Source organism: Arcobacter venerupis (genome assembly GCF_013201665.1).
Lineage (GTDB): Bacteria > Campylobacterota > Campylobacteria > Campylobacterales > Arcobacteraceae > Aliarcobacter > Aliarcobacter venerupis.
Genome location: NZ_CP053840.1, coordinates 115,343 through 1,038,088 on the forward strand (window position 1 = coordinate 115,343; position 922,746 = coordinate 1,038,088).

A 922,746-nucleotide genomic window follows, 5' to 3' on the forward strand; every position below is an offset into this window, starting at 1 on the left:
TTTAAATGCACCAGATGTTGCATCTTCTATTTCTAAACCATTTTGCATTGCTTGCTCAACAGGTTTTGTAATTAAGCCATTTACTTTGATTTTATAAACTCTTTCTAAATCAGAGTGCATTAATGCATCAACAATTTCTACGCTATCAGATAAAAGTAATAAACCTTCACTAGCATAGTCAAGTCGCCCAACACTTAAAAAGTGTTTATATTTATGATCAAGTGAATCATAGATAGTTTTTCTTCCTTGAGGATCTTTTTTAGAAACAATTTCACCTTTTGGTTTGTTATATACAATAACAGTAGATATTTTATTCTTATCTTCTCGTATTTTTTTTCTACCAATTTCAACTTCATCACTATTTGAAACTTTAGTAGCAAGATTTACAACAACTTTACCATTAACTTTTACTTTACCCTCTTCTATTAGCTTATCAGCTTCTCTTCTTGAATAGTTACTATTGTGAGATAAAAATTTATTTAATCTAACTAATTCCTCTTGAGTTTCTTCTATTTTCTTTTTCATTTTATACCAGCTTCAATTAAATCATGAATATGTAATACACCAACTAATTTATCATTCTCATCAGTTACAATTAATAGCTGTATTTTATAACCTTCTATTATTTGCAGTGCATCACTTGCTAAAAGCTCTTTATTTTTTAATATTTTTGGATTTTTTGTAGCAATATCTTCTACTTTACAATCCATTGAAAAATTACCATTCATTAAAGCTCGTCTTAAATCTCCATCACTTAATAGTGCAATTACTTTTTTATTTGCATCTTCAATAATTACACTTCCAAGTCTTCCTTCACTCATTATAAGAATTGCATCTTTTAGTTTAGTTTCACGTGAAACTACAGGAAGATTCTCTTTTCTCAATAAATCATCAACTTTTACAAAAAGTTTCTTACCTAAACTTCCACCTGGATGAAAAGATGCAAAATCTTCTTTTTTAAAATCTCTTTTTTTCATTAAACAAACTGCTAAAGCATCACCCATTGCCATAGTTAAAGTGGTAGAAGACATTGGTGCAGCATCAAGTGGACAGCCTTCTTTTTCAACATTGATATTTATAAAAATATCCGCATATTTTGCAAGTGTTGATTCTGGATTTCTAGCCATTGCAATTAAAGGGATATTTAATCTTTTTAGGTGAGGAAGAATTTGAACCAATTCATCACTTTCTCCACTATATGATATTCCTAAAACAATATCTTCCTTACCAACCATTCCTAAATCACCATGCATGGCTTCAGTTGGATGAAGAAAAAAAGAACTTGTTCCTGTACTAGCAAGCGTTGCCGCTATTTTTGTTCCAACAAGTCCTGATTTTCCAACACCAGTAATAATGAGTTTACCTTTTGAATTCATGATTAAATCAATAGCTTTTTCAATATCAAAAGAGACTCTTTGAGCAGCTTTTTCAAGCTCATTTGCCTCTGTTAATAAAACATCTTTTACTATTTGTATAAAATCCATATATATATTCCTTATTGAACGAAGATTGTTGGTACTATCATTGGGTATTTTTTATATTTTCTTGTACAATGTTTTCTTACAACTTTTCTTAATTCATCCTCTAAAATTCTATTATTTTGTAAAATTCCAGGTTTAATATTTTCTAAGAATGTTGTTAATAAATCTTCAATTTCTTTTGAGAAGAATTTATCTTGTTTATCTGATACTAAACCAAATGATGTAACTCTTGGCTTTTGTGCTAATGTTCTATCATTTTCATTTATTTGTGCAACAATCATAACAACACCTTCGTTTGCCATTGTTTGTCTATCTAAAATTATATCATCAGAAATTTTGAAATTTAATTGATTATCAATGTAAACTTTTCCTGTTTTAACAGTTTTTACTTTTTTAAGATATTTTGGTGTAACTTCAATTTGTTCACCATCACTCATGATGTAAACATTTCTTTCTAATACACCACAATCAATACCTGTTTGACCATGTTTTAATGCATGATTATATTCACCGTGAACTGGTAAAAAGAATTTAGGTTTTACAAGTCTTAACATTAATTTTTGCTCTTCTTGTGCAGCATGTCCTGAAACGTGAATATCTGGGTAATCTTGATAAGCTACTTTTGCACCAGCTTTTAATAAATGATTTATAATTTCAGAAACACTTCCTTCATTACCAGGAATTGCTTTTGCAGAAAGAATAATTTGATCTTCAGGTTTTATTTTGATATGTCTATGTTCATGAATTGCCATTCTATAAAGAGCTGACATTGATTCACCTTGAGAACCAGTTGTTACAATTAAAACTTCTTTATCATTATATTTATTTACTTCATGCGCTTCAATAAATTGATCTTTTGGAAATTTAATATAACCAAGACTCATTGCAAGTTCTAAGTTTTTCTCCATTGATCTTCCAATAACACATATTTTTCTGTTATGAAAAAGTGCTTTTTCAATAGCTTGAGCAACTCTGTGAATATTAGATGAGAAAGTAGACATGATAACTCTACCTTTTGCATTTTGAAATATTCTATCAAAAGTTGGTCCAACTGTTTTCTCAGTTCTTGTAAATCCTGGTGAATGTGAATTTGTAGAATCCGATGTTAAAACTAAAACCCCCTCTTCTCCATAATGTGCAATTCTATGTAAATCTGTTGGGAATCCATCAATTGGAGTATGGTCAATTTTAAAGTCACCTGTGTGAATCATTGTTCCAGCAGCTGTTTTAACAGCAATACATGATGAATCAATAATTGAGTGAGTTACGTGCATCCACTCAACTTCAAATTCATTTCCAATTTTTATAGGTGTTCTTTTTTGAATAGCTCTAAATAAAGATCTATGTTCTCTCATTTTATGTTCATCAAATTTTGAACCAATCATCTCTAAAGGTAATGAAGTTCCATAAACAGGAAATTGCATCTCTTTAAATAAATATGGCATTGCACCAATATGATCTTCATGTCCATGAGTAATAATAACACCAACAATTTTATCTTTGATTTCTCTAATATAAGTAAAGTCTGGAATTAAAATATCAACACCATGCATATTTTCATCAGGGAAACTCATACCAACATCAACAATTATTGCTTCATTTTCAGTTTCAATAACCATCATGTTTCCACCGATTTCACCTAATCCTCCAAGTGGAGTAATTTTAAGTTTTGCAGTAGTATTTAGGTTTAGTTTATAGTGAGGATTTAATCTATCTCTATGTATTTTTTCATTTACTAAATATGCTTTTTTAAGATCTGTAATCCATCCATCACCTTTAATTTGTTGGTTGATTTGATTCTCTCTTGGAACCTTTGGTTTTGGTTTTCTTTTTTTGAAAGGTGGTTTTTTAGTTTCTGTATTTTCTACAGTTTCTGTATTTTGTGAATTGTTTTCAACAATAATTGGTGAAGTTACAACAACTTTTTCTTCGTTTTTAATTTCTTCCATTTTTTACCCTTGTATGCATTTGGCTATACAAAGATGAACTTACTTCATGAGGTCTAACATTATCATCGACATTTAATTCTTCATACATTCTAGATATAGAATTTTTATCCAATACAGATGTAAGATTTTTAGAAAGTTTTTTTCTCGGCTGTACAAAACAGGCCTTTAAAAACTTATTAAAATCTTTATCTAGGAATTTATTCATATCCTTTTTAATGTAAAGAATTGAAGATATAACTTTTGGAGGTGGATCAAAAGATTCAGGAGGAACATCGAAAAGTATCCTTGCATCAATTGACATTAAATCAGTAATTATTCCTAAAGAAGAAAATTCTTTGTTATTTACCTTTGCAGTAAACTTCTCAGCAACCTCTTTTTGAACCATTACTATAATATTTTCACAAGCTCTATCTTCAAATGCTCTTAATATAATGTTTGTTGCAATATAGTACGGTAAGTTTGCAATTAAGTCATATTTACCGTCATGTAGGGTTTTCTGCTTATCCCAAGCCTCTAAAACATCTGTGTGGATCAGTTTTAGTCTACCCTCTTCTATTTCTATTGCAAATTTAGACTTTAAAATACCAATTAAATCAGTATCAACTTCATAAGCAGTCATATCTTTGTACTTGACTAAATTTTTGGTCAAATCACCTAATCCAGGCCCAATTTCCACCACATAGTTATTGTTGTTGGGCATCGATTGGATGATCTTATCCAAAATTGTCGTATCTTTTAAAAAGTTTTGTCCGTATTGTTTTTTTGCTTTTACTTTTTCCATAATTGCAAGGAGTATATCTGCTTTTAACTTACAATTAGATAAGATAATATTTAGTTATTAAGAAGGATTATATTTGAGTAGTTTTGCAAAAAGAATAATACCATGTTTGGATGTTGATAATGGACGAGTTGTAAAAGGTGTAAACTTCGTTGGATTAAGAGATGCTGGTGATCCTGTTGAAGTAGCAAAAAGATACAACGCAGAAGGAGCTGATGAGCTTACTTTTCTAGATATTACAGCTAGCCATGAAAATAGAGGAACGATAGTTGATATTGTAAAAAAAGTTGCTCAAGAAGTTTTTATTCCTTTAACAGTTGGTGGAGGTATACGAAAACTTGAAGATATATACTCTTTACTTAATGTTGGTTGTGACAAAGTTTCTATTAACTCTTCAGCGGTTACAAATCCAAATTTAATAAATGAAAGCTCAAATAGATTTGGTTCTCAATGTATTGTTGTAGCCATTGATGTAAAAAGAGTTTCAGATGGTTCTTATCATGTTTTTGTAAAAGGTGGACGAGAAGACACTGGCCTTGATGCATTAGCTTGGGCAAAAGAGGTTTATGATAGAGGTGCAGGAGAAATACTTTTGACTTCTATGGATACAGATGGTGCAAAAACTGGATTTGAATTAAATATAACAGGACAAATCTCAAAACTTGTAGATATTCCAGTAATTGCAAGTGGTGGTGCTGGAACTATGGAACATATAAAAGAAGCTTTTGAATGTGGAGCAAGTGCAGCACTTGCTGCTTCAATATTTCACTTTAAAGAAATAGATATTATGGATTTAAAAAGATATTTAAGAGCAAATAATATTCCAGTAAGAATATAAAAAAGAAGGATAAAGAATGAAAAAAATATTAGTTGGAATGACTTTATGTTTATTACCTGTTTTGTCATTTTCTTATGAATTAAATTTTAATAAGGGTTTTTCAAAAGTTGTAAATCCTGATTTACTAACAACAAGTATTGATGTTAGTGTAGAGAAAAAAAATGAAAATGCAGTTAATACTGAAATTGAAAAGTTTAATGATTTTATAAAAAAAACTACTAATGTAACTTTGAAAAATGGTAGTTTTACATTAAGTCCAAAATACAAATATTATGATAATAAACAAGAGTTTATTGGGTATGTTGGAAATCTAAGATATTCAGCTGAATCAAAAAATGCAAAAGAGTTAAATGGTTTTATGGATAAATTAATTTCAATAAAAGACAGCATAAAGTCAGACGATGTAAAATTAAATATTTCAAATGTTGCATGGAATATAAGTGATGATTTACAAAATAAAAGTATTGATGATTTAAGATTAGATGCAATTCATTGGATAGAAGCTTATTCGAAATCTTTATCAACTTCAATATCTAAAAATTGTGAAGTTACAAAAATAAATATTTCTGAAACAAACACAGGAAATATTGTTTATGCTAGAAGTGAAATGTTATATTCAACTATGTCAAAAAAAGTTGCTGATGTGTCACCTATGAATAGTGAACAAAATATCACAATAAGCCCAAATTTTGTATTGGAATGTAAATGATTATTTGTGCTGGAAGAAACGAAACATTTCCTTTCGCCCATCCAATTGGTGTGGGCTTAATTGAAAGTGCAATAAACCTTACAAGAATGTGTCTATTTGATAAACCTGAATATCTACTTTTTGTTGGAAGTGCTGGGTCTTATGGTAACCATAAAGTTTTTGATATTGTTGAATCAAAAAGAGCTTCAAATATCGAACTTGGATTTTTAACACAAAGTGCATATACGCCACTTGATAATGTTTTAGAATCAGAAAATAAATTTGCAAGAAATGACACAATTGTAAACTCATCAAACTATATATCAACAAATGAAAAATTATGTAAAGAGTTTAATGAATATGGTGTTGGAATTGAAAATATGGAATTTTTTTCAATTCTAAGTGTTGCAAAAGAGTTTGAAATTCCAGTTGCTGGAATATTCGTAATAACAAATTATACAAATGAAAATGCCCATGAAGATTTTATAAAAAATCACAAAGAGGCAATGGATAAATTAACAAAATATTTAATTGAAAAAAATATAATAAAATAAATAAAATACTGGATAAATTATAATGGCAAAAGAAGGACTACCATCTATATATGATTACACATTAGATGAATTAAAAGAAAAATTAAAACCATCATTTAGAGCAAAACAAGTATATAACTGGCTTTACAAGAAGTATGCAAACTCTTATGATGATATGAAAAATATACCAAATGAATTAAAAGAAGATTTAAAAGCAAACTATCCTATTGATGTTATGGAAATTGTTAAAAAAGAGCAAAGTATTGATGGAAGCATAAAATATCTTTTTAAATTAAGAGATAACCACACAGTTGAAGCTGTTTTACTTTTAATGAAAGAGAAGAAAAAAGATGAAGATGGGAATATTGTAAGAAGTGAAAAATTTACTGTTTGTATCTCATCTCAAGTTGGTTGTAAAGTTGGATGTAGTTTTTGTTTAACTGCAAAAGGTGGCTTTGTGCGGAACCTTACAGTTGGAGAGTATATAGCTCAAATTGTAAATATTAAAAGAGATAATGATATAGCTGAAAATAAAGCTTTAAATATTGTTTATATGGGAATGGGTGAACCCCTTGATAATTTTGATAACTTTGTAAAAGCTGTTTCTATTTTCTCAGAACTTGATGGACTTGCAATTTCAAGAAGAAGACAAACAGTTTCAACTTCTGGAATTGCATCAAAAATTGAAAAATTAGGAAAAATTGATTTAGGAATACAATTAGCTATCTCTTTACATGCTGTTGATGATGAGTTAAGAAGTGAATTAATTCCTATGAATAAAGCGTATAATATCGCTTCAATTATTGATGCTGTTAAAAAGTTTCCAATAGATACTAGAAAAAAAGTTATGTTTGAATATCTAGTAATAAAAAATAAAAATGATTCTGTAGAAGCTGCAAAAAAACTAATCAAACTTCTAAATGGAATACAAGCAAAAGTGAATCTTATTTTCTTTAATCCATATCCAGGAACAACATATCAGCGACCTGAAGTTGAAGATATGCTAAAATTCAAAGATTATTTAAATGAGCGTGGGTTAATTTGTACAATTAGAGAATCAAAAGGTATTGATATATCAGCTGCTTGTGGGCAGTTAAAGGAGAAAGAAGCAAATGGGAATTCTTGAGATATCACTATTGGTTTTTATAGCAACAGTAGCAATAGTAACAGGCGTAGGATTTTATATACAAAATAAAAAAGAAGAGGAGAAATAATTTAATGGCAATAACAAGATTTGCACCAAGTCCAACTGGTTACCTTCATATTGGAGGTTTACGAACATCTTTATATAGTTATTTGTGGGCAAGAAAAACAGGTGGTGTATTTAGATTAAGAGTTGAAGATACAGACACAGCTAGAAATAATGAAGATGCAATGGAAGCTATTATTAATGCTTTTGATTGGGTTGGGTTAAATTATGATGGAGAAGTATTTTATCAATCAAGAAGAACAGATATTTATAAAATATATATTGATAAATTACTTGAAAGTGGTAAAGCATATAAATGTTACATGAGTAAAGATGAACTTGATGCTTTAAGAACAGCACAAGAAGCGGCAAAACAAAGTCCAAGATATGATGGAACTTGGAGACCAGAAGATGGTAAGGTATTGCCAGCAATTCCTGAAGGAGTTGAACCAGTTATTAGAATTAAAGCACCAACAAGAGGAACAATAGAGTTTGATGATGGTGTAAAAGGTTATATGAAATTTGATGCTAACCAAGTTGATGATTATGTAATTGCTAGATCTAATGGAATGCCAACTTATAACTTTGTTGTTGCTATTGATGATGCATTAATGGAAATGACTGATGTAATAAGAGGCGATGATCATTTATCAAATACACCAAAACAAATTGTAATTTATAATGCTTTAGGATTTAAAGTTCCTAAATTCTATCATGTTGCAATGATTAATAATCCATCTGGTAAAAAACTATCTAAAAGAGATGGTGCTATGGATGTTATGGATTATAAAAGATTAGGTTATTTACCAGAAGCATTGTTGAACTTTTTAGTAAGATTAGGTTGGTCACATGGGGATCAAGAAATATTTTCTATGGAAGAGATGTTAGAATTATTTGATCCAAATAACTTAAATAAATCAGCCTCTTCATTTAATGGTGAAAAACTTTTATGGTTAAATTCAGAGTACATAAAAGCAGTTTCAAATGATAGATTAATAGAAGAGTTAAAATTCTTTGATTTAGATTTAACACATCATGCTAAAAAGACAGAACTATTAGATTTATCAAAACAGAGAGCTCAAACTCTAGTTGAATTAAAAAAATCTGTTACAGATATTTTGGATATTCCAACTTCTTATGAAGAGAGTGGAGTTAAAAAATTTGTAAAAGAAGATACAAAAGATTTCTTAGAAAAATATCTTGAATTATTAGAAAAAAATAAAGATGAGTTATATAATGTTGAAAATGTAGAAGCAATTACTAAACCATTTATTGAACAAAATGGATTGAAATTTCCACAATTATTTCAACCAATAAGAATAGCATTAACTGGTGGAACTCAAGCACCATCTGTTTATGACATCATCGCAATATTAGGTTTTAGTGAGGTTTCTGCAAGGTTAAAAGAAGCTCTTAAAAGAAATTTTCAAAATACTTGATTATTTAAAAATAATCTGGCATAATAGCCACACATTTACAAAGGACAGAATAGATGAATATTTACGTAGGAAATTTATCATACAGAACAAATGATAAAGATTTAGAAGAGCTTTTCACAAAGTTTGGTGCAGTAAAAAGTGCAAAAGTTATAATGGATAGAGAAACAGGAAAATCAAAAGGTTTTGGTTTTATTGAAATGGAAGATTCATCAGCTGGTACTAAAGCAATCGAAGCTTTAAATGGTAATGAAAGCGAAGGTAGAACTTTAAGAGTTAATGAAGCTAAACCTAGAGAAGAAAGACCAAGAAGACAATTCTAATTTAAGAAAAGTAGTGGTTTTTTAGAAAAACACTACTTCCTTTTTATACAACTTAAAACAATCAGAAATGATATTTCTTTTATGATATAATTTTTCAAGGATTATTATGAAAATATTATTATTAGAAGATGATTTAATACTTAGTGAAATTATAGAAGAACATTTAATTTCACAAAACCACGAGATAACAACTGTTTTTACAGGTTTTGACGCACAAGATTTGCTTTACAGCAAAAAATTTGATTTATTACTTTTAGATGTAAATGTTCCTTTATTAAATGGCTTTGAACTATTAAAAGATTTAAGACTCAAAGAGATTCTTACACCAGCCATATTTTTAACCTCTCTAAATCAAGTAGATGATATAGAAAAAGGTTTTAAATCTGGTTGTGATGACTACATAAAAAAACCCTTCGAATTAAAAGAATTAGATATAAGAATAAACAATATTAAAAGATTATTTAATATTGAAAATGATAATTTAATACAAATCTCAAAAGATATATATTTAGACAAAAAAAATCTTTTAATTAAAAAAGAACAAAATCAAATACACATAGCTAAAAAAGAGAGCGAAGTTTTAGAATATTTGATAAATAATAGCACTAAAACTGTAAGTATTGAAGAGCTTAGTTTAAATGTTTGGGCTTATGAAGATGCTCCTATTTCTTCAACAATTAGAACTTATATAAAGAATCTTAGAAAAATTCTAGGAGATGAATATATAATAAATTTAAGAGGAGTAGGTTATAGATTTAACAAGAAGTGAAAAAATTACTTTTTTAAGATTTTTATTCTTATATTTGGGTGCTTCGTTTATTTTGATGGTATTTATCGCTATTCTTTATTATCAAAATGAAAAAATACTATATTTTGATTTAACTAAATCAAATATGCAAAATGAGGTCTCTAAAATTTCCTCAGAAATTATACTTTCACATATGAAAGGAAGTGAATTTAATAAGAAAAAACTCTTGGAAAAAGAAGATTATAAAGTATCTTTTTATGATAAAAACAAAAATAAGATATATGGAAATCTTGATGAAAAAATAGATTTTACAAAAAAGATTATTGATGCAAAAAATAGTTTTATCTTAATTGATGATTCAGTTTTAGGTCACTTAGATATCTATTATATTGCTTTAAAAGAGAATATGTATTTTAAAAAGATTGAAGAGTTGAAATTAAATATAATTGCAGTATTTTTTGCCATTTATTTAATTATTGCAATTATTGGATTTTATTTGGCGAAGCTTTTTTTAAAACCAATAAAAGAAGAACGAGAAAAACTAAATAATTTCATAAAAGATACAACACACGAATTAAATACCCCAATTAGTGCTATTTTAATGTCAACAGAAAATAAAAATCTAACTGAAAAACAAATTGAAAGAATAAAAATTAGTGCTAAAAGAGTCTCTGAAATCTACAATGATTTAACTTATCTATTTTTAGAAGATAAAGACACAATAAAAAAAATTCAAGAGTTTAATTTAAAAGATTTGATAAATGAACAATTAGAATATTTAGAGTTATTGTCATCAAAAAAACGAATTACTTTAAATAAAAATATAGAAGATACTATATATAAAATAAATAAAGATGATTTTATTAGAATATTTAACAATCTAATTTCAAATGCAATAAAATATAATAAAATGGGTGGAACTATTGAAGTAACACTTCAAAATAATATATTAATAATATCTGATACAGGTATTGGGATAGAAAAAGAAAAATTGGAAGATATTTATAGTAGATATTACAGAGCAACACAAGAACAAGGTGGTTTTGGTATAGGTTTAAATATTGTAAATAAAATTTGTAAAATTTATAATATAAAAATCAATGTTGAATCTCAAATAAATAAAGGCACAATCTTTACTCTTTACTTTAAGTAATCTGCACACAAACTCCACACAAAACAAATAAAATACGACTAATTTAATACATTAGGAGTATATATATGAAAATTTTAATCAAAATAGTTTTAGGGTTTTTCCTTACATTTGGATTTCTACATGCTGAATTATTGGAGCAAAATGGACAAAAAGATGGATATGATGTAAGACTTAGTTCAACAAATGCTTTAATTGTTGGAAATAATGAGTTATACGTTGAGTTATTAAAAGATTCAAAAAGAGTAGATACAGTTAAAGTAAAAGTAAAATTCTTTATGCCAGAAATGCCAGGAATGCCATATATGGAATCAGAAGATAATGGAGTTTTAACTAATGGAAAATTTAAAATGAATATAAACCTTCCAATGAGTGGAACATGGCAATATCAATTGAAATTTAAAACTGATGATGGTGTCGTTCACACAGTAAAAGGTAGTGTAAACTTATAATGTTAAAAAGAATATTACTAAGCTCATCACTTACTATTTCACTTTTAAGTGCTACAACAATAGATGAATTGGTAAAAAATAGTTTTGAAAAAAATTATGATTTGAAGAGTTTAGATAAATCAATAAAAATTGCAGAGCATCTAATATCTTTATCAAAAAATTGGCAAAATCCAATATTATCATTTGGCGCAAATGATTTATGGATAAATGATTTATCTTCAAGGGATAAAGAGGCAATGCAAGCCTCTTTTATAGGAATTTCACAGGTTGTACCAACAGCATCTAAACTTGACATAAAAGAATCTATTGCAAGAAATGATAAAAATATTAAGATAGAAGATTTGGAAGATAAAAAGCTTGAATTAGAGTCAAAGATATATGAATATGCCTATGATATTTTAATATCAGAAGAAAAATATAAACTTTTAGATTCTTATGAACAGAATGTTAAAAAGTTAGAAAGTTTATATACTTCTTTATATAAATACCAAAAAGCTACCCAAAACGAGATATTAAATTCACAAATATCATCTTTAAATATCAATTTAGAAAAACAAAAACTAAAAAATTTGATTGATAATTTTTATTTGAAATTAGAACAAATTACATATTTAAAAATTGATCATATAGATGAAAAAATAGATATAAAAAAAATTGATTTATTATTAGATAATCCCGAGCATCCAAAATTCAAAATTTTAGAAGAGAGTGCAAAAAAATCAAATGAAATTGCTAAATTTGAAAGTGCAAAAAAGATACCTGATGTTCAAGTTAGTCTTGCATATTTTCAAAGAGATGATAAATTCAATGATTATGTAAATGTGGCTGTTAGTATTCCTCTTCCTATTTATAATACAGAGAATACAGCAAAATTGCAAGCAAAAGTAAATGTAAATGAAACAAATGATAAGTTGGAACAATTAAAACATAACTTTTTACTTCAAACACAAATGCTAAAAAATAGTTTGAATAATTCATATGAAAATTATAAATTAATTCAACAAGAGATTATTCCATTAAAACAAAAAATTCAAAAAAATATAGAAAATTACAATAGTTTTGATTTAATAAAACCTCAAGAGAGTATTTCAAATCTAAATGAGTTAATCTCTTATGAAACTAAAGCTTTAGATGAATTACAAAAATATTATGAGAATTACTCACAACTTCTATATTTTACAAATAAAGGTATAAAATGATTAAAAATCTAGTTATATTCACCCTACTTTTAAGTGCAGGTTTACAAGCACAAATAATAGACGCAAAGCAATTATTTAATAAAACAACAACTAAGGTAAAAAAAGAAGAGATTTCAATTAATAAGAGCTTCTACGGGCTTACAAAGATAGATGAATCTTCTTTAACTGACATTGTAAGTAGATTTGATGGATTTATTACAAAATTAAATGCTAATAACAAATATATGACAATAAAAAAAGGTGAACCTTTATACTCTATTTATTCACAAGATATTTTATCTATTCAAAATGAGCTAGAAATAGCAAAAGGTTTAAATGCTAACATATATAAAAGTACCTTATCAAAATTAGATAATTTAGATATTTCAAAAGCTGAGCAACAAAGAATAAAAGATGGAAAAGTAAACTCAAATGGTATAACTGTAAGTTCACCAATAAATGGCTTATTAATAGAAAAAAGTATAAATCAAACAAGTGCTGTAAATAAAGGTAAATTACTTTTACAGTTGGCTTCTTTGGAAAAAATTTGGTTCATAGCTTCTGTTTATCAAAGTGATTTAGAGTATGTAAAAAAACAAAAGGATGCTGTTATAAGTATTGATGGAATAGATGAAAAAATTAGTTCAAAAGTTGATTTTATTTATCCTATTTTTGATGAAAAAACTAAAACAGTTGATGTTAGATTTGTTTTAGATAATAAAGATTTAAAACTAATTCCTAGTATGTTTGGGAAAGCTGATATTAGTGTGAATAAAGATGTTATGTTAACTCTGCCAAAAACAGCAGTACTTAAAAAAGCAAATGATTTTTACGTGTTTAAACCTTTAGAAAATGGAGAGTTTGAACCAAAGAAAATAAAGGCTAAAAGAATATCTTCAAATAAATATGAGATATTAAGCGGTTTAGAAGAAGATGATGAAGTAATTAATAATGCTTTATTTTTATTAGATTCAGATGCAGTTACAAATTCATTGTATCAATCTGACGATGAGGATTGGTAATAGTTATGGTAGAAAGTATAATTGCATATAGTATAAGAAATAAATTCTTAGTACTTTTTTTTGTAGGTATATTAACAATATCATCATTTTGGGCAGTTAAAAATACAAATCTAGATGCCTTACCTGATTTATCTCCGCCACAAGTTATCGTTCAAGTTGAATGGAATGGGCAAAGTCCAAAAACAATAGAAGAGCAAATCTCTTATCCCTTAATCTCAAATTTGATGAGTCTACCAAATATTCAAACAGTTCGCGCAATGAGTTCTTTTTCAAATGCAATGATATATATTATCTTCAAAGATGGAACTGATATTTATGATTCAAGAAGTAGAGTACTAGAGCAACTTTCAACTCTTCAAGGGACTTTCCCAACTGGTTCAACTGTTCAGTTAGGGCCAGATGCAACAGGTGTAGGTTGGGCTTATGAATATGCACTAAAATCAAAAACAAAAAGTTTAGAAGAGCTAAGAACTTTACAAGATTATTATTATAAATATGCACTTTTAGGAGTTGATGGAGTTAGTGAAATAGGTTCTATTGGTGGATATATAAAAAACTATGAAATAACTTTAAATCAAGATAAATTAGTTCAATATGACTTAGGTATAGATGATATAAAAAAGATTATTCAAGCAAATAATAATGATTTAGGTGGAGGAATAATTTTAGAAAAAGGTTATGAAAATATCATTACTGCTCGTGGTTACTTAAAATCTATAGATGATATTGAAAATATAACAATTAAAACATCAAACAATATTCCATTAAAAATAAAAGATATAGCAGATGTAAAAATAACATCAACCCCAAGAAGAGGAATGACTGATTTAAACGGTGATGGTGAAACAGTTGGTGGAATCGTAATAGTTCGTTATGGTGAGAATCCTTATTCTGTTATAAAAGCAGTAAAAGAGAAATTAAAAACATTAGAAATCCCTGATGTAGAAGTTATTGAAGTATATGATAGAAGTTCACTTATTGATAAAGCAATTGATACTTTAAAACATACTTTAATTGAGGAATCAATTATAGTAGCCATTATTTCAGGACTATTTTTATTTCATTTTAGATCAGCTTTGATAATAATCATAACTCTTCCAATAACAGTATTAATTAGCTTCTTATTGATGAAGCTTTTTGGAATAGGCTCAAATATTATGAGTTTAGGAGGAATTGCAATAGCAATTGGAGCAATGGTTGATGCAACAATTGTTATGGTTGAAAATGCCCACAAATATCTGCAAGGAAAAGAAAATATCTCAAATGAAGAGAGAACTGCAATTATAATTAAATCAGCAAAACAAGTTGGTCGGCCAATCTTTTTTGCTTTGATTTTAGTTGTTGTTTCATTTTTACCAATTTTTGCCCTAACAGGACAAGAAGGACGACTGTTTACTCCTCTTGCATTTACAAAATCTTTTGCGATGATGACAGGAGCCATATTATCAATAACTATAGTTCCTATTTTAATGATTTTTTTAATTCGTGGAAAAATTATGGCAGAAGATAAAAATATATTAAACAAGTTTTTTATTAATATATATTCACCTCTATTAAAAGCTGCTTTAAAATTTAGATATTTAATAGTAGCCATTTATTTAGCAACAATTGTTTTTGCATTTACTGTTTATGAAAAACAAAACTGGGAATTTATGCCAATGATGAATGAACAAACTTTTATGTATATGCCTGTAACTCCCTATGGAATAGGAGTTGATTTAGCAAAAGAGTTAGCACAAAAAACAAATATGGTTTTAAAATCATTCCCTGAAGTACAAACAGCTTTTGCAAAAGTTGGACGAGCTCAAACAGCAACAGATCCAGCACCACTTGCAATGATTGAAACAATAGTAACTTTCAAACCACAAGATGAGTGGAGAGAAGGAATGACATATAAAAAACTGATGGATGAAATGGACAAAAAACTTCAAGTTAATGGGCTAATTAATTCATGGACATATCCAATTAGAGGTCGTATTGACATGCTTTTAACTGGTATTAGAACACCTCTTGGAATAAAACTTTATGGAAATGACCATAAAGTTTTAGAAGAAACAGCTACAAAAATTGAAAAAGAGTTAAGAAAATATAAGGGAACTCTATCTGTATCATCTGACAAAATTAATTCAGGATATTACTTAAATATAGATATTAAAGAGGAGATGATTTCTAGATATGGAATAAATAAAAATGATATATTAGAAACTATCTCTTTAGGAGTTGGAGGAAGACAAATATCAACATTCTTTGATAAGTTAGAAAGATACCCAATAAGCCTAAGATTTGAAGCAAATCAAAGGGAAGATTTAACAACATTAGAAAATCTTCAAATAAAAACAAAATTAGGTTTCCAACCATTAAGACTATTTGCAGATTTAAAATATGAAGAGGGACCATCAGTTATAAAATCTGAAAAAGCATTAAATGTAAACTTTATCTATATAACACCAAATGATGGCGTTTCAACAAAACAATATAAAGATGAAGCAAAAGAATTGCTTAAAAATATCAACTTACCAGATGGTTACTATTTTGAGTGGGCAGGACAAAGTGAATACTTAGAATCTGCTATGAAAAAATTGCTTTATATTATTCCTTTGACTTTTATGATTATATTTATATTAATATATTTAGCATTAAAAAATATAGTTTATACATTGGTTATATTTTTTACCCTGCCCTTTGCATTAACTGGTGGAATATTCTATATAGATTATCTAAATTTTAATATTTCAATTGCAGTAATTGTTGGATTTCTAGCTTTATTAGGTGTTGCATCAGAGACATCAATTGTGATGCTTGTATATTTACATGAAGCAATGCTTGAATTAAAAGAAAAAGATGCGAATAGTTCAAAAGAAGAGATAGCAAAAGCAATTTATAAAGGTGCAGTTTTAAGGCTTAGACCAAAACTTATGACTTTATTTACAATTTTAGGAGGATTGATTCCCATTATGTATATTCATGGAGTTGGAAGTGAAGTAATGCAAAGAATTGCAGCACCTATGATTGGGGGAATGGCTACTTCAACTTTTTTAACTTTGATTATAATACCAGCAATATTTTATATGATAAAAATAAGAAATAATAGTTCTACACATTAATTAAACAAAAAATGTATAAAATTTGCCAATTAAAAAAAAGGAGAATTAAGAATGAGATCTATAGCGAAAATAGCAAGTGCTCTAATAATAAGTTTTGGTTTAGCAAATGCTAGTGAATATAAAATTGATAATGCACATACAAATGTTGGATTTATAGTTAAACATTTGATGATCACAAATGTAAAAGGTGAATTCAAAACATTTGATGCAAAAGTTGATTTTGATGAAGTAACAAAAACATTTAAAGTATTTAGTGCAAATGTTGATACAGCATCTGTTGATACAGGTATAGAGAAAAGAGATGCACATTTAAAAAGTGCAGATTTCTTTTTAAGTGATAAATTCCCTAAAATGACATTTGTAATGAAATCTTATAAAGCTGATGGAAATGAAGGTGAAATGAGTGGAGATTTAACAATAAGAGGAATAACAAAGCCTGTTGTGTTAAATGTTGAAGATTTGGCAACAATAAAAGATTTTGAAGGAAATAATAGAGTTGGATTTACTTTAAAAGGTAAAATTAATAGAATGGATTATGACTTAAAATGGAATAAAGCTTTAGAACTTGGTGGTGTAGCAGTTGCAGAAGAAGTGAAAATTTCTGTTGATGTTGAAGCGGTTGAAAAGTAATAACTTTTTTAAAATTATAAAATATTAATTAAATTTAAAATTAAGGATATAAAATGAATATGAAAACAAAATTAGCTGGGTTATTTTTAGGTGCATTACTTGCAACAACATCTGCATTTGCTGCTGATAGTTCAACTGCAACTGGTAAATGTGGTGGTGACATGAAAAAAGAAATGGTTGATAAAAAAGGTGCATCTTGTGGTACTGGAAAATGTGGCGCTAATATGAAAGCTGAAACTAAAAGCGGTTCTTGTGGAACAGGAAAATGTGGTGGCGATATGAAAAAAGACACTAAAGAAGAGTCTAAAAGTGGTTCTTGCGGAACAGGAAAATGTGGTTCTAAATAATTATTAAGAAGCCTTTTTTGGCTTCTTTTTTACAAGCTTTTATTACAAATCTTTTTTAATAAGCTATTTGTGTAAAAATATGCAAAAATCGCAGCACTATAAATCATAAATAAAATCCCAAACCATAAATAAATAAAATCAAGTTCAAAATATTTTACAATGAAATATGCAATTATTAGTTTTGCAAAAATTTGTCTATAAAGTCCAATGTATAAAAGCATTTTAGGTTCTTTAATCGCTTGAAGAGTTGATACACAAATGAATAAAACTACATAAGCATAAAATATCCAAATCTCAACGAGTAAATAACTTACTCCAAAATCAACAACAACTGGATTTGAATCAAATAAAGAAATTATGAATCTTCCTAAAATTGTAAGAGTTATTATTCCAATAGTTGAGATTATAAATCCATACTTTATTGAGACTTTTAAAGTTTCAATAACTCTATCATATTTTTTTGCTCCAAAGTTATTTGATACAAGGGTTAAAACAGCTGTATTTAGTCCAAGTGTAGGTAAAAGCATAAGTTGTTCTACTCTGTACCCTATTCCGTATCCTGCAACTGCTTGTACACCATAATGAGATACAAAATAAGTAAGAATTAGTGAACCAATAGACATTGTTAACATATTTAAGCTTGCTGGTAATCCTTGAGTAATAAAAAGTTTATAAACCCTAAGATTAGGCATAAAATATTCAAGCTTTTCAAAATGAACAAGTTTTGTTTGCAAAACTTTATAAAGCAGATAAAACATGTTAATAACTTGTATTAAAACAGTTGCAAGTGCAAGCCCTTTTATTCCAAGATTAAATCCATAAATAAATATAGGATTCAAAATTATATTTGCAAAAAAACCAAATATTAAACTATTTCTATAAGATTTTGTATCTCCAGTTGCTACTAATATTGAGTTTAAAGAGAAGTTAAACATAAAAAATATTGAACCAAATAAAATGGTATTTATATAATCAAGAGAGATTTGTAGATATTCATCTTTTGCACCTAAAAGCATAAAAAGATAAGGAGCTGCAAAATATCCAAGAATAGTTAAAACTATTCCAATTACTGGCACAAAAATAAGTCCTTTGTGGGCATAAATTGAAGCTAGTTTATATCTTTTTTTCCCAAGAGCATTTCCTAAAAGTGCTGTAATTGCTGAACTAAATCCATAACCAAAACCAATTATTAAGAAAAAAATCATAAAAGATAATGTTAATGCAGATATAGCTTGAGTTGAAATTAATCCTGCATAAAATGTATCAACAACATTGTACATTGTATTAAAAAACATTCCAACACTAGCAGGAATTGCTAGTTGTTTTATTAATGTTGGAATATTTTGAGTGGTGAGATTTTGTGAGTTTGTTTTCAAATTATGAAGAGCGAAAATTACTCTTCAATCCTAATCATTGCAGGTTTACATAAAACAACACCTGAATTTTCCAATTCATTTATAGCTTTTATAATATCTTTTTCAACAGAAGTATGAGTCGTAAGTAGTAAATTTGCACTTCCATTTTTTAATGGTTTTTGCATCATTGCTTCAATAGAAATAGAATTTTCACCTAAAATAGTTGCAATTCTTGCTAAAGTTCCTGATTTATCAGCAACTAAAAGTCTTAAATAATATTTTGTTTTGATATTATCTTTAGACATTAAAGTAATTTTCTCACCTGGTTGATTCTCAAAACCAAGCATTGGAGAACCTTTTCCTTTTCTTGCAATGTCAATTAAATTAGCTACAACAGCAGATGCTGTTGCATCACCACCCGCCCCTGCTCCATAAAACATAGTTTCACCAACTTTATCTCCAACAACAGAGATTCCATTCATAACACCATCTACTTTTGCAATCATTTTATTTTCAGGAATTAAAACAGGATGAACTCTTAATTCAACTTCATTTCCAACTTTTTTTGCAATTCCTAATAATTTAATTGAAAATTCAAACTCTTTAGCAAATGCAATATCTGCACTTGTAATGTTTTGAATTCCCTCAATTAAAATATCTTCAGGTTTTACATCAATTCCATAAGCGATAGATCCAAGAATTAAAAGTTTATGAGCAGCATCAAATCCACCAACATCAAAAGTTGGATCAGATTCTGCATAACCTAATTCTTGTGCTTCTTTTAATATTTCTAAATAATCAACACCATCATTTATCATTCGTGTTAGCATATAGTTACACGTTCCATTCATAATACCTTGAATAGATTTAATGTGATTAGCACTTAATCCATCTCTTAGAGCATTAATAATTGGAATTCCACCTGCAACTGCTGCTTCAAATTCAAAAGGAATGTCCCCAGCTAGTTCTTGAAGTTCATATCTGTGATATGCTAAAAGAGCTTTATTAGCAGTAACCACTGCTTTTCCTTTTAGTAAAGCTTTTCTTACAATCTCATTTGGCTTATCAATTCCACCCATTAACTCAACAACAACATCGATTGAATCATCATTTAAAACATCATCAATATCATCAGTTAATTTTATATCAACATTTCTAGTTTTATGTAAGTTTGAAACTACTCCAAGCACAGGTACAATCTCTTTTCCAGCTCGTGCGGTTATAATATTTTTATTATCTCTTAAAATATTTGCAACGCTAGCTCCAACTGTACCAACTCCAATAATTCCAACTCTTAACATAACTAATTCCTATTTTTCTAATGATTTTAAATATTTCTTTATATTTTTTGCAGCTTGTCTAATTCTTTTTTCATTCTCAATTAAAGCAATTCTTACATATTGGTCACCATAATGACCGAATCCAATACCAGGACTTACAGCCACATGAGCTTCTGTCAATAATTGTTTTGAGAATTCCATACTTCCTAAATGTGCTGCACATTCTGGAATTTTTGCCCAAATAAACATTGAAGCATTAGGTTTATTCATTTTCCACCCTGCTTCTGCGAATACTTCAAGCATTAAATCTCTTCTTTTTCTATATTTTTCAACATGTTCATCAACACAATCTTGTGGTCCATCAAGTGCTACAGTTGCAGCAATTTGAATTGGTGTGAACATTCCATAATCAAGCCAAGATTTAATTCTTTTTAAAGCTCCAATTAATCTTTCATTTCCAACGATACAACCAACTCTCCATCCTGCCATATTGTATGATTTACTTAAAGTAAAACACTCAACAGCAACATCTAAAGCACCCTCAGTTTGAAAAATTGAAGGAGTTTTATATCCATCAAATGTAATATCAGCATAAGCAATATCAGAGATAATATAAAATCTCTCTCTTTTTGCCATTGCCACTAATTTTGTATAAAATTCAGGCGTAACAGTTGCACAAGTAGGATTATGTGGAAAGTTAACAACAACAAACTTTACTTTTGGAATTGATTCATCAATTGTTTTTTGTAATCTTTTAAAGAAAAGATCTTCATCAACTTTAAATGCATCATCAAATCCTAATTCAAATTTATGAACAACAGCTCCATTTAACATAAATGCATATGAGTGAATTGGATAAGTTGGATCTGGAACTACAGCTACGTCACCCACATTTACAATTGCTTGAACTAAGTGAACATAACCTTCTTTTGAACCCATTGTTGCACAAACATGTAAGTTTGGATCTAAATAATCAACATCATATTTTCTTTTATACCAATTAGAAATTGCAAGTCTTAATTTATAAATACCTGCACTTGCACTATAACCATGATTTTTGGGTTTTCCAGCTGCTTCAATTAATTTATCAGTAATATGTTGTGGTGCTGGGCCATCAGGATTTCCCATAGAGAAATCAATCACATCTTCTCCCGCACGTCTAGCTTCCATTTTTATATTATTAACTTCTGCAAACACATAGTTTGGAAGTCTTTTCATTCTTTCAAATTCAAATTCTGGGAACATTTATTTACTCCTTAGTAATATTAATTCCTTGCTTGAGATTAGCAAGCGTATATAAATCATCAATTTTAATATATTTTGTATTATCAGGCACTTCGAGTTTTAAACTCTTTTGCAAACTATTTTCTTCATAAATACCAATTATATTTAATCCATTATCGTAAAAAACTACACTTGGGAACCAAGTGTTTCCACTATTAGATTTTATTGTGATAACAGAAGCATTTGCAACTTTTATCATATAAGGTTTTAGTGGTTTTCTTAAGGATAATTGATTGTTATTCTCTAGATTTTCTTCTTTATAAATTGAAGAATTAGTTGTATCTATTGAATAACTCCAATTATAGTCTCCCTCTCTTTTGATATCTACAATTCTACAATTAATTGATTGTAACTCTTGAGATAATCTGAGAGGGCTTATGGCGGCTGCAGTTTTTAGTTGAATAGACCATCTAAGATTATTATCAACAATAATTTCTTCTTTTGTGATAAAGTTTGGTTGACCTATTGCCTTTAAAATATCATTTAAATTTTTTAATGATTTTTTAGGATTACTATTAACATTAAATGTAACAGAAATATCTTGTGTTGATGAAAGATTTAATTTTAAAACGCCATTATTCATTAACTCTTGGATAATACGCGTGTAATCAATTTGATTATTTGTATAAAAATTACTTTCATTACTAAAAATATGATTAATTAGATTTTTGTGAGTATTGTAATCACTATTTCCTAATAAATCTTTTATTTTCATATCTAAGTTTGCACTTAACATTACACTTAATGCAATTATTAAAAGTATTTTTCTTATCACGGTATTATCTTTCTTTTATCTTTTTAGATTATAAATTAAAATCCCAGCAGCAACAGATACATTTAATGAGTCAAACTCATGTTCCATAGCAATTGAAACTTTTAAATCTAGTTTTTTAGCAACTTTAGGAGAGATACCTGTTCCTTCACTTCCTAAGAATAGGGCAACTTTATCAGTTTTTTCAATTTTTCCATATTTTTTTAAGTCTACACCATCTGTTGTTGCACCAATCAATGTGAAACCACAATCAATTAATTCACTTGCTAAATCAGCAGATCTTGGATGAACCATAAATGGTAAATCAAGTAATGCACCAGAACTTGTTCTTAAAATTCCAGAATCATTTACAGTTTTAATATCAGAAGCAATTAGTCCTTCTATTCCTAAAGAATAGGCAGTTCTAGCAATTGCTCCAATGTTTCCAACATCAGTAACACCATCAAGAACTAAAATAAAATTCATTTTTTTGAACTCTTTAATATCTGTATATTCAGAATGTGTTAGTTTTAAAAAGAAACCTTGGTGGTTTCCACCTTTTGCTAATGCTTGAGCTTTTTGATTATCCAATTTGTGGATTTTTTTGTCAAGTTTTGCAAATCTTGAGAAAAGTTTTTTATCAATCTCTTTTGAAAGAAAAACTTCTTCTATTAAGTGTGGGTGTTTGTCAAGTACATAAAGTACGATTTGTTTTCCATATATTATCATTCGGGGATTCTATCTAAAATTTGTTGATAAACCTCTTTTATTGATTGTCCAGTCATTTTTGCTATTAATTTAGCTTTTATTTTTGGTGCAATATCTAAAGATGTTATATCTTCTATATCAAGGTTAAAACCAACTGTCTCTTTTGGTTCAACAATCACAACCCATTCACCTCTAATATTCATATCTTTAAATTCGTTAAATAGATTTAAAGCTGAATTTTTAAAAGTTTTTTGGTGAAGTTTACTTATCTCTTTTGCTAAAAATATTGTTCTATTTGCATCTTTTATACTTAGTTCTTCAAGTAATTTTAAAAGTCTATGTGGTGATTCATAAAGAATTGCTAATTTATCATCATTTAAAACATCACTAAGTTTTGAAGCACGACTTGCACCTTTATGGTCTAAAAATCCATAAAATGAAAAAGTTGTGTGACTGAATCCACTCATTGCATATGCTGTTAAAATTGCATTTGCACCAGGCAAAACATCATAAGTGATATTGTTTTTTATGCAATAATCAACCAGTGTAGCACCAGGATCACTAACGCAAGGCATTCCTGCATCACTTACATAAACAACATTTTTAGTAAAAGTCTCTTTTGTTAAAGATTGTAAAATTTGATTTTCATTGTGTGAGTGAAAAGATTTATATTCTTTATTTGAAAAGTCTAGGTTATTTTTTTCACCTAAAAGATTTAGAAGTTTTTTTGTTACTCTTGTATCTTCACAAAAAATAAGTTCCGCATCCATTAGGACGCTTAAAGACCTTTTTGAAATATCTTCAAGATTTCCTATTGGAGTTGGAACTAAGCACAACATAATATTGTACTATTTAGCCATGTTATATTTAGCTTTGAATTTCTCAACTCTACCAGCAGCATCAACAAGTTTTTGCTCACCTGTAAAGAATGGGTGACAAGATGAACAAATGTCGATTCTTAAAGACTCAACATTTGATTTTGTTTCAAATGTGTTACCACAAGCACAAGAAATTGTACAAACTTTATAATCTGGATGAATATCTTTTTTCATGCCATAATCCTTAATGTAATTAATGTTTAGTAAAAGGTCAAGTCTATTGCTAGCCCTTTAAAAAACTCTTTAGGGACGGGATTATAACGAAAAATACTTAATAATATCTGAATTTAAGTTTTCTATTATATTGGATGTTTTATCTAAAAATTGTGACTTATTAAAAGTATTTTGTCTTTTTGCAAGTTTTGCCGTATTCGCAGATAATTTCTCTTCTAATTCTTGTTTTGAAAGTTTCCCATCTAAATACTCTAAAGTCTCAATAATTCCAATAGAAGCCATACAATTTGGCTCTCTTGTGTATTTTTTTTCTAAAAATATAACTTCATCAATAAGTCCTGAATTTACCATGATTTTTGTTCGTAAAGCAATTCTATTTTTTAATTCCTCTTTGTCCCAAAGAATTTCAAAAATTTTTAAATCTTTTGCAACAGCAATTTTAGGATTTTTTTCAAAATAAGAAGTAGGGCTAAGACCAGTTTCTTTGTAAATAGCATAAGCTTTTTCGATTCTGTATCTATCATTTTTTTCAATTTTTTGCATATATTCTTTATCTATTTCATACAGTAAATCATAAGCATCTTGTTGAGGAATATCAAGTTTGATTTTTGAATCAACGCCTTTTGACAATCCATCAATCAAAGCTTTTAAATAAAATCCAGTTCCACCAACGATGATTAAATTTTTCTCATTTTTGATTGCATAATCTTTAGCTTTTTTATAAAGCTCAATAAATTTAACAACATCAAACTCTTCATTTGGAAAAACTTCGTCTATTCCAAAATGAATTATATTTCCTCTCTCTTCTAGGCTTGGTTTTGCAGAAGCTATTTCTATCTCTTTATAAACACAAAGAGAATCAAGAGATAAGATTATAGAGTTAGTTTTATTTGCGATTTCTAAAGATAGGGCAGTTTTACCTGAAGCAGTTGAACCAATTATTGCGATTTCTTTCATGATTTTACTTTTGAATTTTTACAATCTTCTAATTTTTGATTTAATTCATTTATCTCTTTTTCTTTTTGAATAAGAGTTCTTAAAAGATCAGATACATCTTTTGAACCAGAATCTATAACATCATTTTGGGTTTTTGAAACACAAGCTGTAAAGCTAAAAGATAAAAGTAGGGCACTTATAAATAGGGTGATTTTAAACATTAATTTCTTTCATAATAAAATAAAATTGATTATAACTAGAAAAAGTTTAATTCTAATTTTTTTAATAATATCTTAGATACAATCCTTTTTATGAATAAGCTTATAAAAAAACTAAACGATTTTAACGAACTTGTTATGTTCAAACACTCTATTTTTTCCCTACCTTTTATTTTTATTGCGATGGTAGTTGCAGCAAATGGTTGGTTTGGATTTAAACTTTTTGTTTTGGGAATTCTCGCAGCTCTAACTGCAAGAAACTTTGCTATGGGATTTAATAGATTTATGGATAGAGATATAGATGCTTTGAATCCGCGAACTATAAATAGACCAAATGTTGATGGAAGAATAAGTGCTTCTTCTATGTTTATCTTTGTACTTTTAAATGCTTTGGGATTTATTTTAGTTGCATATTTCGTAAATGATTTAGCTTTATATTTATCAATTCCAATTTTAATAGTGATTGGTTCATACTCATATTTCAAAAGATTTTCTTATTTAGCCCATGTTATTTTAGGTATCTCTTTAGGACTTGCCCCAATTGCTGGTGTTGTAGCTGTTAGTGAAACTATTCCTTTTTGGGCAGTTTTATTAAGTATTGGAGTTATGTTTTGGGTTGCGGGCTTTGATTTACTTTACTCTTTACAAGATATTGAAGTTGATAAAAAATTAGGACTTCACTCAATTCCCTCAAAATTTGGTGTTGAAAAAACAATGAAAATTTCAAAGATTTTTCATGCTTTAACTGTAATTTTTTGGCTTTTATTTGTAATAGTTTCAGGAAGTTCATATTTTGCTTATCTTGCAGTTATCCTTAGTGCGATGATGTTATCTTATGAACATTATTTAGTAAATAAGGATTTCAAAAAAATAGATAAAGCCTTTTTTACAGTGAATGGTTACTTAGGAATTATGTTTTTTATTTTGATTGTATTAGATAATATTTTCTTTTAATTGAATTTTTAAGTAAGGCTGTGCTATTATTCCAGCCTTATTTTTAAGAATGTTAAATGCGTCTGTGGCTCAACTGGATAGAGCATCGGGTTTCGGCCCCGGCGGTTACAGGTTCGACTCCTGTCAGGCGTACCATAAAAAAGCCCGATTTAATGACTCTTTAGAGTTTTTAAATCGGGCTTTTTTTATTTATAAACAAAAAAAATCACATATGACAATTCTTCAGAATTTAAAAAAAAGTAATAAAATAAGAATAATAAATTTGTAAATTAAAGACAATAATTACAAAGCTTGTAACTAAATATAATAGAAAAATAATTATATTATAACTTTTTAAGTTAATTTTTAACCCTGCTTATGTTAGAATAACTTTGAAGTTAGAATATATCTACTTAAGGAAAAAAATGCCCTATTTTGTTTCATCGATAATTGCTATTGTTAGTGCAATGATCATTATGTTTACAAGATATGAAGCAGATGATAGTTCTATTACTGCTGAACTTGATAGAATGAAGTCAATGTTTTTAATGGTTGATGGATTTACAAATACATATGTTCAATCTGGTGGTGATTTGACAGATGTCAATTTCCAAAAATTATCGTGTTCCGGAATATTGTCAGGTAACATAAAAGATACTTTATCATCAACAAATTGTGATACAACAGTTACTGCTGATGGCGCTACTGACAATGTAACAGATAGTTTTAATGCTTCAAAATTAACTTTTCCATCTAATTCAGTTATTTGGCAGTTGATTCCTGTACCTAGCACAGATGGAAATTATGGCACATCTTCAGGAAGTGCATACAAACTTCTAGTTGATATGAGAAAAAATAGTTCTTTGATGAGTAAAGCTATTTTTGCAGAGAGTTTTTCTGGTAGAGAATTTTGCGAAAAAATGTTATTTGGTACTTTAGAGTTAAATCGTACCTCTTACGATCCAAATACAAAAAATTTTACTGGAGCAAGTACAAATAAAAGTGATGGGCTTTTTGTTTGTATTGTATTCAAGTAAATTGGTGCAACTAAAAGAAGTTGTAGTATAATACCGACCTCAAGGTCTAAAAAATTTAACTTAACAAAAAGGATAGAAGTATGCCACAGTTAATAGCAATGGTAATCGTAGTTGTTGGAGCAATGATTTATATGTTCCAAACATTTGGTGGAACAGGTGATAAAATTGAGGGAATAGCTCAAAAAACAAGTATTATTACTGAGATTAATAATATTAAAGATGGTGTAAAAATTGCAGCAAAATCAGGACAAATTGCAGCTACAGCAAAAGATGATAAAGTAAATAATTTAAAAGGATTAGCATCTTTATCTTACTTTGCAGAACAAATTAATGCACAATTAACTGATACAACAAATAATGCTGCAAATGCAAATATATATAATGCAATCTCATTTGGAGGAGGAGTTATTACAGGAGCAGATAATAATAGTGATATGCAGATTTCACTAGTTACTCCTGCAGTATCAGGTACTGTAAAAAGAACACCTGGAATTTTTGTTGACTTTTCTAAAGGTGGTTTAAAAACAAATGCTGCATTTTTAGAATCTCAAATTGCAAATGATTTATCGGCTGTAGCATTTATAGATAGAACATCAACAACTGCAACTGCAAAAGCTGGAGTTATTAATGATGCTGGTTCAGCAATTGAAAAAAGAACACCTGCTATTGGTAAAACAAAACAAGATGCAAATGGTAATACTGTAGCGGATGATCCAACAAGTGCAGAATTAGGTGATGGTAAATTCATTATTTACTTTAAAGATTTTGGTTCTGATGAAGTTGTACAATAATATTTAGGCATAAGCCTAAATATTATATTTTTTAAACTAAAAACTAAGTATTAAAAATCTAATAGTATTTACTTTTTATTTTAAGTTTCTTTTTTTGAAGGGTTTTTATTAATGTTTGGAAATATATGGCTATCGTCTGCTCTTATTGTTACAGCTATATTTTCAGCATCTGCTATGTACAAATCATATAGTGATATTCAAGAAGCAAAACAAATCCAAGAAAATTACGAAATAATCTCAGAAATCAAAACGCTTTTAGCCAAGCAATACAACAAAAATCCCCAAGATATTACAAGAGATGAAATAATCGCCAATTTACCAAAAAGTGAAAATTGGGAAAAAGTTTTATTACTTGATAGAAATAAAAATAGCACTTTAACAAATAAAGAGGTAGTTAATAGTGATGGTAATCTTGAAATAAGTCAAGATGAAAAGTTAAAACTTCTAGCCTTAAAAGCAAAATTAAAAAATATTACAGATGTTTCAACTTTTACCGCAGATACAACAACAAAAAAATATACTTTTCCAGTAGGAAAAATAGAACAAAATAGTGTCATAACAGATCCAGATATTGAAGATAGTTTAACAAGAGCTATTCATTCTTTATCTGAGAGCATATTGTATACAACAGGTTCAAATAAACAAGTTGTTCTAGATAATATAATAGAAGAGTTTACTCCTTATGATAAATTGTATTTTAATTTCTTAAAAAGTGGTGAAACTATTATTAGTGCAGATACTTTGAAAACTAGACAAAAAGCATATTTTAAAACAAAAATAAAAGAAAAACTTTATTTAAATGAAAGTGCTCTTGATACTAGACTATATAAAGAATTGAAAGATATATTATGAAAAAAATTCTGATTATATTTTTTATCTTTTTTTCTTTCTCTTTTTCTTTGGAGCTAAATTTAAACAATTTTGAAGACAGACAAGCAGCTCTTAGAGATGTAAAAACTCTTATCTTATATGAAGAATCAATAGCAAAAGCTTATGAAGAGTATATTTTAACAAATTATTCAATTCCCACATTAACTCAAATAACTTCTTTAATAGAAAATATTTCCCTTATAAATCCAATAAACTCAACTTTTACTTTAGATGGTACTTTAATGAAAATCTCTTATGGTTTAATTGATGAAATAAAAGCAGACAGTTCAATAAAAGCTTTATATGAAAGTAATACCTATAGAAAAAGAACATTTTTCAGAAATGATAAAATTAGCTTTATATTAGAAGATGAATTTGCAAAACATTTATATGATTTAATAAAACAAAGTGGAGAGATTATTAATTGTCCAACTAACTCAGGCACAATTACTAAAGTAAACTGTAAACAAAGTAACCATATTTATATAGGTGTAACTAATATAAAAAAAGATACTAGAGTAAATACATATGAGCCAGATGTTTATTTAATGGTTTATAGTATTGATAAGTTTAAAACAGGACCAATAGTAATTACTGCTGATAGTACAGAATATACTCAAAGTGAATTTGATTCTATACCAAAAGGTGCATTACTTTATGATGTAGTGGGAGTTAAATATGTAAAAACTATTGATGGAATTAAGGCTTTAAAATGATAAAAAATTTCTTTTATTCAATTTTATTATTTATACCATTATTTGCAGTTGATACTTTAACTGTAGATAATTTAACAGCTCAAAAACAAGATACATTGTATATTCAGAATATGATAGAAATAGAAGAGAATATTGCTAAAAATTTTGAAAAATATCTTTTGACAGAGTATTCAATCCCTACTATGGAGAAGTTAATAAGTGATGATTATTTAGGAAGTAATTTTTCAGTCATTAATAAAATGGGAGAGAACATAGATTTTAAAGATAGCTCTTTATTACAACTAAAATATGCAGTTACAAAAGATGCGTATAGAAAAAAAAGAGATTTAACAGTTGGAATTGATAATTATATAATTCAGCTTTATAATAGGGATTTGTACCGAAACTATACTTATGCTTATGATGATACAACGGATAATTCAAAATCATATATAGAATTTAAATTAAAATCAGCAGAAGCAAAAACGATATTTAAAATTTTAAATTCAGGATCAACTATAGCAAAAACCTGTATAGATTCTTTGAAAAATACATATTGTAATTATGATACAAATTCTATTAGATGGTATAACAGTGCATCTAACTGGATAGAATATGATAAAAAAAATTTTGAAGATGGGAATGTAACGGTAGTTAGTTCATCAGTAATAAATGATCCAAAACTAGATAATTTAAAAGTTGGTGTATATATATTTATACAAAATACTTCTAGATATGTGAAATTAATAGATAATAAAATTTTAAAGGTTGACTAAATTAAAACTCTAATATCAATACTAATATTTTTTAACTTTCTTTTGGCATCAAATGAAAATATATCATTAATGAATAATATAAAAGATGTAATTCAAAAAGAAGAATATATTGCACTTGCTTTAAATAAATATGTCTTACAAACAGGAACTATTCCTAAAAAAAATGATGATTCTTTAGATTGGGATAAACTAATGGTTGAAGATTATTTAGGAATAAATTTTAATAAAATAAATCCTTTTACATCAAAAGAAATAAAAGTAGTTTTTGATACAAATAATAATGCATATATAAAAGGTGCAATTGAACAAGAGAGCGATTACTCATCAAATGATAACTATTTATATAACTTTTATACAAATAAAGTATTTAGGGTAAATACAATAGCTCCAAAAAATATAACAAAAAGTGAATTAGCAAAAGGTTCTTTAGTTTTATATAATGACATCCAGAAACAAATAGCATCAGTGCTAAAAGACAATACTTATTCTGTACTTTTCCCTAGCCAAAATTGTACAAGTGGCAAATATTTTTATGAATTAAAAGATGAAAAATTAAACTATAAATATTGTAAAACAAATGGAACAGCTTTAACTGTTTTTCAAGAATCTCCAATTTATTTAGAAGATTGGGATGATTTGCAATATATTAGAGCAAATATTGGTTCTGCTGCTTTTGTTCAGAAAAATGGAGAATGGTTTGAATACTATTATCAAGGGAAACTAAATATTCCTTGGATTCCCGTAGGTGAGGGTGAAAAATTAGCAAGTCAACAAGAAGAAGAAAGTGAATATATAGAAAAAATTTCAAGTTACATTCCTAATGCAAAAGATTTATTTATAAGACAAAGTGGTGGTTGTATGCTTGCAAGTGGTGATATTTTTTGTTGGGGAAATAATGATTATAAAAAAGCTGGAGTTTCTTCTTATGGACAGTTAGATAATACTTTATCACCTACTTATGTTAATACTCCTGTAATGCTTAAAACACAAATAGATAATATTAAAATTGGCTCAACAATTCATGATTTAAATTCAAAAAAATGGTATAACAATCCATATAGAGTTAAGTTTGATAAAATGGCTATGAATAGAAGTAATGTTTGTGGAATTACAAAGATATTTGAGTATGTTGAAGGTAATACAACTTATAAATATGGTGGAGATTTATATTGTGATGGGAATATAACTTCTACATATTATGAAGACTTAAGTAGTTCAGCTGTTGAAAGTAATATTTTAAAAAGAAATAAATCAATTTATACTGGAAAATCTACACAGGTAAAAAATTCTAATGCCATATATTTAAAAGATATAGCTATGATAGAAGATGTAACTGCACTATTATCAGATAATGGGAAAATCTATGTTATAGGAAAAAATTATAAAGGTTCTTTAGGATTAGATAAAAGTGATAATTTTTACTCTGTAAATACACCCACCCCTATTGTTGCCAATTCTAATATAATTTTTCAAAAAATATTTGCTTTAAGAGATAGTAGAACTTTTGGAGCAATAGACTCAAATAATATTTTTTATATTTGGGGAGAAAGAGGAAGTAGTGTAATAACAAAACCTACAATAATTGCGAGTTCAAAACAATTTAATCCAGATGCAATATTTGTAAATACAAATGAATTTGTATTAAAAGATATAGATGGAACATATTATAAAACAAAAGGTAATACAGAGATTCAATCAATAGCATCTGATTTAAATGGAACAAATCCTATAAGTCTTTCTTATTACAAAGATAATAAAAATAATGAGTACCTACTTTATATTGATGAAAACTTAACTCTAAGAGGAACAACCTCCTTATTAACATGTAAAGAATCAGATGAAACTTCCTCTTGTGATAATAATTCAAATGAAACTTTTGATAGTTCAATAAATTATTTAAATACAGCAAATAATGTAGTAAGTGACAAATTAGCAAATTTTACAAATGTATCAATATTTAAACTTGATCATCAAATACAAGAAGTTGATGAAGATTTTGAAAATAAAGATTATATAGGTTGGAATAGAAATGTAAGTTCATATTATGGAAATACAAATACAGGTAATTTCCTAGGGGAATGGGGTGCTAATACTAGTGGAACTAATTATTTGTATAAAACTTTTGATTTTGGAGTTGAAAATAAAAACAAGAGTGTATCAATAACCTTAGATTTTTATCAAATTGGCACGTGGAAAACAAGTGGGAGTAAAGAATATTTTTATGTATACACTAATGGGGTAACAAAAAAAACATTTACTGCAAGTAGTACTGCCGGAACTTCAATTACTATCGGTTCTGAAAGTGCTAGGAAGAATAGTATAACAGCAAGTGATACCTTAGATTCAAATGGAAAAATAACTTTAGGATTCTCAAGTAATATAGATGGGTCAAATGGAGAATCTTGGGGTGTGGATAATATTGAAATTAAAAGTGGAACTATAGTATTAAACTATTCTGATTTTGAAGTAGCAAATTTAGGATGGAAAGATTATTTGGGTAATTCAATAAATAATGTGACTTCTATTATTGATAATGGGGATATAACACAAGTCCCAGCAACAACTTTTTTAGGAAGATTTCCTGTAACATATTCTTGTTCTGGGTCATATGGTGATCCATGTAAAGAATCAAAAGTTAAACCTTATATTGTAACAAAAGAATTTAGTTTTCCTGGATATGCTAATTATGAAGTTGAAATAGAGTTTGATTTTTATGAAATAGATACATGGGATGGAGAAAGATTTGAATTTTACGCAAATGATGAACTTTTAGCGGTAGACCATTTTGTAATGGATGGACAACAATTTTTGAAAGATAGTAATATCACAGGAATTAATTTACAAGATAATATACGACCTGAGACAGGATATGCATCAGATCAAACTTATAGATATAAAATCAGAACAAAATTAGACTCAAATGCAAAAGTTACATTGAAATTCCAAACAAATTTTGAATTTACAGATCCTAAATATGCAAATGATTGGTCTAAATTTGATGAAGGTGTTGATAATGAATCATGGGGAATAGATAATGTAAAAGTGAAATTAAAAGAGACATACAAAAAATTTGTTTGTGCAATGACTGGAATAGAAGATGCTTCTCAGATGTATTGCTGGGGGAATGTAGCTCGAAGTGTGCCTATTTTAAGTACATCTTTATATGATGTAGATAAAATATCAACTACAAATAAATTATTTATTACCCAAGATAGTGAAAAATCAGATCAAATGTCTTTTGATGAATATTTCAATGATGGGAAATTATTCTTAAAATATCCAACTTACATAGGGGGATTTGATTATCCCTTTTATTTTAGATAAGGAAAAAAATGCTCGTAAAGTTAAATATAAAATCTCTATTAGTTGTAACTCTTCTTCTTTCTGGTTGTAGCTCAAAAAGTTACCATGAGGAAATGATTACAAATACAAAAAACTCTCTTGATAAAAAAGAGTATAAAGGTATTCAAGAATCTTATTCAAGTTCTTTAGTGAATGAAAAAGAAGTAAAAAAAGAGTACATTAGTATTTTGGATGATAAATCATTAGGTGATATTTTAAAAGAGATGGAAATATTAGATGGCAATTTTTATTATTTAAAAAGTAGTGATGTTTTAATTCCTAAAAGTAGAATCAAAATACATAATATTGTTGAATTAAATCAATATTTAAATGCTGTGTTAGATAAAGAACTCTTTATTAAAAAAAGTGGTTCAATATATTTAGTTCAACTTTTAAGTACAAGTGAAACAAAAAAACAATCAATAGAGCATATTCCTTTTATTCTTGATGGTCAAATTTCGGTGGAAGAGTTAATAAAATTAATAACAGCAACTTCTGGATATGAAGTAAACATTGGAAGTTATATAGATAATAGAGATGATTTTCAAAATAGTATAATTAGTATTAGTTCAAAAAATTTGAAAGATGCATTAAACTCACTCTCTCATGCAAAAGATGTTTTTGTTGATGTTGATTATGATAAAGAAGTAATAAATATTTCTAGATATAAAGATATAGTAGTTGAATTAAATATTCCATTATTAGATATGAAATCATCAAGTCAAACTTCTAATCAAGAATCAACAGGTGAGAGTAAAGTTGAAAATAACTCTCAAATAGCACTATATGATGAGTTAGATAAAATGTTGAAAAATATTATATCAACAGATAAAATATCAACATATCACATAGATAAAGCAAGTGGATTAATATTCTTAAAATCAACAACTTCTGTTGAAAGTGCAGTTAGAACTATTGCAAAAGCTTATGAAGCATCATTTGCTAAAGAAGCTGTAATTGAGTTTGAAAGGGTTGAACTTCTTTTAAATAAAAATAGAGAGTATGGAATAGGAACAATATCAGATGATAGACAAACTAATGCAGGAACAGGCGTAGCAAAAAGTTTAGGGGAGAATGGTGCATTTAGTTTTACAAGTGATAATGCTTCAAGACTTCTTCAAGTAACAGCAACTGCAAATAATGCAATTGGAAAAATACTAAATTATAGTAAAAATGTTTTAGTTTTAAAAAATAATATACCAACTGTTCAATCAATAACAGAAAATACTGATTATGTAGAAAAAATCGAAACAACAGTTGATTCTGATACAAATACCAGAACATCTGATGTTACAGTTAATACTCTAAAAGAGGGAACTTCAATTACTGCAATGGCTAAAATATCTAGAGATAAAGTATTTTTAAATATTTCACCTACAATAAAGAAACTTATAGAGTTTGATCAAGTAAGTATCGATGGTACAACAATAAAGTTACCACAATATAATGATCAAAGTTACAATATTTCAAGGGAAGTTAGATTGGGAGAAACATCAATAGTTGGATCAATTATTGTACATGATGATACTAAAAATTATCAAGGTGTTTTACCAGTTGAAGGATTTGCAATAGGTGGAACTGATTCAAAATCTTATGTTAGAAGAGAAATTGTTTATATAGTTACTCTTAAAAATATTAAAGGCTTTTAATAATGAGTATGTTTGCTGATCCATATGAGCAGTTTTTATTAGATTATTTAGTTACAAAATTAGATAATGGTTCAAATACTAGAAGAGCCTTATTACTCTATAGTGAACAAATTACTAGAGAGACTAATTTCAAAAAAAGATTAATGGCTGCAATAAAAGATATGGAAATTGGAAAACATAAACTCGAAGCAATTTTACATAAACATAAATTTCTCAATAGCTTCCAATTTAGTTTGGTTGTAAATAGTACAAGTACAATTGATGGACTAAGATTAGTATTGTCTTTCAAAAAAGCAAATTCAAATTTATTATTAAAAATGATAAATCCAATTTTTGTTCCATTATCAATAGTTATTGGAACATTTTATGCTTTGATTTTGTATCTGGATATGTTACAAAAAGATTTAATTCAATTAAAAAAAATGAATCCAGATGTTGAACAATTTTTAGGAATACCAAAATATTTTACTTATGAAATTGCATATACTGGCCTTGGAATATCAATTTTTGTAACAGCTTTTATCTTTTTTGGATATGTTTATTGTGAAAAATATAAACCAGCTTGGTTATATAAAGTTTTTAAAACTCAAGCTTTTTCAGATGGAAGATTTATGTTTAGAATTTTAAATGGAATGTTGAGTGCTGGTATTTCTTTTCATAAAACTTCATTAATTTTATCAAAGGACTATTTTAAAGAGGGATTAAGACCATTTTTCTATGAATTAGCTGATATTATAAATAGAAATAAGAAGTTATTTATTGTTTTTGAAAAATATAATTTCCCAGCAATCATAACAGCTGATATAAAATTATCAGAATTAAGTAAAACAAGTTTTTCAGAAGTAACAAAATCTCTATATCAAACTTGTGACACTATGTATGAAAAGAATATTAATTATATGGTGTTACAATGGAAATTTATGTTTTGGATGGTTGCTATGCTAGTTACCGTTATAATTGGATCTGATATTATTAACTTAGTTATTAGTACATTTACTTTTAAAACATTATATAAGTAAGAAGATAAAATATGATTAAAAAAATTCTTGCTACATTTAAAAATGTTCCTAAATTCTCTTTTTTGAAACAACAGAATCAACAAAAGAATAAAAAACAAGTAATATCAAAAAACATAGATTACAAAGCTATTTTTGAAAAGCAAAAAAATAAGGTTTTAGAATTTTTAGGAAAAAGTGAAGATATTGATACACAATTAGGCATATTAATTGAAGATGTTATTAAAGAAAAGTTCCAGCTAAAAGGTGGATACGGCGATTTGATGGCTAATGAAGAGAAATATGAACAATTTGTAAAAACTTTAGGTTATGAATATTATGGAAGTTATAATGAATTATCAAAACATTATCAAGACACATCATTTCAATTAGATGAGAAAAAATTAGAACTATGTACAACAATGTATATAATCACTTTAGAAGATAAAAAGATTAAAAATAAAGTTCTTGGAATAAGAGATGTTGTAAATCTTGATTTTGATGTTTTAAGTAAATTTTATTTCACAAAAATTGTAGTATTAGGCGAGGGTGTTTTATCTTCAGTATTTGGTGAAGATAGGGAAATTATTTTTAATTCAAATAGTGACACAGAAAATGATGAAGAGATAAATAAATATTTTGACAAAATGATGGGACAAGCTATTTTACTTGGAGCATCAGATATACATATTCAAAAAACAAGTAGATATGCCTCTTTATGGTTTAGAATTGATGGTATCAAAGTTGATATGGGAACAATGCCAATTACAATAGCAAAAACAGTAAAAAGAAGATTGGTAACCATGGCTGACCAAGAGGATTCAGATTATGAATCAATCAATGGGGTTATAAATTATGAATATGGTAAAAAAAATATAAAATTTAGGCTGGGGCTTATTAACTCAAAATTAAACTTCTCTTTAGTTATGAGGATGATTGGTGGACGTGGAGTTGTTTCTCACAACTTAAGAGGATTAAATTACCCACAAGAAACAGTAGATATTTTATCAAACTTAACAAAATATGCGAATGGAATGATATTAATAACTGGGCAAGTTGGATCTGGAAAAACACACTTAATGTATGCACTTTTACAACAATTGGCAAAACAACAACAATATGTTATTACAATTGAAGATCCAGTTGAATATGTTGATGAATCATTCTTTCAAATTGACTTATCAGAGTTTGCAAGTGCAAGTGAAGAGTTTAAATATGGTTACCCAGAAGCTGTTGTTGATATTTTAAGACAAGATTCAAATATTATTCTAATTGGGGAAACAAGAGAACCACAAACTGCATCACAACTTGTAAACGCTTCTAACTTAGGTCAGTTAGTTTTCTCAACAATGCATACGAACTCAGCTCCTGCAACGGTATCTAGGATGACAAGTTCCCTTGGAATTAATGAAGGAGATATTATTGATAACTTAAGAGGAATAGTATCTCAAAGATTAGTTAGAAAATTATGTAAATTTTGTAAAGAAGAAGATGGGGATGGTGGATTTAAAAAAGTTGGTTGTGATGAGTGTAACCACACAGGATTTAAAGACAGGGTGCCAATTGCTGAGGTTGTAAGATTTAAAATAGGTCATGGTGGAGATTTTGAAAATCCTGCTGAATATATGACTGTAGAAAAAGCTTGTATGGCTCAATATCATGAAGGACTTATTACAAAAGATGATGCAATTGCAATCATTAGAGGGGAGGAAGTATGGTACGATTAGTAATTACAGATTTTGCTTCAAAAGATTTAAATGAAATATTTTATTTAAATGATGAGTTTGCATCTGAACAAAATATGTTTACATATAACTCTTTTAAAAAATATAGTGTATTTCTTTCCAAATATGAAACAAATGAAGAAATATACTCTTTAAATCTTTTATCAAAAAAACATTTGGGAAGAAATCAGTTTTTGATACATATTGCAGAAAATGAGTATGTGATTTTATTTAATCACAAAACTGTATATTCAGCAAAAATAAATCAAAATTTCATCACAGATGATATGATAAAATCTATATTAATTACAAAACATATAGCAATGCTTTCAAGTGGAGGAGCAATTGAAAATATTTATTATGTAATAAATTCAAAATATAAAAGTGCTGTTGAAAATATTTTAAGACAAAATACAAAAAATGAGAAAAATGAAGTAGTTGCCAAATCATTAGGTGAAATTAATGATTTAGTAAAACCACTTAATGAACTGGATACTTTTAAATCACATAGTATAAAAATGTTTTATTCAATTTTTATATTAGGTTTTGTTTTTTGGACAGTATTTTTTGGACTAGATTTATTAACTTCAAAACTATTTGAACAACAGTCTTTAGATAATTTAAATAATGAGATTCGAATTGAGGGGCAATTAGCAAAAAGACAGGAAATGTTATTAAAAAAGAGTGAAAAAGATTATGTAGATTTAACTCAATGTATTAGTAATAAAAATGAGGCTTTAAAATGATTAGTATAAGTAATAAAACCCTCTCAAGAATTACAAAAATTTGTATATTTGTTTTAATAACTTATTCAGTGGGATTTTTAATATATAAAACAATACTCTATTTCAAAATTTCTTTTGAGAAGGACAATTTAACTATTGTATTAGAAGAAAAAAAAGCACAAACTGATAATTTAAAAAAACAAGTTGAATTATCTAAAAAGAAAATTGAAATAGTAGAAAAAGAGTATATAAATAAAGAAGAACTTGAAACTAAAGTGAAAGATATTTTTTCAAGAATGTCAGTTTTTGATTATCAGTTAAAATATTTAGATTCAAAAAAAATGTGTGTTGATAGATATTTAATTGTAACACAAGTGACAGCTCAAAGTGAGAATGGACTACAAGCTGCATTAGGAATTTTGTCATATATTGGGAAAATCAAAAAACACGATCAAAATGAGACTATTTATTTTGTAGATTATATATCAACGCCAAAGGAGATTAAATAGTGTTTTTATTAAAGATAGCAGTTCTATTTTTTCTTTCTTTGAATATTTTTGCAAGTGATAATTATATTGATTCTTTAACTTTAACAAAAATAAAAAAACTTGTACAAAAAGAAGAAGAAATCGCTTTAGCTTATAAAAAATATATTTTTGAAAAAGGAACGAATAAAGATGATAATACTTTAATAACCGTAGAAAAATTGAGAAATTTAAATTATTTACCAAAGGGATTTTCTTTAACCGATCCTTTTGGTAGACAACTTACAATAATTGCTAATAACAAAATTAATGCTTTTACAACAACTGATGCAACTTTGAAATTAAATTTATATGACTATTATTATTCAAATTACTATAGAACTAATACTAAAGCACCATTAAGTATAAATAAGGGTGATATAGAAATAATACTATCTTCAGATGAAAAGTATAAAGTTGAACATAAAGATATGATTGCACTAAATAAAGCAGATGCTAAAAATAAGGTTTCAGGGCAAGGTGGATATTATTTAGATGAAAAAGGTGTGCTTCATTGGTATGATAAAGATGGAAAGTATAAATTTTCAATCACAAATGATTTATTAGTAGATCAAAGCGTAACTGTATTAAATGAAAATGGGACAATTACATCATCATTTTTAGATTTGGTTCAAGATAAAAATTTTATGTATGCAGGAGAAAAAATCTTAAGGGAAAATGATGACTCAGTAGATCAGTATTTAAATACAAATAAAAATTTAGTTGATTTAAATCCTACGAAAAGTGTTGGAAAAACAGTTATTCGATTTTCTAATTCAGGTGGAGCTTTGATTATAAATGGGAATATTTATACTTGGGGTAATAATTCAAAGAAATCTGTTTCTATAGGAAAAAATACTTATACAAATGAATCAGGGAATATAGGTTCAGGTAATCCAATTATAAATACAATGGTTAATACAAAAGCCATGATATATGACGACACAAAAACCATTCCATATACTAATAATTTTAATACTAAAAAGTTCTTTTCATCTCCGATTAGGCCAAATTTTATAGATTTATTTACTGAAGATTCTCATGGCACTTGTGGTATATCTTTAAAAAGTGAGCTTTATTGTGGAGGACAAGATATATTAGAAAATAATTATATCTCTTTTGATAATTATACAAAAGGTAGCCTCCTAAATATGGAATATCTATATAGAAGTACATTTTTTAATGGTATAACAAATAAGGCAAAAGCAATTATAGCTTTAGATAATACTTATTTAGTTCTTAGCCGAGGAAATACTGATACCGTTGATGGCTACAGACTTTATTATTGGGGGAAAGATAATAATCAAGGTTGGGCAGGAACTGGAAATAATACTGAAAGTAATGTATTTATACCAACAGTATATAGTGAAATTAGATTTAAAGATATTACATATACTTTATCTCCTTCTTATCGAAAGATTTTAGGATTAGATACTGAAGGAAATCTTTTTATTTGGGGATTAACAAGTGGTACTACATGTACTAATGGTGATATAAATTATTGTAGATCAACCAAAATAGGATCAGATGCAAATTTTACAACTATAGCGAGTGGAAGAGAAAATTTTTTAGCTACAGATAATAGTGGAAATTTTTACAAAATTTCCACTGCAGGAGTAATTAGTAAAGTTGAAGATATTATAAAAGGATATACTTCATATAACCAGACAGATGATGCAAGGATTTTATCTGTAGATTTTTCAAGAAAAGTTGGGGAATTATCTCAGAGTTCAGCTGGCACAGGTATTGTTTGGGTTAATAGTAAAAATCAATTAAAAGGAGATTATCAAATATCTTCTGGAAATGATGATTTGTTTGAAAATACTATTTTAAAAATACAATGGAAAGAGATTAAAGTTATAGGAGATGATAATGCAATGTGTGGGATTGATGTAAATGATCAAATGTATTGTTGGGGTAATATGGTAAATTCTTCTGGTACTGGATTAATATTACCTCTATTTAATGCAAATCTTCATGATGAGAGTAAAGATTATCTTTTGTTTGAGAAAACTAATTCTCTTACTACAATGACATCTGGGGATTGGGTTAATAATTCAAAATATTACATAAAATATCCTACATATATTGGTGGATTTAATTATGAATTTATATTTAAATAAAAGTTTAAAAGGGAAAAGATGAAGAGAATAAAATTAGTTACATTTCTATTTTTTATAGTACTAAATTTACATGCAGAAGAATCAGTTCAAACACAGATGCAAAATGTTGATAAGTTAGATGTTTTAGATAAACAATCAAAAGAGTTTTTTAATGCAATTACAGGACTTCAAAAAGATTATTTAGAAGAACAAGTAAGTGCCATAAAAAATAAAAAAGATACTACAGGTGTTAATCCAAGTAATCAGCAAGTCCAAACAATTATAAAAGAAGAACCAAAACTTTCCCAAGAAGATTATGAAAAATATGTATTTACTCATCAAAATGATATGGCAAGACTTACAACAGATTTTACAAGAACAAAAAAATTAAAAGATTTAAAAATTAAAAGTATGTATTCTTTTAATGGAAAAGATTATGTAGTCTTAAAACTTGAAGATGAAACGGCAACTGCTAAAAAAACTTTAAGTAATGAATTAAGTGCTAATATTGAAGGAAGATATATTGTTGGGGATTCAATTTTAGAACATAAAATAGTGAGTATTAATACAAGAACAAAAAGTGTAGAGCTATATAAAAAACTTGATGAAGAGTATGGATATACAATTTATTTAAGCAATTATGGTATTTCAGTAAGTGATTTAAAGAAAATCCCTAAAGTAGAAGAAAAAAAAGATACAGAAAATACTCCTAAAAAAGAGGAAATTAAAGCAATGATTAAAGATGAAACTTCAATCAAAAAAGCTTTCGCACAAGTTTCTACAAAAGAAGATACACAACTTCCTCTAGCAAAAAGTTCTAATAATGAGCATTCAAGTTGTTTATATACTGTGAAAAAAACCAATTTAAATGTTAGAAATTCTAATAATACTAATGCGAAAATATTAAGAGTTTTAAAACAAAATGATCAATTTACAATAAAACAAAAACAAGCAGATTGGGTACAACTTGACACAATTTATAAAAAGATTTCAGGTGATGTAATGTTAGTTGCAAATGAAAATAATTGGCTTCAAATTATTGATAATAATGTAAATGCTACTGATTCAAATTGTATGTAGGATATAAAATTGGATAATAAAACTGAAAATGTATCTGCAATTTTATTTGATATAGAAAAAATATCAAATGAGTTAAAGATTTTAATTGTTAAGTATAATAAATTTTTTAATATTGCCGAGATTTTTTCTAGTGAAAATGGTGGGAAAACTAGACTAAATCGACAACTTTTTAATGAAAATCACGAAGATATACAACCTTCAATTTTAGGAATAAGTTTATGTTTAGATGAATCATTAACTATCGTGAAAGAGCAACTAAAAGAAGTTCTAAAATTATGTGGAGAAGCAGAAAAATTAGAAGTTTCAAATTTAATTTTTGATGATGAAAATTTTATTAAAATGATAGAGCTAAATTTAAAAAATAGCTTATTATCCAAAGAATTAAAAAGTAAATATCTCAAAGACATAAATAATATTTTAAATTTAAAAAATAGACTTTTTAATTTAAAATATTATCTTGATATGTTTGATACAGATACTTTTGATAAATATATTAATAAGTTAGGTGTTGAAGATTTAATTAATAGTACAATTATTTTCCAAATTATTGACTCTTATGCTTTACAATATGAAGAGTTGAAAAAATTTGAGAAAGAAATTATTAATTTAAATCAAAAGAATGAAAAAATTACAAATTTAAATAATCTAAATTATATTTTAGAATTACACAAAAGAAGAACAGACAATTTTATTTATGCAGATGTTAGATATAAGATTTTCATAGATTATGAGGTTGAAACAACTTTGCCAAAACCTATATATTTAAATAAAGCGTATTTAGAAAATATTTTATCTTGTTTTATAGAACAATCTTGTCTTGATTTGATAAAAAAAGAGTTAAAAAAAGGAAAAATACAAAAACAAATTGAAGTGAATGTATTAGTTACAAAAGCAACTATTCAACTAATTGTGAAAAATAATGGATTTGAGATTAAAAATATAAATAGTATGTTTTTATCTGATGTGGATAATAAAACTATTTTAGAAGCGAAAAATTTAGCATACTTTTTAAATGGGAAATTGGATATTGTTACATTAGAAAATGAAGGAATGCAATACTCTTTAACAATAAAAATATAAACTGAACAAAACTTTTTGTTCAGTTTTAATATTTTACTTGTCTGTAAAATTTCCAATAATCTCTTTTGCTTTTTGTAAAGCAACATCACTTGAATCTTTATCAAAAGTTAAGGCAACGGCCATTCTTCTTCCCACATGACTTTGAGGTTTTCCAAATACTCTAATAATTGAATCTTTTGTAAATGATGAATCAAAAATATCAATTTGAGGATTAAAACTGTCTGCACTTGCTTTATATGCAGCACTAGCTCCTGCTCCATAAGTTATAAAATCAATTGGTAAACCTAAAACAGCTCTTACGTGAAGTGCAAACTCACTAGCACTTTGAGTAATCATAGTAACCATTCCAGTATCGTGTGGTCGAGGGCTTACTTCTGAGAAATAAACATCATCACCTTTTACAAATAGTTCAACTCCAAAAATTCCACGTCCACCTAAACCATCCGTGATTTTTTTAGCGATTTCTTGAGATTTAGCAATTGCAACTTCACTCATATTCATAGGTTGCCAAGAGAAGATATAATCACCATCTTTTTGGATATGGCCTATTGGTTCACAAAATACTGTCTCTTTACCATTTCTAACAGTTAACATAGTGATTTCATAATCAAAAGTGATAAACTCTTCAACAATTAATTCACTAGCATCACCTCTAGCTTCTTTTGCAATTTCCCAAGATTTTTCTAAATCAGAAACGCTCCTTGCAACACTTTGTCCATGTCCAGATGAGCTCATAACAGGTTTAATAACACAAGGGAAACCAATATTAGAAGCAGCTTTTTGTAAGGCTTCAAATGTTGTAACAAATTCAAATTTACTTGTTGGAAGTTTTAACTCAATAGCTGCAAATTCTCTAATATTTTTTCTATTCATAGTTTTATTAACAGCATCTGCATTTGGAATTATATGAAAGCCTTCTTTTTCAGCTTCAAAAAGTGCTTGAATATTAATAGCTTCAACTTCTGGAAGTATAAAAGTAGGTTTTTCTCTTCTTATTACATCAAGAATTTCATTTTTGTTTTTCATATTTATTGTATATGCTTTATTTGCCACAAGTTGGGCCGGTGCGTTATTATAACTATCAACTGCAATTGTTTCAATTCCTAATCTTTGAGCTTCTATTATCACTTCTTTACCAAGTTCTCCACTTCCAAGAAGCATAATTTTTATAGAGTCAGATTTTAACGGTGCGGGAAATTTCATTTTTGTCCTTAATTATTGATTTGTTGATAAAATCTATTATCATAGTCTTGAAGATTATTTAAGGAGATTATATCTTTTAATATTTTTAAATAATCTTGCGCGATTCCTGAATAGTTTAAAAGTGTTTGAGAAAGTTCTAATCCATCTAATTTTTCTTTTTTAAAAAAAGATCGTTTATCTCGGAAAGATTTGTATGCCAAGTTTCTATTTAAATTAAGCATATATGCTGAAACTGAATCTTTTAAAGTTTCAAAAACTCTTACAAAATGGGTGGCACCAATATCTCTTCTTCTTGGAAGTATTCCAATTTGAGAGTTGTAAGTCCAATGTCCAAAGATATTATTAGCTTCTTGAATAAATCTGCTTCTTCCCCAAGCACTTTCAACTGCTGCTTGTGCAAGAGCCATAGAAGGAGGAATCAAATCTATCTTTTTTTGATATTCTTGAAGAGTATAAATATTTTTAATTTTATATTTTTGTTTAATTTCTAGCAGCTTATAAAATGCAGATGAATCAAAGTCAATATTTAGGATATTTGAAGTCAAAATATCTTTTACTAATTCTTTTTCTTCTTTTATTTTTAAATTTTCATTTAAAATAAGACCATACAAATGTTCAAAGAAATACTCTTTTGCCTTGTTTATATCTTTTATCTCATAATACTCTTTAGGAAACCCTTTGCCTATTCCATATGTTTGTAATGAAGCAATTAGGCAAAGGTTTAGCATAATTTTCTTTGAGTTATTAATTAAAAAATTTAATAAATACATATATTAAATTGTTGTTACAAAAACTTTTTTAACAGCACCTTTGAAATAAATAGTGCCATTTTTTCTTGAAAGTGTTAATTGCTCACCACTTTTTGGATAAACAAAAGTACAATCTTCCACAAGTTTTAATTGATTTGCTCTTAAGAAACATGCAGCCATTCCAGTTCCACATGCAAGGGTTTCACCCTCAACACCTCTTTCATAGGTTCTAACTTTTATAATACCCTTTTCTATTTTTGCAAAATTAACATTTGCATTGTGTTCATATCTCATTTTTGCACATAAATCATGATTATAAAATTCTAAATCATCTACGATAGTTACTAAATGAGGAACACCTGTATCAACTAAATACCAAGTAAATCCATCTTGAGTAAACTCTTCTTTTAGAACTTTTGCTTGTGTTAATTGAGTTTCAACAATATCATTTTCAACGCATGATTTTATTAAACCAGCTCCTGTTAAAAACTGCATTTCATTTGATGTAACTAAATTATTTGTAAAAGCATAATGTGAAACAGCTCTTGTTGCATTTCCACACATAGCAGCATGGCTACCATCACTATTATAAAATAACCATTTGAAATCAGCTTGAGAAGATGGGATTATTACAACTAATCCATCTGCACCAATTCCTTCTGTTCTATTACATAATTTTATAGCATCACTTGAATAATCTTTTTCTAAAATAGTGTGAAAAATTACAAAGTCATTTCCACTTGCACTATATTTTGTATATGTCATATTATCTCTCCGATGATTCGTTCAACTTCGTTTTGAAGATGTTTTAAATTCTGTGAATTATCAATTACCATATCAGCTAATTTTCTTTTTTCTTCAATATCCATCTGATTTGATATTTTTAATTTTGCTTCATCTTCATCAATATTATCTCTTTTCATAAGTCTTTGGATTTGTATCTCTTTTGGAGTATAAATTACCAAAGATTTTGAAATTGGATAATGCATTTTCTCAAAAAATAATGGAATATCTACAAAATATGGTTTATTTTGTTCTTCAAATATTTTTGATTCTTTAATGATTTCATCTTTTATTAATGGGTGAAGTAGGGCTTCTAATTTTAGTTTATTCTCTTCATTTGAAAATATAATTTTCCCTAGTTCTTTTCTTAAAACTTTCCCATTTCCTACATATTGTTCTCCAAACATAGAAGCAATTTTATTAGAATTTATATCTAATAATTTATGTGCAATCAAGTCAGCATCAATTGTTAAAAAACCGTGAAGTTTAAAAAGGTTACAAACAGTACTTTTCCCTGTTGATATTCCACCAGTTAAGGCGATAGCGTTTTTAAATAAATCATTACTCATAGTAAATATTTTACAATAATAATGATTTATTTATATTTAATAGCAGTCAGGAAGTAGAGTTATCTTTTTGCAATACCAGTTAAGGCTCTGTGTTCCGCTGCTGGGAATACAAAAGAAGCTAATTGAATATCAGCTGAATAGTAATCTAATCCATCTAATAAATCAGCTCTTTGAAGATTTATATCTGCTGTTGGGTGATATCTTTTTGAAGCAATAATTGAAGTATTATGACCAAATTTAAATGGCATAGCAATCCAGAATTTTGTTCCAGCTAGTTTTAAATCAGCAAATAATTGATCTTCATCTCTTGAAAATGCTTTTGAAGCAAAAGCTATTAAACCATCATCTTTTAGAATTCTTTCAATATTTGCAAGTAGAAGTTCATTAATTTTTACGTCAGTTAAAATTATTACATCAATATTTTTTTCATTTTTTGATGTTAAAAGAGAAGTATCTCCAAACTCGATATTTGAAACTTTAGAATGTTTAGCGGCTTGATCTTTCATATCTGCATCAGCAGTTCCAATAATCAGAACGTTAGAAGCTTCTTTGTGTGTACACAATGGTAAATGTACCATCATTTCATTAAATGCGTTATTATCTTTCATTATATATAGTCCTTAATATTTATAAACATTTTGCTATAATACCCAAAAATTTTTAAAGTAATCGCAAGATTTGGAAAATAGAATAAAAAAAAGGTGAATAATGGCAACAGTTAGTTACAAAGATGCTGGGGTTGATATTGATACTGGAAATCAGTTTGTAGAAAATATCAAACCTTATGTAAAATCAACAATGATTCCTGGAGTTCTAGGTGGAATAGGTTCATTTGCTGGTGCATTTGAATTACCAAGTGGTTACAAAAAACCAGTAATTCTATCTGGAACAGATGGAGTTGGTACAAAACTAAAACTTGCAATTGATGCAAAAAAATTTGACACAGTTGGAATTGATTTAGTTGCTATGTGTTCAAACGATTTATTATGTAACTTTGGAGAACCATTATTTTTCCTAGATTATTATGCAACTGCAAAACTTGATGTTAATGAAGCTACACAAGTTGTTAAAGGTATTGCTGAGGGTTGTATTAGAAGCGAGTGCGCACTTGTTGGTGGTGAAACTGCTGAAATGCCAGGAATGTATAAAGAGGGTGATTTCGATTTAGCTGGTTTTTGTGTTGGAATTGCAGAAAAAGATGAGTTAAATAGAATTGACAAAATCAAAGCTGGCGATACATTAATTGCATTACCATCTTCTGGTGTTCATTCAAATGGTTTTTCATTAGTTAGAAAACTTTTACTTGAAAAATTAGGAATGTCTTTAGATGATGATTTCCAAGGAAAACCACTTAAAGATGTATTACTTGAACCAACAAGAATTTATGTAAAAGAGTTCAAGGCTAACAAAGATAAAATCAATGCATTAGCGCATATTACTGGTGGTGGAATTACTGAAAACTTACCAAGAGTTTTACCTGATAATTTAAAAGCAGTTGTAAAAAGAGCAGATGTAAGAGTTTTACCAATTTTTGAATTTATGGGACAACATGTAGAACTAGAAGAGATGTACAGAACATTTAATATGGGTGTTGGAATGGTTTTAGTTGTAAGTGCTGAAAATGTTGACGCTGTTTTATCTAACACTGATGGATATGTTATTGGACATATTGCTGAGGGTGCTAAATGTGTTGAATTTATCTAATTAGTTTTTAGATAAGATTAAAAAGGGTGAGTCTAAAAACTTACCCTTTTTTTATGCCTTTATAATAGTTTAAAATATCCACAACCTTTGAAGCATAACCCCATTCATTGTCATACCAAACCAAAAGTTTTATCAGATGATTATTTTTAACATCTGTATATCTATGGTCTATAATAGTTGTTTTATTCTCTTTTTTAAAATCACTTGAAACAAGTGGCTCGTAATTATTTAATACAATTGGGAATTTTTGATTCTTTTCATATTCCTCAAATATTCTAATAACTTCATCTTTTGAACACTCTTTTTTTGTCATTAAAGTTACATTTATAACTCCAACCGTATCTGTAGGAACTCTTAATGAACTTGATGAAATTAGCTCAGCATTGATTTTAGGTAATACATAAGAACAAGCACTTATTGTAGTTGTTTTATTGGGAATTATATTTTGAGTAGATGATCTTCCAAATTCAAAGTTATACTCAACATCTCTTGTTTGACTAGAAACAAAGTTACCATCAAGAACTCTTTGATGATTTAAAAGAGGATGAATAGTTACAATATCCCCACATAAAATTTCATAATTTTCATCAATAATTTTTAGTGCTGGAAGTAGTGCTGTTGCATTACATGAACTGGTTGATATGATTTTATGAATATTTGAATCAAGGTTTTGTTCATTCACACCTAAAATGATATTTATATCTGCCTTAGCACTTTGATGAGTTAGAAAAATAGCTTGAACAGGAAGGCTTTTTAGAAGATTAATATCTTCTTTTACTCCACTTGCATCAATTATAATATCTATATTTGATAAATCAATATCATTTAAATTTTTATGATTTAATATTTTGATTTTTGAGCAAGAATTTTCAATAAAATTATTCTCTATTATTTTGAATTTATCTGAAATATTTCCATATGTTGAATCATGGTTTATTGAATAAACTATGTTTTCAAGATATGGATTTATTTCATTAATTGCAACTATCTCAAAGTTTTTATTTTCAAGCATTATTTTTAAAATAGCTTTTCCAATACGACCTACACCATTTAACAGAACTTTTATTTTCATTATTTATAAGACCTAAACTAATTTTTAAGTGTTTATTGTAGCATAAAAGAAAAGTTTAATTAATTAGCTCTTTTTCATCAAATATAAAACTCTCCATTGAGATATTTGAATAAATCATCTCTTTGTTGAAAGATTTTCCTTTTTTATCTATAGCATTACCATAGGCAATAAATAGTGGTAAAAAATGCTCTGTTGATGGATGATTTTTATAAAAATTTATATTATTTTGAATATTTCTTAATTCATCATCTTTTGCATTTTCAATAATATCTATAATATCGTCATTAAATTTTGTTGCATAATCTTGTATATTTAAATGCATTCTGGCATCACCTAAATTATGAGTAATTCCACCACTACAGATAATCAAAGCTTCATCTTTAAATTGTTGAAGTACAACTCCTAAATTAATAAGCTGTTCTATATTATATGAAATAGGAATACTTAGCTGTAGTACTGGAATTGAGAGTTTTTCATACATTAATGCTAATACATTCCAAACTCCATGGTCGTAACTTTTTCTATTTTCATCTATTGAGATATTAATATTGCTTTTTTTCAATTTTTCAATTAACTCAAAAGTTAATTTTTCATCACTATTTATCTCATATCTTACTTTATATAACTCTTCTTCAAAACCATAAAAATCATACATTATCTTATTTGTATAGGGTGAAATAATCTTTAAATCTTTTGTCAAATAATGTGCTGAAAATATAATAATATATTTTGGCATTTCTAATTTTTCAGCTAATTCTTTTATATTTTTTTTAGATGCAATATCACTCAAAATTATATTTGGAGCGCCATGTGAAATAAATAGTGTTGGATTCATCTTTTAAATCTTAGCAAATTACTTAGATAAGATACCCTCAACTTCAATGTTTAATTTAACAGTTTCGTCAACTAAAACACCACCAGCTTCTAAAGCTTTGTTCCAATTAAGACCAAAATCTTTTCTGTTAATTTTACCAGATAATTCTAAAGCAACTCTAGTGTTTCCCCAAGGATCAATAGCAGTACCATTGTTTTCAAAATCAAGTTTAACATCTTTAGTAATACCTCTAATAGTTAACTTACCATAAGCAGTGTCACCCTCAATTTTTTCTAATTTGTAAGTTAAAGTAGGGTTGTTAACTTCGTCAAAGAAATCAGCAGATTTTAAATGAGTATCTCTTTTAGCATCTTCAGTATTGATTGAAGCAACACTAACATTACCTTCTAAACTTTTTAAAGTTTTAGTTTTTTCATCGTATTCAAATTTACCATTGAATTTGTCAAACTTACCAGTAACATTAGAGATCATTAAGTGTTTAACCTTAAACCCAACATTTGAGTGACTTGCGTCAACGTTATATGTACCTGCAAAAAGAGCACTTGAAGCTACCAAAGAAGCTAAACCTAATTTAAAAATTTTCATGTTATATCCTTATTTTTATTGTTTGTTTTATTAATTACTAATTAGTACTAAGAGAGCAAAAGAAAAACTTAATTCGCTCTGTACACCTTATCTAATAAATCGTATAAAGTATCAAGTTCATTATCACTTAAAACTTCCATTGATTTTGTTAAATTACTTGAATGAGTTGGAAATACTTCTTCAATAATATCTTTACCTTTTTGTGTAATTGATAAAATTGATGCTCTACTGTCATTTGGATCTTTTATTGAAGTAATCCATTCATCTCTTTTTAAATTTTTTACAACAACTGTAATATTTCCAGGTGTACTCATTGTTATTTTCGTAATTGAACCAATGTTTAAATCACCAAGATGATATAAAACTTCTAGTACTTTAAACTGATTAAACGTGAGATTATGTTTTGATAAATAATTTACTGTCAAATTTGTTATTTTTAAACTAGCCTTTTCTAATCTAACAACTGTTTTCATAGCTTTGTCTGTTCTTAAACCATAAGTTTTTAACGATTTTTTATTCATATACATACTCCTTTTGTGATTATAATACTAATTAGTATTAATGTCAAGATTTTTTACAATCTATTTTATATTGTCTTCATTTCGATGAATAAAAAATGAGAGTTACTTAAAGCTTTAACTTCTAGCTTACTAACATCTACTATTTCCATTGCATCGCCGTTATTTAAATTTATTCCATTTATTGAAGCTGTTCCTTCAATTTGCACAAAATAAATTTGTCTATTATTTTTAATATCAAAATCTATAGTTTTATTAGCTTCTAATTCACTAACATACATATTTATATCTTGATAAATTTTTATATCTGCATTTCCATCTTGGCTTGAAACTATATTTAATAATTTATTTTTTCTATCAGTTTCTTTAAAGTTTTTAGAGCCATAAAGTCTTGGAAGTCCTGATTTAGGTGGAATAATCCAAATTTGTAAAAGTCTTAAATCTTTTGTTTTATTCCAATTATGTTCACTATGAAATATTCCATCCCCCGCACTTAAATATTGAACTTCTCCTCTTTTTAAAGTCTCTGCATTTCCCATAGAATCTTTGTGTGTAATTTCACCATCAACCACATAAGAGATTATTTCCATATTTGCATGGGGATGTGTATCAAACCCTGAGTTTGGATGAACAATATCATCATTTAAAACTCTTAGCACTCCAAAATTTATATTATTTGAATTTCTATATTCTGCAAATGAGAAGTGAAAACGACTCTCTAACCAACCTAAATTTGATGTTCCCATATTTTCTTTTGGCAATTTTTTTAACATAAGTCATCCTTTTATTAAATTTGTAAATTGGACTAATATTTTTTCTAAGCTATCTTCTTTTACATGGTTTACATAAGTTGCTATAATTTCTCTTGGCATAACAATAGAACCTAATCTTGTAAATTGACTTCTTAAAGAATTTAATAAATCCTCTCCACCACTTCCAGAGTGAGTTGCTAACTGAATAGTTTTTAAAGTAAATAATGCTCTAAAATCATCACCAATTCTTGAAATCCATGCAATTGTATTTACTAATACAGGTGGAACACCATAATTGTATTCAGGTGATACAATAACATAAGCACTTGCTTTTTCCATCTCTTTTGCTAAATCTAATGCAACTAGAGGAATTCCATCATTTTGTTCTTTAAAAGTATCATACATTGGTAAGTTAAGTTCTACCAAGTTAATTATCTTTGAATCTATACTTTGTTTGTCTAAATCTGCTTTTATAGTATTTGCAAGTTTCATATTTTCATTTAGACTTGCTACAAATATTAATATCATTTTTATTCCTTAAATATTATATATATTTTTATTAGTAGGTATGACCTTAGCAAATTACTTAGATAAGATACCCTCAACTTCAATGTTTAATTTAACAGTTTCGTCAACTAAAACACCACCAGCTTCTAAAGCTTTGTTCCAATTAAGACCAAAATCTTTTCTGTTAATTTTACCAGATAATTCTAAAGCAACTCTAGTGTTTCCCCAAGGATCAATAGCAGTACCATTGTTTTCAAAATCAAGTTTAACATCTTTAGTAATACCTCTAATAGTTAACTTACCATAAGCAGTGTCACCCTCAATTTTTTCTAATTTGTAAGTTAAAGTAGGGTTGTTAACTTCGTCAAAGAAATCAGCAGATTTTAAATGAGTATCTCTTTTAGCATCTTCAGTATTGATTGAAGCAACACTAACATTACCTTCTAAACTTTTTAAAGTTTTAGTTTTTTCATCGTATTCAAATTTACCATTGAATTTGTCAAACTTACCAGTAACATTAGAGATCATTAAGTGTTTAACCTTAAACCCAACATTTGAGTGACTTGCGTCAACGTTATATGTACCTGCAAAAAGAGCACTTGAAGCTACCAAAGAAGCTAAACCTAATTTAAAAATTTTCATGTTATATCCTTATTTTTATTGTTTGTTTTATTAATTACTAATTAGTACTAAGAGAGCAAAAGAAAAACTTAATTCGCTCTGTACACCTTATCTAATCATTTAACTGATTAAATCCAAAATTATGTTTGAAAATAATTTATAATTAAAACTTTTTCTTAAAAAGAAAAAACTCATTTATATTTACTTTCACAAACTTATAGAGAAATTATATTACTAATTAGTAATAATGTCAAGGACTTTTAAAAAAATTTAGAATCAAAGTACTAAAAAACTAGAAATATAAAATTAAGATAAAAATATCAAATAAAAATTAATATTATTATGATTTGAAGATTGTTCTTTTACTTAACCGTTTAATAAACTATATTTGGATAAAATATTCCGTTTTGCTATAAAAGAATGAAAAAATAAGGATACTAAAATGCTATTGACGCCAGGTCCAACTCCAGTACCAGAATTTGTAAGAAAAGCTATGGCTGATGTTACAATTCATCATAGAACTGAAGAGTTTGAAGCAATTTTTAAAAATACTAGAGAATTATTAATAGAATTATACAATATGCCAGAAGTTGTAATGTTAGCTTCAAGTGGTACAGGTGCAATGGAAGCTTGTGTTACAAATTTAACACATAAAAAAGCACTTACAATTAATTCAGGAAAATTCGGTGAAAGATTCGGAAAGATTTGTGCTGCTTTTGGTATAGATTATACTGAAATTAAAAATGAATGGGATACTCCTGTTAGTGTGGAAGCTGTTGTAAATGCAGTAAAATCAGATTCATCTATTGATGCAATTTTTATTCAGATTTGCGAAAGTGCAGGAGGATTAAGACATCCTGTTGAACAAATTGCTGCTGAGGTTAAAAAAATCAACAAAGATATTATGATTATTGCAGATGGAATTACAGCTATTGGTGTTGAAAAAATTGATACTACAAATTTAGATGCGATTATTACAGGAAGCCAAAAAGCATTAATGTTACCACCAGGTCTTGCAATAATTGGGTTTTCAAATGAAGCAGTTTCAAAAATTGAGTTAAAACCAAAAGGTTACTATTTTAATTTAGCTACAGAAATTAAAAAACAAAGAACAAATACAACAGCATGGACAGCCGCAACTACGCTTATTATTGGTTTAGGTGCAATTTTAGAAAAAATAAAAGCTGATGGATTTGATAATTTATATAAACAAACAGCATTAAGAGCAAATGCAACAAGAGAAGCTTTAAAAGCTATTGGATTCGACATTTATCCAAAATCTCCTGCTGATGCAATGACAACAGTTTATACAGAGCAATCAAGTGCAATTAGAAAAATTCTAAAAAATAAATATAATGTTGATATTGCAGGTGGACAAGATCATTTAGCAGGTAAAATCTTTAGAATTAATCATATGGGATTAGTTGAAGATTATGAAGCTTCATGGGCTGTAAACGCTGTTGAATTAGCATTAGATGATTTAGGTATTAGAACATTTGATGGAACTGCAAATAGAGTTTTTGCATCAAATATGTTTAAAGGAAACTAAGAGTAATGATTTTTGAACACGAAATTCCAAAAGGAAGTCGATTATACTTTGGAGCATCAGCTAAAAGAAAAAGAGTATTAGAAAATCAAATTTGTGAGATTTTAGATAATGACGGATTTGAAGAGATATTAACTCCAAATTTTTCATATTCTCAACATCAAGCTATTGCAAATGAGAAAAAACTAATTAAATTTTCAGATGAGCAAAATGAACAAGTATCATTAAGAGCCGATTCAACTTTAGATGTGGTAAGAATTATTACAAAAAGATTAGGAAGAACAACAGCCCATAAAAAATGGTTTTATGTTCAACCTATTTTTACCTATCCGTCAAAAGAAGAGTATCAAATTGGATGTGAGTGGATAGATCATAATAATATTGCTGATATAATGAATTTAACGGCAAATATATTAAAAGCATTAAAGATTGAGCCAATTTTCCAGATTTCAAATATTAATATTCCAAAACTTGTTGCAAATGAATTAAATATTGATATTGATTTACTTAAAAATGGTGAGATTGCTACTTTATTTAAATTAAATTGTGAATGGTTGAATAAACTTATAAAAGTAAAAGACATAAAAAGTTTAGAAAATGTAATAAATATTGTTCCATCATCACTAAAAGAAGAATTAGAAAAACTTCTATGCAAAGCAAAAGAAGTAGACTATTCAAATATTATTATTGCACCACTTTATTATGGTTCATTAAGATATTATGATGGTATTTATTATAGAGTAATAAATGAGAATTTAACTTTATGCAAAGGTGGAATGTACTCAAGCGAGGGAATGAGTTCATTAGGTTTTGCATTATATACAGATAATTTATTAAAAATTTTAGAGGATTAAGAATGAGCGCAGATATAATAGTTGGTATTCAATGGGGAGACGAGGGAAAAGGTAAGATAGTTGATATGCTTGCTCAAAAATATGACATGGTTTGTAGAAGTCAAGGTGGACACAATGCTGGTCATACTATTTGGGTTGATGGTGTAAAATACGCACTTCACCTAGTTCCATCAGGAATTTTAAATCCAAAAGCTGTAAATGTTATTGGAAATGGTGTTGTTTTATCACCAGAGAATATTATTAAAGAAATGAGTCAATTCCAAAATTTAGAAGGAAGATTATTTATCTCTGATAAAGCACATTTAAATTTACCTTATCATGCCTTAATTGATCAAGCAAAAGAAAAATTAAGAGGTGCAAAAGCTATTGGTACAACTGGAAAAGGAATCGGCCCTGCATATTCTGATAAAATTAATAGAGTTGGACATAGAGTTGGTGAATTACTTAATACTGAAAAATTAACAAAATCAATTTTAGAATATTTTGAACAAAATAGAGCAATTTTTGATGTTTTAGAAATAGCAACTCCAAATGAAAAAGAGTTATTAGATGAATTAAATGGATATAAAGAAAAAATAGCTCCATTTATTACAAATACAACAAATATGGTTTGGAAAGCTCTTGATGAAAATAAAAAAGTATTACTTGAAGGTGCTCAAGGAACAATGCTTGATATTGACCATGGAACATATCCTTATGTAACTTCATCAAGTACTGTAAGTGCTGGATCTTGTGCTGGATTAGGTGTTAATCCAAAAGATGTTGGAATGGTTACAGGAATTGTTAAAGCATATTGTACAAGGGTTGGGAATGGACCTTTCCCATCTGAAGATCATGGTGACGAAGGTGAAACTATGGCTCAAGTTGGGAAAGAGTTTGGAACAACAACAGGAAGAAAAAGAAGATGTGGTTGGTTTGATGCTGTTGCAGTTAAATATGCATCAAGATTAAACGGTTGTGATCAATTAGCTTTAATGAAACTTGATGTTCTTGATGGATTTGCTAAAATAAAAATTTGTGTTGCTTATGAATTAGATGGACAAAAAATAGATTATGTGCCAACATGCTTAGATAATGTAAAACCTATTTATGAAGAAATTGATGGTTGGGAAAGTGTAGTGGGAATTAGAGATTATGACTCATTACCAATTAATGCAAAAAAATATATTGAAAAAATAGAAGAAGTTACTTCTGTTAGAGTTGGAATCGTTTCAACATCTCCTGAAAGAGATGACACAATTTTAAGGGGGTAAAAACACATGAGAATGAAATTACATCATACACCGTATGTCTCAAGAAGAATTACAAGAGATTTACTTAATTGTGAATTTGTTGAAGTTAGAAAAGAAAAACACAGTATTGAAGCAGAAGTTGAAAGAATATTGGATGAAGATTTAGAAAAAGAGTTTTCTTTAGATGAAAAAGTTCAAGAAATTTTAACAGCTCAAGAAGAAGAAATTGAGTATCTTAATGCAGATCGAAGACAACTTTTTTGGATGACAAAAAAAAGATTAGCTAATGATTTTGGAGTTATTTTAAATAATGAAGATAGATTTTCAGACATTGCTCACAAAATATTAGATTATTTATGGGAAGAAGATTTTATTCACTATACATGTTCAGATAACCAAATAAAAAATGTAATTTTTGCTTCTTTAGATGATTTCATAAAAGGTTTTGAAAAAGCTGATAGTGAAGTAATGGCAAAATTAAAAAATTATAAAAGAAAATTAATACCAGGAACTGATGATTATGATCTTGTTTATCACAGATTATATGAAGAGGAATTAACAAAAAGAGGATTGATATAAATGCAAAAAGTATGGATATATTTAGAAAATGGGACTTTTTTAGAAGCGAAATCTTTTGGTGCAACAGGAACATCTGTTGGAGAAATAGTTTTTAATACATCATTAACTGGATACCAAGAAATTATTTCAGATCCATCTTATGCTGGTCAATTTATTACTTTTACAATGCCTGAAATTGGTAATGTTGGTGTTAATGACAATGACATGGAAAGCAGAAAATGCCATTGTAAAGGTGTATTAGTTAGAAATTATCATAGTGAATATTCAAATTATAGAGCACAAAATGATTTAGATTCTTTATTAAAAGAACATGGTGTTTTAGGAATTTGTGATATTGATACAAGATATTTAACAAAAATGATTAGAGATGAAGGTGCTATGATGATGATAGCATCAACTGAAATTTCTTGCAAAGATGAATTGGCAAAACAATTAGCTGCAAGTCCAAGAATTGAAGATATTAATTATATTGAAATCGTATCAACTAAAGAGTCTTATGTTCATAAATCTGGAGCTTGGAATCACAGTATTAAGGCTTATAACAAAGCTGTTATGAGTGATAAAAAAGTAGTTGTTATAGATTTTGGAGTTAAAAGAAATATTTTAAATGAACTTGTTAACTCAGGTCTTGAAGTAGAAGTAGTACCTTCAACTTTTAAAGCAGATGATTTAATTGCAAGATTTGAAGCAAAAGAAATCGGTGGAGTTTTCCTATCAAATGGTCCAGGTGATCCACTAACATTAATTGCTGAAAAAGAGCAAGTTCAAAAATTAGTAAAAACTGATATTCCAATTTTTGCTATTTGTTTAGGACACCAAATGTTATCAATTGCCCATGGTTATGATACATATAAACTAAAATTTGGTCAACATGGTGGTAACCATCCTGTTGCAAATAACGGTGTTGTAGAAATTACTGCACAAAATCACAACTATAATGTTCCTGATAATATTATAGAAATTGCAGATGTAACACACTTAAATTTATTTGATAATACTATTGAGGGTGTTAAATATAAAAATAAAGAGATATTCTCAGTTCAACATCACCCAGAAGCAAGTCCAGGTCCACATGAGTCAAAATATATCTTTGCTGAATTTGCAAAAATAGTGAAATAATTCACTTCTTTTGCATAATCTCTGCATTGAAGTTTAGAATTTACTGGTCATGTACTTGGTGTACACTCCTTTTAAATTTTAAACTTTTCCTGAATATTCTACAAAATAAGCAAACTCTTTTAGTATTTTATAATAAAAAGACAACTTCTATTTTTGATGTTGTTATAAAATAAATTTCTCAATCAATTGATAAACTCCAGCACTAGCGATTCCCGCAGCAATTCCAGCAAGAACATCGTCACCCATTACTCCTAATCCACCTTTTACATCTCTATCTATCTTCCCAATAATTGAAGGTTTCCAAATATCAAAAAGTCTGAAAAATGCAAATGCTAAAATAGCCATAATAACCATGTTTTCACTATTGATTCCACAAATTGAAAGGGCTATCCACATCCCTGCTAATTCATCGATTACTATTTCTTTACCATCATGTATTCCCACTTCTTTTTCGTAAATGTCTATTTGTTTAATGGCAATTACAGTAATTAATAAAGCTAATAAAAATAGAGTTGATACATGAAGAAATTCTAGTAAAAACAAACCAATAAATAAAGAAACAAAAGAACCTACAGTTCCTGGAGCTTTTGGGCTTAAACCACTAAATCCAACTGTTAAAAAAAATTTTCTTAAATTCAAAATAGTTCCTTATTTTTTCTTTTCAATATCTAGTTTTTTTCTTTTTTCCCAAAGTGATTTTCTTGAAATTCCTAGTTTTTTAGATAACTCAGTATCAGGATATTTACTTTGATATGAAATAACCATCATTTTAACATAATCATTTATTGTCATAATATTTGTATTACCAATAAGTTGATTTTCATTATTAAACTCAATTTTTCTATATGGAAAGTCAATCTCTGGTTCTAATGTAGAAACAACGCAATTTTTATCTTCTATAAATTTAATTACATTCTCTTTTGCATTTTTTTTCAAAGTGTGGTATTCAGTTAGATAAATAATAGATTTACCTTGAATCGCAGTTACTTGTTTTTGCCATGAAGTTGAAGTTAAAGAGATAAAAGTGATTGGCAAATCCATTTTTCTTGAAAGTTCAAAAACTAATTTATCAGCACATTTTTGTGAGTTTGATTCTATTAAAGTTGGAAATGAAGGAGGTAATAATACATCTGTTGTATCAATATCAGCCATTGTAAATTCGAAATATTCTCTTAAAGTTTGTAGTTCTCTTTTTAGACTTCTACAATCTTTATAGTGATAGATTTTTCTGATTAATTCATCCATTATAAAGGGTTTCATAATATAATCTTTTGCACCATCTTTAATAGGATTTGTAACAGTTTCATCAGAAATATAAGAGACTAAAAGAAGTATAATTGAATTTTCAGAGTATTTTTTTATAATATTTTTACACAAAGCTGAGGGTAAAGATGTTGATAAAAGTATTGTGTCATAATCTTTTGTGAGATTATCAATATTTGGTGATTCGATATAATCACAACTGTGTCCATCATCTAGTAATCTTGACACAACTTTTTGTGCTAGATAAATCTCATTTTCAATAATTAATATATTCATTTTTGTTTCCAATTATAATATTTCAATGTAGCTATACTTTGAACAGCCACACCCTCTGCTCGACCAATAAATCCCATTTTTTCAGCAGTTGTTGCTTTTACATTTATAAACTGTTTTTCCATATTCAATAACGCAGCTAAAGAATTCTTTATTTCATGTTTAAATGGATTTATCTTTGGTTTTTGAGCAATTATTGTTGTATCTATATTTACAATTTCATAACCAACATTGTAAATAAATCTAACAATATGCTCTAATAAAAGTTTTGAGTCAATACCTTTATATTTTTCATCAGTATCAGGAAAAAATTCCCCAATATCTCCAGCTCCACAAGCTCCTAAAAGTGCATCAATTATAGAGTGAATCAAAACATCACCATCACTGTGAGCTTTAAATCCAAATTCATAAGGAAGTTTTACACCACCTAAAAACATCTCTTTATTATCCTCAAAGGCATGAATATCAAAGCCAGTTCCTGTAAAAAAGTTATTTGATGGTTCTTTTAAACAAGGAAGTTCATCAAGTTCATTTCCTAGAGTTAGTTTTTTGCTCTCATTACTTCCTTGAATATATTTGATTGTTCCATTTATTGCTTTAATAGCAGAACTTTCATCGGTAAATTCAATTTGAGTATCTAAGGCTTTTTTTAAAGTTTGTGTTAGGGAAAGTTGTGGAGTTTGAATTAGTTTTACACTATCTCTATTTATTGTATTTGTTTCATAAATAACTGTATCTGTAACATTTAGAACAGGAACAATACAATCTGCATTTTCTTTTTCATCTAAAAGATTTTTAATTACACTTTGGGGAATGCAAGCACGCGCAACATCACTTATCATTACAAATTTTGTTGTAACAAATTTTAAGCAGTTTAAAATAGATTTTTGTCTAGTTTCTCCACCTTTTACAAAAGTAAAATCATCGGTGAAGTTTTTCATATAATTTAGTTCATCTTCATGGGAAGCCACAATAATTTTATCAAATTGTGAAAAAGAAAATAGTCTTTTGGTAACATTTAGCCATAAAGGTTCATTTCCTATTCTAATCCATTGTTTTTTTGTTTTATGCTCAAACCGTGAAGAATTCCCAGCGCACAAAACTATGAGTGTAACATCTGACAACAAAAACCCCTTTGTGTAAAAAAGTTACAGATTATAGTATATACTTACTTATGCATAAGTTAAGAATTTTGAGTAAGTACTTGTTTTATAACATCTATAGAGTTTAAAAAATGCTCTGTATCGAAATCATATAAAGAGACTTTATCTAAAGCTTTTGCAACATTTTTATCACTGAGTGGATATCGAATATCACACAAAATTTTGATAATTTCTAAAATTTGAGCTTTAATTTTATATTCAACAGGACAAGACACAATGTCATCAGTAAATGCAATTGGAATAATTATATTAGGACTAATGTCCCATTGTTTAAATATATTTGCAGTAATTCTTGCACAACTGTAGCCAGTAAAATTTTTTTCACAATGTGTTATATCTTTTGTTTCTTCTAATTCAATCAAAAATTCTTCAGATTTTCTATTTTTTTGTATTACTTGGGAAATAATAAATTTACCTACTTCTTGTAAAAAAGCTGGCAAAAGTAATTCATTTTTTAAATTATAATCAATTTTTGAAACCCAAGTATTTACAATATTTGTAGCTAATGAACTAATAAATATAAAATCTTCATTTTTAACAGCATAAGCTAATAAATTACCATGAATCGTATTTTGTATAGCATAACCAATTGCGACAGTAAGTGTAAAATTTGTACCAAGAAGATTTATAGCTCTACTTAGAGTTTCAATTCTACTCTTAAATCCAAACATACTCGAATTAGCAACTTTTAAAATGGTTACTACCATTAATGGGTCTTTTTCAATAATCGGAATTAAATCTTTAATATTAGTATTATTTAAGTTTCTATATTTATCAAGTTCCATTACACTTGCAGGAAGAGGAGGTAAAGAATTTATCTCTTCTATTAAATCTTTTTTCATTATTTCCCTATGCCATTAATAGTTTATTTCTATTTCATCTTCATCATCAATAAGAATATTGAATTTTGTATCTTTTTGTTTAAAATTATTAAGAATTTTGTAAACATCATTTTCTAAAAAAAATTTATTATTTTCAAAAATTGATAAAAAATTGCTTTTATAAACAGATGTAAAAACTAATCTAATTATATATTTTTGTAAGACAATTTGATACTCTTCAAATCCTGCATCTAAAATAGTTAAATTTTCTTCAATGTTAAAAATAGTAGTTTCACACACTCCATGAAAAATCTCATTTGAAATAAAAGTCTCCAATGAAGTTTTCATCTCAGGTTCTAAAAGATTTTTTTCTATTTTATTTTTAATATTATCAAGTTCATTTTTTAATTTGATATTTTTATTTTTTAAGAACTCATCTACAATAAAATCAGCAGGAAATTGAATATTAGACAAAATTTTAAGATTTATTTCATTGTACTCATTTTTTAATATTTCTAAGCCATTTATTTGCACAAAAGTTGCATACAATTTTTTTGCTTTTTCAATATCAATTTGATTTTGTGAATATAAAAGACTAAGACTCAAATAAATTTTTGAATAAACAGATAAAAGATGAGAGGCAATTTTGTAATCATTTATATAGTTATAAATCTTTTTTAGAACATTTTCTAAATCAGTATTATATTTGACATGAATAGATTTATTTATACATAAATTAAAAATAGCTAATTTAAAATATTCGTGATAATCATTATGTATGGGATTATGTTGCACAAGAATTTGTGAAATAAGATGATATTTATATAAAGCAATATCATCAGTAAAATATAAAAGTTGGAAAATAATCTCAATATTTGTATTACTTAAACTCTCTTGGGAAAATATAAAATCGTCTATAATTAAATGATAATCAAGTTGTTTTTTGAAGTCTTGATCAATATGGTAATTTAATAAAAGAGAGTTTAAAAGGTCTTTTTGGAAAACTTTTAGGCTTTGTGCTACATCATCATTTGAATGGTAAATACTAAATTTTTTGTAAAAGAATCTTAAAATTCTTTGGAATTCTTCTTGCTCGAAATATGATTCTTCATCAAGATTAGCCTTTAAATTTTTTATTAATTTCAAAATTAAAATAGAAGAATTTTTTTTATATATTAAAAATTCTTGAGAATCTAAATTTTGTGTTTCATCTCCAAAACCACTTTCAGATGAAATAATATATCCCGCCTCATGTCGTTCAAGCATTAAAAAGTAGTTTTCAAAAGTTGTTTTTAAATCATCAATATCAAAAACAATATTATCAATATATGAGAAGTAATATAAATACTTTCCTTGAATATTATTTAATTTATTTAATTGAGTTTTATCAAGTAAAACGTTGAATTTTAAAAGATTTATTGATTCTGTCATTAATTCAATAAAATATTTAATACTTCTTTTTGCAATTTCATCAATTGAATTAAAATTGCATAATTGAGTTATCGTTCTTAATAAAATTATATAAGAGTCAAAAGATAAAGAAAAAAGCTCTTTATTAGTTAAAAATAACTGTTTTAATCTATTTTCATAAAATCTAAATAAATTAGAAACGCTATCAAAATTGTAATCATTATATGATTCTAATATTTTTTGATTTGTTCCAATAGATAAAATATGTAACATGATATTTATATCTTTAAAAAAATAGATTGAATCTTTTTTTGTAAGATTAAGTAGTTTTTTCTCAATATAAAGATTTATGTTCTCTTTAAGTGAAGAATTATTTAAAAATAAATCTTCTAAATCGCTAGGAATCGACTCTTTTTTTATAAATAATGATTCTATGTAATTTATAATATATAAAATATTTTTCTCAAAAGAACTTATTAATTGATTGTCATTTTCTAAGATGTTATATTTTTCAAGAATTAAATCTATTTGTTTTATACTATCTTTTTGTTCCAGCTCTTTTTGTGTATAAAAAGTAAAAGCTGGGGAGTCACTAGAATCTTTATTACTAATCATCATTGCTCCTAGCTATATATTTACATTTATTATATAGAAAAGAAACTTATACAAATAATAATTCCAAATTAAGTATAGTAATTATTGTTCTCTAAATATATTTAGCTATAATCGGGATACAATTCAAATATAATATACTATAGGATTTAAAATGAGAAATTGGTTAGACAATCATAAAAATGACAAAGTTAGAACTCAAATGTATTATGCAAAACAAGGAATTATTACGCCAGATATGGAATATGTGGCAAAAATAGAGAAACTTGAACCTGAGCTTGTAAGAGCTGAGATTGAAAGAGGAAGATTAATAATCCCTGCAAATGTTAACCATAAACATTTAGTTCCAATGTCAATTGGAATTGCATCTTCATGCAAAATAAATGCAAATATTGGTTCTTCAGCACTTGCTTCAAATGTTGAAGGTGAAATAGAAAAAGTGGATGTTTGTTTAAAATATGGTGCTGATACAATCATGGATTTAAGTACAGGTGGTGACTTAGATATGATTAGACGAGCGGTAATTGAGCACTCAACAGTGCCTATTGGAACAGTGCCTATTTATCAAATTTTACATGATGTAAAAGATAAAATTGAAGATTTATCTATTGATGTTATGTTAAAAGTTATTGAAAAACAAGCACAACAAGGTGTTTCTTATTTCACAATTCATGCTGGATTCTTACTTGAATTTATGCCTCATGTTGCAAAAAGAAAAATGGGAATTGTGTCACGTGGTGGTTCTTTAATGGCTGCTTGGATGATGCATTATCACAGAGAAAATCCATTTTATGAAGCATTTGATGAAATTTTAGATATTTGTGCAAAATACGATGTATCTTTATCTTTGGGAGATTCATTAAGACCTGGATGTTTAGCTGATGCATCTGATGAAGCACAATTAAGAGAGTTAAAAGTTCTTGGTGAATTAACTTTAAGAGCTTGGGAAAAAAATGTTCAAGTTATGATTGAGGGTCCTGGTCACGTTCCTTTAAATCAAATTGAAAGAAATATGAAATTAGAAAAAGAGTATTGTCATGAAGCACCGTTCTATATTTTAGGACCACTTACAACTGATATTGCTGCTGGTTATGATCATATTTCATCTGCAATTGGTGCAGCTGTTGGTGGATGGCATGGAGCTTCAATGCTTTGTTATGTAACTCCAAAAGAACACTTAGGTTTACCAAATGCTGAAGATGTTAGAAATGGAATTATTGCTTATAAAATTGCTGCTCACTCTGCTGACATTGCACGTGGAAGAAAAGGTGCAAGAGATATTGATGATGAAATGTCTGATGCAAGATATGGGTTTGACTGGAATAGACAGTTTGAATTGTGTTTAGACCCAGAAAGAGCAAAAGAGTATCACGATGAAACTTTACCTCAAGACGTATTTAAAGAAGCAGAATTCTGCTCAATGTGTGGACCAAAATTCTGCTCATATAAAATTACTCAAAAAATTGTAAAAGAACATGGTCAAGCAATGATTGATATTGCTGGATAATCTCTCTTTTTAATAGTAGATACAAAATTTGTATCTACTATTTTTGTAAATTTCTCATTTTTCTATCATATTTATTCTTTATTCTTTTTATTCTTTAGCTAAAATACTTTATACTATAATTAATTAAGATAATAATTATCCTATTTAAATTATAATGCAATCGTTAGTAAATATTAAAGGGAATTTTATATGGCAAATGTAGAAAATATTAAAAAAGAATTAGAAAATATTAAATATCCAGGTTTTGCAAAATCAATAGTAGAGTTTGGATTTGTAAAAGATATTCAAGTAAATGGAACAGACTGTTTAGTTGCACTTGATATTACATCAACAGCACCTGAAGTTGAAGCTCAATTAAGAAAAGAGATTACAGCTGCATTAAGTGCAATTGGAATGAATGCAACATTGAATTTTAATAAACCTCAAGAGCAAAAACAATCAAGCAATAGTGTAAGTGGTAAAAATATTGCACCACAAATTAAAAAAGTTGTAATGGTAAGTTCAGGAAAAGGTGGAGTTGGAAAATCAACAACAACAGTAAACTTAGCAGTTGCAGCTGCAATGCAAGGTAAAAGAGTTGGTATCCTTGATGCTGATATTTATGGACCAAATATTCCTCGTATGATGGGTTTACAAGGTAAAGAAGTAGAAATTGTTGGAGATAAAGCAAAACCTTTAAATGCTTATGGTGTTGATGTTATGTCAATGGGTATGTTAATGGAAGAAGGTCAAGCTCTTATTTGGAGAGGTGCTATGATTATGAAAGCAATCCAACAACTTTTAAGAGATATTTTATGGGAAGAGTTAGATATTTTATTTATTGATATGCCTCCAGGAACTGGTGATGCACAATTAACATTAGCTCAAAGTGTACCTGTAAGTGCTGGAATTAATGTAACAACTCCTCAACATGTTGCACTTGATGATTCAAGAAGATCTTTAGATATGTTCAAAAAACTTCATATTCCAGTTGCTGGAATTGTTGAAAATATGAGTGGATTTGTTTGCCCATCATGTAATGTAGAATCTGATATTTTTGGAATGGGAACTTGTGAAGAACTTGCAGTTCAATACAATACTCAAGTATTAGCAAATTTACCAATTGAACCAGCTATTAGAGAAGGTGGAGATAGTGGAAAACCTGTAGTTTATTTCAATCCTGAATCAGTTTCAGCAAAAAGATATATGATTGCAGCGGATAAATTAATTCAATTCTTAGCAAATATTGATGATGATATTAATAATTCAGCGATTCAACCAATTATGCCAGCAGGGGTTAGTGCTTGTTCAACTGAAGGTCAAAAAATAAAAGCTGAACATGAAGCAGCAGCTCAAAAAGCTAAAAGTGGTGAAAGTTGTGGAACTGGATGTGGTTGCCACTAAAAAGCATCAAATATAAAAAGAGTTTTTAAACTCTTTTTATAAACTTATTTATCTGTTCTTGAGTTTTTTTCTTCAATCCCTGAGATTCCAAATCTTCTAGCTAACTCTTGTTTTACTCTGTCAGGACTTATATTTTTCGATGCAAGTGCTACTAAGACATGGTATGTAATATCAGCTGCTTCATAGATGATTTCTTCTGTGTCATTATCTTTTATAGCAAAAGTAAATTCACCTGATTCTTCAACTATTTTTTTCAACATTGAATTTTGTTTACCTTGTAAAAGTTTAGCTGTGTATGATTTTGTTGGATCATCATTTTTTTTCTCTTGGATAGTGTGATATAAAGTATCAATTACTCCATAAGCAGAAGTTGTATCAATTTGAACATCACTTATTGTTTCATTTGTAGATAGATTCGTAAAGAAACAAGATTTTCTTCCTGTATGACAAGCAACACCTGCTTGATTTACTTTAAGAAGTAGCGTATCATTATCACAATCGATTAAAATTTCAACAATTTCTTGTAAGTGATTAGAACTTTCACCTTTTTTCCAAATTCTTTGTTTACTTCTGCTAAAGTAGTGAGCATAGTTAGTTTTGATTGTTAATTCTATAGCTTCTTTATTCATATATGCAAGCATTAAAACTTCATTTGTTTTGCAATCTTGAGTAATAACAGGGATTAAACCTTCCATTTTTTCCCAGTCAATCTTATTTAATATTTCCATCTCTTAGCCTTAAAATTTTTTTTGCAAATCTAGTTTAATTGCATCTATAGTTTTTTTTTCTTTATCAATACTTATACCAAAATTCATCTCTAAATCTTCTTTCATTTTCTCTTCTTCAATTTCTTTAATAGATTTTGGTTCTTTGTATGTATCTTTTTTATATATATCTTTTTCTCTAATTATTGTAATTTCAGGATTTAGATTAATTTTAATCTCTGGTTCTTTCTGTGGAATTTTCTTTATAATTTTTTTTGGTTTATCTTTTTTTGCAGAAATATCAGAATTATTTTCTATTATTTTAGGAGTTGTTTCTTTTGTTGTCGGATTATTTTCTTCACTTAGTTTTAATTCTTCTTTATTTTTATTATCTGTTGGTAAATAAAAAAATAAATAAAGCATAAATATAAAGATAAAAAATGTAAGTATTTTTTTCATTAAGTAAAAAATAGAGTAGATTCCTACTCTATTTAGATTATTTATTTATTATAGTATCTCTTGATTTATCTTTAGTATCAACCCAAATATTTGGAGTTGAACCACCAGGAGTTAAGAAAATTTTAGCATCTTTGTTTTCTCTTAATGCATCATTGAATCTACCTTGAATTTCAATTTGTTGCATTTGTAATAGGCTAGGAGTTAAAGATTCTGCGATAGTTTTATTAGCAACAGATTGTGCTTTTGCTTCGATAGTTACAGCATCTGCTCTACCTTGTGCTTCAATTCTTTTTGCTTCAGCTTCACCAGTTGCTTGTGCGGCTCTTTTTTCAGCTTCTTGTTTAGCTCTTAAAACTTCGTATCTTACTCTTTCTGATTCTTGATTTGCAATTTGAACTCTTTCAATTTGCTCTTTGATTTTTTCAGGAAGTACTATTTCTCTTAATTGAACAGATTCAACTGTAACTGAAGCTTCCGCTAATTCTGTAACTTGTGTTTTTATTAACATGTCAAGACTACTAGCAATCTCATTTCTTTTCATTGGAAGTTCTTCTGCATTAAATCCTCCAATAACATTTCTAACAACATTTCTAACAACAGGATTTACGATTTTATCTTCCCATGATAATCCCCATGTAGCTATTGTTGCTGGTGCCCCTGAAGCTGTAAGTCTATATTGAACTGTAAGTTCAATAGAAACAGGTAAACCTCTTGAATCAAGAACACTAATTGCTGGATTTATTTTAATACCTGCATCAAATCCGCTCATCTCTTCAACACTTCTATAGTTTAATAATCTAACTTTTGTATCAACTATTATAACTTTTTGGAAAACTGGAATATATAAATGGAAACCAGGATTTAAAGGAGTTTCATCATATTTACCAGTTGTTGCTTTAATACCAACTTGTCCAGATTCAATAATCACAAATGGTTTAAAAATGAAAAGTGCTGCAATAATTATAATTACCACATAAAGCATCCCAGCTTTTTTACCAAAGTTTTTAAAAAATTCAGGTGTTTCAAAAGGAGGTTGGAAATTTCCACCACCGTTATTATTTCCACCACCGTTGTTCTGTTGTCTGTTCTTAAAATAGTCGTTATCTATAGGCATAATTTTCCTTGTTTTAAATATTAAATTAGTTAATGTTACTTAACATTAGTTAACATATGTTAAATACTTAATATATTTTTCATTTTTACCAGCTGTTACATCAAAGTATGCTGATTGTATTTTTTCTGTAATTGGCCCACGAGAGCCATAATCTATAACTCTTCATTAAGATTTTTAATTTGATTCAGTCATTTTATAAAATCCTAATTATTAAATTATAAGTATTTATTTTATCTAAGATATTATTAAAGTAAACTCTTAAAGTTAATTATTAATTATTTAAGATAATTAAATGTAATATAAAAGAAAAAAACATAAGTGAATTGATATATGTACCCTCATAAAATAGCAAATTTAGCAATATCCATACTTCTAGCATTTTTCTTTACGGCTTGTTCTATGAATAACTTAATGACACCAAACAAGAAAAAAAGTTATGAGAAAAAAGAGATTAGCGCATCTTTAATAAATGAAGTAATTAATATTACACATTTAATTAAACAAAATAATTTAGCATTACTAAACAGTAGATATATAGATCCAAAATATGGTTTATATGAGGTTTCAAAGTTAGAAGGAAAAAATATCTTTGAACATAAAAATAGTATAACTGCAATAAAAAATGAGGTAGATTCATTTGAAGTAAAAAATGAAAAAGCAAATTTTAGTTGTAGTTCTCTTGATGATAGTTTGTATGGTTGGGATAAAGAAGGAATTTATTTAAATGCCAAAACAAGGCCTTTGATTACAACTATTATGGAAGAAGTAAATATCTTAAAGCCAAATAGTTATAAAGAAGAAGAGATAGAAAAAGTTGATTTTATTGAACAAACAAGTTATGAGGTAACCATTACTTATAACATGATTTTTTATTTAACACTGATTGATGATATGTGGTATATAACTTTAATTGACAATGCTACAACTAATTGTTTAGATTAATGCAACTAAGTTGCATCTAAGCAATTTTTGTTAAAATTCTGCCATGAATATAGAAATATCAAAAATAGCAAATTTACCCACTTCATATGGGGATTTTAAAATACAATCTTTTAAACAAAATGATAAAGAACATTTAGCCATATTTACATATACACTTCCTTCAATTCCAACCGTTAGAATTCATTCAGAGTGTCTAACTGGAGATGTTTTTAAAAGTTTAAAATGTGATTGTGGTGAACAGTTAGACTTTGCATTAAAGCAGATTCAAAAAGATGGTGGAATGGTTATTTACTTAAGACAAGAAGGACGAGGAATTGGACTTTTTAATAAGGTAAATGCATATTCTTTACAAGATTTAGGACATGATACAATAAAAGCAAATGAGCTTTTAGGCTTCAAACAAGATTATCGAGATTACAAAATAGTGGATGAAATTTTAAAACATTTTAATATAAAAAAAATAAAACTAATGACAAATAATCCTTTAAAATTAACATCATTAAAACATACTAAAATAGTAAAAAGAGTTCCGATTATTATAAATAGTTGTGAATATAATTATGAATATTTAGAAACAAAAAAAGAGAAAATGGGGCATTTACTATAATTAGCAATTATAGTTATGCAACATCTATTAAATTTGCTTTTTTCATTTCTTCTATTATTCCAAAAAGTTCCTCTGCTTGAACACCAATAATATTTGCAATGTCAATTAAGTCATTATTACCATCTGCATAAGCTAAAAAATCCATCATCTTTTTAACAACATCATTAGAAGCTTTTGTTGAAATAGTTGGATATAAACCTCTTTTCCCTAATTGAGGTTCACATAAAACATTTATTTTATAATATTGATTACATTCAATCAACTCTATTGCTTTTTTAATTTTATCATATCCACCATATAAGCCCTCTGGAGAGATAAAACTTAAATCATCTAATGAAGTATGATATTCTGGATACTCATGATATTTAGTTCTACATATTGTAGCTATTGGCAAATCTACTCCTGGAGAACAATATTGTCTTTCATCACTACCTCTATCTAAAAAACTATATTCAATATAGTCCGTATTTTGTAAAATATGTTTAGATACTTTATCAGCTAATGTATTCCCATATCTTGTTGGAATATAAGAATAGCTTTTATTATCACCAATAGTAGTAATATTAAAGCCCGCAATTATATATTTTTTCATAGCATCAAGATTTTTACTAATATACATAATTGAACCTATAGTTTCAGGAATAAATACTATTCTATATGAGTATTTCCTATTTGCGATTAATTTGATAAAATTAACTAATGCCGTTGTTACTACTGGGCCAGATAATTCATTGTTTGCCATTGATGGATGACATACATAAGTAGATAAAAAAATTTCTTTTTCGCTCTTTCCTTTTAATTTAATTTCTCCATAAGTTAAATTTCCATTTTTTAATTCGCTATTAATTCTAACTTTATACCTTCCTCTCTTTAGTTTCTTGAATTCATTAAAAGTTAAACAAAATCCCCATCTTTCTGTATAGTATGATGTGATATAAGGTATTGCAGAAGGTTCTTCCTCTATATAATATAAATGTTCTATAAGTTCCTCAAATTCAATATCTTTATCAATAGGTGTAGAATATCCAACAATATGTAAGTTATTAATCTTAAAATCACAAATTTTATTTCCATCTGGGTCAATAATATACCCATCATCACAATTCCACTCTTTTGGGATTGTCCAATCAAAACATTTTGTTCCACTAGGAACTTCAAGTATATTTAGTTCAGGGATTATATTTTTAATATAATGCAATGTTTCTCTTACTCCATTCCCAGATAAACTTCTGTTAATAGGGAACAAATCTACTGCCCAATTGTACATTTCTTGTCCAATATTCTTCATCTATTAACTCCTGTACTTTACTTCATAATATGGCAATATATCTCCACCAAAACTAAGTTTAAACCAACCTCTTTTAGGTGAATTAATACCTTCTAAATCTACTTCGTTAATGCCTTTTTTACTTAAATCATAAAAAGTTTCCCAAAGTACATTTGTTCCACTATGTCCATCTCTCTTTGCTGGATCATTCGCTCCAAAAATATAGTATGCTCTTTTCGTATCCCATGCAAAAAATACTATACTTCCAATCTCATTAAATTCATCATAACTAGCATAAATTTTCCCCATATTATTATCAAGTAGAGCTGATACTAGATTTTTCATAGTATTTAACATTTGATTTTCAACTTCAATATTTTGCCTATTCATTGTTTTTCTATAAAACTCTACAAGTAAAGAAATATCTGAAATAGTTTTTACTTGATACTCTTTTTTTATTGCATATCTAATTTGTTGTCTTCTTGATGTTGAAGCTTTTTTATAAATACTAATATCTTCAAGTTTGTTTGCTGTTCTAAAATCTGATATATCTAGATATGAAGTATATCTTATGTCAGGAGTATATTTAGGAAATTTAGTTCCAAAGTTTATCCATAAAATTCCTCGTATATCTACAATACTTGGATGTAAACGAAGTTCTATATTCTTGTAAATATTAGTAAGTTCTTTTAAGATAAATTCTTGTATTTTAAATTGTTCAGAAAATTGTTGAGAATGATTTTGTTTATTTGTTGGTTTGTTATACATAATTCCATTATAAATAATAAAATCATCTAAAACCAAAGAGTTTTCATTTTTATTTTCTATAGTAGCTACTGCTGCTCTAAGTTCATCTTTTTTATAACAATAAAAAAGTTTATATTTTACATCACATCCTTTTAAATATGTAGAAATAGAAAAAATTGTACCATTTGATGACTCATTAACAAATTTATCCCATTTATCATTTGCTACAGTTTCTAATAGGGTATATTCTGTTGTAGGATTTTTTATTTTATTTATCATTACTTTACCTTATTAATATGTATTATAATTTTAACTACAGTAGGTTTTATGGGGGTTTTATAATTTTGCATGATTCTAACTTAAACTATTGGAAATTTACATTAATTTAAATTATTTTTATGCAAAGTAAGAGAAGATTATAATTTTGTTGAAAATTTTGTAATACTTTTGAATGGATTAACTAAAAAAATAAAAAGGAGTAAAAGTGCTTAGACTTTTACTCCTTTTTTATCAATATAAGATAGAACTAATTGTGGTTAGCAATGGCATTTGCCATTTTTATCAAGTTTTCAGACCAATCTTTTGCTAATGGAGTCTCTTTTATAACTTTTATTTTTAACTCGTTTGCTATAGTTTTTGCGCTTTTATCTGAAAATTCACTTTGAGTGAAAATAGCTTTTACGTTTTGTTCTTTTGCTTCTTCAATAATTTTTTGAAGCATTTTAGGTTTTGGCTCTTTACCCTCAACTTCAATTGGTAATTGAACTAAACCATACTCTTTTGCAAAATATCCCCAAGATGGATGAAACACCATGAATTTAGAATCTTTTGGTAAATCACTTAAAATAGTTTTTATTTTTTTATCAGTTTGATTTATCTCTTCAATAAACTTGTCATAGTTAGTTTTGTAATAATCTTTGTTGATAGAATCAACTTCAACTAAAGCATCATAAATATTTTTTGCCATAATTTTTACATTATCAGGACTTGTCCAAGTATGTGGATCTTTTCCATGATGATGTTCATCTTCTTTTGGAAAACTTTCAATTGCTTCCACATCATTTGAAGCTAAATCTTTAAAGAAATGTTCTTCTCCCTCAAACTCTGTTGGTTGATGTTGCGTAAAAAAGATGTATTTTCCATCTTCTTTAACTTCAATTTTGAAAGTTGATATATCTTTTTTATCATCAAAATTTAGTTCATAAAAAGAGTTAGTTGTTTCAAGTGAATCATTATTATTTGCAGTTGAAGTTTTATCTTTTTCAAATATATCTTTTGCTGTTTTTGTATAAGATTCTATTAAATTAGCACTATTATTATCAGCTTTTATGATAAACATTTTCATTGTTGTTTCGGCATAATTTCCCTGTGTTTTTGAAAAGCTCCAGTTATATGTACCTTTTTTTAAATCAAAAACTCCAGCCCACTCAAAAGGAAGTTCTTCACTTTTATTTTGTTCTTCCTCATGATGATGGTTATGTTTTGCCATTTCAAGTAATTCTATGCCTTTTGTCATTTCGACAAATTTCATGTTTTTATTTTGAGTTGCAAATTTATCAAGCCATGTCTTTTCAAACTCTAAACCTATTGGGAAATAGATATTTGCATTTGAAATATCTTTCATTTGCGAGGGTTTTGGCTCATAAGTGTGTGGGTCACTTCCTGGTTTTACCATTGCGCTTACTTTAACTTTATCTCCACCAATTTTTTCTACAAATGTTTGTTGAGGTAAGATACTTACAACTACATTTGTTTGTGCATAAACAATATTTAACAGTAAAAATATTGCAATTATAAATTTCATTTTATAGTCCTTTTATTACTGCAACGAAGTTGCATTTTTGTTATATTAATAAAATAAAAGTTAAACGCAACTTAGTTGCGTTTAACTTTCTAAAAGATATAATAAAAAAAATTAACAAGGTTAAATATGAGCCAACAAATATTTTGGAATGGAAAATTCTCAAAAGCTGATTATTTTTATGGAACAAAACCAAATGAATTTTTAGCTTCAAAAATTGAGTTAATAAAAAATAAAAAAAAGCTTTTATGCTTAGGTGAAGGTGAAGGTAGGAATGCACTTTTTTTTGCAAAAAATGGTTTTGAAGTTAGTGCAATTGATGCTTCTGATGTAGGTTTAGCAAAACTTGATTTAAAAAGTAAAGAAGAGAATTTAGAGATAAAAACTTTTTGTATGGACTTAAATCATTGGAAAGCAGATGAAAATTACGATGTAATCGTAGCTTCATATTTACATATGTTTAAAGATGAAAGAAAAAATTTGTTTGAAAAGATTGAGAACTCTTTATACTCAAATGGTTACTTTATAGGTGAGTTTTTTTCAACAAAACAGTTAACATATAATAGCGGTGGTCCAAAAGATTTAGAGCTTTTATATACAATAGAGGATTTTGAAAATCATTTCTTATTTTGTAAAAAAGAGTTAAGTGAAGAGATTGTAACTTTAGATGAAGGAATTGGCCATCAAGGCGAAGCTTGTGTAATTAGAGTTGTTATTCAAAAGAATTAAAAATTTATTTAACAGCTTTTTAACTACTAATTAAGTACACTATCTAATAATAAATATCAAAAATAATTATAATAAATAAGACAGAGAAAAGAATGTTAGAAACAATAAAAAATTTAATTAAACAAAAAGTTTTGATAATAGATGGAGCTATGGGAACACAGCTTCAACTAGCAGATATAAAACAAGAAGAATGGCTATTTGAAGAACAAGATTTAGAGGGTTGTAATGAACTTTTAAATTTAACTGCACCACATGTTTTAGAAACTATTCATGATGATTATGCCAAATCAGGCGCTGATTTAATATGTACAAATACTTTTGGTTCAATGCCTTGGGTTTTAGATGAATATAAAATTGGACATATGTCATATGAATTATCACGACTTGGAGCGCAGCTAGTAAAAAAATCTTGTGAAAAATATAGTACACCTGAAAAACCAAGATTTGTCGTAGCTTCTATTGGCCCTGGAACAAAATTACCATCACTTGGACACATCAAATATGATGAAATGTACGAGGGTTATAAAATCATGGCAAATGGTTTGGTTGATGGTGGATGTGATATTTTTTTACTTGAAACTTGCCAAGACCCACTTCAAATAAAAGCTGCACTTCATGCCTTAAATGATGCAGCACCGCATATTCCAATTATGGTGTCAGTTACTATTGAACTTTCAGGAACTATGCTTATTGGAACTGATGCTATGACAATAGCTGCAATTTTAAGTCCATTTAATATTTTATCTTTAGGATTTAACTGTGGAACTGGACCTAAACAAGTTCATAAACATGTAAAAACTTTAAGTGAAGTTTGTAGATTCCCAATTTCAGTTCATGCAAATGCAGGTTTACCTCAAAACAGAGGTGGAAAAACTTATTATCCAATGCAACCAGATGAATTTACATCTTTACAAATGGAGTTTTTAAAAATAAACGGAGTTTCATTTTTAGGTGGTTGTTGTGGAACAACACCTGAACATATCGAAACTTTATCTAAAGCAACGCAAGGAATAATTCCTTTAAAATCTTGCGGATTTTTAAAAGCATCATTAGCTTCACTTTTTGGAACAGTTCCTCTAAAACAAGAGCCAGCACCTCTACTTATTGGTGAGCGTTCAAATGCAACTGGTTCAAAAGCTTTTAGAGAGTTATTAAAAGCTAATGATTATGAGGGAACGTTAAGTGTTGGACAACAACAAGTAAGGGCTGGTGCTCACGTAATTGATGTTTCTGTTGGATTTGCTGGACGTGATGAGAGAAAAGATATGGATGAGGTAACTGCACTTTATTCACAAAAAGTTGCCCTTCCTTTAATGCCAGATTCAACTCAAATTTATGCCCTTGAAGCTGCATTAAAACAAATAGGCGGACGTGCTATTATCAACTCTGTGAATTTAGAAGATGGTGAAGAGAAATTTGATGCGGTTTGTAAATTAGCTAAAAAATTTGGAGCTGCACTTGTTTGTTTGGTTATTGATGAAGTTGGAATGGCAAAAACAAAAGAAGATAAAATCAGAATAGGTGAGAGAATCTTTGATTTATGTGTAAATAGACATGGATTTGACCCTGCTGATTTAGTATTTGATATGCTTACATTTACTATAGGTTCTGGTGATGATGAGTATAGAACTGCTGGAATGGAAACAATGGAAGCAATTCGTGAGTTTCAGATTTTACATCCAGAAGTGGGAACTACATTAGGGCTTTCAAATATCTCTTTTGGACTTGATATAAAAGCTAGAATTTATCTGAACTCTATTTATTTAGACCATTGCGTAAGAGCTGGGTTAACATCTGCTATTGTAAATGTAAAACATATTTTACCCCTAAATAAAATAAGTGATGAAGATAGAGCTGCTTGTGATAATTTGATATTCAACAACCATGAAAATGGTGACCCTTTATTTGCTTTTATTGAACACTTCTCAAATGTAGAAGCTCAAGAAGAACAAACAGATGAAGAGTATCAAAATATGCCACCACTTGAAAAGGTGCAAAAACTATTACTTGATGGTGATAAAGATAGACTTCTTCCTTTAGTTGAGGAGTTAAGACATACAATAAAACCTGAAACAATAGTAAATGAGTGGCTAATTGATGGAATGAAAATCATCGGTGAATTATTTGGAAGTGGACAAATGCAGTTACCATTTGTTCTTCAAAGTGCTGAAACTATGAAAGCAACTGTTGATGCTTTAAACCCATATTTACCAAAAGAAGAAAAAGATAGTGAAACTACACTAATTTTAGGAACGGTAAGAGGTGATGTTCATGATGTTGGTAAAAATCTAGTAGATATTATTTTATCAAACAATGGATTCAAAGTTGTAAATGTAGGTATCAAAGCAGGTCTTGATACATTTATTGACAAATTGCAAGAGCATAATGCCCATGCAATTGGTATGAGTGGATTACTTGTTAAATCAACAGCTGTTATGAAAGAAAACTTAGAAGAGCTTCAAAGATTAGGAATCAAAGTTCCTGTACTTCTAGGAGGTGCTGCCTTAACTAAAAACTTTATTGATGAGTATTGCCGACCATTTTATGATGGACCAATTTTTTATTGTAGAGATGCTTTTGATGGTGTTGTTTCTATGCAAAGAATTGAAAAGGGTGATGAAAATAATACTGCCCTTGCTGCTGATTTAATAAAAATAGTTGATACAAGTAATAGAGTGGAAGAAGAAGCTGTTGTTATTCCTCCTTATGAAGAGATACCACTTCCTGAAAAAGGAACTTTTACTTTTCCTCCAATTTGGGATAGAGTTGCAAAAACTGGTGCAAAACTAGATAAAGAGTTAATTTTTAAATGGATAAATCATAGGGTTTTATTTAGACAAAGATGGGGATATAAAAGAGGAAAACAAGACTCAACAGCATTTTTAAAATATGAAGAAGAAGTAGTTGAACCAACATATCAAGCTTTAAAAGCTGAATTATTAGATAAAAATATTTTTGAACCTATTGCTATTTATGCTTATTATCCTTGTATTTCCCATGATAATAAACTTTATATTTTTGATAAAAAATATCTGTTTAATACCCTTGAAGAGTCAAAAAATGTACCACCTTTAAGTGAAGCTATAAAAGTATTGGAATTCCCAAGACAAAAAAGAAAACCTTTTAGATGTATTCCTGACTTTTTTGCAAATGATAGACTGGATGTTGTAGCCTTTACACTTGCAAGTGCTGGACTTAAAATCTCTGATTATGAAAGAAGTTTATACGACAAAGGTGAGTTTACAAAATACTATCAAGTTCATGGACTTGGAGTTGAACTTGCTGAAGCTTTAGCTGAGGTTTTACATAAACAAATTAGACTTGATTTAGATATCGTGCCAAAAGAGGGACACACTTTAAATGATGTTCAAATGAAACAATATGTAGGTTGCCGATATTCTCCAGGATATGCAGCTTGTCCAGATTTAGCAATGAACAGAGATATTTTTGATTTATTAAACCCTGAAGAGTTTGGAATAGAATTATCTGAAACTTTCCAAATGCACCCAGAACAAACAACATGCGCTATTGTGGTTACTCACAAAGAAGCAAACTACTATAATATTTAAAAGTAAGAGTTTTAAACTCTTACTTTCTTTTCTATACAACTTTATAGCTATAAAATGAGATAAAATTTATAATAATATGAGGAAGCAAAAACTAATATGTAGTTGTATATAATTCGCCAAAATTTACATATTATTAGGAATTACGATTTGACAAATAATGCTAAAGGTTTAGCTCTTACCTCTTTAGGTATTTTAATAATGAGTCTGGAGTCACTTTTTATTAAATTTACAACAATATCTCCATTTTTATTTTCGTTTTATATCGGGATTTTTATGTTTTCATCAACGATGTTTACATTTATTTTTAAAGATAAAGAACATATAAAAAAAGCTTTTAAAACTTCGCTACCATTTTTGATTATATGTTCAATTATGATGGGTAGTTCAAATATATTTTTTATTACGGCAATCAAAACTACAACAGTAGCAAATGTAGTAATTATATTTAGTACAGCTGCTCTTTTTTCTGCTTTATTTGCGTATTTGTTATATAAAGAAAAAGTGAGCAGAAATATATATTTTGCTTCGTTTTTTATGTTTGTAGGACTTTATATAATTTTTAGTGATAAGTTGGAAGTGGGAAGTATAAAAGGAAATATTTTTGCATTGCTATGTACTATTTTCTTTTCAATTTCATTTGTTTTTTTATCACGTTATAAAGATATGAATAGGGTGGTTTTAACTGCTTTTAGTGGTATTTCTTTAAGTGTTATTGCTTTTTTCTTTACTGATGATTTGCAGATTGACTCAAATACTTTACTTATTATTGTGATAATGGGATTATTAATAACACCAATTTCGCGAGTTTTAATAGGACATGGAGCAAAATATATAAGTGCTAGCGAAGTGAGTCTTTTAATGTTAATAGAGACTATAATGGCACCTATTTGGGTTTGGTTATTTTTAAATGAAATACCAAGTGCAAATACTTTTATTGGTGGAAGTTTGATTATTGGAACATTGATTGTAAATTCAGTATATACTTTAAAGAAAGGGGAATAATTCCCCCTAAAATTTTTTCTAAATTAGTTTTTAATCTCGCATTTTTTACACTTAGCATCAAAACTATGTTTTCCTGCTCCGATAAACATAATTGAAACTGCACCTAATAGGTAAATTAGTGCTAATTCAATAGTTAAACCACCTGTTTTTCCAATAGTGAAAATTTCACTACTATGAGCTAGATATATTGCAAAAACCATATTTAATGCAAAAAATAATGATGATATTCTAGTAAATAGACCTAAAATGATTAAAATAGGGAAAACGATTTCACTAATATAAACACCATAAGCGATGAATTCAGGAAGTCCTGCATCTGTAACTAAAAATTTTATTCCATCTATTCCATGTACTAATTTAGCAAAACCATGAAATAACATAAGTCCAGCAATTGAAAATCTTAAAATCAATTTTCCTATATCTTCATTTAAAACTGATTCTAATTTGTTTTCACAACAAGTCATAATAATTCCTTTTATTTTTTCGCATTTATATCTTTTTTATGTTAAGTAATTGTTTAGAATGATATTTTCGCAAGATTAAAAGAGCCAAAATAGAGCCAATTAAAGCCCAAAACATATCACTTTGAGTATCCCAAATATAACCTTGAGTTCCTAAAAAATCATTTGCTCCTTCACCTGAGGAAATAGCAACCCACCACTCTACAAGTTCATAAAATGCAGAAAATGCTAAACAAAAACAAACTATGAAGAAATTTCTCCAAGCTTCACCAGAAATGATATTTTTTCTTATGATAATCTCTCTTGCCACCATCGCTGGAACAAAACCTTGGGCAAAATGTCCCAACTTATCGTAGTTATTTCTGTCTAGATGAAAAAACTCTTTTATAAAATCAAAAAGTGGAACTTGTGCATAAGTATAGTGACCACCAACCATCAAAATAATACAATGAATTAAAATAAGTGAATAAACTAAAGGTGTGAGTCTGAATTTATTATAAGTAAAAACTAAAACAATCAAAGCAATGATTGCAGGTAAGACTTCTAAAAACCAAGTGAATAAATCTTTTGGATTAACAAGTGACCAAACAAAGACAGAGAAATAAATAAATAACCAAATTTTAATCATTGTAATCCTTTAGAAATGTTAATTATCCTATAATAAAGCTTCAAAATTATTATAAAGGCATCCCATGAATTATACATATTTTAATCCAACTGCAATAGAGTTTGGAACAGGCAAAATAAAATCAATTGTTAATTACATTGATAAAAAACTAAAAGTGTTAGTTGTTTATGGTGGTGGAAGTATTAAAAAAAATGGAGTTTATGATCAAGTAAAAATAGCACTTGATGGTTACACTTGGTTAGAGTTTAGTGGAATTGAACCAAATCCATCTTATGAAACTTTAAACAAAGCCGTAAAAATTATAAAAGATGAAAAGATTGATTTTGTTTTAGCTGTTGGTGGGGGTTCTGTTATTGATGGAAGCAAATATTTAGTTGCCGCTGCACTTTATGATGGTGATGGTTGGGATTTTTTAGATGGTTCAAAACAAGTTGAGAAAGCTCTTCCTTTAGGTGCTATTTTAACTCTTCCCGCAACAGGAAGTGAGTCAAATACAACTGCTGTAATTTCAAGGGTTTCAACAAATGAAAAAAGATATTTTGGCTCACCATTGGTTTATCCAAAATTTGCAGTTTTAGACCCAAGTGTTATGAGTACATTAGATGATAGACAACTAGCAAATGGTTTAGTTGATGCTTTTGTTCATACATGTGAGCAATTCTTAACATATCCAAATACTTCGCTTTTACATGATGGTTATGCGCTAACTATTTTAAAAGGTTTAAAAACACTTGCAGTTGATTGGAAAAATAGAAAAGAGCTAGTATGGCAAGAAAACTTAATGTTATTGGCAAATCAAGCTTTAAATGGCTTCATAGGTTCAGGAGTTTCACAAGATTGGGCAACTCATATGATTGGACATGAATTAACAGCATTTTATGGACTTGATCATGCAAGAAGTTTAGCAGTTGTTCAACCACAACTAATTAGAGTTATGATGGAAGAGAAAAAAGAGAAATTTGAGTTAATGGGAAGAGAAGTTTTTGGAGTTCTTCACAATAAAGAGATAGTTCTTGAAGCGTTAGAATATATGTATCAAAGTATTGGTGTTACTACAAATTTAAATGAATATGATATTGATGATAAAGTTGTAGAAAATATTACATCAGCACTTAAAAAACATGGAATGACAAATATTGGTGAAAATGGAACTGTAACTTTAGAAAAAGTTGCACAAATTTTAAATATGGCTATGAAATAGGTAAAACTATCTCAAATAAAGCACCTTTATGGATTGAATCCATAAAGGTAAACTCTACATTTTTAGCGCTTAGTGTTCCTTTTAAATGCTTTTCAACTAAAAGTTTACTCATATACAGACCAATTCCCGTACCTCTAAATTTATGTTTAGTTGTAAAATATGGTTCAAATATCTTATCAATAATATCATCTTTTATTCCACCACCACTATCTTTTATTTGAATAATTAAGTTTTCTTCTTTTCTATAAATATCAATAATGATGTATTTATCATTTCCAATTGTGTGCCTTAGTGCATCTTTTGCATTTACAAAAATATTCATTAAAACTTGAATTAGTTCATTTTCAAGGGATAATATAGTGATATTTTGAATATTCTTTATTAATTGAATTCTATTTTTTATAAAAGTACTTCCCATTAATTCCAAAGCTTTTTCAATAGCAATATTTATATCCGTATTTTTTAGATTTTTCTCTTTGCTAAAAAAACTTCTAAAATCATCAATAGTATTTGATAAATATAATGTTGATTTTTTTATATGATTAATTGCTTCATAAAATTCTTCATCACTTAAAGTACTAAACTCTTTTTTTATCTCCATTCCAGATGCGGCAACACTAATTGTTGATAAGGGTTGTCTCCATTGGTGAGCAATATTTTCAAGCATTTCTCCCATTGAAGCCATTCTTGATTGTTGTATTAAAATTCTGTTTTTTTCTTCATTCTTTTTTATTTCTTCTTTAATTCTTTTATTTAACTTTATATTTAATTTTTTTAATAAATAGTGTCTATAAAATAAAATACCAATAAAAATAATAATTGCTAAAATAGTTAATATGGTGTATAAATAATAATAGTTAAACTCTTTTTGATAATTAACTGAAATCCATTTATTTAAAATTTCTTGTTTTTCAGTTATGGAAATATCAGTAATAGCTTTATTAAATATATCGTTTAAAATTGGTTCATCATTTCTTGACCCAATTCCTAAATTCCAGACTTCATCAAGTTTTCCTGATATTTTTAATTGACCTGTATAATAATTTTGTATATTGTAGCCCACCGTTGGGAGAGTTCCTATAAAGCCAAAAACTTTACCTCTTTGAACAAGGTTTAACCCTTCTTGTACATTTTCAACATCTATAAAATCAATATTAGGATATTTAACTTTTAATATATCTCCAACAGCGTAGTTACTAACTATTGCCAGTTTTTTATCTTTTATTTGTGAAATATTATCAATAAAAGCAGCATTCATATTAGTGGCAATAACTAAAGGAGCACTAATATATGGTACTGAGAAGTTTAGATATTTTTCTCTTTGAGGTGTTGTTCTTACAAGTGAAAATATATCACAAACTTTTTTTTGTCCTAATTCTAAAGATTCAGTCCATGTTTTTGTAGGAATTAAAGTTATTGGAGTATTTATCTTTTGTTTTATTAATTCTATATAATCAGCTGCAATTCCAATATGTTTATTCTTTTCAATTTTTTCAAATGGCATCCAGTTTGGATCAACACACATTGTAATAACTTTCTTTTTTAAAAGATAATCTTTTTCACTTTTATTTAAGAGGAATTCACTATTTATATCTTTATTATAAATAAAATCTTTACTATGAATATCTTTTTTTAGTAAGCCCATTACTTTGTATGTATTTATAATTAGATTCATCTTTTCTTGGGTAATTGTTCCAATTTTACCATTCTTATCAAAAATAAGTTTTTTCATCTCATTCGCTTCAAAAGTTAAACTTTCTAAACTTTTATTTTGAGAATTATATTTATCATAAATTAGTTTTACAATTTCATCAATGTTATTAAAAGCATATTCAAAGCCTTTAATAGTTGCTTCATAAAAGTTATGTACAAGTTTTGGATTTTCTGTAGCAAATTCATTTGTTGTAAAAATAATATCTTCATAAAAATCGAATCCATAATCTTTAGGCTGAAACATATTATATTCATAACCTCTTTCTTGTAATAAAAGAGGTTCATTCGTTGAAAATGCAAGTATTAAATCAGTTTTTCTATTTATTAAGTCATTTATATCAAAAGAATTATTGATTATATTTATATCATTGAGAGATAAACCTTTACTAATAAGCATTGATTGTAAAGTAGCAAATTTTTTTTCTTCTTCCGTCATCATAATTGTTTTATTTTTTATATCTTGAAGATGATTAATCCCAAACTTTTTTAAAGTAAGTAATATTACAGGAGAAGATTGGAAAATAGAACCAAGTAAAATAATATCTTTATTTTGAGAAATATCAAGAAGTAAAGAACTTGAGTTTATTCCAAAATCAGCTTTTTTTTCTAAAACTTCTTTTGTAACATCTGTTGAATCAGTATATTTCTTTAGTTCAACATCTAGCCCATAATCTTTGTAAAAACCCTTTTCAAGTGCTGTATAAAATCCAGCAAACTCGAATTGGTCAAACCACATTAACTGAACTGATGTTTTTTGTAAATTTGAAGCATTTAAAAAAGAGAGTAAAAATGTGTTTAATATGAAAATAAATATTATTCTTTTCAAGATACTCCTTTTTTAAATAAATTAACTCAATATTATAACAAAGTAAGATAAAATACGTATTATCATATTTAGGAATATTCATGTCTAAGGAAAAAACCATTAAAAATAGAATATTAGAGTATATTTATACAACTTCTAAACAACCAATTTTATTAAAAGATTTATTAGTTGCTAATAGACAGTACAATGATGGGATGCAAGTTGACCCAGCAAAATTAGGATTTAGAATAAAACTTATTCATGCTTATAATGTTTATATTGCTTTTGTTTTACTCATCTTGATACCAATTTCTTTATTAACTCATAAAGAGATGGAGATATTAAATCCACATATTTCTATATTAGCTGCAATGTTTACAACAGCAGCTATTTTTATTGGTTTTAATTTTTTTAGGGATAAGATGAGAGATACAATGACAAGAGAATTAATAATCAGATCTTGGAAGTTACATTTTCCATTTTTTTCTTATGAAGAGTATTCTGAAAAAATAGATGAAATTTTTGAAAAAGCAATGAAAGAAGAGATTTCAAAAAGAGATTTAGAAAAATATATTTTAGATAATCTTTCGAAATAATAAGTAGTTTTAAAACTACTTATCATGCAAAGCAACTGCTTCTTTATTCCTTTGTTTTTTTAGTTCCATATCCACATATTTTTCAATCAAATCTTGTTTTTGTTTAAAGGCTAAAGTGATTTTCCGCTTAACTGGTCTGTTTTCATAAATAAAAAATCCAGCTTCATACATAGAAAGTCTAATTGGTGTTGCAATTGCATATGAACTCATAACACAATCATTTTTGCAAAGTCTGTAAATATCATCAAAATACTCTTTTGTCCAAAGCTCAAAATTCACATCACTTGAAAAAGCATCTTGATAGATTATGTCAAAACTATTTGGTTTTAGGTTTTTTATATAATCTCTTGCATTTCCAATAAAAACTTCTATTTTGATTTTTTCATCTTCATATTTGCAAGTTTGTGCAACTGCTTTTATAATATGTTTAATATTCTCAAACTCTTTTGGAAACTCAAAATTTTCAAGAGATTTTACTAAATTTCCATCAAGTTCTGGAGAATAAAAGTTGAGTTTCACATCAAGATTGTTTTGTAAAATATAATAAATAGTTGAAAAAGTGTTATATCCAATACCAAAACAAATATCCAAAATAAAAAGCTCTTTTTTGTTTTTGTGAAATGTGAAAGTTGGGATTATATGTTTGCTCAAAGCTTCGTTTATAGCTCCATCATCAGGATTGTGATAGTGTTGATTGTATTTTTGAGAAAATAGAGTATTTGAGCCATCTTTGGTGGCAACAATTGAGTTTATGTTATCTTGCAAGATTAGTTTTCATCTTATAGTCCATTATCCCAATGGTGCATTTTTTTTGCTGTGAAAATATAAGTATCATCAAAAAGTTCAATACAGTTTGGTGCTTGAAAACCTACACTTTCGAGTAAATCTAAAAGTTCATATCTATTGTCATTTGAGATTTTTTCTAGGATGATGATATTCCCAGAGTTTTCTATGGCTTTATACATAAGTTTTAAAATATTAGTTTTATCTTCACAATATGAAAAGATATTTCCTAAAACAATGTATTCATATTCCCTTGCAGTTGCTCTAAGTTTTGCGCTGTTTTCATCAACAAAAGGAATATATTTTATATTCCCTTCATTTTCTTTTCTTATCTCTTCTAAAGCAGAATCAACAAGACCTAAAGAGTTATCAATATGTAAAATAGCGATATTTGTATAATCTGCAAATAACTCTTTAAAAAGATTTAGTTTTTGTTCCACTTTGAATTAGTTTCCTAAAGAGTTTAGTTTTTCATCTGAAAGGTATAACTCTTCATTTGACATAACACCAATATCAGATTTTAAAATATCACGAGCTATTTCTTTTGCTTCTTCAAGTGAATGCATAGCACAAGTTCCACATTGGAAAATATTTAATTCTGGAATATCATCTTGTTTTTCAACAGCAAGTACATCTTCCATAGCAGCTCTCCACGCAGCTCCAACAGTTTTTTCATCTGGATTTCCAAGTAAACTCATATAAAAACCAGTTCTACAACCCATTGGTGAAACGTCAATGATTTCTACTGTTGGCGAATTTAGGTGATTTCTAATGAATCCTGCAAAAAGGTGTTCTAAAGTGTGGATACCTTTTTCACTCATCATTGATTGATTTGGTACGCAAAATCTTAAATCAAAAACAGTGATAATATCTCCCGATGGTGATTTCATAGTTTTTGCAACTCTTACAGCTGGTGCTGGCATAATAGTGTGGTCAACTTTAAAGCTATCTAATAATGGCATTGTAATTTCCTTTTTGTTTATAAAATTTGTTCAATTTTTTGTTTTTTAATAAGTGCAGATTGTATCAAAAGTTTATTAAATGGGTGGTAATAAAAAGTTTAGAAGAGTTAATGATGAATATTTTTAAGTTCTAGTTTGTATCCAATTCCTGAGTAGTTTTTTATAATATTTTTAAAAGTCTTTTTTCTTAAATCTCTTATTAGGGATTTTAGAGCAGCTTGGGTACATTCATTATTCCAAATATGATATTCAATTTCTTCGTAAGTGATTATTCTTCCTTGATTTTGAATAAGTAAGTTTATTAATAAACTCTCTTTTTTATTTAAGATATATGATTCATCATTTTTTATAATACTTTGAGTTTGAAAGTTGAAAAAGATTCCATTTGCAAGTTTGAAATTACTGTATATTCTTCTTTCTATAATTTCCATACATTTGTTTAAAGCCTCAATTAAAATAGTATCACCAAAAGGTTTTATGATATATTTTGTGATGTAAAGTTCAAGTAGTTCGGTTAGGTATTGATTATCTTTGTTATTTGATAAAACTATAAAGGCAGTTTTTATATCATCACATCTAATCTCAATTAAAAAATCAATAATTTCTCTATTTTTAAAATCACTATCAATTATGATTAAACAAGGGGATTGTTTGATGTATTGTTGTTTTGATTCAAGTATTGTTGAAGTACAAGTTACTTTATTTACAGTGTTACAAAGAAGAGAAAAAAGATTCTCAACTTTGTCTTGATTATCCATGATATAAAGTACAGATAAATCACTTAATTCCATTTAATGCCTTATAATAATTCTAAAATCTCATTTGTTGTGTGAACTTTTGCAAAAGCAAATTCAAGTCCCGCCATAAATGCAGCATGAGCCATAGGTGCCGGAATTTTGATACCGTTAAATTCCAAATCTTTTGTGGTACAAGCATCATGAGCAACAAAGCAGTTATAACCAAAATCACTAGCTGCTCTAGTTACTGAATCGACACACATAAATGACATAGCTCCTACAATAATAACATTTGTAATATTAGAATCATCTAGAATCTCTTTTAAGTTAGTGCCTTTAAATGAATTTACTTCATGTTTTAAAACTTGTGACTCATTTTCTTTTGGAGTTAATGTATTGTGAATTTTTGCACCTTGTGAGTTTGGAGCAAAAAATGGTGCATTTTCCATATCAAACTCATGTCTTACATGAACTATTTTCATGTTTTTTTCTCTAAATTTATTTAATAATTTCAAAGCATTTGCAGCTGCAAGTTCAGTTTCATATAGTTGCCACTTTGCACCCTCAAAGCTTCCAAAATAATCATTTTGTAAATCTATTAATATCAATGCTGTATTTTCCATAATATTTTCCTTTTTTGTTTATGTAAAAGTATATAAACTAATAGGAGGAAAAAAGAGGGATTAAAAATAAAATAAAGGAATATATCTAGAAAGGAATTTTGAATAACATTTTAACTATGATTAGTAATAAAATAATAGCAAAAGAGTTTTTAATGGAATTGGTTTATTTGTGGGTTGAGGATTATAAAAATATACATAAACAAGGGTTTGATTTTTCGCCTAGATTTAGGTGTGAATATGATGAAAAAACTAATGAACTTACTATTAATGAGAATAAAGATTATGTAAGTATTTTTCCTGATAATATAAATATTACTGCTATTGTTGGAGAGAATGGGAGTGGGAAGAGTAGCCTAATTGCTGAAATTATTAATAAAATAATATTTAATACAAAAATTGAATATCAAAGAAAAGCTCCTTTGATATGTTTTTTAAATGATAAAAAAGATGAAATTTATATTTATTCTCATTTGATTAATGAGATATCAAAAGTTAATAGTAAATTTAATTTTAAAATAACACACCTAAATAATGAGAACATAGCTAGTGAAGTGGATAAAGAGTACAAAAGTCCAGAATATGCACCTATGATGAAGATTTCAAAAAAGTTTAAAGACGAATATTATAGAAGTTTTTTTTATTTATATAATAATAGTTTAGAGAAAGACTCAAATTATCATCATATATATGAATATAATGAGGAATTGTTATTCTACTCAGAAATAAATAAATCAGCAGATATGATTAATATACAAAAAGAGAGTGATAAAACTCTTTCATATTTAATTACATTACTTTATAACCAAGATAGAATTCCTAAACAAATAAAAAATTTTTATCTTCCTACAAAATTATTTTTAGATAGAGAAATTTTAGGATTATATTTTAGAGGTAAATATGAAGAGGAAGAATTAAAATATCACACTCTTTTAAAAAATGATTATAATGAGAAAGATATTGTGAAGTTAGAAACAATGCTTTATTTAAGATATTTTATAAAATCATTTGATGTTCTTCATCAAGAATCTATGAAAGAAGAAATTGAAGAACTATTTGAAAATATAAACATTGTAGAATCATATAATGAAATTTGCACTATCTTGGAATCTATGGCAAATAAGTACATTAGAAATATTCAATATATAAAAGAACAGATAAGATATGACGACAATAAGCATAATGACTCCTCTGTAAAAGATTTGAATGAATTAGAAAAAATATTTCAATTAATAGTAGATATTGATAAATTTGTTTTATTAATAAAAGAAATGAATAATAATTCTGACCCTGATTATGAAATGAATATTGAATTATTAAATGAAGAAGAAGCTATAAAATTAAAAGAATTACCATCTTATTTAAAAGTTAATTTTGCTAATAAAAATGGAAGATTTTTTGATGAAATAAGTAGTGGTGAATATAATTTATTGAAATTGCTTTTATCAATAGAAAATATTATTCACCTAAGGAAAGAAAAAACAGATACTTTATATATTTTACTAGATGAGATTGAAAATACATTTCATCCTGATTGGCAAAAAAGAATTTTAAATTGGTTGATAGAATTCGTAAAGTATTTTAATATGCAAATTAATATTATTATATCTACGCACTCACCATTTATCCTCTCAGACATACCAAAAGAAAACATAATATTTCTAGAAAAAGGAAAACAAGTTTATCCTTTTGATGATGAAAAACAAACTTTTGGAGCAAATATACACACCTTACTTTCCCATGGTTTTTTTATGAAAGACGGACTTATGGGTGAGTTTGCGAAAGATAAAATAAATCAAGTTTATAATTTTATTGAACAAAAAGATACAAATTTTATAAAAACAAAAGAAGAAGCTCAAAATATAATTAATCTTATTGGCGAACCAATGCTTAGAAAAGAACTTCAATTTTTATATGATGAAAAATTTGAAGTTGATGATATAGATAAGCAAATAAGAGAGTATGAAGAAGCTATTGAAAAACTCAAATCAAAAAAGAAAAAAAATGATTAAAATAGATATTGATGAAACAATAATAAATAACTTTTATAACGGAGTAAAAGAATATATAGGAAAACATCTTTTTGTATTAAATATAGAAAAAGATTATTTTACTGATGAAAAAATAGAAGAAATTATAAAATGTAAAATTGATGATTTTCAAAAAATAATAGATGAAATAAATAGTTTAGGATTAAATCAAAATTTAATCAAAAAAGCTTTTGTAGGAGATGAAAAAAACAAATTTGGATATAAAAAATTTACAACAAAAGCGAAAACTCAATATAGAGCATACAATTTATCAGAAGCTTTAAATATTGATGTATGTCCTTATTGTAATAAAAATTATACTTATACAATTGTTAATAAAACTCATCAATACACAAGACCTGATTTTGACCATTTTTTAGCAAAAGAAAAATATCCTTATTTTGCAATGTCCTTTTATAATTTAATTCCCTCTTGCCAAGTTTGTAATAGAACATTAAAACTTAGAAAAGAGTTCTCTTTAACAACACATTTACATCCATATAAAGATGATTTTAATAGTATAAAAAAATTTACAACTACTAAACCTTTACTTCTGTGTAATAATGAAAAAGATTTTGAAATAAAATTTAAAGATAAATCAAAAGATACTACATTAGTGGAAAGGGCAAATAAAAATATAGAAGATTTTGCTTTAGTTTTACAATATAGTAAACATAAAGATATTGTTTTAGAATTAAAAGATAGATATGACTTATATAATGATGATTCTATAAAAAATATTTTAAAAGATACAAAAGTTTTTAAAGATAAAGGAGAGGAATATATAAAATCTCTAATAATGTGTTCGAGTACAAAAGACAAAAATATACACAAACGCCCACTATCAAAACTAATAAAAGACATAAGCGAAGAACTAGATTTGATATAAAGATTCAACCCTAAGAATCTTTCCTATTGAATCTTTTTCCTAAACATCCACGAGGCAAAAAACAAAGATACAAACCCTAACGCCAACATTGGAACTATTAGTGAAATAGCCATATCAAAACTTATATCTTTTAGGAATACACCTTTTAATAAAATCAAAAAATATTTTAAAGAGATAATATCTGTAAATGGGATTAACCATTGGGGCATATTTTCAACAGGTGTTGCAAATCCTGACATTAAAATATATGGAACCATAAGCACAAAAGCTCCTAGGATTCCTTGTTGTTGGGTTGATGAGATTGAAGAGATAAAAAGTCCAAGTCCAACTATTGAAAATAAAAAAGCTAATAATCCTAAAAAAAGTATGAGCATTGAGCCTACAAAGGGAACTTCAAAATATGTTATTGCCACTAGATATATGATAATAGCTTCAACTGCACTTATCAAAAGAGGGGGAATTGTTTTTCCAATTATTAAAAGAGTTGAAGAAAGAGGTGCAACCAAAAGTTGCTCAAAAGTTCCTAATTCTCTCTCCCTTGCAACTGATAAAGCTGTTAATAATAAAGCGATTAGCATTGATAAACTTCCCATTAGATTTGGAAGTATCCACCAAAAGTTATCTAGGTTTGGATTGTATAAATTTCGGTTTATTATTGTGTTTGCTATTGATTGATTGTTTACTACTTTTGAAATAGCTAATTGCACATAACTTTGGGCAATCTGGGCGCTATTTGATTTTCTTCCATCGCCTATGATTTGTATTGTTACATCTTCATCTTTTGCTATTTTTTGAGCGAAATTTTGAGGAATAGAGATAGCCAATAAAACTTTTTGAGTATCAATATACTCTTTTAGTTGTTCTTGGCTATCTAATCTATAGATATTTGTAAAAGAGTTGCTATAAGATAAATTTCTTATTATCTCTTGGCTTTTTACACTATTGTCCCTATCTAAAACTGCAATATCTATATTTTTTACTTCAAGGGTAACTGCAAAAGAAAAAAGAAAAAGTTGCATTAAGGGTGGAATTATAATAATAGTTCTAGATTTTTTATCACTCCAAATGGCTAAAAACTCTTTTTTCATCAAAGCTAATAATTGAAAAATCCAAACCATTAGTCCAACCTTTTTCTTGTGATTTTAAATATAATAGAAAAGATAACAATTCCCACCACTAACATGGCAATAACATTTGGAAGAATAACTTCATAAATATCACCACTTAGAAATATACATTGCAAAATCTCTATAAAATATCTAGCTGGAATAATGTGGGTTAAATATTGAAGCCATACTGGCATACTGCTGATTTGAAAAATAAAACCAGATAACAAAAAAGCAGGTAAAAATCCAACTAATAGTGCAGCTTGAGCTGCCACAAACTGATTTTTTGCAAGTGTTGAAATCAAAAGCCCAAGTCCTAGTGCGGGAATCAAATACAAAGCTGAGGTAAGAACAAGTAAAAAAACAGAACCCCTAAATGGTATCTCAAACCAAAATATAGCAATACAAACACAAATAAACATGGAAATCATAGCAAGTACAAAGTAGGGCAAAACTTTTCCTAAAAGTAGCTCAGTGATTGTGATTGGTGTGGACATGATGGCTTCCATCGTTCCTCTTTCCCATTCTCGGGCAACTACTAAAGCTGTTAACAGAGTACCAATTAGAGTTAGAATAATAGCAATTGAACCTGGTAATAAAAAATATGAGCTAAGAAGTGGAGCATTAAACCAATATCTAGTTTGAATATCCAAAGATGAACTTGTTGATTTTTCAGCAAATCCCTCTTGAATAAGCCAGTTACTCCAAACTCCATTTGTGTATTTTTGAACAAAACCTGCGATGTTTGGTTCACTTCCATCTGCTAGGACTTGAATTTTTGTATTTTGTGTCTCTAAATCTTTGGCAAATGTTGAGGGAATAACTATTATGGCACGAATAGTTCCTTCTTGAAGTTTATCTTCAAAATCCATTCGATTATTTCCTACTTGTACATCAAAACTATTTGACATTCTAAAGGCATTCAAAAAACTCATAGAGTATTTTGAAGATTGTTCCACTACCACACCAACAGGAATATTTTTTGAGTCAAGTGAAATTGCATATCCCATCAAAAAAAGTAAAATCAAAGGTAAAACTACAGCTATTAATATTGAGCTTGGATCTCTTATGATTTGGTAGCTCTCTTTTATAAATAAAGCTTTGAATCTTCTAAATTTCATCATCGTCACTTCTTTTTATAAGTTCGATAAATGCCTCTTGCATGGTTGCATTTGGTGAGACTTTTAGGATTAGTTCGTGGGGTGAATCAATTGCTATTGCTTTTCCTTTGTAAATCAAAGCTATTTGGTCACAATATTCTGCTTCTTGCATAAAGTGAGTGGTAACCATGATAGTCATTCCTTTTTGTACCATCGCGTAAATATGATTCCAAAACTCTCTTCTTGTGATTGGGTCAACTCCACTTGTGGGTTCATCCAAAAAAAGCACCGCAGGGTCGTGCATAACAGCACAAGCAAGCGCCAGTCGTTGTTTATATCCTAAAGGTAAATCTTTGGCTTGGACATTTTTAAATCTTTGTAAATCAAAAATATCTAACATATCAGTTATTTTTTGTTTCTTTTTTTCATGTTTTAGTCCATAAATACCCGCATAAAATTTTAGATTTTCAAAAACACTAATATCAGCATAAAGTGAAAACTTTTGAGACATATAACCAATTCTCCATCTAGCTTTTAAAGAGGAGTTCATAAAGTTATAACCCAAAACACTTGCTTCTCCACTTGAGGGTTTTAGTAAACCACAAAGCATTTTAAAAGTTGTAGATTTTCCAGCTCCATTTGGTCCTAGAAGTCCAAATATTTGTCCTTTTTTAATCTTAAAACTTATATCATCTGTTGCTGTAAAAGAGCCAAATTTTTTAGTAAGGTTTTTAACTTCAATAACATTTTCTTCTGTGGTCTCGATAAATTTTATTTGTTCTGCTAGTTTTGAAACACCATCAAAATTGGCTTTTAGAATATCCATAAAACCATCTTCAAAAGTAGGAATTGCTTTTTTATAAACACAATTTGAAGCTTTTATATCTTTTAGTTCTGGTAACTTTAGTGATTCATCACAAATAATTTTTATACTATTTCCTAAAATTAAAGCATCTTTTATGTACTCATATCCAAGGGCTAAGCTAAGAGTTTCTCTTTTGTCTTTTATCTCTCCAATTATGTCAAAAACTCTATCTTTCATACCATCTTTTAAAATATCTGGATTACCAAAAAAAAGAATATTTCCCTCATTTAAAAGCAAAACTTCATCACAAAGTTCTGCTTCATCAAGATAAGCTGTACTCCATAAAACCGTTACATTCTCTTTGGTAAGATTTTCAACCATACTCCAAAGCTCTTTTCTGGAAATTGGGTCAACTCCAACTCCTGGTTCATCAAGAAGTAGAAGTTTTGGTTTTTTAATCAAAGCACTAGCAAGTCCTAGTTTTTGTTTCATTCCACCAGAAAGATTTTTTGCTAAAAAATCTTTGAATTTAAAAAGGGAAGTAAAATGTAATAATTCATCTATTCTATTTTGAAGATTATCTAAAGGAATTGATTGTAAATCAGCAAACAATCTCAAGTTTTCTTCCACACTTAAATCTTCATATAAACCAAACTTTTGAGGCATATATCCTATTTGTTCTTGAATTGTTTGGATATTTGTTTGCAAATCTAAATCTAAAATCTCAATAACTTTTGCTTCATAGGTTAAAAGGCCACTAAGAATTCGCAAAAGTGTAGTTTTTCCTGCACCATCGGGCCCAACGATTCCTGTGATTTTATTTGGTTTTATTTCAAAAGATATGTTATTTAAGGCCTTTTGTTTATCAAAACTTTTTGAGAGATTTTTTATTGAAAGTATTGACATATTATTTAATTTCAGGGAAAGTGATGGTTACTGGCATTCCTTGTTTTAGATTATCATCAACATTTTTTACAATAATTCTAAATCGGTAAACCAAATCAGTTCGTAAATCTTCTGTTTGCACAGTTTTTGGTGTGAATTCTGCAAGTGGTGAAATGAAACTCACAACTCCTTCATAGGTTTTATTACTATCATTTGTAATAACTGCTTTCATTCCTGCTTTTACAAGACCTAGATATTTTTCACTTAAATAACTTCTTACCCAATAATCATCACTTTTTGCAATCTCAACTATAGTTTGAGAACTATTTATTATTGAACCTGGTTCATATACTTTTGTGATTATTGTTCCATCAACTGGTGAATATAAAACTGTATCATCATAATTTATTTGTAAGATATTTCTTTGGGCTTTTAGGGATTCAAGTGTTGCTTTTGCACTTGAAATATCCTCTTTTTCATAACCATTTTGAAGAAGTTCTAAAGAGCTTTTTGCATAATCATATTGTGCTTGTAAATCTAAAGCTAAGGCTTTTGCATCATCATAAGATTGTATTGATATTGATTTTGTTTTAGAAAGTTCTTCAGCTCTTTTGAAATCTTTGTTTGTTCTATCTAGATTTATTTTTACTTCAGCGAGTTTAGCTTTAGCTTTTTCTATCTCTTCAATTCTGTAACCTTTTTCAAGTTTTTGAATTTGAATCTCTTGAAGTTTTATTTGAGCATCCATTTGATTTAGGTTTTCTTTAAAAATAGAGTTTTCAATGGTGGCAATTATGTCACCTTTTTTTAATTTTTGACCCTCATCAAAATTTAAAGTATCAACTCTTCCTGAAACTCTAAAAGCTAAAGATAAAGCTCTAACATCAACATTTCCATAAAATTTTGTCTCTTTTTTCTCTTGAAAACAACCAGAAAAATAGATTAAACAAAGAGGTAAGAATAAGATGAGTTTTTTCATAAAGTTCCTTTATATAGGATTTAATGGACTTTAGTATATTACAATAAGAATAAATTTGGAATAAACATTTAAAGGAATGATTATTCATGTTTAACACTATTTTAGAAAAGAGTCATTTTTGAGCCATTTAAGTGGGTATAATTACGTATAATATATTTTAAATAATTTATGCAAATATAAATTATCTTAAATTTTGTAGGTATTAAATACTCTAAATTGTCTGAAATATTGGGTTAATCTGAGAAATAAAATTAACAAACAAAGCTTTCTGAAATAAAAAATATAATTAAAATTAATTAAATAATATTTTAATGAGAAAATAAATTGCAAATTCATATTAATATATTTATGGGACTTAAATAATGGAACAAGAAATAAAAATGCCAGAAAAAATGATTATCGTTACTGAAACAGATGCAAAAGGTATTATTAAATTTGCAAATGATGACTTTTGTAAAATTGCTGGTTACTCCTTAGATGAATTAATAGAACAACCTCACAGTAAAGTGAGACATCCAGATATGCCAAAAGCTGCTTTTGTAGATTTATGGCAAACTATACAAAAGGGTGAGATTTGGAAAGGTATTGTAAAAAATAAAACTAAAGAAAATGCTTATTATTGGGTAAATGCAACAGTATACTCATCTAAAACTTCATCAGGCGAATTGAGATATATCTCAGTTAGAGTAAAACCAACAACTCAAGAGATAGCTAATGCTATTAAACTTTATTCAACATTTAAGTAGGTATGTATATGTTCTTTAATAACTCAGATAAAAAAATAATAAATAGTTTAGATAATATTATTGACTACTTAAATAATAAAACAAATGCAATAGATAAAAATGATTTTAAATCATCAAGAAGTAACAAGGAAGTTAAAAAAAGATTAGACTTAATTATAGATATTTTAAATAAAAAAAACAATGATGAATTGCGAATTTATGGTGAAATAATGCTTGTTGCAGAAAAAATGATGAAGGGTGATTTTAGTGATAAAATTTTCCATACAGAAACGCCGAATATTAAATTAAATTATATAGCCACGGTTATTAATAATTTAAATTATACACTGAAAACAAGTATTAGCAATCTGCTAAAGATTTTGGATGAATATAGTAATTATAATTATTTACATAAGCTTGATAAAAAAAATGTTTTTGGTGACTTTAATCTTTTATTTGAAAGAATAAATAACCTGCAAGAGAACATAACCGTAATGCTAATAGAGAATAAATCAAATGGTTTAACCCTTGACCAAAGTTCAGATATATTACTTAAAAATGTAGATAAACTAAATAGAAGTTCAACTGAAGCAGCTTCAAGACTTGAAGAGACAGCTGCTGCTATTGAAGAGATAACTTCTAATATTAGAAATAATACAGAAACTATTGCAAAAATGGCAACTTATTCAACAGATGTAACAAAATCAGTTTTAAATGGTGAAAAACTTGCAAATCAAACTACAGTTGCAATGGATGAGATAAATGTACAAGTAAATTTGATTAATGAATCTATTTCAATTATTGACCAAATAGCATTTCAAACAAATATTTTATCTTTAAATGCAGCAGTTGAAGCAGCAACCGCAGGTGAAGCAGGACGTGGATTTGCAGTTGTTGCAGCAGAAGTAAGAAATCTTGCAAATAGAAGTGCAGAAGCTGCAAAAGAGATTAAGATAATAGTTGAAAATGCAACGGCAAAAGCGAATCAAGGTAAAGATATAGCTACTAATATGATAAGTGGTTATAAACAATTAAATGAAAATATCTCTGAAACAATTAATTTAATCCAAGATATAGAGATGTCAAGTAAAGAGCAATTATTAGGAATTGAGCAAATTAATGATGCTGTGAATAGTCTTGATGCACAAACACAAGAAAATGCAAATATTGCATCCCAAGCTCATAATGTTGCTGTTATAACGGATGAAATAGCAAAACTTGTAGTTTCTAATGCAAATGATAAAGAGTTCCATGGCAAAGATAGCGTAAAAGCAAAAGAATAAAAGTTATAGTTTTAATTATTCTTAATAAATTTAATTCATACCAAGATTTTTTCTAACCATAGCTTTAAAGGCTTTCATGTGTTCTCGTAACATATTTGGAATAATCTCTTCTTTACAAGCATGAACAATATTTGCAAGTTCTGGTTTTGAATAGATTGTAGTTCTATCTCTGGCTACTTGAATAAGATGATTCACATCATCATCTAAATTTATATCAACTCTATCACAAAGTGCATCATAAACATTAAAAAAAACTTCCCTATCATGTGAAGTCATTTGGCAACTATCATCTAACATTTTTAAAGCTAGTTTTGAAGCATAATCAATTTCAATTTCTTCAAAGTTGTGTGTTAATGCCCAATCATAAGCCTTTTTAAAAAAATCCATTTTTTCTCCTTAATCCATGTATGGAATATCTAAGTTCGCATCCCTATCATTTGCACTAAAATCAAAATCACTATTTGTTGGAAGTTTTGTTAAGTTTTTTTCTATAACTTTAACTTGTAGTTTGTGGTAATTATTTTCTTCTATATTCTTTTCAATTTGATTTTTGTAATAACTCAAAATTATAGGATGAAGTCTCTCTTTATCTTTTATCAAATCATTTAAAAAAGCATTTAATTGTGAGATATCAAACTCATCAATTTTGCTCAGTTTTCGCAAGAGATTTCGTACAAACTGTTTTTGATGATAACCCTCACTTAACTCTAAAAGTTTTGATGCTGCGAATATATCAGCTTCTTGGGCTGAATAGTTGTACAAATATCTAAAATGGTCACAAACTATTTCTATATATTTTGGATAATACTTTAAAACAAAAACTAACTCTTTTAAGTCTCCATCAATAAGTACTTGAAACAAAGTAGCCGTTCTTTTTTCTATTTTATCCCAGTGTGCGCCATGTTCTCTGAACTCGCCAAAAAAACGTTCGTAATTTTCTAATTTATATTTTTCATCCATGATTTTGTATATGCAATTTTTATACCTTTATAATTGTTATTTTTAATCTGCTTAGGGTGAACAATATGCTAAAATCTAACTATAATATAAATTAGTAATTGTTATTAAGGAGGAAAATAGTTTTATGGAAGATTCTGCTCTTGAACTAAAAAATTTAGATAATAATACTATTGAGCTTTTTTTAATAAATATTTGGAATAAACAAACATTAAGTAAAAATATCCAATCCTTAAAAAAATTAAATATTAAAAAAGACTCAAAACTAATCGTAAACTTTGAAAAACTAAAAGAGTGCGATAATGCTGGAATTATCTACTTTATCTCTTTTATCAAAACTTTCCCACAAGAGAATATAACACTAAAAAATCTAAACTCATATGAGGAGATTTATAGATTTTACGAAAAACATTATCAAACTAATAATCAAGATACAAAAATCAAAAAAAATCTAATAGAAAATATCGGCAGAAAAACCCATGAGTTATACCTTTCTAGTGTAGATTTTATAAGTTTTATGGGAAAAGTTTTTTATTATTTAATATATTCACTTTTTAATCCAAATAAAATACGATTTAAAGCGATGTTAAAATATATAGACAGTTCTGCTGTAAATGCTCTTTTGATTGTGGGAACAACCTCTTTTTTGGTGGGAGTTGTAATTGCTTATCAAGGAGCAGTTCAACTTGAAAAATTTGGAGCAAATATTTTTATAGTTGAGATGATTTCTATTACAATGTTTAGAGAAATTGCTCCTTTGGTAACTGCTATTGTAATTGCTGGACGAAGTGCTAGTTCTTACGCTGCTGAAATTGGAGCAATGAAAATAACTGATGAAATTGATGCCATGAGAACTATGGATTTTGAGCCAATACTTTTTTTGGTTTTACCTCGAATTTTTGCTTTATTAATTGCCTTGCCTTTATTGGTATTTTTTGCAGATATGATAGGAATACTAGGAGGAATGGTAGTTGCGTACACTAATTTGGATGTTACTTTTTTGGAATTTATAAATAGAATGGGACAAGAAGTTCCCTTGAAACATCTCTTAATTGGAGTTTTTAAATCTGTATTTTTTGGAATGGCAATTGCGATAATTGGATGTTATAGAGGATTTCAAGTACAAAATAACACTACAAGTATAGGAAAATATACCACAATTAGTGTGGTAAATGCTATCTTTGTGGTAATTGCTTTAAATGCGATTTTCTCAGTGATTCTTACTCAAATTGGAATATAATGGAAATAATAAAAGTAAATAATTTATCAACAATCTTTGGTGAAAATATAGTTCATAAAGATATTTCATTTTCTATAAATGAAAAAGAGATATTTGGAATCTTAGGTGGAAGTGGTTCAGGAAAAACTACATTAATCAAACAAATGGTTATGTTAGACCCAATTCAAAAGGGAAAAATTGAGATATTAGGAAAAGATATTTCAGCTTTAAATTTAAAAGAAGTTCAAAATATAAAACAGCAGTTTTCATATCTTTTTCAGTTTGGGGCTTTGTATTCTTTTTTAAATGTGATTGAGAATATAAGTGTTATGTTAAATGAATATACAGATTTACCAAAAGATTTAATAGAAAAAATGGCTTACACAAATCTTGAAATGGTTGGACTTCCAAAGAGTTGCGCTTTATTGTACCCATCACAAATAAGTGGAGGAATGAAAAAAAGAGTTGCCCTTGCACGAAGTCTTGCAATGCAACCAAAGATTCTATTTTTGGATGAACCAACAAGTGGATTGGATCCTGCTAGTACACAAAAAATAAATGAGTTGATAATTAATTTAAAAAATATGTTAAATATCACGATAATAATCATAACCCATGATTTAGAGACTATAAAAACTGTATTAGATAGATTTGTAATATTAAAACAAAAGATAATCTTTGATGGAAATATAAGCCAAGCTATGGATTCAAAAGATGAATTTATTGAAGATTTTTTAACAAATAAAGGTAAATAATGGATACTAAAATAAACTTTTTTAAAATAGGGCTATTTATAATTACAATAGTAGTTTTTCTTTTAGCAACTGTGTTTTGGTTGGGAAAATATGGCTTTGAAAAGAAAAAATTTGACGAATATACAATTTATTTTAAAGAGTCAATTTCTGGATTAAATCTTGGTTCTTCTATTAAGTACAAAGGTTTTGAAGTTGGAAATGTAAATGAAATAAAAATAAATCCAAATAACTCAGAAGAGATACAAATAAATATTGTAATTAATAAAGGAACTCCAATAAAAGAGGACAACATTGCAGTTTTAGGAAATCTGGGAATTACAGGGCTTAAATATATAGAGTTAAAAGGTGGAAGTAATGACTCGAAACTTTTAGAGGCAAATGCAGATGGAATAAAAGTCATCAAATCAAAAGTATCAGATTTAACCTCTTTGGTTGATTCAACAACAGATATAACAAATGAATTAACAATAGTTTTAGCTCAAACGAAAAAACTTTTTACTGATGAAAATATTAATTCAATTTCACAAATACTAAATCATACTCAAAATAGTATGGCGAATATGGAACAGTTTAGTACATATTTAATAAATAGTGAAAAGAAAATTGATGCTCTTTTAGAAAATATTTCAAGTCTTTCAAAAACTGGAAATAAATCTTTTGATAGCATAAGTAAATCTGCAAATACTTTCAAAGAGTTGTCAGCTGAACTTTTAGGGGAAGTTAAAAAAGGCTCATTTGACGTAAAAGAGTTATCACAAGAGAGTTTTGATAAGTTAAATACAGTTTTAGATGGATTAGAAACAACATTAGGACAAACACAAAGGTTGATTGATGATTTAAATCAAAGTCCAAGTGATATGATTTTTAAACAAAAAAATATAAAATATGGCCCAGGAGAGAGTAATGAAAAATAGTATAAGAATTTTTGTTTATTTAGCTGTAATGGTACTTTTATCTGCTTGTATACCAAAACAAGATAATTTAAATATAAATAGTTATGCCATAGATTTTAAATCAAATAAAAGCTCATTTGTTAATGGTTCAAAATCTATATATGTAGAAATTCCAAGTGTAAATAAAAGTTTCAATCAATACTCAATATTTTATACAACAAAACCTTACTTATTTGAAGAGTATGCTTTAAATAGATGGATAAATCTACCTTCTTATATGATTCATAATAATTTAGTTCAAGCAATACAAAATAGTAATGTTTTTGAAACAGTTTTAAATGAAAAATCAAAAATCAAATTTGATTATGAACTAAAAACAAATGTAGTAAATCTTTATCATAGTTTTGAAAGTGAAAAATCATACGCAATTATAAAAGTAAGATTTGATTTAATATCAAAGGATGAAGTAATAAAAACATTTAATTATGACAAAAAAATTTTATGCGAAACAAATAATGCTTATGGTTTTGTAATAGCTACAAATAAAGCTTTTGAAGAAGTTGTGAAAGATTTATCTTTACAACTTAAGCAAATAAAATAGTTTATAATCTTTTAGCAAAAACAGGTGCGATATTCATAACTAGAAATAGTCTTACAATGTGATGTACAGTAATATATGGGATATTTGCAGCAACTAAAATAGCTATTAAATTTATTTCAGCTTGTCCTCCTGGACTAAATGCTAGAAGTATTGAAATGACTGGAAAATCAAACATAAAATAAACAATAGAGATAAATATAGCACTAACAAAAGCAAGTATTATAAAATGCCCAAATGTTCCAACTAAAGTTTTTATTATGATTTTTAAAGTAACACCTCTGAATGTAAATCCAATAATTGTTCCAAAGATTACTTGTACAAATTTTATTAATTCATCGGGTGGTTTTGAGTGTACAAACCCCAAACTAAAAGCGATAATACTTAAAATCATAGGACCAATTAAATATGCAGCTGATATATGTAATTTTTTAGCTAAATAAGCTCCAATAATTCCAAGTATTGCTAAGAAAAAGAAATCAGGTAAATAAATATCTCTTAAAGGTGTAGTGATTAATTGGTTACCACTTATATCTATATGAAAAATATATTGAATAATAAAAGGTAAACTCAAAACTATAAATAAAAGTCTTGAAGATTGAACTAATGTAATCTTTGAAGTATCAGCTTTTAACTGTTCTCCTAATATTACCATTTCAATTACTCCGCCAGGTACTGAGCTGAAAAATGCAGTTCTTTTATCAAAATCTAAAACTTTATTATAATAATACATTCCAGCAAATGTAACTAAGATAGTGTAAGGAATGATTAATAAGATACTAAAAAAATATATATGAAGTTGTTCTAAAATTTGTGGAGTAAAGGCACTTCCAATTGTAAGACCTATTATAATTCGAGCAGGGGTTGAGAATATTTTTGGACTTTTTATCGGTATATTTTGAAATCTCATAGCTATTGATGAGGTAAATATTGCACCCAGTAACCAAGGTAAAGGAAGATGAAGATATATAAATAATACTGAACCCATTGCTCCTATTAAAATAGCTAATAACATTTGTATCAATATTTTTGGATTTAGCATAAGACTTTTTCCTATTTAAAATTAGTAGTAATTTAGATATTCAGATATTTGTTTAAAAGAGTTTTCATTTTTATCATAATATTCAATTGAACCATCATCCAAATTATAATACCAGCCGTGAATAGTAATATTATTTAACTCTATTTTTTCTTTTATTGCAGGATAAGTTAAAAGATTTTTCACTTGACAAATAACTGAATTCTTTTCAGTTGCTTTATATAAGTCACTTAGTGTTTGATAAAGATGTTTATTTTCTAAAGTTAAATTTTTTGCTTCTTGACCTAATTGAAGCCATTTTTTAATATTTATATAATGTTGAGTATCTGGAATATCTTCATATAAACTTTTACAAGCTCCACAATAAGAGTGACCACAAACAATTATATGGGAAACATTTAAAATTGAAACAGCATATTCAATAGCTGAAGCAGTTCCATGAAAATCACCATTTAAGCTAAATGGTGGAACAAAATTCCCAATATTTCGCAAAATAAATAGATCCCCTGGTTTACTACCAACCATAAAATCAATGGTGATTCTACTATCACAACAAGTAATAAATAGAATTTCTGGTTTTTGACCAGTAGCATTTAGTTCTGATAAATCATCTTTGAATTCATCAAATTGATATTTACGAAATAACTTGTTACCTCGGATTAAATTTTTTATTGCATTCATAAATATATAATAGTGCTAAATAATGTAAATAAAATCAAATAGTTATTATATTTCAATAAGAAATTTAGCTCCATCTTTTGTGTTTTTTGCAGAAATTGAACCATTCATTTTTTCTTCAATAATCAGCTTTGTCATATAAAGTCCAATTCCTGTACCATATTCATATTTTGTAGTGAAATATGGATCAAAAATCTTATCAATGATTTCATCATTTATTCCACCTGCGTTATCTTCTATGCAAAGAGTAGCTTTTTTATTTTTCTCTAAATAGATTTTTATTTGAGGATTTTGTATATTTTTCTCAATTAAAATATCTTTCGCATTTGAAATTATATTCATAACAGCTTGAGAGTATTCATTTTTATAACCATTAATTTCATAAAATTCATCAATATCAACAAGTAATTCTATATGGTAAAAATCAAGTGTTGATTTAACTATTTTTATTGCATTATCAACGGAATCTTTTATAAAAAATTTCTCTTTTTTAGAATTTGGATTAAAAAAGTTTCTAAAATCATCTATTGTTTTTGACATATATTCTAATAAATCATTTGCTTCTTCAACTCGATTTTGAAGATATTTTTTATTTAATTCTTTATAATCATAAGCAGATTCTATATCAAAAAATAAGCCCGATAATTGACTTAATGGTTGTCTCCATTGGTGCGCAATATTTCCAATCATTTCACCCATTGATGCCATTTTTGATTTCTGAATTAAGATTTTTTCTTGTTTTTCTTTATTTTCTTTTAGCAAAGTTCTTTCAGTTATATCTCTAATTGAAGCAAAAATAATAGTTTGTTTATTGGCTTCATAAATAATAATACTTAATTCTATGGTTTTAATATCATCATATTTTGTTTTTAATTTAACAGTATCGAAAAATGATTTTTCGGTTAGAATTTTTTTTGTATCAAGATTAATAAATAAATCAAAAAACTCTTTATCAATTAACTCTTTTTCGTCGTAAAAAGTTACTTTTGAAGCTGTTTTATTGTAACTTGTAATTCTTGTATAGTCATTATTATCAAGTTCTGAGATTATAAAAGCATCATTACTATGATTAAAAAGCATATGATACTTATCTTCATTTAAAATTACATTTTCTTTATATTCTTGAAAAATTGTTTCAATTCTTTTTGTGAATAATAAAGAAAAGATAAAAAAGATTGAGGTCATTATTGTAATAATAATAACTAATCTAATGATATTTTTATACATATTCTCTAAAGAGATACTTCTTTCTTTTTCAACAATATCATAAATATTTGTAAGATTTACTCCAATGGCAATAAAATATCTGTACTCTTTTAGATAAGTTCCATAAATAAGCTGTTGATTGTTGTTATAAAATAGATAATCATTCCCTTTATAATTTGTATTTATAAGAAGTTTCTTCATCGCTTCTACTTCTTCTTTTTTTGGATTTATTAATTTTTTAGTAACCAATTCACTTTTATTTATAATGTCATTTAAACTATTTATTTTATAAATAAAAATAAACTCTTCATTATTGAAATTTTGATTTTCAATTTTGATTTTAAGTTTAGAAGTAAGTTCACTATTTTGTTTTTCAAGAAAAGTTCCAGAACCAATAATTAAATTTAACTCTTTTAAGTGTTTTGAATAGGTAATTTTTTTAGCTGTTAAACTATTATTTGGAATATACCAGAAATAATCTATGAAATTTTGAGTATTAGTATTTGCATTAATCATCTCCTGAACAAATTTTTTGCTGTTCATATCTTCAAAGTTATAATAGTTTTGGTTTTCATCTAATTCATTTTCACTATTTAAAATAAGGTTTCCTTGTGTATCTAAAATAAAATAGTTTATATCATTTGCTTTTTGAGAAATTTGTTTTATTGCCGTTTTTATAAAATTTATTTGTTCTTGTTTATCAAGTTTTGTAGTTTTTTCATATATAGATTTTGCCAAATTATAAGCAAGAATTGATTGTGTTTTTATATTGTGTTTTTTATTATTTATAATAGATAATTCTTCAAAATCTATATCATTTTTTAGATTATCAACTGAACTTTTTATGTAGAATTTTTCTCTTTCAATTAGAGTATTTTTAAAGCTATTAATATGATTTTTAAAATTATCATATTCAGTTTTTATCAAGTTATAACCTGTAATTGTGGCTACAAATAAAATAATGATAGTTGAACTTAATAAAGTGGTTTTTTTAATACCATTTTCTTGGTTTAAATTATAATTTTTTTTCAAGATTTAACTTATAACCCATGTTTGAAATATTTTTTATGCAATTAAAAGGGATTTTTTTTCTTATAAATCCAATGCTAGTTCGAAGTGAATTTAAACTCATATATTCATCTTCCCAAATGTGTTGTTCTATCTCTTCATAAGATACTACTCTATCTTTATTTAGTGTAAGAAGTTTTAGAAACTGTAACTCTTTTTTTGTAAAATCAATTATTTTTTCTTTGTAATAAAAAAGCGATGTATTATTATCAAAATAAAAATCTTCTGCTAAAAATATTTTGAAATCTTTTTGTTTTTCCAAAGCTTCAACAGCTTTTGTAAGAGCAGGCATTAAGTTTCTGCTAGTTAGTGGTTTTATTATATACTTTTCAAGTTTTAGTTCGATGGCATCCATTAAATAATCTTTTTCACTAAAAGCTGTTGAAATTATGATTTTTGTTGTTTCATCTTTTTGGCGTATTTTTTTTGTTAAGCTTATACCATCTAATTTTGGCATTTTTATATCAGTTAAAATAATATCTGGATGATATTTTTTATATAGAGCATAACCTTCTTCACCATCTTTTGCTTCGTAAAGCTCATTAAACATTCGATTTAAAAAACGAGAATTTATAGTTCTTACACCCTCATCATCTTCAATATATAAAATGGTATATTTTTTGAAAATTTCCATCATAAATCCTTTTTAAGAAAAAGAGATTTAAATCTCTTTTTCTTTTTTCATTTTAGCAAAAAAACCAGTAATAACAGGCATTAACAATAAAAATACAGTAATAACTAAAATAGTTAAAGTAAGAGGTCTTTCCCATAAAAATGAGATTGAACCATCACTTAGTGTTAAAGCACGTCTAAGATTTTCTTCCATCATTCCACCTAAAATAAATCCTAAAATCATAGGAGCCATTGGGAAATCAATGATTCTTAAAAACAGTGCAACAACTGCAAAAATTGTCATCATATAAATATCAAAAACATTAAATGTAACTAAATAAACCCCAACAAGTGAGAAAAATATAATTAATGGCAATAACAACTGTTTAGGTAAAGATAAAACTTTCGCAATATATGGAATTAATGGTAAATTTAAAAATAAAAGAACTAAATTTCCAATATACATAGAAATAATTACAGACCAAAATAACGCAGGACTATCAACATACATTGTAGGACCTGGTTGAACTCCATAAGAGATTAATGCACCTAAAATAATAGCTGTTGTACCTGAGCCTGGAATACCTAATGTTAATAGAGGTACAAATGAACCAGAACAAGCTGCATTATTTGCACTTTCTGGTGCTGCCAATCCTTTAAGACTTCCTTTCCCGAATTTTAACTTATCTTTAGCATTTGCAATACTTCGCTCCATTCCATATGCTAAGAATGAAGCGATAGTTGCTCCTGCACCTGGAAGAACACCAATAAAGAAACCTAAAACTGAACCTCTTGCAATTGTTGGTACAATCTCTTTAACTTCTTCCTTTGTAAGTTTTAAACTTCCGATTTCTCTTTTTAAAGCCTCTTCTTCAGCTTTTGTAGTTTTATGATTTTCTAAAACATTCATTAATGCTTCTGATAATGCAAAGGCAGCCATCGCTAGTAATAAAAATGAAATACCATCAATTAAATCCATTCTTCCAAAAGTAAATCTTGCAATTCCTGAATCCGAATCTGTTCCAACAGTTGCTAGCATTAAACCAAAAATAGTCATAATTGCAGCTTTTAAAAACTTACCTTTTCCAGCAAATGCAGCAACGGCAGTTAAACCTAAAACCATTAAAGCAAAATAATCAGATGACTGAAAACTTAGACTCACACTTGCAAGTGCAGGTGCAGCAAAAAGTAAAAATATAGCTGCAATTGTTCCCCCACTAAATGAAGCATAAGCAGCAATTGCTAAAGCTTTCCCTGCTTCTCCATTTTTTGCCATTGGAAAACCATCAAAAGATGTTGCAACAGTTCCTGCAACTCCTGGTGCATTAATTAAAATTGATGAAGTAGAACCTCCAAAAATCGCACCATAATAAACACCTGCAATTAGAATTAATCCAGATGATGGATCCATTCCATATGTAATTGGAATCATTAAAGCAATGGCACTTATTGGTCCAAGCCCTGGAAGCATTCCAATAAATGTTCCTGCAAAACATCCTATAATTACCATTAAAATATTATACATAGAAAAAGCAGTTGCTGCTCCTAATAAAATACCATCCATCATGATTTAGCTCCTAAAAGAGAGTTTATTAACTCTCCTGAATCAATATAAACACCTAATGCATTATTTAATAATAAATAAAAACCTACCGATACACTAATAGAAATTATTAATATCTTTTTTATGTTTTTTTCTTTTAGAATTAAAAAACCTACAGTTAAAAATATAATTGTTGCAATTACAAATCCAAGTGGTTTCATAATAAATCCATAAAAAAGCATAAGAACAATAAAATAAAAAGTAGTTTTTAAATCTAATGATCGTATATATGTTAACGATAAAACTATTTTTTCTTTTTCAACAAATGAAATGATTAATAATATTATAGAAATTACAATTCCTGAAATTCCCACATAAAAAGGAAAAGTTTGGGCTGTCATAACTTCAAACTGAGCTCCTGGCATTTTTTTAATACCAAAAACGCTATAAAAATAAAAAGCTGAAAACGCTAAAAAGAATAATGAACCTATTGTATTTTTTGTCATAATTAATCCTTAAATAAATAGAGAAACTCTATTTATTCTATAGGAACCCCATTTCTTTCATTAAAGATGAAATCTCTTGTTCTTGCTTTTCTAAGAAAGTTCTAAAAGATTTTGTTGGTTTATATAAATTTGACCAACCATATCTACTTCTAACTTCTTCCCATTCTTTTGTTTTATACATTTCAGAAAATACTTTTGCAAAATCATTAATTTGTTCTTCACTTAAATTTGGAGCTCCAAAGAAACCTCTCCAGTTGGCAAAATATGTGTCAACACCTACCTCTTTAAAACTAGGAATTCCATCTATAGTTGCATCAGAAGTAGTTGCAATAATTTTTAATTCACCACTTTTATGTTTATCAATCACTTCTCCCAGTCCTGTTGATAGAATTTCAATTTCTCCTGTTAATAATCCAGCAAGTGCTTTTCCACCAGCATCATAAGGAACATATCTTACGCTAGATGGATTTCCACCAGCAGCTTTAAATATTTGTGCTGCAACAAGATGGTCCATACTTCCTCTTGAACTTCCTCCACCTATTTTTAATGCCGTTGGATTTTTGTCAAATGCAGCTTTTATATCAGCCCAAGAATTATATTTTGAATTTTTAGAAACAACTAATACTTGATAATCAGCAACTACAGCTGCAACTAAAGATAAATCTTTAAATGATTGAGGAAAAACACCTTGTAATGATCTAATTACTATTGGAGTTGAATTTATCATTAAAGTATTTTGTTGTCTTGATGCTGTTTCAATCATATAAGCAATAGCAGTTCCACCACCGCCACCTGACATATTTTCATAAGATACTTCTTTTATAAGATTAGACTTTTTTAAAGCTTCACCAATACCTCTTGCCGTTCCATCCCAACCACCACCAGCTCCGCCTGGAATTAGGAAATGGATTTTTTCAACTGAAGACGCAACAGAAGTTGTTGCCATTCCTGCAACTAGACAAGAAGCGAGCGCGATATTTTTACAGATTTTAGAAAATTGACTTTTCATTTATGATCCTTTGTTATTTACTATTGTAATGTTAAAAGAAAAAAATGTAAGAAAAATAAAATATAAAAAAGATTTTGAAAATAAAAATTCCCATTTCAAAAGGAAGCCAAAAAATGAAATGGGAAAGGGGGAAATTGATTGTATTTTTTATTACGTCATATATAAAAAACAGGAGATGTTTTAAATTGACATTGTAATAGTATGAGAAAAAAATGTAAGAAAAATAAAATCTTCTAAAAAGTTTTATTTTTCTTTACAAAAGAGATTACATTCTAATCTCTTCTCTTTTTTGTAAGAATACCCATCTTTCATCTATTCTTTTTTGCCATTCATCAATTAAATATTCATATTCAGGTTTAAATAGATGTTTAAATCTTGGTTGTGCACCTAAATAATCCCTAACAGGAACAATAGTTTTTGGTCTGTAAGTGATGTTTAACTCTCTTCCATCAATTATTTCATATAATGGGAAAACAAGTGAATCAACTGCTAAATCAGAAACTTCAATAGTTTGATTTGGAGCAAATTTCCACTCAGTTGTACATGCACTCATTGCATTTATAAATACAGGTCCATGTGTATCAAAACCTCTTTGGATTTTTTTAACCATATCTTTCCATTTATTTGGAGCAACTTGAGCAACATAAGGTGCACCATGAGCTGCCATAATAGAAACTATATCTTTTTTCTGTCTTTTTTCACCATAAGAGTGGCTTCCAGCAGGTGCTGTTGTTGTACTTGAACCAATTGGCGTAGATGAACTTCTTTGACCACCAGTGTTTGCATAAACTTCATTGTCTAAACAAACATACATAAAATCATGTCCTCGCTCAAAACATCCTGAAATCCATTGGAATCCAATATCATAAGTTGAACCATCTCCACCAAAAGTTACGAATTTTGGTTGAGGAGCATCAGCTGGAATTCTTCCTTTATTTCTTAATGCTTTGTTCATAGTTTCAACTCCTGCCATTGCAGTTGAAGAGTTTTCAAATCCGATATGAATCCATGAACAGTCCCATGAAGTATGAGGATAAATTGCTGTACAAACTTCTAAACATCCAGTTGAAGCTGATACTACTAAGTTATCATTTGTTGCATTTAAAACTTCTCTTACAATAATAGAGTGAGCACAACCTGGACATAAAAGGTGTGAACCTTCAAATCTTTCAGCAGCAGTTGAGAAAGTTTTTAAATTTTTAATCTCTTTTTGAGTATTGATAAGTGTACTCATTTTTGTACTCCTTGTGCTTCATAGAAACTAAGTTCTGGTCCTCTAACTCCTACAAATCTTTGGATTTTTCCAGCTAGTTTACCTTCTTTTGCCTCTTTATCTAAAGTTCTATAAATATCTTTTAATAAAGCTACAGTCATATCTCTTCCACCTAATCCATAAATTAAATTAGAGATTACAGGTCTTGCAGGTGTATTAATTAGTGCACCAGCAACTTCATTATATAAAGTTCCAACTGTTCCTCCAGGAGCACTTCTATCCATACATGCAACTGCTTTTACATTTTGTAAAGCCTCTGCAATTTCTTCAAGAGGGAAAGGTCTAAATACTCTTGGTGCTACTACAGCTGCATTTATTCCTTCAGCTTTTAATTGATTAATTGCAAGCATTGCTGTTTCAAAAGTTGAACCTAAACAAACAATTGCAATATCAGCATCTGCCTCACCATAAGTTTCAACAAGTTTATATTCTCTTCCTGTTAATTCTTTGAATTCTTTAAATGTTTCAAGAATAACTTTTTTTGAATTCATTAATGCTGCATGTTGTTTTGCTTTATGTTCGAAGTGCCAATCTTGTTCAGTTTGAACCCCATGAGTTACAGGTTTGTCAAAATTTAATAGGGCATTTACTTGTAAATATTCACCTACAAATTTAGATGCAACCTCGTCAGGAAGAGGAGTAACATTTTGAGCTGTATGTGAAGTCATAAATCCATCTTGATTAGAAATAACAGGAAGTCTAACATCTGGATGTTCAGAAATTTTAAACGACATTAAAGTCATATCATAGGCTTGTTGAGGAGAAAAAGCATCAAGTGAAATCCAACCAGAATCTCTTGTTAAGTATAAATCTGAGTGGTCACCATTTACATTTAGAGGTGCTGCTAATGCTCTATTTACTAAACATAAAACAACAGGTATTCTCATTCCAGATGCTTGATATAATACTTCAATCATAAGTGCAAGTCCTTGAGATGAAGTTGCAGTTGCAACTCTTCCTCCAGCAGCTCCAGCTCCAACACATCCAGACATAGCAGCGTGCTCTGATTCAACCATAATTACTTCACCATCAATGTATCCATTTGCATGAAACATTGCATAGTTTTCAACAGTAGCTGTTGAGGGTGTAATAGGATAAGCAGCAACAACATCAACATCAGCTTGTCTTAAAGCCTGAGAGTTTGCCATATTTCCATCCCAAACTTCTACTTTTTTTAGTTCCATTACTTTTTTATTCATTACTATTCACCTTTCTTTTTTTTCTCAGGCCATTGTGCAAGTGCATTTTCAACAGTTTCATACTCATTGAACATTAAAAGTGATTTTGGATTTGTAGGACAAACACTCACACATAATCCACATCCTTTACAGTGCTCGTAATCAACACCTTTCATCTCTTTATTTCTTGCGATGATTGATGTATCTGGACAGAATATCCAACAATTTTGACAGTCAATACAGGTTTCAGAATTCCAAACTGGTTTAATAACTCTCCAGTCTCCTACACTCATACTTTTTGAGCTAGTTTCTGAATACATTCTATCTTCAGGTTGAATATCTGCAATATTGTAATTTATATTTCCATTGAATGTAAAAAGAGCAGCACCAGGTACTAACTCATCCCATCCCATTTCACTAATTGTTTTACTCATTTTTTATCCTTTACTTAACTTCATCGTAAGCTCGTTGGATTGCAACCATGTTTGCATCAATAACGTTTGGTGGTAACTTTTTAAGTACACCTTTCATTTTTTCTTTAAAATAATCAAGTTCAAACATTCCACTAACTTTCATAAAGGCACCAAGCATTGGAGTATTTGGAATAGCTTTACCTATAGTATCCCTTGCTATTTGGAAACAGTCAAGAATAAATACTCTATCTTTTATATTTTCTAATTCAGGAACTAAAGAAATTAACTCTTCTTTACTTAGGTGAGTGGTAATAATATATTTAGTTGTATCTTTACTATTAGCAGTGATATTATCAGTAACAGCAAGACCTGGATCTAATATAAAAACAAAATCAGGCTGCATATATTTTTCATGATTTAAAATGGGTTCATCATCAATTCTGTTATAAGCAGTCATTGATGCACCTCTTTTCGCTGAACCATAAAATGCAAAAGCTTGAACTTGTTTCCCAGTTTCAGCAACAACAGAACCAAGACCTTTTGCACCAGTTACAGCACCTTGTCCAGCACGGCTATGCCATCTAATTTCTAACATAGAGGCTCTCCTTTATTGTTAATATTAAATTTGACTTAAAATTTTAAATTAGTCTTATCCATTATAAATAATTTTAGCTTAAATGAACTTTTATTCACTAAGTTAATTATAAAGTCTAATTATAAAACTATTTTAGCTATTTTAAGTACAATTAACACGGATTTATAGGCTTTTAATATAAGTTATTGCACTTAGTGCATCAGGTTTTACAATATTTGTATATTTTAGTAGTTCATCTTCTGTCCCATATCCACATAAAAGACCAATTGAATTTACATTTGCATCATTTGCAGCTATTAAATCTAATTTTGTATCTCCAATCATCCACACAGAATCTTTCTTTTCATCATAATTCATCTGTTCAAGTGTAATTAAAATTGGTTCTGGATGTGGTTTTGGATTTTGAACATTTTCTCTTCCTGTTACTATTTCAAAAAATTGTTCTATATTAAAATGCTCTAATAATGGCATCGTATACATTCTAGTTTTTGTAGTAACTACACTAACTCTTGCAAATAAAGAGGCTTGATATACTGCTTCATAAGCATTTTCTAAAAGTAAAGTTTGTTCTCTTGAAATTATTCTATATCTATTTTTATAAGCATCAACAAAATCCCATACTTTTGATTCATCAACTCCTAACTCTTTATACATAATATCAAGGGGATAACCAATTAATGATTTAATATTTTCATCATCACCTGTAAAATCAAAATTTAGTTCTTTAAATGAGTGTTTAAAAGTTGAAACTATTGCATCTGTTGAGTCGATTAAAGTTCCATCTAAATCAAAAAGTATTATCTTATTTTTATTCATATTTTATTATCCTTATTTTATTCTTCTATTTCCCAATCTTTTTGGTTATGCATAATACCTATAAAAGATGGTTCAATATTTTTTATATCTTTATTAATAACACTTATTGAATCAGGTATATACAAAAATAGATATGGTAAATCATCAGTGATTTTTTTAAAAATTTGTTTATATATTTTTCCTAATTCATCTCTATTTATTGTTTTGCTTCCCTGTTCAATTAATGAATCCACTTCTGGATTTTCATAAGATGTAAAATTAAATCCTCCAAGTTTACTACTTGAACTATGCCAAATCGGATAAGCATCAGGCATTAATGCTAATGCCCAACCCATAAGTACTGCTTCAAAATTTCTTGGATGAACAACTGTATTTAAAAAAGCTTGCCATTCCATAACTCTTATATTCATAATAATTCCAGCTTTTCTTAGTTGGTATTGTAATATTTGAGCAGCATTTATCCTTGTGTCATTTCCGGTATTTGTAATTATTTCAAAAGTAAAAGGATTATTTTCATCATATCCTGCTTCTTTTAAAAGTTTTTTTGCTTTTGGTATATTTTGTTGTATGGTTTTTACTTCATCATTAAAAGCGAATGAACCTGGTAAAAATGGTCCATTGCAAACTTTTCCATAACCAAAAAATAAAATATCAACTAACTCTTGTCTATTTATTGCTAATGATAAAGCTTGTCTAATTCGTATATCTTTAAATTTTTCATTTTTTAAATTAAAGCCCAAATAAGCATAAGTAAAACTAGGTTTTTGAATTATTGTATAGTTATTTTTAAATTCATCATCTATTTGCCTATCAACTTGAATAGGATCTAATCCACCAAGATCTAATTTCTTTTGTTTTAAATATAAAAAAGAAGTATTCGGATCAGGAAGAAATTTATATAAGATTTTATCAATTTTGGGTTTTCCCTCAAAATATTTATCATTTACAATTAGTTCAATATCTTGGCCTTGTTTAAACTCTTTTAATTTATAAGAACCTGTTCCTATTGGATTTTTATTAAATGAACTAGTCATTAAATCTTTTTCATCTTTTAAAATATGATAAGGAAGAATTCCAACCATCCAAGTCTCTAAGGCTTTGAAGTAGGGTTCTTTATAAATCACTTCAAGTGTATAGTTATCTATTGCTTTTACGCTTTGTACTTGCTCAAAATTTGATTTTATAGAGTTAAATACTTTTGGATTTATAATTTGTTCATAAGTAAAAATAACATCTTTAGTTGTAAGTTTTTCATTATCATGCCAAAGAACATCATCTCTTAACTTTATAATTAATTTAGTTGGTGTCTCAAAATTATAAGATTTGGCTAAATCAACGGTAGGATTTCCATTCTTGTCATATTTGAATAAACCATTAAACAACCAGTCGGATATTTCACTACTAGCACTATCATTTGATAAAATAGGATTTAATCTACTCGGACTTGAACTCATAGATAGATTTAAAGTACTTGCACTTAAACAAGTAATGATTAATAGGTAAAAGGTTAATAATTTCATAGGGTATTGTATAGTTTTTTTATAAAAAAGTGCATAAAAAAAGGAGCAACTTTTGTCGCTCCTTTTTGAGAACAGTAAGAAATATACTCTTCGAAAACTCCAATTATCTTTTTGAGAATTGAGAAGATTTTCTTGCTTTTTTCTTTCCGAATTTTTTTCTTTCAACAGATCTTGAATCTCTTGTTAATAAACCAAAAGGTTTTAAGATAGCTCTGAATTGCTCATCAAAAGCAACTAATGCTCTTGAAATTCCGTGTCTTGCAGCATCAGCTTGTGCAGAATATCCACCACCAAGAGTTTTTACTACAATGTTTACAGAAGTTTCTTGTTTAGCAACATTTAATGGTTGCATAACTCTTTTTTTAATTGATTCGTGACCACCTAACCAAGCATCTAAAGATTGACCATTAATTGTTAATTGACCATTACCATTTTCTAGCCATACTTTAGCTACAGCTGTTTTTCTTCTTCCAGTTGCATATACTTTTGCCATTACTCTTATCCTTTAATTTGCGCAGTATGAGGGTGTTCACTTCCTGCATATACTTTTAATTTTTTTAACATAGCTTTTCCAAGAGTAGTTTTTGGAAGCATACCTCTAGTAGCTAGTTTGTATAATTTTTCTGGATTTTTTTCAAACATTTCAGACATTTTGTGAGTTTTTGTACTACCAAAATAACCTGAGTGTGTAAAGTAATTTTTACTTTCTAATTTTTTACCAGAAAATTTTGCTTTTGATGCATTTATAATAACAACAAAATCTCCGCAGTCTACATTTGGTGTAAAACAAGGTTTGTTTTTCCCTCTTAAGATAGTAGCAACTTCTGTAATAATTCTTCCGAATACTTTATCAGTTGCATCAACTACTATCCAATCTCTTTCGATTTCGTTAGCATGTGCCATTTGAGTAAATTTCATTTATTTTCTCCGCTTTTTTAATGAGGTGGAATCATAGTGTAGTAATGCTTAAAATTTACTTAAATTAAGTATATATTAATATATTATTGAGAATTGAGAACCTTTTTTAAATTCTGAATGTATTTCAAGGGTAAAATTATGTAAAGACAATACTGATTGTACTATGAAAAGTCCCAACCCAAGGGAATTATTCCACCCATTATTTGAAATTCTATAAAATTTATGATTTATCTTTTCTAACTCTTTTTCTTCAATTCCTATCCCTTTGTCTATGATGCAAATAGAGTTTTGTGAAATTTTTACTATTACTTCATCTTCAGAATATTTTAATGAGTTCTCAATTAGGTTAGAAATGGCCATAGAAATAAGAGTTTCATCAACTCTTAGAGTGATATCTTCTCCTAAAATTGTAATTTCTCTATTTTTATATTTATCTTTTAAATCACTAACGCAAGTAACAATTAGTTTTTTCATAGAACAAGGAACTAAAAGTAGTTCTTGTTTTCCCTCTTCTAGTTTTAATGTCAATCTTAACTTATCAATTATTTGAGACATTTTATTTGCATTTGAGTGAATTTTATGTAGAAATTTTGTTTTCATTGCCTGTGGCATTTGAACATCATTTAAAATGGTTTCACTATAACCTGAAATAATTGCAATAGGATTTTTAAATTCATGTGAAATTGCAGAGATAATTTCATCTTTTTGTCTATTCGCTAGTTTTAGTTTTGCATTTTGTTTTGCTTTTTGTTTTTCTCTTTTTGAAAGCTTTAATGCAACTTTATTTAAAAGTTTTGTAATTTTGTAAAATTCATAGGTATATTTTGAATTCATGATTGATGATGATTTTTTTTGAGCCAATAGCGTTAAAAAATGAAGAATATCATCAGTTTCTTTTTTTATTCTAAGACTAATAAAATATGTTGCTAAAAAAGCAATGATTAAAAAGAATGTAATAAACATAAAAATTTCTAAAGTAAGACTCACAAAATTATCTGTAATAGCACTTACATAATCAGCCATTCTTATATAATAAATATGATTTGAAACTACAATTTTTTTTGCTATATACATGAGCTCTTTGTTAATAGTTTCAGATTTTCTTGTATCTGTTCCTATCTCTTTATTTTGAGCTTCAATTATCTCTTTTCTATGTAGATGATTTTTTATTGTTGAAAGTTCAGTTTTATCACTATCCGCAATTACAACACCTTGTTCATTTATAATAGTTATTCTAAGATTTAGTTTTTCATGTAGATTTTGAATAATATTTGTAATATCACTTAAGTCATTTTTATCTTTAAAAACAATAGACAAAGTTTCAATATTTTGTAATAGGTTTCTTTCAATTAAACTTAGATAGATATTTTTTGACCAAAAATAGGTGATTATTGTTAAAGTTACTAAAATAGCTAAAAATATAGAGGTATAAGTTCTTATAAAAAGTTGATGTATTCTTAGCAAAAAATGTAACCTTCACCTCTGATTGAACGGATATACTCTTTATTTCCCTTTGGGTCGATTTTTGCTTTTAGTCTTTTAATTGCAACATTTACTGTTTTTTCTTTTTTATCAAAAGAGTCTTGCCAAACGCTATTTAATAAATGTTCTCGTGTCATTAAAATATCTTTATTTTTAATAAATTCAAGTAATAAATCATGTTCAAGATGGGTTAAATCAATCTCTTTTTCTTCTATATAAAACTTTTTATTTGAAGCTTTATATACAATATCTTTTACTTTTAAAATATCAATATCTTTTGATGTTCTTTTTATTACAGCTTTGATTCTTGCGCATAATTCTTTCATGTTAAAAGGTTTTGTAATGTAATCATCTGCATGGCTATCAAAACCATCAATAATATCTTCATCTTTATCTTTGGCTGTTACATAAATAACTGGGTTTGAATAACCTTGTTGTTTTATTTCATTTATGAACGTTGTTCCTTCAATTCCAGGAAGATTTCTATCCATTAAAATTAAATCAATATGTTCTTCATTTAAGACATTTCTTACATTTTTGTCAACAGTTAGAAAACCAATAGTTTCATAACCCTCTTTTTGAAGAGTGTATTCTAAAAGTTCTAAAATATCTTCTTCATCTTCAACAATTAAAATTAGTTTATTATTCATCTTGATTTGACTCTTTTTGTGTTACAACTTTCTTATTTGGCCTATCGTCATCATATTCAATTACTGTATCTTTTGAAATTTTTATAATTCCAGGTGAGAATTTAATAGCAAGAATCCTAAATACAAAAAATACAAAAATTACAAATAATAAAAATGTAATATCAAAGTAATCTCGATTTTTATTTGTTGTTAGAATAATTACATCACGGATTAGGAAAATGATAAAAATATCAATAACATATCTTAATCTTAAAGTCTCTTTTTTAATGAAATCAGAAATCATTTTCACAACTTCCATGATAACAATAAACTCTAACATTAGGATGATAGCTTTATAAAAGTCAATGCCCACAATTAATACTATTATTAAAATTAACATTGCGGCAAGGACTTCAAAGTTTGTACTGAAGTAGTTTTTTATTTTATTTAAAGCTTTTTTCATTTGGTGAATTGTATCATAAATATTATGATTGTACCATATCTCCACCAACTTGAGCAAAGTGTAATAAGTTAGCAATAGACACAGCTCTATCAGCTATTTTTTCAAGTCTTCTTAAGGCACTTAATATGTCAAAATACTCTTTTGATAAATCTAAATTTTTTGAGATTAATTTTAAAATATTTTTTTCAATCATTAAATATAAATCATCAGTTTTACTCTCTTCAACCATAACTCTATGATATTTCTCTTCAATATGTTTTGCATTTGTTTCATCTAATATTGAAATTGATGTTTTTAATGATAAAAGAGCTGATTTTAACAATGGAATTGCATACTCCAAAATCATACTTGTATTTAAATCATCAGAATAAGATTTTTTAAACATTTTTGAAAAATCTTTTGTATTTGAACCTGTTCTTACTAACTCATTTGTAATTTTTAAATAAGAAACTAACTGTCTTAAATCTTTTGCTTCTGGCGAATATAAAGCTAAAGTGGTAACAATAATATTATCAATTTCATTTGATCTTACAAGAAGTTTCTTTTCAGTAATTTCCACATTTTTTAAATCATCAATCTTTTTGTCTTCTAATGCTCTTAAAGATAATTCTAACGAATCTATAACTTCAACACCAATCTTTGATATTTCATCTTTTACGCTTTGTAATTTTGCTTCATAAGGTTTTAACATTATCCAAATCTCCCTGTAATATAATCTTCTGTTTTTTTGTTGTTAGGATTAACAAAGATAGTCTCTGTTTCATCATATTCAATCAATTTTCCTAAATGGAAAAATGCTGTATAATCTGCAACTCGTGCTGCTTGTTGCATATTATGAGTTACGGTAATAATTGTATAGTCTTGTTTTAATTCAAGCATTAAAGCTTCAATCTTTTCTGTACTAATTGGATCAAGTGCACTTGTTGGCTCATCCATTAAAATAACTTCTGGTTTAATTGCGATGGTTCTTGCAATACATAGTCTTTGTTGCTGACCTCCTGAAAGTGAAGTTCCTGGTTGATTTAGTTTATCTTTTACTTCATTCCAAAGGCCAGATTTAATAAGCGAAGTTTCAACTAACTCATCACAATCTTTTCCTTTTCTCACAATTCCATGTTTTAAGGGTGCATAAGCCACGTTATCATAGATTGATTTTGGAAAAGGATTTGGTTGTTGAAATACCATCCCCACTCTTTTTCTAACACTAACTTCATCAACATCTCTATCATAAATATTTTTATTGTCAATTATTATCGAGCCATCAATTTTTACTATAGGAATTAAGTCATTCATTCTATTTATACATCTTAAAAAAGTAGATTTTCCACAACCAGAAGGTCCTATTAGTGCTGTGATTTTATTTTCATATAACTCTGCTGATATATCAAATAGTGCTTGATTTACTCCATAATATAGGTTTAGATTTTTTACATCAATTTTTGTTTTATTATTATTTTTTATCATTAGTATTTACCCTTATTACCATTTAACTTCAAATTTCTTTCTCAAATAAATAGCAACCGTATTTAGTGAGATTAATATTGTTAATAACACCATAATTCCAGCTGCTGTTTTTTCTATATAAGTACCTTCTGGCATTCCTGCCCAAGTAAATAATTGTGCTGGCATAACAGTTGCAGCTTGTGTAACCATTGTTGGTGCATCTGGAATAAAAGCTATCATTCCAATAATAATTAACGGAGCAGTTTCTCCCATCGCTTGTGCTAAACCAATAATAGAACCTGTTAATACTCCTGGAAATGCAAGTGGTAAAACATGGTCACGTGTTACTTGAATTTTATTTAACCCTAATCCATAACCAGCTTGTCTAATACTATCAGGAACAGCTCTTAAAGCTGCTCGTGAACTAACTATTATAATTGGCAATGTCATAAGTGCTAAAGTTAATCCACCTACAAGTGGAGAAGACCTTGGCATTCCAAAAAGATTAATAAAAATTGCAAGTCCTAAAAGACCAAATAAAATTGATGGAATTGCTGCTAGATTATTAATATTTATTTCAATAAATCTTGTAAATTTATTATCAGTTTCAAACTCTTCAAGATAAATTGCAGTCATTACGCCAATAGGAAAAGCAACTGCCATTGTAATTATCAAAGTAAGAACAGAACCTACCATTGCTGAATATAGACCTGCATATTCTGGAATTTTAGAATCGCCATTTGTAAAGAAAATAGTGTTGAATTTATTTTTGATTATACCTTGAGCGTATAATTCATCAACTAAAGTAGTCTCTTTATCTTTTAATTTATGATGGTGGTCTTTTAAATATTGATCAACTTGGTCATCTGCTAAAACCCACGTAGTTTGAGTTGTATCCATTAATTTTGGATTTTCTTTTATCATATTTGGGATATCTCTAAGCCATGCTCTTGATACAAGATTTCTATATTTTTTATCAATAGCAAATCTTGAATCTTCAATAGATTTTTCGTTATATGTAACCTCAAGTTGAATATATGCTGCTTTAAATGCTGGCAAACCTTTTCCTACAATATCAAAAAGAAAAAATGATAAAAATGCAATTGAAAATATTAATGAAGTTAAAGTAAACTTTTTAAATCTTCTTGCACTTGCATGTCTTTTTTTTAAGCTTGGATCGTAAAATGGATTATCTTGTTTGTTTTTCTTTTTTCTTTTAATCATAATGTATTCACTTTATATTTTTCTTTGAATTTTCTAATTAGTGATAGTGAAATCATATTTAGAATAAGTGTCACAATAAATAATACTAATCCTAATGCAAATGCTGAAAGAGTTTCAGGTGAATTAAACTCAAAATCTCCCACAAGTGAGTTAACAATGGTAACTGTAACTGTTGTCATATCTTCGAGTGGATTCCATGAAAGATTTGGTCGTAAACCTGCTGCCATTACAACAATCATTGTTTCCCCTAAAGCTTTTGAAAGTGCTAATAGTGAAGCTGAAATAATTCCTGGCATTGCAGATGGCAAAACAATATTTTTGATAGTTTCGCCATGTGTCATTCCCAATGCAAAAGCTGCTTTTCTTTGACTATCTGGAACTGCACGAATTACATCATCAGATAGTGATGAAATTACAGGAATAATCATAATTCCCATTACAATTCCTGAAGCAAGAGCAGAATTAAAGGTAGCTTCAATCCCAAAAAATTCAGCAATCCTTACAACAAATGGAGCAACTGTAATTGCTGCAAAAAAACCATAAACAACAGTTGGAATACCTGCTAGTACTTCAAGCATTGGCTTTAAATAATCTCTTAGATTTGCACTAGCATATTCACTCATGTAAATTGCACTTCCAAGACCAATTGGAATTGCAACTGTAAGTGCAATAAGTGTTATTATAAATGTTCCAGAAAAAATTGGTAATGCACCGAATTGACTGCCAATTACTCCTGGTGACCAGATAGTTCCTGAAATGAAATACCAAAAACTTCTTAATTTAAAAAATTCTATTGCTTCAAATAATATTGAAAATAGAATTCCAAATGTAGTTAAAATAGAAATTGCTGCTGCACAGATTAAAGCTATTTTAATTAATTTTTCATTTAATTCTCTTTGCTTTTTTCTTGAATCAAAAGTGTCCAATAATATTACCTTTATACTAAATATTATTGATATACTAAATAAAAATAGTTACACAATGGTTACAGTGGTTACAATATACTTGAAATAGGCTTTGCAGAACCCTTTGATGCTTTCTTTAAGACATTTAATGTTGAATCAAAATTATTTATATTTGATTTAGAATTTATCTCTATGATTGCAGATGAAACAGATAATAAGTTAAAACTTCTTTCAACATTAAATCTATCTTTTGCCATTATAAATCCATTTTCTTTATCTTTCTTCGAATATAAATTTTCCATTGAATTTTTAAATTCTATTTGAACATTATTTGTTAATTCAAAAACTTCTTCAAATTTATGGTCTCTTAATCCAACAAAAAAATCATCCCCGCCAATATGAGCAATAAAAGTATCTTTTGGATATCTTTTTTGTAAAAGCTCAGAGAAGACTAAAATAGCTCTATCTCCTAATCTAAAACCATAAATATCATTAAATGGTTTAAAATCATTAAAATCAAAATAGATAATATGTGTAATACTTTTTTGTATTTTTTTAAGAGTTTTTTCAATAAATTTCTCTATTTGATTATTCCCTGGCAATTTTGTAAGTGGATTTTGATTTGTGGCTATCTCAATATTTCTTTTATACGATAGAGTTAAAAGAGAGTTAAGATTGATAAAACCTCTATATTTGTTTGATTGGGTTATAAAAATTCCTAAAGAATCTTTTGAATTTAAGTTATACATTTCAAGTATTTTATCAATTCCCCAAGATATTTCAACTGATAATGCTGGTTTTAAATATTTTATTAAAGTTGATGAGAATGTTTTATTTTGTGCAAGTGATAATCCATATTGAGAATAAGAAATCTTTTTTATATCACTTTCATAAATAATTCCTAGAAAGTTATCATATTCATCAACAATTGGAACAAAATTATTTCTAGTTGATTCTTTAACATGAACAAATAACTCATATAAAGAGGTATTTACATTGAGTGCAACAATAGGTTCAATAAATTCTTCATCAATTGTGGTATTAGGACTATTCCTTTTATCTTCATTGATTAAAGTAACCATATTATTATAAATACTTTTTATTTCTTCAATCTCTATCGTTGGTTTTTGAACTAAAAATCCTTGAATAAAATCTGCACCTATATCTTTACATGTGTAAAACTCTTTCGCTGTTTCAACACCTTCTGCAATAACTTGCATTCCCATAATATGAGCCATTTCGATTATTGATGAACAAAAAAGTTTTTTCTTTGAATCTTGATCAATATTTGAAATAAAATATCTATCAAGTTTAATAATATGCGCTTCACTAAAATATAAAAGTTTTAAGCCTGAAACACCAATCCCAAAATCATCAATTGCAATTGTAAAACCTTCTTCTTTGTATCTTTGAATCATTGTAGATAGAGCATTTTGCTCAATAGATGTACCTTTTTCACTTAATTCAAAGCAGATATTGTTCTTATTTAGGTTATATTTTTTTAGGATTTTAGAGGTATTTCCCATTGAAAAGTTTTTATTATAAATTATTCTATTATCTAAATTATAAAATAATCGTAAATTATCAATTTCAATTTCAGAAAATCTTTGAATAGCTTTTTCTCTTAATTGCAAATCTAATTCATATAAATAATCATCATTGAAAGCCATGTTAAATAAATCATCAATTGCACTTAACCCAGGTATATTTTGAACATTTCTTATAAGTGCTTCAACTGCATAAATTTTACCCGTATGAGAGTAAATGATAGGTTGAAAAGCATAATCTAATTTTTCAATAATTTGATTCCAGTTTTGCATTGTTAACCTAAACTTAGTTTTATAATATCATTGCTAAGTTTTTATCTCTTTGTTCGCGTCAACAGATAAAAACTCAGCAATGATATTTTTTAAAAAAGAAGAGTTATCTTCTTTTTTAATTTGTTACTTTAGTTGCTCTAAAGTTAATTTTTCACTATTCATTACTTTTGCTCTTGCAGCATTTCTAACATCGCTTGGAAGAACAATAAGTCCTAATTCTGTTAAAACACCATTATTACCAATCATCTTTTCAGACATAAATAAGTTTGTGTATTCTTTTAAAGCAGGAACTTCTTTTGCATGTGCATTTTTAATATAAAAATACATAGATCTTGCAATTGGGTATTTAGCAGAAGAAATAGTATCAACTGTAGGAGTTACATTATCAATTGTTAATCCAACAACTTTGTCTTTGTTCTCTTCTAAGAAAGAGTAACCAAAGATCCCAATAGCAGCAGAATTTTTAGTTAATTTTTGAACAATTAAATTATCATTTTCACCAGATTCAATATAAACACCATCTGTTCTAATAACTGAATAAGCTTTATATTTTTTATTTGCAGTTTCATCAGCTTTGAATAAATCTGTATAAACTGGCATTTTTTCAAATACATGTTGTAATACTAACTCTTCAAAAGAGTCTCTCGTTCCTGATGATTTTGGTGGTCCATAAACAACGATTTCTCTTGAAGGTAAAGTTGCATCTATATCTGACCATTTTTTATAAGGATTTGCAATTAAAGATTTTCCATCTTTAGAAGGAACTTCTTCTGCAACTGCTAAAGCTAATTGAGCTTTTGTTACGTTAAATGTAGTAACTTTTGCATCTTGAGCAATTGCAATACCATCAAAACCAATAATAGCTTCAGTTATATCTGTTACACCATTTTCTTCACATAATTTGAATTCTTTATCTTTCATTCTTCTTGATGCATTCGAAATATCAGGTGTATTTAAATCAGCACCAGAACAAAATAGTTTCATTCCTCCACCAGTTCCAGTTGATTCAACAACAGGTGTTGGGAATTTTGTAGTTGCACCTAATTCTTCAGCAACTGAAGATGAAAAAGGATAAACTGTAGAAGAACCAACAATTTTAATTTGGTCCCTTGCACTTAAAGTAGTAGTTAACAATGCACTTGCGATTAATGCTATTGATGTTTTTTTGAAAGTCATTTTCTTCTCCACGTTTTATTTATGGCAGAAGTTTAATAACTATTGATTACATTTCGGTTACTTCTTTTTTGAATTTACTTTTAAATTCATCATAAGTTCTTACAAAAAGTTCTTCGCAATCATTTGGTTTGTAGATTACAGCTTTTGTCCAAACATCATTTTCTTGAATTTTACAAAAGTTTATAGTAGTGTAGGGTTTATTATTTTTGTAGTGTATATAAGTTTTATTTAGTTCTATCATAAAAAAACTAATGGATTATAATCCATTAGCTTCGATGAGTCTAGATTGATGATCAGCAATAAGAGGATCAATCACTTCATCAAACAGACCATCATTCATGATGTAATCAAGTCTATATAAAGTCAAGTTGATTCTATGATCACTGATTCTATTTTGTGGATAGTTATAAGTTCTAATTCTTCCACTTCTATCACCAGTACCAACTTGTTCTTTTCTTGTAGCACCTTCTGATTCCATTTTTTTGTGCATCTCTATATCATAAAGTTTTGCTTTTAAAACTTTCATAGCTCTATCTTTATTCTTATGTTGAGACTTCTGATCTTGATTTGTTACAACAATTCCAGATGGAATATGAGTGATTCTAACAGCCGAGTCTGTAGTATTTACAGATTGACCACCATTCCCACTGGCTCTCATAACATCAATTTTTAAATCATTTGGATTAATTTCTACTTCTACATCATCAACTTCAGGCATAACAGCAACTGTAATAGCTGATGTATGAACTCTTCCTTGAGATTCAGTTGCAGGAACTCTTTGTACTCTATGTGTACCACCCTCAAATTTTAATTTTGAGTAAACATGGTCACCTTTTATTAGAAATACAATCTCTTTGTACCCATGTGCTTCGCTTTCGCTAGAGCTCATGATTTCAACTTTCCAACCATTGTTTTCTGCATATCTTAAATAACCTCTAAAAAGATCACCTACAAAGATAGCAGCTTCATCACCACCTGTCCCAGCTCTTAACTCTAAATAGATATTTTTATCATCATTAGGGTCTTTCGGAATCATTAAAAATTTAATTTCATCTTCAAGTTTTGGTTTTCTTGTTTCTAATTCTTTGAGTTCTTCTTTTGCTAAATCTCCAAGTTCTGGATCATCAAGCATCATTTTGTTTTCATCAATGTCATCCATTAATTTAACATACTCACGAGCTTTAATAACAATAGGTTGCATATTTGACTGCTCTTTTGATAAATCAGTCATTCTTTTTATATCATTTGTAATATCTGGAGCCATTAATAAATTATTAATTTCTTCATATCTATTAATAAATGGTTGTAGTCTGCTTTTTAACATAAATTATATAGCGTTAACTTTTACTTGTAATCTACTAACTTTTCTAGCAGCAGTTTCTTTTTTAATAATACCTTTAGATACACAATGGTGTAAATATTTGTTAGCTGTTTTCATTGCGTCAACTGCTTTTTCTTTGTCTGCTGTTTCGATTGCAGATAATACATTTTTCGTTACATTCTTGATTCTAGTTTTATAAAATCTGTTTCTTTCTGTTTTAATTCTAGTTTGTCTAGCTCTTTTCTCAGAAGATTTGTGATTTGCCATTTTTTTTAACCTCTTTGTAAAAATTTTAAGGGTAGAATATTACCTAAAGTAACTTAAACAGAGTTTAATTTTAGGAAGATTTAATGAAACTATTCGGAACAGATGGCGTTAGAGGCAAAGCAGGTGATTTTTTAGATGCAATTACAGTACTAAAATTGGCAAAAGCTGCGGGTATATATTTTAGAAAACATTCAACTACTAAGAAAATTCTTGTAGGAAAAGACACAAGAAGAAGCGGTTATATGATTGAAAATGCACTTGTTAGTGGTTTAACAGCTGTTGGTTATGATGTAATTCAAATAGGACCAATGCCAACTCCTGCAATTGCATATTTAACAGAAAGTATGAGATGTGATGCTGGTATTATGATTAGTGCATCTCATAATCCTTTTGAAGATAATGGAATAAAGTTTTTTGATAATCATGGTAATAAATTAAATACAGATTGTGAAGAGGCAATAGAAGCAATTTTTAATGATAGTGAATTAATGCAAACTGAACAAGTAACTGGACGGAACATCGGTGCGTCAAAAAGAATTGATGATGTTATTGGAAGATATATTGTATCGATTAAAAGTTCATTTCCAAGAGATTTAAATTTAAGTGGTATGAGAATTGTCCTTGATTGTGCAAATGGAGCAGCTTATAAAGTTGGACCTACAATTTTGCAAGAATTAGGTGCAGATGTTATTGTTGTAAACAATAAACCAGATGGATTTAATATTAACGAAGATTGTGGGGCTATGCATCCTGAGCATATTGGTAAAATTGTAAGAGAATATAGAGCTGACATAGGCCTTGCTCTTGATGGTGATGCTGATAGATTAGTAATTATTGATGAAAAAGGTGAAGTAGTTGATGGAGATAACCTAATTGGTGCTTTATGTACTTTCTTAAAAGATGAGAAGCTTTTAAATACTAATGCTTGTGTAACAACAGTGATGTCAAATAAAGCTTTAGAAGATTATTTAGCTAAAAATGGGATTGAACTTTTTAGATCAGATGTTGGAGATAAACACGTTCTTGAAATAATGAAAGAAAAAAACATTAACTTTGGTGGTGAACAAAGTGGACATATTATTTTTTCTGATGTTGCAAAAACAGGTGATGGATTAGCTTCGGCACTTCAAGTATTAGCGCTAATTATAAAATCAGGTAAGAAAGCTAGTGAAGTATTAAATCCTTTTGAGTTATATCCTCAGATTTTACATAATATGAAAGTAGTTGAAAAAATTCCTTTAGATAAAATAAAAGGTTTAGAAGAGATTTTAAAACCAATTAGAGAAAAAGGAATGAGAGATTTGATTAGATATTCAGGAACTGAAAATAAAATTAGATTACTTCTTGAGGGAAAAAACAAAAAAGATGTTGATGATGCAATGGAAACTCTAAAATTATTTTTCAAAAAAGTATTATGAAAAGAGAGTTAAAGTTAAGCATAACTATTTTTGTAGTTGTATTTTTAATAGATCAAATTGTTAAATTCGGATTTGCAAATTTAGCTTGGGATGTAAATGGTCCTTATATGTCATTAAAACTGGCATATAATTATGGTGTTGCATTCTCAATGTTCGCATTTTTAGAGCATTATTTAAAATATATACAATTAGTTCTTGTTTTATTAGGAACATTATATTTATTTAAAAACCCAAATGTTTTTAAAGAGTATTATATTCCAACTGCTTTATTGTATGCAGGCGGTTTATCTAATATTTTAGATAGATTTACTTATGGTGGAGTTGTTGATTATTTTTATTGGCATCATTGGTTTGAATTTGCAATTTTTAATATAGCAGATGTTATGATAGATTTAGCCGTTGTAATAATTATTTTTAAACAAATTAAACAATCTCGTGAAGAAAAAAAGCAAAATGAGATTAAATCTTAGAGTTTTGTAGCTTAAAATAAATTTAGCTATAATCCAACAAATTTTAGAAAATGACAGGAAAATTGATATGGGTCAAACAATAACAGAAAAAATTTTTAGTGAGCATGTAGGTCATAAAGTATATGCAGGAGAGATTGTAAGAAGTCCAATTGATATGGTAATTGGAAATGATATTACAACTCCAATTTCTATCAAAGCATTTGAAGATGGTGGTTTTGAAAAATTAGTAAATCCTGAAGGTTTTGCTATTGTTCTTGACCACTTCATTCCTGCAAAAGATATAGCTTCTGCAAATCAAGCAAAAATCTCTAGAGATTTTGCAATGAAACATGATTTAAAATATTTCTTTGATGAAAAAGACATGGGAATTGAACATGCACTTTTACCTGAAAAAGGTTTAGTATTACCAGGTGATGTAATTATTGGTGCAGATTCACATACATGTACACATGGTGCACTTGGTGCATTTTCAACAGGTATGGGTTCAACTGATATTTCATTTGGAATGATTACTGGTGGGAATTGGTTTAAAGTTCCTGAGTCAATCAAAGTTATCTTTAAAGGTAAACCAGGTTCTTATGTAACAGGTAAAGATTTGATTTTAGAAATTATTAGAATCCTTGGTGTTGATGGAGCTTTATATAAAGCTTTAGAGTTCACTGGTGATACAATTCAATACTTATCAATGGATGATAGATTTTCATTATGTAATATGGCTATTGAAGCTGGTGCTAAAAATGGAATTGTTGCATACGATGATGTTACAAAAGAATTCTTAGATAAAACAGCAGAGTTAAATGGTGGATTAAGAGCAGAGCCAAAAATTCATTATTCTGATGAAAATGCAAAATATTGTCAAGTAATTGAAATTGATGTTGAAGCTTTAAATCCAGTAATTGCATATCCATTTTTACCATCAAATGGTCACTCAGTAAATCAAGCGGTTATTGATAATATTAGAGTTGATCAAGTATTTATTGGAAGCTGTACAAATGGAAGATTATCAGATTTTAAAGTTGCAGCTGAAATTTTAAAAGATAAAAAAGTTGCACGTCATGTAAGACTTATTGTAACACCAGGAACTCAAAAAATCTTAAGAGATGCGCAAAAAGCTGGATATATTGATATTTTAGTTGATGCAGGTGCAGTTGTATCAAATCCTACATGCGGAGCATGTTTAGGTGGATATATGGGAATTCTTGGTGATGGAGAAGTTTGTATTTCTACAACTAATAGAAACTTTGTTGGAAGAATGGGTTCAAGAAGCTCAAAAATTTATTTAGCAAATAGTGCAGTTGCAGCTGCATCTGCAATTTCTGGATATATAACAGATCCAAGAAGTTTATAAAATGATTACTCCTTTTGAAATTACATGTGTAATTTTAAGTGGAGGCAAAAGCTCACGAATGGAAGAAGATAAATCTCTTCTTCCCTTTGCTTCAAAAACTTTAATACAATATCAATATGAGAGATTAAAACCATACTTTAAAGATGTTTACATTTCATCAAAAGTTGATAAATTTGATTTTTTAGATAAAAAATATCTAATAATTGATGAAAATAAAGAAGTTTTTTCTCCAATATTAGCATTAGATACAATTTTCAAAATTTTTCAAAATCAAAAAATATTTATAATAACTGTTGACTCTCCTTTTGTCTCAATTGAAACAATATCTAAATTAATTTATGAATCAAAAGATTGTGATATTTGTATTGCCCAAACTGAGAAAACACATAATTTATGTGGAATATTTTCTTCGAATATAAGTATAAGTATTAAAACTATGATTTCAAACCATATACATAAAGTTTTTTATTTAATAAAAAATAATAAATTTAAAATTATACAATTTCATAATAATGGAGAGTTTACAAATATAAATAATAAAAATGACTATAAAGAAGCATTAAATAATATAATCTTACCTTATAATAGATAAATAAATAAATATTTTTATATAAGTCAGTTATTATATTTGTTTTGTTATTCTTAGTAATAATATAAATAAGATCAAGGAAACTAAAATGGTAAAGAATGAACTAGACAAAGCTTTAGAACTAGTTGATTGTGAAATAAAAAAAAGTGGAATTTCAAGAAGAGAAGCTTTCAAATTGGCAGGAATGGGCTCAGCTGCCTATTTATTTGGAGGTGGAAGTGAAGCAGAAGCTGCTACTGAAGTAAAAGCTAGTGATGCTGTTGGAAAAATTTTAATTATTGGAGGAGGATTAGCAGGTATTTCAACTGCTGCTAGATTAGCAAATACTTTATCTAATCCTGATATTACAATAGTTGAACCAAATCCAAAATCTGTGTGTTATCAACCAGGAACAACACTAGTAGCTTCTGGAATCTATACAAAAGCTGATATTGATTATGACACAAAAGATTTTTTACCAAAAGGTGTAACTCTTTTAAAAGATAGAGCGATTGATTTTAATCCTGATGCGAATAAAGTTGCTTTAGAATCAGGAGATACTTTAACTTATGATTTTTTGATTATTGCTGCAGGAATAACATTAGATTATGGAGCAATTAAAGGGTTAGAAGAAGTAGGTGATGCTTATACAGCAGGTGATGCTTCTAAAATATTAAAAGTTTTTAAAGATACAGGTGTAACCTCAGTTTATAATATTGATTCATCAGTTGCTATGTGGGAACAAATGCAAAAGTTTGTACAAAAAGCAAAAGATGGTCAAAAAGTAAATGGTGTATTCACTGACCCTAATACTGCAATCAAATGTGGAGGGGCTCCTAAAAAAGTTATGTATCTTACAAATGCTAGATTAAATGAAGCAAATGCAAGAGCAAATGCAGATTTATCATTTTATACAGATTCTGGAAAATTATTTGGCGTAAAAGAGTATGCAGATGCAATTGAAAAACAGTTTATTGCAAGAGATATGAAGTGGAATTTTAATCATAATTTAACTGGAGTTGATTTTACAAAAAAAATAGCAACATTTGATAAGCATTGGCAAGAAAAAGGTGAATATGATAAAGATTTAGAAGAATATGAAACAGTAACTAAGCATGCTAATATTGATGTTGCTTTTGATTTTTTACATATTACTCCTCCTCAAAAAGCTCCAAACGAAATAGCAAATTCTGCAGTTGGTTCTGCAAAGGGTTGGGTTCCTGTTAATAAAGAAACATTACAACATGTTAAATATAATAATATTTTCTCATTAGGTGATATTGCAGCTGTTCCTATGGGTAAAACAGGTGGTTCAGTTAGAAAACAGTATAAAGTGCTAGTTGATAACTTAATATCTATTATGGAAGGTAAAGAGCCTAGTTCGAAATATGAAGGATATACTGTTTGCCCATTAATTACTGATATTGGTAAAGTAATGTTAGCAGAATTTGATTGGACGGCAAAACCAACTCCATCATTTCCACTTGATCCAACTCAGGAGAGATACATTTGGTGGTTATTGAAAGTTTATTTACTAAAACCAATGACACAATATGGAATGTTAAGTGGCAAAGCATAAAGGTATATTTTGCTAAAAAAGTTATTGATTTTTTTTAATATTGAAATATTAATTTTTATATTTATAGGAACATCAAGTTTTGCATCAGAAATTGATAATATGTCAATTTCTGAAAAGAAAGTTTTAGAATTAGTTCAGGAAAATCAATTAAAACAAGTTGACTTTAATTATGTAAAAAAAGTTATAAAGCAGGGAAGTAGAACTACAGTAGATGCAATTTTAATTGATGTGAGACCTGAGATCAAATATCAAAAAGGAACAATTCCTACAAGCATAAATATTCCTGATACAAAGTTTGAAGAATATTTTCCTTTATTAAAAAATATTCCACTTGATAAAGAATTAATAGTTTATTGTGCAAGTTCTACTTGTACAAAAAATATAGTTATTGCTGAAAAACTAAAAGGAAAAGGTTTTACAAATATAAACGTTTATTTAGGTGGAGAATCTGAATGGAAGGATTTAAGTTATCTTGAAATTGATACCTCAGTAATAAAAATTTTTCAAGAAAAGAATAGTGCTTTAATTGTGGATGTAAGATTATATTCAAAATTTTTACAAGAAACAATACTTGGTGCAATTTCAATTCCAGATAATAATTTTAATAAATTAATAGGGAGATTTCCTATTAATAAAAATGAAAAAATTGTTCTTTTTTGTGAAGGACATAGTTGTGAAAAATCACATAATATTGCAAATAAATTAGTATCATTAGATTATAAAGAAGTAATGGTGTATTCAGCAGGGTTTGAAACTTGGAAAAATGAGTCTTTACCAACTACTAGGTTAAGTATTGAAACAAAAAAATAGTAAATAAAAAATTGAGTAAAAAAAAGGGTTAGAAGAAAATCTTCTAACCCTTTTTTAGTGTTTGCAAATTTATTTTAGTGCAGATTTAGCAGTTACTACTAAAGATGCAAATGCAGCAGAATCATTCATAGCCATATCAGCTAAGATTTTTCTATCAAATTCTAAACCAGATAATTTTAATCCGTTCATAAATCTTGAGTAGTTAATATCATTTAATCTACAAGCTGCATTGATTCTTATAATCCATAGTTTTCTAATATCTCTTTTTTTCTGTCTTCTATCTCTAAAAGCATAAACTAAAGATCTTTCTAATTGTTCTTTAGCTTTTCTAAAGTGTTTTCTTCTACCACTGAAGAAACCTCTAGCAGCTTTTAATACTTTCTTGTGTCTTCTTCTTCTTACAACACCAGTTTTAACTCTAGGCATATATATTTCCTTTCTTTACCATTATTTTTAAATAAGGTGTCAGCTATTGCTGAACTTTTCCATCATTTGATGGAGGGACAAAAATTACTTTTTTATAAAAGTAATTACGCTTTACACAACGCTATAAGAATTCTACCAGCATCAGTACTATGTACAGTTTTTGGTCCTCTTAAGTTTCTTTTTCTTTTTTGTGTCATTTTAGTTAAGATATGGCTTCTAAAAGCTGATCCTCTTTTAATTGACCCGTTTTTCTTCACTTTAAATCTTTTTAAAGCGCCACTAACTGTTTTCATTTTTGGCATTGAAGAATCCTCCTTATAAATTTGCAATTTCATTTAAACATGAAAAAGTTTTGGATTATACTTAAAATCAACTTATTTTAAGTTTAAAAAAATAGGATTTATATTCTGAATAAAAGAAAAGAAGAGAAAAACTCTTCTTTTAATTTGGAGTAAAATTTTTAGTTTTTTGGAAGAGCCATCATATTAACGTATCTTCCCTCAAGTTTAGGTTCTTTGTCCATTACCGCAATATCTTCAATCATTGGCCATATTTTATTTAAAACATCAACCCCAGATTGAGGATTAGCCATTTCTCTACCTTTTAAGAAAACTCTAAATTTAACATGATTTCCCTCTTCAATGAATTCTCTTGCATGTTTAACTTTATAGTTAATATCATTTTCAGCAATTTTAACAGATAATTTAATCTCTTTAACAACAATTACTTTTTGATTTTTTTTAGCTTCTTTTTTCTTTTTTTCTTGTTGGTATCTAAATTTACCATAATCCATGATTTTTGCAACAGGAGGTTTACCATCTGGAGCAATTAAAACTAAGTCTAAACCTAAGCTATCGGCAGTTTGAAGCGCTTCAGCTGTGCTAATTATCCCATAATTAGTACCATCATCACCTGTACATCTCACTTCTTTTACTGTAATCATTTCATTCATGATTACATCGTCTTTTCTTTTGTCTTTACTCAAATTTTGCTCCCGCTTATTATTTCATTTAGCATTGATATAAACTCATCTTTGCTCATATTTGATTGTTCTCTAGTTCTTCTATTTCTTAAAGCAACAGATTTATTAGCAACTTCTTCATCTCCAATAACAACTATCATTGGAACTCTTTGTTTCTCTGCCATTCTAATTCTTTTATTTAAACTTTCATTCATATCAAAGATTTTTGAATCCATGTCATTTTCTTGTAATTCTCTTTGTAATTCTTTTGCATATTCAACATGAGTATCAGCAATTGGTACAAAAATAACTTGAGTTGGTGCAATTGCAAATGGAAATTCACCTGCACAATGTTCTGTTAGAATTCCAATAAATCTTTCAAAAGAACCTAATATTGCTCTATGAATCATTACTGGTTGTTCTTTTTCCCCTTTTTCATTGATAAATTCTGCATTAAATCTAGAAGGTAAGTTCATATCAACTTGAACAGTTCCACATTGCCATTTTCTTCCAATTGCATCTAAGATTTTAATGTCGATTTTTGGACCATAAAATGCTCCTCCACCCTCATCAATACCATAAGAAATATTTTTCTCATTTAGTGCATCCATGATACCAGCAGTTGTTTTTTCCCAGAAAATATCATCACCAATTGCTTTTTCTGGTTTTGTAGATACTTCAATCTCATATTTGAAGTCAAACATTTTAAGTAATGAATCTACAAATTCAAGAACTTCAAATATTACTTGTTTTATTTGATCTTGTGTACAAAAAATATGTGAATCATCTTGAGTAAACTCTCTAACTCTAAATAATCCATGCATAGCTCCTGACATTTCATGTCTATGAACAACCCCATATTCGAAAAGTTTTTTTGGTAAATCTTTATATGAAACTAAATTATTTTTAAAGATTTGAATATGACCAACACAGTTCATTGGTTTAATACCATATTCTTGATCATCAATAGTAGTAAAATACATATTCTCTTTATAATTTGCATAGTGACCAGAGATTTTCCACATTTCTGCTTTTAAAATTTCTGGACCACGAACTGGTTCATAACCTCTAATTCTATGTGCTTTATATAAAAGATGTTCAAGTTTACTTCTTAATCTTGCTCCATTTGGTAACCACATTGGAAGTCCTGCTCCCACATCATCATTAAATGTGAAAAGTTCTAATTCCGTACCTAGTTTTCTGTGGTCTCTTTTTTTAGCTTCTTCAATCATTTTTGTATAATCAAATAATGCTTGTTTATCGAAAAATGCAATACCATAAATTCTAGTAATCATCTCATTCTTTTCATCACCACCAAGATAAGCACCAGCCACTCTTGTTAATTTGAAACTTCTAATCATTCTAGTATTTGGTAAGTGAGGACCTCTACATAAATCTTCAAAATCACCTTGTTTATAAATCGTTAGGGTATCATCTTTGATATTTTTAAGAACAGCTTGTTTTAATTCATCATTCTTGAATTTTTCGAAAAACTCTTCTTTTGTAGTTTCGTGTCGGGTAATCGGAAGTTTTCTATCTGCGATTTCTTTCATTTTCTTTTCAATAGTGGGTAAATCCTCATCTGAGATTTTACTTTCTACTTTAAAGTCATAGTAAAAACCTTCTTTTACAACAGGTCCAACGAAGAATTTTGCTTCAGGATAAAGTTCTTTGATAGCTTGAGCCATCATGTGAGCACAAGAGTGTCTTAAAATATCTAAAGATTCTTTTGAATCATCAGCTTTAATCTCTTCTCCTTGGATATTTAAAGCCAGAGCAGTTTGAAGGTCGTAGATTTGACCATCTTTTAATATACCAATAGGTTCCAATAAATTCCTTTTTTTCTTAATTATTTATTAAATTACGTTTATTTTACCTCAAACTGACTTAAACTTAATGAGATATAACTTAATTTAGTAAATTTTCGTTACAATTAAGCATGATTTTAAACGTATCAAAAATAAAAACAGAAAGTATATTGTTATTTTGTAAAGACTTAATTCTATCTTATAAAGATGGAATAGACTTAGACAAATATGTTATGGATAAAGAAGTTATTACTAAATTTAATAATATTGGGAATGATATGTTAAAGCAGATTTCTAATGTAACATTATCTCCAAACTACTATTTATTAAATAGAAAACATTATAAAATAAAAGCTATTTTAGATGGATATAATTTTATAAATACTGAAATATCAAAAAATTTAAAACAAAATGAAGAGTTTAACCCTTCGATGCTTTATTTCTCTCTTCTTGCTCTTTGGTTTAAAGAGTTAAATAAAGAATCAAAATCAAAAGAGTATATTTATTTTATTATTTATCCATATGCAAATGTTTATGATAATCTTTTAATAGAGATAAAAGATAAAGAGTTTAGAAAGTTGAATATTAAAATGATTGAACTTGCTGAAAAAGTTATATATAAATTTGATAAATACAATTTTAACTAGAAAGTATAAAAAAGGGAGTTAAACCCCTTTTTTATATTTTTAAAATCTATATCTCATATAAGCTCTAACATCTTGAGCTTCTTTAACTGGATTTTGTCCAGCACTTTGAGCTTCTGCCATTGTCATAGGAGTTCCATCTGCTCCAAAGAATGAGTTTGAACCAGTGTAGTCATATTGCATTAATACATAACTAACTCCAAAACTTAAAGCATCTGTTAATTTTTGAGTTCTATAAACTTCCCACGCTTGACCTCTAACTGCTATTTTACTTCCTGCGTAAGTATCTTCACCATAAGTCATAGATCTCCAGTATTTACTACCTTTGTTCCATTCAAATCCAATTTTTGCACTATCAGGTAAAATAGGACAAGGTGCATTTACTCCCAACCAAACAGATGTTCCTGTTTCAGACTCCAGTGAACCTAACATACCTTTTTCATTTGGATTAGTTTTACTTGCTGCAAATGAAGCAAAAGCTATAGTACTATCTAAATAATCTGAAATACCATTTCCAATTCCTTCAGTTTTAAATAAAATTGTTGCATAGTCAATGTCTCCAACATCTTTAAATGATGGAGTCATTGTTTGTAAAGTATATGCATTGTTCATATCAGGATTTTGTTGGTAATTTTTATATGCAGCATTAAAATTTTGTAAAGATTGTTTATCAAATCCAATTAAATTCCAAGCTCTTGCATAATTCATGTGAACTGAATATTGTCCATCATCATAAGGAACAACAATTAATCCTAATAAGTCAACATCAACATTTTTATCATCATCTGTTGAGTAAGCTGGGCTAAACATATCAAATCTTGGAGTTGCATTTGTTAGACCTCTACCTGCACAAATTTTAAACCAAGAACCAGTAAATCCTGTAACTGCTTCAGTATCAAATTTAAATGAGAATCCATCAAATTCAACATCAACTACATGTGAAAGCGGAGAGTTTTCTTTTTGATCATTTCTTATATTTATAGGTAAACCATCTGTTGATGGACGTCTACCAACTGATGCTGACCAAGGAACATCTGTACCTAGGAATGTATCATTTGAGTATAACCAATATGCTTCTTTTAATTTGATTGTATTATCTGTTGCATTTTCATTTGTAACCCAATCAAAGTTTGCATATCCAGGATTTGTATTTGATTGAGAGTGGTCAGCAGTATCTCCAAAAGCTTTGTTGTAAGATAATTTTCCATGAAATGATGAATTGTCATCAGCTTTATATCCCATACCTAACCATAATCTATTAGTCATTAAGGCATTGTTTTTTGCTTTTGAACCATCTGCAAGTTTATATTGTATATTATCAACTTGTGTTCTAAAATCAACATCCCATTTTAAATTATCATTCCCACTTTGGATTTTTGCTGCTGTTGCTGTTTTTGAAACTGTATCAAGTTTTTTTTCAATTTTTTCAATTCTTTTTTCATCAATAGTTGTTACCGCAGGTTGTTCAATTTTTTTTGTTTGTGTATCCTCTTGAGCTGCAACTTTTTTTTCTAAAGCATCAATTTGAGCTTTTAGAGCTTGAATTTGTTTTAACATTTCTGCATTAATATCACTAGCAAAAGATGTACTTGCAAATGCTGCTACGCATGATAGAGCAATTAGACTTTTTTTCATGTTTTTTTCCTTTTTTAAATTTTTATTATTCTTGTTTAAAATTATAAGCACACATTAAAAAGGGGTGCTTTTTATGTCACCCCTTTTTATAATTTAAACTTATATTATTAGCAAGAAGGAACGTTCCCTGAATCATTTGCAAACTCAATTGAAAATTCAATAATATTATCTTGCACAGATTTACTTAAATCACCAGCTTTTATATTTGGACAAATCTTGATTACTTCTGCTTCGAATTTGCCAGCTTCATTAATCTGTTTCCACTCTTCTTGTGAATGTTTAGCAGCAAATTTTGCACCAGTCATATCACAAGGTCCTTTTAGAAATTTTGTAAATAACTTCTGACCTTTTACTGCATCTGCTGATAATGAAGTTGATGCAACACCTAAAGCTAATGCTCCTGCCAAAATGATTTTTAATAATTTCATGTTATACTCCGATTGAAAAATTTATCTCATTATATCTAATGTATATAAAATAAATCTTAGAAAATATTATAAAAAGCGAACACAAATGAAACATTTTTTATTAAAACAAATAGTCGATTATTTGGCTACAAATGCCCAGAATATAAAGCTTTTAAAGAGAATAGACAATAATATTATTATAATTGAATTTAATAATAGAAATATAATCTATGTTGATATATCAAAAAGTAACAGTACAATTTACAAATGTAAGAAGGTTTTATCTTCAAAAAAAGATTTTAATGCACCATTTGATGTTGCTTTACAAAAGAGATTTTATAACTCTAAAATAGAAAATATTGAACTTTATAATGATGATAAAATAATAAATATAAAAGTCAATTCTTCATCTTCATATAAAAAATTAACAACTATTTTACAGTTGGAGTTTACAGGAAAACATACAAATATAATTATCTTAGATGAAAATAGAGTAATTATTGAAGCTCTAAGACATGTGGATGAATTTTCTTCAAGTAGAGTTGTAAAAGTTGGAATAAAACTTGATGAAATCCCAAAACAAACTTTTATCCCAAAAATTGATGAAGTAACAAATATTGAAGAGTATTTATATGAAATCTATGAAGAGAAAGAGAAACAAAGTTTAGAAAATGTAAAAAAACAAAAAAATTCTCAAATAGATAAAAAAGCAAAAAAACTAAAAAAAACTATTGAATCTTTGCCTAAAAAAGAGGAACTAGAAGTTGAATCAAATATGCTTTATGAAAAAGCAAATTTGATTCTTTCAAATTTACATAATATTAAACCTTATCAAAAAAGTTTAAAAGTTTTCAATTATGAAGGAGTTGAAGTTGATATTGATTTAGAAGAGAAATCAAGTGCTTCAAAATATTCAAATGATTTATTTAAAAAAGCAAAAAGAGCAAAACAAAAAGCTTCAAATATCTCATTAGAAAAAGATAATTTAGATGAAAAATTAGAATTTTTATTAAGACTAATGAATAATATAAATAATGCTGAATCTATTGAAGAGTGCGAATTTTTATCTCCAAAAAAAGAGAGAAATCAAATTAAAACAAAAAAAGCTCAACTTTGTGAAAGTTTTTATTTTGAAGGTTTTAAAATAATGTTAGGAACAAGTGAGAGAGAAAATATCTATTTATTAGAAAATTCAAAAGCTAGCGATTTTTGGTTTCATTTAAAAGATAGACCTTCCTCTCATGTAATTGTTCAAAATAGCAAAAAAACAATTCCAGATAATGTAATAGAGCAAGCAGCAATTTTATGCGCAAAATTTTCTGTAGATTTTGCAGGAACTTATGAAGTAGACTTTACCCAAAGAAGAAATGTAAAAATTCAATCAGGTGCAAATGTTTTATATAATCCATACACAACAATAGTTATAAAATTTTAAATTTCATTAAAAATGAGTCAATAATGAGTCATTTGAATAGTATAATTATAGAATCAATTGAAAAAGGAAAAAGAATGATAAAATTAAAATCATTAGGAATGAGTGTTGTAGCTGCAACTATATTATTTTCAGGTTGTGCAACATCAGAATTACAAACTAGTTCAAAAATGACACAAAGTGTATTTATAAATCCAGTTGCTAAAAATAAAAGATTAATTTTTGTTTCTAGTAAAAATACAAGTGGTCAAAATATAAATCTTGAAAACAGTATCTTAAGTGCATTACAAGCCAAAGGTTATACTGTAGTTGAAGATCCAGAACTAGCAACGTATGTTTTAATGATGAATGTATTATATTGTGATAAAAAACAAGAAAATAATACAGCAGGAGGTGCACTAGCAGCAGGTGCAGTTGGTGCAGGAGTTTCTGGATATAATAATGGTGGGGCTGGACAAATGGTAGGAGTTGGCTTAGGAGCTGCTTTAGTTGGTGGACTAATTGCAAAAGCAACAGAAGACACAATTTTCCAAATGCAAGTAGATATTTTAATTAGAGAAAAAGCTAATGGAAAAGTTTACACTTCAACAGCATCAGCAAATGGACAAGCAAGTGTAAGTGATTCAAGTAAAGCTGGCTTTATGAATGGATTTACAGGAAATATAAAAAATGCAAATGCTTCAGGGAAATTAAACTCTAATATGGGCAATGCAACAGCACAACAATATGAAACAGATTATATTGAACATAAAACAATGTTATTTGCGGAAGCTACAAAAATGAATTTAACATTAGCAGAAGCAACACCTATTTTAGAAAAACAAATTTCAGCTCAAATTGCTGGATTATTTTAAAAAAACTAAGAATAATGTATAAAAAATACATTATTCTTAATAATATTAATCTTCTTCTCTGCACTTTAATAATTACAAATCAATTTTGGATATAATATTGAACTTTTAAATTTAAGGTTCAATGAGATGTTAAACATAATAAATGAGAGTTCAACTCGTATAAAAACAGGTGTTGTATTATTTATAGCAATGCTGGTAATAGGTTATATCGATTCATATTTTATATTTTGGTTAGTTTTTGGAATCATGTTAATGATTTCTATATCTGAAGCAAAAAAACTTTTTGGTCTAAAAAGTGATAGTATTTATGTATACACTTCGCTTTTATGGATAGCAGCATATTTTTATCCAAAACCAGAGGATTTAGTATTTATTGTGGCTATTGCTTACGCTTCACAGTTGGCTTATAAAAAAACACTAAATGTACATATGTTTTTACCACTTTTATATCCAACGGCATCATTTTTATTTCTTTTATCGTTATATAGTGAATATGGTTCTATGACACTTTTATGGTTATTGGTAATTGTTGCGAGTACGGATATTGGTGCTTATTTTGTAGGAAAAAGCATTGGAAAAACAAAATTTTGTGAAACAAGTCCTAATAAGACTTTAGAAGGTGTTATTGGAGGAGTTATTTTTGCAGTAATTTTAGGAGCACTTTTCTCAATAAATGAAGTTGGATTTATCAATTCTTTAATAATTTCAGCAGTTGTATCAGTTGCTTCAATTTTTGGAGATTTATTTGAAAGTTACTTGAAAAGAGAAGCTGATGTTAAAGATAGTGGCTCAATTCTTCCAGGACATGGTGGAATTTTAGATAGAACTGATGGATATTTATTTGGGGCTATTTTCATGTTAGTGTTATTAAGGGTTGTAATTTGATACTTCTTGGAAGTACAGGCTCAATAGGTGTAAATACATTAAATATCGCACGTAAATTTAATCTCAAAGTTGAGGTTTTAGTAGCTGGAAGAAATATCGAGTTGTTAAACCAACAAATTAAAGAGTTTAAACCAAAAAAAGTTGTAATTGATAGAGAGCAAGATGTTTCTTTGGTAAATCATAACAATGTCTCTTTTGGAGAAACTGCTATTTTACAAGCAATAGAACAAAGCAAAACTTCTACTGTTGTAAATGCTTTAGTTGGATTTTTAGGTTTAAAACCAACTCTAAAAGCTATCGAGTGTGGAAAAAATATTGCTTTAGCTAATAAAGAATCTTTAGTTGTAGCTGGAAAATTTATAGACCAAACAAAACTAAAACCAATTGATAGTGAACATTTTGGACTTTGGTATTTACTCCAAAATAAAAAAATTGATTCAATGTTAATAACTGCAAGTGGTGGATCTTTTAGAGATTATCCACTTGAAAAGCTTCAAAATGTATCAATCAAAGAAGCTTTAGCTCATCCAAATTGGTCAATGGGAAATAAAATCACAATCGATAGTGCAACAATGACAAACAAAATGTTTGAATTAATGGAAGCGGCTTGGCTTTTCGATATACGAAAACTTGATGCAATTATCGAAACAAAATCACTTATTCATGCTTTTATAAATTTCACCGATGGAAGTACAACTGCACATATTGCAAATGCTTCTATGCAACTTCCAATTGCTTATGCAATACTTGGAGCTTGTGATGAACAAATTCTAAAACCAGTTGATTTAGTAGAAGTGGCAAATTTAGAGTTTAAAAAAATAGAAACTTCAAGATATCCAATTTGGGAAATTAAAGATGAGATATTAAATAATCTTGATTTAGGAGTTGTTTTAAATGCTGCAAATGAAGTTGCAGTTGCAAAATTCTTAAATTCAGAAATTGGTTTTTTAGATGTTTCAAAAATTACATTAAATGCAATAAATAAATTTAATAACGTAAAACCAACATCAATAGAAGAGATATTTGAAATAGATAAAGAAGTGAGAAATTACTGTGGGGCTTGATTTATTAATACCTTTTGGAATACTTTTGATTATGGTTATATATTTAATCTATTCAAGAAATAATTTTGAAAAAGATATAACAAAATTGTATGAAGAAAAATTTGATGAATGGAAAAAACATAGTACAATAGAGAAAGAGAAAACTTCTCACAAAGAGTTGGTTGGTTTGGTTTATAAAACTGACTACAAAATAAATATTGAGTTGCTTGATGCTACCGTAGAATCAGCACTTAAAAGAGGAAAGTTTGAAGTATCCAATATAAAGGATAACTAATGAAATACTTACTGTTAGTACTTGTTTTTTTGTCACTACTTGATGCAAGAATATACAGAGATAATACAAAACAGGTTGTTTTAGATGATGTTACAAAATTAATGTGGATTGATGATATATCTGTAATTAAGAATTTAATGGATCATTATGAAGCTGAAGAGTATTGTAACAATCTTAGTTTTTTAAATTTTTCAGATTGGCGATTGGCAGATATTGATGAATTTGAAACAATTGTATTTAAAAAGAATGTAAGAACAAATGTAAATTCTGCATTTAAATATAATGTTCCAGATGGATATTGGGCATCAACAGCTCATTGGAGAACCCTTTGGTACAATGCAGATTATATGCATTTTGTGAGTGGAACACCATACTATGATAATAGAAAAACAAAAAAATATGTACGGTGTGTTAGAAATTATTAAAAGGATTAAAAAGTGAGTAAGAGAGTTTTAATACTTCATGGTTTGGGTGGAAGTGATTTCCCCCATTGGCAAGCACAGTTAGCAAGTGATTTAATAAAAGAAAATTATGTTGTTTCTTTTCCTGCTTTTCCAAATCGTGAAAATCCAAAACTAGAAGAGTGGAAAGATTTCTTAAAAAAAGAGTTAAATCATTTTAAACCAGATATGGTAGTTTGTCACTCATTGGCAAATATTTTATGGTTTCATACATGTGATGAACTTGATATTAAGCTTGATAAATTGATGTTAGTTGCACCAGTTTCAAAAAATACAAATTTAGAAGTGATTAAAACTTTTTTCCCTTATCCAATTGCAAAAGATTTAAAAGCAAATGAGATAATAATGGCAGCTTCAACAAATGACCCATATATGAGTATTGAAGAAGCAATTGAACTTCAATCAAAACTAAATATTGGTATGAAAATCATGGAAAATGCAGGACATATAAATGCAGCTTCTGGTTTTGGAAAACTTGATTGTGCATTGGATTGGATAAAACGAGTTGATGAATGTGAAATTAATAAAGAGCATGAATGATTTTAAGTATTGAAAGCTCTTGTGATGATAGCTCAATAGCTATCACAGAAATAAAAACAAATAAACTAATCTACCATAAAAAAATATCTCAAGAACTTCAACATAGCGTTTATGGTGGAGTTGTTCCTGAACTTGCTGCTAGGCTTCATATAGAAGCTTTGCCTAAAATCCTAGAAGAGTGTAAAGAGTATTTCCCAAAATTAAAAGCGATCGCTGTTACAAATGCACCGGGTCTTTCAGTTACTCTAATGGAAGGCGTAACAATGGCAAAAGCACTAGCTATTTCATTAAAACTTCCATTAATTGCTGTTAATCATCTAAAAGGTCATATTTATTCACTATTTATAGAAAAAGATGAAATCTTACCTATGACTATTTTATTAGTTTCAGGGGGACATACACAAATCATAGAAGCAAATAGTTTAAATGATATGAAAGTAGTTGCAAGTACTATGGATGATAGTTTTGGAGAGAGTTTTGATAAGGTTTCTAAGATGTTAGGACTTGGATATCCTGGTGGGCCAGTAGTTCAAGAGTATGGATTAAAAGGAGATGAGAATAGATTTGATTTGCCAATTCCACTAAAACAAAGTCCAAAAATCGAGTTTTCATATTCTGGATTAAAAAATGCAGTTAGACTTGAAATTGAAAAACTTGAAAATCAAGAAGGTGGAATAACTTTGCAAGACAAATATCATATTTGTGCCTCTTTTCAGAAAACTTCTGTTTTACATATTATGCAAAAACTAAAAAAATTGTTTAAACAAAGTGTTCCAAAAAACTTCGCAATTGTTGGAGGGGCAAGTGCAAATATACATTTGCGTTCACAACTTGAAGAGTTATGCTCAAAACACAATACAAGTTTGTATTTAAGTGAACTGAAATATTGTTCTGATAATGCAGCAATGATTGGAAGAGTTGCAGTTGAACAATATAAACAAAATGATTTTATATTAATAAATGATATTGATGTACAATCAAGAATCAAGGATTTAATATGGGCTTAGCAGATAAATTAGCTTTCTCAATGGGCGCAAAATTGGATGGAGATAGTTTTGATACTACAAAAGAAGATAAAAAAAACTCAGCTAAATCTTCAAATGAAATAATTCCAAAAAATCAACATCAATTGGTTTTTACCTTTGAAAAAAGAAAAGGAAAACCAGTTACGCTTGTTGGAAGATTTAATATAAGTGAAGATGATAAAAAAGAAGTATTAAAACTTTTGAAGAAAAAATTAGCTTGTGGTGGAGCCATAAATGAAGAGTGGCTTGAACTTCAAGGGGATGTAAAAGAGAAAATAAAAACTATTTTAGAAAGTGATGGTTGGAAATTTAGAAAATAAATAAAGGATATATAATGCAGAAATTATTTGATGAGGTTAATTCTTTAGACAAAAGATGTTACGAGAAATTTTTATTAAGTGAAGATTTACTCATGGAACATGCTGCTTCAAGTATGGCTTTATATATCAGCGAAAATCACTCTTCTTATAAATCAATTTTAATAATATGTGGAAGTGGAAATAATGGCGCAGATGGAATTACACTAGCTAGACTTCTTCACACAAAATTTGATGTAAAACTCTATTTATTTTCAGATGCAAAATCAGAGATGGCAAAACTGCAATTACAAAGAGCTCATGCATTAGGTGTAAATGTAGTTGATGAACTCTCAAATGCTGATGTTATAGTTGATTGTATATTTGGAACTGGTTTGAATAAACCATTAAATCAAAACTGTGAAAATCTAATAAATACTCTAAACTCTTATGAATCTATAAAAATAGCTTGTGATATTCCAAGTGGAATAAATAGTCTTGGACAAGTTGAATCAGTAGCTTTGGAAGCTGATGTCACAATTACAATGGGTGCTTTAAAAACTTCACTTTTTACTGATGTTGCAAAAGATTATGTTGGGAAAATTGTTGTTGCAGACTTAGGAATTCAAAGAAATCTTTATGAATTAGACTCAAATAAATATCTTTTAGATGAAAGTGATATGAACTTACCTTTTAGAAATAAAAAGAATTCTCATAAGGGAAGTTTTGGACACTTAAATGTAGTTGCTGGTTGTAAAAAAGGTGCAGGAATAATTGCTGCAAAAGCTGCTTTTGGTTTTGGTGCTGGACTTGTGAGCGTGGTTTGCCATGAAAATTTAGATTTGCCTTATCATATTATGCAAACGCATTTTATTAGTGAAAATTGTACAGCAATTGCAATTGGAATGGGTTTAGGAAAATATGAAACGCAAGAGATAAGAAGATTACTAAATAAAGATGTAGCAAAAATAATAGATGCAGATTTATTTTATGATGAGCTAATTTGCGAAGTATTAAATCAAGAAGTAGTTTTAACTCCACATCCAAAAGAGTTTGTTTCACTTTTAAAACTTTGTGCAATTGCAGATATTGATGTTAGTGAATTACAAAATAATAGATTTTTATATGTGCAAATGTTTTCTAAAAAATATCCAAAAGTAGTGCTTTTGTTAAAAGGTGCTAATGTGATCATCTCTCAAAATGAGAAATTATTTGTAAATAGTTTTGGAAGTGCAGTTTTAAGTAAAGGTGGAAGTGGAGACGTTTTAAGTGGTCTAGTTGGCTCACTTTTAGCTCAAGGCTATAAAGCCCTTGATGCAGCTATAACTGCTAGCTTAGCCCATGCAATAGCTTCAAGAAATTATAAAAAAAATAACTACTCTTTAATTCCCTCTCATTTAGTAGAGGAGATTAGAAAATTATGAATATAGTTTTGATTCAAACAACTTGCTCAAATAAAGACGAAGCAAAAAAAATAGCAAAAGCTTTAGTTGAAGAAAAACTTGCAGCTTGCGTACAATTAAGTGAAATTGAATCTTTTTACTCTTGGAATAACGAGTTTTGTTGTGATAATGAAACACTTTTGAGTATAAAAACAACAAAAGAAAATTTTGAAAAAATCAAAAGCAAAATAAAAGAATTACATAGTTATGATTTGCCCGAAATTATTCAATTAGATATTACAAATGCAAGTAAAGAATATTTAAAATTTATAGGAGATAATACAATATGAGTGATATTTTAAAAATAGGTAATTATGAATTTAATAGCAGATTAATCGTTGGAAGTGGTAAATATAAAGATTTTCAAACTACAAAAGATGCAACAATTGCAAGTGGAAGTGAATTAATCACAGTTGCAATTAGAAGAGTTAATATTATGAATCCAAATGAAGAGAATTTATTAGATTACTTTAAAGACACAAATGTAAAACTTTTACCAAATAGTGCAGGGTGTTTTACAGCAGAAGAAGCAATTACAACTTTTAGACTAATGAGAGAAGCTACCGGAATAGATATTATTAAACTTGAAGTTATTGGAGATGCAGCTAAAACTTTATATCCAGATGTAATAGAGACAATTAAAGCTTGTGAAATTCTAAAAAAAGAGGGTTTTACAATTATGGCATACACAAATGATGATCCAATTATTGCAAAAAGATTAGAAGATGCAGGTGCTGATGCAATTATGCCTCTTGCTGCACCAATTGGTTCAGGACTTGGAATTCAAAATAGATACAATATTGCCTTTATAAAAGATGCAGTAAAAGTTCCAGTTATTGTTGATGCAGGTGTTGGATGTGCAAGTGATGCCACAATTGCAATGGAATTAGGTGCAGAAGCTGTTTTAACTAACACAGCGATAGCTTGTGCACAAAATCCAATACTAATGGCAGAAGCTATGAAGTATGCTGTAATTGCAGGAAGAATGGGTTATAAAGCAGGAAGAATTCCTAAAAAACCTTATGCAACTGCTAGTTCACCAATTGATGGATTAATTCAATTTTAAAATGTGACCTCCTAAAAAAGGAGGTTACTTCTACTTAAATAGATTACAAAAACTCCAATACTCATAGATAAAAAGATATTTTTTGTTTTAATCATTACTATAATTACAAATAAACTAGCAATTATGCCTACAGTTCCCTCTTTGATAATCGGTGGAATAATAAGAGCAATAAGTAGTGTTGCTGGAATTGATTCTAAAAGAGAATCTACATATTTAAACTTCTTTAGTTTTGTTGATAATAAAAGTCCAGAGATCCGTAGTAAATAAGTTCCAAGTGCTACGGAAAAAATAATTAACAGAATATTTGAATTATTCATTTCTTGCCTTTTTATTAATAATCAAAGAGAAGAAAGAACCCAAAATTGCAGATATTAAAATATATATACTATTGCCTAATAATTTTTCAAGTATTATCGCAATAATCGCTGTGACAAAAAAAGTTAAGAAATCATTTTTTGATTTATACATTGTTGTTAAAATAGCAATAAACATTGCATAAAAGGTAAAATCTAAACCATAGTTTTTTGGCTCAATTATTAGTTCAGCGAAAAAATATCCAATAGATGTTCCTAAAATCCATGATAAAAAAATACATAAACTACCACCTAAAAGAAAATAAACATTAATATCTTTTTCTTTCATACTTTTCATAGTAATTGCCCATGATTCATCAGTAACAAAATGCATGATTAAAAGTTTTTGTTTTATTGAACTATTTAAAAAGAGCTTATCTAAAGTTGTTCCTTTTAAAAAATATCTCATATTTACAAGGATTGCACTACCTATAATTGTGGTTAAACTCAAATTGCTTGAAAGCATATCTACAATTACAAACTGTGAAGAGCCTGCAAATATAAAAATATTCATTAACATTAATTGTAAGTAATCTATATTTTTTGTATTACAAATACTTCCTAATACAATACCATATGCAAATACACTCAAACTAATTGGTAAATTTGCTAAAAATCCGTTTTTCATATTATTTTTCATTTTTAAATTTTATAAAAAAATAAGAGTTGAGTATAGTACTAGGTTGCTAGAGAAAAAAGTTTTTGTATTCTCCTGGTGTTGTTCCTGTTAATTGTTTAAATTTTTTATTTAAATGACTTTGATCCGTGAATCCACATAAATATGCAATTTCACTTATGTTGGCATTTTTTCTCAAAAATTGTTTTGCCTTTTCAACTCTTCTTATCATCAAATATGTATGAGGAGAAACAAAGGTATGTTTTTTAAATAATCTAAGAAAATGGTATTTTGATATGTCAAATTCTTTTGCAAAGTCATCTAAAGTAAAGTTTTGACTGTAGTTGTCATTTATAAATTCTTTTGCATAGTTTACTAATTTGTAATGTGAGGGCAATACAATTTCATTTGAAACTTTTGTATTAATTTTTAAAACAGAACTTATTGCTTCGATTAGTTCACATTCCCAAGACAACTTTGAGAAGATAGAAGAGTCATATTTCATTAATGGGTATAGTTTTTGGTAAATGACTTCATTTGAAAATTGAAAATTTTTAAAAGAGAGTAGATTACTATTAAAATTCTCTTTTAATATATTATCCATTATATCGGTGGAAATATATAAGGAATGGTGTTTAAACCCTTCCTTTGATAATATGCCACAAGAGTGGATTTCCTCTGGATTTATAGTAATAATAGATGATTTGTCAAATTTATGGTTAAAGCCTCTTAAAAATGCACCCATATTACCTCTTTCTATTAAAGTAATAGTATATTCTTCATGAATGTGTTTTTCAAAAGAAAAATTGTTATAATCACCCTCATAAAGAAAAATTTCTTTTTCTTTATTTGGTTTTGTAAATTTTACATTATGTATTAAATTTGAAGTGTTACTCATAGGTAATATTATATCAATTATCGTATTTTATGTATTGTATGAGATTGCTAAAATAAAGAATTTTGAAAACTTTTGAGATTCTCACAAAAAAGCCTTGACAAATACTAAAAAACTTAATATAATTCCGTCCACTTTTTGTGAAACTTCAAAAATATTTTGTCGGGGCGTAGCGCAGTCTGGTTAGCGCACCTGGTTTGGGACCAGGGGGCCGGAGGTTCGAATCCTCTCGCCCCGACCACTTTATTTTTAACCTGTGGTAGGTATAGCTCAGTCGGTTAGAGCATCTGGTTGTGGTTCAGAGGGTCGTGGGTTCGAGCCCCATTACTTACCCCATTTTTTTATATTGTTGCTTCCATAGCTCAGCTGGATAGAGCAACGCCCTTCTAAGGCGTAGGCCGTACGTTCGAATCGTACTGGGAGTACCATTTTTTTTGGTTTAGATTACCAACTAGACATTTTTTCAAAAAAATTTATTGCGGATGTGGTGAAATTGGTAGACACGCCAGACTTAGGATCTGGTGCCTCACGGTGTGGAAGTTCGAGTCTTCTCATCCGCACCACTATTGAGCGGGAGTAGCTCAGTTGGCTAGAGCTTCTGCCTTCCAAGCAGACTGTCGCGAGTTCGAGTCTCGTCTCCCGCTCCATTTTAAAAGCCTTATATAAGAAGTTTACACTTTTTATATAAGGCTTTTTTTAGCTTTATTAATTAGTGCTTCCATAGCTCAGCTGGATAGAGCAACGCCCTTCTAAGGCGTAGGCCGTACGTTCGAATCGTACTGGGAGTACCACTTTTACTTATATTTTATAAAAATCTGATAACTCTATCATTCTATTCGTCGATTGAAGTTTATTTTCTAAATGTTCTGTATTTTCATTTGTTTCTGAACAATCATTATTTTCAAGTTCTTCTTTAAAAAAATTACTATAATTTCTTTGATTTAAAATATGTAAGTCACCTTCTGAGTATTTTAATAACAAATTATCTATTTCTATTGTTTTATCACCAGCAAAATATACTCTAATATTATTCATAAGTTTTAAAAATTCTTTTTTACCTAAATATGAAGTAATAAGAGTATCTACATTTTTACTTTTTAGCCAATCTATAACAGCTTGTCCATTTTTTTGTTCATTTTTTATAATCTCTATACCTTTATTGTTAATTAAAGCAAAATATTTAGCTTTTCCAAAAAGTGTAGAAATAGCACTATTTAATTTATTTGTTTTTACGGGTATTGCAATCATTTTATCTCCTTTGTTGCATTTAATATTGAGATTTTATATCCAAGATATATAACCACAGGCCAAAGACTTAACCATAATAATTCATTAATATATTCCATAATTTATACCTACTTTTAATAATTGTGAGAATCTTTTGATTCAATCTCTTCTTTTGTAATTTTTACTTTATCCATGCTATACCAAGCATAACTTATATAAGCTAATACAAATGGAACCATAAGTGAAACATAACTCATTGTCATTAACGTATAGAGGCTTCCTGAACTATTCATAATAGTTAAGCTACTTTGTAAATCACTTGTTGATGGATAATAAGAGGTATTATTTAATCCCACATTTAATAAAACAGCCATTACAGTAAGTACAATTCCAACTCCTCCTGTTTTTATACAACAAGTTTTTTTAAATGTAATAGTTACAAATACAGCAACTATAACCATTAAAACTCCAATTAAAAACATTCCTAAAACAATAGGCATATCAATAAAATTTTGAAGATATTTAAATCTTTCAATAATGATTAAACCACTTTTTTCAACAGCATATCCATCTTTAATAAGAATCCAGCCCATAAATCCTAAGAAAAATATTAAAAAGAAAATCATATTTATTTTGATTGAATTAACTGCTTTAATTCTTATTTTTTCATAATCAATATTATTTATAAAATATAAAGCACCACTAATTTTTGCCAAAAATACAAGAGCAAAACCTAAAAGATAATTATATGGATTAAGAAGTGCTTCTAATCCTCTCAGAGGATTTTGCCAATCTACAAAGTTGTTAGAATCAACTATAAATTCACTTCCACTAAAAAAGGTACTAATAGCAACTCCTAATAAAAATGTTCCAATATTTCCATTTATTTTTAAAAACATTTCAAATGTTTTTTGACCTAAAAAATTATTTGGTTTTGTTCTAAATTCATAACTTACAGCTTGGATAATAAAACAAAAAAGAATTGCTAACCAAACCCAATAAGCTCCCCCAAAACTTGTTGCATAGAATAAAGGAAAAGCAGCAAATAATCCACCACCAAATAGAACTAAAGTTGTAAACCCAAGTTCCCATTTTCTTCCAATACTATTTATTAACATTGTTTTTTCTGTTTCATTTTCACTTAATTTATCTATTAAAGTTTGTCCACCTTGAACAAACATAATAAATACAAAAAGACCACCAAGTAAAGATATTATAATCCACCAATATTGTTGAAGGCTTAAAAGTTCAAGTGATCCAAATCCCATTTAGTGCTCCTTACTTTCAGGCCCAAGACCTATTTGTTTTGTCATAATTTTTATTTCAGCAATTAGTAATACGGTAAAAAGTATTGCAAATACAAAAAAGCTAATCATTACATTGGTAGAAGCTATTTTTGTTGCTGCAATGCCTACTGGCATTAAATCTTGAATAGCCCAAGGCTGTCTTCCAACTTCTGCTACAATCCAACCAGCTTCACTTGCAATATATCCAAGAGGAATACTCCATAAGGCAGATTTTAGAATAATTGGATATTTCATAATATCTCTTTTTGTTAAAAAGAATAAGACAATTATAAAAAGTAAAGTAAACCACATTCCAAGAGCAACCATAATATGAAATGAATAAAAACTAATTGCAATTGGTGGAATTACATCTTCTTTGTTTTTAATGTGTCCGTAACCAAAATATTTCATATTTTCTTCAAGTAATACCTTTGATTCATTTTGTAATAGTTGATTATTGGAATCTTTTGCTTCTTTGTAATTTTCTAAAGAATTTATAGCAATTTTTCCTTTTTGCATTTTTTCTTCTGTACTAATTATTCCTTGTTCTTCATTCCCATAAACTAAATCTTTTATTCCCGGCACATAAGCATTAATATTGTGATAACTTAATAAAGATAAAGCATAAGGGATTGTGAACTCAAAAAGAAAAGCTTCTTCATTATTTGAAATTGTTTTTTTAGGATTTAATATTCCAAAGGCAACAATTCCTGCATCTTCTTTTCCCTCATATAAACCCTCAATCGCAGCTAGTTTCATAGGTTGTTTAAGTGCAACTTGATGTGCTGATTCATCTCCACTTAGGATTAGAAAAAATGAAGTTACAAGTCCAAAACTAGCTCCAATAATCATTGATTTTTTGGCAAATAGTATATCTCTGTCTTTCAATAAATACCAAGCACTAATACCAATTACAAATAATGAAGCTAAAACATAACCACTTCCAATAGTATGTAAAAACTTACTAATAGCAACTGGTGAGAATAAAACATCCCAAAAATTATTCATCTCATTTCTTACAGTATTTGGATTAAAAGTCATTCCTGTTGGGTATTGCATCCAACCATTTGCCACAAGTATCCATAAAGCTGATAGATTTGAACCAACTGCAACCAACCAAGTTGATAATAAATGAAAACCTTTACTTACTTTATTCCAGCCAAAAAACATAACAGCAAAAAAAGTACTTTCTAAAAAGAATGCAAAAATACCCTCAATTGCAAGTGGAGCTCCAAAAATATCCCCAACAAACCAAGAATAATTTGCCCAGTTTGTACCAAATTCAAACTCCATAATAAGACCAGTTGCTACTCCAATGGCAAAATTTATAGCAAATAAGCCCATCCAAAATTTTGTAGTTTTTTTCCAAAATTCATCATTTGTTTTTACATAAATAGTTTCCATAATAGCAACAATAAACCCAAGCCCAAGTGTTAATGGAACAAAAATCCAATGATACATGGCTGTTAGTGCAAATTGGGCACGGGACCAATCTACTAAATGCTCTTCCATTTTAAATTCCTTTTAATTTTCTTTGATTAGATTTTTATATACAAAATCAACTTTCTCTTCATATGTCTTATATTCAGATTTTAATGATTTATTGTCAATGAAAAGATTTATAAATATAAGTAAAACTAATAATTTTATAATGATAATTTTCCATAAAGTCTTACCTAGTCTCATATTCTTGAAACCATTAAGATAAAAATAATATACATTCTTAATTATTAACATATAATTTTTCCTTATTATAATTATAAAAGAAAGCATAACACTTTAGTAAATATAAGTCAATAAAAATCTAGGATTATTACAAAGAATGATAAAAAGTAAAGAGGAAAATTAAGGTAAAAAGATTTTATTTAAAAATAAAAAAAGCCCAGATAGAGAGAATCTATCTAGGCTTAGAAAAAGATTTGAAAGCTATTTAAATATCGATAAAAGGACACCAGCAGCAACCGCTGAACCAATTACTCCAGCCACATTAGGACCCATCGCATGCATTAATAAAATGTTCGATTTGTCATAAAGTTGACCTTCTTTACTTACAACCCTTGCTGCCATTGGCACAGCTGATACTCCTGCTGCTCCAATCAAAGGATTGATCTGATTATCTTTTGAACTAACTAAATTCATTAATTTAGCCATTATTACACCCATTGCAGTACCTGCACTAAATGCTAAAAGACCTATTGCCATAATCCCCATTGTCTCTGCAACTAAAAATTGCTCTGATGCTAGTTTTGAACCAACACCTAATCCTAAAAATATAGTTACTATATTGATTAATGCATTTTGCATTGTATCTGAAAGTCTATCAACAACTCCTGATTCTCTTGCAAAATTTCCAAGACATAACGCTCCAATAAGTGGTGCAGCATCTGGAAGTATTAAAATTGTTAATGTTAAAACAACTAAAGGAAATACTATTTTCTCTAATTTAGATACCTTTCTTGTTGCTGGCATCTTTATTTTTCTTTCTTTCATTGTTGTTAATACTCTCATAATTGGAGGTTGAATTAATGGTACTAATGCCATATATGAATATGCAGCAACAGCAATGGCTCCAAGTAATTCAGGTGCTAATTTAGAAGCAACAAATATAGACGTTGGTCCATCAGCTCCTCCAATAATTGAAATAGCTGCTGCTTGTTCTAGGGTAAAATTAATTCCTGGAACATATTGTGATAACAATACAGCACCAACAAGTGAACCAAATATACCAAATTGTGCAGCACCACCTAAAAGTGCAGTTTTTGGATTAGCTAATAATGGACCAAAATCTGTCATAGCTCCAACACCCATAAATATTAGTAATGGAAAAAATTGATTAGTAATACCCATACTATAAATAATTCCCAACATTCCGTCATGTCCTGCCATATTAGCAATTGGAATATTTGCTAATAATCCACCAAATCCAATTGGAAGTAATAATAATGGTTCAAACCCTTTTTTAATTGCTAAATAAAATAGTAAAAAACAGATTAAAATCATAATAACTCTTCCTGCACCTTGTGCAAATAGAGTCATATCTTTTCCATGAGAATCTTTTACACCAACTTGGGGTTGAAGCAATGCTTTAATCCCAGTTGTTGCGTAAAATGATTCTACTAATTCACCCATTGTTTTTGAATGGTATGGTTGTTTCTCTTGAGTACTTACTACATCTGTTCCTGCATTTGCAAAACTAGTTGTTGTAAAAAATGCGAATAAAAGAAATAAACCTACTAATATATTTTTTTTCATTAACTACTTTACAACATTAACCAATAATGGCTAATGTTTCTCCCTCATCAACAGCTTGTGTATTATTAACTAAAATTTTAGTAATAGTTCCAGCAACTGGTGCATTAATCTCTATTTCCATTTTCATAGCTTCTAAAATCATAATTTGTTGATCAGCTTCAACATAATCACCTTCTTTTACAAGAATCTTCCAAACTGCACCATTAACAGCAGCCAGAACAGGAGTTCCTCCACTTGTAGTAGCTGGAGTTGATACTGTATTATTTATTACATTAGTATTAGTAACAGGTGTTACTTGAATATCAGCATTACCCTCAGCAATTGTTACATTAAACTTTTGACCATCTACTACAACTGTATAGTTTCCACTTGCGTTATTCATCTTTTTCTCTCCTAGTTTACAATCTTTATTCTCTTCACAAACAGCATCAGTTTTTCTTACATTTAAAGGTGATTCACCTTTTAAGAAAGCAATTCCTTTTTCATCACAAGCAGCTGCGATAAAAATATTTTCTTCAGTTGTAGGAATACCTTCCATTTCTAATCTTTGTTTCCAAACAGAGATTTTTTTCTTTTCATCTCTATCTGCAATATCTAAAGGATTTTCACTAGTTGGTTGAAGTTTTAATTTAAGAGCTGCAAGTGCAATAATTTCAGGATCTGCAGGAACTGGAGTTTTACCAAAGTATCCTAATACCATTTTCCCATAACCAGGAGCTATTTGTTTCCAAGGTCCAAACATTACATTAGCATATGCTTGTTGCCAATAAAATTGAGAAACAGGAGTTACAGACGTACCATATCCACCACGTTCTACAACTTCTCTCATAGCTTTAATAACTTCAGGGAATTTATCTAAAGTTCCATTATCTCTCATCATTTGAGTATTAGCAGTTAATGCACCACCTGGCATAGGAGAAAAAGGAATTAAAGGAGAAACTTGAGTAGCTTCAGGGGGAATAAAGTAGTCTTTTAAACAATGATTTAATGTTTCTTGGTATTTTAGAATCTTTTCAATTTCTAAACCACCTAAATCATAGTTTTTACCTTTAACAGCATGAAGCATTGTAAGAATATCAGGTTGGCTAGTTCCACCAGAAACTGGCGAAGCAGCTAAATCAATCCCATCAGCACCAGCATCTAAAGCAGCTAAATAACAAGCAACTGAAACACCAGCAGTTTCATGGGTATGAAGTCTAATATGAGTATCAGTTCCAACTAGATTTCTAGCCATTTGAATTGTTTCATAGATTTTTTGAGGAGAAGAAGTTCCCGATGCATCTTTAAAACAGATTGAATCATAAGGAAGTCCACTATCAAGAATTTGTCTTAATGTTTTTTCATAGAAAGCAACATCATGAGCACCAAAGCAACCTGGAGGTAAATCCATTAAAGTGATTACTACTTCATGGTTCAAACCATATTTTTTAATACATTCAGCAGAATATTCAAGATTTTGAACATCATTTAAAGCATCAAAATTTCTGATTGTTGTTGTTCCATGTTTTGCGAACATTTTTGCATGTAAGTCGATTAGTTCTCTTGAACCCGTATCTAGCATAACTGTATTTATACCACGAGCCAAAGTTTGTAAGTTTGCATCTGGGCCAACGATTTGCCTAAATTTATCCATCATATCAAATGCATTTTCTTGAAGATAGAAGAATAAAGATTGGAATCTAGCTCCTCCACCAAACTCAAAGTGAGTTATTCCGGCTTCTTTTGCAGCAGCTACTGCTGGAAAGAAATCATTCATTAGAACTCTTCCACCAAAGACAGATTGAAATCCATCTCTAAAAGTTGTGTCCATGATATCTATATATTTTTTAGACATATATTTTAACCCTTTAGATTTTTATGATGTTGCACTGCTGCAACTATTGCGGCTATCTTTGCAGTTTCTACATTTGTATTATTCGCTTTTACTGGTGTTGTTACTACACTTACAATTTTTTCTTTTTGTGGAAAAAATCTTGTTAGTATTGCTCCTTGTGCTTTTAATACAAATATCATTATTGTTAGGAATGCAAATACTACACCCATCCCTAAAAACATGAATTTTATTGACTCTGCTACTAAGTTTATTTCCATAAGTAAACCCTTGTGTTTATTTAACGCTTGAATTTTAGGGAAATAATAAAAAAAGTTCTTCTTTTTAAGTGCTTAAAAAATTGTTTATTAATGCTAAATTTATAGTTTAAAAATGCTACAATCTAGTATGAAAAAAGAAACCTTACAAAAAAGAACAAAAATCGCAAACGATATTATGTACTATATATACACTCATATAGAGACAAATATTGATATTGAAGAACTAAGTATTGATTTAAATATAAGTAAATTTCATATGCATAGGATTTTTAAAGAGGCATTTGGGAAAAATATTTATGAAAGTATTAAATCAATAAGACTACAAAAAGCATCAAATTTACTTTTAACAAATAAATATTCAACAATTTCAAATATTGTTAATTTGTGTGGATATTCTTCTCAATCTTCTTTTATAAAAACATTTAAAGAACGTTTTGAAATGACTCCAAAAGATTGGAGAAATGGTGGATATAAAGAGTATTCAAATAAAATTTTACAACAATCACAAAGAGCTATGCAATCAAAAGCAAGTTTTAAAGATATGAAACCAACTATTGTAAAAATGCCAGCAATTGAGAGCTTTTATATTAGAAATAAAGGTTACAATGTAAATATTACAGAGACTTGGCAAAAACTCCAAACTTGGATTTTAACTAATAATATTACATCTTATAAAAGAATTGCACTTTTTCATGATAATCCAACAATTACACCTTTAAATGAGTGTCAATATATTGGGTGCATTGTAGTTGATGATAAAAAAAGTGTAAAAAGTGATAGACTACCAAATTTCAAAATTGCAGATGGAGTTTATGCAAAATTTGATTTAAAAGGAATAACGGGAGACGTTTTACCATTTATTCATTGGGTTTATCATGAATGGCTACCTCAAAGTGAATATGAAACTACAACAAAACCATCTTATGCAATTTACAATAAGATAGATTTTTTAGATGAGAGCAATGAATTTGATTTAAGCTTTTATGTCTCTATAAACTTTTGATTAATTAAAATTTACTATAATGGCAAAATTATAAATATAAAAGGTAAAAAATGATTTTATTTTCGCTAGCTATACTAGCTGGATTCGTAATTCTTGTTTGGAGTGCAGATAAGTTTGTTGATGGTGCCGCATCAACTGCAAAACATCTAGGAATGCCAAGTTTATTAATTGGTATTTTAATAGTAGGATTTGGAACAAGTGCTCCTGAAATGGTTGTTTCTGCAATTGCAGCAATGGAGGGAAATGCAGGTCTTGCACTTGGAAATGCGATAGGTTCAAATATTGTTAATATTGCACTTATTTTAGGAGTTACAGCTCTTATAGCCCCAATTACAGTAAATTCAAAAATAGTAAAAAAAGAAATACCTCTTTTACTTTTAATAGTTTTATTTTCAGGATATTTATTATCTGATAATATTTTAACATTGACAGAAGGTATTATTCTTTTATTTGGATTTTTTTCTCTTATTGGATGGTCAATTTTCACAGCTATAAAAGGTAAAGGTGATGCTTTAGAATCTGAAATAGATAAAGAATTAGTTGAACATGATATGAGTTTAAAAGCTGGAATTATTTGGCTAATAATAGGACTTCTTTTATTAATTGGAAGTTCAAGACTTCTCGTTTGGGGAGCTGTTGGAGTTGCAACAGAATTTGGAGTTAGTGATTTAATAATAGGACTTACAATAGTTGCTCTTGGAACTTCTTTACCTGAACTTGCAGCTTCTATAATAGCTGCAAGAAAAGGCGAACATGATATTGCAATTGGAAATGTTGTTGGTTCTAATATGTTTAATATTTTAGCAGTTATTGGAATTGCAATTGTAATTTCTCCTATGAATAATATTCCTTTAGAAGTATTACAAAGAGATTGGATAGTTATGTTGGTTTTAACTATAGCACTTTTAGTTATGTCTTATGGATTTAGAGCTAAAAATGGAGTAATTAATAGAGTTGATGGAACAATTCTTATTCTTTGTTATGTTGCATACAACACTTATCTTGGTATGAGCTTAACGGGTTCTATATAAAAGGAAGTTTAACTTCCTTTAACCATCTTTTTAAGAAATCTTTTCTTGGAAAGATTTTTGCTCCTAAATCAAATTTATACTGCATATATGGATGGCCTAAATTCCAAAAACTATAATTATTTTCTTGAAGATACTTTGCTAAAAGAACTAATTGAAGTTTCCCAAAATTATTGTATTTCTTATCTTTTAGACAAAAACCAGTAAGTGAAGTGTAAGTTGAAGAGATTTTATAACCGATTTCCCCTGCAATTAAAGTATTAGTACTTTTATCCCAAACTTCAAAACTTTTAACTTCAAAATCAATGCTAGGATGTTTATAATCTAAAAGCTCTTTTAGTAATTGATGATATTCACAACTCAACCAATTTGTTTCGTGGTGAGCTTGAATATTCTCTATTACTTCATCAAAATTTTTATTTATTGTAAAAATAAAATCATTTTTATTTAAAATCTTTTTTACTTTTTTACTAATATGCAAATCTTCAAAATCTAAAATTGCATATTCAAATTGCATTTCAGGAACTAAATAGAACTTCTCTTTTAGATAAACAGAAGTTGAGATAAAACCACAATATGCTTGATTTATATAAAAATCTTTTGATAAATCATCACTTATATAAAAGTTTGAATTCTCATTTGCATAAATGTAGTTGAAAAGAATATTTTTATCTTTTATATCTTCAAAAGTTAAATAATAAATTACACTTTTCTCTTTCATCTCTCCCCTTGATATTATCTATGGTTGTTATCATTTCTTTGATGCTTATTGTCATCATAGTAATTATTTCTATTATCTGGTTTCCTATCATTATTCTGTCTATTATCTGGTTTTCTATCATTATTTTGATAATTTGCTTTTTTATTGTGTTCATTATAATTATTATTTTGTTTAGGTGCATTTCTATAATTATTAGGTTTTTGATTATTTGGTCTATCATAATAATGACCATAAATTATTTCACCATCATTTCTATAGTTTCTTGATCTATTCCAATCATTTCTTTTATCAAATTTATATTTTCTATAATGAGGATGATGTGAGTCAAAATGACCTCTACGATGTAATCTATCGTAGTATGTATATCCATTATCAAATAAGAAGAAAATATTATTGTAAAAATACCCAGTTCTATCAAAATATCCATAATAATATCCAAAATCATCTGCATAAGCATTTCTATCATAATCAAAGTTTCTATATCTATTATCATATCTATGATCATCTGATCTAAAATTTAAACCAATCATTCCACCATTTCCAATTGGTGTTTGAATGCTAACTCCAATATCTGCAGCAAATAAACTTGAACCAAGTGTTAAAAGTGAAACCAAAATTAATTTTTTCATAAAAAATCCCTTATGTGTTTGTCGAATCTTATATTCGCAGTGTGAATAAATTGTGATTTATCATAAATTACATTTGATTTAATTATAATCAAGAATTAATTTTAAGGTATTTTTTGAATAATCTAATCACAAATAATCAATCAACAAATTTCTATAATCATATCACAAAACTTCTCTTAGAGTCTAAATCATTTATTTTTAATGTAGCATTTATAAATTTTAGTGGAGTTCAGCTTTTATTGGATGTTTTATCGAAGCTTGAAAACAAAAATATAAAAGGTAAAATTCTAACTTCTACATATTTGAATTTCACTCAAGTAAAAGCCTTAGAAAAGTTAAAAGAGTTTTCAAATATAGAACTAAAGATATATGATTCAAATGAGACAAATATAGGTTTTCACTCTAAATCTTATATTTTTGAATTTGCAGATTCTTATGAAATAATTGTAGGTTCTTCAAATATAACAGCCAGTGCTTTTAAAACAAATATCGAGTGGAATGTAAAATCAACTGTAAAAAAAGATGATATGTTTTTAAAAAATATTTTAGATGAGTTTAATCTTTTATGGAATGATTCTTATGTTGTAGATGAAAAGTTTTTAAAAGATTATGAATTTTATTTAAACTCAATAAAAGATGAAAAAAGAGATTTCTTTGCTTCAAGTAAAAAAATAAGAACAAATTTTATGCAAAAAACAGCTTTAGAAAAGCTACAAAATCTACGACAAAAAAACCAAAATAAAGCACTAATAATTGCAGCAACGGGAACTGGGAAAACTTATCTTAGTGCTTTTGATGTGAAAAACTTTAATGCAAAAAAAATGTTATTTTTGGTTCATAGGGAAAATATACTTTTAAGTGCAAAACAGAGTTTTGAAAATATTATTCCAAATAGAACCTATGGATTATTCACAGGAAATACAAAAGAGAAAGAGCAAGATTATCTATTCTCAACTATTCAAACTATGAGTCTGTATTTTGAAGAGTTTGAAAAAAATGAGTTTGATTATATCATAATTGATGAAGCTCACCATGCCACAAGTCCTAGCTATAAAAAAATTATAGAGTATTTTAAACCACAGTTTTTATTGGGATTAACAGCCACTTCAAACAGAATGGATGGAAATTCTATTTATGAAATATTTGATGAAAATATTGCTTGTGATATTAGATTAAATGAAGCACTTGAAAACAATCTTGTTGTTCCTTTTCACTATTTTGGAATAAGTGATATTCAATCAATTGATTATGAAAATGTAGATTTAACCAAAATAGATGAATTAGCGAAACTTCTAAAAGTGAATAAAAGAGTTGATTTCATAATAAAACAGATGAATTTCTACTCATATTTTGGATCAAAAAGAAAAGCCATAGGTTTTTGTGTTTCTAAAGAACATTGTTTTTATATGAGTGAAGAGTTCAATAAAAGAGGAATAAATTCCACATATCTTACAAGTGAAGATTCGGTTATAAAAAGAGAAGAAGTTATTAAAAAATTAGAGAGTGAAAATGACTCTTTAGAAGTAATTTTTACAGTTGATATTTTTAATGAAGGAATAGATATCCCCTCAATTAACACAGTTTTGTTTTTACGACCAACAAACTCTCCTATTGTATTTATACAGCAACTTGGAAGAGGTTTGAGAAAACATAAAAATAAAGAGTTTTTAACAGTTCTTGATTTTATTGGAAACCATAAAAAAGCATATTTAATTGCCCTTGCCCTTGCTGGAAATAAAGCTATTGATAAAGATAGTTTGAAACTCTCTTTGATGAATAATTTTGCAAATTTTCAAAATGCCTTTATCTGTATGGATGAGATTTCAAAACAGAGAATTTTAGAGCAAATCGAAAATCAGAACTTTAATAATCTTAAATATTTAAAAGAACAATATTTTGAGTTTAAAACTTTGACAAACAATAAGATACCAAAATTAACAGATTATCTAGCCTTTGATGATTTGATTAATCCTTTAAATTTCGTTGATGAAAGCAAATCTTATGTGGAGTTTTTATCAAAAGTAGAAGTTGGAAAAACAAAGGATATTTACACAAATTTTTGTTTAAATGAAGATTTTATAAAAGCAATTAGATTTATTGAAAATCAACTTCCAATAAAAAGAGTTTATGAATTTGTGATTTTAAAATATCTTTTATTTAATGATTTTTGTGATGAAAATATTGCTTTTAAAATCTTAGGTAAATATCTAGATAAAGTTTGCAAAAAAACTATAATTCATAGTTTTTCTTATCTAAATCAAGACTATTTTGATTCAGGACAAATAGGCAGATATTTAAAATGTGTAAATTTTGATGGAACAAAAGTTACAAAAACAAAAGAGTTCTCAAAGCTTTTAGAAAATAAAGAGTACAAAGATATTTTTGAAGATAGTCTAAATTATGGAATTTATACCTATGAAGAGGAGTTTAAAACCCTTGATTTTGGAATGCCATTTTTAAAACTATACTCAAAATATAATATGTTAAATATTGCTCAACTTTGTAACTTCCCAAAAATTCATAGTTCATTTAGAGGAAGTGGATTTCTAAAATATGAAGATGATTTTTTCTTATTTATCAATCTTGAAAAAGAGAAGTTTTCAAAATCTGCGAATTATTTTAATGCTTTTTTATCAAAAGAAGTTTTTACTTATCAAAGTAAACCATCTCAAAGTCAAGATAAAGGCGATGGAGAAAGATTGATAAAAAATCAAAAACATGGAGTAAAACTTCATATCTTTGTGAGAAAATTTGCCCAAGTGGATAAAAAGACTCAAAATTTTATATATTTAGGTTTGGCAAATAGTATTAAATATGAGGGAAATAAACCAATAAGTTTAGAGTTAAAGTTAGAAATACCACTTGATAATAAGTTGTTTGAGGAGTTTACAAAAATAGTCTAAAAATATATTATTTTTTATCTATTATTTAGGTTCACATATGCTAATATTCGCAAAATTGTTAGCTTATTATGAAGGCAAAATATTGAGAGAAGTAAAAAAAGGCGTAGTTGAAAAGGTTTTTGTGAAATTAAATAGTATTGATAAAGTTTTAGAAAGTAGAGTTGATATTATTTTATTAAGAATTATTAATATGCTTAAATATGTTTTTATATTAATAATGATTGTTTATTTAGCTATTTGTATTATGAGTTTATCACATAAAATAGTCTCTTTTACTCTTGATCAAGGTGCATTAGATTTCTCTTCAATAAAAACGATATTGACAGATGGATTATTTACTTTAATTGTAATTGCAATTGTTAAAACACTATTTATCAAAAGTGGTTTTGATTATGCTTTAACTTTCTTAGAAATAGCCTTTGTTGTGATTATTAGAAAACTTATTTTACTTGAAAGTATTCCAAGTGAAACAGATTTATTAATAGCATTAGGAATAACATCGTCAGTATTTTTTATATTAATTGTTTACATACATAATATGAAAAGAAGATGGATAAAAGAAGATCATAAATAGAGTTTACTTAATTAATAGGAATCTCTATTTTGAACTCTGCACCTTTATATTTTATATTATCGTAAGTGTAGAGTTGATTCGAAACTGTTAAATTTCCATTCATATGTTTTTTTATAATTTCAGTTGACATATAAAGTCCAATTCCTGTACCTTGGCTTTTATATTTTGTTGTGAAATAAGGTTCAAAAACTCTATCTAAAATATCCTCTTTTATTCCACCTGCATTATCTTTTATTTTTAAAACCAAATTATTATTGTCTTTATATAGATTAATAAAAATTATTTTTTGTTCACAGCTACTATCTTCAAATGCATCTAAAGCATTATTAATAATATTTATAAGAACTTGAATAAATTCATTAACAAGTCCTACTACAGTTAGTATTTCTGTGTTTCTTATAATAGTTATATTTCTATTTTTTAATTTTGAGTTAATTAAATATAGTACTTTATCAATTGGAATATTTACATCAAATGTTGAAGCTTCTTTTTCATTGGTAAAAAAGTTTCTAAAGTCATCAATTGTATCAGATAGATGTTGCGCAGAATTATTTATAATATCCATAGTTTCATAAAAATCGCTATCACTTAACTTATCAAAATCTTTTTTTACTTTAGCGCCTGTTGCTGCTGTAGAAATTACAGATAATGGTTGTCTCCATTGATGTGCAATATTTTCAATCATTTCTCCCATTGCAGCCATTTTTGATTGATGATTTAGAATTTTCTCTTTTTCAATTAACTCTTTTGTTTTCTTATCAACTAAATTTTCAAGATTTTTATTCATATCATTTAATTTTTTAGTTTTTTCTTCTATTTTTAAAGTAAGAGATTCATTTAGACTTTTAAGAGTGTAAGTTCTATGTAAAAAAGCCAAAATAATTATAAAAATCACAAATAATACCTGCCAAAATAAATCATAATTAAAATTTGTTTGGAATTGAACATTATTCCATTTTGTAATAATTGAGTTTAATTCATTAATTGAAATTGAAGAGATAGCTTTATTTAAAATAGATTCTAAAATAGGATAATCATCTCTTATCATAAATTTCAAACTAAAATTTAAACCAGTATTTCCACTAACTTTTAGATTACTAAAATTATATTTTGAGATATTATAAAAAAGAACAGGTTGAATATCAATATAAGCATAAGCCTTTCCTTTTGAAACTAAATCTAACCCTTCTTTTACACTATTTACAAGAATAAAATTCATATTAGGATAATTATTTTTCAAAATATTATGAGCAGTAAAATTATTCCCAATTGCTAATTTTTTATCTTTTATAAAAGAGATGTTTTCAATAAAATTTTCATCTTTTTTGGTGACAATAGATATTGGAAAATTTGCATACTCTTTTGTGAAAAGTGCATATTCATCTCTTTGAGGAGTTTCACCAGCACTATAAATTAAATCAGAATTTTTATTTTTAATGCTAGCTAGTTGTTGACTAAAAGTTTTGAAAAATTCATTTTGTGTTTCTACTCCAATTTTTTTAGAAATTAAATTCCAATATTCAGATGAAATCCCAAAGGGTTCATTACTCTTTGATTTAAAGGTAAAAGGTTCCCATGAATTGGAAATAGAAACTTTTATTTTTGTATTTTTAAGAAATTCTAGTTCTTTATCGGTTAAATTTATTTGTTGTTTGAAATTCTTATAATATTGTTCATTTTCATTTAAAATCCATTTTCTTTCAAGATTTAATAATTCACTTGTTGGGATTTTCAAAAATCCTTCATTAAAAATTTCTGCTTTTTCAGTTGTTGTAGTAATTGCGTGTGTTTTAAACTTAGTTATCAAGTTATCCATAGGTTTAATCAAATAAAACAAATTGTTTTGAACAGAAAAATATTCAATTGCTAATTTATCATCATAAATTAAGTCAATTTGTTTATTTCTAAGTGCTTCGATAGATTCTTTATAATCTTTGTAAATTGTAATAGTTGCATCTGGAAAATGTCTTAAAATAATTTCTTTATAATCTGAACCTATTAAACCAATATTTAGATTATCTTTCATTTCTAAAACTATATCGTTTTTTGAAAGAGTAAAAAATGTAGTTTTTGTTTCATAAAAGAAATTTGAAGAAATCATCCAATCTTCAAAAGGATTTGTTCCTAAAAAGAAGTCAACTTTTTCTTCTTTTACTAAATTAATTGCATTTCCCCATGTTTTAGCATCTACAAATTCAATATTATAATTATTGTATTTTGCCCACAATTTCCAAATATCAATAAAAAGTCCAGCTTCTTTTTCTTCTTGTTTATAGGAAAAAGGAGCATAATTTGAATCATATGATATTTTAAAATTAGTTTCTTTTGCGAAAATAGAACAACATAATAAAAAAATGATAAACAGATTTTTCATAATAGCCTAAATATGATGATTGATTTAATTTGCAGAACTTTGTAATATAATTAATTTACATTATAACAAACTATTATTAAATTAGTGTCAGAGATTTGAATAGTTAAAAATTAAGTCTGTAACCAACCCCTGAAATATTAATTATAGATTCTTTACCAATTTTTTTTCTAACTTTATTTAATAAATTTTTTAATGCAGAATCAGTAGCTTCAAAACAATCTTCCCAAACATTAGACTTTAATTCATCTGTTGAGACAATCCTATTACTATTTTTTATTAAAAAACTTAGTAAATCTAACTCTTTAGATGTTAAAAGCAACTCTTTTTGTGTATTTAAATCAATTAATGTTTTGTGAAGAACGTTGTATTGAATATTATTTTGAAATAAAATTAGATATCTTGAATTATCTAAAATTTCTTCAACAGATTTATGTAATGCATTATTTAGTGTTTTAAAATCTACAGGTTTAGTTAAATAATCTACAAGTTTTAGTTTTGTAGCTTCAAGAAGATATTTTGTATCTGTATATGCACTTAATAAGATTACAGGGATAGTCTTATCTTTTTTTCTTACTTCTTTAATATAATCTATTCCGTTAGTATTTGGAAGATTTATATCTGAAATGATTATATCAATTCTTTGATTTTCGAAAATTATATTTGCTTCTTCTGTGTTAGCTGCATCAAATACATTTTCACATAATAAAAGCAATACTTTTTTAATATTAATTCTAATGTTTTCTTCATCTTCAATGTACAAGAGATTTAAATTTTTTAATATATTGTTATGATTAATATTTTTTTGCATAATCTCTTCCAAATTTATATAAATAATCATGTATGTTATAATAAATAAACTTAAAAAAGTGAAAAATTGTCTTATTTGTAATTATAACGTAATTAAGGTAGTTATTTAATTAATGCTTAAGTAAAATACATGTAAAGTAATAGTAAAAATTATTTAGTCCTTTTAATTTATCCTGCATGGAGTCATAAAATGTATATTAGAAAATTATTAAAGTTTGCTTGTATTTCAATACTAGCGAGTAGTTCTTTACAAGCTTTTAGTTTGAGAGAGAGTGTTGAAAAGGTATTGGCTTCTAATCCAGAGATTATTGCAGAAAAAAATAATCAGGAAGCTTTTAAAAAGTATATTGATGAAAGAGAAGCAAACTATCTTCCTAGAATAGATATTGATGGGAGGCTTGAAAAGAGTAACTCTGATAAAAAATATGATCAACCAAATTCTAGTAATCTTCAAAGTGGTTCAGATCAAGAAGATGGGTATAATGTTGGTATAGCTTTAAATCAAATGTTATATGATGGTAATTTAACGCCAAGCCAAGTTGCAGAAGCAAAACATAATGATTTATCAAATAAATATAGATCAGAAAAGAATATTGAAAATGTAGTTTATGAAACTATAGTTGCATATAAAGATTTGGTTCAATATAATGAAATGTTAGATTTAACAAAAGAAATGATAAAAACAAATGAAGAAAATCTTCAAATAGCAAAAGAAAAAGAATCTATTAGTGGTGAAATTCTTGAAACTTATGAGGTTGATTCAAAATTAAGTTTTGTAAAAGAGAAATATTTAGAAGAAAATGATTTAAAAAGTTCAAAAGTTAGTACATTTAAAAGATTTGTTGGTAGTGAACCTTCAGGAAATGAGTGTAGACCAAAAATAAATTTGTCTAAAATTCCAGATAATTTACAACAAATCGTAGAATTAGCAGTTTTAAAAAATTATGAAATTCAACAACAAATTGAAGTAATAAAAGCTCAAAGAGAAAAAATTGCACAAGCTGATTCTAAATTTCTACCAAATTTAAATTTAGAATTAAAAGCGCTTACAGATAGCGATTTATCTTTAAATGAACTTGGTACAGAAAATCAAGTATATGGAAGAATAAATCTTGCATGGAATCTATATAATGGTGGTGGAGATTATGCTGTTTCTAAACAAGAAGAACTATTCTTAGCTGAACAGAAAAAAAGATTAGATGCAATTACCAATAAAATTGTTGAGTCAATAAAGGTAAATTATCAAAGATTTATGAAAAATAAAGAGAGAATCTCTATTCTTAAAGATTATGTTGTTGCAAATGAAAATATTGTTGAAGTTTATAAAAGTGAATTTGAATCAGGTACTAGAACATTTGTTGATATTTTAGATGCACAAACAGTTTTATATGAAGCTAAAAAGAGTTTAGTTTCAAGAGAATATGAATTGTATACAAATTATTATGATATGTTAAATACATTATCAATGTTAACAAGTACAGTTTTAGAATCTGAAGATGGCTGTTCTAGTGATAAAGCATTAAATACAATTGTTTCTGAACAAAAACAAGCATCAGATAAAACTGTATCATCAGATTTAAGAGCATTATTAGGTGATGATACAGCAGTGGCAAAAGAACAAAAGCCTGTAGTTAATTCTATTCCTAAAGATGAAGTAGTAAAAACAAAAGTAACAAGTGAGTATAGTTCATTTTTGGATGCTCCTGCAAGCTATTATACAATTAATATTACAACAACGGATAGTATAGATGCTGCTAAGAATTATATTAGCATGAATAGTCTGGATAAAAATAATTCTTATGTATATCCATTTGGCCCAGAAATGAAAAGTGCTAAGGTTATTTATGGTACATTTAAATCCGTAAAAGAGGCAAATGAAGCAATAAATAAACTGCCATCATCTGTTATTGCAAATAAACCATATATAGATAATATAAGTAAACATCAAAAACTATATGCTAAATATAACTAATATAGGATATGAGATAAAAGGTAAATATTGGAAAATAATTCTGATTTAATAGAAAATGAAACATTAACAGACTTAAAAGATAGAAGAAAAGTAGATGACTTATTAGGTTGTCTACTTTTTTTATCTAAGTATCATAATAGAGAGACTTCTGCTGAATCTCTGACTTTTGGATTACCAATTCATAAAACTTCAATGAATATAACAATGTTCCATCAAGCATCTACTCGTATAGGTTTAGTTACAAAAACTGTTAAGAGAGAAAAATTAAAAGATATAACAAAACTTGCTTTACCATCCGTTTTAATTTTAGATAAAAATAGAGCATGTGTTTTATTAACTTATGATTTAAAAGAGGGCATTGCAAATGTTATTATCCCTGGATTAATTTCTGGTGAAACACAAATGACTATACAAAAACTTGAAAGTGAATATACTGGTGAAGTAATAATTATAAAACCTGAATATAACTTCAATAATAGAATAGAGAAAGAAGTTGTTATTGATAACCCAAAAGAGTGGTTTTGGGGAACATTATTAAGAAATAAGGGAATTTATCAGCAGGTTATTGTTGTATCTTTATTTATAAACTTATTTATTTTGGCAACACCACTTTTTACAATGAATGTATATGATAGAGTTCTTCCAAATAATGCAATTGAAACATTATGGGCTTTATTTATTGGAATTTCAATTGTAATGTTTTTTGATTTATTATTAAAAATATTGAGATCTCATTTTTTAGGAACTGCGAGTAAAAGAGCAGACACGATAATGTCTAATAAAATATTTAATCATTTATTAAATATTAAACTTGATGCAAGACCTGCTTCAACAGGACAATTTGTAAGTAGATTACAATCTTTTGAAAGTGTAAGAGAATTTTTTACAGGGGCAACAATTGCCGCTGTTGTTGATTTACCTTTTGTAGTTATTTTCATAATTGTAATCTTTTTTATTGCAGGTCCATTAGCTTTTATTACAATAATAACAGTAATTATATCTCTATTAATTTCATGGTATATGCAAAGACCTCTTAAAGAAATTATTGCAAAGTCAATAAAAGAAGAACAAATAAAACAAACTACGCTTATTGAAACAGTTTCTGGCTTAGAAATAATTAAAAGTGTTAAAGCTCAAAATAGAATGAAAACGCATTGGGAAAATTCAATTAATAAAACTGTTCATTATGCTGATAAAGGTCATTTTTTATCTCAAACTATTACATATTTGACAGCATTTATTTCACAATTTTCTAATATTGCAATTGTTGCTGCTGGAGTTTATTTAGCTCAAGATGGACAAATCACAATGGGAGCTATCATTGCTGCCATGATTTTAAATGGTAGGGTAATAGCTCCTATTTCACAATTAGTTGGAATGATTATTAAATTTGATAGAACTATGTTATCTTTAAATAATCTTGATGAGGTTATGAAAATGCCAGTTGAAAAAGAGAATAAATCTTATATAAGTAGACCGAATTTAAAAGGTGATATTGAATTAAAAGATGTTCAATTTGCTTATAAAGATCAAAATCATCAAACATTAAAAGATATAAATTTACTTATAAAAGAAGGTGAAAAAGTTGCAATCCTCGGAAAAATAGGATCTGGAAAGTCTACTTTATTAAAGTTAATTATGAATTTATATGAGCCAACTTCTGGATCTGTATTAATCGATGGTTTGGATACAAGACAAATAGATCCAACAGATTTAAGACACTCTATTGGAAGTGTTCCTCAAGAGCCTTTTTTATTTATGGGAACAATAAAAGATAATCTTACAATTGGTGAACAATATGTATCTGATGAAGAGTTATTAAGAGTATCTAAAATTGCGGGATTAGATGATTTTTTAGGAAAACATGAAGCGGGATATGATTTATTAGTTGGAGAAAGAGGAGATGGTTTATCAGGAGGAGAGAGACAATCAGTTACTCTTGCAAGAGCACTAATTTCTGATCCAAATATAATAATGCTTGATGAACCAACAAATTCAATGGATAGACAAACAGAAAAATCATTTATTAACAGACTTCAAAATATTGTTTCAAATAAAACTTTGATAGTAGTAACGCATAAAACTTCTTTATTACAATTAGTAGATAGAATAATAATTGTAGAAAATGGTCAAATAATAGTAGATGGACCAAAAGATGAAGTTTTTACTACAAAAGTAGGTTAAATAATGTATAAAGAGAAAAAAATTAAAGAAAAAAAAGGTCTTATCGATTGGTTTAGAAGACTTTATGGATTAGAGGATGAAAAGCAAGAAGATTTAGAATTTATGTATAGTTTATATTCTAATTCAAATGAAAAACCAAGTAGAGTATCAAATATAATTTTTTTATTAATTACTGGTATCTTTTCTATTCTTGTATTATGGGCAGCATTTGCAGAAATTGATGAATTAGCAAGGGGAAATGGAAAGGTAATTCCAACAGATAAAATACAAACGGTTCAATCTTTGGATGGTGGAATAATTTCTGAAATATTCGTTAAAGAAGGTGATGTTGTAAAATTTGATGACCCTTTAATGAAAATTGATACAACAAGATTTCAAGCTACACTTGAAGAGAGTAAGCAAGAATATTTATCTTTATTAGCATTAAAAACAAGACTAGAAATTGAATCAACAATTGATATTAGTAAAGAGTTACCAGTTTTGAAATTTGATGAAAAAGTTATGAAAGATTTATCAAGATATGATATAAATGAGAATTTATTATTAGAAAATAGATTTAGAGAATTAAAATCTTCAGTTAATGTTCTTGAAAACCAATTAAGCCAAAAAATTCAAGAACTAAAAGAGATTGAAAGTACAATTAATAAATTGACAGATAGTTTAGGTTTTATAGAAGAACAAAGAAAAACTATTAGAAAACTTGTAGAAAGAGGAATAAAATCTAAATATGATTTATTAGATATTGAAAAAGAATATAATTTAACTAAAGGGGATTTGCAAACTGCAAAATTATCAATATCAAGATCAAATTTTGCAATTACAGAAGCAGAAAACAGAATAAAAGAAAAAATTGATACATTTAGAGCAGAAGCTTCTCGAGACCTACAAAAAACAGTAAGTCAAATAAATAGATTTGAAGCTAAATTAGTTGGAGATAGGGATAAAGTTGCCAAAACAACAATTACTTCACCAGTTGATGGAATTATTAAACAACTAAATTTTAATACCATCGGAGGTGTTGTTCAATCTGGTATTGATTTGATGGAAATAGTACCTTTAAGTGATGCTTTAGTTGTTGAAGCAAAAATTGATCCTAAAGATATTGCATTTATAAGTCCAACACAAAAAGCAATTATAAAAATCACAGCATATGATTTTGGAATTTATGGTGGATTAGAAGGTAAAATTGTTGAAATCTCAGCAGATACAATTGTTGATAAAGACTCTAAAGATGGAAAAAGTTATTATAGAGTTTTAGTTAAAACAAATAAAAATTATTTAGAGAGAAAAGGTAAAAAATTACCAATTATTCCAGGAATGATTGCAACTGTAGATATTGTTACAGGTAAAAAATCAATATTAGATTTTCTTCTAAAACCAATACTAAAAGTAAAACAAGACTCACTTCACGAAAGATAATCTAATTTGGTTATCTTTTTTATAAAAAATCTCAAATATAAAACTTTTTAGAGACTTTATTAATATAATATTGTATTAATAATAGAAATAATAATTAGTCAATAAAAATGGAGAGATAAAATGAAGTTAACAATTAAAACTGAAAATGGTCAAAGAGTTGTAGATTTAAAAAATGATTTACAATTTAAGGCCTTAAAAGGTGAAGAGTATGTCTTCTCAAATGGTTTCTCAAATTATGTTTTAAATTTTAAAGATAATCAAGAGTCAGTTGTTCTAACTTTTAATGTGAATGGTAAATCAATAAAAGTGGAACTAAATGGAATTGTTCCACTTCTTCAAGCTAATACATCGGATATGTCTAATCCAACAGCAATTATTATTAATAAAGATATAAATAATAAAGATGTTGATAATATTATTGATAACACTTCTTTTAATGGAGGAGAGATAATTAATCAATTAGAATCATTAATGTCTAACCCTATTGATCTAGGTAATAGTAAGGCTACTAATTTAACATTAATAACTGATTATCAAACATTATTAGAATCTCTTGGTGCAGCAGCTGCAGGTGGTGATGCCGGAGGAAATACAAGTAATGGTTCAACATTTAACTCTACATTTTCATTAACTGCTGGTGCATTAAATGGTATTGCAGATAGTGCTAGAGGAGAAAATTTAACAGAATCTATATCTACTACTCCTGTTGATTCAGGGAATACAATAGCTATAGCTAACACAACTCCAGTAACAGCAACAATTATAATTGGTGATGCAGGAAGTGTAAAAGAAGCAGATGGAGCAATATTAACATATTCAGTAAAACTATCAAACGCAGTTGGATCAGATGTAGAAGTAGATTTAACAACAGGTGGAACCGCTTCAAAAGGTGATGATTATACTAATACATTACAATACTCAACAAATGGTGGAACAACTTGGTTAGATGTACCAGCAACTGGAAAAGTAACACTGCCAGCAGATGGATCTTCTGTTCTTGTAAAAGTAACAGTAAAAGATGATGCAATAACTGAAAATGATGAAACAGTAACATTAACAGCAACAACAACAGATGCACAAATTACAACACAAACAGCAACAGGAACAGGAATAATCACAGATGATAGAGGAAATGATAATCCAGATGTAGATGAAGATGTAAAAGCAAATATTGAAGTAACTGATGCAGGAAGTGTAAAAGAAGCAGATGGAGCAATATTAACATATTCAGTAAAACTATCAAACGCAGTTGGATCAGATGTAGAAGTAGATTTAACAACAGGTGGAACCGCTTCAAAAGGTGATGATTATACTAATACATTACAATACTCAACAAATGGTGGAACAACTTGGTTAGATGTACCAGCAACTGGAAAAGTAACACTGCCAGCAGATGGATCTTCTGTTCTTGTAAAAGTAACAGTAAAAGATGATGCAATAACTGAAAATGATGAAACAGTAACATTAACAGCAACAACAACAGATGCACAAATTACAACACAAACAGCAACAGGAACAGGAATAATCACAGATGATAGAGGAAATGATAATCCAGATGTAGATGAAGATGTAAAAGCAAATATTGAAGTAACTGATGCAGGAAGTGTAAAAGAAGCAGATGGAGCAATATTAACATATTCAGTAAAACTATCAAACGCAGTTGGATCAGATGTAGAAGTAGATTTAACAACAGGTGGAACCGCTTCAAAAGGTGATGATTATACTAATACATTACAATACTCAACAAATGGTGGAACAACTTGGTTAGATGTACCAGCAACTGGAAAAGTAACACTGCCAGCAGATGGATCTTCTGTTCTTGTAAAAGTAACAGTAAAAGATGATGCAATAACTGAAAATGATGAAACAGTAACATTAACAGCAACAACAACAGATGCACAAATTACAACACAAACAGCAACAGGAACAGGAATAATCACAGATGATAGAGGAAATGATAATCCAGATGTAGATGAAGATGTAAAAGCAAATATTGAAGTAACTGATGCAGGAAGTGTAAAAGAAGCAGATGGAGCAATATTAACATATTCAGTAAAACTATCAAACGCAGTTGGATCAGATGTAGAAGTAGATTTAACAACAGGTGGAACCGCTTCAAAAGGTGATGATTATACTAATACATTACAATACTCAACAAATGGTGGAACAACTTGGTTAGATGTACCAGCAACTGGAAAAGTAACACTGCCAGCAGATGGATCTTCTGTTCTTGTAAAAGTAACAGTAAAAGATGATGCAATAACTGAAAATGATGAAACAGTAACATTAACAGCAACAACAACAGATGCACAAATTACAACACAAACAGCAACAGGAACAGGAATAATCACAGATGATAGAGGAAATGATAATCCAGATGTAGATGAAGATGTAAAAGCAAATATTGAAGTAACTGATGCAGGAAGTGTAAAAGAAGCAGATGGAGCAATATTAACATATTCAGTAAAACTATCAAACGCAGTTGGATCAGATGTAGAAGTAGATTTAACAACAGGTGGAACCGCTTCAAAAGGTGATGATTATACTAATACATTACAATACTCAACAAATGGTGGAACAACTTGGTTAGATGTACCAGCAACTGGAAAAGTAACACTGCCAGCAGATGGATCTTCTGTTCTTGTAAAAGTAACAGTAAAAGATGATGCAATAACTGAAAATGATGAAACAGTAACATTAACAGCAACAACAACAGATGCACAAATTACAACACAAACAGCAACAGGAACAGGAATAATCACAGATGATAGAGGAAATGATAATCCAGATGTAGATGAAGATGTAAAAGCAAATATTGAAGTAACTGATGCAGGAAGTGTAAAAGAAGCAGATGGAGCAATATTAACATATTCAGTAAAACTATCAAACGCAGTTGGATCAGATGTAGAAGTAGATTTAACAACAGGTGGAACCGCTTCAAAAGGTGATGATTATACTAATACATTACAATACTCAACAAATGGTGGAACAACTTGGTTAGATGTACCAGCAACTGGAAAAGTAACACTGCCAGCAGATGGATCTTCTGTTCTTGTAAAAGTAACAGTAAAAGATGATGCAATAACTGAAAATGATGAAACAGTAACATTAACAGCAACAACAACAGATGCACAAATTACAACACAAACAGCAACAGGAACAGGAATAATCACAGATGATAGAGGAAATGATAATCCAGATGTAGATGAAGATGTAAAAGCAAATATTGAAGTAACTGATGCAGGAAGTGTAAAAGAAGCAGATGGAGCAATATTAACATATTCAGTAAAACTATCAAACGCAGTTGGATCAGATGTAGAAGTAGATTTAACAACAGGTGGAACCGCTTCAAAAGGTGATGATTATACTAATACATTACAATACTCAACAAATGGTGGAACAACTTGGTTAGATGTACCAGCAACTGGAAAAGTAACACTGCCAGCAGATGGATCTTCTGTTCTTGTAAAAGTAACAGTAAAAGATGATGCAATAACTGAAAATGATGAAACAGTAACATTAACAGCAACAACAACAGATGCACAAATTACAACACAAACAGCAACAGGAACAGGAATAATCACAGATGATAGAGGAAATGATAATCCAGATGTAGATGAAGATGTAAAAGCAAATATTGAAGTAACTGATGCAGGAAGTGTAAAAGAAGCAGATGGAGCAATATTAACATATTCAGTAAAACTATCAAACGCAGTTGGATCAGATGTAGAAGTAGATTTAACAACAGGTGGAACCGCTTCAAAAGGTGATGATTATACTAATACATTACAATACTCAACAAATGGTGGAACAACTTGGTTAGATGTACCAGCAACTGGAAAAGTAACACTGCCAGCAGATGGATCTTCTGTTCTTGTAAAAGTAACAGTAAAAGATGATGCAATAACTGAAAATGATGAAACAGTAACATTAACAGCAACAACAACAGATGCACAAATTACAACACAAACAGCAACAGGAACAGGAATAATCACAGATGATAGAGGAAATGATAATCCAGATGTAGATGAAGATGTAAAAGCAAATATTGAAGTAACTGATGCAGGAAGTGTAAAAGAAGCAGATGGAGCAATATTAACATATTCAGTAAAACTATCAAACGCAGTTGGATCAGATGTAGAAGTAGATTTAACAACAGGTGGAACCGCTTCAAAAGGTGATGATTATACTAATACATTACAATACTCAACAAATGGTGGAACAACTTGGTTAGATGTACCAGCAACTGGAAAAGTAACACTGCCAGCAGATGGATCTTCTGTTCTTGTAAAAGTAACAGTAAAAGATGATGCAATAACTGAAAATGATGAAACAGTAACATTAACAGCAACAACAACAGATGCACAAATTACAACACAAACAGCAACAGGAACAGGAATAATCACAGATGATAGAGGAAATGATAATCCAGATGTAGATGAAGATGTAAAAGCAAATATTGAAGTAACTGATGCAGGAAGTGTAAAAGAAGCAGATGGAGCAATATTAACATATTCAGTAAAACTATCAAACGCAGTTGGATCAGATGTAGAAGTAGATTTAACAACAGGTGGAACCGCTTCAAAAGGTGATGATTATACTAATACATTACAATACTCAACAAATGGTGGAACAACTTGGTTAGATGTACCAGCAACTGGAAAAGTAACACTGCCAGCAGATGGATCTTCTGTTCTTGTAAAAGTAACAGTAAAAGATGATGCAATAACTGAAAATGATGAAACAGTAACATTAACAGCAACAACAACAGATGCACAAATTACAACACAAACAGCAACAGGAACAGGAATAATCACAGATGATAGAGGAAATGATAATCCAGATGTAGATGAAGATGTAAAAGCAAATATTGAAGTAACTGATGCAGGAAGTGTAAAAGAAGCAGATGGAGCAATATTAACATATTCAGTAAAACTATCAAACGCAGTTGGATCAGATGTAGAAGTAGATTTAACAACAGGTGGAACCGCTTCAAAAGGTGATGATTATACTAATACATTACAATACTCAACAAATGGTGGAACAACTTGGTTAGATGTACCAGCAACTGGAAAAGTAACACTGCCAGCAGATGGATCTTCTGTTCTTGTAAAAGTAACAGTAAAAGATGATGCAATAACTGAAAATGATGAAACAGTAACATTAACAGCAACAACAACAGATGCACAAATTACAACACAAACAGCAACAGGAACAGGAATAATCACAGATGATAGAGGAAATGATAATCCAGATGTAGATGAAGATGTAAAAGCAAATATTGAAGTAACTGATGCAGGAAGTGTAAAAGAAGCAGATGGAGCAATATTAACATATTCAGTAAAACTATCAAACGCAGTTGGATCAGATGTAGAAGTAGATTTAACAACAGGTGGAACCGCTTCAAAAGGTGATGATTATACTAATACATTACAATACTCAACAAATGGTGGAACAACTTGGTTAGATGTACCAGCAACTGGAAAAGTAACACTGCCAGCAGATGGATCTTCTGTTCTTGTAAAAGTAACAGTAAAAGATGATGCAATAACTGAAAATGATGAAACAGTAACATTAACAGCAACAACAACAGATGCACAAATTACAACACAAACAGCAACAGGAACAGGAATAATCACAGATGATAGAGGAAATGATAATCCAGATGTAGATGAAGATGTAAAAGCAAATATTGAAGTAACTGATGCAGGAAGTGTAAAAGAAGCAGATGGAGCAATATTAACATATTCAGTAAAACTATCAAACGCAGTTGGATCAGATGTAGAAGTAGATTTAACAACAGGTGGAACCGCTTCAAAAGGTGATGATTATACTAATACATTACAATACTCAACAAATGGTGGAACAACTTGGTTAGATGTACCAGCAACTGGAAAAGTAACACTGCCAGCAGATGGATCTTCTGTTCTTGTAAAAGTAACAGTAAAAGATGATGCAATAACTGAAAATGATGAAACAGTAACATTAACAGCAACAACAACAGATGCACAAATTACAACACAAACAGCAACAGGAACAGGAATAATCACAGATGATAGAGGAAATGATAATCCAGATGTAGATGAAGATGTAAAAGCAAATATTGAAGTAACTGATGCAGGAAGTGTAAAAGAAGCAGATGGAGCAATATTAACATATTCAGTAAAACTATCAAACGCAGTTGGATCAGATGTAGAAGTAGATTTAACAACAGGTGGAACCGCTTCAAAAGGTGATGATTATACTAATACATTACAATACTCAACAAATGGTGGAACAACTTGGTTAGATGTACCAGCAACTGGAAAAGTAACACTGCCAGCAGATGGATCTTCTGTTCTTGTAAAAGTAACAGTAAAAGATGATGCAATAACTGAAAATGATGAAACAGTAACATTAACAGCAACAACAACAGATGCACAAATTACAACACAAACAGCAACAGGAACAGGAATAATCACAGATGATAGAGGAAATGATAATCCAGATGTAGATGAAGATGTAAAAGCAAATATTGAAGTAACTGATGCAGGAAGTGTAAAAGAAGCAGATGGAGCAATATTAACATATTCAGTAAAACTATCAAACGCAGTTGGATCAGATGTAGAAGTAGATTTAACAACAGGTGGAACCGCTTCAAAAGGTGATGATTATACTAATACATTACAATACTCAACAAATGGTGGAACAACTTGGTTAGATGTACCAGCAACTGGAAAAGTAACACTGCCAGCAGATGGATCTTCTGTTCTTGTAAAAGTAACAGTAAAAGATGATGCAATAACTGAAAATGATGAAACAGTAACATTAACAGCAACAACAACAGATGCACAAATTACAACACAAACAGCAACAGGAACAGGAATAATCACAGATGATAGAGGAAATGATAATCCAGATGTAGATGAAGATGTAAAAGCAAATATTGAAGTAACTGATGCAGGAAGTGTAAAAGAAGCAGATGGAGCAATATTAACATATTCAGTAAAACTATCAAACGCAGTTGGATCAGATGTAGAAGTAGATTTAACAACAGGTGGAACCGCTTCAAAAGGTGATGATTATACTAATACATTACAATACTCAACAAATGGTGGAACAACTTGGTTAGATGTACCAGCAACTGGAAAAGTAACACTGCCAGCAGATGGATCTTCTGTTCTTGTAAAAGTAACAGTAAAAGATGATGCAATAACTGAAAATGATGAAACAGTAACATTAACAGCAACAACAACAGATGCACAAATTACAACACAAACAGCAACAGGAACAGGAATAATCACAGATGATAGAGGAAATGATAATCCAGATGTAGATGAAGATGTAAAAGCAAATATTGAAGTAACTGATGCAGGAAGTGTAAAAGAAGCAGATGGAGCAATATTAACATATTCAGTAAAACTATCAAACGCAGTTGGATCAGATGTAGAAGTAGATTTAACAACAGGTGGAACCGCTTCAAAAGGTGATGATTATACTAATACATTACAATACTCAACAAATGGTGGAACAACTTGGTTAGATGTACCAGCAACTGGAAAAGTAACACTGCCAGCAGATGGATCTTCTGTTCTTGTAAAAGTAACAGTAAAAGATGATGCAATAACTGAAAATGATGAAACAGTAACATTAACAGCAACAACAACAGATGCACAAATTACAACACAAACAGCAACAGGAACAGGAATAATCACAGATGATAGAGGAAATGATAATCCAGATGTAGATGAAGATGTAAAAGCAAATATTGAAGTAACTGATGCAGGAAGTGTAAAAGAAGCAGATGGAGCAATATTAACATATTCAGTAAAACTATCAAACGCAGTTGGATCAGATGTAGAAGTAGATTTAACAACAGGTGGAACCGCTTCAAAAGGTGATGATTATACTAATACATTACAATACTCAACAAATGGTGGAACAACTTGGTTAGATGTACCAGCAACTGGAAAAGTAACACTGCCAGCAGATGGATCTTCTGTTCTTGTAAAAGTAACAGTAAAAGATGATGCAATAACTGAAAATGATGAAACAGTAACATTAACAGCAACAACAACAGATGCACAAATTACAACACAAACAGCAACAGGAACAGGAATAATCACAGATGATAGAGGAAATGATAATCCAGATGTAGATGAAGATGTAAAAGCAAATATTGAAGTAACTGATGCAGGAAGTGTAAAAGAAGCAGATGGAGCAATATTAACATATTCAGTAAAACTATCAAACGCAGTTGGATCAGATGTAGAAGTAGATTTAACAACAGGTGGAACCGCTTCAAAAGGTGATGATTATACTAATACATTACAATACTCAACAAATGGTGGAACAACTTGGTTAGATGTACCAGCAACTGGAAAAGTAACACTGCCAGCAGATGGATCTTCTGTTCTTGTAAAAGTAACAGTAAAAGATGATGCAATAACTGAAAATGATGAAACAGTAACATTAACAGCAACAACAACAGATGCACAAATTACAACACAAACAGCAACAGGAACAGGAATAATCACAGATGATAGAGGAAATGATAATCCAGATGTAGATGAAGATGTAAAAGCAAATATTGAAGTAACTGATGCAGGAAGTGTAAAAGAAGCAGATGGAGCAATATTAACATATTCAGTAAAACTATCAAACGCAGTTGGATCAGATGTAGAAGTAGATTTAACAACAGGTGGAACCGCTTCAAAAGGTGATGATTATACTAATACATTACAATACTCAACAAATGGTGGAACAACTTGGTTAGATGTACCAGCAACTGGAAAAGTAACACTGCCAGCAGATGGATCTTCTGTTCTTGTAAAAGTAACAGTAAAAGATGATGCAATAACTGAAAATGATGAAACAGTAACATTAACAGCAACAACAACAGATGCACAAATTACAACACAAACAGCAACAGGAACAGGAATAATCACAGATGATAGAGGAAATGATAATCCAGATGTAGATGAAGATGTAAAAGCAAATATTGAAGTAACTGATGCAGGAAGTGTAAAAGAAGCAGATGGAGCAATATTAACATATTCAGTAAAACTATCAAACGCAGTTGGATCAGATGTAGAAGTAGATTTAACAACAGGTGGAACCGCTTCAAAAGGTGATGATTATACTAATACATTACAATACTCAACAAATGGTGGAACAACTTGGTTAGATGTACCAGCAACTGGAAAAGTAACACTGCCAGCAGATGGATCTTCTGTTCTTGTAAAAGTAACAGTAAAAGATGATGCAATAACTGAAAATGATGAAACAGTAACATTAACAGCAACAACAACAGATGCACAAATTACAACACAAACAGCAACAGGAACAGGAATAATCACAGATGATAGAGGAAATGATAATCCAGATGTAGATGAAGATGTAAAAGCAAATATTGAAGTAACTGATGCAGGAAGTGTAAAAGAAGCAGATGGAGCAATATTAACATATTCAGTAAAACTATCAAACGCAGTTGGATCAGATGTAGAAGTAGATTTAACAACAGGTGGAACCGCTTCAAAAGGTGATGATTATACTAATACATTACAATACTCAACAAATGGTGGAACAACTTGGTTAGATGTACCAGCAACTGGAAAAGTAACACTGCCAGCAGATGGATCTTCTGTTCTTGTAAAAGTAACAGTAAAAGATGATGCAATAACTGAAAATGATGAAACAGTAACATTAACAGCAACAACAACAGATGCACAAATTACAACACAAACAGCAACAGGAACAGGAATAATCACAGATGATAGAGGAAATGATAATCCAGATGTAGATGAAGATGTAAAAGCAAATATTGAAGTAACTGATGCAGGAAGTGTAAAAGAAGCAGATGGAGCAATATTAACATATTCAGTAAAACTATCAAACGCAGTTGGATCAGATGTAGAAGTAGATTTAACAACAGGTGGAACCGCTTCAAAAGGTGATGATTATACTAATACATTACAATACTCAACAAATGGTGGAACAACTTGGTTAGATGTACCAGCAACTGGAAAAGTAACACTGCCAGCAGATGGATCTTCTGTTCTTGTAAAAGTAACAGTAAAAGATGATGCAATAACTGAAAATGATGAAACAGTAACATTAACAGCAACAACAACAGATGCACAAATTACAACACAAACAGCAACAGGAACAGGAATAATCACAGATGATAGAGGAAATGATAATCCAGATGTAGATGAAGATGTAAAAGCAAATATTGAAGTAACTGATGCAGGAAGTGTAAAAGAAGCAGATGGAGCAATATTAACATATTCAGTAAAACTATCAAACGCAGTTGGATCAGATGTAGAAGTAGATTTAACAACAGGTGGAACCGCTTCAAAAGGTGATGATTATACTAATACATTACAATACTCAACAAATGGTGGAACAACTTGGTTAGATGTACCAGCAACTGGAAAAGTAACACTGCCAGCAGATGGATCTTCTGTTCTTGTAAAAGTAACAGTAAAAGATGATGCAATAACTGAAAATGATGAAACAGTAACATTAACAGCAACAACAACAGATGCACAAATTACAACACAAACAGCAACAGGAACAGGAATAATCACAGATGATAGAGGAAATGATAATCCAGATGTAGATGAAGATGTAAAAGCAAATATTGAAGTAACTGATGCAGGAAGTGTAAAAGAAGCAGATGGAGCAATATTAACATATTCAGTAAAACTATCAAACGCAGTTGGATCAGATGTAGAAGTAGATTTAACAACAGGTGGAACCGCTTCAAAAGGTGATGATTATACTAATACATTACAATACTCAACAAATGGTGGAACAACTTGGTTAGATGTACCAGCAACTGGAAAAGTAACACTGCCAGCAGATGGATCTTCTGTTCTTGTAAAAGTAACAGTAAAAGATGATGCAATAACTGAAAATGATGAAACAGTAACATTAACAGCAACAACAACAGATGCACAAATTACAACACAAACAGCAACAGGAACAGGAATAATCACAGATGATGACATAGCACCTGTAACAGTAACTGTATCAGAGGAAGGTTTGGCTAATGGAATTCCTGATAATAATGGTACACCAACAGATAGTACAAATGAAACAAGTGTTGAAGGAACTATTAACATTAGTAATTTAAATCTTTCTTCAAATAAAGAGTTTATGTTAAATATTCCATCAATTACTTTATCTTCACATGGAGAAGAGATAGTTTGGGAATTAAATGCTGATAAAAATGAATTAATTGGTAAAACAAGTGGTGAAGATGCAATAAAAGTTACGATTGATGAAACAGGAAAATATTCAGTTGAGTTATTAAAACCTATTGATCATCCAGTAAATAGTGTTGAAGATGTTGTAAGTTTTGACATTAATGTAACTGTAAAAGATGGTACATTCCAAACAGATACAAAATTTACAATTAATATTGAAGATGATATGCCAACTGTTGAAGATACAACTATTGTATGGACACAATCTACTACTATTCCAGATATATTTACTGGAAATGTAAGCTTTACAGGAAATGGTGGAACACATTCTTCTTATTCTTTTGCAGGTGGTTCAGTTTTAGTTACTGGAAAAGGATTTACAAGTAGTACGGATTTAGATTTAGTAGATGCATCATTGAGCCAAAGTTCAGGTGGTTTGGGCGTTGCTAGTTCTTCTTCTCCTTATCATAATGTTTCAAATGAAGTTGATTATAGAAAAACAGCTAATGGTGAAGGTGCATCTGAAGAGTTAATTATTAAATTAGAAGATGGAAAAATATCTTATGGTGCTAAAATAAATTTTGCATACATGTATGGTGGCGAATTAGAAGTTGGTATTGCAGAATTTTATAGAGATGGTGTTTTAGTTTCTACTCAAACATTTAGTTCAAATGCATCAAGTGGAAATTATGCTGCTAATTTTGAAGTATTAGATGGTGGCTTTGATACAATCATTATAAAAGCAACTGATAATGGAAACTCATTTAATGTAAAAGATAATAGTGATTTTGCAGTTACAGGTGTTGAATTCTTAGGAACAACAGCTCCTCAAGCTAGCTCTTACGGTGAAGGCACAATTTCATATGGATATGGTGCAGATGGAGCAGGAAGTTTAGGATTTACAAATGTTAAAGATAACCTTACTTTAACAGATGGAACTACTGTAACTGTTACAACAACAGCTACTTCAATAATCGCAAAAGATTCAAATGGAGAATTGGTTTTCCAAGTTCAATTAACTCCAAGTACAGGAAAATGGGAATTCTATCAATATAAAGATTTTTTAATTGGTGATGGAACAAAAGAAACATTAGATATTTCTTTTAAAGTTGTTGATGCTGATGGTGATGGAGTTGATGGTTCAATAACGATTGGTGTTAATAAATTACCAACATCTTCAGACGACTCAATAGAAATATTAGAAGATAATAATCACACATTAACATTAAATGACTTTGGAAATAATAGTAATGACTTCACAAAAGTTAAAATTGAAACATTACCAACAAATGGCATCTTATTATTAGCAGGTGTTGCAATTATTGCTGGTCAAGAAATTAGTAAAAGTGACATTGAATCTGGTAAATTAGTATTTAAACCTACAGAAAATTCAGATGCAGATAGTGGCTTTTCATTTAAAATAACTAATGGAACATTGTGGAGTGCATCATACAATACAGATATTAATATCGCAGCTGTTGCAGATAAACCAACAGCAAGTATTAGCGTTACAAAAATAACATCAAGTGATGATGGAAGTTCAGGTTCTTCTAATCAAACAAACACAGACTTTAATGATTTAGATTTATTAACTGCTTCAACACAAGGTTCAAGAAAATATGAGAATTTAGATCAAGATTTAGTATATAGTGGAACTAATGATATAGTTAAAGATTATCAAAATGCAAATGCTACAAATATAACAACTGATAAAGGTAATGATACATTAGAATTCCAAAGTGCAAATAATAAAAATATTAACACTGGTGCAGGTGATGATAAAGTTATTATTAATCAAGGTTCAAGTGGAAATAATGTTCAACTAGGTGAGGGTAATAATAGTCTTACAATTGGTGGAAGTTTAAATCAAGGTACAACTCAAGCTGGTGCTGGAAATGATACTTTGATTGTTAATCAAGGGGCAAGTGGAACACAAGTTAATTTAGGAGATGGAAATAATACAATTAGTATTAAAGAATCTTTAAATTCAAGTAATATCTCTACAGGAAATGGTAATGACACTTTAATCATTGGAAATAATTCTGATGGTAATACTATCTATACTGGTGGAGGAGCTGATAAAGTTCAAATTAATGGAAATGTACAAGATACTAAAATAGATTTATCTGATGGAAATGATAGCATTAAATTATCTTCACAAAGTAATGTAAACTTTAATATAAATACAGTGATTGATGGAGGAAAAGGAGATGATACTTTATACTTCTCAGGAAAAATGGAAGATTATAAAGTTGCAGTTGGTGTAGATACAGGAAACTCAGCATTGATTTCATGGGCCCAATTTGTTGAAATGAATAAAAATGCTGATGGATATGCAAATAAAGAGTTTACAATTTATGAAGTTGATGGAAATGGAACTTTACAAGGATCAAAATTCGTTGTAAAAAATATTGAAAATGTTGTTTTTGAATCTAGTGAAAATAGTGGAACAGTAACAACAAATGATTATAAAGTTGATATAAGTGCAGCACTAGCAGATTTAGATGGAAGTGAAACACTTACTGTAACTATAAATAATGTTCCAACAGGAGCAACACTTACAAGTACAGCTTATACATTAGTAGATAATGGAAATAACACTTGGAGTGTAACTATTCCAGCAGGAACAAAATCAATTAGTGATTCAATAACAATGAGTGTTCCAAAATCAAATACAGAGACTGTTAATTTAGAAATAACAGCAAGAGCTACAGAATCAAATGATAATACAAATGGCTTAAATTTTGCAGAAGCAACGGCTAATGATGGAGTTCCAGCAACTACAGATGATAAAATAACTACTAATGAAGATACATCAAAAGTACTAACTCTTTCAGATTTTGGTACATATAGCAATGGTAATGGAGATGCAATAAGTTCGATTAAAATAAACACATTGCCAACAAATGGTGTATTAATGTTTAATGGAGCAGCAATAAGCGCGGGTGTAGTTTTAAATGCTAGTGATATAAATAGTGGGAAATTAGTATTTATTCCAAACAATAACACAGATTTAGATAGCTCATTTACTTTCCAAGTTAGTGATTCAAAAGATTGGAGTATGACACATACAACTTCAATTGAAGTTATTGCAGTTGCAGATAAACCAACTGCAAATATAAATGTTGAAAGAAGTGTAACTATTGATACTTCAAATGTTACAGATACTTCAAAAGGTTATACAGTAACAGCATATAATACAAGTGGAAACCAAACAACAATTTCAACTGTAGATGGCACTAATCATAATGGATTTGGGGTTTCTGGGGCAAGTTCAGGGGATACAACAGAAATAGGTTATAACAATACAACTAAATCATCAGAAGTTCTAAAAGTAGCTTTTGAAAATGATGTTTCAAGTGTTGATGTAACTTTTGCATATAAAAATCCAAATGAAACAGCAGTTGTTAAATTCTATAAAGATGGAGTTTTAGTAGGTACTCAAATACTTACAGGAGGAACAGATACTGTAGATGGTCCTTTCACTTTAACAGCAGATAATGGTGCTGCCTTTGATGAAGTTAGCTTTTCAGCCCTAGGAAAAGATGATGATTATTTAATAAATAAAATAAGCTTTACAGAAGTAGAAACAAATAGCTCAGGTGCAATTGTTGGTGACATATATAATGTAGATATAAGTGCAGCCTTAGCAGATACAGATGGAAGTGAATCATTAACAGTAACAATTACAAATGTACCAACGGGAGCAACACTTTCAAGTGATAGTTATACATTAGTAGATAATGGAAATCACACTTGGAGTGTAACAATTCCAGCAGGAACATCATCTATTGCTGATTCAATAACAATGAGTGTTCCAACATCAAATACAGATGAAATTAATTTAGGAATAACAGCAAGAGCTACTGAAACAAATGATAATGCTGATGGATTAAATTATGCAGAGACAATTGATACAGATGCATTAGTGTATGGAATGAATGAAACAAATACTTTAGTATTTGGAGAAGTAACAACTAATTTATTGTTAACACTAGATGTATCAGGAAGTATGTCATTTAAAATAGATAATTCATATGAGACAAGATTAGATATTGCAAAAAAATCTCTTATTGATACAATCAAAGCATATCAAGCAAATGGAGAGACGCAAGTTAATTTAACTTTATTTAAAGTTGATTCAAAAAATGTTGGTTGGATGAGTGCTGATGAAGCTATTAAATATATTAATAGTTTACAAATTGACTCTAAAACTTATCAGCTTACTTCAAATGGTGTAAATATTAATTTAACTGATGGTACAGGATATAATGATGCATTAATTGAAACAATGAAGGTAGATTTTACTGGACATGATGCAACTCAAACAATAGCTTATTTTATCTCTGATGGTGAAGCAAATTCTGCAGTGGATAAAATTGATCAAGATAGTGATACAACTATAAAAAATTGGAAAAATTATGTAGATAATAATATTGATACTTTAAATGTTATTGGAATAAGTAAAGATATTAGTGCTAAATATTTAAAAATTATACAAGTTCAAGATGGTGATAATGTAATATTAGTACAAAAAGAAGAGACATTAGGTGATGTTTTATCAGGAACAGTGCATAGTTCAATTACTGGTGATGTATTGGATAATATAATAGGTGGAGATGGAAATACAAAAATAGATAGTATCGTTATTGATGGAAAAGAGTATACAAAAGACAATTTCCCAACAGATGGCGTTGCGCTTGATGGAGATGGAAAATTAACATTCAATTTTGATACAGGAAAATATGAATATAGTGTAAAATCTTCTGAATTTTCAGCTGATACAACAAAAACATTTGAAGTGAATGCAAGTGATGAAGATGGAGATAAAACTACATTTGACGTAAATCTAAAAATAGATATTTCTCCAAATGAATCAGCACATACTTTAAATATATCAGGTGAAGATATTGATTTAAGTGCAATTATTTCATCTAATACAAATACAGATGTTATTAATTTAGAGAATTCAAAAGTTGATAAAATTTCTGTAGATTTAAATGATGTTTTACTTCAAGAAGATCACCAACTAATTATAAAAGGTGATTTAGGTGATAAAGTTGACTTAGATACGCCAAGTGATTGGTCAAATATAGGTAAAGAACAACTAGATGGAGTAAATTATAATGTATATACAGGAACAGGGGCAAATTCTACAGTTAAATTATTAATTGACGATGATATTGATGTTACACCTGATATATAAACATAAATAGGAATTTTTCCTATTTATGTTTTTTAAATTTGTAATAAAATAGGATAAATTTTTTAGATGAGACAAACAAGAATAGATGAGTTTTTAGAGTTAGAATATCATAATAAAGAACTCGAAAAAAGAATAAAAGAAGAAGTTGCAAAAAATAGAGAAAAAGACAAGTTAATGTTTCAGCAATCAAAGTTGGCATCTTTGGGTGAAATGTTAGGAAATATATCCCATCAATGGAGGCAACCACTTATGGAAATTAACTCTTTGTTTTTACCAATTGAAGCTAAGATTACTCTTGGTGTTCCTTTAGAAGATAATGAAATTCTTCAAACAATAGATAAATTAAATCATATTACTAAATATATGTCGAATACTATTGATGATTTTAAAAATTTTTTTGCGACAGATAAAGAAAAAATAAAATTTAAACTATTAGAACAAATTAATTCAACAGTAAATATTATTAGTGGAGGGCTAAAAACTCATAATGTTAAACTTGATATTATAATTAAAAAAAATCCTGAAATAATTGCTTATAAAAATGATTATTCACAAGTTCTAATTAATATAATAAACAATGCAAAAGATGTTTTAGTTCAAAGAAAAATTGGAAATCCATATATAAAAATCTCAATATATGAAGAGAATAAAAATATTATTACCACAGTTGAAGATAATGCTGGTGGAGTAAAAGTTAATCCAATTGAAAAGATATTTGACCCTTTTTTTACTTATGAAAAAATGGGAGGTTCAGGAATTGGACTTTTTATGTCAAAGCTTATAATAGAAAAAAATATGAATGGCAAACTCTCAGTTGAAAATACATCAAATGGCGCTTTTTTTAAGATAATAATTCCTAAAATTTAGGAATTATTACTTCATATTGTATTTAAACAATTTTAGATATAATCACCGAAAATTAGAAAACTACACTTATTAATAGGATAATCATGTCAAAACAATTATTACAAAAACAAGCAGATACTATCAGATTTTTAGCAGCTGATATGGTGCAACAAGCAAATTCAGGACATCCAGGTGCTCCAATGGGATTAGCTGATATTGCAACAGTATTAAGTAAACACTTAAATGTAAATCCAGCAGATCAAAAATGGTTAAATAGAGATAGATTAGTTTTTTCAGGTGGTCATGCAACTGGATTAGTTTATTCTTTATTACATCTTTGGGGATTTGATGTATCTGTAAATGATATGAAAAACTTTAGACAAACTCACTCAAAAACTCCAGGACATCCAGAATATGGACATACTCATGGAATTGAAATTACAACTGGACCTTTAGGGCAAGGTATTGCAAATGCTGTTGGTTTTTCAATGGCTTCAAAATATGCTCAAAATGTACTTGGAAAAGAAGTTATTAATCATAAAGTTTATTGTTTATGTGGAGATGGAGATTTACAAGAAGGAATTTCTTATGAAGCAACATCAACTGCTGGACATTTAAAACTTGATAATCTTGTAATAATTTATGATTCAAATTCAATCACAATTGAGGGTGATACATCTTTATCATGGAGTGAAAATGTTAAAAAGAGATTCCAAGCTATTGATTTTGAAGTTATTGAAATAGATGGACACAATTTTGAACAAATTGACAAAGCTTTAACAGCTGCAAAAGAATCAACACTTCCTGTACTAATTATTGCAAAAACAGCAATCGCTAAAGGTGCGGTTACAATGGAGGGAAGCCATCATGCTCATGGTGCACCATTAGGTGATGATGAAATTGCTAAATCAAAAATAAAAGCAGGATTTAATCCAGAAGAAAAATTCTTTGTACCAGCTGATGTTAAAGGTGCATTTGATAAATTAATGATTGGTTCAACTGCTCAAAACGCATGGACTGAGTCTTTATCAGATGAAACAAAAGCAAAAATAGCTGAACTTCAGAATCCTGATTTCGATTCAATTATTTATCCAACTTTTGAAGCTGATTCAAGTGTTGCAACAAGAGATTCAAACCATAAAATTTTAAATGCAATTGCAGCTGCAATTCCAGGATTTTTAGGTGGAAGTGCAGATTTAGCTCCATCAAATAAAACTGAATTAAAAGCAATGGGTGATTTCCCAAATGGAAGAAATATCCACTTTGGTATTAAAGAACATGCAATGGCTGCAATGACTAATGCAATGAATTTATATGGTTTATTTAGAGTTTATTCTGCAACTTTCTTTGTATTTTCTGATTATTTAAAACCAGCAGCTAGAATCGCAGCTCTTGCTTCTATTCCTCAACATTTCATTTGGACACATGATTCAATTGGTGTTGGAGAAGATGGACCAACTCATCAACCAATTGAGCATTTATCACAATTTAGAGCATTACCAAATTTCTATACATTCAGACCAGCAGACGCAACTGAAAATGTAGATTCTTGGAAAGTTGCTTTAAAAATGAACGCTCCAACAGCATTTGTTTGTTCAAGACAAGGATTAAAAGTTTTAAAAGATGAAAAAGCATTTGGAACAGTTGCAAATGGTGGATATTTACTTAAAAAAAGAGAAAATGCAAATATTACAATTATGGCATCTGGTTCTGAATTAATGTTAGCACTTCAAACTGCTTGTGAATTAGAAAAAGATGGAATTATTGCAAATGTAGTTTCTGTTCCTTGTTTTGACTTATTTTTAGAGCAAGAAAAATCTTATATTGAGCAAGTTATTGATAAAAATACAAGAGTTTATGCAGTTGAAGCAGCTCGTGGTTTAGAGTATTATAGATTTGCAGATGTTGTATTTGGAATGGATACATTTGGAGCATCAGGTCCAGCAAATGACTTATTTGAAGAGTTTGGATTTACAATTCCAAAACTAAAAGCTAAGATAGTAGCTGATTTAAAAAACTAAGAGTTTTTAATAAATAGATAAGAAATCTTATCTATTTATTTTTCGCTTAAAATACTAACAACTTTAAAAGGTGAAGTCTTATTTAATTTCGCCAATTCATTAATTGACTTTGCCTTGTCAATTTTCAAATCTGCTTTCTCTAATTTTTCTTTTGCAATTTGTGAGCTTTCACTAAATATAACAAATGAATTCTCAAGTGGTGCATTTAACACAGAATTAATTAGTGTTGTTTTAGGATTTTCTCCTGTTTTTGAAGTTAATATAAAAGTAAGAGCTACAGCTGAAATTATTATTCCAGAATATAAAAATACCTTTTTAGAAAAGTAACTTTTCATTGCTTTCCAGTTGAAAAAGACATGAAAAAGTATTACTAAAACAAAAACTAAACCTAAATTCTCATGCATCTTTTTTGTGTAATTATCTAATAAATGAAAATACATTAAAACACCAGTTGTACCAATTACTAAAAACAAAAATGCCGTAAGAGATGTTGCAATATCTCTTTTCATAAATTTATTCATAAATTCCCTTTATTTGCGTAAAACTAATTATATACAATTAGTTTTAATGAAGTTTTAATATAATGATAAATATCAATAAATTGGAGAAGTTATGAAAATAGGATTTATAGGACTTGGAAATTTAGGACGAGCAATATGTACAAGATTATCATCATTAGATATTGAATTAAAAGTTTATAATAGAAATAAAGAAAAAATAAAAGATTTAGCATATGACAAAGTAAACTCACCAAAAGATTTATTAAAAGAGTGTGATGTTATTTTTTTATGTTTATTTGATTCAAATGCAGTTAGAGATATTTTAACTGGTGATAATGGACTATTATGTGAAGATTTAAAAGGTAAAACGATTATTGATTTAACAACAAATCATTATACAGACGTTTTAGAGTTTCATAAAATGGTAAATGATATAGGTGGAAACTATTTAGAAAATCCAGTTTTTGGAAGCGTTGCTCCTGCTTTAAAAGGACAATTAACAGTTGTTAGTTCAGGAAAAGTTGAAGTTTTTGAAAAAGTAAAACCAATTTTAGAAAAAATAGCACTTGAGATTTTCTTCTTAGAAAAACCATCAAGTGCTACAAAAATGAAACTTATAAATAATCTTTGTTTAGGTTCATTTATGGCTACTCTTGCAGAGTGTACAGCATTAGCTGAAAGTTGTGAAATTCCTAAATCAAAAGCCTTAGAGATTTTAGGAGTTGGTGGTGGACAATCACTTATATTAAAAGCAAAAACTCAAAAACTAATAGATGAAGATTTTTCTGCACATTTTTCAAATAATGCAATAAATAAAGATTTACATCTTTTACAAAATTTAGCATATGAATTAAAAAGACCACTTTATAGTGCAGCTGTTCCTAAAGAGTTATTTTCAAAAATGAAAATGATGGGAAAAGGTGAAGAAGATTTCTGCTCAATTTATCAACTATTTAAATAGTTGATAGATTAGACTCTAAAAATACTATACTTTCTATATAATAACAATATTGATAATCTATATTAATATTCTATTAACCTTTTTTTGCATATTATTCCATCTTTAAAACAATTAAAATTTTGTTTTTGGATTTATTACAAGGATTTATATGAAAAAAAAATTATATTTAGGAATTTCTTTACTTATTTGCAAAAATCTTGCTTTCGCAGATGATTTAAATGAAATTGTTGTCGAAGGTGCCCAAGAATCTTATTTTGAAGAATATTCTTCAACTAGTATGAAAGGTGAATTCAAAGACAAAGAGACACCTTATTCAGTATCAGTTACTAAAGGTACTTTAATAAATGATTTACAAGCTCAAAGAATAGAAGATACATACGATTACACTACAGGTGTAACTAAAGTTGGTAAAAATGCGGATGCTATACTTATTCGAGGATTTCAAACTGATTTAGAAAATATCAAAGTAAATGGAATGTCAGGACTAATTAGTAGAATGGGTTCACCATCAACTGCAAATGTAGAAAGAATTGAAGTTGTAAAAGGTCCAGCATCTGTATTATATGGAGCGATGGAACCAGGTGGTTTAGTAAACATGCAAACAAAACTTCCACAATCTGTACAAAGAACAACACTTGAAACATCACTTCAAACATACATGTCAAATAGTTCAAAATTTGGCGAAGATAATGGTATTACAACTACAATTGATACAACAGGACCAATAACAAAAGATTTAATGTATAGATTTATAATTGTTGGAGAAAAACTTAATTCATATAGAGAAAATGTAGATTTTGAAAATGTTTATATCTATCCTAGTTTATTATGGAACGTAAGTGATCAAACATCTTTATTAGTTGCCATGGAATATGGAAAAGAAAAAGGTAGTGCAGATGATGGACTGTTTGTAGCAAACCATGATATTTCAACAGCTGCACCAATTGATACAGTTTATCAAGAATCAGATGATTATGATAATGATGATGGAACAGCATTTGATGTAAAATTAGATCATTTTATCAGTGACAATCTTTCTTATAAATTTGATTGGAGAAGTGTTTTTCATACTGATGATAGAAAATTATATGAAAATAGAAAAGTAAATCAAGCAAGTGAAGTATCTTTAACAACATTAACAAGAAGAAATAGACACCAATATAATGAAAGAGATTGGCACAGCTTTGACACAAACTTAAGTATTGATACAGATATTGCAAATATGAAAAATAATATTGTTTTAGGATTAGCTGGAAACTATAGAAGAACAGATTATGACAGAATAACTTATGGAAGTAATGTAACACCAAATATAAATATATATAATCCAATTCATGGTGGAACAGCAACTAATATTGTTGATAATAGAAGAAAAACAGAATATTTTAGTGGTGGAACATATCTACAAGATAAAATAAGTCTAACAGATAAACTTACTTTAGTTGGTTCAACAAGAGTTGATAGAACAAAAATTGACTACACTTGTACAAGAGGAAATTGTGCAGAAGACAATACTAAATTCTCAACAGATTTTGTAGGTTCTGTAGGAACAATTTATAACATAAATGATGTAGTTTCAGTTTATACAAGTTTTGCACAAAGTTATAATCCAAGTACAGCTGAAAGAGTTGATGAATCAGGAAAAGGTTTAGATTCAGAAAAATCAGACCAATTTGAAGTTGGAACAAAACTAAATATATCAGAAGAATTAAATACGATATTATCAGCTTATAAAATAAATAAATACAATGTTTCTGAGCAAAATTCTTCAGGTTATTATGAATTAAAAGGTGAAGTAGAAACAAAAGGAATTGAAGCTGAAATTCAATGGCTACCAACTGCAAATTGGCAGTTTAAAACAGGTTATGCATATAATAAGTCAGAATATCTTGAGGGTGAAGATGTAGGCAATGAAGCAGCAAATAGCCCAGAATTAACAGGATATTTATTTACAAGATATAACATTCCCACAAAAATCTATAATGGAACAGTAGGTATTACAGGAGGAGTTGTATATAAAGATAGTGTATACACAAGTTCAACTTCAACTAAAAGAGTTGAATTACCTTCATATACAAGATATGACACAGGAATTCACTACACAATAAAAGATTTAGAAGTTTCTTTAAATGTAGAAAATCTTACTGATAAAAAATATTATGAATCTGGAACTGAAGATTATCGAATCTATTCAGGTGAACCTAGAAAAATTACATTAAATATCAAAAAAACTTTTTAGCCATATATCAAGGTAAAAACCTTGATATATATAATAAAATTAACTTGCATTTATTATCAGATTTAGCATATAATCATAAATTATATGAAAATAGTCTAAAGGATAAATCATGCCTCATCTACAGTTTGAAATAAATAAAAAAGTCTCAGATGAATCTAAAGAAGAGTTTGTAGAACTAATAAAAAAAACATTTAGTGAGATTATGGATACAGGAACTGATCACATTGCTATTAGTTTAAGAGAGTACGACAAATACTCTTTAACGATTGGACGAGCTGATGTAAATGATGATATTTGTTTAATGAATCTAGATATTAGGGAAGGGCGAACAATTGAAAAAAGAAGAGAGTTAGCTCTAAAATATATGGAGATTGTAAAAGAAACTTTTGGAATAAATAGTAAAAACCAATATATTACATTCACTGAACACAAAGGTGAAGATTTTCATCTAGTTGAAAAATATTTAGCATCTTGGGAAAGTGGGGAAGATCCACTTGCATAATTTAAATTTTAGAATTGCAACACTTGACGATATTCCTATTTTATGTGAACTTTTAATTCAACTTTTTTCCCAAGAAGTTGAATTTGTTCCAGATTATGAAAAACATGAAAAAGCTTTGGAAAAAATCATAAAAGATGGAAATATTGGCGATATTTTTGTAGCAATAAAAGAAAAAAAAGTAATTGCTATGGTAAATGTTTTATATACAATATCAACAGCTTTAGGTGAAAAGGTTGCAATTTTAGAAGATATGGTTGTTTTTGATTCATTTAGAAATCAAAATATTGGTTCACAACTAATCAAATTTACTATAAATTATTTAAAAGAAAATTCAGTTAAAAGAGTTACTTTATTAACTGATGGTGATAATTATAACGCTCATAAATTCTATGAAAAACAAGGTTTTAATAAATCTAGTATGGTTGCTTTTAGAAAATCTCTATAATTTTTATTCAATTTATTTTATTTTTAAAGAAAGGAAAATACCATGTTAAAAGGTATTATTATTTTATTGTTATTTCAATTCATTGGAGAATGTATAGCAAAATTTTTTGAACTTTTAGTTCCAGGTCCTGTAATTGGAATGATTTTATTATTACTATTTTTATTAATTAGAAAAGGAAGTTTTTTAAGTCTTGATAATGCTGTTGCTTTGCATTTAAGATATTTACCTTTGCTTTTTATACCAGCAGCTATGGGGATAATTACTCAAATTGATATTATTACAAAAGAGTTTTGGGCAATTACAATTGCTCTGTTTGTTGGAACTTTAGTAGCTTTAGTATTTGCAGCTAAGTTTATGGATTATCTAACTATTAAAGCAGAAAAAAAATGAATTCAGAAGCATTAATAAATTATATACATTCAACGCCACTTACTTGGTTGATTGCCACATTAGCAGCTTTTAAATTGGGAATAATTATTTATGAGAAATGTAATAAACACACTTTATTACAACCAATTATCATAGCTTATGTGATTCTTTTGAGTCTAATTATTTACACAAATACCTCTTTTGAAGAGTATTTTAAAAGTGTTCAAATTATTCATTTTTTTCTTGGCCCTGCAACTGTTGCTTTGGCTTTGCCACTTTATAAAAATTTGAAATATATTAAATCACTTTTTCTGCCAATAGTTTTGACACTTTTTATTGCTGGTGTTTTCTCAATTGTAATTGCAGTCTCATTACTATGGGTTTTTGGAGCTGATTTACCAACAATGTTATCAATGACAACAAAATCAATAACTGCACCAATTGCAATTATTACATCTGAACAAATAGGTGGAATTCCATCTTTAGCCGTTGGTTTTGTTCTTATAACTGGAATTATTGGTGCTTTATTTGGAACAATTGTTTTTAAACTAGTAAATATAAAACATGATACTTCAAAAGGTTTTGCTCTTGGATTAGTTTCTCACGGAATTGGAACAGCAAGAGCTATTGAAATAAGCGAAAAAGCAGCAGCATTTGGCGCACTTGCAATGGGACTTAGTGGAATATTTACAGCAATCTTTCTTCCTATGATAATCACTTTTTTTAAGTGATTATCAGAAATTGCATATTTTTTAGTTTAATATATCAATATATCTTGATATATTAAATTTATTTGGTTATACTTCAAAAAAAGAAAAGGAATTTTATGGATATATTTCTAAAATCCGCAAGTGCTTTAAATGATGAAACAAGAATAAAGATACTTAAATTTATAAATATTTATGGGAAATGTTGTGTTTGTGATTTGGAAAACTCTTTTGAAATGATTCAATCAAGACTTTCAAGACATCTAAAAATTCTAAAAGAAGCTGGATTTTTAAAACTTGAACGTGAGGGAAGATGGGCTTATTATAGTATTCGATTTCCATTGGATGAGTTTAGAACATCTTGTATAAAAGAGATTATGACTTTACAAATAGAGTTACCAAACTTGAAAAAAGCGTGTGAAACAAAGGAAAATGAGTGAAAGAGACACTTTTTGTATATGGAACTTTAATGCCAAATTGTCCAAATGGACATGTTTTAGAAAACATTGTTGGAAAATTTGTTCCAGCAACCGTAAAAGGCGTTCTAAAAGATGCAGGTTGGAGTGCAAGTATGGGTTATCCTGGAATCAAACTTGATGAAGATGGTGATACGGTTCATGGATTTTTGTTTTATTCAGATAATTTAATAAATCATTGGGATAATTTAGATGAGTTCGAGGGAGCTGAATTTCAAAGGGAAGAAGTAACCGTTGAGAGATTTGATGAACTTGAAGTTGATACATTTATTTATGTATTAAAAGCTGGAGTTGAAGAGTTTAAAGAGGATGTTCTATGATAGTTGCAAGCCTTATTTTTATAGTTACACTTATTTTTGTAATTTGGCAACCAAAAAATTTACAAATAGGAACAACTGCTGTAATTGGTTCAATTGTGGCTTTGGTTTTTGGAGTTGTAAGTTTTTCAGATGTTTTGATTGTAACAAATATAGTTTGGGATGCAACCTTAGCATTTATTGGAATTATCATTTTATCTATGGTTTTAGATGAGATTGGATTTTTTGAATGGGCTGCCTTGAAAATGGCAAAGTTTTCAAATGGAAGTGGAATTAAGATGTTTATCTATTCTATTTTGTTGGGGGCTTTTGTTTCAGCACTTTTTGCAAATGATGGAGCAGCTTTAATATTAACTCCAATCTTACTTGCAAAAATGAGAATTTTAAAATTAAATACAAAAACAATAGTTGCCTTTTTACTGGCAGGTGGATTTATAAGTGATAGTGCATCGTTACCTTTTGTATTTTCAAATCTTACAAATATTGTAACGGCTAACTATTTTAGTATTGGTTTTGTGGAGTATTTTTTAAATATGATTATTCCATTTATTGTAAGTGTTTTAGCTTCAATTGCAATTTTGTGGTTACTTTTACGAAAAGATATACCACAAACAGCCGATATTAGTTTATTAAAAGAGCCAAAAAGTGTAATAAAAAACATGAAACTATTTTATTTTTCTTGGGTTTTCTTAGGCTTATTATTATGTGCATATTTTATTGGTGATGCTTTTGATTTACCAATTTCTATTTTTGCTTTAGGTGGAGCGATTATATTTTTAATCATTGCAACACTTTCAAAAACAGTAAATGCAAAACAGATTATAAAAGAAGCACCTTGGCAAGTTGTTTGGTTTAGTATAGGACTTTATATTGTAGTTTATGGTTTGAAAAATGCTGGATTAACAGATTATTTAACAATAGTTTTACAAAATTTAGCCCAAAGAGGTGACACAATTGCAATCCTTGGAACAGGATTTATAGCAGCATTTTTAAGTGCAATTATGAATAATATGCCCACTGTTATGATTATGGATATCGCACTTCATGATATACCAAATCAAGCATTGGCTTATGCAAATATAATAGGATGTAATCTTGGGCCAAAAATGACACCATTTGGTAGCCTTGCTACGCTATTATGGCTTCATGTTTTAGCAAAAAAAGGTGTGAAAATATCATTTTGGCAATATAGCAAATTTGGACTTATTATCACGCCACCGGTACTTTTAATAGTACTTTTAGCAGTTTAAATTTTATTAGGAGAAAAAGATTGGAAACAAAAGTTTTATTTGTTTGTAGTGGTAATACTACAAGAAGTCAAATGGCTCAGGCATTATTAACAAAATATGGTAATGGAGATTTTGAAGTAGAAAGCGCAGGAACAAATCCTGGAGTTTTAAATCCAATGGCTGTTGAAGTAATCCGTGAGGATGAAGATATGGATATTTCATCTTACACAACAAATGCATTAATGGACTATTTTAAACAAGGAAGACATTATCATTATGTAATAACAGTTTGCGATGAAGCCGCAAAAGAGCCTTGTCCAATTTTCCCAAGTCTTGAGGGTTTAATTCATTGGAATATTACAAGTCCTGCTTGTGATGGAACAGAAGCAGAAAAAAAAGCGAAAGTTAGACAATCAAAAGAAGAGTTGAAAATTAATATTTTAACTTTTATTGAACTAGTTAAAGATGAACATATAAGAGATGGATTCCCTGAATCTTGGCATGTAAATAATTAAGGAAAGAAAATGAGTAATTCAACAAAAAAAGTTTTGATTTTATGTACTGGAAATTCTTGCAGAAGTATTATCGCTGAAGCACTTATAAATGCTAAATTAGAAGGAATCAATGCAGATTCTAGTGGTGTGAAAGCCAGTGGACGAGTAAATCCAAATGCAAAAAAACTTCTTGAAGACAAAGGGATTTGGAGAGAGGAATATCACTCAAAAACACTCGATACTGTTATAGAAAATGATTATGATTTAATAGTAACTGTTTGTGACCATGCAAATGAGACTTGCCCAATGTTTCCAAAACCAATACCAAAAATCCATGTTGGTTTTGAAGATCCAGATGGAAAAGGTTTTGAAGCATTTGAAGCTACTTATAGAGAGATAGAAGAGATTTTACTTCCAAAAGTTATTGAGGCTTTGAAATAGATGTTTGATTGGCTTTCCGACTTAAGTTCTTTATTTGTATTTGACATATTAGGACTTATAAAAGGGACTCACTTAGGTGATGCTTTACAATTTTTTATATTTGACACTATAAAAATATTTATACTTTTAATTACTATTATTTATATAGTTACATTATTGAGAAGTTATTTTCCAATAGAAAAAGCCAGAGATTATATAAGCGGAAAACACAAAATCGTAGGACACATCTTAGCAGCAATTTTTGGAGTGATAACTCCCTTTTGTTCTTGTAGTGCTATTCCACTTTTTTTAGGATTTTTACAAGCTAGAATTCCTTTAGGAGTTACCTTTTCATATCTAATTTCAGCGCCTCTTAGTGATGCTGTTGTTATTGCTATGTTATTCTCTTTATTTGGATGGAAAATTGCACTTTTATATGTGGGACTTGGTTTATTAATTGCAATTGTTGCAGGTCTTATAATTGGAGCTATGAACTTAGAAAAAGAGGTTTTAATTGAAGTAAAACCAACAACTGCTTGTTGTAATGGCTCAGATACTGATGAAACTTTATTTAATCAAAGATTAAAAGAGTCATGGGAATATACAGCTGATATTTTCAAAAAAATATATCTTTATGTGATTGTGGGAGTTGGAATTGGAGCATTTATTCATGGATATATTCCAGCTGATTTTATAAGTAATTATGCTGGAGGTTCTGTTTGGTATGCTCCAATAGTTGCAGTTGTTATGGGAATTCCAATGTATTCAAATGCAGCTGGAATTTTGCCCCTTGTAGAAGTTTTAACACAAAAAGGTATGTTACTTGGAACTGCTCTTAGTTTCATGATGGCAGTTGTAGCTCTTAGTCTTCCAGAAGCCATGATTTTAAAAAGAGTATTAAGTATAAAATTAATTTCAATTTTCTTTGGAATAGTTGGATTTTCTATACTTTTAACTGGTTATTTGTTTAATTATTTAATCGGATAAGATTTTGATAAAAGAATTTATAATATATTTTTTAGCAGCCTTTTTTGAAATACTAGGTTGTTATAGTTTTTGGAATTTCTTTAAACTCGAAAAGACTTATATTTGGCTTTTTATTGGAATGGTATCTTTGAGTATTTTTGCATATTTATTAACAAAAGTAAATCTTGAGTTTGCTGGTCGTGCTTATGCCATTTATGGTGGGATTTATATAGTTTCATCACTTCTATGGTTATACTTTATAGAGAAACAAAGTTTTAATAAATGGGATTTAATAGGTGCTGGCATTTGTATTTTAGGTGCAAGTATCATATTAATTGGAAATCAAAAATAGGAGAAAAAATGAAAATAGAAATTTTAGGAACAGGATGTTCAAAGTGTAAAACTTTGGAAGAAAATGCGAAACAAGCACTTGCAAAAATTGGTGGTTTTCATGAACTTAAAAAAGTTGAAGATGTAGTTGAAATTATGAATTACGGAGTTATGAGTACACCAGCTTTGGTTGTTGATGGAGTAGTAAAAAGTAGTGGGAAAGTTTTAAGTGCTGATGATATTGTAGAGTTTTTAAAATAGTTAATCAATGAGTTATTAATAACTCATTGACCCTGCATTTAAAAGTCCAATCGAAATTGATAAAAATGCCATTAAAATTCCAACAGGAATTATACCTTCCGAAATTTTTGTTTTAAAAGAATATTTCCCATTAAGTCTAGTTACAATAAATGCAAAAATTAATTGAATAATAATTGCTACAAATCCCCAAATCGCGAAATCTATATAAGATGTAGAGTTAACTAAAGCACTATACATAGGAATTGCAACTCCAATAATTGCCCCACCAAAACCAAGAGCGGCGGCTGTATTATTCTCTTCAAAAATTAGTTTATAATCATCATAAGGTGTTACCATTGCATATAAATAAAGAAAAACAATAACAAGACCAAGTGCAGTTAAGAAGAAGCTAATAAAGCCTATAAATAATTCAATTTCCATTTTAATCCTTTTTTTTCTTGATTCTAGCCAAAAGTTGCTATATGCTTTATTATGATAAAATATTTTATAAAATATAGGAGTATTTAATGTATATTTGTCCACTTTGTAATAACAATTCAACACCATTTTATAAAGATGAATTTTATAAATGCTCTTGTTGTGGTGGAATATTTAGGCCTATTGAAAAACTACTTGATAATGAAAAAGAGAAAGAGAGATATGAAAGTCATACTAATGATTCAGATGATTTAGGTTATCAAAACTTTGTATCTCCAATTACAAATTCTATTTTAAAAGAGTTTCCAAAAAATGATATTGGTTTAGATTTTGGTTGCGGAAAAGACTCTCCAATAGTAAAAATCTTAAGAAACAATGAATATAAAATATTTGAATATGATCCATACTTTTTTGATGATAAAAATGCTTTAGAGAAAAAATATGATTACATTGCTTGTTGTGAAGTGATTGAGCATTTTTATAATCCAAAAAAAGAGTTTGAATTACTAAAAAATCTTTTAAAAGAGGGTGGAGTTTTATATCTAATGACGGGAATTTATAAGGAAAATATAGACTTTTCGAAGTGGTGGTATAAAAATGACTTAACCCATGTTTTTATTTTCCAAGAGCAAACTTTTGAGTGGATAAAAAAAGAGTTTGAGTTTGAGAATATGCAAATAGAAAAAAATTTTATAAAGCTTTTTTAAAAAGAGAGAATTTTCTCTCTTTTAAATTTATCCAGGAATTACATCCTTAACGCTTTCTGGATGGTCAAGTGAATATTTGAATTTTTCCATATCAATTTGTTTATCCCAAGCACCAACAACAACTGAAGCAACAGCATTTCCACATAAGTTACCAACAGCTCTCATCTCACTCATAAATTTATCAACACCTAATAAAACAGCAACTGTAACAACTGGAATTACTCCACCAAGCGCTGATAGTGTTCCTGCAAGTACAATAAATCCTGAACCTGTAACTCCAACTGCACCTTTTGATGTAACCATTAAAATAACGATTATACTAAGTTGCTGACCAAGTGTTAATGGGATATTAAAGGCTTGCGATAAAAAGATAACTGAAAGTGACAAATAAATATTTGTACAATCAAGATTAAATGAATATCCAGTTGGAATAACTAAACCTGTTGTTCCTCTACTTACTCCTGCTGCTTCTAGTCTTCTCATAAGTGGAGCTAAAGCTGATTCACTTGAAGATGTTGCAAATACAATTAATACTTCTTTATATATAAATCTCATAAATTTGAAAACATTAATTTTAAAGATAGCTAAGATAAGACCAAGTACTATAAAAATAAATGCACAAACAGAAATGAACATAACGCCTAATAAACCAGCCATATTAACTAAAGAAACAAGACCAAATTTACCAATTAAAAATGCCATTGCACTAAAACTTGCAATTGGACTTAGCCACATTAAAACAGTTAAGATTTTGAAGAAAAAGTTTTGTGCAGTTTCAAGGGGAGCTAAGATTTTATCTTTATATGCTCCACCAAATGCAGAGATTAAAATAGCTAATGTTAACGCCATTACTAACACTTGAAGAGTTTGACCATTCAAGAATGGAGTAATAGGATCAGTAGGAATTGCTCCTTTTAAAATAGACCAAACAGAACCTAAATGTTGATCACCATGTGTGAACTTTTCAACACTTGCTGGGTCTAATGAATCAACAGAAAGATTCATTCCGCTTCCTGGCGCAAACCAATTTCCAAATAAAACACCAATTGCTAAAGCAAAAGTACTCACGATTTCAAAGTAAATAAATGCTTTAAACCCAATAGTTCCAACTTCTTTAAGACTTTCTAGTCCAACAATACCTGAAATAATTGTTAAAAATATAATAGGTCCAACTAACCATTTAAGTATTTGAATAAACCAATCAATCCCTGGTTTTGTCTCTACTGCTAGTTTTGGATTAACAACACCAAAAACTATACCTGCAATAATCGCAACAACAACCCAAAAAGCTAAACTTTTGATTGTATAGTTTGTCCAATTCTTTTTCTTTTCATTTAATATTTCTTCCAAGAAACATCCTTAAGTTTTTTTTACAGCAAAGACTATATCCAGAAGTTATGTCTAAGCTATGTAAGTTTATGCTTAGATTCTATTTGATGTTACAAAAAGAAATAAAACTTTTAATGTCCTCCCATAACTTTTTCTATTTCATCTGGTTTATCATGGATTCCAAATCTATCAATGATAGTTTTTGTTGCTTCATTTTGTCCAATTATTTCTACAGTTTTCCCCTCTTTTTTTAGTTTAATAACTGATTTATCTAAGGCATAAACAGCAGAAATATCCCAAAAGTGAGCTCTTCTTACATCAATAATAATATTTTTTATATCTTCTTTAAAATCTATTGTTTCATAAAATTTATCAGCACTATTAAAAAATACTTGCCCTACAAATTGATAGGTTTTAGAACATTTATCTTCACTATATTCAGTATTACAATACATAAAGTGTGAGATTTTATTTGCAAAAAATAGTGAAGCAAAAAGAACTCCTGTTATTACTCCAATGGCTAAATTATGAGTATAAACTGTAACTGCTACAGTTGATAGCATAACAATATTTGTAGATATTGGAAGAGTTTTTAGTTTTTTAATTGAAGACCAATCAAAAGTACTAATAGATACCATAATCATAACAGAAACCAATGCTGCCATTGGAATAATTGAGATAATATCAGATAAAAAAACAACCATAATCAAAAGGAAAAAACCAGCAATAAATGTTGATAATCTTCCTCGTCCACCTGATTTATAGTTGATAATTGATTGCCCAATCATGGCACATCCTGCCATTCCTCCAATACATCCAGTTGCAAAGTTTGCAATTCCTTGACCTCTTGCTTCCGTTTGTTTATTACTAATTGTGTCTGTAAAATCATCAATAATTGTAGCTGTCATAAATGATTCTAAAAGTCCCACGATTGCTAGTGCAAAAGAGTATGGAAAAATAATCTTTAAAGTTTCAAGATTAAATGGAATATCTGGAAGTAAAAATATTGGTAAAGTATCAGGAAGTGCTCCCATGTCTCCAATATTTCTTACATCCCAACCAACAAAATATACAAAGATTGTTAAAACAACAATAGTTACAAGTGGAGATGGAAGAATTTGTCCAATTTTTGGAATATAAGGAAACAGATAAATAATTCCAAGTCCAACAGCAGTTAGAGCATAAACATGCCAAGTTACATCTGTTAGTTCTGGAAGTTGAGCCATAAAAATAAGAATTGCCAAAGCATTTACAAATCCCACTACAACAGCTCGTGCCACAAAACTCATAAGTTTATGAATTCCAATATATGATAAACATATTTGAATAACACCTGTTAATAAAGTGGCAGCCAGTAAGTATTGAAGTCCATAATCTTTTACAAGAGTTACCATTACAAGTGCCATTGCGCCAGTTGCTGCACTTATCATTCCAGGTCGACCTCCAACAAAAGCAATTACAACTGCCATTGAAAATGAAGCATAAAGTCCAACTTTTGGATCAACTCCTGCAATAATTGAAAAAGCAATAGCTTCAGGAATTAGGGCAAGTGCCACAACTAAACCTGATAAAATATCTGCTCGAATATTAAAAAACCATTCGTTTTTTATGGTTTGATACATAAAAGTCCTTATTTATTTTTGATTGTTTATTTAAGTTAAGATTTTCATTTTATCAAAAAAAACTTATATGCTCTTGACAATAGGTAGAAAAATATATATACTTCAAAAAGTAAAGAGCTTAACTCTTTACTTTTAATAGAGGTTTTTAAATGAAAATAATAGAAGAGAAAAACTATTACAAAATGTCTGAACTTGTTGAAATTACAAATCTAAGTAATCACACAATCTCTTTTTATGATAAAAAAGGTTTGATTCCAAATAGTGTAAGCACTTCAATTAATATGAAATATTATCCAGAGATTACAGTTACTGTTTTAAATCTGATTGTATATTTCAAAGAGAATTTAAATTTTTCAATTGATTACATAAAAGAACTTTTTGATTATTATAATGTTGATTTTGAAAATAGAAGTGAGTTAATCCTTCAATCAATTGAGATGATTTCAAGTGAGATAAAAAATCCAATTTCAAAAGAGAAACTAATAAATAAAAATCTACAAGAAGCAATAAATATTGGTTTACTGGAAGATAAAGAGATATATTTTAAAACAGAAATAGAGATTTTAGAGATTTTTGATGAATTATTAAAATATGATATTTCACTAGAACTTGTGGAAGAGTATATTAATACAAGTAAAAAACTTGCCCTTCTTGAAAAAGAGTTATCACAAAAAGTTTTTGATAAAACAGGAACAATTCCTGAAATTTTAGTTTTAAATATTCTAAACTCACTCAAACCATATATTTTTAATAAACAAACAATTCTTGAACTAAAAAAGGATAAATAAATGAACAAGATAAACAATATTCTAGCAATAAAAATGGCATTTTTATTTGTAGTTTTTTGTAATGTAATCGTGGATGTTGCACATAAAGTGTTTTTGCAAAATATTGCATTTAAAGTATTTGATGGAAGTAATCAGGTTATTTGGATTTCTATTATAAATGCTTTGATTATTATTCCATTTTTGCTTTTATTTACTGTTAGTGGATATTTATCTGATAAATATAACAAAAAGAATATCTTGATTTATGGAGCTATATCATCATTTTGTTTATCCATTTTAATGGTGATTTCTTATATGAGTGAGAATTTTTATTTTGCAATGTTCTCTTTGGTTTTATTAGCTGTTCAAAGTGCAATTTATTCACCTGCAAAGTTTGGATTGATTATTGATATTTATGGTAAGAAAAATCTTTCAAATGGAAATGCAGTTTTACAAGCAACTTCAATTATCGCTATTTTATTTTCAATTGCAACTGCTTCTTATGTATTTGAAAACTACTATAATCTAAATAATTTAGCTTCACTTGCTACAAAAGAGGAACTTTTAAAAGCAATTTTACCTTTGACATATTATATTTTGCCAGTTGCATTTTTAGAAATGGTAATTTCATTTTTGTTTTTAAGAAGAATAAATACAACTTACACTAAAAATGAAACTCTAACTTTAGATAAAAATGAGTTATTTAAAGGGAAACTTCTATCTAAAAATATAGAAGTAATATTTGCAAATAATATCATCTCTTTATCAGTAATTGGATTGTCAGTATTTTGGGGAGTTTCACAAGCTTTGATGGCAGTATTTCCTTCTTATGTAAAAGAGTATTTAGGAATAACAGATGTCTTTATGATAAATGGAGTTATTGGAGCTTCTGGCATTGGAATTGCCATTGGTTCAATATTGTATTCAAAAATCTCAAAACACTATATAGAAATAGGAACAATTCCCCTTGCAGCTTTGGGAATGGCTTTGATGATTTATATATCAACAGTTGTTCAAACTCCATTTCTTTTAGGGATTAGTTTTTTAGTGTTTGGAATTTTTGGAGGATTGTTTGTTGTTCCTTTAAATGCTTTAATCCAATTTAATGCTAAAAAGAGAGTTTTAGGAACTATTCTTGCTGGAAATAACTGGTTTAATTCATTAGCTATGTTTTTGATGTTGGCATTAACTACAACAGTTTCATATTATGAGTTAGACCCATTAAATACGCTTTATTTGATTTTATTAATCACAGTTATCGGAACATTTTATACAATTTATAAACTACCGCAATCTTTGATTTTACTTTTCTTAAAAAGAATCGTTGGATTAAAATACAAACTTGAAGTAAATGGTGTAAAAAATATTCCAGCATCTGGTGGAGTTTTACTTTTAGGAAATCATATTTCATGGATAGATTGGGCTGTTGTTTTAATGGCAACTCCAAGGGAAGTGCGATTTGTAATGCATAAACCAATTTATGAAAAATGGTATTTAAATTGGCTTTTAAAAATTTTCAAAGCAATTCCAATTTCAAATGGTTCAAGTAAAAATACAATTCAAACAATTGCAAAAGAGTTGGATGCTGGAAATGTAGTTGTTGTTTTCCCTGAGGGTGCAATTACAAGAAATGGTCACTTAGGAGAGTTTAAAAAAGGTTTTGAAAAAATATTAGAACTAACAACTACAGATGTAATCGTTGTTCCTTTTTATATCAGAGGACTTTGGGAATCAATGTTTTCACGAGCAAGTAAAAAGTTCAAAAAATCAAATAAAACAAATAATGTAACAGTATCATTTTCAAGAATGATGAGAAAAGAAAAAGCAAATATCATAAGTGTAAAACAAGAGCTAATAAAACTATCTACAAAATCTTGGCAAGAGCATATAAGAGATTTAAAACCACTAAATGAAACTATCTTTGATAGATTAAAAGAGGTTGGTTCAAATATGATTTTTGCAGATTCAACTGGACTTGAATTAAGTGGAGAGAGATTTTTAACCGTTTCAATTATATTTAAAAACTTGTTAAAGGCTGAAATTAAAGGGCAAAATATAGGTTTATTACTTCCATCTACTGCTGCTGGAGCATTTATAAATTATGCGGTTTTAATGATGGGAAAAACTATAATAAATCTAAACTATACAAGTGAATTAAACTCTTTAAAAACAGCCGTTCAATCAGCTCAAATAAAAACAATAATCGCCTCAAAAAAGTTTATAGAAAAACTTGAAAACAAAGGAATAAATATAAAAGAAATCCTTGAAATGGTTGAGGTAATTTATGTGGAAGATTTAAAAGAGAAAATATCAAGACCAAAAGGAATAGTTACATATTTTAGTGTGAAATTAATTCCAAGTTTTATATTAAAAGCAATTCATTTAACTAAAACTTCAAAGAGTGATACAGTTTTAATTTTGTTCTCATCAGGAAGTGAGGGAACTCCAAAAGGTGTAGAATTAAGTGGAGATAATATTTTAGGAAATTCTCAACAAATAGCAAATATTATCAATGCAAATGATGATGATATTATGGTGGGTTCTTTACCATTATTTCATGCTTTTGGAATAGTTGTTACTACCTTTTTACCTTTGATTGAGGGAATAAAATGTGTTTGTCATCCAGACCCAACAGATGGTTTAGGAATTGGAAAGTTAGTTTCTCAATATAAAGCCACAATAATGACTGGAACTTCAACTTTCTTTAGACTTTATACGAAAAACTCAAAAGTACATCCTTTGATGTTTGAAAGTCTGCGACTTTGTGTGGCTGGTGCTGAGAAATTAAGAGAAGATGTAAGATACGATTTTAAAAAGAAATTTGGAAAAGATATTCTTGAAGGTTATGGAACAAGTGAAACTTCACCCGTTGCAGCTTGTAATTTGCCAGATGTTTTAGCTCCTGATGATTTTAGTGTTCAAGTTGGAAATAAAATAGGAACAGTTGGAATGGCAATTCCTGGAACTACAATAAAAATAGTTGACCCTTTGACTTTTGAAGAATTAGCTACAAATGAAGAGGGAATGATTCTAATTTGTGGTATTCAAGTGATGAAAGGTTATTTAAATGATGAGGTAAAAACTTCACAAGTGCTAAAAAAATTAAAAGGCAAAACCTATTATATTACGGGTGACAAAGGAAGATTGGATGAAGATGGTTTTTTAACTATTGTTGATAGATATTCAAGATTTGCAAAACTTGCTGGAGAAATGATAAGTTTAGGAGCTGTGGAAGAAAAAATCTCAAAAATAGTAGCTTTAGGTGAAGACTCTTTGGTTGATTTTATTGTAACTTCAATTGAAGATGAAAAAAAAGGTGAAAAAATAGTTCTTTTAATTTCAAATGTAAGTGAAGAGTTTGTATCAAATCTAAAAGAGAAAATGATAAGCAGTTTTGATAATAAACTAATGATTCCCTCAACTATAAAAATAGTAGAAGATATTCCAAAACTAGGAACTGGAAAAAAAGATTTTAAAGGAGCAAAAGAGTTAGCTTTATGCTAATTCTTTGTACATTTTTATTTTACAAGCATTTACAAAGATTAATTTAAAAAAATTAATCTTTTTCTTCATTGACACAAATCAAATCTAAAACTTCTTCTTGTTTTGAACAGAAATTGCCATTTTTTTCTATTAATATTAAATCCCTTGCATAACCATTTAATGTATGAAGTTTTGCACTTTCTATATCTAAGTTAAAATCATCAAAAATTCTAGCAATATATGCAAATAAACCTTTTTGATCTTTTGCTATGAGTTGCATAGAAGCTAAATATGAAGAGTGGTTGCAATCAATTTTTATACCATCTCTATTTATAATTGGAGTTTTTGTAATGGTTGTTTTACTCATATCAAAAGAGTCTTTTATTATCTCTTCTATAAAAAATAAATCTTCTGTATCAATCTTTTCTGAAAAAGATATATCAAAAGCTTTTTTATTGTCATAAAGTTTAAAAATATTCATAGAAGCAATATTTAAAAACTCCAATTTTCCTAGTAAATATCCTAAATTTAAAGGTGATTTTCTTATTATTCTTATTGTTAATTGTGAATCATTTATTATTTTATAAATATATGTATCTACATCTTTTGCTTTTATTGCAATATCCAAAATATCTTCAGCTTTTAATCTTAAGAAAATTTGATTAGAAGCTATGTACATGATTTTCTTTTGTAGTACAACTGGTAATTCTTTATATTTATCAAGTTTTTTAATTGCATTTTGTTTTGCAATTCTTCTTTTACTTTCATTTAAAAAATCTTCATTTTCAAAAGCAGGAAGTGACTGAAGATAAAGCTGTTTTAAAAGTGATTCTGTTGAGCTGTTAAAAATATTTTTACCAACAGCTGAAATATCGCTATATGTAATAGCATATAGAAGTTTTAATGCCTCTTTTGTTTTAATTAAACCAGTAAAATTTAAAATAGTTTTTTCAGAATATATATCTTCATGGGTTGCCATATAAGACATCATATTATGATACCTTACAAGTCTTGCTCCTAGTTTTATAAACTCTTCACTAAAATCAAATGATTTCATCATACTTTTAAATAATTTCTCTCCAAGTATATGATGATCATCTGTTCTTCCTTTCCCAATATCATGGAAAAAAGAGACTAATCTAACCAGTATTTTTTGTTCACTTGTTAATTCTTCAAATATTGATTTTATATATTCATTTTCAATATTTTGAGAAAATTTCAAAGTTTTTAAAGAGTGAATATCAACAGGATGTGTATGATAACCATCAAATTGAGGTTGATCAATGATTTTTTTTGTACTTGGAAGTACTGCTTGAAATAAACCTGCATTATAAATTAATTTCATCAAAGGATATAAATTTGGTTTACATAAAATTGTTTTAATATTTTTCTTTAACTCTTTTGTTTGTACATTTGGAAGTTTTACTTTACTTGCATAATAAATATAAGATCTATCAAATCTTTCAACATTTAAAGGAAGCTCAATTAGCTCTTTTAATAATGAATTTAAAGTTTGCTCTTTTCTATGGAATGAACAATATAAAGTATTATCTAAAATATAAAGATTTTTTTTGAATCTTAGTTTTTTTAGTTTTATTATATTTGTTGCATCAAAAAGAGTTTCTCTAGTAAACTTTTTAACCATAGTTGCCGTGAAATTATGAATAATATGTAAACAAGATAAAATCTTAGACATACATTGTCTATCTTTTGTATATCTTGGTTTATTTTTAAATCCAAGTTTTAAACTTAAATCAGGCAAAACATCAAGGGTTACTTGGTCTAGTTTTTTTCTTGCAATATTATGTAAAGCATTTCTTACTTGAAATATAAACTCTAAAGCTTGTCTATATTTTTTATATTCATCTTCTGTATATTGAATACCAATTAACTCTTTTGTATTTGTAGCACCATACAAAATATTTGCCATCCAATACATCATATTTGATTCTCTAATTCCACCATAACCATCTTTGATATTTGGCTCCATTGTTAGTGGATATTTTAAAAGTCTTTGTTTATGTTCTTCTAATTTGTCTAATATAAAACCTTTTTGATTTGTTTTTCTAATTTTACTTAAAACATTCTCATATCCATACCATAAGATTTTAGAACCGTAAATTAATCTTGATTCTAAAATAGAACTTTTTATAGTAATATCTTCTTTTACAGCTTCACTTACTTCTTTTAATTCATGAACTCTTGAACCTAATTTCAATCCACAATCCCAAGCTAAAGTTATAAACTCTTCCATAATTGCTTTTAAATTATAACCTTTGATATTTTCATATAAAATCATAATATCAATATCTGAATAGATACAAAGTTGTTCTCTTCCATAAGATCCAAGTGCAATTAAACTAATAGGAATTGATGTACTCATGGGTTGATGAGAAGCGAAATTTTTTCGTAAAATATACTTGTAAAGTAAAATTAAAAATTTATCAGTATGTTTTGTATGTTTTATAAAAAAATCTTTTCCACCTGTAGTTTCAACAGTGGTATCAATTGAGTCTAAATAATTTTTATAATAAGTTTTGAAAACTTTTGAAATTTGAAAATCAGTAGCGTTATTTGAGATTAACTCTTCAATTTGTATATTTAAATCAATCATAATAAATCTTTATAAATTTCCAATTTCTTTCGTAAAGTAATTCTATTTAATCCAAGATGTTTAGCAACTTGAACTTGGGATTTATATTTTTTTGTAGAAGCTTTTAGTAAAGGAACTTCAAAAATATATGATAAATCTTTATATGAGTTTTCTCCTCTTAAATTTTCACTTAGGTATTTTTCTAAGAACATTAAGATTTCATGTTCTCCAATTGTTTCAAAAAGATATGAGAAGTAGATGGATTTTCTTAGGCTATGGGTATTATTTGAAATGTTAACTATAAGTTTTGAAGAGGGAATTTTTGGTAAATCTAAAATAGAACTGGCTTCTTGCGAAAACTTGTTTACTAAAGCTTTGGTATCTTCTTCTCTTTTATTTAGGTTGGGTATTTCAAGATTAATCGAAAAAATATCTTTTAACTTTTGATTAAGATTTTCTGTATTTGAAATTGCTATTACTCTAATATTGTTATCGTCTAACCACTTTAGAAACAAATCAATATTAGTAATTTCATTTATTTTATCAATAATAATAGCTTCATTTTGTAAAAGAAGAATATCATCATTAATATCTTTTTGTAAAATTTTAGCTTCATAAATATCAGAATTAGGCAATATATATTTTGCTAGGGATTTTTTCCCCGTGCCAGCGTTACCTAAAATAAGTGCATTAACTTGAACAGCTTGTAAAAGTTTAGCTGAATTTAGTATTTCTTTTGAAATTCCATCTTCTGCAATAAAATCTTGCATAATATACCACCTCTTTTTTTAATCATTACCCTACCAGATTAAAAAATATTATACTGTATAAAAATAAAAATTTCCTATATTTCTGTATATTAAATAGACATTTAAATTAAATTTGTCGAAAATAATTTTTTTAATCTAAATTGTGTAATAATAAATACAAATTAATTAAAAGTAGAAAAATGAAAAAAAATAAATATATACTTTTCATAATGGCTTTATCCGTTTTAACTTTATTAATTTCAATATTTATGGGAATCTATTTTATCCTTGAAAAAGAGAATCAACTATTTGAAAAAAAATATAGCAATCTTTCAAATAATTTAAAAGAAAAAGTATATGCATTAATTAATACTAAACGAAATGCCACATTAGCTATGGCTATTACCCTTGCTGAAAATCCAAGAATAAAAGAGGCTTTATTAAATCGTGATAAATATGATTTAGTTGAGTTATCAGATAAATTAAAAGAATATACAGATTTTAAAAATGTTTGGTTTCATTTAGTAGATAAAGATGGAATCTCTATTTATAGAAGTTGGACTCAAGATAAGTTTGATAAAATTAAAAATATAAGAATGGATTTACAAATATTATATAAAAATCCTCATATTGAAAGCACAATTAGCATAGGTAAATATGATATTACTTTTAAATCAATAGTTCCTATTTATCACAATAAACAATTTTTAGGTATTTTAGAAATTATTACTCACTTTAATTCTATTACAAAATCTTTGGAAGATTCAGATAATTTAGAATCATTTATAGTTGTTCAAAAAGAATTTACAGATCAGTTAAAAGAAAATAATTTTTCAAAAGTTTTCTTGCAAAACTTATATGTTGCCAATATTTCTGCAGATAAAGAGACTTTGAAATATTTAGAGAAACAAGATTTAGAAACTATTTTTGATTCAAAAGAGTATTTAATAAAAGATGGAAATTTTATAATAAATGTTCCTATTTCTCAATCATCAAAAAAATTAGCAAATTTTTTAATTGTCAAAAAATTAAATACTATAGATATTTCAGAAATCGAACTATTTAAAATACATGCGTTTTGGTATTTGACTTTTTTTGTAGTACTTTTATGTACAACAATTTTTCTAATAGGATATTTCCTTTATTCAAAAAAATTAAAAGAGTTAAATATATTTTTAGAAAAAACTGTAAGTGATGAGATTTCAAAAAATGATGAGAAAAATTTAGCTTTATTTCAACAAAATAAAATGGCAGCAATGGGAGAAATGATAGGAAATATTGCCCATCAATGGAGACAACCTTTATCAGTTATTACAACTATAGCTTCATCCTTAAAATTAAAAAAAGAGTATGGAGTTTTAGATGATAAAGAAAATGAAGAATCATTGGTGCATATTATTGATACTGCAACTTATTTATCAAATACTATTGATGATTTTAGATATTATTTTTCTCCAAACAATGAAAAAAATTTATTTAACACAAAAGTATTTTCAACTAGATGTATAAATATGGTTAGTATAGATTCTTTTAATAAACATATTGAAATAATTAAAAATATAGAAGAACTGAGTGTTTATACCTTTGAAAATGAGTTATCACAAGTTGTTATAAATATTTTAAATAATGCAAAAGATGAATTGTGTAAAGTTGAAAATGAAAAAGAACGATTGATTTTTATTGACATGTATAAAGAAGACAAATCCTTAATTATCAAAATAAAAGATAGTGCAGGTGGAATAAAAGATGAAATAATAGATAGAATTTTTGAGCCATACTTCACAACAAAACATAAAAGTAAAGGCACGGGAATTGGTCTTTATATGTCTCAAGAGATAATTGTAAAACATATAAATGGTACTATTGAAGTTTCCAATGAGAAATATACTTATAATGATAAAGAGTTAAAAGGTGCATTATTTAAAATAACTGTTCCAATAGATTAATCACTTACAAAATAAAATCAATTAGATAATATTTTGTAAGTAGAATATTTATTGAATGTGTTTGTCTTTTTTTGTTGAATAAAAAATAAAAACTGTTAAAGAAATAAGTATTAATGCAATACCAGCAATTAAATAAAAGGCATTTATCATTTGGTCATAATCATTAATTGCAATTTTAAATACAACAATTAGGGCTTCTATTGAAAGAGCAATAATAATAGTTGTTAAGAATTTTGTTAGAATTTTTGTTTCTAATTTTGAATTCTTAGAATAGGATTTAAAAAATACTTCCTGTTCAAGTATAGTTTTTGCCAAGTCAAAAATTGCAATACTCAATGTTAAGGCAATAATAGGCTTGAATATCATCTCTAAAGACAAATCATGTATAGAAAATAGATACGCAATAAAATCATATAATGAAAATATTATAGTAATTAAAGCTAACACCATCATAGAAAAACCTGCAATTATATAAAATGCTTTTGTAATACTATGGAAAGGTTTATTTAGTTCTATTAGATTTAATTTTTGTAATAAAATATCAATTTGGAAATCTAAGAAAAATATTTCATCACCTTCTTTTATACTTACAGTTACACAATTACTACTTGTTGCACTACTAATATAAGGTGGTGAAAAAGCAATGTTAGATTCTTTAAAATGTAACTTTGATATTAAATGAGATCTATCTTTACCCATTGCATTTTCATCTATTTTATATTTATAAAAATTATTTGATGTTTGAATTTTGGTATCTTTATTTACTATATAAATCAGCTCTAAATAAGGAAATATTTTATACAGTTGTTTGAAATCTATTTTCTTATGATTTGATAAATCACCTGAATTCTTTAGACTCTCTTGCAAAAAGTATTCAATATCTTCTTGATGTTGTATATATGTTTCAAAAAACTCTTTCATTTTGAATCCTGTATATTTTTTATCATATTATATAAAAATAGTTAGAATAGTTTATAATATATCTGTATATATTTCATACAGTAAAAATACGATACTATTTTTTGATATTAAATTCTTTTTGCATATTTTCAGCTAATAATCTTAAATTTACGGAATCAATTTCACTATTTACATTTTTTGTAAGATTTACAATATTTGGATGAAATTTTTCAAGAAATTGCAACATTTTAGGATCTTTTTTTAAAGGATTATTAACTAATGCTCCAACATCAAGCATCTCAATAACTAAATCTTTTTTTCCCATAAATGCTGCATAATTAATAGGTCTAACTCCGTACTTATCGGGAAGATTTACTAAATCTTTATTATAATGGTGAAGTAGTTTAAAGTATTTAGTTGTGTTTTTCCAAATACAAGTATGAATTATACTTCTTCCTTGTTTATCTGTGATAAAACAATCTGCTCTCAGTTCTAAAAGAAGCCTAATTGTATATTCACACTTTTCACCAACAGCAACATGAAGAGCAGTTAATCCTTCATTGTTTTTTGCATTTACATCGACACCAGCATTTACAAGACTTTTTATCGTATTTAAATAAAGTTTTTTATCTTTGATTAAATTTTTGTTGTTATAGTCCATTAATTTAAAAATGATGTTATTACCATCTTTATCTCTTTGGTTCAAATTAATATTTTTTGTTCTTAATAATTTAAATAATTTAAAATTAAAATGAACAATAGAATCAAAAAATAATGGCTCACCTTTTGAATTTAATTTATTTATATCGACACTATAATTTCTTAAAATATTTTCCAAAACATTAGCGTATTCAGCATTTTCATTTAGTAATATTTCATATTCAAAGTCTAAAGGTTTTCTATTTTCTGAATATAAAATTATATCAATTAATATTTCAATGATTGTTTTTCCTGATGTATTTTCTAAATCGGGATTTGCACCTTTTTCTAAATATAATTTGATTAAATCACTATTTCTTATACCATTTAATACAAGAATTAATAAAACAGTATCTCCTTGATTATTTTGATGATTTAAATTTACTTTACAATCTTCTAGGAAACTATTTATTAAATCTCTATCTTCACTTCTTGTAACTAAGAAAAATGCATTTTCATTGTTATTATCAAGTGCATCAACATTTACACCTAAGTGAATTAACTCTTTTATCATTTCTAAGTGAGCTGATTTTAATTCAGTATTATCTTTTGGTGTATTTAAAAAGTAGTTAATTGATTCCATTAAAAGAGTTTTATTTTCTGCACTTCTACTATTAATATCACAACCTAAATCCACAGCTTTGTGTATAATACTAATATTATTTATACCTTTTGAAATGGCATAAAATAAGAAGTTTTTTCCATTTTTATCAAGAATTGTTGGGTTTGCACCTAATTCCATAAGTAATAGCGCTAAATCATTGTTTTTTAAAACAATTTCTTTATGAAGGATTGTATTTCCAGCTAAATTAATTTGATTAATATTAACTTCTTTTAATGAACCAATTTTTTTTATAATTTCTATATTTCCATTTGCAACAGCATCAAAGATTAGATTATTTCCATGAATATCACAGTTAGCTAAAGCCTTTGTTACTTGTAATAAATAAGTAACAATTCGATTATTTGCACTAATTACTGCATCTTGAAGTGCAGTTCTATTATGAATGTTTAAATGATTTATATCAATTTTATTATCAATTAATGTTTGTAATATTGCACTACTTTTTGAGTGAATTGCATAAAATATAGCAGTTTCTTTTTGTGAATTTTCTGCTTCAGCATTGATTCCATTTGATATAAGCCAAATTACAGATTGAAATAAATCTTTTTTACAACAATAATGAAGAATTAATTCGTCATTAAAATGAAGATCATTTAAATTTAAATCTAGCTCACGATAGATTTTATTCAATTTCTCATTGTTCATATTTGGATTTAATAATTCTTTTAAAAAATCTTCTTCTGTAGTTTTTGACTTATTTAAGAGCCTTTTGAACATTTTATTAACCAGTACTTTCATAATATAATTTATTTGTGATTATATAATAAAAATTTAAGTTCTCGCTTTAAGTATTTAAAGATACATAAAACACAAATTGATGTATATAAAATGAACAGTGTAATGTTTACAATGTGATATAAAATTTATATAATTTACTCAGATAAATTGACAATTGACAAAGGAGTCTTATGGAAAATTTTACTGACGTAAAATATATTTTAGATGGTTTTCTGTTTTTATTTGCAGGAATCCTTGTAATGTGGATGGCAGCTGGATTTGCTATGCTTGAATCTGGTTTAACAAGAACAAAAAATACAGCAACAGTTTTAACTAAAAATATTGCGTTGTTTTCAATCTCTTGCATTGTGTTCTATTTTGTAGGATACAACTTTATGTATGGTGAAGGAAATGCAATAATTGGAAGTGGAGCTATGTTATCTGGAAGAACAAGTGAAGCTTTAGGTTATCCTGTAATGGCTGACTTCTTTTTTCAAGTTGTGTTTGTTGCAACTGCTGCTTCTGTTATTTCAGGAACAATTGCAGAAAGAATGAAATTGTGGCCATTTCTAATTTTTACAGCTGTATTATCGGGTGTTATCTATCCAATCCAAGGACATTGGTCATGGGGAGGTTCAGAATTAGGTGGACTAATTACAGGATTCTCTGATTTTGCTGGTTCAACTGTTGTTCACTCTGTTGGTGGATGGGCTGCGTTGGCAGGTGTTTTAATATTAGGTGCAAGAAAAGGTAAATTTGGGAAAGATGGTCAAGTAAGACCAATTCCAGGGTCAAACCTTTCTATGGCAACACTTGGAACATTCATTTTATGGATGGGATGGTTTGGATTTAATGGTGGGAGTCAATTAGCTCTTGGTTCAAAAGAAGATATTGATGGAATCGCTTCTGTTATTGCAAGTACAAATATGGCTGCTTGTATAGGTGGTATTGTAGCAGCTATTTTAACTCAACTTATTTATAAAAAAGTTGATTTAACAATGGTTTTAAATGGTACATTAGCAGGGCTTGTTTCTTGTACAGCAGGACCAGATTTAGGAATTAATGTAGCTTTAATAGAAGGTGCAATTGGTGGAGCATTAGTTGTATTTGCTGTTCCTTTCTTTGATAAAATTAGAATTGATGACCCCGTTGGTGCTTTATCTGTTCACTTAGTTGCAGGTATTTGGGGAACATTAGCTGTTGGTATCTTTAATCCTGAAGTTACACTTATAACTCAAGTAAAAGGTATTGTTGTAGTTGGTGCATTTGTATTCATATCGTCTTTCATTGTATGGAAAATACTAGATTTAATAATGGGATTAAGAGTTGATGAGGAGACAGAAGTTAATGGTCTTGATATTCACGAAACAGGACTTGAAGCATATCCTGAATTTAAAAGAGCATAGTTAAGGACTAATAATGAAAAAGATAGAAGTAATAATAAAACCATTTAAACTTGAAGATGTTAAAGATGCTTTAGTAGAAGTAGGAATAACAGGTATGAGTGTATATGATGTAAAAGGTTATGGAAGACAACAAGGGCATAGTGAGCTGTATAGAGGGGCAGAATATGTAGTAGATTTTTTACCAAAAATCAAGATAGATATAGTGGTAAAAGATGAGATGGTAGAATCAGTAATAAATGCAATTGTAGGTTCAGCAAAAACTGGAAAAATCGGAGATGGAAAAATCTTTGTTTCATCTTTAGATGAAGTTGTAAGAATTAGAACTGAAGAAAGAGGTAGCGAAGCTGTCTAGTTTTATATCAAAGGGATATTTTTCCTTTGATTGTATAAATTTTATACAATAAATTTTTTATATATATTTTCTATACTGTTATAATATCCAAAAAAATAAAGGATATTTATGGGTATAGAATCTATTTCTTACATTATTAACACTTTGTATGCAATTTTTTCGATGACATTGATAATTTTTATGGTACCTGGCTTTGCAATGCTGGAAGCTGGGATTGTTAGAACAAAAAATGTTACATCGGTATTAACAATAAATACTCTTATTTACGCAGTTGCATCTTTATCATTTTTATTGTTTGGTTATTCTTTGGCTTTTGGAGAATTTGGAAGCGAAACTATGAGTAAATGGGCTGCATTTTTATTTCAAATGGCATTTGTTGGAAAAGTAGTAAATATTATGAGTGGTGGAGTTAGTGAAAGAGCTAAAATAATACCACTTACTTTATTTACAATATTAATGGCATCAATTCTTTATCCCTTAGTTGTTAATGTTACTTGGGGAATGAATTTTCTTAAAGGTACAATTTTAGAATTATCAATGTATGATTTAGCAGGTTCAACAGTTATTCATAGTACTGGTGGATGGGCTTTATTAGCAGCAATTTTGATCATTGGGGCAAGAAAGGGAAGATATACAAAAGAAGGTGGTGTGAGAGTATTCCCTGCTTCAAATATTCCCCTTGTAACTTTAGGTGCATTTTTATTATGGATAGGTTGGTTTGGATTTAATGGTGGAAGTGTAGGTTCAATTGCTAGTAAAGAAAATGCAGATTTAGTTGCACTAACAATTATGAATACAAACACAGCTGGATTAAGTGGTGCTATAATGGTTGCAATTATAATGCAAATCGTTTATAAAAAACTAGACTTAACAATGATTTTAAATGGTGCTTTAGGTGGATTAGTTGCAATCACGGCAGGACCAAATTTATATGATATTTATATGCCAATATTTATTGGTGCATTTGGTGGTTGTTTAGTTGTTTTTGGAGTATCATTTTTTGATAAAGTGAAAATTGATGATCCTGTTGGTGCATTATCTGTACACCTTTTAAATGGTATATGGGGAACAATAGCTGTTGGTATTTTTGCATCTAATGATAAAATTACATTATTAGGACAATTAAAAGGTATATTACTTATTGGTTTATTTGCTTTTATTAGTTCATTTATAGTTTTATATATAATAAATAAAATAATGCCATTAAGAGCTGGAAATGATGAAGAAATGCAAGGATTAGATGTTGAAGAGTGTGGTATTGAAGCTTACCCTGAATTCAAACGAGCATTCTAATATTAATTTAAAAAAATTTTGTTAAAATATAAGAACTAAAAAAAGGATTGATAGTGAAAAAAATTGAAGCTGTAATTAAACCATTTAAACTTGAAGATGTTAAAGATGCATTATCAGAAGCTGGAGTTACTGGTATGACGGTATCTGATGTAAAAGGTTATGGAAGACAACAAGGACATAGTGAGCTTTATAGAGGAGCTGAATATGTAGTTGATTTCTTACCAAAAATAAAATTAGAGTTAATTGTTGCTGATGAAAACGTTGATTCTATAATTTCTGTAATAATTGAATCTGCAAAAACTGGAAAAATTGGAGATGGAAAAATTTTTGTTTCACCAGTAGAAAAAATTGTAAGAATTAGAACTGGTGAGCAAGATGAGGAAGCTATCTAATGGAAGAGATTTCTACTTTTGAAATACATGAGCCTTTGGATATGCATCTCCATTTAAGAGATGGAGATATGCTAAGTCTTGTTGGTCCATTAACTTCTCAAACTTTTAGTGGTGCATTAATTATGCCAAACTTGGTGCCACCTATTACTACAAAAGAAGCTTTATTAGCCTATAAAGAAAGAATTAATGAAGCCTGCTATAAAGATAAATTCGAACCTCTTGTAACTTTGTTTTTTAAAAATGATTATACTTATGAATTTTTAAATGATATAAAAGATCAAATAATAGGAATTAAACTATATCCTGCTGGAGTTACAACAAACTCTGAAACAGGTGTTTCTTCAATGGATATTGAAGTTCTAAGACCAACTTTAGAATCAATGAGTAAATTAGGAATTCCTTTATGTATCCATGGTGAAACAAATGGTTTTGTGATGGATAGAGAAAAAGAATTTATGCCTATTTACGAATCTTTAGCTGTAGCTTTTCCAAAACTTAAAATTATTATGGAACATATAACAACAAAAGATGCTATAGAATTACTTGATAAATATGATAATTTGTACGCAACAGTTACAATGCACCATTTATTAATTACTCTTGATGATGTTGCAGGTGGTATGTTAAAGCCTCATTTATTTTGTAAGCCAATTGCAAAAAGACCTGAAGATAGAACAGCTTTATTAAGTGCTGCATTAAAAGCACATCCAAAATTGATGTTTGGAAGTGATTCCGCTCCACATCCAAAACATAAAAAAGAGTCTTGTGGTTGTGCTGCAGGTGTTTTCACATCACCAATTGCTTTACAAGTATTAACGCAACTTTTTGAAAAACATGGATGTTTAGATAACTTAAATAAATTTATTTCTTTAAATGCTCAAAAAATTTATAATTTAAATTTAGCAAAAAAAACAATTAAATTAATTAAGAAAGATTTTGTAGTACCAACAGCTTATGAATATAAAAATGAGAGTGTAATTCCTATGTATGCAGGAGAAATTATTTCTTGGAGTATTATGAGTATTAATTAAGAAAGATAATTTTATTTATCTTTCTGATCTAATAACTTTCTAATGTTTTCTGACATCTCTTTTGCTTTTACTTCTCTTTCTTCTCTCATTGCTCTTAAGTTGTCTAGAGTTTCTTGTTTTTCTCTATCTAAATTTGCTCTTATTTGAATAGCTTTTCTATTATTTGATATTCCAGAAATTGATGAAAATTTTTCTTTTTTATTTATATAAATTGTTGCAGATGAAGAAGTTGCATTTTTATTAAATACAATAACATCATCAACCTTTAAATTTATTATGTCTCTTGCTGTTAATTCAGTTTCTGCCATAATTGCTTCTATTCTCATTCTAGCACCAGATATAAGTGTTTTAATATCTCTTTTTCTACTAGATTTTCTGTTTTTACCTTCACTAAATATTTTTTCAACCACTTTATTTAATAAAGGTTCATAATAAGAAATAGGATAACAAATAGATAAAAATCCTGATTCTTCATCAATTGTAATTTCTAAAACTACAAGCAAAACTATCTCATGATCAGAAACAATTTGTATTGCATTTGCATTTGTATCTCTTGATTCAATCTTATAGTTAAGAATAGATATATCACTCCATGCTTTATATAGATTTTTTATAAACATTTTATAAAAATGTTCAAGAATCTCAACCTCTATTTCTGTTAATTCTCTATCAATATTATCACTTGTATTAACAGCTCCTGAACCTAAAAGTTCAGCAATAATTTTGTGTGAAATAGCAGGGTTACACTCAATTACAATTCTTCCATCAAGTGGTTTTATTGATAAAGTATTTAATGAAGTAATTTGAGGAATTGATAAAATAAATTCCCCATAAGTCATTTGTTCAATTGAATATAACTTAACATCAACAATTTTTCTAAGCATCGAAGATAAATCATTAATAAAATCTCTTAACATTTTATCATGCATGGCAGAAAAGGCTTTTAATTGCTCAGCAGAGATTCTATTTGGTTTTTTAAAGTCATAAATAGAATAATTCTTTTCTTTTGAAACAATCCTCTCAATAGGTGTTTCAATATCTTCACCTTGTTCTGCAATATCTAAAAGAGCATCAATTTCATCTTGACTTAAAAATTCAGCCATCCTAGCCTCTTACTTCAATTTCAACATCAATTGCGCCCATTTCTTTAATCATTTTTAATGTATCAATAATTTCAGTCATAGGTAATTTCATTACTTTCATAGCTCTTACTAAATCTGATATTGTAGGTGGTGCTTTTGTATTAATCATTGCATTATCAATATTTATAACTGGTTTATCAGCAATTTTAACATTATCTCCAATATCAACACCTGGATTTTGGGCAGGATCTTTCCATCCTTCATTACTCAATCCACTTTTATCAATTCTAATTGAGAAAGAATCTCTAGCTATTGTTACAGGATCAATTTGAATATCTCCACCTGTGATAACTGATTCTCTTGACATATCAATAATAACTTTCTTTTTAAATATTTGAGCATCAAGTTCAATATTTTGTACAACAGAAATAAATTTTACTACTGACATATTAGTAGGTTTCACTATTTCAACAGTTCTTGTATCAAGAGCAGTTGCTAATTTTCTCCCAAATTTATCATTTACTTTTGTTTCAATTAAATCAGCATCTCTAGCTGAGTTTTTATAAAGACTTAATTGAATTGATTTTTCATCTCTTAAATCATAATTAATTTCATTTTCAACAGTTGCACCATCATATATAAAACCTGTTGTTTTATTGTTTTCATTAGCAAGAATAGTTCCTTGTGCTAGGGCATATACATTTCCATCAACACCTTTTAATTGTGTAATTAAAAGTTCTCCATGATCAACAGATTTTGCATCACCAATTGTTGATACTTTAACTTTGATTTTGTCACCTTGTCTTGAAAAAGGTGGTAATTCTGCTGTTACCATAACTGCTGCAATATTTTTTGAATTAATTGAACCAGCAGGAATTTTTATATATGAATTCCTAAGAAGATTTTGTAAGGATTGCATTGTAAACTTTGATTTATCGCCCGTTCCTGCAAGTCCTACAATTAGTCCATAACCAATTAACTGATTTTCTCTAATTCCAATTACATTTGAAATATCTTTGATTGTTTGTGAGTACAAAGATGATAATAAAAATGTTACTAATAAAATATATCTCAATATCATCCTCCATTATTAATTGTTTATATTTTATCGAAAATTTAATAAAAAAAGGTATAATCAATGGTATTAAAATTATTTTATAGGGTTATAGATTGAAGATTTACATTTATGGTAATCAAAGTTTTAAAAAAGAAATTCACGAAACATTAGAACACTCAAATATAAAATTCAAACTTGACAATAATACTGTAATTGAAGAAATAAGTAGTATTACAAAGCTTAAACAGATTATAAAAGATAATCCTAAAGATATTTATTTAATTGATGATGAAAAAATTATTAAAAAAAATTCTTTAAATAAAAAAATTAAATTTTTTACTCCTAAAGATGGAATAGAAGAAGAGTTTTTACTTGATTGTGGAATTGCAGATTTATCAATAGATTCATTAAGTGAATTACCAAAATATATAATTAGAAAATATGAAGAATTAAAAGCACTGGAACCAGATATATTAGATTTAAATGAAAAAGATGACATCAAACAAAATGAGATAGAGTTGGATGATGAATTATCTATGCTATTAACAAAAGAGGAAGAAAATAATGATTCCGATTTTTCTGAAAACTTTGATGATATATTTAATATAGATAAAGATGTAAATCTTGATGATATAGAAGGTTTAGTTGGTAATAATGATGTAAGTATAAAAAATGATTCAAATGATATAATTAATTTTAATGATGATTTTGGATTAAATAATATATCATTTGATTATGATGACGATGACATATTGTACAAAGAAGAATCAGATGAACCTTTGGAAAATTCTGTATCAACTAAAGTTTCAGATATATTTGCAGACTTAGATTTTTTAGGTGAAGAAGTTACAGAAGAAGAGGAAGATATTACAGACTTAGAAAAAATAAATAATGATTTATTTGGTGGGTTTGATTTTCTAAATGAAGAAATTCAAGAAGGAAAGAAAAAAGAAGTTGAAGTTGAAGAATCAAGTGAATTGGAAGTATTAGAAGAAGATCCTTTTAGTAGTTTTGATTTTTTAGATGAAGAGATATTAGAAAATAAAAAAATTGATAAATCCTTGCAAGGAGATAAAATGAATGATGAGTTTTTCGAATTAGATTCTTTAAGTGAAAAAGATTTATTGGAAGCACTAAGTTATAAAGTTGAAGAAAATAGTTCTATAAGTGGTAATAAACCTGCCGTTTCAGAAAAAAGAGTCGAAACATTGGATATAAATAACTCTAATGTTACAGATCTATCAGCATTAATTTCTAAGTTATTAAATAATAAAACTTTAGAGATAACAATAAAAATAAAAGATTAATATGGATTTAATTGCTATTGCTGAAAATACAGTAAAGATTATATTAATACTTGGATTACCATCTTTAATTGTAAGTATGATTATTGGACTTATAATTTCTGTTTTTCAAGCAGTAACACAAATTAGTGATGCTTCTTTATCGTTTGTTCCTAAAATGGTTTTTGTTTCAGCTTTTATATTAATTTCTCTTCCATGGATTGGTGATCATATTGAGGCATATACAAAAGATTTGTGGGATATAATACTTATTTTTGGTAATAATAGTTGATTGAAAAATTATATAAATTAAAGAAAAATCAAACTGACCAGAAATTAATGCAAAAGGCTCAACTCTTGTCAAGAATTGAGCAAATTGATATTGAAATATTATTAACTCAAAATAGAATTGATACAGCAAGTGTTGAAAAACATGGAGCAATTTCAGATTTTATGATTTTAACAATACATAAAAATACTATGAAAATGCATATTCAAAAACTTAATAAAGAAAAAGTGCTTTTAAATATGGATGTTGAACTTTTGTTAAAAGATATAATTGAACTTCAAAAAGAAGCGGAACAATTTTCATATATTTTGGAAGAAGAAAAAAAAGAAGCTATAAAGAAAATTTTACTTGCAGAAGAAGAAGCTTCTAGTGAATATATTCAAAGTAAATATATCAGTAATAGAGATAAAAGGATTTAAATTGTTTAGATATTTATTATTAATTATTTGTTTTTGTACTTATTTATTTGCCGTAGAAGAGACAAGTAGTTCTTTAACAAAACAAAGAATAGAAGTAATGGAATTAAAAAAAGAATTAAATAATTTTTATAATGAAAAAGAAACTGAATATCAACAAAGAAAAAAAGAGCTTGAAGGTATTTTGGCTCAAATTGAAAAAGAAAAAAAAGATATACAAAAATTACATGATGATAATATAGAAACTTTAAAAGATATAAAAAATGAAGTTGTGACAAAAACATCAAAAATATACAATGGAATGAAACCAAAAAATGCGGCTGATATTTTTAATCAAATGATTGGCGAAGGTAAAATTGAAGATGTTTTTGATATAATACTTAAACTAAAAGAGAACAATGTTACTCAAATTATGAAATTTTTAAGTGTTTCTAATGCATCAATGATTACTGAAAAACTTGAAAATTATAATAAAAAAGATGAGAAAAAGGAATAATAATGGCAGATGATAACCAAGAATCAAAAAATTCAGGTGGTGGAAAGGGATTAATGATTGTTTTAATCGCCTTAGTAGTGGTTCTAATTGTAGCTGTTATTGGTGGTGGTTATTTTCTTTATTCTCAAGGTGCACTAGGTAATAGTAATGCTGCTGGGCAAGAAGAAATCAAAAAAGATGAATCATCAGAAAAACCAGATTCATATAAAGCAGATATTAACGATTTGGTCTTAAATTTGACAGATTCAAAAGGAAAAGAGAAATTAATGAAATTATCTTTTTCTGTTAAAAGTATAGAACCAACAATCGCAGCTATTACTGAACAATACAAAGCAGAAATTATTGATGTTGTAATTTCTCAAGTAAGTTCTAGAAGTTCTGAAGAACTTTTAACAGTTGGTGGTAAAAATCTATTAAAAGATGAATTACTACAAGATATTAATACTGTTATTAATGAAGCTACTAAATCAAATTCAGATATAGCAAAAGATAGCATTAAACAAATATTATTTACGACTTTTGTAATTAAATAGAAATGATAGTTGCAATTAAAAGAAACAAAAGCAAAAAACTAATAAAGATTTTATCTTTATTAGCACTTATTGCTATGTTTGCTGGTTATTATTTTTATATGAATATAACCTATGCTGAGCAGTTGCAAAAAGAGACAGAAGTAAAACAAGCAATAAAGCTTGAAGAAGAAAAAAAAGATAAAGAAAAAAAAGCAGTAGAAAAAGCTATTTTAACTGAAATAGAAAAAGCTATTGATTTAGTTGGACAAGAACATATTCGACATGTAAAAATAATTGAAGATAAAGTTATAATTATTTGTGAACCAGCAACAAATTTAGATGCTTTAATGGTAAGATATGGTGCAATGGCTCTTATAAAAAGAACTTTAAATGAGATAATAATAGCTATTGATGTTAATTTTATATTAAAAAGTAGATTAAATGCAAAATAGTTTTATATTAATTTTTATAGTGGTACTCTTTTCCGCATGTAGTGCCACATCAGAACCAGAATTAGCTTTTGAAAAACCAGAAATACAAATACCTAAAAAAAGCCCAGAACCAAGAAAAAATAAAGGTTCTTTATATTCTATGCAAGGTACTTCTTTATTCGCAGATAAAAAAGATTTACAAGTAGGAGATATTATTCAAATTGTAATTAGTGAAGATCTAACATCGAAAAGTAATAATAAAAGAGAATTAACAAGTACTAGAGATAATAGTCTAGGTGGTGGACTAGCAGGTGCAACAGGCACAAACACATTAAGTGGAGTAACATCAAACGTAGCGAATAAATTAAATGCAAATCTTGGTGTAAATTTTTCAACTAATAGCTCAACTTCTGATAAAGGAAAAGTTAATAGTCAATTAGATGAAACATTTGCTACAACAATCTCTGCAATAATAGAAGAAACTTATCAAAATGGTAACTATTATATAAAAGGTAAAAAAGAGATGCTAATTGAAGGGCAACGACAAGAAATAATTGTAAGTGGTGTAATAAGACCTTATGATATAAGTTCAGATAATTCAATTAATTCTTCACAAATAGCAGATTTAAAACTATTATATGATAAAAATGGAACGGAATCAGATATTTTAGAAACACCATGGGGATTAAAATTTATGAGAGCAATCTGGCCATTTTAATCTAATTTTAAGAAATGTAATGTAATAATTTGTAAAATTATACCTAAAGGAGTTAAAATGCTAAGTACATTGAGCGTATCTCAAAGCGGACTGAATGCTGCAAAAATTGCAGTTGAAAATGTATCAAATAACATAGCAAATGCAGATACTCCTGGGTATAAAAAAAGAGTTGTACAGCTTGAAGAATTATCACAAATGGATAATCAATTTACAGGTCGTGGTGTAAATGCAACTGGTGCATATAGAATTACATCTCAATATATGTATGATAAATTAATTTCTGAAAATACTAAATTAAGTTATTATGATAAATTATCCAATATGACAGGAAATATTCAGTCTATTTTCAAAGAAACAACTGATAGTGGTTTTTCAGCAGATTTAAATCGATACTATCAAGCTGTTGAAAATTTAAGAACAGATCCAACTTCTCAAGTTTATAAAACGACTTTACAAACTCAAGGTAATATTTTAGTTGAATCATTACAAAATCTTTATTCAAGTGTAGAACAACAACAAAAAGTTGAAAAAACTGAACTAAGTGCTAATGTTAATGATGTAAATAGTATCTTAAAAGAGATAGGTCTTTTAAATGAGAAAATGCAAAAATTCGATGGTGTTTCAAATGATATGCTTGATAAAAGAGATCAGTTAGAATTAGAATTATCAAATTATGTTGATATAAATGTAAATAGAACAGATGACAATTATGAGTTAACAATAGCTGGACAGCCAGCTGTTACAAATACAAATGTAAGAACACTAAATGTTAAAGAAGAAGAAACATTACAAAAAGATAAATATACTTTAGTTGATAGTAGTGTTTTACCTCCTGTTTCATATGACTCATTAAAATATAATGAAGATTTTACTGCAAAAACATTTGATGCAAATGATGTAGTTACTTATAAACTAAATAATGAATTTTCTGTTTCCGTTAAAATGGGTGAATCAATAACTATGGATTGGAATGGTGATGGTACTGAAACAACAGAAACTGTAGATAGTTCTAATTTAACTAGAGCATTAGTTCATAAAATAAATTCTGATCCAAATATGAAAGGTTCAATCACTGCATATAATGGAGATTATTCTGTTGATGCAAATGGAAATAAAATTACAAAAGATACACAAGATAATTATTTAAGAATTGAGTCAAATCTTGGTGGAAGCCAGAATCAATTTGATGGAAGAATAAGTATTGAGAATATAGACAATACTGATTCCACAATTGTAGATAAAAGAGAATCAATATACAGAGGCGATTCTAGTGTAGATCCTGAATCAAAAGTAACTATTACAATTAATGATAAAGAAGTACCAATTAAAAGTGGTATTTTAAAAGCACAAGTAGATAATTTATCATCAGATTCACCTAATAATAAATATCAAAGCTATCTAGATAAATTAGATTCTTTTGCGCAAACCTTATCTGATATTTCTAATGAATTTATTAAAACAAGTTCAGGCGATTATATTTATGGAGAAGCTGGAAGTGATGAATCACTAGGAACAATCAACTCAATGGGATTATTTAGTGGTTCGAGTGTTAAGACATTAAAGTTTAATGAAAAGATGGTTAATGATTTAGATCAAAATAAATTGGATTATTTAGCGACTATTCAATGGAAACAAAATTTATCTTTTGATGGAAAAGCTCAAGATGTAAATTCAACAACTAAATCATCTTTAAGCGAGTTTTTTAGAGACTTAAGAGTTAGTATATCAGCTGATAAAGAGAATATTGATTTCACAAAAACAACACAGGCAGGCATTAGTAATTCAATTAAGTCTTCATATGATCAGTTAACTAAAGTCGATAAAGATGAAGAGATGTTAAATTTGATTAAATTTCAAGCAGCATATACTGCAAATGCTAAGATGATTACAGTAATAGATGAAATGTTACAAACTTTACTTGGCTTAAAAAGATAAAGGATAAGTTATGGCAACTGGTGTATTAGGATTAGGTACAGGGCAAGCATCAACGTTAAATAGTGAATTAATTGATAAATTAAAAGCTGCAGAGAGAAAATCTACAGTTGAGCCAATAGAAACTAGAATAACAAGTATTACAACAGAGAAAGAAACATTTGCAAATATTGAATCAAAAGTAAAAGAACTTTTAGAAGCAATTAAACCTTTTGATTTATTTGTTTCAGGTGGTGTTACAGCTCTTGAACAAAAATCAGCAACTACTTCAGGTGATTCGGTTTCTTTTGATGCTGCTGATATTAAAGCATTAAGCAAAGGTACAACAAATGTTGATGTAACGCAATTAGCACAAAAAGATGTATATCAATCAAATAGTTTTAGTGCAAAGAATACTCAAATTAATCAAGGTAGCTTAGTAATTAATGGAGAAACATTTGACACTACTAATAAAACATATGAACAATTAGCAACTGAAATTACTTCAAAGTCTGGAATGAATGCAAGTGTTGAACAAGTTGGCTCTAATTCTTACCGATTAGTTATTAAAAGTGAAAACTCAGGTGTTGATAATAAATTAAATATTAGTGGTGCTGCAAGCCAATCATTAGGGTTTACTACAGATGGTTCTACGATAAATGCAACAAATCATATACTTGAAGCAAAAAATATGATTGCAAAAGTTGATGGAGTAGAATATAATGTTACAACTAACAGTATAACTGTTGATGGACTTAAACTGACAGCGAATAAAATTGGAGCTTCGAGTATTAATATTGTAGAAGATAATACACAAATTCAAACTCAAATGCAAAATTTTGTTACAAAATATAATGATTTAGTAGCAATGATAGATACCGAATCTTTCAATGCAGATTCTTCAATACAAGATAAATCTTCAATAAGAAATATAGTAAGTCAAATAAAAGATAAAATGTTTGGTTCATATGGAACATCACAAGATAAATCAGTATTTAACTATGGATTAGAATTTGATAAATCAGGTTCATTATCTTTGAATTCTACAAAATTTAGTGCTGCTGTTCAAAATGATTTATCAGGATTAAAAGATTTATTCTTAGGAGTAGCAGAAAATAAAGGTTTAGGAACAACATTAAAAGAAACTCTTGATAATATGAGTTTTTCAGGTGGAATTTTAAATTTATATTCTTCAGCAATGTCTAAAAGAGAAACTGATTTAACTGCTGAAAAAACAAAAGCACAAGATGCATTAGATAAAAAATACGAACAACTTGCTCTTCAGTTTAGCGCATATGGAACACTTATAACACAAATGGAATCATCATTTTCAGGTCTAAAAATGATGATTGATCAATCAAATTCTAGTAATTAATTTTTAGGAAGAGAATAGTTATTTTCTCTTCCTCCTTTAATTTTTAAGCTAATATGTAATATACTCATATATCAAATTGATTCTAATAGGAATGTAAAAATATGGGAATAGAAGTATATAATCAACAAAATGCAATTTCAGATGATCCTTATGTTTTAGTATTAAAACTTTATGAGGGAATTATAAAATATTTGTCATTTGTAAAGAATGCAATAAAAGAAAGGGAAATTGAGTTAAAATTTACATATATAAATAAGTCAATAGCAATTTTTGATGAATTAAGAAATGTATTAGATTTTGATGGTGGAGAAGTTGCATATTACTTAGATGGTTTATATTTATATCAAATCGAAACTCTATTTAGTGCTGGAATTGATGATAATATCAATGCAGTTAATCAAGTTATGAAAGTTACTCAAGGATTAATCGACGCATGGAAAGAAGAGACTGGTCTTTAAAAGCGCTAAATGAATTAACTTATGTTGATTCACTGGAACCTTCAGAAAAAGCTGAGGCTTTAGTACGATGGCATGAAAATTATTTAACTACTGACACTATAAAAGATTTTGATTTGGAATTAATAGATTTAAAAAGGCTTCAAGAGCTTTTTTTTAAAAATATTAATTTTCTTAAAATTCATAGAGAAGAGACAAGATTAGAACTTGTTAAAATGCAAAAAATGAAGAGATTTCTAAAAAATTAACTCTTTCAGCTCTACTTTTTCTCTAAAAATATAAGCTCTCATATTTTTAGGGATATTATTTATTCTATATTGTTCTTTATGCTTTTTATCAATAACTTCATTATAATTTGGTGCTATCCAAATATTATTTTTCTGAATAGATATATTTATTTTATGAGAAATTGTAATCTCTTTTTGTCTTAATATTTCATCTCTTTGAGCAGAACTTAAAAGAATACCTCTTTTTTTAAGTGATAAATCTATAGTTCTAATATTTAAATTATCATCTTTTTGATTTAAAAATATCTCTAATTCTTTTATTTTTTTGATTGGATTATTTTGGATATTTAAAGAATTTAAATCATTTTGCAAGTACTCAAAAGATTTTCTCACTCCTGAACTAAACTCTTGCAAAAACTTATTTGAAAAATTATGTCTAAAGTAGTTTCTTTTATATTTTTCATCAAAATTTGATTGGTCAACAAAATATTTATGATTATTGTTTTTTAAATAGTTTTCAAGTTCATCTTTTGTTATATTTAAAAGTGGTTTATAAATTTGATAGTTTTCTTTTTGCTCAAACTCATTAAATCCAATAAGTTCAACTAATCCTGCACCTTTTGATAATTGCATCATAAACCATTCTAATTTGTCGTTTAACTGATGAGCTATGATTAAGTTAGCATAAGAGTGTTTATCAATAATTGTTTCAAAAAAAGCGTATCTTATGTCTCTAGCTTTTTTTTCAAAATTTGAAGTATCAGGAAGATTTATTTCATGAATAAAAATCTCTTTTTTATACTGTTTTGCAAGTTCTTTTGCATAAGAGATTTCATCTTTGCTTTGTTCTCTTAAATTATAATTTACAATAGCTATATCAAAAGGGATATTTTGTTCAAGGAGTAAAAAAAATAGTGCAGTAGAATCAACACCTGCTGAAAATGCTAGCAGATTTTTTTGATTTTTAACTACACTAAAATCTAAGTTCATAACTATTTAATTACAGTTGCTAATAATTTATCTCCCGCAAGTTCTGTGATTTTTACAGTGTAAATTTGTCCAAATTTAATTTGTTCACCATCTGGTAATTCATTGTCATTAATATAAATCTCACCATCAATATCAGGAGCCCAAAGTGTTTTTCTTGCACTTAATAAATACTCATGTTCTTCACTTTCACCATCAACATAAACTTCAAAAGTTTTTCCAATTTCATTTTCTAGTGATTCTTGAGTGGTTTTTGCAATTATTTCACCAATAATATCAGCTCTTTCATCAATAACTTCTTGCTCTATTAAATCTTTTGAAAGGGCAGCTGTTGTTCCTTCTTCTGTTGAATATGAAAAAACATTTGCCCTATCAAATTTGAACTCTTCGATATATTTGCAAAGTGCTTCGTGGTCTTCAACAGTTTCTCCTGGATGTCCAGCAATAAATGTAGTTCTTACAAAAGAGTTAGGTTTACTTCTCATATGATTCATAAGTTCATTTAGTTTTTCAACACCTTTTCCTCTTTTCATTATTTTAAGCATTGAGGGAGTTATATGTTGTAGTGGCATATCAAAGTAGTTTACAAAAACTTGTGAATCTGCAATTTTATCAATCAAAGATAAAGTTGTAGTTGATGGATAAAGGTATAAAATTCTAGCTGTTTTGATTCCTTCAATTTTTTCAATCTCTTCAATTAAAAGTTCAAGTCCATTATTAATTCCTTGGTCTCTTAAAAAAGATGATGAGTCTTGAGATACAAATGAAAAGTCTACATAACCTTTTGCAACTAATGATTTGACCTCTTTTATAAGTGATTCTAGGGTTCTAGAGTGAAGTTTTCCTTTAAATGAAGGAATTGCACAGAATGAACAAGTTTGATTACATCCTTCGCTTAGTTTTACGTAAGCATGATATGAAGAACCTGTGATTACTCTTTCATTTTCATGACTAGCTAAAAATACTTCATTTGAAAATGCACTTCTTTTTTCATGTACAAGTAAATCTATTTTGTCATAATCTCCAACACCTGTGAAAACATCAATTTCTGGTAACTCTTTTTGAAGTTCACCTTGGTATCTTTCACTTAAACATCCAGCCATTACTAAAACTGACTCTTTTTTTCTTTCATCATGTAGGTTAAAAATTGTATTTAAACTCTCTTGTTTTGCACTATCTATAAATCCACATGTATTTACGATGATAACATCGGCATTTGCTGCATCATTTGTAATTGTATAATCTTTTAATTTACCTAACATAATCTCTGAATCTACAAGATTCTTAGTACAACCAAGGCTTACTAAATGTAGAGTTTTTTTAGGATTTTTTACTGAAAATTTCATATATTTATTCTTTTTATCTTAATTTTTTTGCAATTTTATCATAAACTCTTTTTAAAACAAAATGTTAAAGCCAAATATTATCAAGTAATCTAGTATTACCAAATTTGGCAACTACAAGAATAATTGTATTTTTAGGTTCAATATTTTCTAATTCATTAAACTCCCTATCAACGATGGCTACATATTCAACATCTAAAGTTTTCATGATTTCATAAATTTTATTTTTTACAGCTTGCACACTTCTTTCACCACTTGAAATAAGAGAACCTGCCATATATAAAGATTTTGAAATTAGTAAAGCATCTTTTCTTTGTGTAACATCTAAATAGATATTTCTTGAACTCAAAGCTAATCCATCATCTTCTCTTATTATTTCACAAGGAATGATATTTATTGGTATAAATAGATTTTTTACCATTTGCATAATTAAAGTTAATTGTTGAGCATCTTTTTTCCCAAAATAAGCATTTGTTGGTTGAGTTAAATTAAACAGTTTTAAAACTACTTGTAAAACTCCATCAAAATGTCCTGGTCTTGTTTTACCTTCTAAAACATAACTTTTATTTGGAGCTTTAATTAATACTTCTTCTTTTGTGTACATAGTTGAAATTTCAGGCATAAAAACATAATCAACTTTGCACATTTGACAGATTTTTTTATCAGCTTCGTCTTTTCTTGGATAAGCATCCAAATCTTCACCTGGCAAAAATTGAGTTGGATTTACAAATATTGAAACAATAACTATATCATTTTCATTTCTTGCTTGTTTGATAAGTGAAATATGGCCATTATGTAAAGCACCCATTGTTGGAACAAATCCAACAGTTCCAGAAATATTTTTTCTAACTTCTTGTAACTCTTCAATTGTTTTTAAAACTTGCAATTCTTTTCCTTGTTAAAATTATCTAATCTATTTTTCTTCGTAATTTGGATTTAGTTTTAATAAAACTAAATCTGCAATCATATTACCAATTAGTGTCAAAAAGGCACCAATTATCAAAATCCCCATGATTACTGGATAATCATGTGATAAAGCACTTTGATAAAACAATAATCCCATTCCATCTATTGAAAAAATTGTTTCAAGAATTACTGAACCACCAATAATTCCAGGAAGTGAAAGACCAAGAAGTGTAATAACTGGCGGATATAAATTTGGCAAAATATAATATCTTAAAATCTGTTTTTGGCTTAAACCTCTGGCCTTTGCAAAAAAGATGTAATCAGATTTTAAAATCTCAATAGTCAAAGATCTAATATATAAAATCAAACTTCCAATTCCACCAAAAACCATAATAAATATTGGTAAAACTAAATGCCAAGCATAATCTAAATAGTAAGAAAAACTTCCATCATTAGGAACTCCATGAAGTCCAGCAATTGGTAAAATCTCAAAATTAATAGCAAATACTAAAACCAATAAAAGTGCTAAATAAAATGAAGGCATTGCAAAACTAAGAAGTGATAATTGTCCAGTAAATTTATCAAATAAAGAGTTTTTATTTAAAGCCGATTTTATTCCAAAATAAAGAGAAATGATGAATATTAAAACCATTGAAATAATATTGATTGTAAGTGTAATTGGAATTCTGCTTAATATTTCATCTTTAACCATTTCACCACTTGCAAATGAAATCCCGAAATCAAGATGAATTATTGCACTTACCCATGAAAAAAATTGTACATATAAAGGTCTATCTAAACCATAAATCGCTTTTAATTGCTCGATTGATTCAGGTGTGATATTTGGATTTAATTCCCCACTTGCAAAAAAAGAGTTTGGTGCAGCGTTTATTGCGATAAAAGATATAAGGCTAATAATAAAAAGCATGGTTATAAGATAAAATATTTTTTTAAACAGTAATTTCAAATTTTTTGAGCCTTCCTAATTTGTAAAGGGTATTTTAGCATTTTTTTATTAACTTATTATTTGTGTTTCTTTTTTAAGCTATTTATTAATCCTGAAAGAATTACAAAAAATAGTCCAAGAAAATAAATTGGCAGAATTGTCTCATTAAAAAATAAAATTAGAAAAAATGCCGATAGAATTGGAGTAATAAATATAAATGGTGCAACTTTAGATGCATCAAAAATTTGAAGGCCTTTTATCCAAAATAAATAAGATATTCCATTAATTAGTGCACCATTTATTAAAATGATAATCCAATCTTTTCCTGATGGAAGAATAAAACTAGAGTAAGTTTCAACGGTTATAGTTGAATAAATAATTGCTGAGAAAAAATAAATCATTACAGCATTTGTTGGATTAATTGTAACTTTTTTACTTAGAACTGAAAATAATGCAAAGGCAATTGTTCCTGACATTACAACTAATAAAACATCAATCTGTGAAAAATCTAAACTTGCGAAATCACCTTTAGTAATAACTAAACTCACCCCAAAAAATCCAAAGATAATTGAAAAAAGTTTTCTTTTTGTGAAATCTTCTTTTAAAATTATTAATGATAAAAAAACTATAAATATAGGCCACATATATTGAATTACCAATACTTCAAGTCCATTTGCATGTTTATAACCAAAATATAAAAATAAATAGAATATAAAATCTAAAAAACCTAATCCAAACAAAATTAAAAATATTTTTTTTGAATATGATAATACTTCTTTTAAATTTCTCTCAAAAAGTGAAACTATAAATATTGATAAAAAAGAGATAATTGATGAATAAAAAAGATATTGATAATGGTCTAATCCAGATTGTACAAATTTTGCAAAGCTTGGAATTAAAGCCCATAAAAGAATACATAGAACAATATAGATTATTCCTATGTTTGATTTGAGTAGTTTTTGCATTAATAGTCTTTTATAATATTTATGAGGATTGTACTAATAAGTGAATTAAATGCGGTTAAATTAAAAAAGTCGTATAATCTTGTTTACATAATAGTTAATTTCATTACACAAAAGATAGGTTTACATGATAGGTATAGATATAACATCAATTGATAGAATAAAAAGAATGTATGAAAAGTTTGGAATAAAGGCTTATGAAAAGTTTTTAAATCCAAAAGAGATTGAGCTTATAAAAAAGCCTGAAACTGCTGCTGGATTTTGGGCAGCAAAAGAAGCAGCTTCAAAAGCTCTTGGTACTGGAATTGGTGCATCTTGCAGTTTTCATGATATTAAAATATCAAAAAGTGAGCTTGGAGCTCCATTGATAAAATATAGAAAAAAAGTAAGAAAGGCTTTTGGTATAAAAAATTCTCATTTATCAATAACACACGATTCAGGTTTTGCGATAGCTGTTGTTGTAAATGTTTTGAAGTGAGTATAATTAGTGCTTTCTAGCTAAAAATCTCTCTAATATAATTTTAGCTGCAAGGGAATCAACTCTTCCATCTCTTTTATATTTAATATCACCTTTAATTAAATCTTCAGCTTCAATAGAACTCATGTTTTCTTCTTGAAATTCGTAAGGAATATCAAGTTCAAGTAAAGCTACAAAATGTTTTATTCTTTTTTGCATATCTTCACTTGCACTTGGAAATCCAACAATTAGTTTTTCGATTTCCCACTCTTTTAAAAAAATATTCACATCTCGTGCAGCTTGGTCTCTATTTTTTCTTAATATTGCACTTTGTGGAGTTACAATATTTGAAGTTAAACAAATAGCAACTCCAATTCTTTTTAAACCAACATCAATTGAGGCTAATTTCAAGAAATTATCTCATTTGCAACATCAAATCTATTTGCTGTCATAAGGTGGATTTTTGGGTGAAGTTTATTTAAATCTCTAAATAAATCTTGACTTAATTGCATTCCAACTTTGTACTCTTCTTCTTCTGAAATATTATGTGCAGCTTCAAGAGCATCAATCCAAAATTGAGGAACATGAATTCCTGGAACTTGAGCTGATAAAAATAGGGCAGTTCGAAGTTTCGTAACAGGGAAAAGACCAAATATTAATTGAGCTTTTTTCTTATCTCCCTCAACTCCTTCTTTAGCTATGTTGAATGATTCTAAAAGTTTTTTTGCATTTTCTATATCAAATATTGGTTGAGATATTATTCCCATTGCTCCATTTTGAATTTTTAAGTGCATTTTTTTCTCTAAACTTGAGAAGTTTTTTGCATAAGAGTTTGTAACTGAAAATGGAAAAATTTGTTTAGGTTCGATTTTAAAAGGATGACCTGACATATCCATTCCGTAGTTAAACGATTTTATGATTTTTAAAAGCATTAAAGAGTTTGCTTCAAAAACTCCTTTTGCATGGGGTTGATCACTCATTTTTGCAGGATCTCCTGTAAGTGCAAGTATAGCTCTTACATCAAAATCATTTGCACCCATTAAATCAGATTGAAGTGCAATTTTATTTCTATCTCTCATTGTCATTGTGGCAATTACAGGTTTTTTAAACTCCATTTGAAGTTTAAGTGATGCAAAAAGTGCATTATATTTTAATTTTGCAAGAGGATTATCTGTGCACGAAAAACCATCAACTCTATCTTGTAATTTAAATTTTTTAATCCTTTCAATAATATTATGCATAGAAGGTTCATGTTGAGGTGTAGTTTCAAGTGTTAAGTATTTGTCTTCTTGAAGTTTTTGTATTAGTGTTTCAAACATTGGATAAACAATCCTTTAGTATATTTAGTTTTATTTGGCTAAAATTATACCCTTTAAAGAATAAAACTAGGGAAAATTAATGAAATTAGCTGTTTTCGATTTTGATTCAACACTTATGGATGGGGAGACTATCGACTTTTTAGCAGAAGAGTTAGGTATAGGTGAACAAGTTACAAAGATTACTGAAGAAGCAATGAGTGGAAGATTAGATTTTTTTGAATCTTTGACTACAAGAGTTGCACTTTTAAAAGGTATGGATTACCAAAGAGTTGTAGATATTTGCTCAAATCTTCCTTTAATGCCGGGTGCAATGGAGTTAGTTCCTGCACTTCAAAAAATGGGTTACAAAGTAGTTTGTTTTTCTGGTGGTTTTAGAATTGGCACAACTCCTGCAAGGGAAAAATTAGGTTTAGATGCTGATTTTTCAAATGTTTTACATGAAAAAGATGGGAAATTAACAGGTCTAATTGGTGGAGATATGATGTTTGGATATTCAAAAGGTGATATGCTTCAAAGAATTCAAGGTTTAATGGGAATTACAAGAGCTGAAACTTTAGTTTGTGGTGATGGAGCAAATGATTTATCTATGTTTGCCCACGCTGATACAAGAGTTGCATTTTGTGCAAGAGAAGTTCTTAAAAAAGAAGCAAATGTAGTTATTGATACAAAAGATTTAACAAAAATTTTAGATTATATTAAATAGGCTTTATTCTTAAAGCCCTTTAGAGTTTGCTTCTTTAGATGAAATTTATTTTCATCGCTGAAAGAAGTTAAAAATGAATAGGTCCCTTTAAAATGGGACATTTTAAAGGAATAATTATGAGTTTAAAAGAAGATATTAATTTCTCTTTATGGTGTGATTTTATTGAAAGAGATTTTTTAGAAACAAGATTTAAAGAGATTATCAAAAAAAATATTATTCAAGGTGCTACTTCAAATCCTGCGATTTTTGAATCATCAATTACAAATTCTCTAGCATACAAACAACAACTTGATATGCTTCAAGCAAATAATGAAAAAACTATTTATGAAGAGTTAGCTCTAACAGATATTAAAAGAGCAGCTTTTTTATTAAATGAATTACATAAAAATGATGCTGATGATGGTTTTATTTCTATTGAAGTTGACCCACTTTTATGTGATGATGCAGCAGGAACTATAGAAGAGGGAGTTCGACTTTATTCTTCAATTAGTGCTGATAATGTTATGATAAAAGTTCCTGCAACACAAGCTGGATATATTGCAATGAGAGAGTTAACTTCAAAGGGAATAAATGTAAATGCAACTTTGATTTTTTCGCCTGAACAAGCAATAAAATGTACTCAAGCTTTAGATGAGGGAATCAAAGATTCAAATAAAGATATTAGAGCAGTTGTTTCTATTTTTGTATCAAGATTTGATAGATTAACTGATAATGATTTTAAATTAAAAGGTTTACAAACTTCAAAATTAGGAATCATAAACGCAACTAAATGTTACCATGAAATTAACAAATTTGGAAATCCAAATATTAGAACTCTTTTTGCAAGTACAGGAGTAAAAGGTGATGAATTAAGTCCTAGTTATTATGTTGATAACTTAATTTATCCAAACTCAATAAATACAGCACCACTTGCTACAATCGAAGATTGGGTTAAAGATGGTTCAAAAGTTGAAACTGCAATTATGAGTGAAACTGACTGTGATAAATATTTTGCAACTTTAAAATTAAAAGGAATAAATATGGAAAATATTTATTCAAAACTTTTAACTGATGGTCTTGAATCTTTTAAAGTTTCATTTAGAGATTTACTTTCAAAATTAATTCACTAACTATTAAAAAATTATAATGTAGCTTAGAAATTATCACTACATTATAGTTTTATCTCTTAATTAATTACAAATTGATAACTTTTTAGGACTCACTCCTTAAGAAATATTTAGCTAAAATTTATCTTATTAAATAAAATATATAAAAGGCAGATTAAAAATGAACAATTGGAATCCTAGTAGCTGGAGAGATTTTCCTATAAAGCAACAACCTACTTATAATGATTTAGAAAAACTAAAAAAAGTAGAAAATGAATTAGCTTCTTATCCTCCTTTAATTTTTGCTGGTGAGGCCTTAAATTTAAGAAAACAATTAGCTGATGTTGTAAATGGAAAAGCATTTTTACTTCAAGGTGGAGATTGTGCTGAATCTTTTGCGTCATTTAACGCAACAAATATCAAAGATTTATTTAAAGTTATGATGCAAATGGCTGTAGTTTTAACATTTTCTGGTGGTTGTCCTGTTGTAAAAGTAGGACGAGTTGCTGGACAATTTGCAAAACCTAGATCTTCAGATTTTGAAGAAATAGATGGAATATCACTGCCATCATATAGAGGTGATATTATAAATGATATGGAATTTACTGAAAAAGCTAGAAATCCAAGAGCTAAAAAACTTTTAAAAGCATACAATCAAAGTGCTGCAACAATGAATCTTTTAAGAGCATTTTCAAGGGGTGGAATGGCTGATTTGAATCAAGTTCATTTATGGAATTTAGATTTTGTTAAAGATAATTATTTAGGTGCAAAATATGAAGAACTTGCAAATAAAATATCTGAAAGTTTAACATTTATGAAAGCTTGTGGAATTACAAGTGAAAATACTCCACAACTAAATCAAACAACTCTATTTACTTCACATGAAGCGCTATTATTAAATTATGAACAAGCACTGACTAGACGTGATTCAATCACTGGTGATTGGTTTAACTGTGCTGCTCATATGTTATGGATTGGGGATAGAACAAGAGATTTAAGAGATGCTCATATTGAATATTTTAGAGGAATAAATAATCCAATTGGATGTAAAGTAGGACCAACTATGAAAGAGGATGAATTAATCCAATTAATTGATACTTTAAATCCAAATAATGAAGCTGGAAGATTAAATTTAATCGTTAGAATGGGAGCAAATAAAGTAGGTGATTTCTTACCTAAATTATTAAAAAGAGTAAAAGCTGAGGGTAAAAATGTATTATGGTCAAGTGATCCAATGCATGGTAATACGATTAAAGCTGATAATGGATACAAAACAAGAGATTTTGAAGCGATTTTAAGTGAAGTAAAACAATTTTTCCAAATACATAGATCTGAGGGTACATATGCAGGTGGAATTCACTTAGAAATGACAGGACAAAATGTAACAGAGTGTACAGGAAGTGCCTCTTCTGCTGTTACTCAAGAGAGTTTATCAAATAGATATCACACTCAATGTGACCCAAGAATGAATGCTGACCAAGCTTTAGAATTATCATTTATGATAGCTGATACTTTAAAAGATGCAAGAAAAAATTTAGTATAAGCTAATTTTTTTAAGTATTAAAAAGGGGAGAGTTTTTGCTTTCTCCTTTTTTTTTGAATTAAAACAAGGAAATAAAATGAAAAATCTTATTTTTAAAATAGTTTTATTAACTATTTTTTTATTTATTAATGTCTCTGCGAAAGACATTGGTGATATTACAAATTCACAATGGGCTACTTTGCACCTATATAAAGGTGAAAAGCAAAGAGCAGGACCTTTTGCTTTTGATGATACTTATGCAGAATTTGAATTTGGTGGAAGATATGAATGGCTGGATTTATATGGTTATATAGATTTTATAGATGCCTTAAATAGCTCAACTAGTGATAAACATGGAGATAATAATTTCTTTGCAGATATAGAACCTAGAATTTCTCTTGATTATTTATTAGATAAAGATTTATCTTATGGTGCTTTAAAAGAGTTGTTTTTTGCTTTTGATATATATTATGCAGATCCTAGTCCTGGAAATGATAAGGGTTTAAAAATCCTTTGGATGGGACTAGGAAGTGATATAGATATTCCTTGGTTAGGTAAAAGTGGAGTAAATCTTTATACTAGATATATTGAAGAAAATTATGGTTCAAGTAATGAAAATAGTTTTGATGGATATGTGGCTCACATAAATTGGTTTAAACCTATTTACAATTTTAGTGAAAGTAAATTTATATCATTTCAAGGTTACTTAGATTATGAATTTGGAAGTGATATTCCACAAATAGATTTTGAAAAAACATATAGAACGAGTGATTCTTTACAATCATATTTAGGTTTATGGTTACATGAGAAAAAATGGACAGTTGGATATGGTTTAAAAGCTTATAAAGATATGACACAATGGAAAGATGGTGAAATATTAAATGGCAAAAAAACTGATACTACAGGTTTCGCACACTATTTTAATGTGGGATATAAATTTTAGAGTAGAAAATTCTACTCTATTATAAAAAAGTATTCTTATAAACTTCTTCATCCCAAGCTACAAGAACTTTATCATCAAATTCAATAACTGGACGTTTAAAAAGTAATGGTTCTTTACAAAGCCATTCATATTTTCCATTATTATCAAGGTTTAACTCTTTTAAATTTAATGTTTTATATTTTGTTCCTTTATTATTAAAAAGCACATTTATATCAGCTTTTGTAGTCCAATCTTTGATTTTATCACTTGATGGATTCTCTTTTTTAAAATCAAAAAAATCAACTTCTATATTGTTGTCTTTGAAGAATTTAAGAGCGTTTCTTACACTTCCACAAGTTTTTATACCGTAAACTGTAATCATCTTTTACTCAATAATTTTTGGAACTATAAAATAACCATCTTCAGATTTCGGAGCATGTTTTAAAATATGGCTTGCTAGTTCTAGATTTTGCTCTGCAACATCTTCTCTAAAAGGTGTTCCTCCCTCGATTGTACTAAATGTTGCTTCAATTCCTGAAACATCAATTTCATTTAAATTTTCAACAAAGTTTATAATATCACCCAATTCTGATTTTAATTTTTCTTTTCTTGAATCATCAATTTCTAAACTTGAAAGTTTTGCTAATTTTGCTATTAAGTTATCATCAACAGTCATAATAAATTGTCCTTATTTTATATATTTTTAATTCTAGCCAAAAAGAGTTTATTTGCTTCTTTTAGCGTAAAACTCTTTTTTAAATTCAACCCAATTATCATTTAAAATAGCAGTTCTTGCTTCTTTCATTAAAGATAAATAGTAGTGAATATTGTGAATAGAACCAAGTCTAAAATATGTAATCTCTTTTGCTCTATACAAGTGATTTAAATAGGCTTTTGAAAAGTTTTTACAAGTATAACAATCACACGCTTCATCTATTGGTGTCATATCATCTTTATAATCAGCTTTTTTAATATTTAATCTTCCAAAAGTAGTAAATAAAGTTCCATTTCTTGCATTTCTTGTGGGCATTACGCAGTCAAACATATCAACACCACGCTCAATATTTTCTATTAAATCTTCAGGTGTTCCAACACCCATTAAATATCTTGGTTTATCTTTTGGCATAAATTGAGTTGTCCACTCAACAGTTTCGTACATATCAGCATTTGGTTCACCAACGCTTAATCCACCAATCGCAAAACCATCATAATCACTTAAAGCACAAAGTTGTTCAGCACTTTGTTTTCTAAACTCTTTGTCAGTTCCACCTTGAATAATTGCAAAAATATTTTGGTGTGTTCCAATTCCCTTTGCTTTTTGTTCCATGTGATATTCAATTGCTTCTTTTGCCCATTTTGTAGTTCTTTCAATTGATTTTGAAATTCTTTCTTTTGTATTTGGCAATGCGACTAAATCATCTAAAATCATCATAATATCAGAATTCAAATCATATTGAGTATCAAGTACACTTTTAGGTGTAAAGTAGTGTTTGCTTCCATCAATATGTGATTTAAACATAATTCCATTTTCATCAGGTTTTGAGTTTGAACTTAAAGAAAATGCTTGAAAACCACCTGAGTCAGTTAAAAACGAGTTAGGAAATTTTGAGAAACCATGAAGTCCTCCAAACTTTTTAATAAGTTTACTTCCTGGTCTTAAATATAAGTGATAAGTATTCCCAAGTATTATTTTTGCTCCAAGTTCTAACATGTCATTTGCATCAAGTGCTTTAACTGTTCCTTGAGTCCCAACTGGCATAAAAACAGGAGTTTCTATTGTACTATGAGCTGTAACTATTGTACAAGCTCTAGCTTTATTTGAAGTAGCGTCAATTTTAAATTCCATAAATAATATAAACCTTTTTTTTTGATAATCTTATTATATCTAAAGTAAGATTATAGCTCTTAATTGATACAAATATAAAATCTACAATTAATTTTTTTAGGATATAATTGCCCTCATGAAAAAAATATTAATTATCCTAGATGGTATTGTTGCAAAAAAATTAATGCAAAGAATTATTGAAGCAAATACAGGTGACAATAGTTACGATGTAATATATATGAGTGACTTAATTTTACCTGTTCAAAAACCCTCAAACTTCACATTTTATAAGTTCGATCCGACTTCAAAATCAAAACTAGCAATGGTTTTAGATAAAAATATTCACACAGAAGTTTTAATAGCTCAAAATTCAAAAGACGAAATGCTCAATGTTATAAAAAATATTAGAGAACATACAAAAAATATTCAAATGACTATTTTAGATTATTGGGGAATGAAAATAAATGATCCTTTAGTAAATATTTACAGAGGAATTGAAGTTCTAGCAAATGGAATGGTTGAAAAACTTCCAAATGTTCCAGTACTTGCCCAAAATATTGGTCTAAAACAGGGTGAAATTATGGAAATTAGAATCCCATTTGGAAGCTCTTATGCTTATAGATATATAGGTTCAATTGAGCAAAAAGAGTGGAAAATCTTTGCATTATATAGAAATCAGAAAATGATTACTGTTAAACCATCTTTAGTTTTAAAACCAAATGATGTGATTTTAGTTATTGGAAAACCTGATGTTTTAATGCAAGTTTATAATGTAATTGGAAAAACACAAGGGCAATTTCCTATGCCTTTTGGAACAAACATTTATCTATATTTAGATTTATATTTACAAAATGATGAAAGTGTTAAAAAAGCAATAGATGAAGCAAAATATCTAAATCAAAAATTAAAAAATAATTTATTAATTGTAAGAATCACAAGACCAACCTCTGTTTCAATTATGCAATATATAAAAGATGAGTTGAAGTATTTCCCAACTATTGTTTTAGTTATTGATTATGGAAATAAAGGTTTTAGCAAAATTATAAAAGAGGATTTCAGAAAAAATAACATTGGAATGATAATGTTAACAACTGAGATGTTTAAGTATAAAGAAAATATAAGAAGTGTATTAGATTTGAAAATTCCAATTTTTAAATTTGGTAAAGAGAATTTAAAAGCTGTAAAAAGAACAGTAATCATTTTAAATGATACAAACTCTTATGAACAAATATCACCAATTGTATTTGATATTTCAAGTCAGTTAAAAATAAAAACAAAGATTTTTGATTTAGATCCAATTGGAGAAAAAGATGGAAAAACTAATCTTTTAGACCATTTTGAGAATTTAGCAAAAATATTTAATGAAAAAGTTGAAGTTGTTTCAAGTGCACAAAATCCAATAAGAGAACTTAAAAAACAAAAAGAGATGCTTCAACTCTTACCTTTAAAAGAAAATATGTTTAAAAAGAGATTTTTCTTTAAGTTTTTCTATACAAATAGCGATTTTATAGCATTTGATTTAAATAAATTTAATCAATTATTGATTCCAATAGTTGAAGAGTAAAAGGAATAAATTATATGAATTTTGAAAAATATCCATTTGAAAAATTAAATGAATTATTAGAAGGGATTATCCCAAATGAAGAGTATGCATTATCAGTTTTAACAATTGGTGAGCCAAAATTTGAAACACCTCAATTTATACAGGATAAATTAAAAGAAACTACTTCAAGTTTGCAAAAATATCCATCAACAATAGGGGAGCCATTTTTAAGAGAATCAATGATAAATTTTGTAAAAGCAAGATTTGATATAACTTTACATATGAGTCAAATTGTACCATCTTTTGGTACAAGAGAAGTTTTATTTAATTTCCCACAATTTGCTCTATTTGATAAAAAAAATCCAGTTATAGCATTTACAAATCCATTTTATCAAATCTATGAGGGTGCTGCAATTGCTTCAAGAGCTGAGGTTATTCACATTGATTTAACAAAAGAGAATGGTTTTAAAGCAAACTTAAGTGATGAAGATTTAAAAAGATGTGATTTAGTAATTTTAAATTTCCCAAATAATCCAACATCAGCTTCAATGAGTAAAGCAGATTTAGGTGAATGGGTTAAAAAAGCTTTAGAGTTTGATTTTATTTTAGTAAATGATGAGTGTTATTCTGAGATTTATTTTGATGAAGCTACAAAACCAGCTTCACTTCTAGAAGCTTCAATTTTTGTTGGAAATAACAGTTTTAAAAATGTTTTAGTAATGAACTCTATTTCAAAAAGAAGTAGTGCACCAGGGCTACGAAGTGGATTTATTGCAGGTGATGCAGATATTTTAAAAGAGTATTTACAGTACAGAACTTATGTAGGTTGTGCAAGTCCAGTTCCTCTTCAAGAAGCAGCTGCAGTTGCGTGGAATGACCAAGAACATGTAGCAGGTTTTAGAAAAATTTATAAAAAGAATTTTGAAATAGCAAATGAAATTTTAGGAACTCCAATTCCAGAAGCGACTTTTTATATTTGGTTAGAAGTAAAAGATGAATTAGAATTTACAAAAAACTTGTATAAAGAAAAAAATGTAAAAGTACTACCTGGAAGTTTTTTAGGTAGAAATGGTTTAGGAAAAGGTTATATTAGAATTGCTCTTGTTGAAAATGAAGAGAAAACAAGAGAAGTTCTTACAAGATTAAAGGATTTTATAAATGGATAAAGAAGCGCTATTTCAAGCAAGAACAAACCCTGATTTTTTAAAATATTTAGAAGAAGCAAGGGTTAATTCTATGAAAGCTGAAGATATAGGTTTAATGTATGAAACATTGGATTCTATGTTAGTTTTAGATTTAGATGAAGAAAATGTTAATAAATTGTACGAGCAAATTTTAAAAACATCATTTTCAAATGTTGAAAAAATATTAAACAAACATGAAAAATTAAATCTTGAAGGTGACAATTTACTTTATGTAAGAGCTTTATATGAACATGCAATTGAAAAATGGTCTTATGATAATTTTGATGGAGCAAAAGAGTTGATTTTTGTTTTAGCAAATATAATTGAAGATGAAACATTAGAAAAAGCATTAAATATCTTGATTATATTTTTAGCTTCAAAAATTCAATTAGATGATTTTTATGATACAAGAGTTGATTTAGAAGCTGATGTTGAAGATGAAAAATATGGATATTTTATTATGAATTTCAGATTTAAAAATGAAGAATTTTTAGATGAAAATAAAGATATTTTAGCACAAGAGTACAAAAATTTAAAACATTTATTAGGAAATTAATTGAAAGTACATTTTATAGGAATTGGTGGAATTGGCCTTTCTGCCTTAGCTAGATTTTTAAATTTTGATGGACACGAAGTTAGTGGTTCTGATATGAAAAGCTCTTTAATTACAAAAGCTTTAGAAGATGAGGGAATAAAAGTTTCTTGTCCTCAAAGTGCTTCTAACATGAAAGATGATTTTGATTTAGTTATATATTCAGCTGCTGTTACCGATGAGAATCCTGAGTTAATAGAAGCAAGATTAAAACAAATTAGAACTCTTTCAAGAAAAGAAGCTTTGCCAATTATTTTAGGTGATAAGAAAAACTATTGTGTTGCAGGTGCTCATGGAAAATCTACAACAACGGCAATGCTAGCTTCAATTTTACAAAGTAGCGCATTAATCGGAGCAATTTCAAAAGATTTTGGTTCAAATTTCAGATATGTAAATGATTTAATAGCCTTTGAAGCAGACGAATCAGATGCCTCTTTTTTATTATCAAATCCTTATTGTGCAATAGTTACAAATGCTGAACCTGAACACATGGAATATTATCACTATGATTATGATAAATTTTATGAGTCTTATGAAAGATTTATTTCCCTTGCTAAAAAAAGAGTTTTAAATGGTGAAGATAAAGATATTAAAAAATTAAAAGTTGAAGATGCAACTTATCTTTATCCAAGTGTTGATATTAAAAATCTTTGTTATACATTGAAAGATAATCAACCTTGCACTAAATTTGATTTAAAAGATTTAGGTACATTTGAAGTTTGGGGCTTTGGTTTTCATATGGCTACAAATGCTTCTTTAGCAATACTTGCAGCACTTAATGAACTTGATGTTGAAACAATTAGAAAAAACCTTTTAAACTACAAAGGTATTAAAAAAAGATTTGATATTGTTCAAGCAAATAATAAATTTGTAGTAATTGATGATTATGCACACCATCCAACAGAGATTGAAGCTACAATGAAATCTATTGAGTTATACGATAATCTTACAAATATAAATAATAGAATAGTTCTTTGGCAACCTCATAAATATTCAAGAACAAGTGATAATCTTGAAGGATTTAAAAAATGTTTTAGAAGATGTGATGAATTAATTATTTTACCACTTTGGACAATTCCTGGTGAGAAAAAAATTGATATAGATTTCCAAAAAGAGTTTGCATCTTATAATCCAATTTTTGCAGATAGAGTAGTTTCTACAAATGGCAAAATAGAATTAATAAAAGATGAAAAAATTATCAAAACTTATGATGAAGGAATTTTCTTAGGTGTTGGTGCTGGAGATATTACTTATCAATTAAGATATAAATAAATTTAAAAATAATTATCTAAAATAACTTTAGATAATTATTACTTTTCCATTTTCTATTTTTATTTTCCCCTCTAATTCATACTCAAAAATTTTATTCGGATATTTAGCAATTGCACTTTCATAGGTAGGATTTTTTTTACAAAAAAATAAAACTTCATCTTCTAAATTTATATTTATTAAACCACTAAAATTGTAAATAAATTCATCAATATCATAAATAACTTCAACTAAGCCTTTTTTAATTAGTTCTTGTGTCCCTAAACTTTCATTCATTCTATGAGGAAGTGTATAAACTTTTTTGCCCATTTTTAGAGCATAATTAACTGAAGTTAAAGAACCAGAATTCAAATCAGCTTCTGTAACAATCAAAAAATCACTTAAAGCAACTACAATTTCATTTCTTAATACAAAAGTATAGTTTCTAGCTTTTTCTTTCTCTTTGTAAGCAGAAATAATCAAACCATTCTTCTCTATATCAATAATTAAATTCCTATTAACACTTGGGTAACGAATATCTAAGCCATTAGCTACGACAGCTATTGTATTATTTGATTTTGCACCTTGATGAGCAATAGAATCAACACCCATTGCAGCACCACTAACTATACAAATATTTGCATCAGAGAATTTAGAAGATAATTTGTATGTAAACTCTTTTGTATAAGAAATTGGTCTTCTGGTTCCAATTATAGAAATCTTTTTTCTTTTTAAAAGTTCAAGATTACCAATATAAAAAAGTTCATCAGGATATTTTTTCATTGATGATAGTTCATCAATTTTAAAGTCGATTTTTGAAATCATAAAAGCTCTTTAAAAATAAGTTAAATTATTATAACTTATTTTTTAAAGATATGGAAGTTGATAGATAAATATAGGTTCAACATCTTTTAAAAGAGATTTAGACTCTTTTAATACTTCAAGAGTTATATTATGAGGATGTCCAATTGCAATTGCATAACCTTGCTTTTTGGCTATTTCTATGGCTTTTTTTAATTGATTTTGAATTGCACTAAAATTTCTATCATTATCAATAAAAGTATTTCTTACAATATAAGGCATATTATATTTTTTTGCATATTTTTTAACAACAGATTTTGCACTTGTTCTACTATCTACAAATATGAAATTATATTTTTTTAATGCTCGAAATAGCTTATCTACAGCTTCATCATTTTCAGTAAATACTGAACCAGTATGATTATTTGTATAAATAGCATTTGGATACCAAGCTCTTAACTGTTTAACTCTTTTTTCAATAGTTTCATAAGAATCATTAACGTTAAGAGTATTAATTTCTGGTCCTTTAAAAGCACTTGAAGCCTGCATTGGAAAGTGAATCATATAAAAAGATAAGTTTTGGGCAATTTTTGCAGAATCAGGATGCACATTTGTTGGTGGAAGAAATGACATATTTGTTTTATAACCTAATGCCAAAATCTTATCTTTTTGAGCTTGTGTAGTTACATCATCAATCACTATAGCAATTTTTGGTTTAGATTTTTTGTCATATGTAAAAGTATCTTTTTTTGTAATAATACTTTTATCATCAATTTTATCAGAAGTTTTTGTTGAATCTTTAGACTCTTTTTTAATAGAATTAGAATCTTTAATATTTTTATCTTCTAGTTTTTCTTTATCTTTTAATTTTTCATCTTTAATTTCTTGAACTTTTTTCTGAATAATTTCATTCTCTTTATTTATTGATTCTTCTGATTCTATTTTATCTTCAATTACTTTTTCGAGTTCTTTTGTATATTCTTCAAATTTATGTTCTTCACTAATATCAAATTTTTCTTCAAAAAAATCTTCAGGTTTTTGTTCTTTGAAATCTTTTATATCATTTATCTTAGGAAGTAAAACTTCTTTTTTTTCTTCTTGGTTTTTTTTATCAATCTCTTGAGTCTTAGCGTTTATTTCTTCAGGAATATTTTTAATTGTATCTTTATTCTTTATTGTAAAGTAACTAGCAATGCTTGCTAAAAATGCAATTAAAAATATTACTAAAAAAATATTTAATAGTTTTTTATTTGAGAAATTATTAGTTTTTTTTTGTGATTTTTTTCGTGGTTTTTTCTGATTCATATATCTCTTGAGTTTTCATTTAAGGAAGAAAAATCTTCCTTAAAATAAATTAGTTTTTGTCTTTGTTAACGATTTTGTTAGATGAAATCCAAGGCATCATTTCTCTTAATTGATTTCCTGTTTGCTCAATTAATGAAGCTCTAGCATTTGCTCTTTCAGCGTTCATTCTTGGGTATCCAGCTTGACCTTCTAAGATGAAGTCTTTTGCAAATCTACCATCTTGAATCTCTTTTAAAATTTCTTTCATAGCTGCTTTTGATTCAGCATTGATAACTCTTTTACCAGATACATAATCTCCATACTCAGCAGTATTAGAAATTGAATATCTCATATCAGCGATTCCACCCTCGAACATTAAGTCAACGATTAATTTTAATTCGTGTAAACATTCAAAGTAAGCCATTTCAGGAGCATATCCAGCTTCTGTTAATGTTTCAAATCCAGCTTGAACTAAAGATACAGCTCCACCACATAATACAGCTTGCTCTCCAAAAAGGTCAGTTTCTGTTTCATCTTTGAAAGTTGTTTCAATAATTGCAGTTCTTCCACCACCGATTGCAGAAGCGTAAGATAATGCTAATTCTTTAGTATTACCACTCGCATCTTGGTGAATTGCGATTAAATCTGGAATTCCTCCACCTTTAACAAACTCTGATCTTACTGTGTGACCTGGAGCTTTAGGTGCAACCATCATTACATTGATGTTTTTTGCAGGAATAATTCTTCCGTAGTGAATGTTAAATCCATGTCCAAATGCGATAGTTGCACCAGCTTTTAAGTTAGGAGCAATTTCGTTTGCATAAATATCACCTTGATTTTCATCAGGTAATAAAATCATAACAACATCAGCTTCTTTAGTTGCATCTGCAACTGTTAAAACTTTGAAACCTTTAGCTTCAGCTTTTGCCCAAGATGAACCAGCTTGTCTTAATCCAACAATTACTTCAACACCAGAATCTCTTAAGTTTTCAGCGTGTGCGTGACCTTGTGATCCAAAACCAATCATTGCAACTTTTTTTGATTTAATTAAATCGATATTACAATCTTTATCATAGAATACATTTAAACCCATTAGTAAACCCTCTAAATATTAAATTTTTGAGATTATACAAAAAACTATCTAAATCTTAGATAACTTAAGAATTTTAAAGGGAAGAATACTTTAGTTTTGCTACTATTAGATGATTATTCAAAAGGATTAAAATTGCTAAAAGAACTATTTGTAAAAATTCAAACAAACTGTAAAGACTACTCAAAAGAGGAATTAATTGAGATAGAAAAGTTTTTAAAAGATGAAATAGTAATAAAAAATGATGATTCTTTTGAACTAAACTCAAAATATAAAATTGCTCTTGTAAAAGTTGGAAAAAACTTAGTAATACTTGAAGATTTAATAAGCGAACATAAAAACATAAAAATAGAGTTTGATGATTTAAATGGGGCTTACGATGGAGATTTAGTTTTAGCAAAAAGAGTTTTTAATCCAAGAAGTAGAACCAAAGCAAAAATTGTACAAATTCTTGATGGCAAAAAAAATGATGTTTTAGTTTACATAAAAGATAAAGCTTTTTATACGGTAAAAGAAAATATAAAATTAGAGAATAATAATGCTTTAAAATACAATGAAGGAGACGTTTTATTAGTTGATAATAAATCTTTAGAACTAATAAAAAATCTAGGGAATATAAAAGACCCTGAAATTGATGAACTTATTTCATTAAATCTTTATAATGAAACATACAGACTAGAAAAACATTTAGAAGTTATTGCAAATATGGATGACCCAAAACAAAGGGTTGATTTAAGAGATTTATACTTTTGTACAATTGACCCAAATAGTGCAAAAGACCACGATGATGCAATCTATTTTGATAAGAAAGAGAATATTTTATATGTAGCAATTGCAGATGTTTCATATTTTGTAAAAGAGGGCAGTGAACTTGATTTATTAGCATTTAAAAAATCAACTTCTGTTTATCTTCCAACAAAAGTTTTACCAATGTTACCACCAATATTAAGTGAAGAGATGTGTTCACTTAAAGAGGGAGTTGATAGATACTCTTATGTATTTAAACTACATTTAGATTTAGAAAATTTAAGTGTAAAAAAAGCTGAACTTTTTGAAGCGATTATAAATTCACATAAAAACTTCTCTTATGGAAGAATTGATAGGGTAATTGAGGGACATTTAGACCAATACTCAAAAACTGAAAAAACAATATTTGATTATTTAATTCCTTTGTATGAACTCACTAAAAAATTTAGAAAAAGAAGATTATTAAAAGGTTATGATTTTAGAACTACTGAAAATAGATTAAAACTAAAAAATGATAATTTAGAATCAATAGAAGTTGAAACTTCAACAGCTTCACACCAACTTGTAGAAGAGTGTATGCTTTTAGCCAACATAGAAGCAAGTAAAAAAGTAAATACAGTGGGAATTTATAGAATTCATGAAGAACCACCTTTTAAAGCTATTTCAAAACTTGTTGATGATGTGAATATTTTAGGAGTTAATGTAAAACTTCAAAGTGATGTTCATGATACAATTGTTCATATTCAAGAAAAAGCAAAAGTTTCTATGATGGGTGCTGAAATTGATGAACTTATTATTCAAGCCCAAACTCAAGCAAAATATTCTTCAAAAAATTTAGGGCATTTTGGTTTAGGATTTTCTTCATATTCTCACTTTACAAGTCCAATTAGAAGATATTCAGATTTAGTTTTACACCGAATTTTAAAAACAAAACAAACACCAAAAAATATAGAAGATATTTGTGAACATATTTCATTAAATGAAAGAAAAATAGATCAACTTGTCTGGGATTTTGAAGACAGAAAATATGCAAGATGGGCAAGTTTAAATATTGATGAAGAGATAAAAGTAAAAATAGTTGATACGGAAAAAGCAAAAGCTGTTTGTTATGAAAAAATGTTTGGAATGAAAGTAATTATAGAAAATTACAAAGGTCAAAAACTCTTTACAAAGCTAAGAGTAAGAATAAAATCAGCGGATATAGTAACAAAAGTAATTGTTGCCACTATAAAATATTAAAATTTATAAAAGAGTTTAGGATAAAATTTCAACATGTATAAAAATGAATTTGATAACTATTTAAAACAAAATAAAAAATTTAAAGCTTATTTATTTTATGGACAATCTATTTTTTTAATAGAACAATATGCTTTAGTAATTGCCCAGTCTTTAGGAAATAATGATGAAATAGAAAAATTATATTTTGAAGATTATGATTTTAAATATGTTAAAGATAAACTCTTACAATCTTCACTATTTTCAAGTAATAATATTGTTTTAATAAAAATAGATAAAAAACTTCCAAAAAAAGAGCTTGATTCTTTAATTGAAGCTTGTAATACAAATCCAGATAGCACACTAATAATTGCAGCTTTAGGTGATAGTGATTTTAAAACTATGGAGAGTAGTTTTTCTTTAAAAACAAATTCTGCGGCTGTAAGATTCTTCCTCCCAACAGATACTGAAGCTATAAAGTTTTTGGAATACGAAGCAAAGATGCTAAATATGAAAATAGAACCAAGTGCTTTAAATCATTTATATTTTATGCATAAAAATGATTTAGCATTATGCGTAAATGATATGAAAAAGTTAGCAATTTTTGATGAACTTGTTACAACTCATCTTGTGGATGCACACTGTTTTGGCATTGGAACTGTTAATTTCGAAGATTTTTTACATGATTTATTAAGTGGAAAAGATATAAGCAGTGATTTAAGTTTACTTCTTGATGAGGGAATGAATGAGATTTATTTACTGAATCAAATAACTTCTTTTGTGCAACAACTTTTCATGATTAGTTCATATGCAAGAACTTTAGGACAACCAAATCCAAAAGAGATTTTAGGATTTATCCCACCAAAAAATATTTGGGAAAAAAAATCAAAATTAGCAATAAATAAAAAACCAGAAGTTTTTCAAGAGATATTAGAATATTTGTTAGATATTGAATTGGACTTTAAAACTTCAAAGATTGACAATCAAAATTTATATCTTCAAGCAAGCTTAAGAAAGTTTACAGTTTTATTTAGATAGAATCTCGCACTTTACAAAGAAAGAAATCCTTGCTGATATTAGGAAATGTAAAGATACCGGCACAAACTATAAGGAGAATTAATGTCAAAAATCAAACATTATGAAACAATGTTTATCTTAAAACCTACATTAACTGAAGAAGAAACTGTAGGACAAATTGAAAGCATCAGAGCTATTATTGAAAAAAATGGTGGAGAAATCATATCATTTGACAATGTTGGTCAAAGAGAATTAGCTTATGAAATCGAAAAATGTAAAAGAGGTTACTATTATGTAATCTATTTCCAAGGTAACCCAGCAGGAATTGCTGAAATCGAAAGAAATTACAGAATGAACGAAAATTTAATTAGATTTATCTTCATTAAATACGATAGCAAAAAAGAAATCGCTTCATGGACTAAAATGAGTGATGAGGCAGCTAAAAAAGCTAATAAATAATAATATTTAGGAATCTTACATGTATAACAAAGTAATAATGGTAGGAAATTTAACAAGAGATATTGAATTAAGATATTTACCATCAGGTTCTGCAATTGCAAAATCTGCTGTTGCAACATCTTATAAATACAAATCTTCAACTGGTGAACAAAAAGATGAAGTTTGTTTTTTAGATTTTAATATTTTTGGAAGATCTGCTGAAGTTGCTAATCAATACTTGAAAAAAGGTTCAAAAGTTTTATTAGAGGGAAGACTTGTATTTGAACAATGGACAGCTCAAGACGGATCTACAAGAAGTAGACACTCTTTAAGAGTTGATACTATGAAAATGTTAGATGCTAAGGGTGAATCTATGAATACTGGGGACAACCAAGGTTATAATCCGCAAGGATCTTATAATCAACCAGCAACTCAATACGATGAAGCATCTTCTCCAGCAAGCTATGGTGGTATGAATCAGGCAAAACCAAGAGTTGAGCAACGAATACCTGAAATTGATATAGACGAAGACGAAATACCGTTTTAGAAAGGACATCAAATGGCAGAAAGAAGAAAGTACGGAAAAAAATATTGTAAATATACTGAGATGAAAGTAGATTTCATTGATTATAAAAATACAGAATTATTAAAATTATCTATGAGTGAAAGAGGTAAAATTATGCCTAGAAGACTTACTGGTAACTCTAAAAATTCACAAGAAATGGTAGAAAAAGCAATCAAAAGAGCTAGACATATGGCATTAGTTCCTTACATTGTTGATACTAAAAATATTACTGATTCTGCATACGCAAGATCATTTTACTAAGAATTATTTTTAGTAAATAAAAAAGGGAAGAAGTTTAACTTCTTCCCTTTTTTTATGTTTGAGAGTTATAAATAATTTATAACTTTTCCCAAACAGTTCCATTAACCGTGTCCATTACAGAGATTTCAAGTGCAATTAATTCATCTCTTACAGCATCAGCAGTAGCAAAATCTTTTATTTTTTTTGCTTCATTTCTTTTTTCTATTAATTCTTCAATTTTAGATTTTGTTTGCACATCTATTCCAAATTGGAAATATTCATAAGCATCATTAAATCCAATACCTAAAATATCATTAATAAATAAAATATTTGCAACTAATTCTTTTTTTAGATTTTTATCTTTTGGATTAGCATCTAATTTATCATTTGCATTTCCAATCATTTCATCAATAACTGAAAAAGCTTTTGATGTATTCATGTCATCGTTTAAAGCTTTGAATATCTCTTCAGAGAAGTTTTTATTCACACTTGAAGCTTCAACTGCATAAACTCTTTTTTTAACTCTATAAAGCTTATCCAATCTTTTTTTAGATGAAAGCAAGTCCTCTTCATTGAAATTAAAGTTTGCTCTATAATGTGTTGACATTAAATAGAATCTAATAACTTCACCTGAATATGATTTTAAAACATCTTTTAGAAAAAAAGAGTTTCCTAAAGATTTACTCATTTTTTCCCCATCAATATTTACAAAACCATTATGCATCCAATATTTTGCAAGATTTTGTCCACTTGAACATCTTGTTTGTGCAGCTTCATTTTCATGGTGAGGAAAAAGTAAATCAGCTCCTCCTCCATGAATATCTATTTGAAACTCTGAATCTTTATAAGCTAAATGTTTTTCAATCATAGCACTACACTCAATATGCCAACCTGGCCGTCCAAGTCCAAACGGTGCTTCAAAACTAACATCATTAGCTTTAGCAAACTTCCAAAGAGCAAAATCTGATGGATTTCTTTTTTCATTATTTGATTCAACTCTAGCTTGTGAGTTTTCATCACTTGCTTTGTGAGACAATGTTCCGTAAGAGTTATCTTTTGAAGTATCAAAATATACGCTGTCACTTGTTTTATAAGCAATATCTTTTTGTAAAAGATTTGAAATCATATCTTTCATGCTTTCAAGGTTTTCTGTAGCTTTTGGTTCTATTGTATTATCTAGGATATTTAAAGCTTTCATATCAGCTTTATAAGCGTTTATATAAGTAGTTGTAATCTCTTCGAGGGATTTATTAGAGTCATACATTTTTTTGATAATTTTATCATCAATATCAGTGAAGTTTTTTGTCATAATAACTTCATAATTATTAGCTTTTAAAACTCTATGAAGTAAATCAAAGGCTATTGCACTTCTTGCGTGACCTAAGTGAGAATCATCATAAACAGTAGGTCCACAAACATAAATCTTAGCTACATTAGGAAGAATAGAGTTAAACTCTACTTTTTCCTTTTTTACTGAGTCGTAAATATGTAGTTTCATCTTATTTAAATAGTGCTTCTAAAGATGCAGTATCAGTTATTTTCTCTTCAGTAATAGTTTTTTCATTACTGTTTGTAGAACTTGATAATGAAGCAATTTCAATCAATTCAATATCATATTTTGTAAGCATTGAAGCTAATCTAATATTTAAACCAGCTTTTCCAATAGCTTTTGATTTTTGATCACTTGGAATTGTAACAATTGCTTTTCCTTTTTCACCATAAGAAGGTGCTTTCTCAATTTTTACACTAGATACAAGTGCTGGTGATAATGCTCTTGAAATAAACATTTCTGGAATTGTAGAGAATTCAACACAATCAATATTTTCTCCATGAAGTTGTTTTGAAACTGAACCAATTCTAACACCTTTTACTCCAACAACTGAACCAATTGGGTCTATTTGAGGATCAATAGATGAAAGTGCAATTTTAGATCTAGTTCCAGGAATTCTAGCACTTGCTTCAATAGTTACTTTTTTATCTTTTAGTTCAGGAACTTCAAGGATTAAAAGATTTTCTAAGAATTTTGGAGAAGTTCTTGAAATATCAATTAATAAACCATTTGTTTTATCAATATTTACGCCTTTTACAATAGCTTTAACAACATCACCAACTTTAAAAGTTTCACCTTTTATTCTACTTTTTCTCTGTAAAATACCTTTTACTTCACCTATTTCAATAAATGTATTCTCTTGTCTATCAATTCTTGTAACAGTTCCTGCTATAGTTTTCCCGATTTTGTCTTTGTATTTACTAACAAGATTTTCTTCAATAAATCTTTGAAGTCTGTATTCAAAATTATTATGTAATATAGTAGCTGCATTTCTACCCATATTTTCGAATTCTAAATCGTAGTTCATAAAATCGCCAATTTCTAAATCTGGGTCAATTTCTTTTGCTTCATCAAGAGTAATATAATTTTCATAATTAAGTGCTTCACCATATTTATTAACTGCATTTGCATGTAGTCTTTCGTCATCTTCTGATACAACTTCAATTTTTTGAAATAGTTCAAGTTTTTTATTCGCTCTATCAATATTTGCATCAAAAGTAAGTGTTTCATCAACCATTTTTTGAGCTGTTTTAATCAAAGCTTCTTTTAGTGCATTTTCAACATCATCAATTTTGAGACCTTTTTCATATGCAATTGAATCTAAAATATCTATTATTTTATCCATTAATAACCTTTTATTTGTTGACATTGAAATGATTGTTTTGATTTCCAATGTAGTATAGGTTATTAGTATAGCTAAAAAAGCCTTTTATAGAAATTAAAGTAATTTTGGGATAAAATATATCACTAATTAAAAAAGAAAAAGGCTTAATAAATGGAATTATTATTTGCAAGAAATGAGTTAAATGAAAAACCAAAAAAAGTGCAACTTGAAAAAATCAAAGAAGATTTAAATAAAGACGGACAAAAAATCTTTTATTTTGACAGAGATAACTCTCACAAAGATATGATGGCGTTAGTAGATGCTTTAGAAGCAGATGGAAATAATGTTTACTTCAGAGAAGTAAAATACGGTTTAGCAGATGATGAATATATGTATGAGGTTCATGCACTTTAATATTTAGGTATTTAAGTAAAATAATTATGAGTTCAAATAAAAAACTATTTATACAAACGTTAGGCTGTCAGATGAATGACACAGACAGCCAACATATTGCTGCTGAGTTAAAAAAACACAAAGATTATATTCAAACAGATATTATGGAAGAAGCTGATTTAATTATAATCAATACTTGTTCTGTAAGAGAAAAACCTGTTTCGAAACTTTTTTCTGAAATTGGGCAATTTAACAAAAAGAAAAAAGCAGGTGCAAAAATCGGTGTTGCTGGTTGTACGGCATCACATTTAGGTGAAGATATTATAAAAAGAGCACCTTATGTAGATTTTGTTCTTGGTGCTAGAAATATCTCAAAAATAAAAGATATAGTTGATATAAAAGGCTCAGTAGAAATTTCAATTGATAATGATGAATCAACTTATGACTTCTCAACTGCAAAAACAAATCAATATAGAGCTAGTGTTAATATTTCTGTTGGATGTGATAAAAAATGTACTTATTGTATAGTTCCAAGTACAAGAGGTGAAGAAATTTCTATTCCTCCTGAAATGATAGTTGAACAGGTTCGAAAATCAGTTGAACAAGGTGCAGTAGAAGTTACATTGTTAGGTCAAAATGTTAATTCTTATGGAAGAAATTTTTCAGATGGAAGAGGTAAATATTCATTTACAAATCTTTTACAAGATGTTTCAAAAATAGAAGGATTAGAGCGAATTAGATTTACTTCTCCACATCCTTTGCATATGGATGATGATTTTATTGAAGAGTTTGCTAAAAATGATAAAATTTCAAAATGTATTCATATGCCTTTACAAAGTGGTTCTACAAATATTTTAAGAGCTATGAAAAGAGGCTATACTAAAGATTGGTTCTTAAATAGAGCAAATAAACTACGAACCCTTGTACCAAATCTCAGAATTACAACTGATATTATTGTTGCGTTCCCAGGTGAAACACAAGAAGATTTTGAAGATACATTGGATGTAGTTAATCAAGTTAAATTTGATCAAATTTTCAACTTTAAATACTCTCCAAGACCAGGAACTGAAGCTCTAAATATGGCAGATATTGAGATTGCTGATGAAATTGGAAGTGCTAGGTTAATTGAATTAATTGAACTTCACAAAAGACATTTAGAAGAGACAATGCCTACTTATGTTGGCGAAACTTTAAATGTATTAGTGGAATCATTGAAACCAAATGGTGAAGTTTGTGGTTTTACAGATAATTTTTTACAAGTATTTACAAAAGGAAGTGACGAACTTTTAGGTAAATTTGTGAATGTTAAGATTACTGATGCTTCACGAACATCTTTAAAAGGTGAAGTTGTACTTTAATGAAAAATTATTTTAAATTTAAAGTATTACCTTACTTATTATATTTATTAATAAATTTTTTATATTTTACAAATAAAAAAGTTTTTCATCATCCCAAATTAAAAGATGATGAAGCTTTTATTTTTGTAGCTTGGCATGGAGATCTAGTTTCACAACCCTTAAATTATTTCAATAAAAGACCAAATGGTACAGTAAAAACAATGATTAGTCAGAGTAAAGATGGAGAAATAATAACGAAAGTTTACTCTTTATTTGGAATAGGTGCGATTAGAGGATCTTCTTCTAAAGGTGCAACTAAAGCATTAATTAGTACAATTAAAGAGATTAAATCAGGTTCTGACGTTGCAATATCTCCAGATGGACCAAGAGGACCACGACATAGTTTTGCTGGTGGTGTAATAAGTATTGCACAAAAAAGTGGCGCTAAAATTGTTATTTTAAGTTCTAAACCGACTAAATATTGGCAATTTAACTCATGGGATAGATTTGTATTACCAAAACCATTTGGAAGAGTTGATTTTTATATGTCTGAACCTTTAGATGTTACTAATCTAGAGTTTGAAGAAGCAAGGGATTTTGTCAGAAATAAAATGTTACTGAATATTGTAAGTTAAAAGTTAGATAGGAAATGTATGTTTACTAAAGAGTCTTTGTATATTAATGCTGTGAAATATGATACTCAACTAAAACTTGATTATAAAAAATTAAGTAATGAAGAAATTATTAATACTACCAATTCAGTTTTTTTAGTCGATAGTGATTTATTACCTTTAAATATTGCTGAAAAATTAAATGCTTCTCAAACTGAAATTGATAATAGTTATATTTCTACACTTTTAATTAATGATACAACTAGACTTGTTCCTAAAGCATTATCTTCAAAATTAAAAGATTGTGAAATTGCAAAGTTCAATAATGAATACGATATTGCAGTTCTTAAAACAACCCTTTTTGAAACAAAAAACTATTTTATAAAAACAGGAATAGATTATATTTATTCTGCCTTTCATTTAATAAATCTTCATATTGATAAAAATATATCTAGAAGTGAATTTATAGTATTTTTATTTAATAGCAAAGCTTTTATTGTTATTTTAGATGCGGCTGGCGTAATAGTTCATAATACTATTTTAGACTTACCAACTTTTGAGTCAGTTAAAAAAACACATTTTTATGAAGATGATATAGATGGACAAAAACTTTTTGATGAAATTTATTATTTAGAGTTAAATGAAATTATTCATAACACATTAAATAACTTTTATGAAAAAAAGAATAATACATTTGTAGAAAAAGTAACATTACTTTATGTATCAAAGCAATTAAATCAAGAGCAAATAGAGCAATTATGTGAAGATTTACTTCTAAAAGTTGATTATCATCCTATAAATATTGATGAAGAGATTTTTGAATTATCAAGAGATAAACATCTAAAGAAAAGTTTTATTAAACCTAGAAAAAAGAAAAAGAAGAGAAATTATACTAATTTTTATATATTTTTATTTGTTGTTTTAATTGCTTTTATTTCTTATGAAGTTTATCTAAGAGTTGATTTTAATGCTTTATTTAATACTAAAGAGACAATATCACAAAAAGTAGAAGAAACTCAAAATACTAATGAATCTTCAAATTTACCAGATCACATAAATTTAAATGACAAAATAGAGCAAAAAGTAAGATCAGTATTTGAATCAATTACAGATGATGTAGTTGTAAATGAATTTAAATTTGATAAGAATATACTAGAGATTAAAGGTATTTTCTTAAAGGAAGATACTTTTGCAAGTTCTTTAAAACCCAATTTAGATAAGTTATATAAAGATATAGTTTATTCAACTGTATCTAAAGATAAAAGTGTAAAACTTGATGGAGTTGTACTTGCAAAAGAGAGTATAGACTTAGATAAAACTTTTAAGACATTTACTAAAGAGTATTTAACTGATGAGTTTATGCCACTAGATAGAGTAACAGAACAATTAAAAATATTATTACCATTAGATTCAATAATTAAATACAATACAACAAGTTCAAATACTAACATTACAAGATTTATATATACTGTAAATATTTTAGTTAAAGAACCAAATGAGTTTTTTGATATGTTAGATGTACTAAATAATGAATTATATTCAATTTATATCTCTTATCCTTTGAGTATGCTAAAAACTGATGCAGGTATTGAAATAGAGTTTATTTTAGTATTTAATCAGAAGAATGAAGTGAAATAAAACTTGTTTTACCAAGTTTTTATTTCATTATAAATAGAGTCTCTCTCAACTGGTATAAAACCAGAATTTTTAATTAAATCTACAAATTCTAATTGTGCTATTCCATTTGCACTAGAAGCTCCCGCCGCACTTTGAATTGATTCTTTTTCAATTGTTCCATCCACATCATTTGCTCCAAACTCTTGAGCTATTAGAGCTAATTTTACGGTTGAAGTAGCCCAATAAGCTTTTATATTTGGAATATTATCAAGTAAAATTCTAGCTATAGTGTAAGTTTTTAGTATTTCTTGACCAGTTAATGGCTCTTTTACTTTTAAATAATTATTTTCAGTTTGATATACAAGAGGAATAAAGGCATTAAAACCACCTGTAAGGTCTTGCAAAGCTCTTAATCTTAACATATGGTCAATTCTATGGTTTCTATCTTCTATATGTCCAAAGAGCATTGTTGCATTACTTTTTTTACCTTTTTCATGCCAAAGTCTATGAATTTCTAACCATTGCTCTGATGTAACTTTTCCACCACAAATTCTTTTTCTAACTTTTTCATCAAAAATTTCTGCACCACCACCTGGCATTGAATCAATTCCATGTTCAACCATCATATCAATTATCTCTTGATATGAAAGATTATATTCAGTGCTTAAAAAGTGAATTTCAGCAGCTGTTAATGCTTTTACATGAATATTTGGGAAGTTCTCTTTTATTTTTTTAAATACATCCATATACCATTGTAATCCAGTATGAGGATTATGAGCAGAAACTATATGAACTTCTTTTATATTATTTTTTGAAGAATTTTTTACAACTTCAAGAATCTCTTCATGGCTCATTGTATATTGGTGTGGATTTTTTCTACTTGCACTATAGGCACAAAATTGACAGACATCTTTGCAAATATTTGTTGGATTTATATGTCTATTTATATTAAAGTAAGTCTTTTTACCATGTTTTTCTTCTCTAATTTTATTGGCAAATGATGCAAGTGTGAATAAATCTAAATCATATAATTTTATTGCATCTTCATACTCTAAACGTTCATTTCTTTCTAATTTTTCTATAATATTCATAATTTTCCTATTCGCAATTTAAATCTTGAGTATATTTATTATCTCTTTCTTGATGAATGAATCCAATACAACTTTGTTTTAAATCATCATCGTAAAATATTACCTTAAAAACACTACTTTGGTATCTTGTTTCTTTATCTTCAACATTTAATTTATTTATGACTTTTAGTTGTGAAATATTTGCATGACCAATGGTAGCTAGTACTTCTTTTAATTTCTCTTCTTTTAAATCTTTTATTACATAAAATATAATAAAACCAAGGGCAATTAATATACTAATTATAATAACAGTTTTTTTTGGTAATCTTCTTACTTGATGAGTATTCATCTTAGTTCTCCTTTAATGGTTTAAATGAACACTCTTCCCCATCGTAATATTCGATAGTTCCATCTTCAATTCTGTAATACCAACCATGGATTTGTAATTCACCACTTTTTATTTTTCTTTCTATATCAGGAAAAGTCAAAAGGTTTTCCATTTGATGAACAATAGAAATTCTCTCCGTTGCTCTATACAATTTCTCTTTATCATCTTTATCTTGAATTGCTAAAAGAGTGTATTCTTTCGCTCTTTTACCAAGTTCTAACCATTTTTTTACATGGATTAAATCAGGAGAATCCCCTAAATCTTGGTATAAACTTTTACATGCTCCACAATGTGAGTGACCACAGATAATAATATGTTTAACACCTAAAATAGAAACAGCATATTCAATAGCTGCTGAACTTCCATGGTAATCATCATCTGGGTTATAAGGTGGAACAAAATTTCCAACATTTCTTAGAATAAACATGTCACCAGGTTTAGTATCAAGCATTAAATCAGGTGTAACTCTGCTGTCACTACATCCAACAAAAAGAATTTCTGGTCTTTGACCATTTTCAACTAATTCTTTTAAATTACCTTCATATTTAGGAAAGCTAGCTTCTCTAAATTTTTTATTACCTTTTATTAAGTCATTTATTAACATTTGAATCCTTTAATAAGTTACATACTTTTGTTAAATCATTTTCATTTATATCAGTTTTTGCAATTAATCTAATAATTGCTTCTTTTACAGTTGGTTGCCTAATTGCACCTACTAAAAAACCATTTTTTTTTAAATTTTCTTGTATAATTTTTACTTTTTTATTATCACCTATTAAAATAGGAATAATCAAACTTTGGGACTTTAAACCCAAGATGTTATAAATAATAGTTAAATTTGTTTTTATTTTTTCTTTTAATATCTCTTTGTTTTTTATAATAAAATCTAAAGATTCATGTGCAAGTGCCGTATCAAATAGTGATGGTGCAGTTGAGTATATTATAGGTTTTGCTCTATTTGTTAAAAAATCAATAATCTCTTGAGAAGCCAAAATATAAGCTCCATATGAGCCATAAGCTTTTCCTAAAGTTCCCATTTTCACATGATATTTATTTGGCTTAATTTTGTAATAATCAAAAATACCTAAAAGATTATCACCAATAACTCCAAAACTATGGGCTTCATCAACAATTAAAATAGCTTTTTTTTCATTTGCTATTTCAAATATTTCAAATGGAGCTAAATCCCCACCCATTGAATAAACACCCTCAATTGCTATTATATTTCTTCCTGTTCTTTGATTTTTAGAAATTTTCTCTTCTAAATCTTTGAAATCATTGTGGTTAAAAATAATAACTTGTTCAGGTCTTAAAAGTTTTGTGGCTAATATTCCACTTGCATGGTACTCTTCATCAATAAATAAAGTGTCATTTTTTCTTACAAGTGCTTCAATCATAGAAATATTTGCCAAAAATCCAGAACCAACAATAACTCCAGCTTCAAAGCCATTTACTTCACATAATCTATTTTCAAATTTTTTGTGGATTTTACTATATCCATTTACAAGCATTGAGGCTTTTGGTGAGTGATAATTTTCTTTTAGAACATTTTCATAAGCATTTTGGAAAAGCGTTTTATTTGTAGAAAGACCTAAATAATCATTTGAGGCTAAATCAATTAAACTATCATCAAAAACTTCTCTTGTTCTAAATCGATTGGCTTTTTTGATAGATTCTAATTCTTTTGAGTACAAATATTTCTCCGTAAGTATTTTTGTATGATAACTAAAAAGTGCTAATAAAAAATTAAATTTTGAAATTTGTATTAAGTGCTAGATTATTGCTACTATGAATTGTTATAATTCCTATACTAATTTTATATACAAGTCCATAATAGTAAGAGGTGTTTTTGCGACCTTCATCTCTTACTTTTATCTTTTTAAATTGTAATATTTTCAATAAAATCAATAGTCTCATCTGTTACAATAATTGCATCAATACAATATGAAATATCTAATTTTTTTGTTTGAATATAATAATCAACACTTCTTTTTATTTTAGAAAGTTTTGATTTAGTAAGATTATTAATAGCAGTTTCATAATCAAGTGCTGATTTTACTTCACAAAAGTGATAAGTAGAGTTTTTTGTAGCAATAATATCAATTTCACCTAGTTTTTTTGCATAGAAGTTTTGTTCAATTATTTTAAAGTCTAAATCTTCTAAAAAAGAGATAGCTTTTTTTTCTGCAAAGTCACCTTTTTCTCTACTCATATTCTTTTACTTTTATTTCATCCACCACCAACAAATTGAAGAAGTTCGATTTTGTCATCATTTTTTGGAATAAAACTGTTCCAATCATCTTTTTTTACGATATTCATGTTTACAGCTGCTGCCATTACTTTATTTTCAATTTGTAAATCTGTAATAATATTTTGAAGTGTTAATGAGTCATTAAACTCTTTTGTTTCGCCATTTATTATAAGTGTCATTTTTATACCTTATTATATTTTTTATAAAGTTTGATTATACAAAGAGTTAACTTATTTCCTAATATTCAAAGTTTTAAATCTATCACCCATTCCAGTTGGTTCAAGTAAAACTTTTACTTTTTGAGTCTCTTTTAAATATGTTTTTTCATCCACATTTGCTTTTAAAATTTCAAGTAAATCTAAAATACCAAACTCAATTAAAGATTTTAGTTGAGTTTGGAATTTTATATCCAAAATACCGTTATTAAAAAAACAATCACTTATATAATTAAAATGAACATCATAGGTAATATCTGAGTTTTTAAATAGTTTTTCTAAAGGTAAATTTTCTTCAAAAATAGGGTAAACACTGTGCTTTTCATAAACCCTTGCTGAGAAATCATTTCTTGGAAATCTATCTCCATAATCAAAAGTTAAAAATTCAAAAGTTTTGATATTTGAACAAAGTGTATTTACAAAATCTTTGTAGGAAAGGGCAACTTCACCTTTTGTAATGTGATATTTTTTGCAATGATATATGATATTTTCATCAATACAATCAAAAAATTCTATTTTATGATTTGAAACAAAAGCTTGCTGTAAAGTTCCTTTTTTATTTGTATAAACTAAATCACATGAAAAGGCATCAAATATCTCATTTGCCAGAATATAAGCATTTTCTAGTTTTACTTCATTTATATCATTGTAATGTTTTAGTTTTATTATTTCTCCAAAAGAGTCACTTAGATACTTTTTTTGTTGCTCTTGAAGATTTGGAAATCGCTCAACTATTGCAAAATTTAAAGTCTCTAAAAGTTGAGGTTTTAAAGTGTAAATAAACTGAATAATATCAGCTAGCAAATATCCATGATGAGCACCAATTTCTAAAATAGTTGTATTGCTTGGTAAAAATCCATCTTCAATAGAAGTGATTATTTTTTTAGCAATAGATCCACCAAAAAATGATGAGGTGGAAACAGAAGTGAAAAAATCACCATCTTTCCCTATTTGTTTGTAATTTGAGTAGTAGCCATCTTGGCCATAAAGCCAATCATTAAAGTAGTCATTAAATTTAATCATAAAAAGATTGTATCAAAAAGTAGATTTAGTAGATAAAAAGATCTCTCTTTTTATCTACAAACATCGATTACAGATTGTTGATTTGGATATAAATAGACTTCAACTCTTCTATTTAATCCCATATTTGCATCACTTGTATTTGGTGCTACTGGTTTATCAAAAGAACAACCTCTTGAGAAAATTTGGTTTTGAACACCTGTATTATTTATAATATTTCCTACATTTGTAGCTCTTTTTTCTGATAGTGTAAGATTGTAAGCGTGTGTTCCTCTGCTATCTGTATGACCGACTACTTGAACTAAAGTATTTGGATATTTTTGTAAAACAGTTGTAATTTTAGCAATTTTTGTTCCAGCACTATATGTTGGATTTGCTGAATTTGTTTCAAACATCATATCATCTCTAAACATGATTTTTACGTAGTTATCAGTATTTGAAACAATTAAGTCTTGATTTGGATCCAAAGCTGCTGTTGGACTATTATTTACATTTGTATTTAAACTTTGAGCAACTTCTTTTGCTTGATTATCCATACTATAACCAACAGCTCCACCAATTGCTGCACCTGCAACTGCACCAATTACTTTGTTTCTTCCTTTATTCCCACCACCAATATTATTTCCAAGAACAATACCTGCAATTGCTCCAAGAGTAGTTCCAATTATTGCATTTTGATTTTCATCATAAGTTTGATTTCCAGTTTTTTGAGCACAACCACTAATCATTGTTGCGATTGCTATTGAAGAAATAAATGTTTTAAAATTTAATAATTTCATATAAAGCCTTTAAAATTTTAATTTGAATTGTAGATTTTATCATCTTTATTGTGAAATAATTGTTATGTAATAAAGTAACTTGATTTGTAATAATTGTATGTTATAATTAATACAACTCAAAAAGGAGAAACTATGGAAAAAAGAACAAAAATATTAGCAACTTTAGGCCCAGCAAGCCATAGCGTGGAGATGATTGAAGGACTTATAAAAGCCGGTGCAAATATGTTTAGATTAAACTTTTCACACGGAAGTCATGAATATCATTTAGAAACATTAAATAATATTAGAACTGCAATGAAAAATCTAGATAAAACAGTTGGAATTTTACAAGATATTTCTGGACCAAAAGTAAGAATTGGTGATTTAAAAGAACCTTTTGAACTTCATAGAGATGATGTAATAACATTTTTAAAAGATGATATGGTTGGATATAAAAAAGCAGAAAAAGAATTTATTGTATCTATTAATTATCCAGATATCTTAGACAAAGTTAAAATTGATGAATATATATATTTATACGATGGAACAATTAGAGCTAAAGTTATTGAAATTGGAAAAGAAGTAAAAGCTAGAATTGAAAATCATGGAACACTTTCTTCAAGAAAAGGTGTGAATTTCCCAAATACTGTAATTGACATTGATGTAATTACAAAAAAAGATGAAATTGATATTGCGTGGGGAGTTGAACACGAAGTTGATTATTTTGCTATTTCATTTGTTCAAAATGCAAAAGATATGAGAAGAGCTAGACATCTTTTAGGTTCATATAAAGGTAAATTAATTGCAAAAATTGAAAAATTTGATGCTGTTGAAAATATTGATGAAATTATAGAAGCTAGTGATGGATTAATGGTTGCAAGGGGAGATTTAGGAATTGAAGTTCCTTATTATGATGTTCCTACTATTCAAAAAATGCTTATCAAAAAAGCAAATTTAAAAGGAATTCCAGTAATTACAGCAACTCAAATGCTTTTATCAATGACTCAAAATGAAAGAGCAACACGTGCTGAAATCTCAGACGTTGCAAATGCTGTTTTAGATGGAACTGATGTTGTAATGTTAAGCGAAGAGAGTGCAGTTGGTGAAGACCCAATTAATGTTGTTGATACAATGCATAATATTATCGCAAAAACTGAGGGTATTTATAACTATGATAAACAATACAAATTCCCATATTTAGATGAATTTGATGTTATTCAAGCAACAGTTACAAAACTTGCAGATGACTTAAAAGCAAATGGTATTTTAGCACTTACAAGTTCTGGAAAATCAGCTTTAAAAATGTCAAGATATAGACCAAGAACTCCTATTTTTACATTTACTCATAAAAGAAAAGTTTTAAATTCTTTAACAGCTGTTTGGGGAGTTGAACCAATAGGAACTATTAAAGAATCACAAGCTTCTAAAATGTTTCAAAGAATGCTAAAAGAGCTTGATGGAAGAGGACTGTTAAATAAAAATGGATTATATGTAGCAACTGTTGGTTATCCTGTTGGAATGCCAGGAAGTACAAATACTATTAAAATATTAACTCCATCTGAAATTGAGTATTACTTAAATTTTAAAGAGAATAAAGAAAAAGACAAAAAGTCTAAATAAATAAAAAGAAGAAATAAATTTAGATTTATTTCTTCTTCCTACATTTTATGATTTCATCAATTTAATTATCTGTTTTAACTTTATTAATTGTAGTTATTTTAAATTCTTTTGATAAGCACATAAAATACCCTAAATTATGTGCTTAAAAAACTATAGTGAAAATGAACTACATCAAATTATTGGCTTTAAAAATTTATAGTAACCTGTTTTAGTTGCGAAAATTAGATAGAACTTTTAAGTATTTTTTTATTAAATCATTATTTTTGTATAATAAATGAAATTACAATAAAAAGAATTTTAATGCAAAATATAAATTGGGATAAGTTACAACCATATTCAGGTGATACTAAAAAAAGTTTTGAGGAATTATGCTATCAAATAGTATCAGAAAAATTTAAAGATGATATTTTAAATGGTGCAATTTTAACTTCTATTGATGATAGTGGTGGAGGAGATGGAGTTGAATTTTATCTAACTTATCAAAATGGTGATGTTTATGGTTGGCAAGCTAAATATTTCTGTCGGTTAAATGAAGGTGGAAGAAAAGAACAAATTAAAAAATCTCTACAAACTACATATGATAAACATCCTAATATAAAAAAATGGTTTCTTTGTAATAAATGTAACTTTACACCTGATGAAAAAAAATGGTTTGACGATGATTTAGCAAACTCAACTAAAAATGGGAAAACTGTTTTACCAACTAACCATAATGTAGAGCTTATACATTGGGGAGAAAGTGAATTACTTAATTACTTAAAAGATTATTCAAATATTCATAGGTTTTTCTTTTCTGAAAAATTCCTAACACAAGAATGGTTTGAGAATAGATATAAAATTGATATTGATAAAACACAAATAAAAACTAAATATATATCTGAAATTCATATCCAAACAGATATTGATATGACAATTTGTAAAATGCTAGGTGGAAATAGACTTATAGAAGTTCTTGAAAGAACAATGGAGCAACACCAAGTATTAATGTATGCAGAACAATATAAAGAGTCTTATTTAAGACTATTTTCTGAAGATGTAAATGATGAGTATAAAAATATACAAACTTTTTTTAGAAAGTTTTTAGAAGAAAAAGAAAGCATAATTGTAATTGCTATTAATAAGTTAGATGAAATAAAAGAAATAATATCAATTAAAAATGAACAAAAGCTAAAAGCTAAAATAAAAGAATTTGAAGAATACATTAGTGCTTTAAGCGAATTTTATAAAAAATATGATGATTTATCAGAATCAAACTTATGTGAACCTATAAAACATCTTAGGATAGAAAAAGAAAATGGTTCAGATTTAGATAAAAAAGAAAAAGATAAAATTGAAACTGAAAATAGAAAAAGAAAAAAAGTTAGGGATATTCTTTTTTCTCCTTTATATGATTTAAGTGAATATGCTATTTCTTCATTAGAAGGAATTTTTAGAGTATTTGATTTATTAGAGCAAAATGAAGTTCATATTTCAGGTAAAGCAGGTATGGGAAAAACTCATGTCTCTTTTAATATTTTTAAAAATCAAATTGTAAATCAAAAAGAGCCTGCTATTTTTATTTTAGCTAAAGAAATATATACAGACCAAAGTTTAGAAAATCAATTAAAAGATAACTTTTCTATGCCAGTTGATTGGACATTTGATGATTTTTTAGGTGCTTTAGAAATTAGTGCAAGAGTATATAAAGTAAAAATACCAATTATTATAGATGGATTAAATGAATCTACACATTGGAATTCTGTTTGGAAAAATGGTTTAGAAAAATTTATTTTAAAATTAAAACAATATCCCCATATAGTTTTAATAACAACATATCGTAACTCTTATGAAGACCAATTATTTCCAAATAAATATTTTAACTATGATAATAGATGGAGATTAAAAGAGTTTATTCATGGTTTTGAGGGGTTAAATTGGAAAGCTATAGAAACTTATTTTAAATTTTATAAAATAAAATTAGAAAATCGCTCAAATGCAATAGGTTATTTCGAACATCCATTACATTTAAAGATTTTTTGTGAAACAAAAAATCCAAGTCGTAATAAAGTTGTTAAAGTATCATTTCAAAATGAAGATTTATTTGATGTTTTTGAAGAATATATACAAATAAGTAATGAAAATATAACAACTTTATTAAAAGAACTTGACCCTAAATATAATAATGACTTTACGCAAAAAAAATTGTTAAAGCTTTCTAAATATTTTTGGGAACATAATACTAGAGGAATGCCCCGCTCTGAAAAACTGTTTAGTGATGATGAGTTAAGAATTTTTGAAGGAGAAAACCTACTTATTTATAGAGATTGGAATATTAATAATGATAAAGAAGAAATACAATTTACCTACGATTTATTAGGTGGTTATCTTATCTCTAAATATCTTATTCAATCCTATGAAGAATATTATCCAATTATAAAAGTACCCTCAAATAATTGGATAGTTAAAGTTGCAAAAGTATTTTCTGATGAATATATACCAGAAAGAGCCACAGATTTATGTTATGAGAGCTTTAAAAAAACTAGTATTTTAATAAATACTGTAATGAGTAATAAAGTTGCACTCGAAAAATTTATTACTTCAAAAGAATTTAGAAAAAGATTATTAGAGTTTAAAACAGAGCACCCGTTATATGATGATATTCTCAGAACAATTACTATTTTAATTATTAAAAAATCTACTATTTTTTTATTTAATATTTTAGAAAATGAAAGAGCAAGAAAATATTCAATCGAATCTCTTTTTGAAATTAATTCAAAATTTATTAAAGAAAATGAAGAATTAATTAAGAATTTTTTAGAAAATGAATTCATATCTAATAGTGAACAATTATTAAATTTATCTAAACAAATAGAATTTGACTCTGAACATCCTTTAAATTTTCATTTTTGGTCTGATTTACTTAAAAAATCATCAATGTTAGAAAGGGATTTATTTTGGAGTGAATATATTAGAAAAAATCATTCTTGGTATAGGGATTCTTATTTTACACAATTTGTTAATAATTTTGAAAAGGCATGTATAGAGCAAAAAGAAATATCTAATAGAGTTCACATAGGTGCTAAAAAAGTTATGTGGGTTTTTACTACAAATATAAGAAGACTTAGAGATGAAGCAACTAGAGCATTATATTATTATGCAAGGAGATACCCCAAAGAATTTTTAGACTTGTTAAAATATTCAATTGATATAAATGATCCTTATGTAGTGGAACGAATGTTAGCTGTAACTTATGGATTAGCAATGGCAAGACAAAATGATTTTGATGATGAAAGCTATAGAAAAGTTTATTTACCTCTATATGGAAGATTTCTTTTTGATAATATGTTTTCAAGTGAAGCGAAATATCCTACAACACATATTTTAGCTAGAGATTATGCAAAAAGAACTATAGATATTGCATTAATACATCATTCATCTTTATTTACTAATTCAGAAAAAAAGTTAATTAAATATCCTCTAAAAGATTATTTTCATAAAGAATGGGGAACAATACCAAACTACAAAGAATTAAAATATAGATTTGGTACACCTATTCATATGGATTTTGAAAATTATACTATTGGTAGATTGGTAGAGGAAAGAAGTAATTATGATAGTGAACATAAAGAATATAAACTCATATTATCTCAAATTTATTGGAGAATGTATAATTTAGGATATTTATTTACAAAATTTGAAAAAATTGATAAACAAATTGGGAATGATAGTTGGCGTAATTCAAATAATGAAAGTGCTAGTAAAATAGATAGATATGGCAAAAAATATTCTTGGATTGCATTTTATGAAATGGCAGGACATAGAAGTGATTTAGGTTTACTAAAAAAGTGGGGAAATGAAGATGAATTAAGAATCTCAGATACAGATATTGACCCGAGTTTTCCTATTGAACTAAGAAAATATAATTTATTTGAAGAAATAAATAAGAATAATTTTTTAGGAGATTTAGGAAAAGAAGCTGTAACATGGTATTCAAATGATAAGGACTTAGATATTAGTAATTATATTAAATTAAATAGTCATTTAGGAACAAATGAAAAAAATGATTGGTTTCTTTTAAAAGGTTCTATATCTCAAAAGGATAAAGAAGACCAAACTAGAGATGTTAATATTGGAATAAATGCTATTTTAGTAGATATAGAAGAATATAAAAAAATCGAAAATTTAACAGACAAGTATCATGATTATAGTTTTGATTATTTACAAAATATAGAAGACCATTATATATATGATGGAGAAATACATTGGTGTGACTTAATACCTAATGATTATTCAAGAGATTTCCAAATTTCTTATAATTATCATGAGGTGGAAAGAATAAAAAAAGAATTGAAAATTTTCAATAATGGTAAAAATTTATCAGAAATTGAAAATAATGAACTTGAAAAGAAAAAGAAGGAATTTTTAGATAAAGCTTGGGATAAAGTTTTTGATGGAGATTTTGATGTTAATATTCCATCTTTATCTAATAATGATGAAATAACGAAAAAAATAGCAGAAGAAATGGGGTATACAACAGAATATATAGATACTACTTATACACAACAAGATAATGATAATATAGAAATAAATATAGAAACAACTATATTCAGAAATTCTTGGGAAAGTTATCATAGTGAAATTATTTCAAGCGGAGAAACAATTGTTCCTTCAAAAAATATTTCTAATTATTTTGGACTACATTTAAGATCTCAAAGTTCCGATTTATATAATCAAAATGGAGAAATAATATCAACATCTCTAAAATTTGGAGAAAGTTATGATAACAAATCAACATTTACTTATATTAGGAAAGATTATTTAGAAAGGTACATGGAAGAAAAAAATAAACAATTAATTTGGTTGCAATGGACTGAAAAAAGATATTTCCCAAATGGTGTAAAAAAATTAATCTATAGTGGTGAACGTGAAAAAACTGAATATAGAAATTATTATAAAATAATTTATGATTAATGACAATAATTTCAGTTTATTTAAGATAGTTGAATTACAACTCTAGCCGTTCATCTAAACAACTAACTTTTAATCGCCTAAATATAATCATTTGGCTTAAACTTATAAGAGGAAAAAAAGAGCATTTGAAGCAAATGCAAAATCTATTATAATTTCTGATGAGTTGATAAATACATTAATTAATCTAAAAAAGTAGGTTTTTAATTATTGCAAAACTTCTATTGAAGTTTTGCATACATTTCAAGAAGTTCGATTTGTTTATCAACTTCATAGATTTTCAGATCTAAAGATTTGATTTTTTGTGAGTTTTGAAGGGTGTCTAAATCACTTTGGGTTTTTAATTGGGCTTCTTTCTCTTCATTTATGATTTTTAAAATAGAGGTATAAACTTCTAAATCATCTCTTGTAATTTGTAATCTTTCTTCAATCATTGATATTTTTTGAAGTTTACTTTTGAAAAAAGTTTTTTCATCATCTAAGCTATTTTCTAAATTTAATTTTGATTTTAGATAATCAATCCTTTTACTTTGAACATCATTAAAAGTTCTTGAATCAAAAGGTACAGTTACACTTAATCCAAAAGTTTGGTCATTCTCTTTTGAGTATTTTGTATTATTATCTGTATCATGGTATTTTGAATAAGTATAATAAGCATTTACACTTGGAAGATATTTAGCCATTGTCATATATGAATAATTGCCTTTTTTATCCACATCAGCTTCTATTTTTTTTAGATTTATATTATTTTCTAAAAACTCTTTTTCACTAAATATTGTAAAAGTTGGTAACTCAAAATTTGTATAATCATTTGAAGAGATATTATTAAAATTATTAATTAATTCTTGTTTTTGATATTTTAAATCAACCAAGTTATTTTTTGTAGTATTCAAAGTTAAAAGGGCATCATCTAAAAATGAAGCATCTAAAAAACCATTTAGAACTTGCTCTTTTTTTCTATTCACATCTATTTTTGCATTTTCTAAAGTGTATTTTGCTTTTTCAATATTTAAGTTTGCTTTTTCAATATTATAAAGATAATTTAATGCTTCTTTTATTAGCTCTTTTTTTTGTTGAGCTAAATCTAAATCAGCATATTTATAACTATTATCCGCATATTTTATAGCTTGATAGATTCCTCCACTTTGAAAAATAGGCTGATTAATAGATATCATTGACCTTTGAGTTTTATCATCTTCACCCAAATTATTTGTATATTGATAAGTAATTGGATTTATCCAATCTTTTCTCAGTTTTGAACTATCTTCTTTAATCTGTTCTTGCGATAAATCAAAATTTTTTAATCTTTTTTCTGAAAGTATTTTTTCATCAAAAGTTTCAGTTTGGGCATATAAATTTGAAAAGATTAAACTACATAAAAGTAGTTTAATCTTGTTTGATTTTATCAAGTGCATTTTCTAATCTTTTAAATCCTTCATTCATCTCTTCTTTTGAGATAGTTAATGCTGGAAGAAGTCTTAAAGTATTTTTCCCTGCTTTTAAAACTAATACACCATGTTCAAAGGCAGTTTTAATAACAAGTGCTAAAGTATCAGCATCTTTAACTCTTAGTCCTCTCATTAGTCCTAAACCAACATTATCAGTGAAGATTTCTCTATGGTTTTCATAAATTTCATTTAATTTTTTATTAAAATAAATAATAGTTTCAGCTAAAGCCCCACTATCTTTTACCTCTTCTAAAATATCTAAAACTTCTAAAGCAGCAGTAGTTACTAAATAATTCCCACCAAAAGTAGAACCATGATCACCTGGACTAAAAATATCTTTTAGTGTTGTCATAATAGCACCAATTGGAACTCCACCACCTAAACCTTTTGCAAGAGTAACAATATCTGGTTCAATTTCATAAAGATTAGCAGCTAAGAACTCACCTGTTCTATAAACTCCTGTTTGAACTTCATCAATGATTAATAAAATATCATTTTCTTTTAAGAATTTTGCTAATTCTTGAATCTCTTTTTTATCAAAAGGTTGAACACCACCTTCCCCTTGAACAAGTTCAATCATAACAGCAACTGTTTCATTATCAATTGCATTATAAATATCATCTATTTTATTATGATAAGAAAAACCATCTGGATATGGAGCAAAGTTTGGAGTATGCATTGAGCTTTGTCCAGTTGCTTTTACAGTTGTAATAGTTCTTCCATGAAAAGAGTGTTCTAATGTGATAACTTTATATCTTTTATTTTCAAATTTAGTTTCACCATATTTTCTTGCAATTTTTATAGCACCTTCATTTGCTTCAGCACCACTATTTGCAAAAAAAGTTCTAATGTCATATCCACATAATTCTTTTAATTTTTTTGCTAATTTTGCTTGTGGTTCAATTGCATATAAATTTGAAATATGAGTTATATTTAAAATTTGTTCATAAATTTTATCAGCAACTCTTTTATTTCCATGTCCTACACTACAAACTGCAATTCCTGATGTAAAATCTATATAATCTTTATCATTTTCATCAAAAAGTGTAGCATTTATACCTTTTTTAAAGTTAACATAATTTCTAGAATAAGTATGTAATACATACTCTTTGTCTATTTGTTCTATTTGTTCATTCATTTATTTTCCTAAAAAAATTTAGATGTGATTTTAAGGGAAAATTATATCTAAAATATTTAAACCATTTATTAATTATTGCTCTATAGCTTGACTTATATATTTATTTAAATCAAATAAACCATATTGCAAAGAATCTTGTTTTTTAAACTCTTTATCAAACCAATCAAAAATTTCCCAAAAATTAGGGTTTGCTCTGTTTACAACATAGTTTAAGAGTCTTTTATTATGTATATCATTATCATGATAATTTTGTAAAAGATTAAAAAAATCACTTAATTGATTTTGTTTTACAATAACAAAAGCATTTGGATAAGAACCTATAAAACCTTTTATAACATTTATTCTATCTTTTGAAGAATCTAATCTTGACTCTTCATCAAAAAGCAAGGCAACATTTTTATGCCATCTGTTTATTACTAAAGTATAAACAAGATTTTCACCAGAATTTAGCTCAATTTTTATATAAGCTAGATTTGAATCTGCATCATTGAAATTTTTTATTAATTCAGAACTATTTGGAAGAGTTAATGTTTTAAAACTCTCTTCTATCTCTTCTTTTGAATTATAAATATTTTTTATAGGAGTCTTTTTGTAACCATCTTCAATAAAGTTTATAGAGTCTTTTTTAGTATTTGTATATGCAAATAGTTTTTGCACAAACTCTTTTTTGTAATCTGTTGTTTTATATGAAATATCCACATCATTATTTGAAGGAATATAAACACTTAAATATTGAGCTAACCAACCTTCATACCAAGAATCAAAATAATCAATTCTAGATTTTTTTGGTAAAAATTCTAAGAAGTTACTTTCTCCTTCTATTCTTAATCTATCCATGTGAGTTCGTACAAGTAATTGATGAGCGGTATTTCCAAATACATCAAATCCAGCAACTAATGAATAATAAATTCGTTCAAGAAGTGGATAATCTATAACCCACAAAGTTTTTGGAATATCTCCTAATGCACCTTTATGAACTGATGCTGAATCAAAATGTCTATAAATTGTTAAAATAGAATCATTTTCTTGATTTGGATTCCCTTTCCAAATCGCATCCATAAATAAACCTTTTGGATAATATTGTTTATAAATTTGTGCTTTGTTTGTTTCATATTTTTTAGCTAATTCATAATTATCCAAAGCTTTGAAAGTTTTATATAAACTAGGGTCTTCTCCATATTCATTTGGTATTGAAAGATTTGCAATATTATCATGTAAAAAAAACTTATCTTGAACTGATAAATCATATTTTGGATCTAAAAACATTACCCAAAATTGGTCTTGAATTACATTCAATGCAATTTGCCCTTTACAAACTGGCCCTCTAATAAAAGTCATAATAATATAATGAACATCATCAAGTAAAAACTGGTATCTACTATTTACTGGAATTTGTTCAAAAGTTCTTAATGCATTTGCCGAAATATTTGTATCATAAGTTGGCAAAAATGCTTTTCGTTCCCAATTTGTCTCTATGAATAATTCGTTATATCTTTTTAGTTTTTCATCATTTAATTTATAAACCATGTGAGTTTTATGTACTATTGTTGATTCTATTTTTTGAAATCTATAATAAAATCTTCCATTAATTCCCTCATAAGGAAATCTTGTTGGAATAACTTGTGGTTTCTCTCCTGTTGGCGTTTTTGAGCGAATTAATTCATAAAAGTTTCCACTAGTATCTTCAAAAGAGATGTGTGCTAAAAAAAGATGTTCGTAGATATATCTGGCACTTACTTGATATTTAATATTTTGATTATTGAAAAAATCTTCAAACTTTTTGATTTGTTCTTTTTCTAAATTAGTACTAATATCTTTTTGCGTGTCATCAATTGCACCTTGTTTGAGCCAAGTCATCAATAAATTATATTCTTGTTTTTTTAAAGCAGGAAAACCATATGGCATTCCTTTATGTGGATTCTCATCAAAAAAATCTGTTAATTCATCTTTATCTTTAACACAAGTTAATTCATCTTTTTCAGGAGAATATTTTCCTATATTCAAAGGATTTTTATTTTTTTGAAAAAGATATTGCATCATTATAGATTCATTTGATTCATCCATTGAATCAAGAACTGAAGAGAAACCTTTTCCTCTCCATTGTTTTTCATTAACAGCATCAACAAAAAGTCTTGTTGGATTATCTGCACTCATTCTATTTTCATAAATATTTTTTTTAGAAGAACCTCTTTGAATTCCCTCAAAAGATGATAATTTTAATTGGCAAGGTGAATTATAACAAGAGTGACAAGAGACGCATCTTTTGTCCAAAATAGGTTTTATATCATTTATAAATGATATTTCTCTTTGTAATTCATCAAATTGTACAGGGTCTAATGGTTTAGTAGAACAAGCTGTAAATAGAATAATAAATAGTGTAAGTATAAGAATTTGTAGTTTCATAAATAGTCCTAATAAAAATAAAGTGAACATTATACAAAAAGTTTCATTTTTAAACAGCTTTTTGCTAGAATCCAAACTAAAATTAAAGGAAAAAAATGCAGCACTTAATTAGAACTTCTGATTTTTCAAAAGAAGAAATATTAAGCATATTTGATGATGCTAGAGAGTTTTTAAAATTTAAACCAAATGAAATTTTAAAAGGTAAAATAATTGTTACTTTATTTTTTGAAAATTCTACTAGAACTAGAAGTTCTTTTGAAATTGCAGCAAAAAGATTGGGAGCTGAGGTTGTATCTTTAGATGTTAGTACTTCATCAACATCAAAAGGTGAAACTATTTTTGATACAGTTGCAAATATAAATGCTATGAAACCAGATGCAATTATTATTAGACATTCTGAGTGTGGTTTACCTGAATCATTAACTCAATATGTTGATTGTTCAATTATCAACGCAGGTGATGGTAAACATGCCCACCCAACTCAAGCTTTATTAGATTTATTTACAATTTATGAACATTTTAATGGTCAAACAGAAGGTAAAAAAATCGCAATTGTAGGTGATGTTAGAACTTCAAGAGTTGCTGGTTCTAATAGAAGATTACTTCCAAGATTTGGAATAGATGTGAGCTTCATTGCACCAGATTGCTTTAAATACGAGGGAACTGACTTTAAACATTATGACAAAATCTCTGATATTATTGATGAACTTGATGTTATTATGAGTCTTAGAACACAACTTGAAAGACACTCTGAAATATATTTTGAGTCACTAAATGAATATGCAAAAGATTATTGTATTACAACTGAAGTAATGGGAAATAGAGATATTATTCTTCTACATCCAGGACCTGTTAATAGAAATGTTGACATTAGTGATGAAATGCTAAAAGATCCAAGATCAAAAGTATTAACACAAGTTACAAATGGTGTTGCAATAAGAGCTGCTGTTTTAAAAAAATTAATTCTAAAATAAAATTTGAGTAAAGAGTTAATAAAAGAAAAGTTAAATAAATTTGGCTCAGAAAAAGAGCCATTTTTATTTGTTTTGTCTTACGATTTAAGTAAGTTTTATATAGAAAAATTATCTAAGCTTCCAAATTCCATAAAGTTTCAATTAAATCAAAAAGAAGATTTTAATAAAGTTTTTACAAAATCAAAACTTGAAAAGTTTCCTATTTCTTTTGAAGAATATAAAAAAAAATTTGATAGATTACAAGAAGAGATAAAAGCTGGAAATACTTATCTTTCAAATCTAACTGTAAAAACCAAAATAAAAACTTCTTTATCTTTGGATGAAATATATGAAAATACAAAAGGTAAATATAAAATAAGATTTCAAAATCAAGAAGATAATTTCACTTGCTTCTCTCCTGAAACATTTATAAAAATAAAAGATAATAAAATTTTTACATATCCTATGAAAGGAACAATTGATGCTGATATTTCAAATGCTAAAGAGCAAATTTTAGCAAATAAAAAAGAGATGGCTGAACATACAATGGTTGTAGATTTACTAAGAAATGATTTAGGAATAATAGCATCAAATGTGAGAGTTGAAGATTTTAGATATATTGATACTATAAATGCAGGAGATAAAAGACTTTTACAAGTAAGCTCAAAGATTTCAGCAAATTTACAAGAAAATTGGATAAAAAATATAGGAGATATTATTACTTCAATTTTACCAGCTGGTTCAATTACTGGAACTCCAAAGAAAAAAACTGTTGAAATTTTAAAAGAAATAGAAAATTATGATAGAGATTTTTATACGGGAATTTTTGGAGTTTTTGATGGAAAAGAGTTGGATTCTTGTGTGATGATTAGGTTTATCCAAGAAGATATAAATGGAAATAAATATTATAAAAGTGGTGGTGGAATTACTTGTGATTCTGATGTTTTAAATGAATATCAAGAGTTAATTGATAAAATTTATTTACCCTTTTAAAAGGTTTGAGAATGCAAGAAAATATATATTTTGAGACAATAAAATGTGAAGATAATGAGATTTTTAATTTAGAATATCACAATAAAAGAGTAGCAAATACAATAGGTTTAAATATAAATCTACAAGAATATATTTATCCAATAAGTGAAGAATTACTTAGATGTAAAGTTATTTATAATGATTTTGAGATTATAAATGTGGAGTATTTTCCCTATAAAAAAAGAGAGATAAACACTTTTAAACTAATATTTGATGATGAAATTTCATACTCAAAAAAGTATTTAAATAGAGAAAATTTAGATGATTTGTTTTCTAAAAAAGAAAATTGTGATGAGATTATTATTATAAAAAATGGTATTGTAACAGACACAAGTATTGCAAATATAGCGATACTTTATGAAGATATGTGGATAACATCAAAAAGCTACTTATTAAGTGGAACTACAAGAGCCAGACTTTTAGAAGAAAAAGTTTTAATAGAAAAAGATATAAGTGTTAAAATGCTTAAAAAAGCTTCTAAAATTGCACTTATGAATGCAATGATAGGCTTTGATATTAAAGAAGATTATTCATTTAAATTATAAACTCTATTTAAAAGTTTTTCCCATTTATTTTCTTTTCCAAAATTTACATTTGCTTTTTGCGTAAATTTTGTTGGAGTAAATAAGTAAGAGTCAATTTCATTAAAAGCAACTTTTGGAATAAGTTTTGGTCTTTTTGTAAAGGGAATTACAACTGAACTTAGATTATCTAATACCAAAGGAGTGGAATTTTTATTTTCTAAATATAACAAAACCATATGAGCCGTTTTTTCACCTTTTATATTTACAATAGCAAAATATAATTTTTCTTTTGGAATACCAACTTCTAAAAGAGTAAAATACTTAGCAATTGCATAATCTTCGCAATCTCCATGACCTTCAAGTAAAAACTCTTTAGGTGTTGCCCAATAATCAATAGAAGCTTGCGTTGATATATCAAGAGCAGGAAATATCTTGTTTATAAAAGAGTTCACATGGGAAAGTTTTCTAATAAGTTCATAATCTTTTATTTTGAGTTTTAATTCTTCATATTTTGTTAATCTATTTAAGATGAATGATTTTTTATCTGAATTATTTATATAATTTATATCTTTTTGGTTTAATTTAAATTCATAAGCAAAGGCAGAATTAATAAGGAAAATAAGGAAAATAATTTGTTTCATGAGCTATAATAACATTAAATTTTTGAAATAGGTATTAATTATGATAAAAGATATAATAGAAAATAACGAATATAAAGAATTAGTTGAGCGACAAATAAAAGAGAATATTATGTTCTTATTAGCTAAGAATCAAGAGTTTTCAATAACAGCAAATTTAGAGCCAATTAGCTTTACTCCAGAACTTCCAAAAGTTATAAAAGATCAAATGCATAAATTTTCTTTATTTATTTTGAGTAATTATACATATACAACAGTTCAAGTTGATGATGAGTTTCTTAGTTTTGAAGCGGGATTTGGAAATGAGAACTTTGGAAGTGTTGTAAAAATTCCATTACATGCAGTTTTTCAAATAGTTGTAGATGAATCAATATTATATATAAATTCAGTAGCAACAGTTGATAAATTTAATAAAAACTTGAAGAAAAATTCTTTTAATATATTTAAAAATAATCCTAATAATAAAAAATTCAATTAATAGGTAAAACTAAGATTGAAATATAAAAATGAATTAATAAAGGCATTTAAAATCTCTATTCCTATTATGATGGGATATTTAGTTTTAGGTTTTGCTTTTGGCTTATTATTAGTCTCTTTTGATTATTCTTGGTATTTAGCACCTATTATGTCTTTTTTCATATATACAGGTGCTTTACAATTTGTTGCAATAAACTTTTTTAATATCAAAGCTGGTTTTGTTGATATTGCAATCGCTTCTATATTTATAAATGTTAGACAATCATTTTATGGGTTATCTTTGTTAAAAAGGTTTAGAAATACAGATAAGTTAAAACCTTATTTAATTTTTGCTCTAACTGATGAAACTTATGCCTTATTGACTTCAATTAAAGATGATGAGAGTTTGAATAAAAAATGGTATTACTTCTTTTTACTCAGTTTTAGCCAGTTTTATTGGCTTGTAGGTTCTACTTTAGGTGCATTAATTGGTGTTAATCTTAAATTTAATACTTTAGGTTTAGAGTTTTCATTAACAGCACTTTTTGTTGTACTTTGTATCGAACAATATAAAAACTTACAAAATATTGCTCCTTTTATTTTGGCTTTGATTTCTTCTACTATTGCGCTTATTTTTATTCCAAGTGATAAAATGTTGATTGCTTCAATTATTTTATCTTTGATATTGATGTTTACTTTTGAAAGAAAAATAGAAAATGAATAATTATGAAATATTCATAGCAATTGTTATTATGTCAAGTATTAGTTATTTTATGAGAGCACTACCTTTTTTGTTTTTTAGAAAAAAAGAGTTACCACATTATCTTGTATTTATTGAAAAATATTTTCCTGCTGTTATAATGACAATCTTAGTTATTTACACCTTAAAAGATGTGAATTTTTCATTAGTTCCATATGGATTAAAGGAGATAGGAAGTATTTTAATAACAGCAATTTTACATCTGATATTTAAGAATTATTTGATTTCAATTTTCTTAGGAACGGTTTTTTATATGTTTTTAGTACAGTATATTTAGAGAAAATTTATAAATATTTTAAGAAGAATATTTGGGAATTTCCCAAATATTAAGATTTTTTAGGTGAGAATTTAAATAGAGCAGAACCCCAAGTTAAACCACCACCAAAGGCGTCAAAAAGTACTGCATCACCAGCTTTTATTCTACCTTCTTCATATGCATCATTCATAGCCATAGGAATTGAAGCAGCAGATGTATTACCATATTTATGTACAGTAACTACAGTTTGCTCTTCAGTAAATCCTAAAGCTTCACCTACAGCTTTTATGATTCTAAGGTTTGCTTGATGAGGAATAAAGTGATTTATATCCTCATTTGAAAGATTATGCTTTTGCATCATTATTTTAACATCTGAAGTTAATGTTTTTACCGCTAATTTGAAAGTTTCATTACCTTTCATTTTAATGCAAGCCATTTTATTTTCTAAAACTTCAGCAGAACAAGGATGTTTACTTCCTCCTCCTGGAGTTTTAATTAAATCTTCATAGTTTCCATCACTTGAACAATTAACATCAATAATTGCTTCATTTTTATCAGTTGTAGCAGAAATAATTGCAGCTCCCGCACCATCTCCAAAAATAAAACAAGTACCTCTATCTGTATAATCAAGAATTGAAGAGTATGTTTCTGCCCCAATAATTAGTACATTTTTTTTCATACCTGATTCAATAAATGCTTTAGCAATTGAAACAGCGTATACAAATCCTGTACACGCAGCACTAATATCAAATGCCATAACATTTGGTAATTCAAGTTTTGCTGCAATTAAACATGCAGTTGATGGCATACATAAATAATCTGGTGTCACTGTTGCACAAATAACTAAATCTATTTCTTCTTTAGAAATACCAGATCTTGAGATAGCAACTTGCGCTGCTCTTGCCCCTAAATCAGATGAAGCTTCATCAACTTCAGATATTCTTCTTTCTTTGATACCAGTTCTTTTTGTTATCCACTCATCACTTGTATCTATAATTTTTTCAAAATCTGCATTAGTCATAATCTTTGGAGGAATATAAGCCCCAATAGATCTAAAAGCTGCATATGTCATTTACATATCCTTAAATTGAATATAGTAATAATTAAATTTCTTGATTACTACTATATTTTTCTAATCTTTGTTCAATTATATTATCTAAATTTGAACTAGCTGCATTTATCGCTTGAAATATGGCATTTTGTATTGCTTTAGGATTTGATTTTCCGTGAGCAATAATTACAGGTGCTTTTACTCCAAGTAAAGGCGCTCCACCATATTCAGCATAATCAACTCTTACTTTTAAGTTTTTGAAAACTTTTCTCATAAGAACTGCACCAGCTATTGAAATTAGTGATCTTTTTAAATTTTTCTTAATAATTTTTCCGATTGTATCTGCAACACCTTCGGCTGTTTTAAGTAAAATATTACCAACAAAACCATCACAAACAACAACGTCAACTGTACCTTTAAATATATCACTACCTTCAACATTTCCAGCGAAATTAGGAATTTTAGATATTAGTTTGTAAGCTTCTTTTGTAACTTCATTACCTTTACTATCTTCTTCACCATTACTTAAAAGTCCAACAATAGGTTCATCAAGTCTTAATGCATATTGTGCATAAACTTGTCCCATTACTGCAAATTCAAATAAATTTTTAGCATCACTATCTACATTCGCTCCAACGTCTAATACTAAAGTATTTTGATTTTCACTTGTTGGCATTAATGTGGCAATAGCAGGTCTTGTTACACCCTTGATTCTTCCGATTCTAAGTGTTGCTAAAGACATAGTTGCCCCTGAATGACCAGCTGAAACAACAGCATCAGCCTTACCATCACGAACAAGTTCAATTGCTTTATAAATAGTTGATTCTTTTCTTTTTAGTGCATCAGTAGCAGAATCACTCATACTAATTACATCATCTGTATCTAGTATTTCAATTCTTGATAAAAAAATTTGTGGAATTATAGGTAAAAGTTCATCTTTTTTACCAACTGCAATAGCAGTAAAATTATTGTTTTTTCGTAGAGCGGCTAATAAGCCTTCTATTATAGGTTCAGGACCGAAGTCCCCACCCATAGCATCTATTGCAATTCTTAGCATTAGTTTTTATATTCACCAGTAGTTGGATTAACCATGTGAGGCATTTTCCAAGTTCCATCACTATCTTTAACAGGTTTTTTTAATGTTATTTTGTAGTGAGTTCTTCTTTTCGCTGATCTAGTATGAGATACTCTTCTCTTAGGTACTGCCATTTTAATTCTCCTTAAAATTCTTTTTCAAAATTATCACCAAGTTGTGCACAATCGTCACACATGTGATAATCACTTTTGATACTATTTAATTCACTTTGAATTATTTCATCAAAATCAATTAAATTGTTTTCAACTTCTATTACCAAAAATTCACTTTCATCATTTTTATAAATGCCATCACTCAATAGTATATGAAGCTCTTCATCAACTTCAATTTCTTCAGTTTTTCCACATCTACAACAATCAATTTCAGTACTACCTTTTAGTACAGCATCAATTTTTACTAACGATTGCGATATTCTACAAAAAGTACCTTCAATTTTAACTGAATTGGAAATATACTCCAACTCTTTTTCTATTTGAGGAACTTTTCTAAATTCAATTTTCATTATAAAATTTATTAATTAATAGTTAATTAACAAATTTCTTTTTGTGCAAAGAAGAAATTAATTTCATTTGCTGCATTTTCTAATGAATCAGAACCATGAACTGCATTTGCATCAATTGATTCTGCAAAATCTGCTCTAATTGTTCCAGCTGCTGCTTCTTTAGGATTAGTAGCACCCATTAATTCTCTATTTTTTGCCATTGCATTTTCACCTTCTAAAACTGAAACTACTACTGGACCTGAGATCATGAATTCAACTAAATCTTTAAAGAAAGGTCTTGCTGCATGAACCGCGTAAAAAGCTTCAGCATCTGCTTGGCTTAATTGCATTTTTCTAGTTGCTGCAATTTTTAATCCAGCTGATTCAAATCTGTCTAAGATTTTTCCAACTACATTTTTTGCTACAGCATCTGGTTTAATGATTGATAATGTTTGTTCCATTACTTATATTCCTCGATTTTTTTTAAGTCGCGGATTATACCTAAAAAATAAAAAAAAGGCAAGCAGTGTAAAACTACTTGCCTTTTTTACTAGAAAAAATTAGTTAAAATTAGTCTTCAACTACAGGAGAACCAACAGTTCCTCTGTCTTCTCTTTCAACTGAACTAGAACCAGTTTCATCCCAAACAATACATCCTTCAGTAGGACATGCATCAGCACATGCAGGAGCATCATTATGACCTACACACTCAACACATTTGTCAGCGTATACATAATATGTATCTGCCCCTGTTGGATTTTCATCATTGTCAACAATCGCTTCTACTGGACACTCATCTAAACAAGCATCACAACTAATACAGATATCAGTAATTTTTACTGCCATAGTATATCTCCTAATTAAAATTTAGAAAACTTTATCACAGTAAATATAAAATTATCTTTAAAATATAGAAGTTATCATTCTGCAAATACCTTATTGTAATAAATGAATAATTATTCGTTAATATAAAATTAACTAAGGATAAATTTTATCATAAGATAATAGTTTTTATAAATTTAAGAATTTAAGGAAAATCACAGTTTGTTTTAAAAAAATTGTTATATAATTTTGCACATAAATTATAATATTAAAGGAAAAGATATGTTAGTAACAAAAAAAGCTCCAGATTTTACAGCAAAAGCTGTACTTGCAGATGGTCAAATTGTAGAAAATTTTAACTTATATGAAAACATTGGTGAGAAAGGTGCAGTATTATTTTTTTACCCATTAGACTTTACATTTGTTTGTCCATCAGAAATCATTGCATTCTCAAAAAGAATTGAGGATTTCACTTCAAGAGGAGTATCTGTAATTGGTTGTTCAGTAGATTCACAATTTTCACACTTTGCATGGAGAGAAACTGCTGTTGAAAATGGTGGAATTGGAAGAGTTAAATTTCCATTAGTAGCAGATTTATCAAAATCAATTTCAAGAGATTATGATGTATTATTTGGAGAATCAGTAGCATTAAGAGGTTCTTTCTTAATTGATGCAGATGGAACAGTAAGACATGCAGTAATAAATGACTTGCCACTAGGAAGAAATATTGATGAAATGATTAGAATGGTAGATACAATGTTATTTACAAATGAGCATGGTGAAGTTTGTCCTGCTGGATGGACTAAAGGTGACGAGGGTATGAAAGCTTCTACTTCTGGTGTTGCTGAGTATTTAGCTAAAAACGAAGGTAAATTATAATATTTACTATGTTATATATGTAAAAGGTATCAAAATTCTTTTTGATACCTTTTTTTATGTAAAGCTTTTTTATTGACAATTTTTGAAATTATCACTACAATAACGCCAATACTTTAATTAAAACTACAAAAACTACAAAAACTACATAAACTTATGTAAAATCAAAGGTAAAAAACACTCATGGAAGAGTCTAAAGAAGAAACAAAAACAAAAACCACAGCTTCAAAAAAGGCAAGAACACATATTCCTGTTGAAGGTTATAAAATTGAACAACTAAGGGAATTCCCTTTAGAGACACTTATTAATATAGCAAATGAACTTGAAGTTGAAAATCCACAAGAATTAAAACGACAAGATTTAATGTTTACAATTTTAAAATCACAAATCGATGCAGGTGGTTTTATTTTATTTACTGGTATCTTAGAGATAAAAGAGGGTGGATTTGGATTTTTAAGAGCAATTGATGGGAATTTTTCTGATACATCAAATGACTCTTATGTAAGTGCAACACAAATTAGAAAATTTGCTTTAAGAACTGGTGATATTGTTTCTGGACAAGTTAGACCTCCAAATAAAGAGAGTGAAAAGTACAATGCTTTATTAAAAATTGAAGCAATAAATTATCTACCTGTAAAAGAATCAAAAAACAGACCTCTATTTGATAACTTAACTCCTTTATATTCTACTAAAAGATTTAACTTTGAATATGAATCAACAAGAATGACAGGAAGAATGCTTGATTTATTTGCTCCAATGGGTAAAGGTCAAAGAGGACTTATTGTTGCACCTCCAAAAACTGGTAAAACTGAATTATTAAAAGAGTTAGCTCACGCAATTGCAAGAAATCATCCTGAAGTTACATTAATGGTTTTATTAATTGATGAAAGACCAGAAGAAGTTACTGATATGCAAAGAAGTGTAAGAGGTGAAGTTTATTCTTCTACTTTTGATTTACCTGCACATAACCATGTAAGAGTTGCCGAAATTGTTATTGAAAAAGCAAAAAGACTTGTAGAAATGAAAAAAGATGTAGTTATCTTATTAGATTCTATCACAAGATTGGCAAGAGCATATAATACAGTAACACCATCTTCTGGAAAAGTACTCTCAGGTGGAGTTGATGCAAATGCTTTACATAAACCAAAAAGATTTTTTGGAGCTGCTAGAAATATAGAAGAGGGTGGAAGTTTAACAATTATTTCAACTGCACTTATTGAAACTGGTTCAAAAATGGATGAAGTAATTTTTGAAGAGTTCAAAGGAACTGGAAATAGTGAAGTTGTACTTTCAAGAAACGCAGCAAATAAAAGAGTTTACCCAGCTCTTGATATTACAAAATCTGGAACTAGAAAAGAAGAATTACTTCTTACTCCTGATGTTCTACAAAAAACTTGGATTTTAAGAAATGCAATTTCTCAAATGGATGAAGTTGAAGCACTTAAATTCTTATACTCAAAAATGCAAAAAACTAAAAATAACGAAGATTTTTTTAACTCAATGAATGAATAGAAGAAGTGTTTTACACTTCTTTATTCTACTAATTGCAAATAAATTTCAATAAAACACTCAATAATTATACTTTAACTCATATCTTATTCATTTTTCTATATTATTGCATCTCTTATAAGGATAAAAATTGATTAACATTAAAAATTTAAACAAACATTATGGTGATACTAAAGTTTTAAATGATATTTCTATTGACATAAAAAAAGGTGAAATTTTTGCTATTGTTGGACATAGTGGTGCGGGAAAATCCACATTAATGCGTTGTATTAATGGCCTTGAAAATTATACTAATGGCTCACTAAAAGTTAATGATAAAGAGATTAAAGATTTACAAAAAAATGAATTAAGAGAATTTAGAAAAAATGTGGGAATGATATTTCAACACTTTTCTTTGATTCAAAGAAAAACAGTATTTGAAAATATTGCTTTGCCAATGCAATTATGGGGATATAAAAAAGAAGAAATTTTAAAAAAAGTAAATGATTTATTGATTTTAGTTGGTTTAGAAGAGAAAATAGATTCTTATCCAAATCAATTAAGTGGAGGTCAAAAACAAAGGGTTGCAATAGCTAGAGCTTTAACTTTAGATCCAGATATTTTACTTTCAGATGAAGCAACTTCTGCTCTTGATCCAAATACAACTACATCAATTTTAAATCTATTAAAACAGATAAATGAAAAGCTAAATATAACTATTATTTTAGTTACACATGAAATGGAAGTTGTAAAACAAATAGCTCAAAAAGCACTTTTGTTAGATCATGGAAATATTATTGGTTTTGATACAACAGAAGAGTTGTTTTTAAAGCCAGATGTTAAAATGAAAGAATTCTTAGGTGAAACGGAAGTTGTACCAAAAGATGGAATTAATATAAAAATATATTTTCCTAAAGATAATGCTTTTCAATCTTTTATTACCAAAATGGCAAGGGAACTTGATAAGGATTTTAATATTGTATGGGGAAAACTTGAAGAGATAAATGGTCATATTATTGGAAATATGGTTATAAATATTGAAGAAAAAGATAAAGAGTTAGTTATTAATTATATAAAAGAACATGATATTGTTTGGGAGATATTATAATGACAGATATTTTAATTAATGCACTTGGCGAAACTATTTATATGTCATTTGTATCTACATTTTTTGCTGTTATGATAGGTTTCTTTTTAGCAATTATCTTAACACTTACTTCAAAAGATGGATTAAGAGAAAACCTAAAAGTATATGCTACTCTTGATGTGGTAATTAACACTTTACGGTCTTTCCCTTTTATTATTTTAATGATAGTTTTATTTCCTGTTACAAAATTCTTAATAGGTAAAAGTATTGGAACAACGGCTGCCATTATTCCTCTTACAATTGGAGCTGCACCTTTTATTGCAAGATTAATTGAAAGTGCATTTAAAGAAGTAGATTTTGGTGTAATTCAAGCTGCAAAATCATTTGGAGCAAGTGATTTTCAAATCATATTCAAAATTATGTTAGTTGAAGCCCTTCCCTCTATCATCTCAGCAATTACCTTAACTTTGATTACAGTAATTGGATTTTCAGCAATGGCAGGTGCTGTTGGTGGTGGAGGATTGGGTGATGTTGCCATTAAATATGGTTATTATAGATTCCAAACAGAAACAATGATTTATACAGTATTAATCTTAATTGCATTGGTACAAGTTGTTCAAAGTTTGGGCAATTATTTATACAAAATTACAAAAAAATAAAGGAAAATTTATGTTAAAAAATATTTTAAAGTTTACGCTTGCAAGTGCTTTAGCACTTGGATTTAGTGCTTGTAATGATTCAAAAGAATCAAAAGAAGTTAAAGAAACAAAAGTTGAGAAAAAAGAGATAGTTATAAAAGTTGGAGCAACACCAGTTCCCCATGCGGAAATATTAGAAGCAGTTAAACCTATATTAAAAGCAAAAGGTTATGATTTACAAATCGTAGAATTTACAGATTATGTAACTCCAAATATTGCTGTAAATGAGGGTGAATTAGATGCAAACTTCTTCCAACATTTACCATACTTAGAAGAGTTTAATAAAAACAAAAATACAGATTTAGTAAAAACTGTAAATGTACATTTAGAGCCAATGGGATTATATTCACATAAAATCAAAGCATTAAGTGAACTAGCAGATGGGGCAACAATAGCAGTTCCAAATGACCCAACAAATGAAAGTAGAGCTTTAGATATTTTAGCTAAACAAGGTCTTTTATCATTCAAAGATGTTCCATTTAAAACAATAGTTGATATTGTAAATAATCCAAAAAATCTACAAATTAAAGAGTTAGATGCACCACAATTACCAAGAGTTTTAGATGAAGTTGATGCTGCAATTATTAATACAAACTATGCACTTCCTGCAAATTTAAATCCATTAACAGATGCAATAGTTTTAGAATCAAAAGATTCTCCTTATGCAAATATTATTGTAGTAAAAAGAGGAAATGAAAATAAAGATTCTATAAAAGCATTAGATGAAGCTATTAATTCAGAAGATATTAGAACATTTATCAAAGAAAAATATAAAGGTTCTATAGTAGAAGCTTTTTAATTTTAATAAGAGAGATTAATTTCTCTCTTTTTTAATCTATTCTGTAACTTTATTTCCAAAAAATATATATAAAATATACAATTGTTTAAAAAATATATAATTATTTGATAGAATAATCCTTCAATTTAGAATGAAGGAAAGCCAATGTCATATTTAGAAGAAGTTTTTAACTATCTTAAACGAACAAGTCCTGCTCAAACAGAATTTTATCAAGCTGCAGAAGAAGTCTTATATTCTTTACAACCCTTATTAGATAAATACCCAAAATATAGAAAACACAAAATCATAGAAAGAATTGTTGAACCCGAAAGACAAATTATGTTTAGAGTTAATTGGGTTGATGATAATGGAGAGATTCAAGTAAACAAAGGATTTAGAATTGAATTTAATTCAGCTTTAGGCCCATATAAAGGTGGATTAAGATTTCATCCAAGTGTGAATGCTGGTGTAATTAAATTTTTAGGATTTGAACAAATATTTAAAAATGCATTAACAGGTTTACAAATTGGTGGTGGAAAAGGCGGAAGTGATTTTGACCCAAAAGGAAAATCAGACAATGAAATAATGAGATTCTGTCAAGCATTTATGAGTGAATTATTTAGACATATTGGGGCAAATACTGATGTACCAGCTGGAGATATTGGAGTTGGAGCTAGAGAAATTGGATATATGTTTGGAATGTACAAAAAACTGGCGAATAAATATGAAGGTGTATTAACAGGAAAATCATTAAAATGGGGTGGTTCATTAGCAAGAACAGAAGCAACAGGATATGGATGTGTTTATTTTGCTAAATATATGTTAGCTGCTCGGAATGAAACATTAGAAGGAAAAAGATGTGTAGTTTCTGGTTCTGGAAATGTTGCTACTTACATAATAGAAAAATTATATCACTTGGGTGCATTACCAATTACATGTAGTGATTCAAAAGGTATGATTCTTGATGAAGAGGGAATAGATTTAGAATTATTAAAAGAGTTAAAAGAACAACAAAGAGCAAGACTTTCTGAATATGTAAAACATAGACCTAAGGCAAAATATATTCCAGTTGAAGAGTATCCTGAAGGTAGAAATGCCGTTTGGTCAGTTCCATGTTATGCTGCATTTCCAAGTGCTACTCAAAATGAATTAAATTTAGAAGATGCAAAAGTACTTTTAGTAAATGGCTGTTTATGTGTAAGTGAAGGAGCAAATATGCCTTCAACTGCAAAAGCAGTTGATTTATTTATTGAAGCTAAAATAGCTTATGGACCGGGAAAAGCTGCAAATGCAGGTGGAGTAGCTACAAGTCAATTAGAAATGGCACAAAATGCTTCTATGCTTTCTTGGACTTTTGAAGAAGTGGATGCAAAACTTGACCAAATTATGAAAAATATTTTTGAATCTGCAAGTTCTACTGCCGCTGAATTTGGACAACCAACAAATTTAGTTTTAGGGGCTAATATTGCTGGATTCAAAAAAGTTGCAGATGCAATGATTGAGCAAGGTTTAGTTTAATTTTTATGTAATACTCTAATTATAGAGTATTACATCTTTTCTTTTTTTACTAATCATTTTCTTTATAAACTTATGATAAAATATTCCCTTATTACTAATAAAGGCACAAATTGAAAGTAGGTGTATTTGATTCAGGATTGGGAGGATTAACTGTTGTTAGTTCTATTCAAAAAATATTTAAAGGGGCAGAACTTTTTTATATTGCAGATACTGCATATGCTCCTTATGGCGAAAAAACTCCCGAACAAATCTTAGATAGATGTGTTAATATAACTAATTATCTTTTAGAAAAGCACGAAATAAAGGCTTTAATAGTTGCTTGTAATACAGCAACCAGTGCTGCTATAAAACATTTAAGAGAAAAATTTCCTTTTTTAATTGTAATTGGAACAGAACCTGGAATTAAACCTGCAATTTTAAATACAAAAACTTCTCATGTTGGAGTTTTAGCAACACCCGCAACACTAAAAGGTGACAAATATCAACTATTAGTAAATAAGCTATCAAGTATAAAAAATGTGACTCTTTATGAACAAGCTTGTGTTGGATTAGTTGAGCAGATTGAAAAAGGTGAAATAAATACACCAAAAACACTTGAAATGCTAGAAAAATGGTTAAAACCAATGAGAGAAAATAGTGTTGATACAATAGTTTTAGGTTGTACTCATTATCCATTGGTAGATGAAGTTATAAAAAAAGTTATGGCAAATGATGTAACTTTAATAGAAACAGGAAATGCAATAGCAAAAAGATTAATTCTTTTAAGTGCACATTTAGGTCATATAAATGAGGGAAATCTTGAAATAAGTGTTTGCCATACTGGTGAAATAAACAAACAAATGATAGAAAAAATTTTAGAAAATAAAAATATAGAAGTTAGGAAATGTACAATATGAGTCAAGAAATTTTAGAAAAAAGAGTTTTAGCCTTAAAATATAGACCTCATAGATTTGAAGATTTAGTTGGGCAAAGTACAGTTTCTCAAACTCTTTCATTAGCTTTGGATTCAGATAGATTATCTCATGCATATCTATTTTCAGGGCTTAGAGGAAGTGGAAAAACTTCAACAGCTAGAATTATGGCAAAAGCATTATTATGTTCAAATGGTCCAACTTCAAAACCTTGTGAAGTTTGTGATAACTGCAAAAGTGCAAATTCAAATAGACATCTTGATATTATTGAAATGGATGCTGCATCAAATCGTGGAATTGATGATATAAAAGATTTGATAGAACATACAAAATATAAACCAAGTTCTGGAAGATTTAAAGTATTTATAATCGATGAAGTTCATATGCTTACAACTCAAGCTTTTAATGCACTTTTAAAAACTTTAGAAGAACCACCAGGTTTTGTGAAGTTTATTTTAGCAACTACAGACCCATTAAAATTACCAGCTACTATTTTGAGTAGAACTCAACATTTTAGATTTAACAAAATTGCAACTTCTGATGTAATTCATCATTTATCTCATATTTTAAATGAAGAAAATATTAATTATGAAAAAGATGCTTTGGAAATTCTTGCAAGAACTGGACAAGGAAGTTTAAGAGATACTTTAACTTTACTTGACCAAGCAATAATCTTTTCAAAAGGGAAAGTAAATACAACAAGTGTTGTGGATATGTTAGGTTTAATTGACCCTAAACTTATGGATAATATTTTTTCAATTATTTTAAATAAAGGTGATATAAGTCAAATAATTAAAGATTTAGAAAGTTATGAAGTTTCTCAAATCTGTGATGAAATGGCTATTTATTTAAAAGATAAAATGCTTTCTAAAAATACAAAATTTGATTTACTTTTATTTGATAGATTTTTTAGAATTTTAAGTGATGCAAAACATTTATTGGCAATAAATAGCGATGGTGGTTTTGTTCTAATTTTAACTTTTATGAAAATGATTGAAGCTACAAATTTAAAAACTATTGATGATATTATAAATCAAGTTGAAAAAATAGAAGTAAAAAAAGAAACTCCAATTTCTAAGCCAGTTGAAAAAATAGTAGAAAAAGTTGTTGAGGCTCCTATTGAAAAAATTGAAGAAAAAGTAATTGAAAGAGTTATTGAAAAAGTAGAAGAGATAAAATCAGTTTTTGTTGAACCTGAAACAAAAATAGAAGAACTAACTCCCTTTGATGAAGTTTTAGTTCAAAGTGATAATATTATGGATTTAGGAATGATTGATGCTATTGAAGTTGTTGATTATTCAACTCCTTTTGATGAATTACCTACAACTCCTATTGTTCAAAAAGAGCAAATAATAGAAAAACCAAAAGATATAGAAATTGTTGAACATAAAATCGAACATCAAGTGCAAGCAAATATTTTTGAAGAGATAGAAATCGTTCCTATTGAAGAAGTATTTGAAGGGGAAGATGATGTTCAAAATGAATTATATGAAAAATTAACTGCAAAAGTTTATGATAGAGACCCTGATTTAGGTGAATGTTTTGAAAAGAATTTTATATTTAATGGATTTGAAAATAAAAAGTTATATATAACTTCTTATGCTCAAGATGAAGATAGAAAGTTTTTATATAAACATTTTGGAATAATAAAAACTTTTGCTCAAGATATATTTGGAAATGATGTTGAGTTAGATTTTAAAAAGGAAGAACCCTCCGTACTAGAGAATAAAAACGAAGAAAAGATTGAAAAAGTAGAATCTGAAATTATTCATGAAGAACTCAGTTTAAAAAAACAAGAAACTCAAGAGTTAATTCAAGAGCCAAATGATGATACAGGTTCAATGCTTGAAGAGATAGAAATGGGTTCAGGTTGTGTGGCAGATATGCACAAAGGTGAAATAACTAAACCTTCACAACAAGAGTTACAGTTAAATGATATTTTAAATTCAAAGATGCTTGATAAAGCAAAAGAGTTATTTGATATAAAAAAAATCACTGTAAAAGCTAGAAGTTAAATATTAACTTTTTATTAATGTAAAAAAGATAGACTACAAGTTAGTTTTAAATAAGGAAAAAATAAATGAATAAATTCTCGACAATATTGTCAATTAGTGTTTTATTGACAAGTGCCTTATATGCTTCAAGTGATGAAGATATTATTAGTTTTGAGCAAAAAAGAATAGCACAAAATCCAAATGTAAAAATTAAAAGTGTAAAAATAAATACAAAGAAAGAGTTACCTTTAAAAGGTTGGTCTGGTTATATTTTAGATGTTGAAGCAAATGTTCAAGGAAAAGATATAAATGCAAAAGATATACTTTTTTCTGATGGAAAATATATCTCTTTAGAACTAATAGATGCTGAATCTGGGAAATCTTTAAAAGATTTAGTAACTCCAAATTTAACAGATAAATATTATGATAAATCAAAAATAATTGCAGGAAATCCTAATGCAAAAAATAAATTAGTAATTTTCTCTGATCCTTTATGTCCATTTTGTAAAGATTTTGTACCTGAAGTAATTAAATATGTAAATAAAAATAGTGATAGCATTGTTTTATATTATTATCATTTTCCATTAACAGGACTTCATCCAGCAGCAGAACCAATGTCAAAAATAATTGAAGTTGCAAAAGAAAAAGGTATGAAAGATGTTGAGTTAAAAGTTTATGAAAAAGACTGGGAACCATATTTCACTGTTAAATCTACAGATGAAAAAGTGATATTAGATGCCTTTAATAAAGAGTTTAAAACTAGTATTAAATTAGAAGAAATTTCTGCAAAAAAAATAACTGATATTCTTCTAAAAGACCTTGCAATGGGTGAAGAAGTTATGGTTTCAGGAACACCAACTATATTTGTAAATGGAGAAAAAGATTCTTCAAAACTTAAATATGAAACATTAGGTAAAAAATAAATTTATTAAGAAGGTAATATGGAAAAATTAGTAATAGCAACAAGAAGAAGTCAACTTGCTCTTTGGCAAAGCGAATATGTAAAAGCAAAACTTCAAGAACATTATCCAGATATGCAAATTGAACTTCAAGAGTTTGTAACAAAAGGTGATAAAATTTTGGATGTTCCTTTGGCAAAAATTGGTGGGAAAGGACTTTTTACAAAAGAGCTTGAAGTAGCAATGCTTGAAGGAACTGCACATTTAGCAGTTCACTCTTTAAAAGATGTTCCAACACAATTTGAAGATGGTTTACAACTTGCTGCTGTTACAAAAAGATTTGACCCAAGAGATGCTATCTTAAGCAATAAATATGCTTCTTTAGAAGAATTACCACAAGGTGCAATTGTAGGAACAACAAGTTTAAGACGAAGAATGGCTATTAAAATGTTAAGACCAGATATTGTTTTAAAAGATTTAAGAGGAAATATCAATACTAGAATTGCAAAATTAAATGCAGGTGAATATGATGCAATTATACTTGCAGCTACTGGTATTCAAAAACTTCAAATAGAAAATGAAGTTAAATTCTTTACTCCAATTGAAACAGATGTAATGATTCCATCTATGGGACAAGCAACACTTGGAATTGAAACTACAAATAATCCAGAAGTATTAGAAATAGTAAAAGTATTAAATGATAATGATGCACACATAGAGTCAACAATTGAGAGAAGTTTTGTTGATACACTTCAAGGTGGTTGTCAAGTTCCTATTGGTGTAAAAGCAACTATTATTGATGAAAATTCTGTTAGAGTTCAAGCAATTGTTGGAATGCCTGATGGAAGTGAATATATAAGTGAAGATATAACAGCTGATATTAATGATTTTGAAAAAGTTGGTCGAAATTTAGCTCAACTTTTTATTGACCAAGGTGCAAAAGAGTTACTAGAGCGAGCTGAAAAATTAGCTTTTAAATAAATTTAAATCAAGGAGATAATATGAGAATAAATGTTGAAGATGCACTTTTTTGTTTAGTTGACGTTCAAGATAAGTTATACCCACATGTTACAAATAAAGAAGAAACAGAGAAAAATCTAGTTACTTTAGTAAAAGGTTTAAAAGTTCTTAATATTCCTTTTATTATAAACGAACAATATAAAAAGGGAATTGGAGAAACAATTCCCTCTTTAAATGAGTTAGTTCAAGATTATCCACATTTTGAAAAAGTTACTTTTTCTTGTTGTCAAAATGAAGCAACAATGGATGCAATTAATGCAACAAATAAAAAAGTTGTAATTGTAGCTGGAATTGAAACTCATGTTTGTGTTTTACAAACTTGTATTGATTTACTTGAATCAGGTTTTGAAGTTGTTTTAGTTACAGATTGTTGTACTTCAAGAAAACAAAAAGATACTGATATGGCAATTACAAGATTAGTTCAAGAAGGAGTAATTCCTACAACTTATGAATCTTTACTTTTTGAGTTAACTTTAACTGCAAAAAATCCAGTTTTTAAAGAGATTTCATCTTTAGTAAAATAAGAGTTTTTTCTTATTTTACTATAGAATTTTTACCACTATTTTTGGCTTTGTACATTTTTTTGTCAGCTAAACTTAGGATCTCTTCGTAAGAAGAAAATCCTTTGTTAAACTCAACAATTCCAATACTAAGAGTAATTTCACCAAATCTTGTTGATGTAAATTTGCTCGAAGTTATATTCATAAGTCTATTCATATGTTCATTTGCACTATCAAGTGTATTATCAACACTAATTATACAAAATTCTTCACCACCAAGTCTAAATACATAATCTAAACCTTTTCTTGAGTGTTCTAATAATATTTCTGCAAAATATTTAAGAACAAAATCTCCACCTTCATGGCCAAATTTGTCATTTATATTCTTGAAATTATCTATATCAATATAAGCTAAAGTTGCTTTTGTAGAATCTCTATTTACTTGGGCATAGACATCAGAACAAACTTTTGTAAAATATCTTCTATTATATAAAGAAGTTAATGTGTCAGTAATTGTTAACTCTTGTAATTGATTTCTAATTATTTGATTCTCTTTTTCTAACTCTATTCTTCTTGTTTCTCTTTGAATTTTTCTTGAGTATATTAATGCTATATCATTTAATTCTTCGGGTAATTCTCTGATTAATTTAGAATAAATTGCAATATGTCCTATGCAATTGTTATTATTATCAGTAATAGGTATCCCATAAAAACTTTCAAATTTTTCATCTAGTAATTCTAAAAAATTGTATTTTACATGTTCTTTTATTTTTATTATTTTATTGTCAAAAACAAATTTTCCAGGGATTCCATTTAAATCTATAATTTCAGGAAGTTTATTATTTGTTGAGTATAAAACTTCTACTTTTGTAGTTGGATTAAAATCTATAGCTTTAGTGATATATACTAAATCAGCTTGAAATAGTTTTTTTATCTCAATTGCTGTGTGTTCTATAAATTCATCACCTGTATAGTAAGAAGTTATTTCAAGTATTGATTTTAGGGCTTCATATGGATTAAATTTAAATGAATTATCCACTATTACTTATCTCCTAGATTTTAGTAGAAAGATAATAACATAATATTAATAATTAAGGGATAAAAAAAGCTTGAAGTTTAATCTTCAAACTTTTTATATATTATATTAATTAGTTCATAGTTCCTTCAGGAACATGAACATAACCTTCCATTATGATTCTAGCACTTCTACTCATAGTTGCTTTATCAACTATAAATTTACCATTTTCTTTTTGAATAACTGCACCAACTTTTAAAGTTCCAGATGGATGTCCAAATTCAACGGCATTTTTTTCTCCACCACCAGCAGCAATATTTACTAAAGTTCCAGGAATACAAGCAGCAACACCAATAGCAACAGAAGCTGTTCCCATCATTGCATGGTGTAATTTTTGCATAGATAAAGCACGTACGTGTAAATCAATCTCATTTGCTTTAATCTCTTTTCCACTTGAAGTAATAAAATCAGATGCAGGTGCAACAAAAGCAATTTTTGGAGTGTGTTGTCTAGTTTCTGCTTCTTTTAAATCAGAAATTAATCCCATTTTTAATGCAGCATAAGATCTGATTGTTTCAAATCTAGCAAGTGCTGCTGTATCTGAGTTAATATCACCTTGAAGTTCAGTTCCTTTGTATCCAATATCACAAGCATTAACAAAACATGTTGGAATTCCAGCTGTTATCATAGTTGCTTTAAATGTACCAATTCCTGGAACTTCTAAATCATCAACTAAGTTTCCAGTTGGGAATAATTCTTCACTTGGATCTACAGGTTCAGCAAATTCTAAAACGATTTCTTCAGCTGGAAATGCAACACCATCGATGTAGTAATCTCCCATTTCTTTAACCATTCCATTTTCCATAGTTACATAACAAAGAATAGTTTTTTTGATATTTGCTTGCCAAATTCTTACACAACAAACACCATTAAGAGGTACATTATCAACTAAACCTTCTTTTATCGCAAAAGGTCCAACTGCACTTGATAAGTTTCCACAGTTTCCACTCATATCCACAAAGTCTTGATCAATTGAAACTTGACAGAAATAGTAATCTACATCATGATTTGGAACAGAACTCTTACCAACTAAAATAGCTTTAGATGTACTTGAAGTTGCTCCTCCCATACCATCCATTTGTTGTTTATAAACATCAGGACTTCCTACGATTCTTTGAAGTAGTTTATCTCTTTTTTTTGGATCTTCTTGAGCCTCTTTTGGTAAATCAGCTATATTAAAAAATGTTCCTTTAGAAGTTCCACCTCTCATATATGTAGCTTTAACTTTGAATTGTGGTTTGTAATTACTCATGTGTTTTTTCCTTGAAAAAATAGTTTTTGCTTTAAAAACTCTCTAAAAAAATCTTTTGAATTCTTTAAATAGTTTTATAAAATACTAAAGAGCATAAGCTCCTTAGATATTTATTTTTTTGAAGATGCAATAACATCTTTAGCGAATTTTTGTAAAATACCACCATTTTTGTAAACATCAACTTCAGCAGAAGTATCTAATCTACAAATAACTTGGAATTCAACTTTTTCACCATTTGCTCTTGTCATAACAACTGTTAAATCACATCTTGGAGTAATATCACCTACGATGTCAAATGTTTCTGTTCCATCAATAGCATAAGTATTTCTAGTATCACCTTTTTTAAATTGTAATGGTAAAACACCCATTCCAACTAAGTTAGTTCTGTGAATTCTTTCTATTGATTCAGCAATTAAAACTTCAACACCTGCAAGTCTTACCCCTTTTGCTGCCCAGTCTCTTGAAGACCCTTGACCATAGTTTGTTCCAGCAATTATAATTAAAGGTTGTTTTCTAGTTGTGTAAGTTTCAATAGCTTCCCACATTCTTGACTCAACACCCTCTGGCATGATTTTTGTCAAACTTCCTTGTTTAACTTTTCCATTTTCATCTTTAACCATTTCGTTAAATAGTTTTGGATTTGCTAAAGTTGCTCTTGAAGCAGTATGATGATCCCCTCTATGTGTTGCATAAGAGTTTAAATCTTCAACAGGTAATCCCATTTTTAAACAATATTCACCAGACGCAGATGTTGGTAAAATTGCATTTGATGGAGATAAGTGGTCTGTTGTAATATCATTAGGGAATACACCTAATGGTCTCATGTTTTTAAGAGCTGGCATTTGCATATATTCATCTTCCCAATAAGGAGGCTTGTTAATATATGTTGATCTTGTATTCCATTTATAAAATGGTTCAACTTTAATTCCAGCTAAACCATTTCTTGCAAACATTGGGTCATAAATCGCAGCAAACATTTCAGGTTTAACAGCAGTACTTACAACAGCATCAATTTCAGCATCAGATGGCCATAAATCTTTTAACTTAATATCATTTCCATTTTTATCTTTTCCTAAAACATCAGTTTCAATATTAAATCTAATACTTCCAGCAAGTGCATAAGCAATTACAAGAGGAGGTGATGCTAAAAATGCTTCTTTAATAAATGGATGAATTCTTCCATCAAAGTTTCTGTTTCCAGATAATACAGCTGTTGTATAAATACCAGCATCAGCAGCAGCTTGTTGGATTTTTGGATCTAAAGCACCTGACATACCATTACAAGTAGTACAAGCAAAACCTACAATTCCAAATCCTAATTTTTCAAGTTCTGGTAATAGTCCTGATTCTTTTAAATATAATTCAGCAACTTTTGAACCTGGTGCTAAAGATGATTTAACCCATGGTTTTCTTGTAAGCCCTAGTTCATTTGCTTTTTTAGCTAATAATCCAGCTGCAACAACATTTCTAGGATTTGATGTATTTGTACATGAAGTAATTGCTGCAATTAAAACAGCACCATCTGGCATAACATCATTAGAAATTGTAATATGTTTAGAAATTCCTGCTGCTTCTAAAGTTGAAACAGGAAGTAATTTATGAGGTTGAGAAGGACCTGCTAATGTTCTTGTAACTGTTGATAAATCAAATTCAATAGTTCTAGCATAAGTAGCATGTTCAAAAGCGTCAGCCCATAAACCATTTGCTTTAGCATAAGCTTCTACTAATTTAACTTGTTTTGCTTCTCTACCTGTTATTTTTAAATAATCAATAGTTTTGTCATCAATAGCAAACATCGCAGCACTTGCACCATATTCAGGAGTCATATTAGAAATCGTTGCTCTGTCTCCTAAATCAAGATATTTAATACCTGTTCCAAAGAATTCTAAGTATGCAGAAATAACATTGTTATCTCTTAAGTAAGAAGTCATAGAAAGTGCAATATCAGTTGCAGTTATTCCCTCAGATCTAACACCAGTGATATTAACACCAATGATTTCTGGAACCCTCATATAAGAAGGATTTCCTAACATTACATTTTCAGCTTCTAATCCACCAACACCAACAGCAATAACACCAAGTGCATCAACGTGAGGAGTATGTGAGTCAGTTCCAACTAATGTATCAGGAGATGCAATACCATCAATATTGTGAACTACTGGAGACATTTTCTCAAGGTTGATTTGGTGCATAATTCCATTACCTGGAGGAATAACATCAACATTATTAAATGCTTCTTTAGTCCAGTTAATAAAGTGGAATCTATCTGCATTTCTTCTATCTTCAATATCTCTATTTTTTTGGAATGCATCTGGATCAAATCCACCACACTCAACTGCTAATGAGTGGTCAACGATTAATTGAGTTGGAACAACAGGATTTACTTTTTGAGGATCTCCCCCACCAAGTGCAACTGCCTCTCTAAGACCTGCAAGGTCAACGAAAGCTGTAAGTCCAAGAATATCGTGACAAATAACTCTTGATGGGAACCAAGGGAAATCTTTGTCTGTTCTTTTTTCTATTAATTGAATAAGTGAATCTTTTAAATCTTCACTTGGGCATTTTCTGATTAAGTTTTCTGCTAATACTCTTGATGTGTAGTTTAATTTTGCAAAAGAACCAGGAGTGATATCTTCAACCGCTGATTTTACATCATAATACTTAACACCATCAACACCTGCAAGGTCTTTAAGATATTTTTCGTTTGTCATTTTTTATATCCGTATATTTTAATTTTAAAAAAGGATGGAATTTCTCCCATCCTTTTATTTCGCTAAAAATTAGCACTGTTAAGTTAAATAAATTTTCTCTAAATTTATTGAAAGAATAATTATGCTCTATCTTCTAAAAGAGTAAATTTTAAACCTTCAGGTCCTGTATAAGTAGCTGATGGTCTAATGATTTTTCCATCTTCTCTTTGTTCAATTACGTGTGCACCCCATCCAGTAACTCTAGCGATAATGAAAATTGGAGTAAACATATCTGTTGGAATTCCCATTTGGTTATAAGAAACAGCAGAGAACCAGTCAAGATTTGGGAACATTTTCTTTTGATCCCACATGATTGTTTCAATTCTTTCAGCAACATCATACATTAACATATTTTTATTTTCTTCAGATAAATCACGAGCGACTTTTTTAATTACTACGTTTCTTGGGTCACAGATAGAATAAACTGGGTGTCCAAATCCGATAATAATCTCTTTTTTAGCCATTCTTTCTTTGATATCAGCTTCTGCTTCATCAGCTGAAGAATATCTTTCTTGAATTCTAAATGCAACTTCATTAGCTCCACCGTGTTTTGGACCTCTTAAAGCTCCAATTGAACCTGTAATACATGAATACATATCAGAATTTGTACCAGCAATTACTCTTGAAGTAAATGTTGATGCATTAAATTCATGTTCTGCATAAAGAATTAAAGATACATGCATAGCTTTAACCCAAGATTCTCTTGGCTTTTCACCATGTAATAAATGTAAGAAGTGCCCACCAACAGTATCATCATCAGTTACAACATCAATTCTTTTTCCGTTGTATGCAAAGTGGTACCAGTATAATAAAATTGAAGAGAATGATCCCATTAATCTATCAATAATATCTTGAGCTTCATTTTTTGGATGTTCTTCTTTTTCTTGATTTAAAGCACCAAGTACTGAACAGCCAGTTCTCATAACATCCATAGGATGACAAGTTTTTGGTAATTGTTCAAGAGCTACTTTAACACCTTGAGGAATATCTCTATAAGATTTAAGTTTTGCTTTATAAGCTGCTAATTCTGCTTTATTTGGTAGTTTTTCATGTACAATTAAGTATGCAATTTCTTCAAATTCTGCTTTATCAGCAAATTCTAAAATATCATATCCTCTATAGTGTAAGTCATTCCCACTTTTTCCAACTGAACATAAAGCTGTATTTCCAGCAGAAGTTCCAGATAGTGCAACAGATTTTTTTGGTTTAAATCCTGAAGTTGTTTCAGTACTCATATTTTCTCCTTAGTTTTATTTATTCAAATTTTGTTTTTTGTAAAGCTAAAATTATTTAGCTTTACCTTTTGAGAATAATTCATCCATTTTTTGCTCATAAGCATGGTAATTTAACATATCGTATAATTCCATTCTTGTTTGCATTGTATCAAGAACACCTTCTTGAGTACCTTTGTCTTTTAATTCTTGGTAAACTGCAAGTGCAGCTTTATTCATTGCTCTAAATGCAGATAATGGGTAAAGAACCATTGCAATACCAACTGAAGCTAATTCTTCAGTAGTGAACATTGGAGTTGCTCCAAATTCAGTAATATTTGCAAGTACTGGAACTGTCATTTGATCTGTAAATTCTTTGTACTCTTTTAAAGTGTGAACAGCTTCAGCAAAAATTGCATCTGCTCCAGCTTCAACATAAGCTTTAGCTCTAGCGATTGCAGATGCTTGACCCTCAGAAGCATGTGCATCAGTTCTAGCAATGATGTAGAAATCTGGGTCTAATTGCATTTTAGCATCAACAGCAGCTCTGATTCTGTCACACATTTCTTCAGTAGATACTAACTCTTTATTTGGTCTGTGTCCACATCTTTTTGCAGCAACTTGATCTTCAATATGCATACCAGCTGCACCAGATCTGATAAATTCTTTAACAGTTCTTGCAACATTAAATGCATGTCCCCAACCAGTATCAGCATCAACAATTAATGGAGTATCACAAATAGAAGTAATTCTTCTAACATCAATACATACATCTTCAATCATTGTCATACCTAAGTCTGGTAAACCGTAAGAAGCATTAGCAATACCTCCACCTGATAAGTAGATTGCTTTGTGTCCTACTTTTGTTGCTTGTAATGCTTGGTAAGCATTAATAGTTCCTACGATTTGTAAAGGAGACTTTTCTTTCAAGGCTTCTCTAAATTTTTTTCCTGCGCTCATACACATCCTTTAAATTTAAGTTATGAAATTATTATACATGATTTACAGATGCTAGTAGTGTATGTTATTTGTAATAGAAACCACAACTTTTTATGGAAAACTGATTAAATGTACAATATTTGGTTTTTTTGTAAAAAATGGTACAATATCCAAAATATTACTTTAAGGTGTAATTATGAATTATAAGAATTCAATAGAAAAATTTATAGAAATTTTTAAAAGATCAAACTTAAGTATTTCTAAATTTGCAGTACTATTAAATAAAGATAGAAGAACGGTTACATCGTGGATTGATAAGGTTACAGACATAGAACCTAACAAAGAAATACGAGACAAAATTTGTCAGACATTTAGGTACCCTGATTATATTTGGGAAGATGGCTGTTATGGTGAAGAGTTTTTAAAATCAATAACTCAAATACCTCAAAAAGAAGTAAGAATCATTGATGAAGATTATCATGGACGACTAAAATATATAATGGAGCAAGAACAAAATAGAAGATTTGTTATCCAAGCACAGTTTCCAGGACCTATGTATAGAGATTCTGCTGTACGAAAAGTGTACAAATCAACAACAAGTTCTGATATAGAAGAATTAAAACAAGCAAGAATCGATCAGATGTTAAGATATGATTATGATACAACAGAGTGGTACTCAATTAAATCAATTTTATCTTTTTGTTTTGCAATTATTGGGAACTTTTATACTAAAGAAGAGAAGATAAAAATTTTAGAGTTAATCTATGAACTTTTTAATAATAACTATAATAAAAAACTTTTCTTATTTGATTCATATTCAAGAAAAATTTATGGAATGGAAACAACATATATTTCAATAAATGTAAAACAAAAGGTGCTATTTTTTAAATCACCAATTGAGTCTGTATTTATAGAAATTAGAAATAAATCACTAGTTGAGCGAATGCATAAATATTACTCTTCACCACTTGAAGCACCATCACATGTGAATTTTTTGGAGTCAGTAAAAATCATAAAAATTTTACAAGATGCACTAAAATATAATAATGACATAAAACAAGCTTATGAAGTAATAAATAGAGAGACAAACTACGGGGAACTTTTTTATAATAATCTAAGTATTGATTTACAAAAAGAAGTAACTCCTCCAAAACCAGGTCAAAGAAGAAACTAGAAGAAGATTTTATTTTCCGAAGAAAAATCTTTTGATTTTTCTAAAGAAAGAAAATTTACTTTTTTTCTTTAGTTTTTCACTTACCTCAGTCCTTAGAGCTTCTAGCTTTTTAGGTTCATAGAGTTTTTCACTCATTTTTTGTTCCTAAATAGTTTTGAAGTTCTTTTACTGCTTCGTCATTTTTGATGATAAATTTAATTTCTATTCTTCTTGAATTATCTTTATCTTCAGAACCATCTTTATTATAAATCAAATCAGAAGATGATTTTCCACTTGAACTTACATATTTATTTAATAAATTTTTATCAATACTATTTGATTCATATAAAAACTGCATAACTTCCAAGGCTCTTTGTTGAGAAAGTTGAAGATTACTAATATATGAACCATCACTATTTGTATGACCCTCTATTGTAATTCCATAAATATATTTTCTAATCTCTTTATCTTCAAGTAGTGTTGAGATATATTTTTTTAGAACTATATTTAACTCTTTTTTTGAGTCCTCTTTTAGTTTATATGCACCTTGGTCAAATAAGATATTTGAAGAGAATTTTATAGCTCCACTTTTTTCATCAATATTTATTGAATTTCCAAGTTTTTGTTTTAGTTTTGTAATAACATTTAGTTTTATTCCCGTTAAGCTTTTGATTTTAGCTTTAGTTATATCAAACTCTTCAACGGTTCTTTGATGAGTTTTTTCTTGTTCTAATAATTTATTTACTAAAACAGTTAGTTCACTATCTTTTAGAGTTATTTGATTTTGACTATTTGCAAGATCTTGTGATAATTTTGAATTAGTATCTGCTTGTTCTTTATCTTTTAATTCATAACCTAATAATAAATCTTTTAATTTTTGAAGTTCTACACTATTTAATTGTATTGTTTCATTTGATTTTGACAATTGATTAGAAAGTTCAGTTTTTTCTTCTTCAAGTTTTTTAAGTAAACTGTTTAATTTACTTAATACTTCATTTTTATTTATTAAGGCTTCTTGACTTTGACTTAAGGCAAGTTTTTCATTTTCTAAAGTTTTTTGAGTGTAAAGATATCTAATTACAATTGCCCCAATTACTAAAATAAATACGAAAAGTAAACCAGCCATTAAATCAGCATATGAAATCCAAAAGTTATCTTCATTTTTTTGTTCGTTTTTATACATTTATGGCTACTTTGATAGTTCTTTAAATTCTGTTAAATCTTCAATAATTTTTACTGTTTGTTGGTCAATTGATTCAAGTGAATTTTGTAATTTATCTGTAAACTTAGCATCATATTCATCAATACCTTGTTTAAATTTCCACTCAATTTTTTCCATATCACTTTTCATAGTTTCGATACTTTTTATGATATTTGTATAAATCGCTTTTAAATTGTCCGAGCTTAAATTGTCTAAATGATTATTTAATTTTTCAATACTATTATTTAGCAATTGAGCACTTAATACATAAGCATCTTTTTGGTGCTCAAAACTTTTTATTGTTGTGCTCATATTTAAAGTCATATCTCTTAACATAATAGATAATTTTTCATTATTATCAATATTATCATCAATTTTACTAGAAAGTAAAACCTCTTTTTTCAAAATATCATCAAGTAAGCCAACTCTTTTTTCAATTAAAAGATTTATATTATCCATCATATCACTTGAAGTTAATTTTTCAAATACTTCTGACATTTTTGAGAAGTTATCAAGATTACTTTTTATGTGAATTGATTCAATATCAATTCTTGTCCAGAAGAATGTTTTTGTATCTTCTTTGATTAAATAAGTGTCATGTTCAAATCTACTCATTCCAATTTTTTCAAAAAAAGTCCACCAAATTGATAAGAAAATACCATAAATAGAAACATAAAAAGCAGTTCCAACTCCACCTAAAAGAAGGGAAATCTCTTTCTCAAGGGCATCTGTAGTTCCAGATGAAAAATCTGGCATACTAAGTGCAATTGATATAAAAGTTCCTAAAATACCAAGGGTTGGGAAAATACTTGAAGCAATTGAAGAAAAATTGTTATTTCTTAGATTACTTGTATAATCTTTTAAAAAGTCGTCAACACTTCCATTTGCTTTTGTGATATTATCAATTGTTAATAAGTTATTATCAACATAATCTTTTAGAGAAAAGAACATTCCCTCTTGTTGAGTTTTGAATTTGCATGAAGCATAATAAGCATTGTGTCTTGTAAAAAATAAGTAAATAAAATAGATAAATCCTATTAAAATAACACTATGAATTTCAACTTTTAATGGTAATTTACCAAGATAACATAAAATTATTAATGCAAATAATGCAGTAGGAACTGTAAGTAAAATAAATATTCTTGACATTGGTTTGCAGGTTGTCTGAAATTTTGTACCTAAATCTATAAAACTGTCGTTTGATAACATAAATATTCCTTGTGAAAACATATATAAATTAATCTGCAAGTTTAGCATATTTATTATTTTTTAGGATAAAATTTTTGTTACTTCAGTAAACATTTTAATTATTTTGCAAGTTTATAAGAATTAAAAGGTAAAATACTAAAATGACAAGAATAGGAATCATATAAAAAATGATAAAAAAAGTTTGGCCTTTATTATTACTACTTATTAGTAACTCATTTATCTACGCTGCAAATGAAAAATATAGCATTTCTGTTTGTATAACATCAAGTCTTGAAAATGCAATACAATGTAAACAAAAATTAATTGATGAATCACATACAGAAGTTTTTATTATAAAAGATAAAAGTAGTAAATATCTAACATATTTGGGAATTTATGGTGATGAAAATAGTGCAAAATATGCAATGAAATTTTCTTCAAAATATGTAAAAAAACAAAATCCATTTATTAAGAAATTACCAAATAATATTTTGACACTTAAAAATAAAAAAGAAGAGTTTATAGATTTATCAACACCTATTGAAGAAACGATTATACAAAATGAACCTATTAAAGAAAAACCTGAAAAATACGATGAATCATTAGAATTTATTTCAAATTCTCCAAGTCCTGAGCAGTTACAATTAGTAAGTTCATACCCTTTTGATGAAGGACAAAATCTTTCAAAAGGTTCTATTAAAAAAGAGAAAAAAACGATTATTTCTGCTAAATTTAAAGAAGAAAAAGTAGTAGAGCAAAAAGAAGTAGAGCCAAAACTACAAGAACAAAAGAGTGTAGCTGAAGAAAAACAAGTAGAACAAAAAACACAGCAAATAAAGAGAATTGAACAGCCAAAATCTGTAGAAGTAAAAGTATCTGAACAAAAAATTGAAGAACCAAAAAAAGTAGTAGATAAAGAGATAGTAAAACCACTTGAAATACAGAAAAACACAATTGTGAAAAATCAAATAAATAATCAAAAAGAATACGAAGAAGAACTAAAACAAATAAGTATGGATGAGTTTGATAAAGCTGAAGATGCAAAAGCTCCAAAATTGCCACCTGTTCCAAAAATGAATAAATTAATAAAAAGCCTTGAAACTGATGGCCCACGTAGAATAATGTTTCAAAGTGAGAAAAAACCTGCAGTTGTAAAAGTGATAAAAAAAAGTACTAATGTTGATCCTTTGAAAAATGTAGCAGAATATGAAGAGATATTAATTGAAGTTGATTCTGTAAAAAATAGAATGAGTTTAAAAGCAAAAATTGATGATGAATTTCAAGAGTTAAAAACTTATATTGTATCAACAGGAAAAGATAATATAGAAAAACCTTTTGGTGTTGGAATGGTTTCTAAAATATCATTAAATCCAATTTGGTATCCAACAGCTGATACAATTAAAAGCTTTAAAAAAAGAGGAATAAATCTTCCAAATGTTGTACTTCCTGGTGACAAATACAACTATATGGGTGCTGCAAAAATAAATCTTACCCATGAAGTAAATGGAAAAAGTACTTATAGAATTCATGGAACACTAAATGAAAAAACATTAGGTACAAATGAATCAGCTGGTTGTATTAGAATGAAAAATAGTGATGTAGTTCAATTAGCAACACTATTAAATAAATTTTCAGCCTTAAAAGGTTTAGATGAAGTGAAAGTAATTTTAAAATAAAAAAGAAAGAAAAATATGATTAGTTCAAGAGATAAATTATTAGATGTAGCCTTTGATGAAATTTATCACAATGGATATGCTGCAACTTCTGTTGATAAAATTTTAAAAGAAGCGAATATGAATAAAGGAAGTATGTATCACTTCTTTAAATCAAAAAAAGAGTTAGTTGTTGCAATGATAAAAGAGAAGATTTATGAATACATTGATATAAAATATAGCAAACTCTTAAAATATGAAGAGAATATTATTGATGAATTAGTGGCTTTTTTAAAAGAAAGAAAAGGTTTTAATTTTAATTTTGGTTGCAAACTTAATAATTTAGTTCAAGAACTCTCTCCTAAAGATAAAGATTTTAAAGAGGCTTTAGAATATGTATATCTTCACTTTGAAGATATTATCAAACAAGTACTTGATAAAGCAGTATTAAAAAATGAGATAAACTGCGTAGATACAAAAAATATGTCTATTTTCATAGTAGCTTCACTTGAAGGGTGTTTGGGAACTGCAAAAAAATCTCAAAATGGTCAAGTTTTTACTGACTGTATTTCTCAATTAGAATTCTTTTTAAATAACCTAAAAAAATAAATTTTAAAAGTCTTGACTAATTAGTCAAGACTTTGTTATACTTCTAGTTGACTATGTAGTCAAGTTAAAAAGGAGAAAATAATGCCATATATTAATATAAAAATAAAAGAGCTTAAAAATCTTTTAGGACAATTTGAGGGATTAACCCAAGAGTATCGATATATAAAAAGTAAAATCCTATGAGTTACTATATAAAAAAATCTATTTTGCCATTTCTTTTTATGTTTTTATATGGAAGTGGATTTATTTTTTGTGAATATGGTTTACATAATTCATCTCCGATGGCTTTTTTAGAAGTACGATTTTTTATTGCTTTTTGTATCTTACTTTTGATTACTATAATCTTTAAAATGCCAATCCCAAAAAGTAAAAAAGAGTTTTTACATATAGTAATCGCTGGAAGTTTAACTGTAGGAACATTTTCTATAGGAGGATTTTTATCAATTTCTTATGGAATATCAGGAGCAACAAATGCTTTGATAATATCTTTACAGCCAATAGTTGTAACGGTTTTAGCGATGAAGTTGCTAAATGAAGATATAAATCTAAGAGTTTGGTTAGGACTAATAATAGGTTTTGTAGGTGTTGGTTTTGTAGTTTTTTCTAAACTTGGAACTTCCTTTTCATCTCTTGGACTGTTTTGGTCTTTTATTTCATTATTGGGACTTAGTTTTGGAAGTTTGTATCAAAAGAAGTATTGCTCACATATGAATCTTTACTCAGGTGGTGCAATTCAGACTTTAAGTTCGACGATTTTAGTTTTACCATTTTTATTTTTTGAAGATATTCATATAAATTTGAATGGTGAGTTTATTATTGCTTTACTTTATATGGCAATAGGAGTTAGTATAGGTGCTTTGTCACTTTTATATATTATGATAAAAAATGGTGAAGTTTCAAAAGTCTCTTCTATTTTTTATTTAGTACCAGTAAGTGCAGCTATTGTTTCATATTTTTTATTGGGTGATAAAATAGAATTTAGTGAAATCATAGGAATTATTACTATAATAATTGGAATAATATTAATTAATAAAAGAAAAGGAATAAAATGAAAATAGTTATTTTAGATAGAGTAACTCTAGGTTCAGATATAGATATAAATATTTTTAAAGAGTTTGGAGAGCTTATTTCTTATGATAAAACAAGTGCAGATGAGACAAAAGATAGAGTAAAAGATGCAGATATTGTAATTACAAATAAAGTTGTTTTAAGAAAAGAGCAAATGGATGATTCAGATATAAAACTTATTTGTATCACTGCAACTGGAACTGATAATGTAGATTTAGAGTATGCAAAAACTAAAAATATTGTAGTAAAAAATGTGGCTGATTATTCTACATCAAGTGTAGTTCAAGTGGCTTTTGCGATGATATTTTATTTTGTTCAAAAACTAAATTATTACAAAACTTATGTTGATAATGGAGAGTGGGAAAAAGCACCAGCATTTACTCATATAGATGAAATATTTTTTGAGTTAGATAATAAAAGAGTTGGAGTTATTGGTTTTGGAAATATTGGAGAAAATTTAGCAAAAAAAGCTCAAGTTTTTGATTGTGAAGTTGTTTATTACTCTACAAGTGGAAGAAATTCTAATTCAAATTACAAGAGAGTTGAACTTGACGAGTTATTACAAACCTCAGACATCATAAGTATTCATTGCCCACTAAATAATGATACAAGAAATTTATTGACATATGAAAATATGAAAAATATAAAAGAGGGTGCAATTTTATTAAATCTAGGTCGTGGTGGAATTATAAATGAAGATGATTTAGCCAAAATTATAGATGAAAAAGAGATTTATTGTGGTATTGATGTGGTTTCAAAAGAGCCAATTGAGAGTTCAAATCCATTATTAAAAGTTAAAAATAAAGATAGACTACTTTTAACTCCACACATTGGTTGGGGTTCAAGTGAATCAAGAAATAGACTTATAAAAAAAGTAGCACAAAATATAAGAGATTTTTTGAATAAATAAAATATAAAAGAGTTAATGATCTGTGGAATGATGAGTCACATGAGTGTGGATTCAACTACAAGAGCAGCTTTTGATTTAGGGTTTGATTGTACAATTAGAGATTTGGAGTTTTTAGGTAAAAAGTAAAAGCAAGTGAAGTTCATAACTCTTTTGTGTCAGTACTTGGAAGTGTTTTTGCTAGAGTTGCTAGTTGTAAAGAAATAGTTTTTAATTAGGATAGAGTGACTTTTTACAAAAAATTAATTCTTATTTAGCTACTATTTTTTAAATTTATTTCTCAGGGCAAGGTGAAATTCCTTACTGGTGGTAACTATACTTAATAGAAGTCCACGAGCGCTTTATTTTATAAAGGTCAGCAGATTTGGTGTAAATCCAAAACCAACAGTTAAAGTCTGGATGGAAGAGAATATAATATCACTTTTATTGTTACACAATTAGGAGTATATTGCTATATGCACTGCCCTGATTCATAGGTTTACTTAATATTAAAGGTATAACAATGAATCAAAAAATGACTACTGAAAAATTTCCTCGTATGGAAAAAGTACTTCACTCTTTACAAGAAGGTAAAGGAGTGATTGTTTTAGATGCTTACAATCGTGAAAATGAAGCTGATTTAATCTTCTCAGCGCAAAATCTAACAATAGAACAAATGGCACTATTAATTAGAGAGTGTAGTGGTATAGTTTGTTTATGTTTACCCAAACAAAAAATTCAATCGCTTGGTTTATCTATGATGGTAGAAAATAATAACTCAGCTTTTCAAACACCTTTTACTGTTTCAATAGAAGCAAAAGAGGGCGTTACAACTGGTGTATCTGCAAAAGATAGAGTTACTACAATAAAATCAGCTATTGATGATGATGGATATTTAAAAATTGTATCCCCTGGACATATATTTCCTTTGAGTGCAAATGAAAAAGGAGTATTAGGTCGAGAAGGTCACACAGAAGCTAGTGTTGACTTAATGAAACTTGCAAAATTAAAACCATATGCAGTATTGTGTGAATTGACAAATGAAGATGGTAGTATGGCAAAAGGGGAACAAATAGAACAATTTTCAAAAAAATATGATATGCCAATTATTAGTATTGAAGAAATCATTAAATATAGACATACTTTAGGAGTTTAATATTGTAAAGTGAATTTAAACCAATTTTTGTAAAATAAGAAAAAACATTGGATTACTAATGATTAAAAAGATTTCTATTTTATTTCCTCTATGGGCTGTATTATTCTCTATAGTTTCATATTTCCAACCAAGTTTGGTGGTTGGATTTAAGTCTTGGATTATTCCACTTTTGATACTTATTATGTTTTGTATGGGAATTACCTTAAAACTTGATGATTTTAAAAGAGTTTTTAAAAGCCCTAAAATCATAGCTTTGACAGTTGCCTTACAGTTTTTATTTATGCCTTTATTTGCTTTTTTAGTTTCTAAAATATTTAATTTATCTGATGAATTACTTGTGGGTATGGTTTTAGTTGGTGCAGTTTCAGGTGGAACTGCATCTAATGTAATAGCATTTTTAGCAAAAGCTGATGTGGCACTCTCTATTACTATGACAATCGTTTCTACACTTTTGTCTATAATAATTACTCCATATTTGACACTTCTTTATGTGGGACAAACTGTTCCCGTTCCTGCTACGGATATGTTTATTAGTATTTTAAAAATTGTATTTGTGCCTGTTGTAATAGGGCTTGTTTTAAATCATTTTTTTAATAAATATATTGAAAAAAGACATGATATTTTTGCACTTTTATCTATTATTTCAATTGTATTTATAATAGGAATTATTATAGGTATAAATGAAAGTAAAATTTCTACAATTGCCATGTCTTTGATGTTAGCAATAGCTTGTCATAATCTTTTAGGGATAATTGCTGGATATTATTTTGCGAAGCTGTTTGGTTATGATAAAACTGTTTGCAAAACAGTTGCTATAGAAGTAGGAATGCAAAACTCTGGTTTAGCAGTTGTACTAGCAATGAAATATTTCACACCTTTAAGTGCACTTCCTGGGGCTATATTTAGTATTTGGCATAATATTTCAGGTTCTATTCTTGCAGGTATTTGGGCAAAACAAGAAGAGGGAAAAATCAATATTTGATTTTTCCTTTTTTATTTATACTCTTCTATATTAATTACTTTATTAGAAATGATTTGAGCTAGAGTTCTATCATGGGTAACAAGAAGAACACTTAGATTTTCAGTTTCAACTATCTCTTTTAGTAAAAATAAAACCTCTTTTTGAGATATAGGATCAAGTCTTGATGTAATTTCATCTGCAAAAATAAAAATAGGTTTTAAAAGTAATACTCTGATTATAGAAAGTCTTTGTAATTCTCCTCCTGATATTTCAGATGGTGTTCTATTTAATAACTCTTTTGATAAGTTAAATTTTTCTAAAAATGAATATAATTTTTCTTTTGCAATTTTATGTAATTTTAGTAAATCCCAAAAGCCATCTTTTAATATTTGCTCAGGTAAAAAAGCACTTGGTGGATCTTGATAAATCTTTTGAAATTGGATTTTTGAATAATTTTTGTTTTTTATAATCTCTCCAGAATCTGATGATAAGTGATCTAAAATTATATTTCCTAATGAACTTTTTCCACTACCACTTTCCCCAACTATTGATACTATTTCACCTTTTTTTATATCAAATGATAATTTTTTAAAAAGTATATTTTTATCAAACTGTTTAGATAAATTTTTTATATGAACTGTTGTTTCATCTTTTGGTTTTGTTTTTTCTATTTTCCAAAATGTTGGTTCTGCCAAAATTAATCTTTTTGTGTACTCTTTTTGTGGATTATTGAAAATTGATTTTGTATCAGAATATTCAATGATTTCTCCATCTACCATAATTCCTAAAGAGCCTTCTATTTTTCTTGCAATTTCTAAATCATGGGTAATAACAAATAAAAGTTTATTTTGTTTTATTTGTTCATTTAATTTATCAACTATCGAGTCACACAGTTTTTTATCCAATCCTTTTGTTGGTTCATCAACTAAAATTAGGCTTCCTTCTTGAACATGGGTAATTGCAATTGTTAATCTTTGGCACATACCTCCTGAAAGTTCATAAGGATATGAATTTGTAAACTTTTCTAGTTTTACATCTTTTAGTTCTTCTAATGATTTTTTTAAACTATGTTTTTCATTATTTTTATATGTGAATTGTCTAACTTCTTTTATTTGTTCAATTACTTTCATAGTTGGGTCTAAAGATAACCATGGTTCTTGAGGAAGTAAGGTTATATGTTTTCCCCAAAGTTTTTCCCTTTCTTTTTTTGATAATTTTAATAAATCAATATTATCAAGTAATATTTTTCCTGATACTTCTAATTCTTGAGGTAAAATGCCCATTACAGCATCAATAACTAAAGATTTACCCGAACCTGACTCTCCTAATAAAACAAGAGGTTTTTTTGTAGATATTTCTAAATTTATATCTTTTACAAGTACTTTATCTTTTGTGTAAATTGTTAAATTTTCTATTTTTAATTGTTTATGCATTTACACTCCTTTTAGACATAAGTTGTAGTGATAGAACAATTAAGAATATAATGAAAGAGGGCAATAAAACCAATAAGGGTTCTTCTTCATAATATGGTAATAGTTCAATAATCATACTTCCTAATTCAGCTGTTGGTGGTCTTATTCCTACATTTATTGCACTTAATGAAGAAATAGCAATAATTGCTGTACTCATTGAAAAAGTTGAAATAGTAAATATCATGGGTAAAAGTTTTGGAATAATTAATTTTCTTAAGATATAAAAAAAACTAAATCCTAAAGATTTTGATGATTCAACAAAAGGCTCAACCAGCAATGATTTGGTTTTTAATCTAGTAATTTTGAAAAATTCAATCCATAAAATTAATGCAAGTCCTACATAAAGTGGCAAAAAATCTCCAGGAGAAAAAGCAATTAATACAAGAATCAGCAACAATCCTGGAAGTGCTAATAATATATCACAAATAATATTTAAAAATTTATCAGTTAATCCACCTTTGTATGCTGCTAATATTCCTAAGGTAACACCTGGTATAAAGGCAGTTACTGTTGTAATTAAAGCTAGGAAAAATGAAAGCTGTGTAGCTTGGGCAACTCTTACTAATACATCTCTTCCATATTGGTCTGTTCCTAAAGGATGCTCTAAACTTGGATTTGCAAATATATTAAATAAATCTTGTTGGTCGCTTTCATAATTTAAAATAATTTGACTGAGAATTGAGAAAAACGCTAAAAATATTAAAATATATAAACCAATATAAAAAGTTCTTTTATTTTCCATTATATTTTTTCTCCTTTAATCTTGGGTCTAAATTTAGTGCCAAAATATCTACAATTAGATTTATAAATACAAATATTAATCCCATAATTAAAACAGTACCTTGAATCATTGGTATATCTCTTGCCACAATTGCATGAACTAAAGCATGACCAATTCCAGGGAAAGCAAATATGGTTTCTACAACTACAACACCTTCTATTAAATAAACAGATTGAAGGGCTAAAAATGATATTAAAGGAATTAAAGCATTTTTAATGCCATGTCTTTTTATTGTTATATTTTGTGATAAACCTTTAAATCTTCCATATTTAAAATAAGAAGAGTTTTGAACATCATTCATAGAATCTGTTATTAATCTATTTGAAACAGCAGCTAATCCAAGGCAAAGAGTTAATGTTGGTAATACAAAATTTTTCCAACTCTCAAATCCAGCAGGTGGCAAGATGTTAAACCAAATACTAAATATCAAAATAAGAATTAGTGCTAAAACAAAAGGAGGAATTGCTCTAATAATAATTGAAATTAACATAACACTATTATTTACAAATTTATATTTGCTAATAGATGTAAATATTCCTAAAGGAATAGCAATAATTAATGAAACAATAAAAGCCAAAAGAGCTAAAACAAAAGAGTATCCCAATTGAACTTTTAATTCTTGAATAACGCTATTTCCACTAACTAATGAATATCCTAAGTCAAGTTTTAAAAAATTAAAAATTGATATTAAATATTGTTCATATAAGGGTTTATTTAATTGCAATTCTATTCTAACACTTTGTGCAATTTCAGCAGTAAGACCATCTGGACCATATCTTCCTGCTGCGATTCTCATAGCAATATCACCAGGTAATAAGTGCATCATTAAAAAACCTATACTACTTGATAATAAAGCAACTATAATGACTTGAAAAAATCTTTTTATAAAAATATTTATAAACATCAAATATCTTTATTTATCAAATTTAATATCAGATAAATTATAAGAAATTTCAAAAGGATCAATTTTAAGATTTTTGATTTTTTTATTTGAAACAACAGTAATACTTGACCAAGTTAATGGAATAGATGGTAACTCTTCATTTAAAATCTTTGATATTTCAAACTGAGTTACTAAATTAGCTTTTTCATACAGTGATTTTAAATCAGATGCCATTTTTTCATTTTTCCAATTCATAGCGCCCCAATCTCCACCATTCTCACCATAATCTTCAATGATTGTTCCTAAAGGGTTAGGAACTAATGTAAAGTTTTTTGAAATAAGGGCTAATTGTAAAGAGTTATCTTTGTGTTTTCTTACAACTTCAGATGAATTTGTAACAGATATTTTTAAATCAATTCCAACTTGTTTTAATTGATTTTGAACAACTGTTGCAATGATAGGTAGTTCTGGCCAGTTTGGATAAGTAATAAGTTCAAGCTCTAATTTTTTGCCATTTTTATATAAAAAACCATCATTTTGTTTTTCCCAACCACTATTTTTTAGTAGTTCTTCTGATTTTTTAATATTAAATGTTAGGGGTTCTATATTTTTATTGTGCCAAGCTACAAGCTCAGGTGGAAACATTTGTGTTGCTGCTAAAGATTCATCTTTTAAAATTCCTTTTGCAATAGCATCTCTATTTATTGCATAACTAATAGCATGTCTTATATTTTTGTCTTTTAAAATTTCATCTTCTGAATTTAGTTTTAATTTTCTAGTTCTAAATATTTTTACTGTTTGAATATCTAAATTAGGGTTTTTCTCTAATGACTTCAATGATATTGGCAAAATTGAAAAAGCAATATCTGCATCACCACTTTTAATCATTAATGCTCTTGTTTCATTGCTTCCAACAGCATTATATGTGAGTTTTTCAACTTCGTTAGTTTTCCCCCACCAAGAATCAAATCTATCTGCTTTTATTAAAAGAGGTTCAGTTATATTTGTGATTTTAAAAGGGCCTGTTCCTATAAATTTTACAACTTTTCCATTTTCAAAGGAATTTTTACTTAATATCAAAGTAGTGTAGTGAGCAAGATATGCGGGTAAAATACTAACCTTTGAAGTTAGTTTTATTATCAATTCATCATTATTTGAATCTATTTTTTCAATAGGTAAATATCTTAAAATACTTTTTTCTTCTACATCTTCTCTATTTAAATTTAAAGCTACTGTTTGTGCATCTAAAATAGTATCATCTTGAAATTTTACATTAGGTCTTATTTTAAATTTCCATGTTAATTCATCTGCTGAGGTTTCCCAACTAGTAGCTAAATTTGGAAGAATTTCACCTTTGTCATTTACTTTTACAAGATTTTCAGCAATCTGAAGTCTTGAAAAAATATATCCTGATTTTGTTGGTTCAAGACCTTTTATTTCATTTGGTCCTATTACTTTTAACTCATTTGCATGAAGAGTTAAAAATGAAAAAATTAAACATAATTTTATAAATTTTATAATATCCATTATTTTCCTTTTGTTGATAATTATTATTGGAATCATATTTTAAGTATAATTAAATGCAACTTAGTTGCATTTAATTTAAGAAATACAGCATATTTTTATTATTATAAAATATTAAGATTTTTAAATTTAATAATATAAGCACAGCTTATATTTAATATGCAATTAAAAGAGTATAATTTATTATCTAATAAAAAAGGGAGAAATAATGAAAAACTTATTTAAAACAATTAAATTAGGTTTTTTGGTGGCTGGTTCTTTATCAGTTATAACAACTGCACTTATTGCAGAAGATTTACCAAATAGAGGTCCCATAGAGTTTTCATCTTATGATACAAATAAAGATGGATTTGTAAGTGAAAAAGAGTTTAATGATATAAGAGCAAAAAGAATGGAGCAAAAAGCTACTTCGGGAATGCCTATGAGAAATGTTGCTAATGCACCAGATTTTACTGCTTTAGATACAAATAAAGATGGAAAATTAACTGAAATAGAGTTATTAAAAGGTCAAAATAAACAGATGCAAAATAACCAAGGTAAAAAAGGCATGGGACAACAAGCTAATATGCCAAACTTTGAAGATTTTGATTTAAATAAAGATGGAATGATTAGTTCTAAAGAAATGGACGAAGCACGAGAAAAAAGAATGGAAGAAAAAGCATCTGAAGGTAAGATGATGAAAAATATTGGAAATCAACCACTATTTTCAGATATTGATACTAACAAAGATGGAAATATCAGCAAAGAAGAGTTTTTAGCTCATCAAACAAAACAAAGACAATAATTCTATCTGAGGGTGTTTTTACACCCTCAATATTTACTACGAGTTTTTTTATTCACATAATTACTTTTGCAATGTTATTAAAACTAAGATTTTGAGAAATAAAAGCTCTCTTGAAAACTTGGAAGTTTCCGCTTTCTCTTACTTTTTGGTCTCAAAAAAGTAAGCAAAAAAGACTGCCGTGTTGATGAAGGCAAAGCTTCCTAAGATTTGCTCCTTTATTTTCTGCGTTGTGGAACTCGCAAAAAAGAGTGAATTTGTCACTCTTTTTTACTCAAACAGTCCTCACTTTTCACCGAAAATAAAGAATCAAACCTTAGCTTCATCAAAGGCAGGAAGAAATCCATATAGTTCAAACAATCTTTTTTAAATTGAGATATAAGAAATTTGAAATAAAAAAATAAAAAATGCAAATGTCCTTATCCCATATTCCAACATCTGCAGAAGCTGAGCGTTTGTTTCCTCTTTTCGAAAAAGTCTTGCAACTGTTTGAGTAAATAAATGTACTAAATGCACATTTATTTACGAGTTTTCTCAAAGAGAGTGTAAACACAGGCAAGACAGAAAAGATAAAACAATAAGTGAAGGAACCCAAAGGGCTTCGAAGCCGTTGGTGGTTTTGTTTACTTTGTCCATACAAAGTAAGATATACGAAGACCTTTAGGTGTTTATGAGAATTCTCAACATAAAAAAGAATTATTTATTATAAATAAGTTGCATTTCTTCTAATTTAGTCAACTTTTTGATTATCATATAATTTGTTGATTTTATCTTCTTCAGCTGAAACTATGACAGCAATTCCTGCTCCTTCATTGATCCATTGATAACAACCAATGTGAATATTGTGATCACTTTTATCAATATGATAATTATGTCCAACATCAAATACATTGAAAATTTTAATTTTTATATCATCTTCAGTGTTAAGAATAAAATTAAAACCATCGGTTGGTTGTTCAGCTTTAAAGTAAACAGACATCCAATGGTCATGTCCATATTCTTTAATTCTAAGTTCAATATCTAAATGTTCAAATCCTTTACATTCATCCTGAATTTTAATTTCGACTACTTTAGAATCTTCTCTTGTAACAAAATTTGGTTTAATATCATCATCATATTTGTAAGTTTTTCTTTCGCCATTTGGCTTATTGACAATTAAATCACATGTTGATAAATTATCATCTAACATAAAACCAATTGTAATAGGTGCAAAACCTTTGTTACTTGGGTATAGTCTATAAGAGTAAGTTCCAACTGTTACTATGCGTTGTTTATCTTTATCAATTTTAGCAATAATATTAATACTATAATTACTTCTTACATTTTTTGATGCAACACTTAGTGTTTCATTTGCATAGTAATTATAATAATCTTGTATATTAGAATATTTTTTCATTTCTGCTTCTGAAGGTTGTAGAATATTTTCTAAAACTTCTTTTTTGCTTTTAGTATTCATATTACTTAAGAAATTCTTTTTTACGACAATATTTTCTAAAAGTTCTCTAATATTATCAAGAAAATCAGTTGTTTCCAATGTGAAATTAAAAAGTGCAGCAACAAATGTAGCCATACCTAATGTTTCAAAGAGTGATGAAAGAATTAAAAGGTAACTATTTTGAGTTTGTTGTGTAATTAATATTGATATTACAATAAGTAAGATACTTAACCAAAAATAATTAATAAAGAATTTTTTTAAAAATAAAGTTTTAGCAGTTTTTGTTTTTTTTTCAGTTTCTTGCCTATTAATTTCTTGTTTACTCATTTTGTTCCTTTTTCAGTTAGTTATTTTATTTAAAATAGCCTTAAAAATATACATGAATTATACATTCTAAATCTAATGTTATTGCATAATTTTAAATTAAATAATAAATCTTCCTCTCATATCAATTCATACACCCCTAATTCAAACTATGCTACCATCACAAAATGAATAATAAACATAAAATCCTAAAAGATATTTTCGGACATGACCACTTTAGAAGCTTCCAAGAAGAAGTTGTAGATTGTATCATCAATAAACAAGATGTATTGACAATCTTGCCAACTGGTGGTGGAAAATCACTTTGTTATCAACTTCCTACTCTTCTTATGAATGGAACTACTGTTGTAATCTCTCCACTTATTGCGCTTATGCAAGACCAGATAAAAGCATTGAATGATTTGAATATTAGTGCAGAGATGATAAGTTCTGCTACTTCAAATGATGAAAATAGTTTCACTCTTCAAAAGCTTTTAAATGGGGAGTTAAAATTTATTTATGTTGCACCTGAGAGGTTCACTTCAAATGAGTTTGTATCAGTTTTACAGCGAATAAATATAAACTATTTTGTAATAGATGAAGCGCACTGTGTATCTGCTTGGGGGCATGAGTTTAGAGCTGAGTATAGAAATCTTGATAGATTAAAAAGATTTTTTCCAAATACTGCTATTTGTGCATTTACTGCAACTGCTACAAAAAAAGTTGAAGCTGATATTGCTTCTTCTTTGAACTTGCAAAATCCTAGACATTTTAGAGCAAAAACTGTAAGAGATAATCTTGATATAAAAGTAGAACCACGAATTGCAAATGGGAAAACTCAAATATTAAACTTCCTAAAAACTCACAAAGGTTTATGTGGAATCATCTACACTTTTACACGAAAAGAAGCGGAATCAACAGCTGAGTTTTTGAGTGAAAGTGGATATAGTGCAAAAGCTTATCATGCAGGACTTAGTAATGATAGAAAAAATGAAGTTTTTAATGATTTTGTATATGAAAAAATTGATATTGTAGTGGCAACCATCGCTTTTGGTATGGGAATTGATAAATCAAATATCCGTTTTGTAATACACACTTCATTGCCAAAAACTCTTGAAAACTATTATCAAGAAATAGGTCGGGCAGGACGTGATGGAGCAATGTCTTATGTTTATATGCTTTACTCAAAATCTGATGAGGTAAAAAGAAAAATACAAATAGAAGAAGCCATCGACAATGCTTACAAACAAACTGGACTTGATAAGTTAGAGTTTATGTATAGATATTGTGTGAGCAATAATTGCCGTCATAAGATGATTGCAGGTTATTTTGAAGATGAGATAGAAGCTTGCAAAACTCTATGTGATAACTGCACAAAAGGTGAAGTGGAGCAGGTTGATATGAGTGTGGATGCTCAAAAACTTCTAAGTGCCATTTACAGAAGTGAACAAAGATTTGGATTAAATCACATCATAGATATTTTAAGAGGTTCAAAAAATCAAAAGTTATTAGATTTTGGACATGATAAACTGAGTGTTTATAATTTGGGTGCTGATAAAAGCAAAAATGAGTGGATAGCAATTGCAGATAAATTAATAGATATTCAAGCACTTACTTTAGGGGAATTTCGAGCTTTGAAAATAAGTTCTTTAGGTTTAGAGATTTTAAAAGGTAAAGAGAAACTTTTTATTGATAGTGATAAACTAGGAATTGCTTCAAAAATCCAAGAAGAAGAAACAGAGTTAAGTTTTGATGAGTTAGTTTATGAAAGATTTAGAACTTTAAGAAGAGAAATAGCATTAGAACATGAAGTTCCAGCTTATGTGATATTTGGAGATAAAACTTTAAAAGAGTTTGCTTTAAAGTTGCCAATTACAAAAGATGATATTTTAAATATAAATGGTGTGGGTCTTGTAAAATATGAAAAATATGGAGAGACATTTTTAAATTTATCTAAAGAGATAAAAGAAGAGTTTTCTGAAAAACTTGAACAAAAAGAGCCATTAAAAAAACTCACAAAAACATATCTTGAAACTTACGAGCTTTTAAATGAGGGAAAAAGTGTAGAAGAAATTGCACAAATTAGAGATTTAGGATTAACCTCAGTTCTTAGTCATATTTCAGTTTTAGCTGAACATGAAAAAATCTCAAAAGAGAAAAAAGAAGAGTTATTAAAACCCCTTGAAATTCCTTCAAATATAAAAGCTTGGATAGAAGAGGGAGCAAAACTTGAAAGCCTAAAAGAGTTAAGACAATATTTGTATTTGTATGAATACTTATCTAATAATTCATAAATTAGACTTGACAATAAGCATATCATATGATAATATCTTCATATGATAAAATTAACATATAAAATGGAGTAATTATGAAAAAAACATTTAAAGCAAAAAATATCTCTTGTATGAAATGTGCAAACTTGATAAAAGGTTCTTTAGAAGATGATTTTGGAGCAATTGAAGTTAACTTAGAATCAAGCCCAAAAGAAGTTACTGTTAATATAGAAAATGAAGAACAAGAAGCTACTTTTAAAGCAGAAATGAGTTCAATCGGATTTGAAATTATAGAAGAGTAGCATGAGTAATTCGAAACAACTTATTCGTTCTTGTTGTGAAGATATAAGTTATATTTGTGATATAGAAAAAAAATTACCCAATGAGGGTGAACTTGCCCAATTAAGCAATATTTTTAAAGCACTAAACGATCCCATTCGAGTAAAAATTTTATTTGCTCTTTTAGAGTATGAAATTTGTGTGGGAGAGATGGTGAATTTATTACAAATCCCTCAATCTCACGTTTCCCACCAACTTAAAATTTTAAGAAAATATGGAATTGTTGAGTTTACAAAAGATAAAAAAATGTCTTTTTATTACATAAAAAATGAGTATATAAAAACATTATTGATACTTGCGCAAAAGGGCATAAAGGAATAAAAATGTCTAAAGAAAAAATCAATCTAAATATTTCAGGAATGACTTGTGTAAATTGTTCAAATGGAATAGAAAAGGTTGTTGGTAAATTAAAAGGTTTAGAATCTTCAAAAGTGAGTTTCGCTTCAAATGAGGGTGAATTTTATATAAATACAGAATTCTTAGATAAACAAAGTCTAATCAATAAAATAGAAAAGCTAGGTTATGGAGTTGAAGAAAATTTAGAAGCTTTAGAAAAAAGTAAATTAAAAGCATATAACAAGTTAAAAAGAGTTTTTATACTTAGTGCAACTATTGCTGTTATTATGTTCTATTTTATGTTCTTTCCACTTGAAAATATGCAAATAAATCAATATTTGATGTTTTTTTTAGCAACAGTTGTTCAGTTTTATGCTGGTTCAAGATTTTATATTTTGGCCTTTAAGGCTTTACGAAATAAAAATTATGATATGAATGTGTTGGTAGCTTTAGGAACAAGTGCTGCTTATTTTTATTCTGTTTTTGTAGTTTTATTCCCTTCTTTATTTCCTGAACATTTAAGATTTATCTATTTTGATGGAGCTGTTGTAATTATTACTTTTATACTTTTAGGGCGATTACTTGAAGAGCGTTCAAAAGCAAAAGCAACTGATTTTTTAAAAAAACTTATGGATTTAGCTCCTTTAAATGCAACCTTAATTTGTGAAGATGGAAGTTATAAAACTATTTTAGCAACACAGTTAAAAGTAGGAGATAGAGTTTTAATAAAATCAGGAGAAAAAATATCAACAGATGCACTTATAAAAAAAGGTAGTGCAGATATTGATACTTCTATGATTACAGGTGAATCAATGCCTGTTTATAAAACAATAGGCGATGAGGTAATTGCAGGAACTTTAAACACTTCTGGTGTTATTGAAGTGGAAGTTTTAAAAGAGTCAAAAGATACAACACTTTCTAAAATAGTTGAGCTTTTAAGTACTGCCCAAAGTAAAAAATTACCAATTAGCAGATTTGCAGATAAAGTTGCAAATATTTTTGTACCTGCTGTTATTTTGGCTTCTGTTGTGACTTTTTTAGTTTGGTTTTTTATTGTGGGAGACACAATGGGCGCAATATTAGCTTCTATTTCTGTATTGATTATCTCTTGTCCTTGTGCTTTAGGACTTGCAACTCCAATTGCCATTGTAAGTGCTGTTGGAAAAGGTGCACATGAGGGAATTTTGATAAAAAATCCAGAAATACTAGAACTAATAAAAGATATAAAATATGCAGTATTTGATAAAACGGGAACTTTAACAACTGGAATTATTAGTGTAAAAGATGCTCTTTATGAAGAGTCACTTTTAGATATTTTAGCTTCACTTGAAACACAAAGTGAACATCCTATTTCAAAAGCTGTGGTAAATTTTGCTAAGGCAAAAAATCTAGCTTGTGATAAAACATTTGAAGATACTCAAATCATTGCAGGGCAAGGAATAAGTGCAAGTTTTGAAGATAAAAAACTATTAATTGGAAGTCTTAGTTTTTTAGAAAAAAATGATGTTGTCCTAGAAACTAAATATTTAGAGTTTTATAATAAATCATTAAATGATGGCTCGGGAGTTATTTTGGCTTCTTTTGATAAAAAATGTGTGGCAGTTTTTGCTTTAGCAGATACCATAAAACAAGGTGCAAAAGAGTTAATAATAAATCTAAAAGCAAAAAATATAACTCCAATTTTATTAACAGGTGACAATGAAACTACAGCAAATAGTGTGGCAGAAAAATTAGGAATAGAAAAAGTATATGCTCAAGTTCTTCCCGATGAAAAATACAAAGTTATAATAGAACTTCAAAAAGAAGCAAAAGTCATGTTTGTGGGTGATGGAATAAATGATTCTCCCTCTATAAAACAAGCAGATATTGGAATAACACTAAATTCAGGTTCTGATATAACAAAAGATGCGGGAGATATTATTTTAATAAATAATGATTTAAATGCAGTATTAAAAAGTATAAATTTATCAATTGAATCAATGAAGATTATCAAACAAAATCTATTTTGGGCATTTATTTACAACGCTGCTGGAATTCCATTAGCAGCTGGTGTTTTTTTCCCGATTTTTGGAATAATGCTAAGCCCAATGTACGCAGGAATTGCCATGAGTTTTTCTTCAGTTACAGTAGTTCTAAATTCTTTGAGATTAAAACTAAAAAAAATTTAAAGAAACTGCTTTATTCATCGCTAAACCATTTTTTATTGTAATCTTTTAAAGATTCAGGATAATATCTGTGTTTAGGGATGTTATTTATTATCACTGCAATTATTAGCAAAATAAAAGCTCCAGAAGTCACAGGAACTAAAACATATAAAAACCCCAAGTCATGTATTTGATTACTTCCAATAACTGCAATTAGGGCTGTTGCGCCACCTGGCGGATGTAAGGTAAGAGTTAATTGCATAATTAAAATGGAAGTTGAAACAGCAAAAGCTGAACATAATAGAATGTTTCCAGAAAATAATTTAAATGAAATCACTCCCACTAATGCGGATAAAATATGTCCACCAATTAAATTTCTAGGTTGAGCAAGGGGAGAATTCACCGCTCCATAAACTAAAACAGCACTAGCTCCAAAAGAGCCAATTACTAAAGTTAAATCTTTGTCATTTAAGATATTACGATGAAAATATGAAATGGCTAATATTCCTATAAATGAAGCAATCCAAGACCAAAGAATATTTGATTTTTCCAAAGATTCTGAATTTATTTTTTTGAACTGTTTAAAAAACTTTTTCATTTACAAACTTTTAATTTAAATTAAAGTTATAGTATCAAAAAGTTTAAAGTAGATGATTGATTTGAGTCAAGATTAATTTTATAAGAAGATAGTTCTTCTTATAAAATATTTAGTTGGTGAGCTAAATCGTCAGCAATTCTTTTATAGTTTCTTACATCAAGAAGTCTTTTTTGACCATTAATTCCAACTTGTGCCACTTCCTCTTTTGATAGTGAAATAATATATTCAAGTTTTTCTTTTATTGATTGTTCATCAAAGTTTGTAAACCAAGCACTAACATTGTCTTCAAAAATTGAAGCATTATTTTCATTATTACTCATAATACAAGGAACGGCACTTGAATAATAATCTAAAACTTTCATAGGGGTTGAACTATTAAATAGTGCAATATCTGGAAGTGGTGATAATCCAACATCTGCAAGTGCAATAAGTTCCAATAACTCATTTCTTGTTTTTGCATCATGAATTTCAATATTATCTCTTAGATTTGAAAATTCATTTAATAAATCATCTAAATATTCAGGGTCTTTTGTTGAAATCATTAGTTTATAATTTGAACTACTAATATTACTAAATGCTTCTAAAATAGTTTCAAACTCTCTTAATTTATCAAGAGTTCCTGCATAAAAGAATCTTTTTTCGCTTCCTTCATGCTGAATGTTACTTTGTAAAACATCTGGGTCAATTGCCGATGGAATTACAAAAGTTCTAATTTTTACATCTTTGAAATAATCATTTTTCATTTGAAAAGAAGTTGGTAAAAAAATATCACACTCATTTATAAGATAAATTTCTGAATAAGTTTGAATTTTATTACTTATAACATCAAAAAGTGTTTTTTTATTATTAGCTTCATCCGTTTGAAGTTTTGCAATTCTTTTAGGAAAAGATAATCTAAAGCCAACTTTGAAATTATATTTTTCTTTTTGTTTTAAAACTTCTTTTAATAAATCCGTAGAATTTCTAATTACAACAAATTGATATTCGTATAAATCTATTCCACTGTTTGATAATTCTTTGATAATATTATTTTTTAGATTTTCTGGAATTATGATTCTACCATCATCTTCTATTTCAATCTTTGTTTTAACTTTTGAAAAATAAGTTGTGTTTATATCAAAATGTTTAGTTAAATATTTTTGAAATAAAGGGCCAATAAAACTATGGTCTGTGTATTCATCTTGATCAGTAATATATAAAAACTTGCTCATGTATAACTCCTTTAAAATTTTCTAAAAAATTTTAGCATTAAAGTGTCGCAACAAAAAAGCATTTAAAAAAAGATTAAGTTTAGTAGAGTTTCCCAAATAAATCAACATGGGTTAAATAGACTCGCAAATCAAATTCAACTTGATGATAAGAGGGCATCATAAAGGTGCAAAGATTGTAAAAAGCTTTGTCATGCTCTTTTTCTTTGAAGTGAGCAAGTTCATGTACAACAATCATTTGTAAGAACTCTTCAGGCATGTTTTTAAAAACTGAGGCAACTCTTATTTCATTTTTTGATTTTAGTTTTCCACCTTGAACCCTCGAAACAATTGAGTGCATTCCCAAAGCATTGTTGATTACATTTATTTTTCCATCATACATTACTTTTGAAACTTGATGTTTTTTAAAATATTCGTTTTTGAAATCCATCACATAAGAGTATAAAGTTTTGTCATTTGTAAAGCTGTGAGCGTTTGGATATTTTGTTTTTATGTATGATGATAGTTTTTCTTTTTCTATCAAAACTTTGATTTTATCTTGTAAATCTTTTGGGTAGTGGTTTAGGTATTTCATGGGCGAATTATAACTTATTGTGCTATAACGCTTCCTTATTAAGAAAACTACTACTTAAAAAGTCTTTATCTTCTTTTGATTCTTTTCCATCCCCAAACAAATATTTCAACATAAGTTCCTCTTTACTTAAAACTTCTTTATTCTCTTTTTTTGTATTAGTTTTATTACTTGTTAAATCTATATCATTATATTTTTGAGTAAATTGTGTTGTATCTAAATATTGAGATTCATATTCTTCCTTTTTATGAGCCATTGCTTCTGTTGTTTTTGCATCTTTCCACTCTTTTATCCAACCATTTTTTTCAGTCCCAAAGTTTTCACTTTGTTTTACATCATAAAATGAACCATTTTGATAATCTATTGATAAAACTAAATCTGGTACTGAATCAAATCCATTTCTTGCAAGTTTTGCCAACGCTGCTCCATCTGAAGCTATACTCATCTGTTTTGTAAAATCAGACTTATTTGGATTTTCATTAATCTTTTTTGTATATATTTCAAATACATCTGTTCCATCTTCTGTTACAAACTTTCCATCTTTTATTTCTAAATCTTTTAAGTTATAACCTGTTACATCTTTTATATTTTGAACTAAACCATATTTTGAAGATGATTCTGCATTATATTGTGTTGAATCATCTGAACGACTTGAACTAATATGTAAAAATAATTGTTTTGCATTATCAGCAGTATTTATAACATCTTCAATAGATTTAGTAAGAGTTTCATCATCAGTTCCAGTAACAGTTGCTTTTAGAGTATTTGGGTCAATGGTAAATGAAAGTTTAGTATCTTGTGGAATTGAGATATTATATTTATCTAACAAAGATTGAAATTGTTCATTCACTTTTTCTCTATCGTATGCTTTTCTTTCTGCTACATCTACATCACCTAAAATTGGTGTTTCATCTCTTAAAATTGCATCTGCGTAAGCAAACATTTTTCTGTCTTTTAAATAGTGTATTTCTGTACTATAAGCAATATCTCTTTCTTGTTTAGTTAATCCTTGTACATAATAAGGTGATGAAGTATTTTTATATTTATCAAAAATATGGTTATAAGGATAATCAAATTTCTTATTTTCTTCATTCATTTTTGAATAATGTTCTTCTAAGATTTTAACTTGTCTTGCTTCTTCTGGATTTACATAACCATTTCTAGCTTGAATAACAGTCTCTTCTTCTAATGATTCACTATTTGAACTTATATCTATACTAACTGAATCAGTTAATTTTTTTGTTTGAGTAGTAAAACTACTTTCTGCTTGTGAGCTTTGAGTTACTTTTATTGCCCCATTTAACGAGCTAAATGATTGTGTATTTGAGTTTATAGTCATGATTACTCCCTTTATTCTTTCAACTTTATCTTAATTCTTAAGTGAAGTATTATTTATTTGATTCTTCTCATTATCTTCTTTTGATTCTTTTCCATCCCCAAACAAATATTTCAACATAAGTTCCTCTTTACTTAAAACTTCTTTATTGTCTTTTTTTGTATTATTTTTATTATTTGTTAAATCAATATCATCATATTTTTTAGTAAATTGTGTTGTATCTGAATAGTCAGATTCAGTCATAGAATCAGCTCCTTGCGATTTTTTTTTATCAAAAAGTGCTTCTTTCCACTCTTTAATCCAACCACTTTTTTGGGTTCCAAAATTTTCACTTTGTTTTACATCATAAAATGAACCATTTTGATAATCTATTGATAAAACTAAATCTGGCACTGAATCAAATCCATTTCTTGCAAGTTTTGCCAACTCTGCTCCATCTGAACCTAGAGTCATCTGTTTTGTAAAATCAGACTTATTTGGATTTTCATTAATCTTTTTTGCATATATTTCAAATACATCTGTTCCATCTTCTGTCACGAACTTTCCATCTTTTATTTCTAAATCTTTTAAGTTATAACCTGTTACATCTTTTATATTTTGAACTAAACCATATTTTGAAGATGATTCTGCATTATATTGTGTTGAATCATCTGAACGACTTGAACTAATATGTAAAAATAGTTGTTTAGCATTATCAGCAGTATTTATAACATCTTCAACTGATTTAGCAAGAGTTTCATCATCAGTTCCAGTAACAGTTGCTTTTAGAGTATTTGGGTCAATGGTAAATGAAAGTTTAGTATCTTGTGGAATTGAGATATTATATTTATCTAACAAAGATTGAAATTGTCCATTTACTTTTTCTCTATCGTATGCTTTTCTTTCTGCTGTTTCTATAACTCCACCTGATACTGGTCCACCTGATTTAAAAATAGGGTCATCTTTTAACATTAAATTACCATTATCTTTTCCATTTCTTTGGAAGCGGAGTTCATTAGTATATGCAGCATTTCTTTCTTCTTTAGTTAACCCTTGTATATAATAAGGAGAAGAAGTATTCTTATATTTATCCCAAATATGATTATAAGGATTTTCGAATTGATTATTTTCTTCAACAGCACTTGAATAGTATTCCCGCATAATTTTAATTCGTGCTTCTTTTTCTTCATTTACGTAACCATTTCTAGCTTGAATAACTGTCTCTTCTTCTAATGATTCACTATTTGAACTTATATCTATACTAACTGAATCAGTTAATTTTTTTGTTTGAGTAGTAAAACTACTTTCTGCTTGTGAGCTTTGAGTTACTTTTATTGCCCCATTTAACGAGCTAAATGATTGTGTATTTGAGTTTATAGTCATGATTACTCCCTTTTTATGCATAATATAGTTTTCTTACTGCTTGATTATAATTTTTTTGAAATAATCATAACCATCAACTATTTGTCTATTTAATTGAGAAGTTCTAAGATTTTTATCAATATGTATATCCTTATTTGATACTTATAAAACTTGCATTTATATCTTTAGCATATGTTCATCTTTAGTTTACTTTTTAAATATATTAAGAATTACTCTTTATTTCATTATGTTTTTTTTGAAGAATTATAAAATCATTTAATAATTTTTGATACAACTTTCTATCTTCCTCTGAGATAACAGGATTTTTAACCAGTTCATAATACTCTTTTACTATTGCTTCCATAAATTTTTTATAATCTGATATTTCCCAATTCTCTTTTGTAGAGTTTTTTCTAAGTTCTGGATTATCTCTTTGGGGAATTAAACATCTTTTATCATTCCAACCCAAATTAGCAGATAATCTATCAAAAAAATATAACATTTCTATTTGTTCGTCAATTGTTTGAACTGTTTCAAATACAGCCTTATTAAAATCTTCATTATCAGTCATTTTTGTAGCTGTAAACATTGCACCAATTTTAATATCTGTACTTTTCACAAGAGGAATTTTATCAGCAGATATGCCACTTCCATAAAGTGCAGAATCTAAAAAATCTCCAAGTTTTTTAACTTGTTCAAAACTCAAACTTTGTATTTCTGCTAGTGTAAAATAATCATCAGCTAAAATATCTCTAAATATTCTTTCTTCTGTTGGTGATAGAGATGAAAAACTTGTATATTTATCAATAAAAGCTACAACTCTAAATGTTTCTTTTTTTTCTGTTGTTTCTTCTATTTGAGTATTTAAAAGTGTAGCAAATGAGTTATTACTATTTTGTGTTGTTGAAGTTTGTGATGATGATATAGTTGAATAAGGATTACTATTTGTTGATAATATTTCCATTTTACTCTCCCCTTTTTAATTCTTTTCTTTTTCTTATTAACTCATTTTTAATAACAATTTTAATTTATCATAAGCTTTATCCTCATTAGAATTATCATCACGATTTATGTTTTTTGGATTATTTTGTATCTCTTGAAGCATATCTTTTATATTCATAATAGCTGTATCAAAATCAAATGCTCCAATATCTTGAGCTGAATTATTTGATTGAGTTGTATTCTCATCTGCTTTTTGTATAACTTGCCCACTAACTCTTTTTTTAGCTTCTTGTATTTCAAGAGTTAATTTTTTTAAAGCAGTTTCTATTTCTTCATTAGTTGATTTATTATCATCTTTCATCTTTAGAATTTCTTTTAATTTTTCTTCAAATCCTTTTAACTCTCCAACAGTAAAACCTGTTTTAAGTAAAGAAATTATGTCCTCGTAAAGACTTTGAGTTGAAGGTTCTTCTTTTATAACTTCGTCATTTTCTTTATTTACAAAAGTTTTTTCTTCATTAGCTGTTTTTGAAGAAATTAAACTTTCAAATGCATCATTTTTTTCTTTATTAACATTATGATTTTTATTTGAATTACTATAATCTTGACTATTTGAACCTAGTGTTGATATTAGACTTGAAGTGTTCATATTTTCCCCTTTACTTTTATAACTGTATTTCTTATTATACTTTTTTAGTATCACAAATAGTGTCACATTATAAAGATATTTTATTATTTATATAAATTAGGTTAAATAAAATATTGGAATTGAAAATAGGGATTGAAGATTTATGAGGATGAAAAATCTAAATAAAAAAAGAGAATTAAATCTCTTCTTTTATTTTTTCTAAATCTTTAATTTTATCAAGATATTGTTCTTTTTTTGATTTTACAAAATTTATTCTATCTTCATTTATCTCTAAGTATTGCTCTTTTGAGTATTTTACTATTTTAAACAGATAGTTTCTTTTTGAAGTTAAGAAATCTTCAATTTTCTCAAATGCAAAATTTGCTTTTAATTTTCCAACGATTTCATCTTCTCTTGGGTGAGAGATAGAAAATCTTGTTGGCTCTTTTTTATATAACTCTTCAGATTCAGATATTTGTTGTTCAAAGTGGCTAATAGTCGCTTGTGTAGTTTGAATATAAGAATATGATAAGGCTCCATTGAAGTAAGCGAATTTTTTTCTTAATGCAGATATATTTTCTAAAATAGCTGTATGGTATGTTTTTAAAACATTTTCATATACTTTTGCAGCAAAGTGTCTTGTATTTGAAAATTCTAAATCTGAAGCAATTTCTCTGTGTTTTCTAAGAAGTTCATATGGTTCTTGCCATTTTCTAACTTCATTATTAATTAGATTGTATACATCTTTGAAAGATTCATCTGTGTTTAGTTCAATATTTTTTAATAGTTTAATTGACCTTTTAAACATTTTATCAATAGTTTGGTCATCATAAAATAGGCTTTTATAAATTGCATCTGAATCAATCCAAAATGTTTCATATTGGAATTTTTCTATTTTCCCACCTAAGAAACTTTTTGATTCTTCAAATCTAAAAGCTGGTTTTCTTTTAATATTTTTGTATGTTTCATGGGCAATTTTTTCCATAATTGTTTCTAATGAGTTATAAATATTAAATAACTCTTTTGAATATTTTTTCTGAATATTTTCAAATTGTTCAATAACTTTTGGTTCACAAGCTTTTAATACATCAATTAAAACATCATAAACTTTTGTAATTGTTTCATACTCTTTAGAAAGAATATCACAAATGCCTCTTAAATCTTTTTTAATTGCAAACTCTTTTGTTTCTGCTGCTTGTGGTCTAATTGTATTTTCAATAAATTCCAGAACTTGGTTGATATTAGATTCTTTTAAAAGTTTCATATCTCCTGACATATCTTTTGTGTTAATTTCACTAATTTTTTTGTGGAATTCTTCAAATCTATCTTGGAAAAAATCTAAAGTAGAAACACCAATATTTTTATTTAGTTCAGTTTTAAACTCTTTTGTAATAGCTTCAAATGAATCATCAAGTAATACTCTTTTTTGATGTGCTCTTGATTCCAGTGCCATTTTTGCAGAAATAGGAGTAACTTGTGCAAAATATTTCCCAAATTTTTCAGTTACGTATTTTGTAGTTGTTTCAACTTGCTCAGGAGTTAACTTATCTTTTTGATTTAAAACACATAAAGATTTGTTTTTAAAGTGTTGCATATACTCTTCTAAAACTTCTGCTTCTGAAAGTTTTCCTGCATTATCAATAAGAGTTAACCAAATAATTCCTCCAACATCTCTTAGAACTTTTCTAGTTGTATCAGTATCACTTTGAGATTGAGAGTTAAGTCCTGGTGTATCAACAAATGAAATATCTTTTAAAATATCCATAGGAGCATAAAGGGTAAGATATTTTATATCTTTCATTTCGTGTTGTCTTTGATCTGTAAAATCAGCAATTGCTTCTATTGGAGCAAATTCTTGAGCACCTGAATAATATGTAATTTTTAGTTTATACTCTTCTCCATAATTTATAAAGTTTACCTTTGAAGTAACTGGTGTAATTCCTGTTGGAAGTACATTCCTTGCAAGTAAAGCATTTAAAAATGTAGATTTTCCAGAAGAAAATTGTCCTGTAATTGCAATTTCAATTGGGTATCTAGCTCGTCTAATTTGTTTATTTAAAATACCAACAAGTTGATTTGAAGGTAGGAATTTTTCATCCAAAAGTTTAGCTTGAACTTTTTTTATGTCTCCTACTAATCCCTCTTCATAAACTATTTCGTGAATTGTATATGTTTCTTTATACTCAGTTACAAAACTTTTTAGGATATTAAAATTTGCACTCATTAGTGTAATCCTTTTATTGTTGTAGAAATGTTCTCAAGTTTTTTAATATTTTTATGAATATCAATAGATAACTGAGCTTTATTTTTATCATTTTCTTCAAATGAACTGATTTGATTTTTAAGAAGTTCTTCATCATTTTTAAGTTTTTGCTCAAAAGTTCGTAAAGGAGCATTTAAAGTTGCAAAGAAAGATTCAATTAATAATGAACTAACTTTTTTAGCTTTTGCTTTAATATCTTCTTCAATTGAAGTAAATTGGTTTTTTATTAAAAGTTCAACTTCCCTGTCAAGTTCACTTAATTTTGCTTCTTTTGCTTTTGAAACAGCATCAATAACTAAAGAAATTAAAACCTCATTATTAGATGTTAAAAAACCTGCTTTAAAATCATCTTGGAAAAATCCTCTAGCATCAAAGTTATCATTTTTATGTCCAATTGTAAAACCTAAATCATGATATTTTTGTTCACATTGTTCACCAATAGTTTGAGATTTTTTGATAAATTTATATCTATAATCTCTAATAACATCAATAATTCCATCTTTAATTGCAGTCTCAACAATAACTTTTATTCTTGAATTTTCAGGTCTTTTTTTTGTTTTTTCAAAAGAGTATCTTACATCTCCCACAACTCTTTTTTTAATCACATTTTGAAGTTCTAAAAGTTCACTTTGTAAAAATGTTTCTAGGGAATCTATGTAAGCTTTTGAGTCATTTTTATAGTAATTAATATCTTCATTCATAGCTTGAAAAATTCTAGTATTTACTACTTTTTTCTTGTTGAAATCTTGAAGTTCTTTTTCCAATTCATCTTTTGATTTTGATAAAAGTTTTAATTCATAGTTGTAAAAAGAAGTTTGTTTTTCAAGTATTTTTTGTAATTGATTTTTAGATGATTGAATTACAAGTTCACCTTTTTGTGAATTTGAACCAAATAAGGTTTCATTTAGATATTTCTCAATTTCTAAAATTCCTGTATCTTCAAGTGTATATCCAGCATCAAGAGCTTCTTGTTCTCGTCCAGTTCTATGTAATAGTGCCATTCTTCCAGAAATAGGAATAAATTTGATAGTTTTTAAAATATAATCAAGTTGAGAATCTTTATTTTGAGCTCTTAACTGTTTTTCTATTGAAGATTTTGTATAGTTAATAACTTCTTCAAGTTGCTCTTTTGAAACAGTATCAGCTCGCGTAATTACAACTAAAAGTTTTGAGATATTTTGGTAAAGTAGGGCATCAATAATAAACTCAACATCTTTTAGTGTTGCACTTTGAGATACATTCATAAGATGTAACATCATGTCACAAGCACTGATATACTCTTTTGTAATCTCTTCCCTTTGAATAACTGGGTCATCAAGGCCTGGTGTGTCAACTATCTCAATTCCATCACTTAAAAAATCAAGTTGAGAACCAAGTTCAACATATTTTACAAGATTACATTTTTTACCACTTGCTTCTGCTGATGTATAAGATGATAAGTCATTAATATCAACTTCATCAAATCTAGAAACAGGTTTTATATAATTTTGTAGTTCATCCCCAAAGATTTTGTTTGTTTCATTCACAAACTCTTTCATTGATTCAAGTTGTTCTGCTGATTTTAAAATTCTATCCCACTCATGAGTATTCCAATAAAAAACTTTTGCATTATCAGTTGGATTGTATTTAACTATAGTTAAATTTGCAGTTTCAGGAACAACAGCGCTTCCAAGAATCTCTCGTCCCATTAAAGCATTTAACATTGTTGATTTACCCGCATTCATAACACCAGTAATTCCAATAGAGAACTTTTGATTATTTAGATAATTTTTTGTTGTTTCTAATTCATCTAAAATTTCTTGATTTGTTAAATCAACTTTTATATCAGCTATTAATTTTTCTACAGTAGATTTTAAATCTTTAAATGAATTTTTTACTATTTTATCATTTATTGAATCAGCATTAATTGTATTATCATCTTCTTGAAGATTTAACTCTTTTGAATCAAATAAAGATATTAATTTTGTATAGTTTTCATTATTTAATATTGCTTCTTGTTTTAGATACTCAAAAGATGAGTGTAAAATAGATACATTTAGTTTTGATTTATTTAAAAGAATTGTTTCAAGAATATTATGTTGTAAATGATTTAATTCATTAATATTTGAAGGACTTTTAACCTTTATTTGTTGACATAAAGTTTTGAATGAAGTAAGTGGTAAATACTTGTCAAAATTTTTTCTAGTTGCACTTAATATTAATGCAAAAATTGTAAATATTTCTTTATCTAGGTCTAAATCCATAGGTTCTATATCTAAATTTTGTTCAAATGTAATACCATGATATAGTAAGAAATAATCGTTTGTTAAACTCATTTTAAATCTCCCAAAAATATAAAAAGTTAAATATCACTTATGATATTTAACTTTTTATATTTATTATATTAACGAAGGAAAAATCCTTCGTTATAACTATCTAAGTGCTACTAGTTTTCTTCTTAAGTAAGCGATTTTATTTTGTAATGGTAAGTGTTTTGGACAATGGTCTTCACACGCCATTAAAGACATACAACCAAATATTCCATTATCATCACCAATTAATTCATAAAAATCTTCTGCACTTCTTTTATCATGTGGATCTACTTCAAATCTTGCAACTCTATTTAATCCAACAGGTCCCACAAAATCTGGTCTCATTAATGCTGTCCCACAAGAAGCAACACAAATACCACATTCAATACATCTATCTAATTCAAATGTCTCATTTGCTACATCTGGATCGATTCTATCTTCTAATTTTGAAATGTTTACTTCATGGTCATTATGAATCCATGATTCAACTCTTTTTGACATACTATCCATCCATTTACCAGTATTAACAGATAAATCTTTGATTAGTTCAAATGCAGGCATAGGCATTAATTGTAATTTACCACTTGGGTAATTAGCAATTAAAGTTCTACAAGCAAGAGTTGGTTTACCATTTACAACCATTCCACAACTTCCACAAATTCCAGCACGACAAACAAAGTCAAAAGATAAATCAGCATCTTTTTCTTCTCTAATTTTCATTAAAGCAATGAAAAGAGTCATACCTGGAGTTTCTTCTAAATGATAATCAACAAAGTGAGGTTTAGAAACCTTACTTCTTGGATTGAATTTTAAAACTGATATTGTAATATCTCTACCTTTTTCAATACTCATTATAAATCTCCTGCTCTTTCGTTATTCTCTCTATAGTTCATTGGTAAATCAAATGGCATTAAAGCATGTTGGATTTCATGTCTATCTTTACCCTCTGCACTTAATTTTTCACTAATTTCATCAACTTCTAATTGTCTTTTTTCAGATAATTCATTTTCTATAATCATCCCTTTTGCACCATATCCTCTAAATGCAGGAGGCATTTCCATAGTCATAATATCTAATGCTTCATAAGAAATAGTTGGAAGAGTTTGATTTGCATCTGGCCAAGAAGTTAATGTTCTATTTAACCAATTTGCATCATCTCTTTTTAAGAAGTCTTCTCTATAGTGAGCACCTCTTGATTCTGTTCTTTGTAATGCACCTAGTGCAACACATAATGCAATTTTTAACATTCTTGGAACTCTATATGCTTCTTCAAGCTCTGGATTTCCAACTCTTTCTTTTGATTTAACATTGATATGTTTTGTTTTCTTTAATAACTCTTCAAGTTCAGTTACAGCTTCTTGTAAGTGAATACCATCTCTAAAGATACCAACTTTTTCATCCATTAATAATTGCATTCTATTTTTGATTTTGAAAATATCTTCATTACCTTCATAAGCTAAAATTTCATTTAAATAATTGTCTTGTTTATCTAAAAACGTTTGAACCGTTTTTGTTGGAATTGTAACATCATTAGCCAAACAATAATCAGCAAAATAGTTACCAACAATCATACCAGCAACAACTGTTTCAGAAACTGAGTTCCCTCCAAGTCTATTAAATCCATGCATATCCCAACAAGAAGCTTCACCACAAACAAATAAACCATTTAAAGTTTGTGACTCACCAGTTGGTTTTGTTCTAATTCCACCCATTGAGTAGTGTTGCATTGGAAGAACTGGTGCCCATCCTTTTTTACCCTCATCTGCTGGATCAATTCCATTAAAAATTTGGCAAATTTCTTGAACGTCTCTTAGATTTTTCTCAATATGTTCACGTCCAAGAATAGAAATATCTAACCATACGTGGAAACCATACGGAGAAGGAACACCTTTACCATTTCTGATATGTTCAATCATTCTTCTTGAAACAACGTCTCTTGAAGCTAGTTCTTTTTTCTCAGGTTCATAATCTGGCATAAATCTATGACCATCAACGTCTCTTAAGATTCCACCATCTCCTCTACAACCCTCAGTTAATAAAATACCTGATGGTACGATTGGTGTTGGGTGAAATTGTACTGCTTCCATATTTCCTAAAGTTGCAATTCCAGTTTCAAGAGCAATCGCTGCCCCAATACCTTCACAAATTACAGCATTTGTAGTTTGTTTAAATACTCTACCATATCCACCAGTTGCGATACATGTACCTTTTGCAACATAAGCTTCTAATTCACCTGTAATTAAATCTCTTACAATTGCTCCATAACATCTTCCATCTTCATGGATAATTGATAAAGCTTCTTTTCTATCTCTAATATCAACATTATGTCTTAAAGCTTCATTTGCAACACCAAATAACATAGTATGTCCAGTTGCATCTGCTGTATAACAAGTTCTCCATTTTTTAGTTCCACCAAAGTCTCTTGATGTAATTAATCCATGTCTATCAGCATCTTCAGTAATTGTTGTTTTTTTTGCATTGATAACTGCTTCTCTTGATCCCTCTTTAACTCTAGACCAAGGAACCCCCCACGATGCTAATTCTCTAATTGCTTTTGGTGCAGTGTGTACGAACATTCGGGCAACTACTTGATCACATCCCCAGTCAGAACCTTTTACAGTATCAGCAAAGTGTAAATCTTCATTATCACCATCAGACATTTTTGAGTTACCTAAAGATGCTTGCATACCACCTTGAGCAGCAGCACTATGTGATCTTTTTACAGGAACTAAAGATAAAACAGTTGTACTTAAACCTTTTTTTTGTGCAGCAACAGCAGCTCTTAAACCTGCAAGTCCTCCACCAATTACTAATGCATCACAGTAATTAATTTTCATTATGCAATTCCCCCAACACTTTTATTTGTAATTTTGTATTCTATTACACTTGCAGTTGGAGTATATTTTTGACCAACTGTTCCATTTGCCGCATTTTCCATACCAATTTTCATATAAGCTGCTAATGAAGCAAATCCTAATACTAAGAAAAATACAGTTAAAGACCATTTAACTTTTTTTAGTGTTTTTCTTGTAGCTTTAGGATTTTCACCATCAAACCAACCCCATTTAACACACAATCTATAAAGACCAATTGTTCCATGAAATTCAACAGCTAATAATAAAAGAATATATAAAGGCCACATATATTCAGACCAAACTCTATCTGCACTTTCATATGGTCCGATTGCATCTGCATGAGTCATAATAATATATAAGTGAACTGAACCCAAGAAAAACATTGCAAAACCTGTAAAGGCTTGAGTAAACCACAGTTTTGTGTCATCGTGATTCATACTTTTTGCATGAGCTTTCATAACTTGATATTGTTTAAAATTACTAGGTAATTTTCTCATACCTAATGCGGCATGAACAATAAAAATTACAAATACTATAAACGCAATTATAGAAACAATGATTGGTTGCCCTTCATTGAAAATAAAACTACCTTCAAAGAATTTTGTAATTGTATACATAAAATCTTTGCTGATTAAAATTGATGAGACAAAAAGCATATGCCCCCACATAAATAAAGCTAAAAATCCTCCCGTAAAACTTTGCATAAAATCAAGTTTTGCAGGCAATCTACTTTTCTTTCCTTCTTCTGTTTTCCCCAAATAACCTTCTATTAGGTCACTCATTTGCTATCCTTTCTGCGATTTAGATTTTTTAGAATAATAGCGAAATAATAGCTTAAAACTACTTCAAACATCATTATATTTTTGTTAAAAAAAAGGTAAGAAAAGTGGATAAAATTGGACAAGAAAGCCCTAGTTAGGGCTTTTAATTAAGATGGTCTTAGAAGAAAAAATTAATTATCACGAAGAAAAAATGTTACTTATTAACACAGTCTATTTTATAAATAATGATTGAACAGCTAATTGAGTTAAATTAATTATTTGATCAATATTCATAGCAGGAATAAAAAACACAATTGCTGAACCTATTCCACCTAAAACAGTTAATATTGCAACAAAAGCAATAGCATATGTTGAAACTCTTTTATCATTAAATTCAACTGAAATACATTCAACTTTTGGAGGATAAAAATACATTACCGCTATTAATTTAAAATAGTAATATATTGAAACTATTGTTGCAAATATTGCAATAATTGTTAAGATAGTGTATCCCGCATTAATGGCTTCTGTAAATACATAAAGTTTACCTATAAATCCAATAGTTGAAGGAATTCCTGCTAATGAAAATAAAAATATTGTCATCATAGCTGCTAAAAAAGGTCTCTCTTTTGCTAAACCTTTAAAATCATCATAAGTAACTTTTACATTTGTTTCTGAAATAATATGTGAAGCTAATCCAAAAGCTCCAAGAGCTGATAACAAATATGCAATTAAATAAAACATTGTTGCATATGCAGCGTCAATATTAATAATATATCCATCTTTATAACTTAATGCAATGAACGCTAAAAGTAAATATCCCGTATGAACAATAGATGATGCTGTTAACATTCTTTTTACAATTTTTTGAGTAATTGCTAACCAAGTTCCAAAGATTAATGTTAAAACAATAATTACAGTCAAAATTCCATCCCAGAAATCTATAATTGGTGAAATATAGTTTAGTATTGTTCTTAAGAAAAATGAGAAAATTGCAATTTTAAAAGTTGAGGCCATATAGGCTGTAATAACCATCGGTGCCCCTCGATAAACATCAAGAACCCATGATTGAAATGGAAAGGCTGCGATTTTAAATAAAAATGTAAATAAGATTAATGTTAATCCAATATACACAAGAATCATATCATCAGAACTAGCTGTTCCTATAAATGCAGATATATTAGCTAAGTTTGTACTTTGAGTTGCTCCATAAATTAAAACAACACCTAAAAGATAAAAAGCTCCAATAAATGATCCCAAAACTAAATATTTGAAAATTGCTTCAACCCTTTTTGAGTCATCAGAGTTATAACCAACCATAATATAAACTGAAAAAGATGCAATTTCTAGTGCAACGTAAGCAGTTACTAACTCATTTGCATGGGCTAAAATCATCATTCCAAATAAAGCAAAAAGTAAAATTGAAAAAAATTCACCTTTAAAATAAGATCTATGTTGGAAATAATGTTCACCAATTAAAAGAGTAAGCAATGTACTACTTATTAATAAAATGTTGAAAAAGTTTGAAAAAGTATCAAAAGTTAAAACATTGTTTAATAAACTCATATAAGGTTGAACTGAAAAAGAGTTATTTACATTACATAAAGTAAAACCTAATGCAATAATTAGAAAAAATGAAGAAACAATAATAAAATCTTTTACAACAAATTTTTCATACATACTCATAAACATAAGTACTAATGCACCAGTTAATATAATTAGTTCAGGAAGTAAATAGATAATTTGACTCATTTTTCAGCTCCAATTTGTAAAATATCATTTAAGTAGTGAGTTACAGTTGGTTCAAATTTATTCATAAAAATTTCTGGATAAAATCCCATTAAAAATACTAAAATTACCCATGGAATAAATCCTATAATCTCTTTTATTTTTAAATCTCTCATTACAAGTTCTTTTGAACCCTCAGGTCTATTTTGCAATATTGCTCTTTGAAACATCCATAACATATAAGAAGCTCCAATTATTACAGTAAGAGTTGCTATATATCCTAAAGTATGATTAAATTCATAAATACCAAAAATGATTAAAAGTTCAGATACAAAACCATTTGTTCCTGGAAGTCCAATGTTTGCAAATAACATAACAGCAAATATAAAAGTGAATATTGGAGCTTTTTTTGCAATTCCACCTAAGTCTTTTATAGTTTTAAATCCTGTTTGTTCATGCATTAATCCAACAAGTAAAAACAGAGCTCCAGTTGCAATTGCGTGTGCAATTATTAAATATAATGCTCCATTTATTCCATAAGAGTTAAGGGAAAAAATACCAGCAGAGATAAAACTTAAGTGAGATGCTGATGAATAAGCAAACATTCTTTTAATATCGTCTTGCATAAGTGCTGCAATTCCAAAATAAACAAGTCCAAATAATCCAATAGCTACAAACCAAGTTGAAAATTCAACATAAATTTCTGGAAATATTGGAATCATAAATCTAACTATTGCATAAACTCCAAGTTTTGCCATAATTGATGATAATAAAAAAACTGCACCAGTTGGGGCATTTTTATATGTTTCCATAATCCAAGTGTGAAGTGGAAAAATTGGGATTTTAATAGCAAAAGCAGCTAAAAATGCTAAAAATAACCAAACTTTTGTATCGTAAGGAATAGTTGTAATTAGCATTAATTTATCATAAGCAAAAGACCAAACACCAAATTCATTATGATAAGAAACACCTAAATATAAAATTGAAATGAACATTAATAATGAACCAGCCATTGTATAAACAGTTACTTTAATAGTTGTAAATACTTTGTCACCAAAGCCGTAAGAACCAATCATTAAGAATACTGGTAAAAGCATAACTTCCCAAAAGAAGTAGAAAAGTACAATATCTAAAGATAATAAAGTACCTGTTACTCCTGTTTGAACTAAAAGCATATTTATCCAATAACCTTTTGTTTTTCCTTCCCATAATAATAAATAAGCAGTTGGAATTAAAATAGCAATCATCATTAAAATAGTAAGAGAAAAACCATCTAATCCAATATAATAATTTATTCCATAAGTTTCAATCCAAGGAACATTTGTAACAAATTGCATACCTGCACTTGGAGCAAATTCAATATATATTTTTAATACAAGTGCCAAAATTACAGTTGTAGTTAAAAAGGCTATATTTCTAATTGCATTTACATCTCTTGTTGTCATCATTAATCCAAATGCAACAACAGCAGGTAAAAATATAATAAATGAAAGAATATCTGAACTCATACTATAATCCTAATGTGATATATAAATAGATAAAGATTGAAGTCATACCTATTAGCATAAATGCAGCATAAAATCTAACATTTGCATTTTGTATCATGGCAACTCTTTTACCAATATTTACAAAACCAATTGATGAATTCATAACAAATGCATCAATAACTTTTTCATCTAAAACTTTATCAATAAATGTTGATAGTTTTTTTGTTGATTGAACAAATAAAACATTATAAATCTCATCAATATAAAATTTATTTCCTATTATTCCTGTTTCATCTTCTGGTTTTGTTACATCAAATTTTGCATATTTTTTATGAGCTACTACAATTCCAGCAGCTGCAACTATAACTGATAGAATCATTAAAACATACTCTGTTAAGTGACTCATGTGAATATGTTTTGAGTGAAGTTGTTCTAACCAAGTATCTACAAAATGATTTCCACCAAAAACAGCAGGAAGATTTAAAAAACCAGCACCAATAGCACCAATAGCTAAAATCAATAAAGGAATAGTTATTGTTTTTGATGTGTAAACATAATGTTCATTGTGATGGTTTGGTGCCACAAAAACTATGTAGTACATTCTAAACATATAAAATGCTGTTAAAAAGGCTGTAAACATACCAATTATCCAAATAAAATATTGACCTTCTTGAAAAGCAGCTGCTAATATTGCATCTTTTGAAAAGAATCCAGAAAATGGAGGAATCCCAGAAATTGCAATAACTCCAACTAAAAAAGTTGTTCCAATAATTGGTAAAGTTGCTCTATGTTGTGCAATTTTGAAAATATTTTGTTCATGATGAACTGCCATAATTACACCACCTGCTCCCATGAATAACATTGCTTTAAAAAATGCATGTGTAAATACATGAAAAAGTCCAGTTGAATAAAAACCAAGTCCAACGGCAATGAACATATACCCTAATTGACTCATAGTTGAGTAAGCTAGAATTTTTTTAATGTCTGTTTGTCTTGTAGCAATGATTGCTGCAAATAAAGCTGAAAAAGCTCCAATATAAGCTATGAATAATCCTATTTCTTCGATTCCAGCATATAAAAAGTGAAATCTAGCAACCATATAAACCCCAGCTGTTACCATTGTTGCTGCATGAATTAAAGCTGAAATTGGAGTAGGTCCTGCCATTGCATCAGGAAGCCAAACATAAAGAGGAATTTGAGCTGATTTTCCCATGGCTCCAATGAATAATAAAAAACCTGAAAGAAGTAATAATTCATTTGAAACATTACCTAAGTTTGCTTCAATTGAATCAAAAGATAAATCAACTTGACCTAAGGCAAAAAATAGAGTTACAATTCCTAATATAAAACCAAAATCCCCAACTCTATTTGCGATAAATGCTTTGTTTGCAGCTAATACATTCATAGCATTTCCATAATAGAATTTAATTAAAAGGTATGAACAAACTCCAACACCTTCCCATCCTATAAATAAAATAATTGGATTATCAGCTAATACTAAAATTAACATAGAAGCTAGAAATAAGTTAAAATAGGCAAAAAATTTACCATATCCACTGTCACCTTTCATATATCCAACTGCATAAATATGAATTAGCCAACCAACAAAAGTTACAAACATTGACATAAATATTGAAAGATTATCACCTAAAAAAGCCATTTCAATATTTAATTTATCAACACTTAACCAAGTGAAAAGTTGTTGTTTAAAGATAATTTTTTCATCATTCATTCTTAAAAATAGAGAAAGAGTTATTAAAAAAGAGATAAAAGGAGTTATTGTTCCAATTAATGAAAAATAAATATCAGATATCTTACTTTTTTTTATGTTGTAAAAATATAATAAACCACTTAAAATTGATCCTAAAAGAGGAGCCAAAATAATCCATACTAATAGTGAGGTATTCATGAATTTTCCCCCTGTGTTAGAGTATTGAAAATATCAGTATCCAAAGATTTTCTTGATCTGTATAATAAAATTATAACAGATAAAAATATTGCAGCCTCAGCAGCAGCAATTGATATAACCATAATTGTAATAATTTGTGGATCCATATTAAAATGGTATCTAGCAAAGGTTACTAAAAATAGATTAACTCCATTTAGCATAAGTTCAAGTGACATATAAATAACGAAGATATTTCTTCTTGCAATCACTCCAATTACTCCAATAGAGAATAACATCATTGATACAAAGGCGTAAGATGTTAATGAAATCATAATTGTTCTCCTTCGTTATTAAGTTTAGATTTTCTTCTTTTTGCAAGTACAACTGAACCAATAAGTGCAATTAATAGTAAAATAGAAATTAATTCAAAAGCAATAAACCAATTATTATATAGTTCCATTCCTACGGGTTTTATATCTCCAAATTCTGTGTTACTAATACTTAAATCTTTTTCAGGTAATTTAGCAACAGCTTTTAATATAAGAATATTTAATGGAATCATAATAATAGCCCCAATAGCTATCAGCTTATATTTATTTGGCTCTTTTGGTAAATCTTCTTCTTTAATATTTAAGAACATCAATATGAATAAAATTAGTGTCATAATTGCACCAGCATAAACAATAATTTGAACTAGAAATAAAAATGTTGCATTTAAAAGTGCAAACATTCCAGCAACACTTAACATTGTTATTAAAATACCAAGGGCACTATACATTGGATTTGTATATACAATCATGGCAATTGCACCACTAATTGCTAAAAATGCCAATGCAATAAAAATTAAATCAGCCATTGTTTAAATCCTTTGATCTTTCATTTGCCATTAATGCTTTTTTATCAAGTATAAAATCTTCTCTTTTACTAGCTGTAAATGCAAAAATTCCTGTATCCATTCTAATTGCATCACAAGGACAAGCTTCAACACAATATCCACAAAACACACACTCTAAAAGGTCAATTTTAAACTCTTTTGGCCTTTTTTCATCATAACCATCAAATCTCTCTTGGGCTTCAATAAAAATACAATCAGCTGGACAGGCAGTTGCACACATAAAACATGCAACACATTTTTCAGTGTCATTTTCATGTTTTGTAAGCCTGTGAACACCTCTATATCTTTCATTTAAATCTGTCGGTTGAACTTCTGGATATTGCATAGTTTTTAAATTATTTATATCAGTAAGGTTTTTAACAAAATGTTTAAATGTTGTTTTCATTCCCCCTGCAATTGCAGGAAGGTATAGTTTATCTTTGAATGATTTACCGTATCTTGGTACTACTTTTATTCCCATTTTAACTTCCTCTTACTACAACAAAGATTGCAGTTATTACGATATTTAAAAGTGCTAATGGAATTAGTACTTTCCAACCTAACATTTGTAATTGATCATATCTGAATCTTAAAACTGTCCATCTAACCCAAATATAAACAAAAGCCATCATAAAAAATTTAATTAAAAAAGTCCCTACTTGTATAACTGCTGTTGCAATATTTACACCATTAGTTCCAAGTCCAGTGATTAAAAAAGCGATTAATACAATCATAATAAATACAGCTATAGAAGAGAATACAGCTGTTAAAACTTTTGTCTCTTTTTCCCTTGACTTATTAGCTCCAATTGCACGATTATTTTTTTTCATCCATCTAATAAAAAAATAGATTTTAATTGGAAGAATTATTACTATTGCACTAATTACATAAATAATATTACTTTGAATTGCTTGAGTATCTAGCCATGGGATTTGATAACCACCAAAAAACAAAGTCACTATAAGTGCACTTGATGCACTCATTGCTGCATATTCCCCAACTTGAAAAAGTCCAAATTTCATAGCTGAATATTCTGTATGATAACCAGCAACTAACTCTGATTCTCCCTCTGCTAAGTCAAATGGAGCTCTATTTGTTTCTGCAAAGGAACAAACTATAAAAATAATAGCAGCCAATGGTTGTATAAATATTCCCCACATAGGAACAACGCCAAAATAAGTTCCAGCTTGAGCATTTACTATATCTGTTAAATGAATTGAACCATAAGATATAATCATAGAGATAATTGCAAGTCCCATAGCGGCTTCATATGAAATAACCTGAGCTGAAGCTCTAATTGAACCTAAAAGTCCATATTTACTTCCAGAAGAATATCCTCCAAGAATAATTCCATAAACACTAAGTCCTGCAAAGGCTAAAAACCACATAATTCCCAATTGATTTGGAATTGCTTGCATAATATTTTCTTTTCCGTCAATTACTAAAACATCAGCAAATGGAATAACTGCAAATGTTAAAAAAGAACAGAAAAATACAATAACAGGTGCTATTGTAAAGAAAAATTTATATTTTATATGTGAAGCTGTAAAGTCTTCTTTGAATATAAGTTTTAACATATCAGCAAAACTTTGTATTACACCACCTAATCTAAATGGTCCAATATGACATCTATTTGGACCACTTCTATCTTGCATAAACGCAGATATCCTTCTCTCCCACCATACAAAAACAGGAGTTAATCCAACTGCTAGAATAACAGTTATAAATATATTTACAATTATAATAACTATTGATGAAGTACTCATACAGTTCCTTTCTCAATCATAGATTTTAGATCTTCGATTATTGTTGTAATAGTTTTTTGTGGAGTATTTTTATTCATTTTTGAAATAACTTTTTGTTTAATTCCATCCGCATTTATATATGTCCCTGATTTCTCATAAAATGAAGCAAGAGGAATAGCAACATTTGAATATTGAATAGTTTCACAGTTATGACTAAATAAAGAGATTACTTTTTTATTTTCAAGTAAAGATTTATTATTATCAAAATAGTTATTTTCTATTATTATTACTAAAGAAGCAGAATTTAATGATGAATCAAAGAACTCTTTTGTTTCATTTATTTCTAACTCTTTAAATGAGTTTCGATTAACCGCTCTATCATTATTTTTTAAATAATCATCTCCAAAATTTTCATCTATTGTATTTGGAGAATAACCAGAAACTTGAACATTTAATTTAATTGCTAAATTTTTTACATTTAACATCTCTTCATAAGAAAGATTTGCACTTAATACAAACAGAATATTTTTATTTGTTGATAGTTCTTTAAAAATATGTGTAATTGTATTATCAATTAATGTTGGATTTTTATCAATTTGTGCAGTTTCAAATCTATTTGTGCTTTCATTTGTGTAAGATAATCTTCCCTCATCACACATAAACCAACCATTTATAGCTTTATTTACTCTTGGTCTAAATCTGAAAATTTGGTCATCTTTATATTTTTCTTTTCTATGATCAACATAAATATTGCACCCTTTTGAACAACCATTACAAATTGCATCAAAAGTCTCTAAGAACCAAACTCTTTGTTTAAATCTAAAGTCTTTATTTGTTAAAGCTCCAACTGGACAAATATCAATAACATTCATAGCATAAGGATTATCAAGAGGCTTTCCAGGGAAAGTTCCAATCACTGAGTGATCTCCTCTATTTATAACACCTAACTCATTTGTTTTTGTAATATTTGAGCAAAATCTTATACATCTAGTACAAAGTACACATCTTTCTTGATCAAGCATTACGTTAGAACCTAAGTCAGTTCTTTTTCTTGCATGATTTTTTGCTTCTACATTTATTCGCGATTCATAAAAACCAGATAACATGTAGTAATCTTGTAGTTTACACTCTCCTGCTTGATCGCAAGTAGGACAATCTATTGGATGATTAATAAGTTCAAGTTCAAGAATATCTCTTCTAACTTTTTCAATATTTTTACCCGTTGTTCTTACAATCATTCCATCTTTAATAGGAGTGTCACAGGCAATTTGAGGTCTTTTTTGACCCTCAATTTCAACCATACACATTCTACAATTTCCATCTTTTCCTAAGGCTTGGTGATAACAAAAATGAGGTATATGGATGTTTTCATCCAATAACTTGTCAATTAACAAGCTGCCTTTGCTAGCTTGCATTTGTGCTCCATTGATTGTGATGTCAACCATTTCACTCATATTTTATCCCCTTACACTTAAGTTAGTTTTTTTCTTAGTTACCTGTATATAATTGTCTAGGTCTTGCTATTTTGTGTTTTGGATCTTGTTTTAATTCTGACCATTGAGCTAACCAACCTGGAGTTCTACCAATAACAAAGATTGGAGTAAACATTGCAATTGGAATTCTAAGTGCAGTTAAAATTACACCTGAATAGAAATCAATATTTGGATATAAACCTCTTTCTTTGAAGTAATCATCACTTAATGCAGCTTGTTCAACAGCATGTGCAATATCAAGTAATTTAGAATCAAGTTTTAACTCTTCTTTTAATTTATCTTGTAAACCTTTTAATGTTTCAGCTCTTGGGTCTCTATTTTTATAAACTCTATGTCCAAATCCCATTAATCTGAATGGGTCATTTCTATCTTTTGCTTTTGCAATATAAGTAGGAACATTTTTAACATCACCAATTAATCTTAATTGATCCATAACTTTTTCATTAGCTCCACCATGAGCAGATCCCCATAGAGCAGAGATACCAGAAGCAATTGCAACATAAGGATGAGCTTCAGTAGAACCTACATTTCTAACAGTTGTTGTAGAAGCATTTTGTTCATGATCAGCATGTAAAGTTAAGATTGCATCAAGTGCATCAATTTCAACTTGTTTGATTTCATCATTTACTCCATCACCTAAATATTTCATTTTTCCACCTGGATATGCTCTTAACATATATAAGAAGTTTTCAGTGAAATATCTATTTACATCTGGATAAATTAGTGGTGTACCAATTGAATTTCTATAAGCCATAGCAGCAATAACTGGCATTTTAGCTAAAATTCTTCTTCTCATCATTTTAAATTGTTCTTCATCTTCTAAATGTAAATGATCTTTATAAAATGCTGCTAAAGCCATAGTTGCAGCTCCCATAGTTGCCATTGGGTGAGCTCCATCTGGTAATGCATCAAATAATCTAATGATTCCTTCATGTAAGAATGATCTATGTCTGATTTCTAAATCAAAGTTTTTAGAAGCTTCAGGAGTTGGAAGTTTTCCTCTCATTAATAAATAAGAAACATCTAAGAAAGAGTGTTTACCAGCTAAATCTGTAATATCATAACCTCTATATCTTAATTCAGAATTTTCACCATCAATAAATGTGATTTTTGATTCACAAGATGCAGTTGAAGTGTAACCTGGGTCATAAGTAAACATTCCTGAGTCTTTGTAAAATGTAGATATATCTACAACGCTAGGTCCTCTTGTTCCATCAACTATATTATATTCATATGATTTGCCATTTCTGTTATCTGTTAATGTCATTGTATTTTTTGTCATAATTTCTCCTGTTATTAGTTAGTTTAGTTTTTAAAATATAAATTAAATTCGTGAGGGAATTTTTTTACAATACTTTGAATAATATCTTTTACAGCAGGTGCAAAAACACAAATTGTTTTTCCATTCATTGTATTACATATGTCAAGTATTGTATTTAAATCCTCTGTTGAACCATCGCCACTTATGATTTTTTTCAAAATCTTATCTATCCAGCCAGTACCTTCTCTACAAGGTGTACATTGACCGCAAGATTCATGGTGATAGAACTCTATCAAATTTTTAGCTACATCAACCATAGATGTATCTTGATCAATAACTATCATTCCTCCTGTCCCTAAAGTTGAACCTATACTTCCCATAGACTCATAATCTAATACCGCTATTTCAACTTCATCTGCTGTTAAAATTGGACAAGATGAACCTCCTGGAATAATTGCTTTTAATTTTTTCCCCTCTCTCATCCCTCCGCCAATTTGATTTAAAAAATCTATCATTTTATTTCCATATGCTATTTCATAAACACCTGGATTTTTCACAGGTCCTGAAATTGCAAATAACATAGTCCCAGGTGATTTTTCTGTACCATATTTTGTATAGCCTATTGCACCATTTTCAACAATATTTGGTACACTAGCAATTGTTTCAACATTATTAACAGTTGCTGGATTATCAAAAAACCATTCACACTCTTTTCCTGCAGGTTTAAGTCTGGGATGTCCTCGTTTCCCCTCAAGTGATTCAATAAGTGCTGATTTTTCTCCACAAATATAAGCTCCACCACCTCTATGAACTGTAATATCAAGTTTAAAATCATATTTATTCATGATTTTATCACCAATAATTCCATTTTCGTAGGCTTCTTTTATTGCAACATTCACTCTATCAATAAAAAATTTATATTCACCTCTTATGTAAATATATGCATGGTGAGCATTTATTGCATAACAAGTACAAATAATTCCTTCAATTAAAAGATGTGGGTCGTATTGGAAAATTTGTTTATCTTTAAAAGTCCCTGGTTCTGATTCATCTCCATTTACGATTAGAAAAGCTGGTCTTGGATCATTTTTAGGCATTAATTCCCATTTTGGTCCACAAGCAGCTCCACCACCACCTTTCCCTCTAAGTCCTGATGCTGTAACTTCTTTTATAACATCATCTGGATTCATAGAAAAAAGTTTGTCAATAGAAGAATATCTTCCATTTGCAAGAGCAACTTCTAATTTATGAGAATTTGGAATGTCAAAATTTTTGCTTACAATTTTTGTTATCATTTTTTGCACTCCTTAATTAATTCATCAACTTTTTCTATAGTTAATTTTTCATGGTATTCACCATTTAAAGCAAACATCGGAGCTCCACCACAAGCTCCCATACATTCAACTTCGCTTAAATGAAATAATCCATCTTCACTTGTTTGTCCAGCTTCAATTCCTATTGTTTGTTTTATGTAATTTTTTATTTCTTGAGAACCACATAACATACAAGATAGAGTTTTACATAATTCAATATGATATTTTCCAATAGGTTTTAGGTTAAACATAGTATAAAAAGTTGCAACTTCATATACTTGAATAGGAGTTTTTCCTAATTTATCAGCTACATAAATCATTGATTCAGGGCTAAGCCATCCCTCTTGTTCTTGAACTAACCAAAGAGCAGGTAACATACAAGAGTCAATTTTTGGATATCTTGATACATATTCTTGAAATTTAACTTCATTCTCAGGTGTATATTTAAAAGTATTCATTATCTATCAAACTCCCCGGCAATAAAATTCATACTCGCCATTGTAACAACAGCATCTGCTAACATTCCACCTTCAAAAATTTTTGATAGGGCTGAAAGTGAATAAAAGCAAGGAGGTCTACATTTAACTTTGTAAGGTCTTCCACTTCCATCACTAACTATGAAAAATCCTAACTCGCCATTCGCGGCTTCAGTTGATGAATAATATTCACCTTTGGGAACTTTTATTCCCTCAAATGTTAATTTGAATTGATTCATTAAACCCTCAATATTTCCATAAACATCTTTTTTACTTGGAAGTAAAATTCCTGGAGCATTTACATTTATAGGTCCATCAGGAAGTACCTTCATAGCTTGTTTAATAATACTAATAGATTGTCTCATTTCTTCAAATCTACACATCATTCTGTCGTAAATATCTCCATGACTTCCTACAACAATGTCAAAATCAAAATTTTCATATCCATAATAAGGTTTATTTTTTCTCAAATCATGAGCTACACCAGCAGCTCTTAAATTTGGTCCAGTAATTCCATATTGAATTGCAAAATCTGGTTTTATAACACCAACATCTTGAGTTCTATCTAAGAAAATCTTATTATGAGCAATTAATGATAAAGCGTCATCAATAGCTGTTTGCGTTGCTTTTAAAACTGCTGTTAAATCTTCATTAAAACCATCATATAAATCAAATTCTAAACCACCAATTCTTGTGTAAGTATTTGTTAGACGTGCACCTGTTAATTTTGATAATAAATCATAAGCCATATCACGTGGAGCAAATAGATACCAAAAGTTTGTTAGTCCACCTAAATCAACCATATTTGCTGCATTACAAACTAAATGGTCAATAATTCTACTTAATTCACCAATAATTACTCTTATCATTTTGGCTCTGGGAGTTATGTCAATATTTAACATCTCTTCAACCGCTTTTGAATAACCAATATTATTTAAAATAGCACTACAATAATTTAATCTATCAGTATATGGAATAATTTGTGAATAAGTGTGAGTTTCACAAGATTTTTCAAAACCTCTATGTAAATATCCAATTTCTGTCACACAAGCTGCAATTGTTTCACCTTCCATTGCAACAAAATTTCTTATTGTTCCATGACTTGCTGGGTGTGATGGTCCTACATTTAATAACATTAAATCATTAATATCTTCTGGTGTATAACCTTTTGATGCTAATAAAGGGTTCATTTCATCCATCAAATCTTCAGTTTCAGTACAGATTTGACCTTTTGTGATTTCATAATCTTTTCTTAAAGGATGTCCAACAAACTGATGATGATTTAAAACTCTTTTTAAATTAGGATGACCTTTGAACTTAATACCATACTGGTCATAAGCTTCTCTTTCTGCCCAATTTGCAGATTCATATAAATCACTAGCAGTTATAACTTCAAGAGTATTATCATCAACAAAAGCTTTTATAGAAATTTGATTTTTAAATGAATAATCTCTTAAAATATAAACCACAGCAAATCTTGATGGAGTTGTATCTGGAAATTTTAAATAATCAACTACTGTAATATCTAATAATATTGTGTAATTTTCTTCATTTTTTAATCTTAAAAGAGTTGTTCTAATATCTTTAGAATCAATTAATAAATCACAATTAAGCATCTAAAAATCCTTTAAACTCTTTTACTCTATCTTTTAAAATAGATTCATCATGTGCTCTTTCTTGAATTCTCATAATTGCATCAAGAATAGCTTCAGGACGTGGAGGACAACCTGCAATATATTCATCTACTGGAATAATTTGATCTATTCCTTGAAGAGTTGTATAGTTATCATAAAAACCTCCACTACATGCACATGCACCCATAGAAATAACCCATTTTGGTTCACACATTTGTTCATAGATTTTTTTTAAAATAGGAGCTTGTTTATATGAAATAGTTCCAGCAACAATTAATAAATCTGCTTGTCTTGGAGAAAATCTTACAACTTCTGCTCCAAATCTTGATAAGTCATATTTAGAACCAGCAGCAGCCATAAATTCTATGGCACAACAAGCTGTTCCAAATACCATTGGCCATAATGAGTATGATCTTCCCCAATTTACTGCATGATCAAGTCTCGTTGTAACAATAGAGTCACCTAATTTAGATTCAACTCCTAATCCCATGATAAAGCCTTTTTCTTATAAAGATAAATTAATCCTGCGAAGAGTAATCCCATAAATATAAACATTTTAAAAAGTCCGAAATAACCTAACTCTAAAATATTTATAGCCCAAGGAAACATAAAAATTATTTCCACATCAAATAATAAAAAGGAAATGGCAACTAAATAAAACTTGACAGAAAATCTAAAATTAGTTGTTCCAATAGGATTAGTAACCCCACTTTCATAAACACTATTTTTCATTTCTGAGTTTTCGTTTTTTGGGCCAACAAATTTGCTAAGTACAAATACACTGGTAAGTATAAGGCCAATAGCCACAAAAATAACAGAGGCTAGAATTAATTGAGTTGACATTTTTCCCCCTATTTATTAAATATTATTCACTGATTGTACACTAATTTATAATACATTATAAAGTTTTCCACATATTTACAAGTATTAATCTTTATAGTGAGAAAAAAGGTAATACTTTGCTATTTTTTTGCTATGAAAATTCTTTAGATAACTGATTTAGTGCTATTTCTAGGGCTTTTTGACTAAGAGCTAGATTTAATCTAAAATGTTTATCTCCACTGCTACCAAAAGAAACACCATCATTTAATGCTATTTTTGATTTTGTAAGTAATATATTTTTAATTTCATTATGTGAAAGATTATATTTAGAAAAATTCAACCATAAAAGATAAGTTGCTTCTGGAATATTAAAATCAATCTTCATATTTTTCTTTTTTAAATAATCTTTTGCAAACTCAATATTACTTAAAAGATATTTTTTTAATTCTTCAACAAATACTGAACCATTATCATAAGCTGCTTTTGTAGAAATATATCCAAAAAAGTTTATTGATTGAATTTCTCTTTTTTGAGCAATTTTTTTAAATTTATCTAAAATCTCTTCATTTTTACTTATAGCATATGCACAATTTAATCCAGCAATATTAAAAGTTTTTCCAGCACTATTTAAAGTAATAGTTTGATTTGCAATCTCTTTTGATATTGAAGCTAATGGAGTGAATTTTTTAAATGTAATATCTGAATGAATTTCATCTGAAATTATTGTAATATTGTGTTTTAAACAAATAGTTGCAAGTTTTTCAAGTTCTTCTTTACTCCAAACACGACCTACTGGATTGTGAGGTGAACAAAGAGCTAGAATTTTTGTTTTAGAAGTGATTTTAGATTCTAAATCTTCTAAATCCATAGTGTAATAACCATTGTCATTTTTTAATTCATTTATTACTACTTTTCTATTATTTGCATTTACAGACTTAAAAAGTGGAGGATAAACTGGAGTTTGAACAATTACTTCATCACCTTCATTACTAAAGGCTTCAATGCAAGCACTATAAGCTGGAACAACACCATTTATCATATAAATATCTTCTTTGTATATTTCCCAAGAGTGTTGATTCTTTTGCCAGTTTATTATTGATTCATATAAAGCATCACTATCTATGCTATAACCATAAGAAGCATTTTTCGCAGCATCAATAATTGCCTCATTTATAAAACTTGGAGTTTTAAAATCCATGTCTGCAACCCAAAGTGGATTTAGATCTTCATATCCAAAATATCTTTTTAAACCATCCCACTTTGCACAATTTGTATTTTTTCTATTAACTACTTCATCAAAATTGTATTCTATATTATCAAGCATATGTAAAACCTCTATTATAAACTATTTTTTATTGATAAAATGATATAAGATTTATACTAATTACCTTATTAGGTTAACTTTGGGGAAGAAATGAAAGAAGCTATTGAACTATTAAAAAAGAATGATTTACTAAAAATTATTGATGATGAACTAGATATTTATTTAGAAATTCCACACATTGCATATATAGAAGTTAAAAAAGAGGATTCTAAAGCAATCTTATTTACAAACGTAGTGGATAAAAAAAACAATAAAAAATTTGATATTCCAGTATTAATGAATGTATTTTGTAATGAAAAAGCGGTAAACCTTTTTATTGGTGATGGGGATAAAATAGGACGAGAAATTGAAAGCCTATTAAAAATGAAACCACCTACAACTTTTAGTGAAAAGCTTTCAACTTTTGGAAAACTATTTGCACTTAAAAACACAATTCCTAAAAAAAATAAAGGAAAAGGTGAGTGTCAAGAAGTTATAAAATTAGGTGCTGATGCGAAACTTTCTGATTTACCAATTCTTACAACTTGGGAGCAAGATGGTGGGCCTTTTATTACAATGGGACAAGTTTATACAACTTCATTAAATGGTGAATTAAAAAACTTAGGAATGTATAGACTTCAAGTATATTCTGATAATACTCTTGGAATGCATTGGCAAATTCATAAAGATTCAAATCACTTTTTCCATGAATACAAAGCTGCTGGTAAAAAAATGCCAGTAAGTATCGGAATTGGTGGAGATCCTATGTATATTTGGTGTGGACAAGCGCCACTTCCAATTGGTGTTTTTGAACTTATGCTTTATGGATTTGTAAAAAATAAAAATGCTCAACTTGTAAAATCAATAACAAATGATATTTATGTTCCAAGGGATAATGACTTTATTATTGAGGGATTCGTAGATCCTTCAAAACTTCGAATTGAAGGGCCTTTTGGAGATCACACAGGTTATTACACCCTTGAAGAAGAGTATCCATTTATGGAAATTACTGCAATCACATCAAAAGCAAAACCTACATTTTTAGCAACAGTTGTTGGAAAACCACCACTAGAAGATAAATATATGGGACATGCAACAGAGAGAATATTTTTACCATTATTAAAAACAACTGCTCCTGATTTGATTGATTATTATATGCCTGAAAATGGAGTATTTCATAATCTAATTTTAGCGAAAATTAAAACTTTATACCCAGGACATGCAAGTCAAATGATGCATGCATTTTGGGGAGTAGGGCAAATGAGTTTTGTAAAACATGCTATTTTTGTAGATGAAAAAGCACCAGATTTAACAAATCATGATGAGGTTATAAAATATATTTTAAATAGGATAAATGTTGATGATATGTTAGTTTCTAGGGGTGTTGTTGATGCCCTTGATCACTCAAGTCCAAAATTTGCAGTTGGTGGAAAGCTAGGACTTGATTGTACTGGTGATGAAATCGAAGAGTTGGGAATCACACTTTTAGAAGATAGTGAATTATTATCTAAAACACAAAATATTACAGCAGAAGTAAAAGATTTAAAACAATATTTTAAAGATACAAAAAATCCAATTACAGTAATAAGCGTAGAAAAAACAAGAAATCAAAAATATCTTTTTGAAGATTTAAAACCACTATTTGAACATATTAAAATTTTAATAATTGTAGACGCAGCTAAAAATGATGTTACAAATCCATATATGTTAGTTTGGAGAGTTGCTAATAATATTGACTCTAACAGAGATTTATTTATTGATGGACACACTATTTGTTTGGATGCTACTGATAAAAACTCATACGACAATTTCAAACGAAGATGGCCTGATGATGTTGATTGTACAAAAGAGGTAATTGAATCGTTAAGACAAAGAAAAATCTTAGATGTAAGTGATGAATTTATAAAACAATTCTATTTATAAAAAATAAAAGTTTGCTCTTAAGAGCGAACTTTTATATAACTGGCCTGTTTAATCTCATATAATACAAAGATGTAAGTGCTAATCCAAAAGTAATAGCTCCTAAAATTGCCAATGCTCTTAAGAAGTTTTCTATAAATAATTCAATTAATTCAGGTGTAACTCCATGGGAATTCATATCAACTAAAGCAATCATTGCTGTAAATGCATAAGTTCCAGGAATCATAGGAATAATTGCAGCAACTGAATATACAGGTCTTGGAATCAAAAATTTTCTTGACCATTTAAGAGTTATATATCCTATGTATGAAGAAGCAATAAAAGTTGAAAGCTCAATAGAAGCCCCAAGTTCAATAGATACATTTCTAATAATATAAGTAATTCCACCTCCTAGTGCACAAAACTTCAAAGTATGTTTTGGAACATTAAAAAGCATTGCAAATCCAGTTGAAGCGATACTTGCAAAAATTGATTTAATTAAAATATCTAAAATTATTTCCATTTTACCACCCTTTGATATTAAAAATTGACATTGCTAAAACTATACCTGATGATGAAGCAATAGTTAAAAGTATTGCTTGAAGCCATCTTCCCCAACCCATACTTAGATAACCTTTGAATGAATCTAAAAATGAGTTTACAAAAGGAACTCCTGGAACCAAAAGTAAAACACTTGAAGCTAAAATAATATTTGGAGTGGTACTAATATTTAGCAATATTACAAGACTTGCTAGAGTTGTTGCTATAAATGAAGTAATACCAAAAGTAATCATCATTAGAAATCTTTTTCTATTTAGTTCTTGTCTTACAAACATGGCAAAACTTGCAACGGCAAAAGTAATAAAAAATGCTGGTAAATCTCCATGTTGTAGCTTTGAAAATGATGCACAGGCAAATCCCACCATAAATACAACTAACCATCTATTATAGTGGTTTGGTTTTATATCTTTTATAGTTAACATAACAAAATCTGCATCATGTTTTGTTCTTTCCATTTCTATAACCATTTGTTGTACATCACAAACAATCGACATATTAATGGGTTTATGATGAACTCTTCTTGTTGTTGTAACTGATTGATTGTTATATAAAGTTGTTAATACAATAGCTGATGGAATTAGTGACATTTCAACAGAATTAACACCTAAGGCATTTCCTAATCTTTGAGCTGTTTGTTCAACTAAGATGCTTTCTGCTCCAAATTCGAGCATTAGTACAGCTGCTTTTATGATAGCTTGGGTAATTTTTGTTTGTTCTGGGTGGGTTATTTCTGACATGCTTCTTTATTATCTATGTGAATTTTTTTGGAATTATAACTAAATATATTAGATTAAATTGTGCCCCTATGTATAAAATTTAATAAAAAGAGTTTATTAGATATAATTTTTCAAATAAAGGCATATCTTGAAAAAATTAACAACTTACTATACAAATAAAAATATATTATTCAAAGAGATAAAACAGATTTTACCAAAGCAATTAGATTCAAGAAAAAAAATAGATATTTATTGTGCAACAACGATTGATGCGAAATTTTATGCAATATTTATAGTTGATTCAAAAAGTAGATTTATAAGAAAAAATGCAAATGACTTAATGGAACTTTGTGAAAAATTAGCAGTTTATTTAGACCATAATTTTAAGAAAAAAGAGTTATTAATCTCAAGTCCTCTTTGCTCAAAAGCAAAAGAGTATTTAAAACAAAATGATTGGAGTGTTAGAGTTGATTTTATGTGATATTGGAAATACAACTTATCATTTTTTGATAAAGGGTAAACATAAAAAGTATTTTTTAGATGAAAAAGTTCCTCCTTTTGATGATGAGGTTTATTTTGTTTCTGTAAATGAAAAAGCTAGTAAAAAATTAATCAAAAAAAATCCCCATGCTAAAAATATAAATAAACTTCTAAACTTTCAAACTTCATATTTAGGTTTAGGAATTGATAGGGCTCTTGCTTGTTCTTTTCAAGATAATTGTGTCATTGTTGATGCAGGAAGTGCAATAACTGTTGATGTTATGGAAGAGGGCAATCATAAAGGTGGATTTATACTTTTGGGTTTGAGAAGATTTATGAAAAGTTACCCAAAAATATCAAAAAAACTAAAGTTTGAGTTTGAAAAAGAGATAAATTTAGATAAAATACCGCTTCGCACGAAAGATGCTATACAATATGCTATGTTAAAATCTATCATTTTACCAATCAAAGAAGTAAGTTTAAATAAAAATATTATATTCACTGGTGGTGATGGGCTAGCTTTGAGTAAATATTTTGAAAATAGCACATATAAAAAAGATTTAATATTTGAGAACATGAAAAGGATTATTGATGCTAACAATTGCATTGCCTAAGGGAAGAATTGCTGAGGAAACTCTTGATAAATTTGAAAAAGCTTTTGGTGAAAAGTTTATTTTTGAAGATAGAAAATTAATACTTGAAAAAGCTGGATTTAGATTTTTAAATGTTAGAAATCAAGATGTACCAACTTATGTAATGCATGGCGCTGCTGATTTAGGTGTTGTTGGACTGGATGTTCTTGAAGAAAAAGAGTATGACTTAATCAAACTTCTTGATTTACAACTTGGAAAGTGTAAAGTTGCTTTTGGATTAAGAAAGGGTGAAGAGTTAAATTTCAATAAAAGTAAAATCACAATTGCTACAAAACATGAAGTAATCGCTAAAAAGTTTTTTGAACAAAAAGCAATGGCAGTTGAGATTATCAAACTTTATGGTTCTATTGAATTAGCACCTTTAGTTGGACTTTGTGATTGTATTGTTGATATTGTTGAAACTGGTGAAACAATGAAACAAAATGGGCTTGAAATAGGACCTACAATTATGGAAAGTTCAGCTCACTTAATAGCAAATAAAAACTCTTTTTATGCTAAAAAAGATTTAATTTTAGACTTAAAAGAAAGAATAGAAGCACATATATAATGGGATTAGATTTATACGCAAAAGTTGAGCCTTATTTAGATTTTGAAGAAGAAGTTTATACTTTACATAGAGAATTTTTACGATTTGTAATGGTAAATGACCTTGATAATATAATTGATATTGGTTGTGGTCAAGGATATTTTTTAGAGAATCTAAAAGTAAATAAAAAGAAATATTTTGGAATTGATTTAAGTGTTGAACAAATCAAAGTTTGTGAAACTAAAAATCTAAATGCAAAAGCAATAGCTTTAGGCGAAGTAAAAGAAAAATTTGATTGTGCAACAGCTATTTTTGATGTTCTAAATTATATTCCCAAAAAAGAGTTAAAGCAGTTTATCAAAGAGACAAATCTTGTTTTAAATCAAGGTGCTTATTTTATTTTTGATGTAAACTCACTTTTCGGATTTGAAGAAGTTGCTCAAGGGTGTATTACTATTGATGTTGAAGACAAATTTATTGCTATTGATGCAAATTTTGAAAACAACAAACTTCAAACGGATATTACACTTTTTGAAAAACAAGAAAATGGACTTTTCTCAAAAGAACAAGATTCAATAATCCAAGAATACCACTCAAAAGAGTTTTTAACGAAACTTCTAAAAGAGTGTGGTTTTGAAATTCAAGAGATAAAAGAGTTTAATTTACATACAGATGAACATGCTGATAAATTAATCTTTATTTGTAAAAAAATAGCCTAATACAAAATACTCAAACTTTTGTGTTAGAGCAAAACGCCAACACAAAGGTTTGACTTATGATGACTTACCCACAATTTTTTAATAAAATCCCAATAATAAAACTACAAGATGATTTAGCCTCTTTTTTAGGTGCTTTTGAAGATGGAATAATAGAATTTTCATATTTAGATATCGTAAAAAGTGCAGGGCATTCGTGTCCTACGGTTTTAGGAGCTTATCTTATGACGTTTAAAGGTTTAGAAGCTTTATATAAAAATGAGATCCCAATACGTGGTGAAATTATTGTTGAATTTAGCGAAAGCCAAACTACTGGCGTTGCAGGAGCTATTGGAAATGTGATTATGAATATCACGGGAGCTGCTACAACAAATGGGTTTAAAGGTCTTGCTGGAAAATATGATAGAAATCATTTAATGAAATTTGAACAAGATATAAATGGTTCAAATGTAAGATTTACAAGAACAGATAGCCATAAAAGTGTAGAAGTTTTTTATAATCCATCTTCTGTAAAACCACATGAAGATTTAAATTTCTTGATGCAAAAATCTTTGCAAGGAAATGCTACAAATGATGAAAAACTTGAGTTTGGAAAACTTTGGCAAAAAAGAGTTGAAGATATTTTTGATAATATTCAAGAAGTTATAAATATAAAAGAGTAAAACTCTTTTATATTTTAGATTAAACCCACAGCATCTCTAATAATTTCCATTTTAGCTGCTGCAATTTTTCTAGCTTTTTGTGCCCCAAAAGTTAATATTTCTCTTACTTCTTTTTTGTTGTTTAAGTAATATTCTCTTTTTTCTTCATAAGGTGCAAAATATTCATTTATTTTTTCAAGTAGAGTCATTTTAAAATGACCATATCCCTCACCTGGAGTTGCATATCTTTTTTGTAAATTTTTTAATTCATCTTCATTCATAAATAGTTTACATAAAGTATAGATATTACAGTTTTCCCACTCTTTTGGCTCATCCAATTCTCTTGAATCTGTTACAATTCCCATAACTTGTTTTTTTCTTTGTTTTGCACTTGTAAACATATCAATTGTATTGTTATATGATTTAGACATTTTAGCTCCATCAGTTCCTGGAACTGTAGCAACTATTTCATCAACTCTTGATTCAGGTAAAACAAAAATCTCTTTATTATAAGCGTGATTGAACGAAGTTGCAATATCTCTTGTCATTTCAACATGCTGAATTTGGTCTTTTCCTACAGGCACGATATTTGAATCAAATAGTAAAATATCAGCAGCCATTAAAACTGGATATGAAAATAATCCATGACCTGCTACAATTCCTCTTGCTGTTTTATCTTTGTAAGAGTGAGCTCTCTCTAATAGTCCCATAGAAGTGTGATTTGATAGTATCCAGTATAACTCAAGAACCTCTTTTACATCGTGTTGTACCCAAAATGTTGATTTTTCTGGGTCCATTCCTAGTGCTAAAAAGTTAATTGCTGCTTCATAAGTATTGTTTTCTAAAGCTTCTTTTTCTTTCACTGATGTTAAAGCATGATATGATGCTAAAAATGCAAAAAGTTCACCTTCATTTTGTGACTCTATCATTTTTTTTACCATACCAAAATAGTTTCCTATGTGTATTGTTCCTGATGGTTGAATACCTGATAAAATTCTCAAATCATAATCCTTTTATTTTTTGCAGAATTATATCTAAAGTATCCAAAAAATCTAAAAAAGTAAGATTTTAAAACCTATTAAAATAAGCACAACTCCACCTAAAATTTCAGCTTTACTTTCATATTTTTCTCCACCATGACTTCCTACAAATACACCAATATAACTAATGATAAATGTAATAAATCCAATAAGAAATAAAGATAAATAAACATTTAAATCAAAAAGATGTAAAGTAAATCCAGCAGCCATCGCATCAATACTTGTAGCAATTGCTAAAGTCAATAAAATTTTATTTGATATTTTTGTTATCTCTTCTTCAACATTTTCATTTAAGGCTTCATATATCATTTTCCCACCAATGATTACTAATAAGACAAAAGCAATGATGCTATCATATCCTTGAATATACTCTTTTAGTCCAATTCCTCCAAGGTATCCAATAAATGGCATTAATGCTTGAAAAATACCAAAAAATAATCCAGCTTTTAATGCTAAGATTTTTACATCACCTTTATTTTTTATTCCAAGCCCAATAGAAACTGCAAAGGCATCCATACTAAGCGCAAATGATAAAATTAAAATTTCTAACATCCAAATCCTCTTTTTTTATATGAAAGAGAGATTGTAACTAAAATAGCAAAAATTAAACTTGCAAAGATAAATGGAAACTCTGGGGAGATTTTATATAAAACTGTACTAAGTAATGGTCCTACAATAATTCCAAAACCTTGAGCAGATGATACCGTTCCTGCTGCAACTCCTTGTTCATTTGCATTTACACTATTTGAAGTAATTGCCATAAATGCTGGCATTATCATACCTAGCCCAATAGTTCCAATACAAAAAGCAAGAGTTAATTCAATTTTTGTTGATATAAGACTTATTAAAAAATATCCTACTGTTGCGAAAATTGAGCCTAAAATCAACCAAGATATAGATTTTACATTTTTTAGTTTTGAAACTATAATTTGTGTAGCTATAAATACAACACCAATTATTGCCAAAATATATCCAGTAGTTTTTGCAGTATCTATTTCACTCATTTGAAATTTATCTAAGATGAAAAAACCTAAACAAACTTGTGAAGTAACAATACTAAACATAGTAATAAATGAAGCAATCATTGGAAGTCTTAGTCTTTTATCAAAAAAATGTAAAGGTGTATCTTTTGTTTTTTTAATTTTGACATCTTTTTCTAAAAAGAAAAAGACCATAAAAACTGCAATTAATGGCAAAATTGCAGCAGCATATAAAGGAATAGCCAATCCATAAACAGCTAAAGCCCCACCAATTATAGGTCCTAAAATCATACCCAAACCATTTGATGCTCCAAGACTAGCCATATAAGAAGTTCTTTTTTGTGCTTCTACTTTATCTGCGATTAAAGCATTTGAAACTGGTGGAACAGCTGAATAAAATACTCCTATTAATAATCTTGTGGCGATTAAAACTAAAAGAGAAATAATAACAAGTGGAGGAGTTATAACTGCATAATTTACAAATATTGCTAAAAGTAAATAAGAGATAAAAAATCCAAAAATTGCAAGTAGTAAGATATTTTTTCGTCCATAAATATCACTTTTTTTACCCCAAAATCTTGATAAAAAAATCCATGCAACACCTGCAAGTGCTACCATAAGACCTGCATGCCACTCTTGTAAACCTAATTTTCTCACTATTGGACCAACTACTGCTAAAAAAGCCATCATTGAAGATACACATAAAATTGTAATAACCATTAAAGGTTTAATTTCTTTCATATTCAATTCCTTTAAAAAATAATAATACATACATCATTGAAATAAATGAAAATAAAGAAGCAACTATAATCATAGTGCTATAACCGAAAATTCCTGATAAAGATACTCCAAAAGCACTAGCAAGAACTCCCATTAACATAAAAGGGAAAAATTGCAAAGCATATTCTGTACTTGGAGATTTTGTTGATAATTGATCCATCATCAAAGCATGAATAATTGGCATAGAAGCGCTATAACTTATAAAAATAATACTCATAGATAAAGAAGCAAATAAAATATTTGTATATCCATTAACTAAAAACAATAGAGTTAAAAATCCTAAACATTCAAAAATGCTAATGCCAATAAGCATAGTTTTTCTAGAAAATATTTTTAATAAATAGCCACTAATTACAGAAGCAATAATTCCTAGAATACTTCCAACTACACCATTTATAAAACCTATTTTATCTAAGCCATAACCCACATCAACTAATATTGGAGTTAATAAAGCATAAGAAATAGTCATTCCTATTGGATAAAGAATCAATAAGACAAGTAATAAAATACGCCCTTTTTTATTCCAGAATTGGAAAAAAAGTCTCCATGAGATATCCTGAATTGTATGTTCAACTACACATTTTGATTCTTTATAAAGTAATAATTGAATAAAAGTAATAGTTGTAATAAATGCTAAAAGTAAGACTGTTACACTCCAACCAAAATATTCATAAATAGCTAAAGCTCCTCCAACTCCTAAAATATTTCCAAGTATTCCTCCTGAAGTTTTAAGTGTTCCTCCTAATCCTCTTTCACTTTTAGTTAAAAGTTTAAAAGCTAAACCCTCAGCTGCTATATCTTGTGTAGAAGCTAAAAGTCCTACTAAAATAAGAGCTATAATAACAATTAATTTATCTTCAATAACATCAAAAAAAGAGGTAAAAACAATTGAAATAATCAAAAATAATTGTACTATTTTAAGGAAACTAGAATAATTTCCATGATGTTTTGTAACATATTTATCTACCCAAGGTGCCCATAAAAATTTTATTACCCAAACTAAACTAATTAGAGAAAAAAATCCCAATTCTTCAAGTTGCATTCCACTTTTTCTCCAAATTGCAATAATTGCTACTGAAAAAAAAGAAAAACCAACATATTGAGTGATATATAAACTAGCTAACAATAAAATAGATTGAGGCGTTAAACAAGAACATTTATGCATCTAAACTCCATTCTTTTACTCTTTGTTGAGCTTGCCACATATTAAAATATTTACCTTTTTCTTTTACTAATTCATCATGTGTACCACTTTCAACAATTTCTCCATTATTAACTACAAGTATATTATCAGCACCTGCAATAGTAGAAAGCCTATGAGCTATAACGATAATGGTTTTATCTTCTACAAGTTTATCAATGGCTCTTTGGACAGCTACTTCACTTTGGGTATCAAGAGCTGCCGTTGGTTCATCAAGAATAACTATTGGAGCATTTTTTAAAATGGCTCTTGCAATACTTATTCGTTGTTTTTCTCCTCCACTTAAATTTCCACCAATATCTCCTATTTTAGTATTGTAGCCATTGGGTAATCTTGTGATAAATTCATGACAATAGGCGCTATTTGCAGCATCTTCTACTTCTTTATCTGTTGCTTTTGGATTTGCCATACGAATATTATTCATAATCGTATCATCAAATAAATAGACATCTTGAAAAACAACTGATATATTTTTCATTAAATCATTAGCTGTCATATTTTGGATGTTAACCCCACCAATTTTAATTGTTCCTTTTTGAATATCTGCATATCGCATAATTAGTTTAGCCAATGTTGTTTTACCACAACCAGAATGTCCCACAATAGCTGTCATAGTTTTATTTGGCATAAAAAAATTTATATTATTGATAGCTTTTTTATCTTGATTAAGATATGTAAAATCTACATTTTTAAATTCTATATCAAAGTTATTATTTTTTTGTATAGGTTCATATATTATTAAAGGTTTAATTTCTAAGATTGATTTGATTTTTCTAAAAGCTGAATCCATCAAATCAAACATAGGAACAACCCCTAAAAGTAAAGATAATGGTTCTGTTAATCGAGCAACAATTATAATACTAGCTCCTAATGTTACTAATGCCAAACTATTATCTTTTATAAACCAAGCTCCAATAAATAAAATTGCTAAAAGAGTAAATTCAATTAAAATCCCCATTAATACAAAGGGTAATTGTCCTTTATATAATCCTTGTTTTTGTATTTCTTTAACATTTTTTATAGAATTTTGTAAATTTTGTGCATTTATACCAACTTTATTAACAGCTCGTAAAACTGTTAATCCTTGAATATACTCTATAAATCGAGCTTCTAAAGAAGCATTTTCAGTAGTAAATTGAGTTTTTTCTTCTATTGCTAATTTTCTTTTCCAAGCATATAAAGGAATAGCAAGGGGAAATAAAATTAACATAATTAATGCCAATCTGTAATCTACAATAAATGTTGCAATAACAATAGTAAAAGGTACAATTACTATTTGTAAAAATAAAGAAGCCATCATGCCCATGTGCAAAACAGTTTCATCTACATTACTTGAAAAAACAGCATTAAGTTCACCTGTTTTATAGCTTGATAATTTTTCTAAAGGCATTGTTCTTAAACTAATTCCTAATTTTGTTCTAATATCGTGGGTAATTTCCACAATATTCCCTGCATAATCAAAATCATGTCCTTTCCATTTTGTAATAAATGAAATTCCACTAAAAAATAACATTAGAATAAAATATAACCAAATGTCATTTATAATTAAAGTTGGTGCAAATAAAGATTTTAAAAAGGGATAGAACATTGAAAATGCTAAACCTTGAGCAATAAAAGATAAAGTAAATAATAATAAACTTTTTTTAAAACTATTAACATGTTTACCTGATAATTCTAATGTAATTTTATAAACTTCATAAATTGATGCAAATTTCATTTTTGTTTTCATTTTACATCCCCTTTATAGTGTAAATGCCAATTTTGTGATTTTTCATAGTCACTCCACAATTTTGCATAAATTCCTTGATTTTCTAAAAGTTCATTATGTTTTCCTATTTCACTTATTTTCCCATCATCAAAAACAATAATTTGCTCCACATCTTTGATTGTGGATAATCTATGAGCTATTACTATAACAGTTTTATTTTTCATTAAATTTGCTAAAGCTTTTATAATTTCTTCTTCATTTTCTGGATCTGCAAATGCGGTTGCTTCATCTAAAACTACAATAGGAGCATTTCTTAAGATTGCTCTAGCAATTGTAATTCTTTGTTTTTGACCACCTGAAAGATTTGTTCCTCTATCTCCAGCTAATGTTTCATAACCTTTTGGTAAAGTCAAAATAAAATCATGAATTTGGGCTGCTTTACAAGCTTCAATCATATCTTCTCTAGTAGCATTTGAATTTGCTATTTTGATGTTATTTTCAAGGGTATCATTAAATAAAAAAGTATCTTGAAATACAAAAGAAATGGTGTCCATTAAGGTTGTTGCATCAATATCTTTTATATCAACTTCTCCTATTTTGATACTTCCACTTGTAATATCCCAAAACCTAGGAATTAGTTTTGCTATAGTACTTTTTCCAGCACCTGAATGTCCAACTAATGCTGTTACACTTTTTTCTTTAACTTTAAAACTAATGTTTTGTAGAGCATAATCTAATCTATTTTCATATTTAAAAGATACATTATCAAATTCTATATTTAAATTTTTAAGTAATTGTTTATCTTTTTTATAAGTTAATTGTGGTAAATCCATAATTTCTTGAATTCTAAGTGCTGAAGAACTTGATTTTTTGATAAAGTTACTCATCCACATAATAGGCATTAACGAATCAGCCATTCCCGTACTTACAAGTAATATTGCAATAAAACTCACAAAATCTAATGTACCATTCAAAACAAAAAAGATTCCAAGAAGGCTTATGGCTAGTAAAGTTGGCATAGGACTTAAAATTGTCATCGAAATTTTTGCAGGAGTACTTGTTTCAGCTATCCAAGCTTTTAAATGAACTCTATATCTAAGTAATGATTCATTGTATCTTTTAAAAGAGCTTGTTCCATCATCAAAAGTTCTTACTACCATCATTGCTTGAATAAATTCTATTACTGCTTTATTTATGTCAGACTGACTTTGTTCATAATTTTTTCTGTGATTTACTGAATCTTTCATCACAAAATACATAATCACTGCTCCAATAAGTAATACAGACAAAGCTACTAGTGCGAAAACATAATTAATAATTAGAAGTGCAAATAATGAAGCTATTGGAGTAGTGATACTTTTACCAATCATAGGAATACTATCAGCTACAAAAGCGTGAAGATTTTTTACATCATCTAACAAAACTTTTTTTAAAGCTCCTGTTCCAGTTGTTATTACATATCCCAAAGGTATTTTTGCTAAATGCGCTGTAATATTTGTTCGTAAAATCTCTTCAAGTTTAAAAGCACCTAAATGAGATATTACAAAAGAATAATATCGTGTTAAAAAAGAGATAATTACCACAAAAGTTAAGAGTAAAAAAGCTTCGTTAAAAGAAAGCTCAAATTGAAAAAAATCCGATTTTTCTTTAATACTTAATAATAAAACATAGGCTAATAAAACAAACCCAATTATTGAAGTTATTCCTCCAATAATAGATAAGCTAATAGCTGTTTTAATATAACCATTTACAGGAGCTATAATAGCCCAAAGTCCTTGTTTATGTTTTTCATATTTTTTCATATAATTTTCCTAAAAGGTTTAGATAAAAAGTATATAGATATTGATAAGTCATATCAATATCTATTTTAAGTTAAAGGGATTATTTTTTATTTTAGAAGTATTAAAATTTATAGATAGCACCTACACCAAATCTTCTTGGTTCATTAAATCCTACCCATGAAACACTAGCTTTTGACATATATGAAGTTACATAATCTTCATCGGTGATATTTGTTATATAGCTATAAATATCCCAAGTATTTATTTTATAGCCAATTTTAGCATTAGAAGTAATTCCTCCATCAGCTTCAATCATTTGATTATCATTTGCTCCATCCGCATAAGTTGTACTTCCTCTTGCATTAAAATCTAATCTTCCATAAATACCAGCATCAGCGATATAAGCTATCCCTAAATTTGCTGTATATCTTGGTGTACTTTCAATTCTTTCTCCATCAAATTTTCTAGTTCCATTATCATAATCATCATATTTTGCTTGAATTAATCCTAATGCTCCTGATAATTCTATATTGTCCGTTAGAAAATATTTTCCATCAAGTTCTATTCCTTGTGAGTGAGCTTTTTTTGCATTATCAGTTATAAATTGAGCACCAAGTTGTTTATAAACATGAACATCTTCAATATTCATTCTAAAAATTGAAGTATTAATTAAATATGTTTCTCCTGTATGTTTCATCCCTAATTCATAATTTGTTGATTTTTGTGGATCAAAAGTATTATCACTACTTACATTTGTTGATGGAAAAGTATTAAACCCTCCTGGCATATAACCATTTGAAACCGATAAATATGTAGTTAAATTGTCATTTATGAAATATGAAAGTGCAGCTTTTGGTAAAAAACTATTCCAATCTTTTTCATCTTGATAAGTTAAATCAGGAAATGATGAACCTCCCCAACTACTAGTTCCAATTAAATCAATCTCTTTTTTGATTTTTTGATATCTTGCACCTAATGTTAATTCAAAACTTTCACCTAAGGGAATCATAGTTTGTCCAAAAATTGCTTGAGTTTTACTATTTGTTGTAGAGTAAGTATCTCCTTCATAAACTGCACCATTATAGTCTTGTTCATAACCATACGGACCTTGATCTCTATCTTCTTTATCCAAATAGATTCCCGTAATCCATTTTATATTTTGATTTTTACTTGATAGTTTTAGCTCTTGTGCCCAAGTGTCAAGATTTGTATAATTCCATTGTTTTAAGCCATCATTTGCACCTTGATTTGCTTTATTATCTGTATCAAATTGGGCATCTAAATCAGATTTTTTATGAGTTGTAGTAGAATCAATTTTAAATTTTTCCACTTCATAAGAGAGATTTAAAGCTTGTGAATTTACTTTTGATTTATCAAATGCAGGAACATCAAAACTTGCATTTTTGGCATCTTTTCGTTTTAAACTATTTATATCTAAACTTGGGTTTGAACTAAAACCATCCATAAAGTAGTTTTTTACATAATTGTTTGTAATAGTTAATTTTGTTGATAACTCATCTGTGGGTTTAAAAAGTAAAAATCCACTCGTTTTTCTATCTTTTTTTTCATTTGCATTTTCATTCATACCTTCATAATTATTTGTAATCCAACCATCATCACTTTTAAATGAACCATTGATTCCAGCGAATAATTTATTATCTATTATTGCTCCACTGGCATTTAGTGTTGTTTTCATGAAGTTATCATTTCCATATTCAGCTCCAATACTACCTTTGAATTCATTTGTTGGAGTTTTTGTAATAATATTAATAACTGCTCCAATGGCATCTTTACCGTAAAGTGTACCTTGAGGACCTCTTAAAACCTCAATTTGTTCCACATTTGCTAATGATGGATCAAAATCAAATCTATCATAATATGGAACTCCATCAATATATATAACAATAGGATTATTATTTGTAAACATTGAAGTATTTAATCCTCTAAATGAGCTTTGTTTACCATTTGAAGTATCTTGTATATTCATACTTGGAATTTGTTTTATAACATCAGATATATTTTTAATTCCTTTATCTTGTAAATCTTCTTCACTAATTACTGTGATACTTTGAGGAACATCTTGAACATTTTCTTCTATTTTATTTGCACTAACAGTTATATCTTCAAGTATAAAAGTACCTTCTTGAGCATATAAAATCGAACTAGCAATTAAAGAAATAAATAGCAGCTTTTTACTTTTTAACATTTTTCAATCTCTCTTTTTAGGTGTATTTAAATAAGTTTGAATTATAATGATATTAATTATCAAGTTCAAGTATGAATTTAGTAATTTAGTATTTTTTTTTAACATTAAGGGAGAGAATGTCTTATAATTTTACATTAGACAATATGAGTGAATTTATGTGTTCTTCAAAAGTTAAAAAAGAGTTTAATTTAATATTTCCAGATAAAATAGGTTCAATGAGTTGTGAAAAAGAGATTATAAATGAAGATATTTTTCTTTTTAAAACTCATGCAAAAACCAAGCAAAATATTGAAATTCAAGCTAATTCAAAAGTTGATAGTTTAATTATTAGTATTTTATTAGATGGAAAAATTAAATATAAAGATTTACCTTACGAAAAAGTTGAAACATATATAAAAAATGATACTTATATAAAATATATAGATGAATATGATTCTACAACTATATTGGATAAAGATTGTAATTCTAAAGGAATAGCGATATCAATAAAAAATAATTTTTTAGAAAAATATCTTTATTCTCATTTTTCTGTTATTGAAGAATTAAAAAATCAAAAATCAAATAAATTATCTTCAACATTAATTCATAAAATAGATAATCAGAAAAATATTAAACTAGCACAAGAACTTTATAACTCACCTTTTCATGGTAATTTACATGATATATATTTGCAAAGTAAATGTTTGGAAATTATTTATAATGAATTAAATGAACTAATAAGTCCTACTAAATATAATTCAGATGAAAAAATAAAACTCTCAGAACAAGATATTGAAGCTTTATATAAAGCTAGAGATATTATTCTTTTAACCCATGAGTTTCCTGATTTAACTACTCTTTCAAGAAAAATTGCATTAAATGAATTTAAATTAAAGTTTGGTTTTAAACAACTTTTTAACACAACTCCTGGAAACATGATATTAGAACATAAAATGATACATGCTAAACAACTACTTGAAACAAGTGAATTTTCTATCTCTGAAATTTCAAACTTTGTTGGATACAAACACCAACAAAGTTTTACAAATGCATTTATCCAATTTTTTGGAATTCGACCTAAAGATGTTATGAAAAGTAGAAAATATTATTATTAAAATTCATATTTAATTCCAAGCTAAAATCTTTTCATTATTTATTTTATTTTAAGTTTATAAGTAATAGTATACCCCTATATAGTATATTAAGGAAATAAATATGGCATATTGTTGTGATGTAGAACGAAAAAAGCTACAAAATAGAATTAGTAGAATACATGGTCAAGTACATTCATTAAAGAATAAATTTAATGATGAAAATTTTAAATTAGAAGAAGATCCATATGAAACAATTAGACAATTAACAGCAATTAAAGGTGCTGTTAGTGGAATGATTAGTTCTTTTATCGAACATTATGCTAAAGGTCATATGATAGAGAGTATAAGGAATGCTTCAACTTCTGAAGCAGAAGCTCAAATTGATAATTTATTAGAAATAATAAAAGTTTATGGAAAATAAAGGATAAAAAATGGGAAATTGTAAATTTGGTTTAAACGATCATCAACCTTTTTTTGGAAATAAAGAAAAAAATCATCATAATCACGAAACCAATAAACTTCATTTTAAACAAAATGATATATCTTCGTATAAAGAACATAAGTTTTCATTTCATAAACCTAATGAACATGAAAAGAATGAATATAGTTGTGGACATGACCATGAACATGATCATAATCATGGACATTCCCATGATCATAGAGGAACAGATAAAAAAGTTTTAAAATGGGCTTTGAGTATTACTTTAATTACTATGTTCTTAGAGTTTTTTTATGGTTTTTTATCAAACTCTTTGGCTTTAATTTCAGATGCTATTCATATGTTTACACACTCTTTTGCTTTGATTATTTCTCTTCTTGCAATTATAATAGCAAGTAAAAAAGCTCCCCTTTCTAAAACTTTTGGTTTTTATAGAGCAGAAGTATTGGCAGCATTTATAAATGGAATTACTATTGTTTTATCTATAGTTTGGATTGTTTATGAGTCAATAGAGAGGTTTTTAAATCCTCAAATAATTGATATAAAAACTGCAATGATTGTGGCTATTATTGGACTAGTAGTAAATATCATTACTGGAATAATTTTGATGCAAGGGGATAAAAACAATATCAATTTAAAATCAGCCTTTGTGCATATGTTAAGTGATGCACTTTCATCGGTTGCAATTATAATTGGATATATAATTATCTATTTTACACAATGGTATTTTATAGATGTTGTTTTAGCTTTGCTTGTTGCTATTGTTATTGGGAAATGGGCAGTTGATGTACTTAAAAATTCAACAAATACATTACTTGAAAGTTCACCTTTGGATATAACTGAAGTAAAAGAGTACATAGAAAAAAATGAAAAAGTTTTAGAATTACATGATATTCATATTTGGGAAATAACTCAAGATATGTATAATATGACAGCTCATGTAAAAATTGATAAAAAACATTTAGAAGATTATGAAGAGATTTTAAATCAAGTAAATCATAATTTAAAAGATAAGTATAAAATAGTTCACACAACATTTCAATTTGAATGGTAAAAAGCTAAAAGATTGTTCTAATATCTTTATGATAAAATTGCAAAAAAATATTATAAAGGATTAAAATAATGGCAACAGTTATAGTTGAAAAAGCATGTGGATGTTTTAGAAATTCAGACTTTGAACAAGAAACACATTTTGAAACAATTGAAGAAGCATTAGAAAAAGCAAATGAAATGTGTATTATTATGAATGAAGATTTTTGTCATAAACATAGATTTAGAAGTGAATATATTGATGGAAATGTAATAATTAAAATGGAAATGAACGGATAAATTTAACCTATCATCTAATCTCTTTGTAGAGTTTTTTTAGCTACAATGCACAAAAAATAAAACAAAGAGCAAAGATGATAGATATAAAACTACTACAAAAAGATTTCGATTATGTTGTAAATGCCTTACAAAGAAAAGGTGTTGATAACGAACTTTTAAATAACCTAAAAAACTTAGCATCTACTACAAAACAAAAAAGACAAGAGATGGAAGATGTTACAGCTGAACAAAATGTGCTTTCAAAAGAGTTTGGTAGATATAAAAAAGAAAATTTAGATATCTCTTCTCTTCAAGAAAATATAAATAATCTAAAAAATAAAAAACAAGAACTAGAAGAAGAAGTTAGAGTTCTAGAAGAAGAATTAACTTCAATTATTCTAGGTGTTCCAAATATGCCAGATGAAAATGTTCCTTCAGGTGCTGATGAAAATGAAAATGTAATTTTAGAAGTTGTTGGGCAAAAACCCGTTTTTTCATTTGAACCAAAAGAACATTGGGATTTAAATAATGGTTGGATTGATTTTGAAAGAGGTGTAAAAATTGCAAAATCAAGATTTGCAGCTTTACGAGGTGATGGAGCAAGACTTGAACGTGCTTTAATCAACTATATGCTTGATTTTAATAGAGAAAGAGGATTCAACGAATGGTATGTTCCATTTATGGCAAACTCAAATACTCTTCAAGGAACTGGACAACTTCCAAAATTTGCAGATGATTTATTTAAAATCGAAGGTGAAGATTTATATTTAATTCCAACTGCTGAGGTATCTTTAACAAATCTATTTAATGATGAAATTTTAGAAGCTGAAGAACTTCCAATGTTACTTACTTCTTATACTCCTTGTTTTAGAAAAGAAGCTGGAAGTGCAGGGCGAGATACAAGAGGATTAATAAGACAACACCAATTTGACAAAGTTGAAATGGTAGCAATCACAACTCCTGAACAATCAGATGAAGTGTTTGCAAAAATGGTATCTTGTGCATCTGATTTATTAACATCTCTTGGACTTCCTCACCAAAAAATGCAATTATGTACAGGTGATTTAGGATTTAGTGCAGCTGTAACTATTGACTTAGAAGTTTGGCTTCCTGGACAAAATAAATATAGAGAAATTTCATCAATTTCAAATACAAGAGATTTCCAATCAAGACGAGCAAAAATTAGATATAAAGATGGGAAGAAAAATATCTTAACTCATACTTTAAATGGTTCTTCTTTAGCTGTTGGAAGAACACTTGTAGCAATTATGGAAAATTATCAAAATGAAGATGGAAGCGTAAGAATTCCAGAAGTACTTAAAAAATATATGTAAAAGAGAAAAGAAGTTAAATTCTTTTCTCTTTTAATTCTACTAATTTAAAAATACAAATAAAAAATTCCATTTATATATAAAGGTTTGATAATTTGAACTTATGTAAGTTAAGTAAAATAGTTTTGGCTATTTTACTTTAAAATTTTATTGAATTTAATGTTATTAAGTTTTGATTTTGTAGTTAAAATAAAATAGAAGTTTCATCTTAAAAAAAATTGTTACAAGTGCAATAATTTTTAACTAAGGAGAGATAAGTAGACAAAACTTCTTATTTGTGTAATTATACAGATTTGAAACTTAAAGAATGCTATTTTAATGCTACGTTTATAAAATTTTATTTAAATTCAGAAATTAATCTATGAATTAAATAATCTACTTAATTAAAACCTTTGTATCATAAAGTTTTCCATCTATTTTTACTTCAAAATAACCTTTGCTTATGTTATTGTGTTTAAAAGTTAGTTCATCGCCTATTTTAATTTTATAATTATTATAAATAGGAATTTTACTCACATAATAACCAAGAGAGTCTCCCACTTTTACATCAATCTTTGAATGTAAACTATAATTTCCAAATATAACGATTTTAGAAAAGCAAATTCCATTATAATCTTGTTCAGTTACTCTTTTGTGTTGAATATTTTCGCCCAATCCATTTTCGTGGAAAATACCTATTGCATAAGCTGCTTGAATATCGGAAGCAAAAAGATTTAACTTTATTAAGAATAAAAGTAATATAAATTTTTTCATAGAAAATACTACTATTATTTCGTGAAAAGTTTGTATAACATTTTATAAATAAGTTAATTTTTAAAAAGATACAGGAGTAATAATAGAAAGATATGAAGCTTTATTTTCACTTCTGTTTTCTATTTTGTGTGGAATTTCTGGGTCAAATCTAATACAATCACCTTTTTTTAAGAAAAACTCTTTTTCTCCTAAAGTTACAATAATCTCTCCATCAAGTACAAAATCGCATTCTTCCCCAGCTTTTGTGTGAGGAATAATAGCATCAGTAATTCTAAATGGTTCCAAATTTACTTGTAAAAGTTCAACTTCACCTTGTAAGTCAGGCAATAATAATTCACAGTTATATAATGGATCAGGAAAAGATATTTTTTTTCTTTTATCTTTTCTTACAACATAAAATGATTCATCTTCAATATTTTTAATATAATTAGCATCTTCTTCATCAGTAAACAAATGTGCAAGAGTTATATCTAAAACTTTTGCTATTTTTCTTAATGTTTCAACTGAACCTTGAGTTGAACCTTTTTCAAGTTGAGATAACATTCCAAAAGATATTTCAGCTTCATTAGCTAATTGCTTTGCTGGCATTCCTTTTCGTGTTCTTAACTTCTTGATTTTTTTACCTACGTCAAATTCTTCTTTCACTTTATTACCTTTTAGTAAATAACTATACTTTAAATTTTACAATAATTATAATTTAAATGCTTGTTGTTAAAATAAAAAAATAAAATTTATCAAAGATTAGGTAAAAAATATAGTTTTTATAGAAATTAGTGTAGGTGCTAAATCAGTTATTAAAAGTTTAAATATAATAATACTTCTGTATAATTTTCCCTTTTTTAAGAAGGATTTCTTTCATGTTTGATTATATAAATTTATCAATTTTAGCAATATTTATACCAACTTTCTTTTTTGTTTCAATTACACCTGGAATGTGCATGACATTAGCATTAAGTATGGGAATGAGTATAGGTTTAAAAAGAACTATGTACATGATGGTAGGAGAGCTTTTAGGAGTTGCACTTGTTGCAACTTCTTCTGTAATTGGAGTTGCTGCTATTATGTTAAATCATCCAACAATTTTTATAGTTTTAAAATATGCAGGTGGAGCTTATTTAATCTATCTTGGTATTTCAATGTGGTTATCAAGGGGGAAAATGGCTTTAAATATAGAAGGTTGTAGTTTTAATGTTTCTAAAAAGAATCTTGCAATGCAAGGTTTTGTAACAGCAATTGCAAATCCAAAAGGTTGGGCTTTTTTTATAGCTCTTTTACCACCTTTTATAGATGAAAAGTTAGCTTTCGCTCCACAATTATCTGTATTGATTTTATTAATACTTTCATTGGAATTTTCTTGTTTGATTATATATGCAAGTGGCGGTACAACTTTACGAAAGTTATTACAAAATTCATCAAATGTAAAATTATTAAATAAAATAGCTGGAACTATGATGATAGGAATAGGAATTTGGTTAGCTTTAACCTAAATTCCTATTATAAAATTTATTTTTTCCCTATAAATTTACTTTCATTTACATTTTCTACAACTTTATTTGCAATCTCATTTGTATCATTTGAAATTATATTTGTTTCATCTGCTACTTGGGCATTTTGTTGAGTAAATCTATCTAAATTATTTATTGTTTCACTAATACTAATCATTGCTGCTGTTTGTTCTTTCGCACCAGTTGCAACATCATTGATGATTATATTTGTTTGATTAATTTTTTCTTCTAACTCTTCAAAACCAGTAATCATACTTGTACTAATCTCTTTTCCATCAAGGGTTTGACGACTAGCTGATTCTACTAACTCTTTAATTTGTCGTGCAGCTTCCGCACTTCTTGAGGCTAAATTTCGCACTTCTGCTGCAACAACTGCAAATCCCCGTCCAGCTTCACCAGCAGTTGCAGCTTCAACGGCTGCATTTAATGAAAGAATATTTGTTTGGAAAGCAATTTGGTCAATTACAGTAATTGATTGGCTAATAGTTTGAACTTTTTCATTTATTTGATCCATTGATAAAACAGTTTTAGCAGCTAGTTCTTTTCCTATATTTGAAGATTTTTTTGTTTGTGAAGATATTGTAAACATACTTTGTGCTTTTTGGCTTGTTTGATTTACATTTTCTGTAACTTCAGTAATTGAAGCTGCGATTTCTTCTAGTGAAGCTGCTTGATTAGTTGCATTTTGACTTAATAGAGTAACATTATTTGATAACTCATTTGAAGTATCTCTTAGTTTTAATCCATCTTCTTGGTTATTTAATAGCATTTCTGTGATTATATTATTCATTATCGCTATTTCATGACCGATTTTTCCATTTGTCTCTTTTTTAAGAGTTTTTGTAAAATCTTTATTTGCATAATACTCTAAAACCAAACTTAGTTCATTTATATCTTTTCCAACAAAATTTTCTAAGTTATTTAGCATATTATTAATAAGTTCTTTTAACTCATTTAAAGAAGCTGTATTACTTGAAGTTTGGATTCTTTTACTTAAATAACCTTTACCTATTTCGTTTACAACTTCTTTTACATTTGAAATAAGATTTTTATCTTTTGTTAAATTAACTTTTGTAGCTTCAATATTTTCATTAATTACTTTAGCCATTTTTCCAATTTCATCTTGTGTTTTTATATCAATATTTGAAACATCATCTTTTGTTTGATTGATATATGCAAAAAAATCTAATAATCCAGTTTGAAACTTTTCTAATGGTTTTGAGACCATCTTATTCATTAAAATATAAATAATACTTTGTAAAAGAATTATTAAAATAATAGTAGCAATAATAAACATTAGCTCAACTTGATCTGATATTGCTAAAAATTCATCTTCATTTGAACCCACAACTATAGTCCATTTCCATTTATCATACGTAGTAAAGGCTGCAACTTTTTTAGTTTCTTTATTCGTTTCTACATAATTATAATGAATTACACCATTTTTATTTTTTAGAATTTCTTGAATAAAATTTTTGTTATCAGCATCTTTTAAATCAAATACATTTTTACCCTCTAAAGATTTATGAAGAATCAAATTCCCTTTTTTATCAAGAATATAGATATATCCAGTATCTCCAACAACTACTTTTCGTAATTCATTTTTTAAAGTTTCTAAACCTTTTGTAAAATCATAACCAACATATAAAGCTCCAATAACTTCATCATTTTTTATAATTGGAGAATAAATTGACATATAAGTTTTTCCTGCGATTACCTCTAGCCCTATATATTTCTCTTTATTTTCAATATTTTTAAAAATCTCTTCATTAGGGTCTATTTTATTTAATAATATTCTTTCACCTTTTTCATCCAATACTGAAGAAGAGATACTTATATATTCATTTTTATCTTTAACATAAGCAGCTGAAACTGCACCTGTTAACTCTTTAAAACGATCAACTTTGTCAAAAGTTTTATTTAATCCTACAAATCCATCATAAAGTGTTAATGTTTCAACGCCATTTATTTTAATTGTACTTGCATCTCTTATTCGTAAATTTAGAAAAGACTTTTCAAATACATTAAAAAGTGTTAAGGCATTTACTTCTAATGAATCATTATATATTCGTGCTGTTCGAAGGTAGTTTTCTGTTTGTGTTTGTAAATTAATTTCTAAATCTTCTATAACTTTTGTTTTTATACTTTTTATCATTATTATTGTAAAGATAATCATTACAATAATAAGAGTGATTCCAATTAAAAGAGAGAACTTTTTATTTATTGAATTATTTATCATTTTGAATCCTTAATTTTCTTTTTAACATTCAACATAGTGAACAGCAAGTCCACCTTGTGAAGTCTCTTTATATTTCTTTTTCATATCTTTGCCTGTATCGTACATAGTTTTTATTACAGAATCCAGAGAAACATAGTGTTTCCCCTCCGAATTTAGTGCCATTCTTGCAGCATTTATAGCTTTTACCGCTCCCATAGCATTTCTTTCAATACAAGGTATTTGAACTAATCCACCAATTGGATCACAAGTAAGTCCTAAATTGTGTTCCATTCCAATCTCTGCTGCATATTCTGTTTGTTCAATTGTAGCTCCTAAATATTGTGCAAGACCAGCTGCTGCCATAGAACAAGCAACTCCAACTTCACCTTGACATCCAACATCAGCACCAGAAATAGAAGCATTCCTTTGATATAAAAGACCAATAGCGCCAGCTGTTAATAAAAAGTTTATTGCAACTTCATTTTCATTCTCATTTTCTTTTAGTAAAAATTTAATAATATAATGCATAACTGCTGGAATAATTCCAGCAGCTCCATTTGTAGGAGCAGTTACAACTCTTTTTGTACTTGCATTTTCTTCATTTACTGCAATTGCAAAAAGATTTACCCAATCCATAAAAACTAAAGGGTCATTGTCTTGTTTGTTTTTTAATTTAGTATAAAGATTAAAAGCTCTTTTTGGTACATTTAGCCCACCTCTTAGTGTACCATCTGCTTTTAAACCATTTTGAACACACTCTTTCATTACTTGCCAAATTTCAAGTAAATCGTTTTTTATAGATTCTTTTGATTTAAATATTTTTTCATTTTCTAAAATTAGTTCACTAATACTCATAGAATTTTCTTTACATAGTTGTAAAAGTTCTTTAGCACTTGAGAAAGAAAAAGGTAGATTATTTGTCTCTTTTAATTTATTATTAATTTCATCTTCATTTATTATCTCTCCACCACCTATTGAATAATATGTTTTATTGAATAATTCATTTACGTCTTTATAGATAGTAAGTTTAATAGCATTTGGATGAAAAGGAAGAGTTTTATTTTTATGTAAAATTAAATCATTTTTATATGAAAAGTTTATTATTTTTTCATTTAGTAGTTTAATTGTAGAGTTTTTTTTTACTTCATTTATAATTTTATTAATATTATTTATATCAACAGTTTTAGGAATATTCCCTAATAGTCCTAAAATTACTGCAACATCACTTTGATGTCCAACTCCAGTTGAGCCTAGTGAGCCAAAAAGTTCTATTTTTATTCTAGTAATATCATTAAAGAGATTTTGATTTTTTATTGTTTCGCAAAATTTTTTTGTTATTAACATTGGACCTACTGTATGTGAACTTGAAGGTCCTATACCTATTTTAAAAAGATTAAAAATAGTCATTTAAATAATCCTAAGATTGAAATTTATTAAAGTTTTTATGCTTTAATAATTAACGCACCACCTGCTGTCATCATTACAGTTCCTGCAAGTATATTCATTTTTCTTTTTGCACTTTTACTTTTAAATAGATTTCTTGCACCACTTGCACTATAGGCATAAGTTAGCATTACTCCACCAAGTACGAAAGTTACTACTAATGAGATAATAACAATATCAAGTGTGCTTAAAGTTTGTAAATTTATAAAAGTTGGTAAAAAACCTAAATAAAATAGTATTACTTTAGGATTACTCAATGTTATTAAAAGCCCTGAAATAAAATTCTTTTTCCAAGATAATTCATGAATAGCTTGTAAATTTGTTTCAGTCTCTTTCGCAGTTAAAATTTTATAAGCTAAAAATAGAAGATATACTCCACCTAAATATTTAACTAAAATAAAAAAATCACCTAAAACATTTGCAATGGCACTAAGACCAAAAATAGCTAATAATAAAAAAACAATATCACCAATTACTATTCCTAATACTACAAATGAAGCATTTGCGAAACCTGAAGCTAAGGCTCTAGAAATTGTAGCAAATACCCCAGGACCTGGAGTAACTGCTAATAAAAACATTGCACCTGCGAATGTAAATATATTTATTAAAGACATCTTCTATCCTTATGACGTTAATGTTCTAAAATTTGTTCCAAAAATAATTTCAATCTATCTGATTGAGGATTTTCAAAGAACTCTTTTGGAGTATTTTCTTCTACAATTTGTCCTGCATCCATAAAAATTACTCTATCAGCAACTTTTTTTGCAAAACCCATTTCATGAGTTACGCAAACCATTGTAATACCCTCATCTGCAAGTTCTGTCATAACATCTAAAACTTCTCCAATCATTTCCGGATCAAGTGCAGATGTTGGTTCATCAAATAACATAATATCAGGGTTAATACATAAACATCTTGCAATTGCAACCCTTTGTTGTTGACCACCTGATAATTGATTTGGAAACTTATGTGCTTGTTCTGCAATTTTTACTCTTTCAAGATAATACATTGCAGTTTCAATAGCTTTTTTTCTTGGAACTTTTCCTACCCAAGTTGGAGCTAAAATAAGATTTTCTAAAATTGAAAGATGTGGAAAAAGATTAAAGTGTTGAAATACCATTCCAACATGAGTTCTTATCTCTCTTATTCTTTTTACATCTTCTGTCATTTCTAAACCTGCAACATATAATTCACCTTCTTGGAAAGCTTCAAGTCTATTCATACATCTAATAGTTGTAGATTTACCAGAACCAGAAGGTCCACAAATTACAATCTTTTCACCTTTTTTTACTCTTAAGTTAATATCTTTTAGTACATGAAAATCTCCATACCATTTATTAACATTAGACATCTCTATCATATAATCTAAATTACTCATAATCTTTTCCTATTCTTATTTATGATCTGTATTAAATCTGTTTTCTACTGATTGTGCATATTTCGACATACTAAAACAAATAATCCAATAAATGATGGTTACAAAAACATAACCCTCTGTTTCAAAACCTAACCAATGAGGATCTTTAGTAGTTAATGTAACCATTGCTAAAACATCAAATAATCCAATAATTAAAACTAATGTTGTATCTTTAAATAAAGCAACAAAAGACCCAACAATATTTGGAATTGAAATTTTTAGTGCTTGTGGAAGAATTACTAATCCCATAGCTTGCCAATATGAAAGACCAATTGAATCACATGCCTCATATTGACCTTTTGGAATAGCTTGTAATCCACCTCTAACCACTTCTGCTATATATGCAGCTTGAAAAAGAGTAACACCAATTAATGCTCTTAGTAATTTATCAAAATTCATACCCTCAGGGAAAAATAATGGAAGAATTACCGATGACATAAATAGTAAAGTGATTAAAGGAACACCTCTAATAAATTCAATATAAACAACACTTATTGTTTTTATAATTGGCATTTTAGATTGTCTTCCAAGAGCGAATATAATTCCTATTGGAAAAGATACAACAATACCAACAGCTGCAACTACAATAGTTAGTAATAATCCACCCCATTTTGTAGTTGGAACTACTTCTAAACCCAATCCTCCATAAAGTAAAACAAATGAAACAATTGGAAATAAAATAAGTATTGCTGCTCTTACTTTAATATGTTTAATTTTTTTGAATACTACTATTGAAGCTACAAAAAGAACTAAAATAAAATTTGGTCTCCAGTATAATTCTTCTGGATAAAATCCATATATAAATTGATTGAATTTTTCATAAATAAAAATCCATCTAGCACCATGATTTGTTATCTCTTCTTTTGTTCCTGACCAAGTTGCATCAAAAGCCATCCAATCTAATAGAGGTGGAATAATGTAACAAAGCAACATAAGAGATAAAATAGTTAAAAGTGAACTAGTTACAGATGGAAATAGATTCTCTTGTATCCATTTACCAACTCCTTTTGTTCCTTTAGGAGCTGGTTTTGCTTCTAATTTGTTATAAATTGCCATTTTATCTCTCCTTTATTTGCATTTTTGCATTAATAATATTCATTACTAAAGAGATGACAATACTAATAGTTAAATAAACAGCCATTGTCATTAAAATTATTTCAATTGCTTGACCAACTTGATTTAGTGCAGTTCCTGCAAATAGTGTTACAAGTTCTGGATAACCAATTGCAGTTGCAAGTGATGAGTTTTTCATCAAGTTCAAGTATTGATTTATAACAGGTGGAATAATAACTCTTAATGCTTGGGGAAGAACAACTTTTTTTAAAATAACATAATCTTTAAGTCCTAAGGCGTTTGCAGCTTCTTTTTGTCCTTTTGGAACAGCTTCAATTCCTGCACGTACAGCTTCTGCTATATAAGTTGCTGGATAAATACTAAGTGCAAAAGATAAAGCTAAAAGTTCAGGAGTTAATGTCCATCCACCAATAAAGTTAAAACCTTTAAGTTCTGCATATTCTAAAGATGCCGGTGAGCCACTAATGAAATAAACTAAAACAGGTCCTGCAATTAAAATTACTAAAGAAGTCCAAAACACTGGAAACTCTTCACCTGTTTCATCATGTTTCTTTTTTGCCCATTTAAGAAGATAAACAACTCCTGCAATTGCTATAATAAATGCAATAAATACAGAAATAAATCCACTTTCTAAAATTGGTTTTGGAATATATAATCCTCTGTTATTTAAGAAAAAAACGTCTAAATAAGACAAAGATTGTCTAGGACCTGGAAGTGCAGCTAATACAACATTGTACCAAAATAGGATTTGAAGTAATATGGGAATATTTCTAAAAGTTTCTACATAAATTAAAGAAAGTTTAGAAATCATAAAGTTTTTTGATAATCTTCCAATACCAACAAGTAAGCCAATAATTGTTGAAAAGAATATACCAATTCCTGACACTAAAAGAGTGTTTAAAATACCTACAACAAATACTCTTAAATAAGTGTCTGATTCTGTATAGGGAATTAGTGTTGATATGATACCAAATCCAGCTTCGCTACCTAAAAAGTCAAATCCTGTATTAATCCCACGTTTTTCAATATTTACAAACATATTATGTAAAACATAATAGGTAAATAAAAGTATAGCTGCCAAAGCTAATACTTGATAGATAATTGCTCTTATCTCTGGGTTATTATAAAAGGCGACATTACCTTTTGCTATTTTTTTGTGTTCTTTCATTTTTTTACCTTATGTATGAAAAGGGGAAAGAATATTCCCCTTTTATATTAAATAATTTATTACAATTAATTATGCGTATTATCTAATTGGTGCTCCATATTGAAGACCACCATCTTTCCATAAGGCATTTAATCCTCTTTCAATACCAAGTGGTGAACCTTTACCAACATTTCTGTCAAATGATTCTCCATAATTTCCAACTTGTTTAATAATATTGTATGCCCATTTTGGATCTAATCCTAAATTTTGACCAATATCACCAGTAACTCCTAGTAATCTTTGAATATCTGGATTTGGACTTTTTAACATTTCATCAACATTTTTAGAAGTAATACCTAACTCTTCTGCATTTAACATTGCAATTTCAGTCCATCTAACAATTTTAAACCATTTATCATCACCTTGTCTAACAGCAATACCTAAAGGTTCTTTTGAAATAATTTCAGGAAGTACAATTGCAGAACTTGGGTCTTTTAATTGAGTTCTTAATCCATATAATTGAGAAGCATCAGAAGTTAAAGCATCACATCTACCTTCTTCAAAACCTTGAATTGTTTGTGCTGATGTGTCATAAGTAATTGGAGTGTATTCCATTTTATGAGCTTTAAAATAATCAGTTAAGTTAAGTTCAGTTGTAGTTCCTGCTTGAATACAAAAAGTTGCACCACTTAATTCTTTTGCAGATTTAACACCTAATTTCTTAGATACTAAAAAACCTTGACCATCATAATAGTTTACTCCTGTAAAGTTTAAACCTAATGATACATCTCTTGATGCTGTCCAAGTAGTATTTCTAGCTAATACATCAATTTCACCACTTTGAAGAGCTGTAAATCTTTCTTTTGCATTTAAATGTGCATAATTAACTTTATTAGCATCTCCAAGAACTGCTGCTGCAACTGCTCTACAAACATCTACATCTAAACCTGCCCAAACTCCAGATGAATCAGGAGCAGCAAAACCAGGTAAACCTGTATTTAAACCACAACTTAATTTACCATTTTTAACAGTATTTTCTAATGTATCCGCCGATGATATTGTTGATGCAAGTGCAAGAGTTGCCACACCTAATGAGATTGTTTTTAGTATTTTCATTTTCTTATCCTTTGTTGAATTTAAATCTTATAGTCAGTATATAGATTTTAAATAGGAATAGAATAGCAAAACAGGTTATTTTTTAATCAATTTAAAGATAAATTTTATTTTTTGTAATTTTTATGTAATTAAAGGTATTTAATAAGTAACTAATTTAATGAGATTTAATTATTAGTTATTCATAAATGACTCTTCTAAGGCTTTCTTGGGCATTTTTCTTCATTTCATCATATTTTAATTGATGTTCAATTTTTTCTTTAAAAGAAATAGGTGTCCTAATAGATTTATATTCAACTAAAATTTCATTTTTATATACTCCTGAAATTTCAGCATAGACCCAATAAAAACCATCATCTTTTCTTTTATTCTTAATAATTCCACTCCATGAGCCTTTTGTTTTTAAATCTTCCCAAAGTTCTTTGAAAATGGATTTTGGCATATCAGGGTGTCTTAGAATATTATGAGGTTGCCCGATTAGTTCATCTATACTATAACCAGAAATAAAAGCAAATGTTTTGTTTGAATAAGTAATATTCCCTTTTAAATCAGTTCGTGAAACTATTAATTCCTCTTTTGGAACAATAGTTTCACATAAAAAATTTCCACTTAAGAATTCCATTTTATTTTCCTGTATTATCAAATGTTTTACTAAAACCTTCTAAATCTTTTTTCTTTAAATCACCATTATAAACAATATCATATGATCTTATTTCTTTATCATTTAAAACTTTTGGAACAGCATCTGCATTTTCTAAAACCTCAAGGTGAGAATTTAATTCATCTTCACTATAAGCCATTTGCATATCTGCACTCATCACATAAGGAATTGCCTCAATTACTCTTAGTTTTGTTAACTCTTCTTGAACACCATTTCCTTCAATTGTAATAATAACTCTTCCTAATTCATCGTGCATATGATAATCACATACTTCACAATTTTTTAAAGATTTAACAACCTCATTTATATGTTCTGGCAATGTTTTTACAACGATACTTGAGATATTCATTTTATAATCCTTTTAATTAATTTTATAATAGTTTATTTTTTTGTCATCACTTGACACAATAACTTCATTTTCATTTATGAACAAAATATTTGATAAGGTAGATTTATTTTGAGTTAATTTATATAAATCTTCTTTTGTTTTTGTATCAAAAATAGTTACATTATTCTCTTCATCACTTGAAACTCCTGCAAGGCTGGCACTGGGACTTAAACCTACGCTATAAATTAAAAAAGAAAACTCTTTATAATAAGCATCTTTTGTATTTATATTGTAAAAAGCAGCACGTCTATCTTGTCCTGCTGTTAGAATAAAATCATTTTTAATATCAACTTGAAATACATTATCAAGATTTTGATATTTAAAAGTTTCAAGAATCTCAAAACTTTTTGAATCTAATAAAGTTATAACTCCACTTTCATCACAAATTGCGATTTTGCTTTTATTTTGAGTTAATTTAAAATTTGAGAATTTTGATTGAGAAACTTGAAGCTCTTTTAAAATCTTTTTATTTTTAATATCATAAAGATAAATTTGATTAGAAAGTAGGGCATAAATAATATGATTTTCATCTAAAAACTTTGCATATGCTATAAATAATCTTTCAGAATCTTTTGTAATATTTTCAATCTTTCCATCTTTATAAATATCAATATTTCTTCCACCATTTTCACCTTGTGAAAGAATTAAAATATTATTGTTTAATACATCAATGCTATATATTCTTGACTCAATAGTCTCATTTAAAAAGTCTTTTATTTTAGGCATTTTTATTGAATCAATTTTTTCTTGAGTTTTTATATCAAAAATATCAACACTTGATGCTGTTGTTGCAGCAAAAAGTTTGTTTTGATTTAAAACTAAATCAGTTACGCCACCACTTGCAAGTAGTGAAAATGTTGGAGTTAAATCTTTGGCATTTAAATTCAAAAATAAAAATATGAATAAAAAGCTTTTTAATAGGTTCATTTTTTCTCCAATTTTTTAAGAAACAATTTTTATGGCATTTGTTGGGCAAACTTTTAAACAAAAGCCACATGAAGTGCACTTATCATTTATACTTGGTCTAAACATTGCTAAAAAATTTATTGCATCATCTAAACAGGGGTCTTTACATGAAAAACACATTGTTTGATTCCATGCTAAACATGATAATACATCAATTTCTATTTTTGCATTTATAGTTTTTTTATATTCAACTTTTAATACATCATTTGGACAAACTTTTGCACACTCATCACAATAGGTACAACCACCAAAAGTAAAATCAAGTTTAGGAGTAGAATCTTCTTGAATAAATATAATATTTTCTTCACAAGCTGTACTACATAATCCCTCACAAGCTGTACAGTTTGTCAAAAAAATAGCTTCATCATTAAAGTAAGGTGGTCTTAAAATTTTCTCTTGTTTCTCTTTTTGTTTAAAAGATGAAGCAAGAGAACTAAAAAGTTCTCTTCGTTCCATGATTTATTTTACACCTTCGTTAATTGTATCAATCAAGTTTGATTTACCATTTAATCCCTCACTTCTAAATTCAGAAGAGAAGTTATTTTTTGGTGCTTTAGTTCCTTCTGATTGAGGAGCATGACATTGTGAACAGTTAAATCTTGCCCCTGATAAAGAATCAAGTGGTTTTTCAACAGTTTTAATATCAATAGTATTATCAAGATGTTTTCCATTTTGTAACATTACACCATCTTTTGTTAGTTCAGTTTGAGGTCTAAAACTTGTAAAGTGTGTTTTTGGAATTGGAGTTGCTCCCATAGACTGCGCAACAGCTGGGTCATGGCACATTGTACATTGATTATTATCAATTGTAATTGGTAACATTCCCTCAACATCATGGGGAATCATAGGTGGTGCATTTTCAAATGCTCTTTTTATTTTAGTACTTTCTCCTGCAGGTTTTGAACCATATTGAGTTTTATCTGATGTTGTTGTATCTTCTGAATAAATATTAGTAGTTCTTAATCCTAAAGATTCTTCACTTACAGTTTTACTAGCTGAACAATTAATAACTAATAGTGTTGCAGCTGTTATGATACCTAAAGTTAATTTACCTAACTTCATGTTATTCTCCCTTATTAAATTTTTTTATTGAAAAATTAAGTGCATCATCATCGCACACTTCAACACATCTTCCACAGTTTGTACATTCCCCTGATAATACAGGAATTGAAGTTTTTGTAACCATGTGTAAAACTTGACTTTCTGGACAAACTTCTTTACATTTCATACAAGCTGTGCATTTATCTGAATCATGATGAACTCTTATTAAACTAAATCTTCCAATCAGTGAATAAAATCCACCAAGTGGACATATATGACCACACCAACCATTTTTTAAAACAAACAAATCAAAAAGAAAAAGTACAAGTATAGTTGCCCATCCAAATCCTAATCCAAAAATGATTCCTCTATGAATCATTGAAATTGGAGAAATCATTTCAAAGGCTGCAATACCCATAAAAAAAGAGATAATAAAACTAATAGCAATTACCCAATATCTTATATTTCTTGATGCTGGTTGTTTTTTTTGAATTTGATTAAATCCAAATTTTCTTCTCAAAAAGTTTGCTGCATCTGTAATCATATTTACAGGGCAAACCCAAGAACAAAAAGCCCGACCACCAATAATTGCATAAAATATTGAGATTATAAAAGCTCCCAAAAGAATATCAAAAGATATAATCGCACCTGCAAAAAGCATTTGAATAACAGCATATGGATCACTTAAAGGTATAACTTTAAAAAGCAAAGAAGAGCTTAGGTTTCCCATTAAAATATCTATTCCATATACATTTGCAATAACATATAAAACCATAATAGTAATTTGCGTAATTCTTCTAGCGATTAAGAATCTATATTTTTTTATCATTTTAATAAATCCTCCATATCTTGGCTATTGTTTAAAGAATTAATTGCACTATCTTTACTAATTTTGGTTTTTGTTGTTTGGCTTGTTGCATTTTCTAATCTTTTTTCATCTTTTTTATCCCAGCCTTTGATGTAATAATCTCCTGCTCGTCCAAGGGCAACTTTTCTTGGAAGAACAAAAATTGCTGCTTTTTGAGTTACACAGGCTTTTTCACATAATCCACAACCTGTACAAATATCAGTATGTACAATAGGTTTTAAAAATGCGTGTTTTCCTGTTCTTTCATTTTTTGAATATTCAATTGTTATAGCTTTTCCTAAAAGTGGACAAGCTCTATAACAAGCATCACATTGAATTCCCCAAAAAGCAATACATGAACTATCATCAATAACTGCAACACCCATTTGGGCTTTGTTTATATCTAACTCTTTTTTTTCATTTTGTACAGATTTAATATCAAGTGCATTTGTTGGACAAACAGGTACACAAGGTATATCAATACACATATAACAAGGTGTTTCTCTTGGAATAAAAAACGGAGTTCCAAGAGGTTTGTTATCACCTGGTTTTGCTAATTTTAAAGTATCAAAGGGACAGGCTTCTACACACATTCCACATTTGATACAATTTGCTAAAAAATCATTTTCTTCTAAAGCCGCAGGAGGTCTTAATATTAATGAAGTAGCTTTTACTTCATCAACATAGGCACTCCATGTTAAACCACCAAGTATTGCTAAACCTGTAGCTCTTGCTATTGTTAAAAAGAATTTTCTTCTTTGGTTTAATGGTTGGTTTTGCTCTGTGTTCATTTTTATTTCTTTTTATTAAGCTTGGTAAATTTTAACCGCACATTTTTTAAAGTCTGTTTGTTTTGATTGTGGACAAGTTGCGTCTAAACAAACTTTATTTATAAATACTTTTTCATCAAACCAAGGTACAAATACTAAACCTCTACTTGGTCTATTTCTTCCTCTTGTTTCAACTCTAGCTTTTACTTTTCCTCTTCGTGATTCAACCCAAGCTAATTCACCTTGTTTTACACCATAAGTCTTAGCGTCTTCTGGATGCATATAACAAAGTGCTTCAGGAACTGCACGGTAAAGTTCAGGAACTCTCATAGTCATAGTTCCACTATGCCAATGTTCTAATACTCTTCCTGTACATAACCAAACTGGATACTCTTCAGTTGGAATTTCAGGTGGATCCATATAAGGACGTGCGAAAATTTTTGCTTTGTTTTTTAGAGATTTTTTAGTTTTATCTTTTACTCCTAATAAATCACCTTGTGCAAGCTCTTTAGCTAAAGTACCATAAAATGCAAAATCACTATCAGGACTAGCTTTTTTAGCATAAGGGTCATATTTTGTATTAAATCTCCATTGAGTCTCTTTTCCATCAACAACTGGCCATTTTAATCCTCTTACTTTATGATAAGTATCAAAATCAGCTAAATCGTGTCCATGTCCTCTTCCAAAACCAGCGTACTCTTCAAATAGATATTTTTGAATAAAGAAGCCATATCCTTTAAATACTTTTCCATCAGAGCCAACTACATTTCTTGAATCTCCAAAAGCTTCTGAATTATCATATCCAGCTTGAATAGGGTCTTTTTGATCTAATTTATAAGATTTAGCTTTTTCATTTGCAAATAAAATTTCATACATAGTTGTATTTTCTGTATAACCCATAGCAATGGCTGCATCAATAACATTTGCAAGTTTTATTTCACCTTTGCTACTTGGAAGTGCTTGTTCACCCCATAAATCTTTTACTGTAAATCTTTTTGAAAGTTCAACCCATTGCCATGTATCAGACATTGCATCACCTACTGGTAAAACTTGTTGTCTCCAATGTTGAGTTCTTCTTTCAGCATTTCCATAAGCTCCCCATTTTTCATAAATCATAGCAGATGGTAAAATTAAATCAGATACTTTTGCAGAAATTCCAGGATAACCATCACTTGTAACAATAAAATTATCCATTTCTCGTGCAGCCTTAATCCAATGGGTTGCACTAGCACTATCTTGATATGGATTACAAACATTTACCCAAGCAAATTTGATTTTTCCATCTTCAATATCCCTATGAATTGTCATAATGTCTTGATGACCTTTTGGATTTAAAGTTCCAGCAGGGATTTTCCAAGCATTTTCCGCAATTTCTCTATGTTTTGGATTTTCTACCATCATATCTGCTGGTAATCTATGTGCAAAAACTCCAACTTCTCTTGCTGTTCCACAAGCACTTGGTTGTCCTGTTAATGAAAATGCGCCACTTCCTGGTTTTGCCTGTTTATTTAATAAAAAGTGAACATTATAAGCTAGAGTATTTACCCAAGTTCCACGTGTATGTTGATTCATACCCATTGTCCAAAAAGATACAACTTTTCTGTTTTTTTCAATATATAAATCAGCTAGAGTTTTTAATTTTTTCTTAAATTCTTCAATATCTTCATCAGGATTTCCTTTTGAAATTTTGGCAACATAATCTAAAGTATAAGGTTCTAAAGATTTTTTATACTCTTCAAATGAAATTTCCCAGTGTGCAAGACCAGCATTTTTATTTACCATTTTATCGCCAGCTTTATATCCATAAGGAGCAAGGGCAGGTGCTTCCGTTTGCGAAACAATTTTTTCCATTTCTTTTGAAATTGTTTCCATCTCTTTTGCTGTATATTTTCCATCAACAATTGATTTTTCATCAGATTTTCTCATACCATATCCCATATTTACAGGACTTGCTGCAAATACTATATGTTCTTTAACAAAATCCCAATCAATAGCTTCAGGATTGTTATATACGATTTCTCTTGCAATATAATTCCAAAGAGCTAAATCTGTATTTGGTGTGAAAATAATCTCAATATCTGCTAAATCTGAAGTTCTATGTCTATATGTTGAAATATTGATAACTTTTACTTTATCAGGAGCTGATAATTTTCTATCTGTTACCCTTGACCACAAAATTGGGTGCATTTCTGCCATATTTGAACCCCAAGTTACAACTGTATCTGTTAATTCAATATCATCATAACATCCACTTGGTTCATCAATTCCAAAAGTTTGATAAAAACCAACAACTGCTGAAGCCATACAGTGTCTTGCATTTGGATCAATTGCATTTGATCTAAATCCAGCTTTCATCATTTTTAAAGCTGCATACCCTTCCATAATAGTATATTGTCCAGATGCAAAAATCCCAATACCCTCAGGCCCTTTTTCTTTAAGGGCAATTCTTATATGTTTTTCCATTTCATCAAAGGCTCTTTTCCAAGAAATAGGTGCAAAATTACCTTGTTTATCAAATTCACCTTTTGAATTTACTCTTAATAATGGCTGTTTCAATCTATCTGCACCATACATTATTTTTGCATTAAAATAACCTTTTATGCAGTTCAGACCTCTATTTACAGGTGCTGCTGGATCACCTTTAACTGCAACTATTTTCCCCTCTTTAGTTGCAAGCATAATCCCACAACCAGTTCCACAGAATCGACAAGCTGCCTTGTCCCATCTCCATCCACCCTCAGCTACTTTTGCTTGTGCTTGTAAATCAGCTGGTACACTCATACCAATAGCTGCTGCTGCACTTGCTGCTGCTGAGCTTTTTAGGAAGTCTCTTCTTGAAAGCGACATAATTTCTCCTTTAATGAAATATAATTCTTTGACTATGAATTGTAACAGTAATGAAGAGATAAAAGATTGACTTATGTCAAGTTGATTAAGTTTTATTTAAGATAAAAAGTGTCCTGTTTAGAAGATAGGACGTTAAAATAGTTTAAGATAGAGGAGAAAAGGAATAAATTTTATTTAAACCATTTTATCTTATCTCTTAGTGTAACAACTTCGCCAATAATTATCATAGCAGGTGTTGGCAGACCTTTTGATTTTTCAATAATATTGTCTAAAGTTCCTGTGATTACTTCTTGTTCATTTGTTGTACCTTTTGAAATTACAGCACATGGATAATCTTTTCTTTTTCCTAATCCTATTAGTTTTGAACAAATTAGTTCAATATTGTGGTATCCCATTAAAAATACGATTGTTTCGTCATTTAAAAAACTTTCCCATTCAATTTGAGATATTTTCTTTTTTGGATTTTCATGTCCAGTTACTACTCTAAAAGAAGTAGTTATTCCCCTATGAGTTACGGGAATTCCGGCATATGCTGGAACTGCAATTGCTGAGCTGATTCCTGGAATAATTTCAAATTTAATATCTCTTTCTTGTAAATAAAGAGCTTCTTCTCCACCTCGACCAAAAACAAAAGGATCACCACCTTTTAGTCTTACAATATTTTCATATTTTAATGAAGCTTGATAAATTAGTTCGTTAATTTCATTTTGAGGAAGAGTATGTTTTTTATCTTCTTTACCAACATATATTAAATCACATGAAGCTTTTACCATTGTTAAGATTTCTGGATTTACTAATCTATCGTAAATTAGTACATCGGCATTTTGTATTACTCTTACTGCTTTTAGTGTTAGAAGCTCTACATCTCCTGGTCCTGCTCCTGTTAAATATACTGTTGACATAATTATTTTACCCCATGAAAATTATTTTTTGAATTATAGTAAAAAATCAACAGAAACTACTTAGTTTTACAAGAATTCATAAGTTTATCTAGTTCATTTTTTAATTCTTGAAGTTTTTTTGTAGAGTTCATCAGATTTTCTTGAGATTGAATTACTATATCTTCGCTCTTATTTAATTGTTTAGAAATATCAGCTGAATTTGTAAGTTCATCAATTATTTTATCAAACTCTTCAGTGATTTCTTCAAGCTTAATAGAAGCATTATTTGATTGTTCTATCGCATTTGATGAGTAAATCATTGCTGCATTTATTTTATCTATAAAACAATTTATTGTATCAGTTGCCTCAACTATCTCTTTTTCAGCTTCAATTTTTATGGGAGTTAGAAGTTCATTAGAATTTTCTTCCATAATTTTTTTTGATTCATCGAAAAATTTTTTTACATTTTCTTCCATTGCTTTTAATTGTGAAAAACTATAAAACATTAAAATTACAATAAATAAGGCAAAAAGATATTGAATATATCTTATAAAATCACTTTTTTGTTCACTGTAAGTTGTGTACATAGAAACTAAACTATCAACTTGAGATAATAAAATAGTATTTGTATCATGGATAGAATCAACAATATTTTTTAATGCTAAATTATTGTCTTTATCATTATTTTGAATGATTTCTTTAAAATCAACTATATTCTTATGAAAATTATTCCATAAGATTTCAACTTTTGAAAGTTGCTTTTCGATTTCATCTGTAGGTGCTTTTGATATACCTATAAGTGAATTTCCATCTTTTAAAGAATTTAAATTATATATAAATTCAATAGTTGAAGTATCAAGTTCCCAATAAGAACTATTTTTATTGTGATAGATATAAAAAATATTTTTGGAAATATTTTGAGTTAACATCCTTTGTTTTCCAGCAATATTAATAATCAAGGCATCTTTTTTATTTTTTTCATTTAAATACATAGTTGTAGCAATTATACTTGCCATTAAAATTATAAATAGAATTCCTATGAATTTTATTTTTGTACTAATTGTATTTTGTTTCATACTCCAATTCCTTTAAAAATCGAGATTAAATTTTCTTTATTCGTTATACTAACTTCACTATTTTCTATATGAATAGTTCCATCTCTTGTTAATCTTTTTAAAACTCTTGATAAAGTTTCTGGTTGAATATGTAACATAAAAGAGACTTCTTGTCTTTTTAATTTATTAAACATTTCTAAGTCTTGATTTAACATAAATGCAACTTTTGCCGTAGCGTCAAAAACCAATTCTCTATTTACAATACATTGTAATTGATGAGTTTTTGTTAATAAAATTTCTAATAATTCCATCGTTAAAATATTTTTTGATAAAAAAAGCTCTTTAAATTTTTCAAAATCTATAGATAACATAATTGAATCTTCAATAAATTCTGTGTTTGAGAAGCAATAAATATCATTATTGTTCATGGAAGTTAGTTCACTAATCATTGAATTTTTGTAAATATGATATAAAAATATTTCATTATCAAATTTATCAAGTTTATAAACTTTTATAAGTCCCTCAACTAAGAAGAGTAAATTTTTGCTAACTTCACTTTCATAATATAAAATAGAGTTACTTGAGTATTTTGATACATTTGAAATGGAAGCAATTAACTCAATTTGTTCATCATTTAAGGTATTAAAAAAACTTATTTTTCTAATAGTATCTTGTAATGTCACAGTACCCTTTCATATGGTTTTATTTAAGCTATTGTATATTATGCTTGTACAAATACTAATTAAAAGATATAAAATAAGGTTTATAATGAGTTTTAAAAAATATATAAAAGCAGTAGGAACGGGTCCTAAAGGAAATAGAGATTTAAGTATAGATGAAACAGCAGATGCCGTTGAACAAATATTATTAAATAAAGTAACACCAGCTCAAATTGGTGCTTTTTTGATAGGCTGGAGAACAAAACTAGAATCAAATGATGAACTTAAAGGCTGTATAAAAGCTTTAAGAAAATTTATGAAATTTCAAAAAGTTGAAGACTCAATGGAACTTGGATATTCATTTGATGGAAGATGTGATAATCCATTTTTATTTCCATTATTTGGAAAAATATTAGAAGAGTTTTATGCAAAAAATAGTGATGTAAGAAGATTAAATCTAGTTATCTCAGGTGATTTTTTACAACCTGCAAAAAATGGACTTACAACAAAAGAGATTTTTGCAAATATTGATGCAAGTCAATACTTACATTTTTTTGATAGGGTAGAATACTTAAAAGAGTTAAGTGATATGACTCCTCTTAGACATGAATTAGGTTTAAGAACTGCATTTAATACAGTTGAAAAACTTTTAAATCCAAGTCTTAGTGAATATGGTGTAACAACAGCATTTCATAAACCATATGTACAAAAATATTTAGATATTTTTGCTGAATATTTTAAAGAAATAGTAGTTGTAAAAGCTAGTGAGGGAAGTCCAGAAGTATTTAAAGATGGAAAATATTGGAAAATGAAAAATGGAATTATAGTTGAAGAGAGTTTTTCATTAAAAGATTATGGAATAGTTTATGATAAAGAGTATGAAAATATCTCTTTAGAAGAGTCTTTAAATATAGTTAGAAATGCAGATGAAAATATCTTAAAACTTGCAAAATTTAATGTAGCTTTATATCTATTATTCTCAAATAGAGTAGCATCATTAGATGAAGCATGGCAAAGATTAAATTAGGGAAAAATTAAAAAGGTAAAAAATGTTAATAGATGGATTTGGAAGAAAACATGATTATCTAAGAGTTTCTGTAACTGAAAGATGTAACTTTAGATGTCATTATTGTATGCCTGAAAAACCTTTTTCTTGGGTTCCTAAGGAAAATTTACTCTCTTATGAGGATTTATTTAAATTTATAAAAGCAGCAATAGATGAAGGTATAAAAAAAGTGAGAATTACAGGTGGTGAACCACTTTTAAGAGAGGGCTTAGATCAATTTGTAAAAATGATATTTGATTATAAAAATGATATAGATTTAGCACTAACAACAAATGGTTTTTTACTTCCAAAAGCTGCACAAAAATTAAAAGATGCAGGACTTAAAAGAATAAATATTTCACTTGATTCTTTAAACGCTGAAACTGCTGCAAAAATTGCTCAAAAAGATGTATTAGCAACTGTATTAAAAGGTATACAAGCAGCAGATGATGCAGGATTAAAAATCAAGATAAATTGTGTTCCAATAAAAGGAATAAATGAAAATGATATTTTAGATGTATTAGAGTTCTGTAAAAATAAAAATTATGTTATTAGATTTATAGAGTTTATGGAAAATAATCATGCAAAAGATGGTGCAAAAGGATTAAATTCGGATGAAATAAAAGCAATTGTAAGTACAAAATATCCCAACTTTAAAACAGTTCCTAGAGATACTAGTTCCCCTGCACAGTATTATGAATTAGAAGATGGTTTTCAATTTGGAATAATTGAGCCACATAAAGATGATTTTTGTGCTCAATGTAATAGAATTAGATTAACAGCAGAGGGTTATTTAATTCCATGTTTATATTTTGAAGATGCAATGAGTATCAAAGATGCCGTTAGAAATAATAGAATTGATGAAGCAGTTGCTATTCTAAAAAAAGTTTTAGAAAATAAACCAGAAAAAAACAAATGGTCAACAAAAGATGATAATAAAATTTCAACTAGAGCTTTTTATGAAACAGGTGGATGAAAACTCATATTTAATTTAGGTTAAAGTAAAGTTTAAATATAATCCGCGTTCATTTTATTGTAAATGAAAAAATTAATATATACCTATTAGGAGGTCAACATGGCTTTAGATCAGGAAGTAAAAGCAGCTATAGTAGCAAAATACGGTAAAAAAGATGGTGATACAGGTTCATCAGAAGTTCAAATTGCTTTATTAACAGAGCAAGTTAAAATATTAACAGAACACTTAAAAGTTTTCAAAAAAGACCACTCTTCAAGATTAGGTCTATTAAAAATGGTTGGTAAAAGAAAAAGATTACTAGCATATTTAAGAAGAACAAACTATGCTTCATTTGTTGAATTAGTTGCTTCTTTAGGAATTAGAGCTAAATAATTTTAGTTTTAATTACGAAAAAAAGGGTTGTAGTTTTGCTACAACCCTTTTTTTTTGTTTAAATATTTGAATTGATTAATTTTAATAACGAATATTAATAATAGTTCTTGTAGAATAAACAAAAAATATTGGAAATTTATAATATGTTATTAACAAAAAAGAGTGAATACGCACTACTATCTTTAATTGCCATTGCTAAAAGTGATGAAGCGAAGAATGTAGATGAGTTATCAAGAGAATTAAATATATCAAAATCATTTTTAGCAAAAATCATGCAAAATTTAGCAAAACACAATTTAGTTGTATCTCATAGAGGTGTAAATGGAGGATTTGCTTTAAATAAATCATGGGAAATAATTACTATTTTAGAAATTGTAGTTGCTGCTGAAGAAAAATTACCATCAGTTTTTGAATGCTCTCCATCAATGGATAATTGTCCAAATCAACTTGCATCACTTTGTACTATTTGGCCTTTATTAAATAATTTACAACTAAAAATAAATGATTTCTTAGAAAAATTAACATTAAAAGATATTGCTTAATGAAGTTTTTCCATATTTCTCATACAGATTTAGATGGATACGGATGTCAATTAATTACTAAAGAGTATTTTAAAGAGGGTTTTTTTTACAACGCTAATTATGGAGTTGAAGTAAAACTATCTATAAAAAAAGTACTAGAGCAAATTCTTGAATACAAAGAAGAAGAAATTTTTATATTAATTAGTGATTTAAATCTTACATTTCAAGAATCGAAAGATTTAGATAAAGATGTGAATAATCTTATAAATAATGGTTTCAAAATAAAACTTCAACTTTTAGATCATCATATTAGTGGTAAAAAAAGTTCAGAAACTTTTTCTTGGTACTATTTAGATGATAAAAGATGTGCTACAAAAATAGTTTATGATTATATATTTGAAGAGTATGAAGGGTTTGATAGAAATACAAGTGATTGGCTCAAACCTTTAGTAGATGCAATAAATGCTGTTGATATTTGGCTTGAGCATGAGGTTAAAAACTTTGAATTTGGAAAAGTTTTAATGTCAATGATCACAAAAGTACGTGAAATTAATAATATTTTGTTTGCAGATTTAAATAGAGATTTTAGATGTTATTTATTAAAAGAAGGCTCAAAATATCTCGATCTTGTTGATGGTTATATAAAATTAGATAATGATGTTCACTTTATAAAAAAAGATTTTTTAAAATTAAGTGATAAAGATGATACTTTAGATAATTTATCAGCTACTTATCTTGTAAAAACTTTAGTTGATGTAAAAGATGATTTAACTGTTACTTATAAAGGTCATAAAGGTCTTTTAACCTATTGTTTAGGTTCAATTTCAATTCCTGCAAATGCTTTTTTACGAGCAAATCCTGAGTATGATTTTTTTATTGACGTAAATAAAAAAGGTAATGCTTCTTTTCGAGCAGATGGAAAAGTAGATGTGGCATTACTAGCTTCAAAACTAGCAAATGGTGGTGGGCATGTAAATGCAAGTGGTGGAAAATTTGATGACTTCAAAGAAGTTATTGATTATTGTGAAGTTAGAACTTACATACAAAATAAATTAGATAAAATCTAGTTATCTAATTTTAGTATACTTTCAAATAATTTATTTATAATAAACAATTAAAAATAAGGATATAAAATGGATTGCGAATTCCCTACGGTAAACTCAAAAAGTGAAGAAATAATTGAAATTTTTAAAAATACAAAAACTATAGCAATAGCTGGACTTTCACCAGATCCATCAAAAGCTTCAAATATGGTTGCTGCTTATTTACAAAGCGCAGGATTTAAAGTTGTTCCTGTTTATCCAAAAGAAGATATGATTTTAGGTGAAAAAGTTTATAGAACTATTTCAGAGATTCCTTTTAAAATTGATATGGTTGATATTTTTAGAAAACCAGATGTAATAGCTGAAATTATTGACGAAGTAATTAAAAGAGGTGATGTTGATACAGTATGGACACAATTGGGTCTAGTAAACAATGAGGCAGCTGCAAAGGCAAAAGAAGCTGGTTTAAAAGTTGTACAAAATAAATGTACTAAAATAGAACATAGAAATCTATTTTAATTAATCTCTTTTGATGTGTTGTTAAGCACAAGTTTAGCAATACATCCAGTTTTCCCATCATCTCTATTTTGAATTGATATTTTGGCTCTTAAAGCATCAGCTGCATTTTTTGCTAAAAAAAGTCCTAATCCAACTCCACTTTGATTTCCTACTCTTTTAAACGGTGCAAATAAATCTACATTTTCAGGTATTCCAATTCCCTCGTCAGTTACAATTATGATTATTTTTTCTTTGGTTTTTTTTAGTTTTATTGCAATTGATTTTTCATTTGGAGTAAATTTTATTGCATTTTGCACAAAATTTTGCAGAATTTGGTTAAATAAAGTTAATTGAATAGAGGTTTCTAAATGATTAACATTTGAAAAGAATGTGATAATAATATTTTTTTGCGCACTTAACATTCTATAATCATTAGTTTTTTTCTTAATATATTCAACCAAATCAAGATTAATAGTTTGTTCAAATTGCGCTCCCTCAGTTCTTCCAATATCTAAAATTGAAGAGATAGTTTTATTCATTTCATCTATTTGTTTTACAGTTAGTTTTAAAGCTTCTTCATATTGTTCAATTTCTCTTTTTTTCTTTAAAGTAACTTCATTTTTTAACTTCATTACAGCAAGAGGAGTTTTTAGCTCATGGGCAGCTCCTACAAATAGCTCTTTTTTAAATTTTACATAAGTTTCGATTCTATTTGTTAATGAATTGATAGAATTTGCAAGGGAATGAAACTCAATAGGTAAATCTTTTTTATCAATTTGAGTTAAAGAATTTTCATCCATATTTGATAATTTTTTATTAATTTGAATTATGGGTTTTAATAAAGATTTTGAAACTATTAAAGAATAAACAAGCATTAAAATAAAACCAGGAATTGCTAAAATGAATAAATTTTTAAATATAACGGAATATAAAAGTTCTCTTTCAAAACTAACATTTTTATCAATTTCTAAAAAGGTTTTATTTTTTAGATCAAAGGGATAAAGTAGTTTTATATAATAATCACCTTGTTTTTGGTAATTTAAAAATTTAAAAGTTTGTAATTGAATATTATGTATTAGATTAATAGTTATATTTTCATTTTGAATAGGAGCAAAACTATTTGAGGAAATTGAAGATTTATAAAGTTCTTCTGCGTGACTTAACATATTTTTTTGAATATCGTCATAAACAGTACTTCTTGCATATTCGTAAAATATAAAGGAAAGGGTGATGATAAAAAGCGAAGTAGCTATAATCAGTTTACTGTAAAACTGTCTATATATACTTTTGCTTTCCATCTTTTAAATCAGCTAAATTATTTAGCTTTTGTATCTTCTATTGTATTAGGATAACAGAATCTATAACCTCTTCTTCTAATTGTTTCAATAGTAGAGATATTTAATGGTTTATCCATTTTTTGTCTAATTTGGTTAATCGCAACTTCAATAACATTTGGAGTAACTAATTCTGGTTCTTCCCAAATTGCATCAAGTAATTGCTCTTTAGAAACAATTTGATCTCTGTGTCTTGCTAAGTGAGTTAAAACTTCAAAAGGTTTACCTTTAAGTTCAATTTCAACACCAGCATATTCAATTTTTTCTTCATCAGGGTTAATGATTAAATCATCAATTTCAATGATGTTTGTTCCACCAAATCTAAGTCTTGCTTCAATTCTAGCTAATAAAATATCAAAATCAAATGGTTTTTTGATAAAATCATCTGCACCAGATTTTAATGCTTCAATTTCTGATTCTTTATCATCTCTTGCTGAAATGATAACAACAGCTGTTCTTGAACTTCTGTTTTTTACTATTTTACATAGTTCAATTCCGTCACCATCTGGTAACATCCAATCAGTTAAAACTAAATCGTAGTTTCTAATGTCGATAAAGTACTCTGCATCTTTATAATTTTCAGCAGTATCTACTTGATATCCAAAGTCTGAAAGACCCTCTTGTAGTGTTCTATTTAGTGTTATTTCGTCTTCAATAATCAAAATTCTCATAATATTCCTTAAATTTAAGTTAAATTTAAATTTGGACGGAATTGTATCATAAAAATTTCAAAATTTAAAGCTTTTTTAAGCTAAATTTTAAAATTTATTAATTAGGAATTTATTTAATAAACATATTCTTATAAAAATAGCTATTTATTAGTGTTAAATTAACTGTTTATTAACTATGAATTGATAAAATAGCACAAATATAAAAACCCCAAGGAATATTATGAAAAAAATAGTGACAAGTATAGTTGCATCATTAGTTCTAGTAACTGCATTAAATGCAAAAGATTATGGTTCAGTTGATGGTGAGGCGATCACAAAACAAGATATTACAATGGTTTTACAAGATCCTAGAATTGATTTTGATAATTTACCAGACACTGCAAAAAAACAAGTAATTGAGCAAATTGTAAATAAAAAATTAATAGCTAAAAATGCAATTAAAGAAGGAATTGAAAAAGATCCTAAATATATTGAAGCTATAAATGGGATTAAAGAAGATTTAGCACTTCAAGTATGGCAAAAAAATGAAATTGATAAAATGAAATTTACAGATCAAGACAAAAAAGATTTTTTTGAAAAAAATAAAGCAAAATTTGTAATTCCTGAACTTTTAGATTCAAGACATATTTTAGTAAAAACTGAAGCTGAAGCAAAAGATATTATTAAACAACTTGATAAAGCAACTAAAAAAGAAGATAAATTCATAGAATTAGCAAAAACTAAATCTAGTGATTCAACTGCTCAAAATGGTGGTTATTTAGGAAAAGTTCCTGCTGACAAATTAGTTCCTGAATTTACAGCTGCTGCAAAATCATTAACAAACAATACATATACTAAAATTCCTGTAAAAACTCAATTTGGTTATCATGTAATTTTCTTAAAAGAAAAAACAGCTGCTAAAACATTGACTTATCCAGAAGTTGAAGCTAAAATTTCACAAATTTTAATGGGAAATGCATTTAGTAAAAAAGTTAAAGAATTAACAGATGAGCTAAAAAAAGACGCTAAAATAGTTATTAACTAAGGGAATATAAGATGGGTGTATTAGACGTAGTAAAAGCAGGAGTTTTAACTGGAAGTGAAGCAAAAAAATTATTTGCATATGCAAAAGAGAATAATTTTGCGATTCCAGCTGTAAATGTTGTAGGAACTGATTCTGTAAATGCTGTTTTAGAAGTAGCTGCAAAAGTTAATTCTCCAATTATAATCCAGTTTTCAAATGGTGGAGCTGGATTTTATGCTGGAAAAGGTTTAAAAACTGCAAATGCAGCTGTTCTTGGTGGAATTAGTGGAGCATATCATGTTCATACTATGGCGGAAGCTTATGGAATACCTGTAATTTTACACACAGATCATGCTGCTAAAAAATTATTACCTTGGATTGATGGTTTATTAGATGCGGGTAAAGCACATTTTGAAAAAACAGGACGTCCTTTATTTACTTCTCATATGCTTGACTTAAGTGAAGAGCCATTAGAAGAAAATATTGAAATTTGTGTTGAGTATTTCAAAAAAATGAATGCACTTGATATGATGCTTGAAATTGAACTTGGAATCACTGGTGGTGAAGAAGATGGTGTTGACAACTCTGATGTTGATAATGCTTTACTTTATACGCAACCTGAAGAAGTTTGTTATGCTTATGAAGAGTTAAGTAAAGTTGGGAGCAATTTTACAATTGCTGCATCTTTTGGAAATGTTCATGGTGTTTATAAACCAGGAAATGTTGTATTAAGTCCAAAAATCTTAGATAATTCTCAAAAATATATCCAAGAAAAATTAGGAACTTCTGCTCAACCTGTTGATTTTGTATTCCATGGTGGTTCAGGTTCACTACTTGAAGAGATTAGAGAAGCTATTTCGTATGGTGTTATTAAAATGAATATTGACACAGATACTCAATGGGCAATGTGGGATGGTGTTAGAGCTTATGAAGCTAAATATCATGATTATTTACAAGGACAAATCGGAAACCCAGAGGGTGAAGATAAACCTAATAAAAATTACTACGACCCAAGAAAATTCTTAAGAGCTGGGCAAGAAACTATGATTGCTAGACTTGAAGTTGCATTTTCTGACCTTTGTGCTTTAAATAAAAACTAATTAAAACAAAAGGGCAAATAATTTGATTATTTGTCCTTCCTTTGAATAAATATTTATATTAAAACTATATAATATATGTTCAAAGGAAAATCTAATGAACATAACTCTAAATAAAAAAAACATCAATAAAAAAGATTCAAGTGTTGAGATAATAATCTTAAATAAAATAAAAGATTTGACTCAAAAAGAGCAAGAATTATTAAATAATATTAACTTTCATAAAAAATCTTTTAACACACATTTTGATATAAAAAATAGTAAATTATATGTTTCTTGTTTAAAATTAAAAGATGAAAATATAAAAACTGCAATTTGTACAGCAATTAATTTTTTAAAAAAAATAAAAAAACAAAATATAAAAATAGATATTATTCAAAATAAAAAAGAGCTAGAAATTCAAACAATTGTTGAGGGTTTAGTTTTAGGAAATTATGAATTTTTAAGATACAAATCTGCAAGTAATGAAGAAAAAATAAAAGATATAGAAATCAACATAAATTCATCTTCTAAAACAAAAGAAGAATTAGAAGAGAATCTAAAAAAAGCTTTAATTATTTGCAATAGTGTGAATTATACAAAAGATATAGTAAACAGTTCACCTGAAGATTATTATCCTCAAATTATGGCTGATGATGCTTTAAAAATTGTTCAAAATAATAAAAATATTGAGTGCAAGATTTTTGGTGAAGATTATTTAAAAGAAAAGAGTATGAATGCCATGTTGAGTGTTGGAATTGCATCACCACATGAGAGTAAATTGATTCATCTAACTTATAAAACTAAAAATCCAATAGCAAAAATTGTATTAGTTGGAAAAGGTGTAACTTATGACACTGGTGGAATGAGTTTAAAACGTGATGGTGGAATGGTTTCTATGAAATGTGACAAAGCAGGTGGTGCAACAATTTTAGGTGTTCTAGAAGCTCTTAGCACTCTTAATTTGCCTTTTGAAGTTCATGGAATCATTGGAGCGGTTGAAAATATGATTGGTGGAGATGCTTATAAACCTGGTGATGTTTTAAAAGCTTCAAATGGAAAAACAATTGAGGTTACAAATACAGATGCTGAGGGGCGATTGGTTTTAGCTGATTGCTTACATTATGCCCAAGAAAATATAGAAGAGTTTGATTATATTTTTGATTTAGCAACATTAACGGGAGCTAGTATTGGAGCATTTGGTGGATATACAACTGCTGTTATGGGATATAGTGAAAAACTAAAAAAGAAGATTTTAAAAGCTTCACAAAAATCAGGTGAATTAGTAGGATTTTTACCTTTTAATGATTATTTAGAAAAGCTACTGGAAAGTCAAATTGCTGATTTTGTAAATACAAGTGCAAATAAAAATGGAGCAGCAATTACTGCAAGTCTATTTTTAAGTAAATTTATAAAAAATAAAAATAAGAAAAAATGGCTTCATTTTGATATAGCAGGTCCATCATACAGAAAAGAAGTTTGGGCTTATCACTCTTATGGGGCAACTGGTGTTGCTGTTAGATTACTTCTTAAATTTATGGAAGATTTGAAAAAATAGTTATTTCAAATCTTTTTCATAAGAGGGATAAAGATTTATAACTGTTCTTTCAAACTCTTCTTTAAACATAGTAAAATCTTTAAACTCAGCGGGGATTGGTTTATTTAATATTTCAAAAATATCTAATCCTTGTTTTGCACTATTTGACAAGATATTTTGCAAATATTCTAGATATGAAATAGTCTCTTTTATTGGTTCTTTTGTATTTGATGCAAGCCCATGTCCTGGAACTAAAATTGAATAATCAATTTTTTCTAATTCATTTAATGATTTTATCCAGTTTTGCATATTTGCATGGGGAGTTGTTGGTGTTCTTTTATTAAAAACTAAATCAGAAGCATAAAGAATTTTCGTATTTTCATCATAAACTGCAATATCACTTTGGGTGTGTCCATCTAAATACAATACTTTTAATTTATAACCATCAAAGTCCAGTGTTTTTGTTGTAAGTATTTGATTTGGAGCTTTGATTTTTGTGCCATTCATTCCATCATGTACTAAATTAACTAAATTTAATATATATAAATCACCATTAGTTTCTATCTCATTTTTAGTGAATTCAGTTGCAAAAATATCACTTGAAGTAAAAGCAATATTCCCTAAAAAATGATCAGGATGATGGTGCGTATTTAAAATATATTTTATTGGTTTATCTGTGATTTTTTCAATTTGTTTTTTTACTTGTTCCCCATATAATCTTGAACTTCCAGTATCTATTAAAATAACACTATCTTTTGTGATAATAAAAGAAGTATTTGCAATATCTCCACCATTTTCTTTTGAGAAATACTCCTCTTTTCCATAAAAATAGTAACTATTTTCAGATAATTTTATTGGTTTTAATTTGTAATCAAAGGCTTTTAAAGAAGAAAAAATTATAAAAATAAGAAATAAATATTTCATTTTTTTTGTTCTTTATAAATATTGCCATCATTATCAGCAAATTCTATATTTAAGTCATCAATTTTATTTTTACTTTCAAATATAAATCTAGGATTTTCACTAATTACAGAAGTAGATTTTATATTTGCTAAAACCTTATCTTTATCTTTTATAATTATTGAATTTATATAAAATTCATTTGTACCAAATATTAATCCTGTTTCCATTGGATGAAATATTGAAGTTTTTATTCTATTTCCCTCTTCTTTTTGGAATAACTCTGTTTTTATCTTACCTAGAAGTTGTTCGTATTCATAATTATTTGAACTTTGTGCAGAAATGTCACAACCTCCACCATTACTTTTTATATTTATACTTCCCACATGCCAAATATTTTTATCATCCAAAATCAAGGCCCTAAGAGGAGTTTCTTGAGCTATTTTAATATTTGTTGAAATCACGGGAAGAAGATGTTCTAGTTTTATATCAATAATATTAGCAATAGGATTATAATCTGCAAATAAAACCAATCTTTTTGCATTTAAAATTTTCATCCCATTAACATATATAGGAACTTGAAAAGGGTTGTCAGCAAAATCAGGAACTTTTAGAATAATATTATCATCATCAAAAATATATTTATCATTTTGAATGATAGATTTTATCAAATCATCAAAAATAGGAGAAATAATAGGATTTTTATTTTGTGCATTCAGTGAGATACTGAATAGTATAAATAATAAAAATATATGTTTCATATCATGGACCTTATATTGAAAATTAAAGTAATTATATAGCTTCTTTATAGCCTGATTGTAGCCCTTAGAAAAAGAAAATTTGCTAAATTCAGGCTATAAATAAAAGATACTATTCCATAAAATCTTACATTTTTAGTTTTAATAGGAGAAAAATGTTTAGTCAATTTAAATTTACATTAATATTCTTATTTCTTATATTTTGGCAAGCTATTTCTTTAATTATAGGAATTAAATCATTTCCAAGTGTTATAGATATTGTATTGAATCTTTTTAATTTAATAAAATAAAGTATAGATAAAATTTAGGAAATATTAGTAAGAAATCTCCATATTTCAAGAAAAAAATAATTTTCTAACAATGCTATAATTAAGCTATATTAAGGCTATAAATAGGCTATTTTAGGGCTATCTTGAGGCTATATCCATGAAGTATAATAACGAATGCGGAATTTGTTTTGGTCAAATTCTTGTAAAAATTATTTAAGGATTGGAAATGAAAAAATTAGGCTTATTAAGTTTTGCTGCGTCAATTGCTATCACTTCTGCGATGGCTGGAAATGTTGAACTTTTATCAGATTTAAAAATTTATGGTGATGCTGAAGTAAGAGGAATATCTGTAAAGGGTGACACCGATACTGCAAAAAAAGATAAACAAGTACTTGATTCAAAAATAAGAGTTAATTTAGATTTCAAAACACTTGAGGGAATTGTTATTCATTCAAGGATAGAATTGAAAAACGATGCTTGGGGTGATAACGATAATGATACTTTTACTTGGGATGAAGCAAATGTTTTAGTACCTTTTGATGAAAATAAATTTTTATTAGCAGGACGAGTAAATGATACTTATGGAACACCTTTTTATGGTTCAAATGGAGATAAAATTGATTTAGCTCTTGTTGGTTATAAACCAGTTGAAAATGTTTTATTATATGCCTTTGATTTTAAAGCTGTTGAGGGTAAAAATAATGACCAAAATACATTCTTAGGTGTAAATAGTACGGGTACAGGTGATTTTGATGCATATTCAGTTGGTGGACAAGTTACTCTTGATAAATTAGTTGTTGGTGGAAGATATGTGTATTTACAAAATAATACAGAAACATCGACTGGTTCAACTATATATAATGATGCAACAAGTCATATGTTTAATGCTTTTGCAATGGGAGAAATCGCTGATTTAGATTTACAAACACAAATAGAAAAAAGAGTTGGTGATAAAACAAACTCTTCTGTTGGACAAAGTGATGAAAAAATGTTTGGAGCTTATTTAAAAGTTGCTAAACAAATAGATAATTTTAATATTGGATTTGCAGCACTAACAACAAAAGATGGTTATGTTTCAGGGGAAAACTTACCAGTTACATATTTAACAAATGATGATTTAGGAACAGCTTCACTTGATAGAGTTGGAAAATATGGAGATACTACTTTAGTAGCTTTAAATCTTGCATATGATGTTTCAAATAAATTAACACTTGAAGGAAATTTAGGACAACATAATATTAAAAATGCAACTTTTAGTAGTATTGATAAAGATTTAAAAATCACAGAATATGACGCAGGATTAGCTTATAAACTAAATAAAAGTGCAACAGTTAGTTTAAGATATGCACTAGGTACTTTTGATGTAAGTAACTTAGATGATATGCAAACAGTTGTTGCAGCGGTTAATATTAACTTCTAAAAAAAAGACCCAAGAGATTTGGGTTTTTTTTAATTTTTCTCAAACCAAACTTTAGAAATCAGCTCATAAGATTTTATTCTATCTTCTGGATTATATACCATACAATTTATCATTATTTCATTTGCGCCAGTTCTTGCAATCAAACTTTCAAGTCTTTCTTTTACAACTTGTGGAGTTCCCCATATTGATTCTCTTGTTTTATGTCTTATGCTTTTTTCTTCCCACTCTTGCCATAAACTTCCCATATCTTTTGTTGGTTTTTGTAATTGTTTATCATCACCTCTATTTAGATAAAGAAATTTTTGAAGCTCACTTGTGGCTAAATATTGGGCTTCTTCATTTGTTTGGGCACAAATTACATTTATGCAAATCATTACATAAGGCTCTTTTAATTGCTTTGATGGTTTGAAGTTTGCATGATATATTTTTACTGCATCATCCATTGAATCAGGTGCAAAGTGTGAGGCAAAAACAAAAGGCAAGCCTTTTTGTGCAGCTAAGGAAGCACTAAAAGTGCTAGAACCAAGCAACCAAATTGGAATATCCAATCCATATCCCGGTATTGCTTTTATTCCTTTATTCCCAGCTTCATTTGATAAATAGTATTGTAAATATTTAAGCATCATAGGAAAGTCTGAACCGTCATTATTTGCATCTCGTCTTAGAGCCAACATTGTTTGTCTATCAGTTCCAGGCGCTCTTCCTAAACCTAAATCTATTCTATTTGGATATAAAGATTCCAAAGTTCCAAATTGTTCAGCAATAACCAATGGCGCATGATTAGGAAGCATGATTCCACCAGAACCAATTCTAATTTTATTAGTTTTTGCTCCAATATAACTTAATATTACAGAAGTTGCAGCACTTGCGATTCCACTAAAATTGTGATGTTCAGCTACCCAATATCTAGTAAATCCAAACTCTTCAACAGCTTGGGCAAGTTTTGTACTATTTTCTATTGCTTGTGATATTGAAAAGCCCTGTGCAACTGGAACTAAATCTAATACGGATAGTGGTATTTTTTTATTATTCATAATTTTCTCCATTTAAAAGAATAGTATATAAGAATTTTCTTTTACAATAGTAGAACAAAATTACTATAAGATTGCCTAAAAATGCAAATTTTGGAATTTCTTTTCTTTTAAACTTATGCATTCCCAAGCTGGAGCTAGGGAACGAGAAAAATTAGAAAAATAAATTACTTATAAAATGTAAAATACAAACTATATCAACATCAATATTTATATTTATATCGATGCAAATGACTTTATTAAATTTTTTTAATAATTCATAAATAAATTTAATTTTTTTCATATCTTCTCCTTCCTTTGAAATTTGAGAATTATTGCACTAAAATTTCAAGGTAATAGAAACACGAAAGAATTTAAATTTAATTATTTAAAAGTATACATTTCCAAACTAGAGCTTGGGAATGAAAAAAGCAATATGCAAAAAATGTATATTGCAAATTCTGACAAACCTGTAAGTTTTTATAGTTTTCCCTCGTTCCCAACGTCCACGTTGTGAATGCATATAAAAACTAAATAAAACAAAAGAAATAGGAAAAACTAAATATAAAATTTCTGATTAAAGTATACATTCCCAAGCTAGAGCTTGGGAACGAGGAAAATCAATCTAAACTTTTTATAATCAAATTCTTTAAACGCTCATTTATTTTATCAGCAATTTTATCACCACTTTTAAAAGCTTTATATTTTTTATATGAGATGAAATTTTCATTTTTACTATTTTTATAAACAGATAATCCAAGTGGGCAGTAGTTTATGTTATTGGGATTTTCTTCTACCATTTGAAAAGTAAAACTACTTTTACAAATACCTAGATTTATTCCCTCTTTTAAAACACCTTTTTTTTCAAGAAGAGCAGCTACTTCATTTGTGGATTTTGCAAGATTTAATTCATACACAATAGTAAAACCCTCAAAATTTATCTCATCTTTTAACTTCAATAAAATCTCTTGAAAATCTCTATTATCTGTTTTAATTATGAAAATATTTTCATTCTCAATTATTTTATAATTTGCCTCAATAAAACAAAAAAAAGTTGAAAAAAGTAAAATGATTTTAATCATTTATTTTCCCCTTAGAACTAATATTTTATAAGTATATTCTTTATTTATAGCTTGAATTTAGCACAAAATAGTTGGATATTAAACAAGTTTTAACTTCTACTTCAAGTATTGCAATTCAAACAAATTAAATGTAGCAATAGAAGCTTCCATAGCTGGCTTTTGGAAATGGGTTTGTTGTAGATGAAGTAAAAAAATTAGCTGGAAAAAAACAAACAAGTTTAACAGATAGTAATCAAAGCGTTGAAATAAGTATAAATAGTGTAAATTTTATTTCACAAGATATTTTAAATTCAAGTAAAAAACTATCATGAGTTTAATCTGATATGGAAGAGATAAATAACTCAATTGGGAAAATTTATAAAAATTTTAATCATAGTAATCATAGTAATAATTTTATTGAAAATAAAAAAACAAGTTTTAAGGATTTGATTAATGGAATAAATAGTATTGAAGAAATTCAAAAACAGTTAGAAATGCTAGAGAAGAATTTTAATTTTAGTTTCTGGTTTTAAATCAACAGAGTGGATAATAAATAGAGTAAAGAATAGAATTCTATTCTTTACATTTTATAAATTTCTAATCTTCAGGAAGAGTTTCTAACCAACTATAAATAGCCCATAATGCAGAATTTGGGATTATATCTTCTGGAAATGGCGGCATAAATACATTTCCATTTCTAACAGCACCACTTCTAACCATTCCTAAAAAATATGTATCATCTCCATCTGTAAGTAATCTTAAATCAGGTGCAATACCTCCTGATTTAGCCCCTAATCCATGACATCTTGCACAATTTTGGTTAAATGCAGTTTTTCCAATTTCAATAGCTTTTTCATTTCCTGAAAAAGGGTTTGTTACTACCTCAATACCAATTTCTGGTAACCCCTTTGTATCAACTTTTTGAGGAGCAGCATCCCCATGTCCAAACATTAAAGTTGTAGTTGCAATTAATGCACAGATTGATTTAGTAAAAATTTTCATACTATTCCTTTTTATAAATTTTGAGGAAAGTATATCAATCATTTATAGCCTAATTATAGCCATTCTTTTGGACTATTTCTTTTTTTCACATGGCTAAACTCAGGCTATATTTCTATATTAGAATTCTATTGTTCTTTTATATTTAGAGATATTTTTAACATCTACTTTTTATAAAGATTATATTTAATAGGAGAGAAAATGAAGAATTTATTAAGTAAAGCAGCAGTCGTTGCAATTCTTGGTTTAACAAGTTGTCAAGTTTCTTTTGCGAGTACTACAGATAATAAAAGTACAAAAGTTACTTGGGAAGATATTTTAAATGATCAAAATACACCTAAAGATGTATTGATGTATGGAATGGGTCCTAAAGCACAAAGGTATTCAACCCTTAGTCAAATCAATACTAAAACAGTAAAAGATTTAGTACCAGTATGGAGTTATTCTTTTGGTGGTGAAAAACAAAGAGGACAAGAATCACAAGCATTAGTTCATGATGGTGTTATTTATGTGACAGGTTCATATTCAAGATTATTTGCAATAGATGCAAAAACTGGAAAAAGACTTTGGGAATATAATCATAGATTACCAGCTGAAATTAGACCTTGTTGTGATGTTGTAAATAGAGGTGCTGCAATATATGGAGATAAAGTATTTTTTGGAACTTTAGATGCTGGAATGGTTGCATTAAATAAAGATACTGGAAAAGTAGTTTGGAAAAAAAGATTTGGATATGACAATAATCCAGATAAAGGTTATGAAGATGGTTACACAATGACAGGTGCACCAACTTTAGTAAAAGATCAAAAAACTGGAAAAGTTCTATTAATTCATGGTTCATCAGGAGATGAATTTGGAGTACTAGGGAAATTATTTGCATTAGACCCAGATACGGGAGAAGAAGTTTGGATGAGACCTTTGGTTGAAGGACACATGGGAAGATTAAATGGTAAAGAGTCAACTCCTTCAGGAGATGCAAAAGCCCCTTCTTGGCCAAATGATGAAAAAAGTGAAACAGGTAAAAAAATATCTTGGAGTCACGGTGGAGGAGCTCCATGGCAAAGTGCTAGTTTTGATGCAGAAACAAATACAATCATAATTGGAACAGGTAATCCTGCACCTTGGAATACTTGGGAAAGAACTGCTGACGGTGGAGATCCAAGAGATTGGGATAGCTTATACACATCTGGGCAAATTGGAATTGATCCAACAACTGGAGATATCAAATGGTTCTATCAACACACTCCAAATGATGGATGGGATTTCTCAGGAAATAATGAGCTAGTTTTATTTGAATATAAAGATAATGGTAAAACAGTAAAAGCAACTGCACATGCTGATAGAAATGGATTCTTCTATGTAATTAATAGAGATGAAATGCCTAAAGCTGAAAAACAAAGAGAAGACCAATCACGAAGATTTATTAGAGCATTCCCTTTTGTTGATAAAATTACTTGGGCAAGTCATATAGATCAAAAAACAGGAAGACCAGTTGTAGATATTAATCAATATCCTCCTTTACCAAAAGAGGGTGAAGATAAAGGTGCACCAATAAGAGTTTCTCCTCCATTCTTAGGTGGGAAAAACTGGAATCCTATGGCATATAGTCAAGATACAGGATTATTTTATGTTCCTGCAAATGATTGGGAAGAAGATTATTGGACAACACCTATTCAATATAAAAAAGGTGCAGCATATTTAGGACAAGGATTTACAATTAAAAGAACACATGAAGATCATGTTGGTAATTTAAAAGCAGTAGATCCAGTTAAAGGAAATATTGTATGGTCTCATAAAGAGAAACTTCCATTATGGGCTGGAGTATTAGCAACAAAAGGTGGATTAGTATTTACTGGAACTAGTGATGGATTCTTAAAAGCATTTGATGCAAAAAATGGAAAAGAATTATTTAAATTCCAAACTGGTTCAGGAATTGTTTCTTGCCCAATTACATGGGAAATTGATGGAGAACAATATATTGGATTATCAACAGGATATGGAGGAGCTGTACCTTTATGGGGTGGAGACATGGCTGAGTTAACAAAAACAGTTTCTCAAGGCGGTTCTTACTGGGTATTTAAGATAAAAAAATAAGTATAAATTTTAATTAACAGATAGTTTCGTGCTATCTGTTATAAAAGGTAAATAATGAAGAGTTTAATTTTAATAATTACTTTATTTTGCATAAGTTATGCACAAGATGAGACTTATCCTACTATTAATGGGTGTAAGCTTGAACCCTATGCAAATTGTTCTAAAGTTGATTTAAGTAATCAGAATCTCAGAGATTTAGATTTACAAAATAGTAATTTTGAAGGTGCAAATTTTGAAGGTGCGATATTGGATGGAACGGATTTAACTAAAGCAAATTTAAAAAATGTAAATTTAAAAAATGCAAATTTACGTCATGCAATTTTAAGTCAAGCAGATATGTTAAAAGCAAATTTAGAAAATGCAAATTTAGCAAGGGCAGATTTAAGACATACAAATCTAAGAGCAGTAATTGCTTATAATGCAAATTTTGATGGCATAAAAGGATGGGCGCTTTTTGGACAAGGTTCTAAATATGATGGTTCAAGTTTTCATGGAGCTGATTTAAATTTTGCAAGAATGAGTGGTTCTAGTATGAAACATTGTAATTTTCAAGCTGTAAATTTAGAAGCTGCATGGATGACTACTATTAATTTTGAAGGATCAAATTTTGCTAATGCAAATTTACAAGAAGTAAAGCTTTCAAATTCTTCATTATTTAAAGCAAATTTAACGGGAGCTAGAATTCATTTTGCCAATTTAGCTGATGTTTTTATGGAAGAATGTATAAATTGTCCTATAAATTGGTGATTCTATAGTAAAAATAAAGGGCTATATTCGGGCTATATTTGTACTATATAATTTCTTTAAATAATTAATCTTAAGAAAGGAGGAAACTATTATGAAATGGGAAAAACCGATGTTCGTTGATAATAGATTTGGTTTTGAAGTGACGATGTACATTTGTCATGAATAATAGATAAAAGCAGTTTGTTAAGTTTAAATTTAGTTTTAGCAAGAAAGAGTTTCCTCTTTCTTGCTTTTTGATAATTGAGTCTATTGTGAATATATTGATTTATCAAAAATAATAGGATGTTTTATGAGAATAGAAGTATTAGGTTCAAGTGCAGGTGGTGGACTGCCTCAATTTAACTGTAATTGCGATAATTGCAAAGGTTATAGAGAGGGAAAAACTACAATAAAAAGAAGAACACAAAGTTCAATTACCATAAGTGAAGATGGAGAGAACTGGGTTTTGTTTAACACAAGTCCAGATATTTTAGAGCAAATTCATAATTCACCATTTTTACATCCACAACAAAGACGTGAGACAAAAATAAAAGCAATCATTTTTATTGATGCTCAAATTGACCATACAACTGGACTTTTGATGTTAAGAGAAGGATGTCCTCATCCTGTTTATTGTACAAAAGAGGTTCATGAAGAACTTAATACTTCTTTTCCTTTGTTTAAAATGCTTGAACATTGGGATGGTGGTGGAACTATTTATAATGAAATAGTTTTAAATAAAGCCTTTGAAATTCCAGTTATGCCAAACCATGAGTTTTATGCAATGCCTTTAATTTCAAATGCTCCTCCATACTCAAAATATAGAGACAAACCAAGGGATGGAGATAATATTGGAGTTGTTGTAGTAAATAAAAAAACTGGAAAAAGACTTTTTTATCTTCCAGGTTTAGGAGTTGTTCAACAACATATTATTGATGAAATGGCAAAAGCTGATGTTTTATTAGTGGATGGAACTGTTTGGACAAATGACGAAATGATAAAAAATGGTTTTTCAACAAAACTTGGAACTGATATGGGACATTTACCTTTAAGAGATAAAGGTGGATTGATTGAAATATTAGACAAGTTAGAAAAACCAAGAAAGATATTAATACATATAAACAATACAAATCCTATCTTAGATGAGGCAACACCTGAATATAAAGAACTTATATCCCATGGTATTGAAATATCTTATGATGGTATGAGTATAGAAATTTAATTTAATAGTAGGAGAAAAAAATGGCTGAGCTTTTAAGTAAAGAGGACTTTGAAAAAAAATTAAGAGATATGGGAAGAATGTATCACATTCACCATCCTTTTCATATTAGAATGTACAAAGGGGAATGTACAAAAGAGGAGATTCAAGGTTGGGTTGCAAATAGATTTTATTATCAATGTATGATTCCTATAAAAGATGCAGCGATTATGTCAAATTGTGATAGTTTGGCTGATAGAAGAAAATGGATTGATAGAATCACAGACCATGATAGTGTTGGTGGTGGAATTGAAGCTTGGTTGGAATTAGGTGAGGCAGTTGGACTTGATAAAGAAGATTTAATTTCTCATAAATTTTTATTACCATCAGTTAGATTTGCTGTTGATGCTTATGTGAATTTTGCTAGACGTTCTCCTTGGAAAGAGGCTGCAATGTCATCTTTAACAGAGATGTTTGCCCCTGAAATTCATCAACAAAGATTAAATACTTGGCCAGATAATTATCCTTGGATTGAACAAAAAGGTTTAAGATATTTTCAAAAAAGATTAAGTGAAGCAAGACGAGATGTTCAACACGGTCTTGCAATCACACTTGAAGAGTTTAATACTCCAGAACTTCAAGCAAAAGCAGAATCAATTTTACAATTTAAACTTGATATTTTATGGACAATGTGTGATGCTTTATATTTAGCATATGAATTAAAAAAACCACCATATTTTAATTGCAAGTAATAAAATGAAAAAAATAAAACTAAATCCAAATTTCCAGTTTCAATGGGAAGAGAAACAAAACTGTTATGTATTGTTATATCCAGAAGGAATGGTTCAATTAAATCAAAGTGCAGGGGAAATTCTAAATCTTTGTGATGGAAATAATAATGTAGAAGATATAAATAAAATCTTGTGCAAAAAGTTTGAAATTGAAGATTTAACACAAGATATAAATGCTTTTTTAGAAGAAGCACAAAATAGAAATTGGATAAGTTATGAATAATGAAATAAAACCACCTTTATGGATTCTTTTAGAGTTAACTCACAAATGTCCATTGGAGTGTGCATACTGTTATAATCAACTTGATTTTGCAAAAACAAAAGATGCTATGAGTAAAGAAGATTGGTTTAGAGTAATGGAACAAGCACGAGAAATGGGAGCTGTTCAGTTAGGAATCTCAGGTGGTGAACCTTTATTAAATAAAGATGTTGTGGAAATTGTAAAAAAAGCTAATGATTTAAAATTTTATACAAACCTAATAACTTCAGGTGTTGGAGCTCCAAAAGGTGTGGTTGCAAAACTTAAAGTTGCTGGACTAAAAACTGTACAACTTGGAGTTCAATCACACGATAAAGATACAATGACACTAATTACAAACAACAAAAATTCATACGATGAAAAAATAGCTTTTGCAAAAGAGGTAAAAGATGCAGGTCTTCAACTTATTGTAAATACTTGTATCACTAGACAAAATATTCATCAAGTAGGTGAGATTATTGAGTTTGCAGAAAAGTTAGGGGCAAATTATCTAGAGATTGCAAATATTCAATATTATGGTTGGGCACTAAAAAATGTAAATGCACTTTTACCATCACAAGAGCAAATTAGCGTTGCAAGAGCAGTTACAAATCATTATAGAAATGAAAGAAAAGATATGAAAGTATTTTTTGTAGTTCCTGATTATTTTGCAACACGACCAAAAGCTTGTATGAATGGTTTAGGAACAACATTTTTAACAATAAATCCAGATGGAATAGCACTTCCATGTAATACAGCAAATACTCTACCTTTAGAATTTCCAAATGTAAAAGAGTTTTCAGTTGAAGAAATTTGGAATGAATCAGAATCTTTTAACTATTTTAGAGGCGATAAATGGATGAAAGAACCTTGTCGAACTTGTGATGAAAAAGAGAAAGATTTTGGAGGATGCCGATGTCAAGCCTATGCACTAACGGGTGATATGAATGCCACTGATCCTGTTTGTATAAAATCTCCAAATCATGGAATTATAAATAAAAAAATTGAAGATAGTGTAATACATTCAGATGATAAAATCATCTATAGAAATAGACTAAATTCTTTAAACTTAAGCAATAGTTGATGACAATCTAATTACAAGATAAAAAGTCAAGATTAATTATATTTATGTTAATCTCAAAAAATTTTATTTTAGGATTTCAATGATATGAACAAAGGCTTATTTGTACTAAAAGATTTATGTAAGAATTATGAAAATACACCCATATTAAAAAACATAAATTTGGATATATTTCAAGGAGAATTTCTTACACTTTTAGGCCCTAGTGGCTGTGGGAAAACAACAATTATTAGACTTCTAGCAGGATTTGAAAATCCTGATGCGGGAGAAATTCTTTTAGATGATAAAAATATCAATCATCTTCCCCCTGAAAATAGGGCAATAAACACCGTTTTTCAAAGTTACGCACTTTTCCCTCATATGAATATTTTTGATAATGTTGCATTTGGTTTAAAAATGAAAAAAATGCCAAAAGAACAAATCAAAATAGAGGTAGAAAATGCCCTTTCTATGGTTAAATTATCACAACATATGTATAAAAAACCAAGTGAATTAAGTGGTGGACAACAACAACGGGTTGCAATTGCAAGGGCTGTTGTTAATAAACCTTTGATTCTTCTTCTTGATGAGTCATTAAGTGCTTTAGATTATAAGCTTAGAAAAGAGATGCAAATTGAGCTTAAAATGCTACAAAGAAAGCTAGGAATTACTTTTTTATTTGTAACCCATGACCAAGAAGAAGCTCTTTCTATGTCTGACAGAATTGTTGTTATGAATAAAGGAAATATTGAACAAATAGGGACTCCAAAAGAGATATATGAAGAGCCTAAAAGTCTTTTTGTAGCTCAGTTTATTGGAGAGGCAAACTGTTTTGAAACAAAAATTGTTGAGCAAAAAAATGAAGCAGTAATTTTAAAATATAAAGAAAAAATATTTAATTTAAAAACAAAAAAAATATTTAATGAAACTTGTACAATTCTTATTCGGCCTGAAGATTTTAGAGTTGAAAAAAACTTTGAAGATGTAAAATCAAAAAACTATTTTGTTGGAGAACTTGAAAATATTATTTATAAGGGAACTACGATTGATCTTTTAGTAAAACTAGAAGATGGAAAAGAAGTAATAGCAAGTGAGTTTTATAATGAAGATAGTGATGCTTTAGGTTATAAAATAGGTTCGAAACTGTTTCTTTATTGGGTTGATGGTTGGGAGGTACTTTTAAATAATGAATAGACTCTCTTTATTTGCAAAAATATCAGTATTTTCAGTTGTATTTTGGCTTTTATTATTTGCATTATTGCCAAATTTACTTGTATTTGTAAGTAGTATTTTAACAAAAGGTGATAATGATTTTTTAATTTTTACAGCATCAAGTGAAAGTTATTTAAAACTTCTTAATCCTACATATTTATCTGTATTTTTAGATTCATTATATATTGCAGTTGTTACAACTTGTATTACACTTGTTTTGGCTTACCCTTTTGCTTATATTATTGCAACTGCTCCAAAAAAGTTCAAGTTTTTACTTTTATTGCTTGTAATAATTCCATTTTGGACAAGTTCCTTAGTGCGAACATATGCCTTAATAGCAATTTTAAAGACAAATGGTCTTTTGAATACTTTTTTAATATGGCTTGGAATAATCAATGAACCTTTACAAATCATGTATTCACAAACAGCTGTATTTATAGGAATGGTTTATACATTACTTCCTTTTATGATTTTACCTTTATATGTATCTATTGAAAAAATTGACTTTAGATTAGTTGAAGCTGCAAGAGATTTAGGTGCATCAAAATTAAATACTTTTAAAACTATTATTATTCCTTTATCTCTTCCTGGAATAATTGCTGGAAGTACTTTAGTATTTTTACCAGCACTTGGAATGTTTTTTATACCAGATATTTTAGGTGGAGCAAAAGAGTTAATTATTGGAAGTTTTATACGAAATCAATTTTTACAATTTAGAGATTGGCCATTTGGATCAGCAGCATCGGTTGTTTTATTAATCATAATGTTCATTATGTTAGCTCTTCTTGCAAAAGTTCAAAAGGATAATAAATGAGAAAACTATATTCAAGTTTTATTTATACTCTTTTATATTTTCCAATAATCGTATTAATAATTTATTCATTTAATAGTTCAAAATATAGTGTTGCATGGAAAGGTTTTAGCACTATATGGTATGAAAACTTAATGTCATATGATTCACTTCTTGAAGCTGCATGGCACTCAATTAGTGTAGCTTTTGTATCAGCAATAATTGCTACAATTCTGGGAACTCTTGGTGCTTTAGCACTTTTTAGATATGACTTTTTTGGAAAAAAATTAATGCAATCATTGGTTTATGTTTTAATCATGTCCCCTGAAATTGTGATGGGAATTTCACTTTTAATGTTATTCGTTTTTATATCTTTGCCGTTAGGATTTATTACATTGCTTATTGCTCACATTACATTTTGTTTGCCTTTTGTAATTGTAACTGTAATGGCTAGATTAAATGGCTTTGATAAAAATATTATAGAAGCTGCAAAAGATTTAGGAGCTTCGGAATTTATTACATTTACAAATATAATTTTACCAAATATCATCCCTGCAATCATTGCTGGATTTTTATTAAGTTTAACCTTGTCATTTGATGATGTGATTATTAGCTTTTTTGTAACAGGACCTGATTATGAAATTTTGCCATTAAAAATATATTCAATGGTAAAACTAGGAGTTAAACCTGAGATAAATGCACTTTGTACAATCATGTTTATTTTCACATTGCTTATGGTATTATTTACCCAATTTTTAATTAAGGAGAAAAAATGAAATTAATTTTTATTTTTATGTCACTTGTTTTGACACTTTTCGCAAATGAAAAAGTGCTTTATGTATATAACTGGTCTGAATATATGCCCGATTCTGTATTGAAAAACTTTACAAAAGAAACAGGTATAAAAGTTAAGTATTCAACTTATGATTCAAATGAAGCTATGTATGCAAAAATCAAAACGATTGGTAGTTCAAGTTATGATGTTATAGTCCCTTCAACTTATTATGTAAATAAAATGAGTAAAGAAAATTTGTTAGTAAAACTTGATAAATCAAAACTTCCAAATTATAAAAATCTTGACAAAAAACTTTTATCAAGACCATTTGACCCAAATAATGATTATTCAATTCCTTATGTATGGGGAAGTACTGGAATTAGTTATAACGCTAATTTAGTAAGTGAAAAAATTGATTCATGGAAAAACTTATGGAGTCCAGAATATAAAAATAGCATTCTTTTAAATGATGATATGAGAGAAGTTTTTGGAATAGCACTTAAAATTTTAGGATATTCTTCAAACTCAACAAATCCAAAAGAGATAGAAGAAGCTTACAACAAATTAAAAGAACTTTTACCAAATGTAAAAATGTTTTATTCAGAATCTCAAAAACAAGTGTATTTAAATGAAGAAGTAAAACTTGGAATGAACTTTAATGGTGAAGGATTTATGGCAAATGAAGAAAATGAAGCTATAAAATATATCTATCCAAAAGAGGGTGCTCTTTTATGGATTGATTCTTTAGTTATTCCAAAAGGTGCAAAAAATATTGATAATGCTTTAGCTTTTATCAATTATTTATTAAAACCTGAAGTATCAAAAATAATTAGTGAAGAGATTGGTTATGCCTCTCCAAATGCAAAAACTTTAGAACTTTTAGATGAAAAAACAAGAAATAATAGAATGATTTATCCAAATGAAGAAGATTTAATAAATAGTGAACTTCAATTAGATGTAGGTGAAGCTTTACCTGTATATGAGAAATATTGGGAAAAGTTAAAAACTAACTAATCTATTTCTATAAAGCTATCTTCAAAATATTGAAGATAGCTTTTATTCTGGTCTTTCAATCATATAACCACTTCCTCGAATATTTTTAATAAAATCTTCCCTTAAAACGGTTTTTACTCTATTTACTTCAGCTCTTATTGTTGCATTATCAATATAATCATCATTCCAAACATAGGTTCTAAACATATCGTATTGAACAACTAAACTTCTATTTAAAGCAAGAAGTTCAATTATTTGAAGTTGCCGTTTGGGTAAAATATGAGGCTCGTTGTTGAATAAAAGTGTCATGTTTTCTGAGTCAAAACTATAATGTTTTGATAATCTTTTATGTCTTTGTGGAACTATTCTTGTTTTTAGAATTTTATTAATTCGTAATGTTAGCTCTTTTAAATGAAATGGTTTTTTTAAATAATCAAAACATCCCAAATCAAAAGCTCTTGAAATCTCTTCAATATCAATTAGTGCAGAAATATAAATAGTTGGAACCATTCTTTTTTGTTCATGTAATCTTTCTAAAATTTCGAAACCATCAATATCAGGAAGATTTATATCTAAAATTAATAAATCAAATTTTTCTTTTTCTAAAATTTCTAATGACTCCATTCCTGTTTTTGCACTTATTATCATATGTCCTGTGGAAGCAATGTATTCTGTTATCATTTCATTTAACATAATATCATCTTCAACTAATAAAATTTTCATAATACTCCTTTAAAAGTGTAAGTGAATGAAGCCCAATTTTCACCTGATTCTAGTTTTATTCCAACATTTTCTTCACTACAGATTCTTTTTACTAAATTTAATCCAAGTCCAAAACCTTCTTTTGAAACTTCTTCTCTATAATACTCTTCAAATATTTTTTGAGGATCTAAAATCTGAGCAGAACGACTCTCTATAATAAAATCACAATCATTTTTTGAAACTCTTAGAATTACATATATTGTCTCATTTGGTAAAGTATATTTAATAGCATTTGTAAGATTATTATCAACAATTCGTTGAAGTTTTATTTCATTAAAATTTAAAATGATTTCATCAAAGTTGCAGATAAATTCAAATTTCGATTTAAACTTAATAGCTGTTTGTGTATAAAAATCAATTCTACTTCTTACAAAATCTTTAATATTTATTCTATGAGTTGCTGGATTTACTTGGTCTTTTTTTACTAAATAACTTAAATCATCATAAATACTAAAGATATTTTTCATAGCAATTTCAATATTGGTTAGATATTTATTTTTCCCAAATTGAATTTCAAACATATCAATATTTCCCATTATAATTGATAATGGAGTATTTGTTTCATGAATAGCATATTTTAAAAATTGTTTTTGAGAAGTAATTAAATTTTGAGCATAAGTATTTCCAATTTCTAACTCTTTTGATTGTTTATTATAATCTTGAGAAGATTGTTGAATCAGGTGTGTGAGTGCTTGTAAACTTCGCGCATGATCACTTAATGTTGTATCTTTTAACTCTTTATCATTATCTTCATCATCATTTTCTATCTCTTTTTCACTAAGTGCAAGTACTGTTAGTGTTTGATTAAGTAACTCATTATGGTCATGGTGATGATAAAATTCACCATATGTAAAAAATCCAGCTGTTGTTGCAATTTGTGAAAAAGGGCTAATTTCAACATCTATAAGATTTGGCATATATCTTCTTCTTGCCATACATGCGTAAATAAAAAACGATTCTGTATTTTTTATTTTACATTTGTTAAATAAAGATTTTAAGGGATTATTCATCATTAGTTCAACATTCCCAAAACCTAATTTTACAATATCACCTTTATGTAAGTTTCCAGCAAAACTTAAACTTCCATCTTCATGTTTAGCAATAACTGCACGTGCTAGTGGAATATTGTTCTTTTGAACAATTAATGGAAACTCTATTCCCGTTGCTGGAAGCGATTTAGCAACATAAGTTCCTAAATATTTTTCATAAAAATCAAGAGGAGTTAATCCAGCAATTTTATAGACTCTATTTCCTTCAACTTCCTCAATTTCATGCTCTATTCCAATTGGAGACCAGTTAAAATTGTAAGCATTACATACTTTTAAATCATCTGAATTAAAAGATACTCCAACTGAACCTCTTGTTAGAATATTATTTTGAGATGAAATAAAAGTTTGAGTAAAATGAGCATTATCTCCAGCCATTCCACCTGAAACCAAAACACTACTATTAATTGATGCAATTCCATTTAAAAATTCTTCCCCGTTTGTTGTTCCTCCATCTGTGAATGTTAATAATAGTTTTGTATTTTCACAACATAAAGTTTGAGCAAGTAATACACCATTTTGAAAAGAGTCTTCTTCGTCAATATGAATTGTTTTTAATGTAGTTCTTTCAAAAGTAGAGATTGAAATTACTGTTTTAAGTGTAGTAATCTCAGCATTGTTTATCTCTCCATCTGTTGAAGAACCAATACAAATAGCATGTGGTAGTTGTTTTGTAAGAATATTTAATATCTCTTCTAGGATATTTTTTTTATCTCCGCAAAATATCTGAACTAATATGTTTTTTTCATGCTTGAATAATGAAAAATCTATTAATTCATCTAATGGTTTGGTGTTTAGTGTGTAATTATATGTTTTCATAAAAAAATTGTAGCAGATAATTTAAAAAAATCATATAGAAAAATTTGATTAAAAACTCGTAAAAATGGTAATTTGTAACAAAAGTTATCATTGCTATACTCATGCTATACTATGGCTTTATTCATGCTATACTTATGATGTAGAATTTCAGTATGTGAAAAGTTAAGTTAATAAAATTATTGACACTTTTTAAAATATTAATTAATAAAAAGGATATTAAAATGATTTACAGTAAACCAACATATAAAGCTCAATATGAGAACTTCATCGGTGGAGAATGGATTGCTCCAACAAGTGGTGAATATTTCGATAATATTTCTCCTGTTGATGGTGAAATCTTAACAAAAATTCCAAGATCAAATGAAGCAGATGTTGAAGCTGCAATTCTTGCTGCTGATAAAGCATTTCAATCTTTTAAACACACATCAGTTGTTGAAAGAAGTAATCTATTAAATAAAATGGCAGATGCAATTGAAGCAAATTTAGAAAAACTTGCAATTGCTGAAACTTTAGATAATGGTAAAGCTATTAGAGAAACTTTAAATGCTGACGTTCCTTTAGTTGTTGATCATTTTAGATATTTTGCATCAGTAATTCGTGCAGAATCAGGAACAGTTTCAGATTTAGATGAAAATACAATTTCTCAAGAAATTCATGAACCATATGGTGTTGTTGCTCAAATTATTCCTTGGAATTTCCCATTATTAATGGCTGCTTGGAAATTAGCTCCGGCAATTGCTGCTGGAAATTGTGTTGTTATGAAACCAGCAAGTGCAACTCCAATGTCAATTTTATTATTAATGGAAGCAGTACAAGATGTATTACCAAAAGGTGTTATTAACATTATTAATGGTGCGGGTGGAAAAATTGGTAAATTCCTTTCAACTCATCCATTAGTTAAAAAAGTTGGATTTACTGGTGAAACTACAACTGGTCAATTAATTATGCAATATGCAACTGAAAATATTATTCCTTCAACTTTAGAACTTGGTGGAAAATCACCAAATATCTTCCTAGAATCAATCATGGACGCGGATGATGAATTCTTTGATAAAGCAATTGAAGGTTTAGTACTATTTGCATTTAACTCAGGAGAAGTTTGTACTTGTCCATCACGTGCATTAATCCAAGAGTCAATTTATGAGCCATTTATGGCAAGAGTACTTGAAAGAGTTAAAGCAATTAAATTAGGAAATCCTTTAGATACAGAGTGTATGATGGGTGCTCAATGTTCTTTAAATCAAAAAGAAAAAATTACTGAATATATCAAAATTGGTAAAGAAGAGGGTGCTGAATTATTAATTGGTGGAGATGTTTATGAATCGCAAACTAATCCAAATGGCTATTATATTCAACCAACACTATTCAAAGGTCACAACAAAATGAGAATTTTCCAAGAAGAAATTTTTGGACCTGTACTTGCTGTTACAACTTTTAAAGATGAAGAAGAAGCATTAGCAATTGCAAATGATACAATTTATGGATTAGGTTCAGGTGTTTGGTCAAGAGATGCTCATCAATTACATAAATTTTCAAGAGGAATAGAAGCTGGAAGAGTTTGGGTAAATTGTTATCATATATATCCATCACATGCATCATTTGGTGGATACAAAAAATCAGGTATAGGAAGAGAAACTCACATGATGATGTTAAACTCTTACAGACATACTAAAAATATTTTAACTTCTTACAATAAAAATAAATTAGGATTCTTTTAGGATTTAATTCTAAAAGAAAAATATAAAAAACCCATAGAAAGTTCTCCTCTATGGGTTTTTTTCGTTGTGTAAAGGATATAAAATGTCAACACAAAGAGTAGATGTAACACCAGCAGCTGCTGAAGTTATAGAAAAATTAAAAGAGTTACATGGTGAATTAGTTTTTAATCAAAGTGGTGGTTGTTGTGATGGAACGGCTCCTATGTGTTATGAAAAAGGCGATTTTTATGTTCCTAGTCGTAATATAAAAATGGGTGAAATCTGTGGTTGTGAATTTTTTATAGATAAAGATCAATTTGAGTATTTTAAACACTCTTTTATAACTATAGATGTAAGAGAAGAAAAAGCTGCTTTTGGAAACTCTTTTTCCTTAGAAATAGATTTAGGGTATCAATTTATTACAAAATCAAGAATTTTTACCGATGATGAATATAGACAGCTATTAGAAGAAGAAAAATTACAATAAAAAAAAGGGAAAGAGTAAAAACTCTTTCCCTTTTTAAATAGTAAAGCTAAAATTATAAAGCTGTTACATTTTCTGCTTGAAGACCTTTTTCACCTTGACCAACTTCAAAAGTAACTTTTTGACCGTCATTTAATGAAACTCTTCCATAACCAGAATTGTTGATGTTTCTGTAATGTACGAATACATCTTTACCACCATTTTCTTGCTCGATAAAACCATAACCTTTTTCGCTATTAAACCATTTAACTGTTCCGTTTACTAATGTTGCCATTGTAACCCCTTTTTTTTTAAAATACTTCATTTCTAAAGCGTTGAAGATATAAAATTGAGAATTCTTTAGATTGAGTGTGTACTTAAAACTAGCGTTACAAGAAAAACATAAACTATAGATGAACCCTAAACCATCTTTCAATGCAGACATTATAGCACAAAAAAAAGAAAATGTACTTTTTTGTTAGAAATTTGTTAAATTCTTTTTCTTTGACTAGTTTTTAAGTTCTTGATTTGTAACTAGGGCTAGATTTGTAAGATTATATTTTTGTAATAAATCTAAAACTTTTACTACTCTTTCATATTCTACTTTCTTATCAATCCTTACTATAACAGCTTTCTCTTTGTTTTTTATAGCTTTTAAATTATCTTCTAAAGAAGCGAATGATACTTCAATACCTTTTATTGCTAATTTATTTTGACTAAGTTCAATGAAAATTTGTTCTTCATCAATTTTCATTTCTTTTGCGTTTGCTGTTGGTAAATTCAGAATTAAGGCTAATTCTTCTTTTTTAAAAACAGAAGTTACGATAAAAAAGATTAAAAGAATAAAAACAACATCAATAACAGGTGTTAAATCTAAACCTAAAGATTCTCTTCTTTTCATGTTAATCTTGCCCAACTAGCTCTTTTTTAGCTTTTAATTCAATTCCATCAATCATTGAAATAAAATGATTGTAAGCAATTTGATGAGGAATAGCTACAATTAAACCAGCAATTGTTGTAATCAAAGCTATAGAAATTCCATTTGAGAAGATTGTAGGATCGCCTAAACCATTTTGAGTTATAGCTTCAAATGATTTATAAACTCCAATTACTGTTCCTAAGAGTCCTAAAAGAGGAGCAATAGTTGCAATATTTTTAATGATAGTTAAACCAGATTCTAGTTTTTTTACTTCATATTCAATTTGAGATAAAATTGATGAATTAACAGTTACTTTATTTTTTATCTTATTAATCATTGCATTTTTTCTTGGAAGTGTAAAAAATTTCCATAAAATAATAGTAAATCCAATTACATTTAATATAATTAAAATATAAACAATAATTCCACCCTTATCAATATAACTCATTAAATCCATGTAAACCCCAATTATTTTTTGATATTGTACAAAATTTTTGTTAATAGATGGTACAATTTTTTATGAACTATACAAATTCCCCAATTCAAAAAATCACTTTTAACAATCAAAAATATTTTGTAAAAAGAGACGATTTATTAAATCCTGATTTTTCAGGAAATAAAGCTAGAAAGTTTTATTACTATTTAATCAATGATTTCCCAAATATAAAAAAGATTGTTTCTTTTGGCTCAGCTCAATCAAATGCAATGTATTCATTATCTGTTTTATGTAAGTTAAAAGGTTTAAAGTTTGATTATTATGTTGATCATATTGCTTCATATCTGAAAGAAAATCCTCTTGGTAATTATAAATATGCACTTGAAAATAAAATGAATATAATAGAAAATGAGTTACCAACTTATTTTGATGAAGAGACTTTATTTATAAGTGAAGGTGGAGCACTAAAAGAAGCAAGTTTAGGAATTGAAATTTTAGCAAATGAGATAAAAACTTGGGCAATAGAAAATAAAATAGAAAATCTAAAAATTTTTTTACCCAGTGGCACAGGAACAACTGCTCTTTATTTACAAAAATATCTTCCTTTTGAAGTATTAACTTGTGCTTGTGTTGGAGATGAAGATTATTTAAAGAAGCAGTTTTTAGTTCTTGAAAAAGATAATCATCCCACAATTATACAAAGAGAAAAAAAGTATCATTTTGGGAAACTTTATAAAGAGTTTTATGAAATACATAAAGAACTTAAAAAACAAACAAATATAGAATTTGATTTTCTTTATGATAATTTAGGTTGGATTTGTTTTGAAAAATATCGAAACTCTTTAAATGATAAAAATAATATTTTTCTTTATATCCATCAAGGCGGATTAATCGGCAATATCTCAATGTTAGAGAGATATAAATTTAAATATGATAAATAAAATATTTATTTAAATTTTAATGAAAAATAAGATAACATCTGCAAATGTTATCAAAAAAAGAAATAAAACTTATAAAACTTATTAAATATACTCCTGCTTTAATTGTTGGTCTAGTTTGTTTAATTGTCACTATACTTATAACTGTTGAGAAAAATATAACTTTAAAACAAGATTTAGAAACTTTAAAATCTGACTACTTGGAAAAAAATAGAGAAATAATAAAAAATGAAGTTGAAAAAATTTATAACTATATTTCCCATGAAAAATTAAATAGTGAAGAAGAATTAAAAAATAATCTAAAAGAAAGAGTAAATGAAGCTTATTCTTTAAGTACTTATATTTATGAAAAGTATAAAAATAAAGAGACTAAAGAACAAGTTATTAATAGAATTAAAGATTCTTTAAGAGCAATAAGATTCAATGATAATAGAGGATATTTTTATATTTGTAATATAAATGGTATTAATATTATGCATCCAATTAATCCTGAACTTGAAAATAAATTAATTTTAGAATATAAAGATAGTTCAGGGAATTTTATTCTAAAAGATGCAATAGAAAATGCAAAAAAATCAAATGAATATTTCACAACACTTTATTGGAATAAGCCAGATGACTTAAACGCAAAATATAAAAAAATTACTTTTAATAAAGTTTTTGAACCATATAACTTTATTATAGGAAGTGGCGAATATTTAGATGACTTTGAAAATATAACAAAAGAAAAAATTTTATCTTATATTTCTAGCATTAAATATGGTAAAAATGGATATATATTTATTATTGATGAAAATGGTATTTATTTAAGTCATATAGAAAAATCTTACATAGGTTTAAATAGAGTAAATTTAAAAGATAAAAATGGAGTTATGATTACAAAAGAGATTATAAATATTGCTAAAGATGATAAAGAAGGATATTTAAAATATATTGGAACAATTAAGCCACAAACAAGACTTCCTTCTGAAAAAATAACTTATGTAAAAGGTTTTGATGATTGGAATTGGGCAATTGCAAGTGGATTTTATACTGATGAATTTGAAAAACAGATTTTAATAAAACAAGAAAATATAAAAGATAAATTTAAAATGAATTTGATAAATTTACTTTTAATTAGTTTATTACTTACTGGTATGTTTTTATTTATATCATTTTATATTTCAAAAAAATTAGAAAAAAGATTTTATAAGTATAAACAACAAGTTTTAGCACATATAAAAAAAGATAGACAAAAAGATACGATGTTAGCTCAACAATCAAAAATGGCAGCAATGGGTGAAATGCTTGAAAATATAGCTCATCAATGGAGACAGCCATTAAGCGCAATTTCAACAATTTCAACGGGAATTAAAATCCAATATGAGTATTCTGAAGTTAATAAAGAAGATGTGATTAAATCAATGAATACAATAGCTACAACAACAAAATATTTATCTCAAACGATTGATGATTTTAGAGATTATTTCAATCCAGAAAAAGAGGCTAGTAATTTTAGTTTAAGAACTATATTTGAAAAAGTTTCTGATTTACTTGAACCACAATTAAACTTAAAAAGTATTCAGTTAATTAAGGATATTGACGATGTACATATTTTTGGTGTAGAAAATGAATTTTTACAAGTAATTATAAATATCTTAAATAATTCAAAAGATGAGTTTGAAAAAAAAGAGTTAGAAAAAAGATACATATTTATTGATACAAAAGTTACTGATGATGAAATTGTAGTTATTATAAAAGATAACGCAGGTGGAATTGATGAAAAGATTATTGATAAAGTATTTGACCCATATTTCACTACAAAAGTCAAATCAAAAGGTACAGGAATAGGTCTTTATATGTCAAAAGAGATTATTGAAAAACATATGAAAGGATCTATTAGTGTTTTTAACGAAAACTATTTGTATAAAGAGAAAAGTTATATTGGTGCAATCTTTCATATAACTTTTTTTAAAAAAGATGAAGACAATATTATTTAAAGTTTTGGATAAATTTAATAAATTCTTCCTCTTTTAAGGCTTTAGAATAAATCCAACCTTGAATCTCATCACAATTTTCTAATTCTAGAAAATCCTTTTGTTCAATTTTTTCAACACCTTCTGCTATAACTTTTATTCCTAATTGTTTGGCTAAAGTAATAATAGTTCTAGTTATTGCTATGTCTTTTGAACTATTTGGTATCTCATCTATAAATGATTTATCAATTTTTAACTTATCAATTGGAAATTGTTTTAGATAACTCAAAGATGAATATCCCGTTCCAAAGTCATCAATTGACAATTTAATACCTAATTTTTTTAGATTTTTTAAAATTTTTTTAGATTCTTCAACATTTTCCATAATAAAAGTTTCTGTTAATTCTACTTCTAAAAATTTAGCATCTAGTTGTGAAATTTCCAAATTATTAAGTACGGTTTTAAAAATATCACTATGTTTTAATTGAATAGTTGAAATATTTACAGCAATAATTCCATCTATTAATAAATTCTCTTCTTGTAGTTTTTTCATAAAGGTTGTAGCAGTTTTTAATACAAAATCACCTAAAGGAATAATTAATTTAGTTTCTTCTGCATGTGGGATAAACTCACTTGGAGATATGATTCCTAAACTTTTATGATTCCATCTTAAAAGTGCTTCAGCCGCAATTATTTTGTTTGTTTTTATATCTATTTGTGGTTGATAATAAACTTCAAATTCATTATTCCTCAAAGCTTCACTTATTTGTTGTTTCATTAAAATTTTTTCAAAAATTTCACTGGTCATCTTTTTCTTGTAAAAATGATATTGATTTTTTCCTGCATTTTTTGCACTGTACATTGCGGTATCTGCTTGTTTGATTAACTCTTCAACATTTAATCCATTATCTGGAAACAAAGAAATTCCAATACTAATTGTTGTATCAAATAGATATTGTTCTAATTTTAATGGCTCCATAAAATCATGTAAAATACTTTTGGCTATTTTCTCAATATTTTTTTGTTCAATTATGTCTTCAATTACAATGATAAATTCATCACCACCAATTCTTGAAATAGTGTCATTTTTTCTTATATTTTTTTGTAATCTTTGAGCAACTAAATTGATAATTTTATCTCCAATAGAGTGTCCATAAGAGTCATTTATAAGTTTAAAGTTATCAATATCAATAAACAAAATTGCTAATTTTTGTTTTAAATCAATACTTTTATCAATAGATTTATCTAATCTTGCTTTTAACAATAATCTATTTGGCAGATTTGTAAGTGGATCATGATGTGCTAAATATTCTATTTTTTCATTTGATTTTTTGATTTTTGAAATATCCGAAAATAATGCTACATAATTTAATATTTTTCCATTAGAATCTTTTACAATGCTCAGATTTAGCCATTCTGGATAAATTTCTCCACTTTTTTTACGATTCCAGATTTCACCTTTCCAAGAACCATTTGTTTGTAATTCAAACCATAATTTACTATAAAATTCACTATCATGTCTTCCAGATTTTAATATTTTCGGGCTTTTATTTTTAATCTCTTCAAAAGTATAACCTGTAATATTTGTAAAGGCTCCATTTACAGAAATAATTTCATTATTTTCATCTGTTATTATGATTCCTTCAGTGGTATTTTCAAATACAATATCAGATAATTTTAATTTTTTTTCTATTTTTTCTTCTTCTGTAATATCTTTAAAAATGCAGTGAGTTCTTATTTCATCATTAATATTAGATATATTTCCTGTAAAACTTGCAATAAAAATATCATTATTCTTTTTTTTCATTTTTATGCGTTCGTGTTCTATATGTGTACCACTTAAAATTATTTGAAATTTTTCTTTTAAATATTCATAAGGCTCTTGCGTAAAATTTATAAATTTTTGGCCTATTACTTCATCTTTTTCATAACCTGTAACTTCAAGCCATTTTTTATTTACATTACAAATAATTCCTTTTTCATTTAATGATTGATAAGGATAAGGTGCTTCTTCATATAAAAATTTGAATTTATTTTCAATTTGTTTATTTTTATTTGAAATTTCAGAGATATTTGTAAATAGAAGTTTAATGATTGAATTGTCCAATAAAACAGTATTTAAAATTGTCAATTGAAATAAATTATTGTTAATTTCAATTATTTCATTTTCTTTAAAATCATTAAATTTGATTTTTCTATAAATTTCTTCCCATTTTAAAGCAGGAATAATAGTTGTGATATCATTATCAATTTTAATATCAAATAATTTTGCAGCTTTTTGGTTGAACCAATAAATTATTTGTTCTTCATCATCATCAAAAAGCTCAATAACTGCTTCATTTAGAGAATTAAAAGTATTTTTTACATCTTTAAGTTTTGATTCTAAAAATAAATTGTAATTCCCTTTTATATTATTTAGAATATCTTTTGAAGTAATCATAAAATATTCAAGATTTGTTTTATCAAAAATAACAGCTCTTCTTATATCTTCTTGTTTCATTTTATTTACTACATCAAATAACAACTCTTCTTTTTCAAAACTTATGATATTTTTATGCATGAATTGTTGAATATTTAACGTTGTATCAATGTGCTTTTGCGCAAGATTTATAACATCACTTTCTGTTAAAATTCCAATAGGATTTTCTTTATCAAATATCAATATAGAACCGATATTCCTTTCACTCATTAAATTTATTACAGTTTGAATATTTGATTCTTTTTGTACAAAAAAGGCTTTTGAATTATTTTTTATTAACTCTTTAACTTTAATATTTGTCTTAAATAAATCCTGCTCAAATTCAAAAATAATTTTTTCTTGAATGATTGAACCCAAATAATTATCTTCTTTATCTAAAATAAGAACTCTTCTAATATTGTGATTTAGCATTAATCCCAAAACATAATTTATCTCTCTATTTTGTTTAGATGTAATTAATTTTTTATTAGCATAATTAATTGCTTTTTGATTTAAATCTATGTGTTTTGCATACAAAAATAGAATGTCTCTTTCTGTAATAATTCCAATCGCTTTTTTTTGTTTTAACAAAATAAAATGTTTGGTTCGATTTTTAATCATTAAGTCTAAAACTTCTTGCAGTGTTAGATCAAAATTTGTAGAATCTTCTAGTGGTGAAATTAACTTAATTAAGCTCATTTTTGTCCTATTTTTCGAGAGAAATTGAGGGTTAATCATATCCAAAAAGAGCCTAATTAAAGCTAACACAATAAGTTTATATATCAAAATTTACATAACTTTAGATATAATCCCAAACTATGAAAAAGAACAATATAATATTAATAGGTTTTATGGGTGTTGGTAAGGGTACAGTAGCTCGTGCTTTGGTTAAAAAATCAAATATGTTTGCTATTGATACTGATGATTTAATCGAAAGTATGGAAAACAGAAGCATCAAAAAAATCTTTGAAGTTGAGGGTGAACCATATTTTAGAGCCTTAGAAGAAAAGACTGCTTTGTGGTTGGAAAAGAGTGTAAATAACACAATTATTTCAACAGGTGGTGGATTTTATAAGCAAGAAAATATAAACAAAATAGGAAAAGTTGTTTATCTAAAATCATCATTTCAAGGTATCTTAGACCGAATTAACGCTGCCCCAAATGCTGCAAATAAATTGAAAAAAAGACCACTTTTACAAAATATGGAAGAGGCAATGAAACTTTATAATTTAAGAGCAAAAGAGTATGAAAAAGTTGCAAAAATTATAGTTGATGTTGAAAATAAAGATATAAAAGATATTGTAAAAGAGATTTTAGGACAAATATAATGAAAATAATTAATACAAAAGATGTAAATTTTAAATCAGAATTTGATGGAATTTTAGCTCGAGCTAAAAGTGACATCAAAGGTGTTTCAACAATTGTTATGAATATTATTGATGAAATTGTTCAAGAAGGAAACACAGCTTTAAAAAGACATATTGAAAAATTTGATAAATGGGAAGTTAAATCAGATGTTGATTTAATGATAAATCCAGATGATATGAAAAAAGCTTATGACAATATTGATGAAAAATTAAGAGATGCTTTACATATAGCTTATAATAGAATCAAAACTTATCATGAGAAACAACTTCCAAAATCATGGATAGATTTCGAGTCAAATGGAACAATCCTTGGACAAAAAGTAACTCCTGTTGATAGAGCTGGACTTTATATTCCAGGTGGAAAAGCTGCATATCCAAGCTCACTTTTAATGAATGCAATTCCAGCAATCGTAGCTGGTGTAAAAGAGATAGTTGTTTGTACTCCAACTCCTGATAATGAAGTAAATGAACTTTTATTAGCTGCCTGTCACTTATGTGGAATTAAAAAAGCTTATAAAGTAGGAGGAGCTTCAGCGATTGCTGCAATGGCTTATGGAACTCAAACTATTCCAAAAGTTGATGTTATTACAGGTCCTGGAAATATTTTTGTAGCAACTGCAAAAAAACTTGTATTTGGTGAAGTAAATATTGATATGATTGCAGGTCCAAGTGAGATTGGAATACTTGCAGATGAAACAGCAAAACCTCACTATTTAGCAATTGATTTATTATCTCAAGCTGAACATGATGAAATGGCAAGTTCAATTATGATTACAACTTGTGAAGAGGTTGCGCAACTTACAAGTAATGAAGTTGAAGAGTATTTGAAAAATTTAAGTAGAGAAACAATTGCTAGAAAATCAATTGAAGATAGAGGTGCAATTATAGTTGCCTCTTCAATGGAAGAAGCACTTGAATTAATGAATGAAATTGCTCCTGAACACTTAGAAGTTATGACAAAAAATCCATTTGAATTATTACCATTTATTAAACATGCAGGTGCAATTTTCTTAGGTGAAAATACTCCTGAACCAATAGGTGATTATTTAGCTGGTCCAAATCATACACTTCCAACTGGAAGTACAGCTAAATTTTATAGCCCTTTAAATGTAGAAAATTTTATGAAAAAAAGCTCAATTATTAATTTTTCAAAAAATGCAATAAATGAATTGGGTGAAGCGTGTGCTTTATTAGCAGATACAGAAGGATTAACAGCTCACGCAAAAGCTGTTAGAGTTAGATTAGAAAAATAGATATGAATAGGCTTTATTCTTAAAGCCCTTTAGGTTTTTGCTACTTTTTAAGGATTTTTTACAAATCCTGTTAAAAAAGTAGAAATTAAATGAAATAGGTTCCCTTTTAAAGAGGAACGATTTAAAAGGAGATAAATATGTCAATGTTTGGCGATTGGTTTAGTGAAGATGAAGATGATATTTTTATGGGAAGCCCAAAATCTAAATTTTTTGATGTTTCAAGACAAGCTTCAAAAGAAATAGTTGAAGAAGAGACTGATAAAATAATTGAGAAATTAGCTGTTTTAGAAATGATTATTAGTGAAGATAAAGGTGAAAATTTTGATATTAATGAATTTATCAAAGAATATACTTTAGAAAACTATGAAAAAGTAAAAGCTATGAAAAAAGGTCTTTATGTTGAATTTACAGGTGAAATAATCTGTAGATTAGATTCATAAGGTCAAAAAGTGGAAGAGTTACAACAAGTAAAAGAACAAATAAAAAAATTTGTAGAAGTTTGTAATGACAAAAAAAGTTTAGAACTTTTAGATATGTTAGCAACTGGAAAAATGTTACGTTCTAAACTTATTTTGAAAATTGCTGGAATAAATGAAGAGAGTATTAAACTTTGTGCTGTTGTTGAGATGATTCATGCAGCTTCTCTTTTGCATGATGATGTAATTGATGATGCAGATACAAGACGTGGTCAGCCTTCAGTTAATGCACTTTATGATAATAAAACTTCTATTATGTTTGGAGATATTTTATACTCACGTGCATTTACAGAACTTTCTCAAATGGATAAAAAGGTTGCTTATACAATTTCAAATGCTGTAACACTTCTTAGTATTGGTGAAATGATAGATGTTGATTTAACAAATAGTTTTAACAAATCTTATGATTTATACCTTGATATGATTTATAAAAAAACAGCTTCTTTAATAGAAGCATCAGCAAAAGCAGCTGCAATCTTAGCAGGACTAGATGTTGATAAATATGCCTTATATGGTAAAAATCTTGGACTTGCTTTTCAAATGATAGATGATATTTTAGATATTACTCAAGATAGTGCAACTCTTGGAAAACCAGCAATGCATGATTATATTGAGGGCAAAGTTACAATTCCATATTTATTACTTCATGAAAGAATTGAAGATAAAACAAAATTAGAATCTTTATATAAAAAAGAGTTGACTCAAGATGAGAGTTCTTGGATAAAAGAGCAAATGAATATTACAAATGCTCTAAACGATTCAATTTTACAAGCTAAAGCTATTGGAAACGAAGCTATAAATGCAGTAATTGATGAAAAAGATAGTCAAACTCTTGTGATGATTATGAAAGCTATGATAGAAAGAGAGTTTTAGATGAGTTATTTAGTAATTAGTTTTTCTCACAAAAATATTGATATAAAAATGAGAGAAAAACTGGCTTTTAACGGCGAAGAAGATAAAGATAGATATTTAAGACAAATATTAGAAAATGAACATACAAAAGAGGCTGTAGTTTTATCAACTTGTAATAGAGTTGAAATAGTTACCAGATCTTCAAATGTAAAAAATAGTGCTAAAAATATTATAGAAAAACTATCTGCATATTCAGGTTTAGATTTTGATACTTTATATGATAGAGCTGATATTTACGATAATGATGGAGCCGTTCATCATCTTTTTTCAGTTGCGTCTGCTTTGGATTCTTTAGTTATTGGTGAAACACAAATTGTTGGACAGTTAAAAGATGCTTTTAGATTTTCTCAAGCAAAAGGACATTGTTCAACAAATATAACAAGAGTTATGCATTATGCTTTTAAATGTGCTGCAAATGTTAGAAATGCTACAAGTTTAGGAACTGGTTCAGTTTCTGTGGCTTCAACAGCAGTTGCAAAAGCTAAAGAAATTATTGGAAATACAAAAGGTGTAAAAGCACTTGTAATTGGTGCCGGTGAGATGAGTGAATTAACTATCAAACACTTGATTTCATCTGGTTTTGATGTCGTTCTTACAAGTCGTGATATAAAAAAAGCTCAAAATTTAGCTAGTACTTTTCTCGAAGAGAGTGCTAAAGCACAAGAAGTAAAAGTTGATGTTAAACCATATAGTGAATTAACAAATTTATTAGCACAAATTCCAGTTATGATAACAGCAACTTCAGCTCCATATCCAATTATTACAAAAGAGAATGCTCCAAGTAGTTTAATTAATAGATATTGGTTTGATATTGCAGTTCCAAGAGATATTGATGAAAATATTTCATTGAGTGGATTGGAAGTTTTCACTGTTGATGATTTACAAGATATTGTAAATGAAAATATGAGTTTACGAGCGGAACAAGCAAAAATGGCTTATTCAATTGTGAGTCGAATGTCAATGGAATTTTTTGAGTGGTTAAAATCTTTAGAGATTGAACCTGTAGTAAAAAATCTTTATCTAAAAGGTGAAACAATCATCGATAAAAAAGTTAAAAATGCAATAAAAAAAGGTTATATAAGAGCAGAGGAAGAAGAAAATATTAGAAAACTTTGTCAAACTGTAATCACAGAATATTTACATAATCCATCAAAACAATTAAAAGATATTTCAAAAAATATGGAGTGTGATTTAGTTGTTTCAACTGTTCAAAATATGTTTGCATTAAATAAAGAATCAAACATACCAAAAAAATACAAATGTGACCATCTAACAAAAAATTAAAATAGGAAAATAATCAATGAAATTTAGTAAAATGTTTATCCCAACAACTAAAGAAACACCAAATGATGCGACATTACCATCACATCAATTTTTATTAAGAGCTGGATTTATTGCTCAAACAGGAGCTGGAATTTATGATTTTATGCCTATGGGAAAAATTGTTTTAGATAAAATTAGAGCTGTTGTAAAAGATGAAATGGATAAAGCAGGAGCAAATGAAGTTCAATTTGGTTTTGTAACTCCTTTATCTCTTTGGGAAGAATCAGGACGAGCAAATACTATGGGAAATGAGCTTTTAAGATTTAAAGATAGAAAAAATACAAATTTTGTTTTATCTCCTACAAATGAAGAAGCTGTTGTAAATATGGTTAAAAATAGAATTACTTCATATAAAGATTTACCAATTCATCTTTATCAAATTAATACAAAATTTAGAGATGAAGCAAGACCTAGATTTGGTCTTATGAGAGGTAGAGAATTTTTAATGAAAGATGGATATTCTTTTCACTCTTCAGCTGAAGATTTAGTAAGAGAATTTAATCTTATGGAAGAGACTTATAAAAAGGTTTATACAAGACTTGGTTTAAATTTTAGAGTTGTTGCTGCTGATAGTGGTGCAATTGGTGGAAGTGGTTCTAAAGAGTTCCATGTAATAGCAGATTCAGGTGAAGATACAATTGTTGTATGTGATTCTTGTGATTATGGAGCTAATATTGAAGCAGCAACTAGAAAAGCTGTAACAAAAGAGAAACTAGAAACAATTAAAATTGAAAAAATCGAAACTCCAAATTGTAAAACAATAGACGAAGTTAGCAGTTTTTTAAATGCTGATTCTTATTACTCTATGAAAGCTGTAATCAAAAAAGCTGTTTATGAAGATAAAACTCAAATAGTAGTTTTCTTTGTAAGAGGTTGTGATGAATTAGAAGAGACTAAAGCTTGTAATTCAGTTGCTGCTTTAGAATTAGCTGATGCAAATGAAGATGATTTAAAAGATGCTGGTTTAGTTGCTGGATATTGTGGAATTATTGATTTACCTAAAAATGTAAAAGTTGTAGTTGATAATGAACTACAAGGGGAAAATAATTTAGTTTGTGGAGCAAATGAAGAAAATTACCATTTAAAAGGTGTTGATTTAACTGTTTTAGAATTAAATTATGCTGATTTAGTTGCTGTTCAAGAGGGTGATATTTGTGCTTGTTGTGGTGGAAAATTATCTTATACAAAAGGAATTGAAGCTGGACATATTTTCCAATTAGGAACAAAATATTCACAAGCTATGAATGCGAACTTTTTAGATGAAAATGGAAAAGCAAAACCTTTTGTTATGGGATGTTATGGAATTGGAGTTTCAAGATTAGTAGCGGCTGTAATTGAGCAAAACCATGATGAAAAAGGTTGTCTATGGACAAAAGAGACTGCACCTTTTATGGTTGATATTATAGTTTCAAACTCTAAAAAAGAAGAAGAAGCAAGTGCTGGTGAAAAAATCTATGAAGATTTAAAAGCAGCTGGAGTTCAAGTACTTTTAGATGATAGAATAAATGCTAGATTTGGTTTTAAAATGGGAGATTTTGAACTAATTGGTTTTCCTTATGCTGTTGTAATTGGTAAAAAATTAGTTGATGGTTTTGTAGAAGTTGTAGATAGAAAAACTTTAGAAAAAACAGATGTAAAAATAGAAGATGTAGTTTCTACAATAATTGAATTAATTAAATAATAGGAGAAAATTTGGAAAAAGAGTTAGAAAAAAACATAGATGGTATAACAAAAAGTATAACTTCATATATTCCAGATAATATTGTTGAAATTATTAGCAGTTATACTTTTTCATTATTAATGGCTTTATTAATTTTTGTTATTGGTAAATGGGCTGTTAATAAAATAGTTGGACTATTCGGGAAAGTTTTAAGAAAAGTAAAAGGAATGGATGAAACTCTAATTAAATTTTTAGAGAATATCGTTTATTACGCTTTGATGATTGTTGTTCTTTTAACATCATTAGGAAAACTAGGAGTTGAAACAACTTCATTTTTAGCAATTCTAGGAGCTGCTGGTCTTGCTATTGGTTTAGCTTTAAAAGATTCTTTAGGGAATTTTGCTTCAGGTGTTATGATTATTTTATTTAAACCTTTAAAAGTAGGAGACTTTGTTACAGCTGGTGGAGTTACTGGAACTGTGAGTGAAGTTGGTATTTTTAATTCTGTTTTTATAACAGGTGATAATCAAAAAATTATTGTTCCAAATGGATCAATCACAAGTGGAACAATCACAAATGTAAATGCTTTTGATACAAGAAGAGTTGATTTAATTGTTGGTATTGGTTATGGAGATGATATTAAAAAAGCAAAAGATGTTTTAAATTCAATCATAACTTCAAATGAAAAAGTTTTAGTTGAAAAAGGTATTACTGTTGCAGTTTCAGAATTAGCTGATTCATCAGTAAATTTTGTAGTTAGAGCTTGGGTTAAAACTCCTGATTATTGGGATGTGAAATTTGCTTTAACTGAATCAATAAAAATTACATTTGATAAAGAGGGTATTTCAATTCCATATCCTCAACAAGATGTACACCACTATAATAAAATTTAATCTACCTTCTATTTTAGAAGAGATTTTAAATGACCTACAAAAAATTGGTGCAATTCCAATTTTAGTAGGTGGAAGTGTAAGAGATCACTTTTTAAATATTCCAGTAAAAGATTACGATGTAGAAATCTTTGGAATAGACTGCTTTGAAACAATTGAAAAATGCCTACAAAAATATGGTTCTGTTAAATTAGTTGGAAAATCATTTGGAGTATTAACTCTTAGCGTTGATGAGTATGATTTTGATTTTGCACTTCCAAGAAGTGAAAAAAAAGTTGGAAACTCACACCAAGACTTTGAAATAACAACAAATGCCAAACTAAGCTTCAAAGAGGCCGCTTTAAGAAGAGATTTTACTATAAATGCAATAGGATATGATTTTTCACAAAAAGAGTTTTTAGACCCCTTTGATGGAATAAATGATTTAAAAAATAAAACTATAAAACATATAAATGATAAGACTTTTATTGAAGATAGTTTACGCGTTTATAGGGCTGTGGGGTTTGCTAGTAGATTTAATTTTAAACTAGAAGAAAAAACTAAAGAACTTTGTAAACAAATAGTTTTAAGCAATGAATTAGAGTATTTACCAAAAGAGAGAATTTATGAAGAGTTTAAAAAACTCTTTTTAAAATCATCAAAACCCTCAATTGCTTTTGAACTAATGCGTGAGTTAGGAATTTTAAAATATTTTCCTGAATTAGAAGTTTTGATAAATTGTATTCAAGATAAAGAATATCATCCTGAGGGTGATGTTTGGATTCATACGATGATGTGTATTGATGAAATGGCTAGAATTTTAAAAGAAGAAAATATAGAAAATGAATATAGAAAGTTATATTTATTTTATGCAATACTTTGTCATGATTTAGGAAAACCTTTTTGTACTCAAGAGATAAATGGAAAAATAACTTCTCACAAACACGAATCTTTAGGAATAGAGCCAACAATTTCTTTTTTATCAAAACTAACAAATGAAAAAAAATTTATAGAGATAGTTTGTTCTTTAGTGAAAAATCATTTAGCACCTTTTCAACTATATTTAGCGGAATCATCATTAAAAGCAATAAAAAGATTATCTTTAAAGGTAAATATTGAAGATTTGTGTTTAGTTTGTTTGGCAGATTGTTTAGGAAGAACTATTTTAGATAAAGAGAAATGTCCAAAGGCAACTTCTTGGCTTTTAGAAAAAGCAAAAGAGTTAAATATAGAAAATAAAGCAATAGAACCTTTAATTCAAGGAAGAGATTTAATAGCTTTAGGTTTTAAACCATCTAAAAAATTTAAAGAGATTTTAGAGTTTGCATTTGATTTACAATTAGATGATAACTTAGAAAAAGAGTTCATTATTAATAAAATTAAAGAAAAATACTAAAATAATTATTTATTTCACTGCTATTTAAGTCTTATTTAAATCAATTACAATAGAATAAATCAAACTTTTAAGGAGAAAATATGAAAAAAATTTTAAGTTTAGTAGCTGTTATTGGATTAACAACATCAATCTATGCAAATGACAACACAGGTTGTGGGTTAGGTTCACTAATAATTAAAAAACAAGATACTGTAGCATTACAAGTATTAGCAGCAACTACAAATGGAACTTCAGGAAGTCAAACTTTTGGAATTACAAGTGGAACATCTAATTGTTCTAAACCAAATAACTATGTATCTAATGACAAATTAAATAGATTTGTTTCTGAAAATATGGATGAATTAGCATTAGATATTTCAGCAGGTCACGGTGAAACACTAGCTACTGTTGCAAAACTTATGAATGTTGAAGATAACGCTGCATTTTCTTCAAAATTACAAGCAAATTTCACTAGTATTTATTCAAGTGAAAATGTAACTTCTGCAACTGTTATTGATTCAATTGCTAAATATATGTAATTTTTTTAATAGAAAAAGTAAGTATTTTTTACTTACTTTTCTATTTTTTACTTCTTGTTTTGCATCTTCATCTACAAACACTTTTATTGAACAAACAAAGCTTTATGAAAATCCTTACTGGGCAAAACTTCTACATTATAGAAATGGAAAAAGTGAAGTAGATTCAGATAACTTTTTTATATCAAAAGATGGAAAAACTGATTTAAAAAAAGAGTTATTTGAAACTATAAATTCTTTAGAAAATGGTAAAAATGATATTTTATGCAGATTTCCACTAAGAGTTAATTGGTTAAAAGAAAATATTCCTCAACTTGAAAAAAATATAATTCAATACTCTTGTGCACAATTAGATGAATATCTAAACGCAATGAATGCAAAACATGTAACTATGGTTTTCCCAACAGCTCACATAAATTCTCCTGCTTCAATGTATGGGCATACATTTTTGAGAGTTTCATCAAATGATGATACACCTTTAATTTCAAATGCAGTTAATTATGCAGCAAAAACAGATGATACAAATGGATTGATTTTTGCGTATAAGGGTTTGTTTGGAAAGTATGAGGGAAGATATTCAATTTTGCCATATTATGAAAAAATAAAAGAGTATAACAATCTTGAGCAAAGGGATATTTGGGAATATGATTTAAATTTAAATCAAGAAGAGGTAAATAGATTAGTATTACACGCTTACGAATTAAAAGATTCATATTCAGATTATTTCTTTTTTAAAGAGAATTGTTCTTATAATATTTTATGGTTATTAGAAGTTGCAAGAGATGATTTAGATTTAGTTAGCCATTTCACTTTTAAAACAGTTCCTTTGGATTCTATAAAAATTTTAAAACCATATGATTTAATAAAATCATCAAATTATCGTTATTCAAGTATGAAAAAGATGAAAAATATTTTAGAAGAAAAAATACAAAACAAAGAGTATCTAAAAGCTTTTGTAGATAAAGATGAACCCTTAAATGAAAATCTAAGCCAAGAAGATAAAATCTCTTATCTAGATTTTAAAATCTCTTATTTACAATATCAAAGAGCAAATAATGATTATGATAAAAAAGAGTATTTAGAAAAATATTTAAAATTATTAAAACAAAGGAGTGCTTATAATAGTGCTTCAAATTATGAGATAAAAACTCCTTTTAATCCATTATATTCTCACGATTCTGCAAGAATTTCTATCTCTTATGATTCAAGTGATAGTTTTGAATTAAGTTTAAAACCAGTTTACAACGATATTTATGATATTAGTGATGGATATTTAGCTGGAGCTTATATTGATTTTTTTGATTTAGGTATAAAAAAAGAAAAAGATAAAAATATAAAACTAGATAGATTTACTCTACTAAAAATAAAATCACTAGCTCCACGAGATATGTTTTTTAAACCATTATCATGGGGAATTGATTTAGGATATGAGCATTTTAAAGATCAAAGTGATTATCTAAAAATAAAACCAGAAATGGGTCTTACTTTTGGAGATGAAAAAGATTTTATTTATATGATGATTGGCTCAAATATTTATTATAAAGATAGTGATCAACTATATTCAGCTGGTTCAACTTTAGGGTTTATTACAAATAGATTTGAAGATTTTAAACTAGGAGCATCTTACTCTTATGATAAATACAATAAAGACTTAGAAAATAATCAAGTTGAACTATTTTTAACTTATAAATTAGAAGAAAATTCTGCTTTAAATATAAAATATATAAATGATGATTTGTATGAAAAAGATAAAGAAAGAGTTAAAATAGGAATTTCTTACTATTTTTAACTCTGATATTTATGGTCGATAAATTTTATTATCAGTTCCATTTACCACATGGAAGATATTAATATTATATTTTCTTGAGTAATATTTTAAAAGAATATCTTGTAAAGTTGGCTCAATTGAAGGCGTAAACCAAGCATTATTTGAAATAACAATCATAAATTTTGTATCACCTAAGTTTTCAAATATTTTATCTGTAGTTGCTTCATAACAAATGGCATTTCTAAATTTCTCACCTTTGATTATAAAATCAGTTGGCGCACTAGCTTTTGAATAATCTTGCGCTCCATTATAAAAAATCTTATTTATAAAATCTACAATAAACTTAGGAAAAGGAATTTCTTCTCCAAAAGGAACAAGAACTACTTTTTTAGCTATTCGGATTTCACCTTTACTAAAATGGTAAGAGGCATTATAAATTTGATTATCTTCAACCAGTAAAGCCCCTGTTATAATATCAATTTTGTATGACAGTTCTTTTAATCTTTCCAGAAGTAATTCATTTCTATTTAAAACAGTTGTAAAGGCAGTTTCTGGCAAAACAACTAAATCTTTTTGTAAATTTATACCATTATTAATTTGTTCAAAATTTTGTTCATCAAGAGTTGCTTTATAATTTTTATCCCATCTCAAATTTTGATTTACATTCATTTGTGGCATATAGATTTTTGCAATAGGATTTTGAATATATTCACCTTTTGGTAGATTTAAAGTAAATAAAAGAGGAATAATTGCTAATACTTTAAATCTTTTTAGTTTAATTACAAAATAAAAAGTTACTAATACAAGAAAAAAATCAAGTTTACTAATACCAATATATGAATCAACAAATAAAAGTTCAAATTTCATCCAATTAAAACCAAAAGGTGCAAAAAATGTAAATGCAAAAATTGCTAATATTCTAAAAGTTAATCTATCAAAAAAAGCAAAAAGATAAAAAATTATTGCATAAACGATACCAATAAAGATTAAAATAACAGGTGTTAAATAAACTAAATCATAATACTGAAGGCTAACAGCCATCCACCAACACCACAAAACCCCTGTTAAAAAACCACTTATTAATAGAGCTTTTTTAGGAATAATTAGTAAAAAATATAAAGCAGAAAGTCCTAAAATTGTATTTAAAATTTTAAATTCAATATTAAAATAACTCAAATATATGAAAGAACTTAATAAAATAGAGCTGATGAAGCCTTTTATTATGAAGTTTTTGTTAGAATAATCGCGTTTTAGAAAAAACATAATAAACTACTTTTTAAAAGGAAATTTGATGAATACAGATTTAATAAGCTCATTGCTACCTCTAGTTGCATTGTTTGCGATTTTTTACTTTTTGATTATCAGACCACAACAAAAACAAGCGAAAGCTCATAAAGATATGGTTAGTAATTTAAAAAAAGGTGACAAAATTGTAACAAATGGTGGCTTAATAGTAGAGGTTGCAAAAGTTGAAGAAACTTATTTTGTAGTAAAAAACAGTGATAACACTGAAATGAAACTTATGAAAGAGTTTGTTGCTAAGCTTTTAGAAAACTAATATTTTCAAAATTTTAAGATATGTAAACTTTACATATCTTATAACTTCAAATTTCATACCTAATTTAAGGAAAAAGAATTGAAAATCTTTAATTATAGACTTATAATTTTTGCATTAAGTATTATTTTTGGTATTGTTTTCTCAATCCCATCTTTATTGCAAACTGATACAGGAAAAAAAATAGCCCTAGGACTTGATCTTCAAGGTGGATTACATATGCTTTTAGGTGTTAATACACAAGAAGCAGTAACTTCAAAAATCAAAACAATTGCAACTTCAGTAAAATATTTTTCAGATGATGAAGAATTATTAATAGATGGACTTTCAATTGATAATGATAGTGTAATTTTTACATTACTTGATAAAGATGAAGTTTCGAAAATGGATGAAATGTTAAACAAAATAAAAGGTTTAGCGATTTCAAGAGATGAATTAAAATATACTTTAAAATTAACAGCTGAAGATATAGCTAAAACAAAAGATTTAGCAGTTGTTCAAGCAGTTGAGACTATTAGAAATAGACTTGACCAATTTGGTTTATCAGAACCTTCTGTTTTAAGACAAGGTGATACAGATATTGTTGTAGAGCTTCCTGGAATTAAAACAGCTGAAGATGAAAAAGCTGCACGTGAACTTATTTCAAAACCTGCAAATCTTGAATTAATGGCAGTTAATGAAGATAAAAATGACCAAGTGTATACAATGACTTCTTCTCAAGCTGCTGCTTATGGGGATATTATTTTAGAAGATACAAAAAATTCTAAAATTAAATATTTAGTAAAAGAGATTCCAATTTTAAATGGATCTCAAGTAATAGATGCTCAAGTTGCTTTTGACCAATCAAATCAAGCGATTATTAATTTTACACTAAATTCAACTGGTGCTAGAATTTTTGGTGAATTTACATCAAAAAATGTTGGTAAAAGATTAGCTGTAGTTTTAGATGGAAAAGTTTATTCAGCACCAAATATCAGAGAGAGAATTGGTGGTGGAAGTGGACAAATTTCAGGTGGATTTACAGTTCAAGAAGCTGGAAATGTTGCAATTGCTTTAAGAAGTGGTGCATTACCTGCAACTGTAACATTACTTGAAAAAAGAAGTGTTGGCCCATCTTTGGGAGCTGATTCTATAAAAGCTTCTTCTATTGCTTTAGTTTCTGGTTTTGCATTGGTATTTGTTTTTATGATTATTTATTATAGACGAGCAGGAATAGTTGCAAATATTGCACTTGTAGCAAATATATTTATTATTATTGCGGTAATGGCTATGTTTGGGGCAACTTTGACACTTCCTGGAATGGCTGGAATCGTACTTACTATTGGTATGGCTGTTGATTCAAATGTAATTATCACTGAAAGAATTAGAGAAGTATTACATGAGGGTGCATCTGTTGCAAAAGCTTTAGAAGATGGATATTCAAATGCAATGAGAGCTATTATAGATTCAAATATTACAACTTTATTAGCTGCAATGATTTTATATGCTTATGGAACAGGACCAATTAAAGGGTTCGCAATTACTATTTCTATAGGTATCTTAACTTCAATGTTAACTGCAATTTTAGGAACACATGGTATGTATGAAGCACTATTACCTAAAATAACTAGAGATAAAAATCTAAAAAAATGGTTTGGAGTTAATTAATGGAAATTTTTAAAACAGAAAACATTTATGATTTAATGGCTAAAAGAGTTGCTTTTTTAAGTTTCTCTTCTATCCTTGTTATTGCATCAATCATTTTGCTTTTAACAAAAGGTTTAAATTTTGGAATTGATTTTGCTGGTGGTACAATTGTTCAAGTAAAATATGAAAAAGCAGCCCCAATTGATCAATTAAGAGATATTTTAAAAGAGACAAAATATTCAAATGCAGTAATCAGTGAATTCGGAACATCAAATGAAGTTGTTATTAGAATTACAGGAAGTACTTCAAATTTAACAAATGATATTGGTGATGAAATGAATGTAATTTTAGCTCCAACTGGAAAGTTTGAGATTAGAAGAGTTGACATGGTTGGGCCAAAGGTTGGTGGAGAATTAAGAGAAAAAGGTCTAAAAGCTTTATTCTTTTCTTTAATTGCAATGCTAATTTATGTTTCTTATAGATTTGAGTGGAGATTTGCAGTAGCTTCAATTTTGGCTTTACTTCATGATGCTACAATTGCTATGGGAGCTGTAAGTTTATTTAATGTAGAAGTTAACTTAGATATCTTAGCTGCAATTTTAACACTTCTTGGATATTCGATTAATGATACAATTATTGTATTTGATAGAATTAGAGAGAATTTACAATCAACGAAAGATACTCTTTTAGAAAATGTTATAAATATTTCAGTTACTAAAACTTTATCAAGAACAACACTTACATCTTTAACAGTGTTATTCGTTGTTGCAACATTATTGTTTTTTGGTGGAGAGATTATTTACGGATTCTCATTTACTCTGTTTGTTGGAGTAATTGTAGGAACATATTCATCAATTTTCGTAGCTTCAAGTTTCTTAGTTCAATTAAAATTCTCAATTGAAGATTTCAAAGCTAAAGAGGCTGAAAAATTAAAAATTGCTAAAGAAAAAGCTAGAAATAGAGCTATGTATGAGCAAGGTACGATTTAAAAATAGGTAGTTTTTAACAAATTAAAATTTATGTTTTTATAAAGGAGAGAGTTTTTTGACTCTCTCCTTTTTTTATTGATTAGTTTTACGATGGATATTGTGGATTTGTTTGTTGTGATGCTTCTTACTTTTTCTTTTTAGTAAAGAAAAAGTAAGCAAAAAGAAAAGCGTATCGAAAAATGTACTTTTGGGGATTTTTTTCAATCGTCACTAAAATTTAAAAACTCGACTCCGTACCTCCGTCTCAAACAGTTTAAATTTCTTAATGCTTCTCAATCAAAAAATCTAATCCCAAAAATACAAATCGATACAAATTCCTGCTCATTTAAATCATCAAAGTTTCAACAATTTTTTTCTCTATAAACAAAGAAATATTGGCGTACAAAATGTGAGCATTTTCAAAATAGCGTTAAGAAAAATCTATATAAATTCGTAAAGAAATTTGATTTGTTTGAAGACTGAGGTACGAAGTCAAGTTTTCAAATTTTAGAATTTGTATAGATTTTTTAGCTATTTTGAATCCCTGCGAACGCTTTTCTTTTGCTAACTTTTCTTTACTAAAAAGAAAAGTAGAATCCTCAAAGAATAAGAAATGTATAATCTAATTTAAAATAATCAACAAAAGAGATTTATGGAAGAAAAACAAACAATAAATAATATACGATTAACCAAAATTCTAGAAGAAAAAAAGAAACATAAGTTTGATGATTGCATCTTTAATAGTGATATATCATTATCTAACCTTAACCGAAAATTGGAATTTAATAATTGTGTATTTAAAAATAAATTCACAATTTCTAAAAAGAAGAAAAAAATTACTTCTTTCATTGGATGTAAATTCCAAGAATTAAGACTTGCGAATGTAGATATAAAAAATACTATAAAATTTGAAAATTGTGAGATAGAAAAATTTATATTAAAAAATGTAGATTTTGAATTTATCTTTTCTTTTATTGAAACAAAAGTGAATAAGAAAATTGAATTAGACCATGTAGAGTTTTCAGAAGAAGCTTTTTTTAATGAATCAATTATTAATGATAAATTAGATCTCACAAAAACTATATTTTATAAACAAAAGAATTTTTATAAATTAAAAACAGAAGTTGTAAACCGTGAAACAGCAAGAATAATAAAAGACTCTTTTGAACAACAAAACAACATAATAGAAGCAAATAAATTTTATGCTTTGGAAATGAAAGAAAGAGAAGAAGAGTTAAAACAAGATAGAGAAGAAGGTAAAAACTTTTTTGAATGGCTAGTTTTTAAAATTCATGGATTATCTTCTAATCATTCCCAAGATTGGGTTTTATCCCTATTTTGGATTTTATCATTTTCATTTGGATATTCATTTATGTCTTGTGTAAATAAACTACTTGATACAAAATTAGAATATATTTTAACAGATACTTTTATTTACTTATTTGTTATATATACAAGTATTTTGATTATTAACTATAAAAAAATGAATAAATTTTTTCTTACTGGATTATTTTATATTTTCTATGTATATTTATCAAAAGATTTTACATTACAAACATTTTCAAATAATTTAAATCCATTTTCAATAATGACAGAATTTTCAGAATTAAACTTTAGTACAATGATTTACAAAATCACAATCGCATATCTAATATACCAATTAATAATCTCAATAAGACAAAATACAAGAAGAAAATAATTTATTTTAGCCTTGAAGCAAGGCTAATTTAAGAGGTACTTTTGATATAATAAAGTTTATGTTTACACAAACACTCATTATAAGAAGAAAATATGCAAGAACAAACTCATAACACAAATCTATACCAAAAAATAAAAGAGAAATTTGATTTAATTACCTCAAATAACGGTAAAAATTGGCTATTAGCATTAAACTGGATTTTGTTAATTGAACTATTCTCTACAGTTTTAGAATATAAGTTTATTGATGTATCAAAAAAATTTGTTGTGTATATGCCAAGTAGTATTCAAAAAGAATTACTCATAGCCATTATGATAGTTCTTTTAATTTGGTATAGCATTTATAATTTTATTTATATGAAAAAAGAGCAATTTTTTATTTTTACACTATATCTTACTATTTGCATCTATCTTTTTATTACAGATGATTTGTCTTTTAATCTTTTAGCTCACAATTTGAATCTTTTTGAATTGACAATAGATGGTTTTGGTTTTTATTTGATTATTCAATTAATTTTAAAATTCATTATATTTTATTTGATTTATAAAATGATAGTTGCCTTTAGAAATAGAAACAAGAGTATATAGCTTTATATAGGCAAAAAGCAATTTTTTATCATTTTTTAGCTAAAATATTTGCCTTAACAAAAGCAAAAATTATAAAAGGATAAAAATGGATTGGGGTAAAGTAACCTATATTTTCTTTTCACTAATGTCTTTAACTACAACTGCTGGTTTTTTATATGAACCTAATGCAATAGCATTATTCATTGCAGCTGGTGTTAATGTAATCTCAACAATATTAAAACTTGGTGTTAAAAATCTACTTGCAGCTGAATTATTAGCTAGTTCATTAGTCGCAGATTTACATCTTATTCCTTCATTTATGGTACTTACATTTACAAATGATGTTCGATTATCAATCGCTTTAGCTATTGGTGCAATTGTTGCAAATACTTTCTCTATAGCCTTAGCGTTAATAGAAAGTGCAAAAAGTCAAGATAAGGATGAATTTTAATGGAATATATTTCAAAAGAGATTGAAAAAAAATGGCAAAATTTTTGGAGCGAAAATCAATCTTTTGAACCAAGCGATGATAAAACAAAAGAGAAAAAATATATTTTAAGTATGTTCCCATACCCAAGTGGAAGAATTCATATGGGACATGTAAGAAATTATTGTCTAGGCGATGCTTTTGCTAGACATTTTAGAAAATCTGATTTTAATGTTTTACATCCAATTGGTTGGGATAGTTTTGGAATGCCAGCAGAAAATGCAGCAATAAAACATAAACTTCATCCAAAAAAATGGACTTATGAAAATATTGATTATATGAGAGATGAGTTAAAAGCATTAGGATTATCTTTTTCTGAGACAAGAGAATTTGCAACAAGTGATGAACTTTATACAAAATGGGAACAAGAATTTGTTATAAAAATGTATGAAGCAGGTATTATTTATAGAAAATCTGCAACAGTAAACTGGTGTCCTCACGATTTAACAGTTTTAGCAAATGAACAGCTAGAAGATGGTTGTTGTTGGAGATGTGGAACTGAAGTTGTACAAAAAGAGATGCCAGGATATTATGTAGGTATTACAAAATATGCTCAAGAATTACTTGATGATTTAGAATTATTAAAAAATGATTGGCCAAGTCAAGTTTTAACTATGCAAGAAAATTGGATTGGAAGAAGTGAAGGTTTAGAGTTTAAATTTGAGTTATCAATAGAATCAAAAGCAAAATTAGAAAGACAATTCTCTAAATATACAGTATTTACAACAAGACCAGATACTATTTATGGAGTATCATATTCAGCTCTTGCACCTGAACATCCAATTGTAAAATATATGCTTGATAATAATCTTTTACCAGAGAAAAAAATAAAAGCTATTAAAGAGATGCAAAAAGTTACAGAAAGAGATAGAGCAACTCAAGAAAAAGAGGGTGTGTCTTTAGAAATTGATGTTATGCATCCATTAACAGGTGCAAAAATTCCTGTTTGGGTAGCAAATTTTGTATTAAGTTCATATGGTGGTGGAGCGGTTATGGCTGTTCCTGCACATGATCAAAGAGACTTTGAATTTGCTAAAAAATATGATTTACCTATAAAACAAGTAATTGTGGGAAATGATGGAGTAATTGAAAAACAAGTAGAAGCATTTACAGCTGAGGGTAAATTAATTGATAGTGAAGGATTTACTGGTTTACCAAATACAAAAGCAAAAAAAGCAATTGTTTATCATTTCGAACAAAACTCTTTAGGGGTAAAAAAAGTTAATTTTAAACTAAGAGATTGGGGAGTTTCAAGACAAAGATATTGGGGAGCACCAATTCCTTTTGTTCATTGTGAAGATTGTGGATTAGTTCCTGAAAAAACTGAGAATTTACCAATTGCACTGCCTGAAGATGTTGAAATTACAGGTGAAGGAAATCCATTAGATAATCATCCAACATGGAAACATTGCTCTTGTCCAAAATGTGGAAAACCAGCAATAAGAGAAACTGATACTTTAGATACTTTTGTTCAATCATCTTGGTATTTTTTAAGATATGCAACTAATCCAAAATCTTGGAATGAAGTTGGTATCTCAAAATCTGATAGTGATTATTGGATGGATGTTGACCAATATATTGGTGGAATTGAACATGCTATTTTACACCTTTTATATGCAAGATTTTTTACAAAAGTATTAAATGATTTAGGTTACACAAATTCAAGAGAACCATTTAAAAAACTACTTACTCAAGGTATGGTTTTAAAAGATGGTGCAAAAATGTCTAAATCAAAAGGAAATGTAGTTGATCCAGATTTAATAGTTGAAAAATATGGAGCAGATACAGCAAGATTATTTATGTTATTTGCAGCACCTCCTACAAAAGAGCTTGAATGGAATGATAGTGCAGTTGATGGCGCATATAGATTTATTAAAAAGTTCTATGAAAGAGCTGCTAATGTAACAGAAAATGGTTTAGAAACTTTTGCCTCAATAAATCATTCAGCTTTAAATAAAGAAGAAAAAGAAGCTAGAAAAAAAGTATATGATGCCTTATTAAAATCAAATGAAGTATTTAATAAAACTTATACTTTTAATACTTTAATAGCCTCTTGCATGGAAGCTTTAAATGCTTTACAAGCTCAGAAGAATGAAGCAGTTTGGGCTGAGGGATATTATATTTTAACAAATATTTTGGAGCCAATTATTCCTCATGCTTGTTGGGAATTATCACAACTGTTATTTAATCTTGAAAATTTTAATAAAAAACTTGAGATAAAAGAAGAAGTTTTTGCTTTTGATTCTATACTTTTAGCAGTTACTGTTAATGGTAAAAAAAGATGTGAAATTGAAGTTGCAATAGATACTTCAAAAGAAGAAATTTTAGCACTTGCAAAAATAGCAGCTGCTAAATGGCTAGGTGAAAGTGAATTAGTTAAAGAGATTGTTGTTCCAAATAAACTTGTGAACTTTGTAATAAAAGGATAAAACTATTATGAATATTTTAAAAAAAGTACTATTTGTACTTTTTACTTTTGCTATTTCATTTTCATTTTTTGGATGTGGATATAAACCTTCAAGTTATTATGCAAAAGAAGAGATTACAGGGAATGTTTTTGTAAAAGTTTCAATTGATTTAGAAGATCCACAAAATTCAGTAATTATAAAAGATTCAATTAACAAAATGTTAATTCAAAAACTAGATGTACAATTAGTTGATAAAGAATCATTGGCTGATACCGTAATGTATGTAAAAGTTAATTCTGTAAGAATGCAAGCTTTACAATATGATAAATCAGGATATAATAAATTATATAGAGCAATAGTAACATTAGATATTTCTTATTTTAATAAAAGTGAAAATAAAAGAAAATCATTTAGTGTTGGTGGAGATTACGACTTCTCTATTGATAATGGAACAAGTATAAATGATACTCAAAGATACCAAGCAATTGTTCAAGCAGCTGATAAAGCTTTAGAAGAAGTATTATCAAAAATTGCAGTTTTATCATTTAAAAAATAGATGTTAGTAGATTTAAAAAAAGCAAACTTAGAAGAGTTTTTGAAATATAAAACTCTTTATTATGACAAGATAGATTTTAGCTTTGTAAAATCTTCTTGGGAAAAACTATCAAAAAAAATAAAACTTCCTTTTGTAATTCATATTGTTGGAACCAATGGAAAAGGAAGCACGGGAAGATTTTTAGCTCATTATTTATCTAAAAAAGAGTTCAAAGTATTACACTATAGTTCTCCTCATATTATGAAATTTAATGAAAGAATTTGGATCAATGGTTTTGATGTTAGTGATGAAGCATTAGAAACAGCCCACCAATTTTTACAAGATTTATTTGAACTTGAACTTCTTGAAAAATTAACATATTTTGAGTATACAACTCTTTTAGCTTTTTATTTATCAAAAGATTTTGATTATTTAGTTTTAGAAGCTGGACTTGGTGGAGAGTTTGATGCTACAAATGTAGTTGAAAATAATCTTTCATTAATCACAACTATTGGGCTTGACCACATGAGTTTTTTAGGAAACACTGTTGAAGAGATAGCATCTACCAAAATGCGTTCAGTTGATAATAAAATGCTTATTGGTTATCAAGTTTTTCCTGAAGTTGTTCAAACTGCTTTTAAAGTAAAAGAACAAATTTTAAAAGAGAGAAATAGAAGTATAGAGATTATTGAAGTAAAAGATTTTGAAAAGTATGTAATAAATAATAAGTTTGCTTCATATTTAAAAAGAAATTTACACCTAGTAATTGCTTGTTTAAATGAGTTGAAAATTCCAATAAATTTAGAACTTTTTGATGATGTCCCACTTTTTGGAAGATGTCAAAAAATAGCTTCAAATATAACTATTGATGTGGGACACAATCCATTAGCAGCAACAGTTATTGCAAAAGAGTTTGAAAATAAGAAAATCACTTTAATCTATAACTCTTACGCTGATAAGGATTACACTGAGGTTTTAAAAATATTAAAACCAATTATAAAAGAACTCGTAATAATTGAACTTGATGATAAAAGAGTTGTGCAAAAAGAAGAGTTATTAAAAGTTATTAAACAATTAAATATAACAAATATAGAGACAATAAAAATAGAAGAAAATGAAGAGTATTTAGTTTTTGGTTCATTTTTAGTTGTTGAAAAATTCTTATCTTTGATTGGCTTTAATGAAAACTCTTGAAAAGCAACTTGAAAATCTTTATATTCAAAAGAATAAAATAGATGAAGAGATAGAGCTTTTAAAAGAAAAAATAAAACTTGAAAAAGAAAAGGTTCTTCTAAAAAAAGATTTCACTAAAAATGAAAAAATAGAACTTTTTAAATCTTTATTTATAGCTCGATTTGATATTTATGCGAAAAAGTGGGTGAGTCGTGATGGAAGTAAACAAGGTTTTTACCCTGTAACTGCTACTTTTCAAGGTGAAGATTATTTGCCTTTGACAAATTATCAAATTGAAGAGCATTTAAGAGGAAATCTATTTTTAGCTACATATTGTATTGATTCTAAAAATATCTCTAAATTTATAGTTTTTGAAATACTTGATGAGGATAAATACAAACTTCAAATCACACTAAACTCTTTAAATATAAGAGCTTATTATGAACTAAACTCTTACAATGCAGTTTTTGCTTGGATATTTTTAGAAGAGGAATTACCATCAAAAATAGTTTTTAATTTCGCACAATTTATACTAAAAAAAGCAAATATAAGTGCAAAAATCTATCCAAATAAAGAGTTTGCAACAAAAGAGAGTTTAGGAAATAGCCTTGAACTTCCACTTCATTTAAAACTAAGAGATAAAAATAAAACAGTTTTTATTGATGTAAATACTAATAAAATTTATGAAGACCAATGGATGGTTTTAAATTCAGTTCAAAAGGTTTCAAAACAGATAGTTTATAGTTTTAATGAAAATTCTGACTCTGTAAATTACGAAAAAGATTTTGAGAAAATTAGTTTCCCTATGGAAAAGCTAGAGATAGTTTTATCTGATTTTATTTATATTCCAACACTTAATTTATCAAAATCATTTTTAAATAAATTAAAATCATTTGCAACCTTTGAAAATCCTCAAATTAAAATTCTTTTGAATTTGAGAAAACCTTTGTATAACACTCCTAAATATATAAAATCATTTGATGAAGATGATAAATATTTGATGCTTCCTCGAGGTTTAAAAGAGAAAGTTGTAGATTTTTTTAATGTTAATGCTCTTAAATTCTCTTTTATTGATAAAAGAAATTTTAAAGAGACTGAAACTAAAAAAGTTATATTTACTTTACGACCAGAACAAAGCGATGCAATAAAAGAGATTAAAAAAACAGATTTTTCAATTTGTGTTGCGCCTCCTGGTTTTGGAAAAACTTTGCTTGGGGCTAAGATTTTTGAGCAAAGAGCATGTTCAACTATGATTGTTGTAAATAAAAATATGCTTTTAAATCAATGGATAGAAAGATTCGTTGATTATTTTGGATATGAAAAAAAAGATATTGGATATTTAGGAAAAGGTCACAATAAATTAAATGGAATAATTGATGTGGCAACTATGCAAAGTCTAAAAAATGACCCAGAAATAATAAATAATTATTCTTTTGTAATTGTTGATGAATGCCATCACATTCCAGCAATTACCTTTGAGCAAATTATTAAAAATTTCAAAGGTAAATATATCTTAGGTTTAAGTGCAACACCAAATAGAAAAGATGATTTACAGCCTATTTTATATCAGCAATTAGGTGAAATCTCTTATGAATATAAGAAAAAAAGAACCCATACTAATAAACTTCAAATTATTAGAACTGATTTTGAAAGTACAGCTGATAATTACTCTACCATCATAAATGAACTATGTGTTGATGAAAATAGAAATAATTTAATAATTGAGGCTATAAAAAACAATATTCAAAGAAAAATTTTAGTTTTAACCGATAGAATAGAACATATAAATATCTTGGAAAATCTTTTACAAAAAGATAATTTAGATTATGTTTGCGTTCATGGAAGTCTAAATAAAAAAGAGCAAGTTGAAAATATGGCTTTGGTAAATACAAAGTCATTAATAATTGCAACTACTTCGTATTTTGGTGAAGGAATAGATTTCCCACACTTAAATACGATTATGTTTGTAACTCCAATCTCATATTATGGAAGACTTGTTCAATATCTTGGACGAATAGGGCGAGGAAATCAAGAGTGTTTAGCTATTGATTTTTTAGATTCAAAAAATGCTATGTTAAACTCAGCCTATAAAAAAAGACTAGAGGGATACAAACAAATGCATTATAAATAAATTTTAAAGGAGTTAAATGTTAGGAATTATAGTCGCTACAACACTTATTACGTTAATTTTAAATCTAATTCTAAAAAAAGTACACCTACCAACAATTATAGGTTACATTCTAACTGGTACAATAATAGCTTATACTTTTAATTTGCATTCAGCTGTAGATAATCATGAATTAAAAGAAATTGCTGAGTTTGGGGTAGTTTTTTTAATGTTTACAATAGGTTTAGAATTCTCTTTAAACCATTTAAAAAAAATGAGAAAAGAAGTATTTTTTACAGGAACTTTACAAATTGTAATAACTACAATTTTTGTATATTTAATTGCACACTTTATAATAGGGTTTAATACTCAAACTGCTTTAATAATTGGGACAGTTTTATCTTTATCTTCAACAGCAATTGTTTTAAAAACTTTTAATGAAACAAAAGAGATAACAAAACCATATGGAAGAAGAGTTTTAGGAATTTTAATTATGCAAGATATTGCAGTAATTCCAATACTTTTAATGATTTCATTTTTTTCAATGACGGGTGATGGAAGTTTAGTATTAACTATTGGTAAAACTATTTTAGCTGCTGTTGTGTTATTAGCTGTTTTATATTTTAGTGGAAGATATTTATTAGAGCCTTTTTTAAGATATGTATCAGCTACAAAATCAGATGAATTATTTGTGGCCTCAGTTTTACTTTTGGCTATGGGTTCTGCATATTTAGCTTATTATTTTGGATTTTCATATTCGCTTGGCGCATTTATTGCAGGTATGATGATTTCAGAAACAAAATTTAAGCATCAAGTTGAAGCTGACCTTATCCCTTTTAGAAATATTCTTTTAGGTGTGTTTTTCATAACTGTTGGAATGCAAATTAATTTCAAAATCATTTATGAGTATGCTTGGATTATTGCTATTTTATTACCTTTAGTTATGGGATTGAAATTTATAGTAATTTACTCTTTAGTAAGATATGAAGATAACAAAAGAGTTGCATTTAAAACTGCACTTTCTTTGATTCAAATAGGTGAGTTTTCACTTGCTATTTTAGAACTTGCAAGAAGTCAAAATTTGATTGATATAACATATTCTCAAATATTAATAGTTACAATTGTAATATCAATGATTTTAACACCAATAGTTCTGAAAAATCTTTCAAAAGCAGCAGCAAAATTAATTCCAGAAGATGTAATGATGATTACAAATACTTACAATGTTTCAGAAGATACAGAAAACCATGTAGTTGTTTTAGGATATGGAAGATTTGGTCAAGCAATTGTTAGAGAATTAAAAACTTTTGGACAAAATTATGTTATTTTGGAACATAATATTAAATTCTACCAAATAGGAAAAGATAAAGGAGAGCCAATTGTTTTTGGAAATGCTGCCCAAAGACATATTTTAAGTTCCCTAAATATTAAAAAAGCATCAGCAGTAATTGTGGCTGTTAATAACCCTGAAATATTACATATTATTTGCCAAGCAGTTAATGATTTAACTCATAATAGTAAAACAATTGTAACAGTAACTACAGATGATGAGAAGAATGCTCTTGAAGGTTTACATTTAAAACATGTTATTGTGGAAACTCAGCAAATTGCTAGAGCAGTTGTTGATGAAGTTATGTATTGTAGATTAACTTGATTTAAAAGTAGTAGAAAATTCTACTACTTTTTTTGTTCAGTAACTAAAGATATATTAAATAATTCGTGTTTTTGAAGTACTTCTAAAACTTCAATTATTTTTTCATATTTAACTTCTTTATCAATTCTAAAAATAATATTTCTTTTTTTATCTTCTATTTTTTCTATTTCATTTTCAAAAACTTCAATTGTTGCTTCTTTACCTGAAATAGCTAATTTATCATGATTCAGCTCTATTATTATCTCTTTATCTTTTACTTCAATCTCTTTAGCAGTTGAAGTTGGAAGGTTAAGAACAAGGGCTAATTCATCTTTTTTAAATACTGATGAAACTATAAAAAATATTAAAAGAATAAAAACAACATCTATAAGCGGCGTAATATCTGGAGTTAGAATTTCTCTTTTTTTCATATTTTTTTAAGAACCTCTTTTTGAATTTTTAGTTCAATATCATCTAAAATTCCTACAATATAGTTATATCCAATATAATGTGGAATTGCTACTATTAAACCAGCAATTGTAGTGATTAAAGCAACAGAAATTCCACTTGAAAATATTGATGGATCTCCTAAACCACTTTTTGAAATAGAATCAAATGAATCTAAAACACCAATAACCGTACCTAAAAGTCCAAGAAGTGGTGCAATTGAGGCAATAATTTTTACAGTATTTAAACCGAATTCAAGTTTTTTGATTTTTCTATTTATATAGTTGTCAATAGAATCTTTTTTAAATTCTTCACTGTTTGTTTTTGCAAAATGTATAATTTCACTTATTAACAGTTCTCTTTTATTTCCTGCTAAAGCAATAACAACTAATTTCCAAAACATTATTGTAAAACCTATAATATTTAAAAAAATCAGAATATAAACAATTATTCCACCTCTATCAATATAATTGATTAAGTCAACACCCATTCATTAGCTCCTTGTAATTTGATAAACAATTGGCACAGTTATTTCCCAACTATTTTTATTTAATTTTTCTGGGATTGGTTCAAAACTATTTATTTTAGTTAAGATTTCAATCGCAGCTTCATCAAGTCTTTCAAAGCTTGATTTTTTAACAACTTTTATATCTTGTATATGTCCATCTTTTGAAATAACAAAACAAACATTAACTTTTCCCATTTGATTTAATCTTTTTGCAGATTTTGGATAAATTTTATTTTTTTCAATTATCATTCTGATTTTTGCTAAATACTCATTTTCCAATGCATCTTTTAAAGATGGATCAATATCTTTCTCTACACTTTTAATATCAGATGTATTCATCTGTGGAACAGCATTATTGATTTCCTGTTTAACTTCTTTTATCTCCTCTATTTTTTTTTCAACCTTTTTCTCTTTTTTTGGAAAGTCTTTCTTCTTCACTTCTTTGATTTTGTTTGTACTTTCAGTTTTTGGTAAAGGTTTAATTTCAACAGGTTTTTCTACAATAGGCTCAACTACAGGTTCAGGTTTTTTTATTACTACATTTTGTAAATTTATTTTAGTTATTTGAGGTAGAGGTTTTGCTTGTTGCTCAACTTCTTCTTCAACTTTTAAATTTGCAAATAATAATAAATGTGCCGATATTGTTAGTGTTAATATAACTAATAAACTTTTTTTGTTTTCCATAAGTAGAATTTTAATACAATATTGATAATAATTATCTTAATTGAAATTAAAAGTTAATGTTTTGTTAAATTTCCATTAAAATAGTTGATATAGAATTTCACTAATTAAAAGAAGAAGGAAATAAGTTGCGTAAAATAATAGTATGTTCTTTATTTTGTAGTTTAGCCTTTGCAAATAATTTAGATATTTTGCAAAAGGATAAAAAAGCCACAAGAGAACTTGAAAAAAAATCTATTGAATCTAATTATGAGACAAATAAAAATGATTGGATTTCTCCAGTTAATTTAAGTTCAAGTTTAAATAGAAGTCATTCATTAACAAGTGATAGTGATAAATTCACAAAAAGTGTTTCAATTGGATTTACTCAAAGTATTTATGAATCAGGAGGAATAGAATTCACAATTCAATATGCAAAAGATAAATTAAAGTATGACACTTTAACTTGGGAAAATGAGAATTATCAGATTTTAGAATCAATTTATGATACTTTACTTGAAATATCAAAATTGAAATTACAAATAGAACAAAGTAAATATAAACTTGAAAATAAAGATATAGAATTAGTTATTAAAAAGATTCAATATGAAGCAGGGAAAACTGATATTGTTGAATTAAATAATACTGTAATGGCTAAAAATTCGCAATTTAGAGAAAATATTTCTTTAGATAATTCATTAAAAGATAAAGAGTATGAATTATCAAAATACACGGATTTAAAATATGATGAAATAGAAATTTTAGATTTTAAAAATGTCTCAAAAGAGGATTTCATAAATAAAAATTTAGATTTTTTACAAGAAGACTCAAAAGTTGAAATGTTAAATACAAGTTATAAAAAAGCAAAAACTAATTATCTTCCTAAGGTATCTTTAGGAGCTAATAGTTCATACTCAAATGTTGATGATTTAATTAAAAATGCTAATGATGATGAGACAAGTACAAGTGCTTCCTTAAGTCTATCTGTTCCCTTGTATGACTATAATAAATCAAGCAAACTGCAAGATGCAAAATTAGAATATTTAAAACAAAAAAGTCAAGTTAATGATTTAAAAAATGAGATTGCATATGATTATTCGCAAATTCTAAATCAAATAGATACTTATGAAAAACAAAATAAAACTATTGAAGATAATATCAGATTATATGATGATTTAATTGCAGCAAATAAAATTTCAAATGATGCTGGAATGACTTCTGTTTATGATTTAGATATTTTAAGAAATACAAAAAAAGTAAATGAGTATGATTTACAAATAAATGATATAAATATCAAATTACAATATTCAAAATTATATTTTAAAATAAAAGGCTAAAATAAATGCAAGATACACAATTAATACAAGAATTAGAAAATTATAGTAACAAAAAATCAAAAAAATTTTATATTTGGATTATTTTAGTTTTACTTTTAGCTTCAGGAATTGCATATTATTTTCTAATATATAATAAAGAAAATAAAGAATTAATGGTTGAGTATGTTACAAAAAAAGTAACAAAAGGTGATTTATCAGTTATTGTAAGTGCAACTGGAAATTTAAATCCAACAAATAGTGTTGAAATCGGGGTTGAAGTATCAGGAACTATTAAAGAGATATATGTAGATTTTAATGATGAAGTAGAAGTAGGACAAGTATTAGCAAAACTTGATACTAGAAAATTACAATCAGAAGTTGATGGATTAACAGCAGCTCTTGCAATTGCAAAAGCTAATCAAAAAGAGAGTGAAGTTACTTTAAAAAACAAAAAATTAATTTATGATAGAACAGCAAAAATGTTTAAAAATTCAGGAGGGAAATATCCTTCTGTAAATGAACTAGATGAAACAAAATATACATATGAAGGTGCTCTTTCAAGTTTAGATGCAGTAAAAGCAAAAGTTGAACAAGCCTCATTTAATTTAAATACAGCATTACAAAATTTAGATAAAGCAGTTGTAAAATCTTCTATAAAAGGAATAGTTTTAAATAGAGAAGTTGAAGTGGGACAAACTCTAGCTGCAACAATGTCTGCACCAAAACTATTTACTTTGGCAAAAGATTTAACAAATATGGATTTAATTGTTAGTATTGATGAAGCAGATGTTGCAGATGTTAAAAAAGATTTACCTGTAACTTTTACAGTTGATGCTTATCCAAATAAAACATTTAAAGGAAAAATCAAACAAGTTAGATTAAATCCAGTTGATTCAAATGGAGTAGTTACTTATGAAACAGTTGTTGGCGTAGATAATGAAGAATTACTTTTGCGACCAGGAATGACTGCGACTGCAAAAATTATTACAAAAGAGAGTAACGACAAATTAATTATTCCAAATGGTGCATTAAGGTTTAAACCAAAGATTTCAACAGATGATAAAAAAACTACAATGAATTTTGTAGGCCCTCCGAAACGACCTCAAGGTGAAAATGCAGCAAAAGATTTAACTAAAAGAGAGCTTTCACCTATTTTTATTTTAGAAAATAATCAACCAAAAAGAGTAATGGTAAAAATATTAGACACAGATGGAAAATCAACAACTGTTGAATCAAAAGATTTAAAAATAAATGATGAGGTTATCACTTCACAAAAGAGTGAAAATGCAAATTAATAAAACTATAATTGAGTTTAAAGATATAGTTAAAACTTATGGAGTAGGTGATGCAAAGACATATGCTTTAAATGGAGTAAGTTTTACTATAAATAAAGGCGAATTTATAGCTATTATGGGAGCTAGTGGAAGTGGAAAATCTACTTCTATGAATATGATTGGATGTTTGGATAAACCAAGTAGCGGTGAATATCTTTTTAATGGTATAAATGTAGAAAAATTAAATCGAAACCAAATGGCACTTTTAAGAAGAAACTATTTAGGATTTGTTTTTCAAGGATTCAATCTTTTAGGAAGAACATCAGCTTTAGAAAATGTAGAATTACCATTAATTTATAGAAAAATTCCTTCAGCAGAAAGAAAAGTATTAGCTTTAGAAGCTTTAAAAAAAGTTGGACTTGAAAGTGTTGTTCATCATACTCCAGCAGAGCTCTCAGGAGGTCAACAACAACGTGTTGCAATTGCACGGGCAATTGTTACAAATCCTTTAGTTTTACTTGCTGATGAGCCAACAGGTAATCTTGATAGTATAAAAAGTATAGAGATTATGAATTTATTAAAACAGTTAAATGAAGAATCAGGAATTACAATTATTATGGTAACCCATGAAGAAGAGATGGCAAAATATGCAAATAGAGTTATCTATTTTAGAGATGGACACATTGAAGATAGTTTAAAAAAAGGATTTAAATAATGTTAATAAATGCTTTTTTAATAGCGATAAAAGAGATTAGAAGAAATATATTAAGATCATTTCTTACTATTCTTGGTATTGTAATAGGTGTTGCATCTGTAATTGCTATGGTTATGATTGGAGATGGAACAACAGCAAATGTAAAACAAAGTATTTCAAAACTTGGAACAAATATGTTAACTCTTAGAGTTGGACAAGAAAGACGTGGCGCTCCAAGAGATGATAATAGTGCAAAACCATTTACAAATGAAGATATAAGCGCCATAAAAAATGAAATCCAAAATATAAAAGCAGTTGCCGCAGAAAATTCTAGTAAGATGAATATTGTTTATGGAAATAAAAGTAATAGTAGTTCAGTTATTGGTACAAGTAATGATTATTTTATAATAAAAGATTGGGAGTTAACAGATGGTAGAACTTTTGATGATACAGAATTAAATAGTGGAAAAACTTCTTGTATTATAGGAACTACTATTGTAAAACAACTTTTTGAAGATGAAAACCCAATTGGAGCGGATATCAGACTTAAAAATATCTCTTGTAACGTAATTGGTATTTTAAAATCAAAAGGTGCTGCAGCTTTTGGGAATGATCAAGATGAAATAGTAATAGTTCCTTTAAAAATGTTCCAAAGAAAAATAAAAGGAGATAAAGATATTTCATCTATTCTTATTTCAATAACTGAGGGTAAATATATTGAAGATGCAAAAACAGATATTACATCTTTAATGCAAGAAAGAAGAGCTATAAAAGTTGGAGAAGCTGATAACTTTCATATTAGAGATATGGAAGACTTATTATCAACAATGACTTCTACAACAAAAATGTTAACTTATCTTTTAGGTTCAATTGCAGCTATTTCTTTACTTGTTGGTGGAATTGGAATTATGAATATTATGTTAGTTTCAGTAACAGAAAGAACAAGGGAAATAGGGACAAGACTTGCAATTGGTGCGATGGAAAATGAAGTCTTGCTACAATTTTTAGTTGAAGCAGTTGTTTTAGCAACTCTTGGTGGAATTATTGGGATTGTATTTGGCATGGGAATTGGATATATAGTTGTTCATTCAATGGATTTACCATTTATTATAAATAATCAGATAATTATGATTTCATTCTTCTTCTCAACTTTAATTGGTGTTGTATTTGGTTATTTCCCAGCTAGAAAAGCTGCTAGATTAAATCCAATTGATGCTTTAAGATATGAATAAAATGTAAATAGAAATCTTTAATAGATTTCTATTTATACATTAAATTCTTTGAATTTCTCAATTAAAAAATCAATTTTTAGATTTTTTGCTAATTTTATAGCACTATTTCCCAAAAAATCTTCATGTTCTATATTTGCCCCATTTTCTATTAAGTATTTAGCACTATTTGGTTTATCATATAAAATGGCATAGATTAATGGTGTTGAGTTTATATCATCACTTTCATTTATATTAATTCCACAATTTTTGAGACATTTAATCACTTTTATATTATCTTGATAAACTGCAAAATTAATAGCAGATAGATTAGGTGATACTTCCGTAGAGATATTTAATTCAAGTAGTTTTTTAATAGTATCTATTCTATTTTTTTGGATAGCCCAATATAATGCATTTCTTCCTCTATAATCTCTTGAATTAATATTTAAGATATTTAGGCTAAACATTTCAATCAACATATCCCATTTTTCACCACTTACAAGAGAAGAAAAAATATTTGCAACTATTTGTGCATTTAAGTTTTTATCAAGAAGATGATTATTTGACATTTTAAATCCTTTATAAAATTGATAATCGTTATCATAATATAAAGAATCTTAAGTAGATATTAAAATTTAGTTTAATTGAACTTTGAGTTCTTCTTGCTCTTGAGTTTCTTGAAGATCTTGAGATTTTTTAATTTTTTTAGGTTTTTTTGATTGATAAAGTGTGTGGTGCCATAGAGCAAATCCACAAAAAGCAACACCTGCAACAACATGAACTTTTTTAGCGACACTATTTTTCATAAACATTGATGTAACAACTGTTGCCCCTAAAGTTGCTGTCATTCCAATTTTTGCAACTTCTTTTTGTACTTCTAAATCAATTTTCATATCTCTCTTTCCTTTTTTTTCTTCTTTCAATAGTCTTTACAGTATTGTTTACAGTTTTAACAGTTAAAACAGCAGTTAAAGCAGTTGCAAGTAATAAAATTGGCATAAAAATCCTTTTGATAATAATTATCATAATTCTATCTATCTAATCTTAAATAAAACTGATAACTATTATCATTGTTTTTAGATTTTTACACCTTTTATAGAATTGAATAATAATCCAATGGTTGTCCCATTATGTAGTACTGCTGTAACTATTGGAGAAAATAGACCAAATGTCGCACCAGCTAGAATACAAGAGTTTATACCAACAGTTGCATTAAAGTTATTATTTATTAAATTCATTGTTTTATTTGCATACTCTTTTGCCTCAACTACAGCCATAATATCATCTTTTAATAAACTAATATCAGCGGTCGCTTTTGCAATATCTGCACCTCTACTCATAGAAATCCCCACATGAGCAGATATTAATGCAGGAGCATCATTTATTCCATCACCGATGAAGGCTACTTTTCTACCTTGTTTCATTAACTCTTTTACAATATTTGCTTTATCTTGAGGTAAAAGTTCAGCTCTTACTTCATCAATTCCTAACTCATTTGCTATCATTTGTGCTTTTTGTTTTGTATCACCTGTTAGCATTATGATATTTTTTACACCAAGTTTTTTTAATCTTGAAATTGCTTCTTTAGAATTTTGTCTTAACTCATCAGCTAAGGTAATTGTTCCTAAAAGTTTTCCATTGTAACCTATGTAAAGTAGAGTTCTTCCATCTCTTAATGAGTTTTCAATTTTATCTTTGTGTTCAGTAAAATCAATTTTCTCATCATCTTCTAAAAAGTGTCTACTTCCAATAATTACAGATTTTCCTTTTACTTCAGTTTTTACACCATGAGCTACAATGAATTCAACTTCTTCATGGTGCATATGTACAAAACCTCTTTGAATAGCTGCTTTCACAACAGCTTCTGCAACTGGATGAAAATAGTGTTCTTCTGTTGATGCTGTTAGATTTAAAAGTTGATCTTCACTCCAATTGTCATCATAAGATTCTACACAAATTACTTCAAGTTCTCCACCTGTTAGCGTTCCTGTTTTATCAAATACAAAAGTGTCCGCATTACTTAAAGCTTCAATAGATTTAGCACCTTTAATCATAATTCCATTATGACCAGCTTTTGAAATAGTTGATTTAAAAGCAACTGGAGTTGCAAGTTTTAAAGCACATGAATAATCAGCTTGTAAAATGGAAGCAACCCTTTCAAAATCTTTTGCAAAAATATATGAAACACCAGCAAGTCCTAAAGTAACAGGAACTAATTTATTTGCAAGTTTATTTGCTTTTAGTTGAACCGATGATTTTTCATTTAAAGAGTTTTCTATATAGTGTTTGATTCTTTGAGTTGCTGTATCAGAACCCACATGTTCAGCCCAAATTCTAAATCTTCCCTCTTCGACAATTGTTCCAGAAATAACTCTATCACCTCTATATTTTACTACAGGTTCAGCTTCTCCTGTCATTGAAACTTGATTTACACTTCCCGTTCCCTCAACTATATGTCCATCAACAGGAATAGTATTTCCAATTCCAACAACAACAATATCACCAACTTTGATTTCAGAACTTTTTACTAAAATTTCTGTGATTTTATCATCAATCTTTTTTTCAATCCATGCTTCTTCAACATTAGGTTTTGAAAGTTCTTTCAATAAATCATCACTTTTATGAACAGTTGTCTCTTCAATATATTCACCAAGTTCAAGCATTGCATTTGTAGAGTTTGCAGCTAAATAATCTTTTCTGTATATTGAAATAGCGACAGCTGCACTTTCTAAAACTTTTGAAGTTAATCCCTCTTTTAATAATTCTTTTGAACCCTCAATCAATAAAGGAACAGATGCAGCTGTTGTAATTCCAGCTTTTAGTGCATTATTAGTAATAAATCTTTCAGCAACTAAAGCGCTACCAGCTCTAATAATTCCTTTTAGAGATGGTTCTTCACTACTTACACAAGATACACAAACAGCGGCAACTTCTTCTTGACACGATTTTAATAACTCTTCAACCGTAAGAGTGTTTAAAATCTCTTCAATTTTAGTTGTAATATCATTTTTTAGTTCAAAAATAATACTAAAAGCTTCTTTATTTATTCTAACACTTTTAATATCATTAATTTTCTTAAAATAGTTTTTTAAAATCTCTTCATCAATATATTTCTCTTTTAATAAAAAAAGTTTATATCGAACTCTAAAAGCAGTTTGATGTACTTTTATAAATTTGTTTTTCATTTTTACTGTTCTTGTTGTGCTTGCATTTGAGCTTTTGCATCTTCATATCGCTCTTTTAGCTCTTCAATTCCTGCACTAAAAAGTTCACTTCCTTTTCCAAAAGCTTTAAATAAACCATCTTGAGCATTTTTATTAGTAAGAAAATAAGTTAATGCAGCACCAAGTAAAGCACCTTTTATAAAATCACCATTATTAAATCCATTTTGTGTAGGTATTACTTGTTGTGGATTTTGTAAAGGATTAACGTTTTGGTTTATATAAGGATTTTGATTTATATTAACACCAGTTTGATTATTTTTAGGTCTACTATTTTCAATATTTATATCATATTGTGTTTTAGTTTGAGGATTAGGAGTATTTTGATTATTCATAATCTTCTTCCACTGGGCAATTTTCATTTGTTAAATATTTTTGATCAAGTTTTTCTTCTATTACTTCAATAGCATAAACTCCCATCATTCCAATACTAGCAGCTGTTAAGGCTTTAAATAATCCACCTTTTTGACCCAAATAATTTGCAGTTGCAATTGCACTTCCTGTTACAATAGCACCTTGTGAAGTCTTTTTAATGGTGTCTTTTATTGCATCTTTTTTTGTAATTTGTCTACTTTGTGCTTTTTTATAATTAATTGCACCACTAATAATTGCACTAGCAACTGCCCCACTAATCACATGTCCTAATACATTTCTTGGAGTTCCTGTATCAATAGTTATCTCTTTCATTCTTCTTCCTTAGCTCTTTGTTTTTTTTTATCTTCAATGCACTCTTTTGTCGCACAAATTGTCTCTTTGATTTCACTTACATTCTCTTTTGTTTTATCTAAAGTTGTATTTGCAAAATCTTTTGATTTTTTTAATAAGTTAGAAGTTTTTTCTTTTAATTTATCTTTATTTTTAAAAGCAATAACAGCACCAGCACCTACAGCTAAACCTAATATAAATGGTAAAGGCATCTTTTACTCCTCTTCTTCTTTAATAGTTTTTTTTGAAAGGTAATTATTTAAAAGTGCAATAGTAGCAGCACCAACAGCCGCACCACTGAGCATATTTAGATTTAATTTTGAAAATATTTTTGACATTGAGCTTTCATCAACATTTCCATTCATAATATCATCTAAAATAACTTGATATTCACCAAGTTTTTCCATAATATTTTCTTGATTAATATTTGTATTATTCCCATTATTATAATGATTTAAAACACAATTTCTAAATGCAGGTAAATGATTATTAAAAGAGGCTGCTTGAAGTTTGAAAAGTGTATCTTTTATATCATTTTCTACAGTAAAACTAAGTAAATTATTGTACATAGCAATATTGTTTATTTCAGCTGCAACGCCCATTTCACAACATTCTATTATTGTATTTGGTATTTCAATTTTTGAAGCCCAATTATTTATAGGAACTTCAACACCATATTTTTCCATCAAATTTATAAGTGCAGTATAATGAATTGCTTCTGCTTCTTTTATATTTACAAAAGGTTGTATTAAACCAAATTTTTCAATTATTTTTGTATAAGTTTCGTAAGCTTTAAATTCATCATAAACAGCAATTCTAAGAATCTGAGAGTTAATAGGAATTTGACTATTAACATCAACTCTTGCAGATATTAATATTGCTTCATCAATATTTTCTTCCATTAAACCACCTCTTTTGCAAGTCTATTTATTAATATAGATAATTCTTCTATATTTTCATTTTTTACTAAATCTTCCCAATGTTTTGGTTTAAAAATAGTTGGTTCATAAATAATTGTAACAGAGGCAATAATTTTATTTATTTTTATATTAATTATTCCATCTATTTTATTAGGTAAGTTTTCAATATCACTTAGGGAAATATTTCCACTTTCATTCTTGATTTTTGGGTTTACTCTAACTCTTAATCTTCCTGGAGTGTGTGCAATAATTGAAAAAAAACTAGCTATTTTTATTATATCTTCTGTACTAATCAAAATAATCCTTTCATTACTAGTATTTTTTCTTAGTTTTTCTTAAGTTCTACTTATTAAAAATTAAAACTCATTATCACTTAGTTTTGGCATTTTTCGCAAGTTCCATATATTGTCATAACATGTTCTTTTAAAATAAAATTATTTTTTTCTGCAATTTTAATTTGATTTAGTTCAATCAAGTTATCTGCAAACTCGATAATCTTACCACATGAAGTACAAATAAGATGATCATGATGTTCAGAAAGATTTAGTTCATATCTTACTATTCCATCTCCAATATCTAATTGATTTACTAATTTCATATCATGGAAAAATTTCATTGCTCTATAAACTGTTGCAATTCCTATTGATACATTGTAATTTGTTTTGATTTTAGTTGAAATTTCTTCTGCTGTTAAATGCTCTTTTGAAAAATATAGAATTTTTAAAATATAATCTTTTTGTATTGAATTTTTTAAACCTATTTTAGAAACATTATTTTTAAAATTTTTTAAAAAATTATTAAATGAGATATCTTGTGTAGTTTCCATTAATTTAAGCCTTTTATGAAAATAAAGATGATTCCTAATGAAAGAGTAAGTGCATATAATTTCCATAAATTATTATGAATTTTAACATTTCTTTTATATAGCGATGAATTTGTAATATCTTTTTGATTTAATAACTCTTTCAAAAGTATCTCCTTTTATTAATCTTGAATATTATCATTAATTATCTTAAAGAATATTGATTGTAATTATCATTTTAAATCTAAATTAAGTATTTTATACATATAATCAAAAAAAATAAAAAGGATTTTTATGTTGAATGTTACACTTTTAACATCAGTTGCAAAAAGTGCTTTAGTTGGCGCAGTTGCCACAAAAATAGTAGATACATTAATCTCTTCTAAAATTAATAATAAAATTGAACAAAATAAATGGCTTAGAAATACTAAATTAGAACTATTTTCAAAATTAACAGAAGATATTTTATCAACTGATTCTACAAATATCGAACTTCAATTAAGAGAAATTAAAAAAACATCTGCAAAGATTGTATTATTAATTAATGATAGAAAGTTAAGTGATAAAATTGAACACTATACAAATACTCTAATAAAATTTAGTGAAAATGAAAGAGTAGAAAAAAGTGCATTAAGTTTAGTAAATAAAGATATGGTCTCTTTTTTAAGTAGAAATATAAAATTATAAATTAAAAGTAATAGATAATTGAGTTCCTTTTGAATTAACAATATTTAGCTTCCCATTTAGTTGAATAGTTGCTATTGAATTAATTAAATTTAATCCAAGAGTATCTGTTTCTTCTATTTGAAAATCTTCTTTTAATCCTATTCCATTATCAATTATTTCTAAAATGCATTGGTTATTTAAGAATTTAAACTTTAATGAAATAAGACCTTTTTTATCAGGAAATGCGTATTTAAAACAATTTGTTAAAGCTTCATTTATTATTAATCCACAAGGCAAGGCATAATCTATATTTAAAAAGATTTCATCTACTTGTAAAAGAATTTGAATTTCATGATTATCCTCAAAAGTTGATTTTATATCTTCAACTAATTGTTCTACATAATTTTTAAAATTTATTGAGTCAATATTTTGCGATTCATATAATTTTGTATGAAGTAAAGCCATTGTATATATTCTATTTTCAATATTAGAAAGAGCATTTCTTGTATTTAGATCTTCTATTTTGAATTTTTGTAGTTTAATTAAATTGATTGTTAATGCAAGATTATTTTTTACTCTATGATGAATCTCTTTTAAAAGTATTTCTTTTGATTTTAATAAATTTGAGAGTTCAACAGTTCTATTTTCTACTTCTGAATCTAAATTTTTTATATTATCTTCAAGCTTATCAAGCATTGAATCAAAAGCTACTCCAAGTATTCCTATATCATCATTTCCTTTTACTTCACTTCTTAAATTTAGTTTTCCTAAACAAATTTGTTTTGCAGTATTTGATAATATATCTATATTTTTTATCCATTTTTTAAGAAGAAAATAACCAAATACTATTGAAATTAATAGGGCTAAAATTGATATTGGTAATATAGTTATTATTGGGCTATTTATATTGTTTTTAAAATCATCTTCAAAGGCACTTAAAATAAAAACAAAACTTTGATTATCTTTTTTATAGATTTTACTAATCCAAGTTAATGTAGTTTTATCATCTATCTTATGTTTAATATTTTTTATGTTTTCAACATCCAAAATATCTTTTATAGTTAATTCTCCACTTTTTGGTAATCTATAATTTGAAATTTTACTCACACAAAAATTTTTATTGTTTTCATTATCTATTGTATCAAGGGATTTATATAATTCTTCTGCTTCTATTTGATTATTTATCCACATCATATAGATTTTACCTTTGTGAATATTTTCAGTTAATGAAAACCCTTCTTGAACGATTTTTTTTACATCTTGTTCAATATTTTTATAATTATTACTAAAATATGAGCTACAAGAGAGTTGTAATTCTTGTTTTTTAATTTTTGTTTTAAAAGTGTAATAAGTTGGATGTGGACAAAAAGTTTTTATAGTATCAATCTTGTTCCAAGTATCATAATTAAATTTTTGAAAATCAAATTTGTTATTTACTCTTTTATTTTTTAAGGATAATATATTTGTATTATTTTCAAATAAATCTATATTACAATTAAATTCTTTACTAAGATTTATTAAATCATTTTTTATATTTTGTTGAACGTAATTTTTATCAAGATTTACATTGGTTTTTATTTTATCAATTAAGTTAACTATTTCTTTAGTTGATTCACTTTTTTCGAATAAACCATATTCTTCAAAATAATCAACTACTAAATCAATTTGGGTTTTTGTAAGAAGTACCATTTTTTCAGTTTGTAAAATAGCATTATTATATTGTTCTTTTTCAATTCGGGGGATTAGCAAAATGAATAAAATTGCTAATAATACTAAAGCCAATGAAAAAAAAGTAAAACCAATTTTTAAGCTAATGGGAATGTTTTTATAATTTGCCAAAATTATTTAACTTTTAATTTATAACCTGATTCAAAAATATTTTCAATAATTTCAAATCCTATTTTTTGTTTTAATCTGTAAATTAGAGTTCTTAATTTACCTAAATCGTATAAATTTTCTCTCCAAATATAACTACTTATTCGTTCAAACGAGACTACTTCTTTTTGATAATCACTTAGTAATTCAATTAGCTTTATTTCATTTCCTGTTAATTTTAAAGGTTCATTATTTTTATAAAGAATAGATTTTCCTTTATGAAATTTAAAATCATTTTCTAAAAATATGAATTCATCATTATTTAAAAAAATCTCTTTATTTTTAAAAAAATAGTTATGTTTATTAAGTGATGTTCGTATTGTTGTATGTAATTCTTTATCTTTGCAAGGCTTAATTAAATATCCGTAAGGTTCGCAAGATAAGGTTTTTTCAATTGTTTTCTCATCTGAATATGAAGTTAGAAAAATAATTGGAATTTTTCTTGTTTGCCATAAAAATTTGGCAATTTCAATGCCACAAGAAGAGTTCTTTAATTTTATGTCAACTAATGCTAAATCTGGAATGCAATTATTTAGATGATTAATTGTTCCACTCATTGAATTCTCAATTCCCGAAACGCTATATCCAAAACTTTTCAAAGTATATTTTAATCCCAATGCCAAAACAGCTTCGTCTTCAATAATTAAAATTGAAATATCTTTTAGATGATTTTTAGACAAAATGTTCCTTTGTGATTTTATTGTGATTAGTATTAGTTATGATACTCAATATCAATTTAAAATAGGATTAAACAATGAAACAAAAAATATTATTAAGTTCATTAACTGCATTAGTTTTAATGACAAATAATTTAAATGCCCAAGAAACAACAGAAATTGAAGATGTTACAGTTTGGGAAACTCAAGTTATAAGTTCATCTTTAAACTTAGGTGAAAATGCAATTGAAACAAAACAAGCAGATCACTTAAGTGATTTATTAAGAGATTTACCAGGAGTTGAAGTTGGGGGAAGCCATTCAATTAATAATAGAATTAACATGAGAGGTTTACAAGATGAAGATTTAAGTATTACTCTTGATGGTGCAAAAATTCAAAATGTAAATATGTTTCACCACATTGGAAATTTACTTATTAATCCAGATATTCTAAAAAAAGCTGATATTCAAGTTGGGACAAACTCTGTTGTAAGTGGGAGTTTAGGTGGTTCTGTTGCTTTTGAAACAAAAGATGGGAAAGATATGCTTGATAAAGGAAAAGATTTTGGAGCAAGGGTCTCTTCAACTTATAATTCAAATAATAGTTTGGGTGGTTCGATAACAGGATATGGAAAAGTATCAAATGATATTGATTTTTTAGTTTATCATAACTATTTAAATAAAAATAATTGGAAAGATGGGGAAGGTAAAAAAAGTTTTGGTTCAGATGGAAATATTCAAAATACTTTAACTAAATTAGGATATAACATAAATGATGCCCAAAGAATTTCTATCTCTTATGATACTTTAACAGATGAAGGAGACTATTTCCCAAGACCTGATATGGGTTCAAATGCAAATGCTGCTTTAACAGGAGCTGGAAAAACTTTTGATACAGAATATACAAGAGAAACTATAACTTTAAAACATGAGTTAAATTTAGGAGATAAATTAGTTCTAGATACAACAGTTTATTCAAATGAAAATGAACTAGAAAGAGATGAAAATTGGGTAGGAGGTGCTAGAAGTCCAAGACCTGATTTTATAGGTACATTAAAAGGTGAAGTAAAAACAGTAGGACTTAATACAAAAGCTCAATCTAATATTGATGTATTAACAACTCTAAATACTTTTACTTATGGACTTACATATGATGAGCAAACAAGTAAAGTTTCTTGGAATGGAGCTAAATATGGAAAAGATGAAGAAGCAAAAGAAACAGCAATTTTTGTTGAAGATGCGATTGATTTTGATAATGGCTTGGTTATAACTCCAGGAGTTAGATATACAAACTATAAATTAGATAGTTCATATGGAGATATAAATGACAATGAATTTACTTATGGTTTAGCAGGAGAGTATGCTTTAAGTGAAACTGTTACATTACAAGCAAGTGGAACAACTCTTTATAAAGGTGTTCCAATGGTAGATGTTTTGGCTTCTGATAGAACTGTTATGACAGAAAGTGGAGATTTAAAAGCAGAAACAGGACTAAATAAAGAAGTTGGATTTACTTACTTAAATGATAATGTTCTAAATGCAGATAAAGTAGGTTTTTCATTTAAATATTTTAGAACAGATATTAAAGATGTTATTCAAGCTTGGGATGGAAATACTCCTATTATTTTTAATAATGGAGATTTAGAACTTAAAGGTTTTGAAGCAAGCTTTAAATTCATAAAAGGAGATGTTTCAACATTATTCGCACTTTCAAAATCTGATACAGAGTTTTCAGCAACACAAAAAGCATCAAATTATGAACAAGGTGACAAAGTTACTATTGGAATTGATTATAAAATCACTCCTTTAGTAGATGTTTCTTGGAACTCAATTTTTGTAAAAGGAAGTGGGGATGGAGTTGATTCACTAGAAAAATCTGGATATGGAGTACATGATGCTTCAATAAAATATATTCCTGAAATAAATAAGAATTTATCAGTTATAGCAGGAATTGATAATATTTTTGATAAAGAATATATAGCTCATACTTCAAGAAATGATTACTCAAGAGGAATATTTTTAGGTGATTATGAACCAGGAAGAAGTTATAAAGTAACATTGGCTTATAAATTCTAAAAGACAAAAAATGAAACAAAGTATTTATTCCTTTTTAAATGAACCCAAAACCAAAATTGGTTGGGTTCATGGACTCATTTCCTGTATAGGCAGTTTTATCAGTAGTTTTCTAATAATGTCTTTGATTTCTTCAATAATTTTTGCAGATTTTGCTTATAAAACTATTCCTCCAATGATAATAACACCTATACTAATTACTTTAATAGCTACTTGGTTACTTTTTAATAAAACATATTTCGAAATCATAAAAAAGATTTTATACCTAATAATTATTTATCTAATAATTGTATTTTTAAAAGGAGTTATTTAATGGAAAAGTTAAATATAAAATTTCTTTTGCGCGCTCATACAATTGTAGGATTATTTTGTATATTTCTTTTTTATATTAGTTCTTACTTTGGCAGTTTGACATTTTTTTTACCTTATATTAGTTATTGGGAACTTCCTTCAAAACATATAGAAAAAACAGTTGATTATGGATTTAATATTGATAATAAATTAGATGAAATAATAAATAAATATAAATTAGATGATAAAAATATTGAAATAATTCCTCCAAGTTTTAAAGACCCTAGAATAAAAATATCAACAAAAGATCAATCTTCAATATATTTAAATCCAAATACAAATGAAGAATTAGATACTTTTTATGAATATACAAATGTAAGTGAGTTTTTCAATGAACTTCATTTTGGAGAAAATATTCCAGTAATTGGACAATTTTTAATGGGATTAGCCTCTATTGGAGTATTATTTCTGATTTTTAGTGCTATTTTACTTTTTTTATTTAATAAAAAGAAAATAAAAGAAGAAAAAAAATCAGATAAAAGATTTTGGATTAAATGGCATAAAAATTTAGGTTTATTGGTAATTCCTTTTTTATTGATATTTGCTTTAACAGGCGCTTTTATTGGAGTTATGTTATTTAGTTCGAAACCTTTTGTTTTAAGTGCAACAGATAATAAAGAAACTAATCTTAGAAAAGTAGTTGCACCAATCATTTTTAAACAAAATGAATTAGTAAAAAAGAGTGAAAATATAATTGAACCTTTAAGCCTTTCTTTATTGCAAGCTTTTGCGAAAACAAATTATGAAAACTTAGTGATTACAAACATAAATATTTACAACTATAAAAAAGATAATTCTCAAACGATGTTTAGTGGATATTTATATGATAATAGAGCAATAACAGGAAATGTGAATAGAGTAAATATAGTGTTAAATAGTATTGATGGAACAGTGTTTTCTAAAACAAATTTAGAAGAAACTCATGGTATAAAAAAAGCTTTATCTATTTTTTATTTTTTACATTTTATGCCTGATGAAACTTTCTTAATTAGAGTTTTATTTTTTATTTTAGGTTTATCTCTTTGTGTTTCTTTGGCATTTGGTTACATGATTTGGGCACAAAAGAAGTTACATAATATTGGAGATTTCAAATGGGTAAATTTTTTAAATAGAATAATTTTAACAATAATTTTTGGCTCAATTACTTGTAGTTCATTTCTATTTTTTATTCATTATTTAATCCTAAATAGTTTTCTTGAAAAAGATTTAATAATGAAAGGTATGTTCTATAGTTTATTTTTTTTATTACTTTTATATAGTTTTTGGGAAAATAAAATTTCAAGAATAATAAAGATAAATTTATACCTAAGTAGTTTTTTCTTTTTCTTTTCAATTTTTATACATGGATTTCAAACAAATATTTTTATTTGGAATAGCTTTATAAAAAATGTAGATGTAGTATTTTATGTAGATTTAGTTTTAATTTCAGTCTCTTTAATTCTATTTGTTATTTCAAAGAAAATAGATTTAAATTTTTTATCTAACTTTGATTATAGAAGGATTTAAAATGTTAAAAAAAATATTTCTAATAAATTTAATTTTTTTAGTTTATTGTTTTTCTCATGAAAAGGAGACTTCAAAATTAAATATATCAATAATTGATGAGAAAAATATCAAAATTGAAATTTTAGAATCTAAAACAAATAAAGAAAAATTTCTAAATCAAATAAAAATCGTCTCAATCAAAGATAATCAAGTTTTAATGGAATTTTTATTATCAAAAGATAATCAAATTATAACTATTCCTCCCGAGAATTTTTATATTATCGCAAAAATTGGTGATAATTTACTTTATAATAGATATTCTAATTATAAAAATTTTTTTATCTTTTTTTGTTCTTTTGTTTTTTTCATATCTTTAGTAATATATTCCCAAAAAGTAAAAAAATTAAATAACAATTAAGATAATATATATAATAATGATAATCTATATCAATAATAGGAAAAAGAAATGAATTTTAGAATAGAAAAAGACACAATGGGTGAAATAAAAGTTCCAAATGACAAATATTGGGGTGCACAAACACAAAGAAGTTTAGAAAATTTCCCGATTGGTGACGAAAAAATGCCAAAAGAAATTATTGAAGGTTTTGCATATTTAAAAAAAGCATGCGCAATTGTAAATAATAAATTAGATAGATTAGATAAAACTAAAACAGATGCTATTTGTGTAACTTGTGATGAAATTATTCAAGGAAAATTATCAGATGAATTCCCTTTAGTTGTTTGGCAAACAGGTTCAGGAACTCAGTCAAATATGAACGTAAATGAAGTAGTAGCAGCAAGAGCAACGCAAAATTTAGGAAAAGATTTTAGAGTTGAAAAGCTTATTCATCCAAATGATGATGTAAATAAGGGACAAAGTTCAAATGATACTTATCCAACTGCTATGAGAATTGCTTTTGTTTTAGATATTCAAAAAAGATTAATTCCTGCAATAAATGTTTTAAAAACAACTTTTGAAAATAAATCAAAAGAGTTTGAAAATATTGTAAAAATTGGAAGAACACATCTTCAAGATGCAACGCCTTTAACTCTTGGACAAGAGATTTCTGCCTATGTTGAAATGTTAGATAAAGCCTTAAATCAAATTGATGATAGTATGAAATATCTTGTAGAATTGGCAATTGGTGGAACTGCTGTTGGAACGGGATTAAATTCTCATCCAAATTTTTCACCAATGGTTAGTGAGGTATTAAATATTTTAACTGGAACAAAATATGAGTTCAAATCTCATCCAAATAAATTTCATGCTCTAACAGCTCACGATGCAGAAGTAGTTTTAAGTGGAGTTTTAACAGCACTTGCTTCAAATCTTATGAAAATCGCAAATGATATAAGATGGCTTTCTTCAGGTCCTAGATGTGGAATTGGTGAGCTAAATATTCCTGAAAATGAACCAGGAAGTTCAATCATGCCTGGAAAAGTAAATCCAACTCAAAGCGAAGCTATGACAATGGTTGCTGTTCAAGTTATGGGAAATAATACAACAGTTAGTGTAGCTGCTAGTCAAGGGAATTTTGAATTAAATGTGTTCAAACCTGTAATTGCATTAAATATTTTGCAGTCAATTAGACTTTTAAGTGATACAATGCTTGCATTTAATGATAATTGCGCAGTTGGAATAGAACCTAATTTAGTAAATATCAATAAATATTTAAATGATTCACTAATGCTTGTAACTGCACTAAATCCATATATAGGATATGAAAAAGCAGCACTTATAGCAAAAACAGCTCATAAAAATGGAACAACACTTAAACAAGAAGCAGTAAATCTTGGGATTTTAACTCAAGAAGAGTTTGATTCTTATGTAAAACCAGAAAATATGATAAAACCCACTTTATAAAACAAGGATTTAGATTATATGAAAGAGCTAGAGAAGTACTTTTTAATTGATGAGTTTGAAGAGGGATGGGGAATGCACGATGTTGATTGTGAAGAACAATTATTTGATTATTGTGTTGAAGTTTTGTTTATCCCTGATGAAAAAATTGAAGAGTTAAATATGCGAGGTGATGAATTGGAAATCGTTTTAAAAGATTTAGAACTAGAAGATATAACAGAAGATTGGTATGTTAATCTTATGAAAAATTCCAAAGAAAACTAAAAATAAAACAGCAGAATTTTCTGCTGTTTCATACTTCAATACTAAAACAAGCACCTTTGTTTGTATTTAAAACTTTTATTTTGCCTTTAAAGTGAGACTGAATTATCATTTTTGACATATAAAGACCAATTCCACTACCTTTTTGTTTCGTTGTAAAATATGGCTCAAATATTTTATTTTGATATTTATTTTCTATTCCACCTGCATTATCAAAAATTGAAGTAACTGATAAATCATTTTTTTCATCAATTGTTATAGTAATTTGTGGATTTTCAATATTTCTTGAAAGTAAAATATCTTTTGCATTTGTTAGAAGATTTAAAATTACTTGGGAAAATTCATTTTCATAAGCATTAATTTGTTTATCTTTTATGACATTAAATTTAAACTCAATTTTATTGTTTTCAAAAATAGGCTCCATAATATCAAGAGCTTTTTTAACTGCATTACTTATTAAAAATAGTTCTTTTTGTTTATTTAAGAGATAAAAATCACTAAAATTATCAATAGTTTTTGACATAAAATCCAACTGAGCATTTGATTCAATGATCTTTTCTTTTAAATATTTTTTATCAATAGGATTATCTTCATAGGCTAATTGTAAATTCATATTTATAAAACCTAAATGGGTTAAAGGTTGTCTCCATTGATGGGCAATATTATTTATCATTTCTCCCATAGAAGCTAATTTACTTTGATGAATTAAAAGTTTCTCTTTTTCATTTTTTTCATTTACTAATATCTTTAACATATAACCCAAAGCAAAACTAAAAATAAGTGATTCGAAAGGTGCACCTATATGAATAACATATATTCCACTTATTGGAGTAATTTGCCAATCTTCTGCAATATAGATAAATATTGATACAACTAACCAGCCAATAGTATAAATAATTGCATATTTATCTCCTTTTAAAATAGCTATAAAACCTGCAAAGGTAGGAACTAAAAATCCTATGTAAAAAGGTAAATAGTTATACAAAATTGAGTACTTATAGAAAAATATTGCAATTACATCTAAAATATTTAAAAGAATAAAAAGGTTTATGAAGTTGTGCATTTTAGGCATTTCTTCTTTTGTATTTAAAATACTTTGTGCAAATAAAAGAGTAAACAAAAAACTAAGAGTTTCACAAATATCAACGATTGCTTGAGCAGTTGATGTTGGATAAGGTAAATAACTAAAATATACAAATCCAATTAAAGATAAAAGAACAAAAAATTGCATTAAAGAATAGTATAAAAAACATCTCATTTTAGTCGAAAAATAAATAATAATATAGTATAAAAAGGCACAAAATATTATTCCGTAAGATACTCCATATAAAATACCTTCATATTTTAATAAATATGTATATTCAAAATCTGAAATACTATTCCAACGAAATTCTACTCTTTTTGGATGATCATAAATGTATTTAAAAAGTAGTTCATTATTTTGGTTTTTATCTAATTTTACAACTATTATGTCATTAATTATTTCATATTTTATATTTGCAAAAACAAGGGAGCTTTTATCTGAAATAATAGTTAAATAGTTAGTTTTATTTTGAACTTTTTCTAAGTCGATTTTAAACTTTATTGTAAACTCTTTTAACTGTTTATTTTTATACTCTTCGTAAAAAGCCTCTTTAAAATTAGTATGATCTTCTGCTATGTAATTTTGTATATAATATTGACCATATAGATTACTTAAGAATAAAATTAAGATTAATAGTTTTTTCATTTGGTGATTATACATATTTTTAAATTAATATTAATAGTAATTATCATAATTTATATTTTTTCTAGTATAATTTCATTATGAGTAAAAATGAATTTAAAAATATAAAAATCTTATTTGTTGAAGATGAAGAAAATATAAGAGTAAATGCAATATCTTATTTAAAAAGATTATTTGATGAGGTTTATGAAGCAAAAGATGCTTTTGAGGCTTTTGAAATAATTGAGTCAGAAAAACCTCACATAATAATTACAGATATAAATATGCCAAAATTAAATGGTTTAGAAATGATTAAAAAAATTAGAGAAAAAAACAATCATACAAATATTGTGGTTCTTAGCGCTTATACCCAAACAAGTTATTTACTTGAAGCTATTGAGTTAGGACTTGTAAAATATTTGATAAAACCAATTCGTCATGAAACTATATATCCTGTATTAAGTCAATGTGTAAAAAAAATTAGAAATGACAATAAAACTAATATGAAATATTTTTCAAAAAGTTGTTATTTTGATTTTTTAAATAAAAAGCTAATAAAAGATGAAGAAGAAGTGAAACTTACAAATAAAGAGTTAGATTTATTATGTTTATTATGTGAATGTAATAACCAAACAGTTACTTATGAAACTATACAAGCAATTGTTTGGAATGACTCTTTTATGAGCGAAGATGCAATTCGTTCGGTTGCTAGAAATTTAAGAAAAAAACTTCCAGTAAAATGTTTGGAAAATCTTTCTAAAATAGGTTATAAAATAGTTACTATAGATTAGAATAGTAACTATTTTTTAATTAAAATTTATTATGAAATTTTCACTAAGTACCTACCAACTGCATTACCTGCTAATAAAGAATTTAAAGCCTCTTTAATTTCATCTAAATCTATTTGAGTTGTTAATTCATCTAAGTTATCAATTTTAAATTCATTAGATATTTTTTCCCAAGCTGCTACTTTTTTCTCTTTTTTACACTCAACTGAATCAATTCCTATTAATCTAACTCCTCTTAAAATAAATGGAAAGACATTTGTGATTAATTCAAAAGATGAAGTTAATCCACAACAAGTAGCAACTCCATCATATTTTATTTGTTTTAAAGCCTCAGCTAAAATATTTCCTCCAACTGTATCAATTACAGCGTCATACTTTTCACTTCCCATGGGTCTTTTATTTTGCACATCAAAATCTTTTCTTAAAATTACTTCACTTGCACCAATAGATTTTAAAAAATCAATTTTCTCTTCTTTCCCTGATATTGCAGTTACGTTAAATCCCAATTTATTTAAGATTGAAACAGCGATGCTTCCCACTCCACCAGTTGCACCAGTAACTAAAATATTTCCACTTGTAATATCATTTTTTAAAAGCTCATTTACACTTAAAGCAGCTGTTAATCCAGCTGTTCCATAAGTCATAATCTCTTTATCACTAATATTTTGAGGCATTTTAACTACCCAAGATGCAGGAACTTTCACATATTCAGAATGTCCACCATTTGTGTTCATCCCTAAATCATATCCAGTTACTAGAACTTTTTCACCTACTTCAAACTCAGTAGAATTTGACTTTTCAATTATACCTGCCACATCAATTCCTGTAATATGTGGAAAGTTTTTTGTAACACCTGGATTTCCAACTGAACTTAGAGCATCTTTATAATTTAAAGATGAATAAGTAGTTTTTATTAAAACTTCATTCTCTTGTATTGCTGGAATTTCAACTTCTTTTATACCTGATATAAATTTTTTATCTTCTATTTTTTCTACTATAAATGCTTTCATATTAATCCTTTATTTACTTATGCTTTGATTTTAGTTAAAATTGTATTTAATAGCAAGAACTTACTTTTAAGATATATACTATCTAAAAAGATACTAAGGAAATAAATGAGTGAGAATAATGAAGATTTAAAAGTAGAAAAATGTCCAGTTGAAACAGCCTTAGATGTACTTGCAGGAAAGTGGAAGATATTGATTTTATGGTATTTACGAAGTGAAACAAAAAGATTTAATGAACTTCAAAAACTTCTTCCAAGAACAACTCAAAAGATGTTAATTCAAAAATTAAGAGAGCTAGAAGAGGATGGAATTATTCACAGAGAAGTTTATCCAGTAGTTCCTCCAAAAGTGGAATACTCTTTGACAAAATATGGAGAAACTCTAAAACCAATAATAAAACAACTATATCTTTGGGGAGAAATCCATAAAGAAAGAGTTAACAAATAATATTATTAGAATCAATTTCGACCAATAATAAAAATTGGAGTAATATTTATTCTCAACTTCGCATATTTTTCAGTGAAATTACGGAAAAATCTACAAAGTGAGAATTTAGGCTAGAAGTGATTACCAGAGGTTATTTTACTGATTTAGTTAAAAATTTTCCCATGCTACATCATCTATTTTAGCTGAAGTTTTTTTTTGTATTTTGTTAACGCTTTGATTTTCGTTCCTATTTATATTTTTAGCTTTAACTTCTTTTTTCCCATCAAATTCTTTTTCATCAGCATTATTTACAATTAAGTTTGCTATTTCATCTGTAGTTATTGCAACGTCATTTGTTTGAGCTGCAACATTCGCATTTTGTTGTGTTTGTTGGTCTAATTGAGTTACTGCCATATTTATTTGTTCAATTCCACTTAATTGTTCTTTACTTGACATTTCAATATCTTGTATTAGATTTATTGTTTGTGAAATATTTTGATTTAACTCTTTATATCCACTTATCATATTATTAGCTATATCTTTTCCTTGATTCGCTTTTGTTGTTGCATTTTCAACTATTGCTTTTATCTCTTTTGCAGCTTCTGCTGACCTTGAAGCTAGATTTCGTACTTCTGCTGCAACTACGGCAAAGCCTTTCCCAGCTTCTCCTGCTGTTGCTGCTTCTACTGCTGCATTTAATGAAAGTATATTTGTTTGAAAAGCAATTTGGTCAATTACGCTTATTGCTTCGTTTATTGCATTTACTTGTGTATTTATTTCATCCATTGCTTGAGTTGTTTGAGTTGCTAATTTTTCTCCCTCATTTGCAGAGTTTGTTACAGAACCAGATAATTTTGACATTTTTGCTATGTTTTCAGTGGTATTTCTTATATTTGAAGTTATCTCTTCAAGAGCTGCTGCTGTTTCTTCTAAAGATGCTGCTGCCTCATTTGAACTTAAATTTAATTTATCAACATTTGATAAAAGTATAGTTGAACTACTTTGTAAAGTTAATCCATTTATCTTATTTTCTTTTAACATTTCTGTTATTGAATCACCTAATGTATTTACACCATTTGCTAAGTTTAATAGGTGCTCTTTTAATCCTTTTTTATCTATTTTATTTAAATAATTATATTTACTATATTGCTCTAACACTTTTAATACATTATCTATATTATTTTCAAGATTATTTGCCATCTTATTTAATACTGCTTTTAATTCCATTAATGCTGGATTATCTACGTTTAAATTTAATCTTTGACATAAATCACCTTGTTCGAATTCTCCTAAAACAGCAATTGTTTCATCAATTAATTTTCTATCTTCTTCTATTCCTTTTTGTGTTTTTTCTATATTCTCATTTACTATTCTTGCCATTTCTCCAAATTCGTCTTTTGAATTTAGATTTATTAATTGAACAGTTGAAGATTCTCTATTTAAATAAGAAAAGAAACTAAATAAGCCTTCTTTAAATGTATTTAATGCTTTTACTAGAATAGAAGAAATCAATAATGATAAAACTATTGTAATTAAAATACCAATAATTGATATTGCAATTATTATATTTCTAGATGTTTCGTATAATTTATTAGTAATTTCATCTTTCTCTTTTAACATTTCCTTATTTATCTGGATAAGTTTATTCAAAAGCATTTCACAATTATCTACTTTTTCTCTTCCATCTGTTTGAGAAATTAAAATTGCTTGGGTATTATTTTTTGCTAAAGTTAGTTCAAATATTTTATTTGCAACTTTTTCATATTCATTTTTACTATCTATGCATTTTTCTAATTGCTTCTTACCTTCAACAGAAGCTACTTCTTCTAATTTTTTAGCCATTTCATTGAATCTATCTACTGATTCTTTAAATCTACTAATATATTTTTGAGTTTCTTCTTCGGTTTCTGCTAGTATTGCATTCTTTTCTATTCTTTGCATCGTCATTAATGCAATTGTAATTTCATTTGCATATTGTATTCTAGGAACATTAGTATCGATAATACTAGTAATTTCATCATTTAATAAAGAAGATGTTGATAAACCTTTCCATGATATAACAACAGCAACAACTGTAAACACAATCAAAATTAACATTAATTTTGATTTAACTTTTAAATCTTTTAAAAAATCCATTTTCTCCTACCCTTTTTGATAATCTTTATCGCTTTTAAAAGTTATTATCTTATCTTATCTTATCTTTCTATTAATCTTCCAATTGATTTTTTTTGTTTTTTTTGTTTAATCTATTAATATAAAATATGAAAAAAATACAATTATATTTATTTATCAACAAACTTTATATTATGAGTTTCAAAAATTATTTAAATTACATTAAAAAAAACATTTTGAATGCATAATGGTTTAAAGAATCTTATGAAAAGGTGGAAATTATCTTATCTTGGCTAAGTAAAGATATCTTTTTAAATGAAGAAGGAAATTGTTATTTCAAATATGAAAAAGATAAAATTTATTTCTTAAAAATTATTTTTTATTAAATTTGAATATAAAGAAAGTTTAAAAAATGAGTATACTTTAAAGCTTTTAAATGAAACATTAAAAATGAAACCATATTTAATATAGTAAGCTTTTATCTTCTAAATAAAAATTATTTTTGTAAACTAAATCATTTAGTTTTGAAATTATTATTTAAAATATATAATATAAAACTATAATGACTTTATTGATATGAATAGAGATTTAGTAAAATTAAATAAATGAAGAATTTTATTAAATTAAGAGATTTGAAAATACAAAAATAAAATCTCTTTTTTAATATACAGCTTATATTTTTCAATATCTAATAATCTTATTTCTTTTGAATTTTTTAAAGTATCTACATCTTCGATTGCTTTAAATCCTGCATTATATTCTTCTTGATTTAATTGTAATAATTCTTCATAAAGTTTAATATCATTTAGAGCTAAATTAATTCTTTTTTCATATTGTTTTATAGTTTCATAAGAGGTTTCATAAGTATTTTCTAATTCAATATAAGTTAAATCTTCCTCTTTTTTATTTTTTAAAAATATTAATTTTGATTGTTGAATATCATTTGAAGAGGTGTAACTCAATGGAATGCTAATACTTGCTCCATATTTATAATAGTCATCAAGATTATTAGTTGTATCTGAATTATTATATCCAGCAGATCCATTTATTTTTAAAGAGGGTAAATAACTACTTTTTGTTTTTTGATATTGTGTTTGACTAATTTTTGATTCAATTTGCGTGTATCTTTTTTGTGAAGAGTTAGCCAAAAACTCCTCTTTATTAAGAAGTGAAACCTTTGGAAAATCAATATCTGAAACATCATATTGCGTTAGTTTTTTTATCTCATTTTGATATTTTACTTTTTCAAGTATTAATTCCATTTTTGTATCTTCAAGAAGATTTTTTGACATAATTGCATCGTTTAATTCACTAATATCACTTTCACCATTTTTATATTGAGATTTTTTTATATTAACTTCAATCTCTTTATTTTTACTATTTAAGATATTTTGTTTAATAGTAAGATTATTTATTAATAGATTTACAATATTGCTATATAACAAATATAAATCATCTTGATTGTCCATTTGTATTTTTAAAGACTCTTGCTTAAATAGATAATTTGCATAATCTATTTTGGCTGAAATTCCTCCAAAATTATATACTTCTTGGCTCAAACTTAAAGAATAATCTTTACTTTTTTCATTTTCATTATCTTTATTTTGACTAAGACTTAAATCAATATCACTTAACCAATCGTATTGATTTACTTTTTGTTTTTCTTCAGTACTTTTTATTTTAAGTTCTTTTATCTCATTTTTTAAAGGTGATAAAACAGAGTTTGGCTCTTCCTTTGCAAAAACACTTATTGTTAGTAAACTCAGTAGAAAAAATCTTTTCATTATCTAAACTCCACATTAATACTTTGCCCAAAATCTTTTGAATCAATTTCAATTTCAGCTTTATATGCTGAAATAAAAGTTTTATCAGGAGTAATATCAAGTCGTTTTAATTTTGCATTTGATTTTTGTCCATCTAAAAAAATCTCTTTTGATTTGATGTTTTTATAATCTTCACTATTTAAATAAATTACAAGTTTTGCACTACTAATATCATAAGCTGTTGCGATTTTTGTTCCTGCATTTACATAATCAAACTTATTTACAAGGAACTCTTTTAGATATAAGTTGTTTAAAGTAATCTCTTTTTTACTTAAAATATCTTTTGTATTTGCAATTGAAAGTTCAAGATTTTTAATACTATTTTTTAACTCAATAATCTCCATATATTTAGCATCTTTTTCATAATCACTTTTTCCTGTAATAGTTTTATATTTATTGTAATAATTTTCTAAAATAGTAAGTTTTTCATTGTAAAGTTTTACTTGAGTTTGATAAAGATTCAAATTCTCTTTTTCTAAAATATTATCAATTTTTACAATTACGCCATTTACAAAACTCATCTCTTTATTTTTATCAAGAAAAACAATTTCACCGCTTGTATTTGCATAAATACTAAATTCATCTTTTGGTTCGATTTTTGCTATATAATTATTAGCAAATAAAAAAATTGGTACTAATAAGAAAAAATATCTCATTTCTTTAATCCTTGATTTTAAATAAAGTTGCAAAAAGCGCAGGAACATAAATTAGATTTAAAATAGTTCCCCATAAAATGCCAAATCCCAATGAAACAGCAATTGGCTGGAGCATCACAGATTCTCCTGTTGGAAAGAAAATTAAAGTAAATAATCCTAACATTGTTGTAATTGATGTGATTAAAATAGGTCGAACTCTAAGTCTTGCTTTTTCAAAGAAATCTTTTCTTGTTCTTGTATGATGTAAAAAATCTAACATAATAATTCCATCATTAATAACAACACCTGCAAGTCCTAACATTCCTATCATTGATTGAGAATTTAGATTAATTCCTATTATAAAATGCCCAATAATTGGACCTAAAATACTAAAAGGAATAACAGAAAGAATAATAAATGAACTTTTAAAAGATGGAAAAATCACTAATAAAGTAATAAAAATCAAAAATAAAGATACTAAAAAAGCTTTGATTAAATCAAATGCCATTTGTTCACTTTTCTCTTTTTCTCCTCCAAACTCAATATTTATGCCTTTTTCTTTACTTACAGTTATAATATTTTCAAGCTCTTTTAATACTTCACTTGCGTTAATAATATTGTTATCAACATTTGCTAATACTTTTTTGTAAATCTGTCCATTTATTTTTTCAATCTCTTCAAAATTTCTTTCTATATTAAACTCAACAACTTCTTGGAAACGAACAAATTGATTATTATCAAGGGGAATATAAAAGTTTTTTAATTCAGTAAAATTATCTTTATATGCTGATTTTGTGATTATCTTGATTATTCCATCTTCATTAAAAGTGTTAGTTTGTTCTTTTTCTAAAAAATAGTTGCTAATTGCTTTTGCGATATTTTCATCTGTTAATCCAAGTTGTTTACCATAAGAGTTGATAATAAACTTATATTCACTTTGTCCAAGAATCGTATTATCACTTACATCTTTAACTCCATTAATAGTGTTAAGTTTTTCTTTTAATTCTTTAATAGTTTGAAGTAATAAAGTACTATTTGCACTATTTAACAGAAGTTCAATATCAGTTTTTACTCCACCAATTCGGTGAGTTGTAATATTATGCTCAATAGCATTATCTTCTTTTAATAAAGGACTAACTAAATCTCTTATTGCATTTATTGCTTGATTTGAAGAGATTAATCTGATTTTATTAACTCTTTGAAAATCGAAACTAAGATTTAAAATAGGGTTAATATAATTTTCTAAAAAGTTTTCTTCTCTAAAGTCTTCTAGTTCTAATAAAATAGTAAAACCATTTTCAATTGTTTCACTAGAATCAGTTATATCTTCATAAAATCCAACTGTTGTACTTATGTTTTTTATATAAATCTCTTTTGAACTTTCCATCAAAACTTTTTCATATTTTTTTGCAATTTGATTAGTTATTTCAATTGGAATTGAATCTTCAAGTTTAATTGATAATTTAATATTGTTTGAATCCATATCAGGGAAAAGCTGAAATCTACTACTTTGAATAAGTAAAATAGAAAAAATAGGAATAGTTATAAAAAAAGTGATTAAGAAGCTTTTTTTATATTCAATAACTTTATGTAAAACAGTTTCATAAAAGTCATAAAGTTTTGTCCAATCCAATTGTTTTTCATTTGCTTTTAAAATCTGTTTAGAGTGTAAAGGCAAAAATAAAAATGATTCAAGAATTGAAGAGATTATTAAACAAGATATTACAATAGGAATAAGCTTCATAAAAAGTCCCATTTCTCCACTTATAAATAACATTGGTAAAAAGGCAAAAATAGTTGTTAATCCTGCGATTATTACAGGTGCAATCATCTGTTTTGTACCTTTTAATACAGCATCATTTATCTTATAACCTTCATCAAGGTATCTTTGAATATTTTCACTTATGATAATTGCATCATCTACAACGATACCTAATGCAATTAACATCGCCATCATTGATACCATATTTAAACTGTAACCCATTAGTTCAATGAATAATAAAGAGATAATAAAAGAAAAAGGAATTCCTAAAATAATTACAAATGAAAGCCTTGGACTTATTAGTACATACATTGCAAGTCCAACTAAAATAAGTCCTAAAACAATATTTGCAAGGATAGTTTTAATTCTTTCTTGAATTGGACTTGAGTTATCCCTTGAAATACTTAATGATATATCAGAATTGTTTTGTTCAGTTTTTGCTAATAACTCTTTAATATTTTCTACAATTTTGATGCTATCTCCATATTTATCTTTATAAATACGTAAAGTTATAGTATTTTCACCATTAAGTCTAGCAATAGTCTCTTTTTGTGGATAATCAATAGAAATATTAGCAATATCACTTAAATAAACTTTTTTATCATCTATTTTTATAACACTATTTTTCCAAAACTCCTCATTGAATTTATTATTTTGAGCACTCAAATAGATGTGATTACCCGTTTGTTCAATATTCCCAACAGGATAAATATAAGATAACTGGGATATTGCATCAATAATGGCTGAACTATTTAGTCCATACATATTAATTTTTTTATTATCTAAAATCAAATCAATCTGTAAATCAGCATCTCCATAATTATTGACTTTACTAATATGCTCAATCTGCATTAAAGATGTTCGTAGATTATTTGCAATTTTAATTAACTCTTTTTGGTCATATTTTGAAGAGTTTAAAGAAACTGTTAATAATGACCAACCATAATCAATACTTCGAACAGTAGGTTCTGTCATATCAGAAGGAAAATATCTTTTTGCAGCACTAATGGCATCTTTTATTTCATTGATTTTTTCAATTTTATCAACACCATCTTGTAGTTCAATTTCAATAGAAAAATATCCTGAATGTATAAATGAGTTTATTTTCCCTAAACCAGAAATAGAGTTAATTTCATTTTCAATCTCTGTAACTGCAAAATTGTTTAAATTATCAGCACTAGCTCCACTATATGAACCCTCAACTTCTATCATTTCAAGTTCAGTTGAAGGGAAGATTTCTTTTGGAATTTTAAAATATGAAAAAATTCCTAAGATTAATATAAAGACTAATATTGTGTGATTTAGGTGAGAATTTTTTAAAAAAAAATTGATTATTTTATACATGGAGTGATATTTGCCTTTATAGAATTAGAAATTACAATATCTTGAAATGTTTTAATATCTTTTCGTATATTTGTACATTTGGATTATTAAACCTAAAAAATGATTCTTTGATGTGATTGTGTAAATTCTCTTTTTTTATGCCTCTAAATTTTTTTAAACGAGTGTCAACAAAATTTTGTACATTAGTATTTCCACTATAAAAACCTAAAATCGTGAAATTTTTAGTATATTTATTATAAATAACTCTTACAGAATTAGTTTTTTTGTTGTTTACTAAAGTTTGTTCTATCTTATTTTGTATGAAATTATTTATATTAGGAAAAATTAGATTTTCCTTATCTAATAAAAAAATCTCATTTTTCTTTTCTAAGAAATAAATATTTTTTTCATATATTCTCATATAAGTAATATTTAAATTGATTTCATCTTTTTTTAAATAAATATAAGAATCAAATAGAATCTCTCTGAATATTTTGTAGTAACTATTTATTGTTTGTCTACTTATTTTCAACTCTTCAGATGTTTGACTTGCTGTGAAATCTTTCGAAAAAAAGAAGCAAATTTTTTTCAGTTGAGAAGTTTCAATTTTTATTCTATTTGAAATGATATTTTTATTTTTCATTCTTGTCATGGTGGCAGTATATATAAAAAAAATGGCTAAAAAATGGCTAATTTTTATAGTTTTTTAAAAAAACAAATACCTTGTCATGATGGCATTTATAATCAGAGTGAATTAAGTTAAATGTGGAAATAATTCGCCTATTAATGAGACTAATTATCATAATTAAAATATGAAGGAAACATAAATGATAAACATAAAAAGAAAAATAATTCCATTATCACTTTGTCTATCAATGATTTTAGGAAGCCAATTATTAGCTGAAAATACAGATACCTTACTTGAAGAGGTTAATGTTTCAGAAACTGCGCAAAATGGAACTGCTGAAAATGGATATGTGGTGAAAGAGACAACTGGAATCGGGCTTTGGGATAAAAGAAGTTTACAAGATACTCCTTATCAAATGAGCATAGTTTCACAAGATATGATAGAAAACACTGCAAGTGGAATTGACCAAATCTTTAAAATGAATCCAGTTGTACAAGTAAAAACAACTTCTACTTCTTCACATAGTTGGAATACTCCAAATATGAATATAAGAGGATTTGATGTATCGGGAAATCATATATTAGATGGTATTCCCTTTTCTTGGGTAGAGGGTATTACTACTGAAGAACTTGAAAGAGTAGAAGTACTAAATGGTTTAACAGGGTTTTTATATGGTGTGGGTTATGTTGGAGGTGCAGTTAATTATGTAACAAAAAAACCAACATTAGAAAGAATTACAGATTTAACTATTGGAAGTACTGGAAATGAAGCAGCTTATATCCATGCTGATTTAGGCGGAAAGATTGATGAAAAAGGAAAATTCTCTTATAGATTAAATGCTTTAAAACAAAATGGTGAGACTTCTATCAAAGACCAAAATATAGACAGAGAATTAATTACAGGAGCATTAGATTGGAGAGTAACTGATGATTTACTTTTAACATTTGATGCTTCGCATAAAGAGAATAAAACAGATAAATTAACTGCTTCGTTTTCTAGTAATCAATCAGCTAGTATTTTAGACCCAAAACAAGGATATTCACCTGATTGGACATTTTCTGATACTTCACAAGATAGACTTGGATTTAAATCTTTATGGCAGATTAATGACAATGTAAAACTTAGAACTGGATATATCCATCTTGAACATGAAAATGATATGTCTATGTCTTACGTATATGATAATTATGATGGAACATACAGACTTAACTATTATAGGGCTTGGCCTCAGACATCAACAACTCAAGGTGCTTATGTTTATACAGATATTGATTTTGATACTTTTGGAATTGAACATACTTTAACAATTGGTGGTTCTGGAAATAAAACGAAAGCTAATAGTATTGAGGGTGCTTGGGAATGGGTTAATTTAGGTAACTATACATTAAACCAATTAAATAATGTATCAAAACCAACTTATATCGGTAGTGCTAATAATAAAACTTATTTATCTAGTCGTAATGAAAAAACAAATCTTATGGTTGGTGATGATATAAGATTTAATGACCAATGGAGTGCATTAGTTGGATTTAATTATGCAGAAGTTGAAGAAAAGAATTACAATATTAGTGGTGAAAAAACTGGTGGATATGATGCAAAAGATACAACACCAAGTATATCTTTAATCTATAAACCATTTGAAGATTTAACAACTTACACAACATATATGGAATCTTTAGAAAGTGGTACTATTGTTGGAGATTTATATTCAAATGCTGGAGAAATTTTCGACCCTTATGTAAGTAAACAATATGAAGTTGGAGCAAAATACTCTATTTCTCAAAATTTACTTTTAAGTTCAGCCTTATTTAGAATAGAAAAAGCAAATTCTTATGAAGAACAAACTTCTTCAAAACCAATTTTAACGCAAGATGGATTAGTAATTCATCAAGGTTTAGAGCTAACGGTAACTGGAAAATTAACTGATAATCTTACAGTTGTAACTGGTGGAACAATTATGGATTTAGAAATAGATAAAGCAAATTCAAATGAAGGGAAAAAACCAACAGATACTGCTTCTCAAATGGCAAAACTATATGCAGAATATAATATTCCTATGGTTCAAGGTTTAGCAGTAACAGGTGGAGCGTATTGGACAGGAAAATCATATAGAGATGCAGCAAATACAGAGGTTATTCCATCTTATACAGTTTATGATGGAGGATTCAGATATAAAACTAAATTAGATAAATATCCAACAACCTATATCGTTAATGTTACAAATCTAACTAATAAAGAGTATTGGAGAAGTTCAACATCTTTTGGTGAACCTAGAAATATAGCTTTATCTATGAAAGTAGAATTCTAATTGACAAAGGAAATATAGAATGAAAAATATAAAAAGAAAAATAATTCCATTATCTTTTTGTGTATCAATGATTTTTAGTGCTCAACTTTTAGCTGAAAATACAGATACCTTACTTGAAGAGGTAACAGTAAAAGAAAATATTCAAAATGGTTCAGCTGAATATGGATATTTGGTTGAAGAAGTAAAACAAGTAGGTCCTTGGGGAACAAAATCACTGCAAGATACTCCTTATTCTATGACTGTAATGCCTAAAGAGTTAATTGAAAATACTGTAGCTGGAGATATAAATCAAATTTATAAAATTAATCCATTAATTGGAACTCAAGATTCTGTATCTGTATGGAATACTCCATGGGTTACTTATCGAGGATTCAGTAATGAAACTGCTATTTTAGATGGAATGAGCATGGGTGGATACTTATATAATGTAAGTATGGAAGAGATGGAAAGAATTGAAACAATTAGTGGATTAACTGGTTTTATGTATGGGGTTGGGAATGTTGGAGGAACAAGTAATTATGTTTTAAAGAGACCAACTTCAACAAAAATTACAAATGTAACCATAGGAAATTATGGTGGTGGACAATATTTTGGGCATATTGATGTAGGTGGGCCAATTGATGAAAAAGGTAAATTCGCTTATAGATTAAATGCTGCATATACAGATGGCGATACTGAAATTGCTGGGCAAAGTGTAGAAAAAGAGTTAATTAGTGGAGCAATTGATTGGAAAGTAAATGATAATTTATTACTTCAAGTAGAAGCTGCACACCAACATTATAGATTAGATGGAATTATCCCACGTACTTTTTTCCGTAATATGGATATGCCAGCAGCTTTTGATGCAAGTAAACAATATTCGCCCAATTGGACCTATAATGAAACACAATCAAATAGAATAGGTTTAAATGCAACATGGAATATTAATGATATTTTTACATTAAGAAGTGCTTATTTACATAAAGAAGATGAAATAGAATCAATCAAAACTTATTATTATATGTATGGTAATGGAAACTTCGATTGGGGAGTAACAAAATCCGCTCCTCAATATCAAACTGCAGATGGAATATACTCTTATTTAGATGCAAGTTTTGATACAAAAGGAATAGAACACAAAGTTACAATGGGAATTTCAGCAGATAAATATAAAAGTGAACAATATGTTGATTCTTTTATAAATAGAAGATTTACTAACTCTAATATGTATGATTATATTAATTCCTCAGAACCAAATATAGGAACATATGGAAAAGGAAATAAATATAAATCATCAGATTCTGCAAACACTAATATAATTTTGGGTGATGAGATAATTTTTAATAATCAATGGTCTATTTTGGCTGGATTTAATCGTTCAAATATTGAAACTACAAGTTATAGTTCAACGGGTAATAAAACAGCTGAATACGATAAAACAGCTATTACACCAACTGTATCTTTGATTTATAAACCAATAGAAAACTTAACAACATACACTACTTATATTGAATCTTTAGAACAAGGAACAATAGTTGGAGATACTTACAAAAATGCAAATGCAATATTAGACCCACTTGTTAGTAAACAATATGAAGTTGGAGCAAAATACGCATTTACTGAAAAAGTTTTATTAAGTACTGCTCTATTTAGGATTGAAAAATCAAATCAATATTCAGATGATGGAACAGAATTTGGAACTTATGTTCAAGATGGTTTAGAAGTACATGAAGGAATAGAGTTAACAGTTACAGGAAAAGTTACTGATAGATTAACTGTTATGACTGGTGGAACATATATGGATTTAAGTATTGAAGATAGTAATGATGCTGCTTTAAAAGGTAAGGAGCCAACAGGTGTAGCTTCAAAACTTGCAAAAATCTATGCTGAATATGATTTAGCAAATATTAAAGGAGTAACTTTAACTGGTGGAGCATATTATACAGGTGAAAAAAATGTCGATTCTGCAAATACTGACAAAATACCAGGTGTTACTTTATTTGATGCAGGAGCTAGATATAAAACAAAAGTTAGTAATTATCCTACAACATTTCGTCTAAATGTTGCAAACCTAACTGATAAAGATTATTGGGCATCAACAGAAACACTTGGAACTCCAAGAAATATTGCATTTTCTATGAAAGTAGAATTCTAAAAAAGAGATTTTAAAAGTCTCTTTTTATACATAGGAAAAAAATGAAAAATTTAATAAAAACTTTATCAACCCCAGAACAATCTGGAAAAAAAATAGGATTATTTAGAACTCTCTGTGCTATTTTTGGAGGATTACTTGTATCTTATCTTGGGATGACTCTATTAATTTATATAATTCCAGGAATTCCTGGTGAATCTATAATTGTTCCATTACTTTTTAATACCATGGCTTGGGCAATGATAGCTTTGTGGATAAGTATTTCTCCTACAAAATTAAGTGCAATATTGAGAGTTGTAATTCCAACTTTAATATTTACAATTTTAATAGCTATTTTATATAATATTTAAGGTAAAAAATGAACGAAAACGTAGAAAAAGAATCCAATAAACTATTAACTCAAAGACTTCAAAGAGTACATGTGGCAACAGGTATAAGTTTTTCTTTAATCATGTATGTGGCCGTATTTTTTGGAATATTTGCAATTTTACTTCCCTATATTCAAGTATGGGAAAAACCGTCTCGTCATTTTAAAACTGCTGATATTACAACTATTGATTATAGCTCTATGATAGACCCTGTTTTATCAAATCCAGACTATCCAAAAATTAATCCTATTGAAATTATTTTTCCAGGATATATGGAAGATCCAGCATTAAAAATCTCAACAGATTTTGTAAAAACAAAAGTTTTTAATCCAAATACAAATCAAGAAGTTGAAAATGAAGATGAATTGTCTCAATTAGCTAGATTTTTAAATCATATGCATTATGGAAGACCATTTAAAGATTTTGGATATATGCTTTTTGGTTTTACAGCGGTTGCTGGAATGTTTTTAGTTATTGGTGGAGTAATTTTAATTATAAAAATAAAATATAAAAATAGTACTAAAACAACAAGTGGAAAATTCTCAAAATGGCATAGAAAAATATTTACTTGGGTTTTTCCACCTTTTATCATCATTACTCTAACGGGTGCTTATATGAATATTGGATTTGATGGTTCAGCACCTATGACATATTTAGCTTCAAAAGGACAAACTTCAGAAGTATGGAATTTAACAGGGCCAGTTTTATTTCCAGATGAGCCTAGACTTGAAAAGAAAAATGATAATGTTCCTATGCTTGCTATAAATGAATTATTAAAAAAAGCAAAAGAAATAAATCCTAATATTGATTTTCAAATGGTAAAAATTATCAATTGGCAAGACACAAGTGCCATAGCAAAATTTGAGGGATATAACCCTTATATGCCATTTTTAAATGGTATTTCAAACAAACCAAGTGTAACACTAAGTGGAGTTGATGGAAGATTAATATCTCAACAAAAAGTAATGGATAAACATTGGAGTGGACTATTTTATGATAGTGTATTTTTCTTACACTTTTTATTTGGAGTTGATACTTTTACTCGACTTTTAATAGCAACAATTATGAGTATTTCAACTTTTGCTTTAGGTTTTGGTGTTTTATTATGGCTAGAAAAAAAAGCAAGAAAAATACCTGAATCAGTACCAGTTTATCAATGGATGGGAAAATTATCATTAAGTGTAATGATAGGAGTTATTCCTGCAACTGGATTATTGTTTTTTCTTCAATGGCTTTTACCTTTTGATATGGAAAATAGAGTTGTATTACAAAAAGGACTTTTTGCTCTTTTATGGTTATCCACTTTAACTTGGTCATTTTATAGATTAAACTCTTATCAAGCTGCAAAAGAGTTTTTATTTTTAGGTGGGATTTTATTTATTTTAAGTCCAATAATTCACTTCTACAATAGTGGATTTTCACCTATAGAATTATATAAAAATGATATGACAAGTATTTTAAGTGTTGATATTGCTCTGTTTATTTTTGGAAGTTTACTTGTTTTTATTGCTATTAAATTACCACAAAAAAGAGTTGACGTTCAAAAATTTTGGACAAAAAATTTATAAAAAAGGATTCTTATGAAAAAAATTATATATATATTTCTTTTAATTAGTTCATATATTTACGCCCATGAAATTATGATGAATGTTGTTGATAACAAAGATAATACAGTAACTGTAATAGGTGGAGAGACAATTCCTGGAGCTTTGATAAAATTTGAATCATTAAAAACAGGTGAGGTTTTATTTAAACAAAGATTACCACAAGAGAGTGAATTAACGATTTCAATTCCAAATGAACCTTATCAAATAGTTTTAGATGCAGGTCCTGGAGAAAAAGTGGTAAAAGATGGAATTCTTTTAAGTGGTGATAATTTTGATAAATCAACAATAAAAGCACACGTAATAGAAAAATTAACAAAACCTGAACATGAAGAAGAGGAGTTTGATTCTCTTACTTTGTCATTATTTATAATTGGATTTATCTTACTTTTATTAACTATTTATTTTAGTGCAAAAAATAGTAATAAAATTTTAATTCAATTAAAAGATTCTCATCAACATACGTAAAATTCTTTTATGATTTAAGTATTCGTTTTATGTGTTAACATAGAACTTTATACTTGGATTATTTTAATAACGATTATCAATTTTATAAAAGATTAAGTTTTACTTCATTATCATTCGATTAATACTTCGTTAATAAATTATTTCTTTTATTAATAAAGTAAATGAAAATAGGTATTAAAGTGAAAGAAAATAAAGATAAACAATTAGATTCAAAAGAGATTTTTGAAAAAGAAAAAACTATTGAAATCATTCATGATGGGCAATCTTATTACTTAAAAATCACAAAAGCGAATAAATTAATACTGACAAAATAATTACAAAAATAAATCTAGCCAGCCATAGTAAAGTTCTCCTACAAATAGCCAGCCAATTTTAAAGTTAAGTAATAAATTTACTTTATCGTAAGCTGGTATTAAATAAATAAATAAAATTATTTATTTAAGAATAAAACTTTCCATGGAGGAAAAAATTGAATAAATATATTACAAGTAAGAAACATAAAACTGCAAATTATTTAGGCGCATCAGTTGTTACAGCAACTGTATTATTAACATCACCAATTATTTTACAAGCTGAATCAACAGTTTTACAAAAAGTTGATGTTGTTGGAGTTGAAGATTTAGATTATTCAAATAGTTATAAAGTTAATAAATCATCATCATCAAAAGTTACACAAGATTTAGTTGATACCCCTCAAACAATTACTGTTATTACAAAAAAAGTAATGGAAGAACAACAAGCAACAACTTTAGTTGAAGCTCTTAGAAATACTCCTGGTATTACATTAAATCTTGGTGAAAATGGAAATACAAACTCTAAAGATAATATTAATATGAGAGGGTTTGATGCTCAAGGAAGTATTTATAAAGATGGAATTAGAGATTTAGCAAACTCAAGTAAAGATACATTTAACACAGAAGCAGTTGAAGTTACAAAAGGTGGAGTTGGAGCTGATAATGGAAGAGGTGTTTCATCTGGATACATAAATCAAGTTACAAAATCAGCTACAAATAAAGATGAAGTTGCAGGAACTTTGGGTTATAGTACAGCAAAAAATGCTAGATTAACAGCTGATTTAAATAAAAAACTAAATGAAACAACAGGTGTTAGATTAAATGTAATGAAACAAGATGGTGAAGTTGCTGGTCGTGATGAAGTTGAAATTGATAGAACAGGAATTGCTGGTTCTGTTGGATTTGGAATAGGAACAGCTACAAGAACAACTATTAATTATGAACATACAGAACAAGATGATGTTCCAGATGGAGGAATTCCAACTGTTGGATTAGACGGAAGCGCACAAAAAGCTGATACTTCTACATTTTATGGAAGTTCTGATGATTTTGAAGAAGCAAAAAATGATACATTTACTATAAAATTTGAACAAGATATATCAGATAATACAATATTTACAAATACTTCAAGATATGCAAAAACAAATCAAGAAATGTTATTAACATCTCCATTTAATTTTTCAACTACTGCAAATACTGTAACAAGATCAATGCATGCAAGATGGCAAGAAAATGAAATATTGACAAATCAATCTAATTTTACAACAGAAATACAAACTGGTATGTTATTACATAAAATTAGTACAGGTATAGAATTAATAAAAGAGAATCAAGTTACAAAAAATTATACTTCTCAAACAGCGCAAACTTCAAGTTTATATAATCCAACTAATATTTCTTGGAGTGATTTAACATTATCTGGACAAAAAAGTGATGGAGAAACTACAACTGTTGGCGCTTATTTATTTGATTCAATAAATATTGGAGAAAAATTCATCTTTACAGGTGGAGGAAGATTTGATAAATATGACACAACTAATGATATAGTTTCAAGTACTTTAGTTCCATCGACAATAGAAGATAAAGGAAATCTAAATAGTTATAAAGCAGGGTTAGTTTACAAACCACTTGATAATGGAAGTGTATATATTTCACGAGCTACAACACAATTAGCACCAGGTGGAGCAAACTTTACTTTAAGTGCAACAACTACAAGTGCAAATAACCCAAATATGGAACCACAAAAATCAACTACTGATGAAATTGGTACAAAATGGGATTTATTAAATAATAGATTATCTTTAACAACAGCAATATATAAAACTGTTGTAGAAAATGAAACTATGACTGAATCAGATGGAAGTACATCTCAAAATGGAGAAAAAGAGGTTGAAGGTATTGAATTTGGTGCAGTTGGAGAAATTACAGATAAATGGAATATCACAGCTGGTCTTGCAAAAATGAATACTGAATATACAAATTCTACATCAACAAATGAAGGTTTGAGTTTAAGATTCTCTCCTGAGCATACAGCTACACTTTGGTCAACTTATAAATTTACTTCAGTATTTAATGTAGGAGTTGGAGCAAGATACGTAGGAACACAAACTGTAACAACAAGTACAACATCAACTGCTCCAATTAAAAAAATTGATGAATATACTGTGTATGATGCAATGGCTTCTTATAAATTTAATAAAAATTTAACATATCAATTAAATATTTATAATTTAACAGATGAAGAGTATGTATCAAATATGAATAATGCTGGAAGAAGATACACTCCAGGTGCTTCAAGAAGTGGATTATTAACACTTGCATATAAATTTTAAATAGTTCAATCCGAAAGGATTGAATTATTATTTTATAAATGGAATTATTGATTTCATTTATAAAGTAATAAAAGGAAGATAAAAATGCTTTTACATATACCAAATGTATTAACAAAGGAACAACTAATTGAGTGTAGAAAACTCTTAGAAAAAGCTTCTTGGATAGATGGAAAACTAACAGCTGGTTCACAAGCTGTTAATGTAAAAAGTAATCTACAATTAGCTGAGAATGATCCTTTATTAAAATATTTAAGAGAGATAATAACTTCTTCTTTAAAAGCAAATCCTCTATTTGTATCAGCTGCTTTACCAAATCATATAATTTCTCCATTTGTAAATAGATATGAAAATAGTGGTGCTTATGGGAATCATGTTGATAACTCAATTTTATATGATGCAACTATTGGTAAAAGCTATCGTACAGATATTTCTTGTTCACTATTTTTCACAGATCCACAAGAGTATGAAGGTGGTGAAATGGTTATCGAAGATACTTTTGGAACACATGAAGTAAAACTTCCAGCAGGGGATTTACTTCTTTATCCATCTACTTCTTTACATAGAGTTGAACCAGTTACAAAAGGTGTTAGAATGGTGAGTTTCATGTGGATTCAAAGTATGATTAGAAGTGCTTGGAAAAGAAGTATTTTATTTGAACTTGATAACACAATTCAAAGCTTAAGGGCTAAATATGGCGAAACACAAGAAGCTGTAAATTTATCAATTCATTATCATAAACTACTTCAAGAGTGGGCAGAAATTTGAATGAAAAACTAAATTTTATTCCAAATGATTTAGTCTGTTTAAAAGATTATGAACGATATGCAAAAAAGATTATGGATTTAAACTCTTTAGCTTATGTTTGTAGTGGAGCAGGGGATGAGGTAACTTTTAGAAGAAATGAAGAGGCCTTTTCAAATATTTTTTTAGAAACAAATACCTTAGAAGATTTAAAAGGTGCAAATACAAAAATAGAACTATTTGGACAAACTTATGAAACTCCTATTTTTTTAGCTCCAGTTGCTTATCAAAAATTAGTGGATGTAAATGGCGAAATAGCAACAGCACAAGCAGCAAATGCTATGAATACCTGTATGTGTGTTAGTTCCTTTTCCAGTTGTACTTTAGAAGATATTTCATCATACACAAATTCTCCTCTTTGGTTTCAGCTTTATATTCAACCAGATATGAATATGAATTTAGAGCTTATAAAAAAAGCTGAAACTCTAGGATTTAAAGCTTTAGTTATTACAATAGATGCACCAATTTCAGGACTTAGAAATACTGAACAAAAAGCAGAATTTTGTTTGCCACAAGGTGTTAGTGCTATAAATATAGAAAATTTAAATCCGACCCAAATGACAAATAATTTTGAAAATATTTTAGATATTACAAAAATACTTCCCACTTGGAAAGATATAGAATTTATAAAAAAAAATACAAAATTGCCAGTTATTCTAAAAGGAATTACATCTGTTTCTTATGCAAAAAAAGCTATTGAATTAGAACTTGATGCGATTGTTGTATCTAATCATGCAGGACGAACATTAGATACACTTCCTGCAAGTATTGAAATATTGCCAAAAATAGCAAAAGCAGTAAATGGGAAAATACCAATTTTATTTGATGGTGGAATAAAAAGAGGAACAGATATTATTAAAGCAATTGCAATGGGTGCTAGTGCTGTTATGATTGGACGACCAATAATGTATGGACTAGCAACTGCAGGTGCTTTAGGAGTTGCGCATACACTTAAAATTTTAAAAGAAGAACTTGAAGTCTCTATGATATTTACAGGTTGTAAAGATATTGAGCAAATAAAAGAAATTGAGTTAATTTTTAATAACAATTATCAATTACATTAAAAAATCGTTAAAATTAATTTGTTAATATTTCATCGAAATTAATAAGGAGCATAAAATTGCATAAAAAAATATGGTTTAAAATACATTGGATTCTAGGAATTACAGCTGGAATAATTCTTCTAGTTGTTGGAATTAGCGGAGCCACTTTATCATTTGAAAAAGAGATAATTAAATTTATAAATAAAGATACATTTGTAGTATCAGTTCCAAGTGAAGCAAAACTTTCAACAAAAGAGTTATTAGAAAAGTTTCAAACAAATTTCCCTAAAGCAAAAATAAATAGTATTTCATTTTCAAGTGATGCAACAGCATCTACTACCATAAATATTGCAGGAGAAGGGAAAGATGCAAGAAGAGGAATAACTTATTATGTAAATCCTTATACTGCAGAAGTTTTACCACAAATTAAAGGAAAAGATTTTTTTGCATTTATGTTGCAATTACATAGATGGCTAGCTTTTGAAGGAACTATGAGAGAAGTAGGAAAACAAATAGTTGCTATTTCAACAATTGCGTTAGTTATTCTTGCTTTAAGTGGTATAGTTGTTTATTGGGGAAGAATTAAACATTCATTTTTCAAAAGTTTTACTTTTAAATTTAAACATAAAGGCAGAGCTTTTCTTTCAACAATGCACAGTGCAGTTGGTATGTGGGTTTTACCTTTTTATCTTCTTGCTGCATTAACTGGACTTTTTTGGTCTTATGATTGGTACAACGCAGCATTATATAAAATAGCAGGAGTTGAAAAACCTCAAAGAAATATGCCTGCACAAATGAAAAATCCTCAACAAGGGGATAATTCACAAGGGCAAAGAGCACCTAGAAATAAAGATAATCAACGAGTTGATGGCGAAAAAGTTGAACAAATTCCAACTTCACAAAATATAGCTACTTTTGATGATTATCAAAAAGCAGTAGATTTATTTAATACAACTATTCAAATGAATTATTACACTGCATCGGTAAAATTTCCTCCAAAAGGAACAGTTTATAGTTTTAGTTATTTAATTGATAAATCAGACTACTTTAGGGAAGTGAATACATTAGAACTTGATATTAATTCAAATGAAGTAATAAAACATGATAAATTTGAAGATAAACCTTTAAATGAACAACTAATGAGAAGTATTTTACCTTTACACACAGGGGAATATTTTGGCCTTATTGGACAAATTGGTATGTTTTTAGCTTCAGCGCTTATGGCACTGTTTACAATAACTGGATTCATGTTATATATAAATAGACATAAAAAGAAAAGAAACAATCTAAATCATTAAAAAAGGGAGTGTTAGAAATTTTGTGTCAATCTGATAGAATTTATTCTAGAGGATTGAACAATGAATCAAATACTTATAACAGATGCACTTGAACAAATTAAAGCTAGTGAATTTGAACTTGATATTCCAAGAGACCGTAACGGCTCGTTTGAACCACAAATTGTAAAGAAACATCAAACTCATATCTCTGAGCAGATTGAAGAGAAAATACTTTCACTTTATGGACTTGGAAACAGTTATCAACAGATTGATGAACACATTGAAGAACTCTATGGTTTAGAGTTTTCTAAAGCTACAATTAGCCCAATAACTGGTAATGTGATAATAGCAACAATGTCCAGTGGAGGAACAAGTGGGAACATTTAAATACTCTGAAGAGATTAGATGTATCATCTACACCACCAATATTATTGAATCAGTTCACAGGCAGTTTAGAAAGCTTACAGCTTAGAGCGAACACTAAGTGTGAGAAAAACCAAAGGAGCTTTTCCAAATGAAAATAGTTCGCTCAAGATTCTCTATATGGGTATTCAAAACTCTTCTAAAAAATGGACTATGCCTATTTGGAATTGGTCTTTAACAATTTCACAGTTAGCAATATTATTTGAGGGCAGACTGGATGAATCTTTAAACTAATGACTTAAAAAGTGATTTTTGTTGTTCAAAAAATCCTAAGGGTTTGAGAGAATCTCTAAATTCTACTTCTTGAACACTTTTTGGAACAAATTACATCTCTTAAAAAGGCTATTAGGCTAATAAGTGAGATTTTCTGATTTTGTTCCAAAATTTAGGAGATTGTGAACTTAACGTCTCCCATTACTATTTGAATGCATAGGATATGTTGTTAGCTTCATAAGACAAGCCACAACATTAGCTATATAAAATCTAAAGTTAATATCAAACGCTTTTCATTGGCTATTAATCCTGGTGAACGGTGGACTAAGCCTGCATTTTCATTACCTTCCCAAAGTGTACCTTTGATTAATGCAACATCGCCACAATCTAGTTGTTGGATATCACTTTCACTTTGGTAAAGACCAGATTCACTGTCAGGCAAGCCGTCACAACCCCATCCCAGTTTTGTTTGATCAACCAGTTCATGCGGTAGCCATTGCGTAGCTATACCTTGATAGGTCGTCACAAGACGGCAAGGCACTTTGTCCACATGAAACTTAGGGCACATCGCTTTATCTAAAACTTTCAAACGCATACCTGCTTGTTTAAGTTCAAATAAATAACAAAACATATCCACAAGCAGAGCTATATCTTCGCTAACTTCAGTCATATTGTTATCAAAAGATTCGCTAATACGCGAAAGCGCATCTTCTGGTGTTAAGATCATTTCCTTTTGGAATGTAGGATTCAATGCTAAAAATTCTTTTACCAAAAATTGTTTCTGACGTCGCCAAATGGCTATATTGATCTCTTCTTTATAGATATCGCTCAAAACCGTTGGTTGTTTATCCTGAGACATATGTCGGAACATATATCCCTCTTGACTCCATTCCCTAGCAATATTAAGATTTTTTTTATTCATCATCATTTTTTCCTTTAATATTCATTAATGTTCATGTTCGTCTTCATGTTCATCAAGCATATTTCTAATTTTTTTATAGATATCTTTTGCATCTTTATTTGATAGTCTCTTTTCTTCAATCAGTTTTAAAACTTGATTTAATTCTTCAATAAAAGATGCAATATCTTTTTTTGCTTCAATAATCTCTTCTTCTTCATTTCCTTTTTCTATTTCTTCATTTAATTCATCTAAAAAAGCTTGTGATTCTGGTAGCATCACGTTAAATATTATACTTTCTAATTCTACTTTTATATTTTTCACTTATTTCCTTATTTTTAGTTGTTTTCATAGCCAAATTTAATTGATTCTTCCTCAATTTTCTTTTTAACTAGTTCATGATTCCAATAATGTCTTTTGGCAAAATTCTCAATCTCTATTTCTCTTTGTTCCAAAGTACAAAATATAAATATTCTTTTTAAAAATGGTTGAGGAATTTGTATTGCAAGCATTTGAAAATAGTTTTCTTTACAACTTTTAGAACAAAAAGCTTTACTCATAGGGATTTTTTTTCCACAGTAAGGACAATTTGACATTATTTTTCCTTTATTTAAAGTAGATGTCCTAGTTCCTCTTTTTTTGTTTTTAAATAGTTTTCATTAAACTTATTTGTTTTTGTAATTGCTGGTATTCTTTCAACTATTTCAATACCACATTTTTCAAAAAAACTGATTTTTTTAGGATTATTAGTAATTAATCTCATTTTTGTTATGCCTAAGTCTTTTAAAATATATTCAACTGCTTTATAATCTCTTTCATCTTCTTTAAAGCCTAGTTTTAAATTCGCTTCTACTGTGTTAAATCCATGGTCTTGAAGATTATAAGCATTTACTTTATTAACTAAACCTATATTTCTTCCCTCTTGTCTATGATATATTAGTAGACCACCATCTCTAGAAATAAGTTCTAATGCTAAATCCAATTGGTTATTACAATCACATTTTAAACTTCCAATCGCATCTCCTGTTAAACATTCACTATGAACTCTTACAAGTGGTGCTTCAATATCTTTAAAGTCTTTACTCATAATTGATAAATGTTCCTGACAACCATCTTTATAAGCTTTTATGTTAAAAACTCCATATTTTGTTGGTAAATTTGCAATTTCTGAACTAACAATTTTTTTTTGATTTTCTTTTTGTAAATATGATCTATAAAAACAAGATTTAGCGCCTGTATGACAAGCTGTATTGCCAATTTGTTCTACAATCACTAAAAGTGTATCTTCATCACAATCAACTCTTAAATCAATTAGTTTCTGAATATGACCACTCTCCTCACCCTTTTTCCAGATTCTGTTTTTACTTCTTGAGAAATAGTGAACAATTTTGGTTTCAATAGTCAAATCAAAAGCCTCTTTGTTCATATAACCCAACATTAATATCTCATTTGTTCCATATTCTTGGGCAATAACTGGAACTAATCCATTAGATTTTTTAAAATCAATTTCCATAATTTACTCTTTTTTATTTTTATAATTTAATTGTATTTTTGAAATCTTAGCAAATAAGATTTAAATGCAACTTAGTTGCATTTAAAAACTCTTTAGTTAAAATGCGCCAAATTAAAAGGAAAATCTAGTATGGAAAAATTTATTATAAACTCTGCATTAGATATGCATCTCCATTTAAGAGATGATGATATGCTCAAGCTTGTAGCACCCTTAACTTCAAAAAGTTTTGCAGGTGCACTTATTATGCCAAATCTTCTTCCCCCAATTACTACAAAAGAGGCTTTGTTATCATATAAGCAAAGAATAAAAGAAGCAACAAAAGAAGATATTTTTACTCCTTATGTGACAATATTTTTTCAAGTGGAGTATTCATACTCATTTTTAGAAGATATAAAAGATGAAATAATTGCGGTAAAACTTTATCCTTTTGGAGTAACAACAAACAGTGAAACAGGTGTATCTTCAATGGATGTTGAAATTTTAAGACCAACACTTGAATCAATGAGTAAATTAGGTATTCCTTTATGTGTACATGGAGAAACAAAAGGTTTTGTAATGGATAGAGAAAAAGAGTTTTTACCTATTTATGAATCTTTAGCTATAAATTTTCCAAATCTTAAAATAATTATGGAGCATATTTCAACAAAAGAAGCAATTACATTACTTGATAAATACGATAATTTATATGCAACAGTTACTATTCATCATTTACTTTTGACCCTTGATGATGTAGCAGGTGGAATGTTAAATCCCCATAATTTTTGCAAACCAATTGTAAAAAGATATGAAGATAGAGATGCTTTACAAGAAGTAGTATTACAAGCTCATCCTAAAATTATGTTTGGTTCAGATTCAGCTCCCCATCAAAAAGAGAATAAAGAGTGTCATCATGGAGCAGCGGGAGTATTTAATTCACCTATTGCTTTACAACTTTTAACTGAATTATTTGAAAAAAATGGAAAATTAGATAACTTAAATACTTTTGTAAGTTTAAATGCACAAAAAATTTATAATTTAAAACCTATTTCTAAGCCAATTACTCTAATTAAAAAAGATTTTATAGTTCCTGATGTTTATTCTTACAAAAACGAACAAGTAGTTCCAATGTTTGCAGGGAAAACTTTAGCTTGGAGTATAAAGTGATTATAAGAAAGAAATTTAAATTTGAAGGTGCTCATATAGTAAGAAATTGTTCAACAAAAAGGTGTAAAACATCAATTCATGGACACTCCTATGAAGTTGAAGTATTTTTTACTTCTAATAAATTAGACAATGGCTATATGGTTTTAGATTTTGGATTAACAAAAAAACATATTAAAAATATTATAGACTCTTTTGATCATGCTTACTCTTTATGGTCACAAGAAACTGATGAGTTTAAAAATTTTTTTAAAACAAATTCACTGCGTTGGATAGAGATGCCAGTATCTCCAAGTGCTGAAATCTATAGTTTGATGTTTTTAAAATTTATTGACCATATTTTAAAAAATACAAGTTTTTTTAATGGTGAAGGAGATGTTAAAGTATCATCTGTTCGAGTTCATGAAACAAAAACTGGTTATGCAGAAGCCTTTAGGGATGACATGGATTCAATTGAATTAGATATAAAAAAAGTTGTTTTTTCAGATGAAGTAGTAAATGAATGGAAAAATAAAAATGAATTATTAAAAATATTATCTATGTAAAGATAATTTTTATTTAAAATATAAAGGAAAAATTGTGATAGAAAAACCAAAAGATGTATTAGAACAATGGATGCAAGCCATAAATGATGGGAATGTTGAAAGTTTACTTAGCTTATATGATAATGATGCTGTGTTGATACCAACATTTTCAAATAGATTATTAAATACTGCAGATAAATTAAAAGATTATTTTGAAAAACTTGGAAATCGCGAAGACCTCAGTATTGCATTACATGAAAAAACATTAATAACTCAAGAGTTAGGAAATCAAATTTATTCATTGAGTGGTATTTATAATTGGCGTTTTGCAGTGGATGGAGAATTATTAAATTTTGAAGCAAGATTTAGTTATGTAATTGACCTTTCAAGACCAAATCCAATTTTACATCATCACTCATCTCAAATTCCTAGAATGTTATAAAAAATAAGAAGTAAAACTATAATTATAACTATAATTTTATGTGCGGTACTGTGCGAAAAGTATAATTTTTAAATTAATATTTATTTAACTATAACTGTACTTATAGGAAAATAACTATTACTTCACAAATCTTCTAATATATGAGATAAATAGTAAGTTCAATACAAAGGATTTATTATGAATGTAGGTTATGCAAGAGTTTCAACTTCAAGTCAAAATCTTGAGAATCAAATTAATCAACTCAAGCGTTCAGGCTGTGAAAAGATATTTTCAGAAAAAAGATCAGGAAAGAATGAAGTAGATCGCGAGCAATTTAAGATTATGATGGGCTTCGTAAGAGAATGTGTTGTACTTTATATTACAAAACTAGATAGATTAGCAAGGTCTGTAATAGACCTTCATAACATTGCAAAGTTTTTACAAAATAAAGATGTAAATCTCAAAGTATTACATCAAAACATTGATACGACATCTCCAGCCGGTAGACTGTTATTTACAATGTTAGGTGCTATTGCAGAGTTTGAACGTGATTTGATAAATGAACATGTTAGAGAAGGGATTGAAGCTGCAAAGAAAAAAGGTGTTCAGTTTGACTACTTCATTTAATCACTAGTTAAAATATCAAGTTTTATGATTTATCGTATATTTAGTACCTTTTCCTGTTGAACCTTCAACTTTTTTGATGCAAGCTTTTTCAAGTAAGTCTGCTAAGTCTCTTGATGCATTGGTTTCTGCTGTATTAGCAATTTTTACATATTTCTTCTTTGTTAAATCACCTTTAAAATTTTCATTACCTATATCTAGAAGTTTATTTAATACTTTAATTTGTCTTGCATTTAATTCATCACTCCTATGAGCATCCCAGAACTTTGTTTTATCAACAATGTATGATAGTTGTTTTTGGGCATCTAATAAAGCGTCATGTAGAGTTTTAAAAAACCATTCCATCCAATATGTAATATCTAAAGGCTCGTCTTTTTGAAATCTACCTGTTGTTTTGTCTAGTGCATTATAGTATCCAATTCTATCTTCATAGATACTCTTTGACATAGTATAAATTTTTGAAAAAGAAGATTTTTCTAGTTTGGATAAAACTCTATCTGTTAAAGCTCTAGTTATACGACCATTTCCATCATCAAAAGGGTGAATAATTACAAACCAAAGATGTGTAATTGCTGCTTTTTCTAAAGAACTAGGTGTTTCATTAAACCATTGGATAAAACTATTCATTTCTTGCTCTAATGTATCAAATGGTGGTGCTTCGTAATGAATCTTTTCATTTCCATAATCACCTGACACAACTTGCATAGAGCCATCGCCTCTGAATTGAGCTACTTTTATTTTAGAAAATCCACTGTAACCCTTTTCAAACATTGCATGATGCCAACCAAATATTTTTTCTAAATTTAAAGCTTGTCCATAATGTGTATTAGCATCAATTAATATTTCGACATAGTTGTCTTCTTTCCTAATAGCATTATAGTATTCATGAGATTCAAGTCCAAGTTTTTGTTTAATAGAAGATCGTACACTTTGTCTATTTAATATTTCTCCTTCAATTTGACAACTGGCTATTATCTCATTTTCAAGGGTACTAGCTAAAGAGTATTTTGTACTTTCTTGATCCATTAAAAGCATAAAAGCTTTTAGTTTACCTTGCTCATATGCAATATCTCTTAATATTAGTGATACTTTATCTTTATCATATTTAAAATTAGGATACTCTTCGTATTCCCAAATCCATTTTTGTTTTTTCATAGAATCATTTTAACTAAATTGGTATGAAAAAGCAACTTTTACATACCAAATAACGGTATGAAAAACTATATTTATCGTATCATTAACTCTACGAAATTAAAAAATCCATTATATTATGGACATGCTCCAAATCTCAATTCTATTTTGAACAAGCTTTCTGTTAGTAAAAGCTGCTCTAAAAGTAAGAGGTTTAGCAACTTTACGTTTGAAATGAGCCGATGAATTACCCACAGGGTAATTTATTGGCTCCACTGATTTATTAGCTATTTTAATCAAAATGATAATACACCGCAATACAGACATGAATTGCATATAAAAATTTGATTTAAAAAAAATCCTATTGCAAAACTAAAAAATCCTAGTATTAAATTTTGAACGGGTAAGCGATTGTTTTTCCTCTTCAACAAAAAAGCTGTAATCATAACCGTAAGAAAAGCTCCTGGAAGTGAAAACATATGTCCTAACCCTAGAAGTCCTTCTTGTATCTTAGCAGTCCAGTTTATGTTCAAATAAATTATAAAACTAATAGCAATTGCCGTTGATACTCCTGTGTAAAATGACGAAGTAAGCTTAAAAGCTGCACTCAGTCCAAGAATTACAACTGGTACTGTAAAATAGTACCAAAGTCCTGCATACAAGCCATCACCTATTACCAAAACCAATATTGGTACTATCATAGATACTAGTATTGATAAATACAAATTTTTCATGATACCTCTAATTTTACTTTATAAGCTAATGTTTAAAATGAGCAATCAAAAAGCCGCACGCAGGTTTCTCTGATTTGTTATATTTTACCATTGCATACGCTCAGATACACCAATACCGTCTTGTGTAGGCTTTATACTATTCATACTATCCTTTACAGTTTGAATAACGACAAATAGTAAATTCGTATCTTCAGAAGTATTGCAGATGTTTCTGACTGCATCAGGATTTACCTTTATAACACTACCTTCTTTAATTGATATTTTATTTCCATCGATTTCAAATTCGCCAATACCGCTTAAAATAATAAATAGCTCTTCATTTTTTTTATGCTTATGATTAAACGGGAAAAATTGTTTAGGTACAAAACTATTTAAAGATATTTCACTTCCTGATAATTTCATCAACTCATTTAAAAATATTTTCCCATCTAAAACTTTTTTAGAGTCAGGTAAAATATATTGTTTATTTGTAAGATCTTCTAATTTCCCAATATTTGCAAATTCATAGTTTGTTGTCACGAGGCTTTTCCTTTGTATATAACTATTTATTAAATATACATTATATGTAAAACACCCTAAAAATTAACAAATAACATGCAAAAAGTGTCGTATATCAAAATACCTACAAACACCTTAAATAAGGTATTTTTGTAGATGTTACTATAAAAAACATTGGAAATTGAGATGCTTCTTAAATAAATTATGAAGAATAATGTGTGACAAAAAATTACTACAAGAATAAGTTATAAAACTGTTCAACAACCTATTAAATCTGGTATGACATTAAAAGAAGTTGATATTATGGCAGAAAAATGTATAGTAAATTTAGGTGCCCGTCCTTCTTTTAAAGGATTATATGGATTTTTTGGTGCTATTTGTTTATTCTTAAATGAAGTTATTATTCATGATTTGCCTTCAGACATTGTATTAAAAGATGGAGATATTTTAGGTCTTGACATTGGTACTAAGGTTGATGGATGTTATGGTGATGCTGCTATTTCAATGCCAATTGGTAAAATATCAAAAGAAGATGATGCATTAATTGTTTGTGCAAAAGATTAGTTATATCATGCAATCAGTATAATAAAGGTAGGTATGAGATTTAAAGAGTTATCATATGAAATAGAAAAATTTATTGTTAATAGAGGATATCGACCTTTAGTTAAATTTTGTGGTCATGGAATTGGGAGAAAACCACATGAAGAACCAGAAATTCCAAATTATTTAGAAAATGGAACTCCTAAATCTGGACCTAAAATAAAAGACGGAATGGTATTTCCTATGATATGTCAAAAAGATAAAGAACCAGTTATCTCGGAGTAGTTTCAATAAAAGTAATATTAACATTAAAAAAGTAACTTGTAAATTATGCAGTTATATTTAGACTTCAAAACTGCAGAACAATAAAGGAATTGAAATGGAAAACTATTTTGAAAAAGAGTTTAAGCTACGATATTTTGAAATGGATAACACAGGAAAAGCTTCTCCTATAACTATGATGACATTGCTGCAAGAAACAGCAGCCGATCACTGTGCTTTTGCTGGTCATAGTTTATTGTCTCTTATGTCACAAAATTTAGGATGGGTATTACTTTCTGGAATGATGGAAATAGATAGATATCCTGAGTACAATGAAAAGATTATTATACGAACATGGCTTTCAAAATATAAATCTATCAGAGGTACAAGAGAAAACATTATTTATGATGAACACTACAATATTATAGGGAAAGCCAAAGGGTTATGGCTTTTTTTTGATATCGAAAAACGAAGACCTAAAAAAATTCCAAATTATTTTAGAGAAAATTGGTTGTCTTGCGAGGAAACATCTTTAGATCATGATATATCAAGTACAATGAAGAGCATTAAATCCCCTCAATATCTCAATAAGTTTACTGTCAATCGCTATGATACAGACATAAATAAGCATGTAAATAATATAAGTTATTTTCATTGGCTTCTAGAATCAATACCTAAAGAGATTATAGATAACTATTATTTATACTCTATTGATGGGCGTTTTTTATTAGAGTCACAGTATGGGGATAGTATTGTTTCTTATACAAATAAAGTTGATGGTGAAAACTCTTTTATACATGAGATTTATATAGAAGGGAATAATAATCCTTGTGCTACTGCAAAAACAATATGGAAAGCAATGAAAAGTAAAAAGTAGGAATTATTATATTTTATTGTATTTTTGATAAAATATTTAGTAAATAGTATTATATTACTCCAAGTACGTTTTTGATCAGGCTATACTAAATCATACTCAGAATTAAAAGATTCTAAGTTAAAATAACAAGTTCCTCAACCTGTACTTTTTGGTGCAAGTTAGGATTAGTAAAATTAACTATGATAAAATTTTAGGACTATCGAGCTTTGACACAAAATTCTGAACAGTCTCTTAAAAAACTAAGAGAATACACTCTTAGTTTTTTTAATTTTCAATATATCTTTGTCTTGCACTATCTTTTATTTTTTCAACTTCAACTAAAATAAATCCATCAATACAATCAGCAAAATCATTATCAACATTAAATCCTAAGAACTTAACACCTTTATCTTCAGCAATATCGCTATATTGTTTATAAAGTGTAGGAATAGAAACTCCAATATTTGCTAAAGTTGATTTTAAAAATTTAAAATCTTTTTTCTTATCATTTAAATCAAAAAGCTCTTTTATTTCTAAAATATTACTAGAGTAAGAATAAGGAACTTTTGGCTCAATCAAGTTTTCCTCATCCCCAAAATAGTGAGAATAATAAAATATCATCATATCTTTTGCAACTCTTGGGAATGATGCGCTGATTGAAACTGGGCCAAACATGTATTTTACATTTGGATTTGCTCTTAAATATGCACCAATACCAAACCATAAATAATCCAAGGCTCTTGTTCCCCAATATTTTGGTTGTACAAAACTTCGACCAAGTTCAATAGAATCTTTTAAATAAGGTGTAAACTCTTCATTATATTTAAATAAAGTATTCGAATAAAAGCCTTTAACACCAATATTTTTAAAAATATAATCAGAGTTTCCAATTCTATACGAACCTACAATTTCTAAATCATTTTCATCCCATAAAATAATATGTTGGTAATAAATATCATATTTATCTGTATCTCTTTTTTTATTTACACCTTCACCCACTTTTCTAAAAGATAACTCTCTTAATCTTCCAAGCTCTTTTAAAACAATTGAATCTTCAGTGTAATCATATAAATATATTTTTTTCCCATCATTTGTTTGACCAATTAGATTTGATTTTTTTAATTCATTTAATAAATCAATTCTACTTACTGGATGGGCTATTGCACTTTGGGTTTCAAAAAAAGACTTTTTTCCTTTTTTTAAACTATATAAATGTTTTCTATAAAGATTTAATAAAAATTTTTTATCTATTCCTTTTGGGACAATATTTTCATTTGGAATAATTTGTCCAACTTTTACACCTATTCTTTTTGATTTTTTATTGAACATTTCGTGAGATAATAAAAGAGTTGAAAAAGTTTTATTTATTACTGAAATTGTATAAAAGGTTTTTGAGTTTTTTGCATCTAAAAATATTGGTAAAATTGGTGAATTTGTATTTTTTGCAAAGTTTAAAAAACCTTTATTCCAAAGTGGATCTTTTATTCCTTTTGCAGTTGCTCGACTCACTTCTCCAGCTGGAAAAATAATCACAGCTTCTTCATTATTCAAAGCTTCATACACTTTTTTTATATCAGTTTTTGATTGTCTAATTTTATAATTATCTATTGGAATTAAAAGAGAATGCAAAGCTTCAAATCCTGCTAAAAAATCATTTGCTACTATTTTTACATCTTTTCTTACTTGAGAAATCAATCTTAATAAACATAAAGCATCAAGTCCACCTAAAGGATGATTTGCAATAATCATTACCTTTCCACTTGTCGGAATATTTTGTAAGTCGCTACTTGAAACTGTATAGTCAAAATCAAAATAATCTAATACAGCATCAACAAATTCAAACCCTTTTAGGTGAGCATTTTGTGTTAAAAATTGGTTTATTGAGTCTTCATGAACTATTTTTTTTGCAATTTTAAACAGAGATTTTTTTAGAAAATTCTCTTTTTTATCCATATTTGGGAATTTTTTTTCAATCTCTTTTTGTACATCTATCATTTTATACTCCTAATTTATCGTAATTTTATTTTTCTTTGATTACAACAAGGTGACAAAAACATTTTGTAATCATAATATTTTTTGTTATCAACATGTAATCTTTTATTTTTATACTACGCAAAACAAAAACAAGGGAAAAATTATGAAGATACAAGTAAATAGGATATTATCCTTTTGTTTAGTGGCTTTATTAGCAGGTTGTGGAGGAGGTAGTTCTTCTTCGACTAATGAATCTTCTACATTTACAGTTGAAAGAGGATCTGTACTTAACGCAACAGTTAAAGATGCAAACGGACAAATTGCATCAAGTGTAAATGCCACAAATAGCTATACCTTTGCAAAAGAAATTAAATATCCAGTTACAGTAAGTGGTGGATTTATTGATGTGGATAATTCAGGGGATAAGAGTGTTGGAGATATTGAATTAACAACTCCATTAATGACTTATTCAGGAACAAATATTACTCTTATCACAACTGCAATTTCAGATTCAAATGAACAAACAAGAGATAATAAATTAAAACAATTAGCTCAAAGTTTAGGAGTTACTACAGATGAATTATTAAAACTACCATCACAAAGTTATGAGAGTTCAATTTTATCAAATGAGTTATATAAAGCTTTAAAAAACAATTCAGATACAAATTTAACACAAATTATAAGCGATTTAAATACATATGGAATTGTTACAAATTTTCAAACAAAAAAAGATTCTATTGATAAAAATAAAACTTTAAAAGAATTCGCTTTGGATTTAGAACAAGAGTATGTAGATGAATTAGTCTTAGCTGGGAAATTAAATGTTGTAACTTTCGACGACATAAAACAAAATATGAATGAGGACTCTTTTGAATTATCATTATTTCATGTAAACGATATTCATTCACATATTTCAAGTGAAGCATTAACTTACACAGTAGATGGTACTTCAAAAAGTGTTCAAACAGGTGGATATGCAAGAATCATCACAAAATTAAAAGAGTTAAAAACTGCGAATCCAAACTCTTTAATTTTAAATGCAGGGGATACTTTTCAAGGGACTTTATACTATTCACTATTTAAAGGTGAAGCTGATGCAGCTGCTATGAATCTTATTGCTTGGGATGCATATACTTTAGGAAACCATGAATTTGATGATGGAGATGAAGGATTAAAAAGTTTTTTAGATAGATTAAATAAAAATATTTCTGTAATTTCATCAAATGTTGTTGCTTCTGATAATAGTGTTTTAAAAAATTATTGGACTCCTTATGTGATAAAAGAAGTAAATGGACAAAAAGTAGGAATAATTGGTATTGATATTTCAGGAAAAACAAAAGATTCATCAAATCCAAGTGATGAGATAACTTTTTTAGATGAAACACAAACAGCTCAAAAATATATAGATGAATTAACACAATTGGGGGTTAATAAAATTGTTTTATTAACCCATCAAGGTTATGAAAATGATATTACTATGGCAAACGAATTGACAGGAGTAGATGTTATCATTGGTGGTGATTCACATACTTTACTTGGAGATTATTCAAATATAGGTTTAAATAGTATTTCAAATAATTATCCAGCAAAAGTTAAATCAAAAGATAATAAAAAAGTATGTATTGCACATGCTTGGGAATATGCTCATGTTTTAGGAAATTTAGATGTTATATTTAATAAAAATGGTGACATTGTAGCTTGTGGAGGAAATCCTTTATTACTTGTAGGAGAAGACTTAGGTGTTAAAAATAAGAATGTTGCAGTTGTAAGTGAAGATGAAACTGCACTTCAAACAATTAAAACTTATGAAGATCAAGTTGAAGTAAAAAAAGCTACACAAATTGGAATAGCAGGGCAAAAATTAGGACATAATAGAATTCCAGGAGATAAAAGGGATGGAACATCTATTTTACCTTTAGGCAGTGACATAGCTCCAATCGTTGCAAAATCTTTTTATGATTTAAGTAATTTAGCCGATGCTTGTATTCAAAATGCAGGTGGAGTAAGAGTTGCAATTGAGAAAGGAAATATTACTTTAGGTGATGCTTACACTTTATTACCTTTTGCAAATACTTTGTTTGAAATTAAAATGAAAGGTAGTGAGATAAAACAAGTTCTTGAAGATGCTTTAAATAATACCTATTCAGTTGATGGTTCAAGTGGATCTTTTCCTTATTCGTATGGACTAAGATATGATATTGATGTTAGCCTTGGAAATAATAATAGAATCTCTAATCTTGAAATAAAAAATAGAAAAACAGGAACTTGGGGAAATATCCAAGCTGATACTATGTATACAATTGTTACAAACTCTTTTACAGCTGGTGGGAAAGATGGTTATGTGACATTTAAAACTGTTCAAGATGAAAGAGGTAAAGGTGTTGATACATATTTAGATTATGCAATGAGTTTTGTAAAATATGTTGAAAATAAAACGTTAAATAATGAGCAAGTAACAAAATTACCATCAAGTGATCATCCAATAAAAAGTTATAAAGATGCAAATGGACAAATAATAGTTGATTCAACTGATGTAATAGCTCCAACTCTTGAAAGTGCAATTATTTCAAATGATGGTTTAAGTATTGTCTTAACATATTCCGAAAACTTAAAAGGAAGTGTAAGTGCTAGTGATTATTCAATTAGTGGGGTAACTATAACAAATGCAATAATAAGTGGAAATACAGTAACTTTAACACTTTCATCAGAAATTACTCAAGATAGTACACTAAGTCAAATTGAATATAATGGAACAGGTGTTACAGATGAAGGTGGAAATAAAGTAGTTATTGGAAATATTTTAACTATCACAAATAACTCAAATGCTAAAAATACAGCTCCTATAACATTTACACCAAATAGTGGAACAACACAAGGTTCATCTGATACTTCATCTGCAATAGCTTTTGATGATAACTATATGATGGTTATTGACGATGAAGCAAATGTAATTAGATATTATTCAAGAAAAGGTTCTGATGCATTAAAAGAAATATCTTATGATGCACATGTAACAGCCGGAAAAGAGTTAGATGCAGAAGCAACAACAAAAATAGAAGATAGTATTTTTGTTATAGGTTCTCATTCAAATAAAAAAAGTGGTGCAGAAGAGGATAATAGAGAATACATCTTAAAATTTACAGCTGAAGATTCAGGAGTAGATACAAATTTAATATTTGCAGATAGCTATTCAAATTTAGAAAATGATTTAGTAGCTTGGGATAGTAATAATATTCATGGAAAAGGTGCAAATTATTATGGTTTTGCACTATCGGCTCAAACAGCTGTTGTTCCTGAAAATGTAAATGGTTTTTCAATTGAAGGATTAACAAGCTCATTGGATAATACAGAGCTTTATTTAGGTTTTAGAGCGCCTTTACTTAATACAACTACAAGAAATAAAGCATTAATAGTTCCTGTAATTATATCTTCAATTATGGATGGTAGTACAACTACAAATACAGGTGCAATTTTTGGGGAAGCAATAGAGTTAAATTTAGGTGGAAGAGCCATTCGCTCAATTGAAAAAGCTGCGGATAATAGCGGATATTTAATTCTAGCAGGTCCAGCAATGGCTTCAAAAGATGAAGTTGAAAATAATTTTAGATTATTTAGATGGAATGGTTTAAGTGGTGATGTAAATCAACCAGTTGAATTAGGTACAAATTTAGATGTTTTAAGAAATGAAACTAAAGGAAGTTTTGAAACTATAGTTGAAGTAAAAAGTACACAAACAGGAACTTGGGTACAACTATTAACAGATAATGGAGATACTATTTGGAGTGGGAAATCTCAAGTTTCAAAAGATTTACCAGCTAGTGAACAAAAATTCCAAGGTTTTTGGGTGAAATTAGCTCAAGATGTAGTTGATCAAACAGCACCAATTTTGGTAAATAAAACACCTGCAAATGATACTTTAGATGTTTCAGTTAGTACAAATATAGTTCTTAATTTCAACGAAGGAATAAAAGCTGGAACTGGTAATTTTATTATTAAAAAAACAGCAGATGATTCAGTTGTAGAAACAATTGCTGCAAATAGTGATATTGTTTCTTATTCATTTAACACAGTAACAATTAATCCAACACAAGATTTAGATTTTCAAACACAATATTATGTTGTTATAGAAAATAGTGCGATTAGTGATAATTATGGAAATAATTTTACTGGAATTAGTAGTTCAAGTGATTTTAAATTTACTACAAAACTAGCACCAAAAACATATTCACTTCTTATTACAGAAGTGAATTCAAATGCAAGTGGAGATGATTTTTTTGAAATATATAATTATGGTTTAACAGATATTAATTTAAGTGGTTGGAAATGGAGTGATGATAGTGCAGATTTCGCTACAGCAACAGCATTAGGGGATTTGACTTTAAGCGCTGGTAAAGTATTAGTTATTACAAAATCAATAGATGAAACTGCTTTTAGAACTGCTTGGAATTTAGATTCAAGTGTATCTATTGCAGCCGTTGGGGGTTCTGGTCTTGGAAAAGGTGATGCTGTAGTATTATTTGATGAATCAGGTGAAGTAGTTAGCTCATTTAGTTATAAAACTACAACAATTACAGCTTCTGATGGAACAATTATATCTTCATCTTTAAGAGCTGATAATCAAAATATTGTTGCAGAGCACACAGGTGTAGCAGTTGGAGGAAGTGATGCAAAAGCTTCTGCTATTTGGGATGGTGTATCTGTGGTAACTCCAAAATATATCTATGCTCAAGCTGGATTATTGGATTCTTATTCTCAAACAACATCAACAAATGGAACAGGATCTCCAGGAATTGTGGGAAAAGCAGCTTTACTTATTAGTGAAATTTCTTCAAATACAACAGAAACAACAGATTTTTTTGAGCTTTATAATTACAGTTCAACAGATATAAATCTAAGTGATTGGAAATGGGATGATGATTCAGCTAATTTCTTGGATGCTTCAGTAAGCAATTTTGGAAACGTAACTGTTGAAGCTGGAAAAACTTTAGTTGTTTTAATTACAGCAGATGAGACTAAAATAGCAACTTTTAAAACACTTTGGGATTTAAGTGATACAGATAAAATCATAGCAGTTGCAGGGCCTGGACTTGGAAAAGGAGATGCAGCTGTAATATTTGATTCTGTAGGAAGAGTTGTAACTTCACTTAATTATGGAATAGCTGATAAAACTGCAAGTGATGGAACAATAATAACAAAATTAGGTCAAGGTAGTTCAACAAATCATACAGGAAAAGCTTTAACGGGAAGTGGAACGGATTCTACTTCAATTATTTGGGATACAGCTTCTGCTTTATCACCTACTTATACAACAGCTGTAAGTGGAGAGTTAGGTGCTAAAACCGCAACGAATGGTAATATAGGTTCTCCCTCAATTGCAAAATAAATTGAACCTCATAATAATAAAAAAGAGGCTAATTGCCTCTTTTTTTAGAATTTTTTTAAATATTTTAAAGTAGGAGAAAAAATGTTTAAGAAAGTCTTATTAAGTGCAATTACTGCATATTTTTTAGTTGGATGTGGAGGAGGAAGTTCTTCTTCAAGTACAAGTGATACATCTACAACAATAAATGTAGAAAGAGGAGCTGTTTTAAATGCAACAGTAAAAGATGCTTCAAATCAAATAGCAATATGGAATAAAGGAACAAATAGTTATACCTTTAAAAATAGTATAACTTATCCAATTAGTGTAACGGGTGGTTTTGTAGATATTGATAATGATGGAATTAAAAATAATTCAGATTTTGATTTAGATTTAGAGCTAAAATCAAATAGTGGGAAAAATGTTACATTAGTTTCAACTATTATTTATAATGATAATCAAACAACTCAAAAAAATAATTTAAATATCTTAAGTCAAGAGTTCTCTTTAAGTGAAGATGAGTTGTTAGATTTACCATCATCAAAAAAAGAGTTGGCACTATTATCAAATATTATTTACAAAAATTTAGAATTAAATTCTTCGATAAACTTAGAAAATATTGTTGAATTAATCTCTTCAAAGAAAATAGATTTAAAACAAGAGTATGAAAAAATAGATTTACAAAAGTTTTCAAATCTAAGCTCAAAAGAGTTTTTAGAACAAAATGAATTAGAGACAATCAAAGAGATAAAAAACATTAAATCTTTAAGAGATACACTACCTACTTATAGTGGAAGTGATTTAACATCAACTGAAGTTTTAAATGAAAAATCTGCATATATTTCACCTCAGTGTTATACAAAAACTCAAGATGAGAATCAAAATGTATATAATCCTTGTTTTGCATGTCATATAAACTCAGTTGAACCAAATTATATAAATGATTGGGATTTACAAGAGAGTTATTCTTTTAGTGAAAATAGCTATAAAAATCCTTTTACAAATAGTTTTAAGGATAGAACAACTTTAGTAAATGCCATAAATGATAATCAAATACTTGAATATATAAATCAAGACAATTACAAAGATGAAGATGGGAATATTATTCTTAATACAAAATTAAAATATGATTTGCCAAGCCAATGGGATTTTAGCTTTGATGGAGTAAAAGATGGAGTTTGGAGTGGATACATTCCTGATTGTTATTTTAATTTTGATGATGAGGGATTTGATTTAGATAATAATGGTAATTATACAGGTTGGAGAGTTTTTGCATATACGCCTTTTTTAGGTACATTTTGGCCTACAAATGGAAGTACAGATGATGTATTAATTAGACTTCCAAAATCTATGATGCAAGATAGTAGTGGAAACTTCTCCAAAGAGGTTTATAAAATAAATCTTGCAATTGTAGAATCAATGGTGAAAAAACAAGATGTTGAATTAGGATTTGAAGTTGATGAATCAAAATATGGTGTAGATTTAAATCATAATAATGTGATTGATAAAACATCAAAAATTGTATATCAATGGACTAAACCAGATGCAATTACAAACTATCCAAAGGTGATTTATTATAATTATTATGTTGGACTTGCAAAAAGTAAACTTGAAACAAATGAGTTAAATATATCACCTGGTCTTTATCCAAATGAGACAGAATTTTTACACTCTGTACGATATATAGGAATAAAAGATGATAAAAGTGGAATAAAACTAGCAAATAGAATGAAAGAGTTAAGATATGCAAAAAAAACTACTTGGAATAACTATGCACAACTTAGTAATGCAGCTTTAAGTGAAGTAAAGGAAAAAGATACTTTTCCAGATAGATTAAGAACAATTAAGGGAAATATTGAGAGTGGTTTATCAACTGGACTTGGCTGGAATTATCAAGGATTTATAGAAGATGCAAGGGGAAATCTAAGACCTCAAAGTTATGAAGAGACTTTATCATGTATTGGCTGCCACTCTGGAATTGGTGCAATAACAGATTCAACTTTTGCCTTTCCTAGAAAATTTGAGAATGCTGATAGTTGGTATCATTGGAGTAAAAAAGATTTAACTGGTACAAAAGATAGAATACTTTCAAATTCAAAAGGAGAATTTGCCTTTTATTTAGAACAAAATAAAGCTGGAGATGAGTTTAGAGGAAATGATGAGATAAAAAATAAATTTTTCGATGTAAATGGAGATTTAATTCAAAATGAAGTTGATAAAATTGCAAATGATATTACATATTTGATATATCCAAGTGTAAATAGAGCAATGAAATTAAATAAAGCATATAAAGTAATTGTTGATGAACAAAGCTTTATTTATGGAAAAGATGCACACATAACACCTCTAAATGATACAGTTTATGATGAGGTAGAAATAGATAAATCAACGGGAATTAGTGCTGTTAAATTCTAAACTTATAATATGAATAATTGTTATCAATTTGTAATAAATTAGAAGTAAAATCATAGAAATTTTAAAGGCCAATTTTATGATTAAAAGAAAAATTTTAATTTCGAATTTACTTCTAATTTCAACGTTATTTGCAAATGAAGTTAACTTAAAATCAACAAATACAACTAATCCTACAGCATACATTCCTAGTCAATGTTATACAAAAACAGTAAATGATAAAAATGAGAATATATTATATAACCCCTGTTTTTCCTGTCATATTCAAAATAAAGAACCAAATTTCACATTAAGTGATGCAGATTTACAAGAGGGATATGATTTCCCTGCACCAGCACTTAAAAATCCTTGGACAAATTTATTTAAAGATAGAACTAAAGAAGTAAATAAAATTAGTGATGAAGAGATTTTAAAATACATTAGACAAGATAATTATAAAAATCAAAATGGTGAAATAATTTTAAAATCAAAACTTCAGAATTTAGATAATAAATGGGATTCTAATGATAATAAAAAGTGGGATGGCTATATTCCAGATATTTATTTTAATTTTGATGATGAAGGTTTTGATAAAGATGAAAATAATAATTTCACTGGTTGGAGAGCCTTTGCCTATCAGCCTTTTTTGGGAACATTTTGGCCAACAAATGGAAGTACAGATGATGTAATGATTAGACTTTCAAAACCATTTCAAAGTGATGAAAATGGAAAATTTGATTTAGAAGTTTATAAATTAAATTTATCAATTATTGAAGCTTTGATAAAACAAAAAACAATAGATATAAATGAAGTTGATGAGAAAAAGTATGGAGTAGATTTAAATCAAAATGGAGTTTTAGATAATTCATCTCAAATTGTATTTAAATGGGAAAAACCAAAATATGATGCAAGTACAAAAAAATTAAAAGATTTTTCAATCTCTTATGTGGGACTTGCAAAAAAAATGCTTGAAAATAATGAAATATTAATAGCTCCTGGACTTTATCCAATAGGTACTGAATTTGCCCATACGGTTAGATATATAGATGTGGATAAAAATGAAGATATCAAAATGTCAAATAGATTAAAAGAATTTAGATATGCGAAAAAAACATCTTGGAATAAATATTCACAACTTAATAATATAGGTTTAGCAGATATTAAAGAAAAACATGATTTTCCTGATAGATTAGATGTTTATATAGGTAATTTAGAAACTGGAATAAATAATAAAAGAGGTTGGTATTTTCAAGGATTTATAGAGGATATTAAAGGTGATTTAAGACCACAAACCTATGAAGAGACACTATCATGTATGGGATGCCATACAAATATGGGAGCAATTGCAGATTCAACTTTTGTATTTCAAAGAAAATTAGAAAAACAAAGTTTAGCTTCTGGTTGGTACCATTGGAGTAAAAGTGGATTAAAAAATATTCCAGATAAAATCTTAGATGATGGACAAACAGAATATGTAAGATATTTAAAAGAAAATAGTGCAGGTGATGAGTTCCGATCTAACGATGAAGTAACAAATAAATTTTTTAAAAAAGATTGGGAAAAAGATACTCAAAATATTGAAAAAGACTTAGTAGCAAAACTTGACAATCCAGAAGTTATTTTAAATCAAGCTTGGAAATTTAATATCGAAGAGATAAATAAGATAAAAGAAGATATTTCTTATCTAATCTTACCTTCAAAAGAAAGAGCTTTAGAACTTAATAAAGCTTATAAAATAATTGTAGATGAACAAAGCTATATTTATGGGAAAGATATTCATATAAAACCTACAAACAATGTTCATAAAGAGTTAGAAAAAGGAACTATGACTAACTTACAAAAGATATTAAAATGAGAGATTTACACGATATGTTTTTGAATTTTGTTATTGGAACACAACAAAAAATAAATCTTTTAACAAGTGATTATTTTGATAAATTAGAAGCTGGGGATAACTCAATGTTTATTTATATTTTAGCTGTTTCTTTTATCTATGGTTTAGTTCATGCCTTAGGGCCAGGACATGGGAAAATGGTAATTGCTAGTTACTTTTTAGTTAAAGGTACAAAAATGAAAGATGCTTTTAAAGCTGGATTTTTAACATCACTAATTCACACAATTTCAGCTTTAGTAATTACCTTCACTTTATATATATTTTTTGAAAATACTATTACAAAATATTTTTCACAAATTAATACAAACATGTATAAAGTATCTGCAATTTTTATTATATTAATTGCTTTTTTCTTGTTTTATGAAACCTATAAAGATAGAAATGAAGAAGAAAAAATACAAAGAATTGAGAATAAAAGTTTATTAGCTGTGACAATGTCCATAGGAATTGTTCCTTGTCCTGGCGTTATGTCAATAGTTTTATTTTCTATAATTTTAGGATATATAAATTTAGGTATTTTAAGTGCAATTTTTATGAGTATTGGTATGGGAATTACTATTTCTCTTGCTGCAATTATTTCAAGTCAAATAAAAAATACACAAAATAAGAATTTACACGTAATAATAAATAAAATCAGTTACCTAGGAATTTTAGTGCTATTTTTAATGGGTGCAATCTTATTAGTATGAAAAAAATTACACTTTTCTTTTTAGTCAATTTAAATCTATTTGCTCATCCTGATTATTTTTTGGATACGAGTTTACAAATTAATGAAAATAGTATAAAAAATCAATGGAAATTTGATGCTTTAAATTCAAAAATTTTGCTATTTGATTTTGATAAAAATAAAAATAAAATATTAGATGGGAATGAAAAACAGGAGTTTTTAAATACACATTTTTTTAAGTTAAAAAGCAACAAATTTAATATTTATTTAGAAAATGAAGAACAAGAATTTGAAATAGTTCCTCAAAATGTAGATGTACTTTATGAAGATAAAAGATTATCAATAATTTTTGATATTCCTTTTTCTTTAAAAGGAGATACAACTTTTTGTACTATGGATGAAAAAATTTATTTAGCTTATAAATTAAATGATCTAAAAACCAATTTTAAAACAGATATTCAAAGTAGTGAATATGATTATTGTATAGGAGTTACAAAATGAAAAAGTTATTAATAATGTTATTTGTATGTATAGATTTATTTGCTCACCCAGTAAATTATACTATTGATTTAGTTGTATCTTATGATGAAAAAGCAAAAGAGGCAAAAATTATTTGTCAAAGTAATAGCAAAAATAAATGTGGTTTATTTAATATAAATTTATTAGATAAAGATGATAAATCTATAGCTGATGTGAAATTTCCTTTTTTAAAAGAGTTTGTTTTAATTAAAACAGAAACGAAACCTTCAAAGTTAGATTTTTACCTTAGAGACGTTCCTGAACATAAATATACAAAAATTTTCTAATAATTAAGATACCACTAGAAATTATAAGAAAAAAGTATATTTACTTATCCTGTCTTGTTTACGGACTTTAAACGTAAAATACAATTATTTTTTGGTTACCACATTGATAGATGTTATCAACTTGTAATTTGTTGTTTTTATAATTTAGCCGTCAAAACTCTTAAAGGAAATAAAAAATGAAAAAGTCGTATTTAAGTCTAAGTGCATGTGCTTTATTAGCTACATTCGCATTTGTAGGATGTGGAGGATCTGGAAGTTCTTCATCATCAGGTGGCAGTACTGCTAGTACAGGAACATTACAATTAAATCCATATTTAGCAAATATTGATTATAAATGTGGTACAAAAACAGGAACTACTAATGCTAATGGAGAATATTCATATGTAGCAGGAGATACTTGTACTTTTGTAATTGGTGGAAAATCACTAAATGCAACGGGAAGTTCAAATCTTACTATTGAAGAACTTGCAAGTCAAAATGAGGGTGTTTCAAGCGAAGTATTATCTGCGTATATTATTGCAAAAATGTCTAAAAAAACTGGTCTAACTTATGATATAAATAATTTACCAACAACTTTTGAATTACCAGATGACATTGAGGGAGAAACATCAAATGCTTTATCATTTGATACTTTTGAAAATTTAAAAGCTAAATTAACTGATGAAACATTAAAAACAGATATTGATAGTGTTAAGTTTGACGTTGCAAATAGATTTGCAAAAAGAGTATCTTTATCAATTGAAGCAGTTGCAACACCAATAACTGATGGTGAGAAATTAACTCAACAAGTTGCAACAAAAGCTTATGTAAATGGTGAAAAACAAGATATTTCATATACACAAGTTATGAAAACAACAATGGCAGATAATGGTGAAGTTTTAGGTCAATCTAAAGATTATCAAGATAATCCAATTACATTTTCAGATGGAAGTCCTTATATTTGTAATGGTACAAATGCAGGTGAAGGTTCAGGAATGGACTTTACATCACTACATAATGTTGATGGTAAATTATTTGCAATTTCTCAATTTGAGTGTGCTTTAGGTTCAATGTATATGGTTGAAATAGATCAAAATAAAGATACTGGAAAACTTACACCTAAAACTAATACTTTACAATATATCTCTCAAAAAGCAGGATTTGGTGGATTTGTACACTGTGCTGGTCAAAGAACTCCTTGGAATTCTCATCTTTCTTCAGAAGAGTATGAGCCAGATTCAAAATCACCAGATGGAAACTCATATTATACTGAGTTAGCAAAATATTGGGGTGGAGATGCAAATAAAGTAAGTGCATATTATTATGGATGGACGCCAGAAATTAAAATAGAAAATAGCACTCCTGTGTATTCAAAACATTACGCTATGGGAAGATTTTCACATGAATTAGCATATGTAATGCCAGATAATAAAACTGTGTATCTTTCAGATGACGGTACGAATGTTGGTTTCTTTATGTTTATTGCAGATACTGAAAAAGATTTGAGTTCAGGAACATTATACGCAGCTAAATGGAATCAAACATCACAAGCTGGAGTAGGTTCTGGAGAAGCAGATTTAACTTGGATTAATTTAGGTCATGCAACTAATTCTGAAATCAAAACTATTCTAGACCCTGATGGAGATGTAACTACAAACGATGCTCCAACTTTTGCAGATATTTTTGATTCAGTTTCTCCATCAAATGGAGTTTGTGATAGTGGATTTACTTCTGTAAATACAAGTGTTGGGCAAGAGTGTTTAAAAGTTAAAGCTGGTATGGATAAAACAGCTTCAAGATTAGAAACTAGAAGATATGCAGCAATCAAAGGTGCAACTACTGAATTAAATAAAGAAGAAGGAATTACTTTTGATAAAAATTCTGGAAAATTATATGTTGCAATAAGTGATGCTAGAAAAGGTATGGAAAATAGTACTACTAGCTCATATGATATAGGTGGAAATAATGATATTAAAATTGCACCTAATAAATGTGGTGCAGTTTATGCCCTTGATGTTTCAACTACTACAGTAAAAGATACATTAAATGTAGCAATAGAATCATCTTACGTAGTTAAAAATATGAAAGGTATTGTTGCTGGTATACCAACAACTTATGATAGTAGTTCACCATATGCAGGAAATTCTTGTGATGTAAATGGAATTTCAAGTCCTGATAATCTTTCATTCTTAGAAAATTCTAGTACTTTAGTTATTGGTGAAGATACTTCTTATCACCTAAACAATGTAGTATGGGCATATAATACTAAAACAACAGAATTAACAAGAACATTTACTACACCACTTGGTGCTGAAACAACTTCTGCATTTTGGTTCCCAAATCTAAAAAATGGATTTAGTTATTTAGGAGTTGTAACTCAACATCCAAATTTAAATACAACAGATGGTGGAGAATCAGCTTATGGATATGTTGGGCCATTTAAAAATTTAACAGATTTAAAAGAGAGTACACCACAAGTATCTAAAAGTGGAGAATCTTTACCTTATACTGTTTTAAAAGATGATTTATTAGATGGTGCAGGACAAGCTTTTGAAATTAGAAATGGTGGATATGGTTCAGCTATGGCAGCAGATCCTGCTAATACAAATAGTTTCTATGCAATAACAGATAGAGGTCCAAATGCAGATTATACAGGAACACAAGGAAAAGGTAAAAAATTCCCAGTACCTGATTATACTCCAAGAATTGGACACTTTAAAGTTACATCAACAGGTGAAGTAGTAAAAATTGAAGAAATTTTACTAAAAGATAGAGATGGAAATAATATTACAGGTTTACCAAATACAAGTGCTTTAGGTGGAACAGGTGAAATTCCTTATGATGTAAATGGAAATGTAATTGTTGATTCTAAAGGAAATATGAGATTAGATGATTATGGTTTAGATAGTGAAGGTTTAGCTACTCTTAAAGATGGAACATTCTGGATTAGTGATGAATATGGACCACATATTGTTCATTATGATGCAACAGGTAAAGAGATAGAAAGAATTAATCCATTTGCAAGTGATTCAAGAAATAAATATACTTTACCAGCTGAGTTTGCTAATAGAAGAGCAAATAGAGGGATGGAAGGTTTAGCTATTACGCCTGATCAAAAAACTTTAGTTGGAATTATGCAATCAACAATGTATAATCCATCAAGTTCAGTAAAAGATCTTGATGTTACAAGAATAGTATCAATCAATTTAGAAAATGGAACAGTTAAACAATACTTATATAAACAAGAGAAAAAACAAAATGCTAACTCAGAATTAGTTGCAATTGACAATGATACTTTCTTAGTTTTAGAAAGAGATGAAAATTTCTTAAAAGATTCAGGAGTTGAAAATACTCAAAAAAATGTATATAAAATTAAATTAAGTTCAGGTACTGAACTTGAAAATATTACATTATCTACTGGTATGGTTCAAAATAGTTCTTTAGGATTAACAATTGATGGTAGTACTTTAGAAGAGTATGCCTTAGCAAATGGTTGGTCAGGATTAGAATCAAAAGGAATCAAACCAGTTGAAAAAACTTTAGTGTTAGATATGGTTGCAAAAACAAACTATCCACATGATAAAATGGAAGGTTTATGGCTTATTAACAACTCAACACTTGGTGTTTTAAATGATGATGATTTTGCAGTAACAGCGACAGATGGTATATTAGAACAAAAATATCTTGATACTAATAAATCAGTAATTGATAGTAATGTTTTATATATTATTGATGGTTTAGATTTAAGTGCAAATTAATTATATTTAGTTTATGAAGTGTTTCATAAACTTATGATAAAATCTCCCTTATTTAAATAAGGGAGATTTCATATGAATAAATCAGACATCACAAATATAATCACCGTTTTAATCATGGCTTTTGGTTACTCAAATGGGAATGAAATAATTTATATGGTTGGATTATTTGCCTTAAGTGGAGCAGTTACAAATACACTTGCAATCCATATGTTGTTTGAAAAAGTTCCATTTTTATATGGAAGTGGAGTGATTGAAAGTAAATTCTCACAATTTAAAATCTCAATTCATAATCTACTTATGAACCAATTTTTTACTCGTGAACATCTAAAAAGATTCTTCGAAGAAGAAGTATCAAGTGCTAAAAAAACAATAGATTTTGAAAAAATCCTAAACAAAACAGATTTCTCACCAGCTTATGAATCACTAAAAGAATCAGTAATGCAATCATCTTTTGGTGGAATGTTAGGAATGTTTGGTGGCGAGGCAGCTTTGGAGCCTTTAAGAGAACCCTTCACAAAAAAACTACAAGCTTCAATAATCTCAATCTCAGCTAGTGATGCTTTCCAAGAAGTAGTAAATGAAGCCTTAAAATCAGAAGATTTAAGTGAAGATATTTACAATAAATTAAGTAAAATTGTAAATACAAGACTTGAAGAACTAACACCCTCAATGGTAAAAGAGATAGTTCAAGAAATGATAAAAGAACACTTAGGATGGTTAGTTATTTGGGGAGCTGTTTTTGGTGGAGTAATAGGTTTACTATCTACTTTAATATGATAGTTTTTATTAGGGTATTTTATGTATAAAGTTATTATAGAAGAAGATTGTAGTTGTTTTAGGAATAGTGATTTAAAATCACATAATGTATTTGATAATGAAGACAATGCATATGATTTTGCAATTAATATGAAAAATAGAATGAATGGCGAATTTTGTTCAAAACATTCATTCCAAGTTTTGAAGATTTTCGACAATTTTAGAATTGCTTTAGCAAAACCTTTAGAAAAATCATTTAAATGTTGTGGTAGTGGTTGTTGTAAATAGTTAGTGAATTATAAAATGATAGTTAGAATTTAATTTATAATTCACGAATAATGTGAATAATGGGAATTTTCATCCTTTTTAAACTCTAATACACTTTTTAATGAGTTTATTTCATCTTTAAAAGTGTTTATTTCTTCTTTTAAATTACTATTTTCTTTTTCTAGTTTTTCTATTATTGCTTTTAATTTCCCTATTTCTTGATAAATTATTTCATTTCTGCTTCTTAAAATCAAAGCTTCATTTTTATATTTTTCTGCTTCTTCCATAGAAAGTTTGCTTAATAATTCATAATTCATTTTAAATCCTTTGAAATTAATATACATATCATATTATAAAAGTGTAGTATTAGAATATCTTTTTACTTTAAAATCTTTATTTTTTGAAATTTTATTACAATCAATAACAAAACTTTAATATGTTAGAATAAACCAAAAATTTTTTGGGGAAAAGATGGCAGAGGGAATTGAAGTAATAGTTTTATTAGATGTTGGTGGTTTAGAAGATAAGGTAAAGTTTGAAAAACATGTGAAAAAAGAGGGATTTAAGCCTGTTGATGGAGAAGATTTTGTATATACTGCAACTTCATCAACTACGACTTTTTCAACAAAAGCTTATATTTTAGAGGTTTTCAAAAAAGGGCTTCAAAAGAATGTTTTTAATGATGCAAATTTGATTTTTTTATTAAATGAAACACCATATCCAACATATTATTATGATAAAGAAACAAATGATTTTGAGTTAATCCAAGAAGAAAAATAGTGAAAAATATTTACGAATTTTTAAAAAATTTAAAAGACGAGAAAAGAACAAAAGAGTGTCAACTCTTAATCGTAAATGACGATAGACAAGCTCAAATAGCTTCAGATATTGTGGCATATTTGGGTTTGAAGCCTTTTGTTTTATCTGATTTTAGAGCAAATTTTGGAGATGATTTATTGTCATTTTCCAATGAATTACAAGATATTACTGGAACTTTGAGTTCATATTACTCTTACAAAAAACAAGACAAAATCCTAATCTCACCAATACGAACTGTTTCTTTTCCACTTCCAAAAGAGAAATGTTTTGATAGTTTTACAATAAATTTTGCAGATACAATCAAAATTGATGAACTAAAATCAAAACTTTACAATTGGGGATATTATTTTGTAGATATTGTTACAAGTGAGGGTGAAGTCTCTATTCGTGGGGATATTATTGATATTTGTCCACTTGGAAGTGAGTTTGGATATAGGGTTTCACTTTTTGATGATGAAGTTGAGAGTATTAGAAAATTTGACATTGAAGATCAAAAATCAACAAAAGATGAAATAGAAACTTTCACTATAAATCCAGCTTTTTTAGCCCTTGATGAAAATTCATTAAGTGCTATAAATGAGCAAATAGAAAATATTTCAAGTGATGCTTTTATCAAAGATATTCACTCTTTGGGATTTTGGTATTTAGATGAACTGGGCGAATATTTACCCCAAAATCTTAGCTCATTTATCACTCAAGATGCTTTAGATGAACTAGAAGAAGTTTATGTTTTTGAAGAGAAAAGAATAAACAAAGATAAATTTTTATTAACACCTCAAATCTACAACAGCCGAAACTATCAAGAAATTGCCCCTGCAAATGTAAAAGAGTTTATCTCTTTTCACAAAGAGAAAAAAATCACAATCATTTCAGGAACTGAAGCTAAAGTAAAAGGTTATGAGTTAGATTTAAATGATAAAAATATCAAATATGTTTTTGAAAACTACATCATAAATCTTGTTGGAGCCAATGAAGTAATTATCTCTCTAAACAAAGAAGTAAAAAAACGAAGAAAGAAAAAAGTAAAACTTGTTCTTGATGAACTTCAATTAAACGACTATGTAGTTCACGAAAAACACGGAATTGGACAATACAAAGGAATCGAACCCGTAACTGTTATGGGTGCAAAACGAGACTTTGTAATTGTTATGTACGCAGGCGATGACAAGCTTTTAATTCCCGTTGAAAATATTGATTTAATTGATAGATATGTGGCTGATGGAAGCTCTTATGCTGTTGTTGATAAGCTTGGTAAAGGCTCATTTGCTAAACTAAAAGAGAAAGTAAAAGATAGATTATTTGCCATTGCAAATGATATTATCAAAATTGCAGCTGCCAGAGAACTTGTAAATGGAATTCAAATCAACACAGACAAAAAAATTCTTGAAGATTTCCAAAAAAGTGCAGGTTTTGATTATACAAAAGACCAAAAAAGAAGTATTAGAGAGATTTTTACAGATTTAAGTAGCGGTCGAGTTATGGATAGACTTCTTTCAGGAGATGTTGGATTTGGTAAAACAGAAGTTGCAATGAATGCAATGTTAGCTGTAATTTTGGATGGTTATCAAGCGATTTTCGTTTGCCCTACAACACTTCTTGCGACACAACACTATCATAGTATGCAAAAAAGATTTTCAGAATTTGGAATAAATATCGCCAAACTTGATGGTAAAACACCAGCGAAAGAGAAAACTGCTATTAAAAAAGCTTTAGAAAATGGTGATATAAAACTTGTAATTGGAACGCACTCACTTTTAGAAATTAAAACAAATAATTTAGCTTTAGTAATCATAGATGAAGAGCATAAATTTGGGGTAAAACAAAAAGAGAAACTAAAACACCTAAGAGAAGATGTTCATATCTTCTCTATGAGTGCAACACCAATTCCACGAACTCTAAACCTTGCCTTATCAAAACTAAAAGGTATGAGTTCACTTTTGACTCCACCAACGGAAAGATTGGGAGTGCGAACTTATGTAAAAGAGTTTAGTGATAAATTAATCAAAGAGATTATTTTAAGGGAAAAAAGAAGAGGTGGACAACTTTTTTATGTGCATAATAACATAGCTTCAATTGAAGCAAAAAAAAGAGATATTGAACAAATAGTTCCAGGAATCAAAATTCAAGTTATCCACTCTCAAATCAAACCAGACCTTGCGGAAAAAATCATAGATGCCTTTGAAAACAAAGAGTTTGATATTTTACTCGCAACTTCAATCGTTGAATCAGGACTTCACTTACCAAATGCAAACTCAATTATCATCGATGGAGCTGATAGATTTGGAATCGCTGATTTACACCAGTTAAGAGGAAGAGTTGGAAGAAGTAACAAAGAGGGATTCTGTTATTACGTTGTTGAAGATAAAAAACAAATCACAGATGATGCAGTAAAAAGACTTGTGGCTTTAGAGTCAAATTCATACTTAGGAAGTGGAACGGCGCTTGCTCACCAAGATTTAGAAATCAGAGGTGGTGGAAATATTATAGGCGAAGCCCAAAGTGGACACATCAAACAAATCGGATACGGTTTATATCTAAAAATGTTAGAAGATGCCTTAGCGAGTTTAAGTGGTGAAAACAAACCAGAGAAAAAAACAGTTGATATAAAACTAGCAATTTCAGCATACATCTCAGATGATTACATCCATGAAGACCGAGTTAGACTTGAACTTTATAGAAGACTTAGTCGCGCAAGTGATATTCAAGATGTGTATAAAATCGAAGAAGAGATGGAAGATAGATTTAGTAAACCAGATATTTATACAAAACAGTTTATAGAACTAATCATCATAAAAATTCTAGCGTTAAATCTAGGAATCCAAAGTATCAGCTCTTATGAAATGGCTATTACATTTACAAAAGCAGATGACACAAAAGAGACAATCAAATCACCAAGCAAAGATGATGACGATATTATTGCTACAACTTTGAGGTATTTGAGAAAGTAATCAAATACCAAAGAGTTTTAGCAACACTCCAACTCACAAACACTCAAAGCTTTCATCCCTTGTTCATCTTCTGCTTTTTCAAACAGTTCATCCAAATAAAAAGAGTTAGAACATACAAGATATAATAAAGCCTCTTTTTCATCATCTTTTGGGTCTCTTGTATAGTAAGCTTTTGGAATCATTGGAACTACTTTTTTCCAGTAGATATTCATGTTTTTTGGATTTTCAAGAACTCTTAGCATATTGTCAATCACTAAACAAGCATTTTCAAAACAATCTATATTTTTGAAGCTTACATATCTTTCATCAATTCGGATTTCTTTTTCAGACATTAAAGTCTCCTTCATTATTTTATATACAATTGTACTTGTTAATCTGCCTAAGTGCTATGTTATAATCTGAAGATTTAGTAACATTTTACGAAAGAAAAGGGAAATATGGCGGAAGTTTCAAGTGTTACCTTTCATTATGTGTTAAAAGCTTTAGAGAAAACAACAAATATCTCTATCGAAAAAATGCTAAATGAAGTTGAGTTATCTTCTGATGTTTTATCAAAACATGATGGCAAAATAGATAGTAAAAAACTATCTTTTATTTTTAGATATTGTATGAAAGAATCAAATAATCCAGCTTTAGCTTTGCATATAGGACAAGCTGTTTCTTACCAATCTTTGGGACTTTTAGGATATTTACTTTTAAATACAAATAGTTTAAAACAGATGATTGAAAAGTTTAATTATTATCAAAAAGTAATAAGTGGATATTTTAAATTTCAGTTTTTTGATGATGGGATTTATTATAAATTAGCAATCTATATAAATGAAAACCCAATGATTCCAGTTCCAAGTTTTCATGCTCAAGTTCATTTATCTTCGATTGTTTCAATATTAACTCAGATTTTAGGGCAAAAAGTAACTCCTGAATTTACATATTTTTCCCAAGAAGTTGATGAAAATCTAGTGGAATATCAGAAAATATTTGGAGATAATATCTTTTTTTCAAAAGGCGAAAATGCTATATTTTTTAAAATTGATAGATTAAATATTCCAGTGAAAAATCCAAACTTTTCAATGTTGGATTTTTTTGAAAATGAAGCAAAAAAAATTTTAGATGAATTAGAAATGCAATCTTGGTATGCAAAAGTTGAAAAAGAGATTTTAAAAAACATAGGAGAAAAAGAAGTAACAATAGATTTAATCTCTTCAAATCTTGGAACAACTCCTCGGACTCTACAAAATTATTTAAAAGCTGAATCAAAAACTTTTAGGGATGCTTTAGGGAAAATTAGACAAAAATTAGCTCAACATTATATAGAAAATACAAAAATGGATTTAGGAACAATCTCTTTTCTATTGGGTTATAGCGAAGCTAGTTCATTTTTTAGAGCATATAAAAAGTGGAATAAAAAAACACCAAAACAAAGTAAATAAAAAAGAGAAGAACTTAATCTATTCTCTTTTTTATTAAAGGAAGGAGCCTGATGGCGTCTAAAATAATAGTTAATATTTATGGGATATTTATAATAAATTCCTGTAAAATTTATTACGAATTTTTATTATAGAAAAAACAAGTGTGCAAAAAGAGGGTAGTTAAAATATCTCTAATTCACAAACAACCTGAGCATGGTCACTACTAAGAAGTGAGCCATTTTGATTCTTTTGTAAATGTTTATCTAAAACTTCATAAGAAGTTATCTTTCCTATATTATTTGCTCTATTTTTATCAAATAAATTTGAAACAAAAATATAATCAAGGATATTCCCTTTTCCAGCAAAATAACTCGTTGGAGTTCTTTTTATCTCTTTTTGTTCTGGATGTGGATTATAAACTTTTTTTTCAAAAAAATAATAAGCATCAAGTAATAAATAATCATCTTTTTTCAAACTATCATCATGGTATCTTTGATTTGTTAATGCTTCAATAGTTATTGAGAACTCTTTATCATTTAAGTCTGTCATCAAAACAGCAGGATTTGTTGTTCGTTTAATATCACTAAAAATCGAGCTTGCTTCACAAAGTCTTTGTTTTAATGACAAAGAATAGTTATCTTTTAAAGATTTTTTAACTTTTTCTTTTTTTTCAGTTAATGTTGATTTTTTTGTAAAAACATATTCAAATTCATTATCTCTATTTGATTTTAGATGGCAAACATATACATCTAAATCTTTTTGATTTGGCAATGCAATAGTCGCTTTTATTGGAGCTCTTGCGAATTTAAAAAAACCATCTAAATGGTGTTTTTTAAGTGCAGTAAAATCTATTTCAATTCTTTTTAGATTTTTAATTGGATATTTTGAAGCAAGACCTACAATTGTACTTGTAAAAACTTTATCATTTTTTTTATCACTTTTAGGACTATCAATTGTTTTAAAATATTTAAATCCTAGTTCAGCAAGTAAAGCTTTTAAAGCTTTTTTTGAGAAAACCTCTTGGAAACCAATAATATCGCAGTTCATTTCAGTGATTTGATTTTTTATCCAAGCTGTTTTTTCTTCCCATTGCTCAATATTGAATTTTTCTTTTTTTGTATACCACGAATATGGTGGTTCAACAAATTGAAAAAGGTTAAATGTTCCTACTCTTATTTTCATGTTTTTTAAAGTATAAAAATACTATTTCTCCCTAATTTTTTAGCTTCATATAAACAATCATCAGCCTCTTTATAAAGTAAATCACTATTTGTTATTTCATCTTTTTCTTTTGAGACAATACCAATTGAAATAGTTACAAATTTAGATACTTCATTCGCTTTATGTTCAATTTTTAGATTTTCTATTTCATCTTTTATTAAATGTGCGAATTCCATTACTTTTTCTTTATTTAAAGTAGTAATAATTCCAAACTCTTCCCCACCTAATCTAAAAGCAAAATCACTTCCTCTTAAAGTTCTTTTTTTAAATACTGAAGCTACTTTTTCTAAAACTACATCTCCTTGTTGATGTCCATATGTATCATTGTATTGTTTAAAATAATCAATATCTATAACTAAAAATGAAAAATAGTGATTTTCCCTTTTTGCTCTATTAATCTCTTCTTCAATTTTTATATTAAAAAATCTTCTATTATAAAGATTAGTTAATTCATCTGTAATGGATAATTGTTCAATATGTTTTTTATCTGTAATATTAGTTCTAATTGCTGTAAAACCAATAAATTCATTGTTTCTAAAAAGAGGTTTTATTATTGCATATATCCAATAATCTTTTCCATTTTTATTTCTATTATGAATTTCACCTTCCCAGATTTGACCACTAAGTAATCTATCCCACATATCTTCATAAAATTTATCTGGTGTATCAGGGTGCCTTACAACTTTATGAGTTTTCCCTATAAGTTCTTCTTTTGTATAGCCTGAAATTTTACAAAAAGCTTCGCTTACATCTACAATATATCCATCTTTATCTGTAGTAGAAATAATTATATTTTCATTGATTAATTGTATATGATCTTGTAATCTTTTTTCTGTTTCATTTTTATTCTCAAGAGTAATATTTAACTTATTTGCCAATGAAATAAACTCTTTATATGTTAAATTTTTAGTATCAATTGTTTTATTTTCTCTTGAAGCTTTATCAAAAGATGAAATAAGATAAAGTACATTTAAATTTATAAATTTTGATATTCTTTTTGATGTTAAATATAAAGCTATAACCATAAGAATAAACATAATAAAAATATAAATAAATTGGTCATTAATAGATTTTTTAAAAATATTTTCGATATTTTCTAACTCATTATTGATTTCATCTAAATAAATTCCACAACCAACAATCCAACCATATTTTTCATATTTTTTAACAAAAGAGATTTTATCGTACTCTTTTGTTGAATTTATTTTTTTGAACTTATAAAAAATAAATTCACCTTCAGGATTTTTAACAGCTTCAACTTGTTGAGAATATAAATTTTTATTAGGGTGAATCATAGCAGGTTCGTTTCTTTTTCCATCAAAAACCAAACTATATCCATCTGTAGAATTAACAAAAAGATAATTGTCTTCATTAAATCTAATACTTGCAATTAAATCTAAAATTTCATTTTGAGCTAAACTTTTAATGTCATCAGTATATTCACCCATCCCAATATGTAAATTATATGGTTCAAATAATTTTACAAAAGATATTTTAGTATATTGTTTATTATCAGTATTATTAGGTCTTACGAAACTATTTGTTAAAAAACCTTCTTTATTTTCAATTGCAATTTTTGCTTGTTCTTGAATAAATAAATTGTTATTTCCATCTTTTAAATTCCAAATATCATTGTATTTATCAAGTAGAATTTTTTTATTAAAAAGAATTGCTTGACCTTTATTACTGTTTATGAAAAAGTAAGTTTTATCATTCTCATAACTTAAATTATTCAAAGTTCTTGCTATTAATAGTTCTATATCTTCTTTACTTTTTGAATTCTTATTTTCATCATAAATAGTCATTGCTATGTTATGTGCTTGAGTTACTCTTTCTTTGATTTTTTCTTTTATAGAATTAGTTAATATAATCTCTTTTTGGTCTATTAGATTCTCTATACTAATAACTTCTCTTTTTATCTGCTCTTTCTTTGATTTTATAAATTCAGTTTTTATAAAAATTTTATCTTCTTTAAATTTTTTGTATTGAAAAGTGATAGATATCATAAATGACAAAAAAAGTGTAGTAAATGCTATTGCAATGATGATTCTTATTATAAAATTTGATAACTTCAATTTGAATTCTTTTCCCTATAGTATTAGGTTAGTATATCTAAAAATTGGAGTTCTTTATATTAAGGTTTCATTAATATTCAATTCATAAATTGTTAAAACCACCATGTCATAATTTCACATATCAAAAATAAAAGGATTTAAAATGACAAGAAAAAATAAACTAATATCTGGATTAATAATAAGTGTAATACTAGGAAGTAGTTTATATGCTACTGCTGACATGGATAAAAGAGGTGATGATAAACCAAAAGGTGATTTTAAATGTATGATGAAAAAAGACAATATGCATAAAATGAATGCTCAAAGAGGTGGAATGTTTCATATGTTTGATGAATTAAGTTTAACAGCAGAACAAAAAACTAAGTTAGAACAAATTATACAAGATAGTAGAAAAAATATGAAATCTGAAGATGAAGCTTTCACTAAAGATGGCTTTGATAAAGCAAAGTATATTCAAATTATGTCTGAAAAAAGAGATAATATGTTAAAATCTCAAGCAGAAGTAATTGAAAAATCTTATGCTGTTTTAACAGCTAAACAAAAAGAACAATTAAAAGTTTTAATGGATTTGAGAAAAGAAAAAATGCAACAAAGAATCCAAGATAGAATAAAAGGGTAAATTTTGATTAAAATTGCAATGATTGAAGATGATTTAGAATTAGCTGAAGTTCTAACACAATATTTAAAGCAATTTAATATGGAAGTTACCAATTATGAAGAGCCATTTTTGGCTCTTTCATCTTTAAGAATGAATAAATATGACCTTATAATTTTAGATTTAACACTTCCTGGAATGGATGGATTAGATGTTTGTAAAGAGATTGTTAAAAATTTTAATATTCCAATAATTATTTCAAGTGCAAGAAGTGATATAACTGATAAAGTTACAGCTTTACAACTTGGAGCGGATGATTATTTACCAAAACCTTATGACCCTAGAGAACTTGAAATACGAATTAAAACAATTTTACGAAGATTTAATCACTCAAATATTCAAGAAGATGAACCTATAAATAAAATTTTTTCTTTAAATACTGAAAAAAAAGAGATTACAAAAAATGGTAAATATATTAAATTAACAGCAGCAGAATTTGAAGTATTATCTCTTCTATTAAAAAGAGAAGGTTTTATTATTTCAAGGGAAGATATTTTTGATAATTCAGATATATTAAACCAAGATTATGAAAGTTCAGGTTCACTTGCAGTTATTATAAACAGAATAAGACATAAAATTGAAGAAAATCCAAAAGAACCACAATATTTACACACAATTAGAGGGATGGGATATAAATTTATACAATGAATAGACAATCAATATTTTTTACAATAGGCGTAAGTTTTATAATATCAATGCTTTTAGTAGTAATTAGTTTTTTAATCTTAATTACCCATGATTATAGAATGAAAGAAGGACAATTGCTAGATAAGTATGTTCCAGTTATGAAAATGGTTAATAGACAAGAAAAAGCAAATTTCGATCAAGATTTTTTAAAAAATTTAGAGGAAATAAAGTATAAACTATTCATAAATATGGCTGAAATAAATGCTATAACGTATAATCCAAAAACAAAAATATTATTTGAAAAGGTTAATCCAAAACATGAAGATATTTTTAGAATTTTAACTTTAAATGATAAAAATTATATTTACATGAAAAAAAGAGGAGAAACTATTTTAATAGCAGATGACAATACAACAAATAGTAATAGTCATATTTATATTATTTTAGTTTTTACAATTTTATTAATTACAATCATTTTAGTTTATTTAATTACTTTGCGAAAGTTAATGCCTTTAAAAATTTTAAAAGATAAAGTTAAAACTTTAGGTGATGAAAATTTTGATTTTGAATGTTGTAATTTAAAAGGAAAAGATGAAGTTTCACTTCTAGCGCAAGAGTTTAAAAAATCAGCAGAAAAATTAAAAAGTTTAAAAGAAGCTAGAAATATATTTATTAGAAATATTATGCATGAGCTAAAAACTCCAATTACAAAAGGAAAATTTTTAACTCAATTAGAACAAAATGAACAAAATAATGAGAAACTAAAATCAGTATTTAATAGACTGGAATCTTTAATAAATGAGTTTGCTTCAATTGAAGAGCTAATTTCTTCAAATAAAAATATAGAAAAAAAGTTTTATTATTTAGATGATATTATTGATAATGCAAAAGATATTTTGATGATTGAAGATGAACATGTTATTTCAAAATATGAGAATAAAAAATTAGAAATAAATTTTAAACTATTTTCAATCGCTGTTAAGAATTTAATTGATAATGCAGTTAAATATTCACCAAATAAAGAGGTTCTTATAAAAACAGAAGAACAAAATATAATATTCGAAAATAGTGGAGATGAACTAAAATATCCTTTAGAAAACTATTTTGAACCATTTTTCTCAAATGAAGATAAACAAAAAAACTCTTTTGGTTTAGGATTGTATATAATTAGTAATATTTTAAAAGCAAATAACTATACTTTAGAATACGAATTTGAAGATGGAATAAATAGATTTACATGCAAAAAGGATGAACCATCTACGATATAGCAATTATTGGAGCAGGAGCTAGCGCTTTGATGTTAGCTTCAAATTTAGATAAAAAAAAATATAAAAATATTTGCCTTATTGATACAAATGCAAAAATTGGCTCAAAGATAAAAGTTTCTGGTGGAGCAAAATGTAATATCACAAATGAGCTTGTAACTTCTAATAATTATTTAGGAGATAGGGAGTTTGTAAAAGAACTTTTGAAAAATTTTTCAAAAGATGATTTATTGGCTTTTTTAAATAAAAATGGTGTAACTCCTAAAATAAATCCCAAAATTGTAAAAGGAACATACTTCTGTAACACTAGCCAAGATGTTATAGATATGTTTACAAAAATAACGACTCACGTAAAAAAATATCTAAATACTACTGTTTTAGACCTAGATTTTGATAAACATTTTAAAATTAAAACAGATTCAAAATTGATAGAAGCAAAAAAGGTTGTAATTGCAAGTGGTGGACTCTCTTATAGTATGTTAGGTGCTTCTTCAATAGCCTTTGATATAGCAAAAAAGTTTGGACACTCAATTATAAAACTTGAACCTGCACTTGTAGGTTTTACAGTACAAAAAGAGCAGTTTTGGTTTAAAAATCTTGCTGGAATTTCAATGCCTGTTTTTACTTTTGTTGATGATAAAAGAATTGAGGGATCGTTATTATTTGCTCACAAAGGTTGTTCAGGGCCTGTTATATTAACAAGTTCTCTTTATTGGAAAAAAGGAAAAATGGCAATTGATTTTTTACCTAAACAAAAATTAGAGAGTTTTTTACATGGAAATAAAATTATATCTTCAGCACTACCACTTCCAAAAAGATTTATTCAAGAATTTTTATTAAGTGTTGAATTAGAAGATAAAAGTGTTTCCAAATTAACAAATGATGAAAAAACAAAATTATTATTATTAAAAAATTATGAATTTTCACCAGCTGGTAATTTTGGTTATACAAAAGCAGAAGTTACCAAAGGTGGAATAAATACAGATGAAATAAATCATAGTAGTTTTGAAAGTTTAAAATTAAAGGATTTGTACTTTATTGGGGAGTGTTTAGATATTACAGGAGAACTTGGAGGATTTAATTTTCAAATAGCTTTTAGTGAGGGTATGATTTGTGCAAGGGAACTAAATAAATAAAAAATTATTTATAAGTAATTTATTTAGTTTTTGATATTATCCAAACTAAAGTAGAACTTATTAAAAAAGGTTATAAATGTTTTTTGGAAATAAGAATTTAGAAGAAAAAGTTGTTTTTTTAGATAAACAAATTGAAGAGTTGAAACGTGAACTTCTTTTAAAAGATAAAGAAAAAGAAGAGATGAAAGCAAACTTTTCTACACAATTAGAAAATATAACTACTTTAAATGAAAAAAAGTTTGAACTTTTTAAACAAATTGCTAGTCATTCTCAAGAAGAAGGTTTAGTTGTTTTTGATGATAAAAATAAACTATTTTTTTCAAATAATCTTGCTAGTTCAAATATAAAAGATTATTCTGTTGTTTTAAATGCAGTCTTAGAAAATAATAATCGTTTAATTTTAGAAGATTGTGAAGCTAATATTGAAGTAAAAAGATATGAAAATTATAAAATTGTTTCATTAAGAAGAACTTCAATCCATGACAATAAAAATGGTGGACTATTAGATAGACACAATAAAAATATGACTAAATCTTTAGATAATACACAAAAAACATATTTAGCCTTGCTTGAAGAACTACAAGGGATGTCAAAAGAGTCAAAAGAGACTGCAGTGGGCTCAACACAAGGTTTAGATTTAATTAATGAAATAGTAAGCGATACAAATAATTTACACAATGAAATAGAAATAGAGAATGATGTTGTAAATTCATTAGTTTCAAAAAGTAAAGATATTGCACAAGTTATTAATATAATTCAAGAAATTGCATTCCAAACAAATATCCTTTCTTTAAATGCAGCGGTTGAAGCAGCAACTGCTGGAGAAGCAGGGCGAGGATTTGCAGTTGTTGCAGCAGAAGTTCGAAACTTAGCAAATAGAAGTGCTGACGCAGCAAAACAAATCAAAGATGTTGTTACTTCAATCCAAAATGAAACAGGAAAAATCAAAAATAGTTCAGACTCAGTATCAACAGTTGTGAATGAAACAAAATCAAGAATTGATATTTTAAGTAAGTTAATGAATACTTTCCAAAAAAATTCAAATAGATCAGTTTATGAAGTTGAGAGTATTTCAAATAAAATATTTATAAATCTAGCAAAACTTGACCATGTTATTTATAAAAATAATCTATATCAATTAATCTTTGGTGGAGAGCATAATTTTAATGCAGTTGATCACCATAATTGTAGACTTGGTAAATGGTATGATACGGGACTAGGAAAAGAGCAATTTAGTTTGGTTCCCTCTTATAAAGGTCTAGAAAAACATCACCATATAGTTCACCATGAAGCAAATTTATTAGCAAAAGAGTGTTCAGGACATAGTGTTTCTTGTTCTAAACAATTAATTGAAGATAAAATTGAATTAGTTGAAAATGGAAGTGAGCAAGTATTTATCTACCTTGATAGAATTTTAGAAGAAAAAAATGAAGTAATAATGAAAGAAGCTGCACATAAATTATTTGGGGAAGGAAAATAAGATGAATAATGAAAAATACTCTATTGTAATCGTAGATGATGAAACAGAAATTTTGAATGTTTTAAGTAGATTTTTAACTAGAAATGCAAACTTTTCAGTTTCTACATATTCTAATCCAATAACTGCATTAAGTAGTATTGGAAATGCAAAAGTTGATTTAGTTCTCTTAGATATTATGATGCCTCAAATGAATGGATTAGAAGTTTTAGAAAAAATCAAAGTTAATAATCCTGAGCAAAAAGTTATTATGATGACAGCTTATTCAACTTTAGATAAAGTTCTGAAGTCTCATAAAGAGGGTGCTACAAATTATGTTATGAAACCTTTTGATTCTTTACAAGCTTTAGAAAAGAAGATAATAGAAGTTTTGAAGTCATAAATTAATGAATGATAAAAACCTAAATATTAGGTACTTTATTTATTTTTTAATTTCTGTTTTTTTAGTAATTTTACTCATAGATTTTTTAAAAAAACAGCAAATAGAACACTTTTTAAATAATTACAAAGAATCTGTTGATAAAGAATATTCTAAAAATTATAGTGAATATAAAGATAACACAGAATTAATATATTTTAATGAATTTGTAAAAGAAAAAGATTTTGTTGAAATTTTTAAAAATATTAACTCTTTAAATATAGAAAATAAAAAGAAAGAGATTTATAGTTATTTAAAAAAAAGTTACTCTTTTTATAAAACATTAGATATTTCTGATATAAGTTTTTATTCTTCATCAAATGAATTCTTATTAAGTATGCAAGATAAATCTCAAAATAAATATACTTCACTTTTAATGGAAAAAATTGTGTTAAATAAAAAGGAGTTAAGCAGTTTTATAATTGTTGATGGTAATTATTATTTAATATTTGCAAAACCAATATTTGATGAAAAATTGAATTTTTTAGGTGTTATAAATATCGAATTTGATTTTAAATCATTAATCAAAAAATTAGAAAATAATAGTGATTTTTTATTTACAGAGTTATTTTCAAATGATATTAAATTTGATGAAAGCTTTTACTACAATTTATCTACTTCTCAAAAAAAATTATTGATAAATGATATAAAAGAATCAAAAAATTTTGTTTTACTTACTAAAGAACATTCCTATGCTTTTCCTGTTGTTTTCTTACAAATATTAAAATCTGAAATAGATGATAATAGTTTATATTTAGTTGCTTATAATACAAATAAAGACTCAATAGTGGGAAAAATTGATAAATATTTTGATTTTTTATTTATTTTAATTATTTTATTTATTGTCATAATATTCTATTTGTCTTATAGAATAAAATATTTTAAAATACAAACTTTGATAATAAATAAAAAGTATTTAGAATTATTCTCTCAAATGGATGATTATGTAATCATGGTCGAAACAGATTTAAATGGAATTATTACGTATGCCACTAAACCTTTTTGTAAAATTTCTGGATATTCACGAAAAGAGTTATTGGAAAAAAACATAAATCTTTTAAAACATCCAGATATGTCAAAAGGTTTTTTCAAAAAACTTTGGAATGAATTACATACAAATAAGATTTGGGAAGGGGAGATAAAAAATCAAGATAGATATGGAAATTCTTATTGGGTTAGTGGAATAATAATTCCAAAGTATAATTTTAATAACGAAATTGTAGGATATATCTCGATTAGATCAAATATCACTGATACAAAACAGTTAGAAAAAATAAATAAACTTTTAAAAGAAGATTTATCAAATAAATTAAATGAGATAAAAATGAAAGACCAAACATTAATTGACAATACTAAAGTTCAATTAATGTCAAAAATATTAGATTCGTTAGGTCATCAATGGAAACAACCAATATTAAGTATATCATCTTTGCTTTACAATTTAAAAGTAATTATAAGTAATGAAGAGAAAAATCAAAATAAACTAGAATTGATTAAACAAACACAAATAGAATTAAAAAGTTTATCTGAAGTACTTAATGAAATAAAATATCTTTTTCAAGAAAATGAAGAACAAAAATCAAAGTTCTCAGATGTTATAAGAGAAGCTATTTTATCAATTCAAGAAGAGTTAGAATTAAATAATATAAAAGTTAAATATGATTTAAATAGTCAAATAAACATAGATATTTCATTTAATGAGTTAAAAAATATTATATTAAATATGATTAAAAATAGTATTGAATTAACAAAATTAAATAATCAAAAAGAAGTTGTGATAATAATTAGTGCAATAAAAGAAGATGATTTATTAATTAAAATTGAGGATAATATAAAATTAACAGATAAAAATATAGATGAAAATTTGAATAATCATTTATATTTAGTGAAATTATTTGTAGAAAAAAACAGAGGTCTTTTTTGGTTTGATAATACAGATTATTGTACAAATTATTATATAAAATTAAAAAATGGAAATTAAGAAATGAGAATACCTTTTTATGTAAAACTATTTTTTGCTTTTATAATTTTTGCAGTTTTATTATTGGGTTTCGCTTCTTTTGCTTTTAACAATTTTTATAAATTTAATAATGAAAAAAAAGAGAAAGAAAATATAATAAATATTTTAAAAAATCAAGAAAAGAGTTTTAAAAATAATATAAAATCTTTTGATGAAAAGATATTTTTATTATCTCAAAAAGATTTTTTAAAAAAAGAGAATAAAAAAGAGTCTTTAGAATTATTTAAAAAGATTCTTTTTAATAATGAAAATATTCTAGAATTTAAAGTTGTCTCTTTAGATGCTCAAGAGATTTTTAAAATCATAAATATAAATAGTGAGATAAAAATAATAGAAGATGAAAAGTTACAAAACATCTATTCTAACTCTTATTATAAAAATATCAGAACACTAAAAAATCAAGAAATTTGGCATGATAATTCAAACTTAGAAAAACCAACAGTAATTAATTTTGTATTAAGAGAGAAAAATTATTTTCTAATTTTAAAGGTCGATTTCAATGGATTCTTTACTAATATTTATAAAAACTTTGATAAAAAAACTTTTGTTATATCAAGTGATAATATACTTCTAAATTACAATAATACAAATCTTTTCCATGAAAATAAAGAAGTTGACTTATATAAAAAAGAGTTAAATAATATTAAAAGTGTAGATTTTTATGAAACAAATAATCTTTTATCAAAAAAAGTTTATTTGAATGAAAATAAATATTTTATTTTTACAATAAATATTGAAGATGAATCAAACAATAACTATTTTAAAGATTATTATAAATCAATAATAATTATAGGTCTTTTTTTATCAATAATTTTGGCACTTCTTTTTTCTGAACCAATTGCAAAATTAAATAAAAAAATTGAAGATGAAAATAAAAACTTAGATTTAAGTATTAAAAGAAGTTTTATCGAATTGGATGAAAATCAAAAGGTAATTGATAAACATATTATGTTTATTCGAATGAGTAAAAATAATATAATTTTAGAAGTCAGCTCTGCATTTTGCTATTTTCTGGGTTTTTCAAAGGGTGAATTAATTGGACATAACTATCAAATGTTAATCCATAAAGATACAAGAAAAAAAGAGTATATAAAACCTTGGAAGTTTGCAAAACAAGGAAAATCTTATGTTGGTGAAATAAGAGGAATCAAAAAAGATGGTGAATCATTTTGGGTAGATTTGTTTATTGAACCAAATTTTAATAATTTAAATAAAATAGTTGGCTACACAATAATCGCATACGATACAACAAACAAGAAAAAAATTGAAGATTTATATCAAAATATAAATAATCAAGTTGAACAATATAATGCAATATTTGAAAATGTAAACAGTGGAATTGCTTTAATTGATTTAAATGGAAATTTCAAAAAGTTAAATAGTACATTTGGCAAATTTTTAGAGTATAAGAATGAAGAGTTATTATCTATGAAATGTTTAGATATTGTTCCAGAAAGCTCAAAAGAACTTCTTTTAAAGATATTAAAAGAAGCATATGAAATAGGTAATATTTCTAATATTGAAAAGATTTTTATAAAAAAACATGGGAAAACAATACATCTAGAATTATCATTAAGTCTTTTATCTGATAAAAAACATTTTGTGTTTGTGGTGAATTCTCTTGAAGATAAAAGAAAACTGCAAGAGTTAAATCAGAATCTTGAACTACGAATAAATCAAGAAGTAGAAAAAAGTATCCAAAAAGATAAACTTCATCAACAAGAACAGATTAAAAATGCAAAATTAACTTCAATTGGTTCCCTTGCTGCTGGAATTGCCCATGAAATAAACACTCCACTTACATATATAAAAGGAAATCTTGAATTAATGTATTATGATATTTTAGATTTACCTCAAAGTGAAATTCAAGAAAGAATGAAATACGATAGTGAAAAAATGAAAGAGGGAATTAATAGAATTGCAAATATTGTAGAATCCATGAGAGAAATGTCACAAAGTACTAAAGAGGTAAAAGAAAAAATAAATATATTTTCAACTTTAGTAATTTCACTTACAATGGCATATAATCGTTCTAGACAAGTATCTAAAATATATTTAAATGATAAATTATTTGATATAGATTCTATAAATAAAAATGAATATAAATTTTTCTCAAAAATACAAAAACAAAGAATTGAACAAGTTTGGATTATAGTAATAAATAATGCTTTAGATGAACTTGTGAAAATTGAAGATTATGATAATAGAGCTTTGAATATAAATATTTTTGATGAAAATGATGAAATTATTGTTAAATTTAAAGATAGTGCAGGTGGAATAAAAGAGGAAATTATCAAAGATATTTTTGAACCTTTTATTTCATCAAAAGAGCATAGTGGAATGGGTGTTGGATTAAATATTGCCAAAAAAATTGTAGATGAACAAGATGGAATTATAAAAGCTTATAATGAAGATTCTGGTGCAGTATTTGAAATTAGATTACAAAAGTGTGAAGAAGAATAAAAGGTTATTTAAATACAATTAGAAAAAAATTTTAACAAAGAAGATAGATGAGAATAGGATTTATTGGCGATATTGTTGGTCGACCTGGAAGAAAAATCATAAAAGAAAATTTAATAAAAATAAAAAAAGAGTTTGAAATCGATTTTGTAATCGGAAATGGTGAAAATGCAAGCCATGGTTTTGGTTTAACAATTGAGGGATCAAAAGAGCTTTTAAAAAGTGGAATAGATTTAATAACAGGTGGAAATCACAGCTTTGATAAAAAGAAAGATATGATGGTTTTACTTGAAACTGCTAATGTTTTACGACCTGATAATTATCCTGATGGATTAGTTGGAAGTGGAGTAAAAATTTGCGAGATTCAAACTTCAAATGGAATTGAAAAATTAGCTGTTATAAATCTAATGGGACAATATGGAATGCCAACTGTTGAAAATCCTTTTAATTGGGCAAAAAAGTTAGTTTCAAAATTACAAGAAGATGGAATTAAAAACATCTTTTTAGATTTTCATGCAGAAGTTACAAGCGAAAAAAGAATAATGTTAATGATGTTTAAGAATCAAATAAGTGCAATTTGTGGAACACATACACATGTGGGAACTGATGATTTACAAATATTTGAAAACACAGCATATCTTACAGATATTGGCTTAACTGGATGTAGAGATAATGTTATTGGAATGGATAGTAAAATTCCAATTCAAAAAGTAACAACAGGAATTGGTGGACATTTTGAAGTTCCAAACTCTTGTAAATCAATTTTGCAAATGATGGTAGTAGATATTGAAGATGGAAAAGCTCAAAGTGCATTTAAAATAAAAAAATATTGTAATAATCCTAAATTATTTATTACTGAGGCTTTTGTTGATTAGTATTTCAAACTCTTACGAGCTTTTAGTATATTTAAAGAATCAAAATTTAATAGATGAAAGCTTAGAGTTTTGGTGGCCCTCAAATAATGATTTTGAAATTTTAATAGGTGCTATTTTAACTCAAAATACTAAATGGACAAATGTAGAAAAATCTCTAGAAAATTTAAGAAAAATAGATTGTTAAATTTAGAAAATCTAGCAAATTGTGATTTACAACTTTTAACAGATGCCATAACTCCAAGTGGATTTAAAAATCAAAAATCAAAAAGATTAATTCAATTAGCAAAAAATATACTAAAAGATTTTGAAACTTTTGAGAACTTTTGCAAAAAAGTAAATCTTGAGTGGCTTTTAAAACAAAAAGGAATTGGGCCCGAAACTGCCGATGCAATTTTGTGTTACGCTTGCAAACAAGAATATATGGTTGTGGATAAATACACAGCAAAATTATTGGCAAGATTTGGCTATGAGTTTGATTCATATTACGATATACAGTCATATTTAGTATATGGAATTAATGATAATTACGATAAAATAAGCCAACTATATGGTTATGAAATCCCATTAAATAAAATTTATGCAAGGTTTCATGGCAAAATTGTCGAATTTATGAAACGAAATCCCAAAGGCTAATTGATGATTATAATTCCACAAACAAAAGGTGGCGTAGGTAAATCTACTGTTGCAATGCAAGTTTTAGCTCCATATTTATATAAAAAACATGGTAAAAAAATTACATACATTGAAATAGATGATGAGAATAACGATTCAAAATCATTTACAAGAACTGAAATTGTAAATAAAAAAATGTTAGGAACAAATAGATTAAGCGAATTAGATGAACTAATCTTAATGGATGATAACCACGAAGTTATTGTCGATGTTGGTGGAAATAAAACTTCATCTTTAGTTCTTGATGAGATTAAAAAAGTTGGCTCTTTTGGAAATGTTAAATGGATTATTCCTTTAGGTGATGGTGAACTTGATGGAAAAAATGCAATAGCAACCATGAAAAAAATCAGAAAAATAGAAAAAAATCCAGAAGACAATATAATTTTTGCCCTAAATAGAGCTATTTCTATGGATGAAGATTATTATAATGAACAATTTATTAACTTTTTTGGACACAAATATTTAGAGTCAAACTCTGTAATTTGCGATTTTGTAAAAGACCCAAAATATTTTCCAGTTAAAAATGACAAAGTAATTACAATGAGTAGATACTTAGGTTCAACTGTTTGGGAAATGGCTTATAACAACACTGATTTTGCAGCAAAAGCAATTCAAGCAAAAGAAGTTGGAGATATTGAAAGTGCTAGAAAATATCTATTTTTTAGAAGAATTCAAACAGAAGCAAAAGATTATGTATTAAACACTTTAAATAAAATTTTTTGTGATTTAGATAGATGGATTGAAATTAAAAAATGAGTGATATGAGCTTTAAACAAGCAAAAGAGCTTGTTGAAAGAATGGAATTTTCAGAAATTGCTTTACGAAAAGCAGCTGATAATTTAGAAAAATCAACACAAAATTTTGGAATAACTTTAAAACACCAAGAAGATATTATAAATAAATTGCCTTACGCTGATAAAAAATTATCGTATATGGTTATTGCTGTTGCTGTTAATATTGGATTGATTGTTGGATTAATAATAGGTAAGTATATTTTATAAAATAAGAAAATTAGGATAAATGTAATAATGGAAAAACAAGAAAAAATCGTATCAATGTTCAATGATATTGCAGGAACTTATGATGTTGCAAATAGAGTTTTATCAATGGGAATTGATAAGTCATGGAGAAATAAAGCTTGTAATTTAGCTTTTAATTTTTATGGTAAAAAAAGTATTAGCAAAATTGTAGATGTTGCATGTGGAACGGGTGATATGATTCTATTTTGGAAAAAAGTTGCAAATGAAAACTCAATTAATTTAGAAAATATCATTGGAGTTGATCCAAGTGTTGGAATGATGGAAGTTGGTAAAAAGAAACTTCCAGATGTTGAATTTATTGAAGCAGGAGCTGCATCAATGCCACTTGATAGCTCTAGTGCTGATATTATTTCAATTTCATATGGAATTAGAAATGTAGTACAAAGACAAGAAGCTTTTGATGAATTTGCAAGGGTTCTAAAAAAAGATGGATTAGTTGTAATTTCAGAGTTTACAAAAAACAAAAAAGAGAAATTACTTGACCATTTAACAGATTTTTATATGAATAAAATTCTGCCAGTTTTAGGTGGATTAATTTCAAAAAATAAAGAAGCATATACATATTTGCCAAACTCAATAGATGAATTTTTAACAACAGAGAATTTATGTAAAGAGCTTAAACTTGCAGGACTTGAGCCAATTCATGTAAAAGCATTTTCAATGAATATCTCAACTTTAATAATCGCTAGAAAAATTTAGTTTTCTAGCATTAAAATATGAATAAAGCAATCTCAGTATCAACATTAAATGTTCAAATAAAATCCCTTCTTGAAACTACATTTATCCAAGTTTATGTGGAAGGTGAAATTTCAAATCTTACTTATCATAACTCTGGACATATCTATTTTTCAATAAAAGATGAGAGTTCAACACTTTCATGTGTAATGTTCAAAGGAAATACAAAATATCTAAAATTCCAACTTGAAAATGGACAAAAAGTAGTAATTAATGGAAATATTACTGTTTATGCACCAAGGGGAAATTATCAACTTTTATGCAATAAAATTGAACCCTCAGGTCAAGGTGCATTGGCATTTGCCTTTGAGCAATTAAAAAACAAACTTGAAGCAAAAGGTTATTTTGACGGAAATTATAAACAACCACTTCCAAAGTATCCTAAAAAAATTGCACTTGTAACTTCTCCTACAGGGGCTGCTATTGAAGATATGAAAAAAGTAGCAAATCATAGATGGCCTTTGGTTGAATTTATTTTAGTTCCAACTTTAGTTCAAGGTGAGGGCGCTGCTTTTGATATTGCAAATTCAATTAAATATGCAGATAAATTACACTGTGATATTATGATTGTAGGACGAGGTGGTGGAAGTATTGAGGATTTATGGGCATTTAATGAAGAAATAGTGGCAATTGCTATTCATGAAGCTAGAACTCCAATTATTTCAGCAGTTGGACATGAAGTTGATTATATGATTTCTGATTTTGTGGCAGATATTCGAGCAGCAACTCCTTCAAATGCAGTTGAAATTGCATTACCAGATATAAATGAACACAGAATGTATTTAGACTCTTTGAGTAATGAATATATTAATAGATTAAAAAATATATTGTTTAATAAACAGCAAGAACTTTCTAATATGAAAAGATTGTTTGAACAAAACTCTATTGAGACAAAATTTAATTATATTCAAACAGAAATAAATCTTTTGAAATCTTCATTTAAAACCGATTTATCTCAAAAGATTTTGAGCTCTTTAAATGAACTTAATTTATTAAAAAATAGTATGAAAAATAGTTTTTCAGCTATATTTGTTAAATCTCAAAATCAAATAGATTTATTAAAATCAAATTTTGAATTAAATCATCCAGATAAAAAAGATAAAAATGGTTTTGTGCAAATTTCAAAAGATAATAAAATAATATCTTTATCAGATTTATCTATTGGTGATGAAATAGATTTACAAACGCCTAAATATATTGCAAGCTGTATTTTAAAGGAAATTAAAAAACAATAAATTTTAAGTTTACAGTAGGTAGAATAATAAAAAACAAGTAAAAACTCTAAAAGCAATTAAAAGGAATGTATTATGGAAGATAATGAAAAAAAAGTTATAGATTACGCAAATACTAGTGAATTCATGACATTTGAATTAGGCGCAATGAAGTATGCTATTGAATTGCCAAAAATTAGAGAAATTTTGACATATCCTGATAATATTACTCCTCTACCTAATATTTCTAAATGGGTAAAAGGATTAATTAGTTTAAGAGGTGAAGTTGTTCCAATTTTAGATATTAGACTTAAATTTAACACAGGTCCTGGAACATATGATGAAAATACATCTGTAATTGCAGTTATTACAGAAGATAAAAGAATTATAGGAATAGTTGTAGATTTAGTTGATGATGTTCAACGACTTGATACAAGCATGTTAGCTGCTGTTTCTGAAATGGGTTCTGCAATTCCATCAAAATACTTAAAAGGTTATATTAGACTAGCAAATAACCAAATGTTAGTTGTTATGGATATTGAAAGAGTTGTTGCAAAAGAAGAATTAAGAGATTAGTACAAAAATAAAAATAAGTGATTTTATGAGCATAGATAGAAATTTATTAAAAAGATTAACTCTTTTATATGTTGAAGATGATGATGTAATTAGAACAGAATTGTCACAATTATTAACAAATTTTTTTTCTATGGTGCATGTTGCAAAAAATGGGAAAGAGGGCTTAAGAACTTATCTTGAAAATCAAGACCATATTGATTTAATATTAACAGATGTTAACATGCCTGAATTAAATGGTATAGAGATGATAAAAAAAGTTCGAGATTTCGATACTAAAATACCTGTAATTTTTGCAACAGCATACTCAGATAGTGAATTTTTAGTTGAAGCAATTAAATTAAGAGTTCAAGAGTATATTGTAAAACCAATCGATGTTCGATATTTAATCTCATTAATGAATGATGTTGCTAGTAATCTTTATCAAGATTTTTTATTAACACAACAACAAAATGAACTTGAACAATATAAAGAGATTATAGATTTAAATAATATTGTTATAAAAATGGATACACATTTAAATATTACTTATGTAAATGAACATTTTTGTCAAATATCAGGATTTTTACAAGAAGACTTGATTGGAAAAGAGTTTAAATATTTAAAATACCATGATATGGGAAATGATATTTATACAAACTTATATGCAAATATTTTAAATAATAAACCTTGGCAAGGAAAACTTAAAAATATAAAAAAAGATGGTAGCTCTTTTACTACAGACGCATATGTTATCCCAACTCTTGATGAAACAGGAGAAATGACAGGTGCAATTTCTATTCAAAAAGATATAACCGAAGAACTTAATAAAAAAAGAGAAATTCAATTGGCTTTAATGCGAGAGAAAAGTGACTTTTTTATTAAAAGTAAAGAGGGAAATTTAGAACAAAACCAAGTAATTAATGAGTTAAAACATAAACTAGGAAAAGTTCAAATAGAGTTAGAACAATCATTAAAAAATATAGATAGATATATTTATAATAATGAAAAATATAGATTAGAAAATAAAAACCTAAAAACTGAGTTAGGATTATACAAAAAGAATTCAAATACAAATACTGCCTTTAAATTTTCAAAAGAGAATAGTGATTTAAGATTAGAAAATAAAAAACTAAAAGATAAATTAACTCAACTTGGATTAGATGATGAAAAAATAATTTCTCAGCAAAGAGTTAATTATGAGATTAAAATTACTGAATTAGAAGATCAAATTAATGAATTACAAGAAAAAATAGATTCTATTCAAACTGATGATGTTTTATTGCAAAAATTAGAATATTGGAAAGAAAAAGCAAAAAAAGAAACATCAAGAATTGAAAATCTTGAAAAACAAATTATTGCACATGGTGATACTACATTTATGAATAAGATATTTAATTAGATGTGAATAAATAAATCAAGAAGATCTTGATTTATTCTTCAATTTTAATAGATATGATTTTTACATCTTCCAAAGGTTTATTACCTTCATATCTACTTGTTGTTGGAACACTTTCGATTTTCTTAACTACATCAAAACCTTCTTTAACATAACCAAAAATTGTATGTCTTCCATTTAACCAATATGTTGGAACTGTTGTAATAAAAAATTGACTTCCATTAGTATTTGGACCTGCGTTCGCCATTGCAAGAATTCCTGCCTTATCAAATACTGCATTTGGAGCAAATTCATCTGCAAATTTTCCACCCCAAATTGACTCACCACCAGCACCAGTTCCTGTTGGATCTCCACCTTGAATCATAAAGTCTTTTATAACTCTATGAAAAATAAGACCATTGTAATAACCATTTTTTGAATGTGTTACAAAGTTTTCTACAGCTTTTGGAGCTAAATCAGCTCTTAACTCTATTTTTATATTTCCTTTTGAAGTTTCAATCGTTGCAATAGGATTTGAAGCTTGCAAAAGTAAAACAAATGAAAAAAGAATAAAGAATATTTTTTTCATGAACAACCCTCTACATAGTAAATTTAATAAATAGTATCTTATTTTATATTTAAAGAAACATAAAAGAATTTTTTTTAGTTGAATTTAAATAAAAAGTGTTAAAATTCAGAAAATTGTTATAAAATGCTCTCAAAAAGGAAAAATTATGGAAATGCCAAGTATTCCCCAACCAACATTTTATATATTTAAGTGTGAACAATCATCACCTCCTGGAATGCCAAAACCATCATGTGTAAATGAGAATACGAGAGATTTATTCAATTATACCGCACAAAGTTTAATGAAAGCAGGGATTATGGGACCTGTTCAAATTGTAAGAACTTCATGTTTAGGAAGATGTCAAATGGGACCTTTAATGTTAGTGGAACCTGGACATCATATGTATGCTTCTGTGTCTAAGGAAAAAATAGATAAAATCATAGAAGAACATATATTAGGTGGAAACCCTGTTGAGGAGTATTTAATATCTTCTCAATTCTGGGGTGAACCTGTTAATTTAGTACAATAATAAAGGAATTAATATATGACATTTGATATGCTTTATAGTAAAATTCATAGAGCAACTGTTACAGATGCAAATTTGAATTACGTTGGCTCAATCACTATAGATGAAGATTTAATGAAAGCTTCAGCTCTTAGAGTAGGACAAAAAGTTGAAATCGTAAATGTAAACAATGGTGAAAGATTTGCTACATATGTTATTAAAGGAAAAGCAGGTTCTAAAGATATGTGTCTTAATGGAGCAGCTGCTAGAAAAGTTGAAATAGGTGATAAAATTATTGTTATTTCATATGCTTCATATAGCGAAGCTGAACTTGAAAATTATAAACCAATTGTAGTTTTAGTTGATGATAAAAATAATATAGAATTAATCACAAATGAATTAGTAGGAAGTGATCATGTTTGAGGGGATTGATTTAAAAAACCTAAATTTAGGTGATATGTTAAACCAATTTCAAGATATGGCAAAAAATGCTAAAGATGAAAATGCTTCAAGAATTTTTACATCAAAAGCTGGTGGTGGAATGATTGAAATTTCTATTAATGGAAATTCTGAAGTAATAGATTTAAAGATAGATGATTCATTACTTGAAGATAAAGATTCCTTACAAATTTTATTAATTTCATGTATGAACGATGTTATAAAACAAAGTGATGAAAACAAAAAAATGTTGGCTATGAATATGATGGGTGGACTAGGTTCTTTTGGACAAAAATAACTCTATGGAAAAATTACTATCTTTATTTGAAGAATATTTATTAAATAATCTTCCTAACTCAAAAACTTTTCATCCTCATTTTGAAGATGCCTTATCTGATATGTTAAAAGCAGGTGGAAAGAGATTTCGTCCTATGCTTTTATTATCTGTTGTAAAATCAAATAAAAGCTTATTAATTCCTAACTCTTTACCTATTGCCTTAGGTTTAGAATTTTTACATACATATTCACTTGTACATGATGACCTTCCTGCAATGGATAATGCTGATTTAAGAAGAGGTTTTCAAACTCTGCATAAAAAATATGATGAAGTAACAGCTATTTTAGTTGGGGATGCTTTAAATACACATGCTTTTAATCTATTAGCAAATGCTTCTTTATCAAATGATATTAAAATTGAATTAGTTAAATGTTTAAGTTCGAATGGTGGAATTGATGGTATGATAATTGGTCAAGCTATTGATTGTTTCTTTGAAAATCAAAAATTAGAGTTAAATCAACTTGAATTTTTGCATATTCATAAAACGGCAAAATTGATAGCTGCAAGTTTAAAAATGGGTGCAATTATTTGTGAATACGATTTAAACACTCAAGAAAAATTATATAATTTTGGTATTGATTTAGGATTATTATTTCAAATACAAGACGATATTATAGATGAAACTTGCACTTCACAAGAAGCTGGGAAAACTACACAAAATGATACAAGTAAAAACTCTTTTGTAAATTTATTAGGACTAACTGGGGCTATTAAAAGCGCAGATGAATTAGCTTTAAAATGTGCAAATATTCTTAATACATTTGATGAAAATCTAAAACTATCTTTAGAAGAGTTACTTCTAAAATATATTAATAGACATAAATAAAATTCTAAACTCTTAGTCAAATTAACTCAAACCTCTTGACAAAATTTGTTTATTTTAATAAAATTTAGCACTTAGAATTTAAGAGTGCTAAATGTCTAAGTTTTAAAAGAAATACAATTATAATAAAGGAAATACCATGAATTTTAGACCACTAGGTGAAAGAGTTCTTGTAAAAAGAACAGAAGTAGAAAACAAAACTGCAAGTGGAATCTATATTCCAGATAATGCAAAAGAGAAACCACATACAGCAGAAGTTGTAGCAATTGGAAATAAAGTAGAAGATATTAAAGTTGGTGATACGATTGTATTTGAACAATTTAGAGGTACAGAATTTAAACTTGATGGTCAAGAATATCTTATCTTAAATATTGAAAATGTTATAGGAGTAATGTAATGGCAAAAGAAGTTTTATTTAGTGATAACGCAAGAAATAGATTATACGCAGGTGTTGAAAAATTAGCAGATGCTGTAAAAGTTACAATGGGTCCAAGAGGAAGAAATGTATTATTACAAAAATCTTTCGGAGCTCCAACAATTACAAAAGATGGTGTATCAGTTGCTAGAGAAATCGAATTAAAAGATACTTTAGAAAATATGGGAGCACAACTTGTAAAAGAAGTTGCTTCTAAAACTGCTGATGAAGCAGGAGATGGAACAACAACTGCTACTATCTTAGCTCACTCAATCTTCAAAGAGGGATTAAGAAATGTAACAGCAGGAGCAAATCCAATTATCTTAAAAAGAGGTATGGATAAAGCAACTGAAGCTATTTTAGCTGAACTTAAAAAAGCTTCAAGAGTTGTTGCTAATAAAACTGAAATTGAGCAAGTTGCTACAATTTCTGCTAACTCTGATAAAGCAATTGGAGCTATGATTGCTGAAGCTATGGATAAAGTTGGAAAAGATGGTGTTATCACTGTTGAAGAAGCAAAAGGTATCTCTGATGAATTAGCTGTTGTTGAAGGTATGCAGTTTGATAGAGGATATTTATCTCCATATTTTGTAACAAATGCTGAAAAAATGATTGGTGAATTTAACAATCCATTTATTTTATTATATGACAAAAAAATCTCTTCTTTAAAAGAGATGTTACCAATTTTAGAATCTGTTAATCAATCTGGACGTCCTTTAGTAATTATTGCAGAAGATGTTGATGGTGAAGCATTAGCAACACTGGTAGTAAATAGATTAAGAGGTTCTTTAAATATTGCAGCTGTTAAAGCTCCAGGATTTGGTGATAGAAGAAAAGCTATGCTTGAAGATATTGCTGTATTAACTGGTGGAACTGTAATTTCTGAAGAGATGGGAATGAAACTTGAAACTGCTGATTTCTCTTGTTTAGGAACTGCTTCAAAAGTTGTTATTGATAAAGATAATACAACTTTAGTTGATGGAAATGGTGATAAAGAAAGAGTAAAAGCTAGAGTTAATCAAATCAAAGCTGAAATTTCTAATACAACTTCTGATTATGATAAAGAAAAATTACAAGAAAGACTTGCAAAATTAAGTGGAGGAGTAGCTGTTATTAAAGTTGGAGCTGCATCTGAGACTGAAATGAAAGAGAAAAAAGATAGAGTTGATGATGCATTAAGTGCAACAAGAGCTGCTGTTGAAGAAGGTATTGTAATTGGTGGAGGAGCTGCACTAATCAGAGCTGCTGCTAAAGTTAAACTAGAACTTGAAGGTGATGAAGCAATTGGTGCTGCAATCATTTTTAGAGCTATTAAAGCGCCTTTAAAACAAATTGCTACAAATGCTGGGTTTGATGCTGGTGTTGTTGCAAATGAAGTTGAAAAATCTACAAATGAAAATTTAGGATTTAATGCTGCAACTGGTGAATATGTAGATATGTTTGAAGCTGGAATTGTTGACCCTGCAAAAGTTGAAAGAGTTGCAATGCAAAATGCTGTTTCAGTTGCATCACTTTTATTAACTACAGAAGCTACAGTTACAGATATTAAAGAAGATAAACCATCAATGCCTTCTATGCCAGACATGGGTGGAATGGGTGGAATGCCAGGAATGATGTAGTTTTTTATAAAATTATGTTGTGATTAAAAAGGACAAGGGGTTTCTCTAGTCCTTTTTTTATTTCTTGATTAATAAATAAGTTGATTTAGGATGAAATTACTTATGTGTAAAGAGAGAATTTGTATATTATCAAAAAAAAATGGGTTCTAGAAACTCTTAGACCAGAACCCATTTAAATATTATTTTTTAGTAAATAGACTCATATTTACTAAAGCTTACTTGAAAGTAAACTTATAACTAAATTAATGTTTAACAACCGTAAAAAGGTAAAAGTTTGTCATTCGCACCTCCAAATTGTTTTAAGATATGTAATTATAACATCTTTTTAGATTAAAACAAACTGAATCTAGAAAAATTATTTATTCTTAAAAGATAATATAATTGTAGTTCCAAAATTCTCTTTACTTTTAATTGTGACATCTGCTTTGTGTATATCAATAATTTTTTTAACAATTGACATTCCAAGACCAGTTCCACCTGAGTTTTTATTTCTACTTTTATCTGTTCTATAAAATTTTTCAAATATTTTATTCTGTTCTTTTTTTTCAATCCCTATTCCAAAATCTTGAATACTAATATTAAATAATTCATCTTTCTTATAAGACTTTACTAATATTTCTGAATTTTCATGACTAAATTGAATTGCATTTTTTAAAATATTTTTAATTGCAATTTTTAAAAGATTAGAATAACCCCTTATTTCAATAGTATCAATTAGATTAAATTTAATTTTGATTTGATGAAGTTTTGCAAAATTTTTAACTTCATTTATTGATTCATCTATAATTTCATCAAAATATGTAAGTGTTTGCATATCATTAGAAATTAGATCTTTTTCATTTTTTGCTAAAAAAAGTAAATCATTTATAGTTTGTTCAATTACAATAACTTCTTCAAGGGATGTATTTAAGGTTTGTTTATATTCCTCTAAACTTCTATCTTTTCGTAAGGCAATTTCCATTTCACCTTTTATAATAGTAAGGGGCGTTTTTAATTCATGAGAAGCATCGGAACTAAATTGAGAAATTCTTTCAAAAGAAGATTCTAATCTTTCAAGAAGATTGTTTATTTCATTTATTAATTGGTTTATTTCATCTTGATTATTTGAGCTTTTTAATCTAGCTGTTAAATCAATTGCTGTTATGCTTTTTAATTCTTCTAATACTTTTTCTATTGGTGAAAAAGATTTATATATTAAAAAATTACCTCCAATAACTGCAAATATTAAAACAATAGGAACAATAAAAAATAAAATATAAAGTAAATTTTCTAATGTTGTCCAAAGCATATCTTTAGTTGTAGCAATTTCAACTATAATTTTTAAAGAAGCATTAAAATTTATTTTTATTCTACTAACTAAATAAATATCTTGCTCTTGAAAATTAATAACACCATCTTTTAAAGAATCTAAATATGTATTGTCACTATGTAAATCATTTGGGAAATTTGATGTTTGTATTATTTTTGTATTATCTTTATTATCTAATATTCTAATATATAAAGGTTCAAAATTGTATTCTTTTTCTTCATCTAATTCATTATCTACAATGTTATTTTTTTCTTTTAAATCATCCACAATATCAAGAAGTATTACTTTTAAAGTAGCTTGATATCTGTCTAAAGTAGAAATTTCCAAAGCTTTGTAAATAGAAAAAGAAAAAATTACAAGAACGATTACTTGTATAAAAAAACTATAAATAAGAAGTTTTTTCTTTATTGATAAATTAGTTGTCACTTATTCTAAATCCAATCCCACGTACAGTTTTAATTAGTTTTAAATCAAAATTTTTATCAATTTTATTTCTTAATCTGTAAATATAAACATTTACAATATTACTCATATTTGAATCTTCAAAAGATGATAGAGCTGAATTTATTGCAGTTTCACTTAAAACTCTATTTTTGTTTTTTATAAGATATTCTAAAAGTGTGAACTCTTTTGATGTAAGAACTATATTTTCATTTGCTCTTTTGGCTGTTTTATTTAATAAATCAAGTTCTAAATCAGCTATTGTAATTTTTGTTTGAATTGAGCTTTTCACTCTCAATTGCACTCTTATTCTTGCTAATAATTCAGCAAAAGAGAAAGGTTTAGCTAAATAATCATTTGCACCAATATCTAAACCTTTGATTTTATCTTCAATTGAATCTTTTGCAGTTAACATAATGATTGGAGTTTGATTATTTGAACTTCTTAAACTCTTGCAAACTTCAATTCCATCTTTAACTGGAAGCATAATATCAAGTAAGATTAAATCATACTCATTTACACTTGCTAAATATAAACCTTCATCTCCATTTGTTGCAGAATCAACTACATAACACTCTTCAATTAAGCCTTTTTTTAAAAAGTTAATTATTTTTAGGTCGTCTTCTATTATTAATATTTTCATAAATTATTCTACAATTTTTGTTATTAATTTTACTATTGTTATTTCTGCATTTGCCTTATATCTAAAATTAATTCCCCAAGTTCCAATTCCTTTATTTACATAAATTGCTGTATTTTGTTTATAAAAAAGTCCTGCTAAAAAAGGTTGAACAAGTTTTACTAAATAATGGAAAGGATAAATCTGTCCACCATGTGTATGTCCACATAAAAAAAGTGTTGAGTTTGAGTTTAGGGCAATTTTGTAATCTTTTGGTTGATGTGCTAAAAAAATTGAGGGTTCATTTTTTAAGTAGTTTTCTATTTGTTTTTCTTCTCTTTTGATTTTAAAAAACTTAGAAAATCTATCTGGAAGTCCAGCTAAAAAAATTGTTTCATTTTTATAGATAAACTCTTTGCAATTATTATCCATAAAAATGAAATTAAAAAGCTCTTTTTTTAAATCTTCTAAACCATAAAAGAGGTCATGATTTCCACTTATATAATAAACAACTCCTTTTAATTCATTTAAAATCTGAAGTTTTTCTTTTATAAACTTTACTTTTGTATCAATTATATCGCCAGTTATTACCACAAAATCAAAAATCAAATTATTACACAAAAATACAAGTTCTTTAAGTTGGGAAATAGTTGTTTTTTTATTTATATGTAAATCGCTTAAATGCAAGATTTTTAAATCATTTAGTTTTTCATTTTTTACAAATATTTCAACTGTTTGAAAATTAGAAAGAGTCATTTTAGAACCCTTTCTAACTCTTCTTTTGAAGAGATATATTTTATATCTTTTACGATTCCATCTTTTATTAAATAAACTGTTATTTTGCCCTCTTGTTCTAAAAATCTTTTGCTATTTTCATTATAAATTAATAGCACATTATATTTATAATCTCTAAGTTCTGGAATTGTAAATAGTTTTACAATAATTTGTGAAGTTTTTGAAATATTATTTATAAAAATAGCATGTTTGTTTTCTAAAAAATCGCTATTTTTTGCAGATAAAAAATCATTTACTAACTTTGCATCTTCTTTTTGAAAGGCAATAATAATCATTGAAATTTCACTATTTATTGTATAAATTCTATCAAATTGATTTGGTAGTGAAAAAGTACTTATTTTATCATCTATTTTTAAAGTTGCTGCCTTTGCAAAAAAACAAAGTAGGGTTAATAAAATAAGTTTTCTTTTCATCTATCTAACTTCTAAATTGATATTATAAGAAATATCAATTTGATTTCTAACTGTTAAAAACATCATTTTTGGTGGTTCCATTGAAAAATCTGTAAGATTAAATGAGAAATTTCCTTTAAGAGAAATTAGATTATTAGCTTGAGTTATAGATACTTTTGCTTTTAGATTTTTTGAAATACCATTTAAAGTTAAAACACCTTGTAATTCATAATCATTCCCAACTTTTGTAATACTTCTAATATCGCAAGAAATAGTTTTATATTTCTCAATATTTAGCAGTTTATACATATGTTCATCTCTAGTTTTTTCATCACTAATTAAAGATAAAGTATCAAAATAGATTTTGCCTTTGATTGATTCTATTGAATCATTCATTGTTAAATCAGCTCTAACATCTTTTGTAGATGGATTTATTTGACTATCTCCAAAAACTTCTGTGTGAGCAATTATCTCACCATTTTGAACACTAAGATTACTTGCATTTGCAAATAAAACTAAACTTAAAATTATTAATAACTTAAACATATTCTATCTCCTTGTTATTTGGTTTATATTCGCCAATCATTATTTTAAGTATTACTACTAATAAAACAATTGGAACAAATAAAATTAGATTTGCCAAAGCTACAAAAAGCCCAGCACCAGAAGCCATCCAACCAATAAAAATCATATAAAATGTAATAGTTCTAAAATCTTTTTTTATAATTGTTTGTAAAATTACTACATTGTAATAAGATATTACAACTGGATAAATCATTGATAAAATATATCCCTCCCTTAAAAAATAAAATAAATATGAAAGTGCAAATAAAGTTATGATTAATAGGCTTTTTTGATTTTTATCAAATTTGAAATATAAAGCTGAAAAAACTCCGATTATATGGAAAAGTGCAATTTGAAAGGTAAACCCATCTCTCCAAATAGAAAGAGTAACATCTCTAGAAAGTGATTCGAAAAGTGTAGAATCTAAAAATACCCATAAAATCATCATTAATAATGGAAATTCCATATTAGAATTTTGAGTAAACTTTTCTTTTGGTAAAAATCTTGAAGCAACTAAAGTAATAGTTGTTAATATAATTGCAATAATTCCTCTTTCATTAACTTCATAATTAAACAATAAAGTTCCAGTTACATAAGAAAGACAAAGTGCTAATCCTAACTCTAATAGTGTTGTTTTTTTGATTTCATTTATAATTAAAGGAGCTAATGAACCAACTGCAATTCCTAAAATAAATAGTGTTAAAAAATTGAAATTTGGATATAAGAAACTCATTAATAATTGGATTATTAAAAACAAAGAAATTCTATTTTTAAAATCAATTTTTATATATGAAACTAATAATGAACCAATTATTCCTCCAATTGGAAGAGGTGCAATTGAAAATAAATTCGAAGAAAAATATTCAACAATTCCAGTTTGAGCAATAAGTAAATAATAACAAAGTTCACTTGCTATAAAAAATATTAAAATTAATCTTTGCATAGGGTCTCCTTTTCATAAAAATAGATTAAATACGTAAATACAAAAGTCAAATCAAATAGACAAATTGCTAAGGCTTCAAAACCTAGCTTTCCACTTGCATATAAAGCAAAGAACATGGCACTTGCAAATACTCTAATAATTACACTTAGGTTTGTTAAAACTATTTGACTTGACGGATTTTTTAAAGCCATAAAATGAATAACACCCGTCATGCAAACAAAAGTAAATACAACATATTCATAAACTCCATTAAAGCTAAACCCAATTAGAGGATAAATGAAACTAGCAAGTAGTATTAAAAATATCCCACCAACTCCATCACTTAAGATTCCTGCAATATTGTAAAGTTCAAGTTTTGAATATATATTTTTTATTTTGATAAAAGCAAAAATAAACGCCAATGCAAATAATCCAAAAACTGTTCGTAAAACCCATAGATTCTCAGTTGGGATATGTATAAATCCAGCTTCAGTAAAACCAGAAATTGATAAAACTGTAAATATTCCTAAAAGTGCAAATAAGTAAAAATCTAAATAGATAGCTTTTTGAAGCTCTTTAATATAAGTTATAAACATAGAAATAACCATAAAAAATACAGCAATTCCCATTGCCACATGAGCGTGAGCTACAATTAAATCATTTCTATGAAAAAGCCATCTAATTTCAGGAATAAAGATAATATTCCCCTCAACATCCACAAATAAAAAGGCTAAGATAGAAATAAATAAAGCCTTTTTTGCATGGGGCAAGATGTCACTATCTTTAAACCATCTATATAAAAGTGGAACATATAAAAGTGTTAAGTATTGTAAAAACCACTCTTCATTATATGTTAGTGGTCCTAGAATAATTCTGTGTAATACAGAAGCAAAATAGAAAACAGTTGGAATAATCCAAAGCATATTCCATCTAGCTTTAAATTCACCAATATTTAGTAGTTTAATTATCAAATAATAAATTGGAAGTAAAGCTAAACTCATTCCTAAAGTATTGTCTCCATGAGGTCCAGATACAGTACTCTCAACTTGTCCAATAATTGGATTCATTAAAATCAATAAAGTAATAGGCGCAATAATCACAACTCTTAAACATACTTTTATCCATAATGGAAGAGTGTTTTTATAAAGTCTAATAAATTTGTATAAAGCAATAATATAAAATATACCACTCATTGCAAGTAAGAAATTTAACTCATATGCAAAATCATAAAAAGCCAAACCTCTGCTTTTTCCAAGTAATAAAGAAACCACCATAAATATAAGAAATATGAACCAAACAATTGTATAAATATTTAAATATCTTAATCCCTCTTTATCAAATCCAACTTCTTTGTTTATTAGTAAAAAAGGCAGATACGAAAGCATTAAAGGTACAAAACCATAAAGCATCAAAGAAATATGAATTGATCTCATATTTACTGGATTTAAAGTCTCTGAATTTATACTAAAACCCAGAAGATTTATAGAATAAATTATTCCAAATAAAAGTCCAAGTGCAAAAAATGCAATAGAAATTTTAAAGGTTCTTATTATAAAGTTATCAAAATTATTTAAGTTTTCCATCTTTTACCTCGTAAGTTATATCTGCTTTTAAAGCTAAGTTTTTATCATGTGTTGCCACGATTATTGTTGTTCCTTTTTTTGCTAAAATTGAAAAAAGCTCAAAAACATTTAATGAGTTTTTTGAATCTAAGTTTCCAGTTGGTTCATCTGCAAAAATTACCTTTGGATTATTTATTAAAGCTCTTGCAATTGCAACTCTTTGTCTTTGTCCTCCTGAGATTTCATTTGGATATTTGTCTATTAGATTTTCAATTCCTAAACTTTTTAATAAATCTAAAATCTCTTTTTTTGAAGCTTTTTCATTAGCAAGATTTATATTTTCTTTTACGCTTAAATAATTGATTAAATAATGAAATTGAAAAATAAAACCAATATTGTTTTTTCTAAAATCATCTATATTTTTTATATCTTTATAGTTTATGTTTTCATAAACAATATCACCACTAGTTGGTTTTAAAAGCGTTGATAAAACAGATAAAAGCGTAGATTTTCCACTTCCACTCTCTCCTATGATTGCTACAAATTCACCTTTTTTTATCTCTAAATTGATATTGTCTAAGGCTAAATCTTTATTATAATAGTGAGTTAAATTTCTGATTTTTATCATATTTTATTTCCTTGGATTAACTCAACTGGATCTGTTTTTGCTGCATTTAAAGCTGGAATTATTGAGCCAAAAATAGCCATAAAAATAGAAGTAATAAAGATATAAAATGCCAACTCATTTGAAATTTCACCATTTACATAACCTTGTAAACTTGAAGCACTTTTTATAAAATATAAAACTATATTTGAAAGAATAAAAGCACTAATAAAACTAAAAACTCCCAAAATAAAACTCTCAATCATTATTGAATAAACGATTTTTGAAGTACTAATTCCTAAAGCTCTTTTGATTCCAAATTCACTTTTTCTTTGATTTATTGTGATACTCATTAAACTTACAATTCCCAATAATCCCATAGAAAAAGCAATAAAGGAAATAACATTTGATGAGGTTTTTATGATTTTAAATTGATTATAGTTATCCACAAAATTTTGAGTTGATTTAGCATCTATTTGTTCATCTAAAGCTTTTATATTTTTTATTATCTCATCTACATTTGAGTTTAGTGTTGTATTTACCATAATCATTGAAGCTGATTTATTAAAAATCTCTCCTGCATCATTAATTGTTAAAACAACTCCACCATTTTCAAAACCAATTTCACTTTTAAAAACACCAGAAATTTTAAAACTTTTGTTTGCAATTTGAATTTCATTTTTATTTAGTAATTGTTCAAAAATAGATTTCCCAACTATTACTTCACCTTTAGATGGATAATTCCCTTCTATTAATTTGTAATTTTTGAATCTATTATCGCTCGCTCCATATATGGCAACAATTGGCAGTTTTTCAACTGGACTTGCTCCAACAATTAAGGCCGATGATTCTTTTACGTCTTTGATTTGATTTATTCTTTCTATTAAATTTATATTTACATTTGAAAAAAATGTATCAGAAATTTTTGCTTGAGTAATAATAATATCTCCATCACTTTTTAGCATTGATGAATACATTGTTATTATTCCATTTGAAATAGAACTAATTAAAAAAATTGATATTATTGAAAAAATTAGACTTAGATAAATAAGTATAGTTTTTAATTTATTAGCCATTAAAGCTTTAAATGCAAATGCAATCAAGATTATCCTTTTATATTTTTGAAAGTTTAATCTTTGAATATGAATTAACAATGAATTCAATATGAACTTTTCGTCATAATTGGATAGAATAACGAAAAAGAATGATTGGTAGAAAATGAAAAAAGAGTTAATAGAAATAATAAAAGAAGCTGGAAAGATTTTAAAAAAGGGATTTTACTCAAACAAAGATATTACTTTTAAAGCAAAAAAAGATTTAGTAACAGAGTTTGATGTGGCAGTTGAAACATATTTAAAAAAGAAATTCTCAAAAAAATTCAAAAAGTTTAATATAATCGCAGAAGAATCAGATAATGCAAATATAGAGTTTAATAATTCAATAATAATTGACCCAATAGATGGAACAACAAACTTTGTAAATGGAGTTCCTCATACTGCAATTTCTGTAGGAGTTTATAAAAATAAAAAGCCATATTTAGCAGTTGTATATAACCCAATTTTAGATGAATTATACACAGCAAAAATAGGAAAGGGTGCTTTTTTAAATGGTAAAAGATTAAAAGTAAGCCCTGAAGATAACTTTCAAAAATCACTTCTTGCAACTGGTTTTCCATATACAAGTGGAACAGATGAAAATGATTTAAATGATGTGGTAAAAAAAATAAAAGACGTACTTCCTTTATGTCAAGATTTAAGAAGATTAGGTTCAGCTGCACTTGATTTATGTTACGTGGCAAAGGGAGTTTATGAGGGATATTATGAAATGAATTTAAAAGCTTGGGATGTAAGTGCAGGAATTTTAATACTTACAGAAGCAGGTGGAAAAATTTCAAATATAAGTGGAGAAGAATATACTTTATTTGAAGATAAATATCTTGTTGCAACAAATGGTAAAATTCATAATGAGCTTGTGAAAAATTTGAATTTGTAAAATAACAGAAGAGTTACGAAAAGTACATATTTAGTAACTATTAAATATAATATATATAATAAATTTAAAAAGGTTTTTTTAATGTGTGGAATAGTTGGATATATAGGTAAAAAAAATACTACAAAAATATTATTAGATGGTTTAAAAGAGTTAGAGTATAGAGGTTATGATAGTGCTGGAATTGCAGTTCTTAAAGATAATAAAATTGATGTTTTTAAAGCTTTAGGAAAACTTGTAAATCTTGAAGAAAAAGTTAATGCAACTGCATCTACTAATTATGAGCTAGGAATTGGTCATACACGATGGGCAACACATGGAAAACCAACAGAATTAAACGCACATCCACATTTAGGTGAATATTCTTATGTGGTTCATAATGGAATTATTGAAAACTATAAAGAGTTAAAAGAAGAACTAACCGCAAAAGGTCATAAGTTTGTATCTCAAACAGATACAGAAGTTATAGTTCACCTATTTGAAAATTACTACAATAAATTAAATGATGCAAATCAATCTTTTAAAAATACAATTTCAAGATTAGAGGGTGCTTTTTCTATTTTATTAATCACAAAAGCTGAACCAACAAAAATATTTTTCTTTAAACATGGAAGCCCATTAATAGTTGCAAAGGGAAATGAAAAAGAGGAAGTTTTATTTTCATCATCTGATGCTCCTTTAATTGGCTTAGCTTCAAGTGTAGTTTATTTAGAAGATGGAATGGGTGGAGTTGCAAGTGCAAATGAAATAGAATTTTTTAATGATAATTACTCTTGGTCAAGTCTTCCTACTTCAAAACAGTTTGCTCAAAAAGATGGATATAGATTTTTTATGGAAAAAGAGATTTATGAGCAAAGTAGTGTTGTTAGTGATTGTATGCTTGGAAGAATTAAAGATAATGAAATTTTATTTGATGAAATTGAAGCTTCAATAATTGAGGGAATCAATGAAATAAAAATCTGTGCTTGTGGAACTTCATATCATGCAGGATTAACAGCTTCATATTTGTTTGAAAGACTTTCAAAAGTTAAGTGTAATGTTGAAATCGCAAGTGAGTTTAGATACAAAGATCCCCTTTTAACAAAAGATACTCTTTTTATCGTAATTTCTCAAAGTGGAGAAACTGCTGATACTTTAGAAGCTTTAAAAATGGCAAAAGCAGCAGGTCTTAAAACTTTAGTTGTTTGCAACGTTGATAACTCTTCAATGACAAGAGTAGCAGATGCTACAATTCTTACGCGTGCTGGAATTGAAAAAGGTGTTGCTTCAACAAAAGCATTCTCAACTCAAACAGTTGTTTTATGGATGTTAGCTTTATACTTTGCAAAAGCTAAAAATGTAATTTCAAATGAGCTTTTAGAAAATGAATTACATACTTTAAGAGAAGTGCCAAAAACCCTTTGTATTAGTGACAAAATCCATGAAAAAATGAAAAGATTATCAAAAAGATATTTACATGGACATGGATTTTTCTTCATAGGTAGGGATGTGTTTTTCCCACTTGCTTTAGAGGGTGCTTTAAAATTAAAAGAGATTTCATATTTACACGCTGAGGGTTATCCAGCAGGTGAAATGAAACACGGACCAATCGCCCTAGCTGATCCAGAACTTTTCACAATAGCACTAATGCCAAAAAATTTATTATATGATAAAATCAAATCAAATGTTGAAGAGTTAAGTGCACGTGATAGTACTATTTGTGCAATATCTCCACTTGATTTTGAATTAGCAGATGATTTTATAAAAATCAATAAAACAGACCATTATATGTTAGAATTTTTTGAGATGTTAATAGTTTTACAACTTTTTTCAATGGAAATTTCAATAAGACTTGGAAATGATGTTGATATGCCAAGGAATCTTGCAAAATCAGTAACGGTAGAATAGTGAAAAAGTATTTAGCATATATATTATTAATATTTTTATGCTATTTACTTTATGTAAATGAGGACTCAAAATATATTGTTGCAGGTGTTGGTATTTTTATCATCGGAATGCATTTTATGGAAGATGGGTTTAAACTTTTTAGTGGTGGAATCCTTGAAAAGATTATCTCTAAAAGTACAGATAATATCCCTAAATCTATTGGATTAGGAGTAGTTTCCACTGCAATACTTCAAAGTTCATCTTTAATTTCTATCATTGTAATCTCTTTTTTATCAGCAAAACTAATAAGTTTATCAGGAGCAATAGGAGTTGTTTTTGGCTCAAACGTTGGAACAACTGCAACTGCTTGGATAGTTTCTTCTTTTGGTATGAAAATAGATATTGCAGCTTTTGCTTTACCAATGATAATTTTTGGTGTGATTTTTAGATTCTTCAAACAAAAAAATGTTCAAGGAATTGGAAATATTTTTTTAGGTTTAGGATTTGTCTTTTTAGGTATTGGATACATGAAAGATGGATTTGAAGATTTAAAACAAGGAATTGACTTAGCGCAGTTTTCAGTTGAGGGATATTATGGAATTTTGATTTATATAGTTGTTGGTATCATAGCTACAGTTATTATTCAATCAAGTAGCGCAACCTTGGCTTTAACAATTACAGCTCTTGCAGCTGGTCAAATAATTTATATAAATGCAATTGCAATTGCAGTTGGAGCTAATATTGGTACAACAATAACTGCTGTTATGGCTGCAATGGTTTCAAATGCAAACAGCAAAAGAATGGCTCTTTCTCTACTTATATTTAATAGTATTACCGCTTTTATAATTGTAGTTATAATGTATCCTTTTATTGACTTTATTGATTATTTAGCTAAATTATTAGGTATAAGTAATGATGATTATTCTATGAAATTATCACTTTTTCATACAGTATTTAATATTCTAGGATTGATGATATTTTCATTTTTTATTCCAAAATTAGTAACTTTTTTGAAAAAACTATTTGTTGAAGATACCGAAGTTTATATTCAAAAAACTAAATATTTAGATTTAGAAGTTGTTGCTGTTCCCTTTGCTGCATTAAAAGCTACAAGAAAAGAGACAATTCATTTATATGATAATTCAAGTGAAGTTTTAAGCCACGCTATTATGTTACATCGTCATAGATATTTGGGAAAAACAGATATATCTTTAATTGTAAAAGAATCAACTGATTTAATTGAATTAGATATTGAAGATTTTTATCAAACAAGGATTAAATCACTTTATAGTGATATAATTGATTATTCAACTTATTTTATAAATAATCTTAATGATGAAGAAAAAATCTATTTATATGATTTAAGAACAGCATGTAGAGATATAGCGGAAGCTGTAAAAAATACACAAGAGTTACAAGAAAATATAAGTAAATATCTTTTAAGTAATAATAATTATATAAAAGATGAATATAACTACATTCGAGAAGCGATAGCAAAAACTATTAATACTATTAATGAGATAAAAAATAGTAAAGATGAAATTGATGTTCTTGCTAAAGCTGAACTGTTAAAAGAGTATCTAAAAAGCTTAGATGTAATTGCTACAGGACGAATAGATATATTAATTAGAGAGAAAAGAATTGATAAGAAAATGGCAACTACTTTACTAAATGATAGTGCCCATGCAAATAATGTAATCAATAAGTTGATAAATGTCGCTAAAGTGTTATGGATAGAAGATTTAACTATTAAACAATTAGGAGAAGATTATGAAGCTGGAAAAGATTTATGAAAAAGCCAAAAGTTACTTGTCATTAATAGATGATGAAGATATAAAAAAGAAAAAAGTAAAAAAACTTCAAGAAAAAATTGAAGATAAAATCACAAAACTAGAAAAGAAAATTAAAGATTCAAAGCAAGAAGATGAGAAAATTAAACTAAAAGAAGAGAAAGTCTTGCTTAAAAAGTTTAGAGAACAATTAAAAGAAAAAAACAAATAACTACTTTTTTTAGTTCTTATCTATTTGTTTTTTAGCTTTTTGTTTTGTATTAATTGAATCTAGTGAAAAGATTACTAAAGCTAACCATATAAGGCAAAAAGTGATTAGTTTATCAACTTTGAGTTCTTCATTATAAATAAATATTGCCAATAAAAAAGAACAAAACGGTCCTATGTACTGAAAAAATCCTAATGTTGATAATTTCATTCTAGTTGCTGCTCCATTAAACAAAAGCAATGGAATAATTGTAATTAATCCTCCCAAACAAAGCATTAAATCTATATATTCAGTAGTATGTAAAAAAGAAATTTTATTATTAATATATAGATAATAAATACCAATAATTGCAAAAGGTAATAATATTAATGTTTCAGTAAAAAGTCCCACAATTGAGCCCACATTTACTTTTTTTCTTATCATTCCATAAAAGGCAAAACTCAAAGCAAGACCGATTGAAACAAGAGGAATGTTTCCTAATGTAATTACTTGATAAAGAACTGCAAAAAAAGCGATAAATACGGCTGCATATTGATATTTTGTCATTCTTTCTTTGAAAAAAACATAACCTAAAAATATACTAACCAATGGATTAATAAAATAACCAAGTGAGGTTTCTATAATTTTATTATTCCCAACTGCCCAAATGAAAATTAGCCAATTTAATGAAATAAAAAAAGTTGACAGGGCTAAATATCTTAATTTTTTTACATTTTTTATTAGTTCTTTAAAAATTTCAATCTGTTTTGTAATAAAAAGTAGTGGAATTAAAATTAAAAATGACCAAAAAACTCTATGTATTAAAACTTCTAAAGGCTCAACACTTGCTACTTGTTTGAAATATATAGGAGCAATTGCACCCCAAATTAAAAAGGCAAATACAGCATACAATTGCCCTAGTTTTTCATTATTCAAAATAAAACCCTTTATATATAATTATAATTTATTCTATTCTATCAAATAATTAATTTTATATATAGAATAATATTGCCATTGATAAAAAGTAAATAACAGCAATTTTTAGCTAACATTAGAGACTTTTTGTCTTTATGGCAAATTGAATTCTTTAAATTTTTATTTTAAATTTCTTAATAAACTTAGAAAACAAAAAATGGAAAACAAAAGATGGAAAACAACTCAAGCATCGCTTGTGGAAAACAAAGGATGGAAAACAAAAATGGAAAAACAAACACAATACTTATTTACAAGTGAAGTTGTAAGCCCTGGACACCCAGATAAATGCGCAGATATAATAGCTGACTCTATCGTAGACAAATTAATAATTGCAGACAAAGATAGTAGAGTAGCTTCAGAGGTTTTTGTTGCAGGGAAACATGTTGTAATTGGTGGTGAAGTAAAATCATCAGCTCAATTATCAAATAAAGATTATGAAAAAATAGTAAAAGATGCATTAGCAAAAATTGGTTACGATGGAAAATCAGCTTTCACAAAAGAGCAATGTTTACATCCAGATGATGTGCAAGTTCAAGTTTTATTAAATCAACAATCACCTGATATTAATCAAGGTGTTGACCAAATTGATGGAGAAATAGGAGCTGGAGATCAAGGAATCATGTTTGGTTTTGCTTCAAGTGAAACAGCAGATTATATGCCAGCAGCTATAACATATGCAAGAATGTTATGTGATAAAGTTTATAATTATGCTTTAAAACATAATCAAAAATTAGGTGTTGATATTAAAACACAAGTTACAGTTGATTATGGGACAAAAGCTAATTTTGAAAATTGCAATCCACAAAAAATTCATACAATTGTTGTAAGTGCACCTTCAGTTGAGGGAATGCCAATTGAAGAAGTAAGAGAATTAATCCAAGGATTAATTGATGATTCAGGACTTCCTACAAATATGTATGATAAAAATTCAACAATTATTCATATTAATCCAACAGGAAGATATGTAAATCACTCTTCTTTACATGATAGTGGATTAACAGGAAGAAAATTAATTGTTGACTCATTTGGTGGATATTCACCAATTGGTGGAGGAGCACAAAGTTCTAAAGATTATACAAAAGTTGATAGATCTGGACTTTATGCTGCACGTTGGATTGCAAAACATATAGTTGCATCTGGACTCGCAAAAAAAGCAGTTGTGCAAATTTCTTATGCAATTGGAGTTGCACGACCAACATCAGTGTCTGTTGATACAATGGGTTCTTATACAAAATTTGATGATGATAAATTATCACAATTTGTAATGGATACTTTCCCATTAACACCAAGATGGATTACACAAAAATTTGCCTTAGACAAACCAAGTGAAAAAACATTTTTATATGCAGATGTAGCCGCACGTGGTCAAGTTGGACAAAGTGATTACCCTTGGGAAAAACTTGACGAATTAGATAAATTTGAAAATATTCAAAATTAATTAAAGGATTATTATGGATTTAAGAAACCTATTTAGCAAAATATCTTTTGATACAAAATCAAAAGAACAACCAACAAAAAAAGATGCACCAAGTCACTGGATTAAATGTCCTGAGTGTAGTGCATTAATGTTTTTTAAAGAGGTTGAAGCTCAAAATAATATTTGTCCAAAGTGTAATTTTCACATGAGAATTGGAGCAAAAAGAAGAATTGAAATTTTGACTGATAAAGATAGTTTTGTTGAATATGATGCTGAATTAAAACCAAATGATCCTTTAAAATTTGTTGATAAAACTTCATACAAAAAAAGAGTAGAAGAAGCACTTAAGAATACAGGGAAAACATCTTCTGTTGTAAGTGGTGAATGTACTATAAATGAAATACCAGTTCAATTAGTAGTTTTTGATTTTGCTTATATGGGTGGAAGTTTAGGTTCGGTTGAGGGTGAAAAAATAGTGAGAGCTGTAAATAGAGCAATCGAAAAACATCAAGGGCTGATTATTATTTCAGCTTCTGGTGGTGCTAGAATGCAAGAATCTACCTTTGCTTTAATGCAAATGGCAAAAACTTCAGCAGCACTTAAAAAATTAGATCATGCAAAACTTCCATTTATCTCTATTTTAACTGATCCAACAATGGGTGGAGTTTCAGCTTCTTTCGCATTTTTAGGTGACATTATTATGGCAGAACCAGGTGCTTTAGTTGGATTTGCAGGTCAAAGAGTTATTAAACAGACAATTGGAGCTGATTTACCAGCTGGCTTCCAAAGAGCGGAGTTCTTACTTAAAAATGGTTCTATTGATATGGTTGTTAATAGAGCTTCTATGAAACAAACCTTAACGGATTTATTAAGTATGTTTTCGAAAGAAAAGATTAGTTAATAGTTGATGACATCATCAAATTTTGAAAAAGCTTTGGGTTTTAAACTCGAAGCTTTTAACCTTTTATATGTTTTATGTGATTATGAAACACTACTGAAAAAAAACATCTCACTTGAAAATTTTGTAGAATTGTGTAAAAAAAATGATGTAAAAATAGTTCAATATAGAGATAAAATTTCATCTTTGCAAGAGCAAAAAATAAATCTTTTATATCTGAAATCACATCTTAATATTCCAATAATTATAAATGATAAAATAGATTTAATTGAATATGCAGATGGTTTACATCTAGGACAAGAAGATTTTTTTAAGATTCATAAGGATAAAAAACTAGCAGTAAAATTAATTAGATTAAAAATAAAAGACAAATTACTTGGACTTTCAACTCACAATGAAATAGAAATTTTAGAGGCTAATGAATTAGGCATAGATATGATTGGACTTGGTGCTTATAAAAATACAAGTACAAAAGATGTATCTACAATTTTAGGTTCTAAAATTTCATATTTAGCAAAAATATCAAAACATCCAGTTTGTGCTATTGGTGGAGTAAAAAAAGAAGATCTTATAGAAAATATTAGATTTAATGTAGTAGGAAGTGGATTTTATGAAGATTAATATTTATTCAATAATTAAACCCTCAAAAGATGAGTTTGATACGCTAATAAAAGAATTTATAAAAATGTCTTCAAAATATGCAAAGGTTGAAGTTTTTTATATATTTAATAAAAATATAGCAAAAGCTCAAACTATTGGAGAAAAAGAGGCTCAACAATCTTATAGTGAAACCTATGAGCCTTTACTTAAAGGTTATAATATTGCCCTTGATGTTCTTGGTAAAAAAGTTGATACTTATGCTTTTTCAGCACTACTTGAAGATAAAAATGAAGTAAACTTTTTTATAGGTGGTGCTTATGGTTTTCAAAGGGATTTTTTGACTAAATGTGATATGACAATCTCTTTGAGTGATTTAACAATGGCTCATAAAGTTGCCAATGTAGTTTTAACTGAACAGATATTTAGAGCCTTAAGTATTCAAAATAATCATCCATATCATAAGTAATTTATAAACATTTTTGTATAATGGAAAAATAATAAAGAGTTCGTATAATAAAAAGGATAGAAAATGGGTTTTAAGAAATATTTTATTTTCTCAATAATTTTAATTGTTGCCATATTTGGTTACGTGTATAGTTTAGACTTAGGTGAATATACTGTTTCAGTATTTGATTATACACTTGCCTTGCCAGTTGCAGCGTGGTTAATAGTTCCAATAACTTTACTTGCATTGGCAACTTATGTACATATTTTATGGTATGGGATACTTAAGTATTTTATACAAAGAGCTATATCAAAAGATTATGAGACAATAATTAAAAGTATAAAATCAAACTTACTTGAAAAAGATGATACTTTTAAATTTAAAACAGTTGAGTTTAAAAACTTATTTTCAATTCTTGCTCAATTAAAATTAGAGGTACAAGCTAATAGATTTTCTTGTATTGATGAGGAATTAAATAAAATTGTTGCAAGTATTCAAGATATAAAAGATGGAAAATTTGTAAGTGATAAAGTAATTAAATTAACTGAAACAACTAAATTAGCTAATTTAAATATGCTAAATAAAGTTAATGAACAAATTGATTTTGCAGTTGATGTTCTTAAAAAACCAGAAAATTTTTCTACTAATGTTATAACACAATCTTTTGAAAATGTATTAGCTGAAAAAAGTATGACAACGATAAAAAAACTTTATAAAAATATTAAATTAGATAAAGAAATGTCTATGAAACTTTTTGAAAAAGATGTTGAAAACAATGAGTTTGGATTTACATCTGAAGAGATATTAAAAATTGTTAAAGATTTAGATTATGATAAAAATGATTATTTAATGCTAGCAAAAAAATATGAAACAATTTTAAAACCAGATCAAATTATTGAACTATTTGAAAAACTATCATCTGAAATAGAAGATGCAATTCCTGCTTATTTACACGTTTTATTTGAATATGAAATGATTGATAAAGCAAGAGATCTTTTAGTAAATTCAAAAAATGATGAATACACTGCTTTTAAAGCTTTATTAGATTTAAAAGAAGCAGGGAAATATTATAACTTAGAAGCGATATCTTACAAATAATGAATAAAAAACTTGATTTTAGCCGACCCCTTGTGGTGTTGGCACCACTTGCTGGATATACTGACTTACCTTTTCGTTCAGTTGTTAAAAAATTTGGAGCGGATTTAACTATTTCTGAGATGATTTCATCAAATGCTTTAGTTTATAAATCAGAACGAACTCTTAAAATGATAGAAAAATCTCCAACTGAAGATCCATATTTTGTTCAAATTGCTGGAAATAAAATGGAACTAATCAGAGATGCAGTTTTAATTTTAAATGAAATAGATGGAATAGATGGAATTGATTTAAACTGTGGATGCCCTGCACCAAAGGTTTTTAATCATGGTTCTGGTTCAAATCTTTTAGGAGATTTAAAAAAACTTGAAGAGATGCTCTCAACTGTAAAAAAATATTCAAATAAACAATATACAAGTGCAAAAGTAAGACTTGGTGTTAATGAAAAAATTCCAGTAGAAATTGGAAAAGCTGTTGAAGCTTGTGGAGTTGATTTTGTATCTGTTCATGGAAGAACAAGAGCAGGAAAGTATAAAGCTCCTGTTGATTATGATGCAATTAAAGCGATGAAAGAAGCTATCTCTATTCCTGTTATTGCTAATGGTGATATTAAAGATTATGATAAAGCAAAAGAAGTTTTAGAGTATACAAAAGCTGATGGTGTAATGATTGGTCGAGGTGCAATTGGAAAACCTTGGGTTTTTTATCAATTAAAACATGGAATTGAAGATATTTCAAATGAGATGAAAAAAGAGATTATTCTAGAACATTTTGATGCGATGCTTAAATTTCATGGACCACATGGTGCTATTATGTTTAGAAAATTACTACACTCTTACTCAAAAGGGTATACAGGCGCAAATGAATTTAGAGATATTGTTAATAAAATCTCTGATATTAGTGTTATGCGAGATATGATAGAAAACTTTTTTTAAACTTTTTTAATATGATTCAAAAGTTATTTAGATAGAATATTGCACTTTATAAAAAATAAAGAAAATTATATATAGTTTTAATAAAGGAAATATTTGACTAAATACTATTTTGAATTAACTCTAAAACCAGAAAGTAATTTTGAACTTTTTGTAGATTTATTAAATGCAATTACAACTGATGCTATTGAAGAACTAGATGAGACTTTAATAATTAGAAGTGAAGAAGAACTAACTGATTTAATATTTGGTATTGAAGAGTTTGCAAAAGCACTAAATGAAAAATGTGAAATCACTTATGAAAAAAAAGAGAATATTGATTGGATAAAAGAGTATCAGCAATCTGTAAAAGCAGTTGAAGTAGGTAACTTTTTTATAAGACCGTCTTGGGTAGAGAAAAAAGATGGGAAAATTGATATTATAATTAATCCTGCATTATCTTTTGGTTCAGGTCATCATGAAACTACATCTTCTTGTATTGAAGCTATTGATGAGTTTGTAACTTCTAATCAAACAGTTTTAGATGTTGGAACAGGAAGTGGAATTCTTGCAATTGCAGCTGCAAAAAAAGATTGTATAGTTGACATTTGTGATACGGATGAAGTTTGTGTAATTGATACAAAAGCTAATTTTGAATTAAATGATGTAAAATTTAATGACTCATGGGTAGGCTCTACGAATAAAACAACTAAAAAATATGATGTAGTAATTGCAAATATTGTTGCAGATGTTCTTGTAATGATAGCCTCAGATTTAAAGAAATGTTTAAATGAAGATGGTATATTGATAATTTCAGGTATTTTGGATAAACATATTAACAGAGTATTAAGTAAATTTAATGATTTAGAACAAATCAAACTTATTCATAAAAATGAGTGGATGAGTGTTGTATTTAAAAAAAATAAGGAGTTTTAGTTATGGCAAAAAAACAACAAAACAACAATTCAAATAATAACAATAACAGCAATGGCAATAATAATGGGAATGGTAATAATTTTTTCAATAATAATCCATTATTAATTTTTGTAATTTTTTCTATAGTTACAATATTTGTTTTTAAAGCAATTTTCCCTGAAAATCAAATGGGAGCAGATGCTACTAATTCAAATATTCAAGCCTTTGGACAAACATCTAATAAAACAATTGCATATTCAGATTTAAAAGCTTTAATTAGCTCAGGAAAAATAGATTATGTAGGTATTGGAAATACACAAATTAAAGCTATCTCAAAAGCAGGAACAGGTTCTGTTACTACATATACTGCAAGAAGAGTAGTTCCTGATAACACTTTAATTCCAGAATTAGAGAAAAATAATATCTCTTATGGTGGAATAAATGAAGAAAATATCCTTTCAGATATTTTATTTGGATGGGTTTTACCTATATTTATTTTCTTTGCTATTTGGATGTTTATTGCAAAAAGAATGCAAAAATCTATGGGTGGAGGTTCAGGAGGAATTCTTGGAATTGGATCATCTAAAAAAATGATTAATTCTGAAAAACCAAATGTAACTTTTGATGATATGGCTGGAAATAAAGAGGCGAAGGAAGAAGTTCAAGAAATTGTTGATTTCTTAAAATCACCAGATAGATATGTAAGACTTGGAGCTCAAATTCCAAAAGGTGTTTTATTAGTTGGACCTCCAGGTACAGGTAAAACTCTTTTAGCAAAAGCAGTTGCAGGTGAAGCAAATGTTGAATTTTTATCAGTTTCTGGTTCTGCATTTATTGAAATGTTTGTTGGAGTTGGAGCTAGTAGAGTTAGAGATTTATTCGAACAAGCAAAAAAAGTTGCACCTGCTATTATTTTTATTGATGAAATTGATGCAATTGGTAAAAGTAGAGCCTCTGGTGGTCCAATGGGTGGAAATGATGAGAGAGAACAAACTTTAAATCAGTTATTAGCTGAAATGGATGGGTTCTCAACTGAATATGCTCCTGTAATCGTATTAGCAGCAACTAATAGACCAGAAGTTTTAGATCCAGCACTTTTAAGACCAGGAAGATTTGATAGACAAGTTTTAGTTGATAAACCTGATTATGAGGGTAGAGTTGAAATTTTAAATGTACATATTAAAGGTGTAAAACTTGGAAAAAATGTAGATTTAAAAGAGATTGCAAAAATGACAGCAGGCCTTGCAGGTGCAGATTTAGCAAATATTATAAATGAAGCTGCATTACTTGCTGGTCGTGCTTCTAAAGATCAAGTTGATCCAAGTGATTTTAAAGAAGCAGTTGAGCGACAAATAGCTGGTTTAGAGAAAAAATCAAAAAGAATTTCTCCAAAAGAGAGAAAAATCGTAGCATATCACGAATCAGGGCATGCATTAATTGCTGAGATTACAAAAGGTGCAAATAAAGTAAATAAAGTTTCAATTGTTCCAAGAGGACTAGCTGCTTTAGGATATACACTTAATACTCCTGAAGAGAATAAATATTTAATGCAAAAACATGAGCTAATTGCTGAAGTTGATGTATTACTTGGCGGAAGAGCTGCTGAAGAGGTATTTATTGGTGAGATTTCAACAGGTGCTGGAAATGACCTTGAAAGAGCAACTGGAATTATTAAATCAATGGCTACTGTTTACGGTATGAGTGAAATTGCTGGATTGATGGTTCTTGAAAAAAGATCTAATCAATTCTTAGGTGGACAAACTCAAAAAGATTTCTCTGATGCAATGGCTAAAGATTTAGATGATCATACTAAAAATCTATTAAATGAAAGATATGAAATTGTCTTACAAAAACTAAGAGAAAATAGTGTTGCAATTGAAGAAATGACTGCTGAGTTATTAGAAATTGAAGTAATTTCAGGTGAAAGAGTTAGAGAAATTATCACATTAAATGGTGGAACAGTATTTATTGATGGTGATTTACATAGTGATGCCATTGCTGAAATAAAAGAAGAAACTATAATTGAAGATAATTCAACAAATAGTGACGAAACAACTGAAAATAAATAAGTTTTCAATCTACTTTTTAGGGTAAAAAACTTTTTAGTTTTTTACCCCACTTTTTAACATTTTTAATCAAATATTATTTTTTATTAATTTAAGTTATAATTGAAGAATAATTATTACAATATAGGAATACAATGAACACTTTTTTTTACATATTATTTAATTTAAATACAAATTTGAAAAGGAGTATCTCATAATGTCAAAAATATTTAGAAGAGTTTTCCTCTTAAATTTTTTAATTTTATTTGTTGCTTTATTATCATATTCACAATTAACAAATTTATTTTTTCAAAAAGATTTTTTTTATTTAGTAATTATTTTAACTTTATCTTCAATAATAATCTCTTATTTAGTTTCAAAGATAATTATTTTACCAATAGTTTTAAATTTAAAAAACTCAAAAGAAGAGTTTGAAAAATTCAACAACGATATGAAAAATCAAAGTCATCAGAAATCTTTTGAATTAGAATTAGTAAATTCAGCTTTGCAAGAAAAAGCAAAAGAACAAAAAGAATTAGCTGAAACATTACAAGAAAAATTAACTTTTGAAATTATAAATAGAGAAAAAAAAGAGCAATTATTAATTCATCAATCAAGATTAGCTGGAATTGGGAAAATTTCAATTAATATGCTCAATGAGTGTGAAGAATCGATTTCAAGTGTGAATTTTATTCTACAAAATATTAATACAATTCATAAACAAATTGATTTTAAAAATGAGTTAGTAAATAAATCAATGGAACAACTTCATAGGGTAATTAATGAAATGCAGATGAAAAATGAAGAATTGAAAAATTTTATTAAACCAAATGAAGAAAAAAAAGAGTTTCATTTAGACGAAATAGTTATGAAATCTTTAGAAATGCTTGAAGAGACTTTTATGAATCATCATATTAAAATTGATTATAACTTTAGTAAATCAATTACTTTATATGGTTTTCCAACTGAATTCTCTCAAGTAATTTTTAATATTCTTCAAAATGCAAAAGATGCTCTAATTGAAAAAGATGTTCTTGTTAAAAAAGTTTTTATTAGTATTAAAAAAGATAATGATTTTGCAAGTGTTACAATAGTAGATAATGCAGGAGGAATTGCAAAAAATATAATTGAGGATATATTTGAGCCATACTTTACAACTAAATCATATAGAAAAGCTTCTGGTTTAGGGCTTTTTATCTCTAAAATTATAATTGAAGAAAATATGCAAGGAAAATTAGATTTTGAGAATGCAAGTGAGGGCGCTAAGTTTACGATTAAAATACCATTTTTTGAAGAAAACAAATGAAAGCAAAAAAAGATTTCTTTGAAAATTTAAAAAAATTATCTCTTTTATATGTTGAAGATGATGACAGTACAAGAGAAGAATTGGAATTTTTTTTAAAGAATAAAGTAAAAGAACTTTACGTAGCAAAAAATGGACAAGAGGGTTTTGATTTTTTTGAAAAGTACAAACCTGATTTAATTATTACAGATATTCAAATGCCAGTAATGAATGGTATAAAAATGGTTAAATTAATAAAAGAAACTAATCAAACGATTCCTATAGTAATAATTACAGCTTTTAATGACTCAGAGTATTTATTAGAAGCTATAAAACTAAATGTAACAAACTATCTAACAAAACCCTTGAATCTTTTCTCTTTAAGTGAAGTATTATCAACTATCTCAAAAAATATAAATCTTGAAATACAAAATAATAAGATTTATAATACATTAGAACAATATAAAAATATTCTTGACGAAAATGTAATAATATTAAAAGCAGATATTTATGGAATAATAACTTATGTAAATGAAGCTTTTGAAAGAATCTTTGGATATAAAAAAGATGAATTAATTGGTAAAACTTACTTTTTTCTAGAACAAAATAATTTAGCAAAAGATGAAGAATCTAAAAAATTAGATAAAATTTTTAGTGAAAATATTTGGAAAGGTAATATCTTAAATTTTAAAAAGAATGGTGAATTTTTATATTGTGATATAACTATGTATCCTTTAACAAATAATGCAGGAAATATTGTTGAATATATGGGAATTTATTCTAATGTTACTGAAATTGAGAATTCTAATTCTAGGCTTGAAGATAAATAATATAAGGATGTTAATTAAATGAGAAATTTAAGTATTAGAATTAAATTAATAATTATTTTTATTTTAATAAAAATAATTCCACTACTACTTATAGCTTATATAGCTTATGAGGGAGTTCTAAAATTAGATACTTATCTAGTAAAAAGTACAAAATTCTTATTTAATCAAAGTAAAGAAATTATAATTAATACAGCTAATGCTTCAACTGAAGATAGCATAAAAAATCTTGATAAAAAATCACAAGAATCTTTGGAAAAAGTAACCTATGAAATTGCAAATCATGTTGCAGATTTTTTATATGAAAGAGACAAAGACATACTTTTTTTATCTAAGTTAAATTTAAATCAAAATATTTTACAAAGTTTTTATGATTCTAAGAAAAAAAGTATTACTACCCATGGAGAATATTATTATGATGATGCTACAAATAGTTATAAAACTAATGAAAATATAAAACCAGAGCAAAGAACTCATAAAACAGCAAATCTTGTTGATAATAAAAGAGAGTTTAATTATATTGATCCAATAAATTTTTCAGAAAAAGAGATACCAATTTATAAAGAGATAACATTTTTTGATTTAGATGGTAATGAAAAATATAAAATATCTTCAATTAATGAGAAAAAGTTAAATATTTCAAATAAGAAAAATACTTATGTGAGTTCTGAAACTTATTTTAATGATATCTCAAAATTAAAAAATGGTGAAATTTATGTTTCAGATGTTATTGGTGAATATGTAGGTACAAAATCAATTGGAACTTTTACAAAAGAGAAAGCGAAAAAAGCAGGAATTGAATTTGAACCAGAAAAATATGCATATGCTGGATTGGAAAATCCCTTAGGAAAGAAATTTGATGGAATTATTAGATTTGTAACGCCAGTGTTTGATAATGGGAATAAAATAGGTTATGTTTCTATTGCTTTAGATCATCGACATATTAGAGAATTTACAGATACTTCTAATCCGACTGAAAAACAAGTAAAACAAAATATTTCTGATGCAACCTTTGGTAATTATGCTTTTATGTGGGATTATGAAGGTAAAAGTATTTCTCATCCAAGGGATTATTCTATCATTGGATATGATAAAAATACTGGAAAAAAAGTTATGCCATGGTTAAGTACTGATATTGCAGAAAAATATTATGCTTCAAATCAAGAGATAAATGATTTCCTAAAAGATTATCCAGTATTTGAAAATCAAAGTTTAACAAAAAAACCAAATCTTAAACAATTAAAAGAAGATGGGAATGTTGGTTTAGATTGTAGATACTTAAATTTTGCACCTCAATGTGAAGGATGGATGCAAGTAACTCAAAATGGTGGATATGGTTCATTTATTATAAATTGGAGTGGAGTTTGGAAATTAACAACTGCTGCTGCAATTCCATACTATACCGGAAAATATTCAAATAGTAAAAGAGGTTTTGGAATTGTAACAATTGGTGCAAGTGTTGATGATTTTCATGCTGCAGCTAATGAAACTAAAAAGAATGTAGCTTCAATACTAAAAAACCAAACAAATAATATGGAAGAAATAGTAAATTATAATCAATCTGAAATTGAAGTATTTATAAAAGGATTAATTAATGAATTAACTATGGTTACATTTGCCATGATAATTTTAATTATAGTTGTGGCTTTATTAATGTCTGGATATTTAAGTAGAAAAATCGAAAATATTTTAATTGGGACAAAAAGATTTTCTAATAATGAATTAGATTATAGAATTAAAGTTAATTCAAAAGATGAAATAGGCCAATTAGAAAACTCTTTTAATGAAATGGCAGCAAAAATTGAAGAACTAATTAAAGAAGAAAAAGAGATAAATGAAACTTTAGAAAAAAGAGTTTTAGAAGAAACATTAAAACAAAAAGAGCAAGAACAGCTTTTAATTCAGCAAACAAGACTTGCTGCAATGGGTGAAATGATAGGAAATATCGCACATCAGTGGAGACAACCTTTAAATGCCTTAGGATTAGTTTTCCAAAATCTTAAATTCTCTTATGAAATTGGAGAATTAAATGATGAAGTGATTGATAGAACTGTAGGTAAAGCTAATATTCTTACTAATAATATGTCAAAAACAATAGATGATTTTAGAAATTTTTTCAGACCAAATAAAGAGAAAGAGTATTTCGATATAAATAAAGGTATCTTAGATGCAATTAATTTAGTTGAATCAACTTTTGAACACCATAGTATAAAACTGGAGAAATATTTTAAAGAAGATAAAATCGAAGTTTTAGGTTTTCCAAATGAATTTTCACAAGCTATATTAAATATAATTTCTAATGCAAAAGATGCACTTGTAGAAAATAAAATAGAAAATCCAATTGTAAAAATTGAAACTAAAATCCAAGATGAATTTGTTTTTATTTCTATAAAAGATAATGCTTGTGGAATAAAAGATGAGATAATAAATAAAATATTTGAGCCATATTTTACAACTAAACATGAAGTTCAAGGAACAGGAATTGGTCTTTATATGTCTAAAATTATTATAGAAAAAAATATGAATGGTCAAATCATTGTTGAAAATACTCATGAAGGTGCAAATTTTATTATAAAATTATCTTTGAAAGAAGAATAAAATAGAGTTTTTTTCAAAACTCTATTTTCTCTATTGACAAATGAAAATTTATTAATTATACTTAAGCACTTTAAAACAAAACAAGGAGAGATATATGAAAATATTTAATTTTTATAATAACCATTTCATCAAAAGTGTAAACTCTCTTCTGCTTCTTTCTTTTTCTCTCTAATTATAAATTTTTATAATTACAAATCACAACAAAATAATCAAAACTCAGTTTTTCTTTTTTTATTTAAAAAAAGATATAATAAATAACATTTTAAAAGGTTAATATGATGGATAAAAATAAAATTATAGTATTTGATACAACATTAAGAGATGGTGAACAAAGCCCTGGCTGTTCTATGAACACTGAAGAAAAAATTAAAATAGCTTTACAATTAGAAAAATTAGGCGTAGATGTAATAGAAGCTGGATTTGCAGCAGCAAGCCCTGGAGATTTTGATGCAGTTAGCAGAATTGCAGAAATAGTTAAAAATTCAAGTATCTGTTCACTTGCAAGAGCAATTGATAATGATATTAAACAAGCTGGATTAGCTGTTAGACATGCTCAAAAACATAGAATTCATACATTTATTGCAACTTCACCAATACATATGAAATATAAATTAAAAATGAGTGAAGAAGAAGTAATTAAAAGAGCAATTCATGCAGTTGAATATGCAAGAACTTTTGTTGACGATGTTGAGTTTTCATTAGAAGATGCAGGAAGAAGCGAAATACCTTTTATGAAAGAAGTTATGGATGCAGTTATTGGAGCAGGTGCTAGAACAATAAATTTACCTGATACTGTTGGATATAGATTACCAACAGAATTAGGTGCAATGGTTAAAGAGTTAAGTGCATTTGCAGGTGACAGAGCAATTATTTCAGTTCATAACCACAATGATTTAGGATTAGCAACTGCAAATACTTTAGCAGCTGTTTTAAATGGTGCTAGACAAATAGAAGTTACAATTAATGGCTTAGGCGAGAGAGCTGGAAATTCAGCTTTAGAAGAAGCTGTAATGGCAATTAAAACACGAAAAGACGCTTTTGGTGATTTATATACAACTATTAATACACCTGAAATTTATGCAACTTCAAGATTAGTTGCAACCGTAACAGGTGTTGAGCCACAACAAAATAAAGCAATTGTTGGTAAAAATGCATTTTCTCATGAGAGTGGAATTCACCAAGATGGCGTTTTAAAACACCAAGAGACTTATGAAATTATGAAACCTGAAGATGTTGGAGTATTTAAAGATTCTACATTAATTTTAGGAAAACATTCAGGTCGAGCAGCATTTAGGGATAAAATTATTCATTTAGGATTTGATAAAGTAAGTGATGAAGAATTAAATGCTGCATTTGAAAAATTCAAAAATTTAGCTGATAAGAAAAAAGATGTTACTGATGATGATATTAGAATGTTAATTACTGATGAATCATTAAACCAAGATAAAACTTTTGAATTAGTTGGATTACAAATTTCTGATTGTACAGAAGGTGTTCCCACAGCAGCTGTTGCCATTAAGTATAAAGATACGATAATTAGAGATGCTGCAATTGGTGATGGAACTATGGATGCTATTTTTAAAACTATTGATAGATTAACAGGTTACAATGGGGAACTAAAAGATTACAAAGTAACTTCAGTAACAGAAGGGAAAGATGCTCTTGCAAAAGTTACTACAAGAGTTTCATTTGATCAAACGAGTCCTTCATTTGTTGGACATGGATTAAGTATTGATACAATGCTTGCAACTGCTAAGGCATATTTAGGAGCATTAAACTCTTACCTTTCTCAAAAAGAAAGATTGTCTAAAAACAGTGAACATCAAATCTAGTAAAATGTAAAGTAGTTTAACTACTTTACATTTGTCTCCTATGACTAAATTTATAATTGCCTTAGCATATAAACTAGAAACATCAATAAAATATAAAAGATTTAAAGAATTTACATATAACTTATTAGAAAACAACTCTTACCCTTATAAAAAACATTTTGATACAGCAATGATTTTTTTAGTACTTAGTACTATTGGAATTTTGATATTTGAAGTTAATCATAAAAATTTAAGAATACTAAATGATTATGAACTTTTCGCAGTTATTATTTTTGTAATTGAGTATATAGGTCGATTATGGATTAGTTCTGATATGCATAAAATAATTTTAGATGATTATGAAAAATATCAGCTATTAAATAAAAAATATAAAATCACCAAATCAATAAAAAAAATAATTTCAAAGAAAGTAGATTTTATACTCTCTCCAATGGCGATAGTTGATTTATTAGCTATTTTGCCTTATTACAGACCTTTAAGACTTTTAAGAATTCTTCTGATTTTTCGATTATTTAAAATTTTAAGATATGCAAACTCATTAAAAGAATTTTTACAAGTATTTAAAGAGAGAAAATTTGAACTATTTACTTTAGGACTTTTATATATAACAGTTGTATTCTTTTCTTCAACAGTTATTTTTTTATATGAAGGACCAGAGGGTGTAAATCCAAATATTGTTGATTTTTTTGATGCAGTTTATTGGTCAATTATTACAATCTCAACAGTTGGTTATGGTGATGTAACTCCAATAACCATAGAGGGTAAACTTGTAACTTTGGTTCTTGTAGTTTCTAGTTTTTTAGTTATTGCTTTTGGTACATCAATTATCACAACTGGTTTATCTGATAGAATGGAAATTATAAAAGAAAATAGAGTTCAATCTGAAACTTCAAAAATGCAAGATTTTGTTATAGTTTGTGGTTTTGGAATGATGGGACGATATTTTTGTGAAGAGTTATTAAGTATTGGAAAAAAATTTATAATAATTGATAATGACAAAGAGATTGTAAATAGTGCAAAAAGTTTAAATTATCTTGCAATTCATTCTGATGCTACAAATATGCAAACACTGGAAATGATGGGGATAAATAAAGGCGCAAATTCTGTTGTAGCACTGACAAATGATGATGCTGTTAATCTATCCATTGTTTTAAGTGCAAGGGCAATAAATGAAAATATTAAAATAATTTCAAGGGTAAATAATGGTAATTCTAGAAAAAAATTTGATATTGCAGGAGTTAATCAAACAATAATATTTAATGATGTAGCAGCCTTTGTTGCATCAGAATATTTAGGTCAGCCTGTTGCTTTTGAAGCAATAGATGGAATTTTATTAAATAAAGATTTTGATGTTATTATTGATGAAGTTGAAATATTAGATAACTCAAAAATTTTAGGAAAAGATATAAATTTAGTTGATTTTAAAAATTATAATTTGACACTTTTAGGCATCATAAATTTATCTAATATGAATAATTTTATTTTTAATCCTACAAATATTAACTATACAGTTCAAAAAGATGATATTTTAATTATTATTGGTTTTAAAGCTTCTATCTCACAATTGAAATCAGATTTAATTAATTTGGATTTTAGGGTTTAATATGTCAAAAGTAATAATTTATGGATATAGTAATCTAGGAAGCAAAATTGCAAATAGTTTAAAAAAATCTAAATTTGAAATAATAATAGTTGATTATGATGAAGATAATTATAATAAAGCTATTTTGGATGGTTTTAATGCTTTTAATAAAGAGTTATTATTAGATGAAGAGTTATTAGAAATCGGAATTGAAAATAATGTTAAAGCTTTTTATTGTGTAAGTGATTCTTCAAATAATAACTTTTTTGTTACACTTTCAGCCAGAAATTTGAATAAAAATATTAAAATAATATCTAAAGCAAATAGTAAACAAGATAGTAAAAAAATGCTCTTAGCTGGGGCAACAAAGATTATTAATCCTTATGAAATTGGTGCATTAAGGATGTTTAGACTATTAGAAAAACCAATTATTTCACACGTTTTAGATGAAATCCTTTTTGGAGATTCTTTATTAAATATTGAAGAATTTACAATAATTGAAGGTTCACACTTAGATGGTAAATATCTAAATGATTTTGATTTTGCAAAAGAATTTAATATTATAATAATTGGACTAACAGATAAAGAATTAAGTAATGAGTTTATATTTAACTCATATTTTAAAAATCATAAAATTGATATTGGAGATACTTTAGTCGCAATTGGACATAGAGAGAATTTAGATAAATTTAATAAATATATAAAGGATGCAAACTAATTTATGATGTAGTATTACTATTTTTATTACCAAAATATTTAGTAAATGAGGTTATAAAATTAGTTATTCATTCACTTCATACAACAACATGAAAAAGTATAGCATTTGCTTTCTTTCTTATATGAAAGGTATCTCTTTATCAAAAGAGGATATATTCAAAGAAAAAGCATATTAAGTAAAATAAATAAAGATGAGCCAAGTAAATGTGTTGGTGATGAATTGGAGGATGATTTTGATACAAGTAGCGAATCTAGAACAGTTGCAAAATAGTATAAATACTGGAAAACCTACGTTAGTTTATTTTTCAGGTGAAAATTGTTCTGTTTGTAAGGTTTTAAAGCCTAAAATCGAGCAAGAAATACAAAAAGCCTTACCAAAGTTTGAACTTTTTGAAGTAAAAACAGATTTAGATAGGGAGTTAACAGCTAATTTTATGATATTTTCAATTCCAACAACTTTGATATTTTTCGATTCTAAAGAGTTCAAAAGATATGGAAGAAATATGAGTGTCCCTTTGTTTATAGAAGAGCTAAAAAGACCATATGAATTAATGAGTGAGTAAAAATGAAAAGAACTTTATTAATATTTTTAATTATATTTGTAGTGATGCAGTTTATTCGTCCACAAAGAGAAAATATCGCAACGCAAAAGAATTTAGAAATTAAAGCAGATGCAAAAGTAATGGAAATCTTTCAAAAAGCTTGTTATGATTGTCATTCAAATACAACAATTTGGCCATGGTATTCTCAAATTGCTCCTTTTTCTTGGGCTGTTTCAAATCATGTTACACAAGGGAAAAAAGCCTTGAATTTTTCTACTTGGGAAAATTATTCAGCAGAAGATAAAGAGAAAAAAATGAAAGAGATATATAGAACAGTTTATATAGCAATGCCTTTACAAAGTTATATAATGGCACATAAAGAGGCAGATTTAACAAAAGAAGAGAGAACTTTTATTAGAAATTGGACAGGAGTTAGGTCTAAGTGAGAGAGCAAGTAGCAGAACTTTTAGCCAATAAAAAAGATTTATTAACAGTTACCTATTTTAAACTTCAAAAACTGTTTGAAAAAAAGTATGGAGCAAATACTGTAGTTCTTATGGAAATAGGAACTTTTTTTGAAGTTTATGAAGTAAATAATGATGAAGAAAAAATAGGAAAAGCAAAAGAGATAGCAGAACTTTTAAATATTCAGCTAACAAGAAAAAATAAAGCTATTTTAGAAAACTCAAAAGAAAATCCAATAATGGCTGGAGTTCCAGCAATTTCACTTGAAAAACATCTTGCACGAATTATTGCTGAGCAAAAATACACAGTTGTTTTAATCAAACAAAAGGGAATTCCACCCAATGTTACAAGATATTTAGACACAGTTGTAAGTCCTGGAACAAATTTTGATTTTGTACTTGACCAAGATGAAAATAATATAACTTCACTTTTGATTGACCAAATAAGAGGAATTTATTTAGTTGGTTATAGTGCTATTGATGTAACAACTGGAAAATGTTATTACAACGAAGTTCATGGAACTAGCGAAGATAAATTTTTTGCACTTGATGAAGTATTTAATTATATGAATATGCACAAAACAAATGAAATAATCGTAAGTTTTGCAGATAAAAATATCAACCAAAAAGAGGTTATTGACTATTTAGAACTCTCTTTAAAAACTTTTCATATAGGACATTTTAGACCAAAAATCTCTTATCAAAATGAGTTATTTAAAAATGTGTTTAATATAGAATCGCTTTTAACTTCAATTGAACATCTTGACATGGAAAGAGTTCCTTTAAGTACTGAATCCCTTGCAGTTTTAATTGATTTTGTAATAGGGCATGATTCGAATATCATTCAAAAACTCTCACATCCACAAAAACTTGATGTTAGCAGATATATTTATCTTGGAAACAATGCCTTAGAACAATTAAATGTAATCGAAACAACCCACAACCCAAGTTTAATAAAACTAATAAACAACACTTCAACAGCAATGGGAAAAAGACTTTTAAAAGAGCGACTTACACATCCTGTAAAAGATAGTAAAGAGATTTTACGAAGACTTGCCCTTTCAAAAGAGTTGTATGATTATCACGCTCCAATAGAAAATGAGTTAGCAAATATTTATGATATTGAAAGATTAACACGAAGAATAAAACTTAATCGTCTTCATCCTTTTGAGCTAAATTATTTATATGATTCACTATTAAGTATCAAAGAAGTTGTGACTTTTATGGAAAATTATAAGTTTATAACGCCACCTTGTAGCAGTGCTGATTTAACGCTTTTTATTCAATCAATTGATTCAACTTTTGATTTAAGTATAAGTGGAAAATATATGCTAAAAGATGTTGAAGTAAATATGATAAGTGAGGGAATAAATACTCAAATTGATGAATTAAATGTTCAAAATGAGATTTTATATTCAAAACTAGAGATTTTACAAAAACATATTTTATCTTACATAAAATCTGATGATTCAAATTTTGTGGGAATAAATAGACTTGATAAAGAGGGCTTTTTTATAACTCTTACCAAAAATAGATTTAATTCAATCAAAGAAGAGTTATTAAATTCCCACTTGATAGTTGATGATGAATTATATTTATTCAAAGATTTTGCAGTTAGAATTCAAACAAACTCTGTAAAAATATTTTGTAAATTAACAGAAGACATTTCAGATAAATATGTGCATAATTTACGAAAGATAATTGAATTAAATAAACTTGTATTTAAAGAAAAAATCCTTGAATTTGAGAAAAAATTTGCAAATTTACTTGAAGAGTTAGTGCAATTTATTGCAGAAGTTGACTTGACAGTTTCAAATATTAAAACAGCAAAAAAATATAATTACTCTTGTCCCAAAATTGTAAAAACAAAAGATAATGAAAACTTTATTGAGTTAATTGATTTACGACATCCAATTATTGAAGCAAATGAAGAGCAGGGGATTTATGTACCAAATGACATTATTTTAGGAGAGTTATCTCTAGCTTCAAAAGAGTATAAAGATAATGTGATTATCAAAAACTCAAATCCTATAAATATATATGATAATAAAATGCATGGAGTTTTACTTTATGGGATTAACTCTTCAGGTAAATCTTCACTAATGAAAGCTATTGGAATTTCAGTTATTATGGCACAAGCTGGATTTTATGTGCCTTGTAAATCTATGAGATTTTCAATTTTTGATGCTGTATATACTAGAATTTCAGGAGCTGATAATATTGCAAAAGGATTATCTTCATTTGCTGTTGAAATGTTGGAGTTAAAAAATATCTTTAATCGAGCTAGTAAAAACTCACTTATTTTAGGTGATGAAATCTCACATAGTACAGAAACAATGAGTGGATTAAGTATAGTTGCTAGTTCTATATTAAAGCTTTCAAAACTAGAAGCTATTTTTGTTTTTGCTACCCACTTACATCAGCTTCCTGAAATTGAAGAGATACAAAAACTAAAAAATATAATAGCTCTTCATCTCTCAGTTATGTACAAAGATGACGAAGATAAGTTGATTTTTGATAGAAAATTAGCCTATGGAAGTGGCTCATCAATGTATGGTTTAGAATATGCAAAATCACTTCACATGGATAAAGAGTTTTTATCTGTAGCAAATGAAATAAGAAAAAAATTAACAGATGATTACTCTTCAATTGAAAGATTATCTCAGCGAAAAACATCAAAATATAATAACAATGTTTTTGCCTCAACTTGTGTAATTTGTGGAAAATCTTGTGATGATGTTCATCATATAAAAGAGCAAGCAAGGGCGAATAAAGATGGATTTATAGGACATATAAATGCAAATCATAAATATAATCTAGTTCCTCTTTGTAAAGAACACCATAAAATGGTACATGATGGAACTATTAATGTAAATGGATTTGTAGCAACTTCAAAGGGTTTAGAGTTGCATTATACTATGCTTGAAAAGTAGAATTTTTAATTTCAGTTATATTACATAATCCTTTAAATTGAGGATAATTATTAATATTTCCAATAAAATTTTTTGGAGTTGATTGTGTAAAAAATTTGAATTCTCTTATTAAATGAGATTGATCAGAAAATTTATGCTCTAAAGCTAATTCACAGTATTCGATATTAAATTGCCTAAATTTCATATATTCTAAAACAGAATAAAATCTTCCTAATCTACTTATATTTTGTGGCGTTAATCCTGTGTAGTTTTTTACTTTTCTTTCAATTTGTCTAATTGATAGGCTTTGAGAGTTAAAAAATCCATCCAAATTTCCATTTTTATAAAGTTGATTTATACTTAAAATTATTTCATCAGAATAAAATTTTAATTTATCGAATAAAGCTAAAAAAAAGTTGTTTAGAAGTAAATATATAGCATTTTTATCCTCTTTGACTTCATTGATTTTATCTAAGATAGATTTATCAAAACCTAATGATAATTCATCAAAAGTGTAGATTCTATTTTCCAATTCATTAACAGGTAAATTAAAAAGTTTATAAAAAATACTTGGATTTAGTTGTATGTCAATTAAAAAAATATCATCGCTTATCACATCATAATGAGCATTTACAACAGGAGGAATAACATAAATTCCTGTTTTTATTGTACTATTGTCGTAAATAGTTAAGTCCATATTCCCTCGAAGTACAAAAGTAATAGTTGCACAACCATCGGGTAATATATTTCTTGTGTATGATAATTTTCCATTACCAGAACCTTCTAAAAACCAAAAGACTTTTATCCAATCTTTTAGTTTTTCATTAGGTATGTACATCTTAGATGTGAACATTTATAATCCTATTTAAAATGAATAAGTGATTTTGGCGTAAAGATTGTCTTGATCAAGACTTGAACTATCATCTGAATAAAACTCACTATATAGTAGCTCTAAATTCAAAGAACCTTTACTTAAATCAAATGCTTTAGAAATACCAACTACAAAATTATCGCCCATATCTTCAAAAGAACCAGCACTTCCATTTAATGTAATAATATCAAAATCATAAGAAGTAAAGCCCTCATAATAGTCTAATTTTTCACCATCATTTTCTACATAAGTTCCTAAAATATATTTTCCTCCAATAGAAAATTTATCAATAGGATAAACAATTTTTAATTCAGCCTCATCTAAATTTGCTATATCTTTTGAATCAGGATATAAAAATCTTGTATACGTTAATGTTGTTTGAAATCCAAAAAAATCTTTGCTATATCCTGCATATAAATCTATTTCTCTATCACCATCTGCACCTTCAAACTCTATATTTGATGTCCAAATACCTGTAAAAAATCCATTATATAAAACTGTTCCTTCTAAAAATAATGCAGCTTTATCATTTGTTTGAGTTAATCCTCTTACTAAATAGTTACTAGCTCCTGTTATGTTTACAACTGTATCTATATCATTTGCTTTAACACATGAAATAGTTGACATAATAAGTGCAGAACTAATAAGTATTGATTTCATTTTTTTCATTTTATTCCTTCTTTTTAGATAAACAAAGTATATCTATCATATAAAAGTTTTTAAAGATACTAAATGTTTAAAAAGAACTCAATAAATATGCTAAATAATAGAGTTTAGTCATATTATGTCGTATTTTTACAATAAAAGAATAATTATGACTAAAATTTATTCAAAATAATTAATTATTATATAAATATATATATTGAATATAAAATATACAGAAATGTCGTTTTCTTTCTATACTTTATTTTTTCTTATTTCTATAATTCGTTTATCAATTTGGTTGATAAAAAGAAATAAAGGAGATAAATTGAAGACTAAAAGTTTAAATTCAGTGCTAAAAATTAGTATTGGTCTTTTGGTAGGAACAGTAGGTTTAAATGCATCAAATCTAGATGCAAAAACAATAATTGACACAAAATGTATTGCCTGTCATACTCCAACTGCCAAAGGTTTAAGTAGAATTTCTGAGCAAAGAAAAACACCTGAAGCTTGGTTTATGACTGTAGATAGAATGCAAAAAGATCATGGTTTAGTTTTAACAAAAGAACAAGAACAAAGTGTTGTGAAATACCTAGCTGATACTCAAGGATTAAATTATGAAGAGAGTGAAGCATTTAGATATATTTTAGAAAAAACACCAAATTATCAAGAAGATTTTAAAGACTCTTTATTTGTTGAAATGTGTGCAAGATGTCATAGTGGTGCGAGAGTTGGACTACAAAGAAGACCTAGTTCTGAATGGGATAATTTAGTAAATTTCCATTTAGGAAAATTTCCAACTTTGGAATATCAAGCCTTAGCAAGGGATAGAGATTGGTTTGATATAGCTCAAAAACAAATTGTTCCATATTTAGCTTCAAACTATGGAAATGACAAAAAATTTGACTTAAAACCAATAGCCTTTGAAGGAACTTGGAATTTATTTGGTCATAAATTAGGTTCAGGTGATTTTAGTGCAACAATGAAACTAACTAAAACTTCAAAAGATAATTATTCTTTAACTTTAAATGGAAATTTTGTTGATGGACGAGAGTTAAAAGCAACTGGAAGTGCAATAGTTTATAGTGGATATGAATTTAGAGCAAAACTTGATGTTGATGGGCTTGTATATAATCAAATATTTGCAGTTAATCCAGATACTAATGAATTAAGTGGAAGTATGTTTGAAACATTACATCCTGAAGAGTATGCTTTTGTAAATGGGGCAAAAATATCAAATACACAAACTACAATTTTAGGAATTTCTCCTCTTTCTGTAAAAGCTGGAACTTCTGAAATTATTACTATTGTTGGAACTAATTTGAATAAAAATATCAAATTATCTGATGGTTTAAAAATCAATAAAATAATCGAACAATCAGCAAATAAAATTGTATTAGAGGTAAAAGCAAGTTCTAAATATGATGTTAAACAAATTGATTTAAATATTAACTCTAAAATATTTGAAAATAAATTAACTGTTTATAAAAAAATTGATACTTTGAAAGTAATGCCAAGTTATGCAATCTCAAGAGTTGGTGATGGTGGAGGTTTTATGCCAAAACAACATGCAATTTTTGAAGCCTATGGATTATTAGCTGGAATGGATGGCAAAATTGGAACAACTGATGATATAAACATCGGAAAAGTAGATGCAAAATGGAGTATTGAACCCTTTGATGAAAGAGCAAAAGAAGATGAAGATGTTAAATATGTAGGAACAATAGATGCCTTTAGTGGAAGATTCATTCCTTCATTTGCAGGGCCAAATCCAAAAAGAAAATTCCAAACAAACAATGCTGGAAATATAAAAGTAGTTGCAAGTTATAAAGATGGAGCTGAAACTTTTAAAGCAGATACTCATATGATGGTAACAGTTCAAAAATGGGTAAATCCTCCAATTAATTAGGAGTTAATTATGAGTAATAATGAATTAAAAATAAATAAACAAAACTACAGAATTGTTAGAAACAGTAGTGAAAATTTACTTTTTCATGTTCCTACAACTTCACTTTTTGAACTTGATGAAACAAATGAAAAATTAATAAATAGATTAAATAGTGAAATAGTTAAAATAACTGATTTTTCAAAAGAAGAGTTAATTGAACTTGAAAAACTAAATATTATTGGAAAAGAAGAGAAACAAAAATATATAGAAGTTAAAAATTTTCCAGCAACAACTTTAATTTTGAATGTGGCATCAGGCTGCAATCTAAGTTGTACTTATTGTTATAAAGCAGATTTAGAAACATTAAGTAATAGTGGAAATATGACTTTTGAAACAGCTTCAAAAGCAATAGAACATTTATATGAAGGTGCGCCTAATCAAAAAATTTATAATGTAACTTTTTTTGGAGGAGAACCTTTAAGTAATTTTAAATTAATTCAAGATGTAACTTCTTATGCAGTTGAGTTTTTCAAAGAAAAAAAAGCGATGGTAGATTTTACTATTACAACAAATGGAACATTATTGACAAAAGAGATTATAACTTTTTTACAAGAAAATAAATTTGGTGTAACGATAAGTATAGATGGTCCCAAAGAGATTCACAATAAAACAAGACTTACAAACGCAGGAACTGGAAGTTATGATGCAGTAAGAAAAAAAGTAGAACTACTTTTAAGTATGTATTCAGACAGACCAATTGGTGCAAGAGTAACACTAACTAGAGGTGTAACTCAAATTGAAGAGATTTGGAATCATCTATTTAATGATTTAAAATTTGCAGAAGTTGGTTTTGCACCTGCAACTGCAAGTGATAATGCAATATTTAATTTAAGTGAGCATGAGCTTATAAAAGTTTTTAATGAGTTTAAATTAATGGGTGAAAAATATATAGATTCAGCACTACAAGGTGAATTTAATGGCTTTTCAAATATTCATAGATTACTAGGTGACATTCATGCAGGAAGAAAGAAAAAACTTCCTTGTGGTGCGGGAGTTGGATTATTATCTGTAAGCCATGAAGGTAGTTTTGATTTATGCCATAGATTTACAGGAAGCGATTTTGGTAATTTTGGAAATGTAAAAATAGGGCTTGATAAACCAAAATTATCAAACTTTATAGAAAAAAGATTAAATACAAAAGATGGAGATTGTTCAACTTGTCATATTAGAAATCTTTGTGCAGGTGGATGTTACCATGAAAGTTATATTAGATACAACGATCCTACAAAAGCAGTTTTACACTACTGCGATATTATGAGAGATTGGATTGATTTTGGATTATATGCCTATGCAAAAATCAGAAATAATAATCCAGAGTTTTTTAGTTTATATTTTAAAGAAGAAAAAGGAGACGTAAATGGGCTTATTTAAACCTTTAAATCCAAAAGCAGATTTGTTAAATAAATCTATAAAAGAAGGACGGGAAAAAGAAGTTGTTGCAATGTCGAGCATTGTTGGATGTACCTCTACATTTGATCCAGGTTGGGAAGTAGATGCTTTTGGTGGAGTTGCAGGTCTTTGTCAACCAATGGAGTCAGATTTATATGGATGTTCTGATCCTTGTTGGTGGCCAACACAAGTTCCTGATACTATGAATAATCCAGGTTGGAGTTCAAAAGCACCTGCAAGTTCAAAAGATTGGAGAGAACTAAATTCAGTTTTCCCAATAACTGATAAATAAGAGGTTTTAAAATGAAAAAAGTTTCAATATTAACATCATTAGTTTTAAGTATATTTATTAGTGGTTGTAGTTTAACTCAACCAACAACTCCCACTAATGATACTCAGAAAAAACTAGAAAAAAATAGAGATTATTTAGCAACAGTAAGTAGAAAAAATGAGTTACATATAGTTGATTCAACTACAAATAAAGTTTTAAAAACTTGTAAATTACAAGGTGATTATATGAGTGGAGGAATGATGATTTCTCCTGATGGAACTAAAGCTTATGTTTTACAAGATACTTGGGGTGCAATATATGGATATGATTTAAATAGTTGTGAAAATTTCTTTAGAGCAAAATTATCTTATGATAATGTACGAGCAATGTCGATTTTTTCATTTACATTAAGTACAGATGGAAAAAAACTCTATACTATTTCTAATCCCACACAAATGCTAAATGATAGATATAAAGTTTTAGATCCTGTATTTAAAACATTTAGCACGGCTGATGGATTGGAAGCAAAACCAGTTGATAGTTTTAAAGCGCCAAGACAAATAACAGTTATGGCAACCGCTGATGATGGAACATTATATGCTTCTGGTTCAAATATTTATAAAATCGACCCAGAAAAAAAAGAGTTTACAATAGCTGCAAAATTAAGAAATTGGGATAAGGTAAATTACTCTTCAGCTGATGTTTTAGCAATGTGGCCAATAGGAAATGTATCAAAAGAATTTTTACTTATGTACACAGCTGCAAAATTTCCAAATGATAAAATGGATATGAATGAAGCCCAACTTGTTTGGGGAGCAACAAGAGTTGATTTAAAAACAAATGAGATAGTTCAAGAAGATTTTGCTCCACTTGAAAGTGTAATGTTTACAGGTATGACTCATCCAAAAGATACAAATCTTTTATATGGAGTTTTAACAGATTTAACAAAATTTGATAGAAAAAATCAAAAAGTTTTAAAAAGAGTATATTTAGACCACTCTTATTATTGTATAAATTTTGCAACTGATGCTTCTAAAATCTATTTAGGTGGAACATTTAACGATATTGCAGTTTATAATCCAGATACTTTGGAAAAAATTGAAACTATTAAATTACCTGAGGGTGATGTTGGTGCTGGAACTCTACAAGTATTTAGAATTAAGTAAGTAAAAATTTATTCTCTCTTAAAATATAAGAGAGAATATTTTATATCTAAGAGAAGATATTACATCTATATTGAAGAAAATTATCAGAATTTTCTAAAAATTGTTTAGGTGTAAATCCCGTAAAAAATTTGAATTCTTTTATAAAAGATGATTGATCATAAAAGTTGTTTTCCGTTGCAATATTTCCAAAATCTAGAAGATTTTTATTGATTTTTATAGTTTTTAATGTATTGTAAAATCTATTTATTCTTTGAATATCTTTTGGTGTTACTCCTGTAAATTCTTTAACTTTTCTTTGAACTTGTCTTATTGATAATCTATTTTGTTGATAAAAAGTATCTAAATTACAATTTTTTGTTAGTTGGTATATATTCATTAAAATAGAATCTTCATTAATATTGCTGAAAATTTTAAAGAAGTAATTATTTAGATAGTTAACAGTGCTATGAATATTCTCTTTTAAATCATGTAAAATTTCAAGTATTGATAAATCAAAATCTAAAGATAGTTCATTTATTTCATAAATTCTATCTTCCAATTGGGAAACAGGAATTCCAAATAGCTTATAAAAAACTCCTGGATATAAAGAAATATCAATATAGTATATATTTTCATTAAATTTTAGAATTTGCTTGTTCATTGTTGGTGGACAAACATATATCCCTGTTTTACTTGAAGTAATTGAATTTGAAGTATCAATTACAAATAGTAAACATACATTATCATATGGAATAACTATTTTCTCTTGAATGTTATTAAAATTTATTTTTTGATAGTTAACAATCCAATATGATTTTATCCATTTTTGTAATTCTATATGTGGTTCGAATGTTTTAAAACTAAACAATATTTAATCCTTTTTAATTAATTGAATTCTAACATTTATTACTTAATATAGTAATTAATAAAACAAAATAATTGTATATAAAATATACAGATTTGTCGTTTTTTTACTATACAAATAAAACTTATGAATCTATAATTCGACAGACACTTACAAGAAACTAAATAGTGTAAGAAAATTTTATATGAGGAGCAAATCTTGAACTATAAAAGATTATCTAAAATTGGACTTGGAGCTTTATTATCTTCATTACCATTGTTTGCAATTGATGCACAAATAGGAAAAGAGATTATAAATAGTAAATGTACTGCCTGTCACGTGGGCAATTTAGACGATGGTTTAAGCAGAATATCTGACCAAAGAAAAACACCTGAGGGTTGGTATATGACTGTTAAAAGAATGCAAAGGGAACATGGTTTATCAATTACAAGAGATGAAGAAACAAATGTAATTAAATATCTTTCTGATTATCAAGGTTTAACACCAGATGAAATAAAACCTTACTCTTATGTATTAGATAAAACACCAAATGTTCAAGAAGAAGGTAAAGATGACCTTTTAACTGAAATGTGTGTTAGATGTCACTCTGAAGCTAGAATTGGACTTCAAAGAAGAACTGCAAATGAATGGAATAGTTTAGTAAATTATCATGTTGCACAATTCCCTTCTTTTGAGGTTCAAGCACAAGCAAGAGATAGAGATTGGTTTGGTGTAGCTCAAAATGAAGTAGTTCCATATTTAGAAGAAAATTTTGGAAAAGATAAAGCAAAATTTGACAAATACAAAAAATCTGTAAAAAATTATGAATTACCTAAAAAATGGATTACATATGGACATACTCCAATACTTGGTGATTTTACAGCTGTTTTAACACTAATAAAAAGTACAGATGAATCTTATGCAATGCTTATGGATTATAAATATGCTTCAGGACAAGAGTACAAAGCAAGAGGAATAGCTGTTATTTATGGGGAAAGTGAACTAAGAGCTTCTTTTACAGTAAATGGGGTTAAATATAGACAAATTTTACATATAAATCCAAAAACAAATAGTTTTGAAGGAAGAATGTTTGAATCACTTCATCCTGAAAATGGTTCAACTTTAGTAGGAAAAGCAAAAGACTCAAAAGAGACAACTTTATTAGCAGTTTATCCAAAAGCTGTAAAAGCTGGAGAAAAAGCTACTCTTTCAATAGTTGGTACAAATTTATCTGGAAATGTTAAATTACCAAGTACTTTAAAAGTTTTAAGCACTATTAAACATACAGATAATGAAATTGTATTAGATGTTATTGCAAATAAAAATGTAAAAACTTTTGATGGAAGTACTTCAATTGGAGCAAAAATATTTAAAAATAGTTTAGCTGTATATGATAAAGTTGATTATATAAAAGTGACTCCTGATTATGCAATTTCAAGAATTGGTGGAGATGAAGGTAAAGATAAAATTTTAAAAGAGTATGCAACTTTTGAAGCAATTGGATATTTAAATGGAAAAGATGGGAAAAAAGGAACAGATGATGATGTTGAATTAGGTGTAATACCTGCAACTTGGCATTTAGAAGCCTTTGATGAACAAGCTGTTGAAGATAAAGATTTAGATTATGTTGGTCAAATAGATGAAAAAACAGGGAAATTTACACCAAATATATCTGGACCTAATGAAAAAAGAAAATTGATGACAAATAATGCAGGAAATATAAGTGTGGTTGCAACATATAAAGATGGTAATGTTGAGTTAAGTGAAAAATCTCATATGATTGTAACAGTTCCTAAATTTGTAAATCCACCAATTAACTAAGAGTCTATTATGAGTATTAATAATTATAGTTTAATAAAAACTAATTATCACATTTTAAATGTTGATTCAAAAGAGTTTCTATTTCATATTCCAACTTCATCGGTATTTGAACTCTCACCTGAGAGTTCAAAACTGTTGAAACAAATAGAAAATAATGAAGAGATTTTTAAATATGACCAAGAAATAGTTGAAGAGTTTAAAGAGTTAAATATTTTAGGTGGGAAATTTTTCGCAAAAGTAGAAGATACAAAAATCGAAAAATTCCCTGCAAAAGCTTTGATTTTAAATGTGACATCTGGATGTAATCTTAGTTGTACATATTGTTATAAAGCAGATTTAACTTCTTTAAAAAATGGTGGACAAATGACATTTGAAATAGCAAAAAGTGCTATTGATATGTTTTATAAAGAATCACCACATTTAAAAGAGTATTCAATTACTTTTTTTGGTGGAGAACCTATTAGTAATTTGCCTTTAATAAAAGAAATTATTGCTTATGCAAATGAGTTTTTTGAAAGTAAAGATTTAAAAATCGGTTATTCAATGACAACGAATGCAACACTACTAACTGAAGAGATAATTCATTATCTTCATGATAGTAGAGTTGATTTAACAGTTAGTATTGATGGACCAGAAGCTTTACATAATAAAACAAGAGTTTATGAAAATGGAAAAGGAAGTTACGAAAAAGTTGTTAAAAATGTAGCTAAATTACTCTCTATTTATAAAAATAGAACAGTTGGCGCAAGGGTAACTCTTACAAAAGGAGTAACGGATATTCCAACAATTTGGAATCATTTAAGACATGATTTAAATTTTAAAGAAGTAGGTTTTGCACCAGTTACTTCAGGAGATAGTGATTTTTACAATTTATCAGATAATGATTTAGCAAAGGTTTTCTCTGGATTTAAAGAGCTAGGTGAAGATTATATAAAAGAGGCTATTAAAGGCAATTTTAATGGTTTTTCAAATTTACATAGAACTGTAATTGATATTCATGAGGGAAGAAAGAAAAAATTACCTTGTGGAGCAGGAGTTGGATTACTTTCTGTTTCATACAAAGGTGATATTGATTTATGCCATAGATTTACAGGTTCTGATTATCCATCATTTGGAAACATCGAAAAAGGACTTGATAAATTAGCTTTAGGTACTTTTTTAGAAAAAAGAGCAAATGAAAAAGATACAAATTGCCAAACTTGTAGAATTAGAAATTTATGTGCTGGTGGTTGTTATCATGAGAGTTATATAAAGTATGGAACACCAGAAAAATCAGTATTACACTATTGTGATGATATGAGAAACTGGATTGATTTTGCAGTAGAAGCATATATTAGAATTCAAGCTGGGAATCCAGAATTCTTTACAAAATATTTTAAATAAAGGAATAAAAATGAAACATTTAAAACCAATAACACCAAAAGCAAAGCTTTTTGATGATGCAATAAAAGAAGGAACTACTGATGAAGTTATTGCAATGTCAAGTATTGTAGGTTGCGTAACTACATTTGACCCAGGATGGGAAGTTGATAGCGATGGAGGAGTTGCAAGTTTATGTCAACCTTTAGAGGCAGATTTATACGGTTGTTCGGATCCTTGTTGGTGGCCAACCCAAGTTCCAGATACATCTTCTAGTTATAAAAAATGGGCTGATAAAGCTCCATCATCAAAAGATAGTTGGCGAGAACTAGATAATGTATATCCAAAAATATAAGTAAAAAGGTTGATAATATGTTAAATAAGAAATTTATAAAAAGTGGTTTAGGATTGTTAAGCTTTTCACTAATTTTATCTTCAAGTTTAAGTACAAATCTTAATGCAGCAAATGTTGAATTAAAATCAAATCATAATTATTTGGTTACTGTTACAAGACCAAATAATATAGTTTTAGTAGATTTAGAAAAAAATGAAATGATAAATGAGTGTAAAATAGATGAAGCATTTTCTCCCGGAGCAATAGTATTATCTCCAAATAATAAAGTTGCATTTGTTTTAGGTGAATATGGTGAAGAAATTGGTGGATATGAAATAGAAACTTGTAAAAAAGTATTTCATACTTCTTTAACTCAAGGAAATATTAGAGCAAAATCTTTATTTGGTTTATCAGTTAATGAAGATGGAACAAAAGTTTATGCAATTTATAATAGAACAGAAATGCTAAATGATAGATATAAAGTTTTACCTCCATATTTTTCAGTTTACAATGTAGCTGATGGAATTGGTGCAAAACCAGTTAAAAGTTTTGAGATGCCAAGACAAACAACAGTTGTTTCAACTGGAAAAGATGGAACAGTTTATGTGGTTGGTTCTGATTTATATAAAGTAAATCCAAATAGTGGTGATATAAAAGTTGCAAAAAAAATAGTTAAATGGGGGAAAGAGGGGTTTAGTGATTTAGATTCTGCTGCAAACTATATAATAGGTCAACAAACAGGAGATTTAACAGCTTTATATGCAACAGTGAAATATGATAATCCAAAAAATCCATCTGATGAAGAAGGAACTACATATTGGGGAATTACAAGTGTTGATTTAAATACAGGAGAAATAATTCAACAAGAAATTTCAGAATATGAAACTTTGATGTTTACAGCAATTAGAAGTCCAAAAGATCAAAATATCTTATATGGGGTTTTAAATGATTTAACAAAATTTGATTTAAAAGAGCAAAAAGTGTTAAAAAGAGTTGTTACAGACCATACATATTATAGTGTTGTTCCATCAATGGATGGAGAAAAATTATATCTTGGTGGTTGTTTAAATGATATTTCTGTTTATGATGCAAATACATTGGAAAAACTAGGTAATATCAAATTAACAGGCGATATGGGTTCAGCTGCTCTTCAAGTGTTTAAAACTAAATAGTGATTAAAAGCAATATGTTTAAAAATACAATTTATCCTCTCTTAAAAGAAAATAAGAGAGGATTTATTATTATCTTCTTTTTTTCGATTCTTGTATCTTTAGGTGCAGTTTTACAGCCATTTATTATGCAACATATAATCGATGATGCAATATTAGCTTCAAATTTAAATCAATTAGTTATATTAGTAACAATTTCATTTTTTTTGACAATTTTTAGTATGGTTATTAGTAGTGTAAATGAAATATATTACACTTCAAACTCTATGAATATTTTATTTAAATTTAGAAAAATTGTGTTTAATAAACTCTTTTTGCATAATAAAAGTTTTATGACAAAATACCATTCAGCTGATTTAATGTCGAGAGTTCAAGGTGATATTAGTGAACTTCAAAGATTTTATACTGATTCATTGTTTGCAATATTTTCAACTATCATTAGTCTTGTATTTATCTCATTTATTATCTATTCATATAATATAAAACTAATGATACTTATTTTAATTTTTTTGCCAATAGAATTTTTTTGCTTAAAGCCCCTTTATCCATATATGCATGACAGTACAAAAAATATAAGAGAGAGTACTTCAAATATTGGTAAATTTTTTATTGAGAGTTTTAGATATATTTTAGTTCTAAAAAATCTTGGTGCAAAACAAATGACAATTTCAAAACTTGATGTTATTCAAGAGGATTACAAAAAAGTTGTAATCAAAAACAAAAAATTAAATCTAATTTTCACACAAGTTCCAGCACTTATTTCCTTACTTGGAAAAACAATTATTATCTCTTATGGAGGATATTTAACTATTACAAATGAGTTAAAACTTGGTGAATTAATGGCCTTTTTAACATATTTTGGAATGATATTAGCTCCTGTACATACAATTTTAGGAGTTATGAATAATCTTCCAAAAGTAAAAGTGAGTCTAAATAGAGTTTTAGAAATATTACCAAAAGATGAAAAAACAGAGATGTTAAAAACAGTTAATTATGATATTAGTATAAAAGATTTGAGTTTTTCATATGGCAATAATCAAATATTTAATAAGTTAAATTTAAAGATAAAAGAGAATAGCAAAATTGCAATTATAGGTAAAAATGGAGCAGGAAAAAGTACCTTTGGAGATTTACTTTGTGGTTTACAAAGTGCACAAAATGGAACTATATTATTAGGAAATGAAGAAATAGGAAAAAATGATTATTCAAACTTCTCAAACTATATTGTAAAACTAGAGCAAACGCCGATAATCTTTGATGATACTTTAAAAGGAAACCTACTTTTAGCAAAAATAGATGCAAGTGATGAAGAACTTATATCTGCTCTAAAATTAACAGGCATGAATTCTTGGTTTGAAAATTTAAAAGATGCACTTGATACAAATATTTATGAATCAGGTGATAATATTTCTGGTGGACAAAAACAAAGAATTGCACTATCTAGAATAATTTTATTAAAACCAAAAGTGATAATACTCGATGAATTCACCTCTTCAATAGATGAAAAAGATACTCTTTGGTTTTATGAAAATATCACAAAACTTTTTCCAAATTCAACTATTATTGCTATTACTCATCATCTTAATATGTTAAATAATTTTGAAAAAGTTTATTTATTGGAAAATCAAGATTTAAAAGAGTATCAAAATGCCTAAGGATATTTTTGTAGCTTTAATAGATAGTGGTTGCAGCTTTGAAACCTATGAAAAGCTTGCAATAAAAGTTGAAAATAATAAAATTATCACAACAACTCAAAATGAAATTAAATACAAACATGGAGATGTTATAGGTGAAATAATATCTTCTAATGAAAATATAAAACTATATGATATTCAAGTATTTGATGAAAATCTAAGAACAACACCCTCTCATATAATTGGAGCTTTAACTTATCTTTTGGATAAAAAAGTAGATGTTATAAATATGAGTTTAGGACTTAAAACAAACTATAAAGAGATTGAAGATTTATGTAAAAAACTAAATTCAAAAGGTGTAATAATTATCTCCTCTTTCCCAAGAAGTGGATCTGATTTTGTATTTCCAGCTTCTTATGATGAGGTAATCAGTGTAACTTCTGATGGAAAGTGCCAAGAGAATGAAATTAGTTGTATAGATTTAGAAAAATCACTTTTTGGAGCGAATCCTTTTTCAAAGGTTGAGGGTGTTGGAGGTTCAAGTGTTGCCGTTGCAATATTTACAAAATATTTTTGTGAGAAATTGCAAAAAGATTTAAGTAAAGAAGAGATTTTAACTGAAATAAAAAAAGGTTGTAAAAATGAATCAAAATAAAACAATATTAGTTTTAGGAGCTGGAATTGCAGGAGTTACAACAGCAATTGGCCTTAAAAAACTTGGATTTAATGTAAAGATTTTTTATAAACCAAGACCTTTTATAGCTTATGAGGGATTTAGTGAAAAAACAAAAGATGGATTAATCTCTAGTTCTTGCCTAAAAGCATCTTTACTTTTAAAAGAGCAATCAATGAGAAATTCAAACTGGGCAAGTAATTCAAAAAATGTAAATTATGAATATGTAGTTTGCCGTGCCAATTTAGATGAAGCTTTACTTAAAGATGCAAAAGATAATAGTATTGAATTAATAGAATCAAGAGTAATAGGTGCAGTTGATTGTAGTGAAGAAAAACCAAAAATTACCTATAAAATAGATGAAAAAAAAATAGAAATAAGTGCTGATTTTGTAGTTGATGCTAGAGGAAGATTTACTCCTTTCAAAGATGAATATCTCTCTGGCCCAAAAAGTTTTTCACTTCTTCAAGAGTTAGAGATGGATAATTTATCACAAAATAGAACTTCTATTGATTCAACAAAAGATGGTTGGATTTGGCAAGCTTATGTTGGAAATAAAAAAGGTTATATCCAATTTACTTGTGATGAAGAGTTAGCAGTAAAAATAAATGATTTTGATGAATTATTAAAAATATTAAAAGAGCAAAAAGCAGAATTTTGGAGTTTACAAAATGCAAAACCAGTTGATAAAATTGTAAAAAGAGATTCATTTAGTAAAATCCATAAAGAGATAATCAACACTAAAATGATTCTAATAGGAGATAGTGCATCAAGTATTGACCCACTTTCAGGAAATGGAGCTTTTCAAGCTATGAGTATGTCAAGTATTGCTCCTTATGTAATTAATACAATTATAAATAAAAGTGAAATCGAACAAAAAGTAGCAATTGATTTTTATAAAAGTAGGGTGCAATTTATTTTTGATAAATTCTCAAAAGTAGGCAAAGAGTTTTATTCATTAGAAAAAAGATACACAAGTGATTTTTGGCAAAAAAGACAAAACTGGCCAAATGAAAAAACAAGTGACTCTAAAAAATTGCCAAGAATAGAGGAAAAAGCAGTTGTTACAGAATCTTATATATTTGCACAAGATGTAATCATAACAAAAGATAATCCAATGGGTGTTTGGTGTTATGGAAAAATTGAAGTTGTTGACTTAGCTAAATATTGTCTTGGAAATAAACTGGAAAAATCACTGGAATATTTTGATGAGTTTTGTAAAAAGAACAGTCTTTCAATGGGATTATATAATTCTTTAAAAAGATGGTGTATAGAGCAGGAAATTTTAGTTTAAAACCTGCATTTTATATGCAGGTTAAAACTTTAATAATTATCTTTGTCTGTATCTTTTAATAAATCTTTAGTAAATCTTATAACTTTATTTCTTCCAGTCTCTTTAGCTTTATAAAGGCATAAATCAGCATATTTTATACATTTCCAGATTTGATCTGTATCTGTTGGGAAGAAAGCATAACCAATACTTACAGTTTTACTAAATGATTCATTATTGAATGTATAGACAAGTTTTGCAAACTCTTGATTAATTTTTGTTGCAAGTTCTTTTGCACTTTCAATTGTTGGATTTTTCATTATAATTAAGAACTCTTCCCCACCAAATCTAATGATAAATTCATTTTCAGTAATAGAAGCTTTCATTGTTGATGAAAGTTTTTGTAAAATTGCATCTCCTGCATCATGTCCATATGTATCATTAACCATTTTAAAATAGTCAATATCTAAGAACATTACAGCATATGTTATACCTTGTGCTAATTCATGAGGCATTTTTTTATCAATAAATTCATCTAAATATTTTCTATTATAAAGACCTGTTAATCCATCAACTAAGTTTCTTTCTCGTAGAACATCCATTAACATTCTACTTTCTAAAATAGGTTTAGTCTCTTCAAGATATTTTTTTATTATTCCAATTTGATATTTGATGTGTTTAAGACACTCTTCATTATCACATAAAATATGAATAGTTACACTTTTTTGTTCACTTATTAAAAAGGGAATACAAATATAATCTGTACAATTTTTACAAGTTGCAACTCTACATATTTCTGGGAAATTTTCTGATAAAACAATTGTATCTGTTCTTTCTGCTCGACATTGTTCTTTTACATTTCTTAAAATATTACAACAAGGTTTTGAATCTTTTGTAGAATAGATTATGGTTCTTTCATCTTTTATTAAATCATTTTCAAAAATATAAAAAGATTTTATTAATAATTTATCTTTTAAAACTTGTATTAATCTATAATAAATATCATCTTTTGTTAAGTCTGTTTCTATAGTTTTTTTGTAATTATAAATTTCAGAAATATCTTCTATTATCTCTTGAGCTGTTAGTAATTTATCATTATTAACATTTGAATTTCTATTATGAACAAACGAAGTTAAATTCTTTTCAATTCCTGTTAATACAGTTTCAAGTTTTTCTATAATTTCATTTAACCATAAAGAAGCCTCTTTATCCTCTTTCAAAACACCTTCTTTTGCACGAACTGAATAATCACCATCATGAACTTGTTTTAAAACTTCAGTAATAGCATCAAAAGAACTTGTATAAGGTTTGATTTTTTTACTAATATAAATCAAAATAAAAATTAAGAAAAGAGAGATTATTGCAATAACATTTAATAAAATAGCAATACTTGAAATTCTATCATCTTGAATATCAAATTTTAAAGATATAGCTCCTAAAACTTCCCCTTCTTTTGCATCATGGCAAGATAAACAATTTGGTTTATCAAGTGATGATGCTGTGTAAGGTATTGTAATTCTTAATGAGGCATCTCTTAATGATTCATTTATAATTACTTTTTCTTTTCCTGTTCTTAGAACTTCTTCATCAATTGAATCTTTAGGAATTTCATTACCAATATTTGATGTGCCAAATTGATTGCTAACAGTTTTTGATCTAATTATCCATAAATCGTTTACTTCTTTTAATTGTGCAATACTATCTAAAAATATATCTCTTTGATTCATATTTCCATTAATCATGTGAGATGTAAGAGATTTTTTGACTATATCAGCAGTTAAATAAGCTCTTTTTTTAGCGCTATCATAACCAGTTTGTCTAGAGCCTAAAGCAACTAATGCTACTATTACAATGGTTAATATAGTAACCATTGTAAAAATTATAATAGTTATTTTTTTGTTAGAGTTCATCAAATAGCCTTTATAAATCATTTAAATTATAATATCATAAAATAATTTTTATGTATAGAGTTTTTAAAATAAATTTATAAATTTTAAATGCTATAAATAGCCATAAAATAAGACTTGAAGAATATAATTATCTTTAAATAATTTATAATTTTTTTGATTTTATAATATTTCTTGTCATTAATAAAATAAAAAATAAAGCAATAAATAGATTTATATAAAAGCCTTGCATATTTCCATCTTGAAAAAAGGTATATGCTAAGGCTAAAAATACGAGAGAGATTACAAGGCACATTTATTATTAGTTTTCTAGAACTTTAAATGCTTCTTCTAAATCAAGTGTTCCTTCGTAAAAGGCTTTCCCAACAATTACACCCGCAATATTTCCATTTGCTTTACAATTTATGATGTCATTTATATCTTTAACCCCACCACTTGCGATTGTGTCAACATTTGAAGCAAGAGCAATTGATTCAGTAAATTCAACATTTACACCACAAAGCATTCCATCTTTACTTATATCTGTACAAATAATTGCAAGAACACCTGCATTTGCAAACTCTTGAGCTAAATCAGTTGCTTTCATAGTTGAAACTTCTGCCCAACCCTCAACGGCTACCATTCCATTCATAGCATCAATTCCAACAGCGATTGGATACTTTGCAGCCATATCTTTTACAAATTGTGGATTTTTAACAGCAATTGAACCTAAAATTAATCTATCAACTCCAAGTTCAACATACATTTTGATAGTCTCTTCATCTCTAATTCCACCACCAAGTTCGATTTTAAGATTACAGTTTTCTCTGATTTTTTTTATTTGCTCTAAGTTTGCTGGTTTTCCTGCAAATGCACCATTTAAATCAACAATATGAACCCATTTTGAACCTAACTCTTCAAATCTTTTAGCAACTTGCCATGGTTCATCTGAATAGATTTTTGCACTATTCATCAATCCTTTACTTAGTCTTACAGCTTTTCCATCTTTTAAATCAATCGCTGGTAAAATATCCATATATTAATCCTCGTTATTTACATAAATTTTCTATTGTCTCTTCAATGGTTTTAAATTTAAATTCAAAACCTAAATCTAATAATTTTTTAGGAACTGCACTTTGTCCATCGGTTAAAACCCGTGCTCCCTCACTAAAAATAAGATTTAAAACAAATTCTGGAACTGGAAGTATAGTAGGTCTTTTTAGTGTTTTTCCTAAAGCAGAAGTTAACCCTTGATTTGTTGTGGGAACAGGAGCTGTAAGATTAAATAGATTATCAAACTCGTTTTCAATCACAAATTTATAGGCATTTATTAAATCATCTATATGAATATATGAAAATGCTTGTTTCCCACTTCCAATAACTCCACCAAGGCCTAGTTTAAATGGTGTAATCATTTTTTGTAAAGCTCCACCATCTTTACCCATAACAATTCCAAATCTAAAAATAGATACTTTAGTCGTTTCATTTTTTGCTTTTAAAGCTTCTTTTTCCCAATCTTGGCATAAAGATGAAAGAAAATCATTTGAAAAAGAGCCGTTTTCATCATAAGTAGTTTTATTGTCATAAATACCAACAGCAGAAGTAGAAATAAGAAGTTTTGGTTTATTTTGTACACTATTAATTGCATTTACAATTTTTGATGTTGTATCAATTCTACTTGAATAAAGAAGTTTTTTGTAAGATTCACTCCATCTATTTATGATGTTTGCGCCAGCTAGATTAATTACAATTTCACTTGAATTTAAAGTCTCTTCAAGTTTTGATTTATTATTTAAAATTTCCCTTGAAATAGGAATGATTTTATATCCTAAATCAGAAAAATATTTTGTTAAACTTGTCCCTACAAATCCACTAGCACCAGTAATTGCAATAGTTTTCATGCCTCATCCTTTATTATAAATTTATAAAGTTCTTTAAAATTCTAAGTCCATTATCATGAGATTTTTCAGGGTGTGGTTGGAAACCATAAATATTATCTTTGTTTACAGCACTTGTAAATTCATAACCATAAGTTGTTGTTCCTATGATATTTTTTTCACTTGTAACTGCATGAAAAGAGTGAACAAAATATAAATAAGGATTATGTAAACCCTCAAATAAAGGATGTTCTTTATTTACAATTGTATTCCAACCCATGTGAGGAATTTTGAAATCTTCATGCATTTTTGACTTATCAAATTTTATAACTTCGCCATCAATCAGACCTAAACCATCTGTATGTCCAAACTCTTGAGAACTTTCAAATAAAAGTTGCATTCCAAGGCAAATACCAATCATTGGTTTTCCACTTTTTGCAAACTCATAAACAGCTTCATTCATACCTGTTTTGATTAAATGCTCCATTGCATCTTTATAAGCTCCAACACCTGGAAGTATAACTCTATTAAAATTTTTTAAATCTTCAGGATTTTTAACTATAGTTGCTTTTGCATCTATTAATTTACAAGCATTGTAAACACTTGCTAAATTTCCCATGTTGTAATCAATAATTCCTATCACTGTGTTCCTTTAAATTGATTTCCTAATTGAAAGGAAACCTTTTCTTTTTCACTTCTTTTAAAAGAAGTGAACTCTAAAGAGGATAATTAATTATCCTTAAATATTGAATATTATACTAAAGTTTTGCATCAGCTAGGGTTAAAGAAAATATCACTTGATTATTTTTTTTCTCAAGAGCCTTTTTGGCTTCCCTAATTGTAGCACCTGTTGTAATTATATCATCACATAAAATTGTCATTTCATTAGAGATATTTGTAAGTTTAAATCGTCTTGGATTTTTTTGTCTAAATTCCAAATCTTTTCCCGCATATTTGACTATATTTGAAGCTTTTAAACAGTTATATTTTGGAGTTATAAATTGTGATTTTAAATGTTTTGTTAGTATTGCTGTATGTGAAAAATCATGTCGTGTGTGGTCATCAATGGGAATTGCAATAACTTGGTTTGGAAAAATGAAATTTTGAGCAAATTTAGCAAAAGATAGTTTTGCTAGGATATTAAAAACTCTATCTCCATGAAAATAGTATTTTGATGAGATTAAATCTTCAAGTTCTGAAAGAGTATAAAAAGAGTAGTTGAAAAATCCATCTTCAATCTCTCTTTTGTGGAAAGATGGAATTAAAAGATTATTTTGACAATCTTTACAAATAATTTCAAATGATAAGTTTTTACAAGTTAGACATTGCATGAAATATTTTAACTAAAATTCTATTGAAAAAATATAATTTTCTACAAAGAATGAATGGTAAATTATTCTTTACTTAAATTATGTTACTATTCTAAAAATTTAAAAGAGGAAGTTTTATGTTTAATTTTAGAACATTAAAATCAAAATTCTTGATTTATATAATATCAACACTTTTATTAGTATTTATTGTTGTAACTACGATTTTATCAAATATTATCTCAACTCAATCAACTAATAATTCAGAAGAAAACTTTAAAAATAAAGCAGAACTTATTACAATTGCTTTTAATAGTTTAGATAATAATTTAAATGAAGTTATGAAAGGTTATATTAATGTAGTAAAAAGTTATTTACCAAATGATTATTCAATAGATGAAAATAAAACAGTAAAAGTAGGTCAAATAGATGCTCCGTCTTTCTATAATGGAAATGTATTATTAAATAATAATTTTGACCCTTTAGAAAAATATACACAAACAACTGGTGTAATTGCAACAGTTTTTGCAAGAATGGGAGATGATTTTGTAAGGGTAACAACAACTCTTAAAAAAGAGGATGGAAGTCGTGCCTTTGGAACAATGTTAGGTCAAAATTCACCTGCTTTAAAATCAATGTTAGATGGTAAAACTTTTTATGGAAAAGTAAAATTATTTGGAAAAGATTATTATGTAGTTTATGAGCCAATTATTGAAAATGCTAAAGTAATTGGTATCCTTTTTATTGGATATGACTTTAGTACAGTTTTAAATTCTCTAAAAAATGATATTAGAGCAATAAAAGTTAATGAAAATGGATACGCATTTATGATGGATTATAAAGGTAATTTATTAATTCATCCCTCAATAGAAGGTAAAAATATCTTTAATGAAAAAGATAGAGAAGGTAATTATACTTTTCAAGATATGATAAAAGGAGAAGATAGATTTATTTCCTACACAAGTTCAGATGGGGTTGATAAATTAGCATATGTAAAACATTTAAATTTTTTTAATGCTATTTTAGTAGTTAGTGATGCCCAAGAAGACGTTTATTCTTTTAGCAGAAAGTCAACTATTTATATTTCTATTGCATTTGTAATCACACTAATAATAATATCAATCTTATTACTTATAGTTACTTCAAAGATTGTAGAAAAACCTCTTGAAAATTTGAGTCATGGACTTTTGGATTTTTTCAAATATTTAAATAAAGAAAATAGCAGTGTAAAACTTTTAGAAATAAAAGGGGAAGATGAATTTGCACAAATGTCAGAAGAAATAAATAAAAATATAAATAGAACAACTATATTTATAAAAGAAGATATGGAATTAATAGAAGATGTTAAAAAAATTGTAAATAGTGTAAAAAATGGGGATTTGACAAAGAGAGTTCAAGTTACTACTAATAATAAAAGTTTAGAAGAATTGAAAAATATTTTTAATGAAATGTTAGAAGTTACAAGCAAAAATGTATGTCAAAATGTAAATCAGTTAAAAGATGTACTTTTACAATTTAAAAATCTTAATTTTACACAAAGAATAAAAAACGATTCAGGATTAGTTTCTGTTGGTTTAAATGAATTGGCAGAAATTATTAATCAAATGCTTGTTGAAAATAAATCAATAGGACTTAAATTAGATGATAGTTCAAAACAATTACTTGATAATATGAATAAATTAAATAATTCAACAAATGAAGCAGCTGCAAGTTTAGAAGAAACATCTGCTGCATTAGAAGAAATTACTGGAAATATAAGACATAATTCTGAGAATATATCAAAAATGTCAAGGCTATCTCAAAATGTATTAAGCTCTGCAAATGATGGTCATAAACTTGCAAATGAAACTACAATATCAATGGATGAAATTAATGAAGAAGTAAAAGCTATTAGTGAAGCGATAGTTTCAATTGATAATATTGCATTTCAGACAAATATACTTTCATTAAATGCAGCAGTAGAAGCAGCAACCGCAGGAGAAGCTGGAAAAGGATTCGCAGTTGTTGCACAAGAAGTACGAAATCTAGCAAATAGAAGTAGCGATGTTGCAAAAGAGATTAAATCTATAGTTGAAAATGCAAGTCATAAAGCTAATAATGGAAAAGAAATTGCTGGAAAAATGATTGAGGGATATGTTTTACTAAATAGCAATATTTCTCAAACAATTAATCTAATCGCAGATATTGAAGTTGCATCAAAAGAACAGTTAAAAGGAATTGAACAAATAAATAATGTTGTAAATATCTTAGATAAACAAACTCAACAAAATGCATCAATCGCCACACAAACAAATAGTATTGCAGTTGAGACTGATGATATTTCAAAAACAGTATTAAAAAATGCAGATGAGAAAGATTTTATAGGAAAAGCGCAGGTTACCTCAAGTACTTATGAGATGTAGTTTCATGCTTTGTATTTAAGCTTAATTCTAAGATATTAGGTTATTATTTTTAATAAATTCTATTAAAGTAAATCTATGCTTAATTCAAAACCTTTTATTCTATTTCTAAAATATGTAATTCCTTCTATGTTGGGATTTATGGCTATTTCTTCTGCAAGTATTATTGACGGTTATTTTATAGGGAACTATGTGGGCTCTGTGAGTTTAGCCGCAATTAATGTCTCTTTGCCTATGTTTAATATTTTATTTGGTTTTGCTTTGATGTTTGCTGTTGGTAGTTCAGTTATAACAAGTAAATTATTGGGAGAGAGCAATAAAGAAGAGGCTTCAAATGTTTTTTCAAAAGCTTTTTATGTGATAGTTTTAATTTCTGTTTCTTTGAATTTGTTACTTTATTTAAATTTGGAATATATCTTAGATTTGTTAAATGTAAAAGATGAATTACGAGTTGAAACCTTAAAATATCTTCCAATTATTTTAAAATTTATGCCATTTTTAATGATTGGAATTACCATTGATTATTTTGTAAAAGTAGATGAAAGCCCTAATTTATCACTTTTAGCCTTGGCTTTAAGTTCAGTAGTAAATATAGTTTTAGATTATACTTTTATAGTAAAATTTGATTGGGGAATCAGTGGTGCTGCTTATGCTACTGGTATTTCACAAATGTGTATTCTTTTAGTTTTACTTCCACACTTTTTTCTAAAAAAAGGTTCACTTAAACTAATAAAACCAAAAGGTGATTTGCAATGCATTTTTAATGCCTTAAAAAATGGTTCTTCTGAGTTTATAAATCAATCATCTGTAGGTATTACTATCTTAATCTTCAATTATATTTTATTGAAAACATTTGGTCCTTTAGGTATTGCTTCTTTTACTATTATTGGTTATTTTATAGCAATTAGTACAATGGCTAGTTTTGCTGTTTCTAATTCTTTGCAAGCAATTATTAGTAAAAATTATGGCGCACAATATTTTGATAGAATGAAAAGTTTTTTAAAACTGGGGCTGGTAAGTATTTTAGGTATAGAAATACTCTTAACCTTGTTTGTACTGATCACACCAGAGTCTTTAATAAACATATTTATCAAAGATTCTGATATAAAAACAAAAGAGATAACCATAGAGTTCATCTCTTTTGCTTGGCCTACGTTTATTTTTTCAGGCTTAAATATGCTCTCAAGTTCATACCTAACAGCTATACAAAAACCATTGTACTCTGGACTTGTTGCTATTATGAGAAGTTTTATTTTCCCAATAACATTTATTTTTCTCTTACCTTTTATTTTTGGAAATGTAGGAATATTTATAGCCGTGTCTTGTGCTGAGATAGTTACTTTTATTTTCGCATTGAGATTTTTTATGCAGACTAGACCTAGTGTTTTAGCTAAATTTATTTAATAAAGTATTATCTTAAATTATTATTAGTTTAGTCTATACAAAATACTTTTTCTACTCTTTCCCCTGTTCTATAGTTCAGAACATTTTCTATTTTATATTTTTTGTTTACTTTTGTACAATCTTCAATTGTATTTTCATTAGATGTACACGAAATAAAAAGTATAGAATAAAATAATAATATTAATAATTTCATTAGATTTCCTATATAGTGGGAATATTATAGCACAAAATATATTAAATAATAAAATATGGTAGTAATAAAACTGATAATGTATATTAATTGCATATTCAGTTTTAAAATTCTTGCTTCGCATTGAAGTATCAAAAAATAGAATGTCTCTTAAAAGTTTTAGGATTATTTACATAGAATACTATTAGAATTTAAAAAGGATTTATATGAATAATTATGAAATTTTTGGAGCTACTTTACTATCGAGTACAATTGTTATTCCTGCATTATTATATTTATTTAAAACAATAATTAAAGAGTTTTTAACTAATGCTATTAAACATGATTATGATATAAAAATTGAAGAATTAAAATCAAAGTTAGCACAAAATGGGAATGATGTTAGAAATTTAAGAGAGGGAGCTTTAAATGGAGTTTATTATAGACAATCAAAGTTATATGATAAACAAATACAAGCTGTTGAATCTCTTTGGTCAGATGTTATTGAATTATCTAAAATAAAAAATTTTTCATCATATATGTTACCTTTTTCAGATAATTTTGATAAAGTTGCGCATGATGCAAAAGAAGATTTAAAAATTAGAGAATTATTTGAAATTTTAAAATAGAAGAAATAAATTTTCTTGTTGGAGAAAAACTTCAGCCATTTCTTTCTCCTCTTTCATGGGCTTATTATAAAGCATATAAAAGTATATTAGCAACTGATTTTATAAAATTTAATATAATAAAGTTTGGTGTGGGTGGAGAGTTGCTAAAAGATGATAGTAAATTAAAGAGACTTATCGAAATTGCATTACCTGATAAAAAAGATTATATTTATGATGAAAAAACGAATTCTTTTTATTATTTACTTGAAGTTTTAGAAAATAGATTATTAGAAGAGTTAAAAATTTCTTTAAAAGGAACTGAAAGTACCAAAGAAAGTATTGACTTAGCTTCTTCAATTATGAATCAAGTAGAAGAACTCGAAAAAAATAAAAATAAGTAAAGTTTTAATATTGGTTTTTTGAATTTCATTGAGATTTAAGATTTAGTGCAGATTCAAGGCGGAAGTTTTAATTTTAAAGCGGAGTGTACTACTAGTACATGAGCATTTAAAATTGAAGTGACAACGCAGAAGATATGTTGAAGATTAAATCTTCAACACAGCCATGAATGCTTCTTGTGGTACATTCACCTTTCCTATGGCTTTCATTCTTTTTTTACCTGCTTTTTGTTTTTCTAGTAGTTTTCTTTTTCTTGTAATATCTCCACCGTAACATTTTGCAGTTACGTTTTTACCTGTTGATTTTACAGTCTCTCTAGCAATTACATTGTTTCCAATACTTGCTTGAATTGCTACTTCAAAAAGTTGTCTTGGTATTAACTCTTTTAATGCTTTGATAAATTCTCTACCTTTTGAAAGTGCTTTATTCTCAGGTACTATGATTGAAAGTGCATCTACGATTTCACCTGCAACTTTAATATCTAGTTTTTGTAAAACACCTGGTCTAAATCCAATTGGTTCATAATCAAAAGATGCGTAACCTTTTGTTGTTGATTTTAATTTATCGTAAAAGTCCATTACGATTTCATTCATTGGAATATCATAATCAAGTAAAACTCTTTTACCGATGTAATCCATTTTATTTTGAGAAGCTCTTTTGTCATTTAAAAGTTTAATTACATTTCCTAAGAACTCATCAGGTACTAAAATTGTAGCTTTTACATAAGGTTCAAAAATAGTGTCTATATAGTTTGGAGCGGGCAATTCACTTGGATTTTGAATAGTGATTCTTGTACCATCTGTTTTTAGAATTTCATAAATAACTGTTGGAGCAGTTGCAATTAAATCTAAGTCAAACTCACGTTCTAATCTCTCTTTGATTACTTCCATGTGAAGCATTCCTAAAAATCCTGTTCTAAATCCACTTCCAAGAGCAGCTGAACTTTCAGGTTCAAATGAGATTGAACTATCGTTTAATTGTAGTTTATTTAAAGCATCTCTTAAATCTTCAAATTTATCCGTTTCAATTGGATAAATTCCTGCAAATACGAATGGTTTTGCAGGTTCAAATCCATCGATTACTTCAGCTGTTGGATTTTTTGCATCTGTAATAGTATCACCTACTGCAATACTATTTGTTGTTTTAAGACCTAAAATAACAATCCCAATTTCACCAGTTTCAATAACATTTGTTTTTGTTGGTTTTCTAGGATGTGGATACATTAAATTAAGAACTTGATGTTCTTCTTTTGTATTCATCATTCTAATCATTTGACCTTTTTTGATACTTCCATCATAAACTCTAACAAGGGCTAAAGCTCCTAAATAGTTGTCAAACCAAGAATCATAAATTAAAGCTTTTGTTGGAGCGTCTGTATCCCCAACAGGTGAAGGAACTCTATCAACGATGGCATCAATTAATGCTTTTACACCTTGACCTGTTTTTGCACTAATCAAGTTACTTTCTGTACAATCAATTCCAATAGCTTCTTCAACTTCCTCTAAAACTCTATCTGGATCAGCACTTGGTAAGTCGATTTTATTTACAACGGGAAGAATTTCTAAATCATTATCCATTGCGATATAAACATTTGCAATAGTTTGTGCTTCAACACCTTGAGTTGCATCGATAATTAAAAGTGCACCATCAGAAGATGCCAATGAACGGCTTACTTCATAAGAGAAGTCAACATGTCCTGGAGTGTCAATTAGATTTAAAATATAAGCTTGACCATCTTTTACATAATTAAGTCTTACACTTTGAGCCTTAATTGTAATCCCTCTTTCTTGTTCAATATCCATTGTATCCATCATTTGAGCAGTTAAATCTCTATCTGCTACAGCTCCACACTCTTGAATGATTCTATCTGCAAGTGTAGATTTTCCATGGTCAATATGAGCAATAATACTAAAGTTTCTAATATTTTTTTGCAAGGGTAATTCCTATAAGTTGTTTATTGTGTTATATATATGTCGCGATTGTATCTAAAGTTTAGTAAGTTTATAGTTAAACGATTTAAAAGCAGTTTTTGGTAGAAAAAAAGATTTAAGGTTTTCCTTAAATCTTTTTATTTATTGATTAATTAAAGCCGTAACTCTTCTATTTTTAGCTTTTCCCTCAGGTGTATCATTTGTATCAATTGGTTGAGTCTCACCATATCCAACAGCTCTTAGTCTACTTGAGTCAATATTAAATGTTTTTAATGCATTAACAACAGAAATAGCTCTTCTATCTGATAAAGTTTGATTATAAGAATCACTTCCTTTTGCATCTGTATGTGCTTCAATTACAGCTGTTAAATTCTTATTTTTTTGTAAAATATTTGCAAATGATAGAAGTTTATCATTATATATATTTTTAATTTCAGTTGAATTATTGTCAAAATTTATATTTAAATTAATTGTATCAACACACCCAACTGCATTGACTTTTACCCCTTTTGATGTATTAGGACATTTATCTAATTTATTAGATACTCCATCATTATCATCATCTTGTATTACTACAACAGGTTCTTCAATTTTTTGATGAGTTTCTTTAAGCTCTTTTTTTTCTTCTACAACAATAGGAACAATGGGCTTAATATCATCACTATATTTTTTACCTAAAGGCATGGCTAACCCTATTGTGTACATAAGGTCATTTTGCGTATTTTTTACAGCAAGTAAATGTCTAACATCACCTTTTATTGAAATTCCATAATATGGTATATCATATTTTAAACCTGCACCATAATTTAATACAGTTGAATCTTCATTATCAAAAGCTTCATTTGTAACATTTTGATATCCTAACCCTGCAAGGGTATAAGCTGAAAGTCTTTCATTTAGAGGGAATATTTTTATAGCATTTAAAAATATTCTATTTAAATGTGTATTTCCAGCAGAATCTTTATATTTAACTCTATTACTTCTTAAATAATTTACTTCTATTTGATTAATAAATGAATCATCTATATTTTTACCAACAGAGATACCACCATTAAAATAGTTGTCATCATTTAATCCAGCTTTACTATCAGTCAAAATTCCTGATACAAAAGGAGTAACTTCATAACTATATTCTTTACTTGGATTACTAGTAGCAAAAGACATAGAAATAGATAAAATTGAGATTATTAGAATTCTTCTCATTATTTTTCCTTGATAATAATTTTATTTATTATAACTAAAAAAACAATAATATTTATTAAAAAATAATATTAAAATTATTAATAATAAAAAAAGGGGACTGAGCAAAACTCAATCCCCTTCTATTCTAAAAATAATTTAGAATTATTTGCTCATTACAGCTTCAACTCTTCTATTTTCAGCTCTTCCTTCAGCAGTATCATTTGATGCAACAGGTCTAGTTTCACCATATCCTACAGAAGTAATTTTAGATGGATCAACTTTAAGTGATTTTAAAGCTTCAACAGTAGATGCAGCTCTTCTTTCTGATAATTTTTGATTATAAGCATTTGAACCAACAGAATCTGTATGCGCTTCAATTGTTGCTTTTAATTTTGGATTAGCTTTCATCATATTAGCAAATTCAACAATTCTAGTATTGTAAGAATCTTTAATTACTGATTTGTCAGTATCAAAATTAATATTTAAGTTTACTAAAGTCATACATCCAACAGAGTCAACTTTTGATTTTGACATTGTATTTGGACATTCGTCTAATGAATCAATAACACCGTCACCATCAGAATCTTTTGGAGTTTCTACAGGAGCTGCAACAGCAACAGGAGCTGGTTTTTCAACAACAGGAGCTGGTTTTGCAACTTCTCCAAAAGGAATAGAAAGACCAACATTATATAATAAAGTGTTATCACCATGATCAGCTTCAATTAAATGTCTAACATCAAATTTTAATGAAACTTCATCTGCAAGTTTATATTTTACACCTGCACCATAGTTACCAAAAACTCCATCTTCATTTCCATTAGCTTCATCATCAAAAATTTCAACACCGGCACCAATTAATGTGTATAATGAAAAATCAGAAGTAATACCATATTCTTTAATTACATTTGTGAATACTCTTGTAATTCCAGTGTCAGAATTTCCACCTTTGTAATCTACATCGTCAAGAGTTCTTAAAAATCCAAGTTCAACTTGGTCTATGTAAGAATCAAATTGATTGAATCCTAAACTTAATCCACCATTTGCATAGTTTCTATCTAACCCTAAGTTCCCCTCAGTATACGCTCCACCAAATGTTGGTGTGATTTCATATTTATAATTAGAGTTTGCAGCTAACATCATTGTTGCACAAGCAACAGTTGATAATAAAATTTTTTTCATTGTTTTTCCTTTTTTTTACTTAAATAATTCTGGGAATTATATCTAAAATTTTGAATTTTGCATCAAGCTGTAAAAATTGAATTAACAGATTCATTATTGTGAATTCTTCTGATAGCTTCACCAATCATAGTAGAAGCTGTTAATACAGTTATCTTTTTAGCATTTTTTCGTGTAGGAATTGTGTCTGAGATAACTAACTCATCTAATTCACCTTTTTCAATTCTTTCATACGCTGGACCACTTAGAACTCCATGTGTACAACATGCCATAACAGAAGTTGCACCTCTTTTCTTTAGAACTTCAGCTGCTTTTACTAAAGTTCCTGCTGTATCAACCATGTCATCCACTAGAATAACATCTTTACCCTTTACTTCACCAATAATATTCATAACTTCAGCAACATTAGCTTTTTCTCTTTTTTTATCAACAATTACTAAATCATAACCTAATTTATCCGCATATGATCTTGCACGTGCAACTCCACCAATATCAGGGCTTGCAATAATTGGATTTTTTAAATTTTTCGATTTAATATAATTAACAAATAAAATTGAACCAAATAAGTTATCAGCAGGGATATTGAAAAAACCTTGAATTTGAGCAGCATGTAAATCTATTGTTACAACTCTTGAAATACCAGCTTTTTCTAAAATATCTGCAACTAATTTTGCAGTTATTGGAACTCTAGGAGCTGCTTTTCTGTCTTGTCTTGCATAACCATAATATGGAATAACAGCAGAAATAGATTTTGCACTTGATCTTTTAAGAGCATCTACCATGATTAATAATTCCATTAAATTATCATTTGTTGGAGCACAAGTTGGTTGAATAATGAAAACATCTTGTCCCCTTACACTTTCAGTGATTTGAACAGACATTTCACCATCGCTGAATTTATTTAGTGTTGCATTTGATACATTCATCCCCAAATACTCTGATACTTTTGTTGCAAATTCAGGATTAGCTGAACCACTAAAAAGTTTAAATGTTGACATAAAAATTCCTTACATTTGATTGATTTCGAATTTTATCTAAAGTGTACTTAATGAATATTAAGTTAATTAATAATTAAGTTAATATTCATTATGATAATGGCTATTATTATAAAAAAGTTAATTTGTATATTATCTGCGAAAGTATAAAAAATATACAATTAAGCTGTTTATTTTGATTTAGGTAGATGTTATAATTTCAATGTTCTCCTAATGAAAAACTATTAATGCGATGATAGTTATTCAGACATATATTTTATTTACAAGGAAAAAAAATGAGAAACCTTTTATCAGGTAACAAAATTAGTTTTGTAGTGTGCGGATTAGTATTAAGTTCATCTATGGCATTTGCTGCTGATTCTATTGATTCAGCATTTAAAGAAGGTAAAGTTTCTGGTAGTTTAGGTCTTTATGGTGAAAAACATGATTTTAAAGATGGTGCTAAAGATTCAGGTTTTGGAAATGGACAAGCAACAGTTGCATTTGAAACAGGTTCATTTTATGGTTTTTCTGCCAAAGCAGAGTTTAAAGGTAACCTTTATCTAGGTGAAGTTGAAAATGATAATTATGATGATGCTTATGCAAATCATTCTTTAATGACAGAAGCTTATGTTAAATATGCTGTAGATGGATTCTTCTTAAGTGCTGGTAGACAAGCTATTGATTTAGAATGGTTAGGTGATTATAACGAATCTGTAGTTGCTGGGATTACTGCTATTCCAGATACTGTAGTTGTATTAGGATATACAGATAGACAAGCTGAATCAGGAATTGATACAAGTGCAGACTTTACAGAAATTACTGAAAAAGGGGCTTATGTTTTAGATGTTAAATATACAGGTTTAGAAGGTATTGAATTTAACCCTTATGCATATTCAGCTCCAGATGTTGCAGATTTTTATGGTTTAAAAACAACTTTTACAAGTGATTATTTTGGTGTGATTGCACATTATGCAGTATCAAGTGAAGATACTCAAGATGATGGATCAATTGGACATGTTGAATTAAATACTACATTAGCTGGAATTTCTGGTGCTGTTGGTTATATTAAAACTGATAAAGATGTTGGAGCTGGAAGTATGCCTGCTTATGGTGATAATATATCTCCATTTGATACAGGAAATAGAACTTATGATCCAGATGCAAGAACAGTATATGGTTCTTTAGGATATACAGTTCTTGATGTTGAGTTAGGTGCATTATATGGTGTAACAACTTATGACACTGATGATAAAAAAGAAAAAGAGCTAAACTTAACTGCAACTTACCCAATTACTGAGTCTTTAACAGCTGCTGTTTTATATGGTGATGTTAATGAAGATTCTGCTGATACAGAATACAATGATGATAACTATGTATTAGCAAGTGTAGAATATACATTCTAATATAAAAATAATTTAGGAGATTAACTCCTAAATTAGAAAACTAAATAAATCTTTTAGATTTATTTAGTAGACTCAATCCAAGCACTTCCAATTACTTTTTGACCATCATAAAATACAGCTAATTGTCCAGCTGCAACTCCAAAAGCTGACTCTTTTAAAGTTATATAAGCTTTCTCATTTTCTATTTTTACATCACAAGGTGTTGAAGTTGATCTATATCTTAATTTTACTGCACATGAAAATTCAGTTTCATCAATAAACATATTTAAGTCTTTTGCAATAACTTCATTCACTTCTAATGCTTCTTTTTTGCCAACAATAATAGTGTTATCTTTAGGATTTAATTTTGTTACAAAATGTGGAACATGTGCTCCATGAACTGTAAATCCTCTTCTTTTTCCTATTGTATAGTGTGCATAACCTTTATGCTCACCAACAACATTTCCCTCTTCATCTAAAACTTTCCCAGGCATATCAATATTTGCATGTCTTTTAACAACATCTGTATAAACTGTTTCAACAAAACAAATCTCTTGAGATTCACTTTTTTCTGTAATTTTTTTGTATGCAACATCAAGTTGAGCACCAAATTTTACAATATCTTCTTTTTTATAAGTACTAAGTGGGAACATCATGTAAGGAAGTGCTTCTTTATCTACTTGTGATAAGAAATAACTTTGATCTTTAGTTTTATCATCAGCTTCATAGAAGAATTTACCGTCAGTTTTTGCATAGTGTCCAGTTGCTAAAAAATTAGCTCCATGATCTTGAGCAAACTTTAACATAGCACCAAATTTTATTTGTTTATTACATTTAACACAAGGGTTTGGAGTTGTTCCTTGCAAATAAGAATCCACAAAGTAGTCATAAATTTCAGCTGTAAATTTATCAGCTAAATCTAATATGTGATATTTAATATTTAAAAACTTAGCTACATCTTCGATATAACCTAAATTTCTTTCGTGATAACCGTCAGTTCTATTATGAAGTTTTAAATAAACACCTTCAACTTCATATCCATCTTTTTGTAGCATATAAGCAGTTACTGATGAATCAATTCCACCGCTCATACCAACCATAACTTTTTTTTTCATTGTTTACATCCTTTTTAAAGGAATAATCACTGATTCTTTATTTGCCCAATTTTTGTGAGAAATAATTAAATTTTGAGTATTTTTTTTATTATCAAAAAATATTATATCTATATCCAAGGTTCTAGGCGCATCTTGAAAGGATCGCTTTCTTCCGAATTTATTTTTATTTATCTTAAGTAAATGGGACTAGCAACTTTTTACCATCCCAAATTTTTTTAAAGTTAATGCAGTGTTTATAATTAATAATAATTACTTATAAATCCCCCACCTAAACAATAATCACCATGATATAAAACAAGACTTTGTCCTAATGTCACAGCTCTTTGAGGCTTGTCAAATTCAACTAGAACTCTATGTTCATTTGCTTCAATTACGGTACAAGCTTGCTTTTGTTGACGATAACGAATTTGTGCCATTAATTTATCACCAACTTTAGGTGCTTCATCTAATACCCAATGCATATGACTAGCTTCTACACTTTGGTTCATAAGTAATGGATGGTTAGTATCTTGTACAACTGTTAATGTATTATCTTCCATATTTTTTTTGGCTGCATACCATGGGTTATGGATATTATTGTCTGATTCATTATCTTTGATACCACCAAGACCAATACCTTTTCTTTGACCTAATGTGTAACAAATAAGACCTTTATGTCTTCCTAGCATTTTCCCATTTTCATCTATAATATCACCTGGAATTGCTTTTAAATGTTGTGTAATAAAATCATCAAATCTTTGGTTACCTATAAAACATATCCCCGTACTATCTTTTTTATCACTAACTGGAAGATTATGTGTTCTAGCTATTTCTCTAACTTCTTTTTTAGTTAAATCTCCAAGAGGAAACATCGCATGAGATAGTTGTTCACTTGAAAGTGCATGTAAAAAATAACTTTGGTCTTTTGTATTATCTTTTGGAGTGTCAAGTACATAATGGTCTTTATATTTAGCAATTTTGGCATAATGACCAGTCGCAATCATATCTGCACCCATTTTTTTTGCTTCATTTAAAAATACATTGAATTTAATCTCACGATTACAAAGAATATCTGGATTAGGAGTAAGACCTTTTTTTAAACCTTCTAAAAATACATCAAATACTTTAGTTCTGTACTCTTCAACAAAGTCTTTACCTTTTACTTCAATACCTATTAGTTCACCTACTTTTTTAGCATCTTCGAACTCAATACGATTAGGGCATTGACTACCTTTTATTCCATACTCCCAATTACGCATGAATAAGCCTACTACTTCATAGCCTTGTTGTTTTAATAGAAGTGCAGTTACTGAAGAATCAACACCACCAGACATACCTACAACTATTTTTTTCTTCATTATTAACCTTTTTAGAAATAATTGAACAAACGGGAATATCCCTGTAGCTAAATTTTAGCTCTATGCTCTTTATTTTTTTATAATTTATTCATATATTTTAAAGGAATAATCACTGACTCTCTATTTGCCCAATTTTTGTGAGGAATAATTAAATTTTGAGTATTTATTTTTTTATTATCAAAAAATATTATATCTATATCCAAGGTTCTAGGCGCATCTTGAAAGGATCGCTTTCTTCCGAATTTATTTTCATATCTTTGCATTGCTTTTAAAAAGTTTTTAGGACAAAGATTTGTTTTAAGCGCGATTATACCATTTAAAAAGTCATTTTGTTCCAAAAATCCAAAGGGAGGATTTTTCAAAAGTGGTGAAGTAATAAGTAAAGTAAATCTTGCATCTTTTTTTAAACATAAGATTAGTTTATCAAATAATCTTTTTGTATTTCCAATATTTCCCCCAATTCCAATAGTTACAGTGTATTTTTTACTTGAAGTAGAATTGATTTTTTTTGGAAAATTAGAAGTATAAAAAAGTGTTAAATCTGGTGATAATTTTTTTTTCAAATTTTTCTCATTTTTAGTTAAAAAACAATCTCGATATATTTTATCAAGATTGTTTTTTTGAATTTCTATTTTAAAGTATTACAGCTTTTCCATTTTGCATTACAATTGTATCTTCAATTCTAACACCAAATTCACTTGGAAGATAAATGCCAGGTTCTATTGTAAAGACCATATTTTCTTCAATAATTACATCTGATTTTGAGTTGATAAATGGAAATTCATGAATATCAAGTCCAACTCCATGTCCAGTACTGTGAACAAAATATTTCCCAAAACCAGCTTTTTCTATTACATCTCTAGTTAATTTGTCAATTTCAGAAGCTTTCATTCCAACTTTTGCTTTTTCAATTGCATTTAGTTGAGCTTTTAAAACAATATCATATATTTTTTGATGTTTTTCATTTTTAAATTTTTGCTCTCTTTTAAAAGAGAATTTTTCAAAATCAACTGCACTTGTACAAGTTCTATCTGAACAATATCTTTTATATTTAATTCCAGCATCTACAAGAATTAAATCATTTAGTTTTAGTTTTTTATTTGTAGGTAAAGCGTGTGGTTTTGCAGCATTTTCATTTATAGCAACAATTGGTTCAAAAGAGATATCAAGTTTTCCTATTTGGCTCATTTTCTCAAATGCTTTAAAATATAAAAATTGTTCAGTTTGATTAAAACCATTTTTTCTAATAAATTTTGCTAATTCTTTAAATCCTTCACGTCCAGCAATTGCAGCTTTTCTTAATAAAATTATCTCTTTATCTGATTTAATAGCTCTTTTTTGTTTTGAAAAATTTGGTTTTGCTATGAACTGAGTTTTTAAAGTTTCTGTTAAATTTATATAAGTTGCATAGGTAAAATCATTTGGGTCAAACACGATTTTTTTAATTTTGTTTTTTTTTAAAATTTCTTTTGTTGTTTCTATTAAGTTTGATGATTCTATAACTTCGCAATTTTTTGCATATTCTTTTGCTTCAATAATATATCTAGCATCTGTAATAAAATATTTGTCTTTTTCTAAATTTAAAAAAATAACATTATCACAAGAAAATTTGCACTCAAAATATATAGCGTTCTCATTTTGAAGAATAAAGTTTTTCATAAAAAGCCTTTGATTTGGTATTGTTTAACATAAATTTAATTATAATCTTACCTAAAATTTATAAAAGGAATATAATATGAAAATTGCCGTTATACAAGGCCCAAATTTAAATATGCTAGGAATAAGAGAACAACACATTTATGGTTCTATGGGATTAGACCAAATTCATGAACAATTAAAAGCAGCAGCAGCTCAAAATGGTGTTGAACTTGAATTTTTTCAATCAAACCTTGAGGGTGAAATTGTTGATAGAATTCAAGAGTGTTTAGGAACAGCTGATGGAATTATGATTAATCCAGCTGCTTATTCTCACACATCAATAGCTATTAAAGATGCTTTAAGTGCAGTTTCAATGCCAGTAGTTGAAGTACATATTTCAAATATTTATAAAAGAGAAGAATTTAGACAAAAATCAATAACAGCAGGTGCTTCAACAGGAGTTATTTCAGGATTTGGACCTTTTGGTTATCATATGGGATTAATTGCTTTAATGCAAATAATTTCAGAAGTTAAAGCAATCGCTCAAGCTCAACAACAAAATGCTTAAAATTAAAACTTATGAAAATAATAAGTGCTAATTGGGTTATAACTTGCGATGAAAACAATAGTATCATTAAAAATGGTGCGGTTGTTTTTAATGATAAAATAATAGAAATTGATACCCTTTTTAATATAGAAAACAAATATCCAAATATAGAAATTTTAAATCTTGAGAAAAATTCAGTGTTAATGCCTGGTCTTATAAATTCCCATGTACATTTAGAATTTAGTTCAAATACAACAACTTTAAAATATGGTAATTTTATGTCATGGTTAAACTCTGTAATAAAAAGCAGAGATGATTTAATAAATAAAGCTGACAAAAAACTAATCTCTACAAAACTAGATAGAATGAAAAAAACAGGAACTACAACAATTGGAGCAATTTCATCTTACTCTTTTGATATGGAGTCTTGTGTTCAAAGCCCAATAAATACTGTTTTCTTTTGTGAAGTGATTGGTTCAAAAGGTGATATGGTTGATACTTTATTTGCAGATTTTAAAGATAGATTAAAAAATTCAAAAAAATTCAAATCAAAAAATTTTATACCAGCAATTGCAATACATTCACCATATTCAGTTCATCCTTTTTTAGTAAGAGAGAGTTTAAATCTTGCTCGTGCTGAAGATTTGGCAGTTAGTTCACATTTTTTAGAATCACCTGAAGAGTTTTCTTGGCTTCATAAAGATGAAGGTTCTTTTTTAGATTTTTTTAAAAACTTTTTAGGACAAGAAAAAGCTGTTTCAAAACCAATGGAATTTTTAAATTTATTTTCAAATATTAAAAATCTCTCTTTTACACATTGTGTTGAAGCTAGTGTTGATGATTTAGAGAAAATCAGAAGTTTAGGTGCAAGTATAAATCATTGTGTAACTTCAAATAGAGTTTTAAATAATAGTAAATTAGATATATCAAAATTAAAAGATATTCCTTTTACAATTGGAACTGATGGCCTTAGTTCTAATAACTCTTTATCAATGTTTGATGAATTAAGAAATGCTTTAATGATTCATTTTGATAAAAATATTGTTGATTTTTCAAAAGTTTTATTAAAAGCTGCAACTATAAATGGTGCAAATGCTTTGGGTTTAAATAAAGGAATAATCAAAAAAGATTTTGATTCAGATATGATAGCTTTTACTTTACCTGATGAAGTAGAAGATATAGAAGATTTACCAATGCAAATTATTTTGCATACAAAATTCGTAGATAAAGTAATAATAGGAGGAGAATTTGTTTAATTTTTTTAGAGTACTTTTTTCGCCAATAATTGCAATTTTAGATTTTATTACTAAATATTTTAAAACAATAGTTTTTTTAACTATCATTTATTTTATTTTTGCACCATCTAATGAAAAATTAGGGGATAGTGATAATTATGCTAATTTGCAAAAAATTGAGTTAACAGGTCCAATTATGGATGTATCAAAAACATTAGAAGAGATACAAAAAGCAAAAGATAATAAAAATATTAAAGGTATTTTATTTGTTGTGGATTCTCCAGGGGGTGCTGTTGCTCCATCTGTTGAATTAGCTTATGCAATTAAAGAGTTAAAAGAAATAAAACCAGTTGTTGTATATGCAAGTGGAGTGATTGCAAGTGGAAGTTATTATGCTTCTATTTGGGCGAATAAAATTATTGCAAACCCTGGAAGTATGGTAGGTTCAATCGGAGTTATTATGCAAGGTGTAAATGCAGAAGAACTTATGCAAAAAATTGGTATTTCAACACAAACTGTAAAAGCAGGGAAATACAAAGAATCAGGGACACCTACAAGAAAATGGTTTGATTATGAAGAGAAACAACTTCAAAGTGTGATTGATGATACTTATAATATGTTTGTTTCAGATGTTGCAAGTGCAAGAAATCTTGATGTAAAAAATCAGACTATATTTGCTGATGCAAAAATATTTACTTCAAAACAAGCAAAAGAGGTTGGTTTAGTTGATGAGGTTGCTACTCTTTCTTATGCACAAAGTAGTTTAATGACTCTTGCTGATGTAAAAGATCCAGTTTGGAAAAAAGAAGATAAATTTGATAAATTTATGAATAAAATAATAAGTGAAGCGGTTTCGAATGTAAGTATGAATTTAGTAAGTGGTTTAAAAGCTTATTAGTTTTTATCGTAGAAATATTTAAAAGGTGAAGTTTTTTACTTCACCTTTTTTTATGAATTTATTTTTCAATTCCTGATACAACTTTATAAGTATCATTTGCAATTACATACTCTTCATTTGTAGGAATAACAAAGATTCTAGCAGATGAGCTATTTGTTGCAATATCTCTAGCTACTGATCTTCTTTTATTATTTTTAGTAGGATCAAGGATTAATCCCATACCATCAAGTCCAGCACAAACAATTTCTCTAATTAATGATGAATTTTCACCAATTCCACCAGTGAAACATAAAGCATCAATACCATCAAGTGCTGCAACATAAGAACCAACATATTTTTTGATGTTGTAAGCAACCATCTCAACTGCTAATCTACATCTATCATCACCATCTTGCATACCTTGTAAAACTTCTCTTAAATCAGATGATTTTCCTGAAATTCCTAAAATACCAGATTTTTTATTCATTATGTCCATAATTTCATCTATTGAAAGACCTTCTTGTTTCATCATAAATGAAATAGCTCCAGCTCCAACATCTCCAGCTCTAGTTCCCATCATTAAACCTTGAACCGGAGTAAGACCCATAGAAGTATCAATACATTTACCATTTAATACAGCACTTACAGATGAACCATTTCCAAGGTGACAAACAATAATTCTAGTATTAAGTTTTTTATCTAACATTCCTCTAGCTTCGTTTGATACATAGTAGTGGCTTGTTCCATGGAATCCATATTTTCTTATACCATGTTTAGTATATTGGTCATAAGGTAATGCATACATATAAGCATAATCAGGCATAGTTTGGTGGAATGCAGTATCGAATACAGCAACATTAGGTTTACCTGGCATTAATTCTTGACAAATTTCCATTCCCATAATATTTGCAGGATTGTGTAAAGGAGCTAATGGAATTAATTCTTTCATTTTTTCAATAACTCTTGGAGTTACCATAACAGAAGAAGCAAATTCTTCTCCTCCATGAACAGCTCTATGTCCAATTGCATCAATTTCATCAATAGAATTGATAACTTTTCCTTCACTCTCAACTAAAGTTTTTAATACTAATTCAATTGCCTCTTTATGAGTTGGCATTGAAACTTCTAGCGTTAGTTTGTTTTCACCAAACTCATGTTTTAAAATACCATCAATTCCGATTCTTTCGCATAAACCAGTTGCTAAAACTTCTTTTGAAACTGGATTCATTAATTGATACTTTAGAGATGAACTTCCTGCATTTAAAATAAATACTAACATAATATTTTCCTTTTTTTGAGTTTAAATTATTTGATTTGAGTTGCAGTAATTGCAACTAAGTTTGCTATATCTTCTACTGAACAACCACGTGAAAGATCATTAACAGGTTGATTTAATCCTTGAACGATTGGCCCATGAGCTTCTGCTCCGGCAAATCTTTGAACAAGTTTATAACCAATGTTTCCAGATTGTAAATCAGGGAACACTAAAATATTTGCATGTCCAGCTACTTTTGAACCTGGTGCTTTTTTAGCTCCAATAGCTTCAACGATTGCAGCATCTGCTTGTAATTCACCATCAAAAGAGAAGCTTACATTTCTTTCTTCTAAAATTTCACAAGCATATTGAACTTTATCAACTAATGGATGTTTTGCACTTCCTTTTGTAGAAAAAGATAACATCGCAACTCTTGGTTCAAGTCCAACAACACTAGCAGCAGTTGCAGCAGTTGCACATGCAATATCAGCTAATTGTTCAGCATTTGGCTCAGGAATAACAGCGCAGTCTGCAAATAAGATTAAACCATTGTCACCAAATTTACCATCAGCTGTTTCCATAATAAATGTAGATGAAACTGTATTAATTCCAGGAGCTGTTTTTATAACTTGAATAGCAGCTTTTAAAACATCAGCTGTTGGAGAGTTTGAACCAGCAACTAATCCATCAGCATCTCCAAGTCTTACCATCATACAACCAAAAAATCTAGGTTCAGTTGTCATAATTTCAGTAGCTTCTTCTTTTGAAAGATTTTTTGCTTTTCTTAACTCAACTAACTCATCGATGTATTTGTCTATGTTATCAAATTGCTTAGGATCAATTATAGTTGCACCTTCAATATTAGCGCCACATTTAGCCGCATCAGCTTTGATAGTTTCAACATTTCCAATTAAAACAATTTTTGCAGTCTTCTCTTCTAAAACTTGCTGAGCAGCTTTTAAAACTCTCTCATCTTCAGGCTCTGGAAGAACTATTGTTCTTAATTTTAATTTTGCTTTTTCTTTAATACTTTCGATTAAACCCATGTTAAGTTATCCTTTCTACTTTAAACTTTATTGAAAGATTATAATTAAGGAACATAGCATTACAATAGCAATGTTTTATAATCTTACTAAGAAGAATTTTATTCCTTATTTAAAAAAAAGTACATAAAAAGTACATTAATATAAAAGAAATACGATTTTGTGCAGAATCGTAATGATATATTGTAAAAATTGATTTTAATTGAAGATAAAGAAGGTAGAGATGTACAATTTTAGTACATCATCTACAATTTTTTGATATTAGCTATTTTGTAACAATTTATTTAGATTTTACAAGGTTATAAGTATCTTTTGCGATTACTAATTCTTCATTTGTAGGTATAACAAAGATTTTAGTTTTTGATGATTCATTATGTATTTCTCTTGTTCCATGAGTTCTAATTTTATTTTTTTCAGTATCAAGTTCAATTCCCATAAAACCTAAACCCTCACAAACTTTTTCTCTTATTAAATCTGAATTCTCACCAATACCAGCAGTGAAACATATAGCATCAACACCTTGCATTAATCCAGCATAAGAGCAAAGATATTTTTTTATTCTTCCACATAACATTTCAATAGCTATTTTTGATCTTTTATCACCATCATTTGAAGCTTTTATAACTTCTCTTAAATCAGAACTAATTCCAGAAATTCCTAGAATTCCTGATTTTTTATTAAGATAATTAATAATTTGGTTACTATCTAGTCCTTTTCTTTCCATTAAATAAGGAATAACACCTGCATCAATATCTCCAGATCTTGTTCCCATAATTAAACCCTCTAAAGGAGTTAATCCCATAGTTGTACTAATTGATTTTCCATCTTTAACAGCACAAATAGATGAACCATTACCTAAATGACAAACAATAATTTTACTTGTTTTTTTGTTTAAAATTTTTATTGCTTCATTTGAAACATAATAATGTGATGTTCCATGAAAACCATATTTTCTTAAATGATGTTCTGTATAGTCTCCATATGGAACTGCATATAGGAAGTTTTCTTCTGGCATTGTTTGGTGAAATGCCGTATCAAAAGTTGCAACATTTGGAATATTTGGCATTAATTCATTACAAATTTCAATTCCTAAAACGTGAGCAGGATTATGTAAAGGGGCTAAAGGAATAAGTTTTCTGATTTTATCCATTACATCTTTATTTATTAAAGTAGATTTTTTGAAATATTCTCCACCATGAACAACTCTGTGTCCAATAGCTTCAATTTCACTAATTGAATTAATAACTTTAGTTTCATCATTTGTTAAAATTCTAAGAACTAATTCGATAGCTTCTTTATGAGTAGGAATTTGAAGTTCAAAAGTTAATTTCTTATTTTCTCCGACTTCGTGTTTTAAAATCCCATCTATTCCTATTCTTTCAACTAATCCACTTGCTTTTAATTCAGAAGTTTCTGCGTTAATTAATTGATATTTTAAAGAAGACGAACCAGCATTTAATACAAATACTAACATTAATTTTTCCTTTATCATTTTAGATATAAATTTTTGAACCTAATTGTAGTAAATCTTAAATCTAAATTTGCTTTTAAAGTTAATTTAATTTAACAAATAATTAAATCTTTTAATTTTAAATATTTTAGAAAAATAAGATATTTTGATGAAAATCTTGGAATAGTCCGTAAAGTAGGGCTTTATAAAGTATCATGTACAATCAATGTACATAATACTCAATTTTTTAATAAGTTTCTAATTAGTAACAGTTTTGATTTATTTTACAAGATTATATGTATCTTTAGCAATAACTAACTCTTCATTTGTAGGTATTACAAAGATTTTAGTTTTTGAACTCTTTTTATTAATCTCTATATTTCCAGATGATTTTAATTGATTTTTTTCATCATCTAATTCAATACCCATGAACTCTAAATTAAAACAAACTTTTTCTCGTATTAAAGTAGAATTTTCACCAATACCAGCAGTAAAACAAATAGCATCTACTCCACCTAATAATCCAGCATAAGCACAAACATATTTTCTTACTCGATTACACATCATATCAATTGTAACACTAGCTCTTTGATCTCCCTCATTTGCTGCACTTATTATTTCTCTTAAATCTGAGCTAATTCCTGAAACTCCTAGAATTCCAGATTTTTTATTTAAATAATCAATAATTTGGTGGGTATCCATATTTTTTCTATCCATTAAATATGGAATAACACCTGCATCAATATCTCCGCTTCTTGTTCCCATCATTAAACCTCCAAGAGGTGTTAATCCCATTGAAGTATTTATAGATTTTCCATCTTTTATTGCACAAATTGATGATCCATTTCCTAAATGACAAACAATTATTCTTGAATTTTTTTTATTATTTAAAAGTTTGATTGCTTCATTTGATACATAACTATGGCTTGTTCCATGAAAACCATATTTTCTTAAATGATGTTCTGTATAATCTTCATGTGGAACGGGAAATAAGAAGTGAACTTCTGGCATTGTTTGATGAAATGCTGTATCAAATACTGCAACATTTGGAATATTTGGCATTAAATCCATACATATCTTCATACCTAAAATATTTGCAGGATTATGAAGTGGAGCTAAAGGAATTAACTCTTCTATTTTTTTTATAACTTTTTCATTAACAATAGTTGAACCTTTAAAAAACTCTCCTCCGTGGGCAACTCTATGTCCAATTGCTTGAATTTCGTCAATTGAATTTATTGTTTTTGTTTCATCATGGGTAAGAGTTTCTAATATTAACTCAATTGCTTCTTTGTGAGATGGAATAAAAGCTTCAATAGTTAGTTTTTTATTTTTGCTAACTACATGTTTTAGTATTCCATCAATTCCTATTCTTTCAACAACTCCACTTGCTTTTAATTCAGATGTTTGCGCATTAATTAATTGATATTTTAAAGAGGACGAACCTGCATTTAATACAAATATTAACATTATTATTTTCCTTTTATATCTTTACTTTTGGGGTATTTTTTAATTTTAAAAATATCATAGCAGTCATAATTGCATCATTGTATGCATCATGTTTTCCTAGACTTGGAATTTTGAGTTCTTCCATAATGGTATTGAATCTTAAATCTATATGACTTTGGGGAATAATTTCGATTTTATAATCATGATATATTGCTGATACTTCATGCATTTTATTAGGAAGTAAAATTCCTAATTTAGGTTTTAAATATTTATTAATCATGGCAACATCAAATTCCAAGTAATATCCGACTAAAGGTCTATTTCCAATAAAATTTATGAACTCTTCAATTACATCATCAATATCTTCAGCATCTTCTAAATCACATACTCTAATGTGATGAATTTTTATAGCTTCTGCTTGAAGTTTAGTTTTTGGTTTTACAAATCTTACAAATTTTTTACTTGAAATTATTGTGTTGTTTTTAATAATCACAGCACCAATTGATATGATGTCATCTTTTTTTGGATTTAATCCTGTTGTTTCACAATCAAAACAAACATACTCATCAACTGTTGGTTTTTCAAATAAAAATTCGTAATTTTTATCTTTTAAATTTTTTTTGTTAAAGTAGTTTTTTATGGTTCTAAACATAGTTCAACTTAAAGTGAAATTCTAATTTCTTTTTTAATTTATTAACAATTTTAAAAGAATCTTTTAGTAAATCTTTTTCCATCGTATTTAAATTATTTGGATTTATATAATTATCAACTTTTTCTTTTTTATCTAATTTTTCTAAATTTGATTTTAGATTTATGCTTGTTAAAAAATTAAATGCCATTATTAGCTCAGTTGCTAGTTCATTATCAATAACATCTAACTCATTTAGTTTTAGAATTCTTTTTGTTGTATTTGTATTAAAAATTTTGTTTTCTAAACTTAGACTTCTAATCCCTTGAACTATAATAAATATTCCACCTTTTTTTATATTGATTTGATTTCTCTCTTTTTCATCTTTTGTATTAAAAGTAAAACCATCAAAAAATCCTAATGGAACATCAAAACTTGTAATAATTTTTGCAAAGTGAGCATTAAATTGATTAGAATTATCTGCTACTTTAAATAGATACTCTTTTAATTTTGTGATTAATTGTTTATCTCCTGAGACACAAATTGCATCATAAAAAATTGCAAGATTCATGAAATTATCACCAGTTGGTTCAGTTACCCATTGAAAAATTAAATCTTTGAAATCACTATATTTTCTACACCAATATGGATTGGAAAGCATAATATTGCCCTCACATCTTGGAAAACCAAAATCCACTAAAGTTTCAGTAAATTTGCTTGTAAATTCTTGTAGTTCATCTTCACTAATAATGAAATCATCATTAATTATTAAAGCATTATCTTGGTCAGTTCTTAATATTTGTTCTGACCTTCCCTCACTTCCCATTACAACTAAACATGAGTTTTCAAATAACTCTTTTGGTGCAAGTATTTTGTATAATTTATCTAAAAGTTTTTTATTTAATTGATTAATTAATTTTGAAATAAATTCAATTTTTACACCTTTTGCATTTAAAGACTTTATTATTTTTATAAAAGATAAAGATGCTTCTTTTAGTTCAGCAACAGTTTCAGCTTTTACTATTTGATTTGAAACTGAAAAAATATTCGTTGCAAAAAATGATGATAAAGAGATTTGATCTAAGATTCCAACTATTTCATCTTTATCATTTTTGACTACAACTCTTTTTAAACCATGTTTTGCCATTATTAATTGGGCATTGAATAAAAAATCATCTTCATAAACATAAACTAAACCAGTTGAAGATATTTTTATAACTTTGTCATCAAAATCCATTCTATCTAATATAACTTTTTGTCTAAAATCTGAATCTGTAATGATGTGTATTTCGTTATTCTTATCCCTTAATAACAAAGTAGGGATTTTTTCTTTTTTTATAATAGTTGCTGCTTCAAATATTGTTTTATCTTCATCAATAATTACAGCTTTATGTATTTTTGCATCTTTAACTTTTGCAACCATTATATTTGCCATCTCTTTATTTTTTTCATAAAGGATGTTATTATTTAGTTTTTGTGAAATTGATTGGAAAAAATATTTTTCTAACTCTTGATTTTCGTGAAGTATTTTTATAAAAATATCACGAGGAAGAGTGTAACAAATAGTTTCCTCTGCGGTTACAAAACTATTTTTTGAATAATTTTCTATTAAAGATACAGAATCAAAAATTTCATTTTTTGAATATATTGATAAAACTTCTTGATCTTGTTTTTCTTGAATTAAACCTTTTAAAATAAAAAAAAGTGAAGTGGGAACACTTCCTTGTTTTTGTATTATCTCATTTTCTTTAAAATAAACAATATCAATCTTCTCTACAAAAGTATCAAGTTGATTTATTGTTAAATTCTGAAATGGATAAATTGAAGAGATAAATGCTTTTTGTTCTAATATACTCATAAGACCTCTTTTATAGTTTTAATATCAAAGGAAAAACCTTTGATATTTTTAATTTAATGTGAAACAGCTCCTGCTGCACCAATACCAGTATTTGCTCTAACATTTTGTGCTCTAAATAACTCTTTTTCTACTTGTGCTCGAGGAGAGTTGTCAATTTTTGAAAAGAACCAAATAGAAACAAATGCTATAGTTACAGAAAATAGTGCAGGGTGAGCATAAGGGAAAATGGCTTTTTCATTTTTCAGGATTTCAACCCAAACATTTGGTCCTAAAATTACAAGTGCAACTGCTGCAATTAGTCCCATAAATCCACCAATAAAAGCACCTTTTGTAGTTAATCCACTCCAGTAAATTGATAAAAATAAAATTGGAAAATTTGCTGATGCTGCTATACCAAAGGCAAGTCCAACCATGTAAGCAATATTTTGTGATTCAAATGCAATACCTAAAATCACACCAATTATTCCTATAATAATAACAGTAATTTTAGAAATACTAACTACTTTTTCATCAGTAGCATTTGGATTAATTACATTTGCATAAATATCATGTGAAATTGCAGATGCACCAGCAAGTGTTAATCCAGAAACAACAGCTAAAATAGTTGCAAAGGCAACTGCTGAAATAAATCCTAAGAAAGCATTTCCACCTAACATATGTGATAAGTGAACTGATGCCATATTGCTTCCACCAAATAGTTTTCCATCTACAAAGTATTGAGCTCCATCTGCAGAATTTAAAAATGCAATAGCACCAAATCCAACAATAGTAATAATTATCCAAAAATATGCAACAAAACCAGTTGCATAAACAACAGATTTTCTAGCTTCTTTTGCATTTCCAACAGTAAAGAATCTCATTAAAACGTGTGGTAAACCAGCAGTTCCAAGCATTAAAGCCATTCCTAGTGAAATAGCAGAAATTGGATCTGTAATAAACCCACCTGGACTTAATATTGCTTCTCCTGATTTATGATTTTCAACAGCTTTTGCTGCTAATGATTCAAAAGAGAAATCAAAATGGTATAAAACCATGATGGCCATAAATGAAACACCAGATAATAGTAAACATGCTTTTATAATTTGTACCCAAGTAGTTGCTAACATTCCACCAAAAGTAACATAAATAATCATTAATGCTCCAACCATTACAACAGCATAAGCGTAATCCATTCCAAATAAAACTTGAATTAATTTTCCAGCTCCAACCATTTGAGCAATAAGATATAAAACAACAACGCTAATAGAACCAAATGCAGCTAATGTTCTAATCTCTTTTTGCCCTAATCTATAAGCTGCGATATCAGCAAATGTAAATTTACCTAAGTTTCTTAATTTTTCTGCCATGAAAAATAAAATAACAGGCCATCCTACTAAAAATGAAACTGCATAAATTACGCCATCATAACCTTTCATATAAATAAGACCTGAAACTCCTAAGAATGCTGCCGCTGACATATAATCTCCAGCAATTGCTAATCCATTTTGAAAACCAGTTATTCCTCCACCCGCTGTATAAAAATCACTCGCAGATTTTGTTTTTTTTGCAGCCCAAAAAGTAATACCTAAAGTTGCAAGTATAAAAACAAAAAACATAATTATCGCTGGGATATTTAGTTCTCTTTTCGTAGCTTCAAAAGTTGCATCACCAGCAGCAAAAGCTCCTAATGCAATAATAGTAATAAGTGCTAATATTTTTAACATTATAATAAATCCTTTACATCTTTTTTAATATCTTTAATTAGATTTTCAAACTCACCATTTGCTTTTTTTACATAAATGAGAGTTGTAATAAAACTAAGTATTAAAATGGCTAATGCAATAGGAAATGCTATTGTAGTAACTCCATCACCAATTTTCGTAGCTAATAGCTCTTTATCAAATGCGATAACTAAAATATAAGCATAAAACATAACTAATACAAAAGCTCCTAATTTTATACCTAAACTATTCCTTTTTGAAACTAACTCCTTGTACTTTGGATTAGATTCAATTCTTTCAACTAACTTGTCATTCATTCTGCTTCCTTTTCCTGAAATAATAAACATTAGTCTTTTTCTTTAAACTAATTTAATTTGTAGTATTAAAATAGTGTATGAAAAAAGTAATTGATTATACATTCAAAAGTATAGTTAAAAGAATTTTTATAGAAATTGTGTAGAAATTATGTAGTATCTTAGTAGATTAGTAACAAAAAATTGTATTATTAATTATTAATTTTAGTTATAATAATTAAGAAAAGATTAATAATATTTACTAAAGAGAAAATCTCTTTAGTAAAAAATTAATGTGCAACTGCACCATCAGCACCGATACCAGTTTCAGCTCTAACATTTTGAGGCTCGAAAGCTTCAATTTCTCTTTGTGCTTGTTCTGATTTATCAGTAATTGAGAAGAACCAAATTGAAATAAATGCTACAGTTACTGAGAATAACGCAGGGTGTTTATAAGGGAAAATTGCTTTTGCATTTCCTAATATTTCAACCCATACAGTTGGACTTAAAATAACAAGTACAACAGCTGTAATTAGACCCATGAATCCACCAATAAATGCACCTCTAGTTGTTAATTTTTTCCAGTAAATTGAAAGGAATAAAATTGGGAAGTTAGCAGAAGCAGCAATAGCAAATGCAAGACCAACCATGAATGCAATGTTTTGATTTTCAAAAGCAATACCTAAAATAACTCCAACAATACCAATAACAATAACTGATCTTTTTGAAACTTTAATTTCATCAGATTCGCTAGCTTTACCTTTTCTTAATACGATTGCGTAAATATCATGAGATATTGAAGATGCACCAGCAAGTGTTAATCCAGAAACAACAGCTAAAATAGTTGCAAATGCAACAGCTGAAATAAATCCTAAGAAAATATCTCCACCAACAACATGTGATAAGTGAATAGCAGCCATATTACCACCACCAATTAATTTACCATCTACAAAGTATTGTGAACCTTCTGGTGAATTTAAGTAAACAATTGCACCTAAACCAATTACAGCAATAATTAAGTAGAAATAACCAATAAATCCAGTTGCATAAACAACAGATTTTCTAGCTTCTTTTGCATTTCCAACAGTAAAGAATCTCATTAAGATATGTGGTAAACCAGCAGTTCCTAACATTAAAGCCATACCTAAAGAAATAGCTGAAATTGGATCTGAAATAAATCCACCTGGAGCCATAATTGCTTGACCTTTAGAGTGTACTGCTACAGCTTGTGTTGCTAATGCTCCAAAAGAGAATCCAAAATGTGCCATTACCATGAATCCCATGAAAGTTACACCAGAAAGTAATAATACAGCTTTAATAATTTGTACCCAAGTAGTTGCAAGCATACCACCAAAAGTAACATAAATAATCATCATTACACCAACAAGGATAACAGCGTATTCATAATCCATACCAAATAAGATTTGAATTAATTTACCAGCTCCAACCATTTGAGCAATTAAATATAAAGTTACAACTGACAAAGAACCAAAAGCAGCTAAAATTCTTATTTTAGTTTGATCTAATCTATATGCAGCAATATCAGTAAATGTAAATTTACCTAAGTTTCTTAATTTTTCAGCCATTAAGAATAAAATAACAGGCCAACCAACTAAAAATCCAACAGCATAAATAAGACCATCATATCCACTTAAGTAAATCATTCCAGAAATACCAAGGAAAGATGCAGCTGACATATAATCACCAGCAATTGCCATACCATTTTGGAATCCAGTAATTCCCCCACCAGCTGTATAGAAATCTGAAGCAGATTTTGTTTTACTAGCAGCCCATTTTGTAATACCTAATGTTCCAGCAATAAAGATAAAGAACATAATGATTGCAGAAATATTTAAATCTCTTTTCCCCTCAAATGTAGCATCACCACCAGCAAAAAGTGCGATTGCTAATACAGATAAAATTGCAAATATCTTAAACATTATTTGTCTCCTAGTGCTTGTTTTTTAATGTCATTTGTTAAATCTTCAAATTCACTATTAGCTCTTCTAACATAAATTAATGTTGTAATAAAACTGATAATGATAATTGCAGCTCCAACTGGAAATGCATAAGTCATAACACCTTCACCGATTTTTGTAGCTAAAAGCTCTTTATCAAAAGCGATAACTAAAATATAGCTATAAAACATAGCTAAGACAAATAATGAAAGTTTTAAAGAAAACGAATTTCTTTTTGAAACTAACTCATGATACTTTGGATTAGATTTAATCTTTTCTACTAATTCAGTATTCATTTTTTCTCCTCAAATTAATTTTGTAATAAAAAATACATTGGAATGTTAAACTAATTGAGTTGCAATAGCATAGCATTGAAAAAATATTTAATTATTATATCAATAAAAGCCGTATTTATAGGTTGAAAAATGATTTATTTATTAGAAATGATTTCATAAATAATTTAATACTTGAGTATTTCAGTCTAATTAATTTGTATAAAATGTAGTTTTTGCAGGTGTTAAATCTTTTAATTTTAAAAACATCATTGATGTCATGATTGCATCATTTAAGGCATCATGTTTCCCTAGTGCTGGAATATTAAGATTTTTTAGAATAGTATCAAATTTTAAATCAATAAATTGGTAGTCACTTGATTTTTTTCTTGTTTTATAATACATTGAAGAGACTTCTATTGTTTCATTTGGAAGTTTTATTCCAATGAATTCTTTTGTATATTTTGAAATAATTGCAACATCAAATTTTATATAATAACCAACTATTGGTCTTGAACCTATAAATTCCAAAAGCTGGAAAATTGCTTCTTTGGGATCTTGCCCATTTTCTAAATCTACAGGTCTAATATGATGTATTTTGATAGACTCTGCATTGATATTTTTTGAAGGTTTTAAAAAAATATTAAATGTTTTTCTCATTAAAATTTTATTTTCTTTTATATGAACAGCTCCAATTGAAAGAATTTCATCTTTTTTAGGATTCAATCCACTTGTTTCACAATCTAAACAAACATATTCATTATCAATTGGTTCATCAAATAAAAAATCAAAATTTAAGTTTTTTAATTTTTTTCTATTCCAATTTTTTATAAAAGTATCAAACATTATGAAATCTTATCAATTCTAAATGTAAAAGTAATAAACTTTTTAAATTCATTAATAATTTTAAAAGAATCTTTTAATAAATCTCTTTCAATTTTACCTAAAGTATGAGTATCTATTTCATTATTGATTTTTTTACCATCTTGAATATCTTCCAGTTGAGATTTTAGTCTTAAAGTATTTACAACATCAAAAGCTTCAAGTAATTCTGCTGCTTTACTTTTTTCTAAAATTTTTCTATCTTCTAAAATTTTTATTCTTTTTACTGTGGTTGTTTCTCTTATTTTTTCTTTTAATGCTAAACTTCTAATTCCTTGAACTATTGGAAATACAGCAGCTTTTTTTATGTCAATATTGTGGGATTTAGTCATTATATTTGTAACAGTATTTGGTGTATCAAAAGTAAGTGTAGCTTTTGCAAAATAAGCCATAAAAACATCTTTATCATGTAATTTATTAAACAAATCATCTTTTAGATTAATTAATAATTCTTTATCTCCTGCAACTGCAAACGAGTCAAAAAAGATTGCTAAATCCATATAATTTTGCATATCAGGAGCTTCTATCCATCTTGCTGTTTCTCTTTTATATTCACTTACCGTTTTACACCAAAATGGATTTGAAACCATAATATTACCTTCACAAGGTGGATAACCAAAGTCAATTAAATGAGTTGTTATTTCAAGCATATATGGTCTATATTGTTCAACATCAACATTATCTTTTACAAGAAGAGCGTTATCTTGATCTGTTTTTATTATTTGCTCATTTCTTCCTTCACTACCCATAACTATAAAACAAGCATCTTTTCGTAGTTCTTGCGGCAAAACTAATGAATAAAGTTTTTGATAAACTTTTGTATTTAATTGTCCAATCAAGTTTGAAATATGATTGACTTTTACACCTTTTGCATGGAGACTTTTTATAATATTTAATAAATCTTTACTTGCAGATTTTAAATCTTCTATATTTTTTGCTTTTTTAATTTTTGAATCAACCACATATGTATGATTTGCAAAATGTGATAAAACATCAATTTGCTCTAAAATACCAATCATTTCACCTTTACTATTTGTTACACCAATTCTTTTTATATTTTTTTTAATTAAGATAGTTAATGCTTCAAATAAATAATCATCATTATGAACTGTTAAAAGAGGGAAAATTGCGATATCTTTTACAGGAATTGTTAAATCTCTACCTTCCAATAAAACTTTTATTTTTAGTAGTGAGTCGGTGATTATTCCATATTCGCCATTTCTTTTTTTAACAATAATACTTGAAGTTTTGTACTCCATTGATTGCTGAATTGCATCTATTAGTTTTGTATTCTCATCAATAATACAAGCATCATGAATAAGTGTATCTTCAACTTTTGCAATCATAAATGATGAAAGTTCAGATGTATATTCTTTATGTTTTAATGTTTGAATTCTATTCACTAAATCCTTTAAAAAGTAATCTTTAAATTGTTGGTTTTCTTCAATTAATTTTAAAAAAGTATTTTTTTCTAATTCATAACAAATTAAATCTTCATATACTTTAAAAGTATTCGCACATTTTCCATATATTAATGAATTTGAATCAAAAGAGTCTTGATGATGATAATCCATAACAACAATATTCTCAACTGAATATTCATAAACCGTACCTTTTATAATTATAAAAAAGTAGTTAGGAATCTTTTCCGGATTAATTAATACAGAATCTTTAGGATAGTAGGCAATATCCATATGTTTTATGCATATTTCCATTTGTTGTGATGTTAAAACTTGAAAGGGATGAATATTTGAAAGAAAGGCCTGTTGATCTTGTATACTCATTTAATTTCCTGTAATAGAAGTACTTTTTTATACTAAAATAATTAGCACAAAAAAATACTAAAAGTACACCCGAAGGTATACTCTTTAGTGATTGTTAATGACCTGTAGCTTCACCAGCACCAGATGGAATTCTGATTCTCTCTACTAGCTCTTGAATATGAGCAGGAGGTGGAGGTGTCATTCTTGATACAACTAATGCTACAACTAAGTGTAATAGTGTTCCAATAGTTCCAATACCTGTTGGTGCAATATCAAATAGATAATCTTCTTTTGCACCACCCATGAATACAAAGTACACGATATATCCAAATGTGAATGTTAACCCAACGATAATACCTGAAATTGCACCTTCTTTATTCATCCTTTTATCAAATACTCCAAGAATAATTGTTGGGAAGAATGCAGCTGCTGCTAAACCAAATGCAAAAGCAACAACTTGTGCAACAAAGCCTGGAGGATTTATTCCTAAGTATCCAGCAACTAATATTGCAACTACTGCTGATATTCTTGCCCACATTAACTCTGTTTTTTCATTTAGAGTAGATTTCCCAGTTGTTTTATCTTTAAAGATAATTTGTCCCATTAAATCGTGTGAAATTGATGAAGCAATTACTAATAATAAACCAGCTGCTGTTGATAATGCTGCTGCTAAACCTCCAGCTGCAATAAATGCAATAACCCAATTTGGTAAGTTTGCAATTTCAGGATTAGCAAGAACCATAATGTCAACATCAACATATAATTCGTTTGCAATACCATTACCTTTTGATAATTCAGCTTCATTTGCTGCTGGTTTACCATTTGTAGTTAATTTATGACCATCATCTGCTCTTTTTTCACCATCAAATACAGGTTTTCCACCTTTACCATCAAATGCTACACCAGATGCATATTGAATTTTACCATCACCATTTCTATCATTCCATGCAATCAATCCACCATTTTCCCATGTTTGGAACCATTTACCATGATTAGTAGTACCATCAACATTTTTAGCTTCACCATTAACAAATGCACTATAATCAACATTTTGTACATTTTTAATAAGGTTGATTCTTGAAAAAGAAGCAACAGATGAAATAGTTGTATACATAATAGCTATGAAAACTAATGCCCAACCAGCAGATACTCTAGCATCTTTAACAGTTGGAACTGTAAAGAATCTAACAATAACGTGTGGTAAACCAGCAGTTCCTAACATAAGAGCAGTTGTTAACATAAACATATTCCATAAATTACCAGGTGCAGTATATGCTGAAAATCCTAAATCTACCAATGATTGATCAAGGGCATGTAAAAGATAAGTTCCCTCAGGAATAACTTCAATTCCATTATTAAATGCAAAAGTAGTTTGTGCAAAAATACCTAATTGTGGTAAAAATGTATCAGTTACTTGTAATGATAAGAATATTGCAGGAATCATATATGCAAAAATCATAACAATATATTGAGCAACTTGAGTATATGTAATACCTTTCATTCCTCCAAGAACTGAATAGAAGAATACAATTGCCATACCAATGATAACACCTGTATTTACATCAACTTGTAAGAATCTTGAGAATACAATCCCAACCCCTCTCATTTGTCCAGCAACATAAGTAAATGATACGAAAATAACTGCAATAACAGCAACTAATCTAGCTGCATCAGAGTAATATCTATCACCAACGAAGTCAGGAACAGTAAATTTACCAAATTTTCTTAAATAAGGTGCCAATAACATAGCAAGTAGAACATATCCACCAGTCCATCCCATTAAATAAGCACCACCATCAGAACCTTGGAAAGAGATAATACCTGCTAATGAAATAAATGAAGCAGCTGACATCCAATCGGCAGCAGTTGCCATACCATTTGCAATAGGATGAACTCCTCCTCCTGCTACATAAAACTCTTTAGTTGAACCAGCTTTTGCCCAAAGAGCAATACCAATATAAATAGCAAAAGAAATACCTACGAATAGATAAATTAATGTTTGTAATTCCATTTAGAACCCCTTATTCATTAACGCCATATTTCTCATCAATTCCTGTCATTACTTTTACATAGACAAAAATTAAGATAACAAATACATATATCGCACCTTGTTGTGCAAACCAATAACCTAATTTAACTCCACTGATTTCAATAGCGTTAAGTTCGTTGATGAATAAAATTCCACAACCAAAAGAAAATACAAACCAAACTATCAAAAGTTTGATAATCATTGAGATATTTTCTTTCCAGTATGCTTGTGCTTTTTCTGGACTCATTTTGCTCTCCTTCTAGATTTTTATTAAATAAAATAAATTGGTAAACAATTTAATATTGTAATTATAATAGGGCTAGATAGCAAAAGGGTAGCAATTAATAATTTTTTTAAATTTAAATTTATGTAAGGAGTAGATAATTGTTTTTTAAGGAAGAAAAATCCCTTTATTAAGGGATTTTATACTGAATAGTATCTATCTATTTTATATCCAAGACCTCTGATATTTTTAATAAAATCTTCTTTTAATGCTTTTTTTAATCTTGAAATTTCTGCTCTAATCGTTGGATTATCTATATCTTCACCATCCCAAGTATCAATTCTAAATCTTTCAAAATCTACAATCATATTTATATTTAGTGCAAGTATATGTATTATTTCTAATTGTTTTTTTGTAAGATTTTGTGGTTCACCATTAAAATATAGAGTTTGTTTATCTTTTGCGTAAGAGTAGTTTTCAGAGAATCTAATATGAGAGGTATTATTTTGCTCTTTTTTTAAAATTTGATTTATTTTTATGCCTAATTCACCTAAATGAAAAGGTTTTTTTATGTATTCTCTACAACCTAAACTATAAGCTTTGGAAATATCTTCTATATCAATTAAAGCTGAAATAAAAATTGTTGGAATATAAATTTTTTTACTATTTAATTCACTTAATATTTCAAAACCGTCTCTTGTAGGAACATTAATATCTAATATTAACAAGTCATAACTAGAGTTAATATTATCTAAAACTTCTTGTCCATCCGTAAAACTTTCAACCATATGCCCTATATTTTTCAAATATTCATTAATTGCATTGTTAAGCATTAATTCATCTTCAAGTAGTAGTATCTTCATTTATTTTGAACCTATAAGTAAATTTTGTCTCTTTCTCATTTGAATCAAGATTGATTATAACAAAATTTTTATCACATATATCTTTGACTATTTTTAATCCAAGCCCAAAGCCACCTCTCGCATTATTTTCCCTATAAAAGTCATCAAATATTTTATTTTTTTGTTCTATTATTTTTGAATTTGTAGAAACACTAAATTCTATTTCTTCATCATTTAAGTAGTCTAGTTCTACAAAAATAGGTGATTTTGCAAAAGAGTATTTTATTGCATTTGATAGATTATTATCTATAACTCTTTGAAGTTCAATTATATTGAATTTTATGTAAATATCATTTTCGATTTTATTAATAAAATGTAATGAATTTGATTTCGCAATTTCTTCAAAAAATTCTATTCTTGAAATTAAAACTTTTGAAAAATCCAAATACTCTTTTTCATATATAACTCTATCTTTTTTTACCAAATATGATAAATCATCATAAATATATTGAATAATTTTTGAACCTGACTCTATATTAGTAATATATTTATTATTTGGGATTTTCATTTTTAATAAATCAATATTAGTTTGAATTATTGATAGGGGAGTATTTATTTCATGAACAGAGTTTTTTATGAATTTCTTTTGTGATTCAATAAGATTTGTTAGTTCTTTAGTTTTTTCTTTGACATTGTATTCTAGGTTTCTATTTAAATCTTCCAGCATAGTAGTTTTTAGTTTTATATTATTCATTGCATCTGTTGCATAGTTTGCAATTACTTTAAACTCTCCAAATATAATTCTATTTTGATTTATTGGATCATTATTTTTTTGAGATTCTTTAAAATATTTACCAATTTCTAATACATCATTAACAATTAATATTGTGGCATTTTTATAAATAAATATAGAATATAAAACGAGCATAACAGTAAGTGATGTTATTTGTAATGTATAGTTTGATATTTTTTGATTATACTCTTCATCTTTTTCTTTTATAAGTTTATCTATTTCATCAAGATATACACCTTTTCCTATTGTCCAATTCCAATCTTTATAAACATTAGCATAAGAGATTTTTTTCGCATCTTTGAATATGGCAAGTTTGTACCATAAATATTCAACAAAACCTCCATTTGGTTTTTTTGATACATCAATTAAATCTTTAATAACTTGTTTACCATCATGATTGGTATATTCAAGATATTTTTTTCCCTCTCTATCTTTTGAAATTGGATAATATAAACTCACACCCTCAAAATTATATATAAATAAATATTCGTTAATTGTATCAGCAGTTCTTAGTTGAGCAATCGCTTCTAAAACTTCTTTTTGGATAGTTTCTTTTGATTTAGTATCTTTATATTTGTTGTTATAATATTGAATAAAAGTAATTACTGAATTTACATCATTTTTAAGTAATTCTTTTTGGCTATTTGTATAATCTGTTTTAAGTGTTTTTATTTTTTCTTGTAGTTCTTCATGGGAGTTGTTAATAATGATAAAAGTAAAAAATGAGATTAATACAATAATAAATAAAATACTATAAACTATAAGATGATATAAACTTTTTGCTTTAAACATAAATGAAACCTTTTTTTAATTGAAGGTATAGTATCAAGATTTTTATGAGAAATTACTTTTGAAAGATTTATTTAAAAAGTGGCGCGGTTGAAGGGACTCGAACCCTCGACCTCCTGCGTGACAGGCAGGCATTCTAACCAACTAAACTACAACCGCACTTTGAAATACTATTTATAAAGAATAAATAGAAGTCACGAAAAAATCTTTAAAAATCTAATGCAACTGCATTTTATAACTTTTAAAAATGGTGGTCGATATAAGACTCGAACTTATGACATCTACCTTGTAAGGGTAGCGCTCTACCAACTGAGCTAATCGACCAATTTGTTACAAGAAAACTTGGTGACCCCTAGGGGATTTGAACCCCTGTGGCATGGATGAAAACCATGAATCCTAACCGTTAGATGAAGGGGCCAAGACTGTGTAACAAAAATAAAAAAATGGTGACCCGTGATGGATTCGAACCATCGGCCCCCTCATTAAAAGTGAGATGCTCTACCGGCTGAGCTAACGGGTCAAATAAAAAAATAAAAAGTGGCGCGGTTGAAGGGACTCGAACCCTCGACCTCCTGCGTGACAGGCAGGCATTCTAACCAACTAAACTACAACCGCACTTTGAAATACTATTTATAAAGAATAAATAGAAGTCACGAAAAAATCTTTAAAAATCTAATGCAACTGCATTTTATAACTTTTAAAAATGGTGGTCGATATAAGACTCGAACTTATGACATCTACCTTGTAAGGGTAGCGCTCTACCAACTGAGCTAATCGACCAATTTGTTACAAGAAAACTTGGTGACCCCTAGGGGATTTGAACCCCTGTGGCATGGATGAAAACCATGAATCCTAACCGTTAGATGAAGGGGCCAAGACTGTGTAACAAAAATAAAAAAATGGTGACCCGTGATGGATTCGAACCATCGGCCCCCTCATTAAAAGTGAGATGCTCTACCGGCTGAGCTAACGGGTCACATTTGGTAATTTAAGTTGTTCTACTTAAATTGGACTGGAATTATAGTGCATTTGTTTTTATTTGTCAAGACAATTTTGAACAAATTTCAAAATTTCTTTCAAAGAGTGTTTTGCAGCTTGAATTTGCACTTCTTCTCTTGAACCCAAGAACTTATATACATTCACTATTTTATGGGCATTATGGTCACATATTCCAATTACAACAGTGCCTACTGGTTTATCTTTTGAACCACCATTTGGTCCAGCAATTCCTGATATTGCAATAGCAAAATCTGCATCAAATTTATTTATTACCCCTTCTAGCATCTCATTTACAACTTCACAACTAACTGCTCCAAATGTTTCTAAAGTCTCATTTTTTACATTTAATTCTTGATTTTTTATTTTATTAGAATAACTTACTATACTTCCATTGAAAATTTCTGACGAGCCAGAGATTTTAGTTATCATACTTGCAACTAATCCACCTGTACAAGATTCAGCTATAGTAATAGTCTGTTTATTTGCTTTTAAAAGAGATTGAAGTTCTATCATATCATTTTCGCTAAAAATATCATTATACATTATATATGGCCTTTAAAATTAATTTATAGGAGTATTTTATATGTTTTTGATTAAAAAAAGATTAGATGTGTTATAAATGATTGGGTGATTATCTATAATAAGAGAGAACTCTCTTATTAATAGATAAAATTGTAGTGGAAAAAATTAAGCGATTTCTGGATCAGTTAAATCAGCTAAGAAAGCAGCTTCATCAAATTCTAAATTTAAATATTCACAAATTACTTTTACATCTCTTTGTGCATTACCTAAACAAGAAGTTGCCCCTGGACTTGGCGTCATATTAAAGATAATCCCATTACCTTCATTTAATGATGCTTCTCCTAGCATTAATTTTTTCTCAGTTTTATTAAGAACTTGTGGTCTTACTCCACCAAATCCTTTTGCATATTCTAAATCATCAACACTTAAAGAAGGAACGATTTTTCTTGCATCTTTTACAAATAAACCTTTATTGATTCCTGGAACTTCAAATAAGAAGTTTTTGAATACATAATTTCTTATTTCTGAATCTTTTAATAAATCCCAGAAAATTTTTATAATGCTTCCATCAATATTCATAGTTTTTAAACATTGGAATATTGATTTACCACCTTTATATCTTTCTAAAACTAATAAAGCAAGAGCAGTTGGCCCAAATCTTGTTTTTCCATTTTCTAAAATATCAGGATCTCCATGAAGTGCAGCAAATGGTAATTTATCATTTTGTACCATATATACTTTACCATTCAAATATGTACCATTTGTAATGTAAAATGATCCAGCCATTGATAAAGAACCCATATGTTTACCATAACCCATTTTATGAGCTAAGTATAATGAGTGAGCACCTGCATCTACAACAACAAAATCTGCTGTATAAACAGTACCATTTGTTGTAGTTAATTTAAATTTATTACCAACTTTTTCAATTTCTTCAACTTCTGAATTGAAGAAAATATCAGTTGTTTTAGAAGTGTCAGCATTTTGTCCAGCTTTTGCTAACTCTTTTGTCATTTCACCATAATCAACAGTCGTGTATTCATTTTTTGCACCCATTGCAATTATTGGTTCAGGTCTATCTTTAGTTTGTTCTTTATCTGCATAAACTAGTTTAGGTTCTAATTCTCTTAGTTTTTCTTTATCCCATAACTCTAAATATGGAAAAATTTCTTTAAATTCATGATATCTTTTTGTAATAAATTCAACTTCTTTTTCTCCAACACCTAAAGCCATTTTTTGGTGTTTAAACATAATTCTTTCTTGTAAATTATATTGTAAGCAGAACTTCTCAATCATTTTTGCAGTTCTTTTTGTGATTTTAGCTTTATCTAAAGTGTAATTAGTTTCAATATCACCCACGTGGATTGTTTGTGAGTTACTTGTACCTTTTGAGTTTAAAGTAGCAAGATCTTCATATTTTTCTAATAAACAGATATTTTTAGCAGTAGAATATTTAGCTAACTCATAAAACAGAGCAGCTCCTGAAATTCCTCCACCAACAATTACGACCTCATAGTGTTTTTCGTTCATTTATAATTCCTATGTTTTTTGTGAAATATTTTTGGATTCTAGCATATAAATTTTTGATTTTAGATAAATAGAATATAAATTTTTATAAATACTAAATAAATTATAGATTTTAGTAACATTAGCTAATTAATAAATGAATTTTACACAAATAAAAATCATTCAATTCATTAAACGTTTTTTATTTAATTTTACTGATAAATTTGATTTTAAATTAAATTGGATATAATCTGCGATTTAATGAAAAACTATAAATATTTTGAAAAGATGAAGGTGTTATAATGGATTATAAAGAGAGTTTACTACTTCCAAAAGCTGATTTCCCAATGAGAGGAAATCTTCCTAACAATGAGCCTATTAAGTACAAACAATGGGATGAAAAAAAAGTATACGAAAAAATGAAACAAAATAGATTAGGTTGTGAATCATTTACACTTCATGATGGACCTCCTTACGCAAATGGAAATATTCATATTGGACATGCACTAAATAAAATTTTAAAAGATATTATCAATAAATTCCACTATTTTGAGGGAAAATCAATTAGATATGTTCCAGGATGGGATTGTCATGGTTTACCAATTGAACAAAAAGTAGAAGAAAAAATTGGTTCTGAAAAGAAAAAAATACTTCCAAAATCAAAACTTAGACAATTATGTCGAGATCACGCAACTAAATTTGTTGATATTCAAAAAAGTGAATTTAAACAATTAGGTGTTATTGCTGATTGGGAAAATCCTTATTTAACAATGGATTTTAAATTTGAAGCAAATATTTATAGAGAGTTATGCGCAATCGCAAAACAAGGTTTATTAATTCAAAGAAGTAAACCAGTTTATTGGTCTTGGGCTGCTCAAACAGCACTTGCTGAAGCTGAAGTTGAATATGAAGATAAAACATCTCCATCAATTTATGTGGCATTTAAACATGAAAATATTGATGCAAGTATTATTATTTGGACAACTACACCTTGGACACTTCCTGCAAATACTGGAATTTCATTAAATGGTGAAGAAGAGTATGTAAAAACTAGTGATAAATTTATTGTGGCTAAAAAACTATATAACACTTTAATTGAAAATGGTGTTATTTCAGGAGAAGTAGTTGAAACTATTAATCCAAAAGATTTAGAAAATACAAATGCTATAAATCCATTAAATGGAAGATTTTCTAAAATTGTTTTAGGTGAACACGTTATGATGGATTCAGGATCAGGTGCAGTTCACACAGCTCCTGGACATGGGGAAGATGACTATAAAATTGGTTTAGTTTATGGGTTAGACGTAATCATGCCGGTTGATGCATTTGGTAAATATGATGAAACAATTGTAAGAGAAAAACTTTTCAGAGATACTGAAAAATATTTAGGATTAAATGTCTTTAAAGCAAATGATCTGATTTTAGAAGAGTTAGGTGATGCTTTATTAAAAAGAGTAGATATTAGACACTCTTATCCACATTGTTGGAGAACACATACACCAATTATTTTTAGAGCAACAAAACAATGGTTTATTTCTATTGATGATAATTATGGAAAACAAAATAAAACATTAAGAGAAAATGCATTAAAAGTTGTAGAAGATTTAACTTTCTATCCTGAATGGGGAAGAAATAGATTAAAAGCAATGCTTGAGGGAAGACCTGACTGGTGTATTTCAAGACAAAGAGATTGGGGTGTTCCAATCGCATTTTTTAGAAATAAAAAAACTGATGAGATAGTTTTTGATGAAAAAGTTTTAAATTATACAGCTATGATTTTTGAACAAAAAGGTTGTGATGCTTGGTATGATTTAGAAATTTCAGAATTACTATATCCAGGAAGTGGATTAAATCCTGAGGATTTAGAAAAAACTGTTGATATTTTAGATGTTTGGTTTGATTCAGGTTCAACACAAAATGCAGTATTAAGATCTAGAAACTATGATGCTGGAACTTTCCCTGCTGATATGTATCTTGAAGGAAGTGACCAACATAGAGGTTGGTTCCAATCTTCACTTTTAACAACTTTAGCTTCAAGTGAAATTGCTCCTTATAAATCAATTTTAACACATGGGTTCACTGTTGATGAAAAAGGTGAAAAAATGTCTAAATCAAAAGGAAATGTTGTTGCTCCTGATAAAGTTTTAAAAGAATATGGTAGTGAAATTTTAAGACTTTGGGTTGCAATGAGTGATTATCAATCTGATTTAAAAATCTCTGATAATATCTTAAAACAAAATGCAGAACTTTATAGAAAAATCAGAAATACAGCAAGATTTTTACTTGCAAATGTTTCAGATTTAGAAGAAATTGTATCAGTTGATAAAATGGGACCTTTAGATAAATGGGTTGTAAATAAAGCTAAAAAAGTATTTGATGAAATTGAAGCTTCATTTAATGTATATGAATTTTCAAAAGGTTTAAATAAATTAAACAACTTCTTAGTTGTGGATTTATCTGGAATTTACCTTGATGTTTGTAAAGATAGATTATATTGTGATGATAAAAATGATATTCATAGACTTGCATCGCAAAGTGCAATGGCATTAATCGCTAAAAAATTAATCTCTACAATGGCTCCAATTTTAACTTATACAATGGATGAGTTATTGGAGTTTGCACCAAAGATTTTAAAAGATGATTGTGAGGATATTTTTGATTATAAAAAGGTTGTTTTACCTGAAGTTAAATCAGATATTGATGAAGTTTTATTATTTACTGCAAAAGAAAAATTCTCTGAAATCAAAGATGCTTTAAGTAAAGAAAAAGTTATAAAATCAACTTTAGAGTTAATGATTTATACAAATTGCGAAGAGATTTTAGCTTTAGATGAAGTTGAATCAAGTGATTGGTTCTTAGTAAGTTCTGTAACAAATAATAAACAAAACTCTGATATACTTGGAAGTTTCCAAATAGATGGAAAAGATTTTGAAGTTTATAAAGCAACTGCTCATAAATGTCCAAGATGTTGGAAGTTTACAGCAGTAAAAGAAGAAACACTTTGTAATAGATGTGAAGAAGTTTTAAAATAGGAATAAAATGTTTCAAGAAGAAGTAACACTTACTTTTATATTCCAAAGCATAGCTGTAATTCTTGTACTTATAGCCATTGGAATATATTTTGTAAAGAAGAAAGCTAAAGAGGTAAAATAAAATGATGCCATTTACAGATGAAGATTTAAAAGATCCTGTAAGTTCAATTATAAAAAATAAAATTGCCCCAATGCTTGCACGAGATGGTGGAGCAATTGAACTATTAGAGATTAAAAATGCTAAGGTTTTTGTGCAATTAAAAGGTGCTTGTGTTGGATGTAGTGCAAGTGGTAGTACTTTAAAATATATAGTTGAAAAAGAGTTAAAATCAGCGATTCATCCAGAATTAGAAATAGTTAATGTACCAGAAGGTATGGAAAATAAATTAGAGGAATTTTAATGATAAATGAAAGTAGAGTATTAAATGAGGCAAATAGCTTTTTCACTCAAAAAGAGTTCAATAAAGCATTGTTTTTATATTCTCAACTCTCATCAAATTTTCCTCAAAATAAAGAGTATCCAATTTACGCATTATTTTGTGATATAGCTAGTGAAGATGAAGAAAAAGCAATTTCACTTTATGATTATTTTAGTATTGTAAAAGATGAAAATCTTGAAGAAGCAATAAGATATGTTGAAGATGTAGTAGATGCATATGATGGTGATATTGACAAAATGATGGAAGTTTTAAAAGAGTTGAGTACGTCAACTATTGAATCACTTGATGCAATTAGATATGAAGATTTTAAAAAACTAATTGATTCAAGAGGTTCTTTTAGAGTTGCATTTGAAGATATAATGTTTTCAACAAAAGTTGCCATTGAAAATAAAGATGATTTTTTTGATTTTGTAACTAAATTAATAGATAATGATTTTAATAGTACGGCGTATTCATATTTAGATGGATTTAATGAATATTTTTCTTATGACAAAGAGATTGAAAAATTATATAAAAAATTAGAAGAGAAAAAACTTGCAACTAATCATAAATAATAAAGTTTATACAGATAATTCAAATGAAGCAGATGAAAATTCTGTTTTTGTTGTTTCAAAACAAAATGAAAAATTCAAAGATAGTGCAATCGCAAATGGTTGTAAAGAGATAATAACAGCAAATGAATTAAAAAATCATTTAGATATGTCAAGTATCAAAGTAATTGGAATAACAGGAACAAATGGGAAAACAACAACTGCAGCTGCTATTTATTCAATATTACTTGATTTAGGATATAAAGTTGCTCTTCAAGGAACACGTGGATTTTTCATCAATGATGAAAGAGTTGAAGATTACTCTTTAACCACTCCTGTTCAACTTGGAAATTTTGCTCATATTCAGCAAGCTATAAATAATGCTTGTGATTTTTTTGTTATGGAAGTTAGTTCCCATGCAATTGAGCAAAAAAGAATTGAGGGTTTAGAATTTGCTCTTAAAATTCATACAAATATAACAAGAGATCATCTTGATTATCACAAAACTATTGATGAATACATTAGAGTTAAAAACTCTTTTTTTGAAGATGATAGTAAAAAGTTAATAAATAAAGATGACAATGTAGTTAAATACAATAGCACGAATGGTTTTGCTTACTCTTTAGATGAACCATCAACTTACAAAGTAACTGCATACTCTTTTAAAAATGGTACTCATGTTATGTTTTCACATTTTGGGAAAATGCACTCTTTTTCATCAAATATGATGGGAATTTTTAATGTTTACAATTTAATGGCAGCAGTTGCAGCTGTTCATATTACAACACAAAAACCACTTGATGAGATTTGTGAAGCACTAGAGGGATTTGCAGGTGTTAGTGGAAGAATGGAAACGGTTTCTATTAATCCTTTAGTAATTGTAGATTTTGCACATACACCTGATGGAATGAAAGAGGTTTTACAAAGTTTCCCTGAAAAAGAAATTATTTGTGTATTTGGTGCAGGTGGAGATAGGGATAAATTAAAACGTCCATTGATGGGACAAATAGCTGCCATGTACTCAAAATATATAATTGTAACTAGTGATAATCCAAGGTTTGAGGACCCTGATTTAATTATTCAAGATATTTTAGCTGGAATAAAAAATCATGCAAATGTTCAAATTGAAATAAATAGAAAAGAAGCTATTAAAAAAGCCATTGCAATGGCAAATGAAAATTCTGTTATTTTAGTTCTTGGAAAAGGTGATGAAGCTACTCAAATTATTTATGATAAAAAATTCCCTTTTTCTGATAAAGAAGAGATTTTAAAACACATAAAATAAACTCATTTTAAATTTTAAGATACTCAATTATAATTGAGTATCTTTATTTTTTAATTTATACAGCGCCCATTAAAGATTTTTTTGTTGTTCCCATTAAAGCAAGCATTTCGTCATAAGTTTTATCAATTGCTTCAACATTCATAGTTGCTAGTTCATCATAAATCATTTCTAATTTTTCTTCATTAGAAAGTTTTTTTAATACACCTTTTTCTAATGAGAAATAATCTAATACTTCATTCCACACAGAACTTTCATCTAACATAAAAGTTGAAAATTTAACACCTTGATATTCAAAAACACCATTAGCATCTAAATCTATTACATATAATAAGTTCACAGAATTAGCATCAAAGAAATCTTTGTATTTATTGAAAAATTCTTCAAAGAACCCAAAAGTTTCCAATTCACATGCAAAGAATTTTATTTTATCAGCTTCACTAATCATGATAACTTGTTTAGCTTGTGCTTTTGGAGGCATAACTTTAGTTTCTGAAAGTTTTTTTCCCTCTTGGATTATTAATGCTCCTCTATATCCAAATAAAGCATTATTGATCTCCCTTGAGAATGAAGGTTGCCATTCTAAATGGTTTTCTTTTATATAATCAATTGGTGTCATGATATTCCTTTTTTTATTTTTTTATATACAATTTCTATTCCTTTTCTAATTATTCAAAAAAAGTAAATTTGTTCACAATATATAGTATAACTTTTTTATAGAGTTAAAGAAGAATTAATCTTACTTTAAATATAATCGCAACTCTAATTTTAAATTAGAACCTCACATGTATCAATCCTTGTATGGGTTGTGACAAGAGAAATCTTGACATTAAGGGATACAGAGGCTAAACCCAGATTACAAAAAATATAATTCAAGGAGAATTACTCATGGTAACAATGAAAGACCTATTAGAGTGTGGTGTACACTTCGGACACCAAACAAGAAGATGGAATCCAAAAATGAAAAAATTCATTTTCGGTGTTAGAAAAAATATCTATATTATAGATTTACAAAAAACATTAAGATATTTCAGATATACATATAATGTTGTTAAAGATAGAGCAGCTACTGGTCAAACAATGATTTTTGTTGGTACAAAAAAACAAGCTAGCGAAGCTATTAAAAAAGCTGCAATTTCTTGTGGAATGCCATATGTTAATCATAGATGGTTAGGTGGAATGTTAACTAACTTTGGAACAATCAAAAAATCAATTAGAAAATTAGAAATTATTAAAAAAATGAGAGAAGAAGGTCAATTAGATCTTTTAACTAAAAAAGAAGCATTAATGCTTTCTAGAAAAGAAGAAAAATTAGAATTATACCTTGGTGGTATCAAAGAAATGCACAAACTTCCAGATATGATGTTTGTTCTTGATGCTGTTAAAGAAAAAATTGCTATTCAAGAAGCTAGAAGATTAGGAATTACAGTTGTTGCTCCTTTAGATACAAATTGTGATCCTGATGTTGTAGATTTACCAATTCCTGGAAATGATGATGCAATCAGATCAATTCATTTATTTTGTAATGAAATGGCTGCTGCTATGAATGAAGGAAAAGCTGTATTAGCTGACGAAATTGGTGGAGATATTGAACCAGTATCACAAGAAGAAACTGAAGCGTTAATTGCTGAAGCTGTTTCTGAAGGTGAAAACGAAATCGTTGAAACTGAGGAAGTATAATTATGGCTGGTGCAACTCCAAAATTAATTAAAGAACTAAGAGAAATGACTGGTGCAGGTATGCTTGATTGCAAAAATGCACTTAACGAAACTGATGGCGATTTAGAAAAAGCAGTTCAAGCTTTAAGAGAAGCTGGACTTGGGAAAGCTGCTAAAAAAGCTGGAAATGTTGCTGCTGAAGGTGTTGTTGCTGTTAAAGTTAACGCTGATAATACAATAGCTACAATGTTAGAGTTAAATGCACAAACAGATTTCGTTGCTAAAAATGAAAATTTCCTTAATTTAACGCAAGAGATTTTATCTCATGCTCAAGCTAATAATATTGTTGATGCTGAAACTTTAGTTGCATCTACTATTAATGGAATGGCTTTCTCAGAGTTTTTAAATGGTAAAATCGCTACAATCGGTGAAAACTTAGTTGCAAGAAAATTAGTTTCTGTATCTGGTACAGTTGTAAATGGTTATGTTCATACAAATGGTAGAGTTGGAGTTTTATTAGCTGCAACTTGTGATGAAGCAGCTAAAGATAAAACTTCTGCTTTATTAAAATCATTAGCAATGCATGCATCTGCAATGAAGCCAACTGTTATTTCTTATACTGATTTAGATCCTGAATTTGTAGATTCTGAAAACAGAGCAATCGTTGCAGAAATCATAGCTGATAACGATGAGTTAAAAAGATTAGGAAAACCATTAAAAAATATTCCTGATTTTGTTTCTAGATCTCAATTAACAGAGTCTGCAATTGCTAATGCAAAAGCTGCTTTTGAAGCTGAATTAAAAGAACAAGGTAAACCAGAAAAAATTTGGGCTAATATTATCCCTGGAAAAATCGAAAGATATATTACAGATAATACTCAATTAGACGGTAGATTTGCTTTATTATCTCAAGCTTATGTAATGAATGATAAATTAACTGTTGAGCAAGCAATTGCTGAAGTTGATGCATCAATCAAAATTACTGAGTACATTAGATTTGAACTTGGTGAAGGTATTGAAAAAGTAGAAGAAGATTTCGCAGCTGAAGTTGCAAAACAAATGGGAAAATAATCGTAGTTTCATAACTATGTAAAATAAAAAAGGAAGATGTAATGAGTGAAGCTAATAAAATGGAGGCACTCATTGCAGATGACTTTTTACTACAAGCTAAAAACTTATCTCATAAATTTGATTATGAGCTTTTTAATAATATAAACTTATCTCTATCTAAAAAAGAATCAATTGCAATTATAGGTACAAGTGGAAGTGGAAAATCAACACTTTTAAATATTTTGTCTTCTCTTTTAAAACCATCAACAGGTACTGTTGTTTTTAAAAGTAAAGATATGTATTCTTTAAATCAGAATCAATTATTAAAAATTAGAAGAGAAGATTTTGGAATAATTTTTCAAGCTCACTATCTATTCCGTGGATTTTCTGCTATTGAAAATCTCGAAATTGCTACACTTTTAAGTGGTGAGGATATTGACAAAAATCTATTAAAAGAGTTAAATATAGATTACGTAATAAATCAAGGTGTAGGTGAATTAAGTGGTGGTCAACAACAAAGACTTTCAATAGCAAGAGTTATGACAAAAAAACCAAGAATTATTTTCGCTGATGAACCAACTGGAAATTTAGATAAAGATACTGCAAATATTGTAATGAATACCTTATTTAAATATATAAAAAATAATGATGCTGGTTTAATACTCGTAACACATGAGCATGAGTTAGCTATGAAATGTGATAAAGTTTATAAGTTACAAGATTTAGTATTGCAGGAGATAAAGTGACTATATTATTAATATGTGATGCTGCAATAATTGAACATATTTTTGTATTAGTTTGTAAAAGACTAAATATTAAATTATCGATTCAAAAAACAAATAGTGTTAACGAAAAATTTGATTTAATTATTATTGATCAAAGTTTTATTGATGATAAATTTAACACTATAAAACAATTTTCTAAAAAATTAGGTGCAATAAGTTCAGAAGAGTTGCCTTTTGATAAATCAAGAGATTTTATAATTCCAAGACCTTTTTTACCTACAAAATTAGAAGCAATTTTAGCAGAACAAATAGTTATAATAAAAGAAGATAATGAAAAAGAAAAAAACTCTGTTTCATCAAAACCTTTTGTAAATCATTATAGTGAAGATGAAGATGTAATTATTCCAATTACAACTAAATATATTGAGCAGATGGATGATAATCAAGAAAATGATTTTGAAGATGAATTTCCTAATGAAGAAGAAGATGAAAGTATTGTTAGTTCATCAGAATTTCATATGGGTGGAATTTTAGACCATAGTGAATTAAGTAAAATAAATAATATTTTAAGAGAAGATAATATTCAAAATGAAATCAATTTAGAAAAAAATGATTGGAAAGATATTTCTGCAATAATAGATGATGCCTTAGATGAAGTTAAAGAATATGAGTTTGATTTATCTTCTCCACCTGTTAAACCTTATAATTTAGTACTGAGTGATTTTAATATTAATGAATTAAGACCCTTATTGGAGAAATTTGATCAAACTGTAATTGATAAACTTTCAAGTGGTGAAAGTGTTGATATTAGATTAAGTTTGAAGGATTAAATTTGATAAAAGAAAAAAAAGGTGCAATTTTAATACTTTCAGGTCCAAGCGGTTGTGGAAAATCTACTTTATTAAAAGAAGTGTATAAAGATATTGACGATTATTATTTCTCTATTTCAACAACAACAAGAGCTCCTAGAGTTGGAGAAGTAAATGGAATTGATTACTTTTTTGTTACAAAAGAAGAATTTGAAAAAGATATTCAAAATGATGATTTTTTAGAATATGCAAAAGTCCATGATAACTATTATGGAACTTCATTAAAACCTATAAATAAAGCTTTAGCAGAGGGAAAACTTGTAATATTTGATATAGATGTTCAAGGCCATGAGATTGTACGAAATAAACTTGATTCTATAGTTACTTCTGTTTTTATTACAACTCCATCTTTAGAAGTTTTAGAAACAAGATTAAATAGTAGAAATACTGATAGTCTTGAAATTATTGAAAAAAGAATTAAAAATGCAAAAGGTGAAGTGGAGTATTTTCAAGATTATGATTATTTAATAATCAATGATGATCTTCAAACAGCTGCAAAACAGTTGGTTTGTATTGCAAATATTACAAGAATAAAAAGTACACTTTTTGAGAAAAAGAACATTGTATCAAGTTGGTTAAATTAACCTTACTTGATTGAATCGTAACTAAGAGGTTTATCAAAGTAATAACCTTGACAATAATCTATATTTAACTCTTTTATTTTATTATAAATATCTTCATCAGACACATATTCAGCAACTGTTTTTACTTTAAATTCTTTTGAAAAGTTTGCAATTGTATTTACTATTATTTCTAAATCTTTTGAACTATTAATTCTTTCAATTAATGAACCATCAATTTTAACAAAGTCAATATCCAATAAAGTTAATAGATTAAAGTTTGAATATCCAGCACCAAAATCATCTACTCCAACTATACAATCAAATTTTTTTATTTCAGCAATAAATTTTGCAACTTCATTAAAGTCTGAAATCTCTTCTGATTCAAGTATTTCAAATTCAAGGAATTCTGTGAAGTCTTTATTTTGTTCTAGTATTTCATAAATAAATGCAGTTGTTTCTTCATTTGCAATATCATCAAATGATATATTTACAGAGACTCTCTTATTTTTATTTTTAATTAATTTAAAAGCATCTTGAATAACAATTTTTATAATATTTGGATAAAGTTTTGTTTTTTTAGCAACATTTATAAAATGAAATGGAGCAATTTCAACACCTTCTTTTGTGATATATCTAATAAGTGCTTCATATTTGTGAACTTCTTTTGTTTTTGTGTCAACAATAGGTTGGAAATATGCTTGGAATAAATTTTCTCTAAAACCAACTTTTAACTGTTTTACCCATTTGATATTCTCTTCAAAAGATTGTTGAATTTTAAATGATTCGTTATAAATCATTATTCTTTGAAGTTTTGTTCTTGCATAATTAATTACTCTTTGTGAGTATTTAAATGCTCTTGCTCCATCACCTTGTGCAATTCCAATAGTAATATTTATATCAATTTCATCTTCATCAATAAGTAAAGATTCTTTTTCAATTTTATCTGCAAATGTTTTACAAAGATTGTAAAACTCATTTACATCTTGATTATGTTTTCTTGAAACGATAGTAAATTTATCAGCTTCAATTCTGTAAACAACATAATCTTCATCATTAAAATAGGTTTTTAATTTATTTGCAAGTTCAAATAAAATTGTATCTCCTATTTTTTCACCAAATAAATCATTTACTGTTGAAAATTCATCAATATCCAATAAAGCCATTAAGTCAATATCATTTTCATCTAAATCTTTTTTTAATTTATTTCTATTTGGCAGATTTGTGAGTTTATCAGTATATAAATCTTTTAATTCATGGTAAATTAATGATTGAGACATTACTTGCAAAAGTTTCGCAATATCAATAGGTTTTAAAACATATTTATCAATTCCAATATCAATGGCTTCTAGTAAATACTCTTTATTTGAAAATGCAGTTGCTACAATAATTGGAATATTTAGGTTGATTTTTTTTATCTCTTTTACCATATCTAAACCATTTAAAATAGGCATATTTACATCTGTAATAATTAAATCTATTTCGTTTTCATGTTCTTTAAAAAGCTCTAGTCCTTCTTGTCCATTTTGAGCTACATATTGTTTTTTGGTGAAGCCTTTTAAAATTTGATGGGTAACTTCTCTTAAATCCTTTTCATCTTCGGCATATAAAATAGTTATATTTTTTAGTATTGAAATATTGTTTATCATTATTAAGACTCTCTCCAAAATTATTAAGATATAATATCATAATAAAGCATAATATCTAAATAATCATATGTATTGTTTTTAGAGCATAGTAGGAGTTTTTTTGTCGAAAATTAAGTGTAATCATTGTCACTTAGAATTTAGTGAAAATGTGATGATAAAAGAGGGTGATTTAAATTTTTGTTGTAAAGGATGTCAAGGTGTTTATCATATTTTAAAAGATGATGGACTGGAATCTTTTTACGATAAGTTAGGAAATAAGACACTTGCACCTCCTTTAAAAATTATAAATGATGATGTGACTAAATTTGATTCAAAAAACTTTTTAGATAATTATGTAAGTGTTACAAAAGATGGATTTTCTCAAATTGACTTAATTATTGAAGGAATTCATTGTGCTGCTTGTGTTTGGTTAAATGAAAAAGTTTTATACGAAACAAAAGGAATAATTGAAGCAAATATAAATTTTACTTCAAATAAAGCCAGAATTGTTTGGGATGAAGAGAAATTAAAACTTTCAGAGATTATTTTAAAAATTAGAGCTATTGGTTATAACGCATATGCTTATGATTCAAGTGTAGCAGATGAACAAGCTTCAAAGGCTAAAAGAGACTATTTTATTCGCATGATGGTTGCAGTTATTGCAAGTATGAATATTATGATGTTAAGTGTTGCCAAATATACTGGGTTTTTTACAGGAATCTCTGAAGAAGTAAAAAATATGATTCACATAGGAGAATTTTTACTTTCAACACCAGTTTTATTTTATAGTGGATGGATATTTTTCAAAGGTGGATATTACGGATTAAAAAATCGTATGGTAAATATGGATTTTTTAGTGGCTTCAGGTTCAACACTTACTTATGTTTATTCAATGTTTATTCTCTTTGGCGCAAAGGGTGAGAGTTATTTTGACTCCGTTGCTATGATTATTACTTTTGTTCTTGTTGGAAAATATTTGGAAGTAATTGGTAAAAAGTCAGCTGTTGATACCTTAGATAAAATAAAATCAAGTTTGCCACTTGAAGCTGTTGTTATTGAAAATAACATTAAAAAAACTGTTGCACTTAATAGCATTAAATTAGGTGATATTATTGAAATGAGAGCTGGTGAGAAAGTTCCAGTTGATGGAATAATCACAAAAGGTGAAGGATTCTTTGATGAATCAACACTCACAGGTGAATCAATTCCAGTATATAAAAAAGTTGGTGATACAGTATTTAGTGGAACAATAAATAGTAATGCGTTAATAGAATTTGAAGTTACAAAAGATTTTAGAAATTCTACATTTTCATCTATTGTTACGCTTTTGGAAGACTCTTTAAATTCAAAACCAAAAATACAGACAAAAGCAGCAGAAATTTCAAAATATTTTACAGTTACAATTTTGTCTTTAGCCCTAACTACTTTTTTAGTTTGGTATTTCTTTGGAGTTGATTTAGGTTTTAATTATTCAGGAGCAAATCATTTTGAAAAGTCATTTATTGTAGCTGTTTCAGTTATAGTAATTGCTTGTCCTTGTGCTTTAGCACTTGCAACTCCAATGGCTAGTTTAGTTGGTATTTCTGAACTTGCAAAAAAAGGACTTCTATTTAAAGAAGCAAAATTCATTGAGTCTTTAGCTGTTGCAAATACAGTTGTTTTTGATAAAACAGGAACTTTGACTAAGGGTGAATTAAATGTTGCAAAAATGAAGATTTTAGATGATAATATCCATAAATTAAATCTTTTATACTCTTTATTAGCAGCTTCTACACATCCTGTAAGTTGTTCAATAAAAAAACATTTAGAAACAAAATATGAATTAACAGAAAAAAAACTAGATAACGTAAAAAACATTGAAGCAAAAGGTATGAGTGCCAGTTATACAAATGTAGATGGAAAATCTTTTGAGCTTTTAGGTGGAAATGTAGAACTATTAAAAGAGAATGAAATTTATTATAAATTTGATTCAAATAAAACAGTTTATTTATTTACTATAAATAAAAGAGTAATTGCAAGTTTTGAACTAGAAGATGAAATAAAAGATAATGCAAAAGATTTAGTAGATTTTTTACAAGATAAAAATATTGAAGTTGTAATGTTAACTGGCGATAATGAAAATGTTGCTTCAAATATTGCTAAACAATTAGGAATTAAAAAGTATTTCTCTTTTCAAACACCAGTTTCAAAAGCAAATTATATAAAAGAGTTAAAAAAAGAGAATAAAGTAGTTGTTATGGTTGGAGATGGAGTAAATGATAGTGTTGCTTTAAGTAATGCAGATGTTGCAATCGCAATGGGAAATTCAGCAGATGTTTCTTTAGCAATTTCAGATATAGTGTTATTAAATTCATCTTTAACTTCATTAAAAGATGCTTTTATTATTTCAAGAAAAACATATAAATTTATAAAACAAAATTTGACACTTTCTTTGATTTATAATACAGTTACAATTCCTTTAGCAATGGCAGGTCTTGTAATACCATTATTTGCAGCTCTTTCAATGAGTTTAAGTTCATTAATGGTTGTATTAAATTCACTTAGAATAAAAATGAAATAAAGCTTTTAAAAGGAATAAAAATGATAAATGATACACTTTTTTTTATGTTAATTGTGGGAATTATAATTTCAGCTGGAATGCTGTTTCTTTTTATTTGGGCTGCCAAAACAGGACAATTTGATGACTCAAATAAGATTGTAAATGGACTGTTATTTGATAGTGTTGAAGATTTAAATGATGCTATAAATAAAGAAAAAAGTTTAAAAGATGCAAAAGCTGAAAAATTAGAAAGTGAAAAAGAGAAGTTAAAAAAAGAGGAAAACTAGTCAACTTTCATTGACTAGTTTGAAAAATTATTTCATTGCAGCAATTTGTTTTGCAATATCAGCGATATCAGCGTCAGTTAATTTTGCAACTTGACCTTTCATAACAGCACCCATACCGTGAACATTTAAAGTTCCAGCTTTATAACCATTTAAAGAAGCAACAGTTTTTGCTTCATCCCAACCTTTAACAATTTCAGATTTACCTAATGCAGCTTTTTCAAAGCTTGCTCCATGACAAGTAGCACATGCAGCAATTGAAGCAGCTGATAAAGAAGCAGCTGTAGCAGCAGCAAAGATTACTGATAATACGATTTTTTTCATTTTTTCTCCTTAAATTTTAGAAAAAATATTTTAGCTTTTTTTTCTTTCTTTAGGCTTAATATTTTTACTTAATTAGTGTAAGTTTTCCTTATAATTGTATATATTTTGTGAAATATCATTTCATTTTTTTTTGCAAAGATAAAGGCACTTTTTTATATAGTATATTTTTTTTAAAGGCGTATGTATTGAATCAAAAAGTTTTAAATATAAATAATCTAAATTTTTATTATAAGAAAGAAAATCCTATTTATAAAGATTTTTCTCTTGAGTTAAAAAAAGGTGAATTAGTAACAATTTTTGGTAAAAGTGGTAGCGGTAAAACTACTCTCTTTGAGCTTATTTCTGGGAGCTTAAAACCGATAAGTGGAACAATTGAAAAATTAAATATTGCAATGATATTTCAAGATCCATATAACTCTTTTCATCCAACATATTCAATATTGGAACAAATAAAAGATATAGTTGGCGATATTCCTCAAAAAGAGTTAGATGAATATTTAAGTAAATTAACACTACAAAGAGAAATATTAGATAAAAAAACATATGAATTAAGTGGTGGACAACTTCAAAGATGTTCAATTTTAAGAGCTCTTTTAATGAAGCCAGATTTACTTTTGGTTGATGAACCAACATCTGCTTTGGATAATATAATAGCTTATGATGTGATGAAGTTATTAATCACTTTATTAGATAAATGTGCTATTTTGTTAATAACACACGATTTAGATATGGCTTCGTGGTGTAGCGATAAAATAATAAGGTTAGAAGAAAATGCAAGAAAATAAAAAAGCTCTAGTTTTACTTAATATGGGTGGAGCTAGAAATAAAGCTGAATTAAAAATGTTTTTAACAAATATGTTTAATGATAAAAATATAATAACTGTAAAAAATCCAATTATAAGAAAAATGATTGCATTTTTTATTACAACTTCAAGACTTGATAGTGCTTGGAAAAATTATGAACATATAGGAAATGCTTCGCCTATAAATCCATTAACTGAAAAATTAGTAAATAAATGTAATGAAAAAATTGAGGATTTTAAAACTTATCAAGTTATGAGATATACTCCTCCATTTGCACAAGATGTAATAAAAGAGATTTTAAAAGATGGAATAAATGAGATAGTAATGTTGCCTTTATATCCACAATATTCAACTACAACTACCAAGTCCTCAATTGAAGATTTTATAGATTATTTACCTTATACTTTTGGAAAAAACATAAGATATATTGAAACATTTTATGAAAATGATAAATTTAATGAGTGTATTGTAAATGAGATTTTAAATAATGCAGAAAACTCAAATGAATATAATCTAATTTTTTCAGCCCATGGACTTCCTCAAAAAATAGTTGATGCAGGTGATCCTTATGAGCAACAAATGATTGCTCATGTTAAAATATTAAGTGAAAAACTTGAGCTAAAAGGAAAAAACTTTAAATCAATAAATCTAGCATATCAATCAAAAGTAGGGCCTTTAAAATGGCTTGAACCCTCACTTGAAGATATGTTAAAAAACTTTAAAGATGAAAAAGTAATAATTTATCCAATTGCCTTTATAGTAGATAACTCAGAGACAGATTTTGAGTTGAATATTGAGTATAGAGAAATTGCTCATAATTTAGGAATAAAAGAGTATAAAGTTTGTAAGTGCGTAAATGATAGTGATGAGTTTATAGAAACTATAAAGGATATTATCAATAATTAAATTAGGAGTTTAAAATGGAAAATCATGTTTTATTAGATATTGCAAAAAAATCAATAGAAGAAAAGTTTGATTCAAGTATAAAAATAAACAAAGAACAACTCTTAAAAGATTTTCCATTTTTAGCCCAAAATGGTGCAACTTTTGTAACCTTGACTTTAAATAATCAACTTCGAGGATGTATTGGTTCATTACAAGCACATCGTCAACTTCTTGATGATTTAATTTCAAATGCCTTTGCAGCAGCTTTTGAAGACCCAAGATTTTATGAACTTACCCTTGATGAGTTTAAAAAAGTAAAGATTGAAATCTCTATTTTATCAACACCTGTTGAAGTGATTTATACAGATATAGAAGATTTAAAATCAAAAATAAAACCAAATATTCATGGGGTTATTTTGCAAAAAGATGGACGAAAAAGTACATTTTTACCACAAGTTTGGGAACAACTTCCTAGCTTTGAAGAGTTCTTTTCTCATCTTTGTTATAAAGGAAGTTTTGAGCCTAATTGTTTGGAGTTTCACCCACACGTATTTACTTATGAAGTTAATAAAATAAAATGAAATTTTACAAACAAGAAAAAGAGCGATTAGTTTGTCTTTTGTGTTCATATTATTGTAAATTAAAAGTAGGACAAACTGGAGTTTGTGGGGTAAATAAAAATATTGGTGAAAAAATAGAGTGTTTAGTTTATGGATATTTGAGTGCTTTAAATATTGACCCAATTGAGAAAAAACCACTTTATCACTTTTTACCAAATTCAACTTCACTTTCTCTTGGAACTGTTGGTTGTAATTTTAGATGTTCTTTTTGTCAAAATTGGCAAATATCACAAACATCAAATATAAATAAAAACAACTATTTTAGTGTGGATGAAATTGTAGACATTGCAAAAGAGAAAAACTGCAAATCAATCTCCTATACCTACAATGAACCAACGATTTTTTATCCCTTTGCTAAAGATATTGCTTTAAGGGCAAAAGAATTTGATATTAAATCTGTTTTTGTTTCAAATGGTTTTGAAAGTTCTGAAGTAATAGCTGATATGAAAGGTGTGATTGATGCTATGAATATTGATTTAAAATCTTTTGATAAAAACTATTATAAAAAATCTTTAGGTGGAGATTTAAAAGTTGTTTGTGATAATTTAGTTAATATTAAAAATAATGGTATTCATCTTGAAATCACAACTTTGATAGTCCCCACAATTAATGACTCAAAAGAAGAGTTAGAAAATATTGTAAAATTTATAAAAGAGAATCTTGGAGTTGATACTCCTTGGCATATTAGTGCTTTTCATCCTGATTTTAAAGAGTTTAATTTACAGCGAACAAAAGATGAAACTTTACAAATAGCATTTGATATTGCAAAAGAGTATGGTTTAAACTATGTTTATATGGGAAATACTACTTTTGAAAATGATACGGTTTGTAAAAATTGTGGAGAAATTTTAATTAGAAGAGAATATTTTAATGTTTTAGAAAACAAAGTTGTTGATGGATGTTGCCCTAAATGTAAAACAAAAGTTGATGGAGTATTCCTATGAGTATCAGAAAAGCAGTTGTAAGTGGAAGTTTTTATCCAGATAAAAAAGAAGAGATTTTAAAATATATAAATCATTTTAATAGTGTTAAAACAAATGATGAAACCTTTGAAAATATTAAAGCTATTATTGTTCCTCATGCTGGATATATTTATAGTGGATTTACTGCAAATTTGGCATATAAATTACTAAATAAAGAAGACATAAAAAGAGTCATTGTTATTGGGCCATCGCATAGAGCTTATCTAAAAGGCGCAAGTGTTGCTTTGTATGATGAGTATGAAACTCCCCTTGGAAATCTAAAAATTGATAAAGAGTTTTCTCAAAATTTAATAGATAAATATGACTTTTTAGAGTTTAACGAAGAGTGTGAATTTGAACACTCAACAGAAACCCAAGCACCTTTTATAAAACATTATTTTGAAAATATACAATTAGTTGAGATAGTTTATGGTGAAATTGATTATGAAGATTTATCAAAAGTGATTGATGAGGTTTTAGAAGATGAGTTGAATTTTGTAGTTATAAGTACAGATTTAAGCCACTTTTATACCCTTGAAGAGGCAAATAAAAAAGATAACATTTGTTTAAATGCAATAAATAAAAAAGATTTAGAGATGTTTAATTATTGTGAAGCTTGTGGAAAAACTGGTGTAAAAGCGATTATAAATTGGGCGATTAAGAATAATTATGAAACTAAAGTGTTAAATTATTGCACGAGTGCAGATGTTACAAAAGATAAAAATAGAGTTGTTGGATATACATCAGCTCTAATAGGAAAATAAATGTTTATATTTAAAAAAATTGTTTCAGCGTTTTTGTTGCCAATTCCAATTGGTCTTTTTTTACTTCTTATCGCTTTTGTTTATTTGATGTTTAACTCTTATAAAAAAGCGAAGATATTTTTATTTATAGGATTTTGTTGGTTTTTAATATTTTCATTTCAACCATTTTCAAATGCTATTTTAGCTCCACTTGAAAATTCATATCCAGCACTATTACAAACACCAAAGGTGAACTATATTTTAGTTTTAGGAAGTGGACATAAAACAAATGAGAGTTTAAGTATTACTTCACAAGTAAAAATGGTAGCAATTAATAGATTAGTTGAGGGAATAAAACATTATAAAAATCTTGAAAATGCAAAATTAATTCTTTCAGGATATGGTGCAAATGATGAATATTCTCACGCTTACATGCAAGAAAAACTGGCTATTTCTTTAGGTGTAAAACAAGAAGATATTATTAGACTTGATACTACAAAAGATACAAAAGAAGAGGCAATTGAAACCAAAAGAATTGTAGGTGATGAAGCTTTCATTTTGGTAACTTCAGCTTCTCATATGAAAAGGGCAGTTTTGTTGTTTCAAAAAGAGGGATTACATGTGATAGCAAGTCCCACAAATAATTTAGCTTATAAAGATGACTCTTATTCGGCATATTTTTCTGCAAAAAATATTAGAAATAGTGAAATGGCTATTCATGAATATTTAGGATTAGCTTATTCTTGGTTGAAAAATGAAATTTGAGATTAGATTTATCTAATCTTTGATAATATTGCAACAAAGTTGCAAGTAAAGGTTTTTTAGTGGAATTAATAAATATTAGTAATTTATTTTACAAATATAATAAAACAGATGTATTAGAAGATATAAATTTATCAATAAAAGATAATGATTTTTTAGCAATTATTGGACCAAATGGTGGAGGAAAATCTACTTTATTAAAACTAATTTTAGGTTTATTAACACCTCAAACTGGGAAAATTGATAAAAAAATAAAAAATAGTTTAATAGGATATGTTCCTCAAAATACAAATTTAAATATAGATTTTCCAATCACGGCATTGGAAATTGTTTTAATGGGACATACAAGTTCAAAAAGAAAATTATTCGGATATTCAAAAGAGGATATAGCTTGTGCAATGGATTCTTTAAAAAAAGTTAGTATGGCAGATTTTGCTAATTCAAAAATTGGTGATTTAAGTGGAGGTCAAAGACAAAGAGTTTTTATTGCAAGAGCTTTGTGTTCAAATCCAAAAATTATGTTACTTGATGAACCAACAGCAAGTATTGATGTAAAAGGGCAAAGGGAGATTTATGAGTTGTTAAAAGAGCTTAATAAATCAATTTGTATAGTGGTTGTTAGCCATGATATTTCAGTTTTATTAAACTATGCAAAAAATGTTGCCCATATAAATAAAAATATAGTTTATCACTCTTTAGAAAATATGCAAAAAAATATAAATACACAAAATGAACATTTATGTGAAGTTGAGCTTTTATCAGCTTTAGGAAAATCTCATGTTTGTTGTGAACACACTCATTAAAGGCAAAAAATGTTAGAAATATTACAATATGATTTTATTCAAAATGCCTTAATTGCAGGAGTTCTAATCTCAATAGCAGCAGGAATAATAGGTTCTCTTGTTGTTGTAAATAAGATTACTTTTTTGACAGGTGGAATCGCTCATAGCTCTTATGGAGGAATTGGACTTGCTATTTATTTAGGTATTCCAGTTTTATTTGGAGCAACTGTTTTTGCAGTATTAACAGCCGTTGTAATTGCAATAATCACTCTAAAAAATAGAACTAGAATAGATGCTATCATTGGTATGATGTGGGCAAGTGGAATGGCGATTGGTATTATATTTGTGGATTTAACACCTGGATATAATGTGGATTTGTTATCATATCTTTTTGGTTCAATCATTGCCGTTTCAAGGGATGATTTGATTTATATGAGTGTTTTAGATGTTTTTATCATAGGAATTATTGTTTATTTTTATAAGCAGATTTTGGCAGTTTCTTATGATAGTGAATTTGCAAGTTTAAGAGGTATAAATGTAAAGTTCTTTTATACACTAATTTTAATTCTAGCAGCACTTTGTGTGGTGGCAGCTATTAAAGCTGTAGGATTGATTTTGGTAATTGCACTTCTAACAATTCCCACATATTTAGCCGAAAGTTTCTCAACAAAATTATCAACAATGATGATAATTAGCTCAATTTTAGCCACGATATTTACAATCTTAGGATTGCTTGTCTCTTATGCTTATGATATTAGTTCAGGTGCTAGTATTATTTTAGTAGCAGTTGTTGTTTTAGCAATTGTGAAACTTTTTAAAAGATAGTTACTTTCCTCGTTCTCAACATTTTTTCATTCCCAACTTCCATGTTGGGAATGAAAAAATTAAAAATAAATAATAAGCTCTTTAATTAAGAAACTTGTAACACTATATGACACTTTTTCATATTAAAATTTTAAGTTTCCTCAATCATAGTGAAAAAGGCAAAAAACCCAGTAAAAAAGGATTATTTGGCTATAATCCACAATAAAACGAAAAAAAAGAAACGGAAAAACCAAAATGAATAAAAAACAAATAAACGAACACATCTATGTGGGCGAGTTAAATACTCTTGCAGTTAATAGAGTTAGCGAACCTGGAATCTATCTAATTAGTGATGACCAAACAGAAGTTCTACTTCCAAATGCCTATGTTACAAAGTCTATGGAAATAGGCAGTTTTCTTGATGTATTTATATATACAGATAGTGAAGACAGACTGGTAGCAACTACGTTAAAACCTTATGTATATTTATATGAATTTGCCTCTTTAGAAATAGTTGATTCTATGAAATTTGGCTCTTTTGTGGATATTGGATTACCAAAACATATTTTAGTTCCTAAAAATAAACAAAAGGGAACTTACTCTATTGGAAATACAAAAGTTTTACAACTTCAACTTGACGAGAGAACAAATAGATTAATAGCTTCAGAAAAATATGATTTATTAAAAGAGATAAAAAATTTAGAAAAAAATGCTGAGGTTGAGATTATACTTTATTCAAAAACACCACTTGGATACAAAGTTATAGTAAATAACTCTTACGATGGAATGATTTATCACACAGAGATTTTCGAAAACCTAAAAATTGGTGATAAAAAAAGAGCATATGTAAAAAATATTAGAGATGATAATAAAATAGATATTTCACTTCAAAAGATTGGTGAAAAACCATCAGGAGATAAAGTTTTTGATGTGTTAGTTCAAAATGGTGGGAAATTGAATTTCACATACAAAAGTGAAGTTGAAGATATAAACAAAGTATTTGGACTTAGTAAAAAAGCTTTCAAAGCTTCATTGACAAAACTAATAAGTGAGGATAAAATTATCCTTGAAGAAGATGGTATTAGAGTTAAATAGTAACAGATAAAATAATTACATCTTGATAGCAAACAATTAAGAGTATATTTATCCTATTTGATTATAATTTCGTATAAATTTAAATAAATTAAAGGAAAATAATAATGGCAACAACAAAATTAAAAGGTAATGAAGTAACTTTAAGTGGTACAGAAGTAAAAGTAGGAGATATCGCTCCTGTAGTTACAGTTGTAGCAAAAGATTTATCTGATGTTCAAATTGGTGGACAAAAAGGAAAATCTCAAATCGTAGTTGTAGTTCCATCTTTAGATACAGCAGTATGTGCAGCTGAAACTAGAAAATTCAACGAAGCAGCAGCAAAAATTGAAGATGCAGAAGTAATCGTAGTTTCTATGGACTTACCATTTGCAATGGGAAGATTTTGTACAACTGAGGGAATCGAAAACTTAACTGTTGGTTCAGACTTCAGAGCAAAAGCTTTCGCTAAATCTTATGGAGTTTTAATCTCTTCAGGAGCATTAGCAGGTGTTGCTTGTAGAGCAGTATTTGTAATTGATGCAAATGGAATTATTTCTTACAAAGAAATTTGTCCAGAAATTACAGAAGAGCCAAATTATGAAGCAGCATTAGCAGCAGCTAATGGTGTTGTAGCATCATCTGGTTCTTGTGGAACTGGTTGCGGTTGCCACTAATCTTAAATAAATAAAAGCCATCAATCTTGATGGCTTTTCCTCTTTTTGCTTTATAACTCAAATAAGTAGTATAATGATTTCAGACTAAATTTATTAGTAGGAGTAAAATTATGTTAAAAAAATTACTAAAAATCACACTGTTCTTTTTCTTTGGCTTACAAACTCTATTTGCAGCAGCTGTAAATGATGGATTTGTAGAATATAAAAATGGAAATAACGAACAAGCTATCGAAATATTTAAAAAAGCTTGCGAAAATGGTGCTTCTTCTGGATGTTATAATCTAGGACTCATGTATTATAATGGAACAAATGTTGAACAAGAATATTTTAAAGCAGCAGAAGCTTTCTCAAAAGCTTGTGATGGTGGACATGTTAATGCTTGTTACAACTTAGGATATATGTATCAAAATGGTTTTGGTGTTCGACTAGATTCTAAAAAAGCATTATCTTTATATGAAAAAACTTGTGATGCTGGATTGGGAGCTTCTTGTTATAATATAGCAAATATGTATACCCTTGCAGATGGAGTTGAACAGGATACTTTTAAAACGGTAGAATATCTTACAAAAGCTTGTAACTTAAATCATCCAAAAGCTTGTTATAACTTGGCAGTTAGATATAATAATGCAGATGGAGTTGAAAAAAATCTTGCAAGATCGTCTTTACTTTATGAGAAATCTTGTGGTTTAGGATTTTCAAAAGCTTGTTATAATCTAGGAATCATGTATTTAGATGAAGAATATTATGTGAAAAATAATCAAAAAGCATCTGAACTTTTCAAAAAAGCTTGTGATATGAACCTTAGTGAAGCTTGTACTGCTTACGATAATTTAATTAAACAAGCAAATTAATTTGACTTGTTTGTAATCAAGGCTTTAATTTTTCATAACAGCTAAAATCTCTTAAAAAATTTAGGAGATTTTATGTTGTTACTTTGGTATAAAAAGTTTTCTTCTCAACCACACCAACCATTTTTTACAAGTGGGATTCTATTTTTCATACTTTTTATGGTTTTATTTATTTTATCAAATTTAAATATTTTACTTTTAGATACTTCAATTTTGACTTATCATGCTTATAGTATGGTTTTTGTTATATTTATTCAGTTCTTTTTGGGATTTTTATTTGTTGTTTTTCCACGATTTTTAGCCCAAGCTGAGATAAAAACAGAAGTTTATATGAAACAATTTTTCTTATATTTTATCGCTTCTTTTGGAATTCTTTTAACTTTGATTTTTTATTCTAAAATCACTTTTATATTTGAAATTATGATGTTAGTAGCTCAAATTATTAGTTTTAATTTACTTTATTCAATTCACAAAAAAAGTGCTGTAAAAATAAAAGAAGATACAAAATGGGTTTTAATTGCATTTTTGTCTGGCCTTATTTTTCATGGTTTATTTATTATTTCAAATTTAGATTTTTTTTACTCTTATGAAGTTTCAAAACTTGCTATAAATGGTGGATTTTATCTATTTATTTTTATGATAGTTTTTACAATTTCACAAAGAATGATTCCTTTTTTTACAACTGCAAAGGCACCTGATTATAAGATAAATAAAAGTGAAAATCTTTTATTTCTAGTATTTGGTTTTTTAGTATTGAAAGTTGTTTTGCTATCTTTTGATAATGCAAAAATAAATATAATTGCAGATGTTCCTTTATTTATAATCATCACAAAAGAGTTAATAAAATGGAAACTTCCAATCTTTAAAGTTCCTTCAATTGTATGGGTTTTATATCTTGGACTTTATTGGATTCCAATAGCTTTATTAATCTCAATTATTGAGAGTTTTATGGCATCTTATGACTCTAATATTGTTTTTGAAAAAGCTGTTATTCATACTTTGGCTTTGGGATATTTTATAACTTTACTTGTAGGTTTTGGAACGAGGGTAATTTTGGGACATTCAGGAAATATAATCCATGCAAGTAACTTTGCCACGTTTATATTTATATTTGTTCAACTGTTGACGATGCTAAGAATATTCACTTCATTTAGTTTAAATTTCGGATTTGATTATATATTTTTGATAAATTTAACGGCAATTTTACTAATCGTTGGTTTATGTATATGGTCAAGTAAATATTTAACTATTTTAATCAAAGGAAAATAATTTTCAACTAAACATACCCTTTACAATAAATTTCTATAATGTGGAAATTATAAAAAAGGGTATTTATGAATATCATTAGAAAAAAATCTTGGGAAATTTCACAAAATGAAGTTACTCCAAAAGAACTATTTGAAAAAAGAAGAAGTTTTATAAAGTTAGGTGCTGCTTCATTGGTTGCTAGTGGAGCAATAATGGAGCTTTTGGCACAAGAAAATCTGCCAAAAATTACCCTTGATTTTATAAAAGATGAAAATAAAAACAATCTAAAATTAAATACATTTGAACAAATAACATCACACAATAATTTTTATGAATTCACTACAAATCAAAGTGCTGTAAAAGATATGGCACATACTTTAAAAACTGATAATTGGAAAATAAAAATAGATGGATTAGTTGAAAATCCAATGGAAATTGACTTAGATGATTTAAAAAAGATGTTAATGCTAGAAGAGAGAATTTATAGATTTAGATGTGTTGAGGGTTGGAGTATGGTTGTTCCTTGGAATGGTTATACACTTAGCTCTTTAATAAAAAAAGTTAAACCACTTTCAAATGCTAAATATATTAGGTTTGAAACTTTAGTTGATTCTTCAAGTTTCCCTGACCAAGATAGAGGAGTTTTCGCAACTTTGGATTATCCTTATGTTGAAGGACTTCGAATTGATGAAGCTATGAATGATTTATCTTTTTTAGCCATTGGGCTTTATGGGGATTTACTGCCAAAACAAAATGGTGCACCAATTAGATTAGTTACTCCTTGGAAATATGGATTTAAATCTATAAAATCAATAGTAAAAATTTCATTTGTAGAAAAAGAGCCTTTAAATACATGGCAAAAACAAAATCCAAAAGAGTACGGTTTTTATGCAAATGTAAATCCAAATGTTGATCATCCAAGATGGTCACAAAAAAAAGAGAGAGTTTTAGGTAGCTTTCTAAAACAAAATACATTAATGTTTAATGGTTATGAAAAAGAGGTTGCATCTTTATACAATGGAATGGATTTAAGAAAGTATTTCTAATGAAACGTTTTTTAATTTATTTAATATCATTATTACCACTGTTATATTTACTTGTGCGATTATTTATATTTGAAGATGTTAGTGATCCAATAAAATATATCTATACAATTACAGGGGCAAGTGCAACTGTGATAATTTTCTTTTCTATTACACTTTCATTAATAAGAGAAAAAATAAATTTAATAAAATATAGAAAAGAAATAGGACTTTTAGGCTTTTTTTATGCACTTTTGCATCTATTAAATTTTATAGTTTTAGATGCTTCTTTTGATTTTAGTTTTATTATAAAAGAGACAGTTGATAAACCTTTTATTTATTTAGGAATGATTGCATTTTTTATAGTTTTATTTATGGCAATAACATCAACAAAAGATTTATTTAGAAAATATAATAAATATCATAAATTTGTATACTTAGCCTTAATATTAGTTACAATTCACTGGATAATGGCTCAAAAAGCTATAAGTATATTGCAGTTTATATATATTGGAATAATTTTAATAATTGGATATTACAAACTTCTACAACAAATAATAAGAAAATATAAATAAAAAGAGTTATTTTATTAGCTCTTTTTATTAGTTAAATATTTACTAATATCTACTTCATCAATTTGCTCATCTAATAAGAAGTTTTTTGCATATTCTTTATAAACACCACTTGTTAAAAATATTTCAAAAAGATCACTGTCTATATGTTCATCATCTCTCATAAATGACATAATTTTTATTGATTCACTTAAAGTTTTTGCTTTTTTATATGGTCTATCAGCTGCTGTTAATGCTTCAAAAATATCTGCAATTGCCATAATTCTAGCTGGAATTGAAATTTCAGCTTTAACTAATTTTCTAGGATAGCCTGTTCCTATCATCGTTTCATGGTGAGAACCTGCATATTCTGGTACATTTTTTAGATTTTTTGTAAAAGGAATATTTTCGAGCATTTTGATAGTTATAATAATATGTTCGTTAATTTTGAATCTCTCTTCTTTAGTTAATGTACCTTTTTTTATACTAAGATTATAGAACTCACCTAAATTTCTTTCATATTTTGGAACATCCATTTTAAAGCCAAATCTTTTATATTCATCTAAATCAATTTTTCTAAATCTATAAATAATTTGTTCCGTTTTATCTTGGAGTAAATTTTCAATAACTGGTACAAAATCTTCTTTATTTTCCATTCTTCTTAACTCTTCATGTGACAAGCCCAATCTATTATCAAAGTTCCGTAACCACGTTATTTTGGCAATTTCTTCTAATCTATCAATACTTGATTGTTCCATAAATTCGCCACCTACATTACAATTTGCTATAAATTCAAAATCTAAAGTTAGTTTTTTATATTTTTGTTTTAGTTCTTCCTCAAGTTGAGTTTTATTTTTAGGACTTTGCAATAATTGTTCGTAATATTCAATAGTTGCATCTCTATATAAAACTTCAAATCTTGTTCTTATTTCATGAATTCTATTATAAATAGTTTCTAGTTTTGTTGCTTTATCAACAACATATTCAGGCATTACAATTTTCCCACAATCATGTAACCAAGCGGCTATTTTGAACTCTCTCCATTGCTCTTGAGTTGAAAAATTGAATTCTGCTAGTTTTTCATTTGTAGATTCAGAAGCAACTTTTGCTAGTGAGATAGCTAATTCAGGAACTCTTTTACAATGTCCACCTGTATATGGTGATTTTGAATCTATAGCTTCTGCTAAAATTTTTATAAAAGAATCAATTAAATTAGTCTGTTCTTTTTCATATTTTTGAATAGACTTAGACATACTTATAATAGAAGTTGATAATTTATGAAACTCATATATAATTGTTTTCACAGGTTTTACATTATCATATTTATTTTGTGCAATTTCATTTGTCAAAATTTCTAATTCATTTATTGGTTTTGTAACAAATCGTTGTAATATGTAATGAATTGGAAAATAGATAATTAGAATAATGAAAAAAGAAATAATAACACTATTTATAAGAGTATTTTTAATATCCGCAGTTACTATGTCTTTTTCTACATAAGAAGCAATGTACCAGTTCTGTCCACTATTTTTTTCTAATTTTGAAATAAAATATATATATTCTTTATTATCTTTGTCTTTTAATTCACCAGTTAATAAATTTTTTTCTATTTTTTCAAAAATGTTTGAATATAAAGAAGATTCCATATTATCAAGATTTAAAAGTTTATCATCTTTTGTTTTTAAATTAATATTAAATGAAGTCGCGATAACACCTTTTGACTGATTAAATAAAATTAATTTTCCATTTAAAATATTGGCCTTTGTTTCTAATAACTTTGATATTTTATTTAGAGTAAAATCAGCAGCAGCAACTTTTATTTTTTGATTATATTCATTAAAATCTCCAACAGATATTGTAATTCCTGGTTCTTTAGTTGAGTCAAAAATATATGGTTCAGACCAATAAATCTTAGAACTTTCAACTGATTTATACCAATCTCTTTTTCTTGGGTCATATGTTGAGTTGTTTATAACAATAGATGTTGTTAAGTAGTTTTCGTTTTTATAATACCAACAATCTAAATCTCTTTTGTCTATTTTATTTATACTTCTATATGCAAAAGTTGGTTCTCTTCTTGTTTGTAAAAAATTACCATATTCATCTGCTAAAAAAACACTTGCAATATTTTCATTTGATTTTAACTGTTCCCACATTACTTTTTCAATAATTGCTTCATTTGAAATAATGTTTGTATTATCAGTTATCTTTGATAAAACATTTAATTGTCCCACGATACTTTTTAGCGATTCCATAATTGTATTTGATAAATTATTTGTAATTTCAAAATTCTTCTCTTCTAACATTTTATAGGATTGTTCTAATCCTCGTAAATAAAAATTTGAAATTAAAAATAGTGATAACAAAAGTGTCAATGATCCAAATAGGACAAAAATACTCACCATAAAGGTATATCTATTATTTTTCATTTAAGTCCTTACTTTTTAAATATTCTTTTTTCAAATTTTCAAATTTCTCTAAAATATTCATATATGTATCTTCATTATTAAATAATATTTCAGAATTTAATAGACTTTTTTCATTTGGATAAGTGACTTTATTTGATAAGTCTTTTTCGTCAAGATATCTTTTTGAAGTTTCACTAGAAATAGCATATCCAGTTGTATTTCCAATTTTTGCAGAATTTTTATCATCAATAATAAAATCAATAAATTTATAAGCTAAATCTTTATTTTTTGAATCTTTTAAAATAACCATTCCATCTGCCCACTTTAAAGCACCTTCTTTAGGATAAATAAATTCAAAATCTTTAGAATTGTCAAGTATTAATTTAGCATCACCACTAAATGCCATTCCAACAGCAAAATTATTTGTAATAAAATATGTAATTGCATTTGCTGAACTTATATCTTTAATATTTGGGATTAATTCTTTTAATTTTTCATTGGCTTTATTTATTTCTTGCTCATTTGTACTATTTGCACTATAACCTAGAGATTTTAAGGTGATTCCAATTACATCGGCTGGTTCATTTGATAATAAAATTGAATTTTTGAATTCATCTCTCCATAAATCATCCCATTTTTCAATAGGTTCTTTTACAAGTTTTTTGTTGTAAATTAAACCAACTGTTCCCCATAAATAAGGAATTGTATATTCAAAAGAGTTTATGAAGGTACTTCGTAAAAAATTTTGATTTATATTTGAATAGTTTTTTAAGTTGTTTGGATTTAGTTTTTCTAATTTATTGAGTTTTTTTAGTTTAGTAATATAATTTGAAGAAACAATGAGTAAATCATAATCATTTTTTTTATTTATTTTTGTATATATTTCTTCATTTACTTCATGAATATCATATACAATTTTTATATTATTCTCATAAGCGAAATCTTTTAATAATTCCACATCAATATAATCAATGAAATTAGAGATTTTTAAAATTCTTTGTTGAGCAAATAAAGAAGTAATCATAATGATAATGCAAAATATATGTTTCATAGTAGCTCTTTAAAACTTAAGATAAATAATTGCAAATAAACTAATTAATAATAGCATACTATTGAATGAACTAATAAAATATTTATAAAATTAATTTTGATTTTTTAGGTGATTATTTTATTGAGCTTGATAAAAACTACTCAATAATATAAATCATTTGAAATTGGTTATTATTTAACCAGTTGTATTGTATTCTTTTGTAAGAAAACATGGTAAATTTCTTTATATACAAAAACAAAGGATAATGAATGAAAAAGTGGCTTTTATCAATTCCCTTACTAAGTGTTCTAGCATTTGCAGAAGATGTGGCTGAACCAGTAATTAATTCAGGTGATACTGCTTGGATGATGATCTCAACAGCATTAGTTATGTTAATGACACCAATTGGATTGGCTTTATTTTATGGTGGTATGACAAGATCAAAAAATATACTAAATACATATTCAATGGTATTTGGTTCTTTTGCGATTGCATTTATTGCATGGATCGTTGCAGGATTTTCTATCGCATTTGGAACTATTGATGGTTCTATGAATGAATTTATAGGTGGATTTGAAAATGTTATGCTAAATGGCATTAGTTGGAAAGATTTTGCAAGTGTTGATTTAGGACAACTTTATCCTAAATTTGTATTTGTAGTTTTCCAAGGTACTTTTGCAGCAATTACTGTAGCAATTGCTTCTGGTTCAGTTATTGAAAGAATGAAATTTTCATCTTGGATGACTTTTGCAGCTATTTGGACAATTGTTGTTTATGCACCAATTGCACATATGGTTTGGGGTGGAGGATACTTATTTAATGAAGGTGCTCTTGACTTCGCAGGTGGAACAGTTGTTCATATGAATGGTGGTCTTGCTGGTTTAGTTTTAGCTGTGCTTCTTGGAAAAAGAGCTGGTTATAATAAAGTAGCAATGAAACCTGTAAGTATTATTTTAACAGCAGTTGGTGCTGGCCTTTTATGGTTCGGTTGGTATGGATTTAATGCAGGTTCTGCATTTGGTGCAAATGCAATTGCTGGTGTAGCATTTTTAACAACAACTGTAGCTGCTACTGTGGCAACTCTTGCATGGTTAGCAATTGAAGCTATAATATTTAAAAAACCAACACTTCTAGGTGCTGCTTCTGGTGCTATTGCTGGATTAGTTGCTATTACTCCTGCTGCTGGATTTGTAAGCGTAGGTGGAGCTCTTATTATTGGTATTGTTGGGGCAATTGTAGCCTTCTTTGGGGTTTCAATCGTTAAGAAAAAACTTGGTTATGATGATAGTTTAGATGCATTTGGTATTCACTTCCTTGCTGGTTTATGGGGAGCAATTGCAACAGGTATCTTTGCACTTAATGACAAAGATTTATTATGGGATGGTCCTCTTAAAGCTTCAGATGATAGAGTGGCACAAATTTTAGTTCAATGTGAGTCTGCACTAATTGTAGGTGCTTATACATTAATCGGAACAATAGTTGTTTATTATATTGCCTCATTCCTTACTGGTGGAGCGCGTGTAAATGAAGATAAAGAGAGTCAAGGTTTAGATGAATCAGTACACGGTGAACGTGGCTTCAACTTATAAAATATATAATAAAGAGGACTAAATGAAAAAGATAGAAGTAATAATAAAACCATTTAAACTTGAAGATGTTAAAGATGCTTTAGTAGAAGTAGGAATAACAGGAATGAGTGTATATGATGTAAAAGGTTATGGAAGACAACAAGGGCATAGTGAGCTGTATAGAGGGGCAGAATATGTAGTAGATTTTTTACCAAAAATCAAGATAGATATAGTGGTAAAAGATGAGATGGTAGAATCAGTAATAAACGCAATTGTAGGTTCAGCAAAAACTGGAAAAATCGGAGATGGAAAAATTTTTGTTTCATCTTTAGATGAAGTTGTAAGAATTAGAACTGAAGAAAGAGGTAGCGAAGCTGTTTAATGCTTTTGCTTTGAGAATAAATTAAAAAGATGAAATTTAATTATTTCATCTTTTTTTTTAGCTTTATTTTCAAATATAGTGTCAAGTTAACTCTTGGTTAATTCTTGATTGGGTTTTAGTTAATTATGGACTGATAAAATTAATTCATAGATAAGTTGACGCAGCGACTTATTTATTCAATCGCTTAAGATAGATTTCTTAGACAAAATAATTTTTATGTTTCCTTGTATAAAGAAGGGATGTCAAGAGTACATCCCTTTTTTATTTTCAATCTTTCTTAAATCTATTATGCTACTATTGCGAAATGATAACACTTTTTATAAATACAACAAACAACTAATCCATGCCTTTATCTAACTTAAATCAAGAACAACTAAGCGCAGCCACTTGTCCTGCTGGTTACAATCTTATTATTGCTAGTGCTGGAACTGGAAAAACTTCTACTATTGTAGGAAGAATTGCAACGCTTATAAATAGTGGCGTAAACCCAAATGAAATTTTACTTTTAACTTTTACAAATAAAGCAGCAGCTGAAATGGTAGCAAGGGTTGCTAAATTTTTTGGAAAAGATATTGCCAAACAAATTATGGCAGGAACTTTCCACTCAGTTTCATATAAACTTTTAAAAGAATTAAAAGTAAATATAACTCTAAAACAACCAAATGAATTAAAAACACTTTTCAAATCAATCTATGAAAAAAGAGTATTTTTTGAAAGAGATGATGAAGCAAATCCTTATGATGGTGGATATTTGTATGATATGTACTCTTTATATCTAAACTCAAATGATGGGGAAGAGTTTGGTGAATGGATAAAGTCAAAAAATGCAAACCATGAATTATATACTTTGATTTATGAAGATGTAATTGCTGAATTCCATGAATTAAAAACAAAATATGGTTATGCAAATTTCGATGATTTATTAACAATTATGTTAGATACTTTAAAAGAAAAAGAGTTTGAATTTAAAGAGATTTTAGTTGATGAATACCAAGACACAAATCCACTACAAGGAAGACTTCTTGATGCTTTTAGACCAAAGTCTTTGTTTTGTGTAGGAGATTATGACCAAAGTATTTATGCTTTTAATGGCTCAGATATTGGAATTATTTCAACTTTTGGTGATAGATATAAAGACGCAACAGTTTTTACTCTACGAAAAAATTACCGTTCAACAAAACCAATTCTAGATTTAGCCACAAAAGTTATAGAATATAATGAAAGAGTTTATGAAAAAAAACTTGAAGTTGTACGAACTGAAAATGAACACAAACCAAAATTATTAGCTTTTAATGAACTTTTTTCTCAGTATGAATATATTTCAGAATTGATTTCTAAAAGTACAACTCCTCACAATGATATAGCGATTATTTATAGAAACAATTCAAGTGCCGATGGAATAGAAGCAAATCTAAGAGAGTTTTCAATTCCTGCAAAACGAAAAGGTGGGATGAGCTTTTTTGATTCGGTTGAAGTGAAATTTATACTTGATATTTTAGTTATGCAAATCACTCACAATGACATGATGGCTTTTATTCACGTGGTTGAACATGGAAAAGGTATTGGAAAAGCAATTGCAAAAGATGTTTTTGATGCACTTATAAAACTAGGTGATGGAGATTTATTAAAAGGTCTTTTTTCACCAAGAGAAGATATAAATAACCCTTACGAAAATGGAAAAGTTAAAAATAGACAATTGGGACTTTTTGATGATTTTATAGAGTTAGGTTCAATTTCAAAGTTTAAAGATTGTAATTTTGAAGAGGCTTTTTTAGGGAATCCAATCTTAAAACATCCCAAATTAAATGTAGATGGCGGGAAATATTTATATGATATTTATTTACTAATGAAACATTTAAGAAGAACAAAAATTCCAGAGACTTTAGTTTCAAGTATTTCATCTTCTATGGCATATTCAAAATTAAAAGATTTTTTATCTACAAAAAGAGCAACACAAAAAGACGGAACAATAAATCCAAGTCAAAAGACAAAATCACTTGCCAAAATTAATAGAAAGGTAATGCTTTTAAAAAATATATCAAGAAATTTTCAAGATTTATCAAAATTCATAAATTCAATGATTTTAGGTGGAAGTGAAATGAGTGAAGGAGATGGAGTAAATCTTCTTTCAATTCATGCAAGTAAAGGTCTTGAATTCAAAGAAGTTTATGTAATAGACTTAATGGATGGAAGATTTCCAAATAGAAAACTTATGAGTAAAGGTGGAAGTATAGAAGAGGAAAGACGACTGTTTTATGTAGCCGTTACAAGAGCAAAAGATATTTTATATCTTTCTTATGCTAAATTCGACAAAATAAAAAAGATGACTTTCGTAGCTAGTCCATTTTTAAGAGAAGCGGGACTTGTAATTAAAGATGATGAAGAATCTAAAACACAAGATTAATATTATAAAATACTGAGATTTTATTAAATTCCTATAGGAAAAAAAGTGGAAAAATTCTTTTTAATTATAACTGTTTGCACAATAATTATGATTTCACCGGGTGTTTCAAAACTATCTCGAACCCCAGTTGTTGTTGTTGAAATATTTTTAGGACTCTTTGCTGGATATTTCGGTTTATTATATGATGATGAAATTCTAAAATTAGTAGCTAAATTTGGATTTGTTTATTTGATGTTTTTAGCTGGACTTGAAATAAATCTAAAACTTGTAAAAATCATAAAAGCAACCCTTGCTATTAATGTAATTATGTATTTTATATTTTTGTATTCAATTGCAGGTATCGTTTGCTGGCTTTTTAACTTAGGAATAACATATTTTGTTGCTCTTCCTATTTTCTCTTTAGGTATGATTATGATGCTTATTAAAGAGTATGGAAAAGATGAACCTTGGCTAAATTTAGCTTTATCAATAGGTGTTGTTGGCGAAGTTATTAGTATTTTGGCGCTAACTTTATTTAGTGGTTGGATAGAGAATGGTTTTAATATTCAGTTTTTTCTTTCAATTTTAACTATTTTTAGTGTAATTGCTATTAGTATTTTAGGATTAAGAATTTTTTATCTTCTTTTTTGGTGGTTTCCTGAGTTAAAAAATTTTTTAATTCCAGATTCACAAGAAGATAGATATAACCAAGATATAAGATTTTCAATCTCTAGTTTACTTATTTTAGTTGCGATTATGTTAGTTTTAAAAATTGATGTTGTTTTAGGAGCCTTTACAGCTGGATTATTTTTTAAAATGTTTTTTAATCAAAAGCACGAATTACTTGAAAAAATAGAATCTTTTGGCTTTGGTTTTTTCGTGCCTATCTTTTTTATTTATACAGGTTCAACTGTAAAACTTGAAATGATTACTTTAGATATTTTAGAACATGCTATTTTTATTATGTTTTCAATAATTATGATTAGACTTATTAGTTCATATTTATCTTTTTACAAATACTTAAAATTTAAGCAAACAACTCTATTTGCTTTAAGTGATTCTATGCCTTTAACTTTTATGGTTGCTATTGCAATGCTTTCATTAAATTATGGTTTAATTACTCAATCAGAGTATTTTTCTTTTATAATAGCAAGTATGATAGATGGTCTCTTCTTAATGATTTTTATTAGAAAATTATATAAAATTTTTACTCCTAATCCTCTTTAATTTATTCTCAAATAATTTATTTGTGAGTAGTCAAAATTAGCAATTTCTTTTATGAAAGAATTGCTAAAATGAATACTCATTTATCGTTGTATACTTCAAGGAACACCGATTTTAATGCTATTCTATTGCTATGCATGAAATTTTTTATATAAGAAAAATTGATATTTTAAGTTTCATTTTAAGTTATAAAACTTATAATAACTTTGATGAATAAGGTTATAAAGATTTTTAAATAATTTAGGAGGTAAAAGTTGAAAAACAGTGAAGTTTTACAAAAAGATGTTAAATCTAATACTATTGAAGTAACAAGTAGAAGAGATTTTTTCAGAAAAACAGCTATTTACTCAGCTAGTGCCTTAAGTGCAGCATCAATTTTATCGCCAGTATCTGTAAAAGCAGATGAAGCGGCAATTATAAATGAAGTTCCTTGGGGTACAAAGTTAGGAGATCCAGTAGACAAGAACTTGTATGGAATACCATCGCCATATGAACATAGTAATATTAGAAGAACTCACGATTTGTTCTCATCAGGAGATGCATATGCATCTGTATCGATGTGTCCGATTCATGAATCTGAAGGTATTATTACACCAAATGGATTATTTTTTACAAGAGATCATGGTGGAACAGCCCATGTTGATCCTAATGAGTGGAGATTAATGATTCATGGTAAAGTTAAAAAAGAGATAGTTTTAACTTTGGAAGATTTAAAAAAATATCCAAGTGAATCAAGAATTTATTTTATTGAGTGTCCTGCAAATGGAAGTCCTGAGTGGAGAGGTCCTCAATTTAATAGTTTACAATTTATGAAAGGTCTTATGAGTGCTGCTCAATGGACTGGAGTTATGTTAAAAACTATTTTAGATGATTTAGGGCTAGAAAAAGATGCTATTTGGATGTTAGCAGAAGGAAGTGATAATGCCTCTAATCCAAGATCAATTCCTGTTGAAAAAGCTTTAGATGACGTAATGGTTGTTTGGGGGCAAAATGGTGAAGCATTAAGACCTGAACAAGGCTATCCTGTACGACTTATTGTTCCAGGATGGGAAGGAAACCTTAATACTAAATGGTTAAGAAGATTAGAATTCTCAGATAAACCATGGCATTCAAAAGAAGAGACATCAAAATATACAATGTTACAAAAATCTGGAAAAGCAATTAGATATTTCTGGGTAAATGAAGTTAACTCTGTAATTACAAGCCCATGTCCTGAAAAACCATGGACAAACTTGAAAAAAGGTGAAATGGTAGAAATAGAAGGACTTGCTTGGTCTGGACATGGAACTATTAAAGGTGTTGATATTTCATTTGATGGTGGAGATAATTGGGTTGAAGCAAAACTTAAAGGTTTAGTTTTACCAAAATCTTGGACAAGATTCTCTTATGTAATTAAATGGGATGGGAAACCATTATTATTAGCTAGTAGATCTTATGATGATTTTGGAAATATCCAACCTACAATTGATCAAGAAACTTCTGCTGTTGGTGTTGAATCAGTTTATCATAGAAATGCAATTGTAACATGGGAAATAACAAGCAAAGGAGAGTGCAATAATGTTCAAATTAGAAAACACAAAAAAGCTTAAGAATAATCTTCTTAGTGTAGTTTTATCAACTTTATTAGCAACTTCTGCTTTAGGTGCAACTAAAAATGAAACTTCAGTTGATGGTGCTGTTAAATATCCAACAAAAGATGGAAAATATTCTTCATATTATGTAAATTCTCAAAATATTAAGAATTTTAATATAGGTAGAACTCCTACAGATAGAGAAATTAGAGCTTGGAATGTTGATATAAAACCAGATGGTGTAGATTTACCTGAATTTGATATGAAAAATGGTGAAGTTGTATTAGGTGATGATGGTAAACCAAAAAAAGCAGAAGGTTCAGTTGAACTTGGTAATGAACTTTATGACTCACAATGTGTAATGTGTCATGGAGATTTTGGAACAGGTGGAAAAGGTTATCCAAGACTTGCAGGTGGTACAAAAGAATCACTGAAAATTCAAAGACTAAATCCTGCTGATGAACATCCGAATCCAGATACTGCAATAAGAACAATAGGTTCATATTGGCCATATGCCACAACTATTTTTTGGTATGTTCAAGATTCAATGCCTTTTCCTCATCCAAAAAGTTTAAGTAATAGTGAAACATATGCACTTACAGCTTATTTATTATCAATTAATAATATTACAATTGATGGTGAAGAACTTGAAGATGAATATGTTTTAGATAAAGAAAAATTTTTAAAAATTAAAATGCCAAATGAAGATGGATTCTATCCTGAAGTTGATACAAAAGATGGTGTTAAAAATATGACAGCATTACTTTCTGATCCAAAAATATATGGAACAGGAACAAGATGTATGAAAGATTGTATTAAAGAAGATGTAAATAATTTACTTCTAAAAATTAACATAGATTTATCAGCTAATTCAAATCAGGCACTTTCAACAGTAAGAGATTTACCAAAGGTTGAAAATGCACAAACAACTAGTGCAGGACAAAATATTTATGAAACTACTTGTGTAAGTTGTCATGGTAATCCAGCCATTGGAGCACCAGTTTTAGCAGATAAAGAAGCTTGGGCTAAGGTAGTTGAAAAAGGAATTGATAAAGTATATAATAATGCAATTCATGGTATAAATAGTATGCCTCCTAAAGGTGGTAACATGGATTTAACAGATGAGCAAATGAAAGAAGTAGTCGATTATATGATTAATTCTAGCAAATAACAAAGGAGAGCTTATGAATGTAATTAAAAGGTTATTAACTGCATCTGCTATTAGTGGATTACTAGTAGTTAGTAGTTTTGCAGCTGATTCTGATTTAGTAAAACAAGGTGAAAAAATCTTTAATACTAATACTCAGGGAAATTGTTTAGCATGTCATGCTGCAAATGGTAAAAAGCTAGATGGTCCAGGAAGTATGGGCCCTGTTTTACAAAATTTATCAGTTTGGCCAGAAGAGGCTTTATATGAAAAAATTTATGATCCTTATACAACAAATCCAATCTCTGCTATGCCAGCATTTGGTAAAAATGGTTGGTTGAGTGATTCAGAAATTAAAGCAGTAGTTGCTTATTTAAAAACTATAAATTAATAATAAGGAAAAGAAAATGATTAATAGAAGAAATTTTTTAGGTTTAGGATTAGGAGCTGTGGCAGTTGCTGTAATTCCTGGTAAATTAAGTGCAATTGATTTTAGAGAAACTAAGCCAAAAGCTTGGACTGCAACAAAAGTTGATGAAGCGGTAAAAGAACTTTTTGGAACAACAGCTACAACTGAGGGAAGTATTAAATTAAATGCTCCTGATATTGCTGAAAATGGTGCTGTAATTCCTGTTTCTTTTGAAACAGATTTAAAAGCTACAAAAATTGCTGTTTTCCAAGATGCAAATCCTGAAAGTGCAGTTGCAGTATTTACAATTCCTGAAAATGCAGTAATTGATTATGCAATTAGAATTAAATTAGCAAAAACTGGAACAGTAACAGTTATAGCAGAAGCTGATGGAAAATTATATTCAGCATCAAAATTAGTAAAAGTAACTATTGGTGGATGTGGTGGTTGATTTTATTCAACTAAGCAATTAAATATTAAAATATAAATAAAAATTAAAGGAATTAAAATGGCAGATTCAACAAAAATAAAAGCAAAATTAAAAGATGGAATAGTTGAAGTAAAAGCATTAGCAACACATCCAATGTTAAGTTACCAAGAAGCAGAAAGAGCAAAAAAAGAAGCAAACTTTATTACTTATGTAGTAGCAAAAGTTGGTGGGAAAATTGTTTATGAAGCTTCTACAAGTCAATTTTTATCAAAAGACCCGTATATGAAATTTTCATTTAAAGGTGGAGCAGTTGGTGATGATATTGAGATTACTTGGAAAGATTTAAAAGGTACTACAGATGTTAGTACTGAAAAAATTAAATAGTTACTAACTTTTAGTAATTTAATAAAAAGGAGATACGATGTTATCAAAAATTGTAAAGTCAACAGCATTTCTAGCATTAACAGTATGTGCTTTAAATGCAGCTGATTTTAATGCAAAAGCAGAGAAAGATAGAATTGAAGCCGTAAAATATTTTGAAGCAAAGTTTGCTGATCCTGAAAAAAACAAAGATAAATTTTTCCCTTATGCAACTGATGATGAGTTGAAAAATGATTATGAAAAAAATTTAAAGCATGATGACTTTAATATTGGAACTTATGCATATTCAAAAGATGCGAAATCACAATATGAAGCAATTAAAGAGATGCCACCATATGAGTCAGATATTGAAACAGGAGAAGCTTTATATAACAAAAAGTTTGCAAATGGTAAATCATTTGCAACTTGTTTTCCAGATCCTGCTGTAACAAACATGTATCCATATTTTGATGAAAAGAAAAAAGATGTTGTAACTTTAACTTCAGCTGTTAACGATTGTTTAAGAGATAATGGTGAAAAAGAATGGGATACAAAAAAAGGTGACATTGCAAATCTTCAAGCATATTTAGTAAATGCAACAACTGAAGCTGGTAAAAAATTTGATATTAAAATTCAAAGTGAAGCAGCTAAAAAAGCATATGAAGCAGGAAAAGAGTATTACTATACTCAAAGAGGATATTTAAAAATGTCATGTGCAACTTGTCATATTCAAGGTGCAGGTCAAAGAGTTAGAAATGAAAAACTTTCTCCACTTGTAGGACAAATTACACAATTCCCTGTTTACAGATTAAAATGGGAGAGTTTAGGAACTATTGAAAGAAGATTATCAGGATGTATTGTTGATCAAGGACAAGTTGCACCAAAAGATGAAAGTACTCAAATGAAAGAACTTATATATTTCATAGCGTATATATCAAATGGTATGGCAATTGATGGTCCAGATATAAGAAAATAATAAAGGTGAATATTATGAAAAAAACAATTTTAAAATTCGCAACTGTAACAGCATTATTAACTTATGGATTAGTTAACGCATCAGCTTCTGATATATCTAAATTAGATGTTAAAAAAGAGTGTAATGTTGAAGTAAATGGAGTTGAAAAAGTAATAGCTACAGCTGCTAAGTATAATGAAATAGCTATAAAACATAAAGTTGAATTTATGAGACTTGGAATGAAAGCTAGCCAATATATTGAAGCTGTAGATGCTGCATTAAAATCAGGCGCTAAAAATATTGATATAGTAGATGATAAAAAGAAAAAAACAAGTGAAGCTACAATTGAATTTGGCGCGTGGCGAGCTTGTTCTTTTGCAATAAGTGCTTTAACTCAAGAAGAAGAAGCAAAAACTGATTGGAAACTTGCAAGTCCAAGTGATGGTTACAAATATTAATTAATAAATATTAATAGGTTTAAAAAGTCAAGATTTTTTACTCTTGACTTTTTTTATTCTCATAAACCCAGAAATACTATGAAAACATAGTACTTTTAAACTGATATAAGGTATAAAAAATGAGTAAATTAAGTAGAAGAGAGTTTGTTTATATGATGGCTGTACTTGGTGCTGCTCCTGTATTTGCTAATTCTCATACAAGAATGACAGATATTACAAACAAGTTAGAAGATTATTATAAATTAAAACCATTTGGTAATGCAAGATTTTTACATATGACAGATTGTCATGCTCAACTATTACCTGTATATTTTAGAGAGCCTAGTGTTAACTTAGGATTTTTTAGTAATTTTGGTAAACCACCTCATATTGTAGGTGAGAAGTTACTTGATTATTATGGAATTAAAGGTAATAAAAGACTTGAATATGCGTATTCATGTGTAAATTTTGAAGAACACGCAAAAGTGATGGGAAAAGTTGGTGGATTTTCTCAAATTAAAACTGTTGTTGATTTTCTAAGAGATAGTTATGGAAAAGAAAAAACTCTTTTATTAGATGGTGGAGATACTTGGCAAGGAACTGCAACTGCACTTTGGACAAGAGGTAAAGATATGGTTGGTGCTATGAATTTACTTGGTGTTGATGTGGCTGTTGGGCATTGGGAATTTACATATAAAGCAGAAGAAGTTTTAGAAAATGTAAAATTACTAAATGCAGAATTTTTAGCTCAAAATATTTTTGTAAAAGAAGATTCTTTAATGAATGGTATTGAAGCTTATGATGAAGAAAGTGGATTAGCATTTAAACCATATACGATTAAACAAATGGGTAATGCAAGAGTTGCAATTATTGGTCAAGCATTCCCTTATACAACTATTGCAAATCCTCAAAGATTTATTCCTGATTGGACTTTTGGGATTAAAGATGACAATATGCAAGAAATTGTAAACAAAATCAAAGAGGAAGAAAAACCAGATGCAATTATCGTTCTTTCTCATAATGGTTTTGATACTGATAAAAAAATGGCAGAAGTTTGTACAGGAATTGATTTTATTATGGGTGGGCATACTCATGATGGTGTTCCAGAAGCTGTTCCTGTTAAAAATGCTAGTGGTACAACGTATGTTTGTAATGCAGGAAGTAATGGTAAATTCTTAAATGTTTTAGATTTAGATATTCAAAATGGAAAAATCAAAGACTTTAAATTTACACTTTTACCAATTTTCTCAGATTTAATTCCTGAAAATAAAGAGATGAAAAAATATATTGAAGATGTAAGACTTCCTTTCTTAAAAGATTTAACAAGAGAAATTGCAACAACTGATACAACACTATTTAGAAGAGGAAACTTCAATGGTTCTTGGGATCAAATTATTTGTGATGCACTTTTAGAAGTAAAAGAAGCGCAGATTTCATTAAGTCCAGGATTTAGATGGGGAACTTCTGTAATGCCAGGACAAGCAATTACTTTTGATGATTTAATGACACAAACAGCAATGACATATCCAGAAACATATGCAAGAGATATAACAGGAACAGATATTAAAGCTATTTTAGAAGATGTTGCTGATAACTTATTTAATGAAGACCCATATTATCAACAAGGTGGAGATATGGTAAGAACAGGTGGAATTTCATATAAAATTAATCCAAAAGGAAAAATGGGTGAAAGAATATCTGATATAGTTCTTACAAAAACAGGTCAAAAACTTGATGCAAACAAATCTTATAAAGTTGCAGGTTGGTCAACAGTTGGTGCTCAATCTCCTGGTGAACCAGTTTGGGAAACAGTTGAAACATATTTAAAAAATGTAAAACATATTAGTAATATTAAAGTTGATACTCCTGATATTATTGGAGTAAAAGGTAATCCTGGCATTATCTAATTTTTAAGTATAAAGAGGATTTCTCTTTATACTTTTTCTATTTAATAAATCTTTTTTTGTAAATATTTATTAAGTTGAAAAAAGGATTTTAATTTGATAAAAACTTTACTGATATGGCTTTTTCTTTTTATGAATTTAATTGCTGACTATAAAGAGGGAAAAGAAATCTTCCAAAATAAATGTTCCTCTTGCCATGAAAACTACATTGATATTAATATAATAAAAGAGAATTTTTTTGATAAGAATAATAAGCTTTTAAATTTAAAAGCACCAACTGTTAATATGTTAGCTTATGAAATTATGGATAGTTCAAAAAAAATAGGCGATGAAACAGACCCAGAAATGAGAGAAATTGAAATACAAAGTTTTTTAAAATCATATTTAGAGAATCCGGATAGATTTAATTCAATTTGTGATGAACATATTTTAAAATATTATGATGTTAAAAAAAGTATGAAACTAAGTGATGATGAATACAATAATTTAGCGATATTTTTTATGGAATATAAAAAACATTTAACAATTAAAGATACTACAGCAAACACTTTAGCAAGTACAAATGAATCTGAAATTTTAAAAAAAGCAAAAAAAGAAAATAAACTTATTATGGTTTATGTTAATTCAAAAACTTGTCATTATTGTAAAACAATGAATAAAGAAGTTCTAGGTTTAGAAGATGTTCAAACTCAAATAAATAAAAATTATTTATTTATAAAAATTGATGTTGATGAAACAGCTTTACCTTTTGATTTGAAAAAAGTTTATAAACAAATAACGCCAACTTTTTTTGTTCTTTCAAAAGAGGGAACTTATCTTAAACAATATCCTGGAGCTTGGGTAAAAAGTGATTTTTTAGAAATTTTAAAAGAGAATGTGAAATAAATGAAAGATTTAGGAATTGTATTAGAAACATTTAGTGCCACAAAAGAATCAAGTGGACTTCCTCGGCCAAAAGTCAGAGAATTAAATCTTATAAAAGATTTTGGAATAGAAAATGATAAATTTGCAGGAAAAAAACTTGATCAAACTGTTATGATTGTAGGAATAAAGTCTTATAAAATAGCTTTAGAAAATGGAATAAAATTAGAGTATGGAAGTTTAGGAGAAAATATTTTATTAGATTTTGATCCACATGATTTAATTGTCAATCAAGAGTTAATAATAGGAACTTCAATAATTCAAATTACTCAAATATGTACCGTTTGTAGTCATCTTAGTATTTTTGGTGAAGAATTACCAACTTTACTAAAAAATCATAGAGGACTTTATTGTAAAATCTTAAAAGATGGTATCATATCAAAAGATATGATAGTAAAAATTAAGGAATAATTCAGATGAAAAAAATTATATTAATTATATTAATAACAATATGTTCTTATGCTCAATCAAAGTTTAATGATCCTCAACCGACATTTGAAAACCCTAGAAAATTAGTAATAAATTTACATAATGATGATTTAGATACGGTTAATCATACTATTGGTTCAATTTATAATATTCTAAAAGAGTATCCAAGTGATACTTTAAAAGTTGCAGTTGTTTTATATGGGAAAGGTATGAGAGCAATAAAAAAAGATTATGATAAAAATACACTTGCTCGAATTACATCTTTAATGGAATATGATGTTGAATTTGTGGGATGTAGAAATACGATGGAAACAATGAACTGGAAAGATGATGATTTTATTGATGGCGTTGAATTTGTTCAAGCTGGAATTGTAGAAGTAATTGAGAGACAAATGATTGGATATGTTGGTATCACACCTTATTAATAAGAAAGGATAAAAAATGTTTAAAAAATTTTTAATTTTAACAAGCTTGATTTTTGCATTTAATTTATCATTAAATGCAAAACAAATATCAGAATTTGAGTGTGCAAAAAAAGGTGAAAATTTTATATTTGCAGGTAATGAATGTATAAAATACAAAGAGTTCAAAGGTGAAGTTGAAGGTACAATAAATATTATTGTTCATGGAACTTGGAAAGAAGGAACTGACACACTTGCAAGATATGCTCCTTTTGCTGAAGATATTGCAATGAGAACAGATGTTACAACAATAGCCGTTGCCCTTCCTGGATATGCTGGAAGTTCTACAAATAAATTTACATCTTTATCTCATGATGGAGTTGAAAATTTGGCTGCAAAAAAAGAGTATGTTGAATTTTTAGGGCAATTAGTTGAGGAATTAAAAAATAAATATGATGCTTCAACTGTTACATACATAGGTCATAGTGCTGGTTGTATGATGGGTGCAACATTAACTGGCCTTAAACCAGATTTGATAAATAATATTCTTTGTGCTGGAGGAGTTTATAATATCCATGAAAAAACAGATGTTAAAGATTTAATCTCAATAAGTGATGTATTAGATAAAGTTAATAAACAAACAAAATTTGCTCTTGTTTATGGAACAGCAGATGATATTTCTCCACCTAAGTTAACACTTGATTTTTATAAATTAGCAAAAGAAAAAGGTTTAGATGTAAGACTTGTAGAAGCAAAAGATGCTCTTCACTTGGATTTAGATATGACAAATGCCTCAATAAATGCTATTTTAGAATTGGTTGAAGAGTAAAATATTTAATAAAAAGTTTAATAAATTATGGAATATTTTACTCTATAAGTAAATGTTAAAATAGGTTTACCATAATCTACGGTAAACCTATAAACTTTTAGATAAAGATTTTAATAAATTTGGTATGAGATTATTTTGTTAATAATAACTCATTAAATTTAGCTAACCATTCAGGATGTGCAGGCCAAGCAGCAGCTGTTACTAAATTCCCATCAACAATTGCACTTTCAAATCCAATATCTGCCCATGTTCCACCACCAAGACCCACATCAGGAGCACAAGCTGGATAACAAGAACAAGTTTTATTTTTTATAATTCCAGCAGCTGCAAGAACTAAAATACCATGACAAACAGAAGCAATTGGTTTATTTGCGCTATTGAAGTTTTGAACAATTTCAATAACTCTTGCATTTAATCTAATATACTCAGGAGCACGTCCACCAGGAATTAGTAACGCATCATAAGATAATTCATCAACTTCTGAAAAAGAAGCATTTAAAGCAAAGTTGTGACCAGGTTTTTCTGTATAAGTTTGGTCACCCTCAAAATCATGAATAGCAGTTTTAATTTGATCTCCTGCTTTTTTATCTGGACAAACAACATCAACAACATAACCTAACATCTTTAGACATTGAAAAGGAACCATAAGTTCATAATCTTCCACAAAATCACCAGCTAATATTAAAATTCTTTTTGACATAACTTCTCCTTAATTTTATAAATTACTTTAATTCTATTGGAACAATGATTAAAACAAAATTTATTTTAAATCTATTTTTTCAAGTTTTATATAGTGAAACTTTATTGGATTTTAAAAGTTTTATTACATAATTAGATGTTATATTATATTATGGTTTTTATACAAGTATTAGTATTGATTTTATAATTAGGATTTAAAAATGGATAAGAAAAAACAGATGCCTTTTAATCTAAATAATTTTTTATTAGCAACAAGTTTAGCCTTTGATTTTAGAAAAAAAGATTTAGAAAATACAACTTTAGGACACTATAAAAGAGTGGCTTTTATAGCATTGCATTTAGGAATAAAACATAATCTTGAACCAAAACAACTAGCTGATTTATGCTCTTATTCTTTATGTTATGATTTTAAAAAAGAGGATTTGGAACAACTACCTTTTTTAGAAAGAGATGAAACTTTTAATAATCCTTTGTTTCTAGAAATTATCTCATTTGCTAGTTTTTTAGATAAAAAGTTCTCTTTAGGAATTGATAATATTGAAAATAGGATAAAAGCAAAAGAGTATATAAAAGAGAATAAAAGTGAACTTTTAGATATTTCTTCTCAAGTTGGATTTTTCTTAGATTTATTAAATGAAAATGATATTTTGATGTTTATTTATGCCTCTTTGCATGATTTTACAACTATTTTAGATTTTGAAGAGATTTTAAAAATAACAACTATTTTTCACAAAATTGTAAATCCAAATTCAAATCTTTTGCTTTTATGTGAAAGAATCACAAAAGAGTATGATTTTGAGCATAAAGATAAACAAACTTTTTTAATTGCTAACTCTTTACAAAACATTGGAAAATTAACGATACCTTCAAAAATTCTAAATAAAAAAGAGCCACTAACTTCAAATGAATATGAAATCATAAAAGCTTATTCATACTATTCAAAAAAGATTTTAAACAATATTATGGGATTTAATGACATTGCAGTTTGGGCTTCAAAAGTTCAAGAAAGAGTTGATGGAAACGGTTATCCTTTGGGTTTAAGTGCAAAAGAATTAAGTCTAAAAGATAGATTGATGAACACTTTAAATGTTTATCATGCTTTAAAAGAACCAAAAGTTTATAGAGTTGCTTTTAGGCATGAAAAAGCTATTGAAATAATGAAAAAAGAAGCAAAAGAGGGAAAACTTGATATGTCACTTGTGGAAGATTTTGATAGATTTTTTAAAGACTAAAAAAGTAAATTTAAAAAAAAGAGAGTTCTAAAACTCTCTTTTTTTATGGTTTAACAGTTGTTAATCCTAAACTTAGCCAAGACTGCATTCCACCTCTATACCATTTTAGTTTCTCTTCTGGATAGCCAATTGCAGTTAGTGCTTTCATAGATTCAGGTGATTGTCCACACCAAGCTCCATTACAAAACATTAAAATAGTTTTTGCATTTGAAAAATCATATTTTCCATCTACTTTTTTTACACCTAAAATTTCAACATACTCTTCAAACTCATCTGGATATTGAGACTGTTTCATATAAATATATGGAACATTTACAGCACTTGGAATTGTTTCATGATAAAACCAATTTTCAGTTCTTGAATCTACTAACATCATATTTTTATTTGTTTTAGCTTTTGCAATAAAATCTAAAACTTCAACTTCTCCATAAGTTTCAACTTTTTCTGAGAATTTTATTGGAGAAATTTTCCCCATATATGTAACAAAAGCTCTTTTGCAGTTTGCATCAACTGAATCAGCAGCTTGACCATTTCCACCATATACAGCTTTTGGGTCAAAGTTTACATTTTTACACTCATCTTTTTTTTCTCTTTTTATGATGATAGTTTTTACTTCATCTTTTGAGTTCTTATAATTTACTTCAACCCCATCACTTTGTAAATCAACAGCAAAAAGTGAAGCACTTAATACAAAACTTCCTATAATTATTTTTAACATTTTTCTCTCCTTAATATTAAAACTTAGTACAAAAAATTATAGCACATCTATTAGAAAAATTAATAATGCTTTTTAAATATAGAGTTATATTGTAATATTAGTAAAATAACATCATAAGAAAAACTTGGATATAATCGCGTATATTATAGAAAAAGATAGGATTTTTAATGAGCGAAAAATACGAACCATCACAAGTAGAAGATAGTTTTTATAAGATTTGGGAAGATAGAGGTTATTTTGAAATAGATGGAAATAAGTCTATTCAAGAATCAGATGCAAACGGAAAACAAAAAACATTTTCAATCATGATGCCACCACCAAATGTAACAGGAAGCTTACATATTGGTCATGCCTTGACATTTACATTACAAGATATTATTACAAGATATAAAAGAATGGATGGGTTTAAAACTCTTTGGCAACCAGGAACAGACCACGCAGGAATTGCAACTCAAAATGTTGTTGAAAAACAATTATTAGCAGAAGGTACAACAAAAGAAGAAATCGGAAGAGAAAAATTCCTAGAACGTGCTTGGCTTCAAAAAGAAACATCTGGTGGAAATATAGTTCACCAAATGAGAAAATTAGGTGTTACACCTGCTTGGAAAAGAGAAAGATTTACAATGGATGAGGGATTAAAAGAGGCTGTAAAAGAAGCTTTTATCTCTTTATACAACGAAGGTCATATCACTCAAAATAACTACATGGTAAACTGGTGTACACACGATGGAGCTTTATCAGATATCGAAGTTGAACATGAAGAAGTAAATGGTAAGTTTTATCATATGATTTATAAATTTGCAGATGGAAGTGGTGAACTTCAAGTTGCAACTACTAGACCTGAAACATATTTTGGGGATACAGCTATTATGGTTCATCCTGACGATGAAAGATATAAATCAATCGTTGGAAAAGAAGTATTATTACCACTAACTGAGCGAAAAATCAAAGTTATTACAGATTCACATGTTGATATGGAATTTGGAACAGGTGTAGTAAAAGTAACTCCTGCACATGACCAAAACGACTACGAAGTTGGAAAAAGACACAATTTAGAATTCATCAAAGTATTTGATGAAAAAGGTATTTTAAACGAATATTGTGGAGAGTTTGCTGGACTTGAAAGACTTGAAGCAAGACCAATTATTGTTGCAAAACTTCAAACTGAGGGATATATTGTAAAAATCGAAGAGCATATTCACCAAGTAGGGCATTGTTATAGATGTAAAAATATTGTTGAACCATTTATTTCTCAACAATGGTTTTTAAGTTCTGAAATGGCACAAGAGTCTATTAGAAAAACTAAAGAGACTACAAAAGAAAGAGCTCAAACTGGCGAGCATAATGGAACACTTTTCCACCCAGCACATTGGATAAATTCATATACAGCTTGGATGGATGAGTTAAGACCTTGGTGTATTTCAAGACAACTTTGGTGGGGACATAGAATTCCTGTATTTACTTGTGATGATTGTGGACATCAATGGGCAGACAAAGCTGATGAACCAGAGAAGTGTCCAAAATGTGGAGGAAAACACTATACACAAGACCCAGATGTTTTAGATACTTGGTTCTCATCTGCTTTATGGGCAATGTCACCATTAGGTTGGGGAAATAATGGAAAATTAGAAGAGTTATATAACTCAACAGATGAAGAAGATTTTTATCCAAATTCTTTATTAATCACTGGTTTTGATATTATGTTCTTCTGGGTAGCTAGAATGATGATGATGGGTGAACATTTCAAAAAACAATTACCATTTGAAGATATTTATATGCATGCACTTGTAAGAGATGAACATGGTGCAAAAATGTCAAAATCAAAAGGAAATGTAATTGACCCACTTGACATGGTAAATGAGCATTCTGCTGATATTATTAGATTTACTTTAGCATATTTATGTGTTCAAGGAAGAGATATAAAACTTGGAGCTAAAAACCTAGAGCAATTTAGAAACTTTACAAATAAACTTTATAATGCAAGTAATTTCTTACAGTTAAATGTGGAAACTTTCCCTGATTTAAAAGATATAAAAATCGAAACACCACTTGGACTTTATATGCAAAGTAAATTAAGTGATGCAGTTGACGAACTTAGAAATGCACTTGAAACTTATAAATTTAATGAATCAGCGAGTATTTTATACAAATTCGTATGGAATGAATTCTGCGACTGGGGAATCGAGTATGCAAAAGCTAGTAAAGATTCAGTAATCGAACTTGGAGCAATTTTCAAAGAAACTTTAAAAATGGTAAGTCCATTTATGCCATTTATTTCTGATTATTTATATCACAAATTAAGTGGAACAACACTTGAAGATGGTGATTCATTGATGATTATGAATTTCCCAAAAGAAATAGCAAAAAATCAAGAAATCGAAGATATGTTTGCAATTATTGAAGAAGCAATTACAGCAATCAGAAGAGCAAAAGTTATCATAGATATGGGTAACTCAAAAATCGCAAAAGCATATATAAAAATCAATGTAAATATTGATAACGAAATGGCGAAACCATTTATTGAAAAATTAGCAAAAGTAGAAAACATCGAGTTTGTAACTGCAAAAGTAGAGAACTCAATCACAGATGTAAGTGATAATTTAGAAGTTTATATTCCAAGAGGTGAAATAGATATGGCACCAATTATTTCTAAACTTACTAAACAACAAGAAAAATTAGAAAAAGAGATAGCAAAATTAGCTGGAATGTTAAATAATGAAAGATTTGTAGCAAATGCACCAGCAAATGTTTTAGAAGAAAATAGAGCAGGGTTGGCATCGGCTGAAGATAAATTGGCTAAGGTTGTGGCTGAACTTAAATCTTTGAGTTAAGAAGAGATTTTAGTTAGATTTTTCAAAAGCCCTGTCAGTTTTGATGGGGCTTTTTTTATTTAAATATTTTAAATTATAGTCCAGTTATAAAGGAGATTAAATTTATGAGCCGTAAAAAATTTATTGAAAGTTGTGGAGCAACATGTTCTAATTGGAATTGGAGTTGGTCATTTATTAACAAAGAAAAAAAACAGATAATTTTTGGTGTGTGGACAATTAATATTGAAGATATTTATTGGAAAATATTTAGCTCAACATGGATAAAGAATGAAAAAGGACAAAAAAGTAAAGGATTCAATCAATCAAAAGAACATATAAGACTCATTGAAGAAGAAAATTATGAACTGTATGTATTTAAAATGTTTCATGATTCTAATAACAAAACTGAAATTATAAAGATTAGTAAATTTGAAGCAAATTTGATACAAAAAAGACTTATGAAAAAAGAAGATTCTTGGTATGCAGTTGATATTAATGAACTCTCATTAGCAGAAGAAATATTTGATAATGAAAATCGTTTTTTTGAAGGAGCAAAAGAAACTGTAACTGTTAATAAATATGAACGCAATTTAGACGCAAGAAATAGATGTATAGAAATACATGGCTATTTTTGTAAGGTATGTGGTTTTGATTTTGAAAAATTTTATGGAACATATGGTGCTAAATATATTCATGTTCATCATCTTATCCCTTTATATGAAATTCAAAAAGAGTATAAAGTTTGTCCAGAAAAAGATTTAATACCTGTTTGTGCTAATTGTCATGCTATGATTCATAGAGGGAGAGGAACAATATCTATTGAAGAGCTAAAAGCACATATAAATAAAGAGTATAATATCTTTTTTTCTCCCGTTCCTATCGTCCTCGATGGGAATACACACTAAAACTATTTTCTCTTAAAAAATATAAGGCTCATTACTTCTTCTTACTTTTCTCGTTCCCATCGTCCTCGATGGGAATGCATACTAAAAATATTTCCTCTTAAAAAATGTAAAGCTCTTTACTTCTTCTTACTTTCCCTCGTTCCCATTGTCCTCGATGGGAATGCATACAAAAACTATTTTTTTTTAAAAATATAAAGGTCTGCGTATCTCTTCCTTTGTATGGACAAAGTAAGCAAAACCACCAACGGCTTCGAAGCCCTTTGGGTTCCTTCACTTATTGTTTTATCTTTTCTGTTTTGCTTGTGTTTACACTCTCTTTGAGAAAACTCATAAAAAAATATGCTCCCAGCATATTTATTTACTCAAACAGTTGCAAGCATTTTCGAAAAGAGAAAACAAACGTTTAGCTTCTGTAGATGTTGGAATATGGGATAAGGACATTTACATTTTTTATTTATGCACTTGCAACTTTTCTAAATTCAATTTAAAAAAGATAGTTTGAACTGCAGGAATTTCCAGACTTTGTTGAAGCCGGAAGTTAGATATTTATTTTCGGTTACGCCCGAAACTGTTTGAGCGTTAAGAAATGACCTAAACGGTCATTTTAGCGAGTTTTGCAGGGCAGAAAATAAATATCTAATTGTAGGGTAGCTTTGCCTTCAACAATTTGTCTGGTTGCTTTTTGTCTTACTTTTTACAATTAAAAAGTAAGAAAAGTGAAAACTTTCAAGTTTTCAAGAGAGATAAAACAAACAATATAAATCATTAAATATCCTAAATAAAAAAACAACCAAACCAAAAACATATCATAAGTTTGATTTAAGAGCAAATAGTTAAAATCTTAAAAAATAAAATACTAGGAACAAGACTTGATAACATGTTATTTAAATTATATAATTGATGCAAATAAAATAAAAGAGTTTGAATATTACGCCAAATTATGGATACCTTTAGTAAATAAGTTTGGAGGAACTCACCATGGTTATTTTCTTCCATCAGAGGGAAAAAACAATGTTGCTTTAGCTTTGTTTACATTTCCAAGTTTTGCAACTTATGAAAAATATCGAAATGAATCTTTTGAAGATAAAGAGTGCATAGAAGCATTCAAATATGCAGAAGATACAAAATGTATCATAAGTTATGAGAGAAGTTTTTTTAGACCAGTTTTTAGTTAATTAAGATATAAAAGAGTTGAAATGAGTAATAAATTATTTTGGGAAAATCCCTATCAAACTGAGTTACATACAAAAATTAAATCAATTGTTGATAATAAAGTTGAACTTGAAGAGACAATTTTTTATGCGGAATCAGGCGGACAAGAAAGTGATACTGGAACAATAAATGGTTTTGTTGTAGAAAAAGCAGAAAAATCTGCTAAGTCAATTTTCTACACACTTGAATCAGATGCTAAATTTGCTATTGGGCAAGAAGTATTAGTCAAAATTGATTGGAATCGTAGATACAATTTAATGAGATTGCATTTTGCTGCTGAAGTTGTATTAGAATTATTTTATAAAAGATTTACTAATCTTGAAAAAATTGGTGCACATATATCTGATAATAAAAGCAGAATAGATTTTGAATTAAGTGAAAGTGTATCTTCTTTACTTCCTGAAATTCAAGCAGAAGCTCAGAGTTTAATTGATGCAGATTTTTTAATTGAAAGTTCATATTCCGATGAAAAAAATGAGCGAAGATATTGGAAAGTCGAGAATTTTGCTCAGGTTTCATGTGGAGGAACACATTTAAAGAGAACATCAGAAGTTGGTAAATTAACTTTAAAAAGAAAAAATATTGGTAAAGGCAAAGAACGAATAGAAATTTTTGTTAATTAATATATAAATTTTAAACACATAAAGCATAACTATGGATGCAACTTCAAATTTAATTGAAAAATAAAGAAGAGCTTTCTCTTCTTTATTTTGAATTTTTTTTAGCTATTTTATCAGCTTTTTTTTCTTTCATTGATTTTGCAGGTTCTTTTTTTACTGCTTTTTTAACGTCTTTACCTTTTGCCATTTTTACTCCTTTATCAAGTTATATGCTTTCATTATATCTTAAAAAAACTATCTTTACATTTGAGCATAATTAATTCTTGCTATTTTAAATAAACTGGTAGTTTATTTAGAATAAAAGTATTCTTAAGTATAATTAGACCATCAGTTTATAAAAGGATAAATATGCCAAAAATTGTGAATAAAGATGAAAAAATTGATTATATTTGTGAGGAAGCATACAAAGTATTTGTTGAAATTGGAATTGATGATTTTTCTTTAAACAAATTTATTGTAGATATTAATATGTCAAAAGGACAGTTTTACCACTATTTTTCTACAAAAGAGCAATTAATCTATAAAGTTATGTCAAAAAAGACATTTGAATTAATCAATAACACAATAGAAAAATATAAATATGAAGAAAGTTATATAAATAAAATAAATTTAATTTTTGAGATATATCTAAATGAAGAACAAGCTTATAAGGATTTAAGAAAATTATATATTAATACTTTACACATGTATATTACTTCAAATGATGATGAAATAAAAAAGTTTAATAATGATTTATACAAAAATATATTTGATAGTTTAGAACAACTTTTTGACGATGAGATAGCAAAAGGTAATTTTCATGCCAATTCAAAAAATTTAGCAAAATCTTTATGTGCAACAGCCGATGGAATGTTTTTATTATCAGTTATGATAGAAAATTATGATTTAAAAACCCAATTAACAAACTACTTTTTAGAGATTGAAAAGTTATCAAAAATAAATTAAAAGAAAATATATGAACGTAACAAAAGATAAAATATCATCAGTTTTTTTCCAATATTCAATACCCTCAGTATTAGGAATGTTGGCCATTTCATCAGCAAGTATTGTTGATGGATTTTTTATAGGAAATTATGTAGGGGATTTTGGCCTTGCTGCAATTAATATAAGTTTTCCTATTTTCTCTTTATTATTTGGTTTTGCTTTAATGTTGGCAATTGGTAGTAGTGTTACAACTGGAAAACTAATAGGTGAAGGAGATATTAAAAGTGCTTCTATGATTTTTAGTAAAACTATGATTTGTATTACTCTTTTTAGTTTTTTATCTTGTACAGTTTTATTTTTGAATGTTGAAACTATTTTACATCTTTTTGGTGCAGATGAAAATTTGACAAAAATTGCAATAGAATATTTATCAATTATATTGATTTTTATTCCATTTTTGATGATTGGAGTTGTTTTAGATTATTTTGTAAGAGTTGATAATAGACCAAATCTTGCTTTTGTAGCTTTACTTTCAAGTGCAATTATAAATGTGGTATTAGATTGGTTTATGATTGTATATTTACAAAAAGGTATTTTTGGAGCAGCATTAGCAACTGGTATATCTCAACTAACATTATTGATTATTCTTTTGCCTCATTTTTTTTCAAAAAAGGCAACACTTAAATTTGTAAAACCAATAGGAAGTTATATTCAAATAATAAAAGCTTCATACAATGGAGCTTCTGAGTTTGTAAATGAAATTTCAATTGGAATAACAACTTTAATTTTTAACTATGTAATGATAAAAAATTTCAATATTGAAGGAGTTGCAGCATTTACAGTTATAAATTATCTTTTAATGATAGGAATAATGATAAGTTTTGGAATTAGTGACTCTTTACAACCAATAATTAGTAAAAATTTTGGGGCAAAAGAAAATAAAAGAATAGAAGAATTCTTGAAATTATCTTTTATTACTGCAAGTATTGTGGGCTTTATAATGATAGTATTAATTTTATTTATACCAGATACCCTTGCAAATATTTTTTTAGAAGATACAAATTATAAAACGAAACAAATAGTTCTAAATTTTGCTACATTTATTTGGATAGCTTTTATTTTTAATGGTATTAATCTTGTAATCTCAGCTTATTTTACTGCAATTCATAGGCCTTTGCATTCTATGATTATTGCTGTATCAAGAAGTTTTATTTTCCCTATATTTTTTATATTTACTTTACCATTTTTATTTGATTTAAATGGAATATTTATGGCAATACCAATGGCAGAATTTATAAGTTTTATAATAGCAGTGATTTTATTTAAAAAGTTTAGTCCAGAAAAGATAATTTATAAGTTATAAAAAATAGATTCACTTTTTATAAAAGTGAATCTATTTTAATTTTATATTCTAAATCTTTTCCAGCAAGGGGATGATTAAAATCAATAGTTACCTCTTTTTCACCTATTTCTTTTACAATAAATTGAATAGGTTGGTCGTTTTCATCTTGAGCTTGTATTTGCATTCCAACTTTTAAATCATCAATTCCTGTAAATTGCTCAATTGGAAGTATCTCAATTGCATTTGAGTTATACTCTCCATAAGCTTCAGCAGCAGGAACTAAAATATCAGCCGCTTCTCCTGCTTTCATATTTATGATTCTACTTTCAAGGCCTGCAATTACTTGTCCTGTTCCAAAAGAAAATTCAAAAGGTTTGTTGCTTCTGCTTCCATCAACTAAAACTCCATCAACTTTTACTTCAAACATTATTTTTACTGTTTGATTAATTTCTATAGGCATATTATCCCTTATTTTAATTTATGAACTATATTGTATTAAAAATAAAATATCAAATAAGCTGCCTTTATTGTTTGAAAAATGGATATTTTTTTATATAATAAAAAACAAAGTAATCAAATTAAAATTAAAAAAGTAAATTATGAAATTCAAAAAAGTCCAAATCATTTTTTTAATCTGTTTATTAACTCTATTTCAATCTTGTACTATGCCAACTCAAAAAATAGAAAGTATCGCTCAGACAAATTCTGCAACACAAATAGAAGAGTATAAAAAAGAGATTTTAAAATCATTAATTGAATATAAAAAAAGATTAGATTTAAGAAATCCATATGCTTATAATAAACAAATAGAAAGTAGTTTAGAACACCAAATCATAAAAAATCAAGATTATATAAACTTATTAAAAGATGGGAAAAGATTAAATACTTATAATCAATATTTTTATTATGCTTTTTCAAAAGAAAATATAAAAAATAGAAATGATTTTTTAATAATAGGACTTTATAAACTTATCTTCAAAGCTTATAGTATGGATAGTGAACATCAATTTACAGCAATGGAATATAATAAGTATGAATTACAAAATTTATACGAATATCTTCAAGTTGTAAGATGGAAAATTAGAGTTGATAAAAATGATAAAGGTGAATATCTTTTTAATACTTGGCAAAATAATTGGCAACTTGAATTAGCAAAAAAATATAATGGTGATTATAATATTATCAATAATTTACAATACATAAAATCAAATAAAGAGAATGTTTATGACCATTCAAATTTCTCATTTGAGATTATTATTTCAAAAATTATTACGGATGTGGAGCATACACTTAGAAAAATAAATGTTGAACCTTATGAAATGAGTCTCTCTGCGCTTACAGGTTTTGTTTTTATTCTTTAATTCAATGCATGGAATTTATTTAATCTTCAAATAAGATAGTACTTTAAGATAAAAAAGTTTATCCTACAACATATAATCATCAAGTAAAGATAGCTTCTTTTCCTAAAGAACAAGCTAATTTTTAGTACCAAATTTATAGATTAAAACCGTTTAATGATGGAATTATTTACATAAGCTGCACTAAAAGAAGGTATTAAAGCTAATATAAAATCTTCAATGCCAACTGCTAATATTTTAAAATAAATTAATGGAAATAAAATTACATACGTGAAGAATTTAGGTATAACTGATATCTTAAGTAGTATGGAAATTATAAATTATGATAAATATTTTGCAGAAGATATAGTTAATGCTCGAATTCATATTTATGCTTTTCGTTTACATGTTGATGAAGAAAAATATATAATATGTTAAGAAAGAAAAGTAGTTTTTTGAAAAAAGATAATTAGATATATAAAATTTAAAATTGGATTTTTAATATACTGCACAGAACAAGTTCGATAAAATCACTAATATCTATAAAATACTGCAGTTAGATATTGTAAATTTAGAGGAATACTTCAATACCCAGGATAATTGTTGAATAATAATATACTTTTTATAATAAATGATGACAATGAAGATTTAGACAAAAGAATATCTTTATTGAAAGATAAAACTATATATATTACTTCTTATAATTTAGAAATTTTAGAAAAATATAAATACCATTCTAATGTAAAAAAAGTCTTCTATCTTGAAGAAATGCACACTGTATTTGAATCATCTGAACAAACAATTGATATTATTACTAAAGCAAATGAATTTCTAAAGTTAGTGATTAACGAAGAATTGATTTATGTACAAGGACAAATTGAAGGAGGTAATAATCAATCTATTTTAGATATAGTATTGTTTAAATTATCATTTGACAAAATTATCACAGATTATAAAATTGATTTAGTTGAAAATTATACTTCAAGTTTTTATTATAAAGAAAATAAATTTATAAAAGATATTTTAATAGAAAATAAAATTGAATATTTAATTTATATTACTGATAAGTATAATTATTTTAAAGAATGTATTCGAATAGATTTTAAAAGATATTTTAAGGGGATATATGATTTCTTTAGTTTTTTGCTTTTAAATATCAAGTATAAAAAAAATAAATATAATAAGTATAAAAAAACTCTATTTGTGCATGTCGCTTCAAATATGCATAAATTTTATGATAGTTTCAAATATTTTACAGATACTATAGAACAAAATAGTGATTATAAATGTAAATTTATTACAAATGGAATAAATATCACAAATGAAAAATTAATACAAGAAAAACCTTATATTCTTGAACATTATATGACAGTGTTAGATTTTTTCTATTCATTTTTATCCACAATAAAGTATTTACTAATCTATAAAACAAACCAAAATAAATTCAACTTATTTTTTAATCACTTACCCCTTTCAATAAAGAATCAAATTAATAATGTGATTTACTATGAAATTATTGTTCAATATGGGTTTAACATCAGATATAAAAAAGCATTAAATCGATTCTTTTCAAAAAATACTTTTTCAGCATGGAAGTTATGGGGTGGTGTTTCCCTCCCTGCAGGAAAAATTGCTGTAGATATTATAAATAGTAAATATAGTTACATAACAAGTTTTATATTTGATATTAATTCAGAATTTAAATATTACCCTTTCCTTACAGATAATTTAAATTTAATGGATTATAAAATATTATTTGAACAAAAAGATAAAGAAGCATGTTTATATCAAGGATATGAGCCTAACAAATTATTACTAATTCCAGAATTGAATATAAAAAAAAATATGTTAAAACTAAAGAATCAATATACTCAAAATGATTCAATGAAATTACTAAATATAAAAAATGATTATTTAGAATATATATTTATTGATATTAATGTTCGAATTAGAGGTATTATTCATATTCAAGAAATCGAAATTTTTATTTATAATATAAAACTTCTTGCAATAGAATTTATTAATTATGCCTTTATAATTAAGCCTCATCCTAGGTTCCAGCAATTTGAGTATTTAAAAAATCATCTTTCTGGAATTAGTAATATTTATTTATTTACTCCTGAGTTACCTATTTTCCATTTTTTAAATATATCTACTGTTGTTATAACAAAATTATCTGCTATTGGGTTTGAAGCTTTAACCTTAGGTAAAGTACTTATTTGTGTGATTTTAGATGATGAATCAAATTGGGAAGGATATGGAGATAACGCAAACTATTTCTTTTCTTTTGTTGATGTTATGCATTTTTTACATAACATTCAAAAGACAAGTGAAATAATTAATATTAAAAGTGAGAAATTAAAATATAAAGAGTCAAGTATTAACGATTTTCTTGAAAAGATAGAGAATAAATAAAAGTGAATAATAAACTCTCAAAAGATAATGCTATAGTATTTTCAACCCAAATATTAGTATATATGAAAGGCTTATTTTTAATGCCTATCATTATAAAAACACTTGGTGTTTCAACTTATGGTACTTTCATTTTAATATCAACTTTTGTAGGTATTTTGGGTGGATTATCAAGTTTAGGAGTAGGAACTAAATCTTTTAGATATTTGCCTTCAGCTAAAAGTGAATATGATAAAGCGCAAATATTTTATCCTCCATTTTATTTTAAATTATTTATATTAATATTTATTTCAATTATTATAGTAATTTTTGAAAAAAGAATTAAATTGTTCTTTATTCATGATGATTTAACATTTTCAATTTATATTTTGCCTTTATATCTATTATTTTACTTGATTTATGAGTATTCACATAATTATTTAAGATATACATCTAGAATATTTTATATGAGCTTATTGGATTTTGGATATGCATATTTACACGTATTTTTTATATTATTTTATTCAAATAAGATTGGGCTAATAAATATTAATATTTTATTTTTATCACAATCATTTGTAGCTTTATTTGTAGCTATTCCCGTTTTATTTTTAATTTTTAAAGAAATTAATTTTAATTTTATTTTTTTTAAGTTGAACGAAATAAAAGAAGAAATTAAAATTGGTTTGCCTATCGTATTAAATTTAGTAGTTGATTATATTTTGGCTACTTCTGATAGATTTATTTTAGCATATTTTATGGGTGCGATAGCAGTAGGTTTATATGTCCCTGCATATACTTTAGGTGCACTTATTCTTCTTGTTCCAAAAGCTATAGGAACGGTTGTACCACAATTAATGTCAAAAAGTGTAGATAATGATGATTTTTTAGAAGCAAAAAAAATATTTTTACACTCAATTAAAATATTTATGATTCTAACTATTCCTTTTATCTTTGGCATTTATCTTATAGGATATGATATTTTAATTTTATTGGCAAATGATGAAGTTGCTGATAATGGAAAATATATAGCTACTATCATAGCTATTAGCAGCTTTTTTTATGGTTTTAATATTTTAATGTCACAAGCAAATATGGTAGATCTCAAAACAGTAGTGATATTTAAGGCTAATTTTTTAGCTGGAATTTTTAATTTAATTTCAACGTTTATAGGTTTTTATTTTATACATAGTATATATGTTCCAGCAATTACTACCGTGTTGTCTTTTATGATTGCAACTATATATTTTTATAAAACTATAGAGAGTAAATGGTTAGATAATAGTATATTTTTTTTATTCATAAAAGTTTTAATGATATCTATTCTTATGTTTATATTTGTTAATATTTCTATGGTATTTCTACCTGAATTATCAATGGTAATGAGTATTATAATAAAGATATTACTTGCTTTAATAATATATTTTCCATTAGTAATACTATTAAAAATATTATAGAAAATACAAGCTTGATAGATTTATATTATTAAAATGTTAAAAAATATTTGATAAAGTTTTGTTTAAGCTAATAAATAAAGAGGAATAAATGAAAATAATGTATTTACACATTGGAGCAGGTAAGACGGGTACATCTTCACTTCAATCTCAATTTGCAATAAATAAAGATGTATTAGAAAAATATAATATATATTATCCAATATCAAAAAATGATAAACAAGCAAAGAATTTTAAAATAACTTCTGGGAATGCAGTTGATTTAGCTTTCTTACTTAGAGAAAAAACATCAGATAATAAAATAATAGAAGGAATTATAAAAAGTCATATTTTAATGGCAGAGGGGAAAGATATTTTATTATCAAGTGAAATTATGCAATCCTTTGATTATGATAAAATTCAGATATGTAAAAATATAGCTTTTGTTCTTGGATATCAAATTAAAATTATCTATTATGTACGTGCAATTGTAGATAATCTTGTATCTTCTTATCATCAGACAATTAAAAGACATGGTAATACTAAAAATTTAGATATATTTTTAAAAAGTTATAGAAATAAATTTAGAGAAACAATTGAAAAAATTGATGAGATTTTTGGCTCTAGTAATATAATAGTTAAGAATTATGATTTAGTAAAAGATAATATATTTTTAAATTTTCTTCAAAATATATTAAATATTGAAGATTGCAATAGTTTTAAAATAGAAAATAAAAGAGTCAATCGTTCATTAACTAAACGAGAGCTCTCTTTTATAAAGTATTTAAATTATTTTTTTAGAAGTAGAGTAATTTCAACTTTAGCAAGTAATACTTTAATTCATATTAATCCAACAGCTAAATATGAATTAATAATATCAAAAAATGAATTTGAAATAGTATCAAATTTATATAATCAGGACTTAGCAGTTATAAATTCATATCTGCAAGAAAGTGAAAGACCTTTAAAGTTAGTTGATAATATTAAGATAAATGAATAAAAATACAAATTTAAAACAAGAGAGAAAAAATGTCATTAAATGTTAAGTGGGAAAAAGAAGTTTATTCTCAAAATAAACAAGTTAATAAATATCCATTTGGAGAGTTTATTTCAATATTTTTTAATTCAATAAAACTTTTGCCCCAAGAGAAAGAGAAAAAAGATATTAAAATTCTTGAACTTGGATGTGGTACTGCTAATAACATTAAGTTTATGTCTGAGCAAGGATATCATGTTTATGGAATTGATGGAAGTGAAAGTGCTTGTAAAATTGCAAATGAATTTTTATTAAGTCAAAAAGTAAAAGCAACTATAAAGAAATCATATTTTCAAGATTTACCATTTGAAAATGAAATGTTTGATTTAATAGTAGATAGAGAAGCTATGTGTTGTGGTACATTTTCTAGTATAAAACAAAGTTGGAATGAAGCAAGTAGGGTTTTGAAAATTGGTGGAATGGTAATATCATTTATGTACACAAGTGATGATAGATGGTGTAAAAAAGCTAATAACGATACTGAAATGGCTGTAAAAGTCGAAAAAAACACTTTTACAGATTTTAATGTTGGTGATTTTAAAAATATTGATATTGTTCATTTTACTGAATATGATGAGTTATTTGAATTATTTGATTTTTTAGATATTAAATTAATTAATAAACATGGTAATAATACAGTTTTTACTGATGAATCAATAGACTTCTCATATGATGAGTGGATTATTGTAGGAGTTAAAAAATAAATGTAGAACCTTATGAAATGAGTCTTCTGCGCTTACAGGTTTTGTTTTTATTCTTTAGGTTAAAGTTGAGAATTTATTACTTAATAAAAAATCAAGAAAAACTACTTATTCAGATACACTAATAATAAGTATTTGAATATGTAACAAATAACTCTTATATTCACTTCGTAAATTTAACTAAAGGAAAATTCAAAATGCTTGAAACAATTGCTATTATTTTACTTGTTTTATGGGTTTTAGGTCTTGTTACTTCAACAACAATTGGTGGATTTATTCATATTTTATTAGTTATTGCAATTGTAATGATTTTACTTCGAATCATTCGAGGGCGACGTTTATAAATATTTCTATAATAGAAAACCAAATAAAAGAAAGAAGATATTTTTCTTTTTCTTTTATTATTTATTTACTCTTTAGGCATTTTTCTAAGTTTATGTGTTAAGGTATATAAAATTGGTAGATAAATAAGATTTAATACAGTTCCCCATGCAAGTCCAAATCCTAAAGCAATTGCTATTGGTTGGAAAATTACAGACTCTCCACTTGGAAATAAAATCAAAGTTAACATCCCAATAACTGTAGTTACCGTGGTAATTACAATTGGTCTAAATCTTTTTGTGGCTCTTTGAAAAATTTCATCCAAAGTTTTTGCTTTTTTTAGATAAGTCATCATAATAATTCCATCATTAATTACAACTCCTGAAAGTCCTAATGCCCCAATTAGTGAGGGCATTGATAGATTTAATCCCATAACTTGATGTCCTATTAATACTCCTAAAATCGAAAAAGGAATAACACTCATTACTATAAAAGTTTCTCTAAATGAGTTAAATAAATAAAGCATAGAAAGCATTATTAATACAAGAGCAAAAGCAGTTGCAAGTAACATATCATGTCCTAATTCTGCATTTTTTTCAGCTTCTCCTTTTAATACAATTTTAACTCCATCTTTTTCTATTTTCTCTAAAGTAGGTTTTAGTTTATTTAGAACCTCACTTGCTGTTATAACATCTGGATTTACATTTGCAAAAACATAGAAATTTTTGATTCCATTATCTTTTAGAAGTTGCTCAAAAGCTTTTATACTATTTAACTCTACAACTTCATATAAAGCAACATAAGTTCCATCTGATAGTGGAATTTTTGTATTTTTAAAACTTTCAAAATCATCTTTATTTTGAGATTTTATTTTTATGTCTAACATCTCTTTTTCATCAAAAGATACAGCCTTTTTCTTTAGAAGATATAAATTTGAAAGATAATTTCCAATAAATGATTCAGTAAGTCCTAACTCTTCCCCATAAGAGTTAACTTTTACTTTTATTTCATCAATACCAAATTTTAAAGAGTTTGAAGAAGATTTAATTCCAATTATTTTTTTTAGTTCACTATCTAGTTCTTGAACAGCAGTTATTGCTTTTTGATTATTTGAAGTTACAATTCCTATTTGAATATCTGATTTAATAGGTCCAACTTTTTTTTCTAATACTTCAATTTCATCAAGATTAAATTTTTTCTTATAATCATTTAGTACTAAAAATTCTTTTAATTGAGTAGATACTTCATCTGATTTTATCTCTCTTGTTCTTCCTTCCTCATCATAATGAAAACTTAAAAATGGAGTTACATATTTATCTAAGAAATTTGAAGCTTTTGCTTTTTGTAATTCAACTGTCATATACATAGCATAAGGGAAATTTTCTGTATTATTTCCAACATCTTTTCTATATCCTGCAACTGAACTTATATTTCTAATATAAAATTGGTCACTTTTTTTTATCAAATCAGATTCTATTGAACTTACTATTTCAAAGGCTTGTTCAAGGGTTGTATTTGCATTTGCTTTTATTGTGATTTTTACATCTGTTGAGTCAAATTTTGGAAACATTTGAAATCTTGAATTGCTTATAAACTCAAAAGTTAAAATAGGAACCATAATTAAAAAAATCACAATAAAACTTTTTTTCCAATTCATAAAAAAATGAATGATTTTATTGTAAATCTCATTTGCTTTTTCCCATGAAGTCACTTTATCATCAGTTTTTAAAGTATGTGCTGCGTGAATTGGAAGGAAAATAAATGATTCAATTAAAGAGGCCACAACCAAAGCACTTAAGGCAATTGGAATTAATCTCATAACTTCACCCATTGTTCCACTAATCATTAAAATTGGCAAAAATGAGAACAATGTTGTAAGAGAAGCTATGGTAACTGGTTCAACCATCTCTTTTGCACCCATAATAGCAGCTTCTTTAGGAGGATAGCCATCTTCTATATGTTGTTGTATATTTTCACTTACAACTATTGCATCATCTACAACTATTCCTATGGCTATTAAAACACCTACGAGAGAAATCATATTTATTGTATATCCAGAAAGATAGAAATAAATAGCTGCAAGTACAAAAGATGTTGGAATTCCAACAATTATTATAAAAGACATTCTTAGATTAATTAAAAGAGCAACAATTATTGTAATTAAAATAATTCCAAGCATAATATTTGAACTTACAACATTTAACCTATCAACAATTCTTTCGCTGTTATCATCAGCAATTGAAATATCAATATCTGGATTTTTAGTTTTTATATCTGGTAAGAGTTTTTTAATTTCATTTACAATTTTTATAGCATCTGCTGTATCTGATTGAACAACTTGAAGAGATAAGGAATTTTTTCCATTAAAAGAGTATAAAGTTGAAGAATCTTCATATTTTTTACCAATAGTTGCAATATCTTTTATATAAAGAGTTTTCCCTGAAATTTTAACTAAAGTATTTTCAAACTCTTGGGCTGTTTTTGCTCCATTATTTGTTGATACGTAATAGTGTTTTTTTGGATCTTCAATTTTTCCAATAGGGAAAATATATGATAAATTTGAAATAACAGTAAACACATCACTTTTATTTAAATTTAAAGCATCAATTTTTCTTTCATCTAATAATACTTCAAAATATTTATCAGAATCGCCATAAATTGAAATTTCATTTATTCCATTTATTGTAAGAAGTTTACTTTTTAAATCATCAGCAAAAGGTTTTAAATCATCAGTTGAGACTTTTTTAGAAGTAACTGAAATATCAACTAAAGATCTAGTTCTATCAAGGGTATTAACAGAAGGTTCATCCATATCAGAGGGAAGATTTGTTTTAACTAAAGTTATTACATCTTTAATTTTATCCGCTTCTACATATTTATCGTGACCTTTTTTTAGTTCAAGTACAATAGTAAATTTTCCAGGACTTATAATCGTAGACATAGTATCAATAGAGTCAATATTTTTAATATTATCTTCAATTTCAACTACAACCATTTTATCTAGAATATCAACACTAGCACCACTATATGATCCTTTAATTGAAATCATATCAAGTTCAAAATTAGGAAATATCTCTTTGGGAGTTTTGGTATAAGACCAAATACCAATAGCAAATACAAGAATGAACAAAGTATAGTTCATCCGAGAATTTTCAACAAAAAATCTTAGAATCTTTTCAAACATTATTTTCCTTTTTAAATGAACAAAGGATTATATAAAAGTTATATAAATAATATATTAATAAAGTTATGCAATAAGTAGAAATTATCTACTTACTGCATATAAATTGTAGTTTTTTAGGAATTCAATATCTTCATCATTTTTTACATTTTCAGCTAAAACTTTAATATTAAGTAAAGATGCCAATTCACTAATTGATTCAACAAAACTTTGTTTTGAATAATCTTTACAAATATCGCAAGTATAATCTCTAGCTAATCTTATATAATCTAAATTAAAATCTTTTAAGTTTCCAAGTGGAATAAATTTAGATTCAAATCTTTTTATAATTATTTTTGCACCACATTTATGAATTTCATCTGCAAAGAATTTGAACTTATCTTCATTTTTTGCAACAGCATAAGCAGTTGCAGAAAATACAAGTTGAGGAGCAATACTTTTGTTTTCAAGAATTTTATTTTTAATCCATGCAATGAATGCTGTATTATTTATTGATTCTAATGATAAGTTAATTGAAATATCATGTTTAATACTATTTATTAAAATATGATTTACAACTTTTTCAATAACTTTTTTATCAAATTCAACTATTTTTTCATATTTTTCAGCGATTGAAACAAATGTTCCTATTGGAATATTATTCCCATCTTTATCTTTAATATTTGCAAAAGCCTCTTGCATAACAACGTTATCATCATTTGAATTTAAAACTTTGCAATTTCCAATATAATTAACATCAAATCTTGAATTATCTATTATGTCAAAAATTAAATCTCTCCATGATTCCATATCTCTTGCTAACTCATTTGTATCTGTAATAAAAAATTCATTAGGTCCAATTAAAGTTGCTTTTTCATTAGCTTGAGTTGCACTTTGTAAAATTTCAGGAGTTGTTCCAATTGGATTAAATGGCGTTCCCCCCACATGAGCAATCTCACTTTTTTTGAATTCAAGTGCTAATTCTTCAAACTCTTTTTTTAATAACTGAGCAAATTTTACAGCATCTTCATAGTTAGAATTTTTAATAATTAAAGCAAATTCTGAACCAAAAAATCTATATGCACTAATTTTCATCTCATCATTTAATTTTGTATATTTTAGTATTTTTGCAAATTTTTTAATAAAATTATCAACTTCATTTGTTGTATGTGATTTTGCAAAAGATGCTAAATCAGCTATTTTAATTACAAATACATAACCAGTTGATTTATTTATAAACATCTTTTTCATATCTGTTTCAAAATTTTGTTTTAAACAAAGTCCTGTTAATTCATCGCTAGAGAGTTTTTTACTTAGACTTTCAAGGGTATTGTTTAATCTATTTATAATTGCTTCTATTTTTGTCGACATATCATTAAAAGCAATGGCAACTGCTTTTATTTCTGTTGTCCATGGAAGACTTTCTATAAGACCAAATTTTCCACTTGCAATATTATTTGCTAATTTTTCAAGTTTTTTAAGTGGTTTTAAAATATATTGAACAAAAATAAATATTAAAGCCATTGAAATTAAAAAGGCAATAAGTGCATAAATACTTGCACTTTTGGCTTGGTCATAAAGTTTAGCATATGCATCACCTGGATTTGCACTTACATAAATAATTGCACTTGTTTGCCAACCATCACTTATTTCACTTGATTGTTCAACTAAATCAATTGGAATTAGATTTATAAACCATTGTGGAATATAATCAAATTTTACATCTCTTGTAACTTTTACTAAAACATTATTAATAGCTAAAGAAGAAGTTGCATTGATTTTTTTACCATTAATATTTGAAGCGGTAAAAGAAACAATTATATTTTTGCCACTTTGTAAGTTTTCATTTGGTGTAAAAATATAACTATTTTCGACTTCTGGAATATCAGTTTGGGTTTGAGTATTTATTTCATCAGGATGTTCTAATGCATTTAATTCATTTTCCATACTTGAAACAGATGTTAAAACATCAATTTTTCCAATTTTATCATCAACTTTTACATCAGAAATTTGCCATTTATCATTATCTAAATCTTTTGTATTTTTTAACAAATCACTATCATTTATTGCAAAATAAGAGTTTTCTAATCTAATCTCTTTATAAAAACCTCTATTTGCAATGGCATTTATAATTGATTCGATTTCAGGGTCTTTTTTATCTTTTAGAAGATTTCTTAAACTCATTCCCAAAGAAGTTGCTGTATCCTGAGCTTTTGTTACTGACTCCGTTTCTAAATACTCTTTAGTGTTTTTAACACTAATAATAAAATTACCTGCAAAAATCATAAAAAATATTATTGATATGATTATATATAACTGTTTAGACAAAGACATTTTGTATTCCTTTATTAAAATCTACTCATTAAATCTTTCCAAGATCTAAGTTCATTATTCCCAACTCTTGCTTCACCTTTTGTTTTAGCTTGCCATAATCCAGAAGCGTTAAAACTATAAACAGGTTTTAAATCAGGTCTTTTTGATGCTAGTTGTAAAGTTTTATTAATATTATCTAAAACAACAGGTTCTACTCCTACTTTATGATAATAAGTCAAAACCATATGAGCTTCTTCATATTTACTATTTGCTTTTCTATAAGAAACATAAGTGATTCTTAGTTTTTCATCTGGAACCCCTAATTTAATTAAAGAAAAGTATTTCGCTATTGCATAATCTTCACAATCTCCTGCCCCAATTCCCATAAATTCAAATGGTGTTGCCCAATAATCTTTAACTCCCCAAACACTTGAATCTGATTTGTAAGTAATTTGATTAAAAAAATCATTTACATTTTTAAGTTGATTTAAAATAGATTCATTTTTTGAAGATTCAATCATAGAATCCCAAGCTTCGACTCTATTTTTTCCTTGAACACCAAATTTTTTCTCTATGGCATCTACTTTTGATTGGTCAATATTAAAGGTTTTTGAAGCAGTTGAAAAAAGAGAGAAAAAAGAGATAAGAATAAAAGATATTATTAATATTTTTTTCATCTTATCTCCTTTTTTAACAATATGATAGCCAATATTTGATTAAATATGTAAAATTATTTTAAGAGATTTTTTATCTCTTCTTCGCTAATTTTTTCATTATCATATTTAATCGCAATTATATTTTCAGTATTATTTATATACCACTCGTCAATAGCTGTATGGTTTAAATTTCCACTATTTTCTAAATGGAATTCATTAAGTGACAAATAAGCAAATTTTTTCTTAGATGGATTTGCCATAGTAATAATCAAAATTGCCCATAAAACACAAATTACTGCGATTACAACAACTAAAGTACTAAGTGTTACATCTTGATAAAACATTCCACCAATCATACCACCAAGGAAAGTTCCTAAATACCCAGCTGAATTGAAGATTCCTAAAACTAAACCTCTTTGATGAACTTTTGCAAATTTTGAAGCAAGAGATTGCATAATTGGTTCATGCATATTAAATCCAATAAAGAATATAACAACACCAATTACAAATACAGCTGCACTTGTACTAAATCCAATAATTAAATAAGAAACAGCAAAGAAAACAATACCAATGATTAAAATTTCTCTAAATTTACCTTTTTTTTCTGCAATAATCGCAGCAGGTGCCATTGAAAGAAATCCAAAAATCATAGCAGGAATATATACTTGCCATAAATCAGACATTTGCCATCCGTAAGTTTTAGTTAAAACCATTGGAATAATCATAAATGCAAATGTCATTAAACCTTTTTGTAAAAAGTTTGTGATATTCATTTTAATTAGATTTACATTTTTTAAAACTGCACCCAATTCAACTTTTTTATTGTAAGTGTGAGTTATATGTGGAGGATTTGGAACCATTTTAATTAAAACAAAAATAGAACCAAGTGCGATAAACATAGTAATGTAAAATAGAGTTTCAACACCAAATTTTGCACCAATTGTAGGACCTGCTGCCATTGATGCTGCAAATGCAACTCCAATAAACATTCCCATTGTAGCCATCGCTTTTGATCTTTGTTCTTCTTTTACTAAATCACTAATTGTTGCAGTTACAACGGCACCAATAGCACCAGCACCTTGTAAAAGTCTTCCTAATAATAAAGAATAAATATCAGTAGAAATAGCACAAATTAAAGAACCAATAGCAAAAAGTAATAATCCAATGATAATTGTGCCTTTTCTTCCTAATTTGTCACTAATTATTCCAAATGGAACTTGGAATATCATTTGAGTTAAAGCGTAACCACCAATTACAATTCCAACTAAAGTTGGAGTTGCACCTTCTAAATTCATAGCATATACTGATATAACTGGTAAAACTAAAAATAAACCGAAAAATCTTAGCGCTATAATTGCACTAAGGGGTAAAACTGATTTAATCATTTATAATCCTAAACATAATATAATTTGTCGTGATTATAGTTAATAATAGTTAATAATAGCTTGAAAAGGATAATAGTGAAGATAGTTTTAGCATCTGCAAACAAAGGTAAAATCGCAGAATTTGAAAAATTAATGCCCCATGATGAGGTAATTGCTTTTAGTGAAATTTTAGGAAAAATAGAAATAGATGAAGACCAAGATACATTCAAAGGTAATGCTATTAAGAAAGCACAAACTATTTATGATGAACTCCAAAAAATAGGACAAAAAGATGTGATTGTAATATCTGATGATTCGGGAATTACAGTACCAGCTTTAAATAATGAACCAGGAATTTATTCAGCAAGATATGCAGGAATTGGTTCAACTGACAAAGAAAATAATGAAAAATTAATCCAAAATTTAAATGCAAAAAATCTAGAAATTACACCTGCATTTTATACAGCATGTATTTCAATAGTTTATAAAAATGAAGTTTATACAGTTCATGGTTGGATGTATGGAAATGTGATAAATAAAGAGTTAGGTGATGGTGGTTTTGGATATGACCCAATGTTTATTCCAAATGGTTTTGATAAAACTTTAGGAGAGTTGGGATATGAAGCCAAAAAAGGGTTTTCTCACAGAACAAAAGCTTTGAATTTAGCTAAAAAAGTTTTGGATGTTATTCTTTAACAACTCTTTCATAAAGTGAAATATTATAATCTTTCGCTTTTACAAAAATATCAAGGATAAAAGTAGAATCTTTTGGTTCTACTTTTGCATAAATATCAAATAAGTCATCTTCAATTTTTAGATGATTTATTCCTTTTAAATTTATATCTTTTAGATAATTTTTTAAAAATTCTTTATGATTTTTAGCTTGAATATACAAATATTGATTTGTTAAATTTACACTTCTTAGTGATTTTGTTTCTAATATAAAAATTCCTAAAACTGAAAATAGTGTTATTAATACTATTGTTATTAAAAGTGTGTAAGCTTTTTTCATATCAAAAATTCCCAGTTTTGGATGATTTTATCGTTTAAATTTATATGAATAGAGATTTTATTCGCATTTTTATTTAATTTAAACTCTTTTATATTTTCAAGTAATAAACTATTTTTAAAGTATAAATTATTATTTGAATAACTAAATTCATCTAGTTCATTTAGATGTTTTCCAAAAAACACTTTTGTAGATAATAAATCTATTTTTTGGATTTCTATTTGTTGATTTATTTTATTTTCAAAAAATAACTCTTTTGTAAAAAGGGTAGAATAGACTATTACTATTGATGAGATTATTAGGGTTAAAATTATTTCCAGAAGAGAAAAACTATTTTTCATACTTAAAAACTTTTATGTTTTCATTTTCAAATTGATATTTTGAAACAACGATATTTTCAGTGTGTTCTTCATTTATTGTAACTTGTAGATTTTGAGTTGTTTTTAAAAAGTTAGTGTAATTTTTTGTACTAAAACTATTTTCTAAATTATTTAATAACATATAGTTTTTTTGATTTGTTTCATCGTGATAAGTAGAATATATAAATCCACTTATCACAACAGATAAAAAAGTGATACTAATTAGAGTTTCTATTAAGGTAAAACTATTTTTTTCCAAGTTCTGTAGCTTTTTTGTGAGCTTCTTCAATAGCTTTTATCATTGCGTCTCTCACTCCACACTCTTCAAGTTTTGCATATCCAGCAGCTGTGGTGCCACCAGGACTCATAACCGAATCTTTGATGATTGCAGGGTGAGAATGTTTTAATAATGATGCAGTTCCAGAAAATAAACCTTGAACTAATTGGTAACTAAGATGTCTTTCAAGTCCAGCTTTAACAGCACCATCTGCAAGAGCTTCTGCAATTAGCGCTAAATATGCAGGTCCACTTCCTGCAACTGCTGTTGCAATGTCAAGTTGGTCTTCTGTATTTACCCAAATAACTTGACCTATACTAGAAAATATTTCCATAGCTACCATTTTTGCTTCATTATCACCTGTAATTGTAGTCATTGAGTTTTGAACTGATGCTGCAACATTTGGCATAGTTCTAATATAGTGTTGTGCTTTTATTTGTTTTTTTAATGTCTCAAGTTTTGTCCCAGCTAAAATAGATAATAATATATTTGCATTTCCTGAAAGTCTTGCTGAAACGCTTTGTAGCGCATATGGTTTTACACAAAATAATATATTTTTTCCTGTAATATCTTCATTGTCTTCTAATACTTTTATTGTTATTTGTGGGATTTTTTCTTGAATTGCTTTTAGTTTGTCGTTATCTCTTCCAATGATTTCAACTTCATGATTTTTTATTAATCCTCTTGCTAATGATTGTGCCATAATACCATTACCAATTAATGTAAGTTTCATTATATTGCCTTTTTAATTATTTTAGATTAATTATAGCAGATAATTCCTAAGCTATTATTTTGATACAAAATAGTATTAAATTAAATTATTTATTGCAAAGTAAAGCATCAAGTGATAAATATTAGAGTTTTGACAATATAACTAAAATAAATGGAACATGATATTTAGGAGCATCAACAATATCAAATATTTTGCATGTCACTCCTGCAAATTTTAAAATATCATCTTTTGTATATTCATGCTCATATGCATCATTTAGTAATTCTAAAGTTTTTTGTGATACTAATTCTAAATCATCACATTTAACAATATCCTCATCAAGTGTTTTTACAAATTTACAGGCATGTGGAAATGTTTCTAATAGTTCTTTTAATTCTTGTTCTTCAATACCTTCTAAAAGTTGTGAGTACTTATGAAAAAAATCACTTATTTCTTGAAATTTACAAACCATATGATTCCTTTAAGTTTATTTCTTTATATACAAAAAGTGTACCATTTACTTCATCTTCAATAAGCATTTGCTTGCTTTTTATTATACTTTTTAATTTAACCAAACAAAAATAAATATTTTGTTTAGTTTTATATAAAACAAACTGCCAAAAAAATAAGCTAGTATTAGATAGAATATCACTTTTATGAGAAAGGATATTTAAAATGAACGGAAGCTTTAGACTAAAAAACTTATTATTAATAGCTTGTACAGCCTTTGTACTTACTGCTTGTTCAAGTAAGAAAGATGAAGAATATAATAAACCAGCAATTTATTGGTATAACAAAATGTTGAAACAAATAGCTTCTAGTGATTTAGATGCAGCTGATGATACTTATACATCTTTAGAAAGTGAACACAGAAATACACCTTTTGTTCCAACTGCTATGTTGATATTAGTAAATGCACACATTGATGAAGAAGAGTATGCTCTTGCAAACTTCTATTTAGATGAATATATTAAAAGATTTAGTTTAAGTAAAGATATTGATTATGCAAGATATCTAAAAATTAAAGCAAACTTTTTAGGATTTAAATACCAATTTAGAGATCAACAATTAATTGAAGACACGTTAACTCAAATTAATGAGTTTAAAGTGAAATATAAAAATTCACCTTATATGCCTTTAGTTGATACAATTAATTCAAGATTATATATGGCAAAAGCTTCAATGGATAAAGAAATTGCAGAGCTTTATATAAGAAGAGATAAAGAATTAGGAAGTGCTTTTTATGACCAAAAAGTAAAAAATTCTTGGGTTGAACCAACAGAAATTGTACCTGTAGATGTTCCATATTACAGAGCAATATTTGAATAAATTTTATAGATTTTAGGAGTTAAATTAGATGGAATTAGAAAATTATGATGAATTCCCACAAACTATACCTTTAATAATAGAAGATGATATATTTTTATATCCTTTTATGATTGCTCCTTTATTTTTAAGTAATGAAGACAATATTAAAGCAGTTGAATATGCTATTGAACATAACAAACTTGTAGTTGTTACTGTTTCAAAGCATGGGAAAGAAGGAAAAAGAGAAGCTGATTCTTTTTATGATGTAGGTGTTGTTGGAAATATAATGAGAAAAGTATCTTTACCTGATGGTAAAATAAAAGTACTTTTTCAAGGTTTAGTAAAAGGTCATATTTCAGAGTTTACTATGGAAAACTCTTTATTTGCAAAAGTTGATATTTTAAGAAGTGAAGAAGCAAATCCTGAGAGTATTAAATCTGTTATTGAAGTATTGATTGAAAATGTAAAAAAACTATCAAGATTAAATATTAAGTTTCCAGCTGATTTAGTAAAAACTATTGAAGAAAATGATGATGCTACAAGAATTGCAGATTTAATTTCATCTGTTTTAAAAGTGAAAAAAGATGAAGCTTATAAACTATTTGCCCAAACAAATATTGAACAAAGACTGTTTGATATTATTGAAGTAATTAAAAAAGAGATTGAATCTTTTAAAATTCAAAAAGAAATTACTCAAAAAGTAAACTCAAAAATTGAAAAAACTCACAAAGACTACTTTTTAAAAGAACAAATTAAAGCTATTCAAAAAGAACTTGGAAGTGATAATCAAAAAGATGAAGAGATTAAAGCTTACAAAAAAAGATTAAAAGCTAAAAAAGAGTTTATGCCAAAAGAAGCTTATAAAGAGACAAAAAAACAAGTTGAAAAACTTGGAAGAATGAATCCAGATTCTCCTGATGCTTCACTTTTACAAACTTATGTTGAGCAAGTTTTAGATATTCCTTTTGGTGAATATGCAAATGAAAAAATATCTGTAAAAAATGTTGAAGAACAATTAAACAAAGACCATTATTCACTATTAAAACCAAAAGAGAGAATCTCTGAATATTTTGCTGTTAAACAACTACTTGAGCAAAGAAATATTGAAGATTTAAAATCTAAAGGTACAGTTTTATGTTTTGTAGGACCTCCAGGTGTTGGTAAAACATCATTGGCAAACTCAATTGCAAAAGCATTACAAAGACCATTAATCAGAATTGCTCTTGGTGGGATGGAAGATGTTAATGAGTTAAGAGGACACAGAAGAACTTATGTTGGAGCAATGCCTGGAAGATTAGTTAAAGGTATTATTGACGCAAAAAAAATGAATCCTGTAATGGTTTTAGATGAAATTGACAAAATAGGAGCAAATCACAGAGGTGATCCAACTGCTGTTATGTTAGAGATTTTAGACCCTGAACAAAATCATGAATTTAGGGATTTATATCTAAATTTTCCACTTGATTTATCTCAAGTTATTTTTGTGTCAACTGCAAATGATGTTAGAAAGATTCCAGCACCACTAAGAGATAGAATGGAATTTATTGAAATTTCATCATATACTCCAAATGAAAAATATCATATTGCAAAAGATTATTTAATTCCTCAAGAGTTAGCAAAACATGGACTTCAAAAATCTGAAGTAAGTCTAAACAAAGCAACTATTGAGATGATTATTTCAAAATATACAAGAGAAGCAGGGGTTAGAAATTTACGAAGAGTATTCTCAAAACTATTTAGAAAAGTTGTAAAACAGATTTTAAATGATGACACAATTGAAAAAGTAACAATTGCTACAAAAGATTTAAAAGCATATTTAGATAATCCGATTTTTGAAATTGACCCAGCAGATAAGAAAAATTCTATAGGGATTGCAAATGGATTAGCATGGACTTCTGTTGGTGGAGATGTTCTTAAAATTGAAGCTATTAAATTAAAAGGAAAAGGTTCTCTATCAGTAACTGGAAATCTTGGAGAAGTTATGAAAGAGTCTTCAAGAATCTCTTATTCAGTTGTAAAAGTTTTAATAGATAAGGGTGTTTTATTAATTGATAGTGAAATCATTCCAAAATCTTCACAAGAAATCACAGATAAAACTATGATTGATCCAAGTGAAGTTTATAAAAGATATGATATTCACTTACATATTCCAGAGGGTGCAACGCCAAAAGATGGACCAAGTGCTGGTATTACAATGGCTTTAACAATAGCTTCGATTTTAGCTGAAAAGCCAATAAAATCAGATATTGCAATGACTGGTGAATTAACACTTTCTGGAAAAGTTTTACCAATTGGTGGATTAAAAGAGAAACTAATTGCAGCATACAAAGCAAAAATGAAAAAGGCATTAATTCCTAGAAAAAATTTCGAGAGAGATTTAGATGAAATTCCTCAAGAAGTAAAAGATGCAATGGAAATAAAAGCTGTTGATGTAATAGAAGATGTTTTAAAAGAAGCATTAGTATAAATAGATGAAAAGAGGAGCTAGAGATAGTGTACTTGTAAATAATTTTTTTACTATAGCTTCTATCGTACTTATTTCTATCACTATGATGTTATACTCAAAATATATCGCAAATGATGATTATGACGAAGTCACAAAAGAGAGAGTTATTCCTCTTTCTTGTGAAAAAGAGATTTTTACAGTCTCAAAAGTTTATAATCAAGACCTTCTAAATAAGTCTATGAAAGCTTTAAATAAAGGTTTTTATAAAATAGAAGGCTCTTACAAAAAATCCCAGCAAACACAATCTATTATTGAAGATTTTATCTCTTTGAATGAATTAAATAGTTATTATGTAAAAGCTATTGAAAAACCTCCAAAGCCAAATATTGAAAAATATTTAACTATAAAATATGAAATAATAGAGAACGATAAAAAAGACCAAAACAAAAAAACAAGTGATTGTAAATTTTGTTCAGGAGCTATTTTAACTTCATTTTTAGCAGATGATAAAGAGATTTTCAAGTTTTATACAGATTTTAAATATTATGACAAAAATGAGATAGCTTCAAAAATAGATTGCACAATAAAGGTATATAAAAACAATGTTAAAAAACTTTAGCAAAAAAGATTTCACTGCCACAAATGTTCTAATAACAATTACAGTTTTAATGTATATTATTCAAATAAATATTTCAAATGGTGGTTTATTATTTGGATTAAATCTATATTTTTTAGTATATGGTTTTTGGTGGCAACCACTCAGTTCTATGTTTGCCCATGGAGGACTTGGACATCTTGGGATGAATATGTTTGTTCTTTGGCAATTTGGAAATTTACTTGAAAGATTTATGGGTGCTAAAAAGTTTGTTGCTTTATATTTAATAACTGGATTATTAACTTCAATTTTATCATTTGCATATATATATTATGTAGACCATAATGTAAATTTAGTTGGAGCATCAGGAGCAATTTGTGCTTTACTTGGGTATTTAGCTTATTATGATAAAGCCCAAAGAGGTGGAATAATAACTTGGATTTTATTAATCTCGGTTGCGCCGCTGATAATTGGGCTTCCAATTGCTTGGTATTCTCACTTTATTGGTTTAGGAATTGGATTTTTATATGCAATTATTACAAAAAGATAATTAGTTATTTACAAAATAAGTTACTATACTCATAACAAATAAAACAAAAGCAATGCCTACAAATACATCTTTTAGGGTTACTGTTGGGTTTAAAATTCCACAGTAGGGACATTGTCTTTTTTTTGGTTCGATTTCATTTTTACAATTTTTACAAGTTGCTATGATTTATCCTTTTGAAATTTTTGAAATAGTAACATATTTTATAGTTTTAAATGATTAATTAATGTTTTGATAAACTAACAAAAAAGGATAAAAAATGCAAGAGATACATATCCAATGTCCATATTGCTTACAGGCAATTTCGATTCTTTTAGACACAGGTATTTATGGACATGAAACTGTTGTTGATGATTGTGAAGTCTGTTGTCGACCAATTGAAATCTCTTATATCGTTGAAGATGGAGAGATAAAAACCTATTCTTATAATAGTATTGAAGGAAATGAATTTTAATGGAAGTAAAGTCAATTTTATTTGTGTGTTTAGGAAATATTTGCCGTTCGCCACTTGCCGAGGGAATTGCAAAAAATTATATAAAAGAGAAAAATTTAAATTTAGTGATTGAAAGTGCTGGAACTGGACATTGGCATATTGGTGAAAAACCTTGTGATAATTCGATAAAAGTTGCACTTTTAAATGGTGTCGATATTTCAAAGCAAAAAGCTCAACAAGTAAAAAAGTCAGACTTTAAAACCTTTGATTTAATAGTTGGTCTTGATGATAGCAATATTTCAAATTTAAAAAACTTAGGTTGTAAAAATCCTATAAAACTTGGTGATTTTGGTTTTAATGGAGAGTGTGTTCCTGATCCATATTTTTTTGATGGATTTGAAGGTTTTGATAAAGTTTTTGAGATGATTGATGTTTGTGTTAGAAATTTGATTGATGAGAAAGTAAAGAGCGCTTAGGCTTCTTTACTTATTTAACTTTTTTGTGAGCTAAAACCCATAATTCAACTTTTTCAGTCTCTCTTGAATCTGTTCTTTGAGTTCTTCTTGATGAAGCTCTTACTTCTCGTCTTAAGTGTAAATCTTTTCTAAATCTATTATTTTTTTGTAGTTCTTCTATTATTGGATGAGTGCTTTGATTATCTACTTCTTGAGCAAGATTTGAGAATATTAAAACTAATTTTCCATCTTCTTTTAGATATTTTTTTGCTTCTTCGAAAAACCTTGGAAATAGGTCTTCTTCATAATACATAGCTTTATCAATTCCCTCTTCTAAATTATGTTTTGCCAATAACCAAGGAGGATTAAATACAATTACATCTACTTTTCTATCAAAATCTCCAAATAAATCACAGTGATTTAGAGTTATTTTCTTTTGGAAATCTAATCTTCTGCCATCTTTATAAACGCCAATAATCGCATTTTTGTTTGTATCAGTTGCATAAACATTTTCAAAACCATTTTGAATTAATTGATATGTTAAAATACCACTTCCCACACCAATATCAATGGCATTATCTTTAGGTCCATCATATTTTTTTAACCACTTATCAAACAGTTTTAAATGGTCAAATCTTGTTGGGAAATATGTTCCATAATATGGATGAATCGTTAAATTCAAAGTTTTAATCTCAAGACCTTTTTCATGCCATTGCCATGAACTATTCATTCCTTGAACTTCAGGAAAAGATATATAAAACTCTGAAACATCTGGATAAAGTGATTCTAACCAGCCAATATTTGGAGCTTTTTTAACATCTAGTTTATTATCTTTTACTTTGATTAGTAATCTGTGTGAAGCTTTTCTAAAAGCTGCTCGATAATCTCGTTGTCCTTGAAAGCTTTTGTCATTGAATTTTTCTGAAAGATTCTTTTTTAGTTCAGCAAGAACTTGTAACCCATTACTGTAATATTCTTCAACAAAAACATATTTTCCTGCAATCATTTGCGCAACAACTGATTGAGTATCCATTTTTCTATAAAATTTTATACCTTCGATTGGCGAAGTTATAATATTAGGTCTATCTGGTTTGATAGATTGTAAATTTGTAGCCATATAATTATTCCCTTTATCTAGTGTGGCAGTTTATTGTATGCTGGCTTAGGTTTGGGTTGGAATTAGGAAATATTGATGTTTTGTACAAGAAATAGTAAAACGATTGTTTTAATATCTGCATAAATTGAATATTATAATATTCAAAAATACAAATTGAACACTATAATATTCAAAAATATAAATTGAACACTATAATATTCAAAATTAGATTAGTTCTGTTATAATATATAAAATTTTATGTAAATTGGAAATAAAATGGAGAAACATTTTATATTAATGGGTGATATTATTAATAGCAGAAAAATAGATGAAGAACAATTATGGACAGATTTAAATGATGTAATTAATAATGCTAAAGAAGAGTTTAATGAAAGTATTTTATCTTCTTTAGAGATTAAAATTGGTGATGAATTTCAAGTTATTATGAAAGATATTAATTCTTTATTGTCATTATTATTGTATTTGGATATATATTTTAGATATAAAAAGATTAACTGCAGATTTGCTATTGGTTTTGGAGATGTTACTGGGGATATTAACTATAAATCTGCATATAACATGTTAGGAATGGGATTAACAAATACAAATGAATTATTAAATAATAAAAAAGAAAAATATAGTTTTTTTATTCAAGATGATATTTATAAAACAATTTTATTAAATACTATAGGAATTTTGTTAGAAGATACTTTATCTAATTTAACTAATAAGCAAATTTTATTTTTATTTTATAAAATAATTCAGAAAAGTAATATGGATGAGCTGGAATTAAAAATGGGAACAGGGGAAAGAAATTTATATAATTATTTTGAACGTTCTAAATATAATTTAATAAGAAGAATTTTTGGTCAAATATCTAGTATTTTTATTTTTGATGAAGAGTCTTTAAAAAGAAAATATTTTAATGAATTTAAAATTAATATAGGGAAATAATAAAATGATAGAAGATAAATTTATAAAATTTTTATTAGCAATTACTTTTTTAGGTCTTTCAATATGTTTTCTGTATATTGGTAATCAGATTATTAAATATTTTTTATTTAAATCTAGAGTACTTGATACAACAACAGTTTCCCAAGAGGATTCTGAACCTTTAAAAAATGGTAGTAGAATTGGATTCTATGAAAGAGTTTTGTATTTTATTGGGATAGTAACTCAGAATTGGATATTAGTAAGCTTAGTTATTGGACTAAAAACAATTTCACGGTATCAAAAGTTAGATAATCAAAATAATGCAGAGTATTTTTTAATAGGTTCTTTGTTAAGTCTTATTTATTCAATAATTGTATCTATGTTATTTATATTTTCTTATAAAATATTTGGAATTGAATACTTAGACTATATTTATAATCTAACTGTTCATAATATAAATGTTGTTAATTTAAAATGAATTCAAAAAACTGTAAAGATATTTAACAAGATAATCTTCATCCTCTTTTATGTTCTCTTTTGGTAAGCTTCTTGCATATTCAAACAAATATTTATTAAAAGAGAAAAATTATGAAATTAAACGAACTAAAACTTGAAGTTGATTACTTTGAGTTTGATGAAAAGTATTATCACAAAGTAAATCCTACGCCTTTAAAAAATCCTAAATTTGTATCATTTAACCCACTTGCTTGTGACTTAATAAATCTTGATTATTCTGAGTGTGAAACTTCAGATTTTGTGGATTTTATAAATGGAAGTAAGATTTTAGAAGGTTCAATTCCTTTTGCTATGGCTTATGCTGGGCATCAATTTGGTTATTTTGTTCCACAACTTGGAGATGGTCGAGCTATAAATTTGGGAAGTGTAAACAACTGGCATTTACAAACAAAAGGTTCAGGACTTACTCGATATTCACGAAGTGGTGATGGAAGAGCGGTTTTACGTTCATCAATTCGAGAATATCTTATGAGCGAAGCGATGTTTGGTCTTGGAATTCCAACAACTAGAGCTTTGGGAATTATTGATTCTGATTCTTTTGCTCATAGGGATTGGGAACAAGAGTCTTGTGCGATAGTTCTTCGAATGTCACCATCTTGGATTAGAGTTGGAACTTTTGAGTTTTTTGCTCGAAGTAGGGATAAAGAGACAATCTCTCAACTGGCTGATTATGTGATAAAACAGTCATATCCACATTTGGAAAATCAAGAGAACAAATATGAAAAAATGTTTTATTCTTTAGTAGATAAAACAGCTGAACTAATAGCCTTATGGCAAGTTTATGGATTTCAACATGGAGTTATGAATACTGATAATTTTTCTCTTGCTGGACTTACAATTGATTATGGTCCTTATGCTTTTATGGATTATTTTGAGAAAAACTCTATTTGTAATCACTCAGATGAAGAGGGGAGATACTCTTATAATAACCAACCTTATGTTGCTAGATGGAATCTATTTGCGTTAATTAGTGCTTTAAAATTGATTTGTGATGAGAGTAAATTAGAATCTTATATGAAAGCATTTTTACCACAACATGAAAAAGTATATTTAGATTTAATGAACAAAAGATTAGGTTTGGATGCTTCAAAAAGTGGAAATTCAAATCTTCATTTGATTTTAGAATTACTTGGAAGTTTAGAAAATGCAAAGATGGATTACAATGTTTTCTTTTATAGATTAACTCATCTTAAATCTTTTGATGATTTATGTTCTATTCTTGATATAGCAGTTTTTCAAGAGCCACTTAAAAAATGGTTTGAATCTTATAAAAAAGTTTGTGATGAACAAAAAACAACTTTTGAATCAAGATTTGAAGTTATGAAAAAAGTAAATCCAAAATATATTTTAAAAAACTATATTTTGCAAGAAGCTATTGAAAAAGCCCATGAGGGAGACTATACTTTGGTAAATGATTTACTAAAAATTGCTCAAAATCCCTATGATGGGCATCCTGCTTTTGAAAGATATGCACAGCCGACTCCAATGAAACATGCAAATATAAAACTATCTTGTTCTTCTTAAATTAATAGTTCAAAAGAGCTATTAATTATTTTAAATATTTATTGACCATTGGTCAAAAATTCAAAATAAATTAAGTTTCTCTTAGTATACTTTCAAACTTGACCGACGGTCAGTCAATAAAAAATAATATTTTTTAAGGATAATCATGGCACCAAGAGTTGATAAAGAACAAAGAAGAAGAGAAATAGCTATTTCGTGCATGGATTTAATAAATCAGGTGGGAATTAGAAAATTAACAGTTTCAGAAGCTGCAAAAACAGCAGGAATTGGAAAAGGTACTATTTATGAGTATTTCGAAAATAAAGATGATATTGTTTTTGAAATAATTAATATAAATATTGAAAATTACCATAATGAATTTTTGGAAAATATAAAAGATATAAAAACAATAAAAGATAAAGTTTTTCTTTTTTTTAAATTTGTATTGGATGAAAGTGCTGAAAATCAAAAAGAGTTTAATGGTTATAAAGAGTATTTATCAGTTGTTTTAAGTGATGATAATCAATCAATGAAAAAATATAACAATAAATGTCATATTTTTTTTACAGAGCAATTGAAAAAGATTTTTCTTGAGGGAATTGAGAAAAAAGAATTAATACCAAAATCTTTAGATTTTGTAGACAGTTTGATTGTTTTTGAAAATGGTTTGACTTTACTAAAAATGACTCAAGAGCATTTTGATGTAAGTAGCCTTTGCAAAAATTTTATAAATAATTTATTTGAATTAATAGAGGAAAAAAAATGATAAGTAGAAGATATGAAAGAATAGTTTTCGCCTTTTTTATGGCGTTATTTATGAGTTTTATAATGAGCTTCATAATTACATATATAAATTTAGGTTTTGTTGAGATTTTTATCACTAGCTGGTTAAATGCATGGGGGATTGCTTTTATTTGTGCCTTTCCTATAATTGTGGTTGTTGCACCAATAGTTCATAAAATTGTACATAAGTTAATAGTAAAAATATAAGGAAATAAAAATGATAAAAAAAATTAGTTTAGTCTTAGTATCTACTTTTTTAATGTTTTCAAATTTAAATGCAGCTGAGGCTGCACCTCAAGTTGCGTTAGTTGAAACTCAAGCATTAAAAACACAAGAAGTGAATGATTTACAAGAGTTTATAGGAACTGTGAATTTTGATAAAAAATCAAAGATTGCAAGTGAAAGTTCAGGTGTGGTAAAAAAGATAAATTTTGAAGTTGGACAAAAAGTTAAAAAAGATGATGTTTTAGTTCAAATAGATTCTGATATTTTAGATGCACAAATCAAAGCTTCACAAGCTGCTGTGAATATGTATGAAGTTCAGTTAAAAAATACAAAGAAAAATTATGATAGATATGCTTCTTTAATTGGAAAAAATTCTATTTCACAAAAAGTTTTTGATGATGCAAAAGTTGAATATGATGTTGCAAATGAGAATCTTATTTCTTCAAAAGCAAGATTAAATGAGCTTAGTATTCAAAAATCAAAAAAAGTTATAAAAGCTCCATATTCTGGTGTAATTGTTGAAAAAAATATAAATTTAAATGAATGGTTAGATCAAGGAAGTTTAGTAGCAACAATAGTAAATACAGAAGATTTAGAAATTGTTTTTAATCTTCCTATATCTTTTATTGGTGGATTAAAAAGTGGAGATGTTTATGATATAAATATTTCAGATGAAATCATTAAAGCAAAACTTTATGCTGCAATTCCAAGTGGGGATAAATTAACAAGAACTTTCCCTGTTAGATTCAAAGCAGATGCAGGAGATAAATTCATTTTTGATGGAGCAAGTGCAAAAATTAATTTTGCAAAAGAGACAAAAAATAATGCGCTTGTAATAAATAGAGATGCAGTTATTAAAAGATTTAATATGGATGTTGTTTTTGCTGTTGTAAATGATAAAGCTGTGATGATTCCTGTAAAAGTTACTACTTATTTTGGATTAAATGCTGCAATTACTGGCGAGGGATTAGTTGATGGAATGCAATTAGTTACAAAAGGAAATGAGCGAGTTTTCCCTGATATGGGTGTAAAAGTATTAAATAATAATACTGAAAACAAATAGGATAAAGCATGGATTTAATAAAATTTTCAATTAAAAACCCTGTAACTATTATTGTTTCAGTTTTGATTGTGGTTTTATTTGGATTTATATCACTTGGTAATTTACCTTACCAATTAACTCCAAATGTTTCAAAACCTGAAATTAAAATTACAACAGTATGGCCAGGTGCTACGCCTTATGAAATAGAGCGAGAAATTATAGAAGAGCAAGAAGATGCTTTAAAAAGTTTAAATAATTTATTAGAATATGAATCTTCTTCAACAGATAATTCAGGAGAAGTAAAACTTACTTTTAAACTGGGAACTGATATTAGAGTAGCACTTCAAGATGTTTCAAATAAACTAAATGAAGTTAGTTCTTATCCTGATAATGTAGATGAACCAATTATTGAAACTGCAACTGCAAGTCCAGTTATTTGGATGATGTTACAAACTTTAGATGATAATAAAAGAAATATTGATGAATATAGAACATATTTTAATAATGAAATAAAACCACTTATTAAAAGAGTTGATGGAGTTTCAGGAACTATGGATGGAGGTGGACGAGAGCAAGAGATGCAAGTTAATCTTGATGTAAATAAACTTGCAGCTTATAATCTTACAATTCCACAAGTTATTGATATTTTACAAGCAGAGAATGTAGATATTTCTGCAGGAACTCAAAATATGGGTAGACGTTCATATAGAATTAGAACAGTACATAAATTTTTATCACCTCAAGATATAAAAGATGTTATTTTAGTTTCAAATAGAGAACAAAGAGTAACAGTAGGCGATGTGGCAACAGTTGATTTTGGATATGAAACTCCAAGTACAGTTGCTATGTTTTTTGGTAAAGATGGAATATTTTTAGGTGTTCAACCAAGTGCTGATGCGAATATTGTACAACTTACAAATGATGTAGAAAAAGTTGTAAATGAATTAAATGAAACAACTCTTAAAAAAGAGGGTTTAAATATGAGATGGATATATGACCAAAGGCCATATATTGTAGGTTCAGTTGATTTAGTGCAACAAAATATTTTAGTTGGAGGACTCTTAGCTGTAATAATTTTAATACTATTTTTAAGAGCTGCTTCTCCAACAGCAGTTGTTGCTGTGGCAATTCCTATTTCAGTAATTGGAACATTTATTGTTCTATCGTGGCTAGGAAGAAGTTTAAATACTATTTCACTAGCTGGAATCTCCTTTGCTGTTGGTATGTTAGTTGATAGTGCAATTGTTGTATTAGAAAATATTGATAGACATAGAAAAGAAGGAATGAGTGTAAGTGATGCAGCTTACAAAGGAACAAAAGAGGTTTGGGGAGCTTTAGTTGCTAGTTCATCTACAACAATGGCTGTATTTATTCCAATTATCTTTTTACAAGATGAAGCAGGGCAGTTATTTAAAGATATTGCAATTGCTGTTACATCATCTGTGTTATTTTCTTTATTTGTTTCAATTACAGTTATTCCAATGCTTTGGAAAAAATTTGCAAGTATTTCAGGAAAAGAGCCAAGAGGTGATAGTTCATTAACAAGATTTGGAAATAAATTTGTAAATTTATTTATGAGAATAATTAAATGGTCATTAAAAACAACAATGAACAAGTTAATAACAATAGGAAGCTTAGGTATATTTTCAGCTTTAATTATTATCTCTTTATTTCCTAAAATGGATTATTTACCACAAGGAAATAAAAACTTAATTTTTAATATTTTGATAACACCTCCTGGTCTTTCTTATGAAGAAAGATATAACATGGGTGCATATTTGATGAAAAAAGTCGAGCCAAATATAAATAAAGATGTAGATGGAGTTCCAGGAATAAATAGAGCATTTTTTGTCTCTTTTGGAGATTTTAGTTTATTTGGTGCAACTTCAATGCATGAAAGCCGTGCAAGGGAATTAATACCATTTTTTAGACCAATTGTAAATTCACTTCCATCAGTATTTGGAGTATCTTTGCAATCAGGTGTTTTTGAAGATGATATTGGAGAGGGTAAAACAGTTAATATTGATATTAGTGGTGAAAAGATTGAGGATATTGCCAATGTAGGAACTCAATTATTTATGGCAGCTAGTGGAGCAATTTCGGGAGCACAAGTACGACCAGTTCCATCTATTGAGTTACTTTATCCAGAAGTGCGAATAAAACCAAATCAAGATGCTTTAAAAGCTCTAAATTTAAGTTCTAGTGATTTAGGTATTATGACTGATGTTTTAATGAGTGGAAGAAAAATATCAGACTTTGAACAAGATGGAAAGAAAAAAATAGATTTAGTTTTAAAAGCAAATGATGAGCAAATAAAAACTCCTGAAGATATTCTTTCAGCGCAAGTTGTTGTTCCAAATGGAGCATTAGTTCCAATGTCTTCACTTGCTAGTGCATTTGATACAACAGGAATTAGTGAAATTAGACACTTAGATGGAAAAAGAACTATTACTTTACAAGTAACACCACCTGTTAATATGACTATTCAAGAAACTATGACTATTTTAAGTGGTGCAATTGAAAGTATGGAAAAAGATGGAAAAATTTCAAAAAATGTTGAAATCGGAATAAGTGGAGCAGCTGATAAATTAACAGAAACAATTGGAATGTTAAGTATGAACTTTATTTTGGCTTTAATAATTATTTATTTATTAATGGCTGCATTATTTGGGAATTTCTTATATCCAATAGTTATTATGTTTACAGTTCCACTTGCAACTGCTGGTGGATTTATAGGACTTGCTTTAACAAATAAATTTATTGAGCCACAACCTTTAGATGTTTTAACAATGCTTGGATTTATTATTTTAATTGGAATCGTTGTAAATAATGCAATTTTAATTGTTCATCAAAGTTTAAATCTAATTAGAGATGAGGGTTATGAACATAAAGCAGCAGTTATTGAAGCTACAAGAACAAGAATTAGACCTATTTATATGAGTTCTCTAACTTCTATTTTTGGAATGTTACCATTAGTTTTAATTCCAGGTCCAGGAAGTGAGTTTTATAGAGGTTTAGGTTCAGTAATTACAGGTGGACTTACACTTTCAACGGTATTTACTATATTTGTTACACCGGCTCTTTTAATGTTTTTTATTAAATTAGAAAAAAGAGCAAATCCTGATGAAAAATCAGTTCAAAATGTAGATGTAAGTAAATCTTAAAAGGAAAATAGTTATGAAAAAAATAAAATTATTAACACTATCATTAACAGCTTTTTTAGCTGTTAATCTAAATGCTTTAAGTCTAGATGACGCTGTAAAAAAAGCATTAGAAAGCAATTTTGATATACAATCAAAAAATTATGATTATATTGAAAGTTTAGAGAATGTAAAGTCAAATAATGCAAACTATTTACCAAAATTAGATGCGTCTTATGGTTTTACAAATACTGATAAAGCAAATGCTGGATTTGAATCAGATGAAGGCGTTGCAAGTTTAAAATTGTCATACAATTTATTTAATGGTTTTAAAGATTTAGCGCTAAAAGAGTCATCTATTTACTTATCACAATCTTCGCAATATTCATTAAATGCCACAAAACAAGATATTGTTCTAAACACAAAAACAGCATATATAAACTATCTTGATAAACAAAATGCTTTAGATACTTATAAAAGTGCTTATATTTTGTTTCAAGAACAATATGAAGATTCTAAAAATAGATATGAACAAGGTTTAATTGCAAAAAATGATTTACTTCAAGTTCAAGTAAATATGTCAAGTGCAAAACAAAATGTGGTTAAAGCACAAGGTGATTTAAAAATCGCAAAATTCCAATTATCAAATATTTTAGGTGGAATTGATTTAGAAAATGAAACTATTGAAAAGCTAAATGAACAAGCTATTCAAAGTTCAGTTTATGATGAAAAACTACTTGAAAATAGAAGTGAAATTCAAGCTTTAAAAATGAATTTACAATCTATAAAAGAGTTAGAAAAATCTGCAAAAGCTGGGTATTATCCAAAAGTTGATGCTTCGGTTTCTCACAATAAATATTATGATGAATTATCTAAAAATATAGAAAATAAAGAAGAAAATCAAAATATTGCAAATGTAACTGCAACATGGAACTTATACAATGGAGGATATGATTCTTCTCAAACTGAAATTTATAAAATAAAATATCTTAATGCAAATTCAATTTTAAGTAAAACAAAACTTGATATTAAACTTCAATATGAAAATGCAAAATCAAATCTTGAAGTTGCCCTTGATAATCTTGAAACATCAAAATTAGCACTTCTTCAAGCTAAAGAAAATTACGGTATTGTAAAAAATAGATTTGATGAGGGTGTCTCAACAAGTACAGATTTAACAGATGCAAACTACTTATTAACTCAAGCAAAACAAGGATTTAATAGAGCCTATTTTGATAAATTCATTGCGATTTCTACACTTGATAGAATCATAGAAAAAGAGACTTATTAAAAAGAATTTTCAGATTTATACTACATCATAAAAGATAATTTTGTGATATAGTATAAAAATGAATCAAACTTTAAATATCAAATTTATTCTTTTTTTACTGTTATCATTGCTTTTTTTAGCACTTAATTCAATACTTTGTAAATTTGCCTTATCAAGCAATTTTATTGATGCTTACACTTTTACGATGTTTAGACTTTTTTTTGGCTCAATCACTCTTATTCTAATATTTTTTTATAAAAGAAAAAAAATATATTTCTCAAAAAAATCAAATTGGCTTAGTTCTTTGATGCTATTTTTATATGCAATATGTTTTTCATACTCTTTTTTAAATATAGATGCAGGAGTAGGGACTTTACTTCTTTTTGCTGTTGTTCAACTTGTAATGATAATATTTTCATTATTTCATAAAGAAAAAATAAATTTGCAAAAAATTGCTGGAATTGTTTTAGCAATGTTTGGATTGGTTTATCTTTTATATCCAAAAGAGAGTTTTGAACTCTCTTTATTTCATGCTTTTTTAATGATTATTGCTGGAATTTCTTGGGCAGTTTATACAGTTCTTGGAAAAAAATCTTCTGATTCTTTATATAACACAATGGATAATTTTACAAAATCTCTTATTTTTGTAGGGATATTTTATATTTTATTTCTACCTGAAAATACATTTATAACTCAAAAAGGTTTGATTTTGGCTTTTATATCTGGAAGTTTAACATCAGCAATTGGATATTTATTATGGTATGAAATATTGCCCAAAATGCAATTTATAACTGCTGGAATAATTCAATTATTTGTGCCAATTATCTCTATTATAATCAGTATTATCTTTTTAAATGAGAGCTTAACTTCAACGCTATTTTTATCAACAATGATGATATTTATGGGAATTTTACTCACGATTTTTTCAAGAAAACTTAATAAATAAAAAGAGACATCAAAGGATGTCTCTTAAAAAGTAGAATCTATTTTAGAATAATTTCAACTCTTCTATTTTTTGCATTAGATACATTATCAGCTGTTTTAACCAATGGAGCACTATCTCCATAATATTCAACTTTAATTAGAGATTTATCAGTCATATCTTTCATTAAGATACTAGCTACGCTTTGTGCTCTTTTAAATGATAGGGCTTTGTTATACTCTTTATCTCCTGCGCTATCACTATGTCCAATACATAGCACTTCTATAATATCATTGTCTTTAATTAGTTGATTGACATTTTTTATTTCTGCTATTTGAGTTTTATTTAACTCTGCACTATTATTAGGAAAATAAAATAAAATGCTTTGAGGTTTTTTTGGTAAAGCATTTAAAACTTCTGCATATTTTGTTTCAACAACTTTTTCTGTTTCAACTTTTTTTTCTATTTCACCTCTTTGCGAAATATTTAATGATGAATAAGCAGTATCAATATTATACTTTACACCTTTATTATCAGCGATTGAAATAACTCCTGTTTTGCCACCTTCTTCAGGTAATAATGTTATTTGAGTACCTTTTGCAGAACAACCTGAGAAAATAAAAACTCCAATTAACATACAAAATGATATTAAATATCTCATTCTTTAGCCTCCACTACAAAATATGTACCTCTAATCCCAATTGATGCTGATTTAGTTTTTATTGTCATTGCTTCAGGATTTATTTTTGGTATTAGACCTGTGATACAAGCCATAGTTCCTTTTAAAAGATTACTTCCAAATTTTACTTTTTTATCTGCTGGTTCAAATAGATATTCATCAACTGAAAATTCAGAATTAGAACCAATTGAAATTAATGTATTATCTTCAAAAATAAGACCAATTGTACTATTAGTACTTGTATTAATAATATCTTTTACAAAAATCTTATCGCCAACTTTTAAGGCACTTACTTTTTTACTCTCATGAGTAACATTAACTTCACCTTTAACGGATTTTACTAAGGCAACTGATTGTGCAGATAATAGAGTTGGTATGCTTATCAACAATATAAATAAAGCAAAAAACTTTTTCATAGCTCCCCTTTTTATTAAGTATAATTTGTTCTAATTATACTTAATAAAATAAATATTTATGACATTAAGGAATAGTTATTATTAATTATTCTCTTTAGGTTTTGAAGGTAAGTTTTCTATTCCTTTAAAATGATCATGCCATTTTAATTGAGAAGGTACATTTGTTGAAGTATCAGCTTTATTATTTACTTCAAAATTAATAGCAGTTACTGGAGGTTTTTTTTCAAGATATATAAATGCAATTGTTAAAACAATAGCACTAAGAATTAGTTTGATAATAAAATATTTTAAATCTTTCATGTAAATATTGTTACATTGTTTTAATTAAAATATCCTATATATTAAGAAGAAAGTTTAAGAATCTCAAAAGAGATTCTTAATGTTTAACTTTGATATTATTTTTTTTGATTGTTTCCATTAGTTTCATAATCCCAGCAATCTTTTCTTCTTCTTTTTTAATATTATCTTCACTATTAAGAGTGAAGATTTCCATTTTTTTATCTAAATAACTTGTATTAAAAGTTCCATTGATGAAATCTTCATCCCTTACAATTTCTCTATGAAGTGGAATATTTGTAGGGAATCCCTCAATATAAAATTCATCTAAAGCTCTTTTAGCTTTTTTAACTGCACCTTCCCAAGTTAATGCCCAAACAATTAGTTTTCCAATCATTGAGTCATAATTTGCAGGAACTTTATATCCAGTATAAATACTTGTATCAAGTCTTACTCCTGGACCTCCTGGAGTTAAATATTTACTTACAGTTCCAGTTCCTGGCATGAAGTTTTTTTGTGGATTTTCAGCATTTATTCTAAATTCAATAGCATAACCTCTAAATTGAATCTCTTCTTGTAAAAATTGTAATTTATCACCCTCAGCAATTTCAATCATTCTTTGAATAATATCAACACCTGTGATTGTTTCAGTTACTGGATGCTCAACTTGAACTCTTGTATTCATCTCAATAAAATAGATATTATCCTGAGCATCAACTAAAAATTCAACAGTTCCTACACTTTCGTAACCTAATTTAAACATTGCTTTTGTAGCAATTCTATAAAGTTCTTTTCTTGTTTCGTTATTAAGTCTTGGACTAGGTGCAATTTCGATAACTTTTTGGTGTCTTCTTTGGATAGAACAATCTCTTTCACCTAAATGAAGAACATTTCCATATTTATCAGCGATAACTTGGATTTCGATATGTCTTGGATTTTCAACATATTTTTCAATGAAAACTTCATCTCTTCCAAAATATTTCATTGATTCATTTGTAGCACTTTCAAACATCTCTTTAAAATCTTTTTCAGCTTTTACAATTCTCATCCCACGTCCACCACCACCAAATGCAGCTTTGATGATTACAGGAAAACCAATTTCTCTTGCAACTTTTTCACCTTCGTGAATACTAACTACTGGTTCATCAGTTCCTTCAAGTACTGGAACACCAACTTTCTTCATAGCAACTTTAGAAGCCATTTTATCACCAAAAAGTTCTATGTGTTCAGGTTTTGGTCCAATGAAAATAATTCCATTTTCTTCACATGCTCTTGCAAAATCAGCATTTTCACTTAAAAATCCATAACCTGGGTGAATAGCATCACAATCTGCTTTTTTAGCAATTGAAATAATTCTGTCATAATCAAGATATGCTTGAATTAAATCACCCATGATTGGATAACATTCATCAGCTTTTCTAACCCAAATACCCTCAACATCAACTTCTGAAAATATAGCAACACTTCCAATTTCTAGCTCTTTACAAGCTCTAATGATTCTAAGAGCTATTTCACCTCTATTTGCAATAAGTACTTTTTTTATCTTTGCCATCTGGTTTGCCTTTTAAATAAATGTTTTTTAATCTGGGGAAATTGTAGAGTTTTTTTTAATTTTAATCTTCTTAATTACTGCTGTAATAATTGTTTGTTATTGCTAAATATACTATTTATTATTGCTCTAATTTGTGTTGATAAGTAATTTATATAAATTATTTAATTATGATTTATATTTAGTATAATATTTTATTAGTTTTAAAAGAATAGAAAAAGGAATTTATAGATGAAAGAAGTATTGCAAACACAAAACAGTTTTTATCATGATATTAAATCTATTTTACAAATAGCAAGAGACAATGCCTATAAATCTGTAAATTTTATAATGGTAGAAGCTTATTGGAATATTGGTAAAAAAATAGTAGAAGTTGAACAAAATGGAGAAACAAAAGCAAAATATGGCTCAAATCTTATAAGTGAATTATCAAAACAGCTAATAGTTGATTTTGGAAGAGGCTTTAATACAACTAATTTAAAAATGATGAGACAGTTTTATTTGATTTTTCCAAATCGTCACACACTGTGTGACCAATTGAGTTGGAGTCATTATCGACTTATTATGAGAATTGAAAATGAAAATACTAAGAATATATTTTAATTATGGCAAATCTGCCATAATTAAATCTCAAATAGAATTTAATGACAATTTGATAAACGAGAGCTTTTCAAAAATTTAAAGAATTAAGAAGCTTATAAAATTGTTGTTAGTCAAATGAGAAAAAGTTTTAAAGTTAAAAAATGATATAAAAAGATAAAATTAAATAAAAAAATATTAGGGAAATAAAAATTAAAATGAAAGAGTTTATCCCCTCAAAATTACCTTTAAAAAAAGATATAGAAACAAAAGAGATTTTAAGAGCCACAATAAGAGCACATAAAACATTAGCTGAATTAAAAGGTATTGCAAACTCTTTACCAAATCAAAAAATTGTAATAAATACTTTAGTTTTACAAGAAGCTAAAGATAGTAGTGAAATTGAGAATATTATTACAACTTATGATGAAATTTATCGTTCAGATATTTCAGATAGTTTTATAAATAGTGATATAAAAGAGGTTCAAAATTATAAAGATGCTTTGTATTTAGGTTTTGAGATTATTAAAACTAAAAAGTTTTTAACTATAAATCACATAAAAGAAATTCAATCAACTTTAGAAAAAAATGATGCAGGTTTTAGAAAACAAAGTGGAACAGTATTAAAAAATCCAACAACTGGAGAAATAAAACTAATTCCACCTCAAAATCCAAAAGATATTGAAGAACTTATGACGAATTTGGTTGATTATATAAATGATTCAAGTTTAGAAGATTTTGATAGTTTAGTAAAAATGGCGATTATTCATTATCAATTCGAATCAATTCATCCTTTTTATGATGGAAATGGAAGAACTGGAAGAATCATAAATATCTTATATTTGGTTTTAGAAAATTTGTTAGATGTTCCTATTTTGTATTTGAGTAGATATATTATTAAAAACAAAGCAGATTATTACAGACTATTAAATGATGTTAGTTTTAACGATGGGTTGAATAACTGGATTTTATTTATATTAAAAGGTATTGAGGAAATTTCAAAAGAGACAATTAAAACAATAAAAAATATAGAAAATCTTATGAATGAAACTAAAAACATAATAATAGAGCAAAAACCAAAAATATATAGTAAAGATTTACTAGAAGCACTTTTTTATCATCCTTACACAAAAAGAGCTTTTATAGAAGAACAACTAAATGTTTCAAGACCAACTGCAACTAATTATCTTAATGAGTTAGAAAAACTAGGAATCCTTTCAAGTAAAAAGATAGGAAAAGAAGTTTTTTATGTACATAATAAACTGTTTGAATTATTCAAAGACATGTAAAGAAAATGATAAAATCTTTACATGTTATTTTTATATGTAAAGAAAATAGCAAAATTTTTACATATAAAAAATTAGAAAAGGAAATTTATAATGTTTTCAAATATGAAACCAGCAGAAAAAAGACTTTTAGAAGCTTGTCAAAAAGGTGAAATACTTGACTTGGGAAATGAGCGACCAAAAGTAAAAATAGATGACAATGAGATAAGAGGAGAGTTTCTAAGAACTTTGATTTTGAGTGATAATCAAGAGATAGAAGAAAGTAATAAAAGATATATTTTAAAAATAGACCCAAAAGGAATAAGATTTAGTGGTGTATATATAAGTGGGATATTTGATTTTTCATTTTGTAGTACAGATTTACCATTTAAATTTGAAAATTCAATTTTTGACAAAAAAATAGATATGTCTAATTCAAAACTTAAATATATAAAACTTGATGGTTCTGAAATTAATGAGTTATATGGACAAAGTTTAATTTGTGATAGTGATTTTTGCTTGAAAAATAAATTTAAAGCTAAAAAAGAAATAAATCTTGATACAGCAATTATTAGAGAAAATTTAGAGTTAACAGATGGAGTTTTTGAAAATATAAATTTGTCTAGAGTGGAAGTTGGGAAAAGTTTATTTTTAAATTCTAAGTTTATTGCAAAAGGTGATTTAAAGCTTAAATCATCAAAAATAGGTGGTAGTTTGTATTTTTCTGGCGGAAAATTTAAAACAATAGAAAGCAATAAGATTTGGATATGTGGTTCAGTATTTTTAAGAGATGGTTTTGAAGCAAGTGGAGAAGTAAATTTTCACTCTTGTTTTATAGGTAAATCTTTTATATTTTCAAACTCAAATAAAATTGCATCTTTGATTTTAAATTCTGCACAAATATCAAGATTGAATTTTGATATTTCTAATGTTAAAAATATAGATTTAGATGGATGTGTTTATGAGCATTTAAATTCCATTATATTTTCCCAATTAGTTGAAAAAATGCCCAAAGAAGATAATTTTAAACCACAACCTTACAAACAATTAGCAAAAGTTCTACGAAATATGGGACATAATGAAGATGCTAATAATATTATGATTAAATATAATGATGAACTTAGAAAAAAAGATTTTCTTACTTGTGATAGATTATTTATATCTATTTTAAAATGGATATACGGAAAAACTGCTGGATATGGTTACAAACCTATGAAAGTTTTAGGGACAATGTTCATAGTTTGGTTTCTTTGTAGCTTATTTTATTGGAAAGCTTCAAGTGTTGCAGTTTTTGCACCAAGTAATCCTTTAATTTTTCAATATAAAGATTATAAGGTTAAAATTGCAGATGAAGGTACAGTAATTGGAGATTTTTTTAATAGTAAAGATTACAAATGCACAGATGATACAATTGAATGTAATAATTGGACAAATAGTAAACTACTTGATGAAGAATACACAACATTCAATCCTTTTATGTATTCATTAGATGTGATATTACCAATCGTTGATTTACAAGTAGAGAAAGATTGGGGACAATATGTCTCTTCAAACAATTGGACACTCAATGATTTTACTCGTTGGATAATGTGGTTTGAAATATTATTTGGTTGGATTTATAGTTTAATTTTAGTAGCTATTTTATCTGGACTTGCAAAAAATGAGAAAGACTAAGAAGTATGGGAACTATGCCCTAAAACGGCATAGCTGCTCCACTTGCTCCCATGATTTCTTTTGCATCTTCACTCATCATTGATGGATCCCATGGTGGAGAAAACACAAGTGTTACTTTTGCTTCATCAACTTCATCAACAGCTAATGTTACATATTTTACTTGCTCAAGTAGGCTTTCTGCTACTGGACAAGTTGGGCTTGTTAGTGTCATTGTGATTGTACAATGTAAATATCTATCTTTTTGTTCAAACTCTATGTTATAAATCAATCCCAAATCATAAATATTTGATGGGATTTCTGGGTCATATACTTTTTTTAAATTTTCTATTATTTTTTCTTCTATACTTTTTAAATCAAAAATTGTTTCCATTTTTTATCCTTTATGCATTTAGCGCATACTCTTTAATTTTTTTCATCATTCCAATAACTCCACTTTGTCTATTTGGAGTTATAACATCACTTAGTTTTAATTCATGGACAATATCCATATCAATCTCTTTTAACTCTTCAACTGTTGAGTCTGAAAAGATTTTTAATATCATATAAACTAAACCTTTTACGATTATTGCATCGCTTGTTCCATGAAAATATAGTTTTCCATCTTTTAACTCATGGGTTAACCAAACTTGTGAGGTACAACCATGAACTATATTTGCTGGGATTTTGTCACTTTCATTAAATTCTTCTAGTTTTTTTCCTAAATCTATAATATATTCATATTTTGATAATTCATCTTCAAAGAAATCTAAATCTTCTTTTATATCATTTACTCTTTGCTCGATAGTATTCAATTTTAATCCTTTAACATACTTAATGCTTTTTTTAATGCCTCAATTAATTTATCAACATCTACATAGTCATTATAAAAAGCAACAGAAACTCTAATAGTTCCTCTAATTCCTAACTTTTTCATAATAGGTTGAGCACAATGATGTCCAACTCTTACCGCTACATTCATTTTATCAATCAAAATTCCAATATCATCGTGAACTATTCCCTCAAAATTGAAACTTCTACTTCCTATACAATCTTTTGTGTCATTGTAAAAAACAATCCCAGGAAGTTTTGCCAACTCTTCATCAAGAAATTTAAAAACATTTTTTTCAATGCTTTCGATATTTTCATATTTCACATAATTTAAATACTCTAAAGCTTTTCCAAATCCTATAACACCTGCAATATTTTGCGTTCCTGCTTCAAATTTGTAAGGAGAATCAAGTAAAGTTGAATGATTATAATCAACTTCTTGGATTGTAGCACCACCTGTTTGGTAAGCTTTTACATCTTTTAAATATTTTTCTTTTACATAAATAGCTCCAACTCCTGTTGGTGCAAAAGTTTTATGTCCTGAAATTGCAAAAAAATCAACATCAAGGTCTTGAACATCAACTTTGAAGTGAGCTAAACTTTGAGCTCCATCTATCATAATAATTGCTCCATATTCATGGGCTAATTTTGCTATTGTTTTTATATCATGGATTTTTCCAAAGGCATTTGAAACATGAGTGATACTTACAAAAGCATTTGGATTTGCTTTTAAAAGTTCTTCAAAATGTTCTAGGTCAAAATCTAAATTATCATTACAGCTTACAACTTCAAGACCATTTCCCAAACTTCTTCCTTGCATATGCCAAGGAGTGATATTTGAGTGATGTTCCAAAGAAGAGATAATCACTGTTTTAAAATCTTTTGCAAAAGAAGAAGCAATAAAGTTTAAAGACTCAGTTACACCTTTTGTGAAAATTATCTCTTCATTTTTTGAAGCATTTATAAACTCTTTTAATAAAACTCTTGTTTTTTCAAACTCTTGAGTTGCTTTATTTGCATGACCAAAATTACTTCTATGAGTATTTGCACAATATGTTTCGTAGTATTCAACTTGCGAATCAATTACACTTTTTGGTTTTTGCGTTGTTGCTCCATTATCCAAATAAACTGTTTTAGAATTTTGGAAATATGGAAAGTCCTTTTTAAACATATTTTTCCCTTTTGTAAGTTTCAATAAATTCTTTTATTATCTCATCTTTTATATTAGATTTTATTGTATTTTCAAAAGCTTCAAGTAACATATCATATGCTTGCTCTTTTTTTATTCCTCTTGATTGAAGATATAAAAGTTGTTCTTTGTTTAAACTTCCTGTTGTAGTCCCATGACTAGCTTCTAATTCATCAATTAAAATTTCAAGATGAGGTTGAGCAATAATAGTTGCATCATCACTTAATAAAATAGTGTCACAATTTTGGAAAGCTTTTGAGAATAGGGCACTTGGATTTACTATTGATTTTGCTTTAAATACAGCTTTTGAACTATCTTTTAAACTATGTTTGAAGTTTATATTACTATTTGAACTTTTTTCATTGTGAATAGTTTTTATTAGATTTGAAGTCGCTGCATTTGAAAAAAGTTTTATCAAAGCATTTAATTCATAGTTTACATTTTCATTATTGATAATATTTTCAAAACTATTTACTATAAATCCATCTCCAAAATCAAAGTTGAAAAGCTCTAGGTTTGAACTATTCTTTTGTTCAACTGCAAGGGCAAAAGTCATTGAATTTGAAATATTTATATCTTGAACTTTTACATACTCTAAAGAAGCATTTTCTTCTAATTGTATTTTTCTATTAACTGCATAAAAACTGTTTTCAGAAGAGTTCACAAAAACTTCAACAATACTTGCTTTTATATCTTTTTTTACTTCTATTTTCAAAGAGTTTGTATAAAGTGTTTCACTTTGTTTTAATTTATGAATTAAGAAAATAGGTTCAGCAATATTTTTATTTATTGTTAAAATTGTTTGTTTATCATCTAAACTTCTTGTAATATCAAATAAAACTGATTCATATTTCTCTTTATCAACAGTAGTTTCTAAACCCATAATATCAAGTTCATAACTTTGTTTATCTGCAAATTCATAAGAAAAAAGTGAATCAAAATTTATTTTCAAAAACTCTTCGTCTTTTTTATTTGGAAGGTTTATCCCTTTGATTTCATTTATTATTAACATCATTTATTCCTATTGCTTCGTAACCTTTTTCATCAAGTTCTAAAGCTAAGCTATAATCTCCTGTTTTTACAATTTTCCCATCATTTAAAATATGTACAAAATCAGGTTTTATCAACTCTAATAATCTATCATAGTGCGTAATCATTAATACAGATCTTTTTCCATCAAGCATAGAGTTTATTACATTTGCAACAGTTTTAATAGCATCTACATCAAGACCTGAATCTATTTCATCAAGCATGATTAAATCAGGTTGAAGCATTAAAAGTTGAATTAATTCATTTCTTTTTTTCTCCCCACCACTAAAACCATCATTTAAATCTCTTTGTAGAAGTTTTCTATCAATATTATATTTTGCTGTCTCTTCTTTGATAAGTTTTAAAAACTCCATTGCATCAATTTCTGGAAGTCCTGCATACACTCTTTTAGCATTGATTGCTGTTTTTAAAAAGTAGCTATTGTTAACGCCTGCAACTTCAACAGGAGATTGGAAACTCATAAAAATTCCCTCATTTGCTCTTTGTGTTACATCAAGGTCTAATAAATTTTTCTTTTTATATGTAATTTTCCCCTCAGTCACAACACAATCATAATGAGCACTTAATGTTTTCACTAAAGTTGATTTTCCAGCTCCATTTGTTCCCATTAAAGCATGAACTTCGCCTTCTTTAATCTCTAAATTTATACCTTTTAATATCTCTTTATCATTTATATTTACTTTTAAATCTTCTATTTTTAATAATGTATTTTTTTTCATAATTTATCCCACACTTCCTTCTAATGATATACTTAATAACTCTTTTGCTTCTGCTGCAAACTCCATTGGTAACTCTTTTAAAACCTCTTTACAAAAACCATTTACAATCATGGCAATTGCATCTTCTTCATTTATTCCTCTTTGTGAAAGGTAAAAAAGTTGTTCATCAGAGATTTTTGAAGTTGTTGCTTCATGTTCAATGTTTGCACTACTGTTTCTGATTTCATGATATGGATAAGTATGCGCATGGCATTTATTTCCAATCAATAATGAATCACACTCTGAAATATTTCTAGCATTTGAAGCGCTTTTCCCAACTCTTACTAATCCTCTGTAAGCATTTCTTCCATGCATTGCAGAGATTCCTTTTGAGATGATTGTAGATTTAGTATTTTTACCTAAATGAACCATTTTTGTTCCAGTATCTGCTTGTTGTGCTTTTGAAGCAATTGCAACTGAATAAAACTCTCCTACACTATTATCACCTGCAAGTATGCACGATGGATATTTCCATGTTATGGCACTTCCCGTTTCTACTTGTGTCCAAGAAATTTTAGAATTATCACCTTTACAGATTCCTCTTTTTGTAACAAAGTTTAGAATTCCACCTTTTCCATTGTCATCACCTGGAAACCAGTTTTGAATAGTTGAATATTTAATTTGACCATTTTTTAAAGCAACTAACTCAACAACAGCTGCATGAAGTTGTCTCTCATCTCTTGTTGGTGCTGAACAACCTTCATTATATGAAACATAAGAGTTTTCATCACAAATGATTAAAGTTCGCTCAAATTGTCCAGTATCTAAGGCATTTATTCTAAAGTAAGTTGATAATTCCATTGGACATCTAACATTTGGTGGAATATATACAAAACTTCCATCTGTGAAAACTGCACTATTTAAACAGGCAAAATAGTTATCTACAACAGGAACTACACTTGCTAAATACTCTTGTACAAGTTGAGGATATTTATGTGCTGCTTCACTAATTGAGCAAAATATGATTCCTAGTTTTTCAAGTTCACCTTGATATGTAGTTTTTACAGAAACAGAATCAAACACTGCATCAACTGCAACTCCTTTTACACCTGCAAGTTGTTTTTGCTCTTCAAGTGGAATTCCTAATTTTTCATATGTCTTTAAAATCTCAGGATCAACTTCGTCTAAAGAGTCCAAAGCTTTTTTAGGTGCAGAATAATATGCTATATCTTGATAATCTATTTTAGGATAATCTAAATGTGCCCAAGATGGTTCTTCCATTTTTTGCCATTTTTTGTAAGCTTTTAATCTAAAATCTAAAAGCCAAGCTGGCTCGTCTTTTTTTGCTGATATTGCTCTAATTACATCTTCATTTAAACCTTTTGCAAAAGTGTCACTTTCTATTAAAGTTTCAAATCCTAGTTTATAATCTTTGTTAATAATATCTTCTAATTGTTTATTGTCACTCATAATTGACTCCAATTTATTTTGTTTATACTTGTTAAAATAATTAAATAGGATAAAATCTATCCTGTTTAAAATTCTAGCACAAAGTAATTAAAAAAGCATAATAAAATTTATAAATAGATTATAGTATTTCAAAGTTAATAGAGTTATTTATCAAACTTTAAATATAATAAGATTTCAAAAGAAAATAGATTAGAAATAGCTTTAATTCTTTAAAAATGTTACTTTCTGAAATAGAAAATAACACTAAATCTTAATTAAGACTATTTTTATCCTGTTTATATTAGAATGCTGAAAAGTTTTACAAAATGCAAGTATATTTTTAGGAATAGTTCTTGCATAGGATAAGATTAAAAAATATAGGAACAATTATGGAAGTTTATTTAGATAATAACGCAACAACAATAGTAGACCCAAAAGTTTATGAAGAGATGAAACCATTTTTTTGTGATATTTACGGAAACCCAAATTCATTACATAAGTTTGGAGCAGGAACTCATCCAAAAATGGTTGAAGCCTTAAATTTTTTATATGAAGGAATTAATGCATCAGATGATGATGACATTATTATTTGTTCAAATGCAACAGAAAGTATTAATACAGTTATAAAAGGTATTTGGATAGATAAAATTTTAAATGGTGACAAAAAACACATTATTACAAGTGAAGTAGAACACCCAGCGGTAACTGCTACATGTAGATTCTTAGAAACTCAAGGAGTTTCTGTAACTTATCTTCCTGTAAATGAAGATGGAGTTTTAGAAGCTAGTTCTGTAAGAGATTTTATAAAAGAAGATACAGCTCTTGTATCAATTATGTGGGCAAATAATGAAACAGGTAAAATCTTCCCAATTAAAGAAATTGGAGCTATTTGTAAAGAGTTTGGCGTTCCATTTCACACAGATGCAACTCAAGCTATTGGAAAAGTAGTAGTAGATGTTCAAGATGCAAATGTAGATTATTTATCTTTTTCAGCTCATAAATTTCACGGACCAAAAGGTGTTGGTGGATTATATGTAAGAAAAGGTTTTAGTTTAACTCCATTATTGCATGGTGGTGAGCAAATGGGTGGATTAAGAGCTGGAACTGTAGATGTTGCATCAATGGTAGGAATGGGTTGGGCTATGAAACTTGCAACTTCAACTATGGCAATAGCTTATGAAAAAAATCATGTTAGCAAATTAAGAGATAAATTAGAAAATGCAATTTTAGAATTACCAGAAACTGTAGTAATTGGTGGAAAAGATAATAGAACACCAAACACAACTTTAATCTCTTTTAGAGGTGTTGAGGGTGAATCTATGCTTTGGGATTTAAATCAAAATGGAATTGGAGCAAGTACAGGAAGTGCGTGCGCTAGTGAAGATTTAGAAGCAAATCCAGTAATGAACGCATTTGGAAGTGATAGTGAGTTAGCTCATACGGGTGTTAGATTCTCTTTAAGTAGATTTAATACAGAAGAACAAATTGATTATGCGATTGATGTTATCAAAAATGCAGTTACAAGACTAAGAAATATTTCAAGTTCTTACGCTTATGCACCATCAAATCATAAATCAGCTTTATAATAAAAAATAGAATAAAAAGGAAAATACGATGGCAAAAAATAATTTAATTAGCGGATCAATTTGGGATGAGTACTCAAATCAAGTTGTAAATAGAATGAATAATCCAAAACACCAAGGTGAAATCACAGAAGAAAGAGCAGCTGAATTAGGAGCAAAACTAATCGTTGCAGATTTTGGAGCTGAATCATGTGGTGATGCTGTAAGACTTTATTGGGCGGTTGAAGAATCAACAGATAAAATCTTAGAATCAAAATTCAAATCTTTTGGTTGTGGTACTGCAATCGCATCTTCAGATGTTATGGCAGAACTTTGTATTGGAAAAACAGTTGATGAAGCTGTAAAAATTACAAATATTGATGTTGAATTTGCTTTAAGAGATAATGCAGATACACCAGCAGTTCCACCTCAAAAAATGCACTGTTCAGTTATGGCTTATGATGTTATCAAAAAAGCAGCAGCTGATTATAAAGGTGTTGATATGGATTCTTTTGAAGAAGAACAAATCATTTGTGAATGTGCAAGGGTTTCATTAGCAACTTTAAAAGATGTAATTAGAATTAATAAATTAACAACAGTTGAGCAAATTACTGATTATACAAAAGCTGGTGCATTTTGTAAATCATGTATTAAACCAGGCGGACATGAAGCTAAAGATATTTATTTAGTAGATATTTTAAAAGACATGACAGCTGAAATGGAACAAGAAAAATTAAAAACAGCAGCAGACGCAAGTGCATCTGGTGAATTAACATTTGATAAAATGACATTAGTTCAAAGAATTAAAGCTATTGATTCTATATTAGATTCAGATATTAGACCAATGCTTGTAATGGATGGTGGAAATATGGAAATTATTGATATCAAAGAAAACTTACCTCATTATGATTTATATATCAGATATTTAGGTTCTTGTTCTGGATGTTCGTCTGGAAGTTCAGGAACTTTATATGCAATCGAATCTGTATTACAACAAAAAATTGATGAAAACTTAAGAGTTTTACCAATTTAATTTTTTCAAAAATAGAAAATATAAAAGGCTCGTGCAAGTTGCATGAGCCTTTTTTTATAGATTATAAAGAATAGTAATTGCCACAAAACTTAAGAAAAGGGCAGAGACTTTTTCTATTAAACTAATATAATTATTAAAAATCCTTTTTACATTTTCCAAACTAATTATATACACAATAAATATATCCCAAAGTAATACTGCCAAAAACATCCAAACTGCATAAATTGTTTGAATAAAATAGGGTGTAGATTTTTCAACAGTGATTGAAAACATAGTAAAATAAAAAATAAAGTTTTTTGGATTTAATATTGCACTTAAAAATCCTTTAATAAAATCGTTAACTAATCTACTGTTTTTTTCATGTTTAATAGAATTTTCAAATAAATCCCTTTTTCTTGAATTAATCAAATAATATGAAATATAAAACAGATAAATACTTCCCAAAATCTTTAGAGAATTAAATACATAAATATTTTCTTTTATAATCATAATTCCAAAAAGTGCCAATAATATATAAAGCAAATTTGAAATGGCAATACCAAAAGCTGTAATAATTCCAGCTTTTTTTCCATATTTTAGTGTTGAATTTATAATAATAAAAAAATCAACGCCAGGGCTTATTAGCGCTAAAAAATGAGCAATTGCCAAAAGCAAAAAATCTTGTAAATATAGTTGTAAATCCATAAAATTCCTTTAAAAAAAGGATTGTATGAAAATCTAAAAATTAATTATTGTACAAAATTGTCTTGGTATTGTTTTGGAGTAATTGCAACAATCTTTTTGAAATTTCTATGAAAATGGCTTTGGTCAAAAAAACCACACTCAAGTGCAGTTTGTGAAATACTCATTCTACTTTTTAATAAATCTTTTGCAAATTCAATTTTTAGATTTATAAAATATGAATGAACAGGAATATTTAGCTCTTTTTTAAAAAGTTTAGTTATATAAAAAGTTGAAAGATTAAACTCTTTTGATAAGTCACTTAAACTAATATCTTCTTTTATATTTGTGTGAAGAAACTTTGTAATATTAGTAATAATCGAAGAATCTTTTATCTCAATAACAAAAGTGCTATTGTACTTTTTGTATAAAGAAGTGAAAAAATCAATTAAAAAATACTCTTTTTTCGAAACTAGAGCATTTGAAAATAGTAGTTCACATAATTTTATAAATTTGTTATAAGTTGTTTTATTGTTTATTAACTCTTTTTGAAAGGGAATAAATTCTTTTATATTTGGAAAAATACTTTTTTGGATATTAAAACACCAATCCTTTGACAAATATAACATATATAATTTATTTGCAATTTTGTTGTTACTATTACAACTATGTATTGTATTTGGATTTATTATTGCCACTTGATTTTTTGAAAGGCTAAAACTCTTATTTTTATTTATATAAGTTCTTTGGCCATTTAATATAGCTCCAATTGATAAACTATTGTGAATATGCTCTTTATAACAATTATTTGAATTTGAGTATCTAAGTTCTAAATATTCTAGTTTTTTATGGGTAAAATATAGTGTTTTATTCATGATTAAGACTTTCTTTAATTAGATGTAGTGTATTCATATATTTATTAAAAATTAATTAGTATAATAATCTATTAATTATTTTATTCTATTATGTAGTTATAAAAAAGTAAGGAGTTGTAAATGTTTGCAATATATAATAATCCTGATGTTGATTTTAAAGGTACAAATAATGATTTATATGCTCTAAAAGATGTGGCAAGAGTTAATAAAACTTACTTAAACCCAGATGAGCAAACTTTTGATAATCTTATAAAACATCAGAATAATGAGAAACAACATAATGATTCAATTAACGAGGCTTTAAATTCATATAAGAAAATGGCTAAAATTGATACCTCTGAAATGATATTTCATGTAAAAGATATTATGACAAAAGATTGTGTTTATATTGACTCAATATCAACTATTCAAGAAGTTTATGATGTAATGGAAGAGTTTAAAATTAAACAGTTACCAATTGCAACTTTTGGTAAAAAAATATTAGGAATGATAGATAAAGAGATAATTTTAAATCTTTTGATGAATGATATAGAAAATAGTAAAAATATTTTAGAAAAAAAGATTGAAGATATATACATACCACAACTAATTACAGCTGACCCAATAACTGATATAAGAAGAGTTGCAAAAGTAATGGTTGATTTCAAATTACATGCTGTTCCTATTGTTGATGAAAATGATATTTTAATTGGAATTGTTTCAAAAACAGATATTATAAAAGCTATATCACATATTCCTCATTTGCAACTTTGGTCATAACCAAACTTTGATGTGTTGAACTAATATCACTTGTGTTATAATGTTGCCTTAATTTTAAGGCAATATTATAATTTTAGGGAAATCAATGGCAAATCAAAACAATCAAATTTTAAAAAATACAAATGCTCAAATATTAGATGAATTTAATGCTTCAATAATGTTTGATAAAGAGCTTTATGCACAAGATATCAGAGGTTCAATTGCTCACTCACAAATGTTAGCAGAACAAGGTATTTTAACTATTGAAGAACAAAAAGCAATTGAAACTGGACTTTTACAAGTAAAAAATGAGATTGAAAGCGGAGAGTTTAAATTTTCACTTGCATATGAAGATATTCATATGGCAGTTGAAACAAGACTTACTGAAATCATAGGAGAGCCAGGAAAAAGACTTCACACTGCACGAAGCAGAAATGACCAAGTAGCAACAGATTTTAGACTTTATGTTCAAGATAAATCATTAAGTATAAAAGCACAATTAAAAGAGCTAGTTGATACTTTTGTGTCTGTTGCATCAAAACATACAACTACACTAATCCCTGGCATGACTCACTTACAACATGCTCAACCTCTTAATTTTGGTTATCATTTGTTAGCTTATGCAAATATGTTTAAAAGAGATTTTGAAAGATTTGAAAGTTCTTATGAAAGAAATAACTATTGTCCTTTAGGAAGTGCTGCACTTGCAGGAACTCCACATAATATAAATAGAGAGTCAACTTCAGAAAAATTAGGATTTAATTCTCCAACAGCACATGCTATGGATACAGTTTCAGATAGAGATTTTGCCCTAGAAATTTTATTTAATATAAGTACAGCAATGATGCATATAAGTAGAATTGCAGAAGAACTTATTTTATGGTCATCTTATGAATTCCAATTTGTAAGAATGAGTGATGAATATGCAACAACAAGCTCAATTATGCCACAAAAGAAAAACCCAGATGTTCCTGAATTATTAAGAGGAAAAACTGGTCGAGTTTATGGAAATCTTATTTCACTTCTTACTGTTATGAAAGGTTTACCACTTGCATATAATAAAGATACACAAGAAGATAAAGAGGGAGTTTTTGATTCAGTTAAAACTATGGAAATTTCTATTTCTATTTTAAATGAAGTAATAAAAACTATGATTGTTAATGTAGATAAAATGCAAAATGCTTGTAAAATTGGACATTTGAGTGCAACTGATTTTGCTGATTATTTAGTTCAAAAACAAAATATGCCATTTAGAACAGCTTATTATTTAACAAAAGATGTAGTTTCAAAAGCAAATAGTTTAAATAAAGATATTAGTGAATTAAATATTGATGAAATAAGAAGCTCAAATGAAGAGTTAAAAGATATTAATGAAGAAATTTTAATGTTTTTAGATTTAAGAAACTCTATGAATGCAAGAACATCATTAGGTGGGACATCAACAAGTCAAACACTTAGTCAAATAGAAGTTTTTAAAAATTGGTTAAATAGATAGAAAAAGAATAAGATGAGGAAATCTCATCTTATTTATGAAAAGTTATCTTAGTAAGAATTTTTTTGTTAATTTAAATAGATTTGAAATATCAGTTTTTCCAACAAATCCATCAACACCTACTTGACTCATTTTCCCTCTTACAGCATCTGTTGTCATTGAAGAGTTTACGATAACCGGAATATGTGCTAAGTTTTTATTGTTTTTAATAAATGAAGCAACTTGGTAACCATCAGTTCCTGGCATTTCAATATCAGTAATTACCATACCAATTTTATCTGGATTTAACTCTTCTAATCTTTTTATTAAAAGTGTTCCATTTGCATAAATTTCATAATCAAGTCCAGATTCTTCAAAGAATTTACTTAAAACTTCTCTTGCAACTCCTGAATCTTCTGCTGCTAAGATTATTTTTTCTGAATGAAGTTTTTCATCAACATATTTTTTAACTTCATCTGAACCATCATCTGTCCAGTGAATATCTCTTAATAGTTGTTCAGCATTAAATACAGTACAAAGTTCATCTTTATTATTTACTTTTACATAAGTTGTATAAGTGATTTTTGAATTTGTTTCTTCCGTATGTCTTAATTCTTGAGTAGTTTTTTCAACAATATCAAGCATATCTTTTACAAGGAAACCAATTTTTTTATGATTAAATTCACAAAAGATGATAAGTTTGTAATCTTTTACTTCTAAGGCTGGAAGTCCAAGCCAAGCATCAAGATTAATTAAAGTTACAGGTTCTCCTCTGATTGTTGCAATTCCTGCAATAACGTTTGAATCTTTTGGAGTGTCATTAACTGCAACTTCTTCAGTAATTATAAAAGCCTTAACTTTTGCTATATTAATTGCGTAAATATTACTATGACCAGTGTAAAATACAGCTAATTGTTGAACATTTCTAAGATGTCCTTGAGTCATTTGTTCAACACTACTACTAATACCGCTCATGAGAATCCTTTTTTAAGTATAAGTTAATTATTATATATCTTTTAAACTTTGAGTAACTTTAAGTTATTTTTGAAATTTAGCTAGTAATTTTTGAATAGTTACCGAAGCCATCATTAATCCAAATGAACCAGTTACTCCCTCGAAACTTCCCTTCTCTAGGCACATTGGTAACTCTGAAGAAAAAATTACTTTGAACTTTTTCTTGAACCCTTGAGCTTTAAGTTCAGTTCTTATTTTTTTTATAAAGGGGTCATTGTATGTGTCCCAAATAGAAATATATTCTATTTTTGATGGATCAATTCTTTTTGCTCCACCACTAGTACTAATAATCTTTGTAAAATGTTTTTTTATTAGATGAACTTTTGGTTTAACATCATCAATTGCATCTAAAATATAATCATATGATGAAAAATCAAAATTGTCAATCCATTCGGGTGTAATTTTTAAATGAATGGGTGTAACTTCAGGATATTTTTCCTTTAAAGCTTCAACTTTTATTCTTCCAATATTTCCAATACTTCCCATTTGTCTATTTAAATTTGATTCTTCATAAGTGTCAAAATCAACTATGGTAATATTTTTAATTCCAGTATTGTAAAGTGCATCTAAAGCAAAACTTCCAACACCACCAACACCTAAAAGTATTAGTTTAACATCTTTGAATTTTTCAAAAACATCATCACCAAATAGCTTTTTTGTTCTGTCATATTTCATCTAAACTTCTCTTTTACTATTTTTAGGTATTATATCATAAATTAATTTATTGGAGATGTTGATGGATAAAGAACCAATGACGCTAGCTGGATACAACAAAATTACAGGTGATTTAGAGTTCTTAAAAAAAACAGAGAGACCTGAAACTGTAATTGCTTTAGAAGAAGCTAGACAATTAGGAGATTTAAAAGAGAACGCTGAATATCACTCTGCAAAAGAAAAATTAGCATTAATTGATTCTCAAGTTGCAGAATTAAATGCAGTTATCTCAAAAGCAGTAATTATCGATCCTTCAACTCTTCCACATAACAAAGTAAGTTTTGGTTCAACTGTTAGTTTAGTTGATTCAAATACAGAAGAAGAATTTACTTATATGATAGTTGGTGGAGTTGAGTCAAATGCAGAAAAGGGAATGATTTCATTTAATTCACCCTTAGCAAAACAACTTATGGGGAAAGAAGAGGGTGATGAAGTTAGAGCTACTCTTCCTGGTGGTGTTAAAACTTTTGAAGTTTTAGGTGTATGTTATAAAGAGATAGTATTGTAATGAACGTTGCGATTATTGGTGCTAGTGGTTATACTGGTTTAGAACTAATAAAAATTTTAATTAATCATCCAAAATTTAATATCTCTTATATTGCAAATTCAACGGGAGATATAAATGTTCAAGATTTACATCCTTGTTTGAAAAATGTAATAAATATTGATGTTAGTTTGGCAAATGCCAATGAAGTATCAAAAATTGCAGATTTAGCATTTTTAGCACTTCCCCACAAAACTTCTATGACTTTTACAAAAGAGCTTTTAAAGCTTGGTGTAAAAGTTGTAGATTTAAGTGCTGATTATAGATTAGAATTAGAAACTTATGAAGAACATTATTGTGAACATACAGATAAAGAACATATAAAAGATGCTGTTTATGGATTACCTGAATATTTCAAAGAAGATATTAAAACTGCAAATTTAATCGCAAATCCAGGTTGTTATCCAACCGCTTCATTATTAGCATTATTGCCTTTTGTTGATTATATAGATGCAGATGCTCCAATTTTTATAGATGCAAAATCAGGTGTTAGTGGGGCAGGAAAGAATCCAAGTGAAACAACACACTATTGCCAAATAAATGATAATGTTCATGCTTATAATCCTTTTAAACATAGACATATGCCAGAGATTCATGAAAAAGTTAGAATTCTAAAAGGTAAAGATGTTTCTATTAACTTCGTACCTCATTTATTACCTTTAACAAGAGGAATGTTAGTATCAGTTTTTGCAACACTAAAAGATGATATTGATGTAAATGAAGTTTTAAATAATGCGTATAAAGATTGCGAGTTTATAAGACTTAGAGATAAACCAGTTGATGTAAAATCAGTTGCAGGAACAAACTTTTGTGATTTATTTAGTGCAAAAAATGGTAAAGCACTATTTGTAAGTTCTGCCATTGATAATCTTCTAAGAGGTGCATCTTCTCAAGCTGTAGTAAATGCAAATCTTTTATGTGGGTATGAAGAATATGAAGGAATTCCAAAAATAGCCTATGTACCTTAATATTAAACAAGGAGCTATTTTTGTAGCTGACTCTCACTATAATAAAAAAAATAGAGAATTTTTAATTTTTTTAGAAAAATTAGATAAAAAATATATAGAAACATCTCAACTTTTTTTGATGGGAGATATGATAGATTTTATCTCTGGAGAGTGTAAATATTTTATTAAAGAAAATAGTGATGTAATAGAACTTTTAAATAAATTATCAGAACAAATAGAAATAATCTATTTAGAAGGAAATCATGATTTTAACTTGCAGACTCTTTTTCCAAATATAAATGTAATAAAAAGAGAGAATCAACCTCTTATAGGAAAATTTGAGAATAAAAGTGTTTCTATTTCTCATGGAGATAATTTTATAAATTGGAAATATGATTTATATTGTAAGTTTGTAAGAAATAAAATATTTCTAAAATTTATGAACTTTATTGATGTAAATTATTTTATTTCAATAAAAATAGAAAATGCATTAGTGAAAAAAAATATATGCCATACAATAAAAAATTTTGAACAAATAGTTTCAAATAGATTAAAAAATTATAATACGGACATCATAATTGAAGGACATTATCATCAAGGTAATAGATATTTAATTGATGAAAAAGAGTATATAAATATTCACTCTCTTTGTTGTCAAAAATTATATACAAAAATTATAGAATCAAAATTTCAAGGAGAAAATATATGAATTTAGCTTTTTTGGGAGGAATTACTTTAATTGCTTTATTAGTTATTATAATGATAATTTTTTTATTACTTAAGGATACAAGTAGTAAAACTGATAATTCTAAAAAATATAATTCAGTAGTAGAAGTCGTAAATTTAAATGATTTAACATTTCCAAAAAAAATAGGGGAAATGGATAATACATCATTATCAAAAGCTTGTAAATTTGTATTTGATTCTTACAAAGCTATAGATTATAAAAATAAATCAGCAAATAGTATGGACAAACAAGAGTGGCATACATGGCAAGTTTCAATGTTATTAGCTTTTTTAAAGGTTTATCCTGCTTTTTTTATTCCTTTTGATAAAAATTTATTTCATAATGTAATTTTAAATTTAAGTGATAGTCAGGTTGAAAATGAGATGAGAAAAATTTTTAGAAAATATAAATATAATACAAATATAGAAAAAAATAGAGATGAATTAAGTAAAGACATAATGTGGTCAGGGCGAGAAGTTTCGATGATTCTTTATAGTATTATGTCAAATAAAAGATATTAAGGAGTAAGCCATCGCAAAGTTTGAAGTTGTAAGTGATTACGAACCAGCAGGAGATCAACCAGTTGCTATAAAAGCCTTAAGTGATTCTATCAATGCTGGAAACCAATATAACACTCTTTTAGGAGTTACAGGTTCTGGAAAAACTTATACAATTGCAAAAGTGATTGAGGCGACTCAAAAACCAACTCTTATCATGACTCACAATAAAACTCTTGCAGCTCAATTGTATTCAGAATTTAAACAGTTTTTCCCAAATAATCATGTGGAATACTTTATTTCATACTATGATTATTATCAGCCTGAAGCTTATATTCCAAGAAGCGACTTATTTATTGAAAAAGATTCTTCAATAAATGAAGAGTTAGAAAGATTAAGATTAAGTGCAACAGCTTCACTTCTATCATTTGATGATGTTATTGTTATTGCTTCAGTTTCTGCAAACTATGGTTTAGGAAACCCAGAAGAATACAAAGCAATGGTACAAAGGGTTGAAGTTGGATTTGAATACTCTCAAAAACAGTTTTTATTAAAGCTTGTGGAAATGGGTTATAAAAGAAATGATAAGTTTTTTGATAGGTCAGATTTTAGAGTAAATGGAGATGTTATTGACATTTTTCCAGCTTATTTTGAAGATGAGTTTATACGAGTTGAATTTTTTGGTGATGAGGTTGAATCAATTTCAAAACATGAATACATCACAAATAGTAGAACAAAATCTTTAGATGAGGTAATTATTTATTCAGTTAATCCTTTCGTTGTTTCAAATGAAAAACTAGCAACCGCTGTAAAACAAATTGAAGAAGAGTTATCTGAGAGACTTGAGTATTTTCAAAGTGCAAACAAACTTGTGGAGTATCAAAGACTAAAACAAAGAGTTGAGTTTGATTTGGAGATGATTGAAGGAACTGGAATGTGTAAGGGAATAGAAAATTATGCCCGACATCTAACTGGTCAAAAACCAGAAGAGACACCTTATTCTTTATTAAACTATTTTCAACAAATGGATAGAGACTTTTTACTTGTAGTTGATGAATCACATGTTTCACTTTCACAGTTTCGTGGAATGCATGCCGCTGATAGAAGTAGAAAAGAAGTTTTAGTAGATTATGGATTTAGACTTCCAAGTGCTTTGGATAATAGACCTTTAAAATTTGATGAATTTATTAAAAAAGCTCCTAATTATATATTTGTAAGTGCAACTCCAAATGAACTAGAACTCAATCTAAGTTCAGTTGTAGCTGAACAAATTATCCGACCAACTGGACTTCTTGACCCAATTATTGATGTGGTTGATAGTGAGTTCCAAGTGGAAAAACTTCATGATGAAATCAAAAAAGTAGTGGCAAAAAATGAAAGAGTTTTAGTTACAGTTCTAACGAAAAAAATGGCAGAAGAACTAGCTTCTTATTATGCAGATTTAGGAATGAAAGTTAAATATATGCATAGTGAAATTGATGCAATTGAAAGAAATCAAATCATTCGAGAGTTGCGTTTAGGAATTTTTGATGTACTTATTGGAATCAATCTTTTAAGAGAAGGTTTGGATATTCCAGAAACTTCTCTTGTTGCTATTTTAGATGCTGATAAAGAGGGATTTTTAAGAAGTAAAACTTCACTTATTCAAACAATTGGACGAGCTGCCAGAAATGAAAGAGGAAGAGTAATTTTATATGCAAAAAGAATTACAGGTTCAATGCAGTTTGCTATAGATGAAACAAATAGAAGAAGAAAAATCCAAGAAGAACACAACATCAAAAACGGAATTACTCCCGTATCAACAAAAAGAAGATTAGACCAAAATCTAAAACTTGAAGAGTACGATGATGTGGCATGGAAAAAAGAGAAACTAGAAAAAATGCCAGCATCTGAGAGAAAGAAAATTCTAATAGAGCTAAATAGACAAATGAAAAAAGCAGCAAGTGATTTGAATTTTGAAGAAGCTATTAGACTAAGAGATGAAATTGCTAAGGTTAAAGAGATATAAAAAATGAAAAATTTGTAATTAAAAGTTTCTCTTTTGTCCAAACTCTGCATTTAATAGTGATTTTTAATGCTCATGTAGTTTTAGCATACTTTACTTGCCTAGATTTTAATAAAATCTAAACTTTTATTTATAATTTTATGTGATTAAAACTAATTAAGTTTTAATAAAAATTTTTACTAAATTCACAATTATTATAATTTACACTATAATCCAGTAAATTTTTTTATGAATAAATAGTAAGTCTTTTTATAGATTAATCCAAAATTATATTAAAATATTTATTATAAAGAAAGTAAAACTTATCAAAATAGAAGATTAACAAGGCTTATATTTTATTGTTTATTTTTTTGATATGAGGGGGAAATGTGAAAACTATAGTTATTAATAAAATAGAGACTATCTTTGATGCAATTTTTATTTTTAACAAAATAATTTATGTTTATGATGAAGATATTATTATTGATTTTAGTGATGCTGAATTTATAAGAAATCATTTTATATCAATAATTGGAATGGGACTAGAAATAGTGAGAAAAAGAGGTGTTGATGTAGAAATTAAGAAACCAAATAATAATAAAGTACTTAATTCAATGAAAAGAATAAATTTTTTATCATTTTTTTGTGATGAAAACAATAAGGATGATATTTATAAAACGATGGTAAAATACACAAATATCCCATTAGAAAATAACTCACTCATCTTACAAGAATTTTATTTATATTTTATTACTCAATTTATGGGTAAAGTTGAAAATTTATCCCCAAAACTTCAGAAAAGAATATTACAAAAGATATTTGAATTATTTTCCAATGTGTTCAGGCATAGCTATAGTGCATTAGGACTTTTTTGTTCAGGACAATTTTATCCTAATCAAGATAAGTTTAATTTCACGATTGTTGATAATGGAGTTACTATCAAGAAAAATGTGAATAAATATTTATCAAAAGAATTTACTAAAAGTAGAAGTTCCCTAGATAAACTATTGGGAAAAAAATTTGAGCCTATGGATGCAATTGATTGTATAAAGTGGGCATTAAAAGATACCAATTCTACAACTGGTGCAGGTGGTTTAGGATTAAGCCTTTTAATGGATTTAATTAAAGTTAGCAAAGGAAGTATTGAAATTATATCTGGAAATGGATATTATGGAATAAAAGATGCACGAGAATATACTAAAGCACTTGAAAAGTCTTTTGAGGGTACAATCATAAGTATAGAACTAAATACACATAGTGGAACTTATTATTTTTTAAAGGAAGAAAAAAATGATTAAAATTAATGTTAAAGATACTATAAATAATACTATTGCAATGTCCACAGAAGATGGTAAAAGATTATTTGAAATTTTGTATGAGAATTTAAAACAATCAAAGAAGATAGAACTCTCATTTAAAGGAATTGATATGTTGATATCTCATTTTTTAAATGAATCTATTGGTAAACTTTACGAAAAATTTGATAATTGGGATATTTTAGACAAATCTATTGAATATCGAGAAATTGATGGCGATGATTTAGAGCTATTAAAAGAAAAAGTTATTCCAACTGCTAAAAATCATTTTAAGGATGTTATAAAAACAGATTCAATAAATCAAAGTATTTTAGATGATTAATGTATCAAATATATATAAAGTTAGTACATCAGATAAGGTTTTTGTTGATACAAATATATTAATTTTTTTATTTTCTCCCTCTTATGTTAAAAATAGCGATGACCAAGTGGAAAAATATTCAGCTGTATTTTCAAAGCTCATTGAGAATAAATGTGATTTGTATATTAATTCGCATGTTGTTTCAGAATTTATAAATCGATGCTTAAGAATAGATTTTGACAATAATTTTAATATAAATCAAGATAAAAATTACAAAAAAGATTATCGTGCAAGTGAAGCATATTTAAAGACTATTAAAATAGTATTAAAAGAATTAAAAAAATTTCTGAGTTTTGCAAATCACATAAATGATGATTTTGAATCATTTGATATATCTCAAGCATATAAAAGTACAAAAGAAAATGATTTTAATGACTTGATTATCGCAGATACTGTGAAAAAGAATGGTTTAAAACTTTTGAGTGATGATAAAGATTTTATGGAAATTGGTATAGATATTGATTGGTATTGTAAGTAAATAAATTTTATTTACTTTATATTTAATAAAGGTTTAATTACAATTTAATTATGAAAAAAGCAACAAAAGCAGATATAGAGATAATAAAACAAGCTTTCATAGAAAAGTACAGCGATGCGGTTACTGAGTTAAATTATAAAAATGATTATGAGTTATTAATTGCCATTATTCTTTCAGCTCAATGTACAGATAAAAGAGTAAATATTATAACACCAGCACTTTTTGAAAAATATCCAAGTGTAAGAGAATTGGCAGTTGCAGATTTAGAAGATGTAAAAGCTTTGTTAAATTCTTGTTCATTTTTTAACAATAAATCAAAAAATATTATCAAAATGGCACAAAGTGTTTTGATGAATTATGAGGGAGAAATTCCCCACGACCAGCAAAAACTTATGAAACTAGCAGGTGTTGGAAATAAAACTGCAAATGTTTTTATGATTGAGTTTGAAGGTGCAAATCTTATGGCTGTTGATACTCATGTTTTTAGAGTTTCTCATAGATTGGGTTTGAGTGATGGAAAAACTGTTGATATAACAGAAGCTGATTTGGTTAAAAAACTTAAAGGGCATGATTTACATATTTTTCATCAAGCAATGGTTTTATTTGGAAGATATATTTGTAAAGCTGTGAAACCTGAATGTGATAACTGTTTGTTTCCACAGGTTTGCAAAACTAAACAATCTTTTAAACCTGCGTAAATTTTAGAAAAAGAAGAGTTATCTCTACCTTATTTTTTTATACACTCTTCTTTTAAATCTGCAAAATTTTTGAAGATAAAGTTATCTTCTATTTTATTTATTTCAACATTTGTCATTGTACACAAAAAATCTTTATTTTCTTTTTTAACAAGATAAGTAAACTTATATATAAATTTATCTTTTGAACTTACAACTTTATTATTTAAAAGTTCAGCTGTTAATCCATCTATTATTAAATTCTTTTCTTTTTCATATTTCTCTTTAAAAAGATTTGGAAAAAATTCTTCTTGATTTTTTTCATACGATATCATAGCAATAGAAGATATTATGATAATTAGTAAAAGGATTATAAATTCTTTTTTTTCAAATTGATTATTTACTTTATATAGTATTAGTGTAGCAGCAATAATCAAAACAGCAATAACAATAATAATTTGCATTTTATTCCTTTTTTTTTGTTTTTATTATATCCTAGCTTAACAAAAAGCTTTTGTTAAAAAGCTGATAAAATGGGGAAATTATGGAATTGTCTAGTGAAAAATACGATATTGTCATTATTGGTGGTGGTTGTGTTGGAAGTGGTATTGCTTTGGATGCAACTTTGCGAGGATATAAAGTAATATTGCTTGAAAAAAATGATTTTGCAAGTGGGGCAAGTTCTAAAAGCTCAAAGTTAGTTCATGGAGGAATCAGGTATCTTGAAAAAGCCATAAAAGAGTTTGACCTTGCCCAATACAATTTGGTAAAAGAGGGATTATCTGAAAGAGCAATATTTTTAAAAAATGCTCCAAACTTCAGTAAAAAATTAAAAATCAATATTCCCATATATTCATATTTAAATCTAGTTTACACTTACATTGGACTTTTGTTTTATAAACTAATAGCCAAACATAAAAGTTTGGGGAAAAATAGTTTTGTAAATAAAGTTGTTTCTATTTTGTTTTCTCCAAATATAAAACAAGAAAATTTAAAAGGCTTTTTATCTTTTTATGATGGAAGTTTTTTGGATTCAAGAATGATAATCTCCATTCTTCAAAGCGCTGTTTTAAAAGGAGCAGTTGTAAAAAACTATTGTGAAGTAAATGAGTTTTTGTATGATTTGAATAATAAAATCTCAGGAGTAAAATATTTTGATAAAACACAAAACAAAATCTATGAAATAGAAGCAAAGGTTGTCGTAAATGCAAGTGGAGCAAATGTTGATAACTTAAGAGTTTTAGACAATAAAGATTCAAATGAAATTTTAGCTTTAAGTAGTGGAATTCACATTGTAGTTTCAAAGGAGTTTCTAAAAGCTGATGAGGGAATTTTAATACCAAATACTAGCGATAAAAGAGTCATATTTATTTTGCCATATATGAATCACTGTTTGATTGGAACAACTGATAATAAAACTATTTATGAAGAGAATCCAAAAGTAAAAGAGCAAGAAATAGAGTATTTGTTAAAAGAGGTAAATAATTACTTTGAAAAACATTTAACAAAAGAAGATATTTTATCTTCATGGAGTGGAATAAGACCACTTGTTAAAAATGAAAATAAAAGCCAAACACAAGAAATAGTAAGAGAGCATCTAATCACAAAATCAAAAACTAACTTAGTTTCAATAGTTGGTGGGAAATGGACTACTTATAGAAAAATGTCTGAAGACCTAGTAAACTTTTTAATAAGAAATAACTTCTTAGAAAAACAAAAAATGTGTGAAACAAAAAAGTACAAACTCTTTGGAAATCATGGAGATATTAAAGAACTTGAAAAATTAATGAATTTTTATCCAATCTCAAAAAAAACAAAAGAGTCTTTACTCACACTATATGGAACAGCTTGTACAAAAGTTTTAAATCTAGCAAATGAGAATAAAAACTTTGAATTAATAAGTAAAGATTTACCATATTTAAAAGTTGAAATTCTTTATTGTATAAACTACGAATTTGTAAAAAAGCCAATAGATTTTCTCTCAAGACGAGTAGGACTTTGTTTTATAGATAAAAAACAGAGTTTGGCTTGTGTGAATGTAGTATGTGCTGAAATGGGAAAAATTCTTTTTTGGGATGAAGAAAAAATGTTAAAAGAACAACTATCATGCGAAGAGTATATTAATAATTATTTTTAGTGATTAATTAACAAAAAATTAACAACACTTAGTAATACTTTCATAAATTTTTTAATACAAGGTAAATTTATGAAGAAACTTATCTCTTTATCACTTATAACAACTGCTGTTTTGTTAAATGCAAGTGAAGTTCAAACTTTAGACACAATTAGCGTAGTTGAAACTGCAAACTCAACAATAATAAAAGATGTAAGTGCTGAACAAATTAAAAGTGCAGACTTAGCAGAAGCATTAAGTAAAAATGTACCATCTATTTCAATCGTAAGAAGAAGTGGAATTGCAAATGATATTATTTTACGAGGGCAAAAAAAAGACAACATAAATATCTTACTTGATGATGCAAAAATCTATGGAGCTTGTCCAAATAGAATGGATCCTGCAACTTCTCATGTTTTATCAAATAATGTGGAAAGCATTAAAATAATAGAAGGTCCTTATGATGTTGAAAATTTTGGAACTTTAAGTGGTTTAGTAAAAGTTGAAACAAAAGAGCCAACAAAAGATGTTCATGGGGAAATTAATTTAAATGCTGGAAGTTATGGTTATAAAAAAGCTAGTGCAACGGTAAGTGGTGGAACAGATAGAGTTAAATTATTAATTTCAACATCAACTGAACAAAGTGATCAATATAAAGATGGTAATGGAGATAACTTTTCAGAACAACAAATAGCAAAAGGAATACCAACTACAAATCAATATATTGACTCAAGTAAAAAAGCTTATGAGAAAAAAACTCTTTTAACAAAAGGGCAATTTAATATAGATGATGATTCAGAGATAAAACTATCTTATACAGCAAATAGAAGTGATGAAGTTTTATATCCAACAGGAACTATGGATGCTGATTATGATGATTCAAATATCTATACAGTTGGATATGCTGCAAGAAATTTAGGCGATTTATCAAAAGAGTTGAATTTAGATTATTACTATTCAGATGTTGATCATCCTATGAGTACAAAACTTAGAAATAATGGTTCAGTAAATTATATGACAGCAAGATATAAAACTTCTATTTGGGGAAGTAAAATCAAAAATAGCATGGAAATTGCAGATAGTCTAGTAACAGTTGGTTTAGATACAAGTGTTAGAAACTGGAGAGGAGAAATGTACAGAACTAATGTATCAACAGGTGCAACGAGTATGAATTCTACTCCTTTAGCTTCAACTGATACAACTAATAAAGCAATTTTCTCAAAAGTTGAAAAATCATTTGGTAAATTAGATTTAGAAGTAGGTACTAGATATGATTATAGTGATGTTGATTCATCAGATGAAGCAAAAAATGATAAAAAATATGTTGGATTAAATGCAAATATTTTTGCTATTTATAATGTTGATAAAGATATGAAATATTTTGCAGGAGTTGGAAAATCTTCAAGAGTTCCAGATGCAAGAGAATTATATTCAAGTACTGGTAATTCTGATTTGGATCAAACAAAAAATTATGAAGCTGATTTAGGCTTTGATAAAACAATAGGAAACTTTAATATCAAACCAAAACTATTCTATTCAGTATTAAAAGATTATATTTATAATGCTGGAACAAAATTTGAAAATATTGATGCAAAAATTTATGGTTTAGATATAAGTGGATTATATGCAATGACTGATAATTTATCTTTAGATTATGGAGTTGCATATCAAAGAGGTAAAAAAGATGATAATGCTACTGACAAAGATTTAGCAGAAATTCCACCATTAAAAGCAAATTTAGCACTAAATTATGAGATGGATAAATCAAAATATACAGCTGAGGTAATTGCAGTTGATAAATGGGATAGTTATGACAGTTCTGCAAAAGAGCAAGAGTTATCTGGTTATGCACTATTTAATTTAAAATATGCAAATCAATTACATAAAAATTTTGGTGTAACAATTGGAGTTGATAATCTATTTGATAAAGTATATAACTCAACAAATACATATCAAGATATTACATATGCATCAGTTGGTTCTGAAAGAGTACTATTTAATGATCCAGGAAGATATGGATATGTAAATTTAAAATATAGCTTTTAATAAGCTATATTTTTCTATATTCTAATCAAACTCCATTCTAACTTGGGTTTGTCCAGTTGTTCCAAATTCATAGTCGATTTGTGTAGCAATTGCTTTAAAATCAACTCCTTGAACTGTTTTTAAGCCTTTTAAAATCTCTTTTTTACCACTAATTAACTCTTTTGATTTTATTCCGTGTGAAATAGATAAGCTAGCTTCAACAAAAGCTGATAATTTATCACATTGTTTTAAAGCTAATCCATCAATTGCATTATATTTATTTGCATTATATTTTGAAACATCTTCAACTATTTGGATTTTATCTTCGTAGATTTTATTTTGAAACTCTTCTTTTATTCCATCATAAAGTCCTAAAATATAAGAGAATTCATCATGTAAAATTTCGGGAATATTAGGCAAAATATCGTCTTGTATCTTTTCTATTTCATACTCTGCAATTATGTCAGATAACTCATCAACACAATATTTTACAGGAGTTATAATATCTCGCGTTAAGGCTTCTGGTAAATCATGAAATAGGGCTGTAAAGAAGTTATTTTGTAATCTTTTATCACAAGCATTTACTTCAAGTGAAAAGAAATATCCAAAAATTGCAACGGTTAGCATATGACCAAGAACTGAAGTTTCAGGAATTCTAGGAGTTTGTGCCCATCTTTTTTGAAATCTTAATCTTCCACTTAAATCTATGATTTTTGCTAGTTTTTTATTTAGAGCAATTTTCCTCACTCCAATTAATTCATAATAATCTTCAAGTTCTTCATCAACGCTTTTTTTTACATTTTCAATATCATTTAAAAATTGACTTGTTTGATAAACAATAGAAAATTCCCATTTAGTTGCTAAATATGAAGCAGCTTTTAGAATAAATCTCTCTTTTTTATACATCTCAGGATTTGATAAATACTCTTCAAATTTTTGTAAAAAATTCCCATTATCTATATCTTTAATTGATGGAGCTAATTTTGAAATAACCCAAGAGTTAATCTCTTTTGATTTTTTTTGCAAAGCTTTTCTAAAAACATCAGGTCTAATATCTGTTACAACAACTCGTCTTAAAAACTCAAATATTCCAGCTTCGATTAAGTGTGTGAAATCTATATCTTTTTCTAGTTTTGCTATAAAATATGCAATAATAAATTTATGAGCTTGTTTGTCAAGTTCAACTAATTCAACCATTCGAGGATAGTCATTCCATCTTTGAATTGAAGCTGACGAAAAAATATAATCTATAATTCTTGGATTAATCAATTTTTATCCTTTGGCTCTTTTTTTGTATCATCAAAAAACATCATTTTTTTACCAAGTAACATTAAGCTTACAATAATAAACATCATCAAATATACTTGCCAATCACTCATAATATATGCCTTTTGAATTTTGTTTGATTATCTCATAATATTGATAAATAGGTACTTATAATAAACTTTTGAGTGATTTGATGCAAATATTAAAAACAGATGTATAATTCGCAAAATATTTCTTAAGGAAAAAATAAAATGTCAACCTTGACAATAAATAACTATACTTTAAAACACTTTGATTTAAAAGCAAAAGATACAATGGATGAGTATTTAAAACTAATAAATGTAGATGTTAGTGATTATACATTTGCAGGTAATTATATCTGGCTTTCAACGGCAACTGGATTTTATGCAATAGTAAATGAGACTTTTTGTCTATTTATTCTAAATTCAGGTGAACTCTCAATGTTATTACCACCAATTGGTAAAAAAGAGAATACATACGCTGCAATGCTTCAATGTTTTGAGATTATGAACTCACATAATAGTAATAGAAATTATTCAAAAATTGAGTATGTACATGAAGAGTTACTTGAAGGATTTGTTGATTATTTAGAAGAGGGTACTTTAGTATATGAGATGCTAAAAGATTTTATTATTGAGAAAAAGCTTGTTGATTATATTTATAAAGTTGAAGATTTAATAGACTTAAAAGGGGACTCTTATAAATCAAAAAGAAATGAGATAAATAGATTTAGAAAAGTTTATCCAAACTATAGATTAGAGATTCTTGATAAAGAAAAACATGGAAAAGAAGTTATGTCACTTTTTAATAAATGGGTACGAGATAGAACAACATATATGCCAAAAGAAGAAGTAGAAGTTTTTATGGATGGTATTTATTTTGAAAGATTTGCTATTAAAAGACTTATTAACGATTATGAAAATTTAGACATAATTGGGCTTGTAATTTATATAGATGATGAAATAAAAGGTTTTACAGTTGGTGAAAAAATTAATGACCAAACTGCAAGTGTAATTATTGAAAAAACAGATTTCGAGATTTTGGGTTGTGCCCAATTTATTTTTAGAGAGTTTACAAAAATTTTAAAAGATAAATATGCAGTTGAATATATAAATGTTGGTGATGATATGGGATTTGAAAATCTTAAAAAAGTAAAAATGTCATATCGACCAAAAAAATTAGTTCCAAAATATACGATTTATCAAAAATGATTAGTCAAGCTAAAATAGAAGATTTAAACTCTTTATACGATATAGAAAAAAGAGTTTTTAAAAATGATAGTTTTGCCCTTAGTAAAGCTAGTTTCAAATATCATATTTTAAAAAATAAAATCTTTAAAATAGAGATTGAAGAAAAAATAGTTGGATATATTTTATGGCTTGAACGAAAAGAGTATTTTAGATTATATTCCCTAGCAATTGATGAAAAGTTTCAAGGATTAGGCATTGCTTCAAAACTTTTAGAATTTAGTTTAGTAGAGTTAAAAAATAAAAATTATTCACTTGAAGTAAAATTAAAAAATGAAAAAGCTGTAAAATTATATGAAAAATTTGGATTTAAAATAAAAAAAGTTTTAAAAGATTATTATGAAGATTGTGATGGATATTTGATGGTAAAGTAGGGCATAGAAAACTATGCTCTACAACTTCCCATTTTTCCTAAAGCGTTGATTTTTTCAACCCTTCCTGCATGTCTTCCACCTTCGAATTCTGTTTTATCCCAAGATTTTATGATAGCTTCAATCATTCCATAACCAGAAACTCTCTCACCTAAACAAATAACATTTGCATCGTTGTGTTTTCTAGCCATTCTTGCACTATATTCATTGTGACAAAGTGCTGCTCTAATTCCATCAAATTTGTTTGCAGCCATACTCATTCCAAGTCCTGAGCCACAGATTAAAATTCCCATTGTTCCTTGCTCTTCTAGTACTTTTTTACAAACTTTAGCAGCATAATCAGGATAATCAACTCTATCTTTGCTAAAAGGTCCTAAATCTATAACTTCATGACCTCTTTCTTCAAAAAGTTCTTTTACATAATCTTTTATATCAATTCCTGCATGGTCTGCACCAATAAAATATTTCATTAGTAAATTCCTTCTTCTTGCTCAATCTCTAATTTATCAAAATCAATAGTTTCTTCTAATGTTTTAACACTTTTTAAAACTCTATCCCATCTAATCTCTTTGTTATCATTCCATGAAAAATAGATAAACCAAGGAGTACCAACAACATCTTTATATGGAACAGTTCCCCAAAATCTTGAATCATTCGAATGGTCTCTATTATCACCCATCATAAATGTTTCATCTTCTGGAACAATGATTGGAGACATATTAAATAATTCTGCTGGATTTAAACCATTATCTACAATTTTTTCATCGTGGTGAATTCCGGGATGGTCTTTTTTATAAGGATCAATTACCCAAAGTTTATTATCAATTTCAATAATATTCTCTTTTAGATAGTTTGCTTTTACAAACTCATTACCTTCTTTTGGATGAAGTAAAAGATGTTTGTCTTTAATTGCAACTAAATCTCCACCAGTTGCAACTGCTCTTTTTACATAGTGAATATTTTCATTTTTTGGGTATCTAAAAACTACAATATCGCCTCTTTGTGGTCTTGGACCTTCAATTAAATGTCCATTATTATTAAAATCAGGCAATACTTTTACTTCAAGCCATGGAATTCGTGGAGTTGGAATACCATAAGAGAATTTTTTAACAAAAAGCATATCTCCTATTAAAAGAGTATTTTTCATACTTCCACTTGGAATTACAAATGCTTGTGCAACAAAAAATATAATTGCAAGAACAATTACAATTGTCCCAGTCCATGAACTAGACCAGTTATATAATTTTTTTAACATTTATTTACTTTCTCTTTTATCTCTTAATTTTGCAGCTTTAAGCGTGTTTTTTAACAACATTCCAATTGTCATAGGTCCCACTCCACCAGGAACTGGAGTTATAAATGAACATTTATCTTTACAATCTTCAAAGTCAGCATCGCCTGTTAATTTACCAGTATCAAGTCTATTGATACCAACATCTATAACAACTGCACCATCTTTTATCATATCAGCTTTAAGTAAATGAGGAACACCAACTGCAATGATAACAATATCAGCTTCTTTTGTATGTGCTTTTAGATCTTTTGTTCGTGAGTTACAAACTGTAACTGTAGCTTTTGCATTAATTAAAAGTGAAGCCATTGGTTTACCAACAATATCACTACTTCCAATTACTACAACATTTTTACCACTTAATTCTATCCCATACTCTTCAAACATTCTCATAACACCAAAAGGAGTTGCAGGTAAAAAAGAATCAAGATTTGAAACCATTCTTCCTACATTGTAAGGATGAAAACCATCTACATCTTTTAATGGATCAATTGCTTCTAAAACAGTAGTTGTATCAATATGTTTTGGAAGTGGTAATTGAACTAAGATACCATCAAGTTTTGGATTTTTATTCATCATTTCAATTGTTTCTAATAATTCTTCTTGAGTAATACTATCTGGCATTTCATGAACAACAGAGTAAATACCCGCATTTTTACATGATTTTGCTTTACTTGCCACATATGTTGCACTAGCCGCATCATTACCAACTAAAATAACTGCAAGTCCTGGCGTTATTTGTTTTTCTTCAACAAGTTGTGCTACTTCAACTTTTACTTCTTCTTTGATTTTTTCAGATAATGCTTTTCCATCTAATAATATCATCGGGTTTTTACCTTATATTTTGTTTTTATTAAGGAAAGATATTATCCAAAAATCAATTAATAAAAGTTAAATATAAGATTAATAAAAACTTAAACTAATATTTAGAAAACTTTCTATATAATCCTGCCCTAAATTTAAAACAAAAAGGAAACGTTATGTTAGAGGGTATCATCAGAGATAGTATGACAAAACAAGCTACTAAAACTTTAAGAAGAGATGGATATTTAATTGCAAATATCTACGGTAAAGGTTTAGAAAATATTTCAGCGGCATTCAAAAGAAATGAATTTATCAAATTTTTAAGAAACAAAGAGACTTTAGCATTTGATGTTAATCTTGGTGGAAACATAGTAAAAGTTGTAGTTCAAGAATATCAAAAATGTCCGTTAACTTCAGAGTTATTACATGTTGATTTAATGGTTGCACAAGCAGGTGTTAAAACTTCATATAAAATTCCAGTTAAAACTACAGGTATTGCAAAAGGTCTTAAAAATAAAGGTCTTTTAATGATTCATACAAAAAGAGTACCTGTTAAATGTACTGTTGAAGAATTACCAAATAACATTACTTTAGATGTAACAAACTTAGATACAGGTGATAATATCTTAATTAGAGATTTAACTTTACCTGCTTCTTTAGAGTGTTTCTTAGATCCAAGAGTTCCTGTTGTTGGTATAATTAAAGCTAAATAGTTTTAATTTAATGCATTTAATTGTAGGTCTTGGAAATATTGGTGATAAATACCAATTAACAAGACATAATGTAGGATTTATGGTTATCGATGAGATAACCAAAAGTCTTACAACTTCTAATATTCAAAAATCAAATTTTCATTCTACACTAGAAAAATCAGCTTATGATTTATATTCAAAACCAACTACATTTATGAATAATTCAGGAATGGCTGTTCAAGCTATTAAAGAGTATTATAAATTAGATATGGAAGATATTATTGTAATTCATGATGATATAGATTTACCATTTGGAACTGTAAAGTTTAAAATTGGTGGTGGTCATGGTGGACACAATGGTTTAAGATCAATTGATGCACATATTGGAAAAGAGTATATTCGTGTAAGAATTGGTGTAGGAAAACCACAAGATAAAGCAGATGTTGCTAATTATGTATTAAATAATTTTTCAAAAGAAGAATTAAACAAACTACCCGATATAATACTACATACTATGAATGCTATAAAAGCACTAAAAAGTGAAGATATAGAACAAGTAAAAACTAAATTCACATTGAAGTAATATGAGCATATTAAGCAAATACATTTTAAAAAAATATTTAATTAACTTTATTATTGTTCTACTTTCATTAGAAATTTTTTTTGTTGGTATTGACATCTTACAAAACTTTAAATCTCTTCCTCATTCAGCTAATTTACAACTTTTATATGTTTTATATATGTCATTTTTTACATTAACATTAACATTACCATTATCAATTGTATTTGGATGGATTGTAACTTTAGTAGTATTTATTAGAAACAATGAATTTGTTGCTTTTAATGCACTTGGAGCAACTAATAAAAGAATATTCCTACCTGTTGTAAATATCTCTGTTTTATTGTTAATTGGTCTTATTATCCTTCAAATGACTCCTTTAGCATATTCAGCAGACCAAAAAAGTAAAATTTTGAATAATCAGTATTTTACAAGTACAAAAAATGATATTTTTTTAAAATATAATGACTATTACGTATATTTTAAAAAATTATTACCATTAGAAAAAAGAGCTGAAGATATACATATTTTTAAAGTTTCAGGAAAAGATGTAATTGAAACAATAATAGGTGAAAAAGCATATTTTCAAAATAATAAATGGTATGTTGTTAATGTAAAAATTATTGATAAGCCAAAAGATTTAAATATCGATGACTCAAAACTAGATATTAAATATGAGAAATTTTTGCATACTTTAGATGGTTTTAAACCAAAAATTCTTGATAATGTTTATGAAAGTAATTCTGAATTTTCTATATTTGATGCTGTTTCTGCTGTTGTTTTATTAAAGGAACAAGGGATAAAAACAGATAAAATTAGAAGTATTTTGTATAATCAAATTGTAATTCCTTTTTTTGTAATTCCATTAATATTATTGATTTTTGCTTATGCTTCTTTAAATAGCAGATTCTTTAATATTGGAAAATTTACCTCTATGTCAATTTTTGGAACGCTAATTATTTGGGGTATTTTCTTTATGTTATTTAAATTTACAAAGGGAGGAGTTATAATTCCTGAAATATCAATTTTATTACCAATGTTAATTTGGGTAATAATTTCAATGTATCTTTATAATAAAAAAATAAATTCTTAACAAGGTAAAAAAAATGAGATCTCATGTAAAGTCGTATGGGGTAGTTCCTTATTTAGTAACACAAGATAATATAAAGATATTATTATGTAAATCAGTTGCTAGCAAAGATAAATGGGGCTGTTTAAAAGGAACAAAAAACAACAATGAATCAGCTTATGAATGCGCTAAAAGAGAGTTTGTAGAAGAGTGTTCAATTGAAGTTGAAACAGCTCTTTTTGAAGATTATTTTGAGCAAATTAATATAGATAAAGATGTTGGTATTTGGTTAGTTAATGCAAATAATATTGAAAATATAGAACAGTATTTTGTAGAAGATACTTTGAAAAACAACTTTTTATCTTGGGAAAATTCAAAGGTTAAATTCTTTTCTTTGAATAATTTACCAAGAATTAAAACTAAACAAGTTAATTTAATAAAAGAGATTAAGGATTTTTTGAAAAATAAGAATCTACACCATTAGCAATTCCATTTGCTAATAGTTGTTGGTAATTCTTATCATACAATCTTTTCCCTTCAACTGGATGTGAGATATATCCTAACTCAACTAAAATAGAAGGCATTTGAGCACCTACAAGTACCCAAAATGGACCTTCTCTTACACCTGAATCTTGTATATCTTTATATTTACTTCTAGCTGATTGTAATATTCCTGCTTGAACATCAATTGCAAATTTATGTGATGCTGTGATTCTTGGGCGATTTAATGACTCTAAAAATACATCTTTTGAAGATGAACTCATCTCTCTAATATCAGATTTATTTTCTAATGCTGCTACTCTTTTAGCTCTTTCTTCTCTTGCTGGGCTTAAGAAAAATGTTTCTATTCCATCAACTTCATTCGCTTTTTCTTTAGGTACAGCATTCGTGTGTATAGACATAAATAAGTCAGCATTTTTTTCATTAGCTAAAACAGTTCTTTCCACTACTTTTATAAATACATCTTTACTTCTTGTAAGATAAACTGTATATCCTCTTTGTTTTAAAATTGCTGCTAAATATTTCGTAACATTAAGATTTATAACTTTTTCATATCTTTTATTGGGTCCTACTGCCCCAACATCATCCCCTCCATGTCCTGCATCAAGAACAATAGTTTTATTTCTTTTAATTGATGTAACTTGTTTTGCAACAACTGCAGGTAGAGCCTCTGGAATAGTATTTATTTCAGGTTCTTTTTTATCATTTGACTTATTATCAGTAGCCTTTGCACTAATATCTATACTTAATTCCCTTGATGAAAGAGAATATGTTATTTTTGGATTAGTATCATTTGAAATTTTAATTCTGACACTATCTTTATTATCTGTAACAATAATTCTATCAATATTATCTATACTTAATTTTGTTGGAGCTGTGTATTTATATTTACCAGCTACATCAAAAGTGTATTCATATTTATTACCATTTTTATTTGAAATTTGATTTATATCTTTTTTTGAATAGTTTTTATTAAATTTAACAATAATTTTATTATCATTAGAATCTATTGAACGAATAGAATTTTGTGTATCAACATTAACAGGTTCAAATTTAGGTTTAATCTCTTCTTCTTTTATTTTTGGCGTTTCTACTTGCTTTTTTTCTAAACTATCAATTGAAATAATAATTTGTCTTTTACTTATTTTATATGAAGTAGATAGATTTTTATTATTTGAAAGTACTATTCTTAGTACATCTGATTTAAATTGGCCTAATGTAATTTTATCAACACCATTAATCTTCAGTTTAGTTGGTATGGCATCTTTAAAATATCCAGTTACATCATAAACATCTCTAAATAAATTACTTTGATTTAATTCAAAAAACTTTATATAATTAGAATCAATGTCAACATTATAATCTATAACTATAGTGTTATTTGTAGTATAAACAGAATTTATTGAGAAAAGTTTATTATTAGATGATGAAGTAGTTTCTTCTTTAGTTGAGTTCTCAAGTCTTTTTGATAAAATTTCTAATTTTTTTTTATCAGGAGTGACATTTTTACCTAGTTTTTCACCAGCTGCAATTATTTTTTCTAGAGCATCAATTTTTGATTGCTCATCTTTTTCCATAACTGCTTTTAGATAATCCATTTTAGACGAACGATATTGTTGATTTAAGCTACTAATTGAGTCTGCTGCAATTAGTAGATTAAAAGTTAGAATGATTAGAATAAAAAATTTTTTAAAAATTTTTATTCTCCTTGTGTTAATTTTTCCATTAGTTCTTTTACAGAGATAATTTTTTCAATTCTATATCCGTTTGAACCTGAAAAAAATAAACCAGTATCTAAGTCACCTTTATATGCAGCACCTAATCTATCTGCAATACAATAACCAACAATCTTTGCTTCATGACCTCTATTACAAGGAGCAACACAGTTTGAAATACATTGAACTTTTGGTGCTGTTTTATTTTCCATTGAAAATTGTAAATTAGTCATAACACCACGTGCAGGAAGACCAACTGGAGATTTCATAAGTTGTATATCTTCCGCTTTTGCATTTAATAATACATTTTTAAAATTCGCATCAGCATCACATTCATAAGTTCCTATGAATCTCGTTGCCATTTGAACACCAGAACAGCCCATTGCTAAAAATTTATCAATATCATTTTTATCCCAAATTCCACCAGCTGCAATGATTGGAATATCTCCCCATTCTTTAGCTTCTTCTATTACAGGACCAATAATATTTTCTAATTGAAACTCTTCTTGAATACATTGTTCATATGTAAAACCTTGATGCCCACCACTTAATGGACCTTCAACTATTATCGCATCAGGAAGTTTATTATATCTTTTCCATTTTTTACAAATTAATTTTAATGCTCTTGCACTTGAAACTATTGGGATTAAAGCAACATCTGGAAAATCTTTTGTAAATTCAGGCATATTTGTAGGAAGTCCAGCTCCTGTAATTATCATATTTGCACCTGCTTCACAAGCATCACGCACAACTCTTCCATAATCATTAATTGCATATAAAACATTACATGCAATTGGCGCATCACCACAAATTTTTCTTGCATTTGCAAAAATTTCAAAAAGCATATCTCTACTATAAAAATTTGCAACATCTTTTGGTTTATCTTTTTTTGTAACTATATGAATATTTTCGCTTTTATTTTTATAATAACCAGTCCCAACGGCAGAAATAACGCCTAATCCACCCTCTAAACTTACATTCCCTGCTAATTGATCCCAACTAATTCCTACACCCATTCCACCTTGAATAATTGGATGCCTTATATCATACTTTCCTATTCTCACAACTAGCCTTTCTATTTTATTACTATCTTAGCGAAATTTTTTTTACCTTTTTGTAAAATATATTCACCATTTTGTAAATTTAATTTATCATCATCTATTTTTTCTTGATTAATTGACACCGCATTTGCTTTTATATCACGTCTTGCTTGTGAAGTTGAATCAACAAGTTTACAATCAACTAAAGCTTGACAAATCCAAATAGGAGCCTCAAATGTAAATTCTGGCATATCTGTTGGAATATCTTTTTTAGCGAATACTCTTTCAAATTCTTCTTTAGCTTTTTCACCTTCTCCATTACCATGAAATCTTTCAACAATTTCCATAGCAAGAGACTCTTTTACTTTTTTAGGGTGTAATGTTTCATTTTTTACACCTTCTTTAATCTCATCAATCTCTTTTAAAGATTTTGATGATAATAATTCAAAATATCTCCACATAAGTTCATCTGAAATTGATAAAATTTTCCCAAACATATCAAAAGATTCATCTGTAACACCAATATAATTACCTAAAGATTTTGACATTTTTTGAACACCATCTAAACCTTCTAAAATTGGCATCATTAAAACTGCTTGTTGTTTTTTACAGTTATATGCTTTTTGCAAAGTTCTTCCCATTAAAAGATTGAATTTTTGATCTGTTCCACCAAGTTCTATATCTGTATTCATAGCAACAGAATCATAACCTTGCAATAGTGGATATAAAAATTCACTAACAGCTATTGGAGTATTTGAAGAATATCTTTTTGAAAAATCATCTCTTTCTAGCATTCTTGCAACTGTTAAATTTGAACCTAAAGAAATTAAACCAGCTGTTCCCAATTCTTTTAACCATGTTGAATTGAATTTTACTTCTGTTTTTTTAGGATCTAAAATTTTAAAAACTTGTTCTTTATAAGTTTCTGCATTTTCTAAAACTTGCTCACGGCTTAATATTTTTCTTGTTTCACTTTTTCCAGTTGGATCACCAATTGCTGCTGTGAAATCTCCAATTAAAAATTGAACAATTCCTCCAAATTTTTGGAAAGCTGCTAATTTTTGAATAAGAACAGTATGACCTAAATGAATATCTGGAGCTGTTGGATCAAATCCAGCTTTTACATAAAAATTTTCACCTGTTTCAAAATATCTTTTTACAAGTTTTTCTATTGCTTCAATGTCGATAATTTCTGCAGTTCCTCTTTTTATCTCTTCTAATGCCTCTTGAACTCTTTTTTCCATTAATTTTTACCCTTTAATTATTTGTTATAAGCATCTTTTTTTGAATAAAATTCTATAACTTTTACTTTTTTTTCTATTATTTTTCTAACTTCATCTATATTTGATTTATTTATCTCAAACTCAATATAACAATATTGGATATATGAGTGAATTTGTCGTCCAAATTCTACGCCTAATATATAAAACTCATAACCAGCCATGTAAGTTAATACTTTTGCTAATTCGCCTCTTGTATTAGGAATACTTATTACCATTTTATATTGATAAACTGTATCTTTTGTCCATTTACAAAAAAGCATTTGTTGATTTGTTTTAATTTTATCGTAGGCTTTATCACACATTTTGTGATGTATTATAGCTTCATTTCCATTTTTAAACGCAACAATATCATCTCCAAACTTTGGATGACAACAGTGGTCAAATGATACAGAACTTATACTGAAATTTGAATATATTAATATATTATCGAACTTAGATTCTTTAATTTTACTAGTAAAAATTTTAAATCTAGTCATTAAACCTTTATGACTTATGATTTTTTTCTCTATAGTTTGTTTTGTATGTTTGAAAAAATCTAAAATTTGAGGTATTTTAAATGGTGATTCAATTGGATAAATTTTTATAATATCATCTGAATATCTTGAGAATACTGTATTAATGATATTTTTCCCTGATAATTCATCTATCTCTTTTTGTCTATGGGTACATAATAATTTAATTTGTTTTTTTGCTCTTGATGTTTTTACCATATCCATCCAAGAGCATCTAACAACTGTGTCATTTCCTAATTCGATTGAAACAATATCTGTACTTTTCAATTCAGTTAAAAGAGGTTTTTTAATTTTATTTATAAAACATCCTATTGCACGTTTACCAATGTTTGTATGAACTGCAAAGGCAAAATCATAAGCTGTAGCACCAACTGGAAGAGTAAACACTTCACCTTTTGGTGAGTATACAATCATCTCTTGTGTATATAAATTATCTTTTGCATCTTGATAAAATTCTTCTACATTTTCATTTGAAAACTCTAAAGATTTTAACCAATTAAGATTTGTTGTATTTTTTGCACCTGTTTTATATTTCCAATGGGCAGCAATTCCAAATTCTGCAATTTTATTCATTTCAAAAGATCTTATTTGAATTTCATAAATTTTTGAATTATAAAAAACAGTTGTATGAATTGTTTGATAACCATTCTCTTTTGGAGTTGCAACATAATCTTTAAATCTTGAAATTAAAGGTTTAAATTCTAAGTGCATATATCCTAGAACTTTATAACAATCTATATCCTCTTCAACTAAAATTCTAATTGCAAATAAATCTAGAACTTCTTCAATAGATATTCCTTTTCTTTGCATTTTTAAATAGATTGAATAATGGTGTTTTATACGGCTATAAATTTTAATTTTACTTAAATCATAACCATTCTTTTCTAATAGATTTTTTGTTGTTGAAATGAATGTATTAAAAGTAAGTTGCATTGCATGTTGTTGTTCTTTTAGAAAGTTATCTATTTTTATATATTCATTTGGATAAATATAAAAAAATGCTAAATCTTCTAAAGTATTTTTTAGTGTCGAGATACCTAATCTATTTGCTATTGGAACATAAACAACTAAAGTCTCTTCTGCAATTCTTTTTTGTTTATTAGCTGGTAAAACACTGAGGGTTAACATATTATGTAATCTATCACAAAGTTTTACAATTAAAACTCTTACATCATCAATTGAAGCAATTAACATTTTTCTAAATGTAAGTGCTGAAGATATTATTTTTGAATCACTTGCTTCACTAGAAGCAATAAATTCATGTTCTCTAATTTCAACAATTTTAGTTAACCCATCAACCATATGAGCAATATCAATTCCCCATGTTTCTTTTATATAGTCTAAAGAGTATTTTGTATCTTCTACGACATCATGTAATAATGCAGCTGCAATTATTGCTTCATCTTTTGAAAAGTGTGCAGTAAGTGAAGCTACTAATATTGGATGAACACAATATGGTTCTCCACTTTTTCTGTATTGACCTTCATGTGCTTCAATAATGAAATTAATTATATCACTGAGTTTTGGAGATATCTCTGTTTGAGTATTAAGTTTGTTAATTGCATCTTCAACAGTATTTATTTGTTGAATTTCTTTGATAAATGGATCCATATGATTAAGACCTAGAGATAAGTTTTAACTTATCTCTATTATTTGTCTACAAAACCTTCTATTTTTAATAAACCACTTGCTATTTCATCAATTGCAATATCAGTATATTTCATTTTTTGTGTATTTTGTTCTAATAATGGTTTAGCACCTTTGCTTAATTCGTCAGCTCTTTGTCCAACTGCTATTGCTAAAACATATCTGTCGTTATCTACTTGTTTTAATGCTTTTGATATTCTTTCTTCTAATCTCATGTAAACTATTCCTTTTGGTATTAATTTAATATTTATCTAACTATTGAACATCTACTATAATCACCGTTGATGATTTTTAGTAAATTGCCTTTTTCATTCATGTTTGCAACAACTATTGGAAGCTTATTATCTTTAGCTAATGCAATTGCTGTATCATCCATAACTCTGATGTGATCTTCTAACGCTCTATCATACGATAAAGTTTCTAATTTCTTAGCATCAGGATATTTCATTGGATCTCTATCATAAACACCATCAACTTTTGTGGCTTTAATTAACATTGATGCACCAATCTCTGTAGCTCTTAAAGTAGCTCCCGTATCAGTAGTAAAATATGGGTTTCCTGTTCCTGCTCCAAAAATAACAACTCTTCCTTTTTCAAGGTGTCTCATTGCTTTTCTAACAATAAATGGTTCTGCAATTTGTTCCATTTTAATAGCTGTTTGCAATCTTGCACTTAAACCTTTGTATTCTAATGCCTCTTGCATAGCAATACCGTTTATTACAGTTCCTAACATTCCCATATAATCAGCACTTGTTCTTTTAATAACACCATCAGCTGCTGCTGTTACTCCTCTGATTATATTTCCACCACCAATTACAATACCAACTTCGATACCATTTTCAACTAAACTTTTTATCTCTTCAGCAATATAATCTAATATTTGAGTATCAATACCATAACCCTCAGCGCCTGCTAATGCTTCACCTGAAAATTTTACAAGTACTCTTTTGTTCATATGCATATCCTTGTGTAATTTTTGGATTTTATCTAAAAAATCATTAACAAATACTTAGCTTAGTGCCCATTCATAAAATGGAATAATATTAATCTTTAGTTTTGGATCAGAAATCTTTTCATTATTTGAAATCGTGATAATATTAATCTCATTTATTTCAAATTCATGGGCAGATTTTATTATTTTTTTTAGTGCATTATTCATTAAAAATCTATTAAAAAATGGAATAGGAACTATGGCAATATTTTTTGATTTAATATAAAAATCAATATTGTCTAAATAATAAATATCTTTATATTTATTTACTAATTCTAAAAAAATCATATTTGAAAACTCATTTTTAAACTTTTTTACATGAGAAATTGCATTTAAAAAAGAGTGATTGTAAACATAAATTTTTTTTACTGATTTTTTTTGATTATATTTTTGTAAAAAGTAGATTGATTTATTATCTTCATAAATTTTACAAGTTTCATAAAATTTGTCTTTTGATATTTTGATTTTTGATTTTAAATTATTAAATAATTGAAAAAGAGATTTTTTTTCATCAATATTTTCTATTAATATTTTAAAAATTTCATATTGAGTTTCATCTTTACATTGAAGTTCAATTATCTCTTGTAAACGATGGATTCTTTTGTGTTCATCAATGTTTATAAGTTCTGGTAAATTTCCGAATTTTAGAAAACTATTAAAACTTTGAGTTATATTTTGATGTCTATTATCATGTAATAAATACTCTTCAAAATCTAAAGGATTTATTATGATATTTTCAAATCCTCTTATTTTTTTTGGAGTTAAAGTTGAAATTATTATGTTTTCACAATTTGGAAGTTCAAACTGGAAATCAAAATTTTCTAATACTAAAACAATTATTTCATTCATTCTTATAAATTTTTCGAGATTTTTAGAAACATCAATAACTTCATTTCTTAAATCAGAAAAATCGATATAAAGGTACTCTTTTGGTTTAAAAGTAGATAGGAAATCATAAATTAAATAACTCTTACCTGTTTTAAAAGCACCACTTATGATGGTTTTTGGTTCTTCAATTTTTATTTTTCGCTCCATGAAGTTAACTTTTGTGAAGTTAATTTCATAACAAGCTTCTAAGGTTCTCATTTTTTGTTAGAGATTAAAATAATTGCTTCTTTTATTGCGTTTACATAACTTTTTGTGTTAATTTTTTCATTTTTGTATGCAATATTAAAAGCAGTTCCATGGTCAACAGAAGTTCTAATTATTGGAAGATTTAAACTTACATTTATACTTTGGTCAAAATAAAGAGCTTTTAATGGTGCTAATCCTTGGTCATGATACATTGCAACGAAATATTTGTAGTTTTTTCTTGAAACTGGCGAAAATGCAGTGTCTGGAACTAATGGACCTTTGAAAATATTTTTATCTAAAGCTTTATTTGCTTTTTTTATTGCTTTAAAAATCTCAACTTCTTCATCACCTAAAACCCCATTATCGCTTGCATGTGGATTAAGTCCTAAAACTGCAATATTATCGTTTTTAACATTTTTATAAAAATCAATTAAAAAAGTAGTTAAGTCTTGCTCATTAATCTTTTTTGCAACTTTTTTAAGTGGAATATGTTCTGTAAAAAGTCCCACGAACATTTTTTTACATCCAAGCATCATAATGGCATTTTTACCAAAATAATCCCTTAAAACTTCAGTGTGACCTTTGTATTTAATATCAGCTTTACTCCATGACTCTTTATTAATTGGAAGTGTACAAACAGCATCAACTTCTTTTGTATTTGCTAAATTAATTGCATCCATAAATGAATCATAAGAGTATCTTCCAGCTTTTTTAGAAACTGTTCCTGCTTTTATTTCAAATTCACCTTTTGTTTTAAAAATTTCAAAATCTTTTGGAATTTCCATTTTTAATTCATCAGACGCAAGTTTTAACATCTTTGAATTTATACAATAAACAGGATGGCAAATTTTAGATATTTTTTCATGGCATTTTAAAGCAATTTCAATTCCAATACCATTTAAATCACCTATACTAATTGCAATTTTTGGTTTTATATTAGTCATTTTTTATTAACTCTTTCATATCAATTATAGCTGTTTTTAGACCTGTAAAAACAGAACGAGCAATAATACTTTGCCCAATATTTAACTCTTCAATTTCAGGTATTTTTGAGATTAATGTAACATTTTGATAATTTAATCCATGACCTGCTGCTACTTTTAAATTTAGTTTTTTTGCTAATTTTGATGAAGTTTCAATCTCTTTTATAGATTTATTTAATCTACTTTTTAACTCATTTTTACTTAATTCTAACTCTTTAATACTATGGTGAGTTTGAGCTAGATTTGAATGAAGCATTGCATAAACATTTGCAAAAGTTCCAGTATGAAGTTCTACAAATTCAACTTCAAGTTGGCTTGAAAGTTCAATTATCTCTTCATTTGGATCAATAAATAGTGAAACTTCAATCTCATTTTCATGAAGTTTATCTATAACTTTTTGAAGTTTTTCATAATTTCCTTTTACATCAAGTCCACCCTCAGTTGTAACTTCATTCCTATTTTCAGGAACTAAAGTTGCTCGAGCTGGTTTTAATTTACAAACAATATCAATAATATCACTGTTTATTGAGCACTCTAAATTAATTGGAAGTGATGATTGTTTAATAATAGCAATAGCGTCATTATCATGAATATGTCGTCTATCTTCTCTTAAATGAATTGTAATTTGATCTGCACCTGCAAGTTTACAAATACTAAGTGCGTCAAGAGGATTTGGATCGTTTATTTTTCTAGCTTCTCGCAAAACGGCGATGTGATCAATATTTACACCAAGTAACAATTTGAATCCTTTAATATTGGCTTTTTTCTATGGAATAATAGCCAATATTAAATAAAGAAGTCTTTGAGGGAGTTTGTGATTAAAATAAATCTTTTAATGTAGAAATATTTGCTGCTAGTTTATTATGAACTTCTAGATATTCATCATCAGGATTAGAATCAGCAACAACACCAGCTCCTGCTTGGAATATTACAGTATCTTCTGTAAGCATTGTAGTTCTAATTGTAATTGCACTATCCATATTACCATCAAAACCAAAATAAGCAATACTTCCTGAATAGAAGTTTCTTTTTATTCCCTCAAATTCAGCGATTAATTCCATTGCTCTAATTTTTGGAGCTCCTGTCATTGTTCCTGCTGTGAAAGTTGCCATAAATAAATCAAACATATCATATTTGTCATCAATGATTGCTTCCACATCTGAAACAATATGCATAACATGAGAGTATTTTTCAATTCTCATTAAATCTGTAACTTTTACAGTTCCAGGTCGAGCTACTCTTCCAACATCATTTCTACCTAAATCTACAAGCATTAAGTGTTCAGCTCTCTCTTTAATATCATTGATCAGTTCATTTTCCATCTCAAGGTCTTTTTCTAAAGTTCGACCTCTTTTTCTAGTTCCTGCAATTGGTCTTAAAAGAAGATGACCATCAACTAATCTAATCATAACTTCAGGAGAACTTCCTGCAATTGTGAATTTCTCAAATTGGAGTAAAAATAGATATGGACTAGGATTTTTACTTCTTAGTGCTCTATAAAAACTTAGATGATCAACAACAGCTTTTTGAATAAATCTATTTGAGATTAAAATTTGGAAAATATCTCCTGCTTTTATTTTTTCTTTTGCTTTTTTAATAGTCTCAAAAAATTGTTCTTTTGTGTAGTTAAATTTTCCATCATCAAGAGGTGTAGCTTTTTTTAATGGAGTAAATTCATAGTTACTTAGAAGTTCTTTTTCTATTAAATCTAAATCTTTTTCTTTTTCCGGCATTGAAGTTATAATTACTAATTTTGAAGTTTTATGTGAAAAACCTAGAATTATTTTAGGTCTTATTAAATCTAAATCAGGAATATGTAGTTGATCAACTAAAGAACTCATTGATTTTTTTAGTTTTGGTTCAAACTCTTTTCCTATATCATAACCCACATTCCCAATAAATCCATCAATTAGTCCAATTCCTAATTCTAAAGATTTATTTTTGTAAAATTCTTTGTCAAAATTTTTATAATATTTTTTTAAAAAAAATAAAGGATTAGAGTCTACTTCTGAAACTTCTTGTTTCTCATTTTTGTAAAAACAAGTTCCATTTTCATACCAAACTCTTTCTCTATCTCCAATAACTATATAAGAATGGTTCCCTGTACTTGAGTTAATTGTACTTTCATATAAAAATGTTATTTCATTTTCATATAATTTTTTAACTTTTTCATATATTGAAACAGGTGTGAATTGGTCTAAAAATAGCTCTTTACTATAAAAATTCATTAATATCTACTTTTTTAAAATTTAACTACAAATGCACTTGTTACATTTAGTTTTTGTTTTACATCATTTACATTTTCACTAGCAGCAGCTTTTGATGAATAAGGTCCAATTAATACTTTATTGTAAGAAATTCCTTTTACAACATCTTGATATATTTTATATTTAAAATTTTCAGATCTAATAGTATTAATATAACTATCTGATGGTTTTTTTGTAAATGCTCCAATTTGTATAAAATATCCACTTGAAATACTACTTGATGAAGATGAATTATTACTAGAAGGGGTATCAACTAAGTCTTTTATAGAAGATTTTTTTGTTTCAACTCTTTTTTGAACAATCTCTTCTTTTGGAACACTTACTGTTTTTTCTTTTGTACTAGCTTTACTTTTTTCAACTTTTTTTATAGTTTGATCAATCGCTTCATCTGAAATTCCTTTTGAAGGAGAGTAATTTTCTGCTTCTTTTTGTAAATTCTCAAAAGCTTGTAAATTAGTATTATCTTCAGGTTTAGTACTATCTTGTGTTTGACTTGGTGTTGTTCCTTGAATTTCTGGCACCATTGGTTCATTTGTATCTTTTTTTACTCTTTCATTAATGATTTTTTGAAAATTTTCTTCTATGTTGTCATTTTCAGATAATTTTTTCATTTCTGTTGAGTTTGCACCATTTGATGTGAATTGATCTTCTTTTGGTGCATCATTAGTTAAAAGGCGAATAATAATTATAGTTAATAAAAATAAAACTACAAGAACAATACCTAAAATTAGGTATTTTTTCTTATTGTCTTCATTTGAACTAATAGATGAACCAAGCATTATATTATCAAGCTCATGATCATTTTGATCTATATTATCATTTCTTTCCAAAATAACAGAGTCATTATTAATTGACATTTCTACTTCTTCAAGTTCATTTAACTTTCGTTCTAATTCTTCTCTTTCTTGTTGAATTTGAACTTTTTTTATAAACTCATCACCTTTTATCTGCATTACTTATCCTTATATAAAAAAGAGACTAGAAAGTCGATTTATTGTAAATCACAAAATTCCCAGCTAATTCTTCTAATTCTTTATTTATTTTTGCATGAAGAGCTGTATCTTCAATATTATCTAATACATCACAAATCTTATTTGCAATTATTTCAAACTCTTTCTCTTTCATCCCTCGTGCTGTTAATGCTGGAGATCCAATTCTTATACCACTTGTTACAAATGGACTTCTTGTCTCACCTGGAACTGTATTTTTATTTACTGTAATTCCAGCATTCCCTAAAGCTGCATCTGCATCTTTACCACTGAACGGTTTATTTAAAAAACTTACTAATACTAAGTGATTATCTGTTCCACCTGAAACTAAATCATATCCTCTTTTTATTAATACATCAGCTAATACTTTTATATTTGCTTTTACTTGTTTTGCGTAATCTTTCCATTTTGGATCTAAGATTTCTTTAAATGCTACTGCTTTTGCAGCAATTACATGAACAAGTGGTCCACCTTGAATTCCTGGGAAAATAGCTGAATTTATTTTTTTAGCAATATCTTCATCATTTGTTAAAATCATACCACCTCTTGGACCTCTTAAAGTCTTATGAGTTGTAGTTGTTACAACATGAGCATAAGGGAATGGACTCATATGTTCACCAGCAGCAACAAGACCAGCAATATGTGCAATATCAGCAAATAAAATTGCTCCTACAGCATCAGCTATTTCTCTAAATTTAGCAAAATCAATTTCTCTTGCGTATGCACTAGCTCCACAAACAATAATTTTTGGTTGAGCAATTTTAGCAATTTCCATAACTTTATCATAATTGATTCTACCATCAAGTTCAACACCATAATAAAATGCAGAATAGTTTTTACCAGAAAAACTTGGTTTTGATCCATGAGTTAAATGTCCACCATGAGATAAATCCATACCAAGGATTCTATCACCAGCATTTATTAATGCAGCATAAACAGCACCATTAGCTTGAGAACCCGAATGAGGTTGAACATTAGCATACGAACAACCAAAGATTTCACAAGCTCTGTCAATTGCTAATTGCTCAACAGCATCAGCAAACTCACAACCACCATAATATCTTTTGTAAGGATAACCTTCCGCATATTTGTTAGTAAAAACAGAACCCATAGCTTGCATAACAGCTGGACTTGTAAAGTTTTCACTTGCAATCATCTCTAAGTGATTTGTTTGTCTTTTTAATTCATTCTCGATTATGTCAAATACTTCTTTATCTGCTTGTTCTAGCGTTGCGTTTGTTATGTAATTCATTGATTATTCTCCTTGTTCATCTTCATAAAGATTTATTTCTTGTTTAATTGGTTTCATAGCTGGGAATAGTAATACATCTCTAATTGAGTGTTCATTTGTAAGCATCATTACTAATCTATCAATACCAATACCTTGACCTGCTGTTGGTGCCATACCATAAGATAAAGCATTTACAAAGTCTTCATCCATCTCATGAGCTTCATCATCTCCACCAGACTCTTTTGCTGCCATTTGACCTTCAAATCTTTGAAGTTGATCAAGTGGGTCATTTAACTCTGAGAATGCATTTGCAATCTCTTTTCCTGCAATAAATAATTCAAATCTATCAGTTAAATGTGGTTTTTCATCATTTCTTCTAGCAAGTGGAGAAATTTCAACAGGGTACTCTGTAATGAATGTTGGATTTATAAGTTTTGCTTCAACATATTCATCAAATAATTCACCCTGAAGTTGCCCAATATTCATTTTAGCATTTACTTCTAGTTTATTTTCTTTCATAAATGCAATAATTTTATCTTTATCTTCAACAATATCAGAAGGCACTCCACCAATTTCTACTAAAGATTGGATTAATGGAATTTCTGTAAATTTACCAAAATCTATTTTTAACTCTCCATAAGGTAAAACTGTTGGTAAGTCTAAATGTTCAAATAAATATTCAAAATACTCTTTTGTTAAAATAATTAAATCTTTATATGTTTTATAAGCCCAATAAAATTCAATTGAAGTAAATTCTGGATTATGTGTTGCATCCATTCCTTCATTTCTAAAGTTTCTATTGATTTCAAATACAGCTTCAAATCCACCCACGATTAATCTTTTTAAATATAACTCAGGAGCAATTCTTAAAAATCTATCAATTCCTAAAGCATTATGATGAGTAACAAATGGTTTTGCATTTGCTCCACCTGCAATTGGGTGCATCATTGGAGTTTCAACTTCTAAGAAACCTTTATTTTCAAAAAATCTTCTAGTTAAACTTATAACTTTTGATCTAATATGGAAAGTTTTTCGTACTTCTGAATTCATAATTAAATCTAAATATCTTTGTCTATATCTTAACTCTTTATCTTGAATACCATGATATTTTTCTGGAAGTGGTGAAATAGCTTTTGTAAGTATTTTTAAATCATTTGCATGAAGTGAAAGTTCACCATGTCCAGTTACAAAAGGAAATCCAGTTACTTCAACAATGTCTCCCACTTCAACAATTTTTTTGAAAATATCATTATAGAAACCTTCTGGTAAATGATCTCTTGACAGATATATTTGAAGAATTCCACTCTCATCTTCTATTTTTAAAAAAGAAGCTTTACCCATTAATCTAAAAAGTTTTATTCTTCCAGCAACTGTGTAAAATCTATTCTCATCTCTTTTATCTTCCATGTTTACAATATCACTATTTACATTTAGATATTTTGCAATTGTACAATTTCTTAAGCTTTCATTCGAATAAGGATTAATTCCTAGTTCTCTTAATTTTTCTGCTTTTTCTATTCTTTGTTGTATATATTTATTTTCAAACAATATTAAATCCCTTTATTTATTTTCTTCTGATTTGTTAGCTATACTTTTTAATTTATCTCTCGTAGTATCAATTTGTTCTTGAGTTGCTGCTTTTGTTTCTTCAAATTTTTCTTGAATATTATTTACAATCTCTTCTTGAACAGCACCTTTTACACTTTGAGTAGTTGATTCAACACCTTCTTTTATACTGTTTTTAGTTTCATCTAAAATCTCAGAAGTTTTTGCTGAATCTATTACTTTGTCAACGCTATTTGTAATTACACTTGTATCAAGTTTAATTATGTATGAACCAACACTTATTAAATGGGGCATTACATAAGAATTTGCAAATTTTTCATCTATTAATTTTCTAAATGATTGAACTTGATATAAAGCATATGCAATAACTGAAAATATTAAAAATACTTTTGCTGCACCAAATAAAAATCCAAAAATCCTATCCACAACACCTAATCCACTTGCAGAAAAGATTTTACTAACAATTACGCCAAGAAAATAAACAATTAACCAAAAACCAATTAGTGCAATAATAAAACCAATTAATTTTATAGTTGCTTCACTTTGAATAGCTAAAATTGGAGCAATTGCATCTCCAACATCTTTTGAAATTCTTGATGCCACAAAAATCGCACCAATGATACCAACAATTCCAAATATTTCTTTTATTAATCCTCTAAATAGTCCTTTAAGTCCCAATATTAGAGTAATAGTTATAATAATTAAGTCAAAAATAGAAAAATCTTGCATACCGCCCCTTTTCTTATAATTCGTGCATTGTATCTAATCTTTACAAAATAGAAGTTTAATTAAAATCAATAATAAAACTTGCCCCTGTATAATTCTTGTTTTCATAAGTATAAGTTACATTTTTTATATCAATTTTATAACCTAAATTTTTAACAAAAATTTCATTTACTATATATAATCCAAGTCCAACCCCAAAAGCTTCATGTTTCGTTGTAAAATATGGTTCTAGAATTTTTGAAATAATATCTTCATTTATTCCATTTGCTGAATCTTTTATTTCTAAGATTTTATTTTTAAATTCAATAAATATAAATCTATCATTGATATCTTTATTGGAAATTAATGCGTGAATAGAATTATCTAAAATATTAAAAATTGCTTGTGAAAAATCACTTTTATTACAATTTAAAATTAAATCATTATCATAAACTAATGAACATTTTATATTATTTTCTTTTAAAATTAAATGTAAAAAGTTTTTAGTATTCATAACACTTTCTACTAATTGAAAGTTTGTTATTTCTCCTTCTTTATTAAAAAAATTTGTAAAATTTTCTATTGTAAGAGATAATTTATTTGTATTATCAATTATTGAATCGCACGATTCATTAAAAGTAATATCATTTAGTAAATTTAGCTCTTTTTGAAGTTTCATTCCACTTGTAATCGTACTTATAACACTTAAAGGTTGTCTCCACTGATGAGCAATATGATTAAGAGTATCTGAAATAGCAGCAATTTTTGATTGTTGAAAGAGTATTCTGTCTTTTTCTTTGTTATTTTCTATTTGTAATATTTCTTGAGTTATATCTGTTAAAGTAACAATAATTAATTCTTGAAGTTTAAATTTTGAGCATTTAATAGAAAAATGTGTTATTTCATTTTTCATATTTTTCATGGCAACTCTAAAGTTTTTTGTTGGATTTGCAAGTATATACTCTGCCCAATTTTTTCCATTATAATATTTTTCAATGATATATATGTCATCTTTCATATCAATAAAAGAAGTACAAATACACTTATATTTTTTTACAAAACTGCTTAAATCATTTGTATCACTAAAGAATTCGTACAATCTTTGATTTGAATCAATTAATTCAATCCCATTTGTAATTACAATTATATTTTGTTGAGAATTAAGAATTGATTCTTTTTTTTGTTCTTGAATTTTCAACTGTTTTAGATAATTTGAATATAAATAAAGTAAAAAAGAGAAGAAAATAATTATCAATGCAATCACAGAAATCATTATAATTTGAATTTTAAAAGATTTCACTATTTGAATATCAATATCATTTAAATCCACAAAATTTATAATGTCTCCTAATCTTTCATGTTTATCATTAAAAAGATTATATTTTGAAATTAAATAATTTTTTTCAATTATGTAAGTATCAATATTTAAATAGTTTTCTATTTTATTGTTACTAAGATAATTAATTAAGTCTTTATCAGCATTTTTATTTGCTATATAATAGTCACCTATAAATGTTTTTGTGTAAGGAAGTTTGAGAACTTCTTTATATTTTTTATCTGTAATTACAATCGAATTAATATTATTTTCTTTTAAATCATTAGCAATTGAATCAAAATGGCTAATTACTTCAATTGCTCCTAAAAAATTATTTTCTTTATCAAGAATAGGTGATCTGGCTTTTATTGTCATTGAATATAAAGCTACACTGATCGAAGTTGAAATTGTTTTATTTTCAATAAAATTCTTTAAATCTTTTCTAAAAAGAAGATTATCTCCTTTTTTATCAGTCCATGAACGATAGATACTATTTCCATTTTTATCAACAATTTGAATCCAAATATTTTTGAATTTCGTATTATCTCTCATTTGTTGGGAAATTTCTTTGTAATTAAAATTATCATATTGCCCATTGATAATAAATTTTTGTAATTCATTATCTTTAGCAAGTGCTAAAGCTATTGATAAAGTGGCATCTCTTTTATTTTTTAAAAAATTATCAGTTAATTTTAAAATATTTTTATTTGTTGAATCATAAATAGAAGTTAGAAGAGTTTTTTGTTTATCTAAAATATAGTAGTACGTTCCTGAGACTATAAATATAGTTAAAATTAAAAATGAGATGATAGCAATGAAAATATTTTTTTTATTTTTGTACATTAATTATAGACTTATTAGTAGATTTATATGTATTGATTGTATTAAAAGATAACTTTTCTTTTGATTAAGGTTTTCATTTAGAATTAATAAATTTGTGATAAAATCACACCATGATAAAAAGATACCCAACTAAACAAATATTCGTCGGAAATGTACCGATTGGTGGCGATGCTGCTATTCCTGTACAATCAATGACATTCACAAAAACATCAGATGTAAAAGCAACAGTTGAACAAATTACAGCTTTACATTTTGCTGGTGCTGATATAGTAAGAGTTGCTGTTCCAAATATGGAAGCAGCCTTAGCGTTAAAAGAGATTAAATCACAAGTTTCACTACCACTTGTAGCAGACATTCATTTTCATTATAAATTAGCTTTAATTGCTGCTGAAGTTGTAGATTGTATTAGAATAAATCCTGGAAATATTGGAGATAGAAAAAGAGTTCAAGAAGTTGTTAAGGCTTGTATAGAGCGAAATATACCTATTAGAATTGGAGTAAATTCAGGGTCGCTTGAAAAACAGTTTGAAGATAAATATGGACAAACACCTGAGGGTATGGTTGCAAGTGCTGATTATAATATCAAATATCTTGAAGATTTAGGTTTTACAAATATGAAAATTTCTCTAAAAGCTAGTGATGTTCAAAGAACAGTTGAAGCTTATAGAAGATTAAGACCTATGAATAACTATCCATTTCACCTTGGAGTAACAGAAGCTGGAACACAATTTCACTCAACAATCAAATCTTCAATTGCTTTAGGTTCACTTTTACTTGATGGAATAGGTGATACTTTAAGAGTTTCAATGACTGGAGAACTTGAAGAAGAGATAAAAGTAGGGCGTGCAATTTTAAAAGATGTTGGAATTGCAAAAGATGGTTTGAATATTGTTTCATGTCCTACTTGTGGAAGAATTGAAGCAGATTTAGTAAGTGCAGTTAGTGAAATAGAAAAAAGAACAAAACATATAAAAACTCCACTTGATGTTTCAGTTATGGGTTGTGTTGTAAATGCAATCGGAGAAGCAAAATCTGCTGATGTTGCAATTGCTTTTGGAAAAGGAAGCGGACTTGTAATGAAAAAAGGTGAAATTATTGCCAAATTGTCAGGAGATGCGTTGATAAATAGATTTATAGAAGAAGTTGAAATCGAAGCAGAAAAAAGAAAATAATGGATAGCGTATATAGTATAAATATAGAAAGAGCTGTTTTAAGTTCTATTTTATTTAACCCTGAAGAACTTGAAGATGTTTTAGGCGTATTAAAACCTAAAGATTTTTATTTACCTGCACATAAAAAAATATTTGAGGTAATGGTAAAACTTCATAACGATGATATGCCCATTGATGAAGAATTTATAAGAAAAAGAGTTGATGCAAAAGATGTTGATGACTCAATTTTATTAGAAATTTTATCAGCTAATCCAATTACGAATACTTTAGCATATGTAAGAGAAATCAAAGATGGTTCAGTAAAAAGAGAGTTAGCAACACTCGCAACAACAATAAAAAAAGTAGCCATTGAAGAAGAAATGAGTGCAAATGAAGCACTTGATACAATTCAAGGTGAACTTTATAAAATCTCTACAGATTCTGCAACTAGCGAATTAAAAGATATGAAAGCTATAACTCATGATACTCTTTCATATATAGAGCAAATGAAAAAGATGGGGAATAAACATCTAATAGGTGAAACAACCGGATTTGAGGCACTTGATAGAAGAACAACAGGTTTTAACTCAGGGGATTTAATTATAATTGCTGCACGTCCTGCGATGGGGAAAACAGCACTTGTTTTAAATATGGCTTTAAAAAATGTTGAAGCTGGAAAAGGTGTAATATTTTTCTCCCTAGAAATGCCAGCAGAACAATTAATGTTAAGGATGTTATCTGCTAAAACTTCAATTCCATTACAAAATCTTAGAAAAGGTGATATGGACGATCAACAATGGACTAACTTAAGTGGTGCATTTGATGATTTAAATACTAAAAAACTTTTTGTTGATGATGGTGGAAGTATTAATATTAATCAACTTCGTGCGAGAGTGCGAAAACTTGCTCAGAATGAATCTAATAATATAAAACTTGTTATCATCGATTACCTTCAACTAATGCAAGGAACTGGAAATAAAGATAGACACCAAGAGGTTTCTGATATTTCAAGGGGTTTAAAAATGCTTGCAAGGGAGATGAAAATTCCTATTATTGCCCTTTCTCAGTTAAATAGGGGACTTGAAAATAGACCAGATAAAAGACCAATGTTATCAGATTTAAGAGAATCTGGAGCAATTGAGCAAGATGCTGATATTATCATGTTTGTTTATAGGGATGATGTTTATAAAGAGAGAGATGAAGCAAGAAAAGAGAAAGAAGCAAAAGATAAAGGTGAAGATTATAAATCAAAATTTATAAATAAACCAGAAGAAGAGGCAGAAGTAATAATAGGAAAACAAAGAAATGGACCAATTGGTACTGTAAAACTTAACTTCCAAAAAGCACTTACAAGATTTGTTGATAAAGAGAATGAGCATAATAGTTCGCCAATAGAGATGGTGTTTGAAAATATTGCAGACACTGAGAGAGAAACAAATATTGATATACCAGATATTTTGTAGAAATGTGTAAACTTGTTATTAGATAAATGGTTGTATAATCGCCATTTATAATAATAAATTCATTTAAATAATAATATTATAGGTACAAATTCTCCTTATGTGAAAAAAAGAGTCATTAGTGAGTCATTTGATTAGATATAATCACGAACTTAATTTTAGGAAATTACATTGCAAAACAAAGAGCATATATTAGAAGACGAAATAGATTTAAAAGAATTATTTCATATACTTAACAATAAAAAGTTTTTTATATTAATTATAACTTTAGTTGTAACTTTAGTAGGTGTAATTTATATTACTATGAAAAAATCTATATATGAAGTAAAATCTGTAGTTAGAATTGGTTATATAAATTCTACTTTAGTTGAAAATAGTAATATTTTAGAAACAAAACTTAGATTGATTTTTGCAGGTAATAATGAATCAAAAATTACAAAAGATGATGGTATTTTAACTGCTGTATCAGGTATTAAGAAAGTTGATAATTTTTTAGAAATTACAACTCAAGCATATTCAAATGAAATAGCCATTAAAAAAAATAAAGAAGTAGTAGAATTTTTGCAAAATGAGTATAAATACAAAATAGATGAATTTATATTAAAAACAAATTTAAATATAAAAAATATAGAAAGTCAATTATTATATGTTGAAACTATAGATAAACCTAATATAAAACAAAGTATACAAAAAATAAAAGAACAACAAATCCCTCGGATAGACCAAGAAATTGACCTACTTAAAAATGTTGAGTTGAAATCTATAGAAAATAAATTAGAATTTAATCAGAAAAAATTAAATGAGTATCAAAATGATAGTATGAAGATAACAAATCAAAAATCAACTGATAATAGTCAAAATATGCTTATGTCTGTACAGCTTTTAAATACTCAGAATTTGATTTTAAGTATACAAAATACGATAGAAAATTTAAAAAAAGAAAAAGAAAATATATTAAATCTTAAGTTAAAAGATTTAGAGATGAAAAAAGAAAATTTAATTAATGAAGACATAAAAAGATTAGAAATAGAATTAAATATGAATTTAGAGAAGAAAATAAATGATTTAAATAATAATTTAGATTTTGAAAAATTAAAACTTACAAATTCAATAGCAAAAAACAGTGAAATAATAGGAAATATTATGGTAAATGAAGAACCTATAAAACCTAATAAAATTATTATTGTAGTTTTCTTTGTTGTAGGGATTATATTATCGTTTTTTTTAGTATTTTTCATGCAATTTATTAATAGTATGAGAGAAGAAAAGAAATAAATTGAAAATTTTAATAACGGGTGGAGCTGGATATATCGGCTCTCATACACTTATTGAATTAGATAAATCAGGCTATGATTTTATTGTATTTGATAACTTATCAAACTCATCAAAAGAAAGTATAAAAAGAGTAGAAAAGATTATAAATAAATCTATTTATTTTGAAGAAGGTGATGTTAGAGATAAAAAAGCTTTAGAAGAAGTTTTTAAAAAATATGATATAGACTCAGTGATTCATTTTGCAGGACTTAAATCTGTAGGTGAATCGGTTTGTGAACCTTTAAAGTATTATGATAACAATATAACAGGAACTTTAGTTTTATTAGAGGTTATGGAAAAATTTAATTGTAAAAAGATAGTATTTAGCTCTTCAGCAACTGTTTATGGAAATCCAAGTTCAAATCCAATAAAAGAAGATTTCTCAGTAGGAAATACTACAAATCCTTATGGTAGAACAAAATATTTTATAGAAGAGATATTAAAAGACCTTTATTCAAGTGATAACTCTTTTCAAATAGCAATATTAAGATATTTTAATCCAGTTGGTGCCCATGAAAGTGGAACTATTGGAGAAGATCCAAATGGAATTCCAAATAATCTTATGCCTTTTATAGCACAAACAGCTGTAGGTAAAAGAGAATTCTTGAGTATTTTTGGTGGAGATTATGATAGTGCTGATGGAACAGGTGTTCGAGATTATATCCATGTGGTTGATTTAGCTTGTGGACATGTCAAAGCAATTGATTATTTAAATAAAAAAACTAGAATTGAACCTTTGATTGTAAATTTAGGAACAGGAATAGGTTATAGCGTATTAGATATGGTAAAAGCATTTGAAAAAGCAAGTGGGAAAATTATACCATACAAAATAGTAGAAAGAAGAGAGGGAGATATCTCAACTTGTTATTCAAATCCAAGCTATGCAAAAGAGATTTTTGATTGGGAAGCTAAAAAAACAATTGAAGATATGTGTATTGATAGCTGGAAATGGCAAAGTAATAATCCTGATGGATATAATTAAAATTGATATGTGAGATAATAAACTTATTAAATATTAAGGAAAATTAATATTATAGTAAAAATGATTTTGTGTGAAGGAATATAATAAATGAAATATGATGAAATAAAAAAAGAATTATTAGTTAATCCAAAAACTTGGCTTGTTTCAGGCGTAGCTGGATTTATTGGTTCAAATTTAGCAGAAGAATTACTAAAATTAAATCAAAAAGTAGTAGGCCTTGATAATTTCGAAACAGGTCATAAATACAATCTTGAACATGTAAAGAATTCTGTATCTAAGAATCAATGGAACAACTTTACTTTTATTGAAGGTGATATTAGAAACTATGAAACTTGTAATGAAGTTACTAAAAATATAGATGTAATTCTTCATCAAGCTGCACTTGGTTCAGTTCCAAGATCTATTGATAATCCAGTTAATACAAATGCTTCGAATGTAAGTGGATTTTTAAATATGCTTACAGCAGCTAAAGATAATGGTGTAAAAAGATTTGTTTATGCATCAAGTTCATCTGTTTATGGTGATTCTGCAGAACTTCCAAAAGTAGAGGCAAGAACAGGAAATCTTCTTTCACCTTATGCAGTTACTAAATACGTAAATGAACTTTATATGGGTGTTTTTTATAAATGTTATAATTTCGAATCAATAGGACTTAGATATTTCAATGTATTTGGTAAAAGACAAGATCCAAATGGCGCTTATGCGGCTGTTATGCCAAAATGGATATCTCAAATGATAAATGGTGAAGATGTATTTATAAATGGTGATGGAGAAACTTCAAGAGATTTTACTTATATTGATAATGTAGTTCAAGCAAATATATTGGCTGGAACTACAACAAACTCTCAGGCTTTTGCAAAAGCTTATAATACAGCCGCATCAGGAAGAGAGACTCTAAATAATCTTTTTTCTGCTATTAAAAATGGTTTAGAAGAAAAACTTCCTAACCTAAAAATCAAAGATGCGATATATAGGGATTTTAGAGCTGGAGATATAAGACACTCAAATGCAAATATAGATCAAGCAAAACAACTTTTAGGATATGAACCAACACATAACTTAGAAGAAGGTTTAAAAGAATCTCTTAGTTGGTATATAAATGATATTAAAGGAAATAAATTAAATGACAAATGTAAATAATATAAAAATTTGTGTAATTGGTCTTGGTTATGTAGGACTTCCTTTAGCTCATGCTTTTTCTGAAAAATATGAAGTAGTTGGATTTGACATATCACAATGGAGAATTGATGAATTATCATCTGGTTATGATAGAACTTTGGAGCTAAATGAATCTCAAGTAAAAGAAGCTATCAAAAATGGTATGAAATTTTCTTTAAACATAAATGATATTAGAGATTGTAATATTTATATAGTTACCGTTCCAACACCAATAGATAAAAATAAAAGACCAGACTTAACTCCTTTAATAAAAGCAAGCGAAACAATTGGAAAAGTGCTTAAAAAAGATGATATCGTTATCTACGAATCAACTGTTTATCCAGGAGCTACAGAAGAAGACTGTGTTCCAGTTTTAGAAAAATTCTCAAATATGAAATATAATGTTGATTTCTTTTGTGGATATTCTCCTGAGAGAATCAATCCAGGTGATAAAGAACATACAGTTACAAAAATTCTAAAAGTAACATCAGGTTCAACTCCTGAGATTGGTATCAAAGTGAATGAACTATATGCAAGTATTATAACTGCAGGTACTCACTTAGCTCCCACAATCAAAGTTGCAGAAGCTGCAAAAGTAATAGAAAATTCTCAAAGAGATATAAATATCGCATTTGTAAATGAACTAGCAATTATTTTTAATAAGTTAGGAATTAATACAAATGATGTACTTGAAGCAGCTGGAACAAAATGGAACTTTTTACCATTTAGGCCAGGATTAGTTGGTGGACATTGTATAGGAGTAGACCCATATTATTTAACTCATAAAGCTCAACAAGTAGGATATAACCCAGAAATCATTCTATCTGGAAGAAGATTAAATGATAATATGGGAATCTATGTAGCTAATCAAGTAATTAAACTTATGATAAAAAAAGGTCATAAAATAGAAGGTTCAAAAGTACTTGTGCTTGGAATTACTTTTAAAGAAAATTGCCCAGATATTAGAAACTCAAGAGTAATAGATGTTATTTCTGAACTACAAGAGTTTGGATGTGATATAACAGTATCTGATTATTGGGCTGATAAAGCTGAAGTAAAAAATGAATACAATCTAAACTTAGAGAATAATGTTAACTTTGATGACTATGAAGCTATTGTAATGGCTGTTTCACATGAAAAATATAAAACTTTAACTTTTGATAATAAAGATCAAGTTGTTTATGATATTAAAAGTATTTTAAAAAATAGTGATGGAAGATTGTAATAAATGAAAGGGATAATATTAGCAGGAGGAAGTGGAACAAGACTTTATCCAGTAACAAAAACTATAAGCAAACAACTACTTCCTATTTATGATAAACCAATGATTTATTATCCTTTATCTGTTCTAATGCTTGCAGGAATTAAAGAAATATTAATTATTTCTACTCCTCAAGATATTGGAAAATTTGAAGAACTATTAGGAAATGGTAGTGATTGGGGTATTAGTTTAGAGTATAAAATACAACCAAACCCTGATGGGCTAGCACAAGCATTTATTTTAGGGGAAGATTTTATAGGAAGAGATAGTGTTTGTTTAATCCTTGGAGATAATATATTCTATGGACAAGGCTTTTCTCCTATGCTTAAAGCAGCATCTTCAATAAAAGATGGTGCAGTTGTATTTGGATATCAAGTAAAAGACCCTGAAAGATTTGGTGTAGTTGAATTTGATGAAAATAAAAAAGCAATTAGTATTGAAGAAAAACCAACTAAACCAAAATCAAACTTTGCAGTAACTGGATTATACTTTTATGATAATGAAGTAATAGAAATTGCAAAAAATGTAAAACCATCACCAAGAGGAGAACTAGAAATTACAACAGTAAATGAAGAATATCTAAAAAGAGATAAACTAAAAGTTGAACTTCTAGGACGTGGATTTGCTTGGTTAGATACAGGAACTCATGATAGTTTGATTGAAGCTGGCCAATTTGTACAAACAATTGAACATAGACAAGGTTATAAAATAGCTTGTTTGGAAGAAATAGCCTATAACAATAAATGGATTTCAAAAGAACAAGTATTAAAAATTGCGAAACCATTATCTAAAAATGGATATGGACAATATCTAATAGATTTGATTAAAGAGAAATAAATGAAGAATATATTGCTAACAGGAACAGCTGGATTTATAGGATCAAACTTTGTTTCATATTTTTTAGATAAATATCCAGAATATAATCTAATAAATTTAGATTTATTAACTTATGCAGGAGACCTTGAAAATCTAAAAGAGTGTGAAACAAACCCAAGATATAAATTCATAAAAGGTGACATTTGTAATAGAGAATTAGTTGAATTTATATTTTCTGAATATGATATAAAAGGTGTAATTCATTTTGCAGCAGAATCACATGTGGACAACTCTATTAAAAATCCAGGGGTATTTGTCCAAACAAATGTAACTGGAACTTATACACTTGTTGATGTTTCAAAAAACTATTGGATGGAAAAACCATTTTTATATAAAGAAAAATATCAAAATGCAAGATTTCATCATATTTCAACTGATGAAGTATATGGAACACTTTCTTTAAATCCAGAAGATATGTTTACTGAATCAACACCTTATGCTCCAAACTCACCTTATTCAGCAACAAAAGCAAGTAGTGATATGATAGTAAAAGCATATACTGAAACATATGGAATGAATACAGTAATTACAAATTGTTCAAATAATTATGGACCAAAACAACATGATGAAAAATTAATTCCTACAATTATTAGAAATGCTCTAAAAGGAAATTCTATTCCAATCTATGGTGATGGAAAGAATATTAGAGATTGGTTATATGTACTTGATCATTGTAAGGGAATAGATTTAGTTTATCACATTGGTAAAAAAGGCGAAACTTATAATATTGGTGGAGGAAATGAACGAACAAATCTGCAAATTGTAAATATAATTTGCAGTATTTTAGATAAAGAAGTACCCAAAAAAGAATCATATTCTGAATTAATTACTTTTGTAGAAGATAGAGCAGGACATGATAGAAGATATGCAATTGACGCAACAAAACTTGAAAATGAACTTAGTTGGAAAGCAGATGAAAATTTTGATAGTGGGATAGTTAAAACTATTAATTGGTATTTAAATAAATATGGAGTTAAATAAAATGAAAAAACTATTATTAATATTTGGAACAAGACCAGAAGCAATAAAAATGGCACCATTAGTAAAAGCATTTGAAAATGAGCCAACAATAGAATCAAAAGTATGTGTAACAGCACAACATAGAGAGATGCTAGATCAAGTTCTTGAAATGTTTGATATAAAGCCTGATTATGACTTGAATATTATGAAAACAGGACAAGATCTTTTTGATGTAACTACTAATGTTCTTTTAGGATTAAAAGATGTTCTAAATGATTTTAATCCTGATGTTGTTTTAGTTCATGGTGATACTACAACTACAAGCGCCTCTTCATTAGCTGCTTTTTATAATAAAATAAAAATAGGACATGTAGAAGCAGGCTTGAGAACAGGTGATATGTATAGTCCTTGGCCAGAAGAAGCAAATAGACAAATAACTGGTGTATTAGCTAACTATCATTTTGCTCCAACATCAACTAGTGCCAATAATCTTCTAAAAGAAAATAAAAATCCAAATGATATTATTGTAACTGGTAATACAGTTGTTGATGCACTCTTTTTAGCATTAGATAAAATAGAGAATAATGATGAATTAAAAAGTAAAATATTAAATAATATAAACTCTCAATATAAAATAGATGAAAATAAAAAAATTATACTTGTAACTGGACATAGAAGAGAAAATTTTGGACAAGGATTTGTAAATATTTGTGAAGCATTAAAAACTCTTGCACTAAATAATCCTGATATTGATATAGTTTATCCAGTACATTTAAATCCAAATGTTCAAAAACCAGTAAATGAAATACTTTCAAATACCTCAAATGTATATTTAATAGAACCACTTCAATATGAACAGTTTATTTATATGATGAATAAAGCATATTTTATAATCACTGACTCAGGTGGAGTACAAGAAGAAGCTCCATCTCTTGGTAAACCAGTTCTTGTAATGAGAGATACAACAGAAAGACCAGAAGCAGTTGAAGCAGGAACAGTAAAATTAGTTGGAACAAATAGAGAATCTATTATCAAAGAAGCACAAAAACTTTTAGATAATAAAGAAGAGTATGAGAAAATGAGTAAAGCACATAATCCTTATGGAGATGGTAAGGCTTGTGAGAGAATTGTTAATTTTATTAAGGATGTGAAGTAGTATGAATCAAAATAAAAAAATATGTGTGATTGGACTTGGATATATAGGACTTCCTACAGCTGCATTATTAGCAAATAGAGGATATAATGTACATGGTGTGGATGTTGTTCAAAGTACTGTTGATACAATCAATCAAGGTAAAATTCATATAGTAGAGCCAGAACTTGATACATTTGTACAAAGTGCTGTAAATAGTGGAAAACTAAAAGCTAGTTTACTTCCTGATGTTGCTGATGTGTTTATCATAGCTGTGCCTACTCCATTTCATGAAGGATATGTACCTAATGTTGACTATGTTGTATCTGCAACAAAAGCAATATCTCCTTATGTAAAAGACGGTGATATCGTAATTCTAGAATCAACATCCCCTGTTGGAACTACTGAACTAGTAGAAGAAACTTTAAGAGCTGAGAATGTAGATACTAATAAACTTTATATTTCTCATTGTCCTGAAAGAGTACTTCCTGGTTATATTATGAGAGAACTTGTTGAAAATGATAGAATTGTAGGTGGATTAACTCCTGCAGCAACTGCAAAAACTGTAGAGTTTTATGAGACTTTTGTAAGTGGAGCAGTTCTTTCAACAGATGCAAGAACTGCAGAAATGGCAAAACTAACTGAAAATTCATTTAGAGATACTAATATAGCTTTTGCGAATGAGTTATCAATGCTTTGTGATAAGTTTGATATAAATGTATGGGAGCTTATATCTCTGGCAAATAGACACCCAAGAGTAAATATACTTCAACCAGGAGCTGGAGTTGGAGGTCACTGTATAGCTGTAGATCCATGGTTTATTGTACATGCAGGTGGTGAAATGGCAAAGATGATAAGAACAGCAAGAGAAGTAAATACATATAAAACTGAGTGGGCTATAGAGAAGATAAAAAATGCAGCTTTGAAGTTTGAATCTGAGAATGGAAGAAAAGCAAAAGTTGCTTGTATGGGACTGGCTTTTAAACCTGATATTGATGACTTAAGAGAATCACCAGCTTTATATATAACTAGAAGACTAAAAACTGATGGCATATATGTGTTAGCTGTAGAGCCAAATATAGATAGTCATAAAGAGTTTGAAATAGTAGATTACAAAGAAGCATTAGAGAACGCTGATATAGTTACTTTTTTGGTAGGGCATAAAGAGTTTAAAAAACTGGATATTAAGACTGATTTGGATTTTTGTGGAGTGTTAAATTAAATGGCTAGAATAATTAATTTACAAAAATTTAGTGATGAAAGAGGAAGTTTAACTGTAGTAGAAAAAATACTTCCTTTCGAAATAAAAAGATTTTACTATATCTACGATGTTACTTCTAAAAGAGGTGGTCATAGGCACAAAAAAACTATACAAGCATTGATGAGCTTAGGTGGAAGCTGTGAAGTATATGTAAATAATGGACAAAAAGAAGAGATTTTTTTACTAGATAGCCCTACTAAATGTTTGATATTAGAGCCAGAAGATTGGCATACTATGGATAAATTTTCAGAAGGTTCTACTTTGTTGGTTTTTTCTTCGGAGTTTTATGATAAAGATGATTATATTGATGAAGAGTACTAAATGATTGAATATGAAAATTTACAAAAAGTTAATGAAAAACTATTTGATAAATATAAAGAAAACTTTGATGTCTTTATGAAAAGTGGCTGGTATATTTTAGGAAGCCAAGTGAATAAATTTGAAAAAGAATTTGCCAATTTTTGTACTACAAACTATTGTGTTGGATTAGCTTCTGGGCTTGATGCTTTGATTATTGCAATCGATGCATTTGATTTCCCAAAAGAAAGCGAGATTATTGTTCCATCTAATACCTACATAGCAACAATCATGGCAATAGTAAGAAATGGATTTAAGCCAGTACTAGTCGAACCAAATATAGCAACATACAATATTGATAGTGTGAAAATAGAAGAAAAAATCACAAATAAAACAAAAGCTATTTTAGTAGTACATCTATATGGAAAAGCATGTGAGATGGATAAAATAAGCCAAATAGCCATGAAATATGATTTAAAAATCATCGAAGATTGTGCTCAAGCCCACGGTGCGAAATATAAGAATCAAAAAGTAGGAAGTTTTGGTATTGGCTGCTTTAGCTTTTACCCTACTAAAAATCTTGGTGCATTAGGTGATGCTGGAGCTATTACATGTGATGATAAGAACTATGTAAACAAAATCAAAGCTCTCAGAAACTATGGAAGCTCTACAAAGTACTATAATGATGTTCTAGGATATAACTCACGATTAGATGAAGTACAAGCAGGATTTTTATCTATAAAACTACAAATGCTTAATGAGATAACAAACCATAAAAGGGAACTTGCAAAAATGTACATGGATAATCTAAATGACAATTTTGTAAAACCTGTTGTTGATACAGATTATTTTGATGTATATCATATTTTTAATATACGACATTCTAAAAGAGATGAAGTTAAAGAATATTTATTAAATAATAATATTAAAACAGAGATACATTATCCTCTTGCACCTCATAAACAAAAAGCAATGAAAGGTATTATTGATGGTGATTACCCAATTAGTGAAGAGATACACAATACAACACTTAGTTTGCCAATATCATATTTTCACACAAAAGATGATATTTTGAAAGTTTGTGAAGTTTTAAATAGGTTTGTGAAATGATTACCACTATCGTAGATAAAACATATCTCTATAAAGAAGCTAGATATTTACTTGCCAGTATATATAAATATATGCCAGATGAAAAAATATATCTATTTTTAGTTAATTGTGATGAACATGTTAAAAAAGACATTTTAAATTGGAATCCTAACGTAATTATAGATTTTAGAATTTTTGATGTGCCAAAAGAACAACATAAATCATATATGTATGTGATGATGACTTTTGTTTTTGATTGGTTATTAAATGAGACTAAAATCAAAGAAGATATTATATATCTTGATGCAGATATAGTTTTAAAAGATAGTTTAAAAGATTTATATTCTCAACTAGAAAAGCATGACTTGATGTTTAGATACCATCCTTTTAATCGTATAAAAGGACCTACTTCTGAAGAGTTTGGAGGTATTATGAATAATGGTTGTGTAGTTATGAAAAATAATTTAGTTATGGCTGAATATTCAAAAAAGCTGAAGCAAAATATTCAAAACTATTTAGATACAAAAAAAGATCCAGTGATTTTTGTAGAGGAAGCAAAAGTTATAACATGTATAGACCAAGAGATGGAATTTACTACCTATATAGAGATGAAGGATAAGATAAACTTTTTTGCATTAGATAATATATATAATGACACACAATATACAAATATCGGAACAGTTTGGCATGCAAAAGGTGTACATAGAACTTATCCTGAGTATTTAATAGAATGTTATAAATATGGGCGAAAAGATGTAAATATTACTAAAGAGTATTTAAGACTTTACTGTCGTAAGTTTAAAAAACTAATAAAAAGTTTTTTTATAGAACCTGCTGAAAGTTTCGAGATAAAAGAGTTAGATGATATTTTCAAAAGCACAGATATAGAAAATATAGTTGTAGTAAATAGTAGTTTTTATTTAGATAATATAGTTTTACTTAAAGAAAAAACTATTAAATGCTATGACACAGACCCAGTGATTTATTATAAAAATAAGAATATATTAAAAAATAGTAATATTTTTCACGAATATATTGTGTATGATACACAATATATTGAAAAAAATAATTGTGATTTATTGATTTATGAAAATAAAAACACTAAAGTAATTTTATTATTAAACTATGAAATTAAAATAACAAAAGATTAAATAATGAATGAATATAAAATATCTAATACTTATACAATGCATACAAAAAATATTGGTGATTTAGCTAAAATCAAAGCAGTTTTAATAAAAAATCAAAATAAATATTATAAATTTTTGTATCCTGAGTGGACACATTATGTACGAGACAAAGAAATAGAATTATTAGCCTTAAGGTTAAATAAAAATCAAAAAATATTGGAAATTGGAAGTGGAGATGGTTATATAGCTTATGTATTAAAAGAAAAATATGGTTTAAATGTAACAGCATCAGATATAGAGCCACGTTACCCTCAATACACTAATGTTTTAAAGCTTGACGGACAATCCACACAATTACAAAATAGTCAATATGATGTAATAATTTCAGTCCATGTATTAGAACATATTGAAAATATCAACAGTGCACTAGGAGAATTCAAAAGACTTTTAAAAAATGATGGATATATGTATCATTTAGTTCCTTCTACTGGAATAATGTTTTTTACTACATTAGTTCAACCTTTATCTTATTTTAGAGGTATATTTTTATATTTAAATGGATATTTTTATTTAAAATATAAACCTTTTAAAAATAAAAATATATTACGGTTTTTTAAAAATTTTATTTTGTTTATTAATCCATATAATTTATTTTGGGGAACTGGACATGGGATAAATAATAGATTAAATTGTTTTAAAAACTGGAAAACTACTTCATGGAGCAAAATATTTAATAAAAATAATTTACAAATTGTCAATATTGAAGTAAGTACTATCGCATACAGTGTTCATAAGATTTTTCCTTTCAAATTCTTATCTTTTAGAAAATGGCTTGCTTCTAAAGGGTTCTCTTCCGCCAATCTATTTATACTAAAAAAAGAACAAAATAATGATATGTAGTATTTGTAATAATAAATTATATATTGTAAATAAACAAAAATACTCATTTTTTAAATGTGAAAATTGTAAAGCAATCTATAAAGCCTTTACTATTTTAAATGATTATAGTACTAATTCTGAAGATTATAATAAAATAACTAATAAAGATTATTTCAATCAAAATGTAATGTCTTTTGCAAATAATCCTATAATGGAAATAATAAAAATATATGCAAGTGATACATCAAAAATTTTAGATATAGGATGTTCAAATGGAGCGTTTTTAAAAGCTTTAAAAAGTAATAATATTAATAATGTTTTTGGAATTGATATCCAAGAAGATACTATAGAATTTGCACAAAAACAAAACTTACAATGTTATTATGGACTTTTCCCAAATAAAATTCCTAAAGAACTTGAACAAAAATACAATATTATTACAAGTTTTGAGAATATTTATTATATGCCTAATTTAATAGATTTTTTTGAAAAGGCTATTGATTTACTTGAAAACAATGGAAAACTAGTATTAAAGTTTAATCAATCTAGTTCAAGTTATTATATTAAATACCCTTATCATATTAGAGTAGTTGATTTTAATGTATTTATAAATATAGAAACCATTATTTTTTTAGCTAATAAATATAAGCTGAATATTTTAGACGTAAAAGCTTTTAGCAGTAGTTATATTAGTGATTATTTTGGATATAGCTCTTGGAAAACAAAACCAAAAAAAGAAAAAAATTTTTTTTTAAAAGTTTTTGATAAATTATCTGGCTATGTAATTCCTATTAAGTATACTGATAAAATTATTGTAGTTTTAGAGAAGAAATAAATTTGAAAACAAGTAATCAGTTTAATAAAATATTTAAACATGGAAGTGGATACTTTCTAGTAAGTTTGCTCACTAAAGCTACAGGGTTTATTCTACTTCCTATTATCACAAGATACTTATCACTTGATGAATATGGTCTGTATACGAATATTCAGTCAGCACAAATGATTATGTATCTTTTTGCTACATTTAGTCTTGATGCTGCGTATGGAAGATTTATTTATGATTATAATACTTCTAAAAAAAGACTTATGTTGCTTACAAGTACTATTTTTACAGTATTTATAGTTTGGAATATATTTTATTTAGGCTTATCTGGTGTTGGTGTTTATTATTTGATTGATAGCTGGGGTTTTCAAGAGCTACTTATAGCTTTTCTATTACCTTTTATAGTCTTATTTCAGCAGTTTGTCGCTTTAAATACATCTCTTATGCAGTCTAGGCATTATACTCGAAAATTGTTATCTATTACTACAAGTGCATTTTTTGTGACTCAAGTTGTAGTTTTAATATCTTTAATTGTATTTGATTTAGGAATTCATTCTTTTTTTATAGCTCAGTTTTTAGTTGGATTTGTTGTAATGTTTATACATATAAATCTTATGAAAAAAGAAGGATTGTTAAAGTTATTTATCTTTAAAAAAACTACTTTTAAAAAGAACTTTAAGTATGCATTAGGTTATATGCCAGCTTCATTTAGTGGATGGATATTTACACTTAGTGATAGATACATCATCACTTATTATGTATCTTTATCTATGGCGGGTAAATATTCTTTTCTTGTACAATTAACTATGATAATACAATTTATTATGCAAGCAATAGATACTGCATATGGACCTATATTCATGGCTTTGATGAAAGAAAAGACACAGGAGAATATAGATAAAATGAAATCTTACTTTACAGTTATGACCTTTTTCCTTTTATCAGTATATTTGAGTATGGTATTATTTATGCCTTTTATAATTGATTCTTTTTTTCCAGAACATTATAGAGGAGATTATTTACTTATATCAATATTATCTATGGGGTTTGTATTTTTAGCAATTCGAAAAATGTTTGCTAATGCACTAGTGTATTACAAAAAATCTTTTTGGATAAGTATTAGTGGATATATACCCGCTATAGTTAACCTTGGTCTGAATTTTATATTTGTTCCAAAATATGGGATGTATGCAGCTGCTTGGTCAACATTGGCAAGTTTTTTCTTATATGGGACTATTGTATTTTTTATGGCTCAAAAGTTACAAAAATTTGAATTTGATTATCTAAAAATAGCTATATTTTTTATAATTGCTACATCATTTACTGTTATTAGTTACGAATATTCAAATTTGGTAGTAAATTTTATTTTGATAAGTTTATTTTTATTACTAGGATATTTTAGTGGAATAAATAAGTTGATTAGGAGTTAAATTGATAAAAAAAATAATTAGAAAATGGTTGAAACCAAATGGCATATCTGTATTACTTGCAGCGCAAAACGAAGAAAAAACAATTAGATTATGTGTAGAATCTTTTTTAGAATTTGGTGATGAAATTATCATAGTGACAAATGGTTCGACAGATAACACAAGAGAAATATGTAAAGAGTTAGTTAAAGAATGCCCTGATAAAGTGCAGTTTTATGACAAACCTGACCTTCCTGATTTGTATTATAATAGAGCTTATGCATTAACTAAAGCTAAGTATAGATGGATTGCAAAGTTCGATGCTGATTTTATTGCATATAATGATGAAGATGCTGATTTGAGTATCAGTCATTTAAGAAAAAGAATTTTAAATACTATACCTTTTTGGTTGATATCATTTAGAATAAAACTTGTAAATATATATAAAACTATAAGACAATGTGGTATAGATAAACGTGAAAGAAAAATGGGTGATAATAAAAAGAAAGAAGGACACTATGTACCACCTATTTATACAGAGATGGATAAAATTTTTTTAAATACGCCATTGTTGAAGTTTAAAAGAATGGGTAGAACTGAACATATACCATATACAAGATTATACTTAAAATACAAAACATCAAATCCTTCCTTTTTTCACTTAACTCTTAAATCTGAAGAGAACCTTTTTTACAGATCAGAAAGAACAAATTGGAGAGAAAAAGGTGATTTTGAAACTTACCCTACATTAGAAGATTATATTTTAAATTATGTTTTACCTCAGAAGTACAAAACTACGAAACATGAAGCAATCAAAAAATATAGTAAAAATCATGTTGAACCTTATCTCATGAAATATGATGAAGATAGAAATTATCCTTATCCTGAGAGAATAAAAAAAGAGATGGATAGTGGATATTTTAACTAAACAATATAACTATATAAAATCATGCATAAATGACAAAAGGCAAATAGTAGATAAAAAACTAAAGTCACCTTTAGAGTTTCAGTATCATTATACATCCTTTATACTTTCATCAATAATGATGAATGATACCGAACATTTAGAACAAGTTGTGCAATATTATCTAAGTATTTCAAAAGAGAAGATGAAGCCTTCAAATGATTTTAATGTGGCTTTGCTTTTGCTGGCACTTGAAAATGATAAAAATAATTTACTTTCAGAATATAAAGAAGTTATTTTGAAAAGTATTTATCACAATAATGATGAAGAGCTATATAAACTAAATAATAACTTTAGAGCTTTACGATTGGTTGGGCTTTTACTCGAAGATAAGATTACCCAAGAAAAGCTAAATACTATAAAGATAGACAAAGAGATAGAGTGGGTTTTAAATCTTCAGTTTGAAGATGGCTTTTTCCCTGATTCAAATATGAAATATGAAGTAGAAAAAAACAGAGGTGTACCACATCTTATATATCATACAAAGATAACTATGTGCTTAGGTATAGCTTATCGTTGTACTCAAGATAGTAGGCTTTTAGAAACTTTTAACAAAGCTATAGATGTTTTATTAGATTTATCTATAGAGAATTATTACTTTTTTTATGGAAGAAGTACAAATGCTCTTTTTGGTTATGGATCTTTTTATCTAACTCTAATGATGGCTTATAAGTTTAATAATGATGCAAAGTATTTAAAACTAGCAGAGGATGTTCTAATGTATTTACAAAAGTTTCAACATGATGATGGGCATGTATCTATAAACTTAAATCAAGACGATAGCAATCGCTTAGGTTTTGATGCATACATGTATGATTTAGTTTATAACACTTACTCAAATGCTATGTTTTTATATGCAAATAGTATAAAAAAAGATTTAATACCTTTAGAACTAAATGAAGAAAAAAAAAAGATACCAAATATAAGAGTTTATAAAGATAGTGGTTTTGTAGTGCATGAATATAAAAGTATAAAATACTGTTTTAACTATAAAGGGCATCAAGATAGTTTAAAACATAGATTTGATAGTAGAGTATCACCTTTTTCACTACTATATTTTCAAAAAGATGGGCAAAACTTGCTTCCTGCAGTTGGATACAAGCCTAGAGGGATTTTATCTTTGGTTGAAAAGAAATTTCATTTTAAAAAGATATATGCAAGATGGTATCAGTTGGTAAATTATGATTGGCTCCCACTTTTTAGTGGAAATAGCTTTTTTTATGAAAAAGATGGGATGAAGTTTTATCCTTTTAGATGTGTAAAGATGTTAAAATTAAGAAATATTTTAATACTTAAGTTTGAATCAAAAGCAAGAAAACTTTTTAGTAAAAAAGAGACTTTTGATAAATTCGTTATAAGTATTAAACTTTTAAAAGAGCCAAAATGTAAAATTATATTTTATGAAAAAGTTGATGAACTCTTTTTTACATACAGAGAAATACAAGAGCAAAATAATTTTGAATATAGCTTTTCAAAAGAGTATAAAAAGTTAAAAATTCTCAGCATAGAAACAAGTTATAAAAAAGCGGATTTACATAGATGTAGATTTGAAGATATTAAAAAACTAGAGATAAAGGTAAAAACAAGTGATAGCTAAACTCATAATATATTTAAAAGCATTAAAAACTTTTTTAAGAACAAAGTCAATCAAAAGAGCAAAGTTTTTGATTTATGAGCAAGATATAGATGTATCAAAATTTGATGATGATATGCTGATAGCCCAACTTGGTTACTTTGGACACCATACAGAAAAAGCACTCAAACATCATAATCGTGGAGAAAGAGGGAAACACAAAAGAGATAAACTATTACAACTAGTAAAAGAAGCTGAAAAAAGAAATATACAAGAAGCAAAACTCATAGAGTGGGTAAAACACCTCATAGAGTACTATGATACAAACAAAGAAATATATATAAAAAAAACAGATGAAATAAAAGTACATCCACAAAAAGATGAAATACTAAAGTTTATAAAACAAAGAACTACAACAAGATTTTGGCAAGCAAAAGAGATAGATGATGAGATTATTAATGATATACTAGAAACTGCTATGAGTTCAGCTCTATCTTGTAACAGGCAAACCATAAGATTTGCAGTAGTTAAAAATAAAGTTGAAAATATGGTTGTAGGAGATAGTAACAACAAAAGTATGTTCGATAAAGCTCCTGTCGCTATATATGTGGCAGATGATGAAAGATTTTTTCCAGAAAAATATGGAAATGCTTTGGATGTAGGTGGAGTATGTAGTTTAATTCAACTAGCTGCAAGTGCTTATGGAATAAGTGGGAGTTGGATATATCATAGTGAATCTTATGAACAGAATAGATTAAAGAAACAATTAGGATTTAAAGACTATATGTACATTTATTCATCTATTACTTTAGGGTACTCAAGTGATAAGCAAGAAAAACCACCTCGGTGTAAAGTTAATAGGTTTATAGTTTAAAATGAAAACTAAAATTTATTACTTAACCCGTTCATACTACCCATACCAAAAAGGTGGTGGTCCACTTATGAGAACAGGTGCGGTGAAATACCTAAAAGAACTTGGTTGGGATGTGATTGTTGTAATGCCAAACTATGATACTAAAGAGTTTAAAATTGAAGATGACATTTGGCAGATACCTTTTAAGGGTAAGCATATTCAAAAGTTAGCATCTCTTTTTGAAAGAGTGGGGATATATGAAGATTATCTTGATAAGTGGCTGGATTATGTTTTGAAGTATCTAAAAAATAAAATATCAAAAGAAGATATGATTTTTGCCACAAGTGGTGGTGAACTGGGTATGATAAAATTGGGATCACTTTTACAAGAGAAAATTGAATGTAAATTTGTAGTGAATTTTAGGGATCCTTTAAACTATGGATATATGAATGGTCTTAGAAGAGATAAAAAACCTCATATAGGTAGAATTAAAACTCATGAGAAGTATATACAAAACGCTAATTTGATTATCACTTCATCAAAGTATTACGCGGATACTCTTAAAAGACAATTTAGTAATTTAGCTGATAAAATTCATAATAACTATTTTGGATATATAAAAGAGATTGATTTGTCTCAGTATAAAAAACAACTATCAGATAAACTCAGAATTGCTTATGCTGGGATGATGAGTAGTACTCAAAAACCAGAATTGCTTTATGAAGCATATAAAAAACTAAACAGTAGTGATGTAGAGCTTTATTTTATAGGAAATAGAAAGAATTATAAACCATTACAGAATATAGACGATAACAATGTATATTTTATTGACTTTTTACCTCATGAAGAATTTTTGAAGTTTATGTGTGAAAATATAGATGTAGGATTTGTAAGTTTGGTAAATGATTACTATGGAGCTTGTGTACCATCTAAAATTTATGAATATATTAATTTAGGATTGCCTATGCTTGGGGTATTACCAAATGGTGATGGTAAGGAGATGATAAATGATATGGGATTTGGACTTGCTTGTAGTTATAATGATATATGTAAATTAAGTGAAAATATAAAAGAGATGTTGGATGATAAAATATTGAGAGAATATAAGATAAATGTGTTGGATAAAAAAGTTGAATTTTCTATGGAAAAGAAGATAAAAGAAGTAGAAATATTATTGAAAGAGATTAGTTAAATATGCATTATTTTCTTTGGATAAATTTAACTATACTTTTAAGTATTTTATCATTTTTATTAAAAAAAATTAGAATAAGTAATTATTTAATAAATACACATATTTTGATTACGATAGTCCTGCTTTTAGGATTTTATGTTTTTAGAGATATAAAACTAGGTTCTGATTTTCAAGGATATGTTTCTCATTATGATATGCTTCTTAATAATGAATTTTCAATACTTGCAAAAGAAAAAGAATATTTATATATTTTTTTAGAAAAAATATTTGTATTTTTTAACTTGCCTTATGAGGTGTTTTATGGATTTTTGTATACAATAATTTATATCTTCATATTTAAAGCTACTAACAAGTATTATTTTCTTTCTCCTCTAATAGTTTTTTCAATTTTTGTAGGTGGATTTTTCTTTTTTTCCTTGTCTGGAGTACGACAGTCTTTATCAATTGCAATATTTTTTTATTCAATAACTTTTATAATTAATAAAAATATAATCCAATATATCTTAATGATTTTTTTTGCTTCATTATTTCATTTAAGTGCTATCGTTCTTTTACCTTTATATTTCATAAATAAAATTAAATATTACTATAAGTTATTTCTATTTATATATATACTTACAATTATTCCTCAAATTAAATTTTATATTAATATTTTTGTAGAAATATTAATGAAAAAAACAATTGAGTTGATTCCATTGTTAAGCCCATATTTAAATTATTTAGAAACAAATAAAGTTTTACAAAATGGGGATACAAGTCTCGGATTTGGTTTTGTCTTAATGCAACTAATAAATTTTATAATATTAATAAGGGCAAAGAGTATATTATCAGTTAATCATTATTTTAAAGTCTATTATATATTATTTTTTATAAGTTGTACAATGTATAATCTTTTTTACAATGTTGAATTAATAACAAGAATAAATATATATTTTAATATTTCTTTTTTAATTGTATTTTCTTTAACTATATATTACTCATATACAAAATTTCAACAAATCATTTCACTATTTTTAATTTTTTTTAGTATTATTTTAGTTCAAGGAAGAATCAATGCCCTTCTTAATTATTTGTAAATGTAAGAGGTGTATATGAAACAAAAAATATTATTTATTTTTCCTGTATTAGGACAACCTAGAGATTCTAAAAGAGTCTCTATGGTTAAAGAGTTTTGCTTTGATGTAAAAGTGAGTGCATTTGAGAGGGATTATCATAAGGGAAGACTACCTGATTGTGAGAGTGTATCATTAGGAAAAATATCTCATGGTAAGTACCTTAACCGTATTTTAAAAATACTTAAGGCTCTTCCTTTACTTCGAGAAGAGATTAAAAAATCTGACATTATTTATGCTTCAGGTCCTGATATGGCATATATGGGTTTAATAGCAGCGTTAGGGCTAAAAAAACCACTTATTATTGAAGTAGGAGATATTCGTGAAATACAAGTTAAGAAAGGTTTTATAGGAAATTTTATTAGAAGAATCGATAACTATTTGGTGAATAAATGTTCTTTAATTATTGTAACTGCACCTGATTTCTTAAATCAATATTATAAAAAATGGCTCAATTTAAAAATACCAGCTATTATTTTAGAAAATAAGTTGGAAAAAAATTTAAATAATGGCATATCTAATAAAATAAAGAATTTTAAAGGCAAAATAAAAATAGGTTATTTTGGACTTATAAGGTGCCCTTGGTCTTTTGAAGTGCTGAAGCAGTTTGCTCTTAAAAATACTCAAAATGTAGAAGTAGTAATAGCGGGATATCCAATGAATCCATCAAACATAGAAAAGGCGATTGAAGGTATTGAAAATATGAAGTATATAGGTGAATATAAGTCTCCTGATGATTTATATTCCTTGTACAATCAAGTGGATATAGTATGGGCAAGTTATGAGTATATAAAAGATGATGATTGGAATCTAAAGTGGGCAAGAACAAATAGATTTTATGAAGCATGTTTTTTTCAAAAACCAATTATTTCAAGACATACTTCAAATGATGGAAATGCAGTAGAAAAATACAATATTGGAATAACATTGAAAAATAGAGATATAAATAAAACAATAAATGAATTAGAAAAGGTAAATCATTCAAAGTTAAAGATTTGGACTGAAAATATTAAAAAACTACCAAAAGAATATTATATTTATACAAATGAATATGATACGTTTAAAGAAGCATTATTAAAAGTGGGAGAAAAGTGTGATAAATAAAAGAAAATATCAAATTTGTACAAATTGTGTTATGGATACTACAGATTCTAAAATAAGTTTTGATGAAAATGGAGTTTGTGATCATTGTCAAACATTTAATAAAGATATAAAACCAAACTGGCATACTGATGAAAAAGGTTTTGAAGAAATTTCTAAAATTGCTGAACAGATTAAAAAAGAAGCTTTGGGAAAAGATTTTGATTGTATTATTGGTATGAGTGGAGGTATTGATAGCTCTTATTTAGTGTATTTAGCAAAAGAAAAATTAGGGTTAAGACCTTTAGTTTTTCATGTTGATGCTGGATGGAATTCTCAACAAGCAGTACATAATATTGAGCAAATTGTAGACAAGCTAAATTTGGAGCTTTATACAGAGGTTATAGACTGGGAAGAGATGAAAGATTTACAATTGGCATATTTCAAAGCTGGTGTTTCCAATATTGATACTCCTCAGGATCATTCTTTTTTTGCTACTATGTATAAATTTGCACAAAAATATGATGTCAAATATATCTTAACAGGAGGAAATTATTCGACTGAATGTATAAGGAATCCTTTAGAGTGGATGTATTATCAATCTGATTCTATACAGTTAAAAGATATTCATAGTAAATTTGGCGCAAAGCCACTTAAGAATTTTCCTGTGACAAATATTCTTTGGCACAAAGTTTATTTGCCATATATTAAAAAAATAAAACTTATTAGACCTCTTGATTTTATGCCATATAATAAAGAAGAAGCAACTCAGTTTTTAGTTGATAAATTCGGTTATCAAAGATATGTACAAAAGCATTTTGAGTCAAGATTTACTAAGTTTTATGAATCTTATTGGCTCCCTAAAAAGTTTGGATTTGATACAAGAAAGGTACAGTATTCAAGTTTGATTGTAACTGGTCAAATGACTAGAGAAGAAGCATTAGAAAAATTAAAAAAGCCCGCATATGACGAAGAAACTATTAAACAGGATTTTGAATATATAGCAACAAAAATAGGCATTACTTTAGAAGAACTTCAAGGTTATATGGATGCTCCAAATAAAACATATAAAGATTATAAGAACCAAATGACTATTTATGATTTCGGAGCAAAAATACTAAAAATGTTAGGTATAGAAAAAGGTGGTAAAAGATGATTGGTATTATTGATTATGGAGTAGGAAATATAAAAGCTTTTGCAAATATATACAAAAATTTTGATCTACCTTTTAAAATTATAAAAAATATAGCTGAATTTGAAAATATAACTAAATTAATTCTTCCTGGGGTTGGTTCTTTTGATCATGCAATGACAAGTTTACAAAATTCAGGAATGAGAGAAAAACTTGATGAGTTAGTTTTAGAAAAAAAAATCCCAATGATAGGCATTTGTGTAGGTATGCAAATGCTTGCAAAATCCAGTGAAGAGGGAACTTTAAATGGATTAGGTTGGATAGATGGTGTTGTAAAAAAGTTTGATAAATCAAAAATAAAGAATGGACCATTACCACATATGGGATGGAATAATCTTAATATAGAAAAAAAAAATAAAATATTTGAAAATCTTGAAGAAAATCCACGATATTATTTTTTACATTCATATTATTTTGAATGTAATAATAAAGATAATGTGATAGCAACTGCAACTTATGGAGAAAAATTTGATTGTATGATTAATCATGAGAATATCTATGGTATTCAGTGTCACCCTGAAAAAAGCCATTATAATGGAATACAACTTTTAAAAAATTTTGGAGAACTGTAGATGTTAGCACCTAGAATAATACCTTGTCTTTTAGTACACAATAAAGGATTAGTAAAAACAGTAAAGTTTAAAGATCCAAAATATGTGGGTGATCCTATTAATGCAGTAAAGATTTTTAATGAAAAAGAATCTGATGAATTAATGGTTTTGGATATAGATGCAACAGTTGAACATCGAGAACCAGATTATAAAATGATTGAAAATTTAGCGACTGAATGTCGAATGCCTTTGTGTTATGGGGGCGGAATTAGAACAGTAGAACAAGCTACAAAAATATTTAATCTTGGTGTAGAAAAAATAGCATTAAGTTCTGCTGCAATTGAAAATCCAAAATTACTTACAGATATTGCTAAAGAAGTTGGAAATCAAAGTGTTGTAGTAGTAATTGATGTAAAGAAAAGAATGTTTGGTGGATATGATGTATATACTCATAATGGTACAAAAAAAACAAAAATTGATTTGGAAAAATTTGTCATAGATTTACAATCTTTTGGTGTTGGAGAAATAGTTATAAATTCTATAGATAATGATGGAGTTATGAAAGGTTATGATTTAAATTTAATTGAAAAAATTAAACCGTTAATAGATATTCCAATGACTGTTCTTGGTGGAGCTGGTTCATTAGATGATGTTAGTTCACTAATTGAAAAATTTGGAATTATAGGCTGTTCTGCAGGAAGTTTATTTGTTTTTAAAGGTAAGTATAAAGCAGTTTTAATTAATTATCCAAATAAAACAGATAAAGAAAAGATTCTATAATATATGAAAAAGAATAATTTTGATTTATTAAGGCTTATTGCTGCTTTGCAAGTTGTATTAATGCATACTACTAAACATGTTCTGTTAGAGCATAATTATAATTTAAATGTTTTTTGGGCTTCTGTAATAAAAATTTTATCATATATTGAAGGAGTTCCAATCTTTTTTCTAATAAGTGGATTTCTTATTACAATGTCTTATGATAGAAATTCAAATCTAAGAGATTATATTCAAAATAGATTTTTAAGGATTTTCCCTGGATTATATTTAAACATTTTTCTTGGTGTTATAATATTATATTATTTTGGATATCTACATCTTAATCTAGAATTTTTTAGTTGGTTAATAGCACAACTTACCATAGTTCAGTTTTACAACGCAGAAATGTTTAGAGGATTTGGAGTAGGTGTAATTAATGGTTCTTTATGGACTATTTCAGTTGAATTATCTTTTTACATTATTTTACCAATACTATTTATACTTTTTAAGAAACAAAAAGTTTTTTTTATAATCATTTCATTAGTTTCTTTTTTTATTTGGAATTATGATTTAAATAATACAAAAGATGTGTTTATTAATAAGCTAGTACATGTATCTATTCTTCCATATATATTTTTATTTATAATTGGTATATGTTTTTATAAATTTTTTAATAAAGTAAAGATTTATATTGAAAATAAATTCGTACTTTGGTGTATTCCTTTTATAGTCTTCAACAGTGTTATTTATTATTTTAGTATTGAAGCTAATTTTTTTATTAATATTCTAAAATGGTTTATTTTTTCATTTTTAATTTTTTCATTTGTTTTTTCATTTAAAAATTTAAGTTACAAAATATTGTATGGAAATGATTATACTTATGGAATATATATATATCATATGTTAGTAATAAATATTTTAGTTCATTTAAATTTTGTAGCTGAGATTAAATACTTTGTAATAGCTATTGTTTTAAGTATCATTTTAGGTATATTTTCTTGGCATTTTATTGAAAAACCAATGTTAAAGTTAAAAAAACATAGCATATTTAAACAAAGAGAAAAATAATAGGAATTAATATGAAACAACTTATCCAATCATTCAAAACAGGGGAATTAGGTCTTTTTAATGTACCAGCACCGGTGTGTGAAAAAAATGGTGCATTAGTTCAAACAACAGTTAGTCTAGTAAGTGCAGGAACAGAAAAGATGCTAGTAGATTTTGCTAAAAAATCTATGTTAGCAAAAGCAAAAGATAGGCCAGATTTAGTAAAACAAGTAATAGACAAGATGAAAAAAGAGGGTGTGAGAAACACTCTTGAAAAAGTATTTACTAAGCTTGATACTCCTATCCCTTTGGGTTATAGTTTATCAGGTCGAGTAGTGCAAGTAGGCGATGAACTAAGTGGTATAAACATAGGTGATAGAGTAGCTTGTGGAGGTGCAGGATATGCAAACCATGCAGAGATAAACTATGTACCAAAAAACTTGATGGTAAAAATACCTGATGGTGTAGATGATATAGATGCTTCTTTTGTAACAGTTGGAGCAATTGCGCTTCAAGGAGTGAGACAAACAGCACCTTTACTTGGTGAAAAGATTGCAGTGATGGGTCTTGGACTTTTAGGGCAATTAACAGTTCAATTACTTAAAGCAAATGGATGTAAAGTGATAGGAAGTGATATAGATCCAGATAAAATGGCATTAGCTAAAAAACTTGGATGTGATGAAGTATGTCATGCAGGTGAATTGATTTCTAAAGCTAATGAATTTACTTGTGGATATGGAGTTGATGCTGTTATCATTGCTGCCTCGACTAGCTCAAATCAGCCTATTACTGATGCTGCTGAAATAAGTCGTATGAGAGGAAGGGTTGTACTTGTAGGTATGGTAGGTATGGATGTACCAAGAAATACATACTACAAAAAAGAGTTGGAGATAAAACTTTCTATGGCTTATGGTCCAGGAAGATATGACCCTGAATATGAAGAAAAAGGAATAGACTATCCTTATGATTTAGTAAGATTTACAGAACAAAGAAACTTTGAAGCGTTTTTAGGGCTTATTGCTGAGGGAAAAATTACTCCGAAAGAGCTTATTACTCACTTTTATAACTTTGATGATGCGATGAGTGCTTATGATTTATTAGAAGGAAGAATTCAAGAGAAATATTTAGGAATAGTTTTAAATTACAAAAAAAATATAAATCTTGAAGATGAAAAAATAGTTCAAAGAACTGAAAAAAAGATAAGTAGCGAAAAAGTAAATGTAGGACTTATTGGAGCTGGAAATTTTACAAAATCAGTTATTTTACCAAATATTCAAAAAGTTGGTGAGTATGAGCTTGTAGGGCTTTGTACAGCAACTGGAGTGTCAGCACAAGGAACAGGTAAAAAATATGATTTCAAATACATTACTACTGATAGTGATGAAATATTTAAAAATAGTGAGATAAATTCAGTTTTTGTAACTACAAGACATAATGATCATTCAAAAAAAGTATTAAAAGCGATAGAGTCAAAAAAACACTGCTTTGTAGAGAAACCTCTATGCATATATGAAGAAGAACTAGAAGCTATAAAAGAAGCTTACACAGGGGAAACTCTAGTGCAAGTGGGATTTAACAGAAGATATTCACCTATGATAGAAAAAATGAAAAAATCTATTAATGGACAAATATCAGTAAACTATAGAGTAAATGCAGGAATAATTCCTAAAAATGTCTGGATACAAGATAAAACTATAGGTGGAGGAAGAATTATCGGTGAGGTTTGCCACTTTATAGATACATGTAGTTATCTCATAGAAAGTGATGTTGTAAGTGTATTTGCATCAACAGTAAATAAAGCTGACCAATCAATTCCAGATGAGGATAATGTAAATATTATATTAAATTATACAAATGGAAGTACAGCAACTATAAGCTACATGGCTTTTGGTGATAGTAGCATGCCAAAAGAGTATATAGAAGTATTTGGTAGTGGTGTAAGTATGCAGATGAATGATTTTAGAGAACTTACAATCTTCAAAAAAGGAAAAATATCAAAAGAAAAAAGTGCTAATCAAGACAAAGGTTTTGTAAATGAATTTAAAGCTTTTAAAGAAGCTGTAAAAAGTGGAAATGAAGCTATAAGTTTTGAAAGCATTTATAATACTACAAAAACTACATTTAAAATCTTAGAGTCTATTCGAAGTAAGAGTTTAGTGGAAGTTTGATGGATAAATATATCAGATTATTTAATACAATTAAATATCTAAAATATACTCAGATTTACTATAGATTATTTTATTTTGTTAGAAGTAGATTTAGAAAAATCACTAGATTTAAATATAAATTTGAAAAAGAATCAAATTCAATTGCTTTGAAACTAATAAATTCATGTGAGTATTATAGCAGTTATAAAGATAATGAATTTAATATGTTAAATCTATCAAAAAAGTTTTATGATAGAAAAGACTGGAACTATGGTGATTATGGAAAACTTTGGACTTATAATCTCACATATTTTGAATATTTAAAAGAAAAAGAAGATGTAAATTTGATATATGATTTTATCGAAAATATAGAGAGAATAAAAGATGGACTTGAACCCTTCCCTATAAGTCTGAGAGGGATAAATTGGATAAAATTTTTGATTAAGCATGAGATAAAAGATAAAAAGATAGATTATAGTTTATATGCTCAATATTATATGTTACTTGATAATTTAGAATATCATTTACTTGGGAATCATTTATTAGAAAATGGATTTAGCCTTTTGTTTGGAGCTTACTATTTTCAAGATGAAGTTTTATATAAAAAAGCTAAAGAGATTTTAGAAAAAGAGTTAGAGGAACAGATACTTGATGATGGAGCTCATTTTGAATTAAGTCCTATGTATCATCAGCTTATGCTTTTTAGAGTATTAGATTGTATAAATTTAGTTCAAAATAATAGTTTGAAAGAGCAGGAATTATTAGAATGTTTAGAAGAAAAAGCTTCCTTGATGTTAGGATGGCTTGAAAATATTAGCTATGAATATGGTGAGATCCCACTTTTAAATGACAGTGCAAATAAAATAACTCCAACTTCTGTAGAACTTTTTGATTATTCTTTAAGATTAAATTTAAAAATTGTTGTGAAAGATTTAAATCAGTCAGGTTATAGAAAAAGAAAAAAAGAAAAATATGAATGTATAGTTGATGTTGGAAAAGTTGGTGCTAATTATATCCCTGGTCATGCCCATGCAGATAGCTTCAATTTTGAATTATATATCAAAAACAAACCTTTCATAGTAGATACTGGACTTAGCACATATAATATTGGAAAACAAAGAGATTATGAACGAAGTACAAAATCTCATAATACAGTTGAAATCAATAGTGAAAATAGTAGTGAAGTTTGGGGTGGATTTAGAGTTGCAAATAGAGCAAATATTGTAGAATTTATTGAAAAAGAAGATTTTATAAAAGCGACTCATGATGGATATAAAAAGAAATTTAGTATTTTACATACAAGAGAATGGAAATTTGAAGAAGATAAAATTATCATAGAAGATAGTTTAAATAAAGAATGTAATGCAATTGCAAGATTACATTTTTATTCAGATGTAACAGAGAATGAAATATTAGAAAAAATAGATTTAGGAAATTTACAATATAAAATAGAAACTTATAATTATGCACCTGAATTTAATAAAACTCTAAAAGCTTTAGTTTTAGAGATATCATTTGAAAAAAAGTTGAAAGTAGAGATAAATCTATGAGAATATTAGTATTGAGTTTTTATTATGCTCCTGATTTATGTGCAGGTTCATTTAGAACAACTGCTTTTGTAGAAGAGTTAAAAAAACAAATAAACCCTAACGACAAAATAGAAATAATAACAGCTATGCCAAATAGATATGGTAGTTTTAGTGAAGATGCTAAAGAGTTTGAGAAACTAGAAGAAAATATTAATATAACTAGAATAGATTTAGGTACTCATAAAAGTGGATTTGTAGATCAGTCAAAACTTTTTTTAAAATTCGCATGGCAAGTTATGAAAGTAGTGAAAAAAAGAGAAAAATATGATTTAATATATGCAACTTCATCAAGACTTATGACAGCTTTTTTAGGAAGTTTAATAGCAAATAAGCAAAAAGCAAAATTATATTTAGATATTAGAGATATTTTTACTGACACTTTAGAATCTGTGTTTGCAAAAAGTAAATTAAGATATGTAATTCCAATTTTTAGAAAAATAGAAAAATATACTATTAATTCAGCAACTCATATAAATCTAGTATCAAAAGGTTTTGAGAAGTATTTTAAAAATATTAATAATAAAATTGCATATAGTTTCTATACAAATGGAATAGATGATGTGTTTTTAGAGTATAGCTTTATACAAGATAAAAAAAATGAAAAAATAATTATTACTTATGCAGGAAATATAGGAGAAGGTCAAGGCTTGGAAAAAATAATTTCTGCAATGGCTAAAAAACTTGGAGAAGAGTATGAAATACATATCATTGGTGATGGAGGAAGAAAAAAAGCTTTAATAAAAAATTTAAAAGATATTGAAAATGTAAAACTTTTTACTCCTGTAAATAGAACAAAGTTACTTGAAATTTATAAAAATAGTGATATTTTATTTTTACACTTAAATGATTATGAAGCTTTTAAAAAAGTACTTCCTTCTAAACTTTTTGAATATGCTACTACAAATAAATTTATAATAGCAGGTGTTAGCGGATATGCTAAAGAATTTATTGAAGAAAATATAAGTGATGCTTTTACTTTTGAGCCATGTAATGCTAATGACTTTTATGAGAAGTTTAAAAAAGTAGAAACCATTACTAATGTAAATAGAATTTCTTTTGTAGAAAAATTTAAAAGAGAAAATATTATGAATAAAATGGCTAAAGAGGTATATGAGATATGAGACTTTTAATTACTGGCTCAAATGGTTTTGTAGGAAACTACTTCACAACTAAATATAAAAATAAATATAATATAAAAACTTTCAGCTTTTTAAAAGATGATATAAATAGTTTAAATTGTAGTGGTGTAGATATAGTTTTTCACCTATCAGCACTGGTGCACCAAATGGGTGGAGCAAGTGCTCTTGAATATGAAAGAGTAAATGTAACTCAGACTTTACAACTAGCACAAAAAGCAAAAGAATCAGGTGTAAAACAATTTGTATTTATGAGTACAGTCAAAGTTTATGGAGAAGAAACAAATAATAAATATACTGAAAATAGTGTTTGTAATCCAGAAGATGAATATGGAAAAAGTAAACTGAAAGCAGAAAAAGAACTACAAAAACTTGAAAATGAGAGTTTTAAAGTAAGTATCATCCGAACGCCGATAGTTTATGGATATGGCGTAAAAGCAAATATAAAATCACTCGTAAATCTAGTAAATAAAATACCTATTTTACCTTTTGGAAAGATAAGAAATAAACGAAGTATGGTTTACATAGGAAATATTTGTCATTTAGTAGACACAGTTATACAAAAAGAACAATCAGGAATATTTTTAGCCTCAGATGATGAACCTCTTAGTACTTCAGAACTTATTGAACTTATAGCAAAAAATCTTGATAAAAAAATATATCTTTTAAAAATACCATTTTTTGAAAGTTTATTAAAACTATTAAAACCATCATTTCATAAAAGACTTTATGGAAGTTTAGAAATAAATAATAGTCTTACAAAAGAGAAGTTAAATCTAAAAAATCCTTATAGTGCAGAAGAAGGAATAAGATTAATGATAAAAGGAGAAATCATTTGATTTATTTAGTACTTTTACTAATATCATTTTCATTAACATATTTTATAAAAAACTATGCAATAAAAAAATCTCTAATTGCCCACGTAAATGAACGAAGTTCTCATACAACTCCTACTCCTCATGGTGGAGGAATTGCTATTTCTATTACTTGGTTTATAGGGTTAGTTTATCTATATTTTACAGCTCAAATAGAAACAAATCTTTTTTATGCATTACTTTTTGGTTTTATTATTTCAATTGTGAGTTTTTTTGATGATATATATGAATTAAGTCCAAAACTTAGACTTATCACACAAGCTATAGTTGCAATTGCTGGACTTTATTGTTTAGGTGGATTTGATAGTTTAACTTTTGGTATTTTTGATATTCAAAATCCAATTTTGACAAATATTTTTGCATTTTTTATGATTATTTGGTTTATAAATCTTTATAATTTTCTTGATGGAATAAATGGATATGCTGGCAGTGAAGCTATATTTTTAGCACTTGCTGGCTTTATTTTATTTGGTGGAAATCACTTTTTAGTGTTAATTGTTGCAGTTTTAGGATTTTTATATTGGAATTGGAATAAAGCAAAGATATTTATGGGAGATGTTGGAAGCACACTTTTAGGATATAATATTGCAATTTTCACTATTTATTATGCAAATCAAGAAGCTTCAAATTTTTGGATTTGGATTATCTTATTTAGTGTTTATTGGTTTGATGCAACTTTGACTTTGATACGAAGAAAATTAAATAAAGAAAAATTATCTCAAGCACATAAAAAACATGCATATCAAAGACTTTCTCAAGTTGGGTGGAGTCATTTTAAAGTTACAAATTATTCAATATTATTGAATATGGTATTATTTTGTATCATTTATTTTGTGTCAAATATTTTTATTGCTTTTATGTTTGCTTTAATATTTCTTATTTTAGTTATGAAGTTTATTGATAGCAAAAAAAGATTTGAATAATTTTCAAAGATATTAAATAATTATTAAAAAGGTTTTCATGAATTATTTACAAGACAAAAGATTTCTAGGAATTATAGCAACATTAGTGATATCTGTTTTTACTTTTTTTCTAGTAACAGTTTTATTAGCAAAAGAGTTGTCTATAGTTGCTTTGAGTATTATTCTATTTACAAGAGTTATTTGTTCTTTTTTATTTTTTGATGATTATAAACTTTCATGGTCAAAAGCATCTACAAAAACGGGACTTATGAAAGTTATATTAGCAATAATTAGTTTTTTAATTTATATGCCAATATTATATTATGGATTTAAATTTCATTTTAATATTATGTTTATTGATTTGATATTTTATACTTTTGCTGTAAATATTTTAGTGTATGTTTACAAGTATTATCATACAGTTGGAAAAAACAAAAAAACAAAAAAATTGGTTATTTATGGAGCGGGTAAAGCAGGACTTCAACTTCAACGAGAATTTTTAAATAGTGAATATCATCTTGTATGTTTTATTGATGATGATGAAATTTTACATCATAGAAGTATAGATGGTATTTCTATATATTCACGGGATAAATATTGTAGTTTATATGAGGGACAGAAGTTTGATATGATGGTTGTTGCAATTCCATCAGCAACAAAAGAGCAAATAAAATTAGTTTATGAAAATATGCAAAATTATTTTGCAACTATTAAAATATTACCAACAATTGAAAAAATATTAAGAAAAGAAGAGTTTACAAAACAGTTAAAAGATATTTCAGTAGAAGACTTACTTGCTCGTCATCCAAAAGATTTAGATAAAAAACAAATAGAGAATTTTATAAAAAATAAAGTAGTTTTAATCACAGGTGCAGGTGGAAGTATTGGAAGTGAAATAAGTAGACAATGTAAACTCTTTGGTGCAAAACAATTAATACTTTTAGATCACAGTGAATTTAATCTTTATTCAATTATGGAAGAGTTAAAAGGTGATGATGTAATCCCTGTAATGCAAACAGTAAGAAATTCAGATTTTTTAGAAAATACATTTTCAAAATATAAACCACAAATAGTAATACACGCAGCTGCATATAAACATGTTCCTTTAGTTGAAGATAATATTTTAGAAGGCATTTCTAATAATATTATAGGTACAAAAAACTGCATAGATATTTCAATAAAATATGGCGTTGAAAAATTTGTATTAATTTCAACAGATAAAGCAGTTCGACCAACAAATGTAATGGGAACAACAAAAAGAATTTGTGAATTATATACTCAAAATGTAAAAAGTAACACAACTGAAATAGTAGCAGTTAGATTTGGAAATGTTTTAGGAAGTAGTGGAAGTGTTATTCCTAAATTTAAAGCTCAAATAGAAGCTGGTGGTCCTATAACTGTTACTCATCCAGATATTACAAGATATTTTATGTTAATTCCTGAAGCTTGCGAATTAGTTCTTCAAGCTGCAAGTATTGGAAAAGGTGGAGAGATATTTATTTTAGATATGGGTGAACCTATTAAAATAGTTGATTTAGCAAAAAAAATGATTGCCTTATCAGGTAAAGAAAATATTGAAATAAAATATTGTGGTTTAAGAACGGGTGAAAAACTTTATGAAGAGCTTTTAATAAATGAAAGTGATAAAAGAACAGATTATGAATCAATCACAGTTGCAAATGCGACTTATTTTGATATTGATGAACTAAATAAAAAAATTCAAGAATTATTAGTATGTGAAGATAAAATTTCAAAATTAAAAGAGATAGTTCCAGAATTTGAGCATAAGTTAAATAATTAATTATCTTATTCTAAGAAATAACTAATTATAATCTTTAAAATTATTTTTAAGGATTATTATGAAGTCAGCATTTTCACTTTTAGAACTTATCTTTGCAATTGTAATTTTGGGAATTGTGGCATCCTTCGCAATTCCAAAATATATGGAAACTAAAGACACAGCTTTAGTGTCAACAATAAAAAGAGACATAAACACCGCGGTTACTTCAATTCAAAGTTATTATTTGCTAAATCAAAAAATTGATAAAATTAGTGATGCTTTAAGTGTAAATGATACTAATTGGACTCAAACTGATACAACATTAGTTGATAAGAATAGTTGTTTAAGTCTTGAAATAAAAACTTCAGATAATAATGATAAAAAGATTGAACTAACTGTTGATTCTACAAAAGATACAACAATTTGCAAAAAAATTAAAGATGCTAACATTGTAACAACATCTTATGAACTTTACTAAATCCTTACTCTTCTTTTCTAATTCGTAAAAAAGAAGCAAATTTTGGTTTAGAATTTTTTGTTAAATCATAATATTTAAAAGTTACAATATCTCCAATTTTAGGAGGATTTTTTCTTTGCATATCTGAAAAACCTCCTCCTAAATTAAAAATAATTCCATTTTTTAATTTTACTTTTAAACTTTTAAATTCATTTACTTTTGAATAGTTTAAACCAATAACTAAAGCTTCATCATCATAAAATTTTTTAACCTTCAAAATATTTTCACTTCTACCACTAAAATATTCTAATTTTGGATTTTTTAACATCAATCCCTCAGCTTTTTCATCAATAAGTTTTTTTAAATAATTATTTAGTTGCGCATCATTTTTACAGATTATTTGAGGAATTATTTTAATAAATTTATTTGGATTTTTATCTAAGTAATTTCTTATTTTTTCTAATCTTTTATCAAAATTTCCTGCTGTATTTGGAACTTCAAAGATATTATAAGTTATTTTTCCCCATCTTGATGATGGAGTAGTATCTAAAACAATATTCTGAATATTTTCAAAGTCGTCTCTTTTAGTCCATAATTCCCCATCAAGTTCAAAATCTGGAAAATCTTTTATAAACCAATCTGGGGCATAAATTTTATTTCCATTTTTACTTAAAAACTCTTTGCCATTCCAATATGCCCTAATTCCATCAAGTTTTTCACTCATATACCAGTTGTTAATTTTATGTATTGATTTATCATATGTTTTTGCTTTTTGGAGTTCTTGTGAATATAAGTTTATAAATAGAAAAATAAGAATTAATAATTTCATTTTAGCCTAACTAATAATATAAAATATTATATTTAATATATTCTTAAATATTTAAAAAACATCATAAAACAATAATAAATATTTAGATAGAATAAACAGCTTTTCACAAAGTAGTGAGTATAAAAGGATTTTGATTGAGTGAAAATATTATATTAAGCGAAAAAGACAAAAAAATATTATTAGATTCAATAAGAAGTGTTAATGATTTCCCAAAGCATGGAATAGTTTTTAAAGATATTACAACTTTATTAAATAATAAAGAAGCATTCAAGCTTTTAATGAACCATTTAGAACAAAGATATAAATCTTATGATTTAGATTATGTCGCAGGAATTGACTCAAGAGGTTTTATTTTTGGTGCAGCATTAGCTGATAGATTAGGTGTTGGTTTTGTTCCAGTTAGAAAAAAAGGTAAACTTCCAAGTACAACTGTATGTGAAAAATATGAGCTTGAATATGGCTTTGATGAAGTAGAAGTTCACCTTGATGCTTTTAATAATGAAAAAAATGTAAATGTTTTATTAATTGATGATATTATTGTTAGTGGTGGAACTGCAAACGCAGCTGCTACATTAATCAAAAAATTAGATGTAAATTTAGTTGAGGTGTGTTTTTTAATGAATATACAAATATTAGATGGTGCAAAAAAACTTAGAGATATTGTGCCAGTTTATTCGGTGTTAGAAATTTAATAATTTAATAAAAAGAGAAATAAATGAGTAATTATATTCCAAAACCAAGTATATACGACCCAGATGAGAAAGGTCAATTTGGTATTTTCGGAGGACAATATGTTCCTGAAACATTAATGCCAATTTTAAAAGAATTAGAAGTTGAATATAAAAAATATAGATTTGATAAAGAATTTTGGGCAGAGGTTAATTATTTATTAAAAGATTATGTAGGACGAGAGAATCCTTTATATTTTGCTAAAAATGTAAGTGATGAAATAGGTGCAAAAGTATATTTAAAAAGAGAAGATTTAAATCATACTGGTGCTCATAAAATAAATAATGTAATTGCTCAGGGTTTACTTGCAAAGAAACTTGGTAAAACAAAAGTAATAGCAGAAACTGGTGCTGGTCAACATGGAGTTGCAACTGCAACAATTGCTGCACTTATGGGACTTGAATGTACTATTTTTATGGGTGCAAAAGATGTTGAGAGACAAGAATTAAATGTATTTAGAATGAAACTTTTAGGAGCAAAAGTCATTGCTGTTCAAAGTGGAAGTAAAACATTAAAAGATGCTATGAATGATGCGATTAGATACTGGGTTACAAATGCACGAGATACTTTTTATATAATAGGTACAGTTGCTGGTCCTCATCCATATCCTATGATGGTTCGTGATTTCCAAGCAGTTATTGGATTTGAATCAAGAAAACAAATACTTGAAAAAGAGGGAAGATTACCTGATTATGTACTTGCATGTATTGGTGGTGGATCTAATGCTATTGGAATGTTTTCACACTTTTTAGAAGATAAAGAAGTTACTTGTATTGGAATTGAAGCTGGTGGTTTAGGTCTTGATACTGATAAACATGGTTGTTCTCTAGAAAAAGGAAGTCCTGGAGTTTTACATGGACAATGTTCATATTTACTTCAAGATGAAGATGGACAAGTTTTAGAAGCTCATTCATTTAGTGCAGGACTTGATTATCCAGGAATTGGACCTGAACACTCTTTTCATAAAGATAATAAATCAGTTCAATATGATTCAATTACAGATAAAGAAGCTTTAGATGCTTTTGTATGGCTTAGTAGAAGTGAGGGAATCATTCCAGCTTTCGAATCAGCTCATGCAATTGCATATTTGAAAAAAGCAAAAGATAAATTTAAAGATAAGATAGTTGTTGTGAGTTTATCAGGACGTGGGGACAAAGACATGGTACAAGCAAAGAGTTTGTTAAATTTTGAATAAGGGGCATTGTGAAAGAACTTTTTAGGAAAATTCAGCCTCATTCTGGGAAAATATTAGCATCTTTTTTGCTTATATTCTTTATATTTTTGGTGTATAATTTATATCAAGCACCAGTAGTTGGAATTGAAGAAAAATTTGTTTATTTACTCAAAAAGTATGGATATATAATTTTATTTATTTGGAGTATGCTTGAGGGTGAAGCTGGTTTGGTAATGGCTGGTTTATTATCTCATGCAGGAGATATGAATCTTTACATTGCAATATTTGTAGCAGGTCTTGGTGGCTTTGCAGGAGATCAAGTTTACTTTTATATTGGTAGATTTAATAAGTCATATGTTCATAAAAAATTTAGAGGTCAGAGAAGAAAATTTGCATTTGCTCATTTACTTTTAAAAAAACATGGTTGGCCAATAATTTTTGTTCAAAGATATATGTATGGAATGCGAACTATCATACCAATTTCTATTGGTCTTACAAGATATAGTGCTAGAATGTTTGCTTTTATAAATCTTTTATCCGCTTGGTGCTGGGCAGCTTTAACGATTGTTCCAGTTTGGTATTTTGGTGATGAAATTTTAGTTGTTCTTGAATGGGCTAAAGAACATTGGTATTTGGCTATATCAATCGCTTTAGTCTTAGGTGGAAGTATTGTATATTATTTTAATAAAGCTACAAAAAAAGTAGAAAAAGGAAGTAAAAATGAAAATCAATTTGATTGATAAAGATGCAGAAAAAAATGGTTCAGAAATTGAAATTATTTTTGTAAAAGATATTAAAAATTTAGTTGATAAAGAGCTCTTAGAAACTTTAGAGTTTAAAGCAAAAGATGAAGCTTGTGTATTATTAGCAGAATCAAAAAAGATTTATGTAGGTTATGAAGAAGAAGATTATGACTCAATTGCAATTGCTAGTGCAACTGCAATTAAAAAACTTCAAACAACAAAATTTGCAAATGCAAAAATTGAACTAAATGATGTTTTAGAAAATAATTTCAAAGCTTTAGTTGAGGGTTTATTTTTAGGTGAATACAAATTTGAAAACTACAAATCAGAAAAAAATAGAAAGAAAATAGAAGTACAAATTTTAGTATCTGATAAAAACGATAAATTAGAGCAAATATTAAATGAATCAAAAATTATCACAAAAGCTGTAAATAAAACAAGAAATATGGTAAATACTCCACCAGCTGATTTTTATCCAGAAGTTATGGCTAAAATTGCAAAAAAACTTGCAAAAAGCGCTGATATTGAAGTTAAAATTGAGGGTGAAAAGTTTTTAAAAGAGAATGGAATGAATGCAATGCTTAGCGTTGGTCGTGCTTCTGTTCATGAATCAAAACTTATTCACTTAACTTACAAACCTAAAAACCCACAAGCAAAAATTGTATTAGTTGGAAAAGGTTTAACTTATGATTCGGGAGGATTATCTTTAAAACCTGCTGATTTTATGGTTACTATGAAAGCTGATAAATCTGGTGGTTGTGCTGTTATGTCAACACTTTGGGCAATTGCAAAATTAGAACTTCCTTTTGAAGTTCATGGAATTGTAGGAGCCGTTGAAAATATGATTGGTGGAAATGCATATAAACCTGATGATGTTTTAAAAGCAAAAAATGGTAAAACAATAGAAGTACGAAATACAGATGCCGAGGGAAGACTTGTTCTTGCTGATTGTTTATGTTATGCACAAGATGAAATAAAAGATGTTGATTATATTTTTGATTATGCAACATTAACTGGCGCTTGTGTTGTTGGAGTTGGTGAATATACAACAGGAGTTATGGGAAATAATGAAATACTAAAAAGAAATGCTGTTTTATCTGCTTTGAAATCTGGTGAATATGCTACAAGTTTAGATTTTAATAGATTCCTAAAAAAAGCAATTAAATCAGAAATTGCTGATATTTGTAATATTGCAAGCACAAGATATGGTGGAGCAATTACAGCTGGAATGTTTTTGGATAACTTTATTTATGAAGAAAATAAAGAAAAATGGATTCACTTTGATATAGCTGGACCTGCATTTGTAGAAAAACCTTGGGGATATAATCCACATGGGGCAAGTGGAACAGGTGTTAGAATGACAATTAAATTTTTACAAGATATAGCTGAAAATAATTAGTATAAATTAATTGTTTATAACTTAAAAGTTAAGGAATAGGGTGAAAAGAGTAGTTCAATTAAAAGAGTTTTGTGATTTTCTTAGAATTAATAAAAATTTGATTATAGATAATTGGCTTAGTATTGATGAAGTTAAAAATATTTTTGCTATTCATGAATTAGTTTTAAGTTCAGAAGATAGAAAGGTTTTTTATGAGTTTTTTGATTGTCTTATTGGAGTGATGCAATGGGATGTGGAAATATCAGAGTGTCCAGTAAAAACAAAATTCTTGCAGATATTAAATAAATCTTTTTTTAATATCTCTGAGCTATTTACACTATTAACTTGTTTAAAGAATAGTCTTACTTATTATTTTTATAAAGAGGGTATTTTCTCTTTTGTTTTATTAGACGATGTAGAAAAAAACTTTTTAAAAATAAGTAATGAACTATTTAATACTTATGAGCAAATAAAAGATAAAGATACTGATTATAGAGCTGATCATTCAAATTTATTAAATGAATATAAAAAAGCAGTTGATTTAAGTAATATTGTTTCTAAAACAAATCCAAAAGGTATTATCACTTATGTAAATGATAAATTTTGTGAAGTTTCAGGTTATAAAAGAGAAGAGTTAATTGGAAGACCACATAATATTGTACGTCATCCAACTATGCCTTCACGAATTTATAAAGAGCTTTGGGACACAATAAAAGCAAAAAAAACTTGGAATGGATTAATAACAAATATTCAAAAAGATGGAAAAAGTTATACGGTTTATTCTACAATAGTTCCTATTTTAGATATAGATGGCGATATAGTTGAATATATTGCAATTCGACATGATGTAACTGAATTTGAACAAGCAAAAGAGCAACTAAGCACTTTAAATAAAGCCATGAAACATAAAGTTGATGAATTATATTCTATGGCTCAAACTTTTGAAGAACAAGCTTCTATTGATGTTTTAACAGGTGTTTTTAATAGAATGAAATTTGAAGAGTTTTTTGATTTAGAATTTCAAAAAGCAAAAATGCAAAGAAATCAACTTAGTATTATATTACTTGATATTGATAATTTTAAATCAATAAATGATACCTTTGGGCATGATATAGGTGATGATGTTTTAAAAGTAATGACAAAATTAATATCACAAAATATCAGAAGTACAGATACTCTTTCAAGATGGGGTGGCGAAGAGTTTGTGATTCTTTTACCTGGAACAAGTCTTGAACAAGCTAAACTTGTAGCAACAAATTTGAAAAATGTCATTTCAGGATATAAATTTGATACTTTAAATTATGAGGTAACGTGTAGTTTTGGAGTTGCAGTTTGTAATGATAGTGATAATAAAGAAAAATTATTTAAAAGAGTTGATACTGTTTTATATAAAGCCAAAAATAGTGGGAAAAATATAGTAATAGCAGAAGATGAAATTTAACAGTTAATAGCTTGTATATTGATAAATATACAAGCTATTTTTTTACTTTATAAAGTCTTTTTTGTTTTTCTAAAAAGCATTATTTAAAATTTTTGTTAAAACATCTTTTGTGTAAATTTCTTTGATTCCAAAATATTGAGCATTTTCTAATAAGTTCTCTAATATCTTATCTGTATCACTTATTTGAATATTAAATTGACTAAGTTTTGTTGGAGTTCCCACTTTATTAAACCAAGCTTCAAGTGCATCAATTCCTTCCTCTGCTGTTTCAAGTTCAAAAATCTCTTTTGCAAATCTTTTAAATTGAGCTTCATTTTTACTTTTATACCATTTCATCCACGCTGGCATTACAACTGAAAGTCCTGCTCCATGAGGCACATTATATAAAGCAGAAAGTGAATGTTCTATCATATGATTTGGATATGAGAATTCTGATATTCCAACATATGTTAAACCATTTAATGCATTTGTAGCTGCCCATGCAAACTCTGCCCTTGCATTATAATCATCTGGATTGTGTATTAAGATTTCTGTTGTTTGCATTACTGTTTTAATAATGGCTTCAATTTGTCTATTAATATAAGTTGGGTGAATTGTTGCTGTAAAATATCCTTCAATTGAATGAGCAATAATATCAGCAGCTGAATATACTAAATAATCTTTAGATATTGTTTTCATTAATTCAGGATTGATAACTGAAACTTTTGGATAAAGTAATGGTGATTGAATTGCATATTTCTGTTTTGTATTTTCATTTGTTATAACTGCACCACAGTTCATTTCACTTCCAGTTGCTGCTAATGTTAAAATATCAAAAATTGGTAAAGCTTTTTGAACAAGAGCTTTTCCAATGAAAAAATCCCAAACATCGCCATCATATAAAGCACCCGCAGCAATAGCTTTAGAACTATCTAAAACAGAACCACCACCAACACTTAAAATTGCATCAACTTTTTCTTCTTTTGCAATAGAAATTATTTCATAAACTTTTGAAAGAACAGGATTACTAACAATTCCACCAACAGCGATGAATTCAATATTATTTTCATTTAAACTTTTTTCAACAATATCAAAAAGTCCATCTTTTTTAATTCTTTCGCTTCCATATGTAAGAAGTACTTTTTTGATATTACATTTTTTTAAATGTGTTCCTATTTCTTTTTCTTTATCTTTTCCAAACTCAATTTTTGTTGGATTATAGAATGTAAAATTTTGCATTTTAGCTCCTTTTATTTTTCTTATTATAATTTGATTATGCGGTTTTACTATAGAATAATATTCTAAATTAATTGCCTAATCCTACAAGATACAAAATTATGATTTTTTAATAAATTTATTTTCTCTTTGCGAATATCTTGGGCCAACATTTGGATATTTTTTTAATATAACTTCGATTTTTTCTAAATCAGATGAGCTTAAATTTAAATCGACAGCTTTGGCATTTGATTCTAAATAAGTTCTTTTTTTAGTTCCAGGAATTGGAATAATATTATCACTTTGAGCAATTACCCAAGCAATTGCTACTTGAGCTGTTGTTACATTTTTACTAAGTGCTAACTCCTCTAATGCAGCAGTTAGTTTTTGATTATTTTGTAAATATTCTCCTTCATATCTTGGAAGATTTTTTCTAAAATCACTACTTGAAAGTGAATTAATGTCTAATTTATTTGACATAAGTCCTCTTCCTAATGGTGCAAAAGGAACAAAAGTAATTCCTAACTCTTTTGTAAGAGGTAAGATCTCTTTTTCAACTTCTCTATATAGAAGTGAATATTCACTTTGAAGTGCTGAAATAGGGTGAATTGTGTGGGCTTTTTTTAATTCATCTGCTGTACATTCACTAAGTCCTAAATATTTTACTTTCCCCTCTTTAACTAATTGTGACATTGCCTCAATAGTCTCTTCTAAGGGAATATTTGGATCAATTCTATGTGCATAATATAAATCTATATAATCAGTTTTTAATCTTTTTAAACTATTTTCAACAGCCTCTTTTATATGTTTTACAGAACAATCAACATAAATACCACTAGCTATAAAAGAATCTCCTTTATTATCTGGCATTCTAAATCCAAATTTTGTAGCCATAAATATTTTGTCTCTATTATTTTTAAGCACTTGTGAAATTAACTTTTCATTTGTCCCATTTGCATAAATATCAGCACTATCCCAAAAATTAATTCCAAGTTCAATTGAACGCTCAAGTGTTGCAATACTCTCTTTATCATCTTTATCCTCACCATAAGCAGCACTCATTCCCATACAACCTAAACCAATTTTTGATAATTCTATATGTGTATTTGCAAATTTTCTATAATTCATTTTCTATCCTTTTTATTATATTTTTTCTATGTAGCCCTAAACTTTTTCTTATTTCAATATTTACATTTTTAACTAATTTGTTGACTAAATCAGCAACACTTCATCATATATTCCAATGGAACTAATAAAGATTAGTTTTTGTAATCCTGTGTTTTTCATGGCTTTAATTATATTTTTTGCATGATTTTCTAAATCACCAGCTAAATTTGCATAAACTACATCTTTATTTTCCATTGCTTTTTCTAAATCACTTAAATTTAAGACATCTCCTTCTATAATGCAAATTTGTGAATTGTTATCTAAAAATCTTAAACGTTGAGCTTGCCTTAGGAAAAGAGTTAATTTTATATCTGCTTCTTCAAGGAAAAGTTTAATTACTTCTTTTGCAATTTGACCATTTGCTCCTAGAATTAATACATTTTTCATTTAATCTCTTCCTTTTTATTTTATATAGTAATTATATTTTTTTGGCAGAATTAGTAGATAGAATGATAGTTTATATTCATTGCCTAATTCTATGAATTAGTAAATTAGTTATATTTAAACAAAAAGAGTTAAAATAAAAGTATAAATTTTAAAAAGAAAGTACATTAAATGGCACAAAATGACAAATTAAAATGGGACAAAAAATATGAAAATACTCCATTTTTACTCCAAAAAAGAGAAGCAAGTAAGAAACTAATAAATTTATTAGATAAAGTAAAAGGTAAAAAGGCTCTTGATGTGGCTTGTGGAGCTGGAAGAAATTCTATTTATTTGGCATCAAAAGGTTTTGAAGTTCTTGCTATTGATATTTCACAAGTTGCATTAAATGAACTTGCTAAAAAGAATTTTAAAAATATAACTTGTAAGTTAGTTGATTTAGATGATTATGAAATTCCTAAAAACTCTTATGACCTGATTATAATGACAAATTTTCTTGATAGAAATCTAATACCAAAATTAGCATCTGCACTCAAAATTGATGGAATTCTTTTTATAGAAACTTATATGCACCATATGTTAAATGAAAAACCAGCTTCAAATCCTGATTTCTTATTACAAAAAGATGAGTTAAAAACTTTTTTTGATGATAACTTTGAAATTTTAGATTATGATGAATTTGAAAATGAAGATTGTGAATTATTTAAAATGAAAAAACAATCAATAGAAGTAAAAAGAGTTTAAATTATTATTTTATAAAAATTAGAAAATCTTAAAAATTCATATATGGATGAATATATTTATTGCATAATTCTTTAAACTAAGAATTATGCAATATTTGCTTTTAGAAGACTTATATGTGCTTTTGGCGGTAATCCATACATTCTTGAGTATTCGCGACTAAATTGTGAAGGACTTTCATAACCCACAAGAAAAGCTACTTGTGATGCATCAATATTTTGATTTAATAACATCTGTTTTGCTTCTTCAAGTCTAAGTTTTTTTTGGAATTGTATCGGTGTTAGTGTTGTTATTTTTTTAAAATTTGTATATAAAGATGATTCACTAATTGACATTTTTTTTGATAATTCTTTAATATTTAAATTTTCTGCAAAATTATTTCTAATTTCAGTGATTACTTTTACAATCTGACTTGATATTGAACCTTCCATAACATATTGTTTTAAAAAATCTCCACTATTTCCATTTAGTAAAACATATAAAATCTCTTTGATAATAAATGGTGATAAGAAATCAATATTTTTTTGAGGAGTATCTAAAAGTTTAATCAATCTTGAAATAGGGTTTAATAAATCCATACTCATATCATCAAAAAATAGACCTTTATCTGGTTTCTTTTTTGATTTAGCTTGTGTATCATTTAGCTCTTTTAATACTTCATAAATTTGTTCTAAACTAAATGTAATTTTTAAAGCTAGATAAGGTTTTTCTTCAGAGGCTTCTTCAATTCTAACATTTGCTGGAACATGTGTTGAAGCTAATAAAAACTTTGATTCATTGTATCCATACATATCATCACCAAAACCTACAGCTTTTGAACCTTGTAATGCAATACAAATTGATGGTTCAAAAATTACACTTACAAATTCAGATAATGTTGTTGTTGAATAAAGATGTAAAGAAGGTATTTTTGTATTAAGTAAGCCTTCTTTTTCATCAAATTTGTCTTTTAAAAAATTTATTAAATCTTTTCTGCTCAAATCTAATAATTCATTCATAAAAAAACTCCTTTTATAAATAAAAGATTATACTATATATAACAAATTTTCCCTATAACAATCTTCCATAATTATTGCCTGATTCTACATTGAGCTTTGTTTTTTTAGTAGTTCTTCTATATTATTTTATTTAACTTTTATTTATTAATAAATTGTGCTTAATTTTAAACAATAAAATAAATATTTAGTATTTCTAATATAAATATTTCTATCTTTAAAAGCCTTTGCTGTTAAGATATTTCCTTCAATAGTGCTAAGTATAAATAATGATAACTCTTTTGTATCTTTTGAAGAGAGTTCATTATTTTCTACAGCTTTAATGATTATGTTTTCAATAATATTTCTTAATCCATCATACTGTTTGTTTAACAGTATTTCAAATTCTTTATCATGATTTGACATCTCTTGAATTAGATTTGCTAAAGGACAACCTCTTTGAGATATTAAATCATATGATTCTATCAACATTTTCTCAAAATTTTCTAAATATGGAGCATTTCCATTTACTATTGCTTCATATTTTTGTCCAAAGATTTCTCTACTTTTTATTTCAACAGCTTCTAGTACCATCTCTTTTTTATTTTTAAAATAGTGGTATAAAGAACCTTTATTAAGTTCTGCTTTTTCTAAGATTTTTAATACTGAAGCCCCTTGATAACCATAGGTATAAACTTCATCAAATGTAATCTCTAATAATAAATCTTTTGTATCTTTTTTTGTTTTCATTGTTTACCTCTAAAGAATTATATCAAAAAATTGACCTTAGAGTCAAAATATCTTGACTTCAAGGTCAAATATTGTTATAATTTTTTTTGACTTCAAGGTCAAATGATAATTTTAATCAAAGGATTAGTATGAAAAGAGTTGTAATAACTGGAATGGATATGATTACTTCACTTGGAAAAGATATGAACAGCTCTTTTTCAAATATTATAAGAGGTGAAATTGAAATTACAAAAATATCAAATTTTGATGCATCACAACTTCCTGTTTAAACAGCAGGTGAAATAAAAGATTTTGACCCTAAAGATTATATTGATTTTGGAGTAGTAAGTGCTAGTGCAAAAAGCTGTAAAAATGGCAAAAAATCAAGATATCCAAAATGGTTGTGATTTAGACTATGTTCCAAATATAGCAAGACAAGACAAAATTTTCTATGCCATGAATAACTCTTTTGGTTTTGGTGGTACAAATGGAACAATAATATTTAAAAATATCCGAGGCTAAGAATGAATTTAATAAAAAGGAAAAATATGAAAACAAATAATAAAAACACAATTTTAATTACAGGAGGAGCAAGTGGTATTGGTTATGAATTTGCGAAACAACTTTGTGAAACAAATACCGTAATTATCACAGGACGAAATAAACAAAAGTTAGAAAAAGCAAAAGAAGAACTAAAAAATATTCATATTTTTGAATGTGATATGTCAAGTGCTAAAGATATAAAAGCCTTATATGAAATTATTTCATATGAATTCCCAGAACTTAATATTTTAATCAATAATGCAGGTATTATGAAAAAAATAGACTTGCAAAAAGAGTCAAATTATGAAATTCTTACAGAAGAGATTACAACAAATTTAAATGGTACTATTTTTATGAGTACACTATTTTTACCACTTCTTAAAAAGCAAAAACAAGCTTCTATAATAAATATAACATCTGCATTAGGTTTTGTACCATTAGCAGCTAGTCCAATTTATTGTGCATCAAAAGCAGCTTTACAATCATTTACAAAATCATTACGAATACAGTTGAAAAATACAAATATTAATGTTTATGACATAGCTCCATCTGTAACAAAAACAGCAATCACAGATCAATTTAGTAATGAAGAACTTAAGAAAATGAAAATAATGACAACTACAACACTTGTGAATAGTTCACTAAAAGAGATTAATAAAGGTACAAAAGATATTGGAATAGGTGAAACAAATGCATTAAAAATGTTAAATCGTATTTCTCCAAGTTTCGCTCTTAATATGATTAATAAAGTTTAATAAAAAAGTATAGGAAAAACAAAATGCATAAAAATAAATATCTTTTTTTAATATCACTATTATCCGTAACTTTTCTTTTAGTTGGCTGTGAATCACAAGTGAAAGATCCTCGTTTAGAAGATAAAGTTGTAAGTGTAATTAGTATAAAAAAAGCAAATAATCAAGAGCAAAGTTTTACAGGTATTGTAACTGCAAAAGTTCAAAGTAATTTAGGATTTAGGGTATCAGGTAAAATTATCAATCGTTTTGTAGATAATGGTCAAGAGGTTAAAAAAGGACAAGCTTTAATGAAAATTGATAATAATGACCTTAATTTATCAATAGCAGCAAAAGATAACGCTGTAAAAGCTTTAGAAGCACGATTTATATTAGCCAATACAGATGAAAAAAGATATAAAAAATTATTAACTGTTAATGCAATCTCTCAACAAGCTTATGATCAAGCAAAATCAGCAGCAGATTCAATATATGCAGAACTAAATGCTGCAAAAGCACAAGTTCAAGTTGCAAGAAATGAAGCTTTATATTCAATATTGTATGCAGATTCAAATGGAACAATAGTTGAAGTTCTTGGTGAGGCTGGACAAGTTGTAAATGCTGGACAAACAGTTATTAAATTAGCGCACAGTGGCTCAAGGGAAGCAGCCGTGGATTTACCTGAAACCGTACGTCCTGAATTAAACTCAAAAGCACAAGCTAAGCTTTTTGGTAATGATGTTATAAGTAGTGTTATTTTACGTCAATTATCTGATTCAGCAGATGCATCTACAAGAACATATGAAGCACGTTATATTTTAAGTGGTGATATGCAAAAAGCTCCAATAGGCGCAACAGTAACAGTTTATTTATCAACTAATGAAAGTAGTAGTGATATAGAAGTTCCATTGGGTGCAATAACGAATGAAGGAAAAGGTGCAGGAGTATGGATGTATGATTCATCTACTTCTACAATTTCATTTAAAAAAGTTGAAATTACTTCATTAACTTCTGAAACTGCTATTATAAAAAGTGGTCTTGGACTAAATGACAAAATTGTAGCTTTAGGTGCTCACTATTTACATGAGGGACAAAAAGTGAGATTGAGTGACAGGGTAATAGAATGAAAGGGTTTAATCTTTCAGCACTTGCTGTAAAAGAAAGGGCTATTACACTTTTTCTTCTGGTTTCTTTTGCTTTTGCAGGTATTTATGCTTTTTCAAAATTAGGTCGTGCAGAAGATCCCTCTTTTACGATTAAAATTATGACAGTAACTTCAGTTTGGCCAGGAGCAACTGTTGAAGAGATGCAAAACTTAGTTGCAGAACCACTTGAAAAAAGGTTGCAAGAACTAAGATGGTATGACCATGTTGAGACTTTAATGCGTCCTGGTTATACAAATATGACACTTTTTTTCAAAGATACTATGCCTCCAAAAGAAGTTGCAGAACAGTTTTATGAAGCTCGTAAAAAATTAGGAGATGAGGCTAAAAGTTTGCCCTCAGGTGTAGTTGGCCCTTTTATTAATGATGAATATTCAGATGTAACTTTTACTTTATACTCTTTAAAATCTTCTGATTTACCCCAAAGAAAACTTGCTCGTGAAGCTGAAGTTTTACGTCAACAACTCTTACATGTTGATGGGGTTAAAAAAGTACATATTTATGGTGAACAAGCTGAAAAAATCTTTGTTGAATTCTCTTATGCCAAATTAGCAAATTTAGGAATTAATCCAAAAGCTATTTTTAGTGCTATTCAAAATCAAAATAGTATGACTGCTTCTGGTTCGATTAATACCAAAGGAGCTGAAGTTTTCATTAGACTAGACTCATCTTATGATGATTTGGAAAAAATTCGCAATACCGCCATTGTTGCCAATGGACATACTTTTAAACTTTCAGATATTGCTCAAGTCAAACGGGGTTATGAAGATCCTGCTAGTTATCAAATTCATAATGAGGGAGAACCTACACTTATTTTAGGTGTTGTTATGAAAGAGGGATTTAATGGTCTTACCCTTGGAGAAAATTTACAAAATGAAGAAAATAAAATTATTTCACAACTTCCTACTGGTATAAGTTTTACAAAAATAACTGACCAAGGTGTTGTAATTAAAGACTCTATTGATGAATTTTTAATGAAATTTGTTGTGGCTCTTTGTGTTGTTATGCTTGTAAGCCTAATTAGTATGGGATGGAGAGTTGGCATTGTTGTAGCTGCTGCTGTTCCACTTACTTTGGCAATTGTTTTTATTATTATGATTATGACAGATAGAGTATTAGATCGTGTGACCTTGGGTTCTTTAATTATTGGATTAGGGCTTTTAGTTGATGATGCAATTATTGCTATTGAGATGATGGTTGTAAAACTTGAAGAGGGCTTAGATAAAATACAAGCAGCATCTTATGCTTGGACACATGCAGCAGCTCCTATGTTATCAGGAACACTTGTAACTATTATTGGTTTTATTCCAATTGGTTTTGCCCATTCAACAGCGGGAGAATATGCTGGTAATATTTTTTGGATAGTTGGTTTTGCTCTTCTTGTTTCTTGGGTAGTTGCTGTTGTATTTACACCTTATTTAGGAGTAAAACTACTTCCTAATATTAAACCAATAGAAGGTGGACATGAAGCTATTTATAATACTCCAAATTATAAAAGATTACGAAAAGCAGTTACTTGGGGTGTTAATCATAAAAAATCAGTTATTTTTACTGTAATTGGATTGTTTTTAGTATCTGGTATTGGAATGGGTATGTTAAAACAACAATTTTTCCCTACATCAGATAGATCTGAAGTATTAGCAGATATTCAAATGCCAAAAGGAAGTAGTATTGAAGCTACAAAAGCAGTTGTTACTGAAGTTGAAACTTGGCTTTTAAAACAACCAGAAGCCAAAAATGTTACTTCATATATAGGTGCTGGAGCTACAAGATTTTTCTTTTCATATAATCCAGAATTGCCAGATCCATCATTTGCAAAAATCATTATTAAAACAGCAAATTCACAAGATAGAGATAATTTAAAATGGAGATTTAGAGAAGAAGTTGTAAAGGGTTTAGGCTCAAGTGCACATGTTAGAGTTTCTCAATTAGTATTTGGACCTTTCCCTTTATATCCTGTGGATTTTCGTGTTATGGGTGAAAATACAGATAAACTAAGAGAAATTGCTAATGAAATAAAAGCTGTTATGACAGATAATCCAAACACAAGAGAAATCAATCAAGACTGGGGAGAACTTACTCCAGAAGTTCATTTTGCGTTGGATCAATCTCGTTTAAGATTGATTGGTTTAACACCACAAGATGTATCTGAACAGCTACAGTTTTTACTTAAAGGTATTCCTCTTACTCAAGTGCGAGAAGATATTAGAACAGTTGATATAGTTGCACGAAGTAATGGAACTGATCGTTTAAGTCCTGATAAACTTACAAATTTAACATTGACAACAAATGAAGGTAAAGCTATTCCTCTTTCTCAATTAGGAGAAATTAAAGTTACAGATGAAGATTCATTTTTACGCAGAAGAGATAGAACACCAACAATTAGTGTTAGATGTGACATTGCTGAAGGTTTACAACCACCTCAAGTTTCTAATGAGATTTATCAAGCAATTAAGCCAATAATAGCAAAATTACCACAAGGTTATCGTATTGAAGTTGGAGGAAATATTGAAGATTCAGAGAAAGCAAATAAAGCACTTTTACCAATTTTCCCTATTATGATAATTTTAACACTTTTTGTTATTGTAGTTCAAGTAAGATCTCTTTCAATGATGACAATGGTATTTTTAACAGCACCTCTTGGTTTAATTGGGGCAGTTCCTATTTTACTTTTGTTTAATCAACCATTTGGATTTAATGCAATTTTAGGACTTATTGGACTCTCTGGGATTTTGATGAGGAACACACTTATTTTAATTGTACAAATCAAAGATAATGAAAAAAGAGGGCATCATTCATATGATGCAATAATTGAAGCAACAGTTCAAAGAGCAAGACCAGTTATTTTAACAGCACTTGCTGCTGCATTGGCTTTCATCCCTTTAACTCATTCTGTATTTTGGGGTTCTATGGCATATACACTTATTGGTGGAACAATAGGTGGAACAGCACTAATTTTACTATTTTTACCAGCACTATATGCTGCTTGGTTTAAAATAAAACCAGTTGAAACTCGTATACTTAGCTAATTTATTAATAAAAGTGATTGCCAATTTAAAGAATTAGGCAATCCTTTTAGAAAATCATTCTACTTCTAATAGTTCTATTTAGTTATAATAATATTAATATATACAATGGTCAAAAATGAAAAATAGTTTATGCAATTGCAAGTGGTATTGGAATTCCTATTGTTGCCATGATGATTTCAAAACATCATCAAAAGAAACAACTTTATATTGCCCTTTGTATGTTTTTATTTATCAACTTTAGTTCCAAATACAGCAACTATATTAGTAGGATTAAATAGTTCGATCGTTCAAATTGGATTTGCAGTTGGAGCTGCTATTGGTGGAATTGTTATTAGTATCTTCTCTATTAATGCAATTATTCCTATTGGAATAAAAAGTGTTATTGTAGAAATAATAATCTTTTCACTTTTATTAAAAATTGAAAGAGAAAAAATTAAAAATAGTAAAATTTATTTAATACCTTAAAAAAGAAATATTGCTGTATAGTGGAATCATCTGCATGAGTATAATATTTCAGATCTTTTAAACTAGAAGTAACTTTATTTAAAATAGTTTGAAATATAAATTATATTAAGCCCAACTTGCAAAATAAAGGGGAAAATCATGAATACAAAAGAAGCCTATAAACAAAAAATACAAGCTCAATTAGAATTAGTTCAAGCAAATCTTGAATTACTAAAAGCAAAAGCAAAAAATGCTAGTGCTGATATGCAAATTAGTTATGCTAAAGAAGTTGAAACTTTAGAAAGTAACTATAATATTGTTAAATCAAAACTTAACGAACTTGGCAATGCTGCCGAGGGTGTTTGGGAACATCTCAAAAAAGATATTGAAAAAAGCTGGGATTCAATTGGAGCATATGCAAAAAAAACTCCTGATAAAATCGACGAAATTAAAAAGGACATCAAATGAGAAAAAGTTTATCTTTTATAATATTTATATTTGTGCTATTAGCGGCTAGTGGTTGTGCAACATGGGAAGGCGCAAAACAAGATACTTCAGATGGTGCTCAATGGAGTAAAGAAAAAGTTAATGATGGAGCTAAATATATAGAGAAAAAAACAGATTGATTTTAAACAATAGGGTAACACCTATTGTTATGAAATACTGTTATAATGCTTTTAAAGTTGAAGTTTAAAAAACTAATATACTATAAAAGGAGTTACAATGAAAATTTTCTCTTTTATTATGGTTTTTGTATTTTGTTTACATGCTGAATCTATTTCGCCTTTACCCTCTTCAAACTCTCTTTCATCCTTTGAAAAAAGCTCAACAGCCTTTGATATACAAACACTCAAAACATTATGGAAAGCTCGTATTAATGCAATACTAGCTCAAGGTGTTATTCCTTTGATTGATGCTGAATCATCATTTAATCCAAGTAAATTTGACTTACAAGATTACGCCAAAATAATGGATGATAAAGGTGTTGCAATGATTGCTTTTTCACCACAAATTGGAGAGAAAGCTTATTCTAAAGACTCAAAACTTTGGCATGATTCACCAAGTGTTTTGATGAATGCAGATGCATCAAGATATATTCCCGCAAGTACAGCTGGAATTTATCCTGCTTGGACAAATGAATCAACAGCCTTTGTAAACGAAACAATAAAACAAGTAACAAAACAAAATTATCCACTTTTAGGTGAGTTCGAATTTAAACATTACCTCTCACCTCGTCAATATAAAAACAATGAAACCAATAGAGATACAAATATTACTATAGATTCCCAAGCAGGACATCTGCTTTTTGCTTTCTCTCAAAAATCTGGACTTCCATTTCAAATACATTATGAAATAGAAGATTCTTTATTAAAACCTTTAGAAAACATGCTTGATACTTATCCAAAAGCCAAAGTTATTTGGTGTCATTTGGCTCAAATTCGTTACCATGAAAAAGCACAACAATATACTCCTGCTTTAGTGAGAGATTTAATCCAACGCCACCCAAATCTCTATTTTGATTTAGCTTTTGGTGATAAAGATTCACTTTATAAACCAAGTAATGAATTCCACTCAACGATTTGGGATAGAAGTTCAGGAAAACTAAAAAAAGAGTGGGCACAATTAATAGAAGATTATCCCTATCATTTTTTAACAGCCTTTGATATTGGTGGCGACCGTCAAGATGAGTTAAATGAAAAAATAGAAGTATCTCGTGAAGTTCTGAAAAGTTTAACTCCACAAACACAAAAAATAGTTGCATATAAAGCATTTTGGAAGTTGGTTTTTAATGAAGATATTTAGTTTGTAGTTTATAAAATGATAAAAGAGGAGCTTTCCTCTTTTATTATAAAACTATTTAATTTCTTTAATTTCAGATGATTCTAAAGTAGAATCATTTTGATAATAACCAAGTTGTTTTAAATCATTTAAAACATTTTGAGCATCAAATGTTAAAATATTTGCTTGTTGCTCTTTATAAAGCTTAATTATTAATTTGGTTCTTCTTGGTATTGTATGAAGATTACATTTTGAAGAGATCATTTCTTCAAACATTGAAAATTCACATTTATCTAAAAACTCTTTTGTAGTATTCATCATTGAACCATTTAGATTTGAAACAGATTGTGGTTCTATAATTGCAAAATATTTCATTCCTTTTTGTAAAGTTAATTCTGAAGATACTTGTAAACCAGCTCTGATAGAATGATTTAAATTTACATGTCTAAATGCACTATAGTCTCCAAGAGCATCTATTATATACGTGTTTTTATCTTTGGCTTCACAATTATTTACTACTTTGCAACTTTTTTCATTTACTAACATGACATTACTTTTACCTGAACATCCAGATAAAATCAAAATTAAAGTTATTCCAAATATTATTTTAATAATATTTTCCATTTTTGTTTCCCTTTTTGTTTATTTAATAATAAAATCATTGTATTTTACAAAAAAAGTTGACTCATAAATGACTCATTTTAGGAATTTATAAAAATAAATAACTATCTTTCAATTTATATTACTTAAAAGTAATATTTTATGTATAAAATATTTATAATTATTTTAATCTATTTTAGTGTAATTTCTTTTCTTTATTTTTAATATTTTTGTTGGGAATGAAACTAAGAAGTCTAAATATTATAAAAAGTAAACAGTTGTTATTCATATGAATTTATTAATTCATATTTTTAATAGCTTTATCTTCATCAGAAGTTTCCACTGATTCAATTTTTTCCTTTTCTTTTTCTTCAATTACTTTCGTTTCTGAATTTTCTTCACTTTTTGGTTTTATTGCATTAACAGCTGCAGCTGGAGCAAGAATTGCTCCTTGTACTGCTAATGTTCCAATCATTCCAACACCTAAAACTAAATAAACAGGTGTATTTACTGTATGCTTCAAGGCTTTTGTGGTAGTTGAATCCTCTTGTTTTACAGCACAACCACTAAAAAAAGTGATTGCTGTTATGATTGAAATTGATTTTTTTAGCATTTTTATTTCCAAACAATACTAAAATTAAAAGGTATCATGCTATATCTTCCATCAACTAATGTATAACCTTTTTGGATTAACTCTTCTTTTATTTTAAGTTCAAGTACTTTAATTTCATAATCTTTTAAACCTTCAGTTGCATTCATAATTGAACCAAATTAATTAAGAGTTAAAACTGATGATAGACCTAATATAAATACTTCTTTTCTCATTGTAATGGTCCTAGTTATTTATTTTCAGTTAAATTTTTTTGGAGTTCATCTTTCTTCTTTAAAGAATCTAACACTTCATTTGCATCAAATACAGCTACATTTGATGGTTTTTCTGTGTATATTTTTATTAAAAGTTTTGCAGTTGCATTATTATCATTTAAATGACCTACTATATTAATAATTTGAAAATTGGCTTTTTTTTATTGATTTATTTTAAGAATTGTTTGTCCACTTTATTATAAAATACTCTTTTTAATCAACTATACTCTTTTCCCAAATTTTAGAATTTCAAGAGAATTTCATTTTATTTACTTGAAATAAGTCTAATAATAAATATTTTATCTACTTCTTTGGCATTTTCGTTTATAATCTATTTTAAAATTACGATGTGATAATTATGAATATATCATTTAAGATAAAAGGATTATAATGGGATTAGGTGTAGGAATAGTAGGACTTCCAAATGTGGGTAAATCAACAACATTCAATGCTTTAACAAAAGCGCAAAATGCAGAGGCACAAAATTATCCATTTTGTACAATTGAGCCAAATAAAGCAATAGTTCCAGTTCCTGATAAAAGATTAACTGCCTTAGCAAAAATTGTTATCCCTGACAAAATCCAACATTCAACTATTGATTTTGTTGATATTGCAGGTCTTGTAAGAGGTGCTTCAAAGGGTGAGGGTTTAGGAAATCAATTTTTATCAAACATTAGAGAAGTTGAAGTTATTTTACATATGGTTAGATGTTTTGAAGATGGAAATATTATCCATGTTGAGGGTGATGTAAATCCTTTAAGAGATATTGAAATCATTGAAACAGAGTTAATCTATGCTGATATTTCTCAATTAGAGAAAAAAATTGATAGATTAAAAAAACAATCAAAATCTTCAAAAGAAGCAGCGGCATCTTTAGTTGTAGCAGAAGATTTATTTAAACACTTAGAAGAGTTACAACCTGTAAAAACTTATGAAAATCAAGACAATGAAGTATTTGTTGCACTTGACAAAGAGATGAGATTTTTATCAAATAAAGATGTAATTTATGGAGCAAATGTTGATGAAGATTCTCTAGCAGATGGTGGAAATAAATTTGTTGATATTTTAAAAGAACACGCAGCAAGTGTTGGTGCTGATGTTATTGTTCTTTGTGCAAAAATAGAAGAAGAACTTGTAGGTCTTGAAGATGAAGAAGCAACGGAGTTTTTAGCAGATTTAGGTGTTAGTGAATCAGGACTAGAGCAAATCATTCATAAAGCTTTTGATAAATTAGGATTACAATCTTATTTTACAGCTGGGAAAGTTGAAGTGAGAGCTTGGACTATTAGAAAAAATACAAAAGCACCACAAGCAGCGGCAGTTATTCATAATGATTTTGAAAAGGGATTCATTAAAGCTGAGGTTATAGCTTATGAAGATTTCATAAATTTAGGTGGTGAAGCTAAATGTAAAGAAGCTGGTAAATTAAGACTTGAAGGTAAAGAGTATGTTGTTCAAGATGGTGATATTATGCACTTCAGGTTCAATGTATAGTAATTTATTTACTATTGATATAAGTTCGGTTACAATATAAATAATAAAATTTAGGAGTTTACGTTGCCATCTAATAATATTTTAGAGAAGATAGAATCACTTCCACCACTGCCAAAAACGATAATTGAAATAGAAGAGTTTAGAAAAAAATTAAATAAAGAACCAATAGATTTATTAAAAATAATCGAAAAAGATGCTTTAATAATTTCTACTTTATTAAAAATTTCTAATTCTGCAATGTTTGGATTTCGTTCAAAAGTTGAAACTCCTAGTCGTGCTATAAATCTCTTAGGAATAAATTTTACAATTTCTATTGCAATTGGTGGAACAGTACAAAATTTATTGATGACAAATTTAGAGCCATATGGAATAAATAGTGATGATTTTATGAGAGCTTCAAATATCTCTTCAACATTAGCTAGTTTATGGTTATCAAAAATTGATGTTGAATTAAAAGAAGAGATACTTCTTCCTGCTCTTTTACAAGAAACTGGTAAATTTATTTTGGCTGAACTGATTTTAAATGAAAAAAAATCTGAAGATTTCAAAAGTAAAATTGCATCAGGTAAAAGTGTAGAAGAGGTTGAAATGGAGTTATTGGGTGTAACAACTTCTCAAATAACAGCTCAAATTTTTAGACATTGGAAACTAAGTGATAACTTGATTAATATGATTGAACATGTTGATGATATATCAAATGCAAACGCTGATTTTAAAAGAAAATCTCAAATTCTAGATGTAATTAAAACTGCTTGTAATATAAAAGAGCCATTAAGTGATGCAAATATTGAAAAAGCAACTTTAAAAGCTGTAGCTTATGGTTTTGATAAAAAAGTATTTGAAAAAGCTATCGAAGTCTTACAAGATAGATTATTAGACGAACTTTAATTCTTTATAAACCTTGAAGTAGAATATCCCAAAGGTATTCTACTTCTTCATCATTAAAATTAATAACTTTCTTTTTTTCAAATAAATCTCTCATTTTATTTATTTCAAAAGCTTTTGAGTGAGTACATGTTGCATGAACTGGTAAAAATCCCCTTACAAGTGACACATCTTCATTTATAATATTTTCACAAATCAAACATTCTAAATCACTATGAAGTCGTCCTTCATACTCCAATAAAGAAATATAAGATTCGCAGATTGCCCTAAGAGCATTTTGTTTTATCATAACATGTACAAGATTTTCTAAACAATAAAAATAAAAGGCATCAATTCCTTCTATATCTTTTAGATGAGGGTAAAAAAGTTTTATATATCTTTGCCAGCAGTACATTTTTTCATTATCAAGAATCCAAGGAAATCCTAGTTGAATTACATCTTTCAATCTAGGAATTGTAGACCTTGTATTCTCAAGTTCAAAATCAATTTTATAACCTAAGTTTATATTAGAGTGTCTTGCTCCATAAAATCTGTAAGTTGTCATAACCTCATGTTCTGTTAAAATTGATACGATTAAATCATCATCTTTTACAGGTTTAATATCAATAATATAACCTTGCATAAAAAGAATTAATCCTTGTCTTCTTCGTTATCTTCTTTTAACATTTCATTAATTTCTTCAATAATCTCTTTGCACTCTTCATCGTCAATTTCACCATTTTCTAAATCAACTAACATATCTTCAAAATCTTTTTTCATCTCTTGCATTTCAGTTAATTCTTCTTTTGTACTATCATCATCTTTTTTTGCAGCGATAATTTCAAATAACTCATCAATATAATCTTCAATTTCAATAAGTACTTCATTTTTTATTAAATCTTCTAACTCTTTTTGGATACTCATTTTTACACCTTTTTTTAAATTTACGGATTATAACAAAAAAGAACTACTCTTTTGCTTCAATATTATCATATGATTTTTGTGCTAGAATATCTTAAATAATTATGTAAGGAAAGTAAATGGCAGAATTTAATAATGTTTCTATTGCTAAAGCAGCAAACATTCTTTTTGAGGGAAATATTACTAGTAGAACAATTGTATTAGAAGATGGTTCTAGAAAAACATTAGGAATTATGTTACCAGGAGAGTATGAATTAAATACGGTTCATAAAGAAGTTATGGATATTCAAAGAGGTGTTTTAGAAGTTATGTTACCAGCACAAGATTGGGTAAAATACGAAGGACCAGCGTCTTTTGAAATTCAAGCTAATTCAAAATTCAAATTAAGAGTACATAGTTTAGTTGACTATTGTTGTTCTTTTATAAAAAATCACTAATTTCCACTTTGTCATTTATTCACAATGCGATAAAATCGCATTGTAATAAGACTTATTTTAACATCTCTTCTTTAATTTCATCAAAACTTACAAGACTTTTACCAAAGTGATCCGTCATAAATTTTTGTGCTTCATCTTTATTTTTAAAGGGAATTAACTCTTCACCCATTGGTCCATAAATATTTGAACCAATTACATAATAAGCTTTTTTTGCATCTATTAATTCAAGAGTATAATAATCAGTTGCATTGATTTGAGATATATCATCTTTTGTATGTGTGTGTTCATATTTTGATGGATTGAAATAAAATTTCATCATATCTTTTACTCCATCAAAATAGTGATTATGTCCATCTTTTAATTGAATTTGAGCTACCCATTTTGGAAATTTTGAAACAAACATTCCACATACTGGACACTTTGCATCTTCTGGTACTTTTATCATTTTTGATTTGTCAACGGCTAACATCGGGTCATATAAATAAATTGACACAGATTGTAACATTTGAGAATCTAAATTTTTACAAACATTATTGTCAATTAAATATTGTTTTGCTTCACCTATAGAATTAAACTCTTTTAATTCTATTTGGTTACATAAAGATTCAAATATTTTTTTTCCTTTTTTTGCTATTGGAATTCTTTTTTCTTCTAAGCTTTTATTATCTTTATTTAAACCCTCTTTTGCAATTTTTAAACTTTCTTCAAAAGAGTGAATCTCACCACCAAAGTCTTTTTGAAATTTAATCGCAGCTTCTTTTGTAGAAAATGCATATTTACTAACAGGACTCATGGTTCCTGGTTTTGAACTTCCAACTACATAAAAAGCTTTTGTTGCATCAATTAATTTTAATGAATTAGTATCCACAACTTGAATATTTTTTATTTTGTCATGGTAATCTTCGTGAATTTCTGCTTGACAATGAAGAGAACAATATTGTTCTTTATGTCCATTTTTAAATTCTGTAACATGATTTGTTTTATAGAATTTTGTTAAAGGCATACCACAAACATCACAAAACTCTTTTGAAGAATTAGTCTTAACTAAAGTTGCATCTTTTGCTTCTACTGTTTGATACATTTCACCTGCATTTAAATTTGTAAACATTAATGCAAATAAAAACATAAGTAAACTTAGATTTTTTTTCATAATTTCCCCTTCTACTAAATATGGAAGATTATATTTAAATGAAGTTAATTTTTTGTTAAATATTCTATTTTTACAAAATTAAGAATTTGTATTTAATGCCACTAAAGTGACACTATTTATAAATAGAATGAAAATATTTTAAATTACAAGGAGAAAAGATATATAAAAATATTTAAGGTTGAGTTAAATTAAAATGTAATAGTTAATTATTCAGCATTTTAATTTTTCTATCTTCTGCGTTTAGGTAATAAAAATTAATTAAACAGAATGTTTATAAAGAAATTTTTATTAATAGATTATTTAAAGGTTATATATGAAAAACAATATACAAATTGAGTACGATTACTCAGTTGCAAAAGCATTTGCTGTTGTTGCAATTTTATTTGGTATCATAGGTATGACAGTTGGTGTTATCCTTGCGTTTCAATTGGCGTTTCCACAGTTAAGTAATTTAGCTGGGGAGTATGGTACATTCAGTAGATTAAGACCAATTCATACAAATGGAGTTACTTTTGGTTTTACATTAAGTGGCGCATTTGCAGGATGGTATTATATCTCGCAAAGAGTTTTAAAAGTTTCATTAAAAGAGTCACCTTTTTTAATGGCTATCGCAAAAATGCACTTTGTTCTTTACTTTATAACTATTCTTTTAGCTGTAATTACTTTATTCATGGGTTTTACAACTTCGAAAGAATATGCTGAATTAGAGTGGCCATTAGATATCTTAGTTGTTGTTTGGTGGGTTTTATGGGGTATTTCAATTTTTGGATTAATTGGAATTAGAAGAGAAAGAACTCTTTATATTTCTATTTGGTACTTTATTGCAACATTCATTTCTATTGCAATGTTATATTTATTTAATAATATGGAAGTTCCAACAGCTTTAGTATCTGGTTATGGTTCATGGATTCACTCTGTTTCTATGTATTCAGGTACAAATGATGCCTTAGTTCAATGGTGGTATGGACACAATGCTGTTGCATTTGTATTTACTGTACCAATTATTGCTCTAAGCTACTATTTTTTACCTAAAGAATCTGGTCAGAATGTTTACTCATATAAACTTTCTATTTTATCTTTCTGGGGATTATTATTTGTTTATTTATGGGCTGGTGGACACCATCTTATTTATGCAACTGTTCCAGACTGGATGCAAACAATGGGTTCTGTTATGTCAGTTGTTTTAATTTTACCATCATGGGGATCAGCTATTAATATGCTTTTAACAATGAAGGGTGAGTGGCAACAATTACAAACAAATACACTAATTAAATTTATGGTATTAGCTTCAACTTTCTATATGTTATCAACTATTGAAGGGCCAATTCAAGCTATTAAATCTGTAAATGCTATCGCACACTTTACTGACTGGATTCCAGGACATGTACATGATGGTGTTTTAGGATGGGTTGTATTTATGATTATGGCAGCACTATTCCATATGGTTCCAAGAATGTATAAAAGAGAGATTTACTCTAAATCATTAATGGATACACAATTCTGGTTACAAACTACAGGTATCGTTTTATACTTTACTTCAATGTGGATTGCAGGTATTACACAAGGTATGATGTGGAGAGCATATGATGAATATGGTTCTTTAGTATATTCATTTATTGATACAGTAACTGTATTACATCCATACTATACAATTAGAGCAGTTGGTGGGTTATTATACCTAATTGGATTCTTTATGTTCTCATATAATATTTATAAAACTATTAGATGTGGAAGAGTACTTGATAAAGAACCAGTAAATGCTACACCAGTAGCTGCGTAAGAAAAGGAGAAATTATGTTTCATTGGTTTGAACAAAGACCGTTTTTCTTTGCGGTACTAGTATTTTTATTCGTTGCATTTGCGGGTATTGTTGAAGTTATTCCAGATTTTGCAAAACAAAGTAGACCAACTGTTGGTACAAAACCATACAGTGTATTAGAATTAGCAGGTAGACAAGTTTATATAAAAGATTCTTGTAATGCTTGTCACTCACAATTAATTAGACCATTTAAATCAGAGACTGATAGATATGGGATGTATTCATTAAGTGGTGAGTATGCATATGATAGACCATTCTTATGGGGATCAAAAAGAACAGGTCCAGATTTAATGAGAGTTGGAAATTATAGAACTACAGATTGGCATGAAAACCATATGTATGAACCATCAGCTGTTGTTCCTGGAAGTATTATGCCAGCATATAAACATCAATTTACAAATAAAGCTGATTTAGATACAGCATATGCAGAAGCATATACAGTAAAAACAGTGTTTGCTACACCATATGATCAAGATTTAAATGGTGATGGGAAAATTGATGTAGAGTTAGGTGATTATGCTACAGCAATTGCAAAAGCAAAAGAAGATGCAAAAGCTATTGCTGCTGATATGAAAAATGAAGCTATAAAAGATGCTGTTGCAAACGGTCAAATTCCTGAAATAGTTGCATTAATTGCATATTTAAATTCTTTAAAATAAAGGAGAAATAAGATGAAATCTATGGTTATAGGTGGAATAATTCTTATCATCGCTTTATTAGCAGGAACTTACTTTGTAGCAGGTGATGCTTTTAATGGTGATGATTATATTAACAGCTTAACAATGCTAGGTGCAGTAGCTATTATTACAATTACTGTATTTGTTGCATTAAAATATGTTAATCAAATGAAAAATGATACAGCAAGTGGTGAATTAGCAGAAGAGAAATGGGATGGGATTGGTGAATATAAAAACCAAGTTCCAACTGGTTGGGCATTAGCATTTATAGGAACAATAATTTGGATGTTCTGGTATTTTACTGTTGGTTATCCAATAAATGGATTTTCACAAGTTGGTCAATGGAATGAAGAGACATTAGAATATAATGCAAAATTTGAGAAGAAATGGGAAAACCCATCAGATGAGACTTTAAAAGCTATGGGTCAATCAACTTTCTTAGTACAATGTGCACCTTGTCATGGTGTAGATGCTGAAGGAATTGATGGTAAAGCTCATAACTTAACAAAAAGAATGTCAAAAGAGCAAGTTGTTTATGTTATTAAAAATGGTGCGAATAACTTAAAAACAGTATATCCAGCTGGAATGCCTCCAATGATGTTAACAGAAGATGCAGATATAAATGCAGTTGCTGATTATGTTGCTGGTGGATTTAAAGGTGAACAACCTGCTTCATTTGCTACTTGTGCTGGTTGTCATGGTGATGATGGAAAAGGTATGGAGTTTGTAGCTCCAAATATCAGAGCTTATGATGATGCTTTAGTAACAGCTGTACTAAAAAATGGTAAAAAAGGTGCTATTGGATCAATGCCAAGTTTTGATGGTAGATTAAATGAGACACAAGAGAAAGCATTAGCTACATACTTAAGAAGTATAGGAGAGTAAGATGGCTGGAAATACACAAATGAATGAGAATGAGAGAGGGACTTTTAAACTAAATGGTATTACAGGTATGTTAGTAGCAGTTGTATTGTTATTAACAATATTAGGTGTATTAACATTTAATGGGATAAAAGTACAACAAAATGAGGCTAGTAATTTTTATAAAATCAATCAAGATTTGAATGGTTTAAAAATGAATAGTTCAGATAATTATAAACAGTATCAACTTGTTGGTTCTGGTAAATAAGGAGAAAATTATGTATCAAACTATTTGGGTTTTGCTTATATTGTCTGCTGTTATGACAGCTTATTATGCATTTTTTGACTCTGCTAGAGTATTTGTTGGTTAATAGGAAAAAATATGATTGAAAAAGAGTTATCACCTTTAGAAATATTAAAAGCATCTAGAAATCCATTAAGAGTGATTGAAGATATTTATAAAGAAGCAGTTGAGGGAATTCCCCTGACTGATGATTATATAGGATTATTAAAATGGTATGGAATGTATCCACATATTAATTCTCAAGGTTTAGAAGATAAAAAATATTTTATGAAAAGAATTAAAATAATTGATGCAAAAATTAATTTGACACAATTAGAAGTTCTGGCACAAATAGGTTTAAAATATGCTCAAGGTTTAGTTGATATTACAAATAGACAAAATATTCAATTTCATTATATTGAGATAAAAGATATGCCTGCAATTTTTGAATTATTACAATCAGTTGGATTAACTTCAAGAATGGCTTCAGGTGATGGTCCAAGACCGATTATGATATCTCCAGTAGCTGGTATTGACCCCCAAGAGATACTTGATACTTCATATTTGGTGAAAGATTTAAATTCATATTTTGATAAAAATGATGATAGATTTTGTAATTTTCCAAGAAAATATAAAGTTGGAATCTCTGGTTGTGGAAGACATACTGCTGCTCATGAGATACAAGATGTAGCTTTTACGGCTTTTAAATATGAAAATGGCGAAATATTATTTGATTTAACTCTTGGTGGAGGTTTGTCAAAATCTAAACAAATTGCTTATAGAGCAAGTAGATATGTAAAACCTGAGCAAGTAGTTGAAGTAGCAGTAGTTTGTGCTGAAATTTTTAGAGATTATGGAAATAGAGGTAATAGAAATAAAGCAAGAGTAAGACACTTAATAAATGAGTGGGGATTAGAAAAATTTGTGGATGAAATGGAATCAAGATTAGGATATAAACTTCTAATTGGAACTATTGAACCTAAAATTACTCCTTTTGAAAATAGAAATCATTTTGGAATTCATAAAGCAAAACAAGAAGGAAAATCTTTTATTGGATTTGCAACAAATTCAGGAAGAGTTGCTGGTGAAGACTTTCAAAAAATTAGTGATATTTGTAAAAAATATAAGGTAGAGGGAATCTCACTTACTCCAACTCAGAATTTTATAGTATATGGTGTAAATGATGAAGATGCTCAAACTTTAGCAGATGAATTTGAAGCATTAGGTTATCCATATAAACCAACTCCTTTTAGAGCAAGACTTCAATCATGTACAGGTAAAGAATTCTGTAAATTTGGAATCACTGAAACCAAAGAGTTTGCAAAAGTTGTGGTAACGCAACTAGAAGAAAAATTCCCTGATTTTAAAGAAAATATTACTATGGCAATTTCAGGATGTGGAAATGCCTGTTCTCATCCTCAAATTTCTGATATTGGTTTTGTTGGAACAAAAGTTAGAGATGAAGAAGGAAATAGAGTTGATGGATATGATGTTATTTTAGGTGGACAACTTCATGGTGTAGAAGGAAGTCGATTTGCACATAAAACAGATGTAAAAATTACAGCAGATAAATTAGTAGATTTTGTTGGTGAACTCATTATCTCTTATGAAATAGATAATCTAGGACAAAATACATTTAAAGAATATTTAAATGTTGTAGAATTAAGTAAATAAGAAGAGGTTTCTCTTCTTATTTACTTTTTATATCTCTTTATTCCATTGATGATATAATTTTTCAATGGTTTCAATTTCTTTAACAGAAGGTTTTCTTCTACAAGATAAGTATCCTTTTGAACCATCACAACTTTCAAATGGATAAACAGTTGCAAATACCCAATAATATCTCCCATCTTTTGCAGCATTTTTTACAAAACCTGTCCAAGTATCTCCTTTTTGAACAGTATCCCATAAACTTTTAAATGCTTTTTTTGGCATATCAGGATGTCTAACTATATTATGTGGTTTTCCTATCATTTCATCCAATGAATATCCTGCAACTTTGCAAAAATAATCGTTTGCAAATCTTATTAGACCTTTTGAATCGGTTTCACTAACTAAAAATGAGTCTTTTTCTAATATTATCTCTTTATCATTTATCATCTTTTCTTTCCTCTAGTTAAACTTTTTAGTTTTCGCATCAGCTAATAATTCACTTGCTAATAAAGAAACTTCTTGGGCTATTGTTTTTACTTGATTAGATTCAGCTGCATTTTCTTGTGTACCTCTATCTAAAATGTTTACAGCATCATTAATTTGTTCAATGCCAGACATTTGTTCTTTAGATGCTTTTGATACATTTTCAATAATATGAATTGTTTCAGAAATATTTTTATTTAATTCTTTATATCCCTCAATCATATCTGCTGAAATAATTTTTCCCTCATTTGTTTTTGCTGTTGCTTCTTGTACTAGATTTTTTATCTCACGTGCAGCATCAGCACTTCTATTTGCAAGATTTCGCACTTCTGCTGCAACTACTGCAAATCCACGTCCTGCTTCTCCTGCTGTTGCTGCTTCAACAGCAGCATTTAGTGAAAGGATATTTGTTTGAAAGGCAATTTGATCAATTACTGTAATTGCTTCATTTATTGCATGTACTTTTTTATTTATTTCATCCATTGAACTAGCTGTTTTTGCTGCTAAATTTTCTCCTGAAAAGGCAGATTTTTTAACTATTTGTCCAAGACTTGCCATTTTTGCTGCGTTTTCTGCATTATTTCTTGTAATACCTGTAATCTCAACAACGGCAGCAGCTGTTTCTTCTAGTGAGGCTGCTTGAACATTTGCTTTTGATGCTAAATTATTCATTGATGATGTCATCATTGTAGAATTATGCTGTAGAGTTTCTCCATTTTCAAAATTAGCTCTTGCATTTTTTTCTAAAGCTTTCCCTAATATATTGATACTTTCCATTAATAGTTTCATATCATCTTTATATTTATCAATAACTTTTATACTATCAGTAAAATCATTATTAGTGTAACTATTTACAACTCTTAGAATTCTAGTTGTAGCATCATTTAAACTGTATAACATTTTATTTAATGTTTGAGTTAGTGTATGAATAGTTGGAGTTGTACTTGTAGCATTTATTTTACAATTATAAATACCTCGTTCAACTTTGTCAGCTGTTAATACAATTTCACCTAAAACTTTTAAATCTTCTTTATTTCTATTATCTATTTTTTTGATTTCTACATTCCATTTTTTTATCACATTATTAACTTTTGAATTACTACTTGATTCTATATAATCAAATGTATTTTTTTCATAGGAAATAAATTCAATGAATTGCATAAAATAATTATTTAAGACTTCTAGTTCTTTATCTGAAATTGTGCCGAACATTTTAAATATCCTTTTTTTATTTTGAGTATTGTAGTGTTTATTGGCTTGTATTGAAATTAAATAATTATTTATTTAGTTATGAAATAGCGTAAATTCTTTGTTTTGTTTTATTTAATAATTTTTTGAGTAGATTTATAATTAATATATGTGATTTTCTTAAATAAAGTTTTCTTTCCTTAATACAAGACAAAAATTGTATTAATAATATAATGTAATCATAATAATGATTACTAAATTGTATCTAAGAAAAGAAATCCTTTATATAGTGACATATAAAATTAGTATGAATAATTATAAACTCATTTAGTGTTCTTTTAGTGGCATAAAGAAATTTTATTTTAAAAGTTTATTGAGCACTTCAAGAACTTTTGTATTTTGTTTATTCGTACCAATTGTAATTCTTATTGCATTCATTTTATAAGAAGATAAATCTCTTAATATGATGCCTTTTTTGAGTAATTTTTCTGATAGAATTTTTGAATCAAACTTATTTCCAAATTTATATATAATAAAATTTGTATATGAATCAATATATTCAATATCTTTTTTCTTTGCAAACTCTTCGTATCTTAACATTTCATTAAAATTACTTTTAATTGTTTTATTTACAAAATCTTCATCTTTTAAAGCTTCATTAGCAGCAATCAAAGCTAAGGTTGATACATTAAATGGATTTCTTACTTTATTTAATGTATTGATAATATTTTTATCTGCAATTCCATATCCAATTCTCATTCCACCTAAACCATATGCTTTAGAAAAACTTCCTAAATATATGCAGTTAGGAAACTTAGTGATTAAATCACTTGCATTTATTAATTTATTTTTGTCTTTAAAACTTGCATATTCTTGATAAACTCCATCTACAACTACTAAAGTTTTTTTAGAAATCTTTTTTAAAAAAGCATATACATCATTTTTATCTAAACACTCACCCAAAGGATTATTAGGTAAACATAAAAAAATAATATCAGCACCATGTTTTTCGTATAAATCAAAAAGTTGTTCTAAATTATGTTCATCATCTTTTGTTTTAATTATTTTTGCACCTACTTTTTTTGCAGATATTTCATACATTGCAAAGGTCGTATTTGCCATAAGAACAGTGGATTTTTTATCACATTTTGCCTGAACACAAATTTCAATAATTTGGTCAGAACCAGCACCAATGATTATATTTGATTTATTAACATTAAATTTTTTACTCAATGAATTTTTTAATTCATACATTGAATCATCTGGGTATCTAAACATTTCATTCATAGAACTTTTGATTTTTGTAATAACTTTTAATGAAGTACCAAATGGATTCTCATTTGATGCTAATTTTATTATATTTTTTTTATTTATGCCGTATTTTCTTGCAATTAAATCAATAGGTTTTCCAGCTTCATATATTGGCATGGTGTCTAATAATTTATTAAATTTCATTTTTTTCCTTTAATTTCATAGTTTTTATTACATATTTAGTTTATTAATTATTAGTGTTCATTTAGTGTTTTACTAATATAAAAAATTTTTTTGATTTTCAAGTGTTTTAAAAGTAGAAGATATGTGTGAATTATTTGTAAGAGAGTATTTTAAGAATAATTTAGAAATATAATGTAAATTTAAACAAATTTATTTTATGCACACAAAAGGATTGATTTTGATTGATATTATATCAATATCAAAAATATGTTTAGCAATTATTTTATATTTAGCTTTTAAATGAGCATATATTTGAAGAAGTTATTTGATTAAAAAGAAATGCGAAACAACGTTTATTTATCTAATAATCTCATAGTTATTTCTTTTGATATTTCTTTCATCTTTTTATTAAAATCATCATCAAATAAATCATCTCTTTTTATATAAAATGGTTTTACATATCCAACTTTTTTAAATTCATCTAAACTATATAAGAATTCAAAATATTTATCTAAAACTTCAATTTTAGTTGTTTTCCTAGAAATCTCTTTTTTAAATTTCTCATGATATTGTCTTATTTCTTCTTCTGTAAAATTAAAATTATCAATACAATATTGTTCAATAAAATATTTTTGAGTCATTCCGATTTTTGTTATCCAATCTTTTAATTCTTTTTGTTTTTCAAGTATATCTTTCATTTTGTCCCCTGTTGTACCTTACTACTATTTTATAATTTCATTATCCTAATTAATTTTAGGAAATATATTTAAAAGGAGCCTATTATGGCTAAACAAACTCCAATGACAAAAGCTGCATCACAAAGAATTCAATCTGCGACAGCAAAACAAACTGGTGGACAAACTTCAAAAGGAAGTTTCCCTGCAAAAGCTCAAAGTATAGCTGACAGAAATTCTTCAAAAGGAGGTAAATGAAATGGCTAAAACATCAAGTTGTAAACCAAATATGCCAAGTACTACGGGAAATCCATCTGGTAAAGGTCGTAGTAATTGTCCTCCATCTCAAGGAAAATAAAATAAATATGTAAGATAGTTAAAAATATCTTACATACATTCTCTTTTCTTTAGTTCAAAAATATTAAAAAAATTATTATTATCATTTATAAAAGATGTATAAGAATAATTTACTTCCGTTTCTTCTAATGCACAGATACATATTTTAGTTTTTTTAATATAAATGTCAATAGGAATTGATTCATTATAAATACCAATACATCCACTTAAAATTTCATGCTCAATTTCCATCGGATACCTATTTGTTTGTAGATTATACTTTTCAACAATATCATCTATATAATGTCCAGAAACGCTACCAAGTGTAAGAGCCATCAAAATAGAAGTTACTTTTCTTTTATTCGTCATTTTCTCTCCATAATTCATTCATTTTAAAAGAATATTTATATAATGCTAAATAAAATGGTAAAACCATTATATTAATCCATAAAAGTTCTTTTGTAAGTGGTTCTAAAATTATTGTTCCAATAAAATCAATTAAATTAATTAATAAAATCCAAATCCAGAATTCTCTATAAAGTATTTTCTTTATATATATAAAACCAAAGAACCCAATAAAAGAAATGGCTTTTATTGATAAAATAAATATATTATATAAAATTTCTGAGGTATAGTTTTCCCCATATGTGTTGTTACTAATTATATTATCATCAAGAAAAAATGCTGTTATGAATATTAAACTTATTAAAAGTAGTAATATATAAAAATATATTTTCCACCATATACTACGTTTTTCAATCAATTTTTATCTCCTCGTTTAACTTTTTTAAAATCATTACCATTGATAAAGTATCGAGTTTACAATACTCTAAAAGTGAATTCCTCATTTTTTGTTTTATTTCATCTAAATACTTTATATCCTTAAAGGCATGAATTATTTGGCTTTATTTTAAAATATAGTAAGAGTAGATTCTTCATATATTTTATAGAGCATTTAATAATTTGTTTTTTGATGAATATAAATATTTCGTTAATATTCAATTTCTTTTTTATTAAAAAAATAAACATTATTATGACTTGTATTACTTCTGATAAAAATCTTTTTCACTTCTTTTTTTAAGCTATCTACTCTCCATCTATTTAATGCAAAATTAATTAACTTTTCTTCTCTTTTATCTAAAAAATTTTCATATAATTCATGCCAAAACTTCCAAGTCTTTTTAGTTCTTTGACTATTGATTTCTTCCAATGATTTATCAAATATTGACTTTAACTCTCGTAACATATAAGTATCAGGTTGATCTTGTGTTTTTTTAAAATATTCAATTATTTTATCTTCAACTCGGTCATTGGATACACTTATGTTTATTGATGGTTCTAACAATACAAAGTTTCCAAGTCGCCTTTTATTGATATTATTTATATCATCTGTAACTGAAAATTCTTTTCTTGCCCAAATATGTTCTTTATGATAATAATCGTTCTTAGCATTTTTATCTTGAGAAGCTAATATTTTACATAAATCTGTACTTCGATCATGTTTTTTTCTTAAAAATTCTTCATAGTTTGCAAGGAAAAATCTTATATTATTCCAACCATAATAATCATAGTCCTCATCTTTATCCAAAGTTAAATATTCTATAAATAGTTGATCGTGTGCTTTACTTTCTATAAAACTTTTTAATTTATTAATTAACCAATTAGTATCATATATAAAAGTTTTTTCTTCATTATAGTTGTCATATGAATTAAAAAATTTATGTGCATACCAAAATAAATCTCCTTGACTTGTATCTGCACGATTTGCAATGCCACTTCCGTAATATCTAAAATTTAATTTTTCCAAAAGTTCTAAAATAACTCCACGCTCTTCTTGATTATCAACACGTTCAAATAATGCAATAATAATAGGTAATATTGATGCAATACTTGCATGTAAGCTCATGTATGAAAGCCATTTTTTTTCGATTTTACTTATTTCCTGTATATCTTTCTTGCCAAAAATATATTGATAAGTGTAAGAAGCATTAGCTAAAAATAATACAAAATCTTTTAAAGTTTGCCATTTTGTTTTATCATTCGCAGGATACCATTCTTTTAATGTATCATAAACATAATAACTTCGACTTTTATTTGTATCAGCAAAAACAATCCAACAATTACGTAAGAATGAATTTTCTGCATCATTTGATGTATATCCTGCTTGATTTAAATTTTTTAGTATTATCCCCCAATTAGAATCAATAGTTGTCTTTAAGTCTTTAACATTATTTTTTTCTGAATAATAAATTAAATAATTTTTTATTTTTTCTAACTCACTTAATTTTTTTCCTCTATTATTTATTACCTCAAACATTATTCCTATTTCAGCACCATCTTTAGGTGCATAAAATAATAATCCTAATCTTTCAGTGATAATTCTGTAGATTTCATTATGATTGTAATTTGTTTCTTTTAACCAAATAGAAAATTCATCAAAAGCATTACTTATATTAAAATGAGATTTAGTAAGTATTTCTTCATTATCTTGGTTTTCAAGAATAATATGTTTATAAAAGAAATTATCAAGCAAAGAGTTTAACGAAAACTTGCGAATGGTATTACCTTTGTCAACTCCAGTGGCAATAAAATAAGAAAACAATTCATTTTGATTTATAACAGTTAGTTTTTTTTGATTATAGATGACTGCTAAAAGTATAACAATTGTCGTTAATCTCTGTTGTCCATCCACAATGTCATATATTTCAACTTCTTCTGTTCTTTTATAACTAGCAACAATAGTTCCTGTATAATGTCTATATGAACTAATAAATAAATTTTCTATATCTATTAATAAATCTTCTCTTTGTTTTTTTTCCCATGAATACCCTCTTTGATATTCAGGAATAACGAAAGAACGCTTTCCATGTGAAAAAATATCTTTTAAACTTAATAATTCATAATTATCTTTATTCATTTATTCCCTTAATATACATCAATAAAATATGCTCTTTTTCAGAGTTTTCACATAAAAAAGTATATATACACTCTTTCTTATTTTTAACTGATTTACTGCAAAATTAATAATTAACTAAAATTCTATCAAAAAGCTGTCACATATGGTGTCACATTTTTTGAATTATTTCTTATTTAATAAAATTAAATTGTATAGTGATATAAAAATTTATTTTCTGTTTATTTCTGAAATTAAGTTTCTAGTTATTTTTTATTGAGATTTTCTTTAAATAATTACTTATCATTGGCATATAATCTTTTCTACAAATTAAGTGAGTTGCCAATATTTCATCACTTCCTTCAATTTTTTTTAGTATAAAATCATTTGAATATCCATATTTATCAATTAATGCTTTTGATAAAAAAGCTTTTCCAAAACCTGCTTTTACAAATCCTTGCATCACATCATAATTTTGAATAACCATTATTTTAAAATCTGAATTACCATTATTTCTCATATACTCTTGTAAATATTTAAAGTGGGTGCTATCTTCTCTATATCCTATTAAACAATTAGGGGATTTTTTTCCCTTTGACTCAATAAAATATAAATCATCATCAAATTTATTTAAAACAACAATATCTTTATGATTTGGATCTCCTGCTACAAAACCAATATCAATTTTATAATCAAGTAAATCTTCAATAACTTTTGGTGTTCCATTTGTAGAAATTTCTATTTTCATATCTGGAAATTTTTTATTTAATTTATCTGTAAATGAAAGAATTCTAATTGCTGCATTTGCTTGTGAAGTGCCAATTCTTAGTATTTCTTGATGGGAAATATTTTTCATTTGAAGTTGAGCTTCTTCTACTTTTTTTACTATTTCTATTGCAAAAGGGTAGAGCTTTTCACCTTCTTTACTAAGAATCACACCTTTTGGTGTTCTATGAAATAAAGAGTAACCAATAACTTTTTCTAATTGTTTGATTCTTAGTGTGACATTTGATTGTGTAAAACCCAAATCTAGAGCTCCTAAAGAGATTGATTTTCTATTTGCCACGCTTACAAAAACTTTTAAAAGTGAAGAATCCATATTGCTATCCATTATGTAAAATATAATTATGTATTATTTGACATAATACAGTAAAAAGATTTATAATTCAAAAAAAGTAAAGGAATCCTATGCACGCAATAGAAAAACTTTTAGCAAAAAAAGCAGGAAAAAGTTCGGTGAAAACTGGTGAAATAGTAAACTGTGAAGTTGATATGGCAGGAATTAATGATTTATATTTACAAACAATAAAATCCTTTTTTGAAATGGGAGCCAAAAAAGTTTTTAATCCCTCAAAAGTAATAATGTTTTTAGACCATTATGCTCCACCTTCAACTATAACACAAGCCCAAAATCAAAAAGAGTTTAGAGAGTTTTGTTGGGATCAAGGAATTGAACTTCTTATGGATATAGACCAAGGTGTTTGTCATCAAGTTTTAGCTGATAAAGGATTGTCATATCCAGGAGAAATAGTTGTAATTACAGATTCTCACACCACAACTCACGGAGCATTTGGAGCATTTGGTACAGGTGTTGGAGCAACTGATTTAGCAATTATTTTAGCCACGGGAAAACTTTGGTTTAGAGTACCTGAAATCATAAAAATAAATTTTGAGGGAATTCCTGCACGAGGAGTATATGCAAAAGATATGATACTTAATGCTATTGGGCAATTAGGTGCAGATTTTGCAGTTTATAAAGCAGTTGAATTTTCAGGAAGTGCTTTAAAACATTTAAATATTTCTGAAAGAATGGCTATGTGTAATATGAGTACTGAAATGGGTGCAAAAACTTCATATATACAACCTGATGAAATTACAATGAAGTTTTTGGAACAAAATGTTTCAAAAGAGTATGAGATATTTTATACGGATGAAGATTTTAAATATGAAGCAGAAATAACTATTGATATTTCAGATTTAAAACCTCAAATTGCAGCACCTTTTAGTGTAGATAATGTATTTGATATTTCAAAATTTATTGGTCAAGAAATAGACCAAGCATATCTTGGGTCATGTACTGGTGGAAGAGCAGAAGATATTGCCATAGCTGCTTCAATTTTGAAGGATAAAAAAGTATCTTCACGAACAAGATTTATAATTGTTCCAGCTTCAAAAGAAGTTTTTTTAGAATCAATGAGAAGAGGAGATGTTCAAACTTTAGTTACCTCAGGTGCGACTTTTGTAACTCCTGGTTGTGCAGCTTGTTTAGGAACTCATGAGGGAATGTTGGCTTCTGGTGAGAGATGTATTACTACAACTAATAGAAATTTTCCAGGACGAATGGGACATGCTTCTGCTCAAATCTTTTTAGGTTCACCAGCAGCAGTTGCTGCGGCTGCTTTAGAGGGAAAAATCGTTGATCCCTCAAATTATATAAATTAAGGATAAAAAATGCAAAAGCAAATTAAAGGAAAAGTATTTTTGTTTGGGAAAAATGTTGATACAGACCAAATTTATCCAGGAAGATTTGTTCAATATACAGATGTTAATGATATAGTAAAATACGCAATGCATGGAGCAGATGAAGAATTTGTAAATAAAGTTAGCAAGGGTGATATTATAGTTGCAGGAACAAACTTTGGATGTGGTTCAAGTAGAGAACATGCTGCTATTACTCTAAAAGCTGTTGGAATTGGAGTGATTTTAGCAGAATCTTTTGGAAGAATCTTTTATAGAAATGCAATAAATCTTGGACTTCCAGTAATTATTTGTCCAAAAATTTCAGATTTAGTACAAAATGCCGAAATTCTAGAAGTTGATTTAGAAAAAGGTGTTGTATTAAATGAAAATGGTAAAGTGGCAATGATTGAGCCAATGAGTGAATATGTTTTAAATATATTAGAAAATGGTGGGATAAAAGAGTTAATAAAAAAACAATTAAAGGAAAATAAATGAATACAATAATGAAAAAATATTTTCCAGAATTCACCCAAGAGTTTATTGAAGTTGAAGAAGGAATAAAAATAAATACATTAGTTGCAGGGCAGGGCAATGAAGCTATTCTTCTTTTGCATGGACATCCTGAGAGTTATTTAATTTGGAGAGGAATTGCCTCACAATTAGCCCAAAATTATAAAGTTGTTCTTACTGATTTAAGAGGATATGGTGATAGTTCAAAACCAGAGGGTTTGGACAATCATTCAAACTATTCAAAAAGAGTAATGGCACTTGACCAAGTAAAAGTTATGGAAAAATTAGGAATTAATAAGTTTCATTTAGTAGGACATGATAGAGGTGCAAGAGTTGCCCATAGACTTATTTTAGACCATAGCGATAAAATATTAACTTGTATAATGATGGATATTTTACCAACATATGATATGTATGAACAAACAAATAGAGAGTTTGCTACAAAATATTGGCATTGGTTCTTTTATATTCAACCAAAACCCTTTCCTGAAACTTTTTTAGGTTCAAATCCAGATTATTTTATTAGAAGAAATTTATTAAATAAAGCCACAAGTGATTCAGTAAAAGATATGTTTCCCCAAGATGTATTAGAAGAATATATAAGACACTATAGTGATCCTAGATGTGTTCATGCAATTAGTGAAGATTATCGAGCATCAAATACAATTGATTTAGAACATGACAAAATAGATAGGGATAAAACTATCAGTATTCCTTTATTAGTTTTATGGGGAGCAAATGGTGTAGTTGGAAATATTTGGAATATCCTAGAGGGATGGAAAAAATTTGCTTCAAACGTTTCTGGATTTGCAGTAGAAAACTGCGGACATTTTGTTCCAGAAGAACAACCTCAAATTGTCTTAAAAGCTATTTTAGATTTTTTAAAGAAAAGATAGAAGAGTATTAAATATTGAATTTACTAAATATTTAAACAAAAAAAGGCAAGAGATAAAAACCTCTTACCTTTTCGATGTAGTAGTACTTAGAGCTTATTCAGCTACTGATACTTCTACTGGTGTACCTTCTCTAATTTAGACAATAGCACTTTTATACTATTCTATTCTAAATGATACCATAAAGTCCTATTTATAGGCATTATAAAAACTATTTTAAAATATAAGATAACTCTTTTATCCTATCTTAACCTATTAAATTCTATTATTAGGTGTCAAATAGGTGTCAAAAATATAGATAGGAAAATCCATTGAAAAAAACAAAATTTACAGGTGTTTTTTACAACGAAACGATAAATAATGGTAAAGTATTTTACATAAGATATAAGTTAAATGGTAAACCAATTAGAGAAAAAGTTGGAAGTGAAAAAGAGGGTGTCAATGCAGCTTATGCAAACAAAATAAGAGCAAAAAGAACATCAATAGATAGATTAAAAGAAGATGCACCTATGCTTTTAAATCAAAAGTTACCAACTTTTGATGAATGTTTTAATTTGTACTATAAATCAATAGAAAATAAAAGTGATAGTCTAAATACTAAAAGAAGATATGAACTACATATAAAATCAACTTTTGGACACATAAAAATAGATGATATTACAACTCAAATGATAGATGATTTTAAATTAAAAGCTAAGAAGTTAAAAAGTCTAAAAACTGGAAGAGAATATGCTCCTAAAACTATTAATGATTGGATTAATATAATTGGAACAGTTTTTAATTATATGATTTCAAAAAAAGATTTGAATATTAAAAATCCGGCAATTGCAACTAAAGTAGAAAGAGAAAAAGTTGACAATGATAGAGAAAGATATTTAGAATTAGATGAAATTAAAAAGATTTGGGATGCATTAGATAATAGACAAGAATACTTTGATAATCAAATTAGAGATGAAGTAACTGAAAATATAAAAGTATTTTTAGCATTAAGCATATCAACTGGAGCAAGATTAAGGAGTGTATTAACTATTTCAAAAGCAGATGTTAATTTAAATTCAAATACAGTAATTATCAAAAATCATAAATCAAATAGAACATATAACGGATATATACATTCTGCATATAAAGAAATAATTGCTAAAAGAATAGAAAAACTTAGTCCAATTGATTATCTTGTTAATAGTTCATCAGATGAACTTAATAGAAATTCTATAAATAAAGTTCTACAGCCAATTTTTGATGAATTGTTTAATCAAGGATTAAAGCCAGAAGATACTAAAAGAAGAGTTGTAATTCACACTATTAGACACACTTTTGCTTCGCAACTTGCAATACAAGGTACACCCATCTATACAATCATGAAATTAATGGATCATGCAGATATTAGTCAAACCATTAGATATGCAAAATTAAGCCCTGATAGTGGGAAAGATGCTGTGCAAAGCTTAAAATTTTAAATTAAAAATTGATATGTTTGAATATAAAGCCCTAAATATAGGGGGCTTTATATTAATTCTGAACTTTAAAAATATGATGAATTTTTTCATAAGAAATCCATCCTATAGCAGCTGCACCTACAATAATAAATACTAAGAGATCGTTATTCTGATATTCTATTATTACTTTATATAGAACAAGTCCACACTTTAAGATAGATACTATTGCAATAAAAACTATAATAAATTCATTTAATTTTAGCTCTTTCTTTAAAAAGATAAGAGAAACTGGTACGTATAAAAATGCTAATGCAAAACTGATTATTTCAATCATAATAAAACCTTATTAATAATTGAGCAATGCAACAAAATATTATTTTGAATTTTCTATGTATATTTTTATTTATTTTAGATTATTTTGTTTTATTTTAGATTGTTTTGTTTTAGATTATTTTGTTTTATTTTAGATTGTTTTGTTTTAGATTATTTTGTTTTAGATTATTTTGTTTTATTTTAGATTATTTTGTTTATTTTGTTTATTTTGTTTATTTTGTTTATTTTGTTTATTTTGTTTATTTTGTTTATTTTGTTTATTTTGTTTATTTTGTTTATTTTGTTTATTTTGTTTATTTTGTTTATTTTGTTTATTTTGTTTATTTTGCTCTGATTTGAATTATATAGGAAAAAATTATTAATGTCAAGATATATTGTATTGGTCCAATATATATTACACTGAGATTAGTATTAAAAGTTTTTAATTTATCAACTAAGAAGTATTCTTCCTGATTCTAAAGTTGATGTTAATTTAAACTTAAATACTGTAATAATTAAAAAATATAAATCAAATAGATCACAAACTGATATTTAAATATTCAGAATTAAGTTCTGACAGATAAAAGATACAGTTTAGAAATTAAAATCTTAAATTATTAAAATAGAATTAAATTTTAGTTTATTCTTAAATCATAAAATCAATAAATAGTCTATATAAAGCAGCTTAGCAAGCATTTTAAATTTAAATTAATATTCTATAATGTAGAATATGTTTAATATATAATAGAATATAATTTCTATATTATAGAAAATGTATGAAAGGATTTAATAATGTTAGAAGTATTATTTGGTAGTAAAAATGCAGAAAGAGTATTACAATTTTTATTAGCAAGAAATAGTGCTTATGCAAGAGAAATAGCATTATTTTATGATGTAAGTCCTTCTGTAATTAAAAAACAATTAGAGAAATTTGAAACAGGAAGTATTATTGTCGGTAGAGATATTGGAAATATAAGAATTTATGAATTAAATCAAAGAAATCTATTTATTAAAGAACTTACTGCATTACTAATTAAATCTAGATCTACTTATGAGCCAGAAGAAAGAGCCAGATTAGTAAGAAAAGATAGAAGTAGACCTAGAAGTAAAAATAAACCACTTATTCAAAGAAGAGATAATATTCAGGATATACAAAAATGAATATTGAATTATTAAAAGAAGTAAAAACTCCTGAAGAAACTGCATCAATAGTTTACGAAATACTCAAAGCTAAAGGAATAGAGGTTGTATTAACTGGCGGTAGTTGTATGGAAATATATACTCATTCAAATTATTCATCTTATGATTTAGATTTTATTGCTAATCCTTCAATAAAAACAGAACAGGTTAAAAATGCTATGATTGAAGCAGGTTTTGAAAAAACAAAAGATAGATATTTTAAGCACCCTGATAATGATTATTATGTGGAATTCCCGACTGGTCCAGTTAGTTTGGGAAATGAAGAACCCAAAGAACATAGTGAGTTAAAAACTCATGTGGGAACTTTAAAACTTCTTACTCCTACAAATTGTGTTAAAGATAGATTATGTGCTTATCTTTATCATAATGGAGAAGAGTGTTTTTCTCAAGCAATTGCAGTTGCACATAAAAATGAGATAGACAAAGAAAATTTATCAAAATGGGCATTTAAAGAATGTCTAGAAATGCAAGAAACAGTCAATGAATTATTAAGAAATTTAGAATATTTAGATAAAACAGTAACTAATGAACTAATTAAATCTTACTTGAAATCAAAAGAAGAAAAACATAAAGTTGATATTAGTATAGAATCAGATTTTTTATTATTAACAGATGACCTAATTGATGATTATGTAATTCATGAATTATTAGGAGTTGAATTAGGCGAGGATGCTATTTATTATGAAAAAATGGAGCAATTGTATAAAGAAAGATAATTTTTTGTAAATAAAATATATAAGAAAGAATTACTCTATAGAAGTTTATTTTAGTATAATTTAGATTATTTTTTAGAAGGACCTTTGATGGCATTATTTGATATAGAATTAGATTATATTAAAAATTTAGATGAAGTTGGATTACCTGAATTGGTTTATCAAATAATGTTTTATGAAATTTCAAAACTAAATTTATTAAACCAAGGTTTAAGTATCTCTTTGAATACAAAAACTGCAGATGGTGGTTCTGATGGTGAATTTATAAATTTTGATAAGCCAGTTCCTTCTAATCATAATTTTTTATCTACTAAAAGTATTGTTTTTCAGTTTAAAGCAGCAATTGTAGGAGACAAAGCTTGGTTAGAAAAAGAATTATTGAATAAAACTGAATTAAAACCAAAACTTAAAGATTTAATATCAAAAGGATATTCTTATTATTTAATTACGAGTAAAACAGATTTACCTGCAAAAAACATTGAGCAAAAAGAAGATTATTTAAAAGAAATTTTTCAAGAAAAAGGTTATCCAGATGTTGAAGTTAAAATTGTAACTGCAATAAAACTTCGTGAATGGGCAAGTACTATTCCCCAAATTTATTTAAGACTTAATCCTGACACCACCTATTTTGATAGATTTGGAATGTATGAACAAGTAGTTAAACAGCAATCACAAGATATTGAATATGTAAATGATGAAAAAAGAGAAAAAGGTATCCTTGAAATTAGGAAGAAAGTTGAGGAAACTTTACTTCATAATAAATCAAGTTTTATTAGAATAGAAGGCTTCTCAGGTATTGGAAAAACAAGATTTGTATATGAATCTTTAAATGATAATAAATTTAAGGAATTTGTACTTTATGTTAAAAGTTTTAAAGATTCAATTTTAAATGATTTAGTGTCTTTTTGTAAAAAACAGGCACAAAATAGTAACGAATTAGTTGTATTTGTTATAGATGAATGTTCTTATGATGACCATAAGTTAATTTACAAACATTTAAATGAGTATGTAAATTTTGTAATTATTACAATAGATCAAGTATTATCTACACAAGATAAAATATCTTGTCCTGAAGAATTTAGAATTATGTTAGAAGGACTTGAAGAAAAAGAGTGTGTAGCACTTATTCAAAAAGTAAATCCCATATTACCTGAAGATATTGCACGAAAAATAGCATATTTTACTGAAGGTTATCCACGTTTAGCTTATTATATGGCTGAATCTTATGATATAACAAAAGATGATAATAGTTTTAATAGAGGAGATTTATTAGAAAGAATTATAACTAATGTTACATCTGGTAATGTAGAAGAAATAAAGATTTTATGGGCTATTTCTATGTTTAAAATGTTTCCTGATAAAGAAGAGTTTAAAAATGCAAAATTAATTATTTTAGAGCATTTTAATATTGATAAAACCAATGCTTCAATTATTATTAAAAAATTAATTGCAAAAGGAATAGTTCGTGAGGCAGGAAGATTTTTATACATCAGTCCACGACCAATTTCAATGCATTTATTTAATGACTTTTTAGAAAATACCGATTATGATGATATAGATGAACTTTTTATTAAACTTAATATGCAAGGGTTAATGAATAGTTTTTTTGAAAAACTTGGCAGTGTTGTATTCGATTCATCTCAATACAAGGATTTACTTTTTCGAATTTTATCACGACTCACATATGAGCAATTAAATGATGATTTAGGTAGTAGGATTCTTTATACACTTTGTTTGAAAAATAAAGAATATACGATAAAGATTTTAAATAAATTGTTTGAAAACAAATCAAAAGAAGAATTATTAAATTTTAAGAATGGAAGAAGATATTTAGTTTGGACTTTAGACAAATTAGTTTCTTTTAATGAAACATTTAATGATGCTATGAAACTTTTATTTAGATTATCAAGAGCAGAAATTGAAACTTGGGGAAACAATTCTAAAGGTGTGTTTAAAGAAACTTTTCAATGGGTATTAGGTGGAACAGAAATAAATATTGTAAATAGATTAGATTTATTAAAAGAGTTATATTTTGAATATGAGAATGATGAAGATAGATTAATCTTACTTGATTCTTTTAAAAATTCTTATCCTAAAGTTAATTATACGGGATCACATAAAAATCATTCAAATATACCTGAATATATACCAGAACATTATGAACCACGTATTCAAAAAGATATAGATAATTATTTTGAGAAACTGAAAGAGTTAATTATACTTTTTTATGAAAATTCTTCAGAAAATCTACAAATAAAGATATTAAATAATTTGATTTCATCTTTAAGAATAATGATGTGGTATGAACAGATAAATTTTTGGCTATTAAGTTTTTTAGAAAGTAAAAAAAATTTAAATATTTATTTAGACAATTTATATTTTGTAGAAATTGGAAATACTTTAAAATATGATAGAGATAAAAAGCTCTCTAAAAAAATAATTAAAAAATTGGAAGTTATTCAAAATAGCTACATTAATAATGATAATTTAACAGATATAAAAAATTTATTTTATAGAACTGAAGAGTATAGATATAATTCAAAAGAAGATTTTGAAAAGCATTGTGAATTAATTGCAAGGGATTTTTTTGAGAATAAAAATTTTAATGAATTAATTAATAAAGGAATTAATAATACATATAGAATAGGTAAAAAGTTATCAGAACTAGATCTTGATGGAAGATTATATGATGACATTATTAATTTATTAAAGAATGTTGATAAAGATTCAAGTATTAGATTTATTGAAGGTTATATATCTTTAAGTAAAATGTCAGAAAAAGAGAATCACGAACAATTATTTAATGATATTTATAATAATTTAACTATGAAGAGTTTAACTTTTGATTTTATTCATCTATTAAAACCAAGTGAAATTTCTTGTAATTATTTATTTAATTTATTAAAAGATGATGTAATTGATTCTTCTTTATTAGAGAACTTAACTTTTGGTTTTTGGCTAAGAGATTTTTCAAGAGAAGAATTTATTTTATTTATAGAAAAAATTAATTTAATAATAAAAAATAAATCAGATAGTTTTGATTTAGTGATGCAATATATTCGCCAAAAAAATGTTATGGAATTAATTAACAAATACATAATATATTACATAGAAAATGGAATTTTTGATGTTGAAAATTCAAGAATAGAACATGATATTAGAAGAGGAGTTGAATCTTTTATAAAAAATGGCTTTAGATTTGAAGAGAAGACTCTGTTAAGTGTTTGGAACAGCATTTTAGTTGAGTTCCAAAAGGAAGGTAGATTTGATGGAGAAAAATTTGATGCTTTATATGAAATAATTAAAGAATATCCAAGCTTTTTTTGGAAACTCATTTCTAATAAATTAGATGAATTAAAACCTGATTCATATCCTGAATATTCTAAATTTGTAGATTTTATGCAAGGAGGTTGGATGTCTAACTGGTTTAGTCATTCTCTATTTAATTTCATAGATTCTGATGAAGTAATAGCTTGGATAAAAAATACTGATTATGAAAAAGCAAAATATGTTGTTGCAGATTCATTTAATATTGATTTCAAACAAAGTGAGTTACCTATAATTGTAATAAAAATGTTAGATAAATTTCCAAATGATAAAGATTTATATTCAGGTATTGTAACTAGGTCTGAATCTTGGAGTGGTTCATATGTGTATGTAGCAAATGAAAAAATTGCTAATATTGAATTAATGTTAGATAAATATAAAGAAAATAAAAATATTGTTGAATTTCTAAAGTATCATAAAAGATATTATGAATCAAAAAGAGATAGTGAGAAAATTAGAGATGATGAAAGAGATTTGTTTTAAAAAATAAAATATTACATTTTGTAATATCTTTAGTCAAAAAAGAATAATTTTGATATAGTTTTTAGTTAAAAGTTGAAAATAGTGAGAAGAATGATTATTAGTTATTTTAATTTTATAAAATGATTATTAAAAAATAATACAAAAGGAAACTCTATGTCAAAATGTAAAGAAACAGTAGCTTATTTAAAAGAAAAAAATCTAAAAGAGTTACTTGAAAGATTAAATACTATTGGAATAATATCAGAAGATGTTAAAAATGAAGATAATGAATTTATAATCTCTGGTTTTTATATTAAATACTGGTGCAAAGAAGCTTCAAATTATTTTAAAGCTCAAGGTTATAACGGTGGAGAGCTTATGGCTTTAGGAAAATTTGATGAAATTTATGGAAATTTTATGGTTTTATTTGATCAGGATAAGTATGAAATTAATGAAGTAAGAAGTTATATAGAAAAGATATTAAATAAATATAAGGAATGACCAAAAAAAATATAGAAAAGATTATTCTGTTAATCTATAAAGAAAAATAATTTTATTTTAGGTATATTTGTTATAATAGTAAATAAAGATAAATAATATTAAGTTCTATTTTAAAGAGGTGAGATGCAATTTATTCATAATGATTTGGGACAAAGAAAAAAAGGTGAAATTGTTGAAGTTAGATTAGATGGTAGTGCTGCAAATGTTCGTTTAATGGATAGTTCAAATTTTTTAAATTATAAAAATGGAAGAACGCATAGGTATACTGGAGGATTAGCAAAGCAATCACCTGTAAGAATTGCTATACCAAATTCTGGACATTGGCATGTAACTATTGATATGCAAGGACTTAGAGGTAATACAAAAGCATCAGTTAGAATTTTGCCTAGCCCTTTAGCAGAAATAAAAGAAGTACCTTTATCTTCAATTCCAAGTTTAGTTAATAATATTCCTCCAATATATGTTAAAAACAAAGAAAATCATGATGTATTTATATCACATGCTTCAGAGGATAAAGATGAAATAGTAAGACCATTAGCTAATGCATTAATTGCAGAAGGTTTAAGTGTTTGGTATGATGAATTTTCTTTAAAAATTGGTGATAGTTTAAGACGAAAAATAGATCAAGGTCTTTCTAAAAGTAAGGTTGGTTTAGTGGTATTATCTCCATCTTTTATTAGTAAAGGATGGACTAATTATGAATTAGATGGAATTATAACAAAAGCTGTATCTGGTGAACAAATTTTGTTACCTATTTGGCATCAAATAACAAAACAAGAAGTAATGGATTATAGTCCTACTCTTGCAGATAAATTGGCAAGAAGTACTGCAATGCACACAGTTGAAGAGATAGCGAAAGAAATTTCTGATTTACTAAAATCTTAAAATAAAGGAAGGATTTACATATGGCATATTATCAAAATGGACAATTAATTGGGATAAGAAGAAAAGTATTTATTTCCCATTTTAAAGGAGATTCTGCGGAAGTAGAAGAATTTATTCAAAAATTTGCAAATGAAGAACAAGTATTTATTCCAAAAGTATTAGGTGCAAATGAAAATTATGATTATATTGACAGTGTAAATACTGATTATGTAATGACTCAAATAAGAGAAAAATATCTTTTAGATTCAACTGTTACTATTGTTTTAGTAGGTAGCTGTACACATAGTCGTAGATATATTGATTGGGAATTAAAATCATCATTGAGGCAAGGTAATTATACACCAAATGGTGTTATGGGAATAATTTTACCAAGTAAAGGAAATTCTGCATATTTACCACCAAGACTTGAATCAAACTGGGAAAAAGGTCATGGGAATTGTTATGCAAGATATTGGATATATCCAACAAGTGCAAAAGAACTTCATAATTGGATAGAAGATGCTTTTTTAGCTAGAACAACAAGAACTCATTTAATAAAAAACTCTCAAGAAATACTTAAATATAATAGGAAATGTAATATATGTAATATTACCCATTAAAATAAAGTTATTAATATTCATAAAAATTTGGAAGAATTACAAAATATAATAGTTTGTAAATTTGTATTAAAACCTTTTTATAAGTTTGAAATTATTAACAATTCTAATTCATTCATAAATTTATTAATATTGGAATTATTCCATTCTAATACTTGATTTACATTCACATCAAAAGCTATTTTATTATAATCACTAGAATGACATGTGTAAATAATAGGAATATAATTTGTTGTTGCAATTCCTGCTTCAAAGTAAACATTATTTTTGTGATCGGTCAAATCTATGATAGCAAGTCTTGATCTTTTTATATCATCAATAATATTATCAATTATAGGTTTTTTTAAATTAGTATAATGATTTTTTGTTTCTAAATAGTGAAGTTTAATAAATTTTTTATAAATAAGTGGTTTAATATAATTTTCAAATATATCTGAAATCATTGTATTTGTAAAACTATATGCAGAATATATATATTTGTTTGTTGAAATATTTAATTTAGTTATATCTTCTAGTAAAGCAAGTTGGACAATAGTCTGATTATGCATTAAATATTTCCAAGATTTTTTTTACAATTAATAGATGATCAAATGAATTAAAATCTTGCTCAATGTGTAAAATATTATTAAATCTTTCTTTTTCTTTTTTATCTAGATTTTGATCAATAATGTATACTATTTTTTTATTATTTGAATAAGCTAAATCTTCTTCTTTTTTACACCACTTACTATTTAAAAATTTTTGATTTATAAAAAACACTATGCCTTTACAATCTTTTATAGAATCCTCTATTGTTGAATTTATATTGCTACCTAAAGTAATATTATTTAAATCAAAGAATACTGGAAGATTTTCTCCTAATAAATATGAATATATTGTTTCCAGATCTTTTTTATTTATATCACTATAACTAAAAAATACAGTATTTGGCGGAAACATTGAATTATCAAAAGAATAACCAATATCAATTAAATTTTTACGTTCAGGCCAAATAAAAAATTCTTTAAAAAACATATCAATTTGATCTGGAAAAATATGATTCATAAAATTAAATCTTCTACCTTTACCAATATGTTCATATAAATAAAGACTTGAAACACTAGTTAATTCTTTAATAACAAAAGGTTCAATGGTTTTTCTGATATCTTTTTCAAATTCTTTTTTTTCAAATTCTATGATTAAATAAAATTCTAATTGATATATATTATTATTTACAAAAGGTAGAATTCCTAAATCAACATTTGAATATTTAGTAACTAATTCTCTAATAGGTTCTTTTAGTTTTTCTCTATTTCCATAATCACATTGATAACATATCTTTTGTAGAATCATTTAATTATCCTTTGCATCATTTTCATTTATAATTAATGTTATTTGTTCTTCAATAGTTATTTCGCTATTTATATTTATTCTTTTTAAATTCTTAAATGCTGGAAATTCATTTATATCTACATCATCCAATAATATAGGAATAATTAATGTATTTTCTTCTAATGCAGATTCTTTTTCACTCCAGAACCATTTTTGGTCAAGTATTTTTTGACTTAGAAAAACTAATACAGCTCCTTTATTTTTAGTTTCATTAAGAGCTATTTTTGTTTTATCAGATAAATTAGGAATATTTTTTCTTTTTGCTGTTGTATTTTTATATTCTTTATAATCATCATAATCATAAATAAAATAAAGAGTTGATCTTTTCATTAATTTATCCAACTTAGATAATTCTGTGCATTTTTCAGATTTAAGATTTTCCATATCAATGGTAACAAATATTTTTGATTTATCTTTTTCAACTAATTCTTTTTCCCATTTGACCCAATCTGATTTTCTTGCATCATAACTATCGCACAAAACAAATATATTTCTTTCTGAAATTTCACTTTCAATAAGTTCTTTTCTCAAATGTTTTTTATCTTTTTCTAGACATCTAAGATAAAACATTAATGCACTAAATCCATTTTCTTCTAAGTAATCTCTAACAATTTTTACATTCTCATAATCGTTTGAAGAATGAGATAAAAACACCCATCCTTTGGCTCTTTCTTCCCAATGTTTCATTTAATTACTTTTGCCATTTTTCACCATGTCTATTATGTACAAATGATGCTAATGAATTATCTGGATTTATTTTATTTCTTCTATTAAATGCTTCATGAATCCATTCTTTAATATCTTCAGGATGATTACTCCATTCATAAATTTTTGCAAATCCACAATCAATATTATCTGATAATCTTGGCGGAATAGTATATTTATCATATGGTAGAATATCTGAGGTTTCTGCATCAAAACTAATTCCAATATAACTAGGTAAAAGAATACCTATTAATCCCGTTCTAGGATTTTTTTCAGTCTCTCTTATACTTGAACTTATCTCCCAATCCACATGCTTTCTTTTCCAAGTTTCTGCACCAATAAGTACAATAGTAACTGTTGCATCACTAATAAAATCATCTCTAATTTTTTGTCTAATTGTCTCTGTTTTTAAATCAGAATCTATATCTCCATCAGAAACAGACTTATCTATAAATCCATCAAAAAGTTCTCCAAAAGTTTCTACAAATTCTTTTTTATATCCTTCGTCATTTGCATGATGATAACTAATAAATACTTTATGTTTATCTGCCATTTTTAATCCTTTTTTATAATTATTTTATATTATTTATCCCTTTTATAATTAGAGACACTATTTCATATAAATTTGTACTTTCAAATAGAATTTCATTTTCTTCTATGGTTAACCCATTATTTAGTCCTTTTATCCCTTTTTCTTTAAAAAACAGATTCATTTTTTCATAATCTATTTTTTCACTTTCTCCAATAGATTCATAATACTCATACAATTTCTTAAAACTTGGATTCTTTAGCTGATATTCAACACTAAAAATCTCTGAAATATCACCTTTTAAAGTATCAATTATTTTTTTAGTACCTCCCCCAAATCCTCCTACTAAATATACTGGTTTTTCATCAATTACCGCTAAATATGTTTCTTCTAAAATGCCAGGATATTTACCTGCAAAATTTTCATTTTTTCCACCTGCTACTATTTTTATATCCATATTTTTTGTCATTACTTCCCTCATCTTAGTAAGAGTTTCTGACGTTATGTAGTTTTTTTCTAGTTCATCTATGTCTTTTAAATTATATTTACTATCAGGTTCTATATCCTTAAACTCAACAATATCAAGTAAATTTGTTTTATGTTCATCTAGTATTTTTTCATAATATGGATAAGAAGTGTAGTTTGTTATAATCTCGCTTTCTTTATATTCTTCATTATAACTCATCACAAGTTGAGCTAAAATTTCTACAAAATTAAACTCTTTATTTATGTATCCTAAATCTCCTCCATACATAAGCTTTGAGTTAAAAACCAGTAAGTATCTTGCAAGTTCAACTATAAAACTTCTTAGATGATATAACCTTTGATTGTACTCTTCAATATCTTGAGATTCTGAAATAGATATAGCTATCTTTAATTCTCTTTTTTCTTTATTTTTATTTAGATACATTAAAGGTGTAAAGTAGCACTCTTTTTTATAACTATTTAATATCTCAAGTTCTTCATTTCCTAATGGTGGATCAGGATATAAAAACTTTTCACATTCATTTTTATTTATCAATGTTAAAAGTTCTGGAGCAGAAGCTAAAGGGGTAAACTCTTTAAGACTATTTTCTTCTAAAAAACTATCTAAAACTAGATGTTGATAATAGTGCCTTACACTTTCAACTAAAATTGATTTAAGAACTAATCTCATATTTTTATCATTAAGCTTACTTACTTTCATAATAGGTACATTTGCCATATAAGGAAAGCTTCTATCTTCTTTATCTTTTAGTAAATTTACTACTACTATAGGTCTATCATGTTTTTTTGCAAAAAGTATCTCTTTTCTACACCAAAGTCTTGAAGAGTAAAGGTCCGTATAATATACCAAGACAATAGAATCTCTAACACCTTTTTCTAAATCATCTGCCCAATTTGATGATTCTTGAATATGATTAGCATCAAAAAAACTATCTAGTTTAGTATCTGTAGATATATAGTGTTGTAAATCTTTTGCTAAACTTTTTCCATCTAGTTTCGCATGACTTATAAAAACTTTTTGTTTATGATTTGTCAAAGATTTACATAAAAAATGAGCTAAATCTAAAATAGTAGCATTAATCATATCTTCTAATGTTTTATATTCATAAACTCTAACTAGATTTTTTTCTTCAAAAAATGGACTTAATCTATGGCTATTTTTAGATATTGCGAAAGAAATAATACTAAATTCTTTATCATCTGTAATATGACTAAGATTATTTTTTTTATTATCTAAAAGTAACTTATCCTCTATAAGAACAACTATAATATTTTTTTCATATTTATTTTTATCTATATTACAATTATCACTATCGTAAAAAAATACAGGTATATTTATGCCTCTACTAAGATAATTATTCAAATTTTTACAAAAAGTAGAATATATAATATCATTATATGTTTCTCTATTATAGAAATTTTTATGTGATATTACATGTATAGCTAATAGTGATTTTATACCCACTTTAATATTCCTTTAAATTATTTTATTTATTATAACTAATAAAATTTTAATTTTATAGTAAAAAATTATTCTTTAATAATTTAAATTTAAAAAACATCATAATCTAAATTTGTCACCTTTTGTGAACAACGAGATGTTAAATTGGATATAAATTGCGTTAGAAATTTGTGTCCACATTTGGCATACTCGCTTAGCTCCTTTTTTAATTATTTTAAATTGCAAATATAAGATATTAAATTAGGTATAAATATTATTTATAAGTTTTAATACAATATTATAAGATATTTTATAAGATTATTTTGATAATATACAATTTAATAAGATATTTGTAGATAATTAACTAAATATAAGGCGACAAAATGGATTCTTTAGCATTAGCAAAAAAAAGAGCACAAAAAGAGCATGGATTAGGACGAAAATCAAAATTAGATGATCATTTAAAAGCAATTGAATATTTGTTATATGAAGCAAATTTTAGTTTAAAACAAGTGCAAAGTTTTTTAGAAGAGGATTGTAATTGTAAAGTTTCTTATTCTAATTTACAAGGCTTTTGTAAAAGAAGATTTTTAAATAAAGTCGTAGTAAATAATTTCAAAAAAGAAAATATTACTAATGAAGATATAGTTATTGAAAATAAAATTCATAAAGAAAAAAAAGTTCATGATATATTTGCTAATTTAAAGCCATAAAAGTTTAAAAAGATGTTTTATTGGTTGTTGGATATAAGTCATCGTGATGATAAAAAATAAAAGAGCTTTAAAATGAGTAATCATAGAACTTACAAACTTTAATATAGCACAATATTTTGATAATAAAGAAGTAATATCAGAATACTTGTCTCAAATCTTAGCTGATAGAGATATGAATGAAGTACAAGAAGCTCTTAAAAATATTGAGAAAGCAAAAGGTATGTTAATACGTTAAATAGGAAGATAAATAGGCTTAGGCAGAGTAAAGTATATATAAAATTTTCATAAAAGCACAAAACCTAAATTTGATACTATTATAAAGGTATTAAGTTTTTTGTCGCTATTTCAACAAATAACGTTTTTTGTATATGTTATTTGTTGATTTTCAGACTATTTGTATATAATGAACGTCTAATAAATAGTTATGCTACAAAACATGAGGAGTTGATAAAGTGTCTATTTCAACAATAAGTAACTCAATTACTAATATACAAAAAGAAATCTCTGATCTTCACTATAAAATGAGTCTAGAAACTAAAAAAGAAGTTGATTGTAATAATAGAATAGGTCAAATAGAAAGAAGTATCACGAAAAATACAAGCTTATCTACATTAAATAGTAAAAATGCAGAAATTCAAAGAAAACAGAGTGAAATTTCTAAAATACAAATAAAAAAAGCAGATTTATATAAAAAGATTTCTGATAAAGATGGAAAACTATTAAAATTAAAACAAGACTTAGCGAAAGAAGAAGAACAAGAACGTAAGAAACAAATTGCAAATGAAGAGAAAAAAAGAAAAAAATTATTAGATTTAGAAAAACGACAACAAAAAGAACAATTAGCATTTCAAAAACAATTACAACTAGAGATACAAAATACAAATAATATCTCAGTTGTAATTAATCATAAAAATGAAAATAGCAAGACAGCTATCAATAAGTCAATACTATCTATAGAATATGACTTATTTATTTCACATGCTTCAGAAGATAAAGATGAAATTGTTAGACCATTAGCCGAAGAACTTCAAAAATTAGGAGTAAAGGTATGGTATGATGAGTTTACATTAAAAGTTGGAGATAGTTTAAGAAAAAGTATCGACCATGGACTACTTAAATCAAAATATGGTACCGTAATTTTGTCATCTACCTTTTGTTCAAAGAGTTGGACTCAATATGAATTTGATTCCATGATTACTAGAGAAATGAATGGTCATAAAATGATTTTACCCATTTGGCATAAAGTGACAAAAAATGATGTAATAAATTTTAGTCCTGCCCTAGCAGATAAAGTTGCTTTAAATACATCATTAAATAGTATTGAAGAAATTGCAAAACAATTATCTGAAGTAATTTTAGAAGTATAGGCATAACAAATTAGAGAAGCCAATAAATTATTTAGCGAGTAATTTATTGGTTCATTTCAAACGTTAAGAGATAGATAAAATACACAAAGGTAAAATATGGAAAAAATTGAAATAGCTAAAAGATGGTTAGAAAAATCAAAAAAATACAATAATACCGATGTTGAAGAAGTTATGGATAAATTTTTCAGCTTGTATGTGTCATATAATGCAATATATTCTAAATTTAGCCAAGGAAGTGCTAACGATGATAGAAGTTGTGCTACAACAAAGATGGCCGAGTATCTTAAAAGAGAAAATATCACAATTTTAAATGATTGTGAAAGTACAGTAAAAAAAATGATTGCACCTATTAAAAATGGAAGTTTTTATATTTATGGAAATCATAGTGGTCAAGATTTCAAAAAAGACAATGTAATTATTCAAAAAATTGAAGAAGACATAAACAACTATGCATCAATATTGAATTTTATATATGGCTTACGTTCTAATATGTTTCATGGTGAAAAACAAATAATTGGCGAACAAATTCAACTATTAAATCCTGCAAATATTATTCTGGAAAAATTATTAGATGCATTGATTAAAAAAATTTTAACAAATTAGTGGTGCCAATAAATTACTAATGGAAATTTACCTGTTATGAAACAAAGGAAATAAATGTTTACTTATTCCAAAGAACTTAATGAATATATAATATCTCGCCGACAAAAAAATATAAATGACAATAAAAAAACTGCAAAAAATATTAAACAGTTATTAAATATGTTTCGTCCTGATGAAATAACTTATGAATTAGCTTTTAAAATAATAAAATCTGTTGAACAATGTATCAATGAAATTTATTCTCATCCAAATTCAACACTTTCTCTTATAGCAAATCTAAGATTTTTATTTGAAACATGTATAAATACTAGGTTATTATCATCTGAACCTAGCTATAAATACAAACTTAGATACTCTATATATAGTCATCAAGTAGAAAAATCAGAAAACTATACATCATATGCTAAAAAAGATATTTCACTCCTCGATACTTTAATCCAATCAGAAAAAGAAATTGAACTTGTAGACTCTGATGAAAGTGATAAAAAAGTAAATGAATTATATGATAAGCTTGATAAAGAATTGTCAATATTTTTAGATGTTGCAGAATATAATGGTGCTGAAATTCATAAAGATTTTATTCAATCGTACATAATAGAAAACCAAAAAAGAATAAACGATATGATTGTTGCACGAGATGCATTTATTAATGAACTATTGAAAAATCAGGAAGCAAATTTAATTTTTAAATTTGATGGTAGTATTGACGATATTGAGAAGAAGTTAAAAGATAAAAGAACTTGGAAGAAAAAAGCAACTGATACTGGATTAGAAGAAATGTATATGTTTATTTATGATTATACTAGTGCACTTGTGCATAGTACTTCTTACTCAATACTTATTCCGAATCAGCTTGACAAATCAGAAGAAGAAATGATCATTGGACTTGGAACAAGAATAACCAACGATATATTAGAAAATTTAAAGGTATTTGCTAAAATTCCAAATATTACAATAGTAGAGTCTGTAAAGGTAGTGTAAAAATAACTGTGTAAGTTCAAATCATATGTTTAAAGTTTTATCAGCTTTTATTAATCTCAGATGTTATGTAGAATTTTAATTCAGTTGCAGTACAGCTTCTGAAAATAGTACTAGTTCATTCATATAGTTTTTTGAAATACCTAATCATAAAATGCTTATAATCTTCTATTGTTAAATCTAATCTAGTATTTCCATTTATATACCCACTAAAATTTAATTCATAAAATTGAAACTCTATAATTGTATATATTTGAGTTACTTCTTTTATCTTTGAAATTCTTGTTTTAAAATATAAATTCTTTTTGTATTGTTCATATTCTTTGGGTAAATATTCATTTAAAAATTTCATATATGTAGTATCTGATACACTAAAATTGCTTTTATTATTTTGACTAATATAAGCCAGTTGTTTGGGGATAGTATATAAATTTATTATAAGAGTTTTTATTACTTCAATATTTGAAAGTAACACATCATTTTTTGTTTTTCTTTTAGTACTCAATTTGTACTCCTTTTTTTATTTCAATATGTAATATTTATAAATTAAATAAAAATTACATTGTATAATTTTAAAAAAATAAAGGCTTTATCATGCAAGAAGAATTAGAACCAAATTACGAAATCCAAGTTTTTGAAAAAGATACTCATCGTTTTATGGATAGTTATTTCATTTATAGTGATGATGAAATTACAGCTTTAGCTCAAGGAATTAATCACTTTAAAAATCAATATCCAACTAGGGATTATAATTTTGAAGTTGAGTATTGGGGTGAATTTCAAAGTGATAGAGGTTTTGAAATGTCTTTTGATTCTGAGCTTTATAACAATGATAATTCTGAAAAATCTAAACTTGATATTCAAAGAGTTTCAAGTATGCTAAAAGAATTTGCTTTTCTTTTCATCATTTGAAGATGATTTAAAATTTGCTAATGAAAAAATAGTTGAAGTTGAAAACTCAAATTTATCAACTACAGATAAAGCCTTTCAAATTCAAATTCTAAGAGATACTATTGAAACTATAAGAGAGATTCAATAATCTCTCTTATGTGAACTATTTATTTTAAAAATTCTTTCTTTTTTGATTCATACTCTTCTTGAGTAATTGCACCTTTTTCTTTTAACTCAAACCAATAGTTTAAATCTTTTGTTTCTTCAAACCCATACATATTCTTTATATGATTGTTTGCTTCATAATTCATTTTTGCATTTTCATTAGCTTCCATTTGTAGAAGTTTTAATGAAATATCTTTATAAATTGGTAACCCTAATTTTTTTCTATTTTTTCTGATTCTATATTCAGTAAAAATAAATGGACTTGCAACAGCAAGTAAAAAAAGAGTTCCATCAATCATTGGATCACCACTTGTAAAAGGTGGTTTTGTTTTTGGATTAATTGTTAAAGCCATAATTATGATGATATAAAAGAATGAAAAACTAAAAAAGTAAAATATCATTCTTACTAAAAAATGTACTTTGAATAATCCACTGTGATTATAATTCATGCTAAACCTTTAAATTTTATTTATATTCTAGTTCCCCAACTTGAAGCTTCATTTTTCATTGATTCTATTGCACCATCAAGTTCTTTACTTCCTTGAACTTCAATTACTTCAAATAAAGTATTATGTAAAGAGACAATTATTTTATAAATAATTACAATACTAAATACAGCAATTGCTATCTCTATAAAGCCATCAAATACATAAATCTTTAACTTAGCTAACCATTCACCATTTACAGTCCCAAAGGACCATGAAGTACCTTTAACCCCTTGATATTGTAAAGAGTTGTTTTCTAACATTCCTATAATGATTTTTTTACCAAAAATATCACCAATTGAATGAATTAATGAACTAGCTGTCATTGCTAACCAAACAGCTAAAACAAATATTGGAAGCTCTAACATAGTTGCAAATATTTTCATTGTAAATCTTGATATTGCTTGTATGTTTTCCCTTGCAAACATAATAGGCATCATAAATAAACTAGCAAAGTGAAAACTAAAGATTTTTACTAAAATGACAATAAATCTTAGTAATCCAATTACAACTAATCCAACTATTGGAGTTAATTCTAAAACTGTTTTTGCTGTTTCATAGGCGAAATACATACCTAATATTCCACCTCCTAAAGTTCCAACCGCTGCACCTGCAACAGTACCAACTGTTCCACTTAACCAACTTAATATTCCACCACCTGCAGCTGCTCCTGCACCTCCACCAAGTGCTCCACCAATCTTTCCAGAGTTTTCAGTTACAACATTAAATATTGTTCCTGCTCCTGGAACAAACATATATGGAATTGAACTCATAATCATGTGAGTTCCCATTGAATCTTCTTTTACTTCATCATTTAGTTTTTCTAAAACTTCACTTCTTTTGGTTTTATATAATCCACCTATATATTCTGTTTGAAGTTTTGTAACAGGTAGTCCAAGAACTGCTAAATATCCAAAATCTCTATATAGTTCATATTGGAACTTTATAAGTCCTTCTAACATTGGTATTTTATTTGCTGAGCTTTCATTTTGCCCTGTTAAAGTTTTCATAGAATTATCATAAGCTATCATCTTTGATTCATTCTCTTTATCTGCATAATAGTTTTTACCACATAGACTCAAACTATATTCTGGATAAAAATGATCTAAAGGATCTTTGCTATTTACTTTGCTTAGAACATTTTGGTTATATGCTCCACTTCCCTTTACTTCGCCATCTTGAACCGAATAGTATAAATTTGAAGTATTACTTCTGATTTTACTATTAGCATACGCCCATTTCTCACTTGTAGGATATGCAATATTTGGATCAGTTGAATATTGGTGTTTACCTTCACCATCAATTAACCCATCATAGTTGTAAATATTATTCTTACAAATATCTGCAATGTTTCCTGTAAAATCCATCAAGTTACTTGATTGTGTTAAACCTGCACTTGTTTGAATAATCTGCTCTTTTGTGCCAACTCCACTTTTTTTAATGATTGCATTTACTTCTGCATCAATAATTACTTTAGCAGCTGCATCCGCCCAATCACTAAATAAGTAATAGCCACCTTTTTCTATATCTTGATATTTTGTTTTCATAATGTCATATTCTGCTACAACACTACCATTACTTGATATTTGTTCTTTAAATCCTGTTGGAAAGAATAGTAATACTCCTAATACAATACCTGTAATATACGGAGATACTTTCTCATGGTTTTGCTTATCTTCCATTTTTGATGAAAAATGAGATAAGGCTTTACCTCCGACTCCCCAAATACCGAAGAAAGCAATCAGTAGTATCAAGTAAGTCATACTTACATCTGAAAGCCCTGTATAAACACTAAAGATAGTTTCTGCATCTGCTAGAATATACTCTTTGTTATCAACAAATTCATTAGAACTAGAATCAAAATAACTAGATGCAAAATTATCTTTTAATTGTAATTTATTAGCAGATTTTGTGCTATTTACATCAACTATATCTGTATCACTAAGAACTGCTGCAGTTAATAATCTAGGAATTGTTAGATAATTTCCTGATTGATTTGAAACTGAACTTTGAATGCTATTTACAGCATTTTGTAAAGGTTTAAATTGATTATCTGCATTATCAATTAAATTTCTATTTGCTTCTTCTGCCTTTTTTAAATCTAGTGCAAAGGCTTCTTTCAAATTAGGATAACTTGTATCAAATACTCCAATAGGATTATACAAATCCCCTTTTTTAGCAACCATACAAGTAACTATTCCACTTTGTGCATTTATTGAATAAACAGTTGCAGTCCAATCATTACCCACAAAAGAGCAAGTTATACTTGATCTTATATTTGCACTATTAACAGGTGTTGCAATTTGTCTAGTTAATTGACTTTCACTTGAGATAATACCTCTACGAACTAAAGCTTCTTTTGAAATACTTTGTAAATCATCAGTTTTATATTTATCCATATCTCCTTTTCTGTAATCATCCATTACGTAAGAAGTGCTAATCTCTGTATATGCGAAACCATCAAGTGTGAAAATAAAACTACATAGGAAGATTAAAAAATATTTCATTTTTAACTCCTATTACTAGTTTTCTGAGGAAACTCTTTTTTATCATCTTTTTTTGTTTCCTGAAGAAACACATTGTTTTTTAATTTTGTTTCCTGAGGAAACTTTTTTATCCTTACAAAATAATCCAACATTACAACAAGAATTAAATACATACCTGTAAAACATTTGATAATGAAATCATAGTCGTAAAGGAATTTAATATAAATCTCTTTTGATGGATTAGGATAAATATTAAAAAATGCATTAATTAAAATATCTTCTAAAAGAAGATATAAAAAACACCAAATAGTTGCATAAAGTAAAACTCTTATGAACCAATGCATATTTTTTAATCGCCATTTTTCAAGTTTATTTTCTTTGATAAATTGCTTCTTTTGTTTTTGTTGTTCTAGGTGTTTATCAACATCATAATTGCCACTATATAAGCTCTCATAATTACAAATCCCAATAGTAAAAATTATACTTAGTGCTTTTATACCAAAGCCAATTAAAATTAAAAGGCTTTGTATAAATACAGGGATTGAATATGATTTTATATCAATAATTGCTCCTAGTTTGGTGATTGTAAAATAAAGAGCAACAGTTAATGAAATGTAAAAAAAATATCTATAATAAACAGGAATTGTTTTTAAACTTTTAAATAAAAATTGAGACTTGTCGAAAGTTGAAAGCCACCATAAACCAAGAGTTGTACCTAAATTTCTCATGCACTTACTCCTGATTTTATTTGATTTCTAATAAAAGATATTTGTAAATATAAAAGAGGAAGTTTTTCAAGAATAGTCATCTTTTTTTCTATTTTTTCATTTCCATCTTTGAAAAGATTTTTAATTTGTACAAACATTGTTAGTAATTCTTGAGCATTTCTTGCAGCAAGAAAAGGAATATTCATATCTTTTAACAAAGATGCAACAATTTCGATATTCTCATTTAAAGTTTCAATCTCATCCCATATAGCAAGTTCTATATCATCTTTTGGTTCGATTTTCATTACCATTTTTAGTCCTTTATTTAAGAAAAAAGAAAACAAGTGCTGAAACAGCACCACCACCTAAAAAGCTTAGAATTCCTGTTAATATGTTATTTTTCAAATAAGATTTTTCCAATTTTTGATGAAAATCATCAAAATTCTTAATTGCATCTTTTACATTTTTATTTGCATCTTCAAATTTTTTTAGATCAACATCTTTTAATTTTTTTGAAATTTGTATTTCAAGCTCATTTTTAAGTAAGGTTAGGTTTTCTTGAAATTGGTTAATCCAAATTTCAGCCCTTAGTTCAAGATTATCTTTCAGATTTTCAGTTTTTTTTGTTTGTTCTTCAAACATTTTTTTATTACTGATTTCAAAATTTGCAAAGTTATTCACTATTTGTTCAATTCGGAAACTTAAATCATCCAAAATATTTACAGTATCAGTAATATTTGATATTTCATCATTGATAGATATAAGATTTTTAATTAATCCACCATCTTGATCATTTTTTAATGTTGATAAAACTTTTAATTGAAGAAATTTTAATGTGTCAATAAGTTCTTCAATTTGTGATTTATCAATTGCAATTAATTTGTTTTCCATAGATGTTATACTCCTAATGATTTTTTAAGTGGTTGTAGTTGTTCAACTAGTTGTAAAACTTTTTTAGCAAATCTAAACATTTTCATATTTCTCATAAATTTTTCTTCACCTTCTTGTTGCCAAGCAATATGATATTTATCTTTATTTGCAACTAAATCAGCAGCATTAATATAACTGTCGAGTAAGGCAATTTGATAGTGAGATTTTAGAAGTGAAAATATATTTGTGTTTGGGACAAAGAATATATTGTTAAATTCTAGTTGCTCAATTCTTGATGGAAGATCAATTTCATCATCACCGAAAAGTGAAGAAAATTGTTTTTTAATTTCTGTTTTATCCATGCTAATACATCTATTAAGAATTAAATTAATAGTAGGATTAGAATCAAAGCTTTTGATTAATTTTATGGTCGTTTTTACATTATCAACTTGATCGTAATCGTCATTGATTGGAATATAGTAGTTAAGAGAATTCATGTCACTTTGAGCAAGAGAATTCAAAATTGCTTTTGTGTCATTTCCCCCTCCACAATCTATGATATTTATTTTATTTTCATCTTGTGAAAAACTATCAAAATATACTTGGTCTAATACATCCTCACTTTCTCTAATTTGAATACTTTTAAATTTAATGTGATTTGATGAAATAGAAATTTGATTATTATCGTCTATTTCATATACTGAAACTTGTGTCTCAGTAGAATGTAAAATAAGAGGCAATATCATCGAACCTGTTATTGTTTTACCAACACCACCTTTTGTGTTACATACAACATGTGTATTAATATTTGTTTTTTGATTCTTTTTCATTTGTTTTCCTTTTAAAACGATTTTTTTAAATCTTGTATTTTTTGAACAAAATGTTCAACTTCTTGATTAAATGCTTCATTTTTTTGATTATTTGAATTTAGATAATCAAGTAGATTGGTTTTTGTTAGTGAGAATTCACTAAATATTTTAGATGTTGGAATATAGAAGATATTATCAACAGTTATTTCATCTATTCTTGATTTTATTCCTATTTTTTTATCCCCAAATAATCCAATAAATTGTTTTTCTATCTCATTTTTATCCAGTGAATTACACTTGTTTAAAACTAAATATATTTTTGGGTCAAAAGCACTAAATTCTTTGATTATTTCTATTGTCTTGATTGCAAGATCTACTTCAATTGCATTATCTGTTAATGGAATATAATAATTAACTCCCATACCTAGTTCCTGGAGTAACTCAAAACCATCTTTACTTAAATCAATAATGTTTATATTTTTTGATTTTCTAAAAAGAAAATCAATACAATCTGTATTAATTCTTTTACCGAAATTTTGTAACTGAATTGATTTTGTACCTATATGAACCAATTTAAAATTATGTGGCTCATCATCAATAACATTGAAATCATCTGGACGATAAACAGTTATTGCTTTATTTTCTGTGTATATCAATGTAGTCAATATCTCAGATAGAATAGTTTTACCAACTCCTCCTTTGGGACTACAAACCACATATGTGTTACTGTTTTGTTTTTGTGACATTTTTTGCCTTTTTTTGTTGTTTTATATCATGTTAATTTTGCTTGTCTTTGATTTTGCCGTAGGGATTAAAGGGTAGGCAAAACAAAATTAACCATTCCCTAAGCTCAGAAATATTGGCTAACTATCTTATTTGTGAACTAAACTTTGTATTTGAGCTAATTGATTAAATTTACATTTGATATTAATATTAAAAGCTAAATTTTTAAGTGTGAATTCTTCAAGATTTTTATTAAAGGTTACTTCATCAATAGCAAGTAATTGATTTTGATAATTTATCATTTGATTTTGTAAATTTTTGATCTCTTGTATTTTTATATCTAAGAGGAAGTCATTGAAATTATCTAAAGTCATTTGATTATTGTTAAGTAAAGAACTAAAGATCTTTTTTCGATGTAGTCTTTCACTTGTTTTAGGCTTCAATCCATCTGCTTTTAACCAATCATAAAATTTATCAAAGAGTTCAATTTTTTGATTTCCATCAATCATTTTCTTCTTCCTCTTCTTCTTTATGGATATTGTTATATATATTATTATATGTGTCCGGATTCCGGATTATGTAATTCATTTTCCGAACGGTTATAATTCGTTTTATGGACTCTAGTTCACTTTCCGGACAACTGTCCAATTTCAAAATTTACAAATTCATCCCACCATTTATTTGTTGTTTTTAAAAAACCACTTTCTGGGTCTTTTTCTACTAGATTCTTTTCAGTTAATTTTTTAATTGATTCATATGTAGCAGTTCTTCCAAAATTAAACATTTGACCTAATGTTTCAATTTTTCCATAATACCAACCTTTAAATTTACTATCTGGATTATTACTAAGATGATATATTGCATTTGCTAAACAATAATCATTATTTGAGAGATCATATTTAACACGTGGATGATGTTTTATTGTTGTATAGTCCGCTAATCCTATTTGCTTATTTTTTTCACTCATATATTTATCCTTACATGTGTGTAATTGTAAAAAACTAAGTTACTATGTTGTAGTATTCACTTAGTTAAAGCCTTAAGCCGTTTTGATAGCTCTCTTAATACTCGCCAAAGTCTTTTAAGAGAGTGTTTTATATTGTTTTAATCTTATTATCAATTAAATGTTTTGCAACTGTTGTAATTAAATATATAACTTGTCCTCGTTCTTTTCCGTTACGTCTCGTATAGGGTATACCAATTGCCTCAGCTCTATCATTTTGAAGACTTTTATCACTACATCCAACGACTTGAGCTGTTTCATCTTCATCCATTGTAATCTTTCCAAATTTTTCAAATAATAATTTTGATAAAACTTCATATTCATTCATTTAATACTCCTAATTTTGAGCTAAAAATTCAGCTACATCTCTTTTTGTGTAAATATAAGACTTACCCATTTTTTTACATCTTGGTCCAATTCTTTCTTTTGCCCAATTCATAATTGTTCTTGGCTCTACTTTAAATATTTTTGCAACATCATGACTATCAAGAGTTAAGGCTTTTTCAAAACCTAACTCATTAATATCTTTTAGGTATTTTTCAATCAAATCTTGTGTCATTTTTCTAGTTCCTTCAATTGATTTTCTATCACTTTCTTCAATATATCTTTATCACTCATAGTTGATTCTTTTCCTTTTTATTTTAATTTTGATTAACCCTAATCTTTAGGACTAACACAAATTAAATTAAGGAATTTTCTTTTCTTGGCACTCCTAAGCCTCAATAAACTCAATCTGTACCTTACACCCCGCATTGGCTCCGTAACCAATGCCAAGATGAATTCTTTTATACCCCGAAGGGCGACAAATACCACCTACGCTTTGATTTTCGTATTTCAACTGTACTTTTACTTTATTTCAAGTACAATTTTCTTGGTGGATGGGAACAATAGGATTTTTAAAGAACATAAAAGACATAAAGTGCTAGAATTGGCTCATATATTATAATTATAGGCTAATATGTCTTATAAATAAAATTATAGGCTATATATTCTTATATATTTCTTAATAATGTCTTATTATGTACGATTAGTCAAAAAAATGTTAGAAAAAGGTATTTGCATGGATATTAATGATATTTTTGAAAGATTATTCAATCATTTCCAAACATCAACAATCAGAGAATTAAGTGAAAAAATAAACATGAGTGAATCAACTGTCTCTAAATGGAGACAAAGAGAATCAATTAATGCAATTAAAAAGAAATGCCGTGAAATAGGTATTTACAATGAGATTTTTGGAGATTTAAGTTCAAATATTAATAATTTCCATAATTCAAATATTAATAAGGCTTTTGATTTATCTTCAAATAGTCATTCACAAGATAGTATAAATATAGGAAATAATCCAATTTGTGAGCAAGTTTCAAAAATGAATCAAACTATTGTTTATAGCTTTATTAATGTATATTATAAATTAGAAAAAAAAGGAGATTTAAAGAGGCTTCATAAAATATTAGGAGAAATAGAATTTGAATGATTCTGAATTAAAAACTTTTAATTTTCAAAATGATTTTAAAGATAATAATATAGATACTGTATTTGATTTGGAAGGTGCATTAATTGAAAATCTTTCAATCAATACAAATGATTTTAAAAAAAAATTAATTTTTAATTTTGAATATGATAAAGAATTAAAGAAGTTATTAAACATAGAAGATATTTATTTAAAGTTTGAAGAATATTCTTTATTATTTGAACGAGAAGAATATCATATTTATACAAATGTTTCTAGTAAGTTGAATTCTCAAGTTTTAAAAGAACTAAAGGAAAAGATATCTGACATTGATTTCTCAAAGAAAGTGTCATACTCTTTTATTAATGAAGTATTTGGAAATATGGAACATATATTGTATGCAAATGAAACTAGTTACATTTTATTAGAGAATCAATTTAATGTTTTAGCCCTTTTTAGAAGAAGATATTTTGATAATGAAGAAATAGATTTATTTAATTTAATTGAAGAAAATCAGAATATTGATTTTTCAATGAATAAAAATGTTTTTGATATTGATAATATTGAATATGTAAAAGCTAATATTGAATTAATAGAAAGTTTATTGAAAGAGGATGATCTTCAATTTAATGAATATCAAAAAAAGGATTTAAATTTATATCTTAATGAATGGAAGTTATTCGAGTCTTTATTTACTAATGATGATTTTGATTTGAAATTTAGGCAGAGGTTAATACTAGATTCAATCTTTAATTTAGAAGACTATAGTGATTGTACATTTTTGTTTAATAAGTTAGTAGAATTTAATAATTAATTAAAGCTACATTTTTAGCAGTAATTTTAATTTAGGTGTCAAATAGGTGTCAAATATAAAAAAAGGCAAGAGATAAAAACCTCTTGCCTTTTGCTTACAGTAGTGCTTAGAGCTTATTCAGCTACAGCTACTTCTACTGGTGTACCTTCCCAGATACCATGTTTTGTACAGTAACCGTGAGCTACTAAAGTTAATTTTTTACCAGTTGGAATAATCGTAAATGTAGTTGTATTATGAGCTTTAACATTTCCT

At 27.6% G+C, this 922,746-nt stretch carries 890 protein-coding genes, 15 tRNA genes, 6 pseudogenes and 1 riboswitch (2 of these 912 only partly in view); of the genes and pseudogenes, 507 read left to right on the plus strand and 404 right to left on the minus strand.

Translation table 11 applies throughout. From position 1 onward, the window contains the following. The 4 genes in view from AVENP_RS00605 to rsmA are tightly spaced (at most 11 nt apart) and all read right to left on the minus strand, a layout consistent with a single transcriptional unit that may run on beyond the window. On the minus strand, window positions 1–525 hold the 5' portion of the coding sequence (locus tag AVENP_RS00605; protein WP_128358279.1) for a pseudouridine synthase. 282 nt of this gene lie to the left of the window's left edge; only the first 525 of its 807 coding nucleotides appear in the window; its start codon is at window positions 523–525; its stop codon lies off the left edge, out of view. Continuing rightward, on the minus strand, window positions 522–1,484 hold the full coding sequence (locus tag AVENP_RS00610) for a KpsF/GutQ family sugar-phosphate isomerase (protein ID WP_128358280.1): 963 nt from the start codon (window positions 1,482–1,484) through the stop codon (window positions 522–524). The genes AVENP_RS00605 and AVENP_RS00610 overlap by 4 nt, the downstream gene beginning before the upstream one ends. Before the next feature lie 11 nt (window positions 1,485–1,495). Continuing rightward, window positions 1,496–3,430, minus strand: a complete 1,935-nt coding sequence (locus AVENP_RS00615; protein ID WP_128358281.1) for a ribonuclease J — start codon at window positions 3,428–3,430, stop codon at window positions 1,496–1,498. Continuing rightward, window positions 3,417–4,211: a 16S rRNA (adenine(1518)-N(6)/adenine(1519)-N(6))-dimethyltransferase RsmA gene (rsmA, locus tag AVENP_RS00620; protein ID WP_128358282.1), complete on the minus strand. Its 795-nt coding sequence runs from the start codon at window positions 4,209–4,211 to the stop codon at window positions 3,417–3,419. Before rsmA ends, AVENP_RS00615 begins: the two co-directional genes overlap by 14 nt. Window positions 4,212–4,284: 73 nt before the next feature. Here rsmA and hisF point away from each other — a divergent pair, with 73 nt between their 5' ends. The 14 genes from hisF (at window position 4,285) to AVENP_RS00690 (ending at window position 17,846) form a co-directional block, all read left to right on the plus strand. After that, entirely contained in the window at window positions 4,285–5,046 is a 762-nt protein-coding gene (gene hisF / locus AVENP_RS00625; RefSeq protein ID WP_128358283.1) for an imidazole glycerol phosphate synthase subunit HisF, read from the plus strand. A gap of 16 nt (window positions 5,047–5,062) precedes the next feature. Further along, window positions 5,063–5,755, plus strand: a complete 693-nt coding sequence (locus AVENP_RS00630) for an SIMPL domain-containing protein (protein ID WP_128358284.1) — start codon at window positions 5,063–5,065, stop codon at window positions 5,753–5,755. Then, on the plus strand, window positions 5,752–6,288 hold the full coding sequence (locus AVENP_RS00635; RefSeq protein WP_128358285.1) for a phosphorylase family protein: 537 nt from the start codon (window positions 5,752–5,754) through the stop codon (window positions 6,286–6,288). The genes AVENP_RS00630 and AVENP_RS00635 overlap by 4 nt, the downstream gene beginning before the upstream one ends. A gap of 22 nt (window positions 6,289–6,310) precedes the next feature. Continuing rightward, entirely contained in the window at window positions 6,311–7,393 is a 1,083-nt protein-coding gene (gene rlmN, locus AVENP_RS00640) for a dual-specificity RNA methyltransferase RlmN (RefSeq protein ID WP_128358286.1), read from the plus strand. Between the two features lie 92 nt (window positions 7,394–7,485). Continuing rightward, window positions 7,486–8,895, plus strand: a complete 1,410-nt coding sequence (gene gltX, locus AVENP_RS00645; RefSeq protein ID WP_128358287.1) for a glutamate--tRNA ligase — start codon at window positions 7,486–7,488, stop codon at window positions 8,893–8,895. 53 nt (window positions 8,896–8,948) lie between these two features. Further along, window positions 8,949–9,215, plus strand: a complete 267-nt coding sequence (rbp, locus tag AVENP_RS00650) for an RNA-binding regulator (protein ID WP_128358288.1) — start codon at window positions 8,949–8,951, stop codon at window positions 9,213–9,215. Between the two features lie 106 nt (window positions 9,216–9,321). Beyond that, on the plus strand, window positions 9,322–9,984 hold the full coding sequence (locus AVENP_RS00655) for a response regulator transcription factor (RefSeq protein WP_128358289.1): 663 nt from the start codon (window positions 9,322–9,324) through the stop codon (window positions 9,982–9,984). Window positions 9,985–10,039: 55 nt separating this feature from the next. Continuing rightward, window positions 10,040–11,116, plus strand: a complete 1,077-nt coding sequence (locus tag AVENP_RS00660; RefSeq protein WP_128358428.1) for a sensor histidine kinase — start codon at window positions 10,040–10,042, stop codon at window positions 11,114–11,116. 65 nt (window positions 11,117–11,181) lie between these two features. Continuing rightward, window positions 11,182–11,565 (plus strand): FixH family protein, encoded by a 384-nt coding sequence (locus tag AVENP_RS00665; RefSeq protein WP_128358290.1) that lies wholly within the window; start codon window positions 11,182–11,184, stop codon window positions 11,563–11,565. Beyond that, window positions 11,565–12,764, plus strand: coding sequence for a TolC family protein (locus AVENP_RS00670; protein WP_128358291.1), 1,200 nt, complete (start codon window positions 11,565–11,567; stop codon window positions 12,762–12,764). The genes AVENP_RS00665 and AVENP_RS00670 overlap by 1 nt, the downstream gene beginning before the upstream one ends. Continuing rightward, window positions 12,761–13,765 (plus strand): efflux RND transporter periplasmic adaptor subunit, encoded by a 1,005-nt coding sequence (locus AVENP_RS00675; RefSeq protein WP_128358292.1) that lies wholly within the window; start codon window positions 12,761–12,763, stop codon window positions 13,763–13,765. The genes AVENP_RS00670 and AVENP_RS00675 overlap by 4 nt, the downstream gene beginning before the upstream one ends. A gap of 5 nt (window positions 13,766–13,770) precedes the next feature. After that, complete coding sequence (locus tag AVENP_RS00680; protein WP_128358293.1) at window positions 13,771–16,869, plus strand: efflux RND transporter permease subunit; 3,099 nt, start codon at window positions 13,771–13,773, stop codon at window positions 16,867–16,869. 51 nt (window positions 16,870–16,920) lie between these two features. Further along, window positions 16,921–17,499, plus strand: coding sequence for a YceI family protein (locus tag AVENP_RS00685; RefSeq protein WP_128358294.1), 579 nt, complete (start codon window positions 16,921–16,923; stop codon window positions 17,497–17,499). 53 nt (window positions 17,500–17,552) lie between these two features. Further along, window positions 17,553–17,846 carry an HvfA family oxazolone/thioamide-modified RiPP metallophore gene (locus tag AVENP_RS00690; RefSeq protein ID WP_128358295.1) on the plus strand — a complete coding sequence of 98 codons (294 nt, stop codon included), beginning with the start codon at window positions 17,553–17,555 and terminating at the stop codon, window positions 17,844–17,846. A gap of 29 nt (window positions 17,847–17,875) precedes the next feature. Here the strand turns inward: AVENP_RS00690 and AVENP_RS00695 are convergent, their stop codons facing one another. The 9 genes from AVENP_RS00695 to AVENP_RS00735 all read right to left on the minus strand — a co-directional run bounded on the left by AVENP_RS00695 (window position 17,876) and on the right by AVENP_RS00735 (window position 25,433). After that, window positions 17,876–19,222, minus strand: coding sequence for an MATE family efflux transporter (locus tag AVENP_RS00695; protein WP_228201850.1), 1,347 nt, complete (start codon window positions 19,220–19,222; stop codon window positions 17,876–17,878). Window positions 19,223–19,239: 17 nt separating this feature from the next. Then, window positions 19,240–20,502 carry a homoserine dehydrogenase gene (locus AVENP_RS00700; protein ID WP_128358296.1) on the minus strand — a complete coding sequence of 421 codons (1,263 nt, stop codon included), beginning with the start codon at window positions 20,500–20,502 and terminating at the stop codon, window positions 19,240–19,242. A gap of 9 nt (window positions 20,503–20,511) precedes the next feature. Further along, entirely contained in the window at window positions 20,512–21,726 is a 1,215-nt protein-coding gene (locus tag AVENP_RS00705; RefSeq protein ID WP_128358297.1) for an LL-diaminopimelate aminotransferase, read from the minus strand. A 4-nt stretch (window positions 21,727–21,730) separates the two neighbouring features. After that, window positions 21,731–22,540, minus strand: a complete 810-nt coding sequence (locus AVENP_RS00710) for a hypothetical protein (RefSeq protein ID WP_128358298.1) — start codon at window positions 22,538–22,540, stop codon at window positions 21,731–21,733. A 15-nt stretch (window positions 22,541–22,555) separates the two neighbouring features. Then, the gene (gene rlmB / locus AVENP_RS00715; RefSeq protein WP_128358299.1) at window positions 22,556–23,245 is read right to left on the minus strand and encodes a 23S rRNA (guanosine(2251)-2'-O)-methyltransferase RlmB; all 690 of its coding nucleotides are present in this window, start codon (window positions 23,243–23,245) and stop codon (window positions 22,556–22,558) included. Continuing rightward, window positions 23,242–24,063 carry a 16S rRNA (cytidine(1402)-2'-O)-methyltransferase gene (rsmI, locus tag AVENP_RS00720; RefSeq protein WP_128358300.1) on the minus strand — a complete coding sequence of 274 codons (822 nt, stop codon included), beginning with the start codon at window positions 24,061–24,063 and terminating at the stop codon, window positions 23,242–23,244. Before rsmI ends, rlmB begins: the two co-directional genes overlap by 4 nt. Before the next feature lie 9 nt (window positions 24,064–24,072). Further along, the gene (gene rpmE / locus AVENP_RS00725; protein WP_014472884.1) at window positions 24,073–24,276 is read right to left on the minus strand and encodes a 50S ribosomal protein L31; all 204 of its coding nucleotides are present in this window, start codon (window positions 24,274–24,276) and stop codon (window positions 24,073–24,075) included. 81 nt (window positions 24,277–24,357) lie between these two features. Continuing rightward, window positions 24,358–25,233, minus strand: a complete 876-nt coding sequence (gene miaA, locus AVENP_RS00730; protein ID WP_128358301.1) for a tRNA (adenosine(37)-N6)-dimethylallyltransferase MiaA — start codon at window positions 25,231–25,233, stop codon at window positions 24,358–24,360. After that, window positions 25,230–25,433: a hypothetical protein gene (locus AVENP_RS00735; RefSeq protein WP_128358302.1), complete on the minus strand. Its 204-nt coding sequence runs from the start codon at window positions 25,431–25,433 to the stop codon at window positions 25,230–25,232. Before AVENP_RS00735 ends, miaA begins: the two co-directional genes overlap by 4 nt. A 90-nt stretch (window positions 25,434–25,523) precedes the next feature. Between AVENP_RS00735 and mqnP the strand changes: the two genes are divergently transcribed. From mqnP to AVENP_RS00815, 16 genes are all read left to right on the plus strand, one after another. Then, a complete protein-coding gene (mqnP, locus tag AVENP_RS00740; protein WP_128358303.1) occupies window positions 25,524–26,384 on the plus strand; it encodes a menaquinone biosynthesis prenyltransferase MqnP in 861 nt (286 codons plus the stop codon). Between the two features lie 58 nt (window positions 26,385–26,442). Next, a tRNA-Arg gene (locus AVENP_RS00745) sits at window positions 26,443–26,519 on the plus strand. Window positions 26,520–26,788: 269 nt separating this feature from the next. Continuing rightward, window positions 26,789–27,400 carry a hypothetical protein gene (locus AVENP_RS00750; protein WP_128358304.1) on the plus strand — a complete coding sequence of 204 codons (612 nt, stop codon included), beginning with the start codon at window positions 26,789–26,791 and terminating at the stop codon, window positions 27,398–27,400. A gap of 80 nt (window positions 27,401–27,480) precedes the next feature. Then, complete coding sequence (locus AVENP_RS00755; protein WP_128358305.1) at window positions 27,481–28,191, plus strand: hypothetical protein; 711 nt, start codon at window positions 27,481–27,483, stop codon at window positions 28,189–28,191. Window positions 28,192–28,302: 111 nt separating this feature from the next. Beyond that, the gene (locus AVENP_RS00760) at window positions 28,303–29,043 is read left to right on the plus strand and encodes a hypothetical protein (RefSeq protein WP_128358306.1); all 741 of its coding nucleotides are present in this window, start codon (window positions 28,303–28,305) and stop codon (window positions 29,041–29,043) included. Continuing rightward, the gene (locus AVENP_RS00765) at window positions 29,040–29,777 is read left to right on the plus strand and encodes a hypothetical protein (protein WP_128358307.1); all 738 of its coding nucleotides are present in this window, start codon (window positions 29,040–29,042) and stop codon (window positions 29,775–29,777) included. Before AVENP_RS00760 ends, AVENP_RS00765 begins: the two co-directional genes overlap by 4 nt. Then, the gene (locus tag AVENP_RS00770; RefSeq protein ID WP_128358308.1) at window positions 29,774–30,532 is read left to right on the plus strand and encodes a hypothetical protein; all 759 of its coding nucleotides are present in this window, start codon (window positions 29,774–29,776) and stop codon (window positions 30,530–30,532) included. The genes AVENP_RS00765 and AVENP_RS00770 overlap by 4 nt, the downstream gene beginning before the upstream one ends. A 69-nt stretch (window positions 30,533–30,601) precedes the next feature. Next, window positions 30,602–33,856 carry a hypothetical protein gene (locus AVENP_RS00775; protein ID WP_128358309.1) on the plus strand — a complete coding sequence of 1,085 codons (3,255 nt, stop codon included), beginning with the start codon at window positions 30,602–30,604 and terminating at the stop codon, window positions 33,854–33,856. An 8-nt stretch (window positions 33,857–33,864) separates the two neighbouring features. Further along, window positions 33,865–35,523, plus strand: a complete 1,659-nt coding sequence (locus AVENP_RS00780; RefSeq protein ID WP_128358310.1) for a hypothetical protein — start codon at window positions 33,865–33,867, stop codon at window positions 35,521–35,523. A gap of 2 nt (window positions 35,524–35,525) precedes the next feature. Next, window positions 35,526–36,542, plus strand: coding sequence for a hypothetical protein (locus tag AVENP_RS00785; RefSeq protein ID WP_128358311.1), 1,017 nt, complete (start codon window positions 35,526–35,528; stop codon window positions 36,540–36,542). 11 nt (window positions 36,543–36,553) lie between these two features. Continuing rightward, window positions 36,554–38,245 (plus strand): GspE/PulE family protein, encoded by a 1,692-nt coding sequence (locus AVENP_RS00790; protein WP_128358312.1) that lies wholly within the window; start codon window positions 36,554–36,556, stop codon window positions 38,243–38,245. Beyond that, window positions 38,233–38,988, plus strand: a complete 756-nt coding sequence (locus AVENP_RS00795) for a hypothetical protein (protein WP_128358313.1) — start codon at window positions 38,233–38,235, stop codon at window positions 38,986–38,988. Before AVENP_RS00790 ends, AVENP_RS00795 begins: the two co-directional genes overlap by 13 nt. After that, window positions 38,985–39,476 (plus strand): hypothetical protein, encoded by a 492-nt coding sequence (locus AVENP_RS00800; RefSeq protein WP_128358314.1) that lies wholly within the window; start codon window positions 38,985–38,987, stop codon window positions 39,474–39,476. The genes AVENP_RS00795 and AVENP_RS00800 overlap by 4 nt, the downstream gene beginning before the upstream one ends. Then, complete coding sequence (locus AVENP_RS00805) at window positions 39,476–41,614, plus strand: hypothetical protein (protein ID WP_128358315.1); 2,139 nt, start codon at window positions 39,476–39,478, stop codon at window positions 41,612–41,614. Before AVENP_RS00800 ends, AVENP_RS00805 begins: the two co-directional genes overlap by 1 nt. A gap of 18 nt (window positions 41,615–41,632) precedes the next feature. Continuing rightward, window positions 41,633–42,673, plus strand: coding sequence for an SH3 domain-containing protein (locus tag AVENP_RS00810; RefSeq protein WP_128358316.1), 1,041 nt, complete (start codon window positions 41,633–41,635; stop codon window positions 42,671–42,673). A 9-nt stretch (window positions 42,674–42,682) separates the two neighbouring features. Next, window positions 42,683–43,753, plus strand: a complete 1,071-nt coding sequence (locus tag AVENP_RS00815) for a hypothetical protein (RefSeq protein WP_128358317.1) — start codon at window positions 42,683–42,685, stop codon at window positions 43,751–43,753. A 33-nt stretch (window positions 43,754–43,786) separates the two neighbouring features. Here AVENP_RS00815 and purT read toward each other — a convergent pair whose 3' ends face one another. The 5 genes from purT to AVENP_RS00840 are packed head-to-tail and all read right to left on the minus strand — an operon-like array spanning window position 43,787 to window position 47,665. Next, window positions 43,787–44,956 (minus strand): formate-dependent phosphoribosylglycinamide formyltransferase, encoded by a 1,170-nt coding sequence (purT, locus tag AVENP_RS00820; protein WP_128358318.1) that lies wholly within the window; start codon window positions 44,954–44,956, stop codon window positions 43,787–43,789. Between the two features lie 8 nt (window positions 44,957–44,964). Continuing rightward, window positions 44,965–45,684 carry a glucosaminidase domain-containing protein gene (locus AVENP_RS00825; RefSeq protein ID WP_172664179.1) on the minus strand — a complete coding sequence of 240 codons (720 nt, stop codon included), beginning with the start codon at window positions 45,682–45,684 and terminating at the stop codon, window positions 44,965–44,967. A 45-nt stretch (window positions 45,685–45,729) separates the two neighbouring features. Continuing rightward, entirely contained in the window at window positions 45,730–46,470 is a 741-nt protein-coding gene (gene dapF / locus AVENP_RS00830; RefSeq protein ID WP_128358320.1) for a diaminopimelate epimerase, read from the minus strand. Then, window positions 46,467–47,057 (minus strand): dephospho-CoA kinase, encoded by a 591-nt coding sequence (gene coaE, locus AVENP_RS00835; RefSeq protein ID WP_128358321.1) that lies wholly within the window; start codon window positions 47,055–47,057, stop codon window positions 46,467–46,469. Before coaE ends, dapF begins: the two co-directional genes overlap by 4 nt. 59 nt (window positions 47,058–47,116) lie before the next feature. Next, entirely contained in the window at window positions 47,117–47,665 is a 549-nt protein-coding gene (locus AVENP_RS00840) for a spermine/spermidine synthase domain-containing protein (RefSeq protein ID WP_128358322.1), read from the minus strand. A 100-nt stretch (window positions 47,666–47,765) separates the two neighbouring features. Between AVENP_RS00840 and purM the strand changes: the two genes are divergently transcribed. Next, window positions 47,766–48,761 carry a phosphoribosylformylglycinamidine cyclo-ligase gene (gene purM / locus AVENP_RS00845; RefSeq protein ID WP_128358323.1) on the plus strand — a complete coding sequence of 332 codons (996 nt, stop codon included), beginning with the start codon at window positions 47,766–47,768 and terminating at the stop codon, window positions 48,759–48,761. Window positions 48,762–48,801: 40 nt separating this feature from the next. Here the strand turns inward: purM and AVENP_RS00850 are convergent, their stop codons facing one another. From AVENP_RS00850 to AVENP_RS00880, 7 genes are all read right to left on the minus strand, one after another. Further along, window positions 48,802–49,833, minus strand: a complete 1,032-nt coding sequence (locus AVENP_RS00850; protein WP_128358324.1) for a glyceraldehyde 3-phosphate dehydrogenase NAD-binding domain-containing protein — start codon at window positions 49,831–49,833, stop codon at window positions 48,802–48,804. Window positions 49,834–49,888: 55 nt separating this feature from the next. After that, window positions 49,889–50,668: a DODA-type extradiol aromatic ring-opening family dioxygenase gene (locus AVENP_RS00855; protein WP_128358325.1), complete on the minus strand. Its 780-nt coding sequence runs from the start codon at window positions 50,666–50,668 to the stop codon at window positions 49,889–49,891. Window positions 50,669–50,686: 18 nt separating this feature from the next. After that, entirely contained in the window at window positions 50,687–51,253 is a 567-nt protein-coding gene (locus AVENP_RS00860) for a YceI family protein (RefSeq protein WP_128358326.1), read from the minus strand. Window positions 51,254–51,321: 68 nt separating this feature from the next. After that, on the minus strand, window positions 51,322–51,774 hold the full coding sequence (locus tag AVENP_RS00865) for a MarR family winged helix-turn-helix transcriptional regulator (protein WP_128358327.1): 453 nt from the start codon (window positions 51,772–51,774) through the stop codon (window positions 51,322–51,324). 65 nt (window positions 51,775–51,839) lie between these two features. Next, the gene (locus tag AVENP_RS00870; protein ID WP_128358328.1) at window positions 51,840–52,544 is read right to left on the minus strand and encodes a pirin family protein; all 705 of its coding nucleotides are present in this window, start codon (window positions 52,542–52,544) and stop codon (window positions 51,840–51,842) included. Window positions 52,545–52,547: 3 nt separating this feature from the next. Then, the gene (locus tag AVENP_RS00875) at window positions 52,548–53,051 is read right to left on the minus strand and encodes an NADPH-dependent FMN reductase (RefSeq protein WP_128358329.1); all 504 of its coding nucleotides are present in this window, start codon (window positions 53,049–53,051) and stop codon (window positions 52,548–52,550) included. A gap of 54 nt (window positions 53,052–53,105) precedes the next feature. Further along, entirely contained in the window at window positions 53,106–53,672 is a 567-nt protein-coding gene (locus tag AVENP_RS00880) for a YceI family protein (protein WP_128358326.1), read from the minus strand. 421 nt (window positions 53,673–54,093) lie between these two features. Here AVENP_RS00880 and AVENP_RS00885 point away from each other — a divergent pair, with 421 nt between their 5' ends. From AVENP_RS00885 to carA, 5 genes are read left to right on the plus strand one after another with little or no spacing between them, the layout of a single operon-like run. Then, window positions 54,094–55,200, plus strand: a complete 1,107-nt coding sequence (locus tag AVENP_RS00885) for a pyridoxal-phosphate-dependent aminotransferase family protein (protein WP_128358330.1) — start codon at window positions 54,094–54,096, stop codon at window positions 55,198–55,200. Window positions 55,201–55,205: 5 nt separating this feature from the next. Further along, complete coding sequence (locus AVENP_RS00890) at window positions 55,206–56,051, plus strand: ATP phosphoribosyltransferase regulatory subunit (protein WP_128358331.1); 846 nt, start codon at window positions 55,206–55,208, stop codon at window positions 56,049–56,051. Window positions 56,052–56,053: 2 nt separating this feature from the next. After that, window positions 56,054–57,304 (plus strand): adenylosuccinate synthase, encoded by a 1,251-nt coding sequence (locus tag AVENP_RS00895; RefSeq protein ID WP_128358332.1) that lies wholly within the window; start codon window positions 56,054–56,056, stop codon window positions 57,302–57,304. 6 nt (window positions 57,305–57,310) lie between these two features. Continuing rightward, on the plus strand, window positions 57,311–57,862 hold the full coding sequence (locus tag AVENP_RS00900) for a DUF507 family protein (RefSeq protein ID WP_128358333.1): 552 nt from the start codon (window positions 57,311–57,313) through the stop codon (window positions 57,860–57,862). Then, window positions 57,863–58,981: a glutamine-hydrolyzing carbamoyl-phosphate synthase small subunit gene (gene carA / locus AVENP_RS00905; protein ID WP_128358334.1), complete on the plus strand. Its 1,119-nt coding sequence runs from the start codon at window positions 57,863–57,865 to the stop codon at window positions 58,979–58,981. Window positions 58,982–59,143: 162 nt separating this feature from the next. Here the strand turns inward: carA and AVENP_RS00910 are convergent, their stop codons facing one another. The 5 genes from AVENP_RS00910 to AVENP_RS00930 are packed head-to-tail and all read right to left on the minus strand — an operon-like array spanning window position 59,144 to window position 64,526. After that, window positions 59,144–59,620: a phosphatidylglycerophosphatase A family protein gene (locus AVENP_RS00910; protein WP_128358335.1), complete on the minus strand. Its 477-nt coding sequence runs from the start codon at window positions 59,618–59,620 to the stop codon at window positions 59,144–59,146. A 9-nt stretch (window positions 59,621–59,629) separates the two neighbouring features. Next, window positions 59,630–60,520 (minus strand): DNA-binding transcriptional response regulator, encoded by an 891-nt coding sequence (locus tag AVENP_RS00915; protein WP_128358336.1) that lies wholly within the window; start codon window positions 60,518–60,520, stop codon window positions 59,630–59,632. Further along, window positions 60,517–61,641 (minus strand): bifunctional 2-C-methyl-D-erythritol 4-phosphate cytidylyltransferase/2-C-methyl-D-erythritol 2,4-cyclodiphosphate synthase, encoded by a 1,125-nt coding sequence (locus AVENP_RS00920; RefSeq protein ID WP_128358337.1) that lies wholly within the window; start codon window positions 61,639–61,641, stop codon window positions 60,517–60,519. Before AVENP_RS00920 ends, AVENP_RS00915 begins: the two co-directional genes overlap by 4 nt. Window positions 61,642–61,700: 59 nt before the next feature. Next, window positions 61,701–62,522, minus strand: coding sequence for an HDOD domain-containing protein (locus AVENP_RS00925; RefSeq protein ID WP_128358338.1), 822 nt, complete (start codon window positions 62,520–62,522; stop codon window positions 61,701–61,703). Between the two features lie 15 nt (window positions 62,523–62,537). Further along, entirely contained in the window at window positions 62,538–64,526 is a 1,989-nt protein-coding gene (locus tag AVENP_RS00930) for a hypothetical protein (protein WP_128358339.1), read from the minus strand. A 151-nt stretch (window positions 64,527–64,677) separates the two neighbouring features. Between AVENP_RS00930 and thiC the strand changes: the two genes are divergently transcribed. After that, a complete protein-coding gene (thiC, locus tag AVENP_RS00935; protein ID WP_128358340.1) occupies window positions 64,678–66,030 on the plus strand; it encodes a phosphomethylpyrimidine synthase ThiC in 1,353 nt (450 codons plus the stop codon). A 189-nt stretch (window positions 66,031–66,219) separates the two neighbouring features. After that, window positions 66,220–67,413, plus strand: coding sequence for an Mrp/NBP35 family ATP-binding protein (locus tag AVENP_RS00940; RefSeq protein ID WP_128358341.1), 1,194 nt, complete (start codon window positions 66,220–66,222; stop codon window positions 67,411–67,413). A 44-nt stretch (window positions 67,414–67,457) separates the two neighbouring features. Here the strand turns inward: AVENP_RS00940 and hisIE are convergent, their stop codons facing one another. From hisIE to AVENP_RS15880, 4 genes and pseudogenes are all read right to left on the minus strand, one after another. Then, on the minus strand, window positions 67,458–68,141 hold the full coding sequence (hisIE, locus tag AVENP_RS00945) for a bifunctional phosphoribosyl-AMP cyclohydrolase/phosphoribosyl-ATP diphosphatase HisIE (protein ID WP_128358342.1): 684 nt from the start codon (window positions 68,139–68,141) through the stop codon (window positions 67,458–67,460). Between the two features lie 9 nt (window positions 68,142–68,150). Beyond that, window positions 68,151–68,576 carry a hypothetical protein gene (locus AVENP_RS00950; protein WP_128358343.1) on the minus strand — a complete coding sequence of 142 codons (426 nt, stop codon included), beginning with the start codon at window positions 68,574–68,576 and terminating at the stop codon, window positions 68,151–68,153. Between the two features lie 37 nt (window positions 68,577–68,613). Then, on the minus strand, window positions 68,614–69,690 hold the full coding sequence (locus AVENP_RS00955; RefSeq protein WP_128358344.1) for a prohibitin family protein: 1,077 nt from the start codon (window positions 69,688–69,690) through the stop codon (window positions 68,614–68,616). A gap of 45 nt (window positions 69,691–69,735) precedes the next feature. Beyond that, window positions 69,736–69,852 (minus strand): annotated as a pseudogene (locus AVENP_RS15880) (branched chain amino acid aminotransferase); the annotation flags it as partial. Window positions 69,853–70,089: 237 nt separating this feature from the next. On the opposite strand from AVENP_RS15880, the gene AVENP_RS00960 reads away from it, so the two are divergent. Together AVENP_RS00960 and ribA (AVENP_RS00965) are read left to right on the plus strand one after the other, a co-directional pair. Then, window positions 70,090–70,632: a hypothetical protein gene (locus AVENP_RS00960; RefSeq protein ID WP_128358345.1), complete on the plus strand. Its 543-nt coding sequence runs from the start codon at window positions 70,090–70,092 to the stop codon at window positions 70,630–70,632. 43 nt (window positions 70,633–70,675) lie between these two features. After that, entirely contained in the window at window positions 70,676–71,239 is a 564-nt protein-coding gene (ribA, locus tag AVENP_RS00965; protein WP_128358346.1) for a GTP cyclohydrolase II, read from the plus strand. A 13-nt stretch (window positions 71,240–71,252) separates the two neighbouring features. Here ribA (AVENP_RS00965) and AVENP_RS00970 read toward each other — a convergent pair whose 3' ends face one another. The 3 genes from AVENP_RS00970 to AVENP_RS00980 all read right to left on the minus strand — a co-directional run bounded on the left by AVENP_RS00970 (window position 71,253) and on the right by AVENP_RS00980 (window position 75,057). Beyond that, on the minus strand, window positions 71,253–72,527 hold the full coding sequence (locus AVENP_RS00970) for a DUF4910 domain-containing protein (protein ID WP_204514121.1): 1,275 nt from the start codon (window positions 72,525–72,527) through the stop codon (window positions 71,253–71,255). Window positions 72,528–72,530: 3 nt separating this feature from the next. After that, window positions 72,531–73,532, minus strand: a complete 1,002-nt coding sequence (locus AVENP_RS00975; protein WP_128358347.1) for a GNAT family N-acetyltransferase — start codon at window positions 73,530–73,532, stop codon at window positions 72,531–72,533. A gap of 247 nt (window positions 73,533–73,779) precedes the next feature. Next, window positions 73,780–75,057: a metal ABC transporter solute-binding protein, Zn/Mn family gene (locus AVENP_RS00980; RefSeq protein WP_128358348.1), complete on the minus strand. Its 1,278-nt coding sequence runs from the start codon at window positions 75,055–75,057 to the stop codon at window positions 73,780–73,782. Between the two features lie 126 nt (window positions 75,058–75,183). Between AVENP_RS00980 and AVENP_RS00985 the strand changes: the two genes are divergently transcribed. The 3 genes from AVENP_RS00985 to AVENP_RS00995 all read left to right on the plus strand — a co-directional run bounded on the left by AVENP_RS00985 (window position 75,184) and on the right by AVENP_RS00995 (window position 80,354). Continuing rightward, window positions 75,184–75,783: a methyltransferase domain-containing protein gene (locus AVENP_RS00985; protein ID WP_128358349.1), complete on the plus strand. Its 600-nt coding sequence runs from the start codon at window positions 75,184–75,186 to the stop codon at window positions 75,781–75,783. A 92-nt stretch (window positions 75,784–75,875) separates the two neighbouring features. After that, a complete protein-coding gene (gene metH / locus AVENP_RS00990) occupies window positions 75,876–79,352 on the plus strand; it encodes a methionine synthase (RefSeq protein WP_128358350.1) in 3,477 nt (1,158 codons plus the stop codon). Between the two features lie 147 nt (window positions 79,353–79,499). After that, window positions 79,500–80,354, plus strand: a complete 855-nt coding sequence (locus tag AVENP_RS00995) for a DMT family transporter (protein ID WP_128358351.1) — start codon at window positions 79,500–79,502, stop codon at window positions 80,352–80,354. A gap of 23 nt (window positions 80,355–80,377) precedes the next feature. Here the strand turns inward: AVENP_RS00995 and AVENP_RS01000 are convergent, their stop codons facing one another. Both AVENP_RS01000 and AVENP_RS01005 read right to left on the minus strand, forming a co-directional pair. Next, window positions 80,378–80,818, minus strand: coding sequence for a DoxX family protein (locus AVENP_RS01000; RefSeq protein ID WP_128358352.1), 441 nt, complete (start codon window positions 80,816–80,818; stop codon window positions 80,378–80,380). Between the two features lie 25 nt (window positions 80,819–80,843). Next, on the minus strand, window positions 80,844–81,443 hold the full coding sequence (locus AVENP_RS01005; protein WP_128358353.1) for a DUF2238 domain-containing protein: 600 nt from the start codon (window positions 81,441–81,443) through the stop codon (window positions 80,844–80,846). Window positions 81,444–81,507: 64 nt separating this feature from the next. On the opposite strand from AVENP_RS01005, the gene AVENP_RS01010 reads away from it, so the two are divergent. Beyond that, window positions 81,508–82,644 (plus strand): iron-containing alcohol dehydrogenase, encoded by a 1,137-nt coding sequence (locus AVENP_RS01010; protein ID WP_128358354.1) that lies wholly within the window; start codon window positions 81,508–81,510, stop codon window positions 82,642–82,644. Here AVENP_RS01010 and AVENP_RS01015 read toward each other — a convergent pair. Continuing rightward, on the minus strand, window positions 82,634–85,183 hold the full coding sequence (locus AVENP_RS01015) for an ABC transporter substrate-binding protein (RefSeq protein WP_128358355.1): 2,550 nt from the start codon (window positions 85,181–85,183) through the stop codon (window positions 82,634–82,636). The genes AVENP_RS01010 and AVENP_RS01015 overlap by 11 nt on opposite strands. An 80-nt stretch (window positions 85,184–85,263) precedes the next feature. On the opposite strand from AVENP_RS01015, the gene AVENP_RS01020 reads away from it, so the two are divergent. After that, window positions 85,264–85,758 carry a hypothetical protein gene (locus tag AVENP_RS01020; RefSeq protein WP_128358356.1) on the plus strand — a complete coding sequence of 165 codons (495 nt, stop codon included), beginning with the start codon at window positions 85,264–85,266 and terminating at the stop codon, window positions 85,756–85,758. Between the two features lie 15 nt (window positions 85,759–85,773). Here AVENP_RS01020 and AVENP_RS01025 read toward each other — a convergent pair whose 3' ends face one another. From AVENP_RS01025 to AVENP_RS01045, 5 genes are all read right to left on the minus strand, one after another. Next, a complete protein-coding gene (locus AVENP_RS01025; protein ID WP_128358357.1) occupies window positions 85,774–86,523 on the minus strand; it encodes a tRNA (5-methylaminomethyl-2-thiouridine)(34)-methyltransferase MnmD in 750 nt (249 codons plus the stop codon). Window positions 86,524–86,537: 14 nt separating this feature from the next. Continuing rightward, window positions 86,538–86,981, minus strand: a complete 444-nt coding sequence (locus tag AVENP_RS01030; RefSeq protein ID WP_128358358.1) for a hypothetical protein — start codon at window positions 86,979–86,981, stop codon at window positions 86,538–86,540. A gap of 6 nt (window positions 86,982–86,987) precedes the next feature. Then, on the minus strand, window positions 86,988–87,503 hold the full coding sequence (luxS, locus tag AVENP_RS01035; RefSeq protein ID WP_128358359.1) for an S-ribosylhomocysteine lyase: 516 nt from the start codon (window positions 87,501–87,503) through the stop codon (window positions 86,988–86,990). Between the two features lie 107 nt (window positions 87,504–87,610). Continuing rightward, complete coding sequence (locus AVENP_RS01040) at window positions 87,611–88,294, minus strand: response regulator transcription factor (RefSeq protein WP_128358360.1); 684 nt, start codon at window positions 88,292–88,294, stop codon at window positions 87,611–87,613. An 8-nt stretch (window positions 88,295–88,302) separates the two neighbouring features. Then, window positions 88,303–88,863, minus strand: a complete 561-nt coding sequence (locus tag AVENP_RS01045; RefSeq protein WP_128358361.1) for a cysteine hydrolase family protein — start codon at window positions 88,861–88,863, stop codon at window positions 88,303–88,305. 98 nt (window positions 88,864–88,961) lie between these two features. Here AVENP_RS01045 and AVENP_RS01050 point away from each other — a divergent pair, with 98 nt between their 5' ends. Together AVENP_RS01050 and AVENP_RS01055 are read left to right on the plus strand one after the other, a co-directional pair. After that, complete coding sequence (locus tag AVENP_RS01050) at window positions 88,962–90,872, plus strand: AAA family ATPase (RefSeq protein ID WP_128358362.1); 1,911 nt, start codon at window positions 88,962–88,964, stop codon at window positions 90,870–90,872. Beyond that, the gene (locus tag AVENP_RS01055) at window positions 90,865–91,779 is read left to right on the plus strand and encodes a hypothetical protein (RefSeq protein ID WP_128358363.1); all 915 of its coding nucleotides are present in this window, start codon (window positions 90,865–90,867) and stop codon (window positions 91,777–91,779) included. The genes AVENP_RS01050 and AVENP_RS01055 overlap by 8 nt, the downstream gene beginning before the upstream one ends. Window positions 91,780–91,802: 23 nt before the next feature. On the opposite strand, the gene AVENP_RS01060 is transcribed toward AVENP_RS01055, so the two are convergent. Genes AVENP_RS01060 through AVENP_RS01075 form a run of 4 tightly spaced genes read right to left on the minus strand, consistent with a single transcriptional unit; the run spans window position 91,803 to window position 96,654 of the window. Beyond that, complete coding sequence (locus tag AVENP_RS01060; protein ID WP_128358364.1) at window positions 91,803–92,897, minus strand: ABC transporter permease; 1,095 nt, start codon at window positions 92,895–92,897, stop codon at window positions 91,803–91,805. Next, window positions 92,897–94,009: an ABC transporter permease gene (locus AVENP_RS01065; RefSeq protein WP_228201851.1), complete on the minus strand. Its 1,113-nt coding sequence runs from the start codon at window positions 94,007–94,009 to the stop codon at window positions 92,897–92,899. Before AVENP_RS01065 ends, AVENP_RS01060 begins: the two co-directional genes overlap by 1 nt. Continuing rightward, entirely contained in the window at window positions 93,996–95,696 is a 1,701-nt protein-coding gene (locus AVENP_RS01070) for an ATP-binding cassette domain-containing protein (RefSeq protein ID WP_128358365.1), read from the minus strand. The genes AVENP_RS01065 and AVENP_RS01070 overlap by 14 nt, the downstream gene beginning before the upstream one ends. 1 nt (window position 95,697) lies before the next feature. Continuing rightward, window positions 95,698–96,654, minus strand: coding sequence for an HlyD family secretion protein (locus AVENP_RS01075; protein WP_128358366.1), 957 nt, complete (start codon window positions 96,652–96,654; stop codon window positions 95,698–95,700). A gap of 362 nt (window positions 96,655–97,016) precedes the next feature. On the opposite strand from AVENP_RS01075, the gene AVENP_RS01080 reads away from it, so the two are divergent. Both AVENP_RS01080 and AVENP_RS16070 read left to right on the plus strand, forming a co-directional pair. Beyond that, window positions 97,017–97,400, plus strand: a complete 384-nt coding sequence (locus AVENP_RS01080; RefSeq protein WP_128358367.1) for a PAS domain-containing protein — start codon at window positions 97,017–97,019, stop codon at window positions 97,398–97,400. Between the two features lie 464 nt (window positions 97,401–97,864). Beyond that, window positions 97,865–98,662, plus strand: a pseudogene (locus AVENP_RS16070) (methyl-accepting chemotaxis protein); the annotation flags it as partial. 30 nt (window positions 98,663–98,692) lie between these two features. On the opposite strand, the gene AVENP_RS01090 reads toward AVENP_RS16070, so the two are convergent. Both AVENP_RS01090 and AVENP_RS01095 read right to left on the minus strand, forming a co-directional pair. Beyond that, a complete protein-coding gene (locus tag AVENP_RS01090; RefSeq protein WP_128358369.1) occupies window positions 98,693–99,049 on the minus strand; it encodes a hypothetical protein in 357 nt (118 codons plus the stop codon). A gap of 9 nt (window positions 99,050–99,058) precedes the next feature. Continuing rightward, window positions 99,059–99,622 (minus strand): hypothetical protein, encoded by a 564-nt coding sequence (locus AVENP_RS01095; protein ID WP_128358370.1) that lies wholly within the window; start codon window positions 99,620–99,622, stop codon window positions 99,059–99,061. Window positions 99,623–99,746: 124 nt separating this feature from the next. On the opposite strand from AVENP_RS01095, the gene AVENP_RS01100 reads away from it, so the two are divergent. Genes AVENP_RS01100 through AVENP_RS01115 form a run of 4 tightly spaced genes read left to right on the plus strand, consistent with a single transcriptional unit; the run spans window position 99,747 to window position 103,087 of the window. Continuing rightward, window positions 99,747–100,859 (plus strand): MlaE family ABC transporter permease, encoded by a 1,113-nt coding sequence (locus AVENP_RS01100; RefSeq protein ID WP_128358371.1) that lies wholly within the window; start codon window positions 99,747–99,749, stop codon window positions 100,857–100,859. After that, window positions 100,859–101,593, plus strand: coding sequence for an ABC transporter ATP-binding protein (locus AVENP_RS01105; protein ID WP_128358372.1), 735 nt, complete (start codon window positions 100,859–100,861; stop codon window positions 101,591–101,593). Before AVENP_RS01100 ends, AVENP_RS01105 begins: the two co-directional genes overlap by 1 nt. After that, complete coding sequence (locus tag AVENP_RS01110; RefSeq protein ID WP_128358373.1) at window positions 101,593–102,507, plus strand: MlaD family protein; 915 nt, start codon at window positions 101,593–101,595, stop codon at window positions 102,505–102,507. The genes AVENP_RS01105 and AVENP_RS01110 overlap by 1 nt, the downstream gene beginning before the upstream one ends. Continuing rightward, the gene (locus AVENP_RS01115) at window positions 102,497–103,087 is read left to right on the plus strand and encodes an ABC-type transport auxiliary lipoprotein family protein (protein WP_128358374.1); all 591 of its coding nucleotides are present in this window, start codon (window positions 102,497–102,499) and stop codon (window positions 103,085–103,087) included. Before AVENP_RS01110 ends, AVENP_RS01115 begins: the two co-directional genes overlap by 11 nt. A gap of 1 nt (window position 103,088) precedes the next feature. Here the strand turns inward: AVENP_RS01115 and AVENP_RS01120 are convergent, their stop codons facing one another. The 27 genes from AVENP_RS01120 to rpsT all read right to left on the minus strand — a co-directional run bounded on the left by AVENP_RS01120 (window position 103,089) and on the right by rpsT (window position 128,188). Continuing rightward, window positions 103,089–104,126 (minus strand): AbrB family transcriptional regulator, encoded by a 1,038-nt coding sequence (locus AVENP_RS01120; RefSeq protein WP_128358375.1) that lies wholly within the window; start codon window positions 104,124–104,126, stop codon window positions 103,089–103,091. 21 nt (window positions 104,127–104,147) lie between these two features. Further along, window positions 104,148–104,804: a carbonic anhydrase gene (locus AVENP_RS01125; protein ID WP_128358376.1), complete on the minus strand. Its 657-nt coding sequence runs from the start codon at window positions 104,802–104,804 to the stop codon at window positions 104,148–104,150. A 45-nt stretch (window positions 104,805–104,849) separates the two neighbouring features. Beyond that, complete coding sequence (locus AVENP_RS01130) at window positions 104,850–107,039, minus strand: cache domain-containing protein (protein ID WP_128358377.1); 2,190 nt, start codon at window positions 107,037–107,039, stop codon at window positions 104,850–104,852. Next, entirely contained in the window at window positions 107,023–107,709 is a 687-nt protein-coding gene (locus AVENP_RS01135; protein WP_128358378.1) for a response regulator transcription factor, read from the minus strand. The genes AVENP_RS01130 and AVENP_RS01135 overlap by 17 nt, the downstream gene beginning before the upstream one ends. Window positions 107,710–107,736: 27 nt before the next feature. Next, entirely contained in the window at window positions 107,737–109,254 is a 1,518-nt protein-coding gene (locus tag AVENP_RS01140) for a tripartite tricarboxylate transporter permease (protein WP_128358379.1), read from the minus strand. Further along, window positions 109,251–109,736: a tripartite tricarboxylate transporter TctB family protein gene (locus tag AVENP_RS01145; protein WP_128358380.1), complete on the minus strand. Its 486-nt coding sequence runs from the start codon at window positions 109,734–109,736 to the stop codon at window positions 109,251–109,253. The genes AVENP_RS01140 and AVENP_RS01145 overlap by 4 nt, the downstream gene beginning before the upstream one ends. 37 nt (window positions 109,737–109,773) lie before the next feature. Further along, on the minus strand, window positions 109,774–110,745 hold the full coding sequence (locus tag AVENP_RS01150; RefSeq protein ID WP_128358381.1) for a tripartite tricarboxylate transporter substrate binding protein: 972 nt from the start codon (window positions 110,743–110,745) through the stop codon (window positions 109,774–109,776). A gap of 265 nt (window positions 110,746–111,010) precedes the next feature. Next, the gene (locus tag AVENP_RS01155; RefSeq protein ID WP_128358382.1) at window positions 111,011–111,979 is read right to left on the minus strand and encodes a thiamine pyrophosphate-dependent enzyme; all 969 of its coding nucleotides are present in this window, start codon (window positions 111,977–111,979) and stop codon (window positions 111,011–111,013) included. Continuing rightward, on the minus strand, window positions 111,976–113,217 hold the full coding sequence (locus AVENP_RS01160; RefSeq protein ID WP_128358383.1) for a 2-oxoacid:ferredoxin oxidoreductase subunit alpha: 1,242 nt from the start codon (window positions 113,215–113,217) through the stop codon (window positions 111,976–111,978). Before AVENP_RS01160 ends, AVENP_RS01155 begins: the two co-directional genes overlap by 4 nt. A gap of 2 nt (window positions 113,218–113,219) precedes the next feature. Further along, window positions 113,220–113,630, minus strand: coding sequence for a 4Fe-4S dicluster-binding protein (locus AVENP_RS01165; RefSeq protein ID WP_172664181.1), 411 nt, complete (start codon window positions 113,628–113,630; stop codon window positions 113,220–113,222). Between the two features lie 10 nt (window positions 113,631–113,640). Next, the gene (locus tag AVENP_RS01170) at window positions 113,641–114,204 is read right to left on the minus strand and encodes a pyruvate flavodoxin oxidoreductase subunit gamma (RefSeq protein WP_128358384.1); all 564 of its coding nucleotides are present in this window, start codon (window positions 114,202–114,204) and stop codon (window positions 113,641–113,643) included. A 162-nt stretch (window positions 114,205–114,366) separates the two neighbouring features. Next, window positions 114,367–115,020 (minus strand): HAD family hydrolase, encoded by a 654-nt coding sequence (locus tag AVENP_RS01175; RefSeq protein ID WP_128358385.1) that lies wholly within the window; start codon window positions 115,018–115,020, stop codon window positions 114,367–114,369. A 17-nt stretch (window positions 115,021–115,037) separates the two neighbouring features. Further along, a complete protein-coding gene (locus AVENP_RS01180) occupies window positions 115,038–116,540 on the minus strand; it encodes a peptide-binding protein (protein WP_128358386.1) in 1,503 nt (500 codons plus the stop codon). Window positions 116,541–116,643: 103 nt separating this feature from the next. Next, entirely contained in the window at window positions 116,644–117,033 is a 390-nt protein-coding gene (gene rpsI / locus AVENP_RS01185; protein WP_128358387.1) for a 30S ribosomal protein S9, read from the minus strand. 5 nt (window positions 117,034–117,038) lie between these two features. Further along, a complete protein-coding gene (rplM, locus tag AVENP_RS01190; RefSeq protein WP_014472963.1) occupies window positions 117,039–117,458 on the minus strand; it encodes a 50S ribosomal protein L13 in 420 nt (139 codons plus the stop codon). A gap of 75 nt (window positions 117,459–117,533) precedes the next feature. After that, a complete protein-coding gene (locus tag AVENP_RS01195; protein ID WP_128358388.1) occupies window positions 117,534–118,922 on the minus strand; it encodes a sensor histidine kinase in 1,389 nt (462 codons plus the stop codon). After that, window positions 118,916–119,590: a response regulator transcription factor gene (locus tag AVENP_RS01200; protein WP_128358389.1), complete on the minus strand. Its 675-nt coding sequence runs from the start codon at window positions 119,588–119,590 to the stop codon at window positions 118,916–118,918. The genes AVENP_RS01195 and AVENP_RS01200 overlap by 7 nt, the downstream gene beginning before the upstream one ends. Continuing rightward, window positions 119,583–120,032: a phosphate-starvation-inducible PsiE family protein gene (locus AVENP_RS01205; RefSeq protein ID WP_128358390.1), complete on the minus strand. Its 450-nt coding sequence runs from the start codon at window positions 120,030–120,032 to the stop codon at window positions 119,583–119,585. Before AVENP_RS01205 ends, AVENP_RS01200 begins: the two co-directional genes overlap by 8 nt. A 22-nt stretch (window positions 120,033–120,054) precedes the next feature. Beyond that, the gene (locus AVENP_RS01210; RefSeq protein WP_128358391.1) at window positions 120,055–120,723 is read right to left on the minus strand and encodes a phosphate signaling complex PhoU family protein; all 669 of its coding nucleotides are present in this window, start codon (window positions 120,721–120,723) and stop codon (window positions 120,055–120,057) included. Then, the gene (gene pstB / locus AVENP_RS01215; protein WP_128358392.1) at window positions 120,723–121,496 is read right to left on the minus strand and encodes a phosphate ABC transporter ATP-binding protein PstB; all 774 of its coding nucleotides are present in this window, start codon (window positions 121,494–121,496) and stop codon (window positions 120,723–120,725) included. The genes AVENP_RS01210 and pstB overlap by 1 nt, the downstream gene beginning before the upstream one ends. Before the next feature lie 15 nt (window positions 121,497–121,511). Then, window positions 121,512–122,699, minus strand: a complete 1,188-nt coding sequence (gene pstA / locus AVENP_RS01220; RefSeq protein ID WP_172664183.1) for a phosphate ABC transporter permease PstA — start codon at window positions 122,697–122,699, stop codon at window positions 121,512–121,514. Further along, on the minus strand, window positions 122,696–123,625 hold the full coding sequence (pstC, locus tag AVENP_RS01225; protein WP_128358393.1) for a phosphate ABC transporter permease subunit PstC: 930 nt from the start codon (window positions 123,623–123,625) through the stop codon (window positions 122,696–122,698). The genes pstA and pstC overlap by 4 nt, the downstream gene beginning before the upstream one ends. 68 nt (window positions 123,626–123,693) lie before the next feature. Further along, window positions 123,694–125,424 (minus strand): GGDEF domain-containing protein, encoded by a 1,731-nt coding sequence (locus AVENP_RS01230; RefSeq protein WP_128358394.1) that lies wholly within the window; start codon window positions 125,422–125,424, stop codon window positions 123,694–123,696. Between the two features lie 123 nt (window positions 125,425–125,547). After that, complete coding sequence (locus AVENP_RS01235; protein ID WP_128358395.1) at window positions 125,548–126,600, minus strand: substrate-binding domain-containing protein; 1,053 nt, start codon at window positions 126,598–126,600, stop codon at window positions 125,548–125,550. Window positions 126,601–126,646: 46 nt separating this feature from the next. Then, complete coding sequence (locus AVENP_RS01240) at window positions 126,647–126,841, minus strand: DUF1653 domain-containing protein (RefSeq protein ID WP_128358396.1); 195 nt, start codon at window positions 126,839–126,841, stop codon at window positions 126,647–126,649. Between the two features lie 15 nt (window positions 126,842–126,856). Beyond that, window positions 126,857–127,924 carry a peptide chain release factor 1 gene (gene prfA / locus AVENP_RS01245; RefSeq protein WP_128358397.1) on the minus strand — a complete coding sequence of 356 codons (1,068 nt, stop codon included), beginning with the start codon at window positions 127,922–127,924 and terminating at the stop codon, window positions 126,857–126,859. Between the two features lie 3 nt (window positions 127,925–127,927). Next, complete coding sequence (rpsT, locus tag AVENP_RS01250; RefSeq protein WP_128358398.1) at window positions 127,928–128,188, minus strand: 30S ribosomal protein S20; 261 nt, start codon at window positions 128,186–128,188, stop codon at window positions 127,928–127,930. A gap of 83 nt (window positions 128,189–128,271) precedes the next feature. Here rpsT and glmM point away from each other — a divergent pair, with 83 nt between their 5' ends. From glmM to AVENP_RS01280, 6 genes are all read left to right on the plus strand, one after another. Beyond that, complete coding sequence (gene glmM / locus AVENP_RS01255; protein ID WP_128358399.1) at window positions 128,272–129,606, plus strand: phosphoglucosamine mutase; 1,335 nt, start codon at window positions 128,272–128,274, stop codon at window positions 129,604–129,606. Continuing rightward, window positions 129,603–130,076 carry a signal peptidase II gene (gene lspA, locus AVENP_RS01260; protein WP_128358400.1) on the plus strand — a complete coding sequence of 158 codons (474 nt, stop codon included), beginning with the start codon at window positions 129,603–129,605 and terminating at the stop codon, window positions 130,074–130,076. Before glmM ends, lspA begins: the two co-directional genes overlap by 4 nt. 67 nt (window positions 130,077–130,143) lie before the next feature. Further along, the gene (locus AVENP_RS01265; protein WP_128358401.1) at window positions 130,144–131,424 is read left to right on the plus strand and encodes a 3-isopropylmalate dehydratase large subunit; all 1,281 of its coding nucleotides are present in this window, start codon (window positions 130,144–130,146) and stop codon (window positions 131,422–131,424) included. Between the two features lies 1 nt (window position 131,425). Beyond that, entirely contained in the window at window positions 131,426–132,016 is a 591-nt protein-coding gene (locus AVENP_RS01270) for an NTP transferase domain-containing protein (RefSeq protein WP_128358402.1), read from the plus strand. A gap of 85 nt (window positions 132,017–132,101) precedes the next feature. Then, complete coding sequence (locus AVENP_RS01275) at window positions 132,102–133,571, plus strand: NAD(P)/FAD-dependent oxidoreductase (protein WP_128358403.1); 1,470 nt, start codon at window positions 132,102–132,104, stop codon at window positions 133,569–133,571. Window positions 133,572–133,580: 9 nt separating this feature from the next. Then, window positions 133,581–134,381: a rhodanese-like domain-containing protein gene (locus tag AVENP_RS01280; RefSeq protein ID WP_128358404.1), complete on the plus strand. Its 801-nt coding sequence runs from the start codon at window positions 133,581–133,583 to the stop codon at window positions 134,379–134,381. 69 nt (window positions 134,382–134,450) lie between these two features. Here AVENP_RS01280 and rplT read toward each other — a convergent pair whose 3' ends face one another. The 4 genes from rplT to thrS all read right to left on the minus strand — a co-directional run bounded on the left by rplT (window position 134,451) and on the right by thrS (window position 137,597). Beyond that, the gene (gene rplT, locus AVENP_RS01285) at window positions 134,451–134,807 is read right to left on the minus strand and encodes a 50S ribosomal protein L20 (protein ID WP_128358405.1); all 357 of its coding nucleotides are present in this window, start codon (window positions 134,805–134,807) and stop codon (window positions 134,451–134,453) included. 104 nt (window positions 134,808–134,911) lie between these two features. Further along, entirely contained in the window at window positions 134,912–135,109 is a 198-nt protein-coding gene (rpmI, locus tag AVENP_RS01290; protein ID WP_128358406.1) for a 50S ribosomal protein L35, read from the minus strand. Window positions 135,110–135,267: 158 nt separating this feature from the next. Continuing rightward, window positions 135,268–135,759: a translation initiation factor IF-3 gene (gene infC / locus AVENP_RS01295; RefSeq protein ID WP_204514122.1), complete on the minus strand. Its 492-nt coding sequence runs from the start codon at window positions 135,757–135,759 to the stop codon at window positions 135,268–135,270. A gap of 29 nt (window positions 135,760–135,788) precedes the next feature. Further along, window positions 135,789–137,597 (minus strand): threonine--tRNA ligase, encoded by a 1,809-nt coding sequence (thrS, locus tag AVENP_RS01300; RefSeq protein ID WP_128358408.1) that lies wholly within the window; start codon window positions 137,595–137,597, stop codon window positions 135,789–135,791. Window positions 137,598–137,746: 149 nt separating this feature from the next. On the opposite strand from thrS, the gene AVENP_RS01305 reads away from it, so the two are divergent. Continuing rightward, window positions 137,747–138,223: a hypothetical protein gene (locus tag AVENP_RS01305; RefSeq protein WP_228201852.1), complete on the plus strand. Its 477-nt coding sequence runs from the start codon at window positions 137,747–137,749 to the stop codon at window positions 138,221–138,223. A 39-nt stretch (window positions 138,224–138,262) separates the two neighbouring features. Here the strand turns inward: AVENP_RS01305 and AVENP_RS01310 are convergent, their stop codons facing one another. Then, the gene (locus AVENP_RS01310) at window positions 138,263–139,855 is read right to left on the minus strand and encodes a DUF3373 domain-containing protein (RefSeq protein ID WP_128358410.1); all 1,593 of its coding nucleotides are present in this window, start codon (window positions 139,853–139,855) and stop codon (window positions 138,263–138,265) included. A 107-nt stretch (window positions 139,856–139,962) separates the two neighbouring features. Continuing rightward, window positions 139,963–140,283 (minus strand): cytochrome C, encoded by a 321-nt coding sequence (locus AVENP_RS01315; RefSeq protein ID WP_128358411.1) that lies wholly within the window; start codon window positions 140,281–140,283, stop codon window positions 139,963–139,965. 85 nt (window positions 140,284–140,368) lie between these two features. On the opposite strand from AVENP_RS01315, the gene AVENP_RS01320 reads away from it, so the two are divergent. The 12 genes from AVENP_RS01320 (at window position 140,369) to AVENP_RS01375 (ending at window position 149,601) form a co-directional block, all read left to right on the plus strand. After that, window positions 140,369–141,697 carry an NFACT RNA binding domain-containing protein gene (locus AVENP_RS01320; protein WP_128358412.1) on the plus strand — a complete coding sequence of 443 codons (1,329 nt, stop codon included), beginning with the start codon at window positions 140,369–140,371 and terminating at the stop codon, window positions 141,695–141,697. Window positions 141,698–141,771: 74 nt separating this feature from the next. Further along, a complete protein-coding gene (locus AVENP_RS01325) occupies window positions 141,772–142,548 on the plus strand; it encodes a complement resistance protein TraT (protein ID WP_128358413.1) in 777 nt (258 codons plus the stop codon). A gap of 126 nt (window positions 142,549–142,674) precedes the next feature. Then, window positions 142,675–143,433 (plus strand): phosphatidate cytidylyltransferase, encoded by a 759-nt coding sequence (locus AVENP_RS01330; protein WP_128358414.1) that lies wholly within the window; start codon window positions 142,675–142,677, stop codon window positions 143,431–143,433. Then, window positions 143,430–144,497 (plus strand): 1-deoxy-D-xylulose-5-phosphate reductoisomerase, encoded by a 1,068-nt coding sequence (gene dxr / locus AVENP_RS01335; protein WP_128358415.1) that lies wholly within the window; start codon window positions 143,430–143,432, stop codon window positions 144,495–144,497. Before AVENP_RS01330 ends, dxr begins: the two co-directional genes overlap by 4 nt. Window positions 144,498–144,528: 31 nt before the next feature. Continuing rightward, window positions 144,529–144,771, plus strand: coding sequence for a hypothetical protein (locus AVENP_RS01340; protein WP_228201853.1), 243 nt, complete (start codon window positions 144,529–144,531; stop codon window positions 144,769–144,771). After that, a complete protein-coding gene (locus tag AVENP_RS01345) occupies window positions 144,771–145,196 on the plus strand; it encodes an Lcl C-terminal domain-containing protein (protein WP_128358417.1) in 426 nt (141 codons plus the stop codon). The genes AVENP_RS01340 and AVENP_RS01345 overlap by 1 nt, the downstream gene beginning before the upstream one ends. Window positions 145,197–145,208: 12 nt before the next feature. Beyond that, window positions 145,209–145,772 carry an RBBP9/YdeN family alpha/beta hydrolase gene (locus tag AVENP_RS01350; protein ID WP_128358418.1) on the plus strand — a complete coding sequence of 188 codons (564 nt, stop codon included), beginning with the start codon at window positions 145,209–145,211 and terminating at the stop codon, window positions 145,770–145,772. Further along, on the plus strand, window positions 145,769–146,779 hold the full coding sequence (gene tsaD / locus AVENP_RS01355; protein ID WP_128358419.1) for a tRNA (adenosine(37)-N6)-threonylcarbamoyltransferase complex transferase subunit TsaD: 1,011 nt from the start codon (window positions 145,769–145,771) through the stop codon (window positions 146,777–146,779). The genes AVENP_RS01350 and tsaD overlap by 4 nt, the downstream gene beginning before the upstream one ends. Further along, window positions 146,770–147,117, plus strand: coding sequence for an SUI1 family translation initiation factor (locus tag AVENP_RS01360; protein WP_128358420.1), 348 nt, complete (start codon window positions 146,770–146,772; stop codon window positions 147,115–147,117). Before tsaD ends, AVENP_RS01360 begins: the two co-directional genes overlap by 10 nt. A gap of 14 nt (window positions 147,118–147,131) precedes the next feature. Then, complete coding sequence (locus AVENP_RS01365; RefSeq protein ID WP_128358421.1) at window positions 147,132–148,517, plus strand: NAD(P)H-hydrate dehydratase; 1,386 nt, start codon at window positions 147,132–147,134, stop codon at window positions 148,515–148,517. Further along, window positions 148,514–148,825 (plus strand): divalent-cation tolerance protein CutA, encoded by a 312-nt coding sequence (gene cutA / locus AVENP_RS01370; protein ID WP_128358422.1) that lies wholly within the window; start codon window positions 148,514–148,516, stop codon window positions 148,823–148,825. The genes AVENP_RS01365 and cutA overlap by 4 nt, the downstream gene beginning before the upstream one ends. Further along, window positions 148,822–149,601: a thiazole synthase gene (locus AVENP_RS01375; protein ID WP_128358423.1), complete on the plus strand. Its 780-nt coding sequence runs from the start codon at window positions 148,822–148,824 to the stop codon at window positions 149,599–149,601. The genes cutA and AVENP_RS01375 overlap by 4 nt, the downstream gene beginning before the upstream one ends. Before the next feature lie 11 nt (window positions 149,602–149,612). On the opposite strand, the gene AVENP_RS01380 is transcribed toward AVENP_RS01375, so the two are convergent. The 3 genes from AVENP_RS01380 to AVENP_RS01390 are packed head-to-tail and all read right to left on the minus strand — an operon-like array spanning window position 149,613 to window position 151,468. Next, complete coding sequence (locus tag AVENP_RS01380; protein WP_128358424.1) at window positions 149,613–149,918, minus strand: AzlD domain-containing protein; 306 nt, start codon at window positions 149,916–149,918, stop codon at window positions 149,613–149,615. After that, window positions 149,911–150,582, minus strand: a complete 672-nt coding sequence (locus tag AVENP_RS01385; RefSeq protein ID WP_128358434.1) for an AzlC family ABC transporter permease — start codon at window positions 150,580–150,582, stop codon at window positions 149,911–149,913. Before AVENP_RS01385 ends, AVENP_RS01380 begins: the two co-directional genes overlap by 8 nt. Before the next feature lie 58 nt (window positions 150,583–150,640). Further along, on the minus strand, window positions 150,641–151,468 hold the full coding sequence (locus AVENP_RS01390; RefSeq protein WP_128358425.1) for an AraC family transcriptional regulator: 828 nt from the start codon (window positions 151,466–151,468) through the stop codon (window positions 150,641–150,643). A 160-nt stretch (window positions 151,469–151,628) separates the two neighbouring features. On the opposite strand from AVENP_RS01390, the gene AVENP_RS01395 reads away from it, so the two are divergent. From AVENP_RS01395 to AVENP_RS01420, 6 genes are all read left to right on the plus strand, one after another. Next, window positions 151,629–151,706 (plus strand) — tRNA-Pro (locus AVENP_RS01395). An 18-nt stretch (window positions 151,707–151,724) separates the two neighbouring features. Further along, window positions 151,725–151,801: transfer RNA gene (locus AVENP_RS01400), tRNA-His, on the plus strand. Between the two features lie 15 nt (window positions 151,802–151,816). Further along, window positions 151,817–151,893 (plus strand) — tRNA-Arg (locus tag AVENP_RS01405). A gap of 50 nt (window positions 151,894–151,943) precedes the next feature. Continuing rightward, a tRNA-Leu gene (locus AVENP_RS01410) sits at window positions 151,944–152,028 on the plus strand. Between the two features lie 7 nt (window positions 152,029–152,035). Continuing rightward, a tRNA-Gly gene (locus AVENP_RS01415) sits at window positions 152,036–152,112 on the plus strand. 67 nt (window positions 152,113–152,179) lie between these two features. Next, window positions 152,180–152,256 (plus strand) — tRNA-Arg (locus tag AVENP_RS01420). A gap of 7 nt (window positions 152,257–152,263) precedes the next feature. Here the strand turns inward: AVENP_RS01420 and AVENP_RS01425 are convergent. The 7 genes from AVENP_RS01425 to AVENP_RS01455 form a co-directional block, all read right to left on the minus strand. Continuing rightward, window positions 152,264–152,713, minus strand: a complete 450-nt coding sequence (locus AVENP_RS01425; protein WP_128358426.1) for a NifB/NifX family molybdenum-iron cluster-binding protein — start codon at window positions 152,711–152,713, stop codon at window positions 152,264–152,266. Window positions 152,714–152,826: 113 nt separating this feature from the next. Next, on the minus strand, window positions 152,827–153,960 hold the full coding sequence (cydB, locus tag AVENP_RS01430) for a cytochrome d ubiquinol oxidase subunit II (RefSeq protein WP_128360380.1): 1,134 nt from the start codon (window positions 153,958–153,960) through the stop codon (window positions 152,827–152,829). Further along, window positions 153,961–155,490, minus strand: a complete 1,530-nt coding sequence (locus AVENP_RS01435; protein ID WP_128360381.1) for a cytochrome ubiquinol oxidase subunit I — start codon at window positions 155,488–155,490, stop codon at window positions 153,961–153,963. A gap of 12 nt (window positions 155,491–155,502) precedes the next feature. Beyond that, complete coding sequence (locus tag AVENP_RS01440) at window positions 155,503–155,715, minus strand: DUF4492 domain-containing protein (RefSeq protein WP_128360397.1); 213 nt, start codon at window positions 155,713–155,715, stop codon at window positions 155,503–155,505. Between the two features lie 189 nt (window positions 155,716–155,904). Further along, window positions 155,905–157,230, minus strand: coding sequence for a sodium ion-translocating decarboxylase subunit beta (locus AVENP_RS01445; protein WP_153802263.1), 1,326 nt, complete (start codon window positions 157,228–157,230; stop codon window positions 155,905–155,907). Between the two features lie 16 nt (window positions 157,231–157,246). After that, window positions 157,247–159,064: a biotin/lipoyl-containing protein gene (locus AVENP_RS01450; protein WP_128360376.1), complete on the minus strand. Its 1,818-nt coding sequence runs from the start codon at window positions 159,062–159,064 to the stop codon at window positions 157,247–157,249. A gap of 5 nt (window positions 159,065–159,069) precedes the next feature. Beyond that, window positions 159,070–159,321, minus strand: a complete 252-nt coding sequence (locus AVENP_RS01455; protein ID WP_128360377.1) for an OadG family protein — start codon at window positions 159,319–159,321, stop codon at window positions 159,070–159,072. Between the two features lie 127 nt (window positions 159,322–159,448). Here AVENP_RS01455 and AVENP_RS01460 point away from each other — a divergent pair, with 127 nt between their 5' ends. Together AVENP_RS01460 and AVENP_RS01465 are read left to right on the plus strand one after the other, a co-directional pair. Continuing rightward, a complete protein-coding gene (locus tag AVENP_RS01460) occupies window positions 159,449–160,324 on the plus strand; it encodes an AraC family transcriptional regulator (RefSeq protein WP_128359159.1) in 876 nt (291 codons plus the stop codon). A 50-nt stretch (window positions 160,325–160,374) separates the two neighbouring features. After that, window positions 160,375–161,355: a calcium/sodium antiporter gene (locus AVENP_RS01465; RefSeq protein WP_128359160.1), complete on the plus strand. Its 981-nt coding sequence runs from the start codon at window positions 160,375–160,377 to the stop codon at window positions 161,353–161,355. Here the strand turns inward: AVENP_RS01465 and AVENP_RS01470 are convergent. Both AVENP_RS01470 and AVENP_RS01475 read right to left on the minus strand, forming a co-directional pair. After that, window positions 161,348–162,073 carry a GNAT family protein gene (locus tag AVENP_RS01470; RefSeq protein ID WP_128359161.1) on the minus strand — a complete coding sequence of 242 codons (726 nt, stop codon included), beginning with the start codon at window positions 162,071–162,073 and terminating at the stop codon, window positions 161,348–161,350. The genes AVENP_RS01465 and AVENP_RS01470 overlap by 8 nt on opposite strands. A 14-nt stretch (window positions 162,074–162,087) precedes the next feature. Next, window positions 162,088–162,702, minus strand: a complete 615-nt coding sequence (locus tag AVENP_RS01475) for a hypothetical protein (protein WP_128359162.1) — start codon at window positions 162,700–162,702, stop codon at window positions 162,088–162,090. Window positions 162,703–162,815: 113 nt separating this feature from the next. Here AVENP_RS01475 and AVENP_RS01480 point away from each other — a divergent pair, with 113 nt between their 5' ends. Beyond that, window positions 162,816–165,605 (plus strand): DUF3427 domain-containing protein, encoded by a 2,790-nt coding sequence (locus AVENP_RS01480; protein ID WP_128359163.1) that lies wholly within the window; start codon window positions 162,816–162,818, stop codon window positions 165,603–165,605. 37 nt (window positions 165,606–165,642) lie between these two features. Then, window positions 165,643–166,179 (plus strand): hypothetical protein, encoded by a 537-nt coding sequence (locus AVENP_RS01485; protein WP_228721231.1) that lies wholly within the window; start codon window positions 165,643–165,645, stop codon window positions 166,177–166,179. 7 nt (window positions 166,180–166,186) lie between these two features. Here the strand turns inward: AVENP_RS01485 and AVENP_RS01490 are convergent, their stop codons facing one another. Together AVENP_RS01490 and AVENP_RS01495 are read right to left on the minus strand one after the other, a co-directional pair. Further along, window positions 166,187–168,553, minus strand: coding sequence for a transporter substrate-binding domain-containing protein (locus AVENP_RS01490; protein WP_128359164.1), 2,367 nt, complete (start codon window positions 168,551–168,553; stop codon window positions 166,187–166,189). Window positions 168,554–168,656: 103 nt separating this feature from the next. After that, entirely contained in the window at window positions 168,657–169,361 is a 705-nt protein-coding gene (locus AVENP_RS01495; protein ID WP_128359165.1) for a response regulator transcription factor, read from the minus strand. Window positions 169,362–169,550: 189 nt separating this feature from the next. Here AVENP_RS01495 and AVENP_RS01500 point away from each other — a divergent pair, with 189 nt between their 5' ends. From AVENP_RS01500 to tkt, 6 genes are all read left to right on the plus strand, one after another. Next, on the plus strand, window positions 169,551–171,332 hold the full coding sequence (locus AVENP_RS01500) for a TolC family protein (RefSeq protein WP_128359166.1): 1,782 nt from the start codon (window positions 169,551–169,553) through the stop codon (window positions 171,330–171,332). A 27-nt stretch (window positions 171,333–171,359) separates the two neighbouring features. Further along, complete coding sequence (locus AVENP_RS01505) at window positions 171,360–173,516, plus strand: type I secretion system permease/ATPase (RefSeq protein ID WP_128359167.1); 2,157 nt, start codon at window positions 171,360–171,362, stop codon at window positions 173,514–173,516. 3 nt (window positions 173,517–173,519) lie between these two features. Continuing rightward, window positions 173,520–174,935 (plus strand): HlyD family type I secretion periplasmic adaptor subunit, encoded by a 1,416-nt coding sequence (locus AVENP_RS01510; RefSeq protein WP_128359168.1) that lies wholly within the window; start codon window positions 173,520–173,522, stop codon window positions 174,933–174,935. A gap of 120 nt (window positions 174,936–175,055) precedes the next feature. Then, window positions 175,056–191,333, plus strand: coding sequence for a Calx-beta domain-containing protein (locus AVENP_RS01515; protein ID WP_172664184.1), 16,278 nt, complete (start codon window positions 175,056–175,058; stop codon window positions 191,331–191,333). Window positions 191,334–191,399: 66 nt separating this feature from the next. Then, window positions 191,400–192,200: a sensor histidine kinase gene (locus tag AVENP_RS01520; protein WP_128359170.1), complete on the plus strand. Its 801-nt coding sequence runs from the start codon at window positions 191,400–191,402 to the stop codon at window positions 192,198–192,200. 83 nt (window positions 192,201–192,283) lie between these two features. After that, a complete protein-coding gene (gene tkt / locus AVENP_RS01525) occupies window positions 192,284–194,200 on the plus strand; it encodes a transketolase (RefSeq protein ID WP_128359171.1) in 1,917 nt (638 codons plus the stop codon). 35 nt (window positions 194,201–194,235) lie between these two features. Here tkt and AVENP_RS01530 read toward each other — a convergent pair whose 3' ends face one another. Further along, window positions 194,236–194,721 carry a DUF4405 domain-containing protein gene (locus AVENP_RS01530; RefSeq protein WP_128359172.1) on the minus strand — a complete coding sequence of 162 codons (486 nt, stop codon included), beginning with the start codon at window positions 194,719–194,721 and terminating at the stop codon, window positions 194,236–194,238. A 91-nt stretch (window positions 194,722–194,812) separates the two neighbouring features. Here AVENP_RS01530 and AVENP_RS01535 point away from each other — a divergent pair, with 91 nt between their 5' ends. From AVENP_RS01535 to AVENP_RS01600, 14 genes are all read left to right on the plus strand, one after another. Next, window positions 194,813–195,661 (plus strand): NAD(P)-dependent oxidoreductase, encoded by an 849-nt coding sequence (locus AVENP_RS01535; RefSeq protein WP_128359173.1) that lies wholly within the window; start codon window positions 194,813–194,815, stop codon window positions 195,659–195,661. Between the two features lie 148 nt (window positions 195,662–195,809). Further along, window positions 195,810–197,900: a TonB-dependent siderophore receptor gene (locus AVENP_RS01540; protein ID WP_128359174.1), complete on the plus strand. Its 2,091-nt coding sequence runs from the start codon at window positions 195,810–195,812 to the stop codon at window positions 197,898–197,900. A 109-nt stretch (window positions 197,901–198,009) separates the two neighbouring features. Then, the gene (locus tag AVENP_RS01545; protein ID WP_128359175.1) at window positions 198,010–198,402 is read left to right on the plus strand and encodes a tautomerase family protein; all 393 of its coding nucleotides are present in this window, start codon (window positions 198,010–198,012) and stop codon (window positions 198,400–198,402) included. Continuing rightward, complete coding sequence (locus tag AVENP_RS01550) at window positions 198,395–198,847, plus strand: GNAT family N-acetyltransferase (RefSeq protein WP_128359176.1); 453 nt, start codon at window positions 198,395–198,397, stop codon at window positions 198,845–198,847. The genes AVENP_RS01545 and AVENP_RS01550 overlap by 8 nt, the downstream gene beginning before the upstream one ends. A gap of 42 nt (window positions 198,848–198,889) precedes the next feature. Further along, window positions 198,890–199,237 (plus strand): CidA/LrgA family protein, encoded by a 348-nt coding sequence (locus AVENP_RS01555; RefSeq protein ID WP_128359177.1) that lies wholly within the window; start codon window positions 198,890–198,892, stop codon window positions 199,235–199,237. Continuing rightward, window positions 199,234–199,947, plus strand: coding sequence for an LrgB family protein (locus tag AVENP_RS01560; RefSeq protein WP_128359178.1), 714 nt, complete (start codon window positions 199,234–199,236; stop codon window positions 199,945–199,947). Before AVENP_RS01555 ends, AVENP_RS01560 begins: the two co-directional genes overlap by 4 nt. 95 nt (window positions 199,948–200,042) lie before the next feature. Then, window positions 200,043–200,363 carry an ArsR/SmtB family transcription factor gene (locus AVENP_RS01565; protein WP_128359179.1) on the plus strand — a complete coding sequence of 107 codons (321 nt, stop codon included), beginning with the start codon at window positions 200,043–200,045 and terminating at the stop codon, window positions 200,361–200,363. Beyond that, entirely contained in the window at window positions 200,360–200,719 is a 360-nt protein-coding gene (locus AVENP_RS01570; protein WP_128359180.1) for a gamma-glutamylcyclotransferase family protein, read from the plus strand. Before AVENP_RS01565 ends, AVENP_RS01570 begins: the two co-directional genes overlap by 4 nt. After that, the gene (locus tag AVENP_RS01575; protein ID WP_128359181.1) at window positions 200,716–201,966 is read left to right on the plus strand and encodes an arsenic transporter; all 1,251 of its coding nucleotides are present in this window, start codon (window positions 200,716–200,718) and stop codon (window positions 201,964–201,966) included. Before AVENP_RS01570 ends, AVENP_RS01575 begins: the two co-directional genes overlap by 4 nt. A gap of 20 nt (window positions 201,967–201,986) precedes the next feature. Further along, on the plus strand, window positions 201,987–202,460 hold the full coding sequence (locus tag AVENP_RS01580; protein WP_228201883.1) for an arsenate reductase ArsC: 474 nt from the start codon (window positions 201,987–201,989) through the stop codon (window positions 202,458–202,460). A 9-nt stretch (window positions 202,461–202,469) separates the two neighbouring features. Then, entirely contained in the window at window positions 202,470–202,880 is a 411-nt protein-coding gene (locus tag AVENP_RS01585) for an arsenate reductase ArsC (RefSeq protein ID WP_128359182.1), read from the plus strand. Continuing rightward, window positions 202,881–203,846, plus strand: coding sequence for a permease (locus tag AVENP_RS01590; RefSeq protein WP_128359183.1), 966 nt, complete (start codon window positions 202,881–202,883; stop codon window positions 203,844–203,846). It abuts the gene before it with no gap. 4 nt (window positions 203,847–203,850) lie between these two features. Then, the gene (locus AVENP_RS01595) at window positions 203,851–204,177 is read left to right on the plus strand and encodes a YnfA family protein (RefSeq protein WP_204514126.1); all 327 of its coding nucleotides are present in this window, start codon (window positions 203,851–203,853) and stop codon (window positions 204,175–204,177) included. 8 nt (window positions 204,178–204,185) lie between these two features. Then, on the plus strand, window positions 204,186–204,416 hold the full coding sequence (locus tag AVENP_RS01600; protein ID WP_128359184.1) for a thioredoxin family protein: 231 nt from the start codon (window positions 204,186–204,188) through the stop codon (window positions 204,414–204,416). A gap of 15 nt (window positions 204,417–204,431) precedes the next feature. Here the strand turns inward: AVENP_RS01600 and AVENP_RS01605 are convergent, their stop codons facing one another. Next, entirely contained in the window at window positions 204,432–204,836 is a 405-nt protein-coding gene (locus AVENP_RS01605; protein WP_128359185.1) for a DUF350 domain-containing protein, read from the minus strand. An 86-nt stretch (window positions 204,837–204,922) separates the two neighbouring features. On the opposite strand from AVENP_RS01605, the gene AVENP_RS01610 reads away from it, so the two are divergent. Continuing rightward, window positions 204,923–205,540 carry a class I SAM-dependent methyltransferase gene (locus tag AVENP_RS01610; protein ID WP_128359186.1) on the plus strand — a complete coding sequence of 206 codons (618 nt, stop codon included), beginning with the start codon at window positions 204,923–204,925 and terminating at the stop codon, window positions 205,538–205,540. Window positions 205,541–205,567: 27 nt separating this feature from the next. On the opposite strand, the gene AVENP_RS01615 is transcribed toward AVENP_RS01610, so the two are convergent. Together AVENP_RS01615 and AVENP_RS01620 are read right to left on the minus strand one after the other, a co-directional pair. Continuing rightward, window positions 205,568–206,890: a cation:dicarboxylate symporter family transporter gene (locus AVENP_RS01615; RefSeq protein ID WP_128359187.1), complete on the minus strand. Its 1,323-nt coding sequence runs from the start codon at window positions 206,888–206,890 to the stop codon at window positions 205,568–205,570. 110 nt (window positions 206,891–207,000) lie between these two features. Further along, window positions 207,001–208,491, minus strand: coding sequence for a SulP family inorganic anion transporter (locus tag AVENP_RS01620; protein ID WP_128359188.1), 1,491 nt, complete (start codon window positions 208,489–208,491; stop codon window positions 207,001–207,003). A 149-nt stretch (window positions 208,492–208,640) separates the two neighbouring features. On the opposite strand from AVENP_RS01620, the gene AVENP_RS01625 reads away from it, so the two are divergent. Further along, window positions 208,641–209,279 carry a helix-turn-helix domain-containing protein gene (locus AVENP_RS01625; RefSeq protein WP_128359189.1) on the plus strand — a complete coding sequence of 213 codons (639 nt, stop codon included), beginning with the start codon at window positions 208,641–208,643 and terminating at the stop codon, window positions 209,277–209,279. Beyond that, window positions 209,280–212,762 carry an acyl-[ACP]--phospholipid O-acyltransferase gene (locus tag AVENP_RS01630; RefSeq protein WP_128359190.1) on the plus strand — a complete coding sequence of 1,161 codons (3,483 nt, stop codon included), beginning with the start codon at window positions 209,280–209,282 and terminating at the stop codon, window positions 212,760–212,762. Between the two features lie 52 nt (window positions 212,763–212,814). On the opposite strand, the gene AVENP_RS01635 is transcribed toward AVENP_RS01630, so the two are convergent. Then, a complete protein-coding gene (locus tag AVENP_RS01635) occupies window positions 212,815–215,355 on the minus strand; it encodes a [protein-PII] uridylyltransferase family protein (RefSeq protein WP_128359191.1) in 2,541 nt (846 codons plus the stop codon). Next, window positions 215,352–216,104 (minus strand): transcriptional regulator, encoded by a 753-nt coding sequence (locus AVENP_RS01640; protein WP_128359192.1) that lies wholly within the window; start codon window positions 216,102–216,104, stop codon window positions 215,352–215,354. Before AVENP_RS01640 ends, AVENP_RS01635 begins: the two co-directional genes overlap by 4 nt. 179 nt (window positions 216,105–216,283) lie before the next feature. Between AVENP_RS01640 and AVENP_RS01645 the strand changes: the two genes are divergently transcribed. Then, on the plus strand, window positions 216,284–218,029 hold the full coding sequence (locus AVENP_RS01645) for an ATP-binding protein (RefSeq protein WP_128359193.1): 1,746 nt from the start codon (window positions 216,284–216,286) through the stop codon (window positions 218,027–218,029). A 48-nt stretch (window positions 218,030–218,077) separates the two neighbouring features. Here AVENP_RS01645 and AVENP_RS01650 read toward each other — a convergent pair whose 3' ends face one another. Then, a complete protein-coding gene (locus tag AVENP_RS01650) occupies window positions 218,078–218,950 on the minus strand; it encodes a hypothetical protein (protein WP_128359194.1) in 873 nt (290 codons plus the stop codon). A 94-nt stretch (window positions 218,951–219,044) separates the two neighbouring features. Beyond that, a complete protein-coding gene (locus tag AVENP_RS01655) occupies window positions 219,045–220,970 on the minus strand; it encodes an ankyrin repeat domain-containing protein (protein ID WP_128359314.1) in 1,926 nt (641 codons plus the stop codon). 191 nt (window positions 220,971–221,161) lie between these two features. On the opposite strand from AVENP_RS01655, the gene AVENP_RS01660 reads away from it, so the two are divergent. The 5 genes from AVENP_RS01660 to pyrC (AVENP_RS01680) all read left to right on the plus strand — a co-directional run bounded on the left by AVENP_RS01660 (window position 221,162) and on the right by pyrC (AVENP_RS01680) (window position 225,444). Beyond that, a complete protein-coding gene (locus AVENP_RS01660) occupies window positions 221,162–222,376 on the plus strand; it encodes an ammonium transporter family protein (protein WP_128359195.1) in 1,215 nt (404 codons plus the stop codon). A gap of 13 nt (window positions 222,377–222,389) precedes the next feature. Continuing rightward, entirely contained in the window at window positions 222,390–222,728 is a 339-nt protein-coding gene (locus AVENP_RS01665) for a P-II family nitrogen regulator (RefSeq protein ID WP_128357500.1), read from the plus strand. A 108-nt stretch (window positions 222,729–222,836) separates the two neighbouring features. Further along, window positions 222,837–224,021, plus strand: coding sequence for an ammonium transporter (locus AVENP_RS01670; protein ID WP_128359196.1), 1,185 nt, complete (start codon window positions 222,837–222,839; stop codon window positions 224,019–224,021). Between the two features lie 53 nt (window positions 224,022–224,074). After that, entirely contained in the window at window positions 224,075–224,413 is a 339-nt protein-coding gene (locus tag AVENP_RS01675) for a P-II family nitrogen regulator (protein ID WP_128359197.1), read from the plus strand. After that, complete coding sequence (gene pyrC, locus AVENP_RS01680) at window positions 224,413–225,444, plus strand: dihydroorotase (protein WP_128359198.1); 1,032 nt, start codon at window positions 224,413–224,415, stop codon at window positions 225,442–225,444. Before AVENP_RS01675 ends, pyrC (AVENP_RS01680) begins: the two co-directional genes overlap by 1 nt. Window positions 225,445–225,455: 11 nt before the next feature. On the opposite strand, the gene fliM is transcribed toward pyrC (AVENP_RS01680), so the two are convergent. Both fliM and AVENP_RS01690 read right to left on the minus strand, forming a co-directional pair. Continuing rightward, complete coding sequence (gene fliM, locus AVENP_RS01685) at window positions 225,456–226,547, minus strand: flagellar motor switch protein FliM (RefSeq protein WP_128359199.1); 1,092 nt, start codon at window positions 226,545–226,547, stop codon at window positions 225,456–225,458. A gap of 1 nt (window position 226,548) precedes the next feature. After that, window positions 226,549–227,607 (minus strand): flagellar basal body P-ring protein FlgI, encoded by a 1,059-nt coding sequence (locus AVENP_RS01690; RefSeq protein WP_228201884.1) that lies wholly within the window; start codon window positions 227,605–227,607, stop codon window positions 226,549–226,551. Window positions 227,608–227,696: 89 nt separating this feature from the next. On the opposite strand from AVENP_RS01690, the gene AVENP_RS01695 reads away from it, so the two are divergent. From AVENP_RS01695 to AVENP_RS01745, 11 genes are all read left to right on the plus strand, one after another. Beyond that, the gene (locus AVENP_RS01695) at window positions 227,697–228,890 is read left to right on the plus strand and encodes a hypothetical protein (protein ID WP_128359201.1); all 1,194 of its coding nucleotides are present in this window, start codon (window positions 227,697–227,699) and stop codon (window positions 228,888–228,890) included. A gap of 1 nt (window position 228,891) precedes the next feature. Beyond that, entirely contained in the window at window positions 228,892–229,158 is a 267-nt protein-coding gene (locus tag AVENP_RS01700) for a flagellar biosynthetic protein FliQ (RefSeq protein ID WP_128359202.1), read from the plus strand. A 65-nt stretch (window positions 229,159–229,223) separates the two neighbouring features. Then, window positions 229,224–229,574 carry a hypothetical protein gene (locus AVENP_RS01705; protein WP_228201885.1) on the plus strand — a complete coding sequence of 117 codons (351 nt, stop codon included), beginning with the start codon at window positions 229,224–229,226 and terminating at the stop codon, window positions 229,572–229,574. A 1-nt stretch (window position 229,575) separates the two neighbouring features. Next, window positions 229,576–230,067: a MotE family protein gene (locus tag AVENP_RS01710; protein ID WP_128359204.1), complete on the plus strand. Its 492-nt coding sequence runs from the start codon at window positions 229,576–229,578 to the stop codon at window positions 230,065–230,067. Between the two features lie 2 nt (window positions 230,068–230,069). Then, window positions 230,070–230,600, plus strand: a complete 531-nt coding sequence (locus AVENP_RS01715; RefSeq protein ID WP_128359205.1) for a flagellar basal body-associated FliL family protein — start codon at window positions 230,070–230,072, stop codon at window positions 230,598–230,600. Between the two features lie 2 nt (window positions 230,601–230,602). Further along, a complete protein-coding gene (locus AVENP_RS01720; protein ID WP_128359206.1) occupies window positions 230,603–231,031 on the plus strand; it encodes a hypothetical protein in 429 nt (142 codons plus the stop codon). After that, on the plus strand, window positions 231,021–231,728 hold the full coding sequence (locus AVENP_RS01725) for a flagellar basal body L-ring protein FlgH (RefSeq protein ID WP_128359207.1): 708 nt from the start codon (window positions 231,021–231,023) through the stop codon (window positions 231,726–231,728). The genes AVENP_RS01720 and AVENP_RS01725 overlap by 11 nt, the downstream gene beginning before the upstream one ends. A 57-nt stretch (window positions 231,729–231,785) precedes the next feature. Next, the gene (locus AVENP_RS01730; protein ID WP_128359208.1) at window positions 231,786–233,663 is read left to right on the plus strand and encodes a flagellar hook-associated protein FlgK; all 1,878 of its coding nucleotides are present in this window, start codon (window positions 231,786–231,788) and stop codon (window positions 233,661–233,663) included. A 10-nt stretch (window positions 233,664–233,673) separates the two neighbouring features. Next, window positions 233,674–235,014, plus strand: coding sequence for a flagellar filament capping protein FliD (gene fliD, locus AVENP_RS01735; protein WP_128359209.1), 1,341 nt, complete (start codon window positions 233,674–233,676; stop codon window positions 235,012–235,014). 101 nt (window positions 235,015–235,115) lie between these two features. Further along, window positions 235,116–235,472, plus strand: a complete 357-nt coding sequence (gene fliS, locus AVENP_RS01740; protein ID WP_128359210.1) for a flagellar export chaperone FliS — start codon at window positions 235,116–235,118, stop codon at window positions 235,470–235,472. Next, window positions 235,448–235,717 (plus strand): hypothetical protein, encoded by a 270-nt coding sequence (locus tag AVENP_RS01745; protein ID WP_128359211.1) that lies wholly within the window; start codon window positions 235,448–235,450, stop codon window positions 235,715–235,717. Before fliS ends, AVENP_RS01745 begins: the two co-directional genes overlap by 25 nt. On the opposite strand, the gene tilS is transcribed toward AVENP_RS01745, so the two are convergent. The 5 genes from tilS to AVENP_RS01770 all read right to left on the minus strand — a co-directional run bounded on the left by tilS (window position 235,706) and on the right by AVENP_RS01770 (window position 240,843). Next, window positions 235,706–236,686 (minus strand): tRNA lysidine(34) synthetase TilS, encoded by a 981-nt coding sequence (gene tilS, locus AVENP_RS01750; protein ID WP_128359212.1) that lies wholly within the window; start codon window positions 236,684–236,686, stop codon window positions 235,706–235,708. The two genes, AVENP_RS01745 and tilS, sit on opposite strands and share 12 nt — an antisense overlap. A 2-nt stretch (window positions 236,687–236,688) precedes the next feature. Beyond that, window positions 236,689–238,029 carry a 30S ribosomal protein S12 methylthiotransferase RimO gene (gene rimO, locus AVENP_RS01755; RefSeq protein ID WP_128359213.1) on the minus strand — a complete coding sequence of 447 codons (1,341 nt, stop codon included), beginning with the start codon at window positions 238,027–238,029 and terminating at the stop codon, window positions 236,689–236,691. Between the two features lie 64 nt (window positions 238,030–238,093). Further along, window positions 238,094–238,912, minus strand: coding sequence for a pantoate--beta-alanine ligase (gene panC, locus AVENP_RS01760; protein WP_128359214.1), 819 nt, complete (start codon window positions 238,910–238,912; stop codon window positions 238,094–238,096). Window positions 238,913–238,939: 27 nt separating this feature from the next. After that, entirely contained in the window at window positions 238,940–239,899 is a 960-nt protein-coding gene (locus AVENP_RS01765; protein ID WP_128359215.1) for an ABC transporter permease, read from the minus strand. Between the two features lie 56 nt (window positions 239,900–239,955). Then, window positions 239,956–240,843, minus strand: a complete 888-nt coding sequence (locus AVENP_RS01770) for a DMT family transporter (RefSeq protein WP_128359216.1) — start codon at window positions 240,841–240,843, stop codon at window positions 239,956–239,958. Between the two features lie 124 nt (window positions 240,844–240,967). Between AVENP_RS01770 and acpS the strand changes: the two genes are divergently transcribed. Continuing rightward, window positions 240,968–241,318, plus strand: coding sequence for a holo-ACP synthase (acpS, locus tag AVENP_RS01775; protein WP_128359217.1), 351 nt, complete (start codon window positions 240,968–240,970; stop codon window positions 241,316–241,318). 6 nt (window positions 241,319–241,324) lie between these two features. Here acpS and ruvX read toward each other — a convergent pair whose 3' ends face one another. Beyond that, complete coding sequence (ruvX, locus tag AVENP_RS01780) at window positions 241,325–241,708, minus strand: Holliday junction resolvase RuvX (protein WP_128359218.1); 384 nt, start codon at window positions 241,706–241,708, stop codon at window positions 241,325–241,327. Next, a complete protein-coding gene (locus AVENP_RS01785; protein WP_128359219.1) occupies window positions 241,705–242,616 on the minus strand; it encodes a methylenetetrahydrofolate reductase in 912 nt (303 codons plus the stop codon). Before AVENP_RS01785 ends, ruvX begins: the two co-directional genes overlap by 4 nt. A gap of 79 nt (window positions 242,617–242,695) precedes the next feature. On the opposite strand from AVENP_RS01785, the gene serB reads away from it, so the two are divergent. The 4 genes from serB (at window position 242,696) to AVENP_RS01805 (ending at window position 246,869) form a co-directional block, all read left to right on the plus strand. Beyond that, window positions 242,696–243,319 (plus strand): phosphoserine phosphatase SerB, encoded by a 624-nt coding sequence (gene serB / locus AVENP_RS01790; protein WP_128359220.1) that lies wholly within the window; start codon window positions 242,696–242,698, stop codon window positions 243,317–243,319. Window positions 243,320–243,435: 116 nt separating this feature from the next. Continuing rightward, window positions 243,436–244,428, plus strand: a complete 993-nt coding sequence (locus AVENP_RS01795) for a transaldolase (RefSeq protein ID WP_128359221.1) — start codon at window positions 243,436–243,438, stop codon at window positions 244,426–244,428. 157 nt (window positions 244,429–244,585) lie between these two features. Beyond that, window positions 244,586–245,947, plus strand: a complete 1,362-nt coding sequence (locus tag AVENP_RS01800) for a class II 3-deoxy-7-phosphoheptulonate synthase (RefSeq protein ID WP_128359222.1) — start codon at window positions 244,586–244,588, stop codon at window positions 245,945–245,947. Between the two features lie 76 nt (window positions 245,948–246,023). Beyond that, on the plus strand, window positions 246,024–246,869 hold the full coding sequence (locus AVENP_RS01805; protein WP_128359223.1) for a nucleoside-specific channel-forming Tsx family protein: 846 nt from the start codon (window positions 246,024–246,026) through the stop codon (window positions 246,867–246,869). Window positions 246,870–246,888: 19 nt separating this feature from the next. Here the strand turns inward: AVENP_RS01805 and AVENP_RS01810 are convergent, their stop codons facing one another. The 3 genes from AVENP_RS01810 to tgt are packed head-to-tail and all read right to left on the minus strand — an operon-like array spanning window position 246,889 to window position 248,694. Continuing rightward, window positions 246,889–247,230 (minus strand): arsenate reductase family protein, encoded by a 342-nt coding sequence (locus AVENP_RS01810; RefSeq protein ID WP_128359224.1) that lies wholly within the window; start codon window positions 247,228–247,230, stop codon window positions 246,889–246,891. Window positions 247,231–247,233: 3 nt separating this feature from the next. Beyond that, window positions 247,234–247,524, minus strand: a complete 291-nt coding sequence (gatC, locus tag AVENP_RS01815) for an Asp-tRNA(Asn)/Glu-tRNA(Gln) amidotransferase subunit GatC (protein WP_128359225.1) — start codon at window positions 247,522–247,524, stop codon at window positions 247,234–247,236. A gap of 48 nt (window positions 247,525–247,572) precedes the next feature. Beyond that, window positions 247,573–248,694 carry a tRNA guanosine(34) transglycosylase Tgt gene (gene tgt, locus AVENP_RS01820; protein ID WP_128359226.1) on the minus strand — a complete coding sequence of 374 codons (1,122 nt, stop codon included), beginning with the start codon at window positions 248,692–248,694 and terminating at the stop codon, window positions 247,573–247,575. Window positions 248,695–248,809: 115 nt separating this feature from the next. On the opposite strand from tgt, the gene AVENP_RS01825 reads away from it, so the two are divergent. Genes AVENP_RS01825 through murC form a run of 4 tightly spaced genes read left to right on the plus strand, consistent with a single transcriptional unit; the run spans window position 248,810 to window position 253,264 of the window. Next, window positions 248,810–250,237, plus strand: a complete 1,428-nt coding sequence (locus AVENP_RS01825) for a COG3400 family protein (RefSeq protein ID WP_128359227.1) — start codon at window positions 248,810–248,812, stop codon at window positions 250,235–250,237. A 14-nt stretch (window positions 250,238–250,251) separates the two neighbouring features. Then, a complete protein-coding gene (locus AVENP_RS01830; protein WP_128359228.1) occupies window positions 250,252–251,382 on the plus strand; it encodes a succinyldiaminopimelate transaminase in 1,131 nt (376 codons plus the stop codon). Continuing rightward, window positions 251,375–251,956: a hypothetical protein gene (locus AVENP_RS01835; RefSeq protein WP_128359229.1), complete on the plus strand. Its 582-nt coding sequence runs from the start codon at window positions 251,375–251,377 to the stop codon at window positions 251,954–251,956. The genes AVENP_RS01830 and AVENP_RS01835 overlap by 8 nt, the downstream gene beginning before the upstream one ends. Further along, the gene (gene murC / locus AVENP_RS01840) at window positions 251,957–253,264 is read left to right on the plus strand and encodes a UDP-N-acetylmuramate--L-alanine ligase (protein WP_128359230.1); all 1,308 of its coding nucleotides are present in this window, start codon (window positions 251,957–251,959) and stop codon (window positions 253,262–253,264) included. A 27-nt stretch (window positions 253,265–253,291) separates the two neighbouring features. Here murC and AVENP_RS01845 read toward each other — a convergent pair whose 3' ends face one another. From AVENP_RS01845 to ilvC, 3 genes are read right to left on the minus strand one after another with little or no spacing between them, the layout of a single operon-like run. Next, window positions 253,292–254,065 (minus strand): DNA-processing protein DprA, encoded by a 774-nt coding sequence (locus tag AVENP_RS01845; protein WP_128359231.1) that lies wholly within the window; start codon window positions 254,063–254,065, stop codon window positions 253,292–253,294. Between the two features lie 42 nt (window positions 254,066–254,107). Next, window positions 254,108–255,346, minus strand: a complete 1,239-nt coding sequence (locus tag AVENP_RS01850) for a divergent polysaccharide deacetylase family protein (RefSeq protein WP_128359232.1) — start codon at window positions 255,344–255,346, stop codon at window positions 254,108–254,110. A 49-nt stretch (window positions 255,347–255,395) separates the two neighbouring features. Beyond that, window positions 255,396–256,418: a ketol-acid reductoisomerase gene (gene ilvC / locus AVENP_RS01855; RefSeq protein WP_128359233.1), complete on the minus strand. Its 1,023-nt coding sequence runs from the start codon at window positions 256,416–256,418 to the stop codon at window positions 255,396–255,398. A 132-nt stretch (window positions 256,419–256,550) separates the two neighbouring features. Between ilvC and AVENP_RS01860 the strand changes: the two genes are divergently transcribed. From AVENP_RS01860 to rpsR, 5 genes are all read left to right on the plus strand, one after another. Next, window positions 256,551–258,401, plus strand: a complete 1,851-nt coding sequence (locus AVENP_RS01860; protein WP_128359234.1) for an RNB domain-containing ribonuclease — start codon at window positions 256,551–256,553, stop codon at window positions 258,399–258,401. 33 nt (window positions 258,402–258,434) lie between these two features. Then, window positions 258,435–259,415 (plus strand): DNA polymerase III subunit delta, encoded by a 981-nt coding sequence (gene holA, locus AVENP_RS01865; RefSeq protein WP_128359235.1) that lies wholly within the window; start codon window positions 258,435–258,437, stop codon window positions 259,413–259,415. 81 nt (window positions 259,416–259,496) lie between these two features. Then, window positions 259,497–259,853 (plus strand): 30S ribosomal protein S6, encoded by a 357-nt coding sequence (gene rpsF / locus AVENP_RS01870; RefSeq protein WP_128359236.1) that lies wholly within the window; start codon window positions 259,497–259,499, stop codon window positions 259,851–259,853. 19 nt (window positions 259,854–259,872) lie between these two features. Then, window positions 259,873–260,379 (plus strand): single-stranded DNA-binding protein, encoded by a 507-nt coding sequence (locus tag AVENP_RS01875; RefSeq protein WP_128359237.1) that lies wholly within the window; start codon window positions 259,873–259,875, stop codon window positions 260,377–260,379. Window positions 260,380–260,391: 12 nt separating this feature from the next. Further along, window positions 260,392–260,658: a 30S ribosomal protein S18 gene (rpsR, locus tag AVENP_RS01880; RefSeq protein WP_118885396.1), complete on the plus strand. Its 267-nt coding sequence runs from the start codon at window positions 260,392–260,394 to the stop codon at window positions 260,656–260,658. A 76-nt stretch (window positions 260,659–260,734) separates the two neighbouring features. Here the strand turns inward: rpsR and cysS are convergent, their stop codons facing one another. Next, window positions 260,735–262,135, minus strand: a complete 1,401-nt coding sequence (gene cysS / locus AVENP_RS01885; protein ID WP_128359238.1) for a cysteine--tRNA ligase — start codon at window positions 262,133–262,135, stop codon at window positions 260,735–260,737. A gap of 1 nt (window position 262,136) precedes the next feature. Then, window positions 262,137–263,312, minus strand: a complete 1,176-nt coding sequence (gene nusA / locus AVENP_RS01890) for a transcription termination factor NusA (RefSeq protein ID WP_128359239.1) — start codon at window positions 263,310–263,312, stop codon at window positions 262,137–262,139. A gap of 150 nt (window positions 263,313–263,462) precedes the next feature. Here nusA and AVENP_RS01895 point away from each other — a divergent pair, with 150 nt between their 5' ends. Genes AVENP_RS01895 through AVENP_RS01910 form a run of 4 tightly spaced genes read left to right on the plus strand, consistent with a single transcriptional unit; the run spans window position 263,463 to window position 267,270 of the window. Beyond that, a complete protein-coding gene (locus AVENP_RS01895; RefSeq protein WP_128359240.1) occupies window positions 263,463–263,705 on the plus strand; it encodes an HP0268 family nuclease in 243 nt (80 codons plus the stop codon). A 26-nt stretch (window positions 263,706–263,731) separates the two neighbouring features. Next, window positions 263,732–265,042: a tRNA (N6-isopentenyl adenosine(37)-C2)-methylthiotransferase MiaB gene (gene miaB / locus AVENP_RS01900; protein WP_128359241.1), complete on the plus strand. Its 1,311-nt coding sequence runs from the start codon at window positions 263,732–263,734 to the stop codon at window positions 265,040–265,042. Continuing rightward, complete coding sequence (locus tag AVENP_RS01905) at window positions 265,042–265,656, plus strand: lysophospholipid acyltransferase family protein (protein WP_128359242.1); 615 nt, start codon at window positions 265,042–265,044, stop codon at window positions 265,654–265,656. The genes miaB and AVENP_RS01905 overlap by 1 nt, the downstream gene beginning before the upstream one ends. 18 nt (window positions 265,657–265,674) lie before the next feature. After that, window positions 265,675–267,270, plus strand: coding sequence for a hypothetical protein (locus AVENP_RS01910; protein WP_128359243.1), 1,596 nt, complete (start codon window positions 265,675–265,677; stop codon window positions 267,268–267,270). 8 nt (window positions 267,271–267,278) lie between these two features. Here AVENP_RS01910 and mqnE read toward each other — a convergent pair whose 3' ends face one another. The 8 genes from mqnE to AVENP_RS01950 form a co-directional block, all read right to left on the minus strand. Continuing rightward, complete coding sequence (gene mqnE, locus AVENP_RS01915; protein ID WP_128359244.1) at window positions 267,279–268,340, minus strand: aminofutalosine synthase MqnE; 1,062 nt, start codon at window positions 268,338–268,340, stop codon at window positions 267,279–267,281. A gap of 7 nt (window positions 268,341–268,347) precedes the next feature. After that, entirely contained in the window at window positions 268,348–268,668 is a 321-nt protein-coding gene (locus AVENP_RS01920; RefSeq protein ID WP_128359245.1) for a hypothetical protein, read from the minus strand. 1 nt (window position 268,669) lies between these two features. Beyond that, window positions 268,670–269,311 (minus strand): carbonic anhydrase, encoded by a 642-nt coding sequence (locus tag AVENP_RS01925; protein WP_128359246.1) that lies wholly within the window; start codon window positions 269,309–269,311, stop codon window positions 268,670–268,672. Beyond that, window positions 269,298–270,401, minus strand: coding sequence for an aminotransferase class I/II-fold pyridoxal phosphate-dependent enzyme (locus tag AVENP_RS01930; protein ID WP_128359247.1), 1,104 nt, complete (start codon window positions 270,399–270,401; stop codon window positions 269,298–269,300). Before AVENP_RS01930 ends, AVENP_RS01925 begins: the two co-directional genes overlap by 14 nt. A 185-nt stretch (window positions 270,402–270,586) precedes the next feature. Further along, window positions 270,587–270,919, minus strand: a complete 333-nt coding sequence (locus AVENP_RS01935; protein WP_128359248.1) for a YraN family protein — start codon at window positions 270,917–270,919, stop codon at window positions 270,587–270,589. Between the two features lie 17 nt (window positions 270,920–270,936). Next, on the minus strand, window positions 270,937–271,137 hold the full coding sequence (gene thiS, locus AVENP_RS01940; protein ID WP_128359249.1) for a sulfur carrier protein ThiS: 201 nt from the start codon (window positions 271,135–271,137) through the stop codon (window positions 270,937–270,939). A 51-nt stretch (window positions 271,138–271,188) separates the two neighbouring features. After that, window positions 271,189–272,196 carry an SAM-dependent methyltransferase gene (locus AVENP_RS01945; protein ID WP_128359250.1) on the minus strand — a complete coding sequence of 336 codons (1,008 nt, stop codon included), beginning with the start codon at window positions 272,194–272,196 and terminating at the stop codon, window positions 271,189–271,191. Window positions 272,197–272,246: 50 nt separating this feature from the next. Beyond that, window positions 272,247–272,972: an OmpA family protein gene (locus tag AVENP_RS01950; RefSeq protein WP_128359251.1), complete on the minus strand. Its 726-nt coding sequence runs from the start codon at window positions 272,970–272,972 to the stop codon at window positions 272,247–272,249. Window positions 272,973–273,104: 132 nt separating this feature from the next. Here AVENP_RS01950 and pyk point away from each other — a divergent pair, with 132 nt between their 5' ends. After that, window positions 273,105–274,571: a pyruvate kinase gene (pyk, locus tag AVENP_RS01955; RefSeq protein WP_128359252.1), complete on the plus strand. Its 1,467-nt coding sequence runs from the start codon at window positions 273,105–273,107 to the stop codon at window positions 274,569–274,571. Window positions 274,572–274,871: 300 nt separating this feature from the next. Further along, window positions 274,872–279,521: an NACHT domain-containing protein gene (locus AVENP_RS01960; protein WP_128359253.1), complete on the plus strand. Its 4,650-nt coding sequence runs from the start codon at window positions 274,872–274,874 to the stop codon at window positions 279,519–279,521. A 218-nt stretch (window positions 279,522–279,739) separates the two neighbouring features. Here the strand turns inward: AVENP_RS01960 and AVENP_RS01965 are convergent, their stop codons facing one another. From AVENP_RS01965 to AVENP_RS01975, 3 genes are all read right to left on the minus strand, one after another. Further along, a complete protein-coding gene (locus AVENP_RS01965) occupies window positions 279,740–280,933 on the minus strand; it encodes a TolC family protein (RefSeq protein WP_172664187.1) in 1,194 nt (397 codons plus the stop codon). Then, the gene (locus tag AVENP_RS01970; RefSeq protein WP_128359254.1) at window positions 280,905–282,104 is read right to left on the minus strand and encodes an aspartate aminotransferase family protein; all 1,200 of its coding nucleotides are present in this window, start codon (window positions 282,102–282,104) and stop codon (window positions 280,905–280,907) included. Before AVENP_RS01970 ends, AVENP_RS01965 begins: the two co-directional genes overlap by 29 nt. Before the next feature lie 72 nt (window positions 282,105–282,176). Then, on the minus strand, window positions 282,177–284,507 hold the full coding sequence (locus AVENP_RS01975) for a fatty acid cis/trans isomerase (RefSeq protein ID WP_128359255.1): 2,331 nt from the start codon (window positions 284,505–284,507) through the stop codon (window positions 282,177–282,179). Between the two features lie 95 nt (window positions 284,508–284,602). Here AVENP_RS01975 and AVENP_RS01980 point away from each other — a divergent pair, with 95 nt between their 5' ends. From AVENP_RS01980 to AVENP_RS01990, 3 genes are read left to right on the plus strand one after another with little or no spacing between them, the layout of a single operon-like run. Further along, a complete protein-coding gene (locus AVENP_RS01980; protein WP_128359256.1) occupies window positions 284,603–285,481 on the plus strand; it encodes an aspartate carbamoyltransferase catalytic subunit in 879 nt (292 codons plus the stop codon). A gap of 3 nt (window positions 285,482–285,484) precedes the next feature. Then, on the plus strand, window positions 285,485–286,453 hold the full coding sequence (locus AVENP_RS01985; protein WP_128359257.1) for an aminodeoxychorismate synthase component I: 969 nt from the start codon (window positions 285,485–285,487) through the stop codon (window positions 286,451–286,453). 11 nt (window positions 286,454–286,464) lie between these two features. Beyond that, entirely contained in the window at window positions 286,465–287,037 is a 573-nt protein-coding gene (locus AVENP_RS01990; protein WP_128359258.1) for an aminotransferase class IV family protein, read from the plus strand. Here the strand turns inward: AVENP_RS01990 and AVENP_RS01995 are convergent. Further along, on the minus strand, window positions 287,019–287,657 hold the full coding sequence (locus AVENP_RS01995) for a transglutaminase-like cysteine peptidase (RefSeq protein WP_128359259.1): 639 nt from the start codon (window positions 287,655–287,657) through the stop codon (window positions 287,019–287,021). The genes AVENP_RS01990 and AVENP_RS01995 overlap by 19 nt on opposite strands. Window positions 287,658–287,697: 40 nt before the next feature. Here AVENP_RS01995 and AVENP_RS02000 point away from each other — a divergent pair, with 40 nt between their 5' ends. Genes AVENP_RS02000 through AVENP_RS02010 form a run of 3 tightly spaced genes read left to right on the plus strand, consistent with a single transcriptional unit; the run spans window position 287,698 to window position 289,147 of the window. Beyond that, a complete protein-coding gene (locus tag AVENP_RS02000) occupies window positions 287,698–288,132 on the plus strand; it encodes a hypothetical protein (RefSeq protein ID WP_128359260.1) in 435 nt (144 codons plus the stop codon). Between the two features lie 15 nt (window positions 288,133–288,147). Then, window positions 288,148–288,834: an AzlC family ABC transporter permease gene (locus AVENP_RS02005; RefSeq protein ID WP_128359261.1), complete on the plus strand. Its 687-nt coding sequence runs from the start codon at window positions 288,148–288,150 to the stop codon at window positions 288,832–288,834. Beyond that, the gene (locus tag AVENP_RS02010; protein WP_128359262.1) at window positions 288,827–289,147 is read left to right on the plus strand and encodes a branched-chain amino acid transporter permease; all 321 of its coding nucleotides are present in this window, start codon (window positions 288,827–288,829) and stop codon (window positions 289,145–289,147) included. Before AVENP_RS02005 ends, AVENP_RS02010 begins: the two co-directional genes overlap by 8 nt. A 49-nt stretch (window positions 289,148–289,196) precedes the next feature. On the opposite strand, the gene AVENP_RS02015 is transcribed toward AVENP_RS02010, so the two are convergent. The 6 genes from AVENP_RS02015 to AVENP_RS02040 form a co-directional block, all read right to left on the minus strand. Next, window positions 289,197–290,198: a beta-ketoacyl-ACP synthase III gene (locus AVENP_RS02015; RefSeq protein ID WP_128359263.1), complete on the minus strand. Its 1,002-nt coding sequence runs from the start codon at window positions 290,196–290,198 to the stop codon at window positions 289,197–289,199. Between the two features lie 31 nt (window positions 290,199–290,229). Then, window positions 290,230–291,234 (minus strand): phosphate acyltransferase PlsX, encoded by a 1,005-nt coding sequence (plsX, locus tag AVENP_RS02020; protein ID WP_128359264.1) that lies wholly within the window; start codon window positions 291,232–291,234, stop codon window positions 290,230–290,232. Continuing rightward, a complete protein-coding gene (gene rpmF / locus AVENP_RS02025) occupies window positions 291,234–291,386 on the minus strand; it encodes a 50S ribosomal protein L32 (RefSeq protein ID WP_118885423.1) in 153 nt (50 codons plus the stop codon). The genes plsX and rpmF overlap by 1 nt, the downstream gene beginning before the upstream one ends. A gap of 11 nt (window positions 291,387–291,397) precedes the next feature. Continuing rightward, window positions 291,398–291,775 (minus strand): hypothetical protein, encoded by a 378-nt coding sequence (locus tag AVENP_RS02030; protein WP_128359265.1) that lies wholly within the window; start codon window positions 291,773–291,775, stop codon window positions 291,398–291,400. A 26-nt stretch (window positions 291,776–291,801) separates the two neighbouring features. Continuing rightward, window positions 291,802–292,215 carry a nucleoside-diphosphate kinase gene (ndk, locus tag AVENP_RS02035; protein ID WP_128359266.1) on the minus strand — a complete coding sequence of 138 codons (414 nt, stop codon included), beginning with the start codon at window positions 292,213–292,215 and terminating at the stop codon, window positions 291,802–291,804. A 109-nt stretch (window positions 292,216–292,324) separates the two neighbouring features. After that, complete coding sequence (locus tag AVENP_RS02040; RefSeq protein WP_128359267.1) at window positions 292,325–292,600, minus strand: NADH-quinone oxidoreductase subunit I; 276 nt, start codon at window positions 292,598–292,600, stop codon at window positions 292,325–292,327. Between the two features lie 258 nt (window positions 292,601–292,858). On the opposite strand from AVENP_RS02040, the gene AVENP_RS02045 reads away from it, so the two are divergent. The 11 genes from AVENP_RS02045 to AVENP_RS02095 all read left to right on the plus strand — a co-directional run bounded on the left by AVENP_RS02045 (window position 292,859) and on the right by AVENP_RS02095 (window position 304,369). After that, on the plus strand, window positions 292,859–293,455 hold the full coding sequence (locus AVENP_RS02045; RefSeq protein WP_128359268.1) for a peroxiredoxin: 597 nt from the start codon (window positions 292,859–292,861) through the stop codon (window positions 293,453–293,455). Window positions 293,456–293,635: 180 nt separating this feature from the next. Further along, entirely contained in the window at window positions 293,636–294,964 is a 1,329-nt protein-coding gene (gene rho / locus AVENP_RS02050; RefSeq protein ID WP_128359269.1) for a transcription termination factor Rho, read from the plus strand. Window positions 294,965–295,091: 127 nt separating this feature from the next. Next, window positions 295,092–296,048, plus strand: a complete 957-nt coding sequence (locus AVENP_RS02055) for a methionine ABC transporter ATP-binding protein (RefSeq protein ID WP_128359270.1) — start codon at window positions 295,092–295,094, stop codon at window positions 296,046–296,048. Continuing rightward, window positions 296,048–296,686, plus strand: coding sequence for a methionine ABC transporter permease (locus AVENP_RS02060; RefSeq protein WP_128359271.1), 639 nt, complete (start codon window positions 296,048–296,050; stop codon window positions 296,684–296,686). The genes AVENP_RS02055 and AVENP_RS02060 overlap by 1 nt, the downstream gene beginning before the upstream one ends. A 10-nt stretch (window positions 296,687–296,696) precedes the next feature. Beyond that, window positions 296,697–297,524: a MetQ/NlpA family ABC transporter substrate-binding protein gene (locus AVENP_RS02065; RefSeq protein ID WP_128359272.1), complete on the plus strand. Its 828-nt coding sequence runs from the start codon at window positions 296,697–296,699 to the stop codon at window positions 297,522–297,524. Window positions 297,525–297,668: 144 nt separating this feature from the next. Then, window positions 297,669–299,021: an NADP-specific glutamate dehydrogenase gene (gdhA, locus tag AVENP_RS02070; protein ID WP_128359273.1), complete on the plus strand. Its 1,353-nt coding sequence runs from the start codon at window positions 297,669–297,671 to the stop codon at window positions 299,019–299,021. Window positions 299,022–299,131: 110 nt separating this feature from the next. Beyond that, window positions 299,132–299,917 carry a glutamate racemase gene (gene murI / locus AVENP_RS02075; protein ID WP_128359274.1) on the plus strand — a complete coding sequence of 262 codons (786 nt, stop codon included), beginning with the start codon at window positions 299,132–299,134 and terminating at the stop codon, window positions 299,915–299,917. Next, entirely contained in the window at window positions 299,914–301,947 is a 2,034-nt protein-coding gene (locus tag AVENP_RS02080; RefSeq protein ID WP_128359275.1) for a DNA polymerase III subunit gamma/tau, read from the plus strand. Before murI ends, AVENP_RS02080 begins: the two co-directional genes overlap by 4 nt. A gap of 65 nt (window positions 301,948–302,012) precedes the next feature. Then, a complete protein-coding gene (locus AVENP_RS02085) occupies window positions 302,013–302,849 on the plus strand; it encodes a thioredoxin domain-containing protein (RefSeq protein ID WP_128359276.1) in 837 nt (278 codons plus the stop codon). Window positions 302,850–302,867: 18 nt separating this feature from the next. Continuing rightward, window positions 302,868–303,806: a hydroxymethylbilane synthase gene (hemC, locus tag AVENP_RS02090; RefSeq protein WP_128359277.1), complete on the plus strand. Its 939-nt coding sequence runs from the start codon at window positions 302,868–302,870 to the stop codon at window positions 303,804–303,806. Window positions 303,807–303,826: 20 nt separating this feature from the next. After that, entirely contained in the window at window positions 303,827–304,369 is a 543-nt protein-coding gene (locus tag AVENP_RS02095) for a hydrolase (RefSeq protein WP_128359278.1), read from the plus strand. A gap of 10 nt (window positions 304,370–304,379) precedes the next feature. Here the strand turns inward: AVENP_RS02095 and AVENP_RS02100 are convergent, their stop codons facing one another. The 5 genes from AVENP_RS02100 to prpB form a co-directional block, all read right to left on the minus strand. Next, window positions 304,380–305,384: a sensor domain-containing diguanylate cyclase gene (locus tag AVENP_RS02100; protein ID WP_172664189.1), complete on the minus strand. Its 1,005-nt coding sequence runs from the start codon at window positions 305,382–305,384 to the stop codon at window positions 304,380–304,382. A gap of 109 nt (window positions 305,385–305,493) precedes the next feature. Further along, window positions 305,494–306,672: a 2-methylaconitate cis-trans isomerase PrpF gene (gene prpF, locus AVENP_RS02105; protein WP_128359280.1), complete on the minus strand. Its 1,179-nt coding sequence runs from the start codon at window positions 306,670–306,672 to the stop codon at window positions 305,494–305,496. A 110-nt stretch (window positions 306,673–306,782) separates the two neighbouring features. Next, a complete protein-coding gene (acnD, locus tag AVENP_RS02110) occupies window positions 306,783–309,383 on the minus strand; it encodes a Fe/S-dependent 2-methylisocitrate dehydratase AcnD (protein WP_128359281.1) in 2,601 nt (866 codons plus the stop codon). A 119-nt stretch (window positions 309,384–309,502) separates the two neighbouring features. Then, window positions 309,503–310,657 carry a bifunctional 2-methylcitrate synthase/citrate synthase gene (prpC, locus tag AVENP_RS02115; RefSeq protein WP_128359282.1) on the minus strand — a complete coding sequence of 385 codons (1,155 nt, stop codon included), beginning with the start codon at window positions 310,655–310,657 and terminating at the stop codon, window positions 309,503–309,505. Between the two features lie 51 nt (window positions 310,658–310,708). Then, on the minus strand, window positions 310,709–311,593 hold the full coding sequence (gene prpB, locus AVENP_RS02120) for a methylisocitrate lyase (protein ID WP_128359283.1): 885 nt from the start codon (window positions 311,591–311,593) through the stop codon (window positions 310,709–310,711). A gap of 175 nt (window positions 311,594–311,768) precedes the next feature. Here prpB and AVENP_RS02125 point away from each other — a divergent pair, with 175 nt between their 5' ends. Next, a complete protein-coding gene (locus AVENP_RS02125) occupies window positions 311,769–312,746 on the plus strand; it encodes a hypothetical protein (protein WP_128359284.1) in 978 nt (325 codons plus the stop codon). Window positions 312,747–312,873: 127 nt separating this feature from the next. Here the strand turns inward: AVENP_RS02125 and AVENP_RS02130 are convergent, their stop codons facing one another. Further along, window positions 312,874–313,908 (minus strand): OmpA family protein, encoded by a 1,035-nt coding sequence (locus tag AVENP_RS02130; RefSeq protein ID WP_128359285.1) that lies wholly within the window; start codon window positions 313,906–313,908, stop codon window positions 312,874–312,876. A 6-nt stretch (window positions 313,909–313,914) separates the two neighbouring features. Continuing rightward, entirely contained in the window at window positions 313,915–315,135 is a 1,221-nt protein-coding gene (locus tag AVENP_RS02135; RefSeq protein ID WP_128359286.1) for a MotA/TolQ/ExbB proton channel family protein, read from the minus strand. A gap of 167 nt (window positions 315,136–315,302) precedes the next feature. On the opposite strand from AVENP_RS02135, the gene AVENP_RS02140 reads away from it, so the two are divergent. The 7 genes from AVENP_RS02140 (at window position 315,303) to AVENP_RS02170 (ending at window position 321,467) form a co-directional block, all read left to right on the plus strand. After that, window positions 315,303–316,790 carry a L,D-transpeptidase gene (locus AVENP_RS02140; protein WP_172664190.1) on the plus strand — a complete coding sequence of 496 codons (1,488 nt, stop codon included), beginning with the start codon at window positions 315,303–315,305 and terminating at the stop codon, window positions 316,788–316,790. 15 nt (window positions 316,791–316,805) lie between these two features. Then, window positions 316,806–317,375: a TetR/AcrR family transcriptional regulator gene (locus AVENP_RS02145; RefSeq protein ID WP_128359287.1), complete on the plus strand. Its 570-nt coding sequence runs from the start codon at window positions 316,806–316,808 to the stop codon at window positions 317,373–317,375. A 179-nt stretch (window positions 317,376–317,554) separates the two neighbouring features. After that, window positions 317,555–318,427 (plus strand): DMT family transporter, encoded by an 873-nt coding sequence (locus AVENP_RS02150; RefSeq protein ID WP_128359288.1) that lies wholly within the window; start codon window positions 317,555–317,557, stop codon window positions 318,425–318,427. Then, entirely contained in the window at window positions 318,424–319,353 is a 930-nt protein-coding gene (locus tag AVENP_RS02155; protein ID WP_128359289.1) for a D-2-hydroxyacid dehydrogenase, read from the plus strand. The genes AVENP_RS02150 and AVENP_RS02155 overlap by 4 nt, the downstream gene beginning before the upstream one ends. A 15-nt stretch (window positions 319,354–319,368) precedes the next feature. Then, complete coding sequence (locus AVENP_RS15860) at window positions 319,369–319,479, plus strand: cysteine hydrolase family protein (RefSeq protein WP_204514127.1); 111 nt, start codon at window positions 319,369–319,371, stop codon at window positions 319,477–319,479. A 143-nt stretch (window positions 319,480–319,622) separates the two neighbouring features. After that, window positions 319,623–319,765, plus strand: a riboswitch (FMN riboswitch). 87 nt (window positions 319,766–319,852) lie between these two features. Then, entirely contained in the window at window positions 319,853–320,485 is a 633-nt protein-coding gene (ribB, locus tag AVENP_RS02165; RefSeq protein WP_128359290.1) for a 3,4-dihydroxy-2-butanone-4-phosphate synthase, read from the plus strand. A 58-nt stretch (window positions 320,486–320,543) separates the two neighbouring features. Then, the gene (locus AVENP_RS02170; RefSeq protein ID WP_128359291.1) at window positions 320,544–321,467 is read left to right on the plus strand and encodes a bile acid:sodium symporter family protein; all 924 of its coding nucleotides are present in this window, start codon (window positions 320,544–320,546) and stop codon (window positions 321,465–321,467) included. An 11-nt stretch (window positions 321,468–321,478) separates the two neighbouring features. Here the strand turns inward: AVENP_RS02170 and AVENP_RS02175 are convergent, their stop codons facing one another. From AVENP_RS02175 to AVENP_RS02190, 4 genes are read right to left on the minus strand one after another with little or no spacing between them, the layout of a single operon-like run. After that, window positions 321,479–322,879 carry an ABC transporter ATP-binding protein gene (locus tag AVENP_RS02175; RefSeq protein WP_128359292.1) on the minus strand — a complete coding sequence of 467 codons (1,401 nt, stop codon included), beginning with the start codon at window positions 322,877–322,879 and terminating at the stop codon, window positions 321,479–321,481. After that, a complete protein-coding gene (locus tag AVENP_RS02180; RefSeq protein WP_128359293.1) occupies window positions 322,872–323,660 on the minus strand; it encodes an ABC transporter permease in 789 nt (262 codons plus the stop codon). Before AVENP_RS02180 ends, AVENP_RS02175 begins: the two co-directional genes overlap by 8 nt. Next, on the minus strand, window positions 323,650–324,603 hold the full coding sequence (locus AVENP_RS02185; protein ID WP_128359294.1) for an ABC transporter permease: 954 nt from the start codon (window positions 324,601–324,603) through the stop codon (window positions 323,650–323,652). The genes AVENP_RS02180 and AVENP_RS02185 overlap by 11 nt, the downstream gene beginning before the upstream one ends. Window positions 324,604–324,612: 9 nt before the next feature. Then, window positions 324,613–326,109: an ABC transporter substrate-binding protein gene (locus AVENP_RS02190; protein WP_172664192.1), complete on the minus strand. Its 1,497-nt coding sequence runs from the start codon at window positions 326,107–326,109 to the stop codon at window positions 324,613–324,615. Window positions 326,110–326,314: 205 nt separating this feature from the next. Between AVENP_RS02190 and AVENP_RS02195 the strand changes: the two genes are divergently transcribed. Next, entirely contained in the window at window positions 326,315–326,890 is a 576-nt protein-coding gene (locus AVENP_RS02195) for an EF-hand domain-containing protein (protein WP_128359296.1), read from the plus strand. A 727-nt stretch (window positions 326,891–327,617) separates the two neighbouring features. On the opposite strand, the gene AVENP_RS02200 is transcribed toward AVENP_RS02195, so the two are convergent. After that, window positions 327,618–328,649, minus strand: coding sequence for a hypothetical protein (locus AVENP_RS02200; protein WP_128359297.1), 1,032 nt, complete (start codon window positions 328,647–328,649; stop codon window positions 327,618–327,620). A gap of 164 nt (window positions 328,650–328,813) precedes the next feature. On the opposite strand from AVENP_RS02200, the gene recQ reads away from it, so the two are divergent. From recQ to AVENP_RS02220, 4 genes are all read left to right on the plus strand, one after another. After that, entirely contained in the window at window positions 328,814–330,919 is a 2,106-nt protein-coding gene (gene recQ, locus AVENP_RS02205) for a DNA helicase RecQ (RefSeq protein ID WP_128359298.1), read from the plus strand. A 74-nt stretch (window positions 330,920–330,993) separates the two neighbouring features. Next, a complete protein-coding gene (locus AVENP_RS02210) occupies window positions 330,994–331,200 on the plus strand; it encodes a heavy metal transport/detoxification protein (RefSeq protein WP_128359299.1) in 207 nt (68 codons plus the stop codon). A 1-nt stretch (window position 331,201) separates the two neighbouring features. Next, a complete protein-coding gene (locus AVENP_RS02215; protein ID WP_128359300.1) occupies window positions 331,202–331,558 on the plus strand; it encodes an ArsR/SmtB family transcription factor in 357 nt (118 codons plus the stop codon). 2 nt (window positions 331,559–331,560) lie between these two features. Then, on the plus strand, window positions 331,561–333,741 hold the full coding sequence (locus AVENP_RS02220; protein ID WP_128359301.1) for a heavy metal translocating P-type ATPase: 2,181 nt from the start codon (window positions 331,561–331,563) through the stop codon (window positions 333,739–333,741). Between the two features lie 10 nt (window positions 333,742–333,751). Here AVENP_RS02220 and AVENP_RS02225 read toward each other — a convergent pair whose 3' ends face one another. The 27 genes from AVENP_RS02225 to AVENP_RS02355 all read right to left on the minus strand — a co-directional run bounded on the left by AVENP_RS02225 (window position 333,752) and on the right by AVENP_RS02355 (window position 364,556). Continuing rightward, window positions 333,752–334,315, minus strand: a complete 564-nt coding sequence (locus tag AVENP_RS02225) for an HPP family protein (RefSeq protein WP_128359302.1) — start codon at window positions 334,313–334,315, stop codon at window positions 333,752–333,754. Between the two features lie 98 nt (window positions 334,316–334,413). Then, window positions 334,414–335,526 (minus strand): glycosyltransferase, encoded by a 1,113-nt coding sequence (locus AVENP_RS02230; RefSeq protein WP_128359303.1) that lies wholly within the window; start codon window positions 335,524–335,526, stop codon window positions 334,414–334,416. Window positions 335,527–335,605: 79 nt separating this feature from the next. Next, window positions 335,606–336,097, minus strand: a complete 492-nt coding sequence (locus tag AVENP_RS02235) for a YgjP-like metallopeptidase domain-containing protein (RefSeq protein WP_128359304.1) — start codon at window positions 336,095–336,097, stop codon at window positions 335,606–335,608. Window positions 336,098–336,119: 22 nt separating this feature from the next. Continuing rightward, window positions 336,120–337,433 (minus strand): DUF4885 family protein, encoded by a 1,314-nt coding sequence (locus AVENP_RS02240; protein WP_128359305.1) that lies wholly within the window; start codon window positions 337,431–337,433, stop codon window positions 336,120–336,122. A gap of 30 nt (window positions 337,434–337,463) precedes the next feature. Beyond that, window positions 337,464–338,792 (minus strand): DUF4885 family protein, encoded by a 1,329-nt coding sequence (locus AVENP_RS02245; protein ID WP_172664194.1) that lies wholly within the window; start codon window positions 338,790–338,792, stop codon window positions 337,464–337,466. A gap of 202 nt (window positions 338,793–338,994) precedes the next feature. Beyond that, the gene (locus AVENP_RS02250) at window positions 338,995–339,735 is read right to left on the minus strand and encodes a hypothetical protein (RefSeq protein WP_128359307.1); all 741 of its coding nucleotides are present in this window, start codon (window positions 339,733–339,735) and stop codon (window positions 338,995–338,997) included. A gap of 36 nt (window positions 339,736–339,771) precedes the next feature. Beyond that, window positions 339,772–340,362: a hypothetical protein gene (locus tag AVENP_RS02255; protein ID WP_128359308.1), complete on the minus strand. Its 591-nt coding sequence runs from the start codon at window positions 340,360–340,362 to the stop codon at window positions 339,772–339,774. Window positions 340,363–340,537: 175 nt separating this feature from the next. Continuing rightward, window positions 340,538–342,565 (minus strand): dynamin family protein, encoded by a 2,028-nt coding sequence (locus tag AVENP_RS02260; RefSeq protein ID WP_128359309.1) that lies wholly within the window; start codon window positions 342,563–342,565, stop codon window positions 340,538–340,540. After that, the gene (locus tag AVENP_RS02265; RefSeq protein WP_128359310.1) at window positions 342,565–344,919 is read right to left on the minus strand and encodes a dynamin family protein; all 2,355 of its coding nucleotides are present in this window, start codon (window positions 344,917–344,919) and stop codon (window positions 342,565–342,567) included. Before AVENP_RS02265 ends, AVENP_RS02260 begins: the two co-directional genes overlap by 1 nt. Before the next feature lie 96 nt (window positions 344,920–345,015). Further along, window positions 345,016–345,747, minus strand: a complete 732-nt coding sequence (locus AVENP_RS02270; protein ID WP_172664195.1) for a fumarate reductase iron-sulfur subunit — start codon at window positions 345,745–345,747, stop codon at window positions 345,016–345,018. Next, entirely contained in the window at window positions 345,747–347,732 is a 1,986-nt protein-coding gene (locus tag AVENP_RS02275) for a fumarate reductase flavoprotein subunit (RefSeq protein ID WP_172664197.1), read from the minus strand. Before AVENP_RS02275 ends, AVENP_RS02270 begins: the two co-directional genes overlap by 1 nt. Beyond that, window positions 347,732–348,532 (minus strand): fumarate reductase cytochrome b subunit, encoded by an 801-nt coding sequence (locus tag AVENP_RS02280; RefSeq protein WP_128357811.1) that lies wholly within the window; start codon window positions 348,530–348,532, stop codon window positions 347,732–347,734. Before AVENP_RS02280 ends, AVENP_RS02275 begins: the two co-directional genes overlap by 1 nt. Window positions 348,533–348,742: 210 nt before the next feature. Continuing rightward, window positions 348,743–350,263, minus strand: a complete 1,521-nt coding sequence (locus AVENP_RS02285) for an NADH-quinone oxidoreductase subunit N (protein WP_128357810.1) — start codon at window positions 350,261–350,263, stop codon at window positions 348,743–348,745. Further along, window positions 350,260–351,747, minus strand: coding sequence for a complex I subunit 4 family protein (locus AVENP_RS02290; protein WP_128357809.1), 1,488 nt, complete (start codon window positions 351,745–351,747; stop codon window positions 350,260–350,262). Before AVENP_RS02290 ends, AVENP_RS02285 begins: the two co-directional genes overlap by 4 nt. A 1-nt stretch (window position 351,748) precedes the next feature. After that, window positions 351,749–353,635 carry an NADH-quinone oxidoreductase subunit L gene (gene nuoL / locus AVENP_RS02295; RefSeq protein WP_128357808.1) on the minus strand — a complete coding sequence of 629 codons (1,887 nt, stop codon included), beginning with the start codon at window positions 353,633–353,635 and terminating at the stop codon, window positions 351,749–351,751. Continuing rightward, entirely contained in the window at window positions 353,632–353,946 is a 315-nt protein-coding gene (gene nuoK, locus AVENP_RS02300) for an NADH-quinone oxidoreductase subunit NuoK (RefSeq protein WP_128357807.1), read from the minus strand. Before nuoK ends, nuoL begins: the two co-directional genes overlap by 4 nt. After that, window positions 353,943–354,470: an NADH-quinone oxidoreductase subunit J family protein gene (locus tag AVENP_RS02305; protein ID WP_128357806.1), complete on the minus strand. Its 528-nt coding sequence runs from the start codon at window positions 354,468–354,470 to the stop codon at window positions 353,943–353,945. Before AVENP_RS02305 ends, nuoK begins: the two co-directional genes overlap by 4 nt. Continuing rightward, window positions 354,463–354,969 (minus strand): NuoI/complex I 23 kDa subunit family protein, encoded by a 507-nt coding sequence (locus AVENP_RS02310; protein WP_128357805.1) that lies wholly within the window; start codon window positions 354,967–354,969, stop codon window positions 354,463–354,465. The genes AVENP_RS02305 and AVENP_RS02310 overlap by 8 nt, the downstream gene beginning before the upstream one ends. 1 nt (window position 354,970) lies before the next feature. After that, entirely contained in the window at window positions 354,971–356,254 is a 1,284-nt protein-coding gene (locus AVENP_RS02315) for a complex I subunit 1/NuoH family protein (RefSeq protein WP_128357804.1), read from the minus strand. Continuing rightward, complete coding sequence (locus tag AVENP_RS02320) at window positions 356,251–357,687, minus strand: 2Fe-2S iron-sulfur cluster-binding protein (RefSeq protein ID WP_128357803.1); 1,437 nt, start codon at window positions 357,685–357,687, stop codon at window positions 356,251–356,253. The genes AVENP_RS02315 and AVENP_RS02320 overlap by 4 nt, the downstream gene beginning before the upstream one ends. Window positions 357,688–357,721: 34 nt before the next feature. After that, complete coding sequence (locus AVENP_RS02325; RefSeq protein ID WP_128357802.1) at window positions 357,722–359,008, minus strand: citrate synthase; 1,287 nt, start codon at window positions 359,006–359,008, stop codon at window positions 357,722–357,724. 23 nt (window positions 359,009–359,031) lie between these two features. Next, complete coding sequence (gene nuoF, locus AVENP_RS02330; protein ID WP_128357801.1) at window positions 359,032–360,282, minus strand: NADH-quinone oxidoreductase subunit NuoF; 1,251 nt, start codon at window positions 360,280–360,282, stop codon at window positions 359,032–359,034. Continuing rightward, window positions 360,279–360,758: an NADH-quinone oxidoreductase subunit NuoE family protein gene (locus AVENP_RS02335; protein ID WP_128357800.1), complete on the minus strand. Its 480-nt coding sequence runs from the start codon at window positions 360,756–360,758 to the stop codon at window positions 360,279–360,281. Before AVENP_RS02335 ends, nuoF begins: the two co-directional genes overlap by 4 nt. Continuing rightward, window positions 360,758–362,392, minus strand: coding sequence for an NADH-quinone oxidoreductase subunit D (locus tag AVENP_RS02340; RefSeq protein ID WP_128357799.1), 1,635 nt, complete (start codon window positions 362,390–362,392; stop codon window positions 360,758–360,760). Before AVENP_RS02340 ends, AVENP_RS02335 begins: the two co-directional genes overlap by 1 nt. Next, the gene (locus tag AVENP_RS02345) at window positions 362,385–362,900 is read right to left on the minus strand and encodes an NADH-quinone oxidoreductase subunit B (protein ID WP_128357798.1); all 516 of its coding nucleotides are present in this window, start codon (window positions 362,898–362,900) and stop codon (window positions 362,385–362,387) included. Before AVENP_RS02345 ends, AVENP_RS02340 begins: the two co-directional genes overlap by 8 nt. Further along, a complete protein-coding gene (locus AVENP_RS02350) occupies window positions 362,891–363,253 on the minus strand; it encodes an NADH-quinone oxidoreductase subunit A (protein ID WP_128357797.1) in 363 nt (120 codons plus the stop codon). Before AVENP_RS02350 ends, AVENP_RS02345 begins: the two co-directional genes overlap by 10 nt. Window positions 363,254–363,383: 130 nt before the next feature. Next, window positions 363,384–364,556: a MalY/PatB family protein gene (locus tag AVENP_RS02355; RefSeq protein ID WP_228201835.1), complete on the minus strand. Its 1,173-nt coding sequence runs from the start codon at window positions 364,554–364,556 to the stop codon at window positions 363,384–363,386. 90 nt (window positions 364,557–364,646) lie between these two features. Between AVENP_RS02355 and AVENP_RS02360 the strand changes: the two genes are divergently transcribed. Further along, window positions 364,647–366,458: a menaquinone biosynthesis decarboxylase gene (locus AVENP_RS02360; protein ID WP_128357796.1), complete on the plus strand. Its 1,812-nt coding sequence runs from the start codon at window positions 364,647–364,649 to the stop codon at window positions 366,456–366,458. Between the two features lie 31 nt (window positions 366,459–366,489). On the opposite strand, the gene AVENP_RS02365 is transcribed toward AVENP_RS02360, so the two are convergent. Then, complete coding sequence (locus tag AVENP_RS02365) at window positions 366,490–366,957, minus strand: threonine/serine exporter family protein (protein ID WP_128357795.1); 468 nt, start codon at window positions 366,955–366,957, stop codon at window positions 366,490–366,492. 1 nt (window position 366,958) lies between these two features. Beyond that, a complete protein-coding gene (locus AVENP_RS02370) occupies window positions 366,959–367,732 on the minus strand; it encodes a threonine/serine exporter family protein (RefSeq protein WP_128357794.1) in 774 nt (257 codons plus the stop codon). Window positions 367,733–367,859: 127 nt separating this feature from the next. Here AVENP_RS02370 and AVENP_RS02375 point away from each other — a divergent pair, with 127 nt between their 5' ends. From AVENP_RS02375 to AVENP_RS02395, 5 genes are read left to right on the plus strand one after another with little or no spacing between them, the layout of a single operon-like run. Next, entirely contained in the window at window positions 367,860–368,192 is a 333-nt protein-coding gene (locus tag AVENP_RS02375; RefSeq protein ID WP_128357793.1) for a hypothetical protein, read from the plus strand. Beyond that, window positions 368,161–368,805 carry a type III pantothenate kinase gene (locus tag AVENP_RS02380; RefSeq protein WP_128357792.1) on the plus strand — a complete coding sequence of 215 codons (645 nt, stop codon included), beginning with the start codon at window positions 368,161–368,163 and terminating at the stop codon, window positions 368,803–368,805. Before AVENP_RS02375 ends, AVENP_RS02380 begins: the two co-directional genes overlap by 32 nt. After that, entirely contained in the window at window positions 368,783–369,391 is a 609-nt protein-coding gene (gene hisG / locus AVENP_RS02385) for an ATP phosphoribosyltransferase (protein WP_118885486.1), read from the plus strand. Before AVENP_RS02380 ends, hisG begins: the two co-directional genes overlap by 23 nt. Further along, complete coding sequence (locus AVENP_RS02390) at window positions 369,391–370,089, plus strand: methyltransferase domain-containing protein (RefSeq protein ID WP_128357791.1); 699 nt, start codon at window positions 369,391–369,393, stop codon at window positions 370,087–370,089. The genes hisG and AVENP_RS02390 overlap by 1 nt, the downstream gene beginning before the upstream one ends. A 59-nt stretch (window positions 370,090–370,148) precedes the next feature. Beyond that, on the plus strand, window positions 370,149–370,748 hold the full coding sequence (locus AVENP_RS02395; RefSeq protein ID WP_128357824.1) for an FmdE family protein: 600 nt from the start codon (window positions 370,149–370,151) through the stop codon (window positions 370,746–370,748). Between the two features lie 14 nt (window positions 370,749–370,762). Here AVENP_RS02395 and trpS read toward each other — a convergent pair whose 3' ends face one another. The 7 genes from trpS to AVENP_RS02430 all read right to left on the minus strand — a co-directional run bounded on the left by trpS (window position 370,763) and on the right by AVENP_RS02430 (window position 380,423). Next, entirely contained in the window at window positions 370,763–371,728 is a 966-nt protein-coding gene (gene trpS, locus AVENP_RS02400) for a tryptophan--tRNA ligase (protein ID WP_128357790.1), read from the minus strand. Window positions 371,729–371,779: 51 nt separating this feature from the next. Further along, entirely contained in the window at window positions 371,780–372,319 is a 540-nt protein-coding gene (locus AVENP_RS02405; RefSeq protein WP_128357789.1) for a manganese efflux pump MntP, read from the minus strand. Beyond that, window positions 372,313–373,488 (minus strand): MFS transporter, encoded by a 1,176-nt coding sequence (locus tag AVENP_RS02410; RefSeq protein ID WP_128357788.1) that lies wholly within the window; start codon window positions 373,486–373,488, stop codon window positions 372,313–372,315. Before AVENP_RS02410 ends, AVENP_RS02405 begins: the two co-directional genes overlap by 7 nt. Beyond that, window positions 373,475–374,692, minus strand: coding sequence for an MFS transporter (locus AVENP_RS02415; protein WP_128357787.1), 1,218 nt, complete (start codon window positions 374,690–374,692; stop codon window positions 373,475–373,477). The genes AVENP_RS02410 and AVENP_RS02415 overlap by 14 nt, the downstream gene beginning before the upstream one ends. Further along, entirely contained in the window at window positions 374,685–376,457 is a 1,773-nt protein-coding gene (locus AVENP_RS02420) for an ABC transporter ATP-binding protein (protein ID WP_128357786.1), read from the minus strand. The genes AVENP_RS02415 and AVENP_RS02420 overlap by 8 nt, the downstream gene beginning before the upstream one ends. Beyond that, entirely contained in the window at window positions 376,454–378,238 is a 1,785-nt protein-coding gene (locus AVENP_RS02425) for an ABC transporter ATP-binding protein (RefSeq protein WP_128357785.1), read from the minus strand. Before AVENP_RS02425 ends, AVENP_RS02420 begins: the two co-directional genes overlap by 4 nt. Before the next feature lie 100 nt (window positions 378,239–378,338). After that, window positions 378,339–380,423, minus strand: coding sequence for a TonB-dependent receptor (locus AVENP_RS02430; RefSeq protein WP_128357784.1), 2,085 nt, complete (start codon window positions 380,421–380,423; stop codon window positions 378,339–378,341). A 116-nt stretch (window positions 380,424–380,539) separates the two neighbouring features. Between AVENP_RS02430 and AVENP_RS02435 the strand changes: the two genes are divergently transcribed. The 5 genes from AVENP_RS02435 (at window position 380,540) to serS (ending at window position 384,577) form a co-directional block, all read left to right on the plus strand. Then, entirely contained in the window at window positions 380,540–381,517 is a 978-nt protein-coding gene (locus AVENP_RS02435; RefSeq protein ID WP_128357783.1) for a helix-turn-helix domain-containing protein, read from the plus strand. A 100-nt stretch (window positions 381,518–381,617) separates the two neighbouring features. Further along, entirely contained in the window at window positions 381,618–381,917 is a 300-nt protein-coding gene (locus AVENP_RS02440) for a metal/formaldehyde-sensitive transcriptional repressor (RefSeq protein ID WP_118885490.1), read from the plus strand. A gap of 10 nt (window positions 381,918–381,927) precedes the next feature. After that, window positions 381,928–382,989, plus strand: a complete 1,062-nt coding sequence (locus AVENP_RS02445; protein WP_128357782.1) for a cation diffusion facilitator family transporter — start codon at window positions 381,928–381,930, stop codon at window positions 382,987–382,989. A 68-nt stretch (window positions 382,990–383,057) separates the two neighbouring features. Next, window positions 383,058–383,264, plus strand: coding sequence for a hypothetical protein (locus AVENP_RS02450; RefSeq protein WP_128357781.1), 207 nt, complete (start codon window positions 383,058–383,060; stop codon window positions 383,262–383,264). 74 nt (window positions 383,265–383,338) lie between these two features. Next, window positions 383,339–384,577 (plus strand): serine--tRNA ligase, encoded by a 1,239-nt coding sequence (gene serS / locus AVENP_RS02455; RefSeq protein WP_128357780.1) that lies wholly within the window; start codon window positions 383,339–383,341, stop codon window positions 384,575–384,577. 372 nt (window positions 384,578–384,949) lie between these two features. Here serS and AVENP_RS02460 read toward each other — a convergent pair whose 3' ends face one another. After that, a complete protein-coding gene (locus tag AVENP_RS02460; protein ID WP_128357779.1) occupies window positions 384,950–385,327 on the minus strand; it encodes a hypothetical protein in 378 nt (125 codons plus the stop codon). A 60-nt stretch (window positions 385,328–385,387) separates the two neighbouring features. Continuing rightward, window positions 385,388–385,972: a helix-turn-helix domain-containing protein gene (locus AVENP_RS02465; protein ID WP_128357778.1), complete on the minus strand. Its 585-nt coding sequence runs from the start codon at window positions 385,970–385,972 to the stop codon at window positions 385,388–385,390. 212 nt (window positions 385,973–386,184) lie between these two features. On the opposite strand from AVENP_RS02465, the gene AVENP_RS02470 reads away from it, so the two are divergent. Then, window positions 386,185–386,814, plus strand: a complete 630-nt coding sequence (locus AVENP_RS02470) for a LysE family translocator (protein WP_128357777.1) — start codon at window positions 386,185–386,187, stop codon at window positions 386,812–386,814. Window positions 386,815–386,830: 16 nt separating this feature from the next. Here the strand turns inward: AVENP_RS02470 and AVENP_RS02475 are convergent, their stop codons facing one another. From AVENP_RS02475 to AVENP_RS02560, 18 genes are all read right to left on the minus strand, one after another. Further along, window positions 386,831–389,071, minus strand: a complete 2,241-nt coding sequence (locus AVENP_RS02475; protein WP_128357776.1) for a methyl-accepting chemotaxis protein — start codon at window positions 389,069–389,071, stop codon at window positions 386,831–386,833. A 21-nt stretch (window positions 389,072–389,092) separates the two neighbouring features. Continuing rightward, window positions 389,093–390,457 carry an L-serine ammonia-lyase gene (locus AVENP_RS02480; protein ID WP_128357775.1) on the minus strand — a complete coding sequence of 455 codons (1,365 nt, stop codon included), beginning with the start codon at window positions 390,455–390,457 and terminating at the stop codon, window positions 389,093–389,095. Between the two features lie 35 nt (window positions 390,458–390,492). Beyond that, window positions 390,493–391,107 carry a LysE family translocator gene (locus tag AVENP_RS02485; RefSeq protein ID WP_128357774.1) on the minus strand — a complete coding sequence of 205 codons (615 nt, stop codon included), beginning with the start codon at window positions 391,105–391,107 and terminating at the stop codon, window positions 390,493–390,495. Window positions 391,108–391,124: 17 nt separating this feature from the next. Further along, window positions 391,125–391,871: an amino acid ABC transporter ATP-binding protein gene (locus AVENP_RS02490; protein ID WP_128357773.1), complete on the minus strand. Its 747-nt coding sequence runs from the start codon at window positions 391,869–391,871 to the stop codon at window positions 391,125–391,127. A gap of 15 nt (window positions 391,872–391,886) precedes the next feature. Continuing rightward, window positions 391,887–392,966 (minus strand): amino acid ABC transporter permease, encoded by a 1,080-nt coding sequence (locus AVENP_RS02495; protein ID WP_128357772.1) that lies wholly within the window; start codon window positions 392,964–392,966, stop codon window positions 391,887–391,889. Window position 392,967: 1 nt separating this feature from the next. Further along, the gene (locus tag AVENP_RS02500; RefSeq protein WP_128357771.1) at window positions 392,968–394,152 is read right to left on the minus strand and encodes an amino acid ABC transporter permease; all 1,185 of its coding nucleotides are present in this window, start codon (window positions 394,150–394,152) and stop codon (window positions 392,968–392,970) included. Between the two features lie 78 nt (window positions 394,153–394,230). After that, complete coding sequence (locus AVENP_RS02505; protein ID WP_128357770.1) at window positions 394,231–395,247, minus strand: amino acid ABC transporter substrate-binding protein; 1,017 nt, start codon at window positions 395,245–395,247, stop codon at window positions 394,231–394,233. Window positions 395,248–395,422: 175 nt separating this feature from the next. Continuing rightward, window positions 395,423–395,866 (minus strand): PAS domain-containing protein, encoded by a 444-nt coding sequence (locus tag AVENP_RS02510; RefSeq protein ID WP_128357769.1) that lies wholly within the window; start codon window positions 395,864–395,866, stop codon window positions 395,423–395,425. 1 nt (window position 395,867) lies between these two features. Continuing rightward, a complete protein-coding gene (locus tag AVENP_RS02515; protein WP_128357768.1) occupies window positions 395,868–396,254 on the minus strand; it encodes a chaperone NapD in 387 nt (128 codons plus the stop codon). 12 nt (window positions 396,255–396,266) lie between these two features. Beyond that, entirely contained in the window at window positions 396,267–397,220 is a 954-nt protein-coding gene (locus tag AVENP_RS02520; RefSeq protein ID WP_128357767.1) for a WD40 repeat domain-containing protein, read from the minus strand. Window positions 397,221–397,235: 15 nt separating this feature from the next. Then, entirely contained in the window at window positions 397,236–397,715 is a 480-nt protein-coding gene (locus AVENP_RS02525; protein WP_128357766.1) for a ferredoxin-type protein NapF, read from the minus strand. A gap of 3 nt (window positions 397,716–397,718) precedes the next feature. Further along, window positions 397,719–398,321, minus strand: a complete 603-nt coding sequence (locus AVENP_RS02530; protein WP_128357765.1) for a nitrate reductase cytochrome c-type subunit — start codon at window positions 398,319–398,321, stop codon at window positions 397,719–397,721. A gap of 1 nt (window position 398,322) precedes the next feature. Beyond that, window positions 398,323–399,129 carry a quinol dehydrogenase ferredoxin subunit NapH gene (gene napH / locus AVENP_RS02535; RefSeq protein WP_128357764.1) on the minus strand — a complete coding sequence of 269 codons (807 nt, stop codon included), beginning with the start codon at window positions 399,127–399,129 and terminating at the stop codon, window positions 398,323–398,325. Then, complete coding sequence (gene napG, locus AVENP_RS02540) at window positions 399,126–399,938, minus strand: ferredoxin-type protein NapG (RefSeq protein WP_128357763.1); 813 nt, start codon at window positions 399,936–399,938, stop codon at window positions 399,126–399,128. Before napG ends, napH begins: the two co-directional genes overlap by 4 nt. A gap of 15 nt (window positions 399,939–399,953) precedes the next feature. Next, window positions 399,954–402,764 (minus strand): nitrate reductase catalytic subunit NapA, encoded by a 2,811-nt coding sequence (gene napA / locus AVENP_RS02545; protein WP_128357762.1) that lies wholly within the window; start codon window positions 402,762–402,764, stop codon window positions 399,954–399,956. Window positions 402,765–402,934: 170 nt separating this feature from the next. Next, window positions 402,935–403,666: a uroporphyrinogen-III C-methyltransferase gene (gene cobA, locus AVENP_RS02550; RefSeq protein WP_128357761.1), complete on the minus strand. Its 732-nt coding sequence runs from the start codon at window positions 403,664–403,666 to the stop codon at window positions 402,935–402,937. Window positions 403,667–403,722: 56 nt separating this feature from the next. Further along, the gene (locus AVENP_RS02555; RefSeq protein ID WP_128357760.1) at window positions 403,723–404,721 is read right to left on the minus strand and encodes a type IV pili methyl-accepting chemotaxis transducer N-terminal domain-containing protein; all 999 of its coding nucleotides are present in this window, start codon (window positions 404,719–404,721) and stop codon (window positions 403,723–403,725) included. Beyond that, window positions 404,718–405,383, minus strand: a complete 666-nt coding sequence (locus tag AVENP_RS02560) for a Crp/Fnr family transcriptional regulator (RefSeq protein WP_128357759.1) — start codon at window positions 405,381–405,383, stop codon at window positions 404,718–404,720. The genes AVENP_RS02555 and AVENP_RS02560 overlap by 4 nt, the downstream gene beginning before the upstream one ends. Window positions 405,384–405,468: 85 nt before the next feature. Here AVENP_RS02560 and AVENP_RS02565 point away from each other — a divergent pair, with 85 nt between their 5' ends. The 6 genes from AVENP_RS02565 (at window position 405,469) to AVENP_RS02590 (ending at window position 409,835) form a co-directional block, all read left to right on the plus strand. Continuing rightward, the gene (locus tag AVENP_RS02565; RefSeq protein WP_128357758.1) at window positions 405,469–406,386 is read left to right on the plus strand and encodes a glycosyl transferase; all 918 of its coding nucleotides are present in this window, start codon (window positions 405,469–405,471) and stop codon (window positions 406,384–406,386) included. Window positions 406,387–406,408: 22 nt separating this feature from the next. Continuing rightward, a complete protein-coding gene (gene moaA / locus AVENP_RS02570; protein ID WP_128357757.1) occupies window positions 406,409–407,380 on the plus strand; it encodes a GTP 3',8-cyclase MoaA in 972 nt (323 codons plus the stop codon). 99 nt (window positions 407,381–407,479) lie between these two features. After that, on the plus strand, window positions 407,480–407,752 hold the full coding sequence (gene rpsO / locus AVENP_RS02575) for a 30S ribosomal protein S15 (RefSeq protein WP_128357756.1): 273 nt from the start codon (window positions 407,480–407,482) through the stop codon (window positions 407,750–407,752). A gap of 143 nt (window positions 407,753–407,895) precedes the next feature. Beyond that, entirely contained in the window at window positions 407,896–408,294 is a 399-nt protein-coding gene (locus tag AVENP_RS02580; RefSeq protein WP_128357755.1) for an RrF2 family transcriptional regulator, read from the plus strand. Beyond that, window positions 408,294–409,340: a DHH family phosphoesterase gene (locus tag AVENP_RS02585; RefSeq protein WP_128357754.1), complete on the plus strand. Its 1,047-nt coding sequence runs from the start codon at window positions 408,294–408,296 to the stop codon at window positions 409,338–409,340. The genes AVENP_RS02580 and AVENP_RS02585 overlap by 1 nt, the downstream gene beginning before the upstream one ends. A gap of 66 nt (window positions 409,341–409,406) precedes the next feature. After that, window positions 409,407–409,835: a CoA-binding protein gene (locus AVENP_RS02590; protein ID WP_128357753.1), complete on the plus strand. Its 429-nt coding sequence runs from the start codon at window positions 409,407–409,409 to the stop codon at window positions 409,833–409,835. On the opposite strand, the gene AVENP_RS02595 is transcribed toward AVENP_RS02590, so the two are convergent. After that, a complete protein-coding gene (locus tag AVENP_RS02595) occupies window positions 409,832–411,112 on the minus strand; it encodes a HAMP domain-containing sensor histidine kinase (RefSeq protein ID WP_128357752.1) in 1,281 nt (426 codons plus the stop codon). The genes AVENP_RS02590 and AVENP_RS02595 overlap by 4 nt on opposite strands. A gap of 17 nt (window positions 411,113–411,129) precedes the next feature. Then, window positions 411,130–411,819 carry a homeostatic response regulator transcription factor HsrA gene (gene hsrA, locus AVENP_RS02600; protein WP_128357751.1) on the minus strand — a complete coding sequence of 230 codons (690 nt, stop codon included), beginning with the start codon at window positions 411,817–411,819 and terminating at the stop codon, window positions 411,130–411,132. 220 nt (window positions 411,820–412,039) lie between these two features. Here hsrA and AVENP_RS02605 point away from each other — a divergent pair, with 220 nt between their 5' ends. From AVENP_RS02605 to AVENP_RS02615, 3 genes are all read left to right on the plus strand, one after another. Further along, window positions 412,040–412,843 carry a peptidylprolyl isomerase gene (locus AVENP_RS02605; protein ID WP_128357750.1) on the plus strand — a complete coding sequence of 268 codons (804 nt, stop codon included), beginning with the start codon at window positions 412,040–412,042 and terminating at the stop codon, window positions 412,841–412,843. Window positions 412,844–412,854: 11 nt separating this feature from the next. Then, complete coding sequence (gene fbaA, locus AVENP_RS02610) at window positions 412,855–413,922, plus strand: class II fructose-bisphosphate aldolase (RefSeq protein WP_128357749.1); 1,068 nt, start codon at window positions 412,855–412,857, stop codon at window positions 413,920–413,922. Window positions 413,923–414,016: 94 nt separating this feature from the next. Further along, window positions 414,017–415,456 carry a leucyl aminopeptidase gene (locus AVENP_RS02615; RefSeq protein ID WP_128357748.1) on the plus strand — a complete coding sequence of 480 codons (1,440 nt, stop codon included), beginning with the start codon at window positions 414,017–414,019 and terminating at the stop codon, window positions 415,454–415,456. Here the strand turns inward: AVENP_RS02615 and AVENP_RS02620 are convergent, their stop codons facing one another. Then, window positions 415,457–416,359 carry a quinoprotein relay system zinc metallohydrolase 1 gene (locus AVENP_RS02620; protein WP_128357747.1) on the minus strand — a complete coding sequence of 301 codons (903 nt, stop codon included), beginning with the start codon at window positions 416,357–416,359 and terminating at the stop codon, window positions 415,457–415,459. Then, window positions 416,356–417,096 (minus strand): thiosulfate oxidation carrier protein SoxY, encoded by a 741-nt coding sequence (locus tag AVENP_RS02625; protein ID WP_128357746.1) that lies wholly within the window; start codon window positions 417,094–417,096, stop codon window positions 416,356–416,358. The genes AVENP_RS02620 and AVENP_RS02625 overlap by 4 nt, the downstream gene beginning before the upstream one ends. Before the next feature lie 492 nt (window positions 417,097–417,588). Here AVENP_RS02625 and AVENP_RS02630 point away from each other — a divergent pair, with 492 nt between their 5' ends. Beyond that, window positions 417,589–418,782: a hypothetical protein gene (locus AVENP_RS02630; RefSeq protein WP_128357745.1), complete on the plus strand. Its 1,194-nt coding sequence runs from the start codon at window positions 417,589–417,591 to the stop codon at window positions 418,780–418,782. Between the two features lie 29 nt (window positions 418,783–418,811). Here AVENP_RS02630 and AVENP_RS02635 read toward each other — a convergent pair whose 3' ends face one another. The 3 genes from AVENP_RS02635 to AVENP_RS02640 all read right to left on the minus strand — a co-directional run bounded on the left by AVENP_RS02635 (window position 418,812) and on the right by AVENP_RS02640 (window position 420,874). After that, a complete protein-coding gene (locus tag AVENP_RS02635) occupies window positions 418,812–419,816 on the minus strand; it encodes an LLM class flavin-dependent oxidoreductase (protein WP_128357744.1) in 1,005 nt (334 codons plus the stop codon). 151 nt (window positions 419,817–419,967) lie between these two features. Further along, window positions 419,968–420,096: a hypothetical protein gene (locus tag AVENP_RS15965; RefSeq protein ID WP_268907608.1), complete on the minus strand. Its 129-nt coding sequence runs from the start codon at window positions 420,094–420,096 to the stop codon at window positions 419,968–419,970. A 316-nt stretch (window positions 420,097–420,412) separates the two neighbouring features. Continuing rightward, entirely contained in the window at window positions 420,413–420,874 is a 462-nt protein-coding gene (locus AVENP_RS02640; protein WP_128357743.1) for a DUF302 domain-containing protein, read from the minus strand. A 323-nt stretch (window positions 420,875–421,197) separates the two neighbouring features. Here AVENP_RS02640 and AVENP_RS02645 point away from each other — a divergent pair, with 323 nt between their 5' ends. After that, window positions 421,198–421,386: a hypothetical protein gene (locus AVENP_RS02645; RefSeq protein WP_128357742.1), complete on the plus strand. Its 189-nt coding sequence runs from the start codon at window positions 421,198–421,200 to the stop codon at window positions 421,384–421,386. Between the two features lie 64 nt (window positions 421,387–421,450). Here AVENP_RS02645 and pedF read toward each other — a convergent pair whose 3' ends face one another. Continuing rightward, window positions 421,451–421,855, minus strand: coding sequence for a cytochrome c-550 PedF (pedF, locus tag AVENP_RS02650; RefSeq protein WP_128357741.1), 405 nt, complete (start codon window positions 421,853–421,855; stop codon window positions 421,451–421,453). A 198-nt stretch (window positions 421,856–422,053) separates the two neighbouring features. Here pedF and AVENP_RS02655 point away from each other — a divergent pair, with 198 nt between their 5' ends. From AVENP_RS02655 to AVENP_RS02705, 11 genes are all read left to right on the plus strand, one after another. Next, window positions 422,054–423,946: a methanol/ethanol family PQQ-dependent dehydrogenase gene (locus AVENP_RS02655; protein ID WP_128357740.1), complete on the plus strand. Its 1,893-nt coding sequence runs from the start codon at window positions 422,054–422,056 to the stop codon at window positions 423,944–423,946. Between the two features lie 54 nt (window positions 423,947–424,000). Then, the gene (locus AVENP_RS02660) at window positions 424,001–424,693 is read left to right on the plus strand and encodes a pentapeptide repeat-containing protein (RefSeq protein ID WP_128357739.1); all 693 of its coding nucleotides are present in this window, start codon (window positions 424,001–424,003) and stop codon (window positions 424,691–424,693) included. Window positions 424,694–424,784: 91 nt separating this feature from the next. Further along, window positions 424,785–424,859, plus strand: a complete 75-nt coding sequence (gene pqqA / locus AVENP_RS16075; protein ID WP_128357823.1) for a pyrroloquinoline quinone precursor peptide PqqA — start codon at window positions 424,785–424,787, stop codon at window positions 424,857–424,859. A 123-nt stretch (window positions 424,860–424,982) separates the two neighbouring features. Continuing rightward, entirely contained in the window at window positions 424,983–425,894 is a 912-nt protein-coding gene (gene pqqB / locus AVENP_RS02670; protein WP_128357738.1) for a pyrroloquinoline quinone biosynthesis protein PqqB, read from the plus strand. A 20-nt stretch (window positions 425,895–425,914) separates the two neighbouring features. Further along, window positions 425,915–426,622 carry a pyrroloquinoline-quinone synthase PqqC gene (gene pqqC / locus AVENP_RS02675; protein ID WP_128357737.1) on the plus strand — a complete coding sequence of 236 codons (708 nt, stop codon included), beginning with the start codon at window positions 425,915–425,917 and terminating at the stop codon, window positions 426,620–426,622. A 4-nt stretch (window positions 426,623–426,626) separates the two neighbouring features. Continuing rightward, complete coding sequence (gene pqqD, locus AVENP_RS02680; protein WP_128357736.1) at window positions 426,627–426,884, plus strand: pyrroloquinoline quinone biosynthesis peptide chaperone PqqD; 258 nt, start codon at window positions 426,627–426,629, stop codon at window positions 426,882–426,884. After that, window positions 426,877–427,983 (plus strand): pyrroloquinoline quinone biosynthesis protein PqqE, encoded by a 1,107-nt coding sequence (pqqE, locus tag AVENP_RS02685; RefSeq protein WP_128357735.1) that lies wholly within the window; start codon window positions 426,877–426,879, stop codon window positions 427,981–427,983. Before pqqD ends, pqqE begins: the two co-directional genes overlap by 8 nt. 84 nt (window positions 427,984–428,067) lie before the next feature. Next, window positions 428,068–429,153, plus strand: coding sequence for a spermidine/putrescine ABC transporter ATP-binding protein PotA (gene potA, locus AVENP_RS02690; RefSeq protein ID WP_128357734.1), 1,086 nt, complete (start codon window positions 428,068–428,070; stop codon window positions 429,151–429,153). Next, window positions 429,146–429,985 carry an ABC transporter permease gene (locus tag AVENP_RS02695; RefSeq protein ID WP_128357733.1) on the plus strand — a complete coding sequence of 280 codons (840 nt, stop codon included), beginning with the start codon at window positions 429,146–429,148 and terminating at the stop codon, window positions 429,983–429,985. The genes potA and AVENP_RS02695 overlap by 8 nt, the downstream gene beginning before the upstream one ends. Beyond that, window positions 429,982–430,737, plus strand: a complete 756-nt coding sequence (potC, locus tag AVENP_RS02700; protein ID WP_128357732.1) for a spermidine/putrescine ABC transporter permease PotC — start codon at window positions 429,982–429,984, stop codon at window positions 430,735–430,737. The genes AVENP_RS02695 and potC overlap by 4 nt, the downstream gene beginning before the upstream one ends. Next, entirely contained in the window at window positions 430,734–431,750 is a 1,017-nt protein-coding gene (locus tag AVENP_RS02705; RefSeq protein WP_128357731.1) for an ABC transporter substrate-binding protein, read from the plus strand. Before potC ends, AVENP_RS02705 begins: the two co-directional genes overlap by 4 nt. 42 nt (window positions 431,751–431,792) lie before the next feature. On the opposite strand, the gene AVENP_RS02710 is transcribed toward AVENP_RS02705, so the two are convergent. Then, the gene (locus tag AVENP_RS02710; protein ID WP_128357730.1) at window positions 431,793–432,452 is read right to left on the minus strand and encodes a response regulator transcription factor; all 660 of its coding nucleotides are present in this window, start codon (window positions 432,450–432,452) and stop codon (window positions 431,793–431,795) included. Continuing rightward, window positions 432,449–434,356 (minus strand): FIST N-terminal domain-containing protein, encoded by a 1,908-nt coding sequence (locus tag AVENP_RS02715; RefSeq protein WP_128357729.1) that lies wholly within the window; start codon window positions 434,354–434,356, stop codon window positions 432,449–432,451. Before AVENP_RS02715 ends, AVENP_RS02710 begins: the two co-directional genes overlap by 4 nt. A gap of 221 nt (window positions 434,357–434,577) precedes the next feature. Between AVENP_RS02715 and AVENP_RS02720 the strand changes: the two genes are divergently transcribed. Then, window positions 434,578–436,074, plus strand: coding sequence for an aldehyde dehydrogenase family protein (locus tag AVENP_RS02720; protein ID WP_128357728.1), 1,497 nt, complete (start codon window positions 434,578–434,580; stop codon window positions 436,072–436,074). Between the two features lie 82 nt (window positions 436,075–436,156). Further along, window positions 436,157–436,540: a DUF779 domain-containing protein gene (locus AVENP_RS02725; RefSeq protein WP_128357727.1), complete on the plus strand. Its 384-nt coding sequence runs from the start codon at window positions 436,157–436,159 to the stop codon at window positions 436,538–436,540. Window positions 436,541–436,592: 52 nt separating this feature from the next. On the opposite strand, the gene AVENP_RS02730 is transcribed toward AVENP_RS02725, so the two are convergent. From AVENP_RS02730 to AVENP_RS02740, 3 genes are all read right to left on the minus strand, one after another. Beyond that, the gene (locus tag AVENP_RS02730) at window positions 436,593–436,811 is read right to left on the minus strand and encodes a cold-shock protein (RefSeq protein ID WP_108557958.1); all 219 of its coding nucleotides are present in this window, start codon (window positions 436,809–436,811) and stop codon (window positions 436,593–436,595) included. A gap of 213 nt (window positions 436,812–437,024) precedes the next feature. Then, window positions 437,025–437,417, minus strand: a complete 393-nt coding sequence (locus AVENP_RS02735) for an ExbD/TolR family protein (protein WP_128357726.1) — start codon at window positions 437,415–437,417, stop codon at window positions 437,025–437,027. A gap of 1 nt (window position 437,418) precedes the next feature. After that, window positions 437,419–437,892 (minus strand): MotA/TolQ/ExbB proton channel family protein, encoded by a 474-nt coding sequence (locus tag AVENP_RS02740; RefSeq protein ID WP_128357725.1) that lies wholly within the window; start codon window positions 437,890–437,892, stop codon window positions 437,419–437,421. Between the two features lie 62 nt (window positions 437,893–437,954). Here AVENP_RS02740 and AVENP_RS02745 point away from each other — a divergent pair, with 62 nt between their 5' ends. Further along, on the plus strand, window positions 437,955–438,812 hold the full coding sequence (locus AVENP_RS02745; RefSeq protein WP_128357724.1) for a 1-aminocyclopropane-1-carboxylate deaminase: 858 nt from the start codon (window positions 437,955–437,957) through the stop codon (window positions 438,810–438,812). Window positions 438,813–438,856: 44 nt separating this feature from the next. After that, window positions 438,857–440,788 carry a sensor histidine kinase gene (locus AVENP_RS02750; protein WP_128357723.1) on the plus strand — a complete coding sequence of 644 codons (1,932 nt, stop codon included), beginning with the start codon at window positions 438,857–438,859 and terminating at the stop codon, window positions 440,786–440,788. Here AVENP_RS02750 and AVENP_RS02755 read toward each other — a convergent pair. Continuing rightward, window positions 440,781–443,921, minus strand: a complete 3,141-nt coding sequence (locus tag AVENP_RS02755; protein ID WP_172664198.1) for an EAL domain-containing protein — start codon at window positions 443,919–443,921, stop codon at window positions 440,781–440,783. The two genes, AVENP_RS02750 and AVENP_RS02755, sit on opposite strands and share 8 nt — an antisense overlap. Window positions 443,922–444,040: 119 nt before the next feature. Here AVENP_RS02755 and AVENP_RS02760 point away from each other — a divergent pair, with 119 nt between their 5' ends. From AVENP_RS02760 to AVENP_RS02805, 10 genes are all read left to right on the plus strand, one after another. Further along, window positions 444,041–444,550, plus strand: coding sequence for a shikimate kinase (locus tag AVENP_RS02760; protein WP_430385353.1), 510 nt, complete (start codon window positions 444,041–444,043; stop codon window positions 444,548–444,550). Further along, complete coding sequence (gene hisD, locus AVENP_RS02765; protein ID WP_128357720.1) at window positions 444,550–445,842, plus strand: histidinol dehydrogenase; 1,293 nt, start codon at window positions 444,550–444,552, stop codon at window positions 445,840–445,842. Before AVENP_RS02760 ends, hisD begins: the two co-directional genes overlap by 1 nt. 137 nt (window positions 445,843–445,979) lie before the next feature. Beyond that, on the plus strand, window positions 445,980–446,282 hold the full coding sequence (locus AVENP_RS02770; RefSeq protein WP_128357719.1) for a DUF2018 family protein: 303 nt from the start codon (window positions 445,980–445,982) through the stop codon (window positions 446,280–446,282). 9 nt (window positions 446,283–446,291) lie between these two features. Continuing rightward, window positions 446,292–447,191 (plus strand): polyprenyl synthetase family protein, encoded by a 900-nt coding sequence (locus AVENP_RS02775; protein WP_128357718.1) that lies wholly within the window; start codon window positions 446,292–446,294, stop codon window positions 447,189–447,191. Beyond that, a complete protein-coding gene (hemA, locus tag AVENP_RS02780) occupies window positions 447,192–448,514 on the plus strand; it encodes a glutamyl-tRNA reductase (protein WP_128357717.1) in 1,323 nt (440 codons plus the stop codon). A gap of 16 nt (window positions 448,515–448,530) precedes the next feature. Further along, complete coding sequence (locus tag AVENP_RS02785; protein WP_128357716.1) at window positions 448,531–450,234, plus strand: proline--tRNA ligase; 1,704 nt, start codon at window positions 448,531–448,533, stop codon at window positions 450,232–450,234. 11 nt (window positions 450,235–450,245) lie between these two features. Continuing rightward, entirely contained in the window at window positions 450,246–451,106 is an 861-nt protein-coding gene (locus AVENP_RS02790) for a mechanosensitive ion channel family protein (RefSeq protein ID WP_128357715.1), read from the plus strand. After that, entirely contained in the window at window positions 451,081–452,478 is a 1,398-nt protein-coding gene (locus AVENP_RS02795; RefSeq protein WP_128357714.1) for a CCA tRNA nucleotidyltransferase, read from the plus strand. The genes AVENP_RS02790 and AVENP_RS02795 overlap by 26 nt, the downstream gene beginning before the upstream one ends. Before the next feature lie 80 nt (window positions 452,479–452,558). Next, window positions 452,559–452,996, plus strand: coding sequence for a DUF3015 family protein (locus tag AVENP_RS02800; RefSeq protein ID WP_128357713.1), 438 nt, complete (start codon window positions 452,559–452,561; stop codon window positions 452,994–452,996). Continuing rightward, the gene (locus AVENP_RS02805; protein WP_128357712.1) at window positions 452,980–454,782 is read left to right on the plus strand and encodes an Lnb N-terminal periplasmic domain-containing protein; all 1,803 of its coding nucleotides are present in this window, start codon (window positions 452,980–452,982) and stop codon (window positions 454,780–454,782) included. The genes AVENP_RS02800 and AVENP_RS02805 overlap by 17 nt, the downstream gene beginning before the upstream one ends. A 9-nt stretch (window positions 454,783–454,791) precedes the next feature. Here AVENP_RS02805 and AVENP_RS02810 read toward each other — a convergent pair whose 3' ends face one another. Next, complete coding sequence (locus AVENP_RS02810) at window positions 454,792–456,024, minus strand: apolipoprotein N-acyltransferase (protein ID WP_128357711.1); 1,233 nt, start codon at window positions 456,022–456,024, stop codon at window positions 454,792–454,794. A gap of 25 nt (window positions 456,025–456,049) precedes the next feature. On the opposite strand from AVENP_RS02810, the gene yajC reads away from it, so the two are divergent. From yajC to AVENP_RS02865, 11 genes are all read left to right on the plus strand, one after another. Next, entirely contained in the window at window positions 456,050–456,319 is a 270-nt protein-coding gene (gene yajC, locus AVENP_RS02815; protein ID WP_430385354.1) for a preprotein translocase subunit YajC, read from the plus strand. A 78-nt stretch (window positions 456,320–456,397) separates the two neighbouring features. Further along, window positions 456,398–457,963, plus strand: coding sequence for a protein translocase subunit SecD (gene secD / locus AVENP_RS02820; RefSeq protein ID WP_128357709.1), 1,566 nt, complete (start codon window positions 456,398–456,400; stop codon window positions 457,961–457,963). After that, window positions 457,963–458,931: a protein translocase subunit SecF gene (gene secF, locus AVENP_RS02825; RefSeq protein ID WP_128357708.1), complete on the plus strand. Its 969-nt coding sequence runs from the start codon at window positions 457,963–457,965 to the stop codon at window positions 458,929–458,931. Before secD ends, secF begins: the two co-directional genes overlap by 1 nt. A 631-nt stretch (window positions 458,932–459,562) precedes the next feature. Continuing rightward, window positions 459,563–460,609 carry a hypothetical protein gene (locus AVENP_RS02830; RefSeq protein WP_128357707.1) on the plus strand — a complete coding sequence of 349 codons (1,047 nt, stop codon included), beginning with the start codon at window positions 459,563–459,565 and terminating at the stop codon, window positions 460,607–460,609. Window positions 460,610–460,701: 92 nt separating this feature from the next. Beyond that, entirely contained in the window at window positions 460,702–461,196 is a 495-nt protein-coding gene (locus tag AVENP_RS02835; RefSeq protein ID WP_128357706.1) for a hypothetical protein, read from the plus strand. Between the two features lie 85 nt (window positions 461,197–461,281). Next, entirely contained in the window at window positions 461,282–461,626 is a 345-nt protein-coding gene (locus AVENP_RS02840) for a DUF6394 family protein (protein ID WP_128357705.1), read from the plus strand. Next, window positions 461,626–464,091 carry a leucine--tRNA ligase gene (gene leuS, locus AVENP_RS02845; protein WP_128357704.1) on the plus strand — a complete coding sequence of 822 codons (2,466 nt, stop codon included), beginning with the start codon at window positions 461,626–461,628 and terminating at the stop codon, window positions 464,089–464,091. Before AVENP_RS02840 ends, leuS begins: the two co-directional genes overlap by 1 nt. Window positions 464,092–464,098: 7 nt before the next feature. Further along, window positions 464,099–464,626 carry an LPS assembly lipoprotein LptE gene (gene lptE / locus AVENP_RS02850; RefSeq protein ID WP_128357703.1) on the plus strand — a complete coding sequence of 176 codons (528 nt, stop codon included), beginning with the start codon at window positions 464,099–464,101 and terminating at the stop codon, window positions 464,624–464,626. Continuing rightward, window positions 464,627–465,799 (plus strand): bifunctional folylpolyglutamate synthase/dihydrofolate synthase, encoded by a 1,173-nt coding sequence (locus AVENP_RS02855; RefSeq protein ID WP_128357702.1) that lies wholly within the window; start codon window positions 464,627–464,629, stop codon window positions 465,797–465,799. Beyond that, the gene (locus tag AVENP_RS02860; protein WP_128357701.1) at window positions 465,786–467,909 is read left to right on the plus strand and encodes a DEAD/DEAH box helicase; all 2,124 of its coding nucleotides are present in this window, start codon (window positions 465,786–465,788) and stop codon (window positions 467,907–467,909) included. Before AVENP_RS02855 ends, AVENP_RS02860 begins: the two co-directional genes overlap by 14 nt. Window positions 467,910–467,925: 16 nt before the next feature. Next, a complete protein-coding gene (locus tag AVENP_RS02865) occupies window positions 467,926–469,539 on the plus strand; it encodes a cation:proton antiporter (RefSeq protein ID WP_128357700.1) in 1,614 nt (537 codons plus the stop codon). Between the two features lie 23 nt (window positions 469,540–469,562). Here the strand turns inward: AVENP_RS02865 and AVENP_RS02870 are convergent, their stop codons facing one another. From AVENP_RS02870 to AVENP_RS02880, 3 genes are read right to left on the minus strand one after another with little or no spacing between them, the layout of a single operon-like run. Next, window positions 469,563–469,949, minus strand: coding sequence for an ExbD/TolR family protein (locus AVENP_RS02870; protein ID WP_128357699.1), 387 nt, complete (start codon window positions 469,947–469,949; stop codon window positions 469,563–469,565). Beyond that, complete coding sequence (locus AVENP_RS02875; protein WP_128357698.1) at window positions 469,946–470,455, minus strand: MotA/TolQ/ExbB proton channel family protein; 510 nt, start codon at window positions 470,453–470,455, stop codon at window positions 469,946–469,948. The genes AVENP_RS02870 and AVENP_RS02875 overlap by 4 nt, the downstream gene beginning before the upstream one ends. A 3-nt stretch (window positions 470,456–470,458) precedes the next feature. After that, window positions 470,459–471,157: an energy transducer TonB gene (locus AVENP_RS02880; protein WP_128357697.1), complete on the minus strand. Its 699-nt coding sequence runs from the start codon at window positions 471,155–471,157 to the stop codon at window positions 470,459–470,461. Between the two features lie 125 nt (window positions 471,158–471,282). On the opposite strand from AVENP_RS02880, the gene AVENP_RS02885 reads away from it, so the two are divergent. The 4 genes from AVENP_RS02885 to AVENP_RS02900 are packed head-to-tail and all read left to right on the plus strand — an operon-like array spanning window position 471,283 to window position 475,649. Next, window positions 471,283–472,470 carry a TolC family protein gene (locus tag AVENP_RS02885; protein ID WP_128357696.1) on the plus strand — a complete coding sequence of 396 codons (1,188 nt, stop codon included), beginning with the start codon at window positions 471,283–471,285 and terminating at the stop codon, window positions 472,468–472,470. A gap of 5 nt (window positions 472,471–472,475) precedes the next feature. Continuing rightward, a complete protein-coding gene (locus tag AVENP_RS02890) occupies window positions 472,476–473,744 on the plus strand; it encodes an efflux RND transporter periplasmic adaptor subunit (RefSeq protein ID WP_128357695.1) in 1,269 nt (422 codons plus the stop codon). Beyond that, entirely contained in the window at window positions 473,734–474,438 is a 705-nt protein-coding gene (locus tag AVENP_RS02895) for an ABC transporter ATP-binding protein (protein ID WP_128357694.1), read from the plus strand. Before AVENP_RS02890 ends, AVENP_RS02895 begins: the two co-directional genes overlap by 11 nt. Next, window positions 474,438–475,649, plus strand: coding sequence for an ABC transporter permease (locus AVENP_RS02900; protein ID WP_128357693.1), 1,212 nt, complete (start codon window positions 474,438–474,440; stop codon window positions 475,647–475,649). Before AVENP_RS02895 ends, AVENP_RS02900 begins: the two co-directional genes overlap by 1 nt. Window positions 475,650–475,681: 32 nt before the next feature. Here the strand turns inward: AVENP_RS02900 and AVENP_RS02905 are convergent, their stop codons facing one another. The 10 genes from AVENP_RS02905 to AVENP_RS02950 form a co-directional block, all read right to left on the minus strand. Next, window positions 475,682–476,197, minus strand: a complete 516-nt coding sequence (locus AVENP_RS02905) for an ankyrin repeat domain-containing protein (RefSeq protein ID WP_128357692.1) — start codon at window positions 476,195–476,197, stop codon at window positions 475,682–475,684. 66 nt (window positions 476,198–476,263) lie between these two features. Further along, window positions 476,264–476,521 carry a hypothetical protein gene (locus AVENP_RS02910; RefSeq protein WP_128357691.1) on the minus strand — a complete coding sequence of 86 codons (258 nt, stop codon included), beginning with the start codon at window positions 476,519–476,521 and terminating at the stop codon, window positions 476,264–476,266. A 183-nt stretch (window positions 476,522–476,704) separates the two neighbouring features. After that, window positions 476,705–478,813 carry a heavy metal translocating P-type ATPase gene (locus AVENP_RS02915; RefSeq protein ID WP_128357690.1) on the minus strand — a complete coding sequence of 703 codons (2,109 nt, stop codon included), beginning with the start codon at window positions 478,811–478,813 and terminating at the stop codon, window positions 476,705–476,707. Window positions 478,814–478,815: 2 nt separating this feature from the next. Continuing rightward, window positions 478,816–479,184: a YtxH domain-containing protein gene (locus AVENP_RS02920; protein WP_128357689.1), complete on the minus strand. Its 369-nt coding sequence runs from the start codon at window positions 479,182–479,184 to the stop codon at window positions 478,816–478,818. Further along, window positions 479,177–479,536, minus strand: a complete 360-nt coding sequence (locus AVENP_RS02925; protein WP_128357688.1) for a magnetosome protein MamC family protein — start codon at window positions 479,534–479,536, stop codon at window positions 479,177–479,179. Before AVENP_RS02925 ends, AVENP_RS02920 begins: the two co-directional genes overlap by 8 nt. Next, entirely contained in the window at window positions 479,533–479,766 is a 234-nt protein-coding gene (locus tag AVENP_RS02930) for a hypothetical protein (protein WP_128357687.1), read from the minus strand. Before AVENP_RS02930 ends, AVENP_RS02925 begins: the two co-directional genes overlap by 4 nt. A 3-nt stretch (window positions 479,767–479,769) precedes the next feature. Next, window positions 479,770–480,456 (minus strand): ferritin-like domain-containing protein, encoded by a 687-nt coding sequence (locus tag AVENP_RS02935; protein ID WP_128357686.1) that lies wholly within the window; start codon window positions 480,454–480,456, stop codon window positions 479,770–479,772. Beyond that, window positions 480,456–480,770: a hypothetical protein gene (locus AVENP_RS02940; protein WP_128357685.1), complete on the minus strand. Its 315-nt coding sequence runs from the start codon at window positions 480,768–480,770 to the stop codon at window positions 480,456–480,458. Before AVENP_RS02940 ends, AVENP_RS02935 begins: the two co-directional genes overlap by 1 nt. A gap of 77 nt (window positions 480,771–480,847) precedes the next feature. Continuing rightward, complete coding sequence (locus AVENP_RS02945; protein ID WP_128357684.1) at window positions 480,848–481,300, minus strand: Fur family transcriptional regulator; 453 nt, start codon at window positions 481,298–481,300, stop codon at window positions 480,848–480,850. After that, entirely contained in the window at window positions 481,300–481,443 is a 144-nt protein-coding gene (locus tag AVENP_RS02950; RefSeq protein ID WP_153802228.1) for a hypothetical protein, read from the minus strand. The genes AVENP_RS02945 and AVENP_RS02950 overlap by 1 nt, the downstream gene beginning before the upstream one ends. 127 nt (window positions 481,444–481,570) lie before the next feature. On the opposite strand from AVENP_RS02950, the gene AVENP_RS02955 reads away from it, so the two are divergent. Beyond that, window positions 481,571–481,963, plus strand: a complete 393-nt coding sequence (locus AVENP_RS02955; RefSeq protein WP_128357683.1) for a hypothetical protein — start codon at window positions 481,571–481,573, stop codon at window positions 481,961–481,963. Here the strand turns inward: AVENP_RS02955 and AVENP_RS02960 are convergent. Both AVENP_RS02960 and AVENP_RS02965 read right to left on the minus strand, forming a co-directional pair. Then, window positions 481,958–483,781, minus strand: a complete 1,824-nt coding sequence (locus tag AVENP_RS02960; RefSeq protein ID WP_128357682.1) for a sensor histidine kinase — start codon at window positions 483,779–483,781, stop codon at window positions 481,958–481,960. The two genes, AVENP_RS02955 and AVENP_RS02960, sit on opposite strands and share 6 nt — an antisense overlap. Before the next feature lie 2 nt (window positions 483,782–483,783). Continuing rightward, window positions 483,784–484,497: a response regulator gene (locus tag AVENP_RS02965; protein ID WP_128357681.1), complete on the minus strand. Its 714-nt coding sequence runs from the start codon at window positions 484,495–484,497 to the stop codon at window positions 483,784–483,786. Between the two features lie 74 nt (window positions 484,498–484,571). Between AVENP_RS02965 and AVENP_RS02970 the strand changes: the two genes are divergently transcribed. The 5 genes from AVENP_RS02970 to AVENP_RS02990 all read left to right on the plus strand — a co-directional run bounded on the left by AVENP_RS02970 (window position 484,572) and on the right by AVENP_RS02990 (window position 490,506). Beyond that, window positions 484,572–486,548, plus strand: coding sequence for a TonB-dependent receptor domain-containing protein (locus AVENP_RS02970; protein WP_128357680.1), 1,977 nt, complete (start codon window positions 484,572–484,574; stop codon window positions 486,546–486,548). Between the two features lie 309 nt (window positions 486,549–486,857). Next, window positions 486,858–488,402, plus strand: a complete 1,545-nt coding sequence (locus AVENP_RS02975) for a PepSY-associated TM helix domain-containing protein (protein WP_128357679.1) — start codon at window positions 486,858–486,860, stop codon at window positions 488,400–488,402. A gap of 1 nt (window position 488,403) precedes the next feature. After that, entirely contained in the window at window positions 488,404–488,799 is a 396-nt protein-coding gene (locus tag AVENP_RS02980) for a hypothetical protein (RefSeq protein ID WP_128357678.1), read from the plus strand. 48 nt (window positions 488,800–488,847) lie between these two features. Next, window positions 488,848–490,245, plus strand: coding sequence for a class II fumarate hydratase (gene fumC, locus AVENP_RS02985; protein ID WP_128357677.1), 1,398 nt, complete (start codon window positions 488,848–488,850; stop codon window positions 490,243–490,245). 18 nt (window positions 490,246–490,263) lie between these two features. Continuing rightward, window positions 490,264–490,506, plus strand: coding sequence for a hypothetical protein (locus AVENP_RS02990; protein WP_128357676.1), 243 nt, complete (start codon window positions 490,264–490,266; stop codon window positions 490,504–490,506). 28 nt (window positions 490,507–490,534) lie between these two features. On the opposite strand, the gene AVENP_RS02995 is transcribed toward AVENP_RS02990, so the two are convergent. Then, on the minus strand, window positions 490,535–492,232 hold the full coding sequence (locus AVENP_RS02995; protein ID WP_128357675.1) for a sensor histidine kinase: 1,698 nt from the start codon (window positions 492,230–492,232) through the stop codon (window positions 490,535–490,537). A 77-nt stretch (window positions 492,233–492,309) separates the two neighbouring features. Between AVENP_RS02995 and AVENP_RS03000 the strand changes: the two genes are divergently transcribed. Then, window positions 492,310–492,999 (plus strand): response regulator, encoded by a 690-nt coding sequence (locus tag AVENP_RS03000; RefSeq protein WP_128357674.1) that lies wholly within the window; start codon window positions 492,310–492,312, stop codon window positions 492,997–492,999. A 29-nt stretch (window positions 493,000–493,028) separates the two neighbouring features. On the opposite strand, the gene AVENP_RS03005 is transcribed toward AVENP_RS03000, so the two are convergent. Further along, on the minus strand, window positions 493,029–494,006 hold the full coding sequence (locus AVENP_RS03005; RefSeq protein ID WP_128357673.1) for a YhdH/YhfP family quinone oxidoreductase: 978 nt from the start codon (window positions 494,004–494,006) through the stop codon (window positions 493,029–493,031). Window positions 494,007–494,111: 105 nt separating this feature from the next. Between AVENP_RS03005 and AVENP_RS03010 the strand changes: the two genes are divergently transcribed. After that, a complete protein-coding gene (locus AVENP_RS03010) occupies window positions 494,112–494,450 on the plus strand; it encodes a winged helix-turn-helix transcriptional regulator (RefSeq protein ID WP_128357672.1) in 339 nt (112 codons plus the stop codon). Between the two features lie 147 nt (window positions 494,451–494,597). On the opposite strand, the gene AVENP_RS03015 is transcribed toward AVENP_RS03010, so the two are convergent. From AVENP_RS03015 to AVENP_RS03035, 5 genes are all read right to left on the minus strand, one after another. Then, window positions 494,598–496,565, minus strand: coding sequence for a HAMP domain-containing methyl-accepting chemotaxis protein (locus tag AVENP_RS03015; protein ID WP_128357671.1), 1,968 nt, complete (start codon window positions 496,563–496,565; stop codon window positions 494,598–494,600). 599 nt (window positions 496,566–497,164) lie between these two features. After that, window positions 497,165–498,325: a TolC family protein gene (locus tag AVENP_RS03020; protein WP_128357670.1), complete on the minus strand. Its 1,161-nt coding sequence runs from the start codon at window positions 498,323–498,325 to the stop codon at window positions 497,165–497,167. Continuing rightward, on the minus strand, window positions 498,325–499,020 hold the full coding sequence (locus AVENP_RS03025) for an efflux RND transporter periplasmic adaptor subunit (protein WP_128357669.1): 696 nt from the start codon (window positions 499,018–499,020) through the stop codon (window positions 498,325–498,327). The genes AVENP_RS03020 and AVENP_RS03025 overlap by 1 nt, the downstream gene beginning before the upstream one ends. A 4-nt stretch (window positions 499,021–499,024) precedes the next feature. After that, a complete protein-coding gene (locus AVENP_RS03030; RefSeq protein ID WP_128357668.1) occupies window positions 499,025–502,105 on the minus strand; it encodes an efflux RND transporter permease subunit in 3,081 nt (1,026 codons plus the stop codon). A 31-nt stretch (window positions 502,106–502,136) separates the two neighbouring features. Next, window positions 502,137–502,727 (minus strand): hypothetical protein, encoded by a 591-nt coding sequence (locus AVENP_RS03035; RefSeq protein ID WP_153802227.1) that lies wholly within the window; start codon window positions 502,725–502,727, stop codon window positions 502,137–502,139. 184 nt (window positions 502,728–502,911) lie between these two features. Here AVENP_RS03035 and AVENP_RS03040 point away from each other — a divergent pair, with 184 nt between their 5' ends. From AVENP_RS03040 to AVENP_RS16085, 12 genes and pseudogenes are all read left to right on the plus strand, one after another. After that, the gene (locus tag AVENP_RS03040; protein ID WP_128357666.1) at window positions 502,912–505,020 is read left to right on the plus strand and encodes a TonB-dependent siderophore receptor; all 2,109 of its coding nucleotides are present in this window, start codon (window positions 502,912–502,914) and stop codon (window positions 505,018–505,020) included. Between the two features lie 19 nt (window positions 505,021–505,039). Further along, window positions 505,040–507,154, plus strand: coding sequence for a TonB-dependent siderophore receptor (locus AVENP_RS03045; protein WP_128357665.1), 2,115 nt, complete (start codon window positions 505,040–505,042; stop codon window positions 507,152–507,154). 41 nt (window positions 507,155–507,195) lie between these two features. Further along, window positions 507,196–507,501 (plus strand): hypothetical protein, encoded by a 306-nt coding sequence (locus tag AVENP_RS03050; RefSeq protein ID WP_128357664.1) that lies wholly within the window; start codon window positions 507,196–507,198, stop codon window positions 507,499–507,501. A gap of 8 nt (window positions 507,502–507,509) precedes the next feature. After that, window positions 507,510–509,087, plus strand: coding sequence for a PepSY-associated TM helix domain-containing protein (locus tag AVENP_RS03055; RefSeq protein WP_128357663.1), 1,578 nt, complete (start codon window positions 507,510–507,512; stop codon window positions 509,085–509,087). A 12-nt stretch (window positions 509,088–509,099) separates the two neighbouring features. After that, complete coding sequence (locus AVENP_RS03060) at window positions 509,100–509,591, plus strand: hypothetical protein (protein ID WP_128357662.1); 492 nt, start codon at window positions 509,100–509,102, stop codon at window positions 509,589–509,591. Between the two features lie 179 nt (window positions 509,592–509,770). Then, window positions 509,771–509,905, plus strand: a complete 135-nt coding sequence (gene hemP / locus AVENP_RS03065) for a hemin uptake protein HemP (RefSeq protein ID WP_204514116.1) — start codon at window positions 509,771–509,773, stop codon at window positions 509,903–509,905. Between the two features lie 155 nt (window positions 509,906–510,060). Then, window positions 510,061–512,217, plus strand: coding sequence for a TonB-dependent siderophore receptor (locus AVENP_RS03070; protein ID WP_128357660.1), 2,157 nt, complete (start codon window positions 510,061–510,063; stop codon window positions 512,215–512,217). Between the two features lie 84 nt (window positions 512,218–512,301). Continuing rightward, window positions 512,302–512,982, plus strand: coding sequence for a Fe2+-dependent dioxygenase (locus tag AVENP_RS03075; RefSeq protein WP_128357659.1), 681 nt, complete (start codon window positions 512,302–512,304; stop codon window positions 512,980–512,982). Beyond that, a complete protein-coding gene (locus tag AVENP_RS03080; RefSeq protein WP_128357658.1) occupies window positions 512,979–514,082 on the plus strand; it encodes an alpha-hydroxy acid oxidase in 1,104 nt (367 codons plus the stop codon). The genes AVENP_RS03075 and AVENP_RS03080 overlap by 4 nt, the downstream gene beginning before the upstream one ends. Window positions 514,083–514,138: 56 nt before the next feature. After that, window positions 514,139–515,359 (plus strand): PepSY-associated TM helix domain-containing protein, encoded by a 1,221-nt coding sequence (locus AVENP_RS03085; RefSeq protein WP_128357657.1) that lies wholly within the window; start codon window positions 514,139–514,141, stop codon window positions 515,357–515,359. Window positions 515,360–515,419: 60 nt separating this feature from the next. After that, complete coding sequence (locus tag AVENP_RS16080) at window positions 515,420–515,725, plus strand: transposase (RefSeq protein ID WP_430385355.1); 306 nt, start codon at window positions 515,420–515,422, stop codon at window positions 515,723–515,725. After that, window positions 515,721–515,995: pseudogene (locus tag AVENP_RS16085) on the plus strand (transposase); the annotation flags it as partial. The gene AVENP_RS16080 and the pseudogene AVENP_RS16085, both read left to right, overlap by 5 nt. 238 nt (window positions 515,996–516,233) lie before the next feature. Here AVENP_RS16085 and AVENP_RS03095 read toward each other — a convergent pair. Genes AVENP_RS03095 through ribA (AVENP_RS16090) form a run of 4 tightly spaced genes read right to left on the minus strand, consistent with a single transcriptional unit; the run spans window position 516,234 to window position 518,385 of the window. Beyond that, window positions 516,234–516,899 (minus strand): DUF1826 domain-containing protein, encoded by a 666-nt coding sequence (locus tag AVENP_RS03095; protein WP_128357656.1) that lies wholly within the window; start codon window positions 516,897–516,899, stop codon window positions 516,234–516,236. Window positions 516,900–516,920: 21 nt separating this feature from the next. Continuing rightward, on the minus strand, window positions 516,921–517,196 hold the full coding sequence (locus tag AVENP_RS03100; RefSeq protein WP_014474133.1) for a double-stranded DNA repair protein Rad50: 276 nt from the start codon (window positions 517,194–517,196) through the stop codon (window positions 516,921–516,923). 14 nt (window positions 517,197–517,210) lie between these two features. Beyond that, window positions 517,211–517,468 (minus strand): DUF2116 family Zn-ribbon domain-containing protein, encoded by a 258-nt coding sequence (locus AVENP_RS03105; protein WP_128357655.1) that lies wholly within the window; start codon window positions 517,466–517,468, stop codon window positions 517,211–517,213. A gap of 14 nt (window positions 517,469–517,482) precedes the next feature. Beyond that, entirely contained in the window at window positions 517,483–518,385 is a 903-nt protein-coding gene (ribA, locus tag AVENP_RS16090; protein WP_128357654.1) for a GTP cyclohydrolase II, read from the minus strand. A 129-nt stretch (window positions 518,386–518,514) separates the two neighbouring features. On the opposite strand from ribA (AVENP_RS16090), the gene pyrC (AVENP_RS03115) reads away from it, so the two are divergent. From pyrC (AVENP_RS03115) to AVENP_RS03130, 4 genes are all read left to right on the plus strand, one after another. Next, window positions 518,515–519,528: a dihydroorotase gene (gene pyrC, locus AVENP_RS03115; protein ID WP_128357653.1), complete on the plus strand. Its 1,014-nt coding sequence runs from the start codon at window positions 518,515–518,517 to the stop codon at window positions 519,526–519,528. Further along, window positions 519,525–520,070 (plus strand): 6-pyruvoyl trahydropterin synthase family protein, encoded by a 546-nt coding sequence (locus AVENP_RS03120; RefSeq protein ID WP_128357652.1) that lies wholly within the window; start codon window positions 519,525–519,527, stop codon window positions 520,068–520,070. The genes pyrC (AVENP_RS03115) and AVENP_RS03120 overlap by 4 nt, the downstream gene beginning before the upstream one ends. Window positions 520,071–520,104: 34 nt before the next feature. Next, a complete protein-coding gene (locus AVENP_RS03125; protein WP_128357651.1) occupies window positions 520,105–520,491 on the plus strand; it encodes a nuclear transport factor 2 family protein in 387 nt (128 codons plus the stop codon). Window positions 520,492–520,668: 177 nt separating this feature from the next. After that, window positions 520,669–521,097, plus strand: coding sequence for a recombinase family protein (locus AVENP_RS03130; protein WP_128357650.1), 429 nt, complete (start codon window positions 520,669–520,671; stop codon window positions 521,095–521,097). Between the two features lie 15 nt (window positions 521,098–521,112). Here the strand turns inward: AVENP_RS03130 and AVENP_RS03135 are convergent, their stop codons facing one another. From AVENP_RS03135 to AVENP_RS03145, 3 genes are all read right to left on the minus strand, one after another. Continuing rightward, a complete protein-coding gene (locus tag AVENP_RS03135) occupies window positions 521,113–522,249 on the minus strand; it encodes a Fic family protein (protein WP_128357649.1) in 1,137 nt (378 codons plus the stop codon). A 272-nt stretch (window positions 522,250–522,521) separates the two neighbouring features. Continuing rightward, window positions 522,522–522,959, minus strand: a complete 438-nt coding sequence (locus AVENP_RS03140) for a hypothetical protein (protein ID WP_153802226.1) — start codon at window positions 522,957–522,959, stop codon at window positions 522,522–522,524. A gap of 84 nt (window positions 522,960–523,043) precedes the next feature. Further along, the gene (locus AVENP_RS03145; protein WP_128357647.1) at window positions 523,044–523,478 is read right to left on the minus strand and encodes a cupin domain-containing protein; all 435 of its coding nucleotides are present in this window, start codon (window positions 523,476–523,478) and stop codon (window positions 523,044–523,046) included. Window positions 523,479–523,685: 207 nt separating this feature from the next. On the opposite strand from AVENP_RS03145, the pseudogene map reads away from it, so the two are divergent. Continuing rightward, window positions 523,686–524,267 (plus strand): annotated as a pseudogene (map, locus tag AVENP_RS03150) (type I methionyl aminopeptidase); the annotation flags it as partial. Window positions 524,268–524,376: 109 nt separating this feature from the next. Then, window positions 524,377–525,135: an acyl-[acyl-carrier-protein] thioesterase gene (locus AVENP_RS03155; protein WP_128357646.1), complete on the plus strand. Its 759-nt coding sequence runs from the start codon at window positions 524,377–524,379 to the stop codon at window positions 525,133–525,135. 264 nt (window positions 525,136–525,399) lie between these two features. Here AVENP_RS03155 and olsF read toward each other — a convergent pair whose 3' ends face one another. Beyond that, complete coding sequence (gene olsF / locus AVENP_RS03160; protein ID WP_128357645.1) at window positions 525,400–527,109, minus strand: bifunctional ornithine lipid synthase OlsF; 1,710 nt, start codon at window positions 527,107–527,109, stop codon at window positions 525,400–525,402. 142 nt (window positions 527,110–527,251) lie between these two features. Between olsF and AVENP_RS03165 the strand changes: the two genes are divergently transcribed. From AVENP_RS03165 to AVENP_RS03210, 9 genes are all read left to right on the plus strand, one after another. Next, window positions 527,252–532,471, plus strand: coding sequence for a DUF3616 domain-containing protein (locus AVENP_RS03165; protein ID WP_128357644.1), 5,220 nt, complete (start codon window positions 527,252–527,254; stop codon window positions 532,469–532,471). A gap of 81 nt (window positions 532,472–532,552) precedes the next feature. Then, window positions 532,553–534,862 (plus strand): hypothetical protein, encoded by a 2,310-nt coding sequence (locus tag AVENP_RS03170; protein WP_228201832.1) that lies wholly within the window; start codon window positions 532,553–532,555, stop codon window positions 534,860–534,862. Window positions 534,863–534,938: 76 nt separating this feature from the next. Further along, the gene (locus AVENP_RS03175) at window positions 534,939–536,693 is read left to right on the plus strand and encodes a hypothetical protein (protein WP_128357643.1); all 1,755 of its coding nucleotides are present in this window, start codon (window positions 534,939–534,941) and stop codon (window positions 536,691–536,693) included. Beyond that, window positions 536,690–537,421 (plus strand): nickel/cobalt transporter, encoded by a 732-nt coding sequence (locus AVENP_RS03180; protein WP_128357642.1) that lies wholly within the window; start codon window positions 536,690–536,692, stop codon window positions 537,419–537,421. The genes AVENP_RS03175 and AVENP_RS03180 overlap by 4 nt, the downstream gene beginning before the upstream one ends. Next, window positions 537,418–537,900 (plus strand): DUF1007 family protein, encoded by a 483-nt coding sequence (locus tag AVENP_RS03185; protein WP_128357641.1) that lies wholly within the window; start codon window positions 537,418–537,420, stop codon window positions 537,898–537,900. The genes AVENP_RS03180 and AVENP_RS03185 overlap by 4 nt, the downstream gene beginning before the upstream one ends. After that, the gene (locus AVENP_RS03190) at window positions 537,897–538,205 is read left to right on the plus strand and encodes a hypothetical protein (protein ID WP_128357640.1); all 309 of its coding nucleotides are present in this window, start codon (window positions 537,897–537,899) and stop codon (window positions 538,203–538,205) included. The genes AVENP_RS03185 and AVENP_RS03190 overlap by 4 nt, the downstream gene beginning before the upstream one ends. A 176-nt stretch (window positions 538,206–538,381) precedes the next feature. After that, window positions 538,382–541,942: an esterase-like activity of phytase family protein gene (locus tag AVENP_RS15865; protein ID WP_204514115.1), complete on the plus strand. Its 3,561-nt coding sequence runs from the start codon at window positions 538,382–538,384 to the stop codon at window positions 541,940–541,942. A 72-nt stretch (window positions 541,943–542,014) separates the two neighbouring features. Beyond that, complete coding sequence (locus tag AVENP_RS03205; protein WP_128357639.1) at window positions 542,015–542,719, plus strand: DUF445 domain-containing protein; 705 nt, start codon at window positions 542,015–542,017, stop codon at window positions 542,717–542,719. Window positions 542,720–542,740: 21 nt separating this feature from the next. Continuing rightward, the gene (locus AVENP_RS03210) at window positions 542,741–542,986 is read left to right on the plus strand and encodes a hypothetical protein (protein WP_128357638.1); all 246 of its coding nucleotides are present in this window, start codon (window positions 542,741–542,743) and stop codon (window positions 542,984–542,986) included. Between the two features lie 41 nt (window positions 542,987–543,027). On the opposite strand, the gene AVENP_RS03215 is transcribed toward AVENP_RS03210, so the two are convergent. Next, window positions 543,028–543,282 carry a hypothetical protein gene (locus AVENP_RS03215; protein WP_128357637.1) on the minus strand — a complete coding sequence of 85 codons (255 nt, stop codon included), beginning with the start codon at window positions 543,280–543,282 and terminating at the stop codon, window positions 543,028–543,030. A 154-nt stretch (window positions 543,283–543,436) separates the two neighbouring features. Here AVENP_RS03215 and AVENP_RS03220 point away from each other — a divergent pair, with 154 nt between their 5' ends. Next, window positions 543,437–543,745: a hypothetical protein gene (locus tag AVENP_RS03220; RefSeq protein ID WP_128357636.1), complete on the plus strand. Its 309-nt coding sequence runs from the start codon at window positions 543,437–543,439 to the stop codon at window positions 543,743–543,745. Beyond that, window positions 543,745–546,732 (plus strand): transcription-repair coupling factor, encoded by a 2,988-nt coding sequence (gene mfd / locus AVENP_RS03225; RefSeq protein ID WP_128357635.1) that lies wholly within the window; start codon window positions 543,745–543,747, stop codon window positions 546,730–546,732. Before AVENP_RS03220 ends, mfd begins: the two co-directional genes overlap by 1 nt. Window positions 546,733–546,749: 17 nt before the next feature. On the opposite strand, the gene cowN is transcribed toward mfd, so the two are convergent. Beyond that, the gene (gene cowN, locus AVENP_RS03230) at window positions 546,750–547,064 is read right to left on the minus strand and encodes a N(2)-fixation sustaining protein CowN (protein ID WP_128357634.1); all 315 of its coding nucleotides are present in this window, start codon (window positions 547,062–547,064) and stop codon (window positions 546,750–546,752) included. Window positions 547,065–547,169: 105 nt separating this feature from the next. On the opposite strand from cowN, the gene AVENP_RS03235 reads away from it, so the two are divergent. Further along, the gene (locus tag AVENP_RS03235; RefSeq protein ID WP_128357633.1) at window positions 547,170–548,162 is read left to right on the plus strand and encodes a helix-turn-helix domain-containing protein; all 993 of its coding nucleotides are present in this window, start codon (window positions 547,170–547,172) and stop codon (window positions 548,160–548,162) included. 159 nt (window positions 548,163–548,321) lie between these two features. Here AVENP_RS03235 and AVENP_RS03240 read toward each other — a convergent pair whose 3' ends face one another. Beyond that, on the minus strand, window positions 548,322–549,323 hold the full coding sequence (locus AVENP_RS03240) for an endonuclease/exonuclease/phosphatase family protein (protein ID WP_128357632.1): 1,002 nt from the start codon (window positions 549,321–549,323) through the stop codon (window positions 548,322–548,324). 5 nt (window positions 549,324–549,328) lie between these two features. Then, the gene (locus AVENP_RS03245; RefSeq protein ID WP_128357631.1) at window positions 549,329–551,437 is read right to left on the minus strand and encodes a cache domain-containing protein; all 2,109 of its coding nucleotides are present in this window, start codon (window positions 551,435–551,437) and stop codon (window positions 549,329–549,331) included. A 142-nt stretch (window positions 551,438–551,579) separates the two neighbouring features. On the opposite strand from AVENP_RS03245, the gene AVENP_RS03250 reads away from it, so the two are divergent. The 16 genes and pseudogenes from AVENP_RS03250 (at window position 551,580) to AVENP_RS03325 (ending at window position 567,982) form a co-directional block, all read left to right on the plus strand. Further along, the gene (locus AVENP_RS03250; protein WP_128357630.1) at window positions 551,580–552,056 is read left to right on the plus strand and encodes a Spy/CpxP family protein refolding chaperone; all 477 of its coding nucleotides are present in this window, start codon (window positions 551,580–551,582) and stop codon (window positions 552,054–552,056) included. A 3-nt stretch (window positions 552,057–552,059) separates the two neighbouring features. Then, window positions 552,060–552,740, plus strand: a complete 681-nt coding sequence (locus tag AVENP_RS03255) for a response regulator transcription factor (protein ID WP_128357629.1) — start codon at window positions 552,060–552,062, stop codon at window positions 552,738–552,740. Beyond that, window positions 552,737–553,987 carry an ArsS family sensor histidine kinase gene (locus AVENP_RS03260; RefSeq protein WP_128357628.1) on the plus strand — a complete coding sequence of 417 codons (1,251 nt, stop codon included), beginning with the start codon at window positions 552,737–552,739 and terminating at the stop codon, window positions 553,985–553,987. The genes AVENP_RS03255 and AVENP_RS03260 overlap by 4 nt, the downstream gene beginning before the upstream one ends. A gap of 5 nt (window positions 553,988–553,992) precedes the next feature. After that, the gene (locus AVENP_RS03265; protein WP_228721233.1) at window positions 553,993–555,120 is read left to right on the plus strand and encodes a BaiN/RdsA family NAD(P)/FAD-dependent oxidoreductase; all 1,128 of its coding nucleotides are present in this window, start codon (window positions 553,993–553,995) and stop codon (window positions 555,118–555,120) included. Window positions 555,121–555,196: 76 nt separating this feature from the next. After that, window positions 555,197–556,600, plus strand: a complete 1,404-nt coding sequence (locus tag AVENP_RS15970; protein WP_128357626.1) for a methyl-accepting chemotaxis protein — start codon at window positions 555,197–555,199, stop codon at window positions 556,598–556,600. Between the two features lies 1 nt (window position 556,601). Next, window positions 556,602–556,979 carry a response regulator gene (locus AVENP_RS03275; RefSeq protein ID WP_128357625.1) on the plus strand — a complete coding sequence of 126 codons (378 nt, stop codon included), beginning with the start codon at window positions 556,602–556,604 and terminating at the stop codon, window positions 556,977–556,979. Between the two features lie 4 nt (window positions 556,980–556,983). Next, on the plus strand, window positions 556,984–558,996 hold the full coding sequence (locus tag AVENP_RS03280; RefSeq protein ID WP_128357624.1) for a PAS domain S-box protein: 2,013 nt from the start codon (window positions 556,984–556,986) through the stop codon (window positions 558,994–558,996). A gap of 3 nt (window positions 558,997–558,999) precedes the next feature. Beyond that, window positions 559,000–561,498 carry a PAS domain-containing sensor histidine kinase gene (locus tag AVENP_RS03285; protein WP_128357623.1) on the plus strand — a complete coding sequence of 833 codons (2,499 nt, stop codon included), beginning with the start codon at window positions 559,000–559,002 and terminating at the stop codon, window positions 561,496–561,498. Window positions 561,499–561,545: 47 nt separating this feature from the next. Further along, window positions 561,546–562,370 carry a TIGR00282 family metallophosphoesterase gene (locus AVENP_RS03290; RefSeq protein ID WP_128357622.1) on the plus strand — a complete coding sequence of 275 codons (825 nt, stop codon included), beginning with the start codon at window positions 561,546–561,548 and terminating at the stop codon, window positions 562,368–562,370. A 1-nt stretch (window position 562,371) separates the two neighbouring features. After that, a pseudogene (locus AVENP_RS03295) lies at window positions 562,372–563,003 on the plus strand (3-methyladenine DNA glycosylase). 3 nt (window positions 563,004–563,006) lie between these two features. Next, window positions 563,007–563,798: a P-loop NTPase family protein gene (locus AVENP_RS03300; RefSeq protein ID WP_128357621.1), complete on the plus strand. Its 792-nt coding sequence runs from the start codon at window positions 563,007–563,009 to the stop codon at window positions 563,796–563,798. A gap of 5 nt (window positions 563,799–563,803) precedes the next feature. Then, window positions 563,804–564,043 (plus strand): hypothetical protein, encoded by a 240-nt coding sequence (locus AVENP_RS03305; RefSeq protein WP_228201831.1) that lies wholly within the window; start codon window positions 563,804–563,806, stop codon window positions 564,041–564,043. A 27-nt stretch (window positions 564,044–564,070) separates the two neighbouring features. Then, window positions 564,071–564,781: a bifunctional demethylmenaquinone methyltransferase/2-methoxy-6-polyprenyl-1,4-benzoquinol methylase UbiE gene (gene ubiE / locus AVENP_RS03310; RefSeq protein ID WP_128357619.1), complete on the plus strand. Its 711-nt coding sequence runs from the start codon at window positions 564,071–564,073 to the stop codon at window positions 564,779–564,781. Between the two features lie 17 nt (window positions 564,782–564,798). Further along, a complete protein-coding gene (gene xseA, locus AVENP_RS03315) occupies window positions 564,799–566,052 on the plus strand; it encodes an exodeoxyribonuclease VII large subunit (protein WP_128357618.1) in 1,254 nt (417 codons plus the stop codon). Window positions 566,053–566,124: 72 nt separating this feature from the next. Next, window positions 566,125–566,604, plus strand: coding sequence for a chemotaxis protein CheW (locus AVENP_RS03320; protein ID WP_128357617.1), 480 nt, complete (start codon window positions 566,125–566,127; stop codon window positions 566,602–566,604). Between the two features lie 25 nt (window positions 566,605–566,629). Continuing rightward, a complete protein-coding gene (locus tag AVENP_RS03325) occupies window positions 566,630–567,982 on the plus strand; it encodes a response regulator (protein ID WP_128357616.1) in 1,353 nt (450 codons plus the stop codon). Between the two features lie 31 nt (window positions 567,983–568,013). On the opposite strand, the gene AVENP_RS03330 is transcribed toward AVENP_RS03325, so the two are convergent. Further along, window positions 568,014–568,547 (minus strand): peptidylprolyl isomerase, encoded by a 534-nt coding sequence (locus tag AVENP_RS03330; protein WP_128357615.1) that lies wholly within the window; start codon window positions 568,545–568,547, stop codon window positions 568,014–568,016. A gap of 145 nt (window positions 568,548–568,692) precedes the next feature. Between AVENP_RS03330 and AVENP_RS03335 the strand changes: the two genes are divergently transcribed. From AVENP_RS03335 to groL, 6 genes are all read left to right on the plus strand, one after another. Then, window positions 568,693–569,055: a (2Fe-2S) ferredoxin domain-containing protein gene (locus AVENP_RS03335; RefSeq protein ID WP_128357614.1), complete on the plus strand. Its 363-nt coding sequence runs from the start codon at window positions 568,693–568,695 to the stop codon at window positions 569,053–569,055. A gap of 15 nt (window positions 569,056–569,070) precedes the next feature. Further along, on the plus strand, window positions 569,071–569,454 hold the full coding sequence (panD, locus tag AVENP_RS03340) for an aspartate 1-decarboxylase (RefSeq protein WP_128357613.1): 384 nt from the start codon (window positions 569,071–569,073) through the stop codon (window positions 569,452–569,454). Then, on the plus strand, window positions 569,447–569,767 hold the full coding sequence (locus tag AVENP_RS03345; protein ID WP_128357612.1) for a YbaB/EbfC family nucleoid-associated protein: 321 nt from the start codon (window positions 569,447–569,449) through the stop codon (window positions 569,765–569,767). Before panD ends, AVENP_RS03345 begins: the two co-directional genes overlap by 8 nt. Window positions 569,768–569,771: 4 nt before the next feature. Further along, complete coding sequence (locus AVENP_RS03350) at window positions 569,772–570,632, plus strand: polyprenyl synthetase family protein (protein ID WP_128357611.1); 861 nt, start codon at window positions 569,772–569,774, stop codon at window positions 570,630–570,632. A gap of 136 nt (window positions 570,633–570,768) precedes the next feature. Next, on the plus strand, window positions 570,769–571,026 hold the full coding sequence (gene groES / locus AVENP_RS03355; RefSeq protein ID WP_128357610.1) for a co-chaperone GroES: 258 nt from the start codon (window positions 570,769–570,771) through the stop codon (window positions 571,024–571,026). Further along, window positions 571,026–572,663, plus strand: a complete 1,638-nt coding sequence (gene groL / locus AVENP_RS03360; RefSeq protein ID WP_128357609.1) for a chaperonin GroEL — start codon at window positions 571,026–571,028, stop codon at window positions 572,661–572,663. Before groES ends, groL begins: the two co-directional genes overlap by 1 nt. A gap of 355 nt (window positions 572,664–573,018) precedes the next feature. Here groL and AVENP_RS03365 read toward each other — a convergent pair whose 3' ends face one another. The 9 genes from AVENP_RS03365 to AVENP_RS03405 are packed head-to-tail and all read right to left on the minus strand — an operon-like array spanning window position 573,019 to window position 580,974. Continuing rightward, window positions 573,019–574,398 (minus strand): sensor histidine kinase, encoded by a 1,380-nt coding sequence (locus AVENP_RS03365; protein ID WP_128357608.1) that lies wholly within the window; start codon window positions 574,396–574,398, stop codon window positions 573,019–573,021. Then, a complete protein-coding gene (locus AVENP_RS03370) occupies window positions 574,388–575,056 on the minus strand; it encodes a response regulator (protein WP_128357607.1) in 669 nt (222 codons plus the stop codon). The genes AVENP_RS03365 and AVENP_RS03370 overlap by 11 nt, the downstream gene beginning before the upstream one ends. A 3-nt stretch (window positions 575,057–575,059) precedes the next feature. Next, window positions 575,060–575,788: a metallophosphoesterase gene (locus AVENP_RS03375; RefSeq protein ID WP_128357606.1), complete on the minus strand. Its 729-nt coding sequence runs from the start codon at window positions 575,786–575,788 to the stop codon at window positions 575,060–575,062. Next, window positions 575,785–576,240 (minus strand): hypothetical protein, encoded by a 456-nt coding sequence (locus AVENP_RS03380; protein ID WP_128357605.1) that lies wholly within the window; start codon window positions 576,238–576,240, stop codon window positions 575,785–575,787. The genes AVENP_RS03375 and AVENP_RS03380 overlap by 4 nt, the downstream gene beginning before the upstream one ends. Next, entirely contained in the window at window positions 576,241–576,765 is a 525-nt protein-coding gene (locus tag AVENP_RS03385; protein ID WP_128357604.1) for a YceI family protein, read from the minus strand. Continuing rightward, window positions 576,758–577,726: a hypothetical protein gene (locus tag AVENP_RS03390; protein WP_128357603.1), complete on the minus strand. Its 969-nt coding sequence runs from the start codon at window positions 577,724–577,726 to the stop codon at window positions 576,758–576,760. Before AVENP_RS03390 ends, AVENP_RS03385 begins: the two co-directional genes overlap by 8 nt. Beyond that, window positions 577,714–579,288, minus strand: coding sequence for a hypothetical protein (locus tag AVENP_RS03395; protein WP_128357602.1), 1,575 nt, complete (start codon window positions 579,286–579,288; stop codon window positions 577,714–577,716). Before AVENP_RS03395 ends, AVENP_RS03390 begins: the two co-directional genes overlap by 13 nt. Beyond that, on the minus strand, window positions 579,272–579,895 hold the full coding sequence (locus AVENP_RS03400) for an ABC transporter ATP-binding protein (protein WP_128357601.1): 624 nt from the start codon (window positions 579,893–579,895) through the stop codon (window positions 579,272–579,274). The genes AVENP_RS03395 and AVENP_RS03400 overlap by 17 nt, the downstream gene beginning before the upstream one ends. Continuing rightward, window positions 579,892–580,974 carry an ABC transporter permease gene (locus tag AVENP_RS03405; RefSeq protein ID WP_128357600.1) on the minus strand — a complete coding sequence of 361 codons (1,083 nt, stop codon included), beginning with the start codon at window positions 580,972–580,974 and terminating at the stop codon, window positions 579,892–579,894. The genes AVENP_RS03400 and AVENP_RS03405 overlap by 4 nt, the downstream gene beginning before the upstream one ends. Before the next feature lie 115 nt (window positions 580,975–581,089). Here AVENP_RS03405 and AVENP_RS03410 point away from each other — a divergent pair, with 115 nt between their 5' ends. From AVENP_RS03410 to AVENP_RS03425, 4 genes are all read left to right on the plus strand, one after another. Further along, window positions 581,090–581,863, plus strand: coding sequence for an inositol monophosphatase family protein (locus AVENP_RS03410; RefSeq protein WP_128357599.1), 774 nt, complete (start codon window positions 581,090–581,092; stop codon window positions 581,861–581,863). An 81-nt stretch (window positions 581,864–581,944) separates the two neighbouring features. Further along, on the plus strand, window positions 581,945–583,747 hold the full coding sequence (glmS, locus tag AVENP_RS03415) for a glutamine--fructose-6-phosphate transaminase (isomerizing) (protein WP_128357598.1): 1,803 nt from the start codon (window positions 581,945–581,947) through the stop codon (window positions 583,745–583,747). Further along, window positions 583,747–585,519, plus strand: coding sequence for a Na/Pi cotransporter family protein (locus AVENP_RS03420; protein ID WP_128357597.1), 1,773 nt, complete (start codon window positions 583,747–583,749; stop codon window positions 585,517–585,519). The genes glmS and AVENP_RS03420 overlap by 1 nt, the downstream gene beginning before the upstream one ends. Next, on the plus strand, window positions 585,497–585,727 hold the full coding sequence (locus AVENP_RS03425) for a hypothetical protein (protein WP_128357596.1): 231 nt from the start codon (window positions 585,497–585,499) through the stop codon (window positions 585,725–585,727). Before AVENP_RS03420 ends, AVENP_RS03425 begins: the two co-directional genes overlap by 23 nt. A gap of 9 nt (window positions 585,728–585,736) precedes the next feature. On the opposite strand, the gene rarD is transcribed toward AVENP_RS03425, so the two are convergent. Beyond that, window positions 585,737–586,639 carry an EamA family transporter RarD gene (gene rarD, locus AVENP_RS03430; protein ID WP_128357595.1) on the minus strand — a complete coding sequence of 301 codons (903 nt, stop codon included), beginning with the start codon at window positions 586,637–586,639 and terminating at the stop codon, window positions 585,737–585,739. A gap of 262 nt (window positions 586,640–586,901) precedes the next feature. Here rarD and metK point away from each other — a divergent pair, with 262 nt between their 5' ends. The 18 genes from metK (at window position 586,902) to AVENP_RS03520 (ending at window position 607,781) form a co-directional block, all read left to right on the plus strand. Beyond that, complete coding sequence (metK, locus tag AVENP_RS03435) at window positions 586,902–588,116, plus strand: methionine adenosyltransferase (protein WP_128357820.1); 1,215 nt, start codon at window positions 586,902–586,904, stop codon at window positions 588,114–588,116. Window positions 588,117–588,129: 13 nt separating this feature from the next. Continuing rightward, the gene (accD, locus tag AVENP_RS03440) at window positions 588,130–588,996 is read left to right on the plus strand and encodes an acetyl-CoA carboxylase, carboxyltransferase subunit beta (RefSeq protein ID WP_128357594.1); all 867 of its coding nucleotides are present in this window, start codon (window positions 588,130–588,132) and stop codon (window positions 588,994–588,996) included. 6 nt (window positions 588,997–589,002) lie between these two features. Further along, on the plus strand, window positions 589,003–589,614 hold the full coding sequence (locus AVENP_RS03445; RefSeq protein WP_128357593.1) for a thiamine phosphate synthase: 612 nt from the start codon (window positions 589,003–589,005) through the stop codon (window positions 589,612–589,614). Then, window positions 589,604–590,059 carry a 23S rRNA (pseudouridine(1915)-N(3))-methyltransferase RlmH gene (locus AVENP_RS03450; RefSeq protein ID WP_128357592.1) on the plus strand — a complete coding sequence of 152 codons (456 nt, stop codon included), beginning with the start codon at window positions 589,604–589,606 and terminating at the stop codon, window positions 590,057–590,059. The genes AVENP_RS03445 and AVENP_RS03450 overlap by 11 nt, the downstream gene beginning before the upstream one ends. 63 nt (window positions 590,060–590,122) lie before the next feature. Next, window positions 590,123–591,136: a hypothetical protein gene (locus AVENP_RS03455; RefSeq protein WP_128357591.1), complete on the plus strand. Its 1,014-nt coding sequence runs from the start codon at window positions 590,123–590,125 to the stop codon at window positions 591,134–591,136. Further along, the gene (locus AVENP_RS03460) at window positions 591,136–592,068 is read left to right on the plus strand and encodes a tRNA dihydrouridine synthase (protein WP_128357590.1); all 933 of its coding nucleotides are present in this window, start codon (window positions 591,136–591,138) and stop codon (window positions 592,066–592,068) included. The genes AVENP_RS03455 and AVENP_RS03460 overlap by 1 nt, the downstream gene beginning before the upstream one ends. A gap of 93 nt (window positions 592,069–592,161) precedes the next feature. Then, entirely contained in the window at window positions 592,162–592,980 is an 819-nt protein-coding gene (locus AVENP_RS03465) for a 50S ribosomal protein L11 methyltransferase (protein ID WP_128357589.1), read from the plus strand. Window positions 592,981–592,982: 2 nt separating this feature from the next. Further along, window positions 592,983–595,028, plus strand: a complete 2,046-nt coding sequence (ftsH, locus tag AVENP_RS03470) for an ATP-dependent zinc metalloprotease FtsH (protein ID WP_128357588.1) — start codon at window positions 592,983–592,985, stop codon at window positions 595,026–595,028. Between the two features lie 193 nt (window positions 595,029–595,221). Beyond that, window positions 595,222–596,310: a sensor histidine kinase gene (locus tag AVENP_RS03475; protein ID WP_128357587.1), complete on the plus strand. Its 1,089-nt coding sequence runs from the start codon at window positions 595,222–595,224 to the stop codon at window positions 596,308–596,310. After that, window positions 596,307–597,116, plus strand: a complete 810-nt coding sequence (locus tag AVENP_RS03480; RefSeq protein ID WP_128357586.1) for a response regulator — start codon at window positions 596,307–596,309, stop codon at window positions 597,114–597,116. The genes AVENP_RS03475 and AVENP_RS03480 overlap by 4 nt, the downstream gene beginning before the upstream one ends. Before the next feature lie 18 nt (window positions 597,117–597,134). After that, window positions 597,135–599,711, plus strand: coding sequence for a sensor histidine kinase (locus AVENP_RS03485; RefSeq protein WP_128357585.1), 2,577 nt, complete (start codon window positions 597,135–597,137; stop codon window positions 599,709–599,711). A 278-nt stretch (window positions 599,712–599,989) separates the two neighbouring features. Next, a complete protein-coding gene (locus AVENP_RS03490) occupies window positions 599,990–601,543 on the plus strand; it encodes a 2-isopropylmalate synthase (RefSeq protein WP_128357584.1) in 1,554 nt (517 codons plus the stop codon). A 40-nt stretch (window positions 601,544–601,583) separates the two neighbouring features. Then, window positions 601,584–603,146 (plus strand): NAD-binding protein, encoded by a 1,563-nt coding sequence (locus AVENP_RS03495; protein ID WP_128357583.1) that lies wholly within the window; start codon window positions 601,584–601,586, stop codon window positions 603,144–603,146. A gap of 1 nt (window position 603,147) precedes the next feature. Then, window positions 603,148–603,843 carry a potassium channel family protein gene (locus AVENP_RS03500; protein ID WP_128357582.1) on the plus strand — a complete coding sequence of 232 codons (696 nt, stop codon included), beginning with the start codon at window positions 603,148–603,150 and terminating at the stop codon, window positions 603,841–603,843. Between the two features lie 105 nt (window positions 603,844–603,948). Next, on the plus strand, window positions 603,949–604,113 hold the full coding sequence (locus AVENP_RS03505; protein WP_172664200.1) for a hypothetical protein: 165 nt from the start codon (window positions 603,949–603,951) through the stop codon (window positions 604,111–604,113). Further along, the gene (locus tag AVENP_RS03510; RefSeq protein ID WP_228721232.1) at window positions 604,070–604,405 is read left to right on the plus strand and encodes a thioredoxin family protein; all 336 of its coding nucleotides are present in this window, start codon (window positions 604,070–604,072) and stop codon (window positions 604,403–604,405) included. Before AVENP_RS03505 ends, AVENP_RS03510 begins: the two co-directional genes overlap by 44 nt. A gap of 2 nt (window positions 604,406–604,407) precedes the next feature. Beyond that, a complete protein-coding gene (locus AVENP_RS03515; protein ID WP_128357580.1) occupies window positions 604,408–604,830 on the plus strand; it encodes a heme-binding domain-containing protein in 423 nt (140 codons plus the stop codon). Continuing rightward, window positions 604,827–607,781 carry a MutS-related protein gene (locus AVENP_RS03520; RefSeq protein ID WP_128357579.1) on the plus strand — a complete coding sequence of 985 codons (2,955 nt, stop codon included), beginning with the start codon at window positions 604,827–604,829 and terminating at the stop codon, window positions 607,779–607,781. Before AVENP_RS03515 ends, AVENP_RS03520 begins: the two co-directional genes overlap by 4 nt. On the opposite strand, the gene AVENP_RS03525 is transcribed toward AVENP_RS03520, so the two are convergent. Next, window positions 607,765–608,613, minus strand: a complete 849-nt coding sequence (locus tag AVENP_RS03525; RefSeq protein WP_128357578.1) for a DUF6597 domain-containing transcriptional factor — start codon at window positions 608,611–608,613, stop codon at window positions 607,765–607,767. The two genes, AVENP_RS03520 and AVENP_RS03525, sit on opposite strands and share 17 nt — an antisense overlap. 12 nt (window positions 608,614–608,625) lie before the next feature. After that, window positions 608,626–609,300 carry a TorF family putative porin gene (locus tag AVENP_RS03530; RefSeq protein WP_128357577.1) on the minus strand — a complete coding sequence of 225 codons (675 nt, stop codon included), beginning with the start codon at window positions 609,298–609,300 and terminating at the stop codon, window positions 608,626–608,628. A gap of 301 nt (window positions 609,301–609,601) precedes the next feature. On the opposite strand from AVENP_RS03530, the gene peaA (AVENP_RS03535) reads away from it, so the two are divergent. From peaA (AVENP_RS03535) to peaD (AVENP_RS03550), 4 genes are read left to right on the plus strand one after another with little or no spacing between them, the layout of a single operon-like run. Continuing rightward, window positions 609,602–611,182: a quinohemoprotein amine dehydrogenase subunit alpha gene (peaA, locus tag AVENP_RS03535; RefSeq protein WP_172664202.1), complete on the plus strand. Its 1,581-nt coding sequence runs from the start codon at window positions 609,602–609,604 to the stop codon at window positions 611,180–611,182. A 9-nt stretch (window positions 611,183–611,191) separates the two neighbouring features. Next, window positions 611,192–612,592, plus strand: coding sequence for a quinohemoprotein amine dehydrogenase maturation protein (gene peaB / locus AVENP_RS03540; RefSeq protein ID WP_128357575.1), 1,401 nt, complete (start codon window positions 611,192–611,194; stop codon window positions 612,590–612,592). Continuing rightward, on the plus strand, window positions 612,579–612,902 hold the full coding sequence (qhpC, locus tag AVENP_RS03545; RefSeq protein ID WP_128357574.1) for a quinohemoprotein amine dehydrogenase subunit gamma: 324 nt from the start codon (window positions 612,579–612,581) through the stop codon (window positions 612,900–612,902). Before peaB (AVENP_RS03540) ends, qhpC (AVENP_RS03545) begins: the two co-directional genes overlap by 14 nt. 11 nt (window positions 612,903–612,913) lie before the next feature. Continuing rightward, window positions 612,914–614,047 (plus strand): quinohemoprotein amine dehydrogenase subunit beta, encoded by a 1,134-nt coding sequence (peaD, locus tag AVENP_RS03550; RefSeq protein ID WP_128357573.1) that lies wholly within the window; start codon window positions 612,914–612,916, stop codon window positions 614,045–614,047. Window positions 614,048–614,093: 46 nt separating this feature from the next. On the opposite strand, the gene AVENP_RS03555 is transcribed toward peaD (AVENP_RS03550), so the two are convergent. Further along, on the minus strand, window positions 614,094–614,894 hold the full coding sequence (locus AVENP_RS03555; protein ID WP_128357572.1) for a helix-turn-helix domain-containing protein: 801 nt from the start codon (window positions 614,892–614,894) through the stop codon (window positions 614,094–614,096). Window positions 614,895–615,089: 195 nt separating this feature from the next. On the opposite strand from AVENP_RS03555, the gene peaA (AVENP_RS03560) reads away from it, so the two are divergent. The 7 genes from peaA (AVENP_RS03560) to qhpG are packed head-to-tail and all read left to right on the plus strand — an operon-like array spanning window position 615,090 to window position 623,154. Beyond that, window positions 615,090–616,691: a quinohemoprotein amine dehydrogenase subunit alpha gene (gene peaA, locus AVENP_RS03560; protein ID WP_128357571.1), complete on the plus strand. Its 1,602-nt coding sequence runs from the start codon at window positions 615,090–615,092 to the stop codon at window positions 616,689–616,691. A 9-nt stretch (window positions 616,692–616,700) separates the two neighbouring features. Next, window positions 616,701–618,074 carry a quinohemoprotein amine dehydrogenase maturation protein gene (gene peaB / locus AVENP_RS03565; protein ID WP_128357570.1) on the plus strand — a complete coding sequence of 458 codons (1,374 nt, stop codon included), beginning with the start codon at window positions 616,701–616,703 and terminating at the stop codon, window positions 618,072–618,074. Between the two features lie 10 nt (window positions 618,075–618,084). Continuing rightward, window positions 618,085–618,405, plus strand: coding sequence for a quinohemoprotein amine dehydrogenase subunit gamma (gene qhpC / locus AVENP_RS03570; RefSeq protein WP_128357569.1), 321 nt, complete (start codon window positions 618,085–618,087; stop codon window positions 618,403–618,405). A 17-nt stretch (window positions 618,406–618,422) separates the two neighbouring features. Next, window positions 618,423–619,556: a quinohemoprotein amine dehydrogenase subunit beta gene (gene peaD, locus AVENP_RS03575; RefSeq protein ID WP_128357568.1), complete on the plus strand. Its 1,134-nt coding sequence runs from the start codon at window positions 618,423–618,425 to the stop codon at window positions 619,554–619,556. A 14-nt stretch (window positions 619,557–619,570) separates the two neighbouring features. Continuing rightward, complete coding sequence (locus AVENP_RS03580) at window positions 619,571–621,208, plus strand: ABC transporter ATP-binding protein (protein ID WP_128357567.1); 1,638 nt, start codon at window positions 619,571–619,573, stop codon at window positions 621,206–621,208. Continuing rightward, complete coding sequence (qhpE, locus tag AVENP_RS03585) at window positions 621,201–621,842, plus strand: subtilisin-like serine protease QhpE (protein ID WP_128357566.1); 642 nt, start codon at window positions 621,201–621,203, stop codon at window positions 621,840–621,842. The genes AVENP_RS03580 and qhpE overlap by 8 nt, the downstream gene beginning before the upstream one ends. Continuing rightward, window positions 621,829–623,154: a flavin-dependent monooxygenase QhpG gene (gene qhpG, locus AVENP_RS03590; protein WP_128357565.1), complete on the plus strand. Its 1,326-nt coding sequence runs from the start codon at window positions 621,829–621,831 to the stop codon at window positions 623,152–623,154. Before qhpE ends, qhpG begins: the two co-directional genes overlap by 14 nt. A 29-nt stretch (window positions 623,155–623,183) precedes the next feature. Here qhpG and AVENP_RS03595 read toward each other — a convergent pair whose 3' ends face one another. The 5 genes from AVENP_RS03595 to AVENP_RS03615 all read right to left on the minus strand — a co-directional run bounded on the left by AVENP_RS03595 (window position 623,184) and on the right by AVENP_RS03615 (window position 628,224). Then, window positions 623,184–625,040, minus strand: coding sequence for a GGDEF domain-containing protein (locus tag AVENP_RS03595; protein ID WP_128357564.1), 1,857 nt, complete (start codon window positions 625,038–625,040; stop codon window positions 623,184–623,186). 298 nt (window positions 625,041–625,338) lie between these two features. Continuing rightward, complete coding sequence (gene hisA, locus AVENP_RS03600; protein WP_128357563.1) at window positions 625,339–626,052, minus strand: 1-(5-phosphoribosyl)-5-[(5-phosphoribosylamino)methylideneamino]imidazole-4-carboxamide isomerase; 714 nt, start codon at window positions 626,050–626,052, stop codon at window positions 625,339–625,341. Window positions 626,053–626,065: 13 nt separating this feature from the next. Further along, on the minus strand, window positions 626,066–626,917 hold the full coding sequence (locus AVENP_RS03605) for a TIGR01777 family oxidoreductase (protein ID WP_128357562.1): 852 nt from the start codon (window positions 626,915–626,917) through the stop codon (window positions 626,066–626,068). Window positions 626,918–626,930: 13 nt separating this feature from the next. Beyond that, complete coding sequence (gene hisH, locus AVENP_RS03610; RefSeq protein WP_128357561.1) at window positions 626,931–627,536, minus strand: imidazole glycerol phosphate synthase subunit HisH; 606 nt, start codon at window positions 627,534–627,536, stop codon at window positions 626,931–626,933. A gap of 115 nt (window positions 627,537–627,651) precedes the next feature. Beyond that, the gene (locus AVENP_RS03615) at window positions 627,652–628,224 is read right to left on the minus strand and encodes a ComF family protein (protein ID WP_128357560.1); all 573 of its coding nucleotides are present in this window, start codon (window positions 628,222–628,224) and stop codon (window positions 627,652–627,654) included. 116 nt (window positions 628,225–628,340) lie between these two features. On the opposite strand from AVENP_RS03615, the gene AVENP_RS15895 reads away from it, so the two are divergent. Then, window positions 628,341–630,602: a methyl-accepting chemotaxis protein gene (locus tag AVENP_RS15895; RefSeq protein WP_228201830.1), complete on the plus strand. Its 2,262-nt coding sequence runs from the start codon at window positions 628,341–628,343 to the stop codon at window positions 630,600–630,602. A 75-nt stretch (window positions 630,603–630,677) separates the two neighbouring features. Next, entirely contained in the window at window positions 630,678–632,003 is a 1,326-nt protein-coding gene (locus tag AVENP_RS03625; protein ID WP_128357559.1) for an MATE family efflux transporter, read from the plus strand. Window positions 632,004–632,031: 28 nt separating this feature from the next. On the opposite strand, the gene AVENP_RS03630 is transcribed toward AVENP_RS03625, so the two are convergent. Beyond that, entirely contained in the window at window positions 632,032–632,196 is a 165-nt protein-coding gene (locus AVENP_RS03630) for a hypothetical protein (RefSeq protein ID WP_153802225.1), read from the minus strand. Window positions 632,197–632,399: 203 nt separating this feature from the next. Here AVENP_RS03630 and AVENP_RS03635 point away from each other — a divergent pair, with 203 nt between their 5' ends. Together AVENP_RS03635 and AVENP_RS03640 are read left to right on the plus strand one after the other, a co-directional pair. Beyond that, window positions 632,400–632,801 carry a hypothetical protein gene (locus tag AVENP_RS03635; protein ID WP_128357558.1) on the plus strand — a complete coding sequence of 134 codons (402 nt, stop codon included), beginning with the start codon at window positions 632,400–632,402 and terminating at the stop codon, window positions 632,799–632,801. Between the two features lie 128 nt (window positions 632,802–632,929). After that, window positions 632,930–633,181, plus strand: a complete 252-nt coding sequence (locus AVENP_RS03640; RefSeq protein WP_128357557.1) for a hypothetical protein — start codon at window positions 632,930–632,932, stop codon at window positions 633,179–633,181. A 144-nt stretch (window positions 633,182–633,325) separates the two neighbouring features. Here AVENP_RS03640 and lepA read toward each other — a convergent pair whose 3' ends face one another. The 4 genes from lepA to AVENP_RS03660 all read right to left on the minus strand — a co-directional run bounded on the left by lepA (window position 633,326) and on the right by AVENP_RS03660 (window position 638,466). Continuing rightward, on the minus strand, window positions 633,326–635,113 hold the full coding sequence (lepA, locus tag AVENP_RS03645) for a translation elongation factor 4 (RefSeq protein WP_128357556.1): 1,788 nt from the start codon (window positions 635,111–635,113) through the stop codon (window positions 633,326–633,328). A gap of 138 nt (window positions 635,114–635,251) precedes the next feature. Continuing rightward, window positions 635,252–636,313: an OmpA family protein gene (locus tag AVENP_RS03650; RefSeq protein WP_128357555.1), complete on the minus strand. Its 1,062-nt coding sequence runs from the start codon at window positions 636,311–636,313 to the stop codon at window positions 635,252–635,254. 141 nt (window positions 636,314–636,454) lie between these two features. After that, window positions 636,455–637,471: an OmpA family protein gene (locus AVENP_RS03655; protein ID WP_128357554.1), complete on the minus strand. Its 1,017-nt coding sequence runs from the start codon at window positions 637,469–637,471 to the stop codon at window positions 636,455–636,457. Window positions 637,472–637,533: 62 nt separating this feature from the next. Beyond that, the gene (locus AVENP_RS03660; RefSeq protein ID WP_128357553.1) at window positions 637,534–638,466 is read right to left on the minus strand and encodes a ribose-phosphate pyrophosphokinase; all 933 of its coding nucleotides are present in this window, start codon (window positions 638,464–638,466) and stop codon (window positions 637,534–637,536) included. Between the two features lie 272 nt (window positions 638,467–638,738). On the opposite strand from AVENP_RS03660, the gene AVENP_RS03665 reads away from it, so the two are divergent. Then, window positions 638,739–639,848 carry an Opr family porin gene (locus tag AVENP_RS03665; RefSeq protein ID WP_128357552.1) on the plus strand — a complete coding sequence of 370 codons (1,110 nt, stop codon included), beginning with the start codon at window positions 638,739–638,741 and terminating at the stop codon, window positions 639,846–639,848. A gap of 59 nt (window positions 639,849–639,907) precedes the next feature. On the opposite strand, the gene mnmA (AVENP_RS03670) is transcribed toward AVENP_RS03665, so the two are convergent. The 5 genes from mnmA (AVENP_RS03670) to AVENP_RS03690 all read right to left on the minus strand — a co-directional run bounded on the left by mnmA (AVENP_RS03670) (window position 639,908) and on the right by AVENP_RS03690 (window position 643,938). Next, window positions 639,908–640,942 (minus strand): tRNA 2-thiouridine(34) synthase MnmA, encoded by a 1,035-nt coding sequence (gene mnmA / locus AVENP_RS03670; RefSeq protein WP_128357551.1) that lies wholly within the window; start codon window positions 640,940–640,942, stop codon window positions 639,908–639,910. 3 nt (window positions 640,943–640,945) lie between these two features. Beyond that, window positions 640,946–641,059 carry a 2-amino-4-hydroxy-6-hydroxymethyldihydropteridine diphosphokinase gene (locus AVENP_RS03675; protein ID WP_235663714.1) on the minus strand — a complete coding sequence of 38 codons (114 nt, stop codon included), beginning with the start codon at window positions 641,057–641,059 and terminating at the stop codon, window positions 640,946–640,948. A 122-nt stretch (window positions 641,060–641,181) separates the two neighbouring features. Beyond that, a complete protein-coding gene (gene mnmA / locus AVENP_RS03680) occupies window positions 641,182–642,279 on the minus strand; it encodes a tRNA 2-thiouridine(34) synthase MnmA (RefSeq protein ID WP_128357550.1) in 1,098 nt (365 codons plus the stop codon). A 77-nt stretch (window positions 642,280–642,356) separates the two neighbouring features. Continuing rightward, complete coding sequence (gene folK, locus AVENP_RS03685) at window positions 642,357–642,842, minus strand: 2-amino-4-hydroxy-6-hydroxymethyldihydropteridine diphosphokinase (protein WP_128357549.1); 486 nt, start codon at window positions 642,840–642,842, stop codon at window positions 642,357–642,359. 70 nt (window positions 642,843–642,912) lie between these two features. Next, the gene (locus AVENP_RS03690; protein ID WP_128357548.1) at window positions 642,913–643,938 is read right to left on the minus strand and encodes a M24 family metallopeptidase; all 1,026 of its coding nucleotides are present in this window, start codon (window positions 643,936–643,938) and stop codon (window positions 642,913–642,915) included. Between the two features lie 76 nt (window positions 643,939–644,014). Between AVENP_RS03690 and aroQ the strand changes: the two genes are divergently transcribed. The 3 genes from aroQ to sppA are packed head-to-tail and all read left to right on the plus strand — an operon-like array spanning window position 644,015 to window position 646,597. Then, window positions 644,015–644,485, plus strand: a complete 471-nt coding sequence (gene aroQ, locus AVENP_RS03695) for a type II 3-dehydroquinate dehydratase (protein WP_128357547.1) — start codon at window positions 644,015–644,017, stop codon at window positions 644,483–644,485. 11 nt (window positions 644,486–644,496) lie between these two features. After that, the gene (mqnF, locus tag AVENP_RS03700) at window positions 644,497–645,720 is read left to right on the plus strand and encodes an aminofutalosine deaminase family hydrolase (protein WP_128357546.1); all 1,224 of its coding nucleotides are present in this window, start codon (window positions 644,497–644,499) and stop codon (window positions 645,718–645,720) included. Continuing rightward, window positions 645,713–646,597, plus strand: a complete 885-nt coding sequence (gene sppA, locus AVENP_RS03705) for a signal peptide peptidase SppA (protein ID WP_128357545.1) — start codon at window positions 645,713–645,715, stop codon at window positions 646,595–646,597. Before mqnF ends, sppA begins: the two co-directional genes overlap by 8 nt. Before the next feature lie 58 nt (window positions 646,598–646,655). Here the strand turns inward: sppA and AVENP_RS03710 are convergent, their stop codons facing one another. From AVENP_RS03710 to AVENP_RS03835, 26 genes are all read right to left on the minus strand, one after another. Next, on the minus strand, window positions 646,656–647,855 hold the full coding sequence (locus tag AVENP_RS03710; RefSeq protein WP_128357544.1) for an acetate/propionate family kinase: 1,200 nt from the start codon (window positions 647,853–647,855) through the stop codon (window positions 646,656–646,658). A 26-nt stretch (window positions 647,856–647,881) separates the two neighbouring features. Next, window positions 647,882–648,877, minus strand: a complete 996-nt coding sequence (pta, locus tag AVENP_RS03715; protein WP_128357543.1) for a phosphate acetyltransferase — start codon at window positions 648,875–648,877, stop codon at window positions 647,882–647,884. A gap of 277 nt (window positions 648,878–649,154) precedes the next feature. Next, window positions 649,155–650,348, minus strand: coding sequence for an acetate/propionate family kinase (locus AVENP_RS03720; protein WP_128357542.1), 1,194 nt, complete (start codon window positions 650,346–650,348; stop codon window positions 649,155–649,157). Window positions 650,349–650,603: 255 nt separating this feature from the next. After that, a complete protein-coding gene (locus tag AVENP_RS03725) occupies window positions 650,604–651,794 on the minus strand; it encodes an acetate/propionate family kinase (RefSeq protein WP_128357541.1) in 1,191 nt (396 codons plus the stop codon). Between the two features lie 13 nt (window positions 651,795–651,807). Continuing rightward, window positions 651,808–652,425 carry a 3'-5' exonuclease gene (locus AVENP_RS03730; protein WP_128357540.1) on the minus strand — a complete coding sequence of 206 codons (618 nt, stop codon included), beginning with the start codon at window positions 652,423–652,425 and terminating at the stop codon, window positions 651,808–651,810. Next, window positions 652,418–654,259, minus strand: a complete 1,842-nt coding sequence (locus AVENP_RS03735) for a putative nucleotidyltransferase substrate binding domain-containing protein (RefSeq protein ID WP_128357539.1) — start codon at window positions 654,257–654,259, stop codon at window positions 652,418–652,420. The genes AVENP_RS03730 and AVENP_RS03735 overlap by 8 nt, the downstream gene beginning before the upstream one ends. A 53-nt stretch (window positions 654,260–654,312) precedes the next feature. Then, window positions 654,313–655,962, minus strand: a complete 1,650-nt coding sequence (locus AVENP_RS03740) for a cation acetate symporter (protein ID WP_128357538.1) — start codon at window positions 655,960–655,962, stop codon at window positions 654,313–654,315. Beyond that, window positions 655,962–656,276, minus strand: a complete 315-nt coding sequence (locus AVENP_RS03745; RefSeq protein ID WP_128357537.1) for a DUF485 domain-containing protein — start codon at window positions 656,274–656,276, stop codon at window positions 655,962–655,964. The genes AVENP_RS03740 and AVENP_RS03745 overlap by 1 nt, the downstream gene beginning before the upstream one ends. A 266-nt stretch (window positions 656,277–656,542) precedes the next feature. Beyond that, on the minus strand, window positions 656,543–658,192 hold the full coding sequence (locus AVENP_RS03750; RefSeq protein ID WP_128357536.1) for a cation acetate symporter: 1,650 nt from the start codon (window positions 658,190–658,192) through the stop codon (window positions 656,543–656,545). Next, window positions 658,192–658,506, minus strand: coding sequence for a DUF485 domain-containing protein (locus AVENP_RS03755; protein ID WP_128357535.1), 315 nt, complete (start codon window positions 658,504–658,506; stop codon window positions 658,192–658,194). The genes AVENP_RS03750 and AVENP_RS03755 overlap by 1 nt, the downstream gene beginning before the upstream one ends. 189 nt (window positions 658,507–658,695) lie before the next feature. Continuing rightward, entirely contained in the window at window positions 658,696–659,328 is a 633-nt protein-coding gene (locus tag AVENP_RS03760) for a 3'-5' exonuclease (RefSeq protein WP_128357534.1), read from the minus strand. Continuing rightward, entirely contained in the window at window positions 659,328–661,148 is a 1,821-nt protein-coding gene (locus AVENP_RS03765; RefSeq protein ID WP_128357533.1) for a DUF294 nucleotidyltransferase-like domain-containing protein, read from the minus strand. The genes AVENP_RS03760 and AVENP_RS03765 overlap by 1 nt, the downstream gene beginning before the upstream one ends. A gap of 94 nt (window positions 661,149–661,242) precedes the next feature. Next, window positions 661,243–663,138 carry a sodium:solute symporter family protein gene (locus tag AVENP_RS03770; RefSeq protein WP_128357532.1) on the minus strand — a complete coding sequence of 632 codons (1,896 nt, stop codon included), beginning with the start codon at window positions 663,136–663,138 and terminating at the stop codon, window positions 661,243–661,245. Window positions 663,139–663,148: 10 nt separating this feature from the next. Beyond that, window positions 663,149–663,403: a DUF4212 domain-containing protein gene (locus tag AVENP_RS03775; RefSeq protein WP_118885679.1), complete on the minus strand. Its 255-nt coding sequence runs from the start codon at window positions 663,401–663,403 to the stop codon at window positions 663,149–663,151. 176 nt (window positions 663,404–663,579) lie between these two features. Next, window positions 663,580–664,242, minus strand: a complete 663-nt coding sequence (locus tag AVENP_RS03780; protein WP_128357531.1) for a response regulator transcription factor — start codon at window positions 664,240–664,242, stop codon at window positions 663,580–663,582. Further along, entirely contained in the window at window positions 664,223–665,806 is a 1,584-nt protein-coding gene (locus AVENP_RS03785; protein ID WP_128357530.1) for a sensor histidine kinase, read from the minus strand. Before AVENP_RS03785 ends, AVENP_RS03780 begins: the two co-directional genes overlap by 20 nt. A 79-nt stretch (window positions 665,807–665,885) precedes the next feature. Then, a tRNA-Asp gene (locus AVENP_RS03790) sits at window positions 665,886–665,962 on the minus strand. Between the two features lie 89 nt (window positions 665,963–666,051). Continuing rightward, window positions 666,052–666,127: transfer RNA gene (locus AVENP_RS03795), tRNA-Val, on the minus strand. Window positions 666,128–666,146: 19 nt separating this feature from the next. Next, window positions 666,147–666,221, minus strand: a tRNA-Glu gene (locus AVENP_RS03800). 26 nt (window positions 666,222–666,247) lie between these two features. Further along, a tRNA-Lys gene (locus AVENP_RS03805) sits at window positions 666,248–666,323 on the minus strand. 18 nt (window positions 666,324–666,341) lie between these two features. Continuing rightward, window positions 666,342–666,418, minus strand: a tRNA-Asp gene (locus AVENP_RS03810). 89 nt (window positions 666,419–666,507) lie between these two features. After that, window positions 666,508–666,583: transfer RNA gene (locus AVENP_RS03815), tRNA-Val, on the minus strand. 19 nt (window positions 666,584–666,602) lie between these two features. Further along, a tRNA-Glu gene (locus AVENP_RS03820) sits at window positions 666,603–666,677 on the minus strand. Window positions 666,678–666,703: 26 nt separating this feature from the next. Further along, a tRNA-Lys gene (locus AVENP_RS03825) sits at window positions 666,704–666,779 on the minus strand. A 59-nt stretch (window positions 666,780–666,838) separates the two neighbouring features. Continuing rightward, window positions 666,839–667,345: a CinA family protein gene (locus AVENP_RS03830; protein WP_128357529.1), complete on the minus strand. Its 507-nt coding sequence runs from the start codon at window positions 667,343–667,345 to the stop codon at window positions 666,839–666,841. 144 nt (window positions 667,346–667,489) lie between these two features. Beyond that, window positions 667,490–668,854, minus strand: a complete 1,365-nt coding sequence (locus AVENP_RS03835; protein WP_128357528.1) for an FAD-dependent oxidoreductase — start codon at window positions 668,852–668,854, stop codon at window positions 667,490–667,492. 278 nt (window positions 668,855–669,132) lie between these two features. Here AVENP_RS03835 and ileS point away from each other — a divergent pair, with 278 nt between their 5' ends. The 4 genes from ileS (at window position 669,133) to AVENP_RS03855 (ending at window position 674,117) form a co-directional block, all read left to right on the plus strand. Beyond that, a complete protein-coding gene (gene ileS, locus AVENP_RS03840; protein ID WP_128357527.1) occupies window positions 669,133–671,862 on the plus strand; it encodes an isoleucine--tRNA ligase in 2,730 nt (909 codons plus the stop codon). 122 nt (window positions 671,863–671,984) lie between these two features. Continuing rightward, window positions 671,985–672,263 (plus strand): NifU family protein, encoded by a 279-nt coding sequence (locus tag AVENP_RS03845; protein WP_128357526.1) that lies wholly within the window; start codon window positions 671,985–671,987, stop codon window positions 672,261–672,263. Continuing rightward, window positions 672,263–672,856 carry a hypothetical protein gene (locus tag AVENP_RS03850; RefSeq protein WP_128357525.1) on the plus strand — a complete coding sequence of 198 codons (594 nt, stop codon included), beginning with the start codon at window positions 672,263–672,265 and terminating at the stop codon, window positions 672,854–672,856. Before AVENP_RS03845 ends, AVENP_RS03850 begins: the two co-directional genes overlap by 1 nt. Beyond that, on the plus strand, window positions 672,837–674,117 hold the full coding sequence (locus tag AVENP_RS03855; protein WP_128357524.1) for a UDP-N-acetylmuramoyl-L-alanyl-D-glutamate--2,6-diaminopimelate ligase: 1,281 nt from the start codon (window positions 672,837–672,839) through the stop codon (window positions 674,115–674,117). Before AVENP_RS03850 ends, AVENP_RS03855 begins: the two co-directional genes overlap by 20 nt. Before the next feature lie 55 nt (window positions 674,118–674,172). Here AVENP_RS03855 and AVENP_RS03860 read toward each other — a convergent pair whose 3' ends face one another. Beyond that, complete coding sequence (locus tag AVENP_RS03860; RefSeq protein ID WP_128357523.1) at window positions 674,173–674,733, minus strand: hypothetical protein; 561 nt, start codon at window positions 674,731–674,733, stop codon at window positions 674,173–674,175. Window positions 674,734–675,002: 269 nt separating this feature from the next. On the opposite strand from AVENP_RS03860, the gene rpsB reads away from it, so the two are divergent. The 5 genes from rpsB to gmk are packed head-to-tail and all read left to right on the plus strand — an operon-like array spanning window position 675,003 to window position 679,000. Next, window positions 675,003–675,794: a 30S ribosomal protein S2 gene (gene rpsB / locus AVENP_RS03865; protein WP_128357522.1), complete on the plus strand. Its 792-nt coding sequence runs from the start codon at window positions 675,003–675,005 to the stop codon at window positions 675,792–675,794. Window positions 675,795–675,796: 2 nt separating this feature from the next. After that, complete coding sequence (gene tsf, locus AVENP_RS03870; protein ID WP_128357521.1) at window positions 675,797–676,843, plus strand: translation elongation factor Ts; 1,047 nt, start codon at window positions 675,797–675,799, stop codon at window positions 676,841–676,843. A gap of 41 nt (window positions 676,844–676,884) precedes the next feature. After that, complete coding sequence (locus AVENP_RS03875) at window positions 676,885–677,568, plus strand: ABC transporter ATP-binding protein (protein ID WP_172664204.1); 684 nt, start codon at window positions 676,885–676,887, stop codon at window positions 677,566–677,568. Continuing rightward, a complete protein-coding gene (locus AVENP_RS03880) occupies window positions 677,565–678,377 on the plus strand; it encodes a hypothetical protein (RefSeq protein ID WP_128357520.1) in 813 nt (270 codons plus the stop codon). Before AVENP_RS03875 ends, AVENP_RS03880 begins: the two co-directional genes overlap by 4 nt. 5 nt (window positions 678,378–678,382) lie before the next feature. Beyond that, window positions 678,383–679,000 (plus strand): guanylate kinase, encoded by a 618-nt coding sequence (gene gmk / locus AVENP_RS03885; RefSeq protein ID WP_128357817.1) that lies wholly within the window; start codon window positions 678,383–678,385, stop codon window positions 678,998–679,000. Between the two features lie 2 nt (window positions 679,001–679,002). Here the strand turns inward: gmk and AVENP_RS03890 are convergent, their stop codons facing one another. Continuing rightward, the gene (locus AVENP_RS03890) at window positions 679,003–680,625 is read right to left on the minus strand and encodes an EAL domain-containing response regulator (protein WP_128357519.1); all 1,623 of its coding nucleotides are present in this window, start codon (window positions 680,623–680,625) and stop codon (window positions 679,003–679,005) included. A 100-nt stretch (window positions 680,626–680,725) separates the two neighbouring features. Between AVENP_RS03890 and AVENP_RS03895 the strand changes: the two genes are divergently transcribed. Then, complete coding sequence (locus AVENP_RS03895) at window positions 680,726–683,164, plus strand: heavy metal translocating P-type ATPase (RefSeq protein WP_128357518.1); 2,439 nt, start codon at window positions 680,726–680,728, stop codon at window positions 683,162–683,164. A 20-nt stretch (window positions 683,165–683,184) separates the two neighbouring features. Continuing rightward, entirely contained in the window at window positions 683,185–683,430 is a 246-nt protein-coding gene (gene ccoS / locus AVENP_RS03900) for a cbb3-type cytochrome oxidase assembly protein CcoS (protein ID WP_128357517.1), read from the plus strand. A gap of 27 nt (window positions 683,431–683,457) precedes the next feature. Here ccoS and AVENP_RS03905 read toward each other — a convergent pair whose 3' ends face one another. Further along, a complete protein-coding gene (locus tag AVENP_RS03905) occupies window positions 683,458–683,751 on the minus strand; it encodes a c-type cytochrome (protein ID WP_128357516.1) in 294 nt (97 codons plus the stop codon). A 185-nt stretch (window positions 683,752–683,936) separates the two neighbouring features. Here AVENP_RS03905 and AVENP_RS03910 point away from each other — a divergent pair, with 185 nt between their 5' ends. From AVENP_RS03910 to AVENP_RS03975, 14 genes are all read left to right on the plus strand, one after another. Next, window positions 683,937–684,536 carry an ATP-binding cassette domain-containing protein gene (locus AVENP_RS03910; protein WP_128357515.1) on the plus strand — a complete coding sequence of 200 codons (600 nt, stop codon included), beginning with the start codon at window positions 683,937–683,939 and terminating at the stop codon, window positions 684,534–684,536. Beyond that, complete coding sequence (hemH, locus tag AVENP_RS03915) at window positions 684,523–685,461, plus strand: ferrochelatase (protein ID WP_128357514.1); 939 nt, start codon at window positions 684,523–684,525, stop codon at window positions 685,459–685,461. The genes AVENP_RS03910 and hemH overlap by 14 nt, the downstream gene beginning before the upstream one ends. 14 nt (window positions 685,462–685,475) lie before the next feature. Continuing rightward, the gene (gene amrA / locus AVENP_RS03920) at window positions 685,476–686,021 is read left to right on the plus strand and encodes an AmmeMemoRadiSam system protein A (protein ID WP_128357513.1); all 546 of its coding nucleotides are present in this window, start codon (window positions 685,476–685,478) and stop codon (window positions 686,019–686,021) included. Further along, entirely contained in the window at window positions 686,018–687,004 is a 987-nt protein-coding gene (amrS, locus tag AVENP_RS03925) for an AmmeMemoRadiSam system radical SAM enzyme (RefSeq protein WP_128357512.1), read from the plus strand. Before amrA ends, amrS begins: the two co-directional genes overlap by 4 nt. Further along, complete coding sequence (gene amrB, locus AVENP_RS03930) at window positions 687,001–687,786, plus strand: AmmeMemoRadiSam system protein B (RefSeq protein WP_128357511.1); 786 nt, start codon at window positions 687,001–687,003, stop codon at window positions 687,784–687,786. Before amrS ends, amrB begins: the two co-directional genes overlap by 4 nt. Next, complete coding sequence (locus AVENP_RS03935; protein ID WP_128357510.1) at window positions 687,787–688,530, plus strand: ElyC/SanA/YdcF family protein; 744 nt, start codon at window positions 687,787–687,789, stop codon at window positions 688,528–688,530. Between the two features lie 59 nt (window positions 688,531–688,589). Continuing rightward, window positions 688,590–689,330 carry a metal ABC transporter ATP-binding protein gene (locus AVENP_RS03940; protein WP_128357509.1) on the plus strand — a complete coding sequence of 247 codons (741 nt, stop codon included), beginning with the start codon at window positions 688,590–688,592 and terminating at the stop codon, window positions 689,328–689,330. Between the two features lie 9 nt (window positions 689,331–689,339). Beyond that, the gene (locus AVENP_RS03945; RefSeq protein WP_128357508.1) at window positions 689,340–690,134 is read left to right on the plus strand and encodes a metal ABC transporter permease; all 795 of its coding nucleotides are present in this window, start codon (window positions 689,340–689,342) and stop codon (window positions 690,132–690,134) included. A gap of 234 nt (window positions 690,135–690,368) precedes the next feature. After that, window positions 690,369–691,208: a CvfB family protein gene (locus AVENP_RS03950; protein ID WP_228201829.1), complete on the plus strand. Its 840-nt coding sequence runs from the start codon at window positions 690,369–690,371 to the stop codon at window positions 691,206–691,208. A 104-nt stretch (window positions 691,209–691,312) separates the two neighbouring features. Continuing rightward, on the plus strand, window positions 691,313–691,861 hold the full coding sequence (gene prx-suh / locus AVENP_RS03955) for a thiol peroxidase Prx-SUH (protein ID WP_128357507.1): 549 nt from the start codon (window positions 691,313–691,315) through the stop codon (window positions 691,859–691,861). 110 nt (window positions 691,862–691,971) lie between these two features. Further along, window positions 691,972–692,712, plus strand: coding sequence for a tetratricopeptide repeat protein (locus tag AVENP_RS03960; protein WP_128357506.1), 741 nt, complete (start codon window positions 691,972–691,974; stop codon window positions 692,710–692,712). Window positions 692,713–692,784: 72 nt separating this feature from the next. Further along, on the plus strand, window positions 692,785–693,978 hold the full coding sequence (locus tag AVENP_RS03965) for an NnrS family protein (RefSeq protein ID WP_228201828.1): 1,194 nt from the start codon (window positions 692,785–692,787) through the stop codon (window positions 693,976–693,978). Between the two features lie 65 nt (window positions 693,979–694,043). Then, on the plus strand, window positions 694,044–695,003 hold the full coding sequence (gene msrP, locus AVENP_RS03970) for a protein-methionine-sulfoxide reductase catalytic subunit MsrP (protein WP_128357505.1): 960 nt from the start codon (window positions 694,044–694,046) through the stop codon (window positions 695,001–695,003). Next, window positions 695,003–695,554 carry a ferric reductase-like transmembrane domain-containing protein gene (locus tag AVENP_RS03975; protein ID WP_128357504.1) on the plus strand — a complete coding sequence of 184 codons (552 nt, stop codon included), beginning with the start codon at window positions 695,003–695,005 and terminating at the stop codon, window positions 695,552–695,554. Before msrP ends, AVENP_RS03975 begins: the two co-directional genes overlap by 1 nt. Window positions 695,555–695,568: 14 nt before the next feature. On the opposite strand, the gene AVENP_RS03980 is transcribed toward AVENP_RS03975, so the two are convergent. Beyond that, window positions 695,569–697,959 carry an HD domain-containing phosphohydrolase gene (locus AVENP_RS03980; RefSeq protein WP_128357503.1) on the minus strand — a complete coding sequence of 797 codons (2,391 nt, stop codon included), beginning with the start codon at window positions 697,957–697,959 and terminating at the stop codon, window positions 695,569–695,571. Beyond that, entirely contained in the window at window positions 697,949–698,989 is a 1,041-nt protein-coding gene (locus AVENP_RS03985; RefSeq protein WP_128357502.1) for an ABC transporter substrate-binding protein, read from the minus strand. The genes AVENP_RS03980 and AVENP_RS03985 overlap by 11 nt, the downstream gene beginning before the upstream one ends. A gap of 248 nt (window positions 698,990–699,237) precedes the next feature. Here AVENP_RS03985 and AVENP_RS03990 point away from each other — a divergent pair, with 248 nt between their 5' ends. The 16 genes from AVENP_RS03990 (at window position 699,238) to AVENP_RS04065 (ending at window position 714,318) form a co-directional block, all read left to right on the plus strand. Next, window positions 699,238–700,557 (plus strand): ammonium transporter, encoded by a 1,320-nt coding sequence (locus AVENP_RS03990; protein WP_128357501.1) that lies wholly within the window; start codon window positions 699,238–699,240, stop codon window positions 700,555–700,557. Between the two features lie 22 nt (window positions 700,558–700,579). After that, window positions 700,580–700,918, plus strand: a complete 339-nt coding sequence (locus AVENP_RS03995; RefSeq protein ID WP_128357500.1) for a P-II family nitrogen regulator — start codon at window positions 700,580–700,582, stop codon at window positions 700,916–700,918. A 343-nt stretch (window positions 700,919–701,261) separates the two neighbouring features. Continuing rightward, window positions 701,262–703,322 carry an ATP-dependent helicase gene (locus AVENP_RS04000; protein ID WP_128357499.1) on the plus strand — a complete coding sequence of 687 codons (2,061 nt, stop codon included), beginning with the start codon at window positions 701,262–701,264 and terminating at the stop codon, window positions 703,320–703,322. Window positions 703,323–703,367: 45 nt separating this feature from the next. Beyond that, on the plus strand, window positions 703,368–704,528 hold the full coding sequence (locus tag AVENP_RS04005; RefSeq protein ID WP_128357498.1) for a cation:proton antiporter: 1,161 nt from the start codon (window positions 703,368–703,370) through the stop codon (window positions 704,526–704,528). A gap of 251 nt (window positions 704,529–704,779) precedes the next feature. Next, window positions 704,780–706,114, plus strand: coding sequence for a sulfite dehydrogenase (gene soxC, locus AVENP_RS04010; RefSeq protein ID WP_128357497.1), 1,335 nt, complete (start codon window positions 704,780–704,782; stop codon window positions 706,112–706,114). Further along, on the plus strand, window positions 706,083–707,267 hold the full coding sequence (locus tag AVENP_RS04015; RefSeq protein ID WP_128357496.1) for a c-type cytochrome: 1,185 nt from the start codon (window positions 706,083–706,085) through the stop codon (window positions 707,265–707,267). The genes soxC and AVENP_RS04015 overlap by 32 nt, the downstream gene beginning before the upstream one ends. A gap of 13 nt (window positions 707,268–707,280) precedes the next feature. After that, the gene (soxX, locus tag AVENP_RS04020) at window positions 707,281–707,634 is read left to right on the plus strand and encodes a sulfur oxidation c-type cytochrome SoxX (RefSeq protein WP_128357495.1); all 354 of its coding nucleotides are present in this window, start codon (window positions 707,281–707,283) and stop codon (window positions 707,632–707,634) included. 16 nt (window positions 707,635–707,650) lie between these two features. After that, window positions 707,651–708,103, plus strand: a complete 453-nt coding sequence (gene soxY / locus AVENP_RS04025) for a thiosulfate oxidation carrier protein SoxY (protein ID WP_128357494.1) — start codon at window positions 707,651–707,653, stop codon at window positions 708,101–708,103. A gap of 57 nt (window positions 708,104–708,160) precedes the next feature. Then, the gene (gene soxZ / locus AVENP_RS04030) at window positions 708,161–708,466 is read left to right on the plus strand and encodes a thiosulfate oxidation carrier complex protein SoxZ (RefSeq protein WP_128357493.1); all 306 of its coding nucleotides are present in this window, start codon (window positions 708,161–708,163) and stop codon (window positions 708,464–708,466) included. Between the two features lie 37 nt (window positions 708,467–708,503). Then, complete coding sequence (gene soxA / locus AVENP_RS04035; protein WP_128357492.1) at window positions 708,504–709,418, plus strand: sulfur oxidation c-type cytochrome SoxA; 915 nt, start codon at window positions 708,504–708,506, stop codon at window positions 709,416–709,418. Between the two features lie 14 nt (window positions 709,419–709,432). After that, on the plus strand, window positions 709,433–709,855 hold the full coding sequence (locus AVENP_RS04040; protein ID WP_128357491.1) for a hypothetical protein: 423 nt from the start codon (window positions 709,433–709,435) through the stop codon (window positions 709,853–709,855). A 119-nt stretch (window positions 709,856–709,974) separates the two neighbouring features. Next, window positions 709,975–711,741, plus strand: coding sequence for a thiosulfohydrolase SoxB (gene soxB / locus AVENP_RS04045; protein ID WP_128357490.1), 1,767 nt, complete (start codon window positions 709,975–709,977; stop codon window positions 711,739–711,741). 93 nt (window positions 711,742–711,834) lie between these two features. Next, window positions 711,835–712,623, plus strand: coding sequence for a thioredoxin family protein (locus AVENP_RS04050; protein WP_172664206.1), 789 nt, complete (start codon window positions 711,835–711,837; stop codon window positions 712,621–712,623). Then, window positions 712,624–713,070, plus strand: coding sequence for an MOSC domain-containing protein (locus AVENP_RS04055; RefSeq protein WP_128357489.1), 447 nt, complete (start codon window positions 712,624–712,626; stop codon window positions 713,068–713,070). Between the two features lie 5 nt (window positions 713,071–713,075). Next, entirely contained in the window at window positions 713,076–713,513 is a 438-nt protein-coding gene (locus tag AVENP_RS04060; RefSeq protein WP_128357488.1) for a DsrE family protein, read from the plus strand. Between the two features lie 16 nt (window positions 713,514–713,529). Then, the gene (locus AVENP_RS04065; RefSeq protein WP_128357487.1) at window positions 713,530–714,318 is read left to right on the plus strand and encodes an alpha/beta fold hydrolase; all 789 of its coding nucleotides are present in this window, start codon (window positions 713,530–713,532) and stop codon (window positions 714,316–714,318) included. A gap of 130 nt (window positions 714,319–714,448) precedes the next feature. Here AVENP_RS04065 and AVENP_RS04070 read toward each other — a convergent pair whose 3' ends face one another. Beyond that, entirely contained in the window at window positions 714,449–715,018 is a 570-nt protein-coding gene (locus tag AVENP_RS04070) for a DJ-1/PfpI family protein (RefSeq protein ID WP_128357486.1), read from the minus strand. Window positions 715,019–715,217: 199 nt separating this feature from the next. On the opposite strand from AVENP_RS04070, the gene AVENP_RS04075 reads away from it, so the two are divergent. Further along, window positions 715,218–716,249 carry an HD-GYP domain-containing protein gene (locus tag AVENP_RS04075; RefSeq protein ID WP_128357485.1) on the plus strand — a complete coding sequence of 344 codons (1,032 nt, stop codon included), beginning with the start codon at window positions 715,218–715,220 and terminating at the stop codon, window positions 716,247–716,249. A gap of 43 nt (window positions 716,250–716,292) precedes the next feature. Here the strand turns inward: AVENP_RS04075 and AVENP_RS04080 are convergent, their stop codons facing one another. Next, window positions 716,293–716,967 carry a rhodanese-like domain-containing protein gene (locus tag AVENP_RS04080; protein WP_128357484.1) on the minus strand — a complete coding sequence of 225 codons (675 nt, stop codon included), beginning with the start codon at window positions 716,965–716,967 and terminating at the stop codon, window positions 716,293–716,295. Window positions 716,968–717,134: 167 nt separating this feature from the next. On the opposite strand from AVENP_RS04080, the gene AVENP_RS04085 reads away from it, so the two are divergent. The 7 genes and pseudogenes from AVENP_RS04085 (at window position 717,135) to AVENP_RS04110 (ending at window position 724,801) form a co-directional block, all read left to right on the plus strand. Next, a complete protein-coding gene (locus AVENP_RS04085; protein ID WP_128357483.1) occupies window positions 717,135–719,798 on the plus strand; it encodes a valine--tRNA ligase in 2,664 nt (887 codons plus the stop codon). Between the two features lie 104 nt (window positions 719,799–719,902). Next, on the plus strand, window positions 719,903–720,682 hold the full coding sequence (locus tag AVENP_RS04090; protein ID WP_128357482.1) for an HNH endonuclease: 780 nt from the start codon (window positions 719,903–719,905) through the stop codon (window positions 720,680–720,682). Window positions 720,683–721,551: 869 nt separating this feature from the next. Beyond that, a complete protein-coding gene (locus AVENP_RS04095) occupies window positions 721,552–721,857 on the plus strand; it encodes an NIPSNAP family protein (RefSeq protein WP_128357481.1) in 306 nt (101 codons plus the stop codon). Between the two features lie 18 nt (window positions 721,858–721,875). After that, a pseudogene (locus AVENP_RS16055) lies at window positions 721,876–722,127 on the plus strand (alanine--tRNA ligase-related protein); the annotation flags it as partial. Window positions 722,128–722,151: 24 nt separating this feature from the next. Then, entirely contained in the window at window positions 722,152–722,517 is a 366-nt protein-coding gene (locus AVENP_RS16060) for an alanyl-tRNA editing protein (RefSeq protein WP_306461052.1), read from the plus strand. Between the two features lie 345 nt (window positions 722,518–722,862). Further along, complete coding sequence (locus AVENP_RS04105; protein WP_128357479.1) at window positions 722,863–723,459, plus strand: TetR/AcrR family transcriptional regulator; 597 nt, start codon at window positions 722,863–722,865, stop codon at window positions 723,457–723,459. 10 nt (window positions 723,460–723,469) lie between these two features. After that, entirely contained in the window at window positions 723,470–724,801 is a 1,332-nt protein-coding gene (locus AVENP_RS04110) for an MATE family efflux transporter (protein ID WP_128357478.1), read from the plus strand. A gap of 16 nt (window positions 724,802–724,817) precedes the next feature. Here AVENP_RS04110 and AVENP_RS04115 read toward each other — a convergent pair whose 3' ends face one another. Next, window positions 724,818–725,240 carry an FKBP-type peptidyl-prolyl cis-trans isomerase gene (locus AVENP_RS04115; protein WP_128357477.1) on the minus strand — a complete coding sequence of 141 codons (423 nt, stop codon included), beginning with the start codon at window positions 725,238–725,240 and terminating at the stop codon, window positions 724,818–724,820. Window positions 725,241–725,379: 139 nt separating this feature from the next. Between AVENP_RS04115 and AVENP_RS04120 the strand changes: the two genes are divergently transcribed. The 6 genes from AVENP_RS04120 to AVENP_RS04145 all read left to right on the plus strand — a co-directional run bounded on the left by AVENP_RS04120 (window position 725,380) and on the right by AVENP_RS04145 (window position 732,022). Continuing rightward, complete coding sequence (locus AVENP_RS04120; protein WP_128357476.1) at window positions 725,380–726,141, plus strand: hypothetical protein; 762 nt, start codon at window positions 725,380–725,382, stop codon at window positions 726,139–726,141. 579 nt (window positions 726,142–726,720) lie between these two features. Then, window positions 726,721–728,532: a glycosyltransferase family protein gene (locus tag AVENP_RS04125; protein ID WP_128357475.1), complete on the plus strand. Its 1,812-nt coding sequence runs from the start codon at window positions 726,721–726,723 to the stop codon at window positions 728,530–728,532. A 2-nt stretch (window positions 728,533–728,534) separates the two neighbouring features. Continuing rightward, window positions 728,535–729,965, plus strand: a complete 1,431-nt coding sequence (locus AVENP_RS04130; RefSeq protein ID WP_128357474.1) for a lipopolysaccharide biosynthesis protein — start codon at window positions 728,535–728,537, stop codon at window positions 729,963–729,965. Window positions 729,966–730,053: 88 nt separating this feature from the next. Then, complete coding sequence (locus tag AVENP_RS04135; protein ID WP_128357473.1) at window positions 730,054–730,941, plus strand: hypothetical protein; 888 nt, start codon at window positions 730,054–730,056, stop codon at window positions 730,939–730,941. A gap of 29 nt (window positions 730,942–730,970) precedes the next feature. Next, the gene (locus tag AVENP_RS04140) at window positions 730,971–731,681 is read left to right on the plus strand and encodes a class I SAM-dependent methyltransferase (protein ID WP_128357472.1); all 711 of its coding nucleotides are present in this window, start codon (window positions 730,971–730,973) and stop codon (window positions 731,679–731,681) included. Between the two features lie 194 nt (window positions 731,682–731,875). After that, window positions 731,876–732,022, plus strand: a complete 147-nt coding sequence (locus tag AVENP_RS04145) for a lmo0937 family membrane protein (RefSeq protein ID WP_128357471.1) — start codon at window positions 731,876–731,878, stop codon at window positions 732,020–732,022. A 65-nt stretch (window positions 732,023–732,087) separates the two neighbouring features. On the opposite strand, the gene AVENP_RS04150 is transcribed toward AVENP_RS04145, so the two are convergent. The 4 genes from AVENP_RS04150 to AVENP_RS04165 form a co-directional block, all read right to left on the minus strand. Next, window positions 732,088–735,183 carry an efflux RND transporter permease subunit gene (locus AVENP_RS04150; protein WP_128357470.1) on the minus strand — a complete coding sequence of 1,032 codons (3,096 nt, stop codon included), beginning with the start codon at window positions 735,181–735,183 and terminating at the stop codon, window positions 732,088–732,090. Window positions 735,184–735,264: 81 nt separating this feature from the next. Further along, on the minus strand, window positions 735,265–737,493 hold the full coding sequence (locus tag AVENP_RS04155; protein ID WP_128357469.1) for a bifunctional diguanylate cyclase/phosphodiesterase: 2,229 nt from the start codon (window positions 737,491–737,493) through the stop codon (window positions 735,265–735,267). 14 nt (window positions 737,494–737,507) lie between these two features. Then, the gene (locus tag AVENP_RS04160) at window positions 737,508–738,149 is read right to left on the minus strand and encodes a transglutaminase-like cysteine peptidase (RefSeq protein WP_128357468.1); all 642 of its coding nucleotides are present in this window, start codon (window positions 738,147–738,149) and stop codon (window positions 737,508–737,510) included. Window positions 738,150–738,202: 53 nt separating this feature from the next. Next, a complete protein-coding gene (locus AVENP_RS04165) occupies window positions 738,203–739,513 on the minus strand; it encodes an MFS transporter (protein WP_128357467.1) in 1,311 nt (436 codons plus the stop codon). Window positions 739,514–739,588: 75 nt separating this feature from the next. Here AVENP_RS04165 and AVENP_RS04170 point away from each other — a divergent pair, with 75 nt between their 5' ends. Beyond that, window positions 739,589–740,188, plus strand: a complete 600-nt coding sequence (locus tag AVENP_RS04170; protein WP_128357466.1) for a non-canonical purine NTP pyrophosphatase — start codon at window positions 739,589–739,591, stop codon at window positions 740,186–740,188. Here AVENP_RS04170 and AVENP_RS04175 read toward each other — a convergent pair. The 5 genes from AVENP_RS04175 to AVENP_RS04195 form a co-directional block, all read right to left on the minus strand. After that, window positions 740,178–740,504, minus strand: coding sequence for a hypothetical protein (locus AVENP_RS04175; RefSeq protein WP_128357465.1), 327 nt, complete (start codon window positions 740,502–740,504; stop codon window positions 740,178–740,180). The genes AVENP_RS04170 and AVENP_RS04175 overlap by 11 nt on opposite strands. Further along, on the minus strand, window positions 740,501–740,842 hold the full coding sequence (locus tag AVENP_RS04180; RefSeq protein ID WP_128357464.1) for a hypothetical protein: 342 nt from the start codon (window positions 740,840–740,842) through the stop codon (window positions 740,501–740,503). Before AVENP_RS04180 ends, AVENP_RS04175 begins: the two co-directional genes overlap by 4 nt. Continuing rightward, entirely contained in the window at window positions 740,832–741,119 is a 288-nt protein-coding gene (locus AVENP_RS04185; protein WP_128357463.1) for a type IV pilus modification PilV family protein, read from the minus strand. Before AVENP_RS04185 ends, AVENP_RS04180 begins: the two co-directional genes overlap by 11 nt. Continuing rightward, window positions 741,106–741,870 carry a pyrroline-5-carboxylate reductase gene (locus tag AVENP_RS04190; protein ID WP_128357462.1) on the minus strand — a complete coding sequence of 255 codons (765 nt, stop codon included), beginning with the start codon at window positions 741,868–741,870 and terminating at the stop codon, window positions 741,106–741,108. Before AVENP_RS04190 ends, AVENP_RS04185 begins: the two co-directional genes overlap by 14 nt. Before the next feature lie 121 nt (window positions 741,871–741,991). Next, window positions 741,992–742,321 (minus strand): hypothetical protein, encoded by a 330-nt coding sequence (locus AVENP_RS04195; protein WP_128357461.1) that lies wholly within the window; start codon window positions 742,319–742,321, stop codon window positions 741,992–741,994. Between the two features lie 203 nt (window positions 742,322–742,524). Between AVENP_RS04195 and AVENP_RS04200 the strand changes: the two genes are divergently transcribed. From AVENP_RS04200 to AVENP_RS04225, 6 genes are all read left to right on the plus strand, one after another. After that, window positions 742,525–743,178, plus strand: a complete 654-nt coding sequence (locus tag AVENP_RS04200; RefSeq protein ID WP_128357460.1) for an outer membrane protein assembly factor BamD — start codon at window positions 742,525–742,527, stop codon at window positions 743,176–743,178. A 28-nt stretch (window positions 743,179–743,206) separates the two neighbouring features. After that, window positions 743,207–745,624 carry an endopeptidase La gene (gene lon / locus AVENP_RS04205; RefSeq protein ID WP_128357459.1) on the plus strand — a complete coding sequence of 806 codons (2,418 nt, stop codon included), beginning with the start codon at window positions 743,207–743,209 and terminating at the stop codon, window positions 745,622–745,624. 4 nt (window positions 745,625–745,628) lie between these two features. Beyond that, complete coding sequence (locus tag AVENP_RS04210) at window positions 745,629–746,222, plus strand: hypothetical protein (RefSeq protein WP_128357458.1); 594 nt, start codon at window positions 745,629–745,631, stop codon at window positions 746,220–746,222. Then, window positions 746,206–746,748 carry a rhomboid family intramembrane serine protease gene (locus AVENP_RS04215; RefSeq protein WP_128357457.1) on the plus strand — a complete coding sequence of 181 codons (543 nt, stop codon included), beginning with the start codon at window positions 746,206–746,208 and terminating at the stop codon, window positions 746,746–746,748. The genes AVENP_RS04210 and AVENP_RS04215 overlap by 17 nt, the downstream gene beginning before the upstream one ends. A gap of 256 nt (window positions 746,749–747,004) precedes the next feature. Next, window positions 747,005–747,199 (plus strand): zinc ribbon domain-containing protein, encoded by a 195-nt coding sequence (locus AVENP_RS04220; protein WP_128357456.1) that lies wholly within the window; start codon window positions 747,005–747,007, stop codon window positions 747,197–747,199. Next, entirely contained in the window at window positions 747,199–747,654 is a 456-nt protein-coding gene (locus tag AVENP_RS04225) for a low molecular weight protein-tyrosine-phosphatase (RefSeq protein ID WP_128357455.1), read from the plus strand. The genes AVENP_RS04220 and AVENP_RS04225 overlap by 1 nt, the downstream gene beginning before the upstream one ends. Before the next feature lie 10 nt (window positions 747,655–747,664). Here the strand turns inward: AVENP_RS04225 and AVENP_RS04230 are convergent, their stop codons facing one another. Then, window positions 747,665–748,750, minus strand: a complete 1,086-nt coding sequence (locus AVENP_RS04230; protein ID WP_128357454.1) for a class I SAM-dependent methyltransferase — start codon at window positions 748,748–748,750, stop codon at window positions 747,665–747,667. 255 nt (window positions 748,751–749,005) lie between these two features. Here AVENP_RS04230 and AVENP_RS04235 point away from each other — a divergent pair, with 255 nt between their 5' ends. The 9 genes from AVENP_RS04235 (at window position 749,006) to AVENP_RS04275 (ending at window position 759,087) form a co-directional block, all read left to right on the plus strand. After that, window positions 749,006–749,683 (plus strand): SatD family protein, encoded by a 678-nt coding sequence (locus AVENP_RS04235; protein ID WP_128357453.1) that lies wholly within the window; start codon window positions 749,006–749,008, stop codon window positions 749,681–749,683. 4 nt (window positions 749,684–749,687) lie between these two features. Continuing rightward, on the plus strand, window positions 749,688–750,140 hold the full coding sequence (locus tag AVENP_RS04240) for a hypothetical protein (RefSeq protein WP_128357452.1): 453 nt from the start codon (window positions 749,688–749,690) through the stop codon (window positions 750,138–750,140). A 110-nt stretch (window positions 750,141–750,250) separates the two neighbouring features. Beyond that, on the plus strand, window positions 750,251–751,702 hold the full coding sequence (locus AVENP_RS04245) for a protein adenylyltransferase SelO (RefSeq protein WP_128357451.1): 1,452 nt from the start codon (window positions 750,251–750,253) through the stop codon (window positions 751,700–751,702). A 145-nt stretch (window positions 751,703–751,847) separates the two neighbouring features. Beyond that, the gene (locus AVENP_RS04250; protein ID WP_128357450.1) at window positions 751,848–752,447 is read left to right on the plus strand and encodes a TetR/AcrR family transcriptional regulator; all 600 of its coding nucleotides are present in this window, start codon (window positions 751,848–751,850) and stop codon (window positions 752,445–752,447) included. Then, complete coding sequence (locus AVENP_RS04255; protein ID WP_128357449.1) at window positions 752,444–752,671, plus strand: DUF2798 domain-containing protein; 228 nt, start codon at window positions 752,444–752,446, stop codon at window positions 752,669–752,671. The genes AVENP_RS04250 and AVENP_RS04255 overlap by 4 nt, the downstream gene beginning before the upstream one ends. A gap of 10 nt (window positions 752,672–752,681) precedes the next feature. Beyond that, entirely contained in the window at window positions 752,682–753,752 is a 1,071-nt protein-coding gene (locus AVENP_RS04260; RefSeq protein WP_128357448.1) for an efflux RND transporter periplasmic adaptor subunit, read from the plus strand. 8 nt (window positions 753,753–753,760) lie between these two features. Beyond that, window positions 753,761–756,895, plus strand: a complete 3,135-nt coding sequence (locus AVENP_RS04265; RefSeq protein WP_128357447.1) for an efflux RND transporter permease subunit — start codon at window positions 753,761–753,763, stop codon at window positions 756,893–756,895. A 13-nt stretch (window positions 756,896–756,908) separates the two neighbouring features. Then, a complete protein-coding gene (locus AVENP_RS04270) occupies window positions 756,909–758,162 on the plus strand; it encodes a TolC family protein (protein ID WP_128357446.1) in 1,254 nt (417 codons plus the stop codon). A 58-nt stretch (window positions 758,163–758,220) separates the two neighbouring features. Continuing rightward, window positions 758,221–759,087: a DMT family transporter gene (locus tag AVENP_RS04275; RefSeq protein ID WP_128357445.1), complete on the plus strand. Its 867-nt coding sequence runs from the start codon at window positions 758,221–758,223 to the stop codon at window positions 759,085–759,087. A 37-nt stretch (window positions 759,088–759,124) separates the two neighbouring features. Here AVENP_RS04275 and AVENP_RS04280 read toward each other — a convergent pair whose 3' ends face one another. From AVENP_RS04280 to AVENP_RS04295, 4 genes are all read right to left on the minus strand, one after another. Continuing rightward, entirely contained in the window at window positions 759,125–759,724 is a 600-nt protein-coding gene (locus AVENP_RS04280) for an OmpA family protein (RefSeq protein ID WP_128357444.1), read from the minus strand. Then, entirely contained in the window at window positions 759,721–760,158 is a 438-nt protein-coding gene (locus AVENP_RS04285; protein ID WP_128357443.1) for a FecR family protein, read from the minus strand. Before AVENP_RS04285 ends, AVENP_RS04280 begins: the two co-directional genes overlap by 4 nt. Before the next feature lie 81 nt (window positions 760,159–760,239). After that, a complete protein-coding gene (locus AVENP_RS04290) occupies window positions 760,240–760,458 on the minus strand; it encodes a hypothetical protein (protein ID WP_128357442.1) in 219 nt (72 codons plus the stop codon). A gap of 76 nt (window positions 760,459–760,534) precedes the next feature. After that, window positions 760,535–761,986: an acetyl-CoA carboxylase biotin carboxylase subunit gene (locus AVENP_RS04295; RefSeq protein WP_128357441.1), complete on the minus strand. Its 1,452-nt coding sequence runs from the start codon at window positions 761,984–761,986 to the stop codon at window positions 760,535–760,537. A gap of 228 nt (window positions 761,987–762,214) precedes the next feature. Between AVENP_RS04295 and AVENP_RS04300 the strand changes: the two genes are divergently transcribed. The 3 genes from AVENP_RS04300 (at window position 762,215) to AVENP_RS04310 (ending at window position 765,501) form a co-directional block, all read left to right on the plus strand. Further along, entirely contained in the window at window positions 762,215–762,586 is a 372-nt protein-coding gene (locus AVENP_RS04300) for a DUF1016 N-terminal domain-containing protein (protein ID WP_128357440.1), read from the plus strand. Window positions 762,587–762,780: 194 nt separating this feature from the next. Next, window positions 762,781–763,851 (plus strand): Fic family protein, encoded by a 1,071-nt coding sequence (locus AVENP_RS04305; RefSeq protein ID WP_128357439.1) that lies wholly within the window; start codon window positions 762,781–762,783, stop codon window positions 763,849–763,851. A 90-nt stretch (window positions 763,852–763,941) separates the two neighbouring features. Then, window positions 763,942–765,501 (plus strand): hypothetical protein, encoded by a 1,560-nt coding sequence (locus AVENP_RS04310; protein WP_128357438.1) that lies wholly within the window; start codon window positions 763,942–763,944, stop codon window positions 765,499–765,501. A 19-nt stretch (window positions 765,502–765,520) separates the two neighbouring features. Here AVENP_RS04310 and AVENP_RS04315 read toward each other — a convergent pair whose 3' ends face one another. Genes AVENP_RS04315 through sufB form a run of 6 tightly spaced genes read right to left on the minus strand, consistent with a single transcriptional unit; the run spans window position 765,521 to window position 770,715 of the window. Then, window positions 765,521–765,871, minus strand: a complete 351-nt coding sequence (locus AVENP_RS04315; protein ID WP_128357437.1) for a metal-sulfur cluster assembly factor — start codon at window positions 765,869–765,871, stop codon at window positions 765,521–765,523. Between the two features lie 10 nt (window positions 765,872–765,881). Next, window positions 765,882–766,292 carry a SufE family protein gene (locus tag AVENP_RS04320; protein ID WP_128357436.1) on the minus strand — a complete coding sequence of 137 codons (411 nt, stop codon included), beginning with the start codon at window positions 766,290–766,292 and terminating at the stop codon, window positions 765,882–765,884. A 2-nt stretch (window positions 766,293–766,294) separates the two neighbouring features. Continuing rightward, window positions 766,295–767,479 carry an aminotransferase class V-fold PLP-dependent enzyme gene (locus AVENP_RS04325; RefSeq protein ID WP_128357435.1) on the minus strand — a complete coding sequence of 395 codons (1,185 nt, stop codon included), beginning with the start codon at window positions 767,477–767,479 and terminating at the stop codon, window positions 766,295–766,297. Then, window positions 767,472–768,509: a SufD family Fe-S cluster assembly protein gene (locus AVENP_RS04330; RefSeq protein ID WP_128357434.1), complete on the minus strand. Its 1,038-nt coding sequence runs from the start codon at window positions 768,507–768,509 to the stop codon at window positions 767,472–767,474. The genes AVENP_RS04325 and AVENP_RS04330 overlap by 8 nt, the downstream gene beginning before the upstream one ends. Continuing rightward, a complete protein-coding gene (gene sufC, locus AVENP_RS04335) occupies window positions 768,493–769,266 on the minus strand; it encodes a Fe-S cluster assembly ATPase SufC (protein WP_128357433.1) in 774 nt (257 codons plus the stop codon). The genes AVENP_RS04330 and sufC overlap by 17 nt, the downstream gene beginning before the upstream one ends. Before the next feature lie 3 nt (window positions 769,267–769,269). Then, a complete protein-coding gene (sufB, locus tag AVENP_RS04340) occupies window positions 769,270–770,715 on the minus strand; it encodes a Fe-S cluster assembly protein SufB (protein WP_128357432.1) in 1,446 nt (481 codons plus the stop codon). Between the two features lie 368 nt (window positions 770,716–771,083). Here sufB and AVENP_RS04345 point away from each other — a divergent pair, with 368 nt between their 5' ends. Beyond that, window positions 771,084–772,280: a NifS family cysteine desulfurase gene (locus tag AVENP_RS04345; RefSeq protein WP_128357431.1), complete on the plus strand. Its 1,197-nt coding sequence runs from the start codon at window positions 771,084–771,086 to the stop codon at window positions 772,278–772,280. A gap of 28 nt (window positions 772,281–772,308) precedes the next feature. Next, window positions 772,309–773,289 carry an iron-sulfur cluster assembly scaffold protein gene (locus tag AVENP_RS04350; protein ID WP_128357430.1) on the plus strand — a complete coding sequence of 327 codons (981 nt, stop codon included), beginning with the start codon at window positions 772,309–772,311 and terminating at the stop codon, window positions 773,287–773,289. Window positions 773,290–773,343: 54 nt separating this feature from the next. Here the strand turns inward: AVENP_RS04350 and AVENP_RS04355 are convergent, their stop codons facing one another. Beyond that, window positions 773,344–773,973: a LysE family translocator gene (locus AVENP_RS04355; protein WP_128357429.1), complete on the minus strand. Its 630-nt coding sequence runs from the start codon at window positions 773,971–773,973 to the stop codon at window positions 773,344–773,346. 44 nt (window positions 773,974–774,017) lie between these two features. After that, on the minus strand, window positions 774,018–774,824 hold the full coding sequence (locus AVENP_RS04360) for an AraC family transcriptional regulator (RefSeq protein WP_128357428.1): 807 nt from the start codon (window positions 774,822–774,824) through the stop codon (window positions 774,018–774,020). A gap of 120 nt (window positions 774,825–774,944) precedes the next feature. Here AVENP_RS04360 and AVENP_RS04365 point away from each other — a divergent pair, with 120 nt between their 5' ends. Then, a complete protein-coding gene (locus AVENP_RS04365) occupies window positions 774,945–775,583 on the plus strand; it encodes a CBS domain-containing protein (protein WP_128357427.1) in 639 nt (212 codons plus the stop codon). 85 nt (window positions 775,584–775,668) lie between these two features. Next, window positions 775,669–777,057 carry an argininosuccinate lyase gene (gene argH, locus AVENP_RS04370; RefSeq protein WP_128357426.1) on the plus strand — a complete coding sequence of 463 codons (1,389 nt, stop codon included), beginning with the start codon at window positions 775,669–775,671 and terminating at the stop codon, window positions 777,055–777,057. 42 nt (window positions 777,058–777,099) lie between these two features. Here the strand turns inward: argH and AVENP_RS04375 are convergent, their stop codons facing one another. Both AVENP_RS04375 and AVENP_RS04380 read right to left on the minus strand, forming a co-directional pair. After that, a complete protein-coding gene (locus AVENP_RS04375; protein WP_128357425.1) occupies window positions 777,100–778,008 on the minus strand; it encodes a chemotaxis protein CheV in 909 nt (302 codons plus the stop codon). Between the two features lie 63 nt (window positions 778,009–778,071). Then, window positions 778,072–778,722: a tRNA threonylcarbamoyladenosine dehydratase gene (locus AVENP_RS04380; protein ID WP_128357424.1), complete on the minus strand. Its 651-nt coding sequence runs from the start codon at window positions 778,720–778,722 to the stop codon at window positions 778,072–778,074. Window positions 778,723–778,783: 61 nt separating this feature from the next. On the opposite strand from AVENP_RS04380, the gene greA reads away from it, so the two are divergent. The 9 genes from greA to nth all read left to right on the plus strand — a co-directional run bounded on the left by greA (window position 778,784) and on the right by nth (window position 786,313). After that, a complete protein-coding gene (gene greA, locus AVENP_RS04385; RefSeq protein ID WP_128357423.1) occupies window positions 778,784–779,269 on the plus strand; it encodes a transcription elongation factor GreA in 486 nt (161 codons plus the stop codon). After that, a complete protein-coding gene (gene argC, locus AVENP_RS04390; RefSeq protein WP_128357422.1) occupies window positions 779,269–780,273 on the plus strand; it encodes an N-acetyl-gamma-glutamyl-phosphate reductase in 1,005 nt (334 codons plus the stop codon). Before greA ends, argC begins: the two co-directional genes overlap by 1 nt. Continuing rightward, window positions 780,263–780,961 (plus strand): metallophosphoesterase, encoded by a 699-nt coding sequence (locus AVENP_RS04395; protein WP_128357421.1) that lies wholly within the window; start codon window positions 780,263–780,265, stop codon window positions 780,959–780,961. Before argC ends, AVENP_RS04395 begins: the two co-directional genes overlap by 11 nt. Then, entirely contained in the window at window positions 780,958–781,500 is a 543-nt protein-coding gene (locus tag AVENP_RS04400; RefSeq protein WP_128357420.1) for a hypothetical protein, read from the plus strand. The genes AVENP_RS04395 and AVENP_RS04400 overlap by 4 nt, the downstream gene beginning before the upstream one ends. A 10-nt stretch (window positions 781,501–781,510) precedes the next feature. Next, window positions 781,511–783,484, plus strand: a complete 1,974-nt coding sequence (gene uvrB, locus AVENP_RS04405) for an excinuclease ABC subunit UvrB (protein ID WP_128357419.1) — start codon at window positions 781,511–781,513, stop codon at window positions 783,482–783,484. Between the two features lie 365 nt (window positions 783,485–783,849). Further along, window positions 783,850–784,758 carry a hypothetical protein gene (locus AVENP_RS04410; RefSeq protein ID WP_128357418.1) on the plus strand — a complete coding sequence of 303 codons (909 nt, stop codon included), beginning with the start codon at window positions 783,850–783,852 and terminating at the stop codon, window positions 784,756–784,758. Further along, window positions 784,751–785,098, plus strand: coding sequence for an STAS-like domain-containing protein (locus AVENP_RS04415; protein ID WP_128357417.1), 348 nt, complete (start codon window positions 784,751–784,753; stop codon window positions 785,096–785,098). The genes AVENP_RS04410 and AVENP_RS04415 overlap by 8 nt, the downstream gene beginning before the upstream one ends. Next, window positions 785,091–785,615, plus strand: a complete 525-nt coding sequence (locus AVENP_RS04420; protein ID WP_128357416.1) for a type II toxin-antitoxin system VapC family toxin — start codon at window positions 785,091–785,093, stop codon at window positions 785,613–785,615. Before AVENP_RS04415 ends, AVENP_RS04420 begins: the two co-directional genes overlap by 8 nt. Window positions 785,616–785,665: 50 nt before the next feature. Then, a complete protein-coding gene (gene nth, locus AVENP_RS04425) occupies window positions 785,666–786,313 on the plus strand; it encodes an endonuclease III (RefSeq protein ID WP_128357415.1) in 648 nt (215 codons plus the stop codon). Window positions 786,314–786,342: 29 nt separating this feature from the next. Here the strand turns inward: nth and AVENP_RS04430 are convergent, their stop codons facing one another. Then, window positions 786,343–786,753 (minus strand): hypothetical protein, encoded by a 411-nt coding sequence (locus tag AVENP_RS04430; protein WP_128357414.1) that lies wholly within the window; start codon window positions 786,751–786,753, stop codon window positions 786,343–786,345. An 80-nt stretch (window positions 786,754–786,833) separates the two neighbouring features. On the opposite strand from AVENP_RS04430, the gene AVENP_RS04435 reads away from it, so the two are divergent. Continuing rightward, a complete protein-coding gene (locus AVENP_RS04435; protein ID WP_128357413.1) occupies window positions 786,834–788,426 on the plus strand; it encodes a glycerol-3-phosphate dehydrogenase/oxidase in 1,593 nt (530 codons plus the stop codon). A 69-nt stretch (window positions 788,427–788,495) separates the two neighbouring features. Beyond that, complete coding sequence (locus AVENP_RS04440; RefSeq protein ID WP_128357412.1) at window positions 788,496–790,448, plus strand: TonB-dependent receptor plug domain-containing protein; 1,953 nt, start codon at window positions 788,496–788,498, stop codon at window positions 790,446–790,448. Window positions 790,449–790,469: 21 nt separating this feature from the next. Here the strand turns inward: AVENP_RS04440 and AVENP_RS04445 are convergent, their stop codons facing one another. Then, window positions 790,470–791,696, minus strand: coding sequence for an HD domain-containing protein (locus tag AVENP_RS04445; RefSeq protein ID WP_128357411.1), 1,227 nt, complete (start codon window positions 791,694–791,696; stop codon window positions 790,470–790,472). Between the two features lie 248 nt (window positions 791,697–791,944). On the opposite strand from AVENP_RS04445, the gene AVENP_RS04450 reads away from it, so the two are divergent. Next, window positions 791,945–792,925 carry a DUF2156 domain-containing protein gene (locus AVENP_RS04450; protein ID WP_128357410.1) on the plus strand — a complete coding sequence of 327 codons (981 nt, stop codon included), beginning with the start codon at window positions 791,945–791,947 and terminating at the stop codon, window positions 792,923–792,925. Continuing rightward, on the plus strand, window positions 792,922–793,335 hold the full coding sequence (locus tag AVENP_RS04455; protein WP_128357409.1) for a GNAT family N-acetyltransferase: 414 nt from the start codon (window positions 792,922–792,924) through the stop codon (window positions 793,333–793,335). The genes AVENP_RS04450 and AVENP_RS04455 overlap by 4 nt, the downstream gene beginning before the upstream one ends. Before the next feature lie 11 nt (window positions 793,336–793,346). On the opposite strand, the gene rpiB is transcribed toward AVENP_RS04455, so the two are convergent. The 3 genes from rpiB to folD are packed head-to-tail and all read right to left on the minus strand — an operon-like array spanning window position 793,347 to window position 795,448. Next, entirely contained in the window at window positions 793,347–793,802 is a 456-nt protein-coding gene (rpiB, locus tag AVENP_RS04460; protein WP_128357408.1) for a ribose 5-phosphate isomerase B, read from the minus strand. Further along, window positions 793,802–794,587, minus strand: a complete 786-nt coding sequence (lepB, locus tag AVENP_RS04465) for a signal peptidase I (protein ID WP_128357407.1) — start codon at window positions 794,585–794,587, stop codon at window positions 793,802–793,804. The genes rpiB and lepB overlap by 1 nt, the downstream gene beginning before the upstream one ends. Further along, window positions 794,588–795,448 carry a bifunctional methylenetetrahydrofolate dehydrogenase/methenyltetrahydrofolate cyclohydrolase FolD gene (folD, locus tag AVENP_RS04470; RefSeq protein ID WP_128357406.1) on the minus strand — a complete coding sequence of 287 codons (861 nt, stop codon included), beginning with the start codon at window positions 795,446–795,448 and terminating at the stop codon, window positions 794,588–794,590. 155 nt (window positions 795,449–795,603) lie between these two features. Between folD and AVENP_RS04475 the strand changes: the two genes are divergently transcribed. From AVENP_RS04475 to AVENP_RS04490, 4 genes are read left to right on the plus strand one after another with little or no spacing between them, the layout of a single operon-like run. Then, a complete protein-coding gene (locus AVENP_RS04475) occupies window positions 795,604–796,140 on the plus strand; it encodes a 50S ribosomal protein L25/general stress protein Ctc (RefSeq protein ID WP_128357405.1) in 537 nt (178 codons plus the stop codon). Window positions 796,141–796,150: 10 nt separating this feature from the next. Beyond that, the gene (gene pth, locus AVENP_RS04480; protein WP_128357404.1) at window positions 796,151–796,702 is read left to right on the plus strand and encodes an aminoacyl-tRNA hydrolase; all 552 of its coding nucleotides are present in this window, start codon (window positions 796,151–796,153) and stop codon (window positions 796,700–796,702) included. 1 nt (window position 796,703) lies between these two features. After that, window positions 796,704–797,771 carry an LptF/LptG family permease gene (locus AVENP_RS04485; RefSeq protein WP_128357403.1) on the plus strand — a complete coding sequence of 356 codons (1,068 nt, stop codon included), beginning with the start codon at window positions 796,704–796,706 and terminating at the stop codon, window positions 797,769–797,771. 13 nt (window positions 797,772–797,784) lie between these two features. Then, window positions 797,785–798,231: an NUDIX domain-containing protein gene (locus tag AVENP_RS04490; protein ID WP_128357402.1), complete on the plus strand. Its 447-nt coding sequence runs from the start codon at window positions 797,785–797,787 to the stop codon at window positions 798,229–798,231. Here the strand turns inward: AVENP_RS04490 and AVENP_RS04495 are convergent. The 15 genes from AVENP_RS04495 to AVENP_RS04565 form a co-directional block, all read right to left on the minus strand. Further along, window positions 798,194–799,846: an N-acetylmuramoyl-L-alanine amidase family protein gene (locus AVENP_RS04495; protein ID WP_172664209.1), complete on the minus strand. Its 1,653-nt coding sequence runs from the start codon at window positions 799,844–799,846 to the stop codon at window positions 798,194–798,196. The two genes, AVENP_RS04490 and AVENP_RS04495, sit on opposite strands and share 38 nt — an antisense overlap. Window positions 799,847–799,947: 101 nt before the next feature. Continuing rightward, window positions 799,948–801,027, minus strand: a complete 1,080-nt coding sequence (locus AVENP_RS04500) for a nitronate monooxygenase (RefSeq protein ID WP_128357401.1) — start codon at window positions 801,025–801,027, stop codon at window positions 799,948–799,950. Between the two features lie 11 nt (window positions 801,028–801,038). Next, complete coding sequence (gene tyrS, locus AVENP_RS04505) at window positions 801,039–802,247, minus strand: tyrosine--tRNA ligase (RefSeq protein WP_128357400.1); 1,209 nt, start codon at window positions 802,245–802,247, stop codon at window positions 801,039–801,041. Window positions 802,248–802,264: 17 nt separating this feature from the next. Next, a complete protein-coding gene (locus AVENP_RS04510; protein WP_128357399.1) occupies window positions 802,265–804,409 on the minus strand; it encodes a RelA/SpoT family protein in 2,145 nt (714 codons plus the stop codon). A 38-nt stretch (window positions 804,410–804,447) separates the two neighbouring features. Further along, window positions 804,448–804,660 (minus strand): DNA-directed RNA polymerase subunit omega, encoded by a 213-nt coding sequence (locus tag AVENP_RS04515; RefSeq protein ID WP_128357398.1) that lies wholly within the window; start codon window positions 804,658–804,660, stop codon window positions 804,448–804,450. Window positions 804,661–804,692: 32 nt separating this feature from the next. Beyond that, window positions 804,693–805,400, minus strand: a complete 708-nt coding sequence (gene pyrH / locus AVENP_RS04520; protein WP_128357397.1) for a UMP kinase — start codon at window positions 805,398–805,400, stop codon at window positions 804,693–804,695. Between the two features lie 54 nt (window positions 805,401–805,454). Continuing rightward, window positions 805,455–806,522, minus strand: a complete 1,068-nt coding sequence (locus tag AVENP_RS04525) for an ATP-binding protein (protein ID WP_128357396.1) — start codon at window positions 806,520–806,522, stop codon at window positions 805,455–805,457. Beyond that, entirely contained in the window at window positions 806,519–807,454 is a 936-nt protein-coding gene (gene pdxA / locus AVENP_RS04530; protein ID WP_128357395.1) for a 4-hydroxythreonine-4-phosphate dehydrogenase, read from the minus strand. Before pdxA ends, AVENP_RS04525 begins: the two co-directional genes overlap by 4 nt. Beyond that, entirely contained in the window at window positions 807,447–808,232 is a 786-nt protein-coding gene (locus AVENP_RS04535; RefSeq protein WP_128357394.1) for a pyridoxine 5'-phosphate synthase, read from the minus strand. Before AVENP_RS04535 ends, pdxA begins: the two co-directional genes overlap by 8 nt. 79 nt (window positions 808,233–808,311) lie before the next feature. After that, the gene (locus AVENP_RS04540) at window positions 808,312–809,721 is read right to left on the minus strand and encodes an anthranilate synthase component I family protein (protein ID WP_128357393.1); all 1,410 of its coding nucleotides are present in this window, start codon (window positions 809,719–809,721) and stop codon (window positions 808,312–808,314) included. A 14-nt stretch (window positions 809,722–809,735) separates the two neighbouring features. Further along, window positions 809,736–810,713: an SPOR domain-containing protein gene (locus AVENP_RS04545; RefSeq protein ID WP_128357392.1), complete on the minus strand. Its 978-nt coding sequence runs from the start codon at window positions 810,711–810,713 to the stop codon at window positions 809,736–809,738. Window positions 810,714–810,738: 25 nt separating this feature from the next. Further along, complete coding sequence (locus AVENP_RS04550) at window positions 810,739–812,001, minus strand: serine hydroxymethyltransferase (protein ID WP_172664211.1); 1,263 nt, start codon at window positions 811,999–812,001, stop codon at window positions 810,739–810,741. Between the two features lie 3 nt (window positions 812,002–812,004). Beyond that, window positions 812,005–813,531 (minus strand): lysine--tRNA ligase, encoded by a 1,527-nt coding sequence (gene lysS, locus AVENP_RS04555; RefSeq protein WP_128360259.1) that lies wholly within the window; start codon window positions 813,529–813,531, stop codon window positions 812,005–812,007. 9 nt (window positions 813,532–813,540) lie between these two features. Continuing rightward, entirely contained in the window at window positions 813,541–814,275 is a 735-nt protein-coding gene (locus AVENP_RS04560) for a CvpA family protein (protein ID WP_128360260.1), read from the minus strand. A gap of 55 nt (window positions 814,276–814,330) precedes the next feature. Then, window positions 814,331–816,409 (minus strand): ATP-binding protein, encoded by a 2,079-nt coding sequence (locus AVENP_RS04565; protein ID WP_128360261.1) that lies wholly within the window; start codon window positions 816,407–816,409, stop codon window positions 814,331–814,333. Window positions 816,410–816,519: 110 nt separating this feature from the next. On the opposite strand from AVENP_RS04565, the gene ispG reads away from it, so the two are divergent. The 33 genes from ispG (at window position 816,520) to AVENP_RS04730 (ending at window position 852,818) form a co-directional block, all read left to right on the plus strand. Then, window positions 816,520–817,581: a flavodoxin-dependent (E)-4-hydroxy-3-methylbut-2-enyl-diphosphate synthase gene (gene ispG, locus AVENP_RS04570; protein ID WP_128360262.1), complete on the plus strand. Its 1,062-nt coding sequence runs from the start codon at window positions 816,520–816,522 to the stop codon at window positions 817,579–817,581. Beyond that, window positions 817,581–819,023 carry a replicative DNA helicase gene (locus AVENP_RS04575; RefSeq protein WP_128360263.1) on the plus strand — a complete coding sequence of 481 codons (1,443 nt, stop codon included), beginning with the start codon at window positions 817,581–817,583 and terminating at the stop codon, window positions 819,021–819,023. Before ispG ends, AVENP_RS04575 begins: the two co-directional genes overlap by 1 nt. A gap of 168 nt (window positions 819,024–819,191) precedes the next feature. After that, on the plus strand, window positions 819,192–820,295 hold the full coding sequence (locus AVENP_RS04580; protein WP_128360264.1) for a Wzz/FepE/Etk N-terminal domain-containing protein: 1,104 nt from the start codon (window positions 819,192–819,194) through the stop codon (window positions 820,293–820,295). A 1-nt stretch (window position 820,296) separates the two neighbouring features. After that, window positions 820,297–821,316 (plus strand): UDP-glucose 4-epimerase GalE, encoded by a 1,020-nt coding sequence (galE, locus tag AVENP_RS04585; RefSeq protein ID WP_128360265.1) that lies wholly within the window; start codon window positions 820,297–820,299, stop codon window positions 821,314–821,316. 87 nt (window positions 821,317–821,403) lie between these two features. Continuing rightward, the gene (locus AVENP_RS04590) at window positions 821,404–822,456 is read left to right on the plus strand and encodes an SDR family oxidoreductase (RefSeq protein WP_128360266.1); all 1,053 of its coding nucleotides are present in this window, start codon (window positions 821,404–821,406) and stop codon (window positions 822,454–822,456) included. Window position 822,457: 1 nt separating this feature from the next. Beyond that, entirely contained in the window at window positions 822,458–823,699 is a 1,242-nt protein-coding gene (locus tag AVENP_RS04595) for a nucleotide sugar dehydrogenase (RefSeq protein WP_275402704.1), read from the plus strand. A gap of 3 nt (window positions 823,700–823,702) precedes the next feature. After that, the gene (gene rfbA / locus AVENP_RS04600; RefSeq protein WP_128360268.1) at window positions 823,703–824,572 is read left to right on the plus strand and encodes a glucose-1-phosphate thymidylyltransferase RfbA; all 870 of its coding nucleotides are present in this window, start codon (window positions 823,703–823,705) and stop codon (window positions 824,570–824,572) included. Then, window positions 824,573–825,592: a dTDP-glucose 4,6-dehydratase gene (rfbB, locus tag AVENP_RS04605; protein WP_128360269.1), complete on the plus strand. Its 1,020-nt coding sequence runs from the start codon at window positions 824,573–824,575 to the stop codon at window positions 825,590–825,592. A 1-nt stretch (window position 825,593) separates the two neighbouring features. Continuing rightward, on the plus strand, window positions 825,594–826,727 hold the full coding sequence (wecB, locus tag AVENP_RS04610) for a non-hydrolyzing UDP-N-acetylglucosamine 2-epimerase (protein WP_128360270.1): 1,134 nt from the start codon (window positions 825,594–825,596) through the stop codon (window positions 826,725–826,727). A gap of 1 nt (window position 826,728) precedes the next feature. Next, window positions 826,729–827,925 (plus strand): UDP-N-acetyl-D-mannosamine dehydrogenase, encoded by a 1,197-nt coding sequence (wecC, locus tag AVENP_RS04615; protein WP_128360271.1) that lies wholly within the window; start codon window positions 826,729–826,731, stop codon window positions 827,923–827,925. After that, window positions 827,926–828,285, plus strand: coding sequence for a sugar 3,4-ketoisomerase (locus AVENP_RS04620; RefSeq protein ID WP_128360272.1), 360 nt, complete (start codon window positions 827,926–827,928; stop codon window positions 828,283–828,285). Continuing rightward, the gene (locus AVENP_RS04625; RefSeq protein WP_128360273.1) at window positions 828,286–829,371 is read left to right on the plus strand and encodes a DegT/DnrJ/EryC1/StrS family aminotransferase; all 1,086 of its coding nucleotides are present in this window, start codon (window positions 828,286–828,288) and stop codon (window positions 829,369–829,371) included. Then, the gene (locus tag AVENP_RS04630; protein ID WP_128360274.1) at window positions 829,368–830,501 is read left to right on the plus strand and encodes a hypothetical protein; all 1,134 of its coding nucleotides are present in this window, start codon (window positions 829,368–829,370) and stop codon (window positions 830,499–830,501) included. Before AVENP_RS04625 ends, AVENP_RS04630 begins: the two co-directional genes overlap by 4 nt. 3 nt (window positions 830,502–830,504) lie before the next feature. Further along, the gene (locus AVENP_RS04635) at window positions 830,505–831,380 is read left to right on the plus strand and encodes a class I SAM-dependent methyltransferase (RefSeq protein ID WP_128360275.1); all 876 of its coding nucleotides are present in this window, start codon (window positions 830,505–830,507) and stop codon (window positions 831,378–831,380) included. Beyond that, window positions 831,370–832,194 (plus strand): class I SAM-dependent methyltransferase, encoded by an 825-nt coding sequence (locus AVENP_RS04640; protein ID WP_128360276.1) that lies wholly within the window; start codon window positions 831,370–831,372, stop codon window positions 832,192–832,194. The genes AVENP_RS04635 and AVENP_RS04640 overlap by 11 nt, the downstream gene beginning before the upstream one ends. Window positions 832,195–832,196: 2 nt before the next feature. Beyond that, a complete protein-coding gene (locus AVENP_RS04645) occupies window positions 832,197–833,612 on the plus strand; it encodes a lipopolysaccharide biosynthesis protein (protein ID WP_128360277.1) in 1,416 nt (471 codons plus the stop codon). A gap of 1 nt (window position 833,613) precedes the next feature. Beyond that, on the plus strand, window positions 833,614–834,516 hold the full coding sequence (locus AVENP_RS04650; protein WP_128360278.1) for a glycosyltransferase family 2 protein: 903 nt from the start codon (window positions 833,614–833,616) through the stop codon (window positions 834,514–834,516). Then, the gene (locus tag AVENP_RS04655) at window positions 834,500–836,149 is read left to right on the plus strand and encodes a hypothetical protein (protein ID WP_153802256.1); all 1,650 of its coding nucleotides are present in this window, start codon (window positions 834,500–834,502) and stop codon (window positions 836,147–836,149) included. The genes AVENP_RS04650 and AVENP_RS04655 overlap by 17 nt, the downstream gene beginning before the upstream one ends. Further along, a complete protein-coding gene (locus tag AVENP_RS04660; protein WP_128360280.1) occupies window positions 836,139–836,999 on the plus strand; it encodes a nitroreductase family protein in 861 nt (286 codons plus the stop codon). Before AVENP_RS04655 ends, AVENP_RS04660 begins: the two co-directional genes overlap by 11 nt. Window position 837,000: 1 nt before the next feature. Next, the gene (locus AVENP_RS04665) at window positions 837,001–838,170 is read left to right on the plus strand and encodes a glycosyltransferase (RefSeq protein ID WP_128360281.1); all 1,170 of its coding nucleotides are present in this window, start codon (window positions 837,001–837,003) and stop codon (window positions 838,168–838,170) included. Between the two features lie 2 nt (window positions 838,171–838,172). Further along, complete coding sequence (locus AVENP_RS16095) at window positions 838,173–839,246, plus strand: EpsG family protein (protein ID WP_128360282.1); 1,074 nt, start codon at window positions 838,173–838,175, stop codon at window positions 839,244–839,246. A 15-nt stretch (window positions 839,247–839,261) separates the two neighbouring features. Further along, on the plus strand, window positions 839,262–840,386 hold the full coding sequence (locus AVENP_RS04675) for a glycosyltransferase family protein (protein WP_128360283.1): 1,125 nt from the start codon (window positions 839,262–839,264) through the stop codon (window positions 840,384–840,386). Then, the gene (locus tag AVENP_RS04680; RefSeq protein ID WP_204514140.1) at window positions 840,376–841,518 is read left to right on the plus strand and encodes an N-acetyl sugar amidotransferase; all 1,143 of its coding nucleotides are present in this window, start codon (window positions 840,376–840,378) and stop codon (window positions 841,516–841,518) included. The genes AVENP_RS04675 and AVENP_RS04680 overlap by 11 nt, the downstream gene beginning before the upstream one ends. Then, on the plus strand, window positions 841,515–842,126 hold the full coding sequence (gene hisH / locus AVENP_RS04685) for an imidazole glycerol phosphate synthase subunit HisH (RefSeq protein ID WP_128360284.1): 612 nt from the start codon (window positions 841,515–841,517) through the stop codon (window positions 842,124–842,126). The genes AVENP_RS04680 and hisH (AVENP_RS04685) overlap by 4 nt, the downstream gene beginning before the upstream one ends. Next, entirely contained in the window at window positions 842,127–842,885 is a 759-nt protein-coding gene (locus AVENP_RS04690; RefSeq protein ID WP_128360285.1) for an AglZ/HisF2 family acetamidino modification protein, read from the plus strand. A 3-nt stretch (window positions 842,886–842,888) separates the two neighbouring features. Further along, window positions 842,889–843,932, plus strand: coding sequence for an acyltransferase family protein (locus AVENP_RS04695; RefSeq protein WP_128360286.1), 1,044 nt, complete (start codon window positions 842,889–842,891; stop codon window positions 843,930–843,932). 11 nt (window positions 843,933–843,943) lie between these two features. Further along, entirely contained in the window at window positions 843,944–846,079 is a 2,136-nt protein-coding gene (locus AVENP_RS04700; RefSeq protein WP_128360287.1) for a bi-domain-containing oxidoreductase, read from the plus strand. Continuing rightward, on the plus strand, window positions 846,079–847,608 hold the full coding sequence (locus tag AVENP_RS04705; protein WP_128360288.1) for a heparinase II/III family protein: 1,530 nt from the start codon (window positions 846,079–846,081) through the stop codon (window positions 847,606–847,608). Before AVENP_RS04700 ends, AVENP_RS04705 begins: the two co-directional genes overlap by 1 nt. After that, window positions 847,605–848,768: a glycosyltransferase family 4 protein gene (locus AVENP_RS04710; RefSeq protein WP_128360289.1), complete on the plus strand. Its 1,164-nt coding sequence runs from the start codon at window positions 847,605–847,607 to the stop codon at window positions 848,766–848,768. The genes AVENP_RS04705 and AVENP_RS04710 overlap by 4 nt, the downstream gene beginning before the upstream one ends. Beyond that, entirely contained in the window at window positions 848,765–849,622 is an 858-nt protein-coding gene (locus AVENP_RS04715) for an NAD-dependent epimerase/dehydratase family protein (protein ID WP_128360290.1), read from the plus strand. Before AVENP_RS04710 ends, AVENP_RS04715 begins: the two co-directional genes overlap by 4 nt. Further along, entirely contained in the window at window positions 849,619–850,581 is a 963-nt protein-coding gene (locus AVENP_RS04720) for an MraY family glycosyltransferase (RefSeq protein ID WP_128360291.1), read from the plus strand. Before AVENP_RS04715 ends, AVENP_RS04720 begins: the two co-directional genes overlap by 4 nt. Window positions 850,582–850,618: 37 nt before the next feature. After that, entirely contained in the window at window positions 850,619–852,361 is a 1,743-nt protein-coding gene (locus AVENP_RS04725; protein WP_128360292.1) for a polysaccharide biosynthesis protein, read from the plus strand. Window positions 852,362–852,419: 58 nt separating this feature from the next. After that, window positions 852,420–852,818: a type II secretion system protein gene (locus AVENP_RS04730; protein ID WP_128360293.1), complete on the plus strand. Its 399-nt coding sequence runs from the start codon at window positions 852,420–852,422 to the stop codon at window positions 852,816–852,818. 4 nt (window positions 852,819–852,822) lie between these two features. Here the strand turns inward: AVENP_RS04730 and AVENP_RS04735 are convergent, their stop codons facing one another. Continuing rightward, window positions 852,823–853,626, minus strand: a complete 804-nt coding sequence (locus AVENP_RS04735; RefSeq protein WP_128360294.1) for a DNA ligase — start codon at window positions 853,624–853,626, stop codon at window positions 852,823–852,825. Between the two features lie 134 nt (window positions 853,627–853,760). Here AVENP_RS04735 and AVENP_RS04740 point away from each other — a divergent pair, with 134 nt between their 5' ends. Genes AVENP_RS04740 through AVENP_RS04760 form a run of 5 tightly spaced genes read left to right on the plus strand, consistent with a single transcriptional unit; the run spans window position 853,761 to window position 859,091 of the window. Continuing rightward, window positions 853,761–854,318, plus strand: coding sequence for an adenine phosphoribosyltransferase (locus AVENP_RS04740; protein WP_228201917.1), 558 nt, complete (start codon window positions 853,761–853,763; stop codon window positions 854,316–854,318). 23 nt (window positions 854,319–854,341) lie between these two features. Continuing rightward, window positions 854,342–855,550: a tryptophan synthase subunit beta gene (gene trpB / locus AVENP_RS04745; RefSeq protein ID WP_128360295.1), complete on the plus strand. Its 1,209-nt coding sequence runs from the start codon at window positions 854,342–854,344 to the stop codon at window positions 855,548–855,550. Between the two features lie 8 nt (window positions 855,551–855,558). After that, the gene (locus tag AVENP_RS04750; RefSeq protein WP_128360296.1) at window positions 855,559–856,269 is read left to right on the plus strand and encodes a DedA family protein; all 711 of its coding nucleotides are present in this window, start codon (window positions 855,559–855,561) and stop codon (window positions 856,267–856,269) included. Then, window positions 856,250–857,671, plus strand: coding sequence for a leucyl aminopeptidase (locus AVENP_RS04755; protein WP_128360297.1), 1,422 nt, complete (start codon window positions 856,250–856,252; stop codon window positions 857,669–857,671). Before AVENP_RS04750 ends, AVENP_RS04755 begins: the two co-directional genes overlap by 20 nt. Window positions 857,672–857,711: 40 nt before the next feature. After that, on the plus strand, window positions 857,712–859,091 hold the full coding sequence (locus AVENP_RS04760; protein ID WP_128360298.1) for a sensor domain-containing diguanylate cyclase: 1,380 nt from the start codon (window positions 857,712–857,714) through the stop codon (window positions 859,089–859,091). Between the two features lie 69 nt (window positions 859,092–859,160). Here AVENP_RS04760 and AVENP_RS04765 read toward each other — a convergent pair whose 3' ends face one another. The 3 genes from AVENP_RS04765 to AVENP_RS04775 form a co-directional block, all read right to left on the minus strand. Next, a complete protein-coding gene (locus tag AVENP_RS04765; RefSeq protein ID WP_128360299.1) occupies window positions 859,161–860,309 on the minus strand; it encodes an iron-containing alcohol dehydrogenase in 1,149 nt (382 codons plus the stop codon). A 96-nt stretch (window positions 860,310–860,405) separates the two neighbouring features. Further along, entirely contained in the window at window positions 860,406–861,413 is a 1,008-nt protein-coding gene (locus AVENP_RS04770; protein ID WP_128360300.1) for an aldo/keto reductase, read from the minus strand. Between the two features lie 84 nt (window positions 861,414–861,497). Next, window positions 861,498–861,839 carry an NAD(P)H-binding protein gene (locus AVENP_RS04775; protein WP_128360301.1) on the minus strand — a complete coding sequence of 114 codons (342 nt, stop codon included), beginning with the start codon at window positions 861,837–861,839 and terminating at the stop codon, window positions 861,498–861,500. Window positions 861,840–862,007: 168 nt separating this feature from the next. Here AVENP_RS04775 and AVENP_RS04780 point away from each other — a divergent pair, with 168 nt between their 5' ends. Continuing rightward, entirely contained in the window at window positions 862,008–862,580 is a 573-nt protein-coding gene (locus AVENP_RS04780; RefSeq protein ID WP_128360302.1) for a class I SAM-dependent methyltransferase, read from the plus strand. A gap of 83 nt (window positions 862,581–862,663) precedes the next feature. Here AVENP_RS04780 and AVENP_RS04785 read toward each other — a convergent pair whose 3' ends face one another. Together AVENP_RS04785 and AVENP_RS04790 are read right to left on the minus strand one after the other, a co-directional pair. Further along, the gene (locus tag AVENP_RS04785; protein ID WP_128360303.1) at window positions 862,664–863,575 is read right to left on the minus strand and encodes an AraC family transcriptional regulator; all 912 of its coding nucleotides are present in this window, start codon (window positions 863,573–863,575) and stop codon (window positions 862,664–862,666) included. 144 nt (window positions 863,576–863,719) lie between these two features. Next, window positions 863,720–864,301: a TetR/AcrR family transcriptional regulator gene (locus AVENP_RS04790; protein WP_128360304.1), complete on the minus strand. Its 582-nt coding sequence runs from the start codon at window positions 864,299–864,301 to the stop codon at window positions 863,720–863,722. 128 nt (window positions 864,302–864,429) lie between these two features. Here AVENP_RS04790 and AVENP_RS04795 point away from each other — a divergent pair, with 128 nt between their 5' ends. From AVENP_RS04795 to AVENP_RS04835, 9 genes are all read left to right on the plus strand, one after another. After that, window positions 864,430–864,570, plus strand: a complete 141-nt coding sequence (locus AVENP_RS04795; RefSeq protein WP_153802257.1) for a beta-ketoacyl synthase N-terminal-like domain-containing protein — start codon at window positions 864,430–864,432, stop codon at window positions 864,568–864,570. Between the two features lie 58 nt (window positions 864,571–864,628). Further along, on the plus strand, window positions 864,629–864,802 hold the full coding sequence (locus tag AVENP_RS04800) for a hypothetical protein (RefSeq protein ID WP_153802258.1): 174 nt from the start codon (window positions 864,629–864,631) through the stop codon (window positions 864,800–864,802). A 26-nt stretch (window positions 864,803–864,828) separates the two neighbouring features. Next, the gene (locus AVENP_RS04805; RefSeq protein ID WP_172664214.1) at window positions 864,829–865,578 is read left to right on the plus strand and encodes an SDR family oxidoreductase; all 750 of its coding nucleotides are present in this window, start codon (window positions 864,829–864,831) and stop codon (window positions 865,576–865,578) included. Between the two features lie 23 nt (window positions 865,579–865,601). Next, the gene (locus tag AVENP_RS04810) at window positions 865,602–866,681 is read left to right on the plus strand and encodes an efflux RND transporter periplasmic adaptor subunit (RefSeq protein ID WP_128360306.1); all 1,080 of its coding nucleotides are present in this window, start codon (window positions 865,602–865,604) and stop codon (window positions 866,679–866,681) included. Continuing rightward, a complete protein-coding gene (locus AVENP_RS04815; protein ID WP_128360307.1) occupies window positions 866,678–869,746 on the plus strand; it encodes an efflux RND transporter permease subunit in 3,069 nt (1,022 codons plus the stop codon). The genes AVENP_RS04810 and AVENP_RS04815 overlap by 4 nt, the downstream gene beginning before the upstream one ends. Window positions 869,747–869,953: 207 nt before the next feature. Then, a complete protein-coding gene (locus AVENP_RS04820; protein ID WP_128360308.1) occupies window positions 869,954–870,211 on the plus strand; it encodes a hypothetical protein in 258 nt (85 codons plus the stop codon). Window positions 870,212–870,349: 138 nt separating this feature from the next. Then, on the plus strand, window positions 870,350–870,658 hold the full coding sequence (locus tag AVENP_RS04825; protein WP_128360309.1) for a sll1863 family stress response protein: 309 nt from the start codon (window positions 870,350–870,352) through the stop codon (window positions 870,656–870,658). Continuing rightward, complete coding sequence (locus tag AVENP_RS04830; RefSeq protein WP_153802259.1) at window positions 870,655–870,816, plus strand: hypothetical protein; 162 nt, start codon at window positions 870,655–870,657, stop codon at window positions 870,814–870,816. The genes AVENP_RS04825 and AVENP_RS04830 overlap by 4 nt, the downstream gene beginning before the upstream one ends. Window positions 870,817–870,913: 97 nt before the next feature. After that, on the plus strand, window positions 870,914–871,993 hold the full coding sequence (locus tag AVENP_RS04835) for an amidohydrolase family protein (RefSeq protein ID WP_128360310.1): 1,080 nt from the start codon (window positions 870,914–870,916) through the stop codon (window positions 871,991–871,993). A gap of 51 nt (window positions 871,994–872,044) precedes the next feature. On the opposite strand, the gene AVENP_RS04840 is transcribed toward AVENP_RS04835, so the two are convergent. From AVENP_RS04840 to AVENP_RS04850, 3 genes are all read right to left on the minus strand, one after another. Then, entirely contained in the window at window positions 872,045–872,593 is a 549-nt protein-coding gene (locus AVENP_RS04840; protein WP_128360311.1) for a hypothetical protein, read from the minus strand. Between the two features lie 274 nt (window positions 872,594–872,867). Beyond that, window positions 872,868–873,182 carry a hypothetical protein gene (locus AVENP_RS04845; protein WP_128360312.1) on the minus strand — a complete coding sequence of 105 codons (315 nt, stop codon included), beginning with the start codon at window positions 873,180–873,182 and terminating at the stop codon, window positions 872,868–872,870. 2 nt (window positions 873,183–873,184) lie between these two features. Next, window positions 873,185–873,328 (minus strand): hypothetical protein, encoded by a 144-nt coding sequence (locus tag AVENP_RS04850; protein ID WP_153802260.1) that lies wholly within the window; start codon window positions 873,326–873,328, stop codon window positions 873,185–873,187. Between the two features lie 495 nt (window positions 873,329–873,823). On the opposite strand from AVENP_RS04850, the gene ychF reads away from it, so the two are divergent. Continuing rightward, window positions 873,824–874,927, plus strand: coding sequence for a redox-regulated ATPase YchF (gene ychF / locus AVENP_RS04855; RefSeq protein WP_128360313.1), 1,104 nt, complete (start codon window positions 873,824–873,826; stop codon window positions 874,925–874,927). A gap of 63 nt (window positions 874,928–874,990) precedes the next feature. Next, window positions 874,991–875,815 carry an HDOD domain-containing protein gene (locus AVENP_RS04860; RefSeq protein ID WP_128360314.1) on the plus strand — a complete coding sequence of 275 codons (825 nt, stop codon included), beginning with the start codon at window positions 874,991–874,993 and terminating at the stop codon, window positions 875,813–875,815. A 4-nt stretch (window positions 875,816–875,819) separates the two neighbouring features. Here AVENP_RS04860 and recO read toward each other — a convergent pair whose 3' ends face one another. Together recO and AVENP_RS04870 are read right to left on the minus strand one after the other, a co-directional pair. Next, window positions 875,820–876,434, minus strand: coding sequence for a recombination protein RecO (recO, locus tag AVENP_RS04865; protein ID WP_128360315.1), 615 nt, complete (start codon window positions 876,432–876,434; stop codon window positions 875,820–875,822). A gap of 8 nt (window positions 876,435–876,442) precedes the next feature. Further along, window positions 876,443–876,715, minus strand: a complete 273-nt coding sequence (locus tag AVENP_RS04870; protein WP_128360316.1) for a hypothetical protein — start codon at window positions 876,713–876,715, stop codon at window positions 876,443–876,445. Between the two features lie 116 nt (window positions 876,716–876,831). Between AVENP_RS04870 and ppnP the strand changes: the two genes are divergently transcribed. Further along, window positions 876,832–877,149 (plus strand): pyrimidine/purine nucleoside phosphorylase, encoded by a 318-nt coding sequence (ppnP, locus tag AVENP_RS04875; RefSeq protein WP_128360317.1) that lies wholly within the window; start codon window positions 876,832–876,834, stop codon window positions 877,147–877,149. 52 nt (window positions 877,150–877,201) lie between these two features. On the opposite strand, the gene AVENP_RS04880 is transcribed toward ppnP, so the two are convergent. Next, a complete protein-coding gene (locus tag AVENP_RS04880) occupies window positions 877,202–878,299 on the minus strand; it encodes a nitrous oxide reductase accessory protein NosL (RefSeq protein WP_128360318.1) in 1,098 nt (365 codons plus the stop codon). A gap of 313 nt (window positions 878,300–878,612) precedes the next feature. Here AVENP_RS04880 and ccoN point away from each other — a divergent pair, with 313 nt between their 5' ends. The 5 genes from ccoN (at window position 878,613) to AVENP_RS04905 (ending at window position 883,613) form a co-directional block, all read left to right on the plus strand. After that, window positions 878,613–880,079 carry a cytochrome-c oxidase, cbb3-type subunit I gene (gene ccoN, locus AVENP_RS04885; protein ID WP_172664216.1) on the plus strand — a complete coding sequence of 489 codons (1,467 nt, stop codon included), beginning with the start codon at window positions 878,613–878,615 and terminating at the stop codon, window positions 880,077–880,079. Window positions 880,080–880,093: 14 nt separating this feature from the next. Next, a complete protein-coding gene (gene ccoO / locus AVENP_RS04890; protein WP_128360382.1) occupies window positions 880,094–880,777 on the plus strand; it encodes a cytochrome-c oxidase, cbb3-type subunit II in 684 nt (227 codons plus the stop codon). A 12-nt stretch (window positions 880,778–880,789) separates the two neighbouring features. Further along, window positions 880,790–881,680, plus strand: a complete 891-nt coding sequence (locus AVENP_RS04895; RefSeq protein ID WP_128360386.1) for a c-type cytochrome — start codon at window positions 880,790–880,792, stop codon at window positions 881,678–881,680. 1 nt (window position 881,681) lies between these two features. Beyond that, a complete protein-coding gene (locus AVENP_RS04900; RefSeq protein WP_128360385.1) occupies window positions 881,682–881,924 on the plus strand; it encodes a DUF4006 family protein in 243 nt (80 codons plus the stop codon). Window positions 881,925–882,038: 114 nt separating this feature from the next. After that, entirely contained in the window at window positions 882,039–883,613 is a 1,575-nt protein-coding gene (locus AVENP_RS04905; RefSeq protein ID WP_228201875.1) for a nitrite/sulfite reductase, read from the plus strand. Window positions 883,614–883,640: 27 nt separating this feature from the next. Here AVENP_RS04905 and AVENP_RS04910 read toward each other — a convergent pair whose 3' ends face one another. The 4 genes from AVENP_RS04910 to AVENP_RS04925 form a co-directional block, all read right to left on the minus strand. Beyond that, window positions 883,641–884,039, minus strand: coding sequence for a PAS domain-containing protein (locus tag AVENP_RS04910; RefSeq protein WP_128358995.1), 399 nt, complete (start codon window positions 884,037–884,039; stop codon window positions 883,641–883,643). Between the two features lie 12 nt (window positions 884,040–884,051). After that, window positions 884,052–885,287 (minus strand): methyl-accepting chemotaxis protein, encoded by a 1,236-nt coding sequence (locus AVENP_RS04915; RefSeq protein WP_128358994.1) that lies wholly within the window; start codon window positions 885,285–885,287, stop codon window positions 884,052–884,054. 333 nt (window positions 885,288–885,620) lie between these two features. Continuing rightward, window positions 885,621–886,718 carry a histidinol-phosphate transaminase gene (gene hisC / locus AVENP_RS04920; RefSeq protein ID WP_128358993.1) on the minus strand — a complete coding sequence of 366 codons (1,098 nt, stop codon included), beginning with the start codon at window positions 886,716–886,718 and terminating at the stop codon, window positions 885,621–885,623. 332 nt (window positions 886,719–887,050) lie between these two features. Continuing rightward, entirely contained in the window at window positions 887,051–887,395 is a 345-nt protein-coding gene (locus tag AVENP_RS04925) for a hypothetical protein (RefSeq protein ID WP_128358992.1), read from the minus strand. A gap of 84 nt (window positions 887,396–887,479) precedes the next feature. Between AVENP_RS04925 and AVENP_RS04930 the strand changes: the two genes are divergently transcribed. Then, window positions 887,480–887,629: a hypothetical protein gene (locus tag AVENP_RS04930; RefSeq protein ID WP_172664217.1), complete on the plus strand. Its 150-nt coding sequence runs from the start codon at window positions 887,480–887,482 to the stop codon at window positions 887,627–887,629. A gap of 129 nt (window positions 887,630–887,758) precedes the next feature. On the opposite strand, the gene AVENP_RS04935 is transcribed toward AVENP_RS04930, so the two are convergent. The 4 genes from AVENP_RS04935 to AVENP_RS04950 all read right to left on the minus strand — a co-directional run bounded on the left by AVENP_RS04935 (window position 887,759) and on the right by AVENP_RS04950 (window position 891,699). After that, window positions 887,759–888,076, minus strand: coding sequence for a hypothetical protein (locus AVENP_RS04935; protein ID WP_128358991.1), 318 nt, complete (start codon window positions 888,074–888,076; stop codon window positions 887,759–887,761). Beyond that, window positions 888,066–888,470 carry a hypothetical protein gene (locus AVENP_RS04940; RefSeq protein WP_128358990.1) on the minus strand — a complete coding sequence of 135 codons (405 nt, stop codon included), beginning with the start codon at window positions 888,468–888,470 and terminating at the stop codon, window positions 888,066–888,068. The genes AVENP_RS04935 and AVENP_RS04940 overlap by 11 nt, the downstream gene beginning before the upstream one ends. A 228-nt stretch (window positions 888,471–888,698) precedes the next feature. Next, the gene (locus tag AVENP_RS04945; RefSeq protein WP_128358989.1) at window positions 888,699–890,624 is read right to left on the minus strand and encodes a DUF262 domain-containing protein; all 1,926 of its coding nucleotides are present in this window, start codon (window positions 890,622–890,624) and stop codon (window positions 888,699–888,701) included. 238 nt (window positions 890,625–890,862) lie between these two features. Beyond that, complete coding sequence (locus AVENP_RS04950; RefSeq protein WP_128358988.1) at window positions 890,863–891,699, minus strand: LysR family transcriptional regulator; 837 nt, start codon at window positions 891,697–891,699, stop codon at window positions 890,863–890,865. 89 nt (window positions 891,700–891,788) lie between these two features. Here AVENP_RS04950 and AVENP_RS04955 point away from each other — a divergent pair, with 89 nt between their 5' ends. The 4 genes from AVENP_RS04955 (at window position 891,789) to AVENP_RS04970 (ending at window position 895,920) form a co-directional block, all read left to right on the plus strand. Next, a complete protein-coding gene (locus AVENP_RS04955; protein ID WP_128358987.1) occupies window positions 891,789–893,042 on the plus strand; it encodes a 3-isopropylmalate dehydratase large subunit in 1,254 nt (417 codons plus the stop codon). Between the two features lie 9 nt (window positions 893,043–893,051). After that, window positions 893,052–893,555, plus strand: a complete 504-nt coding sequence (locus AVENP_RS04960) for a LeuD/DmdB family oxidoreductase small subunit (protein ID WP_128358986.1) — start codon at window positions 893,052–893,054, stop codon at window positions 893,553–893,555. Further along, window positions 893,552–894,466, plus strand: a complete 915-nt coding sequence (locus tag AVENP_RS04965; protein WP_204514123.1) for an alpha/beta fold hydrolase — start codon at window positions 893,552–893,554, stop codon at window positions 894,464–894,466. The genes AVENP_RS04960 and AVENP_RS04965 overlap by 4 nt, the downstream gene beginning before the upstream one ends. Window positions 894,467–894,774: 308 nt before the next feature. Beyond that, window positions 894,775–895,920, plus strand: coding sequence for a tyrosine-type recombinase/integrase (locus AVENP_RS04970; RefSeq protein WP_128358985.1), 1,146 nt, complete (start codon window positions 894,775–894,777; stop codon window positions 895,918–895,920). Window positions 895,921–895,972: 52 nt separating this feature from the next. Here the strand turns inward: AVENP_RS04970 and AVENP_RS04975 are convergent, their stop codons facing one another. Beyond that, window positions 895,973–896,233 (minus strand): hypothetical protein, encoded by a 261-nt coding sequence (locus AVENP_RS04975; RefSeq protein WP_128358984.1) that lies wholly within the window; start codon window positions 896,231–896,233, stop codon window positions 895,973–895,975. A 770-nt stretch (window positions 896,234–897,003) separates the two neighbouring features. On the opposite strand from AVENP_RS04975, the gene AVENP_RS04980 reads away from it, so the two are divergent. The 6 genes from AVENP_RS04980 (at window position 897,004) to AVENP_RS05005 (ending at window position 903,898) form a co-directional block, all read left to right on the plus strand. After that, a complete protein-coding gene (locus AVENP_RS04980; protein ID WP_128358983.1) occupies window positions 897,004–897,372 on the plus strand; it encodes a helix-turn-helix domain-containing protein in 369 nt (122 codons plus the stop codon). After that, the gene (locus AVENP_RS04985; protein ID WP_128358982.1) at window positions 897,369–898,127 is read left to right on the plus strand and encodes a hypothetical protein; all 759 of its coding nucleotides are present in this window, start codon (window positions 897,369–897,371) and stop codon (window positions 898,125–898,127) included. The genes AVENP_RS04980 and AVENP_RS04985 overlap by 4 nt, the downstream gene beginning before the upstream one ends. An 87-nt stretch (window positions 898,128–898,214) precedes the next feature. After that, entirely contained in the window at window positions 898,215–901,934 is a 3,720-nt protein-coding gene (locus AVENP_RS04990; protein WP_128358981.1) for a hypothetical protein, read from the plus strand. Between the two features lie 153 nt (window positions 901,935–902,087). Further along, window positions 902,088–902,414 carry a hypothetical protein gene (locus tag AVENP_RS04995; protein ID WP_128358980.1) on the plus strand — a complete coding sequence of 109 codons (327 nt, stop codon included), beginning with the start codon at window positions 902,088–902,090 and terminating at the stop codon, window positions 902,412–902,414. A 123-nt stretch (window positions 902,415–902,537) separates the two neighbouring features. Beyond that, window positions 902,538–903,299, plus strand: a complete 762-nt coding sequence (locus AVENP_RS05000; RefSeq protein WP_128358979.1) for a DUF1883 domain-containing protein — start codon at window positions 902,538–902,540, stop codon at window positions 903,297–903,299. Between the two features lie 20 nt (window positions 903,300–903,319). Next, on the plus strand, window positions 903,320–903,898 hold the full coding sequence (locus AVENP_RS05005; protein ID WP_128358978.1) for a TIR domain-containing protein: 579 nt from the start codon (window positions 903,320–903,322) through the stop codon (window positions 903,896–903,898). Window positions 903,899–903,975: 77 nt separating this feature from the next. Here the strand turns inward: AVENP_RS05005 and AVENP_RS05010 are convergent, their stop codons facing one another. From AVENP_RS05010 to AVENP_RS05030, 5 genes are read right to left on the minus strand one after another with little or no spacing between them, the layout of a single operon-like run. Further along, complete coding sequence (locus tag AVENP_RS05010) at window positions 903,976–904,443, minus strand: hypothetical protein (protein ID WP_128358977.1); 468 nt, start codon at window positions 904,441–904,443, stop codon at window positions 903,976–903,978. Further along, window positions 904,436–905,227, minus strand: coding sequence for a toll/interleukin-1 receptor domain-containing protein (locus tag AVENP_RS05015; protein WP_128358976.1), 792 nt, complete (start codon window positions 905,225–905,227; stop codon window positions 904,436–904,438). The genes AVENP_RS05010 and AVENP_RS05015 overlap by 8 nt, the downstream gene beginning before the upstream one ends. Beyond that, window positions 905,228–905,953 carry a TIR domain-containing protein gene (locus AVENP_RS05020; protein ID WP_128358975.1) on the minus strand — a complete coding sequence of 242 codons (726 nt, stop codon included), beginning with the start codon at window positions 905,951–905,953 and terminating at the stop codon, window positions 905,228–905,230. Window positions 905,954–905,957: 4 nt separating this feature from the next. Next, window positions 905,958–906,524, minus strand: coding sequence for a TIR domain-containing protein (locus tag AVENP_RS05025; RefSeq protein ID WP_128358974.1), 567 nt, complete (start codon window positions 906,522–906,524; stop codon window positions 905,958–905,960). 19 nt (window positions 906,525–906,543) lie between these two features. After that, window positions 906,544–908,451, minus strand: a complete 1,908-nt coding sequence (locus tag AVENP_RS05030) for a TIR domain-containing protein (RefSeq protein WP_128358973.1) — start codon at window positions 908,449–908,451, stop codon at window positions 906,544–906,546. 359 nt (window positions 908,452–908,810) lie between these two features. Between AVENP_RS05030 and AVENP_RS05035 the strand changes: the two genes are divergently transcribed. From AVENP_RS05035 to AVENP_RS05050, 5 genes are all read left to right on the plus strand, one after another. Continuing rightward, a complete protein-coding gene (locus AVENP_RS05035; protein WP_128358972.1) occupies window positions 908,811–909,140 on the plus strand; it encodes a hypothetical protein in 330 nt (109 codons plus the stop codon). Window positions 909,141–909,222: 82 nt separating this feature from the next. Then, window positions 909,223–909,375 carry a helix-turn-helix domain-containing transcriptional regulator gene (locus tag AVENP_RS16100; RefSeq protein WP_430385358.1) on the plus strand — a complete coding sequence of 51 codons (153 nt, stop codon included), beginning with the start codon at window positions 909,223–909,225 and terminating at the stop codon, window positions 909,373–909,375. 217 nt (window positions 909,376–909,592) lie between these two features. Further along, window positions 909,593–910,507: a toll/interleukin-1 receptor domain-containing protein gene (locus tag AVENP_RS05040; RefSeq protein ID WP_128358971.1), complete on the plus strand. Its 915-nt coding sequence runs from the start codon at window positions 909,593–909,595 to the stop codon at window positions 910,505–910,507. A gap of 96 nt (window positions 910,508–910,603) precedes the next feature. Beyond that, window positions 910,604–911,110 (plus strand): hypothetical protein, encoded by a 507-nt coding sequence (locus tag AVENP_RS05045; RefSeq protein WP_128358970.1) that lies wholly within the window; start codon window positions 910,604–910,606, stop codon window positions 911,108–911,110. A 54-nt stretch (window positions 911,111–911,164) separates the two neighbouring features. Then, the gene (locus tag AVENP_RS05050) at window positions 911,165–912,091 is read left to right on the plus strand and encodes a DUF5677 domain-containing protein (protein ID WP_128358969.1); all 927 of its coding nucleotides are present in this window, start codon (window positions 911,165–911,167) and stop codon (window positions 912,089–912,091) included. A gap of 115 nt (window positions 912,092–912,206) precedes the next feature. Here the strand turns inward: AVENP_RS05050 and AVENP_RS05055 are convergent, their stop codons facing one another. Continuing rightward, window positions 912,207–912,593, minus strand: a complete 387-nt coding sequence (locus AVENP_RS05055) for a hypothetical protein (protein ID WP_128358968.1) — start codon at window positions 912,591–912,593, stop codon at window positions 912,207–912,209. A gap of 89 nt (window positions 912,594–912,682) precedes the next feature. On the opposite strand from AVENP_RS05055, the gene AVENP_RS05060 reads away from it, so the two are divergent. Both AVENP_RS05060 and AVENP_RS05065 read left to right on the plus strand, forming a co-directional pair. Then, window positions 912,683–913,000, plus strand: coding sequence for a hypothetical protein (locus AVENP_RS05060; protein ID WP_128358967.1), 318 nt, complete (start codon window positions 912,683–912,685; stop codon window positions 912,998–913,000). Next, window positions 912,978–913,127 carry a hypothetical protein gene (locus AVENP_RS05065; protein ID WP_153802236.1) on the plus strand — a complete coding sequence of 50 codons (150 nt, stop codon included), beginning with the start codon at window positions 912,978–912,980 and terminating at the stop codon, window positions 913,125–913,127. The genes AVENP_RS05060 and AVENP_RS05065 overlap by 23 nt, the downstream gene beginning before the upstream one ends. Window positions 913,128–913,146: 19 nt before the next feature. On the opposite strand, the gene AVENP_RS05070 is transcribed toward AVENP_RS05065, so the two are convergent. The 11 genes from AVENP_RS05070 to AVENP_RS05120 form a co-directional block, all read right to left on the minus strand. Continuing rightward, complete coding sequence (locus AVENP_RS05070; RefSeq protein ID WP_128358966.1) at window positions 913,147–913,593, minus strand: SHOCT domain-containing protein; 447 nt, start codon at window positions 913,591–913,593, stop codon at window positions 913,147–913,149. A 20-nt stretch (window positions 913,594–913,613) separates the two neighbouring features. Further along, window positions 913,614–916,136, minus strand: a complete 2,523-nt coding sequence (locus tag AVENP_RS05075) for a hypothetical protein (protein ID WP_128358965.1) — start codon at window positions 916,134–916,136, stop codon at window positions 913,614–913,616. A gap of 2 nt (window positions 916,137–916,138) precedes the next feature. After that, window positions 916,139–916,843 (minus strand): hypothetical protein, encoded by a 705-nt coding sequence (locus AVENP_RS05080; protein WP_128358964.1) that lies wholly within the window; start codon window positions 916,841–916,843, stop codon window positions 916,139–916,141. Then, entirely contained in the window at window positions 916,840–917,127 is a 288-nt protein-coding gene (locus tag AVENP_RS05085; RefSeq protein WP_172664220.1) for a hypothetical protein, read from the minus strand. Before AVENP_RS05085 ends, AVENP_RS05080 begins: the two co-directional genes overlap by 4 nt. A gap of 16 nt (window positions 917,128–917,143) precedes the next feature. After that, window positions 917,144–917,713, minus strand: coding sequence for a hypothetical protein (locus AVENP_RS05090; RefSeq protein WP_128358962.1), 570 nt, complete (start codon window positions 917,711–917,713; stop codon window positions 917,144–917,146). Window positions 917,714–917,718: 5 nt separating this feature from the next. Then, on the minus strand, window positions 917,719–918,522 hold the full coding sequence (locus AVENP_RS05095) for a hypothetical protein (RefSeq protein WP_128358961.1): 804 nt from the start codon (window positions 918,520–918,522) through the stop codon (window positions 917,719–917,721). An 11-nt stretch (window positions 918,523–918,533) separates the two neighbouring features. Next, window positions 918,534–919,247, minus strand: coding sequence for a P-loop NTPase family protein (locus AVENP_RS05100; protein WP_128358960.1), 714 nt, complete (start codon window positions 919,245–919,247; stop codon window positions 918,534–918,536). Between the two features lie 126 nt (window positions 919,248–919,373). Beyond that, window positions 919,374–919,733, minus strand: coding sequence for a hypothetical protein (locus AVENP_RS05105; RefSeq protein ID WP_128358959.1), 360 nt, complete (start codon window positions 919,731–919,733; stop codon window positions 919,374–919,376). Between the two features lie 116 nt (window positions 919,734–919,849). Then, window positions 919,850–920,191 carry a hypothetical protein gene (locus tag AVENP_RS05110; RefSeq protein ID WP_128358958.1) on the minus strand — a complete coding sequence of 114 codons (342 nt, stop codon included), beginning with the start codon at window positions 920,189–920,191 and terminating at the stop codon, window positions 919,850–919,852. Window positions 920,192–920,318: 127 nt separating this feature from the next. Next, window positions 920,319–920,555 carry a hypothetical protein gene (locus AVENP_RS05115; RefSeq protein ID WP_128358957.1) on the minus strand — a complete coding sequence of 79 codons (237 nt, stop codon included), beginning with the start codon at window positions 920,553–920,555 and terminating at the stop codon, window positions 920,319–920,321. A 9-nt stretch (window positions 920,556–920,564) separates the two neighbouring features. Further along, the gene (locus AVENP_RS05120; protein WP_128358956.1) at window positions 920,565–920,786 is read right to left on the minus strand and encodes a helix-turn-helix domain-containing protein; all 222 of its coding nucleotides are present in this window, start codon (window positions 920,784–920,786) and stop codon (window positions 920,565–920,567) included. A 501-nt stretch (window positions 920,787–921,287) separates the two neighbouring features. Here AVENP_RS05120 and AVENP_RS05125 point away from each other — a divergent pair. Together AVENP_RS05125 and AVENP_RS05130 are read left to right on the plus strand one after the other, a co-directional pair. After that, window positions 921,288–921,704 carry a helix-turn-helix domain-containing protein gene (locus AVENP_RS05125; protein ID WP_128358955.1) on the plus strand — a complete coding sequence of 139 codons (417 nt, stop codon included), beginning with the start codon at window positions 921,288–921,290 and terminating at the stop codon, window positions 921,702–921,704. Then, window positions 921,697–922,494 (plus strand): hypothetical protein, encoded by a 798-nt coding sequence (locus AVENP_RS05130; protein WP_128358954.1) that lies wholly within the window; start codon window positions 921,697–921,699, stop codon window positions 922,492–922,494. The genes AVENP_RS05125 and AVENP_RS05130 overlap by 8 nt, the downstream gene beginning before the upstream one ends. 113 nt (window positions 922,495–922,607) lie before the next feature. Here the strand turns inward: AVENP_RS05130 and AVENP_RS05135 are convergent, their stop codons facing one another. Further along, window positions 922,608–922,746, minus strand: the end of a protein-coding gene (locus AVENP_RS05135) for a class II SORL domain-containing protein (protein WP_128358953.1). The gene runs 248 nt beyond the window's last position; only the last 139 of its 387 coding nucleotides appear in the window; its start codon lies off the right edge, out of view; its stop codon occupies window positions 922,608–922,610.

Bases quoted from the DNA above. Each gene is read 5' to 3' on its own strand.
- AVENP_RS04265 (WP_128357447.1), top strand. From the start codon at position 753,761: ATGGATTTAATAAAATTTTCAATTAAAAACCCTGTAACTATTATTGTT.
- AVENP_RS03995 (WP_128357500.1), top strand. From the start codon at position 700,580: ATGAAAAAGATAGAAGTAATAATAAAACCATTTAAACTTGAAGATGTT.
- rfbA (WP_128360268.1), top strand. From the start codon at position 823,703: ATGAAAGGGATAATATTAGCAGGAGGAAGTGGAACAAGACTTTATCCA.
- AVENP_RS03850 (WP_128357525.1), top strand. From the start codon at position 672,263: ATGATAAATGAAAGTAGAGTATTAAATGAGGCAAATAGCTTTTTCACT.
- AVENP_RS05100 (WP_128358960.1), bottom strand. From the start codon at position 919,247: ATGTCACAAAAACAAAACAGTAACACATATGTGGTTTGTAGTCCCAAA.
- AVENP_RS01730 (WP_128359208.1), top strand. From the start codon at position 231,786: ATGCTAAGTACATTGAGCGTATCTCAAAGCGGACTGAATGCTGCAAAA.
- AVENP_RS05000 (WP_128358979.1), top strand. From the start codon at position 902,538: ATGCAATTTATTCATAATGATTTGGGACAAAGAAAAAAAGGTGAAATT.
- AVENP_RS02580 (WP_128357755.1), top strand. From the start codon at position 407,896: ATGTTATTAACAAAAAAGAGTGAATACGCACTACTATCTTTAATTGCC.
- AVENP_RS02420 (WP_128357786.1), bottom strand. From the start codon at position 376,457: ATGAAAACAAAAATGAAATTTGCATCAATTTATGAAGTTTATAAAATT.
- AVENP_RS02615 (WP_128357748.1), top strand. From the start codon at position 414,017: ATGAACATAACTCTAAATAAAAAAAACATCAATAAAAAAGATTCAAGT.
- prpF (WP_128359280.1), bottom strand. From the start codon at position 306,672: ATGAGTAATTACAAACCACAATTCAAAGTTAAAGCTACATATATGAGA.
- AVENP_RS03050 (WP_128357664.1), top strand. From the start codon at position 507,196: ATGAAAAATTTAATAAAAACTTTATCAACCCCAGAACAATCTGGAAAA.
- soxZ (WP_128357493.1), top strand. From the start codon at position 708,161: ATGGCAGATTCAACAAAAATAAAAGCAAAATTAAAAGATGGAATAGTT.
- AVENP_RS02970 (WP_128357680.1), top strand. From the start codon at position 484,572: ATGAAACAAAAAATATTATTAAGTTCATTAACTGCATTAGTTTTAATG.
- AVENP_RS02740 (WP_128357725.1), bottom strand. From the start codon at position 437,892: ATGGATTTAATGAGTTATATTGATAAGGGTGGAATTATTGTTTATATT.
- AVENP_RS03345 (WP_128357612.1), top strand. From the start codon at position 569,447: ATGTTTGAGGGGATTGATTTAAAAAACCTAAATTTAGGTGATATGTTA.
- AVENP_RS04780 (WP_128360302.1), top strand. From the start codon at position 862,008: ATGGCACAAAATGACAAATTAAAATGGGACAAAAAATATGAAAATACT.
- AVENP_RS03330 (WP_128357615.1), bottom strand. From the start codon at position 568,547: ATGAAAAAAATATTCTTTATTCTTTTTTCATTTGTTTTACTTTTGCAA.
- peaB (WP_128357570.1), top strand. From the start codon at position 616,701: ATGAGTATTAATAATTATAGTTTAATAAAAACTAATTATCACATTTTA.
- AVENP_RS04165 (WP_128357467.1), bottom strand. From the start codon at position 739,513: ATGATTAAATCAGTTTTACCCCTTAGTGCAATTATAGCGCTAAGATTT.
- AVENP_RS01625 (WP_128359189.1), top strand. From the start codon at position 208,641: ATGAAAATAATAGAAGAGAAAAACTATTACAAAATGTCTGAACTTGTT.
- AVENP_RS04195 (WP_128357461.1), bottom strand. From the start codon at position 742,321: ATGGTTTGTAAATTTCAAGAAATAAGTGATTTTTTTCATAAGTACTCA.
- AVENP_RS01380 (WP_128358424.1), bottom strand. From the start codon at position 149,918: ATGAATAATTCAAATATTCTGTTAATTATTTTTTCCGTAGCACTTGGA.
- AVENP_RS03165 (WP_128357644.1), top strand. From the start codon at position 527,252: ATGAAGATACAAGTAAATAGGATATTATCCTTTTGTTTAGTGGCTTTA.
- AVENP_RS03960 (WP_128357506.1), top strand. From the start codon at position 691,972: ATGTTAAAAAAATTACTAAAAATCACACTGTTCTTTTTCTTTGGCTTA.
- AVENP_RS04450 (WP_128357410.1), top strand. From the start codon at position 791,945: ATGTCAACCTTGACAATAAATAACTATACTTTAAAACACTTTGATTTA.
- AVENP_RS04380 (WP_128357424.1), bottom strand. From the start codon at position 778,722: ATGAAATATGACAGAACAAAAAAGCTATTTGGTGATGATGTTTTTGAA.
- AVENP_RS00985 (WP_128358349.1), top strand. From the start codon at position 75,184: ATGAGCCAACAAATATTTTGGAATGGAAAATTCTCAAAAGCTGATTAT.
- AVENP_RS02040 (WP_128359267.1), bottom strand. From the start codon at position 292,600: ATGGCAGTAAAAATTACTGATATCTGTATTAGTTGTGATGCTTGTTTA.
- AVENP_RS02060 (WP_128359271.1), top strand. From the start codon at position 296,048: ATGACAGATATTTTAATTAATGCACTTGGCGAAACTATTTATATGTCA.
- AVENP_RS04915 (WP_128358994.1), bottom strand. From the start codon at position 885,287: ATGTTCGGCACAATTTCAGATAAAGAACTAGAAGTCTTAAATAATTAT.
- AVENP_RS01470 (WP_128359161.1), bottom strand. From the start codon at position 162,073: ATGAAAGAGAAAAGTGTAATTTATTATTTAACTTTTGAAGATATAAAA.
- AVENP_RS01970 (WP_128359254.1), bottom strand. From the start codon at position 282,104: ATGAATGAACAAATAGAACAAATAGACAAAGAGTATGTATTACATACT.
- lspA (WP_128358400.1), top strand. From the start codon at position 129,603: ATGAAAAGAGAGTTAAAGTTAAGCATAACTATTTTTGTAGTTGTATTT.
- AVENP_RS02170 (WP_128359291.1), top strand. From the start codon at position 320,544: ATGATTAAAAAGATTTCTATTTTATTTCCTCTATGGGCTGTATTATTC.
- AVENP_RS05015 (WP_128358976.1), bottom strand. From the start codon at position 905,227: ATGATTCTACAAAAGATATGTTATCAATGTGATTATGGAAATAGAGAA.
- AVENP_RS04180 (WP_128357464.1), bottom strand. From the start codon at position 740,842: ATGAAAAATAGTTTTTCTCTTCTGGAAATAATTTTAACCCTAATAATC.
- AVENP_RS00660 (WP_128358428.1), top strand. From the start codon at position 10,040: ATGGTATTTATCGCTATTCTTTATTATCAAAATGAAAAAATACTATAT.
- AVENP_RS02555 (WP_128357760.1), bottom strand. From the start codon at position 404,721: ATGAAACAAAATACAATTAGTACAAAAATAAAATTCATAGGAATTCTA.
- metH (WP_128358350.1), top strand. From the start codon at position 75,876: ATGTTAGAAACAATAAAAAATTTAATTAAACAAAAAGTTTTGATAATA.
- AVENP_RS01960 (WP_128359253.1), top strand. From the start codon at position 274,872: ATGCAAAATATAAATTGGGATAAGTTACAACCATATTCAGGTGATACT.
- AVENP_RS01170 (WP_128358384.1), bottom strand. From the start codon at position 114,204: ATGTTAGAAATTAGATGGCATAGCCGTGCTGGACAAGGTGCTGTAACT.
- AVENP_RS03720 (WP_128357542.1), bottom strand. From the start codon at position 650,348: ATGTTAGTATTTGTATTAAATGCTGGTTCGTCTTCTTTAAAATATCAA.
- acpS (WP_128359217.1), top strand. From the start codon at position 240,968: ATGATAGGTATAGATATAACATCAATTGATAGAATAAAAAGAATGTAT.
- AVENP_RS03400 (WP_128357601.1), bottom strand. From the start codon at position 579,895: ATGATAAAAATCAGAAATTTAACTCACTATTATAATAAAGATTTAGCC.
- AVENP_RS01200 (WP_128358389.1), bottom strand. From the start codon at position 119,590: ATGAATAATAAACTAATTTTAATTGTTGAAGATGAAGAAGATATTTTA.
- AVENP_RS01375 (WP_128358423.1), top strand. From the start codon at position 148,822: ATGAGTGATATTTTAAAAATAGGTAATTATGAATTTAATAGCAGATTA.
- AVENP_RS01095 (WP_128358370.1), bottom strand. From the start codon at position 99,622: ATGGATGAAAAATATAAATTAGAAAATTACGAACGTTTTTTTGGCGAG.
- AVENP_RS03010 (WP_128357672.1), top strand. From the start codon at position 494,112: ATGAGTGAGAATAATGAAGATTTAAAAGTAGAAAAATGTCCAGTTGAA.
- AVENP_RS01565 (WP_128359179.1), top strand. From the start codon at position 200,043: ATGGATATATTTCTAAAATCCGCAAGTGCTTTAAATGATGAAACAAGA.
- AVENP_RS02485 (WP_128357774.1), bottom strand. From the start codon at position 391,107: ATGTCTTTAATAAATATATTTACATTCGCAGGTGCAATGTTTTTATTA.
- AVENP_RS02305 (WP_128357806.1), bottom strand. From the start codon at position 354,470: ATGGCTGATTTAATTTTTATTGCATTGGCATTTTTAGCAATTAGTGGT.
- AVENP_RS01830 (WP_128359228.1), top strand. From the start codon at position 250,252: ATGAATTTTGAAAAATATCCATTTGAAAAATTAAATGAATTATTAGAA.
- ispG (WP_128360262.1), top strand. From the start codon at position 816,520: ATGATAAAAAGATACCCAACTAAACAAATATTCGTCGGAAATGTACCG.
- AVENP_RS02715 (WP_128357729.1), bottom strand. From the start codon at position 434,356: ATGAAAACATATAATTACACACTAAACACCAAACCATTAGATGAATTA.
- AVENP_RS04830 (WP_153802259.1), top strand. From the start codon at position 870,655: ATGAGAAAAAGTTTATCTTTTATAATATTTATATTTGTGCTATTAGCG.
- AVENP_RS04640 (WP_128360276.1), top strand. From the start codon at position 831,370: ATGATATGTAGTATTTGTAATAATAAATTATATATTGTAAATAAACAA.
- rlmN (WP_128358286.1), top strand. From the start codon at position 6,311: ATGGCAAAAGAAGGACTACCATCTATATATGATTACACATTAGATGAA.
- AVENP_RS03745 (WP_128357537.1), bottom strand. From the start codon at position 656,276: ATGAATGACAAGTTAGTTGAAAGAATTGAATCTAATCCAAAGTACAAG.
- AVENP_RS02130 (WP_128359285.1), bottom strand. From the start codon at position 313,908: ATGTATAAAAACGAACAAAAAAATGAAGATAACTTTTGGATTTCATAT.
- pqqD (WP_128357736.1), top strand. From the start codon at position 426,627: ATGAAAAAAATAAAACTAAATCCAAATTTCCAGTTTCAATGGGAAGAG.
- AVENP_RS04945 (WP_128358989.1), bottom strand. From the start codon at position 890,624: ATGAATAAAGATAATTATGAATTATTAAGTTTAAAAGATATTTTTTCA.
- AVENP_RS05035 (WP_128358972.1), top strand. From the start codon at position 908,811: ATGGATTCTTTAGCATTAGCAAAAAAAAGAGCACAAAAAGAGCATGGA.
- AVENP_RS01645 (WP_128359193.1), top strand. From the start codon at position 216,284: ATGAAAAAAAATAAATATATACTTTTCATAATGGCTTTATCCGTTTTA.
- AVENP_RS01340 (WP_228201853.1), top strand. From the start codon at position 144,529: ATGGTTATATATTTAATCTATTCAAGAAATAATTTTGAAAAAGATATA.
- prx-suh (WP_128357507.1), top strand. From the start codon at position 691,313: ATGGCAACAACAAAATTAAAAGGTAATGAAGTAACTTTAAGTGGTACA.
- AVENP_RS03905 (WP_128357516.1), bottom strand. From the start codon at position 683,751: ATGAAAAAAATCGTATTATCAGTAATCTTTGCTGCTGCTACAGCTGCT.
- AVENP_RS01310 (WP_128358410.1), bottom strand. From the start codon at position 139,855: ATGAAAAAAAGTCTAATTGCTCTATCATGCGTAGCAGCATTTGCAAGT.
- AVENP_RS02245 (WP_172664194.1), bottom strand. From the start codon at position 338,792: ATGACTATAAACTCAAATACACAATCATTTAGCTCGTTAAATGGGGCA.
- AVENP_RS02095 (WP_128359278.1), top strand. From the start codon at position 303,827: ATGAGAATAAATGTTGAAGATGCACTTTTTTGTTTAGTTGACGTTCAA.
- AVENP_RS01065 (WP_228201851.1), bottom strand. From the start codon at position 94,009: ATGATGAAATTTAGAAGATTCAAAGCTTTATTTATAAAAGAGAGCTAC.
- nuoK (WP_128357807.1), bottom strand. From the start codon at position 353,946: ATGATTTCATTAACATCTTACGCCTTTGTATCAATGATGTTATTCTCT.
- plsX (WP_128359264.1), bottom strand. From the start codon at position 291,234: ATGCTAAGAATTGCAATAGATGCTATGGGTGGGGACTTCGGTCCTGAA.
- AVENP_RS01540 (WP_128359174.1), top strand. From the start codon at position 195,810: ATGAAAAAAAAATTATATTTAGGAATTTCTTTACTTATTTGCAAAAAT.
- AVENP_RS03740 (WP_128357538.1), bottom strand. From the start codon at position 655,962: ATGTTAAAAATATTAGCACTTATTACTATTATTGCATTAGGAGCTTTT.
- AVENP_RS03655 (WP_128357554.1), bottom strand. From the start codon at position 637,471: ATGAAAAAAATTTTATTATCAACTGTTGCTTGTGCAACAATGATGTTA.
- AVENP_RS04090 (WP_128357482.1), top strand. From the start codon at position 719,903: ATGAGCCGTAAAAAATTTATTGAAAGTTGTGGAGCAACATGTTCTAAT.
- AVENP_RS03985 (WP_128357502.1), bottom strand. From the start codon at position 698,989: ATGAAACATATATTTTGCATTATCATTATGATTACTTCTTTATTTGCT.
- ychF (WP_128360313.1), top strand. From the start codon at position 873,824: ATGGGATTAGGTGTAGGAATAGTAGGACTTCCAAATGTGGGTAAATCA.
- AVENP_RS02335 (WP_128357800.1), bottom strand. From the start codon at position 360,758: ATGAATACTTTTAAATATACACCTGAGAATGAAGTTAAATTTCAAGAA.
- AVENP_RS05080 (WP_128358964.1), bottom strand. From the start codon at position 916,843: ATGAGAAATTTAGGTACAACTCTTGGTTTATGGTGGCTTTCAACTTTC.
- AVENP_RS01670 (WP_128359196.1), top strand. From the start codon at position 222,837: ATGGGTATAGAATCTATTTCTTACATTATTAACACTTTGTATGCAATT.
- AVENP_RS00810 (WP_128358316.1), top strand. From the start codon at position 41,633: ATGAAGAGAATAAAATTAGTTACATTTCTATTTTTTATAGTACTAAAT.
- AVENP_RS02240 (WP_128359305.1), bottom strand. From the start codon at position 337,433: ATGACTATAAACTCAAATACACAATCATTTAGCTCGTTAAATGGGGCA.
- AVENP_RS04705 (WP_128360288.1), top strand. From the start codon at position 846,079: ATGGATAAATATATCAGATTATTTAATACAATTAAATATCTAAAATAT.
- AVENP_RS03980 (WP_128357503.1), bottom strand. From the start codon at position 697,959: ATGAAAAATAATAGATATACCTTTATGGTGAGTATTTTTGTCCTATTT.
- coaE (WP_128358321.1), bottom strand. From the start codon at position 47,057: ATGAGTAATGATTTATTTAAAAACGCTATCGCCTTAACTGGTGGAATA.
- AVENP_RS04710 (WP_128360289.1), top strand. From the start codon at position 847,605: ATGAGAATATTAGTATTGAGTTTTTATTATGCTCCTGATTTATGTGCA.
- AVENP_RS02470 (WP_128357777.1), top strand. From the start codon at position 386,185: ATGTTTGATTATATAAATTTATCAATTTTAGCAATATTTATACCAACT.
- AVENP_RS16080 (WP_430385355.1), top strand. From the start codon at position 515,420: ATGAATCAAATACTTATAACAGATGCACTTGAACAAATTAAAGCTAGT.
- AVENP_RS01490 (WP_128359164.1), bottom strand. From the start codon at position 168,553: ATGAAAAATCTGTTTATCATTTTTTTATTATGTTGTTCTATTTTCGCA.
- AVENP_RS01440 (WP_128360397.1), bottom strand. From the start codon at position 155,715: ATGTTAATAATTAAGAATGTATATTATTTTTATCTTAATGGTTTCAAG.
- AVENP_RS03495 (WP_128357583.1), top strand. From the start codon at position 601,584: ATGACTAAATTTATAATTGCCTTAGCATATAAACTAGAAACATCAATA.
- AVENP_RS01995 (WP_128359259.1), bottom strand. From the start codon at position 287,657: ATGAAACAAATTATTTTCCTTATTTTCCTTATTAATTCTGCCTTTGCT.
- AVENP_RS02770 (WP_128357719.1), top strand. From the start codon at position 445,980: ATGTCAATGTTTGGCGATTGGTTTAGTGAAGATGAAGATGATATTTTT.
- AVENP_RS02445 (WP_128357782.1), top strand. From the start codon at position 381,928: ATGGGAAATTGTAAATTTGGTTTAAACGATCATCAACCTTTTTTTGGA.
- rho (WP_128359269.1), top strand. From the start codon at position 293,636: ATGGAAGAGTCTAAAGAAGAAACAAAAACAAAAACCACAGCTTCAAAA.
- peaD (WP_128357568.1), top strand. From the start codon at position 618,423: ATGTTAAATAAGAAATTTATAAAAAGTGGTTTAGGATTGTTAAGCTTT.
- lon (WP_128357459.1), top strand. From the start codon at position 743,207: ATGGAATTAGAAAATTATGATGAATTCCCACAAACTATACCTTTAATA.
- AVENP_RS01325 (WP_128358413.1), top strand. From the start codon at position 141,772: ATGATAAAATTAAAATCATTAGGAATGAGTGTTGTAGCTGCAACTATA.
- AVENP_RS04775 (WP_128360301.1), bottom strand. From the start codon at position 861,839: ATGAAAAATGTATTAATTCTAGGAGCAAATGGTCAAATTGCAAAAGAA.
- AVENP_RS03890 (WP_128357519.1), bottom strand. From the start codon at position 680,625: ATGATAAACAATATTTCAATACTAAAAAATATAACTATTTTATATGCC.
- AVENP_RS01875 (WP_128359237.1), top strand. From the start codon at position 259,873: ATGTATAACAAAGTAATAATGGTAGGAAATTTAACAAGAGATATTGAA.
- AVENP_RS01800 (WP_128359222.1), top strand. From the start codon at position 244,586: ATGAACAATTGGAATCCTAGTAGCTGGAGAGATTTTCCTATAAAGCAA.
- AVENP_RS00610 (WP_128358280.1), bottom strand. From the start codon at position 1,484: ATGGATTTTATACAAATAGTAAAAGATGTTTTATTAACAGAGGCAAAT.
- AVENP_RS02990 (WP_128357676.1), top strand. From the start codon at position 490,264: ATGAAAGAGCTAGAGAAGTACTTTTTAATTGATGAGTTTGAAGAGGGA.
- AVENP_RS05050 (WP_128358969.1), top strand. From the start codon at position 911,165: ATGTTTACTTATTCCAAAGAACTTAATGAATATATAATATCTCGCCGA.
- AVENP_RS00760 (WP_128358306.1), top strand. From the start codon at position 28,303: ATGTTTGGAAATATATGGCTATCGTCTGCTCTTATTGTTACAGCTATA.
- AVENP_RS00670 (WP_128358291.1), top strand. From the start codon at position 11,565: ATGTTAAAAAGAATATTACTAAGCTCATCACTTACTATTTCACTTTTA.
- AVENP_RS02155 (WP_128359289.1), top strand. From the start codon at position 318,424: ATGAAAATAGTTATTTTAGATAGAGTAACTCTAGGTTCAGATATAGAT.
- AVENP_RS01115 (WP_128358374.1), top strand. From the start codon at position 102,497: ATGAAAAATAGTATAAGAATTTTTGTTTATTTAGCTGTAATGGTACTT.
- AVENP_RS01660 (WP_128359195.1), top strand. From the start codon at position 221,162: ATGGAAAATTTTACTGACGTAAAATATATTTTAGATGGTTTTCTGTTT.
- AVENP_RS03780 (WP_128357531.1), bottom strand. From the start codon at position 664,242: ATGAAGATACTACTACTTGAAGATGAATTAATGCTTAACAATGCAATT.
- AVENP_RS04815 (WP_128360307.1), top strand. From the start codon at position 866,678: ATGAAAGGGTTTAATCTTTCAGCACTTGCTGTAAAAGAAAGGGCTATT.
- glmS (WP_128357598.1), top strand. From the start codon at position 581,945: ATGTGTGGAATAGTTGGATATATAGGTAAAAAAAATACTACAAAAATA.
- AVENP_RS02310 (WP_128357805.1), bottom strand. From the start codon at position 354,969: ATGGGAATAAAAGTAGTACCAAGATACGGTAAATCATTCAAAGATAAA.
- AVENP_RS00750 (WP_128358304.1), top strand. From the start codon at position 26,789: ATGCCCTATTTTGTTTCATCGATAATTGCTATTGTTAGTGCAATGATC.
- AVENP_RS04695 (WP_128360286.1), top strand. From the start codon at position 842,889: ATGAAAAAGAATAATTTTGATTTATTAAGGCTTATTGCTGCTTTGCAA.
- AVENP_RS03615 (WP_128357560.1), bottom strand. From the start codon at position 628,224: ATGCAATGTCTAACTTGTAAAAACTTATCATTTGAAATTATTTGTAAA.
- AVENP_RS02660 (WP_128357739.1), top strand. From the start codon at position 424,001: ATGAAGAGTTTAATTTTAATAATTACTTTATTTTGCATAAGTTATGCA.
- AVENP_RS01150 (WP_128358381.1), bottom strand. From the start codon at position 110,745: ATGAAAAGTCAATTTTCTAAAATCTGTAAAAATATCGCGCTCGCTTCT.
- AVENP_RS04900 (WP_128360385.1), top strand. From the start codon at position 881,682: ATGGCTGGAAATACACAAATGAATGAGAATGAGAGAGGGACTTTTAAA.
- AVENP_RS04895 (WP_128360386.1), top strand. From the start codon at position 880,790: ATGAAATCTATGGTTATAGGTGGAATAATTCTTATCATCGCTTTATTA.
- AVENP_RS04250 (WP_128357450.1), top strand. From the start codon at position 751,848: ATGGCACCAAGAGTTGATAAAGAACAAAGAAGAAGAGAAATAGCTATT.
- AVENP_RS03650 (WP_128357555.1), bottom strand. From the start codon at position 636,313: ATGAGAAGAATTCTAATAATCTCAATTTTATCTATTTCTATGTCTTTT.
- AVENP_RS03935 (WP_128357510.1), top strand. From the start codon at position 687,787: ATGTTTATATTTAAAAAAATTGTTTCAGCGTTTTTGTTGCCAATTCCA.
- AVENP_RS04715 (WP_128360290.1), top strand. From the start codon at position 848,765: ATGAGACTTTTAATTACTGGCTCAAATGGTTTTGTAGGAAACTACTTC.
- lptE (WP_128357703.1), top strand. From the start codon at position 464,099: ATGAATATTTTAAAAAAAGTACTATTTGTACTTTTTACTTTTGCTATT.
- AVENP_RS01495 (WP_128359165.1), bottom strand. From the start codon at position 169,361: ATGCAAAAAAATATTAATCATAACAATATATTAAAAAATTTAAATCTC.
- AVENP_RS03515 (WP_128357580.1), top strand. From the start codon at position 604,408: ATGAAAAGAACTTTATTAATATTTTTAATTATATTTGTAGTGATGCAG.
- AVENP_RS03190 (WP_128357640.1), top strand. From the start codon at position 537,897: ATGAAAAAGTTATTAATAATGTTATTTGTATGTATAGATTTATTTGCT.
- AVENP_RS01155 (WP_128358382.1), bottom strand. From the start codon at position 111,979: ATGAGTACACTTATCAATACTCAAAAAGAGATTAAAAATTTAAAAACT.
- hisG (WP_118885486.1), top strand. From the start codon at position 368,783: ATGCTAACAATTGCATTGCCTAAGGGAAGAATTGCTGAGGAAACTCTT.
- AVENP_RS00950 (WP_128358343.1), bottom strand. From the start codon at position 68,576: ATGAAAAAAATACTTACATTTTTTATCTTTATATTTATGCTTTATTTA.
- AVENP_RS04790 (WP_128360304.1), bottom strand. From the start codon at position 864,301: ATGAAAACAAAAAAAGATACAAAAGATTTATTATTAGAGATTACATTT.
- AVENP_RS03040 (WP_128357666.1), top strand. From the start codon at position 502,912: ATGATAAACATAAAAAGAAAAATAATTCCATTATCACTTTGTCTATCA.
- AVENP_RS01460 (WP_128359159.1), top strand. From the start codon at position 159,449: ATGAAAAAAGAAACCTTACAAAAAAGAACAAAAATCGCAAACGATATT.
- AVENP_RS03450 (WP_128357592.1), top strand. From the start codon at position 589,604: ATGAAGATTAATATTTATTCAATAATTAAACCCTCAAAAGATGAGTTT.
- AVENP_RS03835 (WP_128357528.1), bottom strand. From the start codon at position 668,854: ATGAACGAAAAACACTATGAGGTCGTAATTGTTGGTGGAGGAATTTCA.
- AVENP_RS01360 (WP_128358420.1), top strand. From the start codon at position 146,770: ATGGGCTTAGCAGATAAATTAGCTTTCTCAATGGGCGCAAAATTGGAT.
- AVENP_RS02925 (WP_128357688.1), bottom strand. From the start codon at position 479,536: ATGAAAGAGATAACTATTGATACAGGAACTCCAAGAAATGTATTAGGA.
- AVENP_RS04550 (WP_172664211.1), bottom strand. From the start codon at position 812,001: ATGAATTACATAACAAACGCAACGCTAGAACAAGCAGATAAAGAAGTA.
- AVENP_RS03135 (WP_128357649.1), bottom strand. From the start codon at position 522,249: ATGAAAAAACAAAAATGGATTTGGGAATACGAAGAGTATCCTAATTTT.
- AVENP_RS03280 (WP_128357624.1), top strand. From the start codon at position 556,984: ATGAATGATAAAAACCTAAATATTAGGTACTTTATTTATTTTTTAATT.
- AVENP_RS04565 (WP_128360261.1), bottom strand. From the start codon at position 816,409: ATGTACAAAAATAAAAAAAATATTTTCATTGCTATCATCTCATTTTTA.
- pta (WP_128357543.1), bottom strand. From the start codon at position 648,877: ATGGGTTTAATCGAAAGTATTAAAGAAAAAGCAAAATTAAAATTAAGA.
- AVENP_RS04285 (WP_128357443.1), bottom strand. From the start codon at position 760,158: ATGAAAAAGTTTTTTGCTTTATTTATATTGTTGATAAGCATACCAACT.
- AVENP_RS02150 (WP_128359288.1), top strand. From the start codon at position 317,555: ATGAGTTACTATATAAAAAAATCTATTTTGCCATTTCTTTTTATGTTT.
- AVENP_RS02505 (WP_128357770.1), bottom strand. From the start codon at position 395,247: ATGAAAATACTAAAAACAATCTCATTAGGTGTGGCAACTCTTGCACTT.
- rpsI (WP_128358387.1), bottom strand. From the start codon at position 117,033: ATGGCAAAAGTATATGCAACTGGAAGAAGAAAAACAGCTGTAGCTAAA.
- AVENP_RS01090 (WP_128358369.1), bottom strand. From the start codon at position 99,049: ATGGATTTTTTTAAAAAGGCTTATGATTGGGCATTAACACACAACTTT.
- AVENP_RS03305 (WP_228201831.1), top strand. From the start codon at position 563,804: ATGAGCTTTAAACAAGCAAAAGAGCTTGTTGAAAGAATGGAATTTTCA.
- wecB (WP_128360270.1), top strand. From the start codon at position 825,594: ATGAAAAAACTATTATTAATATTTGGAACAAGACCAGAAGCAATAAAA.
- AVENP_RS01945 (WP_128359250.1), bottom strand. From the start codon at position 272,196: ATGATTAAATTTAATGACTACTTTAATGATTGGCTTTATGGCCAAGAT.
- AVENP_RS02860 (WP_128357701.1), top strand. From the start codon at position 465,786: ATGAAAACTCTTGAAAAGCAACTTGAAAATCTTTATATTCAAAAGAAT.
- AVENP_RS01000 (WP_128358352.1), bottom strand. From the start codon at position 80,818: ATGACTTGTTGTGAAAACAAATTAGAATCAGTTTTAAATGAAGATATA.
- AVENP_RS03945 (WP_128357508.1), top strand. From the start codon at position 689,340: ATGTTAGAAATATTACAATATGATTTTATTCAAAATGCCTTAATTGCA.
- serB (WP_128359220.1), top strand. From the start codon at position 242,696: ATGAAATTAGCTGTTTTCGATTTTGATTCAACACTTATGGATGGGGAG.
- AVENP_RS03130 (WP_128357650.1), top strand. From the start codon at position 520,669: ATGAATGTAGGTTATGCAAGAGTTTCAACTTCAAGTCAAAATCTTGAG.
- AVENP_RS03350 (WP_128357611.1), top strand. From the start codon at position 569,772: ATGGAAAAATTACTATCTTTATTTGAAGAATATTTATTAAATAATCTT.
- cobA (WP_128357761.1), bottom strand. From the start codon at position 403,666: ATGTCAACAGTATATTTAACAGGAGCAGGACCAGGAGATGTAGAGCTT.
- AVENP_RS01080 (WP_128358367.1), top strand. From the start codon at position 97,017: ATGGAACAAGAAATAAAAATGCCAGAAAAAATGATTATCGTTACTGAA.
- AVENP_RS02710 (WP_128357730.1), bottom strand. From the start codon at position 432,452: ATGAAAATTTTATTAGTTGAAGATGATATTATGTTAAATGAAATGATA.
- AVENP_RS02745 (WP_128357724.1), top strand. From the start codon at position 437,955: ATGAACTATACAAATTCCCCAATTCAAAAAATCACTTTTAACAATCAA.
- AVENP_RS01075 (WP_128358366.1), bottom strand. From the start codon at position 96,654: ATGAAAAAACTCATCTTATTCTTACCTCTTTGTTTAATCTATTTTTCT.
- AVENP_RS01725 (WP_128359207.1), top strand. From the start codon at position 231,021: ATGCAAAATAGTTTTATATTAATTTTTATAGTGGTACTCTTTTCCGCA.
- AVENP_RS01560 (WP_128359178.1), top strand. From the start codon at position 199,234: ATGAATTCAGAAGCATTAATAAATTATATACATTCAACGCCACTTACT.
- AVENP_RS03445 (WP_128357593.1), top strand. From the start codon at position 589,003: ATGACATCATCAAATTTTGAAAAAGCTTTGGGTTTTAAACTCGAAGCT.
- AVENP_RS03325 (WP_128357616.1), top strand. From the start codon at position 566,630: ATGAGCATAGATAGAAATTTATTAAAAAGATTAACTCTTTTATATGTT.
- AVENP_RS02645 (WP_128357742.1), top strand. From the start codon at position 421,198: ATGGAAGAGATAAATAACTCAATTGGGAAAATTTATAAAAATTTTAAT.
- AVENP_RS04575 (WP_128360263.1), top strand. From the start codon at position 817,581: ATGGATAGCGTATATAGTATAAATATAGAAAGAGCTGTTTTAAGTTCT.
- AVENP_RS03015 (WP_128357671.1), bottom strand. From the start codon at position 496,565: ATGGATTTTTTAAAAGATTTAAAAGTTAAATCAAAATTAATGTTAATT.
- AVENP_RS04315 (WP_128357437.1), bottom strand. From the start codon at position 765,871: ATGGAAACAATTTTTGATTTAAAAAGTATAGAAGAAAAAATAATAGAA.
- AVENP_RS02460 (WP_128357779.1), bottom strand. From the start codon at position 385,327: ATGAAAAAATTTATATTACTTTTATTCTTAATAAAGTTAAATCTTTTT.
- AVENP_RS02695 (WP_128357733.1), top strand. From the start codon at position 429,146: ATGAATAGACTCTCTTTATTTGCAAAAATATCAGTATTTTCAGTTGTA.
- AVENP_RS04990 (WP_128358981.1), top strand. From the start codon at position 898,215: ATGGCATTATTTGATATAGAATTAGATTATATTAAAAATTTAGATGAA.
- AVENP_RS03370 (WP_128357607.1), bottom strand. From the start codon at position 575,056: ATGAAAATATTAATAATAGAAGACGACCTAAAAATAATTAACTTTTTA.
- rbp (WP_128358288.1), top strand. From the start codon at position 8,949: ATGAATATTTACGTAGGAAATTTATCATACAGAACAAATGATAAAGAT.
- ppnP (WP_128360317.1), top strand. From the start codon at position 876,832: ATGGCAGAATTTAATAATGTTTCTATTGCTAAAGCAGCAAACATTCTT.
- AVENP_RS15860 (WP_204514127.1), top strand. From the start codon at position 319,369: ATGATCTGTGGAATGATGAGTCACATGAGTGTGGATTCAACTACAAGA.
- AVENP_RS05090 (WP_128358962.1), bottom strand. From the start codon at position 917,713: ATGGAAAACAAATTAATTGCAATTGATAAATCACAAATTGAAGAACTT.
- AVENP_RS02340 (WP_128357799.1), bottom strand. From the start codon at position 362,392: ATGCTTAATTGTGATTTATTAATTGATTCTAAAGATATTAGAACAACT.
- AVENP_RS02835 (WP_128357706.1), top strand. From the start codon at position 460,702: ATGCAAGAACAAACTCATAACACAAATCTATACCAAAAAATAAAAGAG.
- AVENP_RS04140 (WP_128357472.1), top strand. From the start codon at position 730,971: ATGTCATTAAATGTTAAGTGGGAAAAAGAAGTTTATTCTCAAAATAAA.
- AVENP_RS02275 (WP_172664197.1), bottom strand. From the start codon at position 347,732: ATGAAAATTAATTACTGTGATGCATTAGTAATTGGTGGAGGACTTGCA.
- AVENP_RS02785 (WP_128357716.1), top strand. From the start codon at position 448,531: ATGAAATTTAGTAAAATGTTTATCCCAACAACTAAAGAAACACCAAAT.
- AVENP_RS04485 (WP_128357403.1), top strand. From the start codon at position 796,704: ATGAGCATATTAAGCAAATACATTTTAAAAAAATATTTAATTAACTTT.
- AVENP_RS00895 (WP_128358332.1), top strand. From the start codon at position 56,054: ATGAGCGCAGATATAATAGTTGGTATTCAATGGGGAGACGAGGGAAAA.
- AVENP_RS01210 (WP_128358391.1), bottom strand. From the start codon at position 120,723: ATGTTAAAACCTTATGAAGCAAAATTACAAAGCGTAAAAGATGAAATA.
- AVENP_RS00855 (WP_128358325.1), bottom strand. From the start codon at position 50,668: ATGAATCCAACACTATTTATTTCACATGGCGCTCCAAATATAATTTTG.
- nusA (WP_128359239.1), bottom strand. From the start codon at position 263,312: ATGGATAAAATAATAGATATTTTAGATTCAATTGCATATGAAAAAGGT.
- AVENP_RS03725 (WP_128357541.1), bottom strand. From the start codon at position 651,794: ATGTTAATATTTGTATTAAATGCAGGTTCGTCCTCTTTAAAATATCAA.
- AVENP_RS03155 (WP_128357646.1), top strand. From the start codon at position 524,377: ATGGAAAACTATTTTGAAAAAGAGTTTAAGCTACGATATTTTGAAATG.
- AVENP_RS04295 (WP_128357441.1), bottom strand. From the start codon at position 761,986: ATGGCAAAGATAAAAAAAGTACTTATTGCAAATAGAGGTGAAATAGCT.
- AVENP_RS01665 (WP_128357500.1), top strand. From the start codon at position 222,390: ATGAAAAAGATAGAAGTAATAATAAAACCATTTAAACTTGAAGATGTT.
- AVENP_RS01045 (WP_128358361.1), bottom strand. From the start codon at position 88,863: ATGGAAAATACAGCATTGATATTAATAGATTTACAAAATGATTATTTT.
- trpB (WP_128360295.1), top strand. From the start codon at position 854,342: ATGAGTAATTATATTCCAAAACCAAGTATATACGACCCAGATGAGAAA.
- soxB (WP_128357490.1), top strand. From the start codon at position 709,975: ATGAGTAAATTAAGTAGAAGAGAGTTTGTTTATATGATGGCTGTACTT.
- AVENP_RS04200 (WP_128357460.1), top strand. From the start codon at position 742,525: ATGAACGGAAGCTTTAGACTAAAAAACTTATTATTAATAGCTTGTACA.
- AVENP_RS04400 (WP_128357420.1), top strand. From the start codon at position 780,958: ATGAATTTAGCTTTTTTGGGAGGAATTACTTTAATTGCTTTATTAGTT.
- AVENP_RS05060 (WP_128358967.1), top strand. From the start codon at position 912,683: ATGCAAGAAGAATTAGAACCAAATTACGAAATCCAAGTTTTTGAAAAA.
- AVENP_RS00790 (WP_128358312.1), top strand. From the start codon at position 36,554: ATGATTAAAAAAATTCTTGCTACATTTAAAAATGTTCCTAAATTCTCT.
- AVENP_RS03215 (WP_128357637.1), bottom strand. From the start codon at position 543,282: ATGAATTATGAATTATTAAGCAAACTTTCTATGGAAGAAGCAGAAAAA.
- qhpC (WP_128357569.1), top strand. From the start codon at position 618,085: ATGAAACATTTAAAACCAATAACACCAAAAGCAAAGCTTTTTGATGAT.
- AVENP_RS02080 (WP_128359275.1), top strand. From the start codon at position 299,914: ATGAGTCAAGAAATTTTAGAAAAAAGAGTTTTAGCCTTAAAATATAGA.
- nuoF (WP_128357801.1), bottom strand. From the start codon at position 360,282: ATGATAACAAAAATTGTAAGCAAAAATTTTGACATTCCAAATTCTCAT.
- mqnF (WP_128357546.1), top strand. From the start codon at position 644,497: ATGAAAATAATAAGTGCTAATTGGGTTATAACTTGCGATGAAAACAAT.
- ilvC (WP_128359233.1), bottom strand. From the start codon at position 256,418: ATGGGTTTAAATGTATTCTATGATAAAGATTGTAATATCGATTTAATT.
- AVENP_RS03095 (WP_128357656.1), bottom strand. From the start codon at position 516,899: ATGATGAATAAAAAAAATCTTAATATTGCTAGGGAATGGAGTCAAGAG.
- AVENP_RS03525 (WP_128357578.1), bottom strand. From the start codon at position 608,613: ATGTTCACATCTAAGATGTACATACCTAATGAAAAACTAAAAGATTGG.
- AVENP_RS03000 (WP_128357674.1), top strand. From the start codon at position 492,310: ATGAGTAAAAATGAATTTAAAAATATAAAAATCTTATTTGTTGAAGAT.
- AVENP_RS05120 (WP_128358956.1), bottom strand. From the start codon at position 920,786: ATGACACAAGATTTGATTGAAAAATACCTAAAAGATATTAATGAGTTA.
- AVENP_RS03320 (WP_128357617.1), top strand. From the start codon at position 566,125: ATGGAAGATAATGAAAAAAAAGTTATAGATTACGCAAATACTAGTGAA.
- cysS (WP_128359238.1), bottom strand. From the start codon at position 262,135: ATGAAACTACATATTTACGACTCAGTAAAAAAGGAAAAAGTAGAGTTT.
- AVENP_RS01070 (WP_128358365.1), bottom strand. From the start codon at position 95,696: ATGTCAATACTTTCAATAAAAAATCTCTCAAAAAGTTTTGATAAACAA.
- AVENP_RS04435 (WP_128357413.1), top strand. From the start codon at position 786,834: ATGGAATTGTCTAGTGAAAAATACGATATTGTCATTATTGGTGGTGGT.
- AVENP_RS01230 (WP_128358394.1), bottom strand. From the start codon at position 125,424: ATGCAAAACTGGAATCAAATTATTGAAAAATTAGATTATGCTTTTCAA.
- AVENP_RS04210 (WP_128357458.1), top strand. From the start codon at position 745,629: ATGAAAAGAGGAGCTAGAGATAGTGTACTTGTAAATAATTTTTTTACT.
- pyrH (WP_128357397.1), bottom strand. From the start codon at position 805,400: ATGAACAAAAGAGTACTTGTAAAATTTTCAGGTGAAGCATTAGCAGGC.
- sufC (WP_128357433.1), bottom strand. From the start codon at position 769,266: ATGAAAAAAAATACATTATTAAAAATAGAAGATTTAAAAGTAAATATA.
- AVENP_RS04245 (WP_128357451.1), top strand. From the start codon at position 750,251: ATGAAATTAAACGAACTAAAACTTGAAGTTGATTACTTTGAGTTTGAT.
- AVENP_RS01475 (WP_128359162.1), bottom strand. From the start codon at position 162,702: ATGAAAAAATTAATTTTGGTTTCACTTTTAACACTTGGTTCAAGTTTA.
- AVENP_RS01060 (WP_128358364.1), bottom strand. From the start codon at position 92,897: ATGGTTTGGATTTTTCAATTATTAGCTTTGATGAAAAAAGAGTTTTTA.
- hisH (WP_128360284.1), top strand. From the start codon at position 841,515: ATGATTGGTATTATTGATTATGGAGTAGGAAATATAAAAGCTTTTGCA.
- AVENP_RS03075 (WP_128357659.1), top strand. From the start codon at position 512,302: ATGCTTTTACATATACCAAATGTATTAACAAAGGAACAACTAATTGAG.
- AVENP_RS01105 (WP_128358372.1), top strand. From the start codon at position 100,859: ATGGAAATAATAAAAGTAAATAATTTATCAACAATCTTTGGTGAAAAT.
- AVENP_RS02370 (WP_128357794.1), bottom strand. From the start codon at position 367,732: ATGTCAGAAATAACCCACCCAGAACAAACAAAAATTACCCAAGCTATC.
- AVENP_RS04845 (WP_128360312.1), bottom strand. From the start codon at position 873,182: ATGCTAAAAAAATCAATTTCAATCATAACAGCAATCACTTTTTTTAGT.
- pqqE (WP_128357735.1), top strand. From the start codon at position 426,877: ATGAATAATGAAATAAAACCACCTTTATGGATTCTTTTAGAGTTAACT.
- AVENP_RS00770 (WP_128358308.1), top strand. From the start codon at position 29,774: ATGATAAAAAATTTCTTTTATTCAATTTTATTATTTATACCATTATTT.
- AVENP_RS01135 (WP_128358378.1), bottom strand. From the start codon at position 107,709: ATGGAAATTTTCAAAAAATATACCATTTTATATATTGAAGATGATGAG.
- AVENP_RS04270 (WP_128357446.1), top strand. From the start codon at position 756,909: ATGAAAAAAATAAAATTATTAACACTATCATTAACAGCTTTTTTAGCT.
- holA (WP_128359235.1), top strand. From the start codon at position 258,435: ATGTATAAAAATGAATTTGATAACTATTTAAAACAAAATAAAAAATTT.
- soxA (WP_128357492.1), top strand. From the start codon at position 708,504: ATGTTATCAAAAATTGTAAAGTCAACAGCATTTCTAGCATTAACAGTA.
- AVENP_RS03765 (WP_128357533.1), bottom strand. From the start codon at position 661,148: ATGAGTATACAAGATCAACAGGCCTTTCTTTCAAATATTCATCCCTTT.
- AVENP_RS03210 (WP_128357638.1), top strand. From the start codon at position 542,741: ATGTATAAAGTTATTATAGAAGAAGATTGTAGTTGTTTTAGGAATAGT.
- AVENP_RS02810 (WP_128357711.1), bottom strand. From the start codon at position 456,024: ATGTTTTTTCTAAAACGCGATTATTCTAACAAAAACTTCATAATAAAA.
- AVENP_RS02800 (WP_128357713.1), top strand. From the start codon at position 452,559: ATGAAAAAAATTTTAAGTTTAGTAGCTGTTATTGGATTAACAACATCA.
- AVENP_RS02350 (WP_128357797.1), bottom strand. From the start codon at position 363,253: ATGTCAACTCAATTAATTCTAGCCTCTGTTATTTTTGTGGCTATTGGC.
- AVENP_RS01700 (WP_128359202.1), top strand. From the start codon at position 228,892: ATGGATTTAATTGCTATTGCTGAAAATACAGTAAAGATTATATTAATA.
- ubiE (WP_128357619.1), top strand. From the start codon at position 564,071: ATGGAAAAACAAGAAAAAATCGTATCAATGTTCAATGATATTGCAGGA.
- AVENP_RS01520 (WP_128359170.1), top strand. From the start codon at position 191,400: ATGAGACAAACAAGAATAGATGAGTTTTTAGAGTTAGAATATCATAAT.
- AVENP_RS01630 (WP_128359190.1), top strand. From the start codon at position 209,280: ATGAACAAGATAAACAATATTCTAGCAATAAAAATGGCATTTTTATTT.
- AVENP_RS02590 (WP_128357753.1), top strand. From the start codon at position 409,407: ATGGATTGCGAATTCCCTACGGTAAACTCAAAAAGTGAAGAAATAATT.
- AVENP_RS00665 (WP_128358290.1), top strand. From the start codon at position 11,182: ATGAAAATTTTAATCAAAATAGTTTTAGGGTTTTTCCTTACATTTGGA.
- AVENP_RS01600 (WP_128359184.1), top strand. From the start codon at position 204,186: ATGAAAATAGAAATTTTAGGAACAGGATGTTCAAAGTGTAAAACTTTG.
- AVENP_RS00940 (WP_128358341.1), top strand. From the start codon at position 66,220: ATGGCAAATGTAGAAAATATTAAAAAAGAATTAGAAAATATTAAATAT.
- AVENP_RS03510 (WP_228721232.1), top strand. From the start codon at position 604,070: ATGATTTTGATACAAGTAGCGAATCTAGAACAGTTGCAAAATAGTATA.
- AVENP_RS03235 (WP_128357633.1), top strand. From the start codon at position 547,170: ATGGCGGAAGTTTCAAGTGTTACCTTTCATTATGTGTTAAAAGCTTTA.
- AVENP_RS04105 (WP_128357479.1), top strand. From the start codon at position 722,863: ATGCCAAAAATTGTGAATAAAGATGAAAAAATTGATTATATTTGTGAG.
- AVENP_RS01910 (WP_128359243.1), top strand. From the start codon at position 265,675: ATGTTTACTAAAGAGTCTTTGTATATTAATGCTGTGAAATATGATACT.
- AVENP_RS04145 (WP_128357471.1), top strand. From the start codon at position 731,876: ATGCTTGAAACAATTGCTATTATTTTACTTGTTTTATGGGTTTTAGGT.
- thiC (WP_128358340.1), top strand. From the start codon at position 64,678: ATGAGAAATTGGTTAGACAATCATAAAAATGACAAAGTTAGAACTCAA.
- napG (WP_128357763.1), bottom strand. From the start codon at position 399,938: ATGAACACAGAGCAAAACCAACCATTAAACCAAAGAAGAAAATTCTTT.
- AVENP_RS04730 (WP_128360293.1), top strand. From the start codon at position 852,420: ATGAAGTCAGCATTTTCACTTTTAGAACTTATCTTTGCAATTGTAATT.
- AVENP_RS04305 (WP_128357439.1), top strand. From the start codon at position 762,781: ATGAAAGAGTTTATCCCCTCAAAATTACCTTTAAAAAAAGATATAGAA.
- AVENP_RS00690 (WP_128358295.1), top strand. From the start codon at position 17,553: ATGAATATGAAAACAAAATTAGCTGGGTTATTTTTAGGTGCATTACTT.
- AVENP_RS03380 (WP_128357605.1), bottom strand. From the start codon at position 576,240: ATGAAAAGAAAACTTATTTTATTAACCCTACTTTGTTTTTTTGCAAAG.
- purT (WP_128358318.1), bottom strand. From the start codon at position 44,956: ATGAAATTTCCCGCACCGTTAAAATCTGACTCTATAAAAATTATGCTT.
- ribA (WP_128357654.1), bottom strand. From the start codon at position 518,385: ATGGAAATTGATTTTAAAAAATCTAATGGATTAGTTCCAGTTATTGCC.
- AVENP_RS01850 (WP_128359232.1), bottom strand. From the start codon at position 255,346: ATGAATCAGAAAAAACCACGAAAAAAATCACAAAAAAAAACTAATAAT.
- qhpG (WP_128357565.1), top strand. From the start codon at position 621,829: ATGAATCAAAATAAAACAATATTAGTTTTAGGAGCTGGAATTGCAGGA.
- tsaD (WP_128358419.1), top strand. From the start codon at position 145,769: ATGATTTTAAGTATTGAAAGCTCTTGTGATGATAGCTCAATAGCTATC.
- hemC (WP_128359277.1), top strand. From the start codon at position 302,868: ATGGAAAAATTAGTAATAGCAACAAGAAGAAGTCAACTTGCTCTTTGG.
- AVENP_RS04420 (WP_128357416.1), top strand. From the start codon at position 785,091: ATGATTAATGTATCAAATATATATAAAGTTAGTACATCAGATAAGGTT.
- rpsO (WP_128357756.1), top strand. From the start codon at position 407,480: ATGGCTTTAGATCAGGAAGTAAAAGCAGCTATAGTAGCAAAATACGGT.
- AVENP_RS03965 (WP_228201828.1), top strand. From the start codon at position 692,785: ATGTTGTTACTTTGGTATAAAAAGTTTTCTTCTCAACCACACCAACCA.
- greA (WP_128357423.1), top strand. From the start codon at position 778,784: ATGGATAAAGAACCAATGACGCTAGCTGGATACAACAAAATTACAGGT.
- AVENP_RS04325 (WP_128357435.1), bottom strand. From the start codon at position 767,479: ATGTTTAAAAAGGACTTTCCATATTTCCAAAATTCTAAAACAGTTTAT.
- AVENP_RS02135 (WP_128359286.1), bottom strand. From the start codon at position 315,135: ATGTTATCAAACGACAGTTTTATAGATTTAGGTACAAAATTTCAGACA.
- AVENP_RS04455 (WP_128357409.1), top strand. From the start codon at position 792,922: ATGATTAGTCAAGCTAAAATAGAAGATTTAAACTCTTTATACGATATA.
- groL (WP_128357609.1), top strand. From the start codon at position 571,026: ATGGCAAAAGAAGTTTTATTTAGTGATAACGCAAGAAATAGATTATAC.
- AVENP_RS01450 (WP_128360376.1), bottom strand. From the start codon at position 159,064: ATGTCTAAAAAATATATAGATATCATGGACACAACTTTTAGAGATGGA.
- AVENP_RS04395 (WP_128357421.1), top strand. From the start codon at position 780,263: ATGTACCTTAATATTAAACAAGGAGCTATTTTTGTAGCTGACTCTCAC.
- AVENP_RS04905 (WP_228201875.1), top strand. From the start codon at position 882,039: ATGATTGAAAAAGAGTTATCACCTTTAGAAATATTAAAAGCATCTAGA.
- AVENP_RS02980 (WP_128357678.1), top strand. From the start codon at position 488,404: ATGTTAAAAAAAATATTTCTAATAAATTTAATTTTTTTAGTTTATTGT.
- AVENP_RS03950 (WP_228201829.1), top strand. From the start codon at position 690,369: ATGAATAAAAAACAAATAAACGAACACATCTATGTGGGCGAGTTAAAT.
- AVENP_RS02285 (WP_128357810.1), bottom strand. From the start codon at position 350,263: ATGAGTCAAATTATCTATTTACTTCCTGAACTAATTATATTAACTGGT.
- AVENP_RS00700 (WP_128358296.1), bottom strand. From the start codon at position 20,502: ATGTTAAGAGTTGGAATTATTGGAGTTGGTACAGTTGGAGCTAGCGTT.
- AVENP_RS03660 (WP_128357553.1), bottom strand. From the start codon at position 638,466: ATGTCAACATTTAAACTTTTTAGTGGTTCAGCTAATCCTGAATTTGCA.
- AVENP_RS02395 (WP_128357824.1), top strand. From the start codon at position 370,149: ATGACTTACCCACAATTTTTTAATAAAATCCCAATAATAAAACTACAA.
- AVENP_RS05075 (WP_128358965.1), bottom strand. From the start codon at position 916,136: ATGAAATATTTTTTAATCTTCCTATGTAGTTTTATTTTCACACTTGAT.
- AVENP_RS03060 (WP_128357662.1), top strand. From the start codon at position 509,100: ATGAAAAAAATTATATATATATTTCTTTTAATTAGTTCATATATTTAC.
- AVENP_RS04345 (WP_128357431.1), top strand. From the start codon at position 771,084: ATGGAAGTTTATTTAGATAATAACGCAACAACAATAGTAGACCCAAAA.
- AVENP_RS02605 (WP_128357750.1), top strand. From the start codon at position 412,040: ATGAAAAAAATAGTGACAAGTATAGTTGCATCATTAGTTCTAGTAACT.
- rpsB (WP_128357522.1), top strand. From the start codon at position 675,003: ATGGTAACAATGAAAGACCTATTAGAGTGTGGTGTACACTTCGGACAC.
- ribA (WP_128358346.1), top strand. From the start codon at position 70,676: ATGAATATAGAAATATCAAAAATAGCAAATTTACCCACTTCATATGGG.
- AVENP_RS03185 (WP_128357641.1), top strand. From the start codon at position 537,418: ATGAAAAAAATTACACTTTTCTTTTTAGTCAATTTAAATCTATTTGCT.
- AVENP_RS04955 (WP_128358987.1), top strand. From the start codon at position 891,789: ATGCACGCAATAGAAAAACTTTTAGCAAAAAAAGCAGGAAAAAGTTCG.
- folD (WP_128357406.1), bottom strand. From the start codon at position 795,448: ATGATATTATTAGATGGAAAAGCATTATCTGAAAAAATCAAAGAAGAA.
- hsrA (WP_128357751.1), bottom strand. From the start codon at position 411,819: ATGAGAATTTTGATTATTGAAGACGAAATAACACTAAATAGAACACTA.
- AVENP_RS01585 (WP_128359182.1), top strand. From the start codon at position 202,470: ATGAGTAATTCAACAAAAAAAGTTTTGATTTTATGTACTGGAAATTCT.
- AVENP_RS03595 (WP_128357564.1), bottom strand. From the start codon at position 625,040: ATGAACTCTAACAAAAAAATAACTATTATAATTTTTACAATGGTTACT.
- AVENP_RS01640 (WP_128359192.1), bottom strand. From the start codon at position 216,104: ATGCAAGATTTTATTGCAGAAGATGGAATTTCAAAAGAAATACTAAAT.
- pyrC (WP_128357653.1), top strand. From the start codon at position 518,515: ATGGAAAAATTTATTATAAACTCTGCATTAGATATGCATCTCCATTTA.
- AVENP_RS02065 (WP_128359272.1), top strand. From the start codon at position 296,697: ATGTTAAAAAATATTTTAAAGTTTACGCTTGCAAGTGCTTTAGCACTT.
- AVENP_RS01140 (WP_128358379.1), bottom strand. From the start codon at position 109,254: ATGATGGATGGTATTTTATTAGGAGCAGCAACTGCTTTTTCTATGTAT.
- recO (WP_128360315.1), bottom strand. From the start codon at position 876,434: ATGCAAGGTTATATTATTGATATTAAACCTGTAAAAGATGATGATTTA.
- AVENP_RS01990 (WP_128359258.1), top strand. From the start codon at position 286,465: ATGCAAGAAAATATATATTTTGAGACAATAAAATGTGAAGATAATGAG.
- AVENP_RS04795 (WP_153802257.1), top strand. From the start codon at position 864,430: ATGAAAAGAGTTGTAATAACTGGAATGGATATGATTACTTCACTTGGA.
- AVENP_RS01905 (WP_128359242.1), top strand. From the start codon at position 265,042: ATGAAAAATTATTTTAAATTTAAAGTATTACCTTACTTATTATATTTA.
- AVENP_RS02890 (WP_128357695.1), top strand. From the start codon at position 472,476: ATGCAAGATACACAATTAATACAAGAATTAGAAAATTATAGTAACAAA.
- AVENP_RS05020 (WP_128358975.1), bottom strand. From the start codon at position 905,953: ATGAAACATTGGGAAGAAAGAGCCAAAGGATGGGTGTTTTTATCTCAT.
- AVENP_RS04075 (WP_128357485.1), top strand. From the start codon at position 715,218: ATGGATAAGAAAAAACAGATGCCTTTTAATCTAAATAATTTTTTATTA.
- AVENP_RS01005 (WP_128358353.1), bottom strand. From the start codon at position 81,443: ATGATTAAAATTTGGTTATTTATTTATTTCTCTGTCTTTGTTTGGTCA.
- AVENP_RS00925 (WP_128358338.1), bottom strand. From the start codon at position 62,522: ATGAAAAAAGATTTAATAGAAGAGATAAATTCTTTACCTCCTCTTCCT.
- potC (WP_128357732.1), top strand. From the start codon at position 429,982: ATGAGAAAACTATATTCAAGTTTTATTTATACTCTTTTATATTTTCCA.
- AVENP_RS04870 (WP_128360316.1), bottom strand. From the start codon at position 876,715: ATGAGTATCCAAAAAGAGTTAGAAGATTTAATAAAAAATGAAGTACTT.
- AVENP_RS01895 (WP_128359240.1), top strand. From the start codon at position 263,463: ATGGAATTATTATTTGCAAGAAATGAGTTAAATGAAAAACCAAAAAAA.
- AVENP_RS00870 (WP_128358328.1), bottom strand. From the start codon at position 52,544: ATGTTAAAAAAATTGCCAAAAGAAAATATGGGAACATCAAATTTAGGT.
- rpsT (WP_128358398.1), bottom strand. From the start codon at position 128,188: ATGGCAAATCACAAATCTTCTGAGAAAAGAGCTAGACAAACTAGAATT.
- AVENP_RS01175 (WP_128358385.1), bottom strand. From the start codon at position 115,020: ATGAATAAAAATAAGATAATACTTTTTGATTTAGATGGAACTTTAATC.
- rpiB (WP_128357408.1), bottom strand. From the start codon at position 793,802: ATGAAATATTTTATTGGTGCAGACCATGCAGGAATTGATATAAAAGAT.
- AVENP_RS05045 (WP_128358970.1), top strand. From the start codon at position 910,604: ATGGAAAAAATTGAAATAGCTAAAAGATGGTTAGAAAAATCAAAAAAA.
- AVENP_RS04950 (WP_128358988.1), bottom strand. From the start codon at position 891,699: ATGGATTCTTCACTTTTAAAAGTTTTTGTAAGCGTGGCAAATAGAAAA.
- hisA (WP_128357563.1), bottom strand. From the start codon at position 626,052: ATGGATATTTTACCAGCGATTGATTTAAAAGATGGAAAAGCTGTAAGA.
- AVENP_RS02920 (WP_128357689.1), bottom strand. From the start codon at position 479,184: ATGAATAATCAAAATACTCCTAATCCTCAAACTAAAACACAATATGAT.
- AVENP_RS05010 (WP_128358977.1), bottom strand. From the start codon at position 904,443: ATGCATAATCAGACTATTGTCCAACTTGCTTTACTAGAAGATATAACT.
- cowN (WP_128357634.1), bottom strand. From the start codon at position 547,064: ATGTCTGAAAAAGAAATCCGAATTGATGAAAGATATGTAAGCTTCAAA.
- AVENP_RS01390 (WP_128358425.1), bottom strand. From the start codon at position 151,468: ATGAGTAACACTTCAAATTTAATACATAATGTAAAATTTACAAAACCA.
- AVENP_RS04290 (WP_128357442.1), bottom strand. From the start codon at position 760,458: ATGAAAGATTTAAAATATTTTATTATCAAACTAATTCTTAGTGCTATT.
- AVENP_RS01835 (WP_128359229.1), top strand. From the start codon at position 251,375: ATGGATAAAGAAGCGCTATTTCAAGCAAGAACAAACCCTGATTTTTTA.
- AVENP_RS04000 (WP_128357499.1), top strand. From the start codon at position 701,262: ATGCCTTTATCTAACTTAAATCAAGAACAACTAAGCGCAGCCACTTGT.
- AVENP_RS04415 (WP_128357417.1), top strand. From the start codon at position 784,751: ATGATTAAAATTAATGTTAAAGATACTATAAATAATACTATTGCAATG.
- AVENP_RS03480 (WP_128357586.1), top strand. From the start codon at position 596,307: ATGAAAGCAAAAAAAGATTTCTTTGAAAATTTAAAAAAATTATCTCTT.
- AVENP_RS02855 (WP_128357702.1), top strand. From the start codon at position 464,627: ATGTTAGTAGATTTAAAAAAAGCAAACTTAGAAGAGTTTTTGAAATAT.
- panD (WP_128357613.1), top strand. From the start codon at position 569,071: ATGACATTTGATATGCTTTATAGTAAAATTCATAGAGCAACTGTTACA.
- miaA (WP_128358301.1), bottom strand. From the start codon at position 25,233: ATGAAAGAAATCGCAATAATTGGTTCAACTGCTTCAGGTAAAACTGCC.
- AVENP_RS04850 (WP_153802260.1), bottom strand. From the start codon at position 873,328: ATGAATGCAACTGAAGGTTTAAAAGATTATGAAATTAAAGTACTTGAA.
- AVENP_RS02515 (WP_128357768.1), bottom strand. From the start codon at position 396,254: ATGAATATCTCAAGTATCGTTGTAAAAACATTGCCAGAACATATAAAT.
- AVENP_RS00705 (WP_128358297.1), bottom strand. From the start codon at position 21,726: ATGTTCCCAGAATTTGAATTTGAAAGAATGAAAAGACTTCCAAACTAT.
- groES (WP_128357610.1), top strand. From the start codon at position 570,769: ATGAATTTTAGACCACTAGGTGAAAGAGTTCTTGTAAAAAGAACAGAA.
- AVENP_RS03385 (WP_128357604.1), bottom strand. From the start codon at position 576,765: ATGTTTAAGTTATTAATAATTTTAAGTTTAGTTTTATTTGCAAATGCA.
- AVENP_RS04070 (WP_128357486.1), bottom strand. From the start codon at position 715,018: ATGTCAAAAAGAATTTTAATATTAGCTGGTGATTTTGTGGAAGATTAT.
- AVENP_RS02230 (WP_128359303.1), bottom strand. From the start codon at position 335,526: ATGAGCAAGTTTTTATATATTACTGATCAAGATGAATACACAGACCAT.
- AVENP_RS01275 (WP_128358403.1), top strand. From the start codon at position 132,102: ATGGTAAAGAATGAACTAGACAAAGCTTTAGAACTAGTTGATTGTGAA.
- fumC (WP_128357677.1), top strand. From the start codon at position 488,848: ATGAATTTTAGAATAGAAAAAGACACAATGGGTGAAATAAAAGTTCCA.
- AVENP_RS02010 (WP_128359262.1), top strand. From the start codon at position 288,827: ATGAATAATTATGAAATATTCATAGCAATTGTTATTATGTCAAGTATT.
- AVENP_RS02735 (WP_128357726.1), bottom strand. From the start codon at position 437,417: ATGAAAAGAAGAGAATCTTTAGGTTTAGATTTAACACCTGTTATTGAT.
- AVENP_RS01980 (WP_128359256.1), top strand. From the start codon at position 284,603: ATGCAGCACTTAATTAGAACTTCTGATTTTTCAAAAGAAGAAATATTA.
- AVENP_RS04770 (WP_128360300.1), bottom strand. From the start codon at position 861,413: ATGAATTATAGAAAATTTGCAAATACACATATAGAATTATCAAAAATT.
- AVENP_RS03710 (WP_128357544.1), bottom strand. From the start codon at position 647,855: ATGTTAGTATTTATTTTAAATGCAGGAAGTTCATCTCTAAAGTATCAA.
- AVENP_RS01010 (WP_128358354.1), top strand. From the start codon at position 81,508: ATGAATTATACATATTTTAATCCAACTGCAATAGAGTTTGGAACAGGC.
- AVENP_RS02975 (WP_128357679.1), top strand. From the start codon at position 486,858: ATGGAAAAGTTAAATATAAAATTTCTTTTGCGCGCTCATACAATTGTA.
- peaD (WP_128357573.1), top strand. From the start codon at position 612,914: ATGAAAAAAGTTTCAATATTAACATCATTAGTTTTAAGTATATTTATT.
- AVENP_RS02935 (WP_128357686.1), bottom strand. From the start codon at position 480,456: ATGGAAGAAAATATTGATGAAGCAATATTAATATCTGCAAGAGTTGAT.
- AVENP_RS04175 (WP_128357465.1), bottom strand. From the start codon at position 740,504: ATGAAAAAAGCTTACACACTTTTAATAACAATAGTATTAATAACACTA.
- AVENP_RS00890 (WP_128358331.1), top strand. From the start codon at position 55,206: ATGATTTTTGAACACGAAATTCCAAAAGGAAGTCGATTATACTTTGGA.
- AVENP_RS02520 (WP_128357767.1), bottom strand. From the start codon at position 397,220: ATGAACCTATTAAAAAGCTTTTTATTCATATTTTTATTTTTGAATTTA.
- tsf (WP_128357521.1), top strand. From the start codon at position 675,797: ATGGCTGGTGCAACTCCAAAATTAATTAAAGAACTAAGAGAAATGACT.
- cutA (WP_128358422.1), top strand. From the start codon at position 148,514: ATGAATATAGTTTTGATTCAAACAACTTGCTCAAATAAAGACGAAGCA.
- AVENP_RS02390 (WP_128357791.1), top strand. From the start codon at position 369,391: ATGGGATTAGATTTATACGCAAAAGTTGAGCCTTATTTAGATTTTGAA.
- mqnP (WP_128358303.1), top strand. From the start codon at position 25,524: ATGAATAAGCTTATAAAAAAACTAAACGATTTTAACGAACTTGTTATG.
- AVENP_RS01655 (WP_128359314.1), bottom strand. From the start codon at position 220,970: ATGTTCAAAAGGCTCTTAAATAAGTCAAAAACTACAGAAGAAGATTTT.
- AVENP_RS04925 (WP_128358992.1), bottom strand. From the start codon at position 887,395: ATGAAAGATATACTTGAAAAACAAAAAGAATTAAAAGATTGGATAACA.
- AVENP_RS02875 (WP_128357698.1), bottom strand. From the start codon at position 470,455: ATGGGTGTTGACTTAATCAATTATATTGATAGAGGTGGAATAATTGTT.
- mnmA (WP_128357550.1), bottom strand. From the start codon at position 642,279: ATGAAGAAAAAAATAGTTGTAGGTATGTCTGGTGGTGTTGATTCTTCA.
- AVENP_RS03690 (WP_128357548.1), bottom strand. From the start codon at position 643,938: ATGAAAAACTTTATTCTTCAAAATGAGAACGCTATATATTTTGAGTGC.
- AVENP_RS00860 (WP_128358326.1), bottom strand. From the start codon at position 51,253: ATGAAAATTTTTAAATTAGGTTTAGCTTCTTTGGTAGCTTCAAGTGCT.
- AVENP_RS04080 (WP_128357484.1), bottom strand. From the start codon at position 716,967: ATGTTAAAAATAATTATAGGAAGTTTTGTATTAAGTGCTTCACTTTTT.
- AVENP_RS01975 (WP_128359255.1), bottom strand. From the start codon at position 284,507: ATGAAACTACAAATTCTTATACTTACACTATTTATTATTCTATTTACA.
- AVENP_RS00755 (WP_128358305.1), top strand. From the start codon at position 27,481: ATGCCACAGTTAATAGCAATGGTAATCGTAGTTGTTGGAGCAATGATT.
- AVENP_RS04805 (WP_172664214.1), top strand. From the start codon at position 864,829: ATGAAAACAAATAATAAAAACACAATTTTAATTACAGGAGGAGCAAGT.
- AVENP_RS00900 (WP_128358333.1), top strand. From the start codon at position 57,311: ATGAGAATGAAATTACATCATACACCGTATGTCTCAAGAAGAATTACA.
- AVENP_RS01330 (WP_128358414.1), top strand. From the start codon at position 142,675: ATGTTAAACATAATAAATGAGAGTTCAACTCGTATAAAAACAGGTGTT.
- AVENP_RS04910 (WP_128358995.1), bottom strand. From the start codon at position 884,039: ATGATAAATGATAAAGAGATAATATTAGAAAAAGACTCATTTTTAGTT.
- AVENP_RS02840 (WP_128357705.1), top strand. From the start codon at position 461,282: ATGGATTGGGGTAAAGTAACCTATATTTTCTTTTCACTAATGTCTTTA.
- AVENP_RS05110 (WP_128358958.1), bottom strand. From the start codon at position 920,191: ATGAGTGAAAAAAATAAGCAAATAGGATTAGCGGACTATACAACAATA.
- AVENP_RS02250 (WP_128359307.1), bottom strand. From the start codon at position 339,735: ATGGAAATATTATCAACAAATAGTAATCCTTATTCAACTATATCATCA.
- AVENP_RS01235 (WP_128358395.1), bottom strand. From the start codon at position 126,600: ATGACTTTCAAAAAAACATCAATAGCATTAATCGCAAGTGCATTGTTA.
- AVENP_RS01100 (WP_128358371.1), top strand. From the start codon at position 99,747: ATGGAAGATTCTGCTCTTGAACTAAAAAATTTAGATAATAATACTATT.
- AVENP_RS01805 (WP_128359223.1), top strand. From the start codon at position 246,024: ATGAAAAATCTTATTTTTAAAATAGTTTTATTAACTATTTTTTTATTT.
- AVENP_RS00915 (WP_128358336.1), bottom strand. From the start codon at position 60,520: ATGAATATATTAATTATTGAAAATGAGATTTATCTAGCACAAAAAGTT.
- AVENP_RS02380 (WP_128357792.1), top strand. From the start codon at position 368,161: ATGATTGGAGTGTTAGAGTTGATTTTATGTGATATTGGAAATACAACT.
- AVENP_RS05025 (WP_128358974.1), bottom strand. From the start codon at position 906,524: ATGGCAGATAAACATAAAGTATTTATTAGTTATCATCATGCAAATGAC.
- AVENP_RS03285 (WP_128357623.1), top strand. From the start codon at position 559,000: ATGAGAATACCTTTTTATGTAAAACTATTTTTTGCTTTTATAATTTTT.
- AVENP_RS03770 (WP_128357532.1), bottom strand. From the start codon at position 663,138: ATGGAATTACAAACATTAATTTATCTATTCGTAGGTATTTCTTTTGCT.
- AVENP_RS02045 (WP_128359268.1), top strand. From the start codon at position 292,859: ATGTTAGTAACAAAAAAAGCTCCAGATTTTACAGCAAAAGCTGTACTT.
- AVENP_RS15970 (WP_128357626.1), top strand. From the start codon at position 555,197: ATGTTTTTTGGAAATAAGAATTTAGAAGAAAAAGTTGTTTTTTTAGAT.
- ftsH (WP_128357588.1), top strand. From the start codon at position 592,983: ATGGCAAAAAAACAACAAAACAACAATTCAAATAATAACAATAACAGC.
- AVENP_RS04765 (WP_128360299.1), bottom strand. From the start codon at position 860,309: ATGCAAAATTTTACATTCTATAATCCAACAAAAATTGAGTTTGGAAAA.
- AVENP_RS01610 (WP_128359186.1), top strand. From the start codon at position 204,923: ATGTATATTTGTCCACTTTGTAATAACAATTCAACACCATTTTATAAA.
- lepB (WP_128357407.1), bottom strand. From the start codon at position 794,587: ATGTTAAAAAAATTATATAACTGGTCTAGTTCATGGACTGGGACAATT.
- AVENP_RS04060 (WP_128357488.1), top strand. From the start codon at position 713,076: ATGAAAAAAATTATATTAATTATATTAATAACAATATGTTCTTATGCT.
- AVENP_RS04590 (WP_128360266.1), top strand. From the start codon at position 821,404: ATGAAATATGATGAAATAAAAAAAGAATTATTAGTTAATCCAAAAACT.
- AVENP_RS02270 (WP_172664195.1), bottom strand. From the start codon at position 345,747: ATGAGTATTGAAAAAGGTAGAGATATTACAATATCAGTTTTAAAATTC.
- AVENP_RS02225 (WP_128359302.1), bottom strand. From the start codon at position 334,315: ATGAAAAAGTTTTTTAAACAGTTCAAAAAAATAAATTCAGAATCTTTG.
- AVENP_RS02905 (WP_128357692.1), bottom strand. From the start codon at position 476,197: ATGTCAAATAATCATCTTCTTGATAAAAACTTAAATGCACAAATAGTT.
- AVENP_RS02795 (WP_128357714.1), top strand. From the start codon at position 451,081: ATGTACACCACTATAATAAAATTTAATCTACCTTCTATTTTAGAAGAG.
- AVENP_RS00780 (WP_128358310.1), top strand. From the start codon at position 33,865: ATGCTCGTAAAGTTAAATATAAAATCTCTATTAGTTGTAACTCTTCTT.
- AVENP_RS04040 (WP_128357491.1), top strand. From the start codon at position 709,433: ATGAAAAAAACAATTTTAAAATTCGCAACTGTAACAGCATTATTAACT.
- AVENP_RS02930 (WP_128357687.1), bottom strand. From the start codon at position 479,766: ATGCCTTTACCATTTATATTAGGTTTAGCTGTAGGTGCTGGTGCTGTT.
- AVENP_RS16060 (WP_306461052.1), top strand. From the start codon at position 722,152: ATGAGATTGCATTTTGCTGCTGAAGTTGTATTAGAATTATTTTATAAA.
- AVENP_RS04135 (WP_128357473.1), top strand. From the start codon at position 730,054: ATGAAAATAATGTATTTACACATTGGAGCAGGTAAGACGGGTACATCT.
- AVENP_RS01205 (WP_128358390.1), bottom strand. From the start codon at position 120,032: ATGAAAAAAGCTTTAAATAAAATAAAAAACTACTTCAGTACAAACTTT.
- AVENP_RS02475 (WP_128357776.1), bottom strand. From the start codon at position 389,071: ATGATAAATAATTCAATAAATAAAAAGTTCTCTCTTTTAATTGGAATC.
- argH (WP_128357426.1), top strand. From the start codon at position 775,669: ATGGCAAATCAAAACAATCAAATTTTAAAAAATACAAATGCTCAAATA.
- AVENP_RS04120 (WP_128357476.1), top strand. From the start codon at position 725,380: ATGAAATTCAAAAAAGTCCAAATCATTTTTTTAATCTGTTTATTAACT.
- AVENP_RS01465 (WP_128359160.1), top strand. From the start codon at position 160,375: ATGATTTTATTTTCGCTAGCTATACTAGCTGGATTCGTAATTCTTGTT.
- AVENP_RS00795 (WP_128358313.1), top strand. From the start codon at position 38,233: ATGGTACGATTAGTAATTACAGATTTTGCTTCAAAAGATTTAAATGAA.
- AVENP_RS02425 (WP_128357785.1), bottom strand. From the start codon at position 378,238: ATGAAAAAATATGAAAAACATAAACAAGGACTTTGGGCTATTATAGCT.
- nth (WP_128357415.1), top strand. From the start codon at position 785,666: ATGAAAAAAGCAACAAAAGCAGATATAGAGATAATAAAACAAGCTTTC.
- AVENP_RS04230 (WP_128357454.1), bottom strand. From the start codon at position 748,750: ATGGCTACAAATTTACAATCTATCAAACCAGATAGACCTAATATTATA.
- AVENP_RS02720 (WP_128357728.1), top strand. From the start codon at position 434,578: ATGATTTACAGTAAACCAACATATAAAGCTCAATATGAGAACTTCATC.
- AVENP_RS02865 (WP_128357700.1), top strand. From the start codon at position 467,926: ATGTTAGGAATTATAGTCGCTACAACACTTATTACGTTAATTTTAAAT.
- AVENP_RS04625 (WP_128360273.1), top strand. From the start codon at position 828,286: ATGATTGAATATGAAAATTTACAAAAAGTTAATGAAAAACTATTTGAT.
- rsmA (WP_128358282.1), bottom strand. From the start codon at position 4,211: ATGGAAAAAGTAAAAGCAAAAAAACAATACGGACAAAACTTTTTAAAA.
- ndk (WP_128359266.1), bottom strand. From the start codon at position 292,215: ATGGAACAAACATTATCAATCATTAAACCAGATGCTGTAGCAAAAAAT.
- AVENP_RS03030 (WP_128357668.1), bottom strand. From the start codon at position 502,105: ATGTATAAAATAATCAATTTTTTTTTAAAAAATTCTCACCTAAATCAC.
- AVENP_RS03485 (WP_128357585.1), top strand. From the start codon at position 597,135: ATGAGAAATTTAAGTATTAGAATTAAATTAATAATTATTTTTATTTTA.
- AVENP_RS00615 (WP_128358281.1), bottom strand. From the start codon at position 3,430: ATGGAAGAAATTAAAAACGAAGAAAAAGTTGTTGTAACTTCACCAATT.
- AVENP_RS02630 (WP_128357745.1), top strand. From the start codon at position 417,589: ATGAAAAAATTAGGCTTATTAAGTTTTGCTGCGTCAATTGCTATCACT.
- AVENP_RS01265 (WP_128358401.1), top strand. From the start codon at position 130,144: ATGGGTCAAACAATAACAGAAAAAATTTTTAGTGAGCATGTAGGTCAT.
- AVENP_RS01720 (WP_128359206.1), top strand. From the start codon at position 230,603: ATGATAGTTGCAATTAAAAGAAACAAAAGCAAAAAACTAATAAAGATT.
- AVENP_RS02495 (WP_128357772.1), bottom strand. From the start codon at position 392,966: ATGGCAATTTATAACAAATTAGAAGCAAAACCAGCTCCTAAAGGAACA.
- AVENP_RS04690 (WP_128360285.1), top strand. From the start codon at position 842,127: ATGTTAGCACCTAGAATAATACCTTGTCTTTTAGTACACAATAAAGGA.
- AVENP_RS00885 (WP_128358330.1), top strand. From the start codon at position 54,094: ATGCTATTGACGCCAGGTCCAACTCCAGTACCAGAATTTGTAAGAAAA.
- AVENP_RS03455 (WP_128357591.1), top strand. From the start codon at position 590,123: ATGGGTTTTAAGAAATATTTTATTTTCTCAATAATTTTAATTGTTGCC.
- AVENP_RS04675 (WP_128360283.1), top strand. From the start codon at position 839,262: ATGAAACAAAAAATATTATTTATTTTTCCTGTATTAGGACAACCTAGA.
- AVENP_RS00800 (WP_128358314.1), top strand. From the start codon at position 38,985: ATGATTAGTATAAGTAATAAAACCCTCTCAAGAATTACAAAAATTTGT.
- AVENP_RS04235 (WP_128357453.1), top strand. From the start codon at position 749,006: ATGGAGAAACATTTTATATTAATGGGTGATATTATTAATAGCAGAAAA.
- AVENP_RS03240 (WP_128357632.1), bottom strand. From the start codon at position 549,323: ATGAAAATAAGAGTAGGAACATTTAACCTTTTTCAATTTGTTGAACCA.
- AVENP_RS04515 (WP_128357398.1), bottom strand. From the start codon at position 804,660: ATGAGATTAGAAGAAAGAATATCAAAAGCATTAAAACAAGTAGATAAC.
- AVENP_RS03025 (WP_128357669.1), bottom strand. From the start codon at position 499,020: ATGAGATATTTTTTCTTATTAGTACCAATTTTTTTATTTGCTAATAAT.
- dapF (WP_128358320.1), bottom strand. From the start codon at position 46,470: ATGACATATACAAAATATAGTGCAAGTGGAAATGACTTTGTAATTTTT.
- AVENP_RS03140 (WP_153802226.1), bottom strand. From the start codon at position 522,959: ATGAAAAATTTGTATTTATCAATACTAGTATCTATGATAGTACCAATA.
- AVENP_RS04995 (WP_128358980.1), top strand. From the start codon at position 902,088: ATGTCAAAATGTAAAGAAACAGTAGCTTATTTAAAAGAAAAAAATCTA.
- ccoN (WP_172664216.1), top strand. From the start codon at position 878,613: ATGAAAAACAATATACAAATTGAGTACGATTACTCAGTTGCAAAAGCA.
- AVENP_RS03500 (WP_128357582.1), top strand. From the start codon at position 603,148: ATGTCAAAAGTAATAATTTATGGATATAGTAATCTAGGAAGCAAAATT.
- AVENP_RS04160 (WP_128357468.1), bottom strand. From the start codon at position 738,149: ATGAAAAAAATATTAATAATATCTTTTATTCTTATCTCTTTTTTCTCT.
- AVENP_RS00765 (WP_128358307.1), top strand. From the start codon at position 29,040: ATGAAAAAAATTCTGATTATATTTTTTATCTTTTTTTCTTTCTCTTTT.
- AVENP_RS02430 (WP_128357784.1), bottom strand. From the start codon at position 380,423: ATGTTAAAAAGTAAAAAGCTGCTATTTATTTCTTTAATTGCTAGTTCG.
- AVENP_RS02405 (WP_128357789.1), bottom strand. From the start codon at position 372,319: ATGTTAGAAATTTTAATTTTATCATTTGCGCTTAGTATGGATGCCTTT.
- AVENP_RS02355 (WP_228201835.1), bottom strand. From the start codon at position 364,556: ATGCTTGATAATATAGAATACAATTTTGATGAAGTAGTTAATAGAAAA.
- mnmA (WP_128357551.1), bottom strand. From the start codon at position 640,942: ATGAAAAAAAAAGTTATGGTTGGTATGAGCGGTGGAATTGATTCATCA.
- AVENP_RS01845 (WP_128359231.1), bottom strand. From the start codon at position 254,065: ATGATTTCAAAAATCGACTTTAAAATTGATGAACTATCATCAATGAAA.
- soxX (WP_128357495.1), top strand. From the start codon at position 707,281: ATGAATGTAATTAAAAGGTTATTAACTGCATCTGCTATTAGTGGATTA.
- fliM (WP_128359199.1), bottom strand. From the start codon at position 226,547: ATGGCTGAATTTTTAAGTCAAGATGAAATTGATGCTCTTTTAGATATT.
- AVENP_RS15965 (WP_268907608.1), bottom strand. From the start codon at position 420,096: ATGAAAAAAATTAAATTTATTTATGAATTATTAAAAAAATTTAATAAA.
- pedF (WP_128357741.1), bottom strand. From the start codon at position 421,855: ATGAAAATTTTTACTAAATCAATCTGTGCATTAATTGCAACTACAACT.
- AVENP_RS04275 (WP_128357445.1), top strand. From the start codon at position 758,221: ATGAATCAAACTTTAAATATCAAATTTATTCTTTTTTTACTGTTATCA.
- rsmI (WP_128358300.1), bottom strand. From the start codon at position 24,063: ATGTTGTGCTTAGTTCCAACTCCAATAGGAAATCTTGAAGATATTTCA.
- pqqB (WP_128357738.1), top strand. From the start codon at position 424,983: ATGAGAATAGAAGTATTAGGTTCAAGTGCAGGTGGTGGACTGCCTCAA.
- AVENP_RS04810 (WP_128360306.1), top strand. From the start codon at position 865,602: ATGCATAAAAATAAATATCTTTTTTTAATATCACTATTATCCGTAACT.
- AVENP_RS00680 (WP_128358293.1), top strand. From the start codon at position 13,771: ATGGTAGAAAGTATAATTGCATATAGTATAAGAAATAAATTCTTAGTA.
- AVENP_RS03875 (WP_172664204.1), top strand. From the start codon at position 676,885: ATGAGTGAAGCTAATAAAATGGAGGCACTCATTGCAGATGACTTTTTA.
- AVENP_RS04635 (WP_128360275.1), top strand. From the start codon at position 830,505: ATGAATGAATATAAAATATCTAATACTTATACAATGCATACAAAAAAT.
- AVENP_RS02175 (WP_128359292.1), bottom strand. From the start codon at position 322,879: ATGCATAAACAATTAAAAATAGAAAATTTAACAATTTACACAAAAGAT.
- AVENP_RS04220 (WP_128357456.1), top strand. From the start codon at position 747,005: ATGCAAGAGATACATATCCAATGTCCATATTGCTTACAGGCAATTTCG.
- pstB (WP_128358392.1), bottom strand. From the start codon at position 121,496: ATGATAAAAAATAATAATAAAACAAAAATTGATGTAAAAAATCTAAAC.
- napH (WP_128357764.1), bottom strand. From the start codon at position 399,129: ATGATAAAAAAATATAGATTCTTAATCGCTAGAAGAATTACGCAAATT.
- rfbB (WP_128360269.1), top strand. From the start codon at position 824,573: ATGAAGAATATATTGCTAACAGGAACAGCTGGATTTATAGGATCAAAC.
- AVENP_RS03625 (WP_128357559.1), top strand. From the start codon at position 630,678: ATGCTTAATTCAAAACCTTTTATTCTATTTCTAAAATATGTAATTCCT.
- AVENP_RS00785 (WP_128358311.1), top strand. From the start codon at position 35,526: ATGAGTATGTTTGCTGATCCATATGAGCAGTTTTTATTAGATTATTTA.
- AVENP_RS02450 (WP_128357781.1), top strand. From the start codon at position 383,058: ATGGCAACAGTTATAGTTGAAAAAGCATGTGGATGTTTTAGAAATTCA.
- AVENP_RS04430 (WP_128357414.1), bottom strand. From the start codon at position 786,753: ATGCAAATTATTATTGTTATTGCTGTTTTGATTATTGCTGCTACACTA.
- AVENP_RS05125 (WP_128358955.1), top strand. From the start codon at position 921,288: ATGGATATTAATGATATTTTTGAAAGATTATTCAATCATTTCCAAACA.
- AVENP_RS02870 (WP_128357699.1), bottom strand. From the start codon at position 469,949: ATGAAAAAAAGAGAAATTCTAACTCCAGATATTACGCCGCTTATAGAT.
- AVENP_RS03035 (WP_153802227.1), bottom strand. From the start codon at position 502,727: ATGAAAAATAAAAATATCATTTCAAATAGAATAAAAATTGAAACTTCT.
- AVENP_RS01590 (WP_128359183.1), top strand. From the start codon at position 202,881: ATGTTTGATTGGCTTTCCGACTTAAGTTCTTTATTTGTATTTGACATA.
- AVENP_RS02180 (WP_128359293.1), bottom strand. From the start codon at position 323,660: ATGGAAAATAAAAGAACTTTTTATATTGGTTTATATATTTTAATATTT.
- ribB (WP_128359290.1), top strand. From the start codon at position 319,853: ATGAATCAAAAAATGACTACTGAAAAATTTCCTCGTATGGAAAAAGTA.
- hisD (WP_128357720.1), top strand. From the start codon at position 444,550: ATGAAAATAATTAATACAAAAGATGTAAATTTTAAATCAGAATTTGAT.
- AVENP_RS02220 (WP_128359301.1), top strand. From the start codon at position 331,561: ATGTCTAAAGAAAAAATCAATCTAAATATTTCAGGAATGACTTGTGTA.
- AVENP_RS02440 (WP_118885490.1), top strand. From the start codon at position 381,618: ATGGCATATTGTTGTGATGTAGAACGAAAAAAGCTACAAAATAGAATT.
- AVENP_RS01110 (WP_128358373.1), top strand. From the start codon at position 101,593: ATGGATACTAAAATAAACTTTTTTAAAATAGGGCTATTTATAATTACA.
- purM (WP_128358323.1), top strand. From the start codon at position 47,766: ATGGCAACAGTTAGTTACAAAGATGCTGGGGTTGATATTGATACTGGA.
- AVENP_RS02480 (WP_128357775.1), bottom strand. From the start codon at position 390,457: ATGACTATTTTTAATCTTTTTAAAATAGGTATAGGACCTTCAAGTTCA.
- amrS (WP_128357512.1), top strand. From the start codon at position 686,018: ATGAAATTTTACAAACAAGAAAAAGAGCGATTAGTTTGTCTTTTGTGT.
- AVENP_RS03290 (WP_128357622.1), top strand. From the start codon at position 561,546: ATGAGAATAGGATTTATTGGCGATATTGTTGGTCGACCTGGAAGAAAA.
- pyk (WP_128359252.1), top strand. From the start codon at position 273,105: ATGGAAAAAAGAACAAAAATATTAGCAACTTTAGGCCCAGCAAGCCAT.
- AVENP_RS03335 (WP_128357614.1), top strand. From the start codon at position 568,693: ATGGAAATGCCAAGTATTCCCCAACCAACATTTTATATATTTAAGTGT.
- AVENP_RS04960 (WP_128358986.1), top strand. From the start codon at position 893,052: ATGCAAAAGCAAATTAAAGGAAAAGTATTTTTGTTTGGGAAAAATGTT.
- AVENP_RS03605 (WP_128357562.1), bottom strand. From the start codon at position 626,917: ATGAAAACTATTGCAATTACTGGTGCTAGTGGATTTGTAGGGACAAGT.
- AVENP_RS03250 (WP_128357630.1), top strand. From the start codon at position 551,580: ATGACAAGAAAAAATAAACTAATATCTGGATTAATAATAAGTGTAATA.
- AVENP_RS04065 (WP_128357487.1), top strand. From the start codon at position 713,530: ATGTTTAAAAAATTTTTAATTTTAACAAGCTTGATTTTTGCATTTAAT.
- AVENP_RS05115 (WP_128358957.1), bottom strand. From the start codon at position 920,555: ATGAATGAATATGAAGTTTTATCAAAATTATTATTTGAAAAATTTGGA.
- AVENP_RS04310 (WP_128357438.1), top strand. From the start codon at position 763,942: ATGTTTTCAAATATGAAACCAGCAGAAAAAAGACTTTTAGAAGCTTGT.
- AVENP_RS00655 (WP_128358289.1), top strand. From the start codon at position 9,322: ATGAAAATATTATTATTAGAAGATGATTTAATACTTAGTGAAATTATA.
- xseA (WP_128357618.1), top strand. From the start codon at position 564,799: ATGAATAAAGCAATCTCAGTATCAACATTAAATGTTCAAATAAAATCC.
- AVENP_RS01320 (WP_128358412.1), top strand. From the start codon at position 140,369: ATGAAACATTTTTTATTAAAACAAATAGTCGATTATTTGGCTACAAAT.
- AVENP_RS02260 (WP_128359309.1), bottom strand. From the start codon at position 342,565: ATGAGTGCAAATTTTAATATCCTAAAAAGTTTTGTAACTGAGTATAAA.
- AVENP_RS02265 (WP_128359310.1), bottom strand. From the start codon at position 344,919: ATGAGTTTAACAAACGATTATTTCTTACTATATCATGGTATTACATTT.
- AVENP_RS04735 (WP_128360294.1), bottom strand. From the start codon at position 853,626: ATGAAATTATTAATTCTTATTTTTCTATTTATAAACTTATATTCACAA.
- AVENP_RS01965 (WP_172664187.1), bottom strand. From the start codon at position 280,933: ATGCACTTGATAAAATCAAACAAGATTAAACTACTTTTATGTAGTTTA.
- AVENP_RS00825 (WP_172664179.1), bottom strand. From the start codon at position 45,684: ATGCTAAACCTTTGCCTAATTGCTTCATTACAAACATATGGAATAGGC.
- AVENP_RS00930 (WP_128358339.1), bottom strand. From the start codon at position 64,526: ATGATTAGTAATAAAGATTCTAGTGACTCCCCAGCTTTTACTTTTTAT.
- AVENP_RS02435 (WP_128357783.1), top strand. From the start codon at position 380,540: ATGTCTTATAATTTTACATTAGACAATATGAGTGAATTTATGTGTTCT.
- AVENP_RS00850 (WP_128358324.1), bottom strand. From the start codon at position 49,833: ATGAAAATAAAAGTTCTGTTAAATGGTGTAGGTCGTATTGGAAAAGCT.
- AVENP_RS04350 (WP_128357430.1), top strand. From the start codon at position 772,309: ATGGCAAAAAATAATTTAATTAGCGGATCAATTTGGGATGAGTACTCA.
- AVENP_RS02190 (WP_172664192.1), bottom strand. From the start codon at position 326,109: ATGGATATTATAAAATTTATAAAATTATGTTTAATTTTTTCATTTTTA.
- AVENP_RS01795 (WP_128359221.1), top strand. From the start codon at position 243,436: ATGAGTTTAAAAGAAGATATTAATTTCTCTTTATGGTGTGATTTTATT.
- AVENP_RS02895 (WP_128357694.1), top strand. From the start codon at position 473,734: ATGCAAATTAATAAAACTATAATTGAGTTTAAAGATATAGTTAAAACT.
- AVENP_RS03760 (WP_128357534.1), bottom strand. From the start codon at position 659,328: ATGTTTGATACTTTTATAAAAAATTGGAATAGAAAAAAATTAAAAAAC.
- AVENP_RS04240 (WP_128357452.1), top strand. From the start codon at position 749,688: ATGATAGAAGATAAATTTATAAAATTTTTATTAGCAATTACTTTTTTA.
- AVENP_RS04880 (WP_128360318.1), bottom strand. From the start codon at position 878,299: ATGAAAAAAAATCTAAGTTTACTTATGTTTTTATTTGCATTAATGTTT.
- pdxA (WP_128357395.1), bottom strand. From the start codon at position 807,454: ATGACTAATATAAAACCAAAAATTGCAATTAGTATAGGTGATTTAAAT.
- AVENP_RS04300 (WP_128357440.1), top strand. From the start codon at position 762,215: ATGAAAGAAGTATTGCAAACACAAAACAGTTTTTATCATGATATTAAA.
- AVENP_RS03830 (WP_128357529.1), bottom strand. From the start codon at position 667,345: ATGTATAATGATATTTTTAGCGAAAATGATATGATAGAACTTCAATCT.
- infC (WP_204514122.1), bottom strand. From the start codon at position 135,759: ATGAATGAAATGATTACAGTAAAAGAAGTGAGATGTACAGGTGATGAT.
- AVENP_RS04700 (WP_128360287.1), top strand. From the start codon at position 843,944: ATGAAACAACTTATCCAATCATTCAAAACAGGGGAATTAGGTCTTTTT.
- tyrS (WP_128357400.1), bottom strand. From the start codon at position 802,247: ATGGAAAAAAGAGTTCAAGAGGCATTAGAAGAGATAAAAAGAGGAACT.
- AVENP_RS03275 (WP_128357625.1), top strand. From the start codon at position 556,602: ATGAATAATGAAAAATACTCTATTGTAATCGTAGATGATGAAACAGAA.
- AVENP_RS04935 (WP_128358991.1), bottom strand. From the start codon at position 888,076: ATGACGAATAAAAGAAAAGTAACTTCTATTTTGATGGCTCTTACACTT.
- serS (WP_128357780.1), top strand. From the start codon at position 383,339: ATGATAGATATAAAACTACTACAAAAAGATTTCGATTATGTTGTAAAT.
- pqqC (WP_128357737.1), top strand. From the start codon at position 425,915: ATGGCTGAGCTTTTAAGTAAAGAGGACTTTGAAAAAAAATTAAGAGAT.
- AVENP_RS02910 (WP_128357691.1), bottom strand. From the start codon at position 476,521: ATGAAAATTGATTTAGAAGTACAAAAAGAAGTTGCAAAAATTGGAATG.
- AVENP_RS02145 (WP_128359287.1), top strand. From the start codon at position 316,806: ATGATTAGTTCAAGAGATAAATTATTAGATGTAGCCTTTGATGAAATT.
- secF (WP_128357708.1), top strand. From the start codon at position 457,963: ATGGAAATTTTTAAAACAGAAAACATTTATGATTTAATGGCTAAAAGA.
- AVENP_RS04825 (WP_128360309.1), top strand. From the start codon at position 870,350: ATGAATACAAAAGAAGCCTATAAACAAAAAATACAAGCTCAATTAGAA.
- AVENP_RS02620 (WP_128357747.1), bottom strand. From the start codon at position 416,359: ATGAAATATTTATTTCTTATTTTTATAATTTTTTCTTCTTTAAAAGCC.
- AVENP_RS00960 (WP_128358345.1), top strand. From the start codon at position 70,090: ATGAATAACTTAATGACACCAAACAAGAAAAAAAGTTATGAGAAAAAA.
- AVENP_RS01180 (WP_128358386.1), bottom strand. From the start codon at position 116,540: ATGAAATTATTAACCTTTTACCTATTAATCATTACTTGTTTAAGTGCA.
- AVENP_RS04260 (WP_128357448.1), top strand. From the start codon at position 752,682: ATGATAAAAAAAATTAGTTTAGTCTTAGTATCTACTTTTTTAATGTTT.
- AVENP_RS02635 (WP_128357744.1), bottom strand. From the start codon at position 419,816: ATGAATAATAAAAAAATACCACTATCCGTATTAGATTTAGTTCCAGTT.
- AVENP_RS02125 (WP_128359284.1), top strand. From the start codon at position 311,769: ATGAATTATAAGAATTCAATAGAAAAATTTATAGAAATTTTTAAAAGA.
- nuoL (WP_128357808.1), bottom strand. From the start codon at position 353,635: ATGAATACCTCACTATTAGTATGGATTATTTTGGCTCCTCTTTTAGGA.
- cydB (WP_128360380.1), bottom strand. From the start codon at position 153,960: ATGGGATTTGGATCACTTGAACTTTTAAGCCTTCAACAATATTGGTGG.
- aroQ (WP_128357547.1), top strand. From the start codon at position 644,015: ATGAAAATTGCCGTTATACAAGGCCCAAATTTAAATATGCTAGGAATA.
- fbaA (WP_128357749.1), top strand. From the start codon at position 412,855: ATGGGTGTATTAGACGTAGTAAAAGCAGGAGTTTTAACTGGAAGTGAA.
- AVENP_RS01270 (WP_128358402.1), top strand. From the start codon at position 131,426: ATGATTACTCCTTTTGAAATTACATGTGTAATTTTAAGTGGAGGCAAA.
- AVENP_RS04155 (WP_128357469.1), bottom strand. From the start codon at position 737,493: ATGTCTTTGTCTAAACAGTTATATATAATCATATCAATAATATTTTTT.
- AVENP_RS02625 (WP_128357746.1), bottom strand. From the start codon at position 417,096: ATGAAACATATATTTTTATTATTTATACTATTCAGTATCTCACTGAAT.
- potA (WP_128357734.1), top strand. From the start codon at position 428,068: ATGAACAAAGGCTTATTTGTACTAAAAGATTTATGTAAGAATTATGAA.
- leuS (WP_128357704.1), top strand. From the start codon at position 461,626: ATGGAATATATTTCAAAAGAGATTGAAAAAAAATGGCAAAATTTTTGG.
- AVENP_RS02410 (WP_128357788.1), bottom strand. From the start codon at position 373,488: ATGAAAGAAATTAAACCTTTAATGGTTATTACAATTTTATGTGTATCT.
- rplM (WP_014472963.1), bottom strand. From the start codon at position 117,458: ATGAAATTTACTCAAATGGCACATGCTAACGAAATCGAAAGAGATTGG.
- AVENP_RS04835 (WP_128360310.1), top strand. From the start codon at position 870,914: ATGAAAATTTTCTCTTTTATTATGGTTTTTGTATTTTGTTTACATGCT.
- AVENP_RS01160 (WP_128358383.1), bottom strand. From the start codon at position 113,217: ATGAATAAAAAAGTAATGGAACTAAAAAAAGTAGAAGTTTGGGATGGA.
- carA (WP_128358334.1), top strand. From the start codon at position 57,863: ATGCAAAAAGTATGGATATATTTAGAAAATGGGACTTTTTTAGAAGCG.
- AVENP_RS01020 (WP_128358356.1), top strand. From the start codon at position 85,264: ATGTCTAAGGAAAAAACCATTAAAAATAGAATATTAGAGTATATTTAT.
- AVENP_RS03475 (WP_128357587.1), top strand. From the start codon at position 595,222: ATGTCAAAAATATTTAGAAGAGTTTTCCTCTTAAATTTTTTAATTTTA.
- AVENP_RS02900 (WP_128357693.1), top strand. From the start codon at position 474,438: ATGTTAATAAATGCTTTTTTAATAGCGATAAAAGAGATTAGAAGAAAT.
- prfA (WP_128358397.1), bottom strand. From the start codon at position 127,924: ATGTTAAAAAGCAGACTACAACCATTTATTAATAGATATGAAGAAATT.
- AVENP_RS05005 (WP_128358978.1), top strand. From the start codon at position 903,320: ATGGCATATTATCAAAATGGACAATTAATTGGGATAAGAAGAAAAGTA.
- rplT (WP_128358405.1), bottom strand. From the start codon at position 134,807: ATGCCTAGAGTTAAAACTGGTGTTGTAAGAAGAAGAAGACACAAGAAA.
- AVENP_RS02640 (WP_128357743.1), bottom strand. From the start codon at position 420,874: ATGATTAAAATCATTTTACTTTTTTCAACTTTTTTTTGTTTTATTGAG.
- AVENP_RS04965 (WP_204514123.1), top strand. From the start codon at position 893,552: ATGAATACAATAATGAAAAAATATTTTCCAGAATTCACCCAAGAGTTT.
- AVENP_RS00975 (WP_128358347.1), bottom strand. From the start codon at position 73,532: ATGATAAATAAAATAAAAAATCCTACAACAGAATATACCCTATTAGAA.
- AVENP_RS05105 (WP_128358959.1), bottom strand. From the start codon at position 919,733: ATGATTGATGGAAATCAAAAAATTGAACTCTTTGATAAATTTTATGAT.
- AVENP_RS03735 (WP_128357539.1), bottom strand. From the start codon at position 654,259: ATGAGTATATTAGAACAAAAAGCATTTATCTCTTCAATTTATCCATTT.
- AVENP_RS01635 (WP_128359191.1), bottom strand. From the start codon at position 215,355: ATGATTGATTTAAATATACAAATTGAAGAGTTAATCTCAAATAACGCT.
- AVENP_RS02830 (WP_128357707.1), top strand. From the start codon at position 459,563: ATGGAAGAAAAACAAACAATAAATAATATACGATTAACCAAAATTCTA.
- rpsF (WP_128359236.1), top strand. From the start codon at position 259,497: ATGTCAAAAATCAAACATTATGAAACAATGTTTATCTTAAAACCTACA.
- rpmE (WP_014472884.1), bottom strand. From the start codon at position 24,276: ATGAAAAAAGATATTCATCCAGATTATAAAGTTTGTACAATTTCTTGT.
- AVENP_RS01925 (WP_128359246.1), bottom strand. From the start codon at position 269,311: ATGTTAATAAATGACTTAATAAAAGGTAATAAAAAATTTAGAGAAGCT.
- AVENP_RS00675 (WP_128358292.1), top strand. From the start codon at position 12,761: ATGATTAAAAATCTAGTTATATTCACCCTACTTTTAAGTGCAGGTTTA.
- AVENP_RS01920 (WP_128359245.1), bottom strand. From the start codon at position 268,668: ATGAATACTCATCAAGTAAGAAGATTACCAAAAAAAACTGTTATTATA.
- acnD (WP_128359281.1), bottom strand. From the start codon at position 309,383: ATGACAAACGAAAAATATCTTAAAGACCTTGCAGGTGTTGATGGTGTT.
- AVENP_RS00735 (WP_128358302.1), bottom strand. From the start codon at position 25,433: ATGTTTAAAATCACCCTATTTATAAGTGCCCTACTTTTATCTTTTAGC.
- AVENP_RS01620 (WP_128359188.1), bottom strand. From the start codon at position 208,491: ATGTATCAAACCATAAAAAACGAATGGTTTTTTAATATTCGAGCAGAT.
- AVENP_RS04490 (WP_128357402.1), top strand. From the start codon at position 797,785: ATGAGATCTCATGTAAAGTCGTATGGGGTAGTTCCTTATTTAGTAACA.
- AVENP_RS02730 (WP_108557958.1), bottom strand. From the start codon at position 436,811: ATGGCAACATTAGTAAACGGAACAGTTAAATGGTTTAATAGCGAAAAA.
- tilS (WP_128359212.1), bottom strand. From the start codon at position 236,686: ATGAACTTAGATTTTAGTGTAGTTAAAAATCAAAAAAATCTGCTAGCA.
- AVENP_RS04785 (WP_128360303.1), bottom strand. From the start codon at position 863,575: ATGAATGAATTATTAGATTTGAGCAGAAAAGATTTAATAAATTTTTTA.
- gltX (WP_128358287.1), top strand. From the start codon at position 7,486: ATGGCAATAACAAGATTTGCACCAAGTCCAACTGGTTACCTTCATATT.
- AVENP_RS01545 (WP_128359175.1), top strand. From the start codon at position 198,010: ATGCCTCATCTACAGTTTGAAATAAATAAAAAAGTCTCAGATGAATCT.
- AVENP_RS04225 (WP_128357455.1), top strand. From the start codon at position 747,199: ATGGAAGTAAAGTCAATTTTATTTGTGTGTTTAGGAAATATTTGCCGT.
- AVENP_RS00970 (WP_204514121.1), bottom strand. From the start codon at position 72,527: ATGAAGAATATTGGACAAGAAATGTACAATTGGGCAGTAGATTTGTTC.
- AVENP_RS02750 (WP_128357723.1), top strand. From the start codon at position 438,857: ATGTTATCAAAAAAAGAAATAAAACTTATAAAACTTATTAAATATACT.
- AVENP_RS02210 (WP_128359299.1), top strand. From the start codon at position 330,994: ATGAAAAAAACATTTAAAGCAAAAAATATCTCTTGTATGAAATGTGCA.
- AVENP_RS04085 (WP_128357483.1), top strand. From the start codon at position 717,135: ATGAGCGAAAAATACGAACCATCACAAGTAGAAGATAGTTTTTATAAG.
- AVENP_RS03635 (WP_128357558.1), top strand. From the start codon at position 632,400: ATGAATAATTATGAAATTTTTGGAGCTACTTTACTATCGAGTACAATT.
- AVENP_RS05085 (WP_172664220.1), bottom strand. From the start codon at position 917,127: ATGAAAATCGAACCAAAAGATGATATAGAACTTGCTATATGGGATGAG.
- AVENP_RS03630 (WP_153802225.1), bottom strand. From the start codon at position 632,196: ATGAAATTATTAATATTATTATTTTATTCTATACTTTTTATTTCGTGT.
- AVENP_RS01555 (WP_128359177.1), top strand. From the start codon at position 198,890: ATGTTAAAAGGTATTATTATTTTATTGTTATTTCAATTCATTGGAGAA.
- hisIE (WP_128358342.1), bottom strand. From the start codon at position 68,141: ATGGAAATATTAAATAAGATTGACTGGGAAAAAATGGAAGGTTTAATC.
- AVENP_RS02565 (WP_128357758.1), top strand. From the start codon at position 405,469: ATGAGTTTTAAAAAATATATAAAAGCAGTAGGAACGGGTCCTAAAGGA.
- fliS (WP_128359210.1), top strand. From the start codon at position 235,116: ATGGGAATAGAAGTATATAATCAACAAAATGCAATTTCAGATGATCCT.
- AVENP_RS02725 (WP_128357727.1), top strand. From the start codon at position 436,157: ATGTCAACACAAAGAGTAGATGTAACACCAGCAGCTGCTGAAGTTATA.
- AVENP_RS01345 (WP_128358417.1), top strand. From the start codon at position 144,771: ATGAAATACTTACTGTTAGTACTTGTTTTTTTGTCACTACTTGATGCA.
- AVENP_RS04545 (WP_128357392.1), bottom strand. From the start codon at position 810,713: ATGCAGATAAAAGGTGATGAGTTTATAAAAAAAGTTCAAATTCAACAA.
- AVENP_RS03300 (WP_128357621.1), top strand. From the start codon at position 563,007: ATGATTATAATTCCACAAACAAAAGGTGGCGTAGGTAAATCTACTGTT.
- hemA (WP_128357717.1), top strand. From the start codon at position 447,192: ATGAGTTATTTAGTAATTAGTTTTTCTCACAAAAATATTGATATAAAA.
- AVENP_RS04365 (WP_128357427.1), top strand. From the start codon at position 774,945: ATGTTTGCAATATATAATAATCCTGATGTTGATTTTAAAGGTACAAAT.
- AVENP_RS04280 (WP_128357444.1), bottom strand. From the start codon at position 759,724: ATGAGATATTTAATATCATTTTGTATGTTAATTGGAGTTTTTATTTTC.
- AVENP_RS01040 (WP_128358360.1), bottom strand. From the start codon at position 88,294: ATGGAATTAAGTGATTTATCTGTACTTTATATCATGGATAATCAAGAC.
- rpmI (WP_128358406.1), bottom strand. From the start codon at position 135,109: ATGCCAAAAATGAAAACAGTTAGTGGCGCTTTAAAAAGATTTAAAGTG.
- AVENP_RS02185 (WP_128359294.1), bottom strand. From the start codon at position 324,603: ATGTTTATAAATATTTTTATAAAAAGATTTTTTCAAGTCATTATAGTT.
- AVENP_RS01500 (WP_128359166.1), top strand. From the start codon at position 169,551: ATGTATATTAGAAAATTATTAAAGTTTGCTTGTATTTCAATACTAGCG.
- soxY (WP_128357494.1), top strand. From the start codon at position 707,651: ATGATTAATAGAAGAAATTTTTTAGGTTTAGGATTAGGAGCTGTGGCA.
- AVENP_RS03205 (WP_128357639.1), top strand. From the start codon at position 542,015: ATGAATAAATCAGACATCACAAATATAATCACCGTTTTAATCATGGCT.
- AVENP_RS02760 (WP_430385353.1), top strand. From the start codon at position 444,041: ATGAAAAAGAACAATATAATATTAATAGGTTTTATGGGTGTTGGTAAG.
- AVENP_RS01385 (WP_128358434.1), bottom strand. From the start codon at position 150,582: ATGAAAAACGGATTTTTAGCAAATTTACCAATTAGTTTGAGTGTATTT.
- olsF (WP_128357645.1), bottom strand. From the start codon at position 527,109: ATGATAGATGTACAAAAAGAGATTGAAAAAAAATTCCCAAATATGGAT.
- pstA (WP_172664183.1), bottom strand. From the start codon at position 122,699: ATGATTAAAAGAAAAAAGAAAAACAAACAAGATAATCCATTTTACGAT.
- AVENP_RS01365 (WP_128358421.1), top strand. From the start codon at position 147,132: ATGCAGAAATTATTTGATGAGGTTAATTCTTTAGACAAAAGATGTTAC.
- AVENP_RS02235 (WP_128359304.1), bottom strand. From the start codon at position 336,097: ATGAAATACCTAAACCACTACCCAAAAGATTTACAAGATAAAATCAAA.
- AVENP_RS04190 (WP_128357462.1), bottom strand. From the start codon at position 741,870: ATGAAACTTACATTAATTGGTAATGGTATTATGGCACAATCATTAGCA.
- AVENP_RS00955 (WP_128358344.1), bottom strand. From the start codon at position 69,690: ATGCCTATAGATAACGACTATTTTAAGAACAGACAACAGAACAACGGT.
- AVENP_RS01510 (WP_128359168.1), top strand. From the start codon at position 173,520: ATGTATAAAGAGAAAAAAATTAAAGAAAAAAAAGGTCTTATCGATTGG.
- AVENP_RS01770 (WP_128359216.1), bottom strand. From the start codon at position 240,843: ATGCAAAAACTACTCAAATCAAACATAGGAATAATCTATATTGTTCTA.
- AVENP_RS03845 (WP_128357526.1), top strand. From the start codon at position 671,985: ATGATGCCATTTACAGATGAAGATTTAAAAGATCCTGTAAGTTCAATT.
- AVENP_RS02365 (WP_128357795.1), bottom strand. From the start codon at position 366,957: ATGGAAATAATTTTAGATATTTTAATTAAATCAATTTTTGCAAGTATC.
- AVENP_RS03460 (WP_128357590.1), top strand. From the start codon at position 591,136: ATGAATAAAAAACTTGATTTTAGCCGACCCCTTGTGGTGTTGGCACCA.
- AVENP_RS02280 (WP_128357811.1), bottom strand. From the start codon at position 348,532: ATGAGTGACCTAATAGAAGGTTATTTGGGGAAAACAGAAGAAGGAAAG.
- thiS (WP_128359249.1), bottom strand. From the start codon at position 271,137: ATGACACTTATAATAAATGGCGAAACAAAAGAGTTTAATGACTCATTA.
- AVENP_RS02415 (WP_128357787.1), bottom strand. From the start codon at position 374,692: ATGCATAAATGTTCTTGTTTAACGCCTCAATCTATTTTATTGTTAGCT.
- AVENP_RS02500 (WP_128357771.1), bottom strand. From the start codon at position 394,152: ATGAAAGAACACAAAAAAATAGCAAAAGGTAATGTCGCCTTTTATAAT.
- AVENP_RS04360 (WP_128357428.1), bottom strand. From the start codon at position 774,824: ATGAATAAAACACTATATTTTACCCATAAAAAACTAGAATATTTAGAA.
- AVENP_RS00685 (WP_128358294.1), top strand. From the start codon at position 16,921: ATGAGATCTATAGCGAAAATAGCAAGTGCTCTAATAATAAGTTTTGGT.
- AVENP_RS03860 (WP_128357523.1), bottom strand. From the start codon at position 674,733: ATGACACCAATTGATTATATAAAAGAAAACCATTTAGAATGGCAACCT.
- AVENP_RS05095 (WP_128358961.1), bottom strand. From the start codon at position 918,522: ATGAAAAAGAATCAAAAAACAAATATTAATACACATGTTGTATGTAAC.
- AVENP_RS01715 (WP_128359205.1), top strand. From the start codon at position 230,070: ATGGCAGATGATAACCAAGAATCAAAAAATTCAGGTGGTGGAAAGGGA.
- accD (WP_128357594.1), top strand. From the start codon at position 588,130: ATGGATTTAAGAAACCTATTTAGCAAAATATCTTTTGATACAAAATCA.
- AVENP_RS01055 (WP_128358363.1), top strand. From the start codon at position 90,865: ATGATTAAAATAGATATTGATGAAACAATAATAAATAACTTTTATAAC.
- AVENP_RS04330 (WP_128357434.1), bottom strand. From the start codon at position 768,509: ATGTTAATAATAAATGAAATCAAAGGGATAAACCTTCCAAATAAAAAA.
- AVENP_RS00980 (WP_128358348.1), bottom strand. From the start codon at position 75,057: ATGAAATTTATAATTGCAATATTTTTACTGTTAAATATTGTTTATGCA.
- AVENP_RS02955 (WP_128357683.1), top strand. From the start codon at position 481,571: ATGTTGAATGTTACACTTTTAACATCAGTTGCAAAAAGTGCTTTAGTT.
- AVENP_RS03170 (WP_228201832.1), top strand. From the start codon at position 532,553: ATGTTTAAGAAAGTCTTATTAAGTGCAATTACTGCATATTTTTTAGTT.
- AVENP_RS04495 (WP_172664209.1), bottom strand. From the start codon at position 799,846: ATGGATTATCTAAAAGCAGTTATGGAAAAAGATGAGCAATCAAAAATT.
- AVENP_RS02200 (WP_128359297.1), bottom strand. From the start codon at position 328,649: ATGAGTAAACAAGAAATTAATAGGCAAGAAACTGAAAAAAAAACAAAA.
- AVENP_RS03730 (WP_128357540.1), bottom strand. From the start codon at position 652,425: ATGTTTAGAACCATAAAAAACTACTTTAACAAAAAAAATTTAAAAGAT.
- AVENP_RS02290 (WP_128357809.1), bottom strand. From the start codon at position 351,747: ATGAGTTCAGATATTCTTTCATTTATTATATTTTTACCTGCTGTTGTT.
- AVENP_RS00875 (WP_128358329.1), bottom strand. From the start codon at position 53,051: ATGATATTAATATTTGTAGCAAGTCTAAATGAAAATATGAAACTTGCA.
- pth (WP_128357404.1), top strand. From the start codon at position 796,151: ATGCATTTAATTGTAGGTCTTGGAAATATTGGTGATAAATACCAATTA.
- tgt (WP_128359226.1), bottom strand. From the start codon at position 248,694: ATGGAATTTAAAATTGACGCTACTTCAAATAAAGCTAGAGCTTGTACA.
- AVENP_RS01950 (WP_128359251.1), bottom strand. From the start codon at position 272,972: ATGAAATTATTAAATTTTAAAACATTTATTTCTTCAATAGCAATCGCA.
- gdhA (WP_128359273.1), top strand. From the start codon at position 297,669: ATGTCATATTTAGAAGAAGTTTTTAACTATCTTAAACGAACAAGTCCT.
- AVENP_RS01165 (WP_172664181.1), bottom strand. From the start codon at position 113,630: ATGAGTAAAACAATTAGTGAAATGGGATGGGATGAGTTAGTACCTGGT.
- AVENP_RS02490 (WP_128357773.1), bottom strand. From the start codon at position 391,871: ATGAGTAATTTAGATTATATGATAGAGATGTCTAATGTTAATAAATGG.
- AVENP_RS01240 (WP_128358396.1), bottom strand. From the start codon at position 126,841: ATGATAGAACTAAATAAAACTTATATACACTACAAAAATAATAAACCC.
- AVENP_RS05070 (WP_128358966.1), bottom strand. From the start codon at position 913,593: ATGAATTATAATCACAGTGGATTATTCAAAGTACATTTTTTAGTAAGA.
- AVENP_RS01425 (WP_128358426.1), bottom strand. From the start codon at position 152,713: ATGATTGCAATACCCGTAAAAACAAATAAATTAAATAGTGCTATTTCT.
- AVENP_RS02255 (WP_128359308.1), bottom strand. From the start codon at position 340,362: ATGAACACTTCAAGTCTAATATCAACACTAGGTTCAAATAGTCAAGAT.
- qhpE (WP_128357566.1), top strand. From the start codon at position 621,201: ATGCCTAAGGATATTTTTGTAGCTTTAATAGATAGTGGTTGCAGCTTT.
- AVENP_RS04440 (WP_128357412.1), top strand. From the start codon at position 788,496: ATGAAGAAACTTATCTCTTTATCACTTATAACAACTGCTGTTTTGTTA.
- rpmF (WP_118885423.1), bottom strand. From the start codon at position 291,386: ATGGCAGTACCTAAGAGAAGAGTATCTCATACTAGATCAGCGAAAAGA.
- sufB (WP_128357432.1), bottom strand. From the start codon at position 770,715: ATGAGTGACAATAAACAATTAGAAGATATTATTAACAAAGATTATAAA.
- AVENP_RS03490 (WP_128357584.1), top strand. From the start codon at position 599,990: ATGGATAAAAATAAAATTATAGTATTTGATACAACATTAAGAGATGGT.
- peaB (WP_128357575.1), top strand. From the start codon at position 611,192: ATGAGTAATAATGAATTAAAAATAAATAAACAAAACTACAGAATTGTT.
- AVENP_RS04560 (WP_128360260.1), bottom strand. From the start codon at position 814,275: ATGCAAGATTTTTCTATTTTTGACTTAATTATTATAACTATTACTCTA.
- AVENP_RS04930 (WP_172664217.1), top strand. From the start codon at position 887,480: ATGGCTAAACAAACTCCAATGACAAAAGCTGCATCACAAAGAATTCAA.
- AVENP_RS03260 (WP_128357628.1), top strand. From the start codon at position 552,737: ATGAATAGACAATCAATATTTTTTACAATAGGCGTAAGTTTTATAATA.
- AVENP_RS03395 (WP_128357602.1), bottom strand. From the start codon at position 579,288: ATGGAAAACTTAAATAATTTTGATAACTTTATAATAAGAACCTTTAAA.
- hemH (WP_128357514.1), top strand. From the start codon at position 684,523: ATGCAAGAAAATAAAAAAGCTCTAGTTTTACTTAATATGGGTGGAGCT.
- AVENP_RS03055 (WP_128357663.1), top strand. From the start codon at position 507,510: ATGAACGAAAACGTAGAAAAAGAATCCAATAAACTATTAACTCAAAGA.
- AVENP_RS02655 (WP_128357740.1), top strand. From the start codon at position 422,054: ATGAAGAATTTATTAAGTAAAGCAGCAGTCGTTGCAATTCTTGGTTTA.
- ileS (WP_128357527.1), top strand. From the start codon at position 669,133: ATGGATTATAAAGAGAGTTTACTACTTCCAAAAGCTGATTTCCCAATG.
- AVENP_RS01435 (WP_128360381.1), bottom strand. From the start codon at position 155,490: ATGGAAGAGCATTTAGTAGATTGGTCCCGTGCCCAATTTGCACTAACA.
- amrB (WP_128357511.1), top strand. From the start codon at position 687,001: ATGAGTATCAGAAAAGCAGTTGTAAGTGGAAGTTTTTATCCAGATAAA.
- AVENP_RS01455 (WP_128360377.1), bottom strand. From the start codon at position 159,321: ATGGAAATAAACTTAGTAGCAGAGTCAATAAAATTCATGTTTTTAGGG.
- AVENP_RS02525 (WP_128357766.1), bottom strand. From the start codon at position 397,715: ATGGAACGAAGAGAACTTTTTAGTTCTCTTGCTTCATCTTTTAAACAA.
- AVENP_RS02510 (WP_128357769.1), bottom strand. From the start codon at position 395,866: ATGGAATTCTTAAGTGGAAATTTTTTATGTGAAACTATTGTTCCAAAA.
- AVENP_RS02345 (WP_128357798.1), bottom strand. From the start codon at position 362,900: ATGGGATTAGGAGTTGAATCTAAATTAGGTGACTCTATTGTTACAACG.
- rimO (WP_128359213.1), bottom strand. From the start codon at position 238,029: ATGAAATTTTCAGTAAAAAATCCTAAAAAAACTCTACATTTAGTAAGC.
- AVENP_RS03975 (WP_128357504.1), top strand. From the start codon at position 695,003: ATGAAACGTTTTTTAATTTATTTAATATCATTATTACCACTGTTATAT.
- AVENP_RS00880 (WP_128358326.1), bottom strand. From the start codon at position 53,672: ATGAAAATTTTTAAATTAGGTTTAGCTTCTTTGGTAGCTTCAAGTGCT.
- AVENP_RS01315 (WP_128358411.1), bottom strand. From the start codon at position 140,283: ATGAAATTATTAAAAATCATTTTGGCAGGAGCATTAGCTTTAGGTGTT.
- AVENP_RS03005 (WP_128357673.1), bottom strand. From the start codon at position 494,006: ATGAAAGCATTTATAGTAGAAAAAATAGAAGATAAAAAATTTATATCA.
- AVENP_RS02085 (WP_128359276.1), top strand. From the start codon at position 302,013: ATGAATAAATTCTCGACAATATTGTCAATTAGTGTTTTATTGACAAGT.
- argC (WP_128357422.1), top strand. From the start codon at position 779,269: ATGAACGTTGCGATTATTGGTGCTAGTGGTTATACTGGTTTAGAACTA.
- AVENP_RS04375 (WP_128357425.1), bottom strand. From the start codon at position 778,008: ATGAGCGGTATTAGTAGTAGTGTTGAACAAATGACTCAAGGACATCTT.
- AVENP_RS01485 (WP_228721231.1), top strand. From the start codon at position 165,643: ATGCTAATATTCGCAAAATTGTTAGCTTATTATGAAGGCAAAATATTG.
- AVENP_RS04475 (WP_128357405.1), top strand. From the start codon at position 795,604: ATGTTAGAGGGTATCATCAGAGATAGTATGACAAAACAAGCTACTAAA.
- AVENP_RS04980 (WP_128358983.1), top strand. From the start codon at position 897,004: ATGTTAGAAGTATTATTTGGTAGTAAAAATGCAGAAAGAGTATTACAA.
- gatC (WP_128359225.1), bottom strand. From the start codon at position 247,524: ATGACTGTTGATGATAACTTAATAGCAAAATTAGCAAAACTTTCAAGT.
- AVENP_RS02215 (WP_128359300.1), top strand. From the start codon at position 331,202: ATGAGTAATTCGAAACAACTTATTCGTTCTTGTTGTGAAGATATAAGT.
- AVENP_RS03530 (WP_128357577.1), bottom strand. From the start codon at position 609,300: ATGAAAAAAATGAAATCAATACTTATTAGTTCTGCACTTATTATGTCA.
- amrA (WP_128357513.1), top strand. From the start codon at position 685,476: ATGGAAAATCATGTTTTATTAGATATTGCAAAAAAATCAATAGAAGAA.
- AVENP_RS01935 (WP_128359248.1), bottom strand. From the start codon at position 270,919: ATGAGTAGAGAAAAAGGTGACTTTGCAGAAAAAAAAGCTATCTCTTTT.
- AVENP_RS02015 (WP_128359263.1), bottom strand. From the start codon at position 290,198: ATGACATATGCAGCTTTTAGATCTATTGGGGCTTATATTCCTCCAAAG.
- AVENP_RS02030 (WP_128359265.1), bottom strand. From the start codon at position 291,775: ATGAAAATTGAATTTAGAAAAGTTCCTCAAATAGAAAAAGAGTTGGAG.
- AVENP_RS01825 (WP_128359227.1), top strand. From the start codon at position 248,810: ATGAAAAAAATATTAATTATCCTAGATGGTATTGTTGCAAAAAAATTA.
- AVENP_RS01535 (WP_128359173.1), top strand. From the start codon at position 194,813: ATGAAAATAGGATTTATAGGACTTGGAAATTTAGGACGAGCAATATGT.
- AVENP_RS01145 (WP_128358380.1), bottom strand. From the start codon at position 109,736: ATGACAAAAAATACAATAGGTTCATTATTCTTTTTAGCGTTTTCAGCT.
- AVENP_RS03425 (WP_128357596.1), top strand. From the start codon at position 585,497: ATGAAGCTGGAAAAGATTTATGAAAAAGCCAAAAGTTACTTGTCATTA.
- luxS (WP_128358359.1), bottom strand. From the start codon at position 87,503: ATGCCATTATTAGATAGCTTTAAAGTTGACCACACTATTATGCCAGCA.
- AVENP_RS04015 (WP_128357496.1), top strand. From the start codon at position 706,083: ATGTTCAAATTAGAAAACACAAAAAAGCTTAAGAATAATCTTCTTAGT.
- AVENP_RS04620 (WP_128360272.1), top strand. From the start codon at position 827,926: ATGGCTAGAATAATTAATTTACAAAAATTTAGTGATGAAAGAGGAAGT.
- AVENP_RS01785 (WP_128359219.1), bottom strand. From the start codon at position 242,616: ATGTTTGAAACACTAATACAAAAACTTCAAGAAGACAAATACTTAACA.
- AVENP_RS04110 (WP_128357478.1), top strand. From the start codon at position 723,470: ATGAACGTAACAAAAGATAAAATATCATCAGTTTTTTTCCAATATTCA.
- ccoO (WP_128360382.1), top strand. From the start codon at position 880,094: ATGTTTCATTGGTTTGAACAAAGACCGTTTTTCTTTGCGGTACTAGTA.
- AVENP_RS04630 (WP_128360274.1), top strand. From the start codon at position 829,368: ATGATTACCACTATCGTAGATAAAACATATCTCTATAAAGAAGCTAGA.
- AVENP_RS16095 (WP_128360282.1), top strand. From the start codon at position 838,173: ATGCATTATTTTCTTTGGATAAATTTAACTATACTTTTAAGTATTTTA.
- AVENP_RS04215 (WP_128357457.1), top strand. From the start codon at position 746,206: ATGTTAAAAAACTTTAGCAAAAAAGATTTCACTGCCACAAATGTTCTA.
- qhpC (WP_128357574.1), top strand. From the start codon at position 612,579: ATGGGCTTATTTAAACCTTTAAATCCAAAAGCAGATTTGTTAAATAAA.
- AVENP_RS04975 (WP_128358984.1), bottom strand. From the start codon at position 896,233: ATGATTGAAATAATCAGTTTTGCATTAGCATTTTTATACGTACCAGTT.
- AVENP_RS01445 (WP_153802263.1), bottom strand. From the start codon at position 157,230: ATGAAAAAAAATATATTAGTAGGTTTATTTCTTTTATTCGCATTTTTT.
- moaA (WP_128357757.1), top strand. From the start codon at position 406,409: ATGTTAATAGATGGATTTGGAAGAAAACATGATTATCTAAGAGTTTCT.
- AVENP_RS02360 (WP_128357796.1), top strand. From the start codon at position 364,647: ATGAAAGAAGCTATTGAACTATTAAAAAAGAATGATTTACTAAAAATT.
- glmM (WP_128358399.1), top strand. From the start codon at position 128,272: ATGAAACTATTCGGAACAGATGGCGTTAGAGGCAAAGCAGGTGATTTT.
- napA (WP_128357762.1), bottom strand. From the start codon at position 402,764: ATGTCGCTTTCAAGAAGAGACTTCCTAAAAAGCTCAGCAGCAGCAAGT.
- AVENP_RS04150 (WP_128357470.1), bottom strand. From the start codon at position 735,183: ATGTTTGAAAAGATTCTAAGATTTTTTGTTGAAAATTCTCGGATGAAC.
- AVENP_RS02530 (WP_128357765.1), bottom strand. From the start codon at position 398,321: ATGAAGTTAGGTAAATTAACTTTAGGTATCATAACAGCTGCAACACTA.
- AVENP_RS03020 (WP_128357670.1), bottom strand. From the start codon at position 498,325: ATGAAAAGATTTTTTCTACTGAGTTTACTAACAATAAGTGTTTTTGCA.
- AVENP_RS03410 (WP_128357599.1), top strand. From the start codon at position 581,090: ATGAAAAAAGAGTTAATAGAAATAATAAAAGAAGCTGGAAAGATTTTA.
- prpC (WP_128359282.1), bottom strand. From the start codon at position 310,657: ATGAGTACTGAAACAACTTCAGGATTTAAACCAAAAAAATCTGTTGCA.
- AVENP_RS04115 (WP_128357477.1), bottom strand. From the start codon at position 725,240: ATGCCTATAGAAATTAATCAAACAGTAAAAATAATGTTTGAAGTAAAA.
- AVENP_RS03375 (WP_128357606.1), bottom strand. From the start codon at position 575,788: ATGACTCTTTCTAATTTTCAAACAGTTGAAATATTTGTAAAAAATGAA.
- AVENP_RS02705 (WP_128357731.1), top strand. From the start codon at position 430,734: ATGAAATTAATTTTTATTTTTATGTCACTTGTTTTGACACTTTTCGCA.
- AVENP_RS04510 (WP_128357399.1), bottom strand. From the start codon at position 804,409: ATGGATCCATTTATCAAAGAAATTCAACAAATAAATACTGTTGAAGAT.
- ccoS (WP_128357517.1), top strand. From the start codon at position 683,185: ATGATAAATGATACACTTTTTTTTATGTTAATTGTGGGAATTATAATT.
- AVENP_RS04665 (WP_128360281.1), top strand. From the start codon at position 837,001: ATGAAAACTAAAATTTATTACTTAACCCGTTCATACTACCCATACCAA.
- AVENP_RS01605 (WP_128359185.1), bottom strand. From the start codon at position 204,836: ATGGAAATTGAATTATTTATAGGCTTTATTAGCTTCTTCTTAACTGCA.
- AVENP_RS00630 (WP_128358284.1), top strand. From the start codon at position 5,063: ATGAAAAAAATATTAGTTGGAATGACTTTATGTTTATTACCTGTTTTG.
- wecC (WP_128360271.1), top strand. From the start codon at position 826,729: ATGAATCAAAATAAAAAAATATGTGTGATTGGACTTGGATATATAGGA.
- hisC (WP_128358993.1), bottom strand. From the start codon at position 886,718: ATGAAATTTAATAAATTATTAGACACCATGCCAATATATGAAGCTGGA.
- AVENP_RS02585 (WP_128357754.1), top strand. From the start codon at position 408,294: ATGAAGTTTTTCCATATTTCTCATACAGATTTAGATGGATACGGATGT.
- AVENP_RS04525 (WP_128357396.1), bottom strand. From the start codon at position 806,522: ATGAGAACCTTAGAAGCTTGTTATGAAATTAACTTCACAAAAGTTAAC.
- AVENP_RS01120 (WP_128358375.1), bottom strand. From the start codon at position 104,126: ATGCTAAATCCAAAAATATTGATACAAATGTTATTAGCTATTTTAATA.
- AVENP_RS00865 (WP_128358327.1), bottom strand. From the start codon at position 51,774: ATGAATAAAAAATCGTTAAAAACTTATGGTTTAAGAACAGACAAAGCT.
- AVENP_RS01690 (WP_228201884.1), bottom strand. From the start codon at position 227,607: ATGATATTGAGATATATTTTATTAGTAACATTTTTATTATCATCTTTG.
- AVENP_RS03180 (WP_128357642.1), top strand. From the start codon at position 536,690: ATGAGAGATTTACACGATATGTTTTTGAATTTTGTTATTGGAACACAA.
- AVENP_RS01745 (WP_128359211.1), top strand. From the start codon at position 235,448: ATGGAAAGAAGAGACTGGTCTTTAAAAGCGCTAAATGAATTAACTTAT.
- AVENP_RS03665 (WP_128357552.1), top strand. From the start codon at position 638,739: ATGAGAAACCTTTTATCAGGTAACAAAATTAGTTTTGTAGTGTGCGGA.
- rpsR (WP_118885396.1), top strand. From the start codon at position 260,392: ATGGCAGAAAGAAGAAAGTACGGAAAAAAATATTGTAAATATACTGAG.
- AVENP_RS04985 (WP_128358982.1), top strand. From the start codon at position 897,369: ATGAATATTGAATTATTAAAAGAAGTAAAAACTCCTGAAGAAACTGCA.
- AVENP_RS04840 (WP_128360311.1), bottom strand. From the start codon at position 872,593: ATGGAAAATATTATTAAAATAATATTTGGAATAACTTTAATTTTGATT.
- rlmB (WP_128358299.1), bottom strand. From the start codon at position 23,245: ATGATAATATATGGAAAACAAATCGTACTTTATGTACTTGACAAACAC.
- AVENP_RS00635 (WP_128358285.1), top strand. From the start codon at position 5,752: ATGATTATTTGTGCTGGAAGAAACGAAACATTTCCTTTCGCCCATCCA.
- AVENP_RS02320 (WP_128357803.1), bottom strand. From the start codon at position 357,687: ATGAGTGAAATGGTTGACATCACAATCAATGGAGCACAAATGCAAGCT.
- AVENP_RS02915 (WP_128357690.1), bottom strand. From the start codon at position 478,813: ATGAAAAACAAATTTATAAAAGTACATCAAACTGCTTTTAGAGTTCGA.
- AVENP_RS02315 (WP_128357804.1), bottom strand. From the start codon at position 356,254: ATGAGTACTTCATCAATAGTTATTATAATTGTAAATATATTTATAACT.
- AVENP_RS03750 (WP_128357536.1), bottom strand. From the start codon at position 658,192: ATGTTTAAGATATTTGCAATTTTATCTGTATTAGCAATCGCACTTTTT.
- AVENP_RS02140 (WP_172664190.1), top strand. From the start codon at position 315,303: ATGATAAAAAAAGTTTGGCCTTTATTATTACTACTTATTAGTAACTCA.
- AVENP_RS03175 (WP_128357643.1), top strand. From the start codon at position 534,939: ATGATTAAAAGAAAAATTTTAATTTCGAATTTACTTCTAATTTCAACG.
- AVENP_RS04755 (WP_128360297.1), top strand. From the start codon at position 856,250: ATGAAAATCAATTTGATTGATAAAGATGCAGAAAAAAATGGTTCAGAA.
- AVENP_RS01650 (WP_128359194.1), bottom strand. From the start codon at position 218,950: ATGAAAGAGTTTTTTGAAACATATATACAACATCAAGAAGATATTGAA.
- AVENP_RS03105 (WP_128357655.1), bottom strand. From the start codon at position 517,468: ATGTCAAATTGTCCTTACTGTGGAAAAAAAATCCCTATGAGTAAAGCT.
- AVENP_RS02000 (WP_128359260.1), top strand. From the start codon at position 287,698: ATGATAAAAGATATAATAGAAAATAACGAATATAAAGAATTAGTTGAG.
- AVENP_RS02995 (WP_128357675.1), bottom strand. From the start codon at position 492,232: ATGAAAAAACTATTAATCTTAATTTTATTCTTAAGTAATCTATATGGT.
- AVENP_RS02595 (WP_128357752.1), bottom strand. From the start codon at position 411,112: ATGGAAAGCAAAAGTATATATAGACAGTTTTACAGTAAACTGATTATA.
- miaB (WP_128359241.1), top strand. From the start codon at position 263,732: ATGAGTTCAAATAAAAAACTATTTATACAAACGTTAGGCTGTCAGATG.
- AVENP_RS01515 (WP_172664184.1), top strand. From the start codon at position 175,056: ATGAAGTTAACAATTAAAACTGAAAATGGTCAAAGAGTTGTAGATTTA.
- AVENP_RS01125 (WP_128358376.1), bottom strand. From the start codon at position 104,804: ATGAATGCAATAAAAAATTTAATCCGAGGTAACAAGTTATTTCGTAAA.
- AVENP_RS01575 (WP_128359181.1), top strand. From the start codon at position 200,716: ATGATAGTTGCAAGCCTTATTTTTATAGTTACACTTATTTTTGTAATT.
- metK (WP_128357820.1), top strand. From the start codon at position 586,902: ATGGAAAAACAAACACAATACTTATTTACAAGTGAAGTTGTAAGCCCT.
- AVENP_RS04540 (WP_128357393.1), bottom strand. From the start codon at position 809,721: ATGAATTTTTATAGTAAAGAGCTATTTTTAGACCAATTCACACCTGTT.
- AVENP_RS03785 (WP_128357530.1), bottom strand. From the start codon at position 665,806: ATGTTTAAAGCAAAAAGTTTATATCATCTTATAGTTTATAGTATTTTA.
- AVENP_RS04725 (WP_128360292.1), top strand. From the start codon at position 850,619: ATGAATTATTTACAAGACAAAAGATTTCTAGGAATTATAGCAACATTA.
- fliD (WP_128359209.1), top strand. From the start codon at position 233,674: ATGGCAACTGGTGTATTAGGATTAGGTACAGGGCAAGCATCAACGTTA.
- AVENP_RS03390 (WP_128357603.1), bottom strand. From the start codon at position 577,726: ATGCAAAGATTAATTTTAATATTTTTTATAGCAAGTGAACTTTGTTAT.
- AVENP_RS02755 (WP_172664198.1), bottom strand. From the start codon at position 443,921: ATGAGCTTAATTAAGTTAATTTCACCACTAGAAGATTCTACAAATTTT.
- tkt (WP_128359171.1), top strand. From the start codon at position 192,284: ATGTCAAAACAATTATTACAAAAACAAGCAGATACTATCAGATTTTTA.
- AVENP_RS01530 (WP_128359172.1), bottom strand. From the start codon at position 194,721: ATGAATAAATTTATGAAAAGAGATATTGCAACATCTCTTACGGCATTT.
- AVENP_RS02880 (WP_128357697.1), bottom strand. From the start codon at position 471,157: ATGGAAAACAAAAAAAGTTTATTAGTTATATTAACACTAACAATATCG.
- AVENP_RS00840 (WP_128358322.1), bottom strand. From the start codon at position 47,665: ATGAAAGATAATAACGCATTTAATGAAATGATGGTACATTTACCATTG.
- pyrC (WP_128359198.1), top strand. From the start codon at position 224,413: ATGGAAGAGATTTCTACTTTTGAAATACATGAGCCTTTGGATATGCAT.
- AVENP_RS04355 (WP_128357429.1), bottom strand. From the start codon at position 773,973: ATGGATTTACAACTATATTTACAAGATTTTTTGCTTTTGGCAATTGCT.
- AVENP_RS03580 (WP_128357567.1), top strand. From the start codon at position 619,571: ATGTTTAAAAATACAATTTATCCTCTCTTAAAAGAAAATAAGAGAGGA.
- AVENP_RS04055 (WP_128357489.1), top strand. From the start codon at position 712,624: ATGAAAGATTTAGGAATTGTATTAGAAACATTTAGTGCCACAAAAGAA.
- AVENP_RS03045 (WP_128357665.1), top strand. From the start codon at position 505,040: ATGAAAAATATAAAAAGAAAAATAATTCCATTATCTTTTTGTGTATCA.
- msrP (WP_128357505.1), top strand. From the start codon at position 694,044: ATGAATATCATTAGAAAAAAATCTTGGGAAATTTCACAAAATGAAGTT.
- AVENP_RS03755 (WP_128357535.1), bottom strand. From the start codon at position 658,506: ATGAATACTGAATTAGTAGAAAAGATTAAATCTAATCCAAAGTATCAT.
- AVENP_RS02945 (WP_128357684.1), bottom strand. From the start codon at position 481,300: ATGGAAACTACACAAGATATCTCATTTAATAATTTTTTAAAAAATTTT.
- recQ (WP_128359298.1), top strand. From the start codon at position 328,814: ATGAATAATAAACATAAAATCCTAAAAGATATTTTCGGACATGACCAC.
- AVENP_RS01810 (WP_128359224.1), bottom strand. From the start codon at position 247,230: ATGATTACAGTTTACGGTATAAAAACTTGTGGAAGTGTAAGAAACGCT.
- AVENP_RS15865 (WP_204514115.1), top strand. From the start codon at position 538,382: ATGAAAAAGTCGTATTTAAGTCTAAGTGCATGTGCTTTATTAGCTACA.
- AVENP_RS04255 (WP_128357449.1), top strand. From the start codon at position 752,444: ATGATAAGTAGAAGATATGAAAGAATAGTTTTCGCCTTTTTTATGGCG.
- AVENP_RS03775 (WP_118885679.1), bottom strand. From the start codon at position 663,403: ATGAGTCCAGAAAAAGCACAAGCATACTGGAAAGAAAATATCTCAATG.
- prpB (WP_128359283.1), bottom strand. From the start codon at position 311,593: ATGAGCGCAGGAAAAAAATTTAGAGAAGCCTTGAAAGAAAAGTCTCCT.
- AVENP_RS00775 (WP_128358309.1), top strand. From the start codon at position 30,602: ATGAATAATATAAAAGATGTAATTCAAAAAGAAGAATATATTGCACTT.
- AVENP_RS03990 (WP_128357501.1), top strand. From the start codon at position 699,238: ATGAAAAAGTGGCTTTTATCAATTCCCTTACTAAGTGTTCTAGCATTT.
- AVENP_RS02195 (WP_128359296.1), top strand. From the start codon at position 326,315: ATGAAAAACTTATTTAAAACAATTAAATTAGGTTTTTTGGTGGCTGGT.
- mqnE (WP_128359244.1), bottom strand. From the start codon at position 268,340: ATGAATATTATAGAAAAATTAGAAAGAAATGAACGTTTAGAGTATGAA.
- AVENP_RS02325 (WP_128357802.1), bottom strand. From the start codon at position 359,008: ATGACAAAAAATACAATGACATTAACAGATAACAGAAATGGCAAATCA.
- AVENP_RS15895 (WP_228201830.1), top strand. From the start codon at position 628,341: ATGTTTAATTTTAGAACATTAAAATCAAAATTCTTGATTTATATAATA.
- AVENP_RS03220 (WP_128357636.1), top strand. From the start codon at position 543,437: ATGGCAGAGGGAATTGAAGTAATAGTTTTATTAGATGTTGGTGGTTTA.